702 protein-coding genes, 11 tRNA genes, 3 rRNA genes, 1 other RNA gene and 6 pseudogenes (1 of these 723 running past the window's edge) are annotated in these 683,220 nt (G+C 65.1%); 354 read left to right on the top strand and 369 right to left on the bottom strand.

Annotation, left to right across the window (positions count from 1 at the left end):
• Positions 1 to 164 precede the first annotated feature (164 nt).
• The 3 genes from LAQ58_RS16770 (at position 165) to gdhB (ending at position 4,607) form a co-directional block, all read left to right on the top strand.
• The gene (locus tag LAQ58_RS16770; RefSeq protein WP_224448574.1) at positions 165 to 3,050 is read left to right on the top strand and encodes a bacterio-opsin activator domain-containing protein; all 2,886 of its coding nucleotides are present in this window, start codon (positions 165 to 167) and stop codon (positions 3,048 to 3,050) included.
• 109 nt (positions 3,051 to 3,159) lie between these two features.
• Positions 3,160 to 3,303 carry a rubrerythrin-like domain-containing protein gene (locus tag LAQ58_RS16765; protein ID WP_224448573.1) on the top strand — a complete coding sequence of 48 codons (144 nt, stop codon included), beginning with the start codon at positions 3,160 to 3,162 and terminating at the stop codon, positions 3,301 to 3,303.
• On the top strand, positions 3,300 to 4,607 hold the full coding sequence (gdhB, locus tag LAQ58_RS16760) for a glutamate dehydrogenase GdhB (protein WP_317988538.1): 1,308 nt from the start codon (positions 3,300 to 3,302) through the stop codon (positions 4,605 to 4,607). Before LAQ58_RS16765 ends, gdhB begins: the two co-directional genes overlap by 4 nt.
• A 168-nt stretch (positions 4,608 to 4,775) precedes the next feature.
• Here gdhB and LAQ58_RS16755 read toward each other — a convergent pair whose 3' ends face one another.
• From LAQ58_RS16755 to pepF, 5 genes are all read right to left on the bottom strand, one after another.
• Entirely contained in the window at positions 4,776 to 5,687 is a 912-nt protein-coding gene (locus tag LAQ58_RS16755) for an HpcH/HpaI aldolase/citrate lyase family protein (protein ID WP_224448571.1), read from the bottom strand.
• The gene (gene aceA / locus LAQ58_RS16750; protein ID WP_425490722.1) at positions 5,688 to 6,671 is read right to left on the bottom strand and encodes an isocitrate lyase; all 984 of its coding nucleotides are present in this window, start codon (positions 6,669 to 6,671) and stop codon (positions 5,688 to 5,690) included.
• 74 nt (positions 6,672 to 6,745) lie between these two features.
• Entirely contained in the window at positions 6,746 to 7,018 is a 273-nt protein-coding gene (locus LAQ58_RS16745; RefSeq protein WP_224448569.1) for a hypothetical protein, read from the bottom strand.
• A gap of 264 nt (positions 7,019 to 7,282) precedes the next feature.
• On the bottom strand, positions 7,283 to 8,425 hold the full coding sequence (locus tag LAQ58_RS16740; protein ID WP_224448568.1) for a hypothetical protein: 1,143 nt from the start codon (positions 8,423 to 8,425) through the stop codon (positions 7,283 to 7,285).
• Positions 8,426 to 8,656: 231 nt separating this feature from the next.
• Positions 8,657 to 10,456, bottom strand: a complete 1,800-nt coding sequence (gene pepF / locus LAQ58_RS16735; protein WP_224448567.1) for an oligoendopeptidase F — start codon at positions 10,454 to 10,456, stop codon at positions 8,657 to 8,659.
• A 225-nt stretch (positions 10,457 to 10,681) separates the two neighbouring features.
• On the opposite strand from pepF, the gene LAQ58_RS16730 reads away from it, so the two are divergent.
• Positions 10,682 to 12,046 (top strand): M28 family peptidase, encoded by a 1,365-nt coding sequence (locus tag LAQ58_RS16730; protein WP_425490673.1) that lies wholly within the window; start codon positions 10,682 to 10,684, stop codon positions 12,044 to 12,046.
• Here the strand turns inward: LAQ58_RS16730 and truA are convergent, their stop codons facing one another.
• From truA to LAQ58_RS16700, 6 genes are all read right to left on the bottom strand, one after another.
• Positions 12,047 to 12,901, bottom strand: a complete 855-nt coding sequence (gene truA / locus LAQ58_RS16725) for a tRNA pseudouridine(38-40) synthase TruA (RefSeq protein ID WP_224448566.1) — start codon at positions 12,899 to 12,901, stop codon at positions 12,047 to 12,049.
• 54 nt (positions 12,902 to 12,955) lie between these two features.
• On the bottom strand, positions 12,956 to 13,405 hold the full coding sequence (locus LAQ58_RS16720; RefSeq protein WP_224448565.1) for a universal stress protein: 450 nt from the start codon (positions 13,403 to 13,405) through the stop codon (positions 12,956 to 12,958).
• 109 nt (positions 13,406 to 13,514) lie between these two features.
• Positions 13,515 to 14,060: a DUF7965 family protein gene (locus tag LAQ58_RS16715; RefSeq protein WP_224448564.1), complete on the bottom strand. Its 546-nt coding sequence runs from the start codon at positions 14,058 to 14,060 to the stop codon at positions 13,515 to 13,517.
• A complete protein-coding gene (locus LAQ58_RS16710) occupies positions 14,053 to 14,517 on the bottom strand; it encodes a CopD family protein (protein ID WP_224448563.1) in 465 nt (154 codons plus the stop codon). Before LAQ58_RS16710 ends, LAQ58_RS16715 begins: the two co-directional genes overlap by 8 nt.
• An 88-nt stretch (positions 14,518 to 14,605) precedes the next feature.
• On the bottom strand, positions 14,606 to 15,901 hold the full coding sequence (gene hisS, locus LAQ58_RS16705) for a histidine--tRNA ligase (protein WP_224448562.1): 1,296 nt from the start codon (positions 15,899 to 15,901) through the stop codon (positions 14,606 to 14,608).
• Between the two features lie 194 nt (positions 15,902 to 16,095).
• Positions 16,096 to 17,019 (bottom strand): DMT family transporter, encoded by a 924-nt coding sequence (locus LAQ58_RS16700; RefSeq protein ID WP_224448561.1) that lies wholly within the window; start codon positions 17,017 to 17,019, stop codon positions 16,096 to 16,098.
• A gap of 156 nt (positions 17,020 to 17,175) precedes the next feature.
• On the opposite strand from LAQ58_RS16700, the pseudogene LAQ58_RS19155 reads away from it, so the two are divergent.
• Positions 17,176 to 17,304 (top strand): annotated as a pseudogene (locus LAQ58_RS19155) (hypothetical protein); the annotation flags it as partial.
• A gap of 33 nt (positions 17,305 to 17,337) precedes the next feature.
• Here the strand turns inward: LAQ58_RS19155 and LAQ58_RS16690 are convergent.
• The 4 genes from LAQ58_RS16690 to LAQ58_RS16675 form a co-directional block, all read right to left on the bottom strand.
• Positions 17,338 to 17,931, bottom strand: coding sequence for a DUF7411 family protein (locus LAQ58_RS16690; protein ID WP_224448560.1), 594 nt, complete (start codon positions 17,929 to 17,931; stop codon positions 17,338 to 17,340).
• Positions 17,931 to 18,290 (bottom strand): DNA-binding protein, encoded by a 360-nt coding sequence (locus LAQ58_RS16685; RefSeq protein WP_224448559.1) that lies wholly within the window; start codon positions 18,288 to 18,290, stop codon positions 17,931 to 17,933. The genes LAQ58_RS16690 and LAQ58_RS16685 overlap by 1 nt, the downstream gene beginning before the upstream one ends.
• An 87-nt stretch (positions 18,291 to 18,377) precedes the next feature.
• Entirely contained in the window at positions 18,378 to 18,833 is a 456-nt protein-coding gene (locus tag LAQ58_RS16680; RefSeq protein WP_224448558.1) for a 30S ribosomal protein S19e, read from the bottom strand.
• A gap of 92 nt (positions 18,834 to 18,925) precedes the next feature.
• Complete coding sequence (locus LAQ58_RS16675) at positions 18,926 to 19,954, bottom strand: lysylphosphatidylglycerol synthase transmembrane domain-containing protein (protein WP_224448557.1); 1,029 nt, start codon at positions 19,952 to 19,954, stop codon at positions 18,926 to 18,928.
• A 173-nt stretch (positions 19,955 to 20,127) separates the two neighbouring features.
• Between LAQ58_RS16675 and thiL the strand changes: the two genes are divergently transcribed.
• The gene (thiL, locus tag LAQ58_RS16670) at positions 20,128 to 21,009 is read left to right on the top strand and encodes a thiamine-phosphate kinase (protein WP_224448556.1); all 882 of its coding nucleotides are present in this window, start codon (positions 20,128 to 20,130) and stop codon (positions 21,007 to 21,009) included.
• Between the two features lie 39 nt (positions 21,010 to 21,048).
• On the opposite strand, the gene LAQ58_RS16665 is transcribed toward thiL, so the two are convergent.
• The 3 genes from LAQ58_RS16665 to LAQ58_RS16655 form a co-directional block, all read right to left on the bottom strand.
• Positions 21,049 to 22,209, bottom strand: a complete 1,161-nt coding sequence (locus tag LAQ58_RS16665; RefSeq protein ID WP_224448555.1) for a site-2 protease family protein — start codon at positions 22,207 to 22,209, stop codon at positions 21,049 to 21,051.
• A gap of 188 nt (positions 22,210 to 22,397) precedes the next feature.
• Positions 22,398 to 22,646, bottom strand: coding sequence for a DUF7123 family protein (locus LAQ58_RS16660; RefSeq protein WP_224448554.1), 249 nt, complete (start codon positions 22,644 to 22,646; stop codon positions 22,398 to 22,400).
• Positions 22,647 to 22,948: 302 nt separating this feature from the next.
• Positions 22,949 to 23,761 carry a molybdopterin synthase gene (locus tag LAQ58_RS16655; RefSeq protein WP_224448553.1) on the bottom strand — a complete coding sequence of 271 codons (813 nt, stop codon included), beginning with the start codon at positions 23,759 to 23,761 and terminating at the stop codon, positions 22,949 to 22,951.
• 156 nt (positions 23,762 to 23,917) lie between these two features.
• Here LAQ58_RS16655 and pyrH point away from each other — a divergent pair, with 156 nt between their 5' ends.
• Entirely contained in the window at positions 23,918 to 24,637 is a 720-nt protein-coding gene (gene pyrH, locus LAQ58_RS16650) for a UMP kinase (RefSeq protein WP_224448552.1), read from the top strand.
• Positions 24,634 to 26,304: a lysine--tRNA ligase gene (lysS, locus tag LAQ58_RS16645; protein WP_224448551.1), complete on the top strand. Its 1,671-nt coding sequence runs from the start codon at positions 24,634 to 24,636 to the stop codon at positions 26,302 to 26,304. The genes pyrH and lysS overlap by 4 nt, the downstream gene beginning before the upstream one ends.
• Before the next feature lie 240 nt (positions 26,305 to 26,544).
• On the opposite strand, the gene LAQ58_RS16640 is transcribed toward lysS, so the two are convergent.
• Positions 26,545 to 27,093, bottom strand: coding sequence for an LURP-one-related family protein (locus LAQ58_RS16640; protein ID WP_224448550.1), 549 nt, complete (start codon positions 27,091 to 27,093; stop codon positions 26,545 to 26,547).
• A 104-nt stretch (positions 27,094 to 27,197) separates the two neighbouring features.
• Between LAQ58_RS16640 and LAQ58_RS16635 the strand changes: the two genes are divergently transcribed.
• Positions 27,198 to 27,347, top strand: a complete 150-nt coding sequence (locus LAQ58_RS16635; protein WP_224448549.1) for a hypothetical protein — start codon at positions 27,198 to 27,200, stop codon at positions 27,345 to 27,347.
• A 73-nt stretch (positions 27,348 to 27,420) separates the two neighbouring features.
• Entirely contained in the window at positions 27,421 to 29,208 is a 1,788-nt protein-coding gene (locus tag LAQ58_RS16630) for a site-2 protease family protein (protein ID WP_224448548.1), read from the top strand.
• Between the two features lie 90 nt (positions 29,209 to 29,298).
• Here LAQ58_RS16630 and LAQ58_RS16625 read toward each other — a convergent pair whose 3' ends face one another.
• Together LAQ58_RS16625 and LAQ58_RS16620 are read right to left on the bottom strand one after the other, a co-directional pair.
• A complete protein-coding gene (locus LAQ58_RS16625) occupies positions 29,299 to 29,820 on the bottom strand; it encodes a PadR family transcriptional regulator (protein WP_224448547.1) in 522 nt (173 codons plus the stop codon).
• 79 nt (positions 29,821 to 29,899) lie between these two features.
• Entirely contained in the window at positions 29,900 to 30,769 is an 870-nt protein-coding gene (locus LAQ58_RS16620; RefSeq protein WP_224448546.1) for a formate/nitrite transporter family protein, read from the bottom strand.
• Positions 30,770 to 30,896: 127 nt separating this feature from the next.
• Between LAQ58_RS16620 and LAQ58_RS16615 the strand changes: the two genes are divergently transcribed.
• Positions 30,897 to 32,435, top strand: coding sequence for a heme-binding protein (locus tag LAQ58_RS16615; RefSeq protein WP_224448545.1), 1,539 nt, complete (start codon positions 30,897 to 30,899; stop codon positions 32,433 to 32,435).
• A gap of 8 nt (positions 32,436 to 32,443) precedes the next feature.
• Here the strand turns inward: LAQ58_RS16615 and LAQ58_RS16610 are convergent.
• The 3 genes and pseudogenes from LAQ58_RS16610 to LAQ58_RS16600 form a co-directional block, all read right to left on the bottom strand.
• Positions 32,444 to 32,632, bottom strand: a pseudogene (locus LAQ58_RS16610) (HVO_2922 family protein); the annotation flags it as partial.
• A 355-nt stretch (positions 32,633 to 32,987) separates the two neighbouring features.
• Positions 32,988 to 33,329: a DUF7344 domain-containing protein gene (locus LAQ58_RS16605; RefSeq protein ID WP_224448544.1), complete on the bottom strand. Its 342-nt coding sequence runs from the start codon at positions 33,327 to 33,329 to the stop codon at positions 32,988 to 32,990.
• A gap of 428 nt (positions 33,330 to 33,757) precedes the next feature.
• Entirely contained in the window at positions 33,758 to 34,810 is a 1,053-nt protein-coding gene (locus LAQ58_RS16600; RefSeq protein ID WP_224448543.1) for an aldo/keto reductase, read from the bottom strand.
• A gap of 286 nt (positions 34,811 to 35,096) precedes the next feature.
• Here LAQ58_RS16600 and LAQ58_RS16595 point away from each other — a divergent pair, with 286 nt between their 5' ends.
• Entirely contained in the window at positions 35,097 to 37,250 is a 2,154-nt protein-coding gene (locus LAQ58_RS16595) for a glycoside hydrolase family 32 protein (protein WP_224448542.1), read from the top strand.
• 79 nt (positions 37,251 to 37,329) lie between these two features.
• Here the strand turns inward: LAQ58_RS16595 and LAQ58_RS16590 are convergent, their stop codons facing one another.
• Entirely contained in the window at positions 37,330 to 37,947 is a 618-nt protein-coding gene (locus LAQ58_RS16590; protein ID WP_224448541.1) for an OsmC family protein, read from the bottom strand.
• A gap of 198 nt (positions 37,948 to 38,145) precedes the next feature.
• On the opposite strand from LAQ58_RS16590, the gene LAQ58_RS16585 reads away from it, so the two are divergent.
• Both LAQ58_RS16585 and LAQ58_RS16580 read left to right on the top strand, forming a co-directional pair.
• Positions 38,146 to 38,970 carry a helix-turn-helix transcriptional regulator gene (locus tag LAQ58_RS16585; protein WP_224448540.1) on the top strand — a complete coding sequence of 275 codons (825 nt, stop codon included), beginning with the start codon at positions 38,146 to 38,148 and terminating at the stop codon, positions 38,968 to 38,970.
• Positions 38,971 to 39,055: 85 nt separating this feature from the next.
• Positions 39,056 to 39,223 carry a DUF1059 domain-containing protein gene (locus LAQ58_RS16580; RefSeq protein WP_224448539.1) on the top strand — a complete coding sequence of 56 codons (168 nt, stop codon included), beginning with the start codon at positions 39,056 to 39,058 and terminating at the stop codon, positions 39,221 to 39,223.
• 28 nt (positions 39,224 to 39,251) lie between these two features.
• Here the strand turns inward: LAQ58_RS16580 and LAQ58_RS16575 are convergent, their stop codons facing one another.
• Together LAQ58_RS16575 and LAQ58_RS16570 are read right to left on the bottom strand one after the other, a co-directional pair.
• On the bottom strand, positions 39,252 to 40,562 hold the full coding sequence (locus tag LAQ58_RS16575; protein WP_224448538.1) for a glycoside hydrolase family 68 protein: 1,311 nt from the start codon (positions 40,560 to 40,562) through the stop codon (positions 39,252 to 39,254).
• 54 nt (positions 40,563 to 40,616) lie between these two features.
• The gene (locus tag LAQ58_RS16570) at positions 40,617 to 40,814 is read right to left on the bottom strand and encodes a hypothetical protein (protein WP_224448537.1); all 198 of its coding nucleotides are present in this window, start codon (positions 40,812 to 40,814) and stop codon (positions 40,617 to 40,619) included.
• 355 nt (positions 40,815 to 41,169) lie between these two features.
• On the opposite strand from LAQ58_RS16570, the gene LAQ58_RS16565 reads away from it, so the two are divergent.
• The 5 genes from LAQ58_RS16565 to LAQ58_RS16545 all read left to right on the top strand — a co-directional run bounded on the left by LAQ58_RS16565 (position 41,170) and on the right by LAQ58_RS16545 (position 45,236).
• Complete coding sequence (locus LAQ58_RS16565) at positions 41,170 to 42,069, top strand: acyltransferase (protein WP_224448536.1); 900 nt, start codon at positions 41,170 to 41,172, stop codon at positions 42,067 to 42,069.
• Between the two features lie 86 nt (positions 42,070 to 42,155).
• The gene (locus tag LAQ58_RS16560) at positions 42,156 to 43,319 is read left to right on the top strand and encodes a PQQ-dependent sugar dehydrogenase (protein WP_224448535.1); all 1,164 of its coding nucleotides are present in this window, start codon (positions 42,156 to 42,158) and stop codon (positions 43,317 to 43,319) included.
• 140 nt (positions 43,320 to 43,459) lie between these two features.
• Positions 43,460 to 43,792, top strand: a complete 333-nt coding sequence (locus LAQ58_RS16555; protein ID WP_224448534.1) for a DUF7577 domain-containing protein — start codon at positions 43,460 to 43,462, stop codon at positions 43,790 to 43,792.
• A 42-nt stretch (positions 43,793 to 43,834) separates the two neighbouring features.
• Complete coding sequence (locus tag LAQ58_RS16550; RefSeq protein WP_224448533.1) at positions 43,835 to 44,569, top strand: Nmad3 family putative nucleotide modification protein; 735 nt, start codon at positions 43,835 to 43,837, stop codon at positions 44,567 to 44,569.
• 94 nt (positions 44,570 to 44,663) lie between these two features.
• A complete protein-coding gene (locus LAQ58_RS16545; RefSeq protein ID WP_224448532.1) occupies positions 44,664 to 45,236 on the top strand; it encodes a hypothetical protein in 573 nt (190 codons plus the stop codon).
• 206 nt (positions 45,237 to 45,442) lie between these two features.
• On the opposite strand, the gene LAQ58_RS16540 is transcribed toward LAQ58_RS16545, so the two are convergent.
• Positions 45,443 to 46,249 (bottom strand): DUF1801 domain-containing protein, encoded by an 807-nt coding sequence (locus LAQ58_RS16540; RefSeq protein ID WP_224448531.1) that lies wholly within the window; start codon positions 46,247 to 46,249, stop codon positions 45,443 to 45,445.
• Between the two features lie 248 nt (positions 46,250 to 46,497).
• Between LAQ58_RS16540 and LAQ58_RS16535 the strand changes: the two genes are divergently transcribed.
• The gene (locus LAQ58_RS16535) at positions 46,498 to 47,013 is read left to right on the top strand and encodes a CNNM domain-containing protein (RefSeq protein WP_224448530.1); all 516 of its coding nucleotides are present in this window, start codon (positions 46,498 to 46,500) and stop codon (positions 47,011 to 47,013) included.
• A gap of 58 nt (positions 47,014 to 47,071) precedes the next feature.
• Here LAQ58_RS16535 and LAQ58_RS16530 read toward each other — a convergent pair.
• Positions 47,072 to 47,142, bottom strand: a tRNA-Gly gene (locus LAQ58_RS16530).
• A gap of 131 nt (positions 47,143 to 47,273) precedes the next feature.
• On the opposite strand from LAQ58_RS16530, the gene LAQ58_RS16525 reads away from it, so the two are divergent.
• Complete coding sequence (locus LAQ58_RS16525; protein ID WP_224448529.1) at positions 47,274 to 48,107, top strand: NAD+ synthase; 834 nt, start codon at positions 47,274 to 47,276, stop codon at positions 48,105 to 48,107.
• Positions 48,108 to 48,109: 2 nt separating this feature from the next.
• Here the strand turns inward: LAQ58_RS16525 and LAQ58_RS16520 are convergent, their stop codons facing one another.
• Positions 48,110 to 48,811, bottom strand: a complete 702-nt coding sequence (locus tag LAQ58_RS16520) for an enoyl-CoA hydratase/isomerase family protein (RefSeq protein ID WP_224448528.1) — start codon at positions 48,809 to 48,811, stop codon at positions 48,110 to 48,112.
• Between the two features lie 59 nt (positions 48,812 to 48,870).
• Between LAQ58_RS16520 and LAQ58_RS16515 the strand changes: the two genes are divergently transcribed.
• Positions 48,871 to 49,584 carry a DUF7114 family protein gene (locus tag LAQ58_RS16515; RefSeq protein WP_224448527.1) on the top strand — a complete coding sequence of 238 codons (714 nt, stop codon included), beginning with the start codon at positions 48,871 to 48,873 and terminating at the stop codon, positions 49,582 to 49,584.
• A 55-nt stretch (positions 49,585 to 49,639) separates the two neighbouring features.
• Positions 49,640 to 49,711 (top strand) — tRNA-Thr (locus LAQ58_RS16510).
• 410 nt (positions 49,712 to 50,121) lie between these two features.
• On the opposite strand, the gene LAQ58_RS16505 is transcribed toward LAQ58_RS16510, so the two are convergent.
• Both LAQ58_RS16505 and LAQ58_RS16500 read right to left on the bottom strand, forming a co-directional pair.
• Positions 50,122 to 50,922 carry a formyltransferase family protein gene (locus tag LAQ58_RS16505; RefSeq protein ID WP_224448526.1) on the bottom strand — a complete coding sequence of 267 codons (801 nt, stop codon included), beginning with the start codon at positions 50,920 to 50,922 and terminating at the stop codon, positions 50,122 to 50,124.
• Positions 50,919 to 51,950: a polysaccharide deacetylase family protein gene (locus LAQ58_RS16500; RefSeq protein WP_224448525.1), complete on the bottom strand. Its 1,032-nt coding sequence runs from the start codon at positions 51,948 to 51,950 to the stop codon at positions 50,919 to 50,921. The genes LAQ58_RS16505 and LAQ58_RS16500 overlap by 4 nt, the downstream gene beginning before the upstream one ends.
• A gap of 271 nt (positions 51,951 to 52,221) precedes the next feature.
• Here LAQ58_RS16500 and LAQ58_RS16495 point away from each other — a divergent pair, with 271 nt between their 5' ends.
• A complete protein-coding gene (locus LAQ58_RS16495) occupies positions 52,222 to 52,377 on the top strand; it encodes a hypothetical protein (RefSeq protein WP_224448524.1) in 156 nt (51 codons plus the stop codon).
• Positions 52,378 to 52,439: 62 nt separating this feature from the next.
• Here the strand turns inward: LAQ58_RS16495 and LAQ58_RS16490 are convergent, their stop codons facing one another.
• Positions 52,440 to 52,889, bottom strand: coding sequence for a response regulator (locus LAQ58_RS16490; protein ID WP_224448523.1), 450 nt, complete (start codon positions 52,887 to 52,889; stop codon positions 52,440 to 52,442).
• Positions 52,890 to 53,030: 141 nt separating this feature from the next.
• Positions 53,031 to 54,629 carry an AMP-binding protein gene (locus LAQ58_RS16485; protein WP_224448522.1) on the bottom strand — a complete coding sequence of 533 codons (1,599 nt, stop codon included), beginning with the start codon at positions 54,627 to 54,629 and terminating at the stop codon, positions 53,031 to 53,033.
• A 194-nt stretch (positions 54,630 to 54,823) separates the two neighbouring features.
• Between LAQ58_RS16485 and LAQ58_RS16480 the strand changes: the two genes are divergently transcribed.
• A complete protein-coding gene (locus LAQ58_RS16480; RefSeq protein ID WP_224448521.1) occupies positions 54,824 to 55,960 on the top strand; it encodes a GNAT family N-acetyltransferase in 1,137 nt (378 codons plus the stop codon).
• Positions 55,961 to 55,972: 12 nt separating this feature from the next.
• Here LAQ58_RS16480 and LAQ58_RS16475 read toward each other — a convergent pair whose 3' ends face one another.
• A complete protein-coding gene (locus LAQ58_RS16475; protein ID WP_224448520.1) occupies positions 55,973 to 57,283 on the bottom strand; it encodes an MFS transporter in 1,311 nt (436 codons plus the stop codon).
• Positions 57,284 to 57,384: 101 nt separating this feature from the next.
• Positions 57,385 to 57,987, bottom strand: a complete 603-nt coding sequence (locus tag LAQ58_RS16470) for a metal-dependent hydrolase (protein WP_224448519.1) — start codon at positions 57,985 to 57,987, stop codon at positions 57,385 to 57,387.
• Positions 57,988 to 58,117: 130 nt separating this feature from the next.
• On the opposite strand from LAQ58_RS16470, the gene LAQ58_RS16465 reads away from it, so the two are divergent.
• From LAQ58_RS16465 to LAQ58_RS16455, 3 genes are all read left to right on the top strand, one after another.
• Positions 58,118 to 58,750, top strand: a complete 633-nt coding sequence (locus LAQ58_RS16465) for a DUF2238 domain-containing protein (RefSeq protein WP_224448518.1) — start codon at positions 58,118 to 58,120, stop codon at positions 58,748 to 58,750.
• Positions 58,751 to 58,844: 94 nt separating this feature from the next.
• Positions 58,845 to 59,519 (top strand): potassium channel family protein, encoded by a 675-nt coding sequence (locus LAQ58_RS16460; RefSeq protein ID WP_224448517.1) that lies wholly within the window; start codon positions 58,845 to 58,847, stop codon positions 59,517 to 59,519.
• Between the two features lie 330 nt (positions 59,520 to 59,849).
• Positions 59,850 to 60,707, top strand: coding sequence for a dihydrodipicolinate synthase family protein (locus LAQ58_RS16455; protein ID WP_224448516.1), 858 nt, complete (start codon positions 59,850 to 59,852; stop codon positions 60,705 to 60,707).
• A gap of 18 nt (positions 60,708 to 60,725) precedes the next feature.
• Here the strand turns inward: LAQ58_RS16455 and LAQ58_RS16450 are convergent, their stop codons facing one another.
• From LAQ58_RS16450 to LAQ58_RS16435, 4 genes are read right to left on the bottom strand one after another with little or no spacing between them, the layout of a single operon-like run.
• Complete coding sequence (locus LAQ58_RS16450) at positions 60,726 to 61,448, bottom strand: TOBE domain-containing protein (RefSeq protein WP_224448515.1); 723 nt, start codon at positions 61,446 to 61,448, stop codon at positions 60,726 to 60,728.
• A 54-nt stretch (positions 61,449 to 61,502) separates the two neighbouring features.
• A complete protein-coding gene (locus tag LAQ58_RS16445) occupies positions 61,503 to 62,423 on the bottom strand; it encodes an ATP-binding cassette domain-containing protein (RefSeq protein WP_425490672.1) in 921 nt (306 codons plus the stop codon).
• Positions 62,420 to 63,103, bottom strand: coding sequence for an ABC transporter permease (locus LAQ58_RS16440; RefSeq protein WP_224450193.1), 684 nt, complete (start codon positions 63,101 to 63,103; stop codon positions 62,420 to 62,422). The genes LAQ58_RS16445 and LAQ58_RS16440 overlap by 4 nt, the downstream gene beginning before the upstream one ends.
• Positions 63,104 to 63,135: 32 nt before the next feature.
• Complete coding sequence (locus tag LAQ58_RS16435) at positions 63,136 to 64,173, bottom strand: ABC transporter substrate-binding protein (protein WP_224448514.1); 1,038 nt, start codon at positions 64,171 to 64,173, stop codon at positions 63,136 to 63,138.
• A 133-nt stretch (positions 64,174 to 64,306) separates the two neighbouring features.
• On the opposite strand from LAQ58_RS16435, the gene LAQ58_RS16430 reads away from it, so the two are divergent.
• Both LAQ58_RS16430 and LAQ58_RS16425 read left to right on the top strand, forming a co-directional pair.
• Complete coding sequence (locus tag LAQ58_RS16430) at positions 64,307 to 65,410, top strand: putative sulfate/molybdate transporter (protein ID WP_224448513.1); 1,104 nt, start codon at positions 64,307 to 64,309, stop codon at positions 65,408 to 65,410.
• A 122-nt stretch (positions 65,411 to 65,532) separates the two neighbouring features.
• The gene (locus tag LAQ58_RS16425) at positions 65,533 to 66,030 is read left to right on the top strand and encodes a DUF7384 family protein (protein WP_224448512.1); all 498 of its coding nucleotides are present in this window, start codon (positions 65,533 to 65,535) and stop codon (positions 66,028 to 66,030) included.
• Positions 66,031 to 66,327: 297 nt separating this feature from the next.
• Here LAQ58_RS16425 and LAQ58_RS16420 read toward each other — a convergent pair whose 3' ends face one another.
• Entirely contained in the window at positions 66,328 to 66,960 is a 633-nt protein-coding gene (locus tag LAQ58_RS16420; protein ID WP_224448511.1) for a non-canonical purine NTP pyrophosphatase, read from the bottom strand.
• A 198-nt stretch (positions 66,961 to 67,158) separates the two neighbouring features.
• Here LAQ58_RS16420 and LAQ58_RS16415 point away from each other — a divergent pair, with 198 nt between their 5' ends.
• On the top strand, positions 67,159 to 67,410 hold the full coding sequence (locus LAQ58_RS16415) for a DUF7999 family protein (protein ID WP_224448510.1): 252 nt from the start codon (positions 67,159 to 67,161) through the stop codon (positions 67,408 to 67,410).
• A gap of 37 nt (positions 67,411 to 67,447) precedes the next feature.
• Here the strand turns inward: LAQ58_RS16415 and LAQ58_RS16410 are convergent, their stop codons facing one another.
• The 8 genes from LAQ58_RS16410 to LAQ58_RS16375 all read right to left on the bottom strand — a co-directional run bounded on the left by LAQ58_RS16410 (position 67,448) and on the right by LAQ58_RS16375 (position 72,885).
• Complete coding sequence (locus LAQ58_RS16410) at positions 67,448 to 67,723, bottom strand: DUF5808 domain-containing protein (protein WP_224448509.1); 276 nt, start codon at positions 67,721 to 67,723, stop codon at positions 67,448 to 67,450.
• Between the two features lie 102 nt (positions 67,724 to 67,825).
• Entirely contained in the window at positions 67,826 to 69,511 is a 1,686-nt protein-coding gene (locus tag LAQ58_RS16405) for a bifunctional N(6)-L-threonylcarbamoyladenine synthase/serine/threonine protein kinase (RefSeq protein WP_224448508.1), read from the bottom strand.
• Positions 69,512 to 69,519: 8 nt separating this feature from the next.
• A complete protein-coding gene (locus LAQ58_RS16400) occupies positions 69,520 to 69,831 on the bottom strand; it encodes a 30S ribosomal protein S24e (RefSeq protein WP_224448507.1) in 312 nt (103 codons plus the stop codon).
• A gap of 122 nt (positions 69,832 to 69,953) precedes the next feature.
• On the bottom strand, positions 69,954 to 70,484 hold the full coding sequence (locus LAQ58_RS16395; RefSeq protein WP_224448506.1) for a GTP-dependent dephospho-CoA kinase family protein: 531 nt from the start codon (positions 70,482 to 70,484) through the stop codon (positions 69,954 to 69,956).
• A 7-nt stretch (positions 70,485 to 70,491) separates the two neighbouring features.
• Positions 70,492 to 70,689, bottom strand: a complete 198-nt coding sequence (spt4, locus tag LAQ58_RS16390) for a transcription elongation factor subunit Spt4 (RefSeq protein WP_058582015.1) — start codon at positions 70,687 to 70,689, stop codon at positions 70,492 to 70,494.
• A complete protein-coding gene (locus tag LAQ58_RS16385) occupies positions 70,689 to 71,261 on the bottom strand; it encodes a DNA-directed RNA polymerase (protein WP_224448505.1) in 573 nt (190 codons plus the stop codon). Before LAQ58_RS16385 ends, spt4 begins: the two co-directional genes overlap by 1 nt.
• A gap of 1 nt (position 71,262) precedes the next feature.
• On the bottom strand, positions 71,263 to 71,637 hold the full coding sequence (locus LAQ58_RS16380; protein ID WP_224450192.1) for a PIN domain-containing protein: 375 nt from the start codon (positions 71,635 to 71,637) through the stop codon (positions 71,263 to 71,265).
• Positions 71,638 to 71,655: 18 nt separating this feature from the next.
• Positions 71,656 to 72,885 carry a translation initiation factor IF-2 subunit gamma gene (locus LAQ58_RS16375; RefSeq protein WP_224448504.1) on the bottom strand — a complete coding sequence of 410 codons (1,230 nt, stop codon included), beginning with the start codon at positions 72,883 to 72,885 and terminating at the stop codon, positions 71,656 to 71,658.
• Positions 72,886 to 73,108: 223 nt separating this feature from the next.
• On the opposite strand from LAQ58_RS16375, the gene LAQ58_RS16370 reads away from it, so the two are divergent.
• Positions 73,109 to 74,074, top strand: coding sequence for a DUF5787 family protein (locus LAQ58_RS16370; RefSeq protein WP_224448503.1), 966 nt, complete (start codon positions 73,109 to 73,111; stop codon positions 74,072 to 74,074).
• 19 nt (positions 74,075 to 74,093) lie between these two features.
• Here LAQ58_RS16370 and LAQ58_RS16365 read toward each other — a convergent pair whose 3' ends face one another.
• Both LAQ58_RS16365 and LAQ58_RS16360 read right to left on the bottom strand, forming a co-directional pair.
• Positions 74,094 to 74,918, bottom strand: coding sequence for an MBL fold metallo-hydrolase (locus tag LAQ58_RS16365; RefSeq protein ID WP_224448502.1), 825 nt, complete (start codon positions 74,916 to 74,918; stop codon positions 74,094 to 74,096).
• Complete coding sequence (locus tag LAQ58_RS16360) at positions 74,918 to 76,330, bottom strand: ATP-binding protein (RefSeq protein ID WP_224448501.1); 1,413 nt, start codon at positions 76,328 to 76,330, stop codon at positions 74,918 to 74,920. Before LAQ58_RS16360 ends, LAQ58_RS16365 begins: the two co-directional genes overlap by 1 nt.
• A gap of 221 nt (positions 76,331 to 76,551) precedes the next feature.
• On the opposite strand from LAQ58_RS16360, the gene LAQ58_RS16355 reads away from it, so the two are divergent.
• From LAQ58_RS16355 to LAQ58_RS16345, 3 genes are all read left to right on the top strand, one after another.
• Positions 76,552 to 77,685 carry a thiolase family protein gene (locus LAQ58_RS16355; RefSeq protein ID WP_224448500.1) on the top strand — a complete coding sequence of 378 codons (1,134 nt, stop codon included), beginning with the start codon at positions 76,552 to 76,554 and terminating at the stop codon, positions 77,683 to 77,685.
• Positions 77,686 to 77,759: 74 nt separating this feature from the next.
• Complete coding sequence (locus LAQ58_RS16350; protein WP_224448499.1) at positions 77,760 to 78,377, top strand: hypothetical protein; 618 nt, start codon at positions 77,760 to 77,762, stop codon at positions 78,375 to 78,377.
• 124 nt (positions 78,378 to 78,501) lie between these two features.
• Positions 78,502 to 79,167 (top strand): hypothetical protein, encoded by a 666-nt coding sequence (locus LAQ58_RS16345; protein WP_224448498.1) that lies wholly within the window; start codon positions 78,502 to 78,504, stop codon positions 79,165 to 79,167.
• Between the two features lie 12 nt (positions 79,168 to 79,179).
• Here the strand turns inward: LAQ58_RS16345 and LAQ58_RS16340 are convergent, their stop codons facing one another.
• From LAQ58_RS16340 to LAQ58_RS16320, 5 genes are all read right to left on the bottom strand, one after another.
• Complete coding sequence (locus tag LAQ58_RS16340; protein ID WP_224448497.1) at positions 79,180 to 80,853, bottom strand: aldehyde ferredoxin oxidoreductase family protein; 1,674 nt, start codon at positions 80,851 to 80,853, stop codon at positions 79,180 to 79,182.
• Between the two features lie 79 nt (positions 80,854 to 80,932).
• Positions 80,933 to 81,583: a cyclase family protein gene (locus tag LAQ58_RS16335; RefSeq protein ID WP_224448496.1), complete on the bottom strand. Its 651-nt coding sequence runs from the start codon at positions 81,581 to 81,583 to the stop codon at positions 80,933 to 80,935.
• Positions 81,584 to 81,682: 99 nt separating this feature from the next.
• On the bottom strand, positions 81,683 to 83,551 hold the full coding sequence (locus tag LAQ58_RS16330) for a cation:proton antiporter domain-containing protein (RefSeq protein WP_224448495.1): 1,869 nt from the start codon (positions 83,549 to 83,551) through the stop codon (positions 81,683 to 81,685).
• A gap of 127 nt (positions 83,552 to 83,678) precedes the next feature.
• A complete protein-coding gene (locus LAQ58_RS16325) occupies positions 83,679 to 85,643 on the bottom strand; it encodes an AMP-dependent synthetase/ligase (protein WP_224448494.1) in 1,965 nt (654 codons plus the stop codon).
• A 120-nt stretch (positions 85,644 to 85,763) separates the two neighbouring features.
• Positions 85,764 to 86,681 carry an MBL fold metallo-hydrolase gene (locus LAQ58_RS16320; RefSeq protein WP_224448493.1) on the bottom strand — a complete coding sequence of 306 codons (918 nt, stop codon included), beginning with the start codon at positions 86,679 to 86,681 and terminating at the stop codon, positions 85,764 to 85,766.
• 174 nt (positions 86,682 to 86,855) lie between these two features.
• Between LAQ58_RS16320 and serS the strand changes: the two genes are divergently transcribed.
• Together serS and LAQ58_RS16310 are read left to right on the top strand one after the other, a co-directional pair.
• The gene (serS, locus tag LAQ58_RS16315) at positions 86,856 to 88,238 is read left to right on the top strand and encodes a serine--tRNA ligase (RefSeq protein ID WP_224448492.1); all 1,383 of its coding nucleotides are present in this window, start codon (positions 86,856 to 86,858) and stop codon (positions 88,236 to 88,238) included.
• A gap of 75 nt (positions 88,239 to 88,313) precedes the next feature.
• The gene (locus LAQ58_RS16310; protein WP_224448491.1) at positions 88,314 to 88,670 is read left to right on the top strand and encodes an SHOCT domain-containing protein; all 357 of its coding nucleotides are present in this window, start codon (positions 88,314 to 88,316) and stop codon (positions 88,668 to 88,670) included.
• A gap of 15 nt (positions 88,671 to 88,685) precedes the next feature.
• Here LAQ58_RS16310 and LAQ58_RS16305 read toward each other — a convergent pair whose 3' ends face one another.
• Positions 88,686 to 89,024 (bottom strand): nuclear transport factor 2 family protein, encoded by a 339-nt coding sequence (locus tag LAQ58_RS16305; protein ID WP_224448490.1) that lies wholly within the window; start codon positions 89,022 to 89,024, stop codon positions 88,686 to 88,688.
• A gap of 248 nt (positions 89,025 to 89,272) precedes the next feature.
• Here LAQ58_RS16305 and LAQ58_RS16300 point away from each other — a divergent pair, with 248 nt between their 5' ends.
• Positions 89,273 to 89,776, top strand: coding sequence for a DUF367 family protein (locus tag LAQ58_RS16300; RefSeq protein ID WP_224448489.1), 504 nt, complete (start codon positions 89,273 to 89,275; stop codon positions 89,774 to 89,776).
• A 66-nt stretch (positions 89,777 to 89,842) separates the two neighbouring features.
• Here LAQ58_RS16300 and LAQ58_RS16295 read toward each other — a convergent pair whose 3' ends face one another.
• Positions 89,843 to 90,247 carry a DUF5518 domain-containing protein gene (locus LAQ58_RS16295; RefSeq protein WP_224448488.1) on the bottom strand — a complete coding sequence of 135 codons (405 nt, stop codon included), beginning with the start codon at positions 90,245 to 90,247 and terminating at the stop codon, positions 89,843 to 89,845.
• Positions 90,248 to 90,336: 89 nt separating this feature from the next.
• The gene (locus LAQ58_RS16290; protein ID WP_224448487.1) at positions 90,337 to 90,699 is read right to left on the bottom strand and encodes a DUF5518 domain-containing protein; all 363 of its coding nucleotides are present in this window, start codon (positions 90,697 to 90,699) and stop codon (positions 90,337 to 90,339) included.
• 160 nt (positions 90,700 to 90,859) lie between these two features.
• On the opposite strand from LAQ58_RS16290, the gene LAQ58_RS16285 reads away from it, so the two are divergent.
• Together LAQ58_RS16285 and LAQ58_RS16280 are read left to right on the top strand one after the other, a co-directional pair.
• Positions 90,860 to 91,876, top strand: a complete 1,017-nt coding sequence (locus LAQ58_RS16285) for an NOG1 family protein (RefSeq protein WP_224448486.1) — start codon at positions 90,860 to 90,862, stop codon at positions 91,874 to 91,876.
• Between the two features lie 138 nt (positions 91,877 to 92,014).
• Positions 92,015 to 92,167 (top strand): hypothetical protein, encoded by a 153-nt coding sequence (locus LAQ58_RS16280; protein WP_224448485.1) that lies wholly within the window; start codon positions 92,015 to 92,017, stop codon positions 92,165 to 92,167.
• A 266-nt stretch (positions 92,168 to 92,433) separates the two neighbouring features.
• Here the strand turns inward: LAQ58_RS16280 and LAQ58_RS16275 are convergent, their stop codons facing one another.
• The 3 genes from LAQ58_RS16275 to LAQ58_RS16265 form a co-directional block, all read right to left on the bottom strand.
• On the bottom strand, positions 92,434 to 93,150 hold the full coding sequence (locus LAQ58_RS16275) for an SIMPL domain-containing protein (protein ID WP_224448484.1): 717 nt from the start codon (positions 93,148 to 93,150) through the stop codon (positions 92,434 to 92,436).
• Positions 93,151 to 93,185: 35 nt separating this feature from the next.
• Complete coding sequence (locus LAQ58_RS16270) at positions 93,186 to 94,580, bottom strand: TIGR00341 family protein (protein ID WP_224448483.1); 1,395 nt, start codon at positions 94,578 to 94,580, stop codon at positions 93,186 to 93,188.
• 64 nt (positions 94,581 to 94,644) lie between these two features.
• Positions 94,645 to 95,355: a 5-formyltetrahydrofolate cyclo-ligase gene (locus LAQ58_RS16265; protein ID WP_224448482.1), complete on the bottom strand. Its 711-nt coding sequence runs from the start codon at positions 95,353 to 95,355 to the stop codon at positions 94,645 to 94,647.
• 158 nt (positions 95,356 to 95,513) lie between these two features.
• Between LAQ58_RS16265 and engB the strand changes: the two genes are divergently transcribed.
• Together engB and LAQ58_RS16255 are read left to right on the top strand one after the other, a co-directional pair.
• Positions 95,514 to 96,140, top strand: coding sequence for a GTP-binding protein EngB (gene engB / locus LAQ58_RS16260; RefSeq protein WP_224448481.1), 627 nt, complete (start codon positions 95,514 to 95,516; stop codon positions 96,138 to 96,140).
• A gap of 154 nt (positions 96,141 to 96,294) precedes the next feature.
• Entirely contained in the window at positions 96,295 to 96,525 is a 231-nt protein-coding gene (locus tag LAQ58_RS16255) for a hypothetical protein (protein WP_224448480.1), read from the top strand.
• A gap of 29 nt (positions 96,526 to 96,554) precedes the next feature.
• On the opposite strand, the gene ddh is transcribed toward LAQ58_RS16255, so the two are convergent.
• Positions 96,555 to 97,481: a D-2-hydroxyacid dehydrogenase gene (gene ddh, locus LAQ58_RS16250; protein WP_224448479.1), complete on the bottom strand. Its 927-nt coding sequence runs from the start codon at positions 97,479 to 97,481 to the stop codon at positions 96,555 to 96,557.
• 223 nt (positions 97,482 to 97,704) lie between these two features.
• A complete protein-coding gene (locus tag LAQ58_RS16245) occupies positions 97,705 to 99,006 on the bottom strand; it encodes an eIF2B alpha/beta/delta subunit family protein (RefSeq protein ID WP_224448478.1) in 1,302 nt (433 codons plus the stop codon).
• 58 nt (positions 99,007 to 99,064) lie between these two features.
• Between LAQ58_RS16245 and LAQ58_RS16240 the strand changes: the two genes are divergently transcribed.
• Together LAQ58_RS16240 and LAQ58_RS16235 are read left to right on the top strand one after the other, a co-directional pair.
• Positions 99,065 to 99,592, top strand: a complete 528-nt coding sequence (locus LAQ58_RS16240; RefSeq protein WP_224448477.1) for a YfcE family phosphodiesterase — start codon at positions 99,065 to 99,067, stop codon at positions 99,590 to 99,592.
• Positions 99,593 to 99,635: 43 nt separating this feature from the next.
• Positions 99,636 to 100,394, top strand: a complete 759-nt coding sequence (locus tag LAQ58_RS16235; RefSeq protein ID WP_224448476.1) for a coenzyme F420-0:L-glutamate ligase — start codon at positions 99,636 to 99,638, stop codon at positions 100,392 to 100,394.
• A 30-nt stretch (positions 100,395 to 100,424) separates the two neighbouring features.
• Here LAQ58_RS16235 and LAQ58_RS16230 read toward each other — a convergent pair whose 3' ends face one another.
• Positions 100,425 to 101,579, bottom strand: a complete 1,155-nt coding sequence (locus tag LAQ58_RS16230; protein ID WP_224448475.1) for a pyridoxal phosphate-dependent aminotransferase — start codon at positions 101,577 to 101,579, stop codon at positions 100,425 to 100,427.
• A 209-nt stretch (positions 101,580 to 101,788) separates the two neighbouring features.
• On the opposite strand from LAQ58_RS16230, the gene LAQ58_RS16225 reads away from it, so the two are divergent.
• Positions 101,789 to 102,772 (top strand): 5,10-methylenetetrahydromethanopterin reductase, encoded by a 984-nt coding sequence (locus LAQ58_RS16225; protein WP_224448474.1) that lies wholly within the window; start codon positions 101,789 to 101,791, stop codon positions 102,770 to 102,772.
• Here LAQ58_RS16225 and LAQ58_RS16220 read toward each other — a convergent pair.
• Complete coding sequence (locus LAQ58_RS16220; protein WP_224448473.1) at positions 102,729 to 102,983, bottom strand: DUF8024 family protein; 255 nt, start codon at positions 102,981 to 102,983, stop codon at positions 102,729 to 102,731. The two genes, LAQ58_RS16225 and LAQ58_RS16220, sit on opposite strands and share 44 nt — an antisense overlap.
• Before the next feature lie 53 nt (positions 102,984 to 103,036).
• Positions 103,037 to 104,128 (bottom strand): M48 family metalloprotease, encoded by a 1,092-nt coding sequence (locus LAQ58_RS16215; protein ID WP_224448472.1) that lies wholly within the window; start codon positions 104,126 to 104,128, stop codon positions 103,037 to 103,039.
• A 175-nt stretch (positions 104,129 to 104,303) separates the two neighbouring features.
• Here LAQ58_RS16215 and LAQ58_RS16210 point away from each other — a divergent pair, with 175 nt between their 5' ends.
• The 6 genes from LAQ58_RS16210 (at position 104,304) to LAQ58_RS16185 (ending at position 109,928) form a co-directional block, all read left to right on the top strand.
• Entirely contained in the window at positions 104,304 to 105,440 is a 1,137-nt protein-coding gene (locus tag LAQ58_RS16210; RefSeq protein WP_224448471.1) for a DUF4129 domain-containing protein, read from the top strand.
• Complete coding sequence (locus tag LAQ58_RS16205; protein ID WP_224448470.1) at positions 105,437 to 106,156, top strand: DUF7269 family protein; 720 nt, start codon at positions 105,437 to 105,439, stop codon at positions 106,154 to 106,156. The genes LAQ58_RS16210 and LAQ58_RS16205 overlap by 4 nt, the downstream gene beginning before the upstream one ends.
• Positions 106,153 to 107,409: a DUF58 domain-containing protein gene (locus LAQ58_RS16200; RefSeq protein ID WP_224448469.1), complete on the top strand. Its 1,257-nt coding sequence runs from the start codon at positions 106,153 to 106,155 to the stop codon at positions 107,407 to 107,409. The genes LAQ58_RS16205 and LAQ58_RS16200 overlap by 4 nt, the downstream gene beginning before the upstream one ends.
• Positions 107,406 to 108,917, top strand: a complete 1,512-nt coding sequence (locus LAQ58_RS16195; RefSeq protein WP_224448468.1) for a DUF7519 family protein — start codon at positions 107,406 to 107,408, stop codon at positions 108,915 to 108,917. Before LAQ58_RS16200 ends, LAQ58_RS16195 begins: the two co-directional genes overlap by 4 nt.
• Positions 108,918 to 108,959: 42 nt before the next feature.
• The gene (locus LAQ58_RS16190; RefSeq protein WP_224448467.1) at positions 108,960 to 109,229 is read left to right on the top strand and encodes a DUF7573 domain-containing protein; all 270 of its coding nucleotides are present in this window, start codon (positions 108,960 to 108,962) and stop codon (positions 109,227 to 109,229) included.
• A 102-nt stretch (positions 109,230 to 109,331) separates the two neighbouring features.
• Positions 109,332 to 109,928 carry an HAD family hydrolase gene (locus LAQ58_RS16185; RefSeq protein WP_224448466.1) on the top strand — a complete coding sequence of 199 codons (597 nt, stop codon included), beginning with the start codon at positions 109,332 to 109,334 and terminating at the stop codon, positions 109,926 to 109,928.
• Positions 109,929 to 109,998: 70 nt separating this feature from the next.
• Here the strand turns inward: LAQ58_RS16185 and mutL are convergent, their stop codons facing one another.
• Both mutL and mutS read right to left on the bottom strand, forming a co-directional pair.
• The gene (mutL, locus tag LAQ58_RS16180; protein WP_224448465.1) at positions 109,999 to 111,699 is read right to left on the bottom strand and encodes a DNA mismatch repair endonuclease MutL; all 1,701 of its coding nucleotides are present in this window, start codon (positions 111,697 to 111,699) and stop codon (positions 109,999 to 110,001) included.
• A 7-nt stretch (positions 111,700 to 111,706) separates the two neighbouring features.
• Complete coding sequence (mutS, locus tag LAQ58_RS16175) at positions 111,707 to 114,487, bottom strand: DNA mismatch repair protein MutS (RefSeq protein ID WP_224448464.1); 2,781 nt, start codon at positions 114,485 to 114,487, stop codon at positions 111,707 to 111,709.
• A 223-nt stretch (positions 114,488 to 114,710) separates the two neighbouring features.
• On the opposite strand from mutS, the gene LAQ58_RS16170 reads away from it, so the two are divergent.
• The 4 genes from LAQ58_RS16170 to yciH all read left to right on the top strand — a co-directional run bounded on the left by LAQ58_RS16170 (position 114,711) and on the right by yciH (position 119,385).
• Entirely contained in the window at positions 114,711 to 115,679 is a 969-nt protein-coding gene (locus tag LAQ58_RS16170; RefSeq protein ID WP_224448463.1) for an AAA family ATPase, read from the top strand.
• Positions 115,676 to 116,767, top strand: a complete 1,092-nt coding sequence (locus LAQ58_RS16165) for a DUF58 domain-containing protein (RefSeq protein WP_224448462.1) — start codon at positions 115,676 to 115,678, stop codon at positions 116,765 to 116,767. Before LAQ58_RS16170 ends, LAQ58_RS16165 begins: the two co-directional genes overlap by 4 nt.
• Complete coding sequence (locus LAQ58_RS16160; RefSeq protein ID WP_224448461.1) at positions 116,764 to 119,001, top strand: transglutaminase TgpA family protein; 2,238 nt, start codon at positions 116,764 to 116,766, stop codon at positions 118,999 to 119,001. The genes LAQ58_RS16165 and LAQ58_RS16160 overlap by 4 nt, the downstream gene beginning before the upstream one ends.
• Positions 119,002 to 119,091: 90 nt before the next feature.
• Positions 119,092 to 119,385 carry a stress response translation initiation inhibitor YciH gene (yciH, locus tag LAQ58_RS16155; protein ID WP_224448460.1) on the top strand — a complete coding sequence of 98 codons (294 nt, stop codon included), beginning with the start codon at positions 119,092 to 119,094 and terminating at the stop codon, positions 119,383 to 119,385.
• 169 nt (positions 119,386 to 119,554) lie between these two features.
• On the opposite strand, the gene LAQ58_RS16150 is transcribed toward yciH, so the two are convergent.
• Entirely contained in the window at positions 119,555 to 119,911 is a 357-nt protein-coding gene (locus tag LAQ58_RS16150; protein ID WP_224448459.1) for a rhodanese-like domain-containing protein, read from the bottom strand.
• A gap of 79 nt (positions 119,912 to 119,990) precedes the next feature.
• On the opposite strand from LAQ58_RS16150, the gene LAQ58_RS16145 reads away from it, so the two are divergent.
• Complete coding sequence (locus LAQ58_RS16145) at positions 119,991 to 120,764, top strand: hypothetical protein (protein WP_224448458.1); 774 nt, start codon at positions 119,991 to 119,993, stop codon at positions 120,762 to 120,764.
• 12 nt (positions 120,765 to 120,776) lie between these two features.
• Here LAQ58_RS16145 and LAQ58_RS16140 read toward each other — a convergent pair whose 3' ends face one another.
• The 6 genes from LAQ58_RS16140 to LAQ58_RS16115 form a co-directional block, all read right to left on the bottom strand.
• Entirely contained in the window at positions 120,777 to 121,385 is a 609-nt protein-coding gene (locus LAQ58_RS16140) for an NUDIX hydrolase (protein WP_224448457.1), read from the bottom strand.
• A complete protein-coding gene (locus LAQ58_RS16135) occupies positions 121,382 to 121,765 on the bottom strand; it encodes a hypothetical protein (protein ID WP_224448456.1) in 384 nt (127 codons plus the stop codon). The genes LAQ58_RS16140 and LAQ58_RS16135 overlap by 4 nt, the downstream gene beginning before the upstream one ends.
• Before the next feature lie 81 nt (positions 121,766 to 121,846).
• Positions 121,847 to 122,263, bottom strand: coding sequence for a DUF5809 family protein (locus tag LAQ58_RS16130; protein WP_224448455.1), 417 nt, complete (start codon positions 122,261 to 122,263; stop codon positions 121,847 to 121,849).
• Between the two features lie 90 nt (positions 122,264 to 122,353).
• Entirely contained in the window at positions 122,354 to 122,863 is a 510-nt protein-coding gene (locus tag LAQ58_RS16125; RefSeq protein WP_224448454.1) for a DUF5810 domain-containing protein, read from the bottom strand.
• 68 nt (positions 122,864 to 122,931) lie between these two features.
• Entirely contained in the window at positions 122,932 to 123,471 is a 540-nt protein-coding gene (locus LAQ58_RS16120; protein ID WP_224448453.1) for a GNAT family N-acetyltransferase, read from the bottom strand.
• Between the two features lie 179 nt (positions 123,472 to 123,650).
• Positions 123,651 to 125,627 carry an aconitate hydratase gene (locus tag LAQ58_RS16115; protein ID WP_224448452.1) on the bottom strand — a complete coding sequence of 659 codons (1,977 nt, stop codon included), beginning with the start codon at positions 125,625 to 125,627 and terminating at the stop codon, positions 123,651 to 123,653.
• A gap of 291 nt (positions 125,628 to 125,918) precedes the next feature.
• On the opposite strand from LAQ58_RS16115, the gene LAQ58_RS16110 reads away from it, so the two are divergent.
• The 3 genes from LAQ58_RS16110 (at position 125,919) to LAQ58_RS16100 (ending at position 127,585) form a co-directional block, all read left to right on the top strand.
• Entirely contained in the window at positions 125,919 to 126,395 is a 477-nt protein-coding gene (locus tag LAQ58_RS16110; RefSeq protein ID WP_224448451.1) for a deoxyuridine 5'-triphosphate nucleotidohydrolase, read from the top strand.
• Between the two features lie 87 nt (positions 126,396 to 126,482).
• Positions 126,483 to 127,178, top strand: coding sequence for a helix-turn-helix domain-containing protein (locus LAQ58_RS16105; RefSeq protein WP_224448450.1), 696 nt, complete (start codon positions 126,483 to 126,485; stop codon positions 127,176 to 127,178).
• A gap of 53 nt (positions 127,179 to 127,231) precedes the next feature.
• Entirely contained in the window at positions 127,232 to 127,585 is a 354-nt protein-coding gene (locus tag LAQ58_RS16100) for a HalOD1 output domain-containing protein (protein WP_224448449.1), read from the top strand.
• A gap of 325 nt (positions 127,586 to 127,910) precedes the next feature.
• Here the strand turns inward: LAQ58_RS16100 and LAQ58_RS16095 are convergent.
• The 3 genes from LAQ58_RS16095 to LAQ58_RS16085 all read right to left on the bottom strand — a co-directional run bounded on the left by LAQ58_RS16095 (position 127,911) and on the right by LAQ58_RS16085 (position 129,277).
• Positions 127,911 to 127,984: transfer RNA gene (locus tag LAQ58_RS16095), tRNA-Lys, on the bottom strand.
• Positions 127,985 to 128,266: 282 nt separating this feature from the next.
• The gene (locus LAQ58_RS16090; RefSeq protein ID WP_224448448.1) at positions 128,267 to 128,953 is read right to left on the bottom strand and encodes a DUF7119 family protein; all 687 of its coding nucleotides are present in this window, start codon (positions 128,951 to 128,953) and stop codon (positions 128,267 to 128,269) included.
• Between the two features lie 132 nt (positions 128,954 to 129,085).
• The gene (locus LAQ58_RS16085; RefSeq protein WP_224450191.1) at positions 129,086 to 129,277 is read right to left on the bottom strand and encodes a hypothetical protein; all 192 of its coding nucleotides are present in this window, start codon (positions 129,275 to 129,277) and stop codon (positions 129,086 to 129,088) included.
• A 303-nt stretch (positions 129,278 to 129,580) separates the two neighbouring features.
• On the opposite strand from LAQ58_RS16085, the gene LAQ58_RS16080 reads away from it, so the two are divergent.
• From LAQ58_RS16080 to LAQ58_RS19150, 4 genes and pseudogenes are all read left to right on the top strand, one after another.
• Positions 129,581 to 129,898 carry a DUF8134 family protein gene (locus tag LAQ58_RS16080; protein ID WP_224448447.1) on the top strand — a complete coding sequence of 106 codons (318 nt, stop codon included), beginning with the start codon at positions 129,581 to 129,583 and terminating at the stop codon, positions 129,896 to 129,898.
• 99 nt (positions 129,899 to 129,997) lie between these two features.
• Positions 129,998 to 131,764, top strand: a complete 1,767-nt coding sequence (locus LAQ58_RS16075) for a nitrite/sulfite reductase (RefSeq protein ID WP_224448446.1) — start codon at positions 129,998 to 130,000, stop codon at positions 131,762 to 131,764.
• A 607-nt stretch (positions 131,765 to 132,371) separates the two neighbouring features.
• Positions 132,372 to 132,659, top strand: coding sequence for a DUF6360 family protein (locus LAQ58_RS16070; RefSeq protein ID WP_224448445.1), 288 nt, complete (start codon positions 132,372 to 132,374; stop codon positions 132,657 to 132,659).
• A 141-nt stretch (positions 132,660 to 132,800) separates the two neighbouring features.
• A pseudogene (locus tag LAQ58_RS19150) lies at positions 132,801 to 132,959 on the top strand (hypothetical protein); the annotation flags it as partial.
• Between the two features lie 204 nt (positions 132,960 to 133,163).
• On the opposite strand, the gene LAQ58_RS16060 reads toward LAQ58_RS19150, so the two are convergent.
• On the bottom strand, positions 133,164 to 133,580 hold the full coding sequence (locus tag LAQ58_RS16060; RefSeq protein WP_224448444.1) for a hypothetical protein: 417 nt from the start codon (positions 133,578 to 133,580) through the stop codon (positions 133,164 to 133,166).
• 118 nt (positions 133,581 to 133,698) lie between these two features.
• On the opposite strand from LAQ58_RS16060, the gene ilvC reads away from it, so the two are divergent.
• From ilvC to LAQ58_RS16040, 4 genes are all read left to right on the top strand, one after another.
• A complete protein-coding gene (gene ilvC, locus LAQ58_RS16055; protein ID WP_224448443.1) occupies positions 133,699 to 134,769 on the top strand; it encodes a ketol-acid reductoisomerase in 1,071 nt (356 codons plus the stop codon).
• A 63-nt stretch (positions 134,770 to 134,832) separates the two neighbouring features.
• On the top strand, positions 134,833 to 135,792 hold the full coding sequence (locus LAQ58_RS16050; protein WP_224448442.1) for an oxidoreductase: 960 nt from the start codon (positions 134,833 to 134,835) through the stop codon (positions 135,790 to 135,792).
• Positions 135,793 to 136,003: 211 nt separating this feature from the next.
• Entirely contained in the window at positions 136,004 to 136,300 is a 297-nt protein-coding gene (locus LAQ58_RS16045) for a CPCC family cysteine-rich protein (protein ID WP_224448441.1), read from the top strand.
• A gap of 144 nt (positions 136,301 to 136,444) precedes the next feature.
• Positions 136,445 to 137,074, top strand: a complete 630-nt coding sequence (locus LAQ58_RS16040; protein WP_224448440.1) for a VOC family protein — start codon at positions 136,445 to 136,447, stop codon at positions 137,072 to 137,074.
• 30 nt (positions 137,075 to 137,104) lie between these two features.
• Here LAQ58_RS16040 and LAQ58_RS16035 read toward each other — a convergent pair whose 3' ends face one another.
• On the bottom strand, positions 137,105 to 138,379 hold the full coding sequence (locus tag LAQ58_RS16035) for an MBL fold metallo-hydrolase (protein ID WP_224448439.1): 1,275 nt from the start codon (positions 138,377 to 138,379) through the stop codon (positions 137,105 to 137,107).
• Between the two features lie 153 nt (positions 138,380 to 138,532).
• Here LAQ58_RS16035 and LAQ58_RS16030 point away from each other — a divergent pair, with 153 nt between their 5' ends.
• Entirely contained in the window at positions 138,533 to 139,255 is a 723-nt protein-coding gene (locus LAQ58_RS16030) for an HAD family hydrolase (protein ID WP_224448438.1), read from the top strand.
• A gap of 247 nt (positions 139,256 to 139,502) precedes the next feature.
• Entirely contained in the window at positions 139,503 to 139,712 is a 210-nt protein-coding gene (locus tag LAQ58_RS16025) for a hypothetical protein (RefSeq protein ID WP_224448437.1), read from the top strand.
• Positions 139,713 to 139,774: 62 nt separating this feature from the next.
• Here the strand turns inward: LAQ58_RS16025 and LAQ58_RS16020 are convergent, their stop codons facing one another.
• The 5 genes from LAQ58_RS16020 to rnpB form a co-directional block, all read right to left on the bottom strand.
• The gene (locus LAQ58_RS16020; protein WP_484494501.1) at positions 139,775 to 140,077 is read right to left on the bottom strand and encodes a WNWW family protein; all 303 of its coding nucleotides are present in this window, start codon (positions 140,075 to 140,077) and stop codon (positions 139,775 to 139,777) included.
• 29 nt (positions 140,078 to 140,106) lie between these two features.
• Positions 140,107 to 140,988, bottom strand: a complete 882-nt coding sequence (locus LAQ58_RS16015; protein WP_224448435.1) for a hypothetical protein — start codon at positions 140,986 to 140,988, stop codon at positions 140,107 to 140,109.
• Between the two features lie 43 nt (positions 140,989 to 141,031).
• Entirely contained in the window at positions 141,032 to 142,078 is a 1,047-nt protein-coding gene (locus tag LAQ58_RS16010) for a matrixin family metalloprotease (protein WP_224448434.1), read from the bottom strand.
• Between the two features lie 179 nt (positions 142,079 to 142,257).
• Positions 142,258 to 144,870, bottom strand: a complete 2,613-nt coding sequence (locus LAQ58_RS16005) for a heavy metal translocating P-type ATPase (RefSeq protein ID WP_224448433.1) — start codon at positions 144,868 to 144,870, stop codon at positions 142,258 to 142,260.
• A gap of 136 nt (positions 144,871 to 145,006) precedes the next feature.
• Positions 145,007 to 145,421: RNase P RNA component (gene rnpB / locus LAQ58_RS16000), an RNA gene on the bottom strand.
• A 134-nt stretch (positions 145,422 to 145,555) separates the two neighbouring features.
• Here rnpB and LAQ58_RS15995 point away from each other — a divergent pair.
• Both LAQ58_RS15995 and LAQ58_RS15990 read left to right on the top strand, forming a co-directional pair.
• Positions 145,556 to 146,158, top strand: coding sequence for a TIGR00296 family protein (locus LAQ58_RS15995; RefSeq protein ID WP_224448432.1), 603 nt, complete (start codon positions 145,556 to 145,558; stop codon positions 146,156 to 146,158).
• Positions 146,159 to 146,261: 103 nt separating this feature from the next.
• Positions 146,262 to 146,519, top strand: a complete 258-nt coding sequence (locus LAQ58_RS15990; RefSeq protein ID WP_224448431.1) for a hypothetical protein — start codon at positions 146,262 to 146,264, stop codon at positions 146,517 to 146,519.
• A 129-nt stretch (positions 146,520 to 146,648) separates the two neighbouring features.
• On the opposite strand, the gene LAQ58_RS15985 is transcribed toward LAQ58_RS15990, so the two are convergent.
• From LAQ58_RS15985 to LAQ58_RS15965, 5 genes are all read right to left on the bottom strand, one after another.
• Positions 146,649 to 147,806 (bottom strand): nicotinate phosphoribosyltransferase, encoded by a 1,158-nt coding sequence (locus LAQ58_RS15985; protein WP_224448430.1) that lies wholly within the window; start codon positions 147,804 to 147,806, stop codon positions 146,649 to 146,651.
• Positions 147,807 to 147,960: 154 nt separating this feature from the next.
• Positions 147,961 to 148,422 (bottom strand): response regulator, encoded by a 462-nt coding sequence (locus tag LAQ58_RS15980; RefSeq protein ID WP_224448429.1) that lies wholly within the window; start codon positions 148,420 to 148,422, stop codon positions 147,961 to 147,963.
• Complete coding sequence (locus LAQ58_RS15975) at positions 148,412 to 149,932, bottom strand: ATP-binding protein (RefSeq protein ID WP_224448428.1); 1,521 nt, start codon at positions 149,930 to 149,932, stop codon at positions 148,412 to 148,414. Before LAQ58_RS15975 ends, LAQ58_RS15980 begins: the two co-directional genes overlap by 11 nt.
• 76 nt (positions 149,933 to 150,008) lie before the next feature.
• The gene (locus tag LAQ58_RS15970; RefSeq protein ID WP_224448427.1) at positions 150,009 to 151,370 is read right to left on the bottom strand and encodes an Hvo_1808 family surface protein; all 1,362 of its coding nucleotides are present in this window, start codon (positions 151,368 to 151,370) and stop codon (positions 150,009 to 150,011) included.
• 124 nt (positions 151,371 to 151,494) lie between these two features.
• Positions 151,495 to 153,051, bottom strand: coding sequence for an Hvo_1808 family surface protein (locus tag LAQ58_RS15965; RefSeq protein ID WP_224448426.1), 1,557 nt, complete (start codon positions 153,049 to 153,051; stop codon positions 151,495 to 151,497).
• A gap of 134 nt (positions 153,052 to 153,185) precedes the next feature.
• On the opposite strand from LAQ58_RS15965, the gene LAQ58_RS15960 reads away from it, so the two are divergent.
• Positions 153,186 to 153,755 (top strand): cysteine hydrolase family protein, encoded by a 570-nt coding sequence (locus tag LAQ58_RS15960; protein ID WP_224448425.1) that lies wholly within the window; start codon positions 153,186 to 153,188, stop codon positions 153,753 to 153,755.
• Positions 153,756 to 153,817: 62 nt separating this feature from the next.
• On the opposite strand, the gene LAQ58_RS15955 is transcribed toward LAQ58_RS15960, so the two are convergent.
• Positions 153,818 to 154,318: a PaaI family thioesterase gene (locus tag LAQ58_RS15955; RefSeq protein WP_224448424.1), complete on the bottom strand. Its 501-nt coding sequence runs from the start codon at positions 154,316 to 154,318 to the stop codon at positions 153,818 to 153,820.
• A 267-nt stretch (positions 154,319 to 154,585) separates the two neighbouring features.
• Positions 154,586 to 155,563, bottom strand: a complete 978-nt coding sequence (locus tag LAQ58_RS15950) for a DUF8155 domain-containing protein (protein WP_224448423.1) — start codon at positions 155,561 to 155,563, stop codon at positions 154,586 to 154,588.
• A 113-nt stretch (positions 155,564 to 155,676) separates the two neighbouring features.
• On the opposite strand from LAQ58_RS15950, the gene LAQ58_RS15945 reads away from it, so the two are divergent.
• A complete protein-coding gene (locus LAQ58_RS15945; RefSeq protein WP_224448422.1) occupies positions 155,677 to 156,366 on the top strand; it encodes a lipoate--protein ligase family protein in 690 nt (229 codons plus the stop codon).
• A gap of 21 nt (positions 156,367 to 156,387) precedes the next feature.
• On the opposite strand, the gene LAQ58_RS15940 is transcribed toward LAQ58_RS15945, so the two are convergent.
• On the bottom strand, positions 156,388 to 156,579 hold the full coding sequence (locus LAQ58_RS15940; protein WP_224448421.1) for a hypothetical protein: 192 nt from the start codon (positions 156,577 to 156,579) through the stop codon (positions 156,388 to 156,390).
• Positions 156,580 to 156,708: 129 nt separating this feature from the next.
• On the opposite strand from LAQ58_RS15940, the gene LAQ58_RS15935 reads away from it, so the two are divergent.
• The gene (locus LAQ58_RS15935) at positions 156,709 to 158,031 is read left to right on the top strand and encodes a dihydroorotase (RefSeq protein WP_224448420.1); all 1,323 of its coding nucleotides are present in this window, start codon (positions 156,709 to 156,711) and stop codon (positions 158,029 to 158,031) included.
• 134 nt (positions 158,032 to 158,165) lie between these two features.
• Here LAQ58_RS15935 and LAQ58_RS15930 read toward each other — a convergent pair whose 3' ends face one another.
• Positions 158,166 to 158,435 (bottom strand): hypothetical protein, encoded by a 270-nt coding sequence (locus tag LAQ58_RS15930; RefSeq protein WP_224448419.1) that lies wholly within the window; start codon positions 158,433 to 158,435, stop codon positions 158,166 to 158,168.
• Between the two features lie 193 nt (positions 158,436 to 158,628).
• On the opposite strand from LAQ58_RS15930, the gene LAQ58_RS15925 reads away from it, so the two are divergent.
• The 4 genes from LAQ58_RS15925 (at position 158,629) to LAQ58_RS18955 (ending at position 160,408) form a co-directional block, all read left to right on the top strand.
• Positions 158,629 to 159,165 (top strand): DUF7529 family protein, encoded by a 537-nt coding sequence (locus tag LAQ58_RS15925; RefSeq protein ID WP_224448418.1) that lies wholly within the window; start codon positions 158,629 to 158,631, stop codon positions 159,163 to 159,165.
• Between the two features lie 134 nt (positions 159,166 to 159,299).
• A complete protein-coding gene (locus tag LAQ58_RS15920; protein ID WP_224448417.1) occupies positions 159,300 to 159,701 on the top strand; it encodes a 30S ribosomal protein S6e in 402 nt (133 codons plus the stop codon).
• A 55-nt stretch (positions 159,702 to 159,756) separates the two neighbouring features.
• Positions 159,757 to 160,191 (top strand): DUF7112 family protein, encoded by a 435-nt coding sequence (locus tag LAQ58_RS15915; protein ID WP_224448416.1) that lies wholly within the window; start codon positions 159,757 to 159,759, stop codon positions 160,189 to 160,191.
• A 94-nt stretch (positions 160,192 to 160,285) separates the two neighbouring features.
• Positions 160,286 to 160,408, top strand: a complete 123-nt coding sequence (locus LAQ58_RS18955) for a hypothetical protein (RefSeq protein ID WP_255594930.1) — start codon at positions 160,286 to 160,288, stop codon at positions 160,406 to 160,408.
• Between the two features lie 42 nt (positions 160,409 to 160,450).
• Here LAQ58_RS18955 and LAQ58_RS15910 read toward each other — a convergent pair whose 3' ends face one another.
• Positions 160,451 to 160,648 (bottom strand): hypothetical protein, encoded by a 198-nt coding sequence (locus LAQ58_RS15910; RefSeq protein ID WP_224448415.1) that lies wholly within the window; start codon positions 160,646 to 160,648, stop codon positions 160,451 to 160,453.
• A gap of 92 nt (positions 160,649 to 160,740) precedes the next feature.
• Here LAQ58_RS15910 and LAQ58_RS15905 point away from each other — a divergent pair, with 92 nt between their 5' ends.
• Positions 160,741 to 161,187, top strand: coding sequence for a DUF5807 family protein (locus LAQ58_RS15905; RefSeq protein ID WP_224448414.1), 447 nt, complete (start codon positions 160,741 to 160,743; stop codon positions 161,185 to 161,187).
• 32 nt (positions 161,188 to 161,219) lie between these two features.
• On the opposite strand, the gene LAQ58_RS15900 is transcribed toward LAQ58_RS15905, so the two are convergent.
• The gene (locus tag LAQ58_RS15900) at positions 161,220 to 162,443 is read right to left on the bottom strand and encodes a DHH family phosphoesterase (RefSeq protein WP_224448413.1); all 1,224 of its coding nucleotides are present in this window, start codon (positions 162,441 to 162,443) and stop codon (positions 161,220 to 161,222) included.
• Positions 162,444 to 162,707: 264 nt separating this feature from the next.
• On the opposite strand from LAQ58_RS15900, the gene LAQ58_RS15895 reads away from it, so the two are divergent.
• Positions 162,708 to 163,148, top strand: coding sequence for a CBS domain-containing protein (locus tag LAQ58_RS15895; protein WP_224448412.1), 441 nt, complete (start codon positions 162,708 to 162,710; stop codon positions 163,146 to 163,148).
• A 42-nt stretch (positions 163,149 to 163,190) separates the two neighbouring features.
• Here LAQ58_RS15895 and LAQ58_RS15890 read toward each other — a convergent pair whose 3' ends face one another.
• On the bottom strand, positions 163,191 to 163,628 hold the full coding sequence (locus LAQ58_RS15890) for a universal stress protein (protein ID WP_224448411.1): 438 nt from the start codon (positions 163,626 to 163,628) through the stop codon (positions 163,191 to 163,193).
• A 158-nt stretch (positions 163,629 to 163,786) separates the two neighbouring features.
• Here LAQ58_RS15890 and LAQ58_RS15885 point away from each other — a divergent pair, with 158 nt between their 5' ends.
• Entirely contained in the window at positions 163,787 to 164,239 is a 453-nt protein-coding gene (locus LAQ58_RS15885) for a universal stress protein (RefSeq protein WP_224448410.1), read from the top strand.
• A gap of 16 nt (positions 164,240 to 164,255) precedes the next feature.
• Here LAQ58_RS15885 and LAQ58_RS15880 read toward each other — a convergent pair whose 3' ends face one another.
• The 3 genes from LAQ58_RS15880 to LAQ58_RS15870 form a co-directional block, all read right to left on the bottom strand.
• On the bottom strand, positions 164,256 to 165,014 hold the full coding sequence (locus tag LAQ58_RS15880; RefSeq protein WP_224448409.1) for a creatininase family protein: 759 nt from the start codon (positions 165,012 to 165,014) through the stop codon (positions 164,256 to 164,258).
• Positions 165,015 to 165,143: 129 nt separating this feature from the next.
• Positions 165,144 to 165,677, bottom strand: coding sequence for a GNAT family N-acetyltransferase (locus LAQ58_RS15875; protein ID WP_224448408.1), 534 nt, complete (start codon positions 165,675 to 165,677; stop codon positions 165,144 to 165,146).
• On the bottom strand, positions 165,674 to 166,042 hold the full coding sequence (locus tag LAQ58_RS15870) for a universal stress protein (protein ID WP_224448407.1): 369 nt from the start codon (positions 166,040 to 166,042) through the stop codon (positions 165,674 to 165,676). The genes LAQ58_RS15875 and LAQ58_RS15870 overlap by 4 nt, the downstream gene beginning before the upstream one ends.
• Before the next feature lie 144 nt (positions 166,043 to 166,186).
• Here LAQ58_RS15870 and LAQ58_RS15865 point away from each other — a divergent pair, with 144 nt between their 5' ends.
• Together LAQ58_RS15865 and LAQ58_RS15860 are read left to right on the top strand one after the other, a co-directional pair.
• Positions 166,187 to 166,939 (top strand): DUF5806 family protein, encoded by a 753-nt coding sequence (locus tag LAQ58_RS15865; RefSeq protein ID WP_224448406.1) that lies wholly within the window; start codon positions 166,187 to 166,189, stop codon positions 166,937 to 166,939.
• Between the two features lie 89 nt (positions 166,940 to 167,028).
• The gene (locus LAQ58_RS15860) at positions 167,029 to 167,385 is read left to right on the top strand and encodes a hypothetical protein (RefSeq protein WP_224448405.1); all 357 of its coding nucleotides are present in this window, start codon (positions 167,029 to 167,031) and stop codon (positions 167,383 to 167,385) included.
• Between the two features lie 165 nt (positions 167,386 to 167,550).
• Here LAQ58_RS15860 and LAQ58_RS15855 read toward each other — a convergent pair whose 3' ends face one another.
• The gene (locus LAQ58_RS15855) at positions 167,551 to 168,648 is read right to left on the bottom strand and encodes an aminopeptidase (RefSeq protein ID WP_224448404.1); all 1,098 of its coding nucleotides are present in this window, start codon (positions 168,646 to 168,648) and stop codon (positions 167,551 to 167,553) included.
• A gap of 77 nt (positions 168,649 to 168,725) precedes the next feature.
• Complete coding sequence (locus LAQ58_RS15850; RefSeq protein ID WP_224448403.1) at positions 168,726 to 169,118, bottom strand: VOC family protein; 393 nt, start codon at positions 169,116 to 169,118, stop codon at positions 168,726 to 168,728.
• Here LAQ58_RS15850 and cbiE point away from each other — a divergent pair.
• Positions 169,117 to 170,193, top strand: coding sequence for a precorrin-6y C5,15-methyltransferase (decarboxylating) subunit CbiE (gene cbiE, locus LAQ58_RS15845; protein WP_224448402.1), 1,077 nt, complete (start codon positions 169,117 to 169,119; stop codon positions 170,191 to 170,193). The genes LAQ58_RS15850 and cbiE overlap by 2 nt on opposite strands.
• A 43-nt stretch (positions 170,194 to 170,236) precedes the next feature.
• Here the strand turns inward: cbiE and LAQ58_RS15840 are convergent, their stop codons facing one another.
• On the bottom strand, positions 170,237 to 170,641 hold the full coding sequence (locus LAQ58_RS15840; RefSeq protein WP_224448401.1) for a CBS domain-containing protein: 405 nt from the start codon (positions 170,639 to 170,641) through the stop codon (positions 170,237 to 170,239).
• Between the two features lie 74 nt (positions 170,642 to 170,715).
• Between LAQ58_RS15840 and gnd the strand changes: the two genes are divergently transcribed.
• From gnd to LAQ58_RS15810, 6 genes are all read left to right on the top strand, one after another.
• Complete coding sequence (gene gnd / locus LAQ58_RS15835; protein ID WP_343217951.1) at positions 170,716 to 171,654, top strand: phosphogluconate dehydrogenase (NAD(+)-dependent, decarboxylating); 939 nt, start codon at positions 170,716 to 170,718, stop codon at positions 171,652 to 171,654.
• Between the two features lie 93 nt (positions 171,655 to 171,747).
• Positions 171,748 to 172,041: a hypothetical protein gene (locus tag LAQ58_RS15830; protein WP_224448399.1), complete on the top strand. Its 294-nt coding sequence runs from the start codon at positions 171,748 to 171,750 to the stop codon at positions 172,039 to 172,041.
• 61 nt (positions 172,042 to 172,102) lie between these two features.
• Positions 172,103 to 172,342, top strand: a complete 240-nt coding sequence (locus LAQ58_RS15825; protein WP_224448398.1) for a YMGG-like glycine zipper-containing protein — start codon at positions 172,103 to 172,105, stop codon at positions 172,340 to 172,342.
• 74 nt (positions 172,343 to 172,416) lie between these two features.
• A complete protein-coding gene (locus LAQ58_RS15820; protein ID WP_224448397.1) occupies positions 172,417 to 173,007 on the top strand; it encodes a 2Fe-2S iron-sulfur cluster-binding protein in 591 nt (196 codons plus the stop codon).
• A gap of 388 nt (positions 173,008 to 173,395) precedes the next feature.
• Complete coding sequence (locus LAQ58_RS15815; protein ID WP_224448396.1) at positions 173,396 to 174,697, top strand: RNA-guided endonuclease InsQ/TnpB family protein; 1,302 nt, start codon at positions 173,396 to 173,398, stop codon at positions 174,695 to 174,697.
• Positions 174,698 to 174,734: 37 nt separating this feature from the next.
• Positions 174,735 to 174,807: transfer RNA gene (locus LAQ58_RS15810), tRNA-Arg, on the top strand.
• Between the two features lie 424 nt (positions 174,808 to 175,231).
• On the opposite strand, the gene LAQ58_RS15805 is transcribed toward LAQ58_RS15810, so the two are convergent.
• From LAQ58_RS15805 to LAQ58_RS15785, 5 genes are all read right to left on the bottom strand, one after another.
• Positions 175,232 to 175,648, bottom strand: a complete 417-nt coding sequence (locus LAQ58_RS15805; RefSeq protein ID WP_224448395.1) for a Rieske (2Fe-2S) protein — start codon at positions 175,646 to 175,648, stop codon at positions 175,232 to 175,234.
• Positions 175,649 to 175,845: 197 nt separating this feature from the next.
• Positions 175,846 to 176,448 carry a superoxide dismutase gene (gene sod / locus LAQ58_RS15800; protein ID WP_224448394.1) on the bottom strand — a complete coding sequence of 201 codons (603 nt, stop codon included), beginning with the start codon at positions 176,446 to 176,448 and terminating at the stop codon, positions 175,846 to 175,848.
• 265 nt (positions 176,449 to 176,713) lie between these two features.
• A complete protein-coding gene (locus tag LAQ58_RS15795; RefSeq protein WP_224448393.1) occupies positions 176,714 to 177,400 on the bottom strand; it encodes an alpha/beta hydrolase in 687 nt (228 codons plus the stop codon).
• Positions 177,397 to 178,326, bottom strand: coding sequence for a VOC family protein (locus LAQ58_RS15790; RefSeq protein ID WP_224448392.1), 930 nt, complete (start codon positions 178,324 to 178,326; stop codon positions 177,397 to 177,399). The genes LAQ58_RS15795 and LAQ58_RS15790 overlap by 4 nt, the downstream gene beginning before the upstream one ends.
• A 138-nt stretch (positions 178,327 to 178,464) precedes the next feature.
• Positions 178,465 to 178,818, bottom strand: a complete 354-nt coding sequence (locus tag LAQ58_RS15785) for a DUF8062 family protein (RefSeq protein ID WP_224448391.1) — start codon at positions 178,816 to 178,818, stop codon at positions 178,465 to 178,467.
• 208 nt (positions 178,819 to 179,026) lie between these two features.
• Between LAQ58_RS15785 and LAQ58_RS15780 the strand changes: the two genes are divergently transcribed.
• Complete coding sequence (locus LAQ58_RS15780; protein WP_224448390.1) at positions 179,027 to 179,959, top strand: universal stress protein; 933 nt, start codon at positions 179,027 to 179,029, stop codon at positions 179,957 to 179,959.
• Between the two features lie 80 nt (positions 179,960 to 180,039).
• Here LAQ58_RS15780 and LAQ58_RS15775 read toward each other — a convergent pair whose 3' ends face one another.
• Positions 180,040 to 180,900, bottom strand: coding sequence for a hypothetical protein (locus LAQ58_RS15775; RefSeq protein ID WP_224448389.1), 861 nt, complete (start codon positions 180,898 to 180,900; stop codon positions 180,040 to 180,042).
• Positions 180,901 to 180,997: 97 nt separating this feature from the next.
• Between LAQ58_RS15775 and LAQ58_RS15770 the strand changes: the two genes are divergently transcribed.
• On the top strand, positions 180,998 to 181,150 hold the full coding sequence (locus LAQ58_RS15770; RefSeq protein ID WP_224448388.1) for a hypothetical protein: 153 nt from the start codon (positions 180,998 to 181,000) through the stop codon (positions 181,148 to 181,150).
• A 227-nt stretch (positions 181,151 to 181,377) separates the two neighbouring features.
• Here the strand turns inward: LAQ58_RS15770 and LAQ58_RS15765 are convergent.
• The 6 genes from LAQ58_RS15765 to LAQ58_RS15740 all read right to left on the bottom strand — a co-directional run bounded on the left by LAQ58_RS15765 (position 181,378) and on the right by LAQ58_RS15740 (position 187,800).
• Positions 181,378 to 181,453, bottom strand: a tRNA-Cys gene (locus tag LAQ58_RS15765).
• 104 nt (positions 181,454 to 181,557) lie between these two features.
• Positions 181,558 to 181,679, bottom strand: a 5S ribosomal RNA gene (gene rrf, locus LAQ58_RS15760).
• Positions 181,680 to 181,857: 178 nt separating this feature from the next.
• Positions 181,858 to 184,772 (bottom strand): 23S ribosomal RNA (locus tag LAQ58_RS15755).
• Positions 184,773 to 184,996: 224 nt separating this feature from the next.
• Positions 184,997 to 185,068 (bottom strand) — tRNA-Ala (locus LAQ58_RS15750).
• Positions 185,069 to 185,219: 151 nt separating this feature from the next.
• Positions 185,220 to 186,692: ribosomal RNA gene (locus tag LAQ58_RS15745) — 16S ribosomal RNA — on the bottom strand.
• Together the 16S, 23S and 5S rRNA genes with 2 tRNA genes alongside form the textbook arrangement of a ribosomal RNA operon.
• 799 nt (positions 186,693 to 187,491) lie before the next feature.
• Positions 187,492 to 187,800 (bottom strand): non-histone chromosomal MC1 family protein, encoded by a 309-nt coding sequence (locus tag LAQ58_RS15740; protein WP_224448387.1) that lies wholly within the window; start codon positions 187,798 to 187,800, stop codon positions 187,492 to 187,494.
• Positions 187,801 to 188,041: 241 nt separating this feature from the next.
• Between LAQ58_RS15740 and LAQ58_RS15735 the strand changes: the two genes are divergently transcribed.
• On the top strand, positions 188,042 to 188,239 hold the full coding sequence (locus LAQ58_RS15735) for an AbrB/MazE/SpoVT family DNA-binding domain-containing protein (RefSeq protein ID WP_224333490.1): 198 nt from the start codon (positions 188,042 to 188,044) through the stop codon (positions 188,237 to 188,239).
• Positions 188,240 to 188,320: 81 nt separating this feature from the next.
• Entirely contained in the window at positions 188,321 to 189,376 is a 1,056-nt protein-coding gene (locus LAQ58_RS15730) for a quinone-dependent dihydroorotate dehydrogenase (protein WP_224448386.1), read from the top strand.
• 126 nt (positions 189,377 to 189,502) lie between these two features.
• Here LAQ58_RS15730 and LAQ58_RS15725 read toward each other — a convergent pair whose 3' ends face one another.
• The gene (locus LAQ58_RS15725) at positions 189,503 to 192,091 is read right to left on the bottom strand and encodes a valine--tRNA ligase (RefSeq protein ID WP_224448385.1); all 2,589 of its coding nucleotides are present in this window, start codon (positions 192,089 to 192,091) and stop codon (positions 189,503 to 189,505) included.
• 125 nt (positions 192,092 to 192,216) lie between these two features.
• Here LAQ58_RS15725 and LAQ58_RS15720 point away from each other — a divergent pair, with 125 nt between their 5' ends.
• Positions 192,217 to 192,666, top strand: coding sequence for a pyridoxamine 5'-phosphate oxidase family protein (locus LAQ58_RS15720; protein ID WP_224448384.1), 450 nt, complete (start codon positions 192,217 to 192,219; stop codon positions 192,664 to 192,666).
• A 52-nt stretch (positions 192,667 to 192,718) separates the two neighbouring features.
• Here LAQ58_RS15720 and LAQ58_RS15715 read toward each other — a convergent pair whose 3' ends face one another.
• From LAQ58_RS15715 to LAQ58_RS15675, 9 genes are all read right to left on the bottom strand, one after another.
• Positions 192,719 to 193,975, bottom strand: a complete 1,257-nt coding sequence (locus LAQ58_RS15715; protein WP_224448383.1) for a trans-sulfuration enzyme family protein — start codon at positions 193,973 to 193,975, stop codon at positions 192,719 to 192,721.
• A 188-nt stretch (positions 193,976 to 194,163) separates the two neighbouring features.
• The gene (pheT, locus tag LAQ58_RS15710) at positions 194,164 to 195,963 is read right to left on the bottom strand and encodes a phenylalanine--tRNA ligase subunit beta (protein ID WP_224448382.1); all 1,800 of its coding nucleotides are present in this window, start codon (positions 195,961 to 195,963) and stop codon (positions 194,164 to 194,166) included.
• Positions 195,963 to 197,465: a phenylalanine--tRNA ligase subunit alpha gene (gene pheS / locus LAQ58_RS15705; RefSeq protein ID WP_224448381.1), complete on the bottom strand. Its 1,503-nt coding sequence runs from the start codon at positions 197,463 to 197,465 to the stop codon at positions 195,963 to 195,965. Before pheS ends, pheT begins: the two co-directional genes overlap by 1 nt.
• A gap of 309 nt (positions 197,466 to 197,774) precedes the next feature.
• Positions 197,775 to 198,479, bottom strand: a complete 705-nt coding sequence (locus LAQ58_RS15700) for an ABC transporter ATP-binding protein (protein ID WP_224448380.1) — start codon at positions 198,477 to 198,479, stop codon at positions 197,775 to 197,777.
• A 112-nt stretch (positions 198,480 to 198,591) separates the two neighbouring features.
• Entirely contained in the window at positions 198,592 to 199,347 is a 756-nt protein-coding gene (locus tag LAQ58_RS15695) for an ABC transporter ATP-binding protein (protein WP_224448379.1), read from the bottom strand.
• Positions 199,344 to 200,387 (bottom strand): branched-chain amino acid ABC transporter permease, encoded by a 1,044-nt coding sequence (locus tag LAQ58_RS15690; RefSeq protein ID WP_224448378.1) that lies wholly within the window; start codon positions 200,385 to 200,387, stop codon positions 199,344 to 199,346. The genes LAQ58_RS15695 and LAQ58_RS15690 overlap by 4 nt, the downstream gene beginning before the upstream one ends.
• A gap of 133 nt (positions 200,388 to 200,520) precedes the next feature.
• Positions 200,521 to 201,435, bottom strand: a complete 915-nt coding sequence (locus LAQ58_RS15685) for a branched-chain amino acid ABC transporter permease (protein WP_224448377.1) — start codon at positions 201,433 to 201,435, stop codon at positions 200,521 to 200,523.
• Positions 201,436 to 201,438: 3 nt separating this feature from the next.
• Positions 201,439 to 202,740 (bottom strand): ABC transporter substrate-binding protein, encoded by a 1,302-nt coding sequence (locus LAQ58_RS15680; RefSeq protein ID WP_224448376.1) that lies wholly within the window; start codon positions 202,738 to 202,740, stop codon positions 201,439 to 201,441.
• A gap of 244 nt (positions 202,741 to 202,984) precedes the next feature.
• Positions 202,985 to 204,142, bottom strand: a complete 1,158-nt coding sequence (locus LAQ58_RS15675) for an NAD(P)/FAD-dependent oxidoreductase (RefSeq protein ID WP_224448375.1) — start codon at positions 204,140 to 204,142, stop codon at positions 202,985 to 202,987.
• Between the two features lie 123 nt (positions 204,143 to 204,265).
• Between LAQ58_RS15675 and LAQ58_RS15670 the strand changes: the two genes are divergently transcribed.
• Positions 204,266 to 205,258 (top strand): ornithine cyclodeaminase family protein, encoded by a 993-nt coding sequence (locus tag LAQ58_RS15670; RefSeq protein ID WP_224448374.1) that lies wholly within the window; start codon positions 204,266 to 204,268, stop codon positions 205,256 to 205,258.
• A gap of 28 nt (positions 205,259 to 205,286) precedes the next feature.
• Here LAQ58_RS15670 and LAQ58_RS15665 read toward each other — a convergent pair whose 3' ends face one another.
• The 3 genes from LAQ58_RS15665 to LAQ58_RS15655 all read right to left on the bottom strand — a co-directional run bounded on the left by LAQ58_RS15665 (position 205,287) and on the right by LAQ58_RS15655 (position 208,702).
• On the bottom strand, positions 205,287 to 206,942 hold the full coding sequence (locus LAQ58_RS15665) for a tryptophan--tRNA ligase (protein WP_224448373.1): 1,656 nt from the start codon (positions 206,940 to 206,942) through the stop codon (positions 205,287 to 205,289).
• 53 nt (positions 206,943 to 206,995) lie between these two features.
• Positions 206,996 to 208,069 carry a tRNA-intron lyase gene (gene endA, locus LAQ58_RS15660; RefSeq protein WP_224448372.1) on the bottom strand — a complete coding sequence of 358 codons (1,074 nt, stop codon included), beginning with the start codon at positions 208,067 to 208,069 and terminating at the stop codon, positions 206,996 to 206,998.
• 72 nt (positions 208,070 to 208,141) lie between these two features.
• The gene (locus LAQ58_RS15655) at positions 208,142 to 208,702 is read right to left on the bottom strand and encodes an endonuclease NucS domain-containing protein (RefSeq protein WP_224448371.1); all 561 of its coding nucleotides are present in this window, start codon (positions 208,700 to 208,702) and stop codon (positions 208,142 to 208,144) included.
• Positions 208,703 to 208,816: 114 nt separating this feature from the next.
• Between LAQ58_RS15655 and LAQ58_RS15650 the strand changes: the two genes are divergently transcribed.
• Genes LAQ58_RS15650 through LAQ58_RS15640 form a run of 3 tightly spaced genes read left to right on the top strand, consistent with a single transcriptional unit; the run spans position 208,817 to position 211,386 of the window.
• Positions 208,817 to 209,881: an ABC transporter ATP-binding protein gene (locus LAQ58_RS15650; protein ID WP_425490721.1), complete on the top strand. Its 1,065-nt coding sequence runs from the start codon at positions 208,817 to 208,819 to the stop codon at positions 209,879 to 209,881.
• Positions 209,874 to 210,746 carry an ABC transporter permease gene (locus LAQ58_RS15645; protein WP_224448369.1) on the top strand — a complete coding sequence of 291 codons (873 nt, stop codon included), beginning with the start codon at positions 209,874 to 209,876 and terminating at the stop codon, positions 210,744 to 210,746. Before LAQ58_RS15650 ends, LAQ58_RS15645 begins: the two co-directional genes overlap by 8 nt.
• 40 nt (positions 210,747 to 210,786) lie before the next feature.
• Positions 210,787 to 211,386 (top strand): TetR/AcrR family transcriptional regulator, encoded by a 600-nt coding sequence (locus LAQ58_RS15640; protein ID WP_224448368.1) that lies wholly within the window; start codon positions 210,787 to 210,789, stop codon positions 211,384 to 211,386.
• Positions 211,387 to 211,473: 87 nt separating this feature from the next.
• On the opposite strand, the gene LAQ58_RS18990 is transcribed toward LAQ58_RS15640, so the two are convergent.
• The gene (locus tag LAQ58_RS18990) at positions 211,474 to 212,553 is read right to left on the bottom strand and encodes a PGF-CTERM sorting domain-containing protein (protein WP_263457718.1); all 1,080 of its coding nucleotides are present in this window, start codon (positions 212,551 to 212,553) and stop codon (positions 211,474 to 211,476) included.
• Between the two features lie 265 nt (positions 212,554 to 212,818).
• Between LAQ58_RS18990 and LAQ58_RS15630 the strand changes: the two genes are divergently transcribed.
• The gene (locus LAQ58_RS15630; RefSeq protein WP_224448367.1) at positions 212,819 to 213,475 is read left to right on the top strand and encodes an HAD family hydrolase; all 657 of its coding nucleotides are present in this window, start codon (positions 212,819 to 212,821) and stop codon (positions 213,473 to 213,475) included.
• Positions 213,476 to 213,503: 28 nt separating this feature from the next.
• On the opposite strand, the gene LAQ58_RS15625 is transcribed toward LAQ58_RS15630, so the two are convergent.
• From LAQ58_RS15625 to LAQ58_RS15615, 3 genes are all read right to left on the bottom strand, one after another.
• Entirely contained in the window at positions 213,504 to 215,843 is a 2,340-nt protein-coding gene (locus LAQ58_RS15625) for a DEAD/DEAH box helicase (RefSeq protein WP_224448366.1), read from the bottom strand.
• Positions 215,844 to 215,961: 118 nt separating this feature from the next.
• Complete coding sequence (locus LAQ58_RS15620; protein WP_224448365.1) at positions 215,962 to 217,368, bottom strand: MATE family efflux transporter; 1,407 nt, start codon at positions 217,366 to 217,368, stop codon at positions 215,962 to 215,964.
• 107 nt (positions 217,369 to 217,475) lie between these two features.
• Positions 217,476 to 218,147 (bottom strand): helix-turn-helix domain-containing protein, encoded by a 672-nt coding sequence (locus LAQ58_RS15615; RefSeq protein ID WP_224448364.1) that lies wholly within the window; start codon positions 218,145 to 218,147, stop codon positions 217,476 to 217,478.
• 180 nt (positions 218,148 to 218,327) lie between these two features.
• Here LAQ58_RS15615 and LAQ58_RS15610 point away from each other — a divergent pair, with 180 nt between their 5' ends.
• The 13 genes from LAQ58_RS15610 (at position 218,328) to LAQ58_RS15550 (ending at position 231,928) form a co-directional block, all read left to right on the top strand.
• Positions 218,328 to 218,699, top strand: a complete 372-nt coding sequence (locus LAQ58_RS15610) for a hypothetical protein (RefSeq protein WP_224448363.1) — start codon at positions 218,328 to 218,330, stop codon at positions 218,697 to 218,699.
• Positions 218,696 to 220,234: an alpha,alpha-trehalose-phosphate synthase (UDP-forming) gene (locus LAQ58_RS15605; RefSeq protein ID WP_224448362.1), complete on the top strand. Its 1,539-nt coding sequence runs from the start codon at positions 218,696 to 218,698 to the stop codon at positions 220,232 to 220,234. Before LAQ58_RS15610 ends, LAQ58_RS15605 begins: the two co-directional genes overlap by 4 nt.
• Positions 220,231 to 221,079, top strand: a complete 849-nt coding sequence (gene otsB, locus LAQ58_RS15600) for a trehalose-phosphatase (RefSeq protein ID WP_224448361.1) — start codon at positions 220,231 to 220,233, stop codon at positions 221,077 to 221,079. Before LAQ58_RS15605 ends, otsB begins: the two co-directional genes overlap by 4 nt.
• Positions 221,080 to 221,148: 69 nt before the next feature.
• Complete coding sequence (gene lipA / locus LAQ58_RS15595; protein WP_224448360.1) at positions 221,149 to 222,084, top strand: lipoyl synthase; 936 nt, start codon at positions 221,149 to 221,151, stop codon at positions 222,082 to 222,084.
• 63 nt (positions 222,085 to 222,147) lie between these two features.
• Positions 222,148 to 222,333 (top strand): hypothetical protein, encoded by a 186-nt coding sequence (locus tag LAQ58_RS15590; RefSeq protein WP_224448359.1) that lies wholly within the window; start codon positions 222,148 to 222,150, stop codon positions 222,331 to 222,333.
• Between the two features lie 75 nt (positions 222,334 to 222,408).
• Entirely contained in the window at positions 222,409 to 223,776 is a 1,368-nt protein-coding gene (locus LAQ58_RS15585; RefSeq protein WP_224448358.1) for a M20/M25/M40 family metallo-hydrolase, read from the top strand.
• A 393-nt stretch (positions 223,777 to 224,169) separates the two neighbouring features.
• Positions 224,170 to 225,273: a pyruvate dehydrogenase (acetyl-transferring) E1 component subunit alpha gene (pdhA, locus tag LAQ58_RS15580; protein ID WP_224448357.1), complete on the top strand. Its 1,104-nt coding sequence runs from the start codon at positions 224,170 to 224,172 to the stop codon at positions 225,271 to 225,273.
• Positions 225,273 to 226,265 carry an alpha-ketoacid dehydrogenase subunit beta gene (locus LAQ58_RS15575; RefSeq protein WP_224448356.1) on the top strand — a complete coding sequence of 331 codons (993 nt, stop codon included), beginning with the start codon at positions 225,273 to 225,275 and terminating at the stop codon, positions 226,263 to 226,265. Before pdhA ends, LAQ58_RS15575 begins: the two co-directional genes overlap by 1 nt.
• Positions 226,266 to 226,268: 3 nt before the next feature.
• A complete protein-coding gene (locus tag LAQ58_RS15570) occupies positions 226,269 to 227,918 on the top strand; it encodes a dihydrolipoamide acetyltransferase family protein (RefSeq protein WP_224448355.1) in 1,650 nt (549 codons plus the stop codon).
• A 4-nt stretch (positions 227,919 to 227,922) separates the two neighbouring features.
• On the top strand, positions 227,923 to 229,350 hold the full coding sequence (lpdA, locus tag LAQ58_RS15565) for a dihydrolipoyl dehydrogenase (protein ID WP_224448354.1): 1,428 nt from the start codon (positions 227,923 to 227,925) through the stop codon (positions 229,348 to 229,350).
• Positions 229,351 to 229,392: 42 nt separating this feature from the next.
• Entirely contained in the window at positions 229,393 to 229,668 is a 276-nt protein-coding gene (locus LAQ58_RS15560; RefSeq protein WP_224448353.1) for a hypothetical protein, read from the top strand.
• A gap of 86 nt (positions 229,669 to 229,754) precedes the next feature.
• Positions 229,755 to 231,119, top strand: coding sequence for a phosphoglucosamine mutase (glmM, locus tag LAQ58_RS15555; protein WP_224448352.1), 1,365 nt, complete (start codon positions 229,755 to 229,757; stop codon positions 231,117 to 231,119).
• Between the two features lie 62 nt (positions 231,120 to 231,181).
• Positions 231,182 to 231,928, top strand: a complete 747-nt coding sequence (locus LAQ58_RS15550) for a GNAT family N-acetyltransferase (protein ID WP_224448351.1) — start codon at positions 231,182 to 231,184, stop codon at positions 231,926 to 231,928.
• Here the strand turns inward: LAQ58_RS15550 and LAQ58_RS15545 are convergent.
• The 4 genes from LAQ58_RS15545 to LAQ58_RS15530 form a co-directional block, all read right to left on the bottom strand.
• Positions 231,859 to 233,112: a DUF7118 family protein gene (locus tag LAQ58_RS15545; protein ID WP_224448350.1), complete on the bottom strand. Its 1,254-nt coding sequence runs from the start codon at positions 233,110 to 233,112 to the stop codon at positions 231,859 to 231,861. The two genes, LAQ58_RS15550 and LAQ58_RS15545, sit on opposite strands and share 70 nt — an antisense overlap.
• Before the next feature lie 3 nt (positions 233,113 to 233,115).
• Complete coding sequence (hisI, locus tag LAQ58_RS15540) at positions 233,116 to 233,475, bottom strand: phosphoribosyl-AMP cyclohydrolase (RefSeq protein WP_224448349.1); 360 nt, start codon at positions 233,473 to 233,475, stop codon at positions 233,116 to 233,118.
• A 49-nt stretch (positions 233,476 to 233,524) separates the two neighbouring features.
• A complete protein-coding gene (locus LAQ58_RS15535; RefSeq protein ID WP_224448348.1) occupies positions 233,525 to 234,526 on the bottom strand; it encodes an A24 family peptidase in 1,002 nt (333 codons plus the stop codon).
• 95 nt (positions 234,527 to 234,621) lie between these two features.
• On the bottom strand, positions 234,622 to 236,031 hold the full coding sequence (locus tag LAQ58_RS15530) for a GntP family permease (protein WP_224448347.1): 1,410 nt from the start codon (positions 236,029 to 236,031) through the stop codon (positions 234,622 to 234,624).
• A gap of 199 nt (positions 236,032 to 236,230) precedes the next feature.
• Between LAQ58_RS15530 and LAQ58_RS15525 the strand changes: the two genes are divergently transcribed.
• From LAQ58_RS15525 to LAQ58_RS15515, 3 genes are all read left to right on the top strand, one after another.
• Positions 236,231 to 237,478, top strand: a complete 1,248-nt coding sequence (locus LAQ58_RS15525) for a magnesium transporter (RefSeq protein ID WP_224448346.1) — start codon at positions 236,231 to 236,233, stop codon at positions 237,476 to 237,478.
• A gap of 243 nt (positions 237,479 to 237,721) precedes the next feature.
• Positions 237,722 to 237,958, top strand: coding sequence for a hypothetical protein (locus LAQ58_RS15520; RefSeq protein WP_224448345.1), 237 nt, complete (start codon positions 237,722 to 237,724; stop codon positions 237,956 to 237,958).
• On the top strand, positions 237,955 to 238,308 hold the full coding sequence (locus LAQ58_RS15515) for a type II toxin-antitoxin system PemK/MazF family toxin (RefSeq protein WP_224448344.1): 354 nt from the start codon (positions 237,955 to 237,957) through the stop codon (positions 238,306 to 238,308). Before LAQ58_RS15520 ends, LAQ58_RS15515 begins: the two co-directional genes overlap by 4 nt.
• A 696-nt stretch (positions 238,309 to 239,004) precedes the next feature.
• Here LAQ58_RS15515 and fer read toward each other — a convergent pair.
• The 3 genes from fer to LAQ58_RS15500 all read right to left on the bottom strand — a co-directional run bounded on the left by fer (position 239,005) and on the right by LAQ58_RS15500 (position 241,952).
• Positions 239,005 to 239,394 carry a ferredoxin Fer gene (gene fer, locus LAQ58_RS15510; RefSeq protein WP_224448343.1) on the bottom strand — a complete coding sequence of 130 codons (390 nt, stop codon included), beginning with the start codon at positions 239,392 to 239,394 and terminating at the stop codon, positions 239,005 to 239,007.
• A 102-nt stretch (positions 239,395 to 239,496) separates the two neighbouring features.
• Positions 239,497 to 240,636 (bottom strand): inorganic phosphate transporter, encoded by a 1,140-nt coding sequence (locus LAQ58_RS15505; protein WP_224448342.1) that lies wholly within the window; start codon positions 240,634 to 240,636, stop codon positions 239,497 to 239,499.
• Between the two features lie 128 nt (positions 240,637 to 240,764).
• Entirely contained in the window at positions 240,765 to 241,952 is a 1,188-nt protein-coding gene (locus LAQ58_RS15500; RefSeq protein ID WP_224448341.1) for an inorganic phosphate transporter, read from the bottom strand.
• A gap of 189 nt (positions 241,953 to 242,141) precedes the next feature.
• Between LAQ58_RS15500 and hisA the strand changes: the two genes are divergently transcribed.
• Positions 242,142 to 242,864 (top strand): 1-(5-phosphoribosyl)-5-[(5-phosphoribosylamino)methylideneamino]imidazole-4-carboxamide isomerase, encoded by a 723-nt coding sequence (hisA, locus tag LAQ58_RS15495; RefSeq protein ID WP_224448340.1) that lies wholly within the window; start codon positions 242,142 to 242,144, stop codon positions 242,862 to 242,864.
• Between the two features lie 8 nt (positions 242,865 to 242,872).
• On the opposite strand, the gene LAQ58_RS15490 is transcribed toward hisA, so the two are convergent.
• Entirely contained in the window at positions 242,873 to 243,037 is a 165-nt protein-coding gene (locus LAQ58_RS15490; protein ID WP_224448339.1) for a hypothetical protein, read from the bottom strand.
• A gap of 149 nt (positions 243,038 to 243,186) precedes the next feature.
• Between LAQ58_RS15490 and hisB the strand changes: the two genes are divergently transcribed.
• Complete coding sequence (gene hisB / locus LAQ58_RS15485) at positions 243,187 to 243,780, top strand: imidazoleglycerol-phosphate dehydratase HisB (protein WP_224448338.1); 594 nt, start codon at positions 243,187 to 243,189, stop codon at positions 243,778 to 243,780.
• 35 nt (positions 243,781 to 243,815) lie between these two features.
• Here hisB and LAQ58_RS15480 read toward each other — a convergent pair whose 3' ends face one another.
• On the bottom strand, positions 243,816 to 244,400 hold the full coding sequence (locus tag LAQ58_RS15480) for a putative glycolipid-binding domain-containing protein (RefSeq protein WP_224448337.1): 585 nt from the start codon (positions 244,398 to 244,400) through the stop codon (positions 243,816 to 243,818).
• A 44-nt stretch (positions 244,401 to 244,444) separates the two neighbouring features.
• Positions 244,445 to 245,227 (bottom strand): hypothetical protein, encoded by a 783-nt coding sequence (locus LAQ58_RS15475; protein WP_224448336.1) that lies wholly within the window; start codon positions 245,225 to 245,227, stop codon positions 244,445 to 244,447.
• 101 nt (positions 245,228 to 245,328) lie between these two features.
• Between LAQ58_RS15475 and trpY the strand changes: the two genes are divergently transcribed.
• From trpY to LAQ58_RS15450, 5 genes are all read left to right on the top strand, one after another.
• The gene (trpY, locus tag LAQ58_RS15470; protein WP_224448335.1) at positions 245,329 to 245,832 is read left to right on the top strand and encodes a TrpY family transcription regulator; all 504 of its coding nucleotides are present in this window, start codon (positions 245,329 to 245,331) and stop codon (positions 245,830 to 245,832) included.
• A 67-nt stretch (positions 245,833 to 245,899) separates the two neighbouring features.
• Positions 245,900 to 246,373, top strand: a complete 474-nt coding sequence (locus tag LAQ58_RS15465; RefSeq protein ID WP_224448334.1) for a hypothetical protein — start codon at positions 245,900 to 245,902, stop codon at positions 246,371 to 246,373.
• Between the two features lie 95 nt (positions 246,374 to 246,468).
• Positions 246,469 to 247,098, top strand: coding sequence for an IMPACT family protein (locus LAQ58_RS15460; RefSeq protein WP_224448333.1), 630 nt, complete (start codon positions 246,469 to 246,471; stop codon positions 247,096 to 247,098).
• Between the two features lie 58 nt (positions 247,099 to 247,156).
• Positions 247,157 to 248,338, top strand: coding sequence for an NAD(P)/FAD-dependent oxidoreductase (locus LAQ58_RS15455; RefSeq protein WP_224448332.1), 1,182 nt, complete (start codon positions 247,157 to 247,159; stop codon positions 248,336 to 248,338).
• A 62-nt stretch (positions 248,339 to 248,400) separates the two neighbouring features.
• A complete protein-coding gene (locus LAQ58_RS15450) occupies positions 248,401 to 248,751 on the top strand; it encodes a hypothetical protein (RefSeq protein WP_224448331.1) in 351 nt (116 codons plus the stop codon).
• A gap of 42 nt (positions 248,752 to 248,793) precedes the next feature.
• Here LAQ58_RS15450 and LAQ58_RS15445 read toward each other — a convergent pair whose 3' ends face one another.
• From LAQ58_RS15445 to LAQ58_RS15435, 3 genes are all read right to left on the bottom strand, one after another.
• The gene (locus LAQ58_RS15445) at positions 248,794 to 251,502 is read right to left on the bottom strand and encodes a TRAP transporter permease (protein ID WP_224448330.1); all 2,709 of its coding nucleotides are present in this window, start codon (positions 251,500 to 251,502) and stop codon (positions 248,794 to 248,796) included.
• Entirely contained in the window at positions 251,499 to 252,002 is a 504-nt protein-coding gene (locus tag LAQ58_RS15440) for a DUF1850 domain-containing protein (protein ID WP_224448329.1), read from the bottom strand. The genes LAQ58_RS15445 and LAQ58_RS15440 overlap by 4 nt, the downstream gene beginning before the upstream one ends.
• Positions 252,003 to 252,094: 92 nt before the next feature.
• Complete coding sequence (locus LAQ58_RS15435; protein ID WP_224448328.1) at positions 252,095 to 253,213, bottom strand: TAXI family TRAP transporter solute-binding subunit; 1,119 nt, start codon at positions 253,211 to 253,213, stop codon at positions 252,095 to 252,097.
• 161 nt (positions 253,214 to 253,374) lie between these two features.
• Between LAQ58_RS15435 and LAQ58_RS15430 the strand changes: the two genes are divergently transcribed.
• Positions 253,375 to 255,438, top strand: coding sequence for a S9 family peptidase (locus LAQ58_RS15430; protein ID WP_224448327.1), 2,064 nt, complete (start codon positions 253,375 to 253,377; stop codon positions 255,436 to 255,438).
• A gap of 210 nt (positions 255,439 to 255,648) precedes the next feature.
• On the opposite strand, the gene upp is transcribed toward LAQ58_RS15430, so the two are convergent.
• The gene (gene upp / locus LAQ58_RS15425) at positions 255,649 to 256,326 is read right to left on the bottom strand and encodes a uracil phosphoribosyltransferase (protein WP_224448326.1); all 678 of its coding nucleotides are present in this window, start codon (positions 256,324 to 256,326) and stop codon (positions 255,649 to 255,651) included.
• A 185-nt stretch (positions 256,327 to 256,511) separates the two neighbouring features.
• Here upp and LAQ58_RS15420 point away from each other — a divergent pair, with 185 nt between their 5' ends.
• Together LAQ58_RS15420 and LAQ58_RS15415 are read left to right on the top strand one after the other, a co-directional pair.
• A complete protein-coding gene (locus tag LAQ58_RS15420; RefSeq protein WP_224448325.1) occupies positions 256,512 to 257,669 on the top strand; it encodes a GNAT family N-acetyltransferase in 1,158 nt (385 codons plus the stop codon).
• Positions 257,670 to 257,866: 197 nt separating this feature from the next.
• A complete protein-coding gene (locus LAQ58_RS15415; protein WP_224448324.1) occupies positions 257,867 to 258,793 on the top strand; it encodes a TylF/MycF/NovP-related O-methyltransferase in 927 nt (308 codons plus the stop codon).
• Between the two features lie 40 nt (positions 258,794 to 258,833).
• Here LAQ58_RS15415 and LAQ58_RS15410 read toward each other — a convergent pair whose 3' ends face one another.
• Positions 258,834 to 259,010: a DUF8107 family protein gene (locus LAQ58_RS15410; protein ID WP_224448323.1), complete on the bottom strand. Its 177-nt coding sequence runs from the start codon at positions 259,008 to 259,010 to the stop codon at positions 258,834 to 258,836.
• A gap of 59 nt (positions 259,011 to 259,069) precedes the next feature.
• Here LAQ58_RS15410 and LAQ58_RS15405 point away from each other — a divergent pair, with 59 nt between their 5' ends.
• Positions 259,070 to 259,384 (top strand): hypothetical protein, encoded by a 315-nt coding sequence (locus LAQ58_RS15405; RefSeq protein WP_224448322.1) that lies wholly within the window; start codon positions 259,070 to 259,072, stop codon positions 259,382 to 259,384.
• 82 nt (positions 259,385 to 259,466) lie between these two features.
• Positions 259,467 to 259,877, top strand: a complete 411-nt coding sequence (locus tag LAQ58_RS15400) for an SRPBCC family protein (protein WP_224448321.1) — start codon at positions 259,467 to 259,469, stop codon at positions 259,875 to 259,877.
• An 80-nt stretch (positions 259,878 to 259,957) separates the two neighbouring features.
• On the opposite strand, the gene LAQ58_RS15395 is transcribed toward LAQ58_RS15400, so the two are convergent.
• The gene (locus tag LAQ58_RS15395; protein WP_224448320.1) at positions 259,958 to 261,217 is read right to left on the bottom strand and encodes a CobW family GTP-binding protein; all 1,260 of its coding nucleotides are present in this window, start codon (positions 261,215 to 261,217) and stop codon (positions 259,958 to 259,960) included.
• A gap of 147 nt (positions 261,218 to 261,364) precedes the next feature.
• Between LAQ58_RS15395 and LAQ58_RS15390 the strand changes: the two genes are divergently transcribed.
• From LAQ58_RS15390 to LAQ58_RS15380, 3 genes are all read left to right on the top strand, one after another.
• On the top strand, positions 261,365 to 261,661 hold the full coding sequence (locus LAQ58_RS15390; RefSeq protein ID WP_224448319.1) for a DUF7990 family protein: 297 nt from the start codon (positions 261,365 to 261,367) through the stop codon (positions 261,659 to 261,661).
• A gap of 2 nt (positions 261,662 to 261,663) precedes the next feature.
• A complete protein-coding gene (locus LAQ58_RS15385) occupies positions 261,664 to 262,632 on the top strand; it encodes an ArsA family ATPase (protein ID WP_224448318.1) in 969 nt (322 codons plus the stop codon).
• A 167-nt stretch (positions 262,633 to 262,799) separates the two neighbouring features.
• Positions 262,800 to 264,608 carry a carbon starvation CstA family protein gene (locus LAQ58_RS15380; RefSeq protein ID WP_224448317.1) on the top strand — a complete coding sequence of 603 codons (1,809 nt, stop codon included), beginning with the start codon at positions 262,800 to 262,802 and terminating at the stop codon, positions 264,606 to 264,608.
• A 117-nt stretch (positions 264,609 to 264,725) separates the two neighbouring features.
• On the opposite strand, the gene LAQ58_RS15375 is transcribed toward LAQ58_RS15380, so the two are convergent.
• The gene (locus tag LAQ58_RS15375; protein WP_425490670.1) at positions 264,726 to 265,379 is read right to left on the bottom strand and encodes a DUF8052 family protein; all 654 of its coding nucleotides are present in this window, start codon (positions 265,377 to 265,379) and stop codon (positions 264,726 to 264,728) included.
• A 16-nt stretch (positions 265,380 to 265,395) separates the two neighbouring features.
• Complete coding sequence (locus tag LAQ58_RS15370) at positions 265,396 to 265,767, bottom strand: cupin domain-containing protein (protein ID WP_224448316.1); 372 nt, start codon at positions 265,765 to 265,767, stop codon at positions 265,396 to 265,398.
• 93 nt (positions 265,768 to 265,860) lie between these two features.
• On the opposite strand from LAQ58_RS15370, the gene LAQ58_RS15365 reads away from it, so the two are divergent.
• The 7 genes from LAQ58_RS15365 (at position 265,861) to LAQ58_RS15335 (ending at position 270,194) form a co-directional block, all read left to right on the top strand.
• Positions 265,861 to 266,088 carry a DUF8007 family protein gene (locus tag LAQ58_RS15365; RefSeq protein ID WP_484494500.1) on the top strand — a complete coding sequence of 76 codons (228 nt, stop codon included), beginning with the start codon at positions 265,861 to 265,863 and terminating at the stop codon, positions 266,086 to 266,088.
• Between the two features lie 81 nt (positions 266,089 to 266,169).
• Positions 266,170 to 266,853 (top strand): DUF5828 family protein, encoded by a 684-nt coding sequence (locus LAQ58_RS15360; protein WP_224448314.1) that lies wholly within the window; start codon positions 266,170 to 266,172, stop codon positions 266,851 to 266,853.
• An 84-nt stretch (positions 266,854 to 266,937) separates the two neighbouring features.
• Positions 266,938 to 267,183 carry a DUF8001 family protein gene (locus LAQ58_RS15355; RefSeq protein ID WP_224448313.1) on the top strand — a complete coding sequence of 82 codons (246 nt, stop codon included), beginning with the start codon at positions 266,938 to 266,940 and terminating at the stop codon, positions 267,181 to 267,183.
• Between the two features lie 43 nt (positions 267,184 to 267,226).
• Positions 267,227 to 267,598, top strand: a complete 372-nt coding sequence (locus LAQ58_RS15350; protein ID WP_224448312.1) for a helix-turn-helix domain-containing protein — start codon at positions 267,227 to 267,229, stop codon at positions 267,596 to 267,598.
• A gap of 109 nt (positions 267,599 to 267,707) precedes the next feature.
• Complete coding sequence (gene thrC / locus LAQ58_RS15345; protein ID WP_224448311.1) at positions 267,708 to 268,967, top strand: threonine synthase; 1,260 nt, start codon at positions 267,708 to 267,710, stop codon at positions 268,965 to 268,967.
• A gap of 137 nt (positions 268,968 to 269,104) precedes the next feature.
• Positions 269,105 to 269,629, top strand: coding sequence for a hypothetical protein (locus LAQ58_RS15340; RefSeq protein WP_224448310.1), 525 nt, complete (start codon positions 269,105 to 269,107; stop codon positions 269,627 to 269,629).
• A 112-nt stretch (positions 269,630 to 269,741) separates the two neighbouring features.
• The gene (locus LAQ58_RS15335) at positions 269,742 to 270,194 is read left to right on the top strand and encodes a med21 domain-containing protein (protein WP_224448309.1); all 453 of its coding nucleotides are present in this window, start codon (positions 269,742 to 269,744) and stop codon (positions 270,192 to 270,194) included.
• Here the strand turns inward: LAQ58_RS15335 and serA are convergent, their stop codons facing one another.
• Complete coding sequence (gene serA, locus LAQ58_RS15330; protein WP_224448308.1) at positions 270,195 to 271,814, bottom strand: phosphoglycerate dehydrogenase; 1,620 nt, start codon at positions 271,812 to 271,814, stop codon at positions 270,195 to 270,197.
• Positions 271,815 to 271,914: 100 nt separating this feature from the next.
• Here serA and LAQ58_RS15325 point away from each other — a divergent pair, with 100 nt between their 5' ends.
• Complete coding sequence (locus LAQ58_RS15325; RefSeq protein ID WP_224448307.1) at positions 271,915 to 272,628, top strand: DUF7504 family protein; 714 nt, start codon at positions 271,915 to 271,917, stop codon at positions 272,626 to 272,628.
• On the opposite strand, the gene LAQ58_RS15320 is transcribed toward LAQ58_RS15325, so the two are convergent.
• A complete protein-coding gene (locus LAQ58_RS15320; protein ID WP_224448306.1) occupies positions 272,622 to 273,053 on the bottom strand; it encodes a DUF7522 family protein in 432 nt (143 codons plus the stop codon). The two genes, LAQ58_RS15325 and LAQ58_RS15320, sit on opposite strands and share 7 nt — an antisense overlap.
• A 155-nt stretch (positions 273,054 to 273,208) precedes the next feature.
• Between LAQ58_RS15320 and serB the strand changes: the two genes are divergently transcribed.
• Entirely contained in the window at positions 273,209 to 273,856 is a 648-nt protein-coding gene (gene serB / locus LAQ58_RS15315) for a phosphoserine phosphatase SerB (protein ID WP_224448305.1), read from the top strand.
• 1 nt (position 273,857) lies between these two features.
• Here serB and LAQ58_RS15310 read toward each other — a convergent pair whose 3' ends face one another.
• The 5 genes from LAQ58_RS15310 to LAQ58_RS15290 form a co-directional block, all read right to left on the bottom strand.
• Entirely contained in the window at positions 273,858 to 275,174 is a 1,317-nt protein-coding gene (locus LAQ58_RS15310) for an O-acetylhomoserine aminocarboxypropyltransferase/cysteine synthase family protein (protein WP_224448304.1), read from the bottom strand.
• 119 nt (positions 275,175 to 275,293) lie between these two features.
• On the bottom strand, positions 275,294 to 276,592 hold the full coding sequence (gene metX, locus LAQ58_RS15305) for a homoserine O-acetyltransferase MetX (protein ID WP_224448303.1): 1,299 nt from the start codon (positions 276,590 to 276,592) through the stop codon (positions 275,294 to 275,296).
• On the bottom strand, positions 276,589 to 277,881 hold the full coding sequence (locus tag LAQ58_RS15300; protein ID WP_224448302.1) for an O-acetylhomoserine aminocarboxypropyltransferase/cysteine synthase family protein: 1,293 nt from the start codon (positions 277,879 to 277,881) through the stop codon (positions 276,589 to 276,591). The genes metX and LAQ58_RS15300 overlap by 4 nt, the downstream gene beginning before the upstream one ends.
• Positions 277,882 to 278,069: 188 nt before the next feature.
• Positions 278,070 to 279,269 carry a pyridoxal-phosphate-dependent aminotransferase family protein gene (locus LAQ58_RS15295; protein ID WP_224448301.1) on the bottom strand — a complete coding sequence of 400 codons (1,200 nt, stop codon included), beginning with the start codon at positions 279,267 to 279,269 and terminating at the stop codon, positions 278,070 to 278,072.
• 73 nt (positions 279,270 to 279,342) lie between these two features.
• Complete coding sequence (locus tag LAQ58_RS15290; protein WP_224448300.1) at positions 279,343 to 280,149, bottom strand: hypothetical protein; 807 nt, start codon at positions 280,147 to 280,149, stop codon at positions 279,343 to 279,345.
• Positions 280,150 to 280,245: 96 nt separating this feature from the next.
• Here LAQ58_RS15290 and ligA point away from each other — a divergent pair, with 96 nt between their 5' ends.
• Positions 280,246 to 282,309: an NAD-dependent DNA ligase LigA gene (gene ligA, locus LAQ58_RS15285; RefSeq protein WP_224448299.1), complete on the top strand. Its 2,064-nt coding sequence runs from the start codon at positions 280,246 to 280,248 to the stop codon at positions 282,307 to 282,309.
• 16 nt (positions 282,310 to 282,325) lie between these two features.
• On the opposite strand, the gene LAQ58_RS15280 is transcribed toward ligA, so the two are convergent.
• The 3 genes from LAQ58_RS15280 to LAQ58_RS15270 all read right to left on the bottom strand — a co-directional run bounded on the left by LAQ58_RS15280 (position 282,326) and on the right by LAQ58_RS15270 (position 284,455).
• On the bottom strand, positions 282,326 to 283,141 hold the full coding sequence (locus tag LAQ58_RS15280; protein WP_224448298.1) for an ABC transporter permease subunit: 816 nt from the start codon (positions 283,139 to 283,141) through the stop codon (positions 282,326 to 282,328).
• A complete protein-coding gene (locus LAQ58_RS15275; protein WP_224448297.1) occupies positions 283,138 to 284,064 on the bottom strand; it encodes an ABC transporter ATP-binding protein in 927 nt (308 codons plus the stop codon). Before LAQ58_RS15275 ends, LAQ58_RS15280 begins: the two co-directional genes overlap by 4 nt.
• Positions 284,065 to 284,191: 127 nt before the next feature.
• Entirely contained in the window at positions 284,192 to 284,455 is a 264-nt protein-coding gene (locus tag LAQ58_RS15270) for a DUF7967 family protein (protein WP_224448296.1), read from the bottom strand.
• Between the two features lie 163 nt (positions 284,456 to 284,618).
• Here LAQ58_RS15270 and LAQ58_RS15265 point away from each other — a divergent pair, with 163 nt between their 5' ends.
• Both LAQ58_RS15265 and LAQ58_RS15260 read left to right on the top strand, forming a co-directional pair.
• Positions 284,619 to 286,364 (top strand): excinuclease ABC subunit C, encoded by a 1,746-nt coding sequence (locus LAQ58_RS15265; RefSeq protein WP_224448295.1) that lies wholly within the window; start codon positions 284,619 to 284,621, stop codon positions 286,362 to 286,364.
• A gap of 125 nt (positions 286,365 to 286,489) precedes the next feature.
• Positions 286,490 to 287,746, top strand: a complete 1,257-nt coding sequence (locus tag LAQ58_RS15260) for a COG1470 family protein (protein WP_224448294.1) — start codon at positions 286,490 to 286,492, stop codon at positions 287,744 to 287,746.
• 33 nt (positions 287,747 to 287,779) lie between these two features.
• Here the strand turns inward: LAQ58_RS15260 and LAQ58_RS15255 are convergent, their stop codons facing one another.
• The gene (locus LAQ58_RS15255; protein WP_224448293.1) at positions 287,780 to 288,244 is read right to left on the bottom strand and encodes an FxLYD domain-containing protein; all 465 of its coding nucleotides are present in this window, start codon (positions 288,242 to 288,244) and stop codon (positions 287,780 to 287,782) included.
• A gap of 157 nt (positions 288,245 to 288,401) precedes the next feature.
• Between LAQ58_RS15255 and LAQ58_RS15250 the strand changes: the two genes are divergently transcribed.
• A complete protein-coding gene (locus tag LAQ58_RS15250; RefSeq protein WP_224448292.1) occupies positions 288,402 to 288,605 on the top strand; it encodes a hypothetical protein in 204 nt (67 codons plus the stop codon).
• Positions 288,606 to 288,768: 163 nt separating this feature from the next.
• Here LAQ58_RS15250 and mdh read toward each other — a convergent pair whose 3' ends face one another.
• Entirely contained in the window at positions 288,769 to 289,683 is a 915-nt protein-coding gene (gene mdh, locus LAQ58_RS15245) for a malate dehydrogenase (RefSeq protein ID WP_224448291.1), read from the bottom strand.
• 208 nt (positions 289,684 to 289,891) lie between these two features.
• Here mdh and LAQ58_RS15240 point away from each other — a divergent pair, with 208 nt between their 5' ends.
• Complete coding sequence (locus tag LAQ58_RS15240) at positions 289,892 to 290,497, top strand: Sjogren's syndrome/scleroderma autoantigen 1 family protein (protein ID WP_224448290.1); 606 nt, start codon at positions 289,892 to 289,894, stop codon at positions 290,495 to 290,497.
• Positions 290,498 to 291,172: 675 nt separating this feature from the next.
• Here the strand turns inward: LAQ58_RS15240 and LAQ58_RS15235 are convergent.
• Both LAQ58_RS15235 and LAQ58_RS15230 read right to left on the bottom strand, forming a co-directional pair.
• Positions 291,173 to 293,596: a DEAD/DEAH box helicase gene (locus LAQ58_RS15235; protein WP_224448289.1), complete on the bottom strand. Its 2,424-nt coding sequence runs from the start codon at positions 293,594 to 293,596 to the stop codon at positions 291,173 to 291,175.
• A gap of 107 nt (positions 293,597 to 293,703) precedes the next feature.
• Entirely contained in the window at positions 293,704 to 293,949 is a 246-nt protein-coding gene (locus tag LAQ58_RS15230; protein ID WP_224448288.1) for a ferredoxin, read from the bottom strand.
• A gap of 140 nt (positions 293,950 to 294,089) precedes the next feature.
• Between LAQ58_RS15230 and LAQ58_RS15225 the strand changes: the two genes are divergently transcribed.
• The 4 genes from LAQ58_RS15225 (at position 294,090) to LAQ58_RS15210 (ending at position 299,221) form a co-directional block, all read left to right on the top strand.
• Positions 294,090 to 296,510, top strand: a complete 2,421-nt coding sequence (locus tag LAQ58_RS15225) for an ATP-dependent DNA helicase (protein ID WP_224448287.1) — start codon at positions 294,090 to 294,092, stop codon at positions 296,508 to 296,510.
• Positions 296,507 to 297,001, top strand: coding sequence for a KEOPS complex subunit Cgi121 (gene cgi121, locus LAQ58_RS15220; RefSeq protein WP_224448286.1), 495 nt, complete (start codon positions 296,507 to 296,509; stop codon positions 296,999 to 297,001). Before LAQ58_RS15225 ends, cgi121 begins: the two co-directional genes overlap by 4 nt.
• A 251-nt stretch (positions 297,002 to 297,252) precedes the next feature.
• Positions 297,253 to 298,458, top strand: coding sequence for an MFS transporter (locus LAQ58_RS15215; RefSeq protein ID WP_224448285.1), 1,206 nt, complete (start codon positions 297,253 to 297,255; stop codon positions 298,456 to 298,458).
• A gap of 157 nt (positions 298,459 to 298,615) precedes the next feature.
• Entirely contained in the window at positions 298,616 to 299,221 is a 606-nt protein-coding gene (locus tag LAQ58_RS15210; RefSeq protein WP_224448284.1) for a hypothetical protein, read from the top strand.
• Positions 299,222 to 299,384: 163 nt separating this feature from the next.
• On the opposite strand, the gene LAQ58_RS15205 is transcribed toward LAQ58_RS15210, so the two are convergent.
• Positions 299,385 to 300,701: an RNA-guided endonuclease TnpB family protein gene (locus LAQ58_RS15205; protein ID WP_224448283.1), complete on the bottom strand. Its 1,317-nt coding sequence runs from the start codon at positions 300,699 to 300,701 to the stop codon at positions 299,385 to 299,387.
• 43 nt (positions 300,702 to 300,744) lie between these two features.
• Between LAQ58_RS15205 and tnpA the strand changes: the two are divergent.
• Positions 300,745 to 301,192, top strand: a pseudogene (tnpA, locus tag LAQ58_RS15200) (IS200/IS605 family transposase).
• A 160-nt stretch (positions 301,193 to 301,352) separates the two neighbouring features.
• Here the strand turns inward: tnpA and LAQ58_RS15195 are convergent.
• The 4 genes from LAQ58_RS15195 to LAQ58_RS15180 form a co-directional block, all read right to left on the bottom strand.
• Positions 301,353 to 302,150 carry an alpha/beta fold hydrolase gene (locus tag LAQ58_RS15195; protein ID WP_224448282.1) on the bottom strand — a complete coding sequence of 266 codons (798 nt, stop codon included), beginning with the start codon at positions 302,148 to 302,150 and terminating at the stop codon, positions 301,353 to 301,355.
• 362 nt (positions 302,151 to 302,512) lie between these two features.
• Positions 302,513 to 302,797 carry a DUF7344 domain-containing protein gene (locus tag LAQ58_RS15190; protein ID WP_224448281.1) on the bottom strand — a complete coding sequence of 95 codons (285 nt, stop codon included), beginning with the start codon at positions 302,795 to 302,797 and terminating at the stop codon, positions 302,513 to 302,515.
• A 120-nt stretch (positions 302,798 to 302,917) separates the two neighbouring features.
• Positions 302,918 to 303,577, bottom strand: a complete 660-nt coding sequence (locus LAQ58_RS15185; protein ID WP_224448280.1) for a helix-turn-helix domain-containing protein — start codon at positions 303,575 to 303,577, stop codon at positions 302,918 to 302,920.
• Positions 303,578 to 304,087: 510 nt separating this feature from the next.
• A complete protein-coding gene (locus LAQ58_RS15180; RefSeq protein ID WP_224448279.1) occupies positions 304,088 to 305,344 on the bottom strand; it encodes an RNA-guided endonuclease InsQ/TnpB family protein in 1,257 nt (418 codons plus the stop codon).
• 406 nt (positions 305,345 to 305,750) lie between these two features.
• Between LAQ58_RS15180 and LAQ58_RS15175 the strand changes: the two genes are divergently transcribed.
• Positions 305,751 to 307,145 carry a hypothetical protein gene (locus LAQ58_RS15175; RefSeq protein WP_224448278.1) on the top strand — a complete coding sequence of 465 codons (1,395 nt, stop codon included), beginning with the start codon at positions 305,751 to 305,753 and terminating at the stop codon, positions 307,143 to 307,145.
• A 254-nt stretch (positions 307,146 to 307,399) separates the two neighbouring features.
• On the opposite strand, the gene LAQ58_RS15170 is transcribed toward LAQ58_RS15175, so the two are convergent.
• On the bottom strand, positions 307,400 to 308,467 hold the full coding sequence (locus LAQ58_RS15170; protein WP_224448277.1) for an NAD(P)/FAD-dependent oxidoreductase: 1,068 nt from the start codon (positions 308,465 to 308,467) through the stop codon (positions 307,400 to 307,402).
• Positions 308,464 to 308,670: a hypothetical protein gene (locus LAQ58_RS19145; protein WP_425490668.1), complete on the bottom strand. Its 207-nt coding sequence runs from the start codon at positions 308,668 to 308,670 to the stop codon at positions 308,464 to 308,466. The genes LAQ58_RS15170 and LAQ58_RS19145 overlap by 4 nt, the downstream gene beginning before the upstream one ends.
• A 407-nt stretch (positions 308,671 to 309,077) precedes the next feature.
• Between LAQ58_RS19145 and LAQ58_RS15165 the strand changes: the two genes are divergently transcribed.
• The 3 genes from LAQ58_RS15165 (at position 309,078) to LAQ58_RS15155 (ending at position 310,617) form a co-directional block, all read left to right on the top strand.
• On the top strand, positions 309,078 to 309,410 hold the full coding sequence (locus LAQ58_RS15165; protein WP_224448276.1) for a DUF7344 domain-containing protein: 333 nt from the start codon (positions 309,078 to 309,080) through the stop codon (positions 309,408 to 309,410).
• Between the two features lie 50 nt (positions 309,411 to 309,460).
• Positions 309,461 to 310,252 (top strand): TrmB family transcriptional regulator, encoded by a 792-nt coding sequence (locus LAQ58_RS15160; RefSeq protein WP_224448275.1) that lies wholly within the window; start codon positions 309,461 to 309,463, stop codon positions 310,250 to 310,252.
• 65 nt (positions 310,253 to 310,317) lie between these two features.
• Entirely contained in the window at positions 310,318 to 310,617 is a 300-nt protein-coding gene (locus LAQ58_RS15155) for a HalOD1 output domain-containing protein (RefSeq protein WP_224448274.1), read from the top strand.
• A 175-nt stretch (positions 310,618 to 310,792) separates the two neighbouring features.
• Here LAQ58_RS15155 and LAQ58_RS15150 read toward each other — a convergent pair whose 3' ends face one another.
• The gene (locus tag LAQ58_RS15150; RefSeq protein WP_224448273.1) at positions 310,793 to 311,158 is read right to left on the bottom strand and encodes an ester cyclase; all 366 of its coding nucleotides are present in this window, start codon (positions 311,156 to 311,158) and stop codon (positions 310,793 to 310,795) included.
• A 322-nt stretch (positions 311,159 to 311,480) separates the two neighbouring features.
• Positions 311,481 to 311,553, bottom strand: a tRNA-Gln gene (locus LAQ58_RS15145).
• Between the two features lie 1,693 nt (positions 311,554 to 313,246).
• Between LAQ58_RS15145 and LAQ58_RS15140 the strand changes: the two genes are divergently transcribed.
• The 3 genes from LAQ58_RS15140 (at position 313,247) to LAQ58_RS15130 (ending at position 316,063) form a co-directional block, all read left to right on the top strand.
• Positions 313,247 to 313,528 (top strand): PadR family transcriptional regulator, encoded by a 282-nt coding sequence (locus LAQ58_RS15140; RefSeq protein WP_224448272.1) that lies wholly within the window; start codon positions 313,247 to 313,249, stop codon positions 313,526 to 313,528.
• Positions 313,529 to 314,737: 1,209 nt separating this feature from the next.
• Positions 314,738 to 315,313: an IMP cyclohydrolase gene (locus LAQ58_RS15135; protein ID WP_224448271.1), complete on the top strand. Its 576-nt coding sequence runs from the start codon at positions 314,738 to 314,740 to the stop codon at positions 315,311 to 315,313.
• 90 nt (positions 315,314 to 315,403) lie between these two features.
• A complete protein-coding gene (locus LAQ58_RS15130; RefSeq protein ID WP_224448270.1) occupies positions 315,404 to 316,063 on the top strand; it encodes a metallophosphoesterase family protein in 660 nt (219 codons plus the stop codon).
• Between the two features lie 25 nt (positions 316,064 to 316,088).
• Here the strand turns inward: LAQ58_RS15130 and LAQ58_RS15125 are convergent, their stop codons facing one another.
• Complete coding sequence (locus tag LAQ58_RS15125; RefSeq protein ID WP_224448269.1) at positions 316,089 to 317,435, bottom strand: tryptophanase; 1,347 nt, start codon at positions 317,433 to 317,435, stop codon at positions 316,089 to 316,091.
• Between the two features lie 240 nt (positions 317,436 to 317,675).
• Positions 317,676 to 318,854: an aspartate kinase gene (locus LAQ58_RS15120; RefSeq protein WP_224448268.1), complete on the bottom strand. Its 1,179-nt coding sequence runs from the start codon at positions 318,852 to 318,854 to the stop codon at positions 317,676 to 317,678.
• Between the two features lie 192 nt (positions 318,855 to 319,046).
• Here LAQ58_RS15120 and LAQ58_RS15115 point away from each other — a divergent pair, with 192 nt between their 5' ends.
• Entirely contained in the window at positions 319,047 to 319,511 is a 465-nt protein-coding gene (locus tag LAQ58_RS15115; RefSeq protein ID WP_224448267.1) for a hypothetical protein, read from the top strand.
• Positions 319,512 to 320,259: 748 nt separating this feature from the next.
• On the opposite strand, the gene LAQ58_RS15110 is transcribed toward LAQ58_RS15115, so the two are convergent.
• Positions 320,260 to 321,918, bottom strand: coding sequence for a DNA-directed DNA polymerase II small subunit (locus tag LAQ58_RS15110; RefSeq protein WP_224448266.1), 1,659 nt, complete (start codon positions 321,916 to 321,918; stop codon positions 320,260 to 320,262).
• Positions 321,919 to 322,042: 124 nt separating this feature from the next.
• Between LAQ58_RS15110 and LAQ58_RS15105 the strand changes: the two genes are divergently transcribed.
• Complete coding sequence (locus LAQ58_RS15105; RefSeq protein WP_425490667.1) at positions 322,043 to 322,888, top strand: S24/S26 family peptidase; 846 nt, start codon at positions 322,043 to 322,045, stop codon at positions 322,886 to 322,888.
• A gap of 136 nt (positions 322,889 to 323,024) precedes the next feature.
• Here LAQ58_RS15105 and LAQ58_RS15100 read toward each other — a convergent pair whose 3' ends face one another.
• Positions 323,025 to 324,770 carry a Cdc6/Cdc18 family protein gene (locus LAQ58_RS15100; protein ID WP_224448265.1) on the bottom strand — a complete coding sequence of 582 codons (1,746 nt, stop codon included), beginning with the start codon at positions 324,768 to 324,770 and terminating at the stop codon, positions 323,025 to 323,027.
• 1,120 nt (positions 324,771 to 325,890) lie between these two features.
• On the opposite strand from LAQ58_RS15100, the gene LAQ58_RS15095 reads away from it, so the two are divergent.
• The 5 genes from LAQ58_RS15095 (at position 325,891) to LAQ58_RS15080 (ending at position 329,073) form a co-directional block, all read left to right on the top strand.
• Positions 325,891 to 326,532 carry an Era-like GTP-binding protein gene (locus LAQ58_RS15095; protein ID WP_224448264.1) on the top strand — a complete coding sequence of 214 codons (642 nt, stop codon included), beginning with the start codon at positions 325,891 to 325,893 and terminating at the stop codon, positions 326,530 to 326,532.
• Positions 326,533 to 326,536: 4 nt separating this feature from the next.
• Positions 326,537 to 326,920, top strand: coding sequence for a DUF2073 domain-containing protein (locus tag LAQ58_RS15090; RefSeq protein ID WP_117593780.1), 384 nt, complete (start codon positions 326,537 to 326,539; stop codon positions 326,918 to 326,920).
• Between the two features lie 5 nt (positions 326,921 to 326,925).
• The gene (locus LAQ58_RS15085) at positions 326,926 to 327,771 is read left to right on the top strand and encodes an OapC/ArvC family zinc-ribbon domain-containing protein (RefSeq protein ID WP_224448263.1); all 846 of its coding nucleotides are present in this window, start codon (positions 326,926 to 326,928) and stop codon (positions 327,769 to 327,771) included.
• A gap of 414 nt (positions 327,772 to 328,185) precedes the next feature.
• Positions 328,186 to 328,275, top strand: coding sequence for a hypothetical protein (locus LAQ58_RS19140; protein ID WP_425490666.1), 90 nt, complete (start codon positions 328,186 to 328,188; stop codon positions 328,273 to 328,275).
• Positions 328,276 to 328,290: 15 nt separating this feature from the next.
• Positions 328,291 to 329,073 (top strand): DUF7089 family protein, encoded by a 783-nt coding sequence (locus LAQ58_RS15080; RefSeq protein WP_224448262.1) that lies wholly within the window; start codon positions 328,291 to 328,293, stop codon positions 329,071 to 329,073.
• 43 nt (positions 329,074 to 329,116) lie between these two features.
• Here LAQ58_RS15080 and LAQ58_RS15075 read toward each other — a convergent pair whose 3' ends face one another.
• A complete protein-coding gene (locus LAQ58_RS15075; protein WP_224448261.1) occupies positions 329,117 to 329,698 on the bottom strand; it encodes a DUF7090 family protein in 582 nt (193 codons plus the stop codon).
• Between the two features lie 121 nt (positions 329,699 to 329,819).
• Complete coding sequence (locus tag LAQ58_RS15070) at positions 329,820 to 330,269, bottom strand: DUF2391 family protein (RefSeq protein WP_224448260.1); 450 nt, start codon at positions 330,267 to 330,269, stop codon at positions 329,820 to 329,822.
• 109 nt (positions 330,270 to 330,378) lie between these two features.
• On the opposite strand from LAQ58_RS15070, the gene LAQ58_RS15065 reads away from it, so the two are divergent.
• Positions 330,379 to 331,059, top strand: a complete 681-nt coding sequence (locus tag LAQ58_RS15065; RefSeq protein ID WP_224448259.1) for a class I SAM-dependent methyltransferase — start codon at positions 330,379 to 330,381, stop codon at positions 331,057 to 331,059.
• A 125-nt stretch (positions 331,060 to 331,184) separates the two neighbouring features.
• Positions 331,185 to 331,865 (top strand): hypothetical protein, encoded by a 681-nt coding sequence (locus LAQ58_RS15060; RefSeq protein WP_224448258.1) that lies wholly within the window; start codon positions 331,185 to 331,187, stop codon positions 331,863 to 331,865.
• 97 nt (positions 331,866 to 331,962) lie between these two features.
• Here LAQ58_RS15060 and LAQ58_RS15055 read toward each other — a convergent pair whose 3' ends face one another.
• From LAQ58_RS15055 to LAQ58_RS15040, 4 genes are all read right to left on the bottom strand, one after another.
• Positions 331,963 to 333,534 (bottom strand): FAD-dependent oxidoreductase, encoded by a 1,572-nt coding sequence (locus LAQ58_RS15055; protein WP_224448257.1) that lies wholly within the window; start codon positions 333,532 to 333,534, stop codon positions 331,963 to 331,965.
• A 120-nt stretch (positions 333,535 to 333,654) separates the two neighbouring features.
• A complete protein-coding gene (locus LAQ58_RS15050) occupies positions 333,655 to 334,794 on the bottom strand; it encodes an ABC transporter ATP-binding protein (protein ID WP_224448256.1) in 1,140 nt (379 codons plus the stop codon).
• Positions 334,787 to 336,550, bottom strand: a complete 1,764-nt coding sequence (locus LAQ58_RS15045; RefSeq protein ID WP_224450188.1) for an ABC transporter permease — start codon at positions 336,548 to 336,550, stop codon at positions 334,787 to 334,789. The genes LAQ58_RS15050 and LAQ58_RS15045 overlap by 8 nt, the downstream gene beginning before the upstream one ends.
• A gap of 28 nt (positions 336,551 to 336,578) precedes the next feature.
• Positions 336,579 to 337,724: a thiamine ABC transporter substrate-binding protein gene (locus LAQ58_RS15040; protein WP_224448255.1), complete on the bottom strand. Its 1,146-nt coding sequence runs from the start codon at positions 337,722 to 337,724 to the stop codon at positions 336,579 to 336,581.
• 132 nt (positions 337,725 to 337,856) lie between these two features.
• Here LAQ58_RS15040 and LAQ58_RS15035 point away from each other — a divergent pair, with 132 nt between their 5' ends.
• The 3 genes from LAQ58_RS15035 to LAQ58_RS15025 all read left to right on the top strand — a co-directional run bounded on the left by LAQ58_RS15035 (position 337,857) and on the right by LAQ58_RS15025 (position 339,921).
• On the top strand, positions 337,857 to 338,861 hold the full coding sequence (locus LAQ58_RS15035) for an AI-2E family transporter (RefSeq protein WP_224448254.1): 1,005 nt from the start codon (positions 337,857 to 337,859) through the stop codon (positions 338,859 to 338,861).
• A gap of 48 nt (positions 338,862 to 338,909) precedes the next feature.
• Positions 338,910 to 339,551, top strand: coding sequence for a helix-turn-helix domain-containing protein (locus LAQ58_RS15030; RefSeq protein WP_224448253.1), 642 nt, complete (start codon positions 338,910 to 338,912; stop codon positions 339,549 to 339,551).
• Positions 339,552 to 339,645: 94 nt separating this feature from the next.
• A complete protein-coding gene (locus LAQ58_RS15025) occupies positions 339,646 to 339,921 on the top strand; it encodes a HalOD1 output domain-containing protein (RefSeq protein ID WP_224448252.1) in 276 nt (91 codons plus the stop codon).
• Between the two features lie 158 nt (positions 339,922 to 340,079).
• On the opposite strand, the gene LAQ58_RS15020 is transcribed toward LAQ58_RS15025, so the two are convergent.
• Positions 340,080 to 340,874, bottom strand: a complete 795-nt coding sequence (locus tag LAQ58_RS15020; RefSeq protein WP_224448251.1) for a sulfurtransferase — start codon at positions 340,872 to 340,874, stop codon at positions 340,080 to 340,082.
• 229 nt (positions 340,875 to 341,103) lie between these two features.
• Between LAQ58_RS15020 and LAQ58_RS15015 the strand changes: the two genes are divergently transcribed.
• The gene (locus tag LAQ58_RS15015; protein WP_224448250.1) at positions 341,104 to 341,967 is read left to right on the top strand and encodes a sulfurtransferase; all 864 of its coding nucleotides are present in this window, start codon (positions 341,104 to 341,106) and stop codon (positions 341,965 to 341,967) included.
• An 865-nt stretch (positions 341,968 to 342,832) separates the two neighbouring features.
• Here LAQ58_RS15015 and LAQ58_RS15010 read toward each other — a convergent pair.
• Positions 342,833 to 344,344: a stage II sporulation protein M gene (locus LAQ58_RS15010; RefSeq protein ID WP_224448249.1), complete on the bottom strand. Its 1,512-nt coding sequence runs from the start codon at positions 344,342 to 344,344 to the stop codon at positions 342,833 to 342,835.
• Between the two features lie 45 nt (positions 344,345 to 344,389).
• On the opposite strand from LAQ58_RS15010, the gene LAQ58_RS18950 reads away from it, so the two are divergent.
• Together LAQ58_RS18950 and LAQ58_RS15005 are read left to right on the top strand one after the other, a co-directional pair.
• On the top strand, positions 344,390 to 344,521 hold the full coding sequence (locus LAQ58_RS18950) for a hypothetical protein (RefSeq protein ID WP_255594911.1): 132 nt from the start codon (positions 344,390 to 344,392) through the stop codon (positions 344,519 to 344,521).
• On the top strand, positions 344,518 to 345,138 hold the full coding sequence (locus LAQ58_RS15005) for a transcription antitermination protein (protein ID WP_224448248.1): 621 nt from the start codon (positions 344,518 to 344,520) through the stop codon (positions 345,136 to 345,138). Before LAQ58_RS18950 ends, LAQ58_RS15005 begins: the two co-directional genes overlap by 4 nt.
• A 91-nt stretch (positions 345,139 to 345,229) precedes the next feature.
• On the opposite strand, the gene LAQ58_RS15000 is transcribed toward LAQ58_RS15005, so the two are convergent.
• A complete protein-coding gene (locus tag LAQ58_RS15000; RefSeq protein ID WP_224448247.1) occupies positions 345,230 to 345,499 on the bottom strand; it encodes a DUF7553 family protein in 270 nt (89 codons plus the stop codon).
• A gap of 118 nt (positions 345,500 to 345,617) precedes the next feature.
• Here LAQ58_RS15000 and LAQ58_RS14995 point away from each other — a divergent pair, with 118 nt between their 5' ends.
• Positions 345,618 to 346,919 carry a GNAT family N-acetyltransferase gene (locus LAQ58_RS14995; RefSeq protein WP_224448246.1) on the top strand — a complete coding sequence of 434 codons (1,302 nt, stop codon included), beginning with the start codon at positions 345,618 to 345,620 and terminating at the stop codon, positions 346,917 to 346,919.
• A 161-nt stretch (positions 346,920 to 347,080) separates the two neighbouring features.
• Positions 347,081 to 349,141: an excinuclease ABC subunit UvrB gene (gene uvrB / locus LAQ58_RS14990; protein WP_224448245.1), complete on the top strand. Its 2,061-nt coding sequence runs from the start codon at positions 347,081 to 347,083 to the stop codon at positions 349,139 to 349,141.
• A 10-nt stretch (positions 349,142 to 349,151) separates the two neighbouring features.
• Here uvrB and LAQ58_RS14985 read toward each other — a convergent pair whose 3' ends face one another.
• Positions 349,152 to 349,646, bottom strand: a complete 495-nt coding sequence (locus tag LAQ58_RS14985) for a GNAT family N-acetyltransferase (protein ID WP_224448244.1) — start codon at positions 349,644 to 349,646, stop codon at positions 349,152 to 349,154.
• 258 nt (positions 349,647 to 349,904) lie between these two features.
• On the opposite strand from LAQ58_RS14985, the gene LAQ58_RS14980 reads away from it, so the two are divergent.
• Positions 349,905 to 352,373, top strand: a complete 2,469-nt coding sequence (locus LAQ58_RS14980; RefSeq protein ID WP_224448243.1) for a ribonucleoside-diphosphate reductase subunit alpha — start codon at positions 349,905 to 349,907, stop codon at positions 352,371 to 352,373.
• A gap of 36 nt (positions 352,374 to 352,409) precedes the next feature.
• Entirely contained in the window at positions 352,410 to 353,402 is a 993-nt protein-coding gene (locus LAQ58_RS14975) for a ribonucleotide-diphosphate reductase subunit beta (protein WP_224448242.1), read from the top strand.
• A 52-nt stretch (positions 353,403 to 353,454) separates the two neighbouring features.
• Here LAQ58_RS14975 and LAQ58_RS14970 read toward each other — a convergent pair whose 3' ends face one another.
• Positions 353,455 to 354,492, bottom strand: coding sequence for an SPFH domain-containing protein (locus tag LAQ58_RS14970; RefSeq protein WP_425490720.1), 1,038 nt, complete (start codon positions 354,490 to 354,492; stop codon positions 353,455 to 353,457).
• Between the two features lie 257 nt (positions 354,493 to 354,749).
• On the opposite strand from LAQ58_RS14970, the gene LAQ58_RS14965 reads away from it, so the two are divergent.
• The 3 genes from LAQ58_RS14965 (at position 354,750) to LAQ58_RS14955 (ending at position 356,366) form a co-directional block, all read left to right on the top strand.
• Entirely contained in the window at positions 354,750 to 354,944 is a 195-nt protein-coding gene (locus LAQ58_RS14965; RefSeq protein WP_224448240.1) for a DUF7554 family protein, read from the top strand.
• A 113-nt stretch (positions 354,945 to 355,057) separates the two neighbouring features.
• Positions 355,058 to 355,861, top strand: a complete 804-nt coding sequence (locus tag LAQ58_RS14960; RefSeq protein WP_224448239.1) for a hypothetical protein — start codon at positions 355,058 to 355,060, stop codon at positions 355,859 to 355,861.
• A gap of 4 nt (positions 355,862 to 355,865) precedes the next feature.
• Positions 355,866 to 356,366: a 2'-5' RNA ligase family protein gene (locus LAQ58_RS14955; RefSeq protein ID WP_224448238.1), complete on the top strand. Its 501-nt coding sequence runs from the start codon at positions 355,866 to 355,868 to the stop codon at positions 356,364 to 356,366.
• Positions 356,367 to 356,373: 7 nt separating this feature from the next.
• Here the strand turns inward: LAQ58_RS14955 and LAQ58_RS14950 are convergent, their stop codons facing one another.
• Positions 356,374 to 357,732 (bottom strand): cytochrome P450, encoded by a 1,359-nt coding sequence (locus tag LAQ58_RS14950; protein ID WP_224448237.1) that lies wholly within the window; start codon positions 357,730 to 357,732, stop codon positions 356,374 to 356,376.
• Positions 357,733 to 357,810: 78 nt separating this feature from the next.
• On the bottom strand, positions 357,811 to 359,979 hold the full coding sequence (locus LAQ58_RS14945; protein ID WP_224450187.1) for an ATP-dependent DNA helicase: 2,169 nt from the start codon (positions 359,977 to 359,979) through the stop codon (positions 357,811 to 357,813).
• A gap of 171 nt (positions 359,980 to 360,150) precedes the next feature.
• Between LAQ58_RS14945 and LAQ58_RS14940 the strand changes: the two genes are divergently transcribed.
• The 10 genes from LAQ58_RS14940 to argF all read left to right on the top strand — a co-directional run bounded on the left by LAQ58_RS14940 (position 360,151) and on the right by argF (position 370,659).
• The gene (locus LAQ58_RS14940) at positions 360,151 to 360,621 is read left to right on the top strand and encodes a histidine kinase (RefSeq protein WP_224448236.1); all 471 of its coding nucleotides are present in this window, start codon (positions 360,151 to 360,153) and stop codon (positions 360,619 to 360,621) included.
• Between the two features lie 659 nt (positions 360,622 to 361,280).
• Entirely contained in the window at positions 361,281 to 362,522 is a 1,242-nt protein-coding gene (locus LAQ58_RS14935; protein ID WP_224448235.1) for an argininosuccinate synthase, read from the top strand.
• 3 nt (positions 362,523 to 362,525) lie between these two features.
• Positions 362,526 to 363,998: an argininosuccinate lyase gene (gene argH / locus LAQ58_RS14930; protein WP_224448234.1), complete on the top strand. Its 1,473-nt coding sequence runs from the start codon at positions 362,526 to 362,528 to the stop codon at positions 363,996 to 363,998.
• Positions 363,999 to 364,339: 341 nt separating this feature from the next.
• On the top strand, positions 364,340 to 364,510 hold the full coding sequence (lysW, locus tag LAQ58_RS14925; RefSeq protein ID WP_224448233.1) for a lysine biosynthesis protein LysW: 171 nt from the start codon (positions 364,340 to 364,342) through the stop codon (positions 364,508 to 364,510).
• Between the two features lie 2 nt (positions 364,511 to 364,512).
• Positions 364,513 to 365,385: a lysine biosynthesis protein LysX gene (lysX, locus tag LAQ58_RS14920; RefSeq protein WP_224450186.1), complete on the top strand. Its 873-nt coding sequence runs from the start codon at positions 364,513 to 364,515 to the stop codon at positions 365,383 to 365,385.
• Positions 365,382 to 366,419 carry an N-acetyl-gamma-glutamyl-phosphate reductase gene (gene argC, locus LAQ58_RS14915; RefSeq protein ID WP_224448232.1) on the top strand — a complete coding sequence of 346 codons (1,038 nt, stop codon included), beginning with the start codon at positions 365,382 to 365,384 and terminating at the stop codon, positions 366,417 to 366,419. Before lysX ends, argC begins: the two co-directional genes overlap by 4 nt.
• A gap of 43 nt (positions 366,420 to 366,462) precedes the next feature.
• Positions 366,463 to 367,512: an acetylglutamate/acetylaminoadipate kinase gene (locus LAQ58_RS14910; RefSeq protein ID WP_224448231.1), complete on the top strand. Its 1,050-nt coding sequence runs from the start codon at positions 366,463 to 366,465 to the stop codon at positions 367,510 to 367,512.
• Positions 367,509 to 368,645: an aspartate aminotransferase family protein gene (locus LAQ58_RS14905; protein ID WP_224448230.1), complete on the top strand. Its 1,137-nt coding sequence runs from the start codon at positions 367,509 to 367,511 to the stop codon at positions 368,643 to 368,645. Before LAQ58_RS14910 ends, LAQ58_RS14905 begins: the two co-directional genes overlap by 4 nt.
• A complete protein-coding gene (locus tag LAQ58_RS14900; protein WP_224448229.1) occupies positions 368,642 to 369,751 on the top strand; it encodes a [LysW]-lysine hydrolase in 1,110 nt (369 codons plus the stop codon). The genes LAQ58_RS14905 and LAQ58_RS14900 overlap by 4 nt, the downstream gene beginning before the upstream one ends.
• On the top strand, positions 369,751 to 370,659 hold the full coding sequence (gene argF, locus LAQ58_RS14895; RefSeq protein WP_224448228.1) for an ornithine carbamoyltransferase: 909 nt from the start codon (positions 369,751 to 369,753) through the stop codon (positions 370,657 to 370,659). The genes LAQ58_RS14900 and argF overlap by 1 nt, the downstream gene beginning before the upstream one ends.
• Before the next feature lie 15 nt (positions 370,660 to 370,674).
• On the opposite strand, the gene LAQ58_RS14890 is transcribed toward argF, so the two are convergent.
• The 5 genes from LAQ58_RS14890 to LAQ58_RS14870 all read right to left on the bottom strand — a co-directional run bounded on the left by LAQ58_RS14890 (position 370,675) and on the right by LAQ58_RS14870 (position 375,796).
• Positions 370,675 to 371,874: a cation:proton antiporter gene (locus LAQ58_RS14890; RefSeq protein WP_425490665.1), complete on the bottom strand. Its 1,200-nt coding sequence runs from the start codon at positions 371,872 to 371,874 to the stop codon at positions 370,675 to 370,677.
• 65 nt (positions 371,875 to 371,939) lie between these two features.
• The gene (locus LAQ58_RS14885) at positions 371,940 to 372,440 is read right to left on the bottom strand and encodes a cation:proton antiporter regulatory subunit (protein WP_224448227.1); all 501 of its coding nucleotides are present in this window, start codon (positions 372,438 to 372,440) and stop codon (positions 371,940 to 371,942) included.
• A 116-nt stretch (positions 372,441 to 372,556) separates the two neighbouring features.
• On the bottom strand, positions 372,557 to 373,150 hold the full coding sequence (locus LAQ58_RS14880) for a diacylglycerol/polyprenol kinase family protein (RefSeq protein ID WP_224448226.1): 594 nt from the start codon (positions 373,148 to 373,150) through the stop codon (positions 372,557 to 372,559).
• Positions 373,147 to 374,937 (bottom strand): glycine--tRNA ligase, encoded by a 1,791-nt coding sequence (gene glyS / locus LAQ58_RS14875; protein WP_224448225.1) that lies wholly within the window; start codon positions 374,935 to 374,937, stop codon positions 373,147 to 373,149. The genes LAQ58_RS14880 and glyS overlap by 4 nt, the downstream gene beginning before the upstream one ends.
• A gap of 1 nt (position 374,938) precedes the next feature.
• Positions 374,939 to 375,796 carry a CBS domain-containing protein gene (locus LAQ58_RS14870; protein ID WP_224448224.1) on the bottom strand — a complete coding sequence of 286 codons (858 nt, stop codon included), beginning with the start codon at positions 375,794 to 375,796 and terminating at the stop codon, positions 374,939 to 374,941.
• A gap of 260 nt (positions 375,797 to 376,056) precedes the next feature.
• On the opposite strand from LAQ58_RS14870, the gene LAQ58_RS14865 reads away from it, so the two are divergent.
• The 9 genes from LAQ58_RS14865 to LAQ58_RS14825 all read left to right on the top strand — a co-directional run bounded on the left by LAQ58_RS14865 (position 376,057) and on the right by LAQ58_RS14825 (position 387,972).
• Complete coding sequence (locus LAQ58_RS14865) at positions 376,057 to 376,227, top strand: DUF7556 family protein (RefSeq protein WP_224448223.1); 171 nt, start codon at positions 376,057 to 376,059, stop codon at positions 376,225 to 376,227.
• A 113-nt stretch (positions 376,228 to 376,340) separates the two neighbouring features.
• A complete protein-coding gene (locus LAQ58_RS14860) occupies positions 376,341 to 376,760 on the top strand; it encodes a PPC domain-containing DNA-binding protein (RefSeq protein ID WP_224448222.1) in 420 nt (139 codons plus the stop codon).
• Between the two features lies 1 nt (position 376,761).
• Complete coding sequence (locus LAQ58_RS14855; RefSeq protein ID WP_224448221.1) at positions 376,762 to 381,783, top strand: DNA polymerase II large subunit; 5,022 nt, start codon at positions 376,762 to 376,764, stop codon at positions 381,781 to 381,783.
• A gap of 284 nt (positions 381,784 to 382,067) precedes the next feature.
• Positions 382,068 to 383,615, top strand: a complete 1,548-nt coding sequence (locus LAQ58_RS14850; protein ID WP_224448220.1) for a TrkH family potassium uptake protein — start codon at positions 382,068 to 382,070, stop codon at positions 383,613 to 383,615.
• Positions 383,616 to 383,795: 180 nt separating this feature from the next.
• Positions 383,796 to 384,203 carry a hypothetical protein gene (locus tag LAQ58_RS14845; RefSeq protein ID WP_224448219.1) on the top strand — a complete coding sequence of 136 codons (408 nt, stop codon included), beginning with the start codon at positions 383,796 to 383,798 and terminating at the stop codon, positions 384,201 to 384,203.
• Entirely contained in the window at positions 384,203 to 385,660 is a 1,458-nt protein-coding gene (locus tag LAQ58_RS14840) for an amidase (RefSeq protein ID WP_224448218.1), read from the top strand. The genes LAQ58_RS14845 and LAQ58_RS14840 overlap by 1 nt, the downstream gene beginning before the upstream one ends.
• 78 nt (positions 385,661 to 385,738) lie before the next feature.
• Positions 385,739 to 386,581: an NAD-dependent epimerase/dehydratase family protein gene (locus LAQ58_RS14835; RefSeq protein ID WP_224448217.1), complete on the top strand. Its 843-nt coding sequence runs from the start codon at positions 385,739 to 385,741 to the stop codon at positions 386,579 to 386,581.
• Positions 386,582 to 386,667: 86 nt separating this feature from the next.
• Positions 386,668 to 386,997: a DUF7130 family rubredoxin-like protein gene (locus tag LAQ58_RS14830; RefSeq protein ID WP_224448216.1), complete on the top strand. Its 330-nt coding sequence runs from the start codon at positions 386,668 to 386,670 to the stop codon at positions 386,995 to 386,997.
• 72 nt (positions 386,998 to 387,069) lie between these two features.
• Complete coding sequence (locus LAQ58_RS14825; RefSeq protein ID WP_224448215.1) at positions 387,070 to 387,972, top strand: ketopantoate reductase family protein; 903 nt, start codon at positions 387,070 to 387,072, stop codon at positions 387,970 to 387,972.
• Positions 387,973 to 387,984: 12 nt separating this feature from the next.
• On the opposite strand, the gene LAQ58_RS14820 is transcribed toward LAQ58_RS14825, so the two are convergent.
• The 6 genes from LAQ58_RS14820 to recJ all read right to left on the bottom strand — a co-directional run bounded on the left by LAQ58_RS14820 (position 387,985) and on the right by recJ (position 395,157).
• Positions 387,985 to 389,532, bottom strand: a complete 1,548-nt coding sequence (locus tag LAQ58_RS14820) for a sulfatase (RefSeq protein WP_224448214.1) — start codon at positions 389,530 to 389,532, stop codon at positions 387,985 to 387,987.
• A 93-nt stretch (positions 389,533 to 389,625) separates the two neighbouring features.
• Positions 389,626 to 389,994 carry a NifU family protein gene (locus LAQ58_RS14815; RefSeq protein ID WP_224448213.1) on the bottom strand — a complete coding sequence of 123 codons (369 nt, stop codon included), beginning with the start codon at positions 389,992 to 389,994 and terminating at the stop codon, positions 389,626 to 389,628.
• 93 nt (positions 389,995 to 390,087) lie between these two features.
• Positions 390,088 to 390,408 (bottom strand): DUF5783 family protein, encoded by a 321-nt coding sequence (locus tag LAQ58_RS14810; RefSeq protein WP_224448212.1) that lies wholly within the window; start codon positions 390,406 to 390,408, stop codon positions 390,088 to 390,090.
• A gap of 136 nt (positions 390,409 to 390,544) precedes the next feature.
• Positions 390,545 to 390,973 carry a DUF7539 family protein gene (locus tag LAQ58_RS14805; protein ID WP_224448211.1) on the bottom strand — a complete coding sequence of 143 codons (429 nt, stop codon included), beginning with the start codon at positions 390,971 to 390,973 and terminating at the stop codon, positions 390,545 to 390,547.
• A gap of 101 nt (positions 390,974 to 391,074) precedes the next feature.
• Entirely contained in the window at positions 391,075 to 392,883 is a 1,809-nt protein-coding gene (locus LAQ58_RS14800) for an SLC13 family permease (protein ID WP_224450184.1), read from the bottom strand.
• Positions 392,884 to 393,738: 855 nt separating this feature from the next.
• Positions 393,739 to 395,157 (bottom strand): RecJ family nuclease, encoded by a 1,419-nt coding sequence (recJ, locus tag LAQ58_RS14795; protein WP_224448210.1) that lies wholly within the window; start codon positions 395,155 to 395,157, stop codon positions 393,739 to 393,741.
• A gap of 348 nt (positions 395,158 to 395,505) precedes the next feature.
• Between recJ and LAQ58_RS14790 the strand changes: the two genes are divergently transcribed.
• Together LAQ58_RS14790 and LAQ58_RS14785 are read left to right on the top strand one after the other, a co-directional pair.
• Positions 395,506 to 396,924 carry an APC family permease gene (locus LAQ58_RS14790; RefSeq protein ID WP_224448209.1) on the top strand — a complete coding sequence of 473 codons (1,419 nt, stop codon included), beginning with the start codon at positions 395,506 to 395,508 and terminating at the stop codon, positions 396,922 to 396,924.
• Entirely contained in the window at positions 396,924 to 397,661 is a 738-nt protein-coding gene (locus LAQ58_RS14785) for a universal stress protein (RefSeq protein WP_224448208.1), read from the top strand. The genes LAQ58_RS14790 and LAQ58_RS14785 overlap by 1 nt, the downstream gene beginning before the upstream one ends.
• Positions 397,662 to 397,765: 104 nt before the next feature.
• Here LAQ58_RS14785 and LAQ58_RS14780 read toward each other — a convergent pair whose 3' ends face one another.
• The 4 genes from LAQ58_RS14780 to LAQ58_RS14765 form a co-directional block, all read right to left on the bottom strand.
• Positions 397,766 to 398,512: a uroporphyrinogen-III synthase gene (locus LAQ58_RS14780; RefSeq protein WP_224448207.1), complete on the bottom strand. Its 747-nt coding sequence runs from the start codon at positions 398,510 to 398,512 to the stop codon at positions 397,766 to 397,768.
• Complete coding sequence (cobA, locus tag LAQ58_RS14775; protein WP_224448206.1) at positions 398,509 to 399,330, bottom strand: uroporphyrinogen-III C-methyltransferase; 822 nt, start codon at positions 399,328 to 399,330, stop codon at positions 398,509 to 398,511. Before cobA ends, LAQ58_RS14780 begins: the two co-directional genes overlap by 4 nt.
• Complete coding sequence (hemC, locus tag LAQ58_RS14770) at positions 399,327 to 400,475, bottom strand: hydroxymethylbilane synthase (RefSeq protein ID WP_224448205.1); 1,149 nt, start codon at positions 400,473 to 400,475, stop codon at positions 399,327 to 399,329. Before hemC ends, cobA begins: the two co-directional genes overlap by 4 nt.
• Positions 400,476 to 400,635: 160 nt before the next feature.
• Positions 400,636 to 401,190: an SUR7/PalI family protein gene (locus LAQ58_RS14765; RefSeq protein WP_224448204.1), complete on the bottom strand. Its 555-nt coding sequence runs from the start codon at positions 401,188 to 401,190 to the stop codon at positions 400,636 to 400,638.
• A 128-nt stretch (positions 401,191 to 401,318) separates the two neighbouring features.
• Between LAQ58_RS14765 and LAQ58_RS14760 the strand changes: the two genes are divergently transcribed.
• On the top strand, positions 401,319 to 402,338 hold the full coding sequence (locus LAQ58_RS14760; protein WP_224448203.1) for an NAD-dependent epimerase/dehydratase family protein: 1,020 nt from the start codon (positions 401,319 to 401,321) through the stop codon (positions 402,336 to 402,338).
• Positions 402,339 to 402,342: 4 nt separating this feature from the next.
• Here the strand turns inward: LAQ58_RS14760 and hemL are convergent, their stop codons facing one another.
• From hemL to hemB, 5 genes are all read right to left on the bottom strand, one after another.
• Positions 402,343 to 403,680, bottom strand: a complete 1,338-nt coding sequence (gene hemL / locus LAQ58_RS14755; RefSeq protein WP_224448202.1) for a glutamate-1-semialdehyde 2,1-aminomutase — start codon at positions 403,678 to 403,680, stop codon at positions 402,343 to 402,345.
• Positions 403,681 to 403,820: 140 nt separating this feature from the next.
• Entirely contained in the window at positions 403,821 to 404,012 is a 192-nt protein-coding gene (locus tag LAQ58_RS14750) for a hypothetical protein (protein WP_224448201.1), read from the bottom strand.
• A gap of 191 nt (positions 404,013 to 404,203) precedes the next feature.
• Positions 404,204 to 404,572 (bottom strand): nitrogen regulatory protein GlnK1, encoded by a 369-nt coding sequence (gene glnK1, locus LAQ58_RS14745; protein WP_224448200.1) that lies wholly within the window; start codon positions 404,570 to 404,572, stop codon positions 404,204 to 404,206.
• Entirely contained in the window at positions 404,569 to 405,900 is a 1,332-nt protein-coding gene (locus LAQ58_RS14740; protein WP_224448199.1) for an ammonium transporter, read from the bottom strand. Before LAQ58_RS14740 ends, glnK1 begins: the two co-directional genes overlap by 4 nt.
• Positions 405,901 to 406,232: 332 nt before the next feature.
• A complete protein-coding gene (hemB, locus tag LAQ58_RS14735) occupies positions 406,233 to 407,213 on the bottom strand; it encodes a porphobilinogen synthase (RefSeq protein ID WP_224448198.1) in 981 nt (326 codons plus the stop codon).
• A gap of 105 nt (positions 407,214 to 407,318) precedes the next feature.
• Between hemB and LAQ58_RS14730 the strand changes: the two genes are divergently transcribed.
• Together LAQ58_RS14730 and LAQ58_RS14725 are read left to right on the top strand one after the other, a co-directional pair.
• Complete coding sequence (locus tag LAQ58_RS14730) at positions 407,319 to 407,846, top strand: DedA family protein (protein WP_224448197.1); 528 nt, start codon at positions 407,319 to 407,321, stop codon at positions 407,844 to 407,846.
• A gap of 64 nt (positions 407,847 to 407,910) precedes the next feature.
• Entirely contained in the window at positions 407,911 to 408,441 is a 531-nt protein-coding gene (locus LAQ58_RS14725; RefSeq protein ID WP_224448196.1) for a GNAT family N-acetyltransferase, read from the top strand.
• 159 nt (positions 408,442 to 408,600) lie between these two features.
• Here the strand turns inward: LAQ58_RS14725 and LAQ58_RS14720 are convergent, their stop codons facing one another.
• Positions 408,601 to 408,765, bottom strand: a complete 165-nt coding sequence (locus tag LAQ58_RS14720) for a DUF6757 family protein (protein WP_224448195.1) — start codon at positions 408,763 to 408,765, stop codon at positions 408,601 to 408,603.
• A gap of 26 nt (positions 408,766 to 408,791) precedes the next feature.
• Positions 408,792 to 409,628, bottom strand: coding sequence for a PHP domain-containing protein (locus tag LAQ58_RS14715; protein ID WP_224448194.1), 837 nt, complete (start codon positions 409,626 to 409,628; stop codon positions 408,792 to 408,794).
• Between the two features lie 130 nt (positions 409,629 to 409,758).
• On the opposite strand from LAQ58_RS14715, the gene LAQ58_RS14710 reads away from it, so the two are divergent.
• Positions 409,759 to 410,043 (top strand): DUF5789 family protein, encoded by a 285-nt coding sequence (locus LAQ58_RS14710; RefSeq protein ID WP_224448193.1) that lies wholly within the window; start codon positions 409,759 to 409,761, stop codon positions 410,041 to 410,043.
• Between the two features lie 89 nt (positions 410,044 to 410,132).
• Here LAQ58_RS14710 and LAQ58_RS14705 read toward each other — a convergent pair whose 3' ends face one another.
• Positions 410,133 to 411,137 (bottom strand): DUF5784 family protein, encoded by a 1,005-nt coding sequence (locus LAQ58_RS14705; protein ID WP_224448192.1) that lies wholly within the window; start codon positions 411,135 to 411,137, stop codon positions 410,133 to 410,135.
• 108 nt (positions 411,138 to 411,245) lie between these two features.
• On the opposite strand from LAQ58_RS14705, the gene LAQ58_RS14700 reads away from it, so the two are divergent.
• A complete protein-coding gene (locus LAQ58_RS14700; protein ID WP_425490662.1) occupies positions 411,246 to 411,422 on the top strand; it encodes a DUF5786 family protein in 177 nt (58 codons plus the stop codon).
• A gap of 4 nt (positions 411,423 to 411,426) precedes the next feature.
• On the opposite strand, the gene LAQ58_RS14695 is transcribed toward LAQ58_RS14700, so the two are convergent.
• The 3 genes from LAQ58_RS14695 to LAQ58_RS14685 form a co-directional block, all read right to left on the bottom strand.
• On the bottom strand, positions 411,427 to 412,161 hold the full coding sequence (locus LAQ58_RS14695) for a DUF7530 family protein (RefSeq protein WP_224448191.1): 735 nt from the start codon (positions 412,159 to 412,161) through the stop codon (positions 411,427 to 411,429).
• A gap of 28 nt (positions 412,162 to 412,189) precedes the next feature.
• Entirely contained in the window at positions 412,190 to 413,176 is a 987-nt protein-coding gene (locus LAQ58_RS14690) for an NAD-dependent epimerase/dehydratase family protein (RefSeq protein ID WP_224448190.1), read from the bottom strand.
• A 61-nt stretch (positions 413,177 to 413,237) separates the two neighbouring features.
• Positions 413,238 to 414,104 carry a YkgJ family cysteine cluster protein gene (locus LAQ58_RS14685; RefSeq protein ID WP_224448189.1) on the bottom strand — a complete coding sequence of 289 codons (867 nt, stop codon included), beginning with the start codon at positions 414,102 to 414,104 and terminating at the stop codon, positions 413,238 to 413,240.
• 84 nt (positions 414,105 to 414,188) lie between these two features.
• Between LAQ58_RS14685 and LAQ58_RS14680 the strand changes: the two genes are divergently transcribed.
• Positions 414,189 to 414,392 carry a DUF7561 family protein gene (locus LAQ58_RS14680; RefSeq protein ID WP_224448188.1) on the top strand — a complete coding sequence of 68 codons (204 nt, stop codon included), beginning with the start codon at positions 414,189 to 414,191 and terminating at the stop codon, positions 414,390 to 414,392.
• Positions 414,393 to 414,471: 79 nt separating this feature from the next.
• Positions 414,472 to 416,319 carry a helicase C-terminal domain-containing protein gene (locus LAQ58_RS14675; protein ID WP_224450182.1) on the top strand — a complete coding sequence of 616 codons (1,848 nt, stop codon included), beginning with the start codon at positions 414,472 to 414,474 and terminating at the stop codon, positions 416,317 to 416,319.
• Positions 416,320 to 416,343: 24 nt separating this feature from the next.
• On the opposite strand, the gene LAQ58_RS14670 is transcribed toward LAQ58_RS14675, so the two are convergent.
• The gene (locus LAQ58_RS14670) at positions 416,344 to 417,243 is read right to left on the bottom strand and encodes a hypothetical protein (RefSeq protein ID WP_224448187.1); all 900 of its coding nucleotides are present in this window, start codon (positions 417,241 to 417,243) and stop codon (positions 416,344 to 416,346) included.
• A 368-nt stretch (positions 417,244 to 417,611) separates the two neighbouring features.
• Between LAQ58_RS14670 and LAQ58_RS14665 the strand changes: the two genes are divergently transcribed.
• Positions 417,612 to 417,800, top strand: coding sequence for a DUF7317 family protein (locus LAQ58_RS14665; RefSeq protein ID WP_224448186.1), 189 nt, complete (start codon positions 417,612 to 417,614; stop codon positions 417,798 to 417,800).
• A 97-nt stretch (positions 417,801 to 417,897) separates the two neighbouring features.
• On the opposite strand, the gene LAQ58_RS14660 is transcribed toward LAQ58_RS14665, so the two are convergent.
• The 3 genes from LAQ58_RS14660 to LAQ58_RS14650 all read right to left on the bottom strand — a co-directional run bounded on the left by LAQ58_RS14660 (position 417,898) and on the right by LAQ58_RS14650 (position 420,761).
• Complete coding sequence (locus tag LAQ58_RS14660; protein ID WP_224448185.1) at positions 417,898 to 419,019, bottom strand: 60S ribosomal export protein NMD3; 1,122 nt, start codon at positions 419,017 to 419,019, stop codon at positions 417,898 to 417,900.
• A 147-nt stretch (positions 419,020 to 419,166) separates the two neighbouring features.
• Complete coding sequence (locus tag LAQ58_RS14655) at positions 419,167 to 419,799, bottom strand: phosphoribosyltransferase (protein ID WP_224450181.1); 633 nt, start codon at positions 419,797 to 419,799, stop codon at positions 419,167 to 419,169.
• Positions 419,800 to 419,843: 44 nt separating this feature from the next.
• Positions 419,844 to 420,761: an NAD-dependent epimerase/dehydratase family protein gene (locus LAQ58_RS14650; protein WP_224448184.1), complete on the bottom strand. Its 918-nt coding sequence runs from the start codon at positions 420,759 to 420,761 to the stop codon at positions 419,844 to 419,846.
• Between the two features lie 214 nt (positions 420,762 to 420,975).
• Between LAQ58_RS14650 and htpX the strand changes: the two genes are divergently transcribed.
• Complete coding sequence (gene htpX, locus LAQ58_RS14645) at positions 420,976 to 421,845, top strand: zinc metalloprotease HtpX (protein ID WP_224448183.1); 870 nt, start codon at positions 420,976 to 420,978, stop codon at positions 421,843 to 421,845.
• 38 nt (positions 421,846 to 421,883) lie between these two features.
• On the opposite strand, the gene LAQ58_RS14640 is transcribed toward htpX, so the two are convergent.
• Entirely contained in the window at positions 421,884 to 422,192 is a 309-nt protein-coding gene (locus LAQ58_RS14640) for an antibiotic biosynthesis monooxygenase family protein (RefSeq protein WP_224448182.1), read from the bottom strand.
• A 126-nt stretch (positions 422,193 to 422,318) separates the two neighbouring features.
• On the opposite strand from LAQ58_RS14640, the gene pspAB reads away from it, so the two are divergent.
• The gene (pspAB, locus tag LAQ58_RS14635) at positions 422,319 to 422,930 is read left to right on the top strand and encodes a PspA-associated protein PspAB (RefSeq protein WP_224448181.1); all 612 of its coding nucleotides are present in this window, start codon (positions 422,319 to 422,321) and stop codon (positions 422,928 to 422,930) included.
• 131 nt (positions 422,931 to 423,061) lie between these two features.
• Entirely contained in the window at positions 423,062 to 424,093 is a 1,032-nt protein-coding gene (gene radA, locus LAQ58_RS14630) for a DNA repair and recombination protein RadA (RefSeq protein WP_224448180.1), read from the top strand.
• A gap of 21 nt (positions 424,094 to 424,114) precedes the next feature.
• Here the strand turns inward: radA (LAQ58_RS14630) and LAQ58_RS14625 are convergent, their stop codons facing one another.
• The 4 genes from LAQ58_RS14625 to sufS form a co-directional block, all read right to left on the bottom strand.
• Positions 424,115 to 424,246: a rubrerythrin-like domain-containing protein gene (locus LAQ58_RS14625; RefSeq protein ID WP_224448179.1), complete on the bottom strand. Its 132-nt coding sequence runs from the start codon at positions 424,244 to 424,246 to the stop codon at positions 424,115 to 424,117.
• Positions 424,247 to 424,368: 122 nt separating this feature from the next.
• Positions 424,369 to 424,791: an iron-sulfur cluster assembly scaffold protein gene (locus LAQ58_RS14620; RefSeq protein ID WP_224448178.1), complete on the bottom strand. Its 423-nt coding sequence runs from the start codon at positions 424,789 to 424,791 to the stop codon at positions 424,369 to 424,371.
• A gap of 69 nt (positions 424,792 to 424,860) precedes the next feature.
• Positions 424,861 to 426,042, bottom strand: coding sequence for a threonine synthase (gene thrC / locus LAQ58_RS14615; protein WP_224448177.1), 1,182 nt, complete (start codon positions 426,040 to 426,042; stop codon positions 424,861 to 424,863).
• 60 nt (positions 426,043 to 426,102) lie between these two features.
• Positions 426,103 to 427,380, bottom strand: coding sequence for a bifunctional cysteine desulfurase/selenocysteine lyase SufS (gene sufS, locus LAQ58_RS14610; RefSeq protein ID WP_224448176.1), 1,278 nt, complete (start codon positions 427,378 to 427,380; stop codon positions 426,103 to 426,105).
• Positions 427,381 to 427,565: 185 nt separating this feature from the next.
• On the opposite strand from sufS, the gene LAQ58_RS14605 reads away from it, so the two are divergent.
• Positions 427,566 to 427,967 carry a CBS domain-containing protein gene (locus tag LAQ58_RS14605; RefSeq protein ID WP_224448175.1) on the top strand — a complete coding sequence of 134 codons (402 nt, stop codon included), beginning with the start codon at positions 427,566 to 427,568 and terminating at the stop codon, positions 427,965 to 427,967.
• A gap of 154 nt (positions 427,968 to 428,121) precedes the next feature.
• Here LAQ58_RS14605 and LAQ58_RS14600 read toward each other — a convergent pair whose 3' ends face one another.
• From LAQ58_RS14600 to uvsE, 3 genes are read right to left on the bottom strand one after another with little or no spacing between them, the layout of a single operon-like run.
• Positions 428,122 to 428,424, bottom strand: coding sequence for a DUF424 domain-containing protein (locus tag LAQ58_RS14600; protein WP_224448174.1), 303 nt, complete (start codon positions 428,422 to 428,424; stop codon positions 428,122 to 428,124).
• Positions 428,425 to 429,165: a tetratricopeptide repeat protein gene (locus tag LAQ58_RS14595; RefSeq protein ID WP_224448173.1), complete on the bottom strand. Its 741-nt coding sequence runs from the start codon at positions 429,163 to 429,165 to the stop codon at positions 428,425 to 428,427.
• 32 nt (positions 429,166 to 429,197) lie between these two features.
• Positions 429,198 to 430,181, bottom strand: coding sequence for a UV DNA damage repair endonuclease UvsE (gene uvsE, locus LAQ58_RS14590; protein ID WP_224448172.1), 984 nt, complete (start codon positions 430,179 to 430,181; stop codon positions 429,198 to 429,200).
• 201 nt (positions 430,182 to 430,382) lie between these two features.
• On the opposite strand from uvsE, the gene radA (LAQ58_RS14585) reads away from it, so the two are divergent.
• Together radA (LAQ58_RS14585) and thpR are read left to right on the top strand one after the other, a co-directional pair.
• Complete coding sequence (radA, locus tag LAQ58_RS14585; RefSeq protein ID WP_224448171.1) at positions 430,383 to 431,414, top strand: DNA repair and recombination protein RadA; 1,032 nt, start codon at positions 430,383 to 430,385, stop codon at positions 431,412 to 431,414.
• Between the two features lie 226 nt (positions 431,415 to 431,640).
• Positions 431,641 to 432,195, top strand: coding sequence for an RNA 2',3'-cyclic phosphodiesterase (thpR, locus tag LAQ58_RS14580; RefSeq protein WP_224448170.1), 555 nt, complete (start codon positions 431,641 to 431,643; stop codon positions 432,193 to 432,195).
• 48 nt (positions 432,196 to 432,243) lie between these two features.
• Here thpR and LAQ58_RS14575 read toward each other — a convergent pair whose 3' ends face one another.
• On the bottom strand, positions 432,244 to 432,498 hold the full coding sequence (locus LAQ58_RS14575; protein WP_224448169.1) for a hypothetical protein: 255 nt from the start codon (positions 432,496 to 432,498) through the stop codon (positions 432,244 to 432,246).
• A gap of 69 nt (positions 432,499 to 432,567) precedes the next feature.
• Positions 432,568 to 432,858: a HalOD1 output domain-containing protein gene (locus LAQ58_RS14570; protein ID WP_224448168.1), complete on the bottom strand. Its 291-nt coding sequence runs from the start codon at positions 432,856 to 432,858 to the stop codon at positions 432,568 to 432,570.
• A 341-nt stretch (positions 432,859 to 433,199) separates the two neighbouring features.
• Between LAQ58_RS14570 and LAQ58_RS14565 the strand changes: the two genes are divergently transcribed.
• From LAQ58_RS14565 to LAQ58_RS14535, 7 genes are all read left to right on the top strand, one after another.
• Positions 433,200 to 433,352 (top strand): 50S ribosomal protein L39e, encoded by a 153-nt coding sequence (locus tag LAQ58_RS14565; protein ID WP_058583304.1) that lies wholly within the window; start codon positions 433,200 to 433,202, stop codon positions 433,350 to 433,352.
• Positions 433,352 to 433,630 (top strand): 50S ribosomal protein L31e, encoded by a 279-nt coding sequence (locus LAQ58_RS14560; RefSeq protein ID WP_224448167.1) that lies wholly within the window; start codon positions 433,352 to 433,354, stop codon positions 433,628 to 433,630. The genes LAQ58_RS14565 and LAQ58_RS14560 overlap by 1 nt, the downstream gene beginning before the upstream one ends.
• A gap of 3 nt (positions 433,631 to 433,633) precedes the next feature.
• Positions 433,634 to 434,299: a translation initiation factor IF-6 gene (locus LAQ58_RS14555; RefSeq protein ID WP_224448166.1), complete on the top strand. Its 666-nt coding sequence runs from the start codon at positions 433,634 to 433,636 to the stop codon at positions 434,297 to 434,299.
• Positions 434,300 to 434,396: 97 nt separating this feature from the next.
• Positions 434,397 to 434,573, top strand: coding sequence for a 50S ribosomal protein L18Ae (gene rpl18a / locus LAQ58_RS14550; protein WP_224448165.1), 177 nt, complete (start codon positions 434,397 to 434,399; stop codon positions 434,571 to 434,573).
• Positions 434,573 to 435,046 (top strand): prefoldin subunit alpha, encoded by a 474-nt coding sequence (pfdA, locus tag LAQ58_RS14545; protein ID WP_425490719.1) that lies wholly within the window; start codon positions 434,573 to 434,575, stop codon positions 435,044 to 435,046. Before rpl18a ends, pfdA begins: the two co-directional genes overlap by 1 nt.
• A gap of 15 nt (positions 435,047 to 435,061) precedes the next feature.
• Entirely contained in the window at positions 435,062 to 436,399 is a 1,338-nt protein-coding gene (gene ftsY, locus LAQ58_RS14540; RefSeq protein WP_224448163.1) for a signal recognition particle-docking protein FtsY, read from the top strand.
• Positions 436,400 to 436,521: 122 nt separating this feature from the next.
• The gene (locus tag LAQ58_RS14535; protein WP_224448162.1) at positions 436,522 to 437,169 is read left to right on the top strand and encodes a hypothetical protein; all 648 of its coding nucleotides are present in this window, start codon (positions 436,522 to 436,524) and stop codon (positions 437,167 to 437,169) included.
• 49 nt (positions 437,170 to 437,218) lie between these two features.
• Here LAQ58_RS14535 and LAQ58_RS14530 read toward each other — a convergent pair whose 3' ends face one another.
• Positions 437,219 to 437,542 (bottom strand): hypothetical protein, encoded by a 324-nt coding sequence (locus tag LAQ58_RS14530; protein ID WP_224448161.1) that lies wholly within the window; start codon positions 437,540 to 437,542, stop codon positions 437,219 to 437,221.
• 148 nt (positions 437,543 to 437,690) lie between these two features.
• Between LAQ58_RS14530 and LAQ58_RS14525 the strand changes: the two genes are divergently transcribed.
• A complete protein-coding gene (locus LAQ58_RS14525) occupies positions 437,691 to 439,076 on the top strand; it encodes a signal recognition particle protein Srp54 (protein ID WP_224448160.1) in 1,386 nt (461 codons plus the stop codon).
• 16 nt (positions 439,077 to 439,092) lie between these two features.
• On the opposite strand, the gene LAQ58_RS14520 is transcribed toward LAQ58_RS14525, so the two are convergent.
• Entirely contained in the window at positions 439,093 to 439,485 is a 393-nt protein-coding gene (locus LAQ58_RS14520; RefSeq protein WP_224448159.1) for a hypothetical protein, read from the bottom strand.
• 173 nt (positions 439,486 to 439,658) lie between these two features.
• Between LAQ58_RS14520 and LAQ58_RS14515 the strand changes: the two genes are divergently transcribed.
• The 5 genes from LAQ58_RS14515 to LAQ58_RS14495 all read left to right on the top strand — a co-directional run bounded on the left by LAQ58_RS14515 (position 439,659) and on the right by LAQ58_RS14495 (position 443,708).
• The gene (locus LAQ58_RS14515; protein ID WP_224448158.1) at positions 439,659 to 440,873 is read left to right on the top strand and encodes an MFS transporter; all 1,215 of its coding nucleotides are present in this window, start codon (positions 439,659 to 439,661) and stop codon (positions 440,871 to 440,873) included.
• A gap of 84 nt (positions 440,874 to 440,957) precedes the next feature.
• Positions 440,958 to 441,536, top strand: coding sequence for a magnesium transporter (locus tag LAQ58_RS14510; protein ID WP_224448157.1), 579 nt, complete (start codon positions 440,958 to 440,960; stop codon positions 441,534 to 441,536).
• Between the two features lie 33 nt (positions 441,537 to 441,569).
• Positions 441,570 to 442,097: a magnesium transporter gene (locus LAQ58_RS14505; protein WP_224450180.1), complete on the top strand. Its 528-nt coding sequence runs from the start codon at positions 441,570 to 441,572 to the stop codon at positions 442,095 to 442,097.
• Positions 442,098 to 442,181: 84 nt separating this feature from the next.
• Complete coding sequence (locus LAQ58_RS14500) at positions 442,182 to 442,658, top strand: hypothetical protein (protein WP_224448156.1); 477 nt, start codon at positions 442,182 to 442,184, stop codon at positions 442,656 to 442,658.
• A gap of 72 nt (positions 442,659 to 442,730) precedes the next feature.
• A complete protein-coding gene (locus LAQ58_RS14495; protein WP_224448155.1) occupies positions 442,731 to 443,708 on the top strand; it encodes a nucleoside recognition protein in 978 nt (325 codons plus the stop codon).
• A 60-nt stretch (positions 443,709 to 443,768) separates the two neighbouring features.
• On the opposite strand, the gene LAQ58_RS14490 is transcribed toward LAQ58_RS14495, so the two are convergent.
• The 4 genes from LAQ58_RS14490 to LAQ58_RS14475 all read right to left on the bottom strand — a co-directional run bounded on the left by LAQ58_RS14490 (position 443,769) and on the right by LAQ58_RS14475 (position 446,128).
• Positions 443,769 to 444,431, bottom strand: coding sequence for an AIM24 family protein (locus LAQ58_RS14490; RefSeq protein ID WP_224448154.1), 663 nt, complete (start codon positions 444,429 to 444,431; stop codon positions 443,769 to 443,771).
• Between the two features lie 88 nt (positions 444,432 to 444,519).
• Entirely contained in the window at positions 444,520 to 445,116 is a 597-nt protein-coding gene (locus LAQ58_RS14485) for an HPP family protein (RefSeq protein WP_224448153.1), read from the bottom strand.
• A complete protein-coding gene (locus LAQ58_RS14480) occupies positions 445,116 to 445,523 on the bottom strand; it encodes an RNA-binding domain-containing protein (protein ID WP_224448152.1) in 408 nt (135 codons plus the stop codon). Before LAQ58_RS14480 ends, LAQ58_RS14485 begins: the two co-directional genes overlap by 1 nt.
• Positions 445,520 to 446,128 carry an AAA family ATPase gene (locus LAQ58_RS14475; RefSeq protein WP_224448151.1) on the bottom strand — a complete coding sequence of 203 codons (609 nt, stop codon included), beginning with the start codon at positions 446,126 to 446,128 and terminating at the stop codon, positions 445,520 to 445,522. Before LAQ58_RS14475 ends, LAQ58_RS14480 begins: the two co-directional genes overlap by 4 nt.
• Positions 446,129 to 446,218: 90 nt before the next feature.
• Between LAQ58_RS14475 and LAQ58_RS14470 the strand changes: the two genes are divergently transcribed.
• The gene (locus LAQ58_RS14470; protein ID WP_224448150.1) at positions 446,219 to 446,596 is read left to right on the top strand and encodes a YccF domain-containing protein; all 378 of its coding nucleotides are present in this window, start codon (positions 446,219 to 446,221) and stop codon (positions 446,594 to 446,596) included.
• Positions 446,597 to 446,664: 68 nt separating this feature from the next.
• A tRNA-Arg gene (locus LAQ58_RS14465) sits at positions 446,665 to 446,739 on the top strand.
• A gap of 169 nt (positions 446,740 to 446,908) precedes the next feature.
• Here LAQ58_RS14465 and LAQ58_RS14460 read toward each other — a convergent pair.
• The 3 genes from LAQ58_RS14460 to LAQ58_RS14450 form a co-directional block, all read right to left on the bottom strand.
• Complete coding sequence (locus LAQ58_RS14460) at positions 446,909 to 448,078, bottom strand: zinc-dependent alcohol dehydrogenase (RefSeq protein WP_224448149.1); 1,170 nt, start codon at positions 448,076 to 448,078, stop codon at positions 446,909 to 446,911.
• The gene (locus LAQ58_RS14455; protein WP_224448148.1) at positions 448,075 to 448,872 is read right to left on the bottom strand and encodes an SRPBCC family protein; all 798 of its coding nucleotides are present in this window, start codon (positions 448,870 to 448,872) and stop codon (positions 448,075 to 448,077) included. Before LAQ58_RS14455 ends, LAQ58_RS14460 begins: the two co-directional genes overlap by 4 nt.
• A gap of 240 nt (positions 448,873 to 449,112) precedes the next feature.
• Positions 449,113 to 449,322, bottom strand: a complete 210-nt coding sequence (locus LAQ58_RS14450; protein WP_224448147.1) for a dodecin family protein — start codon at positions 449,320 to 449,322, stop codon at positions 449,113 to 449,115.
• A 161-nt stretch (positions 449,323 to 449,483) separates the two neighbouring features.
• Here LAQ58_RS14450 and LAQ58_RS14445 point away from each other — a divergent pair, with 161 nt between their 5' ends.
• The gene (locus LAQ58_RS14445) at positions 449,484 to 449,810 is read left to right on the top strand and encodes a DUF5789 family protein (RefSeq protein WP_224448146.1); all 327 of its coding nucleotides are present in this window, start codon (positions 449,484 to 449,486) and stop codon (positions 449,808 to 449,810) included.
• Positions 449,811 to 449,877: 67 nt separating this feature from the next.
• Positions 449,878 to 450,435: a YciE/YciF ferroxidase family protein gene (locus LAQ58_RS14440; RefSeq protein WP_224448145.1), complete on the top strand. Its 558-nt coding sequence runs from the start codon at positions 449,878 to 449,880 to the stop codon at positions 450,433 to 450,435.
• Positions 450,436 to 451,255: 820 nt separating this feature from the next.
• Here the strand turns inward: LAQ58_RS14440 and LAQ58_RS14435 are convergent.
• The 5 genes from LAQ58_RS14435 to LAQ58_RS14415 form a co-directional block, all read right to left on the bottom strand.
• Entirely contained in the window at positions 451,256 to 454,036 is a 2,781-nt protein-coding gene (locus tag LAQ58_RS14435) for a glycoside hydrolase family 97 protein (protein WP_224448144.1), read from the bottom strand.
• A 293-nt stretch (positions 454,037 to 454,329) separates the two neighbouring features.
• Positions 454,330 to 455,970, bottom strand: coding sequence for a thermosome subunit alpha (gene thsA, locus LAQ58_RS14430; RefSeq protein WP_224450179.1), 1,641 nt, complete (start codon positions 455,968 to 455,970; stop codon positions 454,330 to 454,332).
• A 211-nt stretch (positions 455,971 to 456,181) separates the two neighbouring features.
• On the bottom strand, positions 456,182 to 456,721 hold the full coding sequence (locus tag LAQ58_RS14425) for a KH domain-containing protein (RefSeq protein WP_224448143.1): 540 nt from the start codon (positions 456,719 to 456,721) through the stop codon (positions 456,182 to 456,184).
• A 71-nt stretch (positions 456,722 to 456,792) separates the two neighbouring features.
• Complete coding sequence (locus LAQ58_RS14420) at positions 456,793 to 457,719, bottom strand: DMT family transporter (protein WP_224448142.1); 927 nt, start codon at positions 457,717 to 457,719, stop codon at positions 456,793 to 456,795.
• Between the two features lie 132 nt (positions 457,720 to 457,851).
• Complete coding sequence (locus LAQ58_RS14415; RefSeq protein WP_224448141.1) at positions 457,852 to 459,006, bottom strand: tryptophan--tRNA ligase; 1,155 nt, start codon at positions 459,004 to 459,006, stop codon at positions 457,852 to 457,854.
• 256 nt (positions 459,007 to 459,262) lie between these two features.
• On the opposite strand from LAQ58_RS14415, the gene LAQ58_RS14410 reads away from it, so the two are divergent.
• Positions 459,263 to 459,484 (top strand): hypothetical protein, encoded by a 222-nt coding sequence (locus LAQ58_RS14410; protein ID WP_224448140.1) that lies wholly within the window; start codon positions 459,263 to 459,265, stop codon positions 459,482 to 459,484.
• A gap of 43 nt (positions 459,485 to 459,527) precedes the next feature.
• Here LAQ58_RS14410 and rio1 read toward each other — a convergent pair whose 3' ends face one another.
• Together rio1 and eif1A are read right to left on the bottom strand one after the other, a co-directional pair.
• Positions 459,528 to 460,385: a serine/threonine-protein kinase Rio1 gene (gene rio1 / locus LAQ58_RS14405; RefSeq protein ID WP_224448139.1), complete on the bottom strand. Its 858-nt coding sequence runs from the start codon at positions 460,383 to 460,385 to the stop codon at positions 459,528 to 459,530.
• A 104-nt stretch (positions 460,386 to 460,489) separates the two neighbouring features.
• Complete coding sequence (gene eif1A / locus LAQ58_RS14400; protein WP_224448138.1) at positions 460,490 to 460,774, bottom strand: translation initiation factor eIF-1A; 285 nt, start codon at positions 460,772 to 460,774, stop codon at positions 460,490 to 460,492.
• Between the two features lie 119 nt (positions 460,775 to 460,893).
• Here eif1A and LAQ58_RS14395 point away from each other — a divergent pair, with 119 nt between their 5' ends.
• Positions 460,894 to 461,070, top strand: coding sequence for a DUF7470 family protein (locus LAQ58_RS14395; protein WP_224448137.1), 177 nt, complete (start codon positions 460,894 to 460,896; stop codon positions 461,068 to 461,070).
• A 9-nt stretch (positions 461,071 to 461,079) separates the two neighbouring features.
• On the opposite strand, the gene LAQ58_RS14390 is transcribed toward LAQ58_RS14395, so the two are convergent.
• The 4 genes from LAQ58_RS14390 to rnz all read right to left on the bottom strand — a co-directional run bounded on the left by LAQ58_RS14390 (position 461,080) and on the right by rnz (position 466,961).
• Positions 461,080 to 462,075, bottom strand: coding sequence for a tyrosine--tRNA ligase (locus tag LAQ58_RS14390; protein ID WP_224448136.1), 996 nt, complete (start codon positions 462,073 to 462,075; stop codon positions 461,080 to 461,082).
• A gap of 754 nt (positions 462,076 to 462,829) precedes the next feature.
• Positions 462,830 to 463,858, bottom strand: a complete 1,029-nt coding sequence (locus tag LAQ58_RS14385; protein ID WP_224448135.1) for an AI-2E family transporter — start codon at positions 463,856 to 463,858, stop codon at positions 462,830 to 462,832.
• Between the two features lie 117 nt (positions 463,859 to 463,975).
• Entirely contained in the window at positions 463,976 to 465,949 is a 1,974-nt protein-coding gene (locus tag LAQ58_RS14380; RefSeq protein ID WP_224448134.1) for a DUF460 domain-containing protein, read from the bottom strand.
• Between the two features lie 88 nt (positions 465,950 to 466,037).
• Positions 466,038 to 466,961, bottom strand: coding sequence for a ribonuclease Z (gene rnz / locus LAQ58_RS14375; RefSeq protein ID WP_425490718.1), 924 nt, complete (start codon positions 466,959 to 466,961; stop codon positions 466,038 to 466,040).
• A gap of 351 nt (positions 466,962 to 467,312) precedes the next feature.
• Between rnz and LAQ58_RS14370 the strand changes: the two genes are divergently transcribed.
• Together LAQ58_RS14370 and LAQ58_RS14365 are read left to right on the top strand one after the other, a co-directional pair.
• Positions 467,313 to 468,323 (top strand): AAA family ATPase, encoded by a 1,011-nt coding sequence (locus LAQ58_RS14370; protein ID WP_224448132.1) that lies wholly within the window; start codon positions 467,313 to 467,315, stop codon positions 468,321 to 468,323.
• A complete protein-coding gene (locus LAQ58_RS14365; RefSeq protein ID WP_224448131.1) occupies positions 468,324 to 468,953 on the top strand; it encodes a protein sorting system archaetidylserine decarboxylase in 630 nt (209 codons plus the stop codon).
• 56 nt (positions 468,954 to 469,009) lie between these two features.
• Here the strand turns inward: LAQ58_RS14365 and LAQ58_RS14360 are convergent, their stop codons facing one another.
• Entirely contained in the window at positions 469,010 to 469,972 is a 963-nt protein-coding gene (locus LAQ58_RS14360) for a methyltransferase domain-containing protein (protein ID WP_425490717.1), read from the bottom strand.
• Positions 469,973 to 470,149: 177 nt separating this feature from the next.
• On the opposite strand from LAQ58_RS14360, the gene LAQ58_RS14355 reads away from it, so the two are divergent.
• Entirely contained in the window at positions 470,150 to 470,710 is a 561-nt protein-coding gene (locus tag LAQ58_RS14355) for a TATA-box-binding protein (protein WP_224448129.1), read from the top strand.
• Here LAQ58_RS14355 and LAQ58_RS14350 read toward each other — a convergent pair whose 3' ends face one another.
• Positions 470,711 to 471,226 (bottom strand): hypothetical protein, encoded by a 516-nt coding sequence (locus LAQ58_RS14350; protein ID WP_224448128.1) that lies wholly within the window; start codon positions 471,224 to 471,226, stop codon positions 470,711 to 470,713.
• Positions 471,227 to 471,366: 140 nt separating this feature from the next.
• Between LAQ58_RS14350 and LAQ58_RS14345 the strand changes: the two genes are divergently transcribed.
• The gene (locus LAQ58_RS14345; RefSeq protein WP_224448127.1) at positions 471,367 to 471,738 is read left to right on the top strand and encodes a DUF7473 family protein; all 372 of its coding nucleotides are present in this window, start codon (positions 471,367 to 471,369) and stop codon (positions 471,736 to 471,738) included.
• Between the two features lie 222 nt (positions 471,739 to 471,960).
• On the top strand, positions 471,961 to 472,941 hold the full coding sequence (locus LAQ58_RS14340; RefSeq protein WP_224448126.1) for a CPBP family intramembrane glutamic endopeptidase: 981 nt from the start codon (positions 471,961 to 471,963) through the stop codon (positions 472,939 to 472,941).
• A 33-nt stretch (positions 472,942 to 472,974) separates the two neighbouring features.
• On the opposite strand, the gene hisG is transcribed toward LAQ58_RS14340, so the two are convergent.
• Both hisG and LAQ58_RS14330 read right to left on the bottom strand, forming a co-directional pair.
• A complete protein-coding gene (gene hisG / locus LAQ58_RS14335; protein ID WP_224448125.1) occupies positions 472,975 to 473,832 on the bottom strand; it encodes an ATP phosphoribosyltransferase in 858 nt (285 codons plus the stop codon).
• Between the two features lie 72 nt (positions 473,833 to 473,904).
• Positions 473,905 to 474,291, bottom strand: coding sequence for a hypothetical protein (locus tag LAQ58_RS14330; RefSeq protein ID WP_224448124.1), 387 nt, complete (start codon positions 474,289 to 474,291; stop codon positions 473,905 to 473,907).
• A gap of 163 nt (positions 474,292 to 474,454) precedes the next feature.
• Here LAQ58_RS14330 and LAQ58_RS14325 point away from each other — a divergent pair, with 163 nt between their 5' ends.
• Together LAQ58_RS14325 and LAQ58_RS14320 are read left to right on the top strand one after the other, a co-directional pair.
• A complete protein-coding gene (locus LAQ58_RS14325; RefSeq protein WP_224448123.1) occupies positions 474,455 to 475,744 on the top strand; it encodes an amidohydrolase in 1,290 nt (429 codons plus the stop codon).
• A gap of 147 nt (positions 475,745 to 475,891) precedes the next feature.
• Positions 475,892 to 476,932: a hypothetical protein gene (locus LAQ58_RS14320; protein WP_224448122.1), complete on the top strand. Its 1,041-nt coding sequence runs from the start codon at positions 475,892 to 475,894 to the stop codon at positions 476,930 to 476,932.
• Positions 476,933 to 477,119: 187 nt separating this feature from the next.
• Here the strand turns inward: LAQ58_RS14320 and LAQ58_RS14315 are convergent, their stop codons facing one another.
• Positions 477,120 to 477,275, bottom strand: a complete 156-nt coding sequence (locus tag LAQ58_RS14315; protein WP_224448121.1) for a hypothetical protein — start codon at positions 477,273 to 477,275, stop codon at positions 477,120 to 477,122.
• On the opposite strand from LAQ58_RS14315, the gene LAQ58_RS14310 reads away from it, so the two are divergent.
• Positions 477,274 to 478,560 carry an adenosylhomocysteinase gene (locus LAQ58_RS14310; RefSeq protein ID WP_224448120.1) on the top strand — a complete coding sequence of 429 codons (1,287 nt, stop codon included), beginning with the start codon at positions 477,274 to 477,276 and terminating at the stop codon, positions 478,558 to 478,560. The genes LAQ58_RS14315 and LAQ58_RS14310 overlap by 2 nt on opposite strands.
• 21 nt (positions 478,561 to 478,581) lie before the next feature.
• Here the strand turns inward: LAQ58_RS14310 and LAQ58_RS14305 are convergent, their stop codons facing one another.
• Entirely contained in the window at positions 478,582 to 480,093 is a 1,512-nt protein-coding gene (locus tag LAQ58_RS14305; RefSeq protein ID WP_224448119.1) for a PAS domain-containing sensor histidine kinase, read from the bottom strand.
• A 136-nt stretch (positions 480,094 to 480,229) separates the two neighbouring features.
• Between LAQ58_RS14305 and LAQ58_RS14300 the strand changes: the two genes are divergently transcribed.
• The 3 genes from LAQ58_RS14300 to LAQ58_RS14290 all read left to right on the top strand — a co-directional run bounded on the left by LAQ58_RS14300 (position 480,230) and on the right by LAQ58_RS14290 (position 481,485).
• Positions 480,230 to 480,415, top strand: a complete 186-nt coding sequence (locus tag LAQ58_RS14300) for a hypothetical protein (protein WP_224448118.1) — start codon at positions 480,230 to 480,232, stop codon at positions 480,413 to 480,415.
• A 32-nt stretch (positions 480,416 to 480,447) separates the two neighbouring features.
• Positions 480,448 to 480,873, top strand: a complete 426-nt coding sequence (gene hjc / locus LAQ58_RS14295; RefSeq protein WP_224448117.1) for a Holliday junction resolvase Hjc — start codon at positions 480,448 to 480,450, stop codon at positions 480,871 to 480,873.
• A 438-nt stretch (positions 480,874 to 481,311) separates the two neighbouring features.
• On the top strand, positions 481,312 to 481,485 hold the full coding sequence (locus tag LAQ58_RS14290; RefSeq protein ID WP_224448116.1) for a hypothetical protein: 174 nt from the start codon (positions 481,312 to 481,314) through the stop codon (positions 481,483 to 481,485).
• Between the two features lie 117 nt (positions 481,486 to 481,602).
• On the opposite strand, the gene LAQ58_RS14285 is transcribed toward LAQ58_RS14290, so the two are convergent.
• Positions 481,603 to 482,304: an SWIM zinc finger family protein gene (locus LAQ58_RS14285; protein WP_224448115.1), complete on the bottom strand. Its 702-nt coding sequence runs from the start codon at positions 482,302 to 482,304 to the stop codon at positions 481,603 to 481,605.
• A 227-nt stretch (positions 482,305 to 482,531) separates the two neighbouring features.
• Here LAQ58_RS14285 and LAQ58_RS14280 point away from each other — a divergent pair, with 227 nt between their 5' ends.
• Positions 482,532 to 482,729 carry a DUF7472 family protein gene (locus LAQ58_RS14280; protein WP_224448114.1) on the top strand — a complete coding sequence of 66 codons (198 nt, stop codon included), beginning with the start codon at positions 482,532 to 482,534 and terminating at the stop codon, positions 482,727 to 482,729.
• A 45-nt stretch (positions 482,730 to 482,774) separates the two neighbouring features.
• Here LAQ58_RS14280 and LAQ58_RS14275 read toward each other — a convergent pair whose 3' ends face one another.
• Complete coding sequence (locus LAQ58_RS14275; RefSeq protein WP_224448113.1) at positions 482,775 to 483,875, bottom strand: DNA primase large subunit PriL; 1,101 nt, start codon at positions 483,873 to 483,875, stop codon at positions 482,775 to 482,777.
• Positions 483,876 to 484,392: 517 nt separating this feature from the next.
• On the opposite strand from LAQ58_RS14275, the gene LAQ58_RS14270 reads away from it, so the two are divergent.
• Together LAQ58_RS14270 and LAQ58_RS14265 are read left to right on the top strand one after the other, a co-directional pair.
• A complete protein-coding gene (locus tag LAQ58_RS14270; protein ID WP_224448112.1) occupies positions 484,393 to 484,980 on the top strand; it encodes a DUF7474 family protein in 588 nt (195 codons plus the stop codon).
• 85 nt (positions 484,981 to 485,065) lie between these two features.
• Complete coding sequence (locus LAQ58_RS14265; RefSeq protein WP_224448111.1) at positions 485,066 to 486,469, top strand: MFS transporter; 1,404 nt, start codon at positions 485,066 to 485,068, stop codon at positions 486,467 to 486,469.
• A gap of 132 nt (positions 486,470 to 486,601) precedes the next feature.
• On the opposite strand, the gene LAQ58_RS14260 is transcribed toward LAQ58_RS14265, so the two are convergent.
• Complete coding sequence (locus LAQ58_RS14260; protein WP_224448110.1) at positions 486,602 to 487,345, bottom strand: DNA polymerase sliding clamp; 744 nt, start codon at positions 487,343 to 487,345, stop codon at positions 486,602 to 486,604.
• Positions 487,346 to 487,556: 211 nt separating this feature from the next.
• Between LAQ58_RS14260 and LAQ58_RS14255 the strand changes: the two genes are divergently transcribed.
• Both LAQ58_RS14255 and LAQ58_RS14250 read left to right on the top strand, forming a co-directional pair.
• A complete protein-coding gene (locus LAQ58_RS14255; RefSeq protein ID WP_224448109.1) occupies positions 487,557 to 488,090 on the top strand; it encodes a hypothetical protein in 534 nt (177 codons plus the stop codon).
• Between the two features lie 88 nt (positions 488,091 to 488,178).
• A complete protein-coding gene (locus LAQ58_RS14250; RefSeq protein WP_224448108.1) occupies positions 488,179 to 488,949 on the top strand; it encodes a 23S rRNA (uridine(2552)-2'-O)-methyltransferase in 771 nt (256 codons plus the stop codon).
• Positions 488,950 to 488,992: 43 nt separating this feature from the next.
• Here LAQ58_RS14250 and LAQ58_RS14245 read toward each other — a convergent pair whose 3' ends face one another.
• From LAQ58_RS14245 to LAQ58_RS14230, 4 genes are all read right to left on the bottom strand, one after another.
• A complete protein-coding gene (locus LAQ58_RS14245) occupies positions 488,993 to 489,175 on the bottom strand; it encodes a hypothetical protein (RefSeq protein WP_224448107.1) in 183 nt (60 codons plus the stop codon).
• Between the two features lie 87 nt (positions 489,176 to 489,262).
• Positions 489,263 to 489,970: a queuosine precursor transporter gene (locus LAQ58_RS14240; protein WP_224448106.1), complete on the bottom strand. Its 708-nt coding sequence runs from the start codon at positions 489,968 to 489,970 to the stop codon at positions 489,263 to 489,265.
• Positions 489,963 to 490,181, bottom strand: a complete 219-nt coding sequence (locus LAQ58_RS14235) for a ribbon-helix-helix domain-containing protein (RefSeq protein ID WP_224448105.1) — start codon at positions 490,179 to 490,181, stop codon at positions 489,963 to 489,965. Before LAQ58_RS14235 ends, LAQ58_RS14240 begins: the two co-directional genes overlap by 8 nt.
• 175 nt (positions 490,182 to 490,356) lie before the next feature.
• Complete coding sequence (locus tag LAQ58_RS14230; protein WP_224448104.1) at positions 490,357 to 492,546, bottom strand: twin-arginine translocase subunit TatC; 2,190 nt, start codon at positions 492,544 to 492,546, stop codon at positions 490,357 to 490,359.
• A gap of 269 nt (positions 492,547 to 492,815) precedes the next feature.
• Between LAQ58_RS14230 and tatC the strand changes: the two are divergent.
• Positions 492,816 to 493,535, top strand: a pseudogene (gene tatC, locus LAQ58_RS14225) (twin-arginine translocase subunit TatC); the annotation flags it as partial.
• Positions 493,536 to 493,584: 49 nt separating this feature from the next.
• Here the strand turns inward: tatC and LAQ58_RS14220 are convergent.
• Together LAQ58_RS14220 and larE are read right to left on the bottom strand one after the other, a co-directional pair.
• The gene (locus LAQ58_RS14220) at positions 493,585 to 494,013 is read right to left on the bottom strand and encodes an SRPBCC domain-containing protein (protein WP_224448103.1); all 429 of its coding nucleotides are present in this window, start codon (positions 494,011 to 494,013) and stop codon (positions 493,585 to 493,587) included.
• A gap of 174 nt (positions 494,014 to 494,187) precedes the next feature.
• The gene (larE, locus tag LAQ58_RS14215; RefSeq protein WP_224448102.1) at positions 494,188 to 495,093 is read right to left on the bottom strand and encodes an ATP-dependent sacrificial sulfur transferase LarE; all 906 of its coding nucleotides are present in this window, start codon (positions 495,091 to 495,093) and stop codon (positions 494,188 to 494,190) included.
• Here larE and LAQ58_RS14210 point away from each other — a divergent pair.
• The 3 genes from LAQ58_RS14210 to LAQ58_RS14200 all read left to right on the top strand — a co-directional run bounded on the left by LAQ58_RS14210 (position 495,092) and on the right by LAQ58_RS14200 (position 498,900).
• Positions 495,092 to 495,559, top strand: coding sequence for a hypothetical protein (locus LAQ58_RS14210; RefSeq protein ID WP_224448101.1), 468 nt, complete (start codon positions 495,092 to 495,094; stop codon positions 495,557 to 495,559). The genes larE and LAQ58_RS14210 overlap by 2 nt on opposite strands.
• Before the next feature lie 67 nt (positions 495,560 to 495,626).
• Positions 495,627 to 497,645, top strand: coding sequence for a MutS-related protein (locus LAQ58_RS14205; protein ID WP_224448100.1), 2,019 nt, complete (start codon positions 495,627 to 495,629; stop codon positions 497,643 to 497,645).
• 127 nt (positions 497,646 to 497,772) lie between these two features.
• Positions 497,773 to 498,900: an ORC1-type DNA replication protein gene (locus LAQ58_RS14200; RefSeq protein ID WP_224448099.1), complete on the top strand. Its 1,128-nt coding sequence runs from the start codon at positions 497,773 to 497,775 to the stop codon at positions 498,898 to 498,900.
• Positions 498,901 to 498,923: 23 nt separating this feature from the next.
• Here LAQ58_RS14200 and LAQ58_RS14195 read toward each other — a convergent pair whose 3' ends face one another.
• The 8 genes from LAQ58_RS14195 to LAQ58_RS14160 form a co-directional block, all read right to left on the bottom strand.
• Positions 498,924 to 499,556 carry a DUF2238 domain-containing protein gene (locus tag LAQ58_RS14195; RefSeq protein ID WP_224448098.1) on the bottom strand — a complete coding sequence of 211 codons (633 nt, stop codon included), beginning with the start codon at positions 499,554 to 499,556 and terminating at the stop codon, positions 498,924 to 498,926.
• Positions 499,553 to 500,128: a hypothetical protein gene (locus LAQ58_RS14190; RefSeq protein ID WP_224448097.1), complete on the bottom strand. Its 576-nt coding sequence runs from the start codon at positions 500,126 to 500,128 to the stop codon at positions 499,553 to 499,555. Before LAQ58_RS14190 ends, LAQ58_RS14195 begins: the two co-directional genes overlap by 4 nt.
• Positions 500,129 to 500,172: 44 nt before the next feature.
• A complete protein-coding gene (locus tag LAQ58_RS14185; RefSeq protein WP_224448096.1) occupies positions 500,173 to 500,364 on the bottom strand; it encodes an SDR family oxidoreductase in 192 nt (63 codons plus the stop codon).
• Positions 500,365 to 500,396: 32 nt separating this feature from the next.
• Positions 500,397 to 501,107 carry an SDR family NAD(P)-dependent oxidoreductase gene (locus LAQ58_RS14180; protein WP_224448095.1) on the bottom strand — a complete coding sequence of 237 codons (711 nt, stop codon included), beginning with the start codon at positions 501,105 to 501,107 and terminating at the stop codon, positions 500,397 to 500,399.
• A gap of 51 nt (positions 501,108 to 501,158) precedes the next feature.
• Complete coding sequence (locus LAQ58_RS14175; protein ID WP_224448094.1) at positions 501,159 to 502,682, bottom strand: HAD-IIA family hydrolase; 1,524 nt, start codon at positions 502,680 to 502,682, stop codon at positions 501,159 to 501,161.
• Between the two features lie 106 nt (positions 502,683 to 502,788).
• Positions 502,789 to 503,745, bottom strand: coding sequence for a glycerophosphodiester phosphodiesterase (locus tag LAQ58_RS14170; protein WP_224448093.1), 957 nt, complete (start codon positions 503,743 to 503,745; stop codon positions 502,789 to 502,791).
• Positions 503,746 to 503,914: 169 nt separating this feature from the next.
• Entirely contained in the window at positions 503,915 to 505,291 is a 1,377-nt protein-coding gene (locus LAQ58_RS14165) for a CDP-glycerol glycerophosphotransferase family protein (protein WP_224448092.1), read from the bottom strand.
• A 2-nt stretch (positions 505,292 to 505,293) separates the two neighbouring features.
• Positions 505,294 to 506,082: a sugar phosphate isomerase/epimerase family protein gene (locus tag LAQ58_RS14160; protein ID WP_224448091.1), complete on the bottom strand. Its 789-nt coding sequence runs from the start codon at positions 506,080 to 506,082 to the stop codon at positions 505,294 to 505,296.
• 177 nt (positions 506,083 to 506,259) lie between these two features.
• Between LAQ58_RS14160 and rpiA the strand changes: the two genes are divergently transcribed.
• Positions 506,260 to 506,946, top strand: a complete 687-nt coding sequence (gene rpiA, locus LAQ58_RS14155; RefSeq protein WP_224448090.1) for a ribose-5-phosphate isomerase RpiA — start codon at positions 506,260 to 506,262, stop codon at positions 506,944 to 506,946.
• Positions 506,947 to 507,029: 83 nt separating this feature from the next.
• Here rpiA and LAQ58_RS14150 read toward each other — a convergent pair whose 3' ends face one another.
• On the bottom strand, positions 507,030 to 507,197 hold the full coding sequence (locus LAQ58_RS14150) for a DUF1931 family protein (RefSeq protein ID WP_058583225.1): 168 nt from the start codon (positions 507,195 to 507,197) through the stop codon (positions 507,030 to 507,032).
• Positions 507,198 to 507,358: 161 nt separating this feature from the next.
• Here LAQ58_RS14150 and larB point away from each other — a divergent pair, with 161 nt between their 5' ends.
• The 7 genes from larB (at position 507,359) to LAQ58_RS14120 (ending at position 511,224) form a co-directional block, all read left to right on the top strand.
• Complete coding sequence (larB, locus tag LAQ58_RS14145) at positions 507,359 to 508,126, top strand: nickel pincer cofactor biosynthesis protein LarB (protein WP_224448089.1); 768 nt, start codon at positions 507,359 to 507,361, stop codon at positions 508,124 to 508,126.
• 100 nt (positions 508,127 to 508,226) lie between these two features.
• Positions 508,227 to 508,376, top strand: coding sequence for a DUF7563 family protein (locus LAQ58_RS19135; RefSeq protein WP_425490661.1), 150 nt, complete (start codon positions 508,227 to 508,229; stop codon positions 508,374 to 508,376).
• Between the two features lie 90 nt (positions 508,377 to 508,466).
• Positions 508,467 to 508,721, top strand: coding sequence for a GIY-YIG nuclease family protein (locus tag LAQ58_RS14140; RefSeq protein WP_224448088.1), 255 nt, complete (start codon positions 508,467 to 508,469; stop codon positions 508,719 to 508,721).
• 144 nt (positions 508,722 to 508,865) lie between these two features.
• Entirely contained in the window at positions 508,866 to 509,525 is a 660-nt protein-coding gene (locus LAQ58_RS14135; RefSeq protein ID WP_224448087.1) for a helix-turn-helix domain-containing protein, read from the top strand.
• A 91-nt stretch (positions 509,526 to 509,616) separates the two neighbouring features.
• A complete protein-coding gene (locus tag LAQ58_RS14130; RefSeq protein ID WP_224448086.1) occupies positions 509,617 to 510,276 on the top strand; it encodes a helix-turn-helix domain-containing protein in 660 nt (219 codons plus the stop codon).
• Positions 510,277 to 510,392: 116 nt separating this feature from the next.
• Positions 510,393 to 510,740, top strand: a complete 348-nt coding sequence (locus tag LAQ58_RS14125; protein WP_224448085.1) for a DUF7344 domain-containing protein — start codon at positions 510,393 to 510,395, stop codon at positions 510,738 to 510,740.
• Between the two features lie 277 nt (positions 510,741 to 511,017).
• On the top strand, positions 511,018 to 511,224 hold the full coding sequence (locus LAQ58_RS14120; RefSeq protein WP_224448084.1) for a DUF7835 family putative zinc beta-ribbon protein: 207 nt from the start codon (positions 511,018 to 511,020) through the stop codon (positions 511,222 to 511,224).
• Between the two features lie 123 nt (positions 511,225 to 511,347).
• On the opposite strand, the gene LAQ58_RS14115 is transcribed toward LAQ58_RS14120, so the two are convergent.
• Positions 511,348 to 511,935: an NADPH-dependent FMN reductase gene (locus tag LAQ58_RS14115; RefSeq protein WP_224448083.1), complete on the bottom strand. Its 588-nt coding sequence runs from the start codon at positions 511,933 to 511,935 to the stop codon at positions 511,348 to 511,350.
• 167 nt (positions 511,936 to 512,102) lie between these two features.
• On the opposite strand from LAQ58_RS14115, the gene LAQ58_RS14110 reads away from it, so the two are divergent.
• Entirely contained in the window at positions 512,103 to 513,473 is a 1,371-nt protein-coding gene (locus LAQ58_RS14110; RefSeq protein ID WP_224448082.1) for a phosphoglucomutase/phosphomannomutase family protein, read from the top strand.
• A gap of 7 nt (positions 513,474 to 513,480) precedes the next feature.
• Here the strand turns inward: LAQ58_RS14110 and LAQ58_RS14105 are convergent, their stop codons facing one another.
• Together LAQ58_RS14105 and samp2 are read right to left on the bottom strand one after the other, a co-directional pair.
• Positions 513,481 to 513,879 carry a GNAT family N-acetyltransferase gene (locus tag LAQ58_RS14105; protein ID WP_317988537.1) on the bottom strand — a complete coding sequence of 133 codons (399 nt, stop codon included), beginning with the start codon at positions 513,877 to 513,879 and terminating at the stop codon, positions 513,481 to 513,483.
• Between the two features lie 22 nt (positions 513,880 to 513,901).
• Positions 513,902 to 514,108, bottom strand: a complete 207-nt coding sequence (gene samp2 / locus LAQ58_RS14100) for a ubiquitin-like small modifier protein SAMP2 (RefSeq protein ID WP_224448081.1) — start codon at positions 514,106 to 514,108, stop codon at positions 513,902 to 513,904.
• A gap of 112 nt (positions 514,109 to 514,220) precedes the next feature.
• On the opposite strand from samp2, the gene LAQ58_RS14095 reads away from it, so the two are divergent.
• Positions 514,221 to 515,189 (top strand): replication factor C small subunit, encoded by a 969-nt coding sequence (locus tag LAQ58_RS14095; protein WP_224448080.1) that lies wholly within the window; start codon positions 514,221 to 514,223, stop codon positions 515,187 to 515,189.
• A 236-nt stretch (positions 515,190 to 515,425) separates the two neighbouring features.
• On the opposite strand, the gene LAQ58_RS14090 is transcribed toward LAQ58_RS14095, so the two are convergent.
• A complete protein-coding gene (locus tag LAQ58_RS14090; RefSeq protein WP_224448079.1) occupies positions 515,426 to 516,370 on the bottom strand; it encodes a cation diffusion facilitator family transporter in 945 nt (314 codons plus the stop codon).
• Between the two features lie 92 nt (positions 516,371 to 516,462).
• On the opposite strand from LAQ58_RS14090, the gene LAQ58_RS14085 reads away from it, so the two are divergent.
• Complete coding sequence (locus LAQ58_RS14085; RefSeq protein WP_224448078.1) at positions 516,463 to 516,975, top strand: metallophosphoesterase; 513 nt, start codon at positions 516,463 to 516,465, stop codon at positions 516,973 to 516,975.
• A 229-nt stretch (positions 516,976 to 517,204) separates the two neighbouring features.
• On the opposite strand, the gene LAQ58_RS14080 is transcribed toward LAQ58_RS14085, so the two are convergent.
• Positions 517,205 to 518,131 carry an ArsR/SmtB family transcription factor gene (locus tag LAQ58_RS14080; protein ID WP_224448077.1) on the bottom strand — a complete coding sequence of 309 codons (927 nt, stop codon included), beginning with the start codon at positions 518,129 to 518,131 and terminating at the stop codon, positions 517,205 to 517,207.
• 90 nt (positions 518,132 to 518,221) lie between these two features.
• Between LAQ58_RS14080 and LAQ58_RS14075 the strand changes: the two genes are divergently transcribed.
• Together LAQ58_RS14075 and LAQ58_RS14070 are read left to right on the top strand one after the other, a co-directional pair.
• Positions 518,222 to 518,410 carry a DUF7859 family protein gene (locus tag LAQ58_RS14075; protein WP_224448076.1) on the top strand — a complete coding sequence of 63 codons (189 nt, stop codon included), beginning with the start codon at positions 518,222 to 518,224 and terminating at the stop codon, positions 518,408 to 518,410.
• A gap of 127 nt (positions 518,411 to 518,537) precedes the next feature.
• Positions 518,538 to 519,743 carry an inorganic phosphate transporter gene (locus LAQ58_RS14070; RefSeq protein WP_224448075.1) on the top strand — a complete coding sequence of 402 codons (1,206 nt, stop codon included), beginning with the start codon at positions 518,538 to 518,540 and terminating at the stop codon, positions 519,741 to 519,743.
• A 155-nt stretch (positions 519,744 to 519,898) separates the two neighbouring features.
• Here the strand turns inward: LAQ58_RS14070 and LAQ58_RS14065 are convergent, their stop codons facing one another.
• Entirely contained in the window at positions 519,899 to 521,317 is a 1,419-nt protein-coding gene (locus LAQ58_RS14065; RefSeq protein ID WP_425490660.1) for a hemolysin family protein, read from the bottom strand.
• Between the two features lie 103 nt (positions 521,318 to 521,420).
• On the opposite strand from LAQ58_RS14065, the gene LAQ58_RS14060 reads away from it, so the two are divergent.
• From LAQ58_RS14060 to LAQ58_RS14050, 3 genes are read left to right on the top strand one after another with little or no spacing between them, the layout of a single operon-like run.
• Entirely contained in the window at positions 521,421 to 521,696 is a 276-nt protein-coding gene (locus LAQ58_RS14060) for a glutathione S-transferase N-terminal domain-containing protein (RefSeq protein WP_224448073.1), read from the top strand.
• Complete coding sequence (locus tag LAQ58_RS14055; protein WP_224448072.1) at positions 521,696 to 522,205, top strand: redoxin domain-containing protein; 510 nt, start codon at positions 521,696 to 521,698, stop codon at positions 522,203 to 522,205. Before LAQ58_RS14060 ends, LAQ58_RS14055 begins: the two co-directional genes overlap by 1 nt.
• Positions 522,206 to 522,256: 51 nt before the next feature.
• On the top strand, positions 522,257 to 522,844 hold the full coding sequence (locus LAQ58_RS14050) for an L-threonylcarbamoyladenylate synthase (protein WP_224448071.1): 588 nt from the start codon (positions 522,257 to 522,259) through the stop codon (positions 522,842 to 522,844).
• A gap of 55 nt (positions 522,845 to 522,899) precedes the next feature.
• Here LAQ58_RS14050 and LAQ58_RS14045 read toward each other — a convergent pair.
• Together LAQ58_RS14045 and LAQ58_RS14040 are read right to left on the bottom strand one after the other, a co-directional pair.
• A pseudogene (locus LAQ58_RS14045) lies at positions 522,900 to 523,568 on the bottom strand (CRISPR-associated protein Cas4).
• A 208-nt stretch (positions 523,569 to 523,776) separates the two neighbouring features.
• The gene (locus LAQ58_RS14040; RefSeq protein WP_224448070.1) at positions 523,777 to 524,376 is read right to left on the bottom strand and encodes a conditioned medium-induced protein 4; all 600 of its coding nucleotides are present in this window, start codon (positions 524,374 to 524,376) and stop codon (positions 523,777 to 523,779) included.
• Between the two features lie 107 nt (positions 524,377 to 524,483).
• On the opposite strand from LAQ58_RS14040, the gene LAQ58_RS14035 reads away from it, so the two are divergent.
• The 4 genes from LAQ58_RS14035 to LAQ58_RS14020 all read left to right on the top strand — a co-directional run bounded on the left by LAQ58_RS14035 (position 524,484) and on the right by LAQ58_RS14020 (position 528,808).
• Complete coding sequence (locus LAQ58_RS14035) at positions 524,484 to 525,068, top strand: biotin transporter BioY (protein WP_224448069.1); 585 nt, start codon at positions 524,484 to 524,486, stop codon at positions 525,066 to 525,068.
• Positions 525,069 to 525,788: an energy-coupling factor ABC transporter ATP-binding protein gene (locus LAQ58_RS14030; protein ID WP_224448068.1), complete on the top strand. Its 720-nt coding sequence runs from the start codon at positions 525,069 to 525,071 to the stop codon at positions 525,786 to 525,788.
• Positions 525,782 to 526,486, top strand: a complete 705-nt coding sequence (locus LAQ58_RS14025; RefSeq protein WP_224448067.1) for an energy-coupling factor transporter transmembrane component T family protein — start codon at positions 525,782 to 525,784, stop codon at positions 526,484 to 526,486. Before LAQ58_RS14030 ends, LAQ58_RS14025 begins: the two co-directional genes overlap by 7 nt.
• A gap of 165 nt (positions 526,487 to 526,651) precedes the next feature.
• Entirely contained in the window at positions 526,652 to 528,808 is a 2,157-nt protein-coding gene (locus tag LAQ58_RS14020) for a heterodisulfide reductase-related iron-sulfur binding cluster (protein WP_425490716.1), read from the top strand.
• A gap of 20 nt (positions 528,809 to 528,828) precedes the next feature.
• Here LAQ58_RS14020 and LAQ58_RS14015 read toward each other — a convergent pair whose 3' ends face one another.
• Positions 528,829 to 529,290 carry a ferritin-like domain-containing protein gene (locus tag LAQ58_RS14015; RefSeq protein WP_224448065.1) on the bottom strand — a complete coding sequence of 154 codons (462 nt, stop codon included), beginning with the start codon at positions 529,288 to 529,290 and terminating at the stop codon, positions 528,829 to 528,831.
• Between the two features lie 99 nt (positions 529,291 to 529,389).
• Positions 529,390 to 529,710, bottom strand: a complete 321-nt coding sequence (locus tag LAQ58_RS14010; protein WP_224448064.1) for a 4Fe-4S dicluster domain-containing protein — start codon at positions 529,708 to 529,710, stop codon at positions 529,390 to 529,392.
• A gap of 203 nt (positions 529,711 to 529,913) precedes the next feature.
• Here LAQ58_RS14010 and LAQ58_RS14005 point away from each other — a divergent pair, with 203 nt between their 5' ends.
• The 3 genes from LAQ58_RS14005 to LAQ58_RS13995 all read left to right on the top strand — a co-directional run bounded on the left by LAQ58_RS14005 (position 529,914) and on the right by LAQ58_RS13995 (position 531,522).
• Positions 529,914 to 530,549 carry a hypothetical protein gene (locus LAQ58_RS14005; protein WP_224448063.1) on the top strand — a complete coding sequence of 212 codons (636 nt, stop codon included), beginning with the start codon at positions 529,914 to 529,916 and terminating at the stop codon, positions 530,547 to 530,549.
• Between the two features lie 94 nt (positions 530,550 to 530,643).
• Entirely contained in the window at positions 530,644 to 531,120 is a 477-nt protein-coding gene (locus LAQ58_RS14000) for a cupin domain-containing protein (protein ID WP_224448062.1), read from the top strand.
• Positions 531,121 to 531,165: 45 nt separating this feature from the next.
• On the top strand, positions 531,166 to 531,522 hold the full coding sequence (locus LAQ58_RS13995; RefSeq protein WP_224448061.1) for a DCC1-like thiol-disulfide oxidoreductase family protein: 357 nt from the start codon (positions 531,166 to 531,168) through the stop codon (positions 531,520 to 531,522).
• Positions 531,523 to 531,583: 61 nt separating this feature from the next.
• On the opposite strand, the gene LAQ58_RS13990 is transcribed toward LAQ58_RS13995, so the two are convergent.
• The 5 genes from LAQ58_RS13990 to alaS form a co-directional block, all read right to left on the bottom strand.
• Entirely contained in the window at positions 531,584 to 531,871 is a 288-nt protein-coding gene (locus LAQ58_RS13990) for a DUF7853 family protein (protein WP_224448060.1), read from the bottom strand.
• A gap of 247 nt (positions 531,872 to 532,118) precedes the next feature.
• Positions 532,119 to 533,282 (bottom strand): acyl-CoA dehydrogenase family protein, encoded by a 1,164-nt coding sequence (locus tag LAQ58_RS13985; RefSeq protein ID WP_224448059.1) that lies wholly within the window; start codon positions 533,280 to 533,282, stop codon positions 532,119 to 532,121.
• Positions 533,283 to 533,448: 166 nt separating this feature from the next.
• Complete coding sequence (locus LAQ58_RS13980) at positions 533,449 to 534,159, bottom strand: type 1 glutamine amidotransferase (RefSeq protein ID WP_224448058.1); 711 nt, start codon at positions 534,157 to 534,159, stop codon at positions 533,449 to 533,451.
• Between the two features lie 72 nt (positions 534,160 to 534,231).
• A complete protein-coding gene (locus LAQ58_RS13975; RefSeq protein WP_224448057.1) occupies positions 534,232 to 535,020 on the bottom strand; it encodes an alpha/beta fold hydrolase in 789 nt (262 codons plus the stop codon).
• A gap of 76 nt (positions 535,021 to 535,096) precedes the next feature.
• A complete protein-coding gene (gene alaS, locus LAQ58_RS13970) occupies positions 535,097 to 537,865 on the bottom strand; it encodes an alanine--tRNA ligase (RefSeq protein ID WP_224448056.1) in 2,769 nt (922 codons plus the stop codon).
• Between the two features lie 110 nt (positions 537,866 to 537,975).
• On the opposite strand from alaS, the gene LAQ58_RS13965 reads away from it, so the two are divergent.
• Together LAQ58_RS13965 and LAQ58_RS13960 are read left to right on the top strand one after the other, a co-directional pair.
• Entirely contained in the window at positions 537,976 to 538,494 is a 519-nt protein-coding gene (locus tag LAQ58_RS13965; protein ID WP_224448055.1) for a TspO/MBR family protein, read from the top strand.
• A gap of 198 nt (positions 538,495 to 538,692) precedes the next feature.
• Positions 538,693 to 541,017, top strand: coding sequence for a GAF domain-containing protein (locus LAQ58_RS13960; RefSeq protein WP_224448054.1), 2,325 nt, complete (start codon positions 538,693 to 538,695; stop codon positions 541,015 to 541,017).
• Between the two features lie 26 nt (positions 541,018 to 541,043).
• Here the strand turns inward: LAQ58_RS13960 and LAQ58_RS13955 are convergent, their stop codons facing one another.
• On the bottom strand, positions 541,044 to 542,069 hold the full coding sequence (locus tag LAQ58_RS13955) for a threonine aldolase family protein (RefSeq protein ID WP_224448053.1): 1,026 nt from the start codon (positions 542,067 to 542,069) through the stop codon (positions 541,044 to 541,046).
• 256 nt (positions 542,070 to 542,325) lie between these two features.
• On the opposite strand from LAQ58_RS13955, the gene LAQ58_RS13950 reads away from it, so the two are divergent.
• The gene (locus LAQ58_RS13950) at positions 542,326 to 543,411 is read left to right on the top strand and encodes an aminopeptidase (RefSeq protein WP_224448052.1); all 1,086 of its coding nucleotides are present in this window, start codon (positions 542,326 to 542,328) and stop codon (positions 543,409 to 543,411) included.
• A gap of 146 nt (positions 543,412 to 543,557) precedes the next feature.
• On the opposite strand, the gene LAQ58_RS13945 is transcribed toward LAQ58_RS13950, so the two are convergent.
• Positions 543,558 to 544,079, bottom strand: a complete 522-nt coding sequence (locus LAQ58_RS13945) for an ester cyclase (RefSeq protein ID WP_224448051.1) — start codon at positions 544,077 to 544,079, stop codon at positions 543,558 to 543,560.
• A 163-nt stretch (positions 544,080 to 544,242) separates the two neighbouring features.
• Entirely contained in the window at positions 544,243 to 544,701 is a 459-nt protein-coding gene (gene lrp, locus LAQ58_RS13940) for an HTH-type transcriptional regulator Lrp (protein ID WP_224448050.1), read from the bottom strand.
• 126 nt (positions 544,702 to 544,827) lie between these two features.
• On the opposite strand from lrp, the gene glnA reads away from it, so the two are divergent.
• The gene (glnA, locus tag LAQ58_RS13935) at positions 544,828 to 546,198 is read left to right on the top strand and encodes a type I glutamate--ammonia ligase (protein ID WP_224448049.1); all 1,371 of its coding nucleotides are present in this window, start codon (positions 544,828 to 544,830) and stop codon (positions 546,196 to 546,198) included.
• A 15-nt stretch (positions 546,199 to 546,213) separates the two neighbouring features.
• On the opposite strand, the gene LAQ58_RS13930 is transcribed toward glnA, so the two are convergent.
• The 3 genes from LAQ58_RS13930 to LAQ58_RS13920 form a co-directional block, all read right to left on the bottom strand.
• Positions 546,214 to 547,131, bottom strand: coding sequence for a phosphatase PAP2 family protein (locus LAQ58_RS13930; protein WP_224448048.1), 918 nt, complete (start codon positions 547,129 to 547,131; stop codon positions 546,214 to 546,216).
• A gap of 25 nt (positions 547,132 to 547,156) precedes the next feature.
• On the bottom strand, positions 547,157 to 548,416 hold the full coding sequence (locus tag LAQ58_RS13925; RefSeq protein ID WP_224448047.1) for a YihY/virulence factor BrkB family protein: 1,260 nt from the start codon (positions 548,414 to 548,416) through the stop codon (positions 547,157 to 547,159).
• A gap of 97 nt (positions 548,417 to 548,513) precedes the next feature.
• Positions 548,514 to 549,638, bottom strand: coding sequence for a tRNA (guanine(26)-N(2))-dimethyltransferase (locus LAQ58_RS13920; RefSeq protein ID WP_224448046.1), 1,125 nt, complete (start codon positions 549,636 to 549,638; stop codon positions 548,514 to 548,516).
• A gap of 104 nt (positions 549,639 to 549,742) precedes the next feature.
• On the opposite strand from LAQ58_RS13920, the gene LAQ58_RS13915 reads away from it, so the two are divergent.
• Positions 549,743 to 550,186 (top strand): VOC family protein, encoded by a 444-nt coding sequence (locus LAQ58_RS13915; RefSeq protein ID WP_224448045.1) that lies wholly within the window; start codon positions 549,743 to 549,745, stop codon positions 550,184 to 550,186.
• Positions 550,187 to 550,247: 61 nt separating this feature from the next.
• Complete coding sequence (locus LAQ58_RS13910) at positions 550,248 to 550,604, top strand: hypothetical protein (protein WP_224448044.1); 357 nt, start codon at positions 550,248 to 550,250, stop codon at positions 550,602 to 550,604.
• A 38-nt stretch (positions 550,605 to 550,642) separates the two neighbouring features.
• Here the strand turns inward: LAQ58_RS13910 and LAQ58_RS13905 are convergent, their stop codons facing one another.
• On the bottom strand, positions 550,643 to 550,795 hold the full coding sequence (locus LAQ58_RS13905; protein WP_224448043.1) for a hypothetical protein: 153 nt from the start codon (positions 550,793 to 550,795) through the stop codon (positions 550,643 to 550,645).
• Positions 550,796 to 550,967: 172 nt separating this feature from the next.
• Between LAQ58_RS13905 and LAQ58_RS13900 the strand changes: the two genes are divergently transcribed.
• On the top strand, positions 550,968 to 551,780 hold the full coding sequence (locus tag LAQ58_RS13900; protein WP_224448042.1) for an HVO_0234 family beta-propeller protein: 813 nt from the start codon (positions 550,968 to 550,970) through the stop codon (positions 551,778 to 551,780).
• Between the two features lie 85 nt (positions 551,781 to 551,865).
• Positions 551,866 to 552,717, top strand: coding sequence for a ribose-phosphate diphosphokinase (gene prs / locus LAQ58_RS13895; protein ID WP_224448041.1), 852 nt, complete (start codon positions 551,866 to 551,868; stop codon positions 552,715 to 552,717).
• Positions 552,718 to 552,726: 9 nt separating this feature from the next.
• Here the strand turns inward: prs and LAQ58_RS13890 are convergent, their stop codons facing one another.
• Positions 552,727 to 552,981, bottom strand: a complete 255-nt coding sequence (locus LAQ58_RS13890) for a DUF8151 family protein (RefSeq protein WP_224448040.1) — start codon at positions 552,979 to 552,981, stop codon at positions 552,727 to 552,729.
• A gap of 96 nt (positions 552,982 to 553,077) precedes the next feature.
• Between LAQ58_RS13890 and LAQ58_RS13885 the strand changes: the two genes are divergently transcribed.
• From LAQ58_RS13885 to LAQ58_RS13870, 4 genes are all read left to right on the top strand, one after another.
• Positions 553,078 to 553,308, top strand: a complete 231-nt coding sequence (locus LAQ58_RS13885; RefSeq protein ID WP_224448039.1) for a DUF7860 family protein — start codon at positions 553,078 to 553,080, stop codon at positions 553,306 to 553,308.
• Positions 553,309 to 553,310: 2 nt separating this feature from the next.
• Positions 553,311 to 553,928 carry a uracil-DNA glycosylase gene (locus tag LAQ58_RS13880; RefSeq protein WP_224448038.1) on the top strand — a complete coding sequence of 206 codons (618 nt, stop codon included), beginning with the start codon at positions 553,311 to 553,313 and terminating at the stop codon, positions 553,926 to 553,928.
• 73 nt (positions 553,929 to 554,001) lie between these two features.
• A complete protein-coding gene (locus LAQ58_RS13875) occupies positions 554,002 to 554,421 on the top strand; it encodes an HIT family protein (protein ID WP_224448037.1) in 420 nt (139 codons plus the stop codon).
• Between the two features lie 119 nt (positions 554,422 to 554,540).
• Positions 554,541 to 555,305 (top strand): P-loop NTPase family protein, encoded by a 765-nt coding sequence (locus tag LAQ58_RS13870; protein ID WP_224448036.1) that lies wholly within the window; start codon positions 554,541 to 554,543, stop codon positions 555,303 to 555,305.
• A gap of 5 nt (positions 555,306 to 555,310) precedes the next feature.
• Here the strand turns inward: LAQ58_RS13870 and LAQ58_RS13865 are convergent, their stop codons facing one another.
• The 3 genes from LAQ58_RS13865 to LAQ58_RS13855 form a co-directional block, all read right to left on the bottom strand.
• Complete coding sequence (locus tag LAQ58_RS13865) at positions 555,311 to 555,478, bottom strand: hypothetical protein (protein WP_224448035.1); 168 nt, start codon at positions 555,476 to 555,478, stop codon at positions 555,311 to 555,313.
• A 303-nt stretch (positions 555,479 to 555,781) separates the two neighbouring features.
• The gene (locus LAQ58_RS13860; protein WP_224448034.1) at positions 555,782 to 556,426 is read right to left on the bottom strand and encodes a DUF7504 family protein; all 645 of its coding nucleotides are present in this window, start codon (positions 556,424 to 556,426) and stop codon (positions 555,782 to 555,784) included.
• A gap of 172 nt (positions 556,427 to 556,598) precedes the next feature.
• Positions 556,599 to 558,704 carry a minichromosome maintenance protein MCM gene (locus LAQ58_RS13855; RefSeq protein WP_224448033.1) on the bottom strand — a complete coding sequence of 702 codons (2,106 nt, stop codon included), beginning with the start codon at positions 558,702 to 558,704 and terminating at the stop codon, positions 556,599 to 556,601.
• A 511-nt stretch (positions 558,705 to 559,215) separates the two neighbouring features.
• Here LAQ58_RS13855 and LAQ58_RS13850 point away from each other — a divergent pair.
• Positions 559,216 to 559,878 carry a cupredoxin domain-containing protein gene (locus LAQ58_RS13850; protein ID WP_224448032.1) on the top strand — a complete coding sequence of 221 codons (663 nt, stop codon included), beginning with the start codon at positions 559,216 to 559,218 and terminating at the stop codon, positions 559,876 to 559,878.
• Between the two features lie 302 nt (positions 559,879 to 560,180).
• Here the strand turns inward: LAQ58_RS13850 and LAQ58_RS13845 are convergent.
• The 4 genes from LAQ58_RS13845 to LAQ58_RS13830 all read right to left on the bottom strand — a co-directional run bounded on the left by LAQ58_RS13845 (position 560,181) and on the right by LAQ58_RS13830 (position 564,924).
• Positions 560,181 to 560,253 (bottom strand) — tRNA-Pro (locus tag LAQ58_RS13845).
• Positions 560,254 to 560,303: 50 nt separating this feature from the next.
• A complete protein-coding gene (locus LAQ58_RS13840; protein ID WP_224448031.1) occupies positions 560,304 to 562,154 on the bottom strand; it encodes an SLC13 family permease in 1,851 nt (616 codons plus the stop codon).
• 183 nt (positions 562,155 to 562,337) lie between these two features.
• A complete protein-coding gene (locus LAQ58_RS13835) occupies positions 562,338 to 564,398 on the bottom strand; it encodes a DEAD/DEAH box helicase (protein WP_224448030.1) in 2,061 nt (686 codons plus the stop codon).
• A 136-nt stretch (positions 564,399 to 564,534) separates the two neighbouring features.
• Positions 564,535 to 564,924, bottom strand: coding sequence for a cupin domain-containing protein (locus LAQ58_RS13830; protein ID WP_224448029.1), 390 nt, complete (start codon positions 564,922 to 564,924; stop codon positions 564,535 to 564,537).
• Between the two features lie 170 nt (positions 564,925 to 565,094).
• On the opposite strand from LAQ58_RS13830, the gene LAQ58_RS13825 reads away from it, so the two are divergent.
• The 3 genes from LAQ58_RS13825 (at position 565,095) to LAQ58_RS13815 (ending at position 567,224) form a co-directional block, all read left to right on the top strand.
• Positions 565,095 to 566,270 (top strand): CBS domain-containing protein, encoded by a 1,176-nt coding sequence (locus LAQ58_RS13825; RefSeq protein WP_224448028.1) that lies wholly within the window; start codon positions 565,095 to 565,097, stop codon positions 566,268 to 566,270.
• Position 566,271: 1 nt separating this feature from the next.
• Positions 566,272 to 566,931 (top strand): methyltransferase domain-containing protein, encoded by a 660-nt coding sequence (locus LAQ58_RS13820; protein ID WP_224448027.1) that lies wholly within the window; start codon positions 566,272 to 566,274, stop codon positions 566,929 to 566,931.
• A gap of 101 nt (positions 566,932 to 567,032) precedes the next feature.
• The gene (locus LAQ58_RS13815) at positions 567,033 to 567,224 is read left to right on the top strand and encodes a hypothetical protein (protein ID WP_224448026.1); all 192 of its coding nucleotides are present in this window, start codon (positions 567,033 to 567,035) and stop codon (positions 567,222 to 567,224) included.
• 966 nt (positions 567,225 to 568,190) lie between these two features.
• On the opposite strand, the gene LAQ58_RS13810 is transcribed toward LAQ58_RS13815, so the two are convergent.
• Complete coding sequence (locus tag LAQ58_RS13810; protein WP_224448025.1) at positions 568,191 to 570,536, bottom strand: PAS domain S-box protein; 2,346 nt, start codon at positions 570,534 to 570,536, stop codon at positions 568,191 to 568,193.
• Between the two features lie 263 nt (positions 570,537 to 570,799).
• Here LAQ58_RS13810 and LAQ58_RS19130 point away from each other — a divergent pair, with 263 nt between their 5' ends.
• Positions 570,800 to 571,036, top strand: a complete 237-nt coding sequence (locus LAQ58_RS19130) for an HNH endonuclease (protein WP_224450177.1) — start codon at positions 570,800 to 570,802, stop codon at positions 571,034 to 571,036.
• 146 nt (positions 571,037 to 571,182) lie between these two features.
• On the opposite strand, the gene LAQ58_RS13800 is transcribed toward LAQ58_RS19130, so the two are convergent.
• Positions 571,183 to 571,255 (bottom strand) — tRNA-His (locus LAQ58_RS13800).
• A 179-nt stretch (positions 571,256 to 571,434) separates the two neighbouring features.
• On the opposite strand from LAQ58_RS13800, the gene LAQ58_RS13795 reads away from it, so the two are divergent.
• Positions 571,435 to 571,890, top strand: a complete 456-nt coding sequence (locus tag LAQ58_RS13795) for a DUF5814 domain-containing protein (protein WP_224448024.1) — start codon at positions 571,435 to 571,437, stop codon at positions 571,888 to 571,890.
• Between the two features lie 25 nt (positions 571,891 to 571,915).
• Here LAQ58_RS13795 and LAQ58_RS13790 read toward each other — a convergent pair whose 3' ends face one another.
• The 6 genes from LAQ58_RS13790 to LAQ58_RS13765 all read right to left on the bottom strand — a co-directional run bounded on the left by LAQ58_RS13790 (position 571,916) and on the right by LAQ58_RS13765 (position 576,142).
• Positions 571,916 to 572,332, bottom strand: coding sequence for a DUF8146 domain-containing protein (locus LAQ58_RS13790; RefSeq protein ID WP_224448023.1), 417 nt, complete (start codon positions 572,330 to 572,332; stop codon positions 571,916 to 571,918).
• Positions 572,333 to 572,401: 69 nt separating this feature from the next.
• On the bottom strand, positions 572,402 to 573,805 hold the full coding sequence (locus tag LAQ58_RS13785; protein ID WP_224448022.1) for a hypothetical protein: 1,404 nt from the start codon (positions 573,803 to 573,805) through the stop codon (positions 572,402 to 572,404).
• A 96-nt stretch (positions 573,806 to 573,901) separates the two neighbouring features.
• Positions 573,902 to 574,135, bottom strand: coding sequence for a hypothetical protein (locus tag LAQ58_RS13780; protein WP_224448021.1), 234 nt, complete (start codon positions 574,133 to 574,135; stop codon positions 573,902 to 573,904).
• Entirely contained in the window at positions 574,125 to 574,346 is a 222-nt protein-coding gene (locus tag LAQ58_RS13775; RefSeq protein ID WP_224448020.1) for a DUF8118 domain-containing protein, read from the bottom strand. The genes LAQ58_RS13780 and LAQ58_RS13775 overlap by 11 nt, the downstream gene beginning before the upstream one ends.
• A 265-nt stretch (positions 574,347 to 574,611) precedes the next feature.
• Positions 574,612 to 575,205, bottom strand: coding sequence for an RPA family protein (locus LAQ58_RS13770; protein ID WP_224448019.1), 594 nt, complete (start codon positions 575,203 to 575,205; stop codon positions 574,612 to 574,614).
• Between the two features lies 1 nt (position 575,206).
• Positions 575,207 to 576,142, bottom strand: coding sequence for a replication factor A (locus LAQ58_RS13765; RefSeq protein WP_224448018.1), 936 nt, complete (start codon positions 576,140 to 576,142; stop codon positions 575,207 to 575,209).
• A 277-nt stretch (positions 576,143 to 576,419) separates the two neighbouring features.
• On the opposite strand from LAQ58_RS13765, the gene LAQ58_RS13760 reads away from it, so the two are divergent.
• From LAQ58_RS13760 to LAQ58_RS13750, 3 genes are all read left to right on the top strand, one after another.
• A complete protein-coding gene (locus LAQ58_RS13760) occupies positions 576,420 to 576,701 on the top strand; it encodes a DUF7091 family protein (protein WP_224448017.1) in 282 nt (93 codons plus the stop codon).
• Between the two features lie 62 nt (positions 576,702 to 576,763).
• On the top strand, positions 576,764 to 577,780 hold the full coding sequence (locus LAQ58_RS13755) for a mannose-1-phosphate guanylyltransferase (RefSeq protein ID WP_224448016.1): 1,017 nt from the start codon (positions 576,764 to 576,766) through the stop codon (positions 577,778 to 577,780).
• Positions 577,781 to 577,939: 159 nt separating this feature from the next.
• Positions 577,940 to 578,116, top strand: coding sequence for a hypothetical protein (locus LAQ58_RS13750; RefSeq protein ID WP_224448015.1), 177 nt, complete (start codon positions 577,940 to 577,942; stop codon positions 578,114 to 578,116).
• A 19-nt stretch (positions 578,117 to 578,135) separates the two neighbouring features.
• Here LAQ58_RS13750 and LAQ58_RS13745 read toward each other — a convergent pair whose 3' ends face one another.
• The 4 genes from LAQ58_RS13745 to LAQ58_RS13730 all read right to left on the bottom strand — a co-directional run bounded on the left by LAQ58_RS13745 (position 578,136) and on the right by LAQ58_RS13730 (position 581,325).
• A complete protein-coding gene (locus LAQ58_RS13745) occupies positions 578,136 to 578,963 on the bottom strand; it encodes a hypothetical protein (RefSeq protein WP_224448014.1) in 828 nt (275 codons plus the stop codon).
• 493 nt (positions 578,964 to 579,456) lie between these two features.
• Positions 579,457 to 580,242 carry an SDR family oxidoreductase gene (locus tag LAQ58_RS13740; protein ID WP_224448013.1) on the bottom strand — a complete coding sequence of 262 codons (786 nt, stop codon included), beginning with the start codon at positions 580,240 to 580,242 and terminating at the stop codon, positions 579,457 to 579,459.
• Between the two features lie 79 nt (positions 580,243 to 580,321).
• Positions 580,322 to 580,783 (bottom strand): Tfx family DNA-binding protein, encoded by a 462-nt coding sequence (locus LAQ58_RS13735; RefSeq protein WP_224448012.1) that lies wholly within the window; start codon positions 580,781 to 580,783, stop codon positions 580,322 to 580,324.
• A gap of 89 nt (positions 580,784 to 580,872) precedes the next feature.
• A complete protein-coding gene (locus tag LAQ58_RS13730; protein WP_224448011.1) occupies positions 580,873 to 581,325 on the bottom strand; it encodes a TRAM domain-containing protein in 453 nt (150 codons plus the stop codon).
• Positions 581,326 to 581,414: 89 nt separating this feature from the next.
• On the opposite strand from LAQ58_RS13730, the gene LAQ58_RS13725 reads away from it, so the two are divergent.
• On the top strand, positions 581,415 to 582,101 hold the full coding sequence (locus LAQ58_RS13725) for a hypothetical protein (RefSeq protein WP_224448010.1): 687 nt from the start codon (positions 581,415 to 581,417) through the stop codon (positions 582,099 to 582,101).
• A 112-nt stretch (positions 582,102 to 582,213) separates the two neighbouring features.
• Here LAQ58_RS13725 and LAQ58_RS13720 read toward each other — a convergent pair whose 3' ends face one another.
• Positions 582,214 to 583,209, bottom strand: coding sequence for a radical SAM protein (locus LAQ58_RS13720; RefSeq protein WP_224448009.1), 996 nt, complete (start codon positions 583,207 to 583,209; stop codon positions 582,214 to 582,216).
• Between the two features lie 111 nt (positions 583,210 to 583,320).
• Here LAQ58_RS13720 and LAQ58_RS13715 point away from each other — a divergent pair, with 111 nt between their 5' ends.
• The gene (locus LAQ58_RS13715; protein ID WP_224448008.1) at positions 583,321 to 583,677 is read left to right on the top strand and encodes a DUF202 domain-containing protein; all 357 of its coding nucleotides are present in this window, start codon (positions 583,321 to 583,323) and stop codon (positions 583,675 to 583,677) included.
• Positions 583,678 to 583,742: 65 nt separating this feature from the next.
• Positions 583,743 to 584,900: a DUF373 family protein gene (locus tag LAQ58_RS13710; protein WP_224448007.1), complete on the top strand. Its 1,158-nt coding sequence runs from the start codon at positions 583,743 to 583,745 to the stop codon at positions 584,898 to 584,900.
• Positions 584,901 to 584,933: 33 nt separating this feature from the next.
• Here the strand turns inward: LAQ58_RS13710 and LAQ58_RS13705 are convergent, their stop codons facing one another.
• From LAQ58_RS13705 to LAQ58_RS13690, 4 genes are all read right to left on the bottom strand, one after another.
• Positions 584,934 to 585,776: a polyprenyl synthetase family protein gene (locus LAQ58_RS13705; protein WP_224448006.1), complete on the bottom strand. Its 843-nt coding sequence runs from the start codon at positions 585,774 to 585,776 to the stop codon at positions 584,934 to 584,936.
• A gap of 340 nt (positions 585,777 to 586,116) precedes the next feature.
• Positions 586,117 to 587,064, bottom strand: coding sequence for an electron transfer flavoprotein subunit alpha/FixB family protein (locus LAQ58_RS13700; RefSeq protein ID WP_224448005.1), 948 nt, complete (start codon positions 587,062 to 587,064; stop codon positions 586,117 to 586,119).
• Complete coding sequence (locus LAQ58_RS13695) at positions 587,061 to 587,849, bottom strand: electron transfer flavoprotein subunit beta/FixA family protein (protein ID WP_224450176.1); 789 nt, start codon at positions 587,847 to 587,849, stop codon at positions 587,061 to 587,063. Before LAQ58_RS13695 ends, LAQ58_RS13700 begins: the two co-directional genes overlap by 4 nt.
• Positions 587,850 to 587,944: 95 nt before the next feature.
• Positions 587,945 to 589,111 carry a DUF7345 domain-containing protein gene (locus tag LAQ58_RS13690; protein WP_224448004.1) on the bottom strand — a complete coding sequence of 389 codons (1,167 nt, stop codon included), beginning with the start codon at positions 589,109 to 589,111 and terminating at the stop codon, positions 587,945 to 587,947.
• A 231-nt stretch (positions 589,112 to 589,342) separates the two neighbouring features.
• On the opposite strand from LAQ58_RS13690, the gene LAQ58_RS13685 reads away from it, so the two are divergent.
• Positions 589,343 to 590,659 (top strand): DUF7096 domain-containing protein, encoded by a 1,317-nt coding sequence (locus LAQ58_RS13685; protein ID WP_224448003.1) that lies wholly within the window; start codon positions 589,343 to 589,345, stop codon positions 590,657 to 590,659.
• Between the two features lie 207 nt (positions 590,660 to 590,866).
• Positions 590,867 to 591,355, top strand: coding sequence for a type IV pilin domain-containing protein (locus LAQ58_RS13680; protein ID WP_224448002.1), 489 nt, complete (start codon positions 590,867 to 590,869; stop codon positions 591,353 to 591,355).
• Between the two features lie 127 nt (positions 591,356 to 591,482).
• Here the strand turns inward: LAQ58_RS13680 and LAQ58_RS13675 are convergent, their stop codons facing one another.
• Positions 591,483 to 592,106, bottom strand: a complete 624-nt coding sequence (locus LAQ58_RS13675; RefSeq protein ID WP_224448001.1) for a methyltransferase domain-containing protein — start codon at positions 592,104 to 592,106, stop codon at positions 591,483 to 591,485.
• Positions 592,107 to 592,293: 187 nt separating this feature from the next.
• Between LAQ58_RS13675 and ahaH the strand changes: the two genes are divergently transcribed.
• The 10 genes from ahaH to LAQ58_RS13625 all read left to right on the top strand — a co-directional run bounded on the left by ahaH (position 592,294) and on the right by LAQ58_RS13625 (position 601,833).
• The gene (gene ahaH / locus LAQ58_RS13670; RefSeq protein WP_224448000.1) at positions 592,294 to 592,626 is read left to right on the top strand and encodes an ATP synthase archaeal subunit H; all 333 of its coding nucleotides are present in this window, start codon (positions 592,294 to 592,296) and stop codon (positions 592,624 to 592,626) included.
• Positions 592,613 to 594,814 carry a V-type ATP synthase subunit I gene (locus LAQ58_RS13665; RefSeq protein WP_224447999.1) on the top strand — a complete coding sequence of 734 codons (2,202 nt, stop codon included), beginning with the start codon at positions 592,613 to 592,615 and terminating at the stop codon, positions 594,812 to 594,814. The genes ahaH and LAQ58_RS13665 overlap by 14 nt, the downstream gene beginning before the upstream one ends.
• 203 nt (positions 594,815 to 595,017) lie before the next feature.
• The gene (locus LAQ58_RS13660) at positions 595,018 to 595,281 is read left to right on the top strand and encodes a F0F1 ATP synthase subunit C (RefSeq protein WP_224447998.1); all 264 of its coding nucleotides are present in this window, start codon (positions 595,018 to 595,020) and stop codon (positions 595,279 to 595,281) included.
• 21 nt (positions 595,282 to 595,302) lie between these two features.
• Positions 595,303 to 595,884, top strand: coding sequence for a V-type ATP synthase subunit E (locus LAQ58_RS13655; RefSeq protein ID WP_224447997.1), 582 nt, complete (start codon positions 595,303 to 595,305; stop codon positions 595,882 to 595,884).
• Entirely contained in the window at positions 595,881 to 596,927 is a 1,047-nt protein-coding gene (locus LAQ58_RS13650) for a V-type ATP synthase subunit C (protein WP_224447996.1), read from the top strand. Before LAQ58_RS13655 ends, LAQ58_RS13650 begins: the two co-directional genes overlap by 4 nt.
• Complete coding sequence (locus LAQ58_RS13645) at positions 596,924 to 597,256, top strand: V-type ATP synthase subunit F (RefSeq protein ID WP_224447995.1); 333 nt, start codon at positions 596,924 to 596,926, stop codon at positions 597,254 to 597,256. The genes LAQ58_RS13650 and LAQ58_RS13645 overlap by 4 nt, the downstream gene beginning before the upstream one ends.
• Positions 597,253 to 599,013 (top strand): ATP synthase subunit A, encoded by a 1,761-nt coding sequence (locus LAQ58_RS13640; protein WP_224447994.1) that lies wholly within the window; start codon positions 597,253 to 597,255, stop codon positions 599,011 to 599,013. The genes LAQ58_RS13645 and LAQ58_RS13640 overlap by 4 nt, the downstream gene beginning before the upstream one ends.
• Positions 599,013 to 600,440 (top strand): ATP synthase subunit B, encoded by a 1,428-nt coding sequence (locus LAQ58_RS13635; protein ID WP_224447993.1) that lies wholly within the window; start codon positions 599,013 to 599,015, stop codon positions 600,438 to 600,440. Before LAQ58_RS13640 ends, LAQ58_RS13635 begins: the two co-directional genes overlap by 1 nt.
• Positions 600,441 to 600,567: 127 nt before the next feature.
• Complete coding sequence (locus tag LAQ58_RS13630; RefSeq protein ID WP_224447992.1) at positions 600,568 to 601,260, top strand: V-type ATP synthase subunit D; 693 nt, start codon at positions 600,568 to 600,570, stop codon at positions 601,258 to 601,260.
• A gap of 162 nt (positions 601,261 to 601,422) precedes the next feature.
• Positions 601,423 to 601,833, top strand: coding sequence for a DUF6276 family protein (locus LAQ58_RS13625; protein ID WP_224447991.1), 411 nt, complete (start codon positions 601,423 to 601,425; stop codon positions 601,831 to 601,833).
• A 26-nt stretch (positions 601,834 to 601,859) separates the two neighbouring features.
• Here LAQ58_RS13625 and hisE read toward each other — a convergent pair whose 3' ends face one another.
• From hisE to LAQ58_RS13605, 4 genes are all read right to left on the bottom strand, one after another.
• Positions 601,860 to 602,183 (bottom strand): phosphoribosyl-ATP diphosphatase, encoded by a 324-nt coding sequence (hisE, locus tag LAQ58_RS13620; RefSeq protein WP_224447990.1) that lies wholly within the window; start codon positions 602,181 to 602,183, stop codon positions 601,860 to 601,862.
• 81 nt (positions 602,184 to 602,264) lie between these two features.
• Positions 602,265 to 604,133 carry a S9 family peptidase gene (locus tag LAQ58_RS13615; protein WP_224447989.1) on the bottom strand — a complete coding sequence of 623 codons (1,869 nt, stop codon included), beginning with the start codon at positions 604,131 to 604,133 and terminating at the stop codon, positions 602,265 to 602,267.
• Positions 604,134 to 604,199: 66 nt separating this feature from the next.
• Positions 604,200 to 604,799: a pyridoxal 5'-phosphate synthase glutaminase subunit PdxT gene (gene pdxT / locus LAQ58_RS13610; RefSeq protein WP_224447988.1), complete on the bottom strand. Its 600-nt coding sequence runs from the start codon at positions 604,797 to 604,799 to the stop codon at positions 604,200 to 604,202.
• A gap of 41 nt (positions 604,800 to 604,840) precedes the next feature.
• Entirely contained in the window at positions 604,841 to 605,002 is a 162-nt protein-coding gene (locus LAQ58_RS13605) for a preprotein translocase subunit Sec61beta (RefSeq protein ID WP_117593294.1), read from the bottom strand.
• Positions 605,003 to 605,155: 153 nt separating this feature from the next.
• On the opposite strand from LAQ58_RS13605, the gene LAQ58_RS13600 reads away from it, so the two are divergent.
• Positions 605,156 to 605,422, top strand: a complete 267-nt coding sequence (locus LAQ58_RS13600; RefSeq protein WP_224333045.1) for a thioredoxin domain-containing protein — start codon at positions 605,156 to 605,158, stop codon at positions 605,420 to 605,422.
• A 183-nt stretch (positions 605,423 to 605,605) separates the two neighbouring features.
• On the top strand, positions 605,606 to 605,755 hold the full coding sequence (locus LAQ58_RS13595; protein WP_224447987.1) for a 50S ribosomal protein L40e: 150 nt from the start codon (positions 605,606 to 605,608) through the stop codon (positions 605,753 to 605,755).
• Between the two features lie 4 nt (positions 605,756 to 605,759).
• On the opposite strand, the gene LAQ58_RS13590 is transcribed toward LAQ58_RS13595, so the two are convergent.
• Together LAQ58_RS13590 and LAQ58_RS13585 are read right to left on the bottom strand one after the other, a co-directional pair.
• Positions 605,760 to 606,125 carry a DUF7475 family protein gene (locus LAQ58_RS13590; RefSeq protein ID WP_224447986.1) on the bottom strand — a complete coding sequence of 122 codons (366 nt, stop codon included), beginning with the start codon at positions 606,123 to 606,125 and terminating at the stop codon, positions 605,760 to 605,762.
• A 48-nt stretch (positions 606,126 to 606,173) separates the two neighbouring features.
• Positions 606,174 to 606,821, bottom strand: a complete 648-nt coding sequence (locus LAQ58_RS13585; RefSeq protein WP_224447985.1) for an MBL fold metallo-hydrolase — start codon at positions 606,819 to 606,821, stop codon at positions 606,174 to 606,176.
• A gap of 110 nt (positions 606,822 to 606,931) precedes the next feature.
• On the opposite strand from LAQ58_RS13585, the gene LAQ58_RS13580 reads away from it, so the two are divergent.
• From LAQ58_RS13580 to leuS, 9 genes are all read left to right on the top strand, one after another.
• Positions 606,932 to 607,108 (top strand): DUF5786 family protein, encoded by a 177-nt coding sequence (locus LAQ58_RS13580; protein WP_224447984.1) that lies wholly within the window; start codon positions 606,932 to 606,934, stop codon positions 607,106 to 607,108.
• Positions 607,105 to 607,659, top strand: a complete 555-nt coding sequence (locus tag LAQ58_RS13575; RefSeq protein ID WP_224447983.1) for an endonuclease dU — start codon at positions 607,105 to 607,107, stop codon at positions 607,657 to 607,659. The genes LAQ58_RS13580 and LAQ58_RS13575 overlap by 4 nt, the downstream gene beginning before the upstream one ends.
• 77 nt (positions 607,660 to 607,736) lie before the next feature.
• The gene (locus tag LAQ58_RS13570) at positions 607,737 to 608,324 is read left to right on the top strand and encodes a uracil-DNA glycosylase (RefSeq protein WP_425490715.1); all 588 of its coding nucleotides are present in this window, start codon (positions 607,737 to 607,739) and stop codon (positions 608,322 to 608,324) included.
• A 230-nt stretch (positions 608,325 to 608,554) separates the two neighbouring features.
• A complete protein-coding gene (gene hisH, locus LAQ58_RS13565) occupies positions 608,555 to 609,220 on the top strand; it encodes an imidazole glycerol phosphate synthase subunit HisH (protein ID WP_224447981.1) in 666 nt (221 codons plus the stop codon).
• A gap of 63 nt (positions 609,221 to 609,283) precedes the next feature.
• Positions 609,284 to 610,090, top strand: coding sequence for a prephenate dehydratase (pheA, locus tag LAQ58_RS13560; protein ID WP_224447980.1), 807 nt, complete (start codon positions 609,284 to 609,286; stop codon positions 610,088 to 610,090).
• Positions 610,091 to 610,189: 99 nt separating this feature from the next.
• Positions 610,190 to 610,609, top strand: a complete 420-nt coding sequence (locus LAQ58_RS13555) for an Hsp20/alpha crystallin family protein (RefSeq protein WP_224447979.1) — start codon at positions 610,190 to 610,192, stop codon at positions 610,607 to 610,609.
• 137 nt (positions 610,610 to 610,746) lie between these two features.
• Entirely contained in the window at positions 610,747 to 611,190 is a 444-nt protein-coding gene (gene hsp14, locus LAQ58_RS13550) for an archaeal heat shock protein Hsp14 (RefSeq protein WP_224447978.1), read from the top strand.
• Between the two features lie 219 nt (positions 611,191 to 611,409).
• Entirely contained in the window at positions 611,410 to 611,880 is a 471-nt protein-coding gene (locus LAQ58_RS13545) for a hypothetical protein (protein ID WP_224447977.1), read from the top strand.
• Between the two features lie 173 nt (positions 611,881 to 612,053).
• A complete protein-coding gene (leuS, locus tag LAQ58_RS13540) occupies positions 612,054 to 614,915 on the top strand; it encodes a leucine--tRNA ligase (protein WP_224447976.1) in 2,862 nt (953 codons plus the stop codon).
• 10 nt (positions 614,916 to 614,925) lie between these two features.
• Here the strand turns inward: leuS and LAQ58_RS13535 are convergent, their stop codons facing one another.
• Entirely contained in the window at positions 614,926 to 616,173 is a 1,248-nt protein-coding gene (locus LAQ58_RS13535) for an MFS transporter (RefSeq protein WP_224447975.1), read from the bottom strand.
• 73 nt (positions 616,174 to 616,246) lie between these two features.
• On the bottom strand, positions 616,247 to 617,938 hold the full coding sequence (locus LAQ58_RS13530) for a long-chain fatty acid--CoA ligase (protein ID WP_224447974.1): 1,692 nt from the start codon (positions 617,936 to 617,938) through the stop codon (positions 616,247 to 616,249).
• A gap of 120 nt (positions 617,939 to 618,058) precedes the next feature.
• On the opposite strand from LAQ58_RS13530, the gene LAQ58_RS13525 reads away from it, so the two are divergent.
• From LAQ58_RS13525 to LAQ58_RS13500, 6 genes are all read left to right on the top strand, one after another.
• Positions 618,059 to 618,790 (top strand): HAD family hydrolase, encoded by a 732-nt coding sequence (locus LAQ58_RS13525; RefSeq protein WP_224447973.1) that lies wholly within the window; start codon positions 618,059 to 618,061, stop codon positions 618,788 to 618,790.
• A gap of 69 nt (positions 618,791 to 618,859) precedes the next feature.
• A complete protein-coding gene (locus LAQ58_RS13520; RefSeq protein ID WP_224447972.1) occupies positions 618,860 to 619,927 on the top strand; it encodes a phosphotransferase family protein in 1,068 nt (355 codons plus the stop codon).
• A gap of 4 nt (positions 619,928 to 619,931) precedes the next feature.
• On the top strand, positions 619,932 to 620,390 hold the full coding sequence (locus LAQ58_RS13515) for a MaoC family dehydratase (RefSeq protein WP_224447971.1): 459 nt from the start codon (positions 619,932 to 619,934) through the stop codon (positions 620,388 to 620,390).
• Positions 620,391 to 620,416: 26 nt separating this feature from the next.
• The gene (locus LAQ58_RS13510; protein ID WP_425490659.1) at positions 620,417 to 620,602 is read left to right on the top strand and encodes a HalOD1 output domain-containing protein; all 186 of its coding nucleotides are present in this window, start codon (positions 620,417 to 620,419) and stop codon (positions 620,600 to 620,602) included.
• A 123-nt stretch (positions 620,603 to 620,725) separates the two neighbouring features.
• On the top strand, positions 620,726 to 621,385 hold the full coding sequence (locus LAQ58_RS13505; RefSeq protein WP_224447970.1) for a helix-turn-helix domain-containing protein: 660 nt from the start codon (positions 620,726 to 620,728) through the stop codon (positions 621,383 to 621,385).
• A 68-nt stretch (positions 621,386 to 621,453) separates the two neighbouring features.
• Positions 621,454 to 621,813 carry a DUF7344 domain-containing protein gene (locus LAQ58_RS13500; RefSeq protein ID WP_224447969.1) on the top strand — a complete coding sequence of 120 codons (360 nt, stop codon included), beginning with the start codon at positions 621,454 to 621,456 and terminating at the stop codon, positions 621,811 to 621,813.
• Between the two features lie 190 nt (positions 621,814 to 622,003).
• Here the strand turns inward: LAQ58_RS13500 and LAQ58_RS13495 are convergent, their stop codons facing one another.
• Entirely contained in the window at positions 622,004 to 622,459 is a 456-nt protein-coding gene (locus LAQ58_RS13495) for a MaoC/PaaZ C-terminal domain-containing protein (protein ID WP_224447968.1), read from the bottom strand.
• 80 nt (positions 622,460 to 622,539) lie between these two features.
• Between LAQ58_RS13495 and LAQ58_RS13490 the strand changes: the two genes are divergently transcribed.
• Positions 622,540 to 624,195, top strand: a complete 1,656-nt coding sequence (locus LAQ58_RS13490; protein WP_224447967.1) for an AMP-binding protein — start codon at positions 622,540 to 622,542, stop codon at positions 624,193 to 624,195.
• A gap of 27 nt (positions 624,196 to 624,222) precedes the next feature.
• Here LAQ58_RS13490 and LAQ58_RS13485 read toward each other — a convergent pair whose 3' ends face one another.
• Positions 624,223 to 625,404, bottom strand: coding sequence for an iron-containing alcohol dehydrogenase family protein (locus tag LAQ58_RS13485; protein WP_224447966.1), 1,182 nt, complete (start codon positions 625,402 to 625,404; stop codon positions 624,223 to 624,225).
• A gap of 116 nt (positions 625,405 to 625,520) precedes the next feature.
• On the opposite strand from LAQ58_RS13485, the gene LAQ58_RS13480 reads away from it, so the two are divergent.
• The 7 genes from LAQ58_RS13480 to LAQ58_RS13450 all read left to right on the top strand — a co-directional run bounded on the left by LAQ58_RS13480 (position 625,521) and on the right by LAQ58_RS13450 (position 633,921).
• Complete coding sequence (locus LAQ58_RS13480) at positions 625,521 to 627,083, top strand: class I adenylate-forming enzyme family protein (RefSeq protein ID WP_224447965.1); 1,563 nt, start codon at positions 625,521 to 625,523, stop codon at positions 627,081 to 627,083.
• On the top strand, positions 627,080 to 627,853 hold the full coding sequence (locus LAQ58_RS13475) for an SDR family NAD(P)-dependent oxidoreductase (protein ID WP_224447964.1): 774 nt from the start codon (positions 627,080 to 627,082) through the stop codon (positions 627,851 to 627,853). Before LAQ58_RS13480 ends, LAQ58_RS13475 begins: the two co-directional genes overlap by 4 nt.
• Before the next feature lie 140 nt (positions 627,854 to 627,993).
• Entirely contained in the window at positions 627,994 to 629,208 is a 1,215-nt protein-coding gene (locus LAQ58_RS13470) for an acyl-CoA dehydrogenase family protein (protein ID WP_224447963.1), read from the top strand.
• 7 nt (positions 629,209 to 629,215) lie between these two features.
• A complete protein-coding gene (locus LAQ58_RS13465; RefSeq protein WP_224447962.1) occupies positions 629,216 to 630,202 on the top strand; it encodes an LLM class flavin-dependent oxidoreductase in 987 nt (328 codons plus the stop codon).
• A gap of 755 nt (positions 630,203 to 630,957) precedes the next feature.
• On the top strand, positions 630,958 to 631,722 hold the full coding sequence (locus LAQ58_RS13460; RefSeq protein ID WP_224447961.1) for an enoyl-CoA hydratase/isomerase family protein: 765 nt from the start codon (positions 630,958 to 630,960) through the stop codon (positions 631,720 to 631,722).
• Positions 631,723 to 631,780: 58 nt separating this feature from the next.
• A complete protein-coding gene (locus tag LAQ58_RS13455; RefSeq protein ID WP_224447960.1) occupies positions 631,781 to 633,487 on the top strand; it encodes an acetate--CoA ligase in 1,707 nt (568 codons plus the stop codon).
• 158 nt (positions 633,488 to 633,645) lie between these two features.
• The gene (locus tag LAQ58_RS13450) at positions 633,646 to 633,921 is read left to right on the top strand and encodes a hypothetical protein (protein ID WP_224447959.1); all 276 of its coding nucleotides are present in this window, start codon (positions 633,646 to 633,648) and stop codon (positions 633,919 to 633,921) included.
• A 37-nt stretch (positions 633,922 to 633,958) separates the two neighbouring features.
• Here LAQ58_RS13450 and LAQ58_RS13445 read toward each other — a convergent pair whose 3' ends face one another.
• Entirely contained in the window at positions 633,959 to 634,921 is a 963-nt protein-coding gene (locus LAQ58_RS13445) for an NADPH:quinone reductase (protein ID WP_224447958.1), read from the bottom strand.
• Between the two features lie 112 nt (positions 634,922 to 635,033).
• Between LAQ58_RS13445 and LAQ58_RS13440 the strand changes: the two genes are divergently transcribed.
• Both LAQ58_RS13440 and LAQ58_RS13435 read left to right on the top strand, forming a co-directional pair.
• Complete coding sequence (locus LAQ58_RS13440) at positions 635,034 to 635,678, top strand: helix-turn-helix domain-containing protein (protein ID WP_224447957.1); 645 nt, start codon at positions 635,034 to 635,036, stop codon at positions 635,676 to 635,678.
• Positions 635,679 to 635,805: 127 nt separating this feature from the next.
• Entirely contained in the window at positions 635,806 to 636,165 is a 360-nt protein-coding gene (locus LAQ58_RS13435; protein ID WP_224447956.1) for a group I truncated hemoglobin, read from the top strand.
• A 25-nt stretch (positions 636,166 to 636,190) separates the two neighbouring features.
• Here LAQ58_RS13435 and LAQ58_RS13430 read toward each other — a convergent pair whose 3' ends face one another.
• Both LAQ58_RS13430 and LAQ58_RS13425 read right to left on the bottom strand, forming a co-directional pair.
• A complete protein-coding gene (locus LAQ58_RS13430; protein ID WP_224447955.1) occupies positions 636,191 to 636,526 on the bottom strand; it encodes a Zn-ribbon domain-containing OB-fold protein in 336 nt (111 codons plus the stop codon).
• Positions 636,519 to 637,682, bottom strand: a complete 1,164-nt coding sequence (locus LAQ58_RS13425) for a thiolase domain-containing protein (RefSeq protein ID WP_224447954.1) — start codon at positions 637,680 to 637,682, stop codon at positions 636,519 to 636,521. The genes LAQ58_RS13430 and LAQ58_RS13425 overlap by 8 nt, the downstream gene beginning before the upstream one ends.
• Before the next feature lie 207 nt (positions 637,683 to 637,889).
• Between LAQ58_RS13425 and LAQ58_RS13420 the strand changes: the two genes are divergently transcribed.
• Together LAQ58_RS13420 and LAQ58_RS13415 are read left to right on the top strand one after the other, a co-directional pair.
• The gene (locus LAQ58_RS13420) at positions 637,890 to 639,323 is read left to right on the top strand and encodes a short-chain fatty acid transporter (protein ID WP_224447953.1); all 1,434 of its coding nucleotides are present in this window, start codon (positions 637,890 to 637,892) and stop codon (positions 639,321 to 639,323) included.
• 133 nt (positions 639,324 to 639,456) lie between these two features.
• On the top strand, positions 639,457 to 639,687 hold the full coding sequence (locus LAQ58_RS13415; protein WP_224447952.1) for a DUF7535 family protein: 231 nt from the start codon (positions 639,457 to 639,459) through the stop codon (positions 639,685 to 639,687).
• A 25-nt stretch (positions 639,688 to 639,712) separates the two neighbouring features.
• On the opposite strand, the gene LAQ58_RS13410 is transcribed toward LAQ58_RS13415, so the two are convergent.
• From LAQ58_RS13410 to LAQ58_RS13395, 4 genes are all read right to left on the bottom strand, one after another.
• On the bottom strand, positions 639,713 to 640,705 hold the full coding sequence (locus LAQ58_RS13410; RefSeq protein ID WP_224447951.1) for an ornithine cyclodeaminase family protein: 993 nt from the start codon (positions 640,703 to 640,705) through the stop codon (positions 639,713 to 639,715).
• 224 nt (positions 640,706 to 640,929) lie between these two features.
• Positions 640,930 to 642,576, bottom strand: coding sequence for a thermosome subunit beta (gene thsB, locus LAQ58_RS13405; RefSeq protein ID WP_224450174.1), 1,647 nt, complete (start codon positions 642,574 to 642,576; stop codon positions 640,930 to 640,932).
• A 317-nt stretch (positions 642,577 to 642,893) separates the two neighbouring features.
• Positions 642,894 to 643,079 carry a hypothetical protein gene (locus tag LAQ58_RS13400; RefSeq protein WP_224447950.1) on the bottom strand — a complete coding sequence of 62 codons (186 nt, stop codon included), beginning with the start codon at positions 643,077 to 643,079 and terminating at the stop codon, positions 642,894 to 642,896.
• A 325-nt stretch (positions 643,080 to 643,404) separates the two neighbouring features.
• Positions 643,405 to 643,485, bottom strand: a tRNA-Ser gene (locus tag LAQ58_RS13395).
• An 89-nt stretch (positions 643,486 to 643,574) separates the two neighbouring features.
• Here LAQ58_RS13395 and LAQ58_RS13390 point away from each other — a divergent pair.
• The gene (locus LAQ58_RS13390; protein ID WP_224447949.1) at positions 643,575 to 643,814 is read left to right on the top strand and encodes a PRC-barrel domain containing protein; all 240 of its coding nucleotides are present in this window, start codon (positions 643,575 to 643,577) and stop codon (positions 643,812 to 643,814) included.
• Positions 643,815 to 643,823: 9 nt separating this feature from the next.
• On the opposite strand, the gene LAQ58_RS13385 is transcribed toward LAQ58_RS13390, so the two are convergent.
• From LAQ58_RS13385 to LAQ58_RS13370, 4 genes are all read right to left on the bottom strand, one after another.
• Complete coding sequence (locus LAQ58_RS13385; RefSeq protein WP_224447948.1) at positions 643,824 to 644,024, bottom strand: DUF7981 family protein; 201 nt, start codon at positions 644,022 to 644,024, stop codon at positions 643,824 to 643,826.
• Positions 644,021 to 644,401, bottom strand: coding sequence for a Rid family detoxifying hydrolase (locus tag LAQ58_RS13380; protein WP_224447947.1), 381 nt, complete (start codon positions 644,399 to 644,401; stop codon positions 644,021 to 644,023). Before LAQ58_RS13380 ends, LAQ58_RS13385 begins: the two co-directional genes overlap by 4 nt.
• Before the next feature lie 50 nt (positions 644,402 to 644,451).
• A complete protein-coding gene (ilvA, locus tag LAQ58_RS13375) occupies positions 644,452 to 645,663 on the bottom strand; it encodes a threonine ammonia-lyase (protein WP_224447946.1) in 1,212 nt (403 codons plus the stop codon).
• Positions 645,664 to 645,882: 219 nt separating this feature from the next.
• Positions 645,883 to 646,314: a gamma-glutamylcyclotransferase family protein gene (locus LAQ58_RS13370; RefSeq protein ID WP_224447945.1), complete on the bottom strand. Its 432-nt coding sequence runs from the start codon at positions 646,312 to 646,314 to the stop codon at positions 645,883 to 645,885.
• A gap of 158 nt (positions 646,315 to 646,472) precedes the next feature.
• Between LAQ58_RS13370 and LAQ58_RS13365 the strand changes: the two genes are divergently transcribed.
• Complete coding sequence (locus LAQ58_RS13365; protein ID WP_224450173.1) at positions 646,473 to 647,783, top strand: MATE family efflux transporter; 1,311 nt, start codon at positions 646,473 to 646,475, stop codon at positions 647,781 to 647,783.
• 27 nt (positions 647,784 to 647,810) lie between these two features.
• On the opposite strand, the gene LAQ58_RS19125 is transcribed toward LAQ58_RS13365, so the two are convergent.
• The 4 genes from LAQ58_RS19125 to citZ all read right to left on the bottom strand — a co-directional run bounded on the left by LAQ58_RS19125 (position 647,811) and on the right by citZ (position 652,935).
• Complete coding sequence (locus tag LAQ58_RS19125) at positions 647,811 to 648,131, bottom strand: HalOD1 output domain-containing protein (protein ID WP_224447944.1); 321 nt, start codon at positions 648,129 to 648,131, stop codon at positions 647,811 to 647,813.
• Positions 648,132 to 648,224: 93 nt separating this feature from the next.
• Positions 648,225 to 651,218, bottom strand: a complete 2,994-nt coding sequence (locus tag LAQ58_RS13355) for a PAS domain S-box protein (RefSeq protein ID WP_224447943.1) — start codon at positions 651,216 to 651,218, stop codon at positions 648,225 to 648,227.
• Between the two features lie 156 nt (positions 651,219 to 651,374).
• Positions 651,375 to 651,617 carry a hypothetical protein gene (locus LAQ58_RS13350; protein WP_224447942.1) on the bottom strand — a complete coding sequence of 81 codons (243 nt, stop codon included), beginning with the start codon at positions 651,615 to 651,617 and terminating at the stop codon, positions 651,375 to 651,377.
• 178 nt (positions 651,618 to 651,795) lie between these two features.
• Positions 651,796 to 652,935 (bottom strand): citrate synthase, encoded by a 1,140-nt coding sequence (gene citZ, locus LAQ58_RS13345; protein ID WP_224447941.1) that lies wholly within the window; start codon positions 652,933 to 652,935, stop codon positions 651,796 to 651,798.
• A gap of 122 nt (positions 652,936 to 653,057) precedes the next feature.
• Between citZ and LAQ58_RS13340 the strand changes: the two genes are divergently transcribed.
• Complete coding sequence (locus LAQ58_RS13340; protein ID WP_224447940.1) at positions 653,058 to 654,296, top strand: potassium channel family protein; 1,239 nt, start codon at positions 653,058 to 653,060, stop codon at positions 654,294 to 654,296.
• Positions 654,297 to 654,303: 7 nt separating this feature from the next.
• On the opposite strand, the gene LAQ58_RS13335 is transcribed toward LAQ58_RS13340, so the two are convergent.
• The 4 genes from LAQ58_RS13335 to LAQ58_RS13320 all read right to left on the bottom strand — a co-directional run bounded on the left by LAQ58_RS13335 (position 654,304) and on the right by LAQ58_RS13320 (position 657,193).
• Positions 654,304 to 654,591, bottom strand: a complete 288-nt coding sequence (locus tag LAQ58_RS13335; RefSeq protein WP_224447939.1) for a DUF7536 family protein — start codon at positions 654,589 to 654,591, stop codon at positions 654,304 to 654,306.
• Positions 654,592 to 654,649: 58 nt separating this feature from the next.
• Positions 654,650 to 655,024, bottom strand: a complete 375-nt coding sequence (locus LAQ58_RS13330; RefSeq protein ID WP_224447938.1) for a DUF7344 domain-containing protein — start codon at positions 655,022 to 655,024, stop codon at positions 654,650 to 654,652.
• A 117-nt stretch (positions 655,025 to 655,141) separates the two neighbouring features.
• Complete coding sequence (locus tag LAQ58_RS13325; RefSeq protein WP_224447937.1) at positions 655,142 to 655,819, bottom strand: helix-turn-helix domain-containing protein; 678 nt, start codon at positions 655,817 to 655,819, stop codon at positions 655,142 to 655,144.
• A gap of 78 nt (positions 655,820 to 655,897) precedes the next feature.
• On the bottom strand, positions 655,898 to 657,193 hold the full coding sequence (locus tag LAQ58_RS13320; protein WP_224447936.1) for an MFS transporter: 1,296 nt from the start codon (positions 657,191 to 657,193) through the stop codon (positions 655,898 to 655,900).
• Positions 657,194 to 657,378: 185 nt separating this feature from the next.
• Between LAQ58_RS13320 and LAQ58_RS18945 the strand changes: the two genes are divergently transcribed.
• Positions 657,379 to 657,513: a DUF7503 family protein gene (locus tag LAQ58_RS18945; RefSeq protein WP_255594848.1), complete on the top strand. Its 135-nt coding sequence runs from the start codon at positions 657,379 to 657,381 to the stop codon at positions 657,511 to 657,513.
• On the opposite strand, the gene LAQ58_RS13315 is transcribed toward LAQ58_RS18945, so the two are convergent.
• Together LAQ58_RS13315 and LAQ58_RS13310 are read right to left on the bottom strand one after the other, a co-directional pair.
• The gene (locus tag LAQ58_RS13315) at positions 657,514 to 659,634 is read right to left on the bottom strand and encodes a caspase family protein (RefSeq protein ID WP_224447935.1); all 2,121 of its coding nucleotides are present in this window, start codon (positions 659,632 to 659,634) and stop codon (positions 657,514 to 657,516) included.
• A 10-nt stretch (positions 659,635 to 659,644) separates the two neighbouring features.
• A complete protein-coding gene (locus LAQ58_RS13310; protein WP_224447934.1) occupies positions 659,645 to 660,322 on the bottom strand; it encodes a DUF7504 family protein in 678 nt (225 codons plus the stop codon).
• 136 nt (positions 660,323 to 660,458) lie between these two features.
• On the opposite strand from LAQ58_RS13310, the gene LAQ58_RS13305 reads away from it, so the two are divergent.
• Positions 660,459 to 661,418 carry a succinylglutamate desuccinylase/aspartoacylase family protein gene (locus LAQ58_RS13305; RefSeq protein WP_224450172.1) on the top strand — a complete coding sequence of 320 codons (960 nt, stop codon included), beginning with the start codon at positions 660,459 to 660,461 and terminating at the stop codon, positions 661,416 to 661,418.
• A gap of 145 nt (positions 661,419 to 661,563) precedes the next feature.
• Positions 661,564 to 662,643 (top strand): pyridoxal-phosphate dependent enzyme, encoded by a 1,080-nt coding sequence (locus LAQ58_RS13300; protein ID WP_224447933.1) that lies wholly within the window; start codon positions 661,564 to 661,566, stop codon positions 662,641 to 662,643.
• 108 nt (positions 662,644 to 662,751) lie between these two features.
• Here LAQ58_RS13300 and LAQ58_RS13295 read toward each other — a convergent pair whose 3' ends face one another.
• Both LAQ58_RS13295 and LAQ58_RS13290 read right to left on the bottom strand, forming a co-directional pair.
• Complete coding sequence (locus LAQ58_RS13295) at positions 662,752 to 662,940, bottom strand: DUF7511 domain-containing protein (RefSeq protein WP_224447932.1); 189 nt, start codon at positions 662,938 to 662,940, stop codon at positions 662,752 to 662,754.
• Between the two features lie 134 nt (positions 662,941 to 663,074).
• Positions 663,075 to 664,346 (bottom strand): tRNA(Ile)(2)-agmatinylcytidine synthase, encoded by a 1,272-nt coding sequence (locus tag LAQ58_RS13290; protein ID WP_224450171.1) that lies wholly within the window; start codon positions 664,344 to 664,346, stop codon positions 663,075 to 663,077.
• Between the two features lie 146 nt (positions 664,347 to 664,492).
• Here LAQ58_RS13290 and LAQ58_RS13285 point away from each other — a divergent pair, with 146 nt between their 5' ends.
• Together LAQ58_RS13285 and LAQ58_RS13280 are read left to right on the top strand one after the other, a co-directional pair.
• Positions 664,493 to 665,464 carry a transcriptional regulator gene (locus LAQ58_RS13285; protein WP_224447931.1) on the top strand — a complete coding sequence of 324 codons (972 nt, stop codon included), beginning with the start codon at positions 664,493 to 664,495 and terminating at the stop codon, positions 665,462 to 665,464.
• Positions 665,465 to 665,528: 64 nt separating this feature from the next.
• Entirely contained in the window at positions 665,529 to 665,870 is a 342-nt protein-coding gene (locus LAQ58_RS13280; protein ID WP_224447930.1) for a hypothetical protein, read from the top strand.
• Positions 665,871 to 665,874: 4 nt separating this feature from the next.
• Here LAQ58_RS13280 and LAQ58_RS13275 read toward each other — a convergent pair whose 3' ends face one another.
• The 7 genes from LAQ58_RS13275 to LAQ58_RS13245 all read right to left on the bottom strand — a co-directional run bounded on the left by LAQ58_RS13275 (position 665,875) and on the right by LAQ58_RS13245 (position 672,894).
• Entirely contained in the window at positions 665,875 to 666,129 is a 255-nt protein-coding gene (locus tag LAQ58_RS13275) for a glutathione S-transferase N-terminal domain-containing protein (protein ID WP_224447929.1), read from the bottom strand.
• Positions 666,130 to 666,214: 85 nt separating this feature from the next.
• Positions 666,215 to 667,609: an aryl-sulfate sulfotransferase gene (locus LAQ58_RS13270; protein ID WP_224447928.1), complete on the bottom strand. Its 1,395-nt coding sequence runs from the start codon at positions 667,607 to 667,609 to the stop codon at positions 666,215 to 666,217.
• A 64-nt stretch (positions 667,610 to 667,673) separates the two neighbouring features.
• Positions 667,674 to 669,104 carry an NCS2 family permease gene (locus tag LAQ58_RS13265; protein WP_224447927.1) on the bottom strand — a complete coding sequence of 477 codons (1,431 nt, stop codon included), beginning with the start codon at positions 669,102 to 669,104 and terminating at the stop codon, positions 667,674 to 667,676.
• A 116-nt stretch (positions 669,105 to 669,220) separates the two neighbouring features.
• Entirely contained in the window at positions 669,221 to 670,702 is a 1,482-nt protein-coding gene (locus LAQ58_RS13260) for an NCS2 family permease (RefSeq protein WP_425490714.1), read from the bottom strand.
• A gap of 90 nt (positions 670,703 to 670,792) precedes the next feature.
• Positions 670,793 to 671,506, bottom strand: a complete 714-nt coding sequence (locus LAQ58_RS13255; RefSeq protein WP_224447925.1) for a phosphoribosyltransferase family protein — start codon at positions 671,504 to 671,506, stop codon at positions 670,793 to 670,795.
• Positions 671,507 to 671,618: 112 nt separating this feature from the next.
• Complete coding sequence (pyrE, locus tag LAQ58_RS13250; RefSeq protein ID WP_224447924.1) at positions 671,619 to 672,140, bottom strand: orotate phosphoribosyltransferase; 522 nt, start codon at positions 672,138 to 672,140, stop codon at positions 671,619 to 671,621.
• 211 nt (positions 672,141 to 672,351) lie between these two features.
• Positions 672,352 to 672,894 (bottom strand): CDP-2,3-bis-(O-geranylgeranyl)-sn-glycerol synthase, encoded by a 543-nt coding sequence (locus LAQ58_RS13245; protein WP_224447923.1) that lies wholly within the window; start codon positions 672,892 to 672,894, stop codon positions 672,352 to 672,354.
• 109 nt (positions 672,895 to 673,003) lie between these two features.
• Here LAQ58_RS13245 and LAQ58_RS13240 point away from each other — a divergent pair, with 109 nt between their 5' ends.
• Together LAQ58_RS13240 and LAQ58_RS13235 are read left to right on the top strand one after the other, a co-directional pair.
• The gene (locus LAQ58_RS13240; protein ID WP_224447922.1) at positions 673,004 to 673,843 is read left to right on the top strand and encodes a proline dehydrogenase family protein; all 840 of its coding nucleotides are present in this window, start codon (positions 673,004 to 673,006) and stop codon (positions 673,841 to 673,843) included.
• A gap of 107 nt (positions 673,844 to 673,950) precedes the next feature.
• The gene (locus tag LAQ58_RS13235) at positions 673,951 to 674,583 is read left to right on the top strand and encodes a DUF502 domain-containing protein (protein ID WP_224447921.1); all 633 of its coding nucleotides are present in this window, start codon (positions 673,951 to 673,953) and stop codon (positions 674,581 to 674,583) included.
• A 208-nt stretch (positions 674,584 to 674,791) separates the two neighbouring features.
• Here LAQ58_RS13235 and LAQ58_RS13230 read toward each other — a convergent pair whose 3' ends face one another.
• Positions 674,792 to 675,721: a branched-chain amino acid transaminase gene (locus LAQ58_RS13230; RefSeq protein ID WP_224447920.1), complete on the bottom strand. Its 930-nt coding sequence runs from the start codon at positions 675,719 to 675,721 to the stop codon at positions 674,792 to 674,794.
• Between the two features lie 117 nt (positions 675,722 to 675,838).
• On the opposite strand from LAQ58_RS13230, the gene LAQ58_RS13225 reads away from it, so the two are divergent.
• Positions 675,839 to 676,729: an NAD-dependent epimerase/dehydratase family protein gene (locus LAQ58_RS13225; protein WP_224447919.1), complete on the top strand. Its 891-nt coding sequence runs from the start codon at positions 675,839 to 675,841 to the stop codon at positions 676,727 to 676,729.
• Between the two features lie 20 nt (positions 676,730 to 676,749).
• Here the strand turns inward: LAQ58_RS13225 and ribB are convergent, their stop codons facing one another.
• Entirely contained in the window at positions 676,750 to 677,481 is a 732-nt protein-coding gene (ribB, locus tag LAQ58_RS13220; protein ID WP_224447918.1) for a 3,4-dihydroxy-2-butanone-4-phosphate synthase, read from the bottom strand.
• Complete coding sequence (locus LAQ58_RS13215; protein WP_224447917.1) at positions 677,481 to 678,179, bottom strand: DUF120 domain-containing protein; 699 nt, start codon at positions 678,177 to 678,179, stop codon at positions 677,481 to 677,483. The genes ribB and LAQ58_RS13215 overlap by 1 nt, the downstream gene beginning before the upstream one ends.
• A 224-nt stretch (positions 678,180 to 678,403) precedes the next feature.
• On the opposite strand from LAQ58_RS13215, the gene argS reads away from it, so the two are divergent.
• Positions 678,404 to 680,176 (top strand): arginine--tRNA ligase, encoded by a 1,773-nt coding sequence (gene argS / locus LAQ58_RS13210; RefSeq protein WP_224447916.1) that lies wholly within the window; start codon positions 678,404 to 678,406, stop codon positions 680,174 to 680,176.
• A 12-nt stretch (positions 680,177 to 680,188) separates the two neighbouring features.
• Here argS and LAQ58_RS13205 read toward each other — a convergent pair whose 3' ends face one another.
• Both LAQ58_RS13205 and LAQ58_RS13200 read right to left on the bottom strand, forming a co-directional pair.
• Entirely contained in the window at positions 680,189 to 680,329 is a 141-nt protein-coding gene (locus LAQ58_RS13205) for a hypothetical protein (RefSeq protein ID WP_224447915.1), read from the bottom strand.
• 40 nt (positions 680,330 to 680,369) lie between these two features.
• Positions 680,370 to 681,695, bottom strand: a complete 1,326-nt coding sequence (locus LAQ58_RS13200; protein WP_224447914.1) for a MinD/ParA family ATP-binding protein — start codon at positions 681,693 to 681,695, stop codon at positions 680,370 to 680,372.
• Positions 681,696 to 681,826: 131 nt separating this feature from the next.
• Here LAQ58_RS13200 and prf1 point away from each other — a divergent pair, with 131 nt between their 5' ends.
• The gene (prf1, locus tag LAQ58_RS13195; protein WP_224447913.1) at positions 681,827 to 683,071 is read left to right on the top strand and encodes a peptide chain release factor aRF-1; all 1,245 of its coding nucleotides are present in this window, start codon (positions 681,827 to 681,829) and stop codon (positions 683,069 to 683,071) included.
• A 109-nt stretch (positions 683,072 to 683,180) separates the two neighbouring features.
• On the opposite strand, the gene npdG is transcribed toward prf1, so the two are convergent.
• Positions 683,181 to 683,220, bottom strand: partial view of an NADPH-dependent F420 reductase gene (npdG, locus tag LAQ58_RS13190; RefSeq protein WP_224447912.1) — the 3' portion only. It continues 629 nt past the right edge of the window; only the last 40 of its 669 coding nucleotides appear in the window; its start codon lies beyond the right edge, outside the window; it ends in the stop codon at positions 683,181 to 683,183.

Below are 683,220 nucleotides of genomic sequence, written 5' to 3'. Positions count from 1 at the left end.
TCGCTCCGATTCATTTGGGGTGAATAGGAAACGCCTTTTGGCCTCTTCCAGTTTGATTTCTAACTAACTATGAGCGTCTATCTCGATCCGGGACAGCAGCAGAGTCGGGTTCAACTCCGATCAGGCACCAAGCCGCAGTTCCGCAGGTCTCCAGTTTTCGAATAATGGTCTCTTCTCCCTCCGTACTCGATTCGTCCTGTCTGTTGCTAGTCGGAACAAGCGAGTGGGTCACGCAGTTCTCGGAGATGCTCGAAACGCGGACTGACGCGACTGTGCGAACGGTTGGAACCTCCGCTGAGGCGCTCGATATCGTCCGGAAACGGACCACGGACTGCATCGTCAGCGAGTATGCGCTCGACGAGGCGACGGGAGTCGAACTCCTCGGAGAGATCCGCAACGAGACGTCAGCCCTTCCCGTGATAGTCGGTACTGCTTCCGGAAGCGAAGCGATCGCCAGCGAGGCCATCGGGGCCGGCGCCACCGACTACGTCGCACTGACGAACTCGGCCGAACAGATGTTCGAGGAGCTACTGGACCGAACCGAACGCGCGGTCCGGTTCGCACAGCGGTCTGCCACCCAGCGGGAGCGCGCCAGACAGTTCGACGCGATTTTCAACGATTCGCGGACGGCGACGTGGGTGCTCGATCCGGATGGGACGCTCGTTCGGGTGAACCAGACGGCGCGCGAGATGATCGACGAGGACGTCGAGAGTATCGTCGGCGAGCCGTTCTGGACGCTTCCGTGGTGGTCGCAAGCGGATGCGACAACGGAGGAGGTGCACCAGATCGTAGAGAAAGCGCTCGACGGCTCGTTCGGTAACGCTGTCGTCCCGCAGTCGCCGCACACCGAGGACCCCCGGGTCATCGATCTCTCCGTGCGCCCGGTCGAAAACGAACGCGGTGATCTCGTTTCGATCGTCGTCGAGGGCGTCGATATCACCGAACGGGTCGACCTCGAACGCGATCTACGCCAGTCCGAGGAACTCCACCGCGTCACGCTCAACAATATGACCGATACCGTCCTCATCACCGACGAAGACGGGGAGTACACCTACGTCTGTCCCAACGTGCACTTCATCTTCGGCTACACTGCTGCGGAAATCCGCGAGTTGGGAAAAATCGACGAACTCCTCGGCGAGGACCTCTTCGACCGTGACGAACTCGCGAAAGGGGGTGTCCTCAAGAACATCGAGTGCACGGCGACCGACAAAGCCGGTCGCGAGCACACCCTCCTCGTCAACGTTCGCGAGGTGTCGATTCAGGACGGGACGCTCCTTTTCAGCTGTCGGGATATCACGAAACGCAAGCAACGCGAGGATGCGCTCGCGACGCTTCACGAGACCGCCCGTGATTTCCTGTACGCCGAAACCCACCAGGAGATCGCCCAGCACGTCGTCGACGACACGTCCAGCGTCCTCAATCTAGATGCGAGTGCGGTCTATCTCTTCGATGCCGACGCTAACGAACTTCGGCCCGCGGCGCGCTCGGCAACGATGAAAGAACTCAACGGACCGCTCCCGACCGTTCGCGCTGACGGAGAAACCCTCCCGAGTTACAGTTTCGTCGAGGATACTGCACTGTTCTTCGACGACGTCCACGATGCAGACCGGCTCGAAAACCGGGCGACCGACCTCCGGAGTGCGACCTACATTCCACTCGGTAACCACGGCGTCTTCCTCGCTGGGTCGGACCGGATTGGAGCCTTCGACGACGTGACCCGAGAACTGGCAGACCTCTTAGCCGTAACCGCCGAGGCAGCCCTTGACCGCATCACACGGGAGTCACGGCTTCGAGAACAGGATCGCACACTCCAACGACAGAACGACCAGCTAACCGCCTTGAATCGTATCAACGAGACGATTCGCGAGATCGACCAGGCGATCGTCCGCGCCGAAACGCGGGAGGAGATCGACCACACCGTCTGTAAACTGTTGACGGCTGACGACCGGTTCAGGTTCGCCTGGATCGGTACGGTCGACCCGACGACCGACACCGTCGAACCGCGAGCGTGGGCAGGAAGCGAGCAGGGGTATCTAGATAGCCAGCCGTTCTCCGTCGCGGCGTCGGATACGGAGCCAACTGGGCAAACCGCGGCGACCGGAGACGTGACGATGGTCACTAACGTCGCCGCCGGTCTCCGCGACGACCCGTGGCGAAAGGACGCCCTCGCCCGCGACTTCCTCTCCGTGTTGAGTATTCCCCTCGTCTACAACGACCTCACGCACGGGGTTCTAACGGTCTACGCGACGACACAAGATGCGTTCGACGAGACGGGGAAAGCCGTTCTGGCAGAGCTCGGCGAAACCATCGCGTCCGCGCTCAGTGCTATCGAACGAAAGAACGCGCTGCTCACGACGTCTGTGACCCGCGTCGAGTTCGCCGTCGACGACCCGACGTTCGTTCTCTCGCGACTCGCTCGGGACGCAGCGTGTACGCTCTCGTATCAGGGCGGTGTCCAGCAATCCACAGAGGGGAGTTACGTGTTCGTCACCGTCGAAGACGCATCCGTAGAGGATGCCGCAGAAGCTGCATCACAGCTAGTCGCAATCGACGAAGTGCGACAGATTAGCGCAGATGGCGAAGACGGCGTCTTGCGATTGCGACTCACACAGCCGTTTCTCGCGCTAGAACTAGCCGATCACGGTGCCGTCTTCCGGGAGGCGACTGCCGATCCGACCACCACGACGCTCGTCGTCGATATTCCGGAGAGTATCGACGTCCGAACGATTACGCAGCTCGTCCGTGAGACGTTCTCTACTGTCGAACTCCGCGCCAAGCAGACGCTCGATCAGGCAATAGAACGCGACCGCTACTCGACGTTCCTCGATAAGCTGACAGAGCGACAACTCGAGGTGATCCAGACGGCGTACTACAGCGGCTTCTTCGAGTCGCCACGCGAGAAAACGGGCGAGGATGTCGCGGAGACACTGGGAATCTCCCCACCTGCGTTCTACAAACACGTCCGGATCGTCCAGCGCAAACTGTTCGCAACGCTCTTCGACGAGAACACTCTCTCGGTCAACGCCCCCGCAGAAAGGTTGAATAGTTAACCCCCTGCTTAGAAAGGGGTTTGGTAGTTAACTGCTGCATATTCCCTAATACACCTATTACGGCGTTGTAGAGTGTCTCAGGTCGCCTGCCGGCACTCGTGAACCCACCATGAGAGATGTCGAAATCGACCCCGACGGGGAGAGTCCGTACGAATGCTTCGAGTGTGGTAACGTTACCATCGCGGAGACCAACCCCGGCCACTGCTCCGACTGCAGCGGACCGATGCGAAATCGTCGAACGCCGCTCGAATGACCATGGCATCCAGAATCGAGAGCACCCGCGACGAGTCGGAGGAGACGGCGACCGAATCGTCCGAGCCGGAATCGGCGCTCGAGACGGCCCGCCGACAGCTCTCCCACGCTGCCGACCATCTCGATATCGACCAGCATATCGTCGAACGACTCAAATTCCCTCAGAAGGTCCACGAAGTTACCGTCCCTATCGAACGAGACGACGGAACAGTCGAGGTGTTCACGGGCTACCGAGCCCAGCACGACAGTGTCAGAGGACCGTTCAAAGGCGGACTTCGGTACCACCCCGAAGTGACCAGAGACGAATGCGTCGGACTCGGCATGTGGATGACCTGGAAATGCGCAGTCATGAATCTCCCGTTCGGTGGTGCCAAAGGGGGTATCGCTGTCAACCCAAAGGAACTGAGTTCGGCGGAAAGAGAGCGACTCACTCGTCGATTCGCACAGGAGATTCGCGACGTCATCGGCCCCAACCGAGATATCCCCGCCCCGGACATGGGGACGGACCCGCAGACGATGGCGTGGTTGATGGACGCATACTCGATGCAGGAAGGCGAGACGACACCGGGCGTCGTCACCGGCAAGCCGCCGGCCGTCGGCGGCAGCAAAGGCCGCGAAGAAGCACCCGGGCGAAGCGTTGCGATAATCACACAGCTCGTCTGTGAATACTACGACTACCAGCTCGGGGAAACGACGGTCGCAGTCCAAGGATACGGGAGTGTCGGTGCGAACGCCGCCCGACTGCTCGACGACTGGGGAGCGACGGTCGTCGCGATCAGCGACGTGAACGGCGCGATGTACGATCCGGAGGGAATCGATACGGCCTCAGTCCCCTCGCACGACGAGGAGCCGGAAGCCGTCACCACGTACGCAGACGACGTGATCTCGAACGACGAACTGCTCGCGCTCGACGTCGACGTACTCATCCCCGCCGCCCTCGGGAACGTGATTACCGAAGAGAACGCGGAGGCGATCGCCGCGGATCTCGTCGTCGAAGGCGCGAACGGGCCGACTACGTCGACTGCCGATTTAATGCTTGCCGAGCGAGACGTCGCAGTGATTCCCGACATTCTCGCCAACGCTGGCGGTGTCACAGTGAGCTACTTCGAGTGGCTCCAGGACATCAATCGTCGGGCGTGGCCGCTCGAACGGGTGAACGACGAACTCGAAGCGGAGATGCAGGCCGCCTGGCGTGCCGTCCGAGCGGAGTTCGAGAGTCGCGACGTCACGTGGCGTGATGCGGCCTACATCGTAGCGCTGTCCCGCATCGCGGACGCGCACGAGGCACGAGGACTCTGGCCCTGAGCCGCCGACCGGTCCCCCGCTCGCATCGACGAAGCAGTCGCGGTTCTCCTGCGGTTCGTCCGTGAACGCCGTCGCGCGATGTATACCGCCTACGCCTTCCACGCTGAGGGCACCCAGATATAGAAAAAGAGTCGGTGACGAGAGCGTCGCCCGAACCCTACTGCGACGCTACAGAACGCCCGCCCGCTCCGCGCGGACGACGACGTTCTTCGCCATCTTGTTCGTCGCCTCGTCGACCATCTCGCCGTCGACGGAGACCGCGCCGCGGCCCTCTTGGGTGGCTGTCTCGTAGGCGTCGACGATACGCCGCGCCTTCTCGGCCTCCTCGGAGTCGGGCGCGAACACCTCGTTGGCGGGTTCTATCTGGCTCGGGTGGATGGCCCACTTGCCGTCGCAACCGAGCAGGCTCGCGTGCCGACAGGAGTCTCTGAAGCCCTCGGTGTCCTCGATGTCGGCGAACGGCCCGTCGATGAGCTGTAACCCCTGCGCCTTCGCGGCGTGGGCGAGGCGGGCCAGTTGGTAGTGCCAGTAGTGGCCGGGGTACTCCTCGCCGCTGCCGATGGTGAGCCCCGCCGCGCCGACGCTGGCAGTGTAGTCACCGGGACCGAAGACGAGCGACTCGATGCGATCGCTCGCGGCGGCGATTTCGGGCGCGTTGTTCATCCCCTCGGCGCTCTCGATCTGGGTTTGGAGACCGATTTCGCCAACGGGGAGGTCGTAGTTCGCCTCCACCTGCGCGAGCAGGTTCTCGACGGTTCTGACCGTCGCCGAGTCGTGGACCATCGGCACCATGATGCTGTCGAGATGCTCGCCCGCCTCGCCGACGACCTCGATGACGTCGTCGTACCACCACCGCGTGTCGACGCCGTTCATCCGGAAGCAGGGCCGCGTCTCGCTCCAGTCGAACTCCTGTAGGCCTTCGATGACGTTCCGGCGCGAGTCTATCTTCTCGTTCGGCGCGACCGAATCTTCGAGATCCAAGAACGCCTCGTCGGCGCCCGACTCGGGCGCTCGCTCGATCATCTTCGGGTCGCTGCCGGGCGTCGCCAGTTGGCTCCGGCGCAGCGTCACGTCGGGCATCTACTCGCCCTCCTCCGTGCCGATGGGGTCGGACTGCTCTTCGCTGTACCCCGCGGACTCCTCGATTCGCGACCGGGCGTCGGCGTCGAACCGCATCTCGGTTTCCTGATACCGGTCGACGAACGAGAGTTCGTGGTGAGACTCAGTCGGGTGGCCGAGGTAGCGCGATTCGAGGTCGAACTGCGCCTCCTCGCCGTCTTCGGCCAGTCGCTCGAAGTCCTCGTAGACGGCGTGCGCGCCGGAGTGGAGGCCGAACAGCGTGATGAAGATGTAGCCGTAGCCGAGCTCGCCGAGTTCGGCGAACGTCAGCGGGTCGTCCTCCTCGGACCACGCGAACGACGACGAGTAGTTGAACGCCAGCGTGAGGTCCGGGTGCGTCTCGTGAATCTCCTCGGCGTAGCGAATCGCGTCCTCGCGACTCGGGTCCGGCATCTCCGGCCAAACGATGTCGACGCCCGCGTCGGCGTAGATGCGGCCGCGTTCGAGGTGTTCCTCCCAGTCGCCGTTGGCGGAGCCATATGCATCAGTACGGGCGATGATGACCGTGTCCGCCGACTGTTTGGCGTCGACGGCGGCCTCGAAGCGGGCGCGGGCCTGCTCGCGGGGAACTATCTGCTTCCCCGCGATGTGGCCGCACCGCTTCGGCGTCGTTTGGTCTTCGATGTGGATGGCGGCGGCACCGGCCTTCTCGTACTCGCGGACCGCGCGGCGAACGTTGTGAACTCCCCCGTACCCGGTGTCGCAGTCGGCGACAACGGGGATGTTGCAGGCGTCGACGATTCTCTTTGCATTTTCGACCATCTCGGTCATCGACACCATCTCCAAATCGGGGAATCCGAACTGGCCGAGCACCGTGGAGTAGCCGCTCATGTAAGCGGCGTCGTGACCGGTCATCTCGGCGATTCGGGCGTCGAGCGCGTGGTAAAGACCGGGCGCGAACACGTACGGCTGTTCGTCCAGCTTTCGGCGGAACTCCCGACCCATCGGGTTGTCGAGGTTTCGCGTCGTGATGGCGTCGCCTGTCGGCGCCTCCTCACCGTTTGTCGTCGGCGTGTCGCTCATCGACGTTCCTCCGATCGGCGCGTCTCCGTCCGTCGTTCTCGCCGGTCCAGTGCACGTTCGAGGCGCGTAATCTGGCGCTTCAGACTCGTCAGTTCAGTTCGGAACTCGCGTCCCGAGTCGGGCGTCTCGCCGGTCTGGACGAACGGGACCAGCGGCGCCTCCTGTTCGGTCTCGGGAGGTCGCATTCGGGTGGTTCGAATCGTCGTCTGCGGGGTTCGTCGGTCGATTTCAGTCGTTCGGTCGCGTCGTGTCGGGTCGTCGTACGTCATTGTATCGGTGGTCTCGGTGGTCGAATTGGTCGGCTGGCGGGTCGATAATCGGCCGTTGTGCGGGTCGTGGGGTTTGCGCGTATTGCCATTGTGATTCACCGCATCGAGACGGACTGGGGAATGGTAAATAAATGTAATGATCGATAATGATAATATTTGTTAATCACCTATTTTGCGTATGAGGTGTATAAGTGTGAAGTGCTACCAAACCCCTCAGCCGAGCGGCTTCGTCTGTCGTCCTGAGCGAGAAAGTGTGATCCCGAACTACTCCGTACGGCGATTTCGATACCAGAGTGCCCCAAGACCGGTTGTCGTGAGCACCGCAGCGTCTGTGAAACCGAACCCGGGTGCGAAGGCCGACGAAGTATCGTCGGTCGTCGAGTCTGTCAACGTCTTCCGCGTTGTCGCCGATTTCGGAGACGCCGTCGGCGTGGATTTGGATGGCGTCGCTGATAGGGCGGCAGTCGTCGGTGGCGTGGTCGTCAAGTCGCTCTCGTGATCCCGGTCGAACCACGGCGCTCGGTGGCGCTGGCCGACGACAACCGCCCCGTTTTCGGTCGGTGCCACGCCGAGAATAGAGCTGTTCTCGTAGATTGCACGATGATATTCCTCGCTCAGCGAGTCGGTGAGTATCAGCCACGAGTGGGTTCGACCTTCAACACCGAGCGCAAACCCACCAGATTGACGCGGTTTCAATGCGGTCGGACTGAGAAGCGAGTCGGTGTCAAACTCGAACCGGTGTCGGTCTTGGCTCACCCACGCGTCGTCGTACCGCGTGAGTCGGATGGATCCTTCCTCGGCCGATGGGATGATGAATCCGTCGTTGTCACGAACGATACCGCCGACGTCGACAGGGTAGTCAACCTCCTGTGGACCCGCCGTTTCGCCGGACGAGTCAATGCGCGCCCGCCACTCGCTTCCGAACACCTGACAGCGGTTTCCGTCAGAAGTGAGACCTCTAAAGTGGTAGTGGTCGTCGTCAAAGTCGTGGTTCCACCGTCTGTCCCCTGTTTCGAGGTCGATACCAGCGGTGTAGGTGTGACTGAACTCTGCCGACACGAACTGCCACGCGACCACGAGCGTCCCATCGTCGAGTGTCAGAATCCTCGCCGGTTGACCGTGTGCTTCGCGGTCGAACGTCGTCACCCAGTACGTTTCGAACGAGGGGGAGAGGCGGGCGACCGCCGTGGGCGAGCCGTGCCGAGAGGCGGTGTTTCGCCCACCGACGACGGCGAGGTCGCCGTCGGGCAGGACGACAGCATCCATTGCCGACCGGAGGTCGGCGTTCGTTGCCCACGCTCGGTACTCGCCGGAGGTATCGAACGTGACGAAGGTAGATAGCGTCGGTGCCCTGTACGACTCACTACTGGTCCCTACCGCAAGATAGCCTTCGCTGAACGGTATCACGTCATACAGACGTCCAGTGTTTGGATTCGGTGGCTCGTCGGTCGTCGATTCGTCGACGGGAGCCAAATCTCCGGTAGTCGCAGATGTAGCCCCCGCCGACGCCGCGAGACCGAACGCCGCGGAACCACCTGCGAGACTGCGAAGAAACGTTCGTCTCGTTGGAGGGGCCATGGCTCACGATATGACAACCGAGCAAAAATAGTTTCGAGACGATTGATTCCGAAACCGAACTCAGTCGAGGTCGAGTAACTCGGCGACGCGGTCGAGGTAGTCACCGTAGACGCCGAGAGCGTCTTCGATGGGTTCGGGGGAGGTCATGTCGACGCCTGCGGTCTCCAGTACTTCCATCGGGTACGCGCTGCCGCCCATCGCGAGCGCCTCACGGTAGTCGGCGGCGGCCTCCTCGCCCTCGTCGAGGATGCGCTCGACGACCGCGACCGCGGCGCTGATGCCCGTGCTGTACTGGTAGACGTAGTAGTTGTAGTAGAAGTGCGGGATGCGCATCCACTCGCGGGCGATACGGTCGTCGACTTCGGCGGGTTCGTAGAACTCGGATTTCAGATTGCCATAGAGTTGGTCGAACGCGTCGGGGGTGAGCGGTTCACCCGCTTCGACCGCCTCGTGAATCTGCAGTTCGAAGTCGGCGAACATCGTCTGTCGGTACAGCGTCGAGCGGAACCGTTCGAGGTACTCGTCGAGGACGTGGCGGCGGAGTTCGTCGTCTTCGGCGTTTTCGAGGAGGTAGTGGGTGAGAAGCGTCTCGTTGACCGTGCTCGCCACCTCGGCGACGAAAATCTCGTAGTCGGCGTACTGCCACGGTTGCTCGTCCTTCGCCAACTCCGAGTGCATCGAGTGGCCGAGTTCGTGCGCCAGGGTGAACATCGAGGTGATGTCGTCCTGATAGTTCATCATGATGAACGGCTGGGTGTCGTACGTGCCCGAGGAGTACGCTCCGGCGCGCTTGCCGCGGTTCTCGTACACGTCGACCCACCGATCTTCGAGACCTTCGGCCATCCGCTCCTGATACTCCTCGCCGAGCGGCGCGACAGCCTCGACGACGTACTCCTTGGCCTGCTCGTAGCTGATTTTGGGGCCTTCCTCGCCCGTCAGCGACATGTAAAGGTCCCACATCTGGAGCGTGTCGACGTCGAGCGCCTGCCGCTTCAGGTCGGCGTGGCGGTGGAGTTTGTCGAGATTGTCTCGGACCGTACTCAGGAGGTTGTCGTACACCTCGACTGGGATGTTCGGGCCGTCGAGCGCTGCCTCGCGGGCGGTGTCGTAGTTGCGCGCGTCCGCCAGTTTCACGTCGGCTTTCACGCTGTTTTTCAACGAACTACCGACCGAGTTGCGCACGTCCTCCCACTCGTCGTAGAACTGTTCGTGGACCTCTTGGCGGAACTCGCGGTTCGGGTGCTTCTGGAGCTTCGTGAAGTTGCCCTGCGAGATTTCTATCCCGTTGCCGTCGGGGTCTTCGACCGTCGGGAACGTCAGGTCGGCGTTGGCGAGCATCGAGTAGAAGTCGCTCGGCGCGCCCATCACCTCCGAGAGGTCCGCGAGCAACTCCTCCACCTCCTTCGAGCGCGTGTGCGGTTTGGCTCGAAGCACGTCGTCGAAGTAGTGTTCGTACTCCGCGAGCACCGGCTCCTCGTCGATAAACGCCTGTACGTCGTCCTCGTCGAGTTCCTGTAGTTCGGGTTCGACGAAACTGGACGCGCTGCGGGCGTCGGACGCCAGCGACTGCGCACGCGCCGAGAGCGCCTGGTACTCCTGGTTTCTGGTGTCCTCGCTGGCGCGGAGTTGCGCGTAGGAGGCGACCTTCGAGACGTCGCGCATCACCGACTCCAGCAGTTCGAGCAGTTCGTACAGAGTCTCCGCGTCCTCGGTCGCTCGACCCTCGTAGGCCGCGATGTCGTCGATGCGCGACTCCACGTGCTCGTACGCCTCGTTCCAGTCGTCGTCAGAGGCGTAGATGCTCTCCAGATCCCACTTGTACTCCTCGTCGATGTCGCTGCGTTCGGGAACCGAACTCATACTCCGAAGTTGGCCGGTGCGAGGGTAAACCTTGTCAAGTCGGAACACGGAAACGGTTGCCGCCGACGCATCGGGGAGAGGGACCGCAGGGCGAAGCAACGACTGAAACGACGGGCGAATCGGTGAGAGAAACTATGGGGGAATCGGTCAGAGAAACCGCAACGTGGGGCGACGGCTTCTTCCGCGAACCGAGCACCTATGTCACGGTGTGCCCAACGGCGGTCCATGGCCGAACAGGAGACCACACCGGGCGACAGCGCAGACGCGGCCGACGCGTTCGCCGCCGCGATGGGTCGCACGTGGACCGACGACCAACCGTGGAACTTCATCACCGACCTCACCGCGCTCGGCGACCGGATGGGCGGCAGCGCCGGCGAGCGCCGAGCGGCGGACCTCGTCGCCGACGCTTTCGCCGACGCGGGCGTCGAGGGCATCGAACTCGACACGTTCGAGATGAATCAGTGGACCCGCGGGTGGACGGAACTCGAACTCACCGCGCCCGTCGAGCGACCGTTCGACGCCATCGCGCTCCCGTACTCCCCGTCGGGCGACGTGGAGGCCGAGCTCGTGGACGTGGGCTACGGCACGCCCGACGAGATCGAAGCCGAGGACGTGGACGGGAAAATCGTCGTCGCGAGCACGACGACGCCTTCCGGGCGATTCATCCACCGGATGGAGAAGTACGGCTGTGCGGTCGACGCGGGCGCAGAGGCGTTCGTCTTCGTCAACCACATCGAGGGCCAACTGCCGCCGACCGGCTCGCTCACCTTCGGCGACGAGGGGTCGGTTCCGGCCGTCGGCGTGAGCAAGGAGACCGGCGCGTGGCTGAAGGAGTACGCCGCGAACACCGGCGGCGAGACCGGTCGCGTCCGCATCACCGTCGAAGCGGAGACCACGCCCGGCGAGAGTCAGAACGTCGTCGGCCACGTCGGTCCGCACACCGACGAAGAGCTGCTGTTGCTCGCGCACTACGACGCCCACGACATCGCCGAGGGCGCGCTCGACAACGGCTGCGGCATCGCCACCGTCGTCACCGCCGCGCGCATTCTCGCGCAGGCTGACCTCGACGTCGGCGTCCGCGTGGCGGGCGTCGGCTGCGAGGAGATCGGCCTCCTCGGGGCCGAACGCGTCGCCGAGACGGCCGACCTGAGCGAGATAAAAGCCGTCGTCAACGTCGACGGCGCGGGGCGGTTCCGCAACCTCGTCGCGCTGACGCACGACTCCGACGCGATGAGCGCCGCCGCCGAGCGAATCGAGGAAACGACGCGCCAGCCGATAGACGTCGACGACGCCCCGCACCCGTTCAGCGACCACTGGCCGTTCGTCCGCGAGGGCGTCCCCGCGTTCCAACTCCACAGCGACAGCGGCGAGCGCGGCCGCGGCTGGGGCCACACCCACGCTGACACCCGCGACAAGGTAGACGATCGCAACATCCGCGAACACGCGATGCTCACGGCGCTTCTCGTCGACGACCTGTCGAAGACGGACGCGCCGCGGCTCGACCTCGACGACCTCGCCGAGACGTTCCGCGAGAACGACTTCGAGGTGGGGATGCGCGCCGCCGGACTGTGGCCCGCCGAGTGGGAGTAGCTACTCCGCCGTCCCGTCGAGCACCGTCTCGCAAACCCGCGTTCTGACCGCACCCTCGACCCGCGACGCGCCGAACACTTCTCGCACCGTCGCTATCGCGTCCTCGTCGCGCTCGAACTCGACCCCCGGATAGTCCACGCCGGTAAGCACCAATCCCGCGGCGGGCGCGGGCGGCACGCCGTCTCTGCCCTCCAGCGAGTCGGCAGAAAACGCTCGCTCGATTCGCTCCATCGGCGCTCCGGAACCGACGATGCGGACGAGCGAGACGGATCGACGGACGAGTTCGCGGGCGAACCCCGGAGCCGAGACGGTGAGGACCAGAAAGTCGCCGTCGCGACAGAGCGACCCCGAGAGCGTCCTTATGGTGTTTCGGTCGTCGGGCGTGAGGTTCCGGAAGTCGCGTTCGCCGCAGACCGCGTCGAGCGCCGAGCGCGCCCGGTCGTCGTCGACGACTGCGTACGGTTCCGGCGACGGATACCGCTTCTTTGCACCGTCCACCGCTTGCGGCGCGTAGAGGTGGTAGGTGTACTCGCGCCGACTCGCGTCGTGGGTCGCGTGAAAGTCGTCGGGAACGTCCGCTGCGGCCCACGCGCGAACGGTCCCCGGCAACTCGCTGTTGACCGCCCGCGGCGTACACCAGTCGAGACAGTCGAAGGCGACGGTCTGGGCGACGGCGGAGACGCCCGCGTCGGTACGTCCGGCGGCGGCGTAGCCGGACGGTCGGTGACGCGTTTCGTCGTAGAGACCGAGTTTCGCCAGCGCGTCGAACAGCGCGCCTTCGACCGTCGGTACGTCCGGTTGGCGCTGGAAGCCGTAGTAGGGGCGGCCGTCGTAGGCGACGCGGAACGCACGCATGACCGACGGTTCGGACGACGGGCGCTTAACCGGCGTGACTCGCGTCGGCGAGATCTACTCGTCGGCGCGTTCGTCGCCCCCGCCGACAGTCAACACCGGGACGGGAGCGTTTCTGACGACGCGCTCGGCGACGCTCCCGAGCAACACGCGTCTGACGCCGTGGCGGCCGTGCGTGCCGACGACGACGAGGTCGACGTCGTGTTCGGTCGCGTAGTCGACGATGCCGCTGGCGGGCGACCCGTGTACGACGTCCGTGACGACGGGAACGTCCGCGTCCGCGGCCGCGCTGGCCTCGGCGACGGCGTCGACGGCGTTCTGCGACTGTTCTTCGAGTGTGTCGAGGACGGGTTCGGACCGAACGTCGACGTCGGTGTACACTCTCGTGTCGACGATCGAGATAGCGTGGAGCGTCGCTCCGTACCGCTGTGCGAGGTCGAGCGCGCGGTCGACCGCCGCCTCGGATGGGCCACTGCCGTCGGTCGCGACGAGGATACTGTCGTACATGGGGTTCACCGCGTAGAGCTACACGGCGATGCTACGTGTGTGTTGGGCGGAGTGGCCGTTGAGGTGAGTTGTTACGCGGAGTAGCCGTCGACAGTCGAACTCTCGGTCGCTACGGCGTTCTCCGGACAGTATCGACCGCGCGCAGCAGCGCCACGTCGACGACGCCGAACGCGCCGCCGATCACCGCACCGACGATAGCGGCGACGAGCGCCCCGAGCAAAGCGATAGCGAGTACCGCGAGAACGGATGCGCCCTGCACGACCAGCAGGACCGAGAAGAGCACGAGCGGTCCGAGGAGGAAGCAGACGCCGGTGACGCCGCCCCAGAGCGTCGCCCGCGTCGCCGCCGCTCGGGGGTCGAACCCGTCCCCACGCCAGGCGTCGGTGAGCGCGCGGCGGTTCGTCCACCACGTGAGCGCCCAGAGGTACGCGAAGACGCCGAGTCCGACGGCGGTGTTCAGCCCCGAGAGGAGTTCTCCCAGCGACCCGCCGACGTGGAGGGCGACGACGAGCGAGACCACCAGCGCGGCGACGTGAAACGTCGCGAGTCCCCAGACGGCCAGCGCCGGGAGCGGCCGTCCGTCTTCGGCCCGCGCGTCTGGACATCGCTCGGAGCGCCGCTCCGGTCCGTGGTCGTCCGCCGGCGACTCAGCCATGCGCCAGCACCTCCCCGAATCCGACGAGCGCGAGCAGCACGACGGTTGTAACGGCGTACGTTGCCCGAAGACGGCCCGCGGTGGCGGCGTCCGCATTGGACCGCGCCGCCGCGAACGAAACCGACAGTGTCCGGGCCGCCGACCCCGCGAGAAACGCCGCGAGCACCGTCAGTTTGAGCGCGAGCGTCGTCCCCCACGCCGTTTCGGGACCGGAGACGCCGAGTCCGAGCGATCCGAGATTGCCGACGCCGCTGGCGACGACTGCACCGAGAGCGCCCCAGAAGAGCCACTCGTACGTCTCCGCGACGACGAGGGCGCCATCGACGGCGTCGGCGCGACCGGTCGAAACCGCTCGGTGACTCGCCGCCCACGTCAGGACGGCACCGCCGACGGCAACGCCGACGCCGGTGACGTGGAGCAGGCGGACGAGCAGGGCGGTCGGGTGCGAGAGGACCATTTCCCGACGCTACGTATCAAGTATGTATAATAATTGTGCAGACGATAACTTCGCTCGTCGACCTCGAACGCCCTGGCGGACTGCGGCCTCAGACGTAGTCGTCGTACGTCGGCACGTCAAGGTCGCCGGGGAACTCGTCGACGGGCGCAGTCGTCTGCTCGCCGCTCTCCATGTCCTTTACCGTCACCTCGTCGTTTTCGAGGTCCTGCTCGCCGACGATGACGACCGTCGACGCCCCGATGCTGTCGGCGTACCCCATCTGCGCGCCGAAGCTGCGACCCGAGACGTCGGTCTCGACGGTGTTACCCGCCGCACGGAGCTCGCGGGCGACGCGGCTGGCGACCGACCGGGTGTCGCCGACCGAGAGCACGTAGTAGTCGGTCGAGGCTGCGCCCTCGGGCCAGACGCCCGCGCGCTGGAGCAGGAGGTTCAGCGGCGCGTGGCCGGGCGCGACGCCGACCGCCGGAGTGGGCTGGCCGCCGAAGCTCTCGATGAGGTCGTCGTAGCGGCCGCCGCCGAACACCGAGCGCCCGACCTCGCCGGTCGAGTCGAAGCACTCGAAGACGACGCCGGTGTAGTAGTCCAGTCCGCGGGCGGTCGTCAGCGAGACGGTACAGTAGTCGCGCGCGCCGAAATCTTCGGCTGCCGCCAGCACCTCGCGGAGGTTCTCGACGGCGGCTTCCACGTCGTCGCCGCCGAACTCCGCTATCTCGTCGAGGTTGCCGCCCGCGACGAGGCTGTCGAACTGCTCGGCGTCGTCCCACGAGAGACCCGCGTCGGTGAGGAGTCCGAGGTACTCCGTCTCGTCGACCTTCGCGCGTTTGTCGACGGCACGGATGGCGTCGCGGGTATCCACATCGGGGCGGAACGCCGTGAGGAGACCGCCGAGGATGTCGCGGTGGGAGACGCGAAACTCGAAGTCGTCGGCCGTGAGACCGAGGTCGGTGAGTGCGTCGGCCGCAAACGCCAGAATCTCGGCGTCCGCCTCGGGTTCGGCGGAGCCGAAGATGTCTACGTTAGTCTGGTAGAACTCCCGGAAGCGACCCTGCTGGACCTGCTCGTAGCGCCAGAACGGCCGCGTCGAGAACCACTTGATGGGTTTCGACAGCGCCTGTTGCTTGGCGACGACCATCCGCGCGACGGTCGGCGTCAGTTCGGGCGTCAGTGCGACATCGCGGCCGCCCTTGTCGGTGAACGCGTACAGCTCGTCGACTATCTCCTCGCCGGACTTGTCGACGTACATCTGCGTCCGTTCGAGCGCCGGCGTGCCGACTTCGCGGAAGCCGTAGCGCTTCGCGGCGCCTTCCATCGTGTCGATGACCTCCCGTCGGGGAGCCATCTCGTCGGGGTAGAAATCACGAAATCCCTTGAGGTGGTCGTACATGCACGGTGGTTTGCGGAGCGGTCGCTTGAACCCTGTCCTTTCGACGGGCGGAGAGCGTTTCGAGCGACGCCGTACGTTCAAATACGGGAGCGGGGCCAACACCGTGCGTGCGCTGACTCATCGACGCAACGCGGCCGAGGCGGGAGCGCGACGCGCCGCTTGCGAACGCGAGAACGGATTCGACTCGTCGCCTGTTAGCCCCAGAACCAGTCGAGAACGGCGCTTAGATTCGTCGAATCGAGTGCGATGAGACCGACGCCGCAGACCGCCAGCGCCGCGGCGACAAGCCGGGTCCCGAAGAACTCCTCGCGGAGGAGTACGCCACCGAGAACCACGGCGACCACCGCCTGCGTGTTGATGATGGGCGAGGCGATGCTCGCCGGAACCGCCGCGAACGCCAGCGACGTGACGTGCTCGCCGAGCGCGACGAGAAAGCCGCCGACGGCGAGTTCGCCGACCGTCCGCCGCGTGAGCGTGCCGTCGGGCCACGACCTGGCGGCGAACGGCAGCACGACGACGGTGACGCCGCCGAGGAGCACGACGACCCAGAGCTCCGGCTGTAGGTTCAACTCCTGAAGAGCGACTCGCTTTCCCACGTCGCTGACCGCGTAACAGGCGGCGCTCAGCAGCGCGAGTTGCGCCGCCGTCGACGACGAAGCGGCGCGTATCGGATCGGAGAGGCGGCCGCCCCGGTAGTTCGCGACGTAGACGGCAAACGTCGCGACGACGACGCCGAGAATCTGAATCGGCGCGAGTCGCTCGTGCAGCAGCAGAATCTCTATCGGGAGGACGAACACCGGGACCACCTTGTTAATCGGGGCGACGTAGGAGACGTCGCCCGCGTCGAGCGCCCGGAGAAACACCAGAAACGCCGCACCCGTCGCACAGACGGTCCCGACGACGATGGCGAGCGCCTCGAACCCCAACGACGTAACCGACGGCGTCTCCGAGAGCGAGACCGACGTGAGAAGAACCGGGAGATACCACGAAATTGCTGCAACGTTGACGAGGACGGTGAGGACCGAACCGGGAATCCCGTCGAAGTACCGTTTGAGGACGAACAGGTAGACGCCCCAGACGATGGCGGCGACGAGCGAGTACGAGATTCCCGAATTCACGCCTACCGCTCGCGGTTGCGGCGACAAGAGCGGTTCGATTGCCACCGTGCGTTGCTCGGATTCCGGACGCTGGTAGGTACAGGCAGAAGACCCTCTCCGACGGCGCTCCGAACCTGACTCGTCACGTCGTACGGATACGGCTGCGTCGTCGGTGACTGCGAGTTCGAGACGACTGCGGACACGGAGGACGGCGTCGTCGACGAGGCGCTTCGACATCGCGACGAACACCATCCCGACCTTGATGTCGGCGAGTCGAAGATTCGAGAGGATATCGAGGTGACGTGAGGCTCCGGCGAACTCGACAGGTCCGGACAGCGTTCAGTCGAGCAGCCCGCGGACGTACGTCTGCTCGTGTTCGGGAAAGACGTGTCCGACCGCGTCGGCCCCGTGCGTCTCGGCGAGCAACTGCCGGAGTTCGCCCTCGTAGTCGGCCTTCGGAACCGTCTCGCTCGGTCCGACTTCGATATCGAGCGTCGCGTCGACAAGTCGGTCGACCGCCCGGCGGCCGAACCCCGACAGCGGCGCGAGGTAGTCGACGTCGTACCGGTCTTCAAGGCTCTGCGCTTGCGCGCGCGAGATGGTCGGCACCCGGTCGTCGCGGCGTGTCCCGTCGGCGATGGCATCGTAACCGAGCCCCGCGACGGCCTCCAGCGCCGCCTCGTGGACCTGCTGAATGCCGTTTCGAGGGTAGCCGTCGTCGTGCATCCGTTCGACGGCGTCGGCGGCGACGTCGTCGTCGAGTTCGACCGTCTCGAACGGATAGCCGAGCGTCTCGGCGGCCGCCTTCGCGTGCTTCCAGTCGCCGGTGAGTCCGAAGTGTGCGGTTACGAGACGCACGTCGTAGAAAGAATCGAGCATGAGCGTGGCGAGCGTCGAATCCTTCCCGCCGCTGTACAGGAGGGCCAGTTCCATTAGCGACGCCGGATGTTGAAGCGCTTTTTGTCGGGCTGAAGTTCCTTCAACAGCTGTTTCATCCGCTGTTCATCGATCTTCGACTGGATACGCCCGCTCTGGGCGAGCGCGACGAGTTGCTGTTCGACCTGTTCGGCGAACTCGGGTTTGCTCATCTGGACGGCGTTGAGTCGCTGCCGCGCGCCGTCGGTGAGATACTGGCGCAGTAGGGCGTCCTTCTGGGCTTGGGCCTGTTCTTCGGCGGCCTGCTGGGCCTCCTCGTTGCCCTGTTCTTGCTGGCCGTCGGCCTGTTCCTGTAGCTCCTGGAGTCGCTCGCGACGGAGTTCGTCGAGTCGTTCGTCGTCTGGATTGCCGCTCATACCCAGACTTTTCGCGCGCGGCAGAAAACGATTACGGACGAACCAATGGCTCAGCCGTTCGGACGAACGGAAAAGCGTGTGTGCCCTCTACGCGTAGCGTTCGAGTTCCGGTCGGTCGAGCGATTCGAAGGCCGAGGCGGCCGCGTCGTCGAGGAAGGCGCGTCCCTCGTCGCTGATGCGGCGACCGTCGCCGCCGGCGCTCTCGACGAGGCCCTCCGCTTCGAGCTGCTGGAGGATGACGCGGACGATCTTTTTGCTGCCCGTGCTCGTGTGCGCCTTCGCGACGCGGTAGCGGGTTGAACCGCGCTTGCGGCCGCCGTACTCGACGGCGAGGCGTTCGACGCCGATCGGGCCTTTCGTCGCGAGTTTGCGGAGCACGCTGGCCGCGCGGACGAACCAGAAGTCGTCATTCTGTGGCGGAAGCTCTCGGTTCGAGCCGGTCTTCGCGAACTGGATCCAGTCGGGCTGTTCGATTCGGTCCTCGAGTCGGTCGGCGACCTCCTGGATGAGGTCGTCCGCCGGAACGTCATAGAGGGTTACCATGGCTTCGAATTCTGCGTAGCGCTGTTTAAAAGCATCGTATTAGCGTCGTCGACAACCGTCCGTGTACGTTTGCGAATAGCCGAGAACGGCGATCATGCCCCGTTATTGAGACCGAGCACGCTGACGACGATGCCGCCGATGAGCGTCGGCAGCCAGTACACCATCCCGCGGTAGATGACGATGGCCGCCAGAATCGCCGACTGCGTGACGGCGGGACCCGTAGCCGCCAGAAGTAAGACGAGCAGAACGCTCTCGATACCGCCCGCGCCGCCCGGGAGCGGCGTCACACCGGCAATAGCGCCGATGGGAACGACGAACAGCATAATTGACGGCGATACCGGCGTGCCGACGGCGTGGAAGGCGAACCAGAGACCTAGCATCTGTGCGAGCCACCCGGCCGCCGAGAGCGAGACAGCCAACACCAGCCCGCGCGGGTTCGTCGCGACGCGTTCGATGGCGGCGAAAAAGCGGCTAATCCGACCTTCGATGCTCTCGGTGGTCGGTTTCGAAATCCGGGGAACGAAATCCGCGACGCGGCGAATTGCGGGAGTGAGCAGCCGGACGGCGTGATGTTCGAGCTGGTAGCGTCGCTGCCAACCGACGTAGACGAGACCGGGCACCGCCGTCGCGAGCACGACGACGCCGATGACCGCGATCTCGAGGTTCTGTCCGAGCGTCGTCTCCGTCGCGAAGTACACCGCCCCCGCGAGCGCCAGCGATATCGACGGGACGAAGTTGAGCGTGTCGACGCTGGCGATGGCCGCGAGACCGGTTTCGTACTCGGCATCCGAGGTCTGGGAGATGAGCAGCGCTGACACCGGTTCGCCCCCCGCCTGCCCGAACGGCGTGATGTTGTTCGAGAACATCGCGCCCGAGAAGACGAAAAACGCCTTCAACGCCGAAATGTGGACGCCGAGAACCGACAGAACGGTTCGTAACGCCAGTCCCCACGCGAACAGCCACCCCAGCGTCGCCACGACGACGAGCGCGACGAACCGGAGGTCGGCGTTCCGCAACTGGGCGACGAGATCGCCGACGCCGATAAACGAGAAGAGAACCGCGAACACTACCACCGCACCCGCGAAGCCGAGAATGGTGGCTCGAAGGTTCTCTCTGGCCATACTCACCTGGACAGCCACTGACGGCATTAAGCCACCGGAATCGACAGCAGCGGTAGCGATAGCTTACGTCCGCCTCGCAGTCGAGTAGCCGTGTTACTGTGCACCCAACTCGCACGAGAACGCCCCGTGGAACACCTCGGTGACTTTTTCGCGCGGACGCCGAAAGGCCGAACATGGACGAACGGACGGCGTTGCGAACGTTGGCGGCGGAGCTTCCGGCGGCCGGTGACGACGCGGCAGTCGTCGACGAACTGGTCGTTACGACCGATATGCTCCACGAAACGGCCGACTTCCCGCCGGGAACGACGCGCTACACCGCCGGGTGGCGGGCAGTCGGCGCGTCGCTCTCGGACGTCGCCGCGATGGGTGCGTCCGCGGTTGCGGCCGTCGCGGCGTACGCGGCCCCCTCGTTCGAAGAGGCGGAACTCGCGGCGTTCGTCCGAGGGGCGCGCGAGGTCTGTGAGGCGGTCGACGCCGAGTACGTCGGAGGCGACCTCGACGACCACGACGAGTTCACGACGGCGACGACGGCTATCGGTCGGACGGACGACCCGGTGTTTCGCTCCGGCGCGGAGCCGGGTGACGTCCTCTGCGTCACCGGAACGCTCGGGCGGTCGGCGGCCGCGCTCCGCTTCTTCGAACGCGGCGACGCCGAACGCGGCAACGACCTCTTCCGGTTCGAACCGCGGGTCGCCGCCGGGCGAGCGCTCGCCGCGGACGCGACGGCGATGATGGATTCGAGCGACGGATTCGCGCGGTCGGTCCACCAACTCGCGGAGGCGAGCGACTGCGGATTCGCCGTCGAGTCGGACAACGTTCCGGTCGACGACGCCGTCGACGACGTGACCGACAACGAGGCTGACTACTGGGAGTCGGCGCTGCACTTCGGCGAGGATTTCGAGTTGGTGTTCACGCTCCCCGAATCGGCACTCGAAACGGCGCGGGCGGCGTCGCCGACGCCGATTTCGCGCGTCGGACGCGTCACCGAGTCGGTGTCGGGGATAACGCTCGACGGCGACCCCCTGCCGGACCGGGGCTACACGCACTCGGCGTAGCGGCGCCGTCGAATCCGCCGGATACTGTCGCCTTTGCGGTCACGCGCTCATCAGCTGAATCGGCACCAGCATGAAGCAGAGCAGGCCGAGCGCGAAGGTGAACACGCCGACGAGCTGTCGCTTCCAGCCGATGCTGGACTCGTCGATGGGGTGGGCGGGACCGTTGAAGGCGATGAAGAGCGAGAACAGCCCCCAGAACGCCCAGAGGCCGACTGACTCCTGAAGGCCGAGGTCGCGGACGTAGTAGAGGTAGCCCGCGAGACCGAACAGGCCTAGGGGAACGAGCGTCGCGACCGTCTCCTGTCTGCGGCCGAGCATCGCCCGAACCATGTGCCCGCCGTCGAGCTGTCCCACCGGCAGCAGGTTCAACACGGTGAAGAACATCCCGACCCAGCCGCCGATGATGACCGGGTTCACCGTCTGCGGATAGCTGTAGTCGCTGGGCTGCCCCAGAAACGTCGCGATGAGGTCCAAAAGGAGCGGATTGTTGAATCGGATGACCTCGCTGCTGCCGACGAACACGCGCTCGGGTATCGTGATCGGGTCGAGCGAGAGCCCGATGGCGGTAACCAGAATCGTCGCCGCCAAGCCGGAGAGCGGTCCGGCGACGCCGATGTCGAACAGCGCCTTCCGGTCAGGCATCTGCCCGCGCATCCGGATGATGGCCCCCATCGTCCCGAACGGGAAGATGAAGGGGATGAGATACGGCAGCGACACGTCGACGCCGTGGTAGCGGCCCATCACGTAGTGACCGAGTTCGTGCGCGCAGAGGACGCCGAGAACGGCGGCGGTGAAAGGCCACGCTTCGAGGGCGACGAAGGGGTTCTCCTGAATCCGGCTTATCGGGATGTAGTACCACGCGTACGCGCCGACGAGCAGTGTCGAGGCGACGGTCGCCGCCAGCAGGAGGAGGTTCTTCCACGGGACGCCCTCGACGCCGACCGACACCGGTTCGGCGACGAGCACGTCGAGACCGTCGTTCGTCCGCGCGAGGCGAACGTCGTATCCCGTCCGGCGGAACGAGGGCCACACCTCTTCGAGCAACGAGCGGCGCGAGACGAGCGACTCGCCGTAGTAGAGCAGTCGGTCGTCATCCGTACGTACCTCGCGAACGTAGAACACGGAACCGAGTCGTTCGAGCGAGGGGCCGTCTGCGGGGTCGGTCGCGGGGCCGTACGGAGGGCTGTCGGCCTCGTCCATCAGATACTACGTCTACCGCACAGAAGGGTATAAATCCGGTGTCGAAACGGTCAACGGGTGGTATCGACGGATCTACGTCGTCAACGGATTCGAGCGAAGAGGGCAGTCGTGGGGGATATGCGGGGTTGCATGGTTCGCGAGTAGGCAAGCACGGCGAGGACCGGTGTCGCGGGGACGGAGGGGCCCGCTTACGACGACGGGGCGACGCGCCACGTGGTTGCGCTCGTGTACGACCACTTCTCGATGGTGAGTTCGTGGGTAGAGTCGCGAAGCTTCACCATCAGCGCGCCGATCTCTTTGGGTGAGAGGCCGACTTCGTCCGCGATAAACTTGCCTTTGAAGTACAGTTCGCCGTCTTGCGCCTTGTCGACGAGGTACTGCTTCAGTCGGGCTTCTTTCGAGCGTCCGTCGGTGGAGGGGTTTGCTGTTGCGCTCATTTTCCTTCTGACCTCGCTCTCCCAATGGTCGGTGGAGATGTTATAAAGGCAGGAACGTTAGTCACAATTCGGCCTCTTTCAGGCTGAAGAGAGTAAAAGAGTTCTTTTTGCGACGTTTTCTCCGGGTGTTAGATATTTCACAAACGTCTCTAAGCGATTTATCCGGGTTTGAATTTTTGATATAAACTCTAATAGTATCCTGCTGATAGACTGTTTTAGCGCAACGATAGCGGGTTTCTGCTCGACTAACCGTCACGAAACGGTGGATAAAGAAGGAAATATTCTCCGGAATGCGAAACCGGCTACTGTCTGTCGTGGACCCAGAAGTCAGATTCGACGGTCGTCTCCTTCTTGAAGATGGGAACCTCGTCCTTCAGGCGGTTGATGCCGTCTTCGACGGCACGGAACGCTTCGGTTCGATGTCCGGCGAGAACGACGACGAAGACGATATCCTCGCCGTCTTCGATTACGCCGGTTCGGTGGTGCATCAGCACGCGTTCGACGCCGTCGCGAGCCTCGATGTCGCGTCTGATCTCCGAGAGCCGTTCCTCGGCGACGCCCTCGTACTTCTCGAACGTCAGCCGAGTCGTCCGGGGGTCGTCGTCGCCGTCCTTCGCTCGGACGCGCCCAGTAAACGTCGCGATGGCTCCGGCGCGTTCGGCGCGCGGCGACTGCTTTATCCGCTCGACCAGCGCCTCCAAGGTGACGTACGGGTCGAACGCCTCGACGCGGGCGCAGAGGTCGTCCAACTCCACTTCGTCGACCGACTGAGCCGAGAGCAGCGGCTCGTTCGCCACGTCTCCGTTTTCGCTCTCGTCGGACTTCGTACCGGCGTCGCCGAGTCGTACCGTCGGCAAGCGGGTCGATTCGAATCCCGCGAGGAGCGCGAAGTCGTAGTCGGCGGCGAGGTGGTCGAGCAGGTCGTCGCGCGAGCGGTCGCGGCCCGCGCCGACCCAGACGCCGTCGTCGGCAAGTCCGTACGACGCTGCCGAGTCGGGCTCGGGGTCGCTGCCGTCGGGGAGTCGTTCGACCGTCGCGACGCGGCCGTCGAGTCGCGCTGCGAGTCGCTCGGTGAGCGCCGTTGCACCCGGACCGACGACGCAGAGTGTTCGCATACCCGAAAGACGGGGGACCGAGCGGCTTTAGTGTTGCTCAGCCGGACGTCCGGAGCGCGTGGGGCGGTTCGGGGGGCGCGAGAGAGATGTTCTCGAGCCGCGAGAACGTGGCGGAGTTGATAACCCTTAAGACCGAATCCCAGCAACCCGGTTGCAATGAGAGTCGTCATTTCTATCGGCGGGAGCGTCCTCGCGCCGGAGCTCGACGCCCGTCGAGTCGAGGCACACGCCGCCGCAATCGAGTCACTCGCCCGCGAGGGCTGCGAACTCGGCACCGTCGTCGGTGGCGGCGGCGTCGCCCGCGAGTACATCGACGCCGCGCGCGGTCTCGGCGCGAACGAGGTCCAGTTGGACCAGATCGGCATCGACGTGACGCGCATCAACGCGCGTCTGCTCATCGCCGGCCTCGGCGCGGGCGTCAACCCCGCGCCGGCGCACAGTTACGAGGACGCCGGCGAGGCCATCCGCCGCGGCGACATCTCCGTGATGGGCGGCGTCGTCCCGGGCCAGACCACCGACGCGGTGGCCGCCGCCCTCGCCGAGTACGTCGACGCCGACCTGCTCGTCTACGCGACGAGCGTCGACGGCGTCTACAGCGCCGACCCCCGGAGCGACGACACTGCCGAGAAGTTCGAGGAACTCACGCCCGAGGAACTGGTCGGCGTCATCGCGCCGATGAGCACGGACGCGGGGTCGTCGGCTCCCGTCGATTTGCTAGCGGCGAAACTCATCGAGCGCGCGGGGATGCGCACCATCGTCCTCGACGGCACCGAACCGAAACGGCTCGAACGTGCGGTGCTCCACGGCGAACACGAGGGGACCGACATCGTCCCCGCGGGCGCGGGCACCGAACCGACGTACTGGTCCCAGCGATGAGCGTCGACGACGGCGCCGACTCGACATCGACGGCCGCCGACGAGAGTGGTCAGGGAGACGGCGGCGAGACGCATCACGCGTTCTGGGCCGACGACGTCGCCGACGAGATTCTAGCGCGCGACCCCGACGACCCCATCGTCATCAAGGGCGGCATCTCCCCGTCGGGCGTCGCTCATCTAGGAAATTTCAACGAGATTCTCCGCGGCTACTTCGTCGCAGAGGTGCTCCGGGAGCGCGGCTACGACGTTCGGCAAGTGTTCACGAGCGACGACAAGGACCCGCTCCGAAAACTCCCGCGAAAGCTCGCCGACAGGGACGGCACCATCGTCGGTCTCGGCGACGTCGACGCGGGTGCGCTCGGGCAGAACCTCGGCAAGCCGTACACCGACATCCCCGACCCCTTCGGCGAGGCGGAGTCGTACGCGGCACACTTCGCGGCGCTCATCGAAGCTGACGCGGAGCGACTCGGCGTCCCGGTCGAGATGATATCGAACACCGAACTTTACGCGGACGGGACGTTCGAACCGGTTGTTCGGCACCTGCTCGAAAACGCCGACGCCGCACGCGAGGTGCTCACCGAGTACCAGAGCAAGGTCGACGACGACTACGTCCCGTTCAATCCGGTCTGCGGGAACTGCGGGAAGATAACCGAGACGGTGACCGACATCGACCTCGACGCCGGAACCGTCGACTACGTCTGCACCGACATGACCGCCGGCGACAACACCATCTCCGGCTGCGGCCACGAGGGGACCGCGACGTTCCGCAAGGGGAAACTGCCGTGGCGCTTCGAGTGGCCCGCCCAGTGGCAGGTGCTCGGCGTCGACTTCGAGCCGTTTGGCAAGGACCACGCCGAGGGCTCGTGGCCCAGCGGCAACGACATCGCGCGAAACGTGCTCGGCATCCAACCGCCGGTGCCGATGACGTACGAGTGGTTCACGCTCAACGGCGAACCGCTCTCGTCGTCCGCGGGTAACATCGTCACCGTCGCCGAGGTGCTCGAACTCGCCGAACCCGAGGTGCTCCGGTACTTCTTCGCGCTTAACCCGCGCCGCGCCCGCGACTTCGACCTCCGGCGTCTGGACCTCCTCGTCAACGACTTCGACCGCTTCGAGCGTATCTACTTCGGCGAGGAGACCGACGAGAACCTCAGACCGCTGGCCGACCGTGCGTACCCCTTCCTGGTCGACGAAGTACGAGAGGAGCGCGTTCGCCTGCCGTACACGTTCGCCGCGGTGCTCGGGATGGTCGACGACCCAGAACTTCGAGTCCAGATGGCGAAGAACGAGGGCCACATCACCGACGATACGCCCGAGTGGGCCGTCGAAGACGCGATGGAGCGCGTCGAGAAGGCCCGCACGTGGGCCGAGCGGATGGACAACGAGTACAACTACCGCCTCCAGACCGAGATGCCCGACGTGGACCTCGCCGACGATGTGGCCGCGGCGCTCTCCGACCTCGCCGACTTCGTCGAGGAGGGTCACAGCGGCGAGGAGATTCAGGGCGAAATCTACGAAGCCGCCAAGGAACGCGGCGTGGAGACCGGCGACCTGTTTCAGGCGGGCTATCTGCTGTTCTTCGACCAGACGCAGGGACCGCGCCTCGGCGAGTTCCTCGGCGAACTCGAAGAAGAGTTCGTGGTGAAGCGTCTGCGACGAACAGAGTGAGTCGCAGGCACGGGAGAGCTTCGCTTTCCCGGCGTCTTCGGCGCGAAGCGTAGCGAGCGCCGAAGGCTCGTCACGAACGAAGTGAAGTAACAGCTTGCTATGGCGCGGAGGCGGTCGCTTCTACGATATTCTGTACCGCGAGCGAGTGGAACGAGCGAGCGGGCCGAGGAGTGAACGAAAGTCACAAAACGACTGAAGAGAGCGACGAGAGATTTCACCGAGCGCAGGGTAAAAGGTGGGTTAGTTGTCCTCTATGGCGTCGATGACCACGGAGCCGACGACGACGAGACGCGGGTCAAGCGCGCCGGTCGACAGGGAGATGTCGTACTTGTCGCGAAAGGAGAACTGCTCGGAGATGGTGCCGTACGTCTCGCTGCCGTCCGGCGAGGTGACCGAGTAGGAGAAGGGAAGCAGCGTCGTCACGAGTCGGCGAACCGCCGCCATGAGGTGGTTGTCCTCCTTGACGAGCGCGACGAGGTTACCGTCGGCATCGTGCAGTTCGTACTCGTGTTTCAGAAACGAGCTGACACGACGCTTGACCGCACCGATGGGTTCGTCGGTCTGGCTGTCGACGATGTCGTACGCGGCGTTCACGTCGAGCACCTGGCTCGCGCGGACTCGAATCCGTTCCTCGCCGGTTTCGGGGTCAGTAAACCGGAAATCTTCCTTCAGGCGGAGTTTCTTCTGTTTGGAGGTCAGAATCGGCTCGGAGCCACCCGCTTCGTAGACGTTGTACTTGTTCCCGATGCCCAACTTCTGGCTGACCTCGTAGGAGTTCGAGTCGAACACGACCGTCGTGTCACAGAGTACGGATATATCTCTTCGGGAGGGCGCTCCAGTCGTCCCCCTCGAACGTAGAGCAATACCGCCGACGCGCGTAGCGAAGGCCATCGGTGCGGGCGTCGACACGCGTCGGCGGACGCACGGCGGAAACCCCGACGCCCATCGTCGAACGATACGTCGGCGAGACGGACGCGGACCGACTCAACGACGACGGCGGCGTCGTCCGGTGCCGGTCAGAACCGACGGAACTGACGCCGTAACCTCCGAGGAGTCGACGTAACGTCGCCGACGCAATCCGAACGTCTTTCCCGCTCGCATCCCATTCTTCGGCCAATGAACACGCTGCTGTGGATAGGTATCGGCGTGATCCTCTACACGGTACTGGTCCTCGTCTTGCGACAGCGCGGGTTGCTCCCGAGTTCGATCAAGGTGCAAGGCCCGCTGCTGACGATACACACCCGTCGCGGCCGGGCGTTTCTCAACTGGCTCGCTGGACCCAAACGGTTCTGGCGGGCGTGGAGCAACGTCGGCGTCGGCGTCACGCTCGTCATCATGGTCGGCACCTTCGCCCTCCTCGTCGTCCGTGGCGTCCAGATCGTCCAGAATCCGCCTGCGCCGACAGCGGTGAACGCCCCGCGAAACGTCCTCGTCATACCCGGCGTCAACGACTTTCTGCCGCTGTCGGTCGCCCCCGAGATTCTTCTGGGACTGCTCGTCGGACTCGTCGTCCACGAGGGCGGCCACGGGTTGCTCTGTCGGGTCGAAAGAATCGACATCGAGTCGATGGGCGTCGTCCTGTTCACGGTGCTTCCGATCGGCGCGTTCGTCGAACCCGACGAAGAGAGCCAGCGGCGGGCGAGTCGCGGGGGCCGAACCCGGATGTTCGCCGCGGGCGTGACGAACAACCTCGCCGTCACGGCCATCGCGTTGGCGCTGCTGTTCGGCCCCGTAACAGGCGCTATCGCGGCGTCACCCGGGGCGGCCGTCGGCAGCACGTTCCCGAACTCGGCGGCCGCCGACGCGGGCATCGGTGCCGGCGACCGCATCGTCGGCTTCGACGGCGCGAACGTCACCTCGAACGAAAACCTCCAGAACGCGCTCGGAGAAAGCGATGCCGCGAACGCGACGGTGACGCTCGCAGACGGGACCGAGCGGACCGTCCAGCGGTCGCTGTTGGTGACGGCGATGTCGCCTAACTCGCCGCTTGCCGCCGACGGTGCCGCCGGGGTGGAGACGAACGATACCGTCGTCGCGGTGAACGGGACGACGGTCAACACCGAATCCGGACTTCGCGAGGCCGTGGTCGACAGACCCATCGCCACGCTTACCGTCGAGAATCAGCGCGGGGAGGAGTCGACGGTGACCGGACCGATGGGCGTCCTCCTCGGCGTCTCGCCGGACGGGGCACTGAGCCAGCAGACGAACGTCCCCGGCGGTGAACAGGTCGTCGTCACCAGCATCGACGGCCAGCGGACGCTCGACTACACCGACGTGCAGGCGGCCCTCGACGGCGGCGAACCCGGCGACGAAGTGAGCGTGACCGCCTACGTCGACGGACAGTTGCAGACGTACGACGCGACGCTCGGCGAGGCCAACGATGGTACCGGACGCGGCCTCCTCGGTGTGACGCAGGGTCCCGGATACAGCGGCATCTCTGTCAACAGCCTCGGGGTGATACCGTACCCCGCCCAGCAGTTCCTCGGTATCCTCGGCGGCGACGTCCAGGGTGGGCTGTTCTCGCAGGTGCTCTTCATCCTCTTTCTGCCCTTCGCGGGCACTGTGGTCCCAGGACTGGACGTGAACTTCGCCGGATTCGTTGCGGCAAACGCGAACTTCTACACGGTCGGCGGACCGCTCGCGGCGCTCGGCGGCGGCGTGTTCCTCCTCGCAAACGTTCTCTTCTGGACCGGCTGGATAAATCTCAACCTCGCGTTCTTCAACTGCATCCCGGCGTTCCCGCTCGACGGAGGGCGCATCCTCCGCACGTCGACGGAAGCGGTCGTCTCGCGGCTGCCGGTCGACGGGAGGCAGGAGCTGACGAGCGCGATCACGACGAGCATCGGCCTCGTGATGCTCGTCAGTCTGCTGTTGCTGCTGTTCGGACCGCAACTGCTCGCCTAACTGGCGGGCAGCGGCTTCGTCTCGGAGAGAGAGCTGTGTCGTCTCGACGGTGGACGGTAGCGACTCCGCGAGCGGCGGCGTGCGCGTCGCCTACGAATCGAACTCAATTCCGTGACGGTCGTAGAACTCCTCGGGCGAGTCAGCGATTGGCTCGAACGGACCGAAGTCGCGCTCGTGGTGGCGGATCAACTGCTCGATTATCCACGAACTGAACGTCTCGTCGAACCGCCACGCTTCCTCGGGACTCGCCACGTCGAAGCGGCCGTCGGTGGCGAAGGCGACGTAGACGTGGTAGAATCCGAGGATGATGTCGGCGAACTCCTCGGCTTTGCCGCCGGTTTCGACCCGCTTTTCGCGAAGTTCCTCGCGGCCGCTGTCGGTCAGCGCGAAGTATTTCCGGTCGGGTTCGTCCTCGCGTTCGACCCGCTCGGCCCATCCTTTCTCTTCGAACTTGTAGAGGATGGGGTAGACCGAGCCGTACGACGGCTCCCAGTGGCCGCCGCTTATCTCGCGAATCTCTTTGAGAATCTCGTAGCCGTATCGAGGTCGTTCGCCGAGTAACTCCAGGACGAGATACGAGATGAGGCCTTTCGGTGGGCCGCTTTTCCGCATTGGTTGCCCATCAGGGGGGCGCTGTGAAAGCGTTTCGGTTACCCGAGTCCGCCGTCTGAGGCGACTGCGCCCGACCTGCTCACGGTTCCTCCGTCGTGTCGTCGCCGAAGCCGCTGGTCGCCCCGGCCTCGAAATCGACGTCTACGTCGTCGCCAGCGAGCGCGACGTGGCCGTAGTTGAGTATCGCGACGAAGACGCCGCCGCCGACGGCGTTGCCGAGCGTCGTCCACGTGAGAAAGTGGGCGAACTGTCCGAGCGTGACGCCCTGTCCGAGGAACATCGCGGCGAGCACTTCGGTCGTTCCCAACAGCGCGTGGTGAAACGGTGCGAACCCAATGGTCGAGGCCACGACGAGGACGATGACGACGCGGGCGATGGTGTCGCGACTCGCCGCGACGAGCCACGTCAGAAGCCCCATCAGCCACCCGGCGACGACGCCGCTGGCGGTGATGACCCACCACGGAAACGGGAGCAGCGCCGACGCCATCGACCCGAACGCCGCCGGGTCGACGATGTCCATCGCCGGACCGATGACGGCGATGAGACCGGCGAAGCACACACAGCCAACGAGGTTAGCGGCGAGGACGATACTCCAGAGTTCGAGGAGGTCGCGGATTGAGGCGCGGTCGGTCAGGACGGGGAGGACAGCCATCGTCGTGTGCGCGGTGAACAGTTCGGTCTGCCCGATGATAACGAACAGAAAGCCGACGGCGGAGACGCCGCCCAGGGTGAGCTGTTTGACGAGCGTCGAGGAGAAGTTCGGCTGAAACGTCAACACCATCCCCATGAACAGCGCGCCGAAGCTCACGGTGAGACCCGCGGCGAACCCGGAGATGGCGACGCCCTTCGGCGGTCGATTCATCTCCGTGAGAGCGTTCTCCATCTCCCGCTCGATGATGTTGCGGTACGAGAGCGTCGCGCCCGAGGGGTCGTCTGTCGTCGATGGCATCGATCAGTCGTGTCGACGGACGTTCCCCGCGGGGAAAACCACTGGGGCGGCGAGGAGCGACCCGGCTTCGCCTCAGATCCGCCCGCGACTCAAAACGCCCTTAGTCGGCGGGGTTCAACGTCGGCGTATGCCACGAGCGCCGCAGACCGAGGAAGGGTGGTACGCGCTGCACGACTTCCGGAGCATCGACTGGGACGCCTGGCGCGACGCGCCCCAGCGGGAGCGCGAACGCGCCGTCGAGGAAGCGGTCGACCACCTCCGGTCGCACGAGGCCGTCGAGGATGCAGACGCAGGTGCCTCCGCGGTGTTCTCCGTCGTCGGCCACAAGGCCGACCTCCTGATACTCCACTTCCGACCGACGCTCGACGCGCTCTCGACGGCGGAGCGTCGCTTCGAGCGGACGGCGTTCGCCGGGTTCACCGACCAACCGACGTCGTACGTCTCGGTGACCGAAGTCAGCGGCTACGTCTCCGACGAGTACTTCAAGGAGGGCGCGGACGCCGTCGACGAGGGACTTCGTCGCTACATTGAGGGGAAGATGAAGCCCGACATTCCCGACGACGAGTACGTCAGTTTCTACCCGATGAGCAAGCGCCGCGGCGAGCAGTACAACTGGTACGACCTCTCCTTCGAGGAGCGCGCCGAGTTGATGTCCGGCCACGGCGACGTGGGGCGGAAGTACGCGGGCAAGATCAAGCAGGTCATCGCCTCCAGCGTCGGCTTCGACGACTACGAGTGGGGCGTGACGCTGTTCGGCAGCGACCCGACCGACATCAAAGATATCGTCTACGAGATGCGCTTCGACGAGGCGTCCTCGCGGTACGGCGAGTTCGGGCAGTTCTACGTCGGGCGGCGGTTTCCCCCGACGGACCTCAGCGCGTACCTCGACGGGGAGTCGGTGCCGACGAGCGAACACGGCGACGCTGTCGGCCATCACCACAACCACGGCGAGAGCGGTGAAAACCACGGACACGGCAGCGACGGTGACGGGAGCTACCACGAAGGCGAGAGCCACCACGAAGGCGACAGCCATCACGGAAGCGGCGGAGACGACGGAGGCGACGGAGGCGACGCCGACGAGAGCGAGACCATCCGCGGCGAACTCACCGACCTGAACATCTACGCCGGAAAGCCGCACGGCGAGGACGTGTACGCGACGGTGCTGTACTCGGAGGCGGACACCGACGAGTTGTTCGACGAGGTCGACGGCCTCCGCGGCAACTTCGAACACTACGGAACGCACGTCAAGACCGCCGTCTACGAGGCGAACGAGCGGGGTCGTTCGGCCGTCGTCAGCATCTGGAAGACGCAGAGCGCCGCCGAGACGGCCGCCGGGTTCCTCTCGGAACTTCCCGAGATCGTTTCGCGCGCGGGCGAAGAGTCCGGGTTCGGTACCATGGGGATGTTCTACACCGTCAAATCCGACTACCGCGAGGAGTTCGTCGACAAGTTCGCCACCGTCGGCGGCCTCTTAGACGAGATGGACGGCCACCAAGAGACTGACCTGATGGTGAACGTTGAGGACGAAGACGACATGTTCATCGCCAGCCAGTGGCGCTCGAAGGAGGACGCCATGGGCTTCTTCCGCAGCGACGAGTTCCGCGAGACGGTGCAGTGGGGTCGAGACGTGCTGGCAGACCGACCGCGACACGTCTTCCTCGCCTGAACACCCCTTCAGTGCGTCACGACCGACGCACCCGCCGCGTTCTTTTTGACGCTCTCGATGCCTTTTTTTGCCGCTGCTTTCGAGGAATAGCCCTCGCCGCCGTCGGCGATGATGTTGCCGTTGTCGTGGCGGAGCCGCCAGCGCCACTCGTCGGCTTGGTCGCGATACAGCTCGAAGGTCGCTGCGCTGGAAGCTTCGGCGTCACCCGCCGCCGTCCGGTCGACCGAATCCGATTCAGCCCGTGAGTGAGCAGCCGAGTCGGAAGCGCCCGACGACTGTGCGGTCGATTCCGAAGTATCCGACGATTGGGCGGCGGAGTCGAAGCGGCCGACGGTCTCTCCGTCGGCGACGACCGAAACTGACACGTGGACGTTCTGCTCGTTCATACCACATCTGACGACGTCGATGAACGTATTAGTTACCGACGGCTGTCGAGAGTTCGAGGCGGAAGTGGCCGAGCGCGGAGAGACGGCCGGACGACGGCCGATTTCGAAGGGAAACGGGGAGTGACGAGAGGCGGCTGCGCCGGTAGACGGGTCGCGGGGGACGGCGCTATCGGTCCCTCTCGGAATCCATCGACTGTGCGAACGTGAGATACGGTTCGAGTTCCGAGTCGGGGTCGCAGAAGCGCAGACGTCGAGTCTGCTCGTCGTAGCGGACGAACGTCGACTCGGTCAGTTTTGGTAGCACCGTGTGGTGCAGTTCGAGAGCGAGTCGGTGCCGGTCGCGAAACGGCGTCGTCTCCCGGCGGAGCATCCGGTCGACCAGTTGCTCGTAGCCGAGAGGTTCGTTCGTGTCGAACAGCACGTACAGTGCGGCACGTCGACACGGGTCGGCGAGCAGTTGGAAAGCTTTCGACGGCGCGAGCGAGCGTTGTGGTGTGTCTGAAGACATTACTCTGTTGTGCGGAGGGAGGTGAGTGAGGGCTGTTCGGGGCACTCGACCGGCGAAGCGGCGACCGGCGGCCTGCGATGGAGGATGAGTGACATACTGTCAAATGGATACAACTATGGCCTTCAATATATAATTGAGGCCTTGAACGAAATGGGGTATAAATAGTAGTGGGGATGCGCTTCAGTCGCAGTCGACCGCGTACCACGCCGAGTACCGCGAGCGCACCTACAACCTCGATACGTACCCTCTGTAGGTTGCAGTAGAGTCTCCCTGTCCCTACGCCGCGAGTTCCGAGTTATTTTATTCGATCGTAGTAGCGAATCCAGTAAAAGTCAACTGTAGATATCAGAACTGATGCGGTTCGTACAATCGCAACCTGCTAACCTCTGTGAGAAAACGAGTGAGTATTTCGTATCGCGGTTGGTGGTTTACAAGCCCGCGCTTTGCTTGCCGGTGCCGACCAGGTCCGCGCCGTCGACGGAGGACCGGAGGCTGTCCATCCCGTCGTCGCGGCTGATTCCGAAGTTATCCTGATAAAGTTCCTCGACGCGTTCGACTTCTTCGTCCGAGAGCGGCGGGGTCTCCGAGGCCGCGGCCCACTCGTCGATGTCCGCCGTCGTTCGGAACGTCGGCGTCACCGACGCAACGGCGTCGTGGCTGAGTAACCACTGGATGGCGGCCTGACCCATCGTTCGCTCGTCGTTTCGTTCGAGGAAGCGCAGCGCCTCAACTTTCTCCCAGCCGGTCTCGTACCACTCGTCCGGACGGAACCCTCGGTGGTCGCCGGCGTCCAGTTCGGTGTCGGGCGTAACCTGCTCGTTCAACAGCCCCGAAGAGTGCGGAACGCGGGCGATGACGGACGTGTCCGCGCCCTCGTGCGCGATGGTGTCGAGGAAGTGTCGACCGGGCGTCTGTTCGAAGACGTTGAAGACGGTCTGGATGGCGTCGAAGTCGAGTTCGACGGCTCGGTCACCCTCCGCGAGCCAGCCGATGGAGGGACCGAGCGCCCACCCCAGGGCGTCGACGGTGCCCTCCTCCTTGAGCGATTCGAGCGTCTCGACCACCTCGGGCGTCACCTCGTCGACATTCGCGTTGTGCAGTTGGAGGAAGTCGAGGTAATCGGCGTCGAGGCGCTCCAAACTCCGATCGACGCAGGTGCGAATCCACTCGGGATCCAATCGCTTGGGCAACTCGCCGTGGCCCGCCTGCGGGTGGTTGTAGAAGTCGTAGCCGATCTTCGTCGACAGCGTCACCTCGTCGCGGCGGTCAGCCAACGCCTTCCCGAGGAGTTTCTCGCTGTCGCCGTGACCGTACACGTCGCCGGTGTCGAAGTACGTGATTCCCTGCTCGAGGGCGTACTCGACCATCTCGACGGCCTGATCTTCGGTCCGGTCACCCCACCAGTCGGTGCCGACGACCCACGCGCCGAAGCCGACTTCGCTCACTTCCACTCCCGAATCACCCAGCGTTCGGTAGTTCATACCGCGCGCTAAGGCGAGACGACACTTATCGGAACCGGTTCGACCGTCGAATCGGCCGGAGGAGAAGCGGTACGTGGGTGGCGTACGCGGTATCCGAGGCGTACTTGACATCCACGGCGTCCGCGCGTCTCGTTCGCCGATAGGTGGCCACTCGCCGACCCGCGATGGTGAGTCGATAAACGGTTGAATGCGATACGAAATCGGATATGAGCGCTCGAAGTCGCCTCCGCTGCAATCCCTGCGAAGTCGGCAACGCTTAATCGCTCAGCGACGCCAGTCGTAGAGGATGGATATCCCTGTACGCGTCGCGTGTCTGTACGTGGCCGACCGCTCGCCCGAACAGCGAGCAGCGTACGAGTGGTGCGCGGCGACGGCAGCGACGGCCGATATCGTCTCGTTCGCCGCCGTCGCCAACGGTGGCGTCGACCTCGACGCCTACGACGCCGTCTGGTGGCACCGCGACGCCCCGTTCGAGCGGAACGCCGCGGTCCGAGACAGCGCCCGACACGTCCACGCATTTCTCGAAGACGGCGGCGGACTGCTACTCTCGCTGCACGCGCTCTCGGCGGTCGACTCTCTCGGTATCGACGGCGTCCGGCCGGACGCGACCGGCGTCGAAGAGATTCACGAGCGGAGTGGATTCGCGTCCAAAGCCCTCTACGCCGACCACCCGGCGTTCGAGTCGTTCGGCGAGCGGTTCCACGTCGCGTCGCCGGACGACGAAAGACCGTTCGCCCGCTACGAGACACTCCTCCCCGAACGCGGGCAGGTTCTCGGCAGTTCGCTCCGCGGCGACGACCTGTTGGTCGGCCACAAGTCGCTCATCTCGTGGCGTGTCGGAGCGGGGAGCGTCGTCGGCGTCGGCGAGCACCTCCGGTTCGACGCTCGGGACGACGAGATGCACGCCCGAGACGGGTTCGTGCGCAATCTGCTGGCGTCGCTCGCCGCCGACCGCCGGCCGACGTTCACCGACCGCCCTGCCGACCCCGAGGGGTTCGCCGACGTCCGAGCGGCACTTTCCGACGACCACCACCGACCGGGCTACCACCTCGCCGCGCCCGCGAACTGGCTGAACGACCCGAACGGTCTCGTCCACTACGACGGGCGCTACCATCTGTTCTACCAGTACAACCCCGCCGGCCCATTTCACGGGACGATACACTGGGGGCACGCGACGAGCGAGGACCTCGTCCACTGGCGCGACGAACCGGTCGCGCTCTCGCCGTCGCCGGACGGCCCGGACCGCGACGGCTGTTGGTCCGGGTGTACCGTCCTCGACGAAGACGGGACGCCGACCCTGCTCTACACCGGTGGACGCGGGCGCGTGCAACTCCCGTGTCTGGCGACGGCGGCCGACGGCGACCTCCGGACGTGGATAAAACACGGCGACAACCCGGTCATCGAGGAGGCGCCGACCGACCCGCCAGTGCTCGCGACGAACGACTGGGACGCCGAGTTCCGCGACCACTGCGTCTGGCGGCAGGACGGTGTTTGGTACCACCTCGTCGGCGCGGGCGCGCAGGGCGGCGGAGGCGTCGTCCTCCTCTACCGCGGCGAGCTTCTCGATGAGTGGGAGTACGTCGGCCCGCTGTTCGGCCGCGAGGAACCCGACCCCGGAACGGTCTGGGAGTGCCCGGAACTGCTCGACTTCGGAGACACGCAGTTACTGCAGGTGTCGAACTACGACGAGACCATCTACTTCGTCGGCGAGGCGGACCTCGACGCACCCGCCTTCGACCCGACGAACGAGGGGGTGCTCGACTACGGCGATTACTACGCCCCGCAGTCGTTGCGCGCGCCCGACGGCCGCGTGCTGACGTGGGGATGGCTTCCGGAGGCCCGTGACCTCGACGCGCAGTGGCGCGCCGGCTGGTCGGGGGCGATGTCGCTTCCGCGGGAGCTCAGTGTCGCCGAGGGCGAGATTGTCCAGCGACCGGCCGCCGAACTGGCGGCGCTGCGCGAACGAAGTGCACTCTCCGGCGACGCGTCGCTGGCGGCGGGCGAGCGCCGAACGCTCGACCTCGCAGGTAACAGCTACGAACTGGCTTTCGAGGTGGAACTCGGTGCGGACGCGACGTTCGAACTCGGCCTGTTCGAGTCGCCCGCGCTCTCGGAGCGAACGGCCGTCAGATACGACGGCGAGTCCGTCGTCGTCGACCGCTCGGAGTCGAGTCACGACTCTGCACCCGCGAAAGACGAGCAGCGAATGCCCGTCGAGGGAGACGCGCTCTCGCTTCGCGCCTTCGTCGACGGCTCGGTGCTAGAACTGTTCGCGAACGAGCGTCGGTGTCTCACGAGTCGGGTGTACCCGACCTGCGAGGACGCCGAAGGCGTGTCGTTGTCGGCGATCGGCGGCAGCGTGGCGCTTCGCTCGGCGAACGCGTGGGAACTGGAGGCGACGTTCCCGGCGGGTCGGAACCGACGCCCGGACGGCGACTGAGCGGACCTCCCTCGAAAGCGTCGCCAAAAGTAGTGCCACCTGATCGACTCGCCCGATGGTTACCGATGGTTACAGATGGTTACCGACGGCGAACTGACGGTCGGCAACGGTGTGGGAGTGTCACGAGGTTGTACACCGCCGAGCGTCCAACCGACTCTTCGAGGTAGCTGCGTTCGTCTTCGCCGAGGCCGTCTCCGTCGGCCTCGATATCAACTTCGAGGTCGCCGAACATGTCGACTGGGTCGCCGTCTTCGGTCGTAATCTCTTCGAGGTGGAGGAAGACGAACGGGTCCCAGGCGATTCGAACCCTGGTTTCGAGTTCGTCGAGTTCGATGCCCGCCGCAATTGCGCTCATGCTGACGGCGGCGTTAATGCACCCCGAGAGCGCGGCGAGCGCGAGTTCGATGACCTCCTGTCGGTCGGTCGGGTCGACGAACCCCACGGCATCTTCGACCTCTCTGTGCCCGCCGAGGTGGTGGACATACTCGCGAGCGGTGCGGTCGATTCGCTGACCGCCCAGCGTGTACGGTCCGGTCGTCGCCTTCGTGTGAATCGCCCGACCTTCGTAGACGCCCTTCGCTTCGAGACCGAACTGGACGTCGTCGGGGTTAGCCTCGGCGAACTCAAGGAACGCCTTCAGTTTCTCCACGTCGACGCCCTGCGTTACGGTTCCTTCCTGTTGGGATTCTGTTGCCATGGTAAGACACCTCTTCGGGGTCGTCCCCCGGTCGTCGCATCCTGCAACGGACAGGTTCCCGTACGGCGCGGCCGAATCTATAATTAATCTGAGATATTTTCGCGGACGGTGAGCGCGTCTCACCCGCTGAGACGGTGGCCCGTTCGAAAGTCGACGCTCCCGAGATAGGGTTATGCTCGGCCCGACAGTAGTTCTCGTATGACCACCGCGCCACTGGCGGACCCCGGCGGGTTCCTCGAACTCGTCAGGCGCGCACCCATGCTGGAAGCGCTCCGAGATGGAGCGGCCGACAGGCGAGAGTTGGAGGACGAGTTGGAGATTTCGCGGGCGACCAGCCACCGGTTGACGAGGTGGTTCGAGGACCGAGGGTTGGTCGAGCGCGTCGACAGCGAGTTCCGCCTCACGGAGACCGGACGCGCAGTAGCGACGGCGCTCGTGAGTTTTAAATCGGAAGTGACCGCCGCGCTGTTGCTCGCGCCTGTGCTCGATGCGGCTGACGACGCCGACGACGCCGTACCGCCGGTTCCGCTCTCGGCGTTCGCCGACGCGACGGTGACGACGCCCGGCCGCGGCGACCCGCACGGGCCGATGAACCGCTACGTCTCGCTCGTTCGAGAGACCGAAACGCTCCGCGGATTCGACACGTGGGCCATTGCACCGACCTACATGGGCGAGATTCAAGAGCGGATTCTCGACGGCATGGAGACGACGCTCGTCGACCCCCTTGCCGTCGTCGAGGACGTGATGGAGAACTACCCCGAGCGGTGCGTAGAGGTGTGCGTGAGCGGACATCTCACGATTCGACTCCACGACTCGCTGCCGTTCGGACTGGCCGTCTTCGACGACCGAGTCGGCGTCGCTGTCCGCGACCCGGAGACGAACGCGCTCACGGCGTTCGTCGACTCCGACTCCTCCGTCGCTCGCGAGTGGGCGGAAGCGACGTACGAAGCGTTTGAGTCCGAGGCCGTCCTTCTCGAAAATTTTACGAAGAACGGAGTTCGGGAGGCGTTGGCGAATCAGTGAGCGACGTCGAGAACTTTGCGGACGCGAGCGAGAAAACGGCTATGCTCGGCCGTGACGTACCGACCGCGTCCGAAGGCGACGAATAATGGTCAAAGAGGTGAGCTGTATCCACGCCGGGTTCGAAGATTGCGCGTTCCTCGTCCGCTCGGAGAACGAGACGGAGCTAATCGAGTTCGTCCAGCGACACGCCGAGGAGACCCACGGCGTGTCGGTATCGCGCGAACACGTCGAACGGATAGCGAAGGACGTTTAGGCCGAATTCGGACGTTTCGTCCGTCTCGTCAGTACTCGCCTTCGTCCGGCAATCTCTCGCCGCGTCCCCACCACGGCTCCGGCAGCTTTTCGTTGGGGAGCGGGAGGTGGCCGTGTTCGAGGGTGCCGACGATTCTCGTGTGATTGCCGTCGAGTTTTAGCCGCACGGTCGGCGCGAGCGTCCCGCCGAAGCGCCGCAGCTGTTCGGCTTCGGGCAGCACTGCGACTTCGTCGAGACTCGGCCGGCCGAACTCGAAGTAGTTGAAAAAGGAGGTGGCAAGAAGTTCGTTACCGTGGTCGAACGCGAGCCACGAGTACGCTTGGAACGGCGCGTTCGACGGATTCGTCAGGACGAGTCCGGAGCCGTTGAGCGGTTCGTACTCGCCGCGAAGCGAATCGGCGACGAAACCATACAGTGCGTCGTAGCCGTCGAGACCGGGCGCGAACGTGTGGTCGTGACTGGAGATGAACAGGTAGTAACGGCCGTCGCGACGGACGACGTGCGGGCGTTCGAGTTCCTGATTGACGCAGACGGCATCGAGTAAGGGGGCTCGGAGTTCGAATTCCGTCGGATCGCCCGTCGGCGACTCGGCGATGCCGACGCTGCCGTTGAACTCCTGTTGGGCGGGGTCGCCGCCACAGGCGTCCGAGCCCTCGGAAACCGGCGTGTTCGCCTCGAACAGGAGGTAGGTGGTGCCGTCGTCCTCGAAGAACCACGGGTCGCGGAAGGTGTATATCATCCCGCGCGACTGCGCTTCGGTCTCGTAATACTCGCCGTCGGGTTCCAACAGGACTTCGTGGGTCCACGGCCCCTCGATTCGAAGGCCGTTTTCGTCCGTTTCTATCGCGCCGCCGTGGCCGACGGCGAGCCGCTGCGTGTAGGTGAGTTCCTCCTCGCCGCGGCGACCGGACGCGGTGTAGTACGAGAAGACTTCTCCTCGGTCGTACAGCGCGCACCCGGCCCACTGCCGCGACCCGAGCGGTCCTTTCTCGTCGACGTCGAAGACGGGTCCGCCAGTTTCCCACTCCTTGCCGTCGCGCGAGTAGAAGTAGCGGATGGTCGCCACGTCGTGGCGTTTGCCGGGAAGGAGTTCGGAGGAGGAGGTGAGCGCGAAGATGACGCGGTAGCCGTCGATTTCGGCGAGGGAGTTGTCGCGTTCGCGGAGGAACCACGTGTCCCAAATGTGGAGGTCCGAATCGACTGGAGCCTCCGGCGGGTAGATGATGGGCGCGACGGTGTCCTCGGAGCGTTCGATTCCGGCGGCGTGGTCGCGGGTCCACGCGGGAGTGCGACGGCCAGCGTCCTCGTTGGAGGCGTTTCGCACTGCGTCGTCTTGCATAGTGGAGGCAGGCGAACGCAGGTTCTAAGTGTTCCCGATAGTTCTCGGTGGAGGCTACATTTGCGGGACTTCCGAGAACGTCAGTTCGCCGCCTTCAGTGATGCGTAGCAGTCCGTTTCTCGATTTGTTCGAGACGAACCACTCCCACTGCTCCGACGCGGACTCCGTTTCGGCGTCGATTCGGTACGTTCCCGTCGCGTCGACGAACGCAGCCGTCTCGTCCGTTCCCAGTATTCTATTGTCGTTCCGCATCTCGGCAGGTTCTATCTCGTAGGGGGTGTCCAGTACCGTTTCGTCGGCGTACGTTACGGAGAGCGAGAGAGAATGGCGACTGGAATCGGCGTTCGAAAGCAATATTTTTGAGATTTCTCTGAAGGTGGTGCTCTCTCACGTGCGACTGGGGTCGGTTCGTCCGTCGCAGTGCCGTCGACGCACCCGGCGAGAACCGTACCGACCGCCACCGATACGACGCGCCGCGAGAACCGTCGCCTGAGCATAGTTCCGATGGGGAATCGGCCCGACAAGAGTGTATCTCCCGTTTTGGCGTGGTCTGACCCGACGCGCGCACACCCGAACGGATTTGACTGGCGATGGCTAATTCGTGCCAATGACAAAGCGTCACGTCTCGCTCCCCCCGATAGCGGAGGAGGGGGTTCGAGCCTTCATCGACGAGGTTGACGAGCGACTCTCCGGCGAAGAGGACACCTGTGACGTCGTCCAGGACGTGCTCGTCGATCTCTACGGCGATCGGGGGGCGTACGAGCGCTGGCAGGCCGGCGAGGACGTGTCGAACGCCGAGCGCGTGCGACTGCAGGGGTACGACCCATGCAATTCGACCCTGGAGTCGGAGTACTACGCCGAGAAGGACGAGGAGAAGTTCAAACGCTCGAAGCACCTCCAGTGGCTCTGGCGGCAGTTCGACGCGACGCCGATGGCCGACAACGTGGAGTTCGCGCTCCGGTTCCGGCAGATGCTCGCGAACCACCTGTTCGAGGAGGCGGGCGAGAACCTCCGTCTGTTCAAGGGAATCACGATGACGTACGGCCACAACATCCGCGTCGGCGACAACACAGTCGTCCACGACGACGTCCACCTCGACGACAGGGGCAGACTCACCATCGGCAATCGGGTCTCCATCTCAGACGGCGTCCACCTCTACAGCCACGACCACGACATCGTCGACCAAACCGCCGTCAAGAACTTCCACACTGTCGTCGAGGACGACGCCCGCGTCACCTACGACGCGATGGTTCGGGCGGGCTGTAAAATCGGCGAGAACAGCGTCGTCGGCGCGCGGTCGGTGGTCCAGGGCGACGTGCCCGCTCACCACGTCGCCGTCGGCACGCCCGCCAAGAGCGTGAAGATCAAACCCGGGTGGGAGGAGGAGGCCGGGCCACTGGAGACGGGCGGCGAGAATCGACAGGCCGAGCGCGAAATCGAGTACGATCTCCCCGACGACGTCGACGAGTTCGACGAGTTCGACCGCGACAGGCAACCGCCGAGCTGAGACCCGTACGAGAGCCGAGAGGTTCGAACGTCGAAAAACGTGTTTTTTGCGATACCTTTTGGTTAGCGAAGCCGAATGACGGACGTATGGACCGCCGGACCTATCTCGGTTTCGTCGGCGTCGCCGCCGCCAGCGGTTGCCTCGACGCCCCGACCACCTCCGACCCGCCCGGAAACGACAACACCTCCGACCCGTCGACCGACGCCCGGACAACCTCCCCGCCTCCACAGACCATCAAACACGAGACGGTCGTCACGGGTCTCGAAATCCCGTGGGGGGCGGCGTGGCGCGACGGCGACCTCTATCTCACCGAACGCCTCGGACGCATCGTCCGCATCCCCGGCGGACGGGGCGACCCCGAGGAGGTTCTCAGCGTGCCCGACATCGTCGACGACGGCGAAGGCGGTCTACTGGGGTTGGTCTTTCACCCGAGCGAACCGGCGGCGTTCACCTACCACACCTACGAGAGCGACGAGGCGGAGTTCGTCAACCGTATCGTCCGCCACGACCTCGAAAACGGCTGGGAGTGGGAGCCGATTGTCGACGGGATTCCCGGCGACATCATCCACGACGGCGGCCGACTCGCCGTCTACGAGGAGAGCCTGCTGGCCACCGTCGGCGACGCGAACAACCGGGAGCGTGCGCAGAACACCGATTCGCTCAACGGGAAGGTGCTTCGGCTGACGTTCGACGGCCAACCGCACCCGGAGAATCCGTTCGACAACGAGGTGTTCACCTACGGCCACCGCAACCCACAGGGGCTCGCCTTCCGCGACGTCGGCGAGCAGGGCTCGTCGGGCAGCGAGACTGCGTCTCGCCGAGGAACCATCTTCTCGACCGAACACGGTCCCGACAAGAACGACGAAGTGAACGTGCTCGAAGCGGGCAACAACTACGGCTGGCCCGACGTAGGCGGCACCGAGAGCACCGACGAGTACACGGCGGCGATCACCGAGTACACGCCGACCATCGCCCCCGCGAGCGCGACGTTCTATCGGGGGCCGTACCGCGAGTGGCGAGGCGATTTCTTCTTCGGAACGCTCGCAGGTGAGCACATTCGACGCCTGCGCTTCGACGGCACGGAGGTAGTCGAAGACGAACCGCTGTACGAGGGCGAGTTCGGTCGCCTTCGGACGGTGTTCACCGGACCCGACGACCATCTGTACGCCGTGACGAGCAACCGCGACGGTCGCGGCGACCCCCGCGACGGCGACGACAGAGTGCTTCGTTTCTTCCCCCAGAACGAGTAAGCAGCTCCCGCGTTCGTGCGTGAAAATGTACCCTTCTATCTCCTGCGCTCGACGGCCCTCGACGAACGGAACAGCGTCGCTCGACCGGGTTCTCGGGGACCAACCGAAGACACAAGTGCAGTGGTGACAAATAGCATAGTATGCGCGCACTGTGGGGGTGGATACTCGCGTACGTACTCGGGTTGGTCGTCCTCCAACTGCTCGTCTACCGGTATCTCGGCGGCGACGGCGGCGCGTTTGCCGAGGCCGACAGCGCTGTCGCGCGACGCGGCGGCGGAGGCGACGAATCCGCGGACCGCGACGTCGTCCGCGACCGACCGGGGGCCGCGAACGTCGGTCCGCCGATGGCGGCGGCGAGAGCGGAGGCGCTCCGCGAGTCGACGACTGAACGCGTCTGTCCGCACTGCGGCGTCGAGAACGAACCGGACACGACGTTCACGTTCTGTCGAAACTGCGCTCAACGACTCGCGTGAGCGAAGCGCCGCCGATTTGCCGCCGTAGTCCGTAGCGACGACGTGGCCCGAAGCATCGCGATAAACGTCGCCGCGAACACGAACCTCCCCGGCTTTCGCGGACCGGTCTACCCCGACGGTCGGTTCGAGTACGTCCCGATTCCGGAGCGAAAGGAGACGAGCGAGCGGGTGCCGACGTACGGCGACCTCTCGTTCGGCTTCGACCTCCCGGCGTCAGTGCTCGACACGCCGGTCCACCTCGACCCAGCGTTTTCGGGCGTCCACGGCGCGACCCGCCACACCTACGGCGACGAACACGGCGTCAAAGCCGGACCGCTCTCGGAGTTGGAGTCGGGCGACTCGCTGTTCTTCTACGCGACGCTGAGTCTGCACGGCGAGAAACGACGTTCGAACCGCGTCGTCCGCGACGACTGGGGGACCTACCTCATCGGCGAGTTCCGCGTCCGCCGCACGGTGACCGGCGAGCAGTACCGCGAACTCTCGTCGGCCGAGCGCGAGCGGTTCGCCGGGAACGCCCACGTCAAGCGCGACCCGTTCGACGCGAAGGTGCTCGTCGAAGGGGGCAACGAGTCGAGGCTGTTCGAGCGCGTCGTCCCACTGAGCGCGCGGGAGGCTGGCGCGACGGCAAATCGGGTGGTCACGGAACTCTCGAACGACTCCGGGAAGGGACCGTGGTGGCGTCGGCGCTTCTGGTTCGACGAGTCGGCGACGGCGGAGCTTCGAGCCATCGTCGACGGAGACGGCCGAGACGCGGCCGACGCGTCGTGGTTCGAGTAGCGCCGTCGCGTCGGTGAGGCGGGAACGACGAAACTGACGGCCCCGAATCAGGACCGGCGCACGGGTTAACTCCTCAGCGCGCCTCCGAAGCTCCATGGCACTGAGAGACATCGACAGCCACACGAGAATCGAGCGACGAACAATCGCCGGACGGGAGGCGCGCGTCTACCTCCACCCGCACGAGATTCGCGTCCAGTGGCGTCCCGGACGGGCGGTGTACCTCGGCGTCCGAGTCGGCGACCGAATCAAGAACGCCGACCGCGACGTGGCCTCCGCGCGCATCGACGAGTGGGAAGTCGAGGAGATAACCCCCGAGACGGTGGTCGGACGCGGCATCAAAACAGGAGAGCGCCGCGAGTGGGACCGCAAAGCGCTCGAACGCGGGTTGATCGTCGGCAACTACGCGACGAACCTCACCGAGTTCGCGACGGTGCTGGTCCACGAGGTAGGCGGTCACGGCGGACGCGACCCCTACGTGACCGTCGTCGCCTACGGCGATAACGGCGAGAAGTACGGCCGTCGCTACCGCTTCGTCGACGACGTGGGCCGAACGGTCGAACACCAGGACCAAGACCCCGTGGTGGACCGACTCGCTCCCGAGATGGCGGCGGCGTTCGACGAACTGGTCGTCGGAGCGTTGGAAGACGATGGGTACGCCGTTCAGTGAGCGAATCATCGGGTTCGGTGGCTCTGTTGAAACCCTCGATCACTGATCGTTTGTCGAAACCGTGCTGAATACAGGGCACGTGTCTCGCAGGGACGCAACTCAAGAAAGTCGCCCTTGAAATCAATCAATACAGAGTTGGCAGTGATGCACACCTGCGTCTAGGAGTCGTAGCTGCCCTATGGGCCATTACACATGCGCGGGCTTTCTCACCAGTTCATCCCCGGAGTGTCGGCGGCTTGCCGCACCCAGGAAGCGACTTGCTCCTCGTCCAGCGTGTCCGTCTGCTTGAGGTCCAGGGCCTGTCTATCCGGAGCCGTCCCGCTGGGTGGCTTCGGCTCGAGGTACGATTTGCACACGAATGCCAGTTTCACGTGTTTTGAGAAGGCACTGAACGACGCGAACCAGCCCTGGTCCTCGACACCATAGAACGGCTGGTGATACCTCACGGCGCGGCGCACCGGGGGCACTTCGCGTTGGATAATCTCGTCGAATTGTGTAGCAACCTCGCTCTTCCAACCCGGCAGCGCTGCAATGTACGCCTTCACCGCTGCCGATCCATCGGTGTCATCCTTCCTCCGCGCCGCCTGGTACCGTTTACTCCGTTCCTCCCACTCCTCCTGCGTCGGAACCTGGTCTGACAACTCAATTTCCCCGAACTCCTCGTCCACGATGGTGTTCTCTCCTCCTCGGCCTGATATCGCCGTCACGACCAGGATTGGGTCTGACTCCTTGGGTTCAGAAAATAGGTCGAAGTCCAGCCGCAACGTATCTCCTCGCCAGTGGCGAGCAAAGCCCACGAAGCCCTGAGGATGGTCGTCTCGGGTGTCTTGCTCAACCCGGAACAGATCCAGTAAGGCAGGAATAGCGTCTGCACCCCATTGGAGTCCCCTTTCCAGATCCGTGAAACGAACCGCCTCGTCATGGTCAGCTTGGTAGTACGGTGCTCTGATTGCTCGATTAGCTATCACGAGTTCGGAGACCCGCTGGGGCGTTAGTGGGCTGGACACGCTCATACTAAGTACCAATGTGAGTTTGGGAGTATCAACATTACCGCGGTTCTCACAACGCCGGTTTCAGTCAGATCGGTCTGAATCAGATTCGCTCTCCGTACTAAATACATCCTCTGTATTCCAGAACGGGTAGCGGAGACGACGTCGACAGACGCGGTCTGTCGGCCCGCCGAGGTCCCCTCGGCGACGTCGACTCCGTCCTCCGCTCTCCGGACGATAGGCTCTTTCACGCTCGACTGAAAGAGTGGCGCATGGATAGTTCGATAGTGGCTCTCGTCGGAGTCGTAGCGACGGCCGTACTGTTGCTGTGTAGCGCGTTCTTTTCGAGTTCGGAGACGGCCGTCTTCTCGCTGTCTACAGAGTGGATAGAGCGGCAGGCGACGACGGGAGACCCCCGGGCGGAGTTGCTGCAGGAGCTGCGCGACGACCCGCATCGGCTGTTGGTGACGCTTCTCGTCGGAAACAACGTCGTGAACATCGCGATTTCGAGCATCGTGACCGTCCTCATCGCCAGCTACCTCCCGTCCGGACTCGCAGTCGTGGCGACGACGGTACTCACGAGCTGTCTCGTCCTGATATTCGGCGAGATCGTACCGAAGGCCTACGGTCTCGGGAACGCCGAGAACTGGTCGCTACGCATCGCGTCTCCCGTTCGGCTCGTCGAACGCGCACTCTCTCCCGTCATCACGCTGTTTGACGCGATAACTCGACGGATGAACGCACTCATCACCGTCGATCCCGACATCGAGAAGCCGTACACGGATTGATCGGGCGTTCGGCGAGAGAAACGAGGTGAACGTCGGTCGGCAAACGACCGAAAGGGAGTGCGCCGACCGGGAATCGAACCCGGACCGGTGGCTTGGGAAGCCACTGTCCTACCATTGGACCATCGGCGCTCACTGCGTTGAGTGTACCCAAAAATACCAGAGGGAATCACTTCAAGATAGCGTTTCGCGGAAGTGGACGCGCGTCCACCGAATCTCGCAGAGAGATGCCTATTAGTCACTGACGCGTCTACGATTACCCGATGAGTAGCGATACGCCGATTCTCGACGACACTGCACCGCTGGACCTCCGCCTCTCGGCGGACGAACTCGAAGCGACGCGCGAGCACATCGTCGAATTTATTCGGAGCGTCGTCGACGACGCCGGAGCCGAAGGCGCGGTGTTGGGCCTCTCCGGCGGTATCGACAGCACGCTGACCGCCCACCTCGCCGTCGAAGCGCTCGGCGAAGACGGGCTTCACGGCCTCGTGATGCCGAGTGCCGTCAACACCGAAGAGAACATGAGCGACGCCGAACGCGTCGCGCAGATGCTCGGCATCTCGTACGACGTGGTCGAAATTCAGCCCATCGCCGAGAAGTTCTTCGACGCCTTCCCTGAGGCAGCCGAGGACCGCACGGCCGCCGGAAACGTCTACGTCCGCACCCGCGGCGTACTGGGCTACTTCGTCGCCAACCACAAGAACCGCATCGTCCTCGGGACGGGCAACCGCAGCGAGGCGATGACGGGCTACTTCACCAAATACGGCGACCAGGCCGTCGACTGCAACCCCATCGGCAACCTGTACAAGCAGCAGGTTCGCCAGCTCGCCGCTCACGTCGGTGTCCCCGAAGACCTCGTGATGAAAACGCCGTCGGCGGAGATGTGGCTCGAACAGACCGATGAGGACGAGATGGGCATCACCTACGACACGCTCGACGCGATTCTCGCGCTAAATATCGACGGCCCATTGTCGACGGCGGCGACGGCGCGCCACCTCGACGTAGCCGGAGAACAGATAGAGCGCGTCGAGCAGTTGGTCGCCCAGAGCGCCCACAAGCGGTCGATGCCGCCCGCGCCCGATGCGCTGGAGTTTTAGTTTTAGTCCCTATCCGCCGCGATGTCGGCGGCGTGCGCCCGCACGAGTTCGCCGAACGCCGCCGCCTCCGCGGTTTCTTGTTCTTCTCTCCCCCGCCGGTCGCGCATCCGCGCCTTGACCACTTCGAGCGCGTCCGGTTCGTTGGTCGCGAGCGACTCGGCGACCGCGAGCGGGTCCGGTTCGACCCGGGAGACGAGACCGGTCCGGAGCGCCTCCTCGGCGTCGATGGTGCGCCCGGAGAGCGCGAAGTCGAGCGCGTCGCCCTCGCGCATAACGCGCGGGAGGCGAACCGTGCCGCCCCACGCGCCGAACAGGCCGAGGCGGACGCCGGGTTCGGCGAACGTCGCCTCAGGCGTCGCGATTCGGAGGTCGCATGCGAGCGCAAGTTCGACGCCCCCGCCGCGGGCCGCGCCGTCGACGCCGGCGATGACGACGCAGTCGGTGGTTTCGATAGCGTTCGCGACGCGCTGGCCGTGGCGGGCGAACGCCTCCGGATTCGAGAGTGAGGCGACCACGTCCAAATCGGCCCCGGCGCAGAACGCCGACCCTGCACCGCGGAGGTAAACCACCGGCACGTCGGCGGCGGCGGCACCAGTGACCGCGGCCTCCAGCGCGTCGAGGTCGGCCGGGCGGAGCGCGTTACGCCGTTCGGGGCGGTCGAGGGTGACCACCCGGAGACGGTCGCGGTCGGTGAAGCGAACCATACCCGCTCTGTGACCGAGTTTCCAAAGGTCTTTGCCTTTGCCGTCGCAACCATTTACTGATGGACGACGCCGTGCGGACCCGCGATGCCGCGCGCGAAGCGCTCTCCGATATCGACCCTCCGCAACTGTTAGACGCGCTAGATGCGCGCCTCGCGGAGGCGTCGATGTTGCCAGGAGCGCTCGCGCTCGTGAGCGCGCGGGCGCTCGACCCCGGCGTGGACGCCGACGCGCTCGCCGAACGCGCCGCCGGTGTCCAGCTGATCTACGAGGGACTCCGCCTCACCCGCGATCTCGCCCGCGACGAACCGTGGGCCGACGCCGAGGCGCACCGCCGGAACGGGACGAACGACCTCATCGCGGGCATCGACGCGGATATGCAGGTGCTCGCGGCGGACGTGCTCGTCGCACGCGGCTTCTTCGTTCTCGCTCGGACCGAGGCCGCAGCGCGAGCGGTCGACACCGTTCGAGCGTTCGGCCGCGACCAGACGCTCGGACGGCGGCCCGCACCGGACGCCGCCGACGGCGAATCCGGCCGCGACGCCGAGACGTTCAACCGGAGACTAGAGGCCGACGTGCTCGATCTCGCGGTTCTCGCGGGCGCGACGGCGGTCGGACAGAAGGTTCCCGAGTCGCTGTCGAATTACGCCGCCGACCTCGCCGCGGAGTACGGGACGGCGTTTCCGCCCGCGCCGACGGCGCTCCCCGACGCGGCGGCCGACCGATTGGCCGGCGGCGGCGGCGACGACCCCGTGCCATCGCCTACCGATAGCTGAGTCGAATCGAAACTCCTAAAGACGAATCGGGCAAACGACTGATTGCGCATCAAGCGCCTGGGTAGCTTAGCGGTAAAGCGCGTCCTTGGTAAGGACGAGAGCCCGGGTTCAAATCCCGGCCTAGGCTTTCTGTCGATGGCGCAGACTGGAGTTCCCAGACTGCGTCCTTCTAGTATGATTTCCACCGATTAGCAGTGAGACTCCCACCCGCCATACGGCGGGAATCGCCGCTTTCGCACGACAGCGAAGAATACCCCAGGAGTACAACCATTCCACAGCGTCTACTGGCTTGCGATAATTGTACTCTTCAGCCAGCGTGTAGCGTATAAAACGATCTGGCCTCTATTGGTGAGTAGAACACAATATCTGGCGATTTCTCAAAAAGCGCTACCGAGACTGCCTTTTAGTACTTTTTGCGAGTATCGACTGCCAAGAGTTATCTTGAGGCCGAACACTGCGAACAATCTCCGTCGGGTGAAAATCAGACTCCCGACAAAACTGGAGTCGGCGCGAATGGGTTCGACGAAGCGACGGGACTCAGCGACCCACCAGCGAGCGTGAGAGCGTTTTACCTACGAACTGCGCAACCGGTTTGCCTCTCGGAATCGTGTAGAGGTCGCCGGTCGTTGCGGGTTTTTGCGGTGTGAACGAGTCATCCTGGATTCGTCTTATCCCTTCGGCGAGGGTGTCCTCGGAAGCCGCCAACAGCCGTGATTTTACACCCTTCCACCGTCGCTGGTCGCTGATGTCGATTCGATCGAGGCAGATAATCTCGCCGCCGTCGAGCGTCTCGGTCAGACGCTGGAGCGTGACGCCGGCCTCGTCCTCGTCGTTGAGATACTCCCAGAACCCCATCGGCTGTCCGCGGTACTCACGGAGATCGCCGTGGTGGAAGCTCAGTATCCCGTTGTCGAAGGCATTGAGGATGGGTCCGGTGATGAACCCGAAACCGAAGAGGACGCCGACGTCGGCTGAACGTGCCGCCTTCGCCACCACGTCCTGCGGAAGTTCGTACTTCCACCCATCGACGACGGTCGGCACGCATTCGATTCGCTCGGCTTCGTCGAGGAGCGGGATTTCGTCGAGCGCGTACGACTCTGACTCGGGGATGTCGCCCGCGACGCGCCGTTCGAGCGCCAACAGCGCCGTGACGGCTGTCCACTCGCGCAGCTCGACGGCGCGGCGGAGTTGCTCGGCGCGCGTCCGACCGGGCGACCGGTTAACGATGACGCACTCGACAGTCGCGTTCGTCTCCTCAACTGCGCGTCGAAGCGCTGTTCGCTGCCACGCTGCCATCGACTCCTCAGCGAGGAGACACACGCGCATTTCGTCGCTCACGTGTTCACCACCTCTTTGAGTACGTCGTCGGCTTCAGGCGCGTCGTCGGGTTCGGATGCGCCGTCGACTTCCAAGAGGGCGTGGCGGCGGTCAACCGCTTCTTTTCGGACGTGTGCATTCAACTGTTCCATCGTCTCGACCGATACAGAGCCGTCGTCACGGTATTTGGCGAGCGCCTCTAGGAACGCTGCGAGCGGACGCCATTGGTGCTCGTTCGAGAGGTCGTAGAGGTGACACCACAGGTGCAGGTACGAGTCGTCCGCGCCGACTGACTCGACCGTCGCTTTGAGACGGCGCTCGTGGAGTCGCTGGCGGAGTCGCAGTGGCTGCCATTTGAAGAGCGCATGCGTCTCTCGCTGGCCCGCTGGGAGCGCCGGCGCGGTCAGCGACGGGTAGTACGTGCAGTAGGTCTCGACGATGCCGTCGACGAGTCGAGGCTTGCGCGTAAACGACTGGCCCAACAGCAGTTCCTTGTATCGGTGGAGGGGCGTCGGGCCTCTCGTCTGCACGGCCTGCCGGACGATTTCGATGGAGTTCGCTTTCAGTGCCGTCTCCGGCGGCAAGTGGTGGCGTGGCGGGACGAGTGACACCGTCGGCTCGCCGACAACCCGTTCGTGGAGTCGCTGCGACCGCGCGAGTTCCTCCGAGATGAGCGCCGCGTCCATCTGGTTACTGAGCGCGTGCGAGAAAGTGTGAGTGCAGAGTTCATGGTCGGTCGGCCGCGACAGTATCTCGTCGGCGATATCGGGTGCGTAGAATTCGGGGTTTGTGACGTGATCGGTGGCGGGGTCCTCGGTGAACCACTGGGAGGGGTAGGAGCTACACTCGTGTCCGTCACAGCTGTCGAGCAGGAGATGGCCGACGATGTCGAACGAGATAGCGATATCCAACTCGTCGCATTTGTCGAGGAGTTTGCGGAGGTAGACGCGTTCTTGCTGACAACCCTCGCTCAGGTGGTCGTACTCGCCGAGATCGTGGACACCCCACGCGAGTTCGATTTCGATGCTTATCGTAATAGTGCCAACCATATCCAAATGTTGGAAGAGTGTTACTTTGTTAGATGTCACTTATGTTGATTTATTCGACCGTTAAGTATTTCGGACGCGAAGCCGCCGAACCAGATGTGCGGTTTTCACGCCCAAGCGGGGTCGACGGGCGCACACTCGTCCCCGGAAATATACTGCCCACATGCGGTGGTTTTCGGACTGCGTTCGTGGTTCGAACGAGCAGACGCCTCCTGCCCAGTCGTCTCCGTCGGCCGTTCCGCCATTACCGAGAGACGAGGAGATAAACGCTCAATTGATCTATACTTTCAGATACAGCAACACTGGTTTCTTCGCGGGCGTCGCCCACTCGTTCACCGACGAAGCAAGAGACGAATCGTCGGTCGGCGGACAGCGTCTCTCGGAGGGCGAACGCTGGCTGTTTACGTTCTGCGAGCGGGAAATCGGGTAGTCAGGAAATCAGTCACGCTTCGCCTGCCGCGTGAGAAGCAACTGCGCCGAGTCACCCGACCCTTAGGCCGTCTGCCGGGTAATCGTCAGCCAGAACTCCTCGACAGATTGGACAAACTCAACGAATTCGTCAACTTCGACGGGTTTCTGGATAAAGGTGTCCGCGTCAAGGCCCTGTGATTTCACGATTTCTTTGCCGAGATCCGAACTCGTGAGAACGACGACGGGGAGATTGTTCAGCGCAGGTTCGTTGTTCAGTTCCCTTAACACGTCCATGCCGCTCGTTCCGGGTAGTTGCGGGTCAAGGAGGATGAGGTCGGGGCAGGATTCGTCGCTGTACTCGCCCCGCTGGTAGAGGAAGTCGAGCGCGGAATCGCCGTCGGAGACGGTATGGACGTGGTTCGAGATTTGCGCCTCCTTGAACGATTCGGTGAACAGACGTACGTCACCCGGATTCGGTTCGACTAATAGGATCTCGATTGGATTACTCGGTTGTTGGTCTGCGGGGGCCATTGAATTGGATAGCCGACAATGTGCTAAAAAGTTGTTTTTGTACTCACTGACTGGTCAATTCAAAATACTGAATGGCCCTACATTTCCCAAAGAAAGCCCGCCGGAAGCTGCCGGCCTCCAAAGCCGGTTGCTGGTCGCCGACTACGTCCCCTCTCGCAGCTCCACACGCCGAACTTTGCTGTTGTGCGTCCGGGGGAGTTCCTCAACGAACTCCACCGTCCGCGGGTGTTTGTACGGCGCGACCCGTTCGAGGCAGAACTCCCGGAGCGTCTCGCCGTCGACGGTCGACCCCTGTCTGCGGACGACGTAGGCCTTCACCGTCTCGGTCCGGCGTTCGTCCGGTACGCCCACCACGGCGGCGTCGACGACGTCCGGATGTTCGTACAGCACGTTCTCCACCTCGCGTGGGTGGACGGTGTAGCCCGCGGTGACGATGACGTCGGATTTCCGGTCGACGAGTTCGTAGTAGTTGTCGTCGTCGCGGCGGGCTACGTCGCCGGTGCGCAAGTAGCCACCATCGGTGAACGCCGCCTCGGTCTCCTCGGGTCGGTCGTAGTAGCCCTTCATCACGTGCGGGCCGCGGACGAGCAGTTCGCCCGTCTCGCCCGGCGGCACCTCGCGACCCTCGTCGTCGACGATTTTGCAGTCGGTCGCGCGCAGCGGTTGTCCGATAGTGCCGGGGCGGGGTCCGAACGTCGACCCGAAACCGACGTGGGTGCCACCGCCGGTCTCGGTCAGGCCGTACGCCTCGAACAGTTCAACGCCCGCCGTCTCCTCGAACCGCTCCTGGACCGCCGATGGCATCCGGTCGCCGCCCTCCATCACCTCTTCGAGGCTGGAGAGGTCGTACTCCCCGAAGCGCTCGTGGTTGACGACGTCGACGTACATGGCGGTCACCGCGCCGAACTTCGTGATTCGCTCGCGCTCGATGGTCTCCATCGAGACCTTGGGGTCCCACTCGCCCGGGTCGCGCAGGTAGACGGCGGCTCCGCGAATCAGCGGTTGCCACGTCCGGTTGACGAACCCCGCAATGTGTGCCAGCGGCAACACCGAGAGGAAGCGCTCCTCGTCGGCGCGGAGCGCCGAGCGCTCGAAGGCGATGAACGACTGCGCGCGAAGGTTTCGGTGCGTCAGCAGCACGCCCTTCGGTTCTCCGGTCGTCCCGCTCGTGTACGGCTGCATCGCCACGTCGTCGTCCTCGCGGTGGATCATCGTGGGGTCGGCGTCGAGCGACGAGAAGGCAACGGTGTCGACGTCGGTGGAGTCGACATCGGTAGGATCGGCATCGGTGGAGTCGACGTCGGGTGGTTGCTCGTCGCCGACGAGAATCACCAGCGGATCGGCGTCGAGGCAGTCGAGCGCGTCTTCTACCTTCGGGAGCAGCGACAGTTCGGTGACGAGCGCCTCGGCGTCGCTGTCGTCCAACTGGAAGGCGAGTTCGCGCGCCGTGAACTGCGGGTTCGCCGGAGAGAACGGCAATCCGGACTTCAGCGCGGCCAGCGCCGTGAGCACGAGTTCGGGGCGGTTCGAGAGAAAGAGACCGAGACGGTCGTCGGGTTCGAGGCCGCGTTCGTGAAGCGCTCCGGCGAGCCGCGCCGACCGGTCGCTGAGTTCGGTGTGGCTGTACTGCGTGTCCCCGGTTTCGAGGGCGAGGGCGTCACCGCGCTTGGCGGCGGTTTCGTCGTACACGCGCGCCGCGTTGCCGGATCGTGCAGCGGGAGAGAACGCGCCAGAGTGCATCGAACTCTGGTTCGACGAAGTCGGGTAAAAGCGCGGCGTCAGTTACAGGATTATGACACGAATTCCGCGAGCGTTCGCTATCCGAGGAGTAGTTTAAATGTGATATTTACGCCAATAGCGGGCCTCTACTCCCGGACCGATGCGGTAGTCGCACCGTGCAACTATGTCGGCAGTCGTCGTACTGGCGACACGAGATGGACGACGAGGACGACGAGCGCGAGAGCTACCGCGTACGACAGTACGAACCGGCGGACCGAGAGGCGGTACTGTCGCTTTACGAGACGGTGTTCGACCGTACCGACCCGGACTGGTTCGACTGGCGCTACGTCGAGAACCCGTACCTCGACGAAGTTCCCATCGCCGTCGCCGAAACCGAGGGCGACGACGAACTCGTCGGAGCGCGCCCGAGCGTTCCGATTCCGCTCCGCGTCGGCGACGAGCGCGTCCTCGCGGTGGTGCAGGTCGACCCGATGGTCGACCCCGACCACCGCCGACGGGGGCTGTTCTCGAAGATGGTGACCTACGTCTACGACCACTACGCGACCCGCGAGCCGGGGGTCTCCATCGGGTTTCCCAACGAGGCGGTACTCGGCGCGCTCGACAAACTGGGGGAACGACTGTCGCTGCACCGAGGCGTCACGCGCGAGTTTCCGGTGTACTACCGCGTACAGAATCCGACCGCGTTGACCTCCCTCGGCGGTGAACGAACGTCGAAGCCGCTCGGCAAACTCGCGACGGCGGCGACTCGGGGGTATCTCTCGCTCCGGACCGGCACGCCCACAGACGCCGACGTGAGCGTTCGTCGAGAGACGGGCGTCCCCGCCGAGGAGTTAGCGACGCTCACCGCCGCGTCATCGCTCTCGCACGTCCACGCCGACAGGGACGCCGAGTTCTACGCGTGGCGGTACGCGAACCCGCGGTTCGAGTACGAGACGCTCCTCGCCGAGCGGGGCGGCAGTCCCGCCGCCGCGTTCGTCGTCGGGACGCAGTTGGGTCTCGATTCGACCGTCGTCCACGTAACCGACGTCTCCCCGCTCACCGGCGGCGAGGCGTGGATCGACGCGGTGGACGCGCTGCTCGCGCGCGTCGTCGCCGACAACGAGGACGCCGACCTGCTGGCGGTGTTCGGCGAAGCGCTCCCCAAACGACTGCTCAAGAAGTACGGCTTCGTCGGAAACGACGAGGGACCACTCTCGCGGGTGACGAGTCCGAACTACCTCGTCGCCCGGCCGCTCACCGACGAATCGATCGACGAGTGGGTGGTCGGCGGACAGCGACTCTCGGAGGGCGAACGCTGGCGGTTCACGTTCTGCGAGCGGGAGATCGGGTAGTCAGGGAATCAGTCACGCTTCACCCGTCACGCTTCGCCCGTCGCCCGTCTCGCCGAGGTAGAGGAAGAACCCGCCGACGACGACGGTGAGCACCGCGACACCGACGAGCATCGAGCGAATCGCGACGACGCTGCCCAGACGCGGCTCCAAGAGCGCGACCGTTCCGCCCAGGAGAATTGGCGCGGTGGTGCTGCCGACGCGCCCGAGCGACTCGCCCACGCTAACGAGACTCCCCCGCAACTCGTCGGTCGCCAACGTCGAGATGGTGCTCCGATAGAGGCTGAGAACGACGCCGAACCCCGCGCCGACGGCGACGGAGCCGAGACCGGCGACCGGAAGCGACGGCGAGAGACCGAGCGCGGCGACGCCGACAGCGGTGCAGACGAGCGTGGCGAACAGCGGAATCGCCCGCCGGTCGAACGCCGCCGTCAGGCGACCGACCTGCGTCGCGCTCACCGAGGAGGCGACGCTCGCCAGCGCGACGAGCACGCCCGCCTCGCCCGCCGACCCGCCGAGAACGCGGGCGACGACGATGGAGACGTAGGTGAGGAAGGTGAACCAGAGAAACGACGGGACGGCCCGGCCGAGAAGCGTCGCCGCGACGCGACGGTTCCGGAGCACGACCGAGAGAGCCTGCAGCGTCGAGGGCGAGTCGTCGTCCGGGGGCGAGGTGTCTTCGGTCGCTTCGCCACCGTTTGTTGCCGTCTCGACGGTGTCGCCGGCACCCTCGGAGTCCAAGGTCGGGTCGTCGAAGAAGAGCGCGACGGCGAGCGCCGTCGGGAGCGCGAGCGCGAACAGGTAGAACGGGTAGCGCCACGAGAGGGCGACGAGCGCGCCAGCCAGAAGTGGAAACACCGTCAGCGAGAGGCCTACCGTCGTGAACCGAAGTCCCTGCGCCGCTGCCTCGCGGTCGCCGTCGAACAGGTCGCCGACGCTGGTGATGAGCACCGGCGCGATACCGGTGTAGCCGACTCCCTGCAGGAGTCGGAGACCGACGACGACGCGGAACTCCGTCGTCAGCGGAATCGCGATACCGGCGAGACCGAACAGCGTCAGCCCCGCCGTGAGGACGGGTTTTCGGCCGTATCGATCCGAGAGCATCCCGACGAGGGGGATGCAGACGATAGCGGGTGCGGTGAAGGCGGCCATGAGCAGCGCGACCTGCGCCTCCGTCGCGCCGAGCGGTCCGCGCAGCGAATCGAGGACCGGCGAGACGACGGAGGAACCGAGCGGTGAACTGACGCTGGCGAGCAACAGAAGTTGGAAACTCCGGTTCGAGAGAAGCGCTGCGTCGTCGCCGAACAGTCGCGTACTGAGACCCACGTCGGAACCAGACGGTATCGGCGTTTCAGCTTTCGCATCCCGGAGACGGAAGCCGACGAGTGAGGAGAGATCGGAGCCGAGACCCCCGCAGCGATTGACGGCTACCGGAAGTCCTCGACGAACCGTTCGGGGACGTACGCGAGCAGTTCGGCGGGCGTCGCGTCGACGAGGCGTTCGGCGACGGGAACGAGTGTCTTACGCAGCAGCGTGTACACCGCCGAGACGGCGAGGGCGACGCCGACGGCGGTCTGCGCGGGACCCAAGAGCACCAGCAGCGCCGGAACGCCGAAGGCGGCGCCGAGGAGGAAATCCTCGGGCGCGCCGTCATAGCGAATCCACCGCTTTGGTGCGAGCCACCGCCCGTTGAAGTGGTCGTACACCGCTCGGTCGGAGGTCGCTTCCCACGGCTTGAGTTCGAGACCGCCGCCGACGACGTCCATCACCGAGTGAATCGCCGCCGCCGCCAAGAACAGCGCGAGGGCGAGCGCTACCGGCGAAGCGACGAATGCGGCGACGCCGGCGGCGACGAACGCCGCGAGCGAGAAGTACACCGGAAAGTGCAGCGTCTTTCGGTGACCGGCGTACAGGTCGAAGTCGGGAAAGAGTCCGCCGAGACCGGCGGCCGCAACCGGGAGGAGGCCGCCGTCGGGGGCGACGACGAGCGCGAGCACGACCCCTATCAGGGCGTGCGTGGTGGCCATCATCCCCCTTGAGTATGGTGTATGAGGCCAAAACCGTATCGGGAGAGGTGCGTCGAGTACGACTGGATCTTCGTGGCGGCGAAGCGTGTGTCTTCGGAACAACGTTTACCTCGCGGAGACGGAACTCAGTACGATGGCGCTGTATCGGCTGACGTCTCGCCGCCAAAGACTGCTCGGTCGCGGACTGCAGGTCGTGATAGCGCTCGTTCTCCTCGTCGGCGTCGCCCGACGGAATCTCAGCGTCGTCGTCAACGCGACGATGGCACTCGCGGTGACGTTCCTCCCGGCGCTTCTCGAACGCGACGCCGATATCCGCCTCAGCGCTAGCGTCACGCTGTGGGTGACGCTCGCCGTCTCGCTGCACTCGCTGGGGATGCTCGGTCTCTACACCGCGGTACCGTGGTGGGATAACCTCACGCACACGCTGTCGGCATCTATCGTCGCGGGCGTCGGGTACGCGACGGCGCGCGCGGTCGACGAGCACAGTCACGCGGTGGTGCTCCCCCCACAGTTTCTCTCGATGTTCATCCTCGTCGTGACGCTCGCGTTCGGCGTGCTCTGGGAGGTCATGGAGTTCAGCGTTCGGGGCGTGACCGACCTCTTGGGTATTCGGGCCGTCCTCATCCAGTACAGCCTCGAAGACACGCTGACTGACCTCGTCTTCGACGCCGTCGGAGCGGCACTCGTCGCGCTGTTCGGAACCCGGCGGCTGTCGTCGACGGTAGACTCGCTCGTCGGCCGTCTCGAACGGAGGCGCAGGCGGTGAGTCGGCGCGCCATCGACGAGCGAGCCGGTGCGCCGAAGGTGAACAGTTTACGACGGGACGTAGCTTTTTGAGGCGGAGCGTGCTATAGAGCGCCATGAGATTCGTTATCGTCGGGTACGGTCGGGTCGGCTCTCGAACCGCGCGCATCCTCAAGGAGGAGGGTCACGAGGTTGTTCTCGTCGAGAACAACCGGGAGAAGGTCGAGCGCGCCCGAGAGGCGGGCTTCGAGGTCGTCGAGGGCGACGGAAGCAACGAGGCCGTTCTCGAACGCGCCGGTTTGGACAACGCCGTCGCCGTCGGCGGCGTCACCGGCGACCTGAACACGAACTACGCGGTGTGCATGATAGCCAAGGAGTACGGCTGTCGGACCGTGCTCCGTATCGACGCGGACTACCGCGAGGAGATTTACAAGGAGTACGCCGACGACGTCGACGAGATAATCTACCCCGAGCGTCTCGGCGCGGCGGGCGCGAAGACCGCGCTGCTCGGCGGGAACTTCAACGCCATCAGCGAACTCACTGAGAGTCTCCAGTTGTCGGCGGTCACCATCCCCGAGGGGTCACCGGTGGTCGGCAAGCGCATCAGCGAAATCGACCTGCCGTCGACCGCTCGCATCTACGCCCACGGCGACCAGCGAGAGGCGATGACGATTCCGCTCCCGCAGACGACAGTCGAAGCGGGCGACAGGGTCGCGCTCATCGTCGAACAGGAGTCGCTCGAAGATGTTCGGCGGCGTCTGCTCGGCGACGCGTCGGTGGAGAGCGTCTGAGCGCCGCCGGACGAAACCGGGAGAAACGAGCGTTCGCAGGGGTTCGACCGCGGGGGACGGTCGCCCCGAGCGAACTCGGATGCAGTCGGGTGGGGTTCGGCGTGCATCCGGGCGCGAACGGGTGGGAGGATGGGAACAGATGCCGTCTGCGCGCCCGAGTAGACGAACCTCACGGACGAACTTAAACCCGCGTCAGACGGACGTGTGACTGCCGTACGACGGCGAATTCGGACGGATCGGTCGCGTGAAACGTTCCCCCGTGATGACGGAGAAAGCGGGGCGTGCCACCCCGACCCAAAGTTACATTCTCGTCGCGCGTGACCGCCCGCCATGGAAGGAATCGCACCGCCGCTCGCGACACCGTTCACCGAAGACGGCGACCTTGACGAGGAGTCGCTCGGAGCGCTCGTCGGCTGGGTCGAAGAACGCGGCGTCGACTTTCTCGTCCCCTGCGGGTCGAACAGCGAAGCCGAACTGATGAGCGTCGAAGAGCGCGCCCGCGTCGTCGAACTCGTCGTCGAGGAGGCGTCGGTGCCGGTGCTCGCCGGAACCGGTCATCCGGGTCTCCGCGAGACGAAGCGGCAGACCCAGTTGGCCGCGGACGCGGGCGCAGACGGCGCGCTCGTCGTCACGCCGTTTTACTTCCCGTACGACGATGACGCGATTGAAAATTACTATCGGGAAATCGCAGACGATGCCGGGGTTCCGGTCTACCTCTACAGCGTCCCCCCGTACACGAACGTCACCCTCCCGCCGACCGTCGCGGGGCGTCTCGCCGAACACCCGAACATCGCCGGGATGAAAGACTCGGGCGGAGACCTCGAAGCGTTCGGCCGCACTCGCCGACTCGCGGGCGACGGGTTCAAGTTCTTCGTCGGCGCGGGGAGCGTGGCCGCGCACGCGTTCGACGCGGGTGCCGACGGTGGAATCTTGGGCCTCGCCAACGTGGCTCCCGAGGCGTGCGCCGAGATGTACGAACGCCACCGCGAAGGTGACACCGAAGGGGCGCGCGAACTGAACGCCGACCTCGTGGAGTTGAACCGCGCAGTGACGACAGTCCACAGTATTCCCGGACTGAAAGCCGCGATGCGCGCCCGCGGCGCGCCCGCCGGATACGCCCGCGCGCCCCACCGGCCGGTGAACGACGAGGTGCGAGAAGAACTGGAAGCGTTGGTCGCGGAACTGTAAAACGGGTCGAAGGACGCGCTAATTTTCGGCGTCGACCACCGTCGCCCGGGTCGCCGTCGCCTTGAACGACGCGACGACGCTCGCACCCTCGTCGAGTCCGAGTCGCTCGGCGCTCTCCGTGGTCACGAGCGCGAACAGCGACGCGTCCGCCCCTACGTCGACGCTGGCGGTGGCGACGGTCTCTCCGCGGTCGAGCGCGGAGACGACGCCGTCGAAGCGGTTGCGAGCGCTCGTCGCCGCCGACGGCGGGGCGTCGTCGGGCGCGTGCAGTGTCACGGCGTCGGCGCGAACGCTCACCTGCACCGGCGTGCCGGAGTCGGCGTTCTCGGCCACCCGTCCGTCTGCGCCGACGACGAGCGCGCGGACCGGTCCCGCGTCGGTGTCGACGACGCCGAGTTCGCCGTTGACGCCGGCGAGACGCCCGTAGAGAACCGTCTCGCGCGCACCCGCGGTGCCCGAGAGCGCGGCGCGGAGGCGGGCGAATCGGTCGAGTAGTTCCTTGGCTTCGGCGGTGAGTTCGCTCCCGCCGCCGTCGGCCCCGCCGCGTCGACGTTCGACGAGCGAGCCGAACGCGGATTCGAGCGTTTCGAGTCGCGCGAGTGCGCGGGCGCGCGAGCGTCCGAGGGCGGCGGCCGCACCGCTCACGGAACCGTGGTCGTCGACCGCCCGGAGCAGTTCGGTGTCGTCGTCGTCGAACGTGACGTCGTCGGATGCGAGATACGCCTCGAACGCGCCGTCCATACCTCCTGTTCGAGGGCCCTCGTAATCAGTCCACCAGTCATCCAAACCACTCCGTCAGTACACGAGTTCGCCCGCGACGAACTGCCGGGCGCGGTCGTCGCGCGGCGACTCGAACACCTGCTCGGTCGGCCCGTGCTCGATACAGGTCCCGTCGAGAACGACGGCCGTTTTGTCGGCGACGCGACGCGCCTGCGCCATGTCGTGCGTGGCGAGCGCGACGCCGATGCCGCGCTCCTTGGCCTCGCGGACGGCGTCCTCGATGACGGCGGTGTTCCGCGGGTCGAGATTCGAGGTCGGTTCGTCGAGCAGGAGCACGTCCGGGTCGACGGCGAGCGCCCGCGCGACGCCGACGCGTTGAGCCTCACCCGAGGAGAGCGACTCGGCGCGCTTGTCGGTCATCTCGGCCATCCCGACGGTTTCGAGCGCGTCGAGCGCCGCCGCCGGGGGCGACCAGCGGCCGACCGCTCGCGCGAGCGAGGCGCGGAGGCGGGTCGACCGCGCCCGTCTGACTTCGAGTCCGTAGGCGGCGTTGTACGCGACCGACGCCGAGAACAGCGAGCGGTCCTGCGCGACGAGGCCGATGCGTCGGCGGAGTCGGAGTCGCTCGTCGTCCGGCAGCGTCCACGCGTCGCGGGCGTCGGTTTCGCCTCGGCCGTTCGCCCGCGCGTCGACGAGCGGCAACTCGTCTCGGGCAGCGGTCCCGCGGGCGTCGGAGTCGGCGAGCGCGATGCGACCCTCGTCCGGCGGTGAGAACAGTGCCAGCAGACGCAGCAGCGTCGTCTTCCCGGTTCCCGAGGGACCGACGACGGCCAGCACTTCGCCGGGTTCGACGGTGAGCGAGACGTCGTCGAGGACGCACTCGCCGTCGAAGCCGTGGGAGACGCCGTCGGCGACGAGGCGGAGTCGGGCGGTCGCCGCATCCGCCTCGCGGGGAGGCTTACCGCGCTCGCGCACGTCTCCGTCGCGGGGTGTCACGCTCGCCCTCCGTCGCGAATGCGTCCGCCGAGCGCGTTGACAGCGAAAACGAGGACGAGGAGTAACGCGCCGAGCACGAGACCCGTCTCGTAGTTGCCGCGACGCGCCTCGACGGTGATGGCGGTCGTCAGCGTCCGGGTGAACGAGGTCTGTTCGGGCGGGAAGACGATGTTGCCGCCGACGATGAGCACGGAGCCGACCTCGCTGATGGCGCGGCCGTACCCCGCGAGGACGGCCGTGACGATGCCGTAGCGCGCCTCGCGGAGGACGAGCAGTCCCACGTCGCTGTTCGTCCCGCCCGCGGCGAAGGCTGCGTCGCGCAGGTCGCCGCCGACACTCTCGACGGCGGAGATGGAGACGCTGAGGACGACGGGCGTCGCGAGGATGGTCTGGGAGATGATCATCGCCTGCGGCGTGAACAGCAGTTGGAGATCGCCGAGCGGTCCGGAGTTCGACAGCGCAAGGAGGACCACGAGACCGACGACGACGCTCGGAAACCCCATCCCAGTGTTGATGACGGCGGTGAGCGCGCGCTTGCCGGGGAAGTCGCCGAAGGCAACGCCGACGGCGACGGGGAGGCTTACGAGCGTGCTGATGCCGACGGCGACGGTGCTGATGTACAGCGACACGATGGTGACGCTGACGAGGTAGTTCAGGTTTAGGTCGCTGAGCGCCGGAATCACGGTTCGATATGGTATGGGGGTGAGCCGAATTAATAGTCTGCCGGGACCTGCTGGTCGACCCAGTAGAGGTACCGCTTGTCGCGCCGCGAGAGCGACTGGCTCTCCCGGGCGCTGTACCCCTGTGGGATGTACTGGCCGAACTGCGGTTCCTCCGAGAGCGCGTTCGGGAAGAACAGCTGCGAATCGTTGGCGGTGTAGCCGTCGATGGTCTCCTGTCCCTCGGGACTCGTGAGGAAGCCCACGTACGCCATCGCCAGTTCGTACTCGACGTCGTCGTGTCGAGCGGGGTTGGCCGGGATGACGCCGTAGGGGTTCTTCAGGATGACCGGGCCGTCCTTCAGCGGCCCCTGCACGTGGACAACGAGGTCGATTTCGCTCCGCATCGAGAGGTACGTCCCCCGGTCGGCGAGCGTGTACGCGCTCGACTGACTCGCCTGATTGAGCGTGTCGCCCATCCCCTTGCCGATGGCGCGGTACCACCGGCCACTGGGTTCGACGCTCGCCTCCTGCCAGACGAGCAGTTCCTTCTTGTTCGTCCCCGAGTCGTCGCCGCGGGAGACGAACGTCGACCGCGTCTCGGCGATGGTCGAGAACGCCTCCGTCGCGCTTCCCATCCCGTTGATGCCCGCGGGGTCGCTCTCGGGACCGACGACGACGAAGTCGTTGAACATCACGTCGCGACGGTTGACGCCATGACCCTGCCGGAGGAACTCGTCCTCCGCGCCGCGAGCGTGGACGAGAATCACGTCCGCGTCGCCGTTCGACGCTGTCTCGATGGCCGCGCCGGTTCCCTGCGGGACGGTCTTGATTCGAGCGGCGAACTTCTCTTCGAACATCGGGTTCAGTTCGTCGAGCAAGCCCGTGTCGTACGTGCTCGTCGTCGTCGCGAGCGTGAGTTGCCGTCGGCCGTCCCCGCCGACGTCGCCGCTTTGGCCACCGCTGTTGCTCTGGTCTGCCGTCGAGCCGTTCCTGCCGTCCCCCGACGAACTCGTCTGCGAGCATCCGCTCAGCCCGAGAATCGCTCCGACACCTGCGGCGTGGAGGAACCGCCTCCGTTGTATCGGCATGGATTCATCGATGGAGAGCGGATGGTTAAGTGTTACCCACGTGGCGTAACCTCGTTCGGTTTCTCACAGCGCGAGACGTGAGAGCGGACGATTACTGAGAACACTCATCAGCGCCGAGGTACAGCCACCGACAATGGCACTCGCGGGCGTTCGGAGCAATCGAGCGCTTCGGTTCGACGTCGGAGAGCTATCCGGCGCGTTGGGAGATTCGGTTACGGTTCTCCCCATCGTCGTCGCGCTCGGCGCGCTGACGCCGATGTCGCTCCCGCACGTCCTCGTCGCCTTCGGCCTCTTCCAGATCGTCTGGGGCGTCGTCTACGGTCTCCCGCTGTCGGTCGAACCGATGAAGGCGCTCGCCGCGCTGGCCATCGCGGGGGCGCTGAGCTACGGCGAACTCGTCGCCGCCGGTCTCGTCGCCGGCGCGGTGCTGCTCTTGGCAGGCCGGACGAACGCTATCTCGTCGCTCGAACGCTACGTCGGCGAACCGGTCGTCCGCGGCGTCCAACTCGCCGTCGCGCTCCTCTTGGCCCAGACCGGCGTCGAACTCGGTCTCGGGAATCTCGCGCTCGCGGCGCTAGCGGTGGCGCTCACGCTCGGCGTCGCCGCGGCGGGGCAACCGCGGGCGGCGACGCTCGCGGTCCTCGGCGTCGGCGGGGCGATGGCAGCCGCGACAGTCGGCGTACCGACGCCGCAGATACTGGCTCTCGGCGTCTTCCCTGCAGGCGGTCCCGCGCTCACCCTCGGTTCGGTAGAGGGTGCGACGGCACAGTTGGCGATGACCGTCGGCAACGCCGCCGTCGCTACGTCGCTTCTCTGCTCGGACCTCTTCGACGCGGACGTGTCGGCCGACGACCTCTCGACGAGTATGGGCGTGATGACGCTTCTCTCCGTCCCCTTCGGCGGCCTACCGATGTGCCACGGAAGCGGCGGCCTCGCCGGCAAGTACGCCTTCGGCGCGCGGACCGGCGGCGCGAACGTCGTGCTCGGCGTGCTCTACGTCGTCACTGCGCTGTTCGCGGAGGTCGTGCTTGCGTTCCCGATGGCGCTTCTGGGCGTGCTCCTGGTGCTCGTCGCGGTCCAGTTGGGTCGGAGTGCGATACGGACGGAGTCGCTCGTGTTGACCGTCGGCGTGGGCGTCGTCGGGGTCGCGACGAACGTCGGCGTCGCGTTCGTCGTCGGTGCGGCGGCGTGGCTTCTGGCGACGAAGTTCGGCGCCGCCGGGACCGGCGACCGATAAGCGTCTTGTGGTCGCGCCGTCATCACCGAGTATGACGTGGGCCGACCTCTTCGAGCGGGCGACCGAGTTTGAGGTAACCGAGAGCGACGTGCGCGACGAACTCGAACGGAGGCGGAGTGACGATGGCTGACGGACCTGGAGCGGCCGAGCGGCCCGACGCGTCTCCAGCGCGGGTCGTCGCCGACGCGGACGTGCTCGCGGCGGACCTGCTCGTCGGCGGCAACGCCCGGCGGGCGCTCGACTGTCTCCGCGAACACTCGTGGACGACGCTCGTCGCCAGCGACGTACTGTTGGACGACGCCGAAGCGGTCGTCTCGTCTCTCGCCGACGCCGAACTGGCTGCCGACTGGCGACCGGAAATCGAGACGCTGCGCGAACCGGTCGACCACGCCGACGGCGACCACCCGGCGCTGGCGTCGGCGTACCACGGCGGCGCGATGCACCTCCTGACGCTCGACCCGCGACTCCAGACGGCGCAGGCGGGGGCGACGCTCCGAAAGCGCGTCTCGCTGAGCGTCCGCCATCCGAAGGCGTTCGCGACGCTGTTCGACGCCGAGAGCCTGTATCGGGAAGTCGAGGGCGGCGAGTACCCCGGCCCGGATCGCGACCCCCAAGCGTAGGGGTCGCGTAGCCGCGCGAGACTGTTGATTCGACGATGATAGAAAACGGCTGCGGAGTTCTGCAATATCGAAAGTGCCGTATTCTACAGTAGAATTCCGGTGGTCGGATACCGTCCGAGTTTGGCTTCGGTACCGCTCGGCGTACCGCCGTCGGATGCTTCGTGCCCGACGAGCGATCACTCACTTCGTTCGTGATACCGCCAATGGACGAGCGCAGTGAGTCCATCGAGGTTCAGTCGCTCACTCCGTTTGCTCCCGAAACCACCGAAAATCTCTGATTTTCGAGGCATCAAACGCTCACTCCGTTCGCGTTTGATACCACTCCCCGAACTTCGCCAACGCGCGACCCCGATGCGAGATGGCGTTTTTCTCCTCGGTACTCATCTCGGCCATCGTCTTCCCGTCGTGCTCGAAGATTGGGTCGTAGCCGAACCCGCCCTCGCCGCGCGGGGCGACGAGGCGGCCGCGGACGACGCCCTCGAACAGTTTGACCGGAAGCGATTCGGTTTCTTCGGTGTCCGGCTCAGCGCCCGTCGCCGCGGCCGTAACTCGGTCGTCGCGGTCCACCGGGTCCGGGGACGCGGCGAAGGAGTCGCCGTCGCAGTAGGCGAGCACGCAGCGGAACGCCGCCTTCCGGTTCTCTTCGTTCTCACCGACGCGCCAGACGCGTTCGATTCCGAGGGTGTCCTCGACGTACGAGGAGTACGGCCCCGGAAAGCCGCCGAGGGCGTCGGCGAACAGTCCAGCGTCGTCGACGAGGACGGGTTCGCCCACGTGGCGGTACGCCTCGCGCGCGCCGTGGGCGGCGATGCGCCCGAGGTCGTCGCTCTGAATCTCCGTGTAGTCGAAGTCAACCTGTCCGACCGACTCGCCGAGATACGTCGTCGCCTCCGAGACTTTTCCCTCGTTCGTCGTCACGTAGTGGAGCATAGTCGAGGAGGGGTCGCCGGTCGCAAAGAGCCGTCGGTCTCCCCGCCCGGAACTGTCGAAAACCAGTCAGACCCGAGCACACACGTCCCGCGAGAAACCCAGATACTGTTTGTCGTGACCTGAGAACTACATAGCGCTCGGTATCAGGACGTAAGAAAAATATCAGGTTTTAAGCCATTCGGATCAAATAAGCCGGATATGTCCGGGGCACGGCAACAGCACGCGACGGAGTTGGTGACGGTCAGGAAGGAGATGAATGCGCACGGCGCGATGACCGTGGAAGCGGTCGAATCGAACGCCACGCGCCACATCGCGGAGTACGAAACCCCGCAACTGCAGTCGACGCTGCAGCAACTGCCTGCCGGGGCGTCGGTTCCGCTGGAACTGCGGCCGGTCGGGACGCGCGGCAACGTCTGGCGCGCGACGGCGCTCGCGCGCTCGAACCAGTAATCGACCGACGTCCGTCGAGAAGGTGGGAAGAAAGGGGTCAGTCGTCGTCGACGACGACTTCGACCGGACCGTCGTCTTCGTGCTCTGAGTTTTCGCGACTCTTGCGCTCCTGGTACAGCAGTCCGGCGGCGACCAGTAGCACAATCCACGAGCGCCAGTTGGCGAGGTTGAGCGTGTAGCCGACGCCGAACGGTTTCTTCACCAGCATTCGGTCACCGGGTTGCCAGTACGAGGACAGCATCCGACCGGCGCTCGGGCGTTCGAAGTTGTACGGGACGCCGAACAGTTCGCCGGTCTCGGGTTTGTCCGCCATGGCAGAACGGTACGCTCGCCTGTGATAAATCGTTTTGGCTGCGTCGTCGCGCGTGCGAATCCGCGCACAGATCCGCCCGTGTGACGCGATCCGGTTTTTCCGTCAGCGATAGCGTCCGCGCGATTCGACCGTGCGGAGGCGCGCGAGCACGTCGTCGTCGTCGCTCGCGGCCGCGTATCCCGTCTCGAAGGCGTCGAGGAGCGGGTCGGGGTCGGCGGCGGTCCCCTCCACGCTCTGTTCGAAGACGTGCAGGTCCATCGCGTGGTCCTCGACGTGGCCGGTGTGAAAGCCGAGGCCGAAGTCGATGAGGAACGTCCGTCCCTCGTCGCGTGCGCCGCCCTCGCCCGCGGGTTCGGCGACCCGGACGTTCCGCGTCGTCGGGTCGCCGTGGACGATTCCCATCCCGTGCAGCGCCGCGAGATGCCGTCCCACGTCGGCGACGACGGCGGGTGAGAGCGAGGCGGCGAGGTCGGCGTCGCCGACGCGCTGGAACGTGATGGTCGCCTCGCGAACGTCCACGTCGCGTACCAGCGGGGTCGGCACGCCCGCCCGCCGCGCCTCGCTGGTGAGACGTGCTTCGGCCACGGTTCGCTCGCGGCGGAGCCGACGGTCGAGTTCGGGATGGCGGTACGCTTTCGGGAGACGGCGCTTCACGACGCGGTTTTCGTGAAATTCGACGGTCGCTTCCGCGCCCCTGACGGTTTCGTCGGCGTCACCGGAACGGTTCCCCCGCCCCAGTTGGCTCGCGGGAGCGGGACTCCCGCGAACGTCGACGGCGCGAGCGACCGATTCGCTGTCATCCCGCCACGTCACCGGCACCTGGTCGGGCCGGAAGTTCGGGTCGACCGCCGAATCTTCGATAGCGACGGTGTCGCCGGCGGCGTACATCTTCGCGCCCAGAACGGCGATCATCCCGGCGTTGTCCCGGAGGAAGCGCGGCTCGGGCGCGAAAAAGTTCGCGCCGCGCTCCTCGCACATCGACGCCAGCATCGCTCTCAGTCGTTGGTTCTGGCCGACCCCACCTCCTAAAACGAGTTCGTCGGTGCCCGTGAGCGAGAGCGCGCGCTCTGCGACTTCGGTGAGCATGCCGAAGACGTGCTCCTGCAGCGAAAAGCAGATGTCCTCGACCGCCTCGCCGTCGTCGTAGGCCTGTTTGGCGGCGCTCATGATGCCCGAGAAGGAGAAGTCCATCCCCTTCACGACGTACGGGAGGTCGATGTACTCGCCGTCTGTGGCCGCTCGCTCGACCTTCGGCCCGCCGGGATGCGTCCAGCCCACGTGACGGGTGAACTTATCGATGGCGTTGCCGACGCCCGTGTCCATCGTCTCGCCCAATACGCGATAGCGGCCGTTGTGGTAGCCCAAGAGATGGGCGTTCGCGCCCGAGGCGTTGAGACACACGGGTGAATCGAATCCCGACTGGTGGCGGCCGATTTCGAGGTGGGCGACCATGTGGTTCACCCCCACTAACGGTACGTCGAGCGCTCCGGCGAGTGCTCTCGCGGCGGTGCCGACGATGCGGAGGCAGGGACCGAGACCGGGACCGCGCGAGAACGCCACCGCGTCGATAGGTGGGCCGTCGCCCTCGCTCGTCTCGGCGGCGCGGTCGAGAACGGTCTCGACGACGCGTGGAACGGCCTCGCTCATGTGCTCGGCCGCCTCGCGTGGGTGAATGCCGCCGCTATCGGGTTGGTAGGGGTCGGAATCGATAACAGTCGAGTCGCGCTCGGTATCGTGTAGCGCAGCGCTCGCGGCCCACGCCGTCCCTTCGATACCCAGAACGCGCACGTCTCGAATTACGCTTCTTCGGCTTCCGCGTCGCCGTCCTCTGCGGTGATCTTGTTGCGTTCGAGCATGTACTCCTGCTCGACGTCGCGGGCGAACTCGGGGCTCTTGTACACTTTCGCGTAGCCGGCGGTCTTGCGCATGCCGAACTTCGTGTCGAGTTCGTGGACGACGACTTCGTCGGAGTCCTTGTCGAGTTTCGCCGCGAGGCTGTCGCGGACCGAGAGGCGCGAGGGCGTCGCCTCGTCGTGCGTCATCGTGAATCGAACGTCGGTTCGGTGCAACATCGGATTCTCGTCCTCTTCGATGATTTCGATTTCCATAGTTCAGTTGCTCATAAATCCCGGCGAAGCAAGTAAAAGGATTTCGAAGGGACGGGCGGGAGTCGGCAGATGGGCGACGAACGGACGACAAGTGAGCGCAGAGCGGCGGTCGAAAATCGAACTCAGACGCCGAGCGCCTCGAACGCCGCGACCGAATCGCCCTCCAGACGCTCCATCAGGTCGCGCGCCTCGGCTTTCGACTCGGGCGTGACCGGCACGCCGACCATCCCCTCGTTGGGTTGGCCGTAGACGACGAGCGCGCCGACGGGCGCGGCCACGATGGCGGGAAGCGTCGCCAAGTCCTCCTCGCCCTCGGTGACGACGACGACAGTGTTCTCGTCGCGCTCGATTGCCTCGCGGAGCGCGGCGAGCAACTCGCGAGAGAGGGTCGCCGCCGGATTTTCGACTTCGATGCGCGGGTTGTCGCCTGAGAGAACGCGGCGAATCTCGTCGCCGACGGCTTCGCGCTTCGTCTTGCCGTCGACGACGGCCACGTCGGGGTCGCGGTCGGCGTTTCGGAGGTGGTAGGTGACGACGTCGCCGACGGCGATGATCGGACCCCGAGTGTCGGAGAGCAGTCGCTGCGGGTCGGTGTAGACCGGACCCAGCGGCTCTTTGAACGCTCCCCGGAGGTCGTCGGGGAGCCGCAGCATCAGCGGCTCACCGGACCTTCAGCGCGTAGCCGCCGGGTTCGTCGACGTTCATCTCGCGGGCGATCTCACTTTCCTCCGGGTGGGTGACGACGACGTACCCCGCCCAGTCTTCGGTGAGGCTCGACGACCCGCAGTGGTCGCAGCTCTGTGAGTCCGGTTCGTTGATGTAGTGGCACTCGCGGCAGGCGAGGCGGGGTTTAGCCATCAGTTACCCTCCGTCGTGGCCTGGCGTTCCTCTCGCTCCGTCTGCAGCCAGCCGTGTTTTCCGAGTCCGGGCTGTTTGGCCGTGAGACCGATCTTCGAGTCGCGCGGGTTGCGCTCGTCGATGCTCTTGGTGACGATTCGGACGCGCACGGAGTCGCCGACGCCGAGCGTGTCCGACGACTCGGTCGACGCCAACTGCTGGTTCTCGCCGTCGTAGGCGAGGTACTCGTCCGAAATCTGGGAGACGTGTAGCAGGCCGTCGACCGGTCCGATACCGACGAACGCCCCGAACTCGACGACTTCGACGACGATGCCGTCGACGACTTCCTGCATGTGCGGGTCGTACGTTATCGCGTCGAACTCCGCCTCGTAGTACACCCCCGGGCGGTTCGGGAGCACCGAGCCGTCGCCGATGTCGATCACCTCGGCGATGCTCACGACGCTGCCGACGTCCTCGTCCATCCGTCCTTCCAACTTGTCCTGTAGCAGACGCTTCACCCGTTCGGGCGTCACGTCGGCGAGGTGCCGCGGGGGCACCTCGACCGTGTCCTTGAGTCGTACCCTCTTGTACATATTATGGTTCTGTGATACTGAGTGTGTTCCGACCCCTTAAACCGATTACCCGAACGCCGCGTTCGAGCAACCGGTCGCGAAGGGGTTGGTCGTTCGTGACGACGTACTCACAGTCGCCGCGCGCGCCGAGTTCCACCAGCGCGTCGTCGGCGTACGTCGCCTCGGTCTCGACTGTTCGACAGCGGTCGTCCGCCAGGTCCGCACCTACGCTCGCCGCGACGCTCTCCTCGCCGTTGCCCGCCGAGAGCGTCTCCAACTCGGCGACGACGGTCTCGGGGACCACGAGGTCGACTGTCCCCAGACCGAACAGTCGGTCAAGTTCGTCGAAGACGCGAACGTCGAGTTCGACGGGCATCATGAGCGCGTTGGTGTCCATGGCGACGACGACCATCCGTTACTCGGCGAGCGTCCCGATGCCGATGAGACGCCAGCGCGCGCCGACGCGGCGGTTGATGGCTATTTTCGCGCCCCCGGCCGCGCAGACCGGGCGCTTCAGCGACACCTCGCACTCGCCCTCGCGGGCGCTCGTGACCGCGCCGACGGTGGTCGCCGTGCCGACGGTCAGCATCAGCGGTTCGCCCGTCGAGATCTCGTCGATTTTGTCGTCGCCGCCGACGACGCGTTCGAGGAGGTCGACTTCCATCTCGAACGCGTCGCGCGTCGGCGGCAGCGTGCCGGGCGTTCCGGCGACCTGTCCGGCCAGCGCGTCGCCCTTCGTGAGACTCGGGTCGAGACCAGTTCCGACGCCGAGCAGCCCGCCGGGCGTCGCCGTATCGAGCATCTGACTGCCCGCCTGCAGCGACCGGACCGTCGTCGTGATCGGCTGCCACTCCGACTGGCCACCTCCTTCGACCTCGCGGCCGGGACGCAGCTCTATCTCGTCGTCGACGCTGAGCGTCCCGTCGACGAGACTGCCGCCGACGACGCCGCCGGAGAGCTTGTCCCACGTCGTCCCCGGTCGGTTGATGTCGAAACTGCGCGCGACGAACATCCGCGCGTCGTCGCTTTCGGAGCGCTCGGGCGTCGGAATCTCGTCCTCGATGGCGTTGATGAGCAGGTCGAGGTTGACGCCCTGCTGGGCGCTCACCGGGACGATGGGCGCGTCCTCGGCGACGGTGCCCTCGACGAACTCCTTGATCTGCTGGTAGTTCTCGACGGCGCGATCGCGGTCGACGAGGTCGACCTTGTTCTGGGCGATGACGATGTTCTCGATGCCGATGATGTCGAGCGCCATCAGATGTTCCTCGGTCTGTGCCTGCGGCACCTCCTCGGTGGCGCTCACGACGAGCACCGCGCCGTCCATTAGCGCCGCGCCCGAGAGCATCGTCGCCATCAGCGTCTCGTGGCCGGGTGCGTCGACGAACGACACCGTGCGAATCGGTTCGCTCGTTTCGCCGTTCTCACACTCCTCTTCGACCGTGTAACACGCCGGTTCGTCCATACCCGGACAGCGTCGGAACGTCGCGTCGGCGTAGCCCAGTCGGATGGAGATACCGCGCTTCATCTCCTCCGAGTGCTGGTCGGTCCACGAACCGCTGAGCGCCTGCACCAGCGTCGTTTTCCCGTGGTCGACGTGGCCGACGAGTCCGATGTTCACCTCCGGTTGTTGTGTTTGTGTCACCATTGACCTCCTAAGAGCAATCTTGCGAAAGATTCGCCCCGTGCGAGTGATAAAGTTGCTGTTCTCACCGCGTCCAACGGTTCGCGGCGTGTGAACAACTCTCTCGGGTTCGTCTCGGACTCGCCTCGATCCGACTCAAAACCGCCTCGAACCGAGAACGCGGTGCGTTCGCACCGCGCCGAAGGCGACCAGTCGTCTTTTGCCCACCCGTCACCTCCCTCCGCCCGTGCAGGAGTTCGGTTTCGAGTTAGCCCTCTGTGCGCACCTCGAAGAGGCGACCGACTCGCTCGTCGCCCGCCAACTCGGGGCGGCGGTCGCCTCGCCCGGCAGTCGGATCGTCGACACCGTCCTCGTCGAACCCGGTCCCGAGTTCGACGCGCGAACGCGAATCACCCCCGACTCCATCCCCGCGCTCGCAATCGAGAGCGGCGCGGGCGTCGGCCGCGCGACGTACTGGAAGGACGCCTTCGACTGCCATCCCGACGTGGCCCGCCGCGTCGCCGACCGCGCCGTCGACCTCGGTTTCTTCGAACGAGAGCGCCGCGGCGGGCGCGAGTACGTCCGTCGGACGACGCGCTATCCCGAGAACTGGTTCGCCCACTTGGTCGGCATCGAGAACAAGCCCGATCTGGGTCGGCCGGGTGACCTCGAACGCCAGCTCCGGACGGACGTGAGCCTCGCGCTGTTCGACGAGGTTGTGCTCGCCACCGAGAGCTACGTCACCCGCGCGCACCTCAACCGCATCCCTGAGGAGGTCGGCGTCTGGCGCTTCGACCCCGACAGCGGCGAACGCGAAGTCGTCCGCAAGGCGACGACGCTTCCTGTCACCGGCCCCGGCGTCGAACTGCTCGACGAGCGCCCGCTCCGGACGGACGTAGCCATCGTCGGCGCCGACGAGAAGTGTCGAAAGCGGCGGCGTATCGCCGAGCGCGCCTACGGCAAAGGCTGGCGGACGTACGACCTGCCGCCCTGTGCTCGGCTGAGCCTCACCGACGACGGCCGCCCGTACTGCGAACACTTCGGCCGCGTGGTCGACCCCGGCAGCGACTGCGGCGAGTCGTGCGCGGGGTTCGAGGCGGGAGCGGGTCCGGAGAAGGAGGAGTTAGACGGAATTCGCGCCGAGCGGTCGGCGTGGGTCCGGGAGCCGTCGGGCGTCGCACGACGACAGAGCGGGTTGAGCCGGTTCGGGTGACGGACGGGAAAACCGGCGATTAGAGGTCGTACTGCTCGCCATCGACAGCTAACGGCTCCTCGAACGCCTCGTCGACGGGGTAGAAGTGCGAGGTGTGGACGAGTCGCGTCTGCGCTGCGTGCAGCTCTTCGGCCATCGAGAGCGCCCCCTCGCGGGTCATGTGCTTGTGACCGAACGTCCGCGGAACGCCCTCGTGGTCGTAGTGACGACCCCCTGCCGGGTGGTGTTCGCAGAGCGCCGCCGGGACGATGGCGTCGGCGAGAAAGAGGTCCGGATCGGAAAGCGCCGCGCGCGAGTCTTCGGGCACGTCGTAGCTGGTGTCGCCCGATAGCGAGAGTTTTGCGCCCGTCACGGGGTCGGAGACGACGAGACCGTAACAGAGCAGCGGCGGGTGGTCGACGGGCACGAGCGTCACGTCGAATCCGCAGACGCGAAACGACTCGAACGGCGCCACCTCGTGGACGCTGATGCGGTCGAGGTAGTCGAATTTGGCACGAATCGTGTCGGCGACGCTCTCGCCCGTCTGCGGGTCCGTCTCGTCGGCGGCGTACACCGGGAGGTCGTCGAAGATGCGGTAGGCGTTGCCGAGACCGTCGAGGTGGTCGAAGTGGATGTGGGTGACGACCACCGCGTCGGGGAGCGGTACGTCGTGGGAGAGAAACTGACTGCGGAAGTCGGGACTGACATCGACGAGCAGCGACTCGCCGGTGCGTTCGTTCTCGACGTGAACCGAAAAGCGCGAGCGCTCGATGCCTCGGTCGCGCGCCGCTCGACAGGTGTCGCAGTCGCAGCCGACGGTGGGCGTCCCCGTTGTGTCGCCGGTTCCGAGGAGCGTGACGCGCATCAGTGCTGGTGGTCGTGCGCGTGGTCGTGGTCGTGACTGTGGTCCGAGGTGTCCGGCGACTCGCCGTTGCCCGCGATGAGCGAGTCGGAGTCGCCGTCCATCATGTCCATGTTCTTCAGGTTGTCCCGCTCTTCGAAGTCTTCGACGGCGTCGAGGACGTCTTCCTGTGTGAGCGACATCCGTTCTTCGGTCAACGCCTCCAGTACCGCCTCGCGGAGCACCATCCGGAGGTCGCTGCCAGTGAGCCCTTCGGTCCGGTCAGCGACCGACTCGGGGTCGAACTCGGCGATCTCCATCCGCTGGGTGATGACGCGCAGGATGTCCGCACGCATCTGGCGGTCGGGCTTCGGGAAGTTGACGATCTCGTCGAAACGCCGCCACGCCGCCGCGTCGAGTTGGTCGGGGTGGTTTGTCGCCCCGATGAGCAACACGTCGTCGCGGATGAGCGAGATATCGTCGATGCTCTTCAGCAGCGTGTTGACCGCGCGCTTCAGCGCCGCGTGCTCGTCGCTACGGCGGGTTTTCGCCACCGAGTCGAACTCGTCGATGAAGAGGATACACGGTGAGAGTCGCTTCGCCACCTCGAACGTCTTCTCGACGTTCTTGGCGGTCTCGCCGAGATACTGCGAGGTGATCATCGAGAGTTTGACCTCGACGAACGGGAGACCGAGTTCGTGTGCGAGCGCGCGCGAGATGGTCGTTTTACCGGTCCCCGGTGGACCGACGAACAGCAGTTTGCCGATCTCGCGCAGGCCGATTTCGGCTAGATAGTCGCGGTGTTCGATCGCTTTGACGATCTTGGCGATTTCGCCCTCCTGGTCGGCGGTGAGCACGAGATCCTCGAGCGTCATCTCGATCTCCTCGGGCGCGCGGACGTGGACGAGGTCGAGCATCTCGGCGTCGCCGTCCTCGTCGTCGTCGAAGTACGCTTTGAGCAGGCTGTCTATCCAGACGCGATCGGCGTGGATCGGTCGGTTCTGTTCTCTGGCTTCCTCGTGCGTGACATCGACGTCGTCGCGGTCCTCGGCGGCGAAGGCGATAGTCGGGTTCGTCACGAGGCGGTCGCGGTCCGCGCGAGCGAGGAACCACTCCAGCGCCATCTCCGGTTGCGTAAACGAGAGCGTCCCGGAGAACTCCGTCCGGTCGGTAAACAACAGGTCCGAGATAGCCTCCCACGGGTGTTCGACGCCGGTCGCTGTCCGAGCGTCGGTCTCGGTCACCGAGAGCGGACGTTCGACGCCCCCGAGCGGTTCCACCTCGCCGGAGGCGGAGTCGGGTGCGTCGCTGTCGCGCTCGGCCCAGAACACGCGTCGGTAGCGTGGCGGGAGGTCGTTCTCGTCCAACTCCCGGTTTTCCGTGTAGATGTGGGCCGTGAGAAGGAATTCGACGACTTCGAGAGCCGGGCTACTCATCCGCGCAACCTTGCCGCCACAGAATCTTAAGACCGTCGAAGAACGGACCGCGGGGGTCGAAACCGACGCCTTCGGCACCGCGGCGTGCGACATCGCTCGACGGCGGGCACCGCACGACGCCCGGTCCGTTGGAACGGGTCGCGGACGAGGCGACGATAAACTCCGCTCCGGTGGCACCCGGTTCTCCCACGTTTATCAGGATCGGTCCCGGAGGGTAAGGTATGCCAACACCAGTCATCGCGGCCGCGTACAGAACCCCACAAGGAAAGGGCGGCGGCGTCTTCGAGGACGTCCGCAGCGAGGACCTCTCGATTCCACTCATCGACACGATTCTCGACGAGACGGGGCTCTCCGGCGACGACATCGACGACCTGATGTGGGGCGTCGCCCAGCAGCGCGGCGAGCAGGACAACAACGTCGCGCGCGTCATCGCGTTGCTCTCGGAACTCGGCGAGGGGACGCCGGCGACGAGCATCAACCGCTGGTGCGCCTCCTCGATGCAGGCCATCATCAGTGCGAGCGACGCCGTCGCCGCGGGCAACCGCGACGCCATTATCGCGGGCGGCGTCGAGAACATGTCGCGCGTGCCGATGGACGGCGACTCCTACCAGCACCTCCACCCGGAGCTCTCCGAGCGGTACAACATCTTCCAACTCCAGATGGGGATGACCGCCGAGAAAGTCGCCGAGGAGTACGGCGTCAGCAGAGAGGAGCAGGACGAGTACGCGCTTCGCAGTCACGAGCGCGCCGCGGCGGCCACCGACGAGGGCTACTTCGACGACCAGATCGTCCCCATCGAGACGGGGGACGGACTGGTCGAGGAGGACGAGGGCATCCGCCGAGACACGTCGCTGGAGACGCTCGCCGGACTGTCGCCCGCGTTCACCGGCGACGGCACCGTAACGGCGGGCAACTCCTCGCAGATTTCCGACGGCGCGGCGGCGACGCTCGTCACCAGCCGCGAGTTCGCCGAGGACCACGGTCTCGACGTGTTGGCCGAAATCGGCACCAACGCCGTCGCGGGCGTCGACCCGACGGTGATGGGTATCGGGCCGGTCCCGGCGACGCGGAACCTCCTCGAACGCAACGGCCGCTCCATCGACGACTACGACCTCGTAGAACTGAACGAAGCGTTCGCCTCGCAGGCCGTCTACGCCCGCGGCGAACTCGGCATCGACGAGGAGAAGTACAACGTCAACGGCGGCGCAATCGCGGTCGGTCACCCGCTCGGTGCCAGCGGCGCTCGCCTCCCCGTGGCGCTCGTCCACGAGATGATTCGACGCGACGTCAATCGAGGATTAGCGACGCTCTGCGTCGGCTTCGGCCAGGGCGCGGCCATCGAGTTCTCCCGGTAGACCGCGGGAGACGGGACGAACGCCGGTCGCTTTCGCCCCTCGACTTTTACAACTGGGCGTTGCCCTCCGAGACGATGGCTCGAAGCGACACGACAGCGAGCGTGGAGACGACGCGTCGGGGAGTGTTGCGCGCCGTGGGAATCGGTGCCGTCAGCGTCGGAGCGACGGCGGCGTCCGCCTCGGTCACGTCGGCACAGGTGACGACGACCGCGGCGATCTCCGACGACGCCCCCTCGTTCAGCGACGAGAACGACTACACGGGGTTGTTCGTCCACGTACGAAGCGTCTCGAACGACCAGACCGTCGACAGACTCGGCAGCTGCCCGTTCTTCGGCGGCGACGACGAGGCTATCGTCTACATCGCCCGCCTCATCGACCGCACCGCCGAAAATCACCCGAGCGAGGAGACGCTGCTCTACGCCGTCGAGGGAAACGACGACATCGACATCGGCAACCTCTACGTCGTGAACAGCCAGGAGTCCTGCGACGGACCGCTGGTTCAACTGTCGCTGGAGTCCGTCGGCGGCAGCCCGATCACCGTCTCGAACGAGACGACTGAGACGGCGGCCGACGACGAACCGGCCGCCGAGACGACCGAGACGACCACCCCAGGGTTCGGTCCGCTCGCGGGCGCGGTAGGGTTCGGCGGCGCCGCGCTGTTGCTGCGGCGTCTGAGCGGACGAGACGAGTAGGGGTCGCTCACGTCCCGAGTCGTCGGTGGTCGGCGCCGGTTCGGCGCCGGTTCGGCGGCGTTCGCTCGCAGTGAGAGACGTACTATCCCTTATTGTGGTGGCACCGCTCTCTCGACGTACCAGTATGTCGGAGGCACACGAGACCGCGGCGGAGGGCGTGACTCGACGGCAACTGTTTCGCGCCGCGGTATCGGGGTCGGGAACGGCGACGGTCGGCCCAGCGTTCGTGGAGACGGCGAGCGGACGACGCGACGAGGAGGGTAGACGACGCGTCGGGGTGGGCAGACGTCGCGACGGGGCGAGTACCACGCGAGCGACGGTACGCACGGACGCGACGGCGTTCGGACGCGAGGGGTACACCGGTCTGTTGGTTCACCTCGTCGAAAGCGCCGACGGCGTAGACGCCGAAGATGGAGACGCCCACGGCGTCGAACGCTGCCGACCGGGCGCTCGCGGGGAGACGCTCGAAACGTACGAGGCCACGTTCGTCGACGAGAGCGGGGCGTGGACCGCCAGCACCGACCTCGTCGTCGCCGGGCATCCGGATATCGGCGTCGGTGCACTCTGTCTCGTCACCGACCAGCGACGGTGCGACGCCGAGTACGCGCACCTGACGCTCGAACGACTCAGTGCGAGCCGGAGCGGCTCCGCGGCGACGAACGAAGCGACCGGTCCGGATGCGGCGCTCGAAACCGTTCGAACGGCGGCTTCCGGCGTCGGGGCGCTGGCCGGTTTTACCGGTCTCGCCGCGGTGCTGTATCTGGTCGGTCGACGGTCCCGCGGCAGGTAGCGGACGGGACGGTTAGTCGTCGGCGGGGGCGGCGTCCGTGGCGTCGGGGACCGTCCCGTCAGCGTTCCAACCGCGGGCCTCGTAGTAGTCGTCGAGTGCCGCGTCGAACGACGGCAGGTCGTACGGTACCACGTCGTCGTCGCGGTCGAAACCGCGGGCGTTGTTGAACGCGCGTTCGAGTTCGACGACGCGCGCGCCGATCTCTTGAAGGTCGTCGTACGACGCGTCCAACAGCGTCGAGAGCCGTTCGGGCGAGAGGAAGTCCCGGGAGAACTTGCAGGCGACGGCACTGTCGAGCACCGCGTTGTGGTTCTCCTTTTCGACGACCAGCGGCGCTTTCCCGTCGAGTCCCTCGGGGTTGACCGCCTGGTCGCGGGGGACGAGCGGGTACTCCTTGGCGTAGAACTCGGCGTACATGTGGTCCGCGCCGCGGTTCGACGTGGCGAACGCGAGTCCCTGCCCGTTCAGGTGGCGGCCGTCGTGGGCGGGGAACTCCATCCCCTTCACGCTCCAGTTCTTGACGCCCAGTTCCTCGTGGCAGCGGGCGACGCCCTCGGCCAGCGTGTCGCCGACGCCCTCGCGGTAGGCGATCTTCTCGACGAGTTCGTGGACCAGTTCGATGTCGCCGAACGCGTCTTCGCTCGCGAGGTACGCCGAGACGGTGTCGCCGCAGGAGATGGTGTCCATCCCGAGTTCGTCGCACAAATGGTTCGACTTCATCACGGCGACGAGGTCCGAGACGCCCGCGTTCGCGCCGAACGCCATCACCGTCTCGTACTCGGGACCTTCGGTTTCGAGTCCGGTCTCCTCGTCTCGTGTCGGGAGTTTACAGGCGAACGCGCAGGCCGAACAGGTGCCGCGTTTGTACTTCTTCTCGGCGACGGCGTCGCCGCCGATAGCTTCGGCCCCCTCGAAGGAGAGCTCCGAGAAGTAGCGTGTCGGCAGCGCGCCGACCTGATCCGCGTACTCGGTCATCCCGGCGGTCCCCGACTGCTTCATCGGGTGGTCGGCGGTGGCCGCCTCGCGGTGAATCTCCGCGGTCACGTCCGCGAGGTCGACGGTCGGCGCGGCGTCGCCGTCGAACGTGACGAGTTTCACTCCCTTGGCGCCGAGAACCGCGCCGAGACCGCCGCGGCCGAACGCCCGGCTCTCGGAGGTCATGATGGAGGCGAAGCGGACGCGGTTCTCCCCGGCCGGACCGACGCAGAGCACGTGGTCCGGACCGAATCCGCGCGACTCCTCGACGTACTCGGTGACTTCGGAGGTTGTCGCTTCCGCGAGCTCGGGGACGTCCTCGAACTCGACGCCCTCGTCGGTGACGTGGACAGCGAGCAGGTCGTCGCTCGTGCCCGTCACCTCGACGGCGGCGTACCCCGTCGAGACGAAGTTTCGCGAGAGGAAGCCCCCGGCGTTCGAGGAGAGCAGGCCGCCGGTCAACGGCGAGAGTCCCGTCGCGCTCATCCGACCGGTGAAGCTCATCTGCGAGTGCTGCAGCGGGCCGGTCGCGAAAAAGACGCTGTTCTCGGGACCGAACGGGTCGGCGTCGGTCGGAACGCGGTCGGCCGCGAGCTTCGTGCAGACGCCGCGGCCCCCGACGAACGTTTCGAGAACTTCGTCCACGTCGACGCGCTCGGCGCGTCGGTCGCCGACGTCGATAGAGAGCAGCGGACCCTGTGCGTGGTGCATACCTGGCGGTTTTACCGACTCTCAGATAAACGTTCGTGAACGTTATCGATCGGTGTCGGCGGCGTCCGAGTCTGCGACGTTATCGGTCCGCGATGGCGCGCACGGGAGAGCCGTCGACGCCGACGAATGACAGCGGATACACCTGGAGGCGGAATCGTTCGGGGAGGTCGGCGTCCGCGAGACGCAGGTTCTCGAAGACCAGTCGATCCGCGCCCAGCAGTTGCCGGTGTGCCGGGAGTTCAGTGCTACCGAACGGGTCGGGGCTGGCGCAGTCGAGCGCCACGTCATAGCCCCGGTCGGCGCACCACGCAGCCGCTTCGGGCGAGAGTGATGGGTGTTCGTGGTACCGGTCGGTTCCCCAGTGGGCGTCCCAGCCGGTTCGGAGGACGAGCGCATCGTAGTCGGCGTCGGTATCGGAACCGTCGCCGGCGTCGTCCGGGGCCGCCGCCGAGAGCGTAGCCGCGGAGATGCTCGCCTCGGCGTCGAGCGGACGGAGGTCGACGAGTCGCGCGTCGAGGCGGAATCGGGAGACCGGAAACGCCGAGAGCGGGTCGCCGTCTTCGAGGACGTGCGACGGCGCGTCGACGTGAGTTCCCGCGTGGCTTCCGACTCTGATGTCGGTGACGCGGTAGCCGTCGGCGGCGTGCGTCGCGTGGGGGTCGAGTCGAACCAGCGGGTCGCCGGGGTAGACGGGCGTCTCCGCGGAGAGCGGGTGCGAGAGGTCTTGCATACCCGCCGATTCAGCGGCGACGCTCAAGAATCGTCGTGAACTCGGTTCCTCGTAACGGTCCGGAACTCAACGGCACCGATAACGCGGGCGACGACCTGTCTACCCTTCCTCCGGGTGGACGTACGCCATCGCCTCGCGAACCGCCTCGCGCCGACCGAGAATGGTGATTTTGTCGCCTTCGCTCAGCGTGTAGTCCGCCGACGGCACCTCCGACCCGCCGTCGCGGGAGACGAGCGCGATGAGACAGCCGTCGGGGAGGTCCTCGCCGATATCGCGAATCTTCTTCCCGACGAGGTCGGCGGCAGTCACCGCAATCTCCTGGACGTCGCCGCTCTCGCCGAGTTCGTCCATCCAGTTCGACAGCGTCGGCCGCTCGATGTGGTTGTCGATGGCCTGTGCTGTCGCGACTGTCGAGGAGATGGTCTCCACCCCGAGATCTCTGAACGCACGGGCGTTGTCGGGGTTGTTCGCGCGGGCGATGATGGTCTCGGGGTCGAACTTCGACTCCGCGAGCTGGGTGACGAGCAGGTTCACGTCGTCGTCGCCGGTGGCCGCGACGACCACTTTGGCGTTCGCCGCCCCGGCGGCGGCGAGCACCCCCGAATCGGTGGCGTCGCCTGCGTGGACGGTGAACCCCTGGTTGCGGGCGAGTTCGACGATATCGGGGTCGTTCTCTATCAGTACGACGTTCTCTCCGCGGGTTTCGAGGCGTTCGGCGAGCATCCGACCCACCTTACCGCCTCCGATGACGAGTATGCGCATAGGTATCACATCGAGATATTCCGCGATTCGGCGGGCGAAGCCGCCCTCGAAGACGACGGTCGTGAGGATGACGAGGAAGACGGTGCCGACGAGAGTGTGCGCCGCTTGCGTCATCCCCATCGCCCGGAGTTCGATGGCGAACAGCGTCGCGACCGACGCGGGGATGATGCCGCGCGGGCCGACGAAGCTCATGAACAGTTTCTCGTTTCGGGTGAACCGGTCGCCAGCGGTCGAGACGAACACCAGAAACGGCCGCAGGACGAGCGCGACGACGGCGACGACGACCAGCCCTCCTACGCCGAGTTGCCGGAGTTCGTCGAACTCCAACAGCGCGGCGAGGGTGATGAAGACGAACGAGAGGACGAGCAGTGTGATGTCGCCCTTGAAGTCGGTCACGTCCTCCTCGTAAGGGATGTCGGCGTTGCCGAGAAGGACGCCCGCCGTCGCCGCGGCGGCGACGCCGGCCTCGGTGGCGATGGTGTCGGCGGTTCCGTAAGCAACGAGTGCGCCCGCGAGGACGAGCAGGCGGGCGTTCCGCGGGGCGCTCGACGGCGAGAGGTCGACGTACCGGAGGACGTAGTAGAGCACGCCGGCGACGGCCGTCCCCACGAGGACCCCGACGCCGAGGCGCTGGGCAAAAATCTGGAGCAGTGCGCTCGGGGCGGAGACCCCGGAGTGGATGGTCTCGAAGACGACAATGGCGAGTATCGCGGCCGTCACGTCGTTGACGATGCCCTCCGTCTCCAGTACGGCCCGGACACGGTCCCGCGTCGGGACGACTTCGAGAATCGGCGTGATGACCGTCGGTCCGGTCGCGATCAGCAGCGCGCCGATGAGAAAGGCGACGGACCACGTCGACCCGAGGACGTAGTGGACAGTGAGCGACGTCCCGACGAGCGCGATGAGCGCGCCGACCGTGACGAGGCGAACCGTCGCTGCCGGGGCCTGTCGAAGTTTGTCGACGCGGAGGTGGAACGCACCCTCGAAGACGATGATGGCGACCGAGAGGCCGACGATGGCCGAGAGCGCGTTGCCGAAGGCATCCGGTTGCAGGAGGCCGAGCACCTCCGGTCCCATCACGATGCCTGCGGCGATGAGGAAGACGACGCTCGGGACCCGGTATCTGTCGGAGAGCACCTGCGCGACGACGCCGATGCCGATGATGGCGGCGACGAGAGGGATGAGGTTCCCGCCCGCGTTCGCCATTAGCGCTCCTCCATAGGTGTACTCCGAGGTGAGCTTCGGTTATAAGTCCCGGCGTCTCGGATGCGTTCCGTGTGGTGGAACGACATCGTCGATTCGGCCGCCGTGCCCGGGTCGCGGGGCGTTCGAATCAGCGCCCTTCGTAGAGCAGGTCGACCTGGTCGGCGTAGCTGTCAAGGATGTTGCGGCGTTTCTTCTTCATCGTCGGCGTCATCAGGTCGTTGTCCTCGGTGAACTCCTCGGGCACGAGGCGGAACTGTTTGATTCGCTCGTACGACTCGAAGTTCGCGTTGGCGGCTTCAATTTCGGCTTCGATACGCTCGTAGACGCGGTCGTTCCGGCAGATAGCCTTCGGGTCGTCGGGCAGGTCGATGCCCTCGTGTTCGGCCCACTCACGGACGCCCTCGAAGTTGGGGACGACGAGCGCGCTGACGAACTTGCGGCCGTCGCCGAGCACCATGCACTGCTCGACGAGCGCGCTGGACGCGAACGCGTCCTCAATTGGACCGGGAGCGACGTTCTTGCCCGTCGAGAGGACGAGAATCTGTTTCGCGCGCTCGCGGAAGGCGATGTAGTCGTCGGGGCGAATCTCGACGATGTCGCCGGTGCGGAACCATCCGTCAGTCGTGAACGCCTGCTCGGTCTCCTCGGGGCGGTTCCAGTACCCCTGGGTGACGTTCGGTCCCTTCACGAGCAGTTCGCCCACCTCGCCCGCCGCCGACTCCCGGGTCTTCTGGCCGACGACGCTGTCGTCGACGCGGACCTCAACGTCGTGGACGGGCGGGCCGATAGTGCCGGTTTGGGGGTTCTCCGGCGGATTGACGGCGACGACGGGCGACGTTTCAGTCAGTCCGTACCCCTCCAAGATGGGGAGTCCCATCCCGTGGTACAGCGCGCAGAGCTCCGGCGAGAGGCTGCCGCCGCCGCTGATGAAGAAGTCGATTCGCCCGCCGAGCGCCTCGCGGACCTGTTCGAAAACGAGTCTGTCGGCGAGACGGTGTTTCGCCGTCAGGAACGTCCCCGGACTCTCCGCCGTGTGGTACTCGCGGCCGACGCCGGACGCCCACTCGAAGATGCGTTTTTTGACGGGCGATTCGGAGGCCTGCGTCCGAATCGCGCCGTACAGCTTCTCGTACACCCGGGGGACGCTCGTACCGACGGTCGGCCGAACGAGTTGGAAGTCCTCGCGGAGCGTGTCAGGACTCTCGGCGTAGGCGACGGTCGCTCCCGCCGCGAACATCAGGAAATGACCGGCGAGGCGCTCGAACACGTGCGCGAGCGGCAGGAACGAGAGCGTCGTCGACTGCGTGTCGATGACCGGGAGGTCACCTTTGTCGTGGCGGGAACCGAAGCGCCGGTAACACTGGTTGACGTTCGAGCGGAAGTTCCGGTGGGTGAGTCTGACGCCCTTCGGTCGCCCGGTCGTCCCGGAGGTGTAGATGAGACTCGCTAGGTCGTCGGGACCGCGCTCGTCGAGCCACGATTCGTACGTCCTCTCATCGAACGCCGCCGCACCCCGGTCGTGGAGATCGCCGAGCGTGAGGATGTCGTCGCGATCGCGGAGCGCCCCGCCCATCCCAGTGCCGTCGGCCAGATCGTCGACGACGACGATGAAATCGAGATCGAGTTCGTCCTCGACCGCGAGCACTTTCCGGAGCAACTCGGCGTTCTCGACGACGACGCCCGAGGCGTCGGGGTCGCCGAGCAGATACGTCACTTGTTGCTCGGAGGACGAGGTGTAGACGGTGGTGACGACGCCGCCGGCGGCGAGCACGGCGAAGTCGGTCTGCGCCCACTCCATCCGGGTGTGCGAGAGGATGCCGACCCGGTCGCCGGTTTCGAGACCGAGTTCGCGAAAGCCGGCGGCGAGGTTGCGGACGATGTCGCGCATCTCCGCGTAACTGACCTGTCCGTACTCGTCGGCCGCTGCCGCCGACACTACGTCGGGGGCGAGCGACCGGTCGTAGAGACCACCCTTGTACCGCTGTGCGATGCGGTTGGCGTTGCGTTCGGCACTCTCCTCGAACATCACGGGGAGCGTCGTTTGACCGACGACCTCGCTCTCGTATGTCGCTTCCGCGTCCCGCCATTCCATACCACACAGATACGGTTTCCCACATTTAAAAGAATGTACATTTGCGAACACCGAAACGCGGCGGGCGTTGTACGGGATTGAACTGAATCGGACGCAGCAGAAAGTCGTCGACGGCGGGTGTTACTCGCGCTGGCCGTCGCGGTAGTCGAGATACCCCAAGACGCCGCGGACGTTCAATCGTTCCTCGGCGGTCGCTTTGCGCTTGCCCCACGTGTCGACCATCTCGGTGTGTTCGACGAAGTGGTCGATGACCGCCTCGTCGCCGTCGAGTTCCTCTCGTCGTCGTCGGACCGCTTCGACCCACTCGACGAGCACGCGCTTGTACTCGCTCATCAGCTCCTCGCTGAACTCGCGGGAACCGAAGTGACCGAAGCAGAGCGTCTCGGGGTCGCGCTCGACGATGGTGTTGACATCTTCGAGACACCGTTCGAGATCGAACTGCGACGGCGGCGACGTCTGGCGTATCGCGTTCTCGCTCGGAATCCAGATACCGGCGGCGTCGCCCGTGTAGAGCGCGTCCGTCGCGCGGTCGTGGAACATCACCTGATGGGGCGCGTGGCCCGGCGCGTGAATCACGTCGAGCGTCCGGTCGCCGAGGTCGATCTCGTCGCCGTCTTCGAGTCCGTCGATGCGGTCCTCGGGGACGGGTTTCGGTTCGACGTAGAACTCCCACTGGTCCTCAACGGCGGCTTTCGTCCCCTCGACGAGTCGGGAGGGGTCGATGAGGTGGCGGACGCCGATGTCGTGGCAGAGTACTGTCGCGTTCGGGCACGCCTCGGCGAGAAAGCCCGCGCCGCCCGCGTGGTCGAGGTGGACGTGCGTCGGAAGGATGTACGCCACCGCCTCGGGGTCGATCCCCACATCGTCTATCGCGTCGAGGATGTACTCGTAGTGGGTGCCGATGCCGGTGTCGATAATCACGGGTCTGTCGGCGTCGACGAGGAAGACCGACCCGTACGCCTCGGTGGCGTACATGCCGGTGTCGACGTAGTAGGTGTCCTCGGTGCCGGGAACTGGAGCGACGTCGGCGATTGCCATGCACCGTTGGCGTCCGCGGCGAGCAAAAACGTTCGGACGGCGGAAGAGGGCGAAGAGAGACAGAAAGAGCGACGAAGCGAACGAAAGCGAGACGAAACGGAGAGAGCTAGCACGATGAGACGACGGCACACGGATGCGACACGGTTTTGCCCGGGCCGCCTGAATCTCGCACAAATGCTCAGCAGACAGTACCTCCGGGAACACGCCGAGGAGGTTCGGGCCGCGCTCGACCAGCGAGGGATGGACGACGTGGACCTCGACCGAATTCTGGCCGTCGACGAGGAGTGGCGCTCGCTCAAGAGCGAGGGCGACGACCTGCGGCACAATCGGAATCAGGTGTCAAGTAAAATCGGCCAACTGAAAGCTGAGGGCAAAGACGACGAGGCCGACGAGGCCATCGCCCGCTCGCAGGAACTCAAAGAGGAGCTTCAGGCGGTCGAGCAGCGCGCCGACGAACTCGAAACCGAACTGCAGGAGGCGCTGCTCGAACTGCCGAACGTTCCGCACGAGGACGTGCCCGTCGGCGACGACGAGAGCGACAACGTTGAGGACCGGCGCTGGGGCTTCGACGACCTGCGTGAGTTGCCCGACGAGGTGACGCCGCACTACGAACTCGGCGAGGAACTCGACATCATTGACGAGCAGCGCGCCGCGAAGACCACCGGTTCGGGGTTTTACTTCCTGAAAGGAGAGGGCGCGATGCTCGAACACGCGCTCATCCAGTTCTTCCTTGACGTCCACCGCGAACAGGGGTACGTTGACCTGTTCCCGCCGATTCCGGTCAAGAGCACGTCGATGGTCGGCACGGGGCAGCTCCCCAAATTCGCCGAGGACGCCTACCGCATCGGCGGAAGCGAAACCGAGAACTACGACGACGACGACCTGTGGCTCTGTCCAACTGCAGAAGTACCGGTGACGAACATGTACGCCGACGAGATTCTGCTGAAGGAGGACCTCCCGATGAAACATCAGGCGTACACGCCGAACTTCCGGCGCGAGGCGGGCGAGCACGGTACCGAGACCCGAGGAATCGTCCGCGTCCATCAGTTCAACAAGGTCGAACTGGTCAACTTCGTCGAACCCGACGAGAGCTACGACCGTCTCGAAGCGCTGGTCGAGGAGGCCGAGGAAGTGCTGAAGCGACTCGGTCTCCCGTACCGGGTGCTGACGCTCTGCACCGGTGACCTCACGTTCGCCTCGGCGAAGACGTACGACATCGAAGTCTGGGCGCCCGGCACCGAGAGCGACGACGGACCCGAGCGCGGCGGCCGCTGGCTCGAGGTGTCGTCGGCGTCGAACTTCGAGGAGTTCCAAGCGCGCCGCGCCGGATTGCGCTACCGCCCCGAGCGCCACGAGTCGGCGGAGTACCTCCACACGCTCAACGCCTCGGGGACGGCCGTCGGCCGAATTATGGTCGCGCTGCTGGAGTACTACCAGAACGACGACGGCACCGTCACGGTACCCGAGGCGCTCCGCCCGTACATGGGCGGCCGCGAGGTCATCGAGGGCCACGAACCGGTCGGCGAGAGCGCCGTCGGTGCGGGGAAGAAGGACTGAACGTCGTCCCCGAACGATTCCACGTTTCTGGGAATCGTCGATGTCGTGTTCATCCTCCAACGTCTACACTCTCTCATGACCGAGAAAGCTACCAGAGTCGTGCGAATCGGACTCGTCGCGCTAGCGATGCTGGTCGTACTGCCGCTACTGACCATGGTGTTAGTCGGCGGACCGACGATGGGACCGTGGATGGGCGGTCACATGGTCGGTGACGCGTGGGGCGGCGACTGGGGGACCTTCGCCTTCATGTTCGTCTGGATGCTCGTCCCGCTTCTCGCCGTACTGGGCGGCGGGTATCTGCTGTTCCGCGCGTTCGACGACGACAGTCACGACGACCGAACACTCGAAGAGCTCAGATTCGCCTACGCCTGTGGCGAACTGACCGACGAGGAGTACGAGACGCGCCGACAGCGTCTCGAATCGGAGACGTAGTGACGACCGAACGCCTTACTCTCTTCTCGCGAACGTCCGAAGTTCGACGACGACACCGTCTTCGAACCGGTGGACGTCGACGAAGTGGAACAGTCGCTCGCCGTCGGCGTCGAGGAGGCGGCCGCGGACGACGAGTTCCGAGCCATCGTCGTTCTCGTACAGTTCGTCGAGTTCGTGGCTCGTCCGCTTGTTCGGCCGGTCGTCGCGCATGAACGAGACGAACGCCTCGCGGCCGTCGAGCGTTCTGTCGGGGCGGTCGTGGACGAACGTGGGAGCGAGGAGGTCAGAGAGCGCTGAGTAGTCGTGCTCGTCGAGCGCCGAGTAGTACGCCCGGACGGCGGCGACGTGGTCCATGTACTCTCACTCCGTGGTGGTGCCGTATGATGGTTTTGGCGAGCAGGCGAGCCTCGTCGGGTGTCGGAACGACCGGTATCGCGCGCCGGGTGCTCGCGCTCCCGCCTCGACCGGCGCGCGTCGAGTCGTCAGGTCACGAGGCGAGGTGGTTCCGTCATCGCTCATAAACTCTCGTCACGGGACGACGAACGTCGTGTCGCTCGGCCGGCGAACGAGGCGTTTTTCTTCTACGGTCGTCCATCTCCGGTGTGGAGCTTCACGTCCGGTACGAGGGCGACGACGACCCGACCAAATGCACGGCAAGGAAACTCGCCCGATTCGACCTCGCGGAGTTACACCGTACCGACCGGGCCGCACCCCGCGGCGTGGTACTCAACCCGCACGCCGACCAGGCGCTCTCGCCGGCGGACGAACCGCGGGCGGCCGACCGGGGTCTCGTCGCGCTCGACTGCTCGTGGGAGTCCGCCGAACGGGCGATGTTTACGCTCGGCGGCATCCACCGCGCGCTGCCGTTTCTCGTCGCGGGCAACCCCGTGAACTTCGGCCGGCCGATGGAACTCACGACGGTCGAAGCGCTGGCGGCGGCGCTCTGTATCTTCGGCTACGACGACTACGCCGAGGAGATTCTCTCGAAGTTCACGTGGGGGCACACGTTTCTGGAACTGAACGAGGAACCGCTGCGACGCTACGCCGACTGTGCGGATTCGACCGAAGTCGTCGAGGTACAGGGCGAGTACCTCGACCGGGAGTAAGCGGCCACCGAAAACGAGGAGAACGGTAAAACTCGAAAAAGGATAGGAAAGTCGTCTCTGCGGTTGTCAACGACTGGCTGGTTGGCCCTGTTCTGCGGGCGACGGGCGCTTCAGCATCGCGCCGACTGCCCCACCGACCGCGCCGGGCACGGCGTAGAGGCCGAGGAACAGGAGGCCGACGAGGGCGAACGAGAGTCCGACGAAGCCGAGGAGCACCGTCCCCAGTAGCGCCAACACCGCGTACACGAGTACCGCGCCGATGGTGGTCGCGACGATACCGTTGACGGCTCCGTTACCCATTCCGTGCCCCGCGACGTAGCCGGCCGCGAGTCCGCCGACGACGCCCGTCAGTCCCCAGCCGATGACGGGGAGCGTGAGGTCGGTCAGCGGAATCGCGTTCCCGCTGAGTAGCCCAAGTACCAACGTCACGACGAATCCGATGGCGATTGCGCGCCAGTTCAACTCTGCCATAGCAGGAGAAGAGACGCTTTGCAGAATATTGAACTCGTCTGACGATTCTGCGGACACTCCGAAAATCGGTGAGACGGAGCTATCGGCTCTTAGTTCTTCGCCCACGCGCCGACCGCACCGGCGAGCGCGCTGTCGACGGCGAACAGGAGCGTTATCATCGCGCCGACGACGAGGATGCCGCCGCCGGCGACGAGGCCCCCGAGCGGGCCACCGGCGAAGCCGAGAAGGCCGCCGAGCAGTGCGACGAAGACGGTCAGGACGATGCCCGAAATCGACCCCGCGACGAGGCCATGCCACGCGCCGCGGCCGAGCGTGCCGCCCGCGAGGTAGCCCGCTGCGAAGCCGCCGATGAGCCCTGCGCCGACCTGTCCGACTATCGGTATCGAGAGGCCGACGGCGCCGACGACGAGGAGGACGACGAAGCCGACACCGACTGCGCGCCAGTCAGTCATAGCCGATGGTACGCCGTCCACGGCCAAAAGCGTCGTGTCGAAGCGGGGCTGCCGTCCGAGCGCCGTCTCCGCGTGGTGCGTCAGGGCGCTCGCGTGAAACGACGACGCACGGGCCGCACAAACGGACGCCCTTTAGTACGCCCGTCGTCAAGGTGCCAGCATGATTTTCGAGAATCTTCCGACGACGCCCCGGTCGGAGGAGCTCATCGACAAGGCGTTCTCGCGAGCGGCGCGGGCGGGACGGGCCAAGACGGGATTAGAGGCGCAGGAGTCGATGCTCCAGACGGCGGCGAACATCCTCTCGGACAACGTCCAGAACGTCGTAACGGCGTGGCCGGACTTCGAGACGGTCGACCCGTTCTACTACGAACTCGCCGACGCCGTGCTCCGCCGACAGGGGACGTTCGCCGCCGAGAGCGACGAACTCGAAGGCGACGGCGGCGTCGACACGCTCCGCCAGAGCCTCGCGAACCTCACGTGGGCCGGTCGGCAGATCAAGGAACTGCACCGCGAGTACGTCTCGAAGCTCCGCCGTAGCGACACCGACACGGCGCGAAAGCACCGCAAGCAGGCGTTCGCGCGGATGGCCGACATAATCGAACAGGTCGAAGACGACCTACTCCGCGTCAGCGAGGCGCGCGACGCACTGAAGAATCTCCCCGACGTGCGCCCGGACGAACCGGCTATCGTCGTCGCGGGCTACCCGAACGTCGGTAAGTCGTCGTTCGTCAACGCGGTCACCCGCGCGAGCAACGAGATCGCCTCCTACCCGTTCACGACGAAAGCCGTCCAACTCGGTCACTTCGAGCGCAATCGCATCCGCTACCAGATCATCGACACGCCGGGCCTGTTGGACCGGCCCGAAGCCGAGCGCAACGACATCGAGCGGCAGGCGGTAAGCGCGCTCGAACATCTCGCCGACGCCGTGCTGTTCGTCGTCGACGCCAGCGGCGACTGCGGCTACCCGCTCGACGCGCAACTCGAACTCCGCGACGAGATGCAGCGTCGCTTCGACGTACCCGTGCTCACCATCTGTAACAAGAGCGACCGCTCGACGGACGTCGAGGCCGACGCGTACATGAGTATCACGGAGAACGACGGCGTCGACAACGTGCTCGACATGGCCGTCGACGCCGTCGGCTTCGAGCCTGACATTCCGCCGTCGCGGCGCGAGTAGCTGATTTTCAGTCGATTTCTCGCCGGAGGACGACGGTTCGAGCGCTTCGTCGCCGGTCTCGTCGACTGCCTCGGCCTCCCCAGTTTCCCCGACCGCCTCGACTTCACCCGCCCGAAGCAATCGTTCGGCCTGCCGTCGGTGGACCCGACGAGCGGCGTCGACGGTCGTCGCGTCGGCGTTGAGCGCGGGGTCCGTCACGTCGACGAAGAACGCCCGCCCGTCGGCCGTCTCCTCGGCGCGGAGTTCGACGAGTCGGTCCCGGTCCGCCACCGTTCCAATAGGGTTCTCTGACACGGCTGGAACGTCAGTCTCGCGCGGTTAAATCGCCGGTCACGGGAACCGACAGCTCGCTCGCGATGATACGAACGTCGGTGACATGGGCACCGCGAGGAGTGAGAGACGGTACGGAAAAACAGCCGACTGGAGCGAGTAGGAGGAGCGTCAGCGTGGGACCGCATCGGCGCGGGTCGGACGGAGGGGAACAGCGTCAGCGTGGGAACCGCAGGCGAATGGGGAGGGGAACGGCGTCAGCGGGGACCGTCAATCCGGTTTGATGCTCAATTGGCTGTGTACGTCGCCTGCACCGTCACCGTGACGGAGACCGGACCGGGGCGGACGCTGGTCGACGCGCCCCCGGCGTCGCTGGCCATCTCGTATCGAGGCGAGTACGGGTCGCTCGCGCCGGTCGTTGAGAGCGTTCGGACTTCGCCGAGTTCGAGACCGGCGGCCGCGGCGAGACTCGACGCCTCGCCTTCGGCGTCAGCGACGGCGGCGTCGATGGCTTCCTCGCGGAGTTCGGCGCGCTTCTCGTCGCTCAGCGTGAACTGGACGCCGTCGACGCGAGAGGCGCCGTTGTCGACGGCGACGTCGATGAGTTCGCCGGCGCGGTCGGGCGTCGTCTCAACGCGGTACGCGTGGCGGGCGGTGTAGCCCACGACCCGCGGTTCCTCGCCGCGGTGGTCGTACTCGGGTTGGACGGCGTAGTACTGGGTCGTGATACCGTCTTCGGCGACGCCAGCGTCGACGAGCGCCGAGACGAGCGTATCTGAACGGTTTGCGACGATATCACGCGCCTCGGCGGCGCTGTCGGCACGCGCCTCCACGGTGACCGAGAGCACCGCGAGGTCCGGGTCGGCGGTGGCCTCGCCCGTGCCGGAGACGGAGATGTGCTGTCCGTCGTCCGCGCTGGGCGACGACGAGGTCTGTAACGGTGCGAGACAGCCGGCCGTCAGCAACGCGACGGCCAACACGACTGCGGGTATCCGGAGGCGCATGCCAGTAGATAGTCGGGTGAAACTATCAAGCCGCGCTAAGCACAAAGAGCCGTTTTACATACCGCCGAACGCGTCTGCTGCGAGTTCGCGGGCTGACTCGATGCGGCGGTTTCGCCCGTCGAACGGTCGATTTCGACGTACCTGACGACGACTGTGACGCGCTCGGAGCTAACGATGCCGAACGGCGCGTTCGCGTTGGCTTGGATTCGGCTCAGGATGTCGTCTGCGACCGGCGGCGGATCGACCCCGACGGGATGGCCGACGGTGACGACGACCTGCCGCGGTTGCCGGAACGGAATCTCGTCGTCGTACTGGACGTCCATGCCGAGTCGTGTCAGTTCGTCGTGCTGGCTGAGAGCCGAATCGACGGACGTTCGGGCGGTCTCCTCGAAGCTACTCGTCCGGAAACTCGCGTACGTGACGCCGCCGAGAAACGCCGAGAGAACGAGGATTGCCAGTCCGAGCGCCCCGATGCGTTTGAACGTTGCGTCCTCGGCGCTCGGGCGTTGGAACAGGTTGGCCGGACGGTAGCCCATGTACCAGAGCACTCCGAGCGCAGTGAAGTTTATCGAGAGGAAGTTGACCAAGACGAGCACGAACGACCCCAGAACAGTCGCCGGACTCCCCCACGCGATGCCGATGCCGACGACGGCGATGGGCGGGACGAGCGCGGCAGCAATCATCACCCCGACGAGCGCTGCCGAGACGCCTGAGGAGATGCTTAACGCGCCCGCGACGCCCGCACCGAGCGCTACCGCCAGCGAGAGCACGTCGGGTGCGAGACGAAGACGGACCTGCTCTATCTGAAACACTTCCTGTGTGCCGAATGGGACGACGCCGGTCAGTCGGAAGACGAATGCGAAAGCCGCAGCGCTCACGATAGCGAGCACGCCGCCTGCGACCTGTTGTCTGACCCCTTTCAGGAACAATTCGCGGTCGTCGACGACACTGCCGACGCTCGTCGCCATCGCGGGACCGACCAGCGGCGCGATGACCATCGACCCGACGATTACCGCAGCGTCGTTGAGCAGCAGGCCCGCCGTCGCGACGACGGCGCTGATGATAGTCATTATCACGAAAACCGGCATCTCCGGTGCGAGTTGCTGCGCCGATGCGACGAGTTCCTCGCGAGCGATTCGGTCGCCGTTCGATTCTTCTTTCTCGTACTTCTCTTGGAGACTGTCGAACCGCTGGGAGATGACCGTCTCGGCGTCGAGAACGACCGTGTACGCCTCGCGCTCGATACCCGCGTCGCGGAGTTTCTCCAGCACCGGTTCGACGGCGTTCGTCGGCAACGGAATCGAGACGATAGCGATGTACTCTCGACCGCTCGTCTCGTCGGAGAGCGCGTAATCGATCCCTTCGTCGTCGAGGAGCGACAGAATCGCCTCGCGCTTGCCGGCCGGAACCATCACCTGAACGAGTCGCACATGTAGCTGTCACGGCGAGAGGGGAAATATCCTGAGGGATGAACCGTGCGTCGAGACGACGCGTTCAGTTCGGGTGTAGATGCTGCAACACCGGAATTTCGGCCAGCTTCTCCGCGTCGAGCGCGTCCCAGTCGACGCCGGCGGGCCGGTCGCACGCCGTCTCCGTCCGGACGGCCCGCTCGGGTGTCACCACAAGGTCCAGCGGCACGTCGTGAGCGTCGGGCGTCACCTCGGCGTCGTCGACGACCTGCAACTCGTGGACCGTCGTCGCCACCGTCGTCTCGTCGTCGACGGCGCCGAGTTCCCGAAGCACCGCGAATTCGAGGTCGCTGTACCCTTCTCCTTTCCCGACGCGCGCACCGCTTTCGGTGACGGCGACGCTCCCGGCGACGATGAAGTCGACGCGGGGAACCTCGTCGGGAGCGACGGGAACGCCGTACTTCGCCGATCCGGAGATGGTCGTCGCGGCGTCGACGTCGTCTATCTCCGCCGGGTCGAGTTTCAGAAACGGTCGCTCGTCGCGGAGTCGCGGTACGGCCATATACACGGTTTTCCCGTCGCGGAGCGCCCGCCGCCGGACGGGCAGTTGCGGCGCGTCGGGGTTGGCTTTCACCGTCTGCGCCGCCCGCCACTCGTCGGTGTCGGCGAGGCGCTCGGCGGCGTCTCTCGCCCCGGCGAAGTTCGTGATTCTCCCTTCGGGCGGGTACGGAAACCGGTTGACGCCCTGGGCTTCGAGGGTAGTCCAGACGCGTTCGCGGAGCTCCTGTTTCTCCATCGGCGAACGGTTGGCACGGCGGTGCCAAAACGTTCCGTCTTCCGTCGGTCTGCAGACGCGGAGACGACGAGAGTGAGATGAATTCGCAACGAACAGAGACGAATCCGCGACGAGACGTGTCCCGCGGCGTTTATCCGCCCGAGCGAAGTATCGAAGGTATGTTCGAGAACCGACCGAACCGCGACGCCGAGGTGGTGTTCGTCGGACGGTCGAACGTCGGGAAGTCGACGTTGATGCGCGAGTTGACCGGCCACACCGGCTTTTCGACGGGGAAGAAGCCCGGTGTCACCCGCAAACCGAACCACTTCGACTGGGCCGCCGAGAGCTTCATGTTCACCGACCTGCCGGGATTCGGCTTCATGTCCGGCGTTGAGGAGGACCGTCGCGAGCAGATAAAGACGGACATTGTCCGCTACATCGAGGAGAATGCCGACTCGATTCTCGCGGCCGTCCTCGTCGTCGACGGCAAGAGCGTCGTCGACATCATCGACCGGCACACGAGTGACGACGAGATTCCGCACGACGTGGAGATGTTCTACTTTCTCGACGAACTCGACGTCCCCGTCGTCGTCGCGGTGAACAAGATGGACAAAGTCGACGACGGGGACGAGCGGCTGAACGAACTCTGCGACCGCCTCGGCCTCTTTCCGCCGTGGAAGCAGTGGGAAGGCGAGGTCATCGCGCCCATCAGCGCCAAGCGCGGTAGCATCGAACCGCTCAAGGAGGCGCTTCGGTTCCACTTCCACGAGGCGAAGCGGGACGACCTGCTGAAGTTCGTGAAGTAGCGGTTGCGAAAGCGAAACGTCGGCGCGCGCGCTGCGCCGCCGGCACAGAGCCGTCTCACTCCATAGACGTCGCAGGAACTCTTTCTATATAGCGGAAAATACCCGTACAGAATTTATGTTCCTCCGTGCTGTCCTCACTGCGCCGGTAAGAATCATGGCCACCACACAGACAGAGGCGGTGCTCTCGAAGCACCTCACGAACGAACAGTACGCGAAAGTCGCGAACATCGCCGCTCGCGAGGGACGCTCCGTCGAGGACCTCCTCGCCGACATCGTCGGAACGTACGTCGAACAGTACGAGACCGCCGGCGAAACCGATGTGACTGAGACAGAGGAACGACTCCACCCGCAGACGCGGGTCGGTCGTCACTCCAGCTACTTCTGACGCCGCGTCGTCTCCGCCGCGAAGGCCGCTTAGACGACCCGATTGACCATCTCCTCGCCCCGGGAGACCCGTTCGACGTTCCCGCGAATGAGGTCGGCGATGTCGCGGTGATAGTCGCGCGTCATCGCGCCGACGTGCGGCGTCAAAACGACCTGCTCGAACTCCCACAGCGGCGAGTCCTCGGGAAGCGGTTCCTCAGCGAACACGTCGAGACCTGCGCCCGCGATCTCTCCCTCGCGGAGCGCCGCGACCAGCGCGTCCTCGTCGGCGACGGGACCGCGCGCGACGTTGATCAGGTAGGCATCCTCGCGCATCGCCTCGAACTCCGGCGCGCCGACGAGTCCTTCGGTCTCGGGGGTCAGCGGCGTCGCCAGCGCGACGAACCGCGCGTCAGCGATGGCCTCGTGGAGGTCGTCCGGCGTGTACACCGTCTCGACGCCGTCGACCGGGTCGCCCGACCGGCGGACGCCGACGACGTCCATCCCGAGTCCGTTCGCGCGCTCGACGATGCCCCGCCCGAGCGTTCCGAGACCGACGACGCAGAGTCGCTCGCCGTCAAGGGTGAACGGTCGCTCGTAAGGGAGGCGCGTCCACTCTCGCTCCGTCTGTGCGTCGCGGTAGACGTGGAGACCGCGGGCGAACGCGAGCAGCATCCCCGCCACCGTCTCGCCGATGGTCGTCCCGTGGATGCCGGTGCTGTTGGTCAGCGCGACGCCCTCCGACTCGTAAGCGTCGACGTCGAACTCGTCGTAGCCCGCGCGGATGCAGTGGACCCAGTCCGCCTGGAGAAATGAGGGGCGGGGTCCGAACGCCGCGACAGCGTCGCCGGGACCGAACTCGGCGTCGTCCCCGACCCGTTCGACCGGTACGTCGAGGTCCGACAGCGCGTCCGCGAGCGCCGCGCCGGGAAGCGCCTTCTCGACCGACTCGTGTACGGCGATTCGAGAGAGATTCATACGAGGTACGTCACAGAGGGCACTCCTGAACGTTTCGAGGTTGGATTCGCCGGTGGTCGTCGCTCACAGATCGAAGGAGGGCGACTCGGAGTGAGGGTATCGTCACAAGGGGCTCGGTGGGGGTAACCCTCGTCACTGTCGCCTGTTGACGCTACGCCGGGCGGGGTTTTGACCGTCACGGTCCGCCCTCGTCGCGCCGTCGGTCCTCGCTCGTCCGGAACCCTCACCCGCTCCACCCCTGCCACTCGCGTCGCTCCGCCGCCAGCTTCGCCACCTCGTCGGCGTCGACGACGCTCGACTCTGTGACGATGCCCGAGACGAGGTCGGCGGGCGTCCGGTCGAACAGCGGATTCTCGACCGAAAGCGACACGTCCCCGTCGTACAGTTCCGACTCGGGCCGCAATTCGGGCGAGAAGTCGTCGTCCGGGCTCACCTTGTCGGCGGCGGTGACGACGTACAGCGGGAATTTTTCCTGTTTGGCGACGAGCGCCACCATCCGCGTTCCGGCCTTGTTGGCGACGCTCCCGTCGGGGAACACCGCGTCCGCGCCGACCAGCGCGGCCGAAACGTCTCGCTCGGCGGCGACGTGCGCGAGCGCCGCGTCGGTCGTGAGCGTCACGTCCAGTCCCGCCTCGGCGAACGCCTCGGCGGCGTCGACGCCCTCGCCGCCGGGTTGCGACTCGGCGACGAGCAGTGGGCGTCCGGCCGCAGAAAGCGCAGCCGTCGCGGTGCCCGACCGCGATAGCGTCGCCACGGGGCCGTCGCCCTCGATCCCGCTGTCGCCGTTGTCCGCGTCGTGCGCCGAGAGCAGCGACGCCGCGTGCGACGCCGCCTCGTCGTCCGCGTTGAGCGCGTCTCGAATCACCGACTCCGCCGTCTCGCGGACGCTCTCGCCCGCCTCGTTGGCTTCGAACATCGTTCGATTGACACGGTTCCGGACGACGGCCATCCCTGGCCGGGCGTCGCGGAGACCGCGGGCGACGGCGACGACGCGGTCCCAATCCCCGGATTCGTCGCTCTCGCCGCCGCGTTCGCGGACGGCGTTCGCTGCTTTGTCGCGCAGCACTTCGAGCGCACGAATCGAGAGGTACGCCGCGCCATGGATCTCGTCGTCGCGAACGGTGTCGACGGTGGGCGCGACGCCGCGGTACACCTCCCACAGGTTCGGAACGGTCGGCCGGTCGAGCATCGCGGGCGGCTGGACCCACTCCCAGTCGGCGAGTTCCTCGTTCGGCGTCACCTCGCGTGAGTCGGTCTCGAAGAGGAAGGGGTGGACGGTCCACTCGCGGTCGTTCTCGCCGTCGACCACGTCGAGTGGGTCGCCTGCGCGGACGAACGTCGCGTCGTCGACGCCGGTCTCCTCGCGGAGTTCTCGCCGAGCGTCGGCGAGCGCGTCTTCGGGCGCATCTTCGACGTAGCCCGAGACGCTGCCCCACAGTCCCGAGTAGGTGCCGACGGCGTCGCTGCGGCGAATCAACAGCACCTCCGCCCCCTCACGGAGAAACACGGTGACGACGTGGCTCATACCCTCCCTTTGACTAACCGCCACAACGACTTTTGCGGTCGGCGTCGGGTTCGTATCCATGCAGGTCGCGATACTCGGCGACACGCACATCCCGTCGAGAGCGAGCGAACTCCCGCAATGGGTCCAAGACTGTCTCGTCGCGGCCGACTACACCCTTCACACGGGTGATTTCGACTCCACCGAAGCGTACGACACCGTCCTCGCGCTCACGGACGGGATGGTGACCGCCGTCGCGGGCAACGCCGACCCGCCGGAACTCGACCTCCCCGAAGTCGACACCGCGGAGTTGGGGGGCGTCACGTTCGTCGTCACGCACGGCGACGCGGTCGGGAGCACCGGCGACGCCGAGGCGGAGAGGGCGGAGGTGACCGACGTAGTACGAGAACGCGGCGGCGCCGACGCCGTCGGCGTCGTCGGCCACAGCCACGAACCGATGGACGAGGAGATCGACGGCATCCATCTTCTAAACCCCGGAAGCGCGACGGGCGCGGACCCCGCCTCGCACCCGACGATGTTCCTCGTCGAAGTCGAAGACGGCGAGTACGAGACGGTGCACCTCCCCGACGGGGAGTACGCGTTCGATTAACCGGCAGCGCGGCGCTTTTTACGCCAGTCCGCAACGTCTGGCTATGGAACTGTTCGCCGTCCCCGACCTCCCGGAGATTCGGCCGGGCGACGACCTCGCGGCGCTGATTCGCGAGCGAGTCGACCTCGACGCCGACGATGTCGTCTGCGTCGCCAGCACCGTCGTTTCGAAAGCCGAGGGCCGCCTCGCCGACCTCTCGGAGTTTCCGGCGGGTCCACGCGCTAAAGAGATTGCCGCACGCCTCGCCGAGCTCTCCGGCGACGAGAAAGACCCCCGGTTCGCGCAGGCCGTGCTGGAGGAGAGCACCGAGATCATCATGGAAGCGCCGTTTCTTTTGACCGAGTCGCGGTTCGGCCATGTCGGGGTCAACGCGGGCATCGACCGCTCGAACGTTGCGGGCGCGGACCTGCTGCTCTTGCCGAAGCGGCCCTCCGAGAGCGCGGCGCGCATCCGCGAGGGCCTCCCGGCGAAACAGGTCGTCGTCACCGATACGTGCGGGCGACCGTTCCGCCACGGCCAGCGCGGCGTCGCCATCGGGTGGGCGGGGATGCACGCATCTCGGGATTGGCGCGGCGAGTCCGACCGCGACGGCCGCGAACTCGGCGTCACGGTGCAGAACGTCGTCGACGAACTCGCGGCGGCGGCGAACCTCGTCGCGGGCGAAGGCGACGGTGGGACGCCCGTCGTCGTCATCCGCGGGTTCGAGTTCGGCGACCACGCAGGCTCGGACGCCCACTTCCGCGACGTGGAAAGTGACTTCGTCCGGCAAGCGCTCAGAGAGTGGGAGTTCGAGTCGAAATAAGGGGGTAGCGTGACTGACGACGGGAACGACTCAACTCTCCTCGAGCGCGCGCTCGAGACGATCGAAACCGGTTTCGAGTCGGTTGACGTTGTTCGCGAAACTGAGCCGTAGCTTCCCCGCGCCCGCGTCGCCGAAGCCGTCGCCGGGCGCGAGGACGACGCCGTACTCCGTCAGCAGTTCCTTGGCGATGTCGAGGCTCGAACCAGGGAGGTCGATGTCGAGGAAGGCGTAGAACGCCCCCTGCGGTCGCGGGCAGGAGAGGCCGTCGATGTCGGCGACGCGGTCGACGACGTAGTTGCGGCGCTCGCGGAACGCGTCGTGCATCGCCTCGACGGGCTCTTGGGGCCCGGTGAGCGCCGCGAGCGCGGCGTGCTGGGCGACGCTAGAGGCACAGGAGGTCGTGCTCTCGTGAACCTTGGTCACCTCGTCGATTATCTCGGTCGGCCCGCAGAGCCACCCGACGCGCCACCCGGTCATCGCGTACGTCTTCGAACACGAGTTCACCGTCAGCACGTGGTCGGGGTGACCGGTGAGCGCCGCGATGCCCGTCAGGTCGCGGTCGTACGAGAGCGCGCCGTACACCTCGTCGGCGATGACGTACGCGTCGTGCTCGGCGGCGGCGGCGACGACCTCGCGGACGGCGTCCTCGTCGTAGATTCTGCCCGTGGGGTTCGAGGGCGAACAGAGCATCACCGCCGCGGTGTTCTCGTTCAGCGCGTCGCGGACGCGGTCGACGTCGAGCGGATACCCCTCGTCGGCGGGCATCGGCACCTCGACGGGGATGCCGTCGGCGAGTCGTGCCTGCGCCCAGTAGTTCGGCCACCCCGGCGAAGGGATGAGCAGTTCCTCGCCGGGACCGACGGTCGAGAGCACGGCGAGCAAGAGTGCCTCCATCCCGCCGTTGGTGACGACCACGTCGTCGGAGGCGACTTGAACGTCGTAGCGGTCGGCCATTGTCTCGCCGACGGCCTCGCGGAGTGCCGGCATCCCGGCGTTCGATGTGTAGTGCGTCTCCCCCGCGTGGGCGGCCTCGGCGGCGGCGTCGACGACGTGTTCGGGCGTGTCGAAGTCGGGTTCGCCCACTTCGAGGCGGACGAGGTCGCGGTCGGTCGCCTCCGCAAGGTCGAACATCACGCGGATGCTCGAGCGGTCGACGGACCGGACGCGCTCGGTTGGTCCTCTCATAGTCGCCAGAACGACCACCGCAGCAAAAACGTTCGCGTGGCGGCGCTTCGCGCTGGACGATGGGATGAAGAACCCAAAAACGGAGACCGAGGCAGGTCGTGACGGGAGGCCTGTCTTTTTACTCGCGCACTCCCTCGGCGCACACGAATGACGACACCCCGCAAGCGCCGCTGTTATCGACGGCGACGAGCGAGACGAGGAGGAGGGAGATGCTCGGCATCGAACTGACGCCCGAACACCCGATCTCGGAACTCGTCGACCTCGGCGTCGCCGCCGAGGAGACCGGGTTCGACTCAGTGTTCGTCTCCGCGCACTACAACAACCGCGACGCGTTCGCCGTCCTCTCGCAACTGGCCGCCGCGACCGAGTCGGTCCGACTGGGTCCAGGCGTCGCCAACCCGTTCGAGACGCACCCCGTCACGCTCGCCTCGAAGGTGGCGACGCTCGCGGAGGCTAGCCACGGCCGCGCGACGTTCGGCATCGGGCCGGGCGACCCCTCGACGTTGCGGAACTTGGGTCTCGAAGACGAACGCGGTCTCCGCCCCGTACTCGAGGCGTTCAAAGTCGCCCAGAAGCTCTGGGGCGGCGAGCGCGTCGACCACGACGGGACGTTCGAGGCGCGCGACGCCGGCCTGAACTACGACCCGCCGGGCGAGATCCCGGTGTACGTCGGCGGCGAGGGGCCGCACATGTGCCAGATGGCCGCCAAGCACGCCGACGGCCTGCTGTTCAACGGCTCGCACCCCGACGACCTCGCGTGGGCGCGCGAACAGGTCGAAGACGGACTCGCCGACCGTCCGGACGACCGCGGCGAGTTCGATCTCGCGGCATATGCGTCAGTAAGCGTCGCCAAGGGCAGAGAGTCCGCGCGCGAGGCCGCGCGGCCGCCCGTGGCGTTCATCGCCGCGGGGGCGGCCCCGCCGGTGCTCAAGCGACACGGTATCGACCGCAAGCGAGCCGGAGACATCGGCGAGAGGATAAGCGCGGGCGAGTTCTCGGAGGCGTTCGACCTCGTCACGCCCGCGATGGTGGACGCGTTCTGCATGGCCGGCACCGTCGGCGAGGTGACGGCGCGGATGGAGAAGGTGTTGCGGCACGCCGACAGCGTGGTCGTCGGGTCGCCGCTCGGTCCGGAGCTCGAATCGGCGGTCAGTCTCGCCGGGCGCGCGTACGACCGGGCGACGCGAGATTGACGCCGAACTCGCGAATCAGCGCGCCGACGGCGAGGTAGAGCAGCGCGAGCGACGCACCGACGACCATCGCGCCGCCGGCGAGCATCGAAACCGCGCGGAAAGCGATGGAGATGACGTCGGTTCCCGAGAGCAGCACGTCGGTGATGAACAGCCCGATGAGTCGGAACGTGCTCACGATGAGCTGACTGACGAATTCGAGTATCGTAACCATGCAGGGGCGTTGGAACCGCCCATATATGGTTGTTGGTGGTTAGCGTCCGCGATTCAGTTCTGTTCTTCCAGTTCGCGCGCCAACTTCCGAAGGCGCGCGACGCGCTCGGTCGCCGCCGGATGCGTCTCGACGGTGAGCGAGAACCCCTCCGAACCGCCGTCGTCGTCGCCCGTCTCGAAACCGTGCGGGAGGAAACAGAGGCCGCGGATGCCCGCCGAGCGCCGCAGGTCTCGGTCGGGAGCGACGGGGACCGCCGAATTCAGTCGTCGAATCGCCGCCGCCACCGCCGCCGGGTTCCCGGTGAGCAGCGCCGCCGCACCGTCGGCGGCGAACTCCCGCGAGCGGGAGAGACGGCCCGCCAAGGAGACGACCGGCGCGGTGAGCGCGCCGAGAACAATACCGCCGAACAAAAGCGAGAACAGCGCGACGAGCACGAGGCCCGAGAGGGAACCGAGGCTGCCGACGTCCGCCGTCGAGAGGCCGAAGAGGATGGCGGCGACGACGGCGAGCGCTGCGAACGTCGCGCCGCGACTCCAACCGCGCGGTGTGAGGCCCTCTAGTAGCGAGAACTCGCCGCTGGTCACCGCCGGGAGGAACGTCGCGAGCGTCATCACCGTCGCGTCGCGGTTCTTCACGTGCGCAAGTTCGTGGGCTATCACGGCGTCGAGTTCCTCCTCCGACAGTGATTCCAGCAACCCGGTCGAGACGACGAGCACGGACTCGCGGAGACCGCCGACGGTGAAACTGTTCGGCACGGGAGTCTCCGCGACGGCCAGCGTCGGCGGCGGTAGATTCGCTTGCGAACAGAGACGGGTCACTCGGCCGCGCAGGTCGGTGTACTCCTCCTCGTCGACGACGCGGGCGTTGGCGGCCGCGAGCGTCTGTCGCCGCGTGTACCGCAGTTGCAGCCAGAGAAACAGCGCCACGACCGGCACGGCGACGACGACAGCGCGGACGAGCGGCGGCACCGACCGAACGCCGAGGAGTGCGGCGGCTGTCGCACCTAGCGGTGCCAGCCACGGTGCGAGCAGGAAGCCGACCACGGCTACGAACGCCGCGTCGAGCGCGACGACGAGGGCCAGCGTCATGAGGATTCGACGCGTGAGCGCGGCGTCCCTGGTCGCCAGCGGCGCGCGCGCCGTCATCGCGGCCCTCCGTTCGGTACCGGAGACGGCGAGTCGACGCTGGGAGAGCAGCGATACGGCAGACGACAGTGGAGAAGGCGGCGATGCGGCAGACGGCGGCGGAGGGGAGGGACATTCACGGCGGTTCGCATATAGGAAAACATATTATCAGACAGATAAGTAACCAGTGGTAACAGTGGCATACGACCTCCGCCGCGCAGCCCTCCTCTCTCTGTGCGCGCTCGCGGTCGTCGTCGCCGCCTCGCTGTTCCCCGCCACCGGGTTCGGAAGCTACCCGGCCGGCGTCGGCGGAGGCGGCGGCGACGGCCCGGCGACGGGATCGGGAACTAGCGCGACAGACGCGACGACCGAGACGACGCCGAGCGATAGTAGCGGCACCGGCACCGACGGCGCAGCGTCGACGACGACGCCCGCTGACCCGAACGAAGACGAGGGGACGGCGTCGGGCGGCACCGACGGAACCGACGAGACGACCACGGCGACAGCGACGCCGACACCGACCGAGACGACGGCACCGTCGAACGCGAGCGAGAGCGTCGGCGGCAGCGGCTTACTCGTGTTCCTGTTCGCCGCGCTCGCGGCGTTCAGCGTCCTCTTCGTCGGTGTCGCCAGCGGACGCCAACGACGGGACGTCGACGTGGACGTAGACGTGCCGTTCCCACGTCTGCGGACCGCGCTCCAGCGCATCCCGCAGTTGACCACGGCGTTCGTCGTCGGACTCAGCGAGTCCGGACCGACGTTTTTCGACCGTCTCGGACGGGTGGCCGCCGGGTTCCTCGGCGGTCTCGGCGACGCTTTCGGCGAGTTGGCGCGAGCGGTAGGAACCGCCGCCGTCGCGCTCCCGCGGGCGTTCGGCGGCGGACTGTTCACGTTGTCGAGCGGCGCCGGAACCGCGCTGTCGGGACTGCCGCGCGCACTCGGCGACGTGGGAAGCGGCGTCTCGTTCCGCCGCGGCCGCGACCGCCGCTCTCGTCGACGCGGCCGATCGCCGAGCGTGACGACTGAGGATGTCGAGGAGGAGCCAGCGCCCGAGATTCCGCCGACCATCGAGGAGGCGTGGGCGTCGATGGCCGAAGGAATCCGCCTCCGCAACCGCCGGGCGTCGACGCCCGGCGAGTACGCGCGGGCGGCGGTCGCGAGCGGTCTCCCCGTCGAGTCGGTACGCCGGTTGACGCGCATCTTCGAGGGCGTCCGCTACGGGAGCGCCCGGCGGTCGGCGGCGCTGACCGCCGCGGCCCGCGCGGCCCTGTCGAGCATCGACGACCACCGTGAAGGCGACGAGGACAGCGAAGACGGCGGTGACGGACGATGAACTGGCCTCTCGGCCGGCGTCTCAGTGTTCTGGCGTTGGCAGTCGGCGCGCTCGCGCTGGCCGTCGGAACGGTCTTCGTGCCGGTCGCACTGAGTGCGTCGCTGGCGGTGTTCAGCCGCGTCTTCGTTTTCCTGCTCGCCGGCGGTGCGGGGCTGTTCGCGCTCGTCATCCTCTCGGGAGTCGGCGAGGACCGCGCCCGTTGGACGCCCGAGAACGATCCCGAGCAGACGCACGACGGGACACGCGAGAGCGCGGGCGGAAAGTTCGACGACGCGCTATCGGAGCTCGAACATCAGTCGGGATGGAAGCGAAAACGCGAGAGGAGGACGATAGAACGGGCGGTACACGACGCCGCGGTTACGACAGTCGCCGCACGAGGCGACTGCTCGGAACTGGAGGCTGCCCGGCGTATCGAGTCGGGGACGTGGACGACGAACGCCCGCGCGGCGTCGTTCCTCGGCGGCGACGACGCCGCCTCGCTCCCGTTGCGTAGCCGAATCCGCGACTGGGCCGCCGGGCGGCGCTTCGAGCGGGCCGTCGAGGAGACGGTGGCCGAACTGGCGGCGTATGACGGCGGCGAACCCGGTGACGAGACGTCGGCCGACGACTGGCCCGAGCTCGTGGAGTTGGAGGCCGCCGCCGAGGAACTCGTCGACGCGAGCGAGGAGCGCAGCGATGCGCGCATCGAAACGGTTCCGGAGGGCGAGTCGGCGTGAGCGAACGCGAGATTCCCCGCTGGAACGTCGGACTGGCTGTCGCGCTGCTCTGCGCGTCCGCCGGAATCGCACTCGGGAACACGGCAGTGTTTCTCGGCGCCGTCGTCGGATTCAGCTTCGCTGTCTACGGCAGCGTGACGCGTCCGCCGGAACTCGTCGTCGGTGTCGAGCGGACCCTGAGCGACGCGTCGCCGAGACCCGGGTCGACTGTCGACGTTACGGTGACCGTGACGAACGAGGGCGAAGAGCCGCTGTCGGACCTCCGCATCGTCGACGGCGTCCCCGAGAGCCTCGAAGTCGTCGCCGGGACGCCCCGCCACGCGACGAGTCTCCGCCCCGGCGAGTCGGAGTCGTTCTCCTACACCGTCCCGGCGACGCGCGGCGACCACGCGTTCAAGGTGACACACGTCGCTGCGCGCAACATTAGCGCAAGCGTCGAGCGCAGCGAGACGAAACCCGTCGAGTCGCTCGTCTCCTGCGAGTCGGGGGTCGAAGACCTGCCGCTGGCCGAACAGACGATTCCGTACGCGGGACGCGTCGAGACGGACTCCGGCGGGGAGGGCGTCGAGTTCCACTCCATCCGGCAGTACACCAGAAACGACCCGAGCAAGCGCATCGACTGGCGGCGCTACGCCCGAACTGGCGAACTCTCGACCGTCGAGTTCCGCGAGACGCGCGCCGCGACGGTGGTGCTCGTTGTCGACGGCCGACAGGAGTCGCACGTCGCCGACCACGACGGTGCGCTCGACGCAGTGAGTCTCAGCGAGTACGCCGCCGAACGCGTCGCGGGGGTGTTGCTCGGAAAGAGCAACCGCGTCGGCGTCGCCCGTCTCGGCGGGACGGGCGGCTACGTCGCCCCCGCTACGGGGCGGACGCAGACCGTTCGAGTCGGGCGATTCCTCGTCGACGGGCCGGCCGCGCTCCCGGACGGAACCGTCGTTCGCGGCACCGGCAGACACCGCCTCGCGTCGATCCGCGAGCGGTTCCCGCGCGACGCGCAGGTGATCTTCTTCTCGCCGTTGGCCGACGACGAAGCGGTCGAGTTCGCCCGGCGGTTCGAGGCGTACGGCCACCGAACCACGGTTCTCGCACCCGACGTGACGCCCGAGACGCCGGGCGGCACGCTCGCGCGCCTCGACCGTGAGGAGCGACTGCGCGACCTGCGCAGTCGCGGCGTCCGCGTCGCCGAGTGGTCGCCGGACGAACCGCTGCACGTCGCGGTCGAACGCGGGTCGAAGGGGTGGGCACGATGACCGAACTCGACCGGCGGCCGACGCGCTTCGCCTCGCGGGTCGCCGTCGCCATCCTTCTCGTCGCCGCACTCGCGGTCTGCGCGGCGGCGGGTGCGGCGCTTGCGGGAGTGTTGGCCGTCGCGGGCGCGCTCGGTGCGACGCGGGCCGTCGAACGGCTCGAGGGCGAGACGAACGTGGCGCGAGCGACCGGCAGCGTCGCTCTCGTCGCGTCGGTCTTCTGTTTCGTCGCTGGCGTCATCCTGGCGACGCGAAGCGGCGCCGGAGGTGTGACGGTTCCGCTCGTCGCCGGGGCGGTCCTGGCCGCGGCGATGAACGCGTGCGTCGAGATGGACCGGGAGTCGGTCGAGCCCGCCGAGAGCGCGCTCGTTCACTCGACGTTCTTGGTCGGCCTCGGCGCGTTCGCGGCGGCCGCGTTCCACCTGAACCTCGCGGGACTGGCCCTCCTCGTCGTCGCCGAGGTGGCGGTCGGCGTCCACTCGTCCGGGACGCTCGCCCAGTTCGTCTCGCTGCAGGCGCTGGCGCTCGTCGTCGCGCTGTTGCTGCCGCGGGCGCTGGCGACGCTCAACGAGTGGCTGCCGGGCGACGCCACGACCGAGGGATTCGGCTTCCTCGAGCGCGTCGGCATCGATCCGGAGGACGTGCCGCGGACGTACTGGGCGCTCCTGGGCGCACAGCTGCTGTTCCTCCTTACCAATCCCGCGCTGTTCGACCAGTTCCTCGACCTGCTGTCGGTGCTCGGGACGGCGATTCGGGTCGTCCTCGGCTCCGGCGTGCTGCACCTCCCGCTGGCGGCGTTCGCCGTCGCCGCCGCCGGCGTTCTCGTCGCGGAGTTCCTCCGACGCGGCGTCGTCGTGTGGGGCGGCCACTACCCGCCGAAGACGCTCGGCTACGCCGCCGGGGGCGTCGTCGCCGTCCTCGTCGTCTCGGTCGCCCTCGCCGTCCCGCCGGTGGCCACCCGGGTGAGGACGGCGTTCGGCGGTCGGCCGTGGGTCGAACTCGGAGCCGCAACGGTAGTGCTGCTCGCCGTTCTGCTGGTCCTCGTCGGCGCGTACCTCGCCGAGCGCTTCGTCGTCACGACCGGATGGCGCCCGTTTTCGCCGCTACTCCCCGACCGCGGCGTTGGTTTCGCCGCCGCCGGCGGGTTGCTGTTCGTCGGAACCGTCGCCGCTGCCGAAGGCGACGCCCACCCGCTCGTCGTCGTCTCAGGCGTGACGGCCTCGCTGTTCGTCTGGGACGCGGGTGACTACGCGACGCGACTTGGGCGCGAAGTGGGCCGGGCGGCGGAGAGCCGACGGGCTGAACTCGTTCACCTCACGGGGAGCGCACTCGTCGGCGGTGTCGGTGTCGCGTTGGCGACGCTGGCGCTGTACGGAGTCGGTCCGGCGAGCGTCCCCGGCGGCAAGCGGACCGCCGTCGTCGCCCTCTTCGCGACGCTCGCCGCCCTCGGCGGTCTCGTCTGGCTGCTCGTCGGCGAGGACGACGAGGACGGCGGCCAACGCGCGGCGTGAGTCGACGGAACCGTTTAAGCGTCGCCGCCGACGAGAACGGGCATGGGAGACGACCGCTCGCTGGACGAGTTTTTCGGACAGTCGGAGTCGGAGAACGCCGGCGGCGACCCGTCGGAAGAACTCCGCGACGACGACGCCGACGAGACCGAATCGGCGAACGACGCCGGCGCCGAACAAGTGACGCCGGCGGTCGCCACGTTCCGCTGGTCGCCGACAGGGGCGACCTGCGACTCCTGCAGCGAGACGGTCCAGCGGCGCTGGCACGACGAGGAGACCGGCGAGTTCGTCTGTATCGACTGTAAACCGTGGTGAACGGGGGCTGCTCCGGCGACACGTCGCGAATCGGATCGAACCCCCGCAGAACCGGGCCCGTTCGCCGACAGGCTTTTTCTGAATCGCTCCACAGCGAGCCGTATGCGCGCCATCTTCTTCGACCTCGACGGGACGCTACTCCACTTCACGCGGGATTACCGGGAGGTGCTCCGCGACGCGTTTGCCGACGCGGCGGGCGAGGTGCCCGACGGCGCGGTCGAGCGCTACGACGAGACGTTCTACGAGGCTTTCGAACGGTGCGAACCGGACCCGGTTCGGCGGGCGTTCGCGTCGTGCGAGACGACCGCCGAGGCGGACGCGCTCGTCGACGCGCTCCTCGAGTCGGAGATTGCGACGTGTCGGCCGCCGGAGCGCGCCCACGAGGACCTCTCGCGGCTGGCCGAGGAGTACGCGCTCGGCGTCCTCACGAACGGCGTGCCCAAGTGGCAGCGCGCGAAGCTCCGCGCGCACGGCCTCGACGACTACTTCGACGTCTTCGTCGCCTCCTACGAAGCCGGCGCGCACAAGCCCGACGTCGCCCCGTTCCGCCTCGCCGAGGTGCGCCTCCCGGCGGAGGAGTACGCGATGGTGGGCGACGCCGACGCCGATATCGACGGGGCCAGCGCGGTCGGGTGGGTGCCCCATCGCTACGACGACGAGGGGTTTGGCGACCTCCCGGCCGTGCTGGAGTGGGAGTAGGTCGAGGAGCGAGCAGAGCGAGCTAACGGCGAAGCGAACAGTCCGAACGAGACCGTGAGACCGCTGACGCTCAAGCGAGGTTGCGGTGCCCGCGCTGGAAGCCGCGGACCAGCGCCGACTCGTCAATGGAGAGCACCGTCGGCCGCCCGTGCGGGCAGGCGTACGGCTGGTCGCACTCGCCGAGGCGGCGCAGCAGCGCCGTCGCGTCCTCGCCTGCGAGCGTATCGCCCGCCTTCAGCGACGGGTGGCAGGCGAGGTCCTTCAGCAACTCGTCGCGGAGTTCTTCGGGTTTCGCCCCCGCGCGGAGCGTGTCGAGCGTGTCGCGGAGCGCGTCGGCGTCGAGCACGCGTCCGAGCGGCGCGGGCACCGCGGTGAGACGGAACGCCGACCCGCCGAACGGGTCGAGGTCGAAGCCGAGTTTCGACAGCGCCTCGCGGTGGCTCTCGACGGCCGCCGCCTCGGGCGGCGACAGCGAGAGCGTCTGCGCCGGGTCTACGTCGACCGATTCGACCGCCTCGCCGTCGAGCGCCGCTCGGAGGCGCTCGTAGTTGACGCGCTCGTGGGCGGCGTGCTGGTCGACGACGAGCAGGTCGTCGTCGGCCTCGCAGAGCAGGTACAGGTCGCGAAACTGCCCGATGACGCTCACGTCGTCGAAGTCGGAGTCGCGCGAGACCGAGGCGAGCGAGGAGTCGAGGTCCATCGCGACGGCGGCGCTCCGCCGGAGGTCGGCGGTCGTGAGCGCGTCGTTGACCGCCGTCTCGACGGCCTCCGAAATCGCGGTCTCCGCGCGGAACGCGACGCGCTCCTTTGCCGGGTGGACGTTCGAGTCGACCAGTTCCGGAGGGAGGGAGACGGCGACGACGGCGACGGGGAAGCGACCGTTCGACAGTAAGTTTCCGTACCCCCGGACGGTCGCCTTCCGAATCACCTCGTCGCGCAGCGCTCTGCCGTTGACGGCGGTGTGGACGTGGCTGTGCTGGGCGCGGGTGATAGAGGGGTAGACGAGCAGCCCTTCGACTTCGAGCGGATACTCCTTACCGTCGGACTCGTCCGACGAGGTGTCGTTCGCTCCACTCACGACACCCCCGTCGAACTCGACGGTCGTCCGGTGGTCGAACTCGGTGCTCTGGCCTGCCACGTCTCTACCATATGCGCCCAGAACGGCGTCGGTGTAACCCGTTCCCGTCGTCTTGAACGTCTCGCGGCCGTCGTGGGTGAGCGAGAATCGGGTGTACGGGTTCGCCAGCGCGTACCGCGTGACGACGTCGCTGATGCGTCCGAACTCCGTTCGTGCAGCGGCGAGGCTCTTGCGGCGGGCCGGACGGTTGTAGAAGAGGTCTCGGACCTCGACGGTCGTGCCGACGGCGCGACCCGCCGGGTCGACGCGCTTCTCGCCGTCTTCGACGCGGACGCGGGTGCCGCGCGGGCCGCCGTCGTTCGTCGTCACGTCGAGCGTCGCGACGGCGGCCATGCTCGGGAGCGCCTCGCCGCGGAAGCCGAGGGTATCGACTGCGTTGACGTCGTCGGGACCGTCGAGTTTGCTCGTCGTGTGTCGCTCGACGGCTAGCGCGGCGTCGTCTTCGCTCATGCCCGCGCCGTCGTCGGCGACGCGGATGCGCTCGGTGCCGTCGCCGTCGACGGTCACGTCGATTCGGGTCGCGCCCGCGTCGAGGCTGTTCTCTATCAGTTCGGTGACGACGCTGGCGGGGCGCGTCACCACCTCGCCGGCGGCGATCTTCGCTATCGTGGGGTCGTCTAATCGTCGTATCATCGGATCTCTACTCGTCGAGCGTGCGTTGGAGGTCGTTCAGCAGGGTCAGCGCCTCCAGCGGCGTCGTCGTCGCCACGTCGACGTCGCGGAGAGTGTCGGCCACCTCGCGGAGGCGGCAATCGGTGCCGTCTATCGATTGGCGCTCGGCGGACATGGGGGTTTCGTCGGTTCGGTCGGTGGACTGTCCGTCGACCGAGAACGACGCGAGCGAGGCGTCGACGGGGCGGGCAGGAGGCGTTTCAGCCCCGTTAGCTGACACCGACTCGACGCCGTGGTCGTCTTCGCTCACGTCCGCGCCGTCGTCGGCCGTACGGCGCTGGTGTCCGTCGGCGACGAGCCGCTCGGAGCGCTCGACGACCGAACTCGGAACCCCGGCCATCCGCGCGACTTCGACGCCGTACGACGAGGAGGACGCCCCTTCGGCGACGCGGTGGAGGAACGTCACCTCGCCGTCGTCGGTCGACTCGTTCTCGGCCGTCTCCGCGTCTCCCGTGTCGCGTTCGACGGTGAAGTGGAGGTTCTGGACGCCGGGCAACTCGTCGGCGACGGCGGTGAGTTCGTGGTAGTGGGTCGCGAATAGCGTCGTTGCGCCCACCTCGTCGTGGAGGAACTCAGTCGTCGCCTGCGCGATGGCGAGGCCGTCCGCGGTGCTCGTACCGCGGCCGACCTCGTCGAGGAGGACGAGCGAATCTTCGGTCGCGTGATGCAGAATCGTCGTCAGTTCGCTCATCTCGCGCATGAACGTCGACTGCCCGCCCGCGATGTCGTCGGAGGCGCCGACGCGCGTGAACATGCGGTCGACGACCGGGAGGCGAGCCGACTTCGCGGGGACGAAACTCCCCATCTGCGCGAGGACGACGACGAGCGCGACCTGCCGCATGTACGTCGACTTGCCGCTCATGTTCGGCCCAGTGACGAGCGCGATTCGTTCGTCGGTGAGGTCGGTCGGGTTCGGGACGAACGACTCCTGCTGGCGTTCGACGACCGGGTGTCGCCCGCCCTCGATGCGGATTCCGTCGGCGCCGAGTTCCGGTCGAGTATAGTCGTTCTCGACGGCGACCGTCGCCAAGGTCGTCAGTACGTCGATGGTCGCGAGCGCGTCGGCGACCGACTGGATGCGCTCGCTCTCCGCGCCGACGTCGCGGCGAACCTCGCGGAACAGTTCGTACTCCAGCGCGTCGGCGCGCTCGGAGGCGCCGAAAATCTCGTCCTCTCGGCGCTTCAGTTCGGGCGTGTAGAACCGCTCGGAGTTTTTGAGCGTCTGCCGCCGCGTGTAGTCGTCGGGCACTCGGTCGAGGTTCGGGTTCGTCACCTCGATGTAGTAGCCGTGGACCTGGTTGTGTCCCACGGAGAGCGAGTCGATTCCGGTCCGTTCTCGCTCCCGCGCTTCGAGTTCGGCGACCCACTGCCGACCCTCGCGCTCGGTCGCCCGGAGGTCGTCGAGTTCGTCGTCGAAGCCCTCGCGGATGACGCCGCCCTCCGTAATCTCCATCGGCGGGTCTGTGGCGATGGCGCGGCCGATCAGGTCACGCACGTCTTCGAGTTCGTCCAAAGACTCGCGAAGCGAGCGGAGGCGGTCGCTCTCGGCGTCGTCGAGCGCCGCCTTCACGTCGGGCACCACGTCGAGCGTCGTCTTCAAAGAGCGGAGGTCGCGGGCGTTCGCCCGGCCGCGGGAAACGCGGGCGACCAATCGCTCCACGTCGTACACGTCGCGCAGGTGGTCGTGGAGGTCCTCGCGGATCAAGGAACGAGACGAGAGTTCGGCGACGGCGTCGAGTCGGGCGTCGATGCGATCGCGGGCGACGAGCGGGCGGCGGAGCCACTGCCGGAGACGACGGCGACCGAGCGCGCAGGCGGTGTCGTCGAGCACGTCGAACAGCGTCGGTCCCGCGGCGGGACCCTGCGACTCGAACAGTTCGAGGCTCCGCAGCGCAGTCGCGTCGAGGCGGAGCCCGTCTCGCGGGTCGTAGCGCTGGATACGGGAGACGTACTCCAGCGTCTCGTCGCCCTGCGTATACTCGGCGTAGGCGAGCAGCGCGCCGACGGCGCGGAGTTCGGCGTCGTTGCCGACGACCGCGTCGGGGCGCGGGACGTACTTTTCGAGCGTCTCGCGGGCGGCAGCGAGACTAAAGGCGTCGGGGTCGAACTCGGTCCGCATCGCGTCGGCGTCGAGGTCGGCGGGGTCGACGACGGCGTCGGGACCGACGACCACCTCGGCGGGGGCGACGCGCTGGAGTTCTTCGAGCGCGCGTTCGGGCGCATCGGCGCTCGTCACCAGACACTCGCCGGTGGAGACGTCGACGGCGGCGACGGCGTGGTGGGCGGGGTCGTCGTCGGAATCTTCGGACTCGTCGCTCGCGACGCAGGCGACGTAGTTCGTCGACCCCGGCGAGAGCAGTTCGTCGTCGACGACGGTTCCGGGCGTGACGATCTGGGTGACGGCGCGGTCGACGAGCCCGGAAGCCTCGGACGCGTCCTCCACCTGGTCGGCGATGGCGACGCGGTAGCCCGCGTCGAGCAGTTTTTCGACGTAGGAGGCGGCGTTGTCGATGGGGATGCCCGTCATCGGGTAGGTGCCCGTCGAGTCCTCGCGCTGGGTGAGCGTCAGTTCGAGGACGCGGGCGGTCTCCTCGGCCGCCTCGCAGAACGTCTCGTAGAAGTCGCCGACCTGAAAGAGGACCAGAAACTCGTCGTACGCCGCGCAGAGGTCGTAGTACTGGCTCAGCATCGGCGTCAGGTCCTCGCGGTTTGCCCGCATCTTCGCCGGAGGTCCCGTGACCGCAGTCATACCGAGAGAGGAGAGCGCAGGCGGTAAAAGACACACGACAGCGGAGTGGAAACCCGCGGCGGCCACGAGAGCGACTGGTCGTGCCACGTGCGCACGCCCGGCAAAGTTAGGTTGATTCGACCATTATACCGAACGAGAGACGTATGCGAAGTAGCCCCACGGTCGAGTATCCTGACCGACGCGACGCCCGAGCAGTGTCGAACGTGTCTCCCCCTCATACCACATGACTGACGCCGAGACGACGACCCACGGAGCGAGCGAACGCACAGCCTTAGCCGTCGAAGAGACCGGAACCCTCGTCGCGCGAATCACCGAGAACGTCGAGCGCGTCATCATCGGCCAACGCGACGCCATTGAACACATCGTGATAGCGCTTCTCGCCAGAGGCCATCTGTTGCTCGAAGACGTGCCGGGTGTGGGGAAGACGATGCTCGCGCGCTCCATCGCGCGGTCGGTCGACTGTTCGTTCTCTCGCGTCCAGTTCACCCCCGACCTCCTCCCGTCGGACGTCACCGGCGTGAACGTGTTCAACCAGAAGACGCGGGAGTTCGAGTTCCAACCGGGTCCGGTGTTCGGCAACGTCGTCCTCGGCGACGAGATAAACCGCGCGCCGCCGAAGACCCAGAGCGCGCTGCTGGAGGCGATGGAGGAGTCGCAGGTCACCGTCGACGGGACGACGCACCCGCTACCGAACCCCTTCACTGTCATCGCGACGCAGAATGACGTGGAACTCAGCCGGACGTACGAACTACCGGTCGCCGAGATCGACCGGTTCATGAAGAAACTCCACCTCGGCTATCCAGACGAGGCCGACGAAACGGAGCTACTGGATCGCGTCGCGAACCGCCACCCGATCGAGACGCTCGAACCGGTCGCGAGCACCGAAGACGTGCTGCGGGCGCGCGAAACCGTCGGCGCCGTCGCCGTGTCCGAGCCGATACGGTCGTACGTCTCGCAACTGGCGACGTACACGCGAAACCACGCCGAGTTGGGCGTCAGTCCCCGCGGCAGTATCGCGCTCGTCCGCGCCTCGCAGGCCCGTGCGGTCCTCGACGGCCGCGACTACGTCGTCCCCGACGACGTACAGACGGAGGTGCCGAGTGTATGGGCGCACCGCATCCGACCGGAGACGGGCAGCGAGACCGGACGGGGCATCGTACAGGCAGCGCTGGGGGACGTCGCGGTAGAATGAGACCCACGCGACGCGGTGTGGCCGTCGTCGGTGTCTGCGTCGCCGGGTTCGCCGCCGCTGAACTGTACGGCTCTCGCTCGCTGAACGCCGTCGTCCTCCCCGCGTTCGTCGCGCTCGTCGCCGCTGTCTTCCAACTCCGAACGTTCGACCGCCCGACAGTCGACCGTACCGTCCCCGACGACGGCTTCGTCGGCGAGAGCCACGAGGTGACGCTCGAACTCACGACCGACGGGGCGCCGTACATCGCCGACGTCGTCGACCGGGTCGGGGAGGGGCTGGCGCGCGAGTCGCCCGACGGTGCGGACCGGGCGGTTGCCGAAACGACTGTCGGCGGCGGTGCGGTACGCTACGGCGTCACCTACGAGCGGCGCGGCGAACGGACGCTCGGCCCGGTTACCGTCGTCGCTCGCGACGTATTCGGCCTGCTGGAGACGGAGTTCACCTGCGGGGCCACCGACCGCCTGCTCGTCTACCCGAACGTCCGCCGAGTGCCGGGGTGGGCGCGGGCGGAACTGTCGGGCGTCCACGGCGTCGGATTCGCCGAGGACCGCGACGAGTTCAGCAGCATCCGCGAATACCGCCACGGCGACTCGCTGCGCGACATCCACTGGCGGTCGAGCGCCAAACGCGGCGACCTCATCGTAACCGAGTACAGCGCCGACGATGAGCGCCGCGCGGTGACGCTCACCGCGGGCGGGCGGGCGAACCGAGCCGACGCGATGGCCGAAGCCGTCGCCAGCCTCGCCTTCGCGCTGCTCGACGCGAGCGTGCCGGTCACCGTCTCGGTGCCCGGCGGCCGGGTCGTCGCCGAACCGACGGCCCGCGATCGGAGGCGGTTGCTGGAGCTGCTCGCGCGGACCGACGGCGGGCAACCGCCGGACTCGACGGCCGACGTGGTCGTTCGCGCCGAGCGCGACGCGGTTCGCGTCGCCGTCGACGAGCGCGAGACGACGTTCGGGGCGCTGACCGGGAAGGAACGAACGCCCGACGGGAGTCGAAGCCTCGTCAGAGAGACCACCGGCGGCGAACGTCCGGAGCAAACGTCGCCGACCCAGTCTCGCCGGCGTTCGCCGGGGGAGACGGCATGAGTCGTCGCACCTTCCGCGGCGGTGCGCTCGCGAGCGTCGCGTTGCTGCTGTTCGCCATCACGAGCGTTCTCTACCGCATTACGGACGTGGTCGGCGTCGGCGAGAGTACGACGTATCTGATCGTCGGCGGCGGGACGCTGCTCGCCGCGACGGTTCTCTCGCGGTATCTTCGACCGCGAGTCGCGCTCGCGTTGACGCTGGTGTTCCTCGTCGCCGGCTGCGCGGCGTACTTCTTCTCGCTGCCGGACGCGCAGCGCGCGGCGTTCTCGGTGGACCGAATCCTCGCCGACGTCGTCGCACTGCTCACGGGGCTGTCGGTGCTCCGACTGGCGCAGGCGGACGTGTGGGCGCTCGCCGCGACGCCCGCGCCGGTGTTCTTCACGTGGTACTTGGCAGTTCGGCGGCGGTACGTCGGCGCCGCGACGGTGGGCGGCGCGACGCTCGGACTGCTGGTGCTGACGGGCGACGCCGACCCGCTGACGACGCTCGCCGGCGTCGTCGGCGTCGCGGGAGCGGTCGGCCTAGGGACGCTCGAATCCCGCGGCGGCGTCCCCGCGCAGTTGGACACGTTCGCCATCGTCGTCGCGGCGATGATCGTCGCCTCGGCGTCGCTGTCGGTGGTTCCGGGAGGCGCGGCCCAGCCGTTGCTCCCGGATACGGGCGCGCCGACGAGCGAGCAGAATCTTGTGGAGTCGAGCGACGAAATCGACATCGAAGGGAGCATCCGACTCTCGCCGGAGGTGCGCTTCAGCGTCGAGAGCGCCGAGGCGCGCTACTGGCGGACCTCCGTCTACGACCGCTACACCGGCGACGGCTGGGTCCGGTCGGAGTCCGAGACGCGACCGTACGACGGCCGGTTGGAGAGCGGACCGGGCGAACGCCGCGAACTCGTACAGCGTGTCACCGCGGAGACGCGACTCGAGTCGATGCCCGCGGCCGCCGAGCCGGTCGAACTGCGCGGCGAACCCGCCGACGGTGCGCTCGTCACCGAAGAGGGGACTTTGCGCGCGGGGAGTGCGGTCCGCGAGAACGAGAGCTACACCGTCGTCAGCGAACCGCCGCAGTACACGCCCGAGCAGTTGCGGCGCTCCGGCGACGACTACCCCGACGAGGTGGAGGAACGGTATCTCCAACTCCCCGACAGCACCTCCGACCGTCTCCGCGAGCAAACCGCGAACGTCACCGAGGACGAGGACAACGCCTACGACAAGGCGCAGGCGATAGAAAAGCATCTGGAATCGACGAAGGAGTACTCGCTGACCGTCGACGAACCGTCCGGCGACGTCGCCGACGCGTTCCTCTTCGAGATGGACGCGGGCTACTGCACCTACTACGCGTCGACGATGGCCGTGATGCTCCGCTCGGAGGGGATTCCGGCGCGGATGGCGACGGGCTACACGCCCGGCCAGCAAGTCGGCGAGAACGAGTGGGTCGTCCGCGGCATGAGCGCGCACGCGTGGGTCGAAGTGTACTTCCCGGAGGTCGGGTGGGTGCAATTCGACCCGACGCCGAGTTCCCCGCGCGAGTCCGCCGAGAACGTCCGCCTTGAGAGCGCCCGGCAGAACAACGAGAGCGGCGTCGACACCGAGAACTCCTCGGAGGGCGAGTGGACGCCGACTCCCACCGAGACCCCGGCCGACGCCGACGCGAACACGACGACCACCACGACGAGTCCGAACGCGGACGGTCCGGACGCCGAACCGTCCGGCGGAAACGCCAGCGCCCCCGGCGGGGCGGTGAGCGGACTCGGCGAGAACCAGACGACTGCGCCTCCCCCGAACGCGAGCGGCGGAGCCGGCGCCGGTACCGGCGCTGACGGCGACGGCGGCGGACTGCCCGACATCGAGACCATCGGCGTCGGGATTGCCGCGCTAGTCGGAGTAGCCGCCGGGGCACGTCGGACCGGCGTCGGTGCGAGAGCGTACCGGAGCGTCTGGGTTCGGTTCCAGGGCCGCCGCCGGACGCCCGAGCACGACGCCGAGCGCGCCTTCGAACGGCTCGAATACCTGTTGACGCGGCGGTACCGACCCCGTCGACCTGGGGAGACGCCGCGGCGGTACCTGCGGAGTCTCTCGCGACTCGGGCTCGACGAGCGGGCTCTCCGCGTCGGCGACGCGTACGAGCGCGCCCGGTACGGCGGCGGCGTCAGCCGCGAGGAGGCCGAGTCAGCCATCGAGACGGTGAATTCGCTGGTTCGACAGGGGACGCCGATTCTGGGCCGGTTCCGGTCGTAGCCGTCGCCGCTTCGACGGCCGCCGCGAAAGCGCGCGAGGGGCCGGTTCCCGACACTGTTTTGTACCCCCATCGAGTAGTTCCGCCTTGTAATGTCGGAAGTCTGCTCGACGTGCGGGCTGCCTCAGGAACTCTGCGTCTGCGAAGACGTGGCGCGAGAGTCCCAAGAGATCAGCATCCGCATCGACGAGCGCCGCTACGGGAAGGAGGTAACGGTCATCGAAGGATTCGACCCCAAGGACGTGGACATGAGTAGCCTCTCCTCGGACCTGAAGTCGAAGTTCGCCTGCGGTGGAACCGTCGAAGACGATTCCATCGAACTGCAGGGGAACCACAGTGGTCGCGTGGAGGACTTCCTCCGCGATAAGGGATTCAACGTCGCGTGACCGCGCCCGCATGACCGTCCTCTGACTCGGCCCCGCGTCGAGTCCCGTTCTCCGCAGCGATTATCCGGATAGCCGCTGCTCGCGTCCAGCTCTCGAATTGTCACGGCCGACTCGACTGTCGACGAGAGACTCGATTGTCGACGGACGACTCAGCTCCCGACGGGACGACTCAGAACGGCGACTGCGGACCGTCGTCGCCGCCGGTCGGCCGTGCGGAGTCGACGTCGCCGGACCACGCGGTGAGACCGCCCTCCATGCTCTCGACGCGGGCATCTTTCGTCCCCTCGTAGGATTTGATGAGGCGGGCGGCCTGCCGGCTAGCCTGCCCGTGCGGGCAGACGGTGATGATTCGGTCCGCCTCGGAGAGCGACTCGACGCGGTTCGGTAGTTCGGCGAACGGGACGTTCTCGCTGCCGGGGATGTGCTCGCGGTCGAACGCCGCCGGCGAGCGGATATCGACGACTCGCGGCGGGTTCTCGCCGCCGAGGAGTTCCTCGACTTCTTTGGGCGTGATTTCGCCGTCCATATCACGACATTCCGGTGAAGACGGATAAGGGCGCGGGTCGCAGGGAAACGGTTATTATTGTGTTATGTAACGTTCTGATATGAAGCGGTCCCCTCGACGGCTAGCCCTCCTCGTAGCCCTCGCCCTCGTCGTCTCAGCGGCAGGCGTACTAGTCCTCCAACTCTCGCCGACCGCCGAGCATCGAGCCATCACCGCCGACGACACCCCGACCGAGAAAGCGACGACGGCGATGGAGAATCTGCGAGCGACGAACTACAGTTACAGGCTCGACGTTCAGTTCGAGGGCGGGACACACGACCGGTTCGCGTACTCCGTCGACGGGCGGAACGAGCGCGCTCACGGGAGCGTAGACATAGCAGACCACCAGTACGAAACGATGCGGACGCGACACACGACGTGGACGCGAAATACCACGTCTGAAACGCCGGGTGCGTGGACGACCAAACCGAGTAGATCGTACACGGACGTTCACCTTCTCAGACCGCAACGGGTGGAAAACGTGACGTTCGAACAGGTGTCGGCAGACGACGAAACCCTCGTTCTCCGCGCCGCCCTCACGGGTGACGAGACGAGAGCGATGTACTTCGGGCCGTGGAGTCAGAACAGCACCGGGACGTTGACGCTCCACGTCGACCGTGACCGAGAAATCGTCACCCGCGCAACGATGAACGTGACCAACGACGCTTCGGCGGGCCACTACCTGATGAGCAACGACGTCTCGACCGGCCACTACGAGGCGACGGTGAGTGACGTCGGAGAGACGGACGTGAGAAAACCCGACTCGATTCCGTCGCCGACGGTCGACGAGGTGGTCAACCGTCTCGTCGTCGGTCTGCAGTCGCTCGACGGGTAGCGACGGAGTCGGTTACAACAGACCGTCATCTCTCGCCAGCAACAGTCCCTCGATAGTCGCGTCGTTCGTCGGTTGCATCCGCGCCACATCGACGGCGTCCTCGATTGGCACCGCTTTCGGCGTGAGGAACTCGTTGGAGTCGAGTTCGCGTTCGCCGGGGGTCAACCCCTCCGCGAAGACGATGCCGCGGCGGTGCCGGAGCAGACCGGTACAGGTCCAGAAGTCCTGCAGCAGCGAGAGACTCGACGCCTCGAACCCCGTCTCCTCGTGGAGTTCGCGTTCGGCCGCCTGCGTGAACGACTCCCCCCGCTCGACGATGCCCGCCGGGAGTTCCAACTGCGTCTCGCGGACGGTCGGGCGGTACTGTTCGACGAAGAGGACGTGGTCGTCAGCGACGGCGACGACGACGACGGCCGTCGAGAGTTCGGCCCAGTAGTACTGTTTCTCGGTGCCGTCGGGCTGGCGGACGCGGTCGTAGCCGCCGGTGAACCAGCCCGTCTCGTACTCGGTCCGCGAGTCGAGAACGGGCCACTCGGGGTCGCCGAGCGCGTCGCGTCGCCCGCCGTTTGCGGCCCGGTTCGTCTTGCTATCGTCACCATCGTCGCGCGTGTCGTCGGTCATGCTTGTTCCTGCTCCACGGCGACCCAGTAGCGCGTCCCGTCGTACTCGACCAACACCCGTCCGTCGCGTTCGGCGTCGGGTCGTCGCGTCGCCAACGCGTCCCGCTCGTCGAACGGCGAGTGGGTAAACGGCTCCTTCAGCCCGAACTGCCCTCGCTGGTACCCCTCCGAACGGCCCTCTTCGAGCGCCGTCGAGAGGTACGGATACTGCTGGGCGGAGAACGCCGTGACGTTGACGGCAGGGCCGGAGGCGCTCGTCTCCTCGACGGTGAGGTAGTACGGGTCGCCTGTGCCAAGATAGCTCGGGAGCGCCCCTAGCGCCAGCAGTCCGAGCGAGAGGAGGACGAGGAGCGCCAGAACGCGCCGCGTAATCGGTCGCACGGCCGTAGTTCGGAGGGAGCGAGTAAACCGATTACGCTCGTGGGGGAATCGGACGCGGCGGAGCAAACTGCCGCCGACGGCTCAGAGCAGATTGCGATACGCGCGGCCGAACGCCTGTCGTCTGAGCGTCCCGGCGGCCGCCTCCGGTTCGTTCTGGTACGTCGCCGCGAGCACCCGCCCCGCGAAAGGGACCGCGTGCCAGACGACGTTGTCGACGTTCTCGCTTCCGAGTTCTTCCACCTCGTAGTCGGGGTGCTCGTCGCACCACGCCTCGAACTCCTCGCGCGTCCCGTCGTGGACGACGAGCAGCGACGCGAACAGCGCGTCGCGGGCCGTCTCGACCACCTCGCCGGTCACTCGCTGGCGGTACTCGTTGCGGTCGAACTCCATGGCCTTGGCCGTCTCGCGGACGACGACCTGCGCGGCGGGACCGACCGATTCGTACAACTCGCGGGCCTCGTCGACGGAGTCGGGAGCGAACGCGCCGTCAGTCTGCATCGTTCGTGCGACGGAGCGCCGCCGTAAACGCGTTTCCGTCCTCCCCGAGCACGTCGGGGGACGGTGTTGGACTCACCGGCGACTCAGGAGTTACGTCTCGTCGGAGTCGGAACCGGAATGAGAATCGGAATCGGAGTCGGTGCCGGAATCGCCCGCGCTCTCGCGGTCGTCTGCGTCGCCTGCCTCCGGGTCTGTACCCTCCGTCTCGCCGTCTTCGAGCATCTGCCGGGTCAGTTCCTGCGCCTCCTGCAACACCTGCTGGGCCTCCCCGCTCATCGACGCCGACCCGCGTTGGGCGGCCGCATTCGGGTCGAAGAAGCCGCCCGCTTCGCCGCCGTGCCCGTGGCCGTGGTGATGGTCGTGGCTCGTATGCGTCGAGCCGACCGTATCCTCGAACACCTCGTCGTACTCGGTCTCCTCGGCGTGGTCGGTGACGACGTCGGCCAGTTCCGCCGGTCCCAGTTTGTTCCAGTTCGGGACGTGTTCGTTTAGCCACGCCTCGTGTTCCTCGTGGCGAAGCATCGCCGTGAACGCGAGGTGGTTGGCGAGGTGTTCGGCGTCGCGCTGCGGCACGTCGCAGACGGGGCAGGCGTATCCCATGGTCGTGGTTGTCGTCGGAGCGAAAAAAGCGTGTTACTGTCTCGGCGGTCGTTGACTGCCGCCTGTCGTTATCTATCGTCGCCGCCGCGCTGCCACTCGTTGGCGTCGACGACCATCACGAGCGCCGCCTCACCGTCCTCGTAGTAGCGCGGGATGCGGCGCAGGGGTTCGAAGCCCTCGCTCTCGTACAGCGCTTTCGCCGGGTCGTTGTCCTCGCGCACTTCGAGTTTCACCAACTTCGCGCCGCCGAGCGCCATCGAGACGAGCGACTGCTGGAGCAGCGTCCGACCGAGTCCCCGCCCACGAGCGTCGGGGTGAACCGCGATATCCTTCACGTGGCCGATGTCGCGGCCGTAGTTCGGCGTCACGTCGGCGACGACGTAGCCGACGACGCGCTCTGCGCTCTCGCTTTCGTCGCTCCGACCCATCGACTGCGACACGCCGTCGACGGCGACGAGAAAACCGGGTTCGCCGAGGAACTGCTCGAACGCCGCGAACGGCCACGGCTGTTTGAAGCAGGTTTTCTCGATCTGGAACACGTCGAGGAGGTCTGCCCGCTCGGCGCGTCGAACGGTCGTTCCCTCGGCGTCGGCGGGGGCAGTGGTCACGCAGGGTCGTTCGAGACGACAGACAATAAGCGCGCTGGCAACAGTTCAGCAACGGTAGGTGTTCGGTGCGCCGACCGTGATGTTGCCGGTGCGTCGACCCCGGTACTCGCCAGTGCGCCGGCGACGGTGCGGCCGCTCGACGGCCAAAATAGAGAGAAAGTAGGGTCCGTGCGTTGTGCTCAGTCGTCGGCAGGCGTCGCGCCGCTCTGGCCTTCGTCGTACTGCTGCTTCGTCCACGAGAGCTTGCCGCCGGCGGCGAGAATCTCGCGCTCGCGCTCGGAGGCGTCGAGTTGGGCGGTCGCCTCCCAGTCGTCGTTCACGCGAACCGTGAACTCCTCCTGGCCGGAGCGGACGCCGTCGCCGACGTCGTCGACGATCTCGATGTTATCGCCCTGCTCGATCTTCTCGTAGGTCTCCTCGTCGATGGTCAGCGGGACGAGGCCGAAGTTGAACAGGTTCGCCTTGTGGATTCGGGCGAACGACTGCGCGAGGACGCCCTCGATGCCGAGGTACATCGGGCAGAGCGCCGCGTGTTCGCGCGAGGAACCCTGACCGTAGTTCTCGCCGGCGACGAGGAAGCCGCCGTCGGCGTCGAGCGCGCGCTGCGCGAACGTCTCGTCGACCCGCGAGAGCGTGAACTCCGAGAGCTTCGGCACGTTCGAGCGGAACTTGAGGATGTCCGACGTCGCCGGGATGATGTGGTCCGTCGTGATGTTGTCGGTCATCTTCAGGAGCGCCTCACCTTCGAGGTGCGACTGCAGCGGGTCCTTCAGCGGCACGTCGCCGATGTTGGGGCCTTTGATGAGTTCGTCGTCGACGGCCTCGTCGGGGCTGATGAGGTCGGCCTTCGAGCCGTTGTACTTATCGGGCAGTTCGAGACCTGGGTCCTCGAGGTCGCCGAGTTCCTCGGCGAGGTCGCGCGGGTCGATGATTTCGCCCTTGAGCGCAGCCGCGGTGGCGACCTCCGGTGAGCAGAGGTAGACGGAGTCGTCCTCAATGCCGGAGCGACCCTCGAAGTTGCGGTTGAACGTGCGCAGCGAGACTGAGTCGGAAGCGGGCACGTGACCGATGCCGATACACGCACCGCAGGTCGCCTCGGAGAAGTTGACGCCGGCAGCCATCATCTCCGCGGTCCAGCCCTGACGGGCCAGCAGTTCGGAAGCCTGCTTCGAGCCGGGCGCGACGATCATATCGGTCTTCTTGTTGATCTCGCGGCCCTTCAGCATCTTCGCGGACGGGAGGATGTCCGGGTAGCCGCCGTTGGTGCAGGAGCCGATGATGACCTGGTCGACGGACTCGCCCGCGACCTCGCGGACGGGCACGACGTTGTCCGGCATCGACGGCGTCGCGATGAGCGGTTCGAGGTCTGAGAGGTCGATGACGATCTCGTCGACGTACTCGGCGTCGTCGTCGGGCTGGAGGTCGACGTACTCGTCCTCGCGGCCGACGCGGCGGAGGAAGTCCTTCGTCTTCTCGTCAGTTGGGAAGATGGAGGAGGTCGCGCCGAGCTCGGTCCCCATGTTCGTGATGGTCGTCCGCTCCGGTACGGAAAGCGTCTCCACGCCGGGACCGGTGTACTCGAACACCTTGCCGACGCCGCCTTTCACCGAGAGCTGGCGGAGCATCTCGAGGATGACGTCCTTCGCCGTCGACCACGCGGGCAGTTCGCCTTCGAGACGGACGTTGACGACTTCCGGCATTTCGACGTAGTACGGGCCGCCGCCCATCGCGACGGCGATGTCGAGGCCGCCCGCGCCGATGGCGAGCTGGCCAAGACCGCCGGGTGTCGGCGTGTGGCTGTCCGAACCCAGGAGGGTCTTACCGGGCGCGGCGAAGTTCTCCTTGTGGACGTTGTGGCAGATGCCGTTGCCCGGTCGGGAGAAATGCGCGCCGAAGGTACCGGCCGCAGAGCGGAGGAAGCGGTGGTCGTCCGTGTTCTTGAAGTCGAACTGGTACGTCTGGTGGTCGCAGTACTGCGCGGCCAATTCAGTCTGGACCTCGTCCAGTTCGAGCGCCTCGAACTGGAGCCAAACCATCGTTCCTGTCGTGTCCTGCGTGAGAACCTGATCGATCTCGATGCCGATCTCCTCGCCGGGTGTGAGTTCACCCTCGACGAGGTGGTCGGCGAGAATTTTCTCAGTTACCGTCTGTCCCATAACGTCCGTTGGTCGTCTCCGGGCGGATATAAATCCCGCGTGTTTCCTACCCGAAGAACCGTGTGGAATACGCTTCCCGCCGGCAATTTTCGCGGATTCGTCGAAAACAATTCGTATTCGAGTAAAACCCACGGTAGCAGAGAAGCGGTTTAAACGACGGTGTCGCGACACCGTCGCGGTAGCACTACGGCGACGGCACTGACGGGAGGAGCTACGCGGAACGCGCGGGCGGTCGCAGAGGCGTCACAGAGAACGGGAACGTCTATCTAATGGGAACCGGCATGGCGAGATATGTACCGATCAGGTTCGTTCGTCGGCGACCACGTCTCGCCCGTCTCGGGCGACCAACTGCAACCGAACGGCGTCGATCTGACGCTCGAAACGGTCTTCGAACAGCGCGAACCCGGCCGCATAGACCGCAGCGGAAAGGAGATCGGCGACCGACAGGCGGTCGAACGAGAGGAGACCGACGGCGAGGTGGAGACGTACTATCTCCCGCCGGGCGGTTACGTCGTCCGGTACGCGGAGACGGTCCACATTCCCGATGGACACGTCGGATTCATCTATCCCCGGTCGTCTCTGCTGCGTAATTCCTGTATGCTGAACACGGCGGTGTGGGACGCGGGGTACGAAGGCAAAGGCGAGGGGCTTCTCGAAGTTCACCAGGACATCGAGATAGAACGCGGAGCACGAATCGCCCAGTTGGTACTCGCGGCGGCGGACCACGACGGAACGTACGACGGGAGCTACCAGGGCGAAAATCTGTGACGAAGACGCGGGGGCAATCCCGCTTTCTGCGGCAATCGTTCACCGGAGAGTTACCCTTTTCACCGCGAGGGGCCAGAGAGGACCTAGATGAGTCTTATTGGGGAGTTCGTTCTGGATACGCCGATCCTCCAGAAGGCGCTCTCCTCGAAGCCGGGCGTAGTCGCCGAAGTCGAAGATATTCAGACGGACGAGTCCGGGCAGATACAGCTATTCGTCTGGGTGGAGGGTATCTCGACCGAGGAGTTCTCCGCGGCGGTCGACGACGACCCGACGGTGACGAACCTCACCCCGCTGGTCGACGTCAGCGACAGACGCCTCTACCACCTCGAATACACGGAGGTCGGTCAGAGCTTCTCGGCGTATCCGGCGGTAGTCGAACTCGGCGCGATGAACATCGACATGCGGTGGGAGGAGGACACCTGGCAGATTCGGATGCGCTTTCCCGACCGCGCGGCGTTGCAGGCGTATTACAAGCAGGACCTCGAGATGGACGTCGCGCGGCACCTGACGGCGGTGTACAGCGAGGACGACGAACTCCCCGGAGAGACGTTCGGGCTGACGGGACCCCAGCGGGAGATACTCGCGCGAGCGCTCGAAGAGGGCTACTTCGAGATTCCGCGGCGAACGACACTCAGCGAACTCGCGGAGGGAATGGGTATCTCGGCGCAGGCGGCGTCGGTTCGGCTCCGACGGGCGCACAAAGCGTTCCTCCAGAGCGCCCTCGGTAGACTCGACGGGGAGAAGGGCCAGCGGAGACGTTCACGTTCGGCGGACGACATATAAAGGATTGAACACTCAACCGGGGACACTACACCACTGGTCGGTAGAGGTACGGTATGGTCGGGGAGGTCGAATCGACGGAACACTCGAGCGCGGAACGCGGCGTTAGCACCGACAAACACGCGAACGACGCACCGGGAACGTCAGAGGCATGGTATCAACCGAGTGACTCCTTCGATTTGAGCGTCACAATCGTCGGTGCTGTCGCAGAAGCGGCGGGTACGGACCTGTTGAACAACGAGTTCACCCCGCTTTACCACAGTATCGACATCGACGCCCTCGAAACGACACTCTTCGACCCAGATTCGAACCGTTCGCGGAGCGTCCGCGGCGAAATCGCCTTCGACTACGAAGGCTTCGAAGTCGCGGTCCGAACCGACGGACGAATCAGCGTCAGTGCGCAGGACTGAGCGGAGCGTCCGGAGGCACCCCCCTCGTCTCCGTTCGTCGCGACACTGACTGACGGACCGACTTCGTTCGATCAGACGCTGGCTGGCTGTGGCTGCCGGGCACACGTCCGTCTTCTGCGGCACCGAAAGACATGGTTCGTGGTATGCGACTCTGTCGCACACCCGTTTTCGACGTGATTGAAGCAGTGAGCGAAGCGAACCGATGGGAGTTGAACCACGGCCGTCCCGCTCGCTTCGCTCCCTGGTTCAATTCCCTCTGTAGCCTCTCCGTCGCTCACAAAGTGACGAGCACACGAGGTGCTCGTCGTGCTGTTCGCGACAGAAACGGGCTGGGAGGGAGTTGAACCCCCGACCGTCTGGTTAAAAGCCAGACGCTCTGCCTAACTGAGCTACCAGCCCTCGAACTCAGTTACGCGAGAGTGCTGAAAAGTGTTTACATCGGCGGGCGCACGACGACGCGGCGAAATCATCGGGCGTGCGAACGCGTAGGCGGAGTGGAGTCGTCAGTGCGGGCATGAATCTCCGGTCTTTCACCGAGATTTTCTCCGCTTCGACACGACCGGCTGTCGGGACCGACCAAGAAGATTCACTGGCCGAACGTGGAGACGGCGCAGCAGACGATTGCGGCGGCGACGCGGCGGTATCTCGCCGAGAATTAGCGGACGGAGTGAGAGGTCAGCGTCACTCGGACTCGTCGCGCAGGTACGCCAAGAGCGCCTCGCCGAGCACGTCGTCCGGCGTTCGATCCGACAGCGACGCCCGTCGCCGGAGTTCGACGTACGCCTCCGGCGGGAGCGAAACGGAGACCCGTCCGAGTTCGACGCCGTGCTCTCGGAGCGCCTCCTCGACGCTCTCGCCGTCGTTGACCGCGCTTGCGAGGCGTCGAACCTCTCGGACGGTGAGGTCGCCGTCGAGCGTCGCCCACGCTAGCGCGAACCGCGCTTCGCCGGAGACGCGGGCGATGTGTTTCGCCGCGGTGGGCGCGATGTGGCCGAGCGCGACGTGTCGCCGGATGGAGCGCGGGAGGTCGTGAACCCGCGCCCACTTGCGGATGAACGCGACCGAAACGTCGCCGCCGGCGCGTTCGGCCGCCGCTTTGTACGACCCGACCCCGCGGACGAGCGCCGCGCATGCCGCGGCGCCGCGGAGCATGTAGACATTGTCCTCGCTCCCGACCGTCGAATCGGCGAACTGCCGAACCGTCTCGGCGGCGTGGGAGACGCTCTCGGGGTCGTCGGGGTCGAAACCGACGGCTTCGTGCGCCCGATCTCCCGTCACCGCGGGGTCTGAACGGATGACGGGTTCGCCGACCGGCGACGTACGGTCGGCCTCTGACGGCGAGACGTTCGGCGTCGGGTCGTCTCTCATCTACGGTCCGTTAGGCGGGGTCGGTCAAAAACGTCCCGTGCGCTGGTCGGGTGGGCGCGATACCGATGCATCGTCGGTGAGGCGGCGGTCCGCAGCGGCGGGCAGATGTCGGACACGTGTCGGAGAGAGCAGCTACTCCTCGGCAGTCTCGGCGGCGCGAGCGTTTGCTTCGGCTCGACGTTCCGAGAGATGTTCCCAGATTTCGGTACATCCGGCGCCGTCTTCGAGGTCCGAGAGGTGGTCGTCGTCGGTCTCGTCGGTCTCGTCGGGCGACCGTCGGTCGTCGGCGGCCGTCGTCTTCTCGTGCTGCACCGGGTCACTCATCCGCTGCATCGACCTCCTCGTACAGTTCGGGGGCGACGTCGGCGGACGCGTGTTCTCGGTGGGTCGCGTCGGCGTGGAGATGCGTCACAGTTCCCTCTGAGGGCGGCGCCCGAATAAGGGCGTCTTCGGTAGTAAAGCGTGCCAGCACTCCCCGATATGAGAACGGATTGCCGCTACTTCTGACGGTAGAAACGAGCGAATTCGGTCGCTGTCGTCCGGTTTTTCGACTACCGGGCGTCGTAGAGGTTCCGGATGCTTGCATCGACCGACGTAGACAGGTGTACGGGGAACGAAAACCGGTCAGTGACCGTCTCGCTCCGCATCCAGGACGACGGCGCGTGGCTCTCGGTCGACGATCAGCGACGCGTCGGCGTCGGTGAACTGTGGCGCTTCTACGACCCGACGTTCTGCGACTGCGACTTCGCGGACGCGGTCGTCGAGAACCTCGTCGAACCCGGAGTAAACGGCCGCACGGTCGAACTCCGGGCCGTCTGTCAGTGCATCGTCTGCGGGAAGAAAACGACGACCGACTGGCTGCCGGTCGGCCGCGTCGTCGACGGCGAGTGGCGAGATATCGACCGCGACGGCCTCCTCTTGCCGAACGGGAGCCGTCGACCGTAACGGCGACCGCAGCCGGCAACAACATCCTCTTTCGGTGAGCACCGGGGATGGTTGACGGGGCAGCGACTGGTTTAGGCATGCAGGCGATAAGGGAGTCCAATGCCGACCGACGTGGAGCGATGGAAGGACGAGGTGTACGGCAACGAGATCCGGGAGCATCTGTTTGAGTTCGCCGAGACGGGCTGGGACTCGATTCCCGAAGACGAACGCGACGCCTGGTTCGAGCGCTTCAAGTGGTGGGGGCTGTACCACCAGCGGAACGGGCAGGAGAGCTACTTCATGATGCGCATCGGGACGCCGAACGGCGTGCTCGAACCCGGACAGCTACGCGCCGTCGGCGAAATTGCCGACGAGTTCGCCCGCGGTCCCGGGGTCAACCCCGAGTTCGGCGCGGCGTACGCCGACTACACTACTCGCCAGTCCATTCAACTCCACTGGATTCGCCTCGAAGACATTCCGGCCATCTTTGAGAAACTCGACGAGAACGGACTCTCCACGCAGCAGGCCTGCGGCGACTCCTGGCGGAACATCGTCGGCTGTCCCGTCGCCGGTAAGGACAAACACGAGCACGTCGACGCGCTCCCCGTCGCCTTGGACCTCCACGAGACGTACAAAGGACACGAAGATCACACGAACCTCCCGCGGAAGTGGAAGGTGTCAGTGACCGGCTGCCGCGAGGGCTGCGGGCAGGGCGACATCAACGACCTCGCGTACGAACCCGCGACCAAAGACGGCGAGAAGGGGTTCAACGTCCGCGTCGGCGGCGGCCTCGCCCGCAACGAACCGCGTCTGGCCCGCGACCTCGACGTGTTCGTCACGCCCGAGCAAGCCGGCGAAGTCGGCGGCGCCATCTCAGCTTTGTTCCGCGACTACGGCGACCGCGAGAACCGCTACAACGCCCGCGTCAAGTTCCTCGCCGACGAGTGGGGCGCCGAGAAGTTCCGCCGCGTCCTCCAGGAGGAGTACGTCGACTGGGAACTGCCGACCGCGGGCGAGGACCTCCGCGAGGAGTACTCATACAACTCCGGCTACGCGAACGGCGGTCACTCCGACCACGTCGGCGTCCACGAGCAGAACGACGGTAACTACTACGTCGGGCTGAACGTCATGGTCGGCCGAATGGGCGCGGCGGACGTGCTCGAACTCGCCGATCTCGCCGACGAGTACGCCTCCGGCGAAGTCCGCCTCACGCAGCGCCAGAACGCCATCGTCACCGACGTGCCCGAGGAGAACCTCGACGAGTTCCTCGCCGAGGAGCTTCTCGACACGTACTCACCGGACCCACACCCGTTCATGCGCGGTTCCATCGCCTGCACCGGCACGGAGTTCTGCTCGCTCTCCATCGTCGAGACGAAGAACCGGCAGGTGCGCTACGCACGCTGGCTCAAGGAGAACGTGGAGCTTCCGGAAGGAGTCGAGGATTTCCACATCCACCTCTCGGGGTGCACGGCCTCCTGCGCGCAGCCACAGATCGCGGACGTGAGCCTCCGCGGGATGAAGACGCGCAAGAACGGTGAGGCGGTCGAAGCGCTCGACATCGGTCTCGGCGGCGGCCTCGGCGAGAACCCGCAGTTCGCCGACTGGGTCGGCCAGCGCATCCCCGCCGACGAGGTGCCGGGCGCTATCGCGAACCTGCTCGCGAACTTCGAAGCGCAGCGCGAGGGGAGCGAGACGTTCCGCGAGTTCGTCGAGCGCACCGACGAGGAGGCGCTCGCGGACCTCATCGAACCCGAGGAGACCGACTACGAGGACCCGTACATGCACAACACGAAGCTGACGTGGTACCCGTACGCCGAGGACGACGACATGGACGACAGTCCCGCGCCCGCCCGCGCCGACGGGACGCCGATTACCTCGGACGACTAACTCCGACCTTTTGCGCTGCGGGCCGCCTTTAGCGGCCCTCGGCAAAAGCTTTCTTCGCGGCTTCCGTTCTCTCCTCGGCCCGCTCGCTCCCTTCGGTCGTTCGCGTATAGATAGTTGTTTGCAGCTTTGTCAAAATTCTCAACCGTTGATAGGAACCATGTGCTGTATGCAGAGGGTTGATTCAGCAAAGATGGGATCTCAAGGGAATTCCCCTCCATTATATGAGGCCCCCAATTATATAACGAATATTAGTGATAAATAGTTTGCTTTCTCATCGCGTCTCTAGGAGTGATCTGACGATGACAGTACACGTGAACCCGGCAGACGATAGTACAGGTAGAGGCATTCAAGGGCGATTTCACAGTCCCGTATGCCGGTCTGACAAAGCGAGGGACACCCATGACCGCTAAGGATACCCGAGAAACACAGGCCGCTTGGGACGAGATTGCAGCCGGTTTCGACGAGTACGCCACTCCTTTTACTATCACCTTCGCGGAGACTGTGCTTCCGCGAGTTAATCTTCGTCCAGCAATGCGATTTCTGGACGTGGCCGCCGGCATCCACGACGACCCGTCACGCCCATTGTCGACCGGACGCAAGAACGACCATGCCAGACCGACTGCTCCGCGTCAACGCCTACACGACGTTCGACATGCTCGACGCCACCGCGACGGGCCATGAGTTCGAAGAGGAGGCGTTCGCCGTCCTCAACGTCACCGCGCCGCGGAAGAACCCCGACGCCGTGACGCTCGAACTCGAACTGGACAACACCCAGTTAGAGCACCTTCCGCCGCACGCCGACCGCGTGACGCTCACCGCCGAGCAAGCGCGAACGCTCGCCGATGAACTGGAGAAGTACGCCCGGCGCGTCAAGGCGGCGAACGACGACGAGTAACCCCGAGTCGTCTGCGGTTTGGCGGACACGTCCCCCAGCGTCCACAGCGACAGGAACTGTGAGAGCACGACCCAAGGTACAGTACACGATTGTCACGATGAGAGGGCGTACGTTAGACATACGTAGAACCAACCCCCCGCGATGCTACAGTCGGGTGTAGCGAGGCAGGCGCTCGCCGCCGTCGCCTACGTCGGTGTGCTCGGAACCGGCGTCGCCTACGCCGCGTACTTCCTGCCCATCGAGCTGGCGGAGCCGACTCGCGCGAACCTGACGGCTTACGCTGTCCACACGGTGGCGACGCTCACCGGGTGGCTCGTACTGGGCGAGACGGTGACCGAGACGACCGGTCTCGGGTTCGTCGACCTCCTCGGCTTCGCGGTTCTACAGCGCGAACAGGTGATCGACGCGCTCTCGGGGTTCGACGGTTGGTTCCAGGGGGAGGTTGTCTGGACGCCGCACCCATCGAACACGCCGGCAGCGACGACTGAACGGGTTCTTTTTCGCTTACTCCGACTTCCATGCGTCGCTCTCAGCGCGTTCGCGCCACTCCGACTGTTGCTGTCGCTCGGTTACGTGGTCGAGTCCGTCGACGAGTTCGTCGCGGACGTTCGCCTCGTAGTCGGTTATCTCCTGCAGGAAACTTCGCCGGAAGTCGCTGACGATCTCGTACGACCATCGGTCGTCGAGCGCCCCCGACGGGAGGTGTCGGTCCCGGAGTTCGTTAGCTAACTCCTCGTGGCCCGCCGCCCGGAGCTGTTCTTCGGCGTTGGCCATCCGGTCCATCGCGTGCCCGAGGTGGTGGTGGAAGTCGAGCAGCGCGCCGTAGCCGCGGTACACGTACTCGATGCCGACTTGGAACTCGTGGAGCGCCTGCCGCTCCGCTTCCGAGATGTCCTCGTCGATGTCGCCTGCGTGTGGCATACGGGATGTACAGCGAAACGAGGCAAAGTCCTTGGGCTGTAGTGATTCGCTGACGACGTCCGAAAACGCGGACAGCGTCGGCACGAAGCTATTTCCGGAGGTCGTACGCAGAGAGAACATGGCCGACTCCACCGTCTATGACGAATCGGACGCCGACCTCGACGCGCTGGCCGGGCGCACCGTCGCCATCATCGGCTACGGCAACCAAGGGCAGGCGCAGGCGAAGAATCTCCGCGACGCGGGCGTCGAGGACATCGTCGTCGGCAACCGCAAGGACGCCTCGTGGGACGAGGCCCAAGAGGACGGCTTCCCCGTCTACGAGACGAGTAAGGCCGTCTCCGTCGCGAGCGTCGTCTTCCTCCTCGTCCCTGACGAAGTCGCCCCCGCCGTCTACGAAGAACACGTCGAACCGAACCTGGAGGCGGGCGACGTGCTCAACTTCGCTTCCGGTTACAACGTCACCTACGAGTACATCTCGCCGCCCGACGACGTGGACGTCGTGATGGTCGCCCCGCGGATGGTCGGCGCGATGGTCCGCGAACTGTACGTCGACGGCCGCGGCGCGCCTGCGTTTCTCGCCGTCGAACACGATTCGTCAGGAGAGGCGCTCGACGTGGCGCTCGCCATCGCCCACGGCATCGGCGCGACGCGCTCAGGCGTCATCGAGGGAGACTTTGAGACGGAGACGAAACTCGACCTGCTGACCGAGCAGGGGCTGATTCCGGTCATCGCCAACGCGCTCATCGCCAAATGGGAGGTCGAGCGCGAGGCGGGCGCGCCGCCCGAGGCCATCCTGATGGAGCAGTACCTTTCGCAGGAACTGAGCCACATCTTCCGGAAGGCGGCGACGATGGGACTCGTCGAACAGATGCCGTTGCACTCGATGACGAGCCAGTACGGACAGCTATCGGGCATCGACGAGTTCGACCGCGAACCGCTGCGCGAGTTCATGCGCGAGAAGATGGACGGCATCGACGACGGCTCGTTCGCGACGGAGTGGACGCTCCAGCAGCAGGCGGGCTACCCGAAGCTGAAGCGGCTCTACAAGAAGTACCGCGGCCACGAGATGATAGAATCGGAGCAGACAACCATCGACGAGTTCGGACTCGACGAACTCGACGAGGCGGGCGACGCGGCCGGAGCAGACAGCGTGGACTACGCAGACGAGGCGGACGAATCGGAGGACTGAGACGGTCCAGCGAACTGTAATCACGCTACAACGTTCTTTGCGGTCGAGACGCTACGTACAGACATGACGAGAGACGGCTGGACGGCTGCGGACATGCCTCGACTCGACGGACAGACGGTGGTCGTCACCGGCGCGAACAGCGGTCTCGGCTATCACGCGACGCGGGCGTTCGCCCACAGCGGCGCGCACGTCGTCATGGCGTGTCGGGACCTGGAGCGGGGCGAGAAGGCGCGAGCCGAACTCGGCTCTAACCGCCCGAGCGGCGCGCTCGAGCTCCAAAAACTCGACTTAGCCGACCTGGGGTCGGTTCGGACGTTCGCCGAGACGTTCGAGGACGTCCACGACAGACTCGATATCCTCTGTAACAACGCGGGCGTGATGGCGATTCCGAGAAGCGAGACCGAGGACGGCTTCGAGACGCAGTTCGGCGTCAACCACCTCGGCCACTTCGCGCTCACGGGCCTGCTGCTCGACCAGTTCACCGGCGACGACGCGCGAATCGTCACGCAGAGCAGCGGCGTGCACGAGGCGGGCGAGATCGAGTTCGACGACCTGCAGGGCGAGGAGTCCTACGACGAGTGGGGGGCGTACGCCCAGAGCAAACTGGCGAACCTGCTTTTCGCCTACGAACTCCAGCGACGACTGGACGACGCGGGCATCGAGACCGTCCGAAGCGTCGGCTGTCACCCCGGCTACGCGGCGACGAACCTCCAGCACCGCGGACCGGAAGCGAAGGGGTCGACGGCGCGGAAGGTGATGATGCGCGTCGCCAATGCCGTCGTCGCGCAGTCCGCCGAGTGGGGGGCACTCCCGATGCTGTACGCGGCGACCGAAGACGTCGACGGCGGAAGCTACGTCGGTCCCGACGGCCTGATGAACATGCGCGGCCATCCCGCGGTGCAGGAGTCGAGCGACCGGTCGTACGACGAGGTGAGCGCCGGGCGACTCTGGAGCGTCTCCGAGGAACTGACCGGCGTCGAGTACGACTTCGAGGCGCTCGCCGAGATCGAGTCGAGCGAGTAGACTGCCGCCCCGTCGATGCGGTCGAAATCGCTCGCCGGCGACGCTGTCAGAATCGCCTGTCGGCGACACCGTGGGTCCGGCTTTACGAAGATACAACGCACGTCGAATCGCCACTCTCTACCGTGGCGTATCGTGGCGTATCGTCTCGAAGTCGTGATTATCTCACAGACATTCGGGAAAGATTGATATACTCGGGCGTGGACTAATCGGTATGGCTCGACGGCACTCTCGACTGCGAGGGTTCTGTCCGTGCTGTGGGTTCCGGACGCTGAGCCGGGGCGAACGCGGAACGTACGACGCCTGCGAAATCTGCGCGTGGACCGACGACCCCGAGCAGTTCGACTTGGTGAACGCAACTCACGGCGAAAACCCCGACGCGCTCGTCGACGCGTGGGAGAACGTCCAACGCTTCGGCTGGGCGCGTCGCGGACAGCGGCCCGAAACGCTCCGAAACCCGACGACGCGCGACCAGCGGGATCCGGAGTGGCCGTATCGAGAACCGCAGTGAGAGACTGAGACGCACTCGAACGCGAAACTCCGCACTGTTCGACGACGAGACGCGGGACCGCCGGCGGCCGGTACTGACACGCACGTAACCGGGTGACGCTCGCGTCAGCGAGTGTATTTCCGTTATCGGCGACTAGGTAGGGGCATGAGCGACAACCAGTCCGCAAGCGACGTCGAAGTCACCGCCGAACTCCCCGACGCGCCGTTTCACACCGCCGGCGTCGACCACATCACCTTCGTCGGCAGCAACGTCGAGGACACCATCGCGTTCTACCGCGACGTTCTCGGCATGCCGCTGGTGTTGAAACAGCCGAACCTCGATGCGCCGCACGTCACGCACCTCTTCTTCGATACCGGCGACGGCCGGATGCTGACGTTCTTCGTCGAGGAAGGGCGGCAGTCGAACCGTGGTCCGCAGCGGACGCCCCTTGGCGGCGTCCACCACGTCGCCTTCCAGTTCGAACCGGAGCGCATCGAGGAGATAAAGGACGCGCTGGAGGAGCGAGGCCACCACTACAACGAGTTCGACCGCGGCATCTTTCACTCGGTGTACACCACCGACCACAACGGGTTCGTCATCGAACTCTCCACCGACAAGTTCGAAATCCCCGACGAGCGCCGCGGCGAGGTGCTCGCGCTGGCGCAGGCGAAGCGCGTCAAAGAGGGCGCGGAGTACGCCGAGGGCAAGCACCTGAAGCAAGCGCTAGAGGAACTCGGTCTGCCCGCCGAAGAAGTGAACCTCCCCGACGCCGACTCCGGGGCGGGCGGACTGTAAGTTTCGGCGGACTGCGCCGGTCGGCGTAACTCAGACGTGGACCGTCTCGCCGAGTTCCGGCGCGGCGGACTCGAAGCCGTCGTCGCGGAGTTCGGCCGCGAACGCCTCGCAGCGGTCGCCGTGGTTGACCAACACCGGTACGTCCCGGTAGTCGTCGAGGAACGCCCGCAGTCCGTCTCGGTCCGCGTGCGCCGAGAAGTCGTACGCCTCGGTCCGCGCGCTGACTGACATGATGCGGCCGTCGATTTCGGCACTCCCGGTTTCGAGCAGACTCCGGCCGGGCGTCCCCTCGACCTGATAGCCGGTCATGGTTATCTTGTTCACCGGGTTCCGACGAATCTCGGGGATATACGTCATCGCTGGGCCGCCCGAGAGCATCCCCGAGGTGGTGATGATGACCGTGTTCTTGCGGGCGATGCGCTTTCTTTGGCCGTCGCGACCGGTGACGAACCGTGCGTTCGACGTCGCCCGGCGGAGCGCGTCGGCGTCACGGACGAACTCCGGGTAGGTGCGGAGCATCCGGGTGACGCGCTGACCCATCCCGTCGACGTAGCAGTCGATGTCGTGGGCGTCGCAGACGAGCATCAGCTCCTGGGTGCGGCCGATGGCGAACGCCGGGACGACCACCGTGCCGCCCTCCCAGAGCGTCATCTTGACACTCTGTGCGAACTGCTCTTCGACCGTGGCTCGTGTCTCGTGTTCGACGTCGCTGTACGTGCTCTCGCAGACGACGACGTCCGCGTCGGGCCGGGCGGTCGTTCCGGACACCAAGCGCTGGTTGTCGGTGTGGAAGTCGCCCGTGTAGAGCAGGCGCGTTTCGCCGTCGTCGCCGGACTGCGTCCGGCTGCCAGAGAAACTTCGTTTCTCTCTGACGAGGATGTGGGCGCTACCGGGGATGTGGCCCGCGTTGTAGAACGTCACCTCGTGGCCTGCGGCCTCGAACGTCTCGCGGTAGCCATGGGTCTCGGCGACTTCGGTGACGCGCTTGAGGTCGTTTTCGGTGAACGGGCAGTTGTAGGTGCCGCCGTGAAGTTTGAGCGTGTCGCGGGCGAGCGTCATCGCGAGTTCGTACGTCGGCGGGGTCCAGTGGATGGGCGGGCGGGCGTCGCCGGAGAGGAGGGAGGGAATCGCGCCGACGTGGTCGAGGTGGCCGTGGGAGACGACGACCGCCTCGGGGTCGACCGATCCGACGGGGAACTGCGGGGGGTTACCCGTCAGCATCCCGTAGTCGAGGAGGAGGCGGTCGTTGACGAGGATGGCGCTGCGGCCCACCTCGCGCGTGCCGCCGAGAAACTGGAGTCTCATTGGCGTCGCTAACGGGTAGGACGCTTTGGGTCCGTCGGTTCCGTTCGAATCGGCCAGAGGAGAATCCGGGTGCATCATCCCCGAGACCCTCAGGCGGCGACGAGGGGCACATGACGACGAGGGAGTTTTGCCGGATTCGCGCGTAGAACGGGCGTGAACACCCTCGACGCCGTATTGTTCGACCTCGACGGGACGCTCTGTCGGCAAGACCAAGACGGTGAGACCATCTACTACGGCGCGTTCGAGCGGGCGGGCGTCGACCCGTTCGGCGAACCGAGCGACCTCTGGACGGCGCTGGAGGGGCCGCCCGACCCCGACGACCAACTGGGCTATCTGGCGCGCGGGTTCACAATAGTCGCCGCGCAGTACGCCCACAATTCGGAAGACGAGCGTGGAGCGTCCGACCCCGTCGACGCGGACGCGCTGGCCCAGGGCTTTCTCGACGTGGTCGACTACTCGAAAGTGTCGCTGCACCCCGGCGCGAGGGGGGCGCTGGAGCGAGCGCGCGACGTCGGTCCCGTCGGACTCGTGACGAACGGTCCTGAGGAGCGCCAGTCGGTCAAACTGGCGTCGCTCGGCCTCGCGGACGCGTTCGACGTCGTCGTCTACGCGGGCGACATGACGCGTCGAAAGCCGCACCGCGACCCGTTCGACGCTGCGGTCGAGGCGTTCGACATCGACGCCGCGTCGACGCTGTACGTCGGCAACTCGCTGAGATACGACGTCGCGGGCGCGCAGGGCGCGGGGTTGCAGGCGGCGTGGTACGTCGGCGAACTCGGTTCGAACATGGACCCCGACCCCGAACCGTACCGACCTGAGTTCGTTGTCCGCTCGTTTTCGGACCTCGTCGAACTGCTCGACGAGTTAGATGCATGAGCGACGAGACGACCGACCGGACAGAAACCGACGACGTGTTGGCGGCGCTGTCGCGGGCGTGAGAGGCCGCTGCCGCGGCGACGGTGCCGTATCGGCTACGCGTTACATGAGCAAGATCCGAAAGGTTCGTCCCGGCTTAACAGAAAGTTTACAACCCTTAAATCGCAGGTTCAGCCGTGTACCTCGACTCACCCATCACTATTCTGAACGAAATTACGACGAGTCGTTCCGAACCGGGGTGGTCTGTGTGAGCGACGATAGTACGGCCGACCGCGACCACGACCGGTTCACCGGTGCTTGCCCCTTAGAGGAGTGTTCGGAGACCTTCGTCGGTGTCTCGGTCTCGACACTACGAAGACACGTCATCGACGCGCACGGGTTTCTGGCGGTGCTCGACCTTCCCGGGCTGAGTCTCATCCCCGACGAACCTCCGTCGTCGGGACGACAGAGCGACTGACGCGGCTAAAGCAATCGAACCTGCCGAATCGACCGAATCGAACCAGACTCCGCTCGCGGACGCTACTCTTTCGGTATCCAGCGCACCTGATACGGTTCGTAGCCGCCGTAAGCGGCTTCGAGCGCGCCGAGCCACCAATTCCACCGACTCGCGACGCGACCGTCGGGCGCGTCCGAGAGATCGTCGACGATGGCGTCGACGGTGAGCGGGACGCCCCTGTCGGTCTCGACCCGTCCGACGTCGGCGAGGTCGCCGGCCTGTCGGACGACGACGCGGAACTCGGCGTCGGTGCCGTCGAATTCGCGGCGAAGCGCGCTCTCCAGTTCCTCGTGGTTCACACTCGGCGGTTCGCGCGCGACCGACAAGAACGCTCCGCGGCGACGGGGCTCTGGTTCTACGACTTCCACGCGAGAAAGAGAAAGAACGCGCCGAGCAGTCCGAAGATGGTGGTCGCGTAGAACGAGAGCAGCGGATTCGCCACGACCACCACGATAGCCGCCGCAAGACCGACGAACAACAGCCCGAAAATGGCGGAGTAGACCCCGACACCGGGTGCGGACGAATCTTCGTCGCGTTCCGCTGTTCGAATCTCGTCGAAGGTAGCTCGAATCGCCGGGAACTTCGCGGCCGGGAAGACGACGAGTCGCGGCGTACCGAGCGCGAGGCCGTTGAACTGGAGCCAACAGAGGACGTAGTCGCCGACTCGGAACGAGCGGAGTCCCGCGAACGACGACACGTCGTGTCGGAGTTCAGTCTCACCGACGTGCCGAGTGAACGTCGCCGTCCCGGCGTCGACGACGCCCGCCGTTCGTTGTGCCCTATCGACGACGTACAGTCCGACGAGAGTCGCAGCGTACGTGACCGGCAACAGCGGGTGTACAAACACCGACAGGATCGCGACGCCGCCGCCGAGCATCGCCACCGTCACACCGGGTAGCGAGAGCGTCTCGGCGCCTGGAATCAGTTTCACGAGTGACTCGGTGCCGCCGGCGCCGATCGCGGTGACGAAGTAGAGTAACGAGAAGGGTCCGCCGACGATCAGCAGCATCAGAAACACGCCGGCGTAGCCGTCGACCGAGGTACCGAACGCGAAGAACAGCATCCCGACCGCGACGAGCGAGAAAAGCGCGAGGGAGAGTCCGGCGAGTCCGTGTTTGGCGAGTTCCGCGAGTTCGCGTCCGGGCGCGGCGCGCCACTCGACGCGATCGGTGTCGTCGCAGGACGTCGGCGGCGACGACCGGGAGGAGGAGGCCGGAGACGGCGGGAGGGAGGCCATACACCGTCTTCGAAGAGGGGGGAAATGACTGTGTCGGCGACAGTCACTCCCACCAGTCGCTTCGCTTGTCGCTGGGACTGGCGTCCTGGAACGGTTCGGGTTTCTCGGAGGCCTCCTCCGCGCCCAGACCGTAGGCGAACCACGTGCCGACGTGCCAGCCGACGGCGTCGGTGTCGAGGTCGACGAGCGTGATGTCGAGACGGTCGTAGTGCTCCATTTTATCGTCGCCATCGGGGTCCGGCCCGGAGGTGACGGCACATGACCCGGAATCGATGCTAGGGCGGCATGCCGACCCGTCGGCGAAGCGAATCGTCACGTCGGCGTCGTCGGGCGAGTCGACGTACTCGAACGTCAGGTTACCGGGGACGCTCCCGTCAGCACCGTCTTCGTAGTACTCGAACGCCTGGCGAATCTGTTCGCGGGCGCCGTCGGGGTCGGAGGCGTTCTCGGCGTCGACGTGGACGGTGAACTCGGGGTCGGTCCACGGGAACGCCCGTTCGGTCGCGTTCGGTTGCGGTTCGGTGTACAGCACCGACGAGGCGGCCATCACGTCCGCCGGTTTGTCGTCGTGGCCGAGACCGAGCGTGTGGCCGAACTCGTGTTGGAGCACGAGCGTCGTCGACTCGTTTGAGAGACCGGTCCGAACCGAGACGTTCTCGGGGCGCTGAATCTGCCGCGAGTCGGTGATTCGCGGCGCGCACCCGGCGGCGTGGGTGACGTTGTCGCAGCTCGGCACCTCGTCGACGAACTGGACGACAATGTCGGGGTTCTCGGCGTCGGGCGCGACGCGGTAGGAGACGTTGAACCCGGCGTACCGTTCGGCGTTCGTCTCCCAGTAGTTGGTCGCGTCGCGGACGAGGGGCGCGAACTCGCGTCCGGGTTCGCCGCGGTTATCGATGGCGACGACTATCGGGTCGTCGCCCCACGGATTCGCGCCGGTGTCGGCCGTCGCACCGCCGCGTTCGGTCGACGTCGAGGAACTGCCGGGGAGCGGCACGTCGGACGAACTTCCCCCGTCGGTGAGGGGACCGAGACACCCCGCGACGAGGAGGAGAGCCACGACAGCGAGCGTTTGCAGTCGAGACGGCATACGTGGTGAGTTGCTGCAGGCGAACGTATGAGCGTTGCGACCCTCCGTTTGTGCTTACACTTGGAACGGAGAACAAGTTCGAGACAGACGACGAAAACGGCAGGGTCGAAACCAGGAACGAAGCTGGGAAAAGTCGCGAGTGTGGGAATTCCCGATTTACGAGACTAGCGCGAAACGTCTCAGTCGGCGCTTCGGGCGGCGACGGCCTCCGGCGCGCTGTCCTCCGGTTGGACGTTGGCAAGTCGGAGCGCGTTGCCCGTGACGCCGAGGCTCATCCCCATGTCGCCGATGACGACGGCGTGGATGACCTGCACGATTCCGAGCGGCGCGCCGACGGCGAGAATCGCCTTGACGGCCAGCGAACTCCAGATGTTCTGGCGGATGACGCGACCGGCGCGCGTCGAGAGGTCGTAGAGGTACGGCATGCGCGAGAGGTCGTCGCCCATCAGCGCCACGTCCGCCGTTTCGAGCGCCGTGTCCGTGCCGGCCGCGCCCATCGCTATGCCGACGGTAGCGGTGGCGAGCGCGGGCGCGTCGTTGACGCCGTCGCCGACCATGGCGACGTGTTCGTACTCCTCGCGCAGTGCGTCGACGGCGTCGACCTTCTGTTCGGGGAGGAGGTCCGCGCGAACGTCGTCGACGCCGACCTGCTCGCCGATGACGCGAGCGGTGTGCTCGTTGTCGCCGGTGAGCATCACGACGCGTTCGACGCCGAGTTCGTGGAGTCGGGCGACGGCGCGCTTGGCCTCCGGACGAACGGTGTCGGCGATGGCGACGACGCCCTCCAGTTCGTCTTCGGTGCCGACGACGATGACCGTCTTGCCCTCGGCCTGGAGGCGTGGAATCGTCTCGTTGACGAGGTCGAGGTACGCGCCGTGCGTGCAGTCTTTCGTCTCGGTCGCGACTTCCTCCGCGACGACGCCCCCGTCGGCAATCCCCCCGTCGGTCTCGACGTGGGCGTGTTCGAGGTCGAACCCGAGGTCGCCGAAGAGACCGGGTTTCCCCGCGTAGTGGGTCCGGCCGTCGAGGTTCGCCTTCACGCCCTTGCCGGTGATGGACTCGAAGTTATCGACGTCGCGGTCGGCGACGCCCTCGCGTTCAGCGTGGTCGACGATGGCCGTCGCGATGGGGTGCTCGCTGCGCTGTTCGACGGCACGGGCGCAGCGGAGGACCTCGGTCTCGTCGTTGCCGTTAAGCGCGATGACATCGGTGACGCCGAGTTCGCCCGTCGTGAGCGTCCCCGTCTTGTCGAAGGCGACGGCACGGACGCGACCCATCGATTCGAGGTGCTGGCCCCCCTTGATGAGCACGCCGTTGCGCGCAGCGCTCGTGATACCGGAGACGACAGAGACGGGCGTCGAGATGACGAACGCGCAGGGGCAGGCGATGACCAGGAGCGTCAGACCGCGGGTGAACGCTTCGCTCCACCCGACGCCGAGGACGAACGGCGAGGCGACCGTCGTCACGACGGCGGCGGCGACGACGACCGGCGTGTAGTAGTTCGCGAAGCGGTCGACGAACTGCTCGCTCTCGGTCTGGCCGCGCTGGGCGTCCTCGACCATCTCGATGACCCGCGAGAGCGTCGACTCGTCGGCGGTCGCGGTCGTCTCCACCTCCAGATAGCCCTCGGCGGCGATGCTCCCGGCGAACACCTCGTCTCCGGGTGCCTTGTCCACCGGAACCGACTCGCCCGTGATGGGCGACTCGTCGACGGCGCTCTGGCCGTCGGTGACGGTGCCGTCGAGTGGCACCTTCTCGCCTGGACGGACGACCACCGTCTCGCCGACGGCCACGTCCTCGACGGGGGCTGTGGTCTCTTCACCGTCTCTCAGCACCGTCGCCGTATCGGGCGACAGTTCCATCAGCGTCTCCAGCGAGTTGCGCGCACGGTCCATCGAGTACCGTTCGAGCAGTTCGGCGACGCTGAACAGCACCGCGAGCGTCGCCGCCTCGAACGGCAGACCGACGAGTATCGCGCCGACGACGCCGGTTCCCATCAGGAAGTCGATATCGAGGCTGCGATTCTTCGCGGAGTAGTAGCCGTTGCGGACGATCTCCTGTCCGGCAACCGCAGCCGCACCGAGGAAAAACAGCCACGCCACCGTCACGTCGTAGCCGAGGGTGAACAGCGTCGAGTCCAGTCCCGGCAGCACCCACTCGAAGAGGACGCCGCCGAGAAGGAGGACGGCCCCGGCCCACGTCTTGAGCGCGCGGCTGGTTCGCCAGATCGAGTCCGTCGAGTCCGTGGTCTCCTCGACCGAGTAGCCCGCCGACTCGACGGCGGCGACGAGGCCGCCGCGGGAGACGCGGTCCGGATCGTACGTCACCTCGACGCGGCCGGTGGTCGGCTGCGTCTCGACGGCGACGATTCCCGGCGTCGACTTCAGAGCGTTCTCGACCTTTCCGGCGCACGAGGGACAGTCCATCTCCGGCACCGAGAGCGTCTCTCGGGCCGTCGTCTCGACGGTGTAACCCGCGGCCTCAACCCGCTCGCTGACCGCCTCGGGCGTCGTTCGTTCGGGGTCGTAGTCGACGAGCAGCGTACCGGTCGTCGGTTGCGGGTCGATTCGGTCGACGCCGTCGAGCGTCTCGACGCTGCGCTCGACCTTCCCGGCGCAGGAGGGGCAGTCCATCTCCGGCACAGAGAGACGGAGCGTCGCCTCGTCGCCGTCGCCGCTCTCGCGAGTCGTAGAAGAAGACGCGTCGTGACGGCGTGGCGAGTCGGAGGCATGGTCGTCGTGCGCCGAGCAACACCCACAGTCGTCGGTGTTGTCCGGGCGTGAATCAGTCATTGTCTCGACGTAGTCGACGCAAGCTTATTAATCGAACTACCATAATCGGGGGTGGAGTTACGTCTCTGCTATTACTGGTACGGGTTTCGGTTAATAATCCGGGGGGCGGACGGGCGCGTCGCTCGGCGCGAAAAGCGGCTGAGAGGAGTAAGCCCCCTTCTGTTCGCCCCGACATTCGGCTGAGCGTCCGCGTCCGTCGTCCGAACTACCGTGCGACCTGTGGGCGACGCACGAATCGCGTCGCCCGCAGACCGCGTGGCGCGGACTTGCACCGGTGAGGTTTCGCCGTTCCATCCGTTCTCGGCCGTCCATCCTCGGTGGGTTAACTCTCCTTCCTTACGGTCAGATTCGCGCACCGCTCCGGCGGTGAGGCCGGAGCGAGCTTTACACGTCATCGGTCGGACCGAGTGGTCTCGTTTCTGTTCCAGAGCCAGCCGTCTCCGACTCCGGGCTTGCGCCCGGTCACCCGTTCGGACGGTGGGGGGACTTTCCTCATGTCCCAACGGCGCGCGAGGCGCGTCGCGGGTCACGGTGGTCGGGCTCTCTCTGCCGAGTTGGCATAGCCTCAGGAGTCGAATAAGTCGTTCGGTCGGATTTTGCGCCGTTATGCGGGCATTAAAATCCGTCAAAACGGTGTCTTGTGTGAAGGGAAGCGTTCAAGTCAACAGCACTCCTGAATGGTTGTATGTCCGAGGCGCAGACCATACGCCTCTCCTACGAGGATGGGGCTCGGGCCGTCGAACTCGCTCGAGAGTCGGTCGAATCGTTCGTCTTGCACGGCCAACGAGAGCAACCGGGGAGCATGCGTGACGCGTTCTATGCTCGAACGGGCGCGTTCGTACGGCTACAGTCCACACGTGGACGACGACAACTCCGCGGGTGTGCAGGAGCGTATCGAGGGAAAGACCAACTCGGCCACGCGATAGTCGACGCCGCCATCCAAGCGGCGTCGGGCGACTCGTGTGGCTCGGAAGTCGAACCGCCCGAACTCCCGAATCTGAACATTTCGGTCTGCATCGTCAACGACCACATCCTCACCAACGACCCACTCACTGACCTCGAACTCGGTACCCACGGGGTCGCCGTCGACAGCGGCGGGCAGCACGGCTGGCTCTACCCGACGATTCCCGTCGAGAACGGCTGGAGCAAGGAGGAGTACCTCACGCGCGTCTGCCGGAAGGCGCGTCTCTCCCCGTTCGCGTGGCAGGACGAAGAGACGATGGTGACGCTGTTCGAGGGCCAAGTGTTCCGCGAGCGGTCCGACGGCGGTAGCGTCCAGGAACTCTGAGTCGGTTCCGCTTTTTCCTCACCGACGCGACCCAGCGACCCACTCGACCGCGCCTCTAGCAGCCTCCGATAAACTCTTTTCGCCGTTGTCAGGCGCGGAATATATGATGGACAAGTCAGTAAGGGGACCCTACTCGGAGTTCCGTTACTCGCTTCGCTTCCTCCCGCACGCACTCGTCCTCGCAATCGGCTCAGCGTTCGTCGGCGTCGCCGTTGCGGGCGTCCTCGCGAGACTGCAGAGCGTCTGGTTCCCGGTGTACTCGGGCGTCGTGCTGCTCTGTCTCTTTCTCGGCGGCGTGGTCGCGAGCGCGCTCTCCGTCGTCGCTGTCGCGCGTCGACTGCTCGGCGACGCGGAGACGTAACGGCCGCCTCAGCGGCACTGCTCCGAGTCGCAACCGTCGCGCGACGCTCCGCCTCGTTCGGTCCGTTCCTCACGCCTGAACAACGCCGTCGCACCCGACACCAGCGGCGAGAGGATCTTCTCGCCGTTCTCACTCCGCGCCGAAGCCGGTTCGCGCCGCGTCGGCCAGCGCACGTTCGGCGGCCGCGTCGATGTCGAACGACCGGACGACTTCGCCGCCGCGAACCAGCGGTTCTAAGAGCGATTCGCCGTCGACTGGAGCGTCCGCGCCGCGGAGACCAACGTGGTGGCGGCCGTCGGGCGTCCGATACACTTCTTTGACGCCCGAGAGCTTTCCGCGTTTAGCGATAGCCTCGCCCTCGATTTCGACGATGTCGAGCGCGAAGTCGACGGGGTCGGCGTTCGAGACGTAGCCGCCGACGCCGAAGCCGTCGACCACGTCGCGGAGCTGTCGGAGGTCCGCCGGGCCGAGACCGCCGCTGACGAAGATGTCGATGCCGTCGACGTCGCGGGCCTCTAGTTCCCAGCGAACCTCGCGGACGATGTGGCGGAAGTCGCCGCGGCGCGAACTCGTCGTGTCGAGGCGGACGCCCGAGAGCCGGTCGCCGAGCACCTCCGCCGCCCGAACGACCTCGTCTTTCTCGTCGGAGAAGGTGTCGCAGAGCGCGACGCGCGGGACGTCCTCGGGAACCGCCTCGTCGAACGCCCGCCACGCTTCCTCCTGATTGCCGCGGCCGAAGCAGAGCAGGAGCGCGTGGGGCATCGTCCCGCTAGCCTCCCGGCCGAGCACGTCGCCGGCGGCGACGTGCGAGAAGCCGTCGAGTCCCCCGAGGAGGGCACTCCGCTCGACCATCGCCGCGATGGAGGGGTGGACGTGGCGCGCGCCGAACGAGAGCACGTTCGACTCCGGCGCGGCGACGCGCGTCTCCAGCGCGGCGGTGGCGACGCCGGAGGCGTGAGAGAGAAAGCCCAGAAGCGACGTCTCGAAGCGGGCGAAGTCGAGGTAGTTACCTTCGATGCGCATCACCGGGCCGCCGTCGAACAGCGCTCCCTCGGGGAGCGCGTCGACGCGCACGCCGAGCGAGGCCAACAGCGCGGCGGCGTCTTTCACGCCAGCGAGTAACTCGAACTCTCCGGAGGGAAACTGGTCGGCGGTGACTTCGGCGACGACGGCGGGGTTTTTGCCCGCGTGCCGGAGCGTCGTCTCGGTTCGGTCGAAGTAGGCGTCGGTCGCGCGGCCCTCGCGGATGGCCTCCGGACCGACGATGTCGAACTCGCTGTCGCTCATGGCGTCGGGTTCGGCGGGCGACGCAAAAAGTCACCCTGTTGTGCGTCGGGCGGTGTGAAGAGGGGATACGCGTACGAGCGAAGTGAGGAACGGCTCTGTTGAAACCCTCACTCGGTGAGAGTGTGACGAGGCCATGTTGAATACAGCGCGCTTCTCAATCAAGATCTGTGTCAGTCGGCAATCGCATGATTGAGAGCCAAAACCGCTCTAACTCCTGTATCATGTCGATGAATTCGATGGGATCGACCGGCTTCGTCAGGTACCCGCTTGCACATAGTTCGTAGGACTTGACGACGTCCATTTCGGCTTCCGAACTCGTGAGGACGATGACTGGAATGCGCCGGCGGTCAGGGTTCTCGTGAAGTTCTTCGAGCACCTCGTCCCCGTTCTTTCGGGGGAGGTTGAGATCTAACAGCACGAGGTCGGGCCGAGGTGCGTCGGCGTAGTCGTTTCGTTGAAAGAGGAAATCGAGGGCTTCGACACCGTCTTCGACGACGTGGAGCGTGTTCACGATCTGCCCATCTTTGAATGCCTCTTTCGTGAGGCGGATGTCGCCAGGATTATCCTCAACGAGGAGTATGTCGACCGGCTCGGCGCTTCTGGGCTCACTCGACATGTTCATCCCTCACCGGAAGGGTAAATGAAAACGTCGCTCCCTCGCCAGGCTCGGACTCTACCCAGATTTCGCCGCCGTGACGTTCGACGATCCGCTCGCACAGTGCCAGGCCAATACCCGAGCCCCCGTGGTCGTTCTGGGAGTGGAGCCGCTGAAATACCTCAAAGATGCGATCTTGCTCGTCTGGCTCGATCCCTATCCCCTCGTCCCGAACCGACACTTCCCACATCGAACTGTTCCGGTCGGCGGAAATATGCACCTGTGGCGGCTCGTCTCCGCTATATTCGAGCGCGTTGCTCAATAAGTTTTGAAACACCTGACGCAACTGACGTTCATCTCCCGCCACACAAGGCAGCTCCTCTATGTCTACGTCGGCATCACTTTCGGTTATACGCACGTCGAGGTCGTCGCACACGTCTCTAACCACTTCGTTGAGGTCGACCGGTTCGAGCGGCTCCCCTTGGTGCTCCACACGTGAGTACGCCAGTAACCCCTGAATCATGTCACGCATGCGGTCGGCCCCGTCGATGGCGAACTCGAGGAACTCTTCGGTCTCTTCTGTCAGTTCTTCGTCGGCTCGGTCCTCGATCAACCGCAGATAACTCGAAACCATCCGAAGCGGTTCTTGGAGGTCATGGGAGGCACCGTAGGCGAACTGTTCGAGCCGCTCGTTGGACTCTTCGAGCCGTTGTTCGCGCTCGACACGGTCCGAAACGTCACGCCCGATGCCTGCCAGAACAGAGTTCCCGGACGTATTCTCGAGCGTGGATCCGACGAACTCAAAGGGGACGGTATCGCCGTCCTTGGTGCGTAGCTCGAGCTCTACATCCACCGAGCCACTCTCGAAGCCTTTGTGGATTGCAGCCACGGCTGCATCACGGTCGTCGTCCTCGAAGAAGTCGGCTGCAGTCATTGATGATATTTTCTCGTCCGTGTAGCCAGAAACCTCCGAGAGGCTTTGGTTCCACCGTTCGAGAGATCCATTTTCGTCTAAAACATAGAACACATCATCAATTGTGTCGAGAACGTCGTCGGTGTACTGCTGGTGTCGTTCTAGGCGCTCGTTCGAGGTTTCCAGTTGATCGACCGTCTCTTGGAGTTCGAGTTGCCGTGTTTTAGCCCGCGCGTCGTACCTCCCTGCGCCGAAGCCCGCGAGACTGCCCAGTGCTGTGAGCAAGAGTGTATTTCCGACGATATTTGGATCGTCACTCGCAAGAACGATAGGAATCATGATGGCGAGACCTCCCACAATGCCGCGGAGACACCACTTGCCGACAGTAGGATAGAGTTCGGGACGGATGTCAGTTTGGGGCAACCGGTAGCCACCGTACGACAGGACGAGACCGGGGATGCCGACTAGAATTCCAAGGACGACCCAGGTTTCGGACGAGCCATCGTCGACGATAGGGAGGAACGGATAGATGGCTACGAGTGCGACGAAAATTCCACCGAGGGCTACGATGAATTTCCGCCCTGTAACGCCAGCATAGGTCCGTTTCCTAAAACCCATTACCTGTAGTCCAGAGAGAGGGACTCTTATAGTGTTACTATGTAGAATTCGCTGAGATAATCCATCTTTCCTTGCGTCAGTCCGACGCGTGAACCTCGTCCAACTGTCCGGTCGTCGGGGCGTTGACGATAGTGACCGTCGTTCCGTTCTGCCGCACCCGGAATGCGTCGCCAAACGGACTGTCGTCGTCGACGCGGTAAACGCCGTCGCCGACTTGCTCCGCGTCGAGTCGGGTCGTCAGCGTCGCGCGGTAGGCGTCGGCGAACTCGCGGGCGTCTTTCTGACTGTCCCACTCGCTCTGGAACACGTAGCCGTACTCGCCGTCGTCGCTCTCGTAGGGGACGATGGCGTCGCCGGCCCAACCTTCGGTCGCCGGGTGCGAGTAGTTGTACGGCGAGAACTCGTCGGGGCTGTTCTGGAGGCTCTCCCGGTCGATGTAGCCGTTCTGCCAGAACATCGCGTACAGCGACGCCTCGCCGACGGTGTCGGCGACGGGTTTGGTGTCGAACCGCGACCACTCTGTGGAGGAGCGGTCGTCGACGCTGACGTTCGCGGGCGTCTCGTTCGGATACTTCGGCGGGTGGATTATCTGCTCGGTGCTCCGGGGTTTGTCCTCGTAGACGGCGTTGACGGCGTCCCAGCCGCCCCGTTCGTAGAGCGTGTGGACGAACTGCGGGCCGTCGGCGTACGGCGCGTAGATGGTGAGGAAGACGCCCGGCGCACCGGTGTCGCCGCCGCCACCGCCGCCGCCGTTATCGGGGCGGGGGACGCAGTCCCACTCGGTGCCGCAGCGCCGCTCGTACAGCGTCTCGGTGTAGCGGGCGTCGCCCTCGACGATGCCGTTCCGCGCGAGTTGGCCGTCCTGAGTCACCGGACTGCCTTCGAGTCCGAACTGCTGGTCCTGGAGCGCGTGGACGAGTTCGTGCGCCAGCGTCGTCCGGTCGATGGTCGGCGTCTCCGAGTCGCTGACGATGACGATGCGGTCCTCGCTCGGCGAGTAGTAGCCCAGCACCGAACCGCCGTAAACCGAATCCATCACGTCCGAGACGTTGCGGTCCTCGCCGACGAGCAGCAGCGACTCCCACACCTGGTTGTTCCACGCCTCGTACTTGGGGTCGCTCGCGCCGCCGCTTTGCTGTCTGTACTCCTCGCGGGTGATCACTTCGACCGGAACCGGCTCCTCGAACTCCAGTCCGCGAATCTTCTCGACGCGGGCCATCGTCCGGGCGACGAACGCCTCGCGTTCGCTCTCGTTGAGGCCGTCGGACTGGTCGATGTTCAGCGGGTCGTCGTAGGCGTAGCCGTTCTCCCACCCGAGGCGGTCCTCGTCGTTGGCGTGGCCGAAACCGTCGCCGAGCGCCGAGCCGTCCGTCAACGGTGCCGCGCACCCGGCGAAAACGAGACAGACGACGAGTGCGAGCGTGATACGCGTATGCACACGTCCACGTAGCGGCGAGTAGCGAAAAGCGTTCCCACAGGGCCACGTGTCGGGAGGTGTCGACACCGGAGACAGCGTGCGCCGAATCGAGGCGACGCATCCGGGTCGAAAACGACGCTCGGGGTTACGACTGCGACGACCGGACGTTCGACAGTTCGTCTACCGTCGGCGCGTTGACGATGTAGACGGTGTCGCCCTGTTGGACGACACGGAACGCGTCGGCGAACCCGTTGTCACCCTCGTCGATGCGGTAGACCGTCCCCGGTCCGGACGCATCCTGGACTTTCTCGGCGCTGCGGAACTGTAAGACTCGTTCGTAGCCGTCGAGGAACTCGGTGGCCTGCGAGGAGTTGTCCCAGACGAGTTTCCAGACGTAGCCCGTCTCGCCCGCGTCGTTCTGGTAGGCGACGAAGCGGTCACCTCGGAACCCGTCCGTGTAGGGGTGGTCGTAGTTGAACGGGTCGAACTGCTCGACTTCGCCGCTCTCGTTGAGGTTGTACCAGTGACGGGCGGGGATTATCTGCGTCTGTCCCCGCGTCTCGTAGATGGGGTAGACGAGCATCGCGTTCACGCCCGCCTCGCCGAGTTCGCCGTAGTTCGGCCGTCCCTCCGGTTCGAGTCGCTGCCACGTCCCGCTCGTCCGGTCGGTCACCTTGGGTTCGACCGGTTTGTCGTCGGGGTAGCGGTTCGGGTGGATTACCTGCTCGGTGCTCGCCGGCGGGTTCTCGTAGGCGGCGTTGACCGCCTCCCACCCGCCGCGTTCGCGGAGCTGTCGGACGAACGCCGGACCGTCGCTGTACGGCTGGTACTGGATGAGGTACGGTCCATAGTTGGCGAGACCACCGCCGCCGCCTCGGGCGCTGTCTTCGAGGCAGTCCCACTCGGCGTCGCAGCGCTGTTCGTACAGCCAGTCGACGTAGTTACCGTCCCCCTCGACGATGCCGTCGACGGCGTTGTGTTTCTCGCGCGTCGACTGGTTGTAGCTCGTGAGGTCGAACTTCTGGTCCTGGAGCGCGTGGAACAGTTCCTGCGAGAGCGTCACCTCGTTCAGTTTCGGCGAGGTGGTGTTCTCGCTGACGATGACGATTTTCTCGTCTGCAGGGCTGTAGTAGCCGCCGACGGAGCTCCCCGTATTGGTGTTCTGGACAGCGATGGAGTCGGTCGACTCGTTTATCATGAACAGCGCCTCGAACTTCGCGTTGTCGAACGCGCGGCGCTGCGGCGGATAGTCCGCGCTATTGCCGGACGACTGGTTACGGAACTCCGCCCGCGAGATGACTTCGACGGGGACCGATCCCTCGAACTCCAGACCACGGATGTACTCGACGCGCGCCATCGAGCGGTTGACGACCGCGTTGAGTTCGGACTCGTTGAGACCGTCCGACTGGTCGACCGAGAGCGTCTCATTGTACCAGTAGCCGCCCTCCCAGCCGAGTTTGTCGGAGTCGGGATCCGGCGGGTTCTCGGCCATCGCGTCTCCGCTGTCGGAGCCGGGCGCGTCACCGGCCGGCGGGGCGTCGTCGGTTGAATCGACGCCGTCGGCCGAGTCGGAGGTTCCGGAGGTGTCGTCCACTGCGTCGGTACCGTCGGGCGTCGCCGTCGGGTTCTCAGAACCGACGAATCCGGCGCACCCCGACAGCACCATCAACACGGCGACCACGACCGCGAGTGTACGTCGCATACGTCCTCAACGAATTCGAGTGTGAAAAGCGGTCGGCCGGGCGTCAGCGTTTGCGAAATCGCCGAAAGTCTCGTCCGGTGTCGTTGGGCGGTCGTCCGCCAAACGATTTATTCGCTGCACCCGGAGGGAACCGTATGTACGACCCGAATCGAACCGCCCTCGTCGTCGTCGACATGCAGAACGGCTTCTGTCACCCCGACGGTAGCCTCTACGCCCCCGGGAGCGAGGACGCCATCGACCCGGTGTCGACGCTCGTCGACCGCGCGCACGACGCCGGTGCGCACGTCGTCTACACCCGCGACGTCCACCCCCCGGAACAGTTCGACGGCAACCACTACTACGACGAGTTCGACCGCTGGGGCGAACACGTCGTCGAGGGGACGTGGGAGACCAAACTCGTCGCCGAACTCGACGTCCGCGACGACGACCACGTCGTCACGAAACATACCTACGACGCGTTCTACCAGACGGAGCTGGAAGGGTGGTTGAACGCCCACGGCGTCGAAGATCTGCTCATTTGCGGGACGCTGGCGAACGTCTGCGTGCTCCACACCGCCGGTAGCGCCGGCCTCCGCGACTTCCGGCCGGTGCTCGTCACCGACGCAATCGGCCACATCGAGGAAAATCACAAGGAGTACGCCGTCGAACACGCCGACTGGCTGTTCGGCGAGACGACGGCACTCGACGAAGTGGCGTTCGACTGATCGGCGACCGACCATTTCATCGGGTTTAGCAACCGAGCCGTACTCCTAAGCGGCGAGCCGAGTTATCTGAACAGTCGGTAGGCGGCCTGACCGGTGGCGACGGCTTCGGTACCTCCGTCGGGGGTCGGACTTTCGACAGTGATTTCGCTGACGCCGATGCTTCCGCCCGCCCGGACGACTTCGGCCGTCGCCGTCAGGTCGCCGGAGGCGCGGCGCAGGTAGTTCACGTTGAGATTCACCGTCGCGACGCCGCCCTGGGTCGGGTCGTCGAACGTCGACCGCTGGGCGACGCCCCCGACGGTGTCGATGAGCGTCGCGGCGACGCCCCCGTGGATAGTCGGCGGCGAGGTGGTGTTGGTGAGTTTCTCGTCGTACGGAATCGACATCACGACGCGCCCGCGTTCGATGCTATCGACGCGCGTGTTCAGCCACGAGAGGTAGCCGTGTTCCCGCTCGATGAACTGCTGGAGCAGCGCCGCCGCCTCCGGCGGAACCGCCTCCGAGTCGGTCCCGGTCCCCGAGTCGTCGCCGACCGTCGGGTCGATCTCGTCCGAGTCGTCCATACTCGTGTTCTCCCGCGGAGCGGTTTGTAGACCGCGATTCTCCCCGCGAAGCCGTGAGGTTCGTCGGTGGTGTGAGCAAGAAGTACAACGAGGGCAAGGAGTGCGAGGCGCAGTACTGGCCGACGACAAGCGCGAGGCGGCGCTGATCTACGAAGCGTGTGGGAGAAAGTCGAGGCGGACGAGACGTACGCGGAACGGCAGCGGACCCACCGCCGGCAACACGGATAACGCTCGACGCCGCACCCGCTCGCCGCTCCAACGGCCGACTCACCCGAGTCGAATCGGGTCGTCGCTCGGCGAGAGTTCGACGCGAACCACGTCGCCGACGGCGAACTGGTGACCAGTGTGAAAGACGAGTTTCGCGCCGAAGTTCGGGTCTTGCGCGAGAAACAGCGAGAGACCGGTCGCGCGCTCGCTGTTGGCCACCACGTCGAACGAGTTCCAGCGCACGTCGCGTCCACTGGCGACGCCGACTGGAAACCCGAGAAACGAGAGCGACGTGTCCGGCTCGTCCGACTCGTCGATCGCGTCCGAGGTATCTGCTGCGCGCGCCTCGTCGTCAGGAGTCGGCGAGAGCACGCCGCCGCCGTCGTAGTGCGCCAACCCGCCGTCGAGAATGCGCCCGTCGTCGTCGGCAATTCCCGCGAAGTACGCGCCGGGGTCGGGATGTGAGGGCGCGTCCAACAGTGCGTACGTCTCGCCGACCTCGACGACGGTTCCCGAACCGTCCCACGCGAGCGGTTCGACCGGGACGTCCAGCGACACTGGGAGCGACCCGCCCGCGCGGTAGGGGTTCTGGCCGGTGTGGCGGAAGCCGAGGTGGACGTGGTTGTCGACCCACTGACCGAAAAAGCCCGACCGGACCATCTCGCCGAGCGACTCGCCCGCCTCGACGTAGTCGCCGGGTTCGACCGCCGGGTCGACGTGGAGGATACGGGCAACGTAGTCGCTCTCGTCGTCTCCGTCGTCGCCGCCGGTCGTCTCCGCGCCGTCGACTCGAACCCCCGGCGAGTTCGCCTCGTCGACGGCGACGAGGATGAGGTTGTCTTGTTCGACGGCGTACGGTTTCGGCGGGGCGCGAACCGACTTCGTGTCGATCACCTCGCCCGAAACCGGCGAGATGCCGTCGTTCGTCTCGGGGTAGAAGTCGACGGCGCAGCCGGCGTCGTGCGCCGGATACGGCGAGTTGTACAGCGAGAAGCGCCGGTAGCGTTCGACGACGGGCGAAGAGAGCGTGACCGCCATTGCCGGAGGGTGGGAGTCCGAGAGCATAGCCCCGTCGAAGCTAGCGAGGAGAGCAGGGACACGGGAAGCGAGAAGCCGAGACGGTTACGTGCGCCGGGGTCGCAGTGGAGAACATGCGAGTCGTACGCGGTAGAGCGAGCGACCCGGAGGCGGATCGCGAGGTGACGGCGGCGTTGCTCGAAGACGCCGCCGAGACGGGCGTTCCGGCGCTCCGGGTCTGGTCGCCGCACCGCCAACTCGCGTTCGGACGGCGCGACGCCCGCGCGGAGGGCTACGACGCCGCCCGCGAGGCGGCCGAGGTGCGCGGGTACCCGCCCGTCGAGCGAAGCGTCGGCGGGCGAGCCGTCGCCTACACCGGGACGACGATCGCGTTCGCGCACGCCCGCCCGGTCGAGGACATGCGGCGTGGGTTGAACCAGCGGTACGACGACGCCGTAGCGACGGTGATTCGCGCACTTGAAACGGTAGGCGTCAACGCCGAACGCGGCGAACCGCCGGAGTCGTTCTGTCCGGGCGCGCACTCCGTACAGTGCAACGGGAAGATCGCGGGCATCGCCCAGCGCGTCCGCAAGGGCGCGGCGCTCGTCTCCGGGTGTATACTCGTCGCCGACCACGAGGAAATCTCGCAGGTCTTAGAGCCGGTGTACGCGGCGCTGTCGGTGCCGTTCGACACCGAGTCGGTCGGCAGCGTCGCTCGCGCGGGAGGGGTTGACGACGCCGAAAAAGTCGCTTGGGCGTTGGAGGACGCGTTTGTCGAAGACCGAGAGACGACGGTCGAGCGCGTCGAAGCGGCTACCGGGTAAGCGTCGGTACGAGTGAGACGCTCACCGGAATCGTCGGTAAAGGCGGAGCAGCAGCGAGACAGCCGTTCCGATTCCCCGCACGCGCGACGAGAGCGCGGCCGCGGCGAGGAGCAGGACGCCGCTGATACGCCGACCCTTGGCGAACGCGACAAGAGCGTCAACGAGCGTCGAGACGATGCTCAGTTTGTTCATCGAATTAGTGTTGGTCGTCATCCACGTGAGAGACGGCGCGAGAGGTAATAAGGGATTCTCGGCGTCGAGTCAGCGTCTCCGGACCGAGCGCGCTCGCGCGGACCGTCACCGTTTACCACCCCGGCCGACGACAGCCAGGCAGTCCAAACAATGCTCATCACGCACGCACGCCTCGCCGACGGCCGCGAGGTCGACGTCCGAACCGAGGGGAAGACCATCGCGGCGGTCGAAACCACGGGGACGCTCTCGGCCGACGCGGACGAACTCGAACTCGACGCCGACGGACGGTTGCTTCTACCCGGCGCAATCGACGCGCACGTCCACTTCCGACAGCCCGGTTACTCGCACAAGGAGACGTGGGTGACGGGGTCGAAGAGCGCCGCCGCCGGGGGCGTCACCACCGTCGTCGACCAGCCGAACACCAACCCCCCGACCATTGACGGCGACGCGTTCGACGAGAAGAGCGAGTTCGCCCTAAAGTCGCTCGTCGACTACGGTATCAGCGGCGGCGTCACGGAGTCGTGGGATCCCGACTCGCTGTTCGACCGCCCGCTGTTCGCGCTCGGCGAGGTGTTTCTCGCCGATTCGACCGGTGACATGGGTATCGACGCCGACCTCTTCGCCGACGCCGTCGCCCGCGCCGCCGACGCCGGCGCCACCGTGAGCGTCCACGCCGAGGACGCCGAACTGTTCGACACGTCGGTGAAAGGAACAGACGCCGGCGGCGAGGGCCGCGAGGCCGATGCTGACCTGTGGAGCGCGTTCCGGACAGCAGAAGCCGAGGCCGCCGCCGTTGAGCGAGCGCTGGACGTGGGCGCGGAGTCGGCGGCGTCGATTCACATCGCCCACACCAGCACACCCGAAGGCGTCGACGCCGCGAGCGAGGCGGGGGCGACCTGCGAGGTGACGCCACACCACCTCCTGCTGTCGCGCGAGGATCTCTCGGAGCTGGGCACCTACGGGCGGATGAACCCGCCGCTGCGGAGCGAGGCGCGCCGCGAAGCCGTCTACGAACGCGTCGCCGACGGCACCGTCGACATCGTCGCCACCGACCACGCGCCGCACACCCGCGAGGAGAAGGAGACCGACCTCTGGAGCGCCCCCAGCGGCGTGCCGGGCGTCGAGACGATGCTTCCGCTGCTTTTGAACGAGGCCCGCGAGGGACGACTGACGTACGAGCGCGTCCGCGACCTCACCGCGGCGAACCCGGCGCGCATCTTCGACCTGCCGCGGAAAGGCGCGGTCGAAGTCGGCAGGGACGCTGATCTCGTGCTCGTCGACCCCGACGAACCGAGGACGATTCGCGGCGACGGCCTCCACAGCAACTGCGAGTGGACGCCGTTCGAGGGGTTCTCGGGCGTGTTCCCGCAGGTGACGACGCTCCGCGGGCGCGTCGTCTACGACCCGGCGGGCGAGACGGGCGCGCTATCGGCGACGTTCGGCGACGCTACGGGAACGAACGTCAGAGAGTAGTCCGTCCGACAGTCGCTCGTCCGGCGATAAGTCGTCCGACCGTACGTCGCTCGGAAAAATAAAGCCGCAACCGTCGAATCCCGAGGAACGTCTCGGGGGATGCGTTTCGGCTGTCGGTCAGTCGTGGCGCAGTTTTATTCGAGGACGCGGCTCAGCAGACCCTGGCTCTCGGGGTTGACGACGACCGAGTTCTCGAGTCGGTCGGCCATCCCCTTCTGCCGCATGTAGCTCGCGAACGCGAGGAATGTCGGCGGCCAGAGACCGATGAAGATGCCCTGGGTCTTGTTGCCGCGGATGTAGAACTGATACCACGACAGCGCCACCGAGAGCCCCGACGCGATGAGCGCCACGTCGGCACCGGATTCCTCGGTTTCAGCCATCTGTTCCTTCGAGCTTCCTGCCATCTGGTTCTGCGATTGCCCTAAAATCGACATTGCATAGGATAGAGCCACGACGACACGTATGATTGTTGTGCCTTATTTTAGCGCGAAAACAAGTAGCGAACGGCGAGAGTCGCCCGTCGGAGTCTGTCGTCACGGACGGATTCACGGCGTCGCCGAAACGAAGCTTTTTGCTCTCGCTCCGGCAGGCGCTGGTATGAACGACCATCCGCTGGCTGGTAAGGAGACAGCGTGGGAAGCCGTCGTCGCCGACATGGAGGCGACGGCCGAGGCGTACCGAGACGAGGGGTGGGAGACGACGGAACTGCATCCGGGCGACGTGATACCGCTAAACGGAGTGAACATCGGATTGGGCGCGAGCGACGACGATAGGGACGATGACAGCAGCGGCGGCGACGGCGACGATGGTGACGACGGCTGGAGCGGACTGGACGTGCTGCTGCCCGGCAACGAGTTCACCGCCGTCGAAGCCGTCGTCGAGGCGGCGACGTTCGACGAGTCAGAGGTGCTCCGGACGCGCGAAGACGGCGTCGTCCTCGCGGTGTTGGTGATGAAGGCGTCCGCCGACCGGCAGGTCGTGCTCGTTCCGCTATACTACGATATCGCCGACATTGCGGGCGTGGCGAACGCCGCCCGGAGCGCTGGGCGTCTCGAAGTGGCGCTCCGACCGCTGTCGAACGACCAACGGGTGCTGTTCGCGCTGGACGACCCGGAGTTGGTACTGCCGGAGTGAGGGTGTGAGTCGGGTGGGCGAGTCGATGGAACCGGTCGCACCCGCCGAAACACCCGACAACGCCCGGGAGGAGGCGCGAGCAACCGGCGACGCCTTTCGACGTTCTTTTTATCCGCGACCGTTTCCTACCCCGTATGGCAGATTTCAAAGTCGTCGTCGCCGACCCCGAAGACGGGACGACGCACCAGTTCGACGTGGACGGACAGGACGCGAACCGATTCCTCGGCCGAGAGCTCGGCGACGAGGTCGACGGCGGCGCGGTCGGCCTCAGTGGCTTCACCCTCGAACTCACCGGCGGCTCCGACAAGGCGGGCCGTCCAATGCGCGGGGACGTCGCGGGGCCGAACCTCAAATCGCTGCTGCTGGAAGGCGGCGTCGGCTACAAACCCTCCCGTGACGGCGAGCGCAAGCGCATCAGCGTCCGCGGTCGCGAGATCAGCGAGGAAGTCGTCCAGATAAACGCCAAGGTCGTCGACGGCGGCAGCGTCGCCGACGCCCTCGGCGGCGACGAGGAAGGCGACGAAGGCGACGAGTAACTCTCTGGAATCCGATTTCCGACCGTTTTTCTCCGGCGAGTTCGGAGTGACGACCATGCCGGACCGAGTGTCTCACGACAACCCCTCGGTGACGACGTACCGCGCCCGACTCGAACGAAGCGGCGGCACGCGGCGTCCCTGTCTCCGCCTCCCCGCCGAACTCGGCGACGGCGTCGGCGCGGGCGACGTCGTCCGACTCGTCCTCGACGGCGACGAGCGCCACGCGAAAATCGACGGCGACGCCGACTGCCTGCTGATTCGCGGCGCGTACGACAACCGCCGTCTCGCGCGCACGCCCGGCGAAGGCGAGAACCGACTGGTCGAGTGGGCCGAGTCGAACGACCGAAACCCGGGGACGAGCGTCGAACTCGACGAAGTCGAGGCCGGTTACCTCTACGGTCTGCGCGTGCCGGGTAAGCGCGCTGTCTACGAGGTGACCCGACAGCCGAAGTCGTCGCTGGCGGACATCGCGCGGCAGTTGGACGAGTAGCGGAGAGGAACGCCACGACGCGGCGACCCGTGGCGACTCGCCGCGACTGCGACCATCGTGTGGAGTTATGATGTCAGTGAGACAACTAGTATCCATGGGAGTACTCTCTCCGGCCCTCCGCCGAACGGTGCGCGACCACTCGACGGACGTCGTGTTCGTCTTCCTTCTCGCCGTCTGGATTCCCGTCTCCGAGGGCTGGCTGGTCGAACCGTTGTAAGCCACGCTGTACCCGTTCTGGCTGCCGGGCTACCTTGCGGTTCTAGGCGCGTCGGGCGTCCGAAATATCTACCTCCCGTGGCTCGGCAGCGGACAACTGTTCTACGACCTCGCGTTCGCGCTCCTGTTCCTCGACGCGGCGCTGGTGGCCCGCATCCTTCGGTTCGTCGCGTGGGTGTATCGGGCGCGGCGTAGTAGGGACGGCGGCAACGGCGGCGACCGCGGAAATGGCGGTGACCACAGACGCGACGGGCGGAACGAAGGTCGAGTCGCGTAACGTACTGACGACTCACAGTCACGCGCTTTTTACCGCTGGCACGCCGACGGGATGCCATGAGCGACCGAGAGGAGTTTCTCGCAGGCGAGCGACTCGACGACGTGGCGCTGTTTCTGACCGACGACTACCTCGACGAGCAGGGGAAGATAGCCAACTACGGCGAGACGGTCGACGGCGGCGTCGTCCTCGTCGAACCCGGCGACGATGGGCGGCGGTTGTTCGCCGCCGGAACCGGGATGGACGCGATGGAGTTCGCGCAGGGTGCGATGGGCAACGAGGGAGCCATCGCCGACGACCTGAGCGGCGGGGAGTGCCCGGCCGCGGGCGCGGACGAGGAGGAAGAAGGCGAAGCCGGCGACCACCGTGCGAAGTTCGTCTTCGCGTTCGCGGAGGCGCAGAACGAGGAGGTCGGCGGCATCTACGCCGACGGCGACGTGATTCACGCCTACGCGCAGTGCGAGTGCGGGCTGTCTTACTCGGATCGCTGGGTCGTCGACGCGTAGTTTGTGGGCGCGTCGCGCGCTCTGCGGCCGATTTACAGCTCGGTTTCGACGCCTTCGTCGTCTTCGTCTTCCTCTTCTTCGACCGCTTCGGCGACGCGCTCGAAGGCGGCCAGGATGACGCGTTTCGCCGCGCTACCCTGCGTGCTCCAGTGGTGCGCGTAGTCGAGCATGTCGTCGTAGATGTCGGGTTTACAGCCTGCGGCCCGCGGGTGACCGCCGCCGTCGACGTAGGCGGCAACCTCGTGCGCGCGCTCGAAGCCCTCCGAACCGCGGATGCTCGCGCTGCCGGCGGGTTTGACGACGAAAGCGGCGTCGGCGCCCTGCTCGCGGAGCGCCTCGGCGACTTCGTTCTGCGAACAGCGGCCGTAGGTGACGCCGATGGTCCACTCGCCGACCTGTTTGAACTCCGCGCGCGAGACGGCGAGGTCGATGAGTTTCTCCTTCTCGATGCGCCGGTGTTGGACGTACGCGAGCGCCTGTTCGGGGAGGTCGGCGCCGTACGCGCCGACGACGGCGACGTACTCCTCGTTGTCGACCCAGTAGGCGTAGTCGGCGAGATCGTCGCTGCGGGCGTCCTCGCGGATCCAGAGGTCGTGGTCGCGCGTCACGTCGGCGAGTTCACGGAACCGTTCGGAGAAGTCGTAGTCGAGCGAGCGGAGCGCCACGTCGGTCGTACACTCCTCGTCGGAGTCGCCGACGACGAGGTCGACGCCCGCCTCGCGGACCGCCGCCGCGACCTCGTTGTCCCACTGGTGGTGGTCGAACCAGCGGACGCTGTCGGCGCGGGCGACGAGCGCCTCTAGTTCCTCCTCGACGTACTCGTACTGGTCGGGGCAGAGGTCGCAGACGTACGCGTCGATTCCGTCGTCGGCGTACTCGGCGACCCGTTCGAGCGCGTCTTCCACGTTGTGCGGACTCGCGCCGACGAGCGCCACTGGCGAGTCGACCGTCTCGTCTTCCTCTTCGTCCGCTTCGTCGACGGCGAGTCCGTCGTCCGCGATGCGGCTCTCGATATCCGCGAGGAACGGTTCGGGGTCGAGCGCCGAATCGTACAGTTCGCGGATCAGCGCCGCGCAGCCGAGTCCGTCGGCGTCGAGGTCGGCGACGACGACGGCTTCAGCGCCCTCGACCGCCTCCTTGACGCGTTCGTCGGCGCGCTCTTCGTCGAGCGAGTCGGGGTAGAAGAAGCCGGTTCCGGGCAGGAGCGATTTTCGCGAGAGCGGGAGTCGTCCGGAGTCGATGAGGTCGTCGTCCATACCGCCACGAGGTGTGGCGGGGTGAAAACGGCCGTGGTTCGCTGAGCGGGAGCGAGGCGAAACGCATCGAACCCCGGACGAACACCGTTGGACAGCATGTTTGGTAACGGCAGACGGAGAACTAGCATCGATTCCCCGGCACAGTCGTCCGGTTTTCCTCCACGAGACAAACCGCGTCGAAGCGCGAGGTGGCGTGTAAACTATCCATTTACACAGACAGTATTGTGTGAGTAACTAACGTCATACGCTCCTACAGGCGAATCGATGTCAGGAAGTGCACAGGGGATGCAGCCCGGCGCGGAGGCGTCGGATGCGACGATGGGACTGCCGGTGTACGCCGTCTCGCAGCGAACGCCGTTAGCGACGCTCGCCGAGCGACTCGACCCGAGCGGCTGCGTCGTCGTTCTCGAGGGCGAGCAACCGCTCGACGTGCGGAGTCCGCGGGAGTTGCGCCGCGATGAGACGGACCCGCTAGCACCCGAGACGGTCGGCGACCTCACGCCTCGGAAACCGCTCGTTGTCGACGGAGCGACGACCGTCGGGGCGTGTCTCGAACGGGCGCTCGAAAGCAACGAGCGGTTCGCACTCGTTGTCGACGACGCGGACCGCTTGGCGGGCGTCGTCGGCCGGTGGCAACTGTTTGCGGCGGCAGAGCGCGACGAAACCGACGCGGCCGTCGTCGAGTTGCTCGTTGAGGCGGAGTGAGGAAAGACGGGAGAAATCGACAGCGTCGATTCCGAACGCGACTCAGACGCTCTCGGAGGTGTCGAGTTGCCGAACCGTGAGCACCGGAACCGGACAGGTTCGGACGACGCGCTCGGCGACGCTACCGATGAGGAACCGGTTCTCGCCGTGTCGGCCGCGCGTACCCGTCGCGACCACGTCGGCGTCGTTTTCGCGCGCGTAGTCGCCGATGACGGCCGCCGGTCGGCCCTCCCGGACGGCGGTGGTCACCGCTCGGTCCGTCTCCGCACGGACGGTTTCGAGCGCCTCCTCGCCGCGTTCGTGGAGCGCGTCGCTCATCTCCTCGCGCAGTCGCTCCGGCGACGAGTCCACTTCCCCGCTGTCGACGACGTAGAGCGCGTGCACCGACGCGTCGAACGTCTCCGCGAGGTCGAGTGCGACTGCCACCGCACGGCGAACGCTCTCGGATCCGTCCGTCGCGATGACGATGGTGTCGAACATATCGCCGCGTTCGCCCGGCCGCGGCATAAAACCACGCGCGACCGGCGGGACGGGCGAGAGAGATGCGACGGGACGCTTCGGAACGGTTCGTAGCGTTCGCGGCGGACCGCGGCGACTCGGGGGGAGCGTTTTTGATGCAGGCCCGCACAGAGAGGGGTATGACGACGCCCTTGGAACTCGACATCGTGCTGGTCCCGGTCGACGGGAGCGACGAGTCGACGGTCGCCATCGAGTACGCCATCGGCATCGCCGACCGGTACGACGCCGCCGTCCACGCCGTCTACATCCTCGGCGAAGAGGTGGTTCGCGCCATCGAGAGCGACGCCGTCGACGAGGACGAGGTGGCCGCCGAGACGGAAGCGTTCACCGACAACGTCGCGCGAATGGCCGAGGAGAACGACGTCGAGATGACTACGTCGACCGCCTACGGCTTCTCGACGAACGTGAAGACCCGACACCCCGGCAGCGTCGTCCTCGACACCGCCGAGGAGCTCGACGCCGACTTCATCGTCGTTCCGCGCGAACCCGTCTCGGGCGACCCCGGCGAGGTACTGGAGAAAGCCGCCGAGTACGTGCTCCTGTACGCGAGTCAACCGGTGCTGTCGGTCTGAAGAGAATTCCGCAGTCTCAGACCGCGTCTCGCTCCGCCTCGATTCGCTCGACGTACGCGCTCGTTAGCTTCGAGAGAATCGCCTCGCCCGCCTCGGGCGTCGCCTCCCGCGGGTCGCCGAGGACGCCGTTCTCCGTTATCGCCTTGAATCCCTCGCTGAGCAGCCGCGAGACTGAGATGTCGCCCTCGCGGCCGAGTTCGAGTCGGTCGGTTCGCACGAGGTCCTCGGCGACGGCCATGACGATGGCCGTCTCGGCCGCGCCCGCGTGAATCACCGGTTCCTCGTAGTCGACGCCCGCCTCGCGGAGTCCCTCGTTCATCAGCGTCATGAGCGTGCCGAGCTCCGCGAGCGCGACGACGTTGGCGTCGAGTTCGCGAGCGATTTCGGGGGCGACGGTGTTGACCGGTGCGAAGTTCCCGCCGTGGGTCGGGACGAGGACGAGATGCTCGAAGCCGTGGGCGTCCAGCGACCGGCAGTACGACCGAATCAGATCCATCAGCGTTTCCGGCGGAATCGTGATCGTGCCGGCGAACTCCATGTGATGGCCCGAGCAGCCGGGTCGAATCGTCGGCGCGGCGAACGCGTCGCCGAGTTCCTCGGCGATGCGCCGCGAGAGTTCGTCGCCCGCGAGAGTGTCCATGATGAGCGGGAGGTGCGGGCCGTGTTGTTCGACGGAGCCGACGGCGATAATCGCGGTCCGCGTCCCATCTTCGAGCGCCGCCTCGACGTCCGTCCACGTCTTGTTCTCCAGCAAAACGTCTCGGTTGGTACTCATATGCAGTGTGCTGTGCGTTAACAGGCTTAACCGTACGGCTGTCGGCCGTGTGTGCCGGAAGCGGTTACGGAGCGTCGATTGAGCGTCGACGGAGCGTCGAGAAGAGATGTCGGGACGGAATCGCGCGGGTTAGTTGAGGCGTAGCGCCATCTCCAACTCGAAGCTCTCGGTGCTACTCGTCTCGAAGCCGATTTTCTTGTAGAGCGCGACGGCCGCGCGGTTCCACCGCTCGACGGTGAGCCACACTTTCTCGACGCCGCTCGTCTGGCCGTGGCCGAGCAGCGCCTCGATGAGGCGGGTGCCGATTCCGGCACGCTGGTACTGCTGGAGGACGAAGATGGCGAGTTCGTAGGCGTCTTCGTCGGGGACGAGCGTCGCGTGTCCCGCCGCTTCGTCGCCGTGCCAAGCGACGACGTTCAGACAGTCCGAATCGAGAATCGTGTCGAGCCACGACCGGATGCGCTCCTCGCGACCCGGCGGGATTCCCTGCGCGCGGTCGGCGGGGTCGAACTCGGTGTACATCTCGACGAGACGCTCGTAGTCGTCGCCGTCGGGGTCGTAGACGCGGATCTCGATGGGTCGGTCCTCGCGGTCTTCGAATCTAACGGGCGGGGCGTCGAACGGCCCCGCCGGTTCGTCGGGGTAGAGACGTTCTCGCTTCATCGCACTAGTTTCACCGTCTTGTGGGAGTTCAGAAGCACGAACTCGGCGATGCTGCCGATGTTTATCTTGCCCATCGGACTGCGCTGGCCGCCGCCGAGGACGAGTTGGTCGAACCCGCCGCTCTCGGCGAGGTCGACGAGATTACTGCCGGGGTCGCCCTCGACGTGTCGGATTTCGGCGTCGATGGCGGCCGCATCCAGTTGCTCGCGGACGCGCGTCTCTATCTCGTCCGGCGTCGCGTCGGAGTCCGGGTTGTCGACGATGGCGACGGTGAGGTCGTCGTCGGCTGCGACCGCTCGTTCGACCGTCCGTTCGAGCGCATAGTACGAGTCCTCGCTTCCGCCGATTCCCAGTAACACCTTCATGTGCGAGGCAGTCGCAGGCGGAGGTCAAAACAGTTACCGCCGAAGCGGGCGGCCACCCCCGCCAGCGGTCGCTTCGACGACACTCGACCGACGACGCTCGGCCGACGCCGACAACCCTTTTGTACCCGGTTCACAAGGGCGGGTATGGCAGACGACCCCGCGACGCCCTCGGAGTCGCCGGAGCGAGAGACGACCAACGGTGAGCGCGACGAAGCAGTCGATGCCGACGAACGCGCGACGGAATCGACGGACTCTGCGGCGACGGAGCGGACGACGCCCGAAGGGGCGACGAACGACGACGGCGCAGAACCGGCCGACGCCGACGAACTGGCCGAGGACTCGTCACTCGAGAGCCCCGAAGGGGACGTGCCCGAGGACGTCCAGAAGTACGCCCGATTCAAGAAGATGGACGGCGCGCAGTACGACCGGGTCAACGGCTTCCTCCGCGACCGGACGTACATCACCGCCCGCGAGTGGGCCATCGCCCGCCTCTGCGCGGACTTCCGGACCGAGACGGGCGTCGAGATGACCAAAATCGGCGAAAACCTCCCTCGTCTCGTTCCCTTCATGACCGACACGTACACCCCGCAAGCCGTCAATCAGGCCCGCTCGTCGTTCGAGGGGAAGGTGAAGAAGTCGGGCGCGACGTTCCTCTACGGCGCGATGAGCGGCTTCTTTACCGCCGAGGAGTTGGACGAGACGATGTACGAGGTGACCGAAATCGCGAAGTTCCTGCTGGAGGTCGAAGGCGTCGATTTGGCCGTCGCAGAGGAACTCGACGCCGAGGAGCGGATTTCGAGCGTCATGCGCGAAGTTCGACAGTCGAGCGCCGAACTGCGCGCCGAGGAGGTCGAGTGTCCCGAGTGCGGCCACGTCCACGAACCGAAGCAGGGATAGTCAGTATCCGAGTCTCGTCGCGCCGGCGGTGCCGACCGGCCGCTGTCGACACCCACACTACTTCCTATTTGGACGACGTTACCCCGTGTATGGTCGACGAAGAACTCGGAGAGGCGACTATCGTCTACGAAGACCCCGACGACGGAACCGTCGAGAAGAACGTCCAGAACGAACACATCGCGTACTTCCAGGACCACTGGCTGGTGAAAGTCGGCGAGGACGACGAGGGCCGCGACGTCGTCCGGCGGATTCCGGCGACGCGGGTGTACCACGTCGAGCGGACCGTCGAGCGGTTCGAGGAGGAGGTCAAGACGATCCGTGACCAGGTGCAGTCGTTCACCGACGACCTGCGATCGAGGCTCCTCGGCGGCGGGGACGGCTCTGACGAACAGACCGGACCGCTCAGCATCGACGTGGAGAACGAGAACCACGACGACAACCGCTGAACGCTGATTTCACTCCGTTAAGCGCCCGATTACGCCGCCGACCGTGGCGTCTGCGGCCTCTCCTCGGTGTCGAACGGATAGCCCTCAACGTCGACGAGCGTCGTTCGCGTCTCGCTCGGATCCGTTCGTCTACTCCTCGAAGAGCGATAGCTAACGCTCGGGCGATTAGGCCTCAAAGCCGTCCTCCCACCGGAACGTTCCGTTCCGTTGGACGACCTCACCGTCGACGAGCATTCTCGAGTCCTCGCTCATGTCGGTAATCATGTCGACGTGGACCGCCGATTGGTTGCCCGCCTTGCCCTCGGGGAGACAAGAGTCGTACGCCCGACCGACCGCGAGGTGGACCGTGTCGCCCATCTTCTCGTCGAAGAGGATGCTGTCGGTGAAGCGGTCGATGCCGCGGTTCATCCCGATGCCGAGTTCGCCGAGGCGGCGCGCGCCCTCGTCGGTGTCGAGAATGTCGGCGAGAACGTCCTCGTTCGTCCCGGCACTGAACTCGACGACTTCGCCGCCCTCGAACGTGAGGTGCACGTCGGTGAGGCGCTTGCTCTGAATGGTCATCGGCACGTCGAAGTACACCTCGCCCTCGGTGGCGTACGGAGCCGTGAACACCTCGCCGGAGGGGAGGTTGTGCGAGTCGTAGGCGACCGACGCGGCGGAATTCACCGCAGTGCGACCCTCGATCGACATCGTGAGGTCGGTGTCCTCTTTCACGATGCGGACCTCGCTTCCGGCGTCGAGCACGTTTTTCATCTGCGCCATCTCGTCGGCGAGCGACTCCCAGTCGCGGAGCACGGCGTCGTAGACGAACTGCTGGTACTCCTCGTAGGCCATCCCGGCCTGCTGGGCGAGCGAGCGCGTCGGGTGGACCGTCGCGACCCAGTCGGTCTTCATGCGAGCCTCTCGCGTCCCCTCGCGGGCGTGAGCGAACGCGCGCTGCGTCTCACCGGGCACGTCCGCGCTCGCCGTCGTGTTCCGCCCGCCGCCGAGGCGGAGGTACACGTCGGCGTGTTCGAGCAGCGCGAGTTCGTGCGCCGGGTCGTCGTCGAACTCGCCGTCGTGCGCCTTCAGGTACGCCCGCGACACCTCCGCGGAGTCGTACAACGTGACGACGTTCGCGCCGCGCTCGCCGAGTTTTTCGGCGACGGCGACGGCGAGGTCGTGGGCGTCCTCGGCGACGCTGACGACGACGTCGTCGCCGGCTTCGATGCGCGCGCTCCAGTCGACGAGCACCTCGGCGTGCTCGCGTACTCTCTCGTCCATGCGCGTCCGGATGGCGGGCGGGCGGGAAAAACGGATGGATTCGCGAATGGGTTCGGACGGGGAAGCGACGGACGCGTCTACTCGCCCGTCTGGGCGGCGCTGGCGGCGAGTTCGACGAGATTCCCGTCGGGGTCACGAACGTACACCGAGGTGATTGGTCCCGTCGTGCCGGTTCGCGCGACCGGACCTTCGACGACGGCCACGCCGGCGTCGCGGAGGCGCTCCTCGACGGCGTCGATGGACAGCGCCGTGAGGACACAGAAGTCCCCCGCGCCGGGCGTCGGGCTGACAGCTTTCGGCTCGAACTCGTCGCCGGCGGGATGGAGGTTGATCTTCTGCTCGCCGAACTGCAGCGCCGTCCGCCCCTCGCCGTAGGTAACGATTTCAGCACCCAGCGCCGAATAGAACGCGCACGTCTCCTCGATATCTTCGACCGTGAGCACGAAGTGGTCGATACCGGTGAATTCCATGCGCTTCCGGAGGGCGGCGGGTGGTAAGAGACTCCGGTTCCGCGCCGCGGCCGTGACTGAACCGCCCTCAGTCCGACGCGACGCTCCGACAGACTGCTCCGAGTTCCTCGACCGATTCGACGAGTCGCGGCGTCCACCGGTTCAACACGGTCCCGTCGAAGACGTGGACGTTCCCGCGCTCGACCGCCGGGAGCGACTCCCAGCCTGGTCGCGAGGAGAGTTCGCCGAGGCGCGCCCGCGTCTCCTCGGGGTCGGAGCTACACGGCGCGACGACGAGCACCTTCGGCGCGTGGTCGATGATGTCGGCCCACTCGACGGCGACGCTCGACTGTCCCGGATCGGCGAGACCGTACTCGCCGCCCGCGGCGGCGACGACCTCGGGGACCCAGTTGCCGGCGATCCGAAGCGGGTCCATCCACTCGACGACGGCGACCCACGGTATCTCACCGAGCGCGCCGTCGAACTGCTGGCGGACGCCGATGTCGTCGTCGGCTTCGAGACAGTGCTGGACCTCGTCCGCGACCGGACCGACGCCGCGTTCGTTCGCTGTTCGTACGGCGACCAGACGACTCGGTTGGACGAGTTCGGTGAGCGAGTGGTCGAAGGAGAACACGGCGTCGCGGTGCTGTGGGGCGACCCGAACGTCTCGGGCTACCAGTTTCTCGGCCGCGTCGAACGCGCCGTCGACCGGCCGGTACGGGTGGTTCCGGGCGTCTCGGCGGTGCAACTCGCCGCCAGCCGGGCGCGGACGCCGCTGGAGCAGTCGACGGTCGTCTCGCTGCACAAGCGCGGGGCACTCGCCGACGAACTCGAACGGCTCGCGGTGGACGTCGGGAGACGGCACCTGCTCGTCATCCCGCGACCGTCCGACTCGATGCCCGAGCGCGTCGCGGCACACCTGCTCGACTCCGGCGCGAACGCCGAACGCGAGGCGCTCGTCTCCGAGCGGCTGAGCTTTCCGACCGAGTCCCAAACACGGACGACGCTCGGAGCGTTGGCCGCCCCCGTCGACAACGACGACAACTCGGGGGAGAGTTCGTTTGACGACCTGAGCGTGTTGGTCGTGCGTCGGTGACGGCCCGCTCGGGGGAACCGTTCTCCCGCGGCTGCCGCCTCCGTCACCCGTCGAACATCGAGAGAATGCGCGTCAGGTCCTCGCCGTACTGGACGAGCGCGTCCTCCAACCGGACGACGCCGACGAAGTCGCCCGCGTCGTCGACGACGGCGGCGCGACGGGCGTTCGCGTCCGCGAGGTGGGCGACCAACGCCGAGAGGTCCTCGGACTCGCGGACGGTGACCAGGTCGCCCGACAGCACCTCGCTCGCGGTTCTGCCGTCAAGGTCCTCGCCGGCGACGTACGCGCGGCCGATGTCGGCGGGCGTCAGGAGACCGAGCGGTCGCTGCTCGTCGAGGACGGCGACGAGTTCGAGCGACTCCTCGCGCATCGCGGCAGTCACGTCGCCGACGGGGGTCGTCGGCGCGGCGGTCGCGACGGCCGTGTCGAGGATGTTTGTGAGCGTCATGCCGAGAGGAGTACGGCCGCAGGGAGGGTAAGTCCAGCGGCGCTCGCAGCGCGAGCAGTCTCGCGAACGAGCGACTGACGAACCACAATCCCTTACCCCCCTCCCGAGAACCACCGAGCATGCGAATAGGCGTCATCGGACTCGGACGGATGGGGCAGATAGTCGTCGAACGAGTCGTCGACGCGGGCCACGACGTGGTCGCGTTCGACCTCAACGAGCGAGCGGTCGAGACCGCCGCCGACGCGGGCGCGGAACCCGCGACGAGCGTCGAGGACCTCGTCGAGAAACTCGGCGACGAGAAGCGCATCTGGCTGATGGTCCCGGCCGGCGACGCCGTCGACGCGACGCTCGCGGACCTCGACCCGTACCTCGACGACGACGACGTGGTCGTCGACGGCGGCAACTCCCACTTCGAGCGCTCCGTTGAGCGCGCGAAAGCCTGCCGGGCGGCGTACCTCGACTGCGGTACCAGCGGCGGCCCCGCGGGCGCCAAACTCGGCTTTTCGCTCATGGTCGGCGGCCCGCAGTGGGCGTACGACGAACTGACGCCCGTCTTCGACGCCGTCGCCACCGGACCCGACGGTCACGACCGGATGGGACCGTCGGGGTCGGGTCACTACGTGAAAATGGTCCACAACGGCGTCGAGTACGCACTGATGCAGGCGTACGGCGAGGGCTTCGAACTGCTGGCGGACGGTCGTTACGACCTCGACCTCGAAGCCGTCTCGCGAACGTGGAACAACGGTGCTGTCATCCGATCGTGGCTGCTCGAACTCTGTGAAGAGGCGTTCACGGAGGAAGGGTCGAACCTCGGCGACGTTGCCGACCACGTCGCCGGCGGATCGACCGGCACGTGGACGGTGCAGGAGTCGCTCGAACAGGAGGTGCCGGTGCCGCTCATCTATCAAGCGCTCGCCGAGCGCTTCGACAGCCGAAACGAGGGACGGTTCTCGCGGCGACTGGCGAACCGACTCCGATACGGGTTCGGGCGGCACGAAGTCGCTCGCGAGTAGTATCGTCTTCTCGGAAGGAACGACCGGCCTCTCGGAACGCACGGACGGTGCGAGGCTATCTCCTCGGCGTGTAGGAGTACAGAGGAGCGAACGATGACCTCGGTTTTCCGCGGTTTCGAAGTACAGTTCCGTAGAGGACTCCCGCTGGTCGGGTACGGTGCGGTACCCGCTATCGTGACGCTTCTGGCAGCCGTCGTCGGGCTCTACGTGATGGCGGCGACACTGCGCGGAGTGCTCAGCTGTTTCGGACTGGCGGTCAGTGCGAGTCTCGTCGGCACTGCGCCGGTCGTCACCGACGAACTCCTCGGACGACTTTCCGACGTCCGTCGAACCGCGGGCAGTTGCCGGCGACAGCGGCCGTCCGTCTCGACGACGACGGTTCCGTAACTCAGAGGGAGCCTCGACGAACCGAGAACAGTGTTATTTGACTCGGTGACGTAGGGGGAGTATGGACAGCGCATCTATCCACCTTCGACGGATGCTGAGCCGCGCTCGGTACGCGGCCATCGGCGCAGCCATCGGTGCGGGTCTCGGCGGACTGTTCAGCAAGGAAGCCGCGAGCACCGGCGGGGCCATCGGCGCGCTCGTCGGGGCGACGTTCGGCGAGACGCGCGTGACCGCCCGAGATCGAATCGATCGAATACGAGCACGGGGCGAAGAGGAGTTCAAACGAATTCCGCTGGAGTAGTCGGGCGGCGCGACGGCCGGTAAGCCGTCGGAGGAATCACAACTGTTGTAAACCAGCGCTCCGTAGCCGCCGATATGGCTCTTATCGACCCAGTGGCGGTTGGACTGGGCGCGGCGCTGACGGCGCTGGCCGTCGCGATGCACTTCTCGAAGGGGACGGGGTGGACGTCCACCGCCGACATCTCTCAGGAAGTGCTCGATCAGCGCGCGTCGACGGTCCCCGAGACCGACTTCCCCGAACCGATGAACCGTTCTATCGGCGGCGGCGGCGCCGTCGCCGTCGGCGGCGCGGCCGCGGGCGAGGAAGGCGAACTCGAAGAGGGCGAGGCCGAAGAGGAGAGCTCCAGCCCCGCCGACATCCCCGAGGACGAAGTCGAGTACTTCGAGGTGGAGTTCGTCAAGGAGGGCGAGACCGTCGAGATTCCGAACAACCAGACCGTCCTCGAATCCGGCGAAGAGGAAGGCTGGGACCTCCCGTACGCCTGCCGACAGGGGCAGTGCGTCTCCTGCGCGGGGCAGATCACCTCCGGCGGCAACTCTGAGGACTACGTCGTCCACGACAACCAGCAGATGCTCGACGACGGCGAACTTGACGAGGGCTACACGCTCACCTGCGTCGCCTACCCGCGCGCGGACTTCACCATCGAGACCGGCAGCGCGCCGTAACTCGGCGACTCGGCAGTTCACGTCTCTTTCGTACTTTCTTCGTCTCTCTCGTCTTCGTCAGTTCTCTATATTTTCGCCGTCTCCATCCCTCGTTCGTCACCAGGTTTGAGGAGACGGGCTGGGCGTTGGACAGGTTCTGGGCGCGATAGCCGCCGTGTGGTTCATGCGAGGGACGTGGAAGCGGTCTATTCTGTCGTCAATACGTTGAGCGCGGATGCGGCGTCGCCGACCGAAGTGTACGGTCATACGGATACAAGGAGGAAGCCCACGGTTTTAGCCGTTGGAGGAATCCGACTATTATCTACAAATCCCACGGGCGATAGCGAGCCGAGTTCCCCTACGTCAATATCAATCTTTATAAATAATTCGTGTAATATGTGAACTAACGATGGAGGTAATTCGCACTGTCAAGGTCAAACTTGACGTTCCTGACGAGCGGTGCGACGATCTCCATCAGACCAAAGACCAGTTTCTCCACTGTGCGAACACAACCGCAGAGTGGGCATGGAGACACCCGAACGACTACTGCGTCACCTCGAAACAGAAAGCCGAGAAAGCCCTCTACGAGCGATTACGTTCAGAGACGGAGTTGACCGCAAACCTCGTGCAGAAAGGGATTCGACGCGCTATTGAGGCCACAAAAAGCGGTGTCGCTCGTCTCAAGAAAACCGATAACACGAGTCAACCACACTTCTCGGCATGGAGCGTCGTTTACGACAAACGCTCTGCGACGTTCCATCGCGACCACGTTTCGCTCTCAACCGTGAACGGTCGCGTCGAGTGCGACTACGTGATTCCCGACAATCCAGAGGGAACACCGATTGGCGAGTACCTGCTGAACGAAGGCTACGAATTCCGTATGTCCACGTTACAGTACGACCGCGCCACTGAGTCGTTCTACCTCCACGCACGAATGCGCCGAATCGAAAGTGACGAGCAAGAATCACCCACGACTTCTTTTTCCGATGCCAAGCACAGAACAGTCCTTGGCGTTGACCTGAACGTGGACGGATCGCTTGCCGTGACTTCGACTGGTGCATTCATCGGGAACGCGGACGAGATGAACCATCGGCGTCGTGAGTTCGAGAAGACTCGTGGGTCAATGCAACAGACAGGTACACGGTCGGCACACCTGTCGATTCAGTCGATGCAAGACCGTGAACACCGTTGGATACAGGATGAGTTGCACCGCGCCTCCAATCAGATTCTCGAAGAAGCGCGTGCCCACGACTGTACCCACGTCGTGTTCGAGAACTTGACCGATATTCGCAATCGGATGGCTAGTGCAAAGCGATTCCATGCGTGGGCGTTCCGACGCCTGTCCCGGTACGTCGAATACAAAGCCGCGATGTTTGGCATCGAGGTCAAGCAGGTAAGTCCAGAATATACGAGTCAGCGGTGTTCTGCGTGCGGGTTTACCCATGAGAACAACAGGCGGTCGAAGCATCAGTTCGTGTGCCAGAAGTGCGAGTACGAACTGAACGCGGACTATAACGCGAGCAAGAACATCGCTCGCAAACTTCTCAAGAGACTCCACTCGGGGCAGAAGTCTTCGAGTGGAGGCGCACCCTGTCAGTGTGCGCTAGCGTCAGGGACGCTGAACCTAAACGGCGATTTCTACGCCTACTCCGTTACGGAGGTAGAAGGTGAGTCCACTGACAAGCCCACGACTGAAGTCGTGGGTCATTGACAACGGTTATAGCCAGTTATCGTGTAGCTTGGATAGAGGGCCCGTAGCTCAGTGGACAGAGTGCTTGGTTCCGGACCAAGATGTCGCGGGTTCAAATCCCGTCGGGTCCGTTCTTTCACTTCTTGAAGCAGAATCACAAGAGGGTGTAGCACCGCTACTGGAACCTTTTGTGAGAGTTAGCCAGATTGGTTCCAGTTAAAGTCGATGTTGTACCACGGCGGCATTCTCACCGAACAAGGAACTGAGCCACATCGACTCGACCCCGAGACCGATGTCTGGCGGTTGCGCGAACCGTTAGAGATCACTCCCTGAGTTCAAATCTCACCGAAACGAACGACCAGTGCGACGTCTGTGGGGGACAGACCTGCATCGTCGAGTCGTTTCGTCATCCGTCTCGCTCATCGGTGAAACGTCGAACGAACCCGCGGAGATCGTTACCAGCTGGTCAGACGGAGCGACGCCGAGGAGAGAGTGGACAGACGGTTGCCGGAGTTGGCCGATCATCGCTCGTTCGGTCCGACCCAATTCGCTCGCTCAGAATCCGATGTGAGACGTCGAATCGGGGCCGTCGTCGTCCTCGACGCCGCCGCCGCGCAGGTAGGTGTAGTTGTCGTCGGTGAGAAACACCCCGCCGTCCTCGACGGCGATGTCGACTCCGGGCAGCGACGTTCCCGCGGCCTCGCCGTTGTCGCACGCTCCCGAACAGGCGTCAAACATCGAACCGTGCTTCGGACAGATTAGCTCGCCGTCGCGCATGGCGGCGCCGGACCCCCGATCGAGCCGCTGGTTCTCGTGCGTGCAGTTGTTTATCCACGCCTCGACGCCGGGGTCTGTCTTGCACGGGACGAGTATCACCTCCCGTTCGTTGGTGAACGCGTCTTCGACGGTGAACAGGTACGATCCCCTCTCGGGAACGTCTTCGAGGTCTGCGATTCGCGCACCTTCGACCATCGACGACGTTACTCGGGGGTCGGTAATGTACCCATCGCCAGTCACGTACCAGAGAGTCAGAACACAGCGGTACGGGTCGACCGAACGACTGCGAGAACGGCCGTGAGGTTGCTTCGAACGGGAAATCGGGACTCGACAGGCCTGCGAGACGCAGCGGTGGGAAAAACGGAATGTGGCTTGTCGAGCCGCCGAGCCGTCTATTCGAACAGTTCGAGGGCCTGCTCGTAGCGTGCGCTGGGTTCGTCCCAGTCGACGACCTCGAAGAACGCGTCGATGAAGTCGCCGCGCGCCGGTCCGTAGTCGTAGTAGTACGAGTGCTCCCACACGTCGAGCGCGACGATGGGGTGCGACCCCCAGAGTGCGCCCTGGTCGTGCTTGTCGACGACGACGTTGCGCAGCTGGTTCGAGAACGAGTCGTACACCAAAAGTGCCCAGCCCGAGGCGTTCTTCGCGGCGGCCTCGAACTCGCCCTTCCACGCGTCGTAGGAGCCGAAGTCGGTCTCGATGCGTTCAGCGAGCTCGCCCGACGGCTCAGAGCCGCCCTCCGGCGACATGTTCTGCCAAAACAGGTCGTGGAGGATGTGCCCGCAGCCGTTGTGGGTCACGTTGCGCAGCGCGCTGCCCGACGACCCGAAGTCGCCGGACTCGCGGTTCTCTGCGAGTGTCTCTTCCGCCGAGTTCCAACCGTTGACGTAACCCTGGTGGTGGGTGTCGTGGTGCCACGTGAGCACCTGCTCGGAGATGTGCGGTTCGAGCGCGTCGTAATCGTACGGGAGTGGGTCGAGTTCGTAGTCGCTCATATGTATCGACAGTTCGAACTGGGGACTGAACAGCTATGAAGATTCTCTGGACGAAATTTAAGTAGAAAATCTGTGATTTCGGGAATGGGCTTCGTGGCCGCCTCCACCGGATAGAGCGAAGGGGAGGAGATGACCGGTATCGGTCGCTGACAGGAGTTCGTTTCCGCTTGCGAGACGGTTATCAGGAGCACCGACTTTCGTGCGAGTATGAGCCAGAACGGAGACGACGACGGTAACTGACCACGATTCACCGCGACCGACTGCGCTAGGAGGGAGGCCCTGCGACGCTCGCGACCATCTCGTCGACGGCGTGCATCTGGTCGTCGTTGATGTAATGTCCTAAGCCCTCGTACAGCCGTGTCGTCACGTCGCCGCCGAGTCGGCAAAAGACATCTGCTGACGCGTCAATTCGCCCGGGCGTGACGTGCGGGTCGTCGTCGCCGCAACCGAGAAATATCGGCGTCCCGTCGAGCGACCCCTTCTCAGCGTCGAATCTGTCGAGCGTCTCGAACGCGTCGGTCGGCCCGAGGAGTCCGCCGGCGAGCACCGCGAGGCCGCCGTACCGTTTCGGCTGCCGGGCGGCGTACTCGGCGGCGAGACAGCCGCCCTGTGAGAAACCGAACAGGACGCAACGCTTCGGAGAGACGCCCGTCTCGGCCGCGATATCGAGCGCGGTGTCGACGCGGGCGAACGCCGAGTCGAGATACGCGCGTCGGCTCTCGACCGGGGCGTCGACGCCGCCGGGGTACCAGACGCTTCCGCTCGACTTCGGCGCGACGTAGAGCACGCCCCGGTGGTGGAACTCGTCGGCGAGCCGAAGGACGGCGTCGGGCGAACTACCCCGCCCGTGCAGCAACACGACCGCCGCCGTCGTTGCGGCGGGGGGCGCACCGGCCGTCGAAATCGGTTCGTCGGCGTGGGGGTCGATTCGGGTGGAAGCGTCGTCAGTCATTCCGGAACGCTCTCGGGGAGTTCGAGCGGCGGCAGTTGCGACGCGATCGTCTCGCGGTCCGCTTCGAACTGCGGCGGCAGCGCGAGGTGTCGTCCGGGTTCGTGGTCGCTGTCGACCAGATCGATCGGTTCCGTCGCCAACTCGAAGAGGACGCCGCCGGCGTCGCGGACGTACAGCGAGTGAAAGAAGTGGCGGTCGGTCACCCGCGAGACGCGGCAGTCACGGTCGGCGAGCAGGTCGCGCCACTCGTGGAGCGCTGCCTCGTCGGGGACGCCGAAGGCGACGTGGTGGATCGTTCCGGCGCCCTCGCGGCCGAACGCGGCCTCCCGATCGAGGACGTCGACGACAGACCCGCGGCCGTCGGCGCGGTAGCGGACCACGTCCTCCTCCTGAGCGACGAGTTCGAGGCCGAACGTGTCGAGCAGACTCGCCGTGACGAACGGACTCGCCGAGAGGAGCGAGACGCCGCGGACGCCGCGAATCCCGTGTTCGGCCGGGACGGGACCGCCGGTCCACGGCTCGCTCGGGCCCAGCGCGGTGACGAGTTCGAGATGCGTCCCGTCCGGGTCTGTGAAGGAGACGACCGTCTCGCCGAACCGTTCGTCGATACCGTACTCGACGCCGTGGTCGTCGAAGCGGGTCGTCCAGTAGTCGACGGCGTCGTCGGGGATGGCGAGCGACGCGGCGGTGATCTGGGGGCGACCGACGCGGCCGTCGACCTCCTCGGGGAACGGGAAGAACGTGAGCACCGACCCTTCCGTCCCACGTTCGTCGCCGTAGTAGAGGTGATAGGCGAATCGGTCCTCGAAGTCGACGGTTCGCGTGACGAAGCGCAGACCGAGGACGCCGACGTAGAAGTCGACGTTGCGCTGGGCGTCGCGAACGATAGTCGAGACGTGGTGGATGCCGGGGGTGTCCGAGAGCACGACTGTAGTCGGTACTGAGGGACTCGGGGGAGATAAACCGCCACGGACATCGGTGTTACCGCCCGGGGACTCGCCGACCGGCGAATCGGGACCGCGGTCGCCGCCGTGGGCTCCTCTCGTCCGCGACGCGCGAACGGATCACTCCGGCTCGACGACCGACCGCTCGTCGCTGTACTCGAGCGAGACGGGATGGGCAGTGTGTCTCGCGTGCGTCTCCGCCCACCGGCGGGCGGGCCGTTCGGAGAGGAACTGCTCGCCGTCGGGACACTGTCGACACGTCGCGATCCACGGCGTCACGTCGTCGGGGAAGTGACCCGTGTGGCGCCTGTGGTCGAGGGCGAACTGCTCGAACGACTGGTTGCCGACGTTCAGCTCGTCTAACTCGTAGGCGAGGTCCCACGTGCGGTCGCAGCGCGTACAGTGAATCGTCGGCGTGTCATCGACGTCGGCTGCGGATGGCCGAGCGTCGCGGTCGTCGTTGTAGTCGGACACGACCGCTCGTAGGGCGGCGAGCCACTTCTATCCGGCCGTCCTGTCGCGTCGACGACGCCGACCGTGCAGACTGCGTCACTCAAGGTAACCGCCGACCGCGCCGACTGCGACAACCGCCAACTACGTCTGCCTCGGCGACTGCACCGCCCACGTGCCGTCGCCGACAATTCATGTCGATTGGTGTCATACCTCTACCCGGTGTCCGACCGTGTACGACACGATACTGGTTCCGACCGACGGGAGCGAAGCGGCGATGAGGGCGCTCGACCATGCGCTGCTTCTGGCTCGTGCAACCGACGCGTCGGTTCACGCGTTGTACGTCGCCAACAGCGAACCGGATGAGACGTCGATACCGCCCGACGAGAACGAGACTCGACAGTACCGGGACGTGCTCCGCAGACACGGCGAAGGAGTACTCGACTCGGTCGGTGAGCGAGTCGAGTCAATCCCGGTGGAGACAGAATCGTCGGTAGAGATCGAGTCGCCGGCGACGAATCTCGAAACCGCGTTGCGGACGGGCGTGCCACACGAGGCGATTCTCTCGTACGCCGACGAGCAACGCGTTGACCTGGTGGTGATGGGAACGCACGGGCGCAGCGGACTCCGGCGCTATCTGCTCGGGAGCGTCGCCGAGCGCGTCGTCCGCCTTGCCGACTGCCCGGTGATGACCGTCCACGAGGACGACGACGCCCCGAGTTCCTACCAGCGAGTTCTCGTCCCGACCGACGGCAGCGACTGCGCCGAGGCGGCGGCCGAGCACGCGGTGGCCGTCGCTCGGGCGTTCGACGCGGAGATTCACGCGCTCTCCGTGGTGAACCTCGCCGAAGAGGGCGGCCTGTTCAGCGCAGGCGGCATCGACAGTGCGTTCGTCGAGCGACTCGACGAGAGCGCGCGGGCCGACGCCGACGCGGTCGTCGAGCGCGCCCGCGAGGCGAGCGTCCGCGGCGAATCGACGGTCGTACACGGCGTTCCGCACGAGGAGATCGGCGAGTACGCGACGGCCAACGACGTCGACTTGGTGGTGATGGGGACGCACGGACGAAGCGGCTTCCGGCGCTATCTGCTCGGGAGCGTGACCGAGCGCGTCCTCCGGACGGGGTCGACACCCGTGCTCGCGGTTCGACAGCAGAGCGACCGCTGAGCCATCGCTGGCGAGGTGCTTGAGCGGAGAGAGAAAGGGAAGAGAGAGGAAAGGCGGAGAGACGAAGGCCTTCGTTCGGTTCAGTACCGCGAGGGGAGGTACGCTAGTCCGATGAGGAGGACGACGAGCGAACCACAGAGGATGGTGACGCCCTGGAGCCCCTTCATGTGGCGGTCGAAGGCGGCCATGTCTTCGCGCTGGGCGTTGTAGCTATCCATGTTCTGCGTCAGGTAGACGGTCTCGTTGCTCGGGAAGTACGCCAGATACTGCTCGTTGCCGACGGTGACGGTCGACTCGTCTTCGAGTTCGACGGTGTTGTTACGAGGAGCGGTCCACGTCAGCGTCGCCTCGCTGGCGGTGACGTTCTGGATGGTCGTCTGGTTCCCCTCGTAGTCGAACTGCTGACCCTCGTTGTACTGCGTGCTGCTCGGGTCGGGGAAGAACTGCTCTGCGGGGATGAGCGTCGGGTTCCCGCTGCCGTCGTTGTAGACGACGTACTGCTGACCGTCGCGCGTGACCATCTCGTTGTCGACCGACTGGTTCGCCTGCAGCAGCGCCGTCCGGTTCAGTTCCTCTTGAAGCGCGAACGTATTGGGGTTCGACTCGTTGGGGATGATGACTCGATAGCTCTCGTTGGAGACCGTCACCGAGGAGTTGTTCTCCCACGTCTGCGAGTACTGCGCGGACTGGTTGGTCCACGCGAGTTCGCCGCTTCGCGAGAGCGTCGCCGCGGACCCGTGGTCGCCACCCTCCACCTGCGCGTCGAGCGACGTGACCGTGTACTGCTGGCCTCCTTGGGTGAACTGGTCACCCTGTTGGAGTTCGTATTCGGCGTTCTCGAACTGTATCGTCGGTTCTTCGGCCGTCGCGATGAGCGAGTACGAGGCCGCTCCGACCAACAGGAAGAACGCGACGGAGATAGCTGCGGCGCGTCGTTGCATAGTTTTGGCAAAGGAGAGATGGGGTATAACGGTTACTTTTCGCAGACCCGTCGAGCGGAATCCGACGGGGCGTCGAACGTCAAATCCGAGCGCCCTCATGTCGACTGACAGTCGCCGCCGGACAGTTGTCGCCGAGAACTCAGTCGAGGGAGACGCCGGCGGTCCCGTCGCGGACGCCGGACACCTCGAATCGGGCACCGCCGGCCTCGATCTCGACGACGGGCGTCGCGCCCCCCGTCTCGACAGCTGAGAGCGGAACCCGATACAGGCACTTTACTGCGAGACAGGCCGCGGAAGCCTACGGCTCTGCGATTTCGGTGACGGTGAGTGAACTGCGCGGTTCGGGATACGAAGCTTCGCCCACTGAGAGTACTGGATCGACGAATCGGCCGACAGCAGACAGCTACGAGGTGCGTGGTGCAATCCAAACTACGGAGCCGCTGACAGACTGTCGTCCTCGACTGTGGAATACGGAAAAGCCAAGGGCCGGATTTGAACCGGCGATGGGCGGCTCTGCAGGCCGCTGCGTTCGGCCGGACTCTGCCACCTTGGCGCGTCTGTTTGTACTGTCGTGGTCCGCTTAAGGATAGCGATGTATTTCGAAATAGTGATCGCCCACGGAGCTGTCGCTCGGTGGGCGATGAATGAAGTATGAGTGAGAGGCGGCGAAAACGTGTTCCCAGAGGCTCGCGCACTCCAGTAGTTGCGTTCACGCTGGTGAGCTTAACTTCCGTGTTCGGGATGGGTACGGGTGTTGCCTCACCGCTGTGGCCGCCTTAACGCCGACGAACGGAATCGAACCGTTCTCAAACCACTGTCGGTCATGCAAGACGTTTGCATTGGGCTTTCTGTGACTGTGAAACCGTTGTATACGTGCAATCCAGTAAACGCCTGGACCCGTTCGATCGATCGAACGAATGCAGCGTCTGAAAACCTCATTTCACCATACTCATGCGGTATGAATGTTGGCTGGTCTGTTAGTGCTCGCGGGCTAAACAACTCGTTGCCTCGTTGCGTACACCCCGAGTCTATCGAACTCGTCTTCTACGAGTGACCTTGGTGGTATCTCTTTTCCATGTGGGTTTCGAGCTTAGATGCGTTCAGCTCTTACCCCGTGTTGCGTGGCTGCCCAGCAACTGCCCTGTCGGACAACTGGTACACCAGTGGCAACCAATCGTAGTTCCTCTCGTACTATACGATCGTTCACGTCAGATACCTCGCACCCCCAATAGATAGCAGCCGACCTGTCTCACGACGGTCTAAACCCAGCTCACGACCTCCTTTAATAGGCGAACAACCTCACCCTTGCCTGCTTCTGCACAGGCAGGATGGAGGGAACCGACATCGAGGTAGCAAGCCACCGGGTCGATATGTGCTCTTGCCGGTGACGACTCTGTTATCCCTAAGGTAGCTTTTCTGTCATCGACGGGCCCCATCTATGGGCCTCGTCGGTTCGCTAGACCACACTTTCGTGTCAGCGACACTCGTTAGGAATGTCACTGTCAGGCTCTCGTTTGCTCTTGCGCTCTTCTTCGGGTTTCCGACCCGAATGAGAGAACCTTCGGGCGCGCTCGATATCTTTTCGAGCGCGTACCGCCCCAGTCAAACTGCCCGGCTACCGGTGTTCTCCTCCCGGAGTGAGGGTCGCAGTCACTGACGGGTAGTATTTCAATGATGTCTCGGCGGCCCGCTAGCGCGGGTGCCTGCGTAACGACTCCTACCTATGCTGCACATCAGCGACCACGTCCCAGCGACAGCCTGCAGTAAAGCTCTATAGGGTCTTCGCTTCCCCTTGGGGGTCTCCAGACTCCGCACTGGAATGTACAGTTCACCGGGTCCAACGTTGGGACAGTGACGCTCTCATTGATCCATTCATGCAAGCCGCTACTGAAGCGGCAAGGTACTACGCTACCTTAAGAGGGTCATAGTTACCCCCGCCGTTGACAGGTCCTTCGTCCTCTTGTACGAGGTGTTCAGATACCTGCACTGGGCAGGATTCAGTGACCGTACGAGTCCTTGCGGATTTGCGGTCACCTGTGTTGTTACTAGACAGTTGGAGCGTCCGAGTCACTGCGACCTGCCCTGTGAGGGGCAGGCATCCCTTCTTCCGAAGGTACGGGACTAACTTGCCGAATTCCCTAACGTCGGTTTTCCCGACAGGCCTTGGCTTTCTCTGCCTGAGCACCTGTGTCGGATCTCGGTACGAATATCACGCTCGTCTTTTCACGGGCCCGAGGTTGGATCGACTTTCGCTGTCTCACCGTTCATCCGCTTCGTGCCATGACGGCTTCCACGGATTTTGATGATTCGACCGGACGACTGTCCGGCTCGATCTACCCCCAGGCGTCGACTTTGAGTGGTGATAGCACTGGAATATTAACCAGTTACCCTTTTGTCCTATTCGAATTACGGTAGGACTTAGGATCGGCTAACCCTCGGCTGATTGGCAGTGCCGAGGAACCCTTGCTCATTAGGCCGTCGGGGTTTTCACCCGACTCTCGCTGCTACTGTGACCAGAATTTTCGTCACTGAGCGGTCCACACGAATTCTCACCCGTGCTTCCGCCCGCTCAGAGTGCCGACCTACTGGATTACTCTATAAGAGTACCGCCGGGTCTCGGAAGTGGACTTGAGCCCCGATCATTTTCGACGCCTCAAACCTCGGCCGGTAAGCTGTTACGCTTTTCTTAGAGGGTAGCTGCTTCTAAGCTCACCTCCCGGCTGTTTAGGGCTCGAGACTATCTTCGATTGCACTTAGTCCACATTTTGGGTCCTTAACCCAGCTCTGGGTTGTCTCCCTTACGGTCCACAGGCTTACCCCGCAGACCGGACTCCCAACGTCTACGACGTCTGTAAGTTCGGAGTTTGACAGGGAGGCCGACTCCTCTCGGAGGCGGGTCTCCCAATCGGTCGCTCTACCTCACAGACTATCTCAGTTGAGGTCATGCTTCGACATGTTTCGGTCGGAACCAGCTGTTGCCGAGTTCGATGGGCCTTTCACCCCTACACATGGGTCACGAGAGGGTATTGTAGGACACCAACTCTAACAGGCCTCCACGTGGCTTTCGCCACGCTTCACCTTGCCCCCGTGTAGATCACTCGGTTTCGGGTCGTACCCACGCGGCTCCCCGCCCTTGAAGACGGTGACCCTGGCCATAAGGCTGCGGTCGTATCGGTTTCCCTGTGCCTTCCCCGATAACCGGGTTAGACTCGCCGAATAGGTACACTCTCTGGTTCGTTTTTCAAAACGCACGACGCGACATCGGCTCCTCACGAGTTCTACTGCGGGATCGCTCCCGTGTCGTTTGTCGTGAGGCCTTTCATGCCCCGTCGTTCCATCGCCACCTGATTTCAAGCTCTATTGCACGGTCCTTCTTGGAGTGCTTTTCAGCGTTCGCTCACGCTACTTGTTCGCTATCGGTCTCGAGGAATGTTTAGTCTTGGCTGAGGATGCCAGCCATGTTGACGAGGGATATCCGACCCCCGCTACTCTGGAGTTGGTCCGCGGTCGTTTGTCGACGATACGGGGTTGTCACCCTGTATCACGCTTCGTTCCAGAAGACTTCTCGTCGACAGCAGACCGGTTATGACCAGTCCGAACACCACATTGCCCGTGAGGGCTTCGGTTTGGACTGTGTCGTCTTCACTCGCCGTTACTAACGACATCGCGGTTTGCTTTCTTTTCCTGTCGGTACTAAGATGTTTCAGTTCCCGACGTTCCCCATTGCGCAAAGGCAATTGTGAAGGGATTCCCATTAGGAGATCCTCAGTTCTTTGCTTCCATGCAGCTCCCTGAGGCTTATCGCAGCTTGGCGCGTCCTTCTTCGGTTCTCGAGCCGAGCTATCCACCAGATGGCAGAGTAGCCATACGATGGTATAGTGATGGACACTGTAATCCGTTCAAGTCAATGAACGGGTCCAGTGGACGTCTGGATTGCACGTACACACGGTTTCATAACACGTGCCGGAGTGAATGGTCACGTGTTCAACCCTTCCCACCCACGCTTACACGGGGTGGTGCATCGGTTCTTGCTTCGGATCTGAATCGAGTGTCGTCTCCCACTTAAGGGACACGGTCTTCGATTCAGTCCGAGTCATGGACCCACAGGGATTCGAACCCTGGGCATCCTCCTTGCAAAGGAGGCACTCTACCACTGAGCTATGGGCCCACTCCTGCTTTCGTCTTGATCTCGACGGAGAGCAGGAGCGTCTTTGCGAGCCAACGTAGTTCTAAGGTGCCCGACCGACAGAGCGGTCGTCAGCGAACTCGGGGATGCAATGAAAGGTGTGCCACCCACGTCGGGGTGGTCACGGGTCAGTAGGAGGTGATCCAGCCGCAGATTCCCCTACGGCTACCTTGTTACGACTTAAGCCCCCTTGCGAAGCCCAGATTCGACTTGGGTATCCAAGCCTCATCCGGACCTCACTCGGGTGCTTTGACGGGCGGTGTGTGCAAGGAGCAGGGACGTATTCACCGCGCACTGCTGATACGCGATTACTACCGAATCCAGCTTCATGTGGGCGAGTTTCAGCCCACAATCCGAACTACGACCGGGTTTCTGAGATTACCGCCCTCTTTCGAGGTTGGAACCCTTTGTCCCGGCCATTGTAGCCCGCGTGTTGCCCAGCACATTCGGGGCATACTGACCTACCGTTGCCCGTTCCTTCCTCCGTGTTAGCCACGGCAGTCTCCTTAATGTACCCAACCACCCGGGGGTGTTGCTGGCAATTAAGGATGCGGGTCTCGCTCGTTGCCTGACTTAACAGGACGCCTCACGGTACGAGCTGACGGCGGCCATGCACCTCCTCTCAGTAGCTCAACATAGAGGTCATCAACCTGATGATCATCGCTACTGTCGATGCTGGTGAGATGTCCGGCGTTGAGTCCAATTAAACCGCAGGCTCCTCCGGTTGTAGTGCTCCCCCGCCAATTCCTTTAAGTTTCATCCTTGCGGACGTACTTCCCAGGCGGCCTGTTTAGCGGCTTCCCTACGGCACAGCACCCACTCGTAGTGGGTGCCACACCTAACAGGCATCGTTTACGGCTAGGACTACCCGGGTATCTAATCCGGTTCGAGACCCTAGCTTTCGTCCCTCACTGTCGAGTCCGTCTTCCCAAGGTGCTTTCGCCATCGGCGGTCCGTCCAGGATTACAGGATTTCACTCCTACCCCGGACGTACCCCTTGGGTCTTCCGGCTCCAAGCCGCGCAGTTTCCACCGGACGCCCATCCGTTAAGCGGATGGATTTCCCGATGGACTTACGCGGCCAGCTACGGACGCTTTAGGCCCAATAAAATCGGTCATCACTCGAGCTGCCGGTATTACCGCGGCGGCTGGCACCGGTCTTGCCCAGCTCTTATTCGTGAACCTCCTTACGGTTCACAAAAGCGAGGACTGTATGCCCTCGCACTCGGGGTCCCCTTGTCGCACTGTCGTGCAGTGTAAAGGTTTCGCGCCTGCTGCGCCCCGTAGGGCCCGGAATCTTGTCTCAGATTCCGTCTCCGGGTTCTTGCTCTCACAACCCGTACCGATTATCGGCACGGTGGGCCGTTACCCCACCGTCTACCTAATCGGCCGCAGCCACATCCTACAGCGCCGGAGCGTTTCGAGCACTCTGCATTCCAGCGTGAGTGCGGTATGAACTATTAGCCTCAGTTTCCCGAGGTTATCGTTCTCTGTAGGGTAGTTTGGCCACGTGTTACGGAGCTATCCGCTACGAGTCTGAACTCGTACAACTAGCATGGCTAAATCGGACCCCGATAGCAATGACCTCCGGCAGGATCAACCGGAATGCTCCCGGACACAAGGTCCGGGGGGCGTGGCGGGATTTGCTCTCTTCGAAGAAGAGAGCGAATCACCGTTGTTTAGGTATTGCATGGTCCGAGTTCGGTGACGAGACCGTCGGTCGGTCGGGTGTCACCGAACTACGTTGGCTCACATCAGATTCCGTCTGTACGGCGGACCGCAGGGGCGGAATCCTCATTTCCTTCGGACTTGAGTGGAGGCGATTTGTGGGTATAAACCCGTCGGATTCGCTTCAACCCAGTCCGCGATTGATGGCCGAATTGAACGGCCTCGCAATCGCATCGTGTCTTCTTCCGCATTACCTCCGAATGCCCTGATACACTTAAGGGCATCGGATGCCGATCGTCCCCGGAATCGATATCCGGCGGCGACCTTGGCGTACTTCGACGTGAACGCCCTTAGCATATAAGGGCGTTGTTTCGGGATTGCCACAGGGTTCGTGCGGTGCACGACTTCGGGGCAACCCCGGCCGCCCCGTCACGGGGCGACCGTCGCATTACCAGCGATGGGAGGGTCACATAAAAGACCGTCGAACCGAGAGCGCCTCGTCATGCGATTTCACACCGCGAGAGAGTCAGAGACACGCGACAGTGTCGGACCGAGAAACAACTGAATGGCGCCACGGCTCGACGAAGGAGTGTCGCACGGCAGGAGGTCGACCGATCATCCCACGCGTCGCGCGTGCGGTCTGGCCGAGTGGTAGCCGCGCGTCTGACTCTCCGACCACGCGCTAGAAAATCCTGTCGGAGAACAGCGGCCGCAAAAGATGTCCGGACCGTGAATACTCTACTCTTCGATGTGCTCGATGCCTTTCTTCGAGACGTTCGCCTCGGTGATGTCGTCGGGCATCCAGTCGGGTTTGTTGTCGGGTGCGGTCTCGTTCCACGCCCACCCGTCGTAGATGTGAACTTTGTCCGTCCCTTTCTCCCGAAGGCGAAGCTCCGTCCGGTCGGCGTCCTCCTCGGAACTGCCCGGTTCGAGCCGTCTCGCGGCCTTCAAAGCTGCTTGTCGGGGAGTGTTCCCCGAGAACACGCTCGATTCAGTACCACTCGAATCTCGAAGTGCGAAATTGCGCTTACCGTCTTCACGTACCATGGTTTTCTGGTCTCCATGGCAATCGAACACACGATTTGATATAAATATATCGGCTAAATGAGCACTATTCGACGAAAGATTTAAATATCGCCGTGGCGCGTGCTGGCGATTAGATGCGAAGAAACCGGCGTCGTCGTCTGAGAGTCCGTTCGGATGCCTCGTTTGCGTTCGCGCGCACGCGAGGAGCCAGTGAGACAACACTTATGTATATCCTACGGCGAAGTTCGAGTAGACAACCGCGATGGTCCGGAAAAAGAAGCTCAGCCCGAGTGGTGCCAAAGACGACAACGGCGAATACCACAACGTGCACGTCAACCTCCACGAAGACGAACTCGCCGTTGCCGGTCTTGAGATCGGCGACGAGGTATTCGTCCGTGTTCGCGACAACAAGATAATCATCCAGAAAGCCGACCCGGACGAAGTGGAACACGACTTCTGAGAGCGCACGTATCTCGGTAGCCCTACACGCCGAGCGACGCCTTCGGCGGATTAATGCGGACGCGTCGGCAGCGTACACACGATGCGACTGTACGACGCGACGAAGCCTGCGCTGTTCGCGCTTCCCCCCGAGACGATTCACCGGACGACCCACCGACTGCTCCGCGCCGTACAGCACACCCGACTGGAGAACGTCCTCGCGCGTCGCTACGCCGTCGACGACCCCCGCCTCTGCGTCGACCTGTTCGACGAGTCGTTTCCGAACCCGGTCGGCGTCGCCGCCGGCTTCGACAAGAACGCCGAAATTCCCTCAGTTCTCGCCGCGCTCGGCTTCGGCCACGTCGAAGTCGGTGGCGTTACCGCCGAGCGACAGCCCGGCAACCCTCGCCCTCGGATGTTCCGCCTCCCCGAGGACGAAGCTATCATCAACCGGATGGGCTTCAACAACCACGGGGCTGACGCGGTGGGCGAACGACTCGACGCGGGCGAACTCCCCGACGTGCCGGTCGGCATCAACATCGGGAAGTCGAAGTCGACCCCGTTAGCCGAGGCCGCCGAGGACTACCTCTATACCTACGAACGGGTCGCCGACGCGGGCGACTACTTCGTCGTCAACGTCTCCAGTCCGAACACGCCCGGCCTCCGCGAACTCCAGAACCGCGAGTCGTTAGAGCGCATCCTCGGCGCACTGAAAGACGCCGGGGCGTCGCCCCTGCTCGTGAAGTTCTCCCCGGACCTCCCCGAACCAGCTATCGAGGAAGCGCTCGCCGTCGTCGAAGACCTCGAACTTGACGGCGTCGTCGCCACCAACACGACGACGGAGCGACCCACCTCCCTCCGAAATCCGAACCAAGCGGAGCGCGGCGGACTCTCCGGCAAGCCCATCGAGAACCGCGCGACGAGGACGATACGGTTCGTCGCCCGCCGGACCGATGTCCCGATAATCGGCGTCGGCGGGGTCTCCGACGCGGAGGGCGCCTACGAGAAGATACGCGCCGGAGCGAGTCTCGTCCAGTTGTACACAGGGCTCGTCTACGAGGGACCGAGCGTCGCCCGCGACATCAACGAAGGATTGCTCGACCTGTTGGAACGCGATGGCTTCGACAGCGTCGCGGATGTGGTCGGCGTCGACCTGTAGGAAGTCGAGGACGGGAAGCGGAGGACGGAGGGACAGAGAAGGAGTGAGACAGAGAAAGAATAGACGTTCGCGCGCAACGCCCGCGTGCGGACGGACAGACAACTGCACAGTCACCGCCTCAGTTCTTCAGTTCTGTACGATGACGATTGCGTCGCCCGCTTCGAGCATCTCGCCCTCGCCGGTGTAGCGCCGTTCGCGGTTAACCTTGAACATCTCCGAGCCGAGTTCGATGTCGGCGACGCGCAGCGACTCTCCATCGACTTCGTACTCCCCTACCTCCAAACCGGCCTCTATCTCCGGTACCTGACTGCCGTACTCGGGACCCACGACGGAGTAGTCGAGGTCGATACCGGTGACAACGGACTCGATTTCAGGCTCCTCGTCCAGCGTCGAAAGCGACTCGACGTGCATCACGCGCTGGATGTCCGTCTCGAACCCCGAGACGTTGCCGTACACGTCGACGCGGTCGATAGAAGCGTTCAGCGACAGTTGGGCGTCGCTCTTGTACTTGCGGAGCGCGCCGACGACGGCCATCGCCGTCTCGCCCGCCTCGTGGTCGGCGTCCAGACCGAGCGTCTCGGGCCACTCGGTGTTGTGGATGCTCCGCTCGTCGTACAGTTCGCGCCAGAGTTCCTCGGTGATGTGCGCAAGGAACGGCGCGAACAGTTTGAGGAAGCGACGGTGCGCCGTCTGGAGCGTGTACGCCGCCGACTCGTCGTCGCGCTCTTTGGCGATTTCGAGGTAGTCGTCGCAGAACGTGTGCCAGAAGAAGCTCCGGAGGTGGTCGCGGGCCTTCGAGAACTCCCGGGCTTCGAGTTTCTCGGTGACGAAGCGGACGGTGTCGTCCATCTCCGCGAGCAGCCACCGGTCGATGGCCTTCAGCTCCGGCTGGTCGAGTCGCTCCTCGGGGGTGAGGCTGTCGACGAGTTTCGAGGCGTTCCAGAGCTTTCGGAGCAACTTCTCGCCCGCGACGATGCCTTTCTCATTGTACGGCAGGTCGTCGCCGACGGCGCTCCCGGCGGCCCAGTAGCGCGCGGCGTCGACGGGGTACTCCTCCAACACCTCGTCGGGCGAGACGATGTTGCCGAGCGATTTGGACATCTTCACGCGGTTCTCGTCGAGCACCATCCCGTTGATCATCACCGAGTCGAACGGCACCTCGCCGGTGTGCTCGTAGCACTTGACGACGGTGTGGAACAGCCAGAAGGAGATGATGTCGTGGCCCTGCGGGCGCACGTTGAACGGGTAGATCTCCGGGTGCTCCATCGCGTACTCCTCGCTCTCGGCGTCCCAGTCCCAGCCGGCGTTGATGAGCGGCGTCAAAGAGGACGTCGCCCACGTGTCGAACACGTCGTCCTCGGCGACGAACTCGTCGTGACCGCACTCCGGACAGCTATCGACCGGCGGATCGTCCGACAGCGGGTCGACCGGGAGGTCCTCTTTCCGGGCGATGACCTCGTGGTCGCACTCCGCGCAGTACCAGACGGGGAACGGAATCCCGGAGGAGCGTTGCCGGGAGATGGACCAGTCCCACTGCAGTCCCTCGATCCAGTTTTTGTACCGCGTGAACATCTTCTCAGGGAACCACTCCATCTGCCGGCCCGCCTCGAGATACTCGTCAGTCTTGTCGAGCAGTTTGATGTACCACTGCTCGGTGACGAGGAACTCGACGCTCGTCCCGCAGCGCTCGTGGACGTTCACGACGTGGGTGATGCTGCGGCGGTCCAGCAGTGCGCCGGCGTCGTCGAGGTCCGAGACGATGGCCTCGCGAGCCTCGTCGCGGTCCAACCCGGCGTACTCGTCGGCCACTTCTGTGAGCGTGCCGGACTCGTCGATGGCTATGCGGAGGTCTAGGTCGTGCGCTTGGTACCACTCGATGTCGTTCTGGTCGCCGAACGTGCAACACATCACAATACCGGACCCCGTCTCCATGTCGACGCGGTCGTCGGCGATGATAGGCACCGACTGGCCGAATAGCGGAATCGTCGCCTCCTCGCCGACCAGATGCTGGTTCTCGTCGTCGTCGGGATGGACGAAGACGGCCACGCACGCGGGCAGAAGTTCGGGTCGCGTCGTCGAGATGACGAACGACTCCTCCGAATCCGTGACCTGAAACTCGATGTCGTGGAAGTGGCTCGGCTGTTCGTCGTCCTCGGTCTCCACCTGCGAGATAGCCGTCTCGCACTCCGGACACCAGATGGCGGGCGCGCGCTGGCGATACTCGCGACCCTGCTCGTACAGTTCGATGAACGAGAGCTGCGAGGCGCGCTGGACGCGCGGTTCGATGGTCCGGTAGGTGTGGTCCCAGTCGATGGAGATACCGAGCGCCTGCATCTTCTCGGTGAACTCCGACTCGTACTCGGCGCAGACCTCGCGGCAGAGCTGCTGGAATTCGCGGCGCTCGTAGTCCTGATGCTGGATGTCGAGTTCGTCCTCGGTCAGTCGCTCGGAGGCGATGCCGTTGTCGTCGTAGCCGAACGGGAAGAAGACGCTCTCGCCGCGCATCCGCTCGAAGCGGGCGACGAAGTCCTGCAGCGTGAAGCCGTACACGTGGCCCCAGTGGAGACTCCCCGACACCGTCGGCGGCGGCGAGTCGATGGAGAAAACCGTATCCCCGTCTACTGCGGCGTCGCCGTAGTCGTACGTGTTCTCGTCGAGCCACCGCTCCTGCCACTTTCGTTCCGTGGCCTCCGGGTCGTATGCTCCACTGGGCATTCTCGGACGTGTCTACTCCCCGGACCGCTGTTAAACGCCTCGGTTGGGATACGGAAATCGCGGCCGCGCGGAGCCGAGACGGACGCGACCGGATGATTTTGTGTTGCCATGACGTACCACATAGTATGCAGGGAATCCGCTGGGTGCAACTGAGCACGAAGGAACTGAACGAGTTCCTCGGGACGGGCGGTACAGGCGTCATCTCCTTCGGCGAGGGAGTCGACGAATCACCGTTTACGGTGCCGGTGTCGTACGGCTACGACGCGGAGACGGGGAACTTCTACTTTCGACTCTCGTTCCAACCGGAGAGCACGAAGGAGGGAGTCGTCGACAGGCCCCTCACGTTCGTCGCACACGCCCAGACCGACGATGGTTGGCGAAGCGTCGTGGCGACCGGCACGCTCGAAGACGTGACCGAGGCGTCCTACGAGTCGAGCGCCGTCCAAGGACTGTGGGCGGTCGAGATTCCGGAAGTGGACATCTTCGACCGGCCGCCCGAGGAGATCACGTTCAGAGAGTACCGCCTCGACCCAGAGACGCTCACAGGTCGAAAGGAGGTGAAAACTGGCGAGTGACCGACGAGGAAGCGAAACGGCGAGACGACCGGAAATACCGTGACGATCCGACTCAGTCGTCGTCGGACATCGCCGCCGCGTCGCCGCCGGCCACCGAGTGCGACGCGAGTGCCGCGAAGCCGGCCTCCAAATCCGAGACGAGGTCGTCGACGTGTTCGACGCCGACCGAGAGACGAATCAGGGAGTTCGAGATGCCGAGTTCGTCGCGTTCAGCCTGCGACAACGGCGAGTGCGTCATCGTCGCCGGGTGTTCGACGAGCGACTCGACGCCGCCGAGACTCACCGCCAACGAGAACTCCGAGAGGTGGCCGAGGAACTCGGCGGTGCCGTCGAGGTCGGCGTCCAATTCCACGGAGAGCACGCCGCCGTAACCGGACATCTGCTTCTTCGCGAGTTCGTGCTGCGGGTGGCTCTCCAGACCCGGGTAGTGGACCGCCCGCACGCGTTCGTGGTCCTCCAAGAACTCGGCGACTTCCATCGCGTTCTCGTTGTGCTGGCGCATCCGCAGCGGGAGCGTCTTCGTCCCGCGAAGCACGAGATACGAGTCGAACGGCGAGAGCATGTTCCCCATGCCGACGCGCTGGAGGAACGCGATTTCTTCGGAGAGGTTCGGACAGTCGGTGATGGCCGCCCCGCCGAGCGAGTCGCTGTGGCCGTTAAGGTACTTGGTCGTGCTGTGGACCACCACGTCGGCACCGAGTTCCAGCGGGTTCTGACACGCCGGACTGAGGAACGTGTTGTCGACGCCGAGCAGCGCACCGTGTTCGCAGGCGACTTCGGCGATGGCTTCGATGTCGCAGAGCCGAAGCAACGGGTTCGTCGGCGTCTCCATCCAGACGAGCGCCGTCTCCTCGCGCATTGCGTCGGCGACGACGTCCACCTCGCGAGCGTCGACGAACGAGACGTCGACGTGGAGGCGCCCCTCGAACAACCGAGTCAGCATGGTCCGCGTCCCGCCGTAGAGGTCGTCGAAGGCGACGACGTGGTCACCGGGTTCGACGGCGGCCATCACGGTGGCGACGATAGCCGCGGTACCGGAGGCGAACGCGAATCCGTACTCGCCGCCTTCGAGCGCCGCTAGTCGGTGTTCGAGCGCGTTCCGCGTCGGGTTCGAGAGCCGAGAGTAGAGGAACTGTCCCTCGTCAGGGTCCAAATCTTCGAGTCCCACGTCCGGATTGATATCGGGAATCTCGTACGTCGAACTCAGGTGGAGGGGAACGACAACGTCCTCGACGCCTTCGGCGAGACGCTGGTCGCGTTCGCCGTGGGTCACCGACAACGTCTCAAATTGTTTTTCGTGAGGATTCATGACGCCCCAATGTGGGACAATCAGCCACATATATCCACCGGAGCCTGAAATTCCCAAGAAGAATATAGAAGAAGTAGATATTCGTTCGAGTTATTTGGATTCAGCCGGAGAGAAACGGTACGGGGTTCAGCTACAGTTGCTGCGAAAGTTGAAAGGGTGAGTCGTCGGAAAGGAGAGAGAAGAGCGACCTACTGCAGCGCCGCCAACTCGAACTCGAACGCGACGACGGGCAGTTCGAGGTCGTGTTCGACCAGCACTTCCGGATGAATTTCGCCGATTATGCCAACACTCTCGCCGTCGACGGTGACGGCGGCGGTTCGACCGTCGATGAACGACGGATGCTCGGCGGCGGGCGTCTCCAGTTCGACGCCGAAGTCGCGGCAGAGCGCCTGCAGTTTGGCTTTCGCGTCCTCGTAGGTCGCGTCGTAGCGCGCGAGGACGCCCGCGACATGGTGGCTCTCGGCGACGCCGGTGTTCTCGCTGTCGTCCTCGTGGGCGACGAAGCCTATCTCGGCAAGTTCCTGCGGGTAGGCGCGGTGAGTGTTATTCTCCAACACCGTCATCAGCGACGGCAGCGCCCACGTCCGAAGCATCGTGTAGTCCTCGCTGTAGGGTTCGACGATGCGAACCGGCGGCGTCGCGCCGAGAGCGACGTCGCCATCGTCGTCGACGCCGTCGTCAGCGTCGTACTCGACGCTCATCCGGTCGTAGTTCGTCACCTCGTCGGTCATGTGGAAGTTCAGCATGTCCTCGAAGCCGAGACCGACGAGTCGCTCGCGTACCGCACGTTCGAGGTCCGAGCGGTCGTGGCGGCCGCCGACGGTCCCCACGTCGGGGTAGCGCGGCACGAGCGTGTTGAAGCCGTAGGCGCGACCCACGTCGTCGACAAGGTCGACCGGATGCAGCACGTCGACGCGGTACGGCGGAATCTCGACCTCGTAGCTCATCTCGTCGCCCAGATTCGTGGTGGCGCCGAGGCCGGAACGCTCGAACAGGTCGACGACTTCCTCGAAGTCGAGGTCGGTCCCCAGAAGCGTCTCGATGCGGTCGTGTTCGACCGTCTTGGTGTCGACGTCGAAGTTGGGTCTGACGAGCGTCCCGTCCGCCGTCTCGACTTCGACTTCCTCGATAGTCCCACCGCGCGCCGACAGCGCGTAGCAGATGATGTTGCACATCTTGTCGATGGTCCACTGGTCGGTGCCGGTGAGTTCGACGAGCAGGTCGGTGGAGTCCTCGTCGACCTCGGTCCGGCGGCCGTTGATGACCGGCGGGAACGAGAACAGGCCGAGTTCGTCGTAGATGGCCGGGTAGCGGTCGTAGTCGGCGACGACGTCGGCGTACTTCTCACCGGTTGGGTGCCGTTCGAGCACCTCGGCGGGCGTCAGCTCGGCGTCCGAATCGAGCGGGACGAACCGCTCGCCGTCGGGGTCGACCCCGCGGTAGCTGATGGAGTTACCACTCGTTCGCGGGGTCGACTCGCGTCGCTCGTTCACCTCCTCGGGACTGCTCTCGGCCCCGACCTCGCGCTCGCCGAGGTTCGCCCCCTTCAGCATCACGAGGTCGTGGATGCCGATGGCGCCCTTGACGCGCTTTCGGCCCATCGTCGCGTGCAGTTTCTCCTGCAACTGGATGAGCGAGTCGAGCGCGTCCTCGTCCAACTTGACGCCGCGGACGATAGCGCCCGTCACGTACGGCCGCTGTTCGGGCACCGATTCGTCGACTTCGATGGTCCAGTCCGGCGAGTTCGTCTGCGGGACGTACACCCCGCGGTCGTCGCCGTACTGGTAGCGGAGCGACCGGGCGACGCCCTCGACCGAGAGGCGGTCGAGGCGGTCCGGCCCGAACTCGAACTGCAGGAGACCGTCTTCGGTCTCGCCCTCGTACTCGAGGCCGAGCGCGAACAGGTCGTCTTTGAGTTCGTCGTCCGATTTCTCCTCGTGGCCGGTCAACCGGCGAAGTTCGTCCGTGTCTACATCTACGACTGGCATTAGCGAATCACCTCCGCGTTCCGCAGGAAGTTGAGGTCGGCGAGCGTTCCGTGCAGGTCGCGGATGTCCTCCGCGCCCGTGACGAGCATCGCGAGGCGTTCGAGCGCGAGGCCCCACGCCATCACGTCGCAGTCAACGCCCAGGGGTTCGAGAACCTCGGGGCGGAACATCCCCGAGTTCCCGATTTCGATGAGTTCGCCTGTCGTCGGGTGGCGACCGAACAGCTCGAAACTCGGCTCCGTGTACGGGTTGTAGTGCGGCTTGAACTGGATGTCCGTGATGCCGAACTGGCGGTAGAACTCCTCGAACGTCCCCATCAGGTCGCGGACGGAGAGATCCTCGGCCATCACCCAGCCCTCTATCTGGAAGAACTCGAGCAGGTGGGTCGCGTCGAGGGTGTCGTTTCGGTACACCTTCTCGACGGAGAAGTAGCGCTGCGGCGGCTCTAACTCGCCCTCGGCGTACCCCGAGAGGTAGCGCATCGACAGCGACGTGGTGTGCCCGCGGAGGTCGATTTCGCGGGCGACGTCCTCGGTCCACGGCGAGTGGTAGCCGTCGCCGTCGTCGCCGACGCCCTCGCGGTGGGCGGCTTCGACGCGGTCAAGCAGGTCCTCGGGAATTTCCTCCATCGGCGGCACGTCCAGCGCGAACTGGTCCCAGTGAGTGCGCGCCGGGTGGTCCTGCGGCATGAACAGGCAGTCGTTGATCCAGAACTCCGAGTCGGCGTGGGGGCCTTCCATCTCCTTGAACCCCATGCCGACGAGCGTGTCCTTGACGCGCTCCGCGGTCTGTCGGAGCACGTGTTCTTTACCGCCGCGCTCCTCGGGTGCGTCGGCTTCGACGTTGTACTCGGCGAACTCCACGTCGCGCCACTCGCCGGACGTGAGCATCTCGGGGGTGAGGCGGTCTACGGTCTCGGCGACCTCGACGCCCTCCATCATCGCGGTCACGCCGTCGTCGGTGAGGACGACTGAGCGAACCGTCGACTCGTTTCGGTCGACGAGGCCGCGACGGTCGAGTTCGTCGAGCGTCTCCTCGTCGTCGACGGTCTCGCCCTCGGCGAGCGCGGCCAGCGCGGCGGCCTCTGCGTCGGCGTCGGGGTCAGCGTCGTCGTCGACGACTAACTCGCCGCTGTCGATGCGGCCGTACCCCTTCCGTGCGAAGTTCGACAGCGCGATGTCGACTTCAGGTCCCTGAAGCTCCGACGCGCCGATGACCTGTCCCATTGGGACCGCGTCGTCGGCACCGCCCGCATCGACGGCGGCGCGGTAGAGGCGGACCTCGGGCAGGCCCGCCTCGACGTACGTCTCGCCCTCCTCGGTGAGCGTCGTCGTCGTCTCGGTCCGCTCTTCGATGGCGACGAGACCCTCGTCGCGCAGGTCGAAGGCGGCACGCGTCACCGTCTCGGGTTTCAGCCCTGTCTCGTCGGCGAGTTCACCGACGGGCGTTTCGTCTGTACTCGCGGCTTCCAACACCGCGACCTGTGATTCCGGGAGTCGCATGCTGTGTACTGAGTTGTCGTGGACACCGTTTGCCCGCTTGTTAGCAGTTCCGAACGCTCGTCGTCCGCAACGACCTGCGGACGGTCGACGGCCTACGGACGACCGGCCGACCCGAGCGGTTTCGTCGCCGCCGACGCCCTCGCGCCGTCGGAGAGTCCGCCGCTCTCAGGCGGCCGTAAAGAAGAAGCCGAACCCGCGAAGCGACTGCTGTGAGAGAGTCGTGCGTCCGAGTCGGGGTTCGGATACCATGTGCGCCAGAATGTGACAGTCGAGTAAAAGCGTTGCGAGGTCCGCGAGCGGCGGTCCGGACTAGCCGCCGAGGAACTGGTGGCGGACCTCCTCGTCGTTCAGAAGCGCGTTGCCGGTGTCCTCGTAGCGGTTCTCACCGCTCGCGAGCACGTAACCGCGGTCACAGCGCCGCAGAGCCTCCTTCGCGTTCTGCTCGACCATCAGCACGGCCGTACCGGCTTCGTTGACCGCGTCGATGCGGTCGAACATCTCGTCGACGAGGTCCGGTGCGAGACCGGCCGAGGGCTCGTCCAACAGGAGGAGGTCGGGGTCGAGCATCAGCGCACAGCCCATCGCGAGCATCTGCTGTTGTCCGCCGGATAGGGTTCCCGCGGTCTCGTCGAGACGGTCGGCGAGAACCGGAAACCGGTCGAACACGGCTTCGCGGCGTTCATCCGGCGTACCGTCGAGGATGTACGCTCCGAGTCGGAGGTTCTCTGCGACGGTCAGCGAGGGGAAGACGTTCTCGGTCTGCGGGACGTAGCTCAATCCTTGATGGATGACGGTCTCGGGCGGGAGCTCCGTAATGTCGACGCCGTCGAACGTGATCGAACCCCCCATTCGGTCGGCGATGCCGAAGATCGCCTTCATCGCCGTGGACTTGCCGGCGCCGTTCGGACCGACGACGGCGACGTACTCGCCGGAGTCGACGCGGAGGTCGACCCCCGACAACACCTGCAGGTCGCCGTACCCGGCGTCGAGATCCGAAACGTCGAGCAGGCTCACGTCACGACCTCCGCCGGCCGCCAGTCGTTGCTCTGACAGTCTTTCCAGCACCTGGTGCTGTGCCGGTACAGTCGGGTTTCTGCACTGTCGTCTGTGTCTTGTAGCTGCATAGTCACTCTCCGAGATAGGCATCGATGACGCGCTCGTCGGACAGCACTGCCTCGGGCTCTCCCTCCACGAGGAGGCTCCCCTGTTGCAGGACGACGAGGCGGTCGACGAGTTCGACCAGCGTCTCGAGTTCGTGTTCGATGACGACGACGGTCATACCCTCGTCGTTGAGATCGCGGATACGGCCCGCAATCTCGCGGGTCAGCGTGGGGTTGACCCCCGCAAACGGTTCGTCCAACAGGAGCAGCTCCGGGTCAAGCATCAGCACCCGAGCCAGTTCCAGCAGTTTTCGCTGGCCACCGGAGAGGTTGCTGCTATACTCGTCGGCCAAGTGGCCGAGTTCGAACGCCTCGATGAGTTCGTCGGCGCGCTCGCGAACCTGACGCTCGCGCTCCTGCATCGAGTCGGTGTGCAGAAGCGCGGGAACCGTGCGTTCACCCGGCTGGTCGGGCGCAGCCAGGCGCACGTTGTCCCGGACGGTCATCGTTTCCAGTTCCCGAGTGAGCTGGAAGGTTCGAACCATGCCAGCTCGGGCCAAAACTTCCGGCGGATCGCCGGTCACGTCTTCACCGTTGAAGGTGACGCGACCGCTGTCGGGCACTACGACGCCGCTCACGCAGTTGAAGAACGTCGACTTGCCGGCGCCGTTCGGCCCCATCACGCCGACGAGTTCCCCTCGGTCGACCGAGACCGACAGCTCGTCGATCGCGCGAAGGCCGCCGAACTCCTTGACGAGACCGTCGGCCCGAAGCACGCTCACGAGTCGACCCCCAGTTCCCTGGCGTCGCCCCAGATGCCGGCCGGCCGGTAGCGGATGATCGCCACCAGAATCATCCCGACGACGATGAGCCGAATGGAGGCAAACGCATCAGCGGACACGGGTGCTACGTCGAGAGCGAATCGCGACAACAGACGGAGCCCCATGATGATCGCGAGGCCCGCCAACACCGCGCGGTGGTTCGACGCGCCGCCGAGCAACATTCCGATCCACACCGTCACCGTCACGTGGATAGTGAAAAAGCCCGGCGAGATTGCGCCGGTGTAGAGTGCGAACAGACCGCCGGCGAGCCCCGCGAGTGCGGCACCGTAGACGAACGCCTGCATCTTGTAGGTGAACACGGATTTGCCGACTGAGCGGGTGACGAGTTCGTCGGCGCGGATCGCTCGCAGTACCCGGCCGTACGGCGCCTCGGTCAACCGGGTCACCGCAGCGAACGCGAACGCGGTGATGCCGCCGAACAGCAACAGCGTGGCCACGAGCGTGGTGTCGCCGTCACCGGCGAGGTCCGCCACCGGCTGCGGAACGCCGAGAATACCGGTGTTGCCTCCGAAGATTCCCCGGAAGTTGACGAACAGCGTGTAGAAGATCTCTGCGGTCGCCAGCGTGGCGATGGCGAGAAAGTCATCGCGCAACCGGAGGGAGGTGGCACCGACAGCCGCGCCGAGGAGCGCCGCGACGAGTACGCCTGCCACTAGCGCCAGCGGCCACGGGTAGCCCAAGCTGATGCCGGCGAAGGAGTCCTGAGCCGACACCATCGCGACGGTGTACGCGCCGACGGCGAAGAAGACCACGTGGCCGAAGTTGACCAGTCCGGTGTGGCCGTACTGGAGATCGAGTCCCAGCACCAGCATCCCGTAGACGACGAAGAGGATGCCGACCTCGATGAAGACGTACAACGCGCCGGGTACTGACGCCACCAGTGGCGTCAGCGCGAATAACGCGGCTAGCAGAACGCAGCCGGCTCCGAACAGGAACGCCCACCCGGAGTCGTCCTCGGGGAGGCGGTCGGTGAGGCTCACGCGAGCCACCTCCAGTGGCGAGTGCGACTGTGGATAGGAGTGCGACCATGAAAGGAACCGACCGTGCTCGCGCACAGACACCGCCACCCCGTGAGTTCCGACCGTGCCGCTTGTGTGATCCGCGAGAGGTGACTCACGCCTCCCGCACCTCCTGGCCTGCGATTCCGCTCGGCTTGATGAGCAGGACGACTACGAGGATAAGGAACGCCACCGCCGAGGAGATTCCCGTCATCCCCGACGGGAGGAACGCGGCCGAGAGCGCCAGAACCAGTCCGATGATGTAGGAGCCGGCGATTGCGCCGTAAACGCTCCCGGCACCTCCGAGGATGGCTGCCGCCAGAATCTGCAGGATGTAGCCGAAACCCGTGTCGGCGTTGACGTTGGTCTGAACACCGACGAGAACGCCCGCCAGCGCCGCGAGTACCCCGGCCAATATCCAGACGCTGTCCCGTATCCGCTGGGTGTCGATGCCGCGGACCCGTGCGAGACTCTCATTGTCGCCCATCGCACGCATGGCGATGCCGACATCGGTTCGAGTCAACAGCGCGTGTAACACGAGGAAAACGACGACCGCGCTCGCGAGGACGACGAGTTGCTGGGAGGTGACGAACAGGTCACCCAGGAGGTTCACCGGGCCGACCGGGAGCTCCGGCAGGCCGTCGAACCGGTAGGTCGTGGTCTCGGTGTCGAAGTAGCGAGCACTCCGTCCGGCCGTCAGGCGGATGGCGTTGCGAAGCGCCAGTCCGAGACCGATAGAGGTCAGCAGCATCGGCACCGGGCCGGTGTCGTTGATGGGCGTGAAGAACGCCCGAGCGAGGACGAGACTGACGAGACCGCCGCCCGCCATCGCCACGACCGCCGCGACCGGTAGCGGCAACGGGAGCACTCCGACGGTGAGGATGGCGATGAACGCGCCGATGGTGAGGTACTCGCCGTAGGCGAAGTTGATCATGTTCACGATGCCATAGATCAGGGTGAACCCAATGGCGGCGATGGCGATGTACGAGCCCGTAACCAGGCCGAAGACGAGGTTCTGTGCGAGCCCCATAGATCAGTACTCGTCCTCGGGGACGAGTTCGCGAACTTCCTCGGCCGAGATGGTCGCCTGCTCGGAGAACTCGCCACCTTGGGCGACGCTAATCACCACTGGACCGAACACGTTTCCGAAGTTAGTGAAGTTCACCGGCGTCGCGGCACCTTGGTAGCTGATCTCTTCGTCGTTGGCCAGCGCCTCCTTCCCCTCTGCGAACGTGGCGACCTCGGTCCCGCCGTCACGGCTGACCGGGCCCAGATTCTGTTCGATTGCTTCGGGGGTCGCCTCGCCGGCCCGCTCGATGGCCAATGCGGTCACCTGCATGGCGTCCCACGCCGGAGGTGTCCACCCGTTGATCTCGGCGTCGCCGCCCTGTTCGTACGCGTCGAGGAACGTGTCGTAGGACGGCCCCCCCATACCGGGGCTGGCCGCCCACGCGCCGTCGAGGTCGCTCCCGACCTGTTCGGCGAGGTCGTCCTGAGCGAGCGGATCCGAGAGAATCGGCTGGCGGCCGTAGCCGCCGTCGGCCCAGTCGCTAAACAGCGTGATCGCGTCCTCGAGCGGGATGCTCACCGCGAACGCGCTGAAGTCGGACTGGAACAGGCGATCGAGCGCGGACTGGTAGTTGGACTGGCCTAAGCTGACCTCAACCTGCTCTGCGACGGTGCCACCGCCCTCCTCGTAGGCGCTAATAAAACCGTCCGCCCAGCTTCGCGCTCCTTCGGTGTTGCCGTTGATGACGCCGATGGTATCGTGGTCCTGGTCGAGCGCGCGCCGGGCACCACCGCCAGTGTGGACCGTGTCGCCGATGACGGTCCGCCAGATCCAGCCGTCGTCGTCGAGATTCTCTGGAGTCCCCTTGTCGCCGCCTCGAGTGTCGAGGAAGCTCGACCCTGGCCACGGCGTTATAATCGGCGTCGCCTGCTCCTGCAGGAAGTCGAACAGTGGGTTGATCTCGCTGGAGAACAGGCCCAGTATCGCCGCGGCGTCGTCGTTTTCGATCAGCTGGGTAACCACCGACCGCGCCTCCTGCGGGTTGACGGCGGTGTCGCGCCGAGCTAACTCGAGTTCTCTGTCCAAGGGCCCCCCGGCGTCGTTGATGTGCTGGAGGGCGACGTCGGTCGCCTGCGAGACGCCCGGCTGGAGGAAGTCCCACTGCCCGGTCAGCGCTGCCGGCTGCCCGAACACGATGGTGTCCGAGCCGCCGCCGCTGCTGTTTCCTCCGAATCCGATACACCCCGCCGTGGCGACGAGCCCGCTCGCTCCAGTAACTTTGAGAAACGTCCGTCTATCTACACTATTCGTGCTATTGGGTGCCATGACGTTGGCTACTCTATACCACATCGGATTATATATCTACCCGTCCGTAGTCGGAGCGTCGCGTCCGCGTTGACTCGCTTTTAGCGACGTTGTCGAGTACGTTCTACTCGAGCGTCCGCCTCATGGCGATACCCCACTCGAGGAGATCGCGGCCGGACGAGGGGGAGGGTTTACGGCGAGAGCGGGTACTGCTTCTGGTAGCCTCGTGCGACGGAATCGGTAGTCGATTGCCACGGAGCTGCTGTCACGCCACGTTTCGTTCTGTGAGACCCTTGCCGCGCTCGAAGCGGTCGCTGCGAAGCAGGGAGATGTCGACGAGCGACGCCTCGCCGTCGAGGCAGAGTTCGGCGACGACGCGGCCCGTCGCCGGCGCGTGCTGGAACCCGTGTCCGGAGAATCCGATGGCGTTGACGAAGCCGGCGAGCGTCTCCTCGACGATGGGGTGGTGGTCCGGCGTCACGGCGTACAGACCCGCCCATCCGCGGACGATGCGCGTCTCGGGACCGAAGTAGTCGGCGCAGTCGGCGGCGCGCTCGACGGCCGTCACCGCCCAGTCGAGATCCATCGACTCGGAGAACCGGTCGGGGTCGACGGCCGGGTCGTCGCTGCCGAAGTGCCCGCCGACGAGCGCCTGCCCCTCGCGCTCGGGGCGGAAGTACGACCCCGTGTCGAGGTCGATAGTGAGCGGTTCGGACTCCGGAATCGGCGTCTCGGGTTCGACGACGGCGACCTGGCGGCGCCGCGGCGAGACGGGCAGGTCGAGACCGATCATCGCCGCGATTTCACCGGCCCACGCGCCCGCAGCGTTGACGACGTAGTCGGCGTCGAGCGTCTCGTCCGGCGTCTCGACGCCGAATCGGGGACTATCGTCGACTGAGCGACGTTCGATACCGATGACGGGCGTCTTCGTCCGGATATCGACGCCCGCCTCCCGGGCTGCGGTGGCGTACCCCTGAAGCGCGAGGTGCGGGTCCGCGAAGCCGTCGAGGGAAGAGTACGTGGCGGCGACGAACGCCTCACTCCTGAGGTGCGGCCACCGCGCTGCGACCTCGTCGGGCGAGAGTAACTCGTTCTCTGCGCCGCAGTCGTTCTGCATCGCCACCTGCTCTCGGAACGCCTCGGCGGTGTCGTCCTCGCGAGCGAGAAAGAGGTAGCCCGGCCGCCGGTAGGCGATGTCGACGCCGAAACGCTCCTCGAACGACTCCCACACCGGGAGACTCGCGAGCGAGAGTTCGACGTTCACGCGCGTCGAGAACTGCGTCCGAATCCCGCCAGCGGCGCGGGCGGTGCTGCCGCCGCCGAGCGATCCCGCCTCGCAGACGGTAACCGCTGCGCCGCGTTCGGCGAGCGCGTGTGCGCAGGACAACCCGACGATTCCGCCTCCGGCAACCACGATGTGCATGGCGTGCGCATCGGTGTCGTCACACAAGCGTGTTTCCCCCGCGTCCGGCGACTGCCCGAACCGAACGCCGCGAAAAACTGAACGCCGCGAAACGTTCACCACGTCGCCGGACGAACCGCCGCCATGGCTCTCGGTACGATTCGCGTGCTCTCGGACGACGACATAGCCCGTCTGCTCTCGCTTCCCGACCTGCTGCCGGTCGTCGAGGCGGCGTTCGTCAAGCAGGGCCGCGGCGAGGTGGAGCGGCCGCCGCGGCCGCACTTCCCCGTCGGAAGCGACGAAGACGGTGACGACCCCGCTGGCACGGCGCTGACGATGCCTGCGTATCTCCACGGCTCAGACTCCTATGCGACGAAACTCGCCGCAGTTCACGGCGGCAACGTCGAACGCGACCTGCCGACGGTCAACGCCCAAATCGCGCTGACGGACGCGAAGACGGGAATGCCGCTGTCGTACATGGCGGGGACGCGCGTCACGAACGCGCGAACCGGATGTATCGGCGGCCTCTCAGCGAAGCATCTCGCAGCAGAGGACGGAGTTCGTCTCGGCGTCGTCGGCGCGGGGACGCAGGCGCGCTGGCAGTCCCGCGCCGTCGCGGCGGCGACGACCCTCGAATCAGTGCGAATCTACTCGCCGAGCGAGTCGCGCGAGGCCTGCGCGGCGGACCTCCGAGAGGAACTCGCTGACGTGGACGTTCGGGCCGTCGATTCCCCGGAAGCGGCCGTCTCCGGCGCGAACGTCGTCGTCACCGCGACGACGAGCACCGAACCCGTCTTCCCGGGGTCGGCGCTCGACTCGGGAACGCTGGTCGTCGCCGTCGGCGCGTACACACCGGAAATGCGCGAACTCGACTCGGAGACAGTAGAGCGCGCGGCGCGCATCTTCGCGGACGTGCCGGAGGAGGCGGCGGAGACGGGCGACGTCGCCGACGTGGGGCTGTCGGAAGCGGACCTCACGCCGCTGTCGGACGTGTTCGAGGGGAAATTGGGGCGCGAGAGCGACGCGGAGATACTTGTCGTCGCGAGCGTCGGCACCGCGGTACTGGACGCGGCGACGGCGGCGCACGTGTACGAAGCGGCCGAGAGTGAGGACGCGGGGCGAGAAGTCGAACTGTAGCCGCGGCTGTGACCGCCCGTCGACCCGCTCAGTGCTCGCCGCCGGGACCCCTTCGCTTCGAGTCGAGGTCGATGTCCAGCGAGTCGAGCAGTTCCTCGGCCTCCTCGCGTTTCTCCTGGTGGTCTTCGAGGAACTCGTACATCAGTTCGGCCGCCTGCTCCTTGCAACCGCCGCAGAGGCGCTCGCCGCCGACGCACTCGTCGTACACTTTTTTCGCAAATTCGTCGTCGTCGCCCGACAGCAGGTAGGCGTACAGTTCGTAGACGGGACACTTGTCCGCCTCGCCACCGAGTTCGCGCTGGAGTTCGGCCGTCTCGCGGCCGCCGGTCGTCGCCGATTTGACCTTGTCGTACCCCTCCTGCGGGTCGTCGAGCAGGCTGATGTGACTCGCCGGAATCGACGAGGACATCTTCCCGCCGGTGAGGCCCGTCATGAAGCGGTGGTAGATGGACGACGGCGGGAGGAAGCCGTAGCCGCCGTTCTCCATCTCGACCCGTTGGGCGAGTTCCTCGGCCTCCTCGGCGGAGAGGTCAAAGGCGTCGATATGTTCCTCGAAGACGCGCTTCTCGCCGTCGACGGCGTCAATGAGCGCGTCGAACGCGTCTTCGGTCGCGTTGCGGTCGAGAAACCGGACGCGCGGGCGGAGCGGTTCCATGCCCGCCTCGTCGAGTTTCGCTCTCGCCGAGTTGACCGTCTCCGAGTCGACAACGACGCCGAGTTCGTCGAGTTCCGCGGGCGTCACGTCGTCGAGGAACTCCGCGACGTGGACGCAGCGCAGGTCATGGTCGTCGAAATCGGCGGGGTCGAGGTGTTCGTAGCAGGCGGCAACGAGTGCTTTCTCCCGGTCGTCGAGTTCGAAGCTCGCGTACGCCTCGGTGACGCCGAAGAAACGCATCCGCGAGGCGAGGTCGCGCGCGAGGCGTACGTGGGGGTCCTGGTCGGGACCGACGGGGATGACCGTCGGCTTCGGTTCGTCCAACTGCGGGTAGAGGATGTCGGCCATCTGCGTGACGACCGACTGCATGTGCGAGACGCTCGTCTCGCCGCCGAAGCCGTAGATAGCCTCGAACTCCGAGAAGTTCGCCTTCGAGCCGAGTTCGAAGGCCAAATCCTGGAGTTCGCGGTTCTCCGACTGGCGGTACAGTTCGCCGTCCTCGGCGTCGAAGCCGAGCGCGATGAGCGAGAGCAGGTAGTCGCGGGCGTGTTCGTCTATCTCGTCCCACGAGAGGCCGCGAGCGGAGTGGGCTTCGAGGTCGGCGATGAGACCGAAGGCGTCGCCGCCCTGCTTTTGGTGCCAGATTATCTCGTCGAAGACGAGTTTGTGGCCGATGTGGGGGTCGCCTGTCGGCATGAATCCGGAGAGGACGGCGAACTCCTCGTCGTTGCGCATCGCGTCGGCCACGGGGCGGTAGTCTCGGTGGCCGAAGATGACGCCGCGACGCATCAGGTAGTGCGGGTTCGGCACCTCGTCCAGCAGTTCGTCGAACTGCTCGATACCGAACTCCTCGAACAGTTTTCGGTAGTCGGAGACGGTCGACGAGCCCCACGGGTCGAGTGCGACGTCGTCGGCTCCCGCCGTGTCGGTCTCTGTCTCTCCGCCGTCCGTTCGTGCTCGGTCGTCGCCGTCGGGTCGTACCCTCGTCTTCGGCGCCTCCGTCGTCTCGGGGTCTGTGTCTCGTGTCATGGGAAATCGAACTCGTGAATGTCGACGAACTCGGTGAAATCGGTCGCCGAGGATTACGGCGTCAGCCGAGCGACCGACAGCCAGTCTATGCCTTCGTTGGCGTCGGTCAGCGCAAAAACCATTCGCTTCCGAACCCCGCCGGCGAGGCGAACGTCCAGCGAGAGGTCCCGTGGCGCGAACGAGTGGTCCGGGCGGACGACGCGGACGAGCGTCTCCGAGTGGCCGAGGTCCTCAACCGATTCGACCGTCGCGTACGTCCGGAAGTCCGCGCCGAACTTGAACCCCGTCTTCGGGACGACGTTTCGCTCGCGCAGCGCGTCGTACACCTGCAGTCGGCGGTCGAACCGTTCACCTTCGACAGCGTGGCCGCGTTCGCCGACGGCGGCGTAGTCGTCGTCGGTGCCGAGCGAGAGCACGCCGTCGGCGACGAGCGACGCCGCTTCGAGCAGCGAGAGTTGAACCGCGTTCTCGATAGCCGCGTCGCGGCCGGTCAGCGGTTGGCCGTAGAAGCCCGACTCGAAGAGGTCCTCGGGCGCGTCCCAGCAGACCGCCCGGTCGTCGAGGAGAGTCCCCTCCAGATCCGTCGGCGGGTCGTACGTCGTCTCGCCGTCGTAGGCGTGCTCGCTCGCCTCCAGGTACGTGAGTTCGCTCTCCTCGTCGACGACGGCGAAGACGTAGCCCGCCATCTCGGCGGCGGCGACGGACGCACGTTCGCCGACGACGCGGATGCGGTACTCGACGACGCCGTCGTCGGCGTCCTTGCCGCGCGGGAAGACGACGAAGTCGCAGTCGGGGTCGTCCGCGGCGTCAGGGCCGCCCGCAATGTCGGGTTCGATCCACGGGTCGCGGGCCGGCGAGAGGTAGAAGCCCCGTTCGCGGAGGTCGGCGTAGACGAGAAACCGGAGCGTAAAGCGCGGTTCGTCGCGCGCCGCCGAGACGAAAAAATCCCGAAAGCCGTCGCCGTCGACGCCGTCGAGGTCGCCCCGAAAGAGGAGGTGCGCGGCTTCTACCGGTGCCAGGTCGATTTCGTTTCCCTCGACCGGACAGCCGTAGCCGCGCGCGTCGTGAAACTGCTGGCGGGCGTTGCCGCCGACGCGGACGGCGTCGCCGCGTGCGTGTCCCTGCATACGCTATCGGCCGCACGGCGGCGACATAGTGACTGCGGTCGTTCACGGTCGTTTTTGCCCGCAGTCGTCGCGTCATTCCTCGGCCCGAAACCGTTCGCAGGTGCCGTCGAGACACCGTCGCCCGCGCGCCGTCTCGAAAACCGGGAGACCGCAGTCGCAGTCGTCGACGACGACGCCCGCCGGTATCGTGAACGCCATGTCGCAGGCGGGGTAGTCGTCGCACCCCGCGAGCACGGCCGCGCCCGCGGGTAGCGAGTACGTCGCCTCGCAGTCGAGACAGCGAACGTCGCCGCCGGTCTGAATCAGCGCACCGCCGCAGTCGGGGCAGCCGCCGACCGGGATTCCAGCCGAAGTAGTGGGATAGCTGGCGCGGCCGGTCGCGGTGTTCGAGACGATGCGGAGCGTCTGGTCGTCGGTTCGAGCGGTCACGGCGAACCCGCTCTCATCGGCTTCAACGGTGACCGCGTCGGCGCGGGTGAGCCACGCGACCGGTTGGTAGCCGTCGGCGTCGTGGACGAGGACGGTTCCGTCGGGTTTGACGAGAACGACGACGTGACCGCGCTGGGTCTGCTCGCGCGCGCCTTCGAACGTCGGGGTACAGTCACCGGCGAAGAGTCGCATCTCCTCGGACATACGGCGGGTTGGTCCCGTCATCGGGTTTGAACGCTCGGGCGTCCGCGCCGATCTCGACCGCCTCAAAAGCGTGAAAACGAATCGTTCATCTATTCGTAGCGTGTAGTGTCGCTGATAACTGTGCCAGCCATCGAACTACGCGGCCTGACGAAGCGGTACGGGAGCGGGAGACGACTCCCGCGTCTCGGCGGCTCCCGGCGCAACGGGGGCGGAGACGACGACAGGGGCAGTGGAGAGAGCGGAGGAGGTAAAACCGAGAGAGACGCCGAGAGCACGCTCGCCGTCGACGACCTCTCGTTGACGGTCGAGTCGGGCGAGGTGTTCGGCTACCTCGGGCCGAACGGGGCCGGAAAGACGACCACGATTCGAACGCTTTTGGGCTTTCTGTCGCCCACCGCCGGGTCGGCGTCGGTGCTGGGCGCGGACGTGACCGACGAAGCGGCGCTGCTGGAGGTGAAACGGCGCGTCGGCTACCTCCCAAGCGAAGTCGAGTACGACCCGGGCGCGACGGGTCGCGAGATACTCGACTACCACGCGGCGCTGAAAGGCGACGCGCGCAGCGAGGAGCTGCTCGAACTGTTCGACGCCCCCGTCGACCGCCGCGTCGAGGAGTACTCGACCGGGAACAAGCGAAAGTTGGGTCTGGTGCTGGCGTTCATGCACGACCCCGAACTCGTCGTGATGGACGAACCCACGTCGGGATTAGATCCGTTGATGCAGGAGCGCTTTTACGAGTTCCTCGGCGACGAGAAGGAGCGCGGCGTCACCGTCTTTTTCTCCTCGCACGTGCTCGCGGAAGTCCGCCGCGTCTGTGACCGGGTCGGCATCCTCCGCGAGGGGCGACTCGTCGCGCTCGAAGATGTCGAGACGCTGCTCGACCGGAGCGGGAAGCGCGTCCGAGTCCGCGCCGCCGACGCGCTCGACCAGAGTGCGTTCAGGCTCGACGGCGTCCACGACCGGGAGCGGTACGGCGAGAACGAACTAGCGTTCACCTTCACCGGCGAGTACGACGCGCTCGTCGCCGAACTGGCGCGCCACGCCGTCGTCGACATCGACATCCGCGAAGCGCCGCTCGAAGACGTGTTCATGCGCTTTTACGGCGACGCCGAGGTGAGCGAAGGCGGCACCAAGCAACCGCATTCGCAGACGGTGACGACCGGAGGTGAAATCGATGGCTGAGACGGACGTCTTCAGTGAATCCGGTTCCGAGAGTGGACGGGGCGAAAGTAGGCGAGCGGCGGGAGGAAACCGACTCCTCGCCGTCGCACGGTACGAGGGAGGTCGGAAAGTCCGCGGGAGTGTCGCGCTCTCGGTTCTTCTCAGTCTCGTGACCGCGATGTACGTCGGTCTGTATCCCTCTATCACGTCCTCGGGCGTCGACCTCGACGCGTACATCCAGTCGCTGCCTCCGGCGTTCCAGGAGGCGTTCGGCGTTGAGACGCTCACCACCATCGAGGGCTTTCTCGCCGTCGAACTCTACCAGTTCGCGTGGGTGCTCCTCCTGGGCGTCTACTTCGCCTACAGTGCGGCGTCGCTCGTCGCCGACGACGTCGAGCACAACCGGATGGACCTCCTCTTGTCGACGCCGACGCCGCGCGGAGCGGTCGTCGTCGGCAAGTTCCTCGCCATGTTGGTTCCGATTCTCGTCGTCAACGCCGTCGTGTTCACGGCGGTGCTCGTCGGCACGACGCTCGTCGACGAACCCATTGCGACGGTGGACCTGTTGGCCGCGCACGCGCTGTCGGTGCCGTATCTCCTCGCCTGTTCGGCTATCGGCCTCCTGCTGTCGGTGACGCTGGACCGCGCGAGCATCGCCCAGCGCGGCGCTATCGGCGTCGTGTTCGGCCTGTTCCTCTTGGAGACCGTCACCGCAAACACCGACTTCGAGTGGGTTGGCGCGCTCGCGCCGACGCGGTACTACGACCCGACGGCGATTCTCGTCAACGGCGAGTATGGACTCGTCGGTGCGGCGGTACTGCTCGGTGCGACGGTGCTCCTCGTCGCCGTCGCGCGGGCGTGGTTCCGACGGAGGGACCTCGCGTGAAGGAGGTCGCAAAGGCACGAGGAGCGACGGAGGTGAACCGATGAGGGGGTTCACCGACGCCGAGCGCGAGCGCATCGAGCGAGAGCTCGTCAACGCCGGGCAGGAACTGTTCGCGCAGTTCGGTCTCGGCAAGACGACCATCGCCGACCTCACCGACCCGGTGGGCATCGCGCCGAGCACGTTCTACCAGTTCTTCGACTCAAAGGAGGCGCTCTACCTCCACATCCTCGAAGGCGAAGGCGAGCGACTCGTCGAAACGCTCCACGAGTCGCTCGCGGGCGTCGAAGACGCCGAGACAGGGATTCGGACGTTACTCGATGAGATCATGCGAGAGCTGGAGACGAACCCGCTGATTCGCGCGCTCGTGAGCGAGGACGAACTCGACCGTCTGCAGTCGCAGTTCAGCGACGAGGCCGCCGCCGACGCCCGCGCGCAGAAGACGGCGCTGCTCCGGACGTTCGTCGAGCGCTGGGAAGCGACGGGGCTACTGGCCGAGGCGGACCCGAACGTCGTCGCCGGCGTGCTCCGCGCCGTGACGTTCGTGACGCTGTACCGCGAGGAGTTCGAGGACTACGACCGCGTCCGCGACGCACTCGTCGACGTCGTCGCCGTCGGATTGACCGCCGACCGAGGCGACTGAGTGGAGATTCGCGACGAATCGGTCGACGCTCAGCGGTCAACGACCGACAGTCGGTGTTCGCCGCTCGGTACTCGCGCTCGGCAAACCTCACTCGCGCCGGAGCGCAATCGCCGCAATCGCCAGTAGCGCCGCGAGCGCGACGCCGACGCCGAATCCGGGAACGCCGGTCGAACTCGTCGTTTCGGGGTCCTCGGTCGCGACCTGCGACTCGGTGACGGTGACGGTGGCCGTCTGGCTACCGACGCGGGCGGTATGCGCTCCCGTCGCGAGGATATTCCGTGAGAACCGGACCGTCGCCGTCCCGCCCGCGGGGACAGTGATCGTCTCCGCGTCCGCGACTTCGCCGAACAGGCGGAGTCGAACGGTGTGGTTCACCGGTTGCGCGGTCGGGTTCCGCACCGTCGCGACGAACGCCACCGGGTCGCCCGAGGGAACCGTCGAGCGGTTCACCGAGAGGTTCACGACCCTGGTAGTGCCCGGCGAACTCCCATTCTGGTCGGTGGTCGTGAGGGTGGATGTCGGCGCATCGGTGGCCGTCGCGGTACTCGTCGGCGTCGACGTCGGCGTAGAGGTTGGGGTACTCGTCGGCGTCGACGTCGGCGTAGAGGTTGGGGTAGAGGTTGGGGTACTCGTCGGTGTGGAAGTCGGCGTCGACGTCGGCGTTTCTTGCTGGCCCGGCGTCGACTGTGAGGCGCTCGCCGACGCCGATTCTTCGGTCTCTACGGGCGTCCCGGCGGCGTTGGATTCGTCGTCAGCCGTGTCTGCCGCGGCGGCTCTGTCGTCATCGTCCTCGTTGTCCGGGTTACTGGCGTGGTCGGGAGGTCCGTCTCCGGCGTCGTCCGGCGGACCGTTCCCGTTACCGGCGTTGCCCGGTCCGTCGTCTTCGTCTTCATCGTCTCCCTCACCCTCGTCTTCGTTGTCCTCGTCGTTCTCGTCTTCCTCATCGTCGTCCTCGGCATCTTCGTCGTCTTCGTCCTCAGTCTCATCGTCGTCCTCGTCATCTCCGTCATCGTCCTCGTCATCTCCGTCATCGTCCTCGACTTGCTGTACCGTCGAACCGCTGTCTGCGTCGGGACCGAGCGCCGCCGTCGACACCGCAGGCGAGAGCGAGACGGTCAGACAGAGCAGCACGACGAGACAGACCGTTGTGAATCGTGTTCGTGTCATGGGTAGGCCGCGGCGGGCCGGCGTGACGACTCACGCCGACCGATGTCGATGTCATCCACGACCGGCGGAACGGGCTTTGTTATGGACAACACCACACTCGTGAAACTGGGACCGAATTGGCGTAACGAGCCATCAGGGCATCGCTTTCGGGTTTTCGGAGCCGGAAACGTTGCCGAGAAATACAGTCACTGAAGAACGAACGAGTAAGCGCGTCTTATCGCGCCCCGGCCCCCAGAGCTATGAATTCGGGCCACGAGTGAGCGATATGGACGCGGTCCTGTTCGATATGGACGGGGTCATCGTCGACTCCGAGGAGTTCTGGCACGAGATCGAAGACAAGGTCATCTTCTCCGACGTGGTCGCCGGCGCGCCGCCCGACCGCGACGAAATTACGGGGATGAACTACCGCGAGATATACGACTACCTCGACGAGGAGTACGAGGTGACCGTCGACAAGAACGAGTTCGTCGCCATCTACCAGGACGCTGCCGAGCAGATATACACCGAGAAGGTGTCGGTGATGCCGCGGTTCGACGCGCTTCTCGACACGCTTCGAGACCGCGGGGTCCTCGTCGCCATCGTCTCCTCCTCGCCGCAGTCGTGGATTGCGATGGTCCGCGAGCGATTCGGCATCAACCCGCTCGACCTCGTATTGAGCGCCGAGGATATCGACGGCCCCGGCAAGCCCGAACCGGCCATCTACGAGACCGCCGCCGAGAAACTGAGTATCGACCCCCAAGAGTGCGTCGTCGTCGAAGACTCGACGAACGGCGCGCGCTCGGCCCAGCGCGCCGGCACGTACGTCGTCGGCTACCGGACGGAGACGAACGCCGACGCCGACCTCTCGCCGGCGGACACGGTCGCCGAGGGACCGACCGAACTCAGAAAAGAACTGCTCGACCGGACTGACTCCGGACGCTGAGGCCGAAACCGACGGACGTTCTTCGCCGCTACTCGACGACGACGACGGTGCGCGAGTCGACCACCGGCGCGAGCGGCAGTTCGGGGAATGTCGCCTCGATGCGGAACTCGAGTTCGTCCTGCGCGCCGAAGACGGCCACCGGAACGGTCGTCTGGTCGGCTAGATAGGTCGTCTTCTGACTCATCTCGACGCCGTTGACCGTGACGCGGAGACCCGTCCGCGCCGCGCCGCCGACGTTTTTGACCGTCACCTCCCGCATCTCGTTTTCGCCCGTCGCGATGGTTTCAGGGAACGCACCCCACTCGATTTCGATTCGCGGCAACGACTTCGCGCGCTCGACGACGCGCTCGGCGACGCCTGCGGAGAGACCAGCGCGGGTCAGTTCCTCGACGCCGGCGTCGACCACGTCCGCCGGGGAGGCGAGACCGCCAGTCGCCAACTTGCTCGCGCGGGTCGGCCCGATGCCGTCGACGGCAGTGAGCGCCGCCGCGTCGCGGCTGACGCCGTGTTCGACTCGCGCCTCGATGCGCCGGGCGAGGTTCGCTGCTCGCGGCCCCGCGAACTCGTCGAGGAACTCGCGGAGCGCCGCCAGCAGTCGCAGCGCGTTCTGTCTGATGACCCACGCGTCGCTTCTGAGGTCGGTGGGCGTCGACCCGGCCATCCCCGCGTGGAGGATGGCGAGCACCTTCCGGTTGCCGTCTTCGAGGGGCGTGTCGACGCCGGTGAGCACCGAGTCGACGGCGTCTTGCTCGGCCTGTCGTGCCGAGACGCTGTCGAACTCGGACGCGCCCGCGACGGTCTCCAACACGTCGTCGACGGCGATTCGGTCGCGTTCGGCGAGGTTCGCGAAGCGTCGGGAGGTCTCCAGTCTGAGGTAGTACTTGGAGGCGAGGCGGCCGAGCGTCGTCGGATTCACCGCGAGGCTCTCGTCGGTTTCGACGAAGCCGCGTTCGACGAGCGTCTCCAGCGTGTCTCGAACCCGGTCGCGGAGTCCCTCGAAGTCGTACTCTGCCGGCTTGGACCCGGCGCGAACGTAGTAGAACGTCGTCTCCAGCCACGACATCACGTCGTCTAGATCCGCGATGGTTCCCATCGCGATTTCGGCGTTGAGATGTGAGTCGAGGTCCGAGGCGAGTCGCGACTCTATCTCCTTGCCCTCACGCAGGAGTCGGCGGTACTTGTCGGCCTCCGAGCGGTCGCAGACGACCCAGCCGTAGCCCACGTCGTCGTAGCCAGGGCGTCCGGCGCGGCCGAGCATCTGGAGCACGTCGAGCGGACTGATGTCCACGTCGCCCTCCAGCGGGTCGTGGTGTTTCGTGTCGCGGATGACGACGCAGCGGGCGGGGAGGTTGACGCCCCACGCGAGCGTCGACGTGGAGAACAGCAGCTGAATTTTCCCCTCTTTGAACCACTTTTCGACGCGGTTGCGGTCCTCTTTCGCGAGGCCGGCGTGGTGGAAACCGACGCCGTCGAGCACGGCCTTCCGGAGGCTGTCGTTCTTCACTTCCTTGGCGTCGGTGTGGAACTCGTAGTCGCCGCGGGAGCCGATGGGGATGTCGCGCTGACCGATCTCGTCGCGGGCCTTCGCCGCCGCCATCGCGGCGTCCTGTCTGGAGGCGACGAAGACGAGCGACTGGCCGCCGTCGCGGATGTGCGGTTCCGCGAGGTCGAGCGCCCGGTAGAGCCGTCGGTACTTATCGGCGAAGGAGTTCTCGCCGTGGGTGTACGTCTGGACGCCCGCGTGCAGGTCGACGGGGCGGTAGTCGTCGCCGAACTCGAACGTCGTCTCCGGGACCGCGTCGAGCCACGCCGCCACGTCGTCGACGTTCGGCATCGTCGCCGACAGCGCGATGACGCGCGGGTCGCAGATGCGCCGCAGGCGTGAGATGGTCACTTCGAGGACGCCGCCCCGAGACTCCGAATCGAGCAGGTGGACCTCGTCGATGACGCAGCAGGTCACGTCGGCGATGAACGAGTAGCGTGCGGAGTCGTGTTTGCGCGTCGCCGAGTCGGTCTTCTCGGGCGTCATCACGAGGATGTCGGCGCGCTCGGCGCGGCGCGGGTTCAGATCGCGCTCGCCGGTAACGACGTACACCGAGTAGCCCATCGACTCGAAGCGGTCCCACTCGGCCTCCTTCTCGTTGGTGAGCGCGCGGAGGGGGGCGACGAACAGCGCGGTCCCGCCGTCGCGTAGGCACTTGCAGATGGCGAGCTCGGCGAGCGCGGTCTTGCCGCTGGCGGTGGGCGCGCTGGCGACGAGATTCTCGTCTCGCTCCATGATGGCGGGCAGCGCCTCCCGCTGCATCCGGTTGAACTCCTCGAAGCCGAACGCGTCGGCGAACTCCGGAATCGCGTCTGCGACCTTCATTCGGCGCTCACCAACGCGGTCGAGCATCGAAACGGACGTGGCGGAAGACGCGACGAGGGGGTCATAGCCGGAATCCGGTCCCGCGGCGACAAAGGCGTTTCCTTACTCGCATCGGGCGTCAGTCGGCACCGCCGGAGCCGGCGGCGGCCGAGACGGCCCGCTCGAACATCCCGCCGCTGGTCGTGTAGTAGTAGTACGCCCCCGCACCGACGGCGGCGGCGACGTTCGAGAGTGTTACCGCCCAGAAAACGGCGGAGACGTCCATATTGAGCACGTAGACGCCGAGCGCGGCGATGGGGAGGCGAACCACCCAGTACTGTGTGAGCGAGACGGCGAAACTCGTCTTCGTCTTCCGCGCGCCGTTGAAGCCGCTGAGGAAGAGGTACGTCGCGCCGATCGCCCAGTACCCGTACGCGAGGATCTGGAGGTACTGGATGCTCAGCGTGAGCGCCTCCCCGGAGATGTCGGGAACGAACAATTCCGTCAGTTGGACGGGAACAAACCACTGGACCGCGCCTACGAGACCGAGTCCGACGGCGGCGAGCGCCACGCCGGTCCACGTCGTTCGGTTCGCACGGTCGGGCTTCTCCGCGCCGAGGTTCTGTCCGATGATGCTCTGGGAGGCCTGCTGGAGTCCGCCCGCGGGGATGAACGCGATGCTGGCGATGCGAGCGCCGACGGTGTAGGCGACCAGTCCGGCCGCACCGCCGGCGACGGCGACGATGCCGACGATGAGGACGCGAACGGCGTCCTGTGCGATGCGCTGGCCGACCAGCGGGCCGCCGACGTCGAGAATCTCGCGGTACTCGTCGGCGGCAAAGCCGACGTCCGCCACGGAGAGCGACAGCGAGTCCCGCGGCCCGAGCGCGAGCGCGACGGCGAGCGTCATCCCGGCGGCGAATCCGGCTACCGTTGCCAGCGCCGCCCCCTCGACGCCCAGCCTCGGGAACGGACCGACGCCGAGGATGAGAAGCGGGTCGAGGACGACGTTCGTGAGGACGGTGACGAGCGTGACGTACAGCGCGGCGCGGGAGTCACCCCACCCGGTAAACGCTCCTTCGAGCGTGTCGCTGACAGCGATGAACGGCATCCCGAGCGCGTAGGTCGCGAGATACACCGCCGCCATCCCGGCAAAACTCGGGTCGGCGCCGACGAGGCGGACGATGTCGGGCGCGGCGACGTACGTGACCGCGCCGACGACGACGGCGAACGCGAGCGCCATCGTCGTGCCGTGGAATGTGATGCGCCTCGCGCCTGTGGGGTCGTCGCCGCCAACGCGTTGGGAGACGATGACCTGCGTGCCGACGAACGGTGCGAGGGTGACCAAGATGACGACGATACTGATTATCGGGTAGTTCAGTCCGACGGCGGCGACGGCGTTCTCGCCGTAGCGGCCGAGCCAGAACACGTCGACCAACTGCTGGGCGACCTGCGTGAGGCTCTGGATGACGAGCGGGGCAGCGAGGACGACCAGCGCACGGGATATCGACCCCTCCGTGATGTCCTCTGTCGTGAGGTCGAACATCGTATTATCGTTCTCTCATTCTTCATCCATAATAAATCTCTGCCGGTCCATGAGTAACGCCGCTAGTGTGAGGAAGAAAAGACTGTCAAATGGGGTGAAACGAGGGGTCAGTAGTCGCTCCCAAACGACGCGTCGCCGACGCGGAGAGCACTCTCGATGAGCGCCTTGTGGCCGCGGCGGAGGCGTTCGGAGAGCGCCTGCTGGGAGACGCCTAACTCGGCGGCGAGTTCGCTCATCGTCACGTCGCGCGGCACGTCGAAGTAGCCGTGTTCGACGGCCGTGACGAGCGCGTTGTACTGGTTCTCGGTGAGACCGAACTCGCCGCGTCCCGTCGACTGTTTGAGGTCGTAGATGTTCTTGATGGAGAATGTCAACCCCTTGTCGGTACAGAACTCGTGGGTCGCCGAAAGTGCGTCGCGGGTCGGAAAGAGGATGCGGAGGTGCCACCGGTCGTCCCGGCCGTGCATCTCCATCACCGTCCCGCCCTCGTCGAGGAGGATGTGCATGATCACGCGGATGTTCTCGACCCAGTTCATCCGGTAGAGCAGTTCGTCGCCGAGGTCGTCGAGCAGTTCGACGTTTTCGACGCTCGGGTCGGCTTCGAGCGTCTCGGTCATCGAGGACGCTTCCGTCCCGGAGACGCGGACGTACGGCATCACGCGGTCGGAGTCGTGGGCCGCGAGGCGAACAACCTCGAACTCGGCGTCCAAGTTCGAGGTGAGCGCTTCACGAAGCGCGAACTCGTTTGCCGGAAGTTCTACCTCAGCGATAGTACTCATAGTAGCAGTGTCGTCGCCAACGGAGTTGAACCTACTGGCAGCAGTGACGAAAACGGAGACGGATATCGCCCGAGGGGACAGTCACGAAGAGTTATATTCACGATTGTTTATAGTGAGTCAAAGCGCGTATATACAGGCACAATCAGCATCCCTCTCGTGGGCGTGGTATTAAATACCGTAATGGACGCGCTCAGAGAGTTTATCGAGGGACGAGTGCCGAACGAGTGGGTACGTACGCCGGGTGCGGTAGTAGCGTTCGAGCGAAACGGTCTCCGGGTGGAAGCCGTGCAAACAACGACACCGCAGCGGTTCGGTCGAAGATGGGAGATTCGGCGGCTGGAGTCCGCCGGCGAGGCGACGGGACGGGAGACGGTGCAGTACGTCTCTTCGCGGGAGGAGGCGCTCGAAGCGGTATACGACTGTATGTGCCGAGTGGGAGCCGGAGAGACCGCCAGCGACGGCGGCTACGTCACCACGGACGAGTACGCGACAGGGGAAGCGGCGCACTCGGATGCCGCGACCCCGTCGATACGGGTGAAACACCGAGTATGAGTCCCGAACCTACCGAGTCGGCGCTGCTCGCCGACACGCCCGTGGACGCCTTCGAGTCGTCGCTGGTGCTGGTCTCGAACCGCCAGCCGTATCGACATCGGCACGAAGACGGCGAAATCGCCGTCGACCGGCCGGTCGGTGGTCTCACGGCCGGATTGGACCCGGTGATGCAGCAGATAGACGGCACCTGGATCGCGTGGGGCGACGGCGACGCCGATGCCGAGGTGACAGACGAGAACGACTGCGTCCGCGTCCCGCCGGACGACCCCGGTTACACGCTCCGCCGGGTGTGGCTCTCCGACGACGCCGTCGACGAGTACTATTACGGCTACAGCAACCAGGTGCTGTGGCCGCTCTGTCACGACCTCGTCGGCAAGACGAACTTCGAGGACCGCTTCTGGTCGCGGTATCGGGAGGTGAACGAGCAGTTCGCAGACGCGGTCGTCCAGCAGGCCGACGGAGAGTCGGTCGTCTGGTTTCAGGATTACCATCTCGCGCTCGCCCCCTCGCACGTGCGCGAGGCGCTGCCGGAGACGACGCTGTTTCAGTTCTGGCACATCCCGTGGCCGACGTGGGACACGTTCCGCGTCTGCCCGCAGCGACGGGAACTGCTGGACGGCCTCCTCGCCAACGACCTCATCGGCTTCCACACCGAGCGCTACGTCGAGAACTTCCTCGACTGCGTCGACGCCTGCTTCGAGTCGGCGACCGTCGACGCCGACAGCGGCGAGGTTCGGTACGACGGCGAGACGACGCTCGTTCGCGCGTTCCCGCTCGGCGTCGACGCCGAGCGCATCGGCAGGTTGGCCGAGGAACGGGACGAGGCGTTCTGGGAGTCGTTCAGAGACAAGTACGACATCCCCGAAGAGTCGCGCGTCGCCGTCGGCGTCGACCGACTCGACTACACGAAGGGGATTCCCGAGCGCCTCGATGCGCTCGAACACCTGTTCGAGACGCGCCCCGAGTGGCGCGAGCGGCTGACGTACGTCCAGAAGTCAACTGAGAGTCGCTCCGACATCCCGGAGTATCAGCGCCTCCAAGCGGAGGTCGACGAGCGCATCGACCGCATCAACGACCGGTTCGCCACGGAGACGTGGCAACCGGTCGTCCGCATCGACGAACGCCTGACGAATCCGGAGCTGTACGGACTGTACGCCCACAGCGACCTCGCGCTCGTCACGCCGGTGCGCGACGGGATGAACCTCGTCGCCAAGGAGTACGTCGCCGCGCAGGCCGACAACGACACCGACGACGGCGTGCTCGTGCTGAGTCGGATGACCGGTGCGCACGGCGAACTCGGCGACACGGCAGTGACCATCGAACCGTACGACGCCCACGAACTCGCCGACCAGATAGAGGAGGCGTTGACGATGCCGGACCACGAGCGCGAGCGGCGGATGGACGCGCTCAAGGAGTCGGTGCTGGAGAACGACCTCGACACGTGGTTGGCCTCGCTGCTCGGGACCGTTCAGGGCCTGCGGCGAGCGACCGACCAGCAAAACGAGGACCGCGACCGACAGGAGACGAAATCGTGAGCGACCCGACCGACCCGACCGACGCCGCTCGATCCGAACCCGAAAACGGCGTCACGCGGGCGATAGCCGCGCTCGAATCGCGGTTGCCCGACCACGAGGGGCTCCTGCTCTGCTTGGACTTCGACGGGACGCTCGCGCCCATCGTCGACGAACCGGAGGCGGCGGAGATAACGCCGACGAACGCCGAGTTGGTCGACCGCCTTCGCGAGGCGCCCGGCATCAGACTCGCCGTCGTCAGCGGTCGCGGCCTCGAAGACGTCCGCGGGCGCGTCGACGTAGACGGCGTCACGTACGCCGGTAACTACGGCATCGAAGTCGACCACGGCAGCGGCGAAATCGAGGTTCACCCGGACGCCGAGGCGGCCGAACCGGTGGTCGAGACGGTGAGAACGGCGCTCGAAGACGAACTGGCGGACGAACCGGGCGTCGCCGTCGAGGACAAACGCTGGACGACGACGGTCCACTTCCGCCGCGCCCCCGACCGCGCCGAAGAGGTTACCGAGACCGTCGAGGAAATCGTCGAGGAACACGACGAAGACCACCTCGCCACCGCGTCGGGGCGAGCTATCGTTGAGATCAAACCCGACGTGGAGACGAGCAAGGGAGCGGTCGTCGCCTCGTTCGCGGCGGAGGTCGACGGTTACCTCCCGATGTATATCGGCGACGACGTGGGCGACCGGTCGGCGTTCGAGACCATCGCGTCAGAAGACGGCGTGAGCGTCTACGTCGGCGACTCCGACATCGGCGCGACGGCGACCGTCGAGGACCCCGACGCAGTCGCAGCGGTGCTCCGCTGGATAGCCGACGTGGGCGTCGAGCGAATCGACGCGAACGGACCGAACTAATCAGGGCGAACCCGCAGACGACACCCCTCGAATCATCACGTTTTTGCACACTGGGGCGAAGAAACGGATATGGCATACAGGCGGAAACCGGACTGGCTGAAGATGCGGCCGCCGTCCGGTCGCCGGTTCACCGAGATCAAGCAGACCCTCAGAGACAGAGACCTCCACACGGTCTGCGAGGAGGCGAACTGCCCCAACCTCGGCGAGTGCTGGAGCGGCCGGAACGGACCGGGGACGGCGACGTTCATGCTGATGGGCGACCGCTGTTCGCGCGGTTGTAACTTTTGTGACGTACAAACGGGCGGGATGGACCCTCTCGACCCCGACGAACCCACGAACGTCGCCGAGTCCGTCGCCGAAATCGGTCTCGACTACGTCGTGCTCACCTCCGTCGACCGCGACGACCTTCCGGACCAGGGCGCGAGTCACTTCGCGCGGACGATTCGCGAGATAAAACGACGCGACCCCGAAGTGCTCGTCGAGGTGTTGATTCCGGACTTTCAGGGCGAAGAGCGACTCGTCCGAAAGATAATCGACGCCGACCCCGACGTCATCGCGCACAACATCGAAACCGTAGAGCGACTCCAATGGCCAATCCGGGACCGCCGAGCCAACTACGCCCAGTCGCTCTCCGTGCTCGAACAGGTCGAGCGGGAGTCCGACATCTATACGAAGACGAGCCTGATGCTCGGTCTCGGCGAGTACCACCACGAGATCTACCAGACGCTCTCTGACCTCCGCGAGGCCGACGTCGACATCGTCACGTTCGGACAGTACCTCCAACCGTCGCGCTCGCACCTCGACGTGTTCGACTACGTCCACCCCGACGCCTTCGAAACGTGGCGGCGCGTCGCCGAGGACGAGTTCGGCTTTCTCTACTGCGCCTCCGGTCCGATGGTCCGGTCGTCGTACAAGGCGGGCGAACTGTTCGTCGACGCCCTGCTGCGCGATGGGAAGAGTGTCGAGCAGGCACGGGCGGAAGCGCGCGCCGCCGCCGGAAACTGAGCCCGTTTCGGCGACCCTTGTCCCGCGGCAAACAGTAATATACGCCCGAACCGAAGCTGAACCATGGCAAGCACCCTCCTGCGCGTCGCGCTCGTCCTGCTCCTGCTGTTCGTCGCCGTGAGCGTGCTGGGCTTTCTCGTCGGCCTCATCACCGCAGTTGTCGAGACAGTAGTGACGCTACTCGTCCTCGGCGCGCTGCTCTACGGCGGTTACTGGCTGCTCTGGGGACGGAGCGGGTCGAATATTTAGTCGGGACGCGCGAGAAGCGGACCGAATCACCGGCGCGTGAGCGTTTATCACACCCCGACGCGAGCGTAGCGGCAGATGACGAACGAACCCGGCGAGTACGTCGGCGACGGCGAACCGTCTGTCGATGCCAGCCTCTGCGACCGCCCGGCCGAACTTCTGCAGGAACTCATCCGCTTCGACACGACGAACCCGCCCGGCGCGGAGCGCACGTGTATCGAGTGGGCCGCCGAGTTGCTGGCGGACGCCGGCATCGACTCGGAGCTGTACGCGACGAAGCCAGCGCGACCGAGCCTCGTCGCACGGCTCCCCGGCGACGACGCCCCCGCGCTGATGCTGTACGGCCACGTCGACGTGGTGCCGACGAGCGACCAGAAGTGGACCCACCCGCCGTTCGCGGGCGTGAAAGAGGACGGCTACGTCTGGGGTCGCGGCGCGCTCGATATGAAGTCGGGGGTGGCGATGTTCGTCGCCGCCTTTCTCCGCGCCGCCCGCGACGACATCGACCTCGCGGGCGACCTCGTGCTCTGTCTGCTCGCCGACGAGGAGGCCGGCGGCGACGACGGGGCGGCGTTTCTCGTGGAGGAGCACCCCGAACTGTTCGAGGACGTACGCTTCGCGCTCGGCGAGTTTGGCGGCTACCCATTGGAGTTGGCGGGCGTCCGTCTGTATCCCGTCCAGGTGAACGAGAAGCAGGTCTGCTGGGTTCGCGTCAGCGCGACCGGAAAAGCGGGCCACGCCTCGCGGCCGAGTCGCGGCGACGCCGTCGGGCGCATCGGTGAGGCGCTCGTAACACTCGACCGCGAGCGACTCCCCTACCACCTCACACCGCCGGTCGAGGAGATGCTCGACCGGATGGCCGAGCAGGTCGACGACGAGACGGCCGCGGTGCTGCAGGGACTGAAACACCCCGAGACGGTCGACGAGTCGCTGGCGGCGCTCGGCGACGAGGCGGGCACGTTCGAGGCGCTCTTGCACAACACGGCGAACGCGACGGTGCTCAGCGGCGGGGACAAGATAAACGTCGTCCCGGCGAGAGTCGAGTTCACCGTCGACAGCCGTCTGTTACCCGGACAGACCGGTGAGAACGTGGTCGCCGAACTCCGCGAGCTGTTGGGCGACGGCGTCGACGTCGAGGTCGAACGGTTCGAGAAGGGTCCCGAAGAGACGGATTTGCGACTCTTTGGTCTCTTAGACGACGTGTTACGGGACGCCGACGAGGAGGCGGTGCCGGTTCCGTACGTCCTCCCGGCGGCGACGGACGGCCGCATCTTCGCCCGGATCGGCATCCAGAGCTACGGGTTCACCCCGATGAACCTCCCATCGGAGTTCGAGTTCCAGTCGTTCGTCCACGCCGCCGACGAGCGCATCCCCGTCGAAGCAGTCGAGTTCGGCACCGACGCCGTCTACGACGTGGTCCGTCGGTACGACGGTGGCGTGGAGTAACGGCGGCGACGGGAGAGCACGTACAAAACGAGCCCAGACAGGACGAATTGACCTCCACGAATCGACTCCCAATAACCAGCGGTCGCTCGGCTTCCGCCCTCGACCGCCAACCGGTGGCAGCCCCCGTGAGAAGACCACTCGTGGCATTCGTTGTCGTTCGGCCTCGCGGATACGCAGCAATCCTTCCCATTTGTCCATTATACTCCGGAATGTGGAGGTATAATCACGCGAAGCGGATAGATCGACCGCAATATATTCCAAATCATAAATTTTACCGCTACCTCGTGGACAGATTCGGCGTGGGCGGCAGAATTTCTGACTATAGTAAATTATTTACGAAAACCCTATAACTCGGGCGGGAGACTGTTCGACCATGTGCAGGTGGGTTCTCCCGTGAGCACGCTACAGCGTGACCCCGACGAGATGATTCGGGTATTGGACGAAGACGGCTCGGTCGTCGGCGACGTTCCCGACCTCGCCGACGAGGAGTTCGTCGAGATATACCGACAGATGCGGTTGGCACGGCACTTCGACCAGCGGGCTGTGAGCCTCCAGCGGCAGGGGCGGATGGGGACGTATCCGCCGCTGTCGGGGCAGGAAGGCGCACAGATCGGCAGTTCGTTCGCGCTCGACAAGGACGACTGGATGTTCCCGAGCTACCGCGAACACGGTGCGGCCGTCGTCCGCGGGCTACCGCTGAAACAGACGCTGCTGTACTGGATGGGCCACGAGGACGGCAACAAGATGGAGGAGGGCGTCAACATCTTCCCCGTCGCCGTCCCCATCGCCAGCCAGATTCCGCACGCGACGGGCGCGGCGTGGGCGTCGAAGCTGAAAGGCGAGAACAACGCCTTCATCTGCTACTTCGGCGACGGCGCGACCAGCGAGGGCGACTTCCACGAGGGCGTCAACTTCGCGGGCGTCTTCGACACGCCGAACGTCTTCTTCTGTAACAACAACCAGTGGGCGATTTCGGTGCCCCGCGAACAGCAGACCGCGAGCGAGACCATCGCCCAGAAGGCCGTCGCCTACGGTATCGACGGCGTGCAGGTCGACGGGATGGATCCGCTCGCGGTGTATCAGGTGACGAACGCGGCCGTCGAGAAGGCGAAGAACCCCGAAGAAGGACAGCTTCGGCCGACGCTCATCGAGGCGGTGCAGTACCGCTTCGGCGCGCACACGACCGCCGACGACCCGACGGTGTACCGCGACGACGACGAAGTCGAGAAGTGGAAAGCGAAAGACCCCATCCCGCGACTGGAGGCGTTCCTCCGCGAGACGGGGCGACTCGACGACGAGTCCGTCGACGCCATCCGCGAGGAGGTCGAGACGGAGGTCGCGGACGCGATAGCGGCCGCCGAGTCGGTGAAGCGGCCGGATCCGAGCGAGATGTTCGAACACGTCTACGCCGAGATGCCCGCGGACCTCCGCGACCAGATGGCCGATTTCGAATCGATTCGCGAACAGTACGGCGACGAAGCCTTCCTCGAAGATTAATGGCGCAAGCAACACAATCACAGAACCTCACGCTCGTTCAGGCGGTACGGGACGGTCTCTACACCGAAATGCAGGCGGACGACGACGTCGTCGTCATGGGCGAGGACGTCGGCAAGAACGGCGGCGTCTTCCGCGCCACCGAAGGACTCTGGGACGAGTTCGGCGACGACCGCGTCATCGACACGCCGCTGGCTGAGTCCGGTATCATCGGAACCGCCGTCGGCATGGCTGCCTACGGTCTCAAGCCGGTGCCGGAGATTCAGTTCTCCGGGTTCATGTACCCCGGTTTCGACCAGATCGTCAGCCACATGTCGCGGCTCCGAACTCGCTCTCGCGGTCGTTACACGCTGCCGATGGTGCTCCGCGCGCCGTACGGCGGCGGCATCCGCGCCCCGGAGCACCACTCCGAATCCAAGGAGGCGTTCTACGCCCACGAGGCGGGGCTGAAGGTCGTCATGCCGTCGACCCCGTACGACACGAAGGGGCTGCTCATCTCCGCGATTCGCGATCCCGATCCGGTGATCTTCCTCGAACCGAAACTCATCTACCGCGCGTTCCGCGGCGAGGTCCCCGAGGACGACTACACGGTTCCCATCGGCGAGGCCGCGGTTCGCCGCGAGGGGTCTGACGTGTCGGTGTTCACCTACGGCGCGATGACCCGCGCGACGATAGAGGCCGCCGAGAACCTCGAAGGAGAGGTCGACGTGGAAGTCGTCGACCTCCGCACCGTCTCGCCGCTGGACCGCGAGGCTATCGTGGAGTCGTTCAAGAAGACCGGCCGCGCCGTCGTCGTCCACGAGGCCCCCAAATCGGGGGGCCTTGGCGGCGAAATCACCGCCATCGTACAGGAGGAGGCGCTGCTCTATCAGGAAGCGCCGGTCGAGCGCGTCACGGGCTACGACATACCGTACCCGCTGTACGCGCTGGAGGACTACTACCTGCCGAACGCCGCGCGGGTCGAAGAAGGTATCCGCAACGTCATGGAGTTCTAACCCATGGGAGTCAAGGAGTTCAAACTACCCGACGTGGGCGAGGGCGTCGCCGAAGGCGAACTCGTCTCGTGGCTGGTCGAAGTCGGTGACACCGTCACCGAAGACCAGGCCGTCGCAGAGGTGGAGACGGACAAGGCGCTCGTCGAGGTGCCGTCGCCGTACAACGGAACCGTCAAAGAACTGCTCGCCGAGGAGGGCGAAATGGTCCCCGTCGGTAACGTCATCATCACCTTCGAGGTGGAGGGAGAGGGTGACGAACCGACGGACGAGGAACGAACCTCCGCCGAGATGGAGGCCCAGGAGAGCGAGGCCGACGAGCGCGAAACCGGCGACGAAGCCATCGGCGCCGCGGGCGACGGAGAGGCCGTCGCGGGCGAATCCCCGGAAAAGGGGGCCGACGGCGAGGCCGAGACGCCGAAGGGCCGCGTCTTCGCCGCGCCGAGCGCCCGCCGCCTCGCGCGCGAACTCGACGTGGACATCAACGCCGTCGAGGGCAGCGGACCGGGCGGCCGCGTCACCGACGCGGACGTGCAGACCGCCGCCAACGGGCAGATGGAGAGCGAAGTAGGAGAGCCCGAGAGCGAGAGTGACTCCGGACCGCGAGAGGTCTCGACGGGCGAGAAGCAGTCCGCCGTGAGCCGGCGCGACGGCCAGTCGGCCGTCAACGGCAGCGCCGGCGCCGCCGCCAGCGCGGAAGCCGCCGGTCGCGACCGGACGCTCGCCGCGCCCGCAACGCGTCGGATGGCCGAGGAGGAGGGCGTCGACATCGACGACGTGCCGACCGACGAGACGCGTGACGGCGAGGCGTTCGTCACGGCGGAAGCGGTCACGCAGTACGCACAGGCCCAGCGTGAGGCGCGCGAGGCCGAGATGCAGGCGGAGTCGGCTGAAACAGAAGCCGAAGCTACGTCCGCGACGAACGCCACCGCGGAAGGAGTCGCCGAGCGCATCCCCTACCGGGGCGTCCGGCGCACCATCGGTCAGCAGATGGAGCAGTCGGCGTACACCGCGCCGCACGTCACGCACCACGACACGACTACCGTCGACGAACTCGTCGACGTGCGCGCAGAGTACAAGCAACTCGCCGCCGAACGCGACGTGAAGCTCACGTACATGCCGTTCGTGATGAAAGCCATCGTCGCAGGGTTGCGCGAGCATCCGATACTGAACTCGACGCTCGACGAATCCGACCCCGAGAACGCCGAGATACTCGTCAGAAACGAGTACAACATCGGCATCGCGGTGGCGACCGACGCCGGACTGATGGTGCCCGTCGTGAAGAACGTCGACAAGAAGTCCATTCTGCAGCTCTCCCGCGAGGTCAACGACCTCGCCTCGCGCGCCCGCGAGCGGAAGGTGACCCGCGAGGAGATGCAGGGCGGGACGTTCACCATCACGAACTTCGGGGCCATCGGCGGCGAGTACGCCACCCCGATAATCAACTACCCCGAGACGGCGATTCTCGGGCTCGGCGGAATCGAGAAGCGGCCGGTCGTCGAGGAGACCGAGGAGGGCGACGAAGTCGTAGCCGCGAACACGTTGCCGCTGTCGCTCTCCATCGACCACCGCGTCGTCGACGGCGCGGACGCCGCAGCGTTCACGAACACGGTGATGGAGTACCTCCGTAACCCCAAACTCCTGCTACTCGAATAATACAATGGTTGTCGGAGATATCTCAACCGGAACGGACGTACTGATCATCGGCGGCGGACCGGGCGGCTACGTCGCCGCCATCCGCGCCGCACAACGCGGTCTGGACACCACGCTCGTCGAGAAGGACGAATACGGCGGCGTCTGTCTCAATCGCGGCTGCATCCCCTCGAAGGCGCTCATCACCGGCGCGGACCTCGCCCACGAGGCGGGCAACGCCGAGGAGATGGGTATCCACGCCAACCCCGCCGTCGACATGGCGCAGATGGTCGACTGGAAGGACGGCATCGTCGACCGCCTCACCGGCGGCGTCGAGAAGCTGTGTAAGGCCAACGGCGTCAACCTCATCAAAGGCACGGCGACGTTCAAAGACGAGAACAGCGTCCGCGTCGCCCACGGCGGCGAGGGCCAGGGGAGCGAGAGCATCGAGTTTGACTCCTGCATCGTCGCCACGGGCAGTCGACCCATCGAAATTCCGAACTTCAGCTACGCGGACGACCCCGTGCTCGGGTCGCGTGACGCGCTCGACATGGACACCATCCCCGAGCGCCTCGTCGTCGTCGGCGCGGGTTACATCGGGATGGAACTGTCGACGGTGTACGCCAAACTCGGCACCGAGGTGACGGTCGTCGAGATGCTCGACGACGCGCTCCCCGGTTACGAGGACGACGTGGCGAACGTCGTCAAGCGCCGCGCGAAGGATCTCGGCATCGACTTTCACTTCGGCGAGGGCGCCTCCGAGTGGCGCGACTCCAGCGACGGCGGCATCACCGTCGTCACCGAGACGGAGGACGGAGAGGAGTCGACATACCCCGCTGACAAGGTGCTCGTCGCCGTCGGGCGCTCGCCCGTCACCGACACGCTCGGTCTCGACGCCATCGACCTCGAACCGAACGACCGAGGATTCCTCGAAACCGACGACTACGCCCGCACGGATATCGACCACATCTTCGCCGTCGGCGACGTAGCGGGCGAACCGATGCTCGCGCACAAGGCGTTCAAGGAGGGCATCGTTGCCGCCGAGGTCATCGCAGGCGAACCCGCGGCACTCGATTATCAAGCCGTCCCGGCGGCGGTCTTCACCGACCCCGAGATCGCGACAGTCGGGATGACGAAAGCCGAGGCCGAGGAAGCGGGCTTCGAGCCCCTCGTCGGCCAGATGCCGTTCAACGCCAGCGGTCGCGCGATGACGACGAACCACACCGAGGGGTTCTGTCGCATCGTCGCCGACGAGGATTCGGGCTTCATCCTCGGGGCACAGATCGTCGGTCCCGAGGCGTCCGAACTCATCGCCGAAGTCGCGCTCGCCGTCGAGATGGGCGCGACGCTCGAAGACGTGGCGGCGACCATCCACACGCACCCGACGCTCGCCGAAGTGGTGCAGGAAGCCGCCGAGAACGCCGAGGGGCAGGCGATTCACACGCTAAATCGGTAGCAGGAAACGTAGTTTTTTGATAGGTCGGTGCGCGGTTCGCGCATGGGCCTGTTTGGTTCCCCCTCCGATGCTGACGGACGGATGAGCGGCGGCTTCGAATCCGTCGAAGAAGAGCGCGAAGAACAGTGGTGGGTGCCGGCGAACCCGCGCGACGACCAGTTCAACGGGACGCTCAAGCGCGTCGTCGACGAGGAGGCAGGCATCGTCATCTACGCGTACACGAACGGCAACGCGGGCGGCGTCACTGCGGTCCCGCTGTCGCGGACGACGCTCGATATCGGTACCGACGAAGGAGAGTCGAGCGACGCGTCATCGTAGCGCAGTGCGCACGAAGCCCCGTTAACCGGAGATTTCACGAGTCGTCTCCGGAACGGCTTTCTTTCTGCCCACAAGAGCAACCGCTAATGAAGTTGTTCGGGTCGAGTGGGACGCGCGGGGTGGCGAACGAACAGCTAACCCCCGAGTTCGTCCTCAGGGTGGCGAAGGCCGCCGGGACGGTGTGGAACGCCGAGCGCGCCGCCGTCGCTCGCGACACTCGGACGACGGGCGAACTGTTCACGAACGCCGCCGCCAGTGGACTGGCGAGCGTCGGCGTCGACGTGGACCGCCTCGGCGTGACGCCGACGCCCGCGGTGACGCGCTACTGCGAAGTCGAGGGCGTGCCGGGTATCATCATCACCGCCTCGCACAACCCGCCGGAGTACAACGGCGTCAAGCTGGTCGGTCCCGACGGCGTCGAACTCGTCGTCGAACGACTCGAACGCATCGAAGACCACATCCTCGCCGAGAAGTTCGACACCGTCGGATGGGACGAAGTCGGCGAGACGCGACGGGTCGAGTCGGCGAACCGCGACTACGTCGAGGAGATGCTCGCCACCGTCGACCGCGAGAAAATCGCCGCCGGAAATCTGAGAGTCGCGCTCGATCCCGGCCACGGTGCGGGCGCGCTGACCAGCCCCGAGTTCTACCGCGAACTCGGCTGCGAGGTCGTCACAGTCAACGGTCAGCCCGACGGCCACTTCCCCGGCCGGAACCCCGAACCCGTCGAGAAGCATCTCGGCGACTTGGGCCGTCTGGTCCGCGCGACCGACGCCGACGTGGGCATCGCCCACGACGGCGACGCCGACCGGGCCATCTTCTTCGACGAGCACGGCAAGTACATCGAGGGCGACGCGTCGCTGGCGGCGCTGGCGGCCGCCGGACTCTCCGAGGGTGACACCACCGTCGCCGCGGTCAACGTCTCTCAGCGCCTCGTCGACGTCTGCGACGACGTGGGCGCGACGCTGGAACTGACGCCCATCGGCAGCACGAACCTCATCACTCGTATTCGGGAGCTGTGGGCCGAAGGCGAGACCGTCCCCGTCGCCGGGGAGGGCAACGGCGGCATCTTCTTCCCCGACTACCGCCTCGTCCGCGACGGCGCGTTCATCGGTGCGAAGTTCCTCGAACTGGTCGCCGAGCGCCCCGCGAGCGAAATCGTCGCCCCGTACACCAACTACCACAACGTCCGCGTCAACCTCATATACGACTCGGAGGCCGAACTGAATGCAATGCTCGCCGCCGCCGAGACGTACGCCGAGGGCGCCGCCGCCGAACCGAACACCATCGACGGCTACCGCCTCGACTACGGCGACGCGTGGGTGCTCGTCCGCCCTTCGGGGACGGAGCCGAAAGTGCGAATCTACGCCGAGGCGCGCGAGGCCGCCCGTGCCGAGCAGTTGGCCGAGAACGCCCGCGCGGCACTGACGGCCGCGCTTCCGGATCAGTAGCGCCGCACCACAGTCAGGCGAACTGGGACAACCGTTTTCACCGCGCCGTATCCATCAGTACTATGGATATCCGGCCGCTGGCATCGCCCGACGAGCTTCGGGCGTCGATTCACGTCAATCGACGCGCGTGGCGTGTCGCCTACGCCGACCTGCTCCCGACGCCGGTGTTGGAGATGCGGGAGGTGGCGGCGGCGGCCAACGTTCGCGCCCGGTTCGACCAACTGCGGCGGACGCCCGCCGAGCGGTTTCTCGTCGCCGTCGATACCGAGAGCGGCGGCGACGCCGGTGATGACGGCGCCGACGGGGGCGACGAAACCGCCGTCGTCGGCTTCGCACGGGTCGTCTGGGACGCGATGCGGACGAAGCCGTTCGTCCGCGACGGCGAGGCGGAACTGCGCGCGCTCTACGTCGACCCCAACTGGTGGAACCGGGGTGTTGGCTCGCGCTTGCTCACGTCGGGACTGAGCGCGCTCCCCGAGACGGTGAGAGTCGTTCGACTGGAAGCGCTGACGGGCAACGAGATGGCCGAGCAGTTCTACCTCGCGCGGGAGTTCGAGGCGGGCGGCGAGAACAGCGTCGACATCGAGGGAACGTCGTACCCGACGGAGGTGTACTGGCGGTCGGTGGGAGACGACGGCGAGGAGACGAGCGTCCGCGGGGAGGCGAACGGCCTCGGTGGTTCCAGCGATGCCGACTGCGGGGGTGACCCGACCGATTCCGGCGGTTACGACTCCGAGAATTACGAATCCGAAGACTGCGACTCCGAGGAGTACGACTCGGACGGGACGAGTCGAGCGCCCGACTCGTAGCCGTACCGCGCGAGAACGTCGCTCAGGCGGTCTCGGTGCTCGTCGAACGCGTCGAGTGCGGTCTCCACCTCGCCGCGTTGCAGTCGCCGCCGTTCCGCGTCGGTGAGCGACTCGCGAGCCTCCGCCGCGGTTTGGAGGCGGTCGTAGTCGGGGGCTTCGGCGAGATACCGGAGTTTCCGGCACCGGGCGACGACGTCGTCGGGCGCGAACCGGGAGACGACCGAGACGAGTTCAGGGATGAAAAAGCGGAGTCGCTCGGCCGACGGCGGCGGCCACGACACCGTCAGCGGGCCGCCGTCGAGGCGAGTCAGGTACGTTCGGTTCACCGCCACACGCGCCTTCAATTCCTGCGGGTCGGCGACGAAGTGCGAGAGCTTCGAGTTGGAGTAGTCGGCGTACTCCAGCAGTTCGGGGATCGGGTCGCCGCCCACGTCGGCTGACCCGACGTACTCGCGGAGGTCGGCGGGCGGCGCGTCGTAGTCGACGAGCGGGTAGCCCGCGGCCGTCGCGACGAACGAGAGCACGTCGCGGGCGCTTCCGTCGCGTTTGAACGTCTCGAACGCCTCCCCGACCGCCTCGTTGTACGCTCGAATCGGCTCTCTGAGCCGTTCGACCGGGGCGTCGAGGTCGGCATCGCCGAGTCGTTCGAGGCGCCGAAGCTCTGCGATGCGCTCGTTGAGGTTCGAGAGACACTGTTCGGCGTCGCGGGTCGCCGTCCGATGTCGCTCTCGAGCCGTCACTCGCTCCTCCAGAAGCCCGGCGATGTCGGCGGCGGGAGAGAGGGCGTCGCGGGCGGATTCAAAATGTTTCTCGCTCAGACGGCGGCGGTCGACCGTCTCGTTGGCGGCGTCGAACGCGTCGGCGGCGGGGGCGTCGTCGGCGACGGACTCGACGACTTCGAGGAACTTCTGTTGGAACTCGACGAACGCGCCGAAGTCGCCCGTTCCGGTGGCGCGGTCCTCGTAGCGGTCGAGTAGCGCCATCGCGCGCTCGTAGGCGTCGGTGACGGTCTCGACGACTTCAATCCCCGGGTCGGCGACGGCTTCCTCGGCCTCTCGACGGGTCTCGAAAGCGGCTCGCAGTTCGTCCGCGACCCGTTCGGCGTTCGAGGGGGCTGTAAAGGAGTCGACGCCGACGCCGCCACCTGTTCCGTCCTCGGTCGGCGAGGGGTGCGCGTCGGTCATCGTTCAGTAGACGTCGTCGGGGTCGAACACGCGCTCGCCGACGTGCTCGCCGTCGACGGTCCGGTAGAAACAGGATCGGTGGCCGGTGTGGCACGCACCACCGGACTGGTCGATGAGATAGAGGAGCGTGTCGGCGTCGCAGTCGACGCGGACCTCCCTGACATCCTGGGTGTGGCCGCTCGTCGCACCTTTCTCCCAGAGTTCGTCTCGGCTTCGCGAGTAGTAGTGGGCGCGACCGGTCTCCCGGGTGCGTTCGAGCGCTTCGGGCGAGACGTACGCGAGCATTAGCACCTCGCCGGAGTCGGCGTCTTGGGCGACGGCGGGGACGAGTCCGTCCTCGCCGAACTCCACGTCGACGGTCATGGTCGGAGAGACGCACGTCCGGCCGATATGTCTTGTGCGTTTTCGACGGTCAGACCAGCCCAACCGCGCCGAGAATACCGAACAGGATGTCGCCGTAGGCGAGCGCGACTAGCAGTCCGAAGAACATCGGGACGACGAAGGGGAGTCCGGGCATCAACCACACCTCTTCGCGGGTCGTCACGAGGTCGAGTCCGTCGCGGAGTTTCTCCGGCGTCGTTCCGTATGCGCTCCAGTCGAGCGAGTCGAGAAACGTCTCGGCCGCCCACGGGTCGTCGTAGTCGGTGCGGGCGTCGCGGTCGGCCTCGCATTCTGGCGCTTTTCGGACGACTGTCCCTCCATCGGTGACGGCAGGAGCGTCGACCGCCCCGTCGCCGACGGGATACGTCTCGCTGACGCTCGCCGGGTTGCGGTGTGCGTCGGGATCTGCGCGGAGTTCCGACAGCGTCGCGCCGCGCCAGCGCAGATACATCCGGAGCGCGTCGAGGTCGAGCCCGTCGCGAGTGTAGCCGCAGGGCGTCTCGAAGAGGCTACCGTGGCGGGTGAGAAGCGACGGGACGGAGACTCTCTGACCGACGAACATCACTGGCGATACCCGCCGCGCCGCGAGATTTTGTAGGCCGAGTGCGACCGGGTACGCGACGGCGACGAGGACGGCGTTCGTGAGGATAGTGAACGAAAAGACGCCGAGCGTCGGCTCGACGAGCGGGAGTTCGACGCCGGAGACGAAGTACGAGGGGAACGTCGGAAACAGGAGCGCGAGTACGATGAGTGCCTTCGCGTCCGCCGCGCCGAAGCCGCCGATGTACCAGAACGCGTAGCCGATGGGCGCGACGAAGAAGGCGCTGATTGTAACCCGAAGGAGGAACAGCGAGTCGAGCGGGCCGAACGGGTACGCCGCCCACAACTCCCACGCCAGCAGGACGATGCCGAGCGCCGCCAGCGGCGGCCACATGCGATTGGGGAGGCGGCGCGTCTTCACGTCCCGCCACGCTGCCCACGCGAAGACGGGGACGACGAGCAGGCGCAGCAGGTCGGGCGTCGTACCGAGCACGATTCGCCCGTTGTAGGTGGGAAAAATAGCTGTTGCGGTCGCGGCGGGGCCGTCAGGAGGAAAAATTGTCGTCTGAACTAGGCTATCGGAGACGTTCAGGCCATCGGGAGGATTTTCGACAGCACGAGCACCGTCAACAGACCCGTGACCGAGACGATGGTCGTCAGCGCCGTCCACGTCTTCAGTGTCTCAATCTGCGTGAGACCGCCGATCTCCTTGACGAGCCAGAAGCCGCTGTCGTTGTACCACGAGAAGATGTTACCGCCTGCGCCGATGGCCATCACGAGGTACGCCGGGTTGACCGACAGCGACGCAACGGCTCCCGACCCGGCCATGATGCCCGCCGTCGTAAGCATCGCGACGGTTGCCGACCCCTGCGCGATGCGGACGGTCGCGGCGATGAGCCACGCGGTGACGAGCACGCCAATGCCGAGTCCTGAGAGGATGTTGGTGATGTAGTCGCCGATACCGGCGGCCGCGAGCATCGCGCCGAAGGCGCCACCCGCGGCGGTGATGGCGGCGATGTTACCGCCGGATTTCAGCGCTTCGGTGAGTTCGTCTCCCCATGCCTCGTCCGAGAGCGAGCGCATTCGGCGGTAGGTCAGCGCAGCCGCGATGGCTGCAGCGGTCAGCGCGAAGTTGGGGTCGCCGAAGAAGCCGGTGATTCCACGGATGGGCGCGTCCTCGCCGAGGAACGTCGTCGCCGCCGTGTCGGAGGCGACGAGGACGACGGCTAGCAGAATCGGCAGCGACGCTTCGAGTACGCTCGGGAGCTGGTTGTTCGACCGCTGGGCGAGTTCGCTCAGTTCGTCGCCGGTGGTGTCCATCGCGTCGCGAAGCGGGATGTCTATCCGCTTGTTTATCCACCGGCCGTAGACGATGCCGCCAACGAACGCCGAGGGAGCGGCGACCAAGAGACCGACGAGAATCGTCAGCCCGAGGTTGGTGTTCGGAATTTCCTCGGCCACCGCCAGCGGGCCGGGCGTCGGCGGGACGAACACGTGTGTCGTTGCCGCACCTGCGCCGACGACGACGATGTAGAGCGCGTAGTTCTTGCCGACACGGGCGCGCATCGACCGCGCCAGCGGCGCCATCAGGTAGAACACGTTGTCGAAGAACACCGGGATGGCGAGGAAGGAACTACTTCCCCAGAGCGCGAAGTCGGAGTTCTCGCTGCCCGTCAGCGAGGTGAATCCCCTGACGATGCGTTCCGCGGCACCGCTGGCCATCATCGACTTGCCGATGACCGCCGCCATCAGAATGGGGATACCGATACCCGCCATCCCCTCGCCGAACGCTTCGGCGATCCGCGCGGGAACCTCGGCAAACGCCACCTGGGGGGCAACGATGCCGACGATGAGTGTCGCGATGATGAGGCCGACGAACGCCGGAAGGTCCCAGTACACCAACAGCAGGATTACCGAGATGAGCCCCACGAGGAAAGCGATTAGCGGACTGTGCGCACCGCCGAGTTGTGCCACGTGTGGATTCGCGAAAATGTTCATGGGAAACTACGAGCGTAGTAACCACCACCTTCGCACTTATTTGTTAGGAATCGTTGAATACTGGTAAGGGGCAAATATCATTACTTACGTCTTGATTAGTTCGTACGGTAAGCGAGAGAGGTGGCAAACTGAGCGGAGGTGATGCGCCGAAGCGACGCAGCCACCACAACCATTTGGACGAAGTGGTACTATGTGGGATATGGAAGAGCAAACTGCGGACGTTCAACAGGCCATTGCGGCCTCGCCCAATCCGGCCGCGGAGTTCGGACAGCTCTCCCGGAGCCACCAACGGGAGGTGTTCTTTCACCTCCCGGAGACAGTCCGGAAGTCGCTCGTTGAGGATATGGACCGCGAGCAACTGCGGGGGTTCGTCCGACGGCTCGATCCCGACGAAGGGGCGGACGTGCTCGGGTTCGCGGGCGAAGAGACACGTTCGGCGGTGCTCAAACGGCTCGACGAGGACCGTCGGGAGAAGGTCGAGTTTCTGCTCGGGTTCAGCCCCGAGAGCGCCGCCGGCCTGATGCACCTCGACTACGTCACCGTCGGCGTCGAGAGAGGCGTCGACGCGATTGCGCGGCGGGTACAGCGGTTCGAGACCCAAACCGGCCGGATCCCGACCATCTTCATCACCGAGGGTGGGGAGCTTCTGGGCGAACTCCCCGGACAGGTGCTGGCGATGGGCGACGGGGACGTGGTCGATCTCCGTAATCACGTCCGCGAGACACCCGCGGTCACGTACGATACGACGGACACGGACGTCGTCGACGTGTTCAGAGAGCATCCCGAGGGTTCGGTGGCTGTTCTCGACGTCGACGGCTCCATCCTGGGCGTCATCAACGCCGAGGACCTCCTGCGCGTCGTCGAGGAGGAGGCGGCCGAGACGCTCTACGAGTTCACCGGCGTCCAGGAGGAGGAGAGCATCCTCGACGGGCCGCTCTCGAAGGTACGGCACCGATACAAGTGGCTCATTATCAACCTCGGAACGGCGTTCCTCGCCGCCGCCGCGGTCGGCATCTTCGAGGACACCATCGCAGCGTTCACGCTCCTGGCGGTGTACATGCCCGTCGTCGCCGGGATGGGCGGCAACGCCGGCACGCAGTCGATGGCGGTGACCGTCCGCGGCATCGCCCTCGGCCAGATTTCGCTGTCGACGGGGAACCGCGCCGTGATGAACGAGATTCTCGCGGGCGCGGCGAACGGACTCATCACGGGCGTCCTCGTCGCGGTTATCGCCTCGGTGTTCAATCAGAGTCCGCTTTTGGGACTCGTCCTCGGCGTCTCGATGGTGCTGAACCTCGTCATCGCCGGCTTCTTCGGGACGATCATTCCGCTGGCGCTCGATCGAATCGGGAAAGACCCGGCGACGTCCGCGACCATCTTCATCACGACGGCAACGGACGTTCTCGGGTTCTTCATCTTCCTCGGCCTGGCGCAGTCGGTGCTCTGAGCCGAGCGAGACCGTTCGGTTTCTCAGTGTCGAACTCGATTCGTCGCGGTGAGAGACATGTCACAATCGCTATCGAGAGGGAGAGCGGGGGCTGTGTCCACCGCGGATACGGCTAAAATATACTGGGTGAGAGCGCGCCGCGCTTTAGATGACGCAGTTCTTTCGGCAGTTGCCTCACTTTCCCTGTCCCGTGGGCAATAGTGGGCAAGTGTTATCGGGCCGTGGGTCATAGTGGGCAACACGATGAAAGTAGACGCCCGAGACCTGCGAACCAACGACACCGACGACCGAGGCCGGATCTACCTCGGGACGGAGTACGCGAACAAGCGCGTGACCGTCGCGGTGGTAGAAGTCGAAAACGACCGGCCCGACGGAGACGAACTCGCCGCCGCCTATCGGGAAGCATCCGAAAGTGCGGAGTCGTTGGCCAACGAGTGGGACGACACGTCCGACGAGGCGTGGAGCGGGCTGGCTGAATGAGCGACGAAACTGAAATCCGACGCGGCGATGTCGTCATCGTCCGGTTGGACCCTGCCGAAGGCCACGAGATGAAGAAGACCCGCCCGGCGGTCGTCGTCCAGAACGACGTCGGGAACGCAAATTCGAGTACGACCATCCTTGCACCCACGACTGGCACGTACCGAGGCTACCCATTCGAGGTACTGGTCGAAGCGGACGATTCGCCGTTCGAGAAGGACTCGTCGGTTCGTCTCGACCAGATTCGAGTCGTCTCCATCGAGAAGCGGATTCACTCGGTCGTCGGGAATCTGGACGCAGGAACAATGAGTCAGGTAGACGACGCATTGAAGCTGAGCCTCGGACTCAACTAAACGGTTCGACGCAGGCGACGTGGGAAATCGCAGTGAGTAGGTTCTTCGGGATGTCTTCGTGTACGCCTCTATCTTTCTTCGAGGAGAGAATCCCGCCGTTTATGGCGGGCGTGAATCCGACACCTCCTCCACAGACTGCATTTTGACGCTCATACGGATATTCAAGTAATCACGGGTCGTCGCATGACGTACACCGAGGCGGTCTCATCGCCCACCTAAATGCACACTATCGGGACTCCGAGACCCAGACTGCTCGAGACACCCTCTCGAACCGATGTGGTGTCTCGGTCAAGATAACTCCGAGTCCCCTTGGCGGCGATAGGAGTAACGGCGGTGTGGCCCCGCCATCGGCCTGTCATGCCGACCGGTCGTCTACCAGCAAATATCCCAACCCAGCGGTGCGGACGTGGGAAGCCCCGTCGGTTACGACGGGGAGGAGGTCACCTTAGAGGCCTGTACTGAGTGATTTGATTCGTTCACACCGAACACCGAGTCAGTAACCCGACACGCGCCAACCTAAACTTCCACACGTATTCCAGAAGAATCGTCAGTGAATTGTTTGAGTTCAGTGGATTCTTCTAACGGCAGTTTGTTAAAACATGAGAAAATTGGTTACAGCGCGTTTACCGCCGCTTATCTCGTAGTACCGTGGTCCAAACGCGATTCGCGGAATCGGGTTTGTACTGACGACGAGATTTAGATGACGCGGTTCTGCAGGTAGTCGAGGTGCTTCGCGTTGTAGACGATGCGCACCTCGTCGGCCGCGGGCGAACCGATGCAGGTGAGACGGACGTTCTTCTCTTCGACTTCTTCGTCGGAGAGAATCTGCTGCATGTCCATCTCGATTTCGCCTTCGTACACGATGGCGGCACAGTTCGCACAGGCGCCTGCGCGGCACGAGAACGGCCAGTCGTAGCCCTGCGCCTCGGCGGCTTCGAGGATATATTCGCCCTCGTTGACGTCGAGCGATCCGTAGTCCTCGTCGTCGAGTCCCGCGTCTGCCGCGTTGTCGAAGAGGTCGTCGTCGTCCATCTCCCAGCCCTGGTCGTCCAGTACTTCGTAGTTAAGGTATTCTACCGTGGGCATCACGCACAGGTTCGATACCCATACCATTAGACTTTGCTGTTCAGACCCGGGTCGCGTGGTGGTTCGAGACACAGAGGCCTCGAATCGGGCGCCTCCAGACGCTCATAAGGGAACGAGGCTGAAAAGCAGGAACGACGCCACCGCCGACAGCGACGGGGTGAGAATCCAAAAGAAGACGACGCGTCCGGTCGTTCCGGGGTTGAACAGGTCGTTGGCCGTGAGTTCGTCGTTCTCGTCGCCGACGCGGGGCACCGTCTCCCGTCGCTCGGCCGCGAGCGCGTTCACCGAGACGTTCGGGCCTTGGCCGCGGACGGCCTGCCCGAGCGTCACCGTCCGCGTCGCCCGACCCCAGCCGAGACCGACGATGCTCATCGTCGCGCTCACCGCGAGGCTGGCTGGAATGCCGAGCGCCGACAGCACGGCGATGAGCGTCGCGCTGACGACTTCGACGATGAGCGCCGCGAGAATCGGCAGGTCGGTGAGGTCGTTGCCGACGGTGTCGAGCGTCCGTCGGGCGATGGTGAACGCACCGAGCGCGATAGCGCCCCCCGCCAGCAGGATGCCGCCCTCAAGCGACACCGCGCCGTTGCCGACGAGCGGCGCGACGGCGTTGGCGACGTTCGACGCCCCCGCCGAGAACGCCATGTAACAGGCGATGACGACGACCAGCACCGCCCCGCCGAGTTCGCGCGCCGTCGTCCCTGGGCCGAGTCGGGGCCACGGGGTGTACTCCAGCAGCGGGCCGTCGCTGCTGTCGATGACGAAGCGGGCGTCGAGATACGGGTAGACGTAGCGGCCGACGACGGCGCAGACCCAGAAGGCCAGAATCGGGGCGACGACCCACCACGAGATGATTTCGAGCATCGCGCTCTCGTTGAGCGTTCCGGTGGCGACGCCGAGTCCGGCGATGGCGCCGACGGCCGTCATCGACGTGGAGGCGGGCACGCCGAACGTGTTCGAGACGAGTAAGGCGAGGCCGACGAACAGCAACACCGCGACGCTGGCGGCGAGCGTGAACTGGCTCTGCGGGACGATTTCCCCGCCCATCGTCTTGACAACCTCCCGCCCGGCGGTCCACCCGCCGAGCAGGGCGAACCCGCTCATCAGCGCGGCGGCGGCGAGTTTGCTCACGACGTTGCTCCCGACTGCTGGGCCGAACGCGACGCCGGTGGAGGAACCGCCGATGTTAAACCCGACGAAGACGGCGACCAGAAGCCCGACGGCGAGAAGAACTTCTACCACGTTGAAAGCCGTAGAACGGTCCCAGTGTTAAGCCACCCGCATTCGGTCGGCGGTCGGTCGAACAGTCAGTCGAAAAACGGTCGAACCGTCGCCCCCGCGTTCGACCGCCCTTGGGTTCGGTCGAGCGTTCAAACGAAGGGGACGAACCGGAAGACGGCGTAGGCGGCGACGGTGGCGAGCGCCGGAACGAGGTTCTGCAGCAGGACGATTCGCGCCGTCGTCGCCGGGCGGTAAAGTTCCGCGGTCGGAGCCGTCTCAGTCGGCGCGAGCGGGGGCTCGTTGGACAACTCGCCGGACGTTCCGAAGCCTGTCGCGGCCGCCGACTGAGCCGACGCCTCCGTCGAACCGGTCGCCGCAGGCCTGCCGACGCCATCGATGGTGGGTCCGGGAAGCGTCGACCCCTCCGCGCGGGTCGCCCGGCCCCATCCCAGACCGACGATACTCATCGTCGCGATGACGACGAAACTCGCCGGAACGCCGAGCGCCGACAACACGGTTACCAGACTCGCGCTCACTGCCGCGACGACCAGCGCCGCCGCCAGCGGCAGGTCGGTGAGGTCGTTGCCGACGGTGTCGAGCGTCCGCCGGGCGAGCGTGAGCGCGCCGAGACCGATGGCGCCCGCCGCCAGCAGGATACCCTGGTTCATCGTCAGCGACCCGTTACCGACGAGCGGCGCGACGGCGTTGGCGACGTTCGACGCTCCCGCCGAGAACCCCATGTAGCAGGCGATGGCGACGACGAGCGTCGTACCGCCGAGTTCACGCATCGTCGTGTTCGGCCCCAGACGCGGGCGAGGGGTGAACTCGAGCAACGGACCCTCGGACTGTCTGACCGCGATGCGAGCCGCGATTTCGTCGTAGACGTAGCGGCCGACGACGGCGCTCACCCAGAAGCCGACGATGGGCGCGACGAACCACCACGAGACGATTTCGAGGACGACGGGCGTGTTGAGTCGGTCGGTGGCGAGACCGAATCCGGCGATGGCGCCGACGGCCGTCATCGACGTGGAGGCCGGGACGCCGAAGACGTTCGATATGAACAGCGCGAGACCGACAAAGAACAGCATCGCGATGCTCACCGACAGGGTGAACGGGTCGCCGGTGACGATGTCGCTCCCGAGCGTATCGACGACGCGTCGGCCGACGGTCCACCCGCCGAGGAGTGCGAACACCGCCATCAGACCGCCAGCAGTGAGTTTCGACACCGCGCCGCTGCCGACCGCCGGGCCGAACGCGACGCCGGTGTTCGAGCCACCGACGTTGAACCCGACGAAGACGGCGACGAGAACGCCGAGTGCGAGGAGGAGGGTCGACACTGTCTGGGGATTCGTGTGAGAGCCACATAAGCGTCCGGTTCGCCGCGCCCTCGTCGTGTTCGACGCCGAACAAGTTGGCGATCGGTTCCCTTCCCTCTTCCGCTCGTCGACCGGGGCGTACCACTGTCTGACTGGGGCGTCTGCCGTCGGACCGGGGCGTTTTACTCGCCGTGGCGCGCAGCGCCATCTATGACACACTTTCCCGAGTTCGAGGTCGTTCCGGCGGTCGACGTGCAAGATGGCGAAGTCGTTCAACTGGTACAGGGTGAACGCGGCACCGAGAAACGCTACGGCGACCCGGTCGAGGCGGCCCGCCGGTGGGTCGACGAGGGTGCGGAGACGCTGCACCTCGTGGATCTGGACGGGGCGTTCGAGGGACAGCGGGAGAACGCCGCGGCGATCGAAGCCGTCGTCGACGCGACTGACGTCGACGTACAGGTCGGCGGCGGCATCCGAACCGCCGCGGACGCGATCGCGCTCCTCGACGGCGGCGTCGACCGTGTCATCCTCGGGACGGCGGCCGTCGAGAACCCGGACATCGTCGGCGACGTGAGTGAGGAGCACCCGGAGTCGGTGATGGTGAGCCTCGACGCGAAAGGCGGAGAAGTCGTCGTCTCCGGGTGGACCGAGGGAACGGGGCTCGATCCGGCGGAGGCGGCGGTCCGCTACGAGAAACTCGGCGCGGGGGCCATCCTGTTCACCGACGTCGACGTGGAGGGGCAGTTAGAAGGGGTGAAAGCGGACCGCGTGCGGCGAATCGCCGAGGCGGTCGAGATCCCCGTCGTCGCCAGCGGCGGGGTCGCGACTGTCGAAGACGTGCGGACGCTCCGCGAGGCGGGCGCGGCGGCCGTCGTCGTCGGGACGGCGCTTTACGAAGGGGCGTTCACGCTCCGAGAGGCAATGTCGGCGTAATCTGGCACCTACTGCCGTAGCCGACGGCCGACACCGCGTTCGAGCGCGTCCACGGCGCCGACGGCGGCGAGCAGAACGAGCGCGAGCCCGAACAGCACACCGGTGAACGTCATCGACGACACGAACAGCACCCCCACTGCGAGCGTGAGCGCTATCGTGAGTTCGCGCTTCATCGGTGCGCTGCGAGACGCACGTCACACATATCAAAAGGTAGCAGACGGCTGTCTGCCTCGCGTCAGACGGGTGTAAACTCGGTGTCCGGTTCTGGAGTTTGCGGCTGTAAGAGCGCAACGGTGATACGCACGGCGTCCGAGGTGCGACCATGAGCGACCGTACGGCCTCCGTGTTCCGCGAGACGGCGGAGACCACCATCGATCTCTCGCTCGCCGTCGACGGCACCGGCGAAGCCGAGGTCGACACCGGCATCGGCTTCTTCGACCACATGCTGACCGCCTTCGCCAAACACGGTCTGTTCGACCTCGAATTGTCCTGCGACGGCGACCTGCACGTCGACGACCACCACACCGTCGAGGACGTGGCTATCGTGCTCGGCGAGGCGTTCGCGGACGCCCTCGGCGAGAAGCGGGGCATCGTCCGCTACGCCGACCGCAAGGTGCCGCTGGACGAGTCCGTCGTCGGCGTCGTCGTCGACGTGAGCGGCCGTCCGCACTTCGAGTTCGACGGCGAGTTCTCGCAGGACCGAATCGGCGAGTTCACGAGCGACATGGCGCGACACTTCGCGTACTCGCTGGCGATGAACGCCGGTCTGACGCTCCACGTCGACGTCGAACGCGGCGTCAACGCCCACCACGAGGTGGAGGCGCTGTTCAAGGCGCTCACTCGGGCGCTGGACGACGCCACCAGAATCGACGAGCGCCGCGCCGATGACACGCCGAGTACGAAAGGAAAGCTATAGTCGCACGGCGGCGGCGAACCGTCGGAATCGTTCGCTTAGTCATTTCCCGTCCTACTCAGTCCCACTCTGTCGACGCGCCGGAAGAGGCCCGGGTAGTCGCGGACGACGCCTTCGGAGTCGACCGGGATTTCGGCCGAAAAGCCGCTCGTGAGACCCTCGTAGCAGAAACGCCCACCGTCGGCGTCGAGCGGGTCGAGGCAGATGTACTTCTGACGCACCGCCGAAACCTCTAACGCCGGAACCGAGACGTACGCCATCGAGAGCGTCGCTGATTCGCCGGCGGCGAGGTCCAGACGGCGAATCGGGAGCGAGTTCGTGAACGGCGTCGCGGAGATGTCGACGTCGAGACAACCGTCGAGTTCGGGAATCGGCGCACCGTCGTCGTCGGTCCACCGGCCCTCGCCGTCTGTGAGGAGGCGGAGACTCGCGCCGTCGTCGAACGAGTCTACCGAGACGGACCGAACTCGTCCCTCGGCGTCGCAGTCGAGCGCGTAGCGAATCCGGAAGCGTTCGCCGTCTCGGACGCCGAGAACGACCGACTCCGCCGAGAGTGGGCGGGTCTCGTATCGCAGGTGTTCGAGTCCCGCGGCGTCGGCGGGTTCCCAGAGCACGTCGTGCATACCCACTCCGCGCGGAGCGGCGCAAAATTCCGTTCGATTCTGTCTCAGTCGCGGTGGAGTTGCCCGTCTCGCTCCGCGAGAACCCCGCGGTCGACGGCGTAGTCGATGATAGCGCCGGCCTGCGAGTCGTCGAGGCTATACGCACCCGACGCGAGCGCCTCGATTTCCGCGCGGTCGACCGGGAACTCCCGATTCGAGAGGAGACGCATCACCGTTCTGAACTCGGTGGGTTCCTCCTTCGAGGCATCTGAATCAGCGTCGGCTTCGTCAACGCTGTCTGCGGCGTCGGCATCGGCGTCGTCGGCGGCGGTGTCGATACCGGCATCGGTGTTGCTCGCTCCGGTTTCGGCGTCGCCGTTCCCGTCGCCATCCCCGGAACCCGATTCGTCGGAACCGTGCCGTTCGTCCGTCTCCCCGTCGGCGACCGGCGTGCCGATGGTAACGCCCTCGGAGTCGGAGGCGAGCGGGTCGTCGAAGTCAGTCGTGTCGATGGCGTCGCCCGGCTGCGGTGCGGTCGGGGTTGTCGCCGCGTCCGTCACGTCTTCGCCGGTCCGAATGTCGTTGTCGGTGTCGACAGAGTTCGGCGACGGAGACGGTGTGTCGGGCGCTGACGCCGACGACGAACCGTCGTCTGTCGTCTCAGTACCGTCGCCGAGCACGTCGACGATGGGTTCGAGAACGGTTCCGAGCTTTTGTCGGCAGGTCGTACAGAGGACGACCGTCCGTTGCTGTTTGTCGGTCGGGTCGAACCGCGGCGGCACGACGGCCAGTTCGGTGAGGCCGTCGCCGATGGTCCCGCAGAAGTAACACGAGTCGAGGTCAGCCATACGCCAGAGGCACGGCCCGGCGGCTAAAAACTCCCGGCGCAGGAGGCGGACCGCGGACGGCCACAACTAAGACCGAGAGGCGCGCAGGTCCTCGCAAGCGAATGTTCGACGAAATCATGGAGAAGTTCGAGGGGAGTCCGAGCCAACAGGCGGTCATCCGCCTGCTCCTCGAACGCGGCTTTTCGGTCAACGATGAGGGACGCGTCGTCTCCGGCAGCATCGAGATTCCGAACACCCAGATTGCCCGCGAAATCGGCGTCGACCGCCGCGTTATCGACTCGACGACGGAGGCCGTCCTCGCCGACGACGACCTGCGACCCATCTTCCAGAACATCAGCGCGATTCCGAGCCTGTTGAGTCTCGCTCCCGTCCTCGATTTAGCCGCCCTGACCGTCGAAGTCGGCGACGCCGACGAACCGGGCATCGTCGCGTCGATTACGACGCTGCTCGCCGACGAGGGGATCAGCATCCGCCAGACCGTCAGCGAGGATCCCGAGTTCACAGACGAACCGAAACTGTACATCGTCACCGACGACCCCATCCCCGGCGACCTGCTGAACGAAATTTCGGCGCTCCCGTTCGTCCGGCGTATCAGCCTCGCCTGAGTGGTACGGCTCTCGAACGCCGACTGTCGATGAACAGCGTCATCTACCCCGAGAGTCGACAGGGCATATGGAAGAGTCGACAGCGTCGGCGGCGAATCCGTCGACGACCGAGAGGAGCGCGGCGGTCACCGTCGCGCGCCTCGTCGCCGGGCAGGCGGCGTTCGTCGCCGCGACCGTCCACCTCTGGTGGGGGTTCCCGCGGTTGCTCGCCTATCTGCGGGCGGGTTCCGTCGCCGACCCCCGGCCGTACCTGTTCGTCCCCTCCGGACTGCTGCTCCTCGGCGTCGTCGGCGCGATGCTGCTCGGCCGCCGCGACCGCGCGCTGTACGCCCTCTCGGCGGCGGTGCTCGGCGCGTATGTCCTCGGCTACGCCTGGTGGCACCTCGGTGACCACGGCGGACTCGTCCCCGGCGGCCACGCGCAGGGGCCGCTTTCGACCATCCTCGAACACCTGCTCGCCGAACCGCGCGATTTCGTGTCGATGTTCGCCGAACTGGTCGGTCTCGGCGCGTTCGCGGTGCTGCTCGGACTCGACCGGTAGTCCGGCGTCAGTAGCACCGCGTCGGTCGGCAGTACCGCGGTGACCGACACTCCGACAGGGACAGTTCTTTCTCCTCGTACCCCAGCCACACGACCATGACCGACGCCTATCGCACCGTCGCTGGGCGGGCGAGCGCGCAGTTCGAGGTCCGCGGGTCGGAGTTTATCGGCTACGTCTCCCCCGCCGACGGCGTCGACGCCGCGGAGGCGTTCGTCGCCGAAATCGAAGCAAAGCATCCGGACGCGACGCACAACGTCCCCGCCTACCGCGTCCCCGCGGGTCCCGTCTCCGCATCCCCCCCAGGCGACGTGATGCTCCGCGAGTACCAGAGCGACGACGGCGAACCGACGGGGTCGTCGGGGAAACCGGCACTGAACGTCCTCGTCCAGCGGGACATCAGAAACGTCGTCGCAGTCGTGACGCGCTACTACGGCGGGACGAACCTCGGCGTCGGCGGACTCGCGCGGTCGTACTCCCGCGCTGTCAAGGAAGCCGTCGACGCGGCGGGCGTCGTCGAGGAACTGCCGCACGAGACGTGTTCTCTCGAAGTGGAGTACGACGATTCGGGGACCGTTCGCGGCATCTTGGAGAGCGCGGGCGTCGAGTTCGACGCCGAGTACGAAGAGTCGGTCAGCTTCGAGGTCCGCGTGGCCGTCAACGAGGCGGACGAGTTACGAGAGCGACTGCGGAACGCGACGAGCGGACGCGTCGAAATCGGGGAGTGAGAACTCGAACGCTTCCGCCAACGACACACTCACGGCGGCGGATTGCGTTCGCCCCTCCATGAACGAACGAAACGACGAGTACGAGGCCATCGTCGTCGGCGGCGGCATCGTTGGCGCGTCGACCGCCTACCACCTCGCACGCGAGGGAGTCCGGGCGCTGCTCGTCGACCGACGAGACGAGGGGCGAGCGACCGACGCGGGCGCGGGTATCCTCTCGGCGGCGACGAGCAGTCGGGGGAGCGACGGGACGTGGTTCGGCTTTGCGACGACGGCCGTCGACTACTACGACGAACTCGTCGCGGCGCTGGAGCGCGAACAGGACGGTCCGCACGGATACGCCAAGCGGGGCTTACTCAACGTCGCGTTCGACGAGGAGGAATCCGAGCAGTACGACGACGTTCTCGAACGTATCCGCGAGCGACAGGCCGCCGGAGAACCGCCCGCCGAGGGGACGGTTCACGAACTCACCGCCGAGGAAGCGCGCAAGCGGTTCCCACCGCTGGGCGAGACGAAGCGCGCGTTCCACTACGACGACGCCGCACGCGTCGATGGACAGACGTTCGAGGGGGCACTCCGCCGGGCGGGCGAGGCGCACGGACTCGACACGCTCGAAGCGAGTGTCGGGTCGCTCGTCCTCGACGGCGGTGAGATACGGGGCGTCGTCGTCGACGAAGGCGACGAAAGCGAAGAAGGCCAAGCGGGCGTGGAAAGCCAGATAGCCGCCGCCGCCGTCGTCGTCGCTGGCGGCGCGTGGTCGAGCGCCTTCGGCGAGCAGTTGGGCGTCGAAATTCCCGTCGAACCACAGCGCGGCCAGATCGTCCATCTGGACCTCGACGCCGACACGGAGGGCTGGCCCATCGTCAGCCCGTTCCGCCACAAATACCTGGTGTCGTGGGACGACGGCCGCGTCGCCGTCGGGGCGACCCGCGAAACGGGCGCGGGATTCGACCCGAAGACGACCGTCGAAGGACTGCACGACGTGTTCGGGGAGATACTCCGAGTCGCGCCCGGACTCGCCGACGCGTCGCTCCGGGAGGTGCGGGTGGGGCTTCGACCGCTGGCCGAGGACGGGTTACCGGTGATGGGCGAGGTGCCCGGCGTCGACGGTGCGTTCGTGGCGACCGGTCACGGCCCGACCGGTCTGCAACTGGGGCCCTACAGCGGCAAACTCGTCGCCGACGCGGTGCGCGGCGAGGACGTGCGCGAGGAACTGGAACCGTTCGGCGTCGGGCGGTTCTGAGTCGTCGGGAGAGCTAGTTACGCGTCTGAAAACTTATGTCAACGGTTCGAGTAGCGGTGCGTATGATCCTCCAGTTCGGCAGTATCAAACCGGCGCTTCCGGCATACACGCCGGAACTGGGGTTCGTTGTTCTCCTCGCGCTGGTAACGTCCATAGTGACGTACCTCGCTGTTCGCACACTCCTCGTCGTGCTCGCTATATGGGTGACTGACGACGGAACTCGTCTCGGACAATTCGGGACGACCGCCGCGAAGGGGTACGCGCTTCTCGTCGCGCTGACGACGGCCCTCGGAATCACCGGGTTCGGAAGCTTCCGACTCCTGTTCTTCCTGCTCGCCGTCGGCGGCCTCGCCGCCTTCGTAGGCTTCGCGTACCGCGTCGAGCGGTCGCTGGCGAGGCGGCAGTGGTCGTAATAGCATGCGACGAAAACGGGGTCTAAGACTCTCGACCCGCGCTCAGTCGGTCGTCGGCGTCGCCGACGACGGTTCAGCGCGGTCGCCCTCCATCTGCCGTCGGTTCCGTAGCGCCAGCGCGCCGAACAGCACGCCGCCGACCGCACGGAGCAGCAGGTCGAGCGTCAGTATCTCGACACCGATGCTTATCCCGGTTCCTGAGAGAATCGTGAACAACGGGTCGAGTAGCATCTGCGGCGCCATGAGCAGAATCGAGGAGACGGCGAACAGCGCGCGCTCGACGGTGGCGACCGGCGAGTAGAAGTAACCGATGATAGTCGGCCCGAGGGCGAGTACGCCGATGAACAGTCCGACGATGGGGACGACCACCTCCGGGACGAAGTAGCCCAGGTCGGCCACGTCAGCGAAGGTGAGGATGTGGTACTGCTCCGTGCTCTCGCCGCGGATGAGCAGGATGCCGGGCGCGAAGACGAACGCGAACGGGACGATGGCCTTGTTCAGCGAGAGCGTGAACGCCTCTATACCCGTCTTGAACGGGTCAGACTTCGCCACCCCGGAAGCGGCGTACGCCGCGACGGCGACTGGCGGCGTGATGTCGGCGATGACGCCGAAGTAGAGGATGAACAGGTGCGCCGCCAGCAGCGGGATGTTCGCGAGTTCCGAAATCGCGCCGCCGAGCAGCGCGACGAGGATGATGTACGTCACCGTCGTCGGCATCCCCATCCCGAGGATGATAGAGGAGATGGCGGTGATGACCAAGAGGAGGATGAGCGAACCGCCGGAGACGGCTTCGATGAGCGCGACGAGGTTCGGTCCGAGACCGGAGACGCTGATGACGCCGGGGATGATACCCGCGGCGGCAACGGCGACGACGACAACCGTCGCGGTGCGCGCGCCCGACTCCATCGCCTTCAGGACGAACGTCCCGAAGCGGTAGGCGTTGTTGTCGGCGAGCGAGCGGCGGCCGAAGGCCTCGGCTGTCGTCTCGGCCGCGTCGTCGACGGCGGCGTCGTACTCCAAGAGCGGCGACGGAGAGCGCGGTCGCGCGAGCAGGAACGCTGCGCTCACAAGGATGATGATGGTGCCGAGCTGTCCGGCCGCGGCGTCGAGCGCCGCGCGGGGCGCCATCCCGCCGGTTCCCGCACCGGTCACCGCGCCGACGATGCCCGCACCGGTTAGCAGGCGGGCAGCCGTTTCAAAGGCGAACAGCGCGGCGATAGTCCCGAGCAGCGGCACGCGCGTCCGCTCGTTGTAGGTGGCGACGAGTGCGATGAGCGCGATGATGGCGACGATGGTGTACCACGCCGAGCGCGAGACGGAGTACCGGATGCCGATGAGGTAGACGAGCAGCAAGGCGATGGGCGCGAGGTAGAACCACCCGCGGCGCAGGTGACTTCTGACGGCGACGAGTTCGGAGGCGTCGACGCCGCCGATTCCTTCGCGCGACGCTTCGAGGTGGACCATCACCCAGACGCCGAAGAAGAAGACGATGGCGGGAATCGTCGCTGCGATGATGACCTCGTCGTAGGAGACGCCGACGAACTCAACGATGAGGAACGCCGCCGCACCCATCACCGGCGGGAGAATCTGCCCGCCGGATGAGGCGGAGGCTTCGACGCCCCCAGCGAACTCCGGGCGGTAGCCCGAGCGCTTCATCAGCGGGATGGTGAACGCGCCCGTCGTGACTGTGTTGGCGATGGAGGAACCGCTGATAGTTCCCATGAAGCCGCTGGAGAGGATACTCGCCTTCGCCGGGCCGCCCTTTCGCGACCCGGTCATCGAGTAAGCGAGGTCGATGAACCACTGGCCAGCGCCGCTCATCTCCAGAAACGCCCCGAAGAGGACGAAGATGTAGATGTAGCGGACGCTCACCTCGACGGGGACGCCGAAGACGCCGTTGGCGGTGTTGTACCAGAGGTTCTGAATCACGGAGTCCCACGACGCCGATAGCGTAGAGAGGATGCCGAGATACGGGATGTCCTGGGGGATGTTGCCGGCGTACCGGGCGTAGAGGATGAACATCGAGACGATACCCATGAGCAGCGTCCCGAGCGTCCGCCGCGTCGCCTCGAGCACGAGCAGGATGCCGATAGCGCCGAGGACGAATGCGTACGACACCTCGTCGAACGGGATACCGAGCGCCGAGACAGCGTCGACGAGGGGCGCGAGGAACGGGTATATCTCGGCGGTGGTGCGGCCGGAGCCGAGTCCGAGCGCGCGAAGCGTCTGAATCTCGTCGTAGTCGGTGATCATGTACGCCGCCGTCAGCGCCGAGAACAGCACGAGCACGATATCGACCGGCGTAACTCGGGTCCGGTACGGGTCGGCGATGGCCCAGCGAACGCCCGAGCGGATGCTCGTCGCCGCTCGCGTTGCCGGGTGCTCCGACCCGTAGGCGCGTTCGAGTCCGGGGACGACCCGCGAGAGTCGCCGCGAGAAGAAGCCGTCGCCCGACGTCGGCGGGTAGAGCATGAACGCGAGGATGAGCGCGAAGACGACGTGAATCGCGCGAATCTGTAGCTGTTGGAGCGCGGCGAGGCGAACCGTCCCGATGCCGGGCAGCGTCGCCTCGAAGATGAACCCACGCGCGGCGAGCCACATCTGGAACGCCGAGAACATGATCCCGACGAACGCGACGGCGACGGCGGCACCGCCGCGAAGGTTCCGCTTTCGCTCCAGTTCGTCGATGAGTTCCTGTTTCTCCTCCTCGGAGAGTTCGTCGTCTTTGGGTGAGGTATCGTCGACAGTCATGGCGTCATTCGTTGGAGTATACTGCGGTGTTCGACGTGAATCCGCACGGTTTCGGCGTCCGAGCGCGCGACGAGGTCGTACGTCTCGTCGCCGACGTGGAGTCTGTGCCCCGCCACGTCGCCGGGTGAGACGTACAGTTCCGACAGACGCACGTCGTCGGGGTGGTGGACGAAGCTCCCGTTCTCGCGAGTGACGTTCGCCTGCGCCGGGAAGCCCCACCCGTACGAGGAGAACTCCATGCGCGTCATCACGAGTTCGTCGCCACGGACGGCGTACACGTCGCGGACGGGGCTCCCCTCAACGCTGTGGTTGTACGCGAGCGTCACCGTCGTGTCGTTTTCGACCGGCGTGGCGAACAGGCGCTCACCCGTCTCGGCGTTCTCAACGACGAGGACGCGTTCGGGTTGCGTCGCTGCCGCGCCTCCGGCGAGAACGAGTGCGAGAACGGCGATCGACGCGAGCGCGAGACCGACCGTCCGTCGACCGGCGCGGTCGCTCATAGTCGGCGTAGGAATCGAGTGGTAGATCGAAAGTGCATCTGTACGGGTCAGTGGACCGCACGCCGAAGTGCGGTCGTCCGAGTGGGTTCGGTTTAGCTCGATTCGTTGCCGGTGGTCTCGTTACCGGTGGTCTCGTTGCCGTCGGACTCGTTGCCACTTCCGCCGGTTCCGGCCGAATCGAAGTACGCCTGCGCGCCGGGGTGCAGGTCGATGGACATTCCGTCCTGCGCCGTGTCGGCGGTGATGAACTCCTGTTTGATGTTGATCTCGTCGGTGTTCTCGAAGATAGCTTCGGTGACCGACTGGACGACCTCCTCAGGTTGCTCCTCGTTGGTCGCGATCATCGCCTGCACGGCGACGGTCTGGACGGGTTCGTCGATACCGCTGTACGTGCCGGCGGGAATCTCGTCGTCGGCGAAGTACGATCCGGCTTCCTTGACCTGTTGGCGGGCGTCGCCGGAGATCTCGACGATGCGGATGTTGCTGTTGTTGGCGAGGTCCTCGATGGCGCCGACCGGCCAGCCGCCGACGACGAACGCCGCGTCGACGTCGCCGTTCTGAATCTGCTCGGCCGCCTGCGAGAAGTCGGTGTTCTGTTCGGTGTAGTCCTGGATGCCGACCGCTTCGAGAATCTGTCGGGCGTCGACCTGCGTCCCGCTGCCGAGGTCGCCGGTGTTGATGGTCGCGCCTTCGAGGTCCTGAATCGACTGGATGTCGGAGTTACCGGGCGTCACCACGTGGATGGTCTCCGGGTAAAGCGTCGCCACGCCACGAATGTTCGGGATGGCGTTACCCTCGAACGCGTCGATACCTTCGCCGTTGACCGCGAAGTAGGCGACGTCGTTCTGCAGGAGCGCGAAGTCCGCGTTGCCGCTGCCGAGGCTCCCCGCGTTCTCGACGCTGGCACCCGTCGACTGCACCTGCAGGGTGTAGTCGGTGTTCGCCTCGACGACGCTCTTGAACTGGTTCGACAGCGGGTAGTACGTGCCGCCGGTACCGCCGGCGTGCCACGATAGCTGGTTGCTGCCACCATCGCCGCCGTTTCCGCCATCACTGTCGTTTCCACCGTCGCCGCCATCGCCACCGTCGCCGCCGTTTCCGCCGTTTCCGCCGTCGCCGCCGTTTCCACCGTCAGAACAGCCGGCGAGGCCGACGAGGCCGGCCGCACCGGTTGCAGCGATAAACTTCCGCCGATTGAGATAGCGAGCCATACATCAGAATGTCGGCCAGAGATATATATCAGTAACTATAGTCCAATGTCAACTAATCTCATACCTGAGAGAAACTCCAGTATCGCTAACATTACGTGCCGTCACCGGCGGAGCGTTCCTGCTCCCGAAGGCTATTCCGCGGAGGGCGCGAGTGGCGCGGTATGCGACGCGTCAGCGCCACGGATTATCACGACATCGCTAAACCTGAAACTCCCCAATTGTCTCCCGATGGCGAGCAGGTTGCCTTCGTCAGAAAGGTCCCGAAAGACGACGAATCCTACGAAGCGACCATCTATCTCGTTTCCGCCGACGGCAGCGACGACCCACGACGGTTCACCGTCGACGAGGGCGTCGACAGCCACCCGCGCTGGAGTCCGAGCGGCGACCGACTCGCCTTCGTCTCGACGCGCGGCGCGGACAACGACCGGCCGCAGCTGTGGGTCCTCCCGACGCACGGCGGCGAGGCCCAGCGGGTGACCGACGTCCCCGGCGGCGTCAGCGCACCCGCGTGGAGTCCCGACGGCGAGCGAATCGCGTTCGTGCAGGCAACGACCGAGGAAGAGCGCGAGGAGGAACTCGACCTGAGCATCGCCGACGAGGAGGAGTACGAGCGGGAGACGCCGGACCCCCGCGTCGTCGACCGCCTGGTCTACCGTCAACTCGCCCGGTACATCGACGGCACGCGCGGTCACATCTACGTCGCAGACGTCGAATCCGGCGACGTGAGTCGACTCACCGACGGCGACTACGACCACGGAAGCCCCTCGTGGAGCGACGAGACGACGCTGTACTACACCTCGAAGCGCACCGAAGACCCGGACGACAACGTCTACGTCGATGTGTTCGCCTATGACACCGACGCGGGCGAGGAAGAACACGTCCTCCAGACGACCGGATGGGGGACGGACCTTGCCGTCGCCGGAGACGGCCGCGTCGTCTACGCGCGGACGCCCGAGGACCGCACGTCGATGCGACAGACGGACCTCGAACTGTTCGACCCCGAGAGCGAGGAGACGACCGTCCTGACGGCGGACCTCGACCGCACCGTCGGTGCGGCGGGGTTCCAGTGGGACCCCCGAGAGGAGCACGTCTACTTCGTCACGCCCGACGACGGCGACTACGTCTGCCGTCGCGCCGACGACGCAGGCACAGCAATCGACATCGTCGCGGGCGACGGCCACATCACCGACATCTCGGCGGGCGACGAGGCGGTCGCTTTCGCGAAGAGCGAGTGGGACCACCCCGGCGACGTGTTTATCGCACACGGCGAAGAGACGACGCGACTCACCGAACTCAACGCCGACTACCTCGCCGACACCGAGGTGGGCGAACCCGAGGAACTCCGATTCGAGTCCGACGACGGCGTCGAGGTGCAGGGCTGGGTACTGACGCCACCCGACTTCGACCCGGACGGTAGCGGAGAACCGTCCGGTTCCGCGGACGAATCCGAAACGTACCCGCTCGCCGTCGAGATTCACGGCGGCCCGCACGCGATGTGGTCCACGTCGGGGACCATGTGGCACGAGTTCCAGACGCTGGCGGCACGCGGCTACGTCGTCTTCTGGTCGAACCCCCGCGGGTCGACCGGCTACGGCGAGGAGTTCGGGATGGCCATCGAGCGCGACTGGGGCGACGTGACGATGACCGACGTGATGGCGGGCGCGGAACTCGTCGCCGACCGCGACTACGTCGACGCAGAGAACGCGTTCGTCACCGGCGGGAGCTTCGGCGGCTTCATGACCGGCTGGATAGTGGGTCACACCGACTTCTTCGAGGGCGCGGTCGCCCAGCGCGGCGTCTACGACCTCTCGTCGTTCTACGGGTCGACGGACGCGTTCAAACTCGTCGAGTGGGACTTCGGCGCGAAGCCGTGGGACGAACCGGAGTTCCTCTGGGAGCAGTCGCCGGTCGCCCACGCCGCGAACGCGACGACGCCGACGCTCGTCGTCCACTCGGACAACGACTTCCGCGTCCCGGTCAACAACGGCGAGATGTTCTACCTCTTCCTGAAGAAAAACGGCGTCGACACCCGTCTCGTCCGCTACCCGCGCGAGGGACACGAACTCTCCCGCTCGGGTGAACCGGGACACGTCGTCGACCGAATCGAGCGCATCGCCCGCTGGTTCGACGGCTACTCCGACCACCACGACGTGCCGCGCGCACTGGAGCGCGGCGACGACGGACTCTCGGCCGGTGAGGAAGAACACAAGGGCGACGACGAATAGAGCGCTCTACAGGACCGTTTCGACAGGAACGCGCCTGCGTCAGACGTGCTGTCTGCGTGCGGTTTCGAGTCGAAGAGAGGGGGTTCGAAGAAACGTGTTCTCGCGGAGTTCGACGCGTAAAATCGCGAGGCGATAGGACAGCGAGAGAGATTCAGATGGGTCGAAAGAGACGGGTCGAAATAGGCGGTTCGTAGCTTGAAGCAGCGACCGTTACTTCGTCCGGAACGCGCGGTCGCCGGCATCGCCGAGGCCGGGGATGATGTAGCCGCGCTCGTCGAGGTGGTCGTCGATGGCAACGGTGAGCAGGTCCGGCTCGTCGAACTGGCTGCCGACGCGGAGCAGACCGTCGGGCGCGGAGACCGCAGAGAGGACGAACAGATTCTCGAAGCCAGTCGCTTCCTCCAGCACGTGGTCGAGAACCGTACACATCGTGCTGCCGGTGGCGAGCATCGGGTCGGCGACGATGACGGTGTCTTTCTCTGTTATCTCGGGGAGTTTTACGTAGTCGATTTTGATGGGGAACTCGCCGTCGTCGTTCATGCCCGCATCCTCGTCGCGTCCGGCGCTGATGACGCCCTGTTTGGCGCGGGGGAACGCTTTCAGGAGTCCTTCGACGAACGGGGTGGCGGCCCGGAGAACGTTGACGATGACCACGTCGTCGAGTCCTTTGACACGTTCGCCCGTCGTCTCGGCCATCGGCGTCTCGATGGAGACGAACTCTGTCTCCATTGCGCCGTCAATTATCTCGTAGCCGGCGATACGGCCGAGTTTGACCAGCCCTTTCCGGAAGGCGACCTGTTCGGTCTCGACGTCTCTGAGTTTCGAGAGTGTATCCTTGGCGAGCGCGTGAGTGATGAGATACGCGTCGTCACGGTCTTCGATGGGCATGTGTAGAGCGGAAACGCCGAAGGATATAAAGGACCGTCATCGCCGTCTCGGGGGATCGAGCGGCCCCACGCGCGGGTGACTCTCGGTCACAAGCGAACGTTTACTCGGTGAAACCGTCGGGCCCTCCGGCGCGAAGGGGATTCGGCGATGAATAACAAAGCGTCCCGTCACGGTGCGCTACCACGATGTCCCCCACCAGAGGGTCTGCACGGACCGGGCCGAGCGCCGAGGCGAGAGACGAAGGTGAGTACCGAATCCGCGGCTACGAGGCTAGCGACAGGGAGGGTCTGCTTGCGCTGGACCGGGAAGTGTGGGACCGCCCGCGCGGCCGAGAGTGGTTCGAGTGGAAGTATGTCGAGAACCCCTACGTCGACCACGTGCCGATTTTCGTCGCCGAACACGACGGCAAGATAGTCGGCGCGCGGCCGTTTCTCGTCATGCCGCTTCGGGGCCCGGAGGGAACGGGGACAGCGTTCCAACCGGCGGATACGATGGTCCACCCCGACCACCGACGGCAAGGCGTGTTCACGAACATGACGACGGCGGCGCTCTCGCACTACGCCGACGCCGCGGACGGCCCCGACCTCTACTTCAACTTCCCGAACGACATGTCGCGGCCGGGGTACGAGAAACTCGGCTGGCGCAGTGCGGGTCGGCGTACGACGTTCTACCGTGTGCAGAACCCGAGCGCGCTCGTCGGGACGCGTCTCAACGAGGTCGGCGAGTCGTTCGCGCGGTTGACGACGCCGGTCGCCAAACGCTACTACCGCACCCGCGACAAAGCCGCCCGCATCGACGGACAGTTCGTCGTCCACCGACACCGAACGCTGCCGGTCGAACGACTCGCCGACCTGTACGAGCGGTCGATACCCGACCGTCTCCACGCGCACCGCGACGAGCAGTTCTACCGCTGGCGGTTGGGGAGTCCGCTCTGGCGGCGTCTCACCTACGTCGTTGAGGCCGAAAACGGGCCGCTCGCCGGCCTCGTCGCTCGGACGCGGACGACGAAGGACGGCATCACCATCACGCAGTTCGCCGAACTCACGCCGCTCGTCGGCGACGACGCGTGGATGGCGGGCGTCTCCCGCCTGTTCGAGGCCGCACTCGAAGAACACGCCGACTCCGACGTCGTCGCGGCCGCCGGCAGCGGCCTCCCGCGGGAGTTCCTCGCCGAACACGGCTTTCTGGCCGACGACGAGCGGCCACTGTCGCTTCTGACGCGGAGCCGAGCCACCGTCGTCGCGCGGCCGACGACCGACGACGGACCGTGGTCGTTCGGCGGCGCCCCGCTGGACGACCCCGACAGCTGGTTCGTCTCCTTTCTCGAACGGGATACGACGTGAATCGGGAGACAGCACGAGGACGAGAGCGCGGTCAATCCAATCTTTCTCGACGAAACTGTCGCGGAACGACCCGAATCGAGCGGCAGTGCGCCGGTTCACGCCGAGTCGGCGCGGTCGAGTCGGGCGCCGGCTGAAACAATCGCGTAGACGACGATAGTCGCTGGATAACGATACCGAAGGGTGCTGACCCGAACCCGATGACAACTGCTCGAAAGCGCGTGACGGCGACAGTCACACGCGCGTACAGACTCGGATTGCTCGTGCTCAGCGCGCCAATCGTCCTCGGCGAGTACTTCGACGCCGACACCGGCGCGGCCTACGGCGTCGACTTCCCGACGAAATGTCGCCTCGTCGCCCGGATGCTCTGGAACAACGTCCGACTCCCTACCGGGTCGTCGTTCGTCGAACACCTCGTCGTCGCGACGAAGATACTCCGGATACCGCCCGAGAAAGAGGGCGTCGTCGTCGAGTGCGGCTGTTACCTCGGCGGCAGTACGGCGAACCTCTCGTTGGTCGCGGGTCTCTGCGACCGAACGCTCGTCGTGTTCGACTCCTTCGAGGGGATGCCCGAACCCGACGAGGTGGACGAGGCGCACGTGCTCATGCAGTCCGAGCAGGTGCACACCTACGAAGCCGGGTCGTGGCGCGGGTCGCTCGACGCCGTCCGCCGGAACGTCGCCGCCTACGGCGACATCGACGCGTGCGAGTTCGAGAAAGGCTACTTCGAGGAGACGCTCCCGACGTTCGACCGGCCGGTCGCGCTCGTCTTCCTCGACGTGGGGCTTCGAAGTTCCGCGGAGACGTGTCTCGAAGAACTCTGGCCGCGTCTTCGACGGGAGGGCTACCTGTTCACCCACGACGTGAAGCACATGGAGATTTCGTCGCTTTTCTTCGACCAGGCGTGGTGGCGCGAACGCCTTGACCGGGACGCACCCGGACTCGTCGGCGCGGGCAGCGGCGTCGGTCTCCATCCGCAACGAAACGGCTTCGGGAGTCTGCTCGGCTACGTCGTGAAAGACCCGCCGGTCGATCAGTTCGACCGCGTCGAAGAACGAGGAGCGGGAGCCTACGGCGACGAGATGCTCGGGAGCGCTAGCGGCAACGACGCTTCGAACAGCGAGTGAGGATGACAGTCACCCGCCGACGGGTGACCCCGTCGGTCGTTCACCGGACGACGAGATAGGTCAATACCATCAGCACCGCCGTCGCTCCGGCGAGACGTTGCCACGTGAACGAGAGGAGTCCGACGAACTCGAAGCCGTAGAGGACGACCGATGCGAACGCGAGCGACAAGACGAAATTCATCACGAGCAGGACCCGCGGATCCCCTTGAGACTGCATAGCGCATCTGTTTCGGCCCGGCACTTAGCTTCTTTGTGCCTGCGACCGTCTTCCAGCGTATGCGACTCGGGAACCGTGATGGGTCGCCTATCGACCCCGTGCCGTTTCTCGTCGTCGCGAGCCTCGCCTTCGCCGTCGCGTTCGCGTTCGGTCCGGCCTACGGCCTCTCGTTCGGTCTGTCGCTAACGGTGGCTGTCGCGTTGTCAGCCGTCGCCTTCCTCGGAGCACTGGCACTGGCGTACTACCGCCTCGTCTGGTCGGTCAATCCCGCCATCCGCGAGGAGGTTCCCGCGGGGGTACGGCTTCGGAAACTGTTCTACAGTGGCGCCGCGGTGTTGCTACTGTTGCTATTTCTCTCGCTGTTACGGTTGTAGTCGGCCGCAGTTGGCGGGACCGGCCGGAGCACCAGACTGGCGACTCGGAGACACTTATCACGCAGGAAGATAACGACGACGCATGCACGAGGTGACGGTCTCTCGGTTCGTCCGCGCGCCGCCGCGGGTCGTCCGGCGCGCACTTACGCCCGAAGCGACGATTCAGTACGAAGGGAGCTTCGAGGTCCACGGCGTCGAGGAGACCGAGGACGGCCCCGTTGTCGTCGCCGGAAGCCGCCGCTTCCGGTTCGCGCTCCGCTTCGAGACGCTTGACGACGGTCTCTTCTACGAACAGGCGGGCGAGGCCGGACCGTTCGACGCGATGGAGACGACGGTCACCGTCGCCTCCGAGAACGAAGGCTCGCGGGTGACGATGCGCTCGGCGGTCAGTCTCGGTCTCCCGCTATCGATCGTCACCGACCGCGTGGCGGCGTGGAAGCGGAAGGGCGAACTGAAACGCGCGCTGGACGCGCTGGCGGTGGACGTCGAGTAGCCGGGGACAGCTTCGGTGACGTAACTGGGGATAGGGTTCGGCGGTGAAACCGGAAACAAGGTTCGGTGACGAAACCGAGGTCAGGGTTCGGTGACGACGAGTTCCTCACCCTGCGTCGGGAACGGGTTCTCGAACGCCTCCCAAGTCTCGGTCATTTCTTCGTCCGTCAACAGGCAGTCGTCAAGCGTCGCTATCGTCGCCTCCTCGTCGAGGCCGGTGCCGATGACGACGAACTCGGTCCGCCGGTCGCCCCATTCGTCGTCCCACTCCAAATCCCGGCGGTTCGCCCGATAGAGGTCCCGGTCGGCCTCCGGGAGGGCTGCGATCCACCGGCCGACCGCTTCGGCGCGTACCGACGGTCCCGCCTGACTGACGACGACGGGCGACTCGCGTCCGGCGACCCAACAGGTCCCCTTCGAGCGGACGACGTTCGACGGGAGGTCCGAGAGCAGCGCGGCGAACCGTTCGGGGTGGAACGGGCGGCGACGCCGGTACGTGAACGACGAGACCCCGTACACCTCGTCCGGGTGGCGGTGGTCGTGGTCGTCGTGTACACCGTGACCGTGGTCGTCGTGGTCGCTGTCGCCGTGACTGTGGATGTGGTCGCTGTCGTCCCCACTTTCGCTCTCGGCGAGCGCCCGCTTCCACCCGGCCATCTCCGCGGCCGTCGCTGGGTCGTACAACTCGCGGCCGAACAACCGATCGGGGGCGACCGCCGACTCCCTCGTACGGAGAATCTCGGTGTCGGGTGCGAGCGCCCGCACCATCTCCTCGACGGCGGCCATCTCCGCCTCGGAGACGAGATCCGATTTGTTCAGCAGCACGATGTTGGCGAACTCCACCTGCTCGACCAGGAGGTCCGAGAGCGGGCGACTGTCGTCCTCGTCGGTGCCGCGGCGCTCGGCGACGCCGTCGCCGCCGAAGGCGTCGTAGAACAGCCGACTGTCGAGCACCGTCACGAGCGAGTCCACCTCGTACAGCGCCGCCGCGCGCGACCCCGTCGTGAAGAGGCGCGCGACCGGTTCGGGTTCGCTGATGCCCGAGGATTCGACGACGAGCACGTCGAAGTCGCGGTTCCGCGCGAGTCGCGTGACGGCCGTCTCGAGGTCGTCCTGCAGTTCGCAGCAGATACAGCCGTTCGAGAGTTCGGCGACGCCGTCGCCGACCGAGAGGTCAGAGTTCGCGCTCACGAGTTCCGCGTCGACGTTGAGGTCGCCCATGTCGTTGACGAGGACGGCGATGTTTCGGTCGCCAGCGTTCCGGAGGAGGTGGTTCAACAACGTCGTCTTCCCGGCACCGAGGCTCCCGCTAAGAATGGTGACGGGAATCGTCTGCGTCATGTAGGTACTCTCACCGCCCGACGACCATGAAGCTACGGCGAGCGGCGGTGCGTGCCGGTTCGCACGAGCGGCGTGCTGAGCAACGGATTCAGGAAACGTACGACGTGAACGACATCCTTTTGGCCGCTCCGCGAAGGACGTGAACGTATGACACTCGCAGAGCGCATCGCGGCCTTCCGTGACATCGCCGAGGAGTGGCTCCGGGGACTCTACCACGGGATGATAAGCCACCCGGCGTACGAGAAGATAGAGAACGAGGCCGAGGACATCGAGGATGCGTTCATGCTCGCGTGTTTCCCCGACGCGTTCGGCATCCCGTCGCCCGTCTCCTACTACACCGCCGAACTGCTGCCGTACCTCGAAGACGAGTTCGAAGCGTGGGAGCGGCGAATGTGGGACCGCGGGTCGCTGCTCGAACGTAAAGGTCAGCAGTACCACTTCTGACGATGCGGAAATTCGTCTTCTTCGGCGGCAAAGGAGGAGTAGGAAAGACGACTGTGTCGAGCGCGTACGCGCTCAAGTGCGCGAACGCGGGGCTTCGGACGCTCGTCGTCTCGACGGATCCCGCGCACTCGACGTCGGACGTGTTCGACCAACAGTTCGACGACACCCCGAAACCGGTTGACGGCGTCTCCGGTCTCGACGCGATGGAACTCGACCCCGAGGAGGAGGTGAGTCGCCACCTCCAAGGGATCAAGCGGTCGCTGTCGACGCAGGTGAGTCCCGCGATGGTCAACGAGATAGACCGGCAGGTCGAGATGGCCCACCAGACACCCGGTGCGTACGAGGCGGCGCTGTTCGACCGCTTCGTCGACGTGATGCGCGACTCCGACGAGTACGACCGCGTCGTCTTCGACACCTCGCCGACCGGCGGAACGCTCCGACTGCTGTCGCTGCCGGAGTTTCTGGAGGGGTGGGCCGAGCGACTGCTCGCCAAGCGGAAACAGAGCGTCCGCCTGTTCGAGCGGGCGGCCATCGGCGGCCGCGAACCGCGGCGGATGCGCGAGGGCGACCCCGTCATCGCGCAGTTGGAGGAGCGCCGCGACCGGTTCGCGCTCGCGGGGCGACTGCTCCGAGAGGAGGCGGCGTTCTTCCTCGTCGTCAACCCCGACGAGCTGTCGATTCGAGAGACCAGACGCGCCATCGGCTCGCTCGACGACGCGACGCTCGACGTGCGCGGACTAGTTGTGAACAAACTCACGCCCGAACCCGACGACGACGAGAACGGGCGGGGCGCGCGCTTCCTGCGCGACAGAGTCCAAACCGAGCGCGAGCGGTTGAAGACGCTCCGCGAGGAGTTCGACAAACCGGTCGTCGCCGAGATAGCGACGCGCATCGCCGAGGTGAAAGGCGACCTCCTGGCCGAAGTGGCTTCGGAGATCGACGTTGAAGTACGGGCAGAACCGGCTGAATGAACGGAGAGCGGATAAATATTAGTCAGAATTTCATACATTCACGCTAACCTATTCTGGAGTCAATGCGAGAAATCGCGGAATACAACGTCTGTCGCGTCTGGTAACACTCGTCAGGGAAGCTAATGTTTATATGTGGTATACGCACATCGTTGATGTGGTAGCGTAACATGGTGCAAATCATCTGGCTGGTGGCGACGGTGCTCGTACTGTTTAGCGTGGGGTACTTCGGTTACTCGCGGTATCTCGCGCGGTTCGTCGAACTCAACGACGCGAACACGACACCGGCGCACAAGTACGAAGACGGACAGGAGTACGTCCCGGCGAAGAAGCCGGTACTCCTCGGGCATCACTATTCGAGCATCGCGGGCGGCGCACCCATCGTCGGTCCCATCACGGCGGGCGTGGTGTGGGGTTGGGTGCCCGCGCTCCTGTGGATCGCCATCGGTAATCCGCTAATGGGCGCGACCCACGACTTCGTCTCGCTGTCGGCGAGTCTCCGACACGAGGGGAAGTCCATCGGGTACATCATCGGCGAGTACGTCGGCGAACGGGGCAAGAACATGCTGCTGTGGTTCGCGTTCCTTACTATCATCCTCGTCGTGGCGGTGTTCGCACTCGTCGTGGCGATCGTGTTCAACGCCTACCCGCAGGCGGCGACGGCGAGCCTGATCTACATCGGGCTCGCGGTGCTGTTGGGGATCTACCTCTATCAGCTGAACCTTCCGTTCATCCCCGGGACCGTGGCGTTCGTCGTCGCGATGTTCGTCGGCGTGTTCGTCGGCATTCAGTACCCCCTCGCGCTGCTGCCGGGCGAGGGCTACCCCGCAGGCACCATCGTCCTGTTCTCGATGGAGGGGTCGTGGCTTCCGGCCGCGGGCGCGTTCGGTGCGAACTCCGCCGCGTGGATTCCGGTCATCCTCGTCTACGGTGCGCTTGCGAGCGCGCTTCCGGTGTGGGTGCTCCTGCAACCGCGCGACTACCTCTCGTCGTTCCTGCTGTACACCGGCGTCGGCGGCGCGCTGCTCGCCATCATCGTCGGCACGTTCTTCGGAACGTCGAGCCAACCGCTCACCACGTCTCTCGAACCGTACTACGGCTTCATCGGCCGCGGCGGTCTACCGCTGTTCCCGCTGCTGTTCATCACCATCGCCTGCGGGACCATCAGCGGCTTCCACTCGCTCGTCTCCTCGGGGACGACCTCGAAGCAGCTGAACAAGGAGTCTGACGCCCGCCTCATCGGCTACGGTGGGATGCTCGGCGAAGGACTGTTGGCGGTCGTCGCGCTGTCGGCGGTCGCGCTCGTCTCGCCCGACGTGGGCGGCGGTATCGGTCTCGCACTCCCGACGTTCGCGACCGGCGGCGGCATCATGCTCACGAGCTTCGGTATCCCGGCGAGCTTCGGCGGGCCGTTCATGGCCCTCGTGCTCGTGAGTTTCCTGCTCACCTCGACTGACACTGCCGTCCGTCTCGGCCGGTACATGATGGAGGAGATCATCGACACGCCCGAAACGTCGGCCCAGTCGTTCGCGGCCGACCGGTACGGGAACGCGCTCGTCCAGACGCTCCCCGCCTACATCCTCATCGCGAGCGGGTCGTGGGAGACGCTGTGGGCGCTCTTCGGAGGCGCGAACCAGCTGCTCGCCGCGCTGGCGCTGCTGACGGGGACGGTCTGGCTCGCAAACTGGAGCGACTCCAAGCAGCTCGTGAGCACCGGCGGCCCGATGGTGGTTATGGTCACCATCACGGTGCTCGGCTTGTCGTGGATCGCGTTCCACGACAACCTCTACGCGAAGCTCCTCAACTCGGAGTGGATGGCTTCCGCAGGTATCTTAGATATACTCTCCGGCGTAGCGCAGATCGCCATTGCGCTCACCCTCATCTACCTGGCGCTCTCGCTGGTGAAGTTGGGGTACGAGAACATTCAGAAGGTCCGTCAGGATCCCGGCGCTGGCGAGTTCACGCCCGGCGACGACTGATTCCGGAAAGAACCGCTCGCCAACGGGCGAACCACGACGGATTTTTACCTTTTTTCGCCTCGGAGCTACGCCGACGTCACGGTCTCGAAGCACCACACGACCTTGGCGAGCCCGCGGTCAGCCGCGAAGTCGGTCCACGATGCGCCGGACGAATCCGCGTCCCTCCGTGGGATCGACGTCGCTCCACAGCGCGAACGCGCGGGCGACGTCGGCGTTCGCGCTGGCGACGACGTCCTCGTCATCGGGAGCGACGACGGCGAGGTTCACCTCGTAGTGGCCGTAGTAGCCGTACTTGATGAGGTGGCGGCCGCTGTGGTCGGCGACGAACTCGCGCACGTCGTCGGAAATCGCGGGCGCGACGAGGACGAACGTGAAATCGGTGCCGTAGTGTTCCTCGTCGGCGACGAGCCACTCCGGGTCGTCCGCGAGGTCATCGCCGAGCGAGACGAGCGCTTCGAGGTCGGTGACGGTGACGGCGTTCCGGCGCTGCGCGAAGAGATACTCCTCGGCGGTGTGGTTCGCGTAGTTCAACGACGGGTGGAAGAAGTGCTTCTGGCTCTCGACGCGCATCCGCCCGAACAGGTCGAACGTCCGGCCGCGGACGGTTCGATTCTTCTCGAGGTCGTAGTTGAACATGATGCGGTCGCTCACTCGGTCGAGGTACTCGTCCTCCCAGTCGGGGACGTCCGGGTAAAGCACCTCGTCGGCGTCGGCTGCGCCGGAGGAGTCACCGCCGCCGGAGGCGGCGCGACCCTCGGACCGGTCGGTCACGACTGCCCCCGTCGGCTCATGGTTCGTAGGGGCTGGCGTCGCCGCTGACGTTCGGCGCGCCGATGGCGAGCACGTCGACGGGCGCGTCGGCGTCCTCGGGGTTGTACGCGCGCTGGGGGTCGCCCGGTGAGACGGCGAACAGACAGCCTTCGTCTACCTCGAACGTCTCCTCGGGCGTCTCGACGAACAGCGTTCCCGAGAGGACGAAGAAGGCCTCTTCCTGCTCGTCGTGGTAGTGGTACGCAAGCGGGATCTGTTCGCCCGGTTCGGCGCTAAAGCGGTTGATGGCCATCTGCGTGAGTTCGGCGGCGTCGGTGAGTCGTCGAAGCTCACAGGGACGGTCAGGCGTCGGGTCGACCGCGTCGCAGTCGATGAGACGGTAACTCATACCGGAGACAAACAGTACGGCGACAAAAACGCGTCGGGAACGCGGGAGAAGCTTTAATCGTCTTCTCTCCCAACGGTCGTGACAGAAACACCCATGGGTGGCAAAACCGAAGCGTGTGGCCGGTGTTCGATGACGTCCGTCGTGTCGGTGACGACCGAGGGACGAGACGGGGAAGAACAGGAGGCCCGAACGCCGTTCGCGGGCGCGCGGATCGAGTTGGACGACACCGAACTCCGCCGCGTCTCCCCGTCGGCGTGGTTCGAGGGCGCGCGGGAGCGACTCGACGCGTTCGCGACGAAACTCGCGTACGGCAGGCAGTAACGCCGAATTGGTTTGGCGAGTGCGAACGGTACTCACCGGGAGACGCTTATTACGGTCCGGCGACTTACTAACTGACAGGCGATGGAAGAGAGTATATCCGGGTTCAAGCTTTACGGATCGTGGGGTGAAATCGTCGAACACGGCGAGCGAATCACCCGCGCCCTCCACGACATCGGCGTTTCGGGTGAGGCGTTCGACGAGTGGGACGAGTGGCGGCCGAAGGCCCACGAGCGACTCGGCGAGGACGTGAATCAGAAGACGGCCGAACAGGCGAGCGTCGGCGAAGGCGAGGGCGAGAAAGCCGGGAAAAACCCGGACGACGACCTCCGCACGGCCGGCGAGAAGTTGTCAGAGTCTTACGAAAAGGCGGAGCAGGGCGACAACGAGGGCGCGATGGAGCGCTGGCAGGACTCCATCGGCTACGTCGCACGGGCGGCGGACTCCGCGAGTAGGAAAGCGGTTCGCGCCGTCGAGAGTACGGTGTATCAGAAGGTGATGACCCAACTCGCGCCGTACTACTTCGACAACGAACTCGTGAGCGCGAACATCCAGAAGACGACACGCGGCGAGCGTATCCAGTTCATATTCGAGGTGAACGTCAACGACGACGAGTTGAAAAAGCAGGTCTCCGAGCGCCTCGGGGAGTACGAGGATAGCATCGACCGCTGGCACGTCGACACCGAGAAGGAGACCGAGACGGCCGAAGCCGTCGACGGGGTTGAACCACCGGAACCGAAGGGGACGACGCGGTCGACGACGAACTGACGCGAGTTTTATCTCACGACGAGTCGCGCCGACGGTGACCGAAAGCGAAAACAGTCATAGCGGTGGCGAACAACCGTACGACCGATGGGAAAACCGCTCCGGGTGGAGGCGGGCGAACTGAGCGTAGAGGAGATCCTTACCGCGTTACGGGACGGTCACCGCGTCGTCATCACGACGCAGATGTTCGGCAACGACCACGACGTAACGCTTCGGCACGACGGCGCGACGTACTACTGCGATACGCCGACGACACTCCACAAACACGAGGAGGAGTCGGAGATGCGCGCCTGCATCGAGAAGATGGGATACAACCGTACAGACGCGAACTGACACTAACGCAGGGCTTTAATCGGCGACGCCACATACATCGGACATGGCCGACACACCCGAGATGGAAGACCTCGTCCGGACCGACGACCCCGGCTTCGGGCAGGTTCTCGCGTGCGTCTTCGGGATTCAAGAACACGAGAGTCGGACGTATCTCGTCTTGTTGGAGTATCCGGGAAGCACCGTCGCCGAACTCGCCGAGGAACTTGACCGCGACCGAAGCAACGTCAACCGCTCGTTGATGACGCTTATGGAGAAAGGGCTCGCCGACCGACAGCGGCGGCTGCTCGACCCCGGCGGCTACGTCTACCAGTACACCGCGACGCCGCTGCCGGAGGCGAAGACGATGCTGCACGACGCGCTCGACGAGTGGGCCGAACTCGTCCACGAGCGCATCGACGAGTTCGGCGACGAGTAGTCGGCGCGTCGTCGAACGCCTCCGGTCCGTCGCCGACGGACGCCGAACCGTCCGGCAGCATTCCCCCAAACCTGCGCACTTTTGCCTCCCCAGCGTCCAGGCCTTACCAATGAGTCTGAAGCTCTCACAGCAGCCGGGGAACGTCCCCGAGGTGGCCGACGACGGAATCTGGCTGGAGTGCATCGAGTGCGGCGAGACGTTCGCGCCGTTCGAGGCGGTTCGCTACACCTGCGACGACTGCGACGGCCTGCTCGAAGTCCGCTACGACGATCTCCCGACCTGGGACGACTTCGAAGGCCGCGGCGTCTGGCGCTACAACGCCGCACTCCCGTTCGAGGAGGGCGTCAGTCTCCCTGAGGGCGACACGCCGCTGCACGAGGTGCCCCGACTAGAGGAGTCGGTCGGCGTCCACCGCCTCCGCATCAAACACGAGGGGATGAACCCGACCGGGAGCTTCAAAGACAGGGGGATGACCGTCGGCGTCCGCGTCGCCGAGGAGTTGGGCGTCGGCCGTCTCGCCTGTGCCTCCACCGGAAACACGAGCGCTGCGCTTGCCGCCTACGGTGCCCGCGCCGGGCTGGAGACGCTCGTGCTGCTCCCCGAGGGGAAGGTCGCCGCCGGGAAGATCGCACAGGCGAGCCTCCACGGCGCGCGGATTCTGGAGGTCGACGGCAACTTCGACAGCTGTCTCGACATCGTACAGGATCTCGCTGCTCGCGGCGAAGCCTATCTGCTCAACTCGCTGAACCCGTTCCGACTGGAAGGCCAGAAAACCATCGGCCTCGAAATCCTCGAACGGTTCTACGAGGACGAGGGCCGGTATCCGGACCGCATCGTCCTCCCCGTCGGCAATGCGGGCAACACCGCCGCGCTCTACAAGGCGTTCCGCGAACTCGTCGCCAGCGGCGCGCTGCACCCGCGCGACGTGCCGAAACTCACCGGCGTTCAGGCCGAAGGGGCCGCGCCGATGGTCGAAGCCGTCGAGAACGACGCCGACGAGATTCGAAGGTGGGACGAGGTGGAGACCAAAGCCACCGCGATTCGCATCGGCAACCCGGTCAACGCGCCGAAGGCGCTCCCCGGCATTCGCGAGACGGGCGGTACTGCCGTTTCGGTCTCCGACGAGGCCATCACGTCGGCGCAGCGTGCGCTCGCTCGGGAGGGAATCGGCGTCGAACCCGCCTCCGCAGCCTCCGTCGCCGGGCTGCAGAAACTTCGCGAGCAGGGCGTCGTCGACGCCGACGAGGACGTTGTCTGTCTCACGACGGGACACCTGCTGAAAGACCCCGACGCCGCGTTCGAGGCGGGCGACGACCCCGAATCCGTGCCGAACGACACCGACGCCGTGCTCCGCCACCTCGAAGGTTGAGTCGACGGTGTCATCTCAAATTTGAAAGGTGTGCTCGGCCGCTGAGTAACCAGTAGAGCTGACAGTATTGCGTTCCTGTGAGAGTATGACGATAGTCTGACACGGGTTTTTCCCGGTCGTAGGGCGTACGACCGTCCATGCCGCTATCCAACTTTCCAACTGCCACCGTCAGTCCATCGAGCGACCGAACGTATCCCGCCGGCGACTCGTCGCAGGAGTCGTCTCACCGACCGCAAACCGACGACGAGGAGACGGATCAGCGGCTTCCGCAGCGGTCGACGCGTTCGACGCCCGACGTGATATCGCAGTCGTCCGCTCGCGCCAACCCGCCGGTCACCTCGAACCCGTCGGTCTCCCCGCGGGAGCGCCTCACCGAGGTCGAAGAGCGCATCGAGCGACTGGAGACGGAACTCGCCCGCCTCAAATCCGGACGCGAGGTCGTCGTCGACTGTCAGAGAGGACCGACGGCCGGAATGCGGTCGAACCCGAATCCATCGAACCGAAAACGCGGTCGGTCCGTCGGACGGTCCGCGCGAGGACGAGAGAGAAAGACCCTCCGGAACCGAAACGACGACAAGAACCTCCTCCCGAAGAAGGACCGGTTCGAGTGGCTTCTCCCGAAGCGAAACGACAACCTCCTCCGGAAACTGTTCTGGCCGTGAACGGTCGGTACCCCCCGCTGACGCGCTGACCGAGCAGATACTCTTCAAACAGCGAGAACGTGTGACAGTAGTCTGACGTAGACTTTTGGTACTCCGTGACATACCCGAGGACGTGTCGCTCTCCGACCTCCCGACTGGTACAGTCAGCGAATCGACCTCCCGAACGTATCCCGCGGGCGTCTCCCCCCGCGAATCGAGGCGTGTGCCGCATGCCGACGGCAGTTTCAACGACGGAACGTCGTCACGGGCGCCGCGAAGTGACGGCGGCAAACCGAGCGGACGACCACGGAGACTGCCGTCCGTCGAGGCGTCGGCGCACTCAGAACGCGCCTCCGCACGAACTACGGCGAGCGGTCCCGAGTCGTCGCCGGCCCCGTCCCGGCAGCGTCTCGAAGCGCTGGAGGCGCGAATCCGGCAACTGGAAGCGGAGCTCGAACACGTCGAGTCCGAACGGCAGGCCGTCATCGACCACTACGAGGGACTGTTAGAAGCGGAACGAAGTCGGACCGACGACGAACGCCGTCGGCGGAACGAACATCCGATTCGACGGCTGCTCGGCCTCTGATTACTCGGTAATCAGGTCGAGACGGCGCGTCTCCGCGTCGCCGTTGAGGATGATGGTGCGGACGCCGATGATGCGGTCGTCGGCCAGCAGCGCCTCGGCGGCCTCCTCAGGGACCGCGGAGTCGAGGTTGTAGACGGTGAGCGCCTCGCCGCCGCGAGTCTCGCGGGCGTTGAACATCCCTGCGATGTTCACGCCGTGGTCGCCGAGAACGGTGCCGATGAGGCCGATGACGCCAGGTTTGTCGTAGTTTCGCGCGACGAGCATGTGCCCGTGCGGGACGGCGTCGACGCGGTAGCCGTCGATGCGGACGATGCGCGGTTCCTCGCCCGCGAACAGCGTCCCGCTGACCGACAGCGACTCCTCGCCGTCGCCGACGGTGACGGTGACGAGGCTCTGGAAGTCCTCGCTCTGCCTGCTCTTGCTCTCGGTGACGTCGATGCCGCGCTCCTCGGCGAGGTGGGGGGCGTTGACCGCGTTGACCTGCCACTCCAGCGGTTCAAAGACGCCTTTGAGACCGCTCGCGGTGACGAGTTCGACGTTTTCGGCGGCGATATCGCCGTCGTACGCCACCTCGATCTCGGAGATGCGCTCGCCGAACACCTGCGCCGCAATCTTCCCGGCCGTCTCCGCGAGGCCGATGTACGGCTTGATGCGCGGGAACGCCTTCTCGTCCACGGAGGGGGCGTTCAGCGCGTTGAGGACGGGTTCCTCCTCGAACGCCGCGAGCACCTGTTCGGCGGTGTCGACGGCGACGCTCTCCTGGGCCGCCTCGGTGGACGCGCCGAGGTGCGGCGTTACGATGATGTCGTCGACATTGAGCAGCGGCGAGTCCTCGGCGAGCGGTTCCTCCTCGAACACGTCGAGCGCCGCGCCGGCGACAGTGCCGTCTTCGACGGCCGCCGCGAGCGCGTCCTCGTCGATGATGCCGCCGCGCGCGCAGTTGACGACGTAGCCGTCACCGAGCGTTTCGAGTTCGTCCTCTCCGATCATTCCTCGGGTTTCGGGCAGCAGCGGCGTGTGAATCGTCAGGAAGTCTGCATGGGCCAGACAGGCGTCGAGTTCGTCGACGAGTTCCGCGCTGAACTGGTCGGCGCGCTCCTGGGAGATGTAGGGGTCGTAGACGACGAGGTCCATCCCGAGGTTACCGAGGCGCTTGGCGACTTCCTGCCCGACGCGGCCGAAGCCGACGATACCCAGCGTTTTGCCGTTGACCTCCGTGCCGAGGTAGTCGCTCTTGGCCCACTCGCCCGCTTTTAGGCGGACGTGCGCCTGCGGAATCGAGCGCGCGGCGGCGAACGCCATCGCGACGGTGTGTTCGGCGGCGGCGCGGACGTTCCCCTCGGGGGCGTTGGCGACGATGACGCCGTGGTCGGTGGCGGCGTCGATGTCGATGTTGTCCACGCCGATACCGGCGCGGCCGACGATAACGAGGTCGGGGGCGGCCTCGAAGACGGCCTCGTTCACGTCGGTTCCGGAGCGTACCACGAGCGCGTTGACGTCGGCGACGGCGGAGAGTAGTTCGTCGCCCGTCACGTCGTAGGCGGTTTCGACTTGGTGGCCCGCCTCGCGGAGTCGTTCGAGGCCGGCGTCGGCTATCGGGTCGGTGACCAGCACCTTCATGCCAGTAGGCTTCTTCGGATAGTGGTTAAGGGTTTCTTCGCCGGCCGATATGGCGTCCATCCGGCCGAGGCGTCGCGACGACCCATCGGATTAACAATGGATGGGTTCCGAACGGTCGTATGACGCGGAGGCAACGACGCGGATGGCGGTGAGCGGAACGCCGCTGGAGAGCGTCTCCGTCGAACCGGAGACCAGTCTCCTCATCACGGGTCCGACGCTCACCGGAAAGCGTCGCCTGATGTACAGACTCCTCGCTGCGGCGTCGGACGTGCGACGAAAACGAACGACGATTCTCGCGACGACTCGAAAGCGAGCCGATACGATCGAACAGGAGTACGAGTCGGTCGGCGGCGGCACCGCTGCCGCCGAACTCTCTATCGTCGACTGCGTCGGTCGCCTCGGCGGGTTCGACCACGACCGGACGCGACCGAACTACCGGTACGTCTCCAGTCCGGGCGACTTGACCGGCGTCGGTATCGCAGTCACGGAGTTCATGCGCCGACAGTACGAGGCGGGTGCCGAGGCGCGCGTCGGCGTCCACTCGCTGTCGACGATGCTGATGTACACCGAACTGCGTCGCCTGTTCCAGTTCCTCCACGTGCTCACCGGTCGCATCGCCAACTGCGGGTTCACGGGCGTCTTCGTCGTCGACTCCGACGTCGTCGACGACCGGGACTTCGCGATTCTCAAACAGCCGTTCGACGCCGTCCTCGAACTCCGCGAGACCGACGACGGCCGCGAGTACCGCCTTCGAGGCGAGTACGAGGGACCGCGTCGGTGGACCGCGTTCGATCCCCGAGCGGGCGCTCAGTAATCGTCGAGGTAGTCGAACGCGGCGTCGACGAGCGGGGACTGTCGCCGCTCGAACGTGGCGATGATACCGGACCACTCGCCGGTCGGGTAGATGGCGAGGATGGCGTTTTCGAACCATCGAAGCGTCGCGTCGAGTTCGCCGTAGTCGTCCAACTCGGTGTCGGTCCGAGGGTCGGCGAGTCCCTTCATCACCAGCGTCTTCGCGCGGCGTCGAATCTCGTCGTCGGAGAAACGCTCTCGCAAGTCGTCGCGGAGATACAGAATCTGGTGGTCGTCGCCATCGTAGCGTGCGACCGCCCGGAGCCCCTCCGCGTTGTCCTCTCGGAGCGCCTCCACGAGGTCCTGCAGCGGTTCGGAGAGCGTCTCGCCCTCTTCGTCGAGGTCCGCTTGGATATCGGCTTCCACGTCTCGGAGGGTGTCTTCCATAACCTATCTAGATGCGTGAGAGTACATAACTCCATCTCCGGCGCGGCGCGCGTCCAGCGGTCGGTTTACGGGATCGACGAACACAGGAAGTCGCGAGCAGTCGCAATAAGAGGGGAGTCGAAAGGATTCAACACGTCGGCGCATGACAGAGGAATATGAAACTCGTCGCGTTCGACTTCGACGGAACGCTCTCAGACTCGGAGATGACGGTGCTGCTCGGCAAGCAGAAAGGGGTGGCCGACCGGATGGCCGACATCACCGAGCGAGCGATGAACGACGAAATCAGCTACGCGAAGAGCCTGTACGACCGCGCCGCGCTGCTCGAAGGGCTGGAGGAAGAACGTGCCCAGGAGGCGTACGACGAGGTGAAGCTCCGACCGGGCGCGGCGAAACTCATCCGGCGATTGAACGATTACGGCCATCACACCGCCGTCCTCACCGGCGGGTTCGAGCGCGGCGTCGAATCTGCACTGGAAGCGGAGGGGGTCGGAGTCGACACCGTCGTCGCCAACCGTCTCCCCGTGAAGGGTGGGCGACTGACCGGCGAGGCGGAGGGACCGCTCATCGAGGGGACAAAAGACCGCGAACTCGAACGCCTCGCCGACGAACTCAACGTGGAGATGAGTCAGACCGTCGCGATCGGCGACGGCGCCAACGACCTCCCGATGCTCGAAGTCGCGGGCTTCTCGGTCGGCTTTCTCCCGAAGGAGGCGGTTCGACCCGCCTGCGACACCGTCGTCGCCTCGATGTACCGACTCGGCAAGGTGTTCGAGGGCCGGAACATGCTCCGACCCAAGGAGTAGTTCAGTTCGTCGCCGCCTCGATAGCCTGGTCCAGGTCGGCGAGGATGTCCTCGGGGTCTTCGATACCCACGGAGAGGCGAACCATGTCGGCGGTGACGCCCGCCGCCTCCTGTTCTTCTTCGGTGAGTTGCTGGTGGGTCGTCGAGGCGGGATGGATGACGAGCGTCTTCGCGTCTCCGACGTTCGCCAAGAGCGAGGCGAGTTCGACGTTCTCGACCGTCGCGCGGGCCGCCTCGTAGCCCTCCGCGAGTCCGAACGTTATCATGCCGCCGTAGCCGCCTTCGAGATACTCGGTCGCCTCCGCGTGGGTCTCGTGCGACTGAAGCCCGGGGTAGTTCACCCACTCGACGGCCGGGTGGTCGGCGAGGTACTCGGCGACGATCTGGGCGTTCTCGCAGTGGCGGTCCATCCGCAGCGGCAGGGTCTCCAGTTTTTCGAGCGTCTGCCACGCGTCGAACGGCGACTGCTGGTTGCCGAGGTCACGCAGGCCGCGGGCGATAGCGGCGTAGGTAAAGGCCGCGTCTCCGAAGCGCTCGGCGAAGTTGACGCCGTGGTACGCCGGGTTCTCCTTCGCGATTTCGGGGTAGTCGTCGGCGTACTCCGTCCACGGGAACGACCCGCCGTCGACCAGCGCGCCGCCGACGGTCGTTCCTGCGCCCGTAATCCACTTCGTCGTCGACTCCCAGACGAGGTCCGCGCCGCGTTCGAGCGGCTGGCAGAGCGCGGGCGTCGCGAACGTGTTGTCTACGAACAGTGGCGTCCCGTGCTCGTGAGCGATGTCGGCGATGCGTTCGATGTCGGGCGTCACGAGCGCCGGATTTCCGATGGTTTCGAGGTGGACGTAGGCGGTGTCGTCGTCGATAGCCTCGGCGTAGGCGTCGTAGTCCAACGCGTCGACGAACCGAGTGGAGATACCGCGGCGCTCGACAGTGTGAGTGAGGTAGGTGTACGTCCCGCCGTACAGCGCCGACGACGAGACGACGTTGTCACCGGCTTCGGCGAGCAGGAACGTCGCGAGGTCGAACGACGCCATCCCCGAAGCCGTCGCGACCGCGCCGACGCCGCCCTCCAGCGACGCGAGCCGCTCCTGCAGCATCGCGTTCGTCGGGTTCATCAACCGCGAGTAGATGTGTCCCGGTTTCTCCAGCGCGAACTGCGCGGCGGCGTCGTCGGCGTCGTCGAAGACGTACGACGTGGTCTGGTAGATGGGCGGCGCTCGCGCGCCCGTCGTCGGGTCGGGGGCCTGTCCGGCGTGCAGGCTTCGAGTGCGGAATCTGGGGCTGTCGGAGCTGTCGGAAGCGTCGTTGTCGTCGGCCATGCAAAAACAGTTGACAGTCCGCATAGGTAAAGTGGGCGGCAGAAACAGTTACTGCCGGTGGCCGTGACGAGCGGAAACCCGGCAAAGACGAGCCGCACTGGGTTCAGAAATCCGACGATTCACCGCGAGAACAGACTGGAGTGGACGGGTGCGAACTCGGGGTCGCTGCCGCCGTCGCTCTCCGCGGGGGCGGTGTCGGTGACGGCGCGGCCGCCGACGCCGTCTTCGAGGAAGTCCGCCACCGGCGGGCCGACGTTCTCGGGTTCGACGAGGAACGCGTCGTGGCCGTGGTCGGAGTCGACGACGTGGTGGGCGACCGGCACCTCGGAGGCGCGAAACGCCTCGGCGAGCGACTCCGATTGCTCGGTCGTGAAGTGCCAGTCGGCGGTGAAGGAGAGGAGCAGCGCTTCGCCCGCGAACGCCGCCAGCGCGTCGGCGTCGGACTCGTACCCCTCTCGGAGGTCGAAATCGTCCATCGCCCGCGTCAGGTAGAGATAGGAGTTCGCGTCGAATCGGTCGATGAAGTTGCCGGCGTTGTAGTCGAGGTACGACTCCACGTCGCGGTACGGGAAGAAGGAGGCCGCGGGGTCGGTGGGGAACGTCTCGCGGTGGGCGTCGCGGCCCGCCGACCGGCGGCCGAACTTCTGGGCCATCGACGACTTCGAGAGGTACATCACGTGACCCAACTGCCGGGCGAGCGCGAGACCGTTCTCCGGTTCGGGACCGCCGTAGTAGTCGCCGCCGTTCCAGTTCGGGTCGGTTGTGATGGCGCGACGGGCGATGGCGTCGAGCGCGAGGCACTGCGGGTCGAGTCGGGCGGCGGCGGCGACGACGACGAGGCGGTTGACGTCGTCGGGGTAGCGCTGCGCCCAGTCGAGTGCGTTCATCCCGCCGACGCTGCCGCCGACGACGGCGTGGAGGCGACCGACGCCGAGCGTATCCAAGAAGCGGCGCTGCGCGCGCGTCCAGTCGCCGACGGTGACCGGCGGAAACTCGGTCCCCCACGGATCACCGTCGGGACCCGTGCTCGACGGGCCGGAACTGCCGTAGCACGACCCGGGAACATTCGCGCAGACGACATAGTAGTCGGAGGTGTCGATGGCCTTGCCGGGACCGACCACGTCGTTCCACCACGCGCGGGCCTGTCCGGCGGTCTTCGCGCCGCTCTCGGATTCGGACACCTCGCTTTCGTCGTTTTCGCCCACGTCGTCGTCGACGCCGGCGTCCGCGCGCGACCACGCCGACCGGTCCACGTCGGCGACGTGCTGGCTTCCGGTGAGCGCGTGACAGACGAGAACGGCATTGTCGCCGGTGAACTCGCCGTACGCCTCGTAGGCAATTTCGAGGTCGTCTATCGACTCGCCGCACTCGAACTCGAACGAACCGAGCGAGACGGCGTCGCGCTCGACGTTCGTCATGTTCCTCCGGTCGCGCGCGTCGCTCGGTCGATGCCGCGCTCTACGTCGGCGAGAATGTCCTCTGGGTCCTCGATGCCGACCGAGAAGCGCAGCATGTCGGGGCGGACGCCCGCCGCGCGTTGCTCGTCCTCGCTCAACTGGGCGTGGGTCGTCGAGGCGGGGTGGATGACGAGCGTCTTCGCGTCGCCGATGTTCGCGAGGAAGGAGGCGAGTTCCGTCTCCTCGCAGAACCGCTTGCTCGCCTCGTAGCCGCCTTCGAGACCGAAGGTGACCATTCCGCCGAAGTCGGCGAGATACCGGGCGGCGTTGTCGTGCGTCGGGTGAGAGTCGAGACCCGGATACGTCACCCACGCGACGTCGTCGTGGTCGGCGAGGTACTCGGCGACGATGCGGGCGTTCTCGCAGTGGCGGTCCATTCGCAGGGGAAGAGTTTCGAGTCCCTGCAGCGTCTGCCACGCGTCGAACGGCGACTGCTGGTTGCCGAGGCTCCGGACGGCGCGCTGACGCGCCGCGGTCGCGAACGCCCGGTCGCCGAAGCGCTCGGAGAAGTCGACGCCGAACGCCGGGTTCTCGCCCGCGAGTTCCGGGTATTTGTCGGCGTGGTCGGCCCACGGGAACGACCCTCCGTCGACGAGGATACCACCGACCGTGGTGCCGGAGCCGTGAAGCCACTTCGTCGTCGACTCCCAGACGATGTCCGCGCCGTGTTCGAGTGGGCGACAGAGCGCCGGCGTCGCAAAGGTGTTGTCGACGAACAGCGGCGCGCCGTGGTCGTGGGCGATGTTGGCGACCCGCTCGAACTCCGGCGTGACGAGCGACGGGTTGGCGATGGTCTCGACGTGGACATATGCTGTCTTTTCGTCGATGGCCTCGGCGTACGCGTCGTAATCCAGCGTCTCGACGGTCCGGGTCTCGATTCCCCGGCGACTGGCCATCTTCGAGAGGTAGGCGCTCGTGCCGCCGTAGGCGTCGGCGCTGGCGACAACGTTGTCGCCCGCCGAGGCCAGAATACTCGTCGCGCTGTCGAACGCCGCCATCCCCGAGGCGGTGGCGACGGCGCCGGTACCGCCTTCGAGGTCGGCGAGGCGCTGTTCGAGGATTCGTACCGTGGGATTGGAGATACGCGAGTAGACGTCGCCCTCCGCGTCGAGCGCGTAAAGGTCGGCCGCGCGGTCGGCGTCGTCGAAGACGTACGACGTAGTCTGGTAGATAGGCGGCGCTCGCGCGCCTGTCGAGGGGTCCGGCGCGTGCCCGGCGTGGAGGCTCCGGGTTCTGAAGCCGCGAGTCATGTATGAGAAGCATATTCTCTGAGAAGGATATAACCGTCAGTTACGGCAAATGCTGCAGGCTGTCGGGAGAGAAATAGTTCGAGAAGAACTTCGGACGATCCCTATGTCGAGCAATCGCCTCGTCGAATACCTCCGCGACACTCTCGCAGAAAGGAACCGAACGAACGGGAACAGAGAACGAACGCCGCTCAGTCGTCCGACGGCGTCGCAGTCGCCGTCTCCAACTGCTCCTCGGCCGTCTCCACGCCGGCTTCGATATCCACGTCGACGCCGACTTCGTCCATCGCCTCGCCCACGGTTCGAATCCCGCGAAGAATCTGCTCGCTCGTCAGGTGACCCATGTTGCTCACGCGGAAGATTTCGCCACCGAGGTGCGCTTGGCCGCCGGAGATGCTGACGTTGCGGTCCTTGACGGCGTCGAAGAATGCACTCGAATCGTCGCCGTGAATCTGCTCGGGGAGCGAGATTGCCGTGAGCGTGTTCGAGAACTGCGTCGAGCCGTCGGCGCTGGGGAACGACTCCAGTCCCATCGCGCGGAACCCTTCGCGGAACGCGGCGGACTGGCGGTGATGGCGCGCGATGCGGTTCTCCATCCCCTCTGCCTCGATCTCTTCGACGGCGACCGCGAGCGCGCGGAACAGCGGGACGGCGCTCGTAAAGGGCGTCTGGTGGCTCTCGGCTTTGCGGAGATGCCAGTCGAGGTCCTCGTAAAAGGGCGCGGACTCGCCGTCGAGCGCCTCGATCGCTCGGTCGCGGACGTACATCGCGCTGACGCCCGGCGGCGCGGCCAGCGCCTTCTGGGCGTCGGTGATGGCGATATCGACGTTCCAGTCGTCGAGTCGGATCTCGTCGCCGCCGATGCTTGTGACGCCATCCATCACGAACAGTGCGTCGTGGTCGGCCGCGATTTCTCCGACTTCCTGCGCGGGGTTCAGGAGTCCGGTGCTCGTCTCGTTGTGGACCATCGTCACCACGTCGGTGTCGTCGGTGACGGCCTGCTCCACCGCATCGACCGAGATGGAGTCGCCCCAGTCGGCTTCGACGCGCGTCACCGACGCGTAGCGGTCGGCGATACGGGCGAAGCGGCGGCCGAACTTCCCGTTGACGAGCGAGACGACCTCGCCCCCGTCGCCGACGAGGTTGGCGATGGCCGCCTCCATCCCCATCGTCGCGGTGCCGTTGAGGATGAGCGACGTTCCGTCGTCGGCCGTCGACTCGCCCGAGAGCGTCGACCGTGTGAAGACGTAGTCGAGTCCGTCCTGTGCGCGCTCGTAAACCGCCTCGAACTCGTCGGAGCGGTGCGAGACCATCGGTTCGGCCATCGACTCCAGTACTTCGTCAGTGACCGGGACCGGCCCGGGATTTAACAGGAGGAACTCCTCGTCCATACGCCGCCGTTCAGTGCCCGGCCGCATAAGCCTCGCGGGATTCGCAAACGTCGCCAGAAGACGACTCGGCTCGTTACGAATCGCCGCGCGCCGCGGTCGCAGCGTCGTCAGCCCAGTCAGGGGCGTCGACGCGAATCTCTTCTTCCCTGTATTCGTACGAGACCTCCTGTGTGACGGCACTATTCCGGCTTAAAAGGTAGTGAGCGTACGTCTGCGTGTCGGTCGTGAGCGTCCACTCTATGTTTGCCGAGTGTATCACGTTCGTCGCTGGGTCGAATCGCATCTCGCCGGAGGCGTCAGTGAGACGGTACGACCGACTTCCGTTGTACCAACCGCTCTGCGGGCGAAGTACTCGGAGGCCCCGCTTGTCAGTTGCGTCGACTCGATCGTAGGACGCGAGCAGCAGCGTCCGCACGACCACCGACGCGGCCCCCGAAGGGTTTAACTCGTAGCCGGGGTCTTCGACGACCGAGACGACGGAGACCGTTCCGCCCTCCCGTTCCTCGTTGACGATTGTGCGGTCGGGGTCATCTCGGATACGCTGTACTCTCTGGTCAGCCTTCTCCCCGGTGAACACACTACGGGTCCGAATCATGTCGGTGGTCGCGTTCTGATAGGATTCGGTGACCGCACCCTCCGACACGTAACGCATGTACCGTCCCTCAGAGTCCGAGACAACCGCCTCGACCGAAACGATCGGGTCGCCGTCAACGGTGAGCTTCGCGTCGACCGCGTACTCGTCGGACTCGCCGACAACGAACGCTTCCTCGACCGGACGGTGGCCCCTCTCCGAAAACGGATAGAGGACGAACGAGATCATCGTCGCGTTGACCACCACCAGGAGGACGACGACCGAAACAGCTAGGAAGCGTTTGTTCATGATTGCCTTAATCGAAGGCTTGACTAAAACTAGCGAGTATGACGGGCGACCGAGGTCCTGACGCTTTTTATCGGAACGCCTACCAAGTGGGAGGTAATGAGCGACGAGTCGTCGAACCCGTATCTCCGCGATCCGCCGACGGAGTTCGAACCGGTCGAAGAGCTCTCCGAAGAGCGGGCGGAGATGCAGGCTGAAAAACTGCGCGAGGCCATTCGCGAACACGACCACCGCTACTACGTCGAGAACGACCCGGTCATCGCCGACCGGGCGTACGACGCGTTGTTCGCGCGCCTGCAGGAGTTAGAGGACGAGTTTGGCCTCCAGACCGACGACAGTCCGACCCGGCGCGTCGGCGGCGAACCGATGGACGGGTTGGCGACCGTCGAACACGTCGCGCCGATGCTCTCCATCGACCAGAGCGTCGAGGCCGACGACGTTCGCGCGTGGGCCGACCGGGTCCGGTCGGAAGTCGGCAAGAGCGAGTTCGTCTGCGAACCGAAGTTCGACGGCCTCTCGCTGGAAGTCGTTTACAGAGATGGAACGTACGAACGAGCCGCGACTCGCGGTAACGGCCGCGAGGGCGACGACGTGACCGAGCAGGTTCGTCGGATTCGCTCGATTCCGACGCGACTCCGCGGCGACTATCCCGACTACCTCGCCATCCGCGGCGAGGTGTTCATGCCGCGCGACGCGTTCCAGGAACACAACAAGGAGCGCGTCGAGCGCGGCAAGGACCCGTTCGCCAACCCTCGAAACGCCGCCGCCGGGACGCTCCGCCAACTCGACCCGAACGTCGTTGCCGAGCGCCCGCTCGACTGCTTCTTCTACGACGTTTTGGATGCTTCAATCAACTTCGAGACGAACGCCGCCGAGTACAAGGCGTTCGACGATTACGGGCTGAAGACCAACGAGCGCATCGACGTCGTCGACGACATCGAGGGCGCTATCGATTACCGCGACCGGACGATGGACGCCCGCGACGACCTGAACTACGAGATCGACGGCGTCGTCATCAAGGTGAACGACCGCGCAAAGTGCGAGCAGTTGGGCGCGACAGCACGATCGATTCGCTGGGCGTTCGCCTACAAGTTCCCGGCGCGAAGCGAGGTGACGACGGTCCAGAGCATCGTCGTTCAGGTCGGTCGAACGGGACGACTCACGCCCGTCGCGCTCCTCGACCCCGTCGACGTCGGCGGCGTGACCGTCTCGCGGGCGACGCTGCACAACGCCGACGAGATAGCCGAACTCGGCGTCAGCGTCGGCGACAAAGTCCGCATCAAGCGGGCGGGTGACGTGATTCCGTACGTCGAAGAGGTCGTCGAAAACGGCGAGGACGGCCACTTCGAGTTCCCCGAGCACTGTCCGGTCTGCGGGAGCGCCGTCGAACGCGACGGCCCTATCGCCTACTGCACCGGGGGGCTGGCGTGCGACGCCCAACTCGAGCGCGCCATCGAGCACTACGCGAGCAGAGACGCCCTCGACATCGAGGGGCTCGGCGGCGAGCGCGTCGAGCAGCTCCTCGGCTCGGGACTCGTCGACTCTCTCCCGGGCCTCTATGACCTCACCCGCGAGGAACTGTCCAAACTCGACGGCTGGGGCGAGACGAGCGCCGACAACCTCGTCTCCGAACTCGAAGCCGCAAAGTCGCCCACGCTGACCGAGTTCCTGACGGCCATCGGCATCCCGGAGGTGGGGCTGACGACGGCACGCGACCTCGCCCGCGAGTTCGCCACGCTGGACACCGTGATGGATGCCGACGCCGAAGAGCTAGAGGAGGTCGACGGCGTGGGGCCGACCGTCGCCGGGAAGATTCGCGAGTTCTTCGGGAGCGATGAGAACCGCGAGACCATCGCGGCGTTGCGCGAACGCGGCGTCGAACCCCAGGAGTGCGAAACCGACGACGGCGGCGACGAACTCGATGGCCTCACGTTCGTCTTCACGGGTGCGCTGTCGGTGACGCGAGACGAAGCCGAGGCGCTGGTGCAGGCACACGGCGCGAACGCGACGGGCAGCGTCTCGGGCAACACCGATTACCTCGTCGCCGGCGACAGTCCCGGCCAGTCGAAGGTGGACGACGCGGACGCGAACGAGGTGCCGGTACTGGAGGAAGACGAGTTCGCGGAGTTGCTGGAGGAGTACGGCATCGAGTACGAGGCGTAGAACTCCGCAGTCGGGTTCAGAGGTCGACCGATTCGAATCGAAGATAGCCGAGAAGCGGCGGCACCGTGAGCCACACGAGAAGCATCCCGACGGCGGCGAGTTGCAGTTGCGCGCTCTGCCCGCTGAACAACTCTCCACCCAGGAACGCGTTGGAGACTATTTTGAACGCCGCGTTCGGGTTCAACAGTTGGAACGCCGTGAACAGGTCCTGTCCGGAGACGGGGAGCCACGACGGGCCGCCGCCCATCCCGAGATACAGTTGCAGCGGGAACCGAACCGCCCCCCACAGCGGGACGAACAGGAAGTACAGCGCGATGGCACCGGCGACGGCGAGTCGCTGCGAAGACATCGCCGCGGAGAAGCCGACGGCGATGGCAACGAAGACGACGCCGAGGAAGACGGTGAGAAGGGTGTAGCCGATGTACGAACCGGCGTCGAACTGCAACGGACCGACCGCCAACAGCAGCGCCGGAACGACGAACCCGACGACGATGGGTACGGCTAACGCCAGCGAGCGGCCGACGACTTTCCCGAACACCACGTCGGCGCGCGAGTGCGGCAGCGCTAGCAGGAGCTTCAGTGATCCGGAGTCGCGCTCACCGACGACTGCGCTGTACGCCATCACAAGCGCGATGAGCGGGATGAGCGTCGTCACGAGCGTCCCGCTGACCAGTCCGAGTAGCTGGTTCGAACTGAACGTCTGGCCGGGTCCGGGGCGGACGAAGTACGCCGCGGCGGCAATGAGCAACACGAAGAACGCGGTGAGACCGAGCACCCACCGCGAGCGGACGGCGTCCTCGAAATCCTTCCGCGCGACGGCTTGCCAACTCATGCCGACGCCTCCGGTTTCCGTTCATCTTCGGTGTACGAGAGGAAGAGGTCCTCCAGCGACACCGACTGGGTTTCGAAGTCGTTGACGGTAACGCCCTGTTCTTCGAGCGCGGCGATGACTTTCGTCTTCGCACCGCTGTCACAGGAGACGGTGACGGTGCCGCCGTCGGTCGTCGCATCGGAGACGCCCTCGAGCGCGCGAACGGCGTCGAGGTCGTCCTGACTGGCGCTGTCGACGGTGAGCACGAGCGTCTCCTCGCCGCCCGCCGCGTCGCGGAGGCTCTCGATGCTGTCCTCGGCGATGAGTTCGCCCTCGCGCATGATGCCGACACGGTCGCAGACCGACTCGACCTGTCCGAGCACGTGACTGGAGAAGAACACCGTTGCGCCGCGTTCGGCCTCGCCGCGCACGATGTCGCGCATCTCCTTCGCTCCGGCGGGGTCCAACCCCGACGAGGGTTCGTCGAGGATGAGAAGGTCCGGATCGCCGACGAGCGCCATCCCGAGCGCGAGACGCTGGCGCATCCCTTTCGAGTAGCCGCCCGCCTTCCGATCGGCCGCGTCCGAGAGACCGACGCGCGCGAGCATCTCGTCGGGGGAGACGTCGACGTCCTTCGAGCGGAGCGCGAACTCGATGTGTTTGCGCCCGGTGAGGCGGTCGTACACGTCGAACCCCTCCGGGAGCACGCCGGTTCGCTGCCGGACGGTGACGCTCTCGCGCTGGGCGTCGTGGCCCAACACGCGCACGGTCCCCGAGGTGGGACGAACGAAGTCCAACAGCATGTTTATCGTCGTCGACTTCCCCGCACCGTTCGGTCCGAGGAAGCCAAACACCTCGCCCTCCGAGACTGTGAGGTCGAGGTCGCGGACGGCCGTCACGTCGCCGTACCGCTTAGTCACGTCCGACAGTTCAATCGCTGGCATGGTCCGGGCTTGCCGCGGTCCAAAATAAAGTGTTTTGGGTTCCGTGCTACCGTGGTTCGTGGGCGTTTCGCGGGGCCGTTTCACAGCATAGCGGCCGTACGACCGCCGCAGAACACCGATGAGGAAGTTACACCTCGTCGTCGGGCGCGTGCGACTCCGCCATCCGCTCGGCCTCGGTCGCGTAACGTTCGCGTCGCTCGGGGTCGTTGATCGTTTCGAGGTTGTCCGGGTCGACGTCGACGGCAGCAGTCGTGTCGTACTTGTCGATGACGGTGACTGAGAGTTCCTTTCTGTAGCTCCGCTCGCCGTCGAGCGTTGCGTAGGTGAGCACGATGAGGTCGCGGTCGGTGTAGTCGCGTTCGACGAACCAGCAGCGGACGGTGTCGGTCATGCTCCGAGGTTCGGCCGACGGCGGTTTGTAGGTGGCGGACAGTCTCAGCGGTCTTCGTCGGCGAACCGGCCCCGCACTGGCGGTCACAGCGGTGACAGCCGCAACCGGTCGGAACGGCCCGAACGCGTCACCCTCAAGCCCGTCCGCCACTAATCGGAGACGAATGGACGCGAGCGGCGTTCGCGAACGTGTAGCCGACTTACCGAAAGAGCCCGGCGTCTACCAGTTTCTGGCCGACGACGTAGTTCTGTACGTGGGGAAAGCCGTCGACCTCAGGAGTCGAGTCCGGTCGTACGCCGACCCCCGCAGCGACCGCATCCGGCGGATGGTTCGGCGAGCCGAGAAAATTGATTTCGCTGTCACCGACACCGAGACGCAGGCGCTCCTCTTGGAAGCGAACCTCATCAAGCGCCACCAACCGAAGTACAACGTCCGCCTCAAGGACGACAAATCCTACCCGCTCGTCCAGTTGACCGACCACCCCGTCCCGCGAATCGAGGTGACGCGCGACCCCGAGGAGGGAGCCACGGTGTTCGGTCCATACACCGACAAAGGGAGAGTGGACGTCGTCGTGAAGGCGCTCCGAGAGACGTACGGCGTCCGCGGCTGTTCGGACCACAAGTACAGCGGGCGCGACCGACCGTGTCTCGACTACGAGATGGGTCTCTGCACGGCCCCCTGTACCGGCGAAATCTCCGAGGAAGCGTACCGAAAGGACGCGAACTCGGTCGTGCGATTCTTCGAGGGCGAGACGGGCGTGCTCGCCGACCCGCTCCGACAAGCGATGGAGGAGGCATCGCAGAACCGGGAGTTCGAGCGCGCGGCGAACCTCCGGGACAAACTCGACGCCGTCGAATCGTTCCACGGCGGCGGCGGCGAAGCTGTCTCCGGGCGGAGCCGCGAGCGCGAAGTCGACGTGCTGGCGGCGACTATCGAAGGCGACACCGCAACTGTCGCCCGCCTCCACAGCGAGCGGGGGCAGTTGGTCGACCGGTCGCGACACCGCCTGCAGGCGCCGGAGGGCGAGGACAGAGTCGCCGAGGTACTGGCGGCCTTTATCCCGCAGTACTACGCCGAGCGGCGACTCCCCGACGCCCTGCTGCTCTCGGAGCGACCCGACGACGCCGAACTGTTCGCGTGGCTCGAAGCCGAGGGCGTCGACGTCCGCGTCCCGGGCGCGGGTCGGGAAGCGAAGCTCGTCGAGTTGGCGCTGAAGAACGCCCGCCGCGGTCCCGCCCGCGGCGACGAGCTCGGAGCGCTGGCGGACGCGCTCGGCATCGCCCGACCGACGCGAATCGAGGGGTTCGACGTGAGTCACGCCCAAGGAAAGGCCGTCGTCGGCAGCAACGTGTGTTTCGTGGACGGGAGCGCGCAAAAATCCGACTACAGACGAAAGAAACTGCCCGACCGCAACGACGACTATGGAAACATGCGCGAGTTGATTCGCTGGCGGGCCGAGCGCGCCGTTGAGGGGCGCGACGACAGACCCAATCCCGACTTACTCCTCATCGACGGCGGCGACGGGCAGCTGGGCGCGGCCCAAGACGCACTCCGCGAAGTCGGGTGGGACGTTTCGGCGATTGCACTGGCCAAAGACGAGGAACTGGTCATTACCGATTCGGGTGTCTACAACTGGCCGAGCGACGCGCCGCACCTCCACGTGCTCCAGCGCGTCCGCGACGAGGCCCACCGGTTCGCCGTCTCTTACCACCAGACGCTGCGCGACGAGGTGAAGACAGTGTTGGACGACGTGCCGGGTGTCGGTCCCGCGACGCGACGGAATCTCCTCAGGCGATTTGGCAGCGTCGACAGCATCCGGACGGCGTCGGCCGACGACCTTCGCGACGTGCCTGGTGTCGGCGAGAAGACGGCGACGGCGCTCAAACGGCGACTGTCGGGCGGGCAGTGACCGACGAGTCGGGTCTGTCAAAAGTTATTTAATATATTCCAACATCTTTCGGGGTGTAGCCCGCTCCGCGCTCTCCAAGCCCTCCACCGCTTGGTCGCGACTCGAGCTACGGCTACGACCAAACCATGACACGACGATTCAACCTGTTACTCGTCGCGCTGGTCGTGCTGAGCGCACTACCGGCGGCGGCTGCCTTCCCGGTAGCCGACGACGAGACCGACGTGAACGCGGCGACGGCGTCCGTCGCCGCGACCGAAGAGACTGCAGAGACCAACTACACCCGACTGTACATCGACACCGACGACAGCTATCGTGACGTGAAACCGGGCGAGAGCCTCGATTACACCGTCAGCGTCAAGAACGGCGAGGACGAGGCAGTCGAGGTCGATCCGCATCTCTCCGCCACGCCGATGGCGGAGTTCCCGCTGGAGAGCGAGTGGGTCGACATCGACGGCCCGACCAGCATCGAGGCGGGTGAGACTGCCGAGTACACCGTCAGCGTCGAGGTTCCCGAAGACGCGGAGACGGCCGACTACCGCGGCCTCGTCGCGTTCACCGACGAGACGGTGACCTACCCCGGCCGCCCGGCACAGCCGATTCACTCCGCCCACGTCGTCGCCAACGTGTGGCGAGAGCCGACCGTGAAGATTCACTCCGACACGTACGTCCGCGCGCAGGTCGAAGCCGGAGATAGCTTCACGCGCCAGCTGGTCATCGAGAACACCGGCGACAGCGCCGTGCCGCTGAACCCCGAGCTGACCACCGAGCGACGGCACTGCAGCGGTCACTGTCCGAATCAGCTGAACCCCTCGTGGATAGATATCGACGGACCCAACCAGATCGCGCCCGGCGAGACGGCGACCGTTTCGATCACCGTGTCGCCGCCCGAAGCGGCCGACCGCGGCCGGTACAACGCCGACGTCAACCTCGGCTTGAACGACCCGAACCGACAGGCGAACAACGACTACTGGCAGCGGGTCGGCGTCAACTTCGTCGTCTGGAAACAGCCGTCCGAGGCGTTCGAGACCGGCTTCGAGGTGAGCGACGACACCGAGAACGTGACGCTCACGCTCTCGCCGAACGGCTACCACGGTGCCGAAGACCGTGAGGACGCCAGTTTCGACGTCGAGTTCGTTGACCCCGACGGCAACGTCGTCGAGGCCGAACGCGTCCGCGTCAGCAGCAGCGGATTCGTTGACCTGAGCGGCGAGCGCGCGCGGAACGCCGTCGAACAAGGTGACGACTATGCAATTCGCAACGGCGGTGAGGAGTTCGTCTACCGCGTCAACGACCCGGCCGCGGGCGAGTGGACGCTCCGCGTCACGCCGGAGAACACCATCGGGTTCCAGTACGAACTGGACCGTATCGAGTCGAGCGAGTAACGAGCGATCGACGAAACCCGACGCGGGATTATTTTATCCGTCGACCGAGGCGACGAGGCGGTAGTCCGCGACGGCTTCGGCCGACTGACCGGTTTCGGGGTACGTCGACTCGAACGTCCACGACCGTCCGGCGGCGAGTTCGCGAACGTCTACCGTCGCCGTCTCCAGCGTCTCGCCGGAGTCGTCGAGAAAGAACACTCGAAGCGAGAGCCCCGAGAGCGTCGCGTCGCCGGTGTTCGTCACCGTCCCGGTGACTGCGGCGAGTTCGTCCGATTCTCCTTCGTTCGTCCGGACGAGGTCGTGCTCGGTGAGTTCGACACTCACGTCTCCGGCGTCGAACGTCGGTGCGGGCGTCGATGTCGGCGTCGCGGTGTCGTTCGACGTCGTTGACGAACCGACGTCGGCGGGATTCGAACCGCCCAGGAACGTTTCGGTACAGCCAGCGGTGGCGGTCAGTACAGTGGTACCGGCTATCGAGAGGAGGGCGCGGCGGCGCATAGCCCACGATTAATGTCTGTATTACTAACTGTTTCGGAGAAACGGCAGTCTGGTGCGAAAACGACGACCGTGTAGGCGGCGATTTCGTCAACGTTGAAGTCGCTTACCGCTGATTAGTAGGCGTATATCGTTATAGTGGGACGGTGTAGCCGTGAGCATGATTCCGCTTCTCGACCACGCAGTCGCCGAACCGCTGATCGGCGTCGCCCCGAGCCTCGTCGAGCCAGATCCGACCAACTTCGGGTTGGCCTTCGGGACGATCGCAGTCATGTTCTGTCTGCTGATGTGTGGGCAAAGCGCCGTCGGCTACGTCCGCGCTCGACGCCGGCAGACGCGGTTGCTAGACCAACTCTCGCGATAGACCGAGAGACTGCTCTTTTTCGCAGGCCGCGAGGCCTACGTTCGGTGTGAGATGCGACGATTGCATGTGGCGTGGATGATCGCAATACCTGCACGCGACGTGGAATACGGCGACTACGCGTCCGCGAGCGACACGAAAAAGCGAGAGAATCGGAGCGCGGCGGTTACGCGATTTTGCCGTACTGGTCGCGGAGTTTCTCGGCGGCGTCGTCCATCAACCCTTCTTCGTACTCGTCGAAATCCCAGTCGACGACCTCCACAACGCCCTCGGAGCCGAGTTTGACGGGGACGCCGAAGGCGGTGTCCTCGTAACCGTACTCGCCGTCGAGAACAAGGCTACCCGGGAGCACCTCGCCAGTGTCGCGGAGGACGGCTTCGACCATGTGGGCGACGCCTGTCGCCGGACCCCACTGGGTAGCGCCTTTCCGGCTGATGACGTCCATCGCCGACTCCTGCAGGTCGGTGAGAATCTCGTCTTTCTCCTCGTCGGAGAACTCAGGGTCGCGGCCGTCGACGCGGACCTTCGAGAACACCGGCACCTGTGCGTCGCCGTGCTCGCCGAGAATTGTCGCTTCGACGTTCTTCACGGGCGCGCCGAAGCGCTCGGAGAGCACGTAGCGGAAGCGCGCGGAGTCGAGGCGGCCGCCGAAGCCGATGACCTTGTGACGGTCGCGGTCGCCGGTCTCGTAGAGGTGGCGGTTGAGCAGGTCGACCGGGTTCGAGGTGGTGATGGAGACGAAGTCGTCGTTGTACTCCGCCAGTGAGGAGCTGATATTCTCCATGATGGGCGCGTTGTCGCCCGCGAGGTCGATGCGGGTCTGTCCCTCCTTGCGCGGGATGCCCGCCGTGATGACGACGACGTCGGAACCTTCGGTGTCCTCGTAGCCGCCCTGTCGGACGACCGTGTTCGAGTCGTACGCGATGCCGTGGTTCGTGTCGGCCGCCTGTCCGACCGTCTTGTCCTCCATGTCCGGGATGTCGACGAAGACGAGTTCGTCGGCGACGTCCCGAAGCGCGATGTTATACCCAGCGGCGGCGCCCACCGTTCCGGCGGCACCGACCACGCTCACTTTCGTCATAACACGTGAATTTGGCCGGGGAACGCGATTAAGCGCTTCGGAACCCCCCATAGAACCGGACGAACTCGATTTCGGGACCGTGAGTCGTAGACAGCACGGCGTCGAACGGGTGCTTCGAGCCCACAGCGAGACGGAACGAGGCGATACCACGGAGGTGACGAGCGCTCTCCCGGTGACTTTTTCGGCACAGGAGACCTTGTGCCGCGATATGAGCGAGTTCGACAAGGAAGCGGAGCGCGAGAAACTCCGAAAGAAGTTCGCCCGCGACGAGGAGAAGCGCAAATCCACCCAGCGGATGAGTGAACTGCTCTTGAAAGGGGCGACGATGACGAACAGACACTGCGACACCTGCGGCGACCCGATTTTCCGCTATCAGGGCCAAGAGTTCTGTCCGACGTGTCAGAACGCACAGGTCGCCGAGTCGAGCGAGGCGACTCAGGCCGCCGATGGAGCCGACGAGACGCAGGCAGAGCAGAAGCCGAGAAGCGACGAAGTCGAAGTGACGCCCGAGCCACCGCAGTCGAGGGCGCCGTCGACAACTCAGCGTGCGGCGGAGGACGTAACCGACGATACGGCGGCCACACAGCAGTCCACACCAACCTCGTCTGCGTCGGTAAACACCCAGATAGCGAGTTCGTCGCCGTCACAGTCGGCTTCTGCTTCCGGCGACCTGAGCGAGGCACGCACCGCGCTCGTCCGGACGGTGACGCGGTACGCGACGGCGGCCGAATCGGCTGACGACCCGCGACGCGCCAAAGAACTGTTGGCCGCTGCCAGAGAAGCAGCAGAGACGCTCTCCGCGCTGAATCGATAGCCCGACCTTCGAACCGAGACCGGCAGAATGCCTCCAAGTCGCTCCGCTCCACTTCGCTCCGTTTTGCTCACCGCAGGACGTGAGCGACCCACATCCCTCGACGCGGGGTTAGCCGGTCGCTGAAACGTCTCGTGTCGCGTCCGTCGGTGAGGTGGTGGTTTCGCCGTCGTCGCGGTCGGAGTCGACGGCGATGGTCGGACGCCCGAGTTCGCTTCCGGAACAGGGGTACGGAGCCGTCATCGCTTCGTGTTGGGGTGGTCCGTACTGTCGCTTCAGACTCTCTGTCTTCTCCGTTCTCGACTCGTGCTGAGCCGTACCGTACAGCACCATCTCGCTAACCGAATCGGGCGAATCGTGAGACGTCATCGGATAACTGGTATGAGTGATTTACGACTCGTACGTCCTGTGAATCGTCGTCTTCTGACACACGATGCGTTCACGCGGGTCGTGGATTCGTAACTCGATAGTGCGCCGTGAACGTGTATCGACTCCGTTCGGGCGGACAGGTCCGTTCGCTACCGCCGTAGAGCAAGCGTTCGTCCGAGCGGTGGTGCTCGTGTTGCGGTGGTCCGTACTGCGTGACATCGTGCGACCGCGCCATATTGTCAGATGGTAGAGAGAACTATATGAGCTTTACTCTGGATCAGTATATGGCCACTAGAGGGCCTAATACACCTAGTATTCGCTGCCGACGACTTCTCGGATGCGGTCGGCGGTCACTTCGCCGACGCCGTGAACGTCGAGGAGTTCGTCTTTCGAGGCGATCATGACGGCTTCGACGGAACCGAAGTGTTCGAGCAGCGCCCGTGCGGAGACCGGTCCGATGTCGGCGATTGAACTGACGACGTACTCTTGCTGTTCGTCGAGCGTCTTCGCGCTCTTCTCGCCGTGGACGCGGACCGCGCGGTCAGCGCTCGCCTGTTCGCGCGTAGCGATGACTTCCAGCAGGTCGGCAGTATCTTTCTCGTCCACCGTCCGCAGGACGCTCACCCCGAAGTCGACGGCGAGACTGGAGATCGCGCCCCGAATCGCGTTCGGGTGGACGTTGCGCTCCTCGTAGAGGCGGTCGCCCTCGATGACGACGATAGGCCGCGAGTAGTGTCGCGACATGTCGGCGACTTGCTCGAACAGCGAGCGGTCGCCCCCGGTGAGCGTGTCGAGGAAGTCCGACACCGACTTGCGCTCGACGGCAACGCGGTCCGAGAGCACGTAGTCGCCGACGGCGAGCGTCTCCAGTCTGGTCCGAATCCCTTCCCGGGTGGAGAGGTCGCGGGCGATGGTCGAATCGAGTTCGCGCTGGTCGGCGACGATTTCGACGGTGTCCTCCTTGTCGCTGCTGTCGGCGGTGGCGACGACAGCGTCTTCGCTGTCGGTGTCGGTATCGTCGGTCCCGCCGAAATCGTCGGCGTCCGACGCTGGTTCCGTCTCCTTGGCCTCCGAGAAATCCGTCAACCCCGGCTGCATCCGCTTCTCGCGGGCGCTCGGACCGCCGCCTCCGCCTGCGCTCACCTCGAAGTCGCCGAGGCGCTGCTGGGAGTCGTCGAGTTCGTCCTCGACTTCGTCGGCGACGCCCTTCAGTTTCTTCAGCTCGTCTTCCATCTGACTCTCCTTTCGACGGGAAATCCAGAAGTACGCCTCGTCGCGGGTGTCTTCGGCCATGAGAACGACGACGCGACCTTCGGTCTGGCGACCGGTTCGGCCTTTCCGCTGGATGGAGCGAATCGCCGTCGGCACGGGTTCGTAAAACAGCACGAGGTCGACCTCCGGCACGTCGAGACCCTCCTCAGCGACGGAGGTGGAGACGAGCACCTCAAACTCCCCGGCGCGGAAGGCGTCGAGCGTCTCCTGCTGTTGCTTCTGGGTCATCCCGTCCGACCCTTCCTTGTCGCCCTGCCCGACGAACCGCCGCGTGTCGAAGCTCTCGGAGAGGAAGTCGGTCAGCGCTTCGGCGGTGTCGCGCGACTCGGTGAAGACGATGACGCGCTCGCCGCCGCCGAGGCCGAGCGTCTCCGCCAGCAGGATGCGCGTCTTCGAGAACTTCGGGTGGAGTTCGTCAAACGACTCCGCGAGTCGCATCGCCTCTCGCACTTTGGGTTCGGCGATAAGGCGCTGACTCGCCTTCGACGCGCCCGAGGAGCGAGCGGCGTTACGCTGGCGCTCGAAGTACCGGCGGACGGACTCGACGCTCTGCGTCTCGACGAGTTCGACCGCCCGCCGGAGCTTCATCACCTCCGCGTGGACGGACATCCCCTTGTAGCCGTCGCCGTCGTCGGCGTTTATCATCTTCTGGAGTTCCGCGCGGATGCCGTTGAGTTGTTTCTGGGAGATGTCGGGGCTCGTCGCCCGCGTCACGCCGAGCGACTTCAGCTTGCTCAGTCGGTCTTTGATGACCTCGTTGAGCGCGTCGCGGATGGTCAGAATCTCGTCGGGGAGGCTGATCCGCTCCCACTCGACTTCGGTGTCGTAGGTGTACTCGGCCACGTCGGCGTCGTCCTCGGTCATCACCGTCACGTCGACGAGTCCGAGGTTCTCACAGACAGTGAGGATATCCTCCTTGTCGCCGCCGGGCGACGCGCTCATCCCGGTGACGAGCGGGTTTTCGGCATCCTGGTGGTAGCGCTCAGCGATGTAGACGTAGGCGTAGTCGCCGGTGCCGCGGTGACACTCGTCGAAGGTGAGATGGGTGACGCGTTCGAGGCTCACTCTGCCGCCGACGAGGTCGTTCTCGACCACTTGGGGGGTGGCGATGACGATCTGCGCGTCGTCCCACAGCGCCGCCCGGTCGTCGGGACGCACGTCGCCGGTGAAGACGACGATGTCGTCGTCGGGAATCGAGAGCGCCTCGCGGTAGAAGTCGGCGTGCTGCTGGACGAGCGGTTTCGTCGGCGCGAGCAGCAGCGATTTACCGCCGACCTCCGAGAGTCGTTCGGCGGTCACGAGGAGGCTGACCGTGGTCTTGCCCAGACCCGTAGGGAGACAGACGAGCGTGTGGCTCTCCCGGGCCGCCCCGGCGAGTTGAATCTGGTAGAGGCGGCGCTCGATGAAACTGGGGGCGAGAAGCGGGTGGTCGACGTAGGCGACCTCGTCGCTGGCGGCCATCGGGTCGGCTTCGTCGTTCTCTCGGATAAGGTTTCGTGAACCGCGGTGAAAGTAGAGCGAGCGGTCTGAACGCCGCGGAGCGGCCGTCCGAGCCGCTTGCGGGAGGCTTACGGGACGACCTGCTCGCCGTCGTCGTCGTACACTCTGATGGCGTCGACGGGGCAGACGCGGGCGGCGAACTCCGCGTCGAACTCCGCGTCCTCGGGCACTTCGCGGACGAACAGTTGGTTGTCGGTCTCTTCAGAGCCCTCGAGGTCGGCTTTCCCGTCGTCCAAGTTCTTCTCGAACGCCGCCCACTCGTCGACGCACTGGTACATCCCGATGCAGGTGTCGCGGTCGAACTCGATTCGCATACCTGACGTTCGACAGTCGATTACAAAGCGGTGACGGGACCTCACGACCGGAGTACCGTCGATTCACCGCCGAGCGGTGAGACGTCTACTTCCACCTCGGTCCCGACAGTTTAAACCGGAGGACGCGCCAACCCCGAGTAATGAAGACAGCGGAGCTTTCCGGCCTCCCGTCGGGCGTTCCCGACTTCCTCCGCGAGGAGGGCATCGAGGAACTCTACCCGCCGCAGGCCGAGGCGGTCGAGGCGGGTGTCACCGACGGCGAGAGTCTCGTCGCCTCCATCCCCACCGCCTCGGGGAAGACGTTCATCGCCGAACTGGCGATGCTGTCGAGCGTCCAACGAGGGGGAAAAGCGCTCTACATCGTCCCGCTTCGGGCGCTCGCCTCCGAGAAGAAAGCCGAGTTCGAACGCTTCGAGCGGTTCGGCGTCGATATCGGCGTCTCTACGGGCAACTACGACTCGACGAGCGAGTGGCTCGCCACCCGAGATATCATCGTCGCCACCAGCGAGAAAGTCGACTCGCTCGTCCGCAACAACGCCTCGTGGATCTCGGAACTCACCTGCGTCGTCGCCGACGAGGTCCACCTCGTCGACGACCGCCACCGCGGGCCGACGCTCGAAGTGACGCTCGCCAAATTACGGAAGATCAATCCCGGTCTGCAGGTCGTCGCGCTCTCGGCGACCGTTGGCAACGCCGGGGAGGTCGCCGACTGGCTCGACGCGAGCCTCGTCCGCTCGGACTGGCGACCCATCGACCTGAAGACGGGCGTCCACTACGGCAACGCCATCAACTTCGACGACGGGAGTCAGCGCGAAGTGCCAGTCGAACGCGGCGAGAAACAGACCGCCGCACTCGTCGCCGACACCTTGGAGGAAGGCGGATCGTCGCTCGTGTTCGTCAACTCCCGGCGCAACGCCGAAGCGGCCGCGAAACGCCTCGCCGACGTGTCCGATGCGGCGCTCACGAAAGAGGAGCGCGACGAACTCACGGAACTCGCCGCCGAGATTCGCGATGTTTCCGACACGGAGACGAGCGCCGACTTAGCGCGTACCGTCGCCAAGGGCGCGGCGTTTCACCACGCGGGTCTCGCGCCCGACCATCGGAGCATCGTCGAGTCGGCGTTCCGCGACCGACTCATCAAAGTGGTGAGCGCGACGCCGACGCTCGCCGCCGGGGTTAACACGCCGAGTCGCCGCGTCGTCGTCCGCGACTGGCGGCGCTACGACGGCGAGTTCGGCGGCATGAAACCGCTGAACGTGCTCGAAGTCCACCAGATGATGGGTCGCGCCGGGCGACCCGGCCGCGACCCCTACGGCGAGGCCGTGCTCCTGGCGAAGAACGCCGACGAGATGGACGAACTGTTCGAGCGCTACCTCTGGGCCGAACCCGAACCCGTGCGCTCGAAACTCGCGGCCGAACCCGCGCTGAGAACGCACGTGCTGGCCACCATCGCCTCTGGATTCGCCAGCAGCAGAGAGGGACTGCTGGAGTTCCTCGACCGGACGCTGTACGCGACGCAGACCGACGACGAGAGTCGACTCGAACAGGTGACCAATTCGGTGCTCCGGTATCTGGAGGTCAACGAGTTCGTCGAACGCGACGGCGACACCCTACGGGCGACCGGCATCGGCCACACCGTCTCCCGGCTCTACCTCGACCCGATGAGCGCCGCCGAGATCATCGACGGACTCCGAGAGTGGGAGCGGAAAGGCGGGAGCAAGAGCGGGAAGAAAGCGAGCGAGGCGACCGAAGCGGACGAGATGGGCGAAGCGGTCGACGCCGGGTTCGTCTCCGCGAGCGACCTGCGGCGCGACAATGCAGAAGCGGATCCCGAGACGACGGGCGACGCGCCCAAACCGACTGCGCTCGGCCTCTACCACCTCGTCTCCCGGACGCCGGACATGTACCAACTCTACCTCAAATCCGGTGACCGCTCGACGTACACCGAACTCTGCTACGAGCGCGAGGGGGAGTTCCTCGGGAACGTTCCCTCCGAGTACGACGACGTCGCCTTCGAGGACTGGCTCTCCGCGCTGAAAACCGCAAAACTGCTCGAAGACTGGTCCAAAGAGGTCGACGAGGACCGCATCACCGAGCGCTACGGCGTCGGTCCCGGCGACATCAGAGGGAAAGTCGACACCGCCGAGTGGCTGCTGGGCGCGGCCGAACAGTTAGCGGGCGAACTGAATCTGGGCTCGAACATCGCCGTCCGCGAGGCCAAAAAGCGCATCGAGTACGGCGTTCGAGAGGAGTTACTCGACCTCGCGGGCGTCCGCGGTATCGGCCGAAAGCGCGCCAGACGGCTGTTCGAAGCGGGCGTCGAGAGTCGCGCCGACCTCCGCGAGGCCGACAAATCCGTCATCCTCGCGGCGCTGCGCGGGCGGCGAAAGACCGCCGAAACGGTGCTCGAAAACGTCGGTCGACGAGACCCCTCGATGGACGACGTGGAGGCCGACGAGTCGGCCGCGCCCGCGGAGTTCACGCCCGCCGGCGGAGCAGCCTCCGCGTCAGGCGGAGAAAGCGCGGACGACGACCAGTCGAGTCTGGGTGATTTTGGATGAGACTCGTCGAGGGCGTCGTCGACGTTGAGGACATCGACGCCGTCGTCGCAGCGCTCGGCGACGTCGCCGAGGAGTACGGGACGACCGTGCAAGCGTTCGACGCCCGGTACGTCGTCGACCGCGCGCACCTCGAACGGGCGGTCGAACTCGCCGACCGAGCCATCGCTCGCGGCGAGAACGTCGCGCATGACCGCGCCGTCGAGATTCTGCTCTATGCGGCTGGACGACGCCAGATCGACCAGGCGTTCGAGATGGGACTCGAGGAGGGCCGCCTCCCGCTTGTCGTCCTCGTCGACGGCGGCGCGGAGTCCACGGCCTCCGAGGCGGTGACCGAGACGCTGGCTTTCGACGGCGCATCCACGCTCGGAAACTACGATAGAGAACGTCTCTTCGAGTTTTTCGACCTCACGGACCGAGAGCTGTCGGCGACGGAGGGGACGCTCTCGGACGCCGTCCGCGAACGGGTCGCGCTGCTGGACGTCGAGAAGTGATTGTAAAGGATTTCGGTTTCGGACAACCCCTTCGTTTCGACTGGAGATCGACAGACTTCGCGGAGGTGATTTGGTAGAGTGTCCGGAGAGACCGCGGGAACTACACACCGTAGACCCCGTTCGCGTCGCCGACGAACCTACCGGAAAGCGACGCCAGCGAACGACAGTCGTATCCCGGTTGCCGAAGTACTGACCAACGAGTCAGTTATGCACTCGACGAACCTGTCTCTTCTCGGAGGTCGGCGCCCGCAGTGAAGCGCCCGCAGACGGTCGTTCTCGCGGTCATCGCCAGCACGTTCTTCGTCGGATTCGGCGGCGGCGTCATCTTCCCTATCCTTCCGAATCTCGGGACCGTCCTCGGCATCTCGCCGTTTCTCGTCGGCCTGATTCTGAGCGCCAATCGGTTCGCTCGCATCGTCGCGAACGCCCCGGCGGGGGCGCTCGTCGACCGAATCGGCACCCGGAAGCCGTTCGTCGCGGGCCTCTTCGTCGAGGGGGTCGCCACCCTCGGTTACGTCGTCGCCGTCGAGTCATCGGTGCCCGAGTTTTGGTTTCTCCTCGCGCGTGTTCTCTGGGGACTCGGAAGCGCCGCCGTCTTCGCCACGGCGTACACTATCGCTGCGGACGTCAGCGACGGCAGTTCCCGCGGCACGAACATGGGCGTCGTCCGCGGCGGTATCACGCTCGGATTCCCTGCTGGCCTCATCCTCGGCGGGGTCGTCAGCGACACGTACGGTGTTGAAGCCGCGTTCGTCGTCGCAGCTGCGTTCGCACTCTTCGCGGGCGTCATCGCCTACTGGAAGGTTCCGGAGACGCACGTCACGACCGAGCGGTCGACGAGCGCACCGTGGGAGATCGACACGAGTACGCCCGCGCTCACCGTCGGATTCGTCAACTTCGGACTCTTTTTCGCCTATCTCGGTGCGCTGTTTGCGACGCTCGTCCTCTTCATCGACGTCAACGGAATCGAGCTCCTCGGTTACGGTCCGCAGGGGGTTTCGGGACTACTGATGGCCGTGACCGTCGTCTCCGCCTCAGTGTTCATGCTCGCCGGCGGGAAAGTGAGCGACGACTACGGCGCTCGCGTTCCGGTGCTTCTCGTCTTCCTCGTCGTCTCCTTCGTCGGTTTCATACTCCTATCGCGGGCCTCCTCGATGCCGACGCTCGTGGTTTCCTGTGTCTGCATCGGCGCGGGACAGGGCGGCACCAGCGGTCCGCTCATGGCGCTTCTCGCCGACCTCACGCCGAGCGATCGGATGGGCCGGGCGACAGGGACGAACAACGTCCTCGGCGACCTCGGAGGTGGTATCGGCCCGATGGTGTCGCTGCCGCTAGTCGAGACGGTCGGCTTCGAACCGGTGTACGCCGCCTGCGCCGTGATTCCGCTCCTTGCCGGGTTTGTCCTTCTCGGTGGTGTCTACGCGAAGACGGGGAGTGTGAACCCACAGACGGAATGAGATATCAGCTCTTCGATAGAATGCATCCTACAGACAGAGTCAGTAATTAGCACAATAGACGCCGTCTTTTCGCGTCGAATCTACTGAATTAGCGGGTGTTTCCTGTACGGCGTCAACCTTAGATAGATCTGAAGCCAAATAGAGTCGATGAGTAACCATGAGCACTGACAGAGTTCTGAGACTAATCTCTCGTACTATCGATGGAGTGGAAGCGCTAGTCAACATCGAGTCAGGTGAGATCTTCATCGACGTACCCGCCACGACCCCACAGTACATCCGTGTCGAAGAAGGCGACATGATCCAAGAAGGGGACATCCGTTCACGAACGGAGAAGGAACTCGAAGCTCCGACCCTCAGAAAGTGGACAGTAGAACAGATTGGACGGAACACAGTCGTCGGGACAGATTTGGAGACAGGTGAGCAGCACGAATGGGAGCGTGAGTCGCTCGAAAAGCAACTTGCGATCGGCGCCCTTAGCACGAATCTCACGAACTTCGACCGGATAAACGTTACCGGAGAGGCGAAAGGGTCGAATCACGAAGGACAGACAGGTGAGGAATCTATCGTCGTGATCCTTTACGGAAACGATGGTCGGAAATTCACTCAGACGTACCGCGTTATCGATGACGAGTCCGACGGTGACGAACGTCATGTTGAGCTGATGGAATCTGATGAGCGTGTCGAGATGTTCGAACCCGACCTCCGGAAGCGGTTTGATCAAGTGGTCGAGCATACGCTGGAAACCGAAGGATACGCAGTCTGACCCTCGCTTTCACTCTTCACGCTCATAGCTGCAGATTTAGCTTTCGATGGCACAGCATTAGTGTAAAATACCGCACTTCATTCAGTACGCTCGAAGGAACCTCCTCAATCGCTAGTAAACGACCACGGGTCGGGTGACCCGTGGCTTTTCTAGTTCCCTCAGCTTACGTCGTAAGCACTCCACGCGAAGCGATTTCGCGGGATGAGGATGGGCGGTTTACAGAGCGCCCCGACCCGGACAGACGCACCAACCGAACCTGTGGTTGGGTTTTGTGAGTCCGGTAATTAACTGATTCAATATCAATGCCAGCGTGTTTAGCCAACGCTCGCCACGCCACATTCACGCTCGCGTTCCGGTCAGCATGGTCTTGCTCAACCGCACACGAATCATTCGTACACCGGAACCGTCGCCCCTGACGGTGGCCTCGATGACCACAGCACGAACACGACTTCGAGTTGTACGGCGACTCAACTGCCTCACACGGAATCTGGTTCCACGTTGCTTTGTAGCGAACCTGTTGTTCGAACTTGTGGAACGGTAGTTTGTGCAGACGACGGTTCATGTACGTGCCGTACTTGATGGCGTCTCGAATCCCGCTCAAGTCCTCGAACACGATAACCGGGTTCGAGAACTGTTGTGCGAACTCAACCACGACTCGGGACATTCGGTGAAGAATCCACTCGGTGTAGCGTTCTTCTTTTTCACCGAGTTGGTGGTGGATAGAGTGTTGGCCGTGTTCTTGACAGCGTTTCGTGATGGTGTGGTAGCGTTGGCGTTCGGCTTTCACCGAGCCGTAGTCAAGCAAGAGGGTTCCGAGCGTGTCCATCGTCTCACGAGTAAGAGCGGTGAGAGCGATGTTGCGCTCGTTAATATCGACACCGATGAGTGTGTCAGCGTCTTCAGGTTCAGGTACTTCAACCTCGGTTTTGACCGTGACGTGTAGGTAGTACACGCCATCGCGGTACAGAAGTTCGGCCTGCCCCAACGACCATTCGTCCCCCGTCAAGGCTTTCTCAATCAACGAGAGGTCGTCCGGTCGCCCTCGAAGGTGTCCTTTCACCTTCTTGTACGGCTTCGGACTCACACGGAACCGAATACGGTCGGCCTCGTCGTCGTAGGTGAGGCGATAGCCTTCGGTGTGAGCCATAACGAGTGGGTAGGTTCCTTTCTTGTCTGTGGCTGGTGGCGACGGTTTCCCGACGTTGGTGTCGTCTTGGTTGTGCCACCAGTTGAGGAGTTCTTTGTAGGAGTCCCACGCTTGTAGGGCTTTCCCGACGACCGCACACTTGTTGTTCCGAAGGAATCCATCCCGGTCAACTTCCTTCTGAATCTCGGTCCGGTTGTAGCCTTGCTGTTTGAGACGGAGTGTATCGTTGGAGATGTCTCGTGCGGTGTAACGGGCATCTTTGAGCCACGACCGCTCACCAGACTCTATACAGAGTCGGGTGCGTGCGGTCTTTGTGACTTCTTCGATACCCATACCTTGACTATCAAATCAAGTGATAATAAAAATAGAGATTATGATGGGAGAACACCGGAGTCGTGCACATTCGATTAGTTTGTGTAAATATCATTTCGTGTGGTGTCCCAAGTCAAGCAAAGCGAAGCTTTGCGTACCTCGCGGAGCTTCGCTCCGCTTAGTATCGACACGGGATGTTGAAGTTAGTTCGAGACGAACTTTCGGAGTTGTTCCGAGGGACTGCCGAGCGGTTCGGCCACGAAATTGTGTCGATGGAGATTGCTAACGACCACGTTCACTTGTTTGTGGAGTCCGACCCGAAATGGAGTCCTGCCGAGATCGCGAAGCAATTCAAGGGATACTCGGGTCGAAAGATTCTGAAGCGTCACCCGGAAATCAAACAGCGGTACTTTTGGGGAAGCGGTCTGTGGAAGGACGGATACTACGTCGGGACAACTGGCGCGGTTTCCGAAGATGTGGTTCGTCGGTACATTGAGGAGACTGAACATTAGGAGAGCGCACGCGATTCACCCACGGGTCAGGTGACCCGTGGAACTCTCGCTGTATTTTTTAGAAGTAGAGTGCTGAAGACATCCTCTCTCTTCAGCAGGTATCTGCTGACAGTATCTGAGTAGGTTTCAGCGACTGTGCTGAATACAACGCGCGTATTGTTCAAAGAGAACCGGCAAAGTGGCTGACCACCCGGTTGAACTGCTTGGGTTCCTCGAACTGTGGACCGTGGCCGCTCACCTCGAACAGTTCGACCCTCGCCTCGGGCACGAGGTCCGCGACGTAACGGACAGCGTCAACGCTTCCTCGTGTCTCTGCAGTGCCCGCGCAAACCAGCATGGGGACGTCGATCTCGGGGAGGACGGATCGGTAATCCCGGGTATGGGTATCGAACAGAATCGTGCTTTGGATCGGGGGTGGCGTCCGGGAAATCTCGTCGTACTGGAGGGTTTTCGTCTCGGCTGTGGGGTCGGCGAAGACCTGCTGCGTGAAGTGTTCAATGAGGCCAGGTTGGTCGGACTGGGCGAGTTCGACGAGGCGCTGCACGTCCTCCAGGCGAGCGAGGCCGTAGTCGTAATCCTCCCACTGGAACCTGGTAGCTTCGATATCGATATCGACCAATCCACGAATCCTGTCGGTACCAAACTGATTCACGTAGTCCCACGAGACGAACGCGCCCATCGACCAGCCGACGAGGACGACGTCCTTAAGATCACGCTGGTCGAGGAAGGCGTGGAGATCTTGGGCGTACTGCGGAACCGTGTGTCCCGTTTCGGTTTTCTCCGACCGGCCGTGTCCTCTGAAATCGAACGCGATCACCCGATAGTCGTCCGACAGGCCGGCCAACTGTGGTTCGAAGAACCGGAGCCCGTGCAACACGCCGTGGAGCAAGACGATCGGGTCGCCCTCGCCATACTCCTCGTAATAGAGATTTGCCCCGTTACACTGGATGACTGGCATACCATTGGGATACAACGGGCGTTTGGATAGCTGTTCTTGGTGAACATACGCTCTATATCCAGCACGCAGGTTCTGACAATATCTGAGTAGGTTTCAGCAACCATGCCGAATAGATAGCGGTTATCTCACACAGGGCAACGAGCAATTCTGCGTGACATTCTGCTCAAAAACGGGTAGCCTAATCTTCAGCTCGGATTTCTGTATCCGAAATGATGTCTTGAACTCCACCCCATTGCATTGCGGGCATTAGTCTTGAAGAGAGACTAACTCGCCGTCTTGGTTCCTCGACTGTATGAATTCACCACAGGCCAGACACATGACTAGCTTCATACCTCTCTTTGGACCGTCTCGGTGACACCCCCCTATAGCTCTTCGATCTTTTCCACTCTGGGATGCCCACGGTAGCTGATTGTGTGGGTCCGAGCGTCGTAATCGATGATGCCGGCAGCCGCCAGCTTCGGTAAGTCGACGTGGTGGAGTCGTACCAGGGTACGCTCATGCGACCGAGCGTCCTCTCCATCACGACGGTCAACGAGGTAGTCCGCGAGGTCCTCAAGCGACGCCGTCTCCCCGGGAGTGCCGTCGAAGTAGTCGAGCACCGCCCGACGATCCTCGTTCGCTAACACGGAGTACAATCGGTCTATCATTGTTAGTTCTCCGTTCGCCTCGTTTGGTGAGGTGGTCATCGCGTCACTAAATGGTATCAGACCACTCCGAGTAAGGCCGTTTGTTGTCCAAACCACTCTTTTAAATCCTCTCGTGAATCATCAGTCCGATTCCACCGCTGAGGTGAGCAAGGCTTCGGATAACACTTGCTTCGACCCCCGACGAATCCGGCTCGAAATGGCCTGTTGAGAAATCCCGAGTTCCTCGGCCAGTTCGTTCAGCGAGACTTGGCTCGGTGTATCGAAGTACCCACGCCGAAGCCCCAGAACGAGTGCTTCCCGTTGTTGCTGCGAAAGGCCGAACTGGTGTCCGATATCGCTTCGCTCGGTGAGGGTATAGCTTCGGTCGATATGGATGGTTATGTCGTGCTCGGTACAGAAATTGTAAAATTGTGAGAGGGCGTCATGGTTCGGGAACCGGAGCCGGAACTCCCACCCTCTGTTGCCATTCGCTTCAAGGATTACGCCTCCAGTTTGATTGATACCCTCCAATAGACTGTGTGGTTCGTCTGTCCACTCAACGCGGTACAGCACCTCGTCGTCCAACTGGTCGAGAACGACGAGTTCGGCGACGCGCTCGCTCCCCTGGACCCGATCTTCGAACGCCTGGTAGTTTTCCCCCCGCACCCAGAGGAACGGGATGACCGACGAGCCGGTCGGGACGATCCGTTCGAGTTCGATGTGCATACCGGGCGGATCAGAAAGCACCTGACCGAGGATGAATTCCTCGTCAGCGACGGTGAACTCAACAATGACACTCATACTGGGTTTCCCTATGGCACCTACGGTGGTAGGTGTACTGCCGGAGGGTATCAGTCTCGCTTGCAGACAATCCTTTTGCTAAACAGCTCCTCTCATCTGTCATCGATTGAGGGCTTCAACAGAGCCACAGTTCAGTATAACCCAGAGAATCGACTATCGTCGAACGCGTCGAGACCACTTTATTCATAAACGAGAATGTACACTTCTAACGTGTCTCATAGTCCCTAAACAGTTAGCCATATCACTAATACTCGAAAAGCGACTACTCAGTAGTGGCGAGTGACGCCCGCCAGCAATCGCTCGCTGGTAAGCACCTCAAAAGGTGGTGTGTCAGACCTGAGAGGGAGCGCAGTGGTGTGTCAGAACCTACGTCTTCTCTTAGGGAGGTTGATAAATCCCCTATGCGTGGAGAGCCATCTGTTTGATATAAATCTGGTTAAATGTGTCCTTATTTGCCACTTTTGGGAGTATGCTCATCTGTAGCTGGTCAACGACCCCACCCTACTTCGCTCACCCTGAGGGGTTCGCTCGTCGAGGGTGGGGCTTGTCCATGAACTCGGCCTCGAACCCATCCGGGTGGGCGGTAAATCCGCCGCTCGGCGTCACCGTTCCAGACTTCAGGGCAAGCTGACTGTTGCCCGTCCGCCGAGACGACTGTTGGCCCCGACGGACATACCGCATACCGATATTCTTCGCCGCGTTGTAATCCGCGTTCGCTTCCGACCCGCACTTCACACACTGGAAATCGTTGCGAGTCGGACGATTCTCATTCGCCGTGAATCCACACTCGGCACACCGCTTCGACGTGTACGCCGAACCGGCCTGTTTCACCGAAATGCCTTCCGCTTCGCCCTTGTACTCCACCTGTTCGTAGAGCGTTCGGAACGCCCACTTGTGCCCCCACGATGCGCCGGTTCGGTCGCGGATGTGGGTTAGGTCCTCGAACGCAATCACGTCACAGTCGTAGCAGAGTGCTTCCGCGACGATGGCGTTCGACGCCCGGTGAAGCACATCGCGGACGTAGCGAAGTTCGCGGCCACTCGACTGTTTGAGCGTTCGGTGGGCATTTCGTGTCCCGGTCTGTTGGAGTCCGGCGCGTACCTTCTCAAACTCGCGAAGGGTGTGGGTTAACTCCCGCCCGCTGAAGAAGTAAGCGGTACTTGTGACGGCAAGGTTTTCGATACCGAGGTCAACCCCGAGGACCGTTCCGTCCTCGGCGGTGTTCCTCTCAGCATCGTTCTTGTGTCTGCGGAAGCCGATATGTAAGAAGTAGTCGCCGTCACGGGCGGTGAGCGTACTTTCAGTGACGCTCCACGTGTCTGAGTCGAGGTACTGCCGTTGGTAGCCATTGTTGGCGTCGGGCAGGGCGAGTGGACACCGGACGCGACTCTCCGTTGTGGAGAGCGACACCGTATCGTCATCGAACAGCGTCATGGTCCGGGTGTCGTACTTCACCGTGGGTGCGGTGAAGGTGGGCTTGCTCACCTTCTTGCCTTTCGAGCGGCGTTCGAGACAGCCGGTGATGGCTTGTGCGGCTTGGTGGGTGGCGAGAATCGCGTGCTGACTGCCGAGGTCGGTGTGTTCGCGCACGTCGTCGTAGGCGAGGGGCTGTACGTCGCTCTTGGCGTTGCACTTGCCCCACGCCATGTCCGTGGCGAGTTGGCAACCACGCTTCCACTCGGAGATTGTCTCTTTGAGGGGATCGCGTTGCTCGTCAGTGACTTCGAGACGAGTGATTGCCGTTCGACGCACGTAGTCGTCTGCCACAGTTTCAATGTAGGTGTGTTGCTACTTATAGGCTGGTGTTTGTGACCTATACGAACGCGCTCCTCCCCTCCCTACCGCTCGCTTCGCTCGCGCTTGAGGAAGGGGACTCCGCGCTACCGCATCAGTTGAAGTCCCATAGTCGGTCTCGAACCCTCCCGACTCCGGATCAAGCCGGTGCATCCTCCACCCGTCACGATCTACTCGGACCTACAACTCAAACAACGTGAGCTCTGTTGAAACCCTCAATCAGTGATAGATTTCTGCGGGCGTGCTGAATACAGCGCGCATATCGTTCACTAGCGGACCGACGCTAGCACACTAGTTCCTTGGTTAAATAGTGCATCCTGTTCAACTCCTGCAGATGGTTCACGAGGTGACGTTATGTGACTGGTTCACGTGGTAGACTGTGGGTCAACCAGCCCATGGCAGACAGAACGTCGATAGACCTTCAGGATTTCTCATCACAATCGAGGTGTTATTAACACATCGAGGAGTCACCATGCCTAACACCACACAACCCCTTACCGAACTGCTCGAGTATCCACTGTTTCAGGCCATTTTCGGGCGACGATCTCGCCGGTTCGGTCTTGGTTTGTCAATCCTCTCGGGGCCGCTGGCATTCGAATCTGACGCTGACCCCCTTCCATTATCCGACCTCGAGCAATCGGTCCTCGTCACCGCTGGGACCGGGGTGAGCGGGTGGCACTACGGGATTCCGTTCGGCCCGCATCGGCCGGACGAGCACACCGACTTCTCGGTCCGGTTGACCGGTCGAACAGCACCGACGGCGGCTGGGATTGGCACCCCGGTCCTGTTTTATACGGACGACGACGGCACGTACCTGACGAACACTCGAAACGTCGAACCGAACCGGCTCCGCGAGGCAATGGACCTCGAAGACGACGTCGAACGCATTATGGCAGTGGCCAGAGCGCACACTGAGAAACTCGCCGACGAGCGAGTGGACATCCCCGCCGAGTCCGGCCACATCCTCGAACCGAACCACTGGTGGACAAACACGCCGGGGTCAACGCTGTTCATGCCCGTCGGTGACGCCAGCGAAGAGATGCTGGCGCTCCTCTGTCTGTTCGTCGAGAACGGCTACGTGATCATGGATGATGGCCTCGGTAATCAGGCCGGCGACCTCGAGCCGTACATCGAGTCAGGGTTGTTGGACGCCGATAAGGCGTTTCCGCTGTCCTTCCTCGAACGCGCCACCTGGGAACAGAACTGTGCTGAGTTAGCCTTCATGGCACACAACATGGTACTTACCATGCAGGCGATGGGACTAGGCGGGTTGTACTTCGCCGGGATCAACGAGCTGAGCCTGTTTGGCGCTCCGATGCGCGACGATCTCGACGGGCTTGGGTTCCGATTCGTCGACAATGAGGACTGGACTGCACCAAACCCAGTGGGCCTCGACGACCGGTTTGAGGGACTCTGTCCGCCGTACTACCCGGACATGCACGCGGCGGTCGACGAACTCGTCGAACGGAAGTTCGGTCCGGGTGGCACCTACGACCCATCGACATCCGGTCCGTGGAAGGACAGCGATGCTGTGAAGCGCTCGATCGAGCCGTACGACGAAGAGACGGTCGAGTGCCTCGGGGAGATCGCCCAGTACGTCTACGACAAATACGGGAAGTTCCCGGGGACAGTGCCGACGATGGTGCTACCCGGTTGTGTCCAGGCACACCATATTGACACGGACTACTACGACGCGCATTTCAAAACCGGTGCGTATCTCGAAACCCACGCCGAGCACATGCAGCGGTGGCACAAAGAGGAATCCCTGTCTTGATCGCCTCTTATAATCAGGGACGATTACACGGAGCTGTTACCTATGAACAGCGGGAGAAGATGAGATTCTCCCACCATATGCTCCACAACCCGGTCATTGATGTCGACGAGGATGCTGCTGGAACGTGGTACACCGATATCCCCTCGGTAATCAACGGGGAAGCCGTTTAGATACACGAAACCTACGAGTGTGATGATAGCATTCAGGCAGAACGCTCAGCAGTTACTGAATACAAGGCGCGAATGTAGCTCCGCTCATATCTTCGGGTTGAGGACGCGCCACAGGATGCGAGGGGAGAATAGTGTCGTCGGGGGCTGTTCCATCATGAGCACTTTGACGAACACTTCTCGGAGTACGCGGTCGTCGTGGGCCCCACGCAACAGGTGGGAGATGTACCTGTTGGTCAGATCGGTACCGCGAGGCTTCGGGCCCTCGGTTTGCGGGAATGTGAAGTCCCCGCCGACGGACAACGTCCAGGCGACGTCGATGATGTCTTTGGTCCTATCGAAAAAGCGTCGGGCAAGATCCTCGCAGCTCCCGTCCGCGAGCGCGTGATGCAGCACCAACGCCTCCAAGGCCGCCACCGACATCCCCTGTCCGTAGATTGGATTGAAACTGGCGAGTGCATCACCCACGACGAGCAGACCCTCCGGAAACCGCTTTAGATCCTCGTAGCGCCGGCGGATACTGGTCGGGAACGGGTAGTGTGCGATATCCTCGGATAGCCACGTCCGCGTGTCGAGAAGCCGTTCGAAATGCGGGACGGGAAGGTCCGCTGCGAACTCGATCAGTCCTTCCTCGTCCGTCGGCGGATGATTGCCGTGCAGGCCGAACAAGGTCACGAGCCGTCCACCGTCTTCAACCGGAAATGTCGAACCGCCACGGCTGAGTTCGGGCGATGGGGCCGCCAGGATCATTTGCCGGTCGTTGACGGGCCGTTCGATGTGCGCCGTACTGTAGGCCATATCGACGCGGACTTCGTCGGTTTTCGGCGGGTCATAGTCGTGCGCCCGCAGCCACGTCGGTGTCCTAGACGTCCGACCGGTCGCATCGACGACCAGATCAGCACCCAGTTCCTCCGAGTGACCTTCCGCTGCAGTGACAGCGACTCCCATCACGGTCGTTGCGGATTCATCGACGATGTAATCGGTCCACTGACACCGCGATCGAAACGTGACGGCGTCGAGGTCGGCAACGCGTCGTCGAACTACTTGTTCGAAGAGTGGTCGGGTGGCAAAATACAACGGGAACTGTCGGGTTCCGTTGGCGAGGAAATTGCCCTCTTGATGGTGCATCACGTCGCGCGAGCCGTCGAGTATCACCCCGCCTCTCCTGGCGAGCGCTTCACCGAATCCGGGAAAGAGATCCTCGAGGGTTGCACGCCCCGCCTCGAGCAGCAGATGAACGTGTCGGTCCTGGGAACGCCCCGGCGAGCGAGCGGTTCGACCGGGGTTGGATCCCGCTCGATTACGGTTACCTCTCGATACCTGTCCGCAAGGACCCGGGCTGTGAGGAGACCGGCCATACTTCCCCCTATCACGACCGCCTCCCCCTCCGTGGGAGGGTTTCGAATGGGATGATATCTCCGAACCGTCGCTAATGTCATATTAGCTTCCCTAGTAGCGGCGCGGTGTGTTAAGCATTGTCACACACCTTTTTAGCATGGTTCTATCACTGTTATCCATATTTGCTAGACTTCTCGGCGGTACGTTCACAAATCTACAAATCCAGCGGTCGTGCTGAATACAACGCGCGCATCGGTCACCGACCCGGCCTCAATGTGGGCTAATCAAGTCGCTCGGTACAGGGTAAGCGTGTATCACCCGTTTGTTCCGATGTCACTACTCGACCCCGCGTCAGTGCGAATGTGATATTTCGAGTAAACGAGGGGGTTAATCCACGAGCCCTCCATTTTTGCCATGAATCCCGTCAATGACCCAAGAAATCCAAACAGTCTCGACCGAAACAGCATTACGGGTAGTGGCAGATCCGTGTCGGCGGTCAATCCTCTCCCAGTTGATCGACACTGAGGAGACCATGGTTACAATTAATGCCCTCGTCGATCACATCTCTCCCGAGAACCCTCCTCCGAAGACCACTGCAACTCACGCTGACTCCCTTCTCATCGACGTACAACACATCCATCTCCCGAAACTGGAGGATGTTAATTTGATCGAGTACAACCCGCATACGAAGATGATTCGATATAACTCGAACGAGCGCGTCGAGAGGGTGCTCCGATTCGTCACCGAAGAGCTAGAATAGAAGCTCGAAATCGTGGGTGCCTTTTTACCCACCCCGAGTCAATTGTTACCATGGTGAGTTTCGAGGAGGAGCAGGCTGTAGCCGAGGCGCTCGACCGATTGCAAGATCTTGGGCTCTCTAAGTACGAATCTCAAACGCTCATCAATCTCGTACGACTCGGGACGGGAACCGCACAGGACATCACACGAATCAACGGCGTCCCCCGGACTCGCGTGTACGAATCGGCAGAGCGACTCCACGAGTTGGGATTCGTCGACATCCAGCACACGACACCGCGAAAGTTCACCGTAATCTCCGAGGAGACGATCATCCGAATGCTCAACACCAAACGCGAGAACACGATTACCGAACTCGCGGAGTGTCTGGAGGAGATCGGCCCCGCCCAGCCACAACGCGAACAGTTCGGCGTCTGGACGGTCACTGGACGGGAGGCGGTGTCATCCCGCGTTGAGGAGTTCATCGCCGACGCTGACGAGCAGATCATCTACATGACTATCGACGAATTGCTTACCGACGAACAACTCGACAGGCTTCAGGCTGCTGCAGAGCGCGGTGTCGAGATCTACTTGGCGGGGATTTCCGAAGAAGTCCAGGAACGTATCCAGGAAACGGTGCCGGAAACCGAACTATTCGAGACCCTCTGGGAGTGGGAGGAGACGCCCGCTGGAAGCCTGCTGATCACGGACGAAGAGACGGCGCTCGTGAGCGCGCTCGTAGACGATGTCTCCACTACCGAAGAGATCGAGGAGACGGCGATCTGGGGTGCTGGCGACCGAAACAGTCTCGTCGTCGTCCTGCGGGCGATTTTCACCTGGCGACTCAACGGGAACCAGCCGTTGTAAGGCCATCCTGTTGTTTACTCAATTAATCACACTACACTCTTGTTTCCCGATCCCGTGCGAAGAGTATGGTCGCAGAACAAGATGGTGCGGGTCAATCTGCCGAGGCACGCGATCCATTATTCTGCCGAAAATACGATTGGTCAGCTACAGCGGCGAGTATGGCTACGCTCACTGCCCTCGGAACAGTCGAAGAGGTCGATCCGGTGGAACTCTCCGATGTTTTCGGTACCACACTGTACAACCACGTCGATCCCGAAGCGCTAGACACGCTTGTCGCTGGCGAAGAACGCGTCAACCTGTCGTTCTCGATCGACGATTATCGGGTGCGGATTGACGGTGAGGAGTTGACGATTAGTCACCAGTGAGGTCGCTAACGATCTCCTCGCGGTCAGTTCGCACTCCTACCTAACTATTAGTTCGGCTCCGGGTGTCGAAATAAACAGAGTCTCCTTGATGAATACACCCTCTGTATCCAGCACGCGCTCCGGACAGCGATCGGGAGTTATACTACGATCTAACGCGCAGAAAGCATTTACAACACTAACTAAAGTCTGGTGTAATGGCCTCCAGACGCGCATATCTCACGACCCTCGCAGCCGCCGGTCTCGCTGGCTGCGTTGGCAACTCGCCCGGCGTGACGTCCGATACATCCTCGCGTCCCACAGTGACTATCTGGTCCTCGATACGGAATGTTCTGTCAGGGAAGGCCTCCTGGAACACCTCAACGTGGTGGCGGAATCCTTCGAATCCTCGCGCTTCCTCGTGTGTGAGCGACTCGTCGGATAACGGATCGTGGTTGAGGACATCATCGGCGATCAGGTCCGAGAGCAGTTCCGTCCTGCCGCCCTCCACAACGTCTTTGTAATACCGGTGCACGATCTCCTTGTTCTCGTCTTGAGTAGTCATGATTACCAACAAACAAATACGCCCCAGTGGCACCACTGAAATGACGACTACCGATAGAAGTCGGTGCCCTTTCGAGAGCGTAACCCGTGGCATTTCGACGCACACAGAGATGACACGCATCGTGCGCTGAATGCATCCTCTGTAGTCAGCACGCGATTCTTGTCCGCTTCAGAGGGCTTCAACAGAGCCTCCTCGTTCTAACCCAGACAGTCTCGGTCTCCAACGCAGGTACTGAGCGTTGACGCACGCGTCTATGCCAGAGAAGTCGTGTTTTCGAGAGAGCTAAAATAGACTCATCTCGAGGTTGCGAAAGTAAGGAAAATAGTCCCACACGGATTCGAACCGCGGTCGAAGCCCCCAGAAGGCTTCAGGATTGGCCACTACCCCATGGGACTTTTGGACATTCGTCAACTCGACGCGTTGGTCGGTGACTCAGTCAGCATCTCTCCGTTGCGCGCTGATGCATATGAGTGTTGCGAAGTCACGTAATGGGGTGTAGAGACAGACACACACGGGCCAACGGTGCTTGGAAAGTCAGCTCAGACGAGAGGTAGTGAGTTAGTCGTCGTCAGCGGAAGCGTGGGTGGGAGTCAAACTTCGAGTTCCAGGTTGGTTTACGTGTCCAGTAGCGCTTTCGGACTCACCCTCGTCGAGTGATTCGCTCTCACTTTCACCCGTTCGTTCGTTCCCACTTCGGCCTCGTTTCCAGCTGCTACTTCGGTTACGGTGGTGGAGTTTCCGATGGCAGTTCGCACAGAGGAGTTCGCATTTTTCGATTTCTTCGCGGAGGCGGGCCTTTCCGTAGCCGTAGGTGATCATTTTGCTGATGGATTTCTCTTTCGTATCGGGTCGAGATGGTGAAATTTGAGACAGTCTGGATGATTTTCAGAACAGCGCGCACAGCCGCTGGAGGCGGCTTTGTACTCCTGGACCCAAGCGCGGATACAGTCACGACGGCGGAGTGTGCGGGTAGTGTTCTGTTCACAGTTGCGGTAGTGCCAGCGTTGGTCGCCGGAGAGGTTCGCCCAGTTAGCGCGAATGGAGTCGTCGATGTCGAGGTATTCGGCGGGAGAGCAACACTGGAGCCGGTCGAGGGATTCGTCTTTAGTCTGGCTTGTTGCTTGGCGGCGTTCCAGCCGCCGAGAGTGCGGATGATAGTCGCTGAGGCGGGTGTGAGGCCGAGGGATTCGTAGTCGGCTTTGGAGGGAGAGTATCCGAGTTGTCTTGCCGCAGTACGGAGCGCAGAGCAGCAGGCGTTTTCGGTCGTAGTGTTTGTTTTCTCGGCAGTATTCACTTCGCTCGGGTGCTCACTTCGGGTAGTCGAGTGCGAGTTCTCAGTAGTGGTCGATACCGTCGTCTCAGGGTTCGGATTCGAATTCTGGTCCGTCTTCATTCGATCACGCGGGACGACCGTCAGTGAGTGTCCCGCACCCTGTGGGGGCAGATAAACTGGGCGCCGGTCGGGAGAGAGTCGTGGGAACGAGACGGTGATGGTCTAGACGGTGGCTATCCGGATGCGAGGGCTAGGTGGGGTTGTTCACAGGCAGTTGAAACGAGACGTCACACGACCGGGTGTAACTACCGAGGATCTCTGTGCAGGTGGGGTCTCTTGGAGGGAAAAACTCAGCCGAATTACGATCGGTATCGCAGTTGATGGAGTTAGGAGACTGCAGTCAGCGGAATCGACGGAGAAGAGGAGGTAACGGTCGGCTGACAGAGACGTTCAAACGGTCAGATGAGGCCACAGACGCCGTGAGTAACCTCTTCTTGGGAATTTGTTTAGCTCTGTTGTCCCGGGTTCGAGAGTCGTTTCCTCGCGCACGTTCTCGCTCACTTATCCGTTGACCACCGGGTATCACGGGGTTTGCTGGTCGGGGAAAAACAGCATACACAATCTACCTCCTAGAAGCGCTCAGCGCCTCGAATTAGCTGTGGTTATAGATGAACTGTCGGTTGGGTGAAAGAGCATCACAGTGATGTTCGGCTGATGCACCGTAAAGTCACAGAGGAAGTGTTGTTCTCGTCACGTTAAATGACAAAGTTCGAGACAATGATAACGATTATCTACATTCTCGTTGGTAATGACATGTGTACGACTTAAGCGGGTTCCAACGTGACCTCCTGTACGTGATTTCTGGGTTCGACCAACCATCAGGTCAAGACGTCAAGGGTGAACTCGAACAGTATGTCGATGGCGAAATCAATCACGGACGATTGTACCCAAATCTGGATACACTCGTGAACAAGGGATACGTCAAGAAAGGACCAATCGACCGCCGAACGAACTACTACGCAATCACCGAAAAAGGAAAAGAGGCTATTCATCAGCGGAGATCGTGGGAAGACGAGTATATGGCTCTTCCAGCATGAGTTAAGCGAAGCAACCGTTTGGAGGCCACGACGAGTCAATAGTGTTCCCGCCAATACGGACTGCAACCGATACGCCTTCTAGTCAACTGCCCCAGCTTACCGCGCTGATGCGCTCGTTGAGAATGGGACTTGATCGTGGATTCGGCCTCTAACCCGTGAAGGGAGGTGGTGACCCCTAGTCGGCATCACGGTCCCAGACTTCAGGGCAAGCTAACTATTGCCCGTCCGCCGAGACGGCTGTTGAATGTCAGCTATGAGGATTGTATGAGAGTCAGAACATGAATTAGCTTAGTGGTCGTCAGCGTTGAGAGTACACTCGTGTATTCGATTGAGGGTCGGAGCGCAATTCATACTCGCAGTTGGTGGTCGAACGGGCGCACGAGCGGTTCTCGATCTCTGTCATCGGTTCGCTTCGAGTTATAGTCGGTCTGAATACCCGCAAGAAGACTTCTTCGGGCCAAATTGAGCTGAGTATGAACGGCAATCGACGTCCAGGGTTGGTTACACGAAACGCGTTAAAACGCCCGACTGCGGGGTTTTGGAGCCTGAATCTCTATTTTACCGTAGGTCCTAACCTCCCTAGCGTCGAGAGTGGGAGAGTGAAACCGCACGACTGGAACCGATTATGAAGATTTGTCCGTGTGTCGTGGCTGTGTGAATGTCGCGCTGGCACTTATCGCTACGGCTCACCGGTGTCGCCTGCGTTCGACTGTATCAGCTCTCTGGATGTTGTTCTCGCAGCACTCGTCGGTTGCCGTCCACCCTCGCCACGACAGGGCGAGATATCTGTGCGGAGTTTGGCTCTTCAGTATCGACTCGTCAATGTCGTCACCAACAGTTCTTGCGGGGATTGTAGCCAATTATGAACATCGAACGGAACGTGTTCACGGGCGTAAAAGTGCTCTCGACGTCGGTAGAGTCGGTGGGCTAAGTTTGGAGAGTATGATGGACCACAAACAGGAGGGAGAAGTCTCGAATCTGGCTCGTGCGCCGTCCATCTGGCACAGATGCTTTCATATCGGTGACTTTCGCCTCAAATGGTTAATAAACTGACTCGTCTACTAGCGCGTATCTACAGCGGCGCGTAGTGGTTTGCGCCGACTTCCGCGAGTTTCACAATCGGCGGGTTTGACCGAAAGGAGGGCAGTCATTACGGACCACCTTGCATACATCGCCACCTATTTTACTATCAGATGGCCATATTCGTGCATGTACGTCGGACGGTTCATCGTCGTCGGTCCCGGCATCGCCGCGTATCGCGTCTCCTCGCGGTCGTTCCCGAACAGGCAGGTCGTCGAGCGCGAGGACGCGCTCACCGTCGCGCCGACGCCGGACGCCCCGGAGACGGACAACCCCTACATCTCCTACAACTGCATGCGCGAAACCGAATCGGGGCAGGTCGTCGTCGGCAACGGGTCGCAGGTAGACCCCATTACCGAGAAACTGGACCTCGGCTACCCCGCTCGCGACGCCCTCGTCGAGAGTCTGCTCGCGCTCGACTACGAGAAAGACGACTACGACACGCCGCGAATCGCAGGCGTCGTCGACGACGACGAGGCGACAATCGGCATCGTCCGAAAGGACGCCGTGCTCGTGGAGGCCGTCGAGGAACTGACGCTCGTCGCCACCTACGAGGAAGATAGCCCGCGTGCGTTCGAGTTCGCGGCGACGACGGCCGGAGACGCTGCCCGCGAGGCGTACGACCTCGACTTCGAACACGCCGTCTGTGCGGCTGGCATCACCGTCTCCGACGACGGCGTCGAGACGGTCGTCGTCAACGATTGACGGAACGGGATGAGAGTAGGAGAAAGCAAACGGTCAGAGGTCGTGAACGTGGCCGTCGAACACTAATGTCCTCGTGTCGTACCCAGGAGTATGCGGTTGGGTGTTCTCTCCGATATTCACGGCAATCTGGTTGCGCTCGACGCGGTCCTCGCGGACATGCCCCCCGTCGACGAGATAGTCTGTGCGGGCGACGTCGTCGGCTACAACCCGTGGCCCGTCGACTGCGTCGAGCGACTCCGAAAACGGGCAGTTCCCACCGTCCAAGGGAACCACGACCGCGCCGTCGCCGAGGGGACGGCGTTTCGGTTCAACGAGATGGCGCGCGCGGGCGTCGAGTACGCTCGCGACCGACTCGACGCCGAGGACCTCGACTGGTTGGCCAGCCTCCCACAGCAGCGACTCGCCGCCGACCGCCGCGTCCGGTTGGTCCACGGCCATCCGGACAATCCGGACCACTACACCTACCCCGACGAGTTCATGCCCGAACTGCTCGACGAGGAGGACGTGCTCGTGATGGGTCACACCCACGTCCAGGCGCACAAGGTGTACGACGAGGGCATCGTGATGAACCCCGGCAGCGTCGGACAACCGCGCGATGGCGACTCACGGGCGGCGTACGCGATAGTCGATTTGGACGCCATGGAAGTCGAGGAACGGCGCGTCACGTACGACATCGACGAAGTCGTCCGCGCCATCGAAACCGAGTGTCTGCCCGAACGCATCGGGACGCGACTGTACGAAGGGCGCTAGTCGAAAGAGTGAGACGCGAACCGAGTTACTCGGAGACCGGTCGGAGCGTCGCCGAGAAGTGCCGAAGTTCCGGCACCGGCGGTTCACCGATGATTTCGAGTCCGCCCACCTCCTCGCGGCGCGCGGCGACAGCGCCGGCCGTTTCGGCGACGTGTTCGAGGTGTTCGCGCGAGTACGTCCGGCGGGGGACCGCGAGGCGGACGAGTTCGAGTCGGTTCGCGCCGGGGAACGCGAAACTGCCGAGTTCGACGGCGCGCACGCCGCCTTCCCGGTAGAGTTCGCAGACGAGCGCCTGTCCGGGGAACTGGTCGCTCGGCAGGTGCGAGAACAGTTGGCCAGCGTCGAGATACACCGCGTGGCCGCCGACCGGTTTGTAGACGGGGACGCCCTCCGCCTCGAGCATCTCACCGAGTTCCTGTACCTGTTGGACGCGCTCCTCGACGTACGGCGGTTCGACCGCCTCGCGCAGGCCGACGGCCATCGCCTCGATGTCGCGACCGGCCATCCCGCCGTAGGTGGGGAAACCCTCGTAGAGGATGGCGCGCTGTTTCGCCGCCTCGAACACCTCGGGGTCGCGCATCGCGGCGAAGCCGCCGATGTTGACGAGCGCCTCCTTTTTGCCGCTCATCGTCACGGCGTCGGCGTACGAGAGCTGTTCGCGAACGATGTCGGCGATGGAACTCTCTTCGAACTCGGGTTCGCGCTGCTGGACGAAGTAGGCGTTCTCGGCGAAGCGACAGGCGTCGACGACGAACGTCGCGTCGATTTCGGCGGCGAAGTCGGCCACTTCGCGGGTGTTCTCGACGCTGACGGGTTGTCCCGCGGTGGAGTTGTTCGTGATGGTGAGCACGACGACCGGAACCTCGTCGGCGCCCACGTCGTCGACGACGTCGCGGGCGCGCTCGACCGAGAAGTCGCCCTTGAACGGGCCGTCGACGCTCGGATCTTTTGCGCCGTCGACGGGGCAGTCGACGGGGTCGGCGCCTTGGTTGGCGACGTGGGCGCGGGTCGTGTCGAAGTGGGCGTTGTTGAGCACCACGTCGCCCTCGGAGACGAGACAGCCGTAGAGGACGTTCTCCGCGCCGCGGCCCTGATGGGTGGGGACGACGTGCGGGAAGCCCATCACGTCGGAGACGGCGTCGCGGAGGTTCGCGAAACTCGTGCTTCCGGCGTAGGACTCGTCGCCGCGGAACAGCGCCGCCCACTGCTCGTCGCTCATCGTCCCGGTACCGCTGTCAGTCAGGAGGTCGACGTAGACGTGCTTGGCGGGGATGTTGAACGCGTTGTAGCCCGCCTCGTCCAGGATCTCGTCTCGTTTCTCGCGGGGGGGAAGCGAGATGGTCTCGACCATCTTCGCTTTGTAGGAGCGCATGTCCGCCGTCGTCGCTCTGATCTCTTAATACCGCCACGAGAGTCTCCGTTCCTTTCTGGCTAACTGTGGGGACGAGTCGCCGATTTTGGCCGGAGACACCGAACTCTGTGCATCGGCGAATCGGGAGGAGTGAGTGGACAGCGCGACCGACAGAAACGACGTGAGTGACGGGGATAATGTGGGCGACGAGGAGAGAAGTTAGTGAGGGACGGATCTGCGGGAAACGGGTCAACGACCGCGCTACATCCCTTCCTGAACGATTTCGAGCGTCCGCTCGCGGTCGTGCCAGTCGACGAAGATGGCGACGGAGGTGGCGCTGGTGATGAGGTCGTGGATGTTGATACCGGCTTCCGCCAGCGGCGAGACGATGCCGCGGATGATTCCCGGTTGGTTGGGGAGTTCGCCGCCGGTGATGCGGACGACAGCGACGGACTCGTCGACAGTGACGCTCGAGAGCGACTCGTCGGCGACGACGGACTCGTGCAGGAGGCTCTCGGCCTCCTCGGACTCCTCGATGGCGACGTAGAAGGTGACCGAATCCATCCCGCTGGCAACGGCCTCGATGTTGATGTCGGCGCCGCGAAGCGACTCCGAGAGGTCGGCGAGAATGCCGGGACGATTGCGAATCGCACGCCCGGCGACGGTGAGACAGGCCAACTCCGTCTCCTGGAGGTCGATAAGGTTGCGGAACTGGCCCTCGATCTGGGTGCCGCCCGTCAACAGGTCGCCGTGCTGGTAGTGGACGACGCGGACCGCGAGGTGGTCGTCTTTGTAGCTCAGCGCGCTCGGCGCGACGACCTCTGCGCCGCGAAACGAGAGGTTTCGGAGTTCGTCGACGGTGATTCGGCCGACGTTTCGTGCACCCTCGACGACGCGGGGGTCGCCGGTCATAACGCCTTCGACGTCGGTGACAATGACGACTTCGTCGGCGTCCATGTACTTGCCGAGCATCACGGCGCTGGTGTCGCTGCCGCCGCGACCGAGCGTCGTTATTTCGCCGTCGTGGTTCTGGGCGAGAAAGCCCGTGATGACCGGGACGACGCCGTCGAGTCGCTTGGCGAGGGCGGCGGTGCGGCGACGCGTCTCCTCGACGTCGACTTCGCCGAGGTCGTTGGTGATGACCGGCCACTCCTCGCTGCCGGGTTCGACGAACAGCGCGTCGACGCCGCGCGCCGAAAGCGCAGCCTTGAGCATCCGGACGCTCGTCCGCTCGCCCATGCTGACGATTTCGGCGCGGTCGCGGTCGTCGGCCTCGAACTGAATCTCGTCCAGCAGGTCATCGGTCGTGTTCCCCATCGCGCTGGCGACGACGGCGATTTCGTGGCCCTCCTCGACGGCCGCGGCGACAGAGTCGGCGGCGCGATTGATTCGGTCGCCGCTCCCGAGACTCGTCCCGCCGAACTTCGCGACTACGCGCATACGAGCGTCACCTCTCGGAGTCGGTCGGTACCGTGGTGCTCAGACATGGCGTGCGATTGCGGTGGAGAATGCATAACTGTGTTCACTCTCCCAACGGTTGCCGGTCCCGAAGGCGCAGGCGAGAGCGGGGTCGCGGGAGAAGCGTGCGAGTGTCACCCACGGGCTTAAGCGTACCGCCACGGAATCTGCGGTATGGAGATACGCGACGCGGTTGAGGCCGACGCCGAGGCCCTCGCCGGTATCGCGGACGCCCCGACGGACGTGTTGCGGAATCTCGTCCACGACCGAACCGTTCACGTCGCCACCGAAGCGCGCACCGAGACAGGTCCGAACGAGGACGTGGACGGAGCGTCTAACGCCAGTGACGCTGACCGTCCGGACAGGACGCCCGAGGAGCCAATCGTCGGATTCGTCAGCTACGACGCCCGGGATCGGACCGTCCACGTCACGCAGTTCGGGGGAACCGCCGACGCAGTCGAGCGGTTGCTCGAAGAACCGCTGCGATTCGCGCGCGTCGAGCGAATGGAGACCGAACTACTCGTCGGGGCCGGCGACGACGAACTCCGCGAAGCTGCAGAGCGGGTCGGCTTCCAGAAGCAGGGATCGGGACCGATGTTCGACGGGCAGCGAACCGTGCGATATCGCCTTCGACCCTGAAACACGTCAGTCGTTTGCAGTCGGAAGGACGGTCGAGTCCCCTCCGCTTCGCGTGGAGACGAGGAGGTACGCGAGCGGAATCGAGACGAGCATCGCCGGGACGGCGAACGCCAGTTGCGTAACCGGGTCGGGGGGAGCGAAGAGCGCGCCGAGGACGAACGCCGCAATGACGCCGAGCGGATTCGCAGTAGCGACGAGTTCTCGCTGTGGCGGCGACGGGTCGCCGCTCGGGGTTCGCCAGAGCCGTAGTAGTAGATGAGTCCGAACGGGCCGAAGAACGGCGAGACGAGACCGAGCATAGCCTAAATATTCAGACTAGTATGTCCGTTGGCGACAGAGTCGTGGGAGAGGGTAGAGGCGAAACAGAGTTGGCTAGCGACGGAACAAAGCAACAGTACGACGAATCCTATCAGAATCTCCGGAGGCCACGCCGCTATGTCGCCGACAACGGAGGGGTGGAAGGGCATTGGCAGTAGCTGTCGCTGTACTGTCGAATACGTGCGGAGCAGTCGACAATCGTTGAACGCGGGTGGCTGGAAACTGAGCCCAAGTTGTGCGGTATCCGTCCCTCTGCTGTTCGAAAATCGCTCTGCGATTTTCGGTCGACGACTGAGCGGGGTTCTCGTGAACGGAGTGAGCGAGGGCACGGGAGAGCTTTGCTCTCCCGGAGACGCGAAGCGTCGAACCGAAGGAGGAGTGTTTTGATGAACCTTTTCCGAGTGAGCGAAGCGAGCGCAGCGTAAAAGGTTCAGGTAAACTTCCTGACCGTCATATCCAGCGTGTCGAGGTCGAGAATCGGCGCGTAGCCCGAGTCAGGGTCGATATTGACGCTCTTCTGGAAGTCAGTCTGTTCCTGCCAGCACCCCGAATTCACGGCGAGGACGTTGTGGTACTTCCCCCAGCCGAGTTTGTGGACGTGACCGGTGTGGAACACCTCGGGCACGTTGTCGATGACGAGGTAGTCGCGTTCCTCGGGCGCGAGGCGCATGTGACCGCCGTACTGCGGGGCGACGTGGCGCTTCTTCAGCAGTTGGTACATCGCCTTGTGGGGTTCGTCGTAGCTCGCCTTCTCCTCGGGGAGTTCGGCGATGACCTCGTCGAGGGAGACCCCGTGGTACATCAGCACCGAGACGTTCTCGACGGTCACCGTCGACGGATTCGAGGTGATGCGGGCGTCGTGAGCGGTCATGATGTCGCGGAGTTCCTCGTCGAAGCCGGGTTGGGGTTCGGCGAGACGGACCGCGTCGTGGTTGCCCGGAATCATCACGATCTCCATGTCGCCGGGCACCTCCTTCAGATACTCCGAGAACCGCTCGTACTGGTCGTAGATGTCGATGACGTCGAGTTCCTCGTCCTGATTCGGGTAGACGCCGACCCCCTCGACCATGTCGCCGGCGATGAGCAGATACTCGACCGGTTCGGCTTCGGGCGTGTGGAGCCAGTCGGTGAAGGAGTGCCACGCGTCGGCCATGAACTCCTGGCTGCCGACGTGGATGTCCGAGATGAGCGCGGTTTGAACGTGTCTCTCCGCGGTCTTCGGGTTGAACGTCCGCGGCACGTCGGGGAAGTGCAGCGAGTCGACGAAGACGATGCCCGAGTCGTCCGAGAGCGTTCCTTGAACGGCGACACACTCGTCCATCAGGAGTTCGTCGACGTTGTCGGCGATGCCCTTGTCTTTCATCACGAGACACGGGAACGTCCCCGTCGTGTCCTCCAGCTCGACCAGCCAGTGTCCGCTCGCCGTCGAGCGCACGTCGTTGACCAAGCCGATGAGGTCGACTTCGCTGCCGCCGACCATGTCGCCGATGGCTTTCGCCGGGCGGTGGTTGACGCGCCCACGGAGCAGTTTCGACAGTCGCTCGTAGCGGTCGCGGAACGTCGTGACGAACTGTTTGTACTCGCCGGTGCCGGTGCTCGCACCGGTCATGTCGTTGGCGATAACGAGCGACCGTTTCGAGGGGTCGCGAACGTGTGAGGACTCGGTCGCCGCGCCGGACGTGCTCGTTCCGTGTGTTTCGGGCGTTTCGGGCGTCGACCCCCCTGTTTCCACTGGAGACCGCGGTGAGGTCTGCGGGTTCTCCGTCGTCGGTGCAGTGGAAACAGACGGGTCAGGGTCCGAGTCAGTGGGGTTTCCCGCCGTCGAAACGGCGGAGTTCGAGTCGGCCGACGCCTCCGAACTCGGTTTCGGCTTCGTCGGCGCGTCTGCCGCGTTCGACCCACCGTCAAGGACCGCCCGAACGTGGCTGACGGTGAGGCGAAGTGCGTCGTCGGGGGCTGTTTCGATGGCGCGCTCCATCGCTTCGGCGGGGTTCGCTGCGCTGGCGAGAAGCGTCACAGCTTCGCGCTCGGCATTGTAGCCACGGCTGGCGAGTGCTTTGACGATGCGTGACGGCGTCTCCAGCGGCACAGGTTGTGATGAGCAGGTCCAAAGAAAAGCGTGCCGGAGACGAGTGCCCGAAAGGATGAGCGATCGAACAGGCGAGAGAACCCGTCCAGAAAGTTGAAACGCGGACGGTCCGAACCGAAGCGCAATGAGTGCCGGAGACAGCCGCCCGCCCTCCGATAGTTCTGAATCCTCCGGCGGGGGCGCGACCAGTACCTCCGCCGAGCGTGACGACGACGACGTTAGCATCGGTGTCACCGACAGATTTCTCCACGACGACGACGGCCCGTTCATGTTCCTCCGCGAGGTGCTGAGCAGCGCCGGCATCGTCGTCGCAGTCGGCGTACTCCTGTTCGCAATCGCCGGCGTCTGGCCGCCGATGGTCGCCGTCGAGAGCGGGAGTATGGAACCGCACATGCAGAAAGGCGACCTGATTCTCATCACCGAACCCGGTCGGTTCGCGCCCGACGCCGGCGACGACTCGGGTGTCGTCACGTACGCGGAAGGCGAAGACGCCGACTACCGGTCGCTCGGGTCGTACGGGTCCGTCGTCGTCTACGACAACCCCAACGCCGCCGGACCGCCGATTATCCACCGGGCGATGTTTCGGGTCGAGGCTGGCGAAAACTGGTACGACAGGGCGAACCCGGACTACATCACCGCGGAGAACTGCGAGGAACTGGAGTTCTGCCCCGCGCCCTACGACGCCTACATCACGAAAGGCGACAACAACCCGACGTACGACCAGACGAGCACCATTAGTGCACCGGTCAAAGAGGAGTGGATAACCGGCGTCGCGCGGATTCGCGTCCCCTACCTCGGATGGATTCGCCTCGCCTTCGCGACTACGGCACCCGCGTCGACGAACGGTGCGCCGCCGACGGCGCCAACGGCGCCGACGCTAGATTTCGCACCGACGAGCGAATTGCCGGCCGCGGAGCGCCTCTCGCCGACTGACGTCCCGCCGAAACCGCTCGCAGCGACACCTGCGTAATCGCGTCGGTGTGTGAAACACCAACATTTCGACTGCACCACAAAAATAGTGTGAGTTGCGCCTCTAACTCGTTGAGACGGGATATACAGTCGAAACGAAGGGGTGTGATTGTCCGTTCTCCCTTTCTATCCCCTTCTCAGTTGTCGAACCGTGCTTGCACGAACGGTTGGGCGTTCTCGATGTCGCCGAGTCGCGAGTCCGATAGGAGGACAGCCTCGGTCTCGTCGATAGGGACCGAGAGGCTGATCTCCTTCGTCCGACCATAGCGGCCTTTCGAGACGACGACGGCGTTGACGATGCCGAGCATGTCGAGTTCGCTGATGAGGTCGGTGACGCGGCGCTGGGTGAGGATGTCGGCGTCTATCTCCTCGCAGAGGCGTTTGTAGATGTTAAACACCTCGCCGGTGTTGATGTTGTGGACGCCGTTTTTCTCGAGGAGGATGATTGAGAAGAGGACGATCTTGCTCTGCGTCGGGAGCGTGCGAACGACCTCCACCACGCGGTCGAGTTCGATCTTGTCCTGGGCCTGGCGAACGTGCGTCTCGGCAACGCCGTCGGCCTGACTCCGCTCGGCGAGTTCGCCCGCCGTTCGGAGGAGATCGAGCGCGCGGCGCGCGTCGCCGTGCTCCTGCGCGGCAAACGCGGCACAGAGCGGGATGACGTGTTCGGAGAGCGCGTGGCTCTTGAACGCCACGTCGGCACGGTGCTGGAGGATGTCGCGGAGTTGGTTGGCGTCGTACGGCGGGAAGACGATCTCCTCCTCGCCGAGCGAGGATTTGACGCGGGGGTCGAGAAAGTCGGTGAACTTCAGGTCGTTCGAGATACCCATGATGGAGATGCGCGAGTTGTCCAACTCGGAGTTCATCCGCGAGAGATTGTACAGCGTGTCGTCGCCGGATTTCTCGACGAGTTTGTCTATCTCGTCGAGCATGATGACGACGACGCGTTCGTTGTAGTCGACGGCGTCGAAGAACGTCGAGTAGACGCGGTCGGTCGGCCACCCCGTCATCGGAACAGTTTCCATCTCCTCGCGATCGCGTTCGAGTTCCGAGATGCGGGCGTCGACGTCGCCGACCGCGTCGAACTCGGTTTCGTCGAGAACGCTCCCGTCTTCGCGTGCGTTTTCTGCCAGCGTCTCGAGCGAGCGGAGGCGGTCGTCGATGACCGCGTGGTTCTTGTCGATGAACTTGTTGGCGAGCTGTGCGAGGACGCGGTACTGGGTGTCGGTCACCTCGCAGTTGATGTACTCGACTTCGCAGGGAACGTCGTACTTCTGGGAGGTGCGTTCCAGTTCCTGACTGACGAACTTCGCACTGGCCGTCTTCCCCGTTCCCGTCTTCCCGTAGATGAGGATGTTCGAGGGGGTCTCGCCGCGAAGCGCGGAGACGAGAATCGTCGCCATCTGGTTGATCTGGTCGGTCCTGTGGGGGAGTTCGTGCGGCGTGTACGACGGGCGAAGTACCTCCTTGTTCTCGAAGATAGGCTCTCCGGAGAGCAGGTCGTCGAACAGGCCGCGACTGTTCTCGTCGTCGCCGCCGAGTGCGACGTCGGAGAGTGCGCGAGGCGGGTCTGCGGCGTCGGCCGACCGCGAGGGCGACCGAGCGGACGTCTCGGTCTCTCCCCCTCCGCTTCCGGTGGAGTCATCTCCGGTCGGGTCGCTTCCGGTCGAGTGAACGCCGTCAGCATCGGTTGCGGCGGAGTCGGTCTCAGTGAAGTCCGGGACATCTTCCTCACCGCTCTGCCCCTCGCGCGTCGTCGGCTGACTCGTCGTCCCACCACTCGACTTCGTTCGAGTCGTCTCTTCCTCGCCGGCGTGTCGTCGTTGCTCCGACGGCGGGTCCGCATCTTCGCCGTCGTCGGAGTGTGAGTCGTCTTCGGTCATCGTGGTATCCCCTTCGTTTCGACTGGAGTCGCGGCGGCGACGGCGTAAATTCAGGTGTATAACCGATGAGAACCCGATTCAGAACCCATCGGACGTCGCAGCGCGTCCAGGTGATGCAGAAGAAACGAATGAAGAGGAGGGACAAAAAAGTTACCGCTTCGTGACGAGTTTTGATGTTACTCGTCGCGAAGGCGTCGACAGTTGCCGTTTCGCGAACGGAGCTTCGAACGCGAGGGATCGGAAGTCGTCTCAGAGCACCGGTCCGACTCAAGTAATCGACAAAACAGACCATGCGGAGACTGTTGCTACTTCGACTTTCGGCACCGTGAGACAGATATAGAGTGTAAAACAACGTCTCGGATATTGATTCTCTCCCAAATACTTGGATATAATTTCTCCATCGACCACCCCTCCGTTTCGACTGGAGACGTACTGGAGGACGATTGGGGAATCGAGGATATGACGAAAGATTCCGTTTGGGGAGTTCACGCGACGATGTGAGGACGAGAGAACGGCCCGTCGCGAAAGGCCGAACCCTCCCACCCCTTCGTTTCGAGTGGAACCACAGAAAAGGGTGGTGGGTGGAAAGGAGGCTCTCTAAATCAGCAGGTTTTATATCAATTCCACCCCAACAAGGTCCGTAGTAGTAAGCTAAATAAATATACTACTGTTCTATGTATTATATTATATCTATTTTATAGATATCGTAACACGTCTCTTAGGCGTTTCTCCTCGAGTCTACCCGACCTACCCCTCTATTCTTCGTTTCCACCCGAAACGAAGGGGTGGGGGTGTTCGGTCCGAGGGAGAAACAATCGTGTCGGCTGATAGCCATCTTCGCGATCCAAAGCCGCCTGAAAATACAATTGAGATAAAATATCAAGAACAAAACAGAACGTTACGGAGATTCGTCAAGTGAATCCGATATCAGATATCGAATCTCATCTTACAGGGGGTGATCGTACGAGCAGCCGACTTGCTCGGAGGACAATCCGTCCTTGTTCACATCTATCGGTCAATTAATGTGACTAACGTCTGACGCAGTACTTAAGTTACCCCGGGGATGTTCTACCCGCATACGCCCCTCCACGAGCGGTATTCGGAGGTGCAGGAGCTAAGGATGGGACTGCTCACAGAACTCAGAGACAGCATATCACGGGTCACCGACCGGTTGTTCTCGGCTTCGGAGCCGAAACGAATCGGCATCTACGGACCGCCGAACGCCGGAAAGACGACCCTCGCAAACCGAATCGCCCGCGACTGGACCGGTGACGCCATCGGTCCCGAGAGCCACATTCCCCACGAGACGCGTCGCGCTCGCCGGAAGGAGAACGTCGAGATCGAGCGCAACGGCCGCGCGGTCACTATAGACATCGTCGACACGCCCGGCGTGACGACGAAAGTCGACTACAAGGAGTTCCTCGACCACGACATCGACAAGGACGACGCGGTCCGTCGCTCCCGCGAGGCGACCGAGGGTGTCGCCGAGGCCATGCACTGGCTCCGCGAGGACGTCGACGGCGTCATCTACGTCCTCGACAGCGCCGAGGACCCGTTCACGCAGGTCAACACGATGCTCATCGGCATCATCGAGAGCCGCGAACTACCGGTGCTCATCTTTGCGAACAAGACCGACCTCGAAGACTCGAACGTCAAGCAGATCGCCAACGCCTTCCCGCAGCACGAGACGGTACCGCTGTCGGCGCTCGAAGGCGAGAATATGGACGAAGTGTACGACAAGATCGCGGAGTACTTCGGGTGATACCATGCCCGAAGTAAGACGCGGCGACCACGACGGAATCCAGATCGACCTCATCAGCGGCGCTCGGATGGAGAACATGCGGAGCATGGAGAAAATCCGCCTCATCCTTGACAGCGTCCGCGACGGGAAAATCGTCATCCTCGAGGACGGTCTCTCGCCCGACGAGGAGTCGAAACTCATCGAGGTGACGATGACCGAGATCAGCCCCGATAACTTCAGCGGCATCGAAATCGAGACGTACCCCCACAAGAGCAGCGACAGCGGGTTCCTCGGCAAACTGATGGGGCGCGACTCAACGAAGAAGCTCACCGTCATCGGCCCGGCGAACCAGATAGAGACGCTCCACAAGGACGAGACGCTCATCAGCGCGCTCATCTCACGGAAGTAGTTCGTATGCCGCACGAGTGTACGAACTGCGGCGAGACGTTCGCAGACGGTTCCAAGGAGATGCTCTCGGGTTGTCCCAGCTGCGGCGGCAACAAGTTCCAGTTCCGCCCCTCGTCGGCTTCGTCGACGACAGCGGCTTCGGACGGTACGCCGAGCGATGGTACCAGCGACAGCGCTAGCGGCGATAGCACACGCAGCGACGGCACCACCGACCGCGGACAGTCGGACGTGACCGCCGGGAACGCGCCGTCGACATCGCCGCAGGGTAGATCGCAGTCGAAGCCGACCGACTCGTCGCAGCCCAAGTCGGAGTCGAGACGACCGTGGCCGGGTGAGGACACCTCGACCGACCGCGAATCGGGATCGCCGAAGCCGTGGCCGTCGACGGCCCGCGAACCGTCGAGTCGCGGGCAGTCGAACACGACCGCTGAGTCGGACGTGACGGTCGAACCACAGCGCTCTGCGGACGCGTCGACTCGACGCAGTCGGTCCCCGTCGCCGAACGACGCTCCACCGGAACCCCACGACGGTCCCCCGTCGGAGACGCGAGAGGACCGCGCGCAGGCGGACGCCCGGAGCGGCACCGTCAGCCCGGACGAAATCTCCCGCGCTGCTCCCGCCGACGCGCCGCAGTCGGCCGACGATGCCGGCGAAATCGACGACAAGCCGGACCTCTCGGCACTTCGCGAAGAACTCAACGAGCAGTTCGAGAGCATCAAAATCGTTAGCCCTGGACAGTACGAACTCAATCTGATGGAACTGTACGACCGCGACTCGTACATCATCTCGCTGCAGGAAGACGGCCACTACGTCATCGAAGTCCCCGAGACGTGGAACCGCGACGACGACTGAATTCGCGTCGGCGTCTCGAATCTGTCTCGCCGTCGCTGTATCTACGTCACCGTTTCCGCGTCGCCGAGAGCTACCCCTCCGTTTCGTTTGCAACCGCTCTCGTCACCGACTACGGCCACCGTTTCGGTCGATCGTTCCACCGGAAACGACGGCCCTCGAAGGTGGAAATTCCGGTCCGATTAGCGACGTCGCGTCCTGCGCGTCGTATCCTCCACGTCACGTCCTCCCCGTTTCGGCATCCACCTCTCGTTTCGAGTGATTCGCCTCTTACGCCTCGTCTCTCTTGTGCTGTTCCCTGTGCTGAGTTCGCCCAAGCGGCTACGTATCGTCGAACTGTAGCCATCGTAGCAGTCGGTCCCGACAACCCGCGTCCTTTCAGCACGTTTTAAGCGCCCGCGGCGACACGCTATCGCCATGAGCACGGCGACGAAAATCGTCCTCGGCACCGTTGGAATCTCGGTCGTACTCGGCGTGAGTATCCTCGCGGTCACCGTCTTCGGCTGACAGAGAGACTAGACCATGTTCCAGCGACGGCATCTGAGCGGTGAGCTTCGAACGATCAGAGACGAGTACGCCCCCGAGACACTCGTCGTCGATGCCGACGCGGACTTCGAGACGATTCCGCCCGCGGCAGCGGAAGACCTTGGGTTGCTCGCCGACTCGCTCGACCCGGCGAAGTACCCCGACGAGTGGCTCCCCGAAGACTGTCCGGTACTGCTCCGACGGTACGCGGGCGGCACGTTCACCATCGGGATGCCCGGCGACGGGACTATCGTCTGGACGCGACAGACAAACCCACCGACCGTCATCGCGAAGAAACGCGCCGAAGGAACCCCGGAGTCCTTTCTCGACTTCCTCTTCGCGGAGGCGTTCGTCCAGATTCACCTCGGCGTTCCCGAGCACTTTCTCCCCTTCTTCGGCGAGCGGTACCGCGACCTCGACGCGGCGGTGTCGCTCTCGCCCGCAGAACTCTACCAGATTGCGGCCGCGCTGTTCGATGGCTGGGTTGGTCTCCAGACCCGCGAGGAGTTCGCGACGTGGGCCGACGACTACCCCGGCTTGTACGAGGCGTGGCTCGACGCTGGCACCCGACTCGAAGGTCGCATCGAGGGGCTCCCCGGCGAAGTCGCTCGAGGCGAGACGTCGTTCGTCGACGCCACCGAACTGGCGTGTTCGGGGCTGAAACACGCCGTGGAGCTTCCGGCACCGTTCGCAGCCCTGGACACGACGGCGTACCGCGACCACGGCGTAGCCTATGCGGTTCGCTGGGCCGAGAAGACGTTCGAGAAACTCCGCGAGTGACAACTCGAAGAGACGAAAGTGAGCGAGCGTCTCTCGCCTCCCGTTACCGTTGCTCGTAGGTGACGCTGCCGTCTTCGGCGAGGTCGACGACCCCGGTGAACAGCCCTCGGAACCGTTCGAGTACGTCCTCGTCGTGGACTTCCTTCGAGAGGTGGAAGATACCGACGGCGTCGTTTTCGTCCAGCAGTTCGAGTAACTGTTTCGTCGCGTCGTAGACGCCCTCCTCGTCGGCGTAGTACGCCATCTCGGTGAGCGAGTCGACGCTGACGCGGAGCTTTCCGGGGTGGTTCTCCAGGAACACGCGGGTCTGCGCGACGATGCCGTCGAGGTCGTCCGGCGAGGAAACGTAGTGGACGTGGTCGGACTTCCGCCGCGAGTAGCCACGTTCGACCGACAGCGTGTCGAGGATGACTGCGCGAGCTTCGTCGACGTCGTAGTGTTCGAGTTTCTGCTCGACTTCGCGGGCGGTCGTCCGCGTCGAGATGACCAGAAAGTAGTCGGTGTCGGTCTTCAGAAAGTCCGTGTCGATGCGGTCGGTCTCGCCGATGCTCGGATGCAGAAGAAGCAGGCCAGTCCCCGCAGGGATGGTGTCCGGAGCGTTTTCGATGGCGAGGCTGTAATCCATATCGGAGAAACCAACCGAACTGACTTAACAATGCGGGCTGGACCCTCGTCACTCGACCGTCTGGACGGAATGTCCGACCCCTGCGACGGACGAGACTCCCGATCCCCGCGACGAACGGGACTCAGAACACGCTGTCGGCCGTCGCCGCGCCGATGACGCTGAACACCGCGCCGATGCTCGTCGCCTTCAGAGTGGTCAGCACCTGGACGCGGAACGTAATCTCGGCAGGGTCTATGTGATTGGGGATGAGCGTCGCCGGCGCGTCGAACGACAGCGCGAGCAGGAACACCGAGAGGTACGCGACGAGGATGAGTGAGACGAAGCGCAGTGGAATTCCGGCTACGTCCGCCTCGCGGTCGGGATCGCGGTCGTCGTCGGCTTTGTACAGCGTCCCGTAGCCGATGGCGAAGACGATTCCAACGGTCAACACCGCCTGGTACCACGCCATCCCGACGGCGAGACCCCACACTTCGTCGGTGACGACGAACGGCCCGGCGAGGAGAAATCCGCCGACGACTTGCTGTGCGATGTCCGTTATCTTGAATCGACGGTGCCGTCCGACGCGAACCATGTCGACACGTCGCGGCGGCTGAATGTAAACGTCACCGTTTGGTTTGCGACTTCGTCCGGTCAGGATACGACTTCGAACCGACTTTACTCGCTCCCGCAGACGTACGGCCATGAGTGTCCGCGAGGAGTTCGACGCGTGGGCGGCCGACGGCCGCGACAAGGGAATGGAGGAGCGACACTGGCACACCGCGAAACACGTGCTCGCGCGAATGCCCGTCGAGGAGGGTGAAACGGTCCTCGACCTCGGAACGGGAAGCGGATACGCGCTCCGCGCCCTCCGCGAAACCAAGAACGCGGGTCACGCCTACGGTCTCGACGGGTCGCCAGAGATGGCCGGAAACGCCCGCGAGTACACCGACGACCCCAATATCGGGTTCGTCGTCGCCGACTTCGACGAACTGCCGTTCGCCGACGACACCGTCGACCACGCCTTCTCGATGGAGGCGTTCTACTACGCTGTCGACCCCGAACACACGCTCTCGGAACTCGCGCGCGTCCTCCGCCCGGGCGGGACGTTCTACTGCGCGGTCAACTACTACGAGGAGAACGTCCACAGCCACGAGTGGCAGGATTCGATTAGCGTCGAGATGACCCGCTGGAACCGAAGCGAGTACCGCGAGGCGTTCCGAAATGCCGGCTTCCACGTCGCCGAACAGGACAACGTCCCGGATCTCGACATCGACATCCCGCCCGCAGCGGAGTTCCCGACCGATAGCTGGGAGACCCGCGAGGCGATGGTCAAACGCTACCGAACGTACGGAACGCTGCTGACCGTCGGCGTCGTGCCGTGAGCACGACGATATCCACAACCTCCCGTCGTCCACGACCGAAATACTGACCGCGCCGCTCGAATTTATGTCATATATGAGAAATATTGATAACTCGACACGTTGTCGGTTCACGTCGAGGTGCGAAGATGTCACAGCAGAGTTCGACTAAGGTGTCCGCGTCTCCGTCGCTAAATCGACGGACGTATCTGAAAACCGCCGTCGGTGCCGTTCTCGGCGCCGGCCTCGCCGGGCGGAGCGCTGCACAGACAGGCAACATCCCGCCGACAGCGCTCTACGAGGTCACGATGCAGGGGGCGACGAAATACGGCCCGTTCGCGCGGACGGCGCAGCTGTCCCTGTTTCCGCCGTTCGACCCCAGTGGAGTGACGTTCAACAACGGCGTCAACGCCCGAGACGTCGGTCTGTTCTCGGGGAACCCGCCGGGCGCCCCGGAGGCGGGCGCTATCTGGTTCGGAACGAACACGGCGGTCCACCAGGCGGTCGGTATCGACACGACGCCGGCCCCGGAGATCGCAGCGCTGGACGTCGCGTTCGTCGACGCCGACGAGGCGGCGGGCGTTCTCGTCGTCACCATCGACGGAAACTTCTTCGGCCTCCCTGCGGCCCGGTCGAGTCTGCTCAACTGCGTGACGCCGACGGACGGCCTCCTTGCGCCGATCTACCAGCTGATTCAAGGAGCGATGCAACTCCAGTTCGGCGACGGCGGTAACGTTGTCTCCGGCGTCGTCGACTTCGTCGGAAACGGGTACATCGAACCCGGCACGACGCCGTATCAGGCGACGCTGTCGGGCGTTCGTATCGCCTGATAGTCGTCGGCTGCGGCCACTTTTCAGCCGTCGCTCGTGGCCTCTTTTTGATTCTCGGCAGCTCGAACGAGTCGCGAAACTCCCCGTTGGTGCGCTCTCACTCCACGTCCAGATTCCGCGTCGGCAAATCGGAGACGGCCGGTCCGTCGACGACGTGACCGTCGTACTCGAAGCGCGACCCGTGGCACGGGCAGTCCCACGACCGCTCGGCGTCGTTCCAGTGGACGATGCAGTCCATGTGCGGACAGACGGCGGAGTGGGTGTGCAGTTCGCCGTCGTCGTCGCGGTAGGCCGCTATCGGTTTCGTTCGCTCGCGCAGCACCGTCGCCTCGCCCGACTTCAATCGTCGAAGATCCTCGCGATGGGGCTTCGAGAGCCAGTCCCCAACGAACTCCTTGGCGACGTTCGCGTTCTGCGTCGCGAACTCCGTTGCCGAGGTCCGGTCGAGGGTCACCCGATTCGGGTTGTAGGTGCCGGCCCAGGAGTTCTCTTCGCCGCGCACGAGATCCGAGAGGAGCAGCCCCGACGCTGTGCCGTTCGTCATCCCCCATCCGCCGAAGCCGCTCGCCATATAGACGTTGTCCGAAAACGGGAGTTCGCCCACGTACGGCACCTTGTCCACCGAGGCGTAGTCCTGCGTCGACCAGCGGTACTCGACGGACTCCACGTCGAAGTGACGACGGGCCGATTCCTCGACCTTCCGGTAGCGCTCGTTCGTGTCGCCGCCCTGTCCGGTCTTGTGGTTCTGGCCGCCGACGAGCGTCAGCACCTCGTCGCCGGTGTCGTGGGTCCGGACCGAGAAGTACTGGTCGCCGGTGTAGTAGTACATCGCCTCGGTCGGCGGGTCGGCGACCCGGACGGCGACGACGTACGACCGTTTCGGATGCATCCGTGCGAAGTACGCACCCGTGTCGTGAATCGGAAAGTGTGTCGCGAGAACGACTTCGTCGGCCAGAATCTCGCCGCGATCGGTTTCGACGACCGGGCGACCGCCGCCGTCGACGTCTAGCGCCCGCGTCTCCTCGTAGATGCGACCGCCGACGTCGAGAAACGCCTCGGCCAGCGCCAACAGATACCGCCGCGGGTGGAACATCGCCTGGTCGTCGTAGCGAACAGCGGCGACCGCTTCGTCGTCGACGGCGACCGACTGCTCGTACTCCGCCGGGAGGCCGAATCGCCGGGCCGCGTTCACCTCCTGTCGTACCTCCGAGCGACGCTCCGGCGACCGGACGTAGGCGTACGACGGTAGGCGTCGGAACCCGCAGTCGATATCGAGCGACTCGACGCGCGACTCCACGTGGTCGATGGCGGCCTCGTTCGCCTCGGCGTACTGCTGTGTCTTTCGCTCGCCGACCGTCGACGCGAGGGTGTCGTAGAGGATTCCGTGCTGGGAGGTGAGTTTCGCCGTCGTCTTGCCCGTGACGCCGGTGAGGATTCGGTCGCGCTCGACGAGTGCGACGTCCTGTCCCGACTCCGCTAACTGGAGCGCGGTCGTCACCCCGACGATGCCGCCGCCGACGACGGCGGTGTCGACGTCGATGCCGCCGCTCAGCGGCGCGTACTCCGTCGTCGGCGACGTACCGAGCCACACGGAGGTCCGTTCGCCCGCCGGAAACTGGTCGGTTCTCGATGCTGTGGCGTCGGTGTCGTCGGTGTCGTTGTCGTTCATCGGGGAACTCCGTTGTCCGAGGTACCGGCCGCGCGCCCCGCACGGCCGCGAAACCGTCCTGCGAACGAACCACGTCACGCCGAATAAAGCCCGGACCCGCCGTCAGCGACGCCCGAGTGTTCAGCTCTCGAACACGTGTGCGTCTCCGGGGGCGAAACCTAACTCGACCGTCTCGCCCGCGTCCGAGGGGTTCGTCGCGCGGACGGTCACCTCGCGCCCGTTCCAGTCGAGGTGGACGCGCGTCGTCTCGCCGAGGAACTCCGTCTCTCGGACCGTCGCCGTGAACTGATTCTCACGCCCGTCGATCTCCAGCCGTTCGGGTCGGACGCAGAACGCGACGTTCCCGCCGTCGAACCGCGGCGACCGAGAGGTCGACGACTCGGGGTCGACGTGAACCGCTTCGCCGACGGATGACGACTCGTCCCCCGTCGCGTCGACCTCGAACACCGTCTCGCCGACACGCACGCGGAGCCGTCGCAACCCCTTCGTTTCCCGTGCACTCGCCGTACTGTCGGTCTCATCGATCAGTTCGCCCTCGAACAGGTTGTTGTCGCCGACGAAGGAGGCGACGAACCGCGTCGCCGGACGGCGGTACACCTCCCGCGGCGGTCCGACCTGTTCGACACGTCCGGCGTTCATCACGGCGACGCGGTCGGAGACGGCCAACGCCTCCTCCTGGTCGTGCGTGACGTACACCGTCGTGATCCCCAACTCCGACTGAATCTGTTTCACCTGCAGGCGGAGGCGTTCGCGGAGGCGCGCGTCGAGCGCGCTCATCGGTTCGTCCAGAAGCAGCAGACGCGGTCCCGGCGCGAGCGCGCGAGCGAGCGCCACGCGCTGTTGCTGTCCGCCCGAGAGTTCGGTCGGGTCGCGGTTTTCCATCCCCGCGAGGTCGACGAGCTCCAGGAGCTCAGAAACCCGCGCTTCGCTCCCGCGGCGTCGCTCTCGGTCGGCGAATCGGAGTCCGTAGCCGACGTTCTCGGCGACGCTCATGTGCGGGAACAGCGCGTAGTTCTGAAAGACGACACCGACGTTTCGGCTCTCCGGCGGCACGCCCGACACACTCTCGCCGTCGAATCGAATCGCGCCCTCGGTCGGTGACTCGAACCCCGCGATGAGTCGCAACGTCGTCGTCTTCCCGCATCCGGAGGGACCGACGAGCGTGAAGAACTCGCCGTCGCGGACGCGGAGGCTCACGTCGTCGAGCGCCGCCGTTTCGGCGTACGTCTTCCGAACGTTCTCTAGGGTGATTTCAGACACCGCGGGACCTCCCGCCGAAGCGTTCGATGACGACAAAACTGAGGCTCGTGACGAACAAGAGAATACAGCCCATCGCCGTCGCTGGACCGAGGCGACGGCCGAGGTAGCGTTCGACGGCGACCGGCATCGTATAGCTGTTCGACCCGGTGGCCAAAATCACCGTCGCGTCGAACTCGCCGACGCTGATGGCGAAGGCGAACGCCGCCCCGGCGACGACGCCCGCGGCCACCAGCGGCAGTTCGACGTCCCACAGCGCCCGCGTCCGCGACGCGCCGAGGCTCCGCGCGGACTCGACCAGCCGCGGGTCCAAGTTCCCGAGAAGCGGCGCGACGTTGCGGGTGACGAACGGATACGCGCTCACCGAGTGCGCCGCGACGATGGCGACGGCACCCGCGACGGTGAACCGGTAGCCGAACGCCTCGACGCCGAACACGAGTCCCCGAAGGAGTCCGAGACCGACGACGATGCCGCTCACCGCGAGCGGGGCCATAGAGAGCGCATCGACCAGTTTCCGACCGCGGTAGCGCCGCGTCGTCAACACCGCCATCACGACACCCATGGGAAGCGCCAACAGCAACGTGCCGACGCCGAACAACAGCGAGTTGAGAACTGCGGGAAGCGGACTCACCTGAAACTCGGTCGCCGTCGCCTGCCGCTGGAGCAGGAATTCGTAGTAGCGCGCCGTGAGCGATCCGTCGGGCGCGGTGACGCTCGAAAGCAGCATGCTGGCGACGGGAGCGACGAAGACGAGTAGCACGACGACGCCGTAGCCGAAGGCGGCGACGCGCGAGAGCGCGTCTTTCGCGGACAATCTACGGAACGACCGCGGAATCAACCGTTTTCGGGGCGCCGGACGCGCACCTGCGGCGAACGCGGCGGTCTGCTGGCGGGCCTCGTAGCGGAGGTAGGCGTAGGTGAGACCGAGCGAGACGGCCGTCTCGACGACGGCCAGCGCCGCCGCGTCGGCGTACGCCAGTTGTTGGACGCGGTAGTAGACGAACACCTCGATGGTCGCGTACTGGAGGCCGCCGAGCGCCAACACGATGGGAAACGAGGCGAAGGTGAAGACGAACGTCAGCGTCGCCGAGACGAGAATCGCGGGGAGCAGTTGCGGAACGACCACATCGAGAAACGCCCGCGTCGGCGACGCACCCAGACTCCGCGCCGTCTCCACGGTCCGCGCGTCGATACTCTCCCACGCCGCCGTCGTCATCCGCGTCACGAGCGGCGCGTTATAGAATGCGTGCGCGACGATGATCGCCGGAAGTGTGTACAACAGGCTCACCTGACCGAGACCGACCGTTGAGAGAAGGCGGTTAAGCGTCCCGTTCGCACCGAAGGTGGCGACGAAGCCGATAGCGACCATGATAGAGGGGAGGACGAACGGGAGGATCGTCAGGGAGCGAAGCGTCTTGCGGCCGCGGAACTCGAAGCGCGACAGCACCCACGCCCCCGGGAGGCCGAGCGCGACGCTGGCGACGGTCGACAGCGCGGCCTGATACGCGGTAAAACCGATTATCTCGACGAGGTAGAACCGCGACGTGAGAACCTCGCGAAGCGGTTCGAACGACAGTGCGCCGTCGACGACGACGGCCTCGACGAACACCGTCGCCACCGGGTAGTAGAACAGCACGACGAGGACGACGCCAGTCGCGACGGCGACGAGCGTCAGCGCGCGGGATTCGAGCCAGTCGGAGACCGTGACGCGTCGCTGTCCGGACGCCGTCCGTGGCCCGCCGTCGTCGCCCGCCTCCATCTCCGCGCCCGCCGCCGAATCGCTCACGTCAGTTGCTGGCGAACTGCCGTGCCCACGCGTCGGTCCACTCACTGAGGTTCCCTTTGAGCTCCTCGTAGGTGAAAGTGACCGGCGTCTCCGGCTCCTTGGCGTACTGCGCGAACTCCTCCGGCAGCGGCGCGTCGGCGATGGCCGGGAACTGGACGTTTCTGACGGCGATTTCGGCCTGTACTTTGGGCCGGAGCATGAACGAGAGGAAACGATTCGCGAGCTCCGTGTTCTGCGAGTCGGCGAAGCGCGCCATCCCCTCGGGGTTGGCGTACGCCTCGCCGTTCAAGAAGCGGATCTGGTGTTCGCTGAGGTCCTCGCCCTCCTCGTTGGCGTACACCTGGTCCGTCGAGTAGGAGACGACCATCGGCGACTCGCCGTTCGAGTAGGCGGCGTAGGAGTCCTCCCACGTGCCGAGCACCCGAACCCCGTTCTGCTGCAACTGCTCCCAGTAGTCGAGGTAGCCGTCCTCGCCTTTCGCCTTGATGGTGTGGAGCAGGAACGCCTGCCCCGTTGCGCTCGACTGCGGGTCCTGCGCGAGGAGGTCCCCTTCGAACTCCGGTCGCAGCAGCCCGTCGAACGTCTGCGGTGCGGTCGCATCGTTCTCGTTGTAAACGAGACTGATGTAGCCCGTGTCGTACGGAATCGCGCGGCCCTGTGGGTCGAACTCCAACCCGGACTGCACCGCGTTTCGACCCTCAACGGCGTCCGATTCGACGGGTGCGAACAGCTGTCCGTCGACGTTCTCGTCGACGCGGATGAGCATGTTCGTGTCGAGTCCCACGTAGGCGTCGGCGTCGCTGTCGACGCCCTGGGCCGCGCGTTCGATGAAGTAGTTGATTTCGTTGTCGGGAATCTGCCACTCCAGCGTGGCGTCGAACTCCGACTCGAACCGCTCTTTGATCCACTGACCGGGACTCGAACTCGGCGCGTCGACGAAGGAACTGTACGTCGCGACGCGGAGCGTTTCGGGACCCGACGGCGTCCCCGTCGCGGTTCCCGTCTCGCCTTCGGTTCCGTTCTGTCCGCCCGTTTCGTTCGCCGTCGGCCCGTCGGCCCCGTCGTCGACCGGTTCGGCGCTACACCCCGCGACGAACGCCGCGACGCCCGACGCGCCCGCCGCTTTGAGGAAACTCCGTCGGTTCATTACGTGGTAATTACACCGAGTGTTATTTAACGTTCGTGGTCTGTTCTCGCCGGAACGGGGCGCCGTCGGCCCGGTCGGACGGAGTCGACGGGACACCCAAACGGCTATAACGATTTCACGAAAATCCCATCCGTGACTTTCGAGCGTCGGTACGTTCTCGGGGCGCTGTTCGTCGTCTCGGCGCTTTTGGCGGCGGTGATACTGGCCGACGTGTTGGCGACGGTGTTTTTCGCCGTGACGGTCGCGTATCTGCTCTCGCCGCTGCGTCGGGAACTGACGCGACGCGGGCTGTCGGCGTGGACGTCGAGCGCCGTCGCCACCGCGGCGGCGTTCCTCGGCGTCGTCGCCGTCGCAGCACCGCTCGTCGGCGTTCTCGTCCTTCGATTCGACGCGCTCCGCGGCTTGCTCGGCATCGTTCCCGACGAAGTGACGCTCGCCCTGTTCGACTTCGCCTACACGGTGACGCTCGACCAGGCGACGGCTGTCACGCTCTCGCTCCTGCGGTCGCTCGCGGAGGAGGTCGTCGTCGCGGCACCGGTGCTGCTCATCAAACTCTCGGTGTTCGCGCTCGTCGTCTTCTCGCTGCTCTATCGGGCGGGGACGACGCGGGATGCTGTGCTGGCGCTCGTCCCACACGCCTATCGGGACGTGGCGAGAGCGCTCGACCAGCGCGCGCGCAACACGCTGTTCGCCATCTACGTGTTGCAGGCCGCGACGGCCGTCGGGACGTTCCTCGTCAGCGTGGTCGTCTTCGCGCTTCTCGGCTACGACTTTCCGATCGCGCTCGCGACCGTCGCGGCCGTGCTGCAGTTCGTTCCGGTTCTCGGTCCGAGTCTCCTGCTGCTGCTTCTGGCGCTCTACCATCTCACGCTCGGACAGACCGTCGCCGCACTCCTCGTCTTCGTCGTCGGCGGGTTCTTCGTGGCGTTTCTGCCGGACGTGCTCATCCGACCGCGACTCGCCCGGCGAACGGCTGACCTCCCAGGGAGCGTCTACTTCGTCGGCTTCGTCGGCGGATTGCTGAGTCTCGGTGCCCTCGGGGTCATCGTCGGACCGCTCGTCGTCGCGCTCGTCCTGGAGAGCGCGAAGTTACTTTCGTCCGAACTCGAACTACAGTTTTCAGACGAGTTACATTGATGCGGCAGCGGTATTTTGTGTGATGAACGCGAACGAACCACACACCATATGACTCTCTACGCCGAGTTTTCCCTCCCGGCCGAAGCACTTCCTTTCGGGCCGGTTCTCGCGGCGGCGTCCGACGTAAGAATCGAACTCGTTCGCGTCATCCCGACGAGACCGGACGTGTTTCCGTACTTCCGGGTCACCGGCGCCGACGAGGCGGTGATCGTCGACGTGCTCGCCACCCACGACGCCTTCGAGAGCGTCACCGTCCTCGGCGACGACGGCGACGGAACGCTGTTTCAGAGCCGTTGGACCCCCGCCGGCGACGACGTTCTCGCGGGCTTCGCCTGTCTCGACGTCGCACTTCTCAGCGCGGTCGGGACGACCGACGGCTGGACGTTCAAATGTCGAGCGCCCACGCGGGACTGCCTCTCGGCGTTTCAAGCCCACTGCCAGAGCCACGACGTGCCGCTCGAACTCCGGCAGTTGCGACGCCTCCGCGAACGACGTACGCGGACCGAAGGTCTCACCGACGCGCAGCGAGAGACGCTCTTGCTCGCTTTCCACCGGGGGTACTTCGACGTTCCCCGACAGACGTCGCTCGACTCGCTCGCCGAGGAGTTCGATATCAGCAGACAGGCCGTCGCCGACCGTCTCCGCCGCGGCTACCGAAATCTGATTCGGCGGACGCTTATCGAGCACTGAGTGACGACGTTGTGATAAACCCAGTTACATAATCACTGGATACATTCTCGAAAATCCGTATCCACGAGTAGTCGTGACTACTACTCCTCCACCCTTGATTACCCCAGGGCCGAACGCGGAAACCTACCGAAGACACAGCGGCGAACGACCGAGCGACACCGTCGTCCGGGCCGTCGCCGACGCCGTCGACGTCGACCAACTCTCTTTGCCGCCGCTGTTCGACTCGCTCGACCCCGACGCACTCGACGACATTCTGAACGACTCGCTCGATCTGTTCGACCGACCCGGCGGTCGTGTCGTCGAGTTTCACTACGCCGGGTCGTCCGTCGCCGCGTGCGACGACGGGCGAGTCGTCGTCCAGTCGTACTGAGCGTCCGTCGAGCTCGCTCGATGCCGGGTCGTCTGCTCCGCCGACTGTCGTCTCCGGTTCCGTTCCCGCCTCCGTTCCCCTCTCCTCTCTTTCTCCGTCCTCATCTTTTTCTCCGTTTCATCTCCGTCTCGTTCCCATCTCTGTCTCCACCTCCCGTCTTACTCCGCATCCTCGCTTTCGATGGGTCCGCCGCGTTCCTCCCACTCGGTGAGGCTTCCCTCGTAGAACGCGATGTCCTCGTACCTGAGATGCCGGAGCACGAGGTACGTGTGACTGATACGGCGGGCGGTGTTGCAGTACAGCAGCACCTGCTGGTCGTCGCCGACGCCGTGGTCGGTCAGAATCGATTCGAGTTCTTCGGCCGGTTTCAGTCCGCGCGCCTCGTCGTCGACGAACTCCCGCCAGTCGAGTTGCACTGCACCGGGAATGTGACCCTCCTCGTACTCCCACGCCTCCCGCGTGTCGACGACGACCACGTCCGAGTCGTCGAGGCTGTCGAGGACGGTCTCGTAATCGACCAGCGGCGTCCGCTCGGGTCGTCGGACCTCGTAGGTCGTCGGTTCGGGGTCCGTAGTCTCCGTCGTCGTCGTCTCGTACTCGCGACTCCAGGCGCTGTAGTCGCCGTCGAGCAGGTGGAGACGGTCGGTGTCGTGTCCGTACAGTTCGGCGGTCACGAGGAACCGAGCGGCGAAGACGCCGTGGGTGTCGTCGTAGGCAACGAGGTGGTCGCCGTTGTCGACGCCGGCCGCTTCGAGCAACTCCGCCCACACCTCCTCTCCGGGTAACATCCCTTCGTCGCCCGCAGAGCTACGAAACTCGTCGAACGGCACGTTCACCGCACCGGGAACGTGACCGATGCCGTCGAACTCCCACGCGTCGCGCACGTCGACGACGCGGAGTTCGTCCAGTCGGTCGGCGACCCACGACGCGGCGACGACGGCGTTTTCGTACATGGGGCGGGCTACGGCCGGGTGGGATTTAGCTGTCGGCGTCGCGGTCACGACTGACTCTCGTCTTTCCTACCGGGGTATTTTGCCGGCACTTGCCGACTCGTCAGCCGTGCAACACTGGAATAAATCGCTCGTCGGGCAGGATGATGCAACATTATCCGGTACTTCGCTCGAACGGCCGTACATGCCGGGGGTGGAGGGATTATGCTCCCGGAGAACGTAGACATCTGCGATGGCAGATTACGCAAAAGACGTGCTCGTTTCGGCGGACTGGGTGGAAGACCATCTCGACGACTTCCAGAGCGACGACCCCGACTACCGACTCGTGGAAGTCGACGTGGACACCGAGGCGTACGACGACAGTCACGCCCCCGGTGCGATCGGGTTCAACTGGGAGACGCAACTACAGGACCAGACGACCCGCGATATCCTGACCAAGGAGGACTTCGAGGACCTGCTCGGCTCTCACGGCATCAGCGAGGACTCCACAATCGTCCTCTACGGTGACAACTCCAACTGGTTCGCGGCGTACACCTACTGGCAGTTCAAGTACTACGGCCACGAGGACGTGCGCCTGATGAACGGCGGCCGCGACTACTGGGTCGACAACGACTACCCGACGACCGACGAGGCGCCGGAGTTCCCCGAGCAGGAGTACGACGCTCGCGGCCCCTTCGAGTCCATCCGCGCGTACCGCGACGACGTCGAGAAGGCCATCGACCGCGGTCTGCCGCTCGTCGACGTTCGCTCGCCCGAGGAGTTCAGCGGCGAGATTCTCGCCCCGCCGGGACTGCAGGAGACCGCCCAGCGCGGCGGTCACGTCCCGGGCGCACGTAACATCTCGTGGGCGGCCACGGTGAACGACGACGGCACGTTCAAGTCCGCCGACGAACTCCGCGAACTCTACGAGTCCGAGGGCGTCGACGACAACCAGGACGTCATCGCGTACTGCCGCATCGGCGAGCGCTCCTCGATCGCGTGGTTCGCGCTCCACGAACTGCTCGGCTACGACAACGTCACCAACTACGACGGCTCGTGGACCGAGTGGGGCAACCTCGTCGGCGCACCCGTCGAAACCGGCAGCAACGACGACTGAGCGCCCGTCACTTCGACGGCTCTCGCTCCCCATTTCGAGTTTTTTCGAATGTGACTACCGCCGACGAGCGGATGCGCTCGCCGGGTAGTCAGTGAAGGATGGGGGGGATACGAGGACTTGGCCTCGTCGAACGCGGCGCACCGGGACTGCATGGCTTGGCTAAGTTCGTTGGCACGCGAACTGTGTTTGGGTCCGGTGTTCCGCGGTTCGCAGTTACTACTTACAACCCCACCCACTAAACGACATCACCTAATATGTTAGGCATTGGGTTTCGAACGATGGCCCGATCGTCGCGACCGAGACGCGTCGCTCCTCGCGTCAGGTTTCGGAGATTGGGAAGAACGAGGGGTACTCCTCGCTAAACACGGCGCGTCCGGAGTGCATGGCTTGGCTAAGTTCGTTGGCACGCGAACTGTGTTCGGGTCCGGTGCGTCCGTGTTCGCGTACTGTAGTTGGCGCTTCGTCCACTAAGTATCGGTACCAGATATATTAGGTCGCCGTACTGCCTGCCGAACAAGAGTGACAGCTACGTGCGAGACTCTACGCCGGGCACCGTCGAGACGCATCGCTGGTCGCATCGGATTCCGAAGATGGTTTGAGACCGAAGCCTCGTCGAACGCAGCACACCGGGACTGCATGGTTTGGCTAAGTTCGTTGGCACGCGAACTGTGTTTGTGTCCGGCGCGTCCGCGGTTCGCGTCTCAAGAACGTAGCGCTATCCACTAAACTCGTCCGCTTAACACAGTAGGTTTCGAAATCCGAACGGCGAAAGGAGTCTCAAGAGTAGTACCAACTCGTTCATCGCCGTACTAACTGGCGATAAACGAATCGGTACTCGGCCCGCTTCCGTCCCGAGACGGCGCGCTCACCCGCCGAGGACGGCGGCGGCGATTCGGGGCGTGAGAAACGCCTCGATGAACGACGCCACGACGAAGACGACGGCCAGTCCGACGAGTATCCGGAACGCGCGCCGCAGCTCTCCGGCGAGCGACGCCGCGTCGCGTCGCCCGCGGTACGCACTCCACCCGACGCGACCGAGATGCAGTCCGAGCGCGCCCGCGACGATCAACCCCGGCAGTTCGATGACGCCGTGCGGTGCGACGAGCGCCAGAAACGGCGTCAATTCGAATATTCCGGCGAGCGCACCGACGAGAAGCCCGTTGAACGCGAGACTGACTGCCGCCGGAACCCCGAGCGCGAGGCCGCCGTAGGCACTGCCGGCGGCGACGAGCCAGTTGTTCGCCGCAATGTTGACGAACGTGTCGACGGGGAAGACGCCGAAGACGCCCGCCACGTCGCCCGGGGCGCCGATTCGAATCCCGTACCCGGACGTCGCGACGTAACCCGCGAGGACGCTCCCGGCCAGCACGAACGTCGAGACGAGATTCCAGCCCGGATGTTCGACGACGAATCGGCCGAGCGCGCCCACGCCGTCGCGCGTCCCCGAGACAAGGCGGCGTCGTCGCGGGGTCGGCTCGCCCTCGATTCCGTACCCGCTCTCGCGCTCGGAGAGTCCGCGCTCGGCGTACAGCGAGGTCTTGAAACCGTCGAGAACCGGCGAAATGAGAAGAATCGAGAGCAGCGTCCCGGCCTGCGTGACTCCGAGTGCCCCGGCCGTCCCGATGACGATGCCGTTGCCGACGAACGCTGCGCCCGCGACGAGCACGTAGAACAGGAAGTCGACGGGCCGCCGGAACGGAAACCGAACGCTCGCACGGAGCGCGTCGACCAGTCCCTCGCCGTCGACGACGAGCGACTGCTCGGTGAACGCCAACAGCAACCCCACGACGAGCGCGAGCACCACCCCGACCAGCGCGACGAGAACCCCCAGCACGATTCCCGCGACGCCGAGCAACGACAGCGCGAGTGCGACCAGCGCCGTCACGAGAAACAAGCCGCCGAACAGCGCGGTTCGCAGGAGCAGAAAGCCGACGAACGAGCGCCAGAACCGCCTCGCGCCGCCGATCCCGCCGACGGTCGGGTCGCCCCCGTCTATTGCGGCCAGCACCGCCGAGAGCGTTCCGGCCCGGACGACGCCGGTCGCCAACAGACCGAGAACGACCGCCACCAACACCGACACTGCGAGCACCGCGGCCGTCACCGGCGTCACGAGCACCGCGAGCGCGTCCGCCAGTCCGGTCGCAGTCGTCGGTTCAGCGGGGTCGACAGCGGCGAAGTCGACCTGCTGGACGCTGTCGACAAACGCGTCGAGTCGTCCGTTCGAGGAGAGGGCGGCGACTGCGACGGCGATACCGACGAACATCGGGACGCGAGCGATGACGCCGACGCTCGTCGCGAGGAGGTAAAATGGGAGGACGGCGACCGGATGGCGATCTGGGAGTCGGAATCCGGTGCGGAGGGCTGTGGAGATGCGCACGTTCGCCAGTTAACAGCCATCCCCGTAACTGTATCTCTCGGATGATTGTTCGACGCGCGCTCGCTGTCGTACAGCGGCGACTCCCGAGGATGCGACCGAATCGGCGACCGAGCGCTCGACGGCGGATTGACGACGGCGCAGGTTACAAACGCCCGTCCCTCGTACGTCTTCGCATGAACGGGTACGAACTCATCGAGGCGCTGCGCGACGACCACGAGACCGCCCTCTCCCGACTCGGCTCTTCGAAGGCGCTGTACGCGCTCACCGGCGGGGAGATGGACGCCCCGGCGATCCGCGCCGCCGCCCGCGACGAAGCGGAGACGGCCGCCCGCCTCTTCGAGGAGTGGGCCGAGATCGAAGACGACAGTGACGCAGCCGACCTGTTCTCGGCCGTCGCCGACGCGGAGACCGACCATCGCGACGCCGTCGAGAGTGAGGACACCAACCCCGACACCGACCGTCGGATGTACGAGGTGCTCGACGGCTTCGAAAATACGGAAGAACGGGCCGGCGGCCTCCTCGCGCGTTCGATAGTCGCTAGCCGCCTCGCCGGACAGATGGTCGGCTTCTTCGTCGGCAGCGCCGACACCTCCTCGGCGGACGCGTTTCGGAGCATCCGCGACGACTACGACGACCAACTGGACCGCGCCGCAGAGCTGCTCGATTCGGTCTGCGACGACGACGCGGACTGGGAACGCGCCCACGCCGCCGCCGACACCGTCGTCGACGCCGCGTACGACCAGTACGTCGAGACGCTCGAATCGATGGGCGTCAAGCCGAAAAACGTCTGCTGACCGCCGAAGCGAACCGTTTTCTTCGGCTGATGCTCTCAAATCTCCACGCGAACTGAAGGGGTTCGGCCGCCGCGCTCGGGAATCGCCCCGTTCAGACGCCCGCGACGCCGGACCGATAGTCGGTGATGGCCTCGCTCGCACTTTCGACGTGCGCCTTCGCCTCGCCGTCGAGTTGTGCTGCGATGTCTCGCAGTACGTTCAGGTGTCTGTCGAGTCGGCCGTGGTCGGGTCCGCGCTCTCGATTCGCGAGGTCGGTCAACTGCTCGGACTGCTCTACGAGTCGCTCTCGGAGCGCGCCGTCCGTCAGTTCGCTCGCCTCCCGAAGTTCGTCGCTCGCCCGCTGGAGTTGTTCGCGTTCCATGTGAGTGAGTAGCTCGGAATCAGGCAAAGTGTTTCGGAAACCGTGCTCGCCGTTTGGGCCCACTTACCGACCAGTATGGGGTGAGTAACAATGGCGTGTCTCTCGGAAACCACACGCAATGACCGCGTCGACCGAAGAGAGTCACGACCGAGACGACCGTGACACGTCTCGTTCGCAAGCGGAACCCCCCGTCGATGGCGGGAGCGAGTCACTCGACGCCGCCGAGTCCTCCGGAGATACCACCGTCGACGATGGAATCGATTCCGAACCGGACCGCGAGGACGCCTCCGAAGACGGAGCCGAACTCGACGACCTCGTCATGCGACCGTTCGAGACCGACGACAGAGACGAACTGCTCTCGCTGTACGAGACGGCGACGGGCGAGACCCCCGAGCGGTTCGCTCGGCGATTCGTCGACAACCCGTTCAACCCCGACGAGACGCCGATACTCGTCGCCGAACGCGACGGCGAGCTCGTCGGCGCGCACCTGTCGGTCGCCGTCCGGATGTGCGTCGGAACCGACGTGGTGACCGCCCGCCGCACCGCCGGTATCATCGCTCATCCCGAGTACGGAGAGACGGATCTCGCCGACCAACTCTCGTCGGCCGCCGCCGAACGATACGTCAACTCGTCGACCGCCTTCGCGTTCGACTTTCTCGACGGCGACGACGAGGCGCTCGCCAACGCGCTGGCGTTCGGCTATCGTGTCGTCGACAACGTGCCGACGTACTACCGAATCCGGAACCCGTTCGCGTTCACCGCCGACCGCGGCGCTGTTGGCCGCGCGCTCGGCCGACTCGGGAGCGTCGCCGCACGCGGTTACCTCGCCGCGAAGCGTCGCCGAATCGCCGTCGACCGCGACCTCGCAGTCTCCCGCGTCGACGGCGTTCCCGCCGAGCGACTCGCGGCCCTCGCGGAGCGCGTCGACGCCGACGACGTCCGCGCCGTCCGTGCTGTCCGCGATGCCGAGTTCTACGACTGGCGGTTCGACGACTCCGCCGAGTCGTACCGGACGTACTTCGCCGCCCGCGACGACGAAACGGTCGCCGCAGTCGTCGTCGCCGATCCGGACGAGAACAACCGCGTCGAACTCGTCGACGTGCTTCCTGCCGGACCCGCGGTTGAGAAAACCGGAGAAACCGCCGCGATTCGGACACTGCTCGTCGCTATCGCCGAGCAACACGCCGACGCAGAGTTCCTGATGGCGTTCGGGTCGGCGTTCCCCGACGAGACGATGCGGGCGGCCGGATTCGTCCGTGACGACGACTACCCCCTGTCGCTTCTGACCGCGCCGCCGACGCTCGTCGCGTACCCGTACGTCGACGACGACGTGAGCAATGCCGACTCCTGGCGCTGTGGCGGCGAGATGCTCACCGACGGCACCGTCTGGACTCCGACGTTCGCAGAGCGGTCGCTCTAGCCGCCTCGCCCCCGATCGCTCCGCTCCTTTCGTCGGTGCGGAACCCGGTCGTCAGCACGAAACCCGGTCGTCGGCACGACCCGCCCCATCGCCGTCGCGGACCGCCCCGTCGTCGGCGCTCGGACGCACCCGTAAAGTAGCTCCGTCACGTACCACGGCCGATGAGTGACATCGACTCCGGACCGTTGTCGCCCGACCGGCCGGAGGCCGACCGCCGGTTCCGCGTCGACGCGCCGTTCGACCCCGCAGGCGACCAACCGGAGGCCATCGAGCAGTTGGCCGACGGCTACGCGAGCGGGATGGAGACGCAGACGCTGCTCGGCGTGACGGGCAGCGGGAAGACCAACACCGTCTCGTGGACCATCGAGGAGGTCCAGAAACCGACGCTCGTTCTCGCGCACAACAAGACGCTCGCCGCGCAGTTGTACGAGGAGTTCCGCAGCCTCTTTCCCGACAACGCCGTCGAGTACTTCGTCTCCTACTACGACTACTACCAACCCGAGGCGTACCTCGAACAGACCGACACGTACATCGACAAGGACATGTCGATAAACGAGGAGATAGACCGCTTGCGCCACTCGGCGACGCGGTCGCTTCTCACCCGCGACGACGTCATCGTCGTCGCCTCGGTCTCGGCCATCTACGGTCTCGGCGACCCGCGCAACTACAAGGAGATGGCCCTGGAGTTGGAGGTCGGCGAGGAAATCGACCGCGACGAACTGCTGAAGCGACTCGTCGACCTCAACTACGAGCGAAACGACGTGGACTTCTCGCAGGGTACGTTCAGAGTTCGCGGCGACACCGTCGAAGTGTTCCCGATGTACGGCCGCTACGCCGTCCGCGTGGAGTTCTGGGGCGACGAAATCGACCGGATGATGAAGATAGACACGCTGCAAGGCGAAGTCGTCTCTCAGGAACCCGCGGTGCTGTTCCACCCGGCGGAGCACTACTCCATTCCGGAGGGGCGTCTCGAACGCGCCACCGAGGAGATCGAGGAGTTGATGGAACAGCGCGTGCGCTACTTCGAGCGAAACGGCGACCTGATCGCCGCCCAGCGCATCGAGGAGCGCACGACGTTCGACCTCGAGATGCTTCGGGAGACCGGCTACTGCTCGGGCATCGAGAACTACTCGGTTCACATGTCCGACCGCGAGTCGGGCGAGGCACCGTACACCCTTTTGGACTACTTCCCCGACGACTTCCTCTGCGTCGTCGACGAGTCGCACGTCACGCTGCCCCAGATAAAGGGGCAGTTCGCGGGCGACAAATCGCGGAAGGACTCGCTCGTCGGCAACGGCTTCCGACTCCCGACCGCCTACGACAACCGCCCGCTGACGTTCGAGGAGTTCGAGGAGAAGACCTCGGACCTGCTGTTCGTCTCCGCGACGCCCAGCGACTACGAGCGCGAGCACTCCGAGCAGATCGTCGAACAGATCGTTCGCCCGACCCACCTCGTCGACCCGAAGGTCGAACTCGCGGAGGCGACGGGGCAGGTCGACGACCTGATGGGCCGCATCGACGAGCGAATCGAACGCGACGAGCGCGTGCTCGTGACGACGCTCACGAAGCGCATGGCCGAGGACCTCACCGAGTATCTTGAAGAGGCGGGCGTCGACGTGGCGTACATGCACGACGAGACCGATACGCTCGAACGCCACGAACTCATCCGCGACCTCAGGTTGGGGAACATCGACGTGCTCGTCGGCATCAACCTCCTCCGGGAGGGTCTGGACATCCCCGAAGTATCGCTCGTCGCCATCCTCGATGCCGACCAAGAGGGCTTTCTCCGCTCCGAAACAACACTCGTCCAGACGATGGGCCGCGCCGCCCGCAACGTCAACGGCGAAGTCATCCTCTACGCCGACGAGATGACGAACTCGATGGAAGCCGCCATCGAAGAGACCCAGCGCCGCCGCGAGATTCAGACCGAGTTCAACGAGGAGCACGGCTACACGCCCGAGACGATTCAGAAGGAAGTCGGCGAGACGAGTCTCCCAGGGAGCAAGACCGACACCTCCGACACCTCCGTCGACGACATCGAGGACGCCGACGCTGCCGCCCGGAAGGTCGATCTGCTCGAAGACCGGATGGACGAGGCCGCGAGCAACCTCGAGTTCGAACTCGCCGCGGACATCCGCGACCGGATTCGGAAACTCCGCCGGGAGTTCGACCTCGATAACCCGGACGACGGCGTCGCCCCCGAAATCGATCCCGAGTTCTGACCACCGGGCGCTACGTCGCCGAGAGTCGCTTCCGGTAGACGTTCTCGCCGTACGTCTCTCCACGCATCGTCACCTCACCCTCCCCCGTCTTCTCGAAGCCGAGATTGCGGTAGAACTCGTTGCCCATCTCGTTGTCCGCGAGGACGATAGCCTCCAGTCGGTGCATGTTGAAATCTTCGAGGTCCGAGCGGAGGCGTTCGTACAGCGCGGAGCCGACGCCGTCGCGCCAGTGGTCCGGGTCGACGTAGAGACGGACGATGTCGCCCTGCTCGGCCTCGACGACGCCGTGACAGAAGCCGACTACCTCGCTCTCTTTCTCGGCGGCCAGAAACGCCGTCCCCGGTTTGCCGAGCACATCCGAAAGCGCCTCCTCGGAGTACCACTCCGAGACGGTCTCCGCCACCGTCTCCGCGCCGAGGATGTCGCGGTACGTCGCCTCCCACGACCGCCGGGCGACGCGCTGTATCGCCTCGATGTCATCGGCGTTGGCCGGTCGTATCTCCATGTGTCTCCGTAGCACGCCGACGGGGAAAGCCGTTGCTCGGATCGGCTGACACGACGGGCAGGACGGACTAGGAAAACCAACTAAAATTGTATTACTGAAAGCACTGTTGGAAACATTTATGCCGCTCCCGTCGGTCATCACGCGGTACGGTTCGACCGGGCCGACAGCGCCGACGCGGGTGCATTCGGCCGTTCTCCGGCGAGTTGCGACGCCGTTCAGCGGCGCGACCGCCGGGAGTCGAACTCACTACTCCCACACATGAGCCAGACTACCGACGCACACGCAGAGACCGTCCGTTCGGTGCTCGAAGACGCCTGTCGCGACCGCGACGCCGTCGACGATGTCGACCGCCTCGTCGACGCCGCCGAGCGAAAACTGTACGACGGCGCGTCAGTCGATGAACGCTACAAAGCCGTCGTCGACGTGTTGACCGCCCGAACCGAGCGCGACCCGGCGTTCGACGCCGCGGCGGCCGACGCGTTCCGACGACGCTACTACCGTCGACTGCTCGACGCCGACCTTCGTGGCGACGCGCTCGACGCCGCCTACCGCGAGTCGTTCCGCGAGGGCATCGAGCGCGGCGTCGCCGAAGAGTTGCTCGACGACCGCATGCTCGCCTACGACCTCGACGAACTCGCGGAGACGCTCGTTCTCGACCGCGACGAGGAGTTCGGTTACATGGCGATGGAGACGCTCGAAAAGCGCTACTTTCTCCGGACGAACGACGGCGAGTGCCTCGAACTGCCGCAGTCGTTCTGGATGCGCGTCGCGATGGGCGTCGCGCTGCGCGAACTCCCCGAGGAGCGCACCGAGCGCGCGAAGGAGTTCTACGAACTGCTGTCGACGCTGCGGTTCGTCCACTCGACGCCGACGCTGTTTCACGCCGGGACGACCCACCCCCAGCTCTCCTCGTGCTATCTGACGACGGTCGACGACGATCTCGACGACATCTTCGACGCCTACGGCGAACACGCGAAGCTCTCGAAGTGGTCCGGCGGCCTCGGCAACGACTGGACGAACGTCCGCGCGACCGGCGCGCTCATCGAGTCGACCGGCGTCGAGTCGACCGGAGTCGTCCCCTTTCTGAAGATCTCGAACGACGTGACCGTGGCCATCAACCGCTCCGGAAAGCGCCGCGGTGCGGCCTGCGCTTACCTCGAGTGCTGGCACATGGACTTCCCGGCGTTCGTCGACCTCCGGCGCAACACCGGCGACGAGCGACGCCGCACCCACGACATGAACACAGCGGCGTGGATTCCCGACCTGTTCATGAAACGCGTCGAAGCCGACGAGCAGTGGACGCTGTTCTCGCCCGACGAGGTGCCCGAACTGCACGGCACATACGGTCGGGAATTCGAGGAGCTCTACCGCGAGTACGAGGCGAAAGCCGACGCGGGCGAGCTGCGGCAGTACGAGCGCGTCGACGCCGCCGATCTCTGGCGGACGATGCTCACCCGGCTGTTCGAGACGGGCCACCCGTGGCTGACGTTCAAAGACCCGTGCAACGTCCGGTCGCCGCAGGATCACGCGGGCGCCGTTAACTCATCGAACCTCTGCACCGAGATCACGCTCAACACCTCCGAGGACGAGACCGCCGTCTGCAACCTCGGTTCGGTGAACCTCGCGCGGCACGTCGCGGACGACGCCGACGGCGCGGGAGCGCTCGACCGCGAGCGCCTCGCTGACACCGTTGGAACGGCGATGCGGATGCTCGACAACGTCGTCGACCTGAACTTCTACCCGACCGAAGCGGCCGAACGTTCGAACTTGCGGCACCGCCCGGTCGGCCTCGGCGTGATGGGCTTCCACGAGGCGCTCGTAGACTGCGGCGTGTCGATGGCCTTCGAAGACGCCGTCTCGTTCGCCGACGAGGCGATGGAGTTCGTCGCCTACCACGCCGTCCTCGGCTCCTCACGGCTCGCCCGCGAGCGCGAACCGTACGACAGCTACGAGGGATCGAAGTGGGACCGCGGGCTGTTCCCGCAGGACACGGTCGAACTCCTCGAAGTAGAGCGCGACCGCGAGATACCCGTCAACGTGACGGAGACGCTTGACTGGGGGCGCGTCCGCGAGCACGTCGCCGAACACGGGATGCGAAACTCGAACACAATGGCCGTCGCGCCGACGGCGACCATCTCGACCATCGCCGGGACGACGCCGTCCATCGAACCGCGCTACTCGAACCTCTACGTGAAGTCGAACATGTCCGGCGACTTCACCGTCGTCAACGAGACGCTCGTCGAACAACTGAAGGACCGCGACCTCTGGGGTCCCGAACTGCTCGACCGCATCAAGTACCACGACGGCTCGATTCAGGAGATAGACGCGATTCCGGAGTCGCTGCGCGAACTTCACCGGAGCGCATTCGAGATAGACCCGCGTCACCAGCTTCGACTGTCGGCGCAGCGCGCCGTCTGGGTCGACCAGAGCCAGTCGCACAACGTCTTCTTCCCCTCGACGGACGGGACGCTGCTCGACGACGTTTACCGGACCGCATGGGAACTCGGGCTGAAGACGACCTACTACCTGCGGACGCTCGGCGCGAGCCAGATAGAGAAGTCGACGCTCGACATGGCCGAGTACGACGACACCCAACTGCGCGGCGACGAGTCTGGAAACGACGCCGACGGAGGCGACGGTGACGCCGACGACGGCAACGAGTGGGCGTCCGATGACGCCTGCGACCTCCCGAGCGTCGAGGACCCCACCTGCGACGCCTGCCAGTAGCGCCAGCGAACTATCCTCCCCTACCACGACACACAGATGCCGATACTCAACGACGACAGCCAGCACGACCCGAACAAGATACTGCCCATCGAGTACGACTGGGCCCGCGAGTACTACAAGGCGGGCGTCGCCAACAACTGGGTGCCCGAGGAGGTGCCGATGCAGGACGACGTCTCCCAGTGGCGCGGCGACGAACTCACAGAAGCGGAACGACAACTCGTCGAGTGGAACCTCGGGTTCTTCTCGACGGCGGAGTCGCTGACGGCGAACAACATCGTCCTCGCCGTCTACGACTACGTCACCGCCCCCGAGTGCCGCCAGTACCTCCTGCGACAAGCCTACGAGGAGGCTATCCATACGGACACGTTCATCTACTGCTGCGACAGCCTCGGCTTCGACCCCGAGTACCTGTACGGCATGTACGACCGCGTCCCAAGCATCGAGGAGAAAGACGCGTTCGTCGTCGACCTGACGCGCGCCGCTGACGACCCCGACTTCACCATCGAGACGGACGACGACCTCCGGGCGTTCCTCCGCGACCTCGTCGGCTTCTACGTCATCATGGAGGGCATCTTCTTCTACGCGGGCTTCGCGATGATGCTCGCGCTCAAGCGACAGGGGAAGATGGTCGGCGTCGGCGAGCAGTTCGAGTACATCATGCGCGACGAGTCGCTGCATCTCAACTTCGGCGTCGACCTCGTCAACGCGATCCGCGACGAGAACCCCGGTGTCTGGACCGAGGCGTTCGAAGCCGAGATTCGAGAACTCGTCGTCGAGGCGGTCGAACTGGAGCAGATATACGCCGAGGAGGCGTGCCCGTCCGACCTCTTCGGGATGAATGCCGAGCAGTTCGCCGAGTACGTCGAGTACGTCGCCGACCGACGCCTCGGTCAACTCCGGATGGACGCCGAGTTCGGCACCGAAAATCCGTTTCCGTGGATGTCCGAGCAGGTCGACCTCAACAAGGAGAAGAACTTCTTCGAGACGCAGGTGACCGAGTATCAGTCGGGCGGGTCGCTCGACTGGTAGTCTACCGAGGGAGGCGTTGAGGGAAGAGTCGAGGGAGTGACCGCCCGACTGCTCAGTTCCGTTCGGTCTCCTCCGGCACGACTTCAACTATCTGCTCGCGGTCGCCGTTGCCGATGTCGTCGAGAATCTCCTCGACGTCGTCGAGACCGAGCATTTCGCGGGTCTCCTCGTCGAACGACTGCGAGTCGAGTCTCGGCGTCGGTTCGCTCACGTCGCTGCCCGACAGCTGCTTGCCGTACCGACCGACGAGCGAGGTGAGCTCCTGCGGGAGGACGAACGTCGTCGACGGACTGGTGCCGATCTCCGAGAGCGTATCCATCCCCTTGTCGATGATTGCGCGCTCGCCCATCGACTCGGCGGACTTCGCCCGGAGCACCGTCGAGATCGCGTCGCCCTGCGCCTCCAGAATCTGACTCTGCTTCTTGCCCTGCGCGCGGATGATGTTCGACTGCTTTTCCCCCTCCGCCTTCTCGACGGCGCTGCGCCGCTCACCCTGGGCTTCGAGAATCATCGCCCGGCGACGGCGCTCGGCGGCGGTCTGCTGCTCCATCGCCCCCTGGACTTCGGCGCTCGGTTTCACCTCACGCACCTCGACGCTCTCGACGCGGATGCCCCACTCGTCGGTGGGTTCGTCGAGTTCCTCGCGGATTCGCGCGTTGATTTCGGCGCGTCGGGACAGCGTCTCGTCGAGTTCCATGTCGCCGAGCACGGCGCGAAGCGTCGTCTGCGCGAGGTTCGAGGTGGCGGTCCTGTAATCTTCGACTTCCAAGAAGGCTTTCTTCGCGTCCATCACGCGGATGTAGACGACGGCGTCGGCGGTTACGGGCGAGTTGTCCTCCGTGATGGCTTCCTGCCGAGGGACGTCGATGATGCGCGTCCGCATGTCGAAGCGGTACGCCCGCGAGACGAACGGCGGGACGACGTTGAGACCGGGTTCGAGCAGTTTGCGGTACTCGCCGAACACCGTCAGCGCGCGCTTCTCGTACGCCTGCACAATTTCGACGGTGCTGACGAGCGTCGCGACGGCGAGCGCGAGAACCAGCAGACCCACGATGGTCGCCGGCGTGATGGGGACGAGCGTGAGTGCCACCGCGGCGGCGACGACGAGAAAGAGGACGGTCCACAGCTGTTTGGGGACGCCTCTCGCCGTCGCGCGGCCGAGTTCGCGAAAGGGGCTTGCCATACCGTGACTAGCGGCCGACCGCAGATAAGTGTCACTCGTGAATCAACCATTTTTCGTCCCGGACCCCTTCGCTTCCACTGCAGCACGCGCCGGAGTTCGTCCACCTATCGGCGACTGGAGACGTAGCCGTAGCGTTTTTGCCTACCGAACAATCACGCTCACGTATGAGTCGTAGCCGCGCAGAACTCGACGTTGAAGACCTCTTGAAAGTCGTCTTGGTCCTCGTCGTCGTCTGGTTGGTGCTCGAAATCGTCGGAACGGCGCTGGGTATCGTCGGCGGACTGCTCGGCCCGCTCCAGCCCTTGCTGGGTCTCGCTGTCGTCGCGCTCATCCTGCTCTGGTTCTTCGACCGGCTCTGAGACCGTCGTGTGTTCGTGGGCTTCGCATCGGCACACGATGCGTTTTCGGCGGCGTGTCCGTTCGCCCGCGCGTACCTGACAGGTTTTTGTGCTCCCGCACGTAGTCGGCGGCGATGACGACACCGACCAGTTCCCGCCGGACGTTCCTCCGCAGGGTCGGCGCGATCGGATCGGTCGGCGCCGTCACGGTCGGCTGTCTCGGTCGCGCCCCGCCGGTCGTCGTCGCCAGAACCGGCGATTCGCGGTCGCTCGCGGCCGAATCGACGCGACTCGGCGAACGGGCGTTCGCCGACTACGTCTCTCGGATGATCCGACGGTACGGCGACGGCGGCGTCTGGGGCTCCGGCGACGCACCCTCCGATGTCGACTTTGAGGGCGCGTGGCGACTCTCCCTCCGGGCCTCGCTCGACGACACCGAGTACGCCGTAGCCGACGCCGTCGTCGCCCGCTACGGACTCCGGCGGTTCGACACGGACGGCCGCCGTCACGTCGCGTACTGGCTCTGGTGCGCGGCACAACCGCTGACCGACTCGGTGTGGCTCGACGCGCTGGGACGGTCGGTCGGCGTCGCGCTCACGAGTCTCGACGTGGGCGTCGACCTTCGGCCTACCGACGAACTGCTCGACTCCGCACCGACGACCCGCCTGACCGGCCCGCAGGCGGTCTCAGTGGCGACGGCCGACGGGTCGGACCACGACGCGACGTTCGGCGTCGACTTCCCACTCCGCGACGGGCGCCTCCGCCCCCGCGTCTCCGACGGGGCGAGCGACGAGCGCGACGGCTACCGGATCGGGTGGCAGGGTCGGTTCGGCGGTATCCAATCGGTGAACGGACTCTGCGTCGTCGGCGAATCCACGTTCTCGACCGACTACAGCGCCGACTGGCGGGCGTCGCTCTCGGCGGCGGGGTGGGCGTGAGAGCGTGAGCTACAGCCTCAACGTCCTCGTGCCGGGGACCGTCGAACGGCTGGCGACCGAGCTCTACCCCCGGTTGACGGCGTTCGACAGGATTCGCGACAGACACACGCTCGTCGTCAAACGCTTCGAGAACCGGTCGTACGACCGCCTCCGTGAGACGCTCCGGACACCGCTAGCGAACGAACCCCCGTTCGAGGTGCGCGTCACGGGAATCGACGCCTTCGAGACGCCGGTCCGAGGAGACGGACCCGTCGTCTACCTCACCGTCGAGAGTCCCGGCCTTCTCGCGCTTCACGAGCGACTCGTCGACCGGTTCGGCGCGATAGAGGGGTTGGAAGGAGACGAGTACGTCCCGCACGTGACGCTCGCTCGCGGTGGCTCTCCGTCCGCCGTCGAGGTGCTTCGAGACGCGGAGCTCGACCCGGTGATGTGGACCGTCTCGGAACTCTGTGTCTGGAGCGCCGAGTATCGGGAAGTCGCGGGGACGATTCCGCTTCGGGGTTGACGCGGCGTCATCGCCTCGCGCTCTTTCGGTTTTCGCGCGCGTGAAGCCGCATCACCATCGGGTTGCGGGGATGCATCGTCAGCGAGCCGCTCAGACTGAGCGGGTCGTCGTCGCCGACGTACTCCAGCGAGTACCGCTGCGCCACCGTCCCGAGGATGAGTTTCGCCTCCAGCATCGAGAACTGTTTGCCGATGCAGTGACGCGGGCCGGCCCCGAACGGGAAGTACGACAGTTGGGGGCGCTTCGAGCGCTCGGCAGGCGTCCAGCGGTCCGGGTCGAACTCCAATGGGTTCTCGTAGTAGCGCGAGGAGCGGTGGACGGCCCACTGCGGGAGCATCACGGCCGACCCTTCAGGCACGCGGTAACCCCCGAGTTTCACGTCCACGAGCGGTTCGCGGAACAGCGTGTACACCGGCGGGTAGAGTCGCATCGTCTCCTGTAGCACCTGCTCGGTGTAGCGAAGTTTTCGAGCGTCGCGTGCGCTCGGCGGGTCGCCGCCGAGCACCTCGTCGAGTTCGGCGTGAACCGCCTCCTCTACGTCGGGATGCTGCGAGAGGAGATACCACGCGTACGTGAGCGTCAGCGCGGTGGTGTCGTGGCCCGCCAGCAGCATCGTCATCATCTCGTCGCGTAACTGGTCGTCGGTCTGCTCTCCGCGCACCTGCGCGCGGAGGAGAATCGAGAGGAGGTCCATCCGCGTCGGCTCGTTCTCGGTGCCGCGGCGCTCGGCGACGATGTCGTCGATGATGGCTTCGAGCACTTCGATGGCGTCGCGGTACTCGCGGTTCTCCCGCGTCGGTGCCCAGTCGGGGACGAGAAAACGCCGCGGGTCAGGTTCGAAGCGCGCGCCGAGCGGTTCGAGGTGTTCCTGCACTCGCTGGACGCGTTCGTCGCCCGCTGTCGACCCGAACATCGCTTCGACGATGATCTTGACCGTCAATCTGGCCATCTCTATCTGGACGTCGAACGTCTCGCCGTCGCGCCAGTCGGCGAGCATCGACTCGGTGTACGCCGTCATCGTCTCGTCGAGGGAGGCGATGCGCTGCATGTTGAACGCCGGTTGCGCCAACTCGCGCTGTTCGCGCCAGGTCTCGCCCTCGCTCATCAGCAACCCTTCGCCGAGCAGATCTCCGATAGCGTCGTCCTGAAAGCGGGGTTTTCGGTACTTGTTCGCCTCGCTCACCAGCACCCGCTCGATGTCGTCGGGGTTGGTGAGCATGTACGTCTCGAGCGGACCGAGGTCGAAGTGGACCACGTCGCCGTAGGCGTCGGCGCAGGCGGTGAGGAAACTGAAGGGGTCTCTCGCGTACTGCTGGCTGCTGCCGAACAGCGGGACGCCGCGGGGACCCGGGGGTCGCGGTCGCATATCCCGGCTTGGAATGGAGCGCGGATAAGGGTTCGTACGAACACACTTCTGACGCGCTCTGTCGACTGAATCGGTGCGTTAGGGACTCGGTGGTTCTCCGTCGTAAGCGTCGTGTCCGGCGTAGAAGTTCAGCATCGCGAACTTCAACTTCTCCGGGCCGACGTCGATGAGTTCCCGCCGCTCTTCCGGCGGGAACGTGTCGCGGACGCCGTACTTGCCCATCGTGTCGCTCGCCGAGGTGTAGCGCTTGTCCACGAGCGCGCGAACTCCGAAGTCCTCGGGCGAGCGGATGACCCGTCCGAGCGCCTGCCGCGTCTTGCGAATCGTCGGAATCTCGACGGCGTAGCGCCACCCGGGGTCTCTGCCTCTGTCGGCGTACGCCCGGTCGTAGGCGTCCTGCACCGCCTCCATTCGCTCGGAGAGGTGCGGATAGGGGACGCCGACGACGAGCACGGTCCGGGCGTCGTCGCCGTCGAAGCTCACGCCCTCGGCGAGCGTCCCCCACAGCGAGGTGAACAGCGCCGCGTTGTCGCTCGATACGAACCGCTGGCGGAGGTCCTCGGTCCGAGTGCCCGCCTCGTCGAGCATGAGCGAACCGAGCGACGCGCCGTCGAGGCCACTGCCGCCGAGAATCTCGTAGTAACGCTGGGCCTCGGCGTACGAGGGGAAGAAGATGAGCGTGTTGCCCGGCGTGAACCGAATCGCGTCCGAGAGCACGCCCGCGACGACCTCCTGCGTCGACTCCTCGTTTCGCTCCTTCGCGAAGAGCGCGGGCGTCTGCACCGCGAACGTCCGGCGGTTCTCCTCGGGATACTCCATCCCGTAGGCGAGCGTGACGGCGTTCTCGATGCCGAGCACGTCCTCAGTGACGTCAAAGGGGCGGAGCGTCGCGCTCATCAGCACGCTCGCGTGGACTTCGTCGAACAGCGACTCGGTCACCTGCCGCGGGATGCAGGTGTACAGTTCAGCGCGGCCGTAGATCTCGTCGGTGCCGCTATCGCGGCGCACCGAGACCATCGGATGCTGGCCGAGTTTCGTCCCGTCCTCAATCCACGACGAGAGGAACGTCGCCGTCTGCAGGGTCTGGCACTCTTTTCTGGTCGTCGTCTCGCCGTCTTTGTACGCCTGCTCGTACTGCTCGTCGAGAGACTTGCCCAACTGGAGTGCGAGTTCGAGTTCCGCGTCGATGCCGCGGCCCTCGTAGCTCTGGAGGAATTCGAGCGTCAGGTCGTCGCGGCGGTCCGGGTTGGCGATGCCGACATCGGACCAGTTTTCTCCCACTTGCTCGCGCTCGCCGAAGCCGAAGCTCTCGTCGTAGGTTCGCCGGAGCGCGTCGAGGAACGTTTCGAAGACATTCGCGGCGGGTTCGGCGCGGGAGTCATCGGCCTCCTCCAGTTCGGAGAGCGCGCTCTCGATAGTGTTCTCCGTGAGCGTCCTGCTCGCGTGGTCGCGCGCCGCACCTTCGATGTTGTGCGCCTCGTCGAAGACAGTTATCACGTCACCGGGGTCGCGGTCCAGCCATCTGAAGAACTGCTCGCGGATCATCGGGTCGAGCAGGTGGTGGTAGTTGCAGACGACGAGGTCGACGCCCTCCATTCCCTCCTTCAACAGCTCGTAGCCGCAGAGCTGGCGTTCGTCGGCGTACTCGTACACGTCGTCGGGCGTGCGCACGTCGTCGAACAGCCACGAGAAGAACTCGTCGGTGTCGCGGGCGAGGTTGTTGTAGTAGTACTCGCAGACGTTCGTCTCGCGGAGGTCGTCCAGTTCGTCGCCGATCTGGTCGAGTTCGTCCATGACGGCGCTGCGGGCCTCCGCCGCCCCCGAGTCGCCGTCGCGGCTCTGTTCGAGCAACTGCTCCTGACGGCGTTTGAGCTGCTGTCTGTCCTCCTCCTTCTCGACCACGGAGCGGGTCGTGTCGCGGAGGCTCTGACACTCCTCGTACCCCACGTCGATGTGGCACATCGACGCCTTACCGCGGAACACCACCGCCCGAATCGGCTCGGTGCGCGTGATGGCGCGGGCGTCCTCAACGAACTGGCGCATCTGCTGGTGGACGTTCGTCGTGATGACGACCGTCTTGTCGTTCTCACGGGCGAACTCCAGCGCGGGGACGAGCGCCGAGAGCGTCTTCCCCGTGCCGGGTGCGCCCTCGATGAGCACGTCCTGCTCGCGCGCGAACGCGTTGGCGATGCCGTCCATCGCTGCCCGCTGGTTCGGATACGGCTCCTCGTACGGGAAGAACCGCATGTGTCCGTTCGTCTCTGCCACTACTCCCCGCTTGCGCGTCACCGGGTTAAAAGGCTCGGACGTCTGTGACTGCTCGCTGTCATCTCTGATATATGAAGCTATCCCCGCGGTGCGAGCGCGACGCATCGCCGAAACACCGCTATGACAAATCATACCAAATATCCTGTTGCGATGTCGACGCGAACTGAAACGGCCGCTGGTACTGCATCGATAACTGAACACGGCTCGTGGAAAGGCGGCGTCGCCGCCGGACTGGTCGGCGGCGCGGTGATGGGGATGATGCTCTCGCTGATGATGACGCCCGTCATCGAAATGGCCATCCCTGCACTGTGGGGGCTCTCCGGCGGCCTCGAAGGGTGGGTTATCCACATGGCCAACAGCGCGATTCTCGGTGTCGTCTTCGCCGCAATCGCTGGCGTGGCGAACCTCGGTGAGTCGACGGGCCGGAGTGCCGCCGCCGGCGTCGCCTACGGGGTTGTCCTGTGGGTCGTCCTCGCGGCGTTCGTGATGCCGATCTGGCTCGGTGCCGTCGGCTTCCCCGAAGTACCGCCGCTGCCGAACTTCGATCCGATGAGCCTCGTCGGCCACGTCGTCTACGGTCTCGTTCTCGGGGCAGTGTACCCGAGCGTGCGGAACCTGTAGCGTCGCCCGCTGCGTTTCGCTCTTGTTCTTTCGTCGGTTCGGTCTCGACTCACCGAATAGCTACGCCCCTGTTTCCAATCGGTCGGCGCGCGCCGGAGGGCGGCTTCGTCCGCCCGACAGATACGCGAGGTCTGCGCGTACGAAGTGAGCGCAGGCACGGAAGGGCTCCGCCCTTCGGGTGGAGGTGGCGACCTGTGTTGCCACCGAGGATGGGGAGGACCGAGCCGGTACAGTCTCTCGGTGCGCCCGGCAGCCGCCCTCAACTCGAAGTCGATGTTCTCGCGAGTGCCCCTACGTTCAACTCTCCACTGCCGTCGCTGATTTCGATACGTCGCCCACGCTCGCACTTTCTGAGTCTCACACGCCGAATCCGAACCGCAACGCTTGCCGCCCCGAAAGCGTTTAATAACGTCCCTCTACAAGAGACTCAGTAATGACGCGCACTCGCCGCGCCGGACAGGTCGCCCCCGTCCGAGCCGTGCGAGCGCTGCGACCGGGCCTCTAGGCCCTACTCTACTTCACCCCCCATTGTCGTTGCACTTTGCCTTCAACTGGAAAGTGCAGATTCTCCATTTTTGGCCGCATAGCTTCCAGTATCCGTTTTAATTGCAAAACACAAAGCGCAGAATTTAATACCCTTACTCTCCGACCATGGTGTAATGACACGCGTGGCACTCGCGTTTAGCGGCGGACTCGACACGACAGTATGCGTCCCGCTCCTCGAAGAGGAGTACGGGTACGACGAAGTAATCGGCGTCACGGTCGACGTCGGCCAACCGGCCGAGGAGTTCGACGAGGCCGAGGAGACGGCTGAGGCGTTGGACCTCGAACATTACGTCGTGGACGCGCGAGCCGAGTTCGCCGAACAGTGCCTCTACTCCGTACGCGCGAACGCGACCTACCAGGGCTACCCGCTCGGGACGGCGCTCGCGCGTCCGGTCATCGCCGAGGCCATCCTCGACGTGGCGAAAGAACACGACTGCGAGGGCATCGCCCACGGCTGCACCGGCAAAGGCAACGACCAACTCCGCTTCGAGGCGGTCTGGCGCGCCTCCGACCTCGAAGTCATCGCCCCCGTGCGCGAACTCGGTCTCACTCGCGAGTGGGAGATGGAGTACGCCGCCGAGAAGGAGCTCCCCGTCGAGGGCGGCAACGAGGGAGTCTGGTCCATCGACACCAACCTCTGGAGCCGCTCCATCGAGGGCGGCCAACTGGAAGATCCGGGCTACGTTCCCCCCGAAGAGATCTACGAGTGGACCGACGCGCCCGGCAGCGAGACGGAACTCGTCGAAATCGAGTTCGAGAACGGCTACCCCGTCGCGGTCAACGGCGAGGAGATGGAGCCGCTAGCGCTCATCGAGCACCTCAACGAGCTCGCAGGTGCGTACGGCGTCGGCCGCACCGACATGATGGAAGACCGTATGCTCGGGCTCAAAGTCCGTGAAAACTACGAGCACCCCGCAGCGACGGTGCTGCTCACTGCGCACGAGGCGCTCGAAGGACTCGTTCTCACCAAAGAAGAACGCGACTTCAAGACGACCGTCGACAACGAGTGGGCCCAGAAGGGTTACGAGGGTCTCGTCGACTCGCCGCTAATGGACTCGCTGAACGCGTTCATCGACCAGAGTCAGGGAACCGTAACCGGCACGGTGACGGTCAAACTGCAGGGCGGGCAGGCCCGCCCGGTCGCCCGCGAGAGCGAATTTGCTGTTTACTCCGAGTCGGCCGCCTCGTTCAACACCGAGACGGTCGACGGCATCGAACAGGCCGACGCGACGGGTGTCGCGAAGTACCACGGCTTCCAGTCGCGTCTCGCCAACGAAGTGACGAACAACGTCGAGAAACCCGAACTCGCCGCCGACGGCGGCGCGACGGGAAGCGGGAGCAACGAGGACAACTGACTCATGACCGAGGAGTCTGCCGGCGACGTCATCCGCCGCGACCGCTTCAGCGGCGGCCCCGCCCGCGACTTCCTCTCCAGCCTCGCGGCCGACGAACGTATCTTCGAGGCGGACCTCGCCGTCGACCGCGCGCACGTCGTGATGCTCACTGAGCAAGGAATAATTGACGACTGCAATGCCGCGGACATCCTCTCGGCGCTCGACTCGGTCGAGAAAGACGGACACGCGGAACTCCCCGGCGGCGAGGACGTCCACGAGGCCATCGAGGCCGCGGTCATCCAGCGCGTCGGCGAAGACGGCGGAAAGATGCACACCGCTCGCAGTCGCAACGACGAGGTTGCGACCTGCATCCGCTACCGCCTGCGCGAGGACATCCTCGACGCGATAGAAGGAACGCTCGCGCTCCGCGAAGCGCTCACAGAAACCGCCGCCGAGCACACCGAGACGGTGATGCCGGGTTACACGCACCTGCAACCCGCCCAGCCCATCACCGTCGCGCACTACCTGCTGTCGTACGAGGCGGCGGTCGCCCGCGACACTGCCCGCCTCCTCGACGCCTACGGCCGGATCAACCAGTCGCCGCTGGGAGCCGCGGCGTTCGCGGGCACGACGTTCGACGTCGACCGCGAGCGCACCGCCGACCTGCTCGGCTTCGACTCCGTTTTAGGCAATTCGATGGACGCCTCGTCCGCTCGGGATTTCCTCGCGGAGACGCTCGGCGCGCTCGCGACGCACGCGACCACCATCTCGGGGCTCGCGGAGGACCTTGTCATCTTCGCCAACAAAGGGTATGTCGACCTCTCGGACGACTACTCCTCTACCTCCTCCATCATGCCCCAGAAGAAGAACCCCGACACGCTCGAACTCGTCCGCGGCACCGCCGGCGACGCTGTCGGCGGTCTCTCCGGACTCTTGACGAACCTCAAGGGCCTCCCCCGCGCGTACAACCGCGACCTGCAACTGGCGCACCCGCACGCGTTCCGCGCCGTCGACGCCGTCGTCAACGCGACGGACGTCGCAGCGGGCGCGGTCGCCACCGCGACGTGGAACGCCGACGAACTGGCGGCGGACGCGGGCGACGGCTTCTCGACGGCGACGGGCGTCGCCGACGCGTTGGCGACGACGGGAATGCCGTTCCGCACAGCGCACGAAATCGTCGCCGCGGCGGCCGAAGGCATCGACGACGCCGACGACGCGGCAACTATTGCTGCAAAACTTGACGCGGCCGCAGAAGGGGTGTTAGGGGAGCCCCTCTGGACGCGCGTGAACCGCGAGACCGTCGAAGCCGCGCTCGACCCCGCCGAGAGCGTCTCGAGTCGCGACTCCCTCGGCGGTCCCGCAGCGTCGGCGGTCGAGACGCAACTCGACGACGCACGGGCGCGCTTCGGCGACGACGCCGACTCCGTCGCCGCGCGCCGCGACGCGCTGGCTCAGGCGAACGAGAAACTCCGTGCGGAGGTCGACAGCTATGTCTGAGCGCCTCCGAGGACTCCGAGGACTCCGACGACCGCGAGCTACCGCACCGGGTCGACCGCGTCGACTGCCGCGACCACGACGACGCGCGGACCAACCGCGACCGCCGCGACGACCGCCGATTCGACTCGTCGCGGGCGCGCCGGTCCGAACCCGAGGGCTCGCGGGCACTCCGCTCCCGCCGCCGTCCCCTTCGGGGGACAACATCACTCGGAATCTCGACACTGCATTCCAAAACGGCGACGACGAACGCTCTACACTCGCTTAGCGACGACTCCGACATTAATTTTCACAAATAATTTCGCTGCATTTAAGGCAGGTAACCCACAACGAGTGGATACACCATGACCGAAGCAGAATGCGCCGAGTGCGGGGCCACGCTGGACCTCGCCGACGACCTGGAGACGGGCGAAATCATCGACTGCGGCACCTGCGGTGCCGAACTCGAAGTCATCGACGTCAACCCGCCGGTCCTCGAGCGAGCCCCCGAGCTCGAAGAGGACTGGGGGGAGTGAAATTGCAGATTGGAATCCTCTACTCGCGCATCCGCAAGGACGAGAAGCTCCTCCTCTCGGAGCTTCGAGAGCGCGGCCACGACGTGACCAAAATCGACGTTCGCAAGCACCAGTTCGGCCTCGACGGCACGACGGCGCCCGTCGACGACCTCGACGTCGTCGTCGACCGCTGTCTCGCCACCTCGCGCTCGCTGTACGCGACGCGCTTCATCGAGAGCTACGGCGTGCCCGTCGTCAACTCGTCGGAGACGGCCGAAATCTGCGCCGACAAGGCGAAGAACAGCCTCGCGCTCGCGGAGGCGGGCGTCCGCACGCCCGAGACGAAGGTTGCGTTCACGAAGGAGAGCGCGATGGAGGCCATCGAGGCGTTCGGCTATCCTTGCGTCTTGAAACCCGTCGTCGGGTCGTGGGGTCGCCTGATGGCGAAGATAGACTCCAGAAGTGCCGCCGAAGCGATTCTGGAGCACAAAGCCACCCTGGGTCACTACGAGCACAAGGTGTTCTACGTGCAGGAGTTCGTCGAGAAGCCCGGCCGCGACATCCGCGTGCTTGCGACCGACGGCGAGCCCGTCGCCGCGATGACGCGCTCTTCCGAGCACTGGTTGACGAACGCCGCGAAAGGCGGCGAAACCGAAGAGTTCGAGTTGGACGACGAGGCGCTCGAACTTGTCAAGAAAGCCAGCGACGCAGTCGGCGGCGGACTGCTCGGCGTGGACCTCATGGAGACCGGCGACTCGTACACGGTCCACGAAGTGAACCACACCGTCGAATTCAAGGCGCTGAACGAGGCGACCGAGGTCGACGTACCTGCTGTCGTCGTCGACTGGCTGGAATCGAAGGCGACCGAGAAGACGGCTGCGGAGGCGGTCGTGTGAGCCCGAGCGCAGCTGTCGTCGGCGGCTCCGGCTTCACGGGCGGCGAACTGCTCCGCCTGCTCGCAGGTCACCCCGAGTTCGAGGTGGCGCAGGCGACGAGTCGTCAGTACGACCGCAAAACCGTCGGCTCGGTCCACCCCAATCTCAGAGAACTGGATCTGCGCTTCAGTTCGCCCGAGGATCTCGAATCCGTCGACGTGCTGTTCGCGGCGACGCCCCACGGCGTCTCGATGGAGCACATCGACGCGTTTCAGGACGCGGCGGACACCGTCGTCGACCTCTCGGCGGACTTCCGGCTCCAGAGTGAGGAACAGTACGACGAGTGGTACGACGGCCACGTCGCGCCCGAGTACCTCGACAAATCCGTCTACGCGCTCCCGGAACTGATGCGCGACGAACTACCCGGCGCGGAGCTCATCGCCGCCGGCGGCTGTAACGCGACGGCGACGATTCTCGGCCTGAAGCCGCTGTTCGACGCTAACATCTTGGACGGCGACGAGCAGGTCGTCGTCGACGTGAAAGTCGGGTCGTCGGAGGGTGGCGCGTCGGCCGGAAAAGCCTCCTCGCACGCTGAGCGCTCGGGCGTCGTCCGCCCGTACGCGCCGACCGGACACCGCCACGAGGCCGAGATCGAGCAGTTCCTCGGCCTCTCGGTGTCGTTCACCGTCCACGCGGTGGACATGGTGCGTGGGGCGTCGGCGACGTGTCACGTCTTCCCCGACTCGCCCGTCACGAAAGGCGACCTCTGGGGGGCGTACCGCGAGAGCTACGAGGACGAGCCGTTCATGCGGCTCGTCGCCGGCGGTGGGGGCGTCTACCGCTACCCCGAACCGAAGGCGGTCGCCGGGACGAACTTCGGCGAGGTCGGTTTCGAGGTCGACCCCGCGAACAGGCGCCTCGTCGTCTTCTCGGCCATCGACAACATGATGAAAGGCTCCGCCGGGCAGGCGGTCCACGCGGCGAATGTCGCACTCGGATTCGACGAGACCGACGGACTCGAATTCACCGGCCTGCACCCCGTCGGCTCGCCCTGAGAACTGGATTGGACTGGAATCGAACCACGAGAGAGACACACCGATGACACAGAGCACCTACACGCGTGATGAACTGCTCGCGGCCCACGAGCAGCTAATCGACAACGACTGCGGCACAGCCGATGACCAACTGTACACCGACGGCGGCGTCACTACAATTCGGACCGATGGTGGCGACGCCCGACAGCCGCCGGTCGTCGTCAAAGTCGGCGGCGCGAAAGCCGTCGACCCCGCGGGCGCAGTGGGTGACGTTGCACATCTCGTCGCAAACGGCAGAGACGTCGTCGTCGTCCACGGCGGGTCGACCGCCGTCGACGAGACGCTCGAAGCGCTCGGCGAGGAACCGACGTACGTCGAGACGCCGTCGGGTGTCGTCGGCCGGTTCACCGACGAGCGCGCGATGGAGGTGTTCTCGATGGTGATGCCCGGAAAGCTCAACACCGACCTGACGGCGACGCTGCGCAACGCGGGCGTCGACGCCGTCGGCCTCTCGGGCGTCGACGGCGGCCTCCTCGCTGGAAAACGAAAATCGGCCGTCCGCGTCGTTGAGGGAGGCAAGAAGAAGATCAAGCGCGGCGACCACTCCGGGAAGATACAGTCGGTCAACGCTCAGTTGCTTGAGACGCTGCTCTCGGACGGCTACACGCCGGTCGTCACGGTCCCGATGCTCGGCGAGGAGACTGACGGCTCGGTCACGCCCGTCAACGCTGACGCCGACCGCGCCGCTGCCGCCGTCGCTGGCGCGCTCGGCGCGGAACTCGTCGTCCTGACCGACGTATCGGGCGTCTACGAGGACCCCGACGACGAGGCGACGCGCATCGACTCGGCGGCGACGCCCGAGAAACTCGCAGAGGTCGAAACGGCTGCCAAGGGGTTCATGACGAAGAAGGTGATGGCGGCGAAAGAGGCGCTGATCGGCGGCGCGTCGGCCGTAATCGTCTCCGACGCCAACCTCAACGACCCCATCGTCGCGGCGCTCAACGGCGCAGGGACGCGCATCACGCCCGGCGCACTCGGCGACGACGCGCCCGATACCGCCGCCGATTCCGCTGCTTCCGTCGACGCCTCGGCGCTCGGAGGTGATTCTGTATGAGTGGCTTTGTCTTCTCCGAAAAACCCATCCAAATCGAATCGGGCGACGGCATGTCGCTGTACGCTGCCGACGGGACCGAGTACCTCGACTTCGGCGCGAGTTACGCCGTTGCCGCGACGGGTCACTGCCACCCCAAAGTCGTCGAAGCGGTCCAGAAGCAGGCGGGCGAACTGCTCTACGTGCAAGGGTCGTACCCCGTCGCCGCGCGCACCGAACTGTACGAGAAGTTGGCGACGCTCGCACCCGGCGACGTATCGAACGTCTGGCTCTGTAACTCCGGCACCGAAGCCAACGAGGCGGCGATGAAGTTCGCCCGCAGCGCGACGGGGCGTTCGAAAATCGTCGCCACTAAACGCGGGTTCCACGGCCGAACCCTCGGCGCGCTGGCGATGACGTGGAAACAGAAGTACAAAAAACCGTTCGAGCCGCTGGCGGGTGGCGTCGAGTTCGTCTCCTACGGCGACAGCGAGGAACTGGCCGACGCCGTCGACGACGAGACGGCAGCGGTGTTCCTCGAACCCGTGCAGGGCGAGGGCGGCGTTCACGCCGCCGACGCCGACTACCTGCAGGCTGCCGGCGAGGTGACCGAAGATGCCGGGTCGGCGCTCGTCTTCGACGAGATTCAGACCGGCGTCGGTCGCACCGGGTCGCTGTGGGCCTGCGAAGCGGCGGGTGTCACGCCGGACATCCTCACAACGGCGAAAGGCATCGCTTCGGGCCTCCCGCTCGGCGCGACGCTCTGTGCGGACTGGATCGCCGAGGAGTGCGGCGATCACGGGTCGACGTTCTCGGGCGGTCCCGTCGTCTGCGCCGCCGCCAACGCGACGCTCGACGTGGTGGTCGAGGAGGACCTCCCGACGCACGCCGGTGACGTGGGCGCGTACCTCGCCGAGTCCCTCGAAGCAGCGACCGAGGAGCACGACCTCCCCGTCCGCGAGGTGCGCGGGCAGGGGTTGATGCTCGGCGTCGAAGTCAAACGCGGGTCGAACCGTATCCTCCGGGATCTGGCGCTCTCCGAGCAGATACTCGCGCTTCCGGCGGGTCGGTCGGTCGTCAGACTGCTGCCGCCGCTCGTCGCCGAGCAGGAGCACGCCGACCGCTTCGTCGAGGCGTTCGCGGAGGTGCTCGGATGAACGCACTCGACGCCGACGACGCGAGCGAGGCGTCTGGCGAGACGACCGAGTATCACGACGCGCTCGACACCGAGGCCAAACGTCTCCTCTTCGACCTCGTCTCGACGCCGTCGGTCTCGGGCGACGAGGCCGACGCGGCCGCGGTGCTCGTCGACTTCTTCGAGGCGCACGACCGCGAGGCGTGGACCGACGAGGTGGGCAACGTCCGCGCGCCCGCCGCTGACTCCGTACTTCTGACCTCGCACATCGACACCGTCCCCGGCGAGGTGCCGGTCGAAGTGAAGGAGGGCGACGACGGTCCCCAGCTCTGGGGCCGGGGCAGCGTCGACGCGACCGGCCCGCTGGCGGCGATGGCCGCGACCGCCGTCGAGACCGGCGTGAGCTTCGTCGGCGTCGTCGGCGAGGAGACAGACTCCCGCGGCGCGCGCCACCTCGCCGAGACGCGCGCGGAACCCGACGCCGTCGTCAACGGCGAACCCAGCGGCTGGGACGGCATCACGCTCGGCTACCGCGGCTTCCTCGCGGGGACGTACGTCGGTACGAGCGAACTCGGCCACTCCTCGCGCCCCGAGGAGAACGCCATCCAGTCGGCGGTGAACTGGTGGTCGCGTGTGGCCGAGTTCTTCGACCCCGAGGCCGACGAGGAGAGCGGCGTCTTCGACACCGTGACGACCAAACCCATCGCTTTCGACGGCGGACCAACCGAGGACGGCTTCGCCGTCGAGGCGACCGTCGACGTGCAGTTCCGCGTTCCGCCGAAACTGACAATCGACGACGTGCGCGAAGTTGCGGAGGGCGAACTCACGAGCGGGAGCGTCCACTGGCAGGAGCCGATTCCGCCCGTCATGGAGAGTCCCCGCACCGACGTGGCGCGGGCGTTCCGCGTCGCCATCCGGCAGACCGGCGGCGACCCACGACTCCTACGCAAGACCGGCACGAGCGACATGAACCTCTACGCGGGCGTCTGGGACTGCCCGATGGTCACCTACGGTCCCGGCGACTCGGACCTCGACCACGCGCCGAACGAGCACCTCTCGCTTTCAGAGTTCGACAACTCCGTGTCGGTCCTCACGACCGTCGCCGAGAAACTGGGTGGCGAGGCGTGATGGCGGCGGCGACCGAACTGGAGACGGCGAACGTCGTCGACATCGACGACCTCTCGGCCGCGGACGTAGAGGTGGTTCTCGACCGGGCGGCGGCGCTGAAAGCCGGCGACGACGACGTGCAGTTCCCGCAGGCGACGCTGGCGATGCTGTTCGAGAAGCCGAGCACCCGGACGAGAGTGTCGTTCGAGACGGGGATGACGAAACTCGGCGGCCACGCCATCTTTCTCGGTCCCGACGACGTCCACCTCGGCCACGGCGAACCAATAAAGGACACCGCCCGCGCACTGTCGGGCTACGTCGACGTCATCATGGCTCGCCTGTTCGACCACGCGGACCTCGAAGAGCTCGCCGACTACGCCACCGTCCCCGTCGTCAACGGTCTCACCGACGACGCCCACCCGTGTCAGACGCTCGCAGATCTCCTCACCATCCGCGAGACGTTCGGCGGCTTCGACGTCGACGTCGCGTGGGTCGGCGACGGCAACAACGTCGCCCAGTCGTTCGTTCTCGGCTGTGCGCTCGCGGGTATCGATCTCACCGTCGCGACGCCGGAGGGCTACGGCATCGACGACGAGGTACTCTCGCGCGCGGCCGAACTCGGCGGAGCGCCCGAGACGACGACGAGTCCGGAAGCGGCGGTCGCCGACGCGGACGCGGTGTACACCGACGTCTGGGTGAGCATGGGACAGGAGGACGAACGCGAGGAGAAACTGGCGGCGTTCGACGGTTTCCAACTCGACGCCGCCCTGCTCGCCGACACCGACGCGAAAGTGATGCACTGTCTGCCCGCCCACCGCGGCGAGGAGATAACCGACGACGTGCTCGAATCCGAGCGCTCGCTCGTCTGGCAGCAGGCCGAAAATCGTCTGCACGCCCAGAACGGATTGCTGGCGGAACTGCTGTCGTAACCGTTCTGCGCTCTTTTAGCTCATTGTCTCCGATCGGCGACGCTCCAGCATCCCCTCGAACACCCCCGAATACTGCATCAACACCGTTCCGAGGATGCTCATCACCAGCACGTAGCCGACGGCGAACGCCGGAATCACCTGCGTCATCACGGGTCCGTTTCCGGTCGCCGCTACCGTGGCGATGATGAGCGAGAACTCCCCGCGCGTCACCATGCCGAAGCCGACGCGGAGCGAGCGCCGGTCGTCGAGGTCGTAGATGCGGCCGCTGTAGAAGCCCGAGAGTATCTTCGTCGGCGTCGTCGCGACGACGGCGATCGCCAGAATCCCGACCGTCGTCGCCACGAGCAGCGGGTCGGTGCCGAGACCGATGTAGAAAAAGAAGACGGCGGCGAACACGTCCCGAACCGGCGTCATGAGCCGCTCGATGCGCTCGACGTGGTCGGTGCTCGAAAATCCCATCCCGACGAAGAACGCCGCGACGGCCTCGCTCACGCCGATGGCGAGCGCGACGCCGGCGACGAACACCGCCACCGCCAGCACGCGGAGCACGAACAGTTCGCTCGTATCGGCGTCGAACAGTCGCTCGAACAGCGGGCCGCCGAAACGGACGCCCGCGAGCAGAAGCCCCAAAAACGTGACAGCGATGCCCACGTCAACGGCGGCGGACTCGAGACCTCCGCTCCCGCCTACGAGCGCAGCGACGACGGCGAGGTAGACGGCGATAAAGAGGTCCTCGAAGACGAGCGTCCCCAACATCGGTTCGCTCTCGCGGTTTGCGATCCAGCCGAGGTCGATGAGCGACTTCGTGATGACGGCGCTGGAGGAGATATAAACGATACCACCCAACAGCACCGATTCGAGCAGACTCCATCCGAACAGCAACCCGAGACCGACGCCGACGGGGAAGTTGATGCCGAGGTCCAACAGCCCCGCCCCGGTGATACGCCGCTTCGCCTCCATGAGGCGGTCGAGACTGAACTCGAGTCCGAGGAAGAAGAGCAAGAGAACGATACCGATTTCGGCGAGTATCGTCACCACGTCGGTGTTCGGGATCGCGAACTCGGGGGCGTACCGCCCCAGCACGTTCGGGCCGACGAGCATCCCGACGACGACGTACAGCGGAATCACCGAGAGGTCGACGCGCGTCGCAATCACTCCCGCCATCGCGATGCCGATGAACAGCGCGCCGACCTGCCACAGTTCCATCGCCGCCATCTATTCGACCACCTCTTCGACAGCCCGCGCTCCCGGTTCGTTCCCTTCACCTCGCGTCTCACCGCTCATTCGTCGGTGGTTGGCTCAGCAGTCACGTATCGTTGGAACTCCCGGCAGGCGTCCTGTCCGCCGATGACCACGAGGATGTCTCCCTCTTCGGCCGCGAAGTCCGCGCCGGGGTTCGAGATGGTCTCGTCGTCGCGCTGGACGGCGACGACGGAGACGCCGATTCGCTGGCGGACCTCCGACTCCGCGAGCGTCTTGCCCACCAGCGGCGAGTCGGCGGTGAGTTTCACCCACTCGATGAGCGTCTCGTCCGACAGCACCGTGTCGATGGTCTCGGTTCGAATCGGCTGGAAGTACGCCCCCTCCATGATGGTGCCGACCTGCCGGGAGAGGCGGTCCGAGAGCTCGAACAATTTCTCGGAGTCCGAATCGGGCGATTCGCGGAGAAACAGCTCACGCTTCCCCGTGTTGTGGATGACGATGACGAGCTGACTCCCGTCGTTCAACTCCACCTCGAACTTCTTGCCGACGCCGGGAAGGTCGCTCTCGTAGACGGTCATATCCGGAACAATCGGACGCGGAACCTAAGGCTCTACCGTCGTCTTGGCGGAGCGGCGCGAGTACCGTGAGCGGCCGGATCTCGCGAGTGGGGTCGAACGTCGCCTCGAGACGACGCTCACGCCACCAGCCACAGCACTGCCGCGATGCCCACGCAGGCAGCGGGCGGAATCGAGAGATTGTCGTCGACCACGTAGCCGGCGACGACGGGTTTGACGCCGTCGGCGAACGTCGCGCCCGCCGCGCCCGCCGCCGCCGCGCCGAGACCGACGACGCGCGTCGTCCCCGCCGGACCGGTCGTGAACGGCACCGCCAGCGCGAAGCAGACGAGGAACATGGCGGCGAGCACGCCGAGTTCCTTCGCGCGCCCCGCCTCATTGCTCCCCAGAATCCCGCTTATCGGGTCGCCGACGGTGAGCATCAACATCCCCGGAACCGCGACGAACCACGGAAAGAGCCAGGCGACGACGGTCATGCTGTACATGTACAGCGCGTAGCCCGCCACGTTCTCCTGTTCGTACTCGCGGGTGAGTTCGCGGTACACCCACCAGTCGAGACCGACGACTAACCGGACGAGTTCGAGCACCGAGACGACCGCCGAGAGTCCGAGCAGCACGTAGCCCAACTGCTGCCACGTGACGGCGCCGAGCAGGTAGAGCGCCGGGATGCTCGTCCCGCTCGCGTGGACGAAGCGGCGCGTAAGCTCGCTCACGCCTCCGCGGCGCCGGTGTCGACGCGCTCGTACGCGTCCAGCAGGTCGTCGAACGTTTTGCGACCCTCCCGCATCGCCGTCAGTTCGTCGACGAGCGCGTCGACCGGCAGGCGAATCTGGGCTGTCGTGTCGCGCTCGCGAACCGTGACGGTCGTCTCGCCGCCGCCCTCGACGCCGTCGCGGTCGACCGTCACGCAGAACGGCGTACCGATCTCGTCCTTGCGGCGGTAGCGACGACCGATGTTCCCGGAGTCGTCGTACTCCGCCGACAGGCCCGCCTCGCGAACGTCGCGGACGAGTTCCTGCGCCAGCTCCGTTAGTCGCTCGTCGTTGCCGACGAGCGGGAAGACACCGACGTACGTCGGGGCGACTTCGGGTTCGAGCGCGAGGTACGTTCGCTCCTCGCCCGACACCTCGTCTTCGCGGTAGGCGTGTTCGAGCACGGTGTACACCGTGCGGCCGACGCCGAACGACGGTTCGACGACGTGCGGCGTGATGTGCTCGCCGGACTCGGTCTGCTCTTCGACGCGGAATTCGGCGACCTCCGTGTCGACGGTGTACGTCTTGCCGTCGGCTTCGACGGTCACCTCGTCGCCGTCGAAGGCGTCTGGGTCGCGCGCCGCGAGGTCCCGCAGCGCGTCTGCGATGTCGGCGGCTGCGCCGCCGAACTCCGGACCGAGCGTGCTCATGTCCGGGTCGACGACGGCGCGTTCGACCGTCTTCGGTTCGTCGTACTGCTTGAAGACGGTGAAGTCGTCGTCGGAGTACTCGCCGTGCTTCGAGAGATCGTAGTCGCCGCGGTAGGCGAAGCCGGCGATTTCGACCCAGTCGCCGCCCAATTCGGACTCGGCGTCCCAGCAGTCGCTGGCGTAGTGGGCGCGCTCGCCCGAGAGGTGCTGGCGGAAGCGGAAGCGGTCCATGTCGACGCCGATGCGTTCGTACCACTCCTGGGAGATGCCGAGGTAGTAGCCAACCCACTCGTTGGCGACGACGCCCGCGTCGACGGCCTCGCCGATGGTCGTCTCGAGGTAGCCGCCGTCGTCTTTCTGCTGTTCGGTCGCGGGGTAGAGACGGACTTCTACGTCGGCGACGGCGTCGAGGTTCGGTTCGTCCTCCTCGGGGTCGATGAACTGCTCTAACTCCGCTTGCGTGAACTCGCGGACGCGGACGAGACCCTTGCGGGGGCTGATCTCGTTGCGGTAGGCGCGGCCGATCTGGGTGACGCCGAACGGCAACTGGCCGCGGGCGTACTCCTTCAGACGCGGGAACTCGACGAAGATGCCCTGCGCGGTCTCCGGGCGGAGGTAGCCGGGTTGGTCGCCACCGGGACCGATGTCGGTGCTGAACATGAGGTTGAAGTTCTCGACGGACCGGCCCGCGAGCGGTTCGCCGCAGTTCGGGCAGTGTATCTCGTGTTCGGCGATGAGGTCGGCGACCTCCGAGTTCGGCAGCGCCTCGGCGTCCTCGATGTCGGTGACGTCCTCGACGAGGTGGTCGGCGCGGTGGCTCTCGCCACAGGCGGCGCACTCGACGAGCATGTCGTTGAAGCCGTCGAGGTGGCCCGACGCCTCGAAGACGGGTTCTGGCATGATGGTCGGCGCCTCGATCTCGCGGTTGCCCTCCATCACGGTGTAGCGGTCGCGCCATGCAGACTCGACATTCGCCTTCAGCGCCGCGCCCTGTGGGCCGAACGTGTAGAAGCCGGCGACGCCGCCGTATGCTTCGCTGGAGAGAAAGAAGAAGCCGCGACGCTTCGCCAGTTCGGTGATGGCTTGCGCGTCGGTCATCTCAGAGCGCCTCCAGCAGGTTCACGTCGCGCACGACGCCGACGAGTTCGTCGCCGCTGACCATCGGAATCTGTTCGATGTCGTTCGTGATCATCTGTTGGGCTGCCTCCATCGCCGTCCGGCGGCGCGAGAGCGTCACGAGGTCGGTCGTCATGAACTCGGCGACGGGTTCGGCCGGGATTTCGACGTTCCGGGTCGGGATGTATCGGTTGCCGACGGCTTTGATGCCCTCCCACATCCACTCGTCGTCCTGGTTGGCCATCGAGTCGCCGGTCTCGTCCTCGCCCTCGACGACGCGGGCGACGTCGATGATGTCGACCTCGGTGAGGATGCCGTTCATCGTCCCCTCGTCGTCGAGGACGATCGCGTACGGGACGTTCGCGTAGTAGATTTCGCGTTCGGCGACCGTCAGCGGCGTCCCTTCGTACGTCGTGTTGATGTCGGTGGCGGCCAGTTCGCCGACTTCGGTCTCGCCGTCGGCGTCGCCGCGGGCGATTGCGTGGACTACGTCGGTGACGGTGACGATACCGACGAGCGCCGTCGCGCCGTCGACTTCGACGACGGGGACGCGGCGCGCACCTTTGCGGAGCATCAAGCGCGCGGCGTCGGTCAGGTCGGTGTCGGGCGTCGTCGTCGGGACCTCCCGCATCAGGATGGCGAGTTGGTCCTCGTCGGGGTGTTCGATGAGGTCGTCGCGGGAGACGAGACCGCGGTACTCCTCGCCCTCGTCCGTCTCTTTGACGACCGGAACGGAGGAGAAGCCGCGCTCTTGGAGATACTCGAGTACGTCGTCCCGCGTGCCTGGGAGTTCGACTGTCACGACCTCCTCGCGGGGCGTCATGGCGTCGGCGACTTGCATAGCGTCGGGTACTCCCTCGCACCTCTTGTACTCTGCGAAGGTGTGGTGGTCGTTCGCGTCCGGTCGGTCAGTTCTCCGATAATACCGTTTCGATTCGTGTAAACTCGTTTGCTATTCTAGACGAGACCGACTACTCCCGGCCAACCGGCGTTTCGAGGGACTCTCGGGGCCATCCGACGCAGAAACTTACCCTCAGTGGAACGGGACAACCGGCCTGTCGTTTCGGTGTGCTTATTATCCCATGCGATAACATCCCATACATGACGCCGGAAGCGACGACAGCCGTCGATGCCCCGGACACTGAGGTGATGGCCTCGGTGGATTCATCCTCCCCCCGCAGTTCGGAGCTTATCATCGCAGATATTACGCGAGACGACGCGTGGCTTTCGATGCGAACGGCGGAGGCGCCGGTACTCGCCGAGTGGTGCTGAACGTCGCGAAAAACGGCCGAAACGACTTTTCTCGCTGACCGACCCGCCACGAGCGCAGCCGCCCGCCCCGCGAACAGTGAACTTTTTTCTTGGTTCCCTGCAACGAGTGGTCCATGAACTACCGGGAGGTCACTTCGAGTCGGGAGTTTCTGGCGCGACTCGAAACTGGTGCGGACTGGCGAGAAGAGATAGAGGAGTTCGCCGAGCGCGAGGGAATCGACTCGGCGTGGTTCAACGCGATGGGCGCGGTACAGGACGCCGACGTCTGGTTCTACGACCAAGAGGAGATGGAGTACCGTTCCGTCCGGTTCGACGAACCGCTGGAGGTCGCCGCCTGCGTCGGCAACGTCTCACTGCTCGACGGCGAACCGTTCGCGCACACCCACGCCGTCCTCTCGCGCCCGAGCGGGCAGGCGCTGGCGGGGCATCTCAACGCCGCGACAGTGTTCGCCGGCGAGGTGTACCTCCGCGCGTTCGACGAGTCGCTCGAACGGGACCACGACGACGTGACCGACCTGGACCTCTGGCTCTAACGTGAGACCGGACGACGAGCGCTACTTCGCGCGCATCGAGAACCGACTCGACGAGGCGTTCGAACTCGCCGACGCCGCCCGCGAGCAGGGTATGGACCCCGGGACGGAGGTCGAGATTCCGGTCGCCAAGGACATGGCCGACCGCGTCGAGAACATCCTCGAAATCGACGGCGTCGCCGAGCGCGTCCGCGAACTGGAAGAGCAGATGTCCCGCGAGGAAGCGGCGCTCGCGCTGGCCGAGGACTTCGCGGAGGGTCGCGTCGGCGACTACGACACCCGCGCGGGCAAAGTCGAGGGCGCGGTCCGCACCGCGGTCGCCCTCCTAACCGAGGGTGTCGTCGCCGCCCCCATCGAGGGTATCGACCGCGTCGAAATCCTCCCGAACGACGACGGCACCGAGTTCGTCAACGTCTACTACGCCGGACCGATTCGCTCCGCGGGCGGGACGGCGCAGGCGCTCTCCGTGCTGGTCGCAGACTACACCCGGACGCTCATCGGCGTCGACGAGTACAAAGCCCGCGACGACGAGGTCGAACGCTACGTCGAGGAGGTCGCGCTGTACGACAAGGAGACGGGACTGCAGTACTCGCCGAAGGACAAGGAGACGCGTTTCATCTCGCGGAACATGCCGATCATGCTCGACGGCGAGGCGACGGGCGACGAGGAGGTGTCGGGCTACCGGGACCTCGACCGCGTCGACACCAACTCCGCCCGCGGCGGGATGTGTCTCGTCATGGCCGAGGGTATCGCGCTCAAAGCGCCGAAGATTCAGCGCTACACCCGCCAACTCGACGAGGTCGACTGGCCGTGGCTGCAGGACCTCATCGACGGCACTATCGGCGAAGACGACGGGAAAACTGACGAGAGCGGGGTCGACGACGACGGCGCGAACGCGGCGGAGGCAGACGCCGAATCGGCCGACGCCGAAGCGATCGAAGACGCCGACTCGACCGACCCCGACGGTCCCCCACGCGTCGAACCCGCGACCAAGTTCTTGCGCGACCTCATCGCGGGCCGTCCGGTGTTCGGCCACCCGTCCGAAGAGGGCGGCTTTCGGCTGAGATACGGCCGCGCGCGAAACCACGGCTTCGCGACGGCGGGCGTCCACCCGGCGACAATGCACGTCGTCGACGACTTCATCGCGACCGGCACCCAGATTAAGACCGAACGCCCCGGGAAGGCGGGCGGCGTGGTCCCCGTCGACTCCATCGAGGGACCGACGGTCCGCCTCGCAAACGGCGACGTGCGGCGCATCGACGACCCGGAGGAGGCGCTCGAACTCAGAAACGGCGTCGAGAAGATTCTCGACCTCGGCGAGTACCTCGTCAACTACGGCGAGTTCATCGAGAACAACCACCCGCTCGCGCCCGCCTCCTACACACCCGAGTGGTGGGTACAGGACCTCGAAGCGGCAGGCGCGGACGTACAGGCGCTCCGTGATTCGCCGCGCGTCGACCTCGAATCGCCGACCGTCGAGCAGGCGTTGGAGTGGGCCACCGAGTACGACGCGCCGCTGCATCCGAAGTTCACCTACCTGTGGCACGACATCTCCGTTTCGGAGTTCGAAGCGCTCGCCGACGCCGTTTCCGACGGCGAACTCACCGACGGCGTTCTCGCTATCGAACGCACCGAGACGACGAGGCGGGCGCTCGAACACCTGCTCGTCGAACACTCCCAGACCGAGGACGCCCTCCGGATTCCGGAGTGGCGACCGCTCGCGCGGACGCTCGGCCTCGACGACGGTCTCCGGAAGACGTGGAACGCCGAGGACCTCTCGGCTGACGCCCGAAACTGGGCCGGCGGCGACAACGCCGTGAAAGCCGCCAACGAAGTTGCCCCTTTCGCGGTTCAGGAGCGCGCGCCGACCCGAATCGGCAACCGGATGGGCCGGCCCGAGAAGTCCGAGAGCCGCGACCTCTCGCCTGCGGTCCACACGCTGTTTCCCATCGGCGAGGCCGGGGGAAGTCAGCGCAACGTGGGCGAAGCGGCCCGGAAGATGGACGACCGGGGTCGCCGCGGTATCGTCGGCGTCCGCGTCGGTCGCCGCGAGTGCGCCGCCTGCGGCGAGCACACGTACAAACCCAGTTGCCCGTCGTGCGGCGGCCACACCGAACCGTACTACGAGTGCACCGACTGCGAAATCGAGGTCGAACCCGACGAGGCGGGCCGGGTCGAGTGTCCGCGCTGCGAACGCGAGGTCGAGAGCCCCGACTGGCACGACGTCGATATCGGCCGCGAACTCTCCGATGCGCTCGACGCCGTCGGCGAGCGGAAAGCCTCGTACAAGATTCTGAAGGGCGTGAAGGGACTCACGTCGGCGCACAAGACGCCCGAGGCGATGGAGAAAGGCGTTCTCCGCGCGAAACACGGCGTCACCGCGTTTAAAGACGGCACGGTCCGCTACGACATGACGGATCTTCCCGTCACCGCGGTTCGCCCCGAGGAACTCGACGTGACGGCCGAACACTTCCGCGAACTCGGCTACGAACGCGACATCGACGGCGAACCGCTCCGCCACGACGACCAACTGCTCGAACTCAGAGTCCAGGACATCGTCCTCTCGGACGGCGCGGCCGAGCACATGCTGAAGACGGCGAACTTCGTCGACGACCTCCTGGAGAGCTACTACGGTCTCCCCGCCTTCTACGAAGTGAACGAGCGCGACGACCTCGTCGGCGAACTGGTGTTCGGGATGGCCCCGCACACGAGCGCTGCGGTCGTCGGGCGGGTCGTCGGATTCACGAGCGCCGCGGTGGGGTACGCGCATCCGTACTTCCACGCGGCGAAGCGAAGGAATTGCTTCCACCCGGATACGAAGGTCTGGTTCGAAGACGAAGCGGGTGAATGGCACTACGATGATATCGAATCGCTTGTCGAAGCGCGACTCGACGACCCCGAGACGGACGATTTCGGGACGCTAGTCCAGGAACTGGATGGAGACGTTCTTGTGCCCGCTGTCGGCCCCGGCGACAGTCCGTGCCTGAGTCGTGTCGAATCGGTTTCGAAACATCAGGCACCAGACCACTTGGTTCAGGTGGAAACTCGGAGCGGGCGCACGCTCACTGTAACGGTAGACCACAAACTCCGCCGATGGAACGGAGGACTCGAACCAGTAGAGGCTCAATCTCTCCAAGTTGGCGACGAACTTCCCGCGCCAGAGGTTGTCTCCTTTGACGGAGAACGGATCGGCTTCGACCTCTTAGAGGAGTTCCTCACCGTTGAGTCGATACCGAACGAAGACCTCGTGATTCGAGGTCTCGGCGCTGAGCGGCTCAAAGCATTGTTAGACGACGCAACGTCGGGCAAAGGCTACTGTAAGGCTACCGCCGAGACGCTCGGGGTTAGCCAATTGACAGTCTACAACTGGGTTAATAGAGACAGTATTCCCGTCAGCGTCCTTATTGAACTGGTCGGCGAAGAAAGCGTCGTTGACCGCGTTCCCACCGACGTCAAGCTCGGTATCCGCCGCGACACAACAACCGTCTCCCGCCAGTTGGCAGTCGATGAAAACGTCGGTACTCTCCTCGGATATTACGCGGCTGAGGGGTTCACCCGTCGCGAAGCTAACCAGTTCTATCAGACGACTATCTGCATCCCAGACGCGGAGGCACGCACGGCAGTCATAGACGCTTTCGCGAACGCGCTCGGTGTCGAGGCTTACGAGGAGAACAAGTGGAAAGTGACGGCATCGAGCCGCCTCGTCGCAACGCTGTTTTCCGACATCCTCGACGTAGGAACCCGAGCTGAATCGAAGCGCGTTCCCAACTGCGTCACTTCGTCGACTCACTCGGTAGTTGCCGCGTTCCTCTCCGCATACTTCAGCGGGGATGGAAGCGCGTCGAGTGACCGCATCGAGATTCGCGCCCACACAGTCAGTGACGAGCTTTCGCAGGACATCATCGGTCTCCTCAAGCGGTTCGGAATCGCGACGAAAACATACTCTGAGGTACGTACCATCACCTCGGGTGTCGTTGCTGACTTCTACGACGAGTCACCGATGTCCGAAGCAACAGTTCTCAAGATAACCTCGGAAAACGCTGCTCGCTTCGCCGAAGAAATTGGATTCCATCTCGAACGAAAGCAGGCCACGATAGAAACCGCGCTGGCGGCGACTGAACTCCGTTCACAACGACTCTTTGGCGACGGCGGCGACGTACTTCTTGACGAAGTCGTTTCAGTTGAGTATGTGAAGAGCAACGTGGAACACACCTACTGCCTCACCGTCGAGGAGACGCACACACTCGTCGCTAACGACCTCTACGTCGGCCAATGCGACGGCGACGAAGACTGCGTCATGCTGCTCATGGATGGTCTCTTGAACTTCTCGAAGGAGTTCCTCCCCAACAAGCGGGGCGGGCGTATGGACGCACCGTTGGTCATGTCCTCGCGCATCGACCCCTCCGAGATCGACGACGAGGCGCACAATATGGACATCGTGCGGCAGTACCCGCGGGAGTTCTACGAGGCGACCCGCGAGATGGCCGACCCCGGCGAGGTAGAGGAGCTCATCCAGATCGCCGAGGACAATCTGGGCACCGATCTCGAGTACTCGGAGTTCCACCACACCCACGACACCTCGAACATCCACCTCGGCCCGTCGTTGTCGGCGTACAAGACGCTCGGGTCGATGACCGAGAAGATGGACGCCCAACTCCATCTCGCGCGGAAACTTCGCGCCGTCGACGAGACGGACGTCGCCGAGCGAGTCATCGAGTACCACTTCCTGCCGGACCTCATCGGCAATCTCCGCGCGTTCTCGCGGCAGACGACGCGGTGTCTCGACTGCGGCGAAAAGTATCGGAGAATGCCGCTGACCGGCGACTGTCGTGAGTGCGGCGGGCGCGTCAACCTGACGGTGCACCAGGGGTCGGTGAACAAGTACATGGAAACCGCCATCGAGGTGGCCGAGGAGTTCGGCTGTCGCGATTACACGAAACAGCGCCTCGAAGTGCTCAAGAAGAGTCTGGAGAGCGTCTTCGAGAACGACAAGAACAAACAGAGCGGCATCGCGGACTTCATGTAACTGACAGACTATTTTTGGTCCAGATTTTTGCGACGAGGGTCGCGCGAAGCGCGGCCTGAGGAGTAAAAAGGTGGTCGCAGGACGACATGAACACACAGAGTGGCATCGCGGACTTCTTGTGACCTCTGTTGCGTTAGCTACTTTTGGAGCTGATTCCTGATATGCGTCTTTTCTGCAGGTGTATCCAGTATCCTCTTTTCGAGTGAGCCAATGAATAGTCCCTCCGGAGAACTCGCCGAACCGAAACGTCCATCCGTTCATCGCTCAATCACTCTAGCTGTTTGATGGCCCGCACACCGAGCGTGTATGTTGATTACAGGGTAAGCGTGGCCCTCGTCGGGACCGTTCTCAAATACATCGGCATTACGCCGCTGTTTCCGCTCGTTCTGGCGCTCTTCTACGGTGAAGATCCGATTCCGTTCCTCGCGACTAGCATTCTCATGGTTGGCGGCGGTTTCTTGCTGGAGCGAGTCCGCGACGATGGCGAGCTTCAAAACCGGGAGGCGTTCCTCTTGGTAAGTCTCGTGTGGTTGGTCGTGCCCCTGGCGGGGATAGTGCCGTATCTCGTCGCTGGAACGGGCACTATTGCGAACCCCGTCAACGCCCTGTTCGAAAGCATGAGCGGATTCACGACGACCGGTGCTACTGTTCTCGGTGAGATCTCGGTCGAGCGCCATGGCTACGCGATGCTGATGTGGCGCCAGCTCACCCAGTGGCTCGGCGGAATGGGCATTCTCGTGTTGATGGTCGCCATCCTGCCGGAGCTATCGGTCGGGGGCGCTCAGATCATGAACCAGGAAGCGCCAGGAATCTCGCTAAAAAAGTTGACGCCGCGAATCCAGCAGACCGCGCGTGGGCTGTGGGGCATCTACGTTGGATTCACCGCTCTCGCGGCCATGGTCTATTACGGACTGCACCTGAGCGGTTTGGCGCCGAACATGAATCTCTACAACGCGGTTGCGCATGCGCTCACGACAATGCCCACCGGCGGATTCTCTCCCGAGGCACGTAGCGTGGAGGCGTTTACGCCGGCTGTCCAGTGGGCAGTGATGCCGTTCATGGTCGTCGCGGGGACGAACTTTGCTCTGTTCTGGTACGTCCTTCGAGGAGAGCCTCGTCGATTAACCGACAACACAGAGTTCCGTGCGTACCTGCTCGCAATCTTCGGCTTCGGGGCAACTATCGCGGCAGTGCTCTTCCTCGGCGTCGGACTCGCCGAATCTCCAGCGAACCTCGACGTCATCCCAGGAAATCTCGAAAATTCGCTCCGACAGGGACTCTTTCAGGTGATCGCCATCGTGACGACGACCGGATACGCGAGTATGGATTTCAATACCTGGGATCCCTCCGCGCAGACGATACTGTTGTTTGCGTATTTCTTAGGCGGATCCGCGGGATCGGCTGCCGGTTCGATCAAGATTGTCCGGTGGGTTCTCGTCAAGAAAGCCGTCCTCCGGACACTGTTCACGTCTGTCCATCCTGAGGCCATCAAACCGGTACGACTCAAGCAGGAAGTCGTCGACGAGGAAACAATCCGAGATGTGCTCGTGTTCATCGTGCTCTTTTTGACGCTATTTGCCCTCTCGACGGTGTTCCTGTATCTCGATAGTTTGCGAACACCCGGCGTGTCGCTGTCAGGGCTTGAGGCGATGAGTGTCGCTATCGCCACGCTGGGGAACATCGGCCCGGGCTTCGGCGTTGTTGGCCCGATGAACAGCTTCCTGCCGTTCTCAGACGCCGCAAAACTCTACATGGTCTTTCTGATGTGGATCGGTCGCTTGGAGGTACTCTCGGTACTGGTCATTCTTACACCGGCGTTTTGGCGGCAGTGACAGCTATCGGCGACATCGCGGACTTCGCAAGAGCGGCCGAGACTCGTCGCGACCGTCTGCGGGCGATTTCCTCGCGAAGGCCCTGTATTTAGAGATCCTACTCGACTACGCGATTCAATTTACGGGGTTTTCTATCAGGAAAATCTAATACGCTCCTTTCTGCGCTAGAGACTCGCACGCATGACGAGGTTTCACGATCCGACGTACACGCAGCGAGAGACCGATTTTCCTCGAGAATCGACCGATTCAACCGGATTTCGCCGCCGAACCGTCCTGGGAGCGCTCGCGGCCGCGGGTTTCGTCGGTTCCGCCGAATCGGTCGCCGCCGAAAACGACAGCGCATCCGACGGCGACGACGCCGTCGACGCCGACGCCGTAGCTCAACAGGAGGACGTTCCGGTCGGAACCGACGCCCTCCTCGCCTACGTCGAGGCGAACTACGGCGACCAGTTGAGCGACGACCAACTCGACGCCGTCCGAACGCGTCTCGCGGGTATCCTCGCCTCGGGCGAGGCCGTCGGCAAGTTCGAGTTGGCGTACACCACCGATCCGGCGTACACCTTCGAACCGTACCGGGGTGAGGAGTGATGGTCGACGACGAGATTCTCTTCTCGACCGTCGAGGAACTGGGCGAGAGGCTTCGCGACGGCGAGTTCACCTCCCGAGAGTTGACCGAGGCGTACATCGAACGACTGTGGACCGTCGGCGACGACCTGAACGCTGTCGTCACCGTGACCGAGGAGCGAGCGCTCGAAGCGGCCGACAGAGCGGACGAGGAACTAGCGGACGGCGCGGGCGAGGACCGACCGCTGCTCGGCATTCCCTACGGCGTGAAGGACCTGCTTGCGGCGGAGGGGTATCCGACGACGTGGGGTGCCGAACCGCTCCGAGACCAGCAGCTCGACTACGACGCGACGGTCGTCGAACGCCTCGAAGAGGCCGGTGCGGTTCTGGTCGCGAAGCTGGCGATGATAGAACTCGCCGGCGGCTTCGTCTACGATTCGGCGGACGCCACCTTCACCGGACCGACGAGCAGCCCGTGGAACACGGACGCGTGGGCCGGTGGATCCTCCAGCGGTCCCGCTGCGGCCGTCGCAGCCGGTCTCGTCGGCTTCGCCGTCGGCAGCGAGACGTTCGGCTCCATCACCACCCCGGCGGCGTTCAGCGGCGTCGCCGGCTTTCGGCCGACGTACGGTCGCGTGAGTCGGTACGGTGCGATGGCGCTGTCGTACACGATGGACAAACTCGGGCCGCTCTGTCGATCCGCGCGGGGTTGTGACCTCGTCTACCGGGCTATCGCTGGAGCCGATGAACGCGACCCGAGTACGACCGAGCGTCCGCCCACGAAGCCGCCCGCCCGACTGAAGGGCAAGACCAGAATCGCCGTGCTGTCGAGCGCCGGCGAGAACGAACAGGAGGCCGTCCGCGAGAACTACCGGCGGTCGGTCGAGACGTTCTCCGAGTTCGCCGACGTTGAGGAGATCACGCTGCCGGATATTCCGTACGCGGCCGTCGCGGGAACGATTATCGACGCCGAATCGGCGTCGGCGTTCGCGGAGTTCGTCGCCCGCGGCGACGCGCTCGAACTGACCAACGAGGCCTCCCGTATCGGGGGTTACGCTCAGCAGGCCGTCCTCGCGGAGGACTACGTCACGGCGAACCGCGTCCGGACGGTGATACAGCGCGAGTTGGACGAGGCGTTCGCCCCCTACGACGCCGTCGTCGTCCCGACGCGGGCGACGGTCGCCAGCCCGCTCGGGTCGCCGTTCGTCGACTACTTCGCCGAGTACAGTAGCACGTCGATGGGTGCGGCGGCCAACGTGGCGGGACTGCCCGGCGTCGCCCTGCCGAACGGCTTCGGCGAGCGGGACCTCCCGACCGCCATCGAAATTGTCGGGCGGGCGTACGACGACCCGACGGTGTTGGCGCTCGCCGAGGAGTACCAGTCGCGGACGGACCACGTCGACTACACCGAGTTGATCGGCGAGTTCGAGACGGAGTCGATAGCACGCGTCGCCGACGAACTCGGCGTCACGAGCGACTAGTCCCCCGGCGTCGACCCCGGTCTCCGCCTTCGAATGCGCCGCCCGAGAGACTATGGGGGCGTGACCTGCTGATTAGGTATGGACGTGCTCATCACCGGCGGCCACGGCGTCGTCGGGACGGCGATAACCGACCACCTCGGCGACGACGACGAGTACGAGTTCACGCTGCTCGATATCGAGAGCCGAGACGGAGAGAGCCCTCACGAAACCGTCGTCGCCGACGTACGCGACTACGACGCGATTCGCCCCCACTTCGAGGGGAAAGACGCCGTCGTCCATCTGGCGATCGTGCCGGGGACGGGTGGCCCCGACTCGCGCGAACTCGGCTGGTCGAAACCGCTCGCCGACAATCTCGAAGCGCTCCACAACGTCTACGAGGCGGCGGTCGACGCGGGTCTCGACAGCGTCGTCTTCGCCTCCTCGAACCACACCGTCGGGATGGTCGAGGTGCGGAACGCGCCCGATGTGTACTACGACACCGGAGTGAGAGCCGACCACACCGAACCGCACCGGCCGGACTCGCGCTACGGGCTGACCAAGAGCTACGGCGAGGACCTCGGTCGACTCGCCGCGGAAGCGCACGGCATCCGGTTTTACGCGCTTCGAATCGGCTCCGTCCGTCCGCCGGAGTACGACCACCCCTACGGCGACGCAGAACGCGGCGTCGACGAGGGTGTGTGGGAGCCCGGAAGCGACGCCTACGAGGAGCAGGTCGCCCGACTCAAGGGACTCTGGCAGTCCCGGCGCGACCTCGCGCAGCTGGTCGACTGCTGTCTCCGCGACGACTCCGTCGAGTGGGATCAGTTCTACGGCGTGAGCGGCAACGAGCGGCGGTGGCTCGACGACCTCCGGCACGCCCGCGAGACGGTCGGTTACGAACCGCAGGACGACGGCGAGGAGTGGGACGCGCCGCCGAACTGAACGTCGACGACCGCGCGGCTACCACCCGGATTCGGCCCCCGCGACCGTCACAGAATTTTATCCCTGTCGCCGTCGAATTTCCGAACATGGTTGGAGATAGTGGTGAGACACCGGACGACGTTTCGGACGACGAGATCGAACAACTCGACCTCGGTAAGGTGGTGTACGACGACGAGGGCAACGAACTCGGAACGATTCGCGGGTTCGACGACGGGGGCTTCTACGTGACGATGCGCGAGGGGATGGAGGCGCTGAGCGTCGAACACGCTCGGTCGGGCCAGGAGTTTGGCGAGGGCTACCTCATGTGGCGCTGCATGGAGTGTGGCGAGATGGGCGAAATCGACAAGGGGCTCCCCGACCGGTGTCCGAACTGCGACTCGCCCAAAGAGGATCTCATGTACTGGACTGAGGACTGAGCCGGAGTTAACCCCCGCTCGCGTCGCCCGCGGAGTGTACGCCTTTTTGTCGCCCGCTCCGAGAGGGGTGGTATGCAGGTCGTCGTCTTCGGCGCGGGGAGTCTCGGCAGCCTCGTTGGCGGACTGCTCGCCCGCGTCCACGACGTGACGCTCGTCGCCCGCGACGCCCACGCCGCTCGCGTCCGCGAGTCGGGACTTCGCATCTCCAGCGCCGTCGAGGCGCACACGACCCCTGACGCGACTACCGAGGGCGAGAATCTCGTCGCCGACCTCGCGCTGGTGACGGTGAAAGCGTTCGACACCGCCGAAGCGGCCGAGGCGCTGGAGACCGGCGACTTCGGTTCCGTCCTCTCGCTGCAGAACGGGTTGACCGAGGAGACGCTAGAAGCGAAACTCGACGCGCCCGTTCTCGCCGGAACGGCGACCTACGGCGCGCGACTGCTCGAACCCGGCCGCGTCGAGTGCACGGGCGTCGGCCGCGTCGTCCTCGGCTCGCTCGACGGCGGTCCCGACCCGATCGCCGAGCGAATCGGACGCGGGTTTCGCGCCGCCGATATCGAGACGCTGGTCGCCACGGATATGCCCCGGCGTCGCTGGACGAAACTCGCGGTCAACGCCGGTATCAACCCCGTGACGGCGCTCTCGCGGGTCGAAAACGGTGCGTTCGCCGACGGCGACGCGGACGCGACTCGCGTCGCCCGCGCCGCGACGCGCGAGACGGCCCGCGTCGCCCGCGCGGAGGGTGTCTCGCTGCCGAACCGACGAGCACTGGCGGCGCTCGACCGGGTCGTCGACGCGACGGCGGAGAATCGGTCGTCGATGTTACAGGACGTCGACGCGGAGCGCCGAACCGAGGTGGACGCTATCTCTGGCGAAGTCGTCGCCCGCGCCGAGCGTCACCGACTCGACGCGCCGACGAACCGGACGCTTGCGGCGCTGTTGCGGGCGTGGGAACGAGGGCGCGGGGTACGTTAGTTCGCGGTTACGCTACTCCATGTAGCCGAGGTCGCGAAGCCGTTCTTGAGTCGTGTCGTCCATGTCGTCGAGGGCGTCGTCGGTCACTTCCACGTCGTCGGCGCCGGTCCACGCGCCTCCGGCGGCCACCTCGAAGCGTGCGAGCGCCTGCTCTGCGGCCTCTATCTTCTCGTCGCCCTTCCCTGCGAGGTTCGTCACCTCCCCGGGGTCCTCGTCGAGGCGGTACGCCTCGTTCGGGATGCGGTCGATGCGAACGTATTTCGCATCCGGTCGGCGGGCGGCGCGCATCCGCGAGTAGAAGCGCGAATCCTCCGGGAGCGTGATGCCCGCGGCCTTCGCCTTCTCCTCTAACTGTTTGAGTTCGACTATGGGACGAGAGTACTCGACGAAGGCGTACTCGCCGTCGGGCGACCCCTGCTGCCCGGGGTCCGGGGAGTCGACGTCGGCGAACTCGCGGTACGACGAGGAGAGCAGCGACCGAGTTCTGTCGAGAGCGACCACGTCCTCGCCGGACGACGCCGGTTCGCCGCCTTCCACGTCGAGGGCGTCCAGCACCGTGTGGTAGAGGTCGACCAACTCGACCTGGTCGTCGCGGCGACCCGTCCCGAGTTCCGGGTGTTTCACCATCAGCGGGACGTTGATGAGCGGGTCGTACAGGCAGAACTCGTGGCCGTAGATGTCGTGTTCGCCGTGTAGTTCGCCGTGGTCCGAGCAGACGACGACCATTGTGTCGTCCCAGCGGTCGGTCTCCTTCAGCCAGTCGAACAGGCGAGTCAGCTGGTCGTCGATGTGGGCGATTTCGGCGTCGTACAGCCCGCGGATGTCCTCCCACTCGCCGTCGGTGATGTCGCGTGCGCCGGAGTTGTACTCCTTGGAGTTCTGGCACACTTCCGTCGAGTCGACGCCGGGGGCGAACTGCTCCTTGTACTCCTTCGGGGGGTGGTACGGCAGGTGGGCGTCCATCAGGTTGATGAAGGCGAACGACCGGTCGCTCTCCTCGATGAACTCTATCGTCTGGTCGATGACCGCGGGCGTCTTCGAGTCCGCGCCCTCACCGTCGGCGAGGTACTCGTGAGCTGTGTTGCCGAGGCTGACGAGTTTGTCGGCGACAGCGCGGAGACGTTCGTTGTCGTTGAGCGTCTTCCACGCCTTCGCGAGCGGTCCTGAGAGGAACTCGCCGGGCATCACCTCGAAGAAGTTGTTCTGGTCGTCGAACCCGTCGGTGAGGTGGGTGTACGGCGTAATCCACGCGTTCGAGGAGTAACACGCCGTGTCGTACCCCGCCGTCGACAGCGTCTCGGCGAGCGTCGTCACGTTGTCGAGATACGGCGTCTCCTGGTCCGCGCCGTGTCGACTCGGGTACATCCCGGTGAACATCGACGCGTGCACCGGGAGCGTCCACGGTGCCGGGGCGACCGCCTGGTCGAACACCGTCGACTCCTCGGAGAACGATTCGAGGCCGGGCGTCGTGGGTCGCTCGTAGCCGTACGTGGTCAGGTGGTCCTTCCGAACCGTGTCCATCACCACGAACAACACGTTCGCGGGAGACTCGTCGCTCATACCTCCCTCTCCGAGCGTAACGGGAATAAAACACGGGTATGTTTCCGGGCGCTAAGCCGACGCTACCGGGGCGCACACGCCCCCTAAAAGGAGTTAGAACGGGGCCTGCGGGCCTTCGTCGCTGCCGCTGTCGTCGTCGCGGGTCGTCTCGCCGGGGAACGACGGACTCATGCCGCCGTCGCCGCCCATTCCGCCGCCGCCCATGCCGGTGTCGGCGTTGACCTTGTTGATCTCGGGGATCTCCTTGACCATTCGGCTCTTGATGGCCTGGATGGTCATCGGCGAGATACCGCACCCGGAACAGGCACCGCCGAGGGCGATGCTCACCTCACCGTTCTCGCGGTCGAGGTGCTGGATGGCGGCGCTGCCGCCGTGCATCTGAATCTGCGGGAAGTTGCGTCGCAGGAAGTTAGTGACGCGCTCTTTGAGGTCGTCGTCGGCGTCCTGTGGCTCCGTACTCATGTGCGCGGTTTGGCGGTGTGGCGTCTTATGCCTTTGGTTCGCCCCGACCCACCACCGACGAAATCGGTCGCTCGGCGCCGCAACTCCGCCGATTCACGGTCGTTCGACGCCGAACACGCGGTGATGTTCAGCCTCCAACTCGTCGACGTAGCGTTCCAGCGTTGCGTCCAGTTTCTCGTCGTTGACGACGACGCTCGTCAGTCGGTCGTGGGGGTTCTCGGGCAACCGGATACGGAAGCGTCCGTCCTCGTAAACGGGTTCCGATTCGTTGAGAATCTCCTGGTCGATGCCGTGGATGAGCGTCGAGTCGTACTCTTCGTTCATCGTCTCGAACGCGCTCTTGTACGCGCGCTGGAGTTGCGGAAAGTAGTGGACGTACTTGTCTTCGAACTTCTCGGGGTCGAAGTCGGTCATACCGGTGAGTCGGGCGGCGGACCGCAAAAGTCGGACGGTCCGAGTTCGAGAGTGCGAACGTCCGACGGCCGGCGACCGATGCCGGACGACCGGAGACTGACTCGACCCTTTCGAACAAACGCCGTCTCGGACGGTGTTATCTCCCTTTTTGCTCGACGTATGCGTCGAGCTCTCGCTCGACGAGTTCCGCGACGCGCTCGCTGTACGTCCAGAGCGCCGCGTTGATTCGCTCCTCCGTTTCGTCGTCGAGACCGTCTTGTCCCCGGAGGACGGAGTCATCGGTTATCTGCGGGTGATAGACGCAGACGACGCCGAGCGAAGTGTCAGAACTCCCGGTACCCGCCGTGTGGACGCCGTACTGGTCGGTCCCCCAGATACCGTCGCCGCCCGCCCGTTCCATCGCCGAATCGAATGAATCGAGGAACTGTCGCTCTTCGGCGGTGAGGAGCGGGTCGTCGCCCTCGAACAGTTCGGCGTACGCCTCTCTACGGGCGCTGTTCGTCCACTGCTCCAACTGGGAGCGCACTTCCACTACAAGTTGACGTTCGTCTGGAAACTCGGCCATAATAATGTGAGGTCGCCCAGACCAATCAACGTTAGTACGACGCCCACTGGTCAGTAACCCACGATAACGGCTTCACGCGGCCTCGAGTCCGACTATCCGACTCACACGCGGACGCCCCAGAAGAACGAGATGCCGAGCACGGTCACGACCGACAGCAGGAACTGCAGCGGCGCACCGACGCGAATGAAGTCCGAGAAGGTGTAGCCGCCGGGACCGTAGACGAACAGATTCGTCTGGTAGCCGACGGGCGTCATGAACGCCGTCGACGCTGCGAACGTCACGGCGAGCACGAACGCGAACGCGTTCGCGCCGATCGACTGCGCGGCGCTGACCGCTACGGGAATCATCAGCACGACGCTCGCGTTGTTGCTGATGACGCTCGTCAGCAACCCAGTCGCGAGGTAGAACACCCAGAGGACGCCGATTGCGGGCAGAAACGCCGCCGTCGATGCGACGAGGCTCCCGAGCAGGTCGGCGGCCCCAGTCTGCTGGAGGGCGATTCCGAGCGGGATGACGCCCGCGAGCAGGAAGATGACGTTCCACTCGACGGACGAGTAGAGTTCGTTCGGTTTGAGGACGCCGGTGAACACCATCGCCACGACCCCCGCTAACGCGGAGACGACTATCGGGAAGACGTTCAGCGCGGGCAGTGCGACGACTCCGGCGATGATCAGGACGGCGAACGGTATCTTCTCGCTCCGGTAAGTCACCTCGTCGAACTCGTGGGCGACGATGAAATCCTCGTTTTCGACGAGCCGGGCGAGGCTGTCGGGCGGCGCCTGCACGAGAAGCGTGTCCCCGACGCGGACCTTGATCTCCTCGAACCGGTCGCGGACTACGTCGCCGCGGGTCCGGAAGGCGAGCACGTTCGCGTCGTAGCGCTGCCGGAACGCCGAACTCGACAGCGTCTCGCCGACGAGAAACGACCCCGACGGGATGACCACTTCGACGAGGACGGGCTCCTCTTCGTTCGGATGAAGCTCGCTCTCGGTTCGAGGACGCCCAGCGAGTGCGAGACCCTCGGCGTCCATGATCCGCTCGAGCGTCTCCCGATTCGTCCTGAGACGGAGCGTGTCGCTCTGGTGGATCTCCTTTCGGGCGAGCGGCTCGGAGAAGCGCTCTCCGTTGCGGATCAGTTGGAGGACGTCGATGTCGAGTTCGTCGTCGCCGAGCGCCTCTTCGACGGTCTGACCGAGCAGCGAGGAGTTCGCCGGGACGACGACGTCCGCGAGATACTCTTGGAGGGCGTACTCCTCAACGAGGTCCTCATCGACCGGCACGCGCTCGGGGAGCAACCTGACGCCGACCGTCATCAGATAGACGGCTCCGACCACGAAGACAACGATGCCGAGTTTGGTGAACTCGAACATGCCGAACGCGTGCAGCCCGAGTTCGGGCGACTCCGCTCCGATCTGGGCCGCGATGTCGCTCGCGAGGATGTTCGTCGACGTGCCGATGAGCGTCAACGTCCCGCCGAGCATCGAGGCGAAGGAGAGTGGCATGAGCAGCTTCGACGGCGACGTTTTCCCCTCGTGGGCGAGGTCGGCGATGACGGGAACCAGGATGGCGACGACCGGCGTGTTGTTGATGACTCCCGACACCGGTCCGGTGACGCCGATGGTCGCGGCGAGCTGTTTGCGTCGGTCGTCGCCTGCGAACGAGGCCATCTTCCGACCGAACAACTGGACGATGCCAGTCCGATTGATTCCGGTGCTCAGAATGAGCATCGCCAACACGGTGATCGTGGCGGGGTTGGCGAAGCCGGAAATCCCCTCCCGTGGGGTTATCTGGGTCCACGGTTCGAGCACCATCAACAGGACCATCAGCAAAATAGCGGTGACGTCGATGGGGAATCGCTCGGTGGCAAACAGCACGAACGCGAGGAGAATCAGCGCGAAGACGACGAGCATGTCGACCGTCAACGGAGACGAAGCCACACTCTGGACTGACGGTGTGGCCGAAGAGAAGGACATACCGAAACGAGGTGTTTGCGAGGGAAAAGAACTGGTATCCGCGCGTCGGCCGTCCTCGCGGACGCTCTGGGGCGCCTCTCGAATCGCGTTGGCCGCTCCAGAATCCGTTGAGCGGCATACGAACCCATTTCCGAATCTCGCGACGGACGACGTTCTCCTGTCGCGACCGGCGCTGTTTAGTATCTCGATATTCAGTTTATGGACCCGGCATCGTGTCGTTTCCGTCTGGGAGGTGCATCCGCAGCGCATCCATCGGCCAACCAGCGGTCGTCTCCGTCACCGACCGGAAGCTGGTTCCGGAGCCTGTTTTCAGATCTCGTTGGCTACACGGCGAGTAACTCGAAAACTGTCGCCAATTGGGGCCGAGGTGGTCCAGTCCGTTGACGGTCTGACTCCTCGCTCCCCCGACGCACACATTACACTTCGGTTCGAGACTCTCGTTCGGCACTCCGCGCGCTCTCGCCGCTGGATAAATATTATGACGCGATACTAATTCGGCGTTTCTGGCGCGAGTGCGCCGAACGGTGAGTGGCTCTCCGTTCGGGTTCCTCGCACATCCGGCGGACAGCGTTGAGTTCCCGTTTATCGGGGTCTCGAACGTCCGTTCGAGCAGTCCACGCGTCCACGCGGCTGATACGACCCGGTTACGACGGTCGCGAATCCGGATTTAGTCGCGTTACCCGGCGCTGACGGACGAATGAGCGCTACTCCGCCGTGTATCCGTCCGTTACACTGTTCTTGTCTCTGGAGTTCCGTGACAATCACTCTGTCTCGCCGCTGCCGCCTCGGGCGCTATCCCAACTGCTCGCCGACGATGAGGTCCACTTCGGCGACGAACGCTTCGCGCTCTCCGGCCGGAATCGTCGCGCCCGCGGCGACGTTGTGCCCGCCGCCGTCGCCGCCGACGGCGCGGGAGGCATCGCGCATCGCCGCCGAGAGGTCGAGTCCCTTCCGCGTGAGGAAATGCGATCCGCGCGCGGAGACCTTTACCTCGCCGTCTCCTTTCTCGGCGAACGCCACGATGGGCTTGCTGCGGCTGATACCGCTCGCGCCGACGGCCATCCCAGCGACGATTCCCACGATCGTCTCGCGAATCCGCGTTCCGGCGTCGAACCACTGGACGTTCTCCTCGACAGTGACGCCCTCGTTTTTCACCCACTGCAGTCCCTCCGAGAGGTTCCGGCGGTGGTTCCGCAGCAGTTTCTGCGCTCTGTCGAGCGCGCCGTCTCGGTCGCCGAGACAGACGGCGAGACCCACATCGGCGCGGTCGTAGCGCGCCGTCGCGTTCAGAAGCGTCGAGAACTCGCTCACGTCGCGGAGTTCGGTCCCCGTCTCCTCGTCGACGAGGGTGTACGCCGTCCCGACGAGCGAGTTGATTCGGTCCGCGGGCACGCCGCTGGCGACGGCGCGGCGCACGAGGGCGCTGGCGACGGTCTGTCGCTCTTCGGCCGAGAGGTCGGCCCACCGTCGCCACTCGCCGTCGGCCTTCAGGTGGAGGCCGAGGCCGTCGAGAAACGAGATGGAACCGGCGTGGTCGTTCGAGATGCCCGGAATCCGCACGTCGCTGGCGTATTCGAGCAACTTGGGGAGCGGTCGGGTCTGCTTGCCGTACAGCGTGAGGTCGGTGTTGGCTTCGAGGACGCCCGCCTCGACGCCCTCCTCGACGATGCCTTCGTTCGCCCCGTGGAGCGCGCCCTCGGAGTCCTGCATGTCGCCCACCGCACCGACGACGGCGAGCGCCGCCAAATCGCGGTTATCGCTTCTGCTCCCGGTTTCGAGCGCGCGCGCGAGAACGTAACTCACGCCCGCTCCGGAGAGTTCGGAGGCCCCGTCGATGCCGAACAGGAGCGGGTTGAGGTGGAACTCCGTGTCGGCGTCGGCTGGCTGGTGGTGGTCGGCGACAACGGGCGTGAACTCACCCGCCGCCTCGTGGTCGGCGATGATGTCGAGTTGGCCGCTGCCGAAGTCGGTGAAGAGGACCGTCTCGTGGTCCGTCGCGGCGATGGCGGCGATCTCGTCGGCGTCGAGCTGTTTCGAGAAGACGGTGTCGAACGGAATTCCGGCGCGTTCGAGCGCGCTCGCGGCGACGGCGGCGCTCGTCAACCCGTCGGCGTCGATGTGGGAGGCGAGCAGGACGGAGTCGGCGTCGCGAAGCCGTTCGGCGCAAGCCTCGGCGCGCGCTTCGAGTTCGGGGACGGGACCGGCGGGCATCGACGGAGGATGGGTCGTCTTCGGGGTTAAAGGCTCGGCTCTTCGACTTCAGACGTACGTGCGCCACGGTGAGACTGAGGGTCGGTATCTGTTCAGCGTCGACGCCTGTGACCGACTTCTCGCGTCCCTGACGGCGACGATTCGGGCGAACGTCCTCTCGCGGCCGCCCGAATTCCGGTGGTCCGAGTCGGACCCGTTGTACAGATTCCGCTCGTCGCGGCCGATGCGCGCGTCGGTGCCCTCGTGCGTCCACGACCGACGCCACTCGTCGCGTCCTAGCTTTCGGAGTTCAGTAGACTCGTTTCCGGCCGGCCTAGACTTTTCGTCCCGCTCGCTGGTGGCTAGCCTATGTCAATCGCGGACGATGTCGGAGAGGCGGACAAGACCGTCCCCACCGAGGCGGAGGCAGTAGAGACCACCGCCGAGACGACGGTGTACGAAGAGCGCGTCGAACTGGAACGTACCATCGGACTCACAGGTGCGCTCGCCATCGGCATCGGGACGATGATCGGCGCAGGCATCTTCGTCTTTCCCGGCCTCGCTGCCGGACGCGCCGGTCCCGCTGCCGCGGCGTCGTTCGCTATCGGCGCAGTCGTCGCACTCGCGGTGGCGTTGCCGACCGCGGAGTTGGCGACGGCGATGCCGAGAAGCGGCGGCGGCTACTTCTTCATCTCGCGCGGTCTCGGGTCGGGGTTCGGGACCGTCGTCGGAACGAGTCTGTGGCTCGGCCTCGTCTTCGCCTCGGCGTTCTACCTCGTCGGCTTCGGCAGCTACGCCGCCGCGGTGCTCGCTGAAGCCGGAATCTCGCTCGGCGGCGGTCTCGTGACGCCGCTCGGTCTCCTCTTCGGCGTCGTTCTGACGGGGTTGAGCGTCACGGGGACCGAAAATGCGGCCAAACTCCAGAACGCCGTCGTCGGTCTTCTACTCACTATTCTCGTCACGTTCCTCGGCTACGGATCGCTCTCGGCGCTCGGTCTCATCGGCAGTCGGGCCGTCCCCGAGACGTTCGCCCCGTTCGGCACCGCCCCGATTCTGACGACGACGGCACTCGTCTTCACCTCGTATCTCGGCTTCGCACAAGTGGCGACTGTCGCCGGAGAGATCAAAGAACCGGGTCGAAATCTCCCGCTCGCGATGGTGGGGTCGGTGCTCGTCGTCGGTCTCCTCTACGTGACGACCATCTTCGTCTCGACGAGCGCTTTCGGCAGCGAGCGACTCGCAGGGTTCGGACAGACGGCTGTCGTCGAGGTTGCCCGTTCCTTTTTCGGCGTCGCGGGGGCCGTCGCTATCCTCTTCGCCGGGTTACTCGCCACCTTCTCGAGCGCGAATGCGTCGATACTGAGTTCCTCGCGCGCCGTCTACGCGCTCAGCCGCGACCGACTCGTCCCACGGTGGTTCGGCCGACTGAACCTCCGGTACGGCACCCCGCACGTCGCGCTGGTCGCCGCCGGTGGACCGGTGCTCGTGCTCGTCGCCGTCGGCCAAGTCGAGGTGCTCGCGGAGGTCGCGTCGTTTCTCCACCTCGTGATGTACTCGTTGATGTGCGTCGCACTGCTCGTGCTTCGACGCTCGCCGCCGAAGTGGTACGACCCGTCGTTTCGGACTCCGGGTTATCCGGTGACGCCCGCCGTCGGCGCGCTGGCGAGTTTCGGGCTCATCTTCTTCATGCGCCCACTCTCGCAGGTCGTCGGGGTGCTCGTCATGGTCGCCTCCGGCGGCTGGTACCTCTACTACGCACGCGACGTTCGACTCAAGGGGGTGTTCTGATGCCTGACGGACCCCGGATTCTGGTCCCACTCCGCGTCCTCGAGGGCGAGTCGCTGGCGACGGGTCTAGCCACGTTTCTCGCCCCGGCGTCGGTCGTCGTCCTCGGCTACTACGTCGTCCCCGAACAGACGCCGCCGGGACAGGCACGCATGGAGTTCGAGGAACTCGGGCAGTCGAAACTCGACGAAGTGACCGACCTCTTCGCCGACGACGTGGAGACGCGACTGGTGTTCACTCGCGGCGAAGCGCAGACAGTCGACCGAGTCGCCGACGAACTCGACTGCGAGGCGTATCTCATCGCCAACCCTGCACCCACCGTTGAGCGAGTGCTCGTCCCGCTTCACCCCGACGTCGACATAGACCACGTCGCTCGTGTCGTCGCTCCGCTCGTCGCCGGGCGTGACGTCGAGGTGACGTTGTTCCGTGCGGTTTCCGAGGACACGGATTCGTCGGCCGAAGCCGCCGCTGAGGACCCGCTCGTCGCCGACGCGAGAGCGACGCTGCTCGACGGCGGCGTCTCTTCGGACCGGATTTCCGCGGCGGTCGTCGCCACTGACGACCCGATCTCGGATACCGCGGACGTCGCCGCCGACCACGATGCGGTGGTGATGGGCGAACGCACGCCGTCGCTCCGGTCGTTCGTCTTCGGCGAGGAGAGCGACCGCGTCGCTGACCGCTCGCTCGGTCCGGTCGTCGTCGTACGCCGCGAGAAGATGGAGAGAGGCGAGACGACGTAACCCCGAGTTCTCGCCGTCGGCGCTCCCGGGGAGTAAGCGTGACGAGAGCAGTGAAAATGAGCTGTGACGAGAGACACGCCCTGTGTCGAGAGTTCCGTTTTTTTCTATTCGTGGTACGTCGGCGCGGCGGCTTCGACGGAGGCGCACGCCAGCTGCTCGAAGTCGGCGGCGTCGGGAACCACGTCGACGGCGATACCCCGGGCTTCGGCCGTCTCGCGCGTCGGCTCCCCGATAGCGCCGACGACGGCGTCGTTCAATCCGGTGACGGCCTCGTCTCGAAGGCCACGCTCGGCGGCCGCGTCGAGGAAGTGCTCGACCGTCAACGACGAGGTGAAGAGCGCCGCCTCAAGTTCGCCCGCCGCGGCCATCTCGGCCGACGTTCCCGATTCGGGCGGCCGCACGAGTTCGTACAGAATCGTCTCGTGGACGTAGCTTCCGGCCGCTTCGAGTCCGTCGGTCAGCACAGGTGACCCGTGGTCGCTTCTGGCGACTTCGACCCGCGCGCCCGGCACCCGCTCGCGGAGCGTCTCGACCAGCCCTGTTGACGAAAACTCGTCGGGGACCAAATCGACCGCGTACCCGTGCTCGCGCATCGCCTCGGCGGTGCTCTCGCCGATGGCGCAGAGCGTCGTCTCGCCGGGGTTCCATCTGGCGTCGGCGACGAGTTCGACGCCGGTCTTGCTCGTCAGTATCGCGTAGTCGGCGTCGTCTCGGGGGACCGCTCCGGTCGGTTCGACGGCGAGCATCGGGTCGGCGACGGGCGTCGCGCCGAGCGAGTCGAGCAGTTCGATGGCGTCGCGGAGTCGCTCGTCGTCCGGGCGGAAGACGGCGACGCGAACCTCCTGACTCATGGTTCGGACTCCGGTTTCGACTCGTTTCGCAGGAACTTCAGCACCCGCTCGCGCGTTCCGGCCACGTCGCCGACGACGGTAATCGCGGGCGGTTCGATGCCGCGCTCGTCGCGCACGTCGACGATGGTGTCGAGCGTTCCGGTGGCGACGCGCATGTCGGGCCACGTCGCCCGTTCCACGAGCGCGACGGGTGTCTCGGGATCCATTCCGGCGTCCCGCAGCGCCTTCACGTAGTCGGGAAGTTTTCTGACGCCCATCAGCACGACGATGGTGCCGCCGGTTTCAGCGAGCGCCGCCCAATTCACCGCCGACTCCTCCTTCGTGGGGTCCTCGTGACCCGTGACGAACGAGACTGAAGACGCGTGGTTGCGGTGCGTAACCGGAATCCCGGCGACCGCGGGACCGCCGACGGCCGACGTGATGCCGGGGACGACCTCGAACGGAACGCCCTCGTTCGCGAGATGTTCGGCCTCCTCGCCGCCGCGGCCGAAGACGAACGGGTCGCCGCCTTTCAGGCGCACGACCGTCTTTCCCTCGCGAGCGAGTTCGACGAGGCGCTTGTTCGTGTACTCCTGCGGCGTCCACTCGCCGCCGGCGCGCTTGCCCACGTCCTCGCGTTTCTCCTCGGGAATTTGGCCGAGAATTTCGGGGCCCGGAAGTTTGTCGTGGAGCACCACGTCCGCCTCGTCGAGCAGGCGTCGCCCCTTCACGGTCATGAGGCCGGGATCGCCCGGGCCGCTGCCGACGAGGTAGACGACGCCGGGGGCGGTTTCCGACGCCACACGCTCAGTGTCGTCTGCGTCGCTCGCGTCGCTCATTTCTCTCCTTCCTCTTCGTCTTCCCGCGCGCCTCCCTCGTCGGCCGTCGACTCGTCGGCGTTGCGTTTCGCTTTCCGAATCAGGTCGGCCGCGCCCCGGTCGGCGAGGTCCGCGGCGAACTCGGCGGCGGCGACGGCGTGCGTCTCGACCGGCAGGTCGCGCGTCGACTCGACCGTCTCCTCGCCGTCGCGGCCGAGCACCTGCACGCGCGTGTGAACGTGTCGACCTTGGACGAGCGCGAAGACGCCGATGGGGGCGACGCACCCCCCGCCGAGTTCGGAGAGAATCGTGCGCTCGACGGTCGTTTCGACGCGCGTCCGCGGGTGGTCGATCGCTTTGTGGATGGCGTCGGCGGCGTCGCCGTCGACGCTCGTTACGGCGATGGCTCCCTGTCCGGGGGAGGGGACGAATCGGTCGCGCGGGAGACGGACGTACGCGACGTGGTGGTCGAGACCGCTGCGTTTGAGGCCCGCCTCGGCGAGGACGATGGCGTCGTACTCGGTGTCGACTTCGCGGCCGAGGGCGTTCCGCTGGAGTTCGCTCAGGCTCTCGAACCACTCCTCGGGTCGCTCGTCGTACTCGGGTTCGTAGTCGTCGTTGCCGACGTTTCCTTTCCGGTCCTTGTCGGCCTCGACGCGGGCTTCGTGTTCCCTCTGGAGCGCCGGGGCGAGCAGTTTCTCGACGCGCGTGTCGACGTTGCCGCGGAGCGGTTCGACCGTCAGGTCCGGGCGGGCGTTGAGCAGTTGCGCCTGTCGCCGGAGCGAGGAGGTGCCGACCGTCGCGCCCTCCGGCAGTTGGTCGAGTTCGCGGCCGTCGGGCGTCACTAGCACGTCGCCGGCGGGCGCGCGCTCGGGGATTCCGGCCACGAACAGCTCGTCGGGCTGTTCGGTCGGCATGTCCTTCATCGAGTGGACCGCGGCGTCGACCTCCCCCGAGAGAATCTTCTCGTCGAGCGCGCGGACGAACGCCCCCGTTTTGCCGAGGCGGTGGATGAGTTCGTCCTGAATCTGGTCGCCGCGGGTCTCGACTTCGACCAGTTCCACGTCGCGGCGTCGCCCGGCGAGCGCCTCCTGTACGCTCGCGGCCTGTCGAAGCGCGAGGTCCGACCCTCGCGTCGCGAGGCGGAGTGTCCCGTGAGTACTCATGTGCGTCGGTGGGCGTCGGACCCTGAAAAGGGCTTCAGTTCCGCCTTCGGCCGATTCGCCGGTGTGTCGACGCGTCGCGGGAGAATTGTCTAATCGACGTGACGCGTTCAGTCAGTCGCGATGTTCGTTCGGGTCGTGACGGTCGCTCGTGCCGCGCCGTTCACGGCCGCCCGATGGCCTCGTGGCGCTTGTAGAGGTAGTACACCGACAGCGGGACGCTCAGCAGGAAGTTCGTCGCGACCACCGCGAGGACCGCGCCGAGGAAGTACAGCACCGGGTCGGGGTTCCAGCCCAAATCCGCCTCCTCGACGGCGCGGGCGTCGACGTACATCGCGACCGGAAACAGCACGGCCACGACGAGACTCGCCAGCGCCAGTACCGAAGCGACGAGGAAGAAGAATAGGCCGAATCCCGCCGTCGCGAGACCCATGAATCCGGCGATGTCCAGTCCGACGCCGAGGAGCGCGAGGAAGAACGCCCCTACGCCGAACCCGAGCGAGACGACGAAGAGGGCGGGCACGGCGGCTATCCAGTACCACCAGCTCGAGTCGACGCTCCGATGCGGGAGGTACTTGTCCAAGACGCGGCGAACGCTCTCGGTCGTTGACCCAGTGGACCGGGCTGACTGGGTCGACCCGTTGGTCGGTGTCGGACCGCGTCCGTCGGGTCCGGTGTCGCTGCTCGTCGGTCTCGGTTCGTCGGTGGGAGGGCTCATACGCAACAGTAACGCGGCTTCGGACATAAACCTCGTCCGCCACCGATGGACGTTGATGTCCAGTTCTGCACATCGAACGTCGCTTGCCCCGACCGCGGATTCTTCCTCGCACGCCGAGACGACACGCTATGGACGTGCTCATCGTCGGCGGCACCGGCCTCATCAGCACGGGAATCACCCGCCAACTCGTCGCCGCCGGTCACGACGTGACGCTGTACAACCGCGACGAGACCGACGCCGAGATTCCCGATACTGTCACCCTGATTCGCGGCGACCGGACCGAGTACGAGCGATTTGAGGACCAGCTCGGCGACCGCTCCTTCGACGCCGTCGTCGACATGGTCTGTTTCTCGCCTGCGGACGCCGAGAGCGCCGTCCGGACCTTCTCGGGGTCGGTCGACCGCTACGTCTTCTGCTCGACCATCGACGTGTACTCTCGCCCCGTCTCGCGGATGCCGCTGACCGAGGAGACGCCGCGACACCCGCCGACGAGCGACTACGGCAGAGACAAAGCCGCCGCCGAGGACGTGTTCTTCGACGCCTACGAGGAGTCGGGCTTCCCGGCAGTCGTCCTTCGCCCGTGGCACACGTACGGCGAGGGAGGGTCGCTCATCCACTCGCTCGGCGACCGACCGACGTACATCGACCGCATCCGGGCGGGCAAGCCCGTCGTCGTCCACGGCGACGGTACGTCGGTGTGGGCGCCGTGTCACCGCGACGACGTGGCCCGAAGCTTCGTCGCTGCAGTGGAAGCGAAGGGGTCGACCGTCGAGGGCGAAGCGTACCACGTCACCGCCGAGGAACATCTGACGTGGAACGAGTACCACCGGAGCGTCGCCACTGCCCTCGACGCGCCGGAACCCGAACTCGTCCACATTCCGTCGGACGTGCTCTTCGAACTCGCGCCCGAGCGGACGGGCGGGCTTCGAGACCACTTCCAGTACAGCACTGTCTTCGACAACGCGAAGGCGAAACACGACTTGGGGCACGAACAGACTGTCAGCTGGGAGCGGGGAGTGAGACGAACCGTCGCGTGGTTGGACGAAAACAGACGAGTCGACCCGTGGGAGTCGGACCCTCTGCCGGACCGAATCGTCGGCGCGTGGCGCAAAGCGAGAGAGTCGCTCGTCTCCGAGTTCGACTCGTGAGGAGTTAGAGCGCTTCCTTGTACGCTTCCAGCGTCTCCTCGATGTCCTCGTCGGTGTGGGCGTAGCAGACGAACTGCGACTCGAACTGGTTTGCTGTGAGGAATATTCCTTGGTCTTTCATCTCCTGCCAGAAGATGCGCTCCCAGCGCTCGGTCTCGGCGTTCGACACGTCCGCGCCGGTCTTCGGACAGTAGTCGAAGCGCGGGCAGTCGACGCGCTGCTGGCATCCGGCCTCGCACTGGCCGCCGAGGCTCGACGGCCCCTCGCGGGTGAACACCGTCTTGAACATGCTGTCGGTGCCGACGACGGTGTACTCGGGCGCCTGGTCCGCGCAGATATCGGTGATGCCGCGGCGCAGTTTCTCGCCCAACCTGTTGACGTGATCGTACACGTCGTTCTCGGCGGCGTACTTCAGATACTCGTGCCCGGCGGCCATCGTCACCGGATGCCCCGAGAACGTCCCCGACTGGAACACGCTGCCGCCCGGGGTGAACTGATCGATTAGCTCGGCGCGGCCGCCGACTGCGCCCACGGGGAAGCCGCCGCCGATTATCTTGCCGAACGTCGTGAGGTCGGGGGTGACGCCGAACTTCCCCTGCGCGCACTGGAGGCCGCCGACGCGGAAGCCGGTGATGACTTCGTCGAACACAAGCAGCGACCCGTGTTCGTCGCAGAGATCGCGCAGCGTCTCGTGGTAGCCGTCGACGGGCGCGACGATGCCCATATTCGCGAGAATGGGTTCGACGAGGACCGCTGCGATGTCGTCGCCGTGCTCTTCGAACACCTCGCCGACCGCCTCCTCGTCGTTGAACGGGACCGGAAGCGTGTGCTCGGCGAACGACTCGGGAATCCCGCTCGTGCTCGGATGCGGGTTGTCGGGACCTCCCTCGACGAGCGTCGACTCCTGCGCGCCGTGGTAGCCGCCCTGCATGACGACGATCTTGTCCCGACCGGTTGCACCGCGGGCGAGACGGACCGCCGAGACGGTCGCCTCGGTACCGGAGTTGACGAACCGAATCTTCTCCACCGACGGGACGTGTCGGGCGACGAACTCGGCGTGTTCGACCTCTATCTCCGTGGGCGCGCCGTACATCGGCCCGGCGCTGGCGTACTTCTGAATCGCCGCCTGTATCGGTTCAGGCGGACTGTGGCCGTACAGCAGCGGCCCGTAACCCATCACGTAATCGACGTACCGGTTGCCGTCGGCGTCGACGACGTGGCCGCCGTCGCCGCGCTCGACGAAGAACGGGTAGGGACGCGTCGCCCGCACCGAGGAGTTGACGCCGCCCGACAGTACGGAGAGCGCCCGGTCGTACAGGTCGCGGGAGCGGTCGTGGTTCACGAGTCGCCTCCATTCGTGAGCGCGCGGGTCGCTACCCGCTGCAACGAGGTCTGGAAACTGGTCCGTCTCGGCTTGTTCATGTCCCGCGGTTCGTACGCGGGCGAAAAAGTAGTTACTGGGTCGCTTCTGCGTCGTCGCTTCTACTGCGCGGCGTCGGCTTCGACGTCCGCGTCGCTCTCACTTTCGGTCTCGGTCTCGGCGGCGTCGGCCTCGTCGTCGAGCAGTTGCGGCTTACCGAACGGGAACGACCCGAACAGCGCGTAGTGGACGACCGATGCCACGACGAACAGGGCGACGAGCCCGAGTAGGGCTTTCTTCGCTTTCGAAGGCATATCAACGTGTACGAGGACCCGACCCAAGAGCGCTTCGGGAGTTCTCTCCGCCTGCAGTCGACCCGTGAGGTCCGACGCTCGGGCGTCCCAGTGTTTCGTCGTCTCGTCGTCTCGCCGTCTCGTCGACTCCGACGCGTCGCCACTGGCGGACCGAATCGCGCGAAAAATACTGCTCGGCGGTCGCCGCTTGCTCAGACCGCGTCGGGGCCTTCGTCGCCCGTGCGGACCTGAACGGCGTTCTCGACGGGGAGGACGAATATCTTCCCGTCGCCAGGTTCGCCGGTGTTGGCGGCCTCGTGGATGGCGTCGACGACGTCCTCGGCCGGGATGTCGGCGACGACACACTCGATTTTCACCTTCTGGTGGAGGTCGACCGTGTACTCCTCGCCGCGCCACTGGCCTTTCTTCGCGGGCTGGCTGCCGCGGCCGGAGACGTTCGTCACCGTCAGCGACGGCGCTCCCACCGACGCGAGACCTTTCTTCACGTCGCCGAGTTTGTCCGGGCGGATGACGGCGACGACCATCTTGATTCCGCCGTCGTTCGGCAGGTCGGCGCTCATTCGTTCTCACCTCCGTTCGATCGTTTGTCGTCGGCGACGACAACCCCTCCGTCGGTGCGGACGCCCGCCGCGTCGGCGACGGCGCCCTCGGGCTGACCGAACTCGGGGTAGGTGTCGACGCCGTGTTCGGAGGTGTCGAGGCCCTCGCGCTCGTGTTCGGGCGTGACTCGCGCCTCGCCGAGTGCGCGAATCGCACCGAACACCAGCGCCGTCGCGGCGACGGTCCAGACTGCGATGACCCCCGCGCCGACGATCTGCGTCACCAATTGACCGACGGAGAAGCCGCTGACGGCGAAGAACGGGAACAGCACGACGCCCATGATGCCCGCGGAGCCGTGGACCGGGAATACCGCGCACACGTCGTCGATTCTGAGGCGCTTCTCGACGAACTCGAACACGAGGGGCAGCTGTGCGCCGGCGAGCAGGCCGAGCGCGAGCGCGCCGGGCCAGACGATGGCGTCGGCGACGCCCGTGATGCCGACCAGACCGGCGAGCATCCCGTTGGCGACGTACAGCGTGTCGACTTTGTCCGTCATCAGCAGTGCGACGCCCGCAGCGCCGATTGCGCCGGCGGCCATGCCGAGCGTCGTAACGAGCGCGACGCGGCCGACGTACGCGAAGTCGGCGAGTTCGGTACCGCCTTCAGCCAGCGGCGCGGCGGCGGTGCCGACGTTGAAGCCGTACCAGCCGAACGCGAGGATGAGCGTGCCGAGGACGGCGAACGACAGCGAGTGACCGGGGATGACGTTGGCGGTGCCGTCATCGTTGAAGTGGTCCATGCGCGGGCCGATGACCCACGCCGCGGTGAGACCCGCGATGCCGCCCATCCCGTGGACGATCATGCCGCCCGCGAAGTCGTGAAAGCCCATCGCGTCGAGGAAGCCGCCGGCCCACGTGAAGTCTACGACAACCGGATAGATGATGCCCGCGAGCAGCACCGTGTAGGTGACGTACGCGCGGAGTTTCGCGCGGCCTGCGACGGCGCCGGAGACGATGGTCGCGGCGGTCATCGCGAACACCGCGCCGAAGAGCCAACTCACCCACGCGGCCGACCCGCCGTTGATGTAGGCGAACGACTCGCCGAAGCCGAGGCCCCCGACGAGGTTCGACACTCCCGCGCCAACCAGGAAGTAGATGACGACGCCGACACTCCACGTCAGCAGGTTCTTCGTCAACTGGTTGGCGACGTTCTTCGAGCGCACCTGTCCGGCTTCCAACATCGCGAAGCCGGCGTGCATGAAGAAGATGAGGAACGTGACGGTGAGAACCCACAGCATGTTGACGCCCTCGACGACCGCCGACAGGTCGGTTTGCAACAGCGCGTTCATCAGTTCTTCACCCCCTCATCTATCACGACATTGAGTGGACGTTCGTTCACGATTTCACTCGTTTGGTGTGGATTAGTGCTCTTAACCACGTCAGAGGGTCACGTAATACACTGTTATAAGAGCTAGCGTTAGAAAACAAACTTCCAAAGGGGCCTAAGTGGCCATACGGTCGCTTTAATATGGAATACATGTTGTATAAGGTCGTATTCCGCGCACTCGACCAACAAATGTTGCCGAAGATGTGGACGATTGTCGGGCGGTAAATCGCGCCGACGAGCGGTAATCTCTCGCGCGCGCCGATTCGGTCGGCACCGGGTGTCGGCCGAAAACAGCTACAACCGTTCCGCGATTCGCTCCGCGAAGTACGTGAGAATCAGGTCCGCACCCGCCCGCTTCATCGAAACGAGCGACTCCATCGCCACTTCGTCGAGGTCCAACCACCCTTTCTCTGCGGCGGCGTGCAGCATCGCGTACTCGCCGGAGACGTTGTAGGCGGCGACCGGGTGGTCGAACTCGCGGCGAACCGCGCTGACGATGTCCAGGTAAGGGAGGCCGGGTTTGACCATCAGCACGTCCGCGCCCTGCTCCACGTCGAGTCGGACCTCGCGGAGCGCTTCTCTGGCATTCGCGGGGTCCATCTGGTAGTGCCGCCTGTCGCCGAAGGCGGGCGCGCCGTCGGCGGCGTCGCGGAACGGGCCGTAGAACGCGCTCTGGTACTTGGCGGCGTAACTCATGATGGGAACGTCGTCGAACCCATCGGCGTCGAGCGCCTCGCGAATCGCCCCGACCATCCCGTCGGTCATCGACGAGGGGGCGACCATCTGCGCACCCGCTTCCGCGTGCGAGACGGCGATTCTCCCGAGCAGATCGAGCGTCTCGTCGTTCTTTACGGTGAGGTTCGGGTCGCCGGCCGCGTGGTCCTCTAAGACTCCGCAGTGCCCGTGGTCGGTGTACTCGCAGAGACAGACGTCGGTGATGACGTAGGCGTCCGTCTCGGCGACGATATCGCGGGTCGCCCTCTGGACGACGCCGTCTTCGGCCCACGCGCGCGTGCCCCGTTCGTCCTTCGACTCCGGGATGCCGAACAGCATCACCGCCTCAACGCCCGTTTCGAGAATCTCCTCGACGCGATCCACCGTGTCGGCGACGGGGACGCGTTCGTGGCCCGGCATCGACTCGATGGGGATGCGCTCGTCGGTCGTCGCGTCGACGAAGACGGGGGCGATGAGATCCGAGGCGTCGACCCGAGTTTCGCTCACGAGGTGGCGAACGCCGTCGCGTCGAAGGCGACGCGGGCGGTCTGTGAGGTTCATGCTTGACCTACGACCGGCCGACGCAAAGTCGCGTCGTTCTCTTCATGCGTGTCCCTCTCTATCAGGGCCAAAACGATAAATGCCGCAACGACGGACGTTCTCTATATGCTGAGCCTGCTGCTTCAGGCCAACTTCGAGGTCCCCTCGATGTTGCGCGACCTGCTCGACTCCGAGTTCGCGTTTCTCCTACTGCTCGGTATCTTCGTCCTCGAAGGCGCGATGCTGATGTACTTCATGCCGAGCGAACTCGTCGTTCCCGGTGCCATCTTCGTCTTCGGTGCCTCCATCGAGACGGCTATCGTCATCATCGGCATCGCCGTTCTCGGCGCGACGCTCGGCCAGTTCGCGCTGTTCATGGTGGCGAAACGCGGCGGCCGCGAGTATCTGCTCCAGAAACGCTGGTTCCGCGTGAGCGAGGAGCGACTCGACAAGTTCGACGGCTGGTTCGACCGCTGGGGACCCGTCGTCGTCCCGGTGAGTAACACGCTGCCGTTCACGCGCGGGATGCTCACCGTCCCCGCGGGCTTCTCGGAGATGAGCGGCCGGAAGTTCGTCGCGCTGTCGGCGCTCGGGACGCTCTCGTTCGAGACGCTTCTGGCGCTTATGTACTTCGTCATCCTGCCGTATCTCTGACGGTCGACGGGACGCTCCCCCACCGGTCGACGTTATTTTCCGTCGCGGAGTAGACGTTCACAACGTGCCCGGCCCCGTCTTTCTCACCGGCGAGCGCGTCGAACTCCGGACCGTCGAACGCGAGGACCGGGAGTTCATCGCCCGCCACCGCAACGACCCCGCGTTCCGTCGCGTCCTCGGCGACACCCGGCCGATGAACCTCTCGGCGGCCACCGACTACCTCGAGTCGGTCGTCGGCGACGACGACGGCGAGACGTTTCTCGTCGGAATCGGCGACCGAACGGTCGGTCTCTGCTTCTTCTACGACCTCGACGAGACGAACGGCAGCGCCGAAATCGGCTACTGGATCACGCTGGAGGCGCAGGGACGAGGCCACGCCACGGACGCCGCTCGGACCCTCGCGCGGTACGCGTTCGACGAACGGCGACTCGACAAACTCACCGCCCGAGTGCGAGCGCCGAATGTCGCCTCCGGGCGGGTTCTCGAAAAAGTCGGCTTCCGTGAGGAGGGCGTCCTCCGCGAGCAGGAGTTCGTCGGCGGACGCCGGGTCGACCTGCGCGTGTTCGGGCTACTGCCGTCGGAACTCGAACGCTGAGCATCCTCGTCGTGCGTCGCGTCGACGATCCGACTGTTGGCCCACTCTGTCGATAGAACTCCGTTCCCACCCGAAAAATGTTCGTCATCCGTTCGTCCGAGACTCACTCGGCGCGGTCGACCTCTTCTCGACGTGAATCGTCGGTCGTTCGTAAAATACTCACTCCGCTCGATCCACGTCGAGCCGCTCCCGCAGGGCTTCCAACCCGTCGGATTCGGCGAGTTCCTCCATCCGCTCGCGGAAATGCTGCTCGCAGAGGCCGACTCGAACACCGTCTTTTCCGGCGGCAAAAGCGGCATCGCGGTCACAATAGTGGCACTGCATACACCATCCTTCGTGCCCCAGTGCGTTTAAGCCACCGCTTCTGGTAACCGCTCGCGAATCGCCGCAAACGCTTTTGGGGGAACGCCGCTGACGCCAAGTTCGGTCCCGTGGGCGTCGCTGCCTCCCGTCGTGAGCAGCCCCTCGCGCTCGACAAACTCGTCGACGAGCGCCTCGTCCACCTCGTACTCGTAGGGGTAGTAGCGCTCGACGGCGTCGAGGTCGGTCGCCAGCGACAGCGCCGTCTCGGGGTCGTCGTACCGGAACGGGTGCGCCAGCGAGACGATCGCGCACGCCTTCGAGAGCAACTCAGCTCCGCGCTCGAACGTCGGAATCTCACGCGGCACGAAACAGGGTCCGTCGTCGCCGATGAGGTGGTCGAACGCGCCCTGATAGTCGTAGTCGGCCTCGCTCGCGTCGACGGCGCGGGCGACGTGCGGGCGGCCGATGCCCGGCCGGGGCTCGACGTCGAGGTCGACGTCGAGATACGATTCGACGCGGTCGACGAGCTCCGCGCCGCGTTCGACGCGGTTCCGCTGGAGTCGGTCGAGTTCGTCGGTCAGCGCGGGGGTTCGCCGGACCCCGTAGCCCAGTAGGTCGACCTGCATCTCTCCGGCGTCGTTAGAGGCCGTCTCACCGCTCCCCAAACTTCGTTCGGAGACGTCGACGCGGAGTTCGAGGCCGTGAATCACCGTAACTCCGTCGCGGACGCTCACCGGCGTGTCGAGTCCCGGGTGGAACGTGTCGTGGTCGGTGACGGCGACCCAATCGACGCCGCCCGCCCGCGCGGCCGCCGGGAGCGCGTCGAGCGTCAGTCGGCCGTCGGAGGCGGTCGTGTGGACGTGGAGGTCGGCGGCGATGACCATAGCGATCGCTCGGTCGCAGCCGGGAAAAACGCCCCGACATTAAGGATCATTAAGGAACTATGGTTCCTCAATTGCGACTAATGACGTACATGGAAAATCATTATGAACTACGGCGGGCACAATACAGATGATGCGCTTGAATAGAACCAGCGACCTCGTTGAGAGCCACGATTTCCCCGCGACCACAGACGAACTCGTCAGCGCCTACGGCACAGAGACGATCCACCTACAGAACGGATCCGAGACGGTCGGCACCGTGCTCGAACGTCTCGGTTCGCAGACGTACGCCGACGCCGACGAAGTGTACGAGGCGTTGCTCACTGGCGTCGGTCACGAAGCCATCGGACGGCGGTTCTACAGCGACAGGGACGCGCCGACGCTCGGTGAAGGTAACGCCGGGCAGGTCTCCTTCTGACGCTCTAGTCCATCCATCCGCTCCGGGCGCGTCGGGCCGCCAGTACGCCGACCCGCCCAATCATCCGATTTTCGAGCCTGTTAGAGGGCTCAGAACCACTCGACGGCACCGTCGAGTTCGAGCGGGACGCTTCCTTTCTTGTACGCTTCGACGTCGCCGGAGGGTCGCGTCCGGAAGACGACCGCCGGACGGTGTCTCACGTCGGGTTTCTCGGCGCGGACCGCCCGCCAATCGTCGTCCGGAAACGACGAGCAGTCGACGAACAGCGTGACGCCGCCACCGTGTCGCTCCAACTGGCCGGAGGTCTTCGTCTCCGCGGTGTCGCGGACGGCGGCGACGGGCGTTCCGGCGCTCCGGCGGTTCGTCGGCAGCGGCCGAGTCACCTCGACGAGCGTTCCCTCGCCGTTGCGTTCGGCCCGGTAGTCCAGCGAGTGACCGGTCGTTACCTCGATTTCGGGGGTGATGTTGTACTCCGCTTCGGTGAGCAGCGCGGCTGCGTTGAACTCGCCCATCGAGGCGCTCATCCGGACTAAATCGAGCTGCTTCGAGGTACCCAGTTTCCCGGCCATCAGTTCGCGGTACTCGTCGAGCACGCCAGTCTTCAGAAACGACTCGTAGAAAGAGAGCGCCTGGTCGCGCGTCGCGTCGGGAAAGCCCGCGGCGTGTTCGTCGAAGAACCGTCGCGTCGTGTGTCGCCCGTCTTTCGAGAGAAACACGGGGAGAAAGAACCACGAGAGGTGCGGAAACGGTTCGAGCCACGGCGTCTCCTCGTACAACTGCGCGAGCAGCTCGCGCTCGGCCCACCGGCAGATCGGGTAGGGAACATCGGTGAAGCCGAACTTCTCCGTGCGCCAGAGCGTACTCGGTGTCTCCGTGTTTCCGAGCCAGTACGCGCCGTCGTCGTTCCAGCAGAAAAGCGCCGTATCGCCGTTGTCCATCTCGAAGCGTCGCGCCTCGTACCCCGAGGGTGGCTTGAACCAGGGACGCTTCATCGCTGCGCCGAGATTCGAATCGAGATGAGAGTATACGTCGTGTCGGACGCGCTGTTCGGTCCATCGACCGGGCGCGTGCCGGAACCGCAGAGGTCGTGCCACGACGCCGAGTTGCCGGTGGGAGACCTTACGTGTTCCGTGCGTGCTCCGTACCCGAAATCTGACCAATCGTTATGTATATATACAAGAATTGTTAAGTGATATCATAGCATGTCAATGGGTGCCTATGACGAGGACGAACACGAGCGTCGCGCGCAGAAAACGAGTCAGGTGGACGCGGACTTCGACGAGGCGCGCACGGAGTTCCGTGGACGCCTCGAATACGATTCCGGTGACTCGACGGAGGAACTGCTCGACCAGTTCCGGAAGCTGAAGGGCGAACGCTGAGTTCTCACACGTTTTCTTCGACATCCAGTGTCAGCACCGCCAGCGTCGAGACGATAGTCACGGCGACGACGTGTCCGCCGACAGCGAACAGCAACACCGGTCGATCGACGATGAACGGCACGAGTACCAACTGCGTGAGACCGAACGCGATGTTCATCAGGTCCACGCGTCGGAGTTCCGAGGCCGTCTCCGCGTCGAACGTGAACCGATAGGACCGCCACAGCGAGACGACCGACGCCCACCACGACGTCCCGATGCGGTAACAGAGGTCCCAGAGCACGAGCAGCATCAAGTATACCGGAATCACGTCCGGGCGCTCGCCGAACAGCGACTCGACGAGGGGGTTCGCCGCTCGCTCGGGATCGAAGACGAACAGGTGGGTGACGAGCGCGACGAACGCGAGCACCGCGAGGACGACTTCGACGCTCGACCCGAACAGCAGTCGTTGGTACGACTCCGGCAGCGTCAGCGAACGCGTTCGTTCGCCGATGCGGACCATCGCGAGACTGCCCACGGCGGCGACGAAGACGGCGGCTGTCCCGGCGAGCGCGGCGTCCCAGAGGTCGTAAGCCCACGCCAAAAACAAAAGCGACACCTCGAAGATGGCGATCTGGAGCAGCACCGCCTGCCACTCGGTCAGGTTGATGCCGGGGAGCGCACCGACGATGCTCTCGTACACCCACGTGTCGCCGTACTCCGGTTCGGACTGCGCCGTCTGCTCGTATCGCTGTCGCTGCATCCTCTCTTCGTCCCCGTCGTCTCGGCTTTCAGTTGGTCTTCGGCGCACTCGTTGCGTCCGTCACCGCCGTCGTCTCGCTTTCCTCGTGGGTACCGAGCGCCGCCGCGACGGCCTCCTCGAACGGCGTCAACTCGAACGGGACGACGTCTCTGATTCGCGTGTCGTCGACGACGACGGGATTTTTCAGGCCGTCGATGAGCGGGCGGGCGATGCTCGGCGGAACGTCGGTCACCAGTCCGACCCAGTACGCCGACAGTCGCGGCGTCAACACCGGGACGGGGACGATGACGAGTCGGCGACCTTCCTGTCGGGCGGTCTCACGCAGCATCTCCTCGTACGTCACTACGTCTGGGCCGCCGATTTCGTACATCTCGCCCGCGGTCTCCGGGTGGTCGAGCACGCCGACGAGATACGCGACCACGTCGTCGATGGCGATCGGCTGGCACTTCGTCTGGACCCACCGCGGCGTCACCATCAGCGGGAGTCGCCGCGCCAGTTGCTCGACGAGGTCGAAACTCGCGCTCCCGTCGCCGACGATGATGGCCGCCCGGAGCGTCGTCAGGTCGTACTCACCCTGCGAGAGGATGTACTCGACTTCTCGCCGGGACTGGAGATGTTTCGAGAGTTGGTCGCGCTCCTCGCCGAGTCCGCCCAGATAGAGCACTCGCGCGACGTCGGTGTCGGCGACGACGCGGACGAACCGCCGCGCGATGCGCCGGTCGCGCTCTTCGAAGTCCACCCCGGCCTGCATCGAGTGGACGAGATAGTACGCCGTCTCTATCTCAAGCGCCTCGAGCAGCGTCGTGAGCGACTGCTCGCCGGTCGGTCCGTCGCCGACGACGAGTTCGGACTGGTTCGGTTCGAGCAGGTCGCCTTCGACGACGTTGACGCCCGCTGGCGCGTCGTACCGGTCGACGTCGCGGACCAGCACCGTCACGTCGTGTCCGGCGGTCCGAAGCGCCGGAACCAACTGTCCGCCGACGAATCCCGTCGCACCCGTCACGAGGACCTTCATAGTTCGTGATGTGGGGCGTGAGGCGGTTAACTGTTCCCGACGCACCGACTCCTCGCCTCGGTCACCACTCTGCCACCGGCGGCGCGCCCCGGCGTTCCTCGAACGCCGACCGCTCCGAGACGTCTCCCGCGCCGCTCCCGCGACGTCCGGCGCGGTCGGTCCACGCGTCGACGAGTTCTCCAGCCCATGACTCCGCATCCATCGCCCGCTCTCGGGCTGTCTCGGCTTTCTGCTCGTCGACCGCCGCCGTTCCCGGCCTCGACCCTGCGGCTGCCCCAACGAACAGCGCGCGGTCCGCCGTTGTCGCCTCTCCGGCGGCGAGACGCTCGACGACGCCCGCGAGTTCCTCGGGGTCGGGGTAGACGAACAGTTTCGAGCCGAGCGCCTGCGGGCCGAGCGCCAGTCCTTGGAGTTTCTCGGGCGGTTCGTCGTCGAGGAGCCGGTCGCCGTCGTAGCTACGCTCGACGCGCTCGCACTCCGTCTCCTGGCCCAGCGCGAGGTTCTGTCCGGGGTAGTCGCCGCAGGTCGCGGGGTAGAGATCAGTGTCGTGGATGCGGCAGCGAAGCGTCTCCGGGTCGAGAAAGACGCAGGTGTCGAGCCACGTCGGGTCGACGCCGAACGGACCGACCGGCTTCGGCGGCTTGCGAAGACCGACGTAGAAGACGGGCCGACCGCCGAGTGCCGCGAGGTCGTAGCCGTCGACGCGAACCGATCTAGTCTCGTCGGCGGCGCCGAACAGCCGCGGCGTCATCACGTCGCCGAGGCCGCCGTCGAGAAACGCTTTCACCTCGTCGCGGGTCAGCGGCACGAGGTTGTAGGTGTCGTCCAGCGGGTCGCGCCGCCCGCGACGTTCGTGGTCGAGGGTTTCGGGTGCGATAGGTCGCCAGTCGATGCAGCACCCCGCGCATCCCTCGCAGTTCACCTTCATGTGGGACACGTCGGGACGTTGGATGTTAAACAGTGCCACGGCTGCCCGAAGGTGTCTTCCGTCGCCTTGGCTAGTGTGTCGAGCATGGCGAAGGCACGCTGCGACGGCTGTAATCTCAAAATCCGCATCGGCGGCGGTATCGGCGACTTCTGGAGCTTCGACTACGGGCCGTCCGGGGGGATGGCGCTCGAACTCGCCGACGGCACCGACTGCTTTCTCTGCTTCGACTGCATCGAGCAGTTGCCCGAGGACCGCGACGTCACGGCGGCGGACGTGAAGGCACTGTAACCGTGGGTCGCGCGAAACCGAGTTCGGACACCTGCGCGGAGTCGGTGGCTTTAGGCCGTTGCCCGCGGTGGCTCTGCGCGTGAACCCCGAGCGCATCTTCGACGCCTTCCCCGCGCCGAGTTACCGCGGCAATCAGGAGCAGGCGCTCCGGGACATTCGAGACGCGTTCGCCGCCGGCAACGACGTGGTGCTCGTCCGCGCGCCGACCGGTAGCGGCAAGTCGCTGCTCGCGCGCGCCATCGCCGGATGCGCCCGCACCGTCGAGGAGTCCGAACCGAAACACGCCACCGACGCCTACTACACGACGCCCCAAGTGTCGCAACTCGACGACGTGGAGAGCGAGTCGCTCTTGGACGACCTGAGCATCATCCGCGGCAAGCGCAACTACACCTGCATCCTCCCGGGCGAACACGATACGCCCGTCAACCGCGCGCCGTGCGTCCGCCAGAAAGGCTTCGACTGCACGGTTCGCCACCGCTGCCCGTACTTCTCGGACCGCGCCATCGCCTCCTCGAAATCCATCGCGGCGATGACGCTCGCGTATTTCATGCAGACCGCCGGCAGCGACGTGTTCCGCAAGCGCGACGTGGTGGTCGTCGATGAGGCGCACGGTCTCGCCGAGTGGGCCGAGATGTACGCGACCATCGAGTTGAACCCTCGTACCGTGCCGGTCTGGGACGACGTGGGCATCCCGGACGTCGCTGGCGCGGACGATTCGGTCGAACGCGCTGCCCGCCTCGCCGAGACGCTCTCGGGCGTCTGCGAGCGCGCCAAGGACGAACTCCTGACGAAACCTGAACTCACGCCCGAGGAGGCCGCCCGCCGCGATAGGCTTCAAGAACTCCGCTCCGAACTCGACTGGTTCGTCAAGGATTACCGAGATCCGACGAGCGCCACCACGTGGGTCGTCGACCAACCCGGCGGCGAGGGAACGCAGGTGGTCATCAAGCCGCTCAACCCCGAGAAGTACCTCCATCACACGGTGTGGGACCGCGGCAACAAGTTCGCGCTGCTGTCGGCGACTATTCTCAATAAAGACGCCTTCTGTCGGCAGGTCGGTCTCGACCCCAGAGACGTCGCGCTGGTCGACGTGCCGCACACGTTCCCCGTCGAGAACCGACTGCTGTACGACGTGACGCAGGGACGGATGACGTTCGAACACCGCGACGAAACTATCCCGAAGATCGCGCGCCTCGTCGTCCGCCTGATGGCGCGACATCCGAACGAGAAGGGGCTGATTCACGCGCATTCCTACAGCATTCAGGAGCGCCTCGCCGAGTTGCTCGTCAACTTCGGCGTCGGCGAGCGCGTCCGAACTCACAGTAAGGAGAATCGTGACGCGGAGCTGGACGCGTGGAAGGCGAGTTCTGACCCCGAACTCTTTCTCTCGGTGAAGATGGAGGAAGCGCTCGATCTGAAAGGTGATCTCTGCCGGTGGCAGGTGCTCTGTAAGGCGCCGTACCTCAATACGAGCGACTCCCGAGTCGCCCGCCGCCTCGAAGAGGGACAGTGGAGTTGGTACCACCGCACCGCGCTCCGAACCGTGATTCAGGCCTGCGGACGGGTCGTCCGCGCGCCCGATGACCACGGTGCGACGTACCTCGCCGACTCCAGCCTCCTGGACCTGTTCGAGCGCGCACGGGCCGACACGCCCGACTGGTTCGCCGAGCAAGTCGACCGGACGAAAACGCCGAATCTCCCCGAATTCGACCCGCGAGCGGCGCTTGGCGGCCTCGACAGCGTCGGCGGTGCAGGCAGCGCGAATGGTGGTCGTTCGACCTCAGATAGCAGCGGCAACGAGAACGACAGCTTTACCCGCGACAACCGCGGATTCGGCCGCCGTCGCCGACGCGGCAAGAGCGGCGTCCGTTCTAGCGAAGAGGAACGGAAAAATCACCCGCTGTCGGATGTCTGGGGCGACGGCTGAGGTTCCGGGTGACGACCGTGTTCCCTATTCGCCGTCCCAGTCGTTAAGGGTCAGGCGCACCCAGTACGCCGTTCCTTCGTATTCGAGCAGCCACTGGCCGCTGTACCATCCGCTCGACCGGTCTTCGGTTAGCTCGAACGCCTCGTGGGTGTGAATCTTGCCTGCGAGCGACTGGAACTCCTCGGTAGCTTCCTCCTCCTGCCTAACGCTGCCGTCTTCGACGGCCGTCTCAAACAGACTGCGTTCGGCGTCCGACAGCCCAGAGAGGGTGAACAGGTACTCGTCTCGAATCTGGCTGGCGTACTCGCCGGCGCTTCCAGCGACTTCCTCGGCTGTGTATCGGTACGTCTCGAACTCGGTCTCTTCGGGGCCGTCGACGCTGATGCCATACGTCTCGTCGTCGACGTCGACGAACTCGAACGCCGGATTCGGAACCAGCTCGGACGCCTCCTCATCGGCGGTCGAGTACACTCGTCTGGTTCCCGCGTCCGGTCCCTCGCCGGTCTGGGTCTCGTCTTTGAACTCCAGCAACTCCGTCAGCAGTTCGCGGTCGATTCGCGGCAGTTTCGACAGTTCGACCCTCTCGCCCTCGGTGTCCGGCGGGTCGTAGTCCAACCCGACGGTGTAGGAGTTGCGCGTCTCGGAGGTCGCCACCTCCGAGGAGAACTCGTAGTAACGACCCTCGAACTCGGTCACTTTGTCGGTGTTGGGGCGCGGTTCGTCCTCGGGAACGGTCGCAGAACCGTTCGCGACAAGGTCGCGGACGACGGGTTTGGTCCGGTTGCCCACTCGTCGGCTCGCCCGCTCGGCGAGTTCGCCATCGTCGACGGCGGAGACGTAGAGGGAGGCGGCGGGCTCGGCGCATCCGGCGAGGCTCACGCCGAGCGCGGTTGCGGCAGTCGCGAGGAACGTACGGCGACGCATACCCCATGCTGACAAGGGGATGATAAACGCTTTCTGGTCGTCTTGCGTGCTCGTTCAGTTCAGAACAGACTCGCACCCGCGTAAACGACGGACGACCCGATCATGAGCACGACGAAGAAGATTGCGATCCACTGCTGTCGGTCCATATTCTCGCGTTCGGCACACCTCCATTTGTACCTGTTCACTCACCGTTTGGCAGAATTTGCCGAACAGATTTAACACGATCGTTAATACTAGTGAAGGTATGTTGTTTTCTAAATCTGGGTAGTGGACAAACACGTGAGAATTCACGGCCTTCCCTCGGGTAGTGGCACGACTTCACACGATAGCTTTACATGCGCGTATTCTGTACCAGTCCTCGAACGCAGATGCACACTCACTCCCTCACGACGGCGCTGACGCTGTACCGCAGCGGAACCCTGACACTCGCGCAGGCCGCCTCCCGCGCCGGGAAGACGCAAGCGGAGTTCCGGAAGGTGCTCGCCGCCCACGGTATCGCGCTTCACGATACCGCGCCGTCGTCGACCGAGTCGGTGACTCCCGCCCGCGCCGACTGAGTTCGTTTTTCGCCCTAACTCGTTCCGCAAAACCAGGTCTCAGATCCGCACAGCGGTGCGATTCACCTTCGCTCCCGCCTCTCGCTCTCGCCGCTTCTCACTCTCCGCTGACGGCGTCCTCCGGGAGGATGTGCAGTCCCACCCGACTCTTGAGCACCGGCACCGTTTCGGCGTCGGCGTCGAAGTACGACGGCCGCGCGATGGTTTTCGACTGGTACGTCTCGGGGTCGAGCACCTGCACAGCGTGGTCGTCCTCGACGGCGACGACGGTGGTCTCGGCAGCGTCGTCGACCGACCCGAGTTCGCGGGCGTCGGGCGTCTCGCCCTCTTCGAAGCGTGCCTCGTAGCGGTCGCCCGTCGTCAGGCGCGTCCCCTTCAGGTTCCCCTTGACGCTGCGCACCAGCACCGGGCCGTCGCCGTCGTCCGGGTCGATGATTGTACCGGGCGTGTATCTCGGCAGACGTACCGCGTAGGTGACGCGGTACACCTCGTTGCCGTCGCTGTCCTCGGTGACGAGTGTCGGATAGCTGTCGACGCTGCCGCCGAGTTCGCGGGTGATTCGCGTGGCGACCGCCTGCCCGAGTTGGTTCGTCGAGAGCTTGATGTCCGTGCCGTCCGCGACCTCCTTCGTCTCGGTGATGAACGCGTTTCGGTCGCCCGACTCCTCGCGCTTGGCGACGAACTCCTCGGCGATGTCGACCGCTCTCGCTTGCTCGTCGGGCGTCGGTTCGCGGCCCTCGGCGCGGACCTGAATCTCGCTGGCGTAGTAGCCGCCGGCGATGCGCCCGCAGCGCTGGCACGTCTCCCGAGAGATGTAGACGGGGACGACGACCTCCTCCTCGACGTAGGTGTCCCTGACGACGCCGGAGAACTGACAGTGCATCCGAATCGTGTTCTGGTCGACCTGCTCGGGTTCGACGGCCCACGACACGTCGCGGGCCTTGAGGTGGACGCCGAGCGACTCGCTGACGGCGTCAACGGCGACGTCGGTGTAGTCGCGTGCCCCCACGTCGACCCAGCGGTTGCCGCGGTGGACTGCCCCACAGTTCGCGCAGACGCGGACCGTTACCCGGTCGGGGGCGTCCACGAGATCGAAACCCTCGAAGTAACACGCGTTGCAGAGCACCTCGTCGCGCTCGCGCGGCGCACCCGGAAGCGGCTCCGACCGCTCCTCGACGGGGTTACCGCAGCGCGGACAGAACTCGCGCGTTTGACTCATTGCCCCCGGTAAGTCGCTCGGATGTTTAAGAGCGACGACTACCGCTGCCGCCGTCGCTCCGCCTCTCACCCTTTCTCGGTCTCTCACAGACCGTACGGCACAGGAGTTGCAGTCCGCTCGACTCTGCGCTCGTGGCTGGCTCCGCCCTCACGGTTCGTACGACTCAAGTATCGCCCGCGCCTCCTCGTTCGACACCTGCCCGAACGAGCGGTAGTACTGGCCGACTGCGCCGAACCCCCTCGGCGACTCAACGCAGACAAACGTATCGAACTCGCCCGACAGTCGCGACTCGGCGTCGTGGGGAGCGACCGGAACGGCGAGTGTCACGTGCGCCGCTCCAGCGTTTCGTATCTGTCGGAGGCAGGCGATAGCCGTCGCGCCCGTCGCGATACCGTCGTCGACGAGGACGACTCGCTCGCCCTCCAACTGCGGAACCGCCGTTCCGCCCCGATACGACGCCACCTTCTCGCGGACGTTCTCGGCCTCGACCTCTCTGACCCGTTCGACGTACGCCGACGAAACGCCGAGTCGGTCGACGAGGTCGTCGTTCAGCCAGACGCTCCCGTCGCCCGCGACGGCCCCGATGGCGAGTTCGGGATTGCCCGGCGCGCCGAGTTTCTCCGCGACGACCACGTCCAACTCTGCGCCGAGTCTGTCTGCGACGACCCGCCCGACCGGGAGGCCGCCGCGCGGAATCGCGAGCACTACGTCGGCGTCGACGTCGCGGCGTTCGAGCACGTCGGCCAACCGCTCGCCCGCGTCGGTTCTGTCGTCGAACACCATGCGCTACCGTGTGCCACTGAGTCGCAAAAAGCCACCGCGGGTCAGTCCGCGAGGAGGTCAGGCTCGGCGACTGATTCCTCGACGGCCTCGCGCCACGAGTGAGAGGGTCGCCAGTCGAGTACCCGCTCGGCTTTCGCCGTCGACAGCGCCGACGACTCCCCGTCGAGGTTGCAGTCGTCCGGGAGCGCGCCGAACTGGGCTTCGACGGCGTCGAGCGTCGCGACGCCGAGGTAGTTCTCCGCGGCGGCGGCGTGGAACGCCTCGTGTCCGTCGAACTGGGTGTCGAGCGCCGTCGCGACGAGCGACGCCACGTCACGCACGTCGACGTAAGACCAGAAGTTGCCGACGCCCGATTCGAGGCCGATCTCCGAGAGCGGTCGGCCCTCCCGGAGGTCCTCGCGGTCGCGGCAGTTGTACTCGCCGGGGTACTGAATCCACGACGGTCGAATCGACGCGACCGAGACGCCGTACCGGCGGACGACCATCTTCGCGAGCTCCTCGCCGACGACCTTCGAGGTTCCGTAGGGGTCCTCGGGGCGCAGCGGGTGGTCCTCGGTGATCGGAAGTTCGTCCGGCAGCGTCGTCTCGCGGGCGAACGGGAAGCCGTAGGCGCTCTCGCTCGACGCCCACGCGACCTTCGCGTTCTCTCGTGCGGCGGCGACGAGCACGTTGTACGCCGCCATCGTGTTCGTCTCGAACACCCGGCCCCCGGCGTGACGTGTCGGCGACGGGAGCGCCGCCCAGTGAACGACGGCGTCGGGCTCCAGTTCTGAGACGAGGTCGAACGTCTCGCCGCGGTCTGTGAGTTCTGCGGCGCGAAAGTCGATGCGCGGGTGCTCGGGGACCTCGAAGCCCGGCTGCGAGAGGTCGACGCAGACGACCTCGTAGTCGTCGGCGAGGCGGTCGACTATCCAGCGACCGGAGCGTCCGAGGCCGCCGGTGACGAGTACGGTGTCCATACGCGTTCGACGGTGGTCGGAGGCAAGTAGCCTCGCCCGCCCCCTCCGGGTTGCCGAATCGTCGTGGTTGCCAGAGCCGTGTTCGCCGGACTCGGTCCGTCGGCGACGTTCGACTGTCGACGAACGACCGACTTCCTCCGCCCGTTTTCGAATATCGCACTGTTCGGCCTCCGTTTCCGACAGGGTTTATGCTTCACAGACGGTATGTTCGCACATGGAATGGAAACCCGACTGGGGGCTTCGCGGGCGCATGGCGCTCACGATGTTCCTCCTGTTCGCCCTCTACATCGTATTCGTGGGGGTACTCTCCCAATTCGGCTACACGTACATGCTCGTGTTCGTGGGCATCTTCTTCGTCGCCCAACTGTTCTTCAGCGACAAACTCGCGCTGTACAGCATGGGCGCGAAGAAGGTCAGCGAAGACGAGTATCCGCAGTTACACGCGATGGTCGGCCGCCTCTGTCAGCAGGCTGACCTTCCGAAACCCAACGTCGCCGTCGCGCAGTCGCGCGTCCCGAACGCGTTCGCGACCGGTCGAAGTCAGAAGAGTTCGACCGTCGCCGTGACGACTGGCCTCCTGCAGACGCTCGACCAGGACGAGTTAGAGGGCGTGATGGCCCACGAACTCGCGCACGTGAAGAACCGCGACGTGATGGTGATGACCATCGCCTCGTTCCTCTCGACGGTCGCGTTCATGATCGTCCGCTGGGGTTTCTGGTTCGGCGGCGGCAACCGCCGCGAGGGCGGCGCGCCCGTCATCGTCGCGATTCTCGTCTCGCTCGTGGTGTGGATCGTGTCGTTCCTGCTCATCCGCGCGCTCTCGCGTTACCGCGAGTACGCCGCCGACCGCGGGGGGGCGACCATCACCGGCAACCCGTCGGCGCTCGCCTCCGCGCTCCTCACTATCGACGGCCGGATGGACAACGTCCCGAAGGAGGACCTGCGCGAGCAGTCGGAGATGAACGCATTCTTCATCATCCCCATCCGCAGCGGCTTCATCGGCAAAATCGCCAGCACCCACCCCTCCACCGAGAACCGCGTCGAGCAGCTTCGGCAACTGGAGCGCGAGATGGAAGGGGTCTGAGCGCGCTCCGACTGTCGAACTGATCTTCCGTCCGTCTTCTACTCGCCGCTCAATCGACCGTCGCCGTACCGTCGAAGCACCTCGAAAACCGCCGCTTCGTACCCGTCGTACCACTCCTCGTACCGCCGCTTCGCTTCGAGGTGGTCCGGATGCTGCGAGAATGCTCTCAGCGCGTCCAGCGACTCCCAGTAGTAGACGACGAGTCGCTCGTCGCCGTCGGGGGAGACCCAGCTCTCGCTGCCCCGGTAGCCAGAGTTCGACTCGGCGGCGCGTTCGACGCGCTCGTTCAAGCGGTGGAACTCGTCGTCGTACTCGCCCGGACGGAATCTGAACCTCGCAGCGTACATCTGTCGACTTGACTCTCCCCGGTCAGTTCACGTTTTCGGGACCAATTTCGCGACTGAGTCGCCGAATTCGACGGACACGGCCCCGCGAGTGGAAACGACCTAATCCCCGGGAATCTAACGACGGGTATGGGACTGTTCGACTCCATCCGCTCGGTGCTCGGTCTCCGCGCGGAGGCGGACGCGACGCGCGCGGCCGACCCCGAGGACCTCTTTGGGATGTCCACCGCGTATCTCACGATGCAGGCGGACCTCAGCTACGACTCCGTCGGCGCGGCGGCGCTCTGTTTCTCGTCGGTCGATAGCACGGACTTCGCCGAGACGCTCGACGAAGTCGAGGCCATCCTCCACGCGGGTAGCGAGGAGACGGGGACGACGTTCAGACGCCACGCCGACAGCCACGGCTACCAGTGGGTGGTGCTGGAGGACAGCGACCCCGAGGATCTCGTGACGAGCATCCACTTCGCCGCCGACGAGTTCATCGAACGCGGTTACGGCTCTCGGCTCCTCGCGGCGGTCTTCGGCTTCGAGAAACCCGAGGATGACGTGCGGGCGTACTGGATTTACTCGTTCCGTCGGGGGGCGTACTACCCGTTCGCTCCGAAACGCGGCCACGAACGCAACCAGCGCGTCGAGTTCAAACTCCAGTCGGTGCTCGACGGCGAACTCGGCATCGAGGACGACGAACAGTACTGGTATCCGCTGTGGCCCGACCAACGTGGCGGCCACCCGTGGGACTGACACGCCCTCTTATTCTCTAATTTTGAACATTCTCGTCAGCTAATCAACGACCGCCACGCCCGCGTCCAGTTTCACTTTCACTCCCCTGTTAACGAGGCTTTATGTCCGGTGGGGCGTAAGCCGGATGTACAATGGCAGATGACGACCTCGAAAACCTCCCCGGCGTCGGCCCCGCGACCGCAGACAAGCTCATGGAAGCCGGCTATCGGACGTACGAGAGCATCGCCGTCGCGAGTCCGAGCGACCTCGGCTCGAAGGCCGACATCGGCGAAAGCACGGCCAACGACGTAGTGCTCGCCGCCCGCGACGCCGCCGACATCGGCGGCTTCGAGACCGGTTCGGCGGTGCTCGAACGCCGCGAGACCATCGGCAAGCTCAGCTGGCAGATCCCCGAAGCCGACGACCTCCTCGGCGGCGGCCTCGAGACCCAGTCCATCACCGAGGTGTACGGCGAGTTCGGCGCAGGTAAGTCCCAGATCACGCACCAGATGGCCGTCAACGTCCAGCTCCCGAAGGAGCAGGGCGGCCTCCGCGGCTCCTGCATCTTCGTCGACTCCGAGGACACGTTCCGACCCGAGCGCATCGACGACATGGTCCGCGGTCTCGACGACGACGTGCTGCAGGCGACGATGGACGACCGCGAAATCGAGGGCACCCCGTCCGACGACGACGCGATGGAGGAACTCATCGACGACTTCCTCGACAAGATCCACGTCGCGAAGGCGTTCAACTCCAACCACCAGATGCTGCTGGCCGAGAAGGCCGAGGAACTCGCCAGCGAACACACCGACACGGAGTGGCCGGTTCGCCTCCTCTGCGTCGACTCGCTAACGGCGCACTTCCGCGCCGAGTACGTCGGCCGCGGAAATCTCGCCGACCGCCAGCAGAAGCTCAACCGCCACCTCCACGACATCGACCGCGTCGGTAACCTCCACAACTGCGTAATCATCGTCACGAACCAGGTGTCCGCCAACCCCGACGCGTTCTTCGGCGATCCGACCCAGCCCATTGGCGGCAACATCCTCGGCCACAAGTCGACGTTCCGGATGTACCTCCGCAAATCGAAGGGCGACAAGCGTATCGTCCGCCTCGTCGACGCGCCGAACCTCCCCGACGGTGAGGCCGTCATACGCGTCAAGAACGAAGGTTTGAAGCCGGAATAACGCCGTAAAACTCCTCTCTCCCTAATTATTTCGGGAGGTGCTGATGTTCAGCATCTCCCCGCCGCACGCCGAACAGTGTCCCGGCGGCGTGTTCGTCTGCACTCGGCGCCCACAGTCGGCGCACTCGTACGTCTGCATGGGGTGCTGTGACATACCACTACTACGCGATACGATAGCGTATCCTTTTGCATCGTCTCGACCTGAGTGACGCACAGGGAAGAAGAACCACTCTGGCGGCTGTCGACGGCCACCGAGGTGCGACGTCGCAACGCTGACTACTCTTCGGTGACGGTCCTGTCGAGGTCGTCGAGTTCGCCCTCGTAGAGCTTCGCTCCGTCCTGCGTCACCTGGCGTGCGAGCACCGCACACTTGATTCGCATTGGACTGATGTCGACCCCGAGCATCTCGGTCACGTCGTCGGTGTCCATCGCCTCCAGTTCGTCGAGCGTCGTCCCCTGCAGTCGCTCCGAGAGCAGGCTGGCGCTGGCCTGCGAGATAGCGCAGCCGTCGCCGGTGAAGGAGACGTACTCGATCGTCTCGTCGTCGTCTTCGAGGCGGACGTCGACGCGAATCGTGTCGCCGCAGGAGGGGTTCTCGCCCACGTGGGAGAACGTCGGATTCTCCATCTCACCGTAGTTTCGCGGGTTCTTGTAGTGGTCGAGAATCTGCTGCCGGTACATGTCCGAGCCCATACCCATAGTTGCCTTCGGGTAGGCCGGTGCGACGCAAAAGGGTTCCGGGGCCGCTCGCGGGCTCTCTTCTCGAACTCAGCGCGCAGCGAGTCTGTCGCGGAGTTTGTCGATGCCGACCCGGTCGACGCTCGCGGCGTCCGACTCCGGCGGCGACTCCGAAATCCCTCTCCCGGTCGCCACCGCGACCACGTCGTCGTCGGCCGCGAGTTCGCCGTCGTCGGCGAGTCGTCGAATCGCTGCGAGGCTCGTCGCCGACGCGGATTCGACGCTCAGACCGCCGCGCTCGGCTATCGTCCGCCGCGCCGCGCGTATCTCTTCGTCGGTCACGGCGACGACGCCGCCGCCGGTCTCTCTCGCCGCCGCGAGCGCCCGCGTTCCGCTCGGCGGGTCGGCGTTCGCGATGGAGTACGCGATTGTCTCGCCGCCGTCTACGGCTGAGACCGACTCGTCACCAGCGGCGAACGCCTCAGCGATGGGCGCGCACGCGGCGGCCTGCGCGAAGTACAGGCGCGGCAGTCGGTCGACGACGCCCGCTGCCCGCAACTCCTCGAGCGCCTTCCAGACGCCGCTTGCGTGGCCGCCGCTGCTGACCGGGAGGACGACGGCGTCGGGTATCTCGGGCGCGAACGCCTCGTATATTTCGAGCGCTGTCGTCTTCTGTCCCTCGACGCGCACCGGCACGTCGGAGTTGAGAAACGGGATTTCGAGTTCCTCGCCGAATTCTAACGACCGGTCGTAGAGGTCGGCGTAGTCGCCCGCTACGCGGAGAAGCGCCGGCCCGTACTGCGAGATGAGGTCGATTCGCGACTCCGGGATGTCGTCGGGCACGAGCACGACGCAGTCGAGACCCGCGCTCGCGGCGTAGGCGGCGGTGCTCATCGCCATGTTTCCGTGCGAGACGGTTCCGACGGCGTCGACACCGGACGCCAGCGCCGCCGCGACGCCGAGGGCGCTTCCTCTATCTTTGAAGCTCCCGGTCGGGTTCGACCCCTCGTCTTTCAGGTGGAGACGAACACCGGCGAACTCGTCGAGGCGCGGGAGTCGGAGAAGAGGTGTCCCGCCTGCGGCGTCGGCGAGACCACCGGGCGATTCGAACGGGAGTAACTCGGCGTAGCGCCACATTCCCGGCGCGTCGACGATGGCGTTCCAGTCGAAATCGAGGGGTTTGCACGCCAACCACAGCGGTTCGCCGCAGTCGCAGCGCGTCGCGGGCGCGGCGGCCGTCGCGCCGCAGGCGTAACAGGTGCGCTCGGTCATCGGTAGTCGGTGTTGGGCGAGGCGGGATAAGCGACGCGTTCGGCGGAAAACAAGAACGAACTACCCGAACAACTGCCGCGCCTCGTCCACTGCGTCAACGAGCACGTCGATCTCCTCGCGTGTGTTGTAGAGATAGAACGACGCGCGCGCCGAGGCCGCCACGCCGAGCGTGTCGTGCAGCGGTTGCGTACAGTGATCGCCCGCGCGGATGGCGACGCCGTAGTCGTTGACGATGCTGGAGAGGTCGTGGGCGTGGACGCCGTCGAGGTTGAACGCAACGAGACCGCCGCGGTCGTCGCCCGGCGGGCCGTAGATCTCCACGTCGTCGAATGCGGTCAGTTCGTCGTAGGCGTACTCGACCAGTTGCTCCTCGTGGCGCTGGATGTTCTCCATCCCGATGTCGTCGAGGTAGTCGATGGCCGCGTGGAGTCCGACGCCCTGCGCGATGGGCGGCGTCCCGGCCTCGAACTTCCACGGGAGGTCCTCCCAGGTCGCGTCGTCATAGCTGACGCGCCGAATCATGTCGCCGCCGTAGAGGTACGGCTCCATCTCCTCGAGAATCTCCTCCTTGCCATAGAGGACGCCGATGCCGGTCGGGCCGCACATCTTGTGCCCCGAGAAGGCGAAGAAGTCCGCGTCGATGGCCTGCACGTCGACCGGGCGGTTCGGTACCGACTGCGCGCCGTCGACGAAGATGTACGCGCCGTGGTCGTGGGCGAGGTCGGCGAGGTCCGATACCGGATTGATGGTGCCGAGCGTGTTCGAGACGTGGACGACGCTCACCATCTTCGTCGAGTCGTCGACGAGTTCGCGCGCGTGGTCCATGTCGAGGCGGCCCTCGGCGTCAACGCGGATGAACCGCACGTCCGCGCCCGTCTTCTTGCCTATCTGCTGCCACGTGACGAGCGAGGCGTGGTGCTCCATCTGCGTGAGGACGACGCTGTCCCCCGGGCCAAGTTCGTTCAGCCCCCACGCGTAGGCGACGAGGTTCTCGCTCTCTGTGGTGTTCTTCGTGAAGACGATCTCCTCGCGGCCGTTTGCGCCGATGAACTCCGCGACGCGGTCGTGGGCCTCCTCGTACGCCACCGACGCCTCCTGGCTCAGGTGGTGGATGCCGCGGTGGACGTTCGAGTTGTAGGTGCGGTAGTAGTCAGCGATGGCGTCGACCACCGTGTCGGGCGTCTGACTCGTCGCGCCGTTGTCGAGGTAGACGAGCGGCGTGTCGTCGCCCTCGTCGGGACCCGGGATCGTCACGTCGCCGCCGACGTTCCGCTGGAGAATGGGAAACTCCTCGCGAATGGCGTCGACGTCGATGGGGTACGACTCCTGCGTGCTCATTACGCGATTGCAGGGGACGGAGCACTAACATCTCTTCGGTCTGACGGGCGTGCGTAACCGCTTACGGTTACGTCGAGCGCGAATTCGAGCGGTCGACGATTTCGAGCGTCCGCCTCTCACGGTCGACTCGCCACGACCGCTTCCGCCACGACAACTCTTATCACCGCCACAGACAATGAAAATTCATGGACGATATCTTCGCCGCGCAGTTGATGTCTTCGTCGCTTCACACGGTTACGCCCGATACGCTCGTCGAGACGGCCGCGAAAACGATGATGGAGAACGGCATCGGCTCAGTGCTCGTCGTCGATGACGAGAACCACCTCGAAGGTATCCTCACGTCGACCGACTTCGTCCGCATCGTCGCCGAGCGAAAGCCGAAAGACGAGACGCCGGTGTCGGTGTACATGTCGGCGAACCCCATCACGATGACGGCGCAGACGCCGATCCGCGACGTCGCCGACAGCATGATCGAACACGGCTTTCACCACCTGCCGGTCGTCGACGACGACGACCTCATCGGGATCATCACAACGACGGATCTCGCGGCGTACCTCTCGCAGGTCCGCAACCCGAGTCCGTCGTAGTCACGGGACGAACTCGTCCCGCGACGGAGACAGCGTACAGAACCGCGTTCTCGACGAGACTGCACCGCGTGAGGCGTCGCTCGTCTGTCCTCCGCGGAAGCGTTTCCGACGCTCTCCGGAGCGACGTCACCGAATCCGAAGCCTCCAGAAGGCGCTACCGCATCCAGAGCAACTGCGCGTGGCGCGTCTCGCCCACGTCGAGGACGGTCTCTTCGTCGATGAGGCCGGCCTCGATAGCGACGCCGACGGCCTCCTCGCCGACGATGTTCGCCACCGTCGCCCGGGTGAGGCTGTCGACGACGGCGTCGGCGTCGGCTTCTTCGGCGTCGTCGCCGCCGTAGAACTCCTCGGTGACGGTCAGCGAGACCCGACCGTTTTCGTACGTCTCGCCGATGCAGTCGGGGTCGCAGACCGAGACGAGCAGTCCCTCCGGCGTCTGGCGTTCACGAACCAGCATTCAGAACTCCTCGACCATCTCCTGTTCGGCCTGCTCGCGGAGTTCGTCGGCCTCCGCCTGCACTTCCTCGGCCTCCTCCAACTCCCCGAGCTCTTCGAGCGCCCTCGCTTTCTCCTCTAAGAGGTCGGCGTTGCGCATGCCTAGGCGGAGCGCGTTGTCGTAGGCGTTGACGGCCTCCTCGTGGAGGCCGCGCTCCGAGAGGAAGAAGCCGCGGTTGTACCACGCCTGCGGGAAGCGCGGGTCGATTTCGACGGCGCGCTCGGCGTGGTCGAGCGCCTCCTCTACCTCGCCGAACTCCCAGAGCGCGTACGCGAGATTCGTCTCGGCGGTGGCGGCGTGTTCGGAGCGCTCGTTTGCGCGGAGCGCCTCCCGATAGGCGCCGATGGCCTCGTCGAACTCCTCGAGTTCCGCGTGGGCGACGCCTTTGTTCACCCACGCCTCCTGCGCTTCGAGGCTCTCCTCCTCGGCGAACTGCGCCGCGCGGGCGAACGTCTCGGTCGCCTCCTCGAAACGGTTTATCTGCATGTACGAGAGGCCGACCTCCATCAGGCTCTTGACGTCGACGTCGTCGCGGTCGACGTTGCGTCGGTCGAGAATGTCGGCCAAGACGCGGGAGTCGACGGGGTCGACCTTCGTGGGGTCGACTTTCAGCTCCGGCGGGTCGAGCGTGAAGTCGTCGTAGGCATCGTCGAACCCCTGTCCTTCGGAGTAGCGATGCTTTCGGTCGCCGTCGTCGGTCATGCCCCGGCTTTGGCGGCGACGCTGGATAAGCGCTACGTCCCGCGGGCGTCGTTGCTCCGTTCGCCCGCCGCGGCGCGTCGCTCCCGATACCGGAGGAGCGCTCGTTCCTTCATCTTCGCCTCGATCATCACGTCCGCGCCGGTGCCGTACGTCCGAATCGGGCCGCGAACATAGTCGCTGTGGTTCTGCGGACGAACTGTCGACCCTGTCTCGTACAGCCGTCGCGACTCGCTGTAGTGGAAGATGGGCGTCGTCTCCCACGTGTCGGCGGCCAACCGCGCCGCGTCTCGTCGCGTCAGTCCCCTGGGCGCGAACTGGTGGTGGAGCTCGTCGTACGTCACTGGAATCCCTGTCTCGTCGGCAACGTCATCGGACGACGTCCGATGGGCTGCCGGACTCTGTCCGGCAACGACGTCGACCAGTTCGGAGACGCTCCACAGTGAGGGTTTGTCGTCGTTCTCGACGGTCAGTCGAGTCCGGACCGACGCCGAGAGGCGGTCGAGGTTCTCACAGAACCGTCGTCCGGTTGCCTCCTTGTCGCCGTAGTGCGCGCCGATGTGGACGTTGATGGCGTTGTACGGCGTCCGCGACAGCCCGATGGCGTCCATGAGCGACCCGTGGTTTTCGAGGTCGACGACGGCGTTGTTGACGACGGAGTCGTCGGGACTCGCCAGTTTGACGAAGTGGTTCGGGTGGAACGTCAGCCGAACGTCGTGGTCGGCGGCGAGCGTGCCGACGGCTTCGAGTTCCTCGCGGACGGCCGCCGCGTTCGGTAACTCGTCGATGGCGTACCGACTGTACCACGGCAGCAGGTCCGAGGTGATCCGGTAGAAGTGGATGTCGTGGTCGAGGTTCCATTCGACGATTCGGCGCAGATCTCGACAGTTTTGCTCGGCTAACTCGCCGGCGTACGAGAGGCCGCGCTCTTCGAATGTCGCCTGTCGCATCCCGCGGTTCGTTCGGACGTTCTCTTCGCGGAGGGTCGTGTTCATCGCGGCGTAGCCGTATCTGGTCATCGTGGTGAGGGCGGTCAGCGAACCGCTCTACTCTCCGGTAGGGCCGCGCGTGGGTAAGCGTACTGTCGCCCCGAATCGGAAGTGAACAACGCCGCGGAATTCGTACGTTTCGAGCGGCTTACCGCGCGCTCGGCCTTCGACCTGTTCACTTTCACCCTCCAGTTACCGACGCTTTATCCCCGGTGGGTGGTAACCACTTACATGGCAGCGACGAACCTCGAACGGCTCCCGGGCGTCGGCCCGACGACGGCCGAGAAACTGAGCACGGCCGGCTACGACTCCTACCGAAGTCTGGCGGTCGCGAGTCCAACCGAAATCGCGGGTGCGGCCGACATCGGCGAGACCGCGGCCGGCGACATCGTCCGCGGCGCGCGCGAGTTCGCGGACGTCGGTCGATTCGAAACCGGCGTCGAGTTACTCCAGCACCGAAAGCGAGTCGGGAAACTCCGGTGGCGGGTCCCCGAGGTCGACGACCTCCTCGGCGGCGGCGTCGAAACGCAGTCCATCACCGAGATGTACGGCGGCTACGGCGTCGGCAAATCGCAGGTCACCCACCAACTCGCGGTGAACGTCCAACTAGCGCGCGAACACGGCGGTCTGGAGGGCAGCGCCCTGTTCGTCGACACCGAAAACACGTTCAGACCCGAGCGTATTGACGAGATGGTCCGCGGTCTCGACGACGAAACCGTCGCGACCGAACTCGACCGTCGCGGTATCGGAGGGTCGCCCGGGGACGACTCGGCGATGGACGCGCTCGTGGGTGACGTCCTCGACCGAATCCACGTCGCGGAGGCGTACAACTCCGACCACCAGATGTTGCTGGCCGAGACGGCCAAGGAGATGGTTTCGGAGGCTGAAGACACCGAGTGGCCGGTTCGCCTCCTCTGCGTCGACTCGCTGACGGCGCACTTCCGCGCGGAGTACCTCGGCCGGGGGGCGCTCGCGGCGCGTCAGCAGAAGCTCAACCGCCACATCCACGACCTGCTCCGCATCGCCCATCTCTACAACGTAGCCGTCGTCGTGACGAACCAGGTTCAGAGCAATCCGGACGCCTTCTTCGGCGACCCGACCCGTCCCATCGGCGGCAACATCCTCGGTCACGCCTCCTCGGTCCGCCTCTACCTTCGGAACGCCAAGGGACCGAAACGCGTCGTCAAACTGGTCGACGCGCCGAACCTCCCCGACGGCGAGGCCGTCATGCGCGTCGAGAAGTCGGGACTGGGTGCCGAGTGAGCGCGTAGGGGAACGAGTAAGCCGGGAAACAACTCCTAGCGAACAGACGGCGCGCTGATTCGGTACGTGTTCGGTCCGCGAGGGGTGCGCCGTGCTCCCGCTCAACCGCCCCGCGGTGTCCTGTTACGTCACGGACGGAAGTGGTCCCGTTACCGCGGATAAACGTTCGTCTCCCCTTCTTGTATTCGACCCCGACTCTTAACGCGCTCGTCGTCGCATACGAGGTATGCGACTGTTCGTCAGCATCGACCTGCCGCCGACGCTCGCGGACGCCATCGCGGCCGTTCAAGACGAGTTTCGCGACGCCGCAGGACTCCGATTCGTCGACCGGGAACAGGCGCACCTCACGCTGAAGTTCCTTGGCGAGACCGACGAGAAGCGCCTCGACGAGATCGAAGAAGCGGTCGAATCCGCCGTCGACGTCGCGGGCGTCGATCCGTTCGAGGCGACGGTGGGCGGACTCGGCGTCTTCCCGTCGATCGACTACATCAGCGTCGTCTGGCTCGGCATCGAGAGCGGTGGCGAGCGCGTGACTCGCCTCGCGGAAGCCGTCGAACGGGAGACGACCGCTCTCGGATTCGAACCGGAGTCGCACGAGTTTACGCCGCACGTCACGCTCGCGCGGATGGACGACGCCCGCGGAAAAGACGTGGTTCGACGCGTCGTCCGCGAAACGGACCCGACGGTCGGGACGTTCCGGGTCGAACAGGTTCGACTCAAAGAGAGCGTTCTCGGTCCCGACGGTCCCGAGTATTCGACGGTGCGTCGGGTCGCGCTCTGAGCGCGGTTTCGACGCGAACCGGGGACGATTCCCGGCCGTCGCTGCCGACTAGCCGTGTCGTTCCTGCGGTTCTTTGAGGTACACCTCGTCGCCTTTCATCTCTTTGACGTGCTCGCGGTGGAGTTTACTGTCGTCGTTCGATTCCCACCCGAGCATCTCCATCAGGCCCTCGGTGATGCTCCCTCCGCGCTCGACGTTCGCGTACTCGTCGTTGTCGCCGACGAGTTCGATGGTTCCGACCTCGTTGCCTTCGTGGTCGACGACGCGCTTTCCTTCGTCTTCGCCGCGGAAATTTCGCGACATACGGCGGATGCGACTCCGAGTCACATGTAGCTAGTGGCGCCGGGCGCCGGCGTTCGGAGCGCTAGCTAATCACACGTCGTGACCGTTCGTCAAGCGCCCTCTGTCCGACCCGCCTTCAGGCGATTCGATGGTAATCACGCTCTCGTTCGTGACCGTAATTCGGTGACCCAGATACGTGAACACGACGGCGGTGTCGGCTTCGCTTTCGAGGACGGTCTCCGCAGCCTCGGCGTCGAACGAGTTCGCCAACGGCGGGAGCGACGCCGGATCTACGCGGAACCGCTCTCCGACAGCTCTGGCGATATCCACACCGAGGCTCGTCTCGTCCGACCGACGGTAGTAGTGTATCGGCGGGACCATACAATAGTTACTCGGCTACTTTATTTATATCTTACCTATAAAATAATAATTAGATTACATTTAAATAAATTTAAAAATCGGTGCTGTGTCGCACTACCGGCACGGTTCGAATATGGTTCGAACGCGCGCAGCAGCCGTCGAGAACAAACAAAGACCGGTCCGACGGTCGATTCGAGAGTACTTCGGGGGATCGCCGTTCACGACCGGCTCCCGCAGCGTACTCGACGAATTCCCAAACGTGGCTGCTGGACCGACTGTCACGACGGGACGTGCGACTGGGTGACGCAGCCGCGACGCGAAGGAACAAGATTTTATGTCGCGCAGCGGAATCCACTGCTACTATGAGTAAAAAATCGAAAGCCAAGAAGAAGCGGCTGGCGAAACTGGAGCGCCAGAACAGCCGCGTCCCCACGTGGGTCATGCTGAAGACGGACATGCAAGTCACGCGGAACCCCAAGCGTCGCAACTGGCGGCGAAGCGACACTGACGAATAATGAGCGCGAGTGATTTCGAAGAACGCGTCGTCACCGTCCCGCTTCGCGGCGTCAAGAAAGTCGCCGTCCAGAAGCGCGCCGACCGCGCGATGACCATCATCCGCCAGCACCTCGCGAAGAACTTCAACGTCGACGAAGACGCCGTCCGCCTCGAACCCTCGCTTAACGAGGCTGTCTGGGCGGAGGGTCGCCAGAACCCGCCGCGTAAGCTTCGCGTCCGCGCCGCACGGTTCGACGAGGACGGCGAGGCCGTCGTCGAAGCCGAACCGGCAGAGTAAACGGTGCTCCGCGCCTCCTTCGCAGGGTCGTCGTACGTCGGCGTCTTCACCCGTGCGACGAACGACTGCCTGCTCGTCCGCCCGGACGCCGACGACGAACTCGTCTCCTCGCTGGCCGACGAGTTCGACGTCCCCGCAGTGCCGACTACAGTCGGCGGGTCGGGAACCGTCGGTGCGCTGTCGATGGGCAACGAGAACGGGATTCTCGTCTCAGGTCGTGCCACCGACCGCGAACGCGAGCGCATCGCCGACGCCACCGACCTGCCGGTCGTCCCGCTGCCGGGACGCATCAACGCCGCCGGAAACGTCGTTCTGGCCAACGACTACGGCGCGTGGGTCCACCCCGACCTCGACGACGAGGCCGTTACCGCCGTCGAGGAGGCGCTTTCGGTCCCGGTCGAGCGCGGCGACCTCGGCGACGTTCGCACCATCGGCACCGCAGCGGTCGCCAACAACACCGGCGTCCTCTGTCACCCAAAATCCCGGGAACCGGAACTGGAGGCGCTCGAAGAACACCTCGACGTGTACGCCGACATCGGCACGGTCAACTACGGCGCGCCGCTGGTCGGCTCCGGACTCGTCGCCAACGACGAAAGCTACGTCGTCGGCGAGGAGACGACCGGGCCGGAACTGGGCCGCATCGAGGAGACGCTCGGTTACATCGACTGAGGCTCATCGAATTTTGGCGGCCGCGTCTCCCAGTTCCACCGCCCGCTCGACTCGCCGAGTAGGAAGATACTTCCGGCTCGCTACCCCACGCTTTTCCATGAGTCAGTTTACTGTACGCGGCCGCTTCCGAAGCCGCGACGGCTATCGGACGTTTACGAAGAATATCGAAGCCACAAACGAGAACGTCGCCCGCGAGTACGCCCTCTCGCGCTTCGGCAGCGAACACGGCCTCAAGCGTATGCAGGTCGAACTCGACGAGGTGACCGCACAATGATGGGCGGCGGCGGCGGCGGTCAGCAGCAACTCCAGCAGCTCTCGCAGGAACTGCAGGCAATCGACGAGGAGATAGAGGAACTCGAAGCCGACGTCTCCGACCTCGAACAGGAGAAAACCGAGATGGACGAGGCCATCGAGGCGCTCGAGACGCTCGAAACCGGCTCCACCGTCCAGGTGCCCCTCGGCGGCGGCGCGTACGTCCGCGCGGAAGTTCAGGACATCGACGAGGTCGTCGTCAGCCTCGGCGGCAACTACGCGGCCGAGCAGGAACGCGACGGCGCAATCGAGGCGCTCCGAAGCAAGCAGGACGCCGTCGACGAGCGCATCGCGGGCGTCGAAGGCGAGATTCGCGACCTCGAAGACGAGAGCGACGAGATCGAACAGCAAGCCCAGCAACTTCAACAGCGCCTCCAGCAGCAGCAGATGCAGCAGATGCAGCAGATGCAGCAGGAGGAGAGCGACGACGAGTAATCCCTAGTAGCTCCAATGTTCGACGGACTGAAAAAGAAGCTCAACAGCTTCCGCAAAGACGTTGAGGAGACCGCCGAGGAGAAAGCCGAGGCCGAAGGGGTCGACGCCGAGACGGCCGATGCGGCCGCGACGGACGCGACCGAAGCCGACACCGCCGCACCGGCCGATTCCGTCGACGCCGCCGACACCGAGGCGAATTCCGCCGGGAGCGGTGCTTCCGAAGCGTCGGAACCGGACCCGACTTCGCCGCAACAGGTGCACGCCAACACCGTCGCCGAAGCGACCGAGACGGCCGACCCCGACGAGAGCGCACCGTCGGCGCAGGCCGTCGCCGAGAACGCCAAAGATCCCGACGCCAAGGCGGACGCCGCCGAGACCGTCGCCGAATCGTCGGCGGAGTCGACGCCCGAACCGGTTCCCGAGGAGTCCGTCGTCGAAGACCAGGAGGAAGAGCAGTCGGGTCCCGGCCGACTGAAGCGCGCGGCGGCGTTCGCTACCGGCCGCATCATCATCGAGGAGGAGGACCTCGAACAACCGCTGTGGGAACTGGAGATGGCGCTGCTGCAGAGCGACGTAGAGATGGGCGTCGCCGAGCAGATGCTCGACACCATCCGCGAGAAGATGCTCGGTACCACGCGCAAGCAGGTGCAGACGACGGCGCAACTCGTCGAGGAGGCGCTGCACGACGCGCTGCTCGACGTCATCAGCGTCGGCCAATTCGACTTCGACCAGCGCATCGCCGAGGCCGACAAGCCGGTCACTATCATCTTCACCGGCGTCAACGGCGTCGGGAAGACGACGAGCATCGCCAAACTCTCGGAGTACTTCGAAGAACACGGCTACTCGACGGTGCTCGCCAACGGCGACACCTACCGAGCAGGCGCGAACGAGCAGATCCGCAAGCACGCCGAGAACCTCGACCGGAAACTCATCTCCCACGAGCAGGGCGGCGACCCGGCGGCGGTCATCTACGACGCCGTCGAGTACGCCGAGGCCCACGACATCGACATCGTCCTCGGCGACACCGCCGGTCGGCTCCACACCTCCAACGACCTGATGGCGCAGTTGGAGAAGATAGACCGCGTCGTCGGCCCGGACATGACGCTGTTCGTCGACGAAGCGGTCGCCGGACAGGACGCCGTCCAGCGCGCGAAGAAGTTCGACGAGACGGCCGAAATCGACGGCGCAATTCTGACGAAAGCCGACGCCGACTCCTCGGGCGGCGCGGCCATCTCCATCGCCTACGTGACCGGGAAGCCGATTCTCTTCTTCGGAACGGGCCAGGAGTACGACGACATCGAGCGGTTCATCCCCGAAGAACTCGTCGCGAGCCTCCTCGAAGACGAGGAGTAGCTCCTCGGGCATCCGGTCGCGCTCGTGCGGTTCCGTTTCACACCTCACTCCGACTGTCGCGTCTCCCGTCCGACTCTGCACTCGGCGGATACTCTTTTCTCGGACCGGTGAGAGCCGCGAGTGTGACGCAGAGACTCTCTCGCCGTGACGCGCTTCAAACCAGTTCGCTGGCTATCGCGGGCGGTCTCCCCCTCGCGGGCTGTCTTCGCGCCCCGACGAACGGCGAACCGGACGGGCCGCTGGTCGACGAGGGGTTCGAGTCACCGCTCGACGGCTGGAAGACGCGGGCGGCGATTGGCTCGGAGGTGTCGGTCGATGAGTTCGAGTGGACGGTCGAGCGATCCGACGAGCGGGCCGACGGGGGCGACTGGAGCCTCCGCATCTTCACCGAAGGCGACCACGATGACGGTGTGGCGTGGGCTGTCCGCCCCGTCGAACTCGACGCCGAGCGAACGGAGACGTTCCGCGTCTCGGTCAACGCGTGGAGCGAATCTGAGAGCTTCAACACGCTCCGAAACCTCACTCTGTACCTCGGTCCGGAGGAGCCGACTCGCGAGGAGGACTTTCCCGCCCCCGGCGAGACCGGCGCGCCGACCGGCGGCGGTCTCCGCGAACCGCTCCACCAGACCGCCGGCTGGCACGACTACGGTTTCGAGTGGTCCCCGGAGCACCTCCGGACCGACAGGCTGTATCTCGCGGTCGGCGTGGCCGTCGTCTGGGAGGCCGACGCAACTCACTTCGTCGACAACGTTCGCGTGGTGATCGTCTGAGCCGGCGGGCCGCCGCCGCACCGGAGTGGTTCGACCCGACCCGCCCGTCTCATTCCGGTTCGCCCTCGGACTTCCACGCGAGTTCGACGCGCAAGAGCGCGCTACACTGGACGGTGTCACCGCGGTAACCGTCGCATCGGCCGGTTTCGACGACCCGCATCAGCGGCGTCTGCGACCCGCACTCAGGACATTCGATGGCGTACCCGTCCTCGGCTTCGAGGAAGGCGTCCGGGTTGAGTTCCATCCGACCGGCCTCCTCCCACCCAGTCGTGCTGTCGCCAGTGGGCGACTGTCCCTCGTCGCGCGTCGCACCCGCGTCGGTCGGCTGGTCGTCGTCGGCCACTTCGCGTCCCTCGCCTTCGTCGTTGGTCATGAGAATGTAGGCATCGCCTGCGGGGATAAATCTCGGTTCGAGTCAGTTGACGTGAGTTTTTCCACGCTGCCCTGACTCGATCGAGGTGGCGTCGACCGCCACCGCGACGAATAAAGCCTTTACCGGTTCGGTGGCGTACTCTTGGCAAATGGTACTCGACAATCTCGGAAGCTCCCTTCGCGGCACGTTGGAGACGCTGCAAGGGAAGACTCGCCTCAGCGAGGAGGACGTGGAGGCAGTCGTTAGGGAAATACAGCGCTCACTCCTCCAGGCCGACGTCGACGTCTCGCTCGTGATGGAGCTGTCGGACAGCATCAAGACCCGCGCGCTGGAGGAGGAACCGCCGGGGGGAACCTCCGCGCGCGACCACGTTCTCAAAATCGTCTACGAGGAGATGGTCGCCATCGTCGGCGAGTCCACGGAGATTCCGCTGGAGCCGCAGACCATCCTGCTGGCGGGGCTGCAGGGGTCAGGGAAGACCACCTCCGCAGCGAAGATGGCGTGGTGGTTCTCGAAGAAGGGGCTGCGACCGGCGGTCATCCAGACCGACACGTTCCGCCCCGGCGCGTACGACCAGGCCAAGCAGATGTGTGAACGCGCGGAGGTAGAGTTCTACGGCGACCCCGACGAGTCCGACCCCGTCGCCATCGCCCGCGAGGGACTCGAAGCGACCGAGGACGCCGACGTCCACATCGTCGACACCGCCGGCCGCCACGGTCTCGAAGACGAACTCATCGCCGAAATCGAAGAGATAGAGGACCTCGTCGCCCCCGACCTGAGCCTCCTCGTGTTCGACGCGGCCATCGGGCAGGGCGCGAAGGAGCAGGCCCGCCAGTTCGAGGAGGCCATCGGCATCGACGGCGTCGTCATCACGAAACTCGACGGGACGGCGAAAGGTGGTGGCGCGCTGACCGCCGTCAACGAGACGGACTCCTCCATCGCCTTCCTCGGGACGGGCGAGACGGTCCAGGACATCGAGCGCTTCGAGCCGAACGGCTTCATCTCCCGACTCTTGGGGATGGGCGACCTCAAACAGCTCTCCGAGCGCGTCGAGCGCGCGATGTCCGAAACCCAGGCCGAGGACGACGACTGGGACCCCGAGGACATCATGAAGGGGTCGTTCACCCTCAAGGACATGCAGAAGCAGATGGAGGCGATGAACAAGATGGGACCGCTCGACCAGATCATGGACATGATTCCCGGTCTCGGCGGCGGGTTGATGGACCAACTGCCCGACGACGCGATGGACGTCACCCAGAACCGTATGCGGAGCTTCGAGATCATCATGGACTCGATGACTGAGTCCGAGATGGAGAACCCCCGGAGCGTCGGCGCGAGTCAGGTCCGCCGCATCTCTCGCGGCAGCGGCAGGGACGAGGAGACCGTGCGCGAACTGCTCGAACAGCACAAGATGATGGAGCAGACGCTCAAGCAGTTCCAGGGGATGGGCGACGGCGACATGCAGCGGATGATGAAGAAGATGGAGAAGCAGGGCGGCGGTGGCGGCGGCATGGGCGGCTTCGGCCCGTTCTGAGCGCCAGAGACTTCTTTCACGCGCCGGCGCGCGCTCCGACTCGATCTCGAACAACAACGCCGAGTGCGCCGGCGAGCATCCCGCCGAGCGCGAACGACGGAACCAGCATCACGACGCTCGGAACCGAGAAGTACGCCCCGACGTTCCCGGCGGCTTCGGCACTGCCGACGAGTAGGTACACTTCGACGGCGTAGAAGCCGACGACCGCGAGAACGGCCCCGACCGCGCCGACGAGACCGGCGAGCGCGCCGTCGAAGAGGCCGTCGGTCGCGTCGCGGGCGCGGAGCGCGACGACCGCTCCCGCGAGGAGACCCCACGGTGCGGCGGCCTGTGGCCCGTACAGGACGACGGCGATGATCGACGCGACGGCGCTGACGACGCCTCCGAGCGCGACCGATGTTCTGTCCATACGCGAGTGTGATATGGAATACAGATAACCATTTCTCCTGGATCCTCGGTTCGACAGCGACGACACGACTTTTGGCATCGTCGGGTCGGTTCCGATCGAGCTTCCGACGCCGACTGCTCCATGAACCGCCGCTTTCCGTTTCCTTTTGGCGCTCGCCGACAACCCCAGCGTGAATGTCTCGCCGTCTTCGTTCGCTCGCTCGCTTCGACGCGCTCGTTCTGACGGCGCTCATCTGGTTTCTCGCGAAGTTCCTTCGGTACGCCTTCCCGCCGCTGTTCGGGACATTTCAGACCGAGTACGGCGTCTCGAACGCCGTCGTCGGCACGGCGTTCACCGCGCTGATGCTCGTCTACGCGCTGATGCAGTTTCCGTCGGGCGCGCTCGCCGACCACGTCGGCGCGGTGACGGTCATCACCGTCGGGGCCGTCGTCGCCGCCATCGGTGCACTCGCGTTGGTTCCATCTGTCCCCTTCGCGCTCGTCGTCGCCGCGATGCTGCTCGTCGGCATCGGCACCGGCGTCCACAAGACCGTCGCCGTCCGCCTGCTCTCGCAGGTGTACCCCGCGCAGACCGGTCGGGCGCTCGGCTTTCTCGACACGCTGGGCGCGTTCGGCGGCGTCGCGGCTCCCGCCGCCGTCGTCGTGCTGAGCGCCCGTGCCGACTGGCACGCGGTGTTTCTCGTCGGCGGCGGCGTCGGCGTCGTTCTCGCGGGGGCGTTCGCGCTCCGCGTTCCGAAGCGCGTCCCCGACAGCCGAAACGTCGCCGCCGACGGGAGCGCTGGCCTCCGTGAGTACGTCGAGCTGTTCCGTCGGCCGCGCTTTGCGATTTTCGTGCTCGTCACCGTCTGTTTCTCATTCGCGTACAACGGGGCCGTCGCGTTTCTCCCGCTGTATCTCGAACGAAGCGCCGGTCTCTCGGCCGTCGCCGCCAGCGGTATCTACAGCGTGCTGTTCGTCGTCAGCCTCGTCCAGTTGCTCACCGGCGAGGCCAGCGACCGAGTCGGCCGACTCCCCATCATCGGCTTCACGCTCGGTCTCGCCGCGGTCGCGCTCGCCGCGCTCGTCGCCGTCGGCGAAGCGGGTTTCCTCGTCCTCGGGGCCGTCGTCGTCGCGTTCGGTCTCGGATCGCACGGTTTTCGACCGGTGCGGGGCGCGTACCTCGTCGCAGTCATCCCCGACAGCGTCGCGGGCGGCGGGCTCGGCGCAGTGCGGACACTGCTGATGGGCGCGGGGGCGCTCGCTCCCGCGGTCGTCGGAATCCTCTCCGATACGTTCAACTTCGGCGTGGCGTTCACCGCGCTTGCCGTCTCGATGGCTGCCGCCGCAGCGCTGACCGGCGTCCTCGTTCTCGTCGGCGGCGACGACGACGAGCGGTCATCCCCTACGTAGTTTGATCAATGGTAGCGCGACACGTGCCTGTTCCGTACACTCACGTCCGCCCGACTTTTACCGTCGCCGCGCGTCTGTCGTCGTATGTCCGTCCGCGACGTCGTCACGGAGGCGTACCGAGAGGCGCTGCCGGTGCTCCTTTTGAGCGCCGGCGGCGGACTCTTTGCGGGCGTCGTCCTCGGCGGGATGGAGTCAGAACTCAAACGCGTCGCGGGTCTCATCGTCCTCGTTCCGGCGCTGTTGGCGACGCGCGGCAACGTCTACGGGTCGCTCGGCGCGCGCCTCGCCTCCGCGCTCCACCAGGGTCTCGTCGAACCGTACTTCACGCTCTCGGACCGACGCATCCGCAACGCCGTCGCCGCCGCGCTCGCTAACGGCGTGCTCGTCAGCGTCTTTGCGGCGGCGCTCGCGTACGCCGTGTTGGTCGTCCTCGGGCGACCCGTCGCGACGCTCTGGACGCTCGTCGGCATCGCCATCATCGCCGGTGTTGTCTCCGGCCTGCTTCTCACCGTTACGGTGCTGAGCGTCGTCTTCTACGGCTACCGGCGGGGATTGAACCCCGACACGCTCGCGGGTCCCGTGGTCACGACCACCGGCGACGTCGTCGGGATGGCGACGATGCTGTTCGCCGCCCGCGTCGTCCTCGCGCTGGGGGGTGGCTGAGTGACAGAGACGCAGTGGAGCGTCCGCGGCATCATGCGGACGATGCTTCCCGTCCTCCTCGCGTTGACGACGGTCGAACTCGCCAGCGGTCTCGTTCTCGACACGTTCCAGTCGACGCTGCTGCGGTATCCGTCGCTTCTCGTGCTCGTCCCGGTCACCATCGGGATGGCCGGGAATCTGGGGAGCATCCTCGCGGCCCGCCTCTCGACGGCCTTTCACCTCGGCCTGCTCGACTTCGCTCCCGACGACGACTTGCTGTTGGGCAACGCCGTCGCGACCGTCGCGCTCTCGCTGACGCTGTTTCCGCTCGTCGGCGCGGGCGCGTGGCTGATTCAGACGTTCCTCGCGGGGACGGCGCTCGGCTTTCTGACCGTCGTGGCCGTCGCCGCCGTCAGCGGCGCCGTGCTCGCGCTCCTCGCCATCGTCGTCACGCTGGTGGCGACGTACGCCGCCTACCGCCTCGAACTCGACCCGGACGACGTGGTGATTCCCGTCGTCACCAACACGTGCGACGTGCTCGGCGTGCTCGTGCTGTTCGGCGTCGTCCGGTTGCTCGTGTAACTCGGTCGGTTCCCTGCGTACCGCCGCAGCGGGTGTCGCTGCAGCAACACAAAGCACTTGTCGAACTGCCGAACTTCTCCTCTAATGTCCTCCGCTCGCTCTCGACGTCGTATCCTCCGTCTCTGCGGCGTCGCCTTCGGCCTTGGAACCGCAGGCTGTGTGCAGACAACGCCGGTGGAATCGGTCGACAAAGCCTCGAACGAGTCGACTCCGACACCCGAACCGACGGCGATACCGGCGTCCGTCGTCTCCGACGAGGAGGCGGAAGAACGCGCGCTCGAAGCCGAAGGGGCGTACATCACCGAACAACTCGAAGACGCGTCCTGCGTGACTGATTGGGGGACGACGGCGACGGTTACGAACAAAGAAGCGACGGTGACCGACCGGACCGCCGACGGCGTCCACGTCGAGGTGACGCATCCGTACTGGTACTCGTCGCAACAGCGCGAAGGGAACGAAACGGTCGTCGAAGAGGCCGACGGCGGGACGAACGCGCGCTACGTCGTCACCGCCGCCGACGCACGGCGCGCCGACGGCGACACCATCTCCGTCTACTGCTGAGTCCGCGGGCGACGACCGTCTGCTCGACCGCCGACCGACGCGCATTTGCCCGCACGGTCCCCACCTCCGCCCGTGCAGTCCGTCGTGCAGGCGCTCGACCCGTCGTTTTTCGCCGAAGTCGCCTCCCGCGTCGCGACCATCACCGTCGCCATCGGTGTCGGCGTCTTCCTCGCCAACCTCGCCGTCGCCTTCGGCGCGGTGCGCTACATCACGGTGCTGGCGTACCCGCTGACGAAACCCGCGAACTTGCCCCGAGAAGTGGGGACGGCGATTCTGACGACCACCGCGTCCACGACGGCCGGGTACGGGATGCTCGCGGAGTTCCGCGACTCGGGGATGCTCGACGACCGCGCGACGCTCGTCGCCGTCACCATCAACACGTTCTTCGGCTTCGTCCAGCACATCTTCACCTTCTACGCGCCGGTGCTGATTCCCATTTTGGGCCTTCGCGTCGGCCTCATGTACGTCGGCGCGCGGGCGGCCATCGCGCTCGGTATCACGCTCGTCGGAATTCTGGCGGGTGCACTGCTGCTGTCGGAGCGCAACGTGAACCCCGCGTCCGCCCCCGACGACGTCGACGCACCCGATCGGGAAACGCAGTCGACGGATGAGAAACTCCGCGACGCGGCGCGGAGCACGTGGAAGCAACTGCGCAGAATCGTCCCTCGTCTCGCGGTCGTCTACGCGCTCGTCACGCTGCTCGTGGAGACGAACTCGCTCCAGGCGCTGACGAGCGTCGCGGACCCGCTGGCGACGCTGGTCGGTCTCCCCGGTGCGGCCGTCCCGGTCATCGCCGTCTTCGCCTTCGACACGACGACGGGCGCGGTGACAATCGCGCCGCAGATCGGCACGGTGTTCACACCGCGACAGGCCGTCGCGACGATGCTCCTCGGCGGTATCGTCTCCTTCGCCGTCTCGACGTTCAAGCGCTCTATCCCCTTTCAGTACGGTATCTGGGGGGCGAGTTTCGGCTCGAAGGTAGTCGTCGTCAACACCACACTGAAAATCGTCTTCATCGGCGCAGCGGTCACGGTGCTGCTCGTCCCCTGAGGGTTTCTACGACGCCGACGGCATCGGTGTCGTCGCCGACCATCGCCGCCGGCGGTCGACTCACTCCTGCGGTGACCGCTCTTCGTACGGCTGGACGACGACGAACCCGCCTTCACCCGCGAAGTGAAGCTGGAACGTCTCCCCGGACGATCGCCCGAGGAAGCTCTTGATGTTCAGGTCCCGCTTCGTGCTGGGCGAGACGTTGCTGCTCCAGGCGACCGTGGCGTTCGGGTCGGTGCTGACCGGCGTCGGGAGGACGAGCGGTTCGCCGTGCGTCGTGATGGCGACGTTACCCGGTCCATTCAGGTAGACGTTGAACAGTCCGCCGGTCGACGTGCCCGCGATGCTGTTCATCATCTTGATGTCCCACGTCACGCTCTCCTCGAACGCCAGCACGTCGTTGCCGTTGACGCTGATTTCGTCGTCGGCGTCCAGTTCGAGAATCTGGACCTCCTTTCCCTGGTCGGCCAGGTAGAGGTGGCCCGTCCCCGTCGCCTGCATCATCACGGTACCCTCGCCGGTCGCCTTCTTCTTCAGCATACCCGTCAGTCCGCCGCCGGACTTCCGCTCGAACGAGATGTCGCCGGTGTAGCCGACCATCGCCCCGGCTTTCGCCATCACGCTGCCGTCGAGCGAGACGTCGAGCATCTTCGAACTCTCCCGCTCGAAGGTGTCTCCGCCCTCTTTCGGTCCGTGCGTTTCGAGGAATTTGTCTAAGTCCATAGTTTCTCGGAGCCGACAAAGCCAGCTCTGGGTGAGAATATGTTGGTCAAGTAATAACTGTTTGCTAGCCGCTTCCCGCCTTGTCGAGTCAGTTGTTTTCCCCGCCGGCCCGACTCTCGTCTGTGACGCTTCGGTCACCCTGTTGCGTCGACGCTTCCGGCGTGCCTTCGCCCGAGGGGACGGTCAGGGGCCCCGTCGCGCGGCGGACAGCCAGCAACCCCTGCTGGACGATCAACAGCAGCACGATCGCGACCATGATGATGGCCGACTCCTGTACGCTCGTCAACAGTCCGAGGCCGACGATGAGCGTCGTCGCACAGGCCGGCGGATGTCGGAGATCGGTGGCGAGCATCGCCGCTGTCGTCAGTCCCACCGCGACGGTGGCGCTCGTCATCAATCGGACTCCCGCCATCGAGAACGGAGGGACGGGTTGGGTGGCGACGAGTCCGTCGGCCAGCAGGTGGTAGGTCGCCAACCCGGCGACGACGCCGATGAAGTGGCCGCCGACGACACGTCGAGGAGTGCTGTCGTCGTCGCCGATGCCGGTGGCGAGCACGTACGCGGAGGGACCGAGGCTCGGGAAGAGAAACGGCTGTCCGGTGACGAGCGCCGTCAGTCCGAGAACGGTCATCAGCGCCGCCGCGTGGACGCTCGCCGGCCCCGGTTTGTCCCGCCGCCACGGCATCAGTCTGTAACTGGTCGGCCGTCTCTCGTCGGCGGTGCGACGTGGTCGATAAACTCGTCGACGCTCGGGTCGCGGACGGTGACGTGAACCTCGATGTCGCCGAGTTCGTCCGGGTTGCCGACGGCGAAGTTGATGACGCCCTTCAGCGCCGCCTGCTTCTTCAGCGCGAACGAAAAGCCGGAGTCGTCGCCTCGCTTCGTGAACTCGCGGCGGGCGGTATCGAGTATCTCCTGTTCGTGCAGGCGGTCGGAGAACGCGTCGAGCGAGTGCGTCTCGGCGACGAGCTGGCCCGGTTCGTATTCGAGTTCGGCGTTCGGAAAGAGGTTCGTGACGGCGTCGGCGACGCGGTCTGTCACCTCCGTATCCCGGACGGGTGCGACGATTCGAACGTCGATGCTGTAGATCACCGCGACACCTCCTCGCTCGCCGCCGCGGCGTCGTCCGCGTCTCCTTTCTCGCCGGACTCGGTTCCGCCGCGGATGATCCCCCGAATCTGCTTGCGAAACGACTCCAAGCTACCGGTGTTCTCGATGCGGACGTCGGCGCGCTCCATCGCCTCGCCCATCCCGAAGCCGAGTTCGCGCTCGTCGCGGGCGCGGAGTCCCTCGCCGCCGTCGTCCTCGCCCAGGTCGCGGCCGCGGTCGGTGACGCGCTCTCGTCGGAGTTCGAACGGCGCTTCGATGCTCACGAGCGAGAACTCGTCGCCGAACGCCTCCTCGAAGCGCTCGACTTCGATATTCGAGCGGAGACCGTCGACGAGCACCGTCTCGTTCGTCTTGCGGTACTCCTCGATGAGCGGGAGCGAGCGCGCCGCGATGGCGTCGGGACCGTTCTCCTCGCGGAGCGCCTTCGCTATCTCGCCGTGGTGTTGCGCGGGGTCGAGTCCGCGGTCTCGACACTCCCGGCGGATGACGTCGCCCATCGTCACGACCGGGACCCCCTCCTCGCGGGCGACGGTCGCGGCTTCGCCCTTCCCGCTTCCGGGCAGGCCGACAGTACCGATGACTCTCATTCGTCTCCCGATACTTGCACGGCGGACTTAGGCTTGCTGTTCTCGCCGACCGCCAGCACGCTTTTCGCCCCGCGCCGCTTTCTTTCACGTATGAGTGACCGTTCTCTCGTGGTGCGTGCGCTGTGGTTCGTCTTCGTCGGCTGGTGGGCGACCCCGCTCGTCGTCAACGTCGCGTGGTTTCTGACGGCGACCGTCGTCCTCCTGCCGCTGGGAATCAAGCTCACGAATCTCGTGCCCACCGTTTTGAGCCTCAAGGAGCCGCGTTCACGCTCGGCACCCGAGGCGGCCCGCGGTCAACACTCACTGTTCGTCCGCGCGGTGTACTTCGTGTTCGTCGGCTGGTGGCTGAGTTGGTTCTGGGCGAACGTCGCGGCGTTCCTCGCGGTGACCATCGTCGGCCTGCCGGTGGCGTACTGGATGTTCAACCGACTGCCGTACGTCACGTCGCTGTACCGATTCGACGGGTGAGGGTATCGCCCTCACGCGGTGCAGTGAACCACAATCGCTTTTTGCTCGGACCGAATCGTCGTAGCCGAGGGCACGTAGCTCAGTCTGGATAGAGCGTCGGACTTCTAATCCGACGGTCGTGGGTTCGAATCCCATCGTGCTCGCTCGAACTCGCCACGCTCGTTCTCGCTCGCACGATGTAGTCTCGTTCGCTTCGTCTGCGGGCGACCCGCGAGTCGCCCGCAGGCCAGCGAGACGGCTTCGCCGTCTCGCCCTGCTCACGAGACTCCCATCGTGCTCCCGCCGTGCACAAATAACCGAGCTGTGGGACTTCTACGGCTCGAACACCGCCCTCACACACCCGTCTTCCTTCTCTTTGAACATCTCGTAGCCGCGCGGCGAATCCTCGAGCGACATCGTGTGCGTCGCCAGATACGACGGGTCCATCTCGTCTTCGACGATATGGTCCAACAGTTGCGGCACATAGCGCTGGCCGTGCTGTTGGGCGGTGCGGACGGTGAGGCCCTTGTTCATGATGACGCCGAGCGGGAACTTGTCCATCAGGCCGTAGACGCCGAGAATCGACAGCGTCCCGCCCTTGCGACAGGCACGGATGGCCTGCCGGAGCGCGTCGCCGCGGTCGGTGTGTAGCTTCATCGACTGCTTCGCGCGGTCGTACGTGTGGGCGATGCCGGTGCCGTGCGCCTCCATCCCCACGGCGTCGATGCAGGCGTCCGGACCGCGGCCGCCGGTCAGCCGCTTCAGTTCGTCGACGACGCTGTCGACATCGGTGTAGTCGATGGTCTCCGAACCGGCGTCCCGCTCAGCCATCTTCAGTCGCTCGGGGAAGCGATCGATGCCGACGACGTGCTCTGCGCCCATGAGCGCGGCGCTCTGTTGAGCCATCAGTCCGACGCCGCCGCAGCCCCAGACGGCGACCGTATCGCCGGGTTCGATGTCGCAGAAGTCCGCGCCCATGTAGCCGGTCGGCCACGCATCGGAGGCGAAAAGCGCCTGCTCGTCGCTCAATTCGTCGGGGACGACGAAGCAGTCCTCGTCGGCGTGGGGGACGCGGACGTACTCGGCGTGCGACCCGGCATAGCCGCCGAAGGCGTGCGTGTAGCCGTAAATTCCGGCGGTCGGGTAGCCGAGCACCGGCTCCTGTAACTCGGGGTTCGGATTCGTGTTGTCACAGAGCGACCACTGGTCGGTCTGACAGTAGTGGCAGTTCCCACAGCCGATGAACGAGGGGACGACCACGCGGTCGCCCTCCTCGACGGTCTCCACCTTGCGACCGACTTCGACGACCTCGCCCATGAATTCGTGGCCGATGACGTCGCCCTCGCGCATCGTCGGGAGGTAGCCGTCGATGAAGTGGAGGTCGGAACCGCACGTCGTCGACAGCGTCACGCGGAGGACCACGTCCCGGGGGTTTACGAGTTCGGGTTCGGGGACGGTCTCGACCTGCAGGTCGTTGACGCCCTCCCAGCAGAGCGCTCTCACACCAGATCACCCTTCCCACGGGCCGAGGGGTTGCGTTCGAGCGTTGGAATCTCGCCTGTCTCCGCGAGGCTCTTGAAGCGGTAGAGAACCGAGGAAGCGAGCGTCTCGGGGACGAAACCCAGGAGGTTCATCGCCGTACCGCCGACCGGACCGCCCGGCGGGTCGAACCGGAGGCGGAGCGTCACCTCGGTTCCCCGGCCGGCGGGTGCCGGCCGAAACCGCAGGGAGCCTTCGGTGGAGACGGCTGCGTTCTCGACCGACTCCCAGCGCAGGAACTCGCCGGGGCAGTCTTCGACGATTCGAGTCTCCCCCGTCAGGGTTCGTCCGAGCGGAGCGTCGACTCGCCAGCGGTATCGCCCCATGTCTTCGTCTTCGAGGTTCACCTCGGCGACGCCGCCGACGACCCGGGTCAGTGTCTCCGGGTCGCGCCACAGGTCGTCGAGTTCGTCCGCCGACTTCCCGACAGTCGTCGAGCGCTCGACGTCCATCGGAGCCGGCGACGCTTCGCCGTCTCGGTGCTCCCGACGGTCGGAACCGACGGAACTGACGGACTCTGACCCCGTCAACCCGGGGCGGCGCTGTCCGCTGCCGCCGCGGTAGAGGAGCCAGCCGCCGACGAGTACCAACACCGCCCCGACGAGCGAGCGACGCCTGAGACCGAGCAGCACGAGCGCCCCGCCGACGACCGCGGAGGCGACCCGGTTCGAGATTCCGAGTTGGGCGTTCGGGGGGTCCGGTGCGCCTGTGACGACTCCGGGATCGCCTTCGGCCGACGGCTGCGATTCTGCGGTCATACCGATACCTCGACGGGACGTCGGATCCTGGTGTCGTCTACCCGGTCACGTCTCCGCTCGTCGAGAGTGCGCTGTTCGTCTGCAAGGGCATCGTCGGTACTGAACATGTGTTAACAGAACCCAAGTAACGTAACCTCGTTTCGGCATTAGCTTTGGAGCACGTAAATGAAAGTCCGGGTGGTCGGCGCTGCGTGCCCCCGGATATCCGTTCCGTCTCACAATCCGCTCGGTCGACCTTCGCTACTCGGGGTCGTGTACGAGGAACGCCACCTCCGCCGTCGCGTGGTACTCGACGATCTCGTCGTTCTCGACGTCGGCCGTCCAGTCTTTGATCTCGATGCCGCTGATGTCGTCGATGGTCTTGTTCGCCTGTCTGAACGCCTCTTCAGCGGCGTCCTGCCACGACTCTTCCGACGTACCGAGCACTTTGACGATTTTCACTACGGTCATGCGCGACACCATACCACGACGGTCGGAATGTGATTTTTGTCCGCCCGTGGTGTCTGTCATCGGAGAGAGAGCGTTCGATTCGACCGTCCCACGCCTCCGAGTGAGTATCACCGACTTCCCACCAAAGCGACTTCCGCGTCGGTGCCGCATAGTTGCTTGACATGGAGGACGAGCCAAACAGCACCGGAACGCTCCGTTCGCTGGATATCAACCGCATCTTCGACCTGCTCGGCGACCAGTCGTTTCCCGTCGACACCGACGAGATTTGTTCGGCGTACGACGACGTGGAGGTCACGTACTCCGGCGGCGGCAGCGACCCGTTGGCGCGCGTGCTTCGGACCTCCGGCAGCCAGACCTACCAGACGATGGACGACCTCCGACTGTCGATACTCAACGGCGTCCAGCGCAACGCGGTCGGTCGCCCGCGTTACAGCGACCGCGACCCGCCGGTCGTCGCCGACGAGTACGACCATTGGCGGTCGTTCTGACGCCTCACTCCCGCGGTTTCCGCGCCGAATCGTTTCAGAGAGACCCACGACTGACGGACTCATACTAATGAACATCGAAACGCTCCACGACCTGTTCACGTACCGCCTGCAGAGCGCCTACTACCTCGAAACCGAACTCGTCGACGTTCTCGACGAACTCGCCACCGCCGCGAACGTCGACGCGCTCGACGAGGTGGCGGACCCGTCGATTCGCGACGAACTGCTCGACGCCTTCGAGACGCACCGCGAAGAGACTCGAACCCACGTCAACCGCATCGAGACGGTGTTCGAGACCATCGAGCGCCGGCCGGAGATGAAGGAGGTGCCGATGCTGGACGGTCTCGTCGACGGAACCGAGCGATTCAACAACCTCGTACTGAACGACGCGCTCAGACTCCCGTACTACCTTGACGCCGCCGCGACCGTCGAGGAACTCGAACTCCGACTGTATGACCGCCTGCTCGGACTCGCGGAGGCGCTAGACCTTCCGGAGGAGGCGACCGACGCGCTAGCGGCGAACCGTTCGGACGAGCAGCACGCGCTGGAGAGACTCGAAGCCCTCGACGACGACGACGAGATGGCCGCTGCGCTCGAAGAACTAGCCGCGCAGAGTCCCGAAACCTGAAACGCTCGGTCTCCGAAAGCCGTCCGAACGCCGACGTGCTCCCGTTTCTGGAATCGGAGTAACGACGCTTCTTGGCCCGTCACCCAGACGCCGTAGCTGTCGGGACTCTGCACCTCGGGATCTTCGAAGACGACCCGAAACTTCCACGTCGCGCCCGCTGTGAGCGTGTCGCGGTACTTTTCCTGTTGTTCGGGGTAGTCCTTTCGGGCTTCGGTCTGTTCGTCCGCTCGGGGCGTGATGTGGACGGTCACCAGTTCGTAGTCGGTGTCACTGGTGTTCCGGACCACCCCTTCGACGCCGCTCTGACCGTCGCGCTGGAAGTAGCTGTGGCGCACTACTACAAGGTCTTGGTGGGACAGCTCGCCGACCGTTCCTTGCACGTCGTTCTCGTTGCCGGTGGTCTCGTTGCCGCCCGTTTCTTCGGCCGCGGTCGTCGTCTCGGTCTCGTTGCCCGCATCCGCGGCACCGTCGGTCTCGGTCCCGTCTTGCTGGGCTTGGTCGTCTCCGCCGTCGGTCTCTCCTCCTGTGTCGGTACAGCCGGCGACTCCCGCCACGAGGAGCGTCGTACCGATGCCGCGAACGAACGCGCGCCGATTCTTGGACATGAAAATCACCCGTGTCTTCTTGGGCAGAAAGGGACGTTGTCGGTTGGGCTAGTATTTGGAAGCGGTACTCACGCGGTCGGCACTCCGGGTACCGTGCGTCGAGTGGTGTCGCCTCGAGTGACGTCGCTGACGGCGGTGTCGTCACTCTCGACGAAGCGGCGGACCGCCCGACCCGAGAAGAACTGTTGCTCGTCTCGAGAACGTGCCACCTCCGCTCACTCGACGGTCACCTGCTGCGCTTCGAGATTCTCCAGCGCGACCTCGTACGTTCCGGCCACCTCGAAGGCGTGGTCGAACGTCAGGTCCACTTTCTGACCCGGTTCGAGCGTCAGACTCTGGGCTTCCACGACCTCGTTGTCGACGGTGAGTCGGAGCACCTGCACGCTGAGTTCATCGCCGGTATTCCGCACCGTCACCGGAATCTCGACCGGTGTCCCTACCTCGGCCTCCTCCGGGACCGAGAAGCCACTGTAGTCGAACATCCGGAACTCCGCCGAGGGCCGTTCGACCGCCGTCGGCTTCGACAGCGTCGGTCCCTCGTCGACCGGGCCGACGCCGAGTTCGTGGTCGCCGACGTCGCCGAGCCGGAGCGGGAAGTCGAACTGGGTCTCTTCGCCTGCGCCGACACGGACGAACTTCGATGCGACGGTCTCGCCGTCGACGTAGAGCGCCAGTCGCGTGCCGCCGACGACGGTGCCGGGGTTGGTTACCTCGACGCTCACGGTGAAGGGGTCGCCCGCGGCGACGCCGTACGGTACCAACAGGGTGTCGTACTCGTAGTCGGGGGCGGCGAGCGACGGTGTCTGTCCGTCGTCCTCGACCTGCCCAATTGGGACGAGTCGAATCGCCTGGCCGCCGCCTGCGACCATCGACGCCGGAACCGCGTCGTCGGCGGTGACGCGGAAGCGCCGAATCTCGACCGGTGTCGGGTTCGTTTCGAGGTCAGCCTCGGGACCGTCGGTATACGTGGTCGCGACGTACTCGCCGTCGTCGAGGAAGTCCAAGGAGACTGAGACTGTGCGCGGGGTCTCGTTCGTGCCGGTGCCGACGTACCAGACGTCGCCCGAGCGGCGAGCGATGGTCGCGTACTCGCCGATTTCGGCGTCGACGACGACGGTGTCGTCCCATGCCGCTGGTACCTCCTCGATGAACTCGAAGACGTCGAGGTCGTCGTAGTTCTCGGGAAGGTCCGCGACCATCTGGAGGCCGCTGAACAGCATCGGGTAGAGCGCGAGTTGCCGGGCGCGGGTGTCGTGGACCCGGGTGTCGCCGTACTCGGGGTAGGTGAGGTCGAAGATGCCCGGCGTGTAGTCGAGCGGTCCGCCGAGCATCCGGGTGAATGGAATCGTCACGGTGTGCGCCGGCGGGTTCCCCTCCTCGCGGAAGTTTTCGTACTCGAGGCCCGAAACCCCCTCGCGGGTCATGAGGTTCGGATACGTCCGCCGGACGCCCGTCGGTTTGATGGGTTCGTGGACGTTGAGCATGATTTCGTGTTCGGCGGCTTTCCGCGTCACCAGCCGGTAGTGGTTGACCATCCGCTGGCCGTGGTGGTGGTAGCGCTCGCCCTCGAGGTCGACGCCCTCCTCGCTGACGTAGCCCGACTTGATGGCCGGGATGCCGAGTTCCTGATACAGGTCGAACGCTTCGTCAAGTTGGCGCTCGTAGTTGCCGACGCCGCCGCCGGTCTCGTTGTGCATCACGATGTCGACGGGCGGCTCTTGCTGTTTTCCGTACTGGACGACTTCTTCGAGGTCGTAGTACTTCGTCGACTGCGTGAAGTTGAACGTCCGCGGCGGGTTGCTCCACTGCTCGAACGTGCCCCAGCCGACGTTCCACCCCTCGACCAAGAGTGAAGGAATGCCGTGGGCGCTCGCGAAGTCGATGTACCGCTTGGCGTTTTCGGTGGTCGCGCCGACGTCCGGACCGGGTGCCCACCTTGTCTTCCCGACGTGGAGCTCCCACCAGATGCCCATGTACTTCTGAGGTTCGATCCACGAGACGTCGTCCAGCGCGTTCGGCTCGTTGAGGTTAACGACGAGGTCGGATTCGACGAGCTCGCCGGGTTCACTCGCCAACTGAATCGTCCGCCACGGCGAGGCGTGCGGCGTCTCGGCTTTCACCTTCGCGCCGTCGGGCCACGGGACAAGCGTCGACTCGAAGGCCGTCGGCTTCCCGTCGGCGCGCGTGAGCGTCATCCCCGCGTAGTCGGTCAGCGCCGCCTCGTGGACGCTCAGGTGAATCCCGTTGGGCGTCCGCATCGTCACCGGCGTCGAGACGCCGTCCATGGGCGAGACGTTCTGTCCGGCGTCTTCGCGCGCCGAAATCTCGCTCAGCGGCGTCTCCTCGTAGAGGTACTCGTAGTTGTCGTAGTCGTCCGGAATCCACCACGTCGTGTAGTCACCCGCGAAGCGGAAGCCAGTCGTCTCGTTCGTGATGGCGAACTCGCCGAGGTTCTCCTGTTCGGGCAGCACGTACCGGAAGCCGACGCCGTCGTCGTAGGCGCGGAAGACGAGCGTCAGCGACCGCCCCGGCGACGACGATTCCTGCAGGCCGACGATGAGTTCGTTGTAGTTGTCGCGTATCTCCGACTTCGTCCCCCACACCGGCTCCCACGTCTCGTCCGCGCCGTTTCGCTCGACGCCGGAGATGGCAAAGCCGTCCGTCATCGACGGGACATCCCGGAACTGGAATCCGAGCGGCGACGGCCGAATCACCTGCCGATCCTCGTACTGGACCGCGTACCGCGGCCGCCCGCCGCCGACCGAGAATCGCACCCGAACGCTTCCGTCCGGCGATTCGAGCGTCTGGTTCGTCTGCTGTACGTCGTTTACCACCGGTGTGCGGTTCGCCCGCGCGATGTCGGGCGCGAGGCCGGCGGCCGCCGCACCGGCAGCGAGAAACGCTCGTCGCCCAACGCCATCGGAGTCGGACGCCGTCCGCTCCACCGCGTCACCCGAACCGTAGCCCTTCGACCTTTCGTTTTCTTCTTGGCACATACTGAATCCGTATGTCGAATCGTGTGATAAATTCTCTCACTAGTCAAATCTGAATAAATAGAGGTATAGTCGACAGTCATTCGAAGATCGCTTTACATTAAAATGACTAAATTCAGCTCCAAAGACAGATTTGGGACGGTGTTGGCGACGAGTTCGACGCGGTGTGCAGCCGACAGAGCCGCGCCACTGTCGGTCGGTTACGTGCGAAAGAAAATCGGAGTCGGCGAACGGGCCGACGGTCGAAAGCGGTGCGAAGCGGTTGCGGTGGGGTGCGGATGTGATTTGCCCTATCTTCACATCGCGCCGCCCATACCGCCCATGCCGCCCATACCGCCCATGCCGCCGCCGCCCGGCGGCATCTCGTCGTCGCCGTCGTCGGTGGACGCGCGGAGGTCGCCCGCCGCGATGACGTCGTCGATGCGGAGGATCATCACGGCCGCCTCGGTGGCGGACTCGATGGCCTGCGTCTTCACGCGGAGGGGCTCGACGACGCCCTCCTCGTTCATGTCGATGACGTCGCCGGTGTACGCATCGAGACCCGCGCCGAACTCGCCGCCGTCGTGGCGCGAGCGGAGGTCGACGAGCGAGTCGATGGAGTCGAGACCCGCGTTCTCGGCGAGCGTGCGCGGGATGACTTCCAGCGCGTCGGCGAACGCCTCGATGGCGAGCTGCTCGCGACCGCCGACGGAGTCGGCGAAGTCGCGGAGCTGCAGCGCGAGCTCAGTCTCGGGTGCACCGCCGCCGGGCAGCACTTTGCCGTCCTGCAGCGTCGTGCGGACGACGCCGAGGGAGTCCTCGATAGCGCGCTCGACCTCGTCGACGACGTGCTCGGTGCCGCCGCGGAGGATGAGCGTCACGGACTTGGCCTCTTCGACGTCCTCGACGAAGATGCGCTCGTCGCCGCCGACGTCCTTCTGGGCGACAGAGCCGGCGAAGCCGAGGTCCTCGGCCTCGATGTCGTCGATGCTGGAGACAACGCGGCCGCCCGTCGCGCGGGCGAGGCGTTTGAGGTCGCCGCTCTTGGCGCGGCGCACGGCGAGGATGCCTTCCTTGGCGAGGTAATGCTGGGCCATGTCGTCGATGCCGTCGCCGACGAAGACGACGTCGGCACCGACGTCGACGAGCTTGTCGACCATCTGGCGCAGCTGTTTCTCTTCCTGGTCGAGGAACTGCTGGAGCTGGTCGGGGTCGGTGACGTTGACCTCGGCGTCGATTTCGGTCTCCTTCACTTCGAGCGCGCCGTCGAACAGCGCCACGTTGGCGTCTTCGACCGCGTACGGCATGTTTTCGTTGACGCGCTCCTTGTCGACGATGACGCCCTCGACGAGTTCGGAGTTGTCGATGGCGCCGCCGACGACCTTCTCGACGCTGACGTTCTCGGTGTCGATGTCGTCCTCGTCCGCGACGGCGAGAACCGCGTCGACGACGAGCTCGGCGAGCTGGTCTTTGGCGCTCTCTGCGCCCTTACCCGTCATCGCCGTCGCGGCGATCTTGACGAGCGTTTCGCGGTCGTCCTCGGAGACATCGATGGCCTGCTCGTTCAGAATCTCCTTGGCTTTCTCGGCGGCCTGCCGGTAGCCCTGCGCGACCGTGGTCGCGTGGACGTCGGAGTCGAGAAGCTCCTCGGCCTGGTCGAGGAGTTCACCGGCGACGACGACGGCGGATGTGGTGCCGTCGCCGACCTCGTCCTCCTGCGTCTCGGAGACTTCGACGATCATGTTCGCCGCGGGGTGGTCGATGTCCATCTCCTTGAGGATGGTCACGCCGTCGTTCGTAACGACGACGCCGCCCGAGGAGTCGACGAGCATCTTGTCCATCCCTTTCGGGCCGAGCGTCGTGCGGACCGACTCCGCGACGGCTTTGCCCGCGGTGATGTTCATCGACTGCGCGTCCTTTCCGGACGTTCGCTGACTGTCCTCCGAGAGTACGATCATGGGCTGATTGCCCATCCGGCGTCGCTGAGACATAATCACTCCGGGATTGTTTGTGATTCTATAAAAATCTGTCGAACGATGCTATGCCAAAACGGCACACGGTGGGGGGTCGACGGCGACAGGAACTGTCCGTTCTAGACGGGTATAAGTAGTCGATAGCGGACAGGTCGCCGGGTGCGCTGCTTCGAGCGGCGGGCAGCGGACGGCGAACTCAGTCCGAGGAGACGTCGAATCCGCGGGTGAGTTCGTTGTGTTTCCGTTCGAGGAACGAGTACACCGCGCCGTGGGGCGCGCCGTCGAGCAGCATCCCGGCCGCACGGCGGACCGCTTCGACTTCCTCGGGTTGGCCGATGATGCCGAGCGTCGAGCCGTAGATGACGACGTTCGCGCCGCTGAGTTCCTCCATCAGTTGGCGGGTCCGGCCGTTCTCGCCGATGAGACGGCCTTTTTGACGCTGGAGATCGTTTTTGTTTCGCGTCTGTTCGTCGAGGTCGATGAGGTCGAACATCCGCATCTCGTCGTTCAGTAGCGACAGCGCGGCTTCGGGTGAGAATCCGCGACCGATAGCCTGGACGATGTCCGGCGCAACGAGGCCCGTAACGGGGTCGCCGACCGAGTCGATGGCGACCGACCCGGACTCGGAATCGATGTCGAGGCGAACCTCCGCCTGACTCTCGATCTCGCGCATGGTCTCGCCGCCGTCACCGATGAGGACACCGATGCGGTCCTGCGGAACCTTCACGTGTTGCATGCACCGTGCTACCCGTCGGAGCGGTTTAAGATTTCCCTCAGCACCGCCTCCTCGGTTTCCGATACCGATACTCACGCGGCCGGGCGTCTCCGGTTCCGGAGGCGCCGACGCGCCATCGGCACGAGGTCGTCCGCCCGGAGGAGCGCGAATCCGACGACGATGACGGCGAATCCGGCGAGCGTGAGCGCCGTGATGGGTTCGTCGAGGAAGAGCCACCCGACGGTGACTGCGACGACCGGAATGAGGTACGAGATGAGGTTCACCTGGAGCGGTCCCAGCCTCTCCAGGAGGTAGAAGTAGACGGCGAACCCGACGCCGCTGGCGAACACCGCGAGGTAGAGCAGGAGCAACGCTGCCGTCGCAGTCGGACGAACCGCCGCGAGCGACTCACCGAGCGCGGCGCTGAACGCGAGCTGTATCAGCGCGCCGGGAATCATCGCCCACCCGGTGAGCGCGACGACCGACATCGTCGAGCGGTAGCGGCGGACGAGGACGCTCCCGAGCGTGACGCTCGTCGCTGCCAAGAGCACCAAACCCTCGCCGACGACCGACTCCCCCAAGAGATTCGTCGGTTCGGGGCGAATCACGAGCGCGACCCCGACGAAGCCGACGAACAGGCCGAGCAGATATCGGCGCGAAAAGCGCTCGTGCGGGAGCAACCCCCACGCGACGAGCGGCGTCAGAATCGGAATGAGGCTGTAGATGATGGCGGCGACGCCGCTGGTCGTGTACTGCTGGCCGAGGTACAGGAGTCCGGTACCGCCGACGAAGAAGACGCCCGCGCCGAGCACGGCGACCCAGTCGCCTCGCGTCCGCGGCAGCCACGCGTCAGTCGTCATAGCGGCGAAGCCGAGGAGCAAACCCGCCGACAGCAGATAGCGCCCGGCGGCGAACAGAAGCGGCGGCACGTAGTCGAGTCCGAGTTTGATGGCCGGGAAGGCGGCCCCGAACAGGACCGGCAGGAGGAGAAAAAGCCCCGCTATCCGGGTGCGATTCATACTATCGGTACGCTGTCGGACAGAATAACGTTCGTCGGCGGTTTCGCGGACTGTCGGGCGGCCGAGTCGCTATCGACGGTCGAGTTGCTACCAACGACCAAGTGGCTCCGACGACCGGTCACTCTCGAGCGCTCACTCTGCGCCGAACACGTCCGGTCGCAACCGCGCTCGTTCGGCGTCGGTCAGGCGGTACGGTTCGACTGCGTCTCGAATCGAGCCCTCGGGTCGTCGCGACTGGTGCATCTCGAGGAAGTCGGCGATTCGCCCGGCGGCGTACTGCTTCATCTCGCCGCTCAGCAACTCCCCGGCGCGGTACTCCCGGGCGAGTCGCTCGACCGTCTCGTCGTCCTCTTCGAAGAACGAGAACAGCAGTTGATAGGCGACGTCCGCGTCGGGATCACCACCTTTCTCGCGGTGTTCGTCTATGTCCGCCCGCCCGCCCGAAAAGGCGTATTTCGACACCTTCTCGTGGACGGTTTCGCGGTCGTCCATGAGGTAGATGGTCGGTTCGTCGCCCGAACTGCTCATCTTGCCGCCCCCGCCGCCCAATCGGGGCAAGAACTTCGATAGCAGCGCGCCCGGTTTTTCGACGTCGTAGCGCTGCTTGCCCGCGATGTCGCGGCAGACGCGGATGTGGGGGTCCTGGTCGACGGCGATGGGGACGAGCGTCGGGTGACGGCCGTAGAGCAGTTGCGGCAACAGGAGATGCGTCGCCTGCACCGCCGGGTAGAAACCCAAGCCGACGTTCGGCGGGTCGCCGTACGTCGCCTCCACCGTCGCGGGCGTGATGTCCTTCGCGAACTCGGCGGCGAGCGGGTAGATCACGTCTGAATCCGCAGTGTCGACGACGAAGCGCGTCCGCTCGGGGTCGAAGCCGACGGCGACCAGATCCCGAAGATTCTCGCGGGTGTGTTCGTGTATCTCCTCGAAGTCGAGGTCTTTGGCGAAGTACTTCTCGTCGTCCGAGAGCGGGACGTAGACGTACGCACCCGTCTCCGCCTGCAACCACTTCGCGAAGTAGAAGGGCAGGACGTGACCGAGATGCATCGGTCCCGATGGACCGCGCCCGGTGACAACCGAGACGGTCTCGTCCCGGTTGGCGGCGCTCGTGAAGCGCTCCACGTCGCGTCCGGCGTAGAACACGCCGCGTCGGAGCAGCGGGTGCGGCGGTTGCGGGAAGTCGGATAGCTGTTCGTCTGTCAGCGCGTCCGCGCCAAACTGGTCGAGGAGACGGTCGTAGTCGACCGCTCCCTCGACGCTGTACGGCGTGACGGTAAAGTCGTGCATGTGTGCTGGTGGGTTGGTTCGTCGTGCTGGTCGAACGTGGTACGAAAGCGAGGAGAACAGAGTGAGCACCTGCGTCGCGCTCGACGGGTTACGCCGCGGCGATGACGACAGCGGGACTGTCCGCTCCCGGAGTAGGCGACCACCAGCGCCAGGGAGCGGTTCTCATCGTCTCAGAGTAGACCCGGGAACGGAAAAAGCGTGTCGGGGAGAACGACGGGAACAGTCATTTTTTGCGACGGTCTCTCTCCCTCCACCGATGTCCTCCATCTTCGTCGGCAACGTCGCCGTCGGCGCTGTCCTCGTCAGATACGCGTATCCGCCCTCGCGAATCAGCGAGCAACTCGACGCCGTCGGGAGCGAGACGCCGCCGCACGCGGTCGAACCCGCCGACTGGAAAGTGAACCTCACGAAAGTGTGGGGTCCGGGGATGGTCGTTCTCGGCGCATACTTCGTCGTCTATGGGTTGTTTCTCCAGTAGCGACGACAGGACGAGAAGAGACGCACCGAGATGCGACGACTGACTACGGTTCGGGTTCGACTTCGGTGACGTACTCGCGCAACTGCTCGCCGGTCACGTCGAGACCCTGCCGTGAGAAGAACTTCGCGACGTTCTCGCAGTCGCGGTCGAGGAATTCTTCGGCGTTGGGGTGGTGGACCGTCACCGCCTGCCCGAGGTCGATGATGACGAGTTCGCCCTCGTGGATGATCATGTTGTACTCCGAGAGGTCGCCATGGACCAGTCCGGCGCCGTGGAGGCGGCGCATGTACTCGCGGACGACTTCGTACGCGGTCTGCGGATTTTCGACGTTTACCTCCGCGAGACGGCGCGCACGCTCCTCGACGAGTCCGACGAGCTCCATCACGAGGACGTTCCGCTCGACGGCGATGGGTGTCGGGACGCGGACGCCCGCCTTCTGGGCGCGTTCGAGGTTGGCAAACTCCTTTCTGACCCACGCGAGCACGATCTTCCCCTTGTCGTTGCCGATGCCCTCGAAGCGCGGGTCGCCTTCGAGGTACTCGCGCATCTGTTGGAAGTTCGAGGCGTTTATTCGATAAATCTTCACCGCAACGTCGGTGTCGTCGTCTCCGAGCGCCTCGTAAACGTTCGCTTCCTTCCCCGTCGAGATTGGGCCGCCGAACGCCTCGATGTAGCCGTCCTGAACCAGTTTGTAGATGGCCGCGAAGGTGGCGTCGTCGAACACCGATTGTTCGACTTTGAACTGGTCGGCGTCTTTGATGCGTTTTCTGAACTTGCTGAACTCGCGGTCCCGGCGGCGTGCGATACGGTCGGCCTCCGTGTCGGAGACGTCTATCTCCTCCCACTCGTCTCCGAAGCCGTCGACGGCGTCGGGCGCTATCAGGCCGAACTCGTCTGTCATTCGTAGGCCCGTACGGGCGCGGGCACTAAAAGGCTCACAGGTGTGCCGCAGCGGTTGCTCTGCATCGCACTGTCGTTGTCGGCTCGCTCCTTCGCAGAACGAAGCTACTGAATGTGTCCTTCCTCGCGCAACTGCTCGGCTTCCTGCTTCTTGTAGCGCCACGTCACGTCGGCTTTCTCGTCCTGCCAGTCCCACGGTTCGACCAGGACGACGTCGTCTTCGCGAATCCAGATGCGTTTCTGCATCCGCCCGGGAATGCGAGCGGTTCGTTCCGTGCCGTCCGCGCAGCGGACCTTCACGCGGTTTGCGCCGAGCATGTTCGTTACGACCGCGAACTCCTCGTCGTCGTTCGGCATTCGAAGGTCGTTACGCCCTTCGTTCTCGCTCATACTGGGTTGTTCGTCGTCGTAATTGTTAAAACCGCCGTTGAAAGCCGAGCAAGCGACAGAACGACTCCTCCGGCGACTCGACCGGTGGTTTTACCGGACGCAGACGAGGAGTATCGGATATGCTCGACAAACTCGGTACGTCCGGGATTCTCGGTATCGTCCTGCTGCTCGCCGGAATCGGTATCGTCGCCTATCAGGCGCCCATCGTCGCCGCCGGTCTCGCGCTTGTGCTGGCGGGCGTCGGTCTCGTCGCGCAGGGAATCTTGAAAAGTACGATGCAGGCGTTCGGGTTCTGAACGGGTCAGCTACCGCTCGGCTCGGCGAATCCTCTCGCGACCCGGTGCGACGAGTTCGTCGAGGTACGTCGCCAGCGCGCCCTTCGCGTCCGCCGGGTGTAACTCGCCGGATTCGAGGTCAGCCGCCAGCGACTCGTAATCGTCGTACTCAAGGTCGCCGCCGTACTTCTCGGGGCGTTCGACGACCACCGTCTCGAAACGTGGGAAGACGTGATACTCGAAGATCTGGAGCACCGGGTTCTCGCGCTCGTTGCCCTGGTCGTCGGGATCGGGGTCGGCCGTCGGCGGGCAGTACGCGCCGTTGACCTTCTCCTCGATCTCTTCGGTGGTGTCCTCCATCGAAATGGTGACGCCTTTCGAAGACGACATCTTGCCGATGCCAGTGCCAAGATCGGCGATCAGCGGCGTGTGCAGGCAGGTCGGCGACTCCTCGCCGATGTTCGGGAGCGTGTCGCGGGCGAGCATGTGGACCTTGCGCTGCTCCATCCCGCCGATTGCGAGGTCCACGTTGAGGTAGACGATGTCGAGCGCCTGCATCAGCGGGTAGACCGCCTGCGAGACTTTCACCGTCTCGCCGCTCTTTATCTCGGCCATCGCCCGCTCGGCGCGCGACATCGACGTGTTCAGTTCGAGCGCGTGGAGGTCGAGCGTGTACTCGCGGTCGAACTGGAACTCGGAGCCGAGCACGAACTCGGTCTTCGACTCGTCGAGACCGTAGGCGACGAACTGTTCCTTCATGCGCTCTGCGGTCTCGCGAATCTCCTCGAACGTCCCCTTGTCGTTGAGGTAGGCGTGGACGTCGGCCAGAAGCACGGTCACCTCGAAGCCCGCCTCCTGCAGGTCGATGAGTTTCGTCGCCGTCAGCATGTGGCCGATGTGGAGGACGCCAGACGGCTCGTAGCCCACGTACGCCCGCTTGCCCTCGGGTGATTCAGCTAGCGCGCGCACCTCGTCCTCGGTGACCACCTCGGAGGCGTTCCGGGTGATTCGCTCGTAGGCGTCCATACTCGTACCGAACGCTGGGTGTGGGATATGACTTCTGGAAGTGTGTCAGAGCGCCCGAGTAGGCTTGTTTGCCGCTCACACTGCAAACGAAAGCTGATCGCGACCGCAACGACGACACCGCTGTACGCGACCGCGAGTACACCGAGCGCACCGAGCGTTCGGTACTCGGCGCGCCCTTCATCGGTACGAAACGCTGCAGCGACGGCGAGAACGCCACAGAACGCCGCGTAGACGCCGAACAGTCCCCACATCGGTACCCAACCGTACACGCCACGTCCCACCGGCCCCGTCAGGTAGACGACCCACTCGAATAGTTCGACGAGCAGCGGCACCGGAGTCCCGAGCATAACGACGCTCAGCACGTAACTCGACGGCCAACTTGGCGTCGGACCGGCCGTTGAGAACGTCTGGCGAACTCGTTCGGAGGCGAGCGCCGGGCTACAGACGAGCGCTCCGACGAACCCACAGACACCGCCGACGGCGAGAAGTAAGACGAGTTCCAGTAGCGACCACTGCCTTCCGGCTTGGAGGGCGAGTAACTGCATTGTTCGTGTCGAGCGATGCGGACGTTAAAACTCTCCTCATCGCCTGAGGGTTCAAATACAGCGACGGGACCAGTCGGTCGCGTGCGCTGACCAGTCGTCGCGGAGCGAGCCGAGGCGGGTGTCCGGGAAACCGCTCCGTGAATCTGCTCCCGGCTGTCTGCCCCTCTGCTTTCGAGCGAACGCTCCACGAGTTGCCGGACTCCCCCGCGTCACGGCTGATTCAGCACCTCGTAGTAGTCGTCGAACACCTCTATGGTCGCCTTGAACAGTCCGAGCAGAATCGGCCCGTAGAACAGCCCCATCGGGCCAAGGACGTAGATCCCGCCGAAGACGCCCACGAGGATGACCGCCGAATTGAGCGCCGAGCCTCGGTCGATGAGGTACGCCCGGAGGTAGTCGTCGATGAGCGCGACGATGGTCAGTCCGTACACCGCGAGCAGGACCGCCGCGAGTAATCGGTTCACGACCGCGAGGTAGAGCACCGCCGGTCCAACCACGATGCCGACACCGAGAATCGGGACGAGCGCGAGTATCATCATCACGAGCGTCCAGAAGCCAGCATTCGGGATGCCGGCGACGAAGAGCCCGACACCGGCGACGAGACCCTGAACGACGGCTACGAGGACGTGTCCTTTGAGCACCGCCCACGTCATCGCAGTCGTTCTCTCGTACAGTTCGTCCTGCACCGTTTGCGGGAGCGGCGTGACGTACTTCAGCCACTGCACCAACTGGCGGCCGTCCTTCAGCAGGTAGTAGATGACGAAGACGAGGAGGAGCACGCCGAGCGTCGCGTGAACCCCCGCACCGATGATACCGGAACTCTGCTCGGCGAGCATCGACGAGAGCTGACCGAGTGCGGCGTTCAACTGCGATCGAATCGCTATCTCGACACCGAGATACTGCTCGACGAGCGAGTCGACCGTCCGCAGTTGGGGTAGTTCCTCGAGTTCTCGCGGAACGACGCGTCCACCGCTCGCCAGCCCGTACAGCAGGAGTCCCAGCGGCAAGACCACACCGAGAACTGACAGCGTAACCAGGACGGCCGCTGAGGCCTGCGAGCCGATCCGCCCTGAGAGCCGTTCCTGAAGCGGGTAGAGCACGAACGCGAGCAGCGCGGCGGCGAGTAAGTAGGTGAGAAACGGGAGCAACATGAGACCGGAGATTACGCCCAACACGGTCACCAGCACACCGGCGAAGACGACACGAACGTTGGCACCGCGAACCTCGTGCGAAGACATACACTGCATGCTCAACGCGAAAACGAATGGTTCTTGGGCCGGAAACTCGGTCGAGCAGTCGGATACGCATCGAGTACCGCGAGCCCGCCGACGAGGCGGTCGACTGACGCCCGACCCTTACTTCCCGCGATTTCCGGCGCGATGCTCGGAGATGATTTCGTCGACCATCGCCGCGTTCTGGTCACGACGGCGCTCCTCGGCGCGCTCCTCCCAGTCGTCGACGACGGCTTCGACGTCGCTCTCGCGGGCGACGGCGAGTTCGTCGACCTCCTGCATCGACACGTCGTCGGCGGGACCGACAGGAATCTCGGCGTCGAACAGCACCTCGTCGGCGGCATCCGAGAGACCGCCGTCGCGGAGGACGACGCGTGGTTCGGTCTCGGCGAGCAGTTCGGCGGTGCGTCGGCCTGCACCGCTGGCATCGCGGAGGTACACCACGTCGCCGGCGGCGAGTCCGAACTGTTCGTCGGCGCGTTCGATGGCGCCACGCGTGAACTGCTCGACGACTTTCACCGCGACCAGATTCCGGTCGCCCGCTACGTCCGAGAAGTTCGAGTGGTCGAGTTTCCACAGCGTCTTCAGGCGGTCGAGCTTCCGCTCTAGTTCGCCGGCTCGCTCCTCGGCGCGGTCGCGTTCGCGCTCCAGTCGCTCGTTCTCGCGCTCCAGGCGGTTCACCTCCCGGCGCTCTCTCGCCTCTCGTCGTTCCTTTCGACGGGCGTCGGAGAGTTCCTGCTCGTACTCTTCGATGGTCTCGTCCTTCTCGTCGAGGCGCGTCTTCAGGTCGTCGGCGTGGTCTTCGAGGCGTTCGACCTGCCGTTCGAGGCGCTTGATGCGCTTTTCCTCCGCGGTGAGTTCGCGCGGCTCGTGTGTCGACTCCTCTTCTTCCTCGTCCTCAACGTTGGGGTCGAGCTCTCTGAGCACCGCCTCGACGGACTCCTCGTCGGCGAGGACGCGGGCGATGACCTCGCTGCGGTCGACGTTCGGCGGCACCTTCCGCGTGATGCGGGCGAACTGGTTCTCGTGGTCGTCGTAGGCGAACAGTGCCGCCGCCAGCGCGTCTCGTTCGTGGTCGTTGTCGTAGTCGATGTCGCGGGTCCGGTGGAGTTTCTCGTCGACTGGGAGGTCCGTCGGCGGGGCCCAGCCGACGGCGTCGAAGCTCCGGCGGAACTTCTCGACGGTCTCGGGCATCGGCTGCACGTCGGCGGCGACGATGGTCGGTCGCCCGCGCTCGATGAGCCACTCGACGACGCCCGCGGTGTCGTCGGTGCGCGTCGAGTAGACGTCGAGGACGTTGCCGTCGAGGTCCGCGACAGCGACGGCGGTGGTCGTGCCGGGGTCGATACCGACGATGACCCGGTCGCGCCGCTTCACCAGCGGTTCGAACTCGACCCCGTCGCGTCGCTCGCGTTCGATTTCGACCCGCACGTCTCCCGAGCGGTTCGCCGAGACGGGGATCTCTTTCGGACGCGCCTCGACCGTGAAGATTGCGTTCGAGAAGCCGCCGTACTTCTCGGTCGCGTCGCGTTCGTACTCCAGCCCCGCTTTGTCGAGTTCGGACTCAATTTCGCGGGCGCGACGCCTCACGTTGCCGTGGATGCGGCGGGTGTAGCGGTCCTGGCTCCACCCACCTTTGCCGGTCGAGCGCCCCCGTGAGACTTTCACCGTCGTCGTGTTCGTGAAGGCGCTGACTTCGTAGCCGACGTTGCCGAGCGCGAGGCGGGCGGCCGCCTCCGCCTCTTTCATCGGTTTTTTGCCGTAGGGGACGCCGTGGCGGGAGGCGACGCGCGAGAGCGGTTCGGGGCGCTCCGCTCCGGTCACCTGAACGAGTTTCGTCCCCTCGGGGAGCCACCGCAGAAAGTGGACGAGCGCGTCCTTGTCGGCGGCGAGTTCGTACATGTTGTCGGTCGCCAACATCGCCGGTTCTCGCGCTTCGACCAGTCGTCTCAGCTTTCGCAGCGAGACCACGTCGCGTTCCGCCTCGTCGCCGTCGAGGACGACGAGGGCGTAGGAGGGAGCGTCTCCGCGAACGTCACCGCTCTGGATGTCGACGCCGAAGACAACGGAGTCGAGCGCACGCGTCCGAGCGTTCACGCTGACGGAATAAGTGGTCAGTGAGTAAATACCCCACGCCGAAATTGAGGCCGCACATTCGAGAGCGTACCGGCCCGCTCGACGCGTCCTACTCGGCGTCCGGGTACGGAATCTCGATCCGTTGGCCGTCCTCGGCGACGAACGATTCGCCGTCGAACGCCTCCCTCGCCTCCTCGGCCAACTGTGAGGCGTCGCCCGCGTAGCGCGAGGAGATGTGGGTCAGCGCGAGACGTTTCGCGCCCGCACGCTGGGCGACGTCGGCGGCTTCCGCCGCCGTCGAGTGGGCGGTCTGGCGGGCGCGCCCCGCGTTGTCGGAGGCGAACGTCGCGTCGTGAATCAGCAAATCCGCACTCTCGGCGATGTCGACCGTCTCCTGCACCGGGCGGGTGTCTCCGGTGTAGACGAACGTTCGGCCCGGACGGGGTTTTCCGACGACCTCCTCGGGTTCGACGACGCGGCCGTCGTCGAGTTCGACCGACTCGCCCTCGTGGAGTTTCCCGAACTTCGGACCGACGGGGACGCCCAGCGATTCGGCCTTCTCGCGGTCGAACCGCCCGGGCCGGTCGTCCTCGACGAGCGCGTATCCGAGAGAGCGGGTCCGGTGGTTCGTCCGGAACGCCCGAACCTCGTATCCGTCTTCCTCCAGCGCCGTCGAACCGGGAACGATCTCGTGGATTCGAACCGGGTAACTCGGCCGGTAGCCGCCGGCGCGGACGAGGTTCTCGATGTGTTCTCTCGACCCGCGAGGCGCGTGGATGGCCAGCGGGTCGTCGCGGCCGTTGAAGTCCCACGACTGCACCAGTCCGGGGATACCGAGGATGTGGTCGCCGTGCAGATGCGTGACGAACAGTTGCGAGACGCCGAACCCGGTCCCGAAGCGCATCATCTGCCGCTGGGTCCCCTCGCCACAGTCGAACAGCAGGCGCTCGCCCTCCCGGTTGAGCAGGACGGCGCTGGGGGCCCGCTGGGTCGTCGGGACGGCCCCACTGGTTCCTAAGAAGGTCACGCGCATCGACATACTGGTTGTGAGACGGGCACGGACTAAACGCGTGTCGAAACCGTCGACGGGAGACCAAGCGAACGCTTCGATAAGACGTTCGAGCGGAGAGTGAAGCGACCATTCGAAACCGGAATCCGAAGCGACCGCTCGAAACCGAGACGTACGAGGGAGCGCAAGACAGTTTCCGGCGGCCGAGCCGAGAGCCTCACGAAGGAAGCCGAGAACCCGACCGCTGAGCACGCGGAACTGCAGAAACTCGAACGACGCGGCCAAATTCTCTCGAAGTCGGAGCGAATCACCTGTCGTTTCCGTTGACTGTTTGAACCGACCGATTCTTACGTCGTTGCCAACAATAACACGTCAATGAACGCCCCCCTGTGGACCGATGCCTACGCACCGGAACTCGCCGACCTCCCGCAGGCGGCGGTTCGCGACCGACTCGCCCGCACCGTCGACGAACCGATGAACCTCGTCGTCCAGGGACCGCCGGGCGCGGGGAAGACGGCGGCGGTTCGTGCGCTCGCCCGCGAAACGCACGAGGACGTAGAGAACGACCTCGTCGAGATAAACGTCGCCGACTTCTTCAATCGAACCAAGAAGGAACTCCGCGAGGACCCCCGGTTCGAGTCGTTTCTCGCGGGTCGCAGTCGGATGGCCAAGCGCGACATGATAAACCGCGTGCTCAAGGAATCGGCGAGTTACGCGCCCGTCTCCGGCGACTACAAGACCATCGTCCTCGACAACGCCGAGGCCATCCGCGAGGACTTCCAGCAGGCGCTTCGCCGCGTGATGGAACAGCACCACCGGACGACGCAGTTCGTCATCACGACCCGGCAACCGACCAAACTCATCCCGCCGATTCGGTCGCGCTGTTTCCCGGTACCGGTACGCGCGCCAACGACCGACGAGACGGTCGAGGTGCTGCAGCGCATCGTCGACGCCGAGGGAGTCGACTACGACGACGACGGCCTGGAGTACGTCGCCGGATACGCCGGCGGCGACCTCCGAAAGGCGATTCTCAGCGCACAGGCAACCGCCGTCGCCGCCGACGAGTTGACGATGAACGCGGCGTTCGAGACGCTCGGCGACGTCGGCGACGACGAGACGCTCCGCGGCGTGCTCGCCGACGCCGAGGCGGGCGAGTTCAAAAACGCCCGCAAGGCGGTCGACGACCTTCTGGGGGAGGGATACGGCGGACAGGAACTGCTCGGCGAACTGCTCCGCGTCGCCCGGACGGACTACAGCGGCGACAAACTCGCCCGCCTTCACCGCCTCGCTGGACAGGTCGATCTCGATTTGACGACGGGCACGGACGCGCGAATCCACGTCTGCCACTTGCTGACCGAGTGGTCGCCCGCGGGTGGGGCCGCATAGATGGTCTCACTCATCGGACGCCTCACGGCGGCGGTTCCGCGACAGTTCGCCCCGTCGATGCGGCGCTACGGGCTTCCGCCGGCGCTCCTGGCCCTGCCGCTTTCGGTTCTCGTCCCGCCGCTCGGTCTCCTCTGCGTCGGGGCGGCGCTGTTCGTCGTCTGGTTCTTCCGCGACCCCGACCGCGTCGCGCCCGAGTCGGGGTTCGTCTCGCCCGCCGACGGACGCGTCTCCGTGATTCGACGTGAGGGCGACCGGGTGCGCGTCGGCGTGTTCATGAACGTCACTGACGTCCACGTCAACCGCGCGCCCGCCGATGGAGACGTCGAGTCGGTGACTCACCGACCGGGGGCGCACAAACCGGCGTTCTCGAAGGATTCAATGCGAAACGAACGCGTCGATATCGACTGCGGCGAGTACGAAGTGTCGCTCATCGCGGGCGCGTTCGCCCGGCGCATCCACCCGTACGTCGAGGCGGGGACGACGTTCGAACGCGGGCAGCGCATCGGCCACATCGCCTTCGGCAGTCGCGCCGACGTGCTGTTGCCGGAACGGTTCGACGGGACCGATCTCTGCGTCGAGAAAGGTCAGCGCGTGCGGGCGGGTGAGACGGTCATCGCGCAGGAGTCGTGACGGACTCTCGGGAAGACGTAGCGCGTAGCGTCGGTGCGCCCTGACTCGACTGCGACCTACTCGTCTCGCAGTACGTGGACGTGCCTGACGAGCGACCGATGCACGCGCCGCTCGAACGTCGCGTCGACGGTCCATCCCGCATCTTCGGCTTCCTCGTGCCAGGAGCGGTCGGCGACGACGACGCCACGCGGGGCGACGCGGTGCGCCTCCTCGAGCGCACCCGAGACCAAATCGCGGAGCGTGTGTCTCGCAATCTTCGACTGTCGACCGTACGGCGCGTCGAAGACGACGCCGTCGACGGCGTCGTCGCGAAACGGCAAGGACGTGGCGTCGCCGCGGACGACGTGGGCGTCGCCGTCGACGTAGGCGTCGAGGTTCGTCCGCGCGCCGGCGGCCATCTTCGCCTGCGCGTCGACGCCGACGGGCGTCGCACCGACGAGTCCCGCCTCGATGAGCGTGCCGCCTGTGCCGCACATCGGGTCTAAAATCCTCGCGCCCGGTCTCGCCCCGGCGATGTTGGCGAACGCGCGGGCGTCCAGCGGCGCCATGCTCCCCGGTTGGAAGAACGGTCGGTCGGTCGGTCGCCTGCTCCCGTAGTCGCGGACGCTCTCGGCGAGCTGCCACCCCACGAAACAACGCTCGCCCGCAAAGACAACTCTGAGAACGTTGTCGGGGTCGTCGAGGTCGACGGCGTAACCGCGGTCGACCAGCACGCCGCCGAGTTCGCGCTCGGCTGCACTCGTCGAGATGCCGCTCTCGCCGCGAACGTCCCGGGCGCGGACGGCGACGGTCCCCTCCCGCGACAGCGACGCCGCTTCGAGGAGCGTCCGCGCGCTCTCGACGCTGGCGTCGGTGTGACCGAGCAGATCGCTCGCTCGGCGGGTGTAGGCGAGCGTTCTCGCGCGCGCCGCGTCGAGCGTTCGCGCGATGGCGACGCCGGGCGCGGCGAGATCCGGTTCTCCGGCCGCCGCGCGGGCCTCGTAGGCGGCGAACGCGTCGTCCTCGCCCGCGAGTTCCAGACAGTACACGGTCGAATCTGTCGGGGCCGACGTATGAGCGTGTCGAACGGTCAGAGTGAGCGTCTCTTCGGGTTCGACCCGCCGAGCGGCTCGATATCGCACGAACTCCTAGAAATCGAACCTATCAGCCTCTGCACCAACCTTTTTAAACCTTAAATACGATACTTAAACCGTTCCATGAGTGACCCCAAGGACACCATCAACATTGAGAACGTAGTTGCCTCCACGGGAATCGGGCAGGAACTCGACCTTCAGAGCGTCGCGATGGACCTGGAGGGGGCGGACTACGACCCCGAGCAGTTCCCGGGTCTCGTCTACCGCACCCAGAACCCGAAATCGGCCGCGCTCATCTTCCGATCGGGGAAAATCGTCTGCACGGGCGCGAAATCCACCGACGACGTCCACGAGAGTCTCGGCATCGTCTTCGACAAACTCCGCGAACTCCAGATACCCGTCGACGAGGACCCCGAGATAACCGTCCAGAACATTGTCACGAGCGCCGACCTCGGACGCAACCTCAATCTGAACGCCATCGCCATCGGTCTCGGTCTCGAGAACATCGAGTACGAACCCGAGCAGTTCCCGGGTCTCGTCTACCGCCTCGACGAACCGAAAGTCGTTGCGCTTCTCTTCGGCTCCGGCAAACTCGTCATCACGGGCGGCAAACAACCGGTCGACGCCGAACACGCTGTCGACAAGATCGTCAGTCGGCTCTCGGAACTCGGTCTTCTCGACTGATCACGTTTCGCTGACGCGACCGATGAGCGCCCAACGCGCTCGTCGCTCCCCGCTCGGCGTCACCTCTTCTGTCACGTGGTACACGTACGGCCCGTGCGGGCAGTCCTCGCAGTCGTTGCCACAGGGTTCGCGTTTAACGACTAGCGTGTAGCCGTCGCGGTCCTCGACGCGGACGAACTCCTCGCCGGGTTTCGGGTCGATGCGCGGCGCCGTTTTCCGCTGCACCTGCAGCAACTCCTGTCCGTAGACTACCGCCTCGCGGAGGTTCTCCGTCGAGAGCGCTCGAAGCGTCTCCGCCACCGCCGTCGGGAGGTTCTCCGGCGGGTTCGGTTCCTTCCTCTCGGCGTTCGGAGAACTCGGTTCCGCGTCGTTGTCGTCGTCGCGTTCGCTGCGTTCGTCGCGTCCGTTTCTGTCGTGCCCCTCGTGTCGGCCTCTGTCGCCTCCGTCTGCGTCGGTCTCTGGAGCACCGTCAGTCTCTGGTGTCTCATCGGTCTCCGTATCGCCATCGGTCGGCATACGGATGGTTCGGGAGCGACTCACAAAGTCGGTCGGTTGGTCGATCCGGTTCGCCTTTCGCCCATCGCGCCTGTCGTTCGGCGCTTTCATCGTCCGTCGCGTTCGGAAAACACCATACGGTCGGGGGTCGAAGCGCCCGCATGGTCGTTCCGCTGCAGACGACGCTCGGCAGTCCGGTCGCCATCGCCGGAACCGTCGGCCTGTTCGCGCTGTTTCTCTCGGTGACCGCCCACATCGCCGCCCGCAACGTCCTCGGCGACGTCGCCATCCGTAACGCCTTCGCCGTCGGTCCCCTTCCCGCCGTCGTCGCAGTTCTCGCAACGACGTTCGGCGTCTCGGCGGCACTGGCGCTCCCGGCGGCGCTCGCGCTCGACGCTGCCGCGGTGAGATATCTCTACGACCGGTCATGGCGGTTGACGGCCTACATCGTCGTCATCCACTTCGTCGTCACCGTCATCCTCGGGGCGCTCCTGTTCAGTCTGCTCGCGCTCTGGCAGAGCGCTCCGGGCTGACGGAACTCGCCGGATTCGCACCGAATCTCGGCCGCCCGCCCCGGGTTCTGACAGCAAACGAGCAGAACTCCGACGACGGATAGATACAAGTAGTACGTTCGTGAGCGTAAGAACGAATATGGACGTTCTTCGTCACTCGGTGCGGCGCTGGTTCGCCGCGAGACGGCCTCGTTTGGCGGTTTTCGCCGCTCCGACGGAGAGATCCGGGCGGGTGAACGTCCGGTGAACGGTCTCGTTCCGAAGATACTCTGGAATCTCGACGAACGACGCCTCCGCGCGCCGTGGCGCATTGCGGTGACGACGCTGCTCATCGTCGCTTTGACGGTCACCGGCTGGTTCGCGCTCGTCGCGTTCACCGCACCCGGGTCAGGAGGCGAGGCAGCCGTCGGCGACGGTCTCACCCGTCTCACCGAGTTCGCACCGCTCGTGCTCCTCGGCGCGGCGACTATCGCGGCCGTCTCGTTCAGCGGCACGTTCCTCGATCGGCGCTACTTCACGGATTTCGGGCTCCACGTCGACCGAGACTGGTGGACCGATCTCGGCGTCGGCTTCGGACTCGGAACCGCGCTGATGACGCTCGTCTTTCTGGTCGAGTACTCTGCCGGATGGGTGAGCGTCGAGGCGGTGTTCAGCGCCCCGCTCGAACTGCTCGTTCCGGAACTGCTGTTCTCGGTCGCGCTGTTCGTCTTCGTCGGCTTCCACGAGGAACTGCTGTTTCGCGGCTATCTCGTCACGAACCTCGCCGAGGGGTTGTTCGGTCACGCCGACTTCGACGCCGACAGGGCGGTCGGCGGCGCAATCGTCGCCTCGGCGGCCGTCTTCGCGCTACTCCACGCGACGAACCCGGGTGCCACCGTCGTCAGCACGCTCGGCGTCGGATTCGCGGGCGTACTGCTCGCGTTCGCCTACGTACTGACCGGCGAAATCGCGCTCCCGGTCGGCTTCCACGTCTCGTGGAACGTCTTTCAGGGGCCGGTGTTCGGCCTGCCGGTCAGCGGCGTCGACCCCACGGCGTCGCTTCTGGTGGTGAACCGCCACGGACCCAATCTCTACACTGGCGGCGTGTTCGGCCCCGAGGCGGGGTTGCTCGGCGTCTCCGCGCTCTCGATCGGCTGTCTGCTTGTCGCGGCGTGGACGAAGAGACGGTACGGCCGGGTGGTGCTCTACTCCGGACTCACCGAACCGGACCTCCGGCGGCGCTGAAGCGCCCGTCTGGTGGTCCCGTCTTCGACTGCGCTACTCGACCAGACGCTCGATTTCGGTGACGAGGATGTCCGACGCGCCGACCTCTCGGAGGTTGCCGATTGTCTCGAAGACCTCGCGCTCGTCGACGACGACGTGAACCGCGACGGTGGCGTCGTCGTCTGACTCGCCGGCGATGTCCATCACCGTCGGCCCGCCCATTCCGGGGATAACCTCGCGCACCTCGTCTAACCTCGACTTCGGCGCGTTCATCATCAGGTAGCGTTTGCCGTCGGCGGCGAGCACGGACTCGAACGCCGTCAGTACCTGCTGCACCTTCTCGTCGTCGGCCACGTCGGGCCGCGCGAACAGGCGGACCGAACTCGACAGCACCTCCTCGATGACGGCGAGGCGGTTGACGCGCAGCGTCGTCCCCGTGCTCGTGATGTCGACGATGGCGTCGGCCATCTCGACGTGCGGGGTTAGTTCAGTCGCGCCGGTCACTTCGACCACGTCGGCGTCGACGCCGCGCTTTTCGAAGAACGAGCGTGTGATGTGCGGGAACTCGGTGGCGACGGTCTTCCCCTCGATGTCGCCGACCGAGTGGATATCGCCGTCTTCGGGCGCGGCGAGGACGAGGCGACACTTCCCGAAGCCCAAATCCAGCAGGTCGGTGAGTTCGTGACCCGACTCGCGCGCCTGGTCGAGACCGGTGATTCCCATGTCGGCGGCGCCGTCGCGGACGTACCCCGGGATGTCGGCCGCGCGGACGAAGAGGACGGTCACGTCAGGGTCGACGGTCTCGGCGTACAGTTTCCGGGCGGCACCGTTCTCGACGTGGAGTCCGGCGCGCTCCAGAAGTTCCATCGACGGGTCGTGCAGTCGGCCCTTGTTGGGCACGGCGATTCGCATACCGGATGCTCGCACGCCCGGGAGAACTGTCTTTCCCTCCGGTGGCTGCGGTGGCCCCCGCCGCTCTAGTTGCTACCGCATCGCCGCGCCGACGACGAACCCTGTCGCGCCACAGACGACGCCCGCAACGACACCCGTGCTGGCAACAGTGGCGATGTCGACGCCGAGCGTCGGGTCGCCAGTCAGCGCGAGTTGGAGTCCAGAGGCGGGCGCGAGTCCGAGGACGACGCTCCCGAACAGGCCGCCGCCGTTAGTCGCGCTCAGCGCCGACGGGACCACCATCAGCGCGAGCGTGAGGAGCGTACCGGGGACGAGCAGCAGCGAGAACACGCCGAAACTCCGGCAGGCGATGACGCCGATGCACTCGGTGGTGAAGAGGAGGGGGATGAGGGCGAGCCACTCGACGGCGTCCTCGTCGCCGACGACGAGGCGATGGAGCGAGGACCTTGTGACGGCCATACGCCAACTATTTCATCAGAGCTGATAAGTTTTCCTCGAAGACAGTTTCCCCGGTGCCACGACTCGGCATCGGTCTCCAATGCGTTCATCGTTCGGAGCGCGGTCCGCGTCGGTCGCCGCGAAAACCGGTCCGCCTTTGGTCGCCTCCGGTGTAGCGAGACCCATGACGACGCTCCAGATCACCGGCGGGAAGGTACTCCGTCCGGATTTATCGGTCGTGCGCGGCGACGTACTGGTCGACACCGATTCGGGCGAGATTCTCGCCGTCGGCGACACCGAGAGCGGAGACGAGACGCTCGACGCCGAGGGCGGACTCGTGATGCCCGGTCTCGTCAACGCGCACACCCACGTACCGATGACGCTGCTCCGCGGCGTCGCCGACGACAAACCGCTCGAAACGTGGCTTCGCGAGGACATCTGGCCCGTCGAGGGCGCGTTCACCCTCGAGGACGTGCGCGTCGGCGCGGAACTGGCGATGGTGGAGATGATTCGCTCGGGGACGATCGGCTTCGCCGACATGTACTTCGACGTCCCCGAAATCGTGGACGTTGTCGACTCCGCGGGACTTCGCGCCCGCCTCGGCCACGGCGTCGTCACCGTCGGGAAGGACGACGAGGCGGCGCGGGCCGACATCGACGAGAGCCTCGACATCGCCGCCGAGTTCGACGGCGCAGCGGGGGGACGAATCTCGACGGCGTACATGCCGCACAGTCTCACGACCGTCGGCGAGGACGAACTCCGCGAGTCGGTCGCTCGCGCCCGCGACCTCGGAATCCCGGTCCACTACCACGCCAACGAGACGACCGACGAAGTCGACCCCATCGTCGACGAACGCGGCGAACGGCCCCTGAAGTACGCCGACGATCTCGGGATGCTCGGCGACGCTGACTTCGTGGCCCACGGCGTCCACGTCGACGACGCCGAAATCGACCTCCTCGCTGAGCGGGGGACGAGCGTGATTCACTGTCCGGCCTCGAACATGAAACTCGCGAGCGGCATCGCGCCGGTCCAGCGGATGCTCGACGCGGGGGTCTCGGTCGGGCTGGGTACCGACGGCGCGGCGTCGAACAACGATCTCGACCTGTTCGACGAGATGCGCGACGCGGCGATGGTCGGCAAACTCGCGGCCGACGATGCCAGCGCCGTCGCCGCCGAGACGGTCGTCGAGATGGCGACGCGGGGTGGCGCGAACGCGCTAGGCTTCGACTCCGGTCGACTCGAAGCGGGTGCGAACGCCGACCTCGTCGTCGTCGACTTCGACGCGCCGCATCTGACGCCCGCCCACGACCCCGTGAGTCACCTCGCCTACGCGGTTCGCGGCTCCGACGTGCGTCACACGGTCTGCGACGGCGAGGTGCTGATGCGGGACCGGAAGGTGCTCACGCTCGACGCCGCGGCGGTGATGCAGCGGGCGACCGAGCACGCCCGGGAGGCGCTCGACCGCGCCACGTAACCCTCCGCAGATTTATTCTCCGAACAACTAATAAACGACTAAGAGAGTCATTTGAACGGTTATAAACGGTTCTCGTCCGTTTTCAACGAATCGAACCGGGTGAACGACGACCCCCCTTTATCTCCTCGTCAGGATTCAACGAAATTGATGAGTTCGAAAAAAGTGACTCTCACGTTCGTATTGGTGCTGCTCTGCACGGCAGTCGCGCCGGGCGTTGCAGGCGCACTTGCGGCGGACGCACCCCTCGACGTGAACGTCGAACAGGATGACGACAGTGGCGAAGCGACGGTCACCGTGACGCAGAACGCGACCACGGTGCAGAACGCGACGGTCAACGTGACCACCGACGGCAACTACGCCGGCGTCGGCAACCACACGACCGACGAAAACGGGACCGTGATTCTCCCCGCCCCCAAGTCGGCCGTGAACGTGACGCTGAACGTCACCAACGATTCGCTCGCGGCGACCGAGTCCGTCGAACTCACGCCGTCGACCGGCGAAGGGCTCTCGGTGTCGGTCTCGCAGGGAGACGACGGCGAGGCCACGGTTTCGGTGACTGAGAACAGCACCGCCGTCAACAATACGACGGTCAACGTGGTCACCGACGGCAACTACTCGGGCGTCGGCAACTACACGACCGGCGAGAACGGCAGCGTCTCGCTGCCCGAGCCCGAGGAGAACGTCACCATCACCGTCACTGCGACGACCGACAACGACTCCGTGACCACGACGGCGACGCTCACCGTCGCCGACGACGAACCGATGTCGTTCGGCCAGCGAGTCTCCTCGTTCGTCCAGAGCATCCTCGGTGACGAGGACCGCGAGGGCGGCATCGGACAGATCGTCTCCGAGTACGTCCGCGGCAACAACCCCGGAAAAGCCGACGAGAACCGCCCCGACCACGCGGGTCCGCCCGAAGACAAGGGTCCGAACGCCGACCGCGGTAACCAGTCGAAGGCGGGCAACGGCAGCGGTAACGGCGCCGACAAGGGCGAGGACCATCCGGGCAACGCCAACGGGAAGAACGCCTCGGACGAATCCGGTGACGGCGACGACGTCGACACGAAGGATTCGGACGAAAAACGGGGCAACAACGGCAACGGTAACGGCAACGACTCGCCCGAAATCGACAACGGTCCCGCGGTAACGGGTCCGACCGTCTCCGACGACGAACACGCTAGCGCGTAACCCTCCAGCACGTCGGTTCGACGTTCCCGTACGCACGTCGCGTCGACGCTTCGCAGACGCAGACTCCCGCTGACACAGCAGTCCTCCCCGCCCGTCCCCGCTCTGGACGCAGCAACGCCGATTCGGCCCGACGGTCGGACTTTCTTTCGACGCTCCCGCCGAGAGCGGCCGCACCGCCACTCGTCTGTTACTCGCTCGCCCTCGTTCCGTCGTCGCTCGTTGCTCGTTCCGTCGGTGTCTGTCGCTCGTCGCTCCGCCCTCCCTCGTCGATTGCTCCGCGGACGCCGCCTTCCGTCTCCGTCTTCGGTATCGTTTTGGGCGCGGTGAGCAAAGCCTCTGCCATGAGTACGACGTACGCTCCCGTGAGCGAACATCTCGACGACGTCGATGCCGCCCGCGCGGAGGGTCGACGCAAGATGGACTGGGCGCTACAGCACATGCCGATTCTCACCGCGCTCCGCGAGGAGTACGAGGCCGAGAAACCGTTCGCGGGCCAGACCATCGGGATGGCGATGCACGTCGAGGCGAAGACGGCGAACCTCGTCGAATTGCTCGCCGACGGCGGCGCGGAGGTCGCCATCACCGGCTGCAACCCGCTGTCGACGCACGACGACGTGAGCGCGGCGCTCGACGCCCACGAGAACATCACCTCCTACGCCGTCCGCGGCGTCGACGACGAGGGCTACTACGCGGCCATCCACTCGGTCGTCTCCCACGACCCGACCATCACCGTCGACGACGGGATGGACATGGTGAAAGTCGTCCACGAGGAGTACCCCGAACTCATCGACTCGATCGTCGGCGGGTGCGAGGAGACCACCACGGGCGTCCACCGCCTGCGCGCGATGGACGCCGACGGCGAACTCAAGTACCCCGTGTTCGCCGTCAACGACACGCCGATGAAACGACTGTTCGACAACGTCCACGGTACCGGCGAGTCCTCGCTCGCCACCATCGCCATGACGACGAACCTCTCGTGGGCGGGCAAGAACGTCATCGTCGCGGGCTACGGCTACTGCGGGAAGGGCGTCGCGAAGAAAGCGAGCGGCCAGAACGCGAACGTCATCGTCACCGAGGTCGAACCGCGCCGAGCTCTCGAAGCGCACATGGAGGGGTACGAGGTGCTGCCGATGGCCGAAGCCGCCGAGAAAGCCGACGTGGTCCTCACCACAACGGGTAACCGCGACGTGGTCACCCGCGAGCACTTCGAGCGCATGAAAGACGGCGTCCTGCTGGCCAACGCGGGTCACTTCGACATCGAAGTGAACCTCGACGACCTCGACGACCTCGCGGTCGACCGCTACGAGGCCCGCGACGGCGTCGAGGCGTTCGAGATGGCGGACGGCCGCCGCCTCAACGTCATCGCCAAGGGTCGACTCGTCAACCTTGCCGCGCCCATCGCGCTCGGTCACCCCGTCGAAGTGATGGACCAGAGCTTCGGCGTACAGGCCGTCTGCGTGCGCGAACTCGTCGACAACGCCGACGCGTACGAGGCGGGTGTCCACGATGTCCCCGACGAACTCGACCGCCGCGTCGCCGAAATAAAACTCGACGCCGAGGGCGTCGAACACGACGCGCTCACCGACGAACAGCGCGAGTACATGGGTAGCTGGCAGCACGGGACGTAGAGCCCCGGGGAAGCGGCGGTTTTAGGCGGCGAGGGCGCCCGAGAACTCGAACCGGGCGCCGCCGTCTTCGCTCTCCGCGACGGTGACCGTCCAGCCGTGCGCTTCGGCGATGGTCGAGACGATAGCCAGCCCGAACCCGGTGCCGTCGTCGGCCGTCGAAAAGCCGTGTTCGAGCGCGTCGTCGCGCAGCTCCGGCGGGATGCCGGGACCGTCGTCGGCGACGAAGAAGCCCGGTCGGTCGTCGAGTCGGCCGACGGTCATCGATACGGTCGACCCGCCGTGTTCAACACTATTGCGAAGCAGGTTCTCCAGCAGTTGCCTGAGCCGAGACTCGTCGGCCGCGAGGACGAGGTCCGTCTCCACCGCCAGCGTCGCGTTGGGCGTGTCGATGCCGAACCACGCCGCCTCGGCGACCGTCGAGAGCGACACTGGGTTCGGCTCGCCAACTACTTTCCCCGCCCGTGCGAGGCTCAGTAGCTTCGACAACAGGTCGTCCATCTGTTCGATGGCCCGCGTCGCGGCGTCCAACCGCTCTAACTCGCCCGTCTCCCGCGCGAGTTCGACGTTACCCGCGACGACGTTCAGCGGGTTTCTGAGGTCGTGGGCGACGACCGAGGCGAACTCCTCAAGGCGCTCGTTCTGCTGACGGAGCGTCGCTTCGGTCTCGATTCGAGCGAGCGCCTCGGAGGCGTGTGTCAGCAGCAACTCCGCCAGTTCGAGGTCCGACTCGTCGAACGCGTTCGGCTCAGTGGCGACGGCCTGAAACACCGCGCTGTCGCCGAAGGGGACGCTCATGCCCGATCGGAACGTCTCCCTCGTCGGCTGCGTGTCCTCATCGTCGTCGACATCGCGGACCAGGTACGACTCTCCGGTGCGCAGCGTCTTGCCGACCAATCCCTCGTCGGGACGCATCGCGCGGACGTCGTCGCTCGTCGATCCGGACGACTGCACCCGCGGGACGACCAGGCCGTCCTCCAACACGCCGACGTAACACCGTTCGAACTCCAGCACCTCCTCGGCGGCGGTCACCGTTCGTTCGTACACCGCATCCGGGGAGTCACTGGCTTCGAGGTCGCTCGCCACGCCGTGAAGCGTCTCTATCGTCCGCTGCCGCGCTTCGAGCGCGCGCTGCGCCCCGACGCGGTCGGTGACGTCCCGCCCCTGGGCGATGATCGAGACGACCGACCCGGCGTCGTCTCGGACCGGTTGCAGCGAGACGTCGAGGTGGACCCGTTCGCCGCCCGCTCCGACGTTCGTTGCCTCGAACCGTACGAACTCCCCGTCGGCGGCTCGTCCGACCTGCCGCTGCAACCCCGCCGCCTGCGCCTCGTCGTGCGACCACCACGGTGTCTCCCAGAACAGTTCGTCACTCACCGCCGCCGCGTTGACGTCGCCGAACGACAGCGCCGTCTCGTTGACCCGGCGGAGTCGCCCCTCCGGCGTCAACACGCCGATGAACGAGGTGGGGTCGTCGAACATCGCCTCGAATCGCCACGCCCCCTCTCGCGCGGATTCGTCCGTACCCTCAGCCATAGCGTCGCTCAGGACCCGGAGACTATCACTCTGGCCTTTCGCGGCCGGGAGTCCGGCGTCAGCGTCCCGACAGCCGTTCGGCGCGCTGTGCGCCGGGAGACAGAAGGCCTATAGTGAGTCTCGGGAACCGCCGGGCATGGACGTAGACGAGGAGTACTCCTTGCCAATCGCGCTCTTCATGCTCGCCAGTGTCGCGAACATCGCGCTCGGCGTCTCGGTTCTCGCCATCGCGTGGTTCGCCGTCGGAATCGCTTTCGTCGTCGTCGCGGTGCTCTCCGGCGGCGACGCCGACCCAATCGCCGACCTGACGCGGCGGACGTAGCCTTTTTACGGCGATTCCGCACAGAACACACCATGTCTAACGCGAAAGGTGACCGTCGCGAGCGCGAACTCGTCAACAGACTCGACGAGGCGGGCTTCGCGGTGATGCGCGCGCCCGCGAGCGGCGGCGCGACGACCCGCGAACTCCCCGACGTACTCGCCGGCAACGGCGACCTGTTCTACGCCATCGAGGCGAAGTCGAGCGCGGGCGACCCCATCTATCTCACCGGCGAGGAGGTCGAGGCACTCATCTTCTTCGCCCGAAACTTCGGCGCGAAAGCGCGCATTGCAGTCCGCTTCGACCGCGAGGACTGGTACTTCTTCCACCCCGGCGACCTCTACGTCACCGACGGCGGAAACTATCGAGTGAAGAAGGAGACGGCGCTGGCCGACGGCGAGGACTTCGCGGAGTTCGTCGGCGAGTCGGCGAAGACGACGCTCGGCGACGCCGAATCCTGATTGGGGGTTGCTCGACGCGCTCGGGGTTTTCTTTTCGTTCTCTCTTTCTCGTTGCTGTCGCTTTCGGTTCGACAGTTCGACGGGTTATCTCGGCGTACCTTTCTCTCAACCGTCGGCAAGACGGAATCGTTTCGACAGGTCACAATTGTTATATGACTTAGCGGTAGATTACTGTATTATATTCGTATGCCTCAGAGACGAACAGTTCTCAAAGCGAGCGGCGTCATCGGTAGTGCCGGACTACTCGGTTTGAGCTCGCTTTTCTTCCGGACTCGTCTCTACGACGTTCGGGTTGTCAGTCGGCGGTCAGAGTCGGTCAGCGTAGACCTTCGGCTGGATGCGAACGGCGAGAAGGTTTTTCGCTCGACAGTCGACTTACGACCGGGCGAACAGATTCATCTGCCGTGCGACTGGCCACGGTCGGCGTGGTCCTACCAGATGGCTGTCCGTCTTCCGGAGGACGATACGTGGCACGCCATCACGTGGGACGAGAACGGACAGGTTTGCAAGAAGATAGGGATCCACGAGGTCGGTGTAGGGTATGGACCGGTGTCGTTCTACGAGGCGAGTGACTGCCCGACGGCACTCGATCACAACTCGTGCGACCGCTGACAGAGTAGGTACCGCCAGCGTCTCGCTGGACTCGGCTCTCTCGACGGGTGGGAACGCCAGCGATTCAACTCTCTCGGTCGGGTACGAGTGGGGACAGAAGTCGCATCGCTACCGCAGCTACGCTTCCGCGAGCGGCAGCTGCGACTGGAAGCCGTCGGGTCGCGGTCGGTCGGTCTGCTCGCGGTCGACATGGCGGAGTCGCGACGCCGGGAAACTGTACCGGCGAGCGCGGTCGAACTCTAGTTCGCCGTCGACGGCCCGAACGGAACCGAGGTAGACAGCCTCGACCACGGGTTCGTGGTCGCCGTAGTCGGCGTTGGTCTCGTAGTCGGCGACGGTGCGGCCGGCGCCGTCCTCGACGACGACTTCGTCGGCCCGGCGGTGGACGACGTTGGTGACGACGAGCGCCGACCCGCTCTCGCGGTCGCGGACGAACTCGCCGCTCTCGAAGTCGTGGTCGGCGCAGAGTTGCGGGCCGGTCGCCTCGAACGGGACGAACACCCGGCGGCCGCAGACAGCGCAGACGGAGCGCCGTTCGGTAGGCGCGGGTTGGCGTCGTTCGTTCACCTCGATGGCGACGCGGCGCAGGTGTTTGCAGCGCGCGCCACGGATGGCGTAGTCGGGACAGGTGCACGACCGCGCTTCGAGGTCGACGACGTACGTTCCGCTGTCGGTCTCGACGACGTAGCGGCGGTCGCGGAGCGGTCGGACGGCCATCGGGTCGGCGCGGGCACGCAGCGACCGACCCTCGTAGCCGTCAGCTGGCAGTGTGGTCTTTCGGGTCGCGGATGACGCGAGTGCGTTTCGTGAGTGCGTCATGAGTTATTCACTGGGGCGTGGGCGGCACTCCCCGTGGATATAGAGAGGGTCCGAACGTACCTAAACCTTCGGCTAGTGCGTTCGAAACGCCAGAATTCGGCAAAATTGGGTGGTCAAAACCGGCGGCGTTTCGGGGGCGTTTCGGGACCCGAAGCGGGACCGACCGGCGCGCGCTCCGGGAGAACGGCATCGAAGATGTTTTACTCCGTTCGCGGGAAGCCAGCGCCATGGAACTCGATGGGGAGACGCTGCGTGAAATCGTCGTCTCCGTTGTCGCCGTCAGCCTCTTCATCGTCGCCGTCGTCGTGATCGGCACGAACTACGGCGGCTCGAACCTCGACCCGACCGGCGGACTCGCGCTCGTCGCAAGTATCGCGCTGTTCGTCGTGCTGATGGCTCTCGTCGGCGTCTTTCTCTCGCGGTAGGCGGCGACGCCGTCTCCCGCTCGGTCTCTCGTCCGTCCAGAGGAATCAGTCGGCGGTGTTCGTCCCGCGCGCCCCGCTCTCGCCGTCGTCGTCAAGCGCCCGCGCGTAGTACGCCATCGGGTGCGTAATCGTCTCGCAGCGCTCGTCTCTGTTCACGCAGTCGTCGTAGGCGGCCATCGTCGCGCACGACGGCGGCGCGTACTGCGTCCCCGCGTCGTCGCGGAGATACTCCGTCTGGTAGCGAATCTCCTCCTCGTCGAGCGCCGTCTCGCGGTAGACGGCGACGATCTCGTCGGTGTCCATCCCGATGCCCGTGAGGAAGGCGGTGAGCGCGAACCGCGAGTGGTGGTCTAACTCCGCGCCGCGCCCAGCGCGTTCGAGCAGGTGTTTCATGCACGGCGGAAAGAGCTCGGGAACGACGGTGTCGATGCGCCCGACGGGCTTCCGGTCGGCCAGCAGTCCCCGCAGCGAGTCGATCTCCGCGTCGAGCGCCTCGGCGATGGCGTCGTCGCCGACGACGAACGGAAGCCCCTCGGCCACCCGACGGCGCACCGCCTCGCGGAGCAGTTCGTACAGTTCCTCGCGGACGATTCGGACCTCGCCGTCGGCGACTTCCCGGTTGACGAGCCGCCAGTTCTCGCCCCAGTCGGGGGTCGAGAGCGTGAGATACGTCCCGAGCGCGACGCGGTAGGCGTCGGTTTTGCGAGTCCGCGCCGACGTCGCCTGCGCGCCGTCCTCGGGCCGTACGTCGTCGGTCAAGCCGAACTCGACGAGGAAGTCGTCGAGCTCGACGGTGGTCGTTCCGGTGCTCTTGAGACCGTCGTCGTCCGCCACGAAATCCTCCGTGAAGCGCTCGTACGCTGTCGTCGCCTCCGCGTGGGCGTACTTGCGGACGGCGGCGGGGGCGTCGATGAGCGAGACGAGGATTCGCGCGACGGGGTAGGAGAGCAGTTCGTCGCGGGTCGACCACTCGCCGGGCGTCTCGCTCTCGACGGTGCCGGCCATCAGCGCGCGCTCGACGCGTTCGAGGCCGCGGGAGACGGCGGGGTCGTCGGTGGTGACGAGTTCACCGAGTTCCACGTCCGACTCGCCGACGGCCTCCCTGGCGGCCGCAAAGAACGGGTAGCGGGCGTGGCGCGCGTTCATGGAGCGTACGGTTTTCGGTAGGTATGGATAAATACGGCGGTTGGCTGGCGGGCTCGGGTGAGCGTTAGAAGCGGAGCGTCGAGAGGACGGTCCGAAGTAGACTCCTGCTGCCGGGCGCACCGAGACGCCTCACCCTCCCCAGCCGACTCCTTCGCTCGCGCCGTGGCGCTCGTTCAGTTGCCCTCGCGCATCTGTCGGGCGGACGGAACTGCCCTCCGACGCGCGTCGGCGCGCCGTCTCGTCGGCGTCTGCGCAACGAAATGAAGTGCAGGCTCGGGAGAGCAACGCTCTCCCGGCGCGAGAGGCGTGCGAGAGAGTCGGCGACGCTCGTGTCGCCGACGAGGCTGGGGAGGGCTGAGGCGGCGGTGCGGTCGTCTCGGTGCGCCCGGCAGTCGAGGTCTCCTGCCCGATTTCCTCCTGCTCGATTCCTTCTACACTTGCGCGCCGTTCAAACCCATCTCACGCAACCGCCAACCGCGAAACCTAAGACCACCGACCGAAAAACACGCTCCAGACCGTGCCACGCTTCGACTACCCCTGTCCGGGCTGTCTCACCACCAACAGCCTCCACGACGCCGACTGCCGGTTCGAGGGCACGGCGTGGCCCGAGGTGGAGAAAGCCTACACCGACATCGTCTCGCTGCTCTCCGCGGGACCGAAACGCGAGGATGACCTCCCCGACGCCGTCCACGGCGAGTGGGGACCGCTGCACGTCGCCGCGCTCGACCGCCTGAAGTACGACGAACGACTGCAGGAAGAAGACGGCCGCCTCGAACTGCTCACCGCCGCCGAGTACAAGGAGATGGTGTCTGAGCCAACTCGCGAACCCATGCTGACCATCTATCGAAAGGGGAGCTACCCCGGCTGTCACGACAACGCCGTCTTCGCGATGATTGCCTGGTACGAGATGGTCGGCCTCTCGTGGGCCGAGACGAAGGAGAACGTCGTTGCGTGGCTCCGCGAGAGCGGCACGTGGGACCGCGGCGGCTTCGAGGAGGCATCGCCCGAACAGCTCGTCGAGAGCAAGCGCCACGTCTACGAGGCAGGCTACGGCTGGAAGGAGAAAGCTCAAGCAGCCAAGCACGTCATCGAGCGGCACGGCTGAGTAGCTCGGCCGCGCTCGAACCTCCCGGCTCTTCGGATTCCCGGCCACGATAGAGTTAGGCCCGAAGAGACCCACTCTCCCCACAATGAGTACACCTCGGTCAGCGACGGCGACAGACGCCGTTCGGAATCCGCGACGGGCGCTCGCCACCGTCGTCGCCGTCGTCTTCGTCGACCTGCTCGGTTTCGGGGTGGTCATCCCTATTCTGCCGTTCTACGTCCGGAGCTTCGGCGTCAGCGACGTGTTTATCGGCCTGCTCGCCGCCTCCTACTCGGTGATGCAGTTCGGCTTCGCGCCGTTTCTCGGCCGCCTCTCCGACCAGCGAGGTCGCCGCCCGGTCATCATGCTCTCGCTGGCCGGCAGCGCCGTCGCGTGGACCATCTTCGGCCTCGCGGCGGAGTTCTCCTCGCTGTTCGGCGTCGCCGCGGGCGTTGCTGTGCTGTTTGTCTCCCGGATGGTCGCCGGAGCGATGGGCGGAAACATCGCCGCCGCGCAGGCGTACATCGCCGACATCACACCCGCGGAGCGCCGCGCCGAGGCGCTGGGTCTCGTCGGCGCGTCGTTCGCACTCGGCTTCGTCTTCGGTCCTGCCATCGGCGGCCTGTTCGCCAGCGACGCTGTCGTCGCCGTCGCCCGGGACGTGTTCCCGGCGTTCGTCCCCGCGACGCCGTTCTCACTGCCGAGTTTCGCCGCCGCCGGACTCAGTCTGACGAGTCTCGCTTTCGCCGCTGCGTTCCTCGAAGAACCGGCACGGAGCCGCGGCACCGCCCCGCGAACGACGCTTGTCTCGCAGTTCGCCGACGCGCTCCGCGACCCGAGGCTCCGCGGACTCGTCGTCGCATTTTTCCTCGTCTCCGTCGCCTTCTCGGGCATCCAGGTGATGTTCATCCCCTTCGCGGCCGACGTCTACGGCTATCAGGAGACGCAGACCGCGTTCCTGCTCACCTACATCGGTGTGCTGGGCGTGTTCAACCAGGGCCTGCTCGTCGGGCGTCTCTCGCGGCGCTACCGCGACTCGTCCATCGCCGTCGCCGGCGCGGTGATTCTGCTCGTCGCGCTCGCGGCGATTCCGTTCTCGCCCGAACTCGGCGGTCTGCTCCCGGCGCTCGGCGGCCCGGCGTATCTCACACCGGCGCTCCTAGCCCTACTCGTGGTCCTCGCGCTGCTCTCGCTCGGCAACAGTCTGCTGAACGTCGCGCTGACGACGCTCGTCTCGAAGGCGACGAGTGCAGAGACCCAAGGAAGTGCGTTCGGCGTCACGCAGGGGGCCGGGAGCTTGGGCCGCACCGTCGGTCCGCCCGCGATGGCGGCGCTGTACGTCTTCACTTACTGGTCGCCGTTCGTCGCGGGCGCGCTGCTTGTGCTGCCGATTCTGGCGATACTCCTGGGTATCGCCCGGAGGAGATTCGACGCGTCGGCAGACGTTGACGCGGCAGAAGGCCCGCTCCCGCCGAGCGAAACCGACGGTGGCGAGGGTAGTGACAGATGAGGGTGGCGACTGGTGAGAGGGGTAGTGGATGAGAGGTGATAGATCAGAGAGAGGGAACAGATATGAGCGGTGATCGGTACCGAAGCGACGGCCGAAACGAGGAGAAAACCGCGAGAGGCGAGAGGCGGGCGCTCAGTCGCTCTGGATGCGCGGCGCGAGCATGTACGTCACGTGACCCATACCCTCAGCGAATTCGTAGTGAAGCTTCACCGGGAACTCCTCGCCGAGTTCGACGGTGACCTCGGCGTCGGAGGGAATCGCCTTGTTCATGTCCTTGAGGTAGTCGAGGCTGAACAGCGAATCGGCCGGACCGGCGGCGAGGTCGATGAGGTCGTCGCGGCCGAGTTCGAGGTCCACGTCGTCGGTGTCGCCCTGCGCTTCGATGTGGAACGTCTCGGCGTCCTCGTCGACGCGGAGGCCGATGTGGTCCGACACCATGTCGGCGGCTTTGATACCGCGGTCGAGGTGGGTCCCCTCGACGACGATGGTCGCCGGGAGGTCCAGATCCGGGATGTCCGGTTCTTGTCGGATGGAGTCGGGGTCGATGAGCGCGAGCGTGTAGGAGAGGCCCTCTATCTGGATGTGGAGCTTTCGCGTCTCCTCGTCGAGTTCGAGGTGGACGAGGTCGCCCGAGTTCGCCATCCCGGCGATGTCCTCCAGCCGAGAGAGGTTGACGCCGATGACGCCGCCGTCGGCCTCGTAGGACTCGAACGCCGCGGCGTCGAGCGAGAGGTCGACCATCCCCACGTTCGCGGGGTCGACGGCCCGGATGGCGAGTTCGTCCTCGTTGAGTCGAATTTTGCACTCGTCGACCAGCACGCTCACGGAATCGAGCGCGTCCCTGAGTGTCGACGCGCTCACGATGGCCTGAAACATATGTGGCGACGTACGAGAGGGGTATTAAAAATACCCGTGGTTTAGTGCGTGCGCGTGCGCGCATGAGGCCGTCGAGACGACGCGAGACGACGAGATGGCCGATAAGGTGCGGTCCGGTCGAGAGCACCTGACCGTCGCCGAGACGCTTCAGTAGCGCCTGCGTACGCAAGCAATCGAACTGTCTGTCTGTCTCTGGTATCTGATTCACACCATGCCGGAACTCGAAACGTCGCGGCAGCTGTCGCGTGCGGAGGTCGCTGCGTATCTCCGCGAGTTCGCGGACGAACTCGACCGAAAGGACGACACGACCGCTCGACAGCGCGAAGGCGAGGCACAGGGACCCGACACGACCGGTCGAACGACCGATACGCGGACAACGAAGACGAACACCGAGTCGACGCGCACGCCGCCGACAGACACGGTTTCGACGACACCGGACGAGACAGCGGACGCCGCTGATTCGCCGGATGCCACCGACACCGCCGACGTCAACACCGTCGGTACCGCCGACGCCGCAGACGCCACCGGCTCCGACCGACCACACTCGGCGACGGACTACCGCAAAGTGACGTTCCTCGTCGGCAACGACAGCGCGACCATCAACCCGCCGGAGACCGTCTCCTTTGACGTCGCCGTCGACTCCGACTCGTCGCTGATGGAGGCCGGCACCCGCGAACGCGTCGACTTCTCCATCGCATGGAACGCCGACGACGTTCCCGAGGACGACGAACTGCGCATCGAGTAGTCGAGGAGTCGAACCCGAGGAGTCGAGTCGTCGACTCCCTCGCCCCCGAACGAAGGCGTTTACCGGCTTCGCGCGCAACTCCCGGCAAATGGCGCGCAAAGACGAATACTACAACAAGGCCAAACAGCAGGGCTACCGCGCCCGCTCGGCCTACAAACTCCAGCAGCTCGACGAGACGGCGAACCTCCTCGACCGGGGGGCGTCGGTCGTCGACCTGGGGGCCGCCCCCGGCGGGTGGCTGCAGGTCGCCGCCGAGGAGGTCGGTCCCGAGGGGACGGTCGTCGGTGTCGACCTCCAGCGGATCAAATCGCTGGACGCCGACAACGTCGAGACGATTCGCGGCGACATGACTGAGGCGGAGACGAAGGAAAAATTGCTCGAGATCGTCGGCGAGGACGGCGCGGATGTCGTCCTCTCGGACATGGCGCCGAACATGACCGGCGAGTACTCGCTCGACCACGCCCGCTCCGTATATCTCGCTCGTCAGGCGTTCGAGGTGGCGATGGACGTGCTCGACGCCGGCGGCGACTTCGCCGTGAAGGTGTTCGACGGGCAGGATCTCCAGGACCTCAAAGCCGACATCGAACCCGAGTTCCAGTACGTCCGCGAGGTTCGTCCGGAGGCCTCGCGGAAGCAGTCCTCCGAACTCTACCTCGTCGCCAAGGGTCGCATCACCGCGCCCGTCGGCGTCGGCGACGAACTCGACGTGGAAATCACCGACGTCGGGAACGAGGGCGACGGCATCGCCCGAGTTGAGGGGTTCACCCTGTTTGTCGCCGGCGCCGAGGAGGGCGAGACGGTCCGCGTCCGCGTCACCGACGTCAAGCCGAAATTCGGCTTCGCCGAGCGAATCGACTGACGGCGCGTAGCTCGTCCGGGTCGTCCTCCGGTGCGTCAGCCGCTCACTGCAGGACGAGGTCCAGCGCCAACTCGGTGCGACACGTTTTACCTGGCCGGGCCCGCCCGTGGCACCGGCCGACAGCGACGACGTCGCCGAACGACAGATACTGGTTGCAGTTCGGACAGTGGATGCCGCCCTCCATCCAGTCGCTCTCTGTGAGTCGAATACGACGCGTACTCTCCATGACTCCCGTTAGCCACTATCAATGATAAGTGTCGACTCCGTCCCGTGAGATAGTCTCGGGTGGCGACGCGTTCGTCTTTGCGCGTCTCTACGCCGACACCTGATCTCGGTCGCCGTCCGTAGACTGCCGGAGAAGTCCGACAACGGCGTAGACGAACGGCGTGTCCGCCACGGCGATGAGCAGTTTCAGGATGTACTGACCGACGACGAGCGAGATTACGACGGGCACGGGAGTTGCCTCGCCGATGCCCAGCACCGCCGGGGCGACGAGGAAGCCGACAGTGACGAACAACACGGTGTCGAGCGCCTGACTCGTCGCCGTCGACGTGACGTTGCGAAACCAGAGGTGGTCGCCGCTGGTCGCCTCGCGGATACGGTGGAACACGATCACGTCCCAGTTCTGGCTCACGAGGTATGCGACGAGGCTGCCGAGGACGATGTTCGCGCTCGGGGCGAGTACGGCCGCGAACTGGCCGCCGAACGCGGGGTCGAGCGCGGGTGCGGCGATGGTGCCGGCGAGAAGCGCGAGCACGACGAGGTTCATCGCGAAGCCGACGTTCACCATCCGCTGGGCCGCCTCCCGTCCGTAGAGTTCCGAGTAGCAGTCGGAGGCGAAGAACGTCAGCGCGTACGCCAGCGCCGCGCCGGGGAGCGCGAGGCTGTCGCCGACGACCGGCAGCGACGCCGGGAGGTCGAACGCGAGCAGTTTCGCCGCGGTCAACTGCGCAGTGACGAGCGCCGTGACGAACAGGCCGACGAGCGCGACTTCGCCCGTCGCGAGGCGCGACTCACGCACGGTCGTTCCTCGTCTCGTCGCTCGCCGACGCGTCGGTTTTCTCGTCCTCCAACCGGCCGTGCCGGTCGTCTATCTCGTCGAGGAGGTCCAGTGTCTTGCGAATCGACGCCCGGATGGCGTCGCTGCGGTTGACGAACTTCCTGTCGTCGCCGACGTGTTCGTCGAGGTCCGCGAGCAACTCGTCGGGAACCTCGACGCTTATCTTGGCCATACCCGCCATATCGAAGGCGGCCACTTACGTGTTACAGTTTCGCCGACCGCTCGTCGACAGAATCGGACAGCGGCGGCCAGTTTCGTCACCGCCTCTCGGGAGACTCGGCGTCGACCCCCGAAGGCGTTCGGGGCCGCTTCGGGCGTCTCGGGGCTCCTTGGGCGTCGATCCCCGCTCAGGCGTCGCTCGTTCCGGGTGCGGGGGCGAGGTCGCGCCGCCCGCCGAGCGTCAGCACGAACAGCAGGGCGATGCCGATGCCGTAGGCGACCATCAGCGGAATCGTTACCATGAACATCGTGATGATGTCCGCCGGGGTGAACAGCGCCGCGACGGTGAGAAGTCCGACGGTGACCTCCCGCCAGCGCCCGCGCATCCGGCGGTACGAGAGACCGATGGTGTTGAGCAACACCATCAACACCGGGATGTCCGCGAGGATGCCGATACCGGCGGTGGTGAAGAAGATGAGCCAGAAGAAATCCGTGATCTGGTAGCTGATGACGACGTTCGCCGCCAGCGCGTCGGCGGCCAGATACGAGATGACTGCCGGGGCGATGTAGTTGTACCCGAGGTAGAGACCGCCGAGGAGGCCGGCGAGGAGCACGCCGGCCCAGCCGAAGATGACGCTGCGGTGGCCGCGGACGAGGTTCCGGTCGCGGAGGGCGGGCCACGCGAAGTACGCCAGGAGCGGCAGCGTCGCGATGACGGCGACGAGCGTCGAGAACTTCACCTCGAAGATGAGCGCCTCCACGGGGTGCAGCGTGATGACGTTCACCTGGTCGATGTCGAAGGCGGCGGGCATCTGCGAGAGGAAGCCCTCGTAGATATCGCCGATACCCCCGCTGTACAGCCACGCGAACGTGCCCGCGAGGACGAGCATGAACCAACCGATGATGAGGAACGACCGCGAGCGGAGGCTGTCGAGGATGAACGCCACGTCCTTGTAGTAGCCGCCGATGTCGTCCTCGTCGCGCTCGCCGTCGGTGAGTCCCTCCAACAGCGTGCCGCTGGCTCTCGACGCTCTGTCACCCACGTCGTCGTTGACGACGCTGACGCCGTCTTGGCTCTCCGGCTCCTCGTCGCGGGTCGCCTCGGCCTCGTCGAAGCGGTCGAGGATGGCCTGCGCCTTCGCGTTGTCGTCGTTGTCGATGGCGGCGCCGGCGTGGGCCATCGCCTCGTCTTCGGTGAGATCGGCGAACGCCTCCGGCGGGGCCGCGCGGACGCCCGCCGCGTCAAGTTCCGTGAGGTCGATGGCCGCTGGCTCTCCCGCTCGGCCGCCCACTTGCGATCCGGCGGTCGCTTCGATGTCGCGGTAGACGCCGTACAGCATGCCGAGAGTCAGGCCGACGGCGCCCGCGACGGCGGAGTAGACGAGGATCGTCGTCTCCCCAGCGTACGGGAGCTGTTCGGCGACCGGCACCACGCGGTAACTGCTACCGAGCCACGCCAGCGCTCGGTTCAACCGGTCGACGCCGCCGTAGCTGTAGAACGCGTTGACGGTCCCGGCGAACAGTACCGCGAACCCGAGGACGACGTTCCACTGCGAGCGGACGGTCCGCCGGAGGTTTATCTGCTGGCTTCCGCGCTTGGCGGTGACGACGACTTTCGCGAGGTAGAGGCTCGCGCCGTAGAGCACCAGAAGCGGGACGGCCCACATAATCTGGGTGAACGGGTCTGGTGGCGAGAAGAACGCGCCGAAAACGAAGATGAGCACGACCGCGTGCCGCCACTTGTCGCGGAACGTCTCGTACCGGACGATACCGCTGTACGACAGCCCCGTGATAGCCAGCGGCATCTGGGCCGCGAAGCCGAACGAGAGCGTGAGCAGGAAGATAAACTGCGCCCACTTCACGATGGAGTAGCGCGGGGCGAAGCCGACAGAGATGGCGTTGCCCGCGAGGAACTTGAACATTATCGGGAAGAACAGCGAGTAGCCGTACACCAGACCAGCGAAGAACAGCGCCGCCGCCATCAGTCCGAGGACGACGAGCTTCCACAGACTGACGGGCGACTGTGGCCACGCGCCGCGCTCTCGGAGCGCGTCGCGCGAGAAGAAGACGAATATCGGCAGCGCGACGATTATGCCGGCGACGATGCTTATCTTCCCCTGCAGGAGGATGACGTCGAACGGCGTCTGCGCGATGAAACGGACGTTCTCGGCAGTCGCGGCATTCATCCGCGCCTCCGTGACGTTCTTCAGGAACTCCCAGACCCACAGTTGGAGCGCGTAGAACGTCCCGAGAAAACCGATGAGAAAGACGATGAATACCTTCTGGAGGTCTTTCTGGGCCGACCGCAACATCGCGCCGGCCGCTTCCCGCCCCTCCGAGAGCGTCTGGCGGGTATCCTCGTCGAGCGCGCTAGACATACCCGTAGCAAGCCTTCTCGCGGTTATCAATCTTTTCTCACCGACTCGGCGACGCGCAGATGAAAAAGGCCTATAACGTCACCGGAACGTAGTGGAGATGAATGGGCGAGGAAGCGAACTCGACGCCCGGCTTCTCCGAGGTGTCCACGGACTCCACTGTCGAGTCATCAGAGACGGCTGACGCCGACGTTGCGACACCGGAGACCGACGACACCGTGTCTCCCGCGCCGGACGAGCAACACGTCGACGACGGCGGCATCTTCGGCGACGGTCCGGCGTCGGACCAGGAGATGCCGCTCACCGAACACATCGAGGAGATGATGCGCCGACTCGGCGTCGTCTTCCTCTTCGGCGGCATCGCGACGCTCGTCGCGTACCCGTTCGCCGCCGACCTCGTCAACTACCTCTGGGGGTCGTACATCCCGAACCCCGCGCAGAACCGCCCACACGTCTACGGACCGCTCGAACTCATCCTCACGGAACTGAAGGTGGCCGGACTCGCGGGCGTCATCGTCGGCCTCCCCATCTTCGTCTACGAGACGTACCGGTTCATGCGCCCCGGTCTCTATCCGCGAGAGCGCCGCTACTACCTCGCGGCAATTCCCACGAGTCTCGTCCTCGCCGTCGTCGGCGCGGCGTTCTCGCACTTCCTCGTCCTCCCGTTCGTCTTCGACTACTTCACGGTGTACACGACGAGGGCCGTCGAGGTCGCCTTCGCGCTGAAGGACACGTTCAACCTCATCGTCCTGCTGACCGCGTACATGTCCATCGTGTTCCAGATTCCGCTGTTCATCATGCTCGCGGTGATGATGAACCTCGTCACCCGTCTCTGGATGGAGGACAAGCGCCTCCTCTTTTGGGGCGCGTTCGCCGGTATCTCCTTCATCGCGACGCCGGACCCGACGGGGATGGCACCGATCATCGTCGCCGTCACGATGATATTCCTCTTCGAGGGGACGCTGGCGCTGCTTCGCTGGACCGGCAACTGACACCCCTGTCCCGCCCGGACGCTTTTTCGACATCTCGGCCTTCTCTGCCTTACTTCGACTGCGACTCCGCGCGCCGCTTGAGCGCGTCGTTCATCCCGCGTAACCCGTCGTCGAGCGCGCCGCGTTCGGGGAGCACCGCCGTCGCCGCGCCCCGGACGTTCGCTGTCTGTTCGAGACGTGTCCGTCCTGGCGAGAGCGGCTTCAGCCTGAACTCGTGGTCGACGGCGTACGCGCCGGGAATCGGCGAGCGTGCCCGCCAGTGGATGCGTCGATTGGGTTTCACCGCGGTCACTTTCGCGTGGAACTGCATCGGCGAGATGCCTTTCGGGTGAAGCTTCACCGAGAGCTTCGAACCCTGCTTCGGTCGCCCGTCGATGCTGAGCGCCGGGTTCCACGCCTCGTACTCGTCGAAGTTGGTAAGCACGCGCCACACGGCTTTCGGCGGCGCGTCGACTTCTATTGCCTCGGTTTGTTTCATGCGAGGCACCTACTCGCTTCGCGCAGTTCAACCCCGCGAGCGTCGGAACTACTGTCTGTAACGAGGAGGCGACCTTCTCGCGGCGGTACCTCGATCCGGAGAACCTCAGTTTCGGTCGTGCGACGACGACCTTCGGCTCGACGATGCGTGACCGTGCTTGACGACGCTACTGACTCAGTCGTCCTCGCCGACGGGGTACTCCTGTGCGAACACGTCGGCGACGACCGGTTCGTCCGCGCCGTCCTCGTCGTCCCCACCACTTTCGCCGTACGCGTCGTTCGCCGGACTGACGCTCCCCGTGGCGTAGCCGTGGAGGTCCAACGTCACGTGGTCGAACCCGACGTCCGAGAGATGCTCGCGCGCCGCGCGGACGAAGTCGGCGTCGAGCGCCCGCTCGAACTCCGACTCGGCGACTTCGATGCGCGCGAGACCGTCGTGGTCGCGGACGCGGAACTGCGAGAAGCCCCACGTCCGGAGCAGTCGCTCGGCCTTCTCGACGCGGGTCAGTCGCTCCTCGGTCACTTCGAGTCCGGTCGGAATTCGCGAGGAGAGACACGCCATCGACGGTTTCTCTGCGACCGAGAGACCGTACCGGTCGGCGATTTCGCGTACCTCCACCTTCGTCACGTCGTGGACCAGAAGCGGCGAGAACACTTCGAGTTCTTTCACTGCGCGCAGTCCCGGCCGGTGGCCCTCACCGGGGTCGGAGGCGTTCGTCCCATCGCAGACGGTGTCGATGCCGAGGTCGCGGGCCGTCTCGTACATCTTGCCGAGGCGCATCGTCCGGCAGTGGTAGCACCGCTCGCCGTCGTTGGCGACGAAGTCGGGGTTGTCGAGTTCGGAGAACTCCACGAGCTCGTGGCGGATGCCGATCTCGTCGGCGACGCGCACCGAGTCGTCCAGCTCTTCGGCCGGAAGCGTCTCGCTCTTGGCGGTGCAGGCGACCGCGTCGTCGCCGAGAGCGTCGTACGCGAGCGCGGCGACGACGCTCGAATCGACGCCGCCGGAAAACGCGACGACGACGCCGTCGCGGTCGGCGAGGTCGTCGATGACCGCATCGACTTTCGCATCGAGGTCCATGACCGTCGTTGGCCGCGCCACGTCAAAAGCCCGTTGTCCCCGGCACGTCGGCGACGAGCCTCGAATCCCGTCCGCGGACCTACTACTGAAGACGCTCGACGCGGACTACTCTCGCGGAGTCATGACCGACTACGAGCTACACGAACCAGAGTTCTCGGGGACGACAGAGGAGGAGTGGGACGCGCCGCAGGAGAACGATTTCGACACCGACGACCTCTCGGAGATAGCCGACCACTTTCTGCTCTCCACCTCCGGATTTCCGCCGGAGAACTTCACCGACCTCAAACTCCCGGTCGTCGACCCCGACGGCAATCTGAACAAGCGTGCGCTCCAGACGGCAAAGAGCGGCGGGCACGGCGTCGGCGCCATCGACGATATCGATGAGGAGACGAAATCCGACACCGAAGACCTCGTAGACGAACTGGCGAACGAGAACTTCGAGGACGCCGACTTCAGCGACGACTGAGCGCCGACACTCGGAGTTGGGTAGCTCCGCGAACGTTTTTATCACCCGGCGCGGTAATCGGGGCCGAATGGAGTTCGAGGCCATCCCGGGCGTCGGCGAGAAGACGGCGGCGTCGCTCGCCGAGCTCGACGACGCCGAGCGGGCGCTCAGAGACGGCGACGTGGCGGCGCTATCGCGCGCTCCGGGAATCACGGAGGGTCGCGCAGCGGCCATCGCGCGGGCGGCCATCCAGGCGGAACACGGCGACGACGGCGACTTTCTCGCGACCGATCGCGCCCGCGAACTTTACCGCGACGTGCTCGGCCTGCTCCAAGACCGCGCAGTCACAAAGTACGCAGAGAAGCGACTCGAAACGCTGTTTCCGACCGCCTCCGAGTCGCGAATCGAGGAAGTTCGCACGTTCGTCGAGTCGGCGCTCGAACGCACCACCGACCCGGCGGTCCTCGACGCCCTCGCCGACGTGGAGGCGCTCCGTTCGCCGCCGAACCTCCGGGTCCGCGAGCGCTGTCTCGCGACGGTCGACGCCGAGCGGTACGCGGAGGCGAAAGCGGCGTTTCCGGAACTGTCGGTCGAAATCGTCGAGGACGCCCAGGGGTTGGCCGAACTCGCCCGATCGTACTCGACAGTCGTCGCCCTCGACGAGGCGTTCGCGGGCGTCGACGTCGACGGCGACGTGCGTGTCCGCCCGGACGCAGCCGACCACCCCGAGGAGATAGTGCCCGAGCGCCTCTTGGCCTTCTTCGCCGCCAACCGCGAGCGACTGCTCGCGGCCGTCGCGGTCCACGAGGCCGCCGGACTCGACCCGGCCTGTCCGCCCGGCGACCTCCGCGACGCGCTGGCGCGCGTCGACGAGAGCGGCGAACTCGTCGGCGACGAGGAACTCGACCGCCTGACCGCCGCCGTCGACGACCTCGACGCCGCCGTTTCGACCGCCGAGTCCGCGGCCAACGATCACCTCAGAAACGCCATCAGCGAGCAGGACGTGACCATCCAGGGCCAGGACTTCCTCTCACTGGTCGAACAGGGCGCGCGCGTCGACAGCCTCCTCTCGCGCGAACTCGCCGACGAGTACGACACCGCCGTCGAGACGGCCCGAGAACACCTCGCGGACGCGCTCTCGCTGGAGGAAGGCGAGTACGACCTCGCCGAACGCGTCTTCGGCGGCGACCCCACGTTCCCGGTCGGCCACAACGAGGAGGCCGTCTCCCGCCTCCGAACCGAACTGAAAGCCGGTCGCGACCGGCGCGCAGCGACGCTGAAAGCCGATCTCGCCGACGACCTCGCGGCGCTCAGAGAGCCCGTCGAGACGCTCGTCGCCGACGCGCTGGAACTCGACGTGGAACTCGCCGTCGCCCGATTCGCCGACGACTTCGACTGCGTGCTCCCCAAATTTGGAGGGACGGGGTTCGAATTCGAGGGCGGCCGTTCTCCCCTGCTGGACGTACCGTTCGAGGCAGTCGACCCCGTCGACTACGGCGTCTCCGGGGTAACGTTGCTGTCGGGCGTCAACAGCGGCGGGAAAACGTCGACGCTCGACCTGGTCGCCGTTATCGTCATCCTCGGGCAGATGGGGCTTCCCGTCCCGGCCGAGCGTGCCCGCCTCGAACGCGTCTCCGAACTGCACTACTACGCGAAGAGTCAGGGGACGCTCGACGCGGGCGCGTTCGAGAGCACGCTCCGCGAGTTCGCGACGCTCACCCACGGCGCGTCCGGCCGCCTCGTCCTCGTCGACGAACTGGAGAGCATCACTGAACCCGGCGCGAGCGCCCGAATCATCGCCGGGATTCTGGAGGCGCTCGACGAACAGGGGACGACGGGCGTGTTCGTCTCCCACCTCGCCGACGAGATCCGCGAAGCGGCCGACTTCGCTGTCGCCGTCGACGGTATCGAAGCCGTGGGTCTCGTCGACGGCGAACTCCGGGTGAACCGCTCGCCCGTCAAAGGCCACCTCGCGCGCTCGACACCCGAACTCATCGTCGAGAAGTTGGCCGGCGAGGCCCGAGACGACGCCGAACGGGCGAACGGCCGCGGCGATGAAGCGGTGTCCCGGCGCGGATTCTACGCGCGTCTGCTGGAGAAGTTCTGACCGACGGCCTGACATTCTCTTTCGGCTAACTGTCGTCGAAGCCGCTTTCGAGGTGGGTCGCGGCCAGTTTCACTTTCACTCCGGGGTTGGCAAACGGTTAAGTAGCCGCCGAAGCGTGGTGAAAGTGATGGCTGACGACCCCGACGGGGGGATGCTCTCGTGGGACGAGACGGTGTTCCGGGACGAACACGTCTTCGAGATCGATTACGTTCCAGAGACGTTCCACCACCGCGAGAGCCAACTGCAGAGCCTGCAGTACGCGCTTCGTCCGGCCGTTCGTGGCGCGCGCCCGCTTAACACGATGGTTCGCGGCCCGCCGGGAACCGGGAAGACGACGGCCGTCCAGAAACTGTTCGGCGAGCTCCGCGGCCAGACGGACGTGCGAACTGTTCGGGTCAACTGTCAGGTGGACTCGACGCGCTACGCCGTCTTCTCGCGCCTCTTCGAGAGCATCTTCGAGTACGAACCCCCGTCGTCGGGAATCTCTTTCAAGAAACTCTTCGGACAGATCACCGACCGACTGGTCGAGGAGGACGACGTGCTCGTCGTCACGCTCGACGACGTGAACTACCTGTTCTACGAGAACGAGGCGTCCGACACGCTGTACTCGCTGCTCCGCGCGCACGAGGCGCACAGCGGCGCCCGGATCGGCGTCATCATCATCTCTTCGGATCTCTCGCTCGACATCATGGACGAGCTGGACACGCGCGTCCAGAGCGTCTTCCGGCCCGAAGAGGTGTACTTCCCCGTCTACGACATCGACGAAATCGTCGACATCCTCCGCGAGCGCGTCCGTCTCGGCTTCCACGACGGCGTCATCGGCGACCCCGAGCTCGACCGCGTCGCGGAACTCACCGCTGAGAGCGGTGACCTGCGCGTCGGCATCGACTTACTCCGCCGCGCGGGGTTGAACGCCGAGATGCGCGCCAGTCGGACGGTCACCCTCGACGATGTCGAGCAGGCCTACGACAAGTCGAAGTACGTTCACCTTTCGCGCAGTCTGCGCGGACTCTCGGACTCCGAGCGCGCGCTCGTCGAGGTGCTCGCCGAACACAACGGCGAGCAGGCGGGCGAGGTGTTCGAGGCGTTCCACGCCGACACCGGACTCGGCTACACGCGCTACTCGGAGATAATCAACAAACTCGACCAACTCGGCGTCATCGAGGCGAGTTACGCCAACGTCGAGGGACGCGGCCGCTCGCGGACGCTGACGCTCTCGTACGACCCCGACGCTGTCTTGGACCGTCTCGACTGAGCCTTCCAGCCGTATCTCGATTCTCACTCGTCCATCTCGCGGGCCAGCGCCGCCGGGAATCGAGTTCTGACCTCGCGGACGAGCAGGGCGACGACCACCGCCCCGGCGCCGTTCGAGGCGAAATCCAGCGCGATGTCGCGGACGCCGTGAATCGCCAGGTACGCCTGCCCGCCGAACACCCGCGCCGCCACCTCCGTCGAGAACTCCATTATCTCCCATAAAACGCCGAACGCGAGTACGAAGATGAACATGTAGACGTAGACGAACTCCTCGGGGAACTCAACCTCGTCGGAGTGGAGTTCGAGCGCCCGCGTGACCGCGTAGCCGGACCCGGCGACGACGCTGCCGGAGAGCACGTGCGTCAGTTGGTCGTACCAGCCGAAGGCGTCGTACAAGCCGATCATCCCGAGCGTGTGGAGGAACACCGCTGTCGTCACCCACAGCGTCAACCCAGCGTTCATCGGCAAGCCGTAGTCGCGGCGCAGTACTCCCGGAAGAAAGGTGATGAGGAGCGGAAGCGTTCCGTTGACGACGAGTCCGAACTGTCCTCTGACGACCCCGTATACGGCGATACCGAGCAAAACGACCTGCATCAGCCGCGCCGTGCCGCGCTGGTAGGCCGGCGGGATGCCGAGACGCTCCGTGAGCACCGTCATCGGCGTTCACCACCGCCGAGGCGACGCTCGACGCCCTCGTCGACGGCCTCGTGAAAGCCGTACTCGAAGACGACGCCGACGATGACGCCGACGGCCGTCGCGCCGACGAGTTCCCACATTACGGGGTCGACACCGCCGAGGTACGACGTTCCGAAGAATGCGTCCGAGGCCCAGCGTAGCACCGTCCAGACGGCGCCGACTGCCATCGTCGTCGTGGCGACGAACGCCGCCGAGAACCGCGGCGACATCTCCACTTCGGTGAACGCCTCCAGATCGACGACGAGGATGAGCGTCACGGCGACGACCCAGAGATACGTCGAGACGACGTCGAACGGCGTGAACCGCTGTCCGACTGCCGCGACGACCGCCAGTCCGACGACGCTCCACGGAAGTGTTGCGCGTCGCTCCCGAGTGAGGAGCGCCGGAGCGGCGGCCAACAGCGCCGAGAGGAACGCGAACGTCGTCGTCGCGTCCGCGCCGCTTCTGAGCCCCACGACGCCCACCGCGACCAGAGCGGCGACCAGCAGCCACGAGACGGCGATCTCCACTTCGCTCCTCGTTCGACCGAGCATGGTGGCACGTTCGGTCGCCACCCGTGTAATTTCCCCGCCGATTCTCACTGCGTGTTCGACAGGCCGCCGTCGACGACGATGGACTCGGCGGTGACGGAGTTCGAGAGGTCGCTGGCGAGGTAGAGCGCCACGTCGGTGACGTCTTCGGGTTGGTCGGAGCGTCCTGCCGGGATCTGTTTCGTGAACTCCGGTTCGCTCACAGAGCCGAGTATCGGCACGTCCCTGGTCACGAGCACCGGCGAACCGCGCTGAACGACCCCGCGACGCGCTAGAACTCCTCGACGTGCGGGCGTAAGTCGAGTTCGAGCGTCCACGCGCTCTCGTCCTGTTCGACGAGGTGCCAGTAGCTGTCGGTGATGGCGTCGGGGTCGAGATACTTTTCGGGACTCTCGACTTCGCGAGTCGGGGGCAGAATCCCGCCGTCGATGACGACGTGTGCGACGTGAATCCCCCGCGGTCCGAGTTCTCTGGCCATCGACTGTGCCATCCCGCGGGCGGCGAACTTCGCCGACGAGAACGCGAGCGCGCCGCCGCGACCCCGAACTGCCGACGTCGCGCCCGTGAAGATGACCGTTCCGCCGTCGCCGTCGAGCATGTCCCCGACTGCCTCCTGCGAGCAGAGGAACGCGCCGCGGGCGCTTACGTCGAGCGCCCGCTCGAACTCCTCGAGTGAGAGTTCGAGCAGCCCTTTCCACGACCCGCCGCTGGCGTGGTTGACGAGCACGTCGACGGGACCGAACGCCTCCCGGACGGTCTCGAACCCCGATTCTATCGATTCGGGGTCAGCGAGATCCGTCGGAACTGCGAGCGCCTCGCCCCCGTTGTCCCCGTCGTCGTCGTTCAGTTCTTCGGCGAGGTCGTCGATGTACGACTCGCTCCGCGCGAACAACGCGACTCGACAGCCCTCGTCGACGAAGCGTCTGGCGACCGACGCGCCGAGACCGGGACCGACACCGGCGATGACGACCGTTCGTGACATACCGAGGGTACGGACCCGGCGTCCAAAGCGTTACAGGTACGAGCCGAGTCCTCAGAGGAACTCCGAGAGCGTCGCTATCGACGGCGCGACCAACGACGGGACGATGTCACTTGCCTCGACGTCGGCGCGGTCCGCGTCGCCGGTGAGCAGGCAGACGGACTCGCAGCCGATTCGGTCGGCCATCCTGAGCTCGGTTTCGAGTCGGTCGCCGACGACGACCACGTCTTCGGGTTCGTAGCCGTACTCCTCCATCGTCGGGAGGAGCATCTGTGGACTGGGTTTGCCGAAGACGTGCGCCGGCGGGCGACCGACGGCCGTCTCGACCAGCGCGCCGATGGAACCGCAGTCGGGAATCGGTCCCTCGTCGGTCGGACAGACCGCGTCCGGGTGTGCGAGTATGAACTCGGCCCCGTTGTTGATCGCGAGCGTCGCGCGGCGAACTTTCTCGTAGGTGAGTTCGGTGTCGAAGCCGACGACGACGTGCGTCGGGTCATCGGACTCGGCGGCGAACCCCCGTTCACGAAGGGCGTCGCGCATCGCCTCGGTGCCGACGACGTACGTTTCGTCGGTGCCGACCGATTCGAGGTAGTCGATGACGCCGTCCGTCGAGAGGATGACTGACTCCGGCGTCGCCGAGATGCCCAGTTTCCGGAGTTTCTCGACGTAGCCCGGTTTCCACCGCGAGGAGTTGTTCGAGAGGAAGAACACGTCGACGCCCGCCTCGCGGAGTTCGGCGACGACTTCCGCCGCGCCGCCGATGAGTTCGTCGCCGAGGTAGACGGTCCCGTCGAGGTCGAAGAAGACCGCCCGCTTCTCGCCGAGGTCGCCCAGCGACGCGAACCGCCGGTCGGCCTCCGCGAGGTCGTCGAGGTTGTCGATTTCGACCCAGCGCGCTCCCGCGATGTCAACGGGTTCGACGTCGAAGCGGCCGCTCTGAAGCAGTCGGTCGATGGCGAGCTCGGTCCACCCGCCGTACTCGCCGTGCTGTTCGACGCTGCGCTCTATCTCGTCGAACAACGCCGCCGAGAACGTCTCGGAGAACCGATACACGTCAATGGAGACCGCGTGGGCTTCGGAACTCGTGTGCTCCTTCGAGATGCCCGAGATGCAGTCGCGTTCGTCGGCGGTCACCTTCATCGCCTCCTCGGAGAACAGCGAGGTGTCGCAGGCGATGGCGCTGTCGCCGTCGACGGCCGCTAGTTGCTCGACCACCTCGGGTTCGAACACCACGTCGCCGTTGCTCAGGAAGAACGACTCGCCGTCGAGGAGCGGTTCGACGAGCGACAGCGAGTACATGTTGTCCGTGTTGGCGTACACCTCGTTTTCGACGACGGTGACCGAGAACTCCTCGTAGTCGGCGGCGATGCTCTCGGCCAGCGCCCGCGTCTTTTCGCTCAGATAACCAGCGACGACGACTACCTCGTCGAGACCCGCCTCGGCGTATGCGCGCAGTTGGTACTCTAGAATCGGCGTGCCGTCGACGGTGACGCTACACTTCGGCTTGCGAAGCGTGATCGGTCGGAGTCGAGAACCGATGCCCGCAGCGAGAATGACTGCACTATTCGGAAATGTCATTCTCTGTGTGTACCACGGCCGGGACAATAAATGAGGATTAATACTAGTTGGAATTAAAAATGCAGAAGTAAGTCGTCGAATAGCGACCTACGTCGTCGATGACCATTCACCGGACCGACGTGTCCGGCGAGTTCGGCTGCTGGTTCGCCGGTGCCGCGTCGGTCGCCTTCGGGCGTTCTGACCGCTTCGAGCCGTAGTGTAGTAGGTTCGGGTAGTCGGCGATGATTCCGTCGACGCCCGCCTGCCGGAGCTGGTCCGCCTGATACCAACTCTCGACGGTCCACGCGTTGACCCGACGGCACTCCTCGTGGGCGATGTCGACGAGATCTACCGGGTCGAACGGTCCGGCGTGGTAGTCGGCGTTGAACAGTTCGGTGCCGTACACCATGTTCCACGGGACGTGCAGCACTTCGCAGTCGTGTCGTCTGGCGGTGCGAAAGCCCGCTTCGATATCGTCCCAGAACACCGTCGCGATGGGGACCGAGGCGTCCAGTTCTCGGACGGCGGCGAGCGCTCCCTCGTGGAACGACGACACCAGCGTCTCGTGGGGGTGGTCGGCCAGAACCGAGAGCGTGCGTTCGACGAACGGCTCCCACACCTCGCACCGAGCGTCGAGTTCGCCGGCGTCGAGCGCGCCGTAGTGAACGTCCTCGACACCGGGGTTCTTTAACTCGACGTTGACGCCGACGTCCAGCGGAATCAGGTCGAGTATCTCGCCGAGCAGCGGCACCGACTCGCCCGTACCGAGTACGTCAAATCTGCGGAGTGTCTCGTACGGCGTCTCCCACACTTTCCGGTCGGCCAGCGCCGTCGGCGCGTTCGTCAGACGGCCGAGTTCGGTGTCGTGGAAGACGACGACTTCCCCCGTCGCCGTCGGCATCACGTCGAGTTCGACGACGTCGGCTTGCGGCGTCATCGTCGTCCCTTCGACATCGACGCCGACCGCGCGCCCGAACGCCGCCCGCGTGTTCTCGGGGTAGACGCCCGCGAACCCGCGGTGAGCGATGAGCGACACGTCAGCCTCCGTTTCGACCGTCGTTGCCTGTCCTGCTAGCTGTGCCATGCGTTCGTGTTCGAAGTGTGTACCGTCATGTACATCAAACTATCTCCGTTCATATACATACCTCTACTAGATAACAATATATCTCCGGAGCGTTTCGGCCGCCACGACCCGCCATCCCGGTTCACACCCGGTCTCATTCGCACGCTGTTCTCTATCTTTCGGTCGACTGTCAGCCACGTAGCTCTCTCACCGCCTCGTACACCGCGTCAGCGTAGCCGCCGCCGTTCTCGTCGAAGAACCGGTCGCGAACGGCGCGACGCTCGGCCGCGTGGTCGTCGTCGCCGTCGAGCGCCGTCGCCAGCGCGTCGAGTAGTTCGTCGAACTCCCGCGCGGTCGGGCCGGGCGACAGTTCCTCGTAGTCATAGTAGAACCCCCGCTCGGCGCGGTACACCTCCAGGTCGTACGCGTATCGAATCACCGGCCTGTCGAGCAGCAGGTAGTCGAACAGCACCGACGAGTAGTCGGTAATCAGGCCGTCCGTCGCCGGCAGGAGTGGATACACGTCGACGCCTGCGGGGAGTTCGAGCAGGCGGTCGAACGCCGAGAGATCGGCGTCCAGTCGCTCCTTCGGGTGGAGCTTGACGACGAGGTAGGCGTCGCGCTCGGCCAACACTGCGTCGAGCGCCGCGAAGTCGACGTGCTCGGACGCCTGCGCCGACGGGTCCTCACGGAACGTCGGCATGTAGAGCCACACGTCGTGGTCGTCGGCGAGTCGCCGGATTCGGTCCAACTCCGTCTCGTCGGTGCAGAGCGTCGCGCCCGGAACCGACTCGAAGAACACGTCAGTTCGCGGATAGCCCGTCACGACCAGTCTGTCGTCGGGGAGACCGAATCCCGTCCGAAACGCCTCGCGCGCGCCCGACCCGGTGAGCGAGACGAGGTCGTACTGGTCGTAGAGGTAGCGCGAGAGCGCCTGCACGGGTCGGGGGCGTTCGGCCAGTTCGGCGTCCCACGAGATGCGCTTCAGTGGGACGCCGTGCCACAGCATCACGAGCGTCGCGCCGCCGACGGCGAAGCGGTTCACGTCCTTGAGGTTGTGGGTCAGAAAGACGGTTCCGGCGCGGAGTTGCAGCCAGATACCGCGCGGCGAGAACGCGTGGTACGCCTCGTAACCGTGCGCCTGGAGTTCGCGGACGATCGCTCGATTTTTGGTCACCCAGACGGGCCGCACGTCGGGTTTGTCGGCAGCGACCGAGAGGTAGAGATACTTGCTGTTCTCGCAGAAGTCGGTACCGCCGCGCGCGCCGAACACCCACAGCGAGTCGTCGCGGCCGACGCGCCGCGTGACCGCACCGACGACGGCGACGGCGACCGCCTCGAAGAACAACGAGACGTAGTAGAGCAACCGCCGGGGGCGACTCCGACTGTCCGTCCGACTCCCGGCCCGTTCATCGCTCGTTTCGTCGATTACGCTCGTTTCGCCAGTCCCGCCGCACTCTTCAGCCTCGTCGCGCTCGTCGGCGTCGCCGCACTCGTCGGCTTCGCTCGTCTCGAATGCGTCGCGTCCGCCCGCTACTCCCTCGGGCGGCGACCCCTCGTCCCGCATTCTCAGGCGAGAACCTCGTCCAGTTTTCGTTTGCTGAGTTCGAGGTAGTCGGCGTCGAACGTGTACACTTCCGCGGAGACGGTTCCCGTCCAGTCGTCGAGAAGCGGCGCGAGAATCGCCTCGAACTCCGTGGTGCCCGACCCGGTCGGGACGTGTTCGTCCTTCGCGCCGCGGGCGTCGTTGACGTGAACGTGCGAGACGCGGTCGCGGTGGTCGTCTAAAAAGGCCGCTGACGCATCGGCGTCCATCCCGTCGACGCGGGCGTGGCCCGTGTCGAACGTCATCGACGCGTCGGTCTCCTCGAAGACGCGGTCGAACTCGTGGACGGTGAACGAGACGCCCGGGAGGTTCTCGACGCACACCTCGACGCCAACTTCTCCGCCGTGGTCGTCCAACTGGCGCACCGCGTCGAGCATCCGCGGGTGGGTCGTCTCGGCGTCCCACTCGGGGTACGTCGCGTGCGTACTCGCGTGGAGGACGGCCTTCTCCGCGCCCATCTCCGCGGCCGCGTCGAGACACGCGCGGTGTTCCGCCAGCGCGGCGTCCCGAACGTCGTCGCGCGGAGTTCCGAGGTCCAAGTCGACGAACGGCAGGTGGACGAGTAAAGCGAGGTCTGCGTCTTCGACGGCGTCGACGAACGATTCGCGGTCCAGTCTGCGGCGCTCGGTCGCGCCGTCCATGTACAGTTCGAGAAAGTCGAAGCCGAACGTGTCGGCCTGTTCGACGGCTTCGGAGGCAGTCACGTCGCCCGTGTGTGTCTGCGTGACGAATCCGGTCCTGATGTCGGTCATTGACTGTCCAGCCGTGTTTTCGCGCCCGGCCATATAGGTCAGACGGTTGACTACTTGTCGGTATCGAAGACTGACTCCCCTTCCGGAGTGTTTGTTACGTGCAACTCACTCCAACGAGCTACATTCGTTGGCACCGAACCCCGGAGCGTTTTTGCTGCCGTCGCCGAAGCCTCACCCATGAAGACGACGGGCGGGAGCGACGAGGCGAAGCGACGCGCGGGCGAGAGTGCGGCCGACCTCGTGACCGACGGGATGGTCGTCGGTCTCGGTACGGGGAGCACCGCGGCGCACGCGATTCGCGCGCTCGGCCGGAAGGTAGACGCCGGACTCGACGTGCGCGGCGTACCGACGTCGTTCGCTTCGCGGGAGCTCGCCCGCGAGGTCGGCGTGCCGCTCGTCACGCTCGACGACGTGGACGCCGTGGACCTCGCCATCGACGGCGCGGACCAGGTCGCAGGGTTCGACCTCGTGAAGGGCGGCGGCGCGGCACACGCCCGCGAGAAGGTGGTCGACGCGTTCGCCGACCGATTCGTCGTCGTCGCCGACCCTTCGAAAGTCGTCGAGACGCTCTCACACCCGGTTCCGGTCGAGGTACTGCCCGACGCGCGGTCGACGGTCGCCGCCGCCGTCGCCGACGCCGGCGGCGAGCCGACGCTCCGCGAGGCCGACCGCAAGGACGGGCCGGTCGTCACCGACAACGGCAATCTGGTACTGGACTGCGACTTCGGCGAGGTGCAGGATAGCGCGGCGCTGTCGCGGACGCTCTCGGCGGTGCCGGGCGTCGTCGAACACGGCCTGTTCGTCGGACTCGCCGACGAGATACACGTCGGCACCGAGGACAGCGTGCGAGTCGAGACATCGTAGTCACTCCCCGTTTAGCCGATTTCGGCCGCGAACGCTGTCGCTGGCAGCTGTAGTCGCGAAAAAATTGTGGGTTGATCGCCGGCTTAGAGGTCGCGCGGCTGGACCGTCTTTCGGTCGTTCGCCTCGGCGCGACGGGCGGCGTCGTCGAGAAGCTCCTTGACTTCCTCGTCGAGCGCGTCGTAGAAGTCCGACGCGACGTTTTTGTCATCGAGCGCTTCTTTAACAGCTGCCTTGACGATAAGGTCTGCCATGCAGGCGAGGCTACCGGGGCCTTATTAATAAGATTTCCCAAATCGCACCGTCAGCCCCCCTCGCGGGTGTTCGCGTCCATATCCGCCGTTGGATTTAAGTACTCCGGGGTCGATGGACCGGAAACGACAGCTACGAGTGCCCTGCGGGCCGAGCGTCTGCCATGCGAGACATTTTGGAAGCCGTCGCCTCGGGGAAGCTCTCCCCGGCGGCGGCCGAGGCTCGATTGTCCGGATACGCCAGTACCGACGCGGGGCGGTTCGACGCCGCCCGCGAGCACCGACGCGGCGTGCCGGAGGCGATTCTCGCCGACGGCAAGACTCCCGACGAGACGGCGTCTCTTGCGCTCACGGCACTCGAAACTACGGGTCGAGCGCTCGTCACGCGAACCGACGAGGCGGACGTCGCGGCCGTCTGCGCGCGTGTCGAGGAGGCGTACCCCGACGCGATTGTCGACGCCGACGACCGCGCGCGGACGCTCGTCGTGCGCACGCCCGACCACGAGCGGCCGTCGCTCGACGCTACGGTGGCCGTCGTCACCGCCGGAACCTCCGACGCCGCCGCCGCGGGCGAGGCGACTACGGTGCTCCGGGAGATGGGTGCGACGGTCGACCGCATCGAAGACGTGGGTGTCGCCAACATCGACCGCGTGCTCGATCAGCGCGAGGCACTCCGCGCGGCCGACGTACTCGTCGTCGCCGCCGGGCGCGAGGGGGCGCTCCCGACCGTCGTTGCCGGGATGGTCGACGCGCCCGTCATCGCGCTGCCCGTCTCCGTCGGCTACGGCTTCGGCGGCGAGGGCGAGGCGGCGCTCGCGGGAATGCTCCAGTCGTGTTCGGTGCTCTCAGTCGTCAACGTCGATGCCGGGTTCGTCGCGGGTGCGCAGGCCGGTCTCATCGCGCGAGCTGTCGGTGGCGCTCGCGAGGCGTAGGGTTCGACTTCGTCGGCCGCGCGCACGTGCGCAACACCTTCATGTGCCTCGGTCACGTACAGCGAGGCACCGGCTGACTGGTGGATGCCGGACCCGAACAATGCCAACCTGCGACCACTGCGGGTCGCACGTGTCCGAGCGTTTCGCGCGGGTGTTTGCCGACGAGTACGGGCGTCTGATGGCCTGTCCAGCTTGCTCGGCGAACGCCGGTATCGCGGAAGTCGCACGACATCGCGCCCGCAATGCATAACCACTGTCGGGTAACGAATCAATGACCACCACGCGAAGCCTTCTGGGACGGACCGACGCCGTTTAGCGTCGTCGCCGTCTGCGTCGACTCGTGCACTACGTCTACGTCGTCGAGTGCGCCGATGGCAGTTACTACACCGGCTACACGACCGACGTACGGCGACGCGTCGCCGAACACAACGCGGGCGACGGGGCGAAGTACACGCGGGGACGGACGCCGGTCGAACTGGTCCACTCGGAGTCGTACTCGTCGAAGTCCGCGGCCATGAGCCGCGAGTACGAGATAAAACAGCTCTCGCGTCGACAGAAGGAGCGACTCGTCGACGTCCGTCCTCCCGAACGTTGACTGCGGCGTCGTCTCGTCCGACTTGCCGTCGACACCGTCCCGTCGTCGTTTCTGTGAACCCGAACGGACGCTTCGTCCGTCGCCTCGTCCGTCGCGCCCCGGCTTTCTTCTATTCTGGTTGCGTATCTGAAAACGGACCGAACAATGGCCGTCGTCACCGAAATCTACATTCCGTCGGATTCGTTCGCGCTGGGGACGCTGCTTACGGCGAACGACGAGTTTCACGTCGAGTTCGAGCGTCTCGTCCCCGCCGGCGGACAGGTGTTGCCCATCTTCTGGGCGTGGGGCGGGGAGTTCGAGACGTTCGAATCGCGCGTTCGGGCCAGTCGGTTCGTCGACGAACTTACCGTCATCGAACGCGTCGACGATCGAACGCTCTACTCGGTGATCTGGGACTCTGAAGTGTACGGGTTCGTCGACGGACTGGCGAAGGCGAACGCGGTTATCCTCAGCGCGCACGGCTCCGACGACCAGAGTTGGAATTTCCGCCTCCTGTTTCGCTCCCACGAGTCTCTCTCGTCGTTTCACGACTTCCTCCTGAGCAACGACATCCCCTACACGCTCGGCAGCGTGCAGACGCTGGTCGAGGCGAACCTCGGCGACGAGCGCGTCGACCTGACGCCGGAACAGCGCGAGGCGCTGCTTCTGGCGTACCAGCGCGGCTACTTCGACTCGCCGAGTCGCGTGACGTTGACGGAACTCGCTGACGAACTGGGAATCACCCAGCAGGCGCTCTCACAGCGTATCCGCCGCGGGAACGAACAGCTGCTCGCCGAACTGTTCGCCGGCGAACGTCCCATCTGACCGTCGGCTTCGAAACCAAACCGACGAGGATAAAATACTCTTGTTCAAACAAGGCTGAGGCAAATCTAGGTCCCCCGTATCTGTTACGCCGATGGCCGTCATCGCTGAAATTTCACTTCCATCTACTGATTTCGTTCTGGGACAACTGCTGAGCGACGAGAGGGAACTACACGTCGAGTTCGAGCGAATCGTCTCGCTCGGCAACGAGACGTGCCCGCTGTTTTGGGTCCGACACGGTGAGGTTGACGGGTTCGAGCGGCGACTCGCCGGATGCGACGCCGTCGACGAGTACACCGCGTTGGAACGGTTCGACGACCGAGTGCTGTACGCGGTGAGGTGGGAACCGCCGTCGAACGGTTTTCTCTACGGTCTCGACGAGGCCAACGCGGTGGCGCTGCGGGCGCGGTGGTGCGACGATGGACAGTGGCGGCTGAAACTTCTGTTTCCCTCTCACGAGGAGTTGTCGGCGTTTCACGAGTTCTGCCTCGACAACGAGATTCGCTGCACGCTTGGTCGAATCTATCCCCTGGACGACTCAACCTCCGGTCGAAACGTCGATTCGCTCACGGCCGAACAGCGGGAGGCGATCTCGCTCGCGCTGCGAGAGGGCTACTTCGACACCCCGAGTCGGACGACGCTCTCACAGCTGTCGACGCAGCTGGAAATCTCTCAACAGGCGCTCTCGCAACGGATTCGACGCGGAACGAAGGCCGTCTTCGAGGAGATACTGTCGGACGCCGACGGTCCGTAGACGGCCGTCCCGTATCGACGGCGCAAAAGTCCCTTGTTGGAACTACCCGCCTCACTAACCGTCTCGATGAGTAAATTACATCCATGTCGGACAAGATCTTATCTGATGGTGACTATTTGCCGAAGATAACGCAGAGTGAGACGCTTCCCTGCTCGGAAACGGAACTGTTCGAGATCTTCGGCGACTCCGTCCGACGCCAGGTGCTCTCGTATCTCTACTCGGGGTCTCGGAAAGTCGTCTCGACGAACGAACTCGCCGAACGATGCATCGAATCGGATGAGGTGGCCACCGACGACTCCGACCAACTCGCGTCCACGCTTCACCACCTGCATCTCCCGAAACTCGACGATGTCGGGCTTCTCGACTACGACCCGGACGCCGGTGAGGTACTGGGTCCGGACGAAGACACCGTCGACGCGGGCGTCGCGGAGTTGATGGACGTCCTCTCCCGTGTCGTCGAGTAACGCCGACCGTCTCCTCATCGAGTTCGCCGCTCGACCGTCTCAGCCGCTCGACCGTCTCCTCCGGAAGCTAATTTGTATCTCTTGTCACAACAAGGAGTTCGTGTATCCGTCTGTGCGGTGGCAGTTTAGACGGTTGCCGACGCGCCTTACGGCCCATTCGGTGTGGTACGCGAGCGAACGGACGACCCCCGTCGAGAACGAGGGGGGAGTTCTCGACGACGTCGGCAACCCGCTACACACCCGTTTCGCCGAACTTCGACACAGCGAACGCTGACAGATGAGTACGAGAACGGAGCCACACGTCGACGGTAGACGGGAGTACTGCTCGGCGTGCGACGAACGCACGCTGCACGAAGTGACCATCGAACAGACGATGCGGCACGGAGACGCGACGTCCGAGAAGAACCGAAAGTTCTCGAAGGTTCCGCGTCGCAAGAGCAGGTGTAAACGCTGCGGGACCGTCGACGAGCAGACCGTCGTCTGACGGACGCCCGCCAGCGCGGTGGGGTCGATCGACTCGGAGCGACGCGAACCGAGGGTAACCCGATGCGAGTCGAGACGACCCGACTTACAGGGGCACTATCGCAGGGGCGCTACCGCAGGCGCGTTACTCGCTCGCAAACGGACTGTTTCCGGCGCTCACTTGCTTGGCGTGCTCGGCGACCGTGCGGCCGAGTTTCTCGATTCGTTCTTCGATAGCCTCGTCGACGAGTTCGTACGCCGGTTCGCCGTTCGTCGCGGGTTCGCTTCGGTCTTCGAATTTCTCGTATGCTTTGCGGATGCCGACCTGGTGCGGGACGACGTAGCCGTGGACGCCGCGGACCGTGCTGCGCATGTGTTCGAGCGTGCTGCCGTAGGAACCGCCGCCGGCGGTCGCCAGCAGGCCGACCACGGTGTCCTCGTACTCGTCGAACGAGCAGTAGTCGTGGAAGCTTCGGAACGTCGAGGAGTACGACCCGTGGTAGACGGGCGAACCCAAGATGACGCCGTCGGCTTCGCGCATCCGGCGCATCAGGTCGGCGGACTCGCCCTGCTCGTCTCTGTCGGGGTGGTACAGCGGTAGGTCGACCGCACCGAGGTCGATGAAGTCGGTGTCGACGCCGGTCTCGGCTGCCGCGTTCAGAGCGTACTTCAGTGCCTCGCGGGTGTAACTGCCGTCACGGCGGCTCCCGGACACTGCGACGACGCGTGTCATTGGTTTCAATTGGGTTCCAACGCTCAAAAGGCCGTTGAAGGGGCGCAGGTACTCTCTAGTCGCTGACACTCGCCCCGTCGATGCGGCGGTCTCGCTCCGCCGCGCTGTGTCCGTCGCACCGCCGTCTCGGAGGTGGTTTTTTGCTCACAGCACGGGACAGTACCCGTATGGATGCAATCTCCTTCGGCACCGATGGATGGCGAGCGACGCTCGACACGTTCACCGACGACCGACTCCGCGTCGTCGGACAGGCCGTTGCCGACTACCTCCGCGACGAGGGGTACGACGACCCCGTCGCCGTCGGCTACGACGCCCGCGAGTCCTCGCCCGGGTTCGCCGAGAGCCTCGCGGAAGTGCTCGCCGACAACGGCTTCGACGTACTGCTGCCCGAGCGCGATTGCCCGACGCCCGTTCTCGCGTGGAACATCGTCTCGCGCGGCCTCTCGGGCGCGCTGATGGTCACGGCCTCGCACAACCCACCCGAGTACAACGGCGTGAAGTTCATCCCCGACGACGGCGCGCCCGCGCTGCCCGAAGTGACGACGGCCGTCGAGGAGCGACTCGCCGAACCGCGCGACCCCGTCGACGACCGCGGCGACGTCGAACGCGTCGACTTCGTCTCCGAGCACGCCGAGCACGCGCGTAATCTCGTCGACGCCGACCTCACTGGCACGACCGTCGTCTACGACGCGATGCACGGCAGCGGCCGCGGCGTCACCGACGCGCTACTGGAATCCACCGGAGCCGAAGTAATCCGCCTCCGCTGCGACGACGACCCGACGTTCGGCGGCGAGTCGCCGGAACCGAGCGAGGAACTGCTCGGCGACCTCGTCGACACCGTTGCCGAAAACAACGCGGACCTCGGCATCGCCAACGACGGCGACGCCGACCGCCTCGCGGTCGTCACGCCCGAGCGCGGTTTCCTCGACGAGAACCTCTTCTTCGCCGCGCTGTACGACGCGCTGCTGGAGGAGGACTCCGGCCCCGCGATTCGGACCGTCTCGACGACGTTCCTCATCGACCGCATCGCGGAGGCCCACGGCGAGGACGTCGTCGAAACGGCGGTCGGGTTCAAGTGGGTCGCGCAGGCGATGAGCGAACACGACGCGCTCATCGGCGGCGAGGAGTCGGGAGGCTTCAGCGTCCGCGGCCACATCCGCGAGAAAGACGGCGTGCTCGTATCGCTTCTCGCTGCCGCCGTCGCCGCCGAAGAGTCGTTCGACTCGCGCGTCGACCGCCTCGAAGCCAAACACGGCGAGATTCACGCCGACAAGGTGAGCGTCGACTGCCCAGACAGCGAGAAGGCACGCGTCTTAGACGACCTCTCCGACGAGATTCCCGACACGGTGGCCGGGCGCGAGGTGTCGCAGGTCGTCACGCTCGACGGCTTCAAACTCCTGCTCGAAGACGGGTCGTGGCTGCTCGTCCGCCCCTCGGGAACGGAACCGAAGATGCGCGTCTACGCCGAGTCCGACAGCGCCGACAGCGTCACCGACCTGCTCGTCGAGGGTCGAGAACTCGTCACGTCGCTCGTCTGAAGCGGTTCTACCGCTCCTCGCTTCTGCTGTGCTTCTCGGCCCACAGTCGTCCGTCGCGTTCGGTTATCTCGAAGCCCAGCGACTCGTAGAACTGTCGCACGCGCGGGTCGAAATCCGCGGTCAGGCGGTCGGTTCGCTCTAGTGCAGCGCGGACGAGGGCGCTCCCGACGCCGTCCGCCCGATGCTGGCGACGGACGGCGACGGCGTCGACGTGGTCGCCGTCGCGGACGAGCGCCCCGATAATATGTCCGTCTCGTTCGGCGACGAGGACGGCGTCGGTTCCGAGTCGCGTCTCGACCGTCTCGGCGTCGATTTCCAGCACCGCGCCGTCGAGCACGCGCATCACGTCGACCAGTTCGTCGTCCGCGGCGACGCGGACGGTCGACGTCGGTCCGTCGTCGGTCACGGGCGGCCAGGGTTGCGGTCGGTCACCGACCGCCGCCTTTGATGAGTCGGAGCACCTTCACCCGGTCCGTCTCGACGGGTTGGTCCTCGGGCACCGGGCGGCCGTCGACCAGCACCGACACCTCGTGGGGGCTGAGGTCGACCGCCGACACGAGGTCGGCGTACGTCGCGTCGTCGGAGATGGCCACCTCGCGGCGCTCCTCGCCGACGATCTCCACGCTCACGTCCATATCCGCGATGGGTCGCCCGGCGGTTTCAGCGTTTCCGTCCCGGGACGGTTCCGGCGTCTCCGTCCGCGGTCGTCTCGGGGAGTTTATGGGGCGACCGACTCCTTCCTATGGTATGAGCGAGGCCGAGGGAACGCCGGGTCGCGAAATCTGGATCGAGAAGTACCGCCCGCAGACGCTCGACGACGTCGTCGGGCAAGACCGCATCGTCGAACGCCTCCAGAGCTACATCGAACAGCGCGACCTGCCGCACCTGCTGTTCGCAGGTCCTGCCGGCGTTGGCAAAACCACCTGCGCCACCGCGATTGCCCGCGAGGTGTACGGCGACGACTGGCGCGGCAACTTCCTCGAACTCAACGCCTCCGACGAACGCGGCATCGACGTGGTGCGCGACCGAATCAAGAACTTCGCGCGTGCCTCCTTCGGCGGCCACGACTACCGAATCATCTTTCTCGACGAGGCCGACTCGCTGACGAACGACGCTCAATCCGCCCTGCGCAGGACGATGGAGCAGTTCTCCGACAACACCCGTTTCATCCTCTCGTGTAACTACTCCTCGAAGATAATCGACCCCATCCAGTCGCGGTGCGCCGTCTTCCGGTTCTCGCCGCTGGGCGACGACGCCGTCGACGAGACGGTCCGCCACATCGCCGAGACGGAGGGAATCGAGTTGACCGACGACGGGGCCGAGGCCCTCGTCTACGCGGCTAACGGCGACATGCGCCGCGGCATCAACTCGCTGCAGGCAGCGGCGACGACCGGCGAAGTCGTCGACGAGGAGGCTGTCTACGCCATCACCGCCACCGCCCGCCCCGAGGACATCGAAGAGATGGTGACGCGGGCGCTCGACGGCGACTTCGCCGCCGCGCGCTCGAAACTCGACTACCTCCTCACCGACGTGGGGATGGCCGGCGGCGACATCATCGACCAGCTCCACCGCTCGGTGTGGGAGTTCGGTCTCGACGACCGCGCGGCGGTCCGCCTGATGGAGCGCATCGGCGAGACCGACTATCGCATCACCGAGGGCGCGAACGAACAGGTGCAGTTGGAAGCGCTTCTTGCGTCGCTCGCGCTCGACGACTGACGGTTCGAACCGGACAACAGAGTCGTGTCGACCGCCCGACGACAGTTTTCACGAACTGAGAACATCCGCCGAAACTATATGTTCCCTCGGCCTATCCGAAGACGGGGTGGTGTCGATACAATCGGACACCGACGCCTCGGTGCGACAGTTGTCGCATCCGATGCGTTTTCTGCGGTTCTCCGACCCAAGCGAGCAGTTCGCTCGGGCAGTTTCTGTCTCTGAAACTCCCGTGTCGTTCAGACCTCCGGCTCGATGTTGACGTAGGAGACGCGGTTGTCGGCCGATTCGAGTTCTGACTTTATCTGTCCGATGTCGGTGTCGATGTCGCCCGTGACGAGTTCGCCGTCGAACCGTACCTCCGCGGTGACGAGCGTCTTCTCGGCCCCGACGTACACCGAGCGGAAGCTATCGACGCCCGTCACGCCCGGATGCTCGAGGATGACCCGCCGAAGCTTCTCCTCGACGTCGGCGGGGAGACTCTCGCCGATGAGCAGGCGTTTATTCTCCCACGCGAGCGCGGCGGCGAAGCCCATGAGCAACAGACCGATGATCAGCGACGCGATAGCGTCGTAGATGGGCGCGTCGAGGAAGTGCGACAGGAGGATGCCGACGAGCGCGATGGCCGCACCGCCGAGCGCGATGGCGTCCTCGGTGTACGCCGTTAGCGTCGTCACGTCGCTCGTCTTCCGGAACGCCTCGGGGATGCCGCTCCAGCCGTACTCGTTTATCTGTCGCTGGAGTTCGTCGTTGGCCTTCACGAACGCGTACGTCTCGAAGGCGATGGCACCGAGGAGGACGACGACGTTCACCCAGACGGGGTCGAACGTGCTGCCGAAGAACGTCACGGGGTCGCCACCGCCCCCGTGACCGGGGTGCATGATGGCTTCGTAGCCGTGTTTGAGGCTCTCCCATCCGGCGATGCCGAACAGCATCACCGCGACGAGGAAGCTGTAGAAAAACTGTGACTTGCCGTAGCCGAATGGATGCTGTCTGCTCGGATCCTTACCGCTGTACCGGATGCCGACGAGCAAGAACACCTGGTTGCCGGTGTCGGAGATGGAGTGGTACGTCTCCGACAGCATCGACGGACTGCCGGTCAGCAGATACCCGAAAAACTTCATCACCGCGATAGCGCCATTGGCTATCAACGCGGCAATGACGACCGATTTGCTTCCTGCCATGCACAATCGGTCACGACGCTGACTGAAAGCCGTTCCGCCCGCACCCGCAACTCATCGGGTGGTTTCAGTACCCGTCGGTCCGTACCCCCGCCGTGCTCACCGTCGTCTCCGACACCCACGCTACCGACTCGCACCGCCTGCGAGGCAGAACCCTCCAAGCGGTCCGCGACGCCGAGGTGGTCGTCCACGCGGGCGACTTCATGACCGGACGCGTGCTCAACGCGTTCGTCGACGAATCTGCGAGGTTTCGCGGCGTCTACGGCAACAACGACGACGCCGAGATTCGAAATCGACTCCCCGCCGCCCGAACCGTCGAGTATGAGGGTATCCGCTTCGCCGTAACCCACACCCGCCGCGGCGGCGACACGGCGCTCACGCTGTTCGGTCGAGAACGCGACGCCGACGCGGTCATCTTCGGGCACAGTCACCGTCCGGTTTTCGACAGAACGGGACCGCTGGCGCTTCTGAACCCAGGGAGCCACGCCGAACCGCGCGGCTACCGGGCGGCGCACGCCGAGTTAGAACCTGAGGGCGACGGACTCCGCGGACGCCTCTGCACGCCGGACGGCGACGTATTCGAGAGATTCCGCATCGGCCCGAAGTAGCGGGCGCTCGGACGACGTTTCGGCAACGGGTGAGAGGGGAGGAGGGCCAGCGGAGGGCGCGAAGGGTTGGAGGGCCGTGAACCGCCTCGTTCGTCCCGTCGGCCAGCACGCAGACCGACGCGGCTTCGAAGGGAGGCTACGACCGCGGTGGGCCGAAGCGAGGCGGTTGCGTACTCACCTATAGTCCCGGTTGTCAAATACGCACCGTAAGGTCAAACGCCCGTTTCACCTACCGCCGATACCGGACGAACAGCGCGACCAGAAGCACCGCGACGCCGCCGAGGAAGAAAAGGAACCCCGGCGAGGCGACGAGCACGTCGAGAAGCGTCGGCCCGCCAGCGTCCAGCACCTCGCCGCCGAAGTCGACGGCGGTGTCGGCGGCCGTCCGCGTCGTCTCCCCGCTGTCGGCCGCCGTCGATTCGGTGGCTACCTCGGTGGAATCGGCCGTCTGCGGTGCGTCGGTCAGCGTTCGGGTAGACTCCGTACCTTCCTCCATCGTCGTCTCGGCGGCCGTATCCGCCGCTCCGTCTGCGGTCTCCGTCGCTTTGTCTGCGGTCTCCGTCGCCCCACCGCTGTCGACGGCTCCGCCGTCGTCTCCGCTCCCTCCCCCGCTTCCGGCGTCTCCGTCGCTCCCCGCGCCGCCGGAGGTGTTCTCGCCGCTCTGTCCTTTCGCGCCGCCGGACGATCCGATGGCGAATGGTGAGAACTCGGCGGTCGGCCCGCCGAGCAGCCGGTCGACGACGAGGCTGGCGACTCCGAGGACGCCGACGCCGCCGACGAGTCGCGACAGGAGCGCGCGGAGACCGTTCGTCTCCTCCTCTCGTCCCGCGACGACGACGAGCGCGCGGTCCGAGGGACCGTACACCTTCATCTCGCGGCCTTTCTCGGAGTAGGCGGTGCCGACGACTTCGACGATACCGGCGTCTTCGAGGTTGCCGAGGTGGTACTGGACGTTCTGTAACGACGTGTCGACGCGGTCGGCGAGTTCGGCGGGCGTCGTCGGTTCCTCGTGGAGTTCGGCGAGGACGCGCCGGGCGGTTCGCGACGAGAGCGCCGAGAGCAACTCGTCGGCGGCGTCGCTGTCGAGACCGATGACGCGCGGGTCGCCGGGGTCGGCGTTGGCGGTGTCCGGAGTGGAGGGCAGCAGACCGGCCATCTACCCCCGATTCCGAGGCGGCACACAAGAGCGTTCCCTTCACTCCCGGCGGGCGAAACGGCTATACGGCCGCCGCGGTGAGTGGTCGCTATGTCCGATTCGTCGCCCGTCGTCGCACAGGGTTCTCTCGTCGATACCGTCGTCGACGCGCTCGGTAACGATCCGGTGTTCGTCGGTCTCGTCCTCGCTATGCTGCTGTTCGTCTTCTTCGCGTATCTCTTCGTCCGCCGGACGGTCACGGGTCTCCAGCAGGGGTATCAGGAAGGGCGCCGACGCTGACCCGGATGCTCGACCACGACGACCGACGGCTCTCGCCGCCGACCGACAGTCGCCAAGCCGCGCCGAATCGCCGTGAGGCTTGCCGATTCCCGGTAGGCACTTGTGACTCCCGAACGCAGAAACGACAATGGTAGCTGTCGAGACCCTCGCGACGTTCGTCGTAGCGGCGCTCGCCAGTCTTTTCATGGCGTGGGCTATCGGTGCCGGGTCGTCGGGGTCAACGCCGTTTGCTCCCGCGGTCGGAGCGAACGCCATCTCGGTGATGCGAGCGGGGTTCATCGTCGGCATCCTCGGCTTCGCCGGCGCGGTACTCCAGGGGGCGAGCGTCACCGAAGCCGTCGGCACCGAACTCATCGTCGGCGTCAACCTCTCGGCTATCGCGGCGACGGTCGGTCTCTTAACCGCCGCCGCGCTCGTCGCTGTCGGCGTCTTCACGGGGTATCCCATCGCCACGGCGTTCACCGTCACCGGGGCCGTCGTCGGCGTGGGTCTCGCGCTCGGTGGCGCACCCGCGTGGGCGAAGTATCAGGAGATCGTGGCGCTGTGGGTGCTCACGCCGTTCGTGGGCGGCGGCATCGCCTACGGGACGGCCAAGATGCTCCGGAGCGAACGCGTCGCCGAACGCGTCGCCGTTCCGCTTCTCGCCGGTCTCGTCGGCGCGCTCGTCGCGAACGTGCAGTTTTCGATACTCGGACCGGGTAGTGAGGGGGCGAGCATCGCCACCGCCGTCGCCGCCGGAGCTGCGATCCCGTCCGTCTCGGGGCTTCCAGTCGGTCGTCTGCTCGTGACGCTCGTCGTCGCCGCCCTTGTCACCGCGCTGCTCTACCGGGACATGGTTCGCGACGCCGCCGCCGGACAGCGACGGTTCCTCCTCGTCCTCGGCGGACTCGTCGCGTTCTCGGCGGGCGGCAGTCAGGTCGGTCTGGCCATCGGCCCGCTGGTTCCGCTGCTCGGCCCGGCGATGCCGGTGCCGCTTCTCGCGGTTCTCGTCGGCGGCGGTCTCGGCTTGCTGGCGGGGTCGTGGACCGGCGCGCCGCGGATGATAAAGGCCATCGCGCAGGACTACTCCTCGCTCGGCCCCCGCCGTTCCATCGCGGCGCTCATCCCCTCGTTCGCCATCGCGCAGGCGGCCGTCGCCTTCGGTATCCCCGTCTCGTTCAACGAGATAATCGTTAGCGCCATCATCGGTAGCGGCTACGCCGCCGGCGGCAGCGGTGTGAGTCGTCAGAAGATGCTATACACAGTTCTCGCGTGGGTCGGGTCGCTGGCGCTGGCGCTCGGGTTAAGCTACGGGCTGTTTTGGGCCGTCGACTGGCTGTTTGCCGCGGTGTGACTCTCTCTCTCTCCGCCGGCGCGCGGGTGGGAGAAACTGACGCAATCAGCGATCCGATCCGGCGAGTCCCCGGAGTACGATGGGTCGAGAACGCGACGGCGGTAAGGAGGCGACGACGGGCAGAACTCACTGTTCCGACTCCACGCCGATACGTATTAGGTTCGTGACGGTTGGTCGGTTTCTGACGGTTGATCGGCCTCGTCGAACTCGTCCGACCCGTCTTCGTCGTCGTTCGCGGCCGACTCCGGCGTCGTGATGCGCGCCCGCATGATGCGGGTGTTGTCGACCTCCTCGATGTGGATGACGACGCCGTCGTACTCTATCTCCTCACCCTCCTCGACGAGTCGTCCCGCTCGGTTGAAGATGAACCCGGCGAGCGTCTCGAACTCCTCGCCCTCCGGCAGTTCGAGGTCGAGCACCTCGTTCACCTCGTCGATGTTGACCTCGCCGCGAACGAGCGTCGTCCGCTCGTCGACGGTGTCGAACGCCTCCTCCTCGTCGCCTTCGAGGATGTCGCCGACGATCTCCTCGGCGACGTCTTCGAGCGTGATGATGCCCTCGGTAGTACCGAACTCGTCGATGACGACGACCATCTGGAGGCGGTTGTCCTGCATCTCCGCCAGCAGCTCGTCGACGTTCTTCGACTCGGGGACGTGCAGCGTCGGTTTGACTACGTTGTCGAGGCTGTTACCGCCCTCGCCGTAGTGCTTCTCGCGGACGAGGTCGCGCACATTGACGATGCCGATGATGTTGTCGAGGTTACCGTCGTAGACGGGGATTCGCTCGTGGTCGGCCTGTACACACGTCTCGATGGCCTCGTCGATGGTCGCGTCTTTCGGCACGGCCGTTACGTCGAGACGCGGCGTCATCACCTCCTTGGCGATGGTGCTGGTGAAGCGGAAGATGCGGTCGAGCATCTCGCGTTCTTCCTCCTCGATGACGCCCTCGCGCTCTCCGGTCTCTATCATGTCCTGAATCTCGTCGCGGGTGATGTACGACGACTCGATGGAGGACTGTCCGCCGGTGAACCGGTTGACGACCCGCGTCAGGTAGTCGAAGAAGATGACGAGCGGGTAGAGCACGTACTCGGAGTACTTCAGCGGGCGAGCGATGCGCAGCGCCCACGACTCGGTGTTTTCCACCGCGTAGGACTTCGGCGCGCTCTCGCCGAAGAGCAGGACGAGCGTCGTGATGCCGAGCGTCGAAATGAGGACCGATTCGAGACCGCTGAACTGGTAGTATCCCAACAGCCCGGTCGTTATGGAGGACATCGCGATGTTGACGATGTTGTTGCCGACGAGAATCGTCACCAGGAGGCGGTGGGGGTTCTCTTTCAGCGACTGCACCGTCTCCGCGTTCGGGACGTTATCGTCGACGAGCGAGTCGATGCGGTGTTTCGCCAGCGAGAACATCGCTATCTCGGAGGACGAGAAGAACGCCGAGAGCGTGATGAGAATCCCGATGGTTACCACGCCGCCGATGAAGACAGTCGTCGAGTTAACCGGCACTGGACCGATTGCTTGAGCGGACTGAAGAGGCAGAGAATGAGTCGTATGTAGCAGCGGCAAACCCATGTGACACGTATCTTTATCATGGACCCGAATTAAGAGTTGTCCTCCCCTGCAGACGGGTTCCGCGAGCGAAGGGCTTAGGCCCCGAACGCCCCTACTCGATGGTATGTCCGACGAACCAGCGATTACCCTGTACCGACTGCAGGCCTGTCCGTACTGTGAGCGCGTCGTCCGCAAACTCCACGAGTACGACCTCGACTACCGGTCGCGGTTCGTCGAACCAATGCACTCTCAGCGCAACGTCGTCAAGCGAATCTCCGGGAAGCGCACCGTCCCGGCTATCGTCGACGAGAACACCGGACTGACGATGTCGGAGTCGGCGAACATCGTCGAGTATCTCGACAAGACGTACGGGAACGCCGAGAGCGGGGGTGCGGCGTAATGGTCGACTTCGAAGTCGTCGACCTGCCCGAAACCGACCACGTCGACGTGGGCGACACGGCACCGGAGTTCACCCGTCCGCTCGTCAACGCCGAGTACTGGGAGGACGCGTCTCTGTCGGACCTCACCGACGACGGCCCCGTCCTCCTCGTCTTCTACCCGATGGACGGTGCGTTCCCGGCGACGTACATGTGGAACGAGATGCGCGACCGACAGTGGGGTGAGAAACTCACCGTCGTCGGACTCTCCATCTCCTCGCCGTACGACCACAAGACGCTCATCAAGGAGCGGGGGATGGCGTACTCCCTGTTTTCGGACCCGCAGAACGACGTCGCTCGGGAGTACGGCGTCGAGAACGACCTCGACGGGATGGCGGGCGTGAGCGAGGCGCGACCCGCGGTGTTCCTGCTCGACGACGACCGGACCGTCGAGTACGCGTGGGTCGCCAGCGAGTGGCCCGACTTCCCCGACTACGACGAGGTCGAGGCGGCCATCGACGACCTCGTCTGAATCGCGACGCAGACGCAGTACGCTTTTTTGTCCGACCCGCAATCGACTGGTATGGATACTCTCGCCGACGCCGTCGTCGCCGTCGAACGCGGCGAGGCAGTCGTCTACCCTACCGAGACGGTGTACGGTCTCGGCGCGAACGCCCTCGACGCGGACGCCGTCGAGCGGGTGTTCGAGTTGAAAGGTCGCGCCCGCGACAACCCCCTATCGCTCGGCGTACCGTCCGTCGACGCGGCGCTGTCGTACGCCGATCCGACCGAGCGTGAGATTCGGTTCATGCGCGAGTTCCTCCCTGGACCGGTCACCGTCGTCACCGCCCGACGGCAGATGGTCCCCGACGCGCTCACCGCGGGACGCGAACGCGTCGGTATCCGCGTCCCGGACCACGAACTGGCGCTGGAACTCCTCGACGCGCTCGCGCCGACGCCGCTGACGGCGACGAGTGCGAACCGGAGCGGCGCCGGGAGCGTCCGCCGCGTCGACGAGCTCGACTCCCGAATCCGAGACGCGGTCGGCGCAGTTCTCGACGACGGCGAGACGCCCGGCACCGAGAGCACAGTGGTCGACGTGGGCGAGAACGTGATTCACCGCCGCGGCGCGCGCGCCGACGACATCGAGGCGTGGTTGGTGCGGGAGTGACGACGTGGCTGACGCGGGAATGACGCGACGCCGGCGGGCTACCCGGCGCTCGCGCTCACAGCCCGAACAGCGACCGGAGCGACCGGCTCTTGACGCCGCACTTCGACCGATACTCGCACGACGCGCACTTGTCGCTCCCGCGGAGTCGCGGTGGCGGGCCGTCTATCGACCGGACCGTCCGAACCGCAGTTCAGTACGCCGCCTTCGTTCGGGTCGTCGACCGGACCGTTAGGACGACGCCGACCGCCGGATACTCGACGAGCGCCCGCGGAATATCGCGTTCTACCTCCCACGATAGGGCTTTGGCCGCGGCGACGGTGCGCACCGTCTGCGGTTTCCAGACCCCATGCTCCGGGGAGTTTCCGGGCGAGACGAGCGTCGGTATCGGTGGGTCGTCCACCGGGTCACTCGGGAGAATCTTGTGCGCGGTGCCGCGGGCGTCCCTCCCGCGGAGCAGGCGGCCACGTTCGGCGGGATTGCAGAGTCCCGTCCACTTGTCGCGTTCGCGGAGCAGTTCGAGCGCCCCGCGGTACTCATTGGGTTCGACTGCGATGGGAAGCTCTCGAATCGCCTCGTCGTCGGCGTCCAGCAGTTCCTCGTAGCGAAATGCCAGCTCCCGAATTTCAGCGACCTCCGGCGGCGGCCCGCGCTCGTCGTCGCGGCGAGCGTAGTACAACTGCCACGGGCAGTACGTCACCCGCGCGAGTTCGGTGAACGTCGGCACGCGATTGGTTGGTCCCGTTCCGGTATTTGAATGTACGGGCGAATATGGCGTCTGCGGGTTAGTGCTGTCCGGAGAGGTCTACCAAGTCGTCGTACCGCGAGCGAGGCCCGAAGCCGAGCGAGCGGTCTTTTTCATCGCCGTTTTTCGAGGAGGGTTCCCGCAGCGTAGCAGAGCCACGCGAGGAAACCCGACGAAGAAAAAGGTCGGTTTAGAAGGAAACGTTCGTCTCGATGTCTTCGGTCGCCTCTTTCAGGCCGTCCTCGCGGGCGGTCTCGGCGAGGCGCGCTGAGAGGTCCGAGTCGGTAAGCAGTTCGGCGAACTCGTCGCGGAAGCGGTCGTTCGCCCGAGTCGACCGCTGGTCGGCTTCGACGATCGCTGAGTAGCGGCGAACGGTCGCCTCGTCGCTGTCGAGTTCGGCGGCCCGGTCGCGCATTGGCACGTCGTCGATGACGAGCGTCCGGAGTTCGTCGAGCGCGAACGGCGCGTCGCGGTCCGACTCGCTCACGAGGTGGAGATCCATCCGCGCGTCGAACACCTCGGACTCGTCGAGACCCAGTTCCGCCGCCAGTTCCTCGTCCGACTGCTCCTCGTAGAATCCGCGAACGATCCGCACGAGCGTCCCGGTTTCAAGGTTATTCGTGAATTCGTACCGATCCCGCATCCTCGTGACGAGTTCGTCGAGTCGCCGCTCGACGCGCTTCTCGTCTTCAGAGAGGGACCCCCGCTCCTCCTCCTGACTCTCCGTGACGGTGTCCGAACCGGTCGTATCGATGAAGATATCCCGGAGTTCCGCCGTCTTCTCGTCCATGGTGGCTATGAGACATCCCTAGCGTACAAAAGCCTACTGCCAAATCACACGGGATCCGGAATATCGTAAACCAGTGCGTTAAAGTAGGTTTACAAAACAGTCGAGTCATGGCCACATCGACAGATGGCGTCGAACTCGTCGGCGACGAGACGGCGAAGAACGTCGCCCGCGCCGCGCTGTTCGCGGCGCTGATGGGCGCGTTCGCGTACGTCTCGTTCCCGAATCCGTTCTCGCCAGCACCCGTCACGTTACAGGTTCTGGGCGTCTTCCTCGCCGGAATTATGCTCGGCCCCGTTTGGGGCGGCGCGGCGATGGTGCTGTATCTCGCCGCCGGTGCCGCGGGCGTCCCGGTGTTCGAGGGCGGCTCGGCCGGGTTCGGCTCGCTGCTGGCGGACCCGACGCTCGGTTACCTCTGGTCGTACCCGGTCGCGGCCGCGCTCGTCGGCGTCGTAGTCCACCGCGGCGTCGCGCTCCGAGACTACCGCGCGGCGAGCACGCCGCTGCTCGTCAGCGCAATGGTCGCCGGAACCGTCGTCATCTACGCCTTCGGGATGGCCGGATTAATGTTCGTCCTCGGCGTCGGCGTCGGCGAGGCGTTCGCCGTCGGCGCGGCGGCGTTCCTCCCCGCCGAGGCGCTAAAGATAGCCGCCGCCGTCGGCGTCGTCCGTTCGGACGCCATCGCCGCCGCGTAGATGATTCGGGTCCGAAACCTCTCGCACCGCTACGGCGACACCGTCGCCGTCGACGACGTCTCGCTCACCGTCGACGACGGCGAGTTCGTCCTCCTCGTCGGCGCGAACGGATCGGGGAAGACGACGCTCGTCCGCCACTTCAACGGCTTACTCAAACCGGACTCCGGGGAGGTGTCGATAGACGGGACGCCCGTGAGTGACGATTTAGTCGCTGCCCGAACCGCCGTCGGCATGGTGTTTCAGGACCCGCGCGACCAACTCGTCGCGGCGACCGTCGGCGCGGACGTGGCGTTCGGCCCGGAGAACCTCGGTCTCCCGCGGACCGAAATCGACCGCCGCGTCGACGCCGCGCTCGCGGCGGTGAACCTAGCGGGAAGAACAGACGACCGCGTCGCCGACCTCTCGGGCGGCGAGCGCGAACGCGTCGCCGTCGCAGGCGCGCTGGCGATGGAACCGACGCACCTCGTACTGGACGAACCGTTCACCGGTCTCGACGAACCCGCGCGGCGCTCGGTGCTCGACCGCCTCCGTGCGCTCCACGCCGAGGGAACGAGCGTCGTCGTCGTCACCCACGACCTTCGCGACCTGTTCTCGCTCGCCGACCGGATCGTAGGGATGGTCGAGGGACGAATCGTCGTCGACGACGACCCCGAATCGTCGTCGGTTCGCGAGTCGCTCGCCGAACTCGACGTGCGCGTCCCGCCTGCTGACTCGTGCTGAGCTACATCCCCGACGAGTCGCTCGCCCACCGCCTCGACCCGCGGACGAAACTGCTCGTCCAGTTCGCCTTCGTCGCCGCCGCGTTCGCCCACGAGACGCCTCGCGGTCTCCTCGTGCTCTCGGCAGTGACCGCTGCGCTTCTCGCCTCGGCGGGACTCTCACCGCCGACGGCGGTTCGAGAGTACCGGTTCGTCCTCCCGTATCTCGTCGCCGGACCGCTCGTCTCAGCGCTGACGCTCGGGCCGCCGTGGATAGTTGTCGCCGACGCTCGCGAACCTGCCCTCGCGAGCTATCGCGCGCTGTTGGTCCTCTTCGTCACCGCGGCCTACGTCCGGTCGACGCCCGTCCGCGACACGAGAGCAGCCATCCAGCGCACCGTCCCCGGCAAACTCGGGCAGTTCCTCGGAATGGGTATCGCGCTAGTGTTTCGGTTCTTTCCGCTTCTGCTCTCGGACGTGCGACGAACGCGCGAGGCGATGGCCGCCCGACTCGGCGACGAGCGCCCGGTCGTGGAGCGGATTCGACTTACGACGACTGCGGGACTGAACCGCGCGTTCGATCGAGCCGACCGACTCTCACTCGCGCTCCGCGCCCGCTGTTTCGCGTGGAACCCGACGCTTCCGACGCTCCGATTCGGCCGCCTCGACCTGCTGGGATTTGCCGTCGCGGCAGTTCTTGCCGCGTGGGCGCTCGTCTGACCGCCACGCTGTCTGTGGCTCCCACTCGCTTCACGCTCTCGCACGGCGAAACGGGTGGCAAGATTTAACCGGTCCGTACCCCGGTGATTGAGTATGATAGATTTGCAGGTGGGCGGCACAGTCGGGCCGTCTCCGGGCGCTCCAGCGACGCTCCTGCAGTCGGGGATGCCGACGCGGGAGACGTTCTGGACCATCAGCTACGTCGGCGAGGCGGTCTTCTACTGGCTGGCGGCGCTGGTACTCCTCGTCTTCGCCTACGGCGTCTACGAGCGGTTCGCCCGCTACACTCGCGGGAGCGAGGACCCCGTCGACCGCCTCGCGGACCTCCCCGAGCGAGTCACGACGGCGGCGCGAATCGTCCTCTCGAACGAGAAACAGTTCGATCGCGACCTCTACGCGGGCGTGATGCACGCGTTCATCCTCTGGGGCTTTCTGACGCTGTTCATCGGTACGTCGATTCTCGCCGTCGACATGGACATCTGGACGAAACTCCTCGGTCGGGAGTCGTTCTTCGTCGGCGACTTCTACCTCTCGTACTCGCTGGTGATGGACGCGATGGGCTTCCTGTTCGTCGTCGGCGTCGGGATGGCGCTGTACCGACGCTACGGCGTTCGCCACGACCGTCTCTGGGGGAAACACACCTCACTCGAGGACGACGCGTTCATCTGGACGCTGTTTCTGCTCGGCGTCGGCGGCTACCTTATCGAAGGACTTCGCATCGTCGGCACCGGGTTCCCCGACTTCGAGACGGTGAGCTTCGTCGGCTACTTCCTCGCGCTGGTGTTCGACGGCGCGGGGATCTCCGCCGGACAAGCCGAGTCGCTCTACTGGTTCGGCTGGTGGAGCCACGCGCTCCTCGCGCTCGGGTTCATCGCGTGGATTCCGTACGCCAAGCCGTTCCACATGCTCTCGTCGTTCGCCAACGTCGTCACCCGCGACGAGAAGGCCGGGAAGCGCCTCCCGAGCGTCCCTGCCGACCTTGACCACGTCAACGCCGAATCCATCGACGACTTCTCCTGGAAGGAGATTCTCGATCAGGACGCCTGCACGAAGTGCGGTCGCTGCTCATCGGTCTGTCCCGCGAAAGCGTCGGGTCGGCCGCTCGACCCGCGCGACGTAATCCTCGACCTGAAGAGCTACCGCGAGTCGCTTGACGCCGGCGAGACCGAGCAGAAACCCATTATCGCCGACGGCGGTGAGTCGGTCGTCGCCGCCGAGACGATGGAGTCGTGCATGGCCTGCATGGCCTGCATGGATGCCTGTCCAGTCGAAATCGAGCACCTCGCCTCGTTCACCCGGATGAACCGCCAGCTCACCGACGAGGGCGCGGTGCAGTCGAACATGCAGGACGTCTTTGGGAATTTGATGCAGAAGGGGAACACGTTCGGTGACCCGCCGCGCAAGCGCGCCGACTGGGCCGCCGACCTCGACTTCGAGCTTACGGACGCCCGTGAGGAGGAGGTCGAGTTCCTCTGGTACGTCGGCGACTACCCGAGCTACGACGACCGCAACAAGAAGGTCGCGCGCTCGCTCGCCACTCTGTTCGAGCGCGCAGGTGTCTCCTTCGGCATCCTCTTCGACGACGAGAAGTTCGACGGCAACGACATCCGCCGCGTCGGCGAGGAGTTCCTCTTTCTCGAACTGGCGGGCCACCACGTCGAGACGTTCGAGGACTGCGAGTTCGAGAAAATCGTCTGCACGGACCCGCACTCGTACAACACGATGAAGAACGAGTACCCCGAGATCGACTTCGCGGAGTTCGCCGACGACCCCGTGATGCCGTTCGAGTACGACGACTACTGGAACCAGGGAGGCGAAACTCCGGTGTACCACTGGTCGCAGGTCGTCGAGCAGCTCGTCGGCGACGGTCGCCTCGGACTCGACGGGACGGAACTCGACTACACAGTCACCTACCACGACCCGTGCCACCTCGGCCGCTACAACGACGTGTACGAGGCCCCGCGCGACATCATCCGAGCGACGGGCTGCGACCTCTACGAGATGCCGCGCAACCGCGCCGATTCGTTCTGCTGCGGCGGCGGCGGTGGCGGTCTCTGGATGGAGTTCGACGAGGAACCGAAACCGAGCGAGGAGCGACTCCGCGAGGCGCTCGAAGACACCGAGGCGGGCTCGGCAGTCGAAAAGTTCGTCGTCGCGTGTCCGATGTGCATGACGATGTACGAGGACGGGAGAAAAACCGGCGACTTCGAAGACGACATCGAAATCGTTGACGTGGCCGAACTGCTCATCGAAGCGCTCGACGCGAAAGAAGCGCGAGCGTCGTCGGTCGGCGAGGATACGCGTCCGGCGACGGCCGACTGACCCGACTTATCCGCCGTCTCTCACGCTCGGTCGCCCTTGTACTCCTTTTTGAACCCGCGGAACTCGGTGCGGTGGGCCTCTTCGTCGGTGAGGATGGTGACGCCGATACCCTCGGTGACGGGGTCGCCGGCTTCCTCGGCCAGCTTGATGAGCGAGCGGTACGTCTCGATGGCGTCCTCCTCGGCGTCGAGTACGCCGTCGATGACCGAGAACACGTCCGTCGTGTCCTCCGGCGGTTGGAGCGTCTCCTGTCGGGGCTCGAACTCGGCGGAGCCCGGCGGCTGCTCCTCGAGCTGTTTGAGGCGCTCGCCGAGCATCTCCGCGTGGTTAAGTTCCTCTTGGATGTCCTCGCGGAGCGACTCCTTGACTTCCTCGGCGCTCACACCGTCGAGAACTATGGAGTTCGTCAGGTAGTTCATCACCGTCTCTATCTCGTCCAGGTACGCCTGCTTCAGCGTGTCCGTGACTTCTTCGTTGGTCATACACCAGTGAGTGCCACAGCCGTCGTTATCTAACTGGGCACCGGTCGCTCACGCGGACTCTCGTCTCGAGACTACCGACGCGCGGAGAAAGGTGGGTCCTCAGTCGCGACTGGCGTCCACGTCGATGGCGTCGACGGGGCAGATGTCGACGCAGAGCATGCAGTCGATACACTGGTCCTCGTAGGTCGGTTCGACCTTCTTCTCGCTCTCGGGGTGGTCCGGCGTGTCCACCCACGTGAACACGTCGACCGGGCAGTTTTCGAGGCACGCGCCGTCGGCGATACAGATGTCGTAGTCGACGGCGACGTGGGTGCCGTGGATGCCGAGTTTCTCCGGCGGCTCGACCGGTCCCCAGACGTCGACGCCGTTCTCCTTGCCGACTTTTTGCCGATTTGCATCGAAGTTCGGGTCGATTCCCATTGTCGAACAGTGGGCGAGTCAGCTACTTAAGGGCACGTCTCCGCGAACGGAGTGAGCGGACGGCTCGCCACGAGCGAAGGAGAGAGACGGCGTCTCCGCTCGCGACCAGTCGCTCGGGGAGCGGAACGTCCGATTGCACAGAACGCCGGCTTATGTCGGCACGTGACGTTACCATCTATGATTCATCCGAATCAGTGGTCTCAATGCAATCAACTACCGAATTAACGTCGAGCGCGACCGGTCGCTCTCGAATGCTCGGCGGCGCGGCCATCGTCGGCGGAGTCGTCCTCCTCGCGTCGATGCTGGCCTCCTCAGTGTACCCGCAGGCCGATGAGATTCCGGGCACCGCACTCTACGCGGCGCTGTACGTCACCTGGACCGTCGGTGCGATACTCCTCGCTATCGGCGCAATCGCGGCTCTCTCCCGGTTCGGCGGCGCACTCGGCCGCCTCGGCGTCGCGGGCGTCGCGCTGGCGGCGCTCGGCTTCCTGTCGATGACCGTCGGCGGGACGATGAACTACCTGGACGCGAACCCGGCAGCCCCGAACCTGCCAGGGGGCCCGTTCGCGTTCCTCGGCCTGCTCGTCGCCATCGTCGGGAGCGCCGTCGTCGGCGTCGCGCTCTGGCGCTCGGGCGTCGCGAAATCCGCGGCGGCGCTGGCGATCGTCGCGCCCGTGGTCTTCGCGGCGGCGCTGGCGCTCGGCCCGACGGTCGCCATCGCCGGAATCGATGTCCTCTTCGGCGTGTTCGCGGTCGCGTTCTGCGCCGCGTGGGTGCTCCTCGGCCGCGAGGAGACGCGTACCCCGCGTATCGCCGAAACGTCCTCCCCGTCGGTCTGACCGACGGGTGCCCGTTTTTCGCTCTCGTTTTTGCCTCTCTCGCATGCTCGCCCGTCTCAGTCGGATTGATAGCTACTGGCGACGAATCCAGCGTATGGAACCAGTCAACGAAGCGGACCTCGACTGGACCGAAACCGACCGTGCCGACACCCACTTTCGCCGAAAGAAACTCGCCAGCGCCGCCGGCGGCGAGTGTCTTGGCTGCAGCCTCTACGAACTCCCGCCCGGCGGCAACTCGTGGCCCTACCACTACCACACGGGCAACGAGGAGGCCATCTACGTGCTCTCGGGTCGCGGGACGCTTCGTCTCGACGGCGACGAACAAGACATACGCGAGGGCGATTACGCCGCGCTTCCGGCGGGGGCGAAGGGCGGCCACCGCGTCGTCAACGACTCCGACGGGTCACTGCGCTACCTGATGGTGTCGACGATGAACGACCCGGACGTGAGCGTCTACCCCGAGTCGGGCAAGATCGGCATCTTCGCGGGGTCGGCCCCCGGCAGCGACGACCCCCGAACGGTCGAGGGCTACTACCGCCGCGACGACTCCGTCAGCTACTGGGACGAGTGAAGAAGAACTGGGAGGACTAAGACGACAGCGACCCAAGAAGAGCGTATGTCCGTGCCGCGCCTCGTGTACGACGACGACTGCGGATTCTGTACGTGGTGCGCCGTCGTCGCGGACCGCTACGGCGAGTTCGAGGTAGTCGGGTTCGCGGAACTCACCGACGAGCAACGCGCTCGCCTCCCCGACGACTACGAGAAGTGCGCGCATCTGTTCACCGAGGATACCGTTTACTCCTGCGGAGCGGCCACGGAGCGGGCGCTCGCGGAGTTACATCCACTCTTCGAAGCGTCGTTTTCGGTGCTGCGGCGGATACCCGCTTATCCGGCGGTTCGCGAGCGCCTCTACCGGTGGGCCGCCGACCGGCGGGCGCTCTGGGGACGCGTCGTGAGTCGGTCGTCGGTATGACGGCGGCCCCGAACCAAATGGTGTCGGGTTCTCCACCCGGTGCGGGGACCGAGAGGGGGCGTTACTGAATCGCGCGACGAATGTAGTCGAGAGCGGCTTCGCCGGGCTCGACGTCACGCTCGGGGGCGGACTCCAGATACGTCGCGAGCATCTGTCGGAGTCTGCGGAGTTCGCTGTCGGTGAAGGTTTCGTCCTCTTCGACTTTCTCGCGGAGGGCGTTTTCCTGTACCGGCTTTTTGCCGGTGTCGAGCGTGCGCTCGATGGCCGCGAGAACGGCTGCGTGGACGACCCACGACTCGGCGTGCGTGAGGTCGAGTTCGGCTGAGCCGTTGTACGCTGGAGTGGTCATGGCTCGCTCGTCGCTACGTCGTCAACAGGTAAAGACTCCCCGTCCGTGTCGCAATCGAAACGTACATCATTCTTCGGCGACGGTGCCCGATTCCCAACGTCTATGGCCCATCTGCGAAAACTGATTCAAAAATTGACTGTAAGTTAGTCAGACTGTTCGTTCGCTCGAACACCGATGTCTCTCTGTGGTATCCGACTTGAGAGCCGAAATCCCGGCTTTTCACCGCAATTACGGTGATTTTCGACGCCTACTCGAACGCCGAAATCCCGGTCAGATCCTTCCCCAGGACCAGCGTGTGGATGTCGTGGGTCCCCTCGTAGGTGTACACCGTCTCCAGATTCGCGAGGTGACGCATCGGCGAATAGTCGGTCGTGATGCCGTTGCCGCCGAGCATCTCGCGGGCGACGCGGGCCTGGTCGCGAGCCATCTGGACGTTGTTTCGCTTCGCCATCGACACCTGCTCGGGCCGCAGGTCGCCGCGCTCTTTCAGGTCGGCGAGGCGGTACGCGAGCAGTTGGCTCGTCGTTATCTGCGTCGCCATCTCGGCGAGTTTCTGCTGTTGTATCTGGAAGCGCGCGATGGGACCGCCGAACTGCTCTCGGTCGGTCGCGTACTGCCGCGCCGTCTCGAAGCAGTCGCGCGCCGAACCCACCGCGCCCCACGCGATGCCGAACCGCGCCTGCGTCAGACAGGAGAGCGGGCCTTTCAGCCCCTCAACGCCCGGCAGGACGTTTTCCTCGGGGATGCGAACGTCGTTGAGACCGATCTCGCCCGTGACCGAGGCGCGCATCGAGAGTTTCTCCTCGATTTTGTTCGTCGTCACGCCGTCGCGGTCGGTTTCGACGAGGAAGCCGCGAACCGGCGCGTCTTCGGCCGAACTGTCGCGCGCCCAGACCACGGCCACGTCCGCGATGGGCGAGTTCGTGATCCACGTCTTCGAGCCGTTGAGGACGTACTCGTCGCCGTCAGCCTCCGCGCGCGTTTCCATCCCGCTGGGATCGGAGCCGTGGTTCGGTTCCGTGAGACCGAAACAGCCGACGGCCTCGCCCGTCCCGAGGTTCGGCAGCCAGCGCTCCTTCTGCTCCTCTGAGCCGTAGGCGTGAATCGGATACATGACGAGCGCGCCCTGCACGCTCGCCATCGACCGGATGCCCGCGTCGCCGGCCTCCAACTCCTGCATCAGGAGACCGTAGGCGCGCTCGCCCACGTTCGGGAGACCGTAGCCGTCGAGGTTCGGCGCGTAGAAGCCCAACTCGCCCATCTCGGGGATGAGTTCCTCGGGGAACGTCCCCGCCTCGTAGTGGTCGCCGATCTCCGGTTTCACCTTCTCTTCGACAAACCGGCGGGCGGTGTCGCGAATCATCCGCTCCTCCTCCTCGAGGTCGGCCTCTAAATCCACGTAATCGAGCATGTACAACTCTGCGCGGCGTCGTGTGAAAAAGCGTTCGCAAGTGTTGCCTGTTGACGTGGCGAATGGGGAGAGTATACGGTTCGCACGACCGACGATTCGGTGCCGAATCTGGCATCAAATCCCCGAGTACGGCATCAACTCGCCGAATCTGGCTTCAGTTCGCCACTCAGACTTCCACCGACCGCGCCCGCTCCTCGCGGACGCGCTCGGCGTGCGCGACGAAGTTGTCGAACAACTGCTTGGCTTCGCAGGCGGCGTCGAACTGCTCAGTCGTGATGTTCGCGAGCACCTCGTCGACCCGGTCGTCGCCGAGGCGTTCGCGCTTGCCGTCGGTCACTTCGCGGGCCGTTTCCACGTCGTACTCGGGGTGGAACTGCACGCCGTAGCTGTTGCCCTTCCGGAAGGCGTGGACGCCGAACTCGTTTTTCGCCAGCAGTTCCGCACCCGGCGGCAGTTCGAGGACGGCGTCGCCGTGAGTCGTGAAGACGGTGAAGCGCTCTTCGATGCCGTCGAACAGCGGGTCGTTCTCGAGGTGTTCGACCTCGTTGTAGCCGATCTCGAACTCGTCCATCCCGCCGACGCGGCCGCCGAGTGCCTCCGCGAGCACCTGGTGGCCGTAGCAGACGCCGAGAACCGGAACTCCCCGCTCCGCGGCGTCGGCGACGTAGTCGACGAGCGGCGGAATCCACGCCTCGTCCCAGTAGACGGAGGCCCGAGAGCCGGTGACGACGACACCGTCGTACTCGTAATCGTCGGGGAGTTCGCCCTCGCTGGCGGCGAACTCGACGAGGTCCGCGTTGAGTTCGCGTCTGAAGTTCCGTCTGGTACTACCGGTGCCGTGAGAGGCGTCGAGAAGCGCGAAGCGAAGTCCGCTCATGCTGGAAATCAGTTCCTCGGGGGTGAAAGGCGTTGCGTCGGGGCGAATCCTGCCGCCGTCTGTCGTCTCCAGCTACAGGTACTCCGCGTCGGCCTGCTCCTCAAGAAACGCCAGCAGTTGGTCGTTCACGTCCTTCGACGCTTCGACGCCGACGAGGTGGCCCGTGCCGTCGACGGCGCCGAACGTGCCGTGCGGGAGACCGTCGGCGAGTTTTCGTCCCCGTTCGATCGGCCACGTCGAATCTGCCGTCCCGTGCAGCACGAGCGCCGGTGTCGTCACCTCGTACAGTCGGTCGCTCACGTCGAACTGATCGACCGCGGCCGCCTGCGCTTCCCACGCGCGCGGCGACGCGTCGTCGTCGGCGCGCCACGCTGCGATCTGGTCGACGACCTCCGGTTGCTCGCTCACGAACTCCTCGGAGAGCGCCGCTTCCGTCACACGCCGGAGGTCGTCGCGATCCGTCGGGTCCCCGTACAGTGTCCCCAACTCGAGGTCCGCACCCGCCGCGGCGGTGGCCAGAAGCGTCAGACTCGCGACGCGGTTCGACGAGAGCGCCGCCTGGAGCGCGACCATCCCGCCCAACCCCGCGCCGACGAGGTGCGCCTTCCGGACGCCGCGGTCTGCGAGGACGACTTCGAGGTCCTGCGCCAGTTCGCCGACGGTGTACGGGCCGTCGGGTGTGTCCGACCGTCCGACGCCGCGCTGATCGTAGACGAGACTCTCGAAGGGGCCGGCGACGACGGCGTGTTGCCAGCCCCACTGCCACGCGCCGTAGCCCGCGTCGCCAACGAAGGCGACCGTTTCTCCCTCGCCGTCGGTGTCGTAGTAGAGCGAGACGCCGCCGTTCGTTGCAGTAGCCATTGTCGACTCCTTGGTCGTCGACACCGTCAGCGTTGCGTCTGCGAACCGTCGAAGACGGAACGTCCGTTCCGTTCGCCTACGCGTTCAGGACGTTCCGAAGCACGTCCGGCGCTTTTTCGAGCGCCTCGTCGAGTTCGCCGGTATTCGGGCCGCCGCCTTGTGCGAAGTTGGCTGGGCCGCCGCCGCCGCCGCCGACCATCCCGGCGAGTTCGCCGACGACTTCGCCGGCGTTGATGCCGACGCCGTCGGGGACGCTCACGACGAACTGGGCGCTGCCGCCCGCGCCGCTGCCGAGCACGGCGACTTTCCCGTCCTCGGAGAGCGCGTTGGCCGTCGCGCGGAGCTCGTCGGTGTCGCCGTCGAGCCGCTGGACGACGGCCGGAGTCCCGCCGACGTCTATCTCCTCGGCGTCGGCCGCGGCGCGCGCCTCGGCGAGCTCCTCCTTGAGGCGGTTTATCTGCTTGCCGCGCTCCTTCCACTCGGTGAAGAACCGCTCGGCCGTCTCGGGAACATCCTCGGGGTTTACGTCGAGCTCCTCGGCCGCGTCGTACAGCGAGTTCTCCGTCTCCTGCGTCGCGCGAATCGCGGCGTCGCCCGCGGCGAAGACGATTCGCTCGACGCCGTCCTGCACCGGTTCCGTCGAGAGGATTTTGATGGTGCCGATGTCGCCGGTCCGCTTGACGTGGGTGCCGCCGCAGGCCTGTATGTCGTCGGCGACCTGGATGAGCCGAATCTGCTCACCCGGCGGGATGCCGCCCTGGTAGAGGTCGAAGCCGTACTTCTCCTGGGCGTCGTTGCGGTCGGGCCACTCCTGTTTCACCGGGATGTTGTCCCGAACGAGGCTGTTGGCGACGCGCTCTATCTCCTCGACCTGCTCGCGCGTGAGACGCTCGTAGTGGGTGATGTCGAAGCGCGACCTGTCGACGCCTTTTTGCGCGCCCGCCTGCCGGACGTGGTCGCCGACGACCTCTCGGGCCGCGTAGCCGACGATGTGCGTCGCGGTGTGGTGCTGCATTAGACTGCGGCGACGCTCCATGTCGACCTGTCCGCGGACGAACTCGCCCTTGCCGGGGTCCGCGTCGGTCCGGTGGAGGATGACGCCGTCGCGACGTTGCACGTCGGTCACGTCGACGGAGCCGTCTTCGGAGGTGATGATGCCGTGGTCGGCGGGCTGCCCGCCGCCCTCGGGGTAGAACATCGTCTGGTCCAACACCACGTCGTAGCCGTCCTCGCGCTCGAACACGTCGAGGACGACAGCTTCGAACTCCGACCGCTCTTGGTCGTCGTAGTAGAGTCGCTCCGTTTCCGGGAGGTCCGCGAGCCGTTCGTCGCGTTCGGTCGCCTCCTCGTTCTGCTGGGGCGTGTCGTGGCGCGCGGCGACAAGCGAGTAGAAGTTGTCGGGAATATCCACGTCGACGTCCCGCTCGTCGGCTATCTCCCGCACCATGTCGGGCTGGATGCCGTGGCTGTCGTACAGTTCGATGAGTTCGTGCGTCGGAATCTGCTCGCCCGTCTCGGCGAACTCCTCGGCCAACTGCCGGACGCGTCGGCCGCCGCGGTCGAGCGTCTCCCTGTACTTGCGCTCCTCGGTCCGGACGATGTCGCGAATCGTGTCGCGGTTCTCGTAGCCGAGGCGCTTGGCCTGCATGTCGACGAGTTCGTCGAGCGGCGCGTCGACGCCGACGTTGTCGACGAGCCGTTTGGTCCGGCGCAGCACCATCCGCGAGAGGTAGCCCGTCCCGACGTTCGAGGGGACGATGCCGTCGCCGAACATGTACGCGAGCGTCCGACAGTGGTCGGCGATGGCGTAGATATCTTCGAGCGGGCGCATCAGCGTCGTCAGTTCCGCGGCGTCGACGTCGAGTCGGGTCGCGATGTCCGAGCGCGCCGTCTTCATGTCTTCGGCCTCGTCGATGTCCATGGCGCCCGCCAGTTTGGCGGCGCGGTGGACGAGTTCCTCCTCCTCGTCGGTGTGGTCGATGCCCGCGTTCTCCTTCAGGAACCGAATCATGTCGGGGTAGACGGCCTCGTACACCGTCGGCGTCCCCTGACTCATCCACGTCCAGCGCTCGAGACCGTACCCGGTGTCGACGATGTACGTGTCCATCGGCGAGTAGCGATTTCCGTCTTTGAGTTCGTACTCGCCGTCGGGATCCTGTTCCATCGACATGAAGACGAGCGTCGCCAGCTCCGCGCCCTTGTAGATGACTTCGATCGCGGGTCCGGCGTTGCCGCCGCCGACCCACGGGTCCTCGATGTACGTTATCTCCTCGATGTTCGCGCCGAGGCTCTCGAAGAACTCGTCGCAGTACTTGACCGTCTCGTCCTTCCAGTACACCTCTCCCTCGTAGGCGTACTCGTCGCCTACCTCCTTGCGGGCGTTGAACGCGTGGTGGGCCATCATCTCGAACGCCATGGTGTGGCGGCCCGTCTTGCCGACGTTGTCGATGTCCTGCATCCGGATGCAGGGCTGGCTGATGCAGAGCGGGTTCGCCGGCGGCGGCGTCTCGCCCGAGGTGACGAGTGGTTGGAAGTCGTAGATGGACGCCTGCGTCAACAACACGTCGTCGCGCCAGCGGTTCGCCGCGACCGGGTACGGTTCGATGCGCGTGTGGCCGTTCTCCTCGAAGAAGGAGAGGAACTCCTCGCGCATCTCCTCCATCGTGTGCGACTCGGCGAAACCGGGGTCACCGATGAAACTATACTCGTCGCACGGCGGTTCGCCGCACGTCTCGCGGTCGTGGTCCCGCGTCCAGAAGTGGGCACCGCAGGAGACGCACTCCTTGCGCTCGAAGTCGTTCTCCTCGAAATAGTCGAGGCGATACTCCGATTCGAGACTGCTCATTGGTTCTGTTTGGCCCATGACCGGCTAAAAGGGTTCGGGAACGACTGGCGGTCTCTTGCCGCCGATTTGTCGGGAGAAACGTTAGGGCTCCGGCGCGCATCACAGCGACTATGGAGAGCACACAGATCCGAACGCTTCCGGACGGACGCTCGCTCGCCACGGCGCTCGGGTTCGTCGTCCTCGTCAACGTCGTCGGCGCGGCGCCGGCGCTGTTCGCCGGCCCGGACACGGCGTGGTTCGCGTCGCTCGAAAAACCGTGGTTCTACCCGCCTTCTGTAACCTTTGCCGTCGTCTGGACGGCGCTGTTCACGCTGCAGGGGATCGCCCTCTGGCTGCTGTGGGAGCGCCGTCGCTCCTCGAACGTCCGCGCCGCCTACGCCGCCTTCGCCGGGCAGTTCGTGCTCAATCTCGCGTGGACGCCCGCGTTCTTCACGCTTCAGATGCCGCTGGTCGCGCTCGGCGTCATCGTCGCGCTCTGGGTCGCTCTCGCTGTCACCGTTGCACTGTTCGCCCGCGTCGACCGCCGCGCGGCGGCGCTTCTCGTCCCGTATCTCCTTTGGGCGTCGTTCGCGGCCGTCCTCAACTTCGAGATTTGGCGACTGAACGCGTCGTTCGTCGCAGTGGGGTGACCCGCCCGCCAAACACCGCGCCTGATTGTCGATTTTGCGCCTTCTAACGGCTGTAAACGTCGTTCTCTCTGTACGAGCTCCCTTCTATGAGTATTTCTCGTACCCCTGATATTATTCGGAATTGTTATATTGGTGCTGAGACACGCACAGCTAATACGATTTCATATGGTTCCAAACTCGTCGGTTCGGGTACTCCTCGTGGGAGACACCGTCGTCGAGGACATCGAAACAGTTCTCGACGCCGACGACACGCTCACGGTTCGACGCTCTACCCCCGACGACACCGGTGCGAATCTCGCCGACGTCGACTGTCTCGTTTTCGTCGGCGCGTTCGACTCCCCACACGCTGCGCGTTCGGTCCCGACCGTGCTCTGTACGGACGACCCGCCGGAGAATGTCGACAGCCCCCACCGATACGATGCGTTCGTCTCCGCGTCCGATCCGACGACGCTCCCGACGCAGATTCGGTGGGCGATGCGCCGAAACAGCGGCAGCGAACGTCGCCGAATCGCGCAGTTGCACAACGGAGCGGCGTCGCTCATCGCCGCCCGTACCGCCAACGAACTGTACGAATCGACAGTCGACATCGCGCGCCGGATTCTAGCGTTCGACACCTGCTACGTCGGCGTCGTCGAACCCGATTTGCCGACCGAACCGTCGGAACCCGGCGTTGCCGCCGACGGCAACACCGACGCCGTCGTCCCGAAGGCGATACAGCCGCCGTCGGCGCACGTCGACGTGCTCCCGCTGTCGCGGGGTATCGCCGGCGAGACGTACCGGACCGGCAACTCGTTCATCGTCGACGACCTGCAGTCGCACCCGCTGGCCGAACCGTCGGAACCGACGTACCGGTCGGGCCTCAGCGTCGCCCTCGGCGACGACGCCGTCTTTCAGGCGATCGCGACACAGACCAATGCGTTCGACGAGACGGACCTCAACCTCGCCGAGTTGTTGGTGACGTACGCGACGGAGACGCTGTCGCGTATCCGCTCGGAGGAGGCGCTGCGACAACGGCGTGAAGATATCACCCGACTCCACGAGGCGACGACGGAACTCGTCGGGTGTGCGGACGAAGACGAACTGTATCGACGCACGATTGCGACCGCCGAAAACGTCCTCTCGCTCGACTCGTGTTACGTCCGAACGGTCGAAAACGACCGGTTCGTCGTTCGCGCGGAGTCCGAACGCACGCCGCCGTGGGACGTCGCTTCCATCCCCTCCGACCACGGTATCACCGGTCGAACGCTGCTCGAAAGCCGGTCGTTTCTCGTCGAAGACCTGTTAGACGACGAGCGAGCCGACCCCGTCGACAACGGCTACCGCGCGGCGCTCAGCATCCCCATCGGCGACGCGGGCGTGTTTCAGGCGCTGTCGGCGACGCCCGGCGCGTTCGACGAACAGGACCTGGAGTTCGCCGAGATTCTGGTCTCGTACGTCCGCACGACGCAGTCGCGAATCGCCTCCGAACGGGCGCTTCGCGCGCGAGAGCGGGAACTCACCGCCGAGCGGGACCGGTTCAGCGCGTTGTTCGAGAACGTCCCCGACGCCGCCGTCGCCTACGAGTTCGTCGACGGCGACCCCATCGTCCGCCGCGTCAACTCGGCGTTCGAGGAGACGTTCGGCTACGACGCCGAGGCCATCGTCGGCGAGAACGTCGACGAGTACCTCGTCGCCGACGACGAGCGGGACCGTAACTCCGCCTCGCGGCTCAACCAGCGGCTTCAGGACGGCGAGAGCCTCCGCAGCGAGTGTCGGCGTCTCACAAGCGATGGGCCGCGCGAGTTCCTCCTGCACGTCGTTCCGCTCGCTATCGGCGAGACGAACGTCGCCGGGTTCGCCATCTACACCGACATCACCGAGCGGACCCGTCGCGAGAAGCGCCTCGCCAGACAGAACGAGCAGTTAGAGGAGTTCGCTCACATCGTCTCGCACGACCTCCGCAATCCGCTGTCGGTCGCCGTCGGCCACCTCTCGCTTCTGCGCGAGAGCGGTTCGGAGGAGTCGTTCGATGCGGTCGAGCGCTCACTCGGCCGGATGGACGATCTCATCGACGACCTGCTGTCGCTGGCGCGGGCGGGCCGAACCGTCGAAGAACGCACGCCGCTCGACGCCGCCACCGTCGCCCGAACCGCGTGGAGCGGCGTCGACACCGCCGACGCTACGCTTCGCGTCGACGAGGCGATACCGGTCGACGCCGACGAGAGCCGACTGCGAGAACTGTTCGAGAACCTCTTTCGCAACGCGGTCGAACACGCCGGGGAGGCGGTCTCCGTCACCGTCGGCTCCGTCAACGACGGCTTCTTCGTCGCCGACGACGGTCCCGGCGTCGCCGCCGCCGACCGCGAACGCGTCTTCGAGCAGGGCTTTTCGACCGGCGGCGACGGCATCGGCGTCGGTCTCTACATCGTCCGGACCGTCGCCGAGGCGCACGACTGGTCGGTCACCGTCTGCGAGAGCTCGGAAGGTGGGGCGTGCTTCCACTTCGTCACCGACGATACGGGCGAGGACGCCGACGAACTCTGAACAGAAAGCGCCTCTCCCCCCCGATTTTACGCCGACTCGACCGCTGCGGCGATGCGGTCGACCGCCTCGTCCACGTCGGCGGCCGAGACGTCCCAGTTCGTGCAGAGTCGGACGGTCGTCTCCCCGAACGCGCCGCAGGCGACGCCCTCGTCGACGCAAGCGTCGACGAACTTGTTCGCGGTGAGTCCCGCTCCGCCCACGTCGACGACGACGATGTTCGAGTCGGGCGTCGGCGCGCTGAGTCCGTCGAGGGCATCGAGTTCTGACGCGAGCGTTCTGGCGTTCTCGTGGTCCTCGGCGAGGCGATCGACGTTTTCGAGCGCCAAAAGGCCGGGTGCGGCGATGATACCCGCCTGCCGCATGCCGCCGCCGAGCAGCTTTCTCGTTCGTCGGGCGCGGTCGATGTACTCCTCGTCGCCGGCGAGTATCGACCCGACGGGCGCGCCGAGTCCCTTCGAGAGACAGAACATCACGCTGTCGACGTTTTCGACGAGTGCCGTCGGGTCCTCGTCGAGGGAGACGGCGGCGTTGAACACGCGCGCGCCGTCGAGGTGGACCGGCACACCGAGGTCGTGGGCGGCTTCCGCCGTAGCGTCGATATCCTCTTTGGAAACGGCGACTCCGCCGCGACTGTTGTGCGTGTTTTCGAGCGTCAACAGGCCAGTACCGGGTCGGTGGAGGTCCTCTTCGACGTAGCGCTCGCGGATTTGCTCGGGCGTCGGAACGCAGCGCTCGCCGCAGTCGATGGTCCGGACTTGCAAATGTGACAACTGAGCGATGCCGCCGAGTTCCCACTTGACGACGTGGGCCTCCTCGTCGCAGAGCAGTTCCTGGCCGCGCTCGGTGTGGACGCGGATGGCTATCTGGTTGCCCATCGTTCCCGAAGGGACGTACAGGGCCGCCTCCTTGTCGACGAGGTCGGCGGCGCGGCGTTCGAGTTCGTTGACGGTCGGGTCGTCGCGGTAGACGTCGTCGCCGACGTCGGCGTCGCGGGCAGCCTCGCGCATCTCCTCGCTCGGCTTCGTGACTGTGTCGCTGCGGAGGTCTATCACGTGTCGGCGATACCCGCGCACAGAGAAATAGTCGGTGGTGGCGGAAACGGGGGAGTGAAAACGACGAGCGAATCGGCTGGGGTGGACGTGGTGCGGTGCTGTGCGGTCTCTCGGTGCGCCTGGCAGCAGGAATCAGCATTCCCACTCCTGGGTTCCGTCGTGTCGTCTCTCCATTGCCCACTCACTTCAGAAGAATCACGAAACCAATGCGACAACTCCGAAAACCGTATCCACCCGCCAGAAGAACCCCCGAGCCATGGACCCGCGCATCCGCGAACACGCACAGACCATCGTCGACCACTCGACGGACATCCAGGCAGGCGACGACGTCGTCGTCCACATGCCGAGCGAGGCCGAGGACCTCGCCGTCGCGCTCCACGAACTCATCGGCGACCGCGGCGCGAACCCCATCTACCTCGCGAACTCCGACCGCGCCGAGCGCGCGTTCATCCGCGCGCGCGAGGACGACTTCGACACCCCCGCGCACAAACTCGCCCTCTACGAAGAGATGGACGTCTACATCGTCGCGCGAAGCGGCGGCAACGTCTCCGAGAAAGCCGACGTGGACCCCGAGACGAACGCCGCGTTCCGGCGGGCCGAACAGGAGGTACTCCACGAGCGACTCTCGAAGACGTGGTGTCTCACGCAGTACCCGACGGCCGGCCACGCCCAGCTCGCGGGGATGAGCACCGAGGGCTACGAGAACTTCGTCTGGGACGCCGTCACGCTCGACTGGGACGCCCAGCGGGAGTTCCAACAGCAGATGGTCGACATCATGAACGACGCCGACGAGGTGCACATCCGCTCGGGCGAGGAGACGGATCTCACGATGAGTCTGGCGGGCAACGAGACCATCAACGACTACGGCGAGGCGAACCTCCCCGGCGGCGAGGTGTTTACTGCACCCGTCAAAGACAGCGTCGAGGGCGACGTCCACTTCGACATGCCGCTGTACCGCTACGGCCGCGAAATCGAGGGCGCGCGCCTGAAATTCGAAGAGGGCAAAGTCGTCTCCCACAGCGCCGAGCGCAACGAGGAGCTGTTGACGAGCATCCTCGACACCGACGAGGGGTCGCGCTACCTCGGCGAACTCGGCATCGGGATGAACCGCGCCATCGACCAGTTCACCTACAACATGCTGTTCGACGAGAAGATGGGCGACTCGGTCCACATGGCCGTCGGCAGCGCTTACGAGGAGTGTGTCGGCGAGGAGAACGACCTCAACGAATCTGCCGAGCACGTCGACATGATCGTCGACATGAGCGAGAACTCGACCATCGAAGTCGACGGCGAAGTCGTCCAGCGCAACGGCACCTTCGTCTTCGAGGACGACTTCGAGTAGGGCCACGCTGTTTTTGGTCCAGATTTCACGAGCGAACGCTAGTGAGCGGGTAAAAGGAGGAACTGGTAGAATCGACTCGCGCGCCTCCCGGTGACGGCGTCCGTCTCGGAACGGGCTCGGGGAACGAAACGCGGTCCGTCGCGAGATTACGCGGCTCCGTGACGAGAGCGGTCACTTCGTCGACTCCCGAGACGAGAGCGTAGCCGCAGTCCCAGGAGACGGGCGAACGCTCGGGGTGAGTCGGGAAAGAGCCCGAGCTGGTCGAGAAACTCCATGCGGTCCCAGATAGTCCACATCTCGACGCACCGACCGTCCTCGAACTGGGCGAAGTTCGACCCCGGTAGCTCGAAGGAGTTACCGGTCGCGGGAAGTCCCGCGCTCGCGGCCGCCCCGGTCTGCGTTCCACGCTGGGTGAACCGTCCGGCGACCGTTTCACCGGCTTCGAACACCTCGTCGAGGTCGGCCTCGAAGTCTGGGACGACCCCGAGACTCTCTTCGAGGTACGTCCGGTAGGCGGTGCGCCCTTCGAACGTGCCGAACGGGGTGTGGACTACCGCGTCGGCGGCGAACAGATCGTTGTACGCTGAGAAGTCGCCGGACCAGACCTCGCCGACGATTCGCTCGAAGCGGCTCGTGTTCGTCTCTCTCGCTGATTCTGCGTATGTCATACGAACATACGAATTAGTGCCGCGACGAGATAGCTCTTCGCGGAGTTCGCCCACACACTCGGCGTGCCGCGTTCGCACAGGCTGTCTGCGGACTCGCGGGTGTCTCCCGTCGCTCACGCTCGACGTAGTGTACGCGGTATTTGCGCCGAAGAAGGAGTCGCGCCTACTCGTCGACGTCGAGTTCGAACTGCTGGTTCTCGACGACGGCGTTGAGCACGACGCTCGTGTTCGACTCGCGGATGTCGGTGTCGGTGAGCAACTCCTTGATCTGCCTGTTCATGCCGTCGGTGTCGGTGAACTTGCCGATGGCGATGACGTCGTAGTCGCCCGTCACTTCGTACACCGAGATCATCTGCTTCTGTTCCTGCAGGCGCTCGGTGATGTCGGGGAGCGCGCTCCCTTCGACTTTCAACTGGATGACCGCCGTCACGTCGTACCCCAGCGCGTCGTAGTTGACGACGGGCGTGTAGCCTTCGACGACGCCCTCCGCCTCCAGGTCACGGAGGTGATTCGAGATGGTCGTCACCGATACGTCGAGTTCTTCGGCGAGACTGCGGAGGCTCGCGCGTCCGTCGCCGAGCAGTGCATTGATGAGTTTTGCGTCGAGGTTTTCGTACGTCATTACACCCACGCACACACTGGGGACATTAGAATTTAACGAATATCCAATTATAGCTCGATGGCGGGTGTTTTGCGGTAAGCGATAACGTCTTTATACTGGGTGTACACGCATAGCCTGTCCAGAAACATGACGGACGAAAACGCATCTCCAGACGGAGGGTTGAGCACCGAGGCACAGCATGTCATCGACGAAATCGAGTCGAAGAACGTCGATTTCCTCCGCCTCCAGTTCACTGATATTCTCGGTACGGTGAAGAACGTCGCCGTCCCGGCCACGCAGGCCGAGAAGGCGTTCACCGAAGGCATCTACTTCGACGGGTCGAGCATCGAAGGGTTCGTCCGCATCCAGGAGTCCGACATGCGTCTCAAGCCGGACCCGACGACGTTCGCGATTCTGCCGTGGCGGCAACACGAGGGCGGCGCGTCGGCCCGCCTCATCTGCGACGTCATTAACACTTCCACGGGCGAACCGTTCGAAGGCGACCCTCGCCACGTCCTCAAAAGGGCCATCGCCCGCGCCGAGGAGATGGGCTACGAGATCAACGCCGCCCCCGAACCCGAGTTCTTCCTCTTCGAGGAGGATGAGGAGGGCCGCGCGACGACGAAGACCAACGACGCCGGCGGCTACTTCGACCTCGCGCCGAAAGATCTCGCCTCCGACGTCCGTCGTGACATCATCTACGGTCTCGAGTCGATGGGCTTCGAGATCGAAGCCAGCCACCACGAAGTCGCCGAAGGTCAGCACGAGATCAACTTCGAGTACGACGACGCGTTGACGACGGCCGACAACGTCGGAACGTTCCGCACGGTCGTTCGCGCCATCGCCGCCGAACACGACCTCCACGCGACGTTCATGCCTAAGCCCATCGCGAAAATCAACGGCTCGGGGATGCACATCCACCTCTCGCTGTTCGAAGACGGCGAGAACGCGTTCCACGACGACGACGACGAGTTCAACCTCTCCGAGACGGCCAAGCAGTTCCTCCAGGGTATCCTCGAACACGCACCCGCCATCACCGCCATCTGCAACCCGACTGTCAACAGCTACAAGCGCCTCGTCCCCGGCTACGAAGCGCCCGTCTACGTGGCGTGGTCCGACCGCAACCGCTCGGCACTCATCCGCAAGCCGGCCGCGCGCATCCCGGCGGCGAGTCGCATCGAGGCGCGCTTCCCCGACCCGTCGTGTAACCCGTACCTCGCGTTCGCCGCACTCATCCACGCCGGTCTCGACGGCATCGAGAAGGGTCTCGAAGCGCCCGAACCCGTCCGCGAGAACATCTACGAGTTCGACGAGGTCAAACGCGAGGAGTACGGCATCGAGACGCTCCCGTCGAACCTCGGCGAGGCCGTCGCCGCACTCGAGGCGAACGAAGTCATCCAGAGCGCGCTCGGCGACCACATCTGCGAGAAGTTCATCGAGGCGAAGAAACAGGAGTACGACGAGTACCGCATCGACGTCTCCCAGTGGGAACTCGACCGCTACCTCGAAACGTTCTGAACGCCGACGGTCGAATCAGGCCGTCCCAGACGTTCCATCGCCGCTTTTTTCGCTGTCGATACGCGCTACGACCGCCGGGAGTGCGACGAGAACTGAGATGCCCGCCGCCCCCGCGACGAACGAGACGACTAGTCCCGGTTCCGTGAGGTACGCGCCCACCCACGGTACCCCAGAGAGGACGACGCCGACGACGGCGACGGGAAGTGAGACGGTCGTTCGGAAGGCGTCGAGACGCCGCCACACGACGCCACCGGCTATCGCCGCTCCCAGCGCCGTCGCGACCGGTCCGAGTTCCGACGGAACGCCGCTGTACACAACCGCCGCGAGTCCGACCGCGGCGGCGACCGCGGCGACGCCGAACGCGCGGGCGGGGTCGCCGTTGGCGACGCGGAGCGCTACCGCGAGATAGGCGACGCCGACGGCGACGCCGACGGCCACGTCCACGAGGTAGTGGACGCCGAGGACGAGTCGCGCGAGACAGACGAGACCGACCAACGTCCCCGCCGCGAGCGTCCGCTTCCGCCGGTTCCACACGTCGAGCACCGCCGCCGCGCTGCCGTAGGCGACGGTCGTTCCGATGGCGTGTCCGCTCGGGAAGCCGAAACCACTGCCCGTGGCGACGTTGAGATACACCGCATCCAGCGCCGGCGGCAGCCACGGCGGGATAGACGCCGTCCCGGCGTCTGGGGGCCGTGGGAACGCGAACAGCGCCTTCAGTGCGAGCGTCATCGCTAACGCGCCGATAGAGAGCGCCACCAGCAGCGCCCCGGCCCGGCGCGGGTCGCGGGCGAGTCGCTCACCGGCGAGCAGGTACAGGAGACCGAACGTAGCGAAGAGAAACCACACGTCGCCGAGCTGTGTGACGAGCGCGAACGCGGCGACGACCGGGTCCGGAAGGTTCGAGAGCGTCTCGGTGAATCCCAATCCACGCATTGGTCGCAGTTACGGCGCGACTCGCTTAGGAGCGTCGCTTGCGGACCCAGTCTGCGGCCCGGCCCGGGACGCCCAGCGCGTTGAGACCGACGCCGACGACGACGAAGATGACGTAGAGCCCGAGCGTCGACAGGAAGATGATGAGCATCGCCAGCACGGCGACCAGCGGCGCCTCGCCGAGGTAGTAGAACGCGCCGAGCGTCAGCACCGTCCCGTAGAGCAGCACGAGGTACGGTCCCCAACCCCGGGCTTTCCCGCGGCGCATCCGCCCGCGAACGTAGCGTTTCAACTCCGCTTCGAGCTCCGGTTTCTCGACCGTTCGCTCCTTTACGTCCGACTCAAAGGAGTCGAGTTCCGCCTGTAGTTCCTCGACCCGACGCGACAGTTCGGAGATGTCAGGCGCGCCGCTCGGTTCTACGTCTTCGTCTCGTCGTGCCTCCTCCTCGGACATGTCGCTCGGTTTTCTCTGTCGGTCCCCTTCCTGTTGTACCTGCCGGTCCGTGAGACGGTTCGAGAGAACGGCATTCACCACCGCGCCGACGAGGATGATGGTGCCGCCGAAGTAAAACCAGGTGAGGAGGAGCAGAATCCCGCCGAGGAGTCCCCCGACGCCGCTGGACGCCGCGGCGTAGATTCCGAACACCGCGCCGAGAATCGACCACCCGACGGCGGCGAGCACCGTTCCGGGAACTACCTCTCGCGGCGTGACGCCCACGTCGGGAAAGACGTAGTACAACGGGAAGAAGGCCGCACAGAGCGTCAAGAACAACAGAATCGGACTGATGAGGCCGATGTAGGGAATCGGCAGCAGCGCGACTGCTGCTCCGACGGCGAACACGCCGACGACGCCCGCGCCGATGGCGCCGACGACGATGAGACCGTCCTTCAGTTGGTCGGTGATTCCGCCGGCCTCGGAGCCGTACACCCGCGAGAACGCGGTGTCGACGCCGCGGAACAGTTTGAGCGCACCCCACGTCGTGAGCAGGAGACTGACCACTCCGATACCTCCTTGCGACGTCTGGTCTTCCAGCGCTCTGTCGATTGCGCCCTGCGCTGACGGGACGAGATACTGCTCGGCCAGCGATCTGACCTCCTCCTCCAGCGCCGCGCCACCCACGAGACCCGCGAGGACGACGGCGAGCACCAACAGCGGAATCAGCGAGACGAACGCGTAGTAGGAGATGCTCGCGGCCAGAAACGTCACTTCGCGCTCCTGTACCTCTGCTAAAACGGTTCGCGTGGTGCCGACGAACCCGCCAGTCGAGTTGGGAGATACCGATGACACGTCTCACTAGTCGATAAACTGCGACAAGTAACCCATGGGCCGTCTCACGGCGCGAAACTGCGTCTCTGGTTCCGAACAGATCCATCACCCGACCGGCTCACTCCGGCCGCGTCGCCTCGCGCATCTCGGCGACGCTCGCGTTAGTCTTGAACGCCGTCCCGCTGTAGTGCGCGTGCGACGCCTCGAAGCCCGCCACCCGGAGGTCCGAGAGGAACTCGTCCATCGCGTTCGCCGAGCGGTTCCACTGCTTGCAGAGTCGGTGCTGGTCGTAGTGGGTCGGTTCGTCGAGTTCCTCGGCGATGGTCGACAGCATCCGCGTCGCGCGCTTCTTTGTCCCCATCTCGTCGTCGAGGTGCGACCGAACCGACAGCGCGAACTCGCTGTCTGCCGTCGGTCCGAGCCATATCGGCCCAGCCGAGAGGAGTCGATTGCTCCCGCAAGCGGGGCACTCCTCCGGCGGGTGCGACAGCAGGCCGAACTCGTGGCTTCGTGTGAGACAGTCCTCGCAGCTGTGGACGTAGCCCAACTCCTCGACGAGCGCGTCGGCGCTGGTCGCGCGGTGGTCGAGTTCGAGGTACGTCCGCGCGTAGTGGCGCGACACGTGCGAAAGAATCGGCTTCGCGGCGATATCGTAGCGCGCCGCAGTGCGAATCAGCGCCGACAGGAGGACGCGAAGCCCCATCTCGGCGTGGAAGTCGGTGTTCTGCGGGAGCGTCGAGTACTTCCGGATGCCGCTGTTCTGGTGCGCTCCGCACAGTGGCGCGGTGTCGGTGGCGGTGACGCAGACCAGATTTCGCGCGTTCGACAGCGCCGCGTCCGCGAAGGGGATGGGCGTGCCGAACGGGTCGATGTCGACCACGTCGTACACCTCGCGGTCTTCGTAGAGGAGGGCGTTGACGTTGCGTTCGAGTACCTCGCCCGCCAGATCGTTCCGCTCCAGGTTCGCCCGCGCGAGTTCGACCGCCTCCGAATCGATGTCCGCGCCGGTGACGCGCCAGCCGTCGGCGGCGGCGCGCACGGCACGAATCCCGCTGGCGGTCATCGCGTCGAGGTACGTCTCCGCGCGTGGCTCTCGTTCCTCATACGCGCGGAGCGCCGCTACTGTCACGTCCCGGTTCAGCTCCTGCGTCGGGTTGAAGAACACCCCGTCGCCTGCCCCCTCGCTCGCCCCATCGCGGGAGTCGGCCACGTCGATGTCGACGCCACCTTCGCGTATCTGCATACCCCGAGTCGCCCGGCGGCGGCGAAAAGTGACGCGGTCCGAGGGCGGTCGCGGCCGCCTCGAACACGGCAGATGTTTTCTCGCAACCCGCCGTGTGTCGGTCCGTGAACGACGACTCCACCGACCCCGACACTCGCGATTACGACCACGCCGACCCCGACTGCACCGGACACCTCCACCACGTCGAACTGTACGCGTCTGACCTCGACGCGTCCACCCGATTTTGGGCGTGGCTGCTGACCGAACTCGGCTACGAACCGAAAGACGAGTGGGAGGGCGGCCGGTCGTGGGTCAACGGACCGACGTATGTCGTCCTCGTCCACGCGGACGACTCCGCCTCGCCGTTCGACCGCCGAGCGCCAGGATTGAACCACCTCGCGTTCCACGCTGCCTCCCGAGAACAGGTCGACGAACTCGCGGCGGGCGTACGCGAACGCGACGATGCGACGCTGCTCTACGGGGACCGGCACCCGTACGCCGGTGGCTACTACGCGCTCTACTGCGAGGACCCGGAGGGAATCAAAGTCGAAGTGGTCGGGCCGGAGTGACAGCCGCCTCGCCGCCGCCCGCACCGAACTCGTTTTGTGGGGTCCCTGAGAATCCGGCGTCGTGAACGGCGTCGACGGCGACGACGACTGGCAGGCCGCACTCGCGGAGGCCGGCAAACTCACCCGGCCGGTAGTCGAGACGCTCGTCTCCGCGCACGGGACACGCGCGACGCAGGCCATCGACGCTGTCTCCGAGCGTCGGGTCAAGCGCTACCGGGATTTCACCGTCGTCGTCGGCTACGCCGAGGAGTACGTCGTCGAGGAGGGGAGCTGTACCTGCAAGGACAGTTCGTACAATCTCGACCCCGACGACCCCGACCAGCGGTGCTGGCACGCGCTCGCCGTCGACATCGCCGACGCGCTCGAACTCGTCGACCACCACGACATGTGGTACTCCGACGTCCGCGAGTTCCTCTGAATCCGCGCCGGGAGCGGTCGACTGCACCGAACCGACGGTCAACTGTCGCCGAGTCCCCGCACCTCGAACTCGGCGCGCTGGCAGTTGGGACAGCGTTTCACCCCGTACGGACGCAGCGTTCCGTCGTCGCGCTTCTCGCCGGGGAGCGCTCGGTTGCAGTGCTTGCAGACGAGGAGTACTTTCTGAGACATCTGGTTCCGTGTGACCGCGAGTTCTCTCGACCCACACAGTGCGTGCTATTCTCTTACTATTCTCAACTGTCCTGACGGTTCAACTATTCTTCAATGGAGGCCCTTTCAACGGCAATCGAGTTGCTAGTTTCGAGACGGAACGTTTTCGCTTCCCCCTGCCGATTACGGACGTATGCCAACAATCGACGAAAAGCGGGTCTACGCCGACAAAACCGGCAAGACGGAGCTGTTCGTCGCCACGGCGCTCGGCGTCGTCGTCGCCGACGTCTCCGACGACAGAATCGGCGGGTTCGGCATCGAACACCGATGTACCGCACTCGACGTCGCCGGCGAGGGCGGTCGAATCGTCGTCGCCACCGATGAGGCGGTACTCCTCGACGACGGCCACGGCGAGGGGTTCGATGCGACGGGGTTCGGGTCGGCAGTGGCCGTCGGATTCGACGGCGACGCGTTGCTCGCCGCCGCCGACTCCGGCCGCGTCGCGCGTCGTCCCGTAGACGCCGACGAGTCGACGACGTGGACGGACCTCGGCGAGGTCGAACACCCGCGGGCGATAGACGGACCGCTCGTCGCGGCCGCCGACGGCGTCCACCACGTCGACGCCGACGGTCTCTCGCACGTCGGCCTAAACGACGCGCGCGACGTGTCGACGGCGGGCGTCCCGCTGGCGGCGACGGGTTCGGGGCTGTACGCGCTCGGAAACGGCTGGATGGACGCGCTCTCGGGATCGTTCCGCGCTGTCGCCAGCGACGGCCGACGCGCCCACGCCGTCGGCGACGGCCGCGTCTTCTCCCGCACGGACGACGGGTGGGAGGGCGTGGACGTGCCCGTCGACGGACCGGTCGTCGACGTTACCCACGGCCCGGCGACGTACGCTGTCACCGAGTCGGGGACACTGCTGCTGGACGCGGGCGACGGCTGGCGCTCGCAGACGCTCGGTCTCGACGGCATCGCGGGCGTCGGCGTGCGAGTCGTCGAGGAGTGACGGAAGACGGCGGACGGTAGTCGGTCGACCGCGGCGGTGCAACGGTAACGAAAACGGGTTTAGGGCGGGGCGAGGAGACGCAACCATGATCGTTTCCGGTTCCACCTCACAGGCGCTGTCGGCCGCCCTCGCCGCCGAGACGGGCGAGCCGCTGGCCGTCGCGGAGTACGACCACTTCCCCGACGGCGAACTGCTCGCGTCGATTCCCGAGTTCGACGACGACCGTGCCGTCGTCGTCTGCGCAACCACCTCCTCGGACGCCCACCTCGAACTGCTCCAGTTACAGGACGCCGCGCGCGAGGCGGGCGCAGAGGAGGTCGTCACCGTCCTCCCGTACATGGGGTACAGCCGACAGGACAGCGCGTTCAAGACCGGCCAACCGATTTCGGCGCGCGCCGTCGCCCGTGCAATCAGTTCCGGCACCGACCGCGTCGTGTTCGTGACGCCGCACGAGAAGCGCGTCGCGGACTTTTTCGACGTTCCCTGCGAGACGGTCGACGCCTCGCCGCTGCTCGCCGATCCACTGCCTGAGACCCTCGACGACCCGCTGTTTTTGGGTCCGGACGAGAGCGCTGAGGACCTCGCCGAGTGCGTCCGCGACGTCTACGGCGCGGGCGACACCGACTACTTCGAGAAGACTCGCGACTACGACACCGGCGACGTGAGCGTCGAACCGAGCGACGCGTCGGTCGAAAACCGCGACGTAGTCGTCGTCGACGACATCATCGCCACCGGGTCGACGATGAGCGAGGCGGTCGGCGCGCTCGCCGACCGGGGTGCGAACGATGTCTTCGCCACCTGCGTTCACCCGGTGCTCGCGGGCAACGCACGGACGAAGCTCGCCGCTGCGGGAATCGAAGCAGTGTACGGTACCGACACGGTCGAACGAGAGGTGAGCGCCGTCAGCGCCGCGTCCGTCGTCGCCGACGCGCTCTGAGTTCCGAGACTATTCGCCGAGACGTGCGAGCAGTCGCCGCCCGCGGGGGAGCGCTTCGGTGAACCCCATCAGATACGGGCCGAAGTAGAACGCCATCAGACCGATGACGGCGAGCCAAAGCGCTAGTGTGGTGTCTCCGGCAGCCATCGTTTCGAACGCGAGCTGTTCAATGTAGACGCCGGCCGTCGAGAGGACGGCGGCGCCGCTGGCGAAGAACAGGACCGAGAAGAACTCCGGCAGCAGTTCGAGGACCGATTCGAGCATATCCCCTCCCTCTGTTTCTCTTCCACCTCACTCTTTCGTTCTCGGAGGCGGAGGCGAGAGCGAAACCGTTTTTCTGGTCGCTCGTGGAGCGGGTGTATGACCGGCCGTTACGGCAACATCGACTACCCGCGATTGACCAAATCCGCCTTCCTCCTCGGCGTCACTCTGTTCGCGGCGGGTGCGCTCGCCGAACTCGTCGGACACGCCGCGTTCGGGACGCTCCCGGGGTGGCAGAACACGCTGTTTCTCGACATGGAGATTCTCGGCATCGCCGTCGCCCTCCTCGCTCCGCTCCTCTTCGGCGTCGTCCTCCCGCTGACGGAGTAGCGATGCCCGACCACCCCGACGAGTGCGAAAAGAACGTGCTCGAACCGGGGTGTTCGCGCTGTCCGGCGCTCGTCGAGTCGCGCACCTGCATCTCGTGGGGGAACGGACCCGTAGACGCCGACGTCGTGGTCGTCGGCGAAGCGCCCGGTGCGGGTGACCCCGACGCCGAGACGTGGAAGGGCGGCAACCACACCGGCTTCGCGTACACGTCGAGGCACTCCGGTCGCCGCGTCCGCTCGTTGTTCGAGTCGCTCGGCTACGCCGATCGGACGTACTACACGAACGCGGTGAACTGCTTTCCGGAGGGCGACGACGGGTCGAACCGCGAACCGACGCGCGAGGAGCGCCGGAGCTGCCGAACACACCTCGAAACCGAACTCGGACAGGTCTCCCCCGACCTCGTGGTCACGACCGGGAAACACGCGACTGCGACGCTGCTCGCGTTCGACGGAGAGATACTCGGCGGCTTCCTCGACCGGGTGCTGGAGCCGTTCGACTCCCGAACGCTAGAGGTTCGCGTCCTCCCGCTTCTGCACCCCTCGTACCAGGAGGTGTGGCTCTCGCGGTTGGGTTACACGCCGGAGAGGTATCGCGAGGCTATCGCCGCGCACCTCCCCTGAGTCGTCCGACGCCCGCTCGCCTACTGTCGTCCCCGTCCGAACTTTCTTGCCGACGGCGAGAGACGCTCACACCATGGCCGACGACTGTATCTTCTGTAAAATCGTCGCGGGCGAAATACCTGGACGCACCGTCTACGAGACCGACTCTGTGCTGGCGTTCCTCGACGCCAATCCGCTGGCGTCGGGACACACCCTTGTCATCCCGAAAGCGCACGCCGAGCGCCTCGACGACCTCTCGGCGGGCGCCGCCGCCGACGTGTTCGCGGCGGTCCACGAACTTACGCCGCGAGTCGAGTCGGCCGTCGACGCCGACGCGGTTACCGTCGGCATCAACGACGGCAGCGCCGCCGGGCAGGAGGTGCCGCACGTCCACGTCCACCTCGTCCCGCGCTTCGAGGGCGACGGCGGCGGTCCGATTCACGCCGTCGCGGGCGAACGCCCCGACCTCTCGGACGCCGAACTTGACGCCATCGCCGCCGACATCGCCGAGTGAGCGCAAGTCCTCGTTTACGAAGCGACGCCCCGCAGACGAGGGGGATCCGAGAACATACAACCGCGAAATCAGTTCAAAAATCGTAGATTTTTAGCCGGATGACAGCACCAGCTTGGCGTATGTCTGACACGGTCTGCGCTGCACTCGTCGGAGCGACCGGCGGCGCGGGAACGACGCGGACGACGCTCGAACTGGCGGCGACGCTCGCGAACGACGGACGCGACGTGGCGATACTCGACGCCGCGTTCGCGACGCAAGGGTTGGCCGACTACCTCAACGGCCGACTCGACATCGACATGACGACGCTTTTGGTCGAACCGGAGACGCCGCTGGACGCCGGACTCGTCGAGTTCTCGCTCCCCGACCGAGTGGGAGGCCGCGTCGCCTGCGTTCCCGCCAGAGCGCCGTTCGAGCGTCTCGCCCGTGCGAAGACCGCCGAGGCCGCTCGCCGGTTCGAGACGCGCGTCGTCGAGGCCAGCGAGACGTTCGACCACGTCCTCCTCGACGTGCCGCCGGTCGCCGCCAACCAGGCCATCGCCGCCGCCGACGCCGCCCAGCGGGTCGTCACCGTCGCACCGAGCACTGACCGGGGCGTAGAGGCGAACCGCCGCCTGCGCGACAGACTCGCCGACCTTGGAATCGAGACGCACGCGACGCTCACTACCCGTGGGCGGTTCGAGGGCGCGGACGCGTTCACCCCCGACACGGACGCGCCGGTTCCGGCGTCGCTCGACGCGTCCGAGGAGTTCGCGCCGACGATCGCTCACGCCGCGGAGACTGTCCTCGCAACTGAACTCGGACTCGAATTCGAATTCGAAGAGAAGGGAGTTCTCGACGGCGTCGACGGCTTCCTCCCGTCGTCGCTCCGTCGACTGACCGAGTGACCGATTCAGAAGAACTCGCTGACGTCGCTCATCGTCTCCGCCAGCGCGTTTCGCTTCGTTACCGTCGCGTTCGTCTCCTGCGTCAGTTCGACTGCCGTCGCGTCGGCTAACTCCTCGATCTCTTTTCGGTGAGAGTTGGACGGCTTGAGTCGATACTTGTAGGCGTAGTACATCTGTTACTCTCGCTTCTCGATAAGCTTGTCCAACTTCTCGCGGACGAACGACGAGAGGTTGAGGTGTTGGTCCTCAATCCGCTGATCTTGATCCTCTCGAATAGTGATTGTCTTCCGTTTTATGTAGTGCACAGTATACACAGCATGCGTATAATTACTTCAGCGGACTACGGTGTGCCGGTAAACCAGCCATAATCAGTGTACGAAAACTGTGTGGCGCGGTATCCCCTCTCTTCTCGTGGTTTTGACTCTACCTCAGAGGGCTTAGCAGAGTAATTCGACTAAAAATTAAAACCTTCGGAGTTAGCGACACCTGATGTGTCGCTCGCCGTCGCGGAGTTCGACGACGGCGTCGCAGAGCGAGACGATGCTCTCGACGGTCTGATCGTCGTGCGCACCGGGGTCCATGTGGAAGTGCGCGACGGCGTCGGCAGCGTACAGTCGACCGATGAGGACGTGGAGGAACTCGTAGGCAGTCTGGAGTTCGACGTACTGCAGCATCGCCGTCAGCGAGTCGACGCAGACGACGGTTCGCGCGTAGTTGTCCTGCCACCGGTTCAGATGTTCGGTGATGCTGATGCCGAGTCCGGTGAGGTCGTTCGGATTGGCGACGGTTTCGATGCCCGGGTCGAGTCCGTTTTCGGTCCCTGCTCGTCCGGGTGCGTCGCTCGCCGCCGACGCTTTCGCCGCACTCACCGACCGCATCGAGTCGCCGACGCTGACGACGCCCACGTTCGCCGGACGCCGCTCGCTGTGTTTTCGCCATCGACGCAGTTGCGCGTCGGGCGACTTTGTGTATGACACCCAGAGCGCGTTCTTCTCGGCGTCGTCCGGCTGCAGCAGGTCGATGCAGGCCTCGCTCTCGCCCTCGTCGAGCGACGGAGACAGAAGGAGGACACTCGACGCCTCGTCGAACACCGTCTCCATCGTCGTTTCGTCTCTTGTCACAACAGTCGTCCTCGATATGGTTACTCAGGTTACTTATCTGTTCGTGTGACTAAAGTGTTTGCGCATCAGTGACGCATTCGCGAGCCGTTCTCACCGTCGTGCGCCTCACGCGGTCGGGCCGGATTCCTTTCATAGGGGAAGCCCCGCCGTTTACGGTGGGGAGGATGTCACCTTACGTCGTTCTGAGGTGCCCCTGCGTCGGTTCGTACAGTTCGCCCTTCCGTTTGAGGCCCTCTATCTCCTTCTCGGCTTTCTGCTCGCTGATGCCGAGTTTCTCCTCGGCCTCTTCGAGGATGACCTCCACCGGCGCGCCGCCGTCGTACTCGCCCTCGATGTCGCTGATGAGTTTGCGGAGGTTCATCTTCCGGTCGCGCTGGGTCTTCGACTGCCCCGTTTCGACCACGTCGGCGTCGAACTGTCCCGTCTCGGGGTCGACGCCGATATCTTGGAGGGTCGAACGCGCGAGTTCGACCGCCCGGTCTGCGTCCTCCTCGTCGACGGTGTCGGAGAGGCGGATGCGCGCGCTCGCCTCCGCGAGGCGTACGAGCGCCTCCAGTTTTCTGGCGGTGACCGGGACGGGCGCGTCCTCGTCGGCCCCTTTCGCCCGGAGGTTGACGTAGAACTCCCGAATCGTCGCCATCGCCACGTCGGTCATCGTCGGGAAGCAGTTGCGCTTCGAGTAGGCGATGTACTTTCGGAGCAGGTCCGCGTCGATTTCGGGGGCGACCTCTTGGGTCACGTCGTCGACTTCCTGCTGGGTGAAGTTCGAGGTGGTGAGGTTCGTCCGCTGGGTGTTCAACTCCCCCGCGTAGTTCGTCTGTAGGATGTGGTCGGCCAGTTTGCCGTCGTGCTCGGGGTCGGGTTGGTCGGTGACGGTGAAGATGAGGTCGAACCGGGAGATGAGCGCCGGCTCGAGGTTTATCTGCTCGCCGATGGGTTCGTACTGGTCGAACCGGCCGTACTTGGGGTTCGCTGCGCCGAGCAGCGAACATCGGGATTTGAGCGTCGCGTTGATGCCCGCCTTCGACACCGAGATCTTCTGCTGTTCGAGCGCCTCGTGCATCGCGGAGCGGTCCTCCGGCCGCATCTTGTCCAGTTCGTCCACCGCCGCGATGCCTTTGTCCGCCAGCACGAGCGCGCCCGCTTCGAGTGTCCACTGCTGGCCGTCGCCGAAGTCGTCGCGGACGGCGGCGGCAGTGAGACCCGCTGAGGACGACCCTTTGCCGGAGGTGTAGACTGACCTTGGTGCAATATTTTGAATATATGAAAGCATCTGCGATTTGCCAGTACCAGGGTCCCCTATCAGGAGCATGTGGAGGTCGCCGCGGATGCGGGAGCCGTCGGGTAGATGCTTCGTGACGCCCGAGAACAGTTGGAGAATCATCGCGAGCTTCTCCTTCTCGTAGCCGTAGATGGCGGGCGCGACGGAGGCGACCATCTCGTCGTAGATGTTCGGGTGCGACGAGAGTTCGACGATTTTCTCCTTGTCCTCCTCGGTGATGTCCATATCTTCGAACTCCTCGTCTTCGATGGTCACCGATACGCCGTCCATGTAGAGGTCGAAGATGGGCGACTTCTCCTGACCGTTCTTCATCTGTTCGATGTGGAGAACGCCCGCCATGGTGACGTGGTCGCCCGCAGTTACCCTCCCGGTGATGTCGTCTTCGACGTTAATGTCGATGCTCTGAGGCGTCTCGCCGCCGCGGAGTCCCTCGGGACTCTCCTGGACGCGGAGCTTCTGGGAGTCGATGAACTCCGACTGGTCGAAGTTCACTCTGAAGGGGCCTTGGCGTTCACAGCCCTGGCACTCGTGCGGTTCCTGGAAACTGCCGTCCGACTGCGGGATGTGCGTCATCGTGCCGCAGCGCTGGCACTCGAAGGCCGCCTGCGTCACTTTCGGTCGGACGTCGGTCGCCTTCCGGACGATTCCCTGCACGCTCACCATCTTGCCGACGTGGTCGTCGTGGACGCGGATGCCGCGAATCGGGATGCTCTCGGGCAGATTCTCGAGGCGAACGTGCGCCTGTCCGAGGCTCACGTCCGCGGGGAGGTCGTAGAGGCGGAGGGCTTCCTCGGCGTACTCCTGCATCTGCTCTGGGTGCGACAGGTAGTCGTCGGCGAGATCCGGGTCGAACGTGTAGAGGTCGTCGTAGTCGATGAAGAGCGAGCGTTGCTCGTTGGGGTAGTTCTGGGCGAGCTGGCCGATGCGGTCTCGATAGTAGTTGCGGTAGAACTGGATGAACCGCTCGGTCAACTCCTGATTCGATGCCTGCGCCATTGACACACGGTTAGACCCTCCCCGTGTAAGAAGTATCGCCTTGGAGCGAAAGTAGTGCCGCTCTCCGCGGCCTCCGCCGACGTAGAGATACTGCCCAGTAGTTACAAGACGGAACACAACCACACGCTTATGTTCACCCAGATTACCGCCTACGGATTAGCCGAAAAGCAGGACGACGGCGAAGGCGAGTATCTCTTGGTCGACACTCGACCGGAAGAGAGCTACCAGTGCGCCGGAAAAACCGGACAACTACGAGACCATCGCCGGACTGAATCGCGGCGTGGAATCGGTGGTCGCCTCCGTGTCGGTTGACAGTACGACGGCCCCTACTGTAGCGGAAATCGGACCCTCATGACAGAGTGCAGAAACGAATATCTCCGTTCCCACCCATATCAGATACTTGATGACATCATCCATCAGTCAGCTACCGTTCTCCCACGATACGCAGGAATCACACGACGGAGACGAGCGGACAGCGTATCATCTGTCTCCGGTGAACCGACGCACTCTGATGAAACTCTTGGGTGCTGGAACCGTGTTTGCAGCGACGAGCGACTCCGCCTTCGCCCAATCGACTGAAGGCGATTCGTCCCCCGTTCGACCGGGTTTCGGATACGCTGACCTCGCCAGCAAGAGTCCGCCCGTCGACCCCGACCACGAAGTCGTCTTGACGATTCGCGCCCCCTCGGAGACGTTCACGCAGGGCGAGTGGTTCTTCGACCCGACCGGCCTGTTCATCCAACCGGGAGAGACGGTTCGGTTCACCGTCGAACGAGAGATTCACACGGTGTCGTCGTATCACCCGGTCTTCGGGTACAAACTCCGCACGCCACGGGCCGAGCCGGTGATTTCGTCGCCGGTCCTCTGGCCGGAGACGTACTTCCTCTACACGTTCGAACACGAGGGCGTGTACGATCTGATGTGCCTACCACACGAGTTCCTCGGCATGGTCATTCGAATCGTCTGCGGCGCTCCGACCGGACCGGGCACAGAACCCATCACCCCACCCGAGGAGATTGGCGGGGCGACGCTGTATCCGCCCACCGATATCGGCGCGAACGTGTTGCGCGCACCGGCGCTTCGACCCGACCGAATCGTCGAAGTCGGCCGCGTCGCGTGGGACGACATCAGCCCAGAGTACAAAGTGGGTGCACAAACCGGTGGCGGGCACTGAGTCACCAAGCAAGCAGTACCGCGACGAGGGAAGCGAGTCGCGGCCCTCTTTGGTCCAGATTTTTACGAGGATGGCGAGACGACTGGGTCGTCTCGCTTCCCCGCGGAGAGCGGTCGCGCATAGCGCGATCCGACGAAGTAAAAAGGTGCGATGGGACCGCCCGGATTGTGAACCGTGCTGAGCCATCACTTCGTTTGGTCTCGTCGGGTTCAAATCCCGTAGACCCCTTGACGCGAGTCGGAATCTGCCGCACACGCCTCGCTGACGCTCGGTGGTGCTCCGAGTGTGACTCGCGTCAGAAGTGGGACCGCCCGGATTTGAACCGGGGTCACGGGCACCCAAGGCCCGAAGTATACCAGGCTAACCCACGGTCCCGCGTCAGTACTAAATCGACATCCAGTGTAAAGCGTTTCGTTCCGTGGCCCTCACCCTGTGATAGGGAAAAACACCGTGATACCGAGCGTCGTAACGACGGCGAACAACAACTGCAGCGGCGCGCCGACGCGGACGTAGTCGGTGAACTTGTAGCCGCCGGGACCGTAGACGAACAGGTTCGTCTGGTAGCCGACGGGCGTCATGAACGCCGTCGACGCCGCGAACGTGACCGCGATGACGAACGAAAGCGGGTTCGCCCCAATTTGGGTCGCTGCCTCGACTGCCACCGGCACCATGAGTACGACGCTCGCGTTGTTCGAGATGACGTTCGTCAGCAGCGCCGTCACGACGTAGAACAGCGCGAGGACCCCCAGCATGGGCAGCGCCGTGGCGCTGGCGACGACGGTGTCGGCGAGCAACTGGTCAGCTCCCGTTTCCTGCATCGCGATGCCGAGCGGGATGACCCCCGCGAGCAGGAAGATGACGTCCCACTGCACGGCTTCGTAGATCTCGCTCGGCTTCAGACACCGCGTCGCTATCATCGCCAGCGCGCCCGCCAGCGCCGAGACGACGATGGGGACGAAGTCGATCGCTGCGACGGCGACGACGAGCGCGACGATGCCGACGGCGACGGGAATCTTCGACTCGCGGAAGTCGTGGCGCTCTATCTCTTGGGCGACGATGAAGTCGCGGTTGCGGTCGAGACGCTCGATGCTCCCGGTCGACGCCTGCACGAGCAGTGTGTCGCCGACCTGTAGCGCCACGTCGTCCATCCGTCGGCGGATGAGTTCGCCGCCGCGACGCAGTGCCAACACGGTGGCGTCGTAGCGCTGCCGAAACCCGAGAGACGAGAGCGACTCACCGACGAGCGCCGACCGCGGCGCGACGACGACTTCCACGAGATTCTGTCCGGAACCGCCGGCTTCGAGCGTCTCCTCGTCGACGCGCACCGGGACCAAGTCGAGCCCCTCGACGTCCAGCAGTTCGACGAGCGTGTCGCGGTCGGTCCGGACGGCGAACACGTCGCCGCCCTGTATCTCCTTCGGCCCGAGCGGTTCGAGGAACACGTCGCCGCCTCGAATCAGTTGCAGCAAGTCGACGTCGAGCGCGGTCTCGACGAGCGCGTCTTGGACGCGCTGGCCGACGAGCGGGGAGTCCTCTCGGACCAGCACCTCGGTGAGATACTCGCCCATCTCGAACTCCTCGGTGAGGTCCGACTGCGGTCTGATTCGCGCCGGCGTAAGATACCGGCCGATCGTGAGCAGGTACGCCGTCCCGACGAGCGCCACCACGATACCCAGCCCCGTGAACTCAAACATCGAAAACGGCTCGTAACCGAGGCGGTCGAAGATGTCGCTGGCGAGGATGTTAGTGGAGGTGCCGATGAGCGTGAGCGTCCCGCCGAACATCGACGCGTACGATAGCGGCAACAGCAGTTTCGACGGCGAACTCCGCCCCCGCTCGGCGAGGTCGGTCACCATCGGCAGTAAAATCGCGACGGCCGCCGTGTTGTTGATAAAACCCGAAATCGGTGCGACGACACCGATGACAGCACCCAGTTGGCGACTCTCGCTCTCACGGGTGACCGCCGCGATCTTCGCGCCGAGTATCTGCACGACGCCGGTTCGCTGGACGCCCTCGCTGAGGATGAACATCGCCAACACGGTGAGCGTCGCTTGGCTCGCAAACCCCGACAGCCCCTGGTCGACCGAGATCATCCGAATCGGCGCGGCGAGCAGCCCGACCGACGCAAGCGTCTCCGTCACCGGTTGCACGAGCATCAGCGTCACCATCACCCCGAGCGCGGTGATGTCGACCGGCACCGGCTCCGTCGCGAAAAGAACGAGCGCGGCGAGGATGACGAGAGAGACGAAGACGACCCCCGGTGTTATCGCTGCCACGGGCGGCCAGACGCTCTCCCCCGGCAAAAGAGTGCGGCATCCGCAAGACGGCGCGGCGACTGCGGCGGTGTCGAGTCGGCTACCCAGCGGTCGGCGGTCGACCGCTCGGCGAGAGTCGGTCGTCGGACTCGGTACTCGTCTCGGCCTCAGTAGTTGTCGTCAGACTCGGCAACCGTCTCGGATTCAGTAGTCGTCGTCGGCCAGTTCCATCTCCGCGACGATGGCATACGGATCGAGACCGTTTCGCACTCCGTCGAGGATGCGGAACGCCTCGTCGGGTGCGAGGAAATGTCGCGTGATCGCTCGGCCCAGCGGCGTGGGCTCGAAGCCGTCGATGAAGTTCCACTCCAACAGCTTGCCGACGGCGTGTTTCGTCGGAATCTCGCCGAGCATTCGGTCGTTCAGTCGCTTAGCGCGCTTGCCCGCGACTGTGATGTTCGCCAGCGTCTCCTCGACGGCGGCGGACTCGTCGTACAGTGTCGAGACGTCCTCCATCTCGCCTTTCAGGAGCATGAACGCGACTTCGTCCTCGCTCATCTCCATCGACCCGTGGTAGGCGGCGTCGGGTTCGACCAGCATGTACACCTTCCCCTTGTCGTGGTAGTCCGGTCGCCCCGCGCGGCCGAGCATCTGGCTGAATTCCTGTACGGAGAGCCACTCGATACCCATCGCCAGCGAGTCGAAGACGACCTGCGAGGCGGGGAAGTCGACGCCCGCCGCCAGCGCCGCCGTCGTAACGACGGCCGCCAGATCCTGGTTGGCGAACATCCGCTCGACTTTCTTTCGCCGCCTGTAATCGAGCCCGGCGTGGTACGGCGCAGCGTCGTACTCAAGTTTCCGCGATATCTCGTGACAGCGCCGCCGCGAATTAGTGAAGATGATGGTCTGGCCGCGGTACCCCTTCGAGGATTTGGTGTCGAACTCACGGCGCACGAGTTTGTTCTCGATTCTGACCTTCTCCTGGCCGTTAGCGAAGGTGAGGTGGCGCTCGATTGGGACGGGTCGCTCCTCGAACTCGATGAGCGTCGCCTCGAGTCGCCGTGCCAGCCACTCGGGGTTGCCGACGGTCGCAGAGAGGTAGATCCACTGTGCGCCTTCGTACTTCTCCCGTCGCTCCGCGCGGTCCTCACAGTAATACTTCAGCCGCGAGATGAGACCGTCGAGGCGGTGGCCGCGTTCGTCTTCTTTCAAGGTATGGACCTCGTCGATGACGACGCTGCCGATGTCGCCGAGGTCCTTTCCCGTCCGCAGCGCGTGGTCGATACCCTCGTACGTGCCGACGATGATATCGGCGTTCGGGTCGAAGCGGTTGCCGTCGTCGTTGATTCGCGACGCGCCGACGCGGATGGTGACGTTCGCGAGGTGGCCGTAGCGCTCCTGGAAGTCCTCGTACTTCTGGTTCGCCAGCGCGACGAGCGGGACGAGAAACAGCAGTTTCCCTTTGCCCTCCAGCACGCGGTTCAGCCCGGCGAGTTCGCCGACGAGCGTCTTCCCCGTCGCCGTCGCGCTCACGACGAGTTGGTCCTGCCCGTCGAGCAGACCGTTTTTGACCGAGAGGCTCTGGACCGGCAGGAGGTTGTCGAACCGCTCTTCGGTCATCCCTTGCAGCTTCGGGTGCAGGTCGAGACTGCTCGTCGGCACCGGGTCGACGTCCTCGACGGTGGCGCTTATCTCGTCGAACTTCGTCAGGTCGGGGTCGAGATTCCCTTGCAGCAGGTTCGTGATGCGATCGAGGTCCTGAACGTCCAACAGCAGCTCTTCGAGGCGGTCCTGCGCCGCCGCCGTCAGGTTACCTTTGAACGAGAGTTCGCGCTCCAGTTCGCGAATCGCGCAGTCGGGACAGATGTACTCCTTGTCCATCTTGATGGCCGTCTCATCGGTGATGGGCGAGTAGCGACCGCCGGAGGCGCAGAACCGACAGGTCCGGACGACGAGTGCGTCGAGTTGGTAGCCGTCGAGCATCTCCTGTAGCTCGCTCCGGCCACTCCGCGAGGTCTGTTGGGAGATGCGGATGCGCAACGCTCGGCGGGCCAGTTCGACGAACTGGTCGGGGCTACGCGGCTCCTCGCTGGAGCCGTTGACGATACGGAACTTCCCGGGGCGGGGTCCGGCGTTCGTCTCCTTGAGGTCGAGCCGCCCCCGGAAGAGGCGCTCGCCGTCGCGGGTGGCGACGACGGTGTAGTCGTCGCGGCCGCCGCTCTCGTGGAGGAACAGCGTGTCGACCTGGGCGACCTGCTGAGACACGTCGCGTGGTACGAGAACGAGGTATTTCAGGGATTCGACTCTCGGGAGCGACGACCCCGAAGCAACGCTCGATCCGGCCGCCGGCTCCGGAATGACTCTGTCTTGGTTCTCGACGACTCGACTCTCGGCTACTCGGCTACTCCTCGACGAGTTCGATGCTGTCGTCGCCGTTCGGCACCGCACAGAGGAACGCGCCTGCCTCCTCGCCCTCGTTTCGGTACCAGTGGACGACGCCCGCAGGAATGAGAAGCGAGTCGCCCGCGGACACCTCGTACTCCTCGTCGCCGACGCCGACGGTGTACTCGCCGTCGAGGACGTACTGCTCGTGTTCGACTTCGTTAGTGTGCTTCGGCACCGACGCTCCGGGGTTGAGGGTGAAGCGCCGAATCGCGAAGTGTGGCGCGCCGTCGGCGTCGCTCAGGAGCACGCCTTTCCGCATCCCGTCGGCCGCGCCGACCGATTTGTACTCGATGTCCGACTCGCGTTTGACGACCGCACCGCCGTCTCGGGATTCGCTGGATTCCATACTCACGTCTACGACTTCCGGGGCGTAAACGTTGCTCCCGCGTTCGGCACCGACGAGCGTGAGAGGCCGACGAACGCGAGAGACCGACGAGGCGACGGTGGGTCTCCGTAACCGAACGCCACCGTCGAACCACGCCCGAGTTTAAGAAGGCCCGGTTCCTAACTCGGGGTATGCGAGGTATTCGAATCGGTAGCGCCTTCGGCATCCCCATCCGATTAGATTTCACGTTCCTGTTGGTGCTGCCGCTTTTCGCCTATCTCATCGGTCTCGACGTCGGATCGCTCGCGGGGACGGTCAACGATCTGTTCGGGTCGTCGCTCGACTCCGATGCGCTGACGACGGGCGTGATGCCGTGGATTCTCGGCAGCGCCGCCGCCATCGGTCTGTTCGCCTGCGTTCTCCTCCACGAGTTCGGCCACTCGCTCGTCGCGCTCCGCTACGGCTTCGAGATCGAATCCATCACGCTGTGGCTGTTCGGCGGCGTCGCCCGGTTCACCGAGATGCCCGAAAACTGGAAGCAGGAACTCAACGTCGCCCTCGCCGGTCCTGTCGTCAGCGTCGCCCTCGGCGTCCTCTCGTACCTCGCGTTTTTCGCCCTCCCGTCGAGTTTCGACGCCCTCAAGTTCGTTCTCGGCTATCTCGCGTTGACGAACATCCTGCTCGCGGTGTTCAACATGCTCCCGGGCTTTCCGATGGACGGCGGCCGTGTCCTCCGGGCGCTACTGGCCCGCGACCGGTCGTACGCCCGAGCGACCAAAATCGCGGCCGAAGTCGGCAAAGGGTTCGCGCTGTTGCTCGGCATCTTCGGCCTGTTCGCGAACCTCTGGCTCGTCGCGCTCGCCTTCTTCATCTACATCGGCGCCTCCAGCGAGGCCCAACAGACCGTCATGAAGGCGGCGTTCCAGGACGTGACCGTCCGGGACATCATGACCGGCAAGGAGGACCTTCACACCGTCGACAAGGACACCAGCATCGCCGAACTGATGAACCGGATGTTCAGCGAGCGACACACCGGCTACCCGGTGATGCGCGACGGTCGCCTCGTCGGCATGGTGACGCTGAACGACGCCCGGTCGGTCAACGAGGTCGAACGCGACGCCTACCGCGTCGAGGACGTGATGTCGCGCGACATCGCGAGCGTCACGCCCGACCTCGACGCGATGGAGGCACTGCAGACGATGCAAGAGCGCGGCGTCGGCCGACTCCCCGTCATCGACGCCAACGGCGAGATCGTCGGCATCGTCTCGCGGACGGACCTCATGACGGCGTTCGACATCATCCAGACTAGCGGCTCTTCCGAAGCGATTCGCTCGCTTCGCTCCTCGAACCCACCGGAGTCACTCTGAGGTGACCGACGGCTCCGAGACGCGGGTCGAAGCGGACGCGCCAACCCTCCTCTCTCCGACCGAGCGCTCGAAACTCGACGCCGGCGACGACACCCGGTTTTACGACTCGCCCAGATTCGTCCATCACGTCGACGCGGCGTTTCGGACGACACTGACGGAACTGTATTGGGAAACACTCCGACCCGACGGCGTCGTCCTCGACCTGATGAGCAGTTGGGTGTCGCATCTCCCCGACGACGTCGAGTACGAACGCGTCGTCGGCCACGGTCTCAACCGAGCGGAGTTGGCCGAAAATCCGCGGCTCGACGAGTTTTTCGTGAGCGATCTCAACGAGACCCCTTCGCTTCCGATGGAGAACGCATCCGTCGACGCGGTACTGATTGCTGTCTCCGTCCAGTATCTCCAGTATCCGGGTACCGTGTTCGACGAGATTCGGCGCGTACTCCGTCCCGGCGGCGTCTGCGTCGTCTCCTTCTCGAATCGGATGTTCGTCCGGAAAGCGATTCGTGCGTGGCGGACGGCGTCGATGGACGAACGGGCAGCGTTAGTTCGACGGTACTTCGAGGCGGCCGGCGAGTTCGACGAGATTCGGGTGGTTCCGGAGACCGAAGCGGGACGGGACCCGTTCTACGCAGTGGTGGCGAGACAGACGAGCGCGTAACCTCTGGTGGGGCATTCGCCACCAAACGTGTCTCTCGTACGCCACTTCACCGTAGTGAGTTGGTACTGCCTTTTACTGTCTACATCCCCTCGCTAAAGACTATGCGCGGAGTGCTCAACGAACAGACGAAGACCGTTCACAAGTCCACCGACCAAACTCACAGACTCGCTGCCTGTGGCGCGCTGTTTCACGTCTCCGCCGAGTCGACGGTCTCCGTCGATGTAGCGGACGCCGTCGACGAGGGCGACGCGTCGCGGTGTGGGCGCTGTTTCGACGACGCGGGCGGGTATTAGCTCTCGCTCGATTCGATGACTCTCCCCACTCGAAGGGGTGCCCGAGTGCGACGCTTCGGTCTCTGGTGTTGAGCTGCGTCGAACCCTGATTCCCGACGCAAGTGTTCCGCCGACCCTACGAAATTCAGGCGAACGACTGACGAGAGCGTACGTGGTTTGCTTAGCTAACGTGCGTACTTGTGAGCAATTCCAGAAATAGTTGTTAGGGCGTTTATCAGATACCCAACGTTTACTCATAATCGGCTTCGAGACCGGAGAGAAGGCTTGAATCGCTCTACCTACTCTCAGGGACTTCGCAAGTATTCATGATCGGAGTTGAATTCCGGTAAATACGTCTTAGACGCTGTGGGAACCCGATTATGAACGCCTCGTCGTCTCCGGAGGTGAGCCAAATTCGACTGAAACAGTGTGAATACGCTGCTTCGACAAGGGTACTCTCTTGGGAACTGCGTCTCGGCGCCCGAGTAAATCACGAGTCGAACGTTCATAATCGGTTCCGGTCTCTCGGTTTTGTACTGTCTCCGAGGCGCAACTACCGGTGTTTCTCTCTCATCTACGACGCCCCATTCCGACCGACGGAGGGTAACGGACACGCAACCGTTCGTCAACCACACCAAACCCCTCGTTCGATCTTCATCTATCGTTCCTAGCGAATCACCGCAGACCTCTACTGCTCTTCTTGCGGGGAGTTTCCCCGATTATGAACCTTCGCTGGCGAACGCTGACCGCCCTAGAAGGACGCCTGTGTCCAGAGACTACTCGAAGCCGATTATGAGACTCAGTTACGCACATCCGACATTACAGTACGAATCTCTCCTGTCTTCGGGAGTTATCTCTCCTATCCCCTAGAAACGACTCGGTTGAAACCCTCCAGAACGTGATAGAAATGTTGTGCTGAATTCAGCGTACGTACTCATGATTCCGTGCGGTATCACCAGATCAGAAAAATGGGTTGGGATAGGTAGTCTACCTCTCGTGTTCACTCGCCGCAGGGAGTGTAAGCGAGAACGTCGTCCCCTCGCCAGGCTCGGAGTCGACCCAGATGTCGCCACCGTGGCGCTCAACGATGCGCTGGCACAACGCAAGCCCGATCCCCGACCCTGCATGGTCGTCGGTGGTGTGAAGGCTCTGGAACACCTCGAAAACGCGGTCGGTGTCATCCGGCTCGATACCGATTCCCTCATCGCTGACCGAGACGACCCACTCAGCACCCTGTCGGTCGGCCGAAATATACACCCTGGGAGGTTCATCGCCACTGTACTCGATGGCATTGTCCAGCAGGTTCTGGAACACTTGGCGCAACTGCTCCTCGTCACCGTCGATGCGAGGTAGTGAGTCAGTAGTGATTTCGGCGTCGGTCTCCTTAATCCGAACCTGGAGATCATCGCAGACGTCCGCAACGACGGCATCCAGCTCCACGGGCTCGAAGGGGTCGCCTCTCGTGTCGACGCGAGAGTACTCGAGCAGGCCCTCTATCATCGCCTTCATCCGCTCGGCACCGTCGACGGCGAACTCGATGAACTCCTCGCCGTCCTCGTCGAGGACGTCAGCGTACCGACGCTCAAGTAACTGCAGGTAGCTCGAAATCATCCGCAGGGGCTCCCGTAGGTCGTGTGAGGCCGCGTACGCGAACTGTTCGAGCCGCTCATTGGACTCCTCTAACCGGTCGATCAGCTCTTCAAGCCGCCGCTCGCGCTGTTTGCGGTCGGTAACGTCCTGGGCCGCCCCGCGGAGGGAGACGACGTCGCCGTCGACGGTGGTCGGGGCCCCCTGAACCCGGAGCCAGCGTACCTCATCGCTGGAGGTCTGGAACCGAGCCTCGACGTCGAAGGGGTCGCCCGAGTCGAGCGCTTTCTGGACGGCGTCCTCGACGACCGACCGGTCGTCCTCGTGGTAGACGGCGAGGGCCTCGTCCAGCGGCGGTTCCTCGTCCGCGTCCACCTCGAGGACCTCAAAGAGGTGCTCGGTCCAGAATACCTCCTGGGTCTCCGGGTCGATCTCCCAGCCGCCGACGTCCGCGATGCGCTTGGTGTGCTCGAGCAGGTCGAGCGCCCGTTCGAGTTCGCGCTCGCGTTTGATCTGCTCAGTGATGTTGGTGTAGTGCTCGATGCGGCCGCCGGCGTAGAGGCCCGACTCGATGGGCTGACTCCAGTGGTTGAGCCATCGCTCCTCGCGTGCGTCGTCCCCGAGGACGTGACACTCGAACTCCTCGGTGTAGGTGTTATCGTCGTAGGTTGCGGTCACCCGCTCGGTGAAGCGATCGGGCGCCTCTAAGATCGGGGCAATCTCCTCCTCGATGAGCCGGCGCTTGTCTCGGCCGACGACCGCCTCACGGTCGAGCCCGAAGTACTGCTCTGTGGCCTGGTTAATCCAGACGACCTCGAAGTTCGAATCAAGGATGAACGTGCCGACGTCGGAGGTGTCGAGGACGTCGTTGGTGAGCGTTCGGTAGCGGCGCTCGGACTCCTTAAGTTCGCGTTCGCGGCGCTTGCGGTCGGTGATGTCCCGATCGGAGACGATGATAGAGACGACCTCACCGTCGTCGTTGGTGACCGGCCGGAAGTAGCCACTGAGTGTGTACGGCTCACCGTCCGGGCGGGTAAGATCGGCCTCAAAGTCGACGTACTCGCCGGCGGACGCCCGCCCGGTCCACTCGCAGACGTCGTCCTGAATCCCGTCGTCATCGCCCCACCAGGGCGTCTCCCAGAACGACTCGCCTATTACCGCCTCAAGATCAGCCTCAATATACTCCATGGCCGTCTGGTTGATGTCCAACACTGTTCCGTCCGACTCTAACAGACCCACGAGGATATTCGGGTCCTCGAAGACGGCCTCGTACTGGCGCTCTTTCTGCTGGAGTTCGCGCTTGCACCGGCGGAGTTTTCGCTGCGTCTGTCTCTGGCAGGTGATGTCGCGTACGACCCCGATGGTCCCCTCGAACGTGCCGTCCTCAACGAGTAGGTGCAGCTCCAGCTCGCACGATATCGAGTCGCCCTCGGCCGTCTGGGCCGTGAACTCGATGGGGTCGTCCCCGCGGTCGCCGTGAGTGAGACGCCGATAGATCTCGCTCTGGATGCGATGTACGTCCTCGTCGTCGAGCATAAGTGACGCCTGTTCGTCGAGGAGTTCCTCCCGGGAGTAGCCGGCCAATTCAACGATGGTGTCGTTGACCGCCACGAACCGCCCCTCGGCGTCAAGCTGGTAAATACCGTCGTTGACCATGTTGACGAGCGCGGCGTAGCGATCAAGCGCGCGCTCATCGGCAGCGTCCCCCCAGAATCTATCTCCAGCACTCCCTGCCTGATCGCTCATACAAATAATGGTAGCCATCAAAGTGGATAAGTTCAGTGTGTACCGACCGCGTCAGGCTCCACTTTGGACTAGATTCCAGGAGACGGCAGGTTACTCCCTCGTTCCGAGGTTTACCCAAACATCTCTTTTCATATGTATTTCTGCTAAAGATACCGCTGTCGGGACCGCAGTGCTGAATAGATTCTCTGTATTCAGCACGGCCTCGCCAACCTATCCCTGATTGAGAGTTTCAACAGAACCCCGGGAATTCAGCTTTTCTAAACATACAGTCTCGGTGTGGCAGTACGCGCGATGAACTCGATCGAAAACCGGATGTCCACCACATTGTCCCTGTTCGGTGGTTCACCAACTCGGGTGAACATCAAAAAGAGGACGCTCACTTCCTCGAAAACGTGATTTCGCTCTGTATTCGCTGTCACCGGAAAGCCGACTTCGGGAAGATCACCCGAGACGAACTGTGGTCACTCATCGGTGTGGAAGATCCCGTGTTCGATTCATAGCGACCGACGCCCAAGCATCTCTGAAATAGTAAATCGCCCCAATGAGAAGGTTCTATCAATCTATTGTAAAGTTCACAAGTTTCAGACGTTGGTGTAGATCTGCTTAACGATGGTTATAGGCCCACAAATTATCAATAGAAAAACAGGTCCAGGTGCGAGAATCGAACCCGCGTCTCAGCCTCCACAAGGCTGAAGGATGGTCCACTACCCCAACCCGGACACATCCAATCGTACTCTTCTGCGATTCAAATACGTTACGACTTACTGTGCATTCGCTATCCGGCGACAGGGCACACGCTCACGGCCGCGCGACCACCGCTCGCCGTTCAATGAATTGCGACCAGCAGAGTGGAGAGGCGAGACGCTTTTGGGGCCGACCCGTCTATCACCGTTCAACAGTGGCCATCACGGACAAAATCTATCTGAAGAACCACCGTCAGATCGCCTCTCAACTGGAGACGAGCATCCCGAAGGGCGCGTTCAAGGGCGCGACGCTGGACGTGCTCTACACGGGCGACGGTCTCGAAAAACTCGACGAGGCGACTCGCGAGCGGGTGCTGGACTTCGCGCAGGATTTCCTCGACTGCGACTGCGACACCAACCCGTACTGCGGCCACCCCGAGCGCAAGTTCGTCAGCTACCTGCTGGACCTCCGCGCGCAGGGTCTCGGTCCCGACGCCATCGTCGACGTGATGACCGACGACTATATGCTGTACGCCTACCCCGGCGACGTGCTCTCGTTTCTCGACCAGTCGGTGCGGACGCTCGAAGCGGTCGAATCGCTCGCCGCCGTCGACGGCAACCGGGAGATGCAACAGAAGTCTGCCGAAGCGAAGCAGTCGCTGACGCGGTAACGACGGAACCGGAGGAGAACGACCGTCAGCCCAGACGGAACGGCTGGTCGTCGCGTTCGCCGTCCAACTCCTCGAGTTGAATGACGTCCTCGTCGTCGCCGTCGAGTTCTTCGAGTTGCTCGCGGAGGTAGTTGACGTAGCGCTTGTGCTCCTCCAGTTGCTCGCGGAGGTGTTCGGTCTCCAGTTCGAGGCGCTCGTGCTCGCGGATGAAACTTTTCGGAACCTCGACGGTCGGCGGGAACCCCGTTGCGCCGTCGTCGTAACTCCGTTCTAACTCGTCTTCGGGGACGACTCGTACCTGACCGTCGTGGGCAACGAGCGTGTCCACGTAGTCGCGAAACACCGCCGACAGCGAGATGTCCCGCTCCTCGGCGATCTCGCGGAGCGTCTCGAACGCGTCCTCGTTGACGCGGAACGAGATAGTCTTGTTTTTGTTGCCCATATTCTGGATTTGGGACCTCGTGGTACTTAATCATTCGTCAGACGAGTAATCAGTTCCATCGCCTGTACGTCACGTTCGAGATACCGTGTCTGAACCGCTGCCGTCGCTCACTCCCGACCGCACGAACGTCTCCGCGCTCCGCTCGTCCACGTCGAACTGCACGCCAGTCACGTCGACGATGGAATCGACGACGCTGACCCGGTCGGCGGCGACGACGCGCACGCCGTCGCGCTCGCGCCCCGACTGTCGAATCTCACACTCTCGAACCGTCGAGTCGTGTCGGCGGTTTCGGACGTCGACCGCCATCCGGCCGTACGTTCCGACGCCGTCGGCGTCGCCGCGAATCGTCGCGTCGAGGAGTTCGAGTCGCCGGTCGAGCGTCGTCGGGTCGACCGTCTCCCCGTGTTCGACCATCGACGGCGCGTAGAACGGATCGCCCTTCGCTGCGAGCGACCGCACCGCGTTTACACCGTCGGCGTCGACGACGATGCTCGTCTCTTCTATGCGGAGGCATCCCGCCTTCGCGCCGTGGACGATTGCGCCCGATACGCTCGGCACCTCGTCCGATTTGCTGCCCGATTCGACGTCGCTTTCGACGACGCCGAACGACTCGGCGACGACGACGTCGCAGTCGACGACGCGGGTGCACTCGCCTTCGCGCGCCCAGATTCCGCGCGTCGTCCGCTCGGTGGGAACCGCTGCGAGGTCGTCCAGCGCCACGTCCACGTTCTCGACCAGCGCGTTCGGGCCACCCGTCCGAACCTGTACGACGTTGCTGTTGGCGTACCGTCCGCCGCGGACGACGAGCGGTCCGGCGTGGGCGCTGGCGTAGAGACCCTCGGTCCACCCCTCGACGCAACAGTCGACGAACGCCACGGTCCCACCGGGCCGGAAATCGTCGCTCGCTTCGAGCGTCGGGTCGACGAAGAGGGCCGACGCCATTCCGCCGTCGCACAGGTCGACGCGTTCGACGAGCAACTCGGTTGACTCGCCGGCGCATTCGAGAAGCACCGCCTGATTTCGGCTCCGGTTTCCGGACCGGCCCTCCCCCGAGTAGTCGTTCGGGTTGTAGGGACCGACGACGCGGTAGTCGCGGAGGCTGTTCGTCCCGCCGTCGACGACGAGTTTCGTCCGCGCGGGGTCGTCGGGTCGCTGTTCGAGGTCGAACCCCTCGACGTGCACGTCGCTGGCGTTGCGGAGGTGGATGGCGTCGTGGAGGCCCGTACCGTTCGAGACGAGTGTCGCGCCGTCGGGCGCGTACAGCGCCGCGTTCGAAAGACCTTCTGCTCGGAGCGGTTCGAATAAGTACGTCCCGGGCGAAAATCGAACGAGCGTGTCGTCGTCGAGGTGCGGTGCGACGTCGAACGGCGTTTGGCCGTCGGGGTCGGCACCCACGTCGATGGCATCGACCACGGTCGCGTACTCGTCGGGCGCGGGCGAACTGACGACGGGCGTGGCTGGTGGCGTCTGCATGGCGACTGTGGAGGGTACGGTCGCCTGGCGCATCAGTGACGGGGCCGGGGGACAGTTCGCTCGCGAGTCACGACGAATGAGGGTAACAGCGCGAGGTCAGGCGTGACTCTCTCGACGCGACCGCCCGTCTCCGTGTTCGCGTCGCGGAGCTTCGTCTCCGTCTTCGGTGCTGGTGTCGTCCGCGCTGTCGGCGCTCGCTTCGTCCGCGTAGGCGTCGATTCGCTCCTCGTCGAGACGTTGTTCCTCCTCGTCGTCGGTATTCGAGTCGACGCCCATCTCCGCGTACACTCGTCGCCAGTCGGCGCTCGGCGAGTCGCGGTCAGTCGGCATCGCCGCCTCCCTCCCTCTCGACGTCCGAACCGCAACGGAAACAGCCGTCGCGAAGGCGCGGGTCGACGCTCTCGAACCCGCAGCGTTCGCACCGCCAGTAGCGGTGGTCGAGGCGGCCGTGGTCGTCGTAGGCGCGGTGCGGTCCGGTGACGTTTCTCTCTCTGTGCTCCGATTCCGTAGCTTCTTGTGAGAGTGGGCTATCAGTGCTCACTGGGCTTTCCGTGGTTGGGATGCCCGGCGTCCGGGTGCTGCAACACCCGACGCGTTTCCGCTCGCGCCGTGCCGGGCGGCGTTCTGTCGTCGATTCTCTCGGTAGCCGCCGCTCTCCGTGCGACTTCGTCGTCAGTTTCCAGTCCGACCAGGCCACCGCGTTACGACCGCGGCTCCGAACCGGGTGCGCTGGGGGAATGCGTGCGCGCGTTCGGTCCGGAGCGCAGCCGGTGGTGTGTCGCTTGCGATGTCAGTCGATTCGGCGACTACGCTTCGGCTTCGAGCTCGTCGGTCGTCTCGAGGCTCTGGAGCGCGGCGATGGCGGTCTGTCGGTAGCTGTCGACCGGGAGCTCGTACTGCTCGCGGGCCATCCGACCGTACTCGTTGCCCTCGTCGTCGAACCGCTCGACGCGTTCGAGCGTCCGCTCTGCGGTCTCGACGACCCAGCGGTCGCGCGTCGCGGCGTCGACTTTGCTGATGGACTCGGGGCGGACCGAGACGTTCACCGTCCCGTCGTCGGTCTCGTACGTCCGCGGTTTGCCGACGATGGAGACGTACGCCGGCGCGTCGAGTTCGCGGAGCGTGCTCGCCGCTTCGGGCTGGTACTGCCCGGCGTAGACGAAGAACGTCCCGGTGGGGTCGACGATGCGGCCCCGCCAGTATTCGTTGTCTTCGCCGACGTCTTCCTTCTCGGTCAGCGTGCCGACGAGGAACACGCGGTTCGCCTGCGCGCCGGAGGGCAGCAACAGGTAGACGGGCGCGCGCTCGTCGTCGGACTCTTTGAACGTGTATGCAGCGTCGTTGAACTCTTGGGCGAAGACGCGTCGGGCGACTTCGCGGGTGGGTGCGGATTGACTCATTTCACATCGACCTCGCTTTGATGAGCACGGCCTCGGCGTCGATCGGACCGGTGAGCTGTTCGAACTCGTTGACGAGCACGTAGCGGCCGAGCGTCGGCCCGGAGACGCGGTAGTAGCGTCCGAGCACGTCCTCGGCCATCTCGTCGGCGACGATGGTCGTGTCGAGCGCGTCCATCGCCATCTGTTTGGCCTCTTCCAGTGCGATGCCGGTGAGTTCCTCGGTCATCTCCTTGTTGAAGATGACCTCCTGCACCTCGTTGCCGTCGTCGAGGACGCCCTTGATGCGCAGGTCGAACTCGCCTTCGACGCTGCCGTGTTCCGAGCAGCGGCCGTTCTGGAGCACGCGCGTGCAGCCTTCCTCGGGGCAGCGCTTGATGAGGCCGCTGCCGCTCTGGATGTCGACGAACGCGCCTTCGACGCTCACCGAGTCGTCGCCGACTTCGATGTCTTCGTCGAGTTCCGTGATGGTCGTCGTCCGGTTGAGCTTCACCGAGTACCGCCCCTGGTACTCGTCGGTGACGACGTTCTGCAGGGAGTACACCGCTCCCTCCTCCAGTTCCGGTAGCTCGGACGTGGTGAAGGAGACGAACTTGATGGTGCCGGACTCGTCGCCCAGCAGGCCGACCTGCGAGATGGAGTCGCTACGCGGCTCCCACAGTTCGACGAGTTTGACCGTGAGGTCGACCCACTGTTCGTCCTCGTCGATGTCCGCGACTTCGACGGCCTGACTGCCGCCGCCGCCCGCGCGAATCGCATCGCGTTCGAGTCCCGCCTCGTCGAGGTAGTGATTGACGACGCTGCGGCGCGCCTCCTCCACAGGGACCTTGTACTCGTTGACGAGGTTGTCCAGTCGCTCTTCGATGTCGTCTTCGTCCACGTCGAGGTGGTCCGAGAACTGTTCCGCAATCTCCGCTGCGTGTGTACGCAAATCTGTCATGTGGTCTCACTGCCTCTTCTTTGGTTTTCTACGAGAGGCATACGCCCGTTGGCTCCTACTGGTATAAAAAGTTCCGGCACCGAACCGGAAGTGAAGACCGGGGTTTGGCGGCTCCTCTCGCCGCTCTGTGTCGGACGCGTGTCTGACGCTCTGGGCGCTCGAATTCGCCAGATTCGGCGGCGGCTTTTGCCGACAATCTCCCGATTCCCGCCCGGCGAGCGAAAGTGAACGCGTTGACTCCACGAGGATTATTACCGTTTGGCCGCAATTCGAGCGTATGGACCCGCGCCTCGAACGCTTCGTCAGACAGACGTTCCGCAAGGCGGGTCGGCAGTGGGCCGAGTCCAGGCGCGCCTACCGCGAGGGGCAGTCGGGGGGCGTCCCCGACGCGCTCCCCACCGACGAGGAAGGTCGCGCCAAACTCGTCTGCCGCCGCTACGCCGAGCGCAGAGCCGTCGCCGTTGACGACGAGGGCCGCCCCGCCTGCTTCGACGCTGACCACCCCGACTGTCAGGGCTGCGCCGAAGACGTCCGCGCGGGCGTCGTCGAGACGTGGTAAGCTCGGTCTCCCGGCTCAGCTGCAGTCGCCGTCGTTTTTGCCCTCGCACGAGTTCGTGACCCATGGACAGACCGCTCGTCGCGCTCGTACTCGCCGGTGGCACCGGAACCCGACTGTACCCCGCGAGTCGGAGCCACCGCCCGAAACAGTACCTCTCGCTGTCGGCGTCGGACGACGACTCGCTACTCTCGCAAACCGCTGAACGTGCGAGCTTCGCCGACCACTTGTTCGTCTGTACCCGCTCTGATTTCGCCGACGAGATCCCCGAGCACGCCCCCGAAGCGACGGTGCTCGTTGAACCCGAAGGCAAGGACACCGGTCCGGCGCTGACGTACGCGACCCACCGCATCCGCGAGGAAGTCGGTGACTGCGTCGTGCTCGTCCTCCCGAGCGACCACACCGTTTCTGGGAACTTCGAATCCGTCGCCCGCGCGGGCGCTCGCGTCGCGGCCGAGACGGGCGCGCTCGTCACCTTCGGCGTCGAACCCACTCGACCGGACACCGGCTACGGCTATATCGAACCCGGCGAGCGGCGCGAAAAACCCGAACCGCACGCCGACCTCGCGGCGTTCCACGAGAAACCAGATAGTGAAACTGCAGCCGAATACGTCGATTCGGGGTATCTGTGGAACGCGGGCATCTTCGCGTGGACGCCCGATGCGTTCCTCACCGCCGCCCGCGACACGGAACTCGCACCCCTCGTCGACGCGCTCGACGACGGAAACGAAGAAGCGGGATTCGCCGCCGTCGACGACGTGAGCGTCGACTACGCGGTGATGGAGCGCGCCGACCACGCCGCCGTCGTCTCCGCGACGTTCGACTGGGACGATTTAGGGTCGTGGGACGCGCTCGAACGCGTGCTCGACGCCGACGAGGACGGTAACGTCGCGCTCGGCGACTATCTGGCCATCGACGCGGCGGATAACGTCGTCGCCAGCGACGACAAACACGTCTCGCTGGTCGGCGTCGACGGACTCGCCGTCGTCGCCTACGACGACCGGGTGCTCGTCGTGCCGAAGGAGGGGGCGCAGCGCGTGAGAGAGGTGGTTTCGGTGCTGAAGGCGGAGGGGCTATTCTGAGCTTGGGATTGGTGCCCTCCGGAATTTCTTCCGCTTCGAACTATCGCCCCTCGTGCTACCCGTCTTGAATCCGTTATGTTCTGCTTCGCCCCTTTATCCCAATATCCTCCCTTGACGTTACGGAGGTAGATTTATCACTTCTCAATTATCAGAAAAATCATGGAACTCCCAGAAGATTATTTCAAGTTTCGGATGGTGTTTGCAGGGGTCGTTGGAATTCTCATTCTCGTGGGACTTGTCGTCTCTTCAGTCGTTACTGGACCGGCTGGATACGCCCTTACTTTAGCAATAACCGGAATAATAGTGGGCGGAGTTTACTGGCATCTCAAAAAATGATATTTGGAGCGTCTTTGAACTACCCTGTAGTGACTTCGATATCGACCGGTGCGAAGTAGACAATATCACTTGGTTTTAGGTCACTCGCCTCCCTGGGAGTGAAACCGTATTTTAGAGGATTTCTCCTGATCTGTTTTGCCGACACTGTACTGATCCCCTTTGACTCCAAAGACGAGGCTGACATTCGCGTCAGCGAAGACGGGCTCGTTTCTGGTGCAGCGAAGTTTACTAGAAATTCCGTCTCTGCGCTGAGGAATTTCCCGGTACCATCATATCTCTCTGCCGACGCGTAGTCCGTGGCTGTAAACCCGGCGCGTTCGCCAGGATCGCATTCCGCATCGAATCTATTGAAGATTTCACTCTGAGGAGCACCGCTGAATGCGTCACCCCAAGTCCAATCGCGATTGATGACCTCGCCTCCAGCGTCCTCAAATAAATCCGTCAGGTGAACGAGAACTTCAAATGCGGTTAGGGCATCCCCGAGTACCGGGATGATACCTGCGAAGTCACCCGCTAAGTTCGAGATGTGGTCGTACTCATCGGCCTCCTCTTGTTGAGTTGTTCCGCTACCCACCCAGTATTTCGTATCATTAGTGTTCCACTTGTTGTGGCTTGATGTGACATCCGTACTATTGCCTTTCATCCCATTGTAGGTGTTGTCACCGTCGTAGGAGATGGAGTTGGTCAACATCTCGAACTTGATTTGCCAATAGTCCACCGTACCACTCACTGCTCGGGCATCGTACTGACGGAGAAGAGTTCCATGCTCGAGGATCTTACTCCCGGACGAATCACTGTCGGAATCTTCGAAGTCACGGTTTACCGAATCTGCTGCAACCGTCTGCATCAGAGGTCGAACTCCGCCAACTACTCCGGTACCCGCTGCTACGATCTTAATCGCGCTTCTCCTGCTCGCTTTATATTGTCTATCTCCAATCGCAATTATAAGATTCTAAATCAGTAATTTATAATTTATCCTCTGGTGGTATAATCAGCCTAGACGAATTTATAAATGATAAATAGGATAGATAGAATATAGTACACAGCCGAAGAACTCCAGTACTGATGTACAGAAACTTATCAATTCGGATATATTAATGGCGGTTGTATGCTGAGGTAGCCATTAGCAGCCCAAGATCATTCATTACGTCATTGACTGTTAGTCCCGTCCACGCACAATTGACGTTCATCTTCGACAGCGACAGAGAGGTTAGCACCAATATGGTGGATGAACAGTCCGCCGACGAGAAAGCCGACGCGATGCGGAGCAAAATTCGTCTTAGAACGGGCCGATCTCCCGACAAGATTCCGCCCTCGACCGGTGACTGAGGCCATGAGGGCTAGCTCCGCAGCTTCCCGCCGTCGACGGGGAGCGCGACGCCGTTTACGAAACTCGCGCGGTCGCTCGCGAGGAACGCGACGGTATCGCCCAGTTCCTCGGGCTTGCCGATGCGGCCCATCGGGATGCCGTTCGACCAGCCCTCTAGCCCTTCCTCGTAGCTATCGACGTCGCCGCGTTCGACGGCGTCCTCCACGAGTTCCTCGACGCGCGAGGTCTCGTGTGCGCCCGGCAAGACGGCGTTGACTCGCACGTCGGGGGCGAACTCCCGCGAGAGCGACTTGACGAGGCCGATGACGCCGCGGCGGACGCTGTTCGAGAGGATGAGGTCGTCGATGACCTCTCGGACGCTCGTCGACGTGATGCAGGTGATGGTGCCCGCGTCGCTCTCCTTCAGGTGGGGTTCGGCCTCCTTGACGGTCCAGACGGCGCTCATCACGAGCAGGTCGTACGCGCCGTACCAGTCCTCGGAGGACATATCGTCGAAACTCCCACTCGGCGGGCCGCCCGCGGAGGTGACGAGGTGGTCCAACTGGCCGAACTCTTCGACGGTCGCCTCCACGAGCGCCGCGACGTCGTCGCGGTCGGTGAGGTCCGTCGGCACCGCGAGCACGTCGCCGTCGCCGACCGACTCCAGTTTCTCGGCCGCCGCGTCGAGTCTCTCCTCGTCGCGGCCGCAGACGACAACGTGTGCGCCTTCGGCCGCCAGCGACTCGGCGCTCGCGTGGCCGAGGCCGCTCGAACTCGCCGTCACCAGTGCTACGTCTCCGGATACTCCGAGGTCCATGTGGTGTGCGAGGCGGCCGCACACAGAAAGTACCTCCCAAGTCGGCAACCCGCGCAGAAGCGTCGGTTGCCCTTGCCCTCTACGTCGACCGCCGGACGCGAACCGCGCCCTCACTGGTGACGCCGACGAGAAGCGGTACTCGAACCTCGCGCCCGCGGATGGCGTCGCCCGCGGCGTCGCTGACGATCTTCATCAGATCGGGGGCGGTGTGGTTCACCTTCACGCCCGCGGCGTCGCAGGCGTCGTACACCTGCTTCGGCACGTCGTAGAGATCCGTCCCCTCCGGCACCTCGACCCGAACGGGAGCGGTCAGCGCCTCGGCGAACGCCACCGTCTCGCGGGCTTTCGCCACGTTGTCGCGGGCGCTGGCCTCGATGCTGGAGACGTTCGCCCGCGACGTGCCGAGGAAATCGGCGATGTCGGACTGCCGGACGCCGCGCTCGCGGAGCGCGAGCACCTCGGCCTGTCGGTGCGTCAGGACGCTCTCGTCGGGCGCAAAGCCCGCCTGTTCGAGTATCTCGGTCACGTCCTGTTCGTCCATACGCGTGCGTCGAACGCCGTCGGCAAAAAGGGTACAGAAAACCGAAAGTCGGGACTGTCCGTGGGGGCCGCGTCGCTGACGGCCGGCGCTTACGAACCCCAGAAGTTGTCGCGGCTACCGAGCGCGGTAGGGCGTTTCGGCCCTCCCCCGTCGCTGTCGTCCTCGCCGTCGCCGCTCTGCTCCGCTTCCGGGTCTTCGGACTCGGGGTCCATCGGGAGTCGTTCGACCTCCTCGGCGCGGGCGTGACTCGACTTCACTTTCGTAATCTTCACTAGCGCCCGCGCGTCGGGGAGAACCCCGTCGACGAACACGATGAAACCGTCCTCGGTTCGCCCGACGCCTGCGCCGCTCTCGTGGATGTCGGTCACCTCGACGACGACCTCTTCGCCGGGTTTGACGGGCTGTTGCTTCAGGTCGCGGATGGGCATGCTGTAGTGGTTGCACCACTCGGCGCCGCCTCGGTCGCCGTAGTGTTGGCATCCCATTCCCTGGATTCGCTCCGAAAAACTCGGGCACTCGTCGGCCAATGGACAGTCCGGCATGGACGTGACTACTCAGGGTGTCGTCTAAACGCTTGTGTATCGCTCACCGGGTCGAAACCCGTTTTGCCGCCCCGTTCGAACGTTCCGTCATGGGTCGTCACGTCCCGGAGTTCGCGCTCGTCACCGGGGCGTTTCTCTCGCTTTCGTTTCTGGTCTCGTCGCTCGTCCTCACCGGCGACGTCCTCCGGACGACGCTCGTCGCCGTCGCGCTCGGCTACCCGTTCGCCGCCTACGCCGTCGTCCACGACGACGACCCGACGGCCGTGCTCCCGCCGATGGCGGTGCTCGCGCTCGGATGCCTCGTCGGGACCGTCCTCCTCGTCGAGGCGACGCTCGGCGGGATCGCGCTCGCCTCCCCGCTCGCCGGGTTCACGTTCGGTATCCTGTTGGCGCTGCTGGCGCTTCTGCCGCCGCTCGGCTACTACCTCCGGTACGGCGCCGCAGTGAACCCGCTCACCCCCGCTCGGACGGCGCTCGCTTGTCTCGGACTCGCCGTCGGACTCCTCTCGCTCGGATTTATCGCCGACACCGCGTTGTACGCGACGGCGGACGCGCTTCTCGTCTCGCTCACAGGGGGCCTCTACGCCGCTCGACGCGGCGCGTTTCCGTCGCCGTCGACACGTCGGCTGTTCGTCCTCGTCGGCGTCGCCGCCGGTGTCTGTCTCCTGGCCGTCGTGACCGCTCTCGGCGTCGCAGTCGACGAGTGGACCGTCGTCGCCGCGGCGCTCGTGTTCGGCCCGAGCGCGTACTACGCGCTCACCGTCGAGTACGTCTGAGTTGTGGACACGAAAGCAGAGACTACGTCACACTAACGGCGTCCGCTCGCCGACGAGGCTACGCTCGCAATCCTCCTCGCAAAAATCTGGGCCGAAAATATCCGAACCGATCCTACGCCAACGGCGTTCGCTCGACCACTGTCCCGTCGACGGTCGGATACTGCTCGACGATTTCGCCTTTCTCGACGTCGCCCTCCTCGATCATCTCTTCGAGGAGCCACCACGCGAGTTCGACGTGGTCGGATTTGACGGTGTAGAACTCCTCCGGAACGCCGAGTTCCTGCAGTCGTGCCTCCGGTTCCCACGTCTTGCCGTAGACGAGCGTGCCGTCGTCGGTTATCTCATCGAACTCGCGGCGGATGTTGCGGGCCATGCGCTTCAGGCGGTTGCGGTGCTGGGCGGCGTCCTTGAAGACGGAGGTACAGAAGTAGACGCGCTCGTGGTCGCCCATCACGTCCAAGATGGCCTCCTTCGAGCCGTCGACGGCCGACATGTGGCCCTCCTGCAGTTCGTAGCCCTCCTCCTGCATTCTTCGATAGTTCCCGTCGGACATCTCGAACTCGTTGACGTTGCAGAACTCGGCCGCGCCCTCGTCGAGGAACTCCAAGAACTCCTCCTCGGCGCGGATGCCCGGAATCTCGAAGGCGGGCGTCAGCCCTTCCTCGCGGGCGATGTACAGAATCTCCTCCCACTCGGTGCCGTGCATCTCGCCCCACAGTTCCAAAGGCGGGTGGAACCGAATCTCGTCGAGTCCGGCCTCGGCGAGGCGGCACATGTTCTCGCGACCCCCCGTGATACCGGTGTAGAGGTGAGTGTGGTGGTCCTCGCCGAACTCCTCCTTCAGGAGGCGGAGGTACCGGCAGGTCTTGTCGAGCGCCTCCTGCGGTTCGCCGCCGGTGATAGAGGTGCCGAGCGCGTCCATCCGCTTGGCCTCGCGGATGACGTCCTCGTCCTCCTCGACGAGTCGCTCGTTGGCGTACACGTCGGTGACGTTCTTGCGATTCTCGCCGAGAGGGCAGTAGAAACAGTCCCGCTGGTCGCAGTACCCGTAGACGAAGAGTACCATCTTCCCACCCATAGCGCACTGTTCGCAGCCCTTCGAAATCATTCGCTATCGACGTTGTATTCGGCGCAGCGTCAAAAGGCGTGCGACTCGTCTTTCGCTCGCGTGTGGTGGCTGTTCGCATTCGGTGCGCGTCTGCACTCGGTGTCCACGACGATGTTCGACGTCTGCGACGAAACGCGCTTTCGCGTCGGCGTCGAACTGTCGACGATGGCCGACTTTGGCACCGACCCGTCCGACGACGCGTCCGCGTCGGCAACGTCGCACCGGGATTTGGCGGTCGAACGAACGCGTCTCGCCCGCGAGCGGACGACGCTCGCACACGTCAGAACGGGGTTTTCGTCGTTTCTGTTCGGCGTCGCACTGTATCGGCTGTTCGTCGGCGATGCGACCGACACGCTGGGGCTGCTGTTCGTCGGCATCGGCATGTTCTTTCTCGTCACCGGCGGCGCGTCGTATCTGTCGAGCCGTCGCCGACTCCGGCGCGTCCTCTCAGAACTCGAAGGCCGATAACTGGCCGACCGGAGAGCGCCGACGCTCCCGAAAGCAAATATAGCATGCTGGCGTAGCCGCTGACGATGCTGCTCGTCCTCTGTGTCGACCTTGACGACGACCTCGGCCGCAAAACCGGCGTGAGGACGCCGGTAGTCGGTCGCGACGCCGTCGAGGACGCCGCGGTCGCGCTCGCGACGGCCGACCCGGAGGACTCCGACGTAAACGTCCTCTTTCAGGGCATCCACGTCCACGACGACCTCGTTTCCGAGTTCGCCGACGGCGACCCCGACGACGCCGAGGAGGTCGAAGTCGCCGCCGTCACGGGTCTCAACGGCAACGACGTGAAGGCCAACCGCGCCGTCGGCGACGAGGTCGACGAAGTGTTAGCGGGTCTCCAGACCGGCGAGAACGTCCGCGCCGTCGTCATCACCGACGGCGCGCAGGACGAGTCGGTGCTGCCGGTCATCCGCTCTCGGGTCCCCATCGACAGCGTCCGGCGAGTCGTCGTCCGGCAAGCGCAGGACCTGGAGTCGATGTACTACACGATAAAGCAGGTGCTCGACGACCCCGAGACGCGCGGGACCATCCTCGTCCCGCTTGGCATCCTGCTGCTCATCTACCCGTTCGTCACCATCGCGACGCTGTTCGATGTCGAAGGCGCGACGGTGCTCGGACTCATCTCCGCGCTCCTCGGTCTGTACGTCCTGTTTCGCGGACTCGGTTTGGAACGGTTCGTCGACGACGCGGCAGCGCGCGCGCGGAACATCCTCTACGCCGGACGGGTGACGCTCATCACCTACGTCGTCGCCGCTGCGCTCATCATCGTCGGCGGCGCGCAGGGCGTCGAGACGATACAGGCGGTCGAACGCGCCGTCGGCGGGTCGCTCACCGCCCCGGCGTTGGCGGCGGCGTTTGTCCACGGCGCGGTCCAATGGTTCGCCGCGGCGGGCGTCACGAGCAGTCTCGGCCAGGTGACCGACGAGTATCTCGTCGACGAGTTCAAGTGGCGCTACCTCAACGCGCCGTTCTACGTCGTCGCCATCGCGCTCGTACTCTACGCACTGTCGGGCTTTTTCCTCTCGGGGCTGCTCCCGGCGGGCGAGACGGTAGCGCTGGTTCGGACGCTCACGTTGACTGACCTCGCGCTGGCGCTCACGGCGGGGACGCTGCTCGGCGTGTTGAGCACGCTCACATTCGCCATCGCGGAGTCGAAGTATCCGACCGGCGCGGAACCGGCATAAGAAGCGAGAGTCGGCGTCCGGAGGCGACGAACGTCAGCGCTCGCGGACGACGACGAACTCCGCGAGATCGCGGAGATACTTTCTCGCGTCCGACTCGGAGATATCCGTCGCGTCGAGCGCGTCGAGCGCCGCCTCCGACTGCGCTCGGGCGCGTCCGTCGGCCTCCTCGGGCGTCAGGTCCGTAATCTGGACGAGCGACGGGCGTTCCATCGTCTCGTCCTGTCCGGCGGGCTTGCCGAGGTCCGCCGAGTCGGCCGTCGCGTCGAGCACGTCGTCGCGAATCTGGAACGCGATGCCGACGCGCTCGGCGTACTCGCCGAACGATTCGACCGCGAACGGGTCCGCTCCCCCGGCGACCGCGCCGACTTCGGCGGCGGCGCGGAACAGCGCACCCGTCTTCCGGCGCGCGAGTTCCATGTACTCCTCCTCGTCCGTCGGTTGCGCGACGAGCTCCGTCGCCTCGCCCTCGCCGAGTTCGACCATCGACTCGGCGACGACCTGCATCGCCTGCTCCTCGGCCGAAAAGAGCGCGAACGCCTCGCCGAGCAGGCCGTCGGAGGCGAGAATCGCCGACCCGTAGCTGTACTCGGCCCACGCGCTCGGCGTCCCCCGGCGAAGATCCGACCGGTCGATGATGTCGTCGACGACGAGCGACGCGTTGTGGACGAGTTCGACGCCGACGGCGAAGTCGACGGCGTCGGCTGGGTCGCCGCCGACCGCTTCGCAGACGAGGAGCGTCACCGTGGGTCGCACGCGTTTGCCACCCGCGAGGGAGACGTGGCCGAGTTGCTCGGACAACTCGTCGGGTTCGACCGACTCGACGACCGCTTCGAGACGGTCGTTGACCATCGCGACCCGGCGCTCCAAATACTCCATTATCGGACAGGTAGGGGTGGTCAGGGAAGTACGTACCGAAACGGAGAGAAAACGAGTCCGCCACTTGGTGTCTTTCCTCGGCCGATTTCACGCGGGACTGGTCCGCGAGCGAGGCCATTCACAGCACGCGGTTCTGTCACGTGCGAAAACCGCTTTGCGATCTTCGGCCGACGAACGAATGGAAGCGCGGCTTGCCGCGCTGAAATGAGTGAGGAGTGCTTTTGATGAACCTTTTACCGAGCGAGGCCGCGAAGCGGCCGAGCGCGGTTCGAGAGACGCCTACGGCGTTTCTCGTCGTCTCGAAAGGCGCTACGCGCCTTTCGGCGACAGCGAAAAAGGTTCAGGAGAACTGCTCGATCAGTTCTGGAACGACCTCGAACAGGTCCCCGATGATGCCGTAGTCGGCGATGTCGAAGATGGGGGCGTTCGGGTCAGTGTTGATAGCGACGATGGTGTCGGAGCCTTTCATCCCGGCGACGTGCTGAACCGCCCCGGAGATGCCGACGGCGAGGTAGACGTCCGGCGTGACGACCTTGCCGGACTGGCCGACCTGCCGGTTCGGCGGGAGCCACCCGGCGTCGACGATGGGCCGCGACGAGGAGAGGGTCGCGCCGAGCGCGTCGGCGAGTTCCTCGACGAGTTCGAGGTTCTCCTCCTCCTCGATGCCGCGACCGACCGAGACGAGCACGTCCGCCTCGGTGATGTCGACGTCGCCGCCGGTGACCTCCTCGAAGCCCAGCACGCGGGAACCGAGTTCGCCCTCGGGGCTGTAGTCGAACGCCGACACCTCGGCGTCGCCCACGTTCGTCGCGGCGGGCCACTCGCCGCCGCGAATCGTGACGGCGACGTGTTCTGCATCCACGTCGACGGTCGTCTCGACCTTCGACTCGTACATCTCGCGGGTCGCCGTGAGTCCATCGTCGTAGTCGAAGTCGACGGCGTCGGAGACGAGCGGCAGGTCGAGCGCGTTCGCGACGGCGGGCGCGTAGTCGAGACCGTTGACACTGTTGGGCATCAACAGGACCGCGGGTTCGAGTTCGCCGTAGAGCGCCTCGACCGCGCCCGCGTACACGTCGTGGTTGAACTCCTCGCCGTTCTCGACGGTGTGGACGGCGTCAACGCCGTCGAGATTGAGGTTCTCGGCGAACTCGTCGACCTCGCCGCTGATGACGGCCACGTGGAGGTCGCCGCCGGTCGCGTCGGCGAGCTGTCGGCCCGCGGTGACGAGCTCGTAGCTCACGTCGCGGAGGTCACCGCGGCGGTGGTCGGCGATAGCGAGGACGGTCATTGTGCGCCCACCCCCTTCTCGCGGAGAACGTCCGCAAGTTGGGCGGCGGTCTCCTCGGCGTCGCCCTCGAAGATGGTGGCGTCCGATTCGCTCTCGGGTTCGCGCATCCCCGTGAGTTCGATGGGGCTGTCGAGCGCCGAGGCGTCGAGACCGAGGTCGTCGAGTCCCATCGGGGCAATCTCCTTGCGCTGGGCCTGCCGAATCCCGCGCAGGCTCGCGTAGCGCGGCTCGTTGATGCCCGTCTGGATGGTGAACACCGCGGGGAGATCGACTTCCGTGAGTTCCTCGACGCCACCTTCGAGTTCGCGGCGGACGTTGGCGACGCTCTCTTCCAGTTCGAGTTCGTTGACGACGGCGGCCCACTCGAAGCCGACGGCGTCGGCGACGGAGACGCCCGTCGCACCGAAGCCGTCGTCGGAGGCCTGGACGCCGGTCAGCACGAGGTCGGGTTCCTCCTGCTCGACGACGGCGGCGAGCAGTCGCGTCTTCGCGGCCACGTCGAGCAGGTCGACGCTCTCGAACGCGTCGTCCCAGACGCGAATTGCACGGTCGGCGCCCTTCGCGAGCGCCATCCGAATCGTCTCCTCGCTCCGTTCGGGACCGATGGTGACGCTGACGACTTCGACGTCGTCACCGCTCTCGGCGATCTGTACCGCCTCCTCGACGGCGTAGTCGTCCCACTCGTTGAGGTCGTACTCGAGGTACGCCTCGTCGATTCCGAGCCCGTCGATCTCGAAGTCGTCTTCGACTTCGGCGACTTCCTTGACGGTTACGAGAATCTTCATCATCGACCACTACCTCCACTCGTCGGTAAACGTTTTCGGAACGAGAGGGCGAAAAACGACGACGCGCGACAAATTCTCACTCGGCGACGAGTTCGTTATCGCCGTTTCCCACCGTTGCCGCTGGTGTCGCCGTCTCCGTCGTCGTCGCTGTCGCCACCGTCGTCGGGGAGCGAAATCAGGTTCTCGCGGCCGAGGCGGAGTTTTTCGACGCGTCCCTCGTCGGCCAAAGACGAGAGCAACTGCGAAACCTTCGCGTCGGACCAACCGGTCTCCGCGACGATGTTGGCCTGTCGCATCCGGCCGCCGTTGCGTTCGAGCAGTCGTTCGACGCGTTCGCCGTCCGAGAGCAGCGAGAGGTCGACGTCGTCTTCGACCGCCGGTTCTTCGGGCGATGGGTCGGCGACGGATCCCCCGCCGTCGTCGGTCGGTCGAGGCGTCGTCGACGGGCCGTCGACGGTGACGATCTTTTCGTCGGCCTCGTCGAACTCCTGTCGACGCCGGAGGACGACGGCGGCGATCATCGCCGCGAAGACGAGTACTGCGCCGACGCCTGCGATGAGTGCGAGGTCGTTCTCGTTCTCGCCGCCGGGCGTCAGGCGTCCGGGCCCCGGCGAGTCGTACGAGACGAAGATGACGTTACCCGTACCCGACCTGTCAGTGAGGTCGCGGGGACCGTCGACGACGAGCGAGTCGTTGTCTTTGGTCGCCTGGAAGTTGCTCTGTATCTCCCAGTTCGTCGGCGTTCGGATGACGAGTTGCTGGTCCGCTGTGAGGCGGGGGAACCACGTCCCGCCGTCGGGGGTCTCGAACGCGTCGCTGACTCTGAGTCCTTGGTCCGTCTCCTGCGCGAAGTTCGTCCACGTGAACGTCATGTTCAGGACGCCGGTCTCGTTCCGAACGGTGCCCTCGTAGGTGACGTTCTGTATCTCCATCTGGCGGCCTGTCGCCTCCGAGGAAAGGGTCGCGAACTGCTCGAACGTCCCTTCGTCGACCGTGGCGTTGGCTTCGCCGTTTCGGAGGTCGGCGACGAGTTGTTCGAACGCCGCCGTGCTGTTGTCACCGCGCAGCGGATAACGCGTGACGACCGACCACCTCGCGTCGCCGTTGCCTTGGATGGCGATGACGAGTTGCGTCTTCGGCGGTTCGTCCGTCTGGAACGCCGTCGCTCTCTGTCCGTCGTCGGTACCGACGACGGCGGCGGCCGGTGGAGCGAACCCGGCTGAGAAGACGAGGAGGGCGAGCACGAGGGCGGCGTACCGCATACAGTTCACCAACTCTCAGGGGTACGGCAAAACGCTTTCCATCGGACGTCCGACAGGCGTCCGACCGCCGGACGCCACGACGCCGCCACAGCAGGGTGTCGCCACAGCTACACCGCAGGTTCGGTTCCGTCTGATTGCGGCCGCGGATCCGCCACCGCCGATTCGTGTCGGTAGGTCGTCGTGTGTCGGACAGCGACCGGTTTTAATATGATGGCTGTGTACGCGCCGTTGATGAGACAGTCCGCCGCGCTGGTCACTGCGGTCCTCCTCCTGGTCTCGTCGGTCGCTGGCGTCGTCGTCGCCGCGCCGCCGGCCGTCGATTCCCCGACCTCGCCCTCCGCCGAGTCGCCGACCACCGAATCGAATCTCTCGCTCGCCGAGATCCACAACGAGACGAGCGTGTTGATGCTTGACGACGACGCGACCGCCGCAGAGTTCGGAACGTCGTCGTCGAATCTGAGCGCCGCGTTGAGCGTCCGAGAGACGCGACTGCAGACCGACCTCCGGACGCGAACGATGCGACAACGACTCGCCGCCATGGAGAACGAAGACGAGCGCCGCAAAGCGGTTCTGCGCGCGCTGACCGAACTCGAAATCCGCGTCGACGACCTCCGCGCGGAGGAGCGGGCGGCGCTGGCCGCCCACGCCGACGGGGAGCTCTCCGCCAGGGAACTCCTGATTCGACTGGCGCACGTCCACACCGAGGCGGCGGAACTCCGAGAGAACGCGACGATGCTCGCGACGACGGCCGACGACATCGAGTCGTTCAACATCGACGGTCGGGTCGGATCGGTCAAACTCGAACTGCAGACGATGCGCGGACCGATTCGTGAACGCGCCGCGAACGCCCTCCGCGGCGGGGACAGTTTCACCCGAACGTTCGTCCAGACCACCGACGACGGTGTCGTCCTCTCGACCATCGACGACGGCGTCTACGTCCGCGAGGTGTACGACGGGACGCGGCGCACCTCCGAGGCGTCCGGACGGATCTCCGTCGGCGACCTCCCCGATGTGATGGAGCGGGCGTATCCGGTCATCATGCAGCGCGGCGAGTTCAACAGTCCGACCGGCGTACAGGCGAGCAACATCTTCGTCGGTAAGGTGCAGTACGCCGGCGGCGACCTCACCGCCTACGTCGATCGCGGAAACGACGGACAGGTGTTCAGGGAGATCCAGCGAATCCGCCTCGACGGCGTGCACGTCGGCCAAGCGGTCGACAACACTCGTTCGGGACTCGAACTGCGGGTCAACCAGACTTACGCCGGCGGGCCGCTCCGCATCGAACTCGTCAACGCGGCGACTGGCGACCCCGTACAGGGCAACATTAGCATCGGACGGCCGGACAGTAACGAGCAACCGGCGTTCCTCGGGCGCACGAACGCCGACGGCGTCCTCTGGACGCCCGCCCCCGACGGCGAGTTCGTCGTGCAGGCCATCCGCGGTAACTCCTTCGTCTCCATCGAACTCAGCCCCGACGATGCTATGAACGTCGGTGACCCGAACGACTCGCTCGCGTCGCCGCCGACGCACGTCCGCGTCGTATCCTGATCGGAGTCGCTATAGAGTCGTTTTATGCTGATATCTCTCTCGTCCCCGGATGGGTAGTGAGGGATTTTCTGGTGGTATGAACAGGAGGCGAGCGATTCACCGAAGTCCCACCCTGTGGTGGCCGTTCGGCCGGTTGTCGCTCCCTCAACGTTCGGTGAGTAACTCGACTAAACACCGCCCCCAGATGCAAACGGACCCTTATCACCGATGACCGGACCACTGCGCGACGTGTCGTACCGCTCCCGCGCGTCGGTCCCCGCCGTCGGCATTGTCCTCCTGCTGTTCGTGTCGATCGGTCTTGCCGCCAGCGTCGGTGCCGTCGCGCTCGACCACGCACAGATGTCGTCCGACGGCGCGCGGGCGGTGCTGTCGCTCACGGTCAGTGACGACACGCTGCGGTTCGTCCACCGGGGCGGCGAGACGCTCGACGTGCGCCGCCTCGACCTTCGCGTCAGCGTCGACGGCGCGCCGCTCGCCGAACAGCCCGCGCTTCCGTTTTTCTCCGAGTGGGGCTTTCGTCCCGGCCCGACGGGACCGTTCAATTCCGCCGCGGACGCCCGCTGGAGCGCCGGCGAGACGGCGTCGTTCGCCGTCGCCGACACCAACGACCCCGACCTGACCGCCGGGTCGTCGGTGACCGTCGACATCCGCTACGACGGACGACCGCTCGCGACGCTCTCGGTGGTCGTTCGGTGAACGAGCGTTCGGTGGCCGTCGGCGCTCGACGAACGAGAGAGCCGGAAAGAGAGAACGCGAGAATCGGATGCGAAGCCGTCTCCGGCCGTCGTGCTAGTCGTCTCCGACGCGCTTCGTCTCCGACGCGCTACTCCTCGGGCGCGCGGGCGACGGTGGTGATGGCGATGTCCGGGTCGTACGACGGTCCCATCAGCACGTGTTCGACGTCTTCGAATCCCGCCTCCTCGAACATCCGGTCGGCCTCCTCCTCGTCGTAAAAGAGCATGATGGAGTCGGCGACTTTCTGCATCACCGTCGTCTTCGGGTAGTTCGGGCCGACGACGAGCACCTGCTTGCCGGGTTTGACGATGCGGCGGAACTCCGCGAGCGCGTCGACCGGGTTGGGCCAGTACTCGATGGAACCGGAGGACCAGACGATGTCGAAGCTGTCGTCGGTGAACGGGAGGCGCTCGGCGTCGCCGCGGTAGAATTTGACTTTGTCGCGCTTGCCGAACTTCTGGAACGCCTTCTCCATCTGGTGGACGCTCTGGTCGAGTCCGTGAACGTCGTCGGTGTGCTGGAGCAGTCCTTCGGTGCCGAAGCCGGTTCCGCAGCCGACGTCGAGGACGCGATCGCCCTGCTCGATGTCGAGTAGCGCCAGCGCCTCCGTGCGCATCTGTTCGTTCCAGATGAACGGGTTGACCTGGTCGTACACCTTCGAGAGGTACTTGTAGAACAGTCGCGCCCGTCCCTTGTCCTCGAGGATACCCATTGTCGGCGGTTCGGACTCGGCGGGCATAATCCTGCGGATTCTCCGGCAGCGACCGGTTCGGCGTCCGGACGGTCCCGCTGTCGGTGCAGTCGTCGGCTCCGCGAAAGCCCGCCGCGTTCGAGTTCCTGCGACGGGTTCCGCAAACACCTTATACGGCCGTGGTGCAAGTTTCCAACGATTAGTGAGTATGCCGAGACCAGAGGTTCTCGAACGGATCAAGTCGGCCGAATCCGACGCCGACGACATCATCGCGCAGGCTGAGCGCGAGCGCGACGAACTGATCTCCGACGCCCGCGACCGCGCCGAGCAGATTCGGGCCGAGGCAGAAGCGGAGGCGTCCGAATTAGAGGAGCGCCGTCTCGCGGAGGCCCGCGAAGAGATCGAGGCCGAACGCGAGACTATCCTCGAGGAGGGCGAGCGCGCCCGCGAGGAACTCGTCTCCGAGGCGCAGTCGAACGTCGAGGAGGCGGTAGAGTATACCGTAGAACGGTTCGAGGAGGCGGTGCATGCTCAGACCTGAACAGATGAGTAAGGTCTCGGTGACCGGGTCCAAGCGGTTCATGGACGACGTCATCGAGACGGTGCACGACCTGAACCTCCTGCACGTAACCGACTACACCGACTCGTGGGAGGGATTCTCGCGCGGTGACCCCGTCTCTGGTGCCGAGGAAGCCTCGGACAAACTCGTCACCGTCCGGTCGCTGGAGAGCATCCTCGACGTCGACGATGACGACGCGGGGCCGACTCGAACGTTCGACGACGACGAGGAAGTCGAAGCCGAACTCGCGGAGATCCGCGCCGAGGTCAACGAACTCGACGACCGCCGCGAAGACCTCCGCGACGACCTCCGAAACGTCCGAGAAGACATCGACGCCGTCAAACCGTTCGCGGACCTCGGCATCGACCTCGACCTGCTGTCGGGCTACAACACCCTGCAGGTCGCCGTCGGCGAGGGGAACCGCAACGAGGTCGAGCGCGCGCTCGCGGACGCCGAGACGATCGACGCGTTCGAGATCTTCGAGGGCGACGACGTGTTCGCGGTCTTCGCGTACCCCGAGGACGCGGCTGAGGGCGCGCTCGACGAGGCGCTCGTCGGCACCGACTTCTCGACGTACGAGATTCCTCAGTCCGAGTCGAGTCCCGAGGAGTACGTCGACGAACTCCGTCACCGTGAACAGCAGATCGAGTCCCAACTGTCGAAGGTCGAGAACGAACTCGAGGAGGTCAAGGTCGACGCCGCAGGCTTCCTGCTCGCCGCCGAGGAACAGCTCTCCATCGAGGTCCAGAAGACCGAAGCGCCGCTCTCGTTCGCGACGACGGAGAACGCCTTCGTCGCCGAGGGCTGGATTCCGACCGAGCGCTACACGCAGTTCGCGAGCGCGCTCCGCGACGACGTGAGCCAGCACGTCGAAGTCGAGGAGATAGAACGCGCGAGCTTCAAGAGCGGTGGACACGAGGCGTGGATCGACCAGGTCGACGGTTCGACCGGCGAACCCGCGGCCGCCGCCGACGGCGGCAGCGGCGACGACGAAGTGCGCGCCGACGGCGGCAACAGCGTCGTGATGCAGCGCGACGACCCGCCCGTTATTCAGGATAACCCGGGCGTCGCCAAGCCGTTCGAGGTGCTCGTCAACGCGGTCAGCCGACCGAAGTACAACGAGTTCGACCCGTCGGTGCTCGTCTTCCTGACGTTCCCGGCCTTCTTTGGGTTCATGATCGGTGACCTTGGCTACGGTGCCATATACACCGGCATCGGCTACTACCTCTACACGAAGTTCGACAGCGAGGCGTTCAAGAGCATGGGCGGGATTACCATTTGGGCCGGCCTGTTCACGATGCTATTCGGCGTGCTGTACGGCGAAATCTTCGGGCTGCACCTCATCTCGACGTACTTCTGGGAGGGGGCGCTCGGACTCGGTCACGCACCACTGCTGAAGGGTCTGTCGCCGTCCCAGATCGGCTGGGCGACCGGCTGGCTGGTCGTGAGTGTGCTCGTCGGTATCTTCCACCTGAACCTCGGGTGGATTCTCGACTTCGTCGAGGTCAACGAGCACCACGACCTCAAGCACGCGGTGTACGAGAGCGGCTCGTGGCTCCTCATGCTCAACGGCCTGTGGGTGTTCGTCTTCAGCGACATCCTGAAGGGCACCGCCCCGGAGTTCGTCTACCAGACGTTCTCGGCTAACGGCGTGATTCCACTCGGCTTCACCGGCTTCCCAGCCATCGTCGGCTGGATCGGCATCGCCGCGTTCTTCGCCGGAGTCGTACTGCTCGCCCTCGGCGAACCGATCGAGGTCGTCGAGGCGCTGAACGTGCTCGTCAACGTGCTGTCGTACACGCGGATCGCCGCGGTGCTGCTCGCGAAGGCGGGAATGGCGTTCGTCGTCAACCTCCTGTTCTTCGGAGCGTACCAGCACCACGGCGAGTTCCACTTCATGCTCAGCTACGGTCCGGAGTACGTCACCAGCGAGTACGGGGCCGAAGCGATCATGTATCCCGGCCTCGTCCACGGCGGAGCCGCGCTCGTCCTCGTCGGCCTCGTCGTGCTCGTGCTGGGCCACCTGCTCGTGCTCGCGCTCGGCGTCACGAGCGCCGGCCTGCAGGCGGTCCGTCTCGAGTACGTGGAGTTCTTCGGGAAGTTCTACGAGGGTGGCGGCAAGGAGTACGAGCCGTTCGGCTACGACCGGCGATACACCACCGAGGACTGACGCCTCGCCGCTCACGCCTTCGTTTTTAAACCCTGAAAGCGACTGCCTCGGTAGACTGTGACATCCGAAAGTGGCCCGAATCGCTCGCTTTCGCCACCGCTGACGGACTTCTTTGGGAAGCTTTATGACGGCTGTGCGGTCAAATACGAACTGTTCGGAGACGACCGAAAACAGTACCACACGGTACTGACGACTCATCCACTATGTTCGAAACCCTACCCGAACTCGCAAACGTTGCATTGCAGGCAGAAGGAACCGCCAGCGGCCCCGCCATCGAGCCGTCGGCGGCAGCGGCGCTCGCCGTCGGCCTCGCCGCGTTCGGCGCGGGCTACGCCGAGCGCGGTATCGGTGCCGCGGCAGTCGGCGCTATCGCCGAGGACGAGAGCCTCTTCGTGCAGGGCCTGATTCTGACGGTCCTGCCGGAGACGCTCGTCATTCTCGCGCTCGTCGTCATCTTCCTGGTCTAAACCAGCCCCTCTCTTTCCACCATGAGTTTGGATACTGTCGTTGAGGACATTCGAGACGAGGCCCGCGCACGTGCGGAGAACCTCCGCGAGGAGGGCCAAGCACGCGCCGACGAGATCGTCGCCGAAGCCGAGGCCGACGCAGAGGAACTGCTCGAAGAGCGGAAACGCGAAGTCGAGCGGAAAATCGCGCAGGAGCGCGAACAGACGCTGTCGAGCGCGAAACTGCAAGCGAAGCAGAAGCGCCTCGAAGCCCGCCGCGACGTGCTCGAAGACGTGTACGAGCAGGTCGAAGCGGAACTCGTCGATCTCTCCGGTGACGACCGCGAGGAACTCACCCGTGAGTTGCTCGACGCGGCCTCGACGGAGTTCGAAGACGAAGACGAGGTGTACGTGTACGGACGTGCCGACGACGAGACGCTCATCACCGAGATTCTCGCCGACTACGACGGCTACGAGTTCGTGGGCGACCGCGACTGTATCGGCGGCGTCTACGTCGAAGGCAAAAACTCCCGCGTTCGGGTGAACAACACGTTCGACTCCGTCCTCGACTCCGTCTGGGAGGATAATTTGAAGGACGTGAGCGCCCGACTATTCGACCAATGAGCGCAACCGGCAGCTCGAATCCGGAGTACGTCAACGCCCGCGTCCGTTCGCGACGCGGTGCGCTGTACGACGACGAGGACTACCGCAAACTCCTCCGGATGGGCCCCGCCGAGATCGCTCGCTTCATGGAGGAGTCGACGTACGAAGAGGAGATCAACGCCCTCGGGGCCCGTTTTTCGGGCGTCGACCTGATCGAGTTCGCGCTGAACCGCAACCTCGCGAAGCAGTTCAACGACATTCTCGACTGGGCCAACGGGCGACTCTACGACCTCATCGCACGCTACCTCCGGAAGTTCGACGCGTGGAACGTGAAGACGGTCATCCGCGGTATCTACACCGATACGCCGCGCGAGGAGGTCGAGACCGACCTCATCCGTGCCGGTGAGTTCGGCGACCGTCGAATAGAGCGACTGCTCGAAGCGACGACCATCGAAGAGGTGGTCGACTCCCTCGACGGGACCATCTACGGACGACCGCTCAGAGCGGCGTACGACGACTACGAGGAGTCGGGCGTACTGGTCCCGCTGGAGAACGCCGTCGACCGCGCGTTCTACGAAAACCTGCTCGACGGTCTCGTCGTCAACGAGGCGACCGAGCAGTACCGTGAGTTCCTGTACGCCGAGATCGACTTCCGCAACGCGCGGAACGCGCTCCGTCTCGCCCGCAGCGGGGCGGACATCGACCCTTCGGAGTACTACATCGACGGCGGGCGACTGTTCAGCGCGACCGAGCTGTCGCAGCTGGCACAGAACCCCGACGAGTTGGTGTCGCGGATTCGAGACAGCGTCTACGGCGACCGACTCTCGTCGGCACTCGACGAGCTCGAACGCGCGGACTCCCTCATCGGCTTCGAACGTGCGCTCGAAGCGGCGCTGTTGGAGTACTCGGGAAGTCTCGGCCACGTGTTCCCGCTGTCGGTGTCGCCGGTTATCTCCTACATTCTCGCCAAGGAGCGGGAAGTAGAGAACATCCGCGCCATCGCCCGCGGACGCGAGGCGGGCCTCTCGGAGGACGAGATCGAAGAGGAACTGGTGATACTATGAGTCAGGAGATCGCCGTTATCGGCAGCCCCGACTTCACCACCGGCTTCCGCCTCGCGGGCGTTCGGAAGTTCCAGAACGTCCCCGAGGATGAGAAAGACGAGCGCCTCGACGCCGCCGTCGAGGAGACGCTCGCCGACGACGACGTCGGCATCGTCGTGATGCACGACGAGGACCTCGCGCACCTCTCGCGCAACGTCCGACAGTCCGTCGAACAGAGTATCGAACCGACGCTCGTTACGCTCGGTTCGGGCAGCGCGGGCGGCGGTGGACTGCGCGAGCAGATCAAACGAGCAATCGGTATCGACCTAATGGAGGACGAGAATCAATGAGCCAAGCAACACAGGAGACCGTCCGAGAGGACGGCCGAATTCAGAGCGTGAGCGGTCCGGTCGTGACCGCCGTCGACCTCGACGCCCGGATGAACGACGTCGTGTACGTCGGTGACGAAGGGCTGATGGGCGAAGTCATCGAGATCGAAGGCGACACCACGACCATCCAAGTGTACGAGGAGACCTCGGGCGTCAGTCCCGGCGAACCCGTCGAGAACACGGGCGAACCGCTGACTGTCGACCTCGGTCCCGGCCTGCTGGACTCCATCTACGACGGCGTCCAGCGACCGCTCGACGTTCTCGAAGAGAAGATGAACAGCGCCTTCCTCGACCGCGGCGTCGACGCGCCCGGCATCGAGATGGAGAAACAGTGGGAGTTCGTCGCCGAGGTCTCGGAGGGCGACGAGGTCGCCCCCGGCGACGTCGTCGGCACTGTCGAGGAGACGGTCACCATCGACCACAAGGTGCTCGTTCCGCCGACCTTCGAAGGCGGCGAGGTTTCCTCCGTCGAGTCGGGTTCGTTCACCGTACAGGAGACGGTCGTCGAACTCGACAACGGCGAGGAGATCACGATGCACCAGGAGTGGCCGGTCCGTCAGCCCCGTCCCTCCGCCGAGAAGAAGACGCCGCGCACCCCGCTCGTGTCGGGACAGCGCATCCTCGACGGCCTCTTCCCCATCGCGAAAGGTGGAACGGCCGCGATTCCGGGACCGTTCGGCTCCGGGAAGACGGTCACTCAGCACCAGCTCGCGAAGTACGCCGACGCCGACATCATCATCTACGTCGGCTGCGGCGAGCGCGGCAACGAGATGACCGAGGTCATCGAGGACTTCCCCGAACTGGAGGACCCGACGACCGGCAACCCGCTGATGGCCCGGACGTCGCTCATCGCGAACACGTCGAACATGCCCGTCGCCGCACGTGAGTCGTGCATCTACACGGGCATCACCATCGCTGAGTACTACCGCGACATGGGCTACGACGTTGCGCTGATGGCCGACTCCACCTCGCGGTGGGCTGAGGCGATGCGCGAGATCTCCTCCCGACTGGAGGAGATGCCCGGCGAGGAGGGCTACCCCGCCTACCTCGCCGCGCGCCTCTCGCAGTTCTACGAGCGCGCCGGCTACTTCGAGAACATCAACGGAACCGAAGGCTCCGTCTCGGCTATCGGCGCGGTGTCGCCGCCGGGCGGCGACTTCTCCGAGCCGGTCACCCAGAACACGCTCCGCATCGTGAAGACGTTCTGGGCGCTGGACGCCGACCTCGCGGAACGGCGGCACTTCCCGGCGATCAACTGGGGCGAGTCGTACTCGCTGTACAAGAACCAGCTCGACCCGTGGTTCATCGAGAACGTCGCCGACGACTGGCCCGAGGAGCGCCAGTGGGGCGTCGACGTGCTCGACGAGGAGAGCGAACTGCAGGAGATCGTTCAGCTGGTCGGCAAGGACGCGCTGCCGGAGGACCAGCAGCTGACGCTCGACGTCGCGCGCTACCTCCGTGAAGCGTACCTCCAGCAGAACGCGTTCCACCCGGTCGACACCTACTGTTCGCCGGAGAAGACGTACCTGCTCCTGACGGCCATCCACCACTACCACGACGAGGCGTTCAAGGCGCTCGAAGCCGGCGTCCCCGTCGAGGAGATCACGGCCATCGACGCCGCGCCGCGCATCAACCGCGTTGGCGTCCAGGAGAACTACGAGGAGTACATCGCCGATCTCAAAGACGATATCGCCGAAGAACTCCGGGAGCTCTACTAATGAAAGAGTACCAAACCATCACCGAGATCAGCGGCCCGCTGGTGTTCGCCGAAGTCGACGAACCCGTCGGCTACGACGAGATCGTCGAGATCGAGACGCCGAACGGCGAGACGAAGCGCGGCCAGATTCTCGAATCCTCGGAGGGCCTCGTGGCCATCCAGGTGTTCGAGGGAACCACCGGTATCGACCGAAACGCGTCCGTCCGTTTCCTCGGCGAGACGCTGAAGATGCCCGTCACCGAGGACCTCCTCGGGCGGGTGCTCGACGGATCCGGCCAGCCCATCGACGGCGGCCCGGAGATCGTCCCTGACGAGCGCCACGACATCATCGGTGAGGCGATCAACCCGTTCTCGCGGGAGTACCCCGAGGAGTTCATCCAGTCGGGCGTCTCCGCCATCGACGGGATGAACACGCTCGTCCGCGGGCAGAAACTGCCTATCTTCTCGGCGTCCGGCCTACCGCACAACAACCTCGCGCTCCAGATCGCCCGTCAGGCGACGGTGCCCGAGGAGGAAGACGACGAGGGCGACGACGACGGCTCCGAGTTCGCCGTCATCTTCGGGGCGATGGGTATCACCGCCGAAGAGGCCAACGAGTTCATGGAGGACTTCGAGCGCACCGGTGCGCTGGAGCGCTCCGTGGTCTTCATGAACCTCGCGGACGACCCCGCCGTCGAGCGGACGGTCACGCCGCGGATGGCGCTGACGACCGCCGAGTACCTCGCCTTCGAGAAGGACTACCACGTGCTGGTCATCCTCACGGACATGACCAACTACTGTGAAGCGCTGCGTGAAATCGGTGCAGCGCGTGAAGAGGTGCCGGGCCGACGTGGCTACCCCGGCTACATGTACACTGACCTTGCGCAGCTGTACGAGCGCGCGGGTCGCATCGAGGGCCGCGAGGGCTCCGTCACGCAGATTCCCATCCTCACGATGCCAGGTGACGACGACACGCACCCGATTCCGGACCTGACCGGCTACATCACTGAGGGGCAGATCTACATCGACCGGAACCTCAACTCGCAGGGCATCGAGCCGCCGATAAACCCGCTGCCCAGCCTCTCCCGGCTGATGGACGACGGTATCGGCGAAGGCCTCACCCGTGAGGACCACGCGGACGTCTCCGACCAGATGTACGCCGCGTACGCGGAGGGTGAGGACCTCCGCGACCTGGTGAACATCGTCGGCCGCGAGGCACTCTCCGAGCGCGACAACCTCTACCTCGACTTCGCGGACCGCTTCGAGGAGGAGTTCGTCGACCAGGGCTTCGACACCAACCGCACCATCGACGAGACGCTCGACATCGGCTGGGACCTGCTGTCGATGTTCCCGAAGCCAGAACTCAACCGCATCGACGAGGAGCTCATCGAGAAGTACTACCGCGAGGACGTCGGCGAGGCCGAAGCCGAAGAAGTCGCCGCGGACTAACCTCGACGCGTTTCTCTTCGTTTATCGACCGCCGAGAGCGGCAGCACTTCCGACGGCTACCGACTCCGTCAGCGGCGGGAAAACAGAAAAAGGTTAACCGCCTCCATCCGCAATCTTCCGACAACAGATGGCCGAAGACGTCAAACCGACCCGCAAGAACCTCATGGAGATCGAGGACCGCATCGAACTCTCCGAGCGCGGTCACGACACGCTCGAACAGAAGCGCGACGGCCTCATCATGGAGTTCATGGACATCCTCGACCAAGCGCAGGACGTGCGGTCGGGCCTGTCCGACGACTACGAGCGCGCCCAGCACAAGATCAACATGGCGCGCGCGATGGAGGGAGACGTCGCCGTCCGCGGCGCGGCCGCGGCGCTGAAGGAGCACCCCGAGATCACGACGCAGTCGAAGAACATCATGGGTGTCGTCGTCCCCCAGATCGAGTCCAGCCGAGTGAGAAAGAGCCTCGACCAGCGCGGCTACGGCCTGCTCGGCTCCTCGGCGCGCATCGACGAGGCCGCCGACGCCTACGAGGAACTGCTCGAATCCATCATCCTCGCCGCCGAGGTCGAGACGGCGATGAAGAAGATGCTCCACGAGATCGAGACGACGAAGCGCCGCGTCAACGCACTGGAGTTCAAGGTGCTTCCGGACCTCTACGAGGGTCAGGAGTACATCGAGCAGAAACTCGAAGAGCAGGAGCGCGAGGAAATCTTCCGCATGAAGAAGATCAAGGCCAAGAAGGAAGAGGAGGAGAAAGCCGAGCGGGAAGCCGAAGAAGCCGCCGCCAAAGAGCCCGAGACGGTCACGGCCGATTGAGCGCCGACGCACGCATATCTCACTTTTCTCCTCTCTATTCTCTCGCCCGCCAGCGATGCATCTGCGTAGTCCGCCCATCGTCTCCCGGAAATCACGCGACGGCGACTCGTCTCGAATGCCGGGAGCCGCGCGTTTTTCGGGGTCCGCGCCCTTCACTCGAGTATGGTCTGTTCGAGTTGCGAATCGGCAACGGTCTCTTTCGCCGTCCCCGAGGAGCTCCGCGAGTACGCACCCGAGCGTAGCGACGCCGTCGACCTCTGTACGGTCTGTCTGCGGACCCAACCGACCGAGTTATCCGGCGACTCGGTCGCTCCACCCGAGGCCGCCGACTTCTCTCACGTGCTCGATTCGTTTCCCGACGGTCGCGCGGGCGTCGCCTTCGCGCTCCTGCTCGGAAAACTCGACTCGCTCGCGCTCGAACGCGCCGCTATCGAGGCGCTGTATGCCGAAACCGAACGCGCAGGCGGCGACCCGATGCTGACGCTCGACCGCATCGCCGCCGCGGGGTCGGTCCAACCGCACTTCGACGTCGACCGGCGACAGCCACAGTTGGCGCAGTTCGTCTCCGACTGACCGCTTTCTGTTCGCACTGCTCTCGCTCAGCCGAATCGGGCCGCGAGTTCCGCCCGCAGGTCGTCGAGCGTCATCTCCTTCATCGACAGCAGCACGAACAGGTGGTAGACGAAGTCGGCGCTCTCGTGGGCCAACTCCTCTCTGTCGTCGTCTTTCGCCGCGAGAACGATCTCCGTCGACTCCTCGCCGAGCTTTTCGAGAACGGCGTTTTCACCCTTCTCGTGGGTGAAAAGCGACGTCGTGTAGGAACCCTCGGGGAGTTCCTCCTTGCGCTGTTCGACGAGCGCGAACAGGTCGTCGAGGATGTCGTCGGGGTCGACCGCGTCCGTCTCCGGCTCCGTATCGCTCATATCGGGCCGGACGCGCGCCGACGGTGAAAAGCGTGCGTTTCGTCGGTGGCACAGAGGTCCGCGTCGGGTGGCTGCCTCGGATTAGATCTCCGATGTACTGAGACGGCGGTTCAGAAACGATTCGAGCAGTCGGAGGGTGTACTGTCGCTGGTTCATGTCGGCAGTGTTGTGGCCACGTTCGCCGAGTTCGTGGTACTCGAATTCTCCCTTCTCGCCCTCCTCATAGCCGTGTTCTCTCAGCGTGTTGCGGAAGACGCGCGCCTGCGAGACAGGGACGCGGCGGTCGTTTACTCCGTGGGCCATCAACAGCGGCGCTTCGAGGTTTTCGGCGTGCGTGACGGGACTCCGCTCACGATAGAGTTCTGGATTCTCCTCGGGCGTGCCGAGATACTTCTGCATGAACCCGGTTCGGAACTGCGGCATCGCCTCCTCGTACATCAATTCGAGGTCGGTGTAGCCGACGACTGGTGCTGCGGCCGCATAGAGGTCCGGATACTGGACTATCTGCCAATACGTCGAGTAGCCCCCGAACGATCCGCCGAAGACGCAGACGCGATTCCCGTCGAGCCAGTCGCGCGTTTCGAGTACGTGTTCGGTGACAGTGGCGATGTCGCCTTGCTCGGCCCCACCAAAGTCGCCGACGAGCTTCCGGGCGAACTCGCGGCCGCGTCCACTCGACCCGCGGAAGTTCACTTGCAGAATCGAATATCCATGAGAGAGCAGGTACTGCGTCCGGTAGTGGAACGCCTTTTGATCGGCGCGACGGGGGCCGCCGTGGGGGTTGACCAGAAGCGCAGAGGGGCACTGCCCGGAGTCGTAGAACAGCGCCTCAATTTCGAGCGTCTCGTAGGGGTCGTGTTCGACGGCCGCCTGTCGCGTCTCGGGGACGCCGTCGGACTCAACGGTGAGGTATTCGGCGTCGACGAAGTCGTCGGTAGAGAAGCGGCCGGTATCGGGTTGGAACAGCGTCTCGGTGTCGTTCGTATCGAGGTCGTAGGCGACGAGTTCTCTCTGGCGGACCGGCGTCGTGTACGAGAGGAGTGCCCGGTCGTCCATGAGCAGGTTCGTGCTCCGCCATCCGAACTCAGCGACGCCGTTGGTGAGCGGGCACTCGAAACTGTTGCCGGTTTCAACGTCGTACACTACCGGGACGACAGTGGCGCCGCGGACGCGCTCGGCGAGAAATCGCGTGCTATCTGCAGTGAAACACGCGGGCGACTCCTCGTATTCGAGGTCACCGTACCACCGGACCTCGCCGGACGTAAGGTCGTAGACGCCGCAGCGACCGAAATCCTCGCTGTTGTCGGCAATCAGTAGCCGGTCGCCGTCGGGTCCCCAGTCGGCGGGGTCTGTATGTGACCCCACGACGCCGACGTCAAGCCTTTTCCGCTTCGATCCGTCGACGCCGACCAGATATGTGTCTCGGTTGTCGGCGTCGTCGGACTCGTTCGCGGCGTAAGCGACACGCTCGCAGTCACGCGAGAGACAGGACTCCCAGACTTGGTCGTGGTCGGTGACCTTCTCCATCTTGCCGCTCAAGAGGTTGTGACGGTAGAGGTCCATCTGTTCCTCGTAGTTCGAGGCGACCAGCAGCGTCTCGCCGTCGTCGCCGACCGCGTGGAGGTTGGTCTGACCCTCGGTTTCGACGACGGGTTCGGTCGTCCCGTCGCTTTCGAGCGCGTAGATGTCGTTCTGTTCGTCGCCGTCGGCGTCAAGGTGGAAGAACACTCGCTCGCCGTCGGCTGACCACGAGAGCGGCCACCACGTCTGCCGGGGAGCGTCACCGTCGGTCCACTGCTCGGCCTCGCCGGTGTCGACGTCGAGGACGAAAATCTCGTTGCGACCCGTGCCGTTGTAGTAGAAGGCGACGCGCTCGCCATCCGGCGAGGCGCTCTGTCTGGTTATCTCGGGAAGGCTCACCAACTCCTCCAGCAACGTCTCGCCCGACATGTATCAGCGCAGACACACCCGCTGCAAATAAAGTGTCGTATCGGCTGAGATTCCTCCCACGTCTCCTTACCGCGACGCCGCCGCCGCCTGCTCGAAGAACGCCAGTCGATGGAGACGACCGTCCTCGGTCAGTTCCGGATGAAAGGAGGTGGCGACGACCGGCCCCTGCTTGACCGCGACGGGCGTGCCGTCCCACCGCGCGAGCACCGACACGTCGTCGCCCACGTCGTCGACGAGCGGCGCGCGAATGAAAACTGCAGGGAAGGGGTCGTCGAGACCGTCGACCTCGAGCGGTGCCTCGAAACTGTCCTTCTGGCGGCCGAACGCGTTGCGGTCGACGGTCACGTCGAGAATATCGAGGTTATGGACGCGTTCGTCCTTCGCATCGCGGGCGGCGACGATGAGACCCGCACAGGTGGCGAGGACGGGTTTCCCGGCGACGACGTGGGCGCGAATCTCCTCGTCGATGCCTTCGCGGCGGAGCAGCCGCGAGATAGTCGTCGACTCGCCGCCGGGCATGAGCAGTACGTCGCAGTCGGGGACGATGCCGGCGTGGCGTATCTCGACGAGTTCCGCCTTTTCGCCGTGGGCGCGGGCGGCGCGTTCGACGGCGCGGGCGTGTTCGGACACGTCGCCTTGGACGGCGACGACGCCTGCGGTGAGCATGCGCTCTGGTTAGGGGGTGTCGCGGAAAAAGGACGCGTTGTCTACGCGACGAGGTTCAACACGAGGACGCCGATACCGAACAGCAGACCGAACGCCACCACCGTCTTGGGGTTCATCCGGATGGCGTTTCGGTCCTCGGCGTCGAAGTAGCGGACGAGACCCGCACTCGACATCAGGCCGCCGCTGTTGTCTCCCTTGCTCATGGGGGCACCTCTGTCTGTCCCCTGCGTAAACTTTTCGACTCGCACGCCGACCGGTCGTGCGTCCGATACGTCGCGTCGCTCCGCTCTGGTACGGTCGGCGAACAGGTGAGAAACTCTTATGCAGGGCGATAGGTAACCCCGTGTCGGGAAACCATGACTGTTCGACTCAAGGACTTCTATGCGGACTGGTGCGGCCCGTGCAAGACGCAGGACCCGATTCTCGAAGAGCTGGAGGCCGACTACGGCGATGTCGACTTCGAGAAGGTCAACGTCGACGAGGAACAGGACGTCGCGAACCAGTATCAGGTCCGCTCGCTGCCGACGCTCGTCGTTGAGAACGACGACGGCGTCGTCGACCGGTTCGTCGGCGTCACCCAGCGCGAGGACATCGAGGCGGCGCTGCAGGAAGCGGGCGCGTAACGCACGGCACTCGACCGATTTTCGCGCGGGCAGTCGGTTCGACGAGCGACAGCCGTCGGCGCCCGTCGTGTCCATCAGTGTCCATCGTATCCGTCGACGACGGTCCGAAGTCGCGGCGTTCGACAGTCGGCGCTCCGCCCCGTTCTCGCAAGCGTTATACGACTCGCACCGGAAGCACGTGGCATGCCTAAATTCGAGCACGCCGTCAACCGAACGCTGGAAAAACAGATCTGCATGCGCTGTAACGCCCGAAACCCGAAGCGAAGCGACTTCTGCCGCAAGTGTGGCTACAAGCACCTTCGCCCGAAGTCGAAGGAACCGCGCAACGCCTGATACCTCAAGTCTCCTTTCTGTACAGCGTGACAAGTACCCCGACGAGAAGCAACTGCGCCGCTTTGTCGACGACAGCGACCGGGCTGAACAGGTTCCCGGCGTTGAGTACGACGTAGGCGATGAGTTGGACGACGGTGAAGCCGATACCGGCGAGATACAGCGGCGGCCGACGAACGCCTCGAACCAGGAGCACGACGCCGCCGACGTAGCCGGCTCCGGCGAGGACGAACAGGACCCCGAGCGTACTCGCGAGGTTCGAAATCCCGAGGACGAGGTGGACGACGCCCGTGACGGCGGCCAGCGCGACGCCCACGTAGTGGAGTCGAGTCAGCGGCGCGGCGTCGACGCGGCGGGTCGTCGTGGTCGCCATGCGCTGTAGTGGCCCGCGGACGACATAACTCCCCGCTTCGCGACGTACTTACTGCTCGGGGTACTTCGGTTTGCGTCGCTCGGCCCGTTCGAGCGCGCGTTCGACCACGTCGCGGACGGTGTCTCCGTCGTCCTCGGCGTCGCCACCGGCCTCGCTCGCCTCGAAGACGTCGCCGTGGCCGGGGTACATCCCCGTCACCGTTTCGGGGAGATACTCGAGGAGGTCGTGGAGGCTCTCGATGAGTCGCTCGCGGGACTGCCCGGCCATGTCGGTGCGTCCGAAGCTGCCGTCGTCGAACGCGCCATCGTTGTAGACGACCACGTCACCGCTGTACAGTTTCGTCTCGGTGACGAGCGAGACGTGGTCGGTGGCGTGACCCGGCGTGTACACGACTTCCGCTATCTCGTCGCCGATAGGGACAGTCTCGTCGGGTTCGAGCGCGTGCGTCCGCCGCGGGTGGTCGCCGTGGGCGTAGAGGTCGGCGTCGAACGCGTCGAGGACGGCGTTGAGTTCACCGATGTGGTCGGTGTGCTGGTGGGTGAGCACGACGGCGTCGAGTTCGTCGGTGTGTTCCCGAATCACGTCGACTACGCCTGGCATCGTCCCCGCGTCGACGAGCGTCGTGTGCTCGCCGAGGACGAGGTACGCGTTACAGGTGAACTCCTCGGCGTCTGCGGTGACGCATATCGGTTCCATACAGGCTCCTGGGTTCGGACGGTGAAAACAGCCGTGGATGCGGCGTGTTTGTCATTGTGTCTCAATGATTCCGAGAGCTTTTTCCGTGTGAATCGGCAAGGTTTACGTGTATGGGCTTTGGGAGCTACGATGAATCCGAACAGGAGAACCAGGAGTACAGCACCGACTTCGACGAAGAGGACGGCGTCGCGACCAGTGAAAACAACCACAAGGGGAGCGTGGAGTTCGAAATCGGTGCGTCGAACGAGGAACTTCTGAACACGCTGAAGGACATAAAGAACGAGTGAAGGCGGGCGCACGAGCGCTTGGCGTCGCCTTCTCCGACGGCGACGACGCGAGCGTCATCGGCGGCGTCGTCGTCCGCGCCGACGGCGTCGTCGACGGCGTCGCGTTCGAGACCTGTACGGTCGGCGGGACGGACGCGACGGCCGCCGTCGTCTCGCTGTTCGACTCGCTCGGCAGAGAGGACGTTCGGGTTCTCCTCCTCGCAGGTATCGCGCCCGCGTGGTTCAACGTGGTCGACCTCCGGGCGGTTCACGCCGGCGTCGACCGCCCGGTGCTGTCGGTCTCGTTCGAGCGGAGTCCCGGACTGGACAACGCGCTCCGAACTCATTTTTCGGGAGACGACCTCGGCGAACGTCGGCGTCTCTACCGCGCTCAGCCGCCGCGTCGCCGCGTCGACGTCGACGGCGAGACGCTGTTCGTCAGGGCTGTAGGGTGCGACGACGACGAAGCCGACGCGACCGTCCGCGAGTTCACGCTCGACGGCGGCCGACCCGAACCGGTGCGGGTCGCGCGTCTCGCCGCGCGCGCGGCGCGTCAGTGGAGTGCCGACTGAGCATCGGTCGGCGGTAACTGACGACAGTTAAGCCGCTGCCGTTCGGCACGTATCGTATGGACGACGAACGAGCACAGATGGACGGACTGTGCGTCGAAGCGTGTACGCGTTGTTCGGCGCTCGTCGACTCTCGCAGTCGAATCGTCAACGGTAGCGGTCCCGAAGACGCCGACATCCTCTTCGTCGGCGAGGCGCCGGGCCAACGGGAGGACGAGCAGGGCGAGCCGTTCGTCGGCCGCTCGGGGAGCGTCCTCGACGACGCGCTCCGCGACGTGGGCCTCGCGCGCGCAGACGTTCGAATCACGAACTGCGTCCGCTGTCGGCCGCCGGAGAATCGCGACCCCTCGAAGGCGGAACTGGCGAACTGCCGCGCCTACCTCGATACGGAGATAAAACGCGTCGACCCGGACCTCGTGGTGACGCTGGGGAAGGTTCCCACCGAGCACCTGCTGGACCGCTCGGCGTCGGTCACGAAGGAGGCGGGGGAGATCGAGGAAGTGCGATTCGGCGACCGACCGTACCGCGTGCTCATCTCGGTCCACCCCGCGGCGACGCTGTACGACCGAAGTCAAAAGGAGACGTTCGAGTCGGTCATCGCCCGCGCCGCCGACATCGCGGGGGCGCGCGACGGCGAAACCGGACAGTCGAATCTCGGCGAGTTCTAACGGAACCGGTCGCAGTTCCCATCGAACTGCTTCTGGGCTTCCTGCGCCGGATGGCCGAGTCGCTAATGAAGTAACGCGCTCGTCGGCGCTCTCTCGTTTCTCTCGTCTCTCCTCTCCACTTCTCTCTTCTCCCTCCTCTCGGTTTCTCCGCGCTTCGCTCTCCGTCTCCGAGACGGTCATGTTCGCCCGGACGGAAACACACTTGGACGCTGGGTCACCTACCTTCGCGCATGAGTACGACATCGCCGACGCCCGCAGAGGAGGCGCTTGCCTCCATCGTGGTCGTCGACTACGGCCTCGGAAATCTCCGTAGCGCCGTTCGCGGCCTCGAACGTGCGGGCGCAGACGTGACCGTCACCGACGATACTGACACATTTGCCGATGCCGACGGCATCGTCCTCCCCGGTGTGGGCGCGTTCCGCGAGGGGATGGAGAACGCCGACCCGTACAGGGAGGCGCTGGAGGCGGCAGAAGAGCGCAGCCAACCCATCTTCGGAATCTGCCTCGGGATGCAGATGCTGCTGACGACGAGCGAGGAGGCCGAACACGCCGGCGAGGGCGACGTGGAGGGACTCGGCTTCATCCCCGGCACGAACGTCCGCTTCTCCGAGGGTCAAAAGGTACCGCACATGGGCTGGAACGAACTCTCCGTCGAGCGCGACCACCCGCTCGTCGAGGGCGTGAATGGCGAACACGCCTACTTCGTCCACTCGTACTACGCGGTTCCCGAAGACGACGATGCCGTCATCGCCACCACCGACTACGGCGTCGAGTTCCCGGCTGTCGTCGCAAACGAGGACGGCACCGTCTTCGGCACGCAGTTCCACCCCGAGAAGAGCGGCGAGACGGGGCTTCGCATCCTGCGGAATTTCGTCGAGTTCTGCGCCGAGCGGTAATCCGGACAGTCCGTTCTGTCGCACCCGACGCGTTTTTCCCCCGTTCGCGACAACGAACCGGCAATGCAGGCAGTCACCCTCGGTCCCGCGGGGACGTACTCGCATCGCGCCGCCAGCGCCGTCGCCGACGACGTGGAGTTTCGCGAGTCGGTCGCAAGCATCGTCGACGCCGTCGCCGACGGCGAGTTCCGCCGCGGCGTCGTCCCCATCGAGAACAGCATCGAAGGCAGCGTCACCGAGAGCCTCGACTCTCTCGCCGAGCGCGAGGTGAGCGTCGTCGGCGAACTCATCACGCCGATTCGCCATGCGCTGGTCGCGCAGGGCGAGTCGTTCGACGCGGTCGCCAGCCACTCGCAGGCGCTCGCGCAGTGCCGCACCTATCTCGAAGAGAACTATCCGGACGTGTCACTGGAGGCCGTCGCCAGCACCGCCCGCGGCGTCGAACGCGCCCGCGACGACCCCCACGTCGCTGGTATCGCCCACCCCGACACGGCTGGGTCCGACCTCCGCGTGCTCGCCGAGGATATCCAGGACCGCTCCTCGAACGCGACGCGGTTTCTGGTCGTCGCCCCCGTTGAGGAGCGCTCGGAGGCGGGCGGCAAAACCTCGCTCATCGTCTACCCGAACGCGAACTACCCCGGACTGTTGCTCGAACTGCTCGAAGCGTTCGCCGAGCGGGATATCAACCTCTCACGCATCGAGTCGCGTCCGAGCGGCAACCGCCTGGGCGACTATCTGTTCCACATCGACTTCGAGGCCGGTCTGTACGAGGAGCGCGCGAAGGAGGCCGTCGCCGACGTCGAGGAGATCGCGAAGAACGGATGGGTGCGCCGCCTCGGGTCGTACGACACGCGCCACGTACTCTACTGAGTCGCCGCGTTCGCGACCGTTCGTACTCCCTCTCCTCGCCCCGTCGAGCGCGCAGTGCGGATAATATTCTTACTGTCGGCCCCCCAACTCTCACGCGTTATGCCCGACCGCAACAATCCGTTCGAGGAGATCGAGCGCCTGTTCGACCAACTGAGTCGGAACTTCGAGTCGTCGGGGATGTCGAAGCTCAAAGACATCTCCGTCGACCTCGAGGAACGCGGCGACGAGTTCGTTGTCACCGCCGACCTGCCGGGGTACGAGACCGACGACATCGACCTCGCGGTGCGCGACCGCCAACTGACGATTCGCGCCGAGCACAGTGACACGTCCGAGACGAGCGACGACGCATTTCTCCGCCGCGAACGGACCCAGCGGAGCGTCTCCCGAACCGTCCACTTCCCCGAACCGGTCGAGGAGGAAGCGTCGGACGCCTCGTACCGACACGGCGTCCTGACCGTCCGACTGCCGAAACAGGACCGCCGCGACGACGACGAGGGTCACCGTATCGACATCGAGTGAGCGACTATTATTCCCTATTTATTCTTTGGAAGATGTAAAATTTCTGCTGTAGATGGCCCCTGACGTGAGAATTGCTATCTGGGTTCCAGCAACCTTTATATTCGAACGGCGCCTTATAGGGTCTCGGTGAAATCAAGATGATGCGACGTTCCAACCCGTTCGACGACTTCGAAGAGCTGTTCGAGCGCATGAGCAAGCAGTTCGAGGGAATGAACCGACAGTTCGAGGAGAACCGCCCGATGTGGAACACCACCGGCCTCTCCGTCGACGTCGCCGACGAGGACGACGAGTTCGTCGTCACCGCCGACATGCCCGGCTTCGAGAAAGACCAGATCGAACTCTCGGTGACCGACCGAACGCTCACCATCGGCGGCACCCGCGAGATGACCCGTGACGACGACTCCGGCGAGTATATCCGCCGTGAGCGCCGCAGCGAGTCCGTCAACCGGTCGATTCGGCTCCCCGAGACCGTGATGGAAGAGGAGGCGAAAGCGACCTACACCAACGGTGTGCTCACCGTCTACCTCCCGAAAGAGCACCGCTCAGACGACGAGGACAACCACCGCATCGATATCGACTGAGTTCGACGCTGACGCCCCAACTGAGTCGACGCTGACACACCCGGCGCTGATACTTCTCACTCTGCGACATCCGTCTCTCGGTCGTCTTCGCGCTATCCCTCGTGATACGTTGGACCACCCCGCTCCGGCTATCGTATCTCTCTTAGATGTATACTGTTTCACAATTATGGCCTTCTTCGAGTCGTGAGGTATAAGTGAACTCTTCACATATTCGTTTTCGTGAGTACGTATCGCCCGTTGTTCAGAACCGCGCTCGTCGGCGGCGTCCAGTGGGCGACGACGACTGCATTCCTGTTTACCTTCCTGTTCGTCAGCCTCTCGCTCTCTCTTCGGACGCTCGGCGTCGACGCTCGACCCGATCCGACCGTCACCTTCACGTTCGCCGTACTCGCGGCGTTCGTCGCCGGCGTCGTCTGGGTCCGCCGGCGGACGCCGTCCGTGACTCACGATCGGAGAGCGCACGCGCGGCGCGTCGAATCGCTCGTTTTACTCGTCGGCTGTGGCTTCGGCTATCAGGTTATCGCACTCGGTCTCGTCTCGAACACGCCGGTCGAGGCGGCGGCCTCGACGACCACCCTCGTCACCGTCATCGCGAACGTCCTCGCGGTGGCGACGGCGTATCTCGTCCCGTACACGCTCGACGTTCACCCGTCTGCGGTAGACGGCGTGTTCGACACCGAGACGGTCTGACGCGGGCGCTCGTTCGACACCGAGACGGTCCGACGTGGGCACTGGCCCGACGCCGGTTCTCTCGCCGACCCAGTCTGTCACGCGGTAGCGTATTGCGCAATTTTTGCCGCTATCCGACAGTCTCACAAGTCAAGTATAGGAGTTATTTTAGTCTGCCTCCCTCAAAGTCGGGTATGGATTACGACCCGCAGGAACTCGAAGAGCGCTGGCGGGAGCGCTGGGCCGAGACCGGTCGCTACGAAGCCGACCCGGCTGACGCCCCCGAAGGGGACGAGACGACGTTCATCACGGTGCCGTACCCGTATCCGAGCGGCGGCATGCACATCGGCCACGCGCGAACGTACACCGTCCCGGACGTCTACGCCCGCTACCGACGACAGCAGGGCGACAACGTGCTGTTCCCGATGGGGTGGCACGTCACCGGCACGCCAATCATCGGCGCCGTCGAGCGCCTGAAGAAGGGCGAGGAGAAGCAACTGAGCGTCCTGAAAGACACGTACAACGTCCCGGAGGAGACCCTCAAGGAGCTGGAGACACCGATGGGGTTCGCCCGCCACTTCATCGAGGAACACTACAAGAAGGGGATGCAGTCGCTGGGTCTCTCCGTCGACTGGCGGCGCGAGTTCACCACGAACGACGAGCGCTACTCGAAGTTCATCACGTGGCAGTACGAGACGCTGAAGGACCGAGGCCTGCTGGAGAAGGGGCTACACCCGGTCAAGTACTGCACGAACGAGCAGCAACCGGTGACGACCCACGACCTGCTGGAGGGCGAGACTGCCGAGTACCAGGAGTACACGCTGGTGCGCTTTTCCTTCGAGCGAGACGGCGAGACGGTCGTCGCGCCGATGGCGACGCTCCGCCCCGAGACGGTCTACGGCGTCACGAACGCCTACATCGACCCCGACGCCGAGTACGTCGTCGCCGACGTAGATGGAGAGCAGTGGTTCGTCTCGGCGCAGGCGGCCGAGAAGCTGCGTCTGCAGGCGTACGACGTGGAAGTCTACGAGACGGTCAGCGGCGAGGAACTCGTCGGCCGCCATGTCATGAACCCCATCACCGAAGACAAGGTGCTGGTGCTGCCCGCCTCGTTCGTCGACGCCGACAACGCGACGGGCGTCGTCATGTCGGTGCCCGCGCATTCGCCGGACGACTACGTGGCGCTGCAGGAGGCGAAAGCCGACGCCGAGCGGATGGAAGCGTACGGCATCGACCCTGCGGCGGTCGAAGCCATCGAACCCGTTCCTATCTTGGAAATCGAGGACTACGGCGAGATTCCGGCGCGGGTCGCCGTCGAGTCGCGCGGCATCGAGTCCTCGGACGACCCGGCGCTGGCTGAGGCGACGAAGGAACTCTACAATAAAGAGTTCCACAGCGGCGCGATGCTCGACATGTACGGCGAGTACGCCGGCGAAGTCGTCGAGGACATCCGCGACCGGTTCCGCGAGGACTACCGCGACTCCGGCGCGTTCGACACGATGTACGAGTTCTCCGAGGAGGTCATCTGCCGGTGCGGCGGCGACGTCGTCGTCGCCGAGCAGGACACGTGGTTCCTGCGGTACAACGACGAGGCGTGGAAAGCGAAGACCAAGCGAATCGTCGAGGGGATGGACGCCATCCCGGAGAACACGCGCGGCGAGTACGACCACACCATCGACTGGCTGAACGAGTGGCCCTGCATCCGTAACTACGGACTGGGGACGCGCCTGCCGTGGGACACCGACTTCGTCATCGAACCGCTGTCGGACTCGACCATCTACATGTCCTACTACACGGTCGCACACCGTCTGCAGGACGTGCCTACAGAGAAGTTGACCAGAGAGTTCTTCGACACGCTGTTCTACGGCGCGGAGGCGGTCGATGACCCCGACGAGCGCGCACTGGAACTGCGCGAGGAGTGGGACTACTGGTACCCGGTCGACTACCGCTTCTCGGCGAACGACCTCATCTCGAACCACCTGACGTTCTACCTGTTCCACCACGCCGAGCTGTTCGACGAACCGAACTGGCCGCAGGGCATCGTCGTGATGGGGATGGGGCTGCTTGAGGGCGAGAAGATGTCCTCCTCGAAGGGCCACGTCGTCCTCCCCGGCACCGCCATCGAGGAGTACGGCGCGGACACCGTCCGCTTCTTCCTGCTGAACTCCGCGGAGCCGTGGCAGGACTACGACTGGCGCGACGATCAGGTCGAGAGCGTCCGCAACCAGTTGGACCGCTTCTGGAACCGCGCGCAGGAACTCGTGGACGGCCCCGAAGGCGAGAAGCACCTCGAACACGTCGACCGTTGGCTGCTGTCGAAATTGCAGGCTACCGTCGAGAGCGTCACCGAGTCGATGGAGAGCTCCGAGACGCGCAGCGCGAGTCAGGCCGCCTTCTACGGCTTCGAGGAGAACCTGCGCTGGTACCGCCGCCGGACCGACACCGACCGTCCGGGCGCGCGCTGGACCCTCAGACAAGTACTGGAGACGCGGCTGCGCCTCTTGGCCCCGTTCGTCCCGTTCCTGACGAACGAACTGCACGAGCAGTTGACCGGTACCCCCGCCGAGGACGCGCCGTGGCCCGAGGTGGACGAGGACCTGATTCGACCGGACGTCGAACTACAGGAGCGCCAGATAGAGCGCCTGACCGACGACGTGCGCGACATCGTCGGCGTCACCGAGACGGACCCCGACGTGGTTCGGGTGTACGTCGCCGCCGACTGGAAGCGCGAGGTGTTCGACGTGGTCGCCGACGCCGGCGACGACGTGGGCGCGGTGATGGGTCAGGTCATGCAGAACCCTGACCTGCGCGAGAAGGGCAACGAGGTCAACCAACTGGTGCAGGACCTCGTAGACGTGGTCCGCGGACGAGACAACGCGGCGGTCGACGCGATGGCCGAGATGGACGAACACGCCGCCTACGAGGAGGCGACGGCGTTCCTCGCCCACGAGTTCGACGCCGACGTGGAACTGTACGTCGAGGGCGAGGACGCCTACGACCCCGGCGACAGAGCCTCCGCGGCGGTGCCGTTCCGCCCGGCGATTCACATCGAGTAGGTCGGCAGACTCACCCTGTAGTCGTCGTCAACCGGTCGGCCGCCGCGACCATCCCCGCGCCGAGGATGCCGAGGGCGCCCGAGACGGCGAACGCGGGTGCGTAGCTCGCGAACGCGTCGTAAACGAGACCCGCCGACGGCGGGGCCAAGAGCCCCGAGATGGCGAAGGAGACGGAGACGAGACCGAAGACGACGTTGATGTTTTCCGCACCGAACAGGTCCGCCGTGAGCGGCGAGAGCAGCGCGCCGTTGCCGCCGTAGGCGGTCCCGTAGACCAGCGCGAAGACGAACACCGCCGTCGCGGACTCCGTCGCCGCCAGCACGAGCGTCGAGATACCCATCGTCGCCGAGCAGGCGACGAACACCCGCGTCCGACCGAGTCTGTCGGCGACGTGGCCGATACCGAGGCGGGCGACGCTCGTCGCTGCGCCGACGAGGGTGAGTGCCCAGACGCCGACACCGCGGCCGAGGCCGGCGTCGGTCGTGTAGACGACGAGGTGCGCGAAGACGACGTACAGCGTCGCGTAGATGCAAACCCATCCGACGAGGACGAGCAGAAACGACGGCGTGCGCGCGACGGCGATCGTCTCGCGTAACTGGGCCCGCCACGGCATCGCTTCGCGCTCGGCGGGCGCACCGCCGTCGAACTCCACGGCGGCGTCCACGTCGAGACGACGCGGACTGTCGGCGACGAACGCGACGGCAACCGCCAGCATCGCGAGCGCACCGACCAGAAACAGCCCGTACGTCCACCGCCACCCGACGGCGACGATGAGCGCCGATGCAGCGGGCGTGGCGACTAACATCCCGACGCCCGTCCCCGAACTGGCGAGGCCGCCCGCGAAGCCGCGCCGGCGGTCGAACCAGCGCGGCACCGTCGCGAACGAGACGACGTACACGATGCTCAGCCCGAGCGACGTGACGACGCCGTAGAACAGGAGCACCTGCAGGAACGAGGTGCTCAGGGCGAGGCCGCCTAACCCGACGGTCAGAAAGCCCATCGAGGTCAGCAGCAGCGGGCGCGTCCCGTATCGGTCGACGAAGCCGCCGACGACGGCCGCGCCGACGTACATCACGAACGTCTGGACGCCGAAGATGAGCGACGTCTCCCCCCGCGACCGACCGAACTCAACGAGCATCCGGTCGAAGAAGACGCCGAACGAGTACGAGACGCCGAAGACGACCGTCGCGCCGAGGAAGCACGCGACGGCGACGAACCAGCCGTAGTAGACGTTCGAGCGCTTCACCCACGAGTACACGGGAGAACTCCTCCTAGAGTGTGGCGCTCTCGCGGCGGCCGAGTCGTGTCAGTCGTGTCAGTCGTCTCCATCGTCACCGGCCGTCGGTCGCACTCGCGTCGCCGTCGTCAGTCGGACTCACGTCGCCGTCGTCGGCATCTCGTTCGTCGCCGGGCGCGCGTGGGAGTTCGGCGTCGCCGTACTCGTCGCGGAGCCGTTTCTTGTCGAACTTTCCGGTCGCCGTCTTTGGGACCTCCTCTACGAACACCACGTTGTCGGGGAGCCACCACCGCGGATAGCTCTCTTCGAGGAACGCGAGCACGTCGTCGGCCGAGAGCGTCGTCCCCGACTTCCGCTGGACGCAGGCGACCGGTCGCTCACGCCAGCGCTCGTGCGGCACGCCGATGACGGCGGCTTCGAGCACGTCGTCGTGTTCCATCAGTTTGTTCTCCAGTTCGATGCTCGATATCCACTCGCCGCCGCTCTTGATGACGTCCTTCGCTCGGTCGACGAGTTCGAGGTAGCCGTCCTCGTCGACCGTCGCGATGTCGCCAGTTTTCAGCCAGCCGTCCTCGAAGCTCCCCTCGTCGGCCTCCGGCCGGTTGTAGTACTCGCTGACGATCGTCGGCCCGCGGACGTACAGCTCGCCGACGGTCTCGCCGTCCCACGGCACTTCCTCTCCCTCGTCGTTGACAATCTTCATCTCCATGCCCGGCGAGAGCAGTCCCTGCTTGGCCCGTTTCTCGAATCGCTCCTCGCGGTCCCAGTCGCGCATGTGGCTCTTCGGCCGCGAGACGCTGCCGATGCTCATCGTCTCGGTCATCCCCCACGCGTGCTCGATGGTGACGTCGTGTTCGTCCTCGAAGCGGCGCATGACGGCGCTCGGTGCGGCGCTCCCGCCGACGACGATGCGGTCGAGGCTGCTGACGTCGGCATCGTGCTCGTCGAGGTAGTCGAGCAGGTTTATCCAGACCGTTGGCACCCCGGCGGTGAGCGTCACCCCTTCCTCCTCGATGAGTCGCGCGAGTGTCTCGGCGTCCGGCGACGGACCCGGATACACTTGCTTTGCGCCCGCCATCGCCGCCGAGAAGGGGAGTTCCCACGAGTTGACGTGGTACATCGGCACGACGTGCATGACGACGTCGCTCTCGTCGACGCCGATGGCCGACGGCGTCGCGACCATCATCGAGTGGCTGTACATCATCTTCTGGGTGTACTCGACGCCTTTCGGCTTCCCCGTCGTCCCCGACGTGTAGCACATCCCCGCGGGTTGGTCCTCCGAGAGGTCGGGCCACTTCAGCGGGTCGGCGTCGGCGACGAGGTCCTCGTAGGCAGTGACGCAGTCGAGGTCGGTTTCAGGAATTTGGTCGTCTAGCACGACGACCTCGTGGACGCCATCGAAGCGTCCCCACAGTCGCTCGACGGTCTCGAACGGTTCGCCGGGGTCGACGAGCAACACCTCGTCGTCGGCGTCGCCGACGATGAACTCGACGTGGTCGTCGGGCAGCACGGCGTTAATGGTGTGTAGCTGTGCGCCCATCAGCGGGATGGCGAAGTACGCCTCGTAGTGACGGTGGGTGTTCCACCCGACGGTGCCGACGCGGTCGCCCGGTTCGACGCCGAGCGACGACAGCGCCCCGGCGAGTTTTCGAGCCCTGTCGCCGAACTCGCGGTAGGTGTAGTGGGTCATCCCGTCCGGTCCCCGCGAGACGACCTCTTTCTCCGGAAAGAGCCTCGTCGCGCGCCAGAAGAACGGTCGAAGAGTCAGCTCCGTGGATGACATCATCTACCGTGACAGACGATAGTCACCCACATTAGTTCTGCCGACAGCGGAAGCGTTCGTCGGCGACCCGGTGGCGGATAACTCGGGAGCCGCGTTGACACCCTCGCCGGAGGGTTCATCGCGGTGGCTCGCCAATCCCCGGAGGTGAACGACGACGCGAACGACGCCACGAACGACTGGCGAGCCGTGTTTTGGGATATCGGCGGCGTGCTCCTCGACGTTGACTCCGCGCGCCAATCCCACCGCCGCTTCGTTGAGGCGCTCGCCGAGCGATACGACCTGTCGACGCCCGTCGACGACGCGCTGGCGACGTGGCGCGAGGAGGTCGGCAGCCACTTCCGTGAACGGGAAGGAACCGAGTTCCGGTCCTCGCGCACGGCCTACGGTCTCGCCGTCGACGCCGTCGTCGGCGAGTCGGTCCCGGTCGAGGAGTGGGCACCGCTGTTCGAGCGCGTCCAGCGAGAGACGCTCCGGCCGAACCCGGGAGCGGTCGAGACCGTCGAACGACTCGCCGAATCCCGCCTTTACGTCGGCGTTATCAGCGACATCAACACTGCCGAAGCGACTCTCATCTTCGACATCTTCGGACTGGGGGACGCCTTCGACTCGGTGACGACCTCCGAGTCGATCGGACGGACGAAACCGGCCCCGGCGATGTTCGAGGCGGCGCTGGCCGCCGCCGACGTCCCGCCGGCGACGGCGCTGATGGTCGGCGACCGCTACGAACACGACGTGGCGGGCGCGGCCGCCGCCGGGATGTACACCGTCGCGTACGGTGCGGACGACGGCCCCGCCGTCGACTACCGCGTCGACGTCCTGCGAGCTATCCTCGATATCGTCGGCGCCGAGCGCTGACGGTGGTTCGCAGCGGCGCGGGTCCCTCGCGGCGGTGGATATTAGGCGGTAGTTCGTCAACTGGTACCGATGACCAACGAGCGGAGGTACGAGGAGCGACTCGTCGACGAGCGCCGACTCCGGATGTATCTCGCGTCCGAGTTGGGCGAGGCGGAGACGTTCGCCGTCGAGTGGCACCGGGAGGGACACTCGAACGAGACGCTGTTCGTCACGTGGGACGAGCGCGAACTCGTCCTGCGGCGGCCGCCGCCGGGCGAGACCGCCGACACCGCACACGACGTGGGACGGGAGTACCGCGTGATGGACGCGCTGCAGGGGACGACGGTGCCCGTCCCGCCGACGGTGCTGCACTGCGAGGACGACGCCATCATTGGTAGCGAGTTCTACCTCATGGAGCGCGTCGACGGCGACGTGGTCCGACTCGACGAACCCGGGCGGTTCGCGACCACCGACCGACGGGCGGCGCTCGGCCACGAACTCGTCGACTCGCTGGCGGCGGTTCACGACCTCGACTTCGAATCCGTGGGTCTCGGCGAGTTCGGCCGCCCCGAAGGCTACCTCCGACGACAGGTCGACCGGTGGGGCAAGCAGATGGAGTGGGCCGCTGGCCGGACCGAGCGTCCGGGAGGGTTGCCGGGGCGAGACGAAGTGGAGGCGTGGCTCGGCGCCAACGTACCCGAAGAACACGCGCACACACTCGTCCACGGCGACTACAAACTCGACAACGTCATCCTCGCGCCCGGTACGCCGCCGCGGGTGAGCGCCGTCGTCGACTGGGAGCTCTCGACGCTCGGCGCGCCGCTGTCGGATTTGGGCTGGATGCTGCTGTTCTGGCACGACGACCCCGACGGGGAACCGCCGATTCCGGAGCTGATGCCGTCGTTCACGGCTCGAGAGGGCTACCCGACCCGCCGCAAACTCGTCGAACGGTACGAGGAACGAACGGGCATCGCCTTCGAGCACCCGACGTTCTACCTGGTGCTCGCGACGTACAAGCTGGCGGGCGTCTGCGAGATGTTCTACGCGCGGCACCTTTCGGGCGACAGCGACGACCCCCTCTACGCGGCCATGGACGAGGGGACGCCCGCGCTGCTGTCGTACGCCGAAGACGCCATCGACGGGACGCGGGCGTGGTGAGCCGATGGAGACGCTCCACTTCGAGGAGTTGGCCGTCGGCGACCGCTTCGAGACGGGCGGGCGAACGCTGACCCGCGCGGAGATAATCGCGTTCGCCGACCGCTACGACCCCCAACCGTTCCACGTAGACGTCGAAGCCGTCGAGGACTCCGTGTTCGACGAACTCGTCGCCAGCGGCCTGCACACGATGGCTATCGCCAACCGCCTCGTCACCGACGACTTCTACGCGCACACGTCGGTGATGGGCGGGACGGGCATCGAGGATGCGAACTTCCTCGCGCCGGTCCGCGCCGGCGACACGCTCTCGGTCCGCGTCGAAGTCGTCGAGAAGCGCCCGTCGGCGTCGAAACCCGACCGGGGGCTCGTCACCGTCGAACAGACCGTCACCAATCAGGAAGAGACGCCAGTGATGACGCTACGAATCACGAGTTTCTTCCGACGGCGTTCGGCGAGCGACAGCTGATCGCAGTCATCGAGGACGTCGACCCGATGGACTTTCCGAGAGCGCTTGGAATTACTCTCTACGACCACATCGATCCGGAGGCGCTCGACCGACCCGTGTCTACTACCGGTGACGCGAGTGGTGTCTCCGTTGATCTAACGGTTCACAACGATTATCAGTACGCCGTAGAGATACGAAACACCGGCCACCTCGTCGTCGAAAAGATCGGCTGAGACGAACGGTAGCTAACAGCAGTACGATCACGAGATGTAGAAAATGTATGGTTGGGCTCGTTCGTACCTCGCTTGCGATGCCCCATGGTAAGTATTTATGACCAGAACGCTACAGTTCGGCAAATGGCTACTGAGGCTACCTTTACGGTTCCGTCTGAGCAGTTCCCCTTGGGAACCATATTCGAACAGCTGCCGGGCGTGACGGTCGAACTGGAGCGAATCATTCCCGCACGAGACGTGGTGATCCCCTATTTCTGGGTTCGAGGGACTGCCGTTGACGATGTCGAGGGAGCGTTTACCAGGCATCCGGGTGTAAAGCAGATCGACCTCATCGACTCCGTCGAAGACGAGTATCTGCTGCGCGTCGAGTGGGCGGTAGATTACGACGACGTCCTAACCACGTTAACGGAAACGAAGATCGCGCTCATCGAAGCTGTTGGAACGAACAAGCAGTGGACGTTCGAGGTCCGCGGGGACGCTCGAAGCGAGATTGCAGCCTTTCAGTCTCGCTGTCGAGAGTTGGACATTCCGATCACACTGACCGAACTGCATGCGCTCACGCCGGTCGAGACGAGGACCGAGGCGGCGTTAACCGATAAACAGCAAGAGACGTTGGAACTCGCCTTCGAGCGCGGCTACTTCGAATCCCCGCGCGAGGTGACGATGGAAGACCTCGGCGACGATCTCGGGATCTCAGAACAAGCCGTCGGCTCTCGGCTCCGGCGGGGAATCAAACAGATTCTCGGGAGTACGCTGACCGACGCCACGACTCCCTCACGATAGCAGTCTTAAAAAGGGGTTGAATACTAAAAAGCCAAGGTCAACCGCGTGAACTACCTACAGTGGACGTAATGAGCAGGGATTCCATCGAATTCGACACGGTACTGGACCTCTGTCGGGATCAGCATCGTCGAATTGTGCTTGCGGTACTCGCAGAAGAACACCGTTCGTTAACGGTGAACGATCTCTCTAAGGCAATACTGAAGTATAATCACCACGCGCCAGTTACAGAGGTTTCTGAAGAGGTACTCGCAGAGATTCGCCTCTCGTTGTATCACGAGCACATCCCGAAGTTAGCATCGAAAGGGGTCATCGAATACGACCCAGAGCGCCAACATGTAGTACCGACGGAGCGGTTCGACCAGTCGCAACCGCTGCTCTCTTCGATCATCGAGGCCGATCCCGGTCTCCAAGTACCTGTCGCACTGTGAGCTCGTATCGGGCGTTCCTGTTTTGATGCAGTGTCTCGATTGTTTCATCAGCGATGTAGATGACGGTCAGTTCAACCCTCTGTACTGAGCGGTAACTAACTTCGTAAATTGAGCCAGACCTCGTGCGACATTCGCACTCTGTATTCAACACGCGACTTCTGTTCCGATTTGAGGATTTCAACAGAGCCGTTTACTCCTCTTCCGGCCGCTCTCGAATGTACTCCAGCGTCTCGCAGACGAGTACCGTCCTCCCGTCGTCGGTCGTCACCTCGTCGCGGAACGCCACGATGCCGCCCGGCGGCTTCTCGCGCTTGTCGACGACCTCTCGCTCGACAGAGATGGTATCGCCGACGAACGTCGGTGCGGGAATCCGCATCGAATCGAGACCGTAGTAACAGACGTTCGACGCCTCGTTTCGGAAGTCGCTCGTGATGAGTCCCTCCATCACCGAGTACGTCAGCGGCGCGTGAACCGGTCGCTCGCCGAACTCCGTCTCCGCCGCGTAGGCCGCGTTCATCTGCAACTCGTTCATGTCTCCAGTGTTCCCGGCGTGGGTGACGAGGTGCGTCTCCGTGATGGTGCGCCCGCGGGTCTCGAACACGTCACCCACCGAGAGGTCGTCGTAGTAGCGAACCGGTCCTGACATCGGCATGCGGTACGCGAACACGACACATAACTGCTCCTCCCGGGGCGAAGCTTTATGCACGGTTTGTGCTAGCAGGTGGCATGAATCTCGAACACGCGCTCGAACGGACGGCGCGACACCATCCCGACGCCACCGCGCTGTCGGGGCGAGGCGTCCGCGGAGAGCGGAGCTACCGGGAACTCGCCGACCACGTCCGCCGACTGGCCGGAGGGCTGGCGGAACTGGGCGTCGAACGCGGCGACCGGGTTGCCATCCTCACGCGCAACCACGCCGCGTTCGTCGAAACGTCGTTCGCGCTCTACCGACTCGGCGCGAGCAAGGTGCCGCTCAACTCGATGCTCACCCCCCGAGAGCACGACATGCTCGTCGACGACGCGGATGCGGACGTGCTAGTCACCGAGGCGTCGTTCGCCAACCACTGCGCCGAGATGGAGTCGTCGGTACGGGCAACGGTCGTCGTCGACGGAGACGGCAATGGCGACGGCGACGGTGTGACCGCCGACGCGTGGAAGGAGAGCGCGCCGGGGGTCGACGTTCGGTCGTACGACTCGCTCCTCGACGCCGATCCCACCGATCGACCCGTCGACATCGCGCTCGACGACCCGTGTGCGGTGATGTACACCTCGGGGACAACGGGTCGACCGAAGGGCGTCCAGCACACCCACGGTACGTGGCTCACGACGGCGCTCGGACTGAAAGACGTCCTCGACCAGCGCGCGGGGGAGGTGACGCTCCACGCCGCGCCGCTGACCCACGGGTCGGGCTTTCTGGTCGAGTCGACGGTACTCTCGGGCGGCGCGAACCACGTCGAAGACGGGTTCGCCCCCGACCGCTTTCTCGACGCGGTGGAGTCCCGTGGGGTGAACACCGTCTTCCTCGCCCCGACGATGGTGTACAAGCTCTTGGACGCCTACGACGGCGGCCGCGACACGAGTTCGCTGAAGAACGTCTACTACGCCGGGTCGCCGATGAGCGCCGCGCGACTCGCCGAGGGGATGGAGCGATTCGGCGACGTGTTCGTCCAGTCGTACGCTCAGATGGAGTGTCCGATGTTGGTGACGCTGCTCGACCGAGACGACCACAGACGGGCGCTCGACGGGAACGAGGAACGACTCGCGTCGGCCGGACGCGAGGTCGACATCGCGCACGTCCGCGTCGTCGACGACGACGGCAGAGAAGTCTCGACCGGCGAACCCGGTGAGGTAGTAGTGACGGGACCGCACGTCACGCCCGGCTATCTGAACCTCCCCGAGGAGACGGAGGCAGCGTTCTCCGAACTCCCCACGAGCGACGCGAACGGGGAGTCGGAAGCACAGGAGGCTTCCGGAAGGTGGCTCCACACCGGCGATATCGGCCGCCTCGACGACGAGGGCTACCTCTACATCATGGATCGCAAGAAGGACATGATAATCACTGGCGGGATGAACGTCTTCCCCCGAGAGGTCGAGGAGGTCGTCATCGAACACGAGGAGGTGTCGAACGCCGCGGTTATCGGCGTCCCCGACGACTACTGGGGCGAGAAAGTGACCGCAATCGTCGAGCCGCGACCGGACGCGGACGTCGACGCCGACCGTCTCGCTGCGGAGGTGACAGAGCGCTGCGCGGAGTCGCTGGCGGCGTACAAGAAGCCGAAAACCGTCGAAGTCGTCGACGAACTCCCGCGGAGCTCCTACGGGAAGGTGCTCAAGACGGAACTCCGCGAGAGGTACTGGGAGGACGAGGGGCGCCGCATCTGAGCGGCCCGGCGGGACGAAATTCGCCGGTCACCAGGCCGCTTCGAGGAGATCGACGATGTCGGATTCGGTGATTCGCTTCGGGTTGTTCGCCATCGCAGAGTCGTGGGCGGCAATCTCGGCCATTGCTTCGAAGTCGTCGCGGTCGACGCCCACGTCGCGCAGACGGTACGGGACGTCGATTTCCTTCTGCAGTTCTCGAATCACGTCGCACATCGCCTCCAGTGTCGCCTCGTCTGCGGTCGAATCACCCTCGACCTCGACGCCTAACGCGCTGGCGAGGCGTGCCATCCGCTCGGGCACCGCGTCGAAGGTGAAGCGGATGCCGTGCGGCAGGAGGATGCTGTTGCCGTCGCCGTGCGAGACCGGGTGGCGAGCGCAGAGCGGGTGGTTGATGCCGTGGTTGATGCTGATGCCGCCGACGATGCCGAAGCCGCTGAGACCCGCGCCGAGTTGTGCGGCCGCCAGCGCGTCCGGGTCGCCGTCGTTGACGGCCGCTGGGAGGTTCGAGACGAGCAGGTCGATCGCTTTCTCCGCGGTCGCCTGGTAGAACGGGTTCTCCGCGTGGCCGTCGGAGTAGAGAATCTCCACCGCGTGGTCGAGCGCGTTCATCCCCGTGCTGGCGATCGTCGCGGGGGGCGTCGTCGCCGTCGCGTCCGGGTCGTAGACGCAGGCCGTGGGTCGAATTTTCTCGTCGAGGACGACGGCTTTGTCCCCGGCTTCCTCGTCGGTGACGCCGAATATGTTCGTCACCTCGGCGGCCGACAGCGTCGTCGACACCGCGAAGACGGGCGTCTTCGGCGCGGAGAGGTCGGGGACGTGCGACTCTCCGTCATCCGTGGTCCGCGTCTTCATCTCGTGGAGATTTCGTCCATCTTCGGCCGCGAAGACAGAGATGGCCTTCGCCGTGTCGCTGGCGCTGCCGCCGCCGACGCTCACGAGGCTGTCGATATCGTGTTCGCGGAACGCGTCGACGCCCGCCTCCACCGTTCGGAGCGGCGTGTCGCCGCGCGCCCCGGTGTAGGTGTGGACGCGCCGTTCGCCGAGCGCGTCGCCGACCGCGTCCATCAACGCCTCGTTCGCGCCGACGTGTTCGCCGCAGACCACCATCGCTCGCTCGACGCTCGCCTCCGACAGCAAGCCCTCCAATCGCCCGATAGCACCCTCACCCCAGACGAATCGGGCGGCCTCGTACCGGTGTTCGCGCACCATACGCCTCCCGAACGCCGAACCGTGATAAGTGTTGACGAAGGACGTACTCCCGAACTGAGTCAATTGTTCACGAACAACAATCTACATGTGGTGGATGTCCGTACCTCCGTCCGAGAATGCGCATCGAAGCACTGCTCGAAACGCGAGTCGAGAAAACACCGCAGAAGCCGTTTCTGACGTTTCCGGACGCTCGATACAGCTACCGGGAGGTGGCCGACGAGTCGAAGCGGTACGCGAACGCGCTGTCGTCGCTCGGCGTCGACGCGGACGACGCAGTCGGGCTGTTCCTGCCGAACTGTCCGGAGTTCCTCTTTCTCATGTTCGCGAACGCGTACGTCGACAGCGTTACCGCGCCGTCGAATCCCGAGTACAAGCCGGACGAACTGCGTCACTCGCTGAAACTCTCGCGGCCGGAACTGCTCGTCACGACGCCCGACCTCCTCGAAGTCGCCGAGGAAGCCGTCGAGGGAACGAGCGTCGAGCGGATTCTGACGACTGAGGACATCGACGAGTACGAGTCGCTGCCGGCACTCGCGGCCGACCAATCGACGGACGTCGACCCCCACGAGGGCGACGAAACCTCGGTCGGCCTGCACATGTACACCTCGGGGACGACGGGACCGCCGAAGGCCGTCGAGTGCCAGCACGAGAACTGGACGCTGAGCGCGGTCGACTTCCAGAAGCGGATGGGCTTCACCCACGAGGACACGCTGTTCACCGCGCTGCCGCTATTCCACGCCAACGCCCAGATTTACTCGACGCTCGGCGCGGCGGCGGCGGGTGCGGAGGTCGTCATCTATGAACGGTTCTCCTCGTCGCGGTGGTGGGAGTGGTGCCGCGAGCACGGCGTCACCGAGTTCAACGCGATGGGGAGCATGCTGAAGATGCTCGACAACGTCGCCGAGTCGCCCGACGACGCAGACAACCCGGTCGAACTCGTCTTCTCGGCGGGGACGCCGCCGGAACTCATCGAACCGTTCGAGGAGCGCTTTGGCCTGCGCGTCGTCGAGGGCTACTCGCTCACTGAGGACCCGCTTCTGATGCTCAATCCGACCGACCCCGAGAAGCGCCGCATCGGCAGCATCGGTCTCCCGCCGGCCGAGAAGCGGATTCGAATCGTCGACGACGACGGCGACCCCGTTCCGACCGGCGAGAAAGGCGAGATAATCCAGAACTGCCCGGCGCTGATGGCCGGCTACCACTGCCAACCCGACAAGACCGCCGAGGCCGTCGACGACGGCTGGTTCTACACGGGCGACTACGGCAAACTCGACGAGGACGGCTTCGTCTACTTCCTCGACCGCAAGAAGGACATCGTCCGGCGGGCGGGCGAGAACATCTCCTCGTACGAGGTCGAGGGCGTCATCAAGGCGCTCGACGCCGTCGACGAGGTGGCGGTCATCCCGAGTCCCGACGAGTTCTACACGGAGGTGGTCAAGGCGCTCGTCAGCGTCAAGGAAGGCCACGAACTCACCGAGGAGGAGATCGTCGAGACGTGTCGCGCACAGTTGGCGTCGTTCAAAGTCCCGCGATATATCGAGTTAGTCGATGAATTCCCCTACACGCCCACGGGGAAGATTCAGAAGCAGAAGCTCCGCTCCCGCGAGCGTGAGGAGGAGCCGAACCACTGGGACCGCGAGACAGAGAAAGGCGCGAAGTCCGAGGAGGGGGAACGATGAACGCGCTCGACCAGTTCGACCTCACGGGGCGCGTCGCCGTCGTCACCGGCGGCACGCGCGGCATCGGTCTCGTCATCGCGGAGGGACTCGCCTCCGCCGGGGCGACGGTCGTTCCGACCTCGCGGACGGAGTCGGACGTGGAGGCGGCGGCCGAAGCCGTCGAATCGTACGGCGTCGAGAGCCTCGTCGTCCCAACGGACGTGACCGACGACGACGCGGTTCACGCGCTGTTCGAGGAGACCGCCGACGCCTTCGGCGGCGTCGACGTCGTCGTCAACAACGCAGGCGTCAACCCCGCCGCGGCGCTCGGCCGACCCGAGGACGTCGATCCCGACGGCTACGAGTTCGTCCTCGACGTGAACCTCCGCGGCGCGTTCCGGTGCGCGCAAGAGGCGGCGAGGTATCTCGGCGAGAGCGACGGCGGGTCGCTCGTCAACGTCGCGAGCGTCGGCGGGGTGGTCGGTCTGCCGCGGCAACATCCCTACGTCGCGTCGAAGCACGGCCTCGTTGGCGTCACGAAGAGCATCGCGCTCGACTGGGCGCCCGACGTGCGCGCGAACGTCGTCGCGCCCGGCTACGTCGCCACCGACCTCACGGCCGAGGTGCGCGAGAACGACAAACTCAGGCAGTCCATCGTCGACCGAACGCCGCTGGACCGCTTCGCCGACCCCGAGGAGTTGGCCGGACCCGTCGTCTTCCTCGCCAGCGACGCCGCCAGCTACGTGACCGGCGCGTGTCTCGCCGTCGACGGTGGGTGGACCGCCCGGTAGCGCTCCGGACTCGCCCGCCTGTTGGCGGGACCGACTGCGAACCCCGCGCCCCCGCACGACCCACGTCGGCGTCGTCGGCGACAGCAGCGGCAAATCACCGGGGTGAGAGAACTTTTAGCACAGAACGCGCATGAACGATTATGGAGTACAACGACTCCGAACGCGCGGAGGCGGTCGCAGCACGCGTCCGCGAGTTCGTGGACGAGACGGTGATTCCCGTCGAACGCGACCTGCTCGGCGAGGGACCGGTGACCGACGAGCAACTGGCCGTGCTCAGAGAGGAGGCCCGCGAGCGCGACATCTACGCGCCGCAGGTTTCGACCGAGTACGGCGGGATGGGGATGGCGTTTCGGGACGTGCTCCCGGCGTTCGAGGAAGCGGGGCGGAGCCTTTTGGCCGCGCCCGCCATCCGCGTCGACGCGCCCGACGAGGGGAACATGCACACCTTCGAACTCGTCGCCACCGAGGAACAGAAAGAGGAGTGGCTCCGGCCGCTCGTCGCCGGCGAGGTTCGCTCGGGCTTCTGCATGACCGAACCGATGCAGGGCGGCGGATCCGACCCGAAGATGCTCCGCACCGAAGCCAGAAAGGAGGGCGACGAGTGGGTCATCGACGGCCACAAGTGGTGGACGACGAACGGGCTGGAGGCCGACGTCTTCCTCGTGATGGCGCGGACCGACCCCGACGCCCACCCCTACAGCGGCTGTTCTATCATCCTCGTTCCGGCGGACACGCCGGGCGTCGAGATCGAGCGCGGCATTCCGCACATGGCCGACGGAATGCTCGGGACGAGCCACGCCGAGATTCGCTTCGAGGACGTTCGCGTCCCTGTCGAGAACCTCATGGGCGAGGAGAACGAGGGCTTCTCCATCGCCCAGCAGCGTCTCGGCCCGGCTCGGCTCACACACTGCATGCGCTACTCGGGGATGGCCCAGCGCGCGCTCGACGTGGCGAAGGCGTACACCAGCGAGCGCGAGGCGTTCGGCTCGCCCGTCGCCGAGAAACAGGGCATCCGCTTCGCCGTCGCCGAGGCCGAGACCGAACTCCACGCGGCGCGCTGCATGGTCAGACACGCCGCCGACCGAATCACTGCGGGCGACGAAGCCAGAATCGAGGTGTCGATGAGCAAACTTTACACCTCGAACGTCGTCCAGGAGGCCATCGACACGGCGATGCAGATGTGCGGCGCGAACGCCATCGGCGAGGACCTTCCGCTGGCCGACTTCTACCAGAACGTCCGACAGTTCCGCTTCGTCGACGGCGCCGACGAGGTACACAAGCGGGTCATAGCCCGCGACGCATTCTCCGACGTCGACGAGTCCGAACTGGAGAACGTCGCGCGGTACAAGGAGTAGCAGAGTCGTGACGACACCGCTCGGACTGCTGCTCCCGGATGTCTCCTCGGAGTCGCCGGCGTCGGTCGCCGAACGGGCCGAGGAACTCGGCTACGACGCCGTCTGGGTGAGCGAACTCTGGGGCACCGACGCGTTCGTTCAACTCGCGGAACTCGCGATGCGCACCGAGACGGTCGGACTCGGCACGGCCATCGTCAACGTGTTCTCGCGGTCGCCGGCCGTCATCGCGATGGCCGCCGCATCGGTCGACCGCCTCTCACCCGGCAGACTGACCCTTGGCGTCGGCGCGAGCACACCGAAAGCCGTCGAAGACCTCCACGGCACCGGCTACGACCGGCCGGTCCGCCGCATCCACGAGACGGTCGAGCTCGCGAAGGCGTACCTCGGCGACGCCGACGCCGTCGACTACGACGGCGAACTGTTCGAGGTGGCAGACTTCCCGGGACTCGACGCGGACGTGCCGGTGTACAACGCGGCGCTTGGTCCCGCCAACAGGCGGGCGACCGGACGGGTCTGCGACGGCTGGATTCCGCACAACGTCCCCTTCGAAGAACTCTCGGAGGCGTTCGAGGTCGTCGCCGACGCGGCGCGGGAGGCCGGACGAGACCCCGACGATATCGCCGTCGCGCCGTACGTTCCGGCGGCGGTCTCCGAGGACGAATCGGCGGCGTACGACGCCGTCCGCGGCCACCTCGCCTACTACGTCGGCAGCGGCGAGGGCTACCGCCGAGCCGTCGCCATCGCCTTCCCCGACGAGGCCGACCGGGTCGCGGACGCGTGGCGGAGCGGCGACCGCGCAGCGGCGGCCGACGCCGTGACCGACGAGATGGTGCACGCACTCGGCGTCGCCGGGACGCCCGCCGACGCTGCGGACCGACTGGAGGCGATTCTCGAACTCGACGTCCTCGACCGACCGATGCTCACCGTGCCGAGACAGGCCGACGACGCCCTGACGCTCCGGACGATAGAGGCGCTCGCCCCCGCGAACCGGTAGCTTCGACTCTGCTGAAATGCTCGATCAGCGACGGTTCGATACGATTGTGCTGAACAGAGGGTGCAAATGTGGCATATTGATTGTCTCCAATCACTGATCGAGCGGGATCGAGCGGGACCTCTTAGTAGATGTGAAGACGTCTCGGTTCTGCTATCGAACTATCTTTCTTCGAGGAGAGAATCCCGCGGTTTACGGCGGGCGTGAATCCGACACCTCCTCCACAGACTGCATTTTGACGCTCATACGGATATTCAGGTAATCACGGGTCGTCGCATGACGTACACCGAGGCGGTCTCACCGCCCACCTAAATGCACACTATCGGGACTCCGAGACCCAGACTGTTCGAGACACCCTCTCGAACCGATGTGGTGTCTCGGTCAAGATAACTCCGAGTCCCCTTGGCGGCGATAGGAGTAACGGCGGTGTGGCCCCGCCATCGGCCTGTCATGCCGACCGGTCGTCTACCAGCAAATATCCCAACCCAGCGGTGCGGACGTGGGAAGCCCCGTCGGTTACGACGGGGAGGAGGTCACATTGGACCGACCGAGAGTACACGGGACGGAGCGAAGTGTCATTCCGAACCCCCTGTAGTGACCGAGACGCGCTCTGTATTCAGCACGCCGAACTCCCACTTTCTGTGTATCCGAACGGTGGAGGTGATTTGACTCGCGGGGGACGACCTCCGAACGACCCACGTCGCCGCCGCGGCTTCCGGACCGCACGAACTATCGACCCTCGTGCGTGTTGTTATCACATGACCGAACACGTTACCTACGAGTTTGCAGACGGCGTGAGCACGATTCGGCTCGATCGACCGGAGAAACTGAACGCGATGACGCTCGAGATGTGGACGGCCGTCGCCGACGGCGTCCGCCGCGCCGACGACGAGGGCGCTCGCGCGATCGTCCTCACTGGGAGCGGGCGGGCGTTCTGCGCGGGCGACGACATCGAGTCGCTCGCCGACATAGAGAACCCCCGGGACGTCCGCGAACTCGCCGATACCGTACTCGGCTGTTTCGGCGCCATCGAGCACTCACCCGTCCCGGTCGTCGCGAAGGCGAACGGCTCCGCCTACGGCGGCGGCTTCGAACTCCTCATCTCGGCGGACCTCACGGTGGTCCCGCGCGACACCGTCTTCGCGCTCCCCGAGACGCGCATCGGCGCGTACCCCTTCTACGGGGCGAAGCGACTCGCCAGACTAATCGGCCGTCAGCGGGCCGCCGATCTCGCACTGACCGGTCGGGAACTCGATGCCGAAGAAGCCGTCGACTGGGGACTGTTCGCCAGAGCCGTCGACGAAAACGACGTCGACGACGCCGTCTCGGACATCGTGTCGGCGCTCAAGCGGTCCTCGCCCGCGTCGCTGGAGACGACGAAGACGTGGCTCAACGCGTCACTACGCTTTTCGGGCGAGGACGAGGCGATGCGAAACGGACTGGGCTACCTCTTCTCGGGACCGGACGCCCGGGAGGGCGCGCTCGCGTTCCTCGAAAATCGCGACCCCGACTTCGCCGAATGAGACCGGAAGCCACCTTGACGCCGAGGTTTATGTCTCCGCGTTCGAATCAGCATGGTATGTGTACTCAAAGCACGACAGGACGACCGCACTCGACCGACCGGCGGAGGCGCCGATGACGACGTACGAGGATCTCCGCGCGTCGTTCTCGTGGGACGACGTGTGGGACGACTTCGACTGGGACGGTCCCGAGCGTTTCAACGTCGCCCACGAGACGGTCTGTCGGCACGTCGGATCCGGCCCGGCCGTCTACTGGGAGGGCGCCGCCGAGGGCGAGCGCGAGACGCTCACCTACGCCGACCTCGACGAGCGGAGCGCGCGCGTGGCGAACGCGCTCGAATCGCTGGGCGTCGACTGCGGCGAACCGGTGGCGACGCTCGTTCCACGGCTCCCGGAACTGTACCCGACGTTTCTGGGTATCTGGCGACGCGGCGCGGTGTACGTTCCGCTGTTCACGGCGTTCGGTCCGAACGCCATCGAGGTCCGCGCGGCCGACGCGGGGGTGAGAACGGTCGTCACGACAAGCAGATATCGTGAAAAGATCGCCGCCGTCGAGGACGAGGTCGGCATCGAGAACGTTGTCGTCATCGACCGCGACGGCGCCGATGTCGACGGTGATGGCGCCTACGACGGCGACCTCGAGTACGAGGCGCTCGTCGGCGACCAACCGACGATGTACGAGACGGCCGAAACCTCGGCCGACGACCTCTGTACGCTGGAGTACACGAGCGGGACGACTGGTCCGCCGAAGGGCTGCGAACTCACCCATCGCGTGCTCGCGGCGCTCTACCCGTACCTCCAGTGCTCGATGGGCCTCGGCGGCGACGAGACTGTGTGGGGCGCGGCCGACCCGGGATGGATGTACGGCCTGCTGACGGCGGGTATCGCCCCCGTCAGCATGGGCGTGCCGAACGTGTTCTACGAGGGCGAGTTCGACCCCGAGGCGTGGTACGCGGTGATGGAACGCTACGACGTGACAAGCCTCGCCACGAGTCCGACGGCGTATCGAGGTTTGGTCGCCGCCGGCGACGCCCACGAGTCGTACGACCTCTCGCTGCGGAAGGGCAACAGCGCGGGCGAACCACTGAATCCGGAGGTGATGCGCTGGTTCGACGAGGAACTCAGCGTGACAGTGTACGACCACTACGGCGTCACAGAGTGCGGGATGGTCGCCGGCAACCACCACGCCTGCGAGATGGACGTCAAGCCGGGGAGCATGGGTCGGCCGCTTCCGGGGTTCGACGTGCGAGTCGTCGATCCCGAGACGGGCGCGGAGATCGAGGCGGACGAAGTCGGCGAACTCGCGGTCGCCCGGGGCGAGGCGACCTACTTCGGCGGCTACTGGAACGAACCGGAGAAGACCGCCGAGGCATGGGTCGAAAGCGGGGGAGAAGAGCTGTTTCTGACGGGCGACGCCGCCGAGCGCGACGCCGACGACTACCTCTGGTTCGTCGGCCGCGCCGACGACGTCATCCTCTCGTCGGGTTACCGTATCGGCCCGTTCGAGGTCGAGAGCACGCTGCTCGAACACGAGGCGGTCGCGGAGGCGGCCGTCGTCGGCGTCCCCGACGAGACCCGCGGCGAACTCGTGAAGGCGTACGTCGTCACGACCGAGGGGTTCGACCACGACGACGAACTGGCCGCCTCGATCCGCGAGTTCGTCCGCCAACGACTCGCCAAACACGCCTATCCCAGAGAGATCGAGTTCATCGACGAACTCCCGAAAACGTCGAGCGGGAAGATTCGACGCGTCGAACTCCGTGAGTAGTCGATCCCCGAGTCCCCGAATCTCGGCGTTCTCTGCTGTCTCTGCGTCGCTCTGGTGAAGCAACGCTCAATGGCTCACCCGACGTACTCCTCCTATGAGTCACGTTTCCGAGTCCGCTCTCGCCGTGGATTGCAAAGCCGGTAGGCGGGGCTGAGCCGATGCCGGGTTTCTTCGACCCCGGACACGGCTTTCTGTCGTCACTCGACGAGATGACGGTCATGCTCGTCGCTATCGTCCTGTTCGCCGTCGCCGGCGGGCTCGCGGAGTACTTCGGCGATGCGAGAGGCGGGACGGTCGTCGGCACGCTCGTCGGCTATCTCGTCGTCCTCGTCTACTGGGCACCACCGGTGTTCGCGAACGAGTGGCACTACGCGCTCGTCGCCGCACTGCCCGTCGTCGCGGTCGTCTACCTCTACCGAGACCGACGCCGATGAACACGGGAGTAACCGACTGAACGGCAGTTCCTCCGGCTCAGGGAACGATGACCAGCTTCCCGAGGAAACTCTCTTCGCGCACCCGCCGGTGAGCCTCTGCCACCTCGTCGAAGCCGTACTCTCCGGCGACTTCGACCTCGAGGAGGCCGTCGGCCAGGAGTCTGTCCACGCGCTCCAGCGGGTCGGCGAGTTGCGGCGCGTTGTACATGCTCATGAGGTGGAACTGCAGTTCCTTCCCGCCGGCGGCGGGGACGTTCGTGAACCCGGCTTCCAGATGCCGATTGCGAAAGAGGACGATGCGGGCGTACGGCGCGGCCACGTCACAGTCGAACTGGAGGTAGCGTTCGAGCATGTGATCGACGACGACGTTCGGGCCGCCGTCGGTCGCCTCGACGACCGCCGAGTCGAGGTCGTCGCGGCCGTAGTCGAGCACTGTCCGCGCGCCGAGGTCCACCAAGGCGTCGTGATACTGCTCGCTCGCTGTCGTCACGACGCGAGCGCCCGACGCGGCGGCAATTTGTACCGCCGCGTGACCGACGCCGCCGCTACCGCCGTGAACGAGACAGTATTCGGCCGGTTCGAGTTCCGCGTGATCGACGACGGCGCGCCACGCCGTGACGGTTGCGACACCCGCCGCGCCTGCCTCGACGAACGAGACGCCGTCGGAGAGGTTCGCGACGCGGTCAGTCGGCACGGTCACGTACTCGGCCGCACTTCCGTAGCGATCGTTACCCAACCCGGTGCCGAACACGCGGTCGCCGACGTCGAACTCGGTGACGCCCGCACCCAGCTCGTCGACGACGCCCGCGAAGTCGACGCCGGGGACCATCGGGAGCGTGAACGGTTGGTACGACCCGTCGCGGAAGTACGTGTCGACGGGGTTGACGCCGGCCGCCTTCAGTTCGATTCGAATCTCGCCCTCGTTCGGAACCGGTTTCGCCACCTCGTCGACGCGCAGTACGTCCGGGTCGCCGTGTTCGTGGTATCTAATCGCACGCATACTTGGTGTCACAATCCGTCGCAGGGGTAAAGTCTCACTCCCGGCACGGGGGAGATCGCGCACCTCGTTTCGCGCCCGACTTATACGACGCGACCGTTCCGTCGACTATTCGATGAACTCCGGAATCTACGCGCAGCTGTCGGTGAGCGACGTCGAAGGATGCCCCGCCGCCGCCATCAGCGAGGAGTTCGAGGTAGAGTCGGTCGTCGCCGAGCGCCGAACCGCGTCCGCGGGCGGCGGCGTCGTCGGCGAGGTCACGCTCGAACACGCCTCTGACGCTGCGCCCGACCCCGAAGCGGCCGAGCGCGTGTTCACCGACGACGCGCAGTCGGTGTACCGGTTCGCGAACGAGGGGGAAGACTGCCCGTGCAGACGCGTCCCCGACCACGGCTGTCCGGTTCGTGAGATACGCGCGACAGGGGGGTCGCTCGTGCTGTCGTTCGTCGCCCCCGACGTGGAGACGCTACGGTCGATAGTCGCCGACCTCCAATCCTGCTGCGCCGCGGTCAGCGTTCGACGACTGACTCGCTCGACGCCGGACGAGGGACGGACGCTCCTGTTCGTGAATCGGAGTGCCTTCACCGACCGCCAGTACGAGGTTCTCCGGACCGCCCACGAGATGGGCTACTTCGCACACCCCAAGCGAGCGGACTCCGCCGACGTCGCGGCCGCGCTCGACATCTCGGTGGCGACGTTCAGCGAACATCTCTCCGTAGCCCAGCGAAAACTCCTTGACCAACTCTTCGCCGTCGCGTAATCCGTCTTCACCGTCTCGTAATCCAACGCATATTTTCGTGCAACACGTTAGCACATTATATAAATAACCCCGAGTATCTTCGCGAGAACTCGTATCCCGCCGGTGGACCAAGCGTCGCTTGCATTCGATGTCCCAATCAGTTTACCGCGAAATCGGCGGGCTGGAAGCGGTCGAGAGCGTCGTGGACGACTTCTACGACCGGGTCCTCTCCGACGACCGACTCGTCGGCTACTTCGAGGGGATGGAGATGGAGAGCCTCCGGGCGCACCAGGTACAGTTCATCAGTTCCGTCGCCGGCGGCCCCGTCGAGTACTCCGGCGCCGACATGCGCGAGGCGCACGCCCACCTCGATATCGACGAGGAGGCGTTCGACACCGTCGGAACGTATCTCGAACAGGCGCTGCGCGATAACGGCGTCGCCGACGACAACGTGGAGGCCATCATGGCGCAGGTGGTCGAGCTGAAAGACCCCGTTATCGGACGGTAACGCCGTCTCGCAAAGCCGGGGGGACTCAGACCGCTCGAAAGTAGAAGACGCCGTTGCGCCGCTCGACGAACTCGACGGGGTCGTCGGGACCGAGTCCGGGGTTCTCCTCGATACGGGCGGTCACCCTGACCGACTCGGCGCCGCCGACGTCGACGACGGCCACCTCGAACGGCTCCTCCCCCTGCTGGTCGGAGCCTGGTATTCTGATCGTCGTCCGCGCGTACACCGTCCCCTCGCCGGAGAGCGGCGCGTCCTCGAACGCCTCGGACCCGCACTGGCGGCAGACGTGAGCGCCGTGACCGTAGCGCAGGCCGCAGTCGGCGCACCGCTGCGCCGGAAACGACGGCGGCGACTCAGACATGCGACGGCCCTCCGAGGACGGTCACGGTGCTCACCGCGCCGCTCCCGCCGAGGTTGTGCGCGACGCCGACCTCGGCCCCCTCGACTTGGTTTTCGTGCTCGCCGAGCAACTGCAGACACACCTCGTAAACCTGGCCGATGCCGGTCGCGCCGACCGGGTGACCCTTCGCGAGCAGTCCGCCGCTCGGATTGATGGGGAGTTCGCCGTCGACGGCGGTTCGTCCCTCCGCGACGGCCGCCGCGCCCTCGCCCTTCTCGAAGAAGCCGAGGTCCTCGGAGTCGCCGATTTCGGCGGCCGAGAAGCAGTCGTGGAGTTCGACGACGTCGACCTCGGAGGGCGAGATGCCTGCCTCGCCGTACGCCTCCTCGGCGGCGAGCGACGTGGCTTCGAGCGTCGTCAGGTCGTCGTAGCGGTAGGCGGCGCTTCGACCCGTCGCGTGACCGCTCCCGAGCACCGGAATCGGCGCGTTCGTGAACGACTGGGCGACGTCAGCCGACGCGAGAACCACCGCGGCGCCGCCGTCGGCGGCGGGGCAGCAGTCGTAGAGGCGGAGCGGGTCCGCGACGAGGCGCGAGTCGACCACGTCCTCGACGGTCACCGGCGACCGGAACCGAGCGCGGGGATTCGACACGCCGTTTCGTCGGTTCTTCACCGAAACCGCCGCGACCTGCTCGCGGGTCGCGCCGTACTCGTGCATGTAACGGTTGAGCACGAGACCGTAGAAGCCCGGAAACGTCAGCCCCGTCGCCCCGTCGGTGTCGTGGTCGGCGGCGCTGCCGAGCGCGCGGGTGAACTCCGGCGTTTCGGCGTTCGTCATCCGCTCGACGCCGGCGACGACGACAACGTCGTGGACGCCGGTTCGAATCGCCTGGTACGCCTGTCTGAACGCAATGCCCGAACTCGCACACGCGCCCTCCGTCTTCATCGTCGGAACGCCGACGAGGCCGACGCTGTCGGCGACGAGCGGCGCGAGCGTCTCCTGCCCCTCCAACATGCCGGCGACGAAGTTCCCGAGGTAGAGCGCGTCGACGTCCTCTCTGTCGACATCGCAGGACCGAAGCGCCCGAGCGACCGCCGTGATTCCCAGTTCTTTGATTCCCTCGTCGAGGACGCCGAACTCGGTCGTCCCCATGCCAACTATGCACACATCTTTCATTGTCGTTGCGTCCGTGCGCTCGATGCTTAAGCGTCACGTCGACGGACGTGCGGCTCTCGAAGGCGCTCGTTCGCGCTGTGGGGAGTGACGTAGCGGCAAACGAGGGCGGATCTATCAAATTTCCACATTGTCTCAATTTTCTGTCGGGTGTGATGAGATAGCATGCCAAATTATTATATATCAATTATTCATTCGGGACTGTAGCGTATGGCTATTACAGACCCGATCAAGCGACTCGGTGAATGGTTCGCAGATATCGCCATGGAGTACGTCCCGGATCCGTACGTCCTCGTCATCTTCCTCACGTTCATCGCAGCGGTCGGTGCGTTGCTGGTCGGCACGTCACCGACGGGTGTGATGGACGCGTGGTTCGGCGGCGTCTGGACGCTGCTCGTCTTCATGGCCCAGTTCTCTCTGACGCTGATGGTCGGCGACGCCATCGCGAAGTCACCGGCGGTGTCTCGACTGCTTCGACGAATCGCCGGACTACCGAACTCACAGTTTTCGGCTGTCGCGCTGACGTCGTTCGTCGCGATGGTCGCCGGCCTCATCTCGTGGGCTATCGGCCTGATCGTCGGCGCGGTCATCGCCCGTCAGGTCGCGTTCCGCGGCAAGGAAAACGGACTCAAACTGCACTACCCGCTTCTCATCGCCGCGGGCTACACGGCGCTGATGATCTGGCACTCCGGCATCACCACGTCCAGCGGCCTCATTATGGCCGACCCCGCTGCGATTCCGTCGACGTTCCCTGAGTACGCACAGGAGGGTATCCCGCTGGGTGACACCATCGGAAGCATGGTCAACATCGTCACCGTCGTGCTGTTGCTCGCCGTCATCCCAGTCGTGATGGGGAGTCTCCATCCGAACAGGAAGGAGGGGATTACCGAACTCCCGGACAGCGTTTACGACGAGATTTCGACCGGACTGGAGACGAAAGGGGACGACACCTCGGGTCCCGGCGTCACGACCGACGGCGGCGTCGCCACCGCGCGGACGACGCTAGCGGACCGACTCAACCACTCGCGGATACTCGGGCTGATAATCGCGATTTTCCCGGCGTACTACTTCATCACGGACGTCGTCCAGAGCGGACTCGGGGCAGTGAACCTCAACACCATCAACGCGTTCTTCATCTTCTGTGCCATCGTCCTCTGGGTGACGCCGAAGCGTATCGTCAACCAGATGGACGACAGCGTGAAGAACGTCGCCGGCATCCTCTTCCAGTTCCCGTTCTACGCAGGTATCGCCGGACTGCTCACCGGGACGGCGCTCGCCGCAGTCATTTCGGGGTTCTTCGCCGACATCGCGACGCCGCTGACCTGGCCGGTGCTCGGTCTCATCAGCGCGGGTATTGTCAACGTGTTCGTCCCCTCCGGCGGCGGCCAGTGGGTCGCGCAGGGACCGATTCTCCTCGAGACGACTCGGGAACTGGGGATGCCGCTGTACACCGCCGTCGTCATCGAGATGATGGGCGACCAACTGACGAACATGATTCAGCCGTTCTGGGCCGTTCCGGCGCTGGCGCTGGCGAAACTGCGCGCCCGCGACATCCTCGGCTACACCACCGTCGCGATGGTCGCCGGGTTCGTCATCATGGCTATCACGATGACGCTGTTCCTCGGGATGGGAATCGGCGCCTAACCGCCGCGCGGACGCGGTTTCGTTTTCTCTGCCACTGATCTCACTCGACGCTCGTTTTCGAATGCGGTCAGTCGCGCGGGACCGACCCGTCGGCCGACCAACGCTTAATCTGCAGGACGACGTACGTTCTCCCATGAGTTCCGACGACGAGCCAGGGTTGGTGACGAAAACGTACCGGACGGTGACGCCGCGTTACGCGAGCCATCCGGACAACGAGATGAACCTCATCGGCATCACCTACGCGTTGCTGCTGCTGATTCTCATCGTCCCGCTGCTCCCGTTCATGGTTGTCGTCTGGGTGCTCACTCGCGTGTTCGAGCGCATCGGACGGCGCGATGGGAGCGAGGAAACGGACGCAGAGTAGCGCGGCGACGCCGTTCCGCTGACGCTTACGCGTCGAGACCGAGCAGGTCGAACGGGTAGCCGTTGTCGTTCTCGTCGGCGTGCTCGTAGACCACGTGCGCGGCGGCGACGTCCTGAATCGCCAGCCCGGTCGAGTCGAAGACTGTGATGCCGTCGTCGGCTGTGCGGCCCTCCTTCTTCCCGACGACGATCTCGCCGATCTGGCCGTAGATGTCGTCGTCGCCGAGGACGCCCGCGTTGTACGGGACGTTGATCTCGCCGGAGTGGGTCGTCTGGTCGTAGTCGTCGATAACGAGTTTGGCGTCGAGAAGCACCTCGTCGGCGAGTTCGTGTTTGCCCTCGGCGTCGGCGCCCATCGCGTTGATGTGTGTGTGGTCGCCGACGGCCTCGCGGGGGACGATGGGCGACTCGACGGGCGTCACCGTCGAGAGCACGTCGCAGGACGCGGCCTCCTCGATGCTGCCCGCGCGGATGTCGAACTCGTCCTCGAAGGTGTCGACGAAGCGCGCGACGCGCTCTTCGTCCAAATCCGAAATGACGACTTCCTCGATAGGTCTAATCTGGGAGATAGCGCGCAGTTGCGTGTAGGACTGGACGCCCGCCCCGACGATACCCATCGAGGTGGCGTCCTCGACGGCGAGGTGGTCGGTGGCGACGGCGGCGGCCGCGCCGGTGCGCTGCATCGTCAGTTCGGTACCGTCCATGATGGCGAGGGGAAACGCCGTCTCGGGGTCCGAGTAGATCATCGTCCCCATCACCGTCGGCAGGTCGTGGTCGTCGGGGTTGTCGGTGTGGACGTTCACCCACTTGATGCCCGCGGCGTCCCAGTCAGCGGCCTCCAAGTACGCGGGCATCGACCGGAAGTCGCCGTTGTACTGCGGCAGGTCGATGTACGACTTCGGAGGCATCTGCGCGTCGCCGCGCTCGTAGGCGGCGAAGGCGTCCTCGATTGCCCGAATGAGTTCCGGCATCCGGGCGTTGTGGTGTACGTCCTCGCTGTTGAGGAGCAGCGTCTTCATGCTCGCAAATTTTGCGGAGGGCGTATTTAGTTACTGCTAAGCTTCGACGGGGTTAGTCGGACCTACGAGTGTCGTTCGTCAGTCGTTCCGCTCACTTGCCGCTAGCGCTGTATCTGCGGGTGAGTGCTGCGGCTACTCCGTGTAGCCGTCTGTAAAAATTCGGGAGTCGGTCGAACGCCGATGCGGGCGGGAGTCGGTTGGGGGTAGTAGGTCGTGGCCGGCTTCTACATCGCGCCGCCCATACCGCCCATGCCGCCCATGCCGCCCATGCCACCCATGCCGCCGGGTGCGCCGCCTTCCTCGTCGTCGTTGCCGCCGGTCGAGAGGTCGCCCGCGGCGATGATGTCGTCTATCTTGAGCACGAGGTTCGCGGCCTCGGTGGCGGAGGAGAGCGCCTGCTCTTTGGCGTGCGCGGGTTCGACGATGCCCGCCTCGAACGTGTCCTCGACGTCGCCCGTGAAGGCGTTCAGGCCGGCGAGCACGTCGCCGTCCTCGTGGGCCGCACGGAGGTCGACGAGCGTGTCGATGGAGTCGAGACCGGCGTTCTCCGCGAGGACGCGCGGGACGAGTTCGAGCGCGTCGGCGAACGCCTCGACGGCGAGCTGCTCGCGGCCGGAGACGGAGTCGGCGTAGTCGCGGAGTCGGGAGGCAAGTTCGACCTCGATGGCGCCGCCGCCTGCGAGCACGCGGCCGTCGGAGACGGTCGTCGCAACGACGTCGAGCGCGTCCTTGATGCCCCGTTCGAGTTCGTCGACGACGTGGTCGGTGGAGCCGCGGAGCAGGAGCGTGACTCCGTGGGCGTCCTCACCCTCGACGTAGAACAGCTCGTCCTCCTCGTCGCGGCGGACCGAGCCGAAGCCGAGTTCGCTCTCGCCGATGTCGTCAAGATCGGTGACGACGCTGCCGCCGACGACGTTCTTCAGGAACTCGATGTCGGACTTCTTCGTCCGGCGAATCGCGAGCACGCCCTGTTTCGCGAGGTAGTGCTGGGCGAGGTCGTCGATGCCCTTCTGGCAGAAGACGACGTCCGCGCCGGAGTCGACGATCTGGTCAACCTTCTTTTTCAGCTGTTCCTCTTCCTGGTCGAGGAACTTCTGGAGCTGGTCGGGGCTGTCGATGGAAACCTGCGTGTCGACGCCCGCCTCTTCGACTTCGATGGCCTCGTTGAGCAGCAGGATGTTCGCCTCGTCGAACTCGACGGGCATGTCGTCGTGAACGGGGTCTTTGTTGATGACCGCGCCGCGGAGCAGTTCGGACTCACCCGCCGAACGACCCGTCTGCGTCTCGATCTTGACGTTCTCCATGTCGACGACGTGCGAGCCGTCGTCGGCCTCGACGGTGACCTGCTGGACCGCGCCGACGACGAGGTTTGCGAGCACTTCTTTGTTGAGTTCGGCGCCCTTGCCCGTCATCGAGGTCTCGGCGACCTTCTTCAGCAGGTCCTCGTCGTCGGGGTCGACCTGCGTCGCGATGTTGTCGACTTCCTCGCGCGCTTTCTCGCTGGCGAGGTTGTAGCCTTTGATGACCGCCGTCGGGTGGATGTCCTGTTCGAGGAGGTCCTCGGCGTTCTTGAGCAGTTCGCCCGCGATAGCGACGGCCGTTGTCGTGCCGTCACCGGCTTCGTCCTCCTGGGTCTCGGCGACCTCGATAATCATCTCGGCCGTCGGGTTGTCGATGTCCATCTCCTTGAGGATGGTGACGCCGTCGTTCGTAACGGTGACGTCGCCCATCGAGTCGACGAGCATCTTGTCCATCCCTTTCGGCCCGAGCGTGGAGCGGACGGCCTCCGCTACCGCGCGGGCGGCGCGAATGTTGTACGCCTGCGCGTCGCGGTCCTTGACGCGCTGGGAATCCTCTCCGAGAATGATCATCGGCTGGCCCTGTTGCATTCGCTGGCTCATAGTCTATCCCGAGATTGTTTGTGATTCTATAAAAATGTTTCGAATACGAGGTAACACGAGCCACGAGACGAACAAGCACGGATGTCGCAAAAACACCCGGACTGAACCTCCTCAGTCGAAGGTGCTGTCCGGAATCACCGCGGAGCACAGATCGCCGTCTACGTCGCGAAACACGCGGTTTATATACGTAACTCGGCCGCTGTGGGGTCGCCCTCGTATCAACTCTGCACAGACGCACAGCTCGGACGTCGAATCTCCCAAAAAATGCGCGCCGCAGCGGAGTTCGGCTACTGCTCTCGGCCGTTCAACGCGTAGAGGTTGAGAACGTCATCGTCGAGGTCCTCCACGTCGTCGTATATCTCCGGTTCGTCGTCCACGTCAAGCGTCCGTACCTCCCGACGAGCGAGGTGGTGCTCCAGCTGTGCACGCTTGTTTCTGCCCTTCCTCTCGCGGCCGCTTTTCGTGTCAGGCATTTCGTGTTTGGGAATGTCTGCCACCCCTATCAATCTTTCTCCGATTTCGCTGTCGTGTCATTGCTTCCGCCATTGTCTGCAAAGTTGGAGTCGCTCTCGTGTCTCTCGTCTCTCTCGTCCACCGCTCCGCGTCATGACAGGACGCGACGCTCAGGAGTGTTGTGCTCCAAGAACGCCAGGACAGGGATTTGAACGACACGAGACGGTCGCTCGCTTCGCTCGCGCTGCGACTTGCTGGCTCAAATCCCTGCGGCGGGCCGTTTGCGACTCGCGGTGTTCGCTCGAACACGCTACGCGGTACTCGCTGGGTTGCTCGTCGTAAAAACGCCAGGACAGGGATTTGAACCCTGGATCCCAGAGGGAACACGCTTTCCAGGCGTGCGCCTTACCACTCGGCCATCCTGGCTCGCACCGAGTTTTGGCCCGTGTCTCGTTTAAACCCTTCCTTTCGCACCGCCCGACAGCACTACGGTACTACGGCCCGAACCTCCGACGATGGCAACGCTCACTTCCGAAGACGAGGGGAAAGTGCTGGTCGATGCCGCAGGCGAGAAACTCGGTCTCGTGAAAACCGTCGAACGAAACGTCGCCTACGTCGACCCGGAACCGGGAATCACCGACGCGATCATGGCGGTCTTCGGCCGCGAGGACGCCGATTCCGACGACTTGGCGGTCGACGGCGAGTTCGTCGAGACGGTGAGCGAAGGCGAGATTCGCCTCCGAGAGGTCGTCTGACTCGACCGGCTACCGCCGCGCGAGTAGCCGCGGTTCTGCGACGTACGAGACACCCGCAGCGACTGCGCCGACGACGAGCGCGATGCCGACTCGCGCGAGAAAGCTGGCGGGGAGTCCCTCGACGAGCAGGTCGTACCCCTGCGCGAGCACGAGGAAGGCGAACACGCCGACAAGCCCCCACAGGAGGCTCGATTTGACGCGCCGGTTCACTCCAGCGACGCGATGGCCTCGATTTCGACGCCGACGCCTTTCGGGAGGTTCGCGACCTCGACGGCGCTGCGCGCCGGCGGCTCCTCGTCGAAGTACGTCGCGTACGTCTCGTTCATCTCCTCGAAGTCGTCGATGTCGCCGAGGAACACGGTCATCTTTAGCACGTCGCTGGCGTCGGCGTCCTCAGAGGCGAGAATCGCCATTACGTTGTCGAGCGCCTGCTCGGTCTGCGTCGCGATGTCGGCGTCGCCCAGCAGTTCGCCGTCGGGCGTCAGCGGAATCTGGCCCGCGGTGAAGAGGATGGAACCGTCGGTCGTCGCCTGACTGTACGCGCCGACTGCCGCGGGCGCGTCGTCCGTGCTGATGATGCGCTTCATGATCGGGGCGTCGCGCGGCGGCGACTTAATACGCGGGGACCTTCCTCGACTCAGACGAGTACTTCGACTTCGTAGCCGCGTTCGCGAATCTCGGCGAGTAACGCCTCGACGTGCTCGGGTCCGCGCATCTCCAGATCGAGTTCCACCTCAGTGTCGCTCATCCCGATGTCGCGGGACGTTCGGTCGTGGCGGATGGCGTAGATGTTCGCCTGCTGCTCGGCGACGATGTGGATGAGATCCTCCAGCGCGCCCGGTCGATCCTTGAGCACCGTCCGGATCTTGAGGTAGCGGCCGGTTTCGACCAGTCCGCGAAGAATGACCGTCGTGAGCGTGTTGAGGTCGATGTTGCCGCCGCAGAGCGCCGGGACGATGGTCTCGCCTTCCTCGTAGTCGAACGTGTCCGAGAGCAGCGCCGCCAGAGCCACCGCACCCGCGCCCTCGACGAGCGTCTTGCTCCGTTCGAGCAGGTACATCAGCGCGACGGCTATCTCCTCGTCGGAGACGGTGACCACCTCGTCGACCCGCTCGCGGATGACCTCGAACGGCGCCGTCCCGACGTTGCGCGTCGCGATACCGTCGGCGATGGTGTCGACGCTGTCCAACTGGTGTATCTCGCCTTTCTGCAGCGAGTCGGTGACGCTCGACGCACCCTCGGACTCGACGCCGATGACGCGTGCGTCGGGCTTCTTGGCCTTTATCGCCGTGGCGATGCCGGAGATGAGGCCGCCGCCGCCGATGGGGACGACGACGGTATCGAGGTTCGGGCAGTCCTCGACGATTTCGAGACCGATGGTCCCCTGTCCGGCCATCACGTACTCGTCGTCGAACGCGTGGACGTACGTTCGGTTCTCGGCCGCCTCTATCTCGCGGGCCTTCGATTGCGCGTCGTTGTAGTCGACGCCCGAGAGCACCACGTCGCCGCCGTAGCGCTCGGTCGCTTTCACCTTCGAGATGGGCGCGTACTCCGGCATCACGATGGTCGACTCGACGCCCGCACGCGTGGCCGCGAGCGCGACGCCCTGCGCGTGGTTGCCGGCGCTGGCGGTGACGACCCCGGCCGCTTTTTCCTCGTCTGAGAGCGTCACGATGCGGTTCGTCGCGCCGCGGATCTTGAACGACCCCGTGCGCTGGAAGTTCTCCAGTTTCAGATGCACGTCCGCGCCGGTCATATCCGAAAACGTGTGCGAGTACTCCAGCGGCGTGTGGCGGGCGACTTCGTTCACCCGCTCGCGGGCCGCCAGAACGTCCGACAGAGAGAGCATACCCGAGATACCTGTCGGTGGTTGTTAATCGTTTATCCTTAGGGGAAAGGGGAATGCACGCGTGACGTGCAACTTCGGCTATGTGGTGGGTGTATATAAACGTCAGGCACGCGCGGTGAAAGTGAAAGTGCAAGACTGCGTCGACCTCGACCGCCCGTCAGACACCCGTCGGCCACCCGTCTGTCGGGCGTAACTGTAGCATAAATAACATTTCATCGGTCACTCCAGTTCGTTGACTTTCACGTCGTGTTCCTCGACGTACCGGCGGACCCGCGCGTCGAGGGGTCCCTCGCCCGGCCACGATATCGGCTCCTCGGTGTCGAGGCGCTCGGGGTCGCCGACGTACACCGCCACGTCCCCGGAGTGTTCCCCGTTTCGGCTGTCGTCCAGACTGTTCTCGTCGGTCGAGATCCGCGGAACCGCGACGCGGACGTACAGTCCGGCGTCGACGCCCTCGTAACGGTCGAGCGCCTCCACGTCGTCGGTCCGCAGCAGTCGGCCCGCCACCTCGCCGCCCGGCGCGAGCGTCGGGTAGCGCCCCGAGACGGGGTGGAGACCAGAGAGTCGGGCGGGACCGACGAAGACGTACGAGTCGACGAGTTCGGCGACGCGCTCGGGGTCGGTGAGCGTTCCGTAGACGAAGACGTCCATACGACCGACAGTACCGGCAGTCACTTCCCCCTTCGGGGAGCGTAACACCGGTTACTTCCTCTCGCCGGTATGCGCGGAGACGACGAGGGCCGACCGTGAGCTTGTGGCCGCGACTCCGGCGGGTCTGGCGGCGGGTGCTCTCGCTAGCGTGGCCGGTGATGGCCGAACAGACGTTCCGGACGCTGATGCGGACGACGGACGTCATCGTCACGGCACTCTTTTCCCCGGCGGCCGTCGTCGCTATCGGTCTCGCGGACCTCTACGCTCGGTTCCCGCTGCGAATCGGTCTCGGACTCGGCGGCGGCGCCATCGCGCTCTCCAGTCAGGATACCGGCAGCGGCGCGACGGCGAACCGCGACGAAGCTATCACGCAGGCGTTGTTGATGGGTGTCCTCGCCGGCATTCCGTTCGCCCTCTTCGGGCTCTTCTTCGGCGAGTTGGCGATTTCGATACTGGGGGCGTCCGAGCGAGTCGCCGAACTCGGCGGGCAGTATCTCGCGCTCATTTTCGCTACTGCGCCGGCGCGCCACGTCGCGCTCATCGGCGCGCGGTCGCTGCAGGGAACCGGGGATACGCGGACGCCGATGTACATCAACGTCTTCGCGAACGCGCTCAACATCTCTGGGACCGTCGTGCTCGGTCTCGGCCTGTTCGGCTTTCCGGAACTGCGCGTCGTCGGCGTCGGTATCGCGACCGCCGCCGCCAACGTCGCCACAGCCCTCCTGCTGCTTCTTGCCATGTGGAGTTCGTGGAGCGAGGCGTCGTTCGCCCGGCCCCGCGATCTGGTTATCGCCCGCCAACTCGTCGAGGTCAGCGTCCCGCGGATCGCCGAGGGGTTCATCGCTACGCTGGCCGAGTTCCCCTTCAACTCGCTGCTTCTGGGCTTCGGCACCGCCGTCAACGCCGGTTTCCAAATCGGTCGCCGGATGTACCAGCAGGTGACCGGGCCGCTCTCGCGCGGCTACAGTGTCGCGGCGAGCGTCGTCGTCGGACAGGCGCTCGGCGACGGCGACCCCGACCGAGCGAGATTCGAAGGCTGGGCCGTCGCGGCGCTCGGCGTCGTCACCGTCGGCGTCGTCGGGATCCTGCTCGTCTTCGGCGCGGGGTGGTTCGTCCGACTGTTCTCGGACGACCCGGAGACGGTCCGGTACGCGACGAACTTCGCGCGAGTGTACGGGCTCTCGGGAGGGGCGCTCGTCGTGTTCGTCGCGCTCTCGGGGGCGCTCCAGGGCGCGAGCGAGACGCGAATGCCGTTCGTCGCGCGCGCGACCGGGATGCTCGGCTTCTTCCTCGGATTCTCGTGGCTGGTTGGCGAGATACTCGGCTACGGTCCGGTCGGCGCGTACCTCGGCATCGGACTCAGCTACCTGTGGATGGCGCTCGTCGTCGGGTGGAGTTTCCGCCGGAGCGACTGGGCGAGCCGAGCGGCGAGAATGATGGCTGAGCGAGGCACCACGACCGAAAGCTGACAAGGCGCTGTGCCCTCCGGAACGGAATCAGCGCCGAAGCGCCTGTTTCGAGTTGTCGTCCGCTGACACGGCAGAACTGGATTCAAGTAGAGTCGCGACGACTCTTCCGTCGTTGTGAACGGTGACTTCACACCCGCAAAACACGAATGCAACGAGAGTCAGCCCATCGGTCCCGATTCTGTGGTACCGCTCGTCGAACAGGTCGTCAAGTGCGTCGGCGTCGATGATGTCGACCAACGGAGTTTCGAGCTCTAACGGACTCGTCCCTCGGCACTCGGCGACGGCCTCGACGGCAGTGACGGAGACCGGCCGGGACGCAGTGGTCCATTCAGTTACAGTTTTAGACATTCCCATGTCCTATACTTTTCCGGGGGCCCATGTGAAGTTCCACTATCCACATCGGTTCTCTCGCTCTCAGGGGCTATACTGATAGGCTCGCCCTCAGTCGGACTGGTAGAGATACTCCAGTATCTTCCGCTGTGCTGCGCGAAGATGGCCGTTGAGCGTCGACTGGGCGATACCGAGGCGGTCGGCGATTTCGCGTTCGGTGCTCGTCCGCGGCGATTCGAAGAAGCCGTTCAAAAACGCGGTTTCGAGCGCCTCCTGTTGCCGTTCGGTGAGCTGCTGTTTCAACTGGGCGCGGACTTCCCCGAGCGTCGGCGACCCCCGCGCGCGTTCCCGGCGGGCGGTCAGTTCGACGCGGTCGTACCGCGCGCGAAGCGTCTCGACGAACGACCGAACGTCGAACCGGTCGGAGACGGTGACGGTGACCGCGCCGACGCCGTCGGCGGCGTCGAACCGCTGCGGGACGGCGCCGTGGTCGATGAACGTCTGGAAGATGTGGTCGATGCAGACCGTACATTTGAATACGGCGTTCGTTTTGCTCTCGTCGACGACGTGGATGTCGCGGACGTCGAGCGTCTGCTTCATGAACTCGACTACCGAGGCTGTCTCCGCCCCTCGGGCGGTGAAGGTGGCTCTGAGACCACCTTCTTCGACCGTGACGAGGTCGTCGAGTTCGAGCGTGCAGCCGAGTTCCTCGCTCGCGCGGAGGTACGAGACGGAGGCGTCTTCGACGGTGAGTTCGAGTTCGACGTCGGCGTCGCCGACGAGGCTCCGCTTGTTCTCGGCGGCGTTGATGGCGTACGCGGTCGTGTTGCTCAGTTCGCGCAGCACCGAGCGCTCCATCTCGTCGAACACGCCCGATCGGTCGGCGTACACGCAGAGTACGCCGTACGACGTCCCGCGGTAGCGAAGCGGCAGGCAGATCAGCGACTGGTAGCCGCGTTTCAAAGCCTCGCTGCGCCAGGGGTCGAACGGCGGGTCGTCGTGCAGATCGTCGACGACGACGGGTTCGGTCCCTTCGGCCGCCCGTACCGACGGGTGCGACCGGTCCGTCAGCTCTCGGAGTTGGGAAAGATACCCGTTCTCGAAGCCCGCGGAGATTCGCGGGGTGACGGTGTTGTCGACCACGTCGTGGCCACCGATCCACGCGAACCGGTACGGACCAGTCGTCGTCAACTGTTCGCAGACCGATCGCTCTATCTCCGTCCGCGAGGTGGCGTCGACGAGCGTCCGGAGGATCTGGCGCGTGACGCCGTTGACCCGGTTGAGACGGCCGAGCGTCTGGTTCTGCTCGCGAAGCTTCGTCTGCTGCTCGACGAGCTGCGACTCCCGGTCGGCGCGGTCCAACGCCGACTCGGTGTTCGCAGCGAGGATGCGCGCGAAGCTCGTCGTCTCGGGGGCGTCGGTCTCACCGAAGACGAACACGCCGTGACGGCCCAGCGGGTAGACGACTACGTCGAACGGGTTGGTACGCTCGTCGACCGGGTCGACGTCACGGAAGACGTACCGCTCGTCGTCGACGTACGCCCGCCAGGCGAGTTCGACGTCCGGGTCGAGCAGTCGTTCGATGTCGACGAGATGCGCGTCGCTCGACGGTCTGATCTGCGGTCGAAGCGAACCGCTGGCCTCGTCGTACAGTGCCACCGAGACGAACAGACCGTTGAGTGCGTCCTCGGCGGCGTCGACGGCGATGGTCGCCACCTCCTTCGGGGAGTCCGCGTTCAGCAGCCGTCCGGCCGCCTCCGCGAGCGACTCGAGTTGTTGCTCGCGCTCTCTGTGTTCGGTGATGTCCTCGGCGGCGGCGACGACGTGCGTGAGTTCGCCCCCCTCGTCGGTCACGGGGACGGCGTGGACGCGAAACGACCGACGGCGGTCGCCGTCTTGCTCGACCGATAACTTCTCGCCGTACACCGGTTCGAGCGTCCGCTCCGCGCGGAGAATCGGTCGCTCGGCGGCGGCCATCGGCTCTCCGTCGGCGTCGAAGAATCGAACCGCCGGTTCGGTCGCCCCCGAGTCGTCCTCCCCGACGAGATCGAACAGTTCCCGCCCCCGGGCGTTTCCGAGCGTGACGCCGGTCTGACTCTCTCTGATCGCAAGCGCGACCGGCGCGGTGTCGAGCAGTCGCTGAACCACTTCGCGCTGGTGTTCCAGCGACGAGGCCTCGCCGACGCGGTCGGAGACGTTCTCGATGACGCCGACGCTTCCGCGAACCCGTCGGTCGGAGCCGACGACGCGACTCCGAATCTCGCAGCGGACGCCCTCGCCGTCGGCCGTCTCCAGCGTCGTCGTCGTCCGCGTCTCGCTGACGTCGCCCGCAGTCGAGGACTCGTCGAGCGGATGCAGTCGCTCGACGGTCTCGGGGTCGAACAGTTTCGAGACGTGCTCGCCGAGCAGGTCCTCCTGACTGTAGCCCGTTATCGACGCGACGCCCTCCGAGATCGTGACGAACCGTCCGTCGGTGTCGAGTCGGTAGAGCGCCTCCTCGGCCACCTCGAACAGTCCGTTCGAGATGACCGAGTCGTTCTCACCCTCGACGCCGCTGTCGACTCCGTCCCCGACGCTACCGTCGACTTCGCCTTCGACGCCGTCGTCCGTTACGTCGATCACGTTGGGTCCCTCCGTGACGCTCTCCGATTGCTCCGCCTCGTCGACGCGCACGTCGGCTTTGACGGCCAGATCGGCTGCGGCGGTCACGTCGCTTTTGTTCCGCGCGACGCCCTCGCCGCGCGCGTCGCGCAGCGTGACGACGAACTGGCCCGGCGTTCCCTCGTCGACCGGCCGAAGTTCCAGTTCGATCGGATAGCTCTCGCCGTCCGCGCCGCGGCACCATCCGACGGATTCGGTTCGCCCGCCCTGTCTCGCGGCGTCACAGAGCGCTGTCGGCGTCTCTGTCTCCTTCCGCGGCTGGTAAAACGTCGCCAGCGACTGTTCGAGAACGTCGTCTGTACTTCGACCCGTCATCCGCTCCGCTCCGGCGTTCCACGACACGACCCGTCCCTCGTCGTCCAGCACGAACACCGCGACTCCCTCGGCGCTTTGGAGTAACGTCCGGAACTGTAGCTCCGTCGCCACAGTGGCCCTGTCGTCCATCGCCCATCCGTCGTCGTCCCGTGGACAAAAACGCTGTGTGTAGACGGTATTACATTCTTGTTGAACAATCTATCGCATAAACTGAGGAGTATCTGGCCGAACTGACGCTACTGTCGCTACGAACGAAAACGAAAGAAACGAGAACGGAGGTCGTCGTTACCGTCGGCGTTTGACCGCCCACCGCGACAGCACACCCACCGCGATACCCGCGGCGAACGCTTTCACCATGTCCTGGCGGCGGCGGCGCTGGTACTGTTCGGGGAAGTACTCTTGGGCGGCTTCGACGGCGAGTTCGCCCAGACGCGAACGGAGCACGTCCGCTTGTTTGTCGGCTTCCACCTTGGCTCGAACTTTCGCTCGCTGCTTCATCTCCTCAGTATCGACGCGTCGTTGTGCCATGCAGCGGCGCATAGGCCGTTTGTATGTAAAACCCTTGTGGCCCGGTGTCATTCGCGAACGTCGAACTGTCCGCGAACGGATTCAGAGCGTGGTACCTCCTCTGGGACGTGCCGTAGCCGGTCACTCGCTGGGTTCGCTCCCGGAAAACGGGCGAGAAAGCCGACGAAGTTTCAGCGAACTACCGCTCGTCGATGTCGACCCACTCGTTGTCCTCGTCGCCGACGTACTGGGCGCGCGGTCGGATGAGTCGATTGTCGTCGTATTGTTCGAGGACGTGCGCGATCCATCCGCCGACGCGCGAGAGCGCGAAGATGGGCGTGTAGATGTCGATGGGGATGCCCATCTGGTAGTACGTCGACGCCGAGTAGAAGTCGACGTTCGGCGCGAGACCCTTCTCCTCGTCGATGTACTCCTCGATGGCGACGCTCATCTCGTACCACTTCGTGTCGCCCGCCGCCTCGCCGAGTTCCTCGGATTTCTCGCCGAGAATCTTCGCGCGCGGATCCTTCACGTTGTAGACGCGGTGGCCGAAGCCGGGGACGCGGCGACCCTCGTCGAGCGCGTTCTTCACCCAGTCGGTCGGGTCGCGGTCGCTCTCGTCGACCTCCTTCAGCATCTTCATCACGTTCGCGTTTGCGCCGCCGTGGAGGCTGCCCGAGAGCGTGCCAACCGCACTCGTAATGGCGCTGTGCAGTTCCGACAGCGTGGAGGCGGTGACCATCGCCGAGAATGTCGAGGCGTTCAGGCCATGGTCGGCGTGGAGCACGAGCGCCATGTCGAACGTCTCGGCGAGCACGTCGTCAGGTTCCTCGTCGTTGAGCATGTAGAGGAAGTTCGCCGCGTGACCGAAGTCCTCGCGCGGTTCGACCGGTTCCTCGCCGTGTCGGAAGCGATTGAACGCCGCCAGCGCCGTCGGTATCTTCGCCGTGATGCGGCGGCCCTTGCGGGCGTTGACCTCCTCGTCGGTGACGTCCTCGGCGTCGGCGTCGGGGTCGTACGCCGAGAACGACGAGACGATGGTCCGGAGCGCGGCCATCGGTTCCTCGTCGTTCTCGGCGAGTTCGCGAATCTCGTCGTAGACGCCGTCGTCGAGGTGTCGCTCCTCGGCCATCGACGCCGAGAACGAGTCGAGTTCCTCGCGCGTAGGAAGTTCCCCGTGCCACAGCAGATAGAGCACTTCCTCGTAGCTCGCGTTGTGCGCGAGGTCTTCGATGGTGTAGCCGCGATAGATGAGACGGCCCTCGTCGCCGTCGATATGACTGAGTTCGGATTCGGCGACAAGGACGCCTTCAAGCCCCCGCTTTAGCTCGTCTGCCATGTCATGAAGGTTCATGACGCTTTCAAAAAAGCGTTGCCGTTCTCGGCTTTGCTGCCGGAATCTCCCAGTGGGGGTGCGACAGCCTAACAACCCTTTTGCCCTCGCGACGAGAACCTGAGCGTATGGACCCCGGAGCGGTCAAGTACGAACCCGTGAGCGTGAAAGCGGTGCTCTCGGAGATGAAAGACACCGCCGAACTGCTCATCGACCTCTCGTACTCCGCCGTGCTGCACGGGAACGACCCGCTCGCCGCCGAAGTGTTGATGCTCGAAGAGCAGATGGACATCCTCCAACTCAAAGCGCGGATGAGCCTCCTGATGTCGGCACGAACCACCGAAGACGCGGAGGCGCTCGCACCCGTCCTCGGCGTCGTCGGCGCGGCGGAGAAGATTTCGGACGCCGCAGGCGACATCGCCAAAATTGTCCTCGAAGACATCGGCCTGCCGGAGGCGATGCGCGCGGCGCTCCCCGAGGCCGTCGAGGTGGTCGTCCGCGCCGAACTCGCCGAGGGGACGCCGTACGACGGTCGGACGCTCGCGGACATCAATATGGAGACCGAGACGGGCGTCCGTATCATCGCCATCCGCCAGTCGCAGCCGACGGGGAAGACGGGATGGCTGACGAACCCCGACCGGGATACGACGCTGCACGCCGGCGACGTTGTCATCCTCAGAGGTCGCACGGAGGGACTCGACACCGTCTACGAGACAGCCACGGGCAACCCGTACGAGGCGCCGGACGCGCCCGACCCGACCATCGACGATCTCGGTCGGGCCGTCGACTCCATCGTGTTGATGAAGAACATGAGCGAACTCGCCGTCGACCTCGCCTACGGCGCGGTGTTGTTCGACAGCGAGGGCGTCGCCGAGGAGGTCCACGAACTGGAGGCAGAGGTCGACGCACTCCAGTCGCGCTTCGAGGCGTGGGTGCTCCGCGCCGCCGCGCGCGTCGACGACCCCATCTCGCTTCGCGGCCTCGTCCACCTCGCGACCGCCACCGAGGAGATAAGCGACGCCGCCCTCGAAATCAGCGAGGGCGTCCTGCGCGGACTCGACACGCATCCGGTCGTCGCCGCCGCCGTCGAGGAGTCCGACGAGATAATCGTCCGCCTCACCGTCGCTGGAGGGAGCACGCTCGCGGACGCGACGCTCGCCGAGCGGATGGTGAAAACCGAGACGGGGATGCGCGTCATCGCCGTCCGCCGCCCCGAGGCCGCCTCCGAACGCGACGGCGGCGAGTGGGTCGTCTCCCCGGGACCGACGACCGAACTCCACACCGGCGACGTCATCATCGCCAAGGGGACCCGCGCGGGCGCCGAGCGCCTGAGCGAACTCGCGGGCGACGCCCGCGAGTTCGAGTAAGGATACATCAGAGTTCGCGCGCCAGCTGATACGCCGAGACGACGGTCAGCGCGGCGGTGACGAGCATCGCCGTCGTCGTCGCGAGCACGAACGCCAGCAGCATAAACCAGCCCTCGGGACCGACGACGGGGAACCGCTGCGTCCCGCCGAACGGCCCGAGAAGTTCGAGAACGCGAAAGAGATACGCGCAGAGTGCCAGCGCGACGCCCGACGCGACGCCGACTTTCGCGTGCTGTGGCACCGACAGCGCCTGCAGGAGGCCGCCCGACTGCGGCCGTTCTGGAACGTCGCTCACGTCTAGAACATCGTCCCAGTGGCTCAAAATCCCGTCGCCTCGGGACGGCCCTCGGCGGCTACTGCAGTTCGTCGATGAAGTCGACGCCGGCAGACGTTCGCTCGGTCGTCGAGACCCGCCGCGTCTCGTGGTCGAACGCGACGAGGTCGGCAGCCGCTAGCTTCGGTAGGTGGACGTGGTACAGGTCGATTCGAAGGCGCTCGACCCGCTCAGTCGTCGTTTCGTCGAACTGCGTGTACTGGGCGACGCGGCGGTCGCGTCGCTCGACCAGTGCGCGCGTCAGGTCGTCTATCGACAGCGGACCCCCGCGCTCGGCGAGTTCGAGCAGAACCGCGCGTCGGCGGGCGGCGGCGAGTGAATCGAACAGTTCGTCGCACCCGTCTGCGTCGAGTTCGCTTCTATCGGGGTAGTCGGTCACCGTCGGTTCGCTCATGAAGTACTCTCAGCATCTCTACCCCCTTGACGCCACGCCCTCAACTCTGAAGGTCGCCGACGACAGTGATCGGTCCGTCGGCGACCGTTCACTGTGAATCAGTCCGCCGATCGGTCGTCAGGACTCCGTTCTCCCGTCGTCCTGCTCGTCGATCAGTAGCGCGTTCTGCACGAGCGCAGCGTTCGCTCGTCGAAGCCGCTGAGAGACCGCGTTCGGCGACACGCCGAGTTCGTCGGCCAAATCGGTGATATTCGCCTTCCGGGGGACGGTGAAGTAGCCCATCTCGAAGGCGGCGACGAGCGTCTCCCGCTGCGGCGGCGTCAGTCCGTATTCGCGCTGTTTCGGTTCCTGCATCTCGTGAATGCGCTCTAACTCGAACGTCAGATCGTGGTCGGCGAAGTACGCCCGGAAGTCGTCGAACATCGACCGGTCGATAAATCGAATTTTGAGCGACCACAGACCGTCGTGCGCCTCCGCCGAGAGGACGATACCGTGCTGGTCGATGATCTCGTCGACCAACTGCTGGACCTCCTCGCTCCAGTGGACGTTGTAGAGCGCGACCGATTCCCACGCGTCGACGACGTTGAGTTCCTTCACGGTTGGGTCCGCCTCAATCGCCTCCCGGACCACGGCTGCCGATTCGGTCTCGCTGGACGCCCAGAAGAACGGAAGCACCCACTCGCGACTGTGCGTCGCGAGGCGGTCGACCTCGACGAGTAGGTCGGGGACGCGGTCGAAGGTCTGCGAGAGCGCGAACGACTCGGCCGGAATCGAGAACTCGGTGACGATACCCATGACGGTGACTACCGGACGGAGCGACAAAAGTAGCGAGTCGGGATTGTCAACTCACAGTCCATTACACGCAGACGCCGGTCACGCGTACGCGGCGAACTCCTCGCCGAAGACGAGGAAGTACGCCGTCCCGAGCACGCCGACGACCGTCGCGACACCGAACGCCAGCGTCGGCGAGGAGGCGTACAGCCACCCGCCGACGACGGCGCTCGGGATGGTCACCGCGTTGCGGACGAGGTAGTACGACCCGGTCACTCGCCCGCCCGCGTCGCGCTCGGCCGGGCCGACGATGAGAGCCTTGTGCGCGGGGAGTCCGGCGAACCGAAGCCCCGAGAACGCGAAGAGGACGGCGAGCACCGCCGCGTTCGGGGGCGAGAGAATCAGCAGCGCCGGAAACACGGCGTAGACGGCGAAGCCGAGCGCAACGACCGGTTTCAGACCCACCCGCCGAGCGAGTTTGGCGACCGGAACCATCACGAGCAGCGCGACGGCCATCTCGACGGCCAGAAGCACGCCGAAGTACGCGTCGGGGTTGAGCGCCCCCACGACCGGCAGCGTCGCACCCACGTCGAGAAACTCGGTGACGACAATGACGAAGAAAACGTACACCATCCCGTTGGCGAAGCGGACGAGCGTATCGGCGATGAGCAGCGGTCGGAGCGGTTCGGGCAGTCCCCGCAGGTCGTCGAGAACCGCCTTGAGACCCGAAAACGACTTGCCGAAACTGTCCTCGGAGGAGTCGTAGAGGAAGTGCTGGGCGACGGTGGCGACGAGACCGAACGCGGCGGCGACCAACAGCACGTAGCCGAAACCCACCTCGAAGGGGTACGTCGCCAGCAGTCCGGCGGCGACGAGCGGGCCGAGCAGAAACGCCGTCCGTCGAAACGTCTCGGTGCTCGCGAACCCCGTCGCGAGACGGTCCGCGGAGACGCTCTGCTTGACGATGGCGAACGTCGCCCCCAGCCCGAACGACTTCCACGCCTGCGAGAGCGCCAAGCCGAGGAAGATGACGACGATGGCGAGGTTGGTCGGTCCGACGGCGATTTCGGTCAGTGACCCGGCGAAATACCAGAGGACGAAGCCGACCGTCGAAGCGAGACCGAACAGCGTCAGCGCCACCCGCGACCCGATGCGGTCCGACAGCGCTCCGCCGGGGTACGGGTAGACGGCGCTGATGAGGTTGCCGAAACTCCCGTAGAGACCGATGGCGACGCTTCCGGCCCCGATGACGCTCATGTACCGGGGCATGTAGCGACCCGTCATCTGGAACCCGAGGCTGAACGCGAACATCGCCACCGAGAGAACCAGCACGTCGCCCTCCAGCGCGAAGAACTGCTTGAACGGCGAGAACGGATCGGCGTCTTCGCGTTGCTGCATGCCCGTAGATACGTAGCGGCGCTCAAAACTACTCGGTACTAACGGGATCGCATCATCTCCGGAGGAGTCTTTTGTCGTCGGAGATGATATGCTCACGCGAGAAGTGTCGTGGTTTTTAGCACTATATATTTATAAGATTATTTTAGTTAATTAAATTTCTCCATCCCGAATTGTGGTTGATGTACATGAGCGAACAACCAATCGCAAATTACCTGCGCGACCACCCACGAATGATCGGCGTCCTGTTCACGATGATGCTCCTGCTGTCGCAGGCGGGGACCGTGGCGGCGAACAACGCGTTCTGTACCAACGGTCCGTAATTACAGACCGAAGTTACCCGGAAACTCAACGCTGAGTTCGTCACTCCACTGCAGGGACCCACCGATTTTCACGGGTGCCCGTTCCAACTCGAGGAAGTTCTTCAGTTCCTCGGCACCTATCTCGAACTTTCCGACTGTTCCCGTCGCTAAGTGATGGCGGTCCACAGCGTCCAAGAGCGGTTTAACCAAACTCCCCAAGTCGTAAGACTTCACAGGGTAGTACTCAAGTTCAATTTCGAACGTGTTCTCTCCGCACGGTTCTATCTGTAAGACTCCGGGCACACCGCTCTCGTTCTGACACAGCGACAACCCGCCGTCGCCGAGTACGATGTACCGATTCGCGGTGAACACTTCCTGCTGCGCGATCGTCAGCGCCGAACGGAGGGTGAATCCGCAGTTCAGCAGTCGGGCAAGCGTCTGTCCTAACTTCGTCGCCGTCGTGTTCGCCACGTCCGAGAGCGTCACGACGCCCCCGTAGCTTCCGCGTTCGACGAGCGCCTCGCCCTGTTTGTACGAACTGCAAGCGTTGAGCAGGAACGACTCGACGGCCACGTCGTCGAGTTCCCGCGCGTCGAGGAAGCCGTCGGCGCACTGCATCCCGCGGCGGTCGACGTGGCCGACGTAGTGAAGGAAGTTCGTCGGACGCGAGAGCAGGGCGGCCAACTCCTCGCAGGTCAGGTCGTACCGGATGTCGATTTCGAACTGCAGCAGATCACGGAGTCCGTACAGTTCGGCGACGACGCCTTCCTCGCGCATCTGTTCGTCGTTGCAGACGACGGTGATGTCGATGCTCGTCCGGTCGGCGACGTCGCGTTCGAGGCGGCGGCGGTACGACGCCGCCGTCGCTTTGCTCGCCCCCAGCGGGAACCCCTCGCCGACCCACGCGTGTTCGACCGTCTCTGCGGGCCGCGGGTGGACTATCTCTTCTCCTTCCCCGGCCTCGGACGCACCGCGGACGAACGTGTCGTCCGTCTCTCCCGCTGCGGGCCCCCGAGTACTCTGACGGAAGAAATCTGTTACCGCCTTCGGTTCTGGCTCCGGCGGGGTGAGCGACAGTCGGTCGGGACAGCGCACCAGCGAGAGGTCGTTGGCAACGAACGGGAGCATCTCGACATTCTCCTGCGTCGGTCGAACGTCGGTCGTGAGGTTCCACGCCGGGAGATGCGGTTCGAGATCTCCGAACGGCATCGAGAGGTACTCGGCGAGTTGCTCGTCCAGCGGCAACTCGTACAGCGCCTCGAACGCCACGTCGAACGCCGTCTCGACCGCGTGGCGCTCGTGGAGGTCGACCGGATAGTACCCCTCCGTGCGCGTGAGACAGTCGAGGAAGAACACCTGTCTGAGCGTCTGACCCAGTCCGCGCTCCACGTCGCCGCCGGGGGCGAGCGGGAACTCCCACCCGGCGAGTTCGAGTCGCGCCTCCGACCCCGGAACGACTGTCGCGCCGAGGTAGTACGCCAGCGGCGCGCTGGCGTACACCGCCGTGCGCTCGGGCGGCAGCACCAGCGTTACGCCCGTCTCCGGCGTCCGGAGGTGGTCGGGCGCGTCGAACGTCTCGCCGCGTTCGACGAGTGGCGGGTGTCCCCGAAGCGTCGGAAACGACCGTTCGGGCGTCGTCGTCTTCAACGCCGACCCCAGAAACGAGATGGCGCGCATCGTCGATTCCGGGTCGTCGGGCGTCACGACGGTTCCCGCCGGCCGCTCGTGGAACGACCGCGCGCCGACGGAGACCCGCGTTGGTTCGCCGAACTCGAAGGTCGTACTCCGCTCGCCGTAGCGTATCGAGACGGCGGCGTCGACGACGACGAACAGCTTCATCGGTGCCGTCGTCACTTCGATGTCGTACGCGCCGACGTCGAGGTCGACGCCTCGGCGGTTCATCGACTGCGTGAGGGTTCGACCGTCCTGTCCGCGGACGATAGCGCCGGTCAGTTTCGGCAGCTTCAGCGACGACGTGCGGAGTTCGACGGCAAAATCGACCGGGAAATAAAAGGCCGACGACTCGGCCTCTGCGGCCGTGACCGGACCCGACGTGTACAACTCGAAGCGGGCGTTCTCGATGCCGTCGACGAGACAGACGCCGTCCCGGTCGGCCAACTCGACGCAGTGGAGGGAGGTCACGAGAATCCCCTCATATCTGTATCCACCCCGTCGTGCCGTACCCCGGCACGTGCCACCGCTGCTCCGGACCGAACGGTTCGCGCTGTCGGAGTTCGATGCGGGCGTCGAACACGCTTTCGAGCTGCTGAACCCGCCGGCTGTCGTCGGAGAGCGGCAGGTGGTAATGACCCATCCCGTTGCTGTCTTCGACGGTGTCGCAGACTCGTTGAAGGAACTCGCGGATCCGGTGGGCGTCGTACGTCTCCAAGAGGGCGCCTATCGAGTCGACGGAGAGGCGAAGTTCGGCCGGACCGAACCCGCTGCCGTCGTCCAGCGAAGCGATGGCGCGAGAGATTTCGCCTTCGAGTCGCCGAAGTTCGGCGTCGCCGCCGCCATCCCCACGTTCCACCGCCTCGGCTGCCGACCGCTCGACGCGTTGTCGCTCGATGACCCTCACGTCCGCATCGTCGGCGGAGACGCCGATAGGGAGGCGGGAGTCGACAGCGCTCGTCGGCGTGTCCGTGAGCGTGACCAGTCGCTTTCGCTCTTCGACCGGCGAACCGAGGAGCCGTTGCGTCGCCCGTGCGGTCACCGACTCGGACACCGCACCGGTGACCAGCAGGTTGCAGCCTCGCTCTTTCAAACGCATCAACTCCCCTCGGAGGGGATCTACCGCCTCCTCCCCGCGACTCCGGCCCTCGACACGCATTTCCTCTTTTGTTAGATAACGTATATGATAAAGTTTTGGACTCGACCGACGAATGGCCGGGTCGATCAGTTCGGGAGCGGCGGCCTCGCTCTCGACGACCGAACCCCTAAAGGCGGGTGCGTTCGTCCATCGGATAATGAAGACGACGCTCGGAACCGCGAGCGCGGCTCCCGGCGAGTTCGCTACGGGCCGACTCGAGGTCGGTGAAACCCGCGATGGGACCACGGTCGGACTCCCCGTCGCGGTGATAAACGGCGTTCGCGACGGCAAAACTCTCTACATTCAGGCGGCGAGCGACGGCGACGAACTGAACGGCGTCGGCGTCGTGAAGCGAGCGATTCCGCGGATAGACCCGGCCGAACTGTCGGGAACGATACTCGTCGTCGGCATCGTCAACTACCACGCCTTCCAGGTCGCCGAACACCGAAACCCCATCGACGACACGAAAATGAACCGGGCGTACCCCGGCGACGAGAACGGCACCTCGACCGAGCGCATCGCGGCGGCGACGTTCGACGCTGCGACCCGCGCGGACCTCATCCTCGACCTCCACCAGGGCTCGACCAGCCGGATGATAAACGAGGTTCGCGTCCGCTGCGGGCCGCGGCACCGCCTCCACCGCGAGTGTCTCGACCTCGCGAAGACGTTCGGTTGCGGCTACATCCTCGACCAGAAGGGTCCGGACGGCCAACTCGCCCGCGCTGGTCCCGACGAGGGGATTCCGACCATCGACCCGGAGCTCGGCGGCTGCGTCGGTTGGGACGACGAGAGCATTCGGCTCGGCGTCCGTGGCATCTTCAACGTCCTCCACGACTACGGCTTCCTCGACGGCGACGTCGAGCGCAGCCCGCAGACCCGCGCCGGCGGCTTCGACCAGTACGGCTCGCCTGCCGGCGGTCTCGTCGAGTTCAGGTGCGACCTCGGCGACCGCGTCTCCGCCGGAGAGACGCTGTTCGAGGTGACGGACGTGTTCGGACAGCTGAAAGGCCGCGTTACCGCGGACAACGCGGGCATCTTCTGGCGTTCGCGCCGACTCCCGCAGGTCGCAACCGGCGAGTACGTCTGTTCCGTAGGCGTGGACATCGACTCAGTCTGACGCAGCTTTTACTCTGCGTGGACGGCAAAGTCGTCCGCTCGGCCTCCGGCCTCGCTCGCGGTCGACAACTGGTGCTAAACTTCTATGCACTGCCTACGACTCCCGAACCGTCAGTTACTGGTTCATAGGCCGAAGCTACGGGAGTATGCCAACCCACCTCGCCTGTCCCGACTGCGGCCGAACGTACGAGGACCGCTGGCGCTGCGAGTGCGGCCATCCGCTCGAATTCGCCGACCGTCCGCTCCCCGACGGTCCCGCGCCCGACCCGGCGGCGTTCGACGTCCGAGACGGGCTCTGGTCGTTTTCGGAGTTCATCCCCGTCGAGCGCCGCGTCTCGCTCGGCGAGGGGACGACCCCGCTCGTCGCTGCGGAGGGGTGGAACGCGCAGTTCAAACTCGAATACGTCTTTCCGACAGGGAGTTTCAAAGACCGCGGCGCGACGACGACGCTCTCACGGGCGGTCGAACTCGGCGTCGACACGGTCGTCGAAGATTCGTCGGGCAACGCGGGCGCGGCGATCGCCACCTACGCCGCCCGCTCGGGCATCGACGCCGAAATCTACGTCCCGGCGTCGGTGAAGGCATCGAAACTCCGCGCTATCGAACGCACGGGGGCGACGCCGGTGCGCGTCGAAGGCTCGCGGCAGGACGTGACCGACGCCTGCCTCTCGGCCGTCGAATCCGGCGACGGCTGGTACGCCAGCCACGCGTGGAACCCGGCGTTCTTCGCCGGAACGGCGACGTTCGCCTACGAAACGGCGCTCCAGCGCGATTGGGACGTTCCCGACGCCGTCGTGACGCCGCTGGGCCACGGGACGCTGTTTCTCGGCGCCTACTACGGCTTCCGCGCGCTCTACGACGCCGGGTGGACCGACCGTATGCCGCGACTGCTCGGCGCGCAGGCGGCGGGCTACGCCCCCATCGCCGCCGAACTCCACGGTGACGGCGACCCGGAGACCAACGACGTCGCCGACGGCATCCAGATTCGAGAGCCGGTGCAGCGCGAGGCGATTCTCGGCGCAATCGACGACACCGACGGCGACGCCATCGCCCTCGGGGAGTCGGCCGTCGCCAAGGAACTCGACGCGCTTCACCGCGCCGGCTTCTACACCGAACCGACTTGCGCCGTCGCACCCGCCGCGCTCCGGGCCTACCGCGAACGCGGCGTCCTCGACGCCGACGACGACGTGGTCGTTCCGCTCACCGGTAGCGGTCTGAAGCAGTAGCGGAGCACGAGATGAGACGAGGGAGGGGCCTTACCAAAAATACCGGACTGTCCGTCGCGTGGACCCCGAACTAATCGTGTCACTGACATCGTTGCACCGACCCGCCGCTCAGCGCATCTCGTCGAGCGACGTGTACGCGCCCTCGTCCGCCGACACCCACGTCGTGAGCAGTTCCTCGTCGGTCGCATCCGCGGGGAACAGCGTACACCGGTCCGGCCCGAAGCTGCTCGGCGAGATGACGTGGTCGACCTCGAACAACCACGAGAGGTCGGGGGGTGTTTTCCACTCGTTTGTCACAGAGAGTACGTAGACACCCTCGGTCTTTACTATCGAGTCGCTACTCGGTGTACGACCGGATTTACCGCGACGTAATCTCGGATGTACCCACGGGAACGGTGGTTACGCACCGTCTCACACGAGTTGGCCCGGCATTATCGCTCGGGATGGGTCGCTCCGTCGAACCCGCCCCTGACCAGCGGTTTCGCGATGTGGCGGCGCGCGCATGGCGGCACCTCGTACCACCCTTCTTCGAGGTCGCGCTCGACACGTCGCTCGACTTTCCCCGCCCTCCGCGTCCCACAGTCGCGGCATCTGTACCCCTGATCTCGCCCCGCGCTCTCCATCCGCCGCTCGCAGTCCGGGCAATCGGGAACGACCGTCTCGACCCGGTCGAGCGACCGAACGGCGAACTTCTCTAACTTGAGCGTCCCCCCGCTCACCTCGCCGCAGACGGTGAGGCGGTCACCCTCGCGGAGCGCCCGCACCCGGTCGCGGAACCGCTTCGTCGGTTCGAAGGCGACGCAGGGGAGTGTCTCACCGCCCTCGTCGGCGAGGGTGACGAACACGTGGCCGCCTGCGCGGGTCTCAGGGTCGGCGTACACGCGGCCGTCGAGGCGGTAGGCCCGGCCATCTTCGACGGAGTCGAGCGTTCCGGCGCGTAAGTGGGCGTCGGTTCCCTGATTGGTCAGAAACAGCGCCGTCCGCTCGACCGGCTCGCTCTCGATAGCGTCGGCGACGCGGCGGACGGCGTCGGCGTCGTCGCCGCGGACGCCGTAGAGAATCGGGCCGGGCGCGTTCGGCACGCAGACCGCCTGTCCCTCCTCGGTATCGACGGTGTCCCAGGCGTCGGGGTAGGCGGCTTCGGCCGCCGCGAAGACGGAGTCGTCGTCGACGGCGCGGGACGTCCCGCAGCGGTCGAACTCGCGGTAGGAGATCTGTTCGTAGGTCCACTCGTCGAACGCCGCCCACGCGCCGACGGCCGCGAGCGCCCCGATGCGGCCGCGGCCGCCGCTCCACCCGCGGTGCCGGCAGCCTGCCGACTCGGCGAGTCCGACGGCGTCATCCGTCGCGTGGAACTCGCGGACGGCTTCGCGGGCGAACGCCCGAACCGATTCGGGCACCGACGCCGGGTCGCCGTTGGCGACGACGACGCCGGGACTCGTTCGTGGGTCGTCGCCGATCGCCAAGCGGTCGACGACGTCCGCGGCGAGGTCCATGGCCGTCTCGGGCGAGACGTCGGCGTGCAGCGCCAGCGCCGCGTTCCCTCGCGTCTTGTGTTTCACCGCCGGGTTGAGTCGCACGAGGAGCCGACGCTCGACGCGTCCGCCCGCCTCCCGAATCGCGTCGGCGACGAGCGTCGCCGCGTACGTCGTACACATTCCCTGCTCGCGGGAGTCGGTGTCGTCGAGGCCGATGACCGTCACCCTCGGCGGTTGGCGCGGGGACCACATCCCGCTTTCGCCTCGTTGTTCCTTACTTAACGCTATCGGACATGAGTGAAAGTAATCGACTGACGGCGACGCGATAGTCGCCGAAACGATTATGTACAAGTGACGGCTTATTACCCCCCATGTCCCGCTCTGCTCTGGTAGGGAACGTCACCGCGATGCTGCGCGACGCGGAGTTCGTCGTCAGCGACCGCTGTGCCGTCCGCCCGAAGAGCTTCGACCTTGCCGCCCGCCGCGGCGAGGACCTCCTCCTCCTGAAGATTCTCGGCAACATCGACGCGTTCGACGCCGCGACGGGCGCGGAGATGCGCCGCCTCGGCAACTACCTCTCGGCGACGCCGATGGTGATCGGACTGCGGACGCGCGACGAGGATCTCAAGCCCGGCGTAGTGTACTTCCGCCACGGCGTTCCGGTGTTCAACCCGGACACGGCGTACGACCTGTTCATCGAGGAGGTGCCGCCGCTCATCTACGCGGCTCCCGGGGGACTATACGTCGACATCGACGGCGACCTGCTCGCCGACGAGCGAGAGCGCCGCGGCTGGAGCCTCGGGCGACTCGCTTCCGAACTCGGCGTCTCGCGGCGGACCGTCTCGAAGTACGAGGACGGCATGAACGCCAGCATCGACGTCGCCATCCAGTTGGAAGAGCTGTTCGAGCAACCGTTCAGCACGCCCGTCTCGGTGCTCGACGGCGCCGACGAGGTTCGCGACGCCGACCCGACGCCGCAGGACCCCGAAGCAGACCCCGAGGACGCCCACGTGGTCACCGTTCTCACCCGCGCAGGGTTCGACATGCACCCGACGATGCGCGCGCCGTTCAAAGCCGTCGGCGAGGACAGCGACAGCCGAGAGGAGAACCTGCTGGCCGGTCACTCCGCGTTCACTCGCTCGGCGAAGAAACGCGCTCGCATCATGTCCTCACTCGGCGCGGTCACGCGAACGCGGTCTGTGTACTTCGTCGAGAAGCGGACCAAGCGCGACTCCGTCGAAGGGACGGCGCTCGTCGGCTGTGACGAACTCGAAGCGATGGACGACCCCGACGACGTTCGCGACCTCATCCGCGAACGCGCCGGTGAACCGACCGACCAGTAGTCGAGACACTCCGGTGAACGGGCCGACGGTGAGTTCTTGCCCGTACGTGCCGTATGTGAATAACATGGTCTACCCGAGTGCAGAGCGGTCGGGGAGACTCAGTGAAGCATTCGAGAGCCTCGTCCTGGCGTGGCCGAACGTCTGCATCAGCCAGCGCGACGGCTATACGACGTACACCGTCAACAACAAACCGTTCGCCGTCTTGGACGGAATGCGCCTCGCGCTCACTGACCTCACCGCCGACTCCCGAGCGGCGTTCGAAAACGAGTGGTTCGTCGACCCGTTCCGCAGCGAGACGGGCGTGATGGAGACGTGGTCGACGGTCTATATTTCGCCGAACGAACTCGAATCGCTCCTCCCGTTCGTCAGACGAAGTTACGAGACGGCTCGCGGCGTCGGCCAGTAAGCCGTTAGCTCGCCGACCCGTACGTCTCTTCGAGGTATGCGATGATGTCGTCGCTCTCGGGCATCCCGCGGACGTCGTGTTCTTCGTCGACGAGCACCGGAACGCCGGTCTGGCCGCTCACTTCCTTCACCTCGGTCCGTTCGGAGTGCGACCGCGGTACCATCCGGGGCTCGTACTCTAGGTCGAGTTCGGCGAGTTTGTTCTTCACTTTCGCGCAGTACGGACAGCCCTCCAGTTCGTACAGTACGAGGTTCGACATCACCCGACTTTGGAAAGCCAGAGGGTAAAGCCCACCGGGAGCGTGCGGAGAGCGTGCACACGGGAGGTGGTCTCGCGCCGTCGCGCTACAGTCGCTGTCTCGTCGCGGTGGAGACTCGCCGCCGGATGCGACTTCGGTTGACGACCAGTTCGGCTACGGCCCACCCGAGCAGGAGCAGCGCGCCGAGGACGCTGTAGACGAAGTCCCAACTAGAGAGCCACGCGGGTCGAATCCACGGCGTGAGGTGTGCCCACGTCGTCGCGAACTCGCTCACGAGTCCCTCGAGCGGCGTGTCGAGGAACGGGCCGACGACCCAGTTGCTGAAGGAGACTCGGTCGCCCTCGCCGGGCGAGAGACCGGCGCTGCCGGAGAGTTCGTAGCTTCCCTCCGCACCCATGTCGCTGATGGTCGGGCCGTTCGATCCGCCGCCGTGGGCGACGCGCTCGGCGTCGTACGGCCCCCACGTCGCGTAGTACTCCCAGACGATCTCGCCCTGCGGCGTCACCTCGACGACGCGGTGGTTCATCGTGTCGGTGATGAGCGTGTTGCCGTTCGGGAGGCGGTCGGCGTCGCGCGGCCAGGTGAACTGCCCTTCGCCGACCTCCCACGTCCGCTCCCACACGCCGTCGACGTGTTCGTACTCGACAACGCGGTGGTTCTCCGAGTCGGCGACGAGAACGACCGGGTTGCCGTCCTCGCTCTCCATGAAGTCGGGATTGTGCTGCTCGTTGAGCACGTCGTGGTTACCGTCCTCGCCGAGTCGGAGGTCTATCTCGCCGCTCGTCCGGTTGAGCAGAATTGCCTGGTCGAAGTTCCGCGGCGACAGCAGGAGGTGCTCGTCGCCGACGGGTTCGATGTCGTTGACGTGGGTCCAGTCGGCGTTCATCCCGCCGTCGGTGCTCTCGTCGTAGTGGTCGCGGAAGTACCACTCCCAGGTTATCTCGTCAGTCGTGCGGTTGTAGACGAAGACGCGGTCGTCGCTGCGCCCCGCCGACTCGTTCCAGTTGCGCATGTTGGCGACCGCGATCTCCTCGTCGTTCAGCATCACCGCGTCGTGGGTGTCGACGATGTCGAACTCCTCCTGCCAGACGCGCTCTTTCGTCTCGGGGTCGAGTTCGTAGACGAGCGTCTGTTCGGGGCGCGTCGACACGACGAACAGGTTGCCGTTGTCGAGCGGGTCGACGTCGTAGAACCACGTCGCACCGCGCTTGCCGCCGTCGTACACCCACTCTGTTCCGCCGCGCTCGTCGACGGAGACGAGGCGCGCCGGCTTCTTCTGGTTCCCTTCGCCCTGGAAGTGAAAGCCCTGGACGCTGACGACCGTCGACCCGTTCGCGCGGTCGGTAACCGTCCCGCGCTGAAGCGATGTCTTGTCTTCGGGGTCGTACGTGACTGCCGCGATTCCGGCTGGGACGAACAGTCCGACGACCGCGAACGCGACCAACGCCCGCAGTATCCACCGTCTGGAGGGCAGGTCCATGGCGTCCGGTTGGTTGGTGCCGCTATGAAACTTGATGTTTGCCGGTCCTCGTCTCCTCCGGCGGCTACAGCTGTCCGCTGAGGATGCCGCTGGTGCGGACGAAGAAGTAGAGGACGAACGCGCCCGCCAGCACCCACTGACCGACGCTGACGTCGCGGCGCTCTCCGGCGGCGATTTTTACCAGCGGGTAGGAGATGATACCTGCGGCGATGCCGTAGGCGATCGAGAACGTGAACGGCATCACGAGGATGGTCATCCCGGCGGGGACGGCGTGGGTGATGTCGTTCCAGCGGATGTCGACGACGTTGCGGAGCATCAACACCGCAACGACGACGAGCGCGATGTGGGAAGCGTACATCGGAATCGCCGCGGCCAGCGGGACGATTGCCAACGAGGCGACGAACAGCAGCGCGACGACCAGCGCGGTCATGCCGGTCCGGCCACCCTCCTCGACGCCGGTCGACGACTCGATGTACGTCGTGACCGTGGAGGTGCCGAGTATCCCGCCGACGGTGGTGCCGATTGCGTCGGCCATCAGCGGCCTGTCGATGTCGGGCAGGTTCCCTTCCTCGTCGAGGAAGCCGCCGGTCTGACTGACGCCGACGAGCGTCCCCGCCGTGTCGAAGAAGTCGACGAAGAAGAACGTGAAGACGACGAGTGAAAACGCGAGGGCGTCGACGTTCGAGAGGCCTTCGAGGAACGCGCCGACGAGCGGGGTGATGTCGTAGCCCGCGAGGTCGTAGGTGAGCGTGGTGTCGCCGACGAGCGACGACCCCAGCAGTGTCGTCCCTTGCGGGGCCTGGTCGGCGGGGAATGCGTTGTACCCCAGCGTCGACGCCGCGTACCCGAGTACGGAGGTGGCGACGATGCCGATGATGATGGAACCGCGGACGCCGCGAGCGTACAGTGCGAGCGTCAAGAACAGGCCGACAACCGAGATGATCGCGACGGGGTCCTGTGCGAAGACGGGATTGAACGTGACGAACGTCGCCGAGTCACCGGCGACGACGCGCATCGCCTGTAGTCCGATGATGGCCAAGAAGAGGCCGATACCGCCGCCGACGGCGAACTTGACGGGTTCGGGAACGAGATTGATAACGTACTCGCGCGCGCCGACGGCGGTCAGCGCGATGAACAACAGCCCTTCGACGACGACGGCGGCGAGCGCCGTCTGCCACGGAATCCCCAGCCCCAGAACGACGGTGAACGCGAAGAACGCGTTCAACCCTAAGCCGGGCGCTTGCGCGAATGGCCGCTTGGCGTACAGCGCCATCACGAACGTCGCCACCGCCGCCGAGATGAGTGTCACGACGGCGAGCATCTGCACGGTCTGCGCATCGGTTCGGTTTTGCACGTCAATGGCCGCGCTGAGAATCTGCGGGTTGACCACGACGATGTAGCTCATCGTCAGGAACGTCGTTATGCCCGCGAGAACCTCTGTTCGTAAGTTTGTCCCATGTTTTTCGAATTCGAAGTACGAATCCAGTAGCCCCATGTTGGTCGATGATGCATTACCAACTTAACAATTGCCATCTAATCTCGCACAGTTATGCATCTATGCGGATACTGCGCCGTCGAAAATTTCCGGCCGCGGGACGGTCAGGCGGCCGATTAGATGCTGATACCGCCCGCTCGAAGGTAGAAGTAGACGACGAACGCGCCAGCGAGCGCCCAGTGACCCGGTCGCGTCCCATCCATCTCGCCTGCGGCGAGTTTGACGAGCGGATAGGAGACGATACCCGCGGCGATGCCGTAGGCGATGGAGTACGTGAACGGCATCACGAGAATCGTCAACGCGGCCGGAACGGCGTGGGTGATGTCGTCCCACCGGATGTCGACGACGTTTCTGAACATGAGGATGCCGACCACGACGACGGCGATGTGGGAGGCGTACAGCGGTATCGCTGCGGCCAGCGGGACGAGCACGAGCGAGGCGACGAACAGCAGCGCGACGACGAGCGCCGTGAGGCCGGTCCGACCGCCTTCCTCGACACCCGCCGCCGATTCGATATACGTCGTGACCGTGGAGGTGCCGAGCATCCCGCCGACGGTGGTGCCGACGGCGTCGGCCATCAGCGCCTCGTCGGCGTCGGGCACGTCGCCGTTCTCGTCGAGGTCGTCCGATACCTGCGCGACGCCGGTCAACGCTCCCGCAGTGTTGAAGAAGTCGACGAAGAATAGCATGAAGACGACCAGCGCGAACGTCGTGGGGTCGACCGTCGAGAGACCGGCGACGAACGCGCCCGCCAGCGGCGTGATGTCGTAGGTAACCGACGGCAGCGACGCGAGGTCGACGCTCCCTGCCCGAATCGCGTCGACGGCGAGGACGCCCGGTTCGACGACTCCGACGAACGCGGCTACTGCCCCCGCAACCGTCGTCGCGAGAAGTCCGAGGACGATAGCGCCGCGGACGCCGCGAGCGTACAACGCGACGGTGAGGAACAGCCCGACCACCGAGAGCATCGCCACGGGGTCGGCGGCGACGGCGCCCAGCGTGACGAGTGTCGACTCGTCGGCGACGACCACCTGCATCTCCTGCAGCCCAATGATGGCCAGAAAGAGACCGATGCCCGTTCCGACGGCGAACTTCACGGGTTTCGGAAACACGCTCAGAACGTACTCGCGCGCACCGACCGCCGACAGAGCAACGAAGAGCAACCCCTCGACGACGACGGCCGCGAGCGCCGTCTGCCACGGGACGCCGAGCGCGCCGACGACGGTGAACGCGAAAAACGCGTTGAGTCCCATCCCGGGCGCTTGCGCGAACGGTCGGTTAGCGTACAGCGCCATTACGAGCGTCCCGGCGGCGGCGGCGAGAACCGTCGCTACCGCAATCATCGCCTGCACTTCCGCGACGCCGTAGCCCGGTATCACGATACCTGGTTTCTCACCCGAAATACCCGCCAGTATCGCCGGGTTGACTACGACGATGTAACTCATCGTCAGAAACGTTGTCAGCCCCGCGAGCACCTCCGTTCGAACGTCGCTTCGGCGCTCTGTGAGCCCGAAGTACGAATCGAGCGCCCGTTCGACACTCGTCGTGGCGCGCCCGAAACTACGCTGCGATTCGTCCGACGTATCCTGTTTTTCCATCGAGTACCCTTGCCATCGAAGCAGTACCTCGCGTATAGGCGTTGCCATCGCTCCCGACGAGAAGTGCAAGAACGTGCGAGTGAGCGTCGCTCAGTCGAGGGTCGTCAGCGCGCCGACTGGCGCGTCGGTGAGTTCTCGCGCCCGGTCGAGGCCTTTGTCGCCGACGCCGATGAGCGCGAACACGCCCGTCACGGTGGTGTCGCCCTGCTCGGCGATGTCCAGTAGCAGTTCCTGGGTCTCGCCCGACCGGATGAGGTCGTCGACGACGAGGACGCGTTGGCCCGACGAGAGCGCGCTCGCGGGGAGGTAGTAGGTGAGTTCGATGCCGGAGGCGAGACGCTGGCGCGACTCGATGAACTCCTCGACGGCCGTCTCTTTCGACTTCTTCGCGTAGGCGAGGCGAGCGTCGAAGTAGCGCGCCATCGCCGCGCCGAGGGTGATGCCGTCGGTGGCGGCGGTCAGAATCACGTCGGGGCGCTCGAAGCCGAAGCTGTTAGCGGCGACGGGCGCAACGAGGTCCAAGAACGACTGGTCGAAGACGACGCCGGAGTTGTCGACGTAGCCTTCGTCGTCGAAGCGGACGCGCGCTTCGAGTTCCGCCGAGAGGGCGTCGCGGCCGACGCCTTCGACGACTTCGCGGGCGCGTTCGCTCCCGGGGAGGACGTGGCCGTTGACGTACCGGTTGAGGTCGCCGGCGGGAAGTCCCGTCACCGCCGAGAGTTCGTCGTACGTGCGCGTCTCCTTCAGCATCCGGAGGACTGCGACCGCCTGCAGTTGGAGGGCGGCCTTCTCGGCTCTGTTCATACCCCGCGTTTCGCGTTTGCACAACAATGAACACTTCGATATTCTCGGTTCGAAATTTACGCACGTGCATGGCTACCACGCGCACGGGGTCGACCCGGTCCGACTGACTCAACTACCGGTCGGCCAGCAGGTCTGTCGCCGTCAGCAGCGATTGCAGTTCGACGTCGTGTTCGGCGAGCAGTTCCTCCGCGCCCTCTTCGCGATCGACGACGACGAGGACCCGGTCGACGACTGCCCCGGCGTCGCGGAGTGCTTCGACGGCGTCGACGGCGCTCCGGCCGGTCGTCGCGATGTCTTCGAGCACCAACACCTTCTCGCCGTCGTCGAGGCGACCCTCGATGCGCTTGGCCGTCCCGTACTCCTTGGCTTTCTTGCGGGCGATGACGTAGGGGCGGTCCGTCTCAACCGACGTGACCGCGACCAGCGGCACCGCGCCGAGTGCGACGCCCGCGAGTTTCTCGTCGCCGACGCGCTCGGCGAACGCCTCGGCGATGAGGCGTAGACAGTGTGGGTTGGTCTCGAACAGATACTTGTCGACGTAGTAGTCGCTCGTCCCGCCGTGGGAGAGTTCGAACTCGCCGAACTTCACCGCCTCTGCGTCGCGAAGCGCCGCAATGAGTTCCTCGTTCGCCATTGCTCGGTGTGGGTTCGCCGAGCGTCATAAACGGGCCGGTTGGCGGCGAGGACGGTGGTCCAGGGCAAGTTGTCGTGCCGCGAGCGAGGCCGCGTGCGAGCGAGCGGGCCGACGACCGAGCAGAACGAAGTGTAGCGAGGGAGGAGTGCTTTTGGTCAAGCTTTCACTGAGCGAAACCGCAAAGCGGTTTCGCGCAGCGTAAAAGGTCGGTCTAGTAGGGCTCGTCTTTCAATCCGAGCAGATACGCGATGGCGTTCGTCACAAGGTGGAGGACGGGCGTGACGACGACGACGACGACGATTCGAACCGGCGTGAACGTCCGGGCGAACCACGTCGGCGCCAGCAGTTTCGCCAGTCCGAGCGCGCCGACGACGAAGTCCAGTTGGTCGAGAAGCGGGAAGGAAGCGCCGCGCTCTCGCCCGGTTCGACGCTTGAGAAACGACGCCGCGATGTCGCCGAGCATCGCGCCGACGGAGAGACCGACGGCCCCGCCGAGGCTGAACTTCGGTAGCGAGACGCCGAGGCGCGTCTCGACGCGTCCGCGGACGAGATTGAGCAAGACGGCGAGGAGGACGCCGACGGCGCTGCCGACCGCCGTGCCGCGCCACGTCTTCCCGTCGCCGAGCAGTCGGCGCTCCCCCAACGTCCGCCCGCCGTCGATGGGGTCGCCGCCGCCGGAGAGGACGGCGGCGTTGTTCGGGACGTACGCGGGCAGCATCGACCAGACGGCCGAGACGAGGTGCGAGATGACCATACGGCGGCCACTCGTGGACGGCATTTAATCTCTCTCCTGTCGACTGCCGATTCGCCGACCTCGATTTCAGAGGATAACGCTGATAACGCGGTGGTCGCAACTGGTCAGCATGATTCCGCCCATCGCCGGTCGGTTCGTCGCGGGCGAGACGCCAGCGGCGGCGCTCGAACACGCCCGCCGGACGAACGCCGACGGCGTGAAGGTCATCCTCAACCTGTTAGGCGAACACTACGACTCCCGCGAACCCGCCGACGCCGACGCAGACGCGTACGTCGACCTGCTGGCCGACCTCGGCCGGACGAACCTCGACGCGTGCATCTCGGTCAAACCCTCACAGATCGGCCTCGACGTCGGCGAGGACGTGTTCCGAGAGAACCTCGAACGCATCACCGACGCCGCGGCCGAACACGACGAGTTCGTCTGGGTTGACATGGAGGACCACGGCACCACCGACGCGACGTTGGCGGCGTACGAGACGTTCGCCGAAGCGACCGGCGGCAACGTCGGCGTCTGCGTCCAGGCGAACCTCCGCCGGACGCGGACCGACCTCGAACGACTGGCCGACGTGCCCGGAAAGGTCCGTCTCGTGAAGGGCGCGTACGACGAACCCGAAGACATCGCGTACACGGACAAAGCCGACGTTAACGAGTCCTACCGTGAGAATCTGGAGTTCATGTTTCAGGAGTTCGACGGCGGCATCGCCGTCGGGAGTCACGACCCGGCGATGATTCAGTACGCCATCGACCTCCACGACGAGTACGGCACCGACTTCGAGATACAGATGCTGATGGGCGTCCGCGAGAATGCACAGCGCGAACTCGCCGCCGACGGTTACGAGGTGTGGCAGTACGCGCCCTACGGCGGCAAGTGGTTCTCCTACTTCTACCGCCGGGTCCGCGAGCGCAAGGAGAACGCGCTGTTCGCCCTCCGCGCCATCGCTGGCGTCTGAGGACCGAGACACTCGGCGGAGACGCGCGGAACGTACAGTCACGACCGGCTGACCTAGCAACTCGGTAGAAGACCTCTTAACCCCGCCGGACGCAGTATCGCCCGAGAATGTCCACGTGGAAACGCGACTTCGCGAGCGGCCTCGTCGTCCTCACCCCGCTTCTGGTTATCCTCCTCGTCCTCAACTGGTTCTACCAACAGATCGCCGATCTTCCGATCATCGAGTATCTCGTTGGCCAGATGGAGTACGAGTGGATGGCCGTACTGACGATAATCACCATCTTCCTGATGCTCGTCTTCTCTGTCGGCTACCTCATGCGCACGACGTTCGGCCGTCTCGTCGAAGACGGTATCGACGCAACGATGAACCAGGTCCCGCTGATTCGCATTCTCTACAACGCCTCGAAACTCGCCGTCGAAACCGCTCTCACCGGAACCGAAGAACTCCAGACCCCCGTTCGTATCGAAACGTGGAACGGCCTGCGCATGACGGCGTTCAAAACCGGCAAACGAACCGACGACGGCCGCGTCGTCCTCTTTCTTCCGACCGCTCCGAACATCACCTCCGGGTTCGTGATCGAAGTCGACGAAGACCGAATCGAAGAGACCGACGAACGGGTCGAGGAGGCGCTGACGCGCATCCTCAGCGCCGGATTCGGCGAGAACTCCGACCCCGGTATCGACATCGACGTCATTGACGAAGTGTCCGTCGACGACATCCAGCGGTCGAACGACAACTGAGTGGCCGCGAATTCCTCTCGGTGCGATTTGTGACCAGCGTCGCCGCTCCGTAGGTTGAAACGTGATAGCGGGACAATCCGCCCGCGTGCGTTGACTTATCGCCGCGTCGGGGCCGAGGCGGGTGCGCGAGACACCTCGGCGCGTCACGCGGAGACGGAGACGGAGACGAAGACGACGGCCGTCTCGCCTGTTCGCCTCAGAATCCTCTTCAGACGTAGTCGAACCACTCGTCGTGGTCGTCGGTCCGCCGCTCCACGAGGTCGAAGAAGGCCGACTGGAGCTCCTCGGTTACGGGACCGCGCGACCCGTCGCCGATTTCGACGTTTCCGACCTGCCGAATGGGGGTCACTTCGGCGGCGCTGCCGGTAAAGAACAATTCGTCGGCGGTGTGGAGTTCGCCGCGGCTGATGGTCGCCGTGTCGTCGACTTCGTAGCCGCGCTCGCGCGCCAGTTTGATGACGGTGTCGCGAGTGATGCCGTCGAGGATGCTCTGCGAGAGTCCCGGCGTGTAGATGGTCTCGTCGCGGACGAGGAAGATGTTCTCGCCCGGACCCTCGGCGACGTTGCCTTCCTTGTTGAGGACGATGGCCTCGGCGAAGCCGTTGCGTCGCGCTTCCTCGCCGGCGAGGAGGCTGTTGACGTACAGGCCGGTGGTCTTCGCGTTCGTCGGAATCTGACTGGACGCGTGCTTGCGCCACGAGGAGACCATCACCTCGATGCCGTTCTCCAGCGCCTCCTCGCCGAGGTACGCCCCCCACGGCCACGCCGCGATGGTGACGTCCGTCGGGCAGTCGCCCGGACTGACGCCCAGCGAGTCGTAGCCGTAGTAGGCTATCGGCCGGATGTAACAGCTCTGGAGGTCCTGTCTCCGGATGAGTTCGAGCGTCGCCTCGGTCAGTTCGGCCGGTTCGTACGGAATCTCCATGTCGTACGGTTTCGTGGAGTCGTAGAACCGCTCAAGATGCTCCTCCCAGCGGAAGATGGCCGGACCGTTCTCCGTGTCGTAGCAGCGGACGCCCTCGAAGACGCCGGTTCCGTAGTGGAGACCGTGCGACAGCACGTGAATCTTCGCGTCGTCCCAGTCGACGAACTCGCCGTTCATCCAGATGGTATCAACGTCCATCTCGTCGAAGCCCATAGTGGCCTCATTCGCGGGTGTGCGTATAAAACACCCCGTATTCCTCACGGTCTATCCTCCGTGTATTGTTCCGCTAACAGGACAGACGCTTTGTTTCCGGCGGACGGAGACGGAGCTATGCGCACTCGAACGATCGCTGTCACCGGCGGCAACGGACAGGTCGGTCGCGGCGTCCTCGCACACCTGCGAGAACATGGCTACCGGACGGTGAACCTCAGTCGCGGGTCGCGGCGCGAGTCGGTCGCCGACGAGTACCGCCGCACCGACCTCCTCGACGCAGGCGAGGTGTACGGGTCACTCGCTGCGAGCGACGCCGACAGCGTCGTCCACCTTGGGATGATTCCGCGCCCCGACGCCGGCCCGGGCCACGTCACCTTCGAGAGCAACGTGCTGTCGACCTACCACGTGCTCGAAGCGTGCCAGCACCTCGGCATCGATCGCGCAGCCGTCGCGTCGAGCATGAGCGCCCTCGGCGCGGGGTTCGACCCCGACCCGGTCCGCCTCGACTACCTGCCGGTCGACGAACCGCACCCGGTTGACCCCCGGGACCCGTACGCACTGGGCAAGCGTGTCCTCGAACAGACGGCCGAGGGTATCGCCCGCCGCAACGACGGTCCGCAGACGGTCAGTACGCTCCGATTTCCCATCGTGATGGACGACGACCATATGGAGGAGACGCTCGTCGACGGAGACCGCTCGCTCGACGCGGTTCGCGACGCGCCCTTCTTTCACTCGGCGCGGAACACGCTGTTCGCGTACGTCCACCTCGACGACCTCTCCGACCTCTTTCGGCGCTGTCTCGAAACCGACTTCCGGGGTCATGAGACGTTCTGGGCGGCGGCGACGGACACGACGGTCGGCTGCCCGACGGCGGACCTCGTAGACGAGGTGTATCCGGACACCGAGACCCGGCACGACTTCTCTGACTACGAGAGCCTCGTGGACACGTCGAAAGCGACGCAGATGCTCGGGTGGACGCCGATGCGAAGCTGGCGGAAGGCGGAGTGAGAGGGCCGAAAAAGTGGCGACTACGCCAGTTCGTCGACCAACTGCTGGCCTTCGAGGTAGACGAATCCGCGTCGCTCGGCGTACGCACGCGCGTCGGCGGGCGAGAGCGCCCGCCCGCTCTCGTCGTCGAGCATCTCACAGACGACAACAGCAGCGGGAAGATCGGCCTCGGCGGCGAGCGCCAGGCCGAGTTCGGTGTGTCCGCGCCTGTCGGCGAGCAGCGCCGGCGCGCCGCGAAGCAGGTTGACGTGGCCGGGCGAACGGAACTCCGCGGCGAACTCCTCGGGTCCGTAGCTTGCCGGAACGGTCTCGACGGCGGTCGCCGCCTCGGCGAGTTTCCTGATAGTCAGCGCGCGGTCCTCGTCGGTGACGCCGGTGAACGTGTCGCGGTGGTTCACCGGCAGCGAGAACGACGACCGGCTATCGTATCGGAGGTCGTGGTCGCCGGCGCTCGGATGGTCGAGCGCGTCGTCGAGAAACGGCAGGCCGACGGCGTCGGCGACGGCGTCCGAGAGCGCGGTACAGACGAGACCGCCCGCGTCGTTTCGGAGGTGCGAGACGGCCGTCGGCGTCACCGCGCCTGCGGGGTAGACGATGTCCGTCTCGCCCTCTCGGTCGTCGAAGTCGTGGATGAGAACCGGTTCGCCGCGCCGGAAGGCGTCGACTGCGTCCCGAACGCCGCCGTCGGCGCTCGTATTTGCGTCCGCACCCGGAGTCGAGTTCACGGCGTCGTCGCTCGCGCGTTGGGTCATCAGGCGTCCTCCACGGAGACGGTGACCGTCGTTCCGTCGTCGAGACCCAACGCGTCGCGGAGTTTTTCGGGGGCGATGATCTCCAGTTGGCGCTCGTCGTGGTGGGTTCGTTCGGGAACGATGATGTGGGCCGTCTCGTACGTCGACCCGTCATGTTCGACCGTCGCCGCGTAGCAGGCGGCCGGACCGAACGTCCGCTCGTCGTCCTCCCAACCGTCTATCGGGACCGCGTCGAGATTCGCCATCCCGGCGCGCGTTCGAGCGGACTCGTCGGTGAGTTCGACGTTGAGCGTCCCCGCGAACGGTTCGTAGCCGAGTCGCTCCTTGAACTGCTCCATGTATCCCGAAAGCGAGATGTAGTGGCGACCCTCGCCCATCCCGCCCGTGACGGTTCCCGTCAGGGTGAGTTCGGTGTCGTCTTCGAAGATGCGGCGATAGTCGGCGTACTCCTGTCGGAGCGCTGCCTCACCGTCGTCGGTTATCGACACCCACTGTCCGTCGCTGACGATGTCGCGTTCGACGAGTCCGGCCTCGTCGAGGCGCTGGAGGCGGCGGGACGCCGTCTGGTTCGACGCGTCGAGACGCCCGGCGAGTCCGGCGCAGGACACTTTCACGGGTCCGGCCAATCCGCCATCGAGAGCGACGTGCTTCAACGCGGCCAACTCGTCGTGGCCGACGGCGACTACCGTTTCTGGCATACGTCTCACTCCGGTTGCCGCCCGCATAAGTATGACGAATCTGAGATGCGTCTCAAATGTGTTATGGGGTACTTACCGTGAGAACGCGACGCCTACCGCAAGTAACGACGTTCACCCATCTAAGTTCATCGGTCACGGTGATACGTTAGCGTGGTCCGTGCGACAGCGACGCGTCGGCCCGCGGTTCGGAAATACATTTATCCGACCCTCGAAAACCAACGGGCATGTTCAGACAGTTTCGGAGTCAGGTCGAGTCGGCGCTGACCGACGCGCTGTCGGCACTCGACGCGCCGACCGACGACCTCGGCGTCGAGGAACCGCCCGAAGACGTCGACGCCGTCCTCGCGTCGAGCGTCGCGTTCCGCCTCGCGGGCGAACTCGGCGCGGCCCCGCCGCAGGTCGCCGCTCGGCTCGTCGACGAACTCTCCCTCGACGAGTACGAGTACGTCGCCGACGCGACGACGCAGGGCCCTTACGTCAACTTCACTCCGACCGACTCCTACCTCGCCGACACGCTCGACGCCGCGGCGACCGACGAGGAGTACGGCCGCCTCCCCGACACCGGCAAATCGGTTGTCGTCGAGCACACGAGCGCAAATCCGACTGGGCCGGTCCACGTCGGCCGCGCGCGCAACCCAATCCTCGGCGACGCCGTCGCGCGCGTTCTCGACTACGCGGGCAACGACGTCGAGCGTCACTACTACGTCAACGACGCGGGTCGCCAGGTCGCCGTCTTCACGTGGGCGTACGAGACGTTCGACGAGTCCGACCTCCCGGAACCCGAGCGCGACCGAGCTGACTACGACCTGGTGCGGTACTACCGCAAAGGCAACCAGTTTCTGGAGGAGGGCGACGCCGACGCCGTTGCCGATGCGGAAGCGGAGATCGAGGCCATCATGCGAGGGCTGGAGGAGGGCGACGAGGAGGCGTTCGAGCGCGTCGAGGTCGTCGTCGACCAGGTGCTCGGCGGGATGCGCCAGTCGCTCGCCCGGCTCCCGGCGGTGTTCGACGAGTTCGTCAAGGAGTCGCGGTTCATGCGCGACGGCTCCGCCGACGAGTTAGTCGAGCGTCTCAAAAATTCGGACCAAGCCGTCTACGAGGAGGACGCCTGGCAACTCGACCTCACCGACTGGGACATCGAGAAGAAACTGGTGTTCCTCCGGTCGGACGGGACGACGCTGTACACCACCCGCGACCTCGCCCACCACGAGTGGAAGTTCACTAACTACGACGAGGCGGTGACAGTGCTCGGCGAGGACCACAAACTGCAGGCCGAACAGCTGAACGCCGCGCTCGAACTGCTCGGCAACGACATTGGCCAACTGCGTCACGCCATCTACTCTTACGTCAATCTCCCGGAGGGGAAGATGAGCACCCGCAAGGGGACGGGCGTCGACCTCGACGACTTGCTCGACGAGTCCATCGCCCGCGCCCGCGAGGAGGTCGAGTCCCGACTCGACTCGCGAATCCGCGACGACGACCTCACGGAGAAAGACATCGAACGCATCGCCCGACAGGTCGGAATCGGGGCCGTCCGCTACGACATCGTCTCGAAACAGCCGACGAAGGCCATCACGTTCGAGTGGGACCGCGCGCTCGACTTCGAGGCGCAGTCCGCGCCGTACGTCCAGTACATCCACGCGCGCTGCTGCGGTATTCTCACGGAGGCGGGCGTGAACGTCGCAGAGGGTCAGTCGCTGAACCTCGGAACCATCGACGCGGACCTCCTCGACGCACCCGAGGAACGCGCGCTCGTCCGGACGCTCGCTCGGTTCCCGGCGGTCATCGAAGAAGCCGCCGAGGACCTCGAACCGCACGTCGTCGCGACGTACACGCGCGAACTCGCGGAGACGTTCAACGCGTTCTACCGCGAGTGTCCGGTGCTCACCGCCAAAGGTGAAAAGAGAGACGCCCGACTCGCGCTTGTCGCCGGCGCTCGGCACTCGGTCGCCAACGCACTCGACGCTCTCGGTGTCGAAGCCCCGACGTCGATGTGAGCGCGCGTCGGCTCAGAAAAGCAGCGGGAGCACGACGCCCGCGGAGTCGATGAGACTACCGCCGACGGAGGTGACGGCTATCACGCCCGCACCGAGTGCGAGTGCGAGAAACAACGCGACCCACCAGAAAGGGACGGTTTCGTCTTCGGCCATACCGTTGGTGTGACGGGTCGCCTAAAAGAACTTCCCGTTTTCAACGCAGCAGTCGACCGAGGAAGCCTCTGTCTTTGCCCCGCTTCTCGGTTTCCTCGTCGGCCGTCTCTTCGTCCTCCCCTTCGTCCGCTTCTTCGGCTCCATTAGCTTCTCCCTCGTCGGTCGCCGTAGCGCCGCGGTCGGAGTCGTCGCCTGCGGCCCCGGTGTTCTCCGCCTCCTCGACCAGCGCGGTGTCGAACACGCCGTCGTCTCCGTCAACCTCGTCGTCAGAATCCCCATCTTCGTCGTCGACAGTTGCCTCGTCGACCGCATCTGCTGTCCCTTCGGCTTCGACGATGGCGTCAGTGACGGGGTCGGTAGCGTCGTCTTTGTTGCCTTCGTCGAGTTCGCCGCTCTCGGCGGTTTCGTCGTCGTCGACGCCTTCGGTGATTTCGTCGCCGCCGATGCCGAGTTTTGCCTCCGCGTTGGCGATGGAGAACGCACTCTCGGCTGGAGCACTTCCGCCGTCGTCGAACCCCGCGTCCACCGGCTCTTCGCCCGCTTCGGCGTCGTCGTTCCCTTCGACCGCTTCAGTGTCGTCGTCCTCGTCAGCGCCGTCGTTTTCTTCGACCGCTTCGGCGTCATCGGTCTGAGCCGTCGCCTTCGCGCCCGGCTCGTACGCTTCGACGGTCTCGGCGAGCGCCGCGTACGCCGCGGCGGCGGGACTGTCGGGGGCGTGCGTCGAGACCGGCACCGACGCCGCGACCGACTCGACGACCGCATCGTCGGACGGAATCGCCTCGATGACCGTCGCGTCCAGACGCGACGCGACTTCCTCGGCGTTCGGGTTCTCCGGGTCGACTCGCGTCAGGACGACGCCGGCGACCGTTCCACCCAGTCGCTGGGTCACCTCGCGCGTTTTGTCCGTGTCGCCGAGCGCATCGCGTTCGGTGTTGCAGACGAGAAACACGGCGTCGGCCAGTCCCAACGGGAGGACGGCGTCGTGGGTCAGGCCGCTGCCGGTGTCGACGAGCACGAAGTCGTAGGAGTCGAGTTCCGTAAGGACGGTGTGCAGCGCGCTTGGGTCCGCGGCCGCGAACGCGTCCAGACTCCCGTCGCCGGGGACGACGTCGACGCCCGACGCCGCGCGGTACGTCGCGTCTTCGACGGACGCTCGTCCGGCGAGTACGTCGTGCAGCGTCGCCTCCGAGACGTCGACGCCGACCGCGGCAGCGAGATTCGGCATCGCGAGGTCGCCGTCGACGACGGCGACGCTGTACCCGGATGCTGCGAGCGCCGCGCCCAGATTCGCCGTCGTGGTGGTCTTTCCGACGCCGCCTTTCGCACTCGCGACCGCGTATATCCGAGCCATGATTGAGTTATCCACATCCTCCCGTGTCGGGGATATAAATGTAGCCCCCGGCGGCCGACCCCGCGCTGACGGCCGTGAGACGCGCACGCAGTCGGGGCACCCGCCAGTCAAAGCATACTTACCGGCCGACGGGACTAGTAGTGGTAATGAGTGCTGACGCCGAGGGGCCGAGCGACGACCGCCGGAAGTACGAGTTCCGGAAGGTCATCGAGGAGCTATCGGAGTACGAAGGCTCCGGGACGCAGCTCGTCACTATCTACATCCCTCCCGACAAACAGATCTCCGACGTGGTCGACCACGTCATCCAAGAACACAGCGAGGCGGCCAACATCAAGTCCAAGCAGACGCGGACGAACGTGCAGGACGCGCTCACGAGCATCAAGGACCGCCTGCGCTACTTCGACACGTTCCCGCCGGACAACGGCATCGTCATCTTCTCCGGCGCGATCAACTCCGGCGGTGGCCAGACGACGATGGTGACGAAGACCCTGGAGAGTCCGCCCGAACCCGTCCAGTCGTTCCGCTATCACTGTGACTCGGCCTTCCTGACCGAGCCGTTAGAGCAGATGCTCTCGGACAAGGGGCTGTTCGGCCTCATCGTCCTCGACCGCCGCGAGGCGAACGTCGGCTGGCTGAAGGGCAAGCGCGTCGAACCGGTCAAATCCGCCTCCTCGCTCGTGCCGGGCAAGCAGCGCAAAGGCGGCCAGTCCGCCCAGCGTTTCGCCCGCCTCCGCCTCGAAGCTATCGACAACTTCTATCAGGAGGTCGCCGAGATGGCCAACGACCTGTTCGTCGCTAAGCGCCACGAACTCGACGGCGTGCTCGTCGGCGGCCCGTCGCCGACGAAAGACGAGTTCCTCGACGGCGACTACCTTCACCACGAGATTCAGGACAAAGTCGTCGGCAAGTTCGACGTCTCCTACACCGACGAGTCGGGGCTGTACGACCTCGTCGACGCCGCACAGGAGGTGCTCGCCGACCAGGAGGTGATGAAGGACAAAGCCGAGATGGAGGAGTTCTTCGAGAGCCTCCACGCCGGCGACCTCGCCACCTACGGCTTCGAGGCGACCCGGAAGAACCTGGTCATGGGTTCGGTCGACCGCCTGCTCATCAGCGAGGATCTCCGCAAAGACGTGGTCGTCTACGACTGCGACGGACAGGAGGAGTACGAGATCGTCGACGCCCGCCACGCGACGCCGAACCACAAGTGCGTCGACGGCGGCGAGGCCGAAGTCGTCGAACGCGAGGATGTCATCGAACACCTGATGGAGATCGCCGACCAGCGCGGCACGGAGACGAAGTTCATCAGCACCGACTTCGAGAAAGGCGAGCAACTGTACGACGCCTTCGGCGGTATCGCCGGCATTCTGCGCTACTCCACCGGCGTCTAAGCACACCAGTATTCTAACTGACATATTTTTCTCACGCAGTGAGAATTTATTTCACCGGCTGAGAAAACATTTGTAGAAGCCGGCTTCGAGCCGAACGCGGCGTTCCCTCCTACTCGAACCGGACGCCCAGATCGTGCATATCGTCGTTG

It is taken from the genome of Haloprofundus salilacus (genome assembly GCF_020150815.1).
Classification (GTDB): Archaea; Halobacteriota; Halobacteria; order Halobacteriales; family Haloferacaceae; genus Haloprofundus; species Haloprofundus salilacus.
Note: the sequence above shows the minus strand (reverse complement) of the source record. Positions and strands in the feature narration are given on the sequence as shown.

Excerpts from the sequence above, each read along its gene's own strand:
- LAQ58_RS14470 (WP_224448150.1), top strand. The coding sequence starts at position 446,219 with ATGAGTGACCGTTCTCTCGTGGTGCGTGCGCTGTGGTTCGTCTTCGTC.
- samp2 (WP_224448081.1), bottom strand. The coding sequence starts at position 514,108 with ATGGACGTGAGCGTGGAGATCGTCGGCGAGGAGCGCCGCGAGGTGGCC.
- LAQ58_RS13660 (WP_224447998.1), top strand. The coding sequence starts at position 595,018 with ATGTTCGAAACCCTACCCGAACTCGCAAACGTTGCATTGCAGGCAGAA.
- LAQ58_RS15720 (WP_224448384.1), top strand. The coding sequence starts at position 192,217 with ATGCAGGGAATCCGCTGGGTGCAACTGAGCACGAAGGAACTGAACGAG.
- LAQ58_RS14365 (WP_224448131.1), top strand. The coding sequence starts at position 468,324 with ATGGTCTCACTCATCGGACGCCTCACGGCGGCGGTTCCGCGACAGTTC.
- LAQ58_RS13265 (WP_224447927.1), bottom strand. The coding sequence starts at position 669,104 with ATGGGGCTACTGGATTCGTACTTCGAATTCGAAAAACATGGGACAAAC.
- LAQ58_RS16765 (WP_224448573.1), top strand. The coding sequence starts at position 3,160 with ATGAGAGATGTCGAAATCGACCCCGACGGGGAGAGTCCGTACGAATGC.
- LAQ58_RS13725 (WP_224448010.1), top strand. The coding sequence starts at position 581,415 with ATGGGTCGTCACGTCCCGGAGTTCGCGCTCGTCACCGGGGCGTTTCTC.
- LAQ58_RS15820 (WP_224448397.1), top strand. The coding sequence starts at position 172,417 with ATGGCTCTTATCGACCCAGTGGCGGTTGGACTGGGCGCGGCGCTGACG.
- LAQ58_RS16105 (WP_224448450.1), top strand. The coding sequence starts at position 126,483 with ATGAGTCTTATTGGGGAGTTCGTTCTGGATACGCCGATCCTCCAGAAG.
- LAQ58_RS16050 (WP_224448442.1), top strand. The coding sequence starts at position 134,833 with ATGACGAGAGACGGCTGGACGGCTGCGGACATGCCTCGACTCGACGGA.
- LAQ58_RS14940 (WP_224448236.1), top strand. The coding sequence starts at position 360,151 with ATGTCGACGCGAACTGAAACGGCCGCTGGTACTGCATCGATAACTGAA.
- LAQ58_RS14415 (WP_224448141.1), bottom strand. The coding sequence starts at position 459,006 with ATGCACGACTTTACCGTCACGCCGTACAGCGTCGAGGGAGCGGTCGAC.
- LAQ58_RS14530 (WP_224448161.1), bottom strand. The coding sequence starts at position 437,542 with ATGACCAACGACGAAGGCGAGGGACGCGAAGTGGCCGACGACGACCAG.
- truA (WP_224448566.1), bottom strand. The coding sequence starts at position 12,901 with ATGCGTGCGTTCCGCGTCGCCTACGACGGCCGCCCCTACTACGGCTTC.
- LAQ58_RS16255 (WP_224448480.1), top strand. The coding sequence starts at position 96,295 with ATGGCCACCACACAGACAGAGGCGGTGCTCTCGAAGCACCTCACGAAC.
- LAQ58_RS15310 (WP_224448304.1), bottom strand. The coding sequence starts at position 275,174 with ATGGCCGACGACAACGACGCTTCCGACAGCTCCGACAGCCCCAGATTC.
- LAQ58_RS14120 (WP_224448084.1), top strand. The coding sequence starts at position 511,018 with ATGAGTACGAGAACGGAGCCACACGTCGACGGTAGACGGGAGTACTGC.
- LAQ58_RS13245 (WP_224447923.1), bottom strand. The coding sequence starts at position 672,894 with ATGGTCATCTCGCACCTCGTCTCGGCCGTCTGGTCGATGCTGCCCGCG.
- LAQ58_RS13440 (WP_224447957.1), top strand. The coding sequence starts at position 635,034 with ATGAACTCCGGAATCTACGCGCAGCTGTCGGTGAGCGACGTCGAAGGA.
- LAQ58_RS15525 (WP_224448346.1), top strand. The coding sequence starts at position 236,231 with ATGGAAGAGCAAACTGCGGACGTTCAACAGGCCATTGCGGCCTCGCCC.
- LAQ58_RS14455 (WP_224448148.1), bottom strand. The coding sequence starts at position 448,872 with ATGACCGCAGAATCGCAGCCGTCGGCCGAAGGCGATCCCGGAGTCGTC.
- htpX (WP_224448183.1), top strand. The coding sequence starts at position 420,976 with ATGGAATGGAAACCCGACTGGGGGCTTCGCGGGCGCATGGCGCTCACG.
- LAQ58_RS16045 (WP_224448441.1), top strand. The coding sequence starts at position 136,004 with ATGGCTCGACGGCACTCTCGACTGCGAGGGTTCTGTCCGTGCTGTGGG.
- LAQ58_RS13310 (WP_224447934.1), bottom strand. The coding sequence starts at position 660,322 with ATGCGTGTCGAGGGCCGGAGTCGCGGGGAGGAGGCGGTAGATCCCCTC.
- LAQ58_RS15030 (WP_224448253.1), top strand. The coding sequence starts at position 338,910 with ATGACTCTCTACGCCGAGTTTTCCCTCCCGGCCGAAGCACTTCCTTTC.
- LAQ58_RS14050 (WP_224448071.1), top strand. The coding sequence starts at position 522,257 with ATGGATACTCTCGCCGACGCCGTCGTCGCCGTCGAACGCGGCGAGGCA.
- LAQ58_RS14670 (WP_224448187.1), bottom strand. The coding sequence starts at position 417,243 with ATGCGTCGCCGTACGTTCCTCGCGACTGCCGCAACCGCGCTCGGCGTG.
- LAQ58_RS15860 (WP_224448405.1), top strand. The coding sequence starts at position 167,029 with ATGGTCGACGAAGAACTCGGAGAGGCGACTATCGTCTACGAAGACCCC.
- LAQ58_RS15895 (WP_224448412.1), top strand. The coding sequence starts at position 162,708 with ATGTCAGGAAGTGCACAGGGGATGCAGCCCGGCGCGGAGGCGTCGGAT.
- LAQ58_RS14830 (WP_224448216.1), top strand. The coding sequence starts at position 386,668 with ATGGTTGGAGATAGTGGTGAGACACCGGACGACGTTTCGGACGACGAG.
- LAQ58_RS14325 (WP_224448123.1), top strand. The coding sequence starts at position 474,455 with ATGACGACGCTCCAGATCACCGGCGGGAAGGTACTCCGTCCGGATTTA.
- LAQ58_RS15915 (WP_224448416.1), top strand. The coding sequence starts at position 159,757 with ATGCCGGACCGAGTGTCTCACGACAACCCCTCGGTGACGACGTACCGC.
- LAQ58_RS13530 (WP_224447974.1), bottom strand. The coding sequence starts at position 617,938 with ATGATGTCATCCACGGAGCTGACTCTTCGACCGTTCTTCTGGCGCGCG.
- trpY (WP_224448335.1), top strand. The coding sequence starts at position 245,329 with ATGTTCGACGAAATCATGGAGAAGTTCGAGGGGAGTCCGAGCCAACAG.
- LAQ58_RS14840 (WP_224448218.1), top strand. The coding sequence starts at position 384,203 with ATGGTCGACGACGAGATTCTCTTCTCGACCGTCGAGGAACTGGGCGAG.
- glyS (WP_224448225.1), bottom strand. The coding sequence starts at position 374,937 with ATGACCGACGCGCAAGCCATCACCGAACTGGCGAAGCGTCGCGGCTTC.
- LAQ58_RS15130 (WP_224448270.1), top strand. The coding sequence starts at position 315,404 with ATGCGGTTGGGTGTTCTCTCCGATATTCACGGCAATCTGGTTGCGCTC.
- lipA (WP_224448360.1), top strand. The coding sequence starts at position 221,149 with ATGGCATACAGGCGGAAACCGGACTGGCTGAAGATGCGGCCGCCGTCC.
- LAQ58_RS16330 (WP_224448495.1), bottom strand. The coding sequence starts at position 83,551 with ATGGCGAACGCGGGCGGGAACCTCATCCCTCTCGTCGCCGCCATCATC.
- LAQ58_RS15205 (WP_224448283.1), bottom strand. The coding sequence starts at position 300,701 with ATGGGTATCGAAGAAGTCACAAAGACCGCACGCACCCGACTCTGTATA.
- LAQ58_RS14650 (WP_224448184.1), bottom strand. The coding sequence starts at position 420,761 with ATGGACACCGTACTCGTCACCGGCGGCCTCGGACGCTCCGGTCGCTGG.
- LAQ58_RS14700 (WP_425490662.1), top strand. The coding sequence starts at position 411,246 with ATGTCAATGGGTGCCTATGACGAGGACGAACACGAGCGTCGCGCGCAG.
- LAQ58_RS16060 (WP_224448444.1), bottom strand. The coding sequence starts at position 133,580 with ATGCCACACGCAGGCGACATCGACGAGGACATCTCGGAAGCGGAGCGG.
- LAQ58_RS15490 (WP_224448339.1), bottom strand. The coding sequence starts at position 243,037 with ATGAAGCGCGAACTCACGATAGCGCTCACGCTCGCAGTGGGGGTGCTG.
- LAQ58_RS14195 (WP_224448098.1), bottom strand. The coding sequence starts at position 499,556 with ATGACGGTGCTCACGGAGCGTCTCGGCATCCCGCCGGCCTACCAGCGC.
- LAQ58_RS16295 (WP_224448488.1), bottom strand. The coding sequence starts at position 90,247 with ATGGCAGAGTTGAACTGGCGCGCAATCGCCATCGGATTCGTCGTGACG.
- yciH (WP_224448460.1), top strand. The coding sequence starts at position 119,092 with ATGTCGGAAGTCTGCTCGACGTGCGGGCTGCCTCAGGAACTCTGCGTC.
- LAQ58_RS16595 (WP_224448542.1), top strand. The coding sequence starts at position 35,097 with ATGGATATCCCTGTACGCGTCGCGTGTCTGTACGTGGCCGACCGCTCG.
- ahaH (WP_224448000.1), top strand. The coding sequence starts at position 592,294 with ATGCCGAGACCAGAGGTTCTCGAACGGATCAAGTCGGCCGAATCCGAC.
- LAQ58_RS16625 (WP_224448547.1), bottom strand. The coding sequence starts at position 29,820 with ATGCGGAAAAGCGGCCCACCGAAAGGCCTCATCTCGTATCTCGTCCTG.
- LAQ58_RS14220 (WP_224448103.1), bottom strand. The coding sequence starts at position 494,013 with ATGAAACAAACCGAGGCAATAGAAGTCGACGCGCCGCCGAAAGCCGTG.
- LAQ58_RS14815 (WP_224448213.1), bottom strand. The coding sequence starts at position 389,994 with ATGAGTACGGAGCCACAGGACGCCGACGACGACCTCAAAGAGCGCGTC.
- LAQ58_RS15960 (WP_224448425.1), top strand. The coding sequence starts at position 153,186 with ATGTACGACCCGAATCGAACCGCCCTCGTCGTCGTCGACATGCAGAAC.
- LAQ58_RS16240 (WP_224448477.1), top strand. The coding sequence starts at position 99,065 with ATGCAGGTCGCGATACTCGGCGACACGCACATCCCGTCGAGAGCGAGC.
- spt4 (WP_058582015.1), bottom strand. The coding sequence starts at position 70,689 with ATGGCTAAACCCCGCCTCGCCTGCCGCGAGTGCCACTACATCAACGAA.
- LAQ58_RS13430 (WP_224447955.1), bottom strand. The coding sequence starts at position 636,526 with ATGTCTGAGTCGCCGCCGTCGTTTCCGGCGCAGCGGTGCGCCGACTGC.
- LAQ58_RS13890 (WP_224448040.1), bottom strand. The coding sequence starts at position 552,981 with ATGCTCGAATCGGTCCTCGAACTGCTGCCGGAGTTCTTCTCGGTCCTG.
- LAQ58_RS16355 (WP_224448500.1), top strand. The coding sequence starts at position 76,552 with ATGCCAACACCAGTCATCGCGGCCGCGTACAGAACCCCACAAGGAAAG.
- LAQ58_RS18945 (WP_255594848.1), top strand. The coding sequence starts at position 657,379 with ATGAGCGAACAACCAATCGCAAATTACCTGCGCGACCACCCACGAATG.
- thrC (WP_224448311.1), top strand. The coding sequence starts at position 267,708 with ATGAGTCTGAAGCTCTCACAGCAGCCGGGGAACGTCCCCGAGGTGGCC.
- LAQ58_RS14845 (WP_224448219.1), top strand. The coding sequence starts at position 383,796 with ATGACGAGGTTTCACGATCCGACGTACACGCAGCGAGAGACCGATTTT.
- recJ (WP_224448210.1), bottom strand. The coding sequence starts at position 395,157 with ATGCCCGCCGGTCCCGTCCCCGAACTCGAAGCGCGCGCCGAGGCTTGC.
- uvrB (WP_224448245.1), top strand. The coding sequence starts at position 347,081 with ATGAGTGACATCGACTCCGGACCGTTGTCGCCCGACCGGCCGGAGGCC.
- LAQ58_RS15480 (WP_224448337.1), bottom strand. The coding sequence starts at position 244,400 with ATGCACGACGTGCTCTGGGAACCCGCCGACGCCGCGGGACTCGAACAC.
- LAQ58_RS14605 (WP_224448175.1), top strand. The coding sequence starts at position 427,566 with ATGGACGATATCTTCGCCGCGCAGTTGATGTCTTCGTCGCTTCACACG.
- serB (WP_224448305.1), top strand. The coding sequence starts at position 273,209 with ATGAAACTCGTCGCGTTCGACTTCGACGGAACGCTCTCAGACTCGGAG.
- LAQ58_RS15105 (WP_425490667.1), top strand. The coding sequence starts at position 322,043 with ATGAGTGCCGGAGACAGCCGCCCGCCCTCCGATAGTTCTGAATCCTCC.
- LAQ58_RS13810 (WP_224448025.1), bottom strand. The coding sequence starts at position 570,536 with ATGAGCGATCAGGCAGGGAGTGCTGGAGATAGATTCTGGGGGGACGCT.
- LAQ58_RS13990 (WP_224448060.1), bottom strand. The coding sequence starts at position 531,871 with ATGACCACTCCAGCGTACAACGGCTCAGCCGAACTCGACCTCACGCAC.
- LAQ58_RS15460 (WP_224448333.1), top strand. The coding sequence starts at position 246,469 with ATGACCGACGCCTATCGCACCGTCGCTGGGCGGGCGAGCGCGCAGTTC.
- rio1 (WP_224448139.1), bottom strand. The coding sequence starts at position 460,385 with ATGACAGACGAGTTCGGCCTGATAGCGCCCGACGCCGTCGACGGCTTC.
- LAQ58_RS15300 (WP_224448302.1), bottom strand. The coding sequence starts at position 277,881 with ATGACTCGCGGCTTCAGAACCCGGAGCCTCCACGCCGGGCACGCGCCG.
- LAQ58_RS14950 (WP_224448237.1), bottom strand. The coding sequence starts at position 357,732 with ATGCGACCGCGACCCCCGGGTCCCCGCGGCGTCCCGCTGTTCGGCAGC.
- serA (WP_224448308.1), bottom strand. The coding sequence starts at position 271,814 with ATGAAGGTGCTGGTCACCGACCCGATAGCCGACGCCGGCCTCGAACGA.
- LAQ58_RS16130 (WP_224448455.1), bottom strand. The coding sequence starts at position 122,263 with ATGCAGACTGACGGCGCGTTCGCTCCCGACTCCGTCGACGAGGCCCGC.
- LAQ58_RS14625 (WP_224448179.1), bottom strand. The coding sequence starts at position 424,246 with ATGTCACAGCACCCCATGCAGACGTACGAGTGCGCCGACTGTGGGCGC.
- LAQ58_RS13205 (WP_224447915.1), bottom strand. The coding sequence starts at position 680,329 with ATGGCCGAAGACGAAACCGTCCCTTTCTGGTGGGTCGCGTTGTTTCTC.
- LAQ58_RS16040 (WP_224448440.1), top strand. The coding sequence starts at position 136,445 with ATGAGCGACAACCAGTCCGCAAGCGACGTCGAAGTCACCGCCGAACTC.
- LAQ58_RS16275 (WP_224448484.1), bottom strand. The coding sequence starts at position 93,150 with ATGCGCCTCCGGATACCCGCAGTCGTGTTGGCCGTCGCGTTGCTGACG.
- LAQ58_RS15290 (WP_224448300.1), bottom strand. The coding sequence starts at position 280,149 with ATGAACAAACGCTTCCTAGCTGTTTCGGTCGTCGTCCTCCTGGTGGTG.
- ribB (WP_224447918.1), bottom strand. The coding sequence starts at position 677,481 with ATGACCCAACGCGCGAGCGACGACGCCGTGAACTCGACTCCGGGTGCG.
- LAQ58_RS14080 (WP_224448077.1), bottom strand. The coding sequence starts at position 518,131 with ATGGCCGGTCTGCTGCCCTCCACTCCGGACACCGCCAACGCCGACCCC.
- LAQ58_RS13665 (WP_224447999.1), top strand. The coding sequence starts at position 592,613 with ATGCTCAGACCTGAACAGATGAGTAAGGTCTCGGTGACCGGGTCCAAG.
- LAQ58_RS13300 (WP_224447933.1), top strand. The coding sequence starts at position 661,564 with ATGCCAACCCACCTCGCCTGTCCCGACTGCGGCCGAACGTACGAGGAC.
- LAQ58_RS16490 (WP_224448523.1), bottom strand. The coding sequence starts at position 52,889 with ATGGCCCCCGCAGACCAACAACCGAGTAATCCAATCGAGATCCTATTA.
- LAQ58_RS15735 (WP_224333490.1), top strand. The coding sequence starts at position 188,042 with ATGGTCCGGAAAAAGAAGCTCAGCCCGAGTGGTGCCAAAGACGACAAC.
- LAQ58_RS16555 (WP_224448534.1), top strand. The coding sequence starts at position 43,460 with ATGCGCGCACTGTGGGGGTGGATACTCGCGTACGTACTCGGGTTGGTC.
- LAQ58_RS16420 (WP_224448511.1), bottom strand. The coding sequence starts at position 66,960 with ATGCTCCACTACGTGACGACGAACGAGGGAAAAGTCTCGGAGGCGACG.
- hemC (WP_224448205.1), bottom strand. The coding sequence starts at position 400,475 with ATGAGTACTCACGGGACACTCCGCCTCGCGACGCGAGGGTCGGACCTC.
- LAQ58_RS13900 (WP_224448042.1), top strand. The coding sequence starts at position 550,968 with ATGCCAACAATCGACGAAAAGCGGGTCTACGCCGACAAAACCGGCAAG.
- LAQ58_RS13235 (WP_224447921.1), top strand. The coding sequence starts at position 673,951 with ATGTCCACGTGGAAACGCGACTTCGCGAGCGGCCTCGTCGTCCTCACC.
- LAQ58_RS14825 (WP_224448215.1), top strand. The coding sequence starts at position 387,070 with ATGCAGGTCGTCGTCTTCGGCGCGGGGAGTCTCGGCAGCCTCGTTGGC.
- LAQ58_RS13605 (WP_117593294.1), bottom strand. The coding sequence starts at position 605,002 with ATGAGCAAGGGAGACAACAGCGGCGGCCTGATGTCGAGTGCGGGTCTC.
- LAQ58_RS16460 (WP_224448517.1), top strand. The coding sequence starts at position 58,845 with ATGAGATTCGTTATCGTCGGGTACGGTCGGGTCGGCTCTCGAACCGCG.
- LAQ58_RS16715 (WP_224448564.1), bottom strand. The coding sequence starts at position 14,060 with ATGGCTGAGTCGCCGGCGGACGACCACGGACCGGAGCGGCGCTCCGAG.
- metX (WP_224448303.1), bottom strand. The coding sequence starts at position 276,592 with ATGACGAACGTCGAGCGCGACGCCGTCTCGCTCGGTTCGTTCGAGTTC.
- LAQ58_RS16160 (WP_224448461.1), top strand. The coding sequence starts at position 116,764 with ATGAGTCGTCGCACCTTCCGCGGCGGTGCGCTCGCGAGCGTCGCGTTG.
- LAQ58_RS15875 (WP_224448408.1), bottom strand. The coding sequence starts at position 165,677 with ATGAAGCGAGAACGTCTCTACCCCGACGAACCGGCGGGGCCGTTCGAC.
- LAQ58_RS16225 (WP_224448474.1), top strand. The coding sequence starts at position 101,789 with ATGCTCGGCATCGAACTGACGCCCGAACACCCGATCTCGGAACTCGTC.
- LAQ58_RS14560 (WP_224448167.1), top strand. The coding sequence starts at position 433,352 with ATGAGCGCGAGTGATTTCGAAGAACGCGTCGTCACCGTCCCGCTTCGC.
- LAQ58_RS15255 (WP_224448293.1), bottom strand. The coding sequence starts at position 288,244 with ATGCGCCGCCGCGCCCTCCTCTCGATAGCCGGTACCACTGTACTGACC.
- larB (WP_224448089.1), top strand. The coding sequence starts at position 507,359 with ATGCGAGACATTTTGGAAGCCGTCGCCTCGGGGAAGCTCTCCCCGGCG.
- LAQ58_RS13785 (WP_224448022.1), bottom strand. The coding sequence starts at position 573,805 with ATGCAGACGCCACCAGCCACGCCCGTCGTCAGTTCGCCCGCGCCCGAC.
- LAQ58_RS16585 (WP_224448540.1), top strand. The coding sequence starts at position 38,146 with ATGACCACCGCGCCACTGGCGGACCCCGGCGGGTTCCTCGAACTCGTC.
- LAQ58_RS13680 (WP_224448002.1), top strand. The coding sequence starts at position 590,867 with ATGACCGGACCACTGCGCGACGTGTCGTACCGCTCCCGCGCGTCGGTC.
- LAQ58_RS14565 (WP_058583304.1), top strand. The coding sequence starts at position 433,200 with ATGAGTAAAAAATCGAAAGCCAAGAAGAAGCGGCTGGCGAAACTGGAG.
- LAQ58_RS14030 (WP_224448068.1), top strand. The coding sequence starts at position 525,069 with ATGATTCGGGTCCGAAACCTCTCGCACCGCTACGGCGACACCGTCGCC.
- LAQ58_RS16375 (WP_224448504.1), bottom strand. The coding sequence starts at position 72,885 with ATGGTGACACAAACACAACAACCGGAGGTGAACATCGGACTCGTCGGC.
- LAQ58_RS14450 (WP_224448147.1), bottom strand. The coding sequence starts at position 449,322 with ATGACCGTAGTGAAAATCGTCAAAGTGCTCGGTACGTCGGAAGAGTCG.
- LAQ58_RS13765 (WP_224448018.1), bottom strand. The coding sequence starts at position 576,142 with ATGACAGATTTGCGTACACACGCAGCGGAGATTGCGGAACAGTTCTCG.
- LAQ58_RS16465 (WP_224448518.1), top strand. The coding sequence starts at position 58,118 with ATGGCGCTGTATCGGCTGACGTCTCGCCGCCAAAGACTGCTCGGTCGC.
- LAQ58_RS15675 (WP_224448375.1), bottom strand. The coding sequence starts at position 204,142 with ATGCACATCGTGGTTGCCGGAGGCGGAATCGTCGGGTTGTCCTGCGCA.
- LAQ58_RS16125 (WP_224448454.1), bottom strand. The coding sequence starts at position 122,863 with ATGGGATACGCCTGCCCCGTCTGCGACGTGCCGCAGCGCGACGCCGAA.
- LAQ58_RS13365 (WP_224450173.1), top strand. The coding sequence starts at position 646,473 with ATGGCCGAACAGACGTTCCGGACGCTGATGCGGACGACGGACGTCATC.
- LAQ58_RS14785 (WP_224448208.1), top strand. The coding sequence starts at position 396,924 with ATGCCTGACGGACCCCGGATTCTGGTCCCACTCCGCGTCCTCGAGGGC.
- LAQ58_RS14095 (WP_224448080.1), top strand. The coding sequence starts at position 514,221 with ATGAGCGAGGCCGAGGGAACGCCGGGTCGCGAAATCTGGATCGAGAAG.
- LAQ58_RS13690 (WP_224448004.1), bottom strand. The coding sequence starts at position 589,111 with ATGCGGTACGCCGCCCTCGTGCTCGCCCTCCTCGTCTTCTCAGCCGGG.
- hsp14 (WP_224447978.1), top strand. The coding sequence starts at position 610,747 with ATGATGCGACGTTCCAACCCGTTCGACGACTTCGAAGAGCTGTTCGAG.
- LAQ58_RS16365 (WP_224448502.1), bottom strand. The coding sequence starts at position 74,918 with ATGCGCGTCACGCTCCTCGGAACCGGCGACACAACGGGGACGCCCACC.
- LAQ58_RS14905 (WP_224448230.1), top strand. The coding sequence starts at position 367,509 with ATGAGTGGCTTTGTCTTCTCCGAAAAACCCATCCAAATCGAATCGGGC.
- LAQ58_RS16005 (WP_224448433.1), bottom strand. The coding sequence starts at position 144,870 with ATGACTGATTCACGCCCGGACAACACCGACGACTGTGGGTGTTGCTCG.
- LAQ58_RS14575 (WP_224448169.1), bottom strand. The coding sequence starts at position 432,498 with ATGTCGCGAAATTTCCGCGGCGAAGACGAAGGAAAGCGCGTCGTCGAC.
- LAQ58_RS15080 (WP_224448262.1), top strand. The coding sequence starts at position 328,291 with ATGTTCCAGCGACGGCATCTGAGCGGTGAGCTTCGAACGATCAGAGAC.
- LAQ58_RS14790 (WP_224448209.1), top strand. The coding sequence starts at position 395,506 with ATGTCAATCGCGGACGATGTCGGAGAGGCGGACAAGACCGTCCCCACC.
- LAQ58_RS16150 (WP_224448459.1), bottom strand. The coding sequence starts at position 119,911 with ATGGACGGCGAAATCACGCCCAAAGAAGTCGAGGAACTCCTCGGCGGC.
- LAQ58_RS14640 (WP_224448182.1), bottom strand. The coding sequence starts at position 422,192 with ATGTACGCTGCGAGGTTCAGATTCCGTCCGGGCGAGTACGACGACGAG.
- LAQ58_RS16575 (WP_224448538.1), bottom strand. The coding sequence starts at position 40,562 with ATGCAAGACGACGCAGTGCGAAACGCCTCCAACGAGGACGCTGGCCGT.
- LAQ58_RS14865 (WP_224448223.1), top strand. The coding sequence starts at position 376,057 with ATGACGCCGGAAGCGACGACAGCCGTCGATGCCCCGGACACTGAGGTG.
- LAQ58_RS13555 (WP_224447979.1), top strand. The coding sequence starts at position 610,190 with ATGCCCGACCGCAACAATCCGTTCGAGGAGATCGAGCGCCTGTTCGAC.
- LAQ58_RS16570 (WP_224448537.1), bottom strand. The coding sequence starts at position 40,814 with ATGCGGAACGACAATAGAATACTGGGAACGGACGAGACGGCTGCGTTC.
- LAQ58_RS14005 (WP_224448063.1), top strand. The coding sequence starts at position 529,914 with ATGCAATCAACTACCGAATTAACGTCGAGCGCGACCGGTCGCTCTCGA.
- LAQ58_RS15445 (WP_224448330.1), bottom strand. The coding sequence starts at position 251,502 with ATGACTGTCGACGATACCTCACCCAAAGACGACGAACTCTCCGAGGAG.
- LAQ58_RS14660 (WP_224448185.1), bottom strand. The coding sequence starts at position 419,019 with ATGAGTCAAACGCGCGAGTTCTGTCCGCGCTGCGGTAACCCCGTCGAG.
- LAQ58_RS15590 (WP_224448359.1), top strand. The coding sequence starts at position 222,148 with ATGGCAAGCACCCTCCTGCGCGTCGCGCTCGTCCTGCTCCTGCTGTTC.
- LAQ58_RS16075 (WP_224448446.1), top strand. The coding sequence starts at position 129,998 with ATGCCGACCGACGTGGAGCGATGGAAGGACGAGGTGTACGGCAACGAG.
- ddh (WP_224448479.1), bottom strand. The coding sequence starts at position 97,481 with ATGAATCTCTCTCGAATCGCCGTACACGAGTCGGTCGAGAAGGCGCTT.
- LAQ58_RS13435 (WP_224447956.1), top strand. The coding sequence starts at position 635,806 with ATGTCCCAATCAGTTTACCGCGAAATCGGCGGGCTGGAAGCGGTCGAG.
- argS (WP_224447916.1), top strand. The coding sequence starts at position 678,404 with ATGTTCAGACAGTTTCGGAGTCAGGTCGAGTCGGCGCTGACCGACGCG.
- lpdA (WP_224448354.1), top strand. The coding sequence starts at position 227,923 with ATGGTTGTCGGAGATATCTCAACCGGAACGGACGTACTGATCATCGGC.
- LAQ58_RS14885 (WP_224448227.1), bottom strand. The coding sequence starts at position 372,440 with ATGACCGTCTACGAGAGCGACCTTCCCGGCGTCGGCAAGAAGTTCGAG.
- LAQ58_RS14525 (WP_224448160.1), top strand. The coding sequence starts at position 437,691 with ATGGTACTCGACAATCTCGGAAGCTCCCTTCGCGGCACGTTGGAGACG.
- LAQ58_RS16435 (WP_224448514.1), bottom strand. The coding sequence starts at position 64,173 with ATGCCGATACAACGGAGGCGGTTCCTCCACGCCGCAGGTGTCGGAGCG.
- LAQ58_RS15040 (WP_224448255.1), bottom strand. The coding sequence starts at position 337,724 with ATGAACCGACGGAGTTTCCTCAAAGCGGCGGGCGCGTCGGGCGTCGCG.
- LAQ58_RS14475 (WP_224448151.1), bottom strand. The coding sequence starts at position 446,128 with ATGAGAGTCATCGGTACTGTCGGCCTGCCCGGAAGCGGGAAGGGCGAA.
- LAQ58_RS13410 (WP_224447951.1), bottom strand. The coding sequence starts at position 640,705 with ATGAAGACGCTGCTCCTCAACAGCGAGGACGTACACCACAACGCCCGG.
- ligA (WP_224448299.1), top strand. The coding sequence starts at position 280,246 with ATGAGCGACGAGTCGTCGAACCCGTATCTCCGCGATCCGCCGACGGAG.
- LAQ58_RS14985 (WP_224448244.1), bottom strand. The coding sequence starts at position 349,646 with ATGGAGATACGACCGGCCAACGCCGATGACATCGAGGCGATACAGCGC.
- citZ (WP_224447941.1), bottom strand. The coding sequence starts at position 652,935 with ATGGCAGACGAGCTAAAGCGGGGGCTTGAAGGCGTCCTTGTCGCCGAA.
- LAQ58_RS16470 (WP_224448519.1), bottom strand. The coding sequence starts at position 57,987 with ATGATGGCCACCACGCACGCCCTGATAGGGGTCGTGCTCGCGCTCGTC.
- LAQ58_RS14130 (WP_224448086.1), top strand. The coding sequence starts at position 509,617 with ATGGCCGTCATCGCTGAAATTTCACTTCCATCTACTGATTTCGTTCTG.
- LAQ58_RS13830 (WP_224448029.1), bottom strand. The coding sequence starts at position 564,924 with ATGGAATCCAGCGAATCCCGAGACGGCGGTGCGGTCGTCAAACGCGAG.
- hisB (WP_224448338.1), top strand. The coding sequence starts at position 243,187 with ATGAGCGACCGTACGGCCTCCGTGTTCCGCGAGACGGCGGAGACCACC.
- LAQ58_RS16565 (WP_224448536.1), top strand. The coding sequence starts at position 41,170 with ATGACAAAGCGTCACGTCTCGCTCCCCCCGATAGCGGAGGAGGGGGTT.
- mutS (WP_224448464.1), bottom strand. The coding sequence starts at position 114,487 with ATGACTGCGGTCACGGGACCTCCGGCGAAGATGCGGGCAAACCGCGAG.
- LAQ58_RS16430 (WP_224448513.1), top strand. The coding sequence starts at position 64,307 with ATGGCACTCGCGGGCGTTCGGAGCAATCGAGCGCTTCGGTTCGACGTC.
- LAQ58_RS14910 (WP_224448231.1), top strand. The coding sequence starts at position 366,463 with ATGACACAGAGCACCTACACGCGTGATGAACTGCTCGCGGCCCACGAG.
- LAQ58_RS14760 (WP_224448203.1), top strand. The coding sequence starts at position 401,319 with ATGGACGTGCTCATCGTCGGCGGCACCGGCCTCATCAGCACGGGAATC.
- LAQ58_RS15240 (WP_224448290.1), top strand. The coding sequence starts at position 289,892 with ATGAGCGAGTTCGACAAGGAAGCGGAGCGCGAGAAACTCCGAAAGAAG.
- LAQ58_RS19125 (WP_224447944.1), bottom strand. The coding sequence starts at position 648,131 with ATGTCTAAAACTGTAACTGAATGGACCACTGCGTCCCGGCCGGTCTCC.
- LAQ58_RS15625 (WP_224448366.1), bottom strand. The coding sequence starts at position 215,843 with ATGAAGGTCGCAGACGCGATTCCGGAGTTCGCCGACGCGTTCGGCTTC.
- LAQ58_RS13590 (WP_224447986.1), bottom strand. The coding sequence starts at position 606,125 with ATGGCGACCACGACGACCCGCCGCGTCGACGCCGCGCCGCTGACTCGA.
- LAQ58_RS16265 (WP_224448482.1), bottom strand. The coding sequence starts at position 95,355 with ATGGAGAAACAGGAGCTCCGCGAACGCGTCTGGACTACCCTCGAAGCC.
- sod (WP_224448394.1), bottom strand. The coding sequence starts at position 176,448 with ATGAGCGACTACGAACTCGACCCACTCCCGTACGATTACGACGCGCTC.
- LAQ58_RS15655 (WP_224448371.1), bottom strand. The coding sequence starts at position 208,702 with ATGTCCGAGGAGATGCGACTCTTCGCCGGTGACTGTACCCCGACGTTC.
- LAQ58_RS13225 (WP_224447919.1), top strand. The coding sequence starts at position 675,839 with ATGCGCACTCGAACGATCGCTGTCACCGGCGGCAACGGACAGGTCGGT.
- endA (WP_224448372.1), bottom strand. The coding sequence starts at position 208,069 with ATGCAGGGACACGCACGCGGCGACGCCGTCCGCGTCGGCGGCAACGCC.
- LAQ58_RS15980 (WP_224448429.1), bottom strand. The coding sequence starts at position 148,422 with ATGTCGAGTGAGCCCAGAAGCGCCGAGCCGGTCGACATACTCCTCGTT.
- LAQ58_RS14110 (WP_224448082.1), top strand. The coding sequence starts at position 512,103 with ATGGATGCAATCTCCTTCGGCACCGATGGATGGCGAGCGACGCTCGAC.
- LAQ58_RS13995 (WP_224448061.1), top strand. The coding sequence starts at position 531,166 with ATGTCCGTGCCGCGCCTCGTGTACGACGACGACTGCGGATTCTGTACG.
- LAQ58_RS14170 (WP_224448093.1), bottom strand. The coding sequence starts at position 503,745 with ATGGCACAGCTAGCAGGACAGGCAACGACGGTCGAAACGGAGGCTGAC.
- LAQ58_RS14280 (WP_224448114.1), top strand. The coding sequence starts at position 482,532 with ATGGAACTCGATGGGGAGACGCTGCGTGAAATCGTCGTCTCCGTTGTC.
- LAQ58_RS15680 (WP_224448376.1), bottom strand. The coding sequence starts at position 202,740 with ATGGCACCCAATAGCACGAATAGTGTAGATAGACGGACGTTTCTCAAA.
- LAQ58_RS16010 (WP_224448434.1), bottom strand. The coding sequence starts at position 142,078 with ATGCCGTCTCGACTGCAAACGCTCGCTGTCGTGGCTCTCCTCCTCGTC.
- LAQ58_RS16545 (WP_224448532.1), top strand. The coding sequence starts at position 44,664 with ATGGCACTGAGAGACATCGACAGCCACACGAGAATCGAGCGACGAACA.
- LAQ58_RS15265 (WP_224448295.1), top strand. The coding sequence starts at position 284,619 with ATGGACGCGAGCGGCGTTCGCGAACGTGTAGCCGACTTACCGAAAGAG.
- hisI (WP_224448349.1), bottom strand. The coding sequence starts at position 233,475 with ATGACCGTCGACGTGGAGTTCGGCGAGGACGGACTCGTCCCCGCCGTC.
- argF (WP_224448228.1), top strand. The coding sequence starts at position 369,751 with ATGGCGGCGGCGACCGAACTGGAGACGGCGAACGTCGTCGACATCGAC.
- LAQ58_RS13380 (WP_224447947.1), bottom strand. The coding sequence starts at position 644,401 with ATGAAGCGCATCATCAGCACGGACGACGCGCCCGCGGCAGTCGGCGCG.
- LAQ58_RS15005 (WP_224448248.1), top strand. The coding sequence starts at position 344,518 with ATGAACGGGTACGAACTCATCGAGGCGCTGCGCGACGACCACGAGACC.
- LAQ58_RS14305 (WP_224448119.1), bottom strand. The coding sequence starts at position 480,093 with ATGGCTGAGGGTACGGACGAATCCGCGCGAGAGGGGGCGTGGCGATTC.
- LAQ58_RS14730 (WP_224448197.1), top strand. The coding sequence starts at position 407,319 with ATGCTGAGCCTGCTGCTTCAGGCCAACTTCGAGGTCCCCTCGATGTTG.
- LAQ58_RS16450 (WP_224448515.1), bottom strand. The coding sequence starts at position 61,448 with ATGGACGGCGCGTTCGAGGCGTATCTCGCATCCGACGACGTCACGTTC.
- LAQ58_RS15135 (WP_224448271.1), top strand. The coding sequence starts at position 314,738 with ATGTACGTCGGACGGTTCATCGTCGTCGGTCCCGGCATCGCCGCGTAT.
- LAQ58_RS16560 (WP_224448535.1), top strand. The coding sequence starts at position 42,156 with ATGGACCGCCGGACCTATCTCGGTTTCGTCGGCGTCGCCGCCGCCAGC.
- radA (WP_224448171.1), top strand. The coding sequence starts at position 430,383 with ATGGCAGCGACGAACCTCGAACGGCTCCCGGGCGTCGGCCCGACGACG.
- LAQ58_RS15950 (WP_224448423.1), bottom strand. The coding sequence starts at position 155,563 with ATGGCGGTCACGCTCTCTTCGCCCGTCGTCGAACGCTACCGGCGCTTC.
- LAQ58_RS14275 (WP_224448113.1), bottom strand. The coding sequence starts at position 483,875 with ATGAACGCGCGCCACGCCCGCTACCCGTTCTTTGCGGCCGCCAGGGAG.
- LAQ58_RS13510 (WP_425490659.1), top strand. The coding sequence starts at position 620,417 with ATGGACTTTCCGAGAGCGCTTGGAATTACTCTCTACGACCACATCGAT.
- LAQ58_RS15830 (WP_224448399.1), top strand. The coding sequence starts at position 171,748 with ATGACCTCGGTTTTCCGCGGTTTCGAAGTACAGTTCCGTAGAGGACTC.
- pheS (WP_224448381.1), bottom strand. The coding sequence starts at position 197,465 with ATGCGACTCCCGGAATCACAGGTCGCGGTGTTGGAAGCCGCGAGTACA.
- LAQ58_RS14750 (WP_224448201.1), bottom strand. The coding sequence starts at position 404,012 with ATGCCTTCGAAAGCGAAGAAAGCCCTACTCGGGCTCGTCGCCCTGTTC.
- LAQ58_RS14190 (WP_224448097.1), bottom strand. The coding sequence starts at position 500,128 with ATGCTCGGTCGAACGAGGAGCGAAGTGGAGATCGCCGTCTCGTGGCTG.
- LAQ58_RS15065 (WP_224448259.1), top strand. The coding sequence starts at position 330,379 with ATGAGTGTCCGCGAGGAGTTCGACGCGTGGGCGGCCGACGGCCGCGAC.
- LAQ58_RS13230 (WP_224447920.1), bottom strand. The coding sequence starts at position 675,721 with ATGGGCTTCGACGAGATGGACGTTGATACCATCTGGATGAACGGCGAG.
- LAQ58_RS13965 (WP_224448055.1), top strand. The coding sequence starts at position 537,976 with ATGGAGAGCACACAGATCCGAACGCTTCCGGACGGACGCTCGCTCGCC.
- LAQ58_RS14210 (WP_224448101.1), top strand. The coding sequence starts at position 495,092 with ATGACCGTCGTTGGCCGCGCCACGTCAAAAGCCCGTTGTCCCCGGCAC.
- LAQ58_RS13320 (WP_224447936.1), bottom strand. The coding sequence starts at position 657,193 with ATGCAGCAACGCGAAGACGCCGATCCGTTCTCGCCGTTCAAGCAGTTC.
- LAQ58_RS14445 (WP_224448146.1), top strand. The coding sequence starts at position 449,484 with ATGGAGGACGAGCCAAACAGCACCGGAACGCTCCGTTCGCTGGATATC.
- LAQ58_RS16515 (WP_224448527.1), top strand. The coding sequence starts at position 48,871 with ATGGACGACGCCGTGCGGACCCGCGATGCCGCGCGCGAAGCGCTCTCC.
- LAQ58_RS13480 (WP_224447965.1), top strand. The coding sequence starts at position 625,521 with ATGCGCATCGAAGCACTGCTCGAAACGCGAGTCGAGAAAACACCGCAG.
- LAQ58_RS13580 (WP_224447984.1), top strand. The coding sequence starts at position 606,932 with ATGGGCTTTGGGAGCTACGATGAATCCGAACAGGAGAACCAGGAGTAC.
- LAQ58_RS13505 (WP_224447970.1), top strand. The coding sequence starts at position 620,726 with ATGGCTACTGAGGCTACCTTTACGGTTCCGTCTGAGCAGTTCCCCTTG.
- LAQ58_RS14595 (WP_224448173.1), bottom strand. The coding sequence starts at position 429,165 with ATGACCGACGACGGCGACCGAAAGCATCGCTACTCCGAAGGACAGGGG.
- LAQ58_RS15825 (WP_224448398.1), top strand. The coding sequence starts at position 172,103 with ATGGACAGCGCATCTATCCACCTTCGACGGATGCTGAGCCGCGCTCGG.
- LAQ58_RS15095 (WP_224448264.1), top strand. The coding sequence starts at position 325,891 with ATGGGACTGCTCACAGAACTCAGAGACAGCATATCACGGGTCACCGAC.
- LAQ58_RS16190 (WP_224448467.1), top strand. The coding sequence starts at position 108,960 with ATGGGAGACGACCGCTCGCTGGACGAGTTTTTCGGACAGTCGGAGTCG.
- LAQ58_RS15550 (WP_224448351.1), top strand. The coding sequence starts at position 231,182 with ATGGATATCCGGCCGCTGGCATCGCCCGACGAGCTTCGGGCGTCGATT.
- aceA (WP_425490722.1), bottom strand. The coding sequence starts at position 6,671 with ATGGGTCGGGAGTTCCGCCGAAAGCTGGACGAACAGCCGTACGTGTTC.
- LAQ58_RS14250 (WP_224448108.1), top strand. The coding sequence starts at position 488,179 with ATGGCGCGCAAAGACGAATACTACAACAAGGCCAAACAGCAGGGCTAC.
- LAQ58_RS13905 (WP_224448043.1), bottom strand. The coding sequence starts at position 550,795 with ATGTCTCAGAAAGTACTCCTCGTCTGCAAGCACTGCAACCGAGCGCTC.
- alaS (WP_224448056.1), bottom strand. The coding sequence starts at position 537,865 with ATGAGCAGTCTCGAATCGGAGTATCGCCTCGACTATTTCGAGGAGAAC.
- LAQ58_RS13570 (WP_425490715.1), top strand. The coding sequence starts at position 607,737 with ATGGACGGACTGTGCGTCGAAGCGTGTACGCGTTGTTCGGCGCTCGTC.
- LAQ58_RS14945 (WP_224450187.1), bottom strand. The coding sequence starts at position 359,979 with ATGCGGTTCTTCCCGTACGAGGAGCCGTATCCGAACCAGCGGGCAGCG.
- prf1 (WP_224447913.1), top strand. The coding sequence starts at position 681,827 with ATGAGTGCTGACGCCGAGGGGCCGAGCGACGACCGCCGGAAGTACGAG.
- LAQ58_RS15015 (WP_224448250.1), top strand. The coding sequence starts at position 341,104 with ATGGCAGATTACGCAAAAGACGTGCTCGTTTCGGCGGACTGGGTGGAA.
- lrp (WP_224448050.1), bottom strand. The coding sequence starts at position 544,701 with ATGACGTACGAAAACCTCGACGCAAAACTCATCAATGCACTGCTCGGC.
- LAQ58_RS14410 (WP_224448140.1), top strand. The coding sequence starts at position 459,263 with ATGTCCTCCATCTTCGTCGGCAACGTCGCCGTCGGCGCTGTCCTCGTC.
- LAQ58_RS14350 (WP_224448128.1), bottom strand. The coding sequence starts at position 471,226 with ATGCCGACCGATGGCGATACGGAGACCGATGAGACACCAGAGACTGAC.
- radA (WP_224448180.1), top strand. The coding sequence starts at position 423,062 with ATGGCAGATGACGACCTCGAAAACCTCCCCGGCGTCGGCCCCGCGACC.
- LAQ58_RS13460 (WP_224447961.1), top strand. The coding sequence starts at position 630,958 with ATGACCGAACACGTTACCTACGAGTTTGCAGACGGCGTGAGCACGATT.
- thsB (WP_224450174.1), bottom strand. The coding sequence starts at position 642,576 with ATGATCATTCTCGGAGAGGATTCCCAGCGCGTCAAGGACCGCGACGCG.
- LAQ58_RS14285 (WP_224448115.1), bottom strand. The coding sequence starts at position 482,304 with ATGACGCACTCACGAAACGCACTCGCGTCATCCGCGACCCGAAAGACC.
- LAQ58_RS14245 (WP_224448107.1), bottom strand. The coding sequence starts at position 489,175 with ATGGAGAGTACGCGTCGTATTCGACTCACAGAGAGCGACTGGATGGAG.
- mdh (WP_224448291.1), bottom strand. The coding sequence starts at position 289,683 with ATGACGAAAGTGAGCGTGGTCGGTGCCGCCGGAACGGTGGGCGCCGCC.
- LAQ58_RS15360 (WP_224448314.1), top strand. The coding sequence starts at position 266,170 with ATGGAAGAGAGTATATCCGGGTTCAAGCTTTACGGATCGTGGGGTGAA.
- LAQ58_RS15250 (WP_224448292.1), top strand. The coding sequence starts at position 288,402 with ATGATTCCGCTTCTCGACCACGCAGTCGCCGAACCGCTGATCGGCGTC.
- LAQ58_RS15545 (WP_224448350.1), bottom strand. The coding sequence starts at position 233,112 with ATGACCGACGCGCACCCCTCGCCGACCGAGGACGGAACAGGTGGCGGC.
- pyrE (WP_224447924.1), bottom strand. The coding sequence starts at position 672,140 with ATGGCGAACGAGGAACTCATTGCGGCGCTTCGCGACGCAGAGGCGGTG.
- LAQ58_RS14115 (WP_224448083.1), bottom strand. The coding sequence starts at position 511,935 with ATGACACGCGTCGTCGCAGTGTCCGGGAGCCGCCGTGACGGCAGTTAC.
- LAQ58_RS13495 (WP_224447968.1), bottom strand. The coding sequence starts at position 622,459 with ATGTCAGGACCGGTTCGCTACTACGACGACCTCTCGGTGGGTGACGTG.
- LAQ58_RS13400 (WP_224447950.1), bottom strand. The coding sequence starts at position 643,079 with ATGCCTGACACGAAAAGCGGCCGCGAGAGGAAGGGCAGAAACAAGCGT.
- LAQ58_RS16230 (WP_224448475.1), bottom strand. The coding sequence starts at position 101,579 with ATGAGAGGACCAACCGAGCGCGTCCGGTCCGTCGACCGCTCGAGCATC.
- ftsY (WP_224448163.1), top strand. The coding sequence starts at position 435,062 with ATGTTCGACGGACTGAAAAAGAAGCTCAACAGCTTCCGCAAAGACGTT.
- LAQ58_RS13790 (WP_224448023.1), bottom strand. The coding sequence starts at position 572,332 with ATGGGCAACAAAAACAAGACTATCTCGTTCCGCGTCAACGAGGACGCG.
- LAQ58_RS15190 (WP_224448281.1), bottom strand. The coding sequence starts at position 302,797 with ATGATAGACCGATTGTACTCCGTGTTAGCGAACGAGGATCGTCGGGCG.
- LAQ58_RS15770 (WP_224448388.1), top strand. The coding sequence starts at position 180,998 with ATGTCGACTGACAGTCGCCGCCGGACAGTTGTCGCCGAGAACTCAGTC.
- LAQ58_RS14150 (WP_058583225.1), bottom strand. The coding sequence starts at position 507,197 with ATGGCAGACCTTATCGTCAAGGCAGCTGTTAAAGAAGCGCTCGATGAC.
- LAQ58_RS13650 (WP_224447996.1), top strand. The coding sequence starts at position 595,881 with ATGAGCGCAACCGGCAGCTCGAATCCGGAGTACGTCAACGCCCGCGTC.
- LAQ58_RS16305 (WP_224448490.1), bottom strand. The coding sequence starts at position 89,024 with ATGGACCACGTCGCCGCCGTCCGGGCGTACTACTCGGCGCTCGACGAG.
- LAQ58_RS13350 (WP_224447942.1), bottom strand. The coding sequence starts at position 651,617 with ATGGCACAACGACGCGTCGATACTGAGGAGATGAAGCAGCGAGCGAAA.
- LAQ58_RS15260 (WP_224448294.1), top strand. The coding sequence starts at position 286,490 with ATGACACGACGATTCAACCTGTTACTCGTCGCGCTGGTCGTGCTGAGC.
- LAQ58_RS18990 (WP_263457718.1), bottom strand. The coding sequence starts at position 212,553 with ATGACACGAACACGATTCACAACGGTCTGTCTCGTCGTGCTGCTCTGT.
- LAQ58_RS15880 (WP_224448409.1), bottom strand. The coding sequence starts at position 165,014 with ATGAGTACCAACCGAGACGTTTTGCTGGAGAACAAGACGTGGACGGAC.
- LAQ58_RS15645 (WP_224448369.1), top strand. The coding sequence starts at position 209,874 with ATGGCTGAGACGGACGTCTTCAGTGAATCCGGTTCCGAGAGTGGACGG.
- thpR (WP_224448170.1), top strand. The coding sequence starts at position 431,641 with ATGCGACTGTTCGTCAGCATCGACCTGCCGCCGACGCTCGCGGACGCC.
- LAQ58_RS13700 (WP_224448005.1), bottom strand. The coding sequence starts at position 587,064 with ATGACCGTCCTCGCTATCGCCGACCACCGCCGCGGTGACCTCCGCGAC.
- thiL (WP_224448556.1), top strand. The coding sequence starts at position 20,128 with ATGGACGAACGGACGGCGTTGCGAACGTTGGCGGCGGAGCTTCCGGCG.
- LAQ58_RS13985 (WP_224448059.1), bottom strand. The coding sequence starts at position 533,282 with ATGCTCGATTACGTGGATTTAGAGGCCGACCTCGAGGAGGAGGAGCGG.
- LAQ58_RS15160 (WP_224448275.1), top strand. The coding sequence starts at position 309,461 with ATGGTGAGTTTCGAGGAGGAGCAGGCTGTAGCCGAGGCGCTCGACCGA.
- LAQ58_RS16770 (WP_224448574.1), top strand. The coding sequence starts at position 165 with ATGGTCTCTTCTCCCTCCGTACTCGATTCGTCCTGTCTGTTGCTAGTC.
- LAQ58_RS14995 (WP_224448246.1), top strand. The coding sequence starts at position 345,618 with ATGACCGCGTCGACCGAAGAGAGTCACGACCGAGACGACCGTGACACG.
- LAQ58_RS15280 (WP_224448298.1), bottom strand. The coding sequence starts at position 283,141 with ATGAGTTGGCAAGCCGTCGCGCGGAAGGATTTCGAGGACGCCGTCCGC.
- LAQ58_RS14265 (WP_224448111.1), top strand. The coding sequence starts at position 485,066 with ATGAGTACACCTCGGTCAGCGACGGCGACAGACGCCGTTCGGAATCCG.
- LAQ58_RS14425 (WP_224448143.1), bottom strand. The coding sequence starts at position 456,721 with ATGCAACACGTGAAGGTTCCGCAGGACCGCATCGGTGTCCTCATCGGT.
- pspAB (WP_224448181.1), top strand. The coding sequence starts at position 422,319 with ATGGGACTGTTCGACTCCATCCGCTCGGTGCTCGGTCTCCGCGCGGAG.
- LAQ58_RS13325 (WP_224447937.1), bottom strand. The coding sequence starts at position 655,819 with ATGGGTATCGTCACCGAGTTCTCGATTCCGGCCGAGTCGTTCGCGCTC.
- LAQ58_RS16345 (WP_224448498.1), top strand. The coding sequence starts at position 78,502 with ATGTCGGAGGCACACGAGACCGCGGCGGAGGGCGTGACTCGACGGCAA.
- LAQ58_RS15740 (WP_224448387.1), bottom strand. The coding sequence starts at position 187,800 with ATGGTACGTGAAGACGGTAAGCGCAATTTCGCACTTCGAGATTCGAGT.
- LAQ58_RS16165 (WP_224448462.1), top strand. The coding sequence starts at position 115,676 with ATGAGACCCACGCGACGCGGTGTGGCCGTCGTCGGTGTCTGCGTCGCC.
- LAQ58_RS14260 (WP_224448110.1), bottom strand. The coding sequence starts at position 487,345 with ATGTTTCAGGCCATCGTGAGCGCGTCGACACTCAGGGACGCGCTCGAT.
- LAQ58_RS13285 (WP_224447931.1), top strand. The coding sequence starts at position 664,493 with ATGTCCCGCTCTGCTCTGGTAGGGAACGTCACCGCGATGCTGCGCGAC.
- LAQ58_RS13945 (WP_224448051.1), bottom strand. The coding sequence starts at position 544,079 with ATGACATACGCAGAATCAGCGAGAGAGACGAACACGAGCCGCTTCGAG.
- LAQ58_RS16730 (WP_425490673.1), top strand. The coding sequence starts at position 10,682 with ATGGCCGAACAGGAGACCACACCGGGCGACAGCGCAGACGCGGCCGAC.
- LAQ58_RS15465 (WP_224448334.1), top strand. The coding sequence starts at position 245,900 with ATGGAAGAGTCGACAGCGTCGGCGGCGAATCCGTCGACGACCGAGAGG.
- LAQ58_RS13275 (WP_224447929.1), bottom strand. The coding sequence starts at position 666,129 with ATGTCGAACCTCGTACTGTACGAACTGGAGGGCTGTCCGTACTGCGCG.
- LAQ58_RS16110 (WP_224448451.1), top strand. The coding sequence starts at position 125,919 with ATGTACCGATCAGGTTCGTTCGTCGGCGACCACGTCTCGCCCGTCTCG.
- LAQ58_RS14390 (WP_224448136.1), bottom strand. The coding sequence starts at position 462,075 with ATGGACGCCTACGAGCGAATCACCCGGAACGCCTCCGAGGTGGTCACC.
- hisA (WP_224448340.1), top strand. The coding sequence starts at position 242,142 with ATGACACACTTTCCCGAGTTCGAGGTCGTTCCGGCGGTCGACGTGCAA.
- hisH (WP_224447981.1), top strand. The coding sequence starts at position 608,555 with ATGAGTACGACATCGCCGACGCCCGCAGAGGAGGCGCTTGCCTCCATC.
- LAQ58_RS15450 (WP_224448331.1), top strand. The coding sequence starts at position 248,401 with ATGATCCTCCAGTTCGGCAGTATCAAACCGGCGCTTCCGGCATACACG.
- LAQ58_RS13240 (WP_224447922.1), top strand. The coding sequence starts at position 673,004 with ATGATTCCGCCCATCGCCGGTCGGTTCGTCGCGGGCGAGACGCCAGCG.
- LAQ58_RS14300 (WP_224448118.1), top strand. The coding sequence starts at position 480,230 with ATGGACGTAGACGAGGAGTACTCCTTGCCAATCGCGCTCTTCATGCTC.
- LAQ58_RS19135 (WP_425490661.1), top strand. The coding sequence starts at position 508,227 with ATGCCAACCTGCGACCACTGCGGGTCGCACGTGTCCGAGCGTTTCGCG.
- LAQ58_RS15515 (WP_224448344.1), top strand. The coding sequence starts at position 237,955 with ATGAGCGACGAAACTGAAATCCGACGCGGCGATGTCGTCATCGTCCGG.
- LAQ58_RS14490 (WP_224448154.1), bottom strand. The coding sequence starts at position 444,431 with ATGGACTTAGACAAATTCCTCGAAACGCACGGACCGAAAGAGGGCGGA.
- LAQ58_RS15350 (WP_224448312.1), top strand. The coding sequence starts at position 267,227 with ATGGCCGACACACCCGAGATGGAAGACCTCGTCCGGACCGACGACCCC.
- LAQ58_RS13355 (WP_224447943.1), bottom strand. The coding sequence starts at position 651,218 with ATGGACGACAGGGCCACTGTGGCGACGGAGCTACAGTTCCGGACGTTA.
- LAQ58_RS16685 (WP_224448559.1), bottom strand. The coding sequence starts at position 18,290 with ATGAGCGGCAATCCAGACGACGAACGACTCGACGAACTCCGTCGCGAG.
- LAQ58_RS15855 (WP_224448404.1), bottom strand. The coding sequence starts at position 168,648 with ATGGACGAGAGAGTACGCGAGCACGCCGAGGTGCTCGTCGACTGGAGC.
- LAQ58_RS15000 (WP_224448247.1), bottom strand. The coding sequence starts at position 345,499 with ATGGAACGCGAACAACTCCAGCGGGCGAGCGACGAACTTCGGGAGGCG.
- LAQ58_RS15475 (WP_224448336.1), bottom strand. The coding sequence starts at position 245,227 with ATGGCTGACCTCGACTCGTGTTACTTCTGCGGGACCATCGGCGACGGC.
- glnA (WP_224448049.1), top strand. The coding sequence starts at position 544,828 with ATGACGGACGAAAACGCATCTCCAGACGGAGGGTTGAGCACCGAGGCA.
- leuS (WP_224447976.1), top strand. The coding sequence starts at position 612,054 with ATGGATTACGACCCGCAGGAACTCGAAGAGCGCTGGCGGGAGCGCTGG.
- larE (WP_224448102.1), bottom strand. The coding sequence starts at position 495,093 with ATGGACCTCGATGCGAAAGTCGATGCGGTCATCGACGACCTCGCCGAC.
- LAQ58_RS13880 (WP_224448038.1), top strand. The coding sequence starts at position 553,311 with ATGCCCGACCACCCCGACGAGTGCGAAAAGAACGTGCTCGAACCGGGG.
- LAQ58_RS16035 (WP_224448439.1), bottom strand. The coding sequence starts at position 138,379 with ATGAGACTCCAGTTTCTCGGCGGCACGCGCGAGGTGGGCCGCAGCGCC.
- LAQ58_RS13730 (WP_224448011.1), bottom strand. The coding sequence starts at position 581,325 with ATGCCGGACTGTCCATTGGCCGACGAGTGCCCGAGTTTTTCGGAGCGA.
- LAQ58_RS14720 (WP_224448195.1), bottom strand. The coding sequence starts at position 408,765 with ATGCAGTGCCACTATTGTGACCGCGATGCCGCTTTTGCCGCCGGAAAA.
- LAQ58_RS13600 (WP_224333045.1), top strand. The coding sequence starts at position 605,156 with ATGACTGTTCGACTCAAGGACTTCTATGCGGACTGGTGCGGCCCGTGC.
- LAQ58_RS15730 (WP_224448386.1), top strand. The coding sequence starts at position 188,321 with ATGCGACTGTACGACGCGACGAAGCCTGCGCTGTTCGCGCTTCCCCCC.
- pyrH (WP_224448552.1), top strand. The coding sequence starts at position 23,918 with ATGAGAGTCGTCATTTCTATCGGCGGGAGCGTCCTCGCGCCGGAGCTC.
- LAQ58_RS14810 (WP_224448212.1), bottom strand. The coding sequence starts at position 390,408 with ATGACCGACTTCGACCCCGAGAAGTTCGAAGACAAGTACGTCCACTAC.
- hisS (WP_224448562.1), bottom strand. The coding sequence starts at position 15,901 with ATGTACGACCACCTCAAGGGATTTCGTGATTTCTACCCCGACGAGATG.
- LAQ58_RS14135 (WP_224448087.1), top strand. The coding sequence starts at position 508,866 with ATGGCCGTCGTCACCGAAATCTACATTCCGTCGGATTCGTTCGCGCTG.
- LAQ58_RS14835 (WP_224448217.1), top strand. The coding sequence starts at position 385,739 with ATGGACGTGCTCATCACCGGCGGCCACGGCGTCGTCGGGACGGCGATA.
- LAQ58_RS14160 (WP_224448091.1), bottom strand. The coding sequence starts at position 506,082 with ATGACCGACATCAGGACCGGATTCGTCACGCAGACACACACGGGCGAC.
- LAQ58_RS14510 (WP_224448157.1), top strand. The coding sequence starts at position 440,958 with ATGTCCGTCCGCGACGTCGTCACGGAGGCGTACCGAGAGGCGCTGCCG.
- LAQ58_RS14020 (WP_425490716.1), top strand. The coding sequence starts at position 526,652 with ATGCCGACGCGGGAGACGTTCTGGACCATCAGCTACGTCGGCGAGGCG.
- LAQ58_RS15045 (WP_224450188.1), bottom strand. The coding sequence starts at position 336,550 with ATGGAGGCGGGCGACGACGGCGGGCCACGGACGGCGTCCGGACAGCGA.
- LAQ58_RS14355 (WP_224448129.1), top strand. The coding sequence starts at position 470,150 with ATGAGTGACCCCAAGGACACCATCAACATTGAGAACGTAGTTGCCTCC.
- LAQ58_RS15235 (WP_224448289.1), bottom strand. The coding sequence starts at position 293,596 with ATGGCCGCCAGCGACGAGGTCGCCTACGTCGACCACCCGCTTCTCGCC.
- lysS (WP_224448551.1), top strand. The coding sequence starts at position 24,634 with ATGAGCGTCGACGACGGCGCCGACTCGACATCGACGGCCGCCGACGAG.
- rnz (WP_425490718.1), bottom strand. The coding sequence starts at position 466,961 with ATGCGCGTGACCTTCTTAGGAACCAGTGGGGCCGTCCCGACGACCCAG.
- LAQ58_RS16620 (WP_224448546.1), bottom strand. The coding sequence starts at position 30,769 with ATGCCATCGACGACAGACGACCCCTCGGGCGCGACGCTCTCGTACCGC.
- LAQ58_RS16665 (WP_224448555.1), bottom strand. The coding sequence starts at position 22,209 with ATGGACGAGGCCGACAGCCCTCCGTACGGCCCCGCGACCGACCCCGCA.
- LAQ58_RS15900 (WP_224448413.1), bottom strand. The coding sequence starts at position 162,443 with ATGGACGACGACCTCATCGACTCCGGACGACTCCCGCTCTCGCGAAAA.
- LAQ58_RS13705 (WP_224448006.1), bottom strand. The coding sequence starts at position 585,776 with ATGGAGTATTTGGAGCGCCGGGTCGCGATGGTCAACGACCGTCTCGAA.
- prs (WP_224448041.1), top strand. The coding sequence starts at position 551,866 with ATGATCGTTTCCGGTTCCACCTCACAGGCGCTGTCGGCCGCCCTCGCC.
- LAQ58_RS16590 (WP_224448541.1), bottom strand. The coding sequence starts at position 37,947 with ATGGCAACAGAATCCCAACAGGAAGGAACCGTAACGCAGGGCGTCGAC.
- LAQ58_RS15295 (WP_224448301.1), bottom strand. The coding sequence starts at position 279,269 with ATGGACGAGGAGTTCCTCCTGTTAAATCCCGGGCCGGTCCCGGTCACT.
- LAQ58_RS13630 (WP_224447992.1), top strand. The coding sequence starts at position 600,568 with ATGGCCGAAGACGTCAAACCGACCCGCAAGAACCTCATGGAGATCGAG.
- LAQ58_RS15230 (WP_224448288.1), bottom strand. The coding sequence starts at position 293,949 with ATGCGAATCGAGTTCGACCGCGACACCTGCATCGGGATGTACCAGTGC.
- LAQ58_RS14385 (WP_224448135.1), bottom strand. The coding sequence starts at position 463,858 with ATGTCTTCGCACGAGGTTCGCGGTGCCAACGTTCGTGTCGTCTTCGCC.
- LAQ58_RS14600 (WP_224448174.1), bottom strand. The coding sequence starts at position 428,424 with ATGCTGGTTCGTGAACGCCAGACGCCGGAGGGACTGCTCGTCTCGGTC.
- rpiA (WP_224448090.1), top strand. The coding sequence starts at position 506,260 with ATGAAGACGACGGGCGGGAGCGACGAGGCGAAGCGACGCGCGGGCGAG.
- cgi121 (WP_224448286.1), top strand. The coding sequence starts at position 296,507 with ATGAGACTCGTCGAGGGCGTCGTCGACGTTGAGGACATCGACGCCGTC.
- LAQ58_RS13260 (WP_425490714.1), bottom strand. The coding sequence starts at position 670,702 with ATGGAAAAACAGGATACGTCGGACGAATCGCAGCGTAGTTTCGGGCGC.
- LAQ58_RS13975 (WP_224448057.1), bottom strand. The coding sequence starts at position 535,020 with ATGGCTACTGCAACGAACGGCGGCGTCTCGCTCTACTACGACACCGAC.
- LAQ58_RS13515 (WP_224447971.1), top strand. The coding sequence starts at position 619,932 with ATGGAGACGCTCCACTTCGAGGAGTTGGCCGTCGGCGACCGCTTCGAG.
- LAQ58_RS16745 (WP_224448569.1), bottom strand. The coding sequence starts at position 7,018 with ATGACGTACGACGACCCGACACGACGCGACCGAACGACTGAAATCGAC.
- ilvC (WP_224448443.1), top strand. The coding sequence starts at position 133,699 with ATGGCCGACTCCACCGTCTATGACGAATCGGACGCCGACCTCGACGCG.
- hjc (WP_224448117.1), top strand. The coding sequence starts at position 480,448 with ATGTCTAACGCGAAAGGTGACCGTCGCGAGCGCGAACTCGTCAACAGA.
- cbiE (WP_224448402.1), top strand. The coding sequence starts at position 169,117 with ATGCGCTTCCGGAGGGCGGCGGGTGGTAAGAGACTCCGGTTCCGCGCC.
- LAQ58_RS15935 (WP_224448420.1), top strand. The coding sequence starts at position 156,709 with ATGCTCATCACGCACGCACGCCTCGCCGACGGCCGCGAGGTCGACGTC.
- LAQ58_RS13280 (WP_224447930.1), top strand. The coding sequence starts at position 665,529 with ATGGTCTACCCGAGTGCAGAGCGGTCGGGGAGACTCAGTGAAGCATTC.
- LAQ58_RS16655 (WP_224448553.1), bottom strand. The coding sequence starts at position 23,761 with ATGCGAACACTCTGCGTCGTCGGTCCGGGTGCAACGGCGCTCACCGAG.
- LAQ58_RS14860 (WP_224448222.1), top strand. The coding sequence starts at position 376,341 with ATGAACTACCGGGAGGTCACTTCGAGTCGGGAGTTTCTGGCGCGACTC.
- LAQ58_RS16720 (WP_224448565.1), bottom strand. The coding sequence starts at position 13,405 with ATGTACGACAGTATCCTCGTCGCGACCGACGGCAGTGGCCCATCCGAG.
- LAQ58_RS13780 (WP_224448021.1), bottom strand. The coding sequence starts at position 574,135 with ATGCCGACTGACCGCGACTCGCCGAGCGCCGACTGGCGACGAGTGTAC.
- LAQ58_RS15530 (WP_224448347.1), bottom strand. The coding sequence starts at position 236,031 with ATGAACATTTTCGCGAATCCACACGTGGCACAACTCGGCGGTGCGCAC.
- LAQ58_RS13815 (WP_224448026.1), top strand. The coding sequence starts at position 567,033 with ATGCGCGGAGTGCTCAACGAACAGACGAAGACCGTTCACAAGTCCACC.
- LAQ58_RS15945 (WP_224448422.1), top strand. The coding sequence starts at position 155,677 with ATGCGAGTCGTACGCGGTAGAGCGAGCGACCCGGAGGCGGATCGCGAG.
- LAQ58_RS13870 (WP_224448036.1), top strand. The coding sequence starts at position 554,541 with ATGTCTGACACGGTCTGCGCTGCACTCGTCGGAGCGACCGGCGGCGCG.
- LAQ58_RS14485 (WP_224448153.1), bottom strand. The coding sequence starts at position 445,116 with ATGCCGTGGCGGCGGGACAAACCGGGGCCGGCGAGCGTCCACGCGGCG.
- sufS (WP_224448176.1), bottom strand. The coding sequence starts at position 427,380 with ATGAGCACGCAGGAGTCGTACCCCATCGACGTCGACGCCATTCGCGAG.
- LAQ58_RS14040 (WP_224448070.1), bottom strand. The coding sequence starts at position 524,376 with ATGGACGAGAAGACGGCGGAACTCCGGGATATCTTCATCGATACGACC.
- fer (WP_224448343.1), bottom strand. The coding sequence starts at position 239,394 with ATGCCCACGGTAGAATACCTTAACTACGAAGTACTGGACGACCAGGGC.
- LAQ58_RS15925 (WP_224448418.1), top strand. The coding sequence starts at position 158,629 with ATGAACGACCATCCGCTGGCTGGTAAGGAGACAGCGTGGGAAGCCGTC.
- pfdA (WP_425490719.1), top strand. The coding sequence starts at position 434,573 with ATGGGCGGCGGCGGCGGCGGTCAGCAGCAACTCCAGCAGCTCTCGCAG.
- LAQ58_RS13490 (WP_224447967.1), top strand. The coding sequence starts at position 622,540 with ATGAATCTCGAACACGCGCTCGAACGGACGGCGCGACACCATCCCGAC.
- LAQ58_RS16170 (WP_224448463.1), top strand. The coding sequence starts at position 114,711 with ATGACTGACGCCGAGACGACGACCCACGGAGCGAGCGAACGCACAGCC.
- LAQ58_RS16015 (WP_224448435.1), bottom strand. The coding sequence starts at position 140,988 with ATGGCCTCCCTCCCGCCGTCTCCGGCCTCCTCCTCCCGGTCGTCGCCG.
- LAQ58_RS13425 (WP_224447954.1), bottom strand. The coding sequence starts at position 637,682 with ATGAAAGATGTGTGCATAGTTGGCATGGGGACGACCGAGTTCGGCGTC.
- LAQ58_RS16195 (WP_224448468.1), top strand. The coding sequence starts at position 107,406 with ATGACCGAACTCGACCGGCGGCCGACGCGCTTCGCCTCGCGGGTCGCC.
- LAQ58_RS16500 (WP_224448525.1), bottom strand. The coding sequence starts at position 51,950 with ATGGTTGGCACTATTACGATAAGCATCGAAATCGAACTCGCGTGGGGT.
- LAQ58_RS13470 (WP_224447963.1), top strand. The coding sequence starts at position 627,994 with ATGGAGTACAACGACTCCGAACGCGCGGAGGCGGTCGCAGCACGCGTC.
- LAQ58_RS14710 (WP_224448193.1), top strand. The coding sequence starts at position 409,759 with ATGCGCTTGAATAGAACCAGCGACCTCGTTGAGAGCCACGATTTCCCC.
- pdxT (WP_224447988.1), bottom strand. The coding sequence starts at position 604,799 with ATGCTCACCGCAGGCGTCGTCGCCGTCCAAGGCGACGTGTCCGAACAC.
- LAQ58_RS13390 (WP_224447949.1), top strand. The coding sequence starts at position 643,575 with ATGGCAACGCTCACTTCCGAAGACGAGGGGAAAGTGCTGGTCGATGCC.
- LAQ58_RS15890 (WP_224448411.1), bottom strand. The coding sequence starts at position 163,628 with ATGTTCGACACCATCGTCATCGCGACGGACGGATCCGAGAGCGTTCGC.
- argH (WP_224448234.1), top strand. The coding sequence starts at position 362,526 with ATGACCGAGGAGTCTGCCGGCGACGTCATCCGCCGCGACCGCTTCAGC.
- LAQ58_RS15795 (WP_224448393.1), bottom strand. The coding sequence starts at position 177,400 with ATGACTGACGACGCTTCCACCCGAATCGACCCCCACGCCGACGAACCG.
- LAQ58_RS14175 (WP_224448094.1), bottom strand. The coding sequence starts at position 502,682 with ATGACATTTCCGAATAGTGCAGTCATTCTCGCTGCGGGCATCGGTTCT.
- LAQ58_RS15410 (WP_224448323.1), bottom strand. The coding sequence starts at position 259,010 with ATGCAGTCTCAAGGGGATCCGCGGGTCCTGCTCGTGATGAATTTCGTC.
- LAQ58_RS15670 (WP_224448374.1), top strand. The coding sequence starts at position 204,266 with ATGGCTCTCGGTACGATTCGCGTGCTCTCGGACGACGACATAGCCCGT.
- LAQ58_RS14035 (WP_224448069.1), top strand. The coding sequence starts at position 524,484 with ATGGCCACATCGACAGATGGCGTCGAACTCGTCGGCGACGAGACGGCG.
- LAQ58_RS16220 (WP_224448473.1), bottom strand. The coding sequence starts at position 102,983 with ATGGTTACGATACTCGAATTCGTCAGTCAGCTCATCGTGAGCACGTTC.
- LAQ58_RS13485 (WP_224447966.1), bottom strand. The coding sequence starts at position 625,404 with ATGGTGCGCGAACACCGGTACGAGGCCGCCCGATTCGTCTGGGGTGAG.
- LAQ58_RS16400 (WP_224448507.1), bottom strand. The coding sequence starts at position 69,831 with ATGGAAATCGAAATCATCGAAGAGGACGAGAATCCGATGTTGCACCGA.
- LAQ58_RS16085 (WP_224450191.1), bottom strand. The coding sequence starts at position 129,277 with ATGAGTGACCCGGTGCAGCACGAGAAGACGACGGCCGCCGACGACCGA.
- LAQ58_RS16410 (WP_224448509.1), bottom strand. The coding sequence starts at position 67,723 with ATGGCGGACAAACCCGAGACCGGCGAACTGTTCGGCGTCCCGTACAAC.
- LAQ58_RS15370 (WP_224448316.1), bottom strand. The coding sequence starts at position 265,767 with ATGAGTTACCGTCTCATCGACTGCGACGCGGTCGACCCGACGCCTGAC.
- LAQ58_RS15185 (WP_224448280.1), bottom strand. The coding sequence starts at position 303,577 with ATGAGTGTCATTGTTGAGTTCACCGTCGCTGACGAGGAATTCATCCTC.
- LAQ58_RS15090 (WP_117593780.1), top strand. The coding sequence starts at position 326,537 with ATGCCCGAAGTAAGACGCGGCGACCACGACGGAATCCAGATCGACCTC.
- LAQ58_RS15865 (WP_224448406.1), top strand. The coding sequence starts at position 166,187 with ATGGCAGACGACCCCGCGACGCCCTCGGAGTCGCCGGAGCGAGAGACG.
- LAQ58_RS15020 (WP_224448251.1), bottom strand. The coding sequence starts at position 340,874 with ATGTACGAAAACGCCGTCGTCGCCGCGTCGTGGGTCGCCGACCGACTG.
- LAQ58_RS15115 (WP_224448267.1), top strand. The coding sequence starts at position 319,047 with ATGGAGATACGCGACGCGGTTGAGGCCGACGCCGAGGCCCTCGCCGGT.
- LAQ58_RS16385 (WP_224448505.1), bottom strand. The coding sequence starts at position 71,261 with ATGTACAAGAGGGTACGACTCAAGGACACGGTCGAGGTGCCCCCGCGG.
- LAQ58_RS15940 (WP_224448421.1), bottom strand. The coding sequence starts at position 156,579 with ATGACGACCAACACTAATTCGATGAACAAACTGAGCATCGTCTCGACG.
- upp (WP_224448326.1), bottom strand. The coding sequence starts at position 256,326 with ATGCCCATCGAAGACCGTGACGACGCGTATCTCATCACTCACGCGCTC.
- LAQ58_RS15640 (WP_224448368.1), top strand. The coding sequence starts at position 210,787 with ATGAGGGGGTTCACCGACGCCGAGCGCGAGCGCATCGAGCGAGAGCTC.
- LAQ58_RS14500 (WP_224448156.1), top strand. The coding sequence starts at position 442,182 with ATGTCCTCCGCTCGCTCTCGACGTCGTATCCTCCGTCTCTGCGGCGTC.
- thrC (WP_224448177.1), bottom strand. The coding sequence starts at position 426,042 with ATGACCGAGCGCACCTGTTACGCCTGCGGCGCGACGGCCGCCGCGCCC.
- LAQ58_RS15805 (WP_224448395.1), bottom strand. The coding sequence starts at position 175,648 with ATGGTCGAAGGTGCGCGAATCGCAGACCTCGAAGACGTTCCCGAGAGG.
- LAQ58_RS19145 (WP_425490668.1), bottom strand. The coding sequence starts at position 308,670 with ATGGCCGGTCTCCTCACAGCCCGGGTCCTTGCGGACAGGTATCGAGAG.
- LAQ58_RS15920 (WP_224448417.1), top strand. The coding sequence starts at position 159,300 with ATGGCAGATTTCAAAGTCGTCGTCGCCGACCCCGAAGACGGGACGACG.
- LAQ58_RS15885 (WP_224448410.1), top strand. The coding sequence starts at position 163,787 with ATGACGACGCCCTTGGAACTCGACATCGTGCTGGTCCCGGTCGACGGG.
- LAQ58_RS13755 (WP_224448016.1), top strand. The coding sequence starts at position 576,764 with ATGGACAGACCGCTCGTCGCGCTCGTACTCGCCGGTGGCACCGGAACC.
- LAQ58_RS16690 (WP_224448560.1), bottom strand. The coding sequence starts at position 17,931 with ATGGAACTGGCCCTCCTGTACAGCGGCGGGAAGGATTCGACGCTCGCC.
- LAQ58_RS15575 (WP_224448356.1), top strand. The coding sequence starts at position 225,273 with ATGGCGCAAGCAACACAATCACAGAACCTCACGCTCGTTCAGGCGGTA.
- LAQ58_RS13875 (WP_224448037.1), top strand. The coding sequence starts at position 554,002 with ATGGCCGACGACTGTATCTTCTGTAAAATCGTCGCGGGCGAAATACCT.
- LAQ58_RS16520 (WP_224448528.1), bottom strand. The coding sequence starts at position 48,811 with ATGGTTCGCTTCACCGACCGCGACCGTCTCCGGGTGGTCACCCTCGAC.
- LAQ58_RS14200 (WP_224448099.1), top strand. The coding sequence starts at position 497,773 with ATGGCTGACGACCCCGACGGGGGGATGCTCTCGTGGGACGAGACGGTG.
- LAQ58_RS15955 (WP_224448424.1), bottom strand. The coding sequence starts at position 154,318 with ATGGACGACTCGGACGAGATCGACCCGACGGTCGGCGACGACTCGGGG.
- LAQ58_RS14370 (WP_224448132.1), top strand. The coding sequence starts at position 467,313 with ATGAACGCCCCCCTGTGGACCGATGCCTACGCACCGGAACTCGCCGAC.
- LAQ58_RS15125 (WP_224448269.1), bottom strand. The coding sequence starts at position 317,435 with ATGCGCTCCTACAAAGCGAAGATGGTCGAGACCATCTCGCTTCCCCCC.
- eif1A (WP_224448138.1), bottom strand. The coding sequence starts at position 460,774 with ATGAGCGAGAACGAAGGGCGTAACGACCTTCGAATGCCGAACGACGAC.
- LAQ58_RS15870 (WP_224448407.1), bottom strand. The coding sequence starts at position 166,042 with ATGAAGGTGTTACTGGGAATCGGCGGAAGCGAGGACTCGTACTATGCG.
- LAQ58_RS13215 (WP_224447917.1), bottom strand. The coding sequence starts at position 678,179 with ATGCCAGAAACGGTAGTCGCCGTCGGCCACGACGAGTTGGCCGCGTTG.
- LAQ58_RS16205 (WP_224448470.1), top strand. The coding sequence starts at position 105,437 with ATGAACTGGCCTCTCGGCCGGCGTCTCAGTGTTCTGGCGTTGGCAGTC.
- LAQ58_RS15985 (WP_224448430.1), bottom strand. The coding sequence starts at position 147,806 with ATGAGCGACAGCGAGTTCGACATCGTCGGTCCGGAGGCCATCCGCGAG.
- LAQ58_RS15325 (WP_224448307.1), top strand. The coding sequence starts at position 271,915 with ATGGGTTCCGAACGGTCGTATGACGCGGAGGCAACGACGCGGATGGCG.
- LAQ58_RS16320 (WP_224448493.1), bottom strand. The coding sequence starts at position 86,681 with ATGGCAATCGCCGACGTCGCTCCAGTTCCCGGCACCGAGGACACCTAC.
- LAQ58_RS16580 (WP_224448539.1), top strand. The coding sequence starts at position 39,056 with ATGGTCAAAGAGGTGAGCTGTATCCACGCCGGGTTCGAAGATTGCGCG.
- LAQ58_RS13715 (WP_224448008.1), top strand. The coding sequence starts at position 583,321 with ATGTTCGACGTCTGCGACGAAACGCGCTTTCGCGTCGGCGTCGAACTG.
- LAQ58_RS15725 (WP_224448385.1), bottom strand. The coding sequence starts at position 192,091 with ATGCCCAGTGGAGCATACGACCCGGAGGCCACGGAACGAAAGTGGCAG.
- LAQ58_RS13655 (WP_224447997.1), top strand. The coding sequence starts at position 595,303 with ATGAGTTTGGATACTGTCGTTGAGGACATTCGAGACGAGGCCCGCGCA.
- LAQ58_RS14765 (WP_224448204.1), bottom strand. The coding sequence starts at position 401,190 with ATGAGCCCTCCCACCGACGAACCGAGACCGACGAGCAGCGACACCGGA.
- LAQ58_RS15615 (WP_224448364.1), bottom strand. The coding sequence starts at position 218,147 with ATGAGTACTATCGCTGAGGTAGAACTTCCGGCAAACGAGTTCGCGCTT.
- LAQ58_RS15815 (WP_224448396.1), top strand. The coding sequence starts at position 173,396 with ATGGAGGTAATTCGCACTGTCAAGGTCAAACTTGACGTTCCTGACGAG.
- LAQ58_RS15085 (WP_224448263.1), top strand. The coding sequence starts at position 326,926 with ATGCCGCACGAGTGTACGAACTGCGGCGAGACGTTCGCAGACGGTTCC.
- LAQ58_RS14090 (WP_224448079.1), bottom strand. The coding sequence starts at position 516,370 with ATGGCAGGAAGCAAATCGGTCGTCATTGCCGCGTTGATAGCCAATGGC.
- LAQ58_RS15840 (WP_224448401.1), bottom strand. The coding sequence starts at position 170,641 with ATGACGCTCACAAACATCCTCGACACGGCCGTCGCGACCGCCGCGCCG.
- LAQ58_RS15975 (WP_224448428.1), bottom strand. The coding sequence starts at position 149,932 with ATGGGTTTTAGGAAACGGACCTATGCTGGCGTTACAGGGCGGAAATTC.
- LAQ58_RS16480 (WP_224448521.1), top strand. The coding sequence starts at position 54,824 with ATGGACGACGAGGACGACGAGCGCGAGAGCTACCGCGTACGACAGTAC.
- LAQ58_RS14820 (WP_224448214.1), bottom strand. The coding sequence starts at position 389,532 with ATGAGCGACGAGTCTCCCGCGAACGTGTTGTTCGTGGTGATGGACACG.
- LAQ58_RS13740 (WP_224448013.1), bottom strand. The coding sequence starts at position 580,242 with ATGGACCTCGGAGTATCCGGAGACGTAGCACTGGTGACGGCGAGTTCG.
- LAQ58_RS14015 (WP_224448065.1), bottom strand. The coding sequence starts at position 529,290 with ATGACCAACGAAGAAGTCACGGACACGCTGAAGCAGGCGTACCTGGAC.
- LAQ58_RS15715 (WP_224448383.1), bottom strand. The coding sequence starts at position 193,975 with ATGAATCCTCACGAAAAACAATTTGAGACGTTGTCGGTGACCCACGGC.
- rpl18a (WP_224448165.1), top strand. The coding sequence starts at position 434,397 with ATGAGTCAGTTTACTGTACGCGGCCGCTTCCGAAGCCGCGACGGCTAT.
- glnK1 (WP_224448200.1), bottom strand. The coding sequence starts at position 404,572 with ATGAGCGCCGACCTGCCGAACGACGGCGGAATCAAGATGGTCGTCGCC.
- LAQ58_RS16090 (WP_224448448.1), bottom strand. The coding sequence starts at position 128,953 with ATGAGAGACGACCCGACGCCGAACGTCTCGCCGTCAGAGGCCGACCGT.
- LAQ58_RS13850 (WP_224448032.1), top strand. The coding sequence starts at position 559,216 with ATGAAACTCTTGGGTGCTGGAACCGTGTTTGCAGCGACGAGCGACTCC.
- LAQ58_RS16660 (WP_224448554.1), bottom strand. The coding sequence starts at position 22,646 with ATGAGCGCAACAGCAAACCCCTCCACCGACGGACGCTCGAAAGAAGCC.
- LAQ58_RS15905 (WP_224448414.1), top strand. The coding sequence starts at position 160,741 with ATGAGCGACCGAGAGGAGTTTCTCGCAGGCGAGCGACTCGACGACGTG.
- LAQ58_RS16215 (WP_224448472.1), bottom strand. The coding sequence starts at position 104,128 with ATGACGGCGCGCGCGCCGCTGGCGACCAGGGACGCCGCGCTCACGCGT.
- LAQ58_RS13930 (WP_224448048.1), bottom strand. The coding sequence starts at position 547,131 with ATGCGTGGATTGGGATTCACCGAGACGCTCTCGAACCTTCCGGACCCG.
- LAQ58_RS14205 (WP_224448100.1), top strand. The coding sequence starts at position 495,627 with ATGGAGTTCGAGGCCATCCCGGGCGTCGGCGAGAAGACGGCGGCGTCG.
- LAQ58_RS15610 (WP_224448363.1), top strand. The coding sequence starts at position 218,328 with ATGGACGCGCTCAGAGAGTTTATCGAGGGACGAGTGCCGAACGAGTGG.
- LAQ58_RS15430 (WP_224448327.1), top strand. The coding sequence starts at position 253,375 with ATGCGACGCGTCAGCGCCACGGATTATCACGACATCGCTAAACCTGAA.
- LAQ58_RS16540 (WP_224448531.1), bottom strand. The coding sequence starts at position 46,249 with ATGAGCGTGTCCAGCCCACTAACGCCCCAGCGGGTCTCCGAACTCGTG.
- gdhB (WP_317988538.1), top strand. The coding sequence starts at position 3,300 with ATGACCATGGCATCCAGAATCGAGAGCACCCGCGACGAGTCGGAGGAG.
- LAQ58_RS15420 (WP_224448325.1), top strand. The coding sequence starts at position 256,512 with ATGTCCCCCACCAGAGGGTCTGCACGGACCGGGCCGAGCGCCGAGGCG.
- LAQ58_RS13340 (WP_224447940.1), top strand. The coding sequence starts at position 653,058 with ATGGACCCCGGAGCGGTCAAGTACGAACCCGTGAGCGTGAAAGCGGTG.
- LAQ58_RS14165 (WP_224448092.1), bottom strand. The coding sequence starts at position 505,291 with ATGCGGGACGAGGGGTCGCCGCCCGAGGGAGTAGCGGGCGGACGCGAC.
- LAQ58_RS15685 (WP_224448377.1), bottom strand. The coding sequence starts at position 201,435 with ATGGGGCTCGCACAGAACCTCGTCTTCGGCCTGGTTACGGGCTCGTAC.
- pheT (WP_224448382.1), bottom strand. The coding sequence starts at position 195,963 with ATGCCAGTCGTAGATGTAGACACGGACGAACTTCGCCGGTTGACCGGC.
- LAQ58_RS16380 (WP_224450192.1), bottom strand. The coding sequence starts at position 71,637 with ATGGACACCAACGCGCTCATGATGCCCGTCGAACTCGACGTTCGCGTC.
- LAQ58_RS16755 (WP_224448571.1), bottom strand. The coding sequence starts at position 5,687 with ATGCCCGACGTGACGCTGCGCCGGAGCCAACTGGCGACGCCCGGCAGC.
- mutL (WP_224448465.1), bottom strand. The coding sequence starts at position 111,699 with ATGATACGACGATTAGACGACCCCACGATAGCGAAGATCGCCGCCGGC.
- LAQ58_RS16070 (WP_224448445.1), top strand. The coding sequence starts at position 132,372 with ATGCCAGACCGACTGCTCCGCGTCAACGCCTACACGACGTTCGACATG.
- LAQ58_RS14665 (WP_224448186.1), top strand. The coding sequence starts at position 417,612 with ATGCACACTCACTCCCTCACGACGGCGCTGACGCTGTACCGCAGCGGA.
- LAQ58_RS15340 (WP_224448310.1), top strand. The coding sequence starts at position 269,105 with ATGCCGCTATCCAACTTTCCAACTGCCACCGTCAGTCCATCGAGCGAC.
- LAQ58_RS15165 (WP_224448276.1), top strand. The coding sequence starts at position 309,078 with ATGACCCAAGAAATCCAAACAGTCTCGACCGAAACAGCATTACGGGTA.
- LAQ58_RS15850 (WP_224448403.1), bottom strand. The coding sequence starts at position 169,118 with ATGGAATTCACCGGTATCGACCACTTCGTGCTCACGGTCGAAGATATC.
- LAQ58_RS14800 (WP_224450184.1), bottom strand. The coding sequence starts at position 392,883 with ATGCTCGTCGTCTTCGCGCTGATTCTCCTCGCGTTCGTGCTGTTTGCC.
- LAQ58_RS15585 (WP_224448358.1), top strand. The coding sequence starts at position 222,409 with ATGACGAACGAACCCGGCGAGTACGTCGGCGACGGCGAACCGTCTGTC.
- LAQ58_RS16360 (WP_224448501.1), bottom strand. The coding sequence starts at position 76,330 with ATGAGTAGCCCGGCTCTCGAAGTCGTCGAATTCCTTCTCACGGCCCAC.
- LAQ58_RS14395 (WP_224448137.1), top strand. The coding sequence starts at position 460,894 with ATGCTCGACAAACTCGGTACGTCCGGGATTCTCGGTATCGTCCTGCTG.
- LAQ58_RS14680 (WP_224448188.1), top strand. The coding sequence starts at position 414,189 with ATGGCGAAGGCACGCTGCGACGGCTGTAATCTCAAAATCCGCATCGGC.
- LAQ58_RS15270 (WP_224448296.1), bottom strand. The coding sequence starts at position 284,455 with ATGACCGACACCGTCCGCTGCTGGTTCGTCGAACGCGACTACACCGAC.
- LAQ58_RS16325 (WP_224448494.1), bottom strand. The coding sequence starts at position 85,643 with ATGGAATGGCGGGACGCGGAAGCGACATACGAGAGCGAGGTCGTCGGT.
- serS (WP_224448492.1), top strand. The coding sequence starts at position 86,856 with ATGCTCAGCAGACAGTACCTCCGGGAACACGCCGAGGAGGTTCGGGCC.
- LAQ58_RS13885 (WP_224448039.1), top strand. The coding sequence starts at position 553,078 with ATGACCGGCCGTTACGGCAACATCGACTACCCGCGATTGACCAAATCC.
- LAQ58_RS13710 (WP_224448007.1), top strand. The coding sequence starts at position 583,743 with ATGCTGCTCGTCCTCTGTGTCGACCTTGACGACGACCTCGGCCGCAAA.
- LAQ58_RS15075 (WP_224448261.1), bottom strand. The coding sequence starts at position 329,698 with ATGGATTACAGCCTCGCCATCGAAAACGCTCCGGACACCATCCCTGCG.
- LAQ58_RS16675 (WP_224448557.1), bottom strand. The coding sequence starts at position 19,954 with ATGGCCAGAGAGAACCTTCGAGCCACCATTCTCGGCTTCGCGGGTGCG.
- LAQ58_RS16145 (WP_224448458.1), top strand. The coding sequence starts at position 119,991 with ATGAAGCGGTCCCCTCGACGGCTAGCCCTCCTCGTAGCCCTCGCCCTC.
- LAQ58_RS13370 (WP_224447945.1), bottom strand. The coding sequence starts at position 646,314 with ATGGACGTCTTCGTCTACGGAACGCTCACCGACCCCGAGCGCGTCGCC.
- LAQ58_RS14515 (WP_224448158.1), top strand. The coding sequence starts at position 439,659 with ATGTCTCGCCGTCTTCGTTCGCTCGCTCGCTTCGACGCGCTCGTTCTG.
- LAQ58_RS14900 (WP_224448229.1), top strand. The coding sequence starts at position 368,642 with ATGAACGCACTCGACGCCGACGACGCGAGCGAGGCGTCTGGCGAGACG.
- LAQ58_RS13625 (WP_224447991.1), top strand. The coding sequence starts at position 601,423 with ATGGTCTGTTCGAGTTGCGAATCGGCAACGGTCTCTTTCGCCGTCCCC.
- LAQ58_RS14690 (WP_224448190.1), bottom strand. The coding sequence starts at position 413,176 with ATGAAGGTCCTCGTGACGGGTGCGACGGGATTCGTCGGCGGACAGTTG.
- hisG (WP_224448125.1), bottom strand. The coding sequence starts at position 473,832 with ATGCGAATCGCCGTGCCCAACAAGGGCCGACTGCACGACCCGTCGATG.
- LAQ58_RS16235 (WP_224448476.1), top strand. The coding sequence starts at position 99,636 with ATGGAACTGTTCGCCGTCCCCGACCTCCCGGAGATTCGGCCGGGCGAC.
- LAQ58_RS15455 (WP_224448332.1), top strand. The coding sequence starts at position 247,157 with ATGAACGAACGAAACGACGAGTACGAGGCCATCGTCGTCGGCGGCGGC.
- LAQ58_RS15990 (WP_224448431.1), top strand. The coding sequence starts at position 146,262 with ATGATGGACAAGTCAGTAAGGGGACCCTACTCGGAGTTCCGTTACTCG.
- LAQ58_RS13920 (WP_224448046.1), bottom strand. The coding sequence starts at position 549,638 with ATGCAGATACGCGAAGGTGGCGTCGACATCGACGTGGCCGACTCCCGC.
- LAQ58_RS15120 (WP_224448268.1), bottom strand. The coding sequence starts at position 318,854 with ATGCGCGTAGTCGCGAAGTTCGGCGGGACGAGTCTCGGGAGCGGCGAC.
- LAQ58_RS15275 (WP_224448297.1), bottom strand. The coding sequence starts at position 284,064 with ATGCCAGCGATTGAACTGTCGGACGTGACTAAGCGGTACGGCGACGTG.
- cobA (WP_224448206.1), bottom strand. The coding sequence starts at position 399,330 with ATGAGCGACGCGAGCGACGCAGACGACACTGAGCGTGTGGCGTCGGAA.
- LAQ58_RS14235 (WP_224448105.1), bottom strand. The coding sequence starts at position 490,181 with ATGGCCAAGATAAGCGTCGAGGTTCCCGACGAGTTGCTCGCGGACCTC.
- LAQ58_RS14060 (WP_224448073.1), top strand. The coding sequence starts at position 521,421 with ATGTCCGACGAACCAGCGATTACCCTGTACCGACTGCAGGCCTGTCCG.
- LAQ58_RS15520 (WP_224448345.1), top strand. The coding sequence starts at position 237,722 with ATGAAAGTAGACGCCCGAGACCTGCGAACCAACGACACCGACGACCGA.
- LAQ58_RS15630 (WP_224448367.1), top strand. The coding sequence starts at position 212,819 with ATGGACGCGGTCCTGTTCGATATGGACGGGGTCATCGTCGACTCCGAG.
- LAQ58_RS13865 (WP_224448035.1), bottom strand. The coding sequence starts at position 555,478 with ATGTACTACGCCTACAAGTATCGACTCAAGCCGTCCAACTCTCACCGA.
- LAQ58_RS15665 (WP_224448373.1), bottom strand. The coding sequence starts at position 206,942 with ATGACACGAGACACAGACCCCGAGACGACGGAGGCGCCGAAGACGAGG.
- LAQ58_RS14315 (WP_224448121.1), bottom strand. The coding sequence starts at position 477,275 with ATGGCAGAGGCTTTGCTCACCGCGCCCAAAACGATACCGAAGACGGAG.
- LAQ58_RS16600 (WP_224448543.1), bottom strand. The coding sequence starts at position 34,810 with ATGAACTACCGAACGCTGGGTGATTCGGGAGTGGAAGTGAGCGAAGTC.
- LAQ58_RS13305 (WP_224450172.1), top strand. The coding sequence starts at position 660,459 with ATGAAGACGACGCTCGGAACCGCGAGCGCGGCTCCCGGCGAGTTCGCT.
- uvsE (WP_224448172.1), bottom strand. The coding sequence starts at position 430,181 with ATGACCAGATACGGCTACGCCGCGATGAACACGACCCTCCGCGAAGAG.
- LAQ58_RS16615 (WP_224448545.1), top strand. The coding sequence starts at position 30,897 with ATGCCACGAGCGCCGCAGACCGAGGAAGGGTGGTACGCGCTGCACGAC.
- LAQ58_RS16425 (WP_224448512.1), top strand. The coding sequence starts at position 65,533 with ATGGCTGACGGACCTGGAGCGGCCGAGCGGCCCGACGCGTCTCCAGCG.
- LAQ58_RS13475 (WP_224447964.1), top strand. The coding sequence starts at position 627,080 with ATGAACGCGCTCGACCAGTTCGACCTCACGGGGCGCGTCGCCGTCGTC.
- LAQ58_RS14075 (WP_224448076.1), top strand. The coding sequence starts at position 518,222 with ATGTCCGATTCGTCGCCCGTCGTCGCACAGGGTTCTCTCGTCGATACC.
- LAQ58_RS19140 (WP_425490666.1), top strand. The coding sequence starts at position 328,186 with ATGAGCACGGCGACGAAAATCGTCCTCGGCACCGTTGGAATCTCGGTC.
- LAQ58_RS16395 (WP_224448506.1), bottom strand. The coding sequence starts at position 70,484 with ATGCTGCGGCTCCCCGACGACCTCCGGGGAGCGTTCAAAGAGCCGCTG.
- LAQ58_RS14440 (WP_224448145.1), top strand. The coding sequence starts at position 449,878 with ATGAACATCGAAACGCTCCACGACCTGTTCACGTACCGCCTGCAGAGC.
- LAQ58_RS15435 (WP_224448328.1), bottom strand. The coding sequence starts at position 253,213 with ATGGCTCGCTATCTCAATCGGCGGAAGTTTATCGCTGCAACCGGTGCG.
- LAQ58_RS15995 (WP_224448432.1), top strand. The coding sequence starts at position 145,556 with ATGTCCGAGGCGCAGACCATACGCCTCTCCTACGAGGATGGGGCTCGG.
- LAQ58_RS14695 (WP_224448191.1), bottom strand. The coding sequence starts at position 412,161 with ATGCAGCGACAGCGATACGAGCAGACGGCGCAGTCCGAACCGGAGTAC.
- LAQ58_RS13640 (WP_224447994.1), top strand. The coding sequence starts at position 597,253 with ATGAGCCAAGCAACACAGGAGACCGTCCGAGAGGACGGCCGAATTCAG.
- pheA (WP_224447980.1), top strand. The coding sequence starts at position 609,284 with ATGCAGGCAGTCACCCTCGGTCCCGCGGGGACGTACTCGCATCGCGCC.
- LAQ58_RS14320 (WP_224448122.1), top strand. The coding sequence starts at position 475,892 with ATGAGTTCGAAAAAAGTGACTCTCACGTTCGTATTGGTGCTGCTCTGC.
- pepF (WP_224448567.1), bottom strand. The coding sequence starts at position 10,456 with ATGAGTTCGGTTCCCGAACGCAGCGACATCGACGAGGAGTACAAGTGG.
- LAQ58_RS13735 (WP_224448012.1), bottom strand. The coding sequence starts at position 580,783 with ATGGACGAACAGGACGTGACCGAGATACTCGAACAGGCGGGCTTTGCG.
- hemB (WP_224448198.1), bottom strand. The coding sequence starts at position 407,213 with ATGAACCTCACAGACCGCCCGCGTCGCCTTCGACGCGACGGCGTTCGC.
- LAQ58_RS13675 (WP_224448001.1), bottom strand. The coding sequence starts at position 592,106 with ATGGGTATCCTCGAGGACAAGGGACGGGCGCGACTGTTCTACAAGTAC.
- LAQ58_RS15775 (WP_224448389.1), bottom strand. The coding sequence starts at position 180,900 with ATGCAACGACGCGCCGCAGCTATCTCCGTCGCGTTCTTCCTGTTGGTC.
- LAQ58_RS14255 (WP_224448109.1), top strand. The coding sequence starts at position 487,557 with ATGCCGGAACTCGAAACGTCGCGGCAGCTGTCGCGTGCGGAGGTCGCT.
- LAQ58_RS13855 (WP_224448033.1), bottom strand. The coding sequence starts at position 558,704 with ATGGCGCAGGCATCGAATCAGGAGTTGACCGAGCGGTTCATCCAGTTC.
- LAQ58_RS15440 (WP_224448329.1), bottom strand. The coding sequence starts at position 252,002 with ATGAGCGACCGCGCCGGTCGACGGACGGTCGGTCTCGCGCTCGCGTCG.
- LAQ58_RS13270 (WP_224447928.1), bottom strand. The coding sequence starts at position 667,609 with ATGGACCTGCCCTCCAGACGGTGGATACTGCGGGCGTTGGTCGCGTTC.
- LAQ58_RS16340 (WP_224448497.1), bottom strand. The coding sequence starts at position 80,853 with ATGCACCACGCACAGGGTCCGCTGCTCTCTATCGACGTCGGCGACCGA.
- lysW (WP_224448233.1), top strand. The coding sequence starts at position 364,340 with ATGACCGAAGCAGAATGCGCCGAGTGCGGGGCCACGCTGGACCTCGCC.
- LAQ58_RS13770 (WP_224448019.1), bottom strand. The coding sequence starts at position 575,205 with ATGAGTCAATCCGCACCCACCCGCGAAGTCGCCCGACGCGTCTTCGCC.
- LAQ58_RS14870 (WP_224448224.1), bottom strand. The coding sequence starts at position 375,796 with ATGCAAGTCGCCGACGCCATGACGCCCCGCGAGGAGGTCGTGACAGTC.
- LAQ58_RS16455 (WP_224448516.1), top strand. The coding sequence starts at position 59,850 with ATGGAAGGAATCGCACCGCCGCTCGCGACACCGTTCACCGAAGACGGC.
- LAQ58_RS16525 (WP_224448529.1), top strand. The coding sequence starts at position 47,274 with ATGAGTAGCGATACGCCGATTCTCGACGACACTGCACCGCTGGACCTC.
- LAQ58_RS14935 (WP_224448235.1), top strand. The coding sequence starts at position 361,281 with ATGACACGCGTGGCACTCGCGTTTAGCGGCGGACTCGACACGACAGTA.
- LAQ58_RS13585 (WP_224447985.1), bottom strand. The coding sequence starts at position 606,821 with ATGGAACCGATATGCGTCACCGCAGACGCCGAGGAGTTCACCTGTAAC.
- LAQ58_RS15060 (WP_224448258.1), top strand. The coding sequence starts at position 331,185 with ATGTCACAGCAGAGTTCGACTAAGGTGTCCGCGTCTCCGTCGCTAAAT.
- LAQ58_RS15385 (WP_224448318.1), top strand. The coding sequence starts at position 261,664 with ATGCGGAAATTCGTCTTCTTCGGCGGCAAAGGAGGAGTAGGAAAGACG.
- LAQ58_RS15155 (WP_224448274.1), top strand. The coding sequence starts at position 310,318 with ATGGTCGCAGAACAAGATGGTGCGGGTCAATCTGCCGAGGCACGCGAT.
- LAQ58_RS14330 (WP_224448124.1), bottom strand. The coding sequence starts at position 474,291 with ATGGCCGTCACAAGGTCCTCGCTCCATCGCCTCGTCGTCGGCGACGAG.
- LAQ58_RS15395 (WP_224448320.1), bottom strand. The coding sequence starts at position 261,217 with ATGACGCAGACGATTCCCGTCACCATTCTTAGCGGGAGCCTCGGTGCC.
- LAQ58_RS16245 (WP_224448478.1), bottom strand. The coding sequence starts at position 99,006 with ATGAGCCACGTCGTCACCGTGTTTCTCCGTGAGGGGGCGGAGGTGCTG.
- LAQ58_RS16680 (WP_224448558.1), bottom strand. The coding sequence starts at position 18,833 with ATGGTAACCCTCTATGACGTTCCGGCGGACGACCTCATCCAGGAGGTC.
- LAQ58_RS16290 (WP_224448487.1), bottom strand. The coding sequence starts at position 90,699 with ATGACTGACTGGCGCGCAGTCGGTGTCGGCTTCGTCGTCCTCCTCGTC.
- LAQ58_RS15070 (WP_224448260.1), bottom strand. The coding sequence starts at position 330,269 with ATGGTTCGCGTCGGACGGCACCGTCGATTCAAGATAACGGACATCGCA.
- LAQ58_RS15355 (WP_224448313.1), top strand. The coding sequence starts at position 266,938 with ATGGGAAAACCGCTCCGGGTGGAGGCGGGCGAACTGAGCGTAGAGGAG.
- LAQ58_RS16415 (WP_224448510.1), top strand. The coding sequence starts at position 67,159 with ATGTCCGGGGCACGGCAACAGCACGCGACGGAGTTGGTGACGGTCAGG.
- thsA (WP_224450179.1), bottom strand. The coding sequence starts at position 455,970 with ATGATCGTACTCTCGGAGGACAGTCAGCGAACGTCCGGAAAGGACGCG.
- LAQ58_RS14850 (WP_224448220.1), top strand. The coding sequence starts at position 382,068 with ATGGCCCGCACACCGAGCGTGTATGTTGATTACAGGGTAAGCGTGGCC.
- LAQ58_RS15605 (WP_224448362.1), top strand. The coding sequence starts at position 218,696 with ATGAGTCCCGAACCTACCGAGTCGGCGCTGCTCGCCGACACGCCCGTG.
- LAQ58_RS15405 (WP_224448322.1), top strand. The coding sequence starts at position 259,070 with ATGCGACTCGGGAACCGTGATGGGTCGCCTATCGACCCCGTGCCGTTT.
- LAQ58_RS14065 (WP_425490660.1), bottom strand. The coding sequence starts at position 521,317 with ATGGGTTTGCCGCTGCTACATACGACTCATTCTCTGCCTCTTCAGTCC.
- LAQ58_RS14180 (WP_224448095.1), bottom strand. The coding sequence starts at position 501,107 with ATGTCACGAACGGTCGTCATCGCCGGTGTCGGTCCCGGTCTCGGCGCG.
- LAQ58_RS16140 (WP_224448457.1), bottom strand. The coding sequence starts at position 121,385 with ATGACCGACGACACGCGCGACGATGGTGACGATAGCAAGACGAACCGG.
- LAQ58_RS14740 (WP_224448199.1), bottom strand. The coding sequence starts at position 405,900 with ATGAACGCGCTGTTGCAAACCGACCTGTCGGCGGTCGTCGAGGGCGTC.
- LAQ58_RS16310 (WP_224448491.1), top strand. The coding sequence starts at position 88,314 with ATGACCGAGAAAGCTACCAGAGTCGTGCGAATCGGACTCGTCGCGCTA.
- LAQ58_RS15415 (WP_224448324.1), top strand. The coding sequence starts at position 257,867 with ATGACAACTGCTCGAAAGCGCGTGACGGCGACAGTCACACGCGCGTAC.
- LAQ58_RS16185 (WP_224448466.1), top strand. The coding sequence starts at position 109,332 with ATGCGCGCCATCTTCTTCGACCTCGACGGGACGCTACTCCACTTCACG.
- LAQ58_RS14780 (WP_224448207.1), bottom strand. The coding sequence starts at position 398,512 with ATGAGTCAGGAGGTTCGCGTCGCCGTCTTCCGCCCGGACGACGAGCGA.
- LAQ58_RS15195 (WP_224448282.1), bottom strand. The coding sequence starts at position 302,150 with ATGCCAGTCATCCAGTGTAACGGGGCAAATCTCTATTACGAGGAGTAT.
- LAQ58_RS13825 (WP_224448028.1), top strand. The coding sequence starts at position 565,095 with ATGCGAGGTATTCGAATCGGTAGCGCCTTCGGCATCCCCATCCGATTA.
- LAQ58_RS16115 (WP_224448452.1), bottom strand. The coding sequence starts at position 125,627 with ATGGGACAGACGGTAACTGAGAAAATTCTCGCCGACCACCTCGTCGAG.
- LAQ58_RS14805 (WP_224448211.1), bottom strand. The coding sequence starts at position 390,973 with ATGGCCGAGTTTCCAGACGAACGTCAACTTGTAGTGGAAGTGCGCTCC.
- LAQ58_RS15225 (WP_224448287.1), top strand. The coding sequence starts at position 294,090 with ATGAAGACAGCGGAGCTTTCCGGCCTCCCGTCGGGCGTTCCCGACTTC.
- LAQ58_RS14010 (WP_224448064.1), bottom strand. The coding sequence starts at position 529,710 with ATGGGAATCGACCCGAACTTCGATGCAAATCGGCAAAAAGTCGGCAAG.
- LAQ58_RS14685 (WP_224448189.1), bottom strand. The coding sequence starts at position 414,104 with ATGAAGGTGAACTGCGAGGGATGCGCGGGGTGCTGCATCGACTGGCGA.
- LAQ58_RS14960 (WP_224448239.1), top strand. The coding sequence starts at position 355,058 with ATGACGACACCGACCAGTTCCCGCCGGACGTTCCTCCGCAGGGTCGGC.
- LAQ58_RS16350 (WP_224448499.1), top strand. The coding sequence starts at position 77,760 with ATGGCTCGAAGCGACACGACAGCGAGCGTGGAGACGACGCGTCGGGGA.
- LAQ58_RS13645 (WP_224447995.1), top strand. The coding sequence starts at position 596,924 with ATGAGTCAGGAGATCGCCGTTATCGGCAGCCCCGACTTCACCACCGGC.
- LAQ58_RS14230 (WP_224448104.1), bottom strand. The coding sequence starts at position 492,546 with ATGTCTAGCGCGCTCGACGAGGATACCCGCCAGACGCTCTCGGAGGGG.
- LAQ58_RS15210 (WP_224448284.1), top strand. The coding sequence starts at position 298,616 with ATGAGCACTGACAGAGTTCTGAGACTAATCTCTCGTACTATCGATGGA.
- LAQ58_RS15365 (WP_484494500.1), top strand. The coding sequence starts at position 265,861 with ATGGGTGGCAAAACCGAAGCGTGTGGCCGGTGTTCGATGACGTCCGTC.
- LAQ58_RS15380 (WP_224448317.1), top strand. The coding sequence starts at position 262,800 with ATGGTGCAAATCATCTGGCTGGTGGCGACGGTGCTCGTACTGTTTAGC.
- LAQ58_RS13420 (WP_224447953.1), top strand. The coding sequence starts at position 637,890 with ATGGCTATTACAGACCCGATCAAGCGACTCGGTGAATGGTTCGCAGAT.
- LAQ58_RS13330 (WP_224447938.1), bottom strand. The coding sequence starts at position 655,024 with ATGAGCGAACCGACGGTGACCGACTACCCCGATAGAAGCGAACTCGAC.
- LAQ58_RS16630 (WP_224448548.1), top strand. The coding sequence starts at position 27,421 with ATGAACACGCTGCTGTGGATAGGTATCGGCGTGATCCTCTACACGGTA.
- LAQ58_RS15150 (WP_224448273.1), bottom strand. The coding sequence starts at position 311,158 with ATGACTACTCAAGACGAGAACAAGGAGATCGTGCACCGGTATTACAAA.
- LAQ58_RS14620 (WP_224448178.1), bottom strand. The coding sequence starts at position 424,791 with ATGGGTATGGGCTCGGACATGTACCGGCAGCAGATTCTCGACCACTAC.
- LAQ58_RS14000 (WP_224448062.1), top strand. The coding sequence starts at position 530,644 with ATGGAACCAGTCAACGAAGCGGACCTCGACTGGACCGAAACCGACCGT.
- LAQ58_RS16605 (WP_224448544.1), bottom strand. The coding sequence starts at position 33,329 with ATGTCTTCAGACACACCACAACGCTCGCTCGCGCCGTCGAAAGCTTTC.
- ilvA (WP_224447946.1), bottom strand. The coding sequence starts at position 645,663 with ATGCTCTCTCTGTCGGACGTTCTGGCGGCCCGCGAGCGGGTGAACGAA.
- LAQ58_RS14965 (WP_224448240.1), top strand. The coding sequence starts at position 354,750 with ATGAGTCGTAGCCGCGCAGAACTCGACGTTGAAGACCTCTTGAAAGTC.
- LAQ58_RS14345 (WP_224448127.1), top strand. The coding sequence starts at position 471,367 with ATGGTCGTTCCGCTGCAGACGACGCTCGGCAGTCCGGTCGCCATCGCC.
- LAQ58_RS14505 (WP_224450180.1), top strand. The coding sequence starts at position 441,570 with ATGCGGACGATGCTTCCCGTCCTCCTCGCGTTGACGACGGTCGAACTC.
- LAQ58_RS14980 (WP_224448243.1), top strand. The coding sequence starts at position 349,905 with ATGAGCCAGACTACCGACGCACACGCAGAGACCGTCCGTTCGGTGCTC.
- LAQ58_RS16535 (WP_224448530.1), top strand. The coding sequence starts at position 46,498 with ATGGATAGTTCGATAGTGGCTCTCGTCGGAGTCGTAGCGACGGCCGTA.
- LAQ58_RS15100 (WP_224448265.1), bottom strand. The coding sequence starts at position 324,770 with ATGACCGAAGACGACTCACACTCCGACGACGGCGAAGATGCGGACCCG.
- engB (WP_224448481.1), top strand. The coding sequence starts at position 95,514 with ATGTTCGAGAACCGACCGAACCGCGACGCCGAGGTGGTGTTCGTCGGA.
- LAQ58_RS14520 (WP_224448159.1), bottom strand. The coding sequence starts at position 439,485 with ATGGACAGAACATCGGTCGCGCTCGGAGGCGTCGTCAGCGCCGTCGCG.
- LAQ58_RS18955 (WP_255594930.1), top strand. The coding sequence starts at position 160,286 with ATGGGAGTACTCTCTCCGGCCCTCCGCCGAACGGTGCGCGACCACTCG.
- LAQ58_RS15570 (WP_224448355.1), top strand. The coding sequence starts at position 226,269 with ATGGGAGTCAAGGAGTTCAAACTACCCGACGTGGGCGAGGGCGTCGCC.
- LAQ58_RS16285 (WP_224448486.1), top strand. The coding sequence starts at position 90,860 with ATGATTTTCGAGAATCTTCCGACGACGCCCCGGTCGGAGGAGCTCATC.
- glmM (WP_224448352.1), top strand. The coding sequence starts at position 229,755 with ATGAAGTTGTTCGGGTCGAGTGGGACGCGCGGGGTGGCGAACGAACAG.
- LAQ58_RS14420 (WP_224448142.1), bottom strand. The coding sequence starts at position 457,719 with ATGAATCGCACCCGGATAGCGGGGCTTTTTCTCCTCCTGCCGGTCCTG.
- LAQ58_RS13760 (WP_224448017.1), top strand. The coding sequence starts at position 576,420 with ATGGACCCGCGCCTCGAACGCTTCGTCAGACAGACGTTCCGCAAGGCG.
- LAQ58_RS16710 (WP_224448563.1), bottom strand. The coding sequence starts at position 14,517 with ATGGTCCTCTCGCACCCGACCGCCCTGCTCGTCCGCCTGCTCCACGTC.
- LAQ58_RS13950 (WP_224448052.1), top strand. The coding sequence starts at position 542,326 with ATGGACCCGCGCATCCGCGAACACGCACAGACCATCGTCGACCACTCG.
- LAQ58_RS15320 (WP_224448306.1), bottom strand. The coding sequence starts at position 273,053 with ATGGAAGACACCCTCCGAGACGTGGAAGCCGATATCCAAGCGGACCTC.
- LAQ58_RS13415 (WP_224447952.1), top strand. The coding sequence starts at position 639,457 with ATGAGTTCCGACGACGAGCCAGGGTTGGTGACGAAAACGTACCGGACG.
- LAQ58_RS14715 (WP_224448194.1), bottom strand. The coding sequence starts at position 409,628 with ATGGTCATCGCCGCCGACCTCCACGTCCACACGACCGCCTCCGACGGC.
- LAQ58_RS15390 (WP_224448319.1), top strand. The coding sequence starts at position 261,365 with ATGACACTCGCAGAGCGCATCGCGGCCTTCCGTGACATCGCCGAGGAG.
- LAQ58_RS16100 (WP_224448449.1), top strand. The coding sequence starts at position 127,232 with ATGGTCGGGGAGGTCGAATCGACGGAACACTCGAGCGCGGAACGCGGC.
- LAQ58_RS14290 (WP_224448116.1), top strand. The coding sequence starts at position 481,312 with ATGGCTGTCCGTCTTCCGGAGGACGATACGTGGCACGCCATCACGTGG.
- LAQ58_RS15560 (WP_224448353.1), top strand. The coding sequence starts at position 229,393 with ATGGGCCTGTTTGGTTCCCCCTCCGATGCTGACGGACGGATGAGCGGC.
- LAQ58_RS13500 (WP_224447969.1), top strand. The coding sequence starts at position 621,454 with ATGAGCAGGGATTCCATCGAATTCGACACGGTACTGGACCTCTGTCGG.
- LAQ58_RS13255 (WP_224447925.1), bottom strand. The coding sequence starts at position 671,506 with ATGAACAGAGCCGAGAAGGCCGCCCTCCAACTGCAGGCGGTCGCAGTC.
- LAQ58_RS13445 (WP_224447958.1), bottom strand. The coding sequence starts at position 634,921 with ATGCGTGCGATTAGATACCACGAACACGGCGACCCGGACGTACTGCGC.
- LAQ58_RS14435 (WP_224448144.1), bottom strand. The coding sequence starts at position 454,036 with ATGTGCCAAGAAGAAAACGAAAGGTCGAAGGGCTACGGTTCGGGTGAC.
- LAQ58_RS16485 (WP_224448522.1), bottom strand. The coding sequence starts at position 54,629 with ATGCACTCTGGCGCGTTCTCTCCCGCTGCACGATCCGGCAACGCGGCG.
- LAQ58_RS14055 (WP_224448072.1), top strand. The coding sequence starts at position 521,696 with ATGGTCGACTTCGAAGTCGTCGACCTGCCCGAAACCGACCACGTCGAC.
- LAQ58_RS13695 (WP_224450176.1), bottom strand. The coding sequence starts at position 587,849 with ATGAAGATTCTCGTAACCGTCAAGGAAGTCGCCGAAGTCGAAGACGAC.
- LAQ58_RS13685 (WP_224448003.1), top strand. The coding sequence starts at position 589,343 with ATGAGACAGTCCGCCGCGCTGGTCACTGCGGTCCTCCTCCTGGTCTCG.
- LAQ58_RS16335 (WP_224448496.1), bottom strand. The coding sequence starts at position 81,583 with ATGCAAGACCTCTCGCACCCGCTCTCCGCGGAGACGCCCGTCTACCCC.
- LAQ58_RS13980 (WP_224448058.1), bottom strand. The coding sequence starts at position 534,159 with ATGAGCGGACTTCGCTTCGCGCTTCTCGACGCCTCTCACGGCACCGGT.
- LAQ58_RS13745 (WP_224448014.1), bottom strand. The coding sequence starts at position 578,963 with ATGCAGACGGTTGCAGCAGATTCGGTAAACCGTGACTTCGAAGATTCC.
- hisE (WP_224447990.1), bottom strand. The coding sequence starts at position 602,183 with ATGAGCGATACGGAGCCGGAGACGGACGCGGTCGACCCCGACGACATC.
- LAQ58_RS15620 (WP_224448365.1), bottom strand. The coding sequence starts at position 217,368 with ATGTTCGACCTCACGACAGAGGACATCACGGAGGGGTCGATATCCCGT.
- LAQ58_RS14310 (WP_224448120.1), top strand. The coding sequence starts at position 477,274 with ATGAGTACGACGTACGCTCCCGTGAGCGAACATCTCGACGACGTCGAT.
- LAQ58_RS14975 (WP_224448242.1), top strand. The coding sequence starts at position 352,410 with ATGCCGATACTCAACGACGACAGCCAGCACGACCCGAACAAGATACTG.
- LAQ58_RS13450 (WP_224447959.1), top strand. The coding sequence starts at position 633,646 with ATGCCGGGTTTCTTCGACCCCGGACACGGCTTTCTGTCGTCACTCGAC.
- LAQ58_RS15055 (WP_224448257.1), bottom strand. The coding sequence starts at position 333,534 with ATGAACGACAACGACACCGACGACACCGACGCCACAGCATCGAGAACC.
- LAQ58_RS14070 (WP_224448075.1), top strand. The coding sequence starts at position 518,538 with ATGGTAGCTGTCGAGACCCTCGCGACGTTCGTCGTAGCGGCGCTCGCC.
- LAQ58_RS13615 (WP_224447989.1), bottom strand. The coding sequence starts at position 604,133 with ATGTCGGGCGAGACGTTGCTGGAGGAGTTGGTGAGCCTTCCCGAGATA.
- LAQ58_RS15400 (WP_224448321.1), top strand. The coding sequence starts at position 259,467 with ATGCACGAGGTGACGGTCTCTCGGTTCGTCCGCGCGCCGCCGCGGGTC.
- LAQ58_RS15965 (WP_224448426.1), bottom strand. The coding sequence starts at position 153,051 with ATGCGACGTACACTCGCGGTCGTGGTCGCCGTGTTGATGGTGCTGTCG.
- LAQ58_RS13720 (WP_224448009.1), bottom strand. The coding sequence starts at position 583,209 with ATGATTTCGAAGGGCTGCGAACAGTGCGCTATGGGTGGGAAGATGGTA.
- LAQ58_RS13595 (WP_224447987.1), top strand. The coding sequence starts at position 605,606 with ATGCCTAAATTCGAGCACGCCGTCAACCGAACGCTGGAAAAACAGATC.
- LAQ58_RS13750 (WP_224448015.1), top strand. The coding sequence starts at position 577,940 with ATGGAACTCCCAGAAGATTATTTCAAGTTTCGGATGGTGTTTGCAGGG.
- LAQ58_RS15930 (WP_224448419.1), bottom strand. The coding sequence starts at position 158,435 with ATGGCAGGAAGCTCGAAGGAACAGATGGCTGAAACCGAGGAATCCGGT.
- LAQ58_RS13520 (WP_224447972.1), top strand. The coding sequence starts at position 618,860 with ATGACCAACGAGCGGAGGTACGAGGAGCGACTCGTCGACGAGCGCCGA.
- LAQ58_RS13635 (WP_224447993.1), top strand. The coding sequence starts at position 599,013 with ATGAAAGAGTACCAAACCATCACCGAGATCAGCGGCCCGCTGGTGTTC.
- LAQ58_RS14570 (WP_224448168.1), bottom strand. The coding sequence starts at position 432,858 with ATGGTCCCGCCGATACACTACTACCGTCGGTCGGACGAGACGAGCCTC.
- LAQ58_RS14890 (WP_425490665.1), bottom strand. The coding sequence starts at position 371,874 with ATGGCGGCGATGGAACTGTGGCAGGTCGGCGCGCTGTTCATCGGCATC.